A 922746-nucleotide genomic window follows, 5' to 3' on the forward strand; every position below is an offset into this window, starting at 1 on the left:
GAACTTGCGGCGAAGGCCCACCTGACCGTCAAGGTGCTGCCGACCCTCAACAAGTTGCTGGACGCCAACCCGCACGTCTCCGACCTGCGGGACATCAACCTCGAGGACCTTCTCGGCCGTCGGGTGACCCAACTCGACCAGGGGGCGATCAGTGACCAACTCACCGGGAAGGTCGTGGTGGTCACCGGGGCGGGCGGCTCGATCGGGTCGGAGCTCTGTCGCCAGATCCAGCGGTTCAACCCCGAGCGGCTGTTCCTGCTGGACCGCGACGAGTCCGCGCTGAACGCCACCCAGCTCTCGCTGAAGGGGCGCGGATTCGTCGACGGGGACGACCTCCTCCTGACCGATATTCGGGATGCCGAGGCGGTCGACCGTGTCTTCACCCGGATCCGCCCCGACGTCGTCTTCCACGCCGCAGCCCTCAAGCACCTCCCGATCCTCGAGCGGTTCCCCCGGGAGGCATGGACGGTCAACGTCCTCGGGACCCTCAACGTCCTCTCGGCCTCGGCGGCCAACGGGGTCGGCACCTTCGTCAACGTCTCCACCGACAAGGCCGCCAACCCCACCTCGGTGCTCGGCTACACCAAGCGGGTCACCGAAAGGATGACGGCGCACTACGCCGACTCCCACGCCGGCCGCTACGTCTCCGTCCGGTTCGGCAACGTCCTCGGATCTCGCGGCTCCGTCGTGCCGATCTTCACCGAGCAGATCCAGCGGGGTGGCCCTGTGACGATCACCCACCCCGAGGTCGAGCGCTACTTCATGCTCATCCCCGAGGCCTGCGAGTTGGTCATGCAGGCGGCCTCGATGGAGACCGACGGTGACGTCCTCGTGCTCGACATGGGGACGCCGGTGAAGATCACCGAGGTCGCCCAGACGCTCATCAGCATGTCGGGCCGGAGAGACATCGACATCGTCTACACGGGGCTGCGCCCTGCGGAGAAGATGTCGGAGGACCTCTATGGTGCGGCTGACCGCCGGGTCACGAGCCACCCGCTCGTCCTGTCGGTCGCCGTCCCCAGCCTCGACCCCCTCAACCTGCAACTGGTGGACCCCGCCAGCGTCGATGACCTCGTGGGGTGGCTGCGGGCCCGCTCGATCCCCGTGGAGAACGTGATCCGCCAGGCATGACCAGGTGGGTCCTCCTGGCGCTGAGCACCGCCCTCGCGACGTCCGCGCTCGCGCCCGCCGTGCTGTCGGTCCTGCACCGGCACGGCGCTATGGACGTGCCCAACCACCGCTCGTCGCACACCGTCCCCACGATCCGGGGTGGGGGCATCGCCTGCCTGATCGCGATCGTGGTGTGTGCGGCCGGGGCTCACTGGCTGGGCATGGGAGTGCCGTGGTGGGCTCTGACGGCTGCCGTGGCCATGGCGCTCCTCGGCCTGGTGACCGACCTGTGGGACCTCCCCCCTCTACCCCGGCTGCTCCTCCAGGTCCTGACCGGTGCCGCGCTCGGTGCCGTCCTCGACGGCCCGGGAAGCCTGCTGCTCGGGGCGATCGCCTTCCCCGTCCTGATCAACGCGGTGAACTTCATGGACGGCATCAACGGCATCACCGGGCTCACCGTCACCGCGTGGGCCACCATCACAGTGTGCTTCGGGCCCTCGCACGGCACCGCGGTGCTGCTCGTGCTCGCCGGGTCTGCCGCGGCGGGCTTCCTGCCGTGGAACGTACCCCACGCCCGGATGTTCCTCGGTGACTGCGGGAGCTACCTATTCGGCGCACTGATCGCGGCCAGTGTGGTCAACGACCGCGTCACTGGCGGGTCCGGGTGGCTGCTGCTCGCCCCGCTGCTGCCCTACCTGGCCGACACCGGAGTCACGTTGCTCCGTCGTGCGCTGCGGGGCGAGGACGTGACCCAGCCGCACCGGGAGCACCTGTACCAGCGGTTGGTCCACAATCGCGGGTGGAGTCACACCCGCGTGGCACTGCTGTATGCCGGGCTGGCACTCGCCTGCGGGGCCGGGGCACACCTGCTTGCGAGCGTCTGAGCCGTTCAGCCACCGGTGAGTGCGTAGGACGTCCCGTACTTGTCGACATAACTGGACAGGTCACCACGGCGCAGCGCGTCACCCAGTTCCTTCGTGCGACCGGAGTCGAGCACGTTGATGGATGCTCCGCCGTCGGTCATCCCGAAGTGGGACACCGGCACCATCAACGAGGTGATGTTCTCCGGATCGATGTCGGACGCCAGGTCCACCATCGTCATCAACTGCTCCAGCGTGAGGTCGCCGTCGATCTTGACGTTCTGGTAGAGCATCGGCAGGAGCTCCTGCAGTTTCTCGGGCTCCTCCTCCCGGATCTCGACCAGACGGTCCATCATGCCCACGAGCGCCGCCCGGTGCCGCTCGGTCCGGTCGAGGTCCCCCAGCGGCATCGTCTTGCGTTCCCGCACGTAGATCAGGCCGTCGGTGTTCTCCAGGAAGATCCTGCCCTCCTCGAACACGATCTGCCGCCCGGTGGACTCGACGGTGACTCTGGTCTCGTGGGTGTTGTCCACCCAGAAGCCCTCCATCCAACGGGTGAGCGCGATGAACATGTCGAAGTTGGTCTGGGCGACGAAGTCGATCTCCAGCCCACCCATCAGGTCCGACACGGTGTCCCTGGCCAACGGGATGCCACCCATGGCGTATGCCTCGTTGACCTTGTTCTTGCCGTGTCCAGGGATGTCGACATACGAGTCACGTGCGATCGAGACGAGGTTGAGGTGCTCGCGGTCCGCCGAGAGCTGCACCAGCACCATGACGTCCGACCTGCCGCTGAAGTCGTTCTCCCGCGAGTCCGAGCCCAGGACGAGCGCAGTGACGACACCCTCGGGCAACTCCTCCGCCGAGCCAGGGGTCTCCTCGTCCGTGTCGTCTTCATCGGTCGTCGTAGGGTCGGCCGGCCGCTCGTCCTCTGTTGTCTCCACCGGTTGCGACTGGCTGGTCTCGCTGCCGTCGTCGGTCGCTGTCGCTGACCCACGCGTGGTCGGCGCACTATCCGAGGTTGTGGTCCCGACCGTAGGCGCCCGACGGGCCGTTGTGGGGGCGGCCAGGCCCTCGGTCCCTGTCGGGGTCGAGTTGTCGTCGTTGTCACCGCAGGCGGTCACCAGCCCGAGGCACAGGACGAGCACGAGGATGCCGAGTCGACGGGCAATGGTCATCGGATCTCCTTCACGCCGAGAGGGCAAGCCAGCTTTTGCGGCTAACAGTGAACCACGCCAACCGTTCCACGACGTGGGCCCGGAACCATTTCGACTGGCACAATGGCCCGCATGACGACGCGCCGGGTGTTGGGGGCAGCCCTGGGATTCGGCTTCATCATCCTCAACATCGCAATCATTGCCCTGGTCGTGATCTCGACCTCGCAGCGAGGCTGGTCCGGGCTGCTGGGCCGCGAAACGACCGAGACCGCGGCGACAGCGGCACCAACCACGCCGCCATCCAGCCCCACCACTCCCTCGCCGACCGACGCCACGCCCTCGAGCACTCGTAGCGGGGACACCACACCGACGACCGCCAGCCCCACCACGACACCCGAGCCGGAACCCGAGCCAACTCTGGCAGAGCGGTATGCCGACGGCGAGGCCCTCACCGTGGTCGTGCTGGGGGACCAGACCGGCGTGGACCCCGCGGACTGGGTGCTGGCCTGGGCGCGACAGTTGTCGGGCGCGCACGCCGTGGAGGTCTACGCCACCTCGACGGGCGACCCCACGCTCTATCTCGGACCCGAGACTCTCGGCCTGGGTGAGCCCCGGATCACCCTCTACAACGCCAGCCACATCGGCAATACACCGGGCTACGCGGCCAACCGACTAGGGGCACTCCTGCCCGAGGACCCGGATGTAGTGCTCCTCAACTTCGGTCGCTCCAACGACCAGGAGGACATCACCGACGAGCTCCAGACGCTGTGGGAATCCCTGACGCAGGACCGCGACCTGGACACTCGCGTCGTGATCCAGCCGCCCCGACAGGACGGCCAGCCTCCCTTGGACGAGCTGACACGGCAGTGGACAGAGGACAGCGACGCGGAGACGATCGACGTGGCAGCCGTGTTCGAGGAAGAGGGCATCGTATGGTCCACCGTCTCGGTCCGCGACCCGTTGTCGGTCAACATCTATGGCGCGGGCCGGTGGGCGGAGATCGTGCAGTCCGAGCTGCTGGGCGGCGAGTAGACAGGATGGCGTCATGGGTCACACCCTGAGTTCAGTCCGCACCCAGCTCTGGCACCTCCGCAAGGGCGGCATCCGCCAGTGGCGGACGAACCGGGCGCGGGTGCGCGCGGTCGGCGGGCCCATCCCGACCCCCGCACGGGAGGAAGCCGTCAGCCTCAGCCGCGACCGGCAGGTGACGGAGTGGCCCCTCCCAGAGCGGCCCCCACGGCGCACGCTGCGCGTCGGCGTGATTCTGGACGACTTCAGCGAGCTGGCCTTCGGCTACGAGTGGGACCAGACCGCGCTGACGCCCAGCGGATGGCGCGAGGAGATGTCCTCACCACCCGACCTGCTCTTCGTCGAGTCGGCCTGGGCCGGCAGCGGTGGCGCGTGGCGCTACGCCCTCACGGGTCCCAACGCACCGAGCCAGGCACTGCGTGACCTCGTGGCATGGTGCCGCGACCAGGATGTGCCCACGGTCTTTTGGAACAAGGAAGACCCGGTGCACTTCGAGGACTTCATCGACACGGCATCCCTGTTTGACCACGTGCTCACCACCGACGACGCAGTGGTGGCCGACTACCAGGCACGGCTCGGGCATGAGCGGGTCTCGGTCATGCCCTTCGGGGCGGCCTCCTGGGTGCACAACCCCATGCGACCCGCCGGGCACGCCCGGCGCGACGTGGCCTTCGCGGGCACCTACTTCGCGCACAAGTACCCGGAGCGCCGCGAGCAGATGGAGTTGCTCATCGGCGCCGCCGCTGCCGTGTCGCGCCGACTACCGACCGGGCTCGAGATCTTCTCGCGTTTCCGGGGTGGGGACGAGCGATACCAGTTCCCCTCCCCCATGGACGAGTACGTCGTCGGCTCGCTGTCCTACCGGCAGATGCTGACCGCCTACCGGGAGTTCAAGGCCTTCCTCAACGTCAACTCGGTCACCTCAAGCAAGACCATGTGCCCCCGGCGCGTGCTGGAACTCGCCGCCTGCGCGACCCCTGTGGTCTCCACCCCCGCGCCTGCCATCGCCGAGATCTTCCCGCCGGACGAAGTTCTCACTGTCACCGAACGGGACCAGGCCGAGTGGACCATCCGCGCACTGGCCGGCAACGTCGAGTGGGGAGACCGGCTCGGTCACCTCGCTGCCCGCCGGGTGCTCGCCTCCCACACCTACCGCCACCGCGTCGACGGCCTGCTCGAGGCGGTGGGGCTGGCCCAGCACCGGGTCGAGGACCCGAGCATCTCGGTCATCTGCTCCACGAGGCGGCCCGAGCACCTCCGAGCCCTCGTGCAGACCGTCGCGAAGCAGCGGGAGGTCAGCCCCCAACTCGTGCTGCTCACCCACGGCTTCGAGCCCGACTTCGACGTGCGTACTGAGGCCGTGGCTCTCGGCCTCACGGACGTGGTCCTCATCACCGCCCGGGCGGAGGTATCCCTCGGGCAGTGCCTGAACCAGTGCATCGACGCAGCCGATGGCCAGGTGGTCGCCAAGATGGACGATGACGACCTCTACTCCGAGCACTACCTCGCCGACCAGCTCCGCGCGCTCGACTTCTCCGGGGCCGACGTGGTGGGCAAGCACGCCCATCACATGCTGATCACCGACATGGACGCCCTGGTACTGCGCTTCGGCACGATGGAGAGCCGGTTTACCCACCTCGTCATGGGCCCCACCCTGGTGATGCCCCGAGACGTCGCGTCGGAGTTCCGGTTCGCCGACCGGACGAGGGGCGAGGACACTGACCTTCTGGGCAGGATTGTCGCCGCCGGGGGCAAGGTCTACGCCTCGGACCGCTACGGGTTCGTGCAGGTGCGCCGACCCGACGGGCACACCTGGGACGCCAGCCACATGGAACTGCTAGCCAACGGCCGGGTCGTGGCCTACGGATCCTCCGTCGAGCACGTCCTGATCTGAGCGCAGCAGGCTCATGGATCCGGCACACGCAGCGCGCAAACTGGCTGGCGCGACCGTCCGCCGCTTCCGCAAGCCGACGGTGTCCGTGGTGATGCCCTGCCGGGACGGGGGCACACTCCTCGAGCCGGCCATCCGTAGTGTCCTCAACCAGGACCTGCGCGACCTGGAACTGATCGTCGTGGACGACGGTTCCACCGACGACTCGGTAGCGACCGTCAAGCGTCTCGCTGCCCGAGACCGTCGTGTCCGATATCTCAGCACGGGCGGTGACGGGCGGGGCCCGGGCAGGGCCCGCAATCTCGGAGTCGCAGCGGCCAAAGGGCGCTTCCTGGCCTTCGCAGACGCAGACGATCAGGTCCTCCCGGGCGCCTACAGCGCCATGTCAGCGGCACTGCGCCGCCGCGGCGTCGACATGGTCGTGGGCGGCTACCAGCGGCATGGGGCCGACGGCAAGCACCGGCCGCGCCTGGTGGAACGCATCCACGAGAAGGATCTCCCTGCGGTCGATGTCGAGGCCTGCCCACAGGTGCTCGACGAGGTCGTGATCTGGAACCGACTGTTCCGCATGTCCTTCTGGAAGCGCCACGTCGGTCCGTTCTCAGAGGAGGGCAACTACGAGGACCGTGAGCCTGCCCTGCGAGCCGCGCTGAATGCCCGGCAATTCAGCCTGCTCGCGCGCGACGTGTACTCGTGGCGGCTTCCCGATGGTCGGCAGACCCGGTCCCAGCAGAAGGAGAACCTGTCTGACCTGCGCGAGCGGTTCGCCGTGGCCCGACGTGAGGTCGCGCTGCTCGAGAAGTCGCAACCGGTGGCACAGGCCCAGGTGTGGGCCAGGCTGCTGGGCAGCGACCTCGGGCTGTATGCCGTCCACGTCCCGTCCGCTGACGATGCCTACTGGGAACAGTTCAGCGCCATGGCGGGGTGGCTGGCGAAGCGGGCACCCAAGGAAGTGTGGGCCTCTGTCCCTGTGTGGGAGCGCCTCCTGGCGAACTGTGCGGCGGCGGGCGTGCGGGGCGACGTCGAAGAGATCCTCGGCACCCGAGCCGAGGACACTTCGGCGGTCCCACTCACCGTCGTGGACGGCACGACCCTCCAAGCCGATCTCGAGGTCGTGGAACGGTTGCGAACTCCGCTGGCTCCATCGCTGATGGTGGTTCCTCCCGAGATGGTTCACGCGGTCGGCGGCATCCAACGAACGGAGTGGGTCTCCTCCGACGAGGTGCAGATCGACGGTTACGCCTACGTGCCGGGGCTGGCAGGCGACACCGAAGGACTCACAATCCGGGTCCTTCAAAAGGACGCCCTGCAGGCGCACGAACTGCCGCTTGAGGCCAGGACCGACGACACCATTGACATCGAGTCTGGAGACCCGTGGCGCTCGTACCGCACCGGCGGCTTCACTGTGCGAGCACCCGCATCATCATGGCAACCCGTTCCCGGCCCGCCCAGGGACCTGACGCTCGAGGTCCACCTGACGTGGAAAGGGGCGCGTTGGAGGGTGCCACTCTCGCTCACCCTCCCCCCAGCGGATCCTGCCGACCTCGGGGGCGACGCGGCGTCGACGGCCAGCGATTCTGCCCACGTCCTGATCGACGACGTACAAGTTGACGGCGCCGGCATCGTGCTCTCGGGCACGACGGGCCCGGGGACTCCAGAGCTGCGAGTCGGGTTGGTCACCTCCTCGCGAGAGTTCGCCTCCGCGGCCACCCCTGAGGAGGACGGTACCTTCCAGGCGACGCTGAGGGTGACGGACGGCGCGGCACTCCCCAGCGACGGCTACTTCGTCAGGTGGGCCGCCAACGGTGGCCCACTGTCCGGGTGGGCACGGCCGGGAGTCGCGCTCCGCGAGGGGCCGATCGAGTCCAACAGCCCGATCCAGCGCATCACAGCCCGGTGGCATCCCGGCACCACGGCCGTCTCGGTCACCGTGAGCCCCCCGCTGTCACTCAGCGAGCGATCGCGTCTGGGCCAACGTCGTCTGCGGGAGGTCTACCGGACTGCGCCACTAGAGCGGGCCGTGCTCTTGGAGGCATTCAATGGCAAGACGTGTGGAGACAACCCTGGGGCGATCGCCGGGGGGTTGCGGGAGGCGGGCGTCGACGTGCCCCTCTATTGGTCGGTGCGCGACCTGTCAGTGCCCGTTCCTGAGGGCGGGACGCCACTGGTGATCGGCTCGGAGGACTGGCACCGGGTGCTGTCGACCGCCACCGTGCTGATAAACAACAACAACTTCCCGCACTGGTTCACCAAGCGCCCTGGGCAGTTCTACCTGCAGACATGGCACGGCACACCGATCAAACGGCTTCTCTGGGACCTCCCACCTGGTCGCGTCCCCCTGACCTACCGCCGGCTCATGCGTCGGCAGGTGCCAATGTGGGATCTTCTCCTCGCGCAAACGAATGCAGCCGAGCGGGACCTACGGTCCGGGCTCGGGTACACCGGCCCGGTCCTGGTCACCGAGCAGCCCCGAAACGCCGTCCTGGCCGAGGGCGAAGCAGCACGCCAACGGGCGCGGGCCCACTACGGCATCCCGGCCGACGCGCGCGTGATCCTCTATGCACCCACTTGGCGGGAGCCTGACCGCACGGCCGCTCGGGCGGGCACGTGGACAGATGCGCTCGATGTCGAGCAACTCGCTGTCACCACCGACGCCTGGGTGTTGGTCCGCAGCCACCACCTCAGCCGTCGCGCACCCGTAGGCGAGGCACGCGTGATCGACGTGAGTTCGCACCCGCAGGTGGAGGAGTTGATGCTGGCCGCCGACGTGCTCGTGAGCGACTACTCTTCGATCCTCCACGACTGGTCCCTGCTGGGGCGACCGGCCATGCTGTTCACCCCCGACTTGGCTCACTACCGCGACGCTGAGCGCGGGTTCTACGGCGGTTGGCCAGGCTCGGCCTCCTGGCCCCTGTCCACCGATGAGGCCGAGCTCGGGGAGCTGGTGCTCACCGCCCTCGAAGTACCTCCGACACTGCGCGAGTCATGGGCCGACTCACGGGTCACTGAAGGGTGTCGCGAGGTAGTCGCTCGTGTCATTTGCTGTATAGGCGACGCAGAATCTGAGATTTAGGCGAACTTTCGGGGCTCTTCGCAGTTGAGGGTGTAACGGTCGTCCGCGCGTCGCTCGCTGGATGAGGGTCGAGGTCTTCCGATGATGGGAGTTCTCACACCGCCCATCCGAAAGACCTCGACGTGCCTGACGCTACTACCTTCGCCTGCCCCGACCTGACCACCTTCACCCGCCTGGACGACCTCGGGCTGGAGGCGACCGGCCAGCTGCTCAAGCCCGACCGCGCCGTCTTGAAGTGTCGGGTCGTGGACCCCGACGACTGGTGCCGCCGGTGCGGCTGCCAGGGCGTGGCCAGGGACACCGTCGTCCGTCGGCTCGCGCACGAGCCGTTCGGGTGGCGTCCCACCACCCTGCTGGTCACGGTGCGCCGGTACCGGTGCTCCGAGTGCGGCCACGTGTGGCGCCAGGACACCACCGCCGCGGCCGAGCCACGGGCCAAGATCTCCCGGGGCGGGCTGGCCTGGGCCCTGGTCGGCATCGTGGTCCAGCACCTGTCCATGGCTCGCGTCGCCGAGGGGCTGGGCGTGGCGTGGCACACCGCCAACGATGCTGTCCTGGCCGAAGGACACCGGCTGCTGATCGACGATCCGGCCCGTCTGGACGGGGTCGAGGTCCTCGGGGTCGATGAGCATTGTTGGCGTCACACCCGTCGCGGGGACAAGTTCATCACGGTGATCATCGACCTGACCCCGGTCCGTGACGGGACTGGGCCGGCGCGGCTGCTGGACATGGTCGAGGGCCGCTCGAAGAAAGCGTTCAAGACCTGGCTGGACGAGCGGGAACAGACCTGGCGCGACGGGGTGCAGGTGGTGGCCATGGATGGTTTCAGTGGCTTCAAGACCGCCACCACCGAAGAGCTGCCCGAGGCGGTCAGCGTGATGGATCCGTTTTATGCCGATGTCCCGGTTATGCCGATGTCGTGGGTGTCGGTGCTGGTGGGGGACGTGCGGCGGATGGTGAGGTCGGCATAACCGGACGGCGTGGGCGGACGCTGTTGCCTTCGGATTTCTCACGAAGGGAGCACGACCATGCACAGCATCGCGAATCCGAGAGGTGTCCGGTTCACGGGCCCGCTGACGCCGGTAGCGGCCGGTCTGCGGGAGGAGCTGGCCGCACGGGGTTATGCCTCGTCGTCGGCGACCATCCAGCTGCAGCTGGCAGCGCACCTGTCTCGCTGGCTGGAAGAGCACGGAATGGATATGGCTGATCTCAATGGGAGCGTCCTGGAACAGTTCCTCGCCGACCGTCGTGTCGATCACACCAACCTGTCCTCGTTGCAGGCGCTGGCGCCGACGCTGGAGTATCTGCGCAGGACCGGGCAGGCGCCTCCTCCGGAGCCGCCGGTACCGGTAGGCCCGGTCGAGGAGGCACTGGCCAGGTTCGAGGAGTACCTGCTGGTGCAGCGCTCGATCTCCGCCGCGGTGGCACAGGCCTACCTGCGATGGGTGCGTCCGTTCGTGGCGCAGCTGCCCGTGGTCCAGGATGAGTTGGCCCTCGTGAGGCTGGACGCCGCGCAGGTCAGCCGGTTCGTCACCGGCCACCTGCCAGGGCTGAGCCGCAAGAACGCCCAGATGACGGCGACCTCGCTGCGCTCGTTCCTGCGGTTCGCCCACGTCGAGGGCCTAGTGGGGGTCGACCTGGCCCCGGCCGTGCCGCCCTTCGCGTTTCGTCGCCAGTCCGGGTTGCCCGAGCCGCTGACGGCGCAGCAGGTACATGCCCTGACCGACGCGTGCGACCCCTGCACGGCGGTGGGCCGGCGCGACCTGGCCGTCATCACCTGCCTGGTACGGCTCGGGCTGCGCTGCGGGGAGGTCGCCGACATGGTCCTGGAGGACCTGGACTGGACCGGCGGGACCATCACGGTGCACGGCAAGGGAGGCCGGATCGACGTGATGCCGCTGCCTGTCGACGTCGGCCAGGTGCTCGTGGCCTACCTGCGGCAGGGCCGACCCTCCACGACCGAGCGAGTCGTGTTCCTCACCGCCGTGGCACCCATCAGGGCGCTGTCCCGCTCCGGTCTGAGCTGCATCGTCGCCCGGGCCGCGCGACGCGCCGGGCTGGGGACGATCCATGCCCACCGGCTGCGGCACACCGCGGCCTCGGCCACCCTCAACGCCGGGGCCACCCTGGAGCAGGTCTCCCACCTGCTGCGTCATGTCAGCCCGGCGACGACCGCGGTGTACGCCAAGACCGACCTTGCCCGGCTGTCCACCCTGACCCGGCCCTGGCCGACCTCCGGGAGCCGGTCATGAACGCCGGGCTGCCCGGGCTGCTCGAGGACTACCTGCGGGTGCGGCGGGCGCTGGGGTACAAGCTGGAGGGCACCGAGGCCCTCCTCACCCAGTTCCTGGGCTACCTGGACCAGCAGGGCGCCGAGACGATCACCATCGAGCACGCCCTGGCGTTCGCGACCGCGCCGGTCGGAGTCTCGCCACGGTGGCACGCGCTACGGCTCTCGGCGATCCGCTGCTTCGCACGGTGGGCGTGGGCCAGCGACCCCCGGGTGCAGGTCCCGCCGGCCCGGCTGCTGCCGGCCCGACCCACCCGAAGCGCGCCCTACATCTACAGCGAGACCGAGGTCCTGGCCATGCTGGCCGCCGCCGACCATCTGCGCCCGACGATCCGCGCGACCACGTTCCACACGCTGATCGCGTTGATGGCCGCCACCGGCCTGCGCACCGGGGAAGCCATCGGGCTGGACGTGGACAACCTGGACGTTGCCGCCGCGACGCTGCGGGTGCGGGGCAAGTACGGCAAGACCCGGCTGCTTCCGTTGCACCCCAGCGTGCTGGCCGGCCTCACCGGATACCTGCAGCAGCGCGCCCGCCTGCTGCCCGCCGAGGACTGCCCGGCCCTGCTCATCTCCAGCACGGGACGACGCCTGGCCCGCTCGACGCTCTACCCCACGTTCAGCACGATCCTCACCGAGGCGGGGATCGAGCCGGTCAGCACGACCTGCCGGCCCCGACTGTTCGACCTGCGTCATACCTTCGCGGTCAGCACGATGCTGGACGCCTACCGGTCCGGGGCCGACCCCGCCGCCGTCCTGCCGGTCCTGTCGGCCTGGATGGGGCACACCGAGCCCAGCGACACCTACTGGTACCTCACCGGCACCAGCGAGCTGCTCGCAGCAGCGGCCGACCGGCTTGCCTCGTCCCGGGCAAAGGTGCCGCGATGACGCTGCTGGCACCCACCCTGGAGGCGTTCTTCACCACCCGGCTGACAGGTCAGCTCGGCGCGAGCACGCACACCATCGCCGCCTACCGCGACACCTGGCGACTTCTGCTGCGCTTCGCTGCCGAGGACACCGGCACACCGCCGCACGCCCTCGACCTGGCCCAGCTCGACGCCGACCTGATCACCCGGTTCCTGAACCACCTTGAGGGCGAGCGGGGCAACAGCACCACCACCCGCAACGCGCGCTTGGCCGCGGTGCACTCCGTGTTCGCCTACGCCGCCGTCGAGCACCCCGAGCACGCCGGTTCGATCAACCGGGTGCTGGCCATCCCCGCCAAGCGACGTCAGCGCCGCACCGACATCACCTACCTGACCGAGCCGGAGGTCACCGCGTTGCTGGGCGCCCCTGACCAGGACACCAAGGCCGGCCGGCGCGACCACGCGCTGATCCAGGTCGGCATCACCACCGGCCTGCGGGTCAGCGAGCTGACCGGCCTGCGGTGGCGCGACGTCCACCTCGGTACCGGCGCCCACGTCCTGGCCCACGGCAAGGGCCGCAAGGACCGCAGCACCCCGCTGGACCAGGACACCGTCAAGGTTCTGCAGGCATTGGCCGAGGCCACCGGCTGCGACGCTGACGCATTCGTCCTGACCACCCGCACCGGGACCAGGATGAGCCGCGACGCTGTCGCGGCACGTCTCACGCTGCACGCCCAGACCGCAGCGACGGCCTGCCCGTCCCTGACCAACAAGACAATCACCCCGCACGTGCTTCGCCACACCGCGGCCATGCGACTGCTCGCCTCCGGCATCGACAGCACCGTCATCGCCCTGTGGCTGGGCCACGAAAGTATCGACACCACCCAGGTGTACCTGCACGCCGACCTGGCCACGAAAGAGGACGCCCTGGCCAGAACCGCACCGACCGGCACCCCCACCGGCCGCTACCACCCGCCAGAGGACGCACTCCTCACGTTCCTGCAGAACCTGTGATTATGCCGACCTCACCACCCGCCGCACGTCCCCCACCAGCACCGACACCCACGACATCGGCATAACCGGGACATCGGCATAAAACGGATCCATCACGCTGACCGCCTCGGGCAGCTCTTCGGTGGTGGCGGTCTTGAAGCCACTGAAACCATCCATGGCCACCACCTGCACCCCGTCGCGCCAGGTCTGTTCCCGCTCGTCCAGCCAGGTCTTGAACGCTTTCTTCGAGCGGCCCTCGACCATGTCCAGCAGCCGCGCCGGCCCAGTCCCGTCACGGACCGGGGTCAGGTCGATGATCACCGTGATGAACTTGTCCCCGCGACGGGTGTGACGCCAACAATGCTCATCGACCCCGAGGACCTCGACCCCGTCCAGACGGGCCGGATCGTCGATCAGCAGCCGGTGTCCTTCGGCCAGGACAGCATCGTTGGCGGTGTGCCACGCCACGCCCAGCCCCTCGGCGACGCGAGCCATGGACAGGTGCTGGACCACGATGCCGACCAGGGCCCAGGCCAGCCCGCCCCGGGAGATCTTCGCCCGTGGCTCGGCCGCGGCGGTGGTGTCCTGACGCCACACGTGACCGCACTCGGAGCACCGGTACCGGCGCACCGTGACCAGCAGGGTGGTGGGACGCCACCCGAACGGCGCGTGCGCGAGCCGACGGACGACGGTGTCCCTGGCCACGCCCTGGCAGCCGCACCGGCGGCACCAGTCGTCGGGGTCCACGACCCGACACTTCAAGACGGCGCGGTCGGGCTCGAGCAGCTGGCCGGTCGCCTCCAGGCCGAGCTCGTCCAGGCGGGTGAAGGTGGTCAGGTCGGGGCAGGCGAAGGTAGTAGCGTCAGGCACGTCGAGGTCTTTCGGATGGGCGGTGTGAGAACTCCCATCATCGGAAGACCTCGACCCTCATCCAGCGAGCGACGCGCGGACGACCGTTACACCCTCAACTGCGAAGAGCCGGAAAACCCTGCGCTCTGAAGAGCCGCTTTACAGGCTCTTCGCATTCAAGGGTGTAGTTGGGGTCTGAATCCGCCGGCCTCGAGGAGTGCGCGTGCGATGTAGTTGGTGAGGTTGCGGAACCCGAGGGCGGAGCCCCTCAGGTGCTCGAGGCGGCCATTGATCGCTTCTGTAGGCCCATTCGATGTGCGGGGACGGTCGAAGTAGGCCAGGACGTCCTCGGCGCGGCGGGTCAGGGTGCGTCCGAGCCTGCGCAGCTCGCTCAGACCGGCCGGGACGCCCTGGCGGACGGCATCGATCACCGACTGCATCTGCTCGCGGCCCTGGCTGCGGTCGGGTTCGCGGTAGGCGGCGACCATTCGCTGGTAGATGCCCCAGGTCGCCTCGACCGCGACGTGCTGCTCGACCGCGAAGAGCGCCTCAAGGCGGGCTTGCTGCTTGTCGGTGAGCAGGTCAGCGCCGGTGTGCAGGGTCCGCCGGGCCGAGTACAGCGGGTCGCCCTTGCGGCCTCGGTGCCCGCAGGTCTCCTGCTGGACTCGGCGACGACAGTCGTCCATCGCCTCCCCGGCCAGCTGGACTACGTGAAACGGATCCATCACGCTGACCGCCTCGGGCAGCTCTTCGGTGGTGGCGGTCTTGAAGCCACTGAAACCATCCATGGCCACCACCTGCACCCCGTCGCGCCAGGTCTGTTCCCGCTCGTCCAGCCAGGTCTTGAACGCTTTCTTCGAGCGGCCCTCGACCATGTCCAGCAGCCGCGCCGGCCCAGTCCCGTCACGGACCGGGGTCAGGTCGATGATCACCGTGATGAACTTGTCCCCGCGACGGGTGTGACGCCAACAATGCTCATCGACCCCGAGGACCTCGACCCCGTCCAGACGGGCCGGATCGTCGATCAGCAGCCGGTGTCCTTCGGCCAGGACAGCATCGTTGGCGGTGTGCCACGCCACGCCCAGCCCCTCGGCGACGCGAGCCATGGACAGGTGCTGGACCACGATGCCGACCAGGGCCCAGGCCAGCCCGCCCCGGGAGATCTTCGCCCGTGGCTCGGCCGCGGCGGTGGTGTCCTGACGCCACACGTGACCGCACTCGGAGCACCGGTACCGGCGCACCGTGACCAGCAGGGTGGTGGGACGCCACCCGAACGGCGCGTGCGCGAGCCGACGGACGACGGTGTCCCTGGCCACGCCCTGGCAGCCGCACCGGCGGCACCAGTCGTCGGGGTCCACGACCCGACACTTCAAGACGGCGCGGTCGGGCTCGAGCAGCTGGCCGGTCGCCTCCAGGCCGAGCTCGTCCAGGCGGGTGAAGGTGGTCAGGTCGGGGCAGGCGAAGGTAGTAGCGTCAGGCACGTCGAGGTCTTTCGGATGGGCGGTGTGAGAACTCCCATCATCGGAAGACCTCGACCCTCATCCAGCGAGCGACGCGCGGACGACCGTTACACCCTCAACTGCGAAGAGCCGCTTTACACACAATAGCCAAGGCGCCGAGGCCTTCATCGATCCGGCCCGCCTCATGAACAGTCCCGGATAGATTCACAGCCCAACAAAGAGACTACGAAAGCTTCGCGTCCGCCGACGACTGCAACCACTGCTCGAACACTGTCATTGCGCCCTTCGCTTCCACACTCCACGCGCCAGCCATCGGAATCTGGTCCGCCAAGGGGAAGCCGGAAGGCGCAATAAATGTCCCACCTAAGGCAAGGTCGGCCACACCATCCCACAAACGACACTGATACGCCGAAGCGGCCTTTCTAATCAACAGGAGGTGCGAAGCAAACTCTGAGCTCCGGTCCCACGCTTCGCCCAGTGCAGGAAGGAGTAGATTCCAGGCAACCGTCGGCAACGCGAGCGCGGACATACCAGCATTCTCTAACGCTCCCTGCAGCTTCACAAGCGAGTACCGCGAAGTTGGAACACCAACAACCGGAGAAGCTGACGGCAAAGCGAATACAGCCGGGTGATACCGAGAAGAGATCGACACGCGCGACATCTCCATTAACGCAACCAGTGTTTTTGCCCGAACGCCGGGGAGCGCACGGACCAGACCACTTTGACTCGCGCCAACGATTGCTGCGTGGGAAATCTGATCCGCCTTATCGTACCCCGCCGGCAACGAAGCCATATGGGGCACCAAAAGGACATCACACCCATGAGACAGCGCAAACTTGTCCAACAATGAAGAAACGCGCGCAACATGCTCTTCCTTCGACCAGGGCAGGCTGCCATTGCGACCAGGAAAAGACCCGATAACAAACGGCCTACCGCTTGGGGCATACATCGCAGCCTCATCCCGATCTGCACCATCGGCGTTCAATAAGATGGCGTCATCGAAACTTCGGACAATCTTACGACTATCCAAATCAAGACCCAATGCGAGGCCATGAGAAATCGACTCTCGACAGCCAACAACCTTAGCCATATGAAGCACGGACTGAACTAGCTCACCCACACGACCCTCAATAGTAGGGCCAATAGTTTGACTAAGGACTACGAGGGGCTTGCCAAACTTCGTGGCCGCAAGCGCAAACGCGTATCGCTCAAAGACATGGCTTGGGAACTGAGAAGCCAAATTTCCACCGCCCGCAATGATAGCGATATCGCACTTCCGCAAAGCTTCAAGGAGAGGAGACTCGGAGACTTCGCCGCGGTCAAGATCGCGTTCGACCTTGCTCAGCAACTCCTCGTGCTCGGCCATCCTCCACTTCGAGCGAAAACCAAATCTTGCAACCGATGAAACTCCATACATCTCCCGAGCCACGGCGGGACTGCCAGCCACGAGAACAGGCTCCACATCCCGTCTCCGAAGCTCCGCAACAGCCGCCTCCGTCATCGCTTCATCGCCAAGATGATAAAGATATCGCCATCCCACATCCCCGAGCACAACAGCAGTAGCCACAATACGCCTTTCTACGAAGTCCGGTAACGGCAAGCCAATCAAAAACTTTAATGGAGACTACTTACAAGCTCGAGAAGAGGAACTTACCGAAACGCTCGCGCTTACCTGTCACACGGCTGGTGTCCAGAGCACGTGATTCCGAACTCGGGCCGCTCCCTTCGAGCCCACGCGATTCAAGGCTACCGAGACGACCAACATTACCTTCTCTCACGAGTTTTGAACCCAGCGCAAATACGGAGCTATGCTTAATGTCGTAATATGCGGAGCGAACCTTAACGATACCTTGCATCCCAAGGCGGGCGCCAATAATGTGTGGATGGAATCTCTGCGTAAGCATAAAGTTCGTCTCGCCCACAGGGATACCCTCGACAAGCCCACGCACCCAAACAGGTTCAACATTGCGGAACCGGTCTGCGAGAATGCTGAATGAGGCCGCGTCTTGTGGAGTACACAGCCAGAAGTACACCTTGTCAAACTCGCCTACGAAGGTCCCGGGCAACCTCTCAAGCACAGGCGCAGAAGCAGCATCTCCAATCAAAGAAATATGCAGCGCAGCACCGGCGATCGGAACCTCTGAAACGGGCTGGACGAAACAGTCATCCAGTCCAAGATGTACTTCAGCATCTGCGGCGATCCGCTTAACCCATTCATATGACCAGTCGTCCCTAACCTCCAGCAAAGCATACGCCCGGAATGCGTCAGCGAGAACTCCCTCTTCTGCAGGTCTAAGCGCCGCGAAAGGCCCGAGGCCGATCCCGGTAGCTATAGAGGTCGTACCCGCACGTTTCGCAAGTGCGGCACCGAGGCCGAGAGTGAAACCATGGGAAGGCCACTTGTCATTCAAGTATCCTCCGCCGTGCAGGTGGAAACTGCTGACATCTTCGAGCTCGGAAGCCAGGGCGACAAACGGCTCCCCAGAAGGGCGCTTGTCAAAGAAGTTGAGCCCTATTTTGACAGCCTCCACGAACGAAATCTTCCCTAGCTTGTACCTAGCCCTGGCTACTGAGTCGCTAAGCTTCAGCCGCGGGAAATCGTCCTCCAGCAGTGACTTGAGTACGGGCTGACTCGCCCCTGCAACGATGAGCTCACCGCTCGAAGCATGCCCCAACGCGCTCTGATACCAGTCGACCCATGATCGAATGATCAACTCATCGCCATAATTAGGGACTCCCGCCCCGCCAATAAGATAGTGCATATAGCTCTCCGTTCGTCAAGTACACTGGTTTCGGGACAACCAAATATGATTCTACTTGGACCTATTGGGATCCGAGATTGTATTCAGAATAGCGTCAACTGCGCGTGAGCTCGCGCTACCGTCGTCCCATGAGACAAATTCTTTTGCCAACGCGTCGTACTGTGAACCATACTTTGCCTTGAAGGTATCAAGGCGTGCGAGTTCCGAAACCAGATCGGGCACGTTTTGCACGAGCGGACCAGCAAGAACATCTTGAAATTCCATGTACATGCCACGATTCGCGAGATACTCGTCCAGGTCGGGAGCGAAGTAGACAATAGGATTACCGGTGCACAGGTAGTCGAACATGATCGACGAATAGTCTGTGACCAATACATCCGAAGCAATCATCAGTTCGTTCACGTCTGGATACGACGTCACGTCGATGACACGCGACCCGCCCTCCCTCCGCGCGACCCCAGCACGAAGGTTGAACGAGTGTCCGCGAACGAGGACCGTGGTGTTCTCACCTATCTGTTCAGCGAGGTCCTCTGGATCAAAGAATTCAACCATAGGGCTCGAATAACCATTCGCCCCAACATCACGCCAAGTAGGTGCGTACAGCACCGCGCGACTTCCCTCAGTTATCCCGACATTCGCTCGAAGTCGAGCCTTTTCCTCCGGGGTTGAATTCACGAGCCGGTCGTTACGGGGATACCCGATCTCCAGGATCTTCCCATCGTAATAGAATTCACGGCTCGCGATAGACGTGAAGAACTTGTTAGGCGAGATCAGTGCGTCCCACTCGCTCGCCTCCCTACGCGCGCGGGCAGCTTTACCAGCAGCCCAACGGGACTCTTGCTCTATTTCCGAGCGACCGATGAACTTCAACGGAGTCCCGTGCCAGGTCTGCAAATAGTACTGGAAGGCGCGGTCACCGTAGGAGTCGATGCCACCGTAGTTGTTCACGACAACTCGTGCCGTAGATAGCAGTTCAAACCACTCAGATGTACCTCTGACCAGCTTCCGTGCGCCCAGCGGCACATCAATCGAGGTGTCAGTAACGGCCCAAAAATACTCGAACGGGAGATTGCGGCTCCTCATCTCCTGAAGAATTGCAAGGCCCGAATCTCCCGCGGGCCCTCCCATATTCACAGAGAACACGGCCGCCTCACGCGGAGTGACGTCATCGTCCCCCAACTCGCGCCATGCGTTGCGCATGCGGTCATGGTTATACCGTCCACGCTCATGAACGGTGAGTGGGGCTTTGATCCCTAGTGAGAACTCCAGCGTATCTGAGAGGACGTGCAGGCGCCCGTGACAAAGAGACCCTGTCCATTCAAGCGGCAGAGCGGACTGGAGGAGCGCAGTGGAGGAGCGTACTCGCTGCTTGCAGTGAGTTCCGTCTGCATGCCACAGTCGAATTCTATACTCCCCAGGCTTCCATGCGGCCGTATTGCCGAAGCGATCCTTCACCTCTAGATTCGCCCGAATTTCAAATCTGCCGTTTTCCAGGTTTATAAATTCGCAATGACGGACCTTGTTGCCATCGGCGTCCCAGAATTCTCCCTTATGTTCCATTGTGTCGTCGCCGAAGTTGATTCCCGCCAGGATGAGTCTATTTGCTTCGAAACGCGCTTCGCCTACTTCAAATAGACAGCACTTGTCAATAAGCAACAACTCTTGGGCAGAATTATTGCGTACCTCCCACCCGGCTGATTCGGTTGGTAGGCTGCTTGAGTCGGTGGCGCAAGAGGGGTATAAAGTGCTGCCATCATCCAGAGTTACCGAAGGCCGCCAAGCGTTTAGATTTCCGCCCGCTTCGCCACGATGCGCCATGTCGTGGGTATCAAATTGAACGCGAAGCCCACCATGCTTGCCCGTTCCGAGCAATTTACCGCGGACCTCGGACGAATCCCACAAGCGCGTCATCGCGGCACCCGTAATTCTTTCTTCCGTGGGTGAGAGTTCGATGTCGATGAGGTCATCATGCACTCTAACCTCGAGCACTTCTGCGCGAGGCGGGAGGGTAACGAAAGCAAGAGGTTTACCCCACGGCTGCCACGAAAACATTCCGTGATGCGCTGGGCCGACGCAGGTACTGACTCCGGCACGGATGGCCCCGCCACGCCAGTAGCCAGAGGCAACAGATTCCCAGGAGCGCCCGCGATATTGCACTTTCACCCACACATCCCAACGTTGAGTGGATGCTAGGAGGACGTCTCCGAATATGGAATCTAGGGACTGGTCGATCCGGAATCCACACTCCGTGCGATCGGCTAATCCGGACCCCCAGTAGCCATTGGCTTCAGGGGATGGGAAGGGTTGCGGCTCCAGCGAAACAGTCGCTCTCTCATCATTACGCAAATACACTTCGATTGTCGCTTCCTGAGGGTCTGGCACGTACTCGAGGAACGCGAAGCCGGTCATTTGCATCCTTCCCCCGGCGACCCTTGCGTCAGTAATGCATTGCCGGAGATAGACGTAGCGTTCCATCGACGCATCGTCGCCCGGTGCGAGGACTCCCAGCAACCTGGGATCCCAATCAATGTCGGCAACGAGGCCTGCATCGCCTGCGATAATCGGAATCTCGTGGAATCGGTTTCTGACTTCTCCCGCGTTGGTCTCTGCCTCGCTTGGATCACCGAAAAGCTGGGTAAGGTACAGCACTCTTCTGTCGAGGGCGAGTCGATCCTTCGTCTCTCGGGACGCGAGTCCCCAATACTTTTTTAGGCTACGCATGTAGATCGCATCAAAGTCTTTCGCCCTCCCTAGGTAAGGAGAGTATACCGGCAGATCTCCCTCTAGGGCCTTGAATACAATCGTTTGCACTTCTTTGCCGGGTGCGCCGAGGCCGAGCCGTAGATCTAGAATCCTGTCAACCATTTCCATCTTGTCGCGGAGATTGTTAACCTCGCCGCGCTTTTGGGTGATAGAAGTCTTATCTTCTCGTTCGCGATAAAGATATGTAGTGTCGAGCACGACATCGATCGATCGGGCCGCAGAGAACGCCTGCGCCATGGGTAGCATATCTTCGTAAAGCTTACCCTCGGGAAAGGTTATCTTTGATCGCCGGAAAAAGTTCCTCCGGAATACTTTATTCCAAGCAGTGGTGTCGAATAGCAACTCCGGATGGCTCTCAAGGGTAACTGCCCTTGCGACCTTATGATCCTGACCCAGGGTGCCAAAATTATCTCGTCGGTGGCTGTAGGTCTGATTCCAGGCCTGCCACCGTCGTCCTCCCTGGAAGCGCTGTACGTTTCCGGTAGAAATATCTGATCCTGTTATTTCCAGGGACTCGACCAGGAGGCGGAATGCGTCTTTGGGGACGATGTCGTCCGAGTCTACAAAGGAGAGGTATTTTCCGGTCGCAAGCTTTGCGCCATTATTCCGCGCATTGGAGAGCCCGCCATTGACCTGATGTAAGACCTTTATACGATCGTCTTCTCGCTTCCAGGCATCGCACATCGCGCCGCAAGAGTCAGGCGAACCATCGTCTACCAGAATGATCTCGAGGTTCCGGTAAGACTGCTCGACGATTGATTCAATGCATGGATTGAGGTACTCCTCTACCTTGTAGACCGGAACTACAACCGATAGCAGAATCTGATCTTTTTCAGTTCGCCGTGCATAAAGTTCACGACGGACACCCTCCGGAACTACCTGCCTCCACACCTTCTTGAGTGGCTTCAGGAGCGAGGGGGGCAAATTCTCGAGCATCATGCTCTCAGTTATCTCCTCTGTTGTTCTTGTGCAGATCTACTTTGATCCGGGTCGAGGAAATGTCGGGGGTTCTTGGTAGGTAAACCACCTCGCAATGCTCTTCCAAGAAGTCGAACTTGCCTTCCCAGTCGTCACCGATCACAAAGGTGTCGATGTTGTAACGCGCAACGTCATGCGTCTTCTGCTCCCATGTGCGCTCCGGGATGACGAGGTCCACGAACCGCACCGCCTCGAGCATCCGCCGGCGTTGCTCCCAGGAGTAGTAGCAGCGCTTGCCCTTGCCCTCGTTGAACTCGTCGGTGGAGAGTGCCACCACCAGGTAGTCGCCGAGCGCTCGCGCACGTCGGAGCAGTTCGATGTGCCCGTAGTGGAGCAGGTCGTACGTGCCGTAGGTGATTACTCGCTGCATTCTGTGCCTTTCGTGGTCGTCGGGACTCCCCGTCGCTGTGCGTTCATCCAATGTTCAGGGTACCTAGAGGTTCTTGTCATCCTGCTGCGCGGTACGTGACCCGACTGTGCCGCGCATCGCATCGACGATCATTCCTCTGAGGTGGGCGATGCTCTCCCGAGCGCTGTTCACCTCATGGACAGGGCCCTGATCCGCATCGAGTGCGGTGCGAACGAGATCGATGATTTGGTCCTGGTTCCTGGACATCAGCAGACCGAGGTCCTCCGGCCATCGGCCGTAGAAGCCTCGCTCGACATCGCGGTACCACTCGAGATCGGGAGCGTGGACGAGCATCGGCTTCCCCGTCAGCCGGTAGTCGAAGAAGATGCTCGAGTAGTCAGTGACGAGCACGTCGCTGGCGAGCATGAGGTCCTCGACGTGCGGGTACGCGCTCACATCGATCACTCCCGGCCCCTCTGCCCGGAGTCCGTTCATGTGGTGGCTCCGCACGAGCACCCGGGCACCCGTCTCCGCCGCCAGCCTCTCCGGATCCATCAGGGCGCGCAGCGACTCCTCCCCCGAGGCCCGGCGCATCCTCTCGCGCCACGTCGGTGCGTACAACACCACCCTGTCGTCTGCGGGTATCCCCAGCTCGTTCCTCACGCGGGCACGGCCGCGGTCCCCCTGCGCCAGGCGGACGTTGCATGGCTGCTCGCCGAGATGGACCGGACCGTCGTACTGCAGAGCTGACCGCAGCCGGCGCTCCGCCTCCCCGTCCTGCGCCAGTAGCAGGTCCCACTCCCCCGCCTGCCGCCGGATGAGGCGTCGATATACCAGAGGCGTGAAGCTGGGTGGGGCGTCGTGGATGAGCCTCTTGATCGGCGTCCCGTGCCAGGTCTGCACGACCATCTGCCCGGGCAGCTTCGAGAACCAATGCGGGAAGTTGTTGTTCGTGATCAGGACCTGGGAGGTGCGCAGTGCCGAGAACCATGCCTCGGTGCCCGCGACCACCGGCGTCGCGCCGGGAGGCACCGGAACGGTCCCGTCCACCACGGACCACCATAGGGGAGCTCCTGTGTCCCCTTGGAGAGCGTCGAGGATCGCTCGAGGGTTTCCACCGGAGGACTTCCCGTTGAACGATTCGAAGAAGACGCCTGGCCGCAGCGGTCCGAAGTCCTTCCCGATCAGCCGGCTCCTGCCGGCACGGGTGCGCTCTCTCCTCGACAGCGGCGGGCCCAGGGTGATCCCGAGCGCACCGCCTTTCTGCGGGGTGAGGCGCACGCTGCGGCACGCCCCCTCGACGTAGTGCTCGCCCTTTCGCAGCTCTCGTCCCGCACGCGCCCATCCCCCGGGCCCGTCGTCGTCTCCGAGTGACCACCGCACGAAATACCCGTCGGAGAGGAATGATCCGTCGGAGAGATCGAGGTCAGCGCTCCAGCGCCCTCCCTCGCTCTCCCGCGCCGACAGGCACGCCGCGCTCTCCGCGACGCCGCAACGACGTATTCGGGGTGAATTCGTGCCCGACACGGTCGATGCGCGATGGGAGGCGGGTCCGAGGAACACCATCGCGATCATCCAGAACCGTCATGACCGCATCTTCTACGAGAATCAGTTCCTGCCCTTCGCCGAGCGCCATGCCGCGAGCGATGCGGTCTTCCATCTGCTGCGCGACGACGGCGAGGGCCACCGGCATGTTCCGCGTCCCGAGCTCGAGCGGGTGATCACCGCCGTCGCGGCCGCGCCCCCGCTCCGGGAGGCGCTGCGCGATCTCGGGTTCCGCACCGGGGTGCCGGCCGACGATAGCTGACAGACCCGGCGCCCACGCGCGGCCCCCGGTGCCGGGCGTTCAGCCCTTCAGGCGCGGAAGTCCGTAGGCCGCGTCTCGGCACCGAGGAACTTCCACCGGATCGCCTCCACCGTGCGCTCCGCGGCCCTGCCGTCGCCGTAGGGGTTCACGGCGTTCGCCATCCCGGAGTAGGCCTCCTCTGAGTCCAGGAGCAGGGAGACCTCGTCGACGAGGCGCTGCGGATGGGTGCCGATGAGCTTCACCGTGCCGGCGATGACGGCTTCCGGGCGCTCGGTGTTCTCACGCATTACCAGGACCGGCTTGCCGAGGCTGGGCGCCTCCTCCTGCACCCCGCCCGAGTCGGTGAGCACGACGTGGGCGAGGCTGAGCGCCCGCGTGAACTCGGCATAGGCGAGCGGCTCGATGAGCAGGACGGTCTCCACGCCGTCGACGGCCGGACGGATCGCCGCACGGACCTTGGGGTTGCGGTGGATCGGGAAGACCACGGTGAGATCGGGGTACTTCCTCGCGATCTCCGCGATGGCGCGGCCGATGCCCTCCATCGCGGATCCCAGGTTCTCGCGGCGATGCGCCGTCACGAGCAGGAGCCTCCCCGCGGTGCCCGCCAGGTGGGCCTGCTGCAGCGCCTCGAGCCGCTCGTCCTCGAAGCGGACCGCGAGGTGCTCCGTGGCGTACATGAGCGTGTCGACGACGGAGTTGCCGGTGACCACGATGTCGTTCTCGCTGACGTCCTCGCGCGTCAGGTTCGACTTCGAGGTCTCGGTGGGCGCCAGGTGCAGCGCCGCGATCTGGCTGGTGAGCTTGCGGTTGGCCTCCTCCGGGAACGGGGAGTCGATATGTCCCGAGCGGAGGCCCGCCTCCAGGTGGACCACCGGGACGCGGCGGTTGAAGGCAGCGATCGCCGCTCCCATCACCGTCGAGGTGTCGCCCTGGACGAGGACGACGTCGGGCTGCTCCTGCTCCAGGATCCCGTCGACGCCGGTGATTACCTTGCCCACGATCGAGTTGAGCGTCTGGTCCCCTGCCATGATGTCGAGGTCGTGGTCAGGCGTGATCTCGAACAGAGAATTCACCTGATCGAGCATCTCCCGATGCTGTCCCGTCACCACGATGACGTTCTCCATATCCGGCTCTTCGCATTCAAGGGTGTAGTTGGGGTCTGAATCCGCCGGCCTCGAGGAGTGCGCGTGCGATGTAGTTGGTGAGGTTGCGGAACCCGAGGGCGGAGCCCCTCAGGTGCTCGAGGCGGCCATTGATCGCTTCTGTAGGCCCATTCGATGTGCGGGGACGGTCGAAGTAGGCCAGGACGTCCTCGGCGCGGCGGGTCAGGGTGCGTCCGAGCCTGCGCAGCTCGCTCAGACCGGCCGGGACGCCCTGGCGGACGGCATCGATCACCGACTGCATCTGCTCGCGGCCCTGGCTGCGGTCGGGTTCGCGGTAGGCGGCGACCATTCGCTGGTAGATGCCCCAGGTCGCCTCGACCGCGACGTGCTGCTCGACCGCGAAGAGCGCCTCAAGGCGGGCTTGCTGCTTGTCGGTGAGCAGGTCAGCGCCGGTGTGCAGGGTCCGCCGGGCCGAGTACAGCGGGTCGCCCTTGCGGCCTCGGTGCCCGCAGGTCTCCTGCTGGACTCGGCGACGACAGTCGTCCATCGCCTCCCCGGCCAGCTGGACTACGTGAAACGGATCCATCACGCTGACCGCCTCGGGCAGCTCTTCGGTGGTGGCGGTCTTGAAGCCACTGAAACCATCCATGGCCACCACCTGCACCCCGTCGCGCCAGGTCTGTTCCCGCTCGTCCAGCCAGGTCTTGAACGCTTTCTTCGAGCGGCCCTCGACCATGTCCAGCAGCCGCGCCGGCCCAGTCCCGTCACGGACCGGGGTCAGGTCGATGATCACCGTGATGAACTTGTCCCCGCGACGGGTGTGACGCCAACAATGCTCATCGACCCCGAGGACCTCGACCCCGTCCAGACGGGCCGGATCGTCGATCAGCAGCCGGTGTCCTTCGGCCAGGACAGCATCGTTGGCGGTGTGCCACGCCACGCCCAGCCCCTCGGCGACGCGAGCCATGGACAGGTGCTGGACCACGATGCCGACCAGGGCCCAGGCCAGCCCGCCCCGGGAGATCTTCGCCCGTGGCTCGGCCGCGGCGGTGGTGTCCTGACGCCACACGTGACCGCACTCGGAGCACCGGTACCGGCGCACCGTGACCAGCAGGGTGGTGGGACGCCACCCGAACGGCGCGTGCGCGAGCCGACGGACGACGGTGTCCCTGGCCACGCCCTGGCAGCCGCACCGGCGGCACCAGTCGTCGGGGTCCACGACCCGACACTTCAAGACGGCGCGGTCGGGCTCGAGCAGCTGGCCGGTCGCCTCCAGGCCGAGCTCGTCCAGGCGGGTGAAGGTGGTCAGGTCGGGGCAGGCGAAGGTAGTAGCGTCAGGCACGTCGAGGTCTTTCGGATGGGCGGTGTGAGAACTCCCATCATCGGAAGACCTCGACCCTCATCCAGCGAGCGACGCGCGGACGACCGTTACACCCTCAACTGCGAAGAGCCACCAATCTCTTTAGACTCGTGCGCGGTCCCTCGATTTCGATTAGATAGGAAACCTCGTGATTCACCACTCCAACCCAATAAAGCTCCACTGGTGGGACCATGTCCCCAATTTCGGCGACGTTCTTTCACCCTGGCTCGCCAAGAAGATGAGTGGCCGCGAGGTCGAGTTCGCTCCCCGCGGGGAACCTGCCGTGGTGTCGATCGGATCCATCCTGAGCCACGTCTCGGACGGGTGTGTCGTGTGGGGGACGGGATCCTTCGGGACGGAGACCCCGAAGGAGATCGCCAAGGACGCTGAATATCGCGCTGTCAGAGGTCCGCTGACGCGAAACCGACTGGAGATCGCGAAGGTCGATTGCCCACGCGTCTTTGGCGACCCTGCCCTGCTCGTTGCCGACTATTACCACCCTGACATCGAGCCACTTCATGAGGTCGGAGTCGTCCTTCGCTGGTCCGAGTCCAACCGATTCAACAAGCTCGGAGGTGGCGAAGCAGAGGGCATCAAGAAGATCATTCTGCGGAATGACGACATCAAGAAGACTCTCGATGAAATGCTTTCTTGCCGACGTATTGTATCTTCTTCCCTGCATGGCCTGGTTATAGCCGACGCGTACGGCATTCCCAACGCTTGGCTCCACTCCAAGACGCCGAAAGGTGGAGAATTCAAGTACTGGGACTACCTCCTCAGCGTCGAGAAGCCACGCCACCCCACGGTGGTGCGCTTAACCCGTCCGGGGATCACTGCTCAGTCACTCATCGACGAGTTGCCGTTCGACGACCGTCCTATCAAGATCGATCTTGAGGCGCTGAGGGCTGCCTGCCCCTTCACGGAGTGAACCCAGCCGCACCTTTCGTTCTGCTCCGGTGTTCAGCCTGGATCCGCCGAGCGGGGTTCGGGAAATCGTTGAGAGTTGTTGAGAGGGATTGAACCGTCCCGGGTTCTCTGCCGCTACTTTGTGGGTGCAGGCTCTCGGGTGAGGGCCTTGTGGTGAAGCTGATCTGAGGGGCTCTGCGCGGACGGAGAGCCCCCTCAGATCACCCCATTGACACCGGCGATTGACGCCCATCGAATACGAGGCCGTCATGACCACACCAGCCACTCAGGCTGCGTGACTAACCACTGTCACCTGACCGTGCAGCAGTCCCATGATCTCGCTCGGGTCGCTAGCGATGAAGGACACGGGCGCCACCTCCGGTCGACCCACAGGTCAGCGGGCGCACCCAGGTTCATGGCCTCGGCCCACGCCGCCCCTGCGGATCTGTGCTCTGCAGTTGGGGGGACCCCACGCCGCCCGGCCACTGGCGGCCCCCGTGAGTTGCTTCACTATGCGCAGGTACACGTCCTCGGTGTAATGGAACGGCGCTACGCCCCAGGGGTGGGTCGGCCCAGACGACACCTGTGATGCCGGGATCCGGATTGCCCGGGCGCCGAGCGCCTTCTCGGCAAACTTGGCATAGCGACGGAACAGCCTGTTCCCCTTCCGTGCGTTGATCCCGAAGCTCGCGGGTGTGGGTTCGCCGGACGAGGACGATGCAGCCCACGGAATGTCGAGCAGGACCACCTCCGCATCGGGGAGAAGTCGCTGGATCAGGTCGCTGGTCCATGTGATGGATCGCTGCCACCGTTGGTAGTGCTCCAACTCCCCGAAGGCGACGTGGCGGCTGCCCACGGGAAGCATTTCCTCGCCCCCCGCCCGGATGAGCTCCACCGATCGGGTCACCACCGAGTCGTCGGGCAGGACATAGAAACCGAGTCGCTCGTCGACGAGATCGATCATGATCAAGTCGATCCTGTCGGCATGCCGCGTCAACTCCCGCTCCAGGTTGGACGCGAAGTCACCGGTCACCATGCGCTGCTGGAACTTCGATTCGAGGGCTGGGTGCTTGATGAGTTGGACGGCCGGTGTCGCAGCACTCACCGCCGACTGGCGAGCGACGTAATGCACCAGTTGATGGGTCGCGGGGTCGATGTGCTCAAAGGTGTCGCGGGAGACGCAGGACCCCCAGATGAACACTCCGGTCTTGCTCACCCCTGCTCCTTGACTGCCGTGCGGCGTCGTGAGCGTCTGTCGGTCACCGGCGAGCCCCGCAGCGCCTCGGCCAGCAGCCGGTCGGCCACCTCGGTCTCCCCCTGGGCGATGTTCCACGCCCACCAACGATAGGCGCGGGCCGTCTCGACCGCAGGTCCGTCATGCACGATGATGCCGTCGTTCACCCAGATCGCCCGGCTGCACGTCTCTTCGACCGTCTTTCCCGAGTGTGTCACTAAGAGGACGGTGCCGGCCCGCTCACGGATCTCCTCCATCCGTCGCTCGGCCCGCTCTCGGGACGCGTCGTCGCCGGTGGCCAGCGCCTCATCGATGAGCAGGATCTCCGGCTCGGCCGCGGTGGCGATCGCGAAACGTAGGCGGGCACCCATGCCGGAGGAGTACGTCTTCATCGGTCGGTGGATCGCCCGCCCCAGGTCGGCCTGCTCGGTGATCTTGACGATCGTCCGCTGCAACTGCTCGGGGGTGAATCCCATCGCCAGCAGCCCAAGCCGCGCGTTGTCCAAGCCCGAGAGCTCGGGCTGGAGCGCGGCGTTGACCCCGAGCAGGACCGGGGTGGACGTGGTGGTGACTGAGCCCGAGGTGGGCACGTCCAGCCCGGCGATGAGGCGCAGCAGGGTGCTCTTGCCCGACCCATTGCGCCCGATCACCCCGATGGCCTCGCCGGAGTGGGTGGTGAACGAGACACCCTTGAGTGCCTCCAGCGGGACCTTGGGCCGCCAGCCGACGCGCGTCATGGCCCCCTTGACGGGCCCGAGGTCCTGCTCGGCCTCGAGGCTGGGCACCTGGAAGGTCCGGGTCACCGCCTCCACCACGACGGTGGGGTAGGCCTCACCGCTCCTGCCCATAGCTCGCCTCCTGCCGCCAGAAGTAGTAGTAGGCCATCAGCGGCGACAGGGCCGCCCACAACAACATGATCAGCCAGTGGCGCAGCGGGGGCACCGTGTCATAGATCAGCAGGTCGCGCGACATGTCCAGGACGAGGTACATCGGGTTGGCCTGCAGGGCCCACAGCCAGAATCCCTCGTTGACGAAGCGGGTGATGGAGTACATAACACCCGAGGCGTAGAACCAGAGTCGGGCGATGAAGGCGACGAAGAACCTCAGGTCGGGGAGCTCGAAACCCAGCCGTGCGGCATACAGCGCCACACTGGTGTTGAAGAGGACCTGGAGGGCGAAGACTCCGGGGAAGAGCAACCAGGTGGCCGAGATCGGGTTCTCTTCCGAGACCAGCACGATAAGGACCAGCATCGTCGCCAGCACCGGCGCCATCGAGATCGTCTCGCGGGTGATCACCGACAGGGGGATTGAGGCGCGGGGGAAGGAGAAGCTTTGCAGCATGTTCCTGCTGGTCAGCATGCTGGTCACCCCGGTGTTGGTGACCCGCAGCGTGAACGAGAACAGGAAGACCCCGATGAGCAGGTAGGCCGGGAAGTTGTCGATGCCCCGGTCAGTCCGCAGGATCAACGCGAAGACGACGTAGTAGATCATCCCGTCGAGGATCGGGCGGCCCACGAGCCAGAGGTTCCCGAGCAGGTAGTCCCGGTTCCCGGAGAACGCCCTGGCTCGGGACTCGGCGTAGATGAAGTGCCGCCGCTGCCACAACTGCCGGGTGTAGTCCTGCAGCGAGGGACGGCCACCGACGGGGCGCAGGGGCGGGTGCTCGACGGTTTGGGTCACGGGCGGGCGACCTCGCGATACGCGTGCCGGTAGGTCTCGACCAACCGGGGCCACGTGCGGGAGGTGGCCGTATGCCGTGCCGCCCCGCCGAGGGTGTCGCGCAGGGCGGGTTGGTCGGCCAGCCGCACCAGGGCAGCCGCCAGGTCGGTGCTCGAGTCGGGCCTCATCACCAGGCCATTCTGCCCGTCTCGGACCAGTTCGGTGAGCGCCGGCAGGTCGGTGACGACCACGGGCTTGCCTGCGCCCATCGCCTCGACCAGCTTGAGGGGCGGCACCAGACGGGTCACGTCGTGGTCCATCCGCGGCAGCGCCACGGCGTCGAACCGGCTCAACCACTGCCTCGCCCCGTCGCGGGACACCCGCCCTGGCATCTCGACGGCCCCCTCCAGGCCGAGCCGCTGCGCCTGCGCGGCTAGGGCAGGCCAGGCCAGCCCGTCACCGACGATGGCCAGCCGGACGTCGCTGCCCGACGCCCGGGCCTCTGCCACAGCGCTGACCAGAGTCGACAGGCCCTCGTAGTGCACCACGGCGCCGACGTAGCCGACCCACATCCCCTCCGTAGGAAGGCCCGCCAGCCTGCGCTGGGCCGCGGCGTCGGACGGCAGATCCAGGACGCTCTCGTCGATGCCGTTGGGGACCAGGGAGATCCTGTCGCGGCTGACCCCCCGCTCGACGAGGTCCTCGAGCATCGGGCTGGAAATGGTGATGACGTGGTCGGCGGCCGCCGCGACCTCAGCCTCTTTGGCGCGCCACTGCAGGAATCGGGAGCTCCCATACGGGTCCGGATCACCGGCGTGTCGGCGGGTCGAGGCCCAGGTGCGCTCGAGTTGACCCCGAACCTCATGCACCCACGGGAGGCTGAGCGCCGCCGCGGCGGCCTGGGCTGCGAGCGCGTTCGGGTAGTGCGTCGTCGAGTGCAGGTGCGTGGCGCGGTGGGCGGCGGCCACCGCGATCAAGTCCCGCGCCCACTGGTCGACCCGCTCTGCCTCGCCGGCGGCGAGGGGCCACGGCATACTGCGCCGGTAGTCGATGCCGTCGAGGCTGTCCACCGGGCCTGACTGCACCTTCCCGATCGTCGCCGGGTATCCTGGCCGGGTCAGCGCCGTCGCCGCGATCCCGGCCCGCTGCTGGGCCTGCAGGATGTCGTGGGTGCGCAGGGTGTAGCCCGACCGGGTGTGTGGCAACGAGTTTGTCAGCACGTGCAGCACCCGCGGTGGGCCGTCGGCCTGCCATGTCCGCTCCGCCCGGGGGACGGGACGTCCGCCCGGTGCGAGCGCTTCCAGGTCGCCCTTCACGCCCCGCAACTGTCGGCTGCCGTCGTGCTGCGTCAGAGCAGCCGCGGCGGCCTCCAGGTCGCCCGTGAGCCAGGCCCAGCGGGCTCGGTTGCGTACTTGGTCCGGGTCCGGCGGTAGCCCCGCATGCAGCGCCAAGGCACCCGTCAGGCGACCTTGGCGGGCCCCGGTGAGGGCTTCCCTTGCGCGTTCAGGGTCGTCCAACATCAGGTGACCCAGGGCTGCGAGGGTCCGCGATCGTCGAAGCCGCACGGCGGCTCCTCCGACAGCAGTCCTCGCGGAGGAGGGCAACTTGCGCCCCGCCTGGACGACGAACCACGCTGGGTCGCTGCGGGCCAACGTCCAGGTCGCGGTGGCGACGGCTCCAGTGTGTCGGAGACGACCCGCGAGCGGCCTCACCGCCTCGCTCCCGCGAGAGCATGGAGCACTTCCAGATAGATCTGGGCGCTGCGCTCCTCGTCGGCGTTCTCCTGCACCCACCGCGCCATGCGCTCGCGGTCGGGACGGGCTGGCAGGTTGTGGGCCAGATCGATCCACTCCTTCGCCAACGCCTCGTCGTCGCCCGGCGCCGTTGCGAACCCGGCACCGGTCGCATTGATGATGTCGGCGGCTTCCCCGCCCACCGAGCCCGAGACGTGCATGCCCATCGCGAGCGCCTCGTGCAACTTCGAGGGCACCGTCCAGGTCAGCGCCCGCCACTCTTTCAGCATGATGAGGAAGGTATCTGCCCATCGGTAATGCTCGTGGATCGTGGTGCGGGGTTGAGAGCCGTGGACGCTGACCGGGACCCCGAGCTCCTCGGCTCGCTGGTGCACGGCTGCCTTGCCCGCACCCGTGCCGATGACCCGCATCGAGACCTGCACCCTGGCGTCCTGCACCCTGCGCAGCGCGCGCACGGCCGTCTCCAGGCCCTGAGCGCGGCCGACGGTGCCGACATAGGTGATCCGCAGCTCGCCGTCGGCGTCCCTGGGCTCGTGGTGTTCGTAGTTTGGCACCGGGTGGGCGGCGTTGCGGATCACCTCCACATGCCGCACGCCCCTGCCCTGCAGCACCTCGGCGAAGCTGGCCGTCGTCGTCACCACGCAGTCGGCCGACAACTGCAGACGGGTCAGGAAGCGGGATGCCCCGCGGGCGATCAGGTGCTTGACCCTGGCGCGTCTCCGCTCCTCCTGCCCGTCCCAGCGGTTGACCGCAGCGAGCAGGTCAGGCCAGGCATCCCGCAACTCCATGACGACGGGCTTGCGCAGTGTCGTCGCCACCACTCTCGCCGCCAGGAGGGTGGGCAGTCCCGGGGCGGTAGCGACGACAACATCGGGATCGAGGGCCCTGCGCTCCCGGAGCACCCTGACGACCGTGTCCACCGCCGTGATGAGTTGGTCGGTCAGGTTGGAGCCCACCGTGCCCTTCGTGGGGCGGAATCGGACCCGGTGGATGATCTCCCCATGCTGGCCCGTCTCGGCACTGCCCGGCACGATGTGCTCGTGGCCCTCCAACATCCGGCCCCGGGGGTAGTGCGGCGGTGGTGCGACGACGTCGACATGGTGCCCTGCCTTGGTGAACTCACGGACCAGCGCCGACCATCGCAGCTGGGGTGGGCCAGTCTCCGGGTCGTAGTAGTGGGTGAGGAGCAGAATGCGCATGTCGACGCTTCCTTTCCCCGACCGAGACCAACTGGCAGCGCCAGGCAGGTGGACTACCACTCACGCGCCAGGCAGTCTAGCCACCGGTTGCCCCACAGGGCGATCACCTGAGGCTGAGGTGTCGACCAACGAGTAGGTTGCGCACGAGCGTTCCCCCTTCGATCCCGCTGTTCACCTCTACGGCGGACCACCTCGCTTCCCCCGAGGGCTGCTAGGCAATGCTCGTCTGCACCTCAACCACCGCCAGCGTGAGGAAGTCACGACGACCAAGGCCGTCGGCGCCCCACACCTTGAATCGGAGCCGACACCGGGCTCTTCCCTGGTTGGACGGCGACAACTGGACCCGACCCGCGGCAAGGCTCTGCCACGCTCCAATGGGGTCATGGAAGGTTGCGATCTTCGTAAAGATTCTGTAAAGTGTGCGACTGACGACGTACACATTCACGCGAGGGAGGGCCAGTGACTGGCGTCCAGGAGCAGTTCCCCACAACCGGACTCGTCCGCGGCTATGCCCCCGGCGTCTTCGACATGTTCCACGTAGGACACCTCAACGTGATCAACCGGGCCCGACCTCACTGCGATGAGTTGATCGTGGGCGTCGTCTCTGACGAGGTTGTGGAGGCCATCAAGGGCCGCCCTCCCGTGATCCCCCTGTCCGAGCGCATGGAGGTCGTAGCTGCGATACGAGGCGTCGACCGGGTGGTGGTGGACGTGCATAGCGACAAGTTCGACTCGTGGCGGGAGTTGCGATTCGACGTCATCTTCAAGGGTGATGACTGGCGCGGAACCACCAAGGGATCCAAACTCGAAGGCGACCTCGCAACGGTCGGCGCTTGGGTACACTACTTCCCTTACACTGTCCACACATCCAGCACTCTCCTGAGACGCACACTCCACTCCAGCCTTGATACGCCTGCCGCAGAAGCGATCTAGTAGTCAACTTTTTCGTCCGCAGATATCCACGGAGACTTCTGTAAACTTCTCTGAGAGCAAGTTCAAGACTTTCTGACCAAGCACTCATTTCTTCTCCTAATCGAAAGCCGACCCGCCCGGTCGAATGCATACTGGGGCCTTCGCCCCCGTTTAGGAGATCCCACCGTGCGACGTTCTTCTTGCGCGGTCGTCGGCGCTGCCGCGCTTCTGTGCACACCGATGACTGCTTTGTCCGGATCAGCTAGCCCCCAGGTGCCGGCCGGGTACGTAAGCACTCCACCCTCGCTCGGACCGAACAGCATTGAGGCAGTGCGTGTATCTGGTGATGACCGCTATGATACGGCGGCCCGGATTGCCGAGAACTGGGGTGGCGCTGCGCCGACGGTCTTCCTGGCCAGCGGTGCGGACTACCCGGATGCAATGGCCGCCGCCGCTAGCGCAGGGCTCTCGTCGGCGCCAGTGCTTCTGACCAAGCCCAACGAACTTCCCGACGCGACACACATGGCCCTATCGAACATCCAGCCGCAAGTCATCATCCTCGTTGGAGGCACTTCCTCGGTCTCGGAGGAGGTCGAGCACGAACTCGATGGGCTGGCAGGCAAGGTCCAGCGAGTTTCAGGCAAAAACCGGTATGGGACTGCTGCCGAATTGGCTATCCGTCAATCTTCCGGCTCGAACAAGATCTTCCTCGCCAGCGGTCAAGACTACGCTGACGCCCTCGCTGCCGCCGCTCTGGCCGCACACGAGGGGGCTCCATTGTTGCTGACGAAACAGACACACTTGCCGGCTGCAACAAAGGCAGCACTTGATGAACTAGAAGGTCATCAGTTAGTCGTTGTTGGAGGCACCAGCGCAGTCACCAACGCGGTCGCTAAGCAGGCCGCGGCACACACCAAGTCCGGGACACACACACGCCTGGCAGGTTCAGATAGGTACGGTACCGCTGCGGCTGTCGCCCAAGAGTTTAAAGACGCCGGCACTGAGTCCTTCGTGGCATCTGGTGTCGCATTCCCGGATGCTCTGGTCGGGGCAGCTTGGTCCAGTAAGCAGGGCTCTCCCGTCGTTCTCACACCCCCCGACCGAGTAGCAGATGGCACCGAGGAAGCTCTCCTGCAGCAAGATCCATCCAAAATCTACGTGCTGGGCGGACCTGCCAGCGTGACCGACCTGACAGTACAAGAGCTCGTCGAGATCGTCGACGCTCCTCCAGCGGCTACTCCGCCTGGAGAGCTCCCGGGTTGGGGAGCCCCAGCCTGGCAGGACGAATTTGAGGGCACGCAAGTGGACACAGCCAAGTGGTACGTGCGGGATCAGACCTACCTGTCCTACGACTATGGCTACATCGTGGATGACGCAGTCTCCGTTGCTGACGGCAAGCTGCGAATCCGAGTGGACGAACTGGACACACCGATTGTGAAGGGCGACCGGACGCGGCACTGGTCCACCGGCTACCTGGACAGCATTGGTCTCCATGAGGCTGATTATGGGCGCTGGGAGATCCGCGCCAAGATCCCCACGACGGAAGGGAACAGCCGTGGCGTTTGGCCTGCATTCTGGTTACGCAACGTGGGTAACGTTGGGGAAATCGATGTCCTGGAGGCCTGGGGAGACCCACCGATCCAGCATGACAACCCGAACCTGACGGAGACGTCGCGGTTCACTCTGCATGAGTCGACCAACGGTGGCATGCGAACCAAGGGGTGGTATTACGAGCACCAGCTGTGGCCAGGTCAAGCTCCGTATGACACCGCGTCCACGGGCTACCACACCTGGGCCGTCGAGTACACGCCCGATTACCTCAAGGCCTACCTTGATGGACAGCTGGCGGCCCACGTGGTTCCAGATGGCGAGCTCATCAGCGGGACCAGCGCCGACTATTCGTGGGTGTGGGGTCCGACGTTTGTCAACGAGCCATGGGCCATGCGGCTGAATGTTCAAATGGGCGACGATTACAGTACGCCCGGCCTCCAGCCCAACCCCTACTCCGAAGTTCCGGCAGACTTTCTCGTTGACTATGTCCGATTCTGGGACTACACCTCAGGCGTTGACGGGAACTAACCACGTGGAGGTGTTCGGCCCTCCGGTTGGGGAGGGCCGAACACTGTCGGTCCATTTTCGAAGTTAGACTTCACGTGCTTCCGTTAGCGTCAGGTCGAAGCTGAGGTTCGGTGTGGACCGGTAGTTCAGGTGCGTCTCCACCGCGATCGTATTCGTACCGTCCTGCAACAACCCGAGCGGAACCTCCACCACGAGCCGATCGTTCAAGGCCGCCGACGTCGAGATCGCCTGATTTGCATACGTGTCGTGGCCAACCGGACCCGGATCAAGCCGAAGCCGCCCGACCTCAGTGCCATTCACGTACACCACAGCCCCATCATCAGCCACCGCCGACAACTCCAGCGCGTGCACCGACAACGCATCCTCAAGCTCAAACTCAGACCGGAAGTACGCCGCCCGAGCACGCTCGCTCGGCACACCAGGATCAATATTCGTCACGATCCCAGCCGAACCCCAACCCAACGGAGCCGCACCACTCTCCCAGCCCGAGTCATCAAACTCCGCACCAGCCCAACCCTCACCCGGAGCCGCCGACTCATACCAAACCGACCACTCCGAACCCGCCGACACCAACTCACCCGGCTCTTCCGGATCCGCAGGGTCCTCCGGCTCTTCCGGATCCGCAGGGTCCTCCGGCTCTTCCGGATCCGCAGGTGGATCCACCGGATCACGAGGATCGCCCAACTCCGCCACTGCACTCAGGTCGAAGCTGAGGTTCGGTGTGGACCGGTAGTTCAGGTGCGTCTCCACCGCGATCGTATTCGTACCGTCCTGCAACAACCCGAGCGGAACCTCCACCACGAGCCGATCGTTCAAGGCCGCCGACGTCGAGATCGCCTGATTTGCATACGTGTCGTGGCCAACCGGACCCGGATCAAGCCGAAGCCGCCCGACCTCAGTGCCATTCACGTACACCACAGCCCCATCATCAGCCACCGCCGACAACTCCAGCGCGTGCACCGACAACGCATCCTCAAGCTCAAACTCAGACCGGAAGTACGCCGCCCGAGCACGCTCGCTCGGCACACCAGGATCGATATTCGTCACGATCCCAGCCGAACCCCAACCCAACGGAGCCGCACCACTCTCCCAGCCCGAGTCATCAAACTCCGCACCAGCCCAACCCTCACCCGGAGCCGCCGACTCATACCAAACCGACCACTCCGAACCCGCCGACACCAACTCACCCGGCTCTTCCGGATCCGCAGGGTCCTCCGGCTCTTCCGGATCCGCAGGTGGATCCACCGGATCACGAGGATCGCCCAACTCCGCCACTGCACTCAGGTCGAAGCTGAGGTTCGGTGTGGACCGGTAGTTCAGGTGCGTCTCCACCGCGATCGTATTCGTACCGTCCTGCAACAACCCGAGCGGAACCTCCACCACGAGCCGATCGTTCAAGGCCGCCGACGTCGAGATCGCCTGATTTGCATACGTGTCGTGGCCAACCGGACCCGGATCAAGCCGAAGCCGCCCGACCTCAGTGCCATTCACGTACACCACAGCCCCATCATCAGCCACCGCCGACAACTCCAGCGCGTGCACCGACAACGCATCCTCAAGCTCAAACTCAGACCGGAAGTACGCCGCCCGAGCACGCTCGCTCGGCACACCAGGATCAATATTCGTCACGATCCCAGCCGAACCCCAACCCAACGGAGCCGCACCACTCTCCCAGCCCGAGTCATCAAACTCCGCACCAGCCCAACCCTCACCCGGAGCCGCCGACTCATACCAAACCGACCACTCCGAACCCGCCGACACCAACTCCTCGGGAACCGCCGGGATGTCATCAAGGGCGTATACGGCCGAACTGGCCGAGCGGTTTCCCGCGTCGTCGACCGCACGGACAAAGAATCTGTCGTCGCCTCCGCGTGACACCGTCGCACTGGGGGTGTTACTGAGCCCAACCACTCGGTCGTCACGCAAAATCTCATAGCGGACCGACCCGCTGGCATCGCTCGAACCGGACCAAGCTAACGACACCGAAGCGTCGTCCATGGAGGTGGCTGACACATTTGTCACCGTGGACGGGGCCTCATGGTCCCTCATCGGAAAGCGAGTAAACCCTCCAGCCCACTGGCTCTGGGTTGGGCCGTACCGAACGCCGGTGAAGTCCCCACCGTTCCAAAGTGTCCCGTCATCGGCCACGAAGAGCGCCCAACTGCCCGCGTTGTTGCTCTGCAGGAACGGCGGATTGAACTCTGGAATAAAGTCCCCTGTATTCGCATCCCAAGCACCCACCCATTGGATCTTGTCGATCTGAGTCCAGGAACTGTCAGGCGAAGGCCACTTGTAAGCGTCCTGGTAGGACCAACTTGAGCAGTGGCAGCCTCCGTACACGACCTCGCCATCAGTATCGATAGCTTGGAAGTCTCCCCCAATGCCAAGCGTAATGCTCCCAGAGAGACGCTCGAAGGTGTCTGTCGAGTACGAGAAGAGTGAGTGCTCCGATCCTCCGACGAACACCCGATCGCCAACGGCATGGATCGCCTGCTGGTATCCGGACCGGTCCGAGTTACTCCACACCGTCGTCCATTGGGGCGTTGCGAGAGGAGCGCCCGCGCTCATCTGAACAGCGGCCGCCTTGTTGGCATAATCTCCCTGGGAGGTGGTGAAGTATCCAGCCGCGTACATACGGCTATCGCTTGGTGCCGCGTCCACGGCCACCAATGTCCCGTCGAACTCTGGGTTCCAGTTCCCATCTGGTGCCCCCGTCCGCCAATTCACCCGCGCCGCGTGACGGGCGTACACCTGTGTCCCCCCATTGTTTAGGTGGGTGAAACTACCCCCGAGGTACACATAATCCCCGGCGACAGACAGACTGCGGACCGAAAGGACACCCGTGCTCAGGTTGTTCTGGATCTCGAGGTTCCACGAACTCACCGTGTTGCCTGTTGCTGGGTCCAAGAGGACCGTGCCAAGCGCTGGCTGACCATTGACGACGGTGAAGTCACCAGCCGCGAGGACGTTGCCATTCGGAAGAACCTCTACTGCTTTGACCTGGTTGTTGAACGTCGGGGTGAACGCGCGGACGAAGTCTCCCGAACTTTCGTCAAATGCCGCCAGCGCTGGCTGCAAGACCTTGTCATTGCCGGTGGCATTAGCACCGCGTTGCACATACTCGAAGTTGCCCGCCGCGTAGACGACACCATCGCCCTGCGCGAAGTCCTGCACTTCAGCGTTGCCTTCAGCAACACGCCCATTGAAGTGACTCGTCACGCCCCAGTACTGACGGGCAGCGAATGAACTGGCAACGGCTCGCACCTCATCTGCCTGCGTACCCGTGTCACCGATGGCCTCGTACCCGAGGTCATCCGTGAGCAACTTGGGCCGGACGTACACCTCAGCGTAGGGTCGCGGGGCCGACCCGTTGGAGAGCGCCGACCAGAGGAACGTCTGACTCGTGTTGCTACCGGTCTGCACATTGGACCCGTATGAGAAGCCTGAAGTCCAGGACTGCCCCGAAGCGAATTCCGACGTGACGCGCTGCATGCCGCTGTCGCGGCCGAAACTCGCGGTGGTCCCACCGTTGAACCACGAACCGCCATCAAAGCGATAGGAGGCTAGAGGATGAGAAGCCGACCGTGACCAAACCCATCGGTCGCGCTTGGCCGTGTAGCGGAACTGGACGTTCTGCCAGGAGGTCCCCTGTGCATTGGCCGCACGGAGTACACGGACTCCATCTTCCAGATCGCTGATCTTCGTGTTGTTCACGAGCTCATCGACGGTCTGCGCGGGCAACTGCACCGTGCTGAAGTAGGAAGGGGTCAACTCGCGCTCCAGCAGTTCGCTCGCACTACCTTGACCCTCGTAGAACTCCTGCCAGCCTTCACGTCCCTTGCCGACCAACACCCAGCCCCCGCCGTCCCACTCCTGGTCGCAGTAGAACTGCTGGGGGGCCTGGAGTGCCGGTGTCATGAGCCAGTAGGCACCGCTCGGTGCGGACGGATCTTCCTGCTTTACTTCCCAACACGAAGCGGCAGCTGTCGCTGGGCTGGCCCCGTCTCGTTCCGGAGCGGGCGTTGGCGCGGCTTGCGCCGCGGGCATCGGTTGGATGCCGGCAACAGCAACCATGAAGGCAACGACGAGCCCGAGTGCCTGGCGTAGGGCCACGACATCTCCAATCGGTCCAGGGGCAGCCTCGTGCCCGCACGAGAGCGGGATTAGATTGGTATTGACCCCGCCCATACTAATACTTGAACTAACGCTGACTGTACCAAGACGTTGCCGTCGTCGCTACCCCTCGGTGCCCCGCATTTCCCCCACCTTGATCCGCGGGTCCAACCGATACGCCGGCGGAGCCGCGGGCCAGCCGGACGAGGGGGTGCGCCCCCCCACCGCCGCCCTGGTTCGACGCTCGGGACGGTGGTCCGACCTCACGTCGCGGGAGGAGGACGGCCGCGAGCAGACTGATGTTGAGGCCAGTCATCATCCCGTAGAACAACGTCTCGACGAGGGTGGCCGCCACGATGCCCGTCAGGACGCTTCCAGCGAGGTCCAGGCGGCGCCATCCTCGGACCATGCAAAGAGTGAACCAACCCAAGAACAGGGCAGCCCCAACGAAGCCGTGCGAGAACAGCAGGGTCCAAAGCTGTCCCTGAGTGCCGAGAGCGGGCAACCACTCTTCTGCGGCTGGCCGTGGACCACCGTAGCCGAGCAGAGGTGAACTCGCTGTTCGTAGCACCGTCTCTACATAGAGGCTCGTTCGGTCCTCAGTCGAACTTCCGGTGTCCAATCGCTCATCAAGACGCTCGAACGCCCCCGAAACCCAGAAGCTCATGGCCAGCACGAGGATCGCGCCGCAGCCCAGCAGCACGCTTCCCATCCGCCCAGCGCGAAAGGCCTGGTAGAGCAAGTAGCCGCCCACTACAGCGAGCCCCACCATCATTCCCCTATTCAGGGTGAGCGTAGCTGGAATCACCGAGGCAGCGATCAGCAGTACCGTCGCAACACAACGCGGCCCACCCCTAGTGATCCATGCGTACAAACAGACGAAAGGGAAAACGACGGAGTAGACGTTACCCCAGGTGTTGGTGTAGAGGAATGGCGCGCTCGGACGAGGGTCGGTCTGTTCCCATGATGTGGGATTCCACTGAGTGGCGCGACGGAACACCATCTCCCTGACCATCTCGTTTGACTTGAGGCCTTCAGGAAGAATCCAACTAAGCGGCGTCTCGAAACTGAACAGGGGATGAAGCACACCGATCAACCCTCCGACTGTCATGACCAGCAAGAAGATAGTCATGACACCCGAGATGTATCGCAGCGTGAGGGAGCGTACTGCATTGAATGCATAAACCGCTATTACGGTGGCTGAAACGTAGAGGGCAAATCTGTACCCGAATGCGACGACCCTCCCGGTCGAGTCCAGTTGGCTCCCAGATGCTAGCACCCAAGCCAGAAATGCAATCCACAGCCCGAACCACCTCGGGAGCCTCACATCAGAGGTCCGCAGAAGAAGGGCCATCATGATTGATGCCGCGACAACCCAAATGAGGTCGCCGATCCCCAAGGCCCAAGCTACTGGGTAGCCGACGAATGGTAGCGCAAAGGGCCAGCTCGGAAGCTCACTGGCCCGGAACCTACGACCCATCACTCAGACTCGACTGTCCCGAATACGACGTGCGTGCAGGCGACTGCGGAGGAAGGCCAGCGGCGACGATGCCAGCCCCATCAGCTCTTCCGTCAGAAGATACCGCGGGGTGACCAGCGTGGTCTCATCACTCGGTCGCGCCCCCCGGTCCTGCAGGGCGGCTAAAGCCAACTTCGGTATTTGCAACAGGAACTTCGGAACGAAGACAGGATTCCGTGCAACGTGCTTAACCAAGAGTGCACCCATCCCGACGCCATTTCCCCTGATTTGCCGTCGCAGTTGATCGACCGTCTCTCGATGGTAATGCCACACTAGACTGGCTGGATTATAAACAATCACTGCTTTGCTAAGAAGCAGCGACGTGAAGACATCGAGGTCCTCACCCCCGAGGGTGGGTGTCCCTGCGCCCAACGAAACATCAAACCCACCAATCTTGCGTAGCGCGGCCGTCCGGAAGGCCATGCTATTCCCGGACCCCACCTTTCCAGTCGTCAGCGGGAAGAGGGGGCCGCCAGTGCCTCGTTTCCCCAGCGCATGCGGCCCCTGGGACGCGAGACGATCTGACGAACCCCACCACTGCCGAGTCAGGCCCTTGCCAAAACCGCCATAAGCCTCAAAGAGGTGTTGAGCCTCGGTGCGGAGTTCGGCCGGTAGCACGAGGCCGGTGACGGCATCGACGATCTCGCTGTCAGCCTCAATCATCGGCAGGATGAGTTGCTGTAGCCAGTCGATATCTGCAATTGCATCGTCGTCGGTGAAAGCGACAAAGTCTTCGTTCACCTCTGCTAGCCCGCGGTTACGCGCCCACGATAGCCCCCGTCTTGGCTCTTCGACAACAACGATCCGATCATCCGTGAATGAGGCGATGGCTTTTCGCGTTCTCCCGGACTTAGGGTCGTTGTCGACGATGATGAGCCTGAGAGCGCTGTGGGACTGGGCAAGAACCGCAGCCACCGACTCTGCCAAGTGGGGTTGAGACCCGAGCGTGCAGATCACTACGGCGATGTTCCGGGGCGCCAGCCGTTTCGGAGTCCTAGCGGCGCCCTCTGGGTCCTCCGTTGACATCGGCGCATCGGCACGCGCACCGCTGCCCAGGCGCCTCTTGATCGCTTCTTCCGGCCGGGAGCGTTGTCCCTCCTGTGCTAGGTCTATGCGCATGAGCTCCTCAGGAACCCCGTCGTCCCCACGAACGAGGACGAACGCACGCTCGGCAGAGGCTACGTCACCCGATCGGACGTGCAGTTCATGACGCACCCGCGAGTACTCTCCAACCGCCGTCGGCTTGCCCAATGCCGACCACGTGGTCATTGCGCCATCAGCTTCGAACTTCGATGTGCCCGGCCCCTGCGACCGGAGTCGAATGCGAGCACCGCAGTCGGGGGTCTGCCCACGGCCCGAAGATGGCTCGCGAGCGAGGTGAGTTCGTCTCGCCTGGTGCTCGAAAGGTCGACCGCGATCAGGACGAGGTCCGCCTGCCTCGCCGTCGCCAGCTGATCCGAACGACGCGTCGGTGGCACCACCGTTCGGATCGTCAGCGGCGGTGGGCTGTCGGTTGTCTGCCTGCTTGGTGCGAGTTCCTCTACACCGCTGGCATTCTGCGTGACGACTTGCCTACCTGCAGATGTCATGGACTCCACCAGACTCTCCAAGAGCGGGTCCACGGCAGCCTCCGACACTGCACTAATGAGAGCGACTGAACGGATCTCGTCCGGCACAACGGCAACGAAGAGTTCCCCTGCCGTGTCCCATTCGTGGCCCGCGCTCGCCGAGAGATCTGGTGTCCAGACAGCGGCGCCGGAAGCCTCTGACACATGCGCCGCAACAGCCAACTTCTTCGTCAATCGGTCCCGAAGGAAAGCGACGACCACCCCGCAGAACGCGCCAGCCATGGCCCCCGCTACCAGTATGCGCAGCCGAGATGGGCTGATCACCGCAGCAGAATCGGCGGCAGGGGTCAAGAGGGTTCCTGCTTCGGCAGGCACATTACTCAGGGCCGTCCGCTCCGTCACGAGCCTGTCCATCTCGAGGCGGGCAACTTCCCTGTCGGACTCGGCGGAGGCGGCCGCAGCCGATCCGGGCGACGCCTCTGCTTGACGCTCCAAAGCGTCTGCATGCGCTTCCACGAGATCACTCAAGCGGTTATCGATCGTTTCCAGGACATCATTCCTGCGCTGTTGAGCCTGCTCACTTCGAATCTCCAAGAAGCTGGTGGCAACGGCATCTGCGCCGGACCTCGCTTCGTTCAGATCGTGACTCGTATAGCTGATACGCAAGATGGTGCCGTCCTGGTCCAGGGAGGCCGTCGTGGCACTACGCATCTCCACCACCGTGAGGACACCACCCAGTTGCTCAATGGCACGACTGGCTGTCACGGAAGACCGCGCGAGTTGCACTTCGGTTCCTGGATCGAGGAACGAGGACGGTGCACGGTCCATACTGAAGGAGTCGCTGGTCAGGACGGTCAGTTGCACGATAGTTGTGGCTGTCCATGTCTTGCCCTGCGCGAAGATGAGGGCTCCTGCTCCCAGGAGACCGACGACTGTGCCGGCCACAACCCAGAGGAGGCTTGTGCGCAGGATTCGCCAGTAGTAGCCCCAAGCAACGGCACCGGGGGCCGAAGACCCTGGCCGGGACGGCGTCTCCAGGGCTGACACGCTCATGATGAGACCTCTTGAACTACCAAGCGCAGTCGCCGCTGCATTTTCACCCCTAATTGGAATCGCTCGACGCTAGTCAGTCTTGAAATGGCGGCAGAAAAAGCGGAGGCGAAATCCTCGACCGTCTGCTTTCGAGTCTGCTCATCGACGTAGGCAAGTTCGACCAGTCTCGGGAACGGACGACCCAGGCGTTGCGCGCTCAGCCTTCGGAACGCCTCGCCGACGAGCGGGTTTTGACGGGAAGCCAAATAGTATTCGGGCGAGGCTGTGACCTGGCCCCCGTGCTCCCGCTTCGCCACGACATACGGAGCCAAACGCCGCATGCCGAATTCCGCTTCGGCGGCCCGCAGCCACAAGTCATAGTCCTCTGCCTCCACCTGCCGGTAGCCCCCCAGTCGGTCGAGCGCCACACGTCGCGCAAACATGCTCGGGTGACACACGGGGTTTCCCAGAAGAAGGTGGAAGGGGAAGGCCGCAGGACGGATAGGAGACGGAACTCCTGGCCGGATGGTCCGCCTCTCGAAGTCAACGACGGGGCAAAAGACGAAGTCGTAGGGCGAGTCTTTGCTCAAGGAAGCAATATGGAACCGCCAGGGCATGCTCACGTCATCCGCATCCATCCGAGCAACGAACTGGCTGTCCGTGTTCTTCAAGAGATAGTTGAGCGCATTCCCGAGGCCTCCAGATCCAGCAGAGTGCAGGACGCGCACTCGAGGATCTCGAAACTGGGTGGCAACCTCCCCTGTTCGGTCCTCACTACCATCGTTGAGGATGACGATCTCTGCATCCTTCGGCAGACTCCGGAGCGTGGATAGAACCGCCCGCCTCAGGGTGCCTTCGGCGTTTCGCGCAGGTAAGATGACGCTGAGTCGCGGCATCAGGCTCCTCCCCCTTGGGCCCTGTGCTGAAGGTCGAGGTCAGCACTCCTCAGGTCGACGTACCGGCGGCGCATAGACCAGATGATGTGAATGAGATTGATCGTTGTAAGCAACAGGTATCCCCACATGAAGATGGTCGGCCACTGCCACGTCACGAAGATCCAGGCCCAAGCGCCAGGATCAGTGGGCAGCAGGATCCAAGACCTCAATACGCCACCCCGACGTTGTTCTCGCCCAGCGCGCCGTAGCAATTGTTCCGCGAGGATCTGGCTCATGAATTGTCCGGCGAGAAGGACACTCATCAGCAGTGCAGCGAACGAGAGGACTCCCCACCCTCCGAATGAAGTCACCCAGGCCACGGCGACCACCACATGCGTTGCGGGGGTCCGCACCGCGTCCACAACGTGGTCTAGCCACTCCCCGGCCTTACTGGCACGGCCGCTCAGGCGGGCAACCTGCCCATCTGCGGAGTCGAGGAGATATGCCAAGGCAAAGGCCGCGGCAACGAACCATGCGGTGGGCCCCGAGATCGGGGCAGCGGCCAAGAGCGCCATCCCGAGCAGGGAGGCGACGAGGCTCGCGACAGTGACGCCATTCGGCGTCACCCTCAGCGCGAAGGCAACAGCGGCAGCCAGTCTGGCTGCGCGACGGTTTACCCACCGTGTGTAAGCGGGCACCCCATCCCCTGGCTTCTGCGCAAGTGCCAGATGCTCCCTGGCGAACTGAAATCGGGCACGGACACCGTGGTTGCCCGCCGCCTGAGCTGTCGCTGCGACATCCGTGACTCTCATTCGGCGCCTGCTCCCGCTGCCCTTCGGCGTAGGCCGGGGGATTCCTGGTCAAATGTGTCTCGAGCGAGGCCCAATCGGTAGCCCACGCCTCGCACCGGCTCTACCAGACGGGGGCCCCCCGCTGCTTGCACCTTGGTGCGCAGACGGCTAAGAGGAGACTCCAGCGACTTGGGGCTCATATGGCGAGCGCCAACCTGGTCGAGGAGGTCGTCTCTGGTGAAGACCCTGTCCGGTTCACGGGCCAGGGCGAGCAGCAGTTCGAACTCTGTCTTCGTCAAGTCGACCACTCGCCCAGACAGGGTCACCTGCCGCCTGCTTGGATAGATCAAAAGGCGACCGACGGGGACCAACTCCTCCTCCCGCAGGTCGATCGATGCGAGGTATCGGAACAAGGTTTCTATGCGGGTACGGAGCCTGCGCTGCGAGGCAGGGAGCACGAGGACATCCCACGCCCCCGCCTGAAGGAGTATCAGTTCCTCATCCTCCGTGAGGTGTGGCGCGACCGCCAGACTCGGCAGTGCATGCTGGTTGAGTAGGCTGAGGACGTCCAAGACATCGACGGTCACACTGCCTGCATGCACGATTGTCAATGCCGGTCGGATACCTCCTACTCCAGGCGTCTCCAGCTCGCGCGGCCCGACGCTGGCGTGCGGGATGGACTGCGCACGAAGCACACCGGCTGTCGCCCGGACAGCCTCTTCGCTCGCTTCCAAGGAGACTAGGAGGACGCCGCCACGAGTGGCGCCACCCCCCAGACCATCCAACCTTGACACTTGCATCCTCTTCGCTGAACTTTTCTTTACTATTTCAAGATGTATGATGACTGAAATGCCACCAAGGCGCAAGCCAACGACAGGATCGGGCCAGAGGGCGTCAGGGGCTACCGAGGAGAAGTGGGGAACACGATGCGAACCGTGGACGTGGTAGGAGTGAACGTTGCTGACGTTCCGACCGAGAGCGTGGTCCGGGCCGCAGCTCGCCCTGCGGAGAAGGCTCCACGACTGGTCTATGCCCTTCACGTCGGGGGTCTCGAATCGCTGAGCAACCCTGACTACAGGGCAGCACTGGACAACGCTGACCTCGTGTATGCCGACGGCGCAGCCATCGTGGCATTGGCCCGCGCGGGTGGCGCAGTTGCGATCACACGATCAGCGACAACCGACATCGGCGTGCCAGTCCTCCAGGCGTTGGCGGATTCACTTGGTCGTCCCGTCCGAGTGGCCCTGGTGGGCGGACCGGAGGGCCTGGCCAAACGTGCCGGCGAGGCTTTGACAAAGATGGTCGGCTGTACGGTTGTCCTCTGCCGAACCGGCTACTTTGCCGATTCTCGTCGGGTGCTGAGTGACATCCGCTGGAGCCGACCAGACGCTGTGATCGTTGGACTTGGCATGCCGAAGGAAGCCATCTGGACGCACCGGCACCGAGAGAGCCTTCCTCCAGCCGTCATCCTCACGTGCGGCGGCTGGTTTGGGTTCTTGACAGGCGATGAACCCCGGGCTCCCGAAGCAATGCAGCGCCTTGGGCTGGAATGGGTCTATCGGCTCAAGAACGACTTCTCCAGGCTTCGTCGTCGTTACGCCGTTGGCGCGCTCCTGACTCTCCGCAATATCCCACGACAGGTTCGGTCCCGCCGACAAGCGGAATCGCCGGACGCACCATAGCCGACTGGAGCTCCCGTCGAGTCAGCCCCGGCGGGAGCCTACGCACGGAGTCCGGCGAGGTCGAGACGGTCGCGGTACAGGAAGCACACGGCGACGAACACCGCTCCGGCGCACGCTGCGGCGCCGAGCATTGCGATGACGCCCTCCCCCGCAGTCAGGCGAACAATCACTGCCGGAACGCCAGTCGCGACCGCTGCGACGAGGAGCCGACTCCCTGTGATCCGCAACTCGGGCTGGACACCCACTAGCTTCTTGACCTGCCACACAGCTAAACCCGCGTCGACGAGCATGGCCGATGCCCAGGCGATGGCGGCGCCGATGATCCCCAGCGCCGGAACTAGCGCGAGATTGCCCACGACCATGATGAACAGGGCCACTGCCTTGTTCACGGCGGCCCAACCCGAGTGCCCGCTCATAAGCAGCAGCGAGTGGATGTTTCCCGCCATGAAGGTGAGGGAGACACCGAGGCACAGCACCATCAGCGCAGTTGCGCCCTCCGTGAAGCCCGACCCCAAGAGGGACAGCGCAGCCGGGGCAAACACGGCAAGGATCACGAAGCCCGGGGTAGCAAACAGCACCAGCCAACCAGCCGCCGTCCGATACAGGCCCTGAAGCTCGGCGAGTCGCCCCTCGTGCATGAGGGCGCTGAACCGTGGCGACACGATCACTCGGATCGCGACGTCGATCATGAGTCCGGCCGCAATGAACCGACTCGCCGCACCATAGATGCCAGCCGCGGACGCCGTGGACAGCAAACCCACCACGAGAACGTCCAGCCAGACTAAGCCCTGCTCCAAGGCAGCCGAGACCGTCCGTGGCAAGGAGAAACCGATGACGCGGCGGATTTGCCCTCGAGTGGGCAGCCAGCCTGATAATCCCCCAACAGCCCCCTCGACCTTCTGAAGTTGCGCGCGGATAAGCAACAGCAAGATGGCCAGGGCCAAGACGAGCGGAAGCGCCCATGCCACGGTCGCGGCAACTGCTCCTCCGCCAGCCAAGACGACAGCGACGACCAGGAGTGGTCGAGCGCCTGGCAAGAAGATACTCCCGACGGCTACGAAGGGGACCACCTGTCCGAATGCCCTGACGACGGCCAAGGCCACCAGAACAAGGGCGCCGAGGGGGACAGCCCATGCGATTGACTGGATCGACTCACCGACAGGTCCTTCGTCACTCGCGCGCCACACGAGCGGCGCGGCCCACCAAATGCCCAGCCCAAGCAAGACGCCGACGACGGCGGTCAGACTCAACGCAAAGGTGAGAACGCCGCGGATGCCGGCGGGGTGATCGATGAGTAGTCTGGGTAGGAGCCAGAGCGCCGCCGAATCCAGACCCAACTTGCCGATGACCGTGACAATGGTGAACACCCCCATTGCCTGCATCACGACCCCAGCTCCAGCCTCGCCAAGGAGTCGCGCCAGAGCGAAGGTGAGCACGAAACCTAGGGCGGCGCTGACAACGGATCCTACAAAGGTGACCGAGACGCCCTTGGCCAGTTGTGTCCGCTCAGATGCCGCCACTTCACCGCCGCAGTGACGAGGCACTGGTTTCGCGGCAACCTCCCCACGCGTGCCCCTGTGAAACTTGGAGTCGGGCCTTCTTAGCACTTCGGATCTGTGTCGAACGTCTCGCCCGCAACGAGCCAAGCCTCATCGACCCACTCAAGCGTGAAGATGTGCCACGAGCGCTCCGGAGTCCCTTCGTTGCGGAGGTCCTTGCCGTTCACATCCAAGACTTTGACGCCGGAAGAATCGACGCAGGCCCGCACCACCATCCTCGGGGGCGAACTGTCCACGTCACTCTCGAGGACTTCCGTGTCCACGACCCTCGCTGCACCGACCTGCCGCCACCCTTCCGCCGCAAATTCCTCTTCTTGAGCCATCAGTGACTGGAGATAGGCACCCGTCACCGACGAGTCACCTTCCGCTGCTGGCGCCTGTCCGCCGGTGGACGGGCTGCTCAGCGCCATTTCCTGAGCCGTCAGCCCTGCCTCAACGGCGTCAGTCACGACCGGCTCTTCTAACGTCTCAGGAGCGGGCTGGCTGCCATCTTCGCCCGGACGGGCCTCGGGGGGTCCCTCTGATGTTTGGGTGGACGCACGTTCGTCTGCGCCTGCTGGGACGTCCGCCCCAGAGGAGATCGTCGGGCCTGCGTCATCGTTCGCGGGGGTGTGACCCTGACCTACGGCGGACCCTGCAACCAAGCCGGGGGAAGCCGAACTACCTTGGTCGCGGTCTCCCGCCTGCTGCGCGCCAACCGGCCAGGCGTACCACCCGAAGGCCACCACCAAGCCCAGGACAAGCAAGAACCCCAGGCCAGTACGTCCCGTCACGCGCTCGGCTCCGGAGCGTTGAACTCTCATGTCGTCTCGACTCCCCAGTCGTTCGATCCTGGTCTCCGTGCCATGCGCAGAGACCCCAAGGGCACCAGTATGCCGCGCAAACCCGGCAATTACCAGACCGCTCCTTGAAGTTTACTTGTCTTCTCTTTACATTTCCGTCGACACCCGCCCTGGGAACCCTGCCTACGCCTCGCTCTCCGGCAGGAACAGGACATCCACCCAGTAGTTGGCCCCGTTGTAGCTGCTGGTAGGAAAGGCGACATCACTGCTGTAGACGTAAACGCCGTTGCCTCCCTCTGCCCCGTTCTGGAGAGCCTCGAGTGGCCCGTTGGTGAAGCCACCTCCGCTGAAGAACCCACCGTCCGCGGCGTAGTACCCGTTCGGAGCGAGGTACGAAACGACATACATCGTCCCCGCGGTCACCGCGACGGGCACCGCGAACATCCCGAGTTGCCAGCCACGAGCCGTCTCGCCGCCCAGGGTCACCGATGCCAACTGGTTGCCGTCTGCCTCCCACAGGACGCCCGTGTGTGGGCCCGAATTGCTCGGCCCCCCCTTGAAGAAGCGCACCCCGTGCACAGCACCGTCGACCATTGCTCGGAACTTCATGCCCACGTTGACCGATCCCGGGTCGTTGACCAAGGTCGTACCTGGCACGGTGGAAGCGGTCCACAACGAGACGAAAGTGGCGGCAACGACGGAGAAGCTCCACGCCACAGGCGCCTGCAGACTGTTGCCATCCAGATCCTCAGCAGCCTCGACCGTGACTGTGTAGGTGCCGCCAGCCACCAGAGGGCTGCCCGGTGTCAGGGTCGCCACCATCTCTGTCGCGTCGTAGTCGATCCCGCCCACAACGGCGCTGCCCGTGCTATCTCGGAGGGAGATGGCGATGGTGTCGGGCTCGATCGCCTCGTCAAACGTCACCCGGACGACGGCATCCGGTGCAACGGTCGCACCCGAACTGGGCGAACGTCCGACGATCGTGGGCGCTGCCGAATCAGCGAAGATCACATCTACCCAGTAGTTGGCGTTTCCCCACGTGTTGCTGGGGAAACCGCCAGGACCATAGGAGAAGAGCCCGTTCCCTGCCTGCCCAGTACTGGCCGGTGCTGTCAGCGGGCCGTTGGAGTGGGGCGACGACAGCCCGCCCCCCGTTGCGGCGTAATGCCCTGCGGGTGCGTGATAGGACGCGACGTATGTGGAACCCGCCTCAACCGAGATCGGGTCGCTGAAGAAGGCCTGCTGCCAACCCGACCGAGTCTCGTTGAGGAACGTCACGGAACCGAGAAGGTCCCCGGTCGCAGTCCAGAAGTGGCCCACATGTGGGCCGTCGTTGCCAGGGCCCTTATAGAATCGAAGCCCACGGATCTCCCCAGGCCTGGAGACTCGAACCCGGACGCCAAGCTCAACTGCCGCTCCATCACTCTCCGCCTCCACCGCCGGACGCGCCCCGCTATCCCACAACGTGACGGGCGAGCCACCATCGGTCGTGACGGTCCGGAACGTCCAAGCATAGGGCTCAGCCATGGCATTGCCCCCGAGGTCACTGGCCTTGACGGAGACGGAGTACTCCGTGGCGGAGTCCAACGGAGCACTCGGTATCAGTGTCGCCGTGGCCGTCTCGCCGTCGTAGGACAGGGAACCAGGGACCACAGTCTCGCCGCTGTCACGGAGGACCATCTCGACAGACCCCGGGCTCACCGGCTCATTAAAGGCGACCGTGACCTTGGAGTCTAGCGCGACGGAGATGAGTTCAGGCGCTGGCTCGACATTGACCACAGACGGGGGACCGATGTCGGGCGCAGTCTCGAAGACCACGTCGACCCAGTAGTTCGCGTTGCCCCAGGAATTGACTGGGAATCCGCCACTGCCGAAGGCATAGACCCCATTCCCGCCGCTGGAACCTCCATCGGGGGCACGAAGCGGCCCCCGCGAGACGTCCGTACCGTTGAACATCGCGCTGGTCACGCCGTAGGTGCCGTATGGAGCATGGTATGAGACGACATAAGCCTGTCCAGGGGACACCTCCACCGGAGTCTCCAGCCGTGTTTGTTGCCAGCCTGATGCTGTCTCGTGCGTATAGGTGCTGGTAGCCAAGAGATCACCGGCCTCCGACCAGAGGTGGCCGACGTGGAGTCCGCTACTTCCCGCGGCCTTGTGGAAGCGCAGAGCTGTCACCGATCCGACCGTCGAAACACGGAATTTCATCCCGAGTTCGACCGGGCTGGGATCGGCGTCCACGCTGGCAGGAGTGGCCGACGTGTCCCACAGACTGGTGGGGCTTGTACCAGGCGGTCCTATTGTCGTGAAAACCCACACGAACGGCTCCATCACGTTGCCGTGGCTGTCAGCGGCACCCTCAACTGTGGCGGAATACTCGGTGAGTGGCGTAAGTGCGGAGGACGTTGAGAAGGTGGCCGTCCGCGTGTTCGAGTCGTAGTCAGTTGTTGCCGTGATCTGCGAATCGTCTGCGCCGAGGAGGGTGATCACGATCGAGTCGGCTTCCACCTGCTCGCTGAAGGTAACCGTCAGGTCCGTCGTTGTTGCGACAGACTGCAGGCCAGACGCGGGAGAGTGGTCAATCACTACGGGAAGGGCATGGTTATCTGTGTCGAAGACGACGTCGATCCAATAGTTGCTCGCTCCGAACGAGCTCGTCGGGAACCCGGGCGCGCCGTATCGGTAGACCCCGTTGCCGCCAACTTCGCCGTTAGCCAGAGCCCGCAAGGGGGGCAGTTCGTAAGCGCTCTGGAAGTAGCCAGCGTCTCCCGCATAGCGACCGACGGGCATGAACACGGATGCCACGTAGGTCGTGCCAGCCGAGACAGCAACCCCGGGGATCGACACTTGCTGCCATCCGGACTCAGTCTCCTCACCGAACGTGGCACTGGCCAACTGACTGCCGTCGGCGCTCCACAGCGTTCCAACGTGCAGACCGGTGTTTCCCTGCCCCTTGAAGAAGCGCAACCCGGTGACGAAGCCATCGATCTCCGCTTGGAAGCGCACACCTACTTCGATGGGCTCTGCCTCATTTACGGACTGTGTCTCCGGGACCGCACCTTCTGCCCAGATTGCGCACGGGTAACCGCGAGGCGCCCCCTCTAGAACGACCGTTGCCACCTGGCCGATGTTGCAACTGTCGTCCACCGCTCGGGCCTGCACGGTAAGCCCGCCGATGACCATCGGCGTGAAGACGTAGCTCCAGGCCTCCCGTCCGGTGGCCAGGTGCCAAGATTCACCACCATCGACAGACACCTCGACCGACGCAACGATCCCTCCACCTGAGTCCACGGCTGTCCCGGTGACGGTCACGGGCGATCCGATGGGCATGTGAGTGCCGGCGATGGGCGCCGTGATGGTCGTGTTAGGTGCGATCGTGTCGGTGGATGCGCTCGCAGCAACTAGGTCACTCTGGCGAGTGACCGGCTGAACACCCATGTCCGCCAAGACATTCAAAGTCGCCTGTTGCATGACCACGTCCGTAGGCGTGCCCGGGTCACAGATGTGGTATTCATCTAGCCCGTAGGACCACTGCACGGTGCCGAGCCCCCACACGAGCGCTCCGCTGGCGGCTCGGTACATCGTCAAGTGGTGGGTGCAGGTCCCCTGGATGTAGGTAGCCCCATAGTCCACAAGCAGTTGCGGCACCTCTGCCTCCGTAGTGGAGAGCCGAATCAGCCCCGGCGGGCGAAACCCGTTATCGGCATCCACGTCGAACTCGTACCCCAGCGTGTTTGGCGCGAGATCGTAAGACTCCCCCTGTTGCAATGTTGTCACGGTCGTGTTCCGCCAGATTCGATGCTGGGAAAACTCAGCAGGTACGGTTATGCGGAAATCTGGCGCGGAGATAGGCAGGATTGCTCGGAACAGTTGACCAGTCAGTTCGTTTTCCGGACGCCCGCCATTCGAGGGCGGGCTGAACCGCGGGTCACGCCAGGTTCCGGTCCACTCCGGTAGGGGGTCTGTCTTCGCACTGTCGAGGGTTTCCTTGTAGCAGACCATCGTCCGGTCTTGCGTGGACGCGCCGTCCATGGACGGCTCCATCCGCACGCGCCAGAAGTACTCATTCCCTGTCATGAAGATGAGATGGACACCAGCGTCCCGTGCCGCGGTTACATGGTCGCGCTGTGGTCCCGTGACATACTCGTCGTGCCCCGACGAGATGAAGACCTTCCGCCCCTGAAGTAGGCTGCCGGACTGGTGAATGTCGATGCCACCACAGTAGGCCACATCGTATCCGTTGCGCTCCAACCACCTGACGAGGGCAATCTCGGCGTTGAAGAAGTTGCTTTCGGCCTCGCCATTGTTGAACGGGCGATTGTAGCTCACCTTGTAGGCCCGTCCAGCCGGCTCCCCGAAGTACAGGCTATTGCCACCGTATCGATTGTAGGCATGCATCGTCATCTCCGACGTCTGCACCAGGATGTCGGAGGCTGCTTGACGCCTCACAACGAACACTGTGTGACTGGATCTTCCGCCGTCCAGTCGATCAAAAAGCGCGTAGTACACACCCGAGATCGCGTCGGTCGGGATCGTCCAGGACGCTGACTCCGCCCAGTTGCCGCAGTCAATCAGGCCAGTCGGTCCATCGACGATCGGGTCGGGCTGGGCCTGTGGCAGTGATACCGATGGCGTGACATCTGCAAGGTGCCGGGCCCCGTGGCCCTGATACCAGCCGAGCCGGTAGATCCGGATGCGGTGCTGCGGCGCATCGGTCTTGATCTTGAAGCGCACCGTCTGCCCAGGGTCGAAGCTGTAGGCGGTGGTGAAACCGGCGATGGCTTCGTCGTCACCCCATGATTCCCACTCGCTCACCGGGGCCCCTGGCAGGGCGTTCTCCTGTGCGACCGTCTGGCCAAAGGCCGCAGACCGGGCGGGAGCTGCCCCAGCTGCTCCCGCTGACGCAGTTGCAGAAACAGCGGCCGCGGCACCACTCACCCCCGTGTAGCCCAGGAACCTCCGCCTGCTGAGCCCACCACTCTCCCGGCTTCCGACGCTGCTCTGACCCATCTTGACTCCTCGGGTATCCGAAAACTACTGCCGCCCACTCAGATCCACCGAGAACACCATGCGGCGAAGGCAAATACTTGGCAATGATTCCACCAGTATTGCGTCAACCTACGTCCCCTTCAACCCCTCGATCGGTCAGAAATCGCACCGCCAGACTGCCCTTCCGCATTCGGAGGCACTCAGCTAGCATTTGCCAAGTCATTACTTGGCGCTTGCTCAAGGATGTGATCTCTTGCCCTCGTTGCTCTCTCCCCTGACCCACTTGCCGTTCAGGGCCTCCCCGCCTGGCCGAGGACCTTGAGGACCGGCGCTGCGCCCACGGTCACGTCTGCCCACCCTCCCGTCGCCCTCGTTTCGCCTGGCGCTCCCTCACCCTGCCTCTCCCTGCCCCAGAAAGGCAGCGCTAACCAATGCCCTCTTCCTCAACAGCACCCGAATCGGAACACAGTCCCCGCACCCTCGACCCAAAGCGGGCACCTGAAATGGATCGACGGAAACGACTCTTCGGACTGGACATCCAATCCCTGACCTTGTCCGAAGCTTCTGACCTCCTGAGCGAGGTGGCCGCCTCCCCAGGGCCCAAGGCAAGAGTCGTCGTCACACCCAACGTGGACCACCTTGTACGTCTCAACACGTCCGCCTTCAACTCCGAATACGCGCAAGCAGAGTTCATCTTCGCCGACGGCATGCCAGTCGTGTGGGCCAGCCACCTCCTGGGAACGCCCTTACCTGAGCGTGTAACTGGAGCCGACTTGTTCGTGATTATGTGCGAGCGGGCCGCTCAGAATGGCTGGCGAGTCGTCCTCATAGGCGGCCAACCTGGCAGCGAGGCAGACCTACAGTCGCGCTTCGCGCATCGATTCCCGGGCCTGCGCCTCGAAATCTACTGTCCTTCCATGGACTTCGGCCCCTTGGGAACCGAGGGGTCCACCGCCGCCGAACTCGTGCGCCGCGTCAAGCCGAACTTGGTCTTCGTCTGCTTGGGTATGCCCAAGCAGGAAGTCTGGGCATTGCACTACAAGGCCGAACTCCCAACCGGGCTCATCCTATGCGTCGGGGCAGCGATGGAGTTCGCCCTGGGCATCACCAAACGCGCGCCCCGCTGGATCCAACGGAGTGGCTTCGAGTGGGCGTGGAGGCTGGGCGGGGATCCACGCCGCTTGTGGCGCCGCTACCTCGTGCAGGACAGCAAATTCCTACTAATCCTTCTCCGCGAGTACAGACTGAGCCACGCTTCGACAAGTGGCGATGCGAGTGACTTCGTACTGTCATACCCACGCCAGCCCAGCACCGGACAGAGGTCCGACCATGGCGGAACCCAGCCACGTGCGGATACGGCAAGCATGGACAACACCAGTTCACCCCGCTCTCCAGGAGATCGCACTTGATCGATTGTGTGCTCGTTGTGGTGGCTTACAACAGTGCCACCGACCTCCCCTCACTTCTGAACTCTGTCGACGCCGCAGCACGAGACCTGACCTGGCAAGCCATTGTCGTGAACAACTCACCAGCGGAAGATCTCACGGACCTGCTCGCCGCATTCCCCAACGTGTCACTATTAGAACCGGGGGAGAACCTGGGCTACTCAGGTGGGCTCAACCTCGGCGTCCGGGCTGCGCCCGACTGCCGCTACTTCACCTTCCTCAATCCTGACCTGAAACTAGGTCCCGGCGCGCTCACCACCCTCCTCCACGAACTTGAAAGGTCACCCTCAGCAACTGCGGCCGTGCCAGCGATCCAGACCATGGACAACCACACTCGCACATCGATCCGACGCGAACCGAGCATCCTCGGATCATTGGGGGAAGCACTCTTCGGAAACGGGTGGCCGAGCCGTCCAGCAGTCTTGACAGAGGTCGTCCGCGACCCAGCGGACTACGGATACATCCACGCAATCGACTGGGCGACTGGCGCCGCCCTCGTCGTGCGCTCGGAGGCAGTCGCCACGATTGGGGACTGGGATGCACTGACGTTCTTTCTATACTCCGAGGAAGTCGACTACAGCAGAAGGATCCGAGAAGCTGGGGGGCAAGTCATGTTCGTTCCGGAGTCGGTGGTTCACCACGTCGAAGGCGGCTCAGGCAGCGCGCCGGCACTGTTGGCCCTCATGGAGGTGAATCGGGTGCGCTACTACCGGAAATGGCACGGCCCACGAAAAACCCCACTCTATGCCTTAGTCGTGTTGGCTCACAACACGCTGCGGCTACACAGACCCGGCCGCACCCTAGCAATCAAGGCACTATGCTCCCCGAAAGTTCGAGCCACCCTTCCGCATGCCTCCCGGAACAGGCAGGCCCGCCAGTGGTAATCTCTCCAGCGGTAGTCATCATCGCCGCCCATAATGAGGAGCGTGTCATCGGGCGATGCCTCTCTGCACTAGCTGATGCCATCGTGGCGGGTGTTAGGGTCGTAGTCGTCTGCAACGGATGCAACGATGCTACATATACACTTGCATCCAGACACGCGGGCGTGGAGGTCGTCGACATCCCCATCCCTTCGAAGACCCTTGCCTTAAGAGAAGGGGACCGTTACGCCGACGAACTCCAATCTGCCGGCCTCCTAGAGCCAGACGCCAGTCGGATCTACCTGGATGCCGACGTAGTCATGACCTCACGTGCAATCACGGACATCGTGTGTGCTCTTGACCGTGGCCCCGAACTCGCCACCCGACCACCAGTTAGGCACGATACCACTAGGGCGACCTTCATAGTTCGACGCTGGTATAGGGTGCGAGCACAGATATCCTCATTTGATCATGTTCTTTGGGGCGCCGGATGTTATGCACTTTCCGCACACGGACGAAGGCGCTTTGATGAATTCCCAGAAGTCGTCTCGGATGACCTCTTCATAGACATGCTCTTCGGTCCTGCGGAAAAGCGCACAACGCCGACTGACCAGGTCACGGTCACAACCCCCCGCAACCTAAAGTACCTCCTCCTCATTCTTCAGAGGACTTACCGAACCGAAGATGAACTGGCGGAACACGTCGGTTCAGCATCACATACTGCAGAGGCCAGCAAGACAAAGAGGAATCATCTCAGGGATCTCTTCATTATCGCCACAAGACATCCATTTCAGCTAGTTGACCTAGTTCTTTACGTCTGCGTGATTGGCACCGCGAGGATAAGGGCCGCGCGCGACGATAAGCGCAGGGTCTGGGAACGAGACGATAGCTCGCGAAACTGAACCAGTTTGATTTCAATCGGCCCTTGTCGGCCATCCTTCCTGGTTCTTCGCGCACTTCCCCTTAAGCGTGACGGGTCCATGCTTCGCGGCCAACCTAGCACCAAGTTACAAACTTTAACCAATATCCCCGGCGTTATCACGAAGTACCAGTGCAGTGTTGGCTTCGACGGAAACCGAATCATCTTCCTTCGTGAGCCGATAGTAGAGCGCCGACAGTCCAAGCACCAGGAACAAGACATTTCCCACCATCGGAAAGGAGAGTCCATCGAAAAATGCTAGCAGCACGACGGTGGACGTGATAGCAGCCGTGAACGCCTGTCCAAAATCCCGACTCAGACCTGAGCCCGCATTCCTCCGGCCCACTCTGGCGCAATAGAGCGCAGAACAGAATAGCAGAGCGAGCGCCAGGGTGCCCATCACCCCTACCTCGACGAGAGAGAGTAGGTGCTGATTGTCGAATATTACGTACTCTGGAAGAAATGTTCCGAACCCGCGACCGAAATATGGCGCATGAGCTATTACCTGTTGAGCCTCCGCGGCCGCGTCAGTTCTAGACGTCGTCGATGAATCCCTCCCCACGTCGCTAAATGTTCGGAGGACTGTTCCGCCCAATCCCGGCACCATGAGGTAGATGACGACTGCCGTCGCCCCAACGCCCACCAACGAGACGATCCGATACCGTCGTGGCCATCCGAGAATCATAATGACGACAACGAAACCCAAGCCGATTAATGCGGACCTCGACACGGAGAGCGCGGTTGCCAAGAAGATACTTGCGACACACAACCAGCGCACGGCAGGGCGCCATTGACGATCATAGAAGGCCAAGCTGAGGGCCACGGGCAGAATCAAACACTGTGCTACGCCATACTCGAGTGGGTGTATCGCGGTTCCGGCCGCTCTGACGAACCCGCCTCGTTCCTGAATTCCAGTGGGTATGTCACCAGGGCTCAGTCCAGGCACCGATATCCATCCGATTAGAGACTGACCCGTTACAAATTGGGCGACACCTAACATACCCAATATAGCCCCCAGAATGACCATTCGCCTCATTAGCACGAGGAACCGATCCCACGAATCTATACCATCGTGCGCAAGGAGTACTATGCCCGCCCAGGCGACGACGCGGAGCAAACCAGTATCGGCGGTGCTCCCCTCCAAGTCGGGGACGCCCCTTAACATCGAATGAATGTAAGAGACAGTAACCGCACCGACGAAAATTCCCATTGCGGTAGGCACGATTCCCAAATTCCATATCAGTGGTACCTTGTGACTGAGTCGGCTGCTAACCCAACTGAGTAAACCGACGAGGGCCCAAAGCATCGCTGGCGACCCCGCAGCGCCGAGGGCGCCAACGCGAAGGCTGGAGGGGACCAGGAGGGCAAGAATCAGGTAGACCGTCAGGAAGGCAACCCCGTCGTCTGTGCTTCTCGTGGGTTTGAGTCTGCCCAGGCCAGATCGGGTCGGGGACGTACGCACGCTTGGTGGAATGCCGTGCCCCGTTCGGTGCCTCCCGTGACGACTTGGTGGCATGGCTTTAGGGATCATTCGTCGGCGTGGCACCGTCGGGCGTGCGGCGGTTCTGCCGCAACTGCGAGTCTACCCATATGGCCAGGAGCACGGTACTTATCAAGCCAACACCGACCAAGAGGATCAGAATACGAGTCGTTGCAGATCGGAGTTCAGTCGCGGTTTCCGGGATTGACACGGTCATCGCGCTAATGCGTGCAATTTCCGGCACGTCGGTTTGTTCCTGGAGTCGATCCAACGCTTGGGGGAGTTCAGCCAAGACTCGTTCCGACCACTCCAGCGCCTCTGGCTCGCTTCTCGCGGTGACTGTCACTTCGATCATCGGGCCAGCGGTCGAGGCGTCGGGGTATACGTCGTACTCGACGTCCGCCCTGTCCCCAAGCAGCCGAGTCCGGGTGGCATCTGCCATCATGTTCCGAGACAACACCTCGGTGACTGGAACTGTCCCACTCATGTACAGGAAGGGGTTTCCCGCATCCGGGATCGACCCAGGTCCAGGGAGCAGAACGATGCTGGCGCGAGCTTCAAACGAAGGTGGCGTGAGCCTGGCCCCCAGGACACCGATGCTCACGCTGACGAGCACACCAAGCACCACAAGCCAACGGCGCCGAGCCAGACTCGCCAACGTCTCCCTCAATGACAACTTCTCGTCCTCCCAGCGTACCCTTGCGCGTACAAGAGTTAGGTGCTTCCCTACTATACAGATTGCCATGCATGACCGTGGAGACATGGCGAATAGGCCGACGATTGAGGAGGCATGTACCCGTGGCCACAGATCGCCTGAGCACGGTGCTCATCCGACGTTGGTATATCGTCGCACTCGGCCTCGCTCTGACCGTCACGGCGCTTGCCCTCACGAGCACCCCCCACCACGCTACCTACATACGAGCGCAGGCCACCTTTGGTCTGCCAGACTCACGCCTAGGCATGGAGCCCTCGCTTCCGGAGGGTGCCTCACTCCTGCCTTTCGCCGCTGCAGTCGGCAGAGCAGTTTCAGGCATCGATACCCCAGCCTTCGTGTCCACCGAATCACCATATCCCGCTGTCGGCGCCAGAGCCGGTTCTTCCGTTCGACTTTTGAACACTGGCAATCAATGGAGTCGAAATTTCATCGCGCCCACTTTACTCATCGAAACCATTGATCCGATCCCCGAAATAGCCGAGCACAATCTCTACGCCACCATCGATCAAGTAGAACAAAAGACCGAACAGTTCCAGACTGAGACAAACTTTTCGGCTTGGCAAAAGATCATCGTGCGAATCGATGATCCAGAAATAATGACACTGGGACCCACGAGACGGGAAGTAGCCAAGGCGCTCATCGTTACCTCCGTGCTCGGCGCAGTGAGTACCATACTCAGCGTAAGATTCGTGGACCGGCTCTTAGAACGGAAACGCAAGAATGCATGTAAACACGGAGCATAACTATTGCACAATCCTCATGACACACGCGGCGCAAGGCTCTGTCCGCGCCGGCTTAATCAGCCACGAACTTCACACACACGCGCACGTACCCGACGCCGTGCCTCCCATGGCGCCACCAACTCCGGCGAAATTTCCAGGCGGGTCCATGAGCCTAATCCATAGGTCGTTTGCGCCAGACAAGGGATAACCCGGGAGAGGCACTCATGTTTAGTTCTAGCCCATCGCGCTACTCATCAGACCCAGATGGAATAGTGTACCTCGCGGGCACCCCGTGGGATGGGGTTGCTGCCACGGACCACCATCTCACCAGAGCGTTAGCGAACGCCGTCGGGCAAAGCCTCTATGTTGACCCCATGGTCACCATTCCGAACCTGCTGCGAAATCACGGCGCTCACCCCGTACCCATTGCGCTCGGTCTCGACCACGTCACGCCCAACGTGACGCGTCTAGGAACTCTGGGACCACCTTTGGCGACACGTCCGGAGGTATACAGGGCAGCTACATCGTGGCATCACTCACGCATTAAAAAGGCTATCCGCGAATCCCATCTTTTGCCCCGGGCCGTCATCCTTGCTAACCCGCTTGGAGCCTTCCCACGATTAGCTCGAGCCACACGCATGCTGTACCTCACGGATGACTGGGTAAGCGGAGCCAGGCTTCTGGGCCTATCGACAGTCACGATTCAACGCAGGCTTCGCCAAAATGTAGGGTCCGCCGATATAGTTGGTGCTGTCACGCCCGGTCTGTTAACGAAGCTGAGGACGATTGACCCGAACAAGCCTTCGATTACGCTGCCGAACGCGTGCGAAATCCCAGTCCTGAGACCACTCCCCCAATGGCCGAGCGATTTGCCCTACGGTCCGTCTGTCGGGCTCGTCGGTCAGCTAAATGAGCGCATTGACGTTCAGCTCCTTGAATCAATCTCCGATGCAGGCATGCCCCTGGTAGTTATCGGCCCAATGACAGCCAAGGACCCCAGTGTAATCCATGACTTTGAGACACTCTTCGAACGAGACAATGTGCGATGGCTGGGCCTCAAGACGTCTCAAGACCTCCCCGCCTACATTAGTCGTTTTAAGGTGGGCATCACGCCGTACCGCATCAACGCGTTCAATAATCACAGCTTTCCACTCAAAACTCTGGAATATCTCTCCTATGGGTTACCCGCTGTTGCGACGGATCTTCCAGCGTCACGATTCCTCAGCACCGGTCTGATTGACATAGCACAGACGGGCCCAGAATTCGTTTCCTTCGTACGCAAACACTGGGGGGCGGCTCGAGACACCACGGCCTGCCAAGCGCGTCGCGATTTCGCCCGGACGCATTCCTGGGGAGCGCGAGCCGACCAACTGATTGCGGCACTGAACGCGCATACGGATTTCAAGTAGCCGTTTCCGGAAGATCGCTTTGGTCCCCGCCCATTCCCGCCCTTCAGGGTTGCGCGGGCACCTTTGGCGCCATCGCCGCAGCCCGCCGGTGTTGCCGGCTCTAGGAAGTTGAGTGAGGCCCCTGGCGACCCGGTTCCCAAAGACTCGCCTGCTGACGGACGCCGCGACGTCCGAGATCCTCGCCTTCGCTGCGTTCCCGCGTGGCACTGGCGCAAAATCGAGTCCAAGGCGAGCATTAGTCAAGACCTGTGGATCGGCGTGTCATGCGGCGTGAGCGTCACCTCCTGATTCGTCGGGTCGTTCGACGAGTTTGCCGTTCTTGAACTCGGCGCCGGCACGGATCAGCGCGACGAGGTGAGAAGCACAAGTCCATTTGGCCCCACTGTGCTGGTTTGATTTGGCCCCACCCTCGGGCGCGTCTGGTTAGGGGGTACGGTGCCGGGCCCGTGAAGGGCCCCATTACCTCTCCGCAGACTCCATGGTCAAACTCTAGCCGAGCAGCAACACTGCGACCGTCACCTCGAACAGAGCGACCAGTAGGGAAAGAGCATGACCTCAAAGCCCACCGTCCAGCGGGGCCCTGTCCTCCCCCGCGAGCGAATTTCCAACAACGGTCCTAGCATTGAAGTCGTCTGCAGCGGCTGTTCCCATCATCTTCTGTAGTCTTCGCACAGCTTTGTACCTCGCGAAACGAACGGAGTTCAGAGTAATGTCACGTCCCCGCCGCGATCCACCGTGCGCACCTGCTGCGTACTCGTAGAATTCGACCTGCCGCTTGGCCGCGGCCCGGAGTGAGAACTTCGATTCCACGATAGAATGAGAGAAGCGTCCTAAGTCCTCTCGCAATTGAGGGTTCTTAATTAGTCGTTCGAGCTGTTCAGTTAGAGTTTCTTCTCCTTTCTCCACGCCTTCCCCGACTCCGTACCATCCTGTCCACAGGAAAGTTTCGACCGATTCACGACTGAGAGTCCGCCAGAATCCTTGCTCCCCCTGAACGATGACTGGCTTTGCGAAGGCCATGGCACGTAGGGCTGATCCTCCCATACCCAAGACTACGTCCGCCGCAGCATAGGCCACGCGCGGATCGCTCAATTCGCCAATTAGAATTACTGGGGCAGAAATGTCATTTCGGTAGGAGTCTGCGAGGTACGCGATTTCGTCACGCGCAGCACCATCACCGACGATCACCAATCGTAGAGGGAAGTCCTTGGACAGCCTGCCGCATACTCGAGTGGCCGCCAGGAGGCCTTCCCGTTTCATCTCGGCAGCCAGGCGAGATACGCAAACTATGAGCATCTCGTCCTCTCGAATACCATGCTCCGCTCGAAATCTTGCAGTGTTGAGCCCAATACCCGGATTGTTGTGCACAAGGTCAACGGGGGGCTCAATAACGGCCACCAAGTCCCGTCCCAGTTGGCGCTCAACATGAGCGATCTGTGGAGTGCCAACAACAGTTGGCACGCTATGAGGCAAAAAGGGTGCAACAGCCATCGACATTACGGTACCGGTTACGGTGGTGTTGGACCCGAAGCTCGCCAGTAAACACTCGAGTATTGGCGGCCATTCATATCCGTGGAGAATGTCAATCCTTCGCGATTTCACGTGGTGTCTAAGCTCTGATACAACTTTCTTCGACGGGCGCCTGCCCGGTTTCGGCGCGGGAATGTACTCGATGCCCAAGTCTCTAATTTGTTGAACTAACGTCCCAGAGGGGCCGTAGATACTTACTTCATGACCAAGGTCTGCAACTGCCCGGGAGATCTCTATCGCGTTTATTTGACTCCCACCGATGTTTAGGTCGTGAGGATATACCAGAACCTTCATGACGCTACCTGACCATTTCCTCGACGATCGATTTGCGATCTAAGCCTTCGAATAAGTCCCGGTTCGCAGGCTAGGAGAATCGCTATGCCAACAAGTCCCGCCATGCTAGAGAGGGCGACAGCGAGCCATTCGTTGGTCATTTGATCACCGATGATGTGCGTCACTGGCCAAACAAACAGTCCTGCTGCCAAGGGTCCAGAGAGTCGTGAGAGCGCCTGGTATGCTGGTAACCCAGTATCACGAATCTGCCGTAGATACATCGGAAGCACGACGATCACCGCCACTGCCACCTGCGCTGCGGCAACACCTGCAATGCCGCGGGCACTCGCCCCAACCACAGCGCTTGGCACCAGAGCCACGAGCCACGTCACTTGAATGACGAGGATGCCCTTAGTTTTCCTCAGCACGACCAGGTAGTCGTAGGTCAGCTCGAAGACGATGCGACATCCGGCGAGAAGAGCTAACCAGGTCAAAGCGGAAGCCGCGGGGAGCCACTGCTCCCCATAAACGAATGAGACGAGCGGGACGGCTGTACCTGCGAGGACGAAGCACACGGGGAAGGCCACAGAAGCAAGGATGCCCAAGACTCGCCTGAAGTTGCTCGACATACCTTGCAGGTCACTCTGCATCCGGGCAAAAGCGGCTGGTGCAACCGCGCGTAGCGGCTGAGAGAAGACGCTGACTGGCCATGAGGCGAGATTGAAAGCAAGGACGTAGAAGCCGAGCTCGGTCGGGCCCAATAGTGCGCCTGTGACTACCTGGTCCACATACCCGGCCGCGAAGACGACCGCACTGGCGCCGGCGAGGGGGAGTCCGAAACTGAGTAAGGGACGCAAGAGCGATGAGTCCAAGCCAGGTTTGAGAGCGGATGGGGCGTAGATCCCGAAGATGACAGCGGAGACAGTGCTCCCGACTAGTCGACCGATGGCTAGGCTCATAGCCCCCATCCCTGTCAAGGCTAATGCGATCGATATGCCCGCACCGAGCCAGGCATTTGCCTGATCGGCGACCATTTTCTCTTTCTGCTTGAACTCCCGCTGCAGAACTGCCGCGGGAGCGGCCACAACCCCATTGATCAAGATCGAGGCAAGCAAGACGCGGACGACTGATGTTGACTCAGGGCTTCCCATGGCTGCCGCATACGTCGGGGCAGCCACGTAGCAGGCCGCAAAGAGGGCGGCACTGCTCACTATAGAGATTGTCGCCACGGTCGGAACGATCGGTCGCGGATCACCCTTCCAACGCACGATGGCCAAACTCACGCCGAGTTCATTGAAGCTGAGAACAGCTAACAGCGCGACCATCGCCACGGCGAAGCTGCCAAACTCTCCGGGGCCTAGTATTCGAGCCAGCGCAATTCCTACCGCCAGTGTGCCAACCTTTGACACCGCTGTGTTCAGCAAGCTCCAACCGAGAGCACGTCCCGCTCGCTGGTTAAGGTCGGCTTCAGACGGTAAGGGCGGAGATGCGGCCGGTGGCGTACTCATTGAGCTAAGGACCTGCCCAAGACATCGACTACGAAGGTCTGCTGTTCGGGAGCGATGTGTGGATAGAGTGGGAGGGAGAGAATTCTTTGTGCTGCGGCCTCGGCAACGGGGAAATCGCCGATTCGGTGTCCGAGTGCTGCATAGGCTCGGGTACGGTGCACCGGATACGGATAATGGATAGCAGCACCGATGCCTGCGGCATTTAGGTCGGCCAGGACTCTGTCACGATCCGGGACTTGAACGACATACAGGTGCCACACGTCAACGTTATCTGGGTGGCGACTGGGTATGCGTACTGTTGGCAGTGTACCGAGAAGTTTGTCGTACCTCGCTGCAGCTTCGCGTCTGGCATTGTTCCAGTCGTCTAGTCGCTTGAGTTTCGCGGTCAAGACCAATGCCTGGATAGCGTCTAGTCTCGAGTTCACACCCACAACATCATGCACATATTTCTGGGGGCTGCCGTGTGCCGCGGTCACCCGGACTCGATCGGCCACGTCGCCGTCGTCGGTGAGGACTGCTCCCGCATCGCCTGCTGCGCCAAGGTTCTTGCCAGGGTAGAAGCTTGTCCCAGCAGCGACCCCCCATGTTCCTGCTGGGCGACCATCCCTGGTGGCGCCTTGAGCCTGTGCCGCATCCTCCACAACTGCCACGCCAGCCTCCGTGGCAAGTTGCGTGATGTCGTCCATTGGCGCAGTCTGCCCGAACAGGTGGACTGGCACGATCGCCCTTGTTTGCTCGGTTAGCGCCGCCCGGACCTGGGCGGGGTCAATTAATAGATAGTCCGGGTCGACGTCCACGAGCACCGGTAGTGCGCCGATCCGACTCACTGCCTCCGCAGTTGCGATGAAGGTGTTTGCCGGGAGGATGACCTCGTCGCCCCGGTCAACGCCGGCTGCTCGGAGCGCAAGCTCGAGAGCGTCGGTGCCGTTTGCTACGCCAATGCAATGCTGCACGCCAGCGTATGTCGCGTACGCCTTCTCGAACGAGGCAACTGCCGGACCGCCGATGAACGCCCCCTTCAGAAGGGACTCACGTAGAGCGGGTGCGATGTCATCAGCGATCTCGGCGCCTTGTGCGGCGAGATCTACGAGGGGGACTCTCATGTGGCGGGCCCTTTACGGGGACGATTAAGTTGATGGGCGGGAACGCCTGCCCACGCTTCGTGGGGGGGAAGGTCGGTGAGTAAGACCGAGCCCATCCCGAGAGTTCCCCCTGCACCGACGCGAACCCCCTGGCGAACGGTTGACGCCATCCCCAGGTAGGCTTCCGGCTCGATGTCAACGGCTCCGCCGAGCGTGACTCCAGCGCAGAGGGTCGCGAAGTCTCGGATTCGGTTATCGTGGGTGAGAACGACGTTCGGCATAATCACAACGTGGGAGCCGATATCCACCGAAGCGGTAGCTACAACACCTCCCAGCAGGATACTTCCGCGGCCTACAACGGTGTCCCCCGCGAGATCGACTGATGACGCGAGCACAGTCGCATATCGATCCGGCGGCGCAGCCAGCCGCTCCTGGATCAGTCGTCGGTCGTGGCCTGCGCCAGCGCACAACAGCAACTGCGCCTCCGGAAATCGCTCGATGCTGTCGAGTCCCCCGAGGACTTCGACGCCGTCGACGTCCTGACCCAGGAGGCGTTCGTCGTCGTCGAGGAGGCCTACCACCCGGTGACTGTTCGTCGCACGAATGACAGCGAGCGCCTCGCGAGCCAGACCACTCGCCGCAAGGATCAGAAGATCAGCCATGCCGACAACCTCCGGTCCGGAGCACACTGACGACTCGGTCCAACTCTGCGTCTGTCATCTCGTGGAACAACGGGAGAATGAGAGTGTTGTCGGTGAGTCGTTCGGTGTTGTCGAGAGACGCGGTGCCCCAGTCCCTTTCAGAAAAAGCCGGTTGTCGGTGCGCAGCCATGATGCCCCGCCGACCGGAGATGTCGGCTTCCGCGAGGAGCCCCAACAGACCGTCCCTGCTGATCGGGTACTCAGGGAGTACCTCGATCCAATAAGACTGGAAGTTGGCCGTACCCCACACCGGATCCTGCACCGGCCTGAGGCCTGAGATCAGACTTGTCGCAGCCCCGTAGGTCTTCGCCAGTTCCCGACGCCGGGTGAGAATCTCATCCAACCTCCCAAGCTGCACGAGGCCGACCGCGGCTTGGAGGTCAGTCAGGCGGAAGTTGTATCCGACCTCGAGATACTCTTCGGCGGGCGCCAGGACCTGCGCGTGCCGAGCTGCCGCAGAAACGCTCATGGCGTGTTCGCGCAGTCGACGTGCACGCTCGGCCCACTCCCTATGCGGCGTCGTGAGCATCCCGCCCTCACCCGTCGTAAGGATCTTCCGGGGATGGAATGACCATGCTGCAAGGTCTGCCCCCGCCCCTACCGGCTTGCCTTGGAAGGTCGAACCGATCCCGCAAGCAGCGTCCTCGATCACCACGATCCCCCGAGGCTCGCAGAACTCCCGAATTGACGCGAGGTCAACCGGAACACCACCCTGGTCAACCGCGATGACGGCCTTCGTCGCGTCAGTCACGGCAGCGTTGACGGTGTCGGGAGTGAGGTTTCCCGTGTCGCAATCGACATCCGCGAAGACGGGTCGCGCACCCACATAGGTCGGAGCATTAGCTGTGGCGATAAAGGAGAAGGAGGGGACGACAACGTCGTCCCCCGGTCCTACTCCGGCTACGAGCAGGGCGAGGTGCAACGCAGTGGTGCAGTTCGATGTCGCGACCGCATGAGCGATCATCTGCTTGTCGGCGAAGGCCCGTTCAAACTCGGCGACGCGCGGTCCCTGCGCGACCCACCCGGAGCGGATTACCTCGCTAACGGCCGCAACTTCCTCCTCCCCCAACCAGGGCCTCATCACGTTAAGTCGGTTCATGAACCACGAACCGGCTCGAGCCCACCGACGATCGACCGTCGAGGTCGCCACCACTCGACGAGCTCTCGGAGTCCGTCCTCCAGACTGATCTCTGCCTCGAAACCCAAGTCACGTCGGGCGGCTGACGTGTCCGCCAACCTTCGGCTCACACCGTTGACGGACCGCTCTGGTCCGTGCTCGACCCCTAGGTCGGAGTCCATCACTCGAAGCAGCGCTTCCGCTAGTTCGAGCAGAGACGTCTCAGTGCCACTCGCGATGTTGTAGGTACCCTCGCGCACGGTGCTGCCGGCGGCCAGGATATTAGCTCGTGCGATGTCGGGAACGCAGACGAAGTCCATGGTTTGACTACCGTCCCCGAAGATCAAGGGGGGCTGACCGTCCGCGATCCGCTCCATCCAGCGGACAAGTACCTCAGTATAGAAGCCGTAAATGTCCATCCGTGGGCCGTAGACGTTGAAGTAGCGCAGCGCAACGTAATCGAGACCCGACATCGCGCGGAAACTCCGTGCCATCCCCTCATTGAAGGTCTTAGCGGCGCCGTAAATGGTGTCGTTATCGTAGGGGTGCTGACTTTCGGGGGTGGGGAACTCCTCCGCGAGTCCGTAGACCGACGCGCTGGACGCCGCGATCACCTTCTGGACTTTGGCCTCGGCGGCTGCCTCGAACACGTTGAATGTGCCGTCGACCAGCACTTCGAGCGCCAACCGTGGCTGCTCGGCGCACATCGTGATGCGGATGGCTGCCTGGTGGAAAACGAGGTCGCTCCCTCGGACCACGTCTTGGACGGTGTCCCGATCACGGATGTCGCCTTCGATCAACTCGACCTGCTGTGAATCGAGCGCATGCTCAAGGTTCTCCCGCCGTCCCCGGACCAGGTTGTCCAGAACCCGGATGTGCCCAACACCAGCCGCCAGTAATTGGTCGACCAGAGTAGAGCCAATCGTTCCTGCGCCGCCGGTGACTACGACCGTAGTTCCTGAAAGATTCATACAGTTGTCTCCTGGCTTCTCTGGGGAAGTGCCACTGACGCCCCTCCACGGGCAAGACTGTCCTGCGCAGCGGCGAGAACTGACAGGACTCGGAGCCCTGAAGCGCCATCCGTCACACTCGCTCGTCTCTCGCGGATGCTCGCGGCGAACTCCTCCACCATTGCTCCTAGAGCCTCCGCCTCGGGGAGAGCTGGTGCCCACATGTCTCCCAACCTGTAGGAGACGGTGGCAGCGCGACGGTCGACAGAGTCCACGGATTGCTGAAGGAGGTCGACACCTCGGTCGTAGATGCTCAGCCTTTGCTGGGGGTTCAAATCGTCCCACACAATCGTGCGCCGTGTACCTGCCACGACCATCTGCCGGATCTTCGTCGGGCTCAACCAGTTCACATGCACGTTGGCCATTGCGCCACCAGGAAGCGGCAAGGTCAGGTATCCGACGCAGGCCTTGCCCGCGCCCAGTGGGTCAGCGCCGTGAGCGGCCACCGATACCGGGGCCATTCCTCCCGGGAGGATGTAATCGAGAATTGAAAGGTCGTGGGGCGCCAAGTCCCAGAAGACATCGACGTCCGGCTGCACCAAGCCCAAGTTGATGCGCACGGAATCTACGAACAGGACTTCGCCCAGTTCCCCCCCCTCGATGAACTCACGCATTCTGCGGACCGCCGGTGTGTAACAGTAAGTGTGATCCGTCATCAGAACGAGCCCTCGCTTCTTGGCCAGTGCCACCATACGCTCGCCTGCCCGCGGATCGTGCGCAAGCGGTTTTTCGACGACCACGTGCACACCTGCCGTCAGCGCCTGCAGGGCAAGGGCCTCGTGAGTCGCGGCTGGCGTAGCGATAGCGACCGCGTCGACGATGTCGGAATCGAGCAGGTCGCCGAGGGAGGCAAACAGCTGAACGCCTTGGACGCCTCTGATGACGTGGCGGGCGCGGTCCGTGTCGCGGTCGACAACCGCCACTAGCGTCCAGAGCGGGCTGGAATTGAAATTTCGGATCAGGTTCGGCCCCCAGTAGCCGGCGCCAACTACGGCTACCCGCAACGGTTCGGATGTCACTCTGTCGACCTTCCTTGAACTGAATGTCTGCCTGTGAGGATCAGGCTTCTCTTAGCGGGGCGGGTTGCACGCTGATGTGCACTCCTCGATTGATGGACCCATGCCGACGCTGCAAGTGCCCCGACCAGCGCCCCGGCGGTATTGAACACGACATCTCTGAGTTGCGTGGTCCGAGCGCTGAGCCCCAACTGCGCGAGCTCGATGGACAGGGACACGAGGAAGCCCGCCAGGGCTGCCCATGGCCAAGATCGCGGTCTCGCGACCAGAACAATCAAGAACCCCAACGGCACGAAGAGGAGGAGATTGGCCGCAGCTTCGACGTGGGCGTACCTGACAAAACCGAAGCCATGGCCCTCGCCCCACACGAGCAGTCGGCTGAGGGTCCCGCTCACGGGGGCATCGACGGCACTCACCCAAAGGCCGACGGCACCTAAGAAGATGACGTACGCGACCAAACAGCTCCACGGCCACTTCCGGTTGACCACCATGCAGCCTCCCGGAACGTCGTGCCGTCGCAGGACGGCTGCCTTGGAACGCGCAGAGATGTGCGCGACATGCAAAGGTTATGAGCAAACTCCCAAGCCAGTCAAGCAATCGTAAAGTCTGTCGTCGTCACTCCTCCCGGCCTCAGCCTGGATCCGCCGAGGAGGTTTGGTGAGGGGCCTTGGCCTCTATGATTCAGGGCGGTCCTGCCAGCCACCGACCGAGACGCCGCGACCCGGGCCGACCTGGTCGAGCACCTGCAAGGGCTGATCGAGGGCAGCGATCAGCTATCGGTGGCCAAGCGGGCCGAGCTGTGCGGGGTGATCTCGACCAAGCCGGGACTGAACCGGTACCTGCGCACCACCGCCGGTGGGCTACCGACCCGGGCACGGCCACGTGCTCAGCTACCAACTTGGCAACCCGGCCTTCTGGGCCAATGCCATGACCGGCACCAGGCCCGCCGTGCCGATCAGGTTCGGGTCGTCGAAATCGGCGCAGATGGTGTGGCAGACGCGCACTATCGGGTGCTCCTGGATCTGGTCGCTGGTTGGTTGTGGTAAACCTCATCGTCCCAGGTCAAGGGGCACTCGTGCGTTACGACCCGGCCCGACCACCATCCACCTCGGCGGATTGAGGCTCAGCCTCGGAGCGAGCGACGAGGCCGTACGCCGGGACGCGCTCGAACAAGACTTCTGCTTATCGTCAAGTTCGGGTAAAGTATCGCTACACACCCGGTCACCACGACCTGACCGGAAGGCAGGCCTGAGCTGGAAGGGGAGAGTGGATGCGCTTGGCGCACATCATTGTGGTGCCCTGTGGCGCAACTGAGTCCGCCTTGAAACAGACTCTGGATGTCCTCCTAGACCACGATCTACCCCATGAGTCGCTCTCCGTCGATGCCCTCATCCCCTACCTGGGCCTATCCACAAAGCCGGCCCTCGCAATCGTGCAGGCCAGCAGGCTGTCCGTGGATGTAGTCGAGACCTTGCGTCACCTGACGGTGAGCAGCATCCCAGCGATGACTCTGCTGGAGGAGGCGACCGAGGAGCAGGAAATGACCCTGCTCCACACGGGTGCGTGGGAGGTCTTGAATCTCGCCACTACCAGCGACCGCAGGCTCCGCACCCGGATAGCCACGTTCTACCGCAACATGACGACCCTGACAGCGACACCTACCGCCGAGACCTACACGGTCGGCAACCTCCTCGTGGACGCTGACCGCCGATCGGCCGACGTGGTCGGCACATCGATCGACCTGAGCAAGGTCGAGTTCGACTTGCTTCTGACGCTGCTGCGCAGCCCGGCAGGCATGTGCACGCGTGAGGAACTTACCTCAGTTCTCACCGACGGGGCGTCTCCTGACGGCCGCAGTCTGGAGGTCAACATGAGCCGGCTACGCGTCAAAATCGAGTCGGCAGGCGGACCGAGGCTCGGCGAGTCGGTCCGCGGTGTCGGCTACCGCCTCACCGCCTGAGCCCGCCACGCCAGACCGGGGCTCAGGGCGCCTGGCCCTCGTAGATCGTGTCCGAGATCTTGTCCCGCAGCGCCACGAACTCGGGCGTGGATCGTAGTTCCTTCCCGTCCAGCATCCGGCCGTACTGCGCGGAGATCCGGACCGGTTCGTCGAGCACGACCCGGCCGGGGCGGGGGCTCATCACGAGGACCCGGTCGCCGAGGAAGACTGCCTCCTCGACGCTGTGGGTGATGAAGAAGATCGTCTTCTTGCGCTCCCGCGCGATCGTGAGCAGGTCCATCTGCAGCCGCTCGCGGGTGAGAGCGTCGAGCGCGCCGAACGGCTCGTCCATCAGGATGATCTCCGGGTCGTTGGCCAGGACACGCGCGATCTGGGTGCGCTGCTGCATCCCGCCGGAGAGCTCGTAGGTCTTCTTGTCCTCGAAGCCCCCCAGCCCGACCAGGGCCAGGCACTGCTCGGCGGTCTCCCGGCGGGTCGAGGCGTCGATGCCGCGGAACTTCAGGCCGAGCTCGACGTTCTTGCGGACGGTCAGCCAGGGGTAGAGGTTGGCCTGCTGGAAGACCACGCCCCGCTCCCAGGACGGCCGGGTGATCGGCTGGCCGTTGGCCGAGGCGATGCCGCCAGTCGGCTCCAGGAAGCCGGCCAGGATCCGCAGCAGGGTCGTCTTGCCGCACCCCGACGGGCCGACGACGCAGACGAACTCCCCCGCCGGCACCTCCAGCGAGGTGTCCGCGAGCGCGTGGATCACCTCCCCGCTGTCGGTGATGTAGCGCTGGGAGACGTTCTCGAGGGTGAAACTCACTGGCCGACCTCCACGATCGCGTCGCTGTAGATGGCCGCTTCGTAGGCCTCCTTGGTGTTGACCTCGTCGATCTCCTGCTGGTCGACCAGGAAGTCCGCGGTGTTGATCAGGTCCTGCGCCAGGGTGCCGCCGAAGTAGTCCTCGCCGGCCTGCTCCGAGGCGTCCAGGTAGGTGTAGCCCTCCATCTGGGCGGCGACCTCCTCCGGCGTGATGCCGAGCTGCACCGAGATCGACTCAGCCGCAGCATCGGGGTCGTCCTTGATCATCCGCACCGCGGCGTCCTGCGCGGCGGTCCACACCTGCATGAACTCCGGGTTGGCCTCGACGAACTCCGTGGTGGCCCCCGCCAGGTCGAACGTCGGCGCGCCCGCCTCGGCCGTGTCGGCCGCCGACAGGATGATCTGGCCGTTCTCCTCCAGCAGCGGCAGGGTCGGCGCCCACACCCAGGCGGCGTCGATCTCCCCGCGCTCCCAGGCTGCGAGCATCGCGTCCGGCGACAGGTTGGTCAGCTCGATGTCGGAGGTGTTCATCCCCTCCCGCTCTAGCGCCGACAGCAGCGAGTAGTGCGCCGTGGAGGCGAACGGCACGGCCACCCGCTTGCCCGCCAGGGCGGCCAGGGTCTCCCCCTCCCCCTCCTGGACGACGAGGGACTCGGCGTCACCGATCACGTCGTGGATCCAGACGACCTGCATGTCCACGCTCACCGGAGGCGAGACCGCCTTGGTCGCCGGGCTCGAGCCGACCAGGCCGAGATCGACCGAGCCGGACCCGAAGGCCTGGATCACCTCGCCGCCGGAGTTGAACTTCTCCCAGGTGATGGTGGCATTCGGCATACAGGCCTCCAGCCATCCCAGATCGCGCACGATGAGGTCCCCGTTGGGGATCGGCTGGTAGGCGATGGTCAACGTGGTGTCAACCTCCTCGTGCACCTCGACCGGGCACTCGCCGGCCCCCTCGGCCATCACGCTGTCCGGGTGGACGGTCCGCCCGCCCTCGACACACCCCGCGAGGAGTATGCCGACAGCCCCCGCGAGCACTACGGCGCGCACGGCGCGGGGTCGGGTCTGGGTCATCGGGCTCTCCTGCCGGTCGGTCATCGGTCGCCCCACCTCATGCCTTGCCGTACCACGGCACGGCCAGGCTGCCGAGGTACTTGATCAGCGCATCCAGGGCCACGGCGGCCAGGCCGATGACGATGATGCAGGCGATGGTCAGGGCGGTCTGCAGCTGCTGGCCGGACACGTAGGCCAGGCCGCCGATGCCGGGGATGCCGGCGTTCAGCTCGGCGGCGACGACCGTGGTCCAGGCGAATCCGACGGCGATCCGGACGCCGCCGATGACCTCCGGCAGGGTGGACGGAAGCACCACGGAGGTACCGACCTGCCACCGGCTGGCGCCCATCGACTGCGCCGCGTGGATGCTGTCCTGCCGCACCCCGCGAACCCCGTTGATGGTGGCGATCACGATCGGTGGGAAGGCGGCGAGGAAGAGCAGCCAGTACTTCGACAGGTCGCCGATGCCGAACCAGACGATCAGCAGTCCGATGTAGCCCAGCGGCGGCAGCGAGCGCAGGAAGTTCAGGTAGGGCTCGAACGCGGTGTTGACCCACCCGATGCTGGCCATCAGGAAGCCGACGACGGGCCCCAGCACGACGGCGACGCCCACCCCGACGCCGATCCGCTGCAGCGAGGCGATCAGGTGCTCCCACATGTAGTAGTTCTGCTCGCCGCACACGGTGCGGGTCGGGCTGACCTCGGTGCATCCGTTGGCCTCCACGAAGGCGGTCCACACCGACCCCGGCGAGGGCAGGTACAGCGGCCGCACCCACTCCAGCGCGGTCACCAGCCACCAGACCGCCAGGAAGACGACGAGCACGCCCAGGCTCAACCCAAACTTGCGCAGCCTCCCTATCCGGAGGGAGCGCCGGTGGTCGGAGGCGACCTTGAGCGTCTGCCCAAGGTGCTCGTCCCCGGGCGGGGCTGTCGGTGGCTCTGTGGGCGTTCCGTGTGTGGTCAAGCCCCCTGCCTGCCTTCCCTCGGATGCAGTGTCCGTCGTCGAGCGTAACCCGCGGGTGGCCGATGTCATGACACCATAGCCGTCACGACGAATCTGCCGGGGGAACCCAGCAGCCACACGACCGCCAGCAGACGCCCAGAGGAACCCATGGCCACGCCACCCACCGACCCCCGTGACGGGGTCTTCGTCACCACCCGCCCGTGGGGTCAGTTCCAGCAGTTCACCAGCGGCGTGCCGGTCACCGTGAAGGTGATGACGATCTCCCCCGGCCACCGGCTCTCCCTGCAGCGGCACGGTCACCGCGGCGAGATGTGGCAGATCCTGGACGTGCCCATCCAGGTCACCATCGGCGAGCAGACCTGGATGGCCCAGGTCGGCGAGATCGTCTGGGTCTCCTCCGGCACGATCCACCGCATCGGCAACCCCGGCGACACCCCCGGCCGCGTCCTCGAGATCGCCTTCGGCGACTTCGACGAGGCCGACATCGAGCGCCTCCAAGACGACTACACCCGCTAACCAAAATCGACCAGACGCGTCATCTGGCGGCCCCACGCCCCCACCAGACGCATGACCTGGCGGTCCCAGGCCCCCACCAGACGCGTGAGCTGGCGGCCTGGCCGGTGACCAGACGCCCGACCTGGCGACTCAAAGTAAAGCGTACCTTGTTATTTTCTCTACCTTCGGTAAAGTCACCGAAAGCCTCTCGGCCCCCGTGACCCCATCGAAGGATCCACCATGAGACGGACTCCCCTGTCGGTCATCACACTCGCCGCCGCAATGGCACTCGCCGCCTGCGGTGGCGGCACCCCGGACGAGGACGTGCCGGCGACCTCGGCCGCCGACCAGCCAGCCACCGACGAGGACCAGGCTCCGGTCGACTCGGACGCGCCCGATGACAGCGAGGAGTCCCCGGATGAGTCTGCGGGCCACGACTCCGAGCCGGCCGAGGAGGCGCCTGCAGACTCCGCAGCGGCATTCGTCATCGAGACGACACCGCCAGAGCCACAGAGCGAGCTGGCGCCAGGCGTGGTCGTGGCCCAGGAGGTGCAGCCAGGTGCGGGGACGTCCTGGTACGTCGTGATGTCCGCCGCCCCCGACGGCACCGTCGTCGAGAACTGGCGGTTCACCGTCGACAAGGCCACCGCCGGTAACGACCCGGCATACAACACCCAGCCGGTTCGAGCCGGCACGTTCAGCTCCGACTTCACCAAGATCGCGGGGACGGCACAGTTCCGGCTGGACCCGATCGGCTTCGATACCCAGGTGGGTTACTTCTCCACCGACGGCAGGTTCACCAACCTGTCAGGCCGCGACGAGCCGACATCGGGCGTCTCCCAGTCGCACCCCACGTTCGGCCCGGATGACCGCCTGTGGTTCTGGCAGCAGGCCCCACAGGCGAGCGCCGATTTGTGGTCCGTGGCCCTCGACGGCAGCGATGCCCGCCAGGAGGACCCCGGCCTCACCCAGCCCGGACAACCGTTCCTGTTCACCCAGGGCGCCCACCCCGTGCCGGTCTACGACCAGCACGCCGCCAGCGCAGTCTCCGACGACGGCAGCCTGGCGGTCCGTGACGACCACAACGGCTGGCGGGCCGACGCAGACCTGGCAGCGCTCGCCGACGCATCCCAGTTGGCCCCGACCGATGGGGTCACCGCCAAGCCGGTCTCCTTCCTCCCGGGGACTACCGACCAGGTGCTCTGCTCCAGCGGCGGTCTGTTCGTCTGCGACCTCGACGTCGCCAACGGCACCTACTCGGTCGGGGAGGAACTCGTCCCCGACAGCGACGAACTCCAAGGCCAGGCGATCGGGCCGCGACTGCTCCCCGACGGCCTCGCCGCCTGGACCACCACCAACAGCTGGACCGTCGACGGCGTCGACGTAGCACGGGTGGTGTGGATGGACCCCAGCGAAGGGTCGCTCGTGGGCAGCGCCGCCATTGCCTACGACAACCCCAACGCGCCCTTCCCATCGGTGGTCGGCCAGGCCCAGTAACGACCCAGGTGCCAGTCCGAGTGCGGTCGCCTGTCTGTCGAAGCCGAGGGAACCGACCTGGCCCTTCCGCATTCGTGCCTCGAGCATGAGATTCGAGCTGATCGGATGACGTTGAATTTCTCAAGGCCGGAACTCCAAGCGCGGCCTCCTTTGCGAACCGACAGATGGGAGTAAGCGGCTCTCGGAAGGGGACCGAGTGCCGACTCTCCGAGTCCACGTTCTGGGCCGAGCTTGGCGCGGAGTTGCCACATGGTGGTAACTGTCTTCGTGTGGCCTGAACCAGAAGATGGTGTCGACACCAATGACATCGACGCCCCACACGATCGGACGAGCACCTGCGCGAGTCGAGTTCGGGAAACGAGCCCGTCCACTGCGCCATCAAGTAACGACGGCGCTCCCGTTAAGTTCCGTACCAACCTGTCAGAGAGCGCAACGATCGCCCCCAAAAGCCACGACCCGACCGTTCTCTGACACCGCGTTCGTGCGGGATGCCTCTATCCTGACGGGAGCCTCCCGACACTGGGTAGGAGTCGGCGGCAGTGGTCCACTTGTTAGCCACAGCAACACCCCGAACGAGGTGCACGATGACGGATGATCACTCGAGTAGGAGCAGTAGACCTTTGTGGGTCACGCTCATTATCTCAGCGATTCTGATATCGGGTATGGCTATCTATTACGTGAACTCCAATCGGATCTACGACGCGCCCCAAGGGTCGAACGCTGGAATAGCGGTGCACACCCCGAAGGAGATGCCTAACGCATGGGTCAGGAGCATCCTAGAAATCGACCCACAGGAGCCACATAAGTCGACTCTACACCTTGAGATGTACGCCAGCGACGACGAATGGAAAGTTCCCGAGGAGGATTTGTCTGTCGACGTTCTCTTTATCGGTGATCTTTCGACATCGAAACCAAACTGCGGCGATGCCGCGGCAGTCGTCCAGAGCCTCCAGTACGAAGATCTGACAACAGAGCTACGTGCCAGCGCTCATTACGTTGCTGGCCTTCCGAGCAAGGACCCGGTAGACCAACCGATTAGCCCAGATCTGACCAATGAACAGCAGGCCCAGGAGCGCGCAGAAGAGTTCGACTATGGCTTGATGACGCTACCCATGGATGAAGAACTCGAGAATGAAGGGGATGACGGAAGAAAGTCGTCCTACGCAGTCGGGGAGTACGACTGCAGACTGGACGCGAGTCCGCTCGTGCAGCCAGTTGGCACAGAGACTATCGTTACAACGCCTCACCTATGGGCGGGCCGCGCCGAGAAGGTGACGGGCCTTGCTAGCCATTTCTGCGTAGTGTCCGTCGTCAAGTCGACACTGATACATGCCCCCAGGACACTCAGTCATGAGCCATTACGTCCGGGGGATTACGCTGGATGCCAGGTCACATCGGACCAGCTCGCTTCCTATGGGAACCAGCGGTCTATTGAATCCACGGACGAAAAATCATTTAGCGCCGTCGCCCTAGCGAGCGAGACGTCGATCCTGATGGACTTCTCCGCCGAGAAGCGGCAACAAATGACAACGTTCTTTCTCGGCGTCCTCCTAGGAACCCTTTCCGGACTCATGGCTTCGTCCGCCATTGCCCTTGCGACGTCGTATCGGCAGAGTCGCAAAGTCCCGCCCACGGATTCTCGGGACCCCGAACATGAAGACGCAACTGCCTAGCACGAGGCTCCGCCTTACTGGTGCACCATTTGGGGCAGTACAACTTGACGGGGTGGATACGGCACTCCTCCCCGCAGCAGGCACAAGTGAATCGTCCAATCCCGCTGTGAGGACGTCGGCCCTTCCCCTATTCACCACGCAGCAACGCTCACAGGAACCACATAGGTTCACCACAGCGATGCCATAGAGCCGCGCTCCACAGTGGGGTCATACCGATCCCACAGGAGGAGCGAAGCCCATGAGTTCCACAGCGCACCACGACCAACCCACCTTCGAGGGCCGGCCTCTCGCCCGGCCCGAGGACGACCTCGAGGACCAGGGCGCCGGCTTCGACGCCGCCACCCTGGTCACCCGCCGACGGGTGCTCAGCGTCGTCGGCGTCGGGGTCGGGGCGGCCGCCCTGGCCGCCTGCGGCACCGACGCGACCACGTCCACCTCCTCGAGCAGCAGCACCAGCTCGGCGGACAACGGCTCGGCCACCTCGGGCGGCGCGTCCGCCGACAGCGGGACCGCGACCTCGGACGGCTCGACGGCCGCCGGCACGCTGGAGGAGATCCCGGAGGAGACCAACGGCCCCTACCCGGCCGACGGCACCCAGGACGTCAACGTGCTCACCGAGTCCGGCATCGTCCGCCAGGACATCACCACCAGCCTGGACGGCGGGTCCTCCGTCGACGGGGTGGCCCTGACGATGACCTTCCTCGTCCACGACATGGTCAACGACCAGCCGTTCGAGGGGGTCGCGGTCTACGCCTGGCAGTGCGACGCCGAGGGCCGGTACTCGATGTACACCCAGGGCGTCGAGGACGAGACCTGGCTGCGCGGCATCCAGGTCGCCGACAGCGACGGCATGGTCAGCTTCAGCACGATCGTCCCCGGCTGCTACTCCGGCCGCTGGCCGCACATCCACTTCGAGGTCTACCCGGACGTCGACTCGGCGACCGATGTCGGGAACGTCATCGCGACCTCGCAGGTCGCCTTCCCCGAGGACATCCTCACCGAGATCTACACCCGGTCGGAGTATGCCGGGTCCGCCGAGAACATGGCCGCCGTCGGTTCGGTGGAGCAGGACATGATCTTCGCCGACAGCCTCGACCAGCAGATGCCCACCATCAGCGGCGACGTCGACTCCGGCTACATCGCCACGCTCACCGTCAACGTCGACACCACGACCGAGGCCACCGGCGCCGGGGGCGGCCCCGGCGGTGGCGCCGGCGGACCGGGCGGCGGCGGGCAGCCTCCCTCGGGCGGCGGTCCCGGCGGCGAACCCCCGTCGGGCGAGCCCCCGACCAACTGACCCCACCCTCCCAGGCCCCTCAACCGCATACGCCGTCCTTCGGCATACGCACACACCCCACCCCACACCCAGGAGATCATCATGCTCGCAAACCTCACGGGCTGGCACGCCCTCGTCATCCTCGCCATCGTCCTGCTCGTCTTCGGCTCGGCCAAGCTGCCGGGTCTCGCCAGGAGCGTCGGTGAGTCGATGCGGATCCTGCGCGACGAGGTCCACACCACGGACACCGCCGCCACGGACCGGACCGGCGGCACCGACGACACCACCGCGGACAAGGCCGCGCAGGCCCCGAGCCGGCTGGCGTCGTGAGCGCCACCGGCCAGGTCCTGGTCAACACCGCCCGGGCCGGCGTGGTGGACGAGGAGGCCGTGGCGCAGGGGCTGTCCTCCGGCCGGCTCGCCGCCTTCGCCGCCGACACCCTCGCCACCGAGTCCGCGTCGGACGACTCCTCCCCCCTGCTGCACCCCGACCTCGCCGAGCAGGTCGTGCTCACCCCGCACCTGGGCGCCCAGACCGTCGAGGCCGTCGACCTGATGGGCTCCATGGCGGTCGACAACGTGCTCGCCGTCCTCGCCGGCGGCGACCCGGTCCACCCGGTCCACCCCCTCCCCGACTCCCAAGGAGCCCGATGACCTCCCGGATGCGATTCGTCGGCGTCACCACCGGCGCCTCCTCGATCATGCGGATCTTCCCCGTCTGGGCCGACATTCTCGGCCTGGACGCCGAGCTGGTCGGGCTGGACATCCCCCTCGGGGCCCAGCCCTCGGCATACCGGGAGGCGATGGCCGAGATGCGCGAGGACCCCGCCTGCGTCGGCGCCCTGGTGACCACGCACAAGATCGCGCTGCACGACGCCGCCCGCGACCTGTTCGACGAGCTCGACCCGTTCGCGGCGAGCTGCGGGGAGATCTCCTCGATCGCGTTCCGGGACAGGGCGGCGGGCGACGGCACCCCGCGCACCGCCGGCGCCGCGAAGGACCCGATCACCGCGGGCCTGGCCCTGGAGGAGGTCCTGGCCCCCGACCACTTCGCCGGCGGCGGGCACGTGCTGTGCCTCGGCGCGGGGGGCGCGGGGACCGCGATCGGCTGGTACCTCGCCGGGCGTCCGGACCGCCCCGGCCCGCTGACCGTGGTCGACGTCTCCGCCGAGCGGCTGGACCACCTGCGCACCGTGGTCGGCGGGCACGCCCCCGGGGTCGACCTGCGCACCCTCACCGTCGGGGAAGCCGACCTGCCGGCCCTGCTCGCGGACCTGCCCCCGGGGAGCCTACTGGTCAACGCCACCGGGATGGGCAAGGACCGGCCGGGGAGCCCGCTGCCCGACGAGGTGGTGCTGCCCCGCGGCGCGGTCGTGTGGGAGCTGAACTACCGCGGCAGCCTGGAGTTCCTGGCGCAGGCCCGGGCGCAGGAGGTCGAGCGGGAGCTCACCGTGGTGGACGGCTGGCGCTACTTCATCCACGGGTGGACCCAGGTGATCGCCGACGTCTTCGACCTGGAGATGACCCCGGAGGTCGTCGCCGAGCTCTCCGCCGCCGCCCGGGACGCCACGACGTGACCCCAGTGATCCGCACGGTGACCGGCGACCTGCCGCCGGACCAGCTCGGCCCCACCGACTACCACGAGCACCTGTTCCAGGTCTCGCCCCTGCTGCCCGGCGACGAGCTGGACGACGAGCGGGCCAGCGGCGCCGAGGCGGCCGCCCTCAAGCGGTCCGGGGCGGCCGCGATGGTGGAGGCGACCCCGATCGGGCTGGGGCGCGACCCCGCCGCCTGCGCCCGCATCTCCCGGGCCACCGGCCTGCACGTCGTCCACACCACCGGCGCCCACCGGCACGAGCACTACGCCGCCGACGACCCGCTGCTGGGTCGCTCCACCGACGAGCTCCGCACGCTGTTCCGCACCGACCTGCTGGAGGGGATGGACGGCACCGGGGTGCGGGCCGGGCTGGTGAAGGCGGGCGTCGGCCTCTGGTCGATCGACCCGTTCGAGCGCCGCGCCCTCGAGGCGGCCGGTGGCCTGGCTGCCGAGCTCGGCGTGCCGGTCATGGTGCACCTGGAGCACGGCAGTGCCGCCCACGAGGTGCTCGACCTGCTCGCGTCCGCGGGCTGCTCCGCCGACCGGGTCGCCCTGGCCCACGTGGACCGCAACCCCGACCCGGTGCTGCACGCCGAGCTCGCCGACCGCGGCGCCTACCTCGGCTACGACGGGGCGGCCCGGCGTCAGCGCTGGCCGGACTCGGTCCTGGTGGACTGCCTCGCCGCGACGGTCGCCGCCGGCGCCGGCGAGCGGGTCCTCCTCGGCGGTGACGTCGCGCGCCGGTCCCGCTACACGGCATACGGCGGTATGCCGGGGCTCGGCTACCTCTTCGACCGCTTCCTCCCGCGGGTCCGGGCCGTGATCGGGCCGGACGCCACGGACACCGTGCTGCGGGCGAACCCCGCGCGCTGGCTCGCCTGGGAGCCGGCGCCGTGACCCCCACCCTGACCCCGAACCCACCCCGCGCGATGCAAAGGACCCACCCCATGGACGCCCGCGACCTGATGGCCCTCTCCCCCGTGATCCCCGTGGTGGTGCTGCCGGAGGTCGGGCAGGCGGTCCCGGTGGCCCGGGCCCTGGCCGCCGGCGGCGTCGGCGTGATCGAGGTGACCCTGCGCACCGAGGCCGGGCTGGAGTCGGTGCGCCGGATCGCCGCCGAGGTCCCCGAGATCGTGGTCGGCGCCGGCACCGTGACCACCCCGGAGCAGGCGGCCGCGTCCGCTGCGGCGGGGGCCCGCTTCCTGGTCACCCCGGGCAGCACGCCGCGGCTGCTCAACGCCGCGCTCGACACCGGGCTGGCCGTGCTCCCGGGCGCGGCCACGCTGGGCGAGATGATGGCGCTGCTGGAGCGCGGGCTGGACGCGATGAAGTTCTTCCCCGCGGTCCCCGCCGGCGGCACGGCATACCTCTCCGCGGCCCACGGCCCGCTGCCCGCCGCACGGTTCTGCCCCACCGGGGGGATCACCCCGGCCAATGCCCCCGAGTTCCTGGCGCTGCCCAACGTCGGGTGCGTGGGCGGGTCCTGGCTGACGCCGCGGGACGCGCTGGAGGCCGGGGACTGGGACCGGGTGCGCGACCTGGCGGCCGCGGCGTCCGGGCTGGGCGGCTGAGGAGAGGATCATGGTGCCGTGGAGCACGAGCTGACCAACGCGCCGGAGCGGACGATCGACAGGACCTCGTCCACCCCCTACTACCACCAGCTCAAGGAGATCCTGCGCGAGCAGGTGACCAGCGGCGCCCTGCGGCCGGGCGACCGGCTCGCCGGGGAGCACGAGCTGGGCCGGCGCTACGGGGTCTCCCGGCCGGTGGTGCGCCAGGCCCTGGCCGGGTTGCACCGGGAGAACGTGCTCGAGCGGGTCAAGGGCCGGGGCACCTTCGTCGCGACGCCGCGCACCTCGCAGAGCCTGGTGCAGGACGTCCACGGCCTGCACGACGACGTGCACGCGATGGGCCGCACACTGCGCAGCGAGGTCCGCCAGCTCGTCGTCGAACCGGCCGACCGCGACATCAGCCAGCGGTTGCGGGTGGATCCGGACGCGCCGGTCGTCCTGCTGGAGCGGCTGCGCTTCGTCGACGACGAGCCGTGGGTCTTCACGATCAGCCACGTGCCGTTCGCGCTGGCGCCCGAGCTGGTGCGGCAGGACTTCACCGAGGCCTCGCTCTACCACCTGCTGCAGGAGAAGTACGGGCTGGTGATCGTGCGCAGCGACCGGGCCGTGGAGGCCCAGCGCGCCGACGCGAGGCTCGCCCGCGACCTGCAGATCCCGGCCGGCGACCCGGTGCTGAAACTGACCAGCGTCGGGTTCGGCGCGGACGGGGTGCCGATCGAGACGTTCGTCGCCTACCACCGGGCGGACCGTTCCCGGTTCGAGGTGAGCCTGACCCGCTCCGAGCAGGGGGCGCCCTCCGCGCCGGTCGTGCGCATCGTCTGAGTCGTCGGGCGTGAGCCCTCGGGCCGGCGGCCCGGAAACGTCGGACCTCTAGGATGACCGGCATGTCCCTGACCGACCAGGCGATCCTGAAGATCAAGGAGATGATCATCTCCGGCGAGCTGCGCCCCGGGGACCGTCTCCCACCCGAGCAGGGGCTCAGCGAGAAGCTCGGCCTGTCCCGCAGCTCGCTGCGCGAGGCCATCAAGGCGCTCACCATGTTCAAGGTGCTCGACGTGCGCCGCGGCGACGGCACCTATGTCACCAGCCTCAAGCCGTCGCTGCTCACGGACGCGATGGCGTTCGTCGTGGACCTGCACCAGGACAGCAGCGTCCTGGAGCTGATGGAGGCGCGCCGGGTGCTCGAGGCGGCCGCGGTGCGCCGGGCCGCCACCCGGATCACCGACGAGCAGGTCGCGGCGCTGTGGGAGGCCATCCCGTCCAGCGAGGGGCTGGGCGCGGAGGAGCTGGTCGAGGCCGACCTGACCTTCCACCGGTTGCTCGCGCAGGCGTCCGGCAACGACTACCTGGTGGGCATGCTGGACGGGTTGTCGGCAAGTACCGTCCGCGCCCGGATCTGGCGCGGCCTCACCGAGGACAACGCGGTCACCCGCACGATCGACGAGCACGGCGCCATCGTGCGCGCCCTCGAGCAGCACGACCCCGTCCTGGCCGAGGCCTGCCTGGTGGTGCACATCGGCGGGGTCGAGCAGTGGTTGCGGCACACCCTGACGACCGAGGAGCTGGCCGACCGGGCGGCCGCGGCCGCCGAGGAGGACCCCGAGGTCGACGAGGGGTAGGGCGGGTCCGGCAGGTCCGCGCCAGGGCCTCAGCCGGCGGCCGCCGCCTCGAACTCCTCGACCGCCGTCAGCGTCAGCTCATCCTCCAGCATCGCCCGGGCCACGGCCTCGCCCACCGTGAAGTCCGGCACGCCCACGGCGGCGAGCGCCGCGACGTCGTCGGCGGACCGCAGCGAGGCCGCCAGGATTCGGGTGGGCTCAGTGCCGATCGCCTGCTGCATCTGGGTCACGGCCGCCACGCCGGGGCGTCCGGCGTCGATCATCCGGCCGACATACGGCGCGACCCCCTGGATGCCGACGTCCCGGGCGAGCAGCGCCTGCACCGGGTGGTAGACCGCGGTGAGCAGCACCTGCCCCCCGTCCCGCACCAGCTCACCGGCCGCCCGGAACCCGGCCGCGGTCGCGGGGACCTTGACCACCAGCGGGCCGAGGTCGCGCAGCCCGGCGGCCGAGTCCAGCATCGCCTCGGTGGTCGTCCCCACGACCTGGGCGTAGAAGGTCCCGACGCCGAGGCCGGTCAGCCAGCGGTACAGCTCGGGCAGGTCGGACTGGCCGAGCCCGGCGCGGGACAGGATCGTCGGGTTGGTGGTCACGCCCTGGAACACGCCGGTCGCCCACAGCTCCTCGATGAGCGGGCGGTCGGCGGAGTCGATGTAGAAGGCCATGGCTGGGTCTCCTGGTCGTGGGTCAGCGGTCGGGACGGGCGGCGGCAGCCAGCCGGTCCAGGGTGCGGGTGGTGTATCTCGTCAGTCGCCAGTGCTCTTCGTCGCGCCTCCCGGCACGGACCAGTCGGGCGAAGGCTGCGGCCTGGGCGGCGTACTGGTCGCCCTCCGGGCGGAGCTCCCGGGTGCCCTCCTCGGTCTCCAGGACCAGGGCGCCGATGCCGTCGGTGCGGTCGGCCCGGAAAACGTCGGCGAGGGTGAGCGACCCGCGGGTGCCGATGATGGTCGCGGTCCCGCGGAACAGGCTGTCGAAGCTGGCGTCGAAGGTGGACAGGACGTCGCCGTAGCGCAGCACCCCGGCGAACCGGGTGTCCACCCCGCCCGGCTCGTCACGGACGGCCGACGCCGCGACCCCGTCGGGCTCGGCGCCGGTGAGCAGGCCGAACAGGTCGACCGGGTAGCAGCCGACGTCGAGCAGGCTGCCGCCCCCGAGCGCGGGGTCGAGCCGCAGGTCGCCGGCCCCCGCGACCCGGTCCAGCGTGAAGTGCAGGCGGGCCTCGAGCGCCACCAGGTCGCCCAGGGTCCCGTCGGCCAGCAGGTCGCGGACCACCCGGAGCTGCGGGTGGTGGCGGTACATGAACGCCTCCTCGACGACCACCCCGGCCTCCGCGGCGGCGGCCTCGACGGCGTCCAGCTCGGCGGGGCCGAGCACGATGGGCTTCTCGCAGAGCACATGCTTCCCGGCCCGCGCCGCCCGCTGGATCCACTCGGCGTGGTGGCCGTTCGGCAGCGCGATGTAGACCGACTCGACGTCCGGGTCGGCGAGCAGCGCCTCGTGGGAGTCGTGGGCGCGCGCGATAGCCAGCTCCTCGGCATACGGCCCCGCCTTGCCGCTGGCGCTGCTGACGGCGACGACCTCGCCCGCGTCCGCCCGGCGGATGGCCGGGATCACCTGCTCCCGGGCGATCCGGGCGGCCCCGATGATCCCCCACGCGGTCTGGCTCATGGCAGCGTCCTCTCCCGAGACCTCAGATGTCTGACCCAGCGTATCGGGCGGCACGGGCGCCGCTAAACGCTCAGAGGCCCCGCGGCATCGGCCTAAAGATCGGATAACCTGGCCGCACTTCGGGGCAGGGCTGCCCCGCCGACGTGAGGAGAGGACGGCCGTGGGCAGAGTCATCGTGTTCGGTTCGCTCAGCCAGGACCTTCACCTGCCGATGCAGCGCCACCCGCGCACCGGCGAGACGGTGATGTCGGGTGACATCGAGTACCGGTTCGGGGGGAAGGGCGCCAACCAGGCGGTCGCCGCGGCCCGTGCCGGGGTGGGCTCGGTCTTCGTCGGCAAGGTCGGGGACGACCCGCAGGGGCGGGAGTATGTCGAACGGCTGCGGATCTTCGGCGTGGACACCTCGCAGATGGAGATCGTGGAGGACGCGCCCACCGGGACGGCCATCATCTACAACGACAAGGACGGCGAGAACATGATCGTCGTCGCGCCGGGGGCGAACCACCGGATGGGGATGGCCGACCTCGACCGGCTCGACGACCTCACCGGTGAGGACGTCCTGCTGATGCCACTGGAGCTGCCGCTGGACGTCGTCGCGGCCGCGGCATGGCGCGGCCACGAGCGCGGCGCCCGGGTGATGCTGAACCTGGCCCCGTTCGCCGAGCTGCCCGCCGACGTGCTGGCGCTGTGCGACCCGGTGGTGGTGAACGAGCATGAGGCCGACCTCCTCGCGCAGGCGGGGCTGGAGGTGCCCGAGCTGCTGACCACGCTCGGCGCCGAGGGTGCCCGATGGGGCGACTTGACGGTGCCGGCGACCCCGGTCACCCCGGTGGACACGACCGGTGCCGGCGACGCCTTCTGCGGCACGCTCGCTGCAGCCCTGTGCCGCGGTGCGGACCGTGCCGCGGCGTTGGCCGAGGCTGCCGAGGCCGCCTCGGCCAACGTGCTGCACCACGGGGCGCAGCCGCCGCTGCCCGCGGAGTAGTCCTGATGAGGATCGGGTGCCACGGACTGGTGTGGACCGGGGATTACGACGCCGCCGGGATCAGGCGTGCGGTCGCACAGACCCGGGAGGCCGGCTTCGACCTGATCGAGTTCCCGCTGATGGACCCGGCGACCTTCGACGCCACGGCCGCCCGCGCGGCGCTCGACGAGCACGGGCTGGACGCCACCGGGAGCCTGGGGCTGAGCGCGCCGACCGACATCAGCAGCGAGGACCCGGCCCGGGTGCGCGCCGGTGAGGAGTTGCTCAATCGGGCCGTCGACGTGCTCGCCGAGCTTGGCGCGGAGCACCTGTGCGGCGTGATCTACAGCGCGATGCAGAAGTACCTGGAGCCGGCGACCGCTCGGGGTATCGCGAACAGCCAGGAGGTGATCGGCCGGGTCGCGGGCCGAGCGGCCGAGGCCGGCATCTCGGTCAGCGTCGAGGTGACCAACCGATACGAGTCCAACGTGCTCAACACCGCACGCCAGGCGCGGGAGTTCGTCGCCGGCCTCGAACCTTCGGTCGGGGTGCACCTGGACACGTACCACATGAACATCGAGGAGCCCAGCATGTTCGCCCCGGTCCTGGAGACCGCGGACCAGCTGCGCTACGTGCACATCGGCGAGAGCCACCGCGGCTACCTCGGCACCGGCAGCGTCGACTTTGCCGGGTTCTTCAAGGCGCTGCACCAGGTCGGCTACGACGGCCCGATCGTCTTCGAATCCTTCTCCTCCGCGGTCGTCTCCCCGACCCTGACCAGCGCCCTCGGCATCTGGCGCAACCTGTGGGAGGACGGTGCCGAGCTCGGCGCCCACGCCAACACCTTCATCCGCGGCCAGCTCGCCGCGAACGCCTCGCTGCGACACCACTGATCGCGGCGCCACCAGGCTGCCCCGGCCCGAGTTGGCGCAGGAGTCCTGGAGCAGGATGCTCAGCGAGAACCACCTCGCCTGGTCCCTGCGGGAGCTGTTCTGGGACGACACGGGCTTCTCCGCATCTGTCCAGCGGCGGGCGATCGGCGACCTGGTCCTGGTCGACTGCGCGTGCGACCCGTCCGTGGGTCGGCGCACACCGCGGGAACTCACCGAGACCGACGAGGGCTACCTCGTCCTGCTGATGACCCTGTCCGGCACGGAAGTGGTCGAGCAGGACGGCGTCCAGAGCCGGCTGGTGCCCGGGTCGGCGGTCGTCTGGGACTCCGAGTCGGAGGCGATGTTCGCCGTGGAGTCACCGCTGCGCAAGCGGTCGCTCATCATGCCGAAGTCCGCGCTGGCGGAGGTCGGGGTGCGGGGCCGGTTGCAGACGGGCCGGGTGCTCGACCACACCGCGCCGGCGATGCGCCTGCTCGCCGACTACCTGGAGGCGATGTCCCGCGGCATCGACGACCTCCCGGTCGGGGTGATCCCTTCGGTGCGCAACGCCACCATTGAGCTAGTCGCGGCGGCGCTGCAGGCGGCACCGGCGGGTCTGCACGACCCCTCCTCCATCCGGGCGCTGGCCCAAGACCACATCGACCGTCACCTGCGTGACCCGGGCCTGACCCCCACCTCGGTCGCGGCCGCGGTCCAGGTGTCGCTGCGCACCCTGCACCGCGCGTTCGCCGAGTCGGACCACACGGTGGCCGAGGTGATCCGCATCCGCCGGCTCGCCGCCGCCCGCGATGACCTGTTGGCCCGCTCCACCGTGGGCGCGGTCGCCCGACGCTGGCAGTTCAGCGACAACAGCCACTTCACCCGGGCCTTCAAGCGCCAGTTCGGGGTGACGCCCAGTGACCTGCAGCGCGCCGCGCTGACCGGGTCGGACTAGCGACCGGGGAGGGCTAGCGGCCGGGGAGGGCTCCCGGGATCGTCGGTGCCGACCACGGCCGGGCGCAGACCGGGCAGCCGCGCCCCGCATGTGTCCGGTCCCTGACCCGCTCCTTCCACTCGTGGTCGCGCCGGCACAGCCACCACACCCGTCGGGCCGAGTCGGCCGAGACATCGGAGGGGCGCAGCCAGCCGTTGAAGGTGGGGTGCCACTCCATCGCGGTCTCGGGGGCGACCTCGGTCAGCGACCTGGACCGGCGGCGCACCTGGAAGGAACGGGCGATCCGAGCGCACTCGGGGCAGCCGCCGTCCTCGGCGAGACGCTCACTCACGCTGGCCACCCAGGCGTGGCCACAGACCGCGCACCGCCAGGCGACCCGGTGCTGCGGGGCCACGGAGGACAGCGCCGGCTCACCGGTGTTGCGCTCCCAGTCCCACTCCTCGGCGAGCACCGCGGCGGCTCCTCGCCCTGGCGTGACAGACGGACTTTTGCGGTGCGGGAGCACCCCGACGGCATCCCACATTCCCAGCACTGGCACGGTGGGCTCGCCCCCTCCTGGAGAACCTGGTTGACGCTCTCAAGAGTATCACCATCTCCTAAAGTCTTGGCAAAGTTTCTTGGTTTGGGCGTCTGCTCATCGACTGTGCCGCAGCGGGATCGCACCGTGAGGAAGCCGTGGAGACTTTTGGGGGCTATAGGCCCCAGAAGTTTCCACACCGCGGTGCCGGCCGGCACAGTCGGGGCGGGGGTGCCCAGCGCAGCGACGTGCGCCCCGGCGCGCACCACCGAGGCGACGGAGTCGGCATACATGTCACCCGGGCGACCAGAAGCCTCCAGCCCGACCGAGCTCGGGGCGAGTGGGGAAACTTTCCGGGGTCATGGGCCCCAAAAGTTTCCCCACGAAGGCGCTGGCGAGGGCCGAGGCTCCGGAACCGCGGGCCCGTGTGCAGGGACCTGTCGTCATACGGCGCCGCCCGCCTGTCCCCGTGCGTGAGGTCCCCAGACCCAACCCTCACCCGAATCACGATCAGCACGCGGTAGTGCACTGTTCCTCATGCGTTGTCACGTGTACGCGGTGCGAGGCTGCCCGGTAACCGGTTATCGCTGCCCCTCGCGATCCTTTGACAGAGGAGTTGCTGGATTGGCCGCCAGCACGGCTCGCGCTCGCCTCGTGACCGGGCTACCGACTCACCACGGTCGTCCCTACCTGATCCTCAGTCGACCAACTCCGTCGCCCAGTTCGCCTCCTGCAGCCGGGTGTCCAGCTCCCGGTAGTCCCGGGCCAGCCGGTCGGCCTGCTGGCGCAACTCGGGCACCGGCAGGTCGGTCAGGTCCCGCAATTCGGACCGGAGTTGCCTCGCGCTCCAGCCGAACTCACCGTCACTACCGCTCGCGGCGTCCGCCAGCGCCACGGTCAGCTTGCGCTTGGCCGCGAGGGAATCGCGCCGCGCGATGGCGTCAGTGATGGTCAGCCCGGGCTCCAGCTCGGTGCTCGCATTCGTCCGGTTGATCCGGCGCACCAGCTGCTCGATCTCGTCCACGACGGCCAGGGCTTCGGTATGCAGTGCCGCCGGGTCCTCCGCGGGCGCCGACCCTTCCTGGTAGCGCGCACAGGCCACCGCGCGGGCCTGCACCTGCGCCAACCGCTTCTGGGCATCCGACCGCAGCGACAGCGCCTCCGCCAGCTTCATCCGTGTCCCCGCCTTCCCCGGCCGCGCGGCCGACGGACCAACCCTGTCGGGGATCCGGCGGCCGCGCAACAGGAATCCGACGACCGACACGTGGTGCCGAAACGCCTCGTCGACCAGGGGGCCCCAGCCCGGCCGGGCCCGGGCGGGCGTGGAAAATTTTCGGGGTCATAGGCCCCAAAAGTTTCCCCACGACGCGAGCTGACACGGCTCCCGACCCCCCTGTCCCGCTGCGGCACGGGCGCCCCGGCGTTACCGTCTGGCATGGACACGCGGGCGATCCCGGAGGGCCGGGCCCTCGACGCCCTGCGCCGGGCGCTCCGCTCCCGGCGGGGAAAGGCGCACACCTGGCTCGCCGTCGTCATCACGGTGCTCGCCCTCCTCCAGTTCGGTGCCATGGGCTACGAGGGCGCGGCGTCACGATCACCCGCTTCGTCGGAACTCTCGTCTCCGTCGGGCTGACCGCGGCCTTCTGGGTCTGGGTGCTCCGCAACCCCATCGACCTGCCCGCCGAGCTGGACCTGGACGAGTTGCTCCGGGTCGATGGCTTGCAGCCCGCCGAGGTCACCGCCCTGCGCAGCAAGCGGATCACCGTCCGCCTCCCCGACGGCGTCGAACTGGTCTGGGCCCTACGTCGCCTCAGCGTGCCCCTCGGAGCGGGCGACCCGGTGTGGCTGACCCCAACGGCCTCCTGAGGCAGCTATATCGTCGCGGTCGCTCCCCCGTCACAGGAGTCCGGTGAGCCGGTCGTCCTCTGGCCGGCCGAGGCCGCCTGGACCCGCGGGCCCTGGGACTGAGCGCGTCCGCGGCGCCGGAAGTCGGTCGACCTCGAGGTCGTCCCGGCTCGGACCGGACCGGCCGTCAGTCCCCCCAGCAGTTGCGCACGCCGAACGCGACGTCGCGGGACTCCACGCCGGGAGCCGGCGACCCGGTGATCAGCACGGCACCGGTGTCCAGGAACCCGCTGGGGGCCGGCCCGCCGCGGGCGTGCTCGGCGAGCGCGGTCACCCCCTCGCGGGCCATGTTCTCGGGGTACTGCTGCACCGTGGCGTCGATGTCGCCCGGTCGGACCGCGTCCTTGATCGCCTCGCAGCCGCCGTCGATGGTCACCAGCACCACCTGTCCGAGGTCGACGTCGGCATCCTGCAGGGCCGCGACGGCGCCGAGGGCAGCGGGTTCGTTCACGGCATACACGACGTTGATGTCCGGGTGTTCGGCGAGGAGGTCACCCATCACCTGCTCGCCCAGGTCGCGGTCGCCCTCGGTGTCCCCGGCGCCCACCACCTGCGGGTCGTCGGCCCCGATCCCGAAGCCGTCCAGGAACCCGGCCTCCCGTTGCAGCCCCGAGGCGCCGCCGGGGGTCAGGTTGAGCAGCGCGATCCGGGGCTCCAGGCCGAACTCCTGCGCCTTCGCGGCGGCGTACTCCCCCGCCAGCCGCCCGGCCTCCTCGTTGTCGGTGGCGAACAACGCGTCGACCGCATCCTCGGGCTCGGTCGGGGTGTCCACGGCGATGACGGTGACGCCGGCCGCGCGGGCCTCCTCGATCGCGGGCACCACCGCCTCAGAGTCGGTGGGCGCGATGAGTATGCCGTCGGCTCCCTCCTCGGTCATCCTCGCCAGGGCCTCGACCTGGCTCTCCACGTCGGCGTCACCCGAGCCGGTCGCGGTCAGCAGCCGCACGTTCTCGTCCCCGGCGACGGTCTCGGCGACCTCGCGCATGGTCACCCAGTAGGGGTTCTCCTCCTGCTTGGTGATCAGGCCGACCGTGACGTCGGGGTCCTGTCCCCCGCAGCCGGCGAGCAGCACGGCTGCACCGACGGCACCGGCGACCAGGGCGCGGTGGACGCGGGACCGGCTCCTCGGCATACGGGTTGTCCCGGAGCCAGCGGCGTGGGCGGTCATCCGGACACCTCCTCGGTCTCCGCCGGGACGCCGGGTAACACCGGCCGGGTCCTCAGCTCGAACACGGCGTAACCGGCGACGAAAGCGAGGCAGGCCGCGGGCACCACGTAACCGAAGGCGGTGCTGCCCACCGAGTCCATCACCGCGCCCTGCACCAACGGCAGGATCGCCCCACCCAAGATGGCCATCACCAGGCCCGCCGCGCCGAACTTGGCGTCCTCACCGAGACCCTCCAGGGCGAGCCCGTAGATGGTGGGGAACATCAGCGACAATCCTGCCGAGATCGCCACGACCGCAATCAAGCCCACGATGTTGAGGACGAACATCGCCATCAGGCAGCAGATCACGCCGAACGTGGCCATGATGAGCAGCAGCTTCGCCGGGCGGAAGATCCCCAGGAGGTAGACCATGGCGAACCGGGCCACCAGGAAGACGATGAGGCTGGCCTGCAGGTACATCCCTGACTGGCCCGAGGACACTCCGACGACGTCGAGGGCGTAGATGACGGTGAAGGTCCAGACACAGGTCTGCGCCGCGACGTTGAAGAACTGGGCGATGACGCCGTAGCGATAGCGGCGGTTGCGCCACAGCCGACCGGCGACGCCACCGGAGGCGGACCGGTCCAGCCGGGCCTCGGCCTGCTGCTCGGCCGGGAGCTCGGGGATCTTGCGGAACGCCAGGGCCAGCCACAGGATCACCAGGACCGCCGCGATCCCCAGGTAGGGCCGCAACACCAGTAACAGGTCGGTCTCCTGGCTTGCCCGCAGTTCCTCGGCGGTCATGATCGTCTTGGCCGCCTCGGAGGTCAGCCCGGGAAGGATCAGGACGGCGCCGAGCAGCACCCCGATGTTGGCGCCGACCGGGTTGAAGGCTTGGGCCAGGTTGAGCCGCCGGGTGGCGGTCGCCTCATCGCCCATCGCGATGACGAGGGGATTGGCCGAGGTCTCCAGGATGGACAGGCCGGCCGCAAGCACGAACAGGGCGACCAGGAATGCCTCGTAGACCAGCATCTGGCTAGCAGGGAAGAACAGGATGCCACCGGCGGCAGCCAGGCCGAGGCCGGTGAGCATGCCGGCCTTGTAGCCGAACCGGCTGTTGATGAAGGCTGCCGGGACTGCCAGCAGGAAGTAGGCGCCGTAGTAGGCCGACTGCACGAGGGACGACTGCAGATTCGACATGTCGAAGATGCTGCGGAACACGCCGACCAGGATGTCGGTGAGGTTGGCTGCGATACCCCACGCCGCGAAGCACGCGACCACCAAGATGAACGGGACGAGCAGGTGCGGCTCGACCAGCCGGGCCCGGGTCCCCCCGGACTCCTCGGGCGGCGCGTTCGTGGTCGCGGTCACCGCTGGGCCCCCAGACGTCGTCGTCAGTTGCGTGTCAGTGGAGCGACTGTAGCGCTCGATGGCGCGCTTGTCTGCTGCTGGCGGGGGCTGCAGGATTATCGGGTTACCCCGAAACCTGGCGCTATCGACCGGGAAGCTTCTGCTACGAAGCGCAGGATTACCGGGTGACCCGATAATCCTGCACGGGGTGCCGACCGCTCAGCGGGTGCCGGTGCGCGAGGGCAGCACGGTCAGGGCGACGCCGCGGGAGGCGGGGTAGGCGGCGAACTCGCGGGCGACCCGGCGGCGCTCGGCACGCTCGGGGTTGCCCTGGCGGACGGCCTCGACGCGACGGGCAAGGGCGCCGAGGACCGGCAGGGTGGGGGTCAGGGTGCGCGTCGTCATGCATCTAGTGTGGGGCCACCAGGGATCATGCGTCCAATGACTGGAATGCAAGGCACACATGCGTCACAATCATGTGTCATGGAGACACGGGATCTACGCTGGTTCCAGCAGGTGGCCGACGGCAGCACCGTCACCGAGTTGAGCGACCTGGAGGGTACGACCCAGCCGGGCATCTCTCGCGCCCTGGCTCGGCTGGACCGAGAGGTCGGCACGCCGCTGCTGCACCGGTCCGGCCGCACGCTGCGGATGACCCACGCGGGCGCCGCGTTCAAGCGGCACGTCGACGCGCTGCTGCACGAGCTCGACGACGGGCTCGCCGCGGTCCACCAGCTGGTCGACCCCGAGACCGGCACGGTCACCCTGGCCTTCCACCCCTCGCTCGGGACCTGGCTGGTGCCCGACCTGGTCAGCAGCTTCCGGGCCGACCACCCCGACGTCCGGTTCCAGCTGCTCCCCCGCTCGGACGCCACCATCGCCACTGTCGGGACCCGCAGCGGGGTCGACATGGAGCTGTCCACCGTGCGCCCGCACACCGGGGACGCCGAGTGGCGGGGCCTGCTGGAGGAACCGCTCGTGCTCGCGGTCCCGGCCGGTCACCGACTGGCCCGGGCCACGCAGGCCGACGGACCGATCGACCTGGCCGAGGCCGCCGACGAACCCTTCGTGCTGCTCCACCCGGGCTCCCTGCTGCGCCAGACCACCCTGGACCTGTGCACACGGGCCGGCTTCACGGCATACCCGGCGTTCGAGTGCGAGGACCTGGCGACCGTGCGGGCCTTCGTCGCGGCGGGGCTCGGCGTGGCCGTGGTGCCGCGACCGGCTCCGTATGCCGAGCCGCCCGGGGGGCCGGTCCGGCACCTGCCGCTGGGCGACCGGTTCGCGGTGCGCGAGGTCGGGTTGGCGTGGTCTCCGGAGCGGCGGATGCTGCCTGCGGCGCGACTGTTCCACGAGCACATGCTCGCGCGGGCGGCGGCCGGCTCCCTGACCTCGGGCTACTGGGCGGAGACCCGCGAGAGGTCGTAGTCCATCCCGTAGTCCTGCCACGAGGGGGTCAGCTCCACCACCGGGATGCCCGCCTGCTCGGGCACGAGATCGAAGACCTGGGCTCCGATGCAGAGCACCAGGGCAGCCACCACGACCAGCCAGGACAACGTCAACCCCAGGACGTCACCGGGCTCCCTCCCGGACCGAACCACCTGCGCCGTTCGGATCGCGCTCTCGTACGCAACCACAAACGTCCCCTTCCTACGCCTGGAGCCACGAGGTGTCTTCGCACAAGTTGAAGTTCGAATCGTAGCAGCGTCGCGGACTCCGGTGGCGACCAGTCGAGCCCGGTGGCACGCTGACCGGATGACCGATACGGAGACCCTGACCGCCCGCCAGTTCCAGGAGTCCGGGGGCACCGGCGACTGGCGCGTGCTGGGGGCCGGCGCGAGCGCCTGGTTCGGCGCCCCGTCGCACGCCGCCGGCGCCGCGTTGGTCCGCCGGATCACGGAGGCGGCAGACACCCCGGAGGCGCGCGAGGGGGCGGTCCCGGACATCGACCTGCGCCAGAGCGGCGTGCGCGTCGACCTCCCGCGGCACGGGTTCGGCGCCCCGGATGTCGCCTTGGCCGAGCAGATCTCGGCGGCGGCCCGCGAGCTGGGGCTGACCTCCGATCCCGCCGCCGTCCAGGACCTCCAGCTGGCCTTCGACGTGCTGGACCAGGCGGCGGTGCAGCCGTTCTGGGAGGCGGCCCTGGCATACGAACCGGTCGGCGAGGAGGACATCGTCGACCCGCTGCGCCGGCACCCCCCGATCTGGTTCCAGGACCAGGACGCGCCGCGGCCGCTGCGCAACCGGGTCCACCTGGATGTGGTCACGCCCCAGCCGGTGGCGGAGCGGGCCGTCCGGGCGGTGCGCGACCTCGGGGCGCGGTCGGTCGCCGACCACGACTACTACGCGACGGTGGCGGATGCCGAGGGCAACGAGGCGGACCTGCTCCCGCTGCCGGAGGGCGCCGACCGGTGGGAGGGCGCCGAGGTCGAGGACTGGCGGCTGGTCTTCTCCGCGATGGCCAGCTATCCGGTGGGCTCGGCGGAGCAGGCCGCCGGCCTCGTCGAGGCGGTCGCCGCCCTGGCCGACGAGGCCGGGCTGCCGCTCGGGATCGACCTGCGCCCGGGCGTGGTCACGCTCGACTCCGGCAAGGACGCGTGGGAGCAGGACGACGGCTACCGGGCGCTCGCCGGTCGGGTGCAGGCGGCGGCCCGCGGGCTGGGTCTGACCGCCGACGTCGGGGCGCCCCGGTTCGTCCAGGTCGGCATCGACGCGGTCGACATCCCGGCGGTGCGTGCGTTCTGGGCCGCCGTGCTCGGCTACGAACCCGACCCCCGGGAGGGCGTCACCGACCTGGTCGACCCGCGACGGCTCAACACCGTGGTGTTCTTCCAGCCGATGGAGGAGTCGGAGACCGAGCGGCGGGCGCAGCGCAACCGGATCCACGTCGACCTGTTCGTGCCCGACGACCAGGCGCAGGCCCGGATCGAGGCCGGCCTGGCGGCGGGTGGTCGCCTGGCCTACGACGGCAACGCGCCGTTCGGGTGGACTCTGGCCGACCCCGAGGGCAACGAGGTCGACATCGCCGTGGCCGTCGGGCGGGAGGAGGCCTGGCGGGCAGCGCGCGGCGAGGCCTGAGGCACAACGCGCGCGACTGTACGCGTTGTGCACGCGATCGCGACGAAAACCGTGCACAACGCGTCCGGTCGGCGCACTCCGTATGCCGTACACGGCATACGGCGCGGATATCCTCGGCTGCTGATGGGTCAAGGACGGGCCGGCCGGTTCGAGCGCAGGGAGGACATCGCGATGGCACGTGGGCAGGCCACGGAATACGGGCCCGTCCTCTGGAGGGCCAGGGCCGGGCTGGACAGGTCTGGCATGTGGGGGCTGGTGGCCGTCGTGTTCGGCTGCCTGCTCGCCGTGCCCTACCAGGTCGTCCGGCAGCCGGACGCGGAGCTCGGCCAGCGGGTGCTCGTCATCGGGCTCACCTACCTGATCGTCGGGGCCGTCATCGTGACGGTCCTGGGCATCCTGAACGCGACCTTCCAGGTCACGCCGACGCACGTCGTCAAGCGGCGGGTGCTGAGGCCGGCGATCGTCGTGCCGCGGCAGCAGATCGCCGAGGCGGTCCTGACCCCCCACTATGCGGTCTTCGGGAACCACCGACCCCGGGCCATCCTGGTGGACCGTGATACTGCGCCGCTCCTGACCTCGGCGCCGCTGCGCGAGATGGCCGACCTCGAGGGTTTGGCCCAGGCGGCACCGTCCGTGACGCGGGTGCCGGTGCTCACGGCCCGGGAGGCGACGCAGCGCTGGCCGCGGATGCTGCCCTGGTCGCACCGCAACCCCGCAGCGGGTGTCGCACTTGGCTTCGGAGTGGTCGTGCTGTGCGCGGCCGTCGCGGCGGTCCTGGTCGCCTGGCTGGTGCCCTGACGCACGGGGATCTGCGCAGCCAGCGCATCGGGTCCTATTCGTGCACGAGCAAGCGCTGCAGGCCGGGTCCGCTCACGTGCAGGGCAGCGGCCCCAGGTGAGATCTCGAAAGCCTCCGACAACTCGAATGCCCCGACCCGGCGCAGCCTCTCGGCGGTGGCCGTCAACTCGCCCACCTGGATGCCGAATGCCGCGTCCTCGGTCATAAGAACAGGGACCCGCTGCACGAAGATCGGCACGGCGCCTTCGAACTCCACCCACTCCTGGTCGGTGTAGTCCTCGGACGGGCTGACCGGCTCCAGCCCCAACCCCGTCGAGAAGAGGGCGACTGCCAACGAGGTGTCGGTGGTCTGGAAGAAGACCGAGCCCACTCGCGCGTCTCCGGTACTCATCCGTGACTCCCCATCCGCAACGGACCGAGGCTGATCGGCCGGTCCTGTGTCCCGTCTACGTCGTAGCCAAGCAGATCCTTGGGACAGGGACGAATCGGGCAGTGCCACAGGACCGACCGGTCTGAAACTCTTGCGCAACGACAGCAAGCTGCGGTATGCCTAGCCGTGAGGCGGACGGCTCGTCCGCCCGGCCGAAGGATGCTGCATGGCTTCTGAGAGCCAGCGGTCCACCACCCTGACGGTGCCAGCCCTCACCGCCATGGTCGTCGGATCGATGGTCGGTGCCGGCGTCTTCCAGCTGCCGGCACGGTTCGCCGGCGAGACGGGCGTCTACGGCGCGCTCATCGCCTGGGGCATCGCCGGGTCGGGCATGCTGATGCTGGCCTTCGTCTTCCAGAACCTCGCGGTCCGCAGGCCGGACATCGACAACGGGGTCTACGCCTACGCGCGCGCCGGGTTCGGTATCTATCCCGGTTTCCTCTCCGCCATCGGTTTCTGGGCGTCGGCCTGCGCGGGCAACGCCTTCTACTGGGTCCTGATCATGTCGACCCTGTCCCAGCTGTTCCCCGACCTGGAGCCGCTGCTCGGCACGGGCGACACCTGGGTCGCCTTCCTGGTGTCCGCGGCCGCGGTCTGGGGCTTCTTCCTGCTGATCCGGCGCGGTGTCCAGGAGGCCGCGGCGATCAACGCCGTGGTCACGGTGGCCAAGATCGTGCCCCTGGCGCTCTTCGTGGTGCTGGCGGTCTTCTTCTTCGACGCGGGGACGTTCGCCGACAACCTGACCGGTGGCTACGACCTGCCCGGTGGTGAGTCGCTGTTCCAGCAGGTCCAGGGCACCCTGCTGGTCACCGTCTTCGTCTTCCTCGGGATCGAGGGCGCCAGCGTCTACTCGCGCTACGCCAAGCGCCGCAAGGACGTCGGCCGGGCCACCGTCCTGGGCTTCCTGTCGGTGCTCGCCCTGTTCGCCTCGATCTCGATCCTGTCCTTCGGACATCCTGCCCAAGGGCGAGATCGCCACCCTCCAGCAGCCGTCGGTCGGGGGCGTGCTCGAGGCCGCCGTCGGGCCCTGGGGCGGGGCGTTCATCCGGGTCGGCCTCATCGTCTCGGTGCTGGGCGCCTACCTGGCCTGGCAGCTGCTGGCCGCCGACGTGGTCTATGCCGCGGCCAAGGACCGCGACCTCCCCGAGCGGATGGCCCGGCTGAACCGGCACGAGGTCCCGGAGAACGCGGTGCTGTGGACCTCGATCTTCGTCACCGCCATCCTGTTCGCCGTCCAGTTCGTCAGCGAGGCGCTCGACTTCACCCTGGACCTGACGGCGGCCCTCGCCCTCGCGCCGTTCGCCCTGGCCAGCGGGTATGCCGTGAAGGTGGCACTCGCGCGGCAGGGCTACCAGGACGCCGCGCCCCGCGAGCGGACCAAGGAGCTGGTCGTGGCGGTGCTCTCCACCGGCTACACCCTGTTCCTGATCTGGGCGGCGGGCTACACCTTCCTGTTCCTGGCCTGCATCCTGCTCGCCCCCGCGACGATCCTCTACGTCATGGCCCGGCGGGAGCAGCGGGCCCCGACGTTCACCCGCGCGGGCCTGGTGACCTTCTGCACCATCGTCGTCTTCGCCGTCGTCGGGCTCGTCCTGCTGGCGACCGGCGCCGTCCAGATCTAGCCCCCCCGAGGAAGGAAGCTCGATGACCGCCCACCCCTACGGTGTCCACTCCGAGGTCGGCAAGCTCCGCAAGGTGCTGGTCTGCCGACCCGGGCTGAGCCATGAGCGGCTCACCCCCAGCAACAACGACGAGCTGCTCTTCGACGACGTGCTCTGGGTGGAGAGCGCGCAGCGCGACCACCAGGACTTCGTGGACAACCTGCGCGACCGCGGGGTCGAGGTCGTCGAGCTGCACGAGCTGCTCGCCGAGACGCTCGCCGTGCCGGGCGCCCGGGAGTGGTTGCTGGACCGCAAGCTCACCGTGCACGACGTCGGGTTGGGGCTGGTGGACGACACCCGGGCCTTCCTGGACACCCTCGACAACGCGACGCTCACGGCATACCTGATCGGTGGCCTGTCGACCCGGGAGATCCCCGAGGAGTTCCGCTCCGACTACCTGGCGCTCGTCCGGTCCTCCGAGGGCGTGGCCGAGTACCTGATGCCGCCCCTGCCGAACACCATCTACACCCGCGACACCACGTGCTGGATCTACGGCGGGCTGACGCTGAACCCGCTGTACTGGCCGGCGCGGCACGACGAGACGCTGCTGATGAAGGCGATCTACGAGCACCACCCCGACTTCACCGGCAGCACGGTCTGGTGGGGCGACCCGGAGCAGGACTGGGGGCAGGCGACCTTCGAGGGCGGGGACGTGATGCCGATCGGCAACGGGGCGGTGCTGATCGGGATGAGCGAGCGCACCTCGCGCCAGGCGATCACCCAGGTCGCCGCGAAACTGTTCGAGGCGGAGGCTGCCACGCGGGTCGTGGTCGCCGGCATGCCCAGGCTGCGCGCCGCGATGCACCTGGACACGGTCTTCACCTTCGCCGACCGTGACGTGGTCACCTACTACCCCGACATCGTCGACGGGATCAAGACCGTCTCGCTGCGTCCCGCGGACAACGGCGGGCTCGAGGTGACCGAGGAGTCCGCCCCCTTCATCGACGTGGTCGCCGATGCCCTCGGCCTGCCGGCCCTGCGGGCGGTTGAGCCGGGCGGAGGCTGGTATGCCGGGGAGCGGCAGCAGTGGGACAGCGGCAACAACGCGGTGGCGGTCGAGCCCGGGGTGGTCTTCACCTACGACCGCAACACCTACACCAACTCCCTGCTCCGGGAGGCCGGCATCGAGGTCATCCCGATCCGGGGTGCCGAGCTCGGCCGGGGCCGCGGCGGCGGGCACTGCATGACCTGCCCGATCTCCCGGGACCCGGTCGACTACTGAGGGTGCGCCCTCCCGACCGGACGCGTGAGCGGGCGGCGTTTCGACCCCACCAGACGTCCGAGCGGGCGGCGTTTCCACCCCACCAGACGTCCGAGCGGGCGGCGTTTCGACCTCACCAGACGTCTGGTCTGGCGGTCCGGCCACACCACCAAGCGCGTGACCTGGCGGCCGGGCTACCGCACCAAACGTGCGACGTGGCGATTACCCACGCGGTCGAGGCCAGCGTGAGCGCCTCGCGACGGATGACCACCAGAGGAGTCGACTAAACCCGTGCGGGACGCCGCCCGCTCGTGCGTCCGGTCGAGGGTGTAGACCGCCCGACCAGACGTCCGGTGGAGGTAAAAGGCCGACCGCTCGCGCGTCCGGTGCAGGCTAGGAACCGCCCGGCCAGACGTCCGGTGGGGTGGTAGCACCGCCCGCTCGCCCGTCCGGTCGGGAGTCAGGACCAGTCGCGGGTGTCGACGATGGGGCCGTCGCCGTCGGTGAGGTGGGTGACGGCGACGACCTCGGCCCGGAAGCGCAGGCCCTCGCGGACCCGGGGGGCGAGGTCGGCGACGAGCGCCTCGGCGTCGGTGTCCGCAGAAGGGACGACCTCGCAGCGCAGCGAGTCGACGTGGTCGGCCCGGCCGACGACGAACCGGTAGTCGGTCACGCCGGAGACCCCCGACATCACGGCGGCGACCTGGGCCGGGTGCAGGAACATCCCCTTGACCTTGACCGCGGCGCCGGTGCGGCCGAGCACGCCGCGCAGCCGCAGCGAGCCGTCGGGGCCGGTGGTCCAGCCGGACAGGTCGCCGGTGCCGAACCGGATGAGCGGGTAGTCGGGCCGCAGCACGGTGACCACCACCTCGCCCTCGGTGTCGTCGGTGATCGGCACGCCGGTCCCGATCTCGCAGATCTGCACCAGCACGCCGCGGGCCAGCACCATCCCGGCACCGTCGCCGTTCTCGTAGGCCAGCAGCCCGGTCTCCCCCGTGCCGTAGGCCATCCGCACCGTGCCCACCCGCTCGGTGAGCAGGGCGCGCAGCGAGTCCGGCAGCGGCTCCGCGGTCACCATCGCCCGGTCCAACCGCCACGCCGAGCGCGGGAGCCCGGCCTCGTCATACCGCTCGGCGAGGGCCTTGAGATAGCTCGGCAGGCCGGTGTATGCCGTGATGCCGAGGTCTGCGATGGCGCGCGCCTGGAGGTCCTGGTTGCCGATGCCACCGGGCACCACGCGGGCGCCCACCGCGAGCGCGCCCTCCTCCATCATCGCCCCGGCCGGTGACAGGTGGTAGCCGAAGCAGTTGAGCACGGTGTCGCCGGCCCCCACGCCCATGTCGCCGAGCACCTGACCCCAGCGCCAGCTGTCGGCGCCGGCCAGCTGCGGCTCGTAGAGCGGGCCGGGCGACTGAAAGACCCGGACCACGTCGGCGCCCTCGGCGAGCATCCCGCCGAACGGCGGCCGCTCCGCCTGCAGCCCGACCACCTCGTCCTTGGGCAGCACCGGCACCGCGGCCAGGTCGGCGACCGACCGGATGCCGGCCGGGTCCACCCCGGCGGCCTCCAACCGGGCGGCGAGTCCCGGGACGGCGGCGGCGCGGCCGACCAGGTCGGCGACGGCGCGGTCCAGTCCGTGGTCCTCCAGGTGCCCCCGGAGGGCAGCATCGATCGACATGGCTCGACTCCTCGGCTGAGCAGGTGCATGCGGGTGCTTCATCGGTATGCGGGGGGTGCCGGCGACGGGCCGGCCGCCGGCACCCCGTGGTCGCCCTACAGCCAGCGCTTGCGCCGCTTGTAGTGCTTGACGTCGCGGTAGCTCTTGCGGCCACCCTCCTCGCCGAGACCCAGGTAGAACTCCTTGACGTCGGGGTTCTCCCGCAGCTCGGCGGCGGGTCCCTCGAGCACGATCCGCCCCTGCTCCATGATGTAGCCGTGGTGGGCGACCTCGAGCGCCCGGCGGGCGTTCTGCTCGATGACGAGCACGGTGAGACCGCGCTCCTCGTTGAGCCTCTTGATGTAGCCGAAGATCTCCTGCACCAGCAGCGGCGCCAGGCCGAGCGACGGCTCGTCGAGCATGAGCAGCGTGGGGCGGGCCATCAGCGCCCGGCCGATGGCCAGCATCTGCTGCTCGCCGCCCGACAGGTAGCCGGCGACCCGGCTGCGCATGTCCGCCAGCTTGGGGAAGAACTCGTAGACCACCTCGAGGTCCTCCGCGCCGTTCCCGCGCGGCTGGGTGTAGGCCCCGGCCACCAGGTTCTCGGCGACGGTGAGGTGCTCGAAGACATGCCGGCCTTCCATGCACAGGCTCATCCCCTGCTTCACCCGCTCGGCGGGATCCATCGTGGTGATGTCCTGCCCCCGGAAGAGGACGCTGCCGTCGGTCACCTCGCCGTGCTCGCTGGGCAGCAGTCCCGACACGGCCTTCAGCGTGGTCGACTTGCCCGCGCCGTTGGATCCGAGGAGCGCCACGATCTTGCCCTCGGGCACCGCGAGGGAGAGCCCGCGCAACACCAGGATCACGTCGTCGTAGATGACCTCGACGTTGTTGAGGGAGAGCATGGTCCCCTCCGGGGCGGCGGCGGGCGCCGCCCCGGAGGAGGCCGTGTCGGGAACCGAGGTCATGGCGTGGCGCCGGCCTCGAGCTCGACCATCTCGCCGTCCTGGGCCTGGTAGATACCGGTCGAGGTGGAGCCGCGGTGGCTCTCGGCGCTGAACTCGATGTTGCCCTCACCGATGACGCCGCCGGTGTCGATGGCACCCATCGTCTCCAGCGACTCACGCAGGTTCGGGCCGGTCAGCTCGTTGCCCTCGGAGATGGTGTAGGCCATCCCCTCGGCCATCACGTGCATGACGTACCAGCCCTGCACCCACGAGGTGCCGATGGTCTCCGGGTCGGTGCCCTGCTCCTCGAGGTACTCGTTGATGACGCCGTGGCCCTCCTTCTCCGCGCTCATCGGCGCGAACGGCTGGACCAGGATGTGACCCTCGGCCGCCTCGGCGCCCGCGGTGTCGATGAACAGCTCGTTGCCGCACCAGTTCAGGCAGACGATCGTCATGTCCAGGTTCTGCGCGGCGATGTCCTTGGCGACCAGCGCGGCCGGCGAGGCGACGTTCTGGATCACGACGTACTTCGCGCCCTGGGACTGGGCCTGGGACAGCAGCCCGACGTAGTTCTGCGAGCCGGCCGGCATCGCGTAGCTCTGGTAGCCCAGGTCCAGACCGGACTCCTCGATCCAGGCCTCGCCGTCGGCGACCGGGGCCTCGCCGAACGGGCTGTCGTGGTGGAAGACCGCGACCTCGGCGCCGCCGCCGGAGTCCTCGGCGATCCAGTTCAGCGCGACCCGCATCTGGTCGGAGTAGGTCGGGGCGACCACGAAGTTGTAGGGCGCCTCCTCCGGGTCGGTCAGCGGCTCGGCGAACGAGCCGGACATGAACGGCAGCTCGTCGTTGGCGACGGCCTTGGAGAGCGCCTCGGTGTCACCGGTGCCCCAACCCTGGACGGCCACGACGTCCTCGTTGACGTACTGCTTGTAGAGCTGCTCGGCCTTGGGGACCTCGTAGGCGTAGTCGTTGGAGTCGGCGTCGATCTCCCGGCCCTCGACGCCACCGTTGGCGTTGCGCCACTTGATGTAGGCGAGCATGCCCTCGTTGTAGGGCGTGCCCACGTCACCGGTCGCGCCGGTGAGGTCGGCGATGAGGCCGACCGGGATCGGCTCGTCGGAGTCGGCGTCGTCGCCACCTCCGCCGCCGCCGCCGTCACTCCCGCAGGCGGACAGCACGAGGGCGGACGCGGCGGCCAGCGCCACCGCGGCTGAGCGGGTCTTTCCGAACATTTGGTGTCTCCTTGTGTGGTGGGCTGGGTTGTCGTGGTCTCGGTATGGCGTGGTGTCGGTGTGCGGTCCGGCCGCCGGTCACCGGTCCGCGGGTGGGTGGGCTAGTAGCGGAACGGCCAGAACCTGATGTAGTCCTTCATCCGGTGCCAGATCCGGTCCAGGCCGCGCGGTTCGAAGATCAGGAAGCAGATGATGATCAGGCCGAACAGGGCGTTCTGGATGGCCGGCAGCTGGTTGGCCAGGAACGGCAGCGAGGACTCGGCGGAGTTGGCCGCCTCCTGGATGAACTCCGGCAGCAGGGTCATGAAGATCGCGCCGTAGACGGCGCCGGCGATGCTGCCCAGGCCGCCGACGATGATCATCGCCAGGTAGAGGATCGAGACGTCGAGGGTGAACTTCTCCCAGGAGATGACCTCGCTGTAGTGGGCGGTGAGCGCCCCGGCCAGCCCGACGAAGGCGGAGGACACCGCGAAGGCGGTGAGCTTGGCACGGGTCAGGTTGACCCCGATCGCCTCGGCGGCGATGTCCTGGTCGCGCACCGCCATGAACGAGCGGCCCAGGCCGGTGCGGAACAGGTTGCGCCCGGTGATCACGGCGAGCACCGCCAGCACCATCAGGATCCAGTACCACTGGGTCTCGAAGACGTCGCGGCCGCCGATCTTGAAGCCGCCGATCTCCAGCCGGTCCACGTTGATGTAACCGGCGCCCTCGGTGAGCCAGCCGCCGTAGTCGCGGCGGATGAGGAACTCGATGATCATCTGGCTGGCCAGCGTGGCGATCGCCAGGTAGAGCCCCTTGAGCCGCAGCCCGGGCAGGCCGAAGAAGGTGCCGACGACGGCGGTGAGGACCACGGCGAACAGGATCGCCAGCGGCGTGGGCAGCCCGATCCGGTCGGACAGGATCGCCGAGGAGTAGGCCCCGACGGCCAGGAAGCCGCCCTGCCCCAGTGAGATCTGCCCGGTGTAGCCGACCAGGATGTTCAGCCCCACGGCGCCGATCACGGCGATGCAGATCGTGTTGACGACCGAGAGCCAGTAGTTGTCCAGGACGAACGGGACGACCAGGAGCAGCACCAGCATCAGGGCGAGCCGGAAGTACTCCGACTTGGTGGCCCGCAGGCGCAGCTCCGAGGTGTAGCTGCGGTGGTGGATTCCGGTAGCGGTGGCGGCCATCGTCAGCTCACACCCTCTCGATCCGGGTCTCGCCGAAGATGCCGTACGGACGCACGAGCAGGATCAGGACGAGCACGATGTAGGGGACGACCGTGGCCAGGCCCGGGTCCCAGTAGCCGGCGGTGAACTGTTGGACCAGGCCGATCACCAGGCCACCGACGATGGTGCCGGGCACCGAGTCGAGGCCACCCAGGATGACCACCGGGAAGACCAGCAGCCCGAAGGAGGCGATGTTCTGGTCCACGGCGGAGATGTCCCCGAGCAGGATGCCGGCGATCAGCGCGCTGACCGCGGCCAGCGCCCACGCCATCGCGAAGATCCGGCGCACCGAGATGCCCATCGTCATCGCCGCCTGCTGGTCGTCGGCCACGGCCCGCATCGCGATGCCGTGCCGGGACCGGCGGAAGAACAGGGTGAACGCGGTGAGCACGACCGCGGCCACCAGGATGGCGACCAGCCGGTTCAGCGGCACCGTGGCCCCGAGGACCTCCACCGAGCCGCGGGGCAGGATCGCCGGCTGGCTCTGCGGCCGGGTGCCGTAGAACATCTGCACCAGCGCCTTGAGCAGGGCCGACAACCCGATGGTGACCATGATGATGCTGATCGGGTTCTCCCCGATCATGGGCCGCAGGATGAGCCGCTCGACGAGCACACCGATGAGGGTGGCGACGACCACCCCGACGAGGACGGCGAGGATAAGCGGCAGCCCGAAGATCACGAACGCGGTGAAGAACATGTAGGCGCCGACCAGCAGGAACTCTCCCTGGGCGAAGTTGATCACCCCGGTCGCCTTGTAGATGAGCACGAAGCCCAGCGCGGCGAGCGCCAGGATCGAGCCGTCGGCCAGCCCGTAGGCGAGCTGGTTGATGAAGTTGCTCATCGGCGGCCGCTCCAGACGGGTCGACGTCCCCGGCCCTCCGGGATCGTGTAGGTGGTCAGGTCGAAGATCTGCAGGACCAGCTCGCGCTCGACGCTGCTGCCGTCCTGGTAGGTCACCCGGCTCCGGATGGCCACCTGGTCATCGCCTCGGTCGAGGGCGGCGATGATGTCGGCGTACCGGTCGGCGATGACGTTGCGCCGCACCTTCCGGGTGCGGGTGATCTCGTCGTCGTCGGGGTCCAGCTGCTTGTGCAGCAGCACGAAGCGGGCCACCCGGATACTCTCCGGCAGGTCCTCGTTGGCCCGGGTCGACTCCTCGGCGATGAGGTCGTAGACCTCGTCCTTGCCGGCCAGGTCGGTGTAGGTGGTGTAGCTGAGCCGCTCGTGCTCGGCCCACGACCCCACCGTCGCGGGGTCCAGGGTGATCAGCGCGGTCATCCCGCCGGCCGAGGCACCCGTCCCCGTGCCCGAGCCGGGCGCGAAGACCACGGCCTCCTCGACATACGGGGAGAACTTGAGCTTGTTCTCGATGAACGCGCTGGAGTAGCGGGTGCCGTCGGGGGCGGTGAGCACGTCCTTGGCCCGGTCGATGACCACCAGGTGCCCGTTGTCGTCCAGGTAGCCCGCGTCACCGGTGTGCAGCCAGCCCTCCGCGTCGACCGTCTCCGCCGTGGCCTCGGGCTGCTTGTAGTAGCCGCGGAAGACCGAGGCGGAGCGGAGCAGGATCTCGCCGTCGTCGGAGATCCGCAGGTCGGTGCCGGGGATCGGGGTGCCGACTGTGTTGAACGGGACGTCGTCGTCGCGGTGCACCACCGCGATGCCGCAGATCTCGGTCTGGCCGTAGATCTGCTTGAGGTTGACCCCGATCGCGTGGAAGAAGCGGAAGACGTCGGGGCCGAGCGGGGCACCACCGGTGTAGCAGCGGCGGATCCGGGCCAGCCCCAGCTGGTCGCGTACCGGGCGGGTGGCGACGGCGTCGGCCAGCGCGTGCTGCAGCTTCAGGCCGGCGCCGGGCTGCTTGCCGCTGACCCGGATGCGGGCCACCTTGTCCCCGACGTCGTAGCCCCAGCCGAAGACCTTGCGCTTGAGCCAGCCCGCCTCGTCGATCCGGACCTGGACCTCCGAGAGCATCGACTCCCAGATCCGCGGCGGGGAGAACATCACGTCCGGGCCGATCTCGCGCAGGTCGCTGCGCTGGGTCGCCGAGTCCTCCGGGAAGGACAGCGTCAGCCCCCGGGAGAGCCCGCAGGCCACGGCCAGCATCTGCTCGCCGATCCAGGCGAACGGCAGGAACGATACGTAGCGGTCCTTGGGGCCGATCGGGTCGATCTCGGTGAGGTGGTCGGCCATCGCCAGCAGGTTGTGGTGCGAGAGTTCGCCCAGCTTGGGCTTGGAGGTGGTCCCCGAGGTGGTGCAGATGACCGCGATGTCGTCCGGGGTGCCGGCGGCGACCTGCTCGTCGTACCACCCCTGGTGCGCCTCGCCCCAGACCCGGCCCTGGGCCTCGAGCTCGGTGAACTCCAGCAGCACCGGGTCGGTGTAGGCCTCCAGCCCGTGCGGGTCGTAGTAGACGACCTTCTCCACGGCCAGCGGTGCGCCGTCCTCCGGCGTCGGCTCGGAGATCAGCCGCAGCAGCTTGTCCACCTGCTCCTGGTCCTCGGCCACGACCACCCGGGCCTGCGACAGGGTCAGGATGTGCCGCAGCTCCTCCCCGATCGAGGTGGGGTAGATCCCGACGACCGCGGCGCCGATGCTCTGCGCGGCCAGCTCGGCGATCAGCCACTCCGGTCGGTTGTCGCCCAGCACCGCGACGATCTCGCCGCGCTCGACCCCGAGCGCGGCCAGCCCGTGGGCGGTGTCCCGGACCCGCTGGGCGTAGTCGGCCCAGGTGATCGGCGCCCAGATGCCGTACTGCTTCTCCTGCATCGCGACGTCGTCCGGCCGGGTGGCGGCCATCTCGAGCATGAGCCGCGGGAAGGTGGTCCGCTCCTCAGCCATTGCCGCCCTCCGTCCCCTCGGCAGCGGCCCGGTCGGCGGCATGCTCCTCCTCGATCTGGTCCTCCATCTTGACGACCGCCTCCCGCACCTCGGCGTCCTCCTCCTCGGCACCCAGGTAGGCCTCGATCACCCCGGGGTCGGCCTTCACCTCATCGGGGGTGCCGTCGGCGATGAGTGCCCCGAAGTCGAGCACGCTGACCCGGTCGGAGATGTCCATCACCACGTTCATGTCGTGCTCGATGAGCACCACGGAGACGCTGGCCAGCTCGTGCACGTCGAGGATGTAGCGGGCCATGTCCTCCTTCTCCTCGGCGTTCATGCCGGCCATCGGCTCGTCGAGGAGCAGCAGCGCCGGCTGCAGGCACAGCGCGCGCCCGAGCTCGACCCGCTTCTGGATGCCGTAGGCGAGCGAGCCCACCGGCTTGCCCCGGAAGGCCTGCAGCTGCAGCAGGTCGATGACCTCCTCGACCAGGTGCCGGTGGGCGATCTCCTGCCGGCGGGCCGGGCCGAGCCAGAGCATCGACTTCAGCACGCTGTGCTTCATGTGGATGTGCCGGCCGAGCATCAGGTTCTCCAGCACGGTGAGGCCGTGGAACAGCTCGATGTTCTGGAACGACCGGGCGACGCCGAGCCGGGCGATCTTGTATGGCGGCAGGCTGGTCAGCGTGTGCGTGCGGGTCTCGCCGGGGGTCCCGTCCGCCCCGAGCGCGGCGGAGTGCAGCCGGATCTGGCCCTCCTGCGGGTGGTAGAGCCCGCTGATGCAGTTGAGCAGCGAGGACTTCCCGGCGCCGTTCGGTCCGATGACCGCGTGGATGTGGCCCTCGGTGACGGTGAATGAGATGTCGCGCAGCGCCTTGACGCCGCCGAACCGCAGCGAGATCGCGTCGACCTCGAGCAGTGGCTGACCCGCGGGCAGGTGACTGCCGCGCAGCGAGTGCTGGTACGCCCTGGTGAGCACTGGCCACTCCTGGGGGGTTCGTCGATGAAGCCTGGCGGGACGTGACGCTACATTTCCACTATCTGAAAATCAAGCACTGTGTCCGGAAAGTTATCTCGAACATTGCAGGGGTCTATCGGCTGTTGGAAGTCATGGTGCACTATGGGGGCGGCGAGAGGAGGCCGTGGCCAATGACGACGAACGAGATCGCCGAGCCCGGCCCCAGCGGGGGACGCGGGGGCCTGGGGACGGTACGCAACGCGGTGCGGCTGTTGGAGCTGCTCGGCGAGGGTCCGGCATACCAACAGCTCACCGACCTGGCCGAGCGCTCCCACATGTCGATCCCGACGGTCCACCGGCTGCTGCGCTCGCTGGTGCTGGCCGACCTGGTGGTGCAGGACCCGCGCTCCTCGCGGTACGGGCTGGGGCCCGAGCTGACCCGGCTGTCCAACCACTACCTGTCCCGCCTGCCGCTGCTCGGCGCGCTCGGCCCCTACCTGTCCCAGCTGCGCGACCAGCTCGGCAGCACCGTGCACGTGGAGACCCTCGTGCACGGCGAGGTCGTCTACGTCGACCGGGTGGACGGCACGGACCGCGGCCCCTACCGGGACACCCACCGGGTGGGCCCCGCCCTCTCCTGCGCCGGCGGCCGGCTGCTCGCGGCCCGGGCCGGCGACAACGGCTGGCAGCGCGCCCTGGACCGGGCCGAGCCGGTGGACCGCGAGGCGGCGGAGGCGGACGGCGCGCGCGAGGAGTGGGCCGCCGCCGACCACCTGGCCCTCGAGCCGGACGACCCGACGCTGCCCGCCGAGGTCGCCGTGGCCCTGGTCGACGGGCAGGGCACCGCGGTCGCGGCCCTGGCGGCCAACGTCGACGACGTCCTCGACACCGAGCGGGTCGGCCGGGTCGCCGCGCACCTGGGCCGGGCCGCCCGCGCCGCTGGGAGGACCCTGGGCCATGCCTGAGTCGCTGCACACCGCTCCCCCGGCCGACTGGGCCGCCGTCGCCGACCTGATCAACTTCGACACGGCATACGACGACCTCTGGCGACCCGGCCCGCGCTCGGGCACCTGGTTCGCCGGCGGCGCGCTCAACCTCTCCGTCAACTGTCTGGACCGGCACCTGCCCGACCGCGGCGACCAGGTGGCGCTGCACTGGGAGGGTGAGCCCGGGGACCACCGCTCCATGACGTATGCCGAGGTGCACGACCAGGTGTGCGCGCTCGCCCGGGCGCTGCGCGGGATGGGCGTCGGGCCCGGCGACCGGGTGGGCCTGCACCTGGGGTGGCTGCCCGAGACCGTCGTGGCGATGCTGGCCTGCGCCCGGATCGGGGCGATCCACACCGTGCTGCCGGCGCCGCTGCCGGTCGAGCCGCTGGCCGACCGGCTGGAGCTGCTGGACCTGAAGGTGCTGTTCACCCAGGACGGGGCGTGGCGCCACGGCACCGTGCTGCCGCTGAAGGCCCGGGCCGACGAGGCGCTGCTGGCCGGCGGCTCGGTCGAGCACACCATTGTGGTGCGGCGGACCGGCATGGACGTGGCGTGGTTCGAGGGCGACCGGTGGTACCACGACCTGGTCGCCGCCGCCCGGCCCGGCTCGGGGGCCGCCACCACCTCGGGCGGGCGCAGCGGTGACCCGGCCGCGCCGGTGTCACTGCCGGCCGACCACCCGATCGCGACGATCCCGCTGGCCAACAAGGGCGGCCACCCCGTCTCGATCGTGCACGGCACCGCGACGATGCTGGCCGGGGCGCTGGCGGTGCACCGCCGGCTGCGAACCGGCGGCGTCTTCTGGTGCGCGGGCGACATCGCGTGGGCGGTGACCCAGATCCACGGGATCTACGGGCCGATGGCGTTCGGCGACACGGCGGTCATGTACGAGGGCACGCTCGACGTGCCCACCCACACCCGGGCGTGGGACATCATCGCCCGCTACCGGGTCGAGACGATGGTGACCAGCCCCTCGGTCGTGCGCACCGTGCGCGGTTGGGCGCGCGAGCTGCCGGAGGTCTCCGCGCTGCCCTCGCTGCGGCGGGTCGCCACCGCCGGCGAGCCGGTCGAGGAGGACCTGGCCGCCTGGCTGTCCGACGCCTTCGGGTCCGACGACCTGGAGGTCGCCGATGCCTGGGGGCAACTGGAGCTCGGCGGCATCGTGCGGGTGACCGGGCTCTCCGATGCGACGGACGGGGCCCTGCTGCCGGACTGCGGGCTGGACATCGTCGACCAGGACGGCGCGGCCGTCCCCGACGGCGAGATCGGTGAGGTCGTGCTCCGCCTGCCGTGGGCCGGGACGATGGTCGGCGTCGAGGGCTCGCAGGCGGCCGTCGCCGAGTCACACTGGACCCGCCACCCGGGCAGCTACGCCACCGGCGACCTGGCGGTCCGCCACCCCGACGGGCGGGTCAGCTTCCTCGGCCGCACCGACGACGTGGTCTCCATCTCCGGCCAGCTGGTCTCGCTGCGCGAGGTGCGGGAGGTCCTGGCCGAGCACCCCTACGTGCTCCAGGCCGAGGTCACCTGGCGCAAGGACCCCGAGCTCGGGCGCTCCCTGGTCGCGGCCGTCGCCCTGACCGAGGAGGCCGGTCCCGACCCCGACCTGGACGCCGTGGCCATCGAGCTGATGGAGGCGGTGCGCGAGGTGATGGGCGGCCTGGCCCGACCCCGTGCGGTGCTGGTGGTCGACCGCTTCGGCGACGAGCTCGGCCGCACCGAACGCGCCCAGGCCATCGGTGCGCTGGCCACCCCCGACCGCGCCGGCGCCCCCCGGCGGGTCACCTGGGCACAGATCCTGGCTGCCGCGGGTCAGTAGCGGGCACGCCGCCCGTCGACGCACCGAGTCCTGGAGCGCACATCCCGTCCGCGTGCCACTGGTACCCGCTGTGTCCGACTCGTCCCCGCCGTGACGGCGGGCACGGGTCAGCCACACCGGGCACGAGTTGAGGGTGGAGGCTGTGGAGAGGCCGAAGTTATCCACAGATTCGTCCGATCCGCCCCGAGGCCGGCGCGGACGCCCCAGGCTGTCAGCCATGGATGACGCCGCGCTGTTCGCCCAGCAACTGCTCGCCGGTGCCCATCACGACGTGCTCACCCTTGCGGACGCCCGTCGTGCCGGCGCCAGCAAGCACGACATCACCTCACTGGTCGCCCGGGGACACTTGGTGCGTCTCGTGGACGGCACCATGACGAGCCGAGCCCGGTGGGAGTCCTGCACCACCCCGGAGCAGCAGCACGCCCTTCGGGCCACGGCGCTCACCCTGGTGTTGAGCGAGCAGGTCGCCCTCAGCCACACGTCGGCTGCGGCCGTGCACGGCCTGCCCCTGCTGCGGCGCCCCGGCGCTCGCGTCCACGTCTGCCGACTCGGGCCGGGGCGAGGCCGCAGCCGGCAGGGCTACTCCCTGCACAGGGCCTATCCCGGCACCGAGCGGTGGCTCCAACCAGAGAGTGATCCGCTCGTCGTCACCCCGGCCGTCGCCGCCCTCGGGGTGGCGGCGCTCCAGGGATTCGTGGCCGGTGTGGTCACGCTCGACGCGGCACTGCACGCGGAGGTCGCGACCCCGGAGGAGTGCCACGCGCTCCTGGCCGCTATGGAGCGGAGACCAGGCATCCGCCTGATGAGCAGAGTGGTGGCGGCGGCGAACGGCGGCTCCGAGTCCCCGCTGGAGAGCCAGGCGCGCCTGGTGGTCGAGGCGCTGGGCTTCCGGGTGACCCTGCAGGTGGTGCTACGCACCGAGCATGGCGAGTTCGTGGCCCGCGTCGACATGCTCATCGAGGAGCTCGGCGTCGTCATCGAGGTCGACGGCCGGATCAAGTACCAGAACCCGGACGGCACCGCCTCGGTCGACACCTTCCTCTCCGAGAAACGCCGGGAGTCAGGCATCCGCGACCTCGGCTACGGGTTGGTCCGGCTCGACCACCCCGACCTGAGCCGGCCAGAGCGCATCAGGGCGCGGATCCTCGCGGCAGCACGGGGGGCCGACCCCTCGCGTCGGCGTCGGAGGGTCTGACCTCACTGGTAGCCGGTGTGGTCGATTGCTACCCGCCCCGACAGCGGTGCCGAGTAGGACGGACCGGCCACCAGTCGGGCCGCGTCCGGTCGTGGCGGACGCGAGACGCCACAGCCTCACCGAGCCAGCAGCGCCCGAGCCGCCACATCGACCTCGCCCTCGCTCACCAGCACCAGGTTGGCGGCGTCGCCGAGCGGGATGAAGCTGTCCTTCGCCGCGACCCGCGCCAGACGCCCGGAGTAGCCGGCATCGACCAGCGCCGCGAACACTCCCTCGGAGACCCCGCCGGTGGCCCGGGTCTCGTCGACGACCAGGACGCGGCCGGTGGCGGTGGCCGCCGCGACCAGGTCCTCGACCGGCAGCGGCGCGAGCCAGCGCAGGTCCAGCACGCGCACGCCGACTCCGTCAGCGGCCAGCCGCTTGGCCACGCGCAGGCCCATCGGCACCCCGTTGCCGAAGGTCACGATCGTCAGGTCCGACCCCTCGCCATGCACCCGGCCCCGCCCGATCGGCACATGCCCCTCCGCCCACCCGGCCGGACCCACCCAGGGGCAGGTCCAGGCACCGTCTCCCCCGGCATACAGGTCGGTGGAGTGGTAGAGCGCGATCGGCTCCAGGAACACGCTCACCGAGCCGTCCACCCGTGCGGCAGCCACGCAGCTGCGCAGCATCGCCGCGGCGTCGTCCGGGCGCGCGGGGGAGGCGATGACCAGTCCCGGCACGTCGCGTAGCACCCCGACGGCGTTGTCGTTGTGGAAGTGCCCGCCGAATCCCTTCTGGTAGCCGTAGCCCGCGACCCGCACGACCATCGGGTTGCGGTACTGCCCCGCGGAGAAGAACGGCAGCGTCGCCGCCTCGCCGCGCAGCTGGTCCTCGGCGTTGTGCAGGTAGGCGAGGTACTGGACCTCCGGGATCGGCAGCAGCCCGCTCACGCCCGCGCCGAGCGCCAGCCCGAGGATCGTCTGCTCGTCGAGCAGGGTGTCGAAGACGCGGGCCGTCCCGAACTTCTTCGCCAACCCCTTGGTCACCCCGTAGACGCCGCCCTTGGCGCCGACGTCCTCCCCGAACACCAGGGCGGTGCCGTATGCCGTCAGCACGTCCCGCAGGCAGCGGTTGATGGTCTGGGCGAGGGTGAGCGACGGGGTGTCCTGGTCTGCTGCGGCGCCCTGACCAGCAGCGACGCGCTCGGCCATCCGGGCGACCTCTGCGGCGACGGCGTCCGGGCGGCGGGGGGCCAGCGGCGCCATGACCGCCTCGGCGGTCGCGAGCTCCGGCCGGTCGGTCGCCTCCAGCAACGTGGCACGCACCCGCTCACCGGTCGCCTCGTAGCGCTCCAGGGCCTGCGCCGGCGACAGCACCCCGGCGCCGACCAGAAGTCGCGCCGTGCCCAGCAACGGGTCGCGCGCCAGGTCGGCCTGGAGCTGCGCCGGGCGGCGGTAGGCGGACTCCAGGTCGGTGCCGGCGTGGCCCATCAGCCGGACCGTGCGCAGGTGCAGGAAGGCGGGGCGACGCTGCTCGCGGACGAACGCCGCAGCGTCCCGCGCGACCGTCCAGGTCTGCGCCAGGTCCGAACCGTCCGCGGCGAAGTAGCGCAGGCCCGGGCGGTCGGCGAAGGCGTGCGCCACCCAGCCCTCGGGCGTCGGCACGCTGATCCCCAGGCCGTTGTCCTCGCAGACGATGAGCAGCGGCATCGGCAACCCGCGGTAGCCGACCTGCACCGCCGCGTTGATTGCCCCGGTCGCGGTGGAGTGGTTGACCGAGGCGTCGCCCTGGCTGCACACGGCGACCGCGTCGGCGGGCCAGGGGCAGTCGACTCCCAGCCGGGCGGCACGGCCGATCGCGAAGGCGACCCCCACGGTGCGCGGCAGGTGCGAGGCGATGGTCGAGGTCTGCGGGATAACGGCGAGCTCGTGCCGGCCGAAGACCTTGTGCCGCCCGCCGGAGATCGGCTCGTCGGTCGCCGCGACCAGGCCGAGCGCGACGTCGCGCACCCCGTCGATCGGTCCGCCGCCGACCTCCAGCCCGGCCGCGGCCGCCCGCCGGGCCCGCTCCAGGTAGAACGCCCCGGACCGGTAGTGCAGCAGCGCCGGGTCGTCCGCCCGCAGCGCCGCGGCCACGGCGGCGTTGCCCTCGTGCCCCGAGGAGCCGATCGTGTAGTAGCCCCGTCCGCGGGCCCGCAGCCACCGGGCGGCCAGGTCCAGGTGCCGGCTGGCCAGCTGGGAGTCGAACAGCCCCAGCGCGTCCTCCGCCGCGAGCCGGTCCGGGAGCTCCGCCGGGAGGTCGACCGGGCCGGTCGCCAGACCCGCGAGCCGCTCCCGGGCGTGGGCGTCGAGGACCTCGTGCGCGGCGGGGCTCACGCGAATTCGACGCCCTGCGCCAGGGGCAGCTCCCCGGAGTAGTTCACCGTGTTGGTGGCCCGCCGCATGTAGGCCTTCCACGCGTCGGACCCCGACTCGCGCCCGCCACCGGTCTCCTTCTCACCGCCGAACGCGCCGCCGATCTCGGCGCCGGAGGTCCCGATGTTGACGTTGCTGATGCCGCAGTCGGATCCGTCGGCGGCCAGGAACCGCTCGGCCTCGGCCTGGTCCGCGGTGAAGATGCTCGAGCTCAGCCCGTGCGGGACCGCGTTGTGCAGCGCGATCGCCTCGTCGAGCTCCTCGTAGGCCAGCACGTAGACGATCGGCGCGAAGGTCTCCTGCCGCACGATCGCGGTCTGCCCCGGCATCCGGACCACGGCCGGCTCCACGTAGTACGCGTCGGGGGCGAGGTCCTCCAGCACGCGCGTGCCACCGCATACGATCTGCCCGCCCTGCTCGGTCGCGGCGGTGAGGGCGGCCGTCATGGTCTCGTATGCCGGGGCGCCGATGAGCGGTCCCACGAGGACCCCGTCGGTGGTCGGGTCGCCGATCGCGAGCGTGCGGTAGGCCGCGGCGACCCGCTCCACCAGCTCGTCGACCACGGAGCTGTGCGCGATGACGCGGCGCATCGTGGTGCAGCGCTGGCCGGCGGTCCCGGCCGCGGCGAAGACGATGCCGCGCACCGCCAGGTCCAGGTCCGCCGAGGGCGCCACGATGGCGGCGTTGTTGCCGCCGAGCTCGAGCAGGTAGCGGCCGAACCGGCCGGCCACCCGGGGCGCCACCTCGCGGCCCATCCGGGTGGAGCCGGTGGCGGACAGCAGCGCCACGTCCGGGTGGTCGACGAGGGCCTCGCCGACGTCGCGACCACCGAGCAGCAGCTGGCTGACGTGCTGCGGTGCCCCGGTGTCGGCGATCGCCCGGTCCAGCAGCGCGGCGGCGCCCAGGGAGGACAGCGGCGTGGCCTCGGACGGCTTCCAGATGACTGGGTCCCCGCAGACCAGGGCGACCGCGGTGTTCCACGACCAGACCGCGACCGGGAAGTTGAAGGCCGAGATCACCCCGACGACGCCGAGCGGGTGCCAGGTCTCCATCAACCGGTGCCCGGGGCGCTCCGAGGGCATCGTGCGGCCGTAGAGCTGGCGGGACATCCCGACCGCGAGGTCGCAGATGTCGATCATCTCCTGCACCTCGCCGCGGGCCTCCGAGGTGGTCTTGCCCGCCTCCAGGCTGACCAGGACCGCCAGGTCGTCCTTGTGCTCGGCGAGCAGCTCACCCAGCCGCTTCACCAGGGCGCCGCGCACGGGAGCCGGCGTGGTCCGCCAGGTCGCGAAGGCCTCCACGGCCCGCCCCACGGCGTCGTCGACCTCGGCGGCGGTCGCCCAGGTCACCCGGGCGAGCTCGCCGCCGGTGATCGGGGTCCGGGCCGGCTGGTCACCGGCGAGCGCGGCCTCGTCGGCCCCGCAGGCCAGCAGCGCCGCCCGGGCCCGGGCGGCCAGGTCCGTGTCGTCCGGCAGTCCGGGGCGCGTGGCGGTGGGCTGGGTCTCGTCCGTGGTCACGGCGGGCTCCTCGTCGTCGGCGGCTGCACCACCTCCCATGATGCCCGTGCGACCTACCGGGCGATCGGGCGGGCGCGCGCTGCAGGTGCACCCGCTACGAAACACACCTCGGACGACAGCGCCCCCGGCCGGAGGTCCGGTCGGGGGCGCCAGGCTGCCGCGGTGCGGCAAGGATGGGGGCGTGCGTTCAGTTGACCACGCCGAAGCCCCCGGTCCAGGAGATCTTCTCCTGGGCAGCCAGGGTCAGCTGGAGGAATCCGATGCTCTCCAGCTCACGGGCCCGGCTGAGCGCACCGGAGTCGAGGGCGCTGACGCCACCGGCGGAGACGACCCCGATCAGGGCGGCCTTGGCATCCGCGTCGTCCCCGGCGACCAGGACCGTGGTCGGCACGGCGCCGCCGACCTGACCGCTGGCCAGGGTGCCGGCGAAGTTGGTGTTGAACGCCTTGAGCACGCGCGAGTTCGGCAGCTGGGCCGCGATCTCGGCGGCGGCGGAGCCGTCGGCGGGGACGACCAGGGAGTCGAAGGTCTCGAAGTTCAGCGGGTTGGTGATGTCGACGACCACGCGACCGGCCAGCTGCTCGCCGCGCTCGGCGATGATCTGCGCGACCGAGGGGTAGGGCACGGCCAGCACGACGATCTCGCCGGTGACCGGCTTGTCCGCGTCGCCGCTGCCCAGCAGCTCGGCGGTGTTGCCGCCCTTGGTGACGATCCCGGCGATGGCCTGGCCCATGTTGCCGGTGCCGATGATGGTGACGGTGCTCATCTGATTCTCCTCGTTGATGTCTTTGGTTGTACCTTCAATCAAAACGATAGCAGACACATCGTTGTAGATACAAGTTTTTGATACCATGACGTCCATGGAGACGCGCTGGCTGGACGAGGACGAACGGGAGACCTGGGTGCGGTTCGTGGCGGTGGTGGAACTGCTCCCGGGCGTGCTGGACGCGCAGCTCCGCCGGGACTCCGGCCTGACCCACTACGAGTACTTCACCCTCGCGATGCTCTCGGAGGCGCCCGACGGCATACTCCGGATGACCTCGCTCGCCGCCCGCACCAATGCCACCCTGCCCCGGCTCTCCCACGTGGTCCGCAAACTCGAGGACCGCGGCCTGGTGCACCGGTCCCCGTGCCCGGAGGACAGGCGCGCCACGAACGCGCAACTCACCGAGGCCGGCTGGGAGGTCGTCAAGGCCGCCGCTCCGGGCCACGTGAGCGCCGTCCGGGAGCACGTCATCGACCCGCTCACCCGGGAGCAACTCACCCAGCTGCGCGCCGTCAGCGAGGCCATCCTGGAGCGGATCGACCCTGACGGGCCGTTCGCGGCGCCCTAACCACCGCCCTCGTCACGGCGCGGGTCACTCCTCGCCGCGCAGCTGGAGGCCCTGGTCGCCGGCCGTCAGGGTGAGCACGTCACCCTCGACCACGACCGTGAGGTCGCCGGCGTCGAGCACCGTGAGCACCGCGTTCTCCAAGTCCATCTTGGCGCCCTCGCAGGCCATCATCGTGCTCCGGATCGGTCCCAGGGAGAGGGTGTCCCCGGAGAGCTCGTAGTCGCCCCCACCCGTGTTGCAGCCCGGCGACACCGCAATGTTGCCCTCGCCGTCCAGGGTCAGCGTGGCCGTCGCCCCGGACGGCGCGCTACTGACCGCGTCCCCGGAGATGATCGACTCGACGGTCCAGGTCGTCCCCTCCACCGGCAGCGGTGGGTGGGCCACAGCGCGGTCCATCAATGTCATCTCGGTGTCCCCCGACGTCAACACGACCTGGTCGCCGTCGACCGTGACCTCGGGCTGCGACTGCAGGAAGTCGGTGAGCCACTCGTCCTGCTCCTGCAGCTCCTGCTCGCACCCCATCTCGGTCGTCGCGCCGGCGGTGTAGGCCAGGGTCTGCCCCTCCACCTGGAAGGTGCCGGTCATCGTGTTGCACCCGGCGCGCGCGGTCACCTCGCCGTCGCCGAAGTCCAGGCTCACCTCGGTGCCGTCGACCAGCTCGTATGCCGCACCCCCCTCGGTGATCCCGGTCGCGACCAACGACCGGCCGGCGAGGTCCACCGCGCCGGCGTCCCCCGTCGCCCCCTCGTCGTCCGAGGTCCCCCCTCCGCCCGGGTCGCCCCCGGCAGTGCCACAGCCCGCGAGGAGCAGGATCGACAGGACACCGAGGGCAGCCGTGCGCTTCATGACGGTATGACGGCCGCGGGTGCGCGGTTGCTCCCGTCTGCCGGGGAGGAGTGTGAGGACGCTCATAGCCCGCACGTGGTGAGGAAGCCCTAACTTCGGTTAGCCTCGCCTTATGGACTCTTCCGAGACCACCGTCGAGACGCCGCGACGGGCCGACCCCCACGGGTATGCGCTCTCCGGTCGCGACCTGCACCTCGCCTACGGCTCAAACGAGGTGGTCCACGGTGTCGGGCTGCGGCTCACCCGCGGCCGGGTCACCGCCCTCATCGGACCCAACGGCTCGGGGAAGTCCACGGTGCTGCGCTCGTTGGCCCGCCTGCACAAGCCCGACTCGGGGACGGTGGCGCTAGACGACGTCGACGACGTCCACGCGTTGCACCCCAAGGCGTTCGCCCGCCGGGTCACCATGCTGTCCCAGAGCCGTCCCACGCCGGGCGGGGTCGCCGTACGCGACGTCGTCGGGTTCGGCCGGCATCCCTACCGGGGCCGCCTCCGGAGTTCCGACCCGGACGGACCGCGCGCCATCGCCCACGCGATGGAGGTCACCGGGATCACCGAGATGGCCGAGCGGGGCGTGGACGAGTTGTCCGGCGGCGAGCTGCAGCGGGTCTGGCTGGCCACCTGCCTGGCCCAGGACACCGAGGTGCTGCTGCTCGACGAGCCGACCAACCACCTGGACCTGCGCTACCAGATGGACCTGCTCGACCTGGTCCGCGACCTGGCCACCGACCACGACGTCGCCATCGGCATCGTGCTGCACGACCTGAACCACGCCGCGACGGTCGCGGACGAGATCGTGCTGCTGCACCGCGGCGCGGTCCGGGCCGCCGGCACACCGGCCGAGGTGCTCACCTCCGACCTGCTCAGCGAGGTCTACGGCATCCGCGTCGACGTCCACCAGCACCCGACGACGGCCAGGCCGGTGTGCGAGCCGCGCAGCCGGCACGCCGACCGCGCCACACCGCACGACCGGACCGCCGGCGGTGTTGGCAGCGCCGCCAACACCGCCGGCCCGCCACGCCCGGTCGCGGTCTGACCCACCTGCCCCACAACCCGACCCACCCCGAACCGCCCCCTGCCGTCGCCCGCCAGCCGACGACATACAACCGAAGGAACCCGCCCATGCGCCTGTCCCGCACCACCTCCGCCGCGAGCCTCCTGCTCGTCACCGCCCTGACCCTCACCGCCTGCGGCACCACCGAGGAGGCCGACCCCGACACCGGTGACGGCGGCGCCGAGAACTCCGACGGCGCGGAGCAGAGCGAGGGGGCGGCCGGCAGCCCGGTCACCTTCACCGACGAGCGCGGCGAGCACACCCTGGACGCGCCGGCGCAGGACGTGGTCGTCCTGGAGTGGGGGCTGACCGAGAACCTGCTCGCGCTCGGCGTGACCCCGGTCGGCGCGGCCGACGTGGATGGCTACAACACCTGGGACACCTCGATCGAGCTCGACCCCGAGACCCCGGACGTGGGCATGCGCGGCGAGCCGAGCCTGTCCGACATCACCGCGCTGGAGCCCGACCTCATCCTCACCGTCACCGACCTGCCGGAGAACGTCATCACCCAGCTCGAGGACATCGCCCCGGTGCTGGCGGTGCGCGGCTCGGACAGCGAGGACCCGCTGGGCTACATGCGCTCCACGGTCGAGCTGCTGGGCACCGTGACCGGCAAGGAGGCCGAGGCGCAGGAGGCGCTGAACAGCTTCGACGTGAGCCTGGAGGAGGGACGCGGCGCCATCGCCGACGCGGGCCTGGAGGGCTCGGAGTTCGTGATGGCCGACGGCTGGCTCAACAACGGCGTGGTGTCGGTGCGGATGTACACCCCCGGCTCCTACTTCGGGGCCCTGGGCGAGGAGCTCGGCATGGTGAACGCCTGGACCGAGGGCGGCGACCCCGACTACGGGCTCGCCCAGACCGACGTCGAGGGCCTCACCGCGCTGGAGGACGTGCAGTTCATCTACGCGGCGAACGACTCCGAGCCCGACCCGTTCGTCGACGGCCTGGCGGACAACCCGATCTGGGAGCAGCTGCCGTTCGTCACGGCCGGTGACGTGCATCGGATCCCGGACGGCATCTGGATGTTCGGCGGGCCGCTGTCCGGCGAGGCCTACATCGACGCCGTCGTGGACTCCCTGACCGACTGAGCGTGACCACGACCGGCACGCCCCGCGACACCGACCCCGTCCTCGCGACGGGTCGGGGCGCTGCCGCGTCCCCGGTCGAGGACCTCGGGTCGGCCGCGGGCCGCGGGCCCGGCCAGGGCGGCGTGCCCGGCCGGGGTCGCCTGTCTGTCACCGGGGTCACCGGGGTGTTCCTGGTCGTCATCGTCCTCGGCCTGCTGCTGGCCTCGGTCCACCTGACCCAGGGCACGGCGGCGGTCGGGGCCGGCGACCTCTGGCGCTGGGCCACCGGCGGGGAGGCCCTGGACCAGACCGCGGCCGTGCTCGTGGCCTCCCGGGTGCCGCGGCTGCTGGCCGGCATCATGGTCGGCGTCGCGCTCGGCTTCGCCGGGGCGCTGCTGCAGTCGGTGGCCCGCAACCCGCTCGCCTCGCCCGACACGCTCGCGGTCAACGCCGGGGCCTACCTGACGATCGTGGCGTTCTCCGTCTTCGGCGTGGCCGTGCCGTTTTACCTGCAGGGCACCATCGCCTTCGCCGGCGGGCTGGCCGCGGCCGTGCTGGTGCTGGGCCTGTCCCGCGGCGGGGCGGACGGGCCGAGCCGGCTGATCCTCGCGGGCTCGGCGATCACCCTGGCGCTGCACTCGCTGGTGACGATGCTCCTGGTGCTCTTCGAACAGGAGACGCAGGGCCTGTTCGCCTGGGGCGCCGGCTCGATCGTGCAGTCCGGCAGCCGCACGCTCACCCTCGCCCTGCCCGTCCTGCTGGTCGGCCTGGCCGCGGCCCTGGCGATCACCCACCGGATGGACCTGCTCGCCCTCGGGGACGACGCCGCGACCGTGCTCGGGGTGTCCGTACGCCGCACCCGGGTGGCCTCGATCCTGGTCTCCGTGCTCCTCGCGGCGCTCGCCGTCACCATCGCCGGACCGATCGGCTTCGTCGGGCTGGCCGCCCCGTTGATCGCCCGGCTCGTGGCCCGCCGCGTCCCCGGCCTCGGTCGGCACGCCCTGCTGCTGCCGTTCGCCGCGCTCGTCGGGATCGTCGTCGTCCTCGGCGCCGACGTCTTCCTGCGCGTGGTCGTGCCCAGCGCCCAGACCACGGCGGTGCCCACCGGCGTGGTCACCAGCGTGATCGGCGCCGCCCTGCTCGTCTGGTTCGCCCGCCGGATGCCGGACAGCGGCCCCGGCCTGGACAACGCCACCGGCCACCTCGGTCGCCCCCGCTCCACCACCACGTATGCCGCGGCGCTGGCCCTCCTCGTCCTCACCCTGGTCGGGGCCGGGGTGGGGGCCGTCCTGCTCGGTGACCGGTTGATCCTGCTCGGGGACGTCGCCAACTGGCTGGGCGACGTCTCGGGCCGGGAGGTAACCCTTGAGATGGGGCGGCGCGTGCCGCGGGTCCTGGCGGCGCTGCTGGCGGGGGCCGCCCTGGCGCTGGCCGGCACCATCGTGCAGGCGGTCTGCCGGAACCCGCTGGCCGAGCCCGGCCTGCTCGGGGTGACGTCCGGTGCGGGCTTCGGCGCGGTCGCCGCGATCCTGCTCGTGCCCGGCGTCGGACTCTGGCCGATGTCGGCCGCGGCGGTCGCCGGCGCCATCGTGGTGACCGCCCTGGTCTTCGCCCTGGCGCATCGGCACGGGCTGAGCTCCACCCGGCTGGTCCTGATCGGGGTCGGGATGCAGGCCGGGGTGATGGCGCTGATCAGCCTCCTCATCCTGGTCACCCGCCCCTGGGAGGTGAACCTGGCCCTCACCTGGCTGGCCGGGTCGACCTACGGGCGCAGCATGGAGCAGACCATCCCGGTCGCCGTGGTCCTGCTCGTGGTGATCCCGCTGGCCGTGCTGCTGCGGCGCGAGCTGGACATCGTGGCCCTGGACGAGGACACCCCCCGGATCCTCGGCATACCGCTCGACCGGGCCCGGCTGCTGCTGCTCGGTGCCGCGGCCCTGCTCACCGCCGGGGCCGTGGTCGCAACCGGGGTCGTGGCCTTCGTCGGTCTCGTCGCCCCGCACGCCGCCCGGGCCCTAGTCGGGGCACGGCACTCCAGGGTCATCCCGGTGGCCATCCTGCTCGGCGCGATCCTCGTCTCCGGGGCCGACACCCTGGGCCGGTGGGCACTGGCCCCCGTCCAGGTCCCGGCCGGCGTGGGGACCGCCCTGCTGGGCACTCCGTACTTCATCTACCTGCTGTGGCGCAGCCGCGGCCGCGACACCTGAGCGAAAGGACACACCCGTGACCACCACGACCGAGACCATTGCCACCTGGCGCTTCTTCGACGTGACCGTCAGCCGGTCGGAACGGCTGTCACCGAGCTTCCTGCGGGTGACCTTCACCGGCGAGGACCTCGGCGAGTACGCCGACCTGGGCCTGGACGCCCGCATGAAGCTGGTCCTGCCGACCGAGGCCGGCGACTTCGCCCACCTGCCCCGCGGGGAGGGCTGGTACCTGCAGTGGCGGGAGCTGCCGGAGGAGCAGCGCAACCCGATCCGCACCTACACCACCCGGGCGGTGCGCCCGGAGGCCCGCGAGGTCGACGTGGACGTCGTGCTGCACGGCGACGCCGGCCCGGCCTCCCGCTGGGCCAACCGGATGCAGCCGGGCGACCGGCTGGTGCTGATGGGTCCCAACGCGGCCTCCGACGGCCCGCACGGCGGGGTGGAGTTCCGCTTCCCCGAGGCCGGGCGCCCCGTGCTGCTCGCCGGTGACGAGACCGCGGTCCCAGCCATCACCACGATCCTGGGCCAGCTGCCGGCATACACGACCGGGGCGGCGTTCCTGGAGGTGCCGGACCACGGCGACCGCTGGGACGTCGCCGCCCCCGACGGCGTCCACGTCACCTGGCTGCACAGGGACGGTCGGCCCCACGGCGACCTGCTCGTACCCGCGGTGCAGGGGGCCGCGGGCGCGATGGTCGGCGCGGGACCGGCCGAGGGCCCGACCCCGGAGCGCGCCGAGGAGCCGGAGGACGTCGACATCGACGCCGAGATCCTCTGGGAGGTCGCCGACTCCCCCGCGCAGGCGCCCGGCCCGGAGCTCTACGCGTGGTTCGCCGGGGAGGCCGGCGTGATCAAGACACTGCGCCGCCACCTGGTCGGCGAGCTCGGGGTGGACCGCTCGTCGGTGTCATTCATGGGCTACTGGCGCGAGGGCCGCGCCGAGGGCTGACCTCCTGCCCGGGCGGTCTGGGTGGTCCACGGCCGTGTGGCCCTGGCACGACGCGCTGCCGGTTGATCACGGTGCCGGTTGTCCACAGATCGGCGCGACCCGGCCCATGCGGGACGCCGATCCGGCAGGCTGGTCGGGTGCAGGACCCACTGGAGCAGCCGCCCCGTCGACCCGACGGGTTCGTCGGGGAGTCCGGCGACGACGGCTCCGGGCTCACCCGTTTCGAGCGGCGCGAGCTGGCCCGCCAAAGACGCCTGGTGCGGCTGCACCGCGGGCTCTACCTGCCCCGCGAGGTCTGGGACGCCGCCCCGGAGCAGGAGCGTTACCGCTGGCGGGCCGCGGCCCAGGTGACGTCGCTGAAGGCGGAGGTGGCCGTCAGCCACGGCAGCGCCGCCGTGCTCCTCGGCCTCCCGCTGTGGGGTCACCAGCCGACGCGCCTGCACCTGTCCCTCACCGGGCCCGGCCGGGGCTGGCGCCGCGAGGGCTATACGGTCCACCGCAGCTACGGAGAGGACTCGGTCGTCCCGGCCTCCGCGCCTCCCGTCGTCCTGCCGGTCCTGGCCGCCCTCGGACTGGCCGAGACCGACGGCTTCCTCGCCGGCGTCACCGCCCTGGACGCAGCCCTGCACCGCGGCCTGACCACGATCGAGGAAGCCAGGCAGTGGTTGGGCCGGCTCCGCCGACGACCGGGGATGCGGATGATGACCCGGGTCGTCGAGGCCGCCGACGGGCTGTCCGAGTCTCCGCTGGAGACCAAGGCCCGGCTGTGCGTCAGGCTCTTGGGCTACCGGGTCTCCCTGCAGGTCGTGCTCCGCACCGTCGACGGTGAGTTCGTCGCCCGGGTCGACCTGCTCATCGAGGAGCTCGGCGTCGTCATCGAGGTCGACGGCCAGACCAAGTACCGCACTGACGCCGGCGGCGGCTCGGTCCAGACGCTCTTGTCGGAGAAGCAGCGCGAATCCGCCATCCGCGACCTCGGCTACGGAGTGGTCCGGGTCGACAACCGGGGCCTGGAATCACTCGCCGACCTGGACCGCCGGATCCGTGACGCTGCAGACCGTGCCGCTCCCTGGGTGAAGCGCCCCCGGCCACCAGCCGCCTGAGCCAGCGTTGTCGCGGCACTCGCAGCGCAGCCCACGTCCCACTGGTAGACGGTTTGGGGCACTGGCAGCACGGTCGACCATGCCACTAGTGCCCCAAACGTGCGACTAGTGGCTGCTGGCTTGGGCGGAGCAGGCGGCACCGGGTTCAGTCATCCGGGGCGGCGGCGCTCCGTGGGTCGCCGGGCTGCGACGCCCCCTACCGCCCACTGGTAGACGGTTAGGGGCACTGGTAGCACGCTCGACCATGCCACCAGTGCCCCAAACGTTCTCCTAGTGAGGAACGGACCAGCCGACCAGGCGTCGCAGCGTCGCGTGCGCAGCGACGCCGCCGGGACGCTCAGTCCTCGGACCCCACCGACTGGCTCGCAGGGTCGGTGACGGCGGCCTCGGGGTGCGGGGTCTGGGACGGCCCGCCGGAGAGCGCCTTCTGGTCCTTGACCCACAGGCCGACCAGGCCGCGGAAGTGCGCCAGGAACTTCTCCTGCTCGTGGGCCGGATAGGTGCTGCGCACGGTGTCGAGCAGGATCTTGTCGAACCCGTCGGAGTCGACCCATTCCAGGACGGCCTCCGGCAGGTGGGACAGGTGCTCGTCGCACCAGTTCCAGTAGTTCTCGGTGTCGAAGTGCTCGTCCGCCAGCGCGCGGTAGCCCTGCATCTTGGCCTGGTAGTCCAGGCTGTCGTCGTCGGCGATCTCGTAGTAGCGCCGCGTCTCCAGGTCGACGGTGGCGGGCCGGTTCGTCGCCAGGGCGTAGACCGACCAGCGGACCAGCGCAGTGATCGCCCACGGGAAGTAGTAGTGCAGCGAGGTCACGGCCACGTCCGGGCAGGCGTTGGCGTAGTCGATCGGGTGCACCTCGTCGCCCGCGATGAGCATCTCGGCGGAGTTGAACTCCCACCCGAAGAAGGCGTTGACGACCTTGCTCACCGTCTGGGCCTCCCACCCGGCCTGCGGGGACAGGAAGTCGTAACTGACGGCATACCGGTTGTGCATCGGCTGCTCGGGCCGGAAGTCCATCACCATCGTCTCGGGCCCGATGGACAGCGCGCGGGCGAACTTGTCGTAGTCGACGGTGGCCTGCAGGTGCATCAGCATCTCGCCGGACTCGTCGTAGGACTTGTGCAGGCCGTCCTGGTCCTCGATCCGGGAGACGCCGCGCCAGCCGCCACCGTCGAACGGCTTCATGTACATCGGGTAGCCGACCTCGTCGGCGATCTTGTCCAGGTCGAAGGAGTCGTTGTACTTCGCCGAGGTGTAAGCCCAACGGACGTTGTCGACCGGGTTCTTGTAGGGCACCAGCACCGTCTTGGGGATCTTCATGCCGAGCCGGAGCATGGCGCAGTAGGCGCTGTGCTTCTCCATCGACTGGAAGGTGAACGGGCTGTTCAGCAGGTAGGTGTCGTTCATCAGCGCGGCCTTCTTCAACCACTCGCGCGGGTGGTAGTACCAATACGCGAGGCGGTCGATGACCAACCCGGGTCGCACCGGGTCGGTGAGGTCGAACGGGCTGATCCGCAGCCGTTCGGAGGGGATCTCCAGCGTCTCGCCGCCCACCTTCAGCGGGCCGACGAGGCCGAGGATCTGTTCGAAGGCCCGGGGCCAGTCCTCCTCCGCACCGAGCAGGAGGCCGATCAGAGCGTTGCGCTTGGCTGCCATGACGGCAACCTATCGCGACGACGGCATCTTCGGTATGCCGTGGGCCGGGATCGGCGCGACCCCGGCCGGCCGGTCAGCAGAACCGCGGCAGGTGGTGCGCGATCTGCTTGCGCCACCACGGCCAGTCGTGCGCCGAGTCGTGGCCCCAGACGTCGAGCTGGTGCGGGACCCCCTTGGCCCGGAGCACCTCGGCCAACTGGTGCGCACCGGGCAGCGAGCGCGTCGGGTGCACCTCGAACGGCCCCTGCCCGACCACCAGCAGCACCTGCACCGCCTGCCGGAGGTAGGCCAGGTGGTCCCCGTGCGCGTTGGCCAGGTAGGCCGTGGGATTGTTGAAGTAGGTGGCCTGACCGATCTCGCCCCAGCTGCGCCAGGAAGTCGGGTCGTAGTTGCCGCTGAGCCCGATGCCCACCGGGAACAGGTCGGGACGCTTCAGCGCGAAGTTCACCGCGTGGTAGGCCCCCATCGAGCAGCCGGTGGTGACGATGCCCTGGTGGCCGGGTGAGTCGGCGCCGATCGTGGGCACCACGTGGTTGACGATCCAGTTCTCGTATGCCGTGTGCCGGCGGGCGCGTTCCTCGGTCGGCAGGCCGTAGTTGGACCAGGAGGAGGCGTCGAAGCTGTCGACGGCGTAGATCTTGATCCGGCCCGCCTCGACCAGGTCGCTCACCGCGTCGACCATGCCGTTGTTCTCGTAGTCCCAGGCGCGGCCGGCCTCGGAGGGGAAGGCCATCACCGGTCGGCCGTAGTGGCCGTAGCGGATGACGGTGCCGGGTCGGTCCAGCCCCTCGCCGTAGATCTCGGCCTGCTCCCGCTCCACGCCAGCTCCTTCGTTCGGGGGCCCGCCGGACCCGGCGGCCGGCAGACGGACCGTGCTGCCTGGGGTCAAGTCTGCTACATCCCGGGGCCCGTCCCGAACACATAGCCCAGTCATAGGAATCCCACAGTCCCCACCCATCCGGCTCGGCTGGACTGTCGGTCAACACCCACCCGTACCTGGAGGTCCCCATGACCACGCCCGTCCTCATGGTCGCCGACGCCGTCGCCATCCTGATCCTGACCTTCGCGGTCTACCTGCCCCGGCACCGGCGGCGCGACCTGGTCGTCGCCTTCCTCGGCGTCAACATCGGTGTCCTCGCGGTGAGCACCGTGCTGGCCTCGGCGATGACCGATGCCGCCGCCTCGGTCGGCCTCGGCATGGGACTGTTCGGCGTGCTGTCGATCATCCGGCTGCGCTCCGACGAGCTGGCCCAGCACGAGATCGCCTACTACTTCTCCGCGCTGGCCCTCGGCCTGATCGGCGGGATCGGCACCGGCGACGTCGGTCTGAGCCTGGCCCTGATGGGGCTGGTGCTCGGGACCATGGTGATCGGCGACCACCCCCGGCTGCTGCCCGCGCACCGTCGCCAGGTCGTGCACCTGGACCGGGCGGTCCCGGACCAGGAGGACCTCGTCGCCCGGCTGGAGCAGCTCCTCGGGGCGCGTGTACTCGGCACCAACGTGCTGCGCCTCGACCTGGTCGACGACACGACCCTGGTGGACGTGCGGTTCGCGGTGCGCGCCGGAGCTGGGTCCACGACGGCGGCTGGGGACATGGTCGCGACCGGCCCTGCGCCGGCGGCGGCTGCACCGGCGCGGGAGGGCTCCGCGGGCCCGGTCCGCGCCGTGCCCTCGGGATCGGTGCTCCGATGAAATCCGCCGACCTCGGCTCGCTGCCCCCCCGTCTCCCTCGAGGACCTGGTCGACGAGGCGGCGCTGCAGACCCGGATGGACCGCAAGTACCTGCTCGACGCGGCGGCGGCCCGGTCCACCCTGGCCGCGCTGCCGGCCGGCACCCGCGTGCTGGAGATCGGTGGTCACCGGTCCTTCGGCTACCGCTCGGTCTACTTCGACACCCCGGAGCTGGACAGCTTCGCCGGCACGGCCCACCCTCGGCGGCGGCGCTTCAAGGTGCGCACCCGCCACTACCTGGGCTCCGGCGAGAGCTGGCTCGAGGTGAAGACCCGTGGGCCCCGGGGCCTGACCGTCAAGACGCGGCGGCTCCGGTCCAGCGACGCAGCCGTCGACCGAGCCATCACCGAGACCCTGCTGAGCCGGTCGGACCAGGCCTTCGTGGCGGAGGTGCTGCGGCAGCAGCAGGTGCCCGACATCGACGTGACCGAGCTGCGGCCCGTGCTGGGCACCCGCTACGAACGCAGCCCCCTGGTGCTGCCGACGGCGGCGCGGTGCACCATCGACACCCGGGTGACCTGGCAGGACGTGCTGGGCAACGTGCTGTCCCGCCCGGACCTGGTGATCGTGGAGTCCAAGACGGGCTCGACACCCTCCCCGGTCGACCGCTCGCTGTGGCGGCTCGGCATCCGACCCTCCCGCTTCTCCAAGTTCGGCAGCGGCCTGGCCGCGCTGCACCCGGGGCTCCCCGCCAACCGCTGGCACCCGGTGCTAGCCGACGTCCTGGCCCCCACCGCCTGAGACACCACCCACTGCCCGCGACACCTGCGACGACCCCAGACAGCACCCACCCGATCCACCCACCACCGACCCGACAGGAAGCTCCCATGCGACCCACCACCTCCCGACTCAGTTCCCGCCTCCGCCAGGCCATCGCCGCCACGGCCGTCGCCGGGCTGCTGGCCGCCTGCAGCACGGCCGCCTCGACCACCCCCTCGGCCGCTCCCGAGACCGCGCAGTCAACCGTCGCCACCGACCAGACCGGGTCCGACAGCAGTGCGACGACCGACACCGACACGACATCCGGGTCCGGCACCGCCACGACGAGCGCCGGCAGCACCTCGACGACCGTCGCGGACCTGGTCGCCGACAACACCGAGCCGCACACGTCCGACGTCCCCGACGCGGCGACGGCGGCCGAGGACGTCGACGCCGAGATCACCCTCGCCGACGGCGCCTCCACGGCCGACGGGGACGGGGTCACCGTCGACGGGGACGTCGTCACGATCACGACCGGCGGGACCTACCTGATCGGCGGCGACCTCTCGGACGGTCAGCTCGTGGTGCAGGCCGCCGACGCGGACGACGTCGTCCTGGTGCTCGACGGGGTGAGCATCACCAGCTCGACCACGGCACCCCTGGTGGTCGAGGAAGCCGACGAGGTGACCATCGTCCTCGCCGCCGGGAGCAGCAACGCCCTGTCCGACGCCGCCAACTACACCACCGGGGAGGACGGCCCCGACGGGGCGCTGTTCTCCCGGTCGGACCTGACGATCACCGGGGACGGCGCGCTGGCGGTCGAGGGCAATGCCGGCGACGGCATCGTCGGCAACGACGGCGTGCTCATCGCCGGTGGCGACATCACCGTGGCCGCGGCGGACGACGGCATCCGGGGCAAGGACTACCTGGTGATCGACGACGGCACCGTGACGGTCGAGGCGGCCGGCGGGGACGGCCTGAAGTCCACCGTCGAGGACGACGCGGGGCTGGGCTACGTCGTAGTGAACGGGGGCACGGTCGACCTGACCTCCGGCACCGACGGGATCGACGCCTTCACCGACGCCATCGTCACCGGCGGCGACCTGACCATCGCGGCCGGCGACGACGGCATCCACGCCGAGACGGCGCTGGGGATCACCGGCGGCAGCATCACCGTCAGCACCTCGGTCGAGGGCCTGGAGGCCGGGACGATCCTGATCGAGGACGGGCAGATCGACGCGGTCGCCTCCGACGACGGCATCAACGCGGCCTCCGACACCGCCGAGATCCAGTTGGTGATCAGTGGCGGCACGATCGCGATCGACGCCCAGGGCGACGGGCTCGACGCCAACGGTCCGGCCTCGATCACCGGCGGCACGGTGGTCGTGCAGGGCCCCACGAACAACGGCAACGGCGCTCTCGACGTGGACGGCGAGTTCACCATCTCGGGAGGCAGCCTGACCGCCGTCGGGTCCTCCGGGATGCTGGTGGCACCCTCGACCGACTCCCCCCAGGTCTCACTGGTGGCGACGTTCGAGAGCGCCGTCGCGGCCGGGAGCACCATCACGGTGACCGACGAGGAGGGCACCGAGGTCGCCCGGGTCGAGACGACCAAGGAGGCCGCCTCCCTTGTGCTGTCCACCGACCAACTCGAGTCCGGCGCGACCTACGAGGTGCAGGTGGACGGCGAGACGATCGCGACGGCCACCGGCGGTGAGTACTCGACGATGGGTGGCGGCGGGATGCCGGGCGGCGGCTACCCCGGCGGGGACGGCCAGATGCCCGGTGGCGGCGGCTTCCCTGGAGGCGGCACCCCGCCCGAGGGCGGCCCGGGTCAGCGACCCGGGGACACCACCGACGGCGGCAGCGACGCGTGAGGCCTCAGGACGTCGGCGCGCCCCACGGCCCGCGGCGCACCAGCGTGGCCGCCAGGGTGACCGCGAGCGCGACGGAGAGGCCGACCAGGACCATCCCGGGCAGCGTGTGCGACCAGCCGTAGGCGTCCTGGGCCGCGGTCCACACCGCGCCCGGGACCAGCACCCAGACCAAGGCCTGGACCACGTTCGTCGCCAGCACGGCGGCGAACAACCAGTCGGGCCGGGCCCACAGCGCCAGGATGCCGAGGGCGTTGGCCGCCATCAGCAGCACGCCCAGGATGCGCAGCACCACGAAGACGGCCGAGGCGGTCGCCGGGTCGGTCAGGCCGGAGTCGGCCAGCCCGCGCTGCAGGATCGTGTGGTCGAAGGCCGCGAAGACGTGCAGCGCGGTGGCCACCGTGAGCAGCAGCGAGCAGGCGGCCACCAGCACCGGCAACCGGCCGGGCCGCACGTCGGTGCGGGACTCGGTGACGAGCTCGGACAGCGAGGCACCCGCCTCCACCGGGGTCGCCCCCTGGACCGGTGCCGGGGTGCCCATCGGGGGACGGATCGTCGAGCGCATGCCTCAACAATGCGGCATACGGCGGCCGGACGACATAGGGTTTTCCCCCGAGTCGACCCTCAGGTATCCCCCGGATACCCCCAGCAGGTCAGGGTCGCCGGGAACGAGAGGGGGCCGATCCACCGTGGATCCCGACGTGATCATCGCCATCTCCGTCCTGGTCCTGGTGACGATCACCGGGGTCGGGATCGCCGTGTTCGTGCTGCGCCGCTCGTGCCGGCCGGTCGCCGACCCGATGCCGGTGGTGGTGCAGCGCGACGGCGAGCGGGTGGTCGAGATCCCGACCCGGCAGGTCTCCCGGACCAGCCGGGGTATGCCGTTCCTCGCCCTCGGGCAGTACACCGGCACCGGTCTGCTCCGCATCGCGCCCGGCAGGGTCGAGGTGTCCGGCCTGCGGGAGAGGACCGTGCCGTTCGACCAGATCGCGGGGGTCGACATCGCGGCCCGGCGCACGGACTACGTCGCCCTGGCCCTGCACCAGGGGCGCGGCTACGGGTTCATCACCGCCTCCCCGCAGGGCACCGACGCCGTGCTCCTCGAACTCGCCCCGCACCTCCCGCTCGGCGACCTGGCCCGCGAGCGCCTCGCCTGGCTGCACCGGGGCGGAGGGCACCATGACGGATAGCGCGGTCCCGGACCCCGGGCCCCGCACTCCGGCCGACCTCAACCGTCCCGTCCCTGCCGGACGGGTCGTCGGCAACATGCTCCGCATCTCCGGGAACTGGGCCCTCGCGGCCGCGGCCTGCGGCGTGCTCGCGATGGGGTGGAGCGAGCTCGCGGACAACGGCCAGGTCTGGTTGCTCTGGACCTGCGTCGTGGTCGCCGGTCAACTGGCCGCCATCGCCTACTCGGCGACCGGCATCTCGGCCCGCGTCCGCAGCACGAACTACGGCCACGCCGGGTTCGCGGTCGGGTGGCTGGCCTCGCTCGTGCTGAGCTCGCTGATGCTGCTCGTGCCCGCGGTGCTCTTCCGCCTCGTCGGGGACCTGCCCCCGCCCGGGACGGCGGCCCACCTCGTGGCGGCCGTGCTGTTCCCGGGGCTGTTGTGGATGGTGTGCCTCGCGGTCCTGACCCGGTGGTGGCACCTGCCGAAGCCCGTGGGTGCGGCGATCAGCATCGTCGTGGTCCTGGCCGCGTTGGCGCTGGTGATGGCGGTGCCGGTCTACTACTACTACGGGTTCCCCTCCATCGGCGTCTCCGAGCCGGGCACGCCCTGGGTGGGGACGCTGCTCCTGGTGGGCACCGTGGTGCTCCTCCCGCTCTGCCTGCTCGCGGTCCGCGCCACGCCGATCGAGCGGATCCGCGAGGTGCGCGAGCTCTACTGAGCCCGACGTGAGCGGAGTCACATTCCGAACTTTGGGCGGCTCCGGACGAGCACTTGCTCGGCGCCAGATGCGGCGCCGGAGATTCTCCGGTCAACCGGCCCCTTCGCCGAACAACCTCTCTGACCTGCAGTTTTGTGACCCTTCGTGGTCCTCGGGCTCGGCCATACTCGGGGAATGGCGCTACGCATCGGGATCTTCGGACGGGGCCGGCTCGGCTCCGCCGTCGCCGCTGCCGTCGACGCCGCAGATGACCTCGACCTGGCCTGGACCACCGGCCGGGAGGGTGCCCCCGCAGACCGGCCGGTGGACGTCGCGCTGGACCTGAGCAGCGCCGACGGCGTCCCGGGCCACCTGGCCTGGGCCGCCGAGACCCGGACCGACCTGGTGATCGGGGCGACCGGGTGGGACCGGGGCCTGGTGTCCGACGCCGGTCCGGAGGAGTTCGGGGTGCTGACCGCCCCGAACTTCTCGCTGTCGGTGGCCCTGATGCGCCGGTTGGCGCTGGTGCTCGGACGGTATGCCGACGCCTCCCCCGAGTCCGCCGACCTCGCCGTCTCCGAGGTGCACCACACGCGCAAGGTGGACGCCCCGAGCGGCACCGCCGTGCTCCTCCAGCACGCCCTCGCCGAGGGCGCCGCCCGCGACGCCGCCGCGGTGCAGACCGCCAGCCTGCGGCTGGGCACGGTCGTGGGCCGGCACGAGGTCCACTACGAGACGCCGTCGGAGTCCATCGTGCTCAGCCACCAGGCCCACACCCGGGAGGTCTACGTCCCCGGGGCGCTGGCCGCCGTCCGGTGGCTGCGCGGGCGCACCGGGCTGCACACCTTCGACGACCTGGCGGCCGACCTGCTCGACCCGCTGCTGGCCAAGCCCTGACCGGTAGCCCCGGACCCACCGCATACGGCCACCGCACCGGCCGTCATCCCGGCCGGATATCGGCCACCCCCTTTCCACCCACCCCGCACGACCAGCACATCCACCCACCCACAGAAGGAGGAAACCATGAGCGGTGTTCAGTTCACCGGCCTCGGCGTGGCGCTCGCCACCCCGTTCACCACTGGCGCGGAGGCGGCACGCAAGCCCGCCGATGGAGACCCGGGTGGGGTGGTGCCGCGCAAGCGGCCGGAGATCGACCGGGCAGCCTTCACCCGCCTGGTCACCCACGTGGTCGACGGTGGTGCCGACTTCCTGGTGGTGCTCGGCTCGACCGGCGAGGCCGCGACGGTCACCGAGTCCGAGCGCGCCGAGCTGATCGGCCTGGCCCGCGAGGCGGCCGCCGGCCTCCCGATCGTGGTCGGGACCGGGCACAACAGCACCGAGCGGACGATCGAGCTGTCCCGCCAGGCGGTCACCGCGGGCGCCGACGGGCTGCTCGTGGTGACGCCGTACTACAACAAGCCACAGCCCGCGGGCATCGTGGCGCACTTCCAGGCGGTCGCGGACGAGCTGCCGGGCGTCCCGATCATCGCCTACAACGTGCCCGGACGGACCGGCAGCAACCTCGCGCCGGAGACGCTGCACGACCTGTGGGAGATCCCCGAGGTCGTCGCGCTCAAGGAGTCCTCGGGCGACCTGCGCCAGATGGCCCGGATCTGCCAGGAGGCCCCCGCCAGCAAGGCGGTCCTGGCCGGCGACGACGACCTGGCGCTGCCCGCCATCGCGGTCGGCGCCCAGGGGCTGGTGTCGGTGTGCGGCAACGTCGCCCCGGACGAGACCCGGGCGCTGGTCCAGGCCGCCCGCCGGGGCGACCTGGCCCAGGCCCGCGAGCTGGCCACCCTGCTCGCCCCGTTGATGTCGGCCCTGTTCGCCGAGTCGAACCCGGTGCCGCTCAAGGCCGCCCTGGCCTGCATGGGCCTGGCCACCGGCATGGTCCGGGCGCCCCTGGCGCCGGCCGCGCCGGACACCTGGGCCCGGATCCAGGCCGCCCTGGCCGGCCTCGGGATCGGCGCGAGCGCCCAGGCGGTGGCCTCATGACCGCGACAACCACCCTGACCCACCACCCGTCCCCGAAGCAGCAGGAGCAGACCGTCCCGATGACCCCCGACCAGGCCACCACCTTCCTCGACGCCCTGGAGTCCGGCGAGCTGCGGGCCGCCACCCGGGACACCGACGGGACGTGGCAGGTGAACGCCGCCGTGAAGGAGGGCATCCTGGCGGTGTTCCGCCTCAGCGGCGTGGTCGAGCTGCCCGGGTGGCCGGGCGGCGCGGTCGACAAGGAGCTGGTCCCGGCCCGGGAGATCACCCCCGCCGACGGTGTCCGGTTCGTACCGGGCGGCAGCTCGGTCCGCCGCGGTGCCGCGCTGCGCCCCGGCGTGGTCGTCATGCCGCCCAGCTACGTCAACGTCGGCGCCTACGTCGGCGAGGACTCGATGGTCGACAGCCACGTCCTGGTCGGCTCCTGCGCCCAGGTCGGCGCGCGGGTGCACCTGTCCGCGGCCGTGCAGCTCGGCGGTGTGCTGGAGCCGATCGGGGCGCGACCGGTCGTCGTCGAGGACGACGCCTTCGTCGGGGCCCAGTGCGGCCTGTACGAGGGCGTCGTGGTCCGCTCCCGCGCCGTCCTGGCCCCCGGCACGATCCTGACCTCGCGCACCGTCATCTACGACCTGGTGCACGGCCGCGAGGTGCGCGGCGAGGTGCCGGAGGGCGCGGTCGTCGTGCCCGGCTCGCGCCCGGCCGGCGGCGCCTACGGCCAGGGGCTGGGGTTGTCGCTGTACGCCCCCGTCATCGTCAAGTACCGCGACGGGTCGACCGACGCCTCGACGGTGCTCGAGGAGGCCCTGCGATGAGCATCCCCACGATCACCGGCTCCGCCCGGGTCTCCGGGCTGCGCCCGTCCACCATCCGGGCGATGGCGGTCGGCGCCCCCGGGGACACCATCGACCTCGGCCTCGGCGTCCCCGGGTGGGACCTGCCCGAGCCCGCCCGTCGCGCGCTCTCCGAGTGCGCCAGCACCCCCGGACCGCTCGGCTACGGCCCCAACGAGGGACTGCCCGAGCTGGTGACGGCGATCGCCGCCCACCACGGGCTGCCCGGCGTCAACGGCGACGCCGGGGAGTCCGCACGCCGGGTCATGGTGACCTCGGGGGCGCAGGCCGCCCTGTACGCCGTGTTCCAGGCCCACGTCTCCCCCGGCCAGCGGGTGCTGGTCTCCGATCCCGGCTTCCCGGCATACGGCACCCTCGCCGCGCTGGCCGGCGGCGAGCCCGTCCGGTACCGGCTGGGTCCGTGCGGCGAGCTGGACCCGGCCGAGTTCGCCCGGGCCCTGGAGGAGACCGACGGCGTCGCGCTGGCCGTGCTCAACCACCCCGGCAACCCGACCGGCGGTGGCGCGAGCCGCGAGGCGCTGACCGCCGTGGCGACCGCCGCCCGCGCGGCGGGGGTGCTGCTACTGTCCGACGAGGTCTACCGCGAGGTACACCTCGGCCGGCGCCCGCTGTCGCTGCACGACGTCACGGAGTCCGGTGTCGTGGTCTCCTCGGCCAGCAAGGGCTGGGCCGCGCCGGGGCTGCGGGTGGGCTGGGCCGTCGGTGACCCGGACCTGCTGGCGCCGGCCCGGCTGGTGCACAACAGCATGACGACCGCCGCGGCGATCCCGGGCCAGCGGGCGGCCGCCGCCCTGCTGCGGCACTCCCCGGACGTGCTGCGGGACACCCGCCGCCAGCTGATCGCCCGCTGGTCGGTCGCGCAGACCGCGCCCGAGCCGGTGCGCGCCCGCTACACCCCGGCGGGCGGGTTCTACCTGTGGCTGCCGCTGCCGGAGTGGGCGCTGGCCGACCCGTTGGCGCACTGCCGCCGGGTGCGGGACGAGGGCCGCGTCGTGGTGGTCCCCGGCACCGCCTTCGGCCCCGGCGGCGCCGGCCACGTCCGCGTCTCCTGCGGCGGCGACCCGAAGGCCCTGGCCGAGGGACTCACCCGGATGGCGCCGTTCTGGGAGCGTCCGTGACCGTGGCCACCGGCACCGAGCGGGACGCGGTCGTCGGGGTCGCGGGACCACCGGCCACGACCCCGGCACCCGCCCGGCTGTTCGCCCTCGACGACGAGCAGGTCCGGGAGCTCGCGGCCCGCGGGACGCCCTGCTTCGGCTACGACCTGGACCTCGCGCGGGAGCGGTTCCGGACCCTGCGGGCGACGCTGCCGGACCGGGTGCTGCTCGCGTATGCCGTGAAGTCCAACCCCGGTCCCCCGCTGCTGCGGGCGCTGGCCGCCGAGGGCGCATGGTTCGACTGCGCGTCCGCCGGCGAGGTCGAGGCCGTCCGGATCGCCCGCCGCGAGTCGGCTCAGGCCGGGTCGGTGCAGGACGAGGCCGGCATGGTGCTCGCCGGACCGGCCAAGAGCGTCCCCGACCTGCTGGCCGGGCTGGACTACGGCGCCCGCGTCCAGGTCGACGGGATCGAGGACGTCGCCCGCCTCGCGGCACTGCACGACGGGGCCGAGCCGCTGCCGGTGAACGTCCGGGTCCACCCGGCGACCGGCGTCAGCGAGTCGGCCTCGATCATCGGCGGCGCCGGCCCGTCGGCGTTCGGGGTCGACGAGGAGGACCTGCCCGCCTTCGTCGCCGCGGTCGCCGACCACCCCAGGGTCCGGCTGGCCGGGTTGCAGGTCTTCTCGGCGAGCAACGAGCTGGACGCCGGGGCCCTGCTGGCCAACCACCGCACCGCGCTCGCCATCGGGGAGCGGCTGCACCGGGAGCACGGGGTCGAGCTGGAGCTGATCGACCTCGGCGGCGGCCTGGGCATCCCGTATGCCGAGGGCCTGGCCGAGCTGGACACCGCGGCCCTGGGTGCCGGGTTGGCCGGGTTGCTGGCCGAGCACCCCTGGTTCACCGGGCAGCTACTGCTCGAGCCGGGCCGCTGGCTCTCCGGGCCGACCGGGGTCTACGTCTCGAGGGTGGTGCGGGTGAAGGCCAGCCGGGGCACCACCTTCGCGGTGCTCGAGGGCGGCATCAACCACCTGCTCCGCCCGCTGCTCACCGGCCAGTCCTTCCCGGTGCGATCCGCAACGGAGCGCCCGGGCGAGCGGACGACATACAGCCTGGCCGGGCCGCTGTGCACCTCGCTGGACCGGGTCGGGACCGCCGAGCTGGGCCCGCTGGAGCCGGGTGACCTGCTGGTGTTCGGTCAGGCCGGCGCCTACGCCTATACCCAGGCGATGACCCACTTCCTGTCGCACCCGGTGCCCGAGCAGCACTGGTTCGGCGGCTGAGCCGGCCCTAGTCGCTCCCGGCCAGGTGCCGCAGCAGGGGCGCCAACCGCTGCGGGAAGACCTCGGTGGTGGCGATCGAGGTGCTGCTGCGCTGCACGCCGGGCGACAGCTGGATGGCCTGCGTGATCCGGTGCAGGTCCACCGTGTCCCGGGCCACCACCCGCAGCATCAGGTCCGAGTCACCCGTCGTGGTGTGTGCCTCGACGATCTCCGGGATGGTCTCCAGCGCCTGGTAGACGGCCTCGATCTGCCCCTGCGACACCGCCACGGTGACGAAGGCCAGGAGCGGCCGCCCGAGCGCCGCCACGGACACGGCGGTGCTGGGCGGTCGCACCGCCTCCGCCTCGCGGAGCCGCTTGAGCCGAGCGTGCACGGTGTTGCGGGAGATGCCGAGCCGGTGCGCGATCTCGACCAGGGGGGCGTCGGTGTCGGCGTCCCGGGCGAGCAGGATGCGGCCGTCGACGGCGTCGAGCTGGTACATCTGCCCGACGATACACCGGACCCGACCCGCGCTACTGAGCAGATGCACTGCATACAGAGCATTTAGTTGTCAGATCGTGAAGTAGTGCCCCATCGTGGTGAGCATGGGAACGACGACACGAGGCCAGGACCTCCCCCGGATCGACCTGCGGGGCTTCACCTCGCCGCTGCACCCGCTGCGCCGCCTGAGCGAGGAGCTCGGCGTGGAGGTCTGGTGCAAGCGCGACGACGTGGGCTCGGTCGGGCTCGCCGGCAACAAGGTGCGCAAGCTGGAGATGGAGCTCGGGCACGCGCTGGCGCTGGGCGCGACGCACATCGTGACCGAGGGCTCCCGGCACTCCAACGCGACGCGGGCGGCCGCGGCGGCAGCGGCCGCGCTGGGGCTGCGGTGCACGCTCGTGCTCTGTCACGACGAGCCGACCGAGCCCGTGGGCAACCTGCTGCTCGACGGGCTGTTCGGGGCCGACCTGCGCCTGGTCGGCGACGTCTCGTGGGTCGAGCTGGCCGAGGTGACCGCGGGCGTCGTCCGCGACCTGGAGGGGGCCAGCGAGCGGGTCTACCGGCTGCCGATCGGGTCGGCGACCGGGCGGGGGGCGACCAGCTTCGCCCGGGCCTTCGCGGAGGCCGAGGAGCAGATCCGGGCGCAGGGCGCCGACTTCGCGACGATCGTGCACGCCAGCTCGGCGGGCAGCACCCACGCCGGGCTCGTCCTCGGCCGGGCGATCCGCCGCCGGTCGACCCGCATCGTCGGCGTCGTGGTGGCCGGTGAGGTCTACGACGACGTCCCCGGGAACTACCTGCGGCTGGCCCGCGAGGCCGCCGCCTTCATCTCCCCGGAGACCTCCGTCGGGGCCTCGGACATCGAGCTGACCGAGGCCTACCTGGGGCAGGGGTACGGCCAACCGACCCCCGGGGTGCCCGAGGCGATCGACCTGATGGCCCGGCTGGAGGGCATCGTGGTCGACCCCGTCTACACGGCCAAGGCGGCCGCGGCGCTGATCGACCTCGCCCGCACGGGGCAGCTCCAGGGGCCGGTGCTCTTCTGGCACACCGGCGGGTACCACGCGATGTTCGACCCCGCCCTGGCGGCGCGGGTCTGGTCCGAGGTCCCCCGGCTCCGTGGGATCCGGCTCACCCCGGCGCCCGCCCCGGGCGGGTCGACCCGGTCGTAGCCCCGGCGTCGCGGCCGGGCCTGCGATACTTCTCGGGTCCCTTGCACGATGACCCGGAGGTACCCGTGAAGATCGCCCTCGTCGGCACCGGCTACGTCGGCCTGTCCAACGCCGTGATCCTGGCCCAGCACCACGACGTCGTCGCGCTGGACATCGACGCCGCGAAGGTCGAGAAGATCAACCGGCGCGAGTCCCCGATCATCGACGCCGAGCTGCAGGAGTACCTGCGGGAGAAGGAGCTGTCGCTGCACGCGACGCTGGACCCGGCCGAGGCATACCAGGGCGCCGACTTCGTGGTGATCGCGACGCCGACCGACTACGACGAGCGGACCAACTTCTTCAACACCAGCTCGGTGGAGTCGGTGATCGACGCCGTCATCGAGCACAACCCCTCGGCCACCATGGTCATCAAGTCGACCGTGCCCGTCGGCTTCACCGAGCGGATGCAGCAGGAGCACCCGGGGGCGACCATCATCTTCTCCCCCGAGTTCCTCCGCGAGGGCCGGGCGCTCTACGACAACCTGCACCCCTCGCGGATCATCGTCGGCCAGGACTCCCCGGAGGGCCGCGCCTTCGCCGACCTGCTCATCGAGGGCGCCCTGGACACCGACGTCCCGGTCCTGCTCACCGGCCCCACCGAGGCGGAGGCGATCAAGCTGTTCGCCAACACCTACCTGGCCCTGCGGGTCGCCTACTTCAACGAGCTCGACTCGTATGCCGCGGCGCACGGCCTGGACTCCAAGCAGATCATCGAGGGGGTCGGGCTGGACCCACGGATCGGGTCGCACTACAACAACCCCTCGTTCGGCTACGGCGGCTACTGCCTGCCCAAGGACACCAAGCAGCTGCTGGCCAACTACGAGGACGTCCCGCAGAACCTGATCAACGCGGTCGTGGAGGCCAACACCACCCGCAAGGACTTCATCGCCCGCGACATCCTGCGCCGCGAGCCGAAGACGGTGGGGGTCTACCGGCTGATCATGAAGTCCGGCTCGGACAACTTCCGGGCCTCCAGCATCCAGGGCATCATGAAGCGGATCAAGGCCAAGGGCGTCCCGGTCATCGTCTACGAACCCGCGCTCACCGAGTCGGAGTTCTTCCACTCCGAGGTCGTCAACGACCTCGCCGAGTTCAAGCGCCGCTCGGACGTGATCGTGGCCAACCGGCAGGCCGAGGCCCTGGACGACGTCGCCGACAAGGTCTACACCCGCGACCTCTACGGCCGGGACTGAGCCGGTGGGCGGCGCCGCGGCCGGGAGGGGCTGACCTCCGGATGGACTTCACCGTCACCGGGCCGGTCATCGAGTGGCGCGGCCCCGCCCCGTTCTGGTTCCTCGACGTCCCGGTCGAGGACAGCGAGGACCTCAAGGAGGCCGCCCGCGGGCTGGAGTACTGGGGCCAGGTCGCCGTGGAGGTCCGGATTGGCAGCACGACATTCAGCACCGCGCTCTTCCCCAAGGACGGGCGCTACCTGCTCCCGCTGCGGGTGGCGGTCCGGCGCGCCGCCGGGATCGAGCCGGGCGACCGGGTGACCGCCACGATGGCGCTGGCCGCCCGCCCGCCGGGCTGACCACCCCGTCGCCCTTCGGGCCATCGGCTAGTATCGCCCCCGTGACCAGCAGTCTTGCCTCCGTTCGTGCCAGTGTGGGAGGCCGCTGGAAGCGCATCCAGAAGAAGCACCGCCCCAAGGTCAGCAGGTATTACAGCCGCCCCCTTTCCCCTGACGACCCGGACCGGTCGGTCAACGGTTTCAGGTTTGTCGAAGCCGATCACGACAACCTGGCCAGACTCAAAGCCTCCTTCCCGAAGGAATTGAGCGACCGCAAGCGCGACATTCTGGCGCAGCGGATCCAGGATCCCTCCGAGGACGCGTGGATGATCCTCGACGAGGGCGATCGACTCTGTGGTTTTGCCTGTTTGGCGTGGGACGACCACGAAGTCAAGCTCATGCAACACACGATCAGGGTCCGTCCACACCAGGCGTTGTTCATGGATGACTACGTCTTCAAGAAGCATCGCCGCCGGGGTGCGCAGTCGGCGGCGGTCGAACTTCGAGTGGGCCTCGCGGCCGCGCACGGGCGGACGGAGGGTCTCGTCCTGGTGTCCACCACGAACCTGGGGTCCATCAGCAGCTATCGCAAAGCCGGATTCCAGACCTGCGGCAGGCTCATCCATTTCCCCACCTCGAAGCGCACACTGGAATTCTGGATACCCCGACCCCTCAGACACGGGTGAACTGACACTCAATGGATACCTCCATCGTCCGCACTGCCCATGACCTGAGCGCTTTGCGCGAGGAGTGGGAGCACCTCGAGACCCACGATCCCGCGACCCCGTTCTATGTCACCCACCGCTTCGTCGACGCGTGGTGGCAGGCGTATGCCGATGCACCGGGGATCGAGTTACGCGTCGTGGTGGTGCGTCATAACGACCAGGTGGTCGGAATCGGCCCGTTCTCCGTACGGAAACAGACCCGTCAGGGCAAGCCGACCCGCGTGCTGCGCTGGGCGAGCCACGGCGACTATATGGATGTCCTCCTCGCTCCCGGTGCGCACCGGGCCACCGTGTGCCGGGAGATCGTCGAGGCGGCCACGCGCTCCGACGTGCAACGCGTGCACCTCGGCAATGTGCGGACGCCAGGCAACCTCGCGAACCATCTGCTCAAGACAGACCACAACCCTGAGTTCACCCTGCACGTCGAGAACCCCTTTCTCGATCTCACGCCCTATGCCGACCTCGATGACTTCGTCGATCGGGCCGGGCTGCCGTCACACGCCCGGAAGTATCGCAACAAACTGTTCCGGGAGCGGGACGTCACGTTCCGGGTCTTTGCCGGAAACGAGGACAACATCCTCGAGCGGCTCGGGGCACTGCACATTGCCGAGAAGGACTTCTTGGTCAACGAGCGATCACGCAAGGAACGTCACTCGCTCTTCGAGGACGATGCCCGGACCTCCCTGGTCAGGTCCATCTTCGAGAACCCCCAGGCTGCAGTGACCTTCGGGTACGAAGACGCCGACCACAACCTCCTGGGGTACCGGACGTGCTTCCGACACGGGCGAACCCTCCTGTCCTGGAACAGCGCCTACCACCCCGATCTGGATGCCTACCGCCTGGGCAAGGTGATCCAGATCGATATTCTCGAGCACCTCCTCAGCGTTCCCGTCGAACAGCGAGAGGTCGACATCTTCGACTTCGGCGCGGGACGCTACGCGTGGAAATTCGAGTGGACCGACGACTTCAGGCCCACCTATCAGTGGCGTCGCAACCTCGTCCCCGATGCCCCACCCGCCCCCAAGGCGACGGCTCCCCGCAAGAGCACCACCAGTAGGGAGCCCGCGCCCAAGGCTGCTGTCACGGACCGGAGCGCCAAGCCCAGCCCAGCGAAGTCAGCGGAGCTTGCCGCACGCGCGGACGCGGAGCGCCAGCCCGGTTCGCCGCTGCGCCGTGCCGTCCGAGAGGTGCGGGTCGTGGCACAAGACACCCGATCAGCCCTCCGACGCCGGACCAACCCTCCGACCATCTGGTACATCCCCCACCCCGACGACGAGACCATCTTCATGGGCGGCTCGATCCACCGCACCCGGGACCGGCGCAACATCCTGGTGCTGCTGACCCGCGGTGGCGCTTCGACGGCGTTGGCGAAGGTGAACGCCAAGCTGCTGGATCCGCTCGACGCCGCGGGATTCATGGCCGGCCGAGGGACCGAGATGGCGGCGGCCCTGACCGAGCTCGGAGTGCGTAGCCGCAACGTCGTGCGCCACGACCTACCCGACGGGTCGGTCGACAGCGACGCCGTCCTCGACATCATCAGGGACCTCGCTACCCGCTACCCCCGCGCCGAGCACAGGACGATGTCCTACCTCGATCCGCACCGCGATCACGCCGCCGCCGGACGGGCCCTGCGACAGGCATACCGCGAGGGAATCGTCAGTGACGCGGTCTTCCACCTGCCGGTGCCACTGGTTCGCGGGGACCTCGGGAGCCGGGCGCCCCTGGGCACCCGAGATGTCGCTGCCAAGCGTCGGGCACTCTCGCAATACCAGGTATGGGACCCCCGTCGCGGCCGCTATGCCATCGGGGGAACGAGCGTGAGCAAACTGATCCGTGACCAGCTGTCCAACCCCACCGAACGCGTGCACGGCCCGGACTACGAACCGTGAGCAACAGGGAGCACCCAGCCCGCCCCCCGGCGAGCACGGGATCGGGCGGTTAGCCATCATGGGGGCATGGCTGAGAACCTGACGATCACGAGTGAGGACTTCACCGCGGACGGCCCGATCCCGGACCGGCTGGCCAACGCCCACGAGAACGAGACCCCGAGCCTGCGGATCAGCGGGGTCCCCGACGGGACGGTGGAGCTGGCTGTCGTCTGCCACGACCCGGACGCGCCCCGGCCCCGCGGCTGGGTGCACTGGGCGGTCTACGGCATCCCCCCGGAGACGACCGAGCTGGGCGCCGGCAACGTCGACCAGTTCCGGGTCGGCGCCAACGACTGGGACAAGCAGCAGTGGGGCGGTCCGCAGCCTCCGTCTGGGCACGGCGTGCACCGCTACTACTTCTGGGTATACGCCCTGTCCGCGCCGGTCGACGGCGCCCCGAGCTACGCGGAGTTCCTGGACCGGCACGCCGGGGACGTCCTCGCGCAGAACCGGGTCGTCGGCACCTACGAGACCCCGTAACCGCCGGTAGGCGAGCGGGCGCGCCCGCCAGCCCACGGCATACGGCATCGGTCGTATGCCGTGGGCCGGCTCAGCCGGGCATCTCATCGAAGATGAGCCAGGTGCGGGTCGACTTCACCCCCGGGATGGCGTGGATGCTCTCCAGCACCAGGTCGCGCAGCTCGTGGTTGTCCCGGGCGCGCACCTGGACGATGACGTCGAAGTCGGCCATCACCAGGGAGACCCGCTGGATCGCGGGCAGCGCGGCGAGCGCCGGGGCGACCGTGCGGAAGGTGTTCTGCTCGATCGAGATCGAGATGTAGGCCGAGGTCCCGAAGCCGATCTTCTCCGGCGCGACCTGGGCCGCGAAGCCGGTGATCACGCCCTCCTCCTGGAGGCGTTCCAGCCGAGCGTAGGCGTTGGCCCGGGAGATGTGCACCCGCTCGGCCAGCGCGCGCACGGACAACCGCCCGTCGGCGACCAGCTCGTCGACGATCCGCAGGTCCGTCTCGTCCACGGCAGAGTGTCCAGCGGACCCCGGCTGAACGGCATCGTCGGAAGACAGATTGCGTTTCACCATGGGTCCATAGTGTCAGAAGTCTCGCAAAGTGCGAGTGGGTCGTGCGCAACGTCCAGGATCGGCGACCATAGAGGACACACCTGGCTCCGTCGAGGGGCCGATGCGCAGTCCTGAGGAGAGGTCGACGATGACAGACGTGCAGCAGTTGCTGCCCTGCTCCGAACCCGTGCGGTTCCTCGAGCCGACGGGCACCCTCGTCGCGGGGGGCCCCGGTGAGGAGGCCAGCGCCCGCGGCTACGCCATGCCGGAGCCGGAGGCCCTGGTCGAGGTCTGGCGCAACATGGTGCTGGGCCGCCGGTTCGACGCGCAGGCCACGGCGCTGACCAAGCAGGGCCGGCTCGCCGTCTACCCCTCCTCCCGCGGGCAGGACGCCTGCCAGGTCGCGCCGGTCCTGACGATGACCGGGCCGGACTGGCTGTTCCCGACCTACCGCGACTCGATGGCCCTCTTCGTGCGCGGGCTGAACCCGGCCGAGTCGATGGCCCAGCTGCGCGGCAACTGGCACTCCGGCTACGACCCCAAGGCGACCCAGACCGGCCCCCAGACCACCCCGCTGGCGACGCAGGCGCTGCACGCGGCGGGTGCGGCATACGGCATGGTCCGGCGGGGCACCGGCGGCGTGGCGCTGTGCTACATCGGGGACGGCGCCACCAGCGAGGGCGACTTCCACGAGGGGATGAACTTCGCGGCCGTCTTCAACGCGCCGACCGTCTTCGTGGTGCAGAACAACAAGTACGCCATCTCGGTGCCGCTGGCCAAGCAGACCAAGGCGCCCAGCCTGGCCTACAAGGGCGTCGGCTACGGGGTGCGCTCGGAGCAGGTGGACGGCAACGACCCGATCGCGATGCTCGCGGTGAGCCGCGCGGCCTTCGAGCACGCCCGCTCCGGCGGCGGCCCGTTCCTGATCGAGGCGCACACCTACCGGATGGAGGCGCACACCAACGCCGACGACGCCACCCGCTACCGGTCCTCCGACGAGGTCGACGAGTGGGTGGGCCGCGACCCGATCGTGCGGCTGCAGACCTGGCTGCTGGCGGAGGGGCACATCGAGGACGCCACCGTCGAGGAGGTCCGGGCCGAGGGCGAGGAGATCGCCGCGCGGATCCGCTCGATCATGAACGAGGACGCCGTGCTGGACCCGATGGAGCTCTTCGAGCACGTGTATGCCGAGCCGACCCCCCAGCTGCGCGAACAGGCCGCGATGGTGGCCGCCGAGGAGGCACTGCGATGACCCAGACCACGTTTGCCCAGGCGCTGAACCGGGCGCTGCGCGACGAGCTGACCGCGGACGAGGACGTGTTGGTCTTCGGGGAGGACGTGGGCCAGCTCGGCGGCGTCTTCCGGATCACCGACGGGCTGACCCGCGACTTCGGCGAGGACCGCTGCTTCGACACCCCGCTGGCCGAGGCCGGGATCGCCGGCTTCGCCGTGGGCCTGGCACTGCAGGGCTTCCGCCCGGTGATCGAGATGCAGTTCGACGCCTTCGCCTACCCCGCCTTCGAGCAGATCGCCTCGCACATCGCCAAGTACCGCAACCGGACCCGCGGCAAGGTCAACCTGCCGATCGTCATCCGGATCCCCTACGGCGGCGGCATCGGCGGGGTCGAGCACCACTGCGACTCCTCCGAGGGCTACTACGCGCACACCCCGGGCCTGCAGGTCGTCACCCCGGCCACCCCGGGCGACGCCTACTCGATGCTGCGCGAGGCGATCCGCAACCCCGACCCGGTGGTCTTCATGGAGCCCAAGGCGCTCTACTGGTCCAAGGAGGACCTGGACCTCCCGGTCGAGCGCGAGCCGTTCGGCCAGGCGGCGGTCCGCCGCGAGGGCTCGGACGTCACGCTGGTGACCTACGGCCCGCAGGTGGCGACCGCACTGAAGGCCGCCGAGGTCGCCGCGGCCGAGGAGGACTGGGACGTCGAGGTCGTCGACCTGCGCACCATCGTGCCGTTCGACGACGAGACCGTCGCCGCGTCGGTCCGCAAGACCGGACGCGCCGTCGTGCTGTCCGAGGCCCAGGGCTTCGCCGGCGTGGCCGGCGAGGTCGCCGCCCGCATCTCCGAGCGCTGCTTCCACTCCCTGGCCGCCCCCGTGCTGCGGGTCTCCGGGCTGGACATCCCCTACCCGCCGCCGATGCTGGAGCACTCCTACCTGCCCGGCGTCGACCGGATCCTGGACACCATCGCCCGCCTGCAGTGGGACGACGAGCCGGACACCCACCACCTGCCGGCGAGCGACCGGGAGCAGGTCTCCGCATGACGCGGGTCTTCAAGCTCCCCGACCTCGGGGAGGGCCTTACCGAGGCCGAGATCGTGGAGTGGCACGTCGCCGAGGGCGACGAGGTCACCATCGACCAGAACGTGGTCACCGTCGAGACCGCCAAGGCCGCCGTCGAGGTGCCCTGCCCGTATGCCGGCACAGTCGTCACGCTGCACGGTGACCCCGGGTCGGTACTCGAGGTGGGCACCCCGCTGATCACCATCGGTGGCGAGGTCGCCGGCAACGCCGACGCCCCCCAGCCTGCCGGTGGGGAGCAGTACCGGCACGAGGAGCGGGCCGGCGCCAGCGTCCCCGCCGAGGCCGACGGCGGCGAGCCGGTCGGCGAGGTGCAGGAGCAGGCCGAGCGGCCCCTCATCGGGTTCGGTGCCGGCGACGGTCCCGCCCGTCGGTCGCGGCGCCGCACCCCGCGGCGGCAGGCCGCCGAGCACCCGGCGCCCGCAGCCGGACGCCCCGCTGCCGCAGCGGCGTGGAAAGAAAACGGGGCCCCAGCACCCAATTCTTTCCACAGGGGCGATGCCTCCCCCGCGGGAGACCTGTCCGCTGCCGGCGAGGCGTCCCGCTCCGGCGCGGTCAAGGTCATCTCGCCGCTGGTGCGCAAGCTCGCGGCCGAGACCGGGGTCGACCTGGCCGCCCTCCGGCCGACCGGGACCGGCGGCGTGATCCGCCGGGCCGACGTCGAGCAGGCCGCGGCGGACCTGGCTGGCGCAGACCCGGCCGGGGCGGGCCGCGCCGGAGCCGGCGCGCCCACGGCCGCCGACACCGCCGCCGCGATCACCGGCGGGCAGACGCGGGTGCCGCTGGTCGGCATACGGCGGGTGATCGCGGACAAGCTGACCACCTCGCGCCGGGAGATCCCCGAGGCCAACGTCTGGGTCGACGCGGACGCTACCGAGCTCATCGCGGTCAAGGACGCGCTCAAGACGGCCACCCCCGACAGCGGCATCGGCATCCTGCCGCTGATGGCCCGGATCGTGGTGGCGGGCCTGCAGCGGTTCCCGGAGCTGAACTCCTCGGTCGACTCCGAGGCGGGCGAGATCATCCGGCACCACGGGATCAACCTGGGCATCGCCGCCCAGTCCCCCCGCGGCCTCGTCGTCCCCGTCGTGCACGGCGCCGACAAGATGACCACGACCCAGCTGGCCGCCGCGCTCAAGGAGCTCACCGGCAAGGCCCGCGAGGGCACGCTGAGCCCGGCCGAGCTGACCGGCGGGACGTTCACGCTGAACAACTACGGCGTGTTCGGCACCGACGGGTCGACCCCGATCATCAACCACCCCGAAGCCGCGATGCTCGGCGTGGGCCGGATCATCGACAAGCCCTGGGCGCACGAGGGTCAGGTGGCGCTACGCAAGATGACGGTGCTCTCCTTCGCCTTCGACCACCGGGTCTGCGACGGCGGCGTGGCCGGCGGGTTCCTGCGCTTCGCCGCCGACTGCGTCGAGCAGCCCGCGGTCCTGCTGGCCAACCTCTGACCGCGGGCGGTCTCAGCCGGCGGTCTCAGCCCGGCAGGTCGGCGCGGAACTCCCCGGGGCGCGGCTGTGGCCACGGTCCGGACTCGTGCCCCTCCTCCCACGGGAACCGCCCGCGACCGTCGGCCCAGGTGAGCTGGAGCGCGGGGAGCGAGGCCATCGGCGGACGCTCGTAGAAGCCGTTGGCGTCGAACAGGATCTGTCCCGGGTTGGGCAGCTCCTCGACGAGCAGGTCGGTGCCGGCGACGGTGAGCTGCTCCCCGGGCACGAGGTCCCTGCCGACGTGGATCGCGCCGCTCAACGCGTTCAGCACGGTGCCGCACGCGTCGCGCTCCATCCCGATGACCAGCAGCTCGGGGTGCCCGATCCCGTAGAGACCGACGGTGTAGCAGAACGGCGGGTTCTCCGGGGTGTCCTCGGTCGGCACGGGGTCGCGCTCCGCCCCCACGCTGCGCAGGTAGGCGCAGCAGGTGCACTCCTCGCCGACCTCGTTCGAGACATAGACGAGGTGCACCCCGAACCGGCGGATGTGCTCGATGATCTCGCGGCGCTCCTGGTCCCAGTAGGCCTGGATCGCGGGTGAAATGGTCATGGTCGTCCCTCCCGGCGCACCCCCTGTGCGCCCCTGTGATCCGACCATAGGGGCGCCCACCGACACTGTCCCGGGAGCGGCCCGTCGGGTCAGTCGCTGCCCAGCGCGGCGGCCAGCAGGCCCCGTAACTCGACCTCGACCCGGTCGAGCGGCTCGATGGACCTCGTGCTGCGACACAGGACGACCGCGCCCTCGAGCAGCGCGATCACGGTCCAGGACAGCGACGCGGCCCGGGTCGCCGGGACGCCCGACTCCTCGAACACCTCGGCGAGGAGGGCCTGCCAGGACCGGAAGGCCTCGGCGGCGGCACGGTGCGCCGCGGTCTCCCCCTCCGGGCCCTCCACGGTGGCCACGGCCAGGACGGGGCAGCCGCTCTGGAACGCGCTGTCGACCAGGATCGTGCGCCAGCTCTCCAGGAAGGCGCCGACGGCGGCCTCCGGCCCCTCGGTGCGCGCCTGCTCCAGGTGCCCCCGGATCCGTTCGCTGACATAGCCGAGCGCCTCATCCACCAACTGGTCCTTGCCCCCGGGGAAGTGGTGGTAGGTCGAGCCGCGCGGCACCCGGGCGAACTCGGCCAGCTCGCGCACGCTCGTGCCGGCCAGCCCCCGCGTGGCGATCATCTGCGCCGCCCCCGCCAGCATCCGTTCCCGGGTGGACTTGGTCATGACGGTGAGGATACCGGTTGACTATGACAGTCGTCATACCCTAGGTTCCCGACTATGACGACTGTCATAGAGCGCGACACCGTGATCCCCACCGAGGACGGCCGCGAGCTGGCCGGCCGCTGGTTCGAGCCGGCCTCCGACCCGGTGGGCGTGGTCGTCATCGCCCCGGCCATGGCCACACCCGGCCGGTTCTACCGCAGCTTCGCCACCTGGTTGTCCGAGCAGGGCCTGCGCACCCTGACCTTCGACCTGCGCGGGGTCGGCGGGTCGGCCCGCGGACACGTCCGCGCGGAGTCCGCCGACATGCTGCGCTGGGCCGGCGACGCCGCGGCCGCGTTGCGGCACGCCCGCGACCACGCCGACGGGCTCCCGATCAGCTGGGTCGGCCACAGCCTCGGCGGTCAGGTCCTCCCGTTCGTGGACCACGAGGACCTCGCCGGCGCGGTGCTCGTGGCCACCGGCAGCGGCTACTGGCGGCTGGCTCCCCCACGACTGCGCCGGACCGTGCCGCTGCTCTGGTATGCCGTCGCGCCGGTCACCAGCCGGCTGCTCGGCTACTTCCCGGGCCGGCGGTTGCGGATGGTGGGCGACCTTCCCGCCGGTGTGATGCTGCAGTGGGCCCGGTGGTGCCGGCACCCCGACTACATCGCCAGCGAATCCGTGGAGGTGCGGGAGCGGTTCGCCACCGTGCGCACCCCGATCGTCGCCCTGGCCTTCACCGACGACTCGATGATGTCGCGCGGCTCGCTGGACTCGCTGCTGCGCTGGTACCGCCGCACCACGCCCCGGGTCGTCGAGTCCTCCCCGGAGGACCTCGGCGTGGGCCCGATCGGCCACTTCGGGCTGTTCCGGTCCGGGAGCCGGCCCCTGTGGGACACCCTCGTGCTCCCCCACCTGGCCACGACCCACGCGCCGGCGCGACCCGTCCCCGCCGGGCCCGGACAATAGCCCGATGGACATCCGCCCCTGCGCTCCCGAAGACCTGACCGCCCTCGACCGGCACTGGCGCTCCGGCACGGTCCACGCCGCGCACCTGCGGGCGCAGGAGTCGGGGTCGGCCACCTTCCTGGTGGCCTGGGACGGTGCGGAGCCGCTCGGGTCGGGGATGGTGCAGTGGTCCGGCCCGGCGGGTGAGGCGGCGGCCACGGCATACCCCGGCGCGGTGGAGATCAACCACCTGCAGGTGCGCCCCGAGCACCAGGGGGCCGGCGTCGGCACCGCACTGATCCGGTATGCCGAGCAGCTCGTCCGCGACCGCGGCCGGCACCTGGTCGCCGTCGGGGTGGCGGTCGACAACCCGGGCGCGGAGCGTCTCTACACGCGGCTGGGATACCGGAGGACGGGGGTAGAGGACGTCACCGAGTACGACTGGGTGGACGAGCAGGGGAGCACCCACCACGCCGTGGAACGCGACATGCTGCTGGTCAAGGAGCTCGGCGCGGACGGGGACTGACCGTCCGCCGACACCGACCTCGCGAGAGACTGGGTCCATGCCCGCGCCCCACAACGTCGGAGCCTGGCTGGACTCCCGCACCGACGAGCAGCTGCAGTTCCTGCTGGAGGCGCGCCCCGACCTGCGCCGGGGTGCGCCCCTGCTGGGGCTGGAGGACCTCGCCCGGCGGCTGGAGAGCCCGTGGTCCGTCTCCACGATCCTGATGGAACTGCCCTCCCCGGCCGTCGAGGTCATGGAGGCGGTCACCGCGCTGGACACGCGGGCATCCCTGCCGCGGCTGTCGGCACTATTGAACGACGGGGGCCGGGACGGGGACGAGCACCGCAGGGCCGTGCTGCACTGGCTGCACGTCCTGGAGTCGCTCGGGCTGGTCTGGCCCACGGACGACGGCTGGACGCCGAACGTCGCCGCCCACCAGGTCCTGATCAACCCGCTCCTGCTCGGTCCGCCCGTCAGCGTGCTCGCCCAGGGCCTCACCGTCGCCGGTCTGACCAGGCTCTACTCCGCGTTCGGGGCCTCCCCACCGACCCGCAAGGCCGAGCTCCTCGCCGGGCTGGACGCGTTGTATGCCGACCCGTCCCGGATCCGGCAACAGGTCGCCCTGGCACCGCCACCGGTCGTGGACTCCCTCACCCGGGAGGTGGACCGGCTGGCCCGAGCATCCGCGTCCGGCGTCCGGTCCCTGGTCAAGGACGACGAACCCTGGACACCCGAGGCGCAGCGACGGTTCGGCGAGGAGGTGCGGATGAACCAGTGGGCGGTCGACGCGGGGCTGGCCTTCACCGAGGGCGGGAGCACCTACTCCTACAGTTACGCGCCGGTCCGATACCCGGCGGAGGTGCTGCTCGCGCTGGCGCCGCCGAGCTACCGGGCCCCGTTCCACCCCGAGCCTCCCCCACTGCAGACGGCAGCGGTGTCGGAGGCACGGACCGAGCGCGACTCGGCCGCGGCCGTCACGGCCGCGCTGGCGGCCCAGATGGCGGTGCTCGAGCAGACCCTGCGCACCCCGCTGAAGCTGCTCAAGTCCGGCGGCGTCGGCGCCCGGGAGCTCACCCGAGTCGCCAAGGCCGTCGGGGTGGGGACCGCCGAGGCACGACTGGCGCTGGAGCTCGGCGCCAGTCTCCGGTTCTACGACCTCGGCCCCGACCTGCGCGCCGGCGAGGAGTTCGAGGCCTGGCGCAGCGGCAGCCCCGCCGAGCGGGCCACGGACCTGCTGCTGACCTGGTGGCGGGAGACGGCGCCACCCACCCGCGAGCGCGACGACGACGGCAAGGCGAGGCCGGCGCTGCTCCGCCAGGACGGCGCTGGCCTCCCGCCGGCCGTGCTCGTCACCAGACCGTTGGCCGGTCTCGAGGACGACGCGGCGGTCACCGGCCCGGAGCCGGTGCTGGACCAGATCGCCTGGGCGCACCCGCTCACCGCGTTCGACCCCCAGGACCTGCGCTGCGCCTGGGACGAGGCCGCCCTCTTCGGCGTAATCCGCGACGGCCGGCTGACCCGGCTGGGCCGTGCCCTGCTGACGGGTGACCGGGAGACCGTCCGCGCCGTCCTGGAGGACCTGCTCCCCGGGGAGAGCCGGGAGGTGCTGTTCGGGTCCGACCTGACCGTCGTGGTGCCGGGCAGCCCCGGGGCCGCGGTCGTCGACCTGCTCGACACGGTCGCCGTGCGGGAGTCCCACGGCGTCGGTGCCACCTGGCGGGTGAGCGAGGCCTCGGTCCGGGAGGCCCTGGACCGTGGCTACCCGGTGGACGTCTTGCTGGCCGAGCTGCGCGAGGTCGCCGGCGGGCCGCTGCCCCAGCCGCTGGAGTACCTACTGCGCGACGTGGAGCGCCGGCACGGCCGGGTCGGGGTGCGCCCGGCGGCCTGCGTCGTCGTCTCCGAGGACGAGAGCCTGGTCGCGGAACTGGCCGCGACCAAGGTGCTGCGCAGCCTGGGGCTGACCGCGGTCGCCCCGACGGTGCTCGTCGCCGCCCAGGACGTGCCGACCACCCTGGCCGCCCTGCGCAAGGCCGGCTACCTGCCGGTGGAGCAGGACGCCGGTGGCGCCCGCATGGTGGAGGTCCGGTCGCGGGGCCCGGTCGCGGAGCGTGGCCCGGAGCCGACCGGCACCGAGGCGCCCTCCCCCGACGAGTCGGACACGCCCCCACCGGGCGACGAGGACGGCACGGGCCACCCCTCCGAGGCGGACTTCGCCGCCCTCCTGGAGTCGGTCACCGGCCCGACACATCCGCCCGGCGCGCCACGGCGTCCCAGCTACCGGCGCGAGGAGCCGGCCGAGCTGGTGGCCCGGTTGCGCGCCGGCGACCCGCCGCCGCACGCGGTGGTCGACCCCGGGGTGCTGTCCCAGGTCGAGGGCTGGTCCCGGCAGTTGTCTCCGGAGGAGGTGCGGCACCTGGCCACCGCCGTGGCCGCCGGGGATGACGTGCTGATCCGCTACCGCAACGAGAACGGCAACGAGACCCACCGCCGGGTCTCCGGCCTCCAGGTCTCGGGTGGCTACCTCACCGGGTACTGCCACCTGCGCAAGGACGACCGCTACTTCCGGCTGGACCGCATCCTGTCGGTCGTGCCGCTGCGATGACGGGTGCGCCGCGGGGGGGTCGCCGCCACGTTCGTCTGGTTGGGGATGGTGCTGGCCATCTCGTTCCTGGAGGCCCCGCTGAAGTTCCGGGCCCCCGGGGTCACGCTGCCGGTCGGGCTGGGCATCGGGCGCCTGGTCTTCCGGGCGCTGAACGCCGCCGAGGTCGTGCTGGCCGCCGCGGTTGTGACCGCGCTCGTGGTCGGCCGTCCGTCGACCGGCGTCGTCGTCCCGCTGGGCGCCGCGACGGTCCTGTTGGTGCTGCAGCTGCTGGCGATCAGGCCGGCCCTCGGCCGGCGCAGCGACGCGGTCCTCGCGGGTCGGGAGGGTCCCCGCTCCCGCGCCCACCTCTGGTATGTCGGCGCCGAGGTCGCGAAGGTGGTCGCCCTCGTGGTGGGTGGGGTGGCCCTGCTCCGGACCTGAGCCGCCGGTCGGGCTCAGTCCGACGCCGGTGGACCGGGCGGCGCGCCCAGGCGGGCGGAGATCTGCCGCGCGACGGCGGCGACCCTGGCGCCCAGCTCGTCGGCCCGGTCCGGGCCCACCCGGTAGAACGGGGCAGCCATCAGCAACCCGGCCACCACCTGCCCCCGGTGGTCCCGCACCGGGGCACAGATCCCGACCTCCTCGGCGAAGGTATCGCCCTGGTTCACGGCATACCCCCGCTCCCGGACCCGGTCCAACCGGCCCACCACCTCCTGGGTGCCGACCCCCGCACCGGGCGGCAGCGCGCTCGGGCCGGACTCCACCAGCTCCCGGGCCCGCTCCGGCGGCAGGTCGGCCAGGAACACCTGCACCGAGGAGTTGAGCGCCGACGCATACCGGGTCCCGAGCGGGGCGGTGTGCTTGATGTTCTGCGTGCTCGCCACCTGCTCCACGGTCACCGCCTCGGTCCCGTCCCAGACGACCAGCGCCACCGTCTCCCCGATCTCGGCGGACAGCTCCTGCAGCATCGGCAAGGACACCCGGCGCACGTCGAGGTTGGCCAGCAGCGGCCCCGCCACCGCGATCAGCCCCAACCCCAGACGGAACTTGCGGGACGCCTCGTCCCGCTCCACGATCGCCTCCCCCTCCAACGTGGCCAGGATCCGGGACACGCTGGACTTGTGCAGCCCGACCTGCGCCGCGATCTCGGTCACCCCCTGCAACGGCGCCTCCACCGTGAAGCACCGCAGCACGTCGATCACGTTGACGATCACCGAGGCCGCCCGCTGCCCAGAACCCTCCGAGGCCCGTCGCGGCACCTCGCTCCTGGTGACACTCATCCCGGCCCTCTCTCTCGTCCTGGCCCACCGATCAGACCGCTGGCCGCCACCGTAGCGGGCGGCCACGGTGGCAGCCGGCGACACCGCGCGGTCGGGTCGGTCAGTCCGCCTGCGCGGACCCCAGCTCGGCGGTCAGGTCCGCCGCGAGGTCCGCGGTGACCTGGTCGAACAGCAGCTTGCCCTGCGCCGCGTTGGCGCCGCGGGGCGCGGACAGGCACCCGCTGGCCGGGGTGCGACCGGGCTGCACCGGCAGCCGGTCGAACCGGGGCAGCTCGGCCGGCGGGTGGTCCACCGCCCGGTCCAGCCACACCGACTCCGGCCGCAGGTGCAACATCAGGGCGGTCTCCAGCACGCCGCCGTGCTCCACGTCCCACCCGGGGAAGGAGCCCTGGTAGACCTCGTCCAGGGTCTCCTGCGAGACGTAGTCCCAGTAGGACAGCAGCAGTACGCACGCCTCGTCCTCGGCGCCCAGGCCCGCGTCGCGGACCGCCAGGTCCACGCCCTCGTAGAGGAACTGGTAGTTCTCGTAGTGCCCGTTGAGGAAGACCACGTGGCGCACGCCCTGCTCCAGCAGGCTGGACACCAGGCACCGGGTCAACCCGACCAGGGTGGCCGCGTCCAGGCTGGTGGTGCCCACGAGGTGGTCACCACCGCCGGACTTCTGCTGCGACTTGTACCCGTAACTGATCGGCTGGGCGACCTTGGCCCCGACCAGGGTGGCCACCTGCTCGGCGATGGCCGTCGACAGAATCGCGTCGGTGCCCATCGGCAGGTGCGGACCGTGCTGCTCCAGCGCCCCGACCGGCACCACCACCGTCCGCGACCCCGAACCCAGCCACTCGGCATACGTATGCGCGTCCAACTCGGCCAGACAGACCGTCGTGTCCTGCGTCATGCTCACTCCTCACTCGCGGTCAGCGGTCGGCCCTCGGCGGTGACCGGGAGGCCGTCGGCGTCGACTAACTCGTCCTCCGGCAGGTGCCGCGGGTCGTTGACCACCTTCTCCAGGCGGCGGATCTCCTTGTTGCGGGCCCGCAACCGCCGGACCAGGTTGGCGATCATCAGCAGGATCACGAACGAGAACGGGAAGGCGCCGATGATCGTGCCGGTCTGCACCGTATCGACCACCGCGGTGCCACCGATGGACAGCAGCAGCATGGCGACCGAGCCGATGCTGGCGACCAGCACCACACGGAACCACGGGCCGGACTTCTTCGGTGCCGAAACGAACTCGGCCAGCGCATATGTGCCCGAGTCGAGGCTGGTCACGTAGTAGGTGGCGACCAGGACGGTGGCCACGACCAGCAGGATCCCGCCGACCCACGGCACCATCTGGAGCATCGAGAAGAGCCCGCTGGAGGTGTCCGCCGCGACGTCGTCGGAGATCGAGCGCGAGGCCTGGTCGTCGTAGTAGATGGCGGCCGAGCCGACCACGCCCACCCAGATCATGACGATCAGGGACGGGATCATGGTCACCCCGATGATGAACTCGCGCAGCGTGCGCCCCCGGGAGATCCGGGCGATGAACCCGGCGACGAACGGGGAGAACGCGATCACCCAGCACCAGATGAACACGGTCCACCAGCCGTTCCAGCTGTCCTGCCAGCTGTCCAGCGAGGAGGTGGCGACCTCCGCCTCGGACCAGAAGCTCATCGGCAGGAAGTTGAACGCGAAGGAGCCGAAGGTCTGCACCATGTTGGACAGGATGAAGATGATCGGGCCGAAGATGAGGACCCCGAGGACCAGCACGATGCTGAGCACCGAGTTCGCCTCGCTGACCCGCTTCATCCCCTTGTTGACGCCCAGGAAGGCCGACACCGCGGTGAGCCCACCGAGCACCGCGATCACGACGGCCCAGACGGCCGTGGACGACTCGATGCCGGTGAACGAGGACAGGCCGGAGGTGAACTGCAGCGAGGCGAAGCCGAAGGAGGTGGCCAGGCCCAGCACGGTGGCGATGATGGCCAGCAGCTCGACCACGACGCCGGCGGGGCGGCGGACCTTGTGCGGGAGGATGTCGACCGTGGCCTCGCGGAAGGTCAGCGTCTTGCCCAGGTTGTGGTGGGAGTAGGCCAGGCAGACGGCGACCACACAGTACATCGCCCAGGCGGTCAGTCCCCAGTGGAAGTAGGTCCACACGATGCCGCCCTCACCGGGGTTGTCCCCGGCGGGGATGAGTGGCGCCTCGTCGCGCAGCATGATCGGCTCGGCCACGGACCAGAAGATGAGGCCGATACCCTGCCCGCAGGCGAACAGCATCGAGTACCAGGCGAAGTGTCCGTGCTCGGGGCGTGCCTTCGGGCCGCCCAGCCGGACCTTGCCGACCTTGCTGAACGCGATCCAGACACAGACGGCCACGGCGATCAGCGAGTACAGGACGAAGAACCAGGTGAACCCCGAGGTGACCCAGGTGCGCATCGAGCCGATGACGGACGCGGCGCCGTCCGGGTTGGAGATGACCGCGATGATCGCCGCGATGATCAGGACCGGTGGGATGCTCTTGATGAGGGCGCGGTCCAGGGGCGGCATCACGTAGCCGCGGAACCTCGGCAGGTCCACGCTCCGCTTGCGCGTGGGTTCGCTCTCCTCGTGCTCGTCGGGGGTGCCGACGTCGACCTGCTGCGGCGTCTCCGTGCGGTCGTCTGCTTGCTGCCCGGACCGTGCCTGTGCGGCGTCGTCCAGGTCCGTGGAACTGCGGGGAGGTGTGGCCATGGGCTGTCCCTTCGGGGTGGGGCGACGGTGCCCCAGTGGGCCGGGGGCGGCGGTGGCCGCCCCCGGCGGGGGATGCGGTGGTCAGGCGGGGATGATGTTGTGCTCGGGGCCGAAGCCGAACTTGGTGATGTTCTCGGCGCCGTCCTCGTGGACGACGAGGATGTCGTGCTCGCGGTAGCCACCGGCGCCGGGCTGGCCGTCCAGCACGGTGATCATCGGCTCCATCGAGACGACCATGCCCGGCTCCAGCACGGTGTCGATGTCCTCGCGCAGCTCCAGCCCGGCCTCCCGGCCGTAGTAGTGCGAGAGCACCCCGAAGGAGTGGCCGTAGCCGAAGGTGCGGTTGGGCAGCAGGCCGTACCCGACGTAGATCTCGTTCAGCTCGGCCGCGATGTCCTTGCAGACCGCGCCCGGCTTAATCAGCTCCAGCCCGGCCCGGTGGACCTCCACGTTGATGTTCCACAGCTCCAGGGACCGGGCGTCCGGCTCACCCAGGAACATCGTGCGCTCCAGCGCGGTGTAGTAGCCCGAGGTCATCGGGAAGCAGTTCAACGACAGGATGTCGCCCTTGACCAGCTTGCGGGTGGTCGACCAGTTGTGCGCACCGTCGGTGTTGATCCCGGACTGGAACCACACCCAGGTGTCCCGGATCTCCGAGTCCGGGAACGTCTTGGCGATCTCGTGGGTCATCGCCTCGGTCCCGATCAACGCGACCTCGTACTCACTGATCCCCTCCCGGATCGCGGCCTTGATCGCCTCACCACCCAGGTCCCCGATCCGCGCGCCGTGCTTGATCACCTCGATCTCCTCGGCCGACTTGATCATCCGCTGCCGCATCGCGTCCTGCGCCACGTCGACCAACTCGGCCCCGTCGAACGCCGCCTGCAGCTTGGCGTGGTTGTCCAACGACAACGAGTCGAACTCCACCCCGACCCGCCGGGCCGTGATCCCCCGCTGCTTCAGCGCCTCCACCACGCCGTACTGGTAGTTGTCCCGCTTCCAGTCCGTGTAGACGATGTTCTCCCCGTAGCTGCGCCGCCACGGCATCCCCGCGTCGATGTTCGCCGTCACGCTCACCGAGTCATCCGGCGTCACGACCAACGCATACGACCGACCGAAGTACGTGAACAGGAAGTCCGAGTAGTACTTGATCCCCTGGTAACTCGTCAGCACCACCGCGTCCAGCTCCTTGGCCGCCATGATCTCGCGCAACCCACCCAACCGGCGCTCGAACTCCGCATCCGAAAACGTCAACGGCGTCTTCTCACCATTGTGCAGAACCTTCAACCGCTCCAGCTCGGCAACGGTGGAAACGGGAGGAGTCGTGGTCATGTCGTGATTCCTTTCGGTGCGACGGGGCCGGCAGCGGGCTCGCGGGTCCGGGCTCGTCGAGTGCTCTTAGGTGTTGCAAACAGTGCAACGGTGTTGCATCAGTATGGGGCCGCCCCGCCACCCCGTCAAGACCCCACCACCGACCGGACGTCCGACCTGGCGGCGTTCCACCCCCACCAGACGTCCGACCTGGCGGCCCCAACCCCCGACCGGACGCGTGAGGTGGTGGCGCTCCACCTCCACCAGACGTCTGAACGGGCGCCCCCAACCCCCGACCGGACGTCCGACCGGGCGACCCCAGCACCCCACCGGACGCCCGACCGGGCGATGTGGCCCGGCCCCGAGGCGGCTCGCGATGTCTCGGACGCCGAGCTCGACCGGGGGCGGGCTCTCGGTCGGGTTGAGGATCACCAAGTCACGCGTTTGGTGGTGGCGAAACGCCGCCCGCTCGCACGTCTGGTCGCGGTGGAACGCCGCCAGCTCACGCGTCTGGTGGGGGTGGAGGGCCGCCACCTCAGACGTCTGGTGGGGGTGAAACGCCGCCCGCTCGCGCGTCCGGTCGGGAGGGGGGCGGCGGCTAGAGGACCGCGCGGATCTGCTCCTCGAAGTCGCGGACGTGGCGTGCGGCGAGGTCGGAGGCACGGTCGGCGTCGCCGTCGGCGATGGCGCGGAGCAGGTCCGCGTGCTCGACGACGTGCTCGGCGACGTTCGGGAGGCGGTCGATCACCAGGCACCAGATGCGGGTGGCCAGGTTGTCGGAGCGGATCAACGTCTCCGCCAGGTGCGGATTGCCGGCGGCCCGGTAGACGAGGCGGTGCACCTCGAGGTCGTAGTGCATCAGGTCGCGGTGCTCGACGGCGCGCGGGTCGATCGCGGCGATCTGCTCGGCCCGGGCGAGCAACTCCGCCCGCACGGCAGGTCCGGCGGTGCGGGCGGCCCGCGCGGCGGCGACCGGCTCGAGGAGGGTGCGCAGCTCGCTGATGTCCGCGAGGTCGGTGATGTCGACCCGGGTGGCGAAGGTGCCACGGCGGGGGAAGGAGGCCACCAGGTGGTCCAGCTCGAGACGCTTCAGCGCCTCCCGGATCGGGGTGCGACCGATGCCCAGCTCACCGGCCAGGCGCCCCTCGTTGATCGCCGACCCCGGGGCGATGTCCAGCAGGATCAGCCGGTCCCGCAGCTCGACGTAGGCGCGGTCGGCCAACGAGACGTACTGCTGGTCCACGGTCTCCACGGACATGCTGTCTCCTCCCGCGCGGGACGGCTCGCGCCGGACCCACCGTTGACGATTCGACGATCCTCAGGCAATACTATGCGTCGACAACTAATATATCAGTTGTCGACAGACACGTTCCTGGAGGTTCCATGACACAGCCCGCCCTGACCCGGTCCGTCCTCGACGCCGACATCGCCGATGTCGATCCCGAGGTCGCCGCCGCGATCGACGCCGAGCTGGACCGCCAGCAGAGCACCCTGGAGATGATCGCCTCGGAGAACTTCGCCCCGGTGGCGGTGCTCCAGGCCCAGGGCTCGGTGCTCACCAACAAGTACGCCGAGGGCTACCCCGGGCGTCGCTACTACGGCGGGTGCGAACACGTCGACGTCGTCGAGACGCTGGCCATCGACCGGGTCAAGGACTTGTTCGGCGCCGGCTTCGCCAACGTCCAGCCGCACTCCGGGGCCCAGGCCAACGCCGCGGTGATGCACGCGCTGCTCACCCCCGGCGACACCATCCTGGGGCTGGACCTGGCCCACGGCGGTCACCTCACCCACGGGATGCGGCTCAACTTCTCCGGCAAGCTCTACAACGTCACGGCATACGGCGTGCGCGAGGACACCCACCTGGTCGACCTCGACCAGGTCGCCGAGCTGGCCAGGGAGCACCGGCCGAAGATGATCATCGCCGGCTGGTCGGCCTACCCCCGGCAGCTGGACTTCGCCCGGTTCCGGGAGATCGCCGACGAGGTCGGGGCCTACCTGTTCGTCGACATGGCCCACTTCGCCGGGCTGGTCGCCGCCGGGCTGCACCCCTCCCCGGTCCCGCACGCCCACGTGGTCACCTCGACCACCCACAAGACCCTGGGCGGACCGCGCGGCGGGGTGATCCTGACCAACGACGCCGACATCGCCAAGAAGGTCAACTCGGCCGTCTTCCCCGGCCAGCAGGGTGGCCCGCTGGAGCACGTGATCGCCGGCAAGGCGGTCGCCTTCAAGGTGGCCGCCGGCGAGGGCTTCCGCGAGCGCCAGGAGCGCACCCTGGAGGGCGCCCGCCTGCTCGCCGAACGGCTCACCGGACCGGACCTGGCCGAGCAGGGCATCACCGTGCTCACCGGCGGGACCGACGTCCACCTGGTCCTCGTCGACCTGCGCGACTCCACGCTGGACGGCCGTCAGGGCGAGGACCTGCTGCACTCGATCGGGATCACGGTGAACCGCAACGCGGTCCCGTTCGACCCCCGCCCGCCGATGGTGTCCTCCGGCCTGCGGATCGGCGCCCCGGCGCTGGCCACCCGCGGCTTCGACGCCGACGCCTTCCGCGAGGTCGCCGACATCATCGCCACCGCCCTGGTGACCGCCTCTGCGGCCGGCGCGGACGGCACCCCGGACGCAACCGTCCTCAGCACACTCCGCGAGCGGGTCGCCGCCCTGGCCGCCCGGTTCCCCCTCTACCCCACCGTCGAGCAGGTGGGCGCCACCAGCCAGGAGGCCACCGCATGAACCAGCGTCAGCTCCCCCCGCACCCCGAGTTCCTCTGGGACAACCCCGAACCCAGGGACTCCTACGACGTCGTGATCATCGGCGCCGGGGGCCACGGGCTGGCGACCGCCTACTACCTGGCCACCAACCACGGCATCACCAACGTCGCGGTGCTGGAGCGCGGTTGGCTCGCCGGCGGCAACATGGCCCGCAACACCACGATCATCCGGTCCAACTACCTGTGGGACGAGTCCTCGGCCATCTATGAGCACTCGCTCAAGCTCTGGGAGGGGATGGAGGAGGAGCTGGACTACGACGTCTTCTTCTCCCAGCGCGGCGTGCTCAACCTGGCGCACACCCTGCAGGACGTGCGGGACTCGGTGCGCCGCGTCGAGGCGAACCGGCTCAACGGGGTGGACGCCGAGTGGCTGGACCCGCGTCAGGTCAAGGAGGTCTGCCCGATCGTCAACATCAACGACGACATCCGCTACCCCGTGATGGGCGCCACCTACCAGCCGCGCGCCGGCATCGCCAAGCACGACTGGGTGGCGTGGGCGTATGCCCGGCGCGCCAGCGACCTGGGCGTGCACCTGATCCAGAACTGCGAGGTCACCGGGTTCGACATCGAGCACGGCCGGGTCGTCGGGGTGCAGACCAACCGGGGCCGGATCGCCGCGGGGAAGGTGGCGCTGGCTGCCGCCGGGCACACCTCGACGCTGACCGAGCTGGCCGGCTTCCGGGTGCCGATCCAGTCCCACCCGCTGCAGGCGCTGGTGTCCGAGCTGCACGAGATCATCCACCCGACCGTGGTGATGTCCAATCACGTGCACGTCTACGTCTCGCAGGCACACAAGGGCGAGCTGGTGATGGGTGCGGGCGTGGACTCCTACAACGGCTACGGCCAGCGGGGGTCCTTCCACATCATCGAGGAGCAGATGGCGGCGGCGGTCGAGCTGTTCCCCGCCTTCTCCCGGGCGCACCTGCTGCGCACCTGGGGCGGCATCGTGGACGTCACCCTGGACGCCTCCCCCGTCATGGGGCTGACCCCGGTCGACGGGCTCTACGTCAACTGCGGCTGGGGCACCGGAGGGTTCAAGGCGGTGCCCGGCGCCGGCTGGGCCTACGCGCACACCATCGCCCACGACGAGCCGCACGAGCTGAACCGCCCGTTCAGCATGGACCGGTTCGTGACCGGCCACCTCATCGACGAGCACGGCGCCGCCGCCGTCGCCCACTGACCCCGCCCCACGGCATACGACCAGAGGAGCCCCGATGCTCACCATCGACTGCCCGCACTGCGGGCCCCGCCCCGAGACCGAGTTCGGCTACGGCGGCCAGGCGCACGTCGCCTACCCGGAGGACCCCTTCGCCCTGTCCGACGAGGCGTGGGCGCAGTTCCTGTTCTACCGCGACAACCCCAAGGGCGACTTCGCCGAGCGCTGGGTGCACTCGGCCGGGTGCCGCAAGTGGTTCAACGCCGTCCGCGACACCCGCAGCTACCGGATCTCGGCGACCTACACCCTGACCGACCCACGTCCCGCCACCGGGACCGACCCGCAGAACAAGGGGGCCTGACCATGGGCACCGAGCAGACCCACCGCCTCGGCGAGGGCGGGACCATCGACCGCTCCCGACCGGTCGAGTTCACCGTCGACGGCGCCCCGGTGACCGGCTACGCGGGCGACACGATCGCCTCGGCGCTGCTGGCCAACGGCCGGACCCGGGTCGGGGACTCGATCTACCTGTCCCGGCCGCGCGGCGTGCTGTCCGCGGGGGTCGACGAGCCGAACGCCTACGTCCGCGTGCACGGTGAGCACGACGAGTCGATGCTCCCGGCGACCACCGTCGAGATCACCGAAGGCATGGAGGTCACCCTGCTGACCGGCATCGGCGTCCTCGACCAGCGGCCGGACCCGGCCGAGTACGACACGATGAACATCCACACCGACGTGGCCGTCGTCGGCTCCGGCCCGGCCGGGCTGGCCGCCGCGCGCGCGGCCGCCGCCACCGGCGCCCGGGTGGTCCTGTTCGAGCAGGACCACGAGCTGGGCGGGAGCCTGCTGGCCGATCCCACCGAGACCGTCGAGGGCGTCCCCGCGGCCGAGTGGGTCGCCACGGTGCGCGCCGAGCTGGACGCCGCCCCGGAGGTGATGGTCCTGACCCGGACCACCGTCTTCGGCAGCTACGACAGCAACTACCTGATGGCGCTGGAGAAGCGCGGTCAGCAGTTCGGCGGCGCCGCGCGCCCCGGCGTCTCCCGGCAGCGGGTCTGGCACGTCAACGCCGGGCGGGTGGTGCTGGCCACCGGCGCCCTCGAGCGCCAGGTGGTCTTCGCCGACAACGACCGGCCCGGCGTGATGCTCGCCTCCGCGGTGCACGCCTACCTCGGCCGGTATGCCGTGCTGCCGGGTCAGCGCGCCGTGGTCTTCACCACCAACGACTCCGCGTATGCCGTGGCGCACGCCCTGCAGTCGGCCGGCGCCGAGGTGACCGTGGTCGACGCACGAGACGAGCAGGTGGCCTCGGCCGCCCGCGACGCCGCCGTGGCCGCGGGCCTCACCGTCCGGTCCGGCTCGGCCGTGATCGGCACCGAGGGCGACGACCGGGAGGCCGTGGCCTCGGTCTGGGTCAGCGCCATCGACACCGACGGCGTGCCGACCGGCGAGGCCGAGCAGGTCGACGCCGACCTGGTCGCCCTGTCCGGCGGCTGGAGCCCGACCGTGCACCTGCACAGCCAGCGCCAGGGCCCGATCGTCTGGGACGACGCGCTGGCCGGCTTCGTGCCCGCCGAGCCGGTGGCCGACCAGTTCGTGGTCGGGGCGCTCACCGGGACCTACTGGACCGACGGCTGCGTCACCGAGGGGACCGCCGCGGGCACCGCCGCCGCGGACACCTCCGCGGACGCCGGTGCAGCGGCCGCGGTCGCGGTCCCGGCCGAGGAGCGGGCGGCCAGGGCCGGCACCACCCGGCAGCTCTGGATCGTGCCCGGGCGCGAGGAGGGCTACCACCACCACGTGGTGGACCCGCAGCGTGACCAGACGGCCGCGGACGTGCTCCGCGCCACCGGGTCCGGGATGCGCTCGGTCGAGCACATCAAGCGCTACACCTCGATCGGCACCGGCGCCGACCAGGGCAAGGTCGGCGGCGTCAGCACGATCGGCATCCTGACCGCGGCGCTGGCCGGCGACGTGGCGGGCCGGGACGGCGGGCGGCTGACCCCCGGCGACATCGGCACCACCACCTTCCGGGCACCGTTCACCCCGGTGGCCTTCGGCGCGCTGGCCGGTCGGTGTCGCGGCGACCTGTTCGACGTGGCCCGCACCACGGCGGCGCACCCCTGGCACGTGGCGCACGGCGCCGAGTTCGAGGACGTCGGCCAGTGGAAGCGTCCCTGGTACTACCCGCAGGACGGGGAGGACATGGACGCCGCTGTGGCCCGCGAGTGCCGCGCCGCCCGGGAGAACGTGGCGTTCATGGACGCCAGCACGCTGGGCAAGATCGAGATCAGGGGCGTCGACGCCCCGGAGTTCCTCAACCGGATCTACACCAACGCCTTCCTCAAGCTGGCCACCGGCAAGGGCCGTTACGGGGTGATGTGCACCCCGGACGGGATGGTCTTCGACGACGGCGTCTCGCTGCGGCTGGCCGACGACCGGTACTTCATGACGACCACCACCGGTGGCGCCGCGAAGGTGCTGGACTGGCTCGAGGAGTGGTCCCAGACCGAGTGGCCGGAGCTGGACGTCACGTTCACCTCGGTCACCGAGCAGTGGGCGACCACGGCGGTCGTGGGGCCCCGGTCCCGCGAGGTGATCGCCGCGATCGCGCCGGACCTGGACGTGAGCCAGGAGGGCTTCGGCTTCATGGAGTTCCGGGAGACCGTGCTGGCCTCCGGGATCCCCGCCCGGATCTGCCGGATCACCTTCTCCGGCGAGCTGGCCTTCGAGGTCAACGTGGCCACCTGGTACGGCCTGAAGGTCTGGGAGGACATCGCCGCCGCCGGCGCCGACCTGGGCATCACCCCCTACGGCACCGAGACCATGCACGTGCTGCGCGCCGAGAAGGCCTACCCGATCGTCGGGCAGGACACCGACGGCACGGTCACCCCGCAGGACCTGGGAATGGACTGGGTGGTGTCCAAGACCAAGGACTTCATCGGCAAGCGCTCCTACCAGCGCGTCTCGCACACCGAGGGCGTGCGCAAGCAGCTGGTCAGCGTGCTGCCGGTCGACCGGTCGCTGCGGCTGCCCGAGGGCGCCCAGCTGGTGGAGACCGACGCGCTGGGCGACTACGACGGGCAGGGCCTGCCTGCCACGCCCATCCCGATGCTCGGGCACGTCACCTCCAGCTACCACAGCCAGGCGCTGGAGCGCGGCTTCGGCCTGGCGCTGGTCAAGGACGGTCGCAACCGGGTCGGCGACACCGTCCTGGCCTCCTTCGGCGGGCAGTTCGCCGAGGTGGTCATCGAGGAACCCGTGATCTACGACAAGGAAGGGGCCCGGCGCGATGGCTGACACCCGCACCGCCCAGCAGTCCACCACCCCCACCCAGGCCGACGTGCTCGCCCTCCGGCGCAGCCCGGCGCACGACCTGGCCACCGCCCTGGAGGAGGGCTCGAGTCCGGCCGTGGGCCTGCGCGAGGTGCCCTTCCTGACCCAGGTCACGCTCCGCGCCGAGCCAGACGGTCCCGGCGGCGCCGCACTCGAGGACGCGCTCGGCACCGACCTGCCTCGCGCGGTGGGCGAGGTGACCTCCGGGCCGGACGGCCTGTCGGTGCTCTGGCTGGCACCGGACGAGTTCCTCGCGATCGCCCCCGACGAGGCCGAGTCGGGCGTGCTCACGACCGCGTATGCCGACCGGCTGGCGACCGCCCTCGGCGAGCACCGGGGGCAGGTGGTGGACGTGTCCGCCAACCGCACCACCTTCGAGCTGACCGGCCCGGCGGCACGGTCGGTCCTGGACAAGAGCGTGCGCCTGGACCTGCACCCCCGGGAGTTCCCGGTGGGCCGGGCAGTGGCCACCCAGCTGGGGTCCACGCCCGCGGTCGTGTGGCGGACCGGCGAGGAGTCCTGGCGGTTGCTGGTGCGTTCCTCCTTCGCGACCCACGTGGGGTCGTGGCTGCTGGACGGAATGAGAGAATACGGCTGATGGCACTCAGCACCCTTGACCTCTTCTCGATCGGCATCGGCCCCTCCTCCTCGCACACCGTCGGGCCGATGCGCGCGGCGCAGAAGTTCGCCGCCGGACTGGCCACGGACGGCCTGCTGCAGGACACCGCGAGGGTCCGGGCGCAGCTGTTCGGCTCGCTCGGCGCCACCGGGCACGGGCACGGCTCGGACCGGGCGGTGCTGCTGGGCCTCGAGGGCGAGGACCCGGAGACCGTCGACACCGAGCACGCCATGTCCCGGGTGGCCCGGTTGAAGGAGGACCGGGCGCTGCACCTGGGCGGCACCCACCTGATCCCGTTCGACCCGGACGAGGACCTGGTGATGCACCGGCGCAAGTCGCTGCCGGCACACCCCAACGGGATGACCTTCGAGGCCTACGACGGGTCCGGGGCGCTGGTGCGCGAGCGCACCTTCTACTCGGTCGGCGGCGGGTTCGTGGTGGACGAGCAGGCGGCCGGCGCCGACCGGATCGTGGAGGACGCCACCCCGCTGCCCTACCCGTTCAGCACCGGCGCCGAACTCCTCGCGGCCTGCCGGGAGGCCGACACCTCCATCGCCGGGGTGATGCTGGCCAACGAGCTGAGCTGGCGCACCGAGGCGGAGCTGCGGGCCGAGCTGCTGCACATCTGGGACGTCATGCAGGAGTGCGTCGAGAACGGCTGCACCCGCACCGAGCGGGTGCTCCCCGGCGGCCTGCGGGTGCTCCGGCGCGCCCCCCAGCTGCGCACCCGGCTGGTGGAGCGGGAGGCGGAGGCGACCGAGGGCGGCCTGTTGCCGGTCAGCGACCCGCTGTGGGCGATGGAGTGGGTCAACCTGTATGCCCTGGCCGTCAACGAGGAGAACGCCTCGGGCGGGCGGATCGTCACCGCCCCGACCAACGGCGCGGCCGGCATCATCCCGGCGGTGCTGCACTTCTACACCCGGTTCGTCGAGGGTGCCGACGACGACGGGGTCGTCGACTTCCTGCTCACCGCCGCCGCGATCGGCATCCTGTTCAAGCTGAACGCCTCCATCTCCGGCGCCGAGGTCGGCTGCCAGGGCGAGGTGGGGTCCGCCTGCTCGATGGCGGCCGGCGCGCTGGCCGCCGTACTGGGCGGCAGCCCCGAGCAGGTGGAGAACGCCGCCGAGATCGGCATCGAGCACAACCTGGGGCTGACCTGCGACCCGGTCGGTGGTCTCGTCCAGATCCCGTGCATCGAGCGCAACGCGATCGCCTCCGTCAAGGCGATCAACGCGGCCCGGCTCGCGCAGTACAGCGACGGTGGCCACAAGGTGACGCTCGACCAGGCCATCAAGACGATGCGGGAGACCGGTGCCGACATGAAGATCAAGTACAAGGAGACCTCCCGTGGCGGCCTCGCCGTCAACGTCATCGAGTGCTGACCGGGAAGGACACACCATGACCCGACCCACGAGCGACCCAGCCCCGGACCGCCTGCCCAGCGGGTCGGCATACGTCCTCACCCTCGACTGCCCGGAACGACCCGGCCTGGTGCACGCGGTGACCGGCTTCCTGCTGGAGCGGCACGCCGACATCCTGGAGCTCAAGCAGTTCGACGACTTCCGGGCCGGCCGGTTCTTCCTGCGGGTGCACTTCGTGCTCGACGCCGCGCACGGCGACCCGGGCGCGGCCGGCCTGAGCGAGGAGTTCGCGTCGGTCGCCGGTGACTTCGGCGGGACCTTCGAGATCCGGGACGCCGACGACCGGCGCCGGGTGCTGATCATGGTCTCCAAGTTCGGCCACGCGCTCAACGACCTGCTGTTCCGGGCCCGGACCGGGGAGCTGGCCGTCGACGTCGTCGCGGTCGTGTCGAACCACCCGGACCACCAGGGTCTGGTGGAGTGGCACGGCATCCCGTTCTTCCACGTCCCGGTGACCCGGGAGACCAAGCCGCAGGCCGAGGAGCGGCTACTCGAGCTGGTCGGGCAGTACGACGTCGAGCTCGTCGTGCTGGCCCGCTACATGCAGATCCTCAGCGACGGGCTGGCCCGCGAGCTGACCGGTCGGGCGATCAACATCCACCACTCGTTCCTGCCCAGCTTCAAGGGCGCCAAGCCCTACCACCAGGCCTACGAGCGGGGCGTGAAGACGGTCGGGGCCACGGCCCACTACGTGTCCAGCGACCTGGACGAGGGGCCGATCATCTCCCAGCAGGTGCAGGAGGTGGACCACGCCTACGGGCCCGAGGAGCTGGTCGCCGCCGGGCGGGACACCGAGTGCAAGGCGCTGTCCAACGCGGTCCGCTGGCACTGCGAGGGCCGGGTCTTCCTGCACGGCAACCGCACCGTCATCCTGCGCTGAGCGGCCCCGGCGCAGCCGGCACGCACGCACGGACGCGGGCGGCGCTCGCTAAGGTAGCGCCCGATGGTTGACGACGACGGCCGAGGACCTGGGCGCCCCCGCCGTCGGCGGGAGGTGGGCCCGCGCGACCCCGACCCCGACCCCGGACCGGTGGACGGGAGCACCTCCTGGCTGCGCGAGTCCGCCGGGCTGGTGCGGCTGGCGGGGAGGGTCCTGGCCCGGCACTGGCTGCCCCTCCTGGCGATCGCCGCCGCGAGCCTGCTGGCCCGCGAGCTGCTCGCGCGCCTCGCGGTGGCCGCCGGCGGGGTGGGCCCGGTCCCCGGCTTCCTGGTGCTGGCCCTGGTGCCGCTGGCCAGCCTGGCGGCCCTGGTGGCCATGCTGCTGGTGGTCCGCAGCCGGGACGCCCGGCGCTCCCACGTCTGGGGCGTGGTGGCCGCGGCGGGCAGCGTGCTGGTGCCCTTCCTGGTCGTCTACGAGAGCCGCGGGGCGCTGCGCGCCGACCTGATCGACTACGTCCGGGGCACCCTCTACGAGCAGCTCGGCAGCGAGGCCCCGGTCACCGTGCTCCCGCAGATCGCCTCCTGGTTGGTCCTGGGCATCGTGGCCGCGGCACTGGTGGTGCGGGCGCTCGGCGCGCGGCTGATCGACCGGGGCCACCTGCAGGGCCGGTCGGACGCGCGTGCCGGTCTGGTGCACGTCGTCACCGGGTATGCCGAGGCGGTGTGGGTCACGCTCGGGGCCTGGGTGCTGGCCGGCTTCCTCGGCAGCCTGCACGGCTGGTGGTCGGCCCGGGAGGTAGCCGCCTCCGTGGCGCAGCGGTGGGACTCGGTGCGCGAGCAGCTGCCCACCCTCGGCGCGTTCGGCGACTGGGTGGTCGGCGCCCTGCCCGTGCTGAGTGACGCCGTCGTGACCGGGGTGCTCGTCCCGATCTCGATGCTGACCATCGCGGTGATCGTCTACGGCCTGCAGGTCGCCGACACGGTCACCCCCGACGACGTGGTCCGCGCCGTCCGGCGCGGTCGCTGGGCGGCCCTGACCGGGCGGATCGCCGACGCCCCGCTGAAGCTGGCCTGGGTCCGGCTGTCGGACACCAGCGGGCGGTTCGGGGCGCTGGCGGGCGGGATCTCGCTGGTGCTGCGGTCCTCCTTCGCGCCCGTCCTGACCTACTGCGTCCTGTTCACCCTGCTGGCCCAGCTCGACGTCGTGGTCTGGTGGGTGGCCCGCCTGGCGCTGGGGTGGCGCGAGGAGCTGACCTGGCAGGCGCTGCACGCGCCCCTGGACGGGATCGCCGAGATGCTCACGCTGGTGCTGACCGCCGTCGTCACGGCGGCCTTCGCGGACCGGTTGCTGACCCGGTTCGGCGCGGCCGGGCAGCTGCGGGACCGCGGGGCTAGGAGCCCAGCGGCAGCTCGATGAACTCCGCCGGCGGGAACGCCATCGCGGTCAGCCGGACCGCGGCTGGCTCGGCATCGGCCGGGACCAGCACCAGCAGCGACTGTTCGGTAGGAACGGGGTCCTCCGCGACGTCCGTGCTGCCGCACTCCAACCAGGAGGTGTAGGGGTCTCCGCTCGGGACCTCCTCCCCGGCCAGGAACAGCCTGCCCTGCGCGTCGCGGACGGCGACGTCGCAGTTGCGCAGCGCCTCGTTGCTCCCGGCATCGACTTCGAACTCCAGGGCCAGGTAGGTGAACCCCGCGGGCGGCCGCTCGCCGTCGACCTCGGCCACCGTCTCGACACCGGCGAGCCGGACCCGCACGGTGTCCAGGCTCGCCCACCCCTCGTCGTCCGGTCCCGCCGCGACGTGCTCCCCGAAGGCCCACCAGCCGGACCGCGCACCCTCGGAGGCGAACCAGCCCCACCCGGCCAGCGACACCGCCAGGACCCCGGCCGGGAGGACGCGGGCCCACCTCATCGCTGTCCCTCCGCCAGGACCTCCGCCGGCTCCAGCCGGAGCGGCTCGGAGGAGGTGGTCACGGTGAGCGGGACCCGCAGCGTCGTCGCGGGCCGCCGCGCGTCGGGCAGCTCCGGCCGGAACTCGAGGGCCAGGCCATCCAGCGACTCCGGCGGCACCTCGAAGAGCAACGCTCCCCGGAGCCAGATGTCCGGCCCTGCCGCCCAGGGCGTCCCGTCCCCGCCGAAGCCGGACGGTGGGACGAACTCGCGCCCCTCCGCGTCGACCAGCAGCACCCCCTCCGGGGTGGCCCAGGCGTCGGTGGTGGCATAGGAGACGTCGACGGCCACGAAGGTCGCCGGGCTGGTCAGCAGGTCGCGGTCCTCGAGCTGGGCCGAGGAGGTCGCGCCGTGCACGTGGACCTGGAACGGGCCGACCCCGACGTCGCTGCCCTCCTCGCCCCGGACCACCGTGTGCCACCCGCTGGCCAGGTAGGCATCGTCGATCGCGTTGCCGGCGCCGCCGGCCGCGACCGCGGCGGCGAGCATCGCGACCAGGCCCCACCGGGCGGGCCTCACTCGTCCTCCTCCTCGAGGACCGAGGCGGGCGGCTCACCCAGGGGCAGCGCCACGTCATACGCCTCGGGGGTGGCCCGCCAGGTGTACTGCCCCGCCTCGATCTCCCACCGGGTCCACTCGGTCCGGTTCATCGTCAGGGTCAGCTCCGGCGGCGGGTCCGCCAGGGCGGTGGTCTGCCACAGCAGGACCACCTGGTAGGTGACGCCGGGCTGGGCGTAGCCCAGCCGGGTCCCGGTGTCCGCCCGCAGCACCTCCCGCGGGTTCACGTAGTCGTCGAGCGGGAGGTCGTCCGGCAGCTCGAAGGTCTGGTCGCTGAAGGTGACGCTGATGGGTTCCGGCCCCTGGTTGGTGATCTCGACGACCGCACCCACCCAGCGGGTGCCCTCGTCGAGGCTGCCGGCGTCCACCCGGTCCGACACGAAGTAGGTGTGCGGCACCACGCGGTAGGCACCGGTGTCGGTGGCCACCCCGGGCTCGACGTCGCGCGGCGGCGGGTCGGCCCGGGCGAAGCCCCCGCCCGCGGCCACGACGACGGGCACGAGCAGCAGCAGCGACAGGATGATCCGGCGAGGCCAGGTGGCGACCAGGACGGCGAGCGCGGTGCGCGCGGTGATCAGCCCCGGCTCCGACACGGACCCCACGATAGCGCGCGGACCGCCTCACCGAGGCCCCAGTCGTCAACCGGCGCTGGGCTTCTCCCGCCAGGCCCGCTCGAACGGCAGCCGCCACGCGTGCGGCGCGATCAGCTGGTGGATCGCGTTGGGCCCCCAGGTGCCGGGCGGGTAGGGCTTGACCGGCGGCGGGCTCTGCAGCAGCGGGGCCGACCGCTCCCACAGGCTCTCGATGCCCTCCGCGGTGGTGAACAGCGTGTGGTCACCCCGCATCGCGTCCAGCAGCAACCGCTCGTAGGCCTCCAGCACGTCACCGGCCGCCTCGGTCTCCCGGGTGGAGAACTGCATGGACAGCTTCTCCAGCTTCATCCCGGGGCCGGGGCGCTTGCCGTAGAAGGACAGCGACACCTTGGACTCGTCCGCCAGGTCGAAGGTGAGGTGGTCCGGGCCGGCCTGGCCGACCCCGGAGTTGGCCGGGAACATGGTCCGCGGCGCCTCCTTGAAGGCGATCGAGATGATCCGGGCGCCCTCGGCCATCCGCTTGCCGGTGCGCAGGTAGAACGGCACGCCCGCCCAGCGCCAGTTGTCGATCTCGCAGCGCAGCGCGATGAAGGTCTCGGTGTCGGAGTCCCGGGCGACCCCCTCCTCGCCGCGGTACCCGGCATACTGCCCGCGCACGACCTGACCCGGGTCCAGGGGGAGCATCGAGCGGAAGACCTTGTTCTTCTCCTCGCTGATCGCGCCGGGCTCCAGCGCCGTCGGGGGCTCCATCGCGACGAACGCCAGCACCTGCAGCAGGTGGGTCACCACCATGTCCTTGTATGCCCCGGTCTCCTCGTAGAAACCGGCCCGCCGGTCCAGCCCCAGGGTCTCCGGGATGTCGATCTGCACGTGGTCGATGAAGTTGCGGTTCCAGATCGGCTCGAAGAGCCCGTTGGCGAACCGGAAGGCCAGGATGTTCTGCGCCGCCTCCTTGCCCAGGAAGTGGTCGATCCGGAAGATCTGCTCCTCGGCGAAGGTCTGGTGCACCCGGTCGTTGAGGTCCACCGCGCTGGCCAGGTCGGTGCCGAACGGCTTCTCCATCACGATCCGGGAGCCGGCGACCAGGCCGGCCTCGCGCAAGCTCTCGATCACCGACAGCGCCGCCTTCGGGGGCACGCTCAGGTAGTGCAACAGCCCGGCCCCCTCGCCCAGGGCCGCCGACTCCTCGCGGACCACCCGGGCCAGTTCGTCCGCACCCCGCGCCTGCGGCACGTAGTGCAACCGCTCCTCGAACACCGCCCACTGGTCGTCGGTCAGCGGGCGGTTGCCGAACTCGGCGAGCGCCTGCCGGGTGAACGCCCGGAAGCTGGCGTCGTCCATCTCCTCCAGCGAGGTGCCGACCACCCGGATCTCCGGGGCGAGGTCGGACACCGCCAGGTAGGCCAGTCCGGGCAGCAACTTGCGCCGCGCGAGGTCGCCACACGCCCCGAACAGCACGATGACGTGGGGTGCGGCGACCTCCACGGCATGGGGTCGGCTCCCCAGGCCGGGGTAGGAAACGGTCTGGGCAAGCGGCTCGGTCCGGTCCGTCACGCCTGGGAGTCTGGCACCAGATCGGGGTCCGCGTCGAGGGATGCGGCGGCTAGGAGTTGGTCGCGCTCACCAGCCAGGTGGCGCCGGGGAGTTGCACCACCCCGTCGACCAGGTGCGTCCGGACCTCGGCCCGGACCTCCTCGAGCAGGCTGGCCCAGCCCTCCTCCCCGAGCCGCGGCTCCAGCTGCGCGCGGGCCAGCCGCCCGCCGCTGGTGGACAGGATCACCGCCATCCGCTCTGCCACCCCGTCGCTGTCACCGCTGCCGTAGACGCCGGTGAAGTCGAACGGGTCCACCGCGACCGAGCCCCACCCCGCCGCGGTCAGGAGACCACGCAGGCGCTCTCCGTCCGCGAACGCCATCGGGCCGGGTGCACCCGGCGGCGGGGGTTCCGGGCGCGGATCCATCCGCGCCACCAGCAGCTCGGTCCCCGCGGTGAAGCTGGGGTTCTCAGCCACGCCCCGCCAGCACGCGAAGACCAGCCGCGCACCGGGGGCGCTGCACCGCCGCAGGTTGGCGAACGCCGCCGCGGGCTCGTCGAAGAACATCACCCCGAAGCGGGACACCACCCGGTCGAACGGCTCCCCCGGCGCCTCCACCAGCAGGTCCGCCGACTGGGCATCCGCCACCAGGACCGTCGCGGACGGCACGCGGGCGCGGGCGGCACGCGCCATCACCGGCGAGATGTCGACCCCGACCACATCGGCGCCCGCCCGCGCGCCGGCCTCCAGCAGCGTGCCCGACCCGCACCCGACGTCGAGCAACCGCAGCCCCGGCGCCGGTGCATCGCGCTCCAGGATCGCCGCCGTCACCGGCGCGAACACCGCGTCGAAGATCGTCTCGTGCTCCACCCAGCCGGCACCGCCCTGGGCCCAGGTCTGCCGCATCGCCTCGTTGGCCACCCCACGACTGTATGCCGACGCCTCCCGGGTCGACCGCGAGACGCCACGGCCGCGTGGGCGTGGGGCGTGGGCGGTCTGTCCCCGCCCGGCAATACGGTGGTCCCCGTGGGACTGTTCATCCATCGCGCGGAGCGCACCGACCTGCTCGCCGACGAGCTCGGTGACCTGCTGGCGACCCCCTTGGCGGACCCGTTCGCCGAGGAGGTCGTCGTGGTGCCCGCGCGCGGGGTGGAACGGTGGCTCACCCAGCGCCTGTCGCACCGGCTGGGCACCGGTCCCCGCGGGGGCGACGGCGTGTGCGCGGGCGTGCGCTTCCTCAGCCCCCGGTCGCTGGTCGCCCTGCTCCTGGACGCGGAGCGGGACGACCCGTGGGACCCCGACCGGCTGGTGTGGCCGCTGCTGCGGGTGATCGACGAGAGCCTCGACGAGCCGTGGGCAAACACCCTGGCGCTGCACCTCGGCCACGGCCGGGAGGACGAGGAGGCGCAGCTGCGGCAGGAGCGGCGTTACGCGGTCGCCCGCCGCCTGGCCGGCCTGTTCGCCTCGTATGCCGTGCAGCGCCCGTCCCTCGTCGCCGACTGGCGGCAGGGTCGGGACAGCGACGGGGCGGGCCACCCCCTGGACCCGGACCTCCACTGGCAGCCCCGGCTGTGGCGCGCCCTCGTGGACCGGGTCGACAGCTCGCCACCCGACCTCCGGCATACGGAGACGGTGCAGCGGCTGCGGGACGGCGGTGACGGTCTCGACCTCCCCCCGCGGCTGTCGCTGTTCGGACACACCCGGGTGCCGGTCACCGAGGTCGAGCTGCTCGACGCCCTGGGCACGCTGCGCGACGTGCACCTGTGGCTGCCGCAGGCCTCCCCTGCCTCCTGGGACGCGCTGGCCCCGGTCGCGACCGGGCCGGTCTCCCGGCGCGAGGACCCCACGACCGCGATGGTGCGCCACCCCCTGCTCTCCTCGCTGGGCCGCGACGCCCGCGAGCTGCAACGCACCCTCGCCGTCGCCGACGCCGGGCCCACCCCGGACCCGCGCGACCTGGCCACCCCGCAGACCCTCCTCGGCTGGTTGCAGGCCGACCTGCGGCACGACGCCCCACCCGACGGCGCGACCCGGGCAGCGCGGCCGGTCGACCCGGCCGACGACACGGTGCAGGTGCACGCCTGCCACGGCGCCGCCCGGCAGGTGGACGTGCTCCGGGAGGTGCTCGTCGGGCTGCTGCAGGACGACCCGACGCTGGAGCCGCGCGACATCCTGGTGATGTGTCCCGACATCGAGACCTACGCCCCGCTGATCCAGGCCGGCTTCGGCATGGCCGACCGGCTGCTGGACCAGGTCGGGACGGGGCACCCGGCACACCGGCTGCGGGTCCGGCTCGCCGACCGCGCGCTGTCCAGCACCAACCCGCTGCTCGCCGTCGCCGGGACCCTGGTGGCCCTCGCCGGGGGCCGGGTCACCGCGACCGAGGTGCTCGACCTGGCCTCGACGGCCCCGGTGCGCCACCGGTTCGGGCTGTCCGACGACGACCTGGAGCAGGTCACCGCCTGGGTAGCCACCGCCGGCATCCGGTGGGGGTTGGACCACGAGCACCGGGGCCGCTACCGGTTGTCCTCGCTGGGGCAGAACACCTGGCGGTTCGGCCTGGACCGGGTGCTGGTCGGGGTCGCGCTGGCCGAGGACGAGCACCGTCCGCTCGGCACCGCGCTGCCGGTCGACGACGTGGGCAGCAACGACATCGACCTGGCCGGTCGGCTCGCCGAGCTGGTCGACCGGTTGGACCACACGCTGCGCTCCCTCGCCGCGGCGGGCACCGTCACCGAGTGGATGTCCGCGCTCGGCGAGGGCGTCTCCCGGCTGACCGACGTGCCGACCGCGGACGCCTGGCAGGTGGCCCAGTTCGAGCGGGAGCTGGCCCGGATCGAGGACGCGGCCACCGCCGGGTCCCGGGACACCCCGTTGCGGCTGGCCGACGTGCGGACGCTGCTGCAGGACCGGCTGTCCGGCCGGCCGACCCGGGCCAACTTCCGCACCGGCACGCTCACCGTCTGCACGATGGTGCCGATGCGCTCCGTGCCGCACCGGGTGGTGTGCCTGGTCGGGCTCGACGACGGGGTGTTCCCCCGCAGCACCAGTGCCGACGGGGACGACGTGCTCGCCCGCGACCCGCTCACCGGCGAGCGCGACACCCGCAGCGAGGACCGGCAACTGCTGCTCGACGCGATCATGGCCGCGACCGACAAGCTGGTGATCACCTACACCGGCGCCAACGAGCACAGCGGGGCAAGCCGTCCGCCCGCCGTCCCGCTCGGGGAGATCCTGGACGCGGTGCTGGAGACCGCGACCCACCCGGCGCCGCGCAAGGCCGGGTCCGACCTGGTGGTGCGCCACCCGCTGCAGCCGTTCGACCCCCGCAACCTGGTGCCGGGCCGCCTCGTCCCGACCGCGCGACCGTTCAGCTTCGACCGGTCGGCCCTGGAGGGGGCCGAGGCCGCCTCCGGCGAGCGGGTGCCGCGGCGGCCGCTGATCGCCGAGCCGCTCGCCCCGCAGGAGCCCGCGGACCTCAACCTGGCCGACCTGCAGGCCTTCTTCGCCCACCCGGTGCGGCACTTCCTGCGGCGCCGCCTCGACGTGTCCTCCCCGCTCGCCGCCGAGGAGACGGTCGACGCGATGCCGATCACCCTGGACGGCCTGGAGAAGTGGGACGTCGGCGACCGGCTGCTGCGCGACATGCTGGCCGGGATGTCGCCGGACGCCAGCATCGACGCCGAACGGATCCGGGGCCTGCTCCCGCCGCAGCAGCTCGGGGTCGCCACCCTGACCGAGGTGTGCGGGGTGGTGCAGACGCTGGTCAACTCCTCGGCCCCGCTGCGCGCCGAGCCGGCCCGCACCGTGGACGTCGATATCGACCTGGGCGACGGTCGCCGGCTGACCGGCACGGTGCCTGGCGTGCACGGCAACCGGGTGGTCAGCACCACCTACTCCTCGCTGCGGGGCAAGCAGCGGCTGGCCTCCTGGATCAACCTGCTGGCCCTGACGCTCGGGCACCCGCACACCCCGTGGACGGCGCACGCGGTGGGCCGCTACGGCAAGGGCGGCCGGGTCAGCGTCATCGGCGGACTCGACCACTCCGCAGCCACCTGGTTGCGGGACCTGGTCGACATCTACGACCGGGGCATGCGCGAGCCGGTGCCGCTGCCGGTCAAGACCGCCGAGGCGTATGCCGACGCCTGGGCCCGCGCGCACGGCCCGCACGACCCGGAGCTCGCCAAGGCCGCCAGGGGCGCCTGGACGACCGACCGGGGCAAGCCGTACCTGCCACCCGGGGAGAACGAGGACCCCGCCCACGTGCGCATCTTCGGTGCCGGGTCACCGGTCGACGTGCTGTTGGGGCCGCCCCGGGCGGACGAACGCTGGAACGACGCCCCCACCCGTCTCGGTCAGTACGCCCTGCGCGTCTGGCAACCGCTGCGCGCGCACGAACGGTTGGGCAGGCTATGAACCCCGCCGTCCACCCACCGGGCCACGGCCGGGCACCCGAGCCGTTCGACATCCGCGACCCGCTGCCCACCGGCACCACGCTGCTGGAGGCCAGCGCCGGCACCGGCAAGACCTGGACCATCGGCGCCCTGGTCACCCGGTTCGTCGCCGAGGGTGTGGCCACCCTCGAGGAGATGCTGGTCGTCACCTTCGGCAAGGCCGCCAGCCAGGAGCTGCGCGAGCGAGTCCGGGCCCAGCTCGTGGAGGCCGAGCACGCCCTCGCCGACCCCGCGACCGCACCCTCCGACAACGAGGTGGTCACCCTCCTGCTGGCCTGCGACCCCGCCGAACAGGCCCTGCGGCGACAGCGGCTCCGGGCGGCGCTGGCCTCCTTCGACGGGGCGACGATCGCCACCATCCACCAGTTCTGCCACCAGGTGCTGCGCAGCCTGGGCGTCGCGGGCGACACGGACGCCTCGGCCCGGCTCGTGGAGGACCTGGACGACCTGTTGGTGGAGGTGGTCGACGACATCTACCTGCGCGGCTTCGCCCGGTCCGAGCGGCCGGAGTTCAGCCACGCGGAGGCGCTGAAGATCGCCCGCGAGGCGGCCGGCAGCAACCCGCAGGCCCGGCTGGAGCCGGCCGACCCCGAGCCGGGCAGCGTCGCCGCTCGGCGGGTCGGCTTCGCCCGCGCGGTCCGCCAGGAGCTGGCCGCCCGCAAGCGGCGGCTCGGCGTGCTCAGCTACGACGACCTGCTGTCCCAGCTGGCCGACGCCCTGCAGCGCGAGGACGCACCGGCCCGCGACCGGATGCGCCGGCGGTGGAAGGTCGTGCTGGTCGACGAGTTCCAGGACACCGACCCCGTGCAGTGGCAGGTCTTCGACCGGGCCTTCTCCGGCCACGCCACGATGGTGCTGATCGGCGACCCCAAGCAGGCCATCTACGCCTTCCGCGGCGGCGACGTCGTCACCTACCTGGAGGCCGCCCGCACCGCGGCGACCGCGAAGACCCTGGGCACCAACTGGCGCTCGGACGCAGCGCTGCTGGAGCGGCTGCAGGTGGTCCTGCACGGGGCGGCGCTGGGCGACCCCGGCATCGTCGTGCACGACGTCCGTGCCGCCCACCCCGGCTCCCGCCTGTCCGGGGCGCCCCACCCCGACCCGTTCCGGTTGCGGGTGGCCCGTCGGGACCAGTTCGGCAACCTCAAGCGCGGGGCCCTGCCGACCGTCGGGCCGGTGCGCCAGCACATCGCCAGGGACGTCGCCCGCGACATCACCGGGCTGCTGGCCTCGGGCGCGGAGTTCGACGGCAGGCCGCTGCAACCACGTGACATCGCCGTCCTGGCCCATGCCGGCGACCGGCTCACCGAGGTCAAGGAGGAGCTGCGCAAGCTCGGCGTGCCGGCCGTGGTCTCCGGGGGCGGCACCGTCTTCCAGACCCCCGGCGCCACCGAGTGGCTCACCCTGCTCGAGGGCCTGGAGCAACCGCACCGCTCCGCCCGCGTCCGGGCCGCCGCCCTGACCTCCTTCATCGGCCACTCGGCCGAGGACCTCGACCAGCAGGGCGACGCCCTGACCGACGCGGTGGCCCGGCGGCTGCGCGACTGGGCCGAGCTGTTCGACCGGCGCGGGGTCGCAGCGGTCATGGAGGCCGCCACCATCGACGGGCTCCCGGCCCGGGTGCTGCGGACCGCCGACGGGGAGCGCCGGCTGACCGACCTCCGGCACACCGCCCAGGCCCTGCACGAGGCGGCCGTCGCCGACCACCTCGGGCTGGTCGCCCTGCTCACCTGGCTGCGCCAGCAGATGGCCGAGGACCGCCCGGCGGGCACCAACTCCCGCACCCGGCGGCTCGACAGCGATGCCGCGGCGGTCCAGCTGGTCACCATCCACGGGAGCAAGGGCCTGCAGTACCCCATCGTCTACCTGCCCTACCTGTCCGAGCGCTGGCTGCCCCCGACGATCGACATCCCGATGTTCCACGGCTCGGGACCGGACCGGCTCCGCTCGATCGACGTGGGTGGCGAGGGGCACCCCGACTTCGAGGGCAACACCGTCCGGCACCGCGAGGAGGAGGCCGGGGAGTCGCTGCGGCTGCTCTACGTCGCGCTGACCCGGGCCCAGTCGCAGGTCGTGGCGTGGTGGGCACCGAACAGCAACATCCGCGCCTCGGCGCTGCAGCGGATCCTGCTCGGTCGCCCGGCCGGGGTCGCCGAGGTCCCGGACGTGACCCAGGCGCCCTCGGACGACGACGCGGCAGCCGCCTTCGCCGCCTGGTCGGCGGCCGGCGGGCCGGTCATCGAGCCCTCGGTGGTCGCCGAGCCGGTGGAGGCCGACCTGCGGGAGGAGACGGACCGGCTCGGGGTCCGCGACTTCTCCCGCACGGTCGACACGGACTGGCGGCGCACCTCCTACTCCGCGCTGAGCAGGGCCCTGGAGCAGGTCGACCAGCGGGCCGACGCGGTCGGCAGCGAGCCGGAGGAGCCGCCCCGCGAGGACGAACCCCCGGCCGAGCTGCCGGTCACCGACCTGCCGGACCCGGACGCCCTGATCCCCGACCCCCGACTCACCGTGCCCTCCCCGATGGCCGACCTGCCCGTCGGCGCGACCTTCGGCTCCCTGGTGCACGGCGTCCTCGAGGACGCCGACCCGGCCGCCCCCGACTTCCGCGAGGAGCTCCTGGACCGGATCGGCGACCAGCTGGTCCGGTGGCCGGTCCCGCTGGACCCCGCGGAGCTGGCCGACGCCCTGGAGCAGGTCTGCGACAGTCCGCTGGGGCCGCTGGCCGGGGACGCGACGCTGCGCCGGATCCCGCTGGCCGACCGGCTCCCGGAGATGGAGTTCGAGCTGCCGCTGGCCGGCGGCGACGTGGCGGACTACGACGCGGGGACGGTCCAGCTCGGTGACGTCGCGGTGCTGCTGCGCCGGCACCTGCCCGAGGGCGACCCGCTCATCCCGTATGCCGAGCTGCTGGAGACCCAGCCCCTGCTGGCCGACCAGGTGCTGCGGGGCTATCTCACCGGGTCGGTCGACGTCGTGCTGCGGCTCGGCGAGCGCTACCTGGTGGTCGACTACAAGACCAACTGGCTGGGCACCGCCGACACCGAGCTGACGGCATACGACTATCGGCCGGAGGCGCTGGCCGCCGCGATGGGCCACTCCGACTACCCGCTCCAGGCGCTCCTGTATGCCGTGGTGCTGCACCGCTTCCTGCGCTGGCGGCAGCCCGGCTACGACCCGGACCGGCACCTGGGCGGGGTGCTCTACCTCTACCTGCGCGGCATGTGCGGCCCGCAGACCCCGGTCGTCGACGGGCACCCGACCGGCGTCTTCTCCTGGCGGCCTCCGACCGCCCTGGTGCTCGCCCTGTCCGACCTGCTCGACGGGGCACCGGAGGAGGACGTCCGATGACCGAGATCTTCGAGCTGACCGGTCGGTTCGACCGCCGGATCGCGCTGTCCTCCGAGGGGCTGCTGCGCGAGTTCAACGACGCCGGCGTCCTCACCGCCGCGGACGTGCACGTCGCCCGCCGGCTCGGGGTGCTGGGCGGCGAGGGCGACGAGCGGGTGCTGCTGGCGGTGGCCCTGGCGACGCGCGCCGTGCGGCTCGGATCCGTGTGCGTGGACCTCGCCGGCGTGCGGGACATCGCGCCCGAGGCCGAGACCCCCGAGAACGACCTGCCCTGGCCGGACCCTGCCGGGTGGGCCGAGGCGGTCGCGGCCAGCCCGCTGGTCGAGGCCGGGGTGCTGCGCTGGGAGTTCGACCTGCTCTACCTGGACCGCTACCGGCAGCAGGAGGTGCAGGTCGCCCAGGACCTGCGGGACCGGGCGGCCGAACCCCCTCCACCGGTGGACGACGCGGTCCTCGAGGCCGGCGTGCTGCAGGTCTTCCCCGACGACGGGTACGCCGAGCAGCGGGCCGCGTCCCTCCGGGCCGCCCGGCAGTGGACCACCGTCCTCACCGGCGGCCCGGGCACCGGCAAGACGACGGCCGTCGCCGGGCTGCTCGCCCTGCTCGCCGAGCAGGCCGAGCACGCCGGTGCCCGACCGTTGCGGATCGCGCTCACCGCGCCCACCGGCAAGGCCGCGGCCCGGTTGCAGGGCGCGGTCGCCGACGCGTCCACCCGGCTCCCGCAGGCCTACCGGGACCGGCTCGGGGAGCTGCCCGCCGCCACGCTGCACCGGCTGCTGGGGGTGCGCCCGGACAACGCCACCCGGTTCCGCCACGACCGGAGCAACCACCTCCCGCACGACGTGATCGTGGTGGACGAGACCTCGATGGTGTCGCTGACGATGATGGCCCGGCTGCTGGAGGCTGTGCGACCCGACACCCGCCTGGTCCTGGTCGGGGACCCCGACCAACTCGCCTCGGTCGAGGCCGGGGCGGTCCTGTCCGACCTCGTCGCCGGGCTCGGCGCCGCTCCCCGCGCGACCAACCCACCCGCGGGCCAGGACCGCTCGCCCGTGGCAGCGCTGCGCACCGCGCACCGCTACGGGCAGGAGATCGGGGCGCTCGCCGACGCGCTCCGAGGCGGTGACGCCGATGCGGTGCTGGCGGCGCTGCGGTCCGGCGGGGACGCCGTGCAGTTCCTCGAGGTCTCGGACGCTGCCGAGGCCGCGGAGGCGCTCCGTCCCCACCTGCTCCGCCCCGCACTCGAGCTCCGCGACCTGGCCCGGCGGGGCGACTCGCGGGGAGCGCTGGAACTGCTGGACCGGCACCGGCTGCTGTGCGCCCACCGCGCCGGCCCGTTCGGGGTGCGCACCTGGAACCGGCGGGTGGAGCAGTGGATCACCGAGGAGACGGGTGACCCGTTGTGGGAGCCGATGTATCCCGGTCGCCCGCTGCTGGTCACCGCCAACGACTACGGGCTGGGGCTCTACAACGGCGACACCGGCGTCGTGGTGCGCCCCTCAGGGTCACCCCGCTCGGGGCCGACCGACGGCGCAGCACTCCCGGGAGGAACCGTCGCCGTGCTCGCCGGGGCGACCGGCACGGTGGAACTCGCGACCAGCCGCCTCGCTGACGTGGACACGATGCACGCCATGACGATCCACAAGAGCCAGGGCAGCCAGGCCGACGTCGTGACCGTCCTGCTGCCCGATGCGGACTCCCGCCTCCTGACCCGCGAGCTGTTCTACACCGCGGTCACCCGCGCGCAGTCGACCGTGCGCGTCGTCGGGTCCGAAGACGTGGTCCGGGCCGCCGTCGAGCGCCGGGTGCAGCGGGCCAGCGGGTTGCGCCACCGGTTGGCCGGGCCGCCCGCGGCCGAGCGCTGACTCCGGTCGCTGACGATCGCCGGCCACCGGTTCCGGACCCGTCCGGGTCACGCCCGTGTGGCATGCTGACCGGATGAGTCAGGGGGACTACGGCCAGCCATATCCCGGGGGGCCGGTAGCGGCTCCGCCTCGTCTTGCCACGGGCCGGATCGTCGCCACCGTGATCGCCGTGCTCGCCGCGGTGCCGCTGGCGCTCGGAGCGGCGATGCTGCTGATCAGCACGGATGCGGACCGCGACATGCACGGCTATCTGCGGATCCTGGGCTTCTTCGTCATGGTGCCCGGACTGCTCGTCTTCGTCGCCGCGCTCCCGCTGGCGCTCCCCCCGAGGCTCCGGCTCCCCTACGTGGTGCTGCTCGGCCTGCTGCTCGTGGTGCTGGCCTTCTGCTACCTGCTGTGGGTGCGTCGCTGACCTATGGACCCCTCCGACTCCCCGACCCGTGACCCGTTCCGCCCGATCGGGATCACCGTCAGCGTCCTGGCCACCGTCTTCATCCTGGTCTGCGTCTGGGCCGTCCTGGCCAGTCCGCCGGTCGAGCACGGCCCGGACCCGAACGGGAACCGGCGGGTCTTCGCGTTCATCATGATGGTGCCTGGGTTCCTCGCGCTCATCCTTGCCCTGCCGTGGGCGCTGCCCCGGGCCTGGCGCAAGGTGACCCTGTCGGTGTCGCTGGGCATCGTGGGGCTCGCCGTGCTCTTCGTGGTGTGGGCGAACATCTACGCGCCCTGAGCCCACCACCCCCAGCCAGGGTCAGCCGGCTTCTTTCGACCGTTCGGCCGGAGTCTGCGTCAGTCGGGGTCGCCGACCGCGAGCGGCTCCAGGCTGAACCGCACCTCGTCGTCGTTGACCTCCACGGCCTCGACCCGGATCCGGTCCACCTGGCCACCGGCCTCGTCCACCCCGACGATCTCCACGTCGCAGATCACGGTCGCGCCGACCTCGGGCGGCAGGCCCTCGCGGCAGTCGACGGACTCCAGTTGCAGGCCCTGGGCGTCCGCCTGCTCCCGGATGCTGTCCTCGAGGTCCCCGGCGGAGACCTCCTGGCTGCACCCGGCGAGACCGAGGGCCGCGAGCGCGAGGGCGCCTGCTGCGAGGGGTACGCGTCGGGTGCGGGACATCGTGGCTCCTGGTGTCGGCGGGGTCCGGCGGTCCCGGCCAGGTTAGGCGATCGGGGTCCGACGGGCCGCACCCGCGGGGCGGACACGGCTGGTGTGGAAACCTTTGGGGCCCATAGCCCCCATTTGTTTCCACACCAATCCTGCGCGCAGGCGGGGCTGCGCCCGCACCCGGGCCGCCCCCAGGCGGTCAGCTCGTGCCTCGAAGCCACCAACGGGTCACGTCGTGACGCTCGACCGCCTCGACCGGCCGGGCGGACACGGCTCGCGTGGAAACCTTTGGGGCCCATAGCCCCCATTCGTTTCCACACCAATCCTGCACGCGGGCGGGGGCTGCGTCCGGACCCGGGCCAGCCCCAGACGGGCAGCTCGTGGCTCGAGGCCACCCGCAGGTCACGGGGTGGCGCTCGACCACACCCGTCCGGACTCGGCGACCAGCTCGACGGTCTCAACCGGCTGGGCGGGCACCGGGACGACCCAGCTCTGGGGGCCGGCACCGTCGAGGGTCCACGACCCGACGTCCTGCGTGGAGCCGTCGGACAGCACCAGGCGGCAGGTGTACCGCGCCCCAGGTGGGCCGTCGGTCACCTCGACGACCAACACCTCCTTGCCGGCGGCGCGGCTCGGGGCGACGCGGCCGACCAGCCCCCCGTCCGCGGTGCGCAGCGCACCCGGCGGCTCCGTCACGGCCACCGGGGCACCGGCCGGCGGCGCCGGGTCCGCGGTGACGCCCACCGTGATCGCAGCCCCGGCCACCAGGCCGAGGAGACCGGCGGCCACGGTCGGCCAGACCCGCCACCGCCTGTCGGCAGCGGGCGCGACGACCGCTGGGGTGCGCCCGCCGGGGGTATGCAGTGCCGCCACCACGCCGGGCAGGAAGTCCGGCGGCGGGGCCACGCGAGGCACTGCCGGCAGGACGTGCGCGACGGCGTCGGCCAGGTCCTGGTAGTCGCGCCGGCACCGGGCGCAGTCGGCCAGGTGGGCCGCAGCCTGCCCCGTGGCGTCCGCCGAGCCGCCTAGCGCCAGGTCCAGGATCAGGTCGTGGTCGGGGTGTCCGGTCGTGGTCATCGGTCCCGTTCCCCCTCACGCTGCAGGGCCGCCGCGTCCTCCCGGAGCCTGCGCAGACCGGTGCGGATGCGGGTCTTGGCCGTGCCGAGCGGGATCCCCTCCCGCTGCGCCACGTCCGCGGCGGTGCAGCCCGCCAGGACGGCGAGGACCACGGCCCGCGCCTGCTCGGGGGAGACGTCGTGCAGCCGGCGCACCGCCCGGCTGGTCTCCAGCCGGAGCTGGGCCGTCTCGGCCAGGTCCGGCACGGACAGGGCGTCCTGGACCAACTGACCCAGGACCTCGTCGTCGGTCGGTGTCGCCCGCCGCGCCCGGACCGCGTCGATCGCGGCGTTGCGGGTGATAGTGAGCAGCCAGGTCAGGACCGAGGCCCGGCGCGGGTCGTAGGTGTCCGCGGCCCGCCAGGACCGGACGAAGACCTCCTGGCTGACGTCCTGCGCCAGGCCCGGGTCCCGGGTGATGGCGACCGCCAGTCCGTACACCGCCCCCTGGAACCTGCGGACGAACGCGGCGGAGACCGCCGGGTCCTCCAGCGCCAGCCCGGCCAGCAGGGCGGCGTCGTCGGCCCGGTCCGCGCGCGAGGGTCCGGCCATGCTCGAGGGTACGGCCGCGGGGCCCCGGAGGGATTGACTGCCGTCAGCCTCGCAGCCCGGCGGGGCGCTGCGCCAGGACCTCCTGGTAGTGCTGGTTCTCCATGATGCCGAGCACGTTGCCGAACGGGTCCCGCACCGACGCCGTGACGAACCCCGGGCCGCGGACGGTGACCTCCTCGAGCGCGACGGCGCCCAGGTCGAGCAGCCGCTGCCGGGCCGCCCGGACGTCGTCGACCGCCCAGTAGGCCACCGACGCGCCACTGGCCGGCCCGTCCAGGACGGCGGCGTCCGGCCAGTACCGGCGGTCCATGATCCCCAGCTCGTGGGCGTAGTCACCGATCCGGAACTCGGCGTAGGCCGGGGGCCCCTCCTCGGGCCGGCGGAAGTACGGCTCGGCGCCCAGCACCCGGGCGTACCAGTCCACCGCCTCCGCGACGTCCTCGGCGGTGTAGACGATCGTGCTCAGTCCTCGCAACATGGGTGGCTCCTCACCTCGGTGGTGTGTGTTCCGACAGGTCCACCCTCCTCGACAAAGTGCTCACCTCATGACTACTTTTCGTGGCACGATCGCGTCATGCGCGCGGACCGGCTCGTCGCGGCGCTGCTGGTCCTCCAGCAGCGCGGCCGGGTCACGGCCGCCGAGCTGGCGCAGGAGCTCGAGGTCTCGCTGGCCACCGCCCGGCGCGACCTGACAGCGCTGGCGGGCGCCGGCATACCGGTCTATCCGCAGCCCGGGCGGGGTGGCGGCTGGGCCCTGGTGGGCGGGGCGCGGACCGACCTCAGCGGACTCACCGCCGACGAGGCACGGGCGCTGTTCCTGCTGATCGGACCGGCGGCAGCGGTCTCGGAGGAGGCCAAGAGCGCGCTGCGCAAGCTGCTGCAGGCCCTGCCGAGGACGTTCCGCCCGGAGGCGCAGGCCGCGGCCGGCGCCACCCTGATCGACCCGACCCGGTGGGGCGAGGTCGACCGGCACCGCCCCGCCGTGGTGGACGGTCTCCGGTCGGCGGTGATCGCGGCGCGGCGCGTCGACCTCTCCTACCGCGACGCCCGCGGGGAGACCAGCCGCCGCCGGGTCGACCCGTGGGTCGTCGTCGACAAGGACGACACCTGGTACCTCGTGGCGCACACGGAGCGCGGCCGGCGCACCTTCCGGATCGACCGGATCGTGGCCGCGACGGTGACCGAGGAGACCTTCACCCGTCCGGATGCGGCCACGCTGGAGGCCGCCTGGGCAGAGATCGTGGAGGAGGTGGAAGCGCGGCGCTCCCAGAGCTGGGCCACGGTGCTCGTGCCGGAGCACCTCGCGGGCGTCCTGGCCCACCAGTTCGGGCGGCACCTGGTCCGCGAGCAGCCGCACGCCGACGGTCGGGCCCGGGTGCGGGTGGGAGCACCGACCGCGCTGGACCTGGCCCGCCACCTCGCGGGCTGGGGGTCGCTGGTCGAGGTGGTGGGGCCGGACACGGTGAGAGACCAGCTCGGCCGGATCGGGCGCGAGCTGGCCGGCGCCTACTCCCCGCGCCACGGCCCTCACCCTGGCGCGGACGGGACCGGGGCTACTCCCCGGTGAGGCCGTCGATCGACTCCCGGATCAGGTCGGCGTGGCCGGCGTGCCGGCCGTACTCCTCGACCATGTGTAGCAGGACGTAGCGCAGCGTCACCGGGTCACCCTCCGGCGGCGGACGCAGCGCCACCGTGTCCAGCCCCTCGGGGGTGGCCAGCAACTCGTCGGTGATCCGGTCGGACTCGGCGATCGCGCCGTCGTAGAGCGCGAGGAGCTCGGCCGGAGAGTCCTGGTCCGCGCTGTGATGGTCCCAGTCCTCGTCGGCGTCCCAGTCCACGCTCGCCCACGGCTCGGCATACCCGGTCCCGCGCAGCACGCAGGAGAACCACCAGTGCTCGACCAGCGCCAGGTGCTTGAGCAACCCGCCGAGGGTGAGCTCCGACGGCTCGTGCCGGGTCCGCAGCGAGGCCGCGTCCAGGCCCTGCGCCTTGAGTCGCACGGAGGCCCTCAGGAACGCGACGTAGGAGCGGAGCAGGGTCACCTCGTCACCCTGGTGGGGCGGGTCGACACGGCGGGTCGTGGTGTCCGGCACGGAAGCTGGGTCTGGGGTGGTCATCCGCAGACCGTACGCCGTCCGGCGGCGGGGATGCCACGGGGATTCGGCGGGGGCAAACTCGCCCTTGACGTTCCACACAGACGGTCCGACATTACCCAATGCGGAATATCAATTTCGCAGGGCGGTATACGTCGTCGTGTTCGACCCCGAACATACCCGACAAGGACCAGCCGCCCAAGAACGTCGCGCCGCGTCGAAGCGGCCCGAGGAGCGCCAACGATGTCCTCCACCCCAGCACCCGCTGCTCCCCCAGAATCGTCTGAGGAAGCCCCTCGCACCGTCCACCCGGTCGACGAGATCCTCCCCGCACCCAAGCTCGCCGTCTACGGCATGCAGCACGTCCTCGCGTTCTACGCGGGCGCCGTGGTGGTGCCGATCCTGCTGGCCAACGCCATCGGGTTGTCCACCGAACAACTCATCCACCTGATCAACGCGGACCTGTTCACCTGCGGGATCGCCTCGATCATCCAGTCGATCGGCTTCTGGAAGGTCGGCGTCAAGCTGCCGCTGCTCCAGGGCGTCACGTTCACCGCCGTGTCCCCGATGATCGCGATCGGGCTGGCGGCCGGCGGCGGCACCGACGGCCTGCTGGTGATCTACGGCGCGGTCATCGTGGCCGGCCTGTTCACCTTCCTGATCGCGCCGTACTTCAGCCGGCTGATCCGGTTCTTCCCGCCCGTGGTCACCGGCTCGGTGATCTCCATCATCGGGTTGGCGCTGCTGCCCGTGGCGGCCACCGACGCCGCCGGCGGGGCCGCGAACTTCGAGCCGACCAACGCCAAGAACATGGCCTACGCCCTGGGCACGCTGCTGCTGATCGTGGTGATCCAGCGGGTGTTCAAGGGCTTCCTGGCCACCGTGGCGGTGCTGGCCGGCCTGGTGATCGGCACGCTGGTCGCCTTCGTCCTGGGCGACGCCCACTTCGACGCGGTGGCCACCTCCGACTGGTTCGGGGTGACCACGCCGTTCTACTTCGGCTGGCCGAAGTTCTCCTTCGCCGCGATCGTCTCGATGATCATCGTCATGCTGATCACCGCGGTCGAGACGACCGGTGACGTCTTCGCCACCGGCGAGATCGTCAAGAAGCGGATCAGCAAGGACGACATCGCCCGGGCGCTGCGGGCCGACGGCCTGTCCACCACCATCGGTGGCGTCCTGAACTCCTTCCCCTACACCTGTTTCGCCGAGAACGTCGGGCTGGTCCGGCTCACCCGGATCAAGAGCCGCTACGTCGTGGCGGCGGCCGGCGTCATCATGATCATCCTGGGCGTGCTGCCCAAGGCCGGTGCGCTGGTCGCGGGCATCCCGCACCCGGTGCTCGGCGGTGCCGCGCTGGCGATGTTCGCCACCGTCGCCGTGGTCGGCATCCAGACGCTGTCCAAGGTGGACTTCGACGACCACCGCAACGTGGTCATCGTGGCCACCAGCCTGGGCCTGGCGATGTACGTCACCGCCGTGCCGGATGTCGCCAAGGCGGTGCCGAGCTGGGCCGAGATCCTGTTCGGCAGCGGCATCACGCTGGGCAGCATCACCGCCATCGTGCTGAACTTCGTCTTCTTCCACGTGGGCAAGAGCCGCGGCCCGGCCGTGGCCGGCACCCCCGGCGAGCTGATCCGCCTGTCGGAGGTCAACGCGATGGACCAGGAGACCTTCACGCGGACCTTCGGCGGCATCTTCCAGGGCCCGACGTGGCCGGTCGAGCGGGCCTACGGCTTCCGGCCGTATGCTGACACGCTGGACCTGCGCCGGGCCTTCCAGGAGGCGCTGTTCTCCACCACCCAGGAGGAGCAGCTGGACCTGATCAACAGCTACCCCGACCTGGGCCCGGCCGGTGGGCAGCGCGGCGCGGACTCGCTGCGCGACCAGTCCTCCCTCGGGCTGGAGCGGCTGGCCGAGGCCGAGCAGGAGGAGCTCACCGATCTCGCCGCCGCCTACCGCGAGCGCTACGGGTTCCCGCTGATCATCTGCGTGCGCGAGCAGACCTCCGTCGAGGACCTGCTGCAGCACGGCTGGGAGCGGATGGGCAACCCCGACGTGCAGGAGCACGCCGCCGCCCTCGTGGAGGTCGCCAAGATCGCCGGGCACCGGTTCGACGACCTGGTCGCCGGGGCCAACCCGATCCATTCGGCCCGCAGACGCCACGTTTCGCCGGAGTGAGTGCCATGATGAAGGACAGAGGAGCTGGACAATGACTGGGTTGCACGCCACCGTGAACGGCACCGCCGCCTCGCTCGGTGAGATCACGCCACACACCACCGCGCTCAACTGGTTGCGCGCTCAGGGCCTCACCGGGGCGAAGGAGGGCTGCGCCGAGGGCGAGTGCGGCGCCTGCGCCATCCTGGTCGCCCGTCCCGACGAGTCCGGCAACACCGTGTGGACGTCGGTCAACTCCTGCCTGGTGCCGGCCGCCGCGCTGGACGGCCAGGAGGTGGTGACCTCCGAGGGACTGGCCGCCGACGACGGCACGCTGCACCCGGTGCAGCAGGAGATGGCCGTCCGCGGCGGGTCGCAGTGCGGCTACTGCACCCCCGGCTTCGTCTGCAGCATGGCCGCCGAGTTCTACCGCCCCGGCCGCTGCGGCGGCGGGTGCGGGGCGGACGAGGCCCCGGCCGCGGGCACCGCCGAAGGGTCCGCGGACGGGCAGCCCGCCCACGCCGACGGCCACGAGGTGGGCCCCAACGGGTTCGACCTGCACGCGCTGAGCGGCAACCTGTGCAGGTGCACGGGTTACCGCCCGATCCGGGACGCCGCGTATGCCGTGGGGTCGCCCGGGGAGGACGACCCGTTGGCCCAGCGGCGGGACCAGCCCGCGCCCCCGCCGGCCGCCACCCGGATCCAGCGCGAGGAGAGCGAGTTCGTCCGGCCCGCCGACCTGGCGGAGACCCTGGAGGTGCTCGCCGAGGACCCCGACGCCACCCTGGTGGCAGGTGCCACCGACTACGGCGTCGAGATCAACATCCGGGGCACCCGCCCGTCCCGGGTGATCGCGATCGACCGGCTGCCCGAGCTGCGCACCTTCGAGATCGGTGAGGACCGGGTCGAGCTGGGCGCCGCGCTCACCCTGTCCGAGATCGAGCGCCGGCTCGCCGGCCGGGTGCCGCTGCTGGACGCGTTGTTCCCGCAGTTCGCCTCCCGGCTGATCCGCAACGGGGCCACCCTCGGCGGCAACCTGGGCACCGGCAGCCCGATCGGGGACAGCCCGCCGGTGCTGCTGGCGCTGGAGTCGGTGCTGGTGCTGGCCGGACCGGGCGGCACCCGCGAGGTGCCGCTGGCCGACTACTTCACCGGCTACCGGCAGACCGTCAAGGAGCCCGGCGAGCTGATCGCGGCGATCCGGTTCCCGCTGCCGCTGTCGACCACGACCGCCTTCCACAAGATCGCCAAGCGCCGCTTCGACGACATCTCCAGCGTCGCCGTCGGCTATGCGCTCGAGATCAGCGACGGCGTCGTGGCCAAGGCCCGGATCGGACTGGGCGGCGTCGCCGCCACCCCGATCCGCGCGCTGGAGACCGAGCGGGCCCTGGAGGGCCAGCCGTGGACCACGGAGACCGTGCGCCACGCGGCGTCCCTGCTGGCCGCCGAGGGGACCCCGATGGATGACCACCGGGCCAGTTCCCGCTACCGCGCCGCGATGCTCGGCACGTCGCTGCGCAAGCTACACGCCGAGTCCGCACCGTCTCAGGAGGTCGGAGCATGAGTCACCTGTCGCAACGTCCCGCGTCCCCGTCCGTCGGGCTCGAGGTCCCGCACGAGAGTGCCGTCGGCCACGTCACCGGTGAGGCGCTCTACACCGACGACCTGGTCGGCCGCAGCACCGGGGTGCTGCACGCCCACCCGGTGCAGGCCCCGCACGCCCACGCCCGGGTGGTGCGGCTGGACCCGGGCCCCGCCCTGCAGGTGCCCGGCGTGGTGCGGGTGCTCACCGCCGAGGACGTCCCCGGGGTCAACGACGCCGGGGTGAAGCACGACGAGCCGCTGTTCCCCACCGAGGTCATGTACTACGGCCACAGCGTGGCGTGGGTGCTCGGCGAGACCCTGGAGGCCGCACGGCTGGGCGCCGCCGCGGTCGAGGTGGACTACGAGGTGCTCCCTGCCCTGGTCAGCGTCCGGGACGCGATCGAGGCGGAGAGCTTCCAGGGCGCCCAGAAGACGCTGACCCGCGGCGACGTGGACGCGTCCCTGGCCGACTCCACGCACGTGTTCACCGGCGAGTTCGAGTTCTCCGGGCAGGAGCACTTCTACATCGAGACGCACGCCTCGCTGGCGACGGTCGACGAGGCGGGTCAGGTCTTCGTGCAGTCCAGCACGCAGCACCCCTCGGAGACCCAGGAGATCGTGGCCCACGTGCTGGGCCTGCACAACCACGAGGTCACCGTGCAGTGCCTGCGGATGGGCGGCGGCTTCGGCGGCAAGGAGATGCAGCCGCACGGCTACGCCGCGATCGGCGCCATCGGGGCCCGGCTCACCGGGCGTCCCGTGCGGGTGCGGCTGACCCGCACCCAGGACATCACCATGTCCGGCAAGCGGCACGGCTTCCACGCCAGCTGGGAGGCGGGCTTCGACGACGACGGCCGGATCCGGGCGCTGCGCGCCACGATCACCGCCGACGGCGGCTGGAGCCTGGACCTGTCCGAGCCGGTGCTGGCCCGGGCGCTGTGCCACATCGACAACGCCTACTACATCCCCAACGTCACGGTGCTCGGCCGGATCGCCAAGTCCAACAAGACCTCGCAGACCGCCTTCCGCGGGTTCGGCGGGCCGCAGGGGATGCTGGTCATGGAGGACCTCCTCAGCCGGGTTGCCCCGGCCCTGGGCCTGACCCAGGAGGAGATCCGCGAACGCAACTTCTACGCCCCCGGCGAGAGCACCCCATACGGACAGCCGGTGCGGCACGCCGAGCGGATGCACAAGGTCTGGGCCCAGGTGATGGAGCAGAGCGACTTCGCGGCCCGGTCCGCGCAGATTGCCGAGTTCAACGCCACCCACGAGCACACCAAGCGGGCCATCGCGGCCACCCCGGTGAAGTTCGGGATCTCGTTCAACCTCAAGGCGTTCAACCAGGCCGGCGCCCTCGTGCTGGTCTACAAGGACGGCTCGGTGCTGGTGAACCACGGCGGCACCGAGATGGGCCAGGGCCTGCACACCAAGATGCTGCAGGTCGCGGCCACCGCGCTCGGCGTCCCGCTGTCCAAGGTGCGGCTGGCGCCCACCCGGACGGACAAGGTGCCCAACACCTCGGCCACCGCGGCCAGCACCGGCGCCGACCTCAACGGCGGTGCGGTCAAGAACGCCTGCGAGCAGATCCGGGAGCGGCTCACCCAGGTCGCCGCCGGGCAGCTCGGCTGCCCGCTGACCGACGTGCGCTTCGTCGACGGCAGGGTCACCGCGCTCGGCCTGGACACCAGCCTGGACTGGGACGACCTGGTCAACATCGCCTACTTCCAGCGGGTCCAGCTGTCCGCCTCCGGGTTCTACCGGACCGAGGGGCTGCACTGGAACGCCGACACCTTCCAGGGCGAGCCGTTCAAGTACTTCGCCTACGGCGCGGCGGTCACCGAGGTCGAGGTGGACGGCTTCACCGGGGCCTACCGCTCCCGGCGGGTCGACATCGTGCACGACGTGGGCGACAGCCTGTCCCCGCTGATCGACATCGGCCAGATCGAGGGCGGCTACGTCCAGGGCGCCGGCTGGCTGACCCTGGAGGACCTGCGGTGGGACACCTCCGACGGTCCGCACCGGGGTCGGCTGCTGACCCAGGCCGCCTCGACCTACAAGCTGCCGAGCTTCTCGGAGATGCCCCAGGAGTTCAACGTCACGCTCTTCGAGCAGGCCCACGAGGACGGGGTCGTCTACGGCGGCAAGGCGGTCGGCGAGCCGCCGCTGATGCTGGCCTTCGCGATGCGCGAGTCGCTGCGCAAGGCGGCCGCCGCGTTCGGCCCCGACGGCCGGATGACCGAGCTGGGCTGCCCGTCGACCCCGGAGTCCGTCTTCTGGGCGCTGGAGGCTGCCCAGCTGGAGAGCGAGCCGGAGACCCAGCACACGGTGCGGCCGTCCGCGACCCTGAGCTCGGACACCCCGTCGGCCTCCCCGACCCGACCGGCGCCGCAGCCGGTGCTCACCGCGGAGTAGGCCGTGGCCACCTGGTTGCAGGCCGTCAACCGGCTTCGCGCCTCCCGCACCCCCGGGGTGCTCGTCACGGTCGTCACGGTGCGCGGCCACGCGCCCCGGGACACCGGCGCGAAGATGGTCGTGACGGCCGACGCCGTGCACGACTCGGTGGGTGGCGGGAACCTCGAGGAGACCGCCATCCAGCGCGCCCGGGAGATGCTGGCCGACGGCGTCACCGACCCCGAGCAGGTCACCCTGGGGCTCAGCGACAAGGCCCCGAACCGGCACGGTATGCAGTGCTGCGGCGGTGAGGTCACCCTCCTGCTCGAGCCGTTGGCCGTGGTGCCCGCGGTGGCGATCTTCGGGATGGGCCACGTCGGCCTGGAGCTGGCCCGGATCCTGGCCCGGCACGACCTGGAGCTCTACCTGGTCGACAGCCGGGCCGACCAGGTGTCCCCGCAGCGCCTGGCGGTGCTGGAGGACTCCCCGGCCCACGTGCACGTGCACCACGCCCCCGTGCCCGAGCTGGTGCTCGGCCAGGTCCCCACCGGCACCCACGTGCTGGTGATGACGCACGACCACGGCGAGGACGCGGCGCTGTGCGACGTCGCGCTGCGCTGCAGCCACCTGGCGTCGATCGGGCTGATCGGCTCCTCGGCCAAGTGGGGCCGGTTCCGCAAGAAGCTGGCCGCGGAGGGCCACTCCGAGGAGGCGCTGGCCCGGATCACCACCCCGATCGGGGTGCCCTCGATCAGCGGCAAGGACCCGGCGACGATCGCGCTCAGCGTGGCGGCCGCCCTGGTGCCGTCCTTCGACGAGGCGCGCCACGGCATACGGCAGGAGACGCGGTGAGCACGCTCTACCGGGCCCGGGTGATGGACACCCCGGACAGCCCGTTCACCGGTGCCGGCCTGCGGGCCGAGGAGGACGTCGCGCTGGTGGTCGAGGACGGCACCATCGTCACGCGGGGGCCGTACGACGCGGTCCGCGACGCGCACCCGGATGCCGAGGTCGTCGACCTGCGCGAGGGGATCCTGCTGCCCGGTTTCGTCGACGCGCACGTGCACTTCCCGCAGGTGCGGGTCATCGCCGGGCTCGGGATGCCGCTGCTGGACTGGCTCACGCACTGCGCGCTGCCCGAGGAGGCGCGGCTGGCCGACGCCGGCTACGCCCGCGGGGTGGCGACCGACTTCGTCAGCGGGCTGCTCAACGCCGGCACGACGTCGGCGCTGGTCTTCGGCTCCCACTTCGCCCCCGCCGTCGACGAGGTCTTCACCGAGGCCGCGCGGACCGGGCTGCGGATCACCGCCGGGCTGGTGCTCAGCGACCGGATCCTGGAGCCCGCCGGGCTGCTCACCACCCCAGAACGGGCCTACCAGGAGTCCCGCGCCCTCGCCGACCGCTGGCACGGCACCGGCCGGGCCCGGTATGCCGTCACGCCCCGGTTCTCGCTGTCGGCCAGTGACCCGCTGCTCGAGGTGAGCGGGGCGCTGCTCAAGGACGTGCCCGGCTCCTGGTTCACCTCGCACGTCAACGAGAACGGTGCCGAGGTCGCGACCGTGGCGCAGCTGTTCCCCGACGCGCACGACTACGTCGACACCTACGACCGGCACGGGTTGGTCGGCCGGCGCAGCGTGCTGGCGCACAACGTGCACCCGACGGACCGGGAGCTGGCCGTGCTGGCCGACCAGTCCGCCACCGTGGCGCACTGCGCGACCAGCAACGCCGCGCTCGGCAGCGGGCTGTTCCCGCTGAAGCGGCACATCGAGCACGGGGTCCGGGTGGCCCTGGGCTCCGACGTGGGCGCCGGGACCGGTTTCGCGATGCTCAAGGAGGGGCTGCAGGCCTACTTCGCGCAGCAGCTGCTCGGCAAGGAGGGCCTGCCGCTCACCCCGGCGCACCTGCTGTGGCTGTCCACCCGGGCCGGCGCCGAGGCGCTGGACCTCGGGGACGAGGTGGGCGACCTGTCCCCCGGCCGGGCGTTCGACGCGGTCTGGGTCTGCCCGCCGGAGGGCAGCACCCTCGACATCGGGCTGCGGCACGCCCAGGACGCCGACAACGCGCTCGCCCGGATCTTCGCGATGGCCGGCCAGGCCGACCTGGCCCGGGTGTGGATCGGGGGCGAGCGGGTCAGGCCGGTCGACCCGGCCTGACCCGCCCCACGGCATACGGTCAGGGCGCGGCCAGCCCCGCGGCCGGCGCGATCCGGGCGGCCCGGCGGGCCGGCAGCACCGAGGCCAGCAGCCCGGCGACGACCGCGACCCCGAGGACGGCACCCAGCTGGCCCCACGGCAGGGCGAGCGCGACGGCGGTGTCCTCCGGCAGCAGGGTCTGCACCCCGCACCAGGCGTAGACCGTGCCCAGCAGCACACCCAGCACGGCGCTGACGACCGCGACGAGGATCCCCTCGGTGGTCAGCATCGCGCGCAGCTGGGCCCGGGTCAGGCCCAGCGCCCGGACCAGCGCGTTCTCCCGGGTGCGTTCCAGCACCGACAGGGCGAGGGTGTTGGCGATCCCGACGACCGCGATCAGCACGGCCACCCCGAGCAGCCCGGTCGTGACGAGCACCAGGACGTTGAGCACGGTGTCCATCTCCTGGCGCAGGGCCGCGGCCCCGTCGGCCCAGGCACCCTCCGGCTCCACCACGGAGCGGATGTCGGTGACCACGGAGCCGACGTCGGCGTCGTCCGCCAACCGGATCGCGATGGCCCCGGTGCGGGCGTCCAGCGCCAGTTCCTCCAGGGTCTGCGGGGACACCAGCCAGCCGCTGCCGAGACCCGCCTCCACCAGGGTGACCTCACGGCTGCCGGCCGGTCCCCGGACGGTCACCGCCTGGCCCGCCTCGAGCCCGTACATGCTCAGGTCGTCCTCGCTCATCCCCAGCGTTCCGGGCCCGAGGTCGTCCAACACCGAGTCGTCGCGCAGCGCCGACGCAACCTGCGTAGCGTCCACCCCGTAGGCGGGCGACTCGGCCAGCAGTTCCCCGTCGCCCTGCTCCAGGGACAGGAACGCGCCGGGCAGGGGGACCGCGGCCTGCACCCCGTCGAGCGCCCGGACCTGGTCCACGACCGGCGCCTCGAGGGACCGGAGCACGGCCCCGACCTCCTCCGGGTCCTGCCCGGGGGCGGCCTCCGGCCAGTCGTAGCTGGCCTGGACCGCGACGTCCAGCGGGAACTGGGCGTCGATCTCCCGGTCCGCGGTCCGGGCCGCGGAGGCGGCACCGACCGAGGTCATCGTGATCAGCGTGACGCCGATCAGCAGGGCGGCGCTGGTGGCCGCGACCCGGGCGGGGTTGCTCACCGCGTTGCCGACGGCCAACCGTCCGGGCACGCCCGCGGCGCGGGCGGGGATGCCCAGCACCCGGATCGCGGCGGGCACCAGGAAGACGGCACCGACCAGGACCCCGAGGAAGCTGACCAGCCCGCCGAGCACGCCGACGACGACCGAGCCGGCCGAGACGGCGTAGACCAGGGCCGCAGCCCCGGCAGCCAGGAGCCCGAACGACCCGGCGATCCGCACCAGGCCGGGGCGGGAGCCGGCGGTGGGGGCGGCGGTCGGCTGGAGCGCGGCCAGCGGGGCCACCCGCGTCGCGCGCCGGGTCGGCCACCAGGCCGCGCCGACGGTGACCACCAGACCCACCAGCCACGGCGCCACCAGCGCGGTCGTGCTCGGGACCAGCCCGAGCTCGACCGGGATCCCGAGGTCCACCTCGCCGATGGCCGACGCCGCGGCCGCCACCGCCCCGACTCCCACGAGCACCCCGAGGGTGGAGGAGACCACGCCCAGCACCAGGGCCTCGAGCAGCACGGTCCGGCGGACCTGGCTGCGGGTCGCCCCGACGCAGCGCAGCAGGGCCAACTCCCGGCTGCGCTGGGCGAGCACGATGGTGAACGTGTTGGCGATGACCAGCGCGGTCGTCGCCAACGCCACGGCCCCGAAGCCGAGCAGCACCGGGCCCAGGAGGTCCATGCCCCCGGTGGCGTTGGCCACCCGGAAGGCGGCCTCCTCCGTCCCGGTGCGCAGCGTCGTCCCCGGGGCGGCCGCCTCCACGGCGGCCCGGGCGTCGGCCTCGCTGGCGCCGGCCAGGTCGAGCGTGACGTGCTCGAACTCCACGCCACCCCACGCCGCCAGTCCGTCCTCGGACCCGACGATGACGTCCTGCCAGGTCAGTCGCGGGTCGTCGCCGACGTCCACGACCCCCACCACGGTCGGGTGCAGCGCCGCCGGCTCCTCACCCGCGACCTCCTCGCCGTCGTCCCCGAAGGCCGGGTAGGGCGTGAAGGTGACGGTGTCGCCCGGCTCTGCGCCGGAGGTCCGGGCCAGCTCCACGGAGACCGCGACCTCGTCCGGACCGGCCGGCAGGCGCCCGTCAAGGAGGGCGACCCCGCGCCCCTGCGGCATCGTGGTCGCCAGCATCGGCAGGTTCGTTTCCCCGGTGCCGTAGACGCGGGCGGAGGCGTCGGCGACGTCGACCCCCTCGATCGCGCGCAGCGCCGCCACGGTGTCCGGCGTGAGAGACTCGCTGCCGCCGGTGACCACGAGGTCGTGACCCGAGACGGCACCGGCGACGGTGTCCTGGACCCCACGGTCCAGCGAGTTCAGCGCCAGCAGGGTCGTGGTGACGAAGGCGACCCCCAGGACGACCGCGAGCACCGTGGCGCCGAGCCGCCGGGCGTGGCCGCGCAGCCCCGCGAGGGCCAGTGCGCCCGTCCCGCCACCGACCCCTGTCGCGGCGCTCACTTGGCGCCCAGCCCGGTCAGCCGCTCGAGCACGTGCTCGGGGGTCGGGTCCTCGATCTCGCCGGCCACCCGTCCGTCGGACAGGAGCAGCACCCGGTCGGCATACCCGGCGGCGACCGGGTCGTGGGTGACCATCACGACGGACTGGCCCCACTGGTCGACGCTGCGCCGCAGCAGACCGAGCACCTCGGCGCCGGTCCGGGAGTCCAGTGCCCCGGTCGGCTCGTCGGCGAAGACCACGTCCGGCCTGGTCACCAGCGCCCGGGCCAGCGCCACCCGCTGCTGCTGCCCGCCGGACAGCTCACCCGGGCGGTGCGCCAACCGGTCCTCCAGGCCGAGCCCGGTCACCACCGACCGCAGCCAAGCCGGGTCCCCCTGCGACCCGGCGAGCTGCAGCGGCAGCCTGATGTTCTGCTCGGCGGTCAACGTCGGCAGCAGGTTGAAGGACTGGAAGACGAAGCCGACCCGGGAGCGCCGCAGCCGCGTCAGGGCCGTGTCGTTCAGGTCGGTGAGCTCGACGTCGCCCAGGAAGACCCGGCCCGCGGTCGGGGTGTCCAGCCCCGCCAACAGGTGCATCAGCGTCGACTTGCCGGACCCGCTCGGCCCCATGATCGCGGTGAAGCGGCTGGACTCGATCCCGACGTGCACGCCGTCCAGGGCGCGCACCGCGGTCGCCCCCTTGCCGTAGGTCTTGGTCAGGTCGACGGCGCTGGCGGCGAGTGCCGTGTCGGGGCGGGCGGCCCCCTGCGAGGTCAAGGTTTCGGTCATGCCCAGAAACCTACGGAGCGCGCACCCCGCCCCGCGTCGGTCCCGGGACTGGACCTGCGCCCGGCCGGCTGCGACGCCGGGGGCACCCCTCGTCATACCAGGGTCTGACCCGTGGGCGCCGCCGGTCAGTCCCCGACGAGCCCGGTCTCGTATGCGGTGATCACCATGTGCACCCGGTCGCGGAGCGCGAGCTTGTGCAGGATCCGACCGATGTGGGTCTTCACGGTGGCCTCGGCGAGGAACAGTTCGGCCGCGATCTCGGAGTTGCTCAGGCCTCGGCCGACGGCCACCAGGACCTCGCGCTCCCGGTCGGTGAGCGCGGCCAGGCGCCGCTCGGCGGCGTCGGCGGCCGCTGTCTCGTCGGCGGCCGCGCCGGAGGGGAGGTGGTCCACGAACCGCTCGAGCATCCGCCGGGTGGTGCTCGGCGCCACGACCGCGTCGCCGCCGTGCACCGCCCGGATGGCGCTGAGCAGCTCGGCGGGGCCGGCGTCCTTGAGCAGGAAGCCGGCCGCACCGGCCCGCAGGGCCGCGAAGGCGTACTCGTCCAGGTCGAAGGTGGTCAGCACCAGCACCTTCGGGCTCGGCCCGGCCGCCGAGAGCTGCTGGGTGGCCTGCACCCCGTCCACCCGGGGCATCCGGATGTCCATCAGCACCACGTCGGGGCGCACCACCGGGATCGCGCTCAGCGCGGCGGCCCCGTCGCCCGCCTCACCGACGACCGTCATGTCGTCCTGCGCGTCCAGCACCATCCGGAACCCCGCGCGCACCAGTTCCTGGTCGTCGACCAGGAACAGCCGGATGGGGCCGCTGCCCGTGTCGTCCTGCTCAGTCACGTCCTGCTCCGTCCACGTGGATCGATGGTGGGTCCTGCCTCCCGCCGGCCGGCTGGATGGGCAGCGAGGCGACGACCTCGAACCCACCGGCCGTACGCGGCCCGGCATACAGCGTGCCACCCAGCACCTCGACCCGCTCCCGCATGCCGATGATGCCGTTGCCCTTCCCGTCGCCGGCGCCCCGTCCCGCGCCGTCGTCGGTCACCCGCACGAGCAGCACCGCGGGGGTGTGCAGGACGTCGACCGAGGCGGTGGCTCCCCGGCCGGCGTGCTTGAGCACGTTGGTCAGCGACTCCTGCACGACCCGGTATGCCGCGAGGTCCAGGTCGCGGGACAGGCCCGCGAGGCCGCCGCGCACCGAGAGGTCCACGGGGATGCCGGAGTCCCGCAGCCGCTGCACGAGGTCCTCGAGGTGGTCCAGTCCCTGGGCCGGGCTGTACTCGGCGGCGCTCCCGCTCTCCCGCAGGACCCCCACCAGGCGCCGGGTGTCGGTGAGCGCCTCCCGTGCCGTAGCGGCCAGCGTCTCCAGGGTCTGCGCCGCCTGGTCCAGCGCCCGCCGGTCGGCGTCGGCACCCGGCTCACGGCCGAGGGCGGCGCGCGCGGCATACGCCCCACCGTCCGCCTGCACGACCACGACGGACAGCGAGTGGGCGACGATGTCGTGCATCTCCCGGGCGATCGACGCGCGCTCCCCGGAGGCGGCGAGCGCCTCCCGCTGGGTCTGGTCCCGGGCCAGCGCCTCGTTCTGCTCCCGCAACCGGGCCACCACGGCCTTGCGCCGGCGGACCACGTCGCCGAGCACCCAGGCGGTGCTGACCAGCATGACCAGCACCACGAAGAGGGTCATGAACTCGATGACGAGGCTGGACCGGTCCGCGGCCCACTCCGACCCCCACACCCAGTCGGCAGCAGCCAGCAGGGAGCCGCCCAGCCCCAGCCCGAGCACGGTGAACGACTTCCACCGCTCCCGCGCGTGCGCCGCCGCGCTGTAGATGACGATCAGGACCGCGATGTTGGACCCCAGCGGGTTGCTGGTCAGCACCACCTGCGCCAGGCACCCCGCCGCGACGAGCAGGGCGGCGGTGAACGGCTCGACCCGCCGGATCGCCAGCGGCAGCACCTGCACCACCATCAGGAGGGCGTAGGCCCCCACCATGCCCCCCGTCCCGACCCACAGGAACAGCAGCAACAGCAGGCTCAGCGCGAGATCGACCGGGAACGGGTGGTCACGGACCCAGCGATAGACCGTCTGCACACCCATGGGACCAGACTGTATGCCGACCGCTCACCCCCGCGCGTCAGACCGCGGTCGCGTCATGGGTACGACCGCGGGCCCACGCCCGGTCCCCACGCGGGACCTCCGGGGCGGGTCAGGAAGGAGCGGGCGCGGAGGCCCTCACCAGGTCTCGTAGCTGCTCATCGACAGGGTGAACCCGTGCTCGCCCGCCACGTCCTGGCAGGTGACGGTGTCCCGGCCGACGACGGTGCACTCGTGGGTGGCCCCGCGCAACGTCTGACCGTCCTCCAGGATGGCCGCCATCGCCACGCCGATGTCGATGGTGGGGCCGTCACCGATCCAGTCGCCCCCGGCGTTGACGTCCGCCTCGACCGAGACCAGGTCGTCGGAGCAGTCGCCCGACACCTCGCCCCCGGAGAGTACGAGGAGGGGTCGCTGCTCCTCGGAGCAGTCGGCCTCCTCGACGACGTCGATCGGGTCGGCGCTCGCCCAGATGTCGCAGAACGCCTGACCCTCGCCCTCCTCGCCCAGCACGCAGACGATGTTGGAGTCCGGGGTGAGGAAGGCCGCGCCCTCCCCGACCTCGATCACGTCCTCGTCGGAGGATCCGGTCTCGGCGGCCGGATCGTCGGAGGCACCGGTCTCGGCTGCGTCGTCGGCGGCGCCGGTCTGGGTCTCCTCGTCCAGGTCGTCGTCCGTGGTGGCCCCCGCGTCCTCGTCGCCGGACGACTCCGTCGCGGCCTCCCCCGCGTCCTCCGTGGTGACCGGTGCCGGGTCCGCCCCCTCCGGCTCCTCGGTGTCGTCGCTGCACGCGGCCAGCAGCACGGCGGCCAGCGCGATCGTGGTCATGATTCCCCTAGTCATCCACTCAACCTAGCCACAAGTCCGGAGGGTCGCCAACCGGTGGATGCTAGCGTCGAGCGGGTGACCGAACTCCTGTCCCTGCGGGTCCTGAACCGGTCGACCCTGCAGCGGCAGGGCCTGCTGGAGCCCTTCTCCGGGACGGTCGCGGAGGTGGTCGACCGGCTGGCCGGGCTCCAGGCGCAGCACGCCGACCCACCGCACATCGCGCTGTGGTCCCGCCGCGCCGGGCACCGGCTGACCGACCTCGACGACGCCCTCACCGACCGGTCCGTCGTCAAGGCCACGCTGGTCCGCAGCACCCTGCACATCGTCGCGGCCTCGGCATACCCGGATCTCAACCGGGCCTCGGCCGTCTCCCGGCTAGCCACCTGGGGACCGAGCGCGCGCCGGGCCGAGGTCGACCTCCTGGGGCTCAACGCGGAGGTCCGCGCCTTCTGCTCCGCACCGCGCACCGGTCCCGAGATCGCCGACCACCTCGACCGGGAGCACGCCGGCGTCGATGCCGCCGGCTCGATCCCGGACGGCGTGCGCAACGCCTGGTTCCAGCTCGGCACGGCGGGCGGCGGCCTGGTCCACGTCCCCCCGGGCGGCCACTGGCACCGGCACGACCGCGCCCGGCTCGTCGACGCCCGGTGCTGGCTGGGCGAGTTCGCCGACCCCTCCCCCGAGGACGCGCTCCAGGGGACCGTCGAGCGCAATCTCGCGGCCTACGGCCCCGCCTCCCTCGAGGACCTCATGAAGTGGAGCGGCCAGTCCCGCAAGGGCGCGGTCCGGGCCGCGCTGGACGCCCTCGACGACCGGTTGGTGCACCACCGGGGCGAGGACGGCCGCGACCTGCTCGACCTGGTCGGGCTGGAGCCCGCCGACGACGGCCCCGCCCCGCCACGCTTCCTGGCCCGGTGGGACAGCGCCCTGATCGCCTATGCGGAACGCGACCGGATCCTGCCGTCGGAGCACCGGGCCGCGGTGGCCAAGAAGAACGGGGACTTCCTGCCGTCCTTCCTGGTGGACGGTTTCGTGGCCGGCCTCTGGACGGTCACCACCAAGAAGGGCCGGGCGGTGCTGGAGCTGCAGCCGTTCGGTGCCGTGTCCACCACCGACCGTGCGGCCCTGGAGGAGACGGCCGAGGCCCTGGTGCGCTACGTCGAGCCGGACGCCGACGCCCACGAGGTCCGCTGGTCCCCCAGCTGAGGCCCGGCTGCGTCGGCCGGTGACCGGTCCGCATACCTCCCGAATGGACCGGTTGTGCACGCCAGGTCGCCGAATCCTGGCACTTTGCGGTCCGCTCGGCGCGACCTAGACCTGGAGGGTGTGCGCGATCGGCACGCCGACCCGGTAGGGGATGTGCAGGTAGCTCGGGGCGTCCAGCACGGCCAGCTCCGCCAGCGCGCCGTGCCGCACGACGCCGATGTCTTCGCGCGCCAGTGAGGTCGCGGCGACCACCGTCGCGGCCCGCACCGCCTCCGCCGGGGTCATCCCCATCTCGCGGACCGCGAGCGCCATCATCAGCGGCATCGAGGAGGAGTAGCAGGTGCCCGGGTTGCAGTCGGTCGCCAACGCCACCTGCACGCCGGCGTCGATCAGCCGGCGCCCGTCCGGGTAGGGCGACCGGGTGGAGAACTCCACCCCCGGCAGCAGGGTCGCGACCGTGTCCCCGTCGGCGAGCGCGGCGAGGTCCTCGTCCGACAGGAACGTGCAGTGGTCGACGCTCGCGGCCCCCAGCTCCACGGCCAGCTGCACGCCCGGACCGTGGTCGAGCTGGTTGCCGTGCACCCGCAGCCCCAGTCCGGCCGCGCGCCCGGCGGTGAGGATGTGCCGGGCCTCCTCACCGGTGAACGCGTGCGGGCTGGCCGGCTCGCAGAACACGTCGATCCACTTGGCGTGCGGCGCGGCCGCCGTCAGCATGTCCCCCGCCACGAGGTCGACGTATGCCGACCGGTCGCCCCGGTGCTCCGGTGGCACCACGTGCCCGCCCAGGTAGGTCGTCTCCTCGGTGACCTCCCCGGCCAGCCGCAGCGCCCGGACCTCGTCCTCGACGGTGAGCCCGTAGCCGCTCTTGATCTCCACGGTGGTGGTGCCCTGCCGGCGCATCTCCTCGACCCGGGCCCCGATCAGCGTGCGCAGCGTCGAGTCGTCGGCGGTCCTGGTCGCCTCCATGGTCGTCGCGATACCCCCGCCGTCGTAGGGCGTCCCGGTCATCCGGGCGGCGAACTCGGCGGACCGGTCGCCCGCGAAGACCAGGTGGGAGTGGCTGTCCACGAACCCCGGGAGCACCGCCTTGCCCCCTAGGTCGATCGCCCAGTCCGCCTCGGGCGCCCGGTTCGCCGGCCCCACCCAGTGCACTGTCGTGGGGGCGTCCTCGTACTGTGCACCGACCACGATCGCGGCGTCCCGGAGCAGGCCCAGGCCCTCGCTGTGGTCGGCGCCCTCCAGCGTCGGGTCGCAGGTGATGAGTTCGCTGATGCCGGTGACGAGGATGGCCATGGGGCCAGTCTTCCAGGCCGGGCAACGACCGGGCGTCCTTGCCGGCCACGCGGCGCCGGGCGGGCCGTCAGTCGGAGGTCTGGAGCAGCTCGGCCAACAGCCCGGCCAGCACCGCAGTGCGGGGCGCGATCTGCGCGATGACGGCGTGCTCGTGCTCGGCGTGGGCGCCGTCGCCGACGGCGCCCAGCCCGTCGAGGGTGGGCACGCCCGCCCCGGCGGTGAAGTTGCCGTCGGAGCAGCCGCCCACCTCGACCGCGTCCGGGACGGGCAGGTCCAGCTCGCGGGTGACCCGGGCATACGTGGCGAGCAGACCCTCGGCCAGGGGGCGCTCCAGCGGCGGTCGGTTGATGCCACCCTCCAGGCTGAGCCCGGCACCGTCCAGGGTCGGGCGCAGCGCCCGCAGCCCGGCGTCGACGCGTTCCAGCTCGGCCATCGTCCGGGCCCGGGTGTCGATCGCGACGGTGGCCTCGCCGGGGACGGTGTTCGTCGTGGTGCCGCCGGAGAACCGGGTGGGCGTGACCGAGGTGCCGGCTGCCGGGTCGGCCAGGCCGGTGATCGCCGGCAGCTGGGCCGCCAGCTCCAACAGCGCGCTGATCCCCTTCTCCGGCTCCAGTCCGGCGTGGGCCGCGCGCCCGGTGACCCGCAGGGTGTAGATCCCGCCGCCCTTGCGGCCGACCTTGAGCGCGCCGCCGGGGGCGGAGGCCTCCAGGACCAGCACGCCGGCGGTGCCGGCCGCCGTCTCCAGGATCAGGTCCCGGGAGCTCGTCGACCCGATCTCCTCGTCACCGGTGACCAGGAGGCTGATGCCGTCCCGGCGATCTTCGGCGAGCAAGGCCACCGCGTGGATCCCCATCACCAGCCCGGTCAGCATGTCGAAGCTCCCCGGCCCGCGGACCACCCCGTCGTCGGCCCGGAACGGCAGCCGCTCCAGCGTGCCGTGCGGCCACACCGTGTCCTGGTGGCAGAGGACCACCACCTTGCGGGGCCCGGGTCCGAGATCCAGGCGCAGGTGGGTGCATCCTTGGACGACGATCGTCTCCGGTCGCTGCCCGAGGCGCTCTTCCACGAGGTCGGCCACCTCCTCGGCGCCGCGGGCGACTGCCGCCAGGTCGTCGGAGGGCGTCTCGACCTCGATCAGGCGCTGCAGGTCCGCCAGCATCCGGGGCAGCCGTGCCGCCGCGGCGTCGGTCAGCGTCTGGTCGGGCACAGTTGGATCGCTCATGGTCCCCACAGCCTAGGTCGGCGCACGCCACGAGCCACGGCTCCCCGGTGCGCGCACCATCCCAGCGCGCTCCGAGACGCCCGCGCTCCGTCCCACCGTGCTCCCAGTCGCCGGCTCCTCCCACTGGTAGCACGGTAGGGGCACTGGTGGAACGTTCTCACGTGCTACCAGTGCCCCGAGCGTTCTACCAGTGACGGTGGGGGGCTCCGCCGGCCCGGGACTCACTCCCCCACAACCCACTCCCCACTACTCACTCCCACAGCGGTGCGATCGCAGCGGCCAACTGTGAGCCGAGGGTGCTGGTGCCCTCCAGCCGGTGCCGGCCCTCCGAGACGATGGTCTGCCCGTCGACCACCACGGTGTCGACGTCAGCGGCGGTGGCCGCGAGCAGGATCTGCCCGGGGTCGGTGCCGGCGGTGCGGACGGAATCGAGCCGCACCGCCACCAGGTCGGCACGGGCGCCCACCTCGATCCGGCCGGCGTCGGGCCAGCCGATCGAGCCGTGCGCGGTGGCCGCCGTGAGCAACTGCCCCGGGGTGAACCGGCCGCGCTGCAGGGTGTCCAGCCGCTCGTGCATCTCCAGCGCGCGGGCCTCCTCGATCAGGTCGATGACGGCGTGCTGGTCGGAGCCGAGGGACAGCGCCGCACCGGCGTCCAGCAGCGCCCGCGCCGGGCCGATGCCGTCGGCCAGGTCCCGTTCGGTCGTCGGGCAGAAGCAGGCGGTCGCCCGGGCGTCCCCGAGGTCCGCGATGTCCTGGGCGGTGAGGTGGGTCGCGTGCACCGCGGACAGGTTCGGGCCGAGCACCCCCTCCGCACCGAGGAGCGCCGTGGGTGTCATCCCGTAGGCCGCCCGGCACGACTCGTTCTCCGCCGGCTGCTCGGACAGGTGGACGTGCAGTGGTGCGCCGCCGTCGCCCGCGTGGCTCCGGCCCGACGTGAAGCCCGCGACCGTGCCGAGGGCCCCGCGCGGCACGGCACGCACCGAGTGGATGGCCGCCCCGACCCGCAGGTGGGCGGCACCTCCGTCGGTGTGGTCCCGCAGGGCACCGACGCGCTGCGCCCAGGCGTCCACGTCCCCGTCGCCGAACCGCAACTGCGGGCCCGCCAACGGGTTGTGGCCCTCCGGGGTCAACCCGCCGGCCAGGTAGCAGGTGTCCAGCAAGGTGAGACGGATCCCGGCCTGGCCGGCCGCCTCGACCAGGGCGGCGCCCATCGCGTTGGCCTCGTCGTAGCGGACGCCGTCGGGGCCGTGGTGCAGGTAGTGGAACTCCCCGACCGCGGTGACCCCGGAGAGGGCAATCTCGGCGTAGACACCCCGGGCGAGTTCGAGGTAGGAGTCCGGGTCCAGCCGCGCGGACACGGCATACATCCCCTCCCGCCAGGTCCAGAAGGTGCCGCCGCCGTCGTGCGTGCGCCCCCGCAGCGCCCGGTGGAAGGCGTGGCTGTGGCAGTTCGCCAGGCCCGGGACCACGACCCCCGGGAGGCGCTCGGCACCGTCCACCGCGGCCTGCGCCGCCGGTACGCCGGGCTGGACCCGGGTGAACCGCCCGTCGTCCACCACCAGCAGCACGTCACGGGCCAGCCCGTCCGGCAGGTGGGCGTATGCCGCGTGCCAGCGTTCGTGGCCGATCGCCGGGTCGCGGTAGCGGGGGCGGGGCGCGTCGGCGTTCATCCCGTCATGATCCCGCATCCGGTGCGCCACCGACCAGGTCGGCCACGCACGCGGTGAGCGCCTCGACGCCGGCGTGGCAGTCGTCCCGCTCGGCGTGCTCGGCAGGGCTGTGCGAGACGCCCGTGGGGTTGCGGACGAAGAGCATCGCCGAGGGCACCCCGGCGGTGGCCAGGATCCCGGCGTCGTGGCCCGCGCCGGTGCCGAGCACCGGGACGCTCAGCTCGGTGGCGCTGCCCAGGGTGTGGCGCAGCCGGTCGGACAGGGCGGTGTCGAAGGCGGTCGAGGGCGTCCAGGACTCCTCCGTGACGGTCGCCCCGAAGTCGGCGGCCCGGGCGGTCAGTTCGGCCACGGTGGCCCGCACCGCCTCGGGGTCGGCACCGCGGCTGTCCAACCAGCCCGTCACGTGGCTCGGGATGGCATTGACCCCACCCGGCTCGACGGCGACCTTCCCGACGGTGGCGACGCAGCCCTGCTGGGTCGCGACGTGACGGGCGGTGAGCACCAGGTCGGCGTAGCCCAGCATCGCGTCGCGGCGGTCCTCCAACCGGGTGGTGCCGGCGTGGTTGGCCTCCCCGGGGAAGTCGAACCGCCACCGGCCGTGCGGCCAGATGTCGCTGGCCACGGCCACCGGCAGGTCCAGGTCGACCAGGCCGCGCCCCTGCTCGACGTGCAGCTCGACGAAGGCTCCGACCCGGCGCAGCGTCTCCGGGTCGGGCCCGATCCCCTCGGGGTCGCGGCCGGCCGCCCGCAGCGCCTCGGCCATCGAGGTGCCGTCGGCATCGGTGAGCCCCAGCGCCCGCTCGCGGGTCATCGCGCCGGTGATCACCCGGGACCCGGCGCAGGCCACGCCGAACCGGGCACCCTCCTCGTCCACGAAGTTGACGACCGCGAGCGGCCGGCCTGGCGAGCGCCCCTGCGCGCGCAGCGCGTCGACCACGGCCAGCGCCGAGACCACCCCGAGCGGTCCGTCGTAGGCCCCGCCGTCCGGCACCGAGTCCAGGTGCGAGCCGATCGCGATCCCCTGTCTGGGCGCCGCGTCCGGATCGCCCCACCAGGCCCACTGGTTGCCCATCCGGTCCTCGACCAGGTCCAGCCCGCGGGCCGCGCACTCCCCGGCGAACCACTCCCGCAGCGTGTGGTCCTCCCGGGTCCAGGCGAACCGTCGGTATCCCCCGGACCCGGCCCTGCCTACCGGCTCGAGGTCGGTCCACATCCGGTCGAAGGCCGCGCTGCTCGTCTCGGTGCTCACACCCCGACCCTAGGCGTGGGTGCCCCGCACCGGAAGAGTCCCGACCCGCGCCGCATGGCACCCTGGGCGGATGAGCGAAGAGCGCGCGGTCGCCGCGGTCGAGGCGTCCGGGATCCCGTATGCCGTCACCCGCCACGGGAGGGTGAGCAGCCTAGAGGAGGCGGCCGCCGCCCGCGGGGTGGAACCGCGGGACCTGGTCAAGACCCTCGTGGTGCGGCGGGCCGCGGACGACTACCTGTTCGTCCTGGTCCCCGGGGACCGGGAGATCTCCTGGCCCAAGCTGCGCGCGCTGCTCGGGGTGAACCGGGTGTCCATGCCGGATGCCGCCGCGGCGCTGGCGGGCACCGGCTACGAACGGGGCACCATCACCCCGTTCGGCTCGACGACCGCCTGGCCGGTGGTCGCCGACGCCAGCCTGCTCGAGCCGCCGGGCCGGACCATCTCGCTCGGGGGCGGGGCGCACGGGGTCGGCCTGACCGTGCCGGCCGCGGAGACGCTGGAGGCCCTCGACGCGCGGGTGGCGGACGTGACGTCGGTCTCAGGTGCGGGTCAGCCATGAGGCCGCACGGCGCCGGCTAGCGTATTTTGTCGGGATGCAGACACGGATCGACCACCTCGTCCTGGCCGGTCCCGACCTGGCGGAACTCGTGGACCACGTCACCGGACGCACCGGCGTCGCGCCCGTGGACGGCGGCCCGCACGTCGGGCTGGGGACCCGCAACGCCCTGCTCGGGCTCGGGGGGATGCGCTACCTGGAACTGGTGGCCCCCGATCCCGACCAGCCGGAGCCGGAACGGCCGCGACCGTTCGGGATCGACCGGCTCACCGCCCCCCGACTGGTCGGGTGGTCGGTGCGCACGCACGAGATGGACGACCTGCTCGCCGCCGCGCGCCGCTCCGGCTACGACCCCCGTGCTGCCGTCCCGATGAGCCGGGTGCGGCCCGACGGCGAGACGCTGACCTGGCGGGTCACCCCCACCGAGGGCGGTCTGGACGGCATCCTGCCGTTCCTCATCGACTGGGGCGAGACGCCCCACCCGACCGAGGGGCTCCCGCTCGTCGAACTGGTCACCCTCAACGTGTTCCACCCGGACCTGGCGGCGGTGACCGCTGGGCTCAAGGCGATGCGGCTGCGCACCGGCGCACCGGTGCGGCTCGAGTCCGGCCCGCGGCGGTTGTCCGCCACGCTGAACACCGCCGAGGGCCGGATCGAACTCGGCTGAGACCTGTCACTCCGGGGGACGCGACTCCCCCGGGAACACGCCCGGCCCACCCTTGTCGGCGGCGATCTGGGACAGCACCCTCGGGACGTGCTCCTCCACCTTGGCCTCGACCGGGTCGCCGAAGTGCTCGTCGAAGTGGTCCGTGAGTTGTTCCGTGACGTCCGATCCCACCTCCCTGGCCATCTCGGCCGCCGCCTGTCTCCTGGCGGCACGCCGCATGGCAGCGTGCTCGGCGCTGAGAGCCCGATAGGTGGCCGCGCACATCGCCAGCATGATCACGCTGAACGGCAGAGCCGTGAGGATCGCTCCGGTCTGCAGCGCGGTCAGGCCGCCGGCGAGCAGGAGGCCGATCGCGACCAGCCCCTCGATTCCCGCCCACAGGATCCTGCTCCAGGTCGGGGGCTCGGGATCACCGCCGGAGGCGAGCATGTCCACCACCAGGGATCCGGAGTCGGAGGAGGTGATGAAGAAGATGGTGACCAACACGATGGCGATGCCGGACAGCAGCGCAGAGGCGGGCAGCCCCTCGAGCAGGTCGAACAGCACCTGTTCGGCCACCAACACGGGATTCCCCTCGTCGTCGGTCCCGACCAGGTCGGCCTCACCGAAGATCTGCCGGTAGAACGCGGCTCCCCCGAGCACCGAGAACCACAGGAAGGTCACCGACGTCGGGACCAGGAGCACTCCTGCCACAAACTGACGGACCGTCCGTCCGCGGGAGATACGGGCGATGAACACCCCGACGAAGGGCGCCCAGGAGATCCACCAACCCCAGTAGAACGTGGTCCAGGCACCCTGCCAGATCTGCCCGGCCTCCCCGCTGAAGGCGTTGGTACTGAACGTCAGAGGGAGGACGTTCTGGAAGTACACACCGATGTTCTGGATCCACTCGCGAAGCAGAAAGAGGGTGGGTCCAAGGGCGAGGATGGCGATCAGGAACAGGGCCGCAAGGATCAGGTTGATGTTCGACAACCACTGGATGCCGCGGCCGACGCCACTGACCACGGACGCCGTGGCCATGATCGTGATGATGATGATCGCGCCCACCAGCAAGGTGTCGCTGACCTCGTCGAAGATGCCCAGGTGCACGAGGCCGGTAGAGATCTGCTGCACGCCGAGCCCGAGTGAGGTCGCAATGCCGGCAACCGTGCCGACGACCGCGATCGTGTCGATGACATCGCCTAACCAACCTCGGACGCGATCGCCCAGAATCGGTTCGAGCGCCCAGCGGATGGAGGCCGGCCGGCCCCTGCGGTGGATAGCATAGGCGAGGCCCAGACCGACCACCACGTAGATCGCCCAGGCGTGGAAGCCCCAGTGCAGGAACACCTGTGCCATCGCCTTCTGGGCCAGTTCAGGTCCTTCACCGGTCATGCCCGGTTTCACGTCGGTGGCGAAGAACGTCAGTGGCTCGGCGGCGCCCCAGAAGACCAGCCCGATTCCCATGCCCGCTGCGAACAACATCGCAAACCAGGAGAGGACTCCGAACTCAGGTTCCTCGTCCTCCTTGCCCAACTTGATGTCGCCGAAGCGGCTCAGCCCCATCCACAGGGCGAACCCGACGAAGGTGACCACGGCGAGCACGTAGTACCAGCCGAAGGTCCCGACCACGTTCTTCTGGATCGAGCCCAGCGCCTCGCCGGTCGCATCAGGAAACCCGATCGCGAACACACAGGCGAGGCCGAGCACCGCGAGCGAGGGCCAGAAGACGCCAGGGTGGATACCCCCTGGCCCCTTGTTCATCAGGAGGTCTTCGGGATCTTCGGGCACAGACCCGCGGGGGGTCTCGCGGCCAGATTGGGTGATCGACACGTCGGCTCCTCCGGTAGGACGGTTAAACGGGCCACAAGACCGTGTCAGAGAATGGACCGTACGGCAAGCCTGCCCGGGTGGGGGGCGGCGCACCGGCGCCCGGGCGTGCCGTCCGTATCTCAGTCCTCCCGCATCGGGACCCGCACGGACCGCTCCTGCGCGACCTCCTCCGCCTCGGCATACCCGGCGTCCACGTGCCGGATCACGCCCATGCCCGGGTCATTGGTGAGCACCCGCTCCAGCTTCTGCCGGGCCAGGTCGGTCCCGTCGGCCAGCGACACCTGACCCGCGTGCATCGAGCGGCCGATGCCGACACCACCGCCGTGGTGCAGGGACACCCAGGAGGCGCCGGAGGAGGTGTTGACCAGGGCGTTGAGCAGCGGCCAGTCGGCGATCGCGTCGGAGCCGTCGGCCATCGACTCGGTCTCCCGGTAGGGGCTGGCGACCGACCCGCAGTCCAGGTGGTCGCGGCCGATCACGATGGGCGCCTCGACCGCACCGGCGGCGACCATGTCGTTGAACTTCACCCCGGCCTTGTCCCGCTCGCCGTAGCCCAGCCAGCAGATCCGCGCCGGCAGCCCCTCGAAGGCGACCTTGTCGCGGGCTCCGCGCAGCCACTTCTGCAGGTGGTCGTTGTCCGGGAACAGGTCCATCACGGCCTGGTCGGTGGCGTAGATGTCCCGCTCCGAGCCGGACAGGGCGGCCCACCGGAACGGGCCCTTGCCCTCGCAGAACAGCGGCCGGATGTAGGCCGGCACGAAGCCGGGGAACTCGAAGGCCCGCTCGAACCCGCCCTTGCGCGCCTCGTCGCGGATGCTGTTGCCGTAGTCGAAGACCTCGGCGCCGCCGTCCAGGAAGCCGACCATCGCCTCGACGTGCTTGGCCATCGACGCCTGAGCCCGGTCGGTGAACTCCTCCGGCTTCTTCTCGGCGAGGTCGTGCCAGTCCTGCAGCGCGACCCCCTCGGGCAGGTAGGACAGGGGGTCGTGGGCCGAGGTCTGGTCGGTGACGATGTCGATCGGCGCCCCGCGGCGCAGCAGCTCGGGGAAGACCTCCGCGGCGTTGCCGACGACACCGATCGAGACCGCCTCCCGCGCCTCCTTGGCGGCCAGGGCGCGCGCGACGCCCGCGTCGAGGGAGTCCGCGACCTCGTCCAGGTAGCGGCTCTTGACCCGGCGGCGCAGCCGGGACTCGTCGACGTCGACGATCAGGCACACGCCGCCGTTGAGGGTGACCGCCAGCGGCTGGGCACCGCCCATGCCACCGCACCCGCCGGTCAGGGTCAGCGTCCCGGCGAGGGTGTCGTGGAACTTCTTGGCCGCGATGGCGGCGAACGTCTCGTAGGTGCCCTGCAGGATGCCCTGCGTCCCGATGTAGATCCACGAGCCGGCCGTCATCTGGCCGTACATGGTCAACCCGAGCTGCTCCAGGCGCCGGAACTCCGGCCAGGTGGCCCAGTCCGGCACCAGGTTGGAGTTGGCGATGAGCACCCGCGGCGCCCACTCGTGGGTCTGGAAGACCCCGACCGGGCGCCCGGACTGGACCAGCATCGTCTCGTCCTCGCGCAGCGTGGTCAGTGTGCGGACCATGGCGTCGAAGGACTTCCAGTCCCGCGCGGCGCGGCCGGTGCCGCCGTAGACCACCAGGTCGTCGGGCCGCTCGGCCACCTCGGGGTCCAGGTTGTTCATCAGCATCCGGAGCGGGGCCTCGGTGGCCCAGCTGCGCGCGGTCAGGGTGGTGCCGCGGGGTGCGCGGACGGGGCGGGCGCCTTCCATGGTGACTCCTTCGTCGGTATGTCGTGCTCGGGGACGTGCGTGGTGGTCGGGTCGGAGCAGCGGGTCAGTGCAGCGGGCCGGTGACGGCCTCGGCGGCGCGGCGGACCCGGCCACTGGCGACCAGGTCGGTCACGGTCGCGATCTCGGGGGCCAGGAACCGGTCCGGGCCCGGCCCGGGGACGGGGTCGCTCCCGTCGCCGCCCGCGCGGAGCAGCCGGACGACGGCGCCGGACGCAGGGGCGGGCTCCAGCGGGGCGCGCAGCTCCAGGGCGCGGGCCGCGGTCAGCACCTCGACCGCCAGCACCCGGGTGAGTCCGTCGACGCTGCGGCGCAGCTTGCGGGCGGCGGACCAGCCCATCGAGACGTGGTCCTCCTGCATCGCCGAGGACGGGATCGAGTCGACGCTCGCCGGGGCGGCCAGCCGCTTCATCTCGGAGACGATCGCGGCCTGGGTGTACTGGGCGATCATGTGGCCGGAGTCGACGCCGGGGTCGTCGGCCAGGAACGGGTTCAGCCCGTGGTTGCGGGCCACGTCGAGGAACCGGTCGGTGCGCCGCTCGGAGATGCTGGCGACGTCGGCGGCCACGATCGCCAGGAAGTCCAGCACGTAGGCCACCGGGGCCCCGTGGAAGTTGCCGTTGGACTCCACCCGGCCGTCGGGGGTGACGACCGGGTTGTCCACCGCGGCCGCCAGCTCGTGCCCGGCGACGGTCAGCGCGTGGGCCATCGTGTCGCGGGCCGCCCCGTGCACCTGCGGGCTGCAGCGCAGCGAGTAGGCGTCCTGCACCCGGGTGCAGGCCTCGGGGTCCCGGTGGCTGTCCCGGATCGGGCTGCCGGCCATCACCGCCCGCAGGTTCTCCGCGGAGAGCGCCTGGCCGGGGTGCGGGCGCAGCGCCTGCAGGTCGGCGGCGAAGACGTCGTCGGTGCCCAGCTGGCCCTCGACGCTCATCGCGGCCGCGATGTCGGCCGTCGCCAGCAGGGTGTCCAGGTCGTGCAGCGCCAGCAGCAGCATGCCGAGCATCCCGTCGGTGCCGTTGATGAGTGCCAGCCCCTCCTTCTCGGCGAGCACGACCGGCTCGATGCCGGCGGCGGACAGCGCGTCGGCCGCGTCCATCAGCACGCCGTCGGTGTCCCGGACCGTGCCCTCCCCCATCACGGCCAGGGCGCAGTGCGCCAACGGCGCCAGGTCACCGGAGCAGCCGAGCGAGCCGTACTCGTGCACCACGGGGGTGATCCCCGCGTTGAGCAGTGCGGCGTAGGCCTGCGCGGTGTCCAGCTTCACCCCGGTGCGCCCGGTCGCCAGGGTGGACAGGCGCAGCAGCATGGTCGCGCGGACGACCTCGGTCTCCACCTCCGGCCCGCTGCCGGCCGCGTGGCTGCGGACCAGGCTGCGCTGCAGCTGGGCGCGCATCTCCCGGGGGATGTGCCTGGTGGCCAGCGCCCCGAAGCCGGTCGAGATGCCGTAGTGCGCCACGGTGTCCTCGGCCAGCGACTCGATGACCGCCCGGCTGGCGGCGATCCCCTCCTGCGCGTCGGGGGCGATCTCCACCGGCGCGCCGTGGCGGGCGACCGCGACGACGTCCGCCGGCGACAGCGGGCCGGTGGTCACGGTGACGGGGGCTGGGGAGGTGGTCTGCGTCATGGTCACATTCCACCGCTTCCCGGCCCCCCGGCATACCCAATCATCCAGCATTCTGTCTCACATATGAGACGCCCTCACGAACCCAGGGGACCCGGCAGGTCCGCCTCCTGCGGGTCGACACCGGCCCGACCCTGCCGCGCCTCCGCCTGCTCGGCCGCGGCTGTCGCCGCCGCGATCCGTGCCGTGTTGATCCGGGGCAGCGCAAAGGCCAGCAGGAGCAGGTGCACGGCGCCGGCGAGCAGGAACGGCGTCCGCAGCGCCCACTCCCGGCCCAGCAGCGGCTCGCCGAGGCTGACCAGCACGCCCCCGAGCAGGGTGCCGATCGAGATCGTGCCCCAGCCGAAGAAGCGGTAGACCGAGTTGACCCGGCCGAGCAGGTGGTCGGGGATGATCCGCTGGCGCAACGAGACGGTGATGACGTTCCACAGCACCATGAAGAAGCCGCCGACGACCCCGACCGCCCAGAACGCCGGTGCCCAGCTGAGCAGCCCCATCGCCGCCGTCACGGCACCCGACCCGATGATCGCGACGAAGAGCGCGGTGCCCGGTGTCAACCGCTGGGCGACCCGGTCGGCCAACAGCGAGCCGAGGACCGCGCCGGCCGCCGTGCCGGTGAGGACGAGACCGAACTGCCAGCCCTCGAAGAGCCCGAGGATCTCCTGGGCGAACAGCACGATGAGGATGAAGACCATCGAGCTGAGCATGTTCATCGCGCCGAGTAGGACCGCCAGCGCCCGCAGCAGGTGGTGGTCCCACAGCCAGCGGAAGCCCTCGCCGATCTCGCGGCGCCAGTTGATCCGCCCGCTGGTGGTCTGCCCCTTCGGCATGAAGTTGCCGGTCAGCGCCAGCAACAGCGCAACCGAGACGGCCAGCATCCCGACGTTGACGAAGAAGGGCAGCGCGAGTGCGACCGCGATGACGACCCCGCCCAGGGGTGGACCGACGAAGCTGTTCATCGTCATCTCGGCGCCCCAGAGCCGCCCGTTCGCCTTCTCCAGCTGGGCCTTGTCGACGACCGAGGGCATCAGCGTCTGGGCGGCGTTGTCGCGGACCACCTCGGCGAAGCCGATGAGCAGCGAGGCCACGCAGAGCAGTCCGAGCAGGAGCCCGGCGGTGTCCGGGGGCTCGGCGCCGGCCGCGAGCTCCTCCGGGGTGGGCAGCCCGGACTGGTGGAGCAGGACACCCACCCCGAGGGCCCCGATCACGACCAGCCGGGCGATGTCCATGAAGGCGACCAGCAGGCGCCGGTCGTAGCGGTCGGTGATCACCCCGGCCGGCAGCGAGAAGAGCAGCCACGGCAGCCGGGAGGCCAACCCGACCAGCGCGATCAGCGTGGCCTCCCGGGTGAGCGAGGAGGCGAGCCACACCACGGCCACGCTCATCAGCCCGTCGCCCAGGTTGGTGCACAGGGAGGCGGTGAAGACCTTCCAGTAGTTGCGGCCGAGTCCGGGCCCCGCCCCGCCCGCCCCGCCCGACGCAGCGGCACTCACGACGGGTCCGAGTCGGTCGTCTCCGGCAGCCTGGGCCGGTCGGTCGGATAGATCGCCACCACCATCGAGTAGGTCTGCTCCCCCTCGCGCGGCTGGTCGGCGAACTCCACCAGGAGGTCGTTGAGCCGGTGCAGCCACTCGGCCGCCCGGGCCGCCGGGATCCGGGCCTGCCGGGTGTTGGCGGTGAAGACCTCGGTGTCGGCGGGCAGCGCCGCCAGGTCCGCCGCCGCGTCGGCCAGGACCTGCTGCTCCACCTCGGTCGCCTCACCGACCCGGGAGTAGAGGAAGGTGCGGGCGGTGCGCCCGTAGTACTTGGCCTCCAGGGCCCGCACCCTGACCCGGCGCACGACCCGGACGAGGCCGGCCTCCTCCAGCACCTTCAGGTGGTGGCCGACGGTGCCCTTCGGCTTGTCGAGGGCCGCGGCGAGCTCGGAGGTCGTCGCCGCACGCTCCCGGAGCAGGGCGACGATCTGCAGCCGGGTGTCCTCGAACAACGCCCGGTACTGCGCGGGGTCCTCCAGCGGCAGGGTGTCCGGGATGTCGGGGTCCGCAGCGGAATCATGGTCGGTCATTACCGTATGGTCGGTATATCCCGACCATTTGTCAAGGCCTTTCGCCGCGCCCGCCCACACGTCGGGAGGCAGGATGGGCGGTATGCCGGTCTCCCCCTACATCCGACGGCTCCGCGAGCACGTGGGCCACGATCTGCTGCTGATCCCGTCCGTGGCTGTGCTGCCGCAGGACGATGCGGGCCGGATCCTGCTGGTCCGACAGACCGACGACGGGCGGTGGGGCACGGTCGGTGGGGCGGTCGAGATCGACGAGGACCCCCGCGACTCGGCCGTCCGGGAGGCGCGGGAGGAGGCCGGCATCGAGGTCGAGCTCACCGGCATCCGCGACGTGCTCGGGGGCCCGGGCTTCCGACGCACCTACCCCAACGGCGACCGGACCTCCTACGTCAGCACCGTCTTCGATGCCCGCATCGTCGGCGGTGAGCCGCGACCGGACCACGACGAGACCACCGAGGTCCGGTGGTTCGGCCGCGCCGAGCTGGGCGACCCGGACCTGGACCTGGGCGACTTCGCCCGGCTCAGCCTGACCCGGTTGGGCCTGATCGACGCCCCGGAGGGACACCGATGACGCACGACCTCGACCATGACCTGCGCACGCTCCGTCCCGGCGGTCCCACGACCAACGGGTTGAGTGACCGGCGGCTGGAGGAACTCCACCGGAGCCTGGCCTCCCCCCGCGGCGGGCAACCGGACGGCATACCCGTCCGCCCACGCGGTCTCTGGCGGACCCGGACCAGGCGGCCCTCGCCGGTCGCACGGCTGTTGGACACGCTGGCCGGCCGGAGATAGGTGAAGGGCCCTCGGCAGTATGAGTGCCGAGGGCCCTTCGGTGCGATCGGTGGAGGTGACGCCGCCGATCTGCCTCTCCCGGTCCGGGTGGATCCACCGTCCCCGTCACCGGGCCGGTCCTTCGGGCCGAAGCCCTCCGGGTCAAACCTGCGGGCAAGCCCGCCGGTCCTCGCAGACCGAAGTCTGCTCGGGGCGTGCGGACCGGAGTCCGCTCGCGGATCCTCGTCTCCGAGGGAGGTTTCCCCTTCCCTTGCGGGAAGGCGATAAGAGATTTCTACGTGGTCGCGCGGGGCTGCACAAGGGGTCTGGCAGAACTATTTTCAGAGATTTCTTCGTGCACAGGTTTCTCCCCAGAAACCCGGGAGTTACCCACCGTTTCCGCAGGGTTCTCCACACCCCGTCCACAGGGGCCTGTGGACACACGGGCCGTCACGACCGGCCCCGGGCGGTGGCCGCGCGGGCTCCGCTGTCCGGGGGAGACGACATACTCACCGGGTGACCGAGCACCAACCCACCGAGCAGCAACCCACTCGGCCCCAGCGAACCGGACACGGACCGGGGTAACCGTGGCGACCGCCCCCGCCGCGGGCCACGCCCTCGCGGTCCTGAAGCTGCTGGCGCGGCACGCCGGCCCGCTGCCCGCGGCCGCCATCGCCCGGCAGCTCGGCCTGCCCCGCTCGAGCACCTACCGCCTGCTCGGCGAGCTGGTGGACCAGGGGTTCGTGGTGCACCTGCCCGAGGAGCGGCGCTACGGGCTGGGCGTGGCGGTCTACGAACTCGGCTCGGCATACTCGCGGCAGGAGCCGATGCAGCGCCTGGCCCGACCCCTGCTGAGCCGGCTCGCCGACCGCACCGGCCACAACTGCCACCTCGTGGTGCTGCACGGGCGCGACGTCCTCTACGTCATCGAGGAACGGGTGGCCGGGCGCCCCTCGCTCGTCACGGATGTCGGGGTGCGCCTGCCGGCGACCCTCACGGCGAGCGGCCTGGCCATCCTGGCCCGGCTCCCCGCGGCCCAGGTCCGGGCCCTGTTCCCGGCCGCGGAGGCCTTCGTGCAGCGGGGCGGGCAGGGCGTGACCTCGTTGAGCGCGCTGCGGCGGCGGCTGGTGGAGGTCCGGGCGGCCGGCTACGCCTCGGAGGAGGGCACGGTGACCGAGGGCCTCGCCTCGGTGGCCGCGGCCGCCCTCGACCACACCGGCCACCCCGTAGCAGGGATCGCCCTCACCTATCCGGCGGACGAGGTGGACGCGGCGCGCCGGGCCCGCCTGGTCGAGGCGGCCCAGTGGTGTGCGGGAGAACTCACCCGGCGGCTGGGCGGATGATCCGGTCCCTGGACGGGTGAAAGGCCCCCGACAGTATGAGTGTCGAGGGCCTTTCGAGACCGGGAAGTGTGACGCTCCGGTCGACGTGATCAGTGAGGGCCGATCCGGACAGCCGCGTCACCGAACTGTCTGGCGGGAGACCCGCCGAAGGATCGTTGTCTCCGTCCACGTCGCGCCCCCGACGGTGCGGAGGCGCAAGGACATGCCTACGTCCAAAGAGCGGGTCGGCGCAACCCCGCGGAGGAAGAAAACCCGGGCGAGTTGGGCCGCGTCCGGCGTGTCGTCCCCAGGAACGCCGCGCCGTCCACACCGAGGGCCAGGTTGTCCACAGCGGCTGTGGACAACCTGTTGGTACCGACCGGTAGGGATCGGCCCTGCCCGCCGCGTGGTCAGGCCGGCAGGATCTGCCCGATCGGCTCGCGCTTCTCCGCCTGGAACCGGTCCTCGGTGCGGCCGTAGGCCCAGTAGCCGGACAGCGACACCTGCGAGCGCTCCAGCTCCCGCTCGCCAAACAGGTAGTCCCGCAACGACTTCATCGCTTCCCGCTCCCCGTGCGCGAAGACGTGCACGCGACCCTCCCGCCACGGGACGGCGCGCAGCCCGTCGGCCAGCAGGGTGGTCGTGCCGGGCACCGCACCCTCCCGGTGCAGCCAGGTCACGTCGACCCCCTCGGGGGCGTCCAGCTCCACGTGGTCGGCTGTGGAGTCGACCTCCAGGACCACGGAGCCGACCGCGTCGCGGGGCAGCGCCTCCAGGGCGGCCGCGATGGCCGGCAGCGCCGCGTCGTCGCCCGCGAGCAGGTGCCAGTCGGCCTCGGGGTCCGGGGTGTACCCACCGCCGGGTCCGTTGAAGACGACCGGGTCGCCGACCTGGGCCCGCTCGGCCCACGGGCCGGCGATCCCCTCGTCGCCGTGGGTGACGAAGTCGATCGCCAGCTGCTGCGCCTCGGTGTCCACCCAGCGCACCGTGTAGGTGCGGCGGCTCGGCATCTGCTCCGGCGTCAGCTGATCCCGCAGCGCGTCCAGGTCGTAGGGCGGCGTCAACCCCAGGGCCGGGTCGGCGAAGAGCATCTTGACGTACTTGTCCGTGTGCTCGTTGTCCTCGTAGTCGGCGAAGTTGGGACCGCCGGCCACGATGCGGACCAGGTGCGGGGCGAGCCGTTCGACGGCAACCACCTCGAGGACGGTCTGCCGGCGGGGCTTGCGCTGCTGTGGGGGCACGGAGAACTCCTGGATCAGGTCGCGGGATTTAGGCAATACTCCAGTTCACTATATGTGGCGCAACTCGGGAGACCGCCGGCACCCACCCGCGGGCTAGTCTGCCGCCCATGGCCCGGACCGTGACGCAGCGCATCCCGCGCCGCGCCGTCGCCGGGTACGCGGCGGGCAGCGTCGGCACGGGTGGGTTCGGCACGCTGCCGGGGCTCGTGCTGGCCTACTACCTGACCGACACCCTCGCCGTGCCGGCCCTGCTGGCCACCATGGTGGTGGTCGTCCCGAAGGTCTGGGACGTGCTGATCGACCCGGCGGTCGGGGCGCTGAGCGACCGGGAGGCCCAGCAGCGCGGCACCAGGTCTCGCCTGATGACGATCGGCGCGATCACCCTGCCGGTCGGGTTCGTCGGGATGTTCGCGGTCCCTGCCGGCCTGGCCCCGGCCGCCGCCGGTGGCTGGGTCGTGGTCTGCTTCGTCCTCGCCACCACCTCGTTCAGCCTGTTCCAGGTGCCCTACATCGCCCTGCCGGCGGACCTGACCGACAGCTACCAGGAGCGGACCCGGTTGATGGGCTGGCGGATCGCGGTCCTCGCCCTGGCGATCCTGCTGGTCGGGGCGGGCGGCCCGGGCCTGCGCGACGCCGCGGGCGGCGGGAGCACCGGCTACCTGGTGATGGGCGTGGTCGTCACCGCGCTGCTCTGCGCGGGGATGCTCGGCACGGTCGTCGGGGTGCGCGGCCACCGCCCGGTCCCCACCACGACCGACGGGTCGGTCCCCTCCGCCCTCCGCGGCTACCGGGAAGGGTTCGCCGCGCTCCGGGAGGTGCCGGCATACCGGGTGTTGTTGACCGTCTTCGTCCTCCAGGCCCTGGCGACCGGCGTCATGCTCGCCGCCGCCCAGTACGTCGCGACCTACACCCTCGGCCGGCAGTCGGCCCTGACCTTCCTGTTCCTCGCGCTGGTCGGCCCCGCCCTCGTGGTCATGCCCTGGTGGACCCGGTATGCCGGTCGCCACGGCAAGCCCCGCGCGCTCGCGCTCTCCTCGGTCCTGTTCGCCGTCGCCACCACGGCCCTGGTCGCGCTGGTCTGGGTGCCCGGCCCGTGGCTCTACCTCCCGGTCTGCCTCGCCGGCGTGGCGTATGCCGGGATGCAGCTCTTCCCGCTGGCGATGCTGCCCGACGTGATCAGTGCGGCGGGTCGGGCCCGCGGCGGGTCGATGAGCGGGCTGTGGACGGCGGCTGAGACCGCCGGCCTCGCCGCGGGGCCGGCCGTCGTGCTGGCGCTGCTCGGCCTGACCGGGTTCCGCTCCAGCACGTCCGACACCGTGCTCGCCCAGCCGGGTGCCGCGTTGACCGCCATCGTGGTGAGCTTCTCGCTGGCGCCCGCCCTGCTCACCGTCGCGAGCCTGGTCGTGCTGCGCCGCTACCGCGAGCCGGCCCTCGCCCCCGTCCCCGTGGAGGATCCCGCATGACGTCCGACCCGACCGACCACGAGGCGGTCCTCGCCCGGCTCGCCGCCTACCGGGCGCACGACGCCCCCACCCACGGCGGGCGGGTGCTGTCCTACGTCTACGACAGCGGGCTCGCCGCGCTGGACGAACTCGCCGCCCGGGCGGCCCGGGAGGTGCAGTCCGTCAACGGGTTGGACCCGACGGCCTTCCCCTCGGTCGCGCTGCTGGAGGGAGACCTGGTCGCCTTCGGCCGGGAGATCCTGCACGGCCCGGACGCCATCGGGTCGGTGACCTCGGGCGGCACCGAGAGTTGCCTGCTGGCGGTCAAGGCCGCCCGGGACGTGTGGGCGGCGCGCCCGGACGCCGCCCCGCCGGGCACGCGACCGACGATCGTGCTGCCCTCGACCGCGCACGCCGCCTTCCACAAGGCGGCCCACTACCTGGGCCTGGACCTCGACGTGGTCCCGGTCGACCCGACCACAGGCACGCTGCCGGCGAGCGCCCTGACCGCGAGGTTCGACACCGCGACGGCGCTCGTGGTGGTCAGCGCACCCGCCTACCCGCACGGCGTCCCCGACCCGGTGGCCGAGGTGGCGGCGGCCGCGGTGCGGGCCGGCATCCCGTGCCACGTGGACGCCTGCATCGGCGGGCTGGTGCTGCCGTTCTGGGAGGCGGCCGGCGGGGCGCCCGTGCCGGCGTGGGACTTCCGCGTCCCGGGCGTGACCAGCATCTCCGCGGACCTGCACAAGTACGGCTACGCCCCGAAGGGCGCCTCGCTGCTGCTCTTCGCCGACCGCGCGCTGGACCGGGCGCGCTACTTCGCGCTGACCGACTGGCCGGGCTACCCGGTGGTGAACCCCACCGTGCTCGGCTCCCGCTCCGCCACGTCGCTGGCCGCGGCCTGGGCGGTCACCACCGCGCTCGGCACCCAGGGGTATGTCGAGCTGACCCGGCGGGTGCAGGCGGCCACGGCGGCGGTGCGCACGGTGCTCTCCGGGCTGCGCGGACTGCGGGTGCTGGGTGACCCGGTGGGACCGCTGCTGGCCGTGGTCTCCGACGACTCGGTCGACCCGGCGAACCGGGTGGACCCACACCTGTGGGCCGCGGCCGTCGGCGCACGGGGGTTCGTGCTGCAGGGCCAACCGGCGCTCGCCCAGTCCGACGGCAGCACGCTGCCCCGCTCCACCCACCTGACGGTCACCCCGGTCACCGAGGGTCTGCTGACGGAGCTGACGGACGCACTGGTCGCGGGCGCCGACGAGGTGCGCGGACGGGCCTCGGGTCGTGCGGACGGGTCCGGGGCCGCGGGTCCCGCGCAGGGCGTGCCCGATCCGGCGGAACTGGCGCGTGCCGCGCGGGAGGAGGGCGAGCTCGACCTGACCGCGGTGCTGGCCCTGATCGAGGCGCTGCCCCGGGAGCAGAGCGCCCGGATGCTGGTGGAGTTCCTGGCCTCGTTCACCGAGCCGCAGACGGCGACAGGGTCCGCCGCCGAGGACTATCCTGCGAGGGTGAGCGACACCGGCCCCGCCGACGGCTACGACGACGGTCTCACCGCCCCCGATGCCTCCGGCGCAACCGATACCCCCGGCGCCGCGGACGACCCGCAGGACGCCGCGGTGCACGCGGCGCTGGCCGAGGCCAGCGGCTGGGTGGGCGGCCAGGACCGGGTGTCCGCCGTCGGGCTGGGAGCGACCGACGCCGGGGACCCGTGCGTCCTGGTCTATGCCGGCACACCGGCACCCGAGCTCCCGACGCAGCTGCACGGCATACCGGTCAGGGTGGTGACCAGCGACCCGGTGCTCGCCCTCGACGAGGACGAGCCGCCCGCCGCCGGCCGACCGGTGCCGCCCACCGACTGACGGGGGCGGATCACCGGCCGGTCTCCGGTCACGGCCAGACGCGGACCTTCAGCGCCAGCTGCACCGTCGCGATCGGGTTGAGGATGGTCGCCACCGACGACCCGGCGAAGAGCAGCCCGACGGGCTGGTTCTCCCAGTCCAGCACCAGCGACCCGCTGTCGCCGCCGGCGGACATGTTGGTGGTGACGATCTGGTTGCAGAACTTGGCCACCTTGCCCGCGCCGTACCCGACGTTGACCGTCGCGTTCACGGCGGTTACCTGACCGGTCGTGAAGTGGGTGGTGCGCCCGGTCTTCTTCAGGTACTGCCCGACGGACGCCGGGGCGGCGGCCGTCGTCGGGTGGCCGGTCCAGTAGATGTCCCGGTCGATCGTGTCGAAGGGCACCTCGGCGATCGCCGCGTCGACGTAGTTGCAGGACCCGTCGAAGGTGATCGGGACGTAGCGGGCCAGCCGGCCGATCGCGTCGGCGGCGCCACCACCGTCGTAGATACCCGGCTGGTACACCGGGTCGCCGATGCTCGCGTCGTTGCTGTTGGCGAGCACGTGGTTGTTGGACAGGATGTAGTAGCGCGGCGGCACCCCGGGCAGCGGGGACAGGTCGTAGCAGCCGGCCCCGATGGTGCCCGCGGTGACCTTGGGGTGTCCGACGCTGTAGCCCGGCCGCACCGGACGCACCCGCTTGGCGAGTGTCTGCGCGTCGACCGCCTCGAGCGGTTCGGCCTGCGCGCCCCTGCCGGCGAGGAGGTGTCCCACCTCGAGCACGTCGGTGGGCTTGCTCTCAATCGTCTTGGTCACCTTGTCGCTGCTGTCGAGCAGGCCCTCCGGCAGCTTCTGGCTGACCATCACCATCACACTGGGGGTGTCGGACATCTGGCCGTCGGTGATCTTGTGCCCGAGGCCGACGCCGACGACATTGGCCCGGCCCAGGAACTTCTCCCGGGCCGCACCCAGCGCATCGCTGAGCCCGGCCAGTTCACCCGAGGCTGCTGTCTCGGTCTCGATGAGGTCGTTGTCGTTCATGATGTTCCCTTCCGTCCGACGGCGCACGAGCTGTTCTCGCGGTCTCCGCCGTCCTGTCGGACAGAAGGTGAGAGGGACCGGCCGCGGCTTCTGATACCGGCCCGGCGGACCCCGGGCGCCTCGCGGCGGGCGTCCGGGGGCTCGTAGGGTCGGGGGCATGCGCGCCATCACCCTTCCCGAGTTCGGGGGACCCGAAGCGTTGGTCCCCGCCGAGGTCGAGGCCCCCGCCGCGGGCCCCGGCGAGCTGCTGATCGACGTCGTCACGGCGGGGGTGAACCGCGCGGACGTCCTGCAGCGGCAGGGCCACTACCGGGTGCCCGAGGGCGGCTCGCCGCTGCCCGGCCTGGAGGTCAGTGGCACGGTCGCCGCGCTGGGTGAGGAGGTGACCGGCTGGAGCGTCGGGGACCCGGTCTGCGCGCTCCTCACCGGCGGCGGGTATGCCGAGCAGGTCGCCGTGCCCGCCGGCCAGGTCCTCCCGGTGCCGACCGGGATCGACGTGCGGGACGCGGCCGCGCTGCCCGAGGTGGCCTGCACGGTGTGGAGCAACGTCTTCCTGACCGCGAACCTGCAGCCCGGCGAGGTGCTCCTGGTGCACGGCGGCTCCAGCGGGATCGGCACCATGGCCATCCAGCTCGGCCGCGAGGTCGGGGCCCACGTCGTGGTGACGGCCGGGACCCCGGAGAAGCTGGCGTTCTGCGCCGAGCTGGGGGCCGAGGTCGGGATCAACTACCGCGAGGAGGACTTCGTCGAGCAGGTCCGGGTGGCGACCGAAGGGCACGGCGCGGACGTCATCCTGGACAGCATCGGCGCCAAGTACCTGGCCCGCAACGTCGAGACGCTGGCGGTCAACGGCCGGATGGTGGTGATCGGGCTGCAGGGCGGCACCAAGGCGGAGCTGAACATCGGGCAGTTGCTCGCCAAGCGCGCGGCGATCATCGGAACCACCCTGCGGGCGCGGCCCGCGGCCGAGAAGGCGACCATCGTCGCGGCGGTGCGGGAGCACGTCTGGCCGCTGGTCGAGGACGGCCGGGTGCGACCGATCATCCACGAACGGTTCCCGCTGGACCGCGCCGCGGACGCGCACCGGCTGATGGAGGAGAGCAGCCACATCGGCAAGATCCTGCTCGATGTGCGATGAGTTGGGAGGATGGGCAGATGACTGATCGACCGGAGCAGCAGGACGGCGCACCCGAGCACGAGGAGTCCGGGCAGGGCGGGGCGCCGCAGGACCAGGGGCAGGCGGACCAGACCCAGGAGGGTGGCGGCGGCCGGGTGGTCGTGGTCACCCCCGACGGGATGGGTGTGGCCGAGGCGTCGCCTCCCGAGGGAGCCGACGGTGCTGCCGCCGGGGGCGACGGGGACGGACGCCGCCGGCACAACCCCGCCGAGATGGTCGAGCAGCCCGCCAAGGTGATGCGGCTGGGCACGATGATCAAGCAGCTGCTGGACGAGGTGAAGAGCGCGCCCCTGGACGACGCGGGGCGCCAGCGGCTCGCCGAGATCCACCGGCGCTCGATCACCGAGCTCGAGCAGGGGCTCTCCCAGGAACTGGTCGAGGAACTCGAGCGGATCACCCTCCCGCTCACCGAGGAGGCACCGAGCGAGGCCGAGCTGCGGATCGCCCAGGCCCAGCTGGTGGGTTGGCTGGAGGGACTCTTCCACGGCATCCAGACCGCGATCGTGGCCCAGCAGATGGCGGCCCAGCAGCAACTCCAGCAGATGCGCCGCGCGCTGCCCGGGGGCCAGCAGCTAGTGCCCGGGCAGGCCGTCCCCGGCCAGTTCCCCGGGATGCCGGGTACTGGCCGACCGGCCGGCGATGACGAGGACGCCGGCCCCACCGGCCAGTACCTCTGAAGCACTACCTGGCCTCCGGGCACGCGCAGCCCCCTGAGCCACCGCCTGGACCTCTGAGGTTTCGCCGCCCCCACCCACTGGTAGACGGCTAGGGGCACTGGTAGCACGCTCGACCATGCCACCAGTGCCCCGAACGTGCTACCGGTGACGGGGCGGTGTGCAGCCACGGCGACTGGCACGGGCGCCGACGCCACTAGCGACGCTCACCCACCAGGGCCACCTACCCGCCAGCGACGCTCACCGACCAACGCCACTCACTCACTGGTAGACGGCTAGGGGCACTGGTAGCACGCTCGACCATGCCACCAGTGCCCCGAACGTGCTACCAGTGGTGGCGTGGCCGGGGGGGCTGCGCCGTGGCGACGGCGGGTCCGGGGCAACCACGGCCACTGGCGAGCTGCCAGGTTCAGTGCGACGTGGTCACTCGAACAGGATGTACTCCGGCTCGGGATCCAGGGCCAGGACCTCCTCGGCGGTCATCAGGGGGCCCCACTCGGCGTCCTCCTCGTAGAAGAGCTTGAAGCCGGGGACCACGTGCTCGGGCTTGTTCTCGTTGACCAGGTTGTAGGTGGCGATCTTGTCGCCGGGGGGACCGATGCCGTCGACGGACTTGATGATGGCCACCCCCTCGTGCGCCTCGAGGTCCTGTTCGTCCTGCACCACCGAGGTGTGCACCTGGTGGTAGACCATGACCTTCTCGGGCAGGCCGTGCTCCTGCACGATGTCGGACAGGAAGGCGGCGCACTCGTCGAGCTCGGCGCCGGTGGTCCGGCCGTAGACGTTGCCGGGGATCTGACCCTCCTCGACCGCCCACTCCGGGTCGAGGGCCACACCGACATCGGGCTCCTCGAGCCACTTCTCCCAGTACTTCAGCTCGTCGACGAAGTCGGCCCGGCCGGGCTGGATGTTGAGCAGCAGGATGCCGTCGTGCCGTCGGGCCGCGTCGAGGTGGTCCTGGACGACCTCGTCGGGCAGGTGGGTGCGGAACATGCCGTCCTGCCCGGGCGTCCCGTGGACGACGGTCGCGATCAGTTCCAGGACCGGCATGACCTCGCGGTCGTCGGCGAACTCCTCGCCGCGCTCCTCCAACTCCACGACCCGCTCGTCCAGGTCGCCGATGCCGAGGCGGCCCAGCCCCTCCGAGCCCGGGGCGCCGGAGTAGCCGAACAGGCGGTACTCGGGGAAGAACTCGGTGCCGCCCCGGGGCAGCTCCAGGGCCTGCGCGGGGGGCTCGGTGGTGGTCTGTGCGTCGTCGGCCGGCGGGGCCCCGGTGCCCGAGGAGCCGTCCCCGGTCGCCCTCGCGCCGGTGTCCGCAGGGGCGTCGGACCCCCCGTTCGTCGATCCCGAACCGGTCCCGCCGTCGCCGCCGCCGTCGTCGCTGCACGCGGTCAGCGTCAGCGCCGCGGCCAGTGCTCCGACGGCGACGCGGGTGAGCACGGTGCTGCGTGCCATGGATGACCCCTTCCCTCTCCCGACCACAGTAACCACACCACCCCCGGAATCCTCTACCAAAAGAGGGGTCAGTCGGCGTCGCCGAGGAGCCGACCCTCACGGGCCGGTCCCTGCGCGGACCGGACCAGCGCCAGGATCTGCCGGGTCTCCAGGTCGGCACCGCGCAGCTGTGCCGGCGTCCACCACCGGGCCCGCCGGGCCTCGTGCGCCAGGCGCAACCGGGGGCGTTGCGTCAACCGGACCCGGAACACCACGTCGACACTCTGGGTGCGCTGGTGGACTCCCGTCACGAGGGGGTCGCCCGGGTCGATGACGAGGCCGACCTCCTCCCGCACCTCGCGGACCACCGCCTGCGCCGGGGTCTCGCCGCGGTCCAGCAGACCCCCGGGCAGGCTCCACCCGCGGCGGTGCGGCTGCGACAGGAACAGCACCTCGCCGTCGTGCTCCAGCACACAGACCGCGCCGACCGTGTAGTTGGGCGTCCCGGTCCGGACCAGGGCACGCTTGACCCGGCCGGGCAGCACCCGGAATGCCGAGAGGGCAGCCGTGCCCAGCCTGCGCCGCAGCGTCTCCAGGTCCACGTCAGTCCCCGGTGAGCCCGTCCAGGATCTGCCCCGTGTCCGCCTGCCCGAAGTAGTCCTTGACCAGGACGTTGAGCTCGGGGACGTGCCAGACCTGGGGGGTGAAGGCGTCCTCGGTGGCGGTGCACCGGACCCGCCAGGTCTCGTAGACCGCGGGCAGCTGGTTGACCTCGGTCTCCGTCGTCGTCAGCGGGGCGCCCTCGGCGTCGGCCACGACCGTGTTGGGCTCCTCCGCCTCCGGGTCGGCCTCCGGGTCGAACGGGCAGAGCAGCTGCTCGGTCCCCCACCGCCAGCCGTCGACCTGACCAGGCTCGTACGGCTGGCCGTCGGCGCCCGGCAACCAGTCGCCCCCGACCGCGACGAGCACCCCCGCGCAGTCGTCGACGGGCGGCACGGCATACCCCGGGGTGAGGCACCACCGGTGCGGCGCGACCTGGCCGGCGACGGGCTCGGCGGCCTCCGCCTCCCCGAGGTCCTGGACGGTCCACCCGGCCGGCACGAGGACCGAGACGTTGGTCAGTACCGCGTGCTCGGGCGGTGCGGTCGTCGTCACGTCGTCCCCGGGGCCCGCACCGGACTCCCCCGGCACGGGCAGCGTGGTGGCCACCGGGTCGGCCGGCGCCTCCGTGGGCGCGACCTGCTCCCCCGGCCCCTCGGTCGTTGGTTCCACCGTCGAGGTGACCACGACCGTGTTGCCCGCCTGGTCGGTGGTGGTGACGGTGGTCAGCCCGTCGTCCTCACCGCTGCAGGCAGCCAGGAGCACCGCGGCGGCCAGTGCCCCCGCGGCCAGTCGGGCCCCGTGGGGGCGGCCGCGTGCCATGGAGGTCAGCCAATCACATCCGGGCCCGGCAGGGGCGGACAATGGCGACATGGTGACGCAGACAGCCGCCGGGGAGCCGGCCGACGAGCAGCGCCCCAGGAGCAACCCCAGGAACAGCCCCGGGAGCGACCCCGAGGAATCCGTCCCGGTCCTGCGGATCTCCGACCCGGACCGCGCCCTGACCTTCTACCGCGACTACCTGGGCTTCCGGCAGGACTGGGAGCACCGGTTCGCCCCGGACCTCCCGTTGTACACCCAGCTCTCCCGCGGCGGAGCGAAGCTCCACCTCAGCGAACACGTCGGCGACGCCAGCCCGGCCGGCGCGGTGCTCTTCACGGTGCGGGACGTGCGGGCGCTGCACGCCGAGTTGCAGGGTCGCCAGCCCGAGGAAGCCGCTGGGGGCCACCCGCGCGTCGAGCAGCAGGACTGGGGCCTGACCCTCACCGTGCAGGACCCGTTCGACAACCGGCTGACCTTCCACCAGCCGCCGGACGGGCCGGCACCGATCCGGCACCGGCTCGAGCTGGGCTGCTCCTCGGCGCACGCCTTCGGGGTGTTCACCGGGCGGATCGGCCGGTGGTGGGACCCGGCCTACAGTCCCGACCCGGACTCGTTCACGGGGGCCGACATCGAGCCGTGGGTCGGCGGGCAGGTCACCATGACGTCCACGTCGGCGGCCCCCTACCGGTGGGGCACGGTGACGCTGTGGGAGCCCGGGCGGGCCTATGCCCAGACCTTCACCCTGGCCCAGGACCCCGAGCATCCCAGCGCCGTCGGCGTCCGCTTCGAGCCCACGGCGACCGGCTGCGTCGTGGACTTCGAGCACGGGGGCTGGACGACCGACAACGCCGGCAGCCGGGAAAAGTTCACCGACTGGCCGCACCTGCTGGAGCGCTTCGCCGACCTCGCCGGCGGCTAGGAACCCGCGGCGGCCCGGCCCGCCGCACGACCGGAGAACAGGCACCCGCCGAGGAAGGTGCCCTCCAGCGAGTTGTAGCCGTGCACCCCTCCGCCGCCGAACCCGGCGACCTCGCCCGCGGCATACAGCCCCGGGACGGGTGAGCCGTCGGAGTCGAGCGCCCGGGAGTCCAGGTCGGTCTGGATGCCACCGAGGGTCTTGCGGGTCAGGGTGCGCAGCCGCACCGCGATGAGCGGCCCGTTGTCGGGGTCGAGGAAGGCGTGCGGCGGGGCGGTGCGGATCAGCTTGTCGCCGCGGTAGGCGCGCGCCGCCCGGATCGCCGCCAGCTGCGCGTCCTTGCCGAAGGGGTTGGCCAGCTCCCGGTCGCGCGCCTCGAGCATGCCCTGCAGCCGGGCCGGGTCGATCCGGTCCTGCCCGACCAGCGCGTTCATCGCGGCCACCAGCTCGGGCACCGTCCCGGCACTGACGAAGTCCTCCCCGTCGTCGAGGAAGCGCTGCACCGGGCCGGGCGCCCCCTTGCGCACCCGGCCGAGGACCTGCTTCACGCTCTTGCCGGTGAGGTCGGGATTCTGCTCCGACCCGGACAGCGCGAACTCCTTCTCGATCACCTTCTGGGTCAGCACGAACCAGGAGTGGTCGTGCCCGGTCGCGCGCAGGTGGGCGAGCGTGCCGAGCGTGTCGAAGCCGGGGTAGCACGGCGCGGGCAAGCGGTGGCCGTCCGCGTCCAGCCACAGCGACGACGGGCCCGGCAGGATCCGTATGCCGTGCGCCGGCCAGACCGGGCTGTGGTTGGCGATGCCCTCGGTGTAGTGCCACATCCGGTCCCGGTTGACGACCCGGGCGCCGGCGGCCTCGCTGATCGGCAGCATCGAGCCGTCCACGAACGCCGGGACACCGACCACCAGGTCCTCCGGCGGGGCGCCCAGACGGTCCGGCCAGTACTCCCGGATCAGGTCCAGGTTGGCCCCGACCCCGCCGGACGTGACCACCACCGCCCCCGCGGACAGCTCGAACTCACCGACCACGCTGCGCGTGCTGGCGACGGCGCGGCCTGCCCCGTCGGCCGCCAGCCGGTCGCCGCGGACCCCGGAGACGGCCCCGTCGGTGGTGACCAGACCGGTCACCTTGTGCCGCCCCAGCACGGTGAGCCGACCCTCGGACTCAGCGGCACGGCATACCGCCTCGAAGGGGGCGACCACCCCCGGGCCGGTCCCCCAGGTGATGTGGAAGCGTGGCACCGAGTTGCCGTGGCCGGTGGCGGTCCCGTCGCCGCGCTCGGCCCAGCCGACCACCGGGAAGAACCTGATCCCCTTCCCGTGCAGCCAGGCACGCTTCTCGCCCGCGGCCCACTCGACATACGCCCGCGCCCAGCGGCTGCCCCATTCGTCCTCCGCGTGCGGGCCCTCCAACCGGTCGAAGCCGGCGCTGCCGGACCAGTCCTGCCAAGCCAGGTCCAGGCTGTCGTGGATGCCCATCCGGCGCTGCTCCGGGCTGTCGACGAGGAAGATCCCGCCGAAGGACCACCACGCCTGTCCGCCGAGGTGCTCGGCCGACTCCTGGTCCACCAGCACGACCCGGCGTCCCGCCTCGACCAGCTCGGCCGTCGCCACGAGACCGGCCAGGCCGGCCCCCACCACGATCACGTCCGCGTCCACGCGCTCTCCTCGTCGGTCGACCGGTCTGCCTGTTCGCCGGGTTCCGCATAAGATCGCAGAGCGATGTCCGATGTGGAAACCCCCGTGGCGGAACCCACCACTCGGCCGAGGGAGCGCAGGGCCCTCGGCCGTGCCCTGCGCTACACGGTGACGGTGCTGGTGCTGGCCCTGGTGGGGTACGTCGGCGGGCTCGCGACGACCAGTCTGTGGCCGATCACGCTGCAGACCCAGCACTTCGAGGCGTCGGTACGGATCTCCCCGTCGTGGTCCAACAACTCGACGGTGCACCTGCCGACGGTGTTCGGCGACATCGACCTGGAGTTCCACGGACCGACCCCGGCGCCCGGGATCGAGGGCCGGGTGCAGGTGCGGGAGGAGATCACCGAGCTGTTCACCAGCGGCGCGGTCGACATCGACGAGCTGACCCCCGACCAGGAGGAGCTCCGGACGGTGATGCGGGACGGGCTGACCGAGCTGGGCTGGAAGTTCGTCGGTGGCGTCCTCGGCACCAACCTGCTGCTGGTCGGCCTGTGGTTCCTGGGGCGGCCGCGCAAGGACAGCCACTCCTGGTGGCGGCCGGCGGAGGCCGTCGCGGCCGCCGTCATCGTCGCCACGCTGGTGCCCGGGATCGGCGCCCTGATGACCTACCGGACCAGCACCTACGCGGCGTTCACCACCACCTCGCTGCTCTCGACGGTGCGCGGCGGCAGCGGCATGTTCACCGACATCCGCGGACAGGCCCAGCAGGCCACGCCCTACGTGCAGAACCTGTTGGCGCTCTCCGACGCGCTGCACCAGGAGTTCGTGAACCCGGACGCCTTCCGGCCGGCCGCGGCGCGCTTCCTGCTGGTCTCGGACATCCACGGGATGAACTACTACCCGCTGATGGAGCGGATCATCGAGGACGAGGACATCACCGCCGTGATCGACACCGGCGACCTGGTGAACTTCGGGCGGCCCCGCGAGGGCGAGATGGCCGGGCTCTTCTCGGCGATCGAGGACCTCGGGGTCCCCTACATCTTCGTCCGCGGAAACCACGACGCCACCAGCCCCACCGACGAGGCGGTGCTGGCCCGGATGGCCGAGATCCCCAACGTCATCCTGCTCGAGCCCACCGCCGGGACGTTTGTCGAGGCGCAGGTCAACGGGATCCGGATGAGCGGGTTCAACGACTGGCGGCACTTCGCCGAGGTGAACGACGACTTCAAGGAGCAGGCCCGGGAGGCCGGCGAGGCGTTTGCCGAGGGCACCCGCGGTTGGCCGCTGCCGGACATCCTGGTCTCCCACCAGCCGTTCGCCCTGGAGGACCTGCCCTCCGCCGGCATCAAGGTCAACGGGCACATGCACACGGCCGCGCTGAAGGGCAACCAGATCACCATGGGCTCGTTCACCGGCGGCGGCCTGGTCAACCACTTCCAGGTGCCGCAGGACGAGGACCCGGAGACGGCCGGTGAGCTGGTCGGCGTCCCCTACGCCTTCGACATCGTTTCCTTCGGGGAGGACTGCTCGCTGCAGACGCTGACCCGCTACGTCTACCGCAACCTGGTCTCCGGCCGCCCCCAGTTCGACAACGTCAGCGTCCTCAACGGCGAGCAGGTCGCCACGCAGCCCGATCCGGACGGCGAGCCCCGCACCTGCGGCCCCGACCAGCCGCTCCAGACCGAGGTCATCGTCCCGACCGACGACCCCGACGGCGACGACGGTGCGGACGACGGCGACGGCGGCGCTCCCTGATCGACCGGACGCGTCACCGGGCGGCGTCCCGCCCCCACCGGACGCTTCACCGGGCGGCGTTCCACCCCCACCGGACGCGTCACCGGGCGGCGTCCCACCCCCACCGGACGCGTGACCGGGCGACGCAACTGCCGGGCCCCGCGCCGCTAGCCCCCGACCGGACCGCCGAGCGGGAAGCGGTGCCGGACCTCATAACGCGGCGACCCACCGGCGCCCTGCCCCAGGTGGGAGGCGATCAAGACGATCTCCTCCACCACGAACCGTGGGCCGCGGTAGGCGTCCAGCGCCTGCACCCAACGCCCGGCCGGTCGACGCCGGGAGGAGCGGGCCACCGTGACGTGCGGGGTGAACCGCTGCCCGTCGACCTCGGCGCCAGCGTGATTCGCGTGGTCGCGCAGGGACCGTGACCAGGCCCGCAGCGACCCGGCACCCCCTTCGTCCACCCCGATCCAGATGACCTTCGCCCCGCCCGGGTCCGGAAAGGCGCCCGCGCCACCGAGCGACAACGGGGCCGGCTCCTGCCGTGCGGCCCAGGCGGACACCGACTCGACCAGCGGGTCCTCCGCCCGGTCGGGGAGGTCGGGCAGGAAGGCCAGTGTCAGGTGCAGGTGCTCCTCCCGGGTCCACCGCCAGTCCCGCCCCGTGTCGGCGTCCCGGCGGGGCTGCAGGTGGGCCACCAGGTCCTCGTGGGCCGAGCTCGGGGGCAGCACGGCGAAGAAGGCGCGCATGGACCCATCCTGACACCGGACCGGAAGGCCGTCGCGGGTGACGTCGGCGACCCGGCCGGCCCCGTCAGTGGCCGTGGCGCCCACCGCGCCGTCACTGGTAGCACGTTCGGGGCACTGGTGGCATGGTCGACCGTGCTACCAGTGGCCCGAACCGTCTACCAGTCGGTGAGCGGCGCGGGTGGGTGGGGTCGGTGGGCGGCCTTGGTGGATAGCGGCCGTAACGGGTGAGCGACGCTGGCGCGTGAGCGCGCCTGGCCGGTCAGCGCTCGGCGAGGTTGGCCGGCGGGGTGTTGCCCTGCTCGATGGCGGCCGCCACGTCGCGGATGGCCTGAGCGCTCTCCGCCCAGTTGCCGGCCGGCTCCTCCCACACCGGGGTCCAGCCCTTACGGGCCTCGATCACCCACTGGTGTCCGAAGACGCTCCGCGCCAGCACCACGAACGGCAGCAGGAGCAGCAGCACCAGGAACTCCAGCCCCCAGACGATCACCAGGACGAAGATCGGCAGGCACAGGATCAGGATGATCACGGTCAGCGTCATGCTGATCGGGTCGTCGCCGCCGGGCAGGTTCGGCATCAGCTCCCACGCGCCCTTGAGCCGCCTGCGCCACGGCACCCACCGGCGCGACACGCGCCACGTCTGCCCCCTCGGGTCCCTCACCTTCACGGGAGGACACGGTAATCGATGTCCGCCGCACACCCCGAACCGTCCACAACCGCGACGCCCCGGCCGTGTCCGCTCACCCCCGGGGTATGCCGTCAGGAGGGGGCGGCCGCACCCCGGCACCGCCGTCGTAGGCTGGCCGGGTGAGCACCCCTCCGGGTCAGGTGCCGCCGGGGTGGGACGACCCGGCGGGCCCGCAGACCCCCAGCACCGAGTCCCCCGCCCAGCCGCCGGCACCAGCCAAGAGCCAGACGGCCAGCATCATGTGGGCGATCGCCACCATGGTGGTCGCGGTGGTGGGCGGGTTCCTGATCTACACGGCGATCACCCACGAGGACGGCGGCACGGCCGCACCCGAGACTCCGGCAGCGACCGACAACGCGGCGGGCACCGCCCCGTCGGAGACCGCCGCCACCGGGGACGATGACAGCAGCCAGCCCGGGACGACCGACGGCGCGGCCACCGACGACGGGGCCAGCGGCGACGCAGCCACCGAGGACTCGACCGCTGGTGAGGAGTCGGCGACGGCGTCCGAGACCCCCTCGACCGGCCAGCGGGAGATGACCGAGGAGCAGAAGGAGTTCGTGCTGGCGCTGCAGCGCCGCGACGCCGACGACCCGATGGCCAAGGGGGACGTCGACGCCCCGGTGGTGCTGATCGAGTACGCCGACTACCGCTGCCCGTTCTGCGCGGTCTGGGGCCGGGACGTCCAGCCCGAGCTGCAGGACCTGGTCGACGACGGGACGCTGCGGATCGAGTTCCGGGACCGGGTGCTGTTCGGCGAGGAGTCCGAGGCCACCGCCCTGGCGGCCCGTGCCGCCGGGGAGCAGGGCCTCTACTGGGAGTACCACGACGCGGTGTTCGCGGCCGCCCCGAACAGCGGGCACCCCGACATGCCCCGGGAGAAGCTGATCGGCTTCGCCGAGGAGATCGGCGTGCCCGACCTGGCCAAGTTCGAGGAGGACATGGACTCCAAGGAGCTACGGGCCGCGCTCCAGGCCGACCAGGACGAGGCCGGCTCGCTGGGGATCAACTCGACCCCCACCTTCCTGGTCAACGCCACCCCGGTCGTCGGCGCCCAGCCGGCCGAGGTCTTCACCCAGGTCATCGAGCAGGAACTCGCCGCCGCGCAGGAGTGATCCGCTCCGACCGGGGGCGGGCACGGCATACTCGGCCCAGCAGCGTGCGCGACGGCGGCGGTGCCAGCGACAACGGCGACGGCGGCGAGGAGGCGTGATGCGGATCGTGGTGGCCCTGGGCGGCAATGCGCTGCTACAGCGCGGGCAGGTGCCCGACGCGGAGGCCCAGGTCCAGAACATCCGGGTCGCCGCCCGGACACTGGCGCCCCTCACCGACGAGCACGAGGTCGTGATCACGCACGGCAACGGCCCGCAGGTCGGGGTACTGGCGATGGAGAGCGCCGCCGACCCGCGGCTGACCCGGTCCTACCCGTTCGACGCGCTCGGGGCGATGACGCAGGGGCTGATCGGCTACTGGATCCTGCAGGCGATGGGCAACGAGCGCCCCTACCGCCAGTTCGCCTCGATCCTGAACCAGACGCTGGTGCTGGTCGACGACCCCGCATTCCAGCACCCCACGAAGTTCGTCGGGGAGGTGTATGCCGAGGCCGAGGCCCGCGCGATGGCCGACCGGCAGGGGTGGCAGATCGCGCAGGACGGGGACGGCTGGCGTCGGGTGGTCCCCTCGCCCCGGCCCCGGGAGATCATCGAGACCAAGCTGATCGACCACCTGCTGGACGAGTCGATCATCGTGGTGTGCGCCGGGGGCGGCGGCGTCCCCGTGGTGCGGACCGAGACCGGCGACCTGCGCGGGGTCGAGGCGGTCATCGACAAGGACCTGTCGGCGGCGCTGCTGGCCAGCCGGCTGAAGGCCGACCGGCTGCTGGTGCTCACCGACGTCGAGAACGTGATGGAGGGCTTCGGCACCGACCACGCCCGGCCGATCGCGCACACGACCCCCTCGGAGTTGCGCGAGCTGGACCTGCCCGCCGGCTCGATGGGCCCCAAGGTCGACGCGGTCTGCCGGTTCGTGGAGAACGGCGGGCGGTCGGTCGCCGCCGCCATCGGCAACCTGGCCGAGGCGCGGGCCCTGCTGCACGGCGAGCAGGGCACCTACGTCACGGCGGACTGAGCGGGCCCGAGCGGGCCTGAGCGAAACGAGCCGACTCAGGCGTCGGCGGCCCAGGCGCCGAGCACGACGCTCCACTCCCGGGCCTCGACCTGCTCGACCAGGCCCTGCTGCTGGAACGGGTCCTCCCGCAACAACTCCAGCACCCGCTGCTGGTCCTCCCCGCGCACGATGATGAGCGCCCCGGGAGGCCCGTCTTCACCGAGCGGACCGCTGCCGACCAGCGTCCCCTCGTCGGCGAGGCCGCCCAGGAAGGCCCGGTGGTCGGGGCGGTGCTGGTCACGTCCGTCGGAGTCGTCGCTGTAGTGGTAGCGCACGGCATAGAGCGTCATAGCCAGATTCTGGCAGCACCGGCCCGCGACGTCGCCCGCGGGCGTGCCCCGCATCCCGGTCCTTGTCGACATGGGTCTATTTTGCTAGCATCACGGCATGCCCGAAGCCAAGGTCCAGTTCAACGTCTACCTGCCGCCGGACCTGGTCCGTGCCATCAAGCACCGTGCCATCGACGAGGACAGCAGCCTGTCCGCGCTCGTCGAGTCCGTCCTGCGCGCCTACCTGGAGGAGCAGTCATGATCACCGCACGACCCATCCGCTTCACCGACGACCTGCCCGCGTGGCGCGAGTTGCTCGGCGCAGTGGGGGCCACCACCGTGAGCGACGCCGACGGCTGGACGGTGTATGCCGTGGGCTCGGGTCGACTCGCCCTGCACGCCGCGAGCGAGGAGTGGCCCAACGGCCTGACCACGCTCGGCTTCGAGGTCGACGACCTGGACGCGTGGGCCGCCTCGGCAGCGGAGGCCGGTGCGCCCGTGGTGGTCGGCGAGGCCGCCCACGGCCGGGCGGGGACGGTGACCGCCGGGGACGGCACGACCTTCACCGTCGACCCGGCCGAGACGGCCCGCGACGAGGCCCCGGCCGATCCGGCGCTCATGGTGCTGCCGATCTGGTACACCCCGCAGAGCGAGGAGGCCCGCCGGATCCTCGGGACGCTGGGCATCCGGGAGCGGATCACCGGCGACAACGGCGTCTGGACCGACCTCACCTGCGACGGCGGTGGGCTGGTCGCGGTGCACCGGGCCGACACGGTCGGGGTGGAGCTGGGGTTCGAGTACGCCGGCGACATCGAGGCGCTCATCCCGCTGGTGGAGCGGTCCGGGCGCACGCCGGCGCTCATCGACGAGAGCCACAACCGCACGCTGCGGATCCCCGACCCGGACCGTCCCGACAGGGACCTCTGGGTGAACGAGGAGCAGCGGGACCTCTACGGCTACCGGGTCGTGGGGGGCTGACCCGGCCACCGGTCAGCCGCGAATGACCACGCAGCAGTGGTCGTCGTGCGGGCGGAGCTCGGCCCGGGCCGGGTCCTCCCCACGTCCCTCGAGCAGCCCCTGGAGCAGGGCCTCGTTGAGACCGCATACGAGTTCGGTGTGGGCACGGCTGAGCCTGCGGAAGGGGCAGTTGCGCAGGACGAGGTCACCCCGCTCGTCCGTCTGTGGCTCGTACCCCCGGGCCCGGAGCACCTCGGACAGGCTCTCGTCCGCACCTGCCGCGGCACGGCCCTGCGCGGCGGCAGCGCGCAGCAGCGCCGCTCGGACCTCACCGCCAGCCTCCGCCCCGACGGCCCCCGCCAACAGGTCGGCGAGCAACTCGTAGTCCCGGGGCGGGATCGAGACGGTCCGGTCCTCCCGCACCCGCCGGTAGAGCTTGGCCGGCCGCCCGGCACCCGGCCCGCCGGCGCCGGTCGGCCTGGCGTAGCTCACCTCGAGCAGGCCCGCCTCGACGAGCCGGTCCAGGTGGTAGGCCGCCAGGGTGCGCGTGATCCCGCAGGACCTCGCGGCCGCGTCGCGGCCCACCGGTTCGTCGTGTGCAGCCACCGCGTCGTACAGCCGGCGGCGGGCCGGGTCGGCCAGGGCACTCAGCCCGCGGAGGCCGTCGTCGCCGGGGTCGGCACCGCTCGGATCCATCCCCACAATCTAACACCAACAGATCTTGACAAACCCGTCAGACGGCGAGCACTCTCTAAAGACAAGATTCATTGTCTATAGAAGGAGGCACCCCGTGTCCCTCTCCACCTCCCCGTCCTCGTCCGCCGCCCTCGACCGGACCCGGCGCGACCCCGCGCTCGCCGCGTTCTGGCTGTTGCGCCTCGGATTCGTGGCGCTCCCCCTGGTCATGGGGTTGGACAAGTTCACCAACCTGCTCGCCGACTGGCCGGACTACCTGGCCCCGTGGATGGTCGATCTCCTGCCGTTCGCCCCGAGCACCGCGATGTATGTCGTCGGGGTGGTCGAGGTCGTGGCCGCGGTCTCGGTCGCCATCCGGCCCCGGTGGGCGGCCTGGGTGGTCGCGGCCTGGCTGGGCGGCATCATCCTCAACCTGCTGACCTACCCGGGCTTCTACGACGTGGCCCTGCGGGACGTGGGCCTGCTGGTCGCGGCCGCCGCGCTGGGTCTGCTGTCGATGACCTACGACCCCGCGCACCGCACGCCGGCGGCGACCCGCTAGTCGTCGACGGCGGCGTCGAGCGCCCGGGACAGGTCGTCCCACAGGTCCTCGACGTGCTCGATCCCCACGGACAGGCGCAGCAGGTTCTCGGGGACGGTCACGGCCTCCAGCTCGTAGCGGCGGCGCCGCTCGATCTGGGACTCGACCCCCCCGAGGCTGGTCGAGTGGGTCCACACCCGCACCCCCGCGGAGACCCGCTCGGCGGCCTCCGGGCCGCCCCGCACCTCGATCGCCAGCATCGCCCCGGAGCCGGGGTAGCGGACCCGCTCCACGGCCGGGTGGTCGCCCAGCCGGCCGGCCAGGACGGCCGCGTTCCCGGCGGCACGCTCCATCCGGACGTGCAGCGTGCGCAGCCCGCGCAGCGCGAGGTAGGCCTCCATCGGGCCGGGGATCGCCCCGGCGAGGGTGCGGTGCCGCAGCACCCGCTCACGCAGCGCGCGGCCCCGCTCGTCGGCGGGGGTGACCACGGCACCGAGCAGCACGTCGGAGTGCCCGGCGAGGTACTTGGTGACCGAGTGGACGACCAGGTCCACACCGTCGCGCAACGGCTGCTGCAGTACGGGCGTGGCGAAGGTGTTGTCGCACGCCACCAGGACACCCCGCTCGTGCGCGGCGGCCGTCAGCGCCGGGATGTCGGCCAGCTCCATCATCGGGTTGGTCGGCGACTCGATGATCAGCAGGTCCGCCCCGTCGAGGGCGGCCACGACCTCCGCGGTGTCGGCGATGTCGACAGGCCGCGCCTCGAGCGAACCGTCGGCGGCCCGCTCCCGCAGCAGCGAGGTGGTGCCGTTGTAGGCGTGCGTGGCGGCCACCACGGTGCCACCGTTGGGCACCAGCGAGACCACCGCGGCAATCGCCGCCATGCCGGACCCGAAGGTCAGCGCCTCACCGACCTCGAGCGCGCCGATCGCCTCCTCGAGCGCGGTCCAGGTCGGGTTGCCCACCCGGGCGTAGTTGACCGGGCCGTCGGCGATATAGGTGGAGGTGAAGGTGACGGCCGGGTTCACGGGAGCCCCGGTATGCCGTGCCGGTCGTCCCGCCGCGACCGCACGCGTCCTCGCGTGCCAGTCGGGGTCGGTGGGGTGGCTCTCGTGCACGGGCTCGGTCATGGTGCCCAGCGTAGGACCGGCGGCTGACGCCACGGACGCGGGGAGGAGTCACCGCAGCATCCACACCGCCGAGCCGCCCCTACTGTCAGGAGCCGGTGCCCTCCTGCTGACGCGCCCGGTAGGCCGCGGCCGCCACCCGGTTGCCGCACCCGCCGTCGCAGTAGCGCTTGGACCGGTTGCGCGACAGGTCGATCAGGACGTCGTCACAATCCTGCGCCGCGCACGTGCGCAACCGGCTGATCTCACCGGCACGCACCACGTCCACCAGTGCCATCGCCGCCTCGACCGCCATCCGCTCGGCCAGCGGGGCCTCCGAGGAGGTCGCGTGCAGGTGCCAGTCGTACTGGTCGTGCCGCACGAGCTGGGGCAGCGCACGGGCGTCGACCAGCAGCGCGTTGACGCCGTCGACGATCTCCTGCTCGGTGCCGACCCAGATGTCGCGCAGGCGGGGCCGCAGCCGCCGGACCTGCTGGAGTTCCTTGTCGTCGTGCCTGCGCTGCCCGGTCCAGCCCCACTCTTCGACGAACCTGTCGAGCGCCTCCGGGGTGTCGACCGAGTCGGGCGCCGTCGCGGTGTTCACCAGCGCCGCGGCCGCCTGGAGCGCGATCTCGGTGTCATGGGTGAAAAGCAAGTTGACCCCTTATATCGTGACCAGCTATCGTCATCAGTATAACGAACTTTGACTCATGACGTCTCAGCGTCGAGGCCTCGGAGCACCGCAGAGGAGGAAGACATGGACCGCAGGATCGTCAGCGGCCTGCTGCTCGCGCTCGCATCGGGCGCGGCATTCGGCACGTCGGGCGCATTCGCCAAGGGGCTCCTGGAGGCCGGCTGGTCGCCGGGCGCGGCGGTCACCTGGCGGGTGGCCACCGCGGCGCTGGTGATGCTCGTGCCGGCGGTGCTGATGATGCGCGGCAAGTGGCACCGGCTGCGCCACGGGTGGCCCAGCATCGTCGTCTTCGGCGTGGTCGCCGTCGCCGGCTGTCAGCTGGCCTACTTCCTCGCCGTCGAGCGGCTCTCCGTCGCGGTCGCGCTGCTGCTGGAGTACCTCGGGATCATCCTGGTCGTCGGCTGGCTGTGGCTGCGGCACGGGGAGCGGCCCCGTCCCCTCACCGTGCTCGGTGCGGGCATCTCGATCGTCGGGCTGATGCTGATGCTCGACGTCTTCGGCGCGGTCCAGGTCGATCCGGTCGGCGTCCTGTGGGGCCTGGTCGCCGCGACCGGCCTGGCGACCTACTTCCTGGTCTCCGCCGACGAGAGCCACGGGCTGCCGGCGCTGGTCGTCGCGTCCGGCGGCCTGGGCGTCGGGGCGATCGTGCTCGTCCTGGCCGGTGCCCTCGGCGTGGTGCCGATGACCTGGAACACCGGCGACGTGCAGCTGGCCGGGATGCAGGTCCCATGGTGGGCCGACGTCGCGGCGCTCGGCGTGATCGCGGCCGCCTTCGCCTACGCCAGCGGCGTGATGTCCATCCGGCGGCTGGGCTCCAAGCTCGCCTCGTTCGTGGGCCTGACCGAGGTGATGTTCGCGGTGTTGTGGGCGTGGCTGCTGCTCAGCGAGCTGCCCGCCCCCGTCCAGCTGGTCGGCGGCGCCCTCATCCTGGCCGGCGTCGTCGCCGTGAAGCTGGACGAGCGGCCCGCCGTGCCGACCGAGGTCCTCGACCTCCCGGAGCAGGGCCCCGCCCTCGAGGCAGACGACCTAAGCGTCGAGCCGGTCCCCCACTGACGGCGCCCTACCGGCCAGTCCCCCACCGAACGGCCCCGCAAGACGGGTCAGGCGCCCGCGGGAAGCTTCCCGCGGGCGCCTGACGCCGTCCTGTGGTGGTGGTCAGGCGGTGGGGGTATCCCCCGCCTTCGGGGCGTCCTCCACCTTGCGCTGCGCCTTCTCGAGCGAGCGCGCGGCGGCGTCGCGGCCACCCAGCCCGTAGGCCAGGGCCGCGGCGAGCGCGCCACCGACGACCAGCGAGCCGAACGCCAGGTTGATGATCGAGTCGGCGATGCCCATGTACTGCAGGCCCATCGCCACGAAGAGCACCAGGGTGGCATAGCGGATGATGGTGCTCGCCGTGCCGTTGCCGACGGCGCGGGAGAGCAGGCTGGCCACCAGGAAGCCGGCGGCGATGATCGCCCCACCGAACAGCACGCGGCCACCAAGCTCCAGCACCTCGTTGAGGATCGCGGTGACCTCCGGGAAGTTCAGCGTCCGGGTGGCCATGATCGCGAAGAAGATCATGATGGCGACCTGCGCGATCTTGGTGATCACCCCGGAGGCGCTGGTGCCCTCCGGCGCGATGCCCAGGCTGGCGACGGCCCGGTCGGTGCCCAGCCCGCGCAGCGTGCTCTCCAGCAGCTCGCCGACGAACTTGGCGATCAGGAAGCCCAGGCCCAGGATCAGCGCCGCGGCGATGATCAGCGGGATGGCGTCCAGGATGATCGTCAGCATCCGCTGGGCGGGGTCGGAGATCGACCGGATGCCCAGCACCTGCAGCGCCGCGATGGAGACCACGATCAGCACGATCGCGAAGACCAGGTTGCCGACCAGCGAGGGCAGGTTGCGGACCAGGTTGTTGTCCGTGTCGGCCGCCGGCTGGGCCACCGGGTCACCGGCGCCCACGGCCGTCGCCGCCCGGTTCGGGCTCAGCTTGGCCGCCAGGGACTCCAGGTTGGCAGCCCGCAGCGCGGTCTCCACCAACTGCTTGAGAATCTTCGCCAGCACAAAGCCGATGAAGAAGACGAATGCCGCTCCGATGATGTTCGGCAGATAGCTCATCACATTGTCGAGCAGCGATTGAATGGGCGACAGGGCCGCATCGAGAGCAAAGACCTGAAGGACCGCCACCAAGCCGAACAACCAGACCAGCAACGAGCCGATCTGACCGAGTGACTCACCCAGTGATTCTCCGTCGGCACCCTGCTTCTGCAGGAAACCGATCTTGCTCACGAGCTTTCCTATCGCCCACTTCACGACGCGGGCCAGGACCCAGGTCGCGATCAGGATCAGGATTGCGATCACGACATTCTGCAGGATCTGCGCCCAGTCGTAATTGTCCCAGAAGTCCACGAGATCTCCTCATATCGGGTAGCGGGCATCGAATGAAGGGGGTTCCCCCAAACGACAAATCACAGTACCCGTCATGAAAGAAAACTCAACCCCGAACGTTCGTTTCCGGGATATCCACCGGGTCCCTGATCAGGCGGTCTGGCCGGCGTGCTCGCCCTCGGAGAGCTCCTCGATCAGCTTGGCGTTGAAGGCCGGTAGGTCGTCCGGCGTGCGGCTGCTCACCAGGCCGTTGTCGACCACGACCTCCTCGTCGACCCACTCCGCACCGGCGTTGCGCAGGTCCGTCTGCAGGCTCGGGTAGGAGGTGAGCCGGCGACCGCGCAGGACGTCGGCATCGGTGAGGATCCAGCCACCGTGGCAGATCGCGGCGACCGGCTTGCCCTGCTCGAAGAACGCCCTGGTCAGCGCCACAGCGTCGGCATCCATCCGGAGCTTGTCGCCATTGACCACGCCGCCGGGCAGCACCAGGCCGGCGAAGTCGGCGGCGTCGGCATCGGCGACGGCGAGGTCGACCCCCGCCTCGTAGCCCTTCTTGCCGGTGAGCGTGCCGGGCTCCGGTGAGATGAGCACCGGCTCGGCACCGGTCTCCACCAGCGCGTCCCAGGGACTGGTCAGCTCGCTGTCCTCGAACCCGTCGGTCAGCAGGAAGGCCACCTTTGTGCCAGTGAGGTCGGTCATCGTGTCTCCTCTCGTGCGTCTGCGGTGGGCACCCGTCACCCCGACGGTATGCCGGATGGTCGGCCCGCGCGCGTCAGCCGGCCAGGGAGTCCAGGGCCTGGGCGATCGGCACCGGGCCGTTGTTGAACTGCACGGTCGTCCCCGCGAGGTCGTCGCGGTCGATCACGGCGGCGGCCACCGCCGCCACGTCGGCGCGGGAGACCTGGCCGGACTCGACGCCGGGACCGCCCAGCTCGATGGAGCCGGTCGGCGCGTCCAGGGTCAGGCCGCTGGGCGCCAGGATGGTCCACGCCAGGTCCGTGCCGCGCAGGTGCTCGTCGGCCGCGGCCTTCGCCTCGGCATACGCGAAGAACGGGTTGTCCTCGGGCACACCGTGGTCCGGGCTCGCACCGAAGTAGGACACCATCACGTAGCGGGGCACCCCGGCGGCGACGGCCGCGTCCATCGAGCGGACCGCGGCGTCCTGGTCGACCGCGCGGGTGCGGGCGGGGTTGCCGCCGCCGGCGCCGGCGGACCAGACGACCACGTCGTGCCCGCGGACCAGGTCGGTGAGGGCGTCGGTGTCCATGGTCTCCACGTCGGCGACCACCGGGGTGGCGCCGGTCGCGGCGACCTCGTCCGTGTGCTCGGGGTTGCGGATCACCGCCGAGACCTCGTGGCCGGCGGCGGTGAGCAGGGGCTCCAGCTCCAGGGCGACCTTGCCGTGTCCACCGATCAGTGCAATACGTGCCATGCCAAGTCCTCCGTGTCGTTCTCGGGTCCCCGTGGCCGCGCCGACGGGCGTGCTCTCTGGGGGCAACGGGCCCGGCGGCGGTCCTGTTCCCCGGTGGCTACGGTGGGGCGATCAGGTTCCTTTCTACGGAGGCCCGCATGAAACTCGCCGAGCAACTCGTCGCCCAGCTCCAGCAGGCCGGGGTCCGCCGGATCTACGGCATCGTGGGGGACAGCCTGAATCCGGTCGTCGACGCCTGCCGGGCGACCGGTGGCTCCGCCGACGGCGGCATCGACTGGATCCACGTCCGCCACGAGGAGGCGGCCGCCTTCGCCGCGTCGGCCGACGCCCAGCTGACCGGGGAGCTCGCGGTGTGCGCCGGGTCGTGCGGCCCGGGCAACCTGCACCTGATCAACGGCCTCTACGACGCGAACCGGACCGGGGCGCCGGTGCTCGCCATCGCCTCGCACATCCCGAGCAGCCAGATCGGGTCCGGCTACTTCCAGGAGACCCACCCGGACCGCCTCTTCACCGAGTGCTCGGTCTACTCCGAGCTGATCACCTCACCCGCGCAGTCGCCCCGCGTCGTGCACTCGGCGATCCGGCACGCGCTCGGCCTGGGCGGCGTCTCCGTGGTCACCCTGCCCGGCGACGTGGCCGACCTCGACGCCACGACCGAGGCCCCGGCATACCGTCCCGTGAGGCGCGGCACGCTGGCGCCCGACCCCGACGTGCTGCACGAGCTCGCGGACGCGCTCAACGCCGCGGACCGGGTGGCCATCTTCGCCGGGGCTGGTGTCGCGGGCGCGCACGACGAGGTGGTCCGGTTGGCCGAGCTGCTGAACGCCCCCGTCGGACACTCGCTGCGGGGCAAGACCTTCATCCAGCACGACAACCCGTATGACGTGGGGATGACCGGGCTACTCGGCTACGGGGCCGCGGCCTTCGGGATGGAGGACGCGGACCTGCTGCTCCTGCTGGGCACCGACTTCCCCTACGACCAGTTCCTGCCGGACGTCACCACGGTCCAGGTGGACCGCGACGCTGCGGTCATCGGCCGCCGCACCGAGGTGACCCTGCCGGTGCACGCAGACGTGCTGGCCACCCTCGAGGCGCTGCTGCCGCTGATCAAGGCGAAGAAGAACCAGAAGTTCCTCAAGCAGACCCTGAAGCGGCACGACAAGCTGATGGACAAGTCGGTCGGGGCCTACACCCGCAAGGCCGAGAAGCTGGTCCCGATCCACCCCGAGTACGCCGCGTCGGTGCTCGACGAGGTCGCGGCGGACGACGCGATCTTCACCGCCGACACGGGCATGTGCAACGTGTGGACGGCGCGCTACCTGAACCTGCGCGGCACCCGCGACCTGATCGGCTCGTTCCTGCACGGCTCGATGGCCAACGCCCTGCCGCAGGCGGTCGGGGCGCAGCTGGCCTACCCGGACCGGCAGGTCATCTCGGTCTCCGGCGACGGCGGCCTGGCGATGCTGCTCGGGGAGCTGTTGACGCCGGTGATGTACGACCTGCCGCTGACCGTCACCCTGTTCAACAACTCCACGCTCGGCATGGTCAAGCTGGAGATGCTGGTGGACAAGCTGCCCGACTTCGGGGTGGACGTCCCCGCCACCGACTACGCCGCGATCGCCGCGGCCATGGGCTGGCACGCCGTGCGGGTGACCGATGCCCGGGAGCTGGAGTCGGCCTACCGGGAGGCGCTGGAGCACCGCGGGCCGTCGCTGGTCGACATCGTCACCGACCCGAACGCCCTGTCGATCCCGCCCAAGGTCACCGGCGAGCAGATCTTCGGCTTCGCCACGGCGATGAGCAAGATGGTCTTCAACGGCGGAGCCGGCGAGGTCGTCGCCATGGCGCGGTCGAACCTGCGCAACGTGCCGCGCCGCTGAGACCGCGCCGTCAGCGCCGGTTGCTGCCGATCTCGGTGGCCAGCTGGGCCGGCAGGTAGTCGTAGCGGACGAACTCGCGGGTGAACGTCGCCGACCCGTGGGAGACCGAGCGCAGGTCGATGGCGTAGCGGCTCAGCTCGTGCTGGGGCACCTCGGCGTGCACGACGGTGTGCCCCTCCTCACCCGCCTCCGTGCCGTGCACCTGGGCGCGGCGGCCGCGCAGGTCGGCCATCACCGGCCCGACGTACTCGTCGGCGACCGTGACGGCGATGTGGTCGACCGGCTCCAGCAGGGACACCGTCGAGTCGTTGGCGGCCTCCCGGAGGGCCAGCGCCCCGGCCGACTGGAAGGCCATGTCCGAGGAGTCGACCGAGTGCGCCTTGCCGTCCAGCAGGGTGACCCGCAGGTCCACCAGCGGGTAGCCGGCCAGCACGCCCTGGGCGATCTGGCTGCGGCAGCCCTTCTCGACCGAGGGGATGAACTGTCGCGGGACCGCCCCGCCGACCACCTTGTCGACGAACTCGAAGCCGGCGCCCCGCTCGAGCGGCTCGATCCGCACGTGGACGACGGCATATTGACCGTGCCCGCCGGACTGCTTGACCAGGCGGCCAGTGCCGTCGACCGGTCGGACAAAGGTCTCCCGCAGGGAGGTGCGCACCGGGTCGACCTCGACCTCCACGTGGTGCCGCTCGCGCAGCCGCTCCAGCAGGTCGTCGACGTGCGCCGGGCCCAGCGTCCACAGCACGAGCTGGTGGGTCTCGGGGTTCTGCTCCATCCGCAGCGTCACGTCCTCGGCGACCACCCGTTGCAGCGCCGAGGCCAGCTTGTCCTCGTCCCCCGGGGAGGCGGCGCGCACTGCCACGGGCAGCTGCGGCTCCGGCAGCAACCAGGCGGCGACCAGCGCCGGGTGCTCCATGTCGGAGAGGGTGTCGGCGGTCTCGGCGTGCGCGATCTTGGTGACCAGCACCAGTTCCCCGGCGATCGCGCGGTCGCGCGGGGCGGTGCCGTCGGCCAGCGGGCTGCTGATCTGACCCACCCGTTCGTCGTCCTCGTCGTGGCCGGGGTGCCCGGCGACCTCGTGGCCGGCAACCCAGGACAGGTGGCCCGAGACGTGCAGCCGGTCGTCGCTGCGCAGCGTGCCGGCGAACACCCGCACCAGGGACAGCCGCCCGACATACGGGTCCGTCGTGGTGCGCACCACCTCGGCGACCAGCGGCGCGTCAGGGTCGGCGCAGATGTCGCCGTAGTCCGAGCCCGAGGCGGTCGACACCGGGGGTATGCCGGCGGCCGGCGGGGCGGGGAAGCCCACCTCGATCACCTCGAAGAGTTCCTCGATGCCGGCGGCCGTGGGCGGGTGGACCGGGATGATCGGGAAGAACCGCGCCGTCGCGACAGCGGCGCGCAGGTCCTCGCGCAGCATCGCCAGGTCGACGTCCTCCCCCTCCAGGTAGCGCTCGAGCAGTGACTCGTCCTCGGACTGCTCGATCACCGACTCGAGCACCGGGCCCCGGCGTTCCTCGATGTCGGCGGCCTCCGCGTCGGTGGGCTCCTCCGGGGCGGCGACACCGCCGTCGGGGTCGACCCGGCGCACCCGGCGCCGCAGCAGGTCCAGGACACCGGTGACCGAGCCGCCCTGCAGGATCGGGCGGTAGAGCGGCTGGGCGTCGCCGAAGACCCGCTGGCAGTCGGCGACCACCGCGTCGTAGTCGGCGCGGGCCAGCTCCAGCTGGGTGACCGCGACCGCGCGCGGCATCCCGACCGCGGCGCACTCCCGCCACAGCATCCGGGTCGGCTCGTCGACGGTGTCGCCGGCCGAGACCACGAAGAGCACGGCGTCGGCGGCGCGCAGCCCGGCCCGGACCTCGCCGACGAAGTCCGGACGTCCGGGGGTGTCCACCAGCGTGACGACGAGGTCGCCGCGCGCGACGGTGGCCACCCCCATCCCGGTCGACGGCGGCTGCTCCCCCTGACGGACCTGGGCGCCCTCCGCGGCGGTGAGCCGCTCGAAGAGCATCGACTTGCCCGCACCGGCGGGACCGACGAGCACGACGTTGCGGATCTGGTCCGGACTGGCCGGCGGGACGAACGATCGCGACTCGGTGCGGCTCATGCACCTACCTAAGTCGTCGCCGCGGGCGGGCACAAGGGCCCGGTGGAATAGATGGCCACGGCACGGCCTTGACCACCCCATGCCCCTGCGTTCGGACCAGTCCACCCCCGTGTCCGCAGGCGCTGCCCCCGTCCCGCCCCGCACGGCGGTGACCGGTCGCACCGACGGGGAGCGTCAGCCCTCCCGCCTGGGGCAGCTGCTCATGTTCGGCGCCCTGGTGGCGATCGGCCCGCTGACCATCGACATCTACCTGGCGGCCTTCCCCACGCTGGTGACCGAGCTGGGCACCACCGAGGCCGCGGTCCAGCTGACCCTCACCGCCACCCTGGTGGGCCTGGCGATCGGCCAGCTGCTGATCGGCGCGGTGGCCGACGTCATCGGGCGGCGACGTCCCCTGCTGGCCGCGCTCACGGCATACGTGGTCATCTCGATGGTCATCGCGCTGTCCAACTCCCTCGAGGCGCTCGTGGTGCTGCGCTTCCTGCAGGGGCTGGTGGCGGCGGCCGGCATGGTGCTGAGCAACGCGATGGTGCGCGACCTCTACAGCGGGTCGCAGATGGCGACCTTCATCTCCCGGCTGTTCCTGATCGTCGGGGTGGCCCCGATCATCGCGCCGACGCTGGGCGCGCAGTTCCTGCACTTCGGGACCTGGCGGACGATCTTCTGGGCGCTGGCCGTCTTCGGCCTGGTGCTGGTGACCGCCGCCCTGTTCTTCACCCGGGAGACGCTGCCGCCGGCCCGGCGCCGGCAGGGTGGGATCGCGCCGGCGCTGCGCTCGTATGCCGTGCTGCTGGGCGACCGCCGGTTCGTCGGCCTGGTGCTGACCGCCTGCACCGCGATGGGCGCCCTGTTCGCCTACATCAGCTCGGCGACGTTCATCTTCCAGGACCTGTACGGCATGAGCACCCAGGAGTACGCCCTGGTCTTCGCCGGCGGCGCGGGCGCGCTGACCGTGGCCAGCCAGGTGAACGGCTTCCTGGTCAAGAAGATCCACCCGGTGCGCATCCTGATGGTGGCGCTGCCCTCCGGCCTCGTCATCTCCACGCTGTTGCTGGCCGCCGCCCTGCTCGACCTGGGCGTGGTCGCCGTCGTCGCGGGGGTCGTGCTGGTCCTCGGTGCGACCGGCTTCGTGATGCCCAACGCCCCGGTCATCGCCCTGAACGACCACGGCGAGCGGGCCGGCTCGGCCGCCGCGCTGCTGGGGGCCGGCAACTTCGTCTTCGGCGCCCTGATCGCCCCCGTCACCGGGGCCTTCGACGCCGCCTCGGCCGTGCCGATGGCCGCGGTCATGGTCGGCTGTGGCGCGGTCTCCCTGCTGGTCTACTGGACCCTCGCCCGGCCCCGCGACATCCTGGCCACGATGCCCTGGAACGAGGACGAGGCCGACGTCGAGGCCGCACCGGCCGAGGTCGCCGCGTCGCAGCCGGTGCCCGGCCCCGCCGCGGGCTGAGTCGGGCGGCCCGCACGGCTCGGAGCCTGCACTGTCGCCGCCCCGACCTGCTTCCCCTTCGTAGGATAGGCGCCATGCGAGGTATCGGAACGATCCTGACCGCTGGCACCCTCGGCGTGCTCCTGCTGGCCGGCTGCTCGGGCGAGGACGACCCGGCCGAGGGCACCACCACCGACCAGGCACAGACGACGGAGGGGGCCAGCGCGGAGGCCGAAGACGACGCCGCCTCCGGGGTCGACACGGCGGACGGCGACACCGCGACCGAGGACATCGCGACCGAGGACACCGCGACCGACGACACCGCGACCGACGACACCGCGACCGAGACGGAAGTCGCCGACGGCGACGGCGGCGGCTCGGACGAGACCGGAGCCGCGCCAGACCCGGATGCAGCGCCGGAGGAGGTCCTGGAGCAGGCCGGGCTGCTCGACGGCCAGCAGGTCGTCGTGGGGCCGGGTGGGGTCGACGACCCGACCGTCCAGGCGGCGATCTGCGACTACGTGGTCGGGACCCAGGACGAGGTGGCCGCCATCACGGGCGTCTCCGACGACCTGACCCCGCTGGACGGCAACGGCTACACCCAGCGGGGCGGCAACGGGGGCGGCATCCAGTGCGTCTACGACGTCGACGGTGCGGACGGGTTTGGCATCGTGCTGTGGAGCAAGGAGATTCCGAACGTCGAGGACGGCGACGAGACCCAACTCCTGGCAAGCGGACCCGTGGGCGAGCACTGGGGCACGGTGGCCTACGCCCCGACCTTCGCCGGAGAGGTGATGGACGAGGCGGCGGCAGCCGCGTGGCTGGAGGACGCGGCGACCCGCTGGGGCGGCGCCTCGGCCTGAGGGGCGACTGGCGTATTTCCCACCGCTACCGGCTGGTTCGTAGCATGAGGATCATGCGACTCATCGGAAAGCTCCTGACCGCTGGCACCGTCGGCGTGCTCCTCCTCACCGGTTGCGCGGGTGAGGACGACCCGGAGGAGAGCACCCCCGAGGACCAGCCCCAGGCCACGACCGAGACCGCCGAGGAGACCGACCCGGCCGGGGACGACGCGGCGGCCACCACCGACGACGGGGGTCCGGCGGATGACGGGGACGACGGTGGCGCAACCTCCGAGGACCCCGCCGACGACACCGCGGGCGAGGAGAACGGCGGCGACGACGGCACGGAGGGCGAGGACCAGGGCAGCGGCGACACGCCTGGGGACCCCCGGGAAGTCCTCGACTCGCTCGGCCTGCTGGACGGCGACAAGGTCCGGGTGGATCCGGCGGCGCCGATGGACCCAGGCATCGCGCGCGCCATGTGCGAGTACGTCTTCGGCAAGCCCGCCCAGGTCGCCGAGGTCACCGGCGTGACCGGCGAGCTGACCCTGCTGGAGAGCAGCGGCTACGAGCAGTGGCCCGCCCAGGGCGACGGGCTGCAGTGCATCTGGGACGTGGACGGCGCCAACGGCTTCGGCACGATGATGTGGAGCCAGCAGGTCCCCACGCCGAACAGCGAGGAGGCCTACATCGCCGCCGACGTCCCCGTCGGGGACTTCCACGGCGTCGTGGCCTACGCCCCGGACTACGAAGGCACCACGCTGGACGAGGACGCGGCGACCGCCTGGCTCGAGGACGCCGCGACCCGCTGGGCCGGCGCCTCCGACTAGCTCACTCCCGACCGGACGCGTCATCGGGCGGCCCCAGCACCCCACCAGACGCGTCATCGGGCGGCCTTCGTCTGCCACCGGACGCACGATCGGGCGAAACGCTGCCTACCCGTCGGTGAGTCGGTGGGAGCGCGCCGGGCGTTGAGCGGGTCGGCCGAGCCGGAACACCGCGTATGGCGACCGCCCGCCACCGGCGGCCTGCGACACCTGGTCCTCGGTTGCCGGGCAGTCCAGGAGCTGGCTCAGCGGATGGGCGGACAGGCCGCTGCGTCCGGCGGCCAGCCAGGTGCGCAGGAGGTCCCGCCCGAGCGCAAGCACGGCCTCGTCGGGAAGACCGGTGGGGGCGGTCAGCGCCACCACCGTCCCGACGGGCCGCGTGGTCGCCGAACGAGCGAGTGCCCGTGACAGTCCGGTCCGGCGCAGCACCGCCAAGGGCGTGGGTCGGAGCGCCAGTCGCAGGCCGGCCGACTCCCACCGGTTCAGTCCCATCGCCACGTCGCTCAGTCCGTCCAACACGTAGCGCGGATCGCCGGGGTCCAGCCGCAGCCAGTCCCGCAGCTCCCCGGTGGCGGGCCCCTCGAACGTCCACCGGTCTGCCCGGAGCAATGTCGCGCGGACCAGGTCGTCGGGGAGCACGTCCAGTCTCACCCCGTCCGCCAACCCGGCCGCGCCGGCCACCGAGGCGACCTCTTCCCGGGTGACAGGTGGGTCGGCATACCGGCCCCGCGCGGTCCGGCGCGCCACGAGTTCGGGGACCGTGAAGCGTGCATCGCCGCCCGATGGAGCGTCCGGTGGCAGGCCTTCCCCGACCGACGACGCGTCCGGTGGGGTCGGATCCCCGACCGATGAGACGTCCGGTCGCGGGTGGAGGGTGGCCACCGCCGCGATCCGGGAGGCCCGGTCGACGGCCGGGACGAGACGCAGCTCGAGGCCGAGGTCGGCCGCGACGATGGCCAGCGCCTCGGCCACGCAGCCGAGCGACAGGAACAGGTCGCGCCGGGTGGGGTCACCGACCTCCAGGACCCGGTCGGCGTGCCACCCCAGCCGCAGGGTGTCCGGCCCGTCGGCGGTGACCTCCCAGGGCTGGGTGTTGTGCGCGCTGGGGGCGCGCCCCCAGTCGGCGGAGCGGGCGAGCACCCGCTGCGCCGGCCCACCCGCCCCGGCACTCACGCCAGGTCCTTGCGGTAGAACGTCACCCCGTGCAGCGGCCGCCCACCCATCGCGGCGAACTGCGCGGCCGAGGCCGGGTTGTCCTCCCCGATGAAGGTCACCCGCAGGCTCCGGTAACCACCGTCGACCAGGTTGGCCAGCAGCCGGTGCGAGAGCACCGACATCAGTCCCCGACCCTGGGCAGCGGGCACGGTCCCCTTGATGATGAGCACGGCCTCGTCCCGGTAGCGGCGCCGCGTCAGCAGCAGCCGCAGCTGGTCGCGCCGGGCCATCCGGCCCCCGGTCGACATCACGAACCCGCTGAGGTCGGGCACCACGAGCACGAAGGCCGACGGCTCCCCCTCGACGGTCAGCCACAGCAGCAGCCGCTCGTCGAGCAGCCAGGCCAGCCCGTCGGTGGCGACGGCGAGCTCCTCCTCGCTGATCTCCGTGTAGTAGGGCAGCTGCGCGAAGCTCGGGTTGAGCATCCCGCGCAGGATGCCCAGTTGCCGCGACAGCCCGCGCCTCCGGCCGTGGTGCAGCGCCACCCCCTCCGGCAGGTCCCCGGCGCCGCGGGGGAAGACCGCGTCGGCATCGAGCGCGGTCAGGTCCTCGCAGATCCACGTGGCCGCGGGCCAAACCGGCGCGAAGCCCGCGGCCTCCCACGCCGCCGGGTAGTGCTCCGGGTTCCACGGCGAGTCGACGAAGCCGCGCTCGGCGAAGCCGGAGGTGATCACCCCGCCGGTCTGGTTGGGCAGCAGCGACACCGGGCCGAGCAGGACCGTCCGCCCGTCCGCACGGGCCCGTTCCTCCGCGTATGCCGTCAGCCCGGCGAGCGCGTCCGCGCCGGTGAACTCGGTGGCCCCGAGCAGCTGGGTCCGGGCCCCGATCCGGGCGTCCATCCGGTCGTCGCTGTGCACCGTGCTGCGCCCAACCACGGCACCGGTGCCATCCCGGGCCAGCACCAGTTCGACCGCGCCGTGGGCGGTGTGCGGCCCGTCACCGGTCCACCACCGCCGGATGCTGTCCTGCCAGAGCGGGACGTAGCGGTCCCGGGGGTGGCACCGCAACGGCAGGTCGACGAAGTCCCGCAGGTCCTGCTCGGTCCGGACGGGGGTGACGGTGACCGGACCCCGGTCCTCAGCCACCGGTCCTGCCGGCGTCCGGGACGTCCCGTCGGGCGCGGCGGACCCGCTGCACGGGAGGCCCGACCTCCTCGCGACCGACCGGGGTGAACGTCTCGATGTTGCGCATCACGTTCTCCTCGGCGCGCCACACCCCGTTGGTGTAGCCGGACTCGTGCGCGGAGTACACCCGGATCCAGCCCCCGGTGGCGTTCTTCGTCCCGTCGACGACCCAGTCCATCAACTCCCGGTGGGTGCCGGTGCGGGCGAACCGCATCAGGTCGTCCATCGTGTCGAACCAGGCGATCGTGCCGAGCGTGAACGGCGGCTGCCAGTAGGTGCGGTGGCCGCGGTAGCCCTTCATCCGCTTCATCTCCCCGATCATCGTGCGGTAGCGACCGGCGTGCCGCAGCCAGGCGGCCGGGCTGGTGTAGCGGGTGCCGCCGACGAACATCACCCCGGCCCGGGCGATGTCGGGGGCCTTGGAGAAGTCGGTCGTCCTCATGGTGCGTCCTCCCTGTCGACCGCCCGGTAGACCCGGATGTAGCCGCCCGTGGCGTGGTCCGGGTCCAGCACCCAGCCCATCAGGCGCCGGTGGGTCCCGGTGCGGGCGAACCGCATCAGGTCGTCCTGGGTGGCGAAGAACCCCAGGGTCCCCAGGCTGAACGGCGGCTCGTAGTAGACCCGGTGGTCCAGGTAGCCGGGCATCCGCTTCATCTCCCGGACCATCCGCAGCCAGTGGGGTGCCAGCCGCAGCCAGGCCACGGGCCCCGTGTAGCGGGTCGCGCCGACGAACACCGCCCCCGCCTCCGCCTGCGCCGCGCGACTCACGACGGGTCCTTCTGCAGGTAGACCCGCTTGAGCTTGGTGTTCTCCGCCGCGAACGGCCCGGTGCCGTGGTCGTGCACCCGCACCTCAATGTCCCCGGTGCGGTCCGACTCCTCCAGCGACTGGGCGAAGTCCCGGCTCACCCTGGCCAGGTAGCCCACGACCCCGGTCCGGGCGTCGGCGGCCAGGTCGGCGCGCTCGGCCTCCGCCAGCGTCACGCCCTCGCGCAGCTCCAGGTGGATCACCGGCTGGCTGTCCTTCCCGCCGTCGCGCTCCTCCAGGGTCAGCGTGAACGAGGCGAGCCGGGCCGCCCGGGAGGAGTCGTCATACAGGCCGTTCTCGACGTCCTGCGGGTAGATGTTGGCGCCCATGAACGAGATCGTGGCGTCCTTGCGGCCGAAGAGGAGAAGCAGGGGCAGCTTCATCCCCTGCTTCTCCCAGGCGGCGCGCGCCTCGGCGCGCCAGCGCGGGTTGCGGCGCAGGATCGCGGCCAGGTCGTGCCAGTCGAGCAGGACGCCCTCGTCGCCGATGTTGTAGCGCAGCTTCGGGCTGAGCACCTGCGTCGAGGTCAGGGTGCACAGGATCTCCCCGTCCGAGGTGGTCTCCAGGTAGGTCTCCAGCGGGTTGTACTGGAAGACCATCGGCGTGCGCGTCTCGTCCGCCCCGAGCACGGCCTCGCGGAGCCCGGGGTCCTCCAGCAGGGCCCGGCGCAGCCAGACGGTCAGCTCGGTCTCCCCGCCGATGCCGATCGTCAGGTCGGAAGCGCCGTAGCCGGACCGGACCGTGAGGAACCGCTCCTCGCAGTAGTCGCGCAGCGCCTCGGTCATCCCCTCGCCACCGACCAGCCCGTGCATCCGGTACTGGGACCAGTCCAGCCCGTCCGCGTCGAGCCGGTCGCGCAGGTCCTTCAGGAACGGCGGGTATGCCGTGACCAGGTAGGTGAATCCCGGACCGAAGTGGTGGATCGTGTCGACGATCTTGTCCAGGTCCGGGCCGGTGTTCTTGACCATCGCGATCTTGGCCATCGCGATCCCGGTGTTGGTGCCGGTCGCCCACGCCCCCATCGAGTAGGCGTTGATCACGAACAGCCGCTCCTCCTCGCGCATCATCAGCGAGGTGAACCCGGCGACGTTGCGGTGGATGTCGGCCAGCTCATCGCGCCCCCGCACCCAGTTGAACGGCGTCCCCGACGACCCGGACGACTCGTCGACCAGCGTCCCCCGCAGCGCCAGGTCCCCGTGCCAGCAGCGCTGGTCCTCGGGGTACTGCGTGACGTAGCTGTCCTTGCTGGTCGGCGGGTAGTTCGTCAGGTCCCACCACCGGAACGTCCACCCCCGCTGCTTCAGGAAGTCCCGGTAGGCGGGCACGTGCAGCGAGGCCAGCTGGCAGGTCATCCAGGCGTGCCGCCGGGCGAAGTCCCCCATCCACGGCTGGTAGTTCGTCGCGGTCATCCGCCACATCGCCGGGTGCACCTTGTAGAGGCTGTAGGTCTCGGTCAGCGCCTTGGTCCCCACCCGCAGCGTCGTGCGCCGGGCGACCTTGAGCGGCAGGCTCTTCCACACCTTCTGGCCCGTGCCGTGGAGTCCGTCTCCCACGCGCTGCAGCGACATGCGCCGAGTATGCCGTGTCATGCCCGTCCGACGCCCCCGCCTCCCCGTCGGTTCCGCCCCGGCGGGAACCCCCTGCAGGATTATCGGGACGCTCCTATGGACCGTCAAGGCCTGATCGGGCCTGCTTCGAGCAGGCGGTAGAGATCGCGAGCGATGTAGCGCTTGAGGCAGCGTGTGATTTCGCGGTTGGTCTTGCCCTCGGCGGTGCGACGGGTGACGTATTCGCGGGTGGTTTGGTCGTAGTGGATGCGGGAGAGCGCGATGGTGTGCAGTGCCCGGTTGAGCTGTCGGTCGCCGTACCGGTTGAGGCGGTGTCGGGTGGTGACCTGGCCGCTGTTGGCCGGGATCGGGGCTACGCCGGCGAGCATCGCGAAGGCGGCCTCGGAGTGGATCCGGCCTGGGTGGGACCAGGCGCACAGCACGGTCGCGGCCACGATCGGCCCGACACCGGGCTGGGCCAGGACGTCGGGGCGCCAGGCCAGCACGATCGCCCGGATGGCGTTCTCGTGCTCGGCGGCCTCCTTCGACAGGGCACGTGCCCGCCGGGCCAGGGCGCGCAAGGTCCTGACGGTCGTAGTGGTCTCCAGGTCCCACGTTGAGTTAAGACGCATTTTCGCCGCGGTCCTGATCATCGCCGGGACCTTCTGGCCGCGGAACCGCTCGCGGATCGGCTCGGGCGCGGCGATGAGGAGGCTGAACAGCTGGCGTTGGGCGTCGGTGGAGGCGTTGACTGCGGACCGGCGCGCGGCCAGCAGCACCGAGAGCGCCTGGCGGTCCCCGCCACTGCGCGGGGTGCCGAGCTTCGCGCGGGACAGTGCTTCGCGGGCGGCGCGGATCGCGTCGAGCGGGTCGGACTTGGCGCCGTTACGTCGCTTAGCGCGTTCGGGACGGTCGAGCTCGACCACGACCTCCTGGTTGCGCTCGAGGTGCCGGGTCAGGCCGGCGCCGTGCCCGCCGGTGCCTTCGATCGCCCACGCCCGCAGTGCTGCGTGCTCGTTAGCGAACTCCACCAGTCGGGCATAGCCGTCGGTCGTGGCTTCGACGGTGATCTCCTCAAGCACACCGCCGGTCCGCGCGTCGACCACGGCCGCTGAGTGAGTCTGGACGTGGGTGTCGACGCCGATGACGGTATCGACGACGTCACGTAGATCGGTCACACTGGTCATGCGTTCTCTCCTTGCCTGGGAGCGGATGTGGTTCCGGTCCGGGGCGGAGACTCGGCAGGACTGTGATGAGACACGACCGGTGCGTGAACACCGGACGGTCAAGCTCCTGATCAGGCCAACTGCTCCGACCGGGCCGGGGCCGGCAACCCCAAGCGGACAAGTCCCGAGAAAGGCACAAAGCCAGTCACCCGAAGGGTCACACTCACGGTCACCGACCAACAGCCCAGCACCATCAGGCTGCAAAGGGAATCCTCACAGTCACCCGAGAATCCTGTACTTCGTTGCAGAACCTTCCCGGGACGAAGCGCCAGGTTCCGGGGTGAAGCTACCCCCGACCGAGGCTGTCGCGGATCGCGCGCAGCTGCCCGAGGACCTCGTCGGTCGGCACCAGGTGGTGGTCGGGCGGGGGCACCTCGGCGGTCCCGGCGTGCACCTGCTGGTGCAGGTCCTCCATGAGGGTGTCCAACCGGTGCGCGGTCTCGGCCGCCTCGGCCAGCTGCTCCAGCACCTCGGCGGGCGCCGAGCGACGGTACTTGTAGTAGATCTTGTGCTCCAGACTGGCCCAGAAGTCCATCGCGACGGTGCGGAACTGCACCTCGACGATCACGGGCGCGACCGAGTCCGACAGGAAGACGGGGACCTCGACGATGGCGTGCAGGCTGCGGTAACCGTTCGACTTGGGGTCGCGGATGTAGTCCTTGACCTCGATCACCGTGACGTCGGACTGCCCGGTGAACTGGTCGAAGAGCCGGTAGACGTCAGAGGTGAAGCTGCAGGTCACGCGGACCCCGGCGATGTCGGTGATGGCCGCGCGGATGGCCGAGAAGGAGGGGTCGCACCCCTTGCGGGCGACCTTGCCGATGATCGACTCCGGAGACTTGAGCCGCGAGCTGACGTGCTCGATCGGGTTGTAGTCGTGCAGCAGCCGGAACTCCTCGCGCAGGATCCCGATCTTGGTGGTGACCTCCTCCACCCCGAACTGGTACTGCAGCATGAAGCGGGTGAACTCGGTGCGCAGCGCCGCCACGTCGCCTAGGACGTCCGGGTCGATCGCGGGCAGCAGGCGCTTATCGGTCACCACGGGCCCCCGACCGCTCGTCGCCGGGCTCCGGACCCCCTGCGGCCGACTCCCCCGCAGCCGGCTCCCCCGCGACCTGCGTCGCCACGTCGACCAACCGGCCGTAGATCCTCTCCAGGTCGGCGAGCTCCTCGACGGACAGCCGGGAGAGCACCCGGTCGCGGTGCCGGTTGCCCATCCCCTCGAGGTCGTCGAGGACCGCGTGGCCCGCGTCGCTGAGGGACAGCAGCACCCGGCGGCGGTCCGCGGTGTCCGGCTCGCGGACCAGCAGCCCCTTGCCCACCAGCCGGTCGACCAGGCCGCTGATCGTGGGCGTGGAGACCTGCTGGGCCTCGGCGAGCGCCTGGCCGGTGGTGCGCGGCGTCGCCCGGATCACCAGCAGCAGCTGGAGTTGGCGCAGGGTCAGGTCGTCCGGGAAGGTCACCGGGCTCTTGGTGCTGACCAGCTGGCGCAACCGGGAGTCGTGCTCGGTGATCCGGGCGATCAGCGACTCCGGGTCCATCGCGGCGGCCTCCGCATCGGGTAGCTATTGATTAGGAAATGGCTAACTATTCCGTTCATACTAGCGAGGGCACCGTCGCTGTCCAACTGCCGCCGATCGACCGAGGACCACCCGATGAGCAAGCTCACCCTGTTCAGCGTCCGCAACCGCGCACTGATCGCGCTGGCCACGATCTTCACCGTGCTGGCCGGGACCCACGCGATGACCTCCCTGCCGCGCGAGCTGTTCCCCTCCCTGGAGTTCCCGATCCTCGCCGTGGCCACCGGGGTGCAGGGCGCCAGCGCCGAGGTGATGGAGGAGCGGGTCAGCGACCCCATCGAGGTGGCCGCCCAGGGGCTGGACGGGGTCGTGGAGGTGCAGTCCCAGTCCAGCGAGGGCTTCTCCGCGGTGCTGGTCGAGCTCGACTACGGCACCGACATGGGGGCGACGCAGACCGACCTGCAACGGGCGGTGCTCGGCCTGCAGGGCCTGCCCGAGGGTGCCGACCCGGCGATCTTCGCCGGCAGCATCGACGACTTCCCGATCATCCAGATGTCGGCGACCGGCGGCACCGACCGGGACGACCTGGTGGACCGGCTGCGCACCGTCGTCATCCCGGACTTGGAGGACGTCGACGGCGTGCGCGAGGTGCAGCTCACCGGCGTCCAGGACAAGGAGGTCCGGATCGACCTGGACCAGGCGGCGGCCACCGAGGCCGGGGTCAGCGCCGCCGAGATCGGCCAGCTGCTCCAGGCCAACGGCGTGGTCGTGCCGGCCGGCACCGTGAGCAACGGGGAGCAGGAACTCGCCGTCTCGGTCGGCGCCCGGTTGCAGGACGTCGACGAGCTGCGCTCGCTCCCGCTGCCCGGGGCCGGCGGCGCGACCCTGGCCGACGTGGCGCAGGTGAGCCTGGAGACGCCGGAGGCGACGGCATATACCCGCACCAACGGCACCGAGAGCATCGGGCTCTCCATCACCAAGAAGCCGGACGGCAACGCGGTCCAGATCTCCCACGAGGTGCAGGAGCTGCTGCCCGACCTCGAGACGGCGGTGGGCGGTGAGATGACGGTGATCTTCGACCAGGCGCCGTTCATCGAGCAGTCGGTGGACGACCTGACCCACGAGGGCCTGCTCGGCCTGGGCTTCGCGATCCTGATCGTGCTGGTCTTCCTGCTGTCGGTGCGGCTCACCCTGGTCACCGCGGTGAGCATCCCGCTTTCGCTGCTGATCGCGCTGATCGGGCTGCAGGCGGCCGGCTACAGCCTCAACCTGCTCACCCTCGGCGCGCTGACCATCTCGATCGGCCGCGTCGTCGACGACTCGATCGTGGTCATCGAGAACATCAAGCGCCACGCCCGGCTCGGCGAGGACCGGCTGACCTCCGTGGTGCGCGCAGTGCGCGAGGTCGCCGGCGCGATCACCTCCGCGACCGTCTGCACCGTGGCCGTCTTCCTACCGATGATCTTCGTCGGGGGTCAGGTAGGCGAGCTGTTCAGCCCGTTCGCCCTCACCGTGGCCATCGCGATGGGCGCCTCCCTGCTGGTGTCGCTGACCATCGTCCCGGTGCTGGGCTACTGGTTCCTGGGCCGCGGCGCCGACGAGCGCGCCACCGAGCACGGCTCCGCCGAGGAGGGGTATGCCGACACGCCCGCGAGCGCGTCCCTCACCCACGAGTGGGACGCCCCCGACCGGTTGCAGCGCGCCTACCTCCCCGTCCTGAAGGCAGCCATCGGCCGGCCCGTCTGGTCGCTCCTGCTCGCCGTGCTGATCCTGGTCGGCACCGGCCTGGCGGCCGGCCAACTCAAGACGAACTTCATCGGCAGCGCAGGTGGCAACTCGGTGACCGCCACCGTGAAGCTACCGTCCGGGGCCACGCTGGAGGAGACCGACGCGGCGACCACCGACATCGAGGAATGGCTCTCCCAGCGCCCGGACGTGGAGGCCTACCAGGCCACGGTCGGTTCCAGCGGCGGCATCGAGGCGGTCTTCCTGGGCAGCGGCAGCAACAGCGCCTCGATCGCGATCACCCTCGTCGAGGGCACGGACGGCGACGTCTTCGGCGACGCCCTCACCGAGCAGGCACCGGTCCCTGACGACGCCACCGTCACGGTCGCCTCCGCCGCCGGGGCCCCCGGCGCCACCGAGCTCGAGGTGATCGTGACCGGGCTCGACCAGGAGGACCTGGCGGCCACCGCCGAGGAAGTGGTGACCGTGATGGAGGACGTCGGTGCTGGCGACGTCACCAACAACCTCACGGACACCGTGCCCTCGCTGCAGGTGACGGTGGACCGCTCGGCCGCCGGGCAGGCCGGCCTCACCGAGGCCGCGGTCGGGCAGGTCGTCGCGGCCGCGACGAACGGCAGCATCGTGGGGCAGGTCGAGCTGGAGGGCTCCGACGTCACCGTCGTCGTGCACCAGGGTGAGCGCCCCGCCACCGTCGATGAGCTGGAGTCGCTGCCGGTCGGTGGCGGCGAGCAGGGCCCGGTGCTGCTCGGCGACGTGGCCGACCTGGAGGAGGTCGACCAACCCGTCCGGGTGACCCGGATCGACGGGATCCGGGCAGCGACGGTCACCGGCACCCCGGACGCCGCGGACCTCGGTGCGGTGAGCGCCGACCTGCAGGAACGGTTGGACGGGCTGGACCTGCCCGACGGCGTGCAGGTGGAGATCGGCGGCGTGACAGCGGACCAGAACGAGGCCTTCGCCAGCCTCGGCCTGGCCCTGCTGGCCGCCATCGCGATCGTCTACCTGGTGATGGTGGCGACCTTCAACTCGATGCTCCAGCCGCTGCTGCTGATGGTCTCGGTACCGTTCGCCGCGACCGGTTCGCTGTTGATGCTGCTGGTCACCGACACCGCCCTGGACGTCTCCGCGCTGATCGGCATGCTGATGCTCATCGGCATCGTGGTGACCAACGCGATCGTGCTCATCGACCTGGTCAACCAGTACCGCAACCGCGGCCTGAGCGTGCACGAGGCGCTGATCGAGGGCGCCCGGCACCGGTTCCGGCCGATCGTGATGACCGCGCTGGCCACCATCGGTGCGCTCACACCGATGGCGCTGGCGCTCACCGGCGGCGGAGCGTTCATCTCCCAGCCGCTGGCCCTGGTCGTGATCGGCGGGCTGATCAGCTCCACCGCGCTGACCCTGCTGCTGGTCCCGGTCCTCTACCGGCTGGTCGAGGGCGCGAAGGAGCGCCGGGCGGACCGGCGCGCCGCGGGCGGCGCACGCCGTGGCCTGTTCGGCCGGCGCGGCAAGCACGCGGAGGCCGTGCTGGGCAGCGACCCCGCGGCCACCGGCGACTGAGGCCGCCGACCGCGGGCGTCGGTCCGCGGGGCTGACGCCGCCCGACTGCGACGGTCGGTCGGGCCGCCCAGGCAACCTTTCGGCCGGCCTGGACGTGGATCAGGTATGCAGGGCAGTGACAGGCTCGGTCGGTGAGCAGCGACGCCGACGCACGGTTCGCGGTCTTCGTCGACCGGGAGAGTGCCGCGCTGCTCCGGTTCGGCTGGTACCTCACCTCCGACCCCGAGCTGGCCCGCGACCTGGTGCAGGAGGCGCTGACCCGGGTCTACCCACGCTGGGCCGCCCTGCACCGGGGCGAGGAGGTGGCCTACGTCCGACGGACCATGGTCAACCTGTCCCGTGACGCCGCCCGCCGACGGGGACGGGCGGCGCTGCTGCCCTGGCATCGGACATCCGGGGTGGCCGGCGGCCAGGCGCTCCCCGACCCCGCGCAGCAGGTGACCGAACGAGGCGCGGTCGTGGCCGCCCTCCAGCAGCTGCCCACCCGGCAGCGGGCCGTCGTCGTGCTGCGGCACGTCTGCGACCTCTCCGAGGAACAGGTCGCCCGCGAGCTGCGGATCTCCGTGGGCGCGGTGAAGAGCGCTGCGTCCCGCGGACGAACTCGGCTGCGCGAGCTCCTGACCGATGGCGACCCGGACCAGCAGGACGCGGACCAGGACGACACGGACAACGACGACACGGACAACGACGACACGGAAGTGGAGGTGGCCCGATGACGAGCGACGAGGAGAGCTGGCTGCACGACCAGTTGCTGCTGGACCCCCCACCGCCGATGGCGCCCCTGGACGGACAGGCGGCGCTGGGCCGCGCCCGCCGCCACCGGCGGCGCCGCCGGGTCACGACCGCCGCAGGGTGCGCGGCCGCGGGGGTCCTGGTCGCCGGGACCACCTTCTGGGCCGCCGGCCTGCTCCCCGACACACTGCAGGACGCCCTGCCCGCCGCGCCCGGGACCACCGCGGCCTGCCCGGAGTTCATCGCGGGGGGCGACGATCCGGCAGGACCGGGGAGCCGCACCGGGGTCGCCTCCTCGGTCACCGACCTCGCGCTCCTCGACTGGGTCGCCGAGGACGGGGTGCACGTCTGGGTCATCCGCACCACGGACGGATGCCTGGTGCCGTCAGGCCCCGACGCGGGCGGCCCGTCGGCCTCGGGTGTCGGCGTGAGTGTGCTGACCCAGGAGCCGGGGGGCCCAGTCGTGCTGCACGGGTCCCGGGACCCGGGGGAGGACGTGCGGACCTGGGGGGCCCAACTCCTCCCGATACCGGGCCAGGCCTCCGCCATCGCCATCGTCCCGGCCGATGCCGACCTCGCGGTGCTCCCGGGCGGCGACCCGGTGGAGGACCTCACGCCCGTCAGGGACGAGGACGGGACCGTGCTCGCCGCGGTGGCCCGGTCGCCGTACCCGGACGACCAACCTCCCGCGGCCGTCCTCTGGCGGGCCGGCGAGATCTGGTCGCTGCAGTGGGTCTCGGCCGACGTGGTGGTCACCCCGGTCGCCGAGGGCGGGGCCGACCCCGGGGGCCGCGCCGGAAGCGGCACCCCCACCCCCACCCCGGCGTGGTCCTCACCTCCCCAACTGGTCCGGGCCGAGGGCGGTGGCGGGTGGTGGGCCTGGACGGGGACCTCGGTCGTGGCCAGCGGCCCGCGGGAGACCCCGGAGGGCCCCTGGGCCATTCAGCTGCCGGATGAGGGAGGCGACGTCGTCATCGGGTGGCTCCCGGAGGGGACCGAGGAGATCGCCGTCGACGGTCGGCCGCGGACCCTGCTCCCGGTGACGCAGACCGCCGGCCTGCCCCTGGACGGACTGCGACCCTTCATGACCGACGGGCCGGCCCAGCGGATCGAGGCCCTCGGGTCGGACGGTGCGCGGACGGAGGTGCCGATTCTCCCGGACGCCGCGACGGACTGACGCGGAGTTCCGGCACCGCCGCCGACCGCGTCAGCTCCGGGGCGGGACCACGCCCCAGCCGTCGGGGCCGTCGGACCCGGCCGGGTAGTCCTGCATCGGCACGGACCCCGCGCGCCAGGCCGCGAGGACCGGGTCGACGATCCGCCAGCAGTCCTCGGCGACGTCGCCGCGGATCGACAGCAGCGGGTCGCCGTCGAGGATGCCGGCGAGCACCTCGCCGTAGGGCAGCATCCGCGACTTGCCCAGCTCGGCCCGGATCACCTTCTGCTCCAGCTCGAACGGGTCGCCCTCGGCGTTCATCGACAGCACCACGTCCACCGCCCCGGGCTTGAGCTCCAGGATCAGCTGGTCCGGCTCGGTGCAGTCCTTGAGCCCGGTGGGGACGTGCCGCGGGGGCCGGAAGGTGACCACGACCTGCTTGGCCGGCTCGCGCAGCGCCTTGCCGCTGCGGAGCACGAAGGGCACCCCCGCCCAGCGGGCGTTCGCGACCTCGAGGACGACCTCGGCGAGGGTCTCGGTGTCGTTGGCCGGGTCGACGCCCTCCTCGTCGACGTAGCTGGGCACGTCGCGGTCCTCGCTGCGCCCGGCCGTATACCGTGCCCGCCGCGACGCGGTGGTGGGGTCCTCCCCCCACACCCGGGTCGCCCGGAGGACCTGCGCCTTCACCGACCGGACCTCGACCTCGTCCAGCGAGGCCGGCGCCTCCATCGCGAAGAAGGCGAGGATCTGCAGCAGGTGGGACTGGATCATGTCGACCAGGGCGCCCGCGCCGTCGTAGTAGCCGGCCCGGCCCTCCAGCGCCAGCGTCTCGTCGTAGGAGATGACGACCCGCTCGATGTGCTCCGCGGACCACATCGGCTGGAGCAGCCGGTTGGCGAACCGGATACCGATCAGGTTCAGGATCGTGTTGACCCCCAGGAAGTGGTCGACCCGGTGGATCCGGTCCTCGGGGACCAGCTTCAGCAGCTGGACGTTCAGCTCCTGGGCGGACTCCAGCTCGTGCCCGAACGGCTTCTCCAGGGCCAGCCGGGTGTCCTCCGGCAGCTCGAGCCGTTCGAGCAGGCCGCACACCTTCTGCGAGACCTGGGGCGGCAGCGCGAAGTACAGCACCAACGGCCCGCCCAGCCCGTCGAGCAGCCCGGCGAGCTGCTCCTGCTCCAACAGGTCGGCCTGGACGTAGCGGGCGTCGGCCGCGACCTCCGCCGCGGCGTCCTCGGGCACCCCGGCCCCGGTGAAGGCCTCGGTCACCTTGGCCCGCCACCCGGCGTCGTCCAGCTCGGCCCGGTCGACGCCGACCACGTGCACGCGGCGGTCCGGTTCGACCGCCAGCAGGCTGGCCAGCCCGGGCAGCAGGAGGCGGCTGGTGAGGTCACCGGAGGCGCCGAGGATGACGAGGGTGGTGGGGTCGCTCATGGGTCTCATCCTGACATTTCCGGAAGTTTCCCGCTGGGCGGCCGGCGGCACCCTGCCGACCTGCTGAATCACAAGAATTTCGTGACTCATCTCACACGGTTCTCGTGCAACACTCCCGCAGCAGGCCCTGTGGCAGAACACCTTTGGGACTTGCGCGGTCCACTCAAACCGGGTTTCACTCGACGGGCGCTAGCCCCTGGCGCAAGCCCCCTTGTTGCTCCCGACCCTTGGATCAGTGATGACCCGCAACCGCTCCCGCCTGTCCACCTCCCTGCTCGCCGCCGCCGTGGCGGTGCCCCTGCTGGCCACCGCGCCGGCGACGGCCGCGCCCGCAGCGCCGGCCGCGGGCGCCTCGGTCGCCGCGGTAACGCCGGCCACCAGCCCGCTGGCGGCCGAGGAGATGACCCCGGACGGCAAGATCACCCGTTACGTCACGAAGCCCGCCAAGCTGCGCAAGGGCCCCGGCACCAACTACGCGGCCCTGGGGACCTACCGGGTCGGCGCGAAGATCACCGGCTACCGCACCGGCAACGGGTGGATCAAGATCGCCGAGCAGCGCTACGTGTCCGAGTGGCTGACCTCCGCCACCCCGCCGTCCACCGGCGTCACCGGCGAGACGGTGCTCACCGAGGGCCGCAAGTACTTCGGCATCATGTACAAGTACGGCGGCAACACCCCGGCCGGCTTCGACTGCTCCGGCTACACCCAGTACGTCTACGGCCAGCTGGGCTACACGCTGCCCCGCACCGTGGCGGCGCAGAAGGCCAAGGCCACCCCGGTCAGCTCGCCGCAGAAGGGCGACCTGGTCTTCTGGGGCAGCTACCACGTCGGCATCTACGCCGGCAACGGCTACGTCTACGACTCGGGCAAGCCCGGCCTGCCGGTGCAGAAGCGCAAGATCTGGTCCGGCGTCAGCGGCTACGGACGGGTCCTCTGACCCGGACCTGACCCCGGGTCCCGCCGACCCGAGGATCCCCGGTATGCCGTGCGCTGGCCACGGGTGGTCAGCGCCACGTGGTCAGCGCCTGGCTCCCCAGTAGGTCCGCGCGTGGTGGGTGAACGCGACCGCGAGCGCCCGTGCCGCCAGCACGAAGGCGAACAGGAACAGCGTGGCACCCAGCAACGGGTAGAGGGCGACGCCCTCGCTGACCTCCGGCCCCCGGTCGGCCGCCAGGACGAGCAGGATGCCGCCGATGGCGGCCGCCGCCGCCAGCAGGGTGACCGTCAGCTGCTGCACCAGGCCCGACACGAAGGACCGGTCCCGCTCGTCGGCGAGGACCCGGACGTTGACCGAGAGCTCGCCCCGCTGGGCGGCGTCGGCCAGCGCGTCGAGCCTCCTCGGGATCCGTTGCAGCACCGGGAGCAGGTGCGTCAGCTGTTCGGCCAGGTCTGCCTTCAACCGGTCCGGCTGGAGCCGTTCCCCGGCCAGGTCCCGGCCGGCGTCGCGGGCCGCATCCATCAGGTCCAACTGCGGGTCCAGGGTGCGCAGCGTCCCTTCCAACGCGCCGAGGGACCGGAAGGCCGCGGCCACCGCCGGGGGCACCGCGAACCCGTGCCGGACGACCAGCCCCATCAGGTCCCCGAACAGCCCGGCCGACCCGGCGCCGCCGAGGCCGTGGCCGTAGCGGCCGATCAGGCCGCCGAGCTCGCGCTCGACGGCGCGGTCGTCGAGCCCGGCGGGCCGGTCGAGCACCCCGAGCAGGGCGTCCGTCGCGCCGACCGAGTCCTGCCGGTCCACCGCCAGGATCAACCGGGTCAGGCCGCTGCGGCCGGCGCTGTCCAGCCGTCCGACCGAGCCGAAGTCCAACAGGCCGAGCGTGCCGTCGTCGTCCACGAAGACGTTGCCCGCGTGCAGGTCGGCGTGGAAGACGCCCTCGTCGAGGACTTGGCGGAGCACGGCGCCGAGCAGGGTCCGCGCCATCTCGGCGCGCCGCTCGGGCGGGAACCCGGCCAGCAGCTCACCGGCCCGGGACAGCTCCCGCCCGGCCATCCGCTCCATCACCAGGACGCGCGGCCCGGACAGCTCCGCATACACCGTCGGCACCCGCACCGGCACGGTCCCGCCGCCCCCGGACGCGGCGGCGATGGCGTCCATGTTGGCCGCCTCCACCCGGTAGTCCAGCTCCTCCTCCAGGTTGGCCGCGAAGCCGTCGGCCAGGCCGCGCACCCCCAACCGGCTGCCCCAGTCGGTGGTCCGCTCCAGCCAGGTGGCCAGCCGGGTGATGATGTCCATGTCGGCGGTGACCTGGGCACGGGCGTCGGTGCGTTGCACCTTCACCACCACCGGTGACCCGTCGCGCAGCCGGGCCGCGTGCACCTGCCCGACGGAGGCGGCCGCCAGCGGCTCGTGGTCGATCTGCCCGAACACCTCGGCCGGGTCGGCCCCCAGCTCGGCGCGCAGCGTCTGCTCGACCGTGGCCCACGGCTGGGGCGCGACGTCGGAGGTGAGCCGGCCGAGCTCGGAGGCGAAGGCGTCACCGACCAGGTCGGGCCGGGTGGACAACATCTGTCCCAGCTTGATGAAGGTGACCCCCGCCTCCGTCATCGCCAGCCGGAGCGACCGGGCGACCCGGGGCGCGTCGGCGCCGAGGTCGGTATGCGGTCGCGAGCGCAGGAAGCCGCCCAACCCGTGCCGCACGGCGATGGCCACGATCGCGGTGTAGCGCCGGGCCCGGCGGTGGCGGGCGGGCAGGTCCCGCAGGAGCGCCAGGGGCCGCGGCAGGGTCCCGGTCGGGACCATCGCCTCCAGGATCACCAGGATCCCGATGCCCACCGCCACCGACCAGGCCACCAGCAGCGTCGGCACGGCGACGGCCACGACCGGGTCGAGGGCGGCCAGCGCCGCGTCGTCGCCGACGTCGATGCCCAGGTGCTCCAGGACCCGGCGGCTGACCCCGCCCATCGCCGCGAAGACGGAGCCGCTGACCAGGATGGTGCGGGGCCAACCCACCGGCACCCCGAGCAGCCGGCGAGTCACGAAGCCCAGCAGGATCGTGTTGAAGACGATGGCGGTCACGCTGAACAGGAACAGCACGCTGGTCGACCCTTCGGTTGTCCGCTCGGCCCCCTGCCCTGCTGCAAGGACGACCACCCGACCCGGACGGGACCGATGAGTTCCGTCGGACCGGACGGTCAACATGCTAGGACGGGCGGCGACGGGACCGACCGCACGGCATACTCGGTGCAGGCGAAAGGGATCCGGATGAGCACCCCCAGCAGTGCAGAGCAACGGCAGCAGACCGCCACCCCCGACGCGGACGGGGAGGGACGCGGGGACTTCACCGCCCGGGCGGAGCAGTACCGCCGGGAACTGTTCGCCCACTGCTACCGGATGTCCGGGTCGGTCCACGAGGCCGAGGACCTGGTGCAGGAGACCTTCCTGCGGGCGTGGCGGGGCTACCACGCCTTCGAGGAGCGCGCCTCGATGCGCACCTGGCTGCACCGGATCGCCACCAACGTATGCCTGACCTCGCTGGAGGGACAGGCCCGGCGGCCACTGCCCACGGGGCTCGGCCAGCCGTCGGCCGACCCGTCCGAGCCGGTGCACGCGGAGGGCGAGGTGCCCTGGCTCTCGCCGGTCCCGGACGCCCTGGTGGCCTCCTCCCCCGAGGGTGCCGCCGAGGCCCAGGAGGGCATCCGGCTCGCCTTCGTCGCGGCCCTGCAGCACCTGCCGCCCCGCCAGCGGGCCGCGCTGGTGCTGCGCGACGTGCTGCGCTGGAAGGCGGCCGAGGTCGCCGAGGCCGTCGGCACCAGCACCGCCGCCGTCAACAGCGCCCTGCAGCGTGCCCGGGAGACCGTCCGCAAAGCCGAGCTGACCCGGGACGGCGCCAGCGGCACGCTGACCCCGGAGCAGAACGCCCTGCTCGAGCGCTACGTGCAGGCCTTCTGGGAGAAGGACATCGAGGGGCTGGTCGGCATGTTCACCGACCAGGCGGTGTGGGAGATGCCGCCGTTCCCGGGGTGGTATCAGGGGGCGCGGACGATCGGCACGCTGATCGACACCCAGTGCCCGGGCACCGCCCGGATGATGGTCATGGTCCCCACCTCGGCCAACGGCCAGCCCGCGTTCGGCCTCTACATGCGCGGGCCGGACGGCAGCTACACCCCGTTCCACCTGCAGGTGCTGGCCCTGGAGGGGGACAAGGTCGCGCACGTCGGTGCGTTCTTCGACGAGGACCTGTTCGCCACCTTCGGCCTGCCGCCGGCCCTCCCCGCCGACACCGCACCGTTCACCGGCGTCCCGGCCCCGTGACCGCCCAGCCCGACCCGTTCCCGGCGCTGCCGGAACTGGGTCTGCTCGAGCGCGCCGTGAACTACACCCGGGGGTCCCTGGCCGCCGTGCCCGGGACGGACCCGCGGGCACCGACCCCCTGCGCCGGGTGGGACCTGACCGACCTGCTGGTGCACATGGACGACTCCCTGCGCGTCATCGAGCAGGCGGGCCGGGTCCGGGAGGTCGCGCTGGCCCCGGACGGCCCCGAGCCCGCCGACGGAGCCGCGCCCCGCACCGCGACCGGACTCGTGGCGGCCATCCGCGACCGGGCCTGCGGCCTCCTCACGGCCTGGATGGCCCACCGGGGCGAGCGACTCATCACGGTCGCCGGGTCACCCCTGCGGGCCGGGGTGCTGGTGGCCGCGGGGGCGCTGGAGATCACCGTGCACGGGGACGACCTGGCCAGGGCCTGCGGCGCCGACCACCCGCTGCCCGAGCCGCTCGCGTCGGACCTGCTCGCCTACCTGCCGCTGCTGGTGCAGCCGGGTGACCGGCCGGTGCGGTTCGCACCTGCCCTGGCCACCCCTGCCGGCGCGCCGCCGTCGACCCGCCTGCTCGCCCAGCTCGGGCGGCCGGCCTGACCCCCGGGTTCAGCCGCCGGGCCGACCCTGCGCGGCGGAGGGCCCGCGCGCCGCTGCCCTGCCCCACGACCCCGAGGGGCCCCGGCCGAGCAGCAGCACCGCGCCGGCCAGGAGGGCCACCACCTGGCCGCTGAGCACCGCCGGCAGGCCGAGGGCGACGGCGGCCAGGACGAGCCCGGCCGCCACGGACGTCACGGCGGTGCGCCCCGAGGCCAGGGCCCACAGGACCACCACGATGGCCAGCACCAGGAAGAACCGGGACGGGGTCTGCGCTCCGCTGGCCCCGGACACCCACACCGTGCCGCCGCCGATCGACATGTAGTCACAGATCAGGCCGCCCTCGCCGGACAGGTCGGCGATGCAACTCGGCCCGGTGCCGGGCCGGAACTCCTGGGACGGCGAGGTCCACGGCAAGCCCAGCGACAGCAGCAGGAGCAGGACCGCCGCCCACGCGGCGCCCGCCCGCGACCCCACCCGCGCCCGCTGGCTCAAGGCAGGACTCGACCGTCCGCCCGAGGGGCACGCTCACGGTCGGCCAGCCCGGCATACAGCAACAGCGCGGCACCGGCCAGGGCGGCCAGCTGCCCGCCCTGCGCCGCTAGGCCGGTGAGCAGGATGCCCAGCAGGACCGCACCGCCGGCCACGGACAACCACACCGGCTGCCGGAGCCGGAGGGCGCACCCGATCAGCACCAGGGCCCCGACCAGGAAGACCCGGGCGACCACGTGCACACCGTGGGCCTCGCCGGAGCCCAGGGTCATCCCCGGCGAGAAGTAGCCGGCGGTGCAGTCGACCGTGCCGGAGTAGAAGTTCGGCGTGCAGAAGCCGGGGCTGTACCACCCGGGGATGTGTTGCAGGGTGGAGGCCGACCAGGGCAGCCCCAGCGCCAGCAGGAGCAGCACGGCCGAGGCGATCACCACCCCGGGATGCTTCAAGGACGGCACGCGGCCTCACAGCCTCCGGTCGGGGCTGAGCGCGACCGCGACGGCGGCGCAGGCCGTGCCGACGGTGACCATGAACGCCATGTTGGTCTGGATCATCGGCAGCATCAGCAGCGTCCAGAACAGCAGCAGCCCGGCGGCGCCGGCCGCCCCGATGAACCAGCCGTTGCCCCCGAGGGCCGGCTTGGTGAAGAAGGCGGCTCCCTGCGCGATGGCAGCGACCACGGCGAACGCCGCCCAGGCCGCGCTGTCGCCCCACAGGGTGCCCATGTCGTCCATCGGGATCGAGATGCCCAGCACCACCAGCAGCAGCGCCAGCGCGTGCAACACGATGCGCACCAGGGTGCCGTTGTCGGTGCCGGACCCGGTCTGGGGCGCGCTGCCCGCCGCGGCGCCGTACCCGCCCGGCTGCCCGCTCTGACCCGCCGGGCCGGACTGCCCCGGCTGACCGGACTGACCCTGCTGGCCCGACTGCGGACCGGTCTGCCCCGGGTGGCGGCCCTGGGCGCCCTGCCCGTATGCCGGCTGCTGGCCCCAGCCTGGACGGTCACCCTGGCCCTGGGGCCGGGGCGGCACCGGGCCGGGCCCGTGCTGACCCGACCCCTGCTGGCCGGAGCCCTGCTGGCCGGAGCCATGCTGGCCGGAGCCCTGCTGCTGGCCACCCCCATAGGGAGCGCCGCCGCCCGGGGCGGACGGCCAGGAACCCGTCGGCGCCCCCGACTGCCCCGCGCCAGAACCCTGCTGGGGACCCGGTGCACCCGAACCCGGGCTCCCCCATGGCTGGTGCGGCGGCTGTCCGGACTGTTGGTCGGAACGCGGCTGGTCTGTCTCTTCGTTGCTCACGCTGGCCCCTCGGGAGATGCGATCGGTGTGACGACGTCAGCCCGACTCTAGCCCCATGAGTCGTGCCCCGTTGCGCCACAGGACGCCACGCAACCAGTCCTCGCCGAGGTCCAGCCGGGCGAGCGCCTGCAGCTGGTGGGCGTAGGGGTAGGGGATGTTCGGGAAGTCCGCCCCGAGCACCACCTTCTCGCCGAGGTCCCGCAGCACCGGCCGGAAGTCCGGGGGCAGCGGCACGTGCGCCTCCACGTAGTCGGTGCCGGCCATCGTGGTGTCCAGGTGGACGTGCTCGTAGCGGTGAGCGAGGTCGGCGAACTCGCGGTACTCCGGCATCCCCAGGTGCGCGATCACCAGGGGAAGCCGGGGGAAGCGCCGCAGCAACCTGCCGACCGGCCCCGGGCCGGTGTGCGCACCGCCGTGCGGCCCCGACCCGGCGTGCAGCACGACCGGGGTACCCGCGTCCTGCAGCACCGACCAGACCGGGTCCAGCAGCGGATCGTTCGGCTCGAAGGCACCGACCTGGACGTGGGCCTTGAACAGCCGGGCCCCCCGCTCCAGGGCCGCGGGCACGTAGTCCGCCGCCTCCGGCTCGGGATAGAACGTCCCCGAGTGCACCGCGTCCGGCACCCGGGAGGCGAAGTCGGTGCACCAGTCGTTGAGCCAGGCCGCCATCCCCGGTTTGTGCGCGTAGGTCAGCGACGGGATGCCCCGCAGCCCGAGCGCCCGGACCGTGGCCAGCCGCTCCGCCTCGCTGGTGCGGTAGTGGATCGGCCAGTCCCCGGCCCGCTCCCACCCGCGCGCGTCGAAGACCTGCCACACCTTGGTCAGCATCCGTTCGGGCAGGAAGTGCACGTGGATGTCGGCCAGGCCGGGGAGACCGAGGGACCGGGTGAATGCCGGCACCTGCGCGTCGTCGGCCGGCCCGGGCAGCGGGGGTCGGGTCGTGCTCACGGCTGCTCCTCCTCGGATCGGTCCACCCCTGGCGCCCTAGCGTAGGCACGGTCGGGAGAATAGGGACCATGAGCACCCTCGACCTCGCCCGCGAGCTGGGCCCCGACCTCATCGCGCTGCGCCGCGACCTGCACCAGATCCCCGAGCTGGGGCTGCACCTGCCGCTCACCCAGGAGCGGGTCCTGGCCGAGCTGGAGGGGCTGGACCTGGAGGTCCACACCGGCACCGGGCTGTCCTCCGTCACGGCGGTCCTCCGCGGTACCGCCGTGCCCCGCGGCGAGGGCCCCACCGTGCTGTTGCGCGGCGACATGGACGGGCTGCCGGTGACCGAGCTGGTGGACGTGCCCTACCGGTCCCGCCACGAGGGGAAGATGCACGCCTGCGGGCACGACCTGCATACGGCCGGCCTGGTCGGTGCCGCGCGGATCCTGTCCCGGATGCGCGACCAGGTGGCCGGCGACGTCGTCTTCATGTTCCAGCCCGCGGAGGAGGGACCGGGGGGTGCCGAGCCGATGATCGAGGAGGGCCTGCTCAGCGTGTCCGGGCGGCCGGTCGACGCGGCCTTCGCGCTGCACGTGTCGTCCTCGGAGTACCCGCTGGGGCAGTGGTTCGCCCGACCCCGGGAGATGATGGCCGCGGCCGACACCGTCGGCATCACGGTCACCGGCGCCGGCGGCCACGGCTCGCAGCCGCACCGGGCGCTGGACCCCGTGCCGGCGACCTGCGAGATCGTCCTGGCGCTGCAGTCGATGGTCACCCGGACCTTCGACTCCTTCGACTCCGTCGTCCTCACCGTGGGCCGGGTCACCGCCGGGACCAAGGACAACATCATCCCGGACACCGGGGAGATCGCGGCCACGCTGCGCACCTTCACCCCGGAGAACCGGGAGACCGCGATGACCTCCATCCGGCGGGTCGCCGCCGGGGTCGCGGCGGCGCACGGCCTGACCGCCGAGGTCACCTTCAGCGAGGGCTACCCGGCCACGATCAACGACGACGCCGAGTACGCGCTGGGCCTGGAGACCGTCATCGACCTGTTCGGGGAGGACCGCTTCACCGAGCGGCCGCTGCCGGAGATGGGTGCCGAGGACATGTCGTTCGTGATGGAGCGGGTCCCCGGCGCCTACTTCTTCATCGGCGCCTGCCCCGACGAGGACTACCAGCACGCCCCGGACAACCACTCCCCCATCGCCGCCTTCGACGACTCGGTGGTCCCCGACGCCGCCGCCTGGCTGGCCGAGGTCGCGATCCGCCGGCTGCGCCGCCCCGCCTAACCCGGCGCTGCAGTCGGGCGACGGGGGCTGCAGGATTATCGGGACGCTCCTATGGACCGTCAAGGCCTGATCGGGCCTGCTTCGAGCAGGCGGTAGAGATCGCGAGCGATGTAGCGCTTGAGGCAGCGTGTGATTTCGCGGTTGGTCTTGCCCTCGGCGGTGCGACGGGTGACGTATTCGCGGGTGGTTTGGTCGTAGTGGATGCGGGAGAGCGCGATGGTGTGCAGTGCCCGGTTGAGCTGTCGGTCGCCGTACCGGTTGAGGCGGTGTCGGGTGGTGACCTGGCCGCTGTTGGCCGGGATCGGGGCTACGCCGGCGAGCATCGCGAAGGCGGCCTCGGAGTGGATCCGGCCTGGGTGGGACCAGGCGCACAGCACGGTCGCGGCCACGATCGGCCCGACACCGGGCTGGGCCAGGACGTCGGGGCGCCAGGCCAGCACGATCGCCCGGATGGCGTTCTCGTGCTCGGCGGCCTCCTTCGACAGGGCACGTGCCCGCCGGGCCAGGGCGCGCAAGGTCCTGACGGTCGTAGTGGTCTCCAGGTCCCACGTTGAGTTCAGACGCATTTTCGCCGCGGTCCTGATCATCGCCGGGACCTTCTGGCCGCGGAACCGCTCGCGGATCGGCTCGGGCGCGGCGATGAGGAGGCTGAACAGCTGGCGTTGGGCGTCGGTGGAGGCGTTGACTGCGGACCGGCGCGCGGCCAGCAGCACCGAGAGCGCCTGGCGGTCCCCGCCACTGCGCGGGGTGCCGAGCTTCGCGCGGGACAGTGCTTCGCGGGCGGCGCGGATCGCGTCGAGCGGGTCGGACTTGGCGCCGTTACGTCGCTTAGCGCGTTCGGGACGGTCGAGCTCGACCACGACCTCCTGGTTGCGCTCGAGGTGCCGGGTCAGGCCGGCGCCGTGCCCGCCGGTGCCTTCGATCGCCCACGCCCGCAGTGCTGCGTGCTCGTTAGCGAACTCCACCAGTCGGGCATAGCCGTCGGTCGTGGCTTCGACGGTGATCTCCTCAAGCACACCGCCGGTCCGCGCGTCGACCACGGCCGCTGAGTGAGTCTGGACGTGGGTGTCGACGCCGATGACGGTATCGACGACGTCACGTAGATCGGTCACACTGGTCATGCGTTCTCTCCTTGCCTGGGAGCGGATGTGGTTCCGGTCCGGGGCGGAGACTCGGCAGGACTGTGATGAGACACGACCGGTGCGTGAACACCGGACGGTCAAGCTCCTGATCAGGCCAACTGCTCCGACCGGGCCGGGGCCGGCAACCCCAAGCGGACAAGTCCCGAGAAAGGCACAAAGCCAGTCACCCGAAGGGTCACACTCACGGTCACCGACCAACAGCCCAGCACCATCAGGCTGCAAAGGGAATCCTCACAGTCACCCGAGAATCCTGTGCTTCGTAGCAGAACCTTCCCGGGACGAAGCGCCAGGTTCCGGGGTGAAGCAGCGGTCCCGCCCGTATGCCGAGGGCCCGGTCCGCGACGCCGCACCCCGGACCGTGGGGGCAAAGGGTAGCCTTACCCGGTGTTCGAAGATCGTCCCTTCCTGATCGCCCTCGCGCTGCTGTCCAGCATCGTCATGGCGCGGGGGCAGGCCACCTACTGGATCGCCCGGCTCGTCACCGAGCAGGCGCTGCGCCGCACCCACCCGACGGAGGGTTGGCGGGCAGGAGTCCACCAGTGGCTGCAGGGCGAGGGCCTGGCCAGGGGGCGCCGTTCCATTGAGCGCTGGGGACTGATCGTCATCCCGCTGTGCCACCTGACCGTCGGGTTCCAGACGTTGGTGCTGGGCGCCGCGGGCGTGATGCGGATCGGCTGGGTGCGGTTCACCCTGGCCCAGCTCCCCGGAGCCCTCGCCTGGGGCACGATCTACGCCACGATCGGTTTCGCCGCCTGGGAGGCCGGGATGGCGGCGGCCGCCGGATCGCCCTGGGGCGCGGCCGGCCTCGTCGTGATCGTCCTGCTGGTGGTCGCCCTCGTCCTGATTCGCAGGTCGCGGGCGAAGTTGGTCCGTGACGAGGTCGTCGGGCACCTGCCCGCCGAGGGGTCGGGATTAACCTGCCGCGGCACCCAGAGGGGCCTCCGGTGACACCGCGCGCTGACGCCACCGGGCAGGCGCGGGCGCACCCGCACGCGGACCTCGTCGCCGGGATCCGGGACGCGCTCCCACGGGCTGGCGACCCCGAGCGAGCGGCGGGACAGCAGCGCTACATGAAGTCGGCGATGCCCTACCACGGCCTGACCAGCCCCGAGCTCAGGGCGACGCTGCGGCCGATCCTGGCCGACCCGGCACACCGCATCGCCGACCGGCCCACCTGGGAAGCCACGGTGCGGACGCTGTGGGACGGCGCCACGCACCGCGAGCAGCGCTACGCCGCGACGGCCCTCGCCGGGCACCGGCACTACCGCGCGTGGCAGGACCGCGACACCCTGCGGCTCTACCGGCACCTCGTCGTCACGGGCGCCTGGTGGGACCACGTCGACGACATCGCCTCCCACCTGGTCGGCCCCATCCTGCGGTCCGACCACCCCGCGGTGGCGCCCCTCATCCGCGACTGGGCACACGCCGACGACCTGTGGGTCCGGCGCACCGCGATCCTGTCGCAGCTGGGCGCCAAGGCCGCCACCGACACCGCGCTGCTCGAGGACTGCGTGGCGGCCAACCTCGTGGACAGCCCGTTCGGTGGCGAGTTCTTCATCCGGAAGGCGATCGGCTGGGCGCTGCGCGAGTACGCCAAGACCGACCCCGCCTGGGTGCGCGCCGCCCTCGCCCGGCACGGCGCCGGGTTGAGTCCCCTGAGCCGGCGCGAAGCGGCCAAGCACCTGCCCTGAGCCGGGGTTTCCGTAGGCTGGCGGGGTGACGCCCGAGGACGAGGACGCCGCCGTCGCGGACCAGGTGCGCGCGGCGGTGACCGAGCTGTATGCCGTGCCCGCCGGCGAGTTCGTCACGCGCCGGACCGCGCTGGTCAAGGCCGCGAGGGCCGACCGGCAGAAGGACGCGGCGCAGCAGATCGGGGCCCTGCGCAAGCCCAGCGTGGCAGCGTGGGCGGTCAACCAGGTCGTCCGGCAGCGGCCGGCGGTGCTGGCCCACCTGGCCGACGTGGGCGTCCGGCTGCGGCACGCCCAGTCCGCCCTCGACGCCTCCGGCATCGCCGGGTTGCGCGCCGAGCGGGACGCGGTCCTGACCGAGCTCGTCGCGGCGGCGGCCGAGGTGTCCTCGGCAGCGGGGCAGACCCTGACCCCGGCCGTCGAGGCGGAGGTCCGGGACACCGGGATCGCGGCGCTGGCCGACGAGGCGGCCGCGGAGGTGGTGGCCTCCGGCGGGCTGACCCGCGCGCTGCACTACTCCGGGTTCGGCGAGGTCGACATCGCCGACGCGGTGGCCCGCACCAGCACCGGCGTGGTCCTCACCCGGATCGAGGGCGGCGGGGACGTCGGGGAGGAGCGGCCGCCGGAGCGCGGGGAGGACGCAGAGGACATCGCTCCTGAGCAGGAGCCGGCCCCCGAACCCGAACCGACCCCCGAACCCGAGCCGCCCCCCGCCCCGGAGCCCGACCCGGCGGAGGAGCTACGGGCCGACCTGGACCGCGCGGAACGGGCGCAGGGCAGGGCCGACAAGGAGGTGGCGGTCTGCACCAGCCGGTTGGACCAGGCGCGGTCCCGGAGCGAGGCCACCCGCGCCCGGATCGAGAAGCTGCGGGCCGACCTCGCCGCGGCGGAGGCCGCGGACGAGGAGGCGCTGGGCGAGGTGACGACGGCGATGCAGGCCCGAAAGGAGGCCGTCGCCGCGCAGGCGGCGGCGTCCGAGGAGGTCGCCCGGCTCAGGTCCGCCCTGGACCAGCTGACCTGAGCGCGGGCGCACGGTCCCGCCCCCACCCATGCCGCTGTGGCACCCTGTCCGGGTGAGCAGCGGCATCAGCACCGACATCGTCGACGGGGTGGCACGGGTCCGGCTGGACCGACCGGACAAGCTGAACGCCCTCACCCTGCCGATGCTCTCCGAGCTCGCCGCGACGGCCCACCGGTTGGCCGGCGACCGCGGGCTGCGGGCCGTGGTGCTCTCCGGGGAGGGCGAGGCCTTCTGTGCGGGGCTGGATTTCGCCAGCGTGCTGCCGGACAGGGCCGGCATCGCGAGGGCGTTCGTGCCGCGGCCCTGGCGTGGGACGAACACCTTCCAGGAGGCCTGCTGGGCCTGGCGCCGGCTGCCCGTGCCGGTCATCGCCGTGGTGCACGGGCACTGCCTGGGAGGGGGCGTGCAGATCGCGCTCGGGGCCGACTTCCGGTTCACCACCCCGGACGCCCGCTGGTCGGTGCTCGAGGGCAAGTGGGGTCTGATCCCGGACATGTCGGGGATCCGTTCGCTGGCCGAGCAGGTCGGCAAGGACACCGCCAAGCGGCTCGTGATGACCGCCGAGTGGATCGACGGTGCGGAGGCCGCCCGAATCGGGCTGGCCACCGGGGCCGACCCGGACCCGCAGCTGGCGGCGAGCGCCCTGCTGGAGCAGCTGGCCGAGCGCTCCCCCGACGCCGTCGCCGCGGCGAAACGGCTCTTCGAGCGGACCTGGACCTCCGGCCCGCGCCGCACCTTCGCCCGCGAGCGCCTCGAGCAGCTCCGGCTGCTCGGCCTGCCCAACACCGCGCGCGCCCGCAAGGCGGCCTTCTCCCGGGAGGCACCGCGGTTCGGCCCGCGACGCTGACCGCCACCCACCAGGGCGCGGACGGCCTCAGTCGTCGGCGAGCAGCCCTCGGATGTCCTCCGGTGAGATCCCCCCGGCGAGCTCGCCGTCCTCGAGGACCCTGGTGAAGAGGTCGCGCTTGCGCTCCTGCAGGGCCTGGACCCGTTCCTCGATCGTGTCGACCGACACCATCCGGTAGACGAAGACCGGCTTGTCCTGCCCGATCCGGTGCGCCCGGTCGATCGCCTGGTTCTCGACCGCGGGGTTCCACCACGGGTCGAGGACGAAGACGTAGTCGGCCTCGGTGAGGGTCAGCCCGACCCCGCCGGCCTTGAGGCTGATCAGGAAGGCCGGGGCGCTGCCGGTGCGGAACTCCTTGACCACCCGCACGCGGTCGCGGGTCGAACCGTCCAGGTAGCAGGTCTGGATGCCCTCGGCGGTGAGCCGCTCGCGGACCATGCCGAGGAACCGGGTGAACTGGCTGAACACCAGCGCCCGGTGCCCCTCCTGGGCCAGCTCGGTCAGGTGCTCCACGAGGGTCTCGATCTTGGCCGACTCCACGGCCAGGAACTCCTCGTCGACCAGCCCGGCGTGCAGCGCCAGCTGCCGGAGCCGGGTGAGGGCGGCGAGGACGGCGACCCGGTTGCCGTCCGGGTCGTCGAGCAGACCGAGCACCCGCTGCCGCTCCCGCTGCAGGTGGGTCTGGTAGATCCGGCGGTGCCGGGGGGCGAGCACCACGTCGAGCGACTGCACCTGCTTGGGCGGCAGGTCCAGGGCCACCTCCCCCTTGGTGCGGCGCAGCATGAGCGGTCGGATCCTGGTGCGCAGCCGGTCCAGCAGGTCGGGACGCTCCCCGCTCTCGATCGGCCGGCGGTAGTACTGGGTGAACCGGGCCGGGTCGGGGTAGAGGCCCGGCGCGGTCAGCGCCAGCAGCGACCAGAGGTCCATCAGGTTGTTCTCGATCGGGGTGCCGGTGATCGCCAGGGTCAGCCCACGGTCCAGGCGCAGCAGCGCCCGGTGCGTCTTGGACCGGAAGTTCTTCACCGTCTGCGCCTCGTCCAGGACCAGCGCCGACCACCGGACGGACCGGAACGCCTCCGCGTCCAGCCGGGCGACGGCATACGAGGTGACGACCACCACCGCCCCGTCGATTGCGTCGACAAGGGGCGTCCCCCGCTTGCGGCTGGTCTGCCCGATGGCCACCACCGGCAGGTCCGGGACGAACTGGGCCGCCTGGCCCACCCAGGCACTGAGCACGCTGGTCGGGGCCACCACCAGCACCGGGGCGTCGAGGTCGCCGTCGGCCCGGGCCCGTTCGATCATGGCCAACGCCTGCAGCGTCTTGCCCAGCCCCATGTCGTCGGCCAGGATCCCGCCGAGGCGGCAGCGCCAGAGCGTGCTGAGCCAGGCGTAGCCGTCGTGTTGGTAGGGCCGGAGGGTGGCCCGCACCGAGTCCGGCACCGGGGGTGCCTCGAGGGCCTCCAGGTCGTCGAGCGCGGCGACCGCCTGCTGCCACCGCACGGACTGGTCCATCACCAGACCGAGCGACTGCAGCTCCTCCCAGAGCGAGAGGTGGTAGCGGCTCAGCCGCAGGCCGGTGGCCTCCGGGTCGACCAGTTCGCGGGCCTCCTCGATCCAGTCCCGCAGCTCGGTGAGCTCCGGCACGTCCAGGTCGAACCAGGTGCCGGAGTCGAGGATCATCTCGTCCTGCTCACCGACCAGCGCCTGGAACAGCTCCTGGAAGGGGACCTCCTCGTCCTCGACGCGGACGCTGACCCGGAGGTCGAACCAGTCGTTGTCGGGGCCGTCGTCGACCTCGATCTCCACGACCGGCGGCTCCGTGGCCTCGGTGAAGTCGGGGACGTCCGGGGCCACCTCCACCACGACCCGAGGGTCCTCGCGCAGGGCCTCCACGGTGCCGTCCAGGAAGTCCAGGGCGGCCCTGCCGGTGAGCACCGCGGACTCCGCCAGCAGCACGTGGCTCCGGGCCGGGACCAGAGCGCGGGAGCCGGGGATCTGGTCGATCACCGGCAGCGCGGCCACCAGCGCGCTCTCGGCGCCGAGGTCGCGCAGCACCGCCTCGCTGCTCGCCCCGACCGGGATGTCGACGGCGGTGTCGCCGGTGACGTAGCGGAAGCCGAAACGCACCCGCACCGACCGGGGCCCGGCGCGTTCGACCCGCACCAGCAACAGGGGTGGGGTCGTGTCCGGCAGCGCCACGGAGCCCTCGGTCGACACCACCTGGGTGCGGCGCCGCAGCCGGGGCAGGTAGTCCCTGAAGAACGTCGGGACCTCCTCCGCCGGGACCGTGACCTCGCCGCCGGCCAGCAGCTGCCCCGCGACCGGGTCGGCGGGGGCGTCGAAGGCCGTCAGGTGCAGCACGCCGTCCTCGTCCCACCGGGCCAGCCCGTGCGGCGGCCGCCCGATCAGCGCCTGCCGCGCGGCGCGCCAGCCATCCGGGTCCGGGCTGGTCCGGGCCCGCACCCGCACGCCGCCGCCGGAGTCCTGACCCAGGTCGACCTGCACCGCCCCGACCTGCTCCTCCAGCAGCACGCTGCCCAGGACGCCGGGCTCGGTGAACAGCGGCATCCCCACCTGCACCGCGCGCCGGAGGACGGGCCAGAGCGCCGGCCCGAGCTCGTCGAGGTGGATGGCCGCGTCGGTCGGCCCGCCGAAACCCCCCGCGCTGCGGCGCCGGAGCCGCAGGATCTCCTCGCACACCTCGCGGTGCTCGGGCCGCCCCTCCAACCGCCGCTGCCCGCCCGGCGACCCGGTGACATCACCCCACGCGGTGCGGCGGTTCCACCCGGTGCGGCTGTGCCGGCTGGGCCGCAGCCGCAACCGGGTCCCCGACCCGGCGCTCCACACCGACGCGGGGTCCGGCACCTCCTCCACGACCAGGCCCACCTCGAACGGCTCCGGGGCCGGTGCGAGTGGCTGCGCCGGCTCGTCCAGCACCCCGCGCAGGGCGTGCCGCCAGTCCGGCCGCCGGGCCGGGGCGTCGGCTCCCGCGCGCAGCTGCTCCCGGACGGTGACGAGCAGCGCGACCACGTGCTTGCAGGAGATCGCGACCGGGCAGCTGCAGTGGCTGCTCCAGGGCACCCCGCGGGGACGGTCCAGCCGGGTGACGATCGAGGTGTAGGGCGCGGGCCGCGAGCCCGCGACCTCCCCCACCAGCACCCGGCCCCGGTCCGCCACGGTGACCCCCCGCACCAGGGACTGCCGGGCATAGTCGGTGCCCCGCTGCAGGGTCGCCGGGTCGAAGGCGGCCACCAGCTGCTCCTGGTCGACCTCCCCCACCCACTCGGCGCCGCGGAGCTGGAATCCCATGGCCCGACGGTAGCCGCCGGGACCGACACCGCTGCGGGTTATCCACCGGCGGACCGGCCTACCTGCTCCCTCCCGCTGGCGGGTCCCCTGTCGGGCACCTACGTTGACGAGATGAAGATGCTGGTCCTGGGCGGCACGGCCTTCCTCTCCCGGCAGGTCGCCGAGCAGGCGCTGGCCGCCGGGCACGAGGTGACCTGCGCCTGCCGCGGCTCGAGCGGTCGGGTCCCCGACGGCGCCGCCCACGTCGTGCTGGACCGCGCGGCCGACACCGATCCGCGGTCCGGCCCGTGGCCCGGGCTCGCCCGCGCCGGGTGGGACGCCGTCGTCGACGTCGCGCGCACCCCCTCCTGGGTGGCCACGGCCACCGCCGCGCTGGGCGGGAGGCCGCACTGGGTCTTCGTCTCCACGATCAGCGTGTATGCCGAACCGCTCACCCCCGGCGGGGGTCCCGGGAACTCACCGGTCCTGCCGCCCGCCGAGGGCGACCCGCCGACCGACGACCCCACGGCATACGGACCCGGCAAGGTGGCCTGCGAGGACCTGGTGCGCGCGACCGCCGGCGACGGCGCGTGGATCGTGCGCCCCGGGCTCATCGTCGGACCGGGCGACCCGAGCGGACGGTTCACCTACTGGCCGGTGCGGCTGGCGAGGGGCGGTCCCGTGCTGGCCCCGCGGCCGGAGCGGGCACCGGTGCAGGTGATCGACGTGCGGGACCTCGCGGCCTGGATCGTGGAGGGCGCGGCCGCGCGGGTCCGGGGCACCTTCGACGCCACGGCACCCGCCATGACGATGGGTGCGGCCCTGGCGTCGGTGGCGGCAGGGGTCGACAGCGAGCCCGACCTGCGGTGGACCGACCCGGCCGTCCTCACCGGGCACGACGTGCGGCCGTGGGCCGGGCCCCGTTCGCTCCCGCTGTGGCTGCCCGGACCCGAGCTCGCCGGGCTGATGGACCGGGACGTGTCCGCGTCGCGGGAGGCCGGCCTGACCTGTCGGCCCCTGTCGGACACCGCCCGGGACACCCTGGCCTGGACACGACAGACCCCCGACGCGAAGGTCGGGGGTCTGTCGCCCGAGGAGGAGCGCCAGGTGCTCGACTCCCTCGGCGACTGAACCGTCCCGGCGGGGGACCGGGTCTTCACACGAGCACGGCGTGGGGGCGCGCCGTCGCTCACGCACCGGGATCAGTCAGTCGTCATCGTCATCGTCATCGTCCCAATCGTCGTCGTCATCATCGTCATCGTCGTCGTCCCAGTCATCCCAGTCGTCGTCATCGTCGCCGCCCCCGGGGTTGACCGGCGGCGGGGAGACGGCGCGTGGCGGCGCCGGCTGCTGGCTGGGCGGGGCCTGAGCGGCCTCCTGCTCCTTCTGCCGGGCGGCCTCCGCGGCGGCCTTCTCCTCGGCCTCCTTCTCCGCCTTCTCCTGCTCGGCCTTCTCCTTGGCCGCCTTCTCCTTCTCGGCCTTGTCGGCCTCGGCCTGCTCCGCGGCGGCGGCCACCGGGTTGTCGTGGTTCCAGACCTGCAGGAGGGCCAGCGTCTGGCTGAACAGCACGGCCTCGCGGGCGTCCTGCCGGGTGACCGGGGGGTCGGCCGGCTCGTCCGTGGTCCCGGCGGCCGGCAGCGGGGCGCTGGGGGCCGCGGCGTCGGAGGACACGACGACCCCGGGTCGGGTGCGGTCCTCCTGGGCGCTGGCATCCTTCCAGAGGAAGATGCTCCCGGCGCCCAGCAGCAGCAGCGCGAGGGCGGAGGCTACGAGCTTCATGACGTCAGTCTCCTCGTCTCAGGTTGATCGGGGATGAGACGAAGATGAGAGCTTTCTCATCTTCGGGTCCGCCCAGGCCAGGGCGAGCGCCCGGTAGCGGGGGCGGAAGGCATACAGGCAGGCCAGGCGCAGCCGGGTCGCCTCGGCATACAGCTCGAGCCGGGCGGGGTCGACCTGCAGGGCCTCCACCACGGCGTGCACGGCGTCCTCGGCGACCGCGGTGTGCGCGGCCGACCAGAGTCCCTGGTCGTGCCGCAGGTGCACGTGCACCCACAGGTTGGCCAGGTCCAGGGCGGGCTCGGCGAGGCTGGCGGTGTCGAAGTCGAGCAGTCCCAGCGAGTCACCCTCCGCGAGCACCTGCTTGTCGTGCAGGTCGCGGTGGCTGACCACGAGCGGGTGCGTCGGGCCGGGGGCGGTCAGGCGCGCGGCGACCTCCCGCACCCGGTCGGCGAAGGGGCCGGCCACGGAGGCGGGCAGCGCGGCGAACCGGTCCACCCGGTCGGTCCACCGGCGCAGGTTGACCGCCTCGTCGTATGCCGTGTGCTGGCGCAGTCCGGCACGTTCGCCGCCGACGAGCACGGGCCAGCGGGCGGACCACAGGTCCCACCACCGGCGCCAGTCGGTGAGGTCGGCGACGGCGCCCAGGTCGTGCAGGCTCGCCCCCGGGAGCACCGAGAAGTCCACCCGGTCGTCCCCACCCGCAAGGACCTCGGGGGCGACGAACCCGGCGGCGGCGGCCAGGGCGTGCCCGCGACCGGCCAGGTCGGCGACCTCCCGCCCACGGCCCGGGCGCACCACCTTGACGAACCGGTCGTCCCTGCGCACGACCGCGCGCTTGCCGAACCGGTGCACGACGACCGTCCCGCCGTCCGCCGCCTCACGGAACCCGGGCAACTTGCGGTCCCTCCCGGGGCGCGCCAGCTCGGCGCGCGAGACGGTCCAGCCGAGGTCCCCGTCGGGACGCAGGTACAGTCGCGCCGCCCGCACCGCGCCGCCGGTGTCGACGCCCTCGACGAGCAGCCCCTCCCCCTCCGGCGAGGGGCGGTCGAGGGGCCACGCTCGGGCCACCGTGATGAAGTCCTCCCCGGACCGCACCGCATCTGGCACCGGACCGCGGAGCACGGCACCGTCGGGCCGGTCGTCCTGACCGATCGGGTCCGTCATCGGGCCAGCACCTCCCCGACCTGGTCCAGCCTGCGGTGGATGCCGTCCACCCAGTCGGGGTCAGCGGCGCGGAACGGCTCGCTGACCCTGGCCAGCAGCGCCCGGGCCGTCCAGACCCGCAGCTCCTCGGTCGTGGGCACCACTGCCCCGGCCGCCCGGTACCCCTCGAGCAGGCCGCCCGTCAGGGGGAGGTCGTCCAGCGACGCGCCCTTCTCCAGCAGCTCGACCGCCGCGAACGACCCCAGGTCCAGGGCGCGCGGACCCACCCCGGCCCGGTCGAAGTCGATGAGCCGGATGCCGTCCCCACCGGGACCCCCGACCAGCACCTGGTCGGCGGAGAAGTCCCCGTGCACGGGCACGAGCTCCGGGACGGGACCCATGGCCCCGGTCCGCGCCGCGAGCCGGTGCACCAGGTCGGCCATCCGGTCGGCGGCGCACCGGTCGAGCTGCGCGAGGTCCCCGACCAGCGGCCCCAGCACGGCGTGCGGGTCGTCCGCCACCGTCGCGGCGGCACCGCCGAAGGGTGGGTGCGCACCGTCCAGCAGGTGCGTCGCCGCGTGCAACCGGGCCAGGGCGGCCCCCGTCTCCCGGGCGGCCGCGAGCCGGTCGGCGGGGTCGAGGTCGGCCGCTCCCAGGTGTCCGGTGCCGTACCAGGGCCAGGCGCTGACCCGGCGGGACGGGAACCCTCCACGGCCGGGGAGCGGCTGCACGACCGGCAGGCCCGCGTCCGCCAGGGCGGCCGGGACCTGCCCGACCGCGTGCTGCCGGTGCGCCGTCACCCGGATCACGCAGGGGTCCTGGCCGGGTTCCTGCCGGCGCAGCACGAGGCGCCGGGTGGGGTTGTAGCGGAGCACCGTCAGGGCACCGTCGGCGACCGCCTCCCGCACGCAGGGGTATGCCGTGCGCAGGGCATCCAGGCCGCGCTGCAGCCGGGGGTCGGTGCCCAGGTCGCCGTGCGCCAGGTGCAGCTCGGCACCGGCGTCGGGCACCCGGAGGACGTGGACCTGCTGGCCCCGGTCGGCGGCCCGCCGCAGGGCGTTGCGGAGCTTGTCCAGGTGGTCCGCCCGGGTCGCCTGGACCCACCCGGGCACGGCCGCGTCCCGCGGGAGCAGCACGCCGACCGTGGACAGCCCCGGCTTGTGCCGCAGCCTGGTGGCCCGCACGGGCGCCCCGACCAGCTCCGAGAGCCGGCCGGCGTCGACCAGCAGGTCGGCCGTCTCCCGGCCCGCCGTGCGCTCCACCGGGGCGCTCTCCCGGAGGGCAGTCATGACGTCACCGCCTCAGGGACGGGACGGGCACCGGTCTGCTCCGGGTCGGACCGGGTGAACGCCGACCCGACGGGCAGCTCGCCGTCGGCGGGGCCGTCCCACAGGACCCTGCCGTGCTCGATCCAGACGATCCGGTCGCAGGCGCGGGCGGTCTCCTCGTCGTGGGTGACCACGAGGGTGGTGCGTCCCCGGGTGAGGTCCTCGATGGCGTCCCGGACGGCCGCGGCGTTCTCGGCGTCCAACCCGGCGGTGGCCTCGTCCAAGATCACCACGGCGGCGTCGCGCAGCAGCGCCCGGGCGATCGCGATCCGTTGCCGCTGGCCACCGGACAGGGTCGAGCCGCGCTCGCCCACCATCGTGTCGTAGCCCTCGGGCAACCGCCGGATGAACTCGTCCGCCCGGGCCATCCGGGCGGCCCACTCCACCTGGTCGTCGGTCGCGTCGACCCAGCCGTAGCGGATGTTGTCGGCGACGGTCCCGGTGAACAGGACCGACTCCTGCAGGACAACCGCGACCTGGGCACGCAGCTCCTCCAGGTCGAGGCGCCGCACGTCGATGCCGTCGAGCCGGACGGCGCCCTGCGAGACGTCCATCATCCGCAGCAGCAACGAGGTCAGCGTCGACTTGCCAGCACCCGAGGGGCCGACGATGGCGACCCGCTGACCCGCGGGGATGTGCAGGTCCAGGCTCCGGAGCACCGGGACGCCGTCGCCGTAGTCGGCGTGCACGTGGTCCAGGTCCACGGCGCCGCGCACCGCGTCCAACCGCCACGGCTCCGCCGGGGAGGTGATCTCCGGCTGCTCGTCGAGCACGTCGGCGACCCGCTCGCCGGAGGCCGCGGCCCGGGCGATCCGGCCGGTGTACTTGGCCAGGTCCCGCAGCGGCTTCATCGCGGTCTTCAGGTAGGTCAGGAAGATCACCAGGTCGCCGGGGGTCATCGCGCCGTCCATCACCCGGGTGCCCCCGAGCATCAGGACCGCGGCGGTTGCCACGCCGACCAACAGGTCGGTCCGCCGCTCCAGCGCGGCCGCCAGCCTGCGGGCCTGCACGCCGTCCTTGAGCGACCGGTTGTTGCGTCCCTGGAACTGCTTCTCCAGCTCCTGCTCCAGCCCGTAGGCCTGGACCACGGAGATGCCGCCGAGGGTCTCCTGGGCGATGTTGGCCAGGTCGCCCTCGCTCTTGCGGGTCTTGCGGGCGGCGCTGGTGATCTTGCCCGTGCTGGTCCGCGACATCAGCACGAACACCGCGGCCGCCGCGACCACCACGAGGGCGAGCATCGGGTCGAGCCAGAGCATCACGCCGAACATCGCGACCAGCGTGAAGACGTTCACCAGCAGCGGCATCCCGGCGGTGACCGCCACCTCCTGCAGGCGCCCGACGTCGCCGACCATCCGCTGCACCAGGTCACCGGTACGGGCGGTGGAGTGGTAGCGACGGGAGAGCCGGTTGACGTGGGCGAAGACCCGCTGACGGAGCTGGATGGCGATCCGCGAGCCGCCCAGCGCGAACGCCACGGTGGCCAGGTAGTTGCACAGCGCGCGCATCCCCACCAGGGAGATGGTGGCCAGCGCGGCGGCCAGCAACAGCTGGATGCTCGCCCGGGGGCCGGGGTCGGCCAGGTCGGCGCCGAGGGAGCGGGTGACCGCGTCGACGACGAACTTCACCGGCCACGGCTCGAGCACCCGGAAGACGACCTCGAGGAGGAGCGCGAGGGCACCGGCCCCGAGCAGGGGGGCCTGGGCGCCCAGGTGCGGCCGGATCAGGCCGAGCGTGCGCCGCAGGGCGGACGGGTTGACGGTCAGCTTCGACTTCTTGCTCATGCCGGCACCGCCTGCCCGGACGGGACCGCCTGCAGCGGGGCGAGGATCCGGCCCAGTACCGCGTCCCAGGAGTGCTCGCGCACCATCAGCTCGCGCCCGGCCAGACCCATCGCGCGGGCCCCGGCGGGGTCGGCGACCAGCGTGTCGATCGCCCGGGCCAGGGAGGTCGGGTCCGACGGCGGCACCAGGAGCCCGGTGTGGCCGTGGCGGACCGCGACGGGCACCTGCCCCACGCGGGACGCGACGACCGGCAGGCCCGCCGCGGCGTACTCGTAGACCTTCAACGGGGAGAAGTACTGGCCGGTGGCGCCGACGTCCGCCGGGTAGGGGGCCACCGCGACGGCGGCACCGCGCAGCGCGGCTGGCACCTCGTGCGGGGCCACGGCGCCGCGGAAGTCGACGTCCAGGCCGAGCCGCTGCGCCTGTCCGGCGAGCGCCGGACCCTCTGGGCCGTCACCGACGATCCGGACCCGCCAGGCCCGGTCGGCACGGGCCGCCGCGTCGAGCAGGACGTCGGTGCCGTGCCACGGCTTGAGGGTGCCGACGAAGAGCACCGTGGGCAGCTCGTCCCCGGCCGGGACCCCGGTGTCGGGGGCGATCCGCGCGGTGTTCACTCCGTTGGGGGTGACCAGGACCTTGTCGGCGGCCCCGGGGCAGTGCCCGAGGACCCAGTCGGCGACCGGCTGGGAGACGCAGGCGACGACCGCCGCGGCGGCCACCTGGGTGCGGAGGGTATGCCGTGCGCCGGCCTCGTCGACCAGGTGCCGGTGGGTGGCCTGCTCCTCGATCAGCGGGGCGTTGACCTCCAGGACGCCGGGGATCCGCAGCGTGCTGCAGACCTGGGCCAGGGCGGTGGAGAACAGCGAGTAGCGCTCGTAGACCAGGTCGGCCCCGTCGGCCATCACGTGGCCGGCCAGCTGGGACGCCGCAGCGGCCTGGTTGCGCTCGCGCAGCGCGGTGCGGGCCGCCGGGGCCAGGTCCCGACCACCCCCGTCCACGGGGATGTGCCGGACCGTCACGTCGGCCAGGTCCGGCGGGAGCAGGTCACCGGTGCGCGTGGCATACAGGCCGACCGCGGACCCGCGGGTCCGGAGGGAGCGCACGATCTCCTGCACGTGCACGGACGCGCCCTTGCTGCCGAAGACCGGCACGCCTGGGTCGGCGCTCAGGTAGGCGACCCGGGGGAACGACGGCGCGGCCGCCGCTGCCGGGTGGTGTGCAGTCGTGGTGGTGGTCATCGGTGCTCCTCCTCTCAACCCGCCAGCGCCGGGACCGGCTGCTGCCGGCTACCCAGGAGGCGGGACTGGCGGGCGGCGTCGAACCGCTGCTCGATCAGGGCGCGGGCCGCCCGGGCCACGCCGACGCGCGGGAAGTCGGGGTGCGCGACCTGGCGCAGCGCGGCGACCAGCGCCGCCTCGTCGCCGGCGGGGAGCAGGACGCCGGTGGCCGGCTCGGTGGCCGTGCCGTTGCGCACGGCCTCCGGGATCCCGGTGACGTCGGTGCCGATCACCGGCAGGCCGCTGGCCATCGCCTCGAGCAGCACGGTCGGCAGGCCGTCGGCGTTGCCGTCGGCACCGACCACGCAGGGGGCGGCCATCACGTCGGCCCAGCCGAGCAGCTCGCGCACCTCGGTCTGGCTGCGCGGGCCGAGCAGCTGCACCGTGCCCTCCAGCCCGGCACCGGCGATCTGCCGGACCAGGTCCTCGCGCAGCTCCCCGTCGCCGGCGATCCGCACGTCCAGCGCGACCCCGTCGGCGGCCAGCGCCGCCGCGGCCCGCACCAGCTGGTCGAAGCCCTTCTTCTCGACCAGCCGGCCCACCGCGAGGACCTTCAGCGGTCCCGCCAGGGGGGCCGGGTCGGCATACGGGAACCGGGCCAGCTCCAGGCCGTTGCGGATCAGCACGGCGTGCCCGGCGACCTCGGGGAAGCGGGTCCGGATGAAATCCAGGTTGTACTCGCTGATCGCGACGACGTGGTCCGCGTGGGCCAGCACCTCGCGCAGCAGCGCCGGGTCCACGCTCTCGTGGAACAGGTCCTTGGCGTGGGTGGTGACGGAGTAGGTGATCCCGGCCAGCCCGGCGGCCACGCGGGCGACCCGGGCGGCCATCGAGGCGAAGTGGGCGTGCAGGTGGGTGATCCCGGCGCGGTGGGCCTGGATCGCCAGCTCCACCCCCTGCACGACCTCGGGGGCGTCCAGCTCGACGAGGTAGGGCAGCAGCCCGGCGAAGCGGGTGTCGAAGTCGGGCAGCACGGCACGAGCCGCGCCGAGCACCGTCCAGGACTCGGACAGCTTCACCGGCTTGGCCAGGTGGGTGACGGGGGCCTGCACCCGCGCGATCTCGGGGTGGAAGCGGGCGTCCGTCGTGGGACGCAGGGCGAAGATCGCCAGGTCCTCCCCGGCGGCCTCTCGGGCCAGGATCTCGGTGACCACGAAGGTCTCGGAGAACCGCGGGTAGACCTTGAGGACGTAGCCCACACGGGCGGGACGGTCAGCCGGCAACAACGGAATACTCCTTCGTCAGGGCGCGGCTCCCGGTCAGGTGTGCCGCCCGGCGGGCGACTCCTGCCAGGCCGCGCAGGTTCAGCCCCGAGCGGGGCTGGGTGCGGTGGACGGCACCGGCGAGCCAGGCGCCGAGCCGTCCCGGGGTCAGGTCTTCCTGTCGGATCAGGTCCGCGGCGCCGGCCCGGGCCAGCGACTCGGCGCGGATCAGCTGTTCCTTGCGGGGCAGCTCCCGGGGGACGAGCAGCGCGGGCGTCCGGGTGCTCATCACCTCGTTCACGGTGTTGTAGCCGGCCATCGCCACGACGGCGCGGGCGCCGCGGATGGTGGCGAGCCCGTCCGGCACCGAGGTGACGACCCGGGTGCGGGGACCGGCCAGACGCTCGATCTCGCGGTGGGCGGGCCCGGCCATCTGCGGGCCGGTGACGACCACGTGCCGGTAACCGGCGGGGACGGGGGCGGCGGCCGCGGTGCGGCACAGCGCCATCCCGTCGCTGCCCCCGCCGACCATGGTCAGCAGGTAGGGCTGGGGGGTGGGCTCCTGCTCCGGCACCCAGTGCCGGCCGGTGGCCAGGTAGCCGGTGTAGTGCACCAGGTCGTGCAGCTCGGCGGGCAGCTCCCCGCTGCGGCGGATATCGTGCACCCGCTCGTCGCCGTAGACCCAGACCTCGTCGAAGAGGGCGCGCACCCGGGACAGGTCGCCCAGGCGGGCCCACTCCCGGGCCACCGCCTCGGGCTCGTCGAGGACCTCGCGGAGGCCGAGCACGACGGTGGTCTCCGGACGGCGCTCGCGCAGGTCCTGCAGGGCCCCGCGCAGCTCGCCGTCGACGCCGAAGGCGTGCCGGTCGACGACGACCAGGTCCGGCCCGAAGCCGCGGACCACGGCCCGGAGCATCCCGCCGCGCAGGTCGGTCAGGTCGGCCATCGGGACCTGGACGTGGCGGGGGCGGTAGCCGCCACCGGCCTTGCGGACCCCGGGCAGCCCGACCACGTCGAAGCCGGCCGGCGGGTGCAGCTCGACGCCGTGCTCGACGCCGGTGACCAACATCCCGGTGACCTCCCGCCCGGTGAGCCGGGGCAGCTGCCCGGACAGGGCGTGCGCCAGGGCCAGGTTGCGCCGGATGTGGCCGAGACCGACCGAGTCGTGGGAGTAGAGCAGCACCCGGATCGGGTCTGGTGCGACGGGGGACATCCGGTCACCTCCTGTAGGTCCACGGCACCGGCTCCCGGTGCGTGGGACCTACTGAACACCGCCCGGATGAGCGGGTGGTGAGGCGACGGTGAGAGCCTTCTCATGAACCTGCGGTGACCACATCACCGCAGGTCACGAGCGTGCCCGGAGCGCCTATTCGACGGTGAGGCGATAGCCGACACCGCGGACCGTGGCGATCCGGTCGGCGCCCAGCTTGGTCCGCAGGTAGCGCACGTAGACATCGACGACGTTGGAGGAGACGTCGAAGTCGTAGCCCCAGACACGGGACAGCAGCTGCTCCCGGGAGAGCACCTGCCCGGGGTGCTCGAGGAACTCCCGGGCCATCGCGAACTCGCGCGCCGAGAGCTCGACCTCGCGGCCGGCCACGGTCGCGATCCGGGTGGTGATGTCCAGGCTCAGGTCGCCCTGGGACAGCACCGTGGTCGCCTCGGGCGCGGCCTTGGTCCGCAGCCGGGTGCGGACCCTGGCCAGCAGTTCCTCGAACTTGAACGGCTTGGCCAGGTAGTCGTCCGCGCCGCCCTCCAGCCCCGCGACGGTGTCCTCCACGGCGTCCCGGGCGGTGCACATGATGATCGGCAGGTTGTGCTCCATGCTGCGGAGCACCTTGAGCACGGTGAACCCGTCCATCCGGGGCAGCCCGACGTCCAGCACCAGCAGGTCGTACCCGCCGTTCGCGGCATACTCCAGGGCGGTCATCCCGTCGCCCACCACCGTGGTCTGGAAGCCGGCCGCCCGCAGCCCCTTCTCCATGAAGCGGGCGATCCGTTCCTCGTCCTCGGCGATCAGGATGGTGGCCATGGCTCCAGCATCCCAGAGTCCGGGATCCACAACCGGAAGGTGCTACCCCGGCCGGGCAGGGAGTCCAGGGTCACGGTGCCGTGGTGCGCGCGGGCGATCGCCAGCACGATCGCCAGGCCCAGCCCGGCGCCCTCGACCCCGTGGGCGTCCGCGCCGCGGCCGAACCGCTCGAAGATCCGGTCGACCTGGTCCGGGTCGATGCCGACCCCCGTGTCGCGCACCGTGACCACGAGGTAGCGCTCCGCGGCCTCCGGCACTGCCTCCCGCACCTCGGCGGTCGGCGGGGACCAGTCCAGGCCCACCTCGATGGTGTCCTGCCGGTCGCTGAACTTCACCGCGTTGGCGGCCAGCTGCACGACGGCCTGCTGCAGCCGTTGCCGGTCCGCCACGACCTCCCCGGTCGCCCCGCCCCAGGCCTCCCAGTGCCGGTCGCCCAGCATGTGCACCCGGTCCTTGAGCTCCTCGGCGAAGACGGCCACGTCGAACGCCTGCGGCCGCACGAAGTCGGGTCGCTGCGACTTCGCGAGCAGGAGCAGGTCGTCGACCAGGCGCTTCATCCGGGCGAGCTCGTCCAGCACCAGCTCCCGGGTCTGTCCCACGTCCGCGACGTCGCCGGAGTCCATCAGCTCCAGGTTGCCCTGGATGATGGTCAGCGGGGTGCGCAGCTCGTGCGCGGCGTCGTCGAGGAACTGGCGCTGGTCGGCGAAGCCGGTCTCCAGCCGGTCCAGCATCTGGTTGAAGGTCAGCGCCAGCTGGGCGATGTCGTTGTCGGCGCCGGTCACCTCAACCCGGCGGGTGAGGTCGTCGGAGGAGATCCCGGCCGTGGCCTGGCGCAGGTCGGTGATCGGGCGCAGCAGCCGGCCCGCGATGAGGTGCCCGAGGAGCGCGGTGAGCAGCACGGTGGCCAGCGCCACCAGGGAGTAGGTCCCGACGTTGTTCCAGACCGCGCGGCGCTGGGCGCCGACGTCGATGGCCACCACGAAGGCGCCCTGACGGGTCTCCCCCGGCAGCTGCACGTCGGCGACGACCATCTTCAGGTCGCGGCCGTCGTCGGTGATGTTGGTGATCACGGTCTCCCCCTCCCGGAAGGCCGCCCGTGCGGCGGCCACCACCTCCGGGGAGTCCAGGTGGAAGGGCAGATCCCCGCCGGGGACCAGCGTGGGGACCCCGTCGACCAGGCTGACCATCGACTCGTGGTCGCCGGGCACCGAGGTCAGCAGGTAGGCCTGGAACAGCTCGTCGAGGTCGGTGTAGGGCCCCGGGTCGCCGTCCTGCGGCCCCCGCGCGGCCAGCGAGCTGAGCTCGTCGACCTCCTGCAGCAGCTCCGAGCGGACCCGCTGGTTCAGCTCGGCGAAGGTGACGCTGAAGGTGACCGCGCCAGCGGCCACCAGACCCAACGTCATCACGGCGGTCATGGCCGCGACGACGCGCACCCTGACCGACCAGGGTCGGCGGGGGCGGCCGGTCCGCTGCTCGGTGTCCTCGTCCATCTGACTGACAGGATAGGGACGTGGAGCAGACAGCACGCAGCAGCAGGGTCCTGACCGTCACCAGTCCGCTCACCGGGGAGGTCGTCGGCACCCACCCGGTGTATGCAAAGGAGCAGGTCCGCGCGACCGTCGCCTCGGCCCGGGAGCTGGCTCCGTGGTGGGCCGACCTGGGCTTTTCCGGGCGTCGCGCGGTGCTGGACCGGTGGCGGCACGACATCGCCGACCGGGTGGAGGAGCTGGCCGACCTGGTCCGCCGGGAGACCGGCAAGCCGCACGGCGACGCGGTGCTGGAGATCGGGCTCGCGCTGGAGCACCTGGCGTGGGCCGCCCGGAACGCCCCGCGGGTGTTGGGGCGGCGCCGGGTCCGGGGCACCCTGCTGGCCGCCCACCTGGCGGGCACCGTCGAGTACCACCCGCTCGGGGTGGTCGGCGTGATTGGGCCGTGGAACTACCCGGTCTTCACCCCGCTCGGCTCGATCGGGTATGCCCTGGCCGCCGGCAACACGGTGGTCTTCAAGCCCTCCGAGCTCACCCCCGGGACCGGCCGCTGGCTGGCCGAGAGCTTCGCCCGCGTGGCCGACCACCCGGCGCTCCAGGTGGTCACCGGCGCCGGGGATACCGGCGCGGCGCTCTGCCGGGCGGGCGTGGACAAGGTGGCGTTCACCGGCTCCACGGCGACCGGCAAGAAGGTGATGGCCGGCTGCGCCGAGACGCTGACCCCGGTCACCATCGAGGCCGGCGGCAAGGACGCGCTGATCGTCGACGAGGACGCCGACGTGCCGGCCGCAGCACGCGCCGCCGTGTGGGGGGCGATGAGCAACGCCGGCCAGACCTGCATCGGCATCGAGCGGGTCTTCGCGCACACCGCGGTCTACGACGAGGTGGTGGCCGAGGTCGCCCGGGCGGCCGCCGAGCTGCGCGCGGGGGCCGACGGTGCCGCCGACCTCGGGCCGATCACCCTCCCCGGACAGACCAGCATCATCGGCGACCAGGTCGGCGAGGCGCTCGCCTCCGGCGCCCGAGCGGTCGTGGGCGGCGAGCGGTCGGTGCCGGAGCGGTCCCCGTTCGCCGACGGCGTCGGGTCCGTGGTCCAGCCGGTCGTCCTGGTCGACTCCCCGCGGCGGGCCACGGTCCAGACGGAGGAGACCTTCGGACCGGTCCTGACGATCGACCGGGTGGAGGACATGGACGAGGCGGTCGCGCGGACCAACGCCACGGCATACGGCCTGGGGTCCGCGGTCTTCTCCCGGCGGCGCGGGATGGAGCTGGCGGCCCGGCTGCGCACCGGCATGACCGCGGTCAACAACGTCACCGGCTTCACCGGCATCCCCGCGCTGCCGTTCGGGGGTGTCGACGGCTCCGGCTTCGGCCGGATCCACGGCGCGGACGGCCTGCGCGAGTTCTGCTATGCCAAGTCGATCGCCCGGCAGCGGTTCACCCCGCCGGTCGAGCTGACCGCCTTCGACCGGGAGCGCGCCGACGCCGTCTTCCGCCGTGCCATCCGGGTGGTGCACGGCAGCCGGCCCTGGCGGCGCGGCTGAGGCGACCCGTCAGGCGGGCGGGAGACCCCGCCGACCGGCCACCCGGCGACGGGTCAGCAGGGCGATGCCGACCCCGAGCAGGACCAGGGTCGTCGCCAGGTGGGTGGTCCAGGGGACGGCGCCGGCCCCGGCCACCGCGAGGGCCCACGCGGTGGCCATCTGCCCCGCGATGGTGCACAGCATCAGCACCAGGACCCCGTGGACACGCACCAGGGCGGCCGACAGGGCGATGAACGAGATGCCGAGCGGCCCGCCGGTGTAGAGCCACCACTGGTCGGGCCAGCCGGCGAACTCGCCCGGCAGCAGCAGCGCGACCCCGAGCACCACCACCAGGACGACCGATCCGACGGCCGTGTTGAGCCAGGCCGCGACGTACGGGCCGGCCACCGCCCCGACCCGGCCGTTGAGCGCCTGCTGGACCGCGGTGCCGACGCCGGCGACCACGGTGAACACCACCAGCGCCGTCAGCACCGTGCCGGTGGCACCGCCCGGGCCGTCGCCCGCCCCGAGCCCGGCCAGGACGACGGCGACCAGCGCGGTCGCGGCCGCGATCAGCCGGGCCGGCGACAGCGGCTGGCGACCGCCCGGCCCCAGCCCGACCCGGTCGGCCCCGGCACCGCCGGCGGTCTGGCCCAGCACGATCGCCATCGTGAAGACCGCCAGCCCGAGCGGACCCACCGCCACGGCCTGGCTGATCACGAACAGGGCACCGAGGGCCCCGCCCCAGATGAGCCGCCAGGGCAGCACCGGCGTGCCCAGCGACCTGCGGAAGTGCCCGAACCGGCGCCGCTGCCCCGGCATCGAGGCGACCACGAGCGCGGTGAGCACGCACCCCACGCAGAAGGTCATCATCGCGGTGAGGACCGACGACTGCAGGCCGCTGCCCAGCTCCTCGCGCAGCTGCCCGTTGACGTGGGACTGCACGGCCACGATCACGCCGACCAGCAACATCCCGGGCACCGCGAGGACCCGCAACCACCGGGGCGCCTCGTGGGTGCTCGACGGCGAGTGCGACCCGCGCGCGGGGGTGGCGCTATCCGTCAGCGACAACGTCGCCCCCGTCGTCCCCGGCCCGGGGGGCGCTGGCCGCGGCGATCACGGTGGTCAGCTGCTCCCGCAGGGAGACCAGCTCGTCCGGCTCCAGCCCCAGCCGGGACAGCACGGCGGCCGGCACCCCGAGCGCGTCCTCGCGCAGCGCCCGGCCCTCCGGGGTGAGCGTCACGGCGAGGCTCCGCTCGTCGTCGGGCCGGCGGGCCCGGCGCACCAGGCCCGCGGCGTCGAGGCGCTTGAGCAGCGGGGACAGCGTGCCGGGGTCCACGTGCAGCCGGGCGCTGAGGTCGCGCACCGAGATGGACTCGTGCTCCCACAGCGCCAGCATCACCAGGTACTGCGGGTGGGTCAGCCCCAGCGGTTCCAGGAGCGGCTTGTAGACGGCCACCACGGAGCGGGCGGCCACCGAGAGCGCGAAGCAGACCTGCTCCTCCAGCACCAGGGCGCCGGGGCCGGTCGGCGCGGGGGTGGTGTTGGACGACATGATCGTGAATGTACCATTGATTGGGACACCTACGATTTGTGCCCCAACAGTCAACCCCTGAGGAGAGCAGCACCGTGGAACCCGCCCTGGACCCCATCTGGATGGGCCCCATCATGATCGGCTTCGTCGGCGTGTGGGCCGGTATCTCGATGATGATCCTGAAGGACCGCACCATCGATGGACAGCCGGCCGAGACCCCCGCCCGGAACCAGCCGGGCGCGCACCGTTCCCGCGAGAAGCAGCCGGCCGGCCGCTGACTCCCCGCCCGCCGGGCCGCCGCCAGGTCGACCACCGACTAGGTTGGTCGGTCGTGACCGACCAACCGCCGCCGACCCGTCCGCCGGGCCCGGTGGCGGCGGCCTCCTTCGCGAGCAGCTTCGACCGGTTCGCCGTGTCCCCGCTGCTGGTCCTGGTGGCCACCGACCTCGGCGCGACCCTGGCCCAGGCGCTGGCGGTGGCCAGCGCCTACTTCCTCGCCTACGGGGTGAGCCAGCCGCTGTGGGGTGTGCTGTCCGACCGGTTCGGCCGGGTCCGGCTGATGCGCACCGCCCTGGTGGGCGCCGCCCTGGCCGGGCTGCTGTCCGCCCTGGCCCCGACCCTCGGCCTCCTCGTCGCCGCCCGGGCACTGACCGGCGCGGCCTTCGGCGCGGTCGTGCCCACCTCGCTGACCTACGTCGGGGACACGGTGGACGAGGAACACCGCCAGCCCGCCCTCTCGGACCTGATGGCCGCGATGGCGGTCGGCACCGCCCTGGCCACCGCCGTGGCGGGACTGCTCGGCGACCTGGCCGGCTGGCGGACCGTCTTCGCCCTCCCCGCGGTCTTCGCCCTCGGCTGCTCGGCCGCGCTCCGCTCGGTCCCCGAGCCGCACCGGGAGCCCGGCGGCGGGGCCCTGCGCACCATGCTGGAGAGCGTCCGGCACCGCTGGGTCCTGGTCGTCCTCCTCCTCGCCCTGGCCGAGGGCGCCATCACCCTCGGGGTCCTCACCCTGCTCGCCCCCTCGCTGCAGGCGCAGGGGGCCAGCGCCGGCACGGCCGGGCTGGCGACCGCGGCCTACGGGGCGTCCGTGGTCCTCACCACGCGCCTGGTGCGCGTCCTCACCCGCCGGATCCCGATGACCGGACTGATGGCGGTCGGCGGGAGCGCCGTCGCCATCGGGTATGCCGTGTTGGCGGTCCGCGTCTCCGTCCCCACCGTGCTGGTCGCCGCGGCCCTGATCGGGGTGAGCTGGGCGTTCCTGCACACCTCGCTGCAGACCTGGGCCACGGTCGTGCTGCCCCACGCCCGCGGCACCGTGGTATCCCTGTTCGCCGCCTCCCTGTTCGCCGGCAGCTCACTGGGCACCTGGGCCGCCGGCCCGTGGAGCCAGCACGACCGGTGGGCGCTGCTGTTCGGCGTCGCCGCCGCGTCGGCCGCCCTGCTGACCCTGGTCTCGGTCGGGGCGCGGCGGACCTATCCGGCGCCGGCCGCCCGCTCCGCCCGCTGACCCGGCGCGACGGGCTCGACCAGCCCAACCGGCTCGACCCGCTCGACCGGGGTCACCGGCAGCCGCAACGCACCGGGCGCCGGCCCGGGGACGGCGGGGCGCACCGGCGGGACCGGCCGGGTCACGGCATACGGCTCTCCGGGTTCCGGACGGGGGTCCGGCTCACCCCGGTTGGGCCACAGCGCCATCGCCCGCTCCGCCTGCGCGGTGATCGTCAGCGACGGGTTCACCCCGAGGTTGGCCGACACCGCGGACCCGTCGACCACGTGCAGCCCGGGGTAGCCGTGCACCCGGTGGTAGGGGTCGATCACCCCGTGCGCGGCGTCCTCCCCGATGACGCAGCCGCCCAGGAAGTGCGCGGTCAGCGGTCGGTCGAACTGTTCGCCGATATTGCCTCCCGGACGGCCCCCGACGATCCGGGCGATCCGGCGCACCGCCTCGTTGCCGGCCGGGATCCACGAGGGGTTCGCGGCCCCGTGGCCCTGCCGGGTCCCGAGCACCCACCGCCGGGTGAGGCGGCTGCGCCGCGGGTAGGTCGTCACCGAGTTGTCCAACGACTGCATGACCAGCGCGATCACGGTCCGCTCCGACCAGTGCCGCAGGTCGTAGAGGTCGAGTAGCGCCCGGCGCTGCCGCCACAGCTGGCGCAGCCACTCCTGCCAGCGCGGGCGCCCGGTGTCGCCGTCGGTCAGGACCGTCTGGAGCAGCGACATCGCGTTGCTGCCGTGCCCGTAGCGCACCGGCTCCACGTGGGTCTGCGCGTCGGGGTGGAAGGAGGAGGTGATCGCCACTCCCTCGGAGAAGTCCGGGTGCCCCGGGCCGCTCCCGGCCGGCCGCATGGCGCCGATGATCGACTCGGAGTTGGTGCGGGACAGCTCCCCCAGCCGCGCTGAGAGGTCGGGGAGGTCGCCGGTCCGTTTCATCGTGTGCAACAACCGCTGGGTGCCCAGGGCCGACGCCGCGAGCACCACCTGGTCGGCCCGCAGCACCCGCGTCCCGCGCCGGAGCGGCCGGGTGTCCCGCACGGTGACCTGGTAGCCGGTGGCCGTCGGTCGCACCCGGGTGACCGTGGTCAACGGCCGCACCTGCGCCCCGAGGCCCTCCGCGAGGTGCAGGTAGTTCTTCACCAGGGTGTTCTTGGCGTTGTGCCGGCACCCGGTCATGCACTCCCCGCACTGCCGGCAGGCCGCCCGCGAGGGCCCCGCCCCGCCGAAGTAGGGATCGGGGACGGTCTCCCCCGGTGCCGCGCCGGCGGGCCCGAAGCACACGCCCACCGGCGCCGCGCGGAAGGTGTCGCCGACCCCCATCTCCCCCGCCACCTGCTGCAGCACCACGTCGGCCGGCGTATGCCGTGGGTTGGGGACGACCCCGAGCATCCGGGCGGCCTGGTCGTAGTAGGGCGCGAGCTCGGACCGCCAGTCGGTGATGTGCCGCCACTGCGGGTCGTCGTAGAACTCCTGGAGCGGCTCGTAGAGGGTGTTGGCGTAGACGAGCGACCCGCCTCCGACCCCCGCCCCGGACAGCACCATGACGTCGTCCAGGACATCGATCCGCTGGATGCCGTAGCAGCCCAGCCCCGGGCGGAACAGGTAGCGCCGCAGGTCGAAGGAGGTCCTGGCGAAGTCCTCGTCCGCGAACCGCGCGCCGGCCTCCAGCACCAGCACCCGGTAGCCCTTCTCGGCCAGCCGCAACGCTGCCACCGACCCGCCGAAGCCCGAGCCGACGACGATGACGTCGGCGTCGTTCCCGCTGTCCGTGCCGGTGTCCGGGTCGCGCTCCGGGCTCTCCCGCGGGGCCATTGGGCCGAGGCCGGGCCTACGCGGCCGGCAGGTGGGACTCGATCGCGTCGAGGACCGCCCGGTCCTCCGGCTCCGTGCGCGGACGGAACCGGCCCACCACCTCACCGGCCGGGCTCACCAGGAACTTCTCGAAGTTCCACTGGACGTCCCCCGCCTCACCGGAGGCGTCCGCGGCGGCGGTCAGCTCGGCATACAGCGGGTGCCGCCCCTCACCGTTCACCTCGACCTTGTCCATCATCGGGAAGGTCACCCCGTAGGTGGTCGTGCAGAACGTCTTGATCTCCTCGTTGCTGCCCGGCTCCTGCCCCTTGAACTGGTTGCAGGGGAACCCGACGACGGTCAGGCCGCGGTCGGCATACGTCTGCTGGAGCCGCTCGAGCCCGGCGTACTGGGGGGTCATGCCGCACCGGGAGGCGACGTTGACCAGCAGCAGGAGGCGTCCGTCGTAGGCGGCCAGCGAGGTCGGCTGCCCGTCGAGGTCGGTCAGGGGGATGTCGTGGATGCTCACGGGCGAAGCCTACGACGGGCCGTATTTCCGGTTCGGGCCCACACCGACCAGACTTGACCCCGTGAAGATCGGCATCCTGACCAGTGGCGGCGACTGTCCCGGCCTCAACGCGGTGATCCGCGGGGCGGTCATCAAGGGCGACTCCATCTACGGCCACGAGTTCCTCGGCATCAAGGACGGCTTCAAGGGCCTGGTGCTGGACAAGATCTCCAAGCTGCCGCGCAAGCAGGTGCGCGGGCTGGCTAAGCAGGGCGGGACCATCCTGGGCACCTCCCGGATCGGGCCGTTCGAGCACGGCGGCAGCGAACGGGTCAAGGAGGTGATGGCCAAGCACGGGATGGACGCGGTCATCGCGATCGGCGGGGAGGGCACCCTCACGGTGGCCCGGATGCTGCACGAGGACGGGATCCCGATCGTCGGGGTGCCCAAGACCATCGACAACGACCTGTCCGCGACCGACTACACCTTCGGGTTCGACACCGCCGTCTCGATCGCCACCGAGTCCATCGACCGGCTGCGCACCACCGCCGAGTCGCACCACCGGTGCATGGTGGTGGAGGTGATGGGCCGGCACGTCGGGTGGATCGCGCTGCACGCCGGCCTGGCCTCCGGCGCCCACGCCGTCCTGATCCCCGAGGTGCCGGTCACCATCGAGCAGATCGCCGGCTGGGTGAAGGCCACGGTGACCCGTGGCCGCGCCCCGGTCGTCTGCGTGGCGGAGGGCTTCACCCTCAAGGGCGACCAGGACGTCGTGGCCAAGGGCGGCGTCGACGGTATGGGACGGCCCCGACTCGGCGGTATCGGTGAGCAGCTCACCCCGCTCATCGAGGAACTCACCGGCATCGAGACCCGGTGCACCACCCTGGGCCACCTGCAGCGCGGCGGCGTCCCCACGGCCTACGACCGCGTGCTGGCCACCCGCTTCGGGATCGCCGCGGTCGACGCGGTCACGAAGAAGAAGTGGGGCACGATGGTCGCCCTGCGCGGCACGGACATCCAGTCGGTGCACCTCAGCGACGCCACCCACGAGGTGAAGTCCGTCCCGTACGCGCGCTGGGAGGAAGCCGCGATCCTGTTCGGCTGAGCCCGGTCAGTCGGCGGGTCGCTGCGCGACGGTGAGTATGCCGTCCCGCACGCTCGCCGCGCGGGTGCCGGTGGCCGCCGTCACCGGGATCGGCCCGTAGACGTGCGGGAACAGCGGGGAGGCAGGGTCGTCCGGGTTGCCGGGCTCGTCCCGCACCGGCGATCCCGCCCGCTCGAGGAGCTCCCGGTCCAGTTCCAGCACGATGTAGTCGCCCGTGGCCGCCGCGTCGGAGTAGAACCGGGCGACCACCCCCGGCAGCTGCTCGGGGTAGCAGCAGTGCACGAACCCGATGCTGGCCAGGGAGGCGCCGCGGGTCGACCGTTCGTAGCTGCCGCGTTCCCGGGCCCGCGCCCAGTGGGCTGGCTCGGCCAGGTGCCACAGCGTCGTCATACCGGGGACGCTACCGGGCCGGGCCAGACCCTCGTCGAGTCACGGGTGGTCCGGTCCTGGTCGGTCAGGGTGGTGAGGTCCTCGTCAGTCACGGGTGGCGGACAGTCCGGCGGGCTCGGGCTCCAGGTCGGTCAGCGTGAACCGGCGCAGCCGCGGGTTGGTTGCGGCGACCGTGAGGACTCCGACGACACAGAGCAGGCCGCCGCTCACCAGGGCGAAGGGTGCCGAGGTCACCCCGGCGACCAGGCCGCCCCGGAAGTTGCCGAGGTTCGGACCACCGGCCCCGATGACGTGCTCGACGGAGGAGACCCGTCCCAGGTGGGTGTCGGGCGTGGCCAGCTGGATCGTGGCACCCCGGGAGGTGACCGACACGGTGTCGGCCGCACCCGCGACCGCCAGGCAGGCCAGGGCCAGCCAGAGCGGTCCGGCAAGGCCGAACCCGGCCAGCGCCACACCCCAGACCGAGGCCGCCCCGAGCTGCACCGCGCCGAGCCGGCGGGCGCGCGTGGTGAGCCCGGAGAACACGCTGGCCAGCACCCCGCCGACGGCGACGGCCGACAGGAAGTAGCCCAGCGTGCGCGGGTCGCCGCCGAACCGGATCTCGTTGATCATCGGGAACAGCGAGATCGGCATCGCGAGCAACGTGGCGATCAGGTCGGTGACGCAGGAGCCGTGCAGCACGGGGCGCCGGGCGATCAGCCGCAACCCGTCGGCGATGGCCCGCACCCCGCGGGGCTGGCCCGACACGTTCCCCAGCGGGGGCAGCGGCGGCAGGCCCAGCACCCCGAACAGTCCCGCGCACACCGCCACCACGTCGACGAGGTAGCAGACGGTCAGGCCCCACTCGGCGATGACGATGCCGCCTAGCGCGGGGCCGACGAGCATCGCCAGCTGGAAGGACAGGAGCTGCAGGGCGATCCCGGCGGCCACCTGGTCGCGCGGGAGCAGCCGGGTCGGGAAGGTGCGCCGGGCCGGGGCGCCGAGGGCGCTGCAGGCGGCCGACACCGCCACCAGGCCCAGCAGGAGCGGCAGGTTGTCCAGGTCGGCCAGCGCCTGACCCGCCAGGCCGAGCACCGCGGTGATCTGCCCCACCGTGGTCCAGAGCACCAGGGTCCGCCGGTCCATCTGGTCGGCGAGGGTCCCGCCCCAGAGGCCGCACAGGATCATCGGCACGGCCTGGGCCAGGCCGATCGCCCCGGTCCAGAAGGGGCTGTGCGTCATCTCCCAGACCTGGAAGAGGACGGCGACCATGGTGATCTGGGCGCCCACCGCCGAGAGCGAGCTGCCCAACCAGAAGCGGGTGAACGCCGCGCTGCTGCCGAGCGGCCGGAGGTCGATCAGCCCGATCCGGCTCATGTCGTCGGGCCTTCCGGGCCGCTGGACCCCGCCGTGGCGTCCCGACCGGCACGGGGTCCAGGGTGGTCCAGCCGGGCGGCGATCCGCTCGGTGAAGCTGCGCTCGGCGAGGCGCTCCCGGAGCGCGGCGACGAACTCGGCCAGGCCGACCGCCAGCTCGGCGTCCAGCTCGGCGGCGGCCCCCTCCGTGGCGCGCCACTCGGCCTCCAGGAAGGGGACGAGCCCGCGTCCCTTCGCGGTGAGGACCACGACCCGGGTCCGCGCGTCCGGACCGGGACTGGTGTCGACCAGACCCTCCCTCCGCATCGCCGTGACCGTCTGGCTGACCGCGGAGTGGGTCATCTCCAGGCTCTCGGCTAGGTCGCGGATGGTGAGCGGGCCGGTGTGCGCCAGCCGAATCAGCGGGTAGGCGAAGCGCGGACGGACCCCCACGACCTCGCGCTCGGCGTAGACCTGCGCGATGGACTCCTCCATCTCCTGCTGCACCGCCCGCAGCGGTCGCCAGTAGCTGTCGTAGGTCGGGTCCGCATTTGTCACAGCGCTAATATAACAGCACTCCTACATTTTCACCGGGCAGCGCGGTCGCGCTGTTTCGGCGCAGACTCCGGGCCGTGGGAGTCTGGACCATGCCCGTTTCGACACCCACGGTCACCGCCCAGGACGTCGACGCCGCCGCCCAGCGGCTCGCCGGCCTGGTCAGCATGACGCCCCTGACCCGCAGCCACCGGCTCTCCGAGGCCACGGGGGCCAAGGTCCTGCTCAAGCGCGAGGACCTGCAGCCGGTCCGCTCCTACAAGAACCGCGGCGCGATCAACCTCATCTCGCAGCTGCCGCCGGAGGACCACGGCAAGGGCGTGGTGTGCGCCAGCGCGGGTAACCACGCGCAGGGCGTCGCCTTCGGCTGCGCCGCCCTGGAGGTGCCGGCCCGGGTCTTCCTGCCCCGCACCACGCCCCGCCAGAAGCGGGACCGGGTGGCCGAGATCGGTGGGGAGTTCGTGGAGGTCATCGTCGGGGGAGCCACCTACGACGAGGCCGCGGCGGCCGCGCTCGAGGACTCCCGCCGGACAGGCGCCACCCTGATCCCCGCCTTCGACCACCCGATGACCATCGCCGGCCAGGGCACCGTCGCCCGCGAGGTGGTCGGGGTCCTGGGTCACGCCCCCGACGTGCTCGTGGTGCCGGTCGGCGGCGGCGGGCTGCTCGCCGGGGCCCTGACCTGGTTGCGGGCCCAGCCCGACGGGGACCGGACCCGGGTCGTCGGTGTCGAACCCGCCGGGGCAGCCAGCATGGCGGCGGCGCTCGCTGCGGGCGAACCGGTCACCCTGTCCGAGGTCGACCCGTTCGTCGACGGTGCGGCGGTCAAGCGCGCCGGGGACACCACCTTCCCCCTCGTCCGGGACGGCCGCGCCGAGCTCGTCGCCATCCCCGAGGGACGCGTCTGCCAGGAGATGCTGGCGCTCTACCAGACCGAGGGGATCGTGGCCGAGCCCGCCGGCGCGCTCGCCGCCTCGGCCCTGGACTCGCTCGACCTGCAGGAGGGCCAGACGGTCGTCGCGGTACTCTCCGGCGGCAACAACGACGTGCTGCGCTACCCGGAGGTCGTGGAGCGGGCCCTGGTCCACGAGGGCCGCAAGCACTACTTCCTGGTCAACTTCCCGCAGGAGCCCGGCGCGCTCCGCCGGTTCCTGGACGAGGTGCTCGGCCCCGACGACGACATCGCGCTGTTCGAGTACGCAAAGCGCAGCAACCGGGAGACGGGCCCGGCACTGGTCGGGATCGAACTCGGGTCGGCGGACGATCTGGAGCCCCTGCTGCGGCGGATGTCCCAGTCCTCCATCACGGTCGAGCGGATCCCGCCGGACAGCCCACTGTTCCGCTTCATCCTGTAAGGCTCCTTCTCCACCTGTGCAGATTCTGCTTGTGTGCAATTCTTGCACATGTGCAGAAATTGTGCGACGCTGGAGCATGTCCAAAGACCAACTCACCGCGCAGGTGGACGAGGCGCTGGAGCACCTCCGGCAGACGAAGGATGCGATCGGACGCGGGTTCGACGCGTTGCAGCTCCTGGGCCACCTGCGGGCGGCCCAGGAGCGTGTCGATGCAGCCGTGGAGGAGGCGATGGCGGCCTCCGTCCTGGCCGGCCACTCGGTCCGCTCCGTGGCGGAGGTGACCGGCCTGGCCCCGGGGAGCATCCCGCCCAGGTTGGCCCGGGCCCAGCCGTTCGCCGGCTACACCGACCCGCGGGGGCGGGTCGGAGCGCCGGAGATCGCCCGCGCCCGCCACGACCACACCACCGGCACGCCACTGACGTTCGTCCCACGACGACGCAGCGACGGCCCCACCTAGGAGGAGGAGTCACCATGACCGACCCGAACTACACCCACCTCGCCTTCCTGCTCGACCGGTCCGGGTCGATGCAGGCCATCAAGCAGGACACCGAGGGCGGGTTCGACGCCTTCATCCGGAGCCAGGCGGAACAGGCCGGCCGGTGCACCGTCACGCTCGCCCAGTTCGACACGGACTACGAGGTGGTCTACTCCGGCATCGACATCGCCGAGGTCGCCCCGCTGGACCTGCGACCGCGCGGCACCACCGCCCTGCTGGACTCCATCGGCAGGCTCGTGCAGGAGACCGGCGCCTGGCTGGCCGCCCTCCCGGAGGAGTCGCGCCCCGGCAGCGTGCTCGTCGGGATCATGACCGACGGCCTCGAGAACGCCAGCCGGGAGTGGACCCGCCCGGCCGTCAAGGCCCTGATCGAGAGCCAGGAGCGCGACTACGCCTGGACGTTCAGCTATCTGGGCGCCAACCAGGACGCTGTCGAGGTCGGCGCGTCCATGGGCGTCGACCCGTCCCGCGCGATGACCTACGCCGGCGAGCACGTGGGCGCGGCGATGGACGCCTACGCGATGAGCACCAACCGGCTGCGCCGGACCATGGCGGCTGGCCAGGACGTTCAGGCTGCACGCGCCGCCGCGGCGTTGACCGACGAGGAGCGGCGCCGCGCCGTCGGTAGGGTCTGAGCCCGCCCACGAACCGACCTGCGGCCGCACGGACACCCAGGAGTATCCCCAGTTGGAGCGGCTCGTTGTTGGTGAGGGACCGCCGCTGAGATGCCCGCCCGCCACGGGCACCCGCCTTCACTCCTCCTGATAGTCGAAGATCTCAGGCTCTGCTTCGCAGCCCTGCTCGTCCGGCTCCAGCCGGGCTCCCATGGGTCGATGAGCTGGTAGGCGTCTCCATCGACCTCGTAGTCGTAGATCAAGTAGGGAATATGCACCGGCCCTCCCGTGGCGTCCGCCTCGAAGCCCACCAGCGGGTTCAGGGCCTTGCCGGGACCGATCACGACCGGAAACTCCAGCGGCACGACCTTCGGTTCGCGTCCGTTGTTTGGGGAGGGATGGGGCGGCCATTCGTCCCAGTAGCCCCGGGTGTCACCTTCAAGGTCAGGTCGCACCCACTGGCCATACTGACCGAGGAGCTTGTCATCGCCGACCACGTACTCGTCGATCCGCACGCCGGTCCAGGTGACGGGACTGTCGAGGCGGTTGATGAAGACGTGCGCGCCGAAGTGCCCCTTCATCCTGCCGGTCTCGACCCAACACACGTCCTCGCCGCCGGGGCGGCCCCACCCCTGGCCGTCCACGGCCAGCGGCCCGGAACTCTCCGGCCAGGGGTAGGACTCTCCTCCCGTGCAGCCAGCAGCACCAGACACGGCTACCAGCACAACAGCGAGGGAAACAGGGCTACGACGAGTCGCGATCACTCCGCCGGCTTAACGACGAGTTGCCCGAAGTGGGTCCCTGCTTGCGGGATTGCCTTCGTTCCGCACGCCCGATGCTTGCCCATGCCGGATTTCAGCGTGAGCTTTGTAGACGAGGTATATCCGGTCCGAGAGGAAAGGCTGATACCGACCACTGAAGTGAGATCGACACCGTTCCTCCACGTCTGGGCCTTCTGACTCGATGCTTCCCAGGTTGCCGTGCCTGTCCGCGGGGTGCACTTGGTGGCGCTAGGCGCGCTGGGCTGGTAGTACTTGTCACCGGCCGTCGGGCTCTTGGGCTCCCACTGATACACGGTCTTGTAGCAGTATCCTTCCTCGAGGCCGCAGTACTGGATGCGGACCTTGTCATACCGCCACTGTTGCTGGTAGCCACGGCGACGGACACCATTCTCGTTGTTCCAGTCGGTCACTGACGTTGCGCTTCTCGTCGAAGTCGAGGTCTGCTTGAACGTTTCTGTCAAGAGCTTCATACTCCTTCTTTTTACTTGCACTTTTGGTGGTTTCTGCTGCTCCCAGGAGTGGGATATGGCTGCATGAATGAGTAACTCGTCGGCTGCACTTGGCGGGACCCCCAGGTGTCCCTTGACACCGAGGTCCGGGCGTGCCGGTCCCGCACGAGCGCAGACCGATGGCTCGGATCTCCGGCCGACGCCCTGGGGCAGGCCAGGCTCGCGCAGGGTGACCCGCGATGTCAGCCTGCGGTGAGCAGCAACCACGCCCCGGCGGCCGCAGCGCCCGTCGTGAGGACCGCGAACAGCCCGACCCAGAGCACCCCCGGCACGCCGGTGAGCTCGGCCAACTGGTCGGCGTCGGAGGTGCGTGCCCGCCCACCACGTCGCTGCCGGGCCAGCTCCACCACCGACCGCGGGGCGGCGAGCAGGAGCCCCCAGACGATCAGGTAGCCGATCCACCCGAGCACGCCGGGCGGCAGCAGCCAGCTGAGCGCGCCCACGCCGCCACCGAGCACGAGGACGACCCACAACCCGTAGAGGTTGCGGATCAGCACCAGCATCAGTGCGCACGAGGCGACGATCAGCCAGAGCAGCCCGACCGCATACCCCCGGGTCAGCAGCCAGGCAGAGCCGAGGGCGAAGACCGCGGGAGCGGGGTAGCCGGCCAGCAGGGTCGCCACCATGCCCGGACCGCGCGGCCGGCCGCGGGAGACCGTGACACCCGAGGTGTCGGCGTGCAGCCGGATCCCGGTAAGCCGCCGACCCGAGAGCACCGCCACCAGCGCGTGACCCGCCTCGTGGACCACGGTCACCAGGTGCCGGACCAAGCGGTAACCCACGGGCGACCCGACGACCACTAGGGCAACCACCCCGAGGGCGACGACGAGGGCGGTGTCCGGCACCGGCTGGGTGGACGTCGCCGCCCCCCAGATCTCGCGAAACACGTCAGCCCGCGGGCAGCGGTCGGGTGGTCAGCGTGAAGCCGCGACTGCGCAGGCGATCCACCAGGAAGGGACCCAGCGCGGTCGCGGGGGTGAGCACCCCGGCGCCACTGCCCTCCCCGGCCGCGAGCGCCAGTGCCGCCTGCCCGAACATCACCGCCGTGCCGTCGTACCCGGGGTCCAGGTCGGCGCCGACGACGGTCTCGTACCGTGCCCCGGACTCCGTCCCGGCGACGATCTCCATGGTGAAGGCGCCCCGGGCCCGCTGCTCGGGCGACGGGCCGTCGCCGGGTGCCGGGAGGAACCGGTCGAGGACCGCGCGGGTGGGTCCGAACGAGAGCCCGGTCCCGACCCCTGCCAGCGCGCCGACCATGGCCACGGCGCGGGCCGCTCCCCCTGCCCCGGCGCCGACGTCGTGCAGCTCCCGGTAGCGGAATCCCGCGCCGTAGCCGGCCAGCGCGTGCGACCGGCGCACGAGTGGTGCGTTGAACCCGCCCATCACGAAGGGCACCCGCCACCGGCCCGTGTCCGGGTCGACCCGCACCGGCCCCAGGCCCCGGGTAGCCCGCCGCGGCGCCCGCGCCGCGTCCTCGCCCGGGCGCCGCACGCCACCCTCGTGCGGGCGCCGCACGCCCGGCGCGGGACGACCCGGGCCGGACAGGGCCTCCGGGTCGGCGACGACCCGGCGCGCCGAGGCCTCGGCGCGCACGGCGATCATCTGTTGCCGCATCGAGTCGATGGTCCCGCCGGAGAAGCCGCCCCGCATCCGCCGCACGGTGAGCACGGTGTCGGTCAGTCCGCCCGCCCCGTCCTGCGCCGCCTGCCGGGCGGTCAGCCAGACGCCCAGGTCGGAGGGGACCGAGTCGAAGCCACATGCGTGCACAATCCGGGCCCCGGACTCCCGGGCCAGGTCGTGCAACTCCTCGACGCTGCGGTGTACGAACAGCAGCTCACCGGTCAGGTCGGCGTAGTGGGTGCCGGCCCTGGCACACGCGCGGGCTAGCGGGAGCCCACGGACGGCATACGGCCCGACGGTCGTGGCCACCGCCACGGTGCGGGCGGCGAGGTCCGCCACGGCGCGTGGGTCGGTGGCCTCCACCTCGAGCAGCGGCCAGGTCCCCGCCCGGCCGGGCAGCCGCGCGCGCAGGCGCTCCAGCCGTTCGGCCGACCGTCCGGCGAGTGCGATCCGCAGGCGGGCCGGAGCCGCCTGCGCCAGGTGCGCCGCGGTCAGCTGCCCGACGAAGCCGGTGGCCCCGAGCAGGACCAGGTCGAACTCGCGGTCGGGCCGCGCAGCGGGTGGGTGCATGGCGCCATCGTGGCACTCCCACCTGTGGAAGTCCCGACCCGGGAGAAACGACCCCCAGCGGCCCGCTCCTAGGAGATCTGGGAGGCGGCGACCTCGATCGCCTCGGGGGACAGGACGTGGCCGATCGCCATGGTCGCGGCGCCGAGGACACCGGCCTGGGCGCCGGCGACCGAGGCGACGATCCGCAGGTGCTCGGTGGCCAGCGGCAGCGAGCGCTGGTAGACGACCTCCCGGATCCCCGCGATCAGGTGCTCCCCGGCGTCGGCCAGCCGCCCGCCGATGACGACGACCGAGGGGTTGATCAGGTTCACCATCGTGGCCACGACCTCCCCGAGGTCGCGCCCGGCCTGCCGGACCTGCTGGATCGCGGCGAGTTCCCCGGAGCGCACCAGGTCGACCACGTCCTGGCCGCTGCGCGCGGGGACGCCGGCGCCGGTGAGCCGGGCGGCCAGCGCGGGCCCGGCCGCGACCGCCTCCAGGCAGCCCTCGTTGCCGCACCGGCAGGGCACGCCGGTGCCGCTGCTCACCCGCACGTGCCCGAGGTCGCCCGCCGTGCCCTGCGCACCCCGTTGCAGCCGGCCGCCGGTGATGATGCCGGCGCCGATGCCGGTCGCCACCTTGATGAAGACGAGGTCGTCGACGTCGGGCAGGTGGGTCTGCTGCTCGCCGAGCGCCATGATGTTGACGTCGTTGTCGATCAGCACCGGGACGGCGAAGGTCCGCTGCACCGTCGCGGGGACGTCGTGGCGGTCCCAGCCCGGCATGATCGGCGGGTTGATCGGCCGCCCGGAGGAGTGCTCGACGGGGCCGGGCAACCCGATCCCGATCGCGGCCAGGTCCCGGTGCGGTCGACCCGCCCCGTCCAGCAGCCGCTCGACGGTGGCCGTCGCCCAGCCGAGGACGACCTCCGGCCCCTGCGCGATGTCCAGGTCCTCGCGCAGCTCGCCCAGGATGGCGCCGGAGAGGTCGGCGAGGACGGCCACCGCGTGCGTGGCGCCGATGTCAATCCCGGCGACCACCCGGGCCGCCGGGTTCAGCGCGAACAGCGAGGGCGGGCGTCCCCCGGTGGAGCGGGCGTCCCCGTAGGGCGCGACCAGGCCGAGGCGCATCAACACCTCGACCCGGGCGGCGATCGTCGAGCGGGCCAGGCCGGTGGCCTCGGCCAGCTGCGCCCGGGTGCGGGGCCGCCCGTCCCGGAGCAGCTCGAAGACATCGCTGGTGCGCACCAGGGCAGTGAACCACGAAGACTTCATCACGTCTAGCAATCAACTTTTGATTGCCTCTCGACAAAAGGCTGTGACCCATGCCATAGTCCGGACTGTGTCGTCCACCGTCGTGCCCACCGCCTCAGCGACCCCCGTGCCGGGGCCGTCCGTGCCCCTGCTGCGGGCCACCGGGGTGACGAAGCGCTTCTTCGGTCACGCGGTGCTGCGGGACGTCGACCTCGAGCTCTACCCGGGCCAGGTGCACGGCCTCGTCGGCGAGAACGGCGCCGGCAAGTCCACCCTCATGAAGGTCCTCGCGGGCGTGCACGAGCCGGACGGGGGCACCGTCGAGATCGCCGGTGAGCAGGTCCGGTTCAGCCACCCGGTGCAGGCCCAGCAGGCCGGGCTGTCCACCGTCTTCCAGGAGTTCAACCTGCTCCCGGACCGGACCGTCGCGGAGAACATCTACCTGGGCCGCGAGCCCCGGTCGCGCGGCCTGGTGGACACCGCGCGGATGCAGCACGACGCCGCCGAGCTGCTCACCGGCCTCGGCGTCACCGGCCTCGCCCCGACCCGGGTGGTGCGCTCGCTGTCCGTGGCCGAGCAGCAGATCGTGGAGATCGCCAAGGCGGTCAGCTACGACGCGCGGATCATCTCGATGGACGAGCCGACCGCCGCCCTCGCCGACCACGAGGTCGAGCTGCTCTACGCGATCATCCGGCGGCTGCTGGCCCGGGACGTCGCGATCCTCTACGTCTCCCACCGGCTGAAGGAGATCTTCGACCTCTGCGACACGATCACCGTGCTCAAGGACGGCGCGCTGGTCAGGACCGCCCCGGCCGCCGACCTCGACGACGCGTCCCTGGTCCGGCTGATGGTCGGCCGCTCCATCTCCTCCTTCTTCCCCGACCCGGTCCCCGGGACCGAGGTGGGTGAGGAGCTGGTCACCCTCACCGGTGCGGGCAACGGGTATGTCGACGGCATCGACCTGACGCTGCGCGCCGGGGAGATCGTGGGCCTGGCCGGGCTCCAGGGATCCGGGCGCACCGAGGTGCTCGAGGGCATCTTCGGGGTCACGCCGTTCACCCGCGGCACGCTGCAGCTGGGGGGCAAGCCGGCCCGGATCGGCTCACCCCGACAGGCGATCCGGCGGGGCCTGGCGCTGGTGACCGAGGACCGCAAGGCCAAGGGACTCTCGCTGAACCAGTCGATCCTGGACAACGCGCTGGGCGTGGTCCGCGCGACCTTCCCGGGCCGGACCGGCACGGCCCGCCGGGCGATGCCCGGGGTGCTCTCCTCGATGCAGGTGGCCGCCCGCGGGATGGACCAGGAGGTCCAGTTCCTCTCCGGGGGCAACCAGCAGAAGGTGGTGCTCGCGCGCTGGCTGAGCACGCACCCACGGGTGGTGCTGATGGACGAGCCCACCCGCGGCATCGACGTCGGCGCCAAGCACAGCATCTACGAGCTGATGCGCGGCCTGGCGGCCGACGGCGTCGGGATCCTGATGGTCTCCAGCGAGCTCCCGGAGGTGATCGGCATGTCGGACCGCATCCTGGTGATGCGCGACGGACGCCTGGCCGGCGAACTCCCGGCAGGCTCCTCCGAGGAGGACGTGCTCAACCTCGCCACGGGTGCCGTCGCGGACGGTGGTGCGGCATGACCGATCGGGTCGGGCGCCGCGGCACGCCCCTCACCTCCACCGTCATCGTCTACCTGGTGCTGGCGCTCGTGCTCGTCCTGGGCGTGGTGCTGACCGCGGCCTCGGGGCGCAACTTCTTCAGCCCCGGCAACATCTCGGCGATCCTCACCGGCACCAGCATCCTGGGGTTCATCGCGATCGGGCAGACGCTGGTCATCCTGGCCGGCAGCCTCGACCTGTCGGTCCCCTACGTGACCAGCCTGAGCAGCCTGGTGGCCGGGGTGCTGATGGCCGGGCAGACCAGCAACATCCTGCTCGGCGTCGTCGTGGCGCTGCTCGTGTCGGCGGCGATCGGGCTGGTCAGCGGCCTGGTGGTGGCGCACTGGCGGGTGCACGGGTTCATCGCCACGCTCGGCATGGGCCTGATCCTGTCCGGCTACCTGGCGACCAACTACAAGGGCACCGCGGGGTCGGCCCCGCGCGACTTCCGGCTGATCGGCGCGACCAACATCGGGCCGGTCCCGGTCTCCACCCTGATCATGCTCGGCTGCGCGGCCCTGGTGATCCTGCTGCTGCGCCGCACCCGGATCGGCCACCACCTGTATGCCGTGGGAGGCAACGTGGAGGTCGCCCGGATGTCCGGGCTGCGGACCGCGACGCCGGTCGTGCTGGCCCACGTGCTCTGCTCGCTGCTCGCCGGCATCGCCGGCCTCCTGCTGCTGGCCCGGCTGTCCGTCGGCAGCCCCACCATCGGCACCCAGGGCGGCTACGACCTGATGTCGATCGCGGCGGTCGTGCTCGGCGGCACCGTCCTCGCCGGGGGCAAGGGCAACATCATGGGCACGCTCGGGGGCGTGGCGATCTTCGCCGTGCTGGACAACGTGATGGGCGTCATGGAGGTCAACCCCTTCCTCAAGGACGTCGTGCGCGGCCTGGTCATCATCGTGGCCGTCGCCGTCTACGCCCGCCGCAACACCGACCGCCGACCGGCCCGGTTCGCCCGCCCGTCGGTGACCGACGCCGCGCTGCAGGAGGCCCGATGAGCACCGCGACGACCCCGGGCCTGGGCACCCCCGGGCTGGACCGGTCCGGCCGGGCACCGCTCGCCGAGCACCAGGGCGGGCTGGGGCGGCGCACGGTGCGCGCCCTCGGCACCCCCGGCGGGGCGGTCTTCGTGCTCGTCCTGGCCCTGCTCGTCGCCGTGATCGTGGCCAACCCCAACTTCGGGGAGCCCGGCTCCCTGATCCGCTTCTTCGGCCGGACCGCACCGATCGCGATCGCCGCGATGGGCCAGTACTTCGTCATCGTCTCCGGCGAGTTCGACCTGTCCATGGGCTCGGTCGTCACCATGCAGGTGGTCATCTCCGGCAATCTGATCGGCCAGGACGAGTCCAAGATCCTGCAGGTCATGGCGCTGATGGTCGGCCTGGGGATCCTGGTCGGCCTGGTCAACGGGTTGGCCACCACGTTGCTGCGGGTGCCCAGCTTCATCGTCACCCTCGGCACCATGCTGGCGCTGTCCGGCCTGGTGCTCTACCTGACCGGCGGGGCGGCGACCGGCAACCCGGTCGACAGCTTCCGGCAGATCGGCCGCGGCGGCATCCGCGACGTGCCGGTCCTGGAGATCATCCCCTACCCGGCGATCATCCTGGTCGTCACGGCGCTGCTCGCGGTCTGGCTGATGCGCCGCCCGTTCGGCCGCACGCTGATCGCGGCCGGCGACAACGCGGAGACCGCGCACCTGTCCGGCACCCGGGTCTGGTGGCTGAAGACCCGCGCCTTCGTGCTGTCCTCGCTGGCCGCCACCGTCGCCGGGATCATTCTCGTCGGGTATGCCGGGGTGCACCCCTCCGTCGGCCGCGGCTACGAGTTCACCGCCATCACCGCCGTCGTGCTGGGTGGCGTCGTCCTCGGCGGTGGGCGCGGGTGGGTGCTGTCGGCCGCGGCCGGCGCGTTCGCCCTCGAGCTGCTCTTCACCCTGCTCAACTTCCTCGGCGTCGCCTCCACCTGGCGGGACACCGTGCAGGGCGTGATCATCATCCTCGCCGTGGCCGCTGCCGGGCGGGCCTGGACCGCCGGACGCCGCCCGAAGCGACCGGTCCCCGACCCCCCTGCCGAACCCGCTCGGCATACCCCCGACTCCCCAGGCACCCCCCGTGCCACCGACCCCACCCCGCCCGCCCCGGGCACCACCACAGGAGAGAACTGATGCGCAGAACGAAGTTGGTCCGCCCCCTGGCGGCCGTTGCGGCGCTCGCGATGCTCGCGGCGTGTTCCACCGACCCGTCCCTGGACGATCCCGAGACCTCCTCCGCCGAGGCGGCAGGCGGCGGGGAGGACGACGCCGGGGACACCGGAGAAGCCGGTGAGGAGGGCGGCGGCGAGGACGAGGGCTCCACCGAGGAGTGGTTCGACCAGGCCGTCTACGACACCCAGTACGAGCAGCGTTCGGCCACCTTCGAGGGCGACCCCGAGCAGCCGTTCCTGCAGTACATCGACGGGCCGATGACCGACACCTCCGAGTTCGCCTCCGACGGCGCCAAGAAGGTCTGCTTCGCCAACGCCTCGATCAGCAACCCGTGGCGCCAGACCGGCTGGATCACCATGAACGAGCAGCTCAAGGCGCTCCAGGAGGCCGGCGTGATCTCCGAGATGGAGACCCGCGACGCCCAGGACGACGACAACACCCAGATCGCCGACATCGACTACTTCATCAGCGAGGGCGACTGCGACGCCTTCGTCATCTCGCCGAACTCGACGGCCGCGATGACCCCGGCGGTGGAGCGTGCCTGTGAGACCGGCAAGCCGGTCGTGGTCTTCGACCGTGGCGTCGAGACCGACTGCGCCACCACCTTCATCCACCCGATCGGTGGCTTCGCGTGGGGCATCGACACCGCCGAGTTCCTGGTCGACAACCTGTCCGAGGGCGACAAGGTCGTGGCGCTGCGGATCCTGCCGGGCGTCGACGTGCTCGAGCACCGGTGGGCCGCCGCGGAGAAGATCTTCGGCGAGAGCGGCATCGAGGCGGTCGACTACTTCACCGGCGCCGACCCCACCGAGATCAAGAAGATCATCTCCGACGAGCTGGCCCGCGGTGACGTGCAGGGCGTGTGGATGGACGCCGGTGACGGTGCCGTCGCCGCCATCGAGGCGTTCGAGGACGCCGGGGCCGACTACCCGGTGATGACCGGGGAGGACGAGATGAGCTTCCTGCGCAAGTGGGAGGACACCGGCCTGACCGGCCTGGCACCGGTCTACTCCAACTTCCAGTGGCGCACCCCGCTGCTGGCGGTCGAGAAGATCTTCGCCGGCGAGGAGGTGCCCACCGAGTGGGTGCTCCCGCAGACGCCGATCACCGAGGACGAGCGCGCCGACTACCTGGCCGCCAACGACGGCATGCCCGACGGGCACTACGCCAAGTTCGGTGGCGAGGACCTGCCCGGCTACCCGCAGGTCTGGCAGGAGCGCACCATCCCCTGACCCGGCCCGGTGCCGGTCCCGTGACGGGGACGGCGGGTCCGCCAACTGGCGGGCGGACCCGCCGTCCCTCCCGGACCTTGCCTGCCGTGACCTGTCCCCACCATCTGCCCAAATGCCCCCCGGAGGAGCCCCACCGTGCGACCCCTCGGCATCAACACCTGGGTCTGGACCTCGCCGCTGACCGACGCCGACCTGCCCGGCCTGCTGCGGCACGTCTCGGACCTGGGGTTCGACGCCGTCGAACTGCCGCTGGAGAACGTCGGTGACCTCACGCCGGCGGCGGTGACCACCGCGCTGGCCGACACCGGACTCCGGCCGTATGTCGTGGGAGCCATGGCGCCCGGCCGGGACCTGGTCGACACCGACCCCGCGTCGGTGCGCGCCACCCAGGACTACCTGCGGGGCTGCCTCGACCTCGCCCACGCGATCGGCGCACCCGCCGTCTGCGGGCCGTTCTACGCCGCCACCGGCCGCGTCTGGCGACTGACCCCGCAGGCCCGGGAGTCGGCATACCGACAGTGGCGGGAGCACCTGGCGCCGGTCGTCGAGCACGCGGCCGCGGCCGGGGTCCGGATCGGCATCGAACCGCTGAACCGCTACGAGACCTCCCTGGTCAACACCGTGGAGCAGGCCATGACCGGGCTGGGGGACCTGCTCCAGGAGGGCGGCGCCGTCGGCCTGGCGCTGGACAGTTACCACCTCAACATCGAGGAGCGCTCGTCCGCCGACGCGGTCCGCCGCGCCGGGCGGCACCTGGTACACCTGCAGGTCTGCGGCAACGACCGCGGTGCCCCCGGCGGGGACCAGACCGACTGGCCGGCCCTCCTCGACGCGCTCGACGAGGTCGGCTACCGGGGCGCGCTCGCCATCGAGAGCTTCACCGCCGACAACGCCTCCATCGCCACCGCCGCCTCCATCTGGCGGCCGCTGGCCGCCACCCAGGACGACCTGGCCCGCACCGGCCTCGCCTTCCTCCGCGACCTCACCACCCAGGGGGAGACACCATGACCGACCCGTCCGCCGGTGCCGGCACACCCGCACGGCCCCTCGCCGTCGCCGTGATCGGCTACTCCTTCATGGGCAAGGCCCACTCCAACGCCTGGCGCAACGTCCGAGCCTTCTACCCCGAGGTCCCTGCCGTACAGATGCAGGTCCTCGTCGGGCGGGACGGGGCCGGCGTGCGGGAGGCGGCGGACCGGTACGGCTGGGCCGAGGCCGCCACCGACTGGCGGCAGGTCATCGCGCGGGACGACGTCGACATCGTGGACGTCTGCACCCCCGGCCACCTGCACGCCGAGGTCGCGCTGGCCGCCCTGGCCGCGGGCAAGCACGTGCTGGTCGAGAAGCCGCTGGCCAACAGCGTCGCCGAGTGCGAGGACCTGGTGGCGGCCGCCACCGCGCCCGGCGCCGGCCGGGCGATGCTCGGCTTCAACTACCGCCGCGTCCCCGCCCTCGCGCTGGCCCGCGACCTGGTCCGCGAGGGCCGGATCGGACAGGTCCGGGCGGTGCGGCTGAGCTACCTGCAGGACTGGCTCGCCGACGACCGGGCCCCGATGACCTGGCGGCTGCGCAAGGAGACCGCCGGCACCGGCGTGCTCGGCGACCTGGGCTCGCACGCCGTCGACCAGGTGCACTACCTGCTCGGCGAGACGGTGACCAGCGTGCGGGGCGAGCTGCGCACCTTCGTGCCGCAGCGCCCCGGTCCGTCGGGCCCCGAGGAGGTGACCGTCGACGACGCGGCCTGGGCCACCCTGCAAACCGCCTCGGGAGTCGTGGCCAGCCTCGAGGTGAGCCGGGTCGCGACCGGACGCAAGAACTCCCTCCAGGTCGAGCTCTACGGCACGGACGGGTCCATCCGGTTCGACCTGGAGCGGCTCAACGAGCTGCGGGTGCTCTCCGGCACCGGCGGCGGGGCCGAGACGGTCCTGGTCACCGAGCCGGACCATCCCTACCTCGCCGCCTGGTGGCCGGCCGGCCACGTGCTCGGGTGGGACCACACCTTCACCTCCCAGGCCGCGGACTTCCTCCGGGCGGTCGACCGGGGCGAGCCGGTCCAGCCCGACTTCGCCGCCGGCCTGGCGGTCCAGCGGGTGCTGGCCGCCGTGGAGGCCAGCCACGCCCGGGGCGGCGCCCGGGTCGACACCGGAAACTAGAGACCGCACAGCGACGAAGGAGACGCCATGCCACGCAACTTCACCCTCTTCACCGGCCAGTGGGCCGACCTCACCCTGGAGGAGGTCGCCGGGCTGGCCGCCGGGTGGGGCTACGACGGCCTGGAGATCGCGGTCTCCGGCGAGCACCTGGACGCCTGGCGCTGGGACGACGAGGAGTATGTCGAGGGCCGGCTCGACATCCTGCGCCGGCACGGGCTGCAGGTGTGGGCGATCTCCAACCACCTGAAGGGGCAGGCGGTGTGCGACGACCCGATCGACGAGCGGCACCAGCCGATCGTCGGGCCGCGGGTGTGGGGCGACGGGGACCCCGAGGGCGTCCGGCAGCGCGCCGCCGAGGAGCTGAAGCTCACCGCCCGCCTCGCCCAGCGGATGGGGGTGGACACCGTCGTCGGCTTCACCGGGTCCTCGATCTGGCAGTACGTCGCGATGTTCCCGCCCGTGCCCGCCGAGCGGATCGAGGCCGGCTACCAGGACTTCGCCGACCGGTGGAACCCGATCCTGGACGTCTTCGACGAGTGCGGCGTCCGGTTCGCCCACGAGGTGCACCCTTCGGAGATCGCCTACGACTACTGGTCGACCGTGCGCACCCTGGAGGCGATCGGCCACCGGGAGGCGTTCGGGCTGAACTGGGACCCCAGCCACATGATGTGGCAGGACATCGACGTCGTCGGCTTCATCAGCGACTTCGCCGACCGGATCTACCACGTGGACTGCAAGGACACCCGGATGCGGATCGGCAACGGCCGCAACGGCCGGCTCGGCTCCCACCTGCCGTGGGGCGACCCGCGCCGCGGTTGGGACTTCGTCTCCACCGGCCGGGGCGACGTCCCGTGGGAGGACTGCTTCCGGGCGCTGCGGACCATCGGCTACGACGGGCCCATCTCGGTGGAGTGGGAGGACGCCGGGATGGACCGGCTGCAGGGTGCCCCCGAGGCGCTGGAGTTCCTCCGGCGGCTCGACTTCGACCCGCCGTCGGCCGCCTTCGACTCCGTCTTCGCCCAGGAGTAGACGCAGGAGTGCGGGATCGCCGGTCGGGGCTCCCCCGGCCGGTGCCATACCCGCTAACCTCGGATCGTGGAGAGTCAGCGCCCTTCCGGGTACGGCCAGTGGTCCGGCGGTGAGCCGGAGCACTGCATCGTGGTCGGCATCGAGCCCGGTCAGGACCACCGGGTGATCCAGCGGGCCGCCGAGATGGCCACCGCGATGGATGCCGGTCTGCGCTGCCTCTGGGTCGACAGCACCCAGATCATCTTCGACACGGGGGCCGACGGCTCGATCCTCACCACGCCGCTGGACCCCGACCAGCTGGGCACCGACGCGATCGTGCTGGAGCCCGACCTGCTCGACCTGGTGGCCGAGGCCCTGGCCAGCTCCCCGGTGAGCTGGCGGCTGGACCACACCTCCGGCGACGTCGCGACCGGGCTGGCCAAGGCCGCCCACCAGTGGGACGCCTCCATGGTGGTGGTCGGCACGCGCCGCCCCGGTTTCGCGGGGTGGATGAACGAGGTGGTCGGCGGGTCCATCGCGGCCCGGCTGGCGCACACCCAGGAGCGCCCCGTCCTGCTCGTCCCGGTCCACGTGCGCACCTCCAGGACGTGAGTCGCCCGGCACACCGGGACCCGCTGCTCCTTTTGCTCGTCGCGGTCGGGGGGACGGTCGGCACGGCCGCCCGGGCCGGCGTCGCCCAGTGGCTGCCGCACGAGGGGGGTCTGCCGCTGGCCACCCTCATGGTCAACCTCGTCGGGGCGTTCCTGCTCGGACTGCTGTTGGAGTCGCTGCTGCGCCGCGGGCCGGAGACCCCACGGCAGCAGGTCCTGCGGCTCGGGATCGGCACCGGCGCGCTGGGCGGCTTCACCACCTACTCGGCGTTCGCCCTGGAGCTGCACCAGCAGCTTGCCGCGCACGAGGTGTGGCTGGCCGTCGGCTACGGCCTGGGCAGTGTCGGGCTGGGCCTGCTCACCTGCCTGCTCGGGATCGCCGTGGCCACCCGACTCGGGGGCGGTGCGACCCGGTGACGGTGCCGGTCTTCGTCCTGGTGAGCCTGTTCGGTGGGGTGGGCGCCGCGTGCCGGTTCCTGCTGGACTCCTCGGTGCGGTCCCGGTGGCCGCGGGAGTTCCCGCTCGGCACCCTGGTGGTGAACGTCAGCGGCTCGTTCCTGATCGGCGTGCTCACGGCCGCCGTCGCCACCACGTCTCCCCCGGCATACGTGATCGGCGCGACCGGGTTCTGCGGTGGGTTCACCACGTTCTCCACCTCGATGGTCGAGAGCGTGCGGCTGGCCAGGGCCGGGGACCTCCGGCGCGCGACGGCGAACACCGTGGGCACCCTGCTGCTCACCCTCGCCGGGGTGGCCGCGGGGGTCGTCGTGGGGCAGTGGCTGGGCGGATGAGGGCATCGGTCGGGCGCCCGACCGCAGTCGTCGGTGCTACGGTCGGAAATGAGGATGGACCCCGTCCACGGCCCTCGGTGAGGCCCACCCGCGAGACCTCGCGAGGGCCCGGTCGAAGGAGCCCTCATGAACTGCTACACCTGCGCCACGCGACAGGACACCGACACCACGGCCCTGGCCATCTGCTCGGTCTGTGGTGCCGGCATCTGCCGGGAGCACGCCACGGTCGGCACCGCCTACGTCGAGGAGCACTCGCCCGGCGCACCGACCGCCCACGCCCTGCCCGGTCGGCGGATGTTCTGCATCATCTGCGCCCCCGAGCAGGCGGGCGAGCCGACGTCCCGGTGACCGGGCGTCGGGTCACCGGCGGGACCGCCGAGCCGTGATTCGGGCCCCCGACCCGGTGCCGAAAAAGCCGCAGGTCAGCGCCCACACCACCCGCCGGGCCGCGCGTTACGACACGGCCTAGTATGGGCAGATGAGCGAGTCCGCGACCGACGAGGCGCAGGACCCCGTGCGGGTCCTGGTCATCACCGTGTCCGACCGCTCGGCCGGTGGACGGCGGGAGGACCGCTCCGGCCCGCGCCTCCTCGAGCGGCTCACCGAGCAGGGGTATGCCGCATCCGGCCCCGTCCTGGTGCCCGACGGTGTCGAGCCGGTCCGGTCCGCGCTGGAGCAGGGCATCGCCGACGGCTACCGGATCATCCTGACCACGGGCGGGACCGGGGTCTCCCCCCGCGACTTCACGCCCGAGGCGACGGGGGCGTTGGTCACCCGCGAGCTGGTGGGGGTCGCCGAGCACATGCGGCGCGAGGGGGCCAGGCACACCCCGCTCGCCGCGCTGTCCCGCGGCGTCGTCGGCGTGGTGGACGCCGAGGACCGGACGGGCACGCTCCTGGTGAATCTCCCCGGCAGCCTCAAGGCCATCGACCAGTCCTTCGACGCGCTGGCCCCGCTGCTGCCGCACATCCTGGACCAGTTGGAAGGGTGGGACCACCGATGAGCCGCCTGGTCGACCGGCACGGCCGGGTGCACCGGGACCTGCGGGTCTCGCTGACCGACCGGTGCTCGCTGCGCTGCACCTACTGCATGCCGGCGCAGGGGTTGCCGTGGCTGCCCAAGGACACCCTGCTCTCGACCGAGGAGCTGCTCTACCTGATCGGTGTGCTGGTCGACCTCGGCATCGACGAGGTGCGGCTGACCGGCGGTGAGCCGCTGCTCCGTCCCGACCTGGTCGACGTCGTGGCGGGCACGGCCAAGCTGGGGCCCGAGGTGTCGATGACCACCAACGCGCTGGGCCTGGACAAGACCGCCACCGCCCTGGTGGAGGCCGGGCTCTCCCGGGTCAACATCAGCCTGGACACCCTCCGGCCCGAGACGTTCAAGGCGTTGGCGCGCCGCAACCGTTTGGACGACACGCTGCGCGGCATCGAGGCCGCGGCCGCCGCCGGGTTGACCCCGGTGAAGCTGAACACCGTCCTGATGCGCGACATCAACGACATCGAGGCCGTCGACCTGTTGGCCTTCGCCCTGGAGCACGGCTACCAGCTGCGGTTCATCGAGCAGATGCCGTTGGACGCCGGCCATACCTGGAACCGGGAGGGCATGGTGACCGGCGAGGAGGTGCTCACCCGGTTGCGCACCGTCTACGACCTCGAGCCGCTGCCCGGTCGTGGCAGCGCCCCGGCCGAACGCTTCCTGGTCGACGGTGGCCCGGAGACGGTCGGCGTGATCGCCTCGGTCTCCGCGCCGTTCTGCGGGGCGTGCGATCGGATCCGGTTGACCGCCGACGGGCAGTTGCGCAACTGCCTCTTCGCCCAGGGGGAGACCGACCTGCGGACCCCGCTGCGGGACGGTGCGAGCGACCAGGAACTGGCCGACCTGATCCTGGAGTGCGTGGCGGGCAAGCTGCCCGGTCACGGCATCAACGAGCCGAACTTCCTCCAGCCGCCGCGCCCGATGTCGGCGATCGGCGGCTGAGCCGCCCGGAACACCCGCTATCCGCCGGCGAACGGCGGGAGCACGTCCACCACGGCGTCGACGTCCAACGGGGTCTCCCGGTCGTCGACATACCGTCCCTCGAAGAGCAGCGAGCTGCGGGCCAGGACCCGGCCGAGCTCGGCCCCGTGGCGTTCCTCCAACTGCTGCAGCAGCTCACCGAGCGAGTCGGCCCCGACCCGCTCCTCCTGGGCACCGGCCGCCTCGGCAGCGGCCGCGAAATAGCGAACGGTCGCCATCAGTGACTCACTCCTCCCAGCGTTCCTCGTCTGGCCATCATGGCATTGACCCGTCCCCGCCCGGCAGCCGGTCGGGCTCCCCCGGCAGCGCTTCGTCCTCGCCGGCCAGCCGCCGCTCCCACACCGCCGCGTCCTCCCAGGTGTCCAGGTCGCCGACGTGCTCGGCGGCCACCTGGACCTCGGCGAAAGCCAGGTCGCGGACCAGTCGCCGCACCGAGGTGCCGTGCCAGTCCGCCCCGCCCAGGGCCGCGGCGAGCCGGTCGGTCCGGTAGGCGGCCAGCAACCACTGCCGGTAGCCCTCCGGGTGCACCGGGCTGACGACGTCGACCTCGGGGTCGACCGTGTCCAGCACCCCGAGCAGCGCCCGGACGGCCGGGGCGGCACCGGGCTGGTCGACCGCCAGCACGAGGGTCCACGGGGCCCTGGGCCCGGGCAGCGCGGCGAAGCCCGCGGCGATCCCGGCGGCCGGACCGCCGCCGGGTGGGTCCTCCCTGGTCACCAGGACGGGGTCGGTCACCTCGACCGGCCCGACGACCACCACGCGTCGGGCCGCCGTGGTGGCGGCGAGGACCCGGTCCAGCAGGGAACGTCCCGCCACCCGGACCGCCGACTTGTCCACCCCGCCGAGCCGCTCCCCGCGCCCACCGGCGAGCACGATGACGTCGTGCTCGGGACCGCTGCGCCCCGGTCCGTCGGGTTGGGCGTCCCGGGCAGGGAAGTCGGCAGGGGTCATCGCGCGCTCGTCCGGTCAGTAGCGCGGCAACGACGGGTCGACCTGGTCGATCCAGCCCAGGATCCCGCCGTTCATCACCGAGACGTCGGGGTGTCCGAGCCGCACCAGGTGGGCCGCGGCCCGCTCGGCACGGGGACCGGCCTTGCAGTAGACGACGACCGGCCCCTCCGGCAGGTCGTCCCGCGTCCACGTCAGCACCTCGCCCACCGGGACCCGGGCGGCCCCGGGCAGGGTGCCCAGCGCGTGTTCGGCCGGTTCGCGCACGTCCAACAGGGTGACCCGGGCCAGGTCGAGGGCGCGCACCTCGGCGGGGCCGAGCTCGCGCAGCGGGACGACCTCCCGGGTGGCGTGGTGGGCGCCGTCCCGGTCGTGGCCCCGGGAGCCCTCGCGCTCGACACCATTGCGCTCGACACCGTGGCGACGGAGCGGCGGGGCGCCCACGGGGCGGAGCGGGACCTCACGGGTGCGCTGGGTGAGCGCGTCGAGCAGCAGCACCCGGCCGACCAACGGCTCCCCGAAGCCGGCGAGCAGTTTGACCACCTCGCCGGCCATGATCGAGCCGACCTGCCCGACGAGGGCCCCGAGCACCCCCGCCTCGGCGCACGAGGGAACGTCCTCGGGCCGCGGCGGGACCGGGTAGAGGTCGCGCAGCGTCACCGACTCCGGCAGGCCCGGGACGAAGGTGGAGATCTGCGCGTCGAACCGCAGCACCGCCGCCCAGACCAGCGGCAGCCGGAGGTCCCGGCAGGCGTCGCTCACCAGGTAGCGGGTGTCGAAGTTGTCGGTGCCGTCCAGCACCACGTCGTGCCCGGACAGCACGTCCCGCACGGTGTCCCTCGTCAGACGGGTATGCAGGGGGGTCAGGGCGGTGTCCGGGTTCAGCTCCCGCAGTGCCCGGGCGGCGCTGTCCACCTTGGGTGTGCCGACGTCCTGCACCCGGTGCAGCACCTGGCGCTGCAGGTTGGTGACGTCGACGACGTCGTCGTCGATCAGCGTGATCGCACCGACCCCGGCGGCCACCAGGTAGCTCAACGCGGGGCAGCCGAGACCGCCGGCGCCGACGACCGCGACCCGGGCGTTGCGCAGCCGACGCTGCCCGAGCATCCCGACCTGCGGCACCAGCAGGTGCCGGGAGTACCGGCTGACCTGCTCGGCCGTCAGCTCCGGCCCGGGCTCGACGAGGGGACGCATGGTCTCAGTCTCCCCCATCCGCGTGGTCCGCAACGTGGCGCCGTCAGTGTCCGCCCGGGATCCGCTCCCAGCCGCGCTTGGGGGCGCGGCTCCCGACCGCGGTGCCCTCCCGGGTGTCCCGGCTCCGGTAGACGATGTAGGGGCGGGTGAAGTAGCCGAGGGGGGCGCTGAAGACGTGCACCAGCCGGGTGAACGGCCACAGGGCGAACAGGATGAAGGCGGTCAGTGCGTGCAACTGGAAGCCCAGCGGCGCCTCGACCATGAGTTGCGGGTCCGGCTGGAACCAGAAGATGGAGCGGAACCACGGGGACACCCCGTCGCGGTAGTTGTACTCCCCACCGAACTGGAAGATGCCGCCGGCGATCGTGTTCCAGATGCCCAGCACCATGACCAGCGCGAGGAAGAAGTACATGACCTTGTCGTTGACCGTGGTGGCCGAGAAGACCGGCCCGACGGTGCGCCGCCGGTAGATCAGGATGGCCAGGCCGGTCAACGCCGCGACGCCTGCCGGGATGCCGCCGACCATCGCGATGACGTGATAGGCGTGGTGGCTCAGGCCGACGCCGTCGGTCCAGCTCTGCGGGATGACCAACCCCATGAAGTGACCGACGACCACACCGAGGATGCCGAAGTGGAACAGCGGACTGCCGATCCGCAGCAGCTTGCTCTCGTAGAGTTGGGAGGAACGGGTGGTCCACCCGAACTTGTCGTAGCGGTAGCGCCAGACGTGGCCCACCACGAAGATCGCCAGGCAGATGTAGGGGAAGATGACCCACAGCAAGGTGCTCATCGGGGGACTCCTACCGGGATGGTGGCGCCGAGGTGTTCGGGAGCGGCGCCGGCGGGGCGAGGGTTGAGACGGCCGTCCAGTGCCGGGTCGTGGCTGCCGTAGGGGGAAGAGTCCAGGCCCACCTGCTCCTGCGGGGGACCCTGCGCGATCAGCCGGCGCAGCGCGACCTCGTCGTCACCGTCCAGCGCGGGCAGCGTCGCCCGCAGCGCCTCCACGACCGGGAGCCAGCTGGAGTCCCGTTTGACCAGGGCGCGGTGCAGCAACTCGATCCCGACCCGGTGGTCGTTGAGCAACTTCCAGGCCGTGTCGGCGTCGCAGGTGGCACCGAACTCCAGCACCACGCACAGGTGGTCCGGGAGCTCGGCCTGCTCGTCGGCCAGCTCGACCCCGGCGCGGCGGTAGGCCTGCTTGAACTGCACCAGCGCCACCCCGCGCTTGCGGGTGTCCCCGTGCGTGAAGTAGGTCAGGTGCAGGCAGCATCGGCGAGTGACGTCGAAGGTGTCGACGTACTCGGTCTGGAGGGCGGCGAGCGCACCCTCGCCCGCCAACTGGTCCAGAAACGCCCCGAGGGGACCGCCGACATCCGTGGGCAGATCGGCCACGGCGTCGCGGAGCATCGGGACCCGGTCGAGGAGGAGTTGCTCGGGGTACTCCAACAACAGGGAGACCGCCTGCCAGGCGACCGCCTGTCGGTGGGCCTCCAGGCCCGGGGCGGACCTGCGGTGCCGCAACCAGGTGAGCATCACTGGTCCCCGTCCTTGTCCGGGAACAGGCCCTTCGGCATACCCTTGCCGTCCCAATTCAACAAGTTGACCCGGCCGTCCTTGCTGCCGCCGCCCACCAGCTGGTCGGCCGTCTGCCTGTTTTGCAGCATCTGGAAGTTCTCGACGGCGACCGGAGTGGGGCGCCCGGACCCCTCGCCGAACGGGCCGGAGCCCCGGGTGACCTCCTCGTCGAAGCCGCTGACCGGACAGTCGGTCGCCAACTCCTCCAGGGCGTGTGCCTGCTCGCCGTGCGCGGTCGGGATGACGTAGCGCTCCTCATACTTGGCCAGCGCCAGCAGGCGGAACATGTCGTACATGTCCTCCTCGGTCATCCCGACCGCCTCGGGGATGTCGGCCTGCGGGTCGCGACCGAGGTTGATGTCCCGCATGTAGCAACGCATGGCCGCCATCTTGCGCAGCACCGCGTCCACCGGTCCGGTGTCTCCCGCGGTGAACAGGTTGGCCAGGTACTCCACCGGGATCCGCATTTTGTCGATCGCGGCGAGCAGGGTGTCCTTGTCCTCCGCGTCGGCCCCGGTCCCGCTCACCGCGTCCACCACCGGCGACAGCGGCGGGATGTACCAGACCATCGGCATGGTCCGGTACTCAGGGTGCAGCGGCAGGGCCACCTTGTAGCGGTTGATCAGCGCGTAGACCGGGGACTTCTTGGCGGCCTCGATCCAGTCGCCGGGGATGCCGGCCCGCTCGGCCTCACGCTGCACCTCCGGGTCGTTCGGGTCCAGGAAGACCGAGCGCTGCGCCTCGTAGAGGTCGTGGTCGTCCTCGACGCTCGCGGCCTCGAGCACCCGGTCGGCGTCGTAGAGCATCAGCCCGATGTAGCGCAGCCGGCCGACGCACGTCTCGGCGCACACCGTGGGGATGCCGACCTCGATCCGGGGGTAGCAGAAGGTGCACTTCTCGGCCTTGCCGGTCTTGTGGTTGAAGTAGACCTTCTTGTAGGGGCAGCCGGTGACGCACATCCGCCAGCCGCGGCACTTGTCCTGGTCGACCAGGACGATGCCGTCCTCCTCGCGCTTGTAGATGGCGCCGGAGGGGCAGGACGCCGCGCAGCTGGGGTTCAGGCAGTGCTCGCAGATCCGCGGCAGGTAGAACATGAAGGTCTGCTCGAACTCCATCTTCACCCGGTCCTCCAGCCCCTTGAGCATGGGGTCGCGGACCGCGTGCTCCTGGCTGCCGCCCAGGTCGTCGTCCCAGTTCGCCGACCACTCGATGTTGACGTGCTTGCCGGAGATCAGCGAGAACGCCTTGGCCACCGGGAAATGGTCCTGGGCCGGGGCGTTGAGCAACGTCTCGTAGTCGTAGGTCCACGGCTCGTAGTAGTCCTGGATGGAGGGCATCTTGGGGTTGGAGAAGATGTTGAGCAGCTTGTTGAGGCGCCCACCCGCCCGCAACTTCAACGCCCCGCGATCGGTGCGGATCCAACCGCCCTTCCACTCCTCCTGGTCCTGGTAGCCACGCGGGTAACCCAGACCGGGGCGGGTCTCCACGTTGTTGAACCAGACGTACTCCATGCCCGAGCGGTTGGTCCATGCCTGCTTGCAGGTCACCGAGCAGGTGTGGCACCCGATGCACTTGTCGAGGTTCATCACCATCGCCATCTGCGCCATGACTCTCATGCCGTGCCTCCTCAGTACGCCACGGGGGCGGTGCGCTTGCGGATCATCGTGACCTCGTCCCGGTTGTTGCCGGTCGGTCCGATGTAGTTGAAGAAGTAGGACAGTTGCGCGTAGCCGCCGATGATGTGGCTGGGCTTGACCATGATCCGGGTCATCGAGTTGTGGATGCCCCCGCGCTTGCCGTCCTTCTGGGTCAGCGGGACGTCGATCAGCCGGTCCTGTGCGTGGTGCATGTAGACCGTGCCCTCGGGCATCCGGTGGCTGACGACGGCGCGGGCCGCGACCACACCGTTGCGGTTGGTCAGCTCGATCCAGTCGTTGTCCTTGACCCCGATCTTCGCCGCGTCCAGGTCCGACATCCACACCGACTGCCCGCCGCGGGAGAGGCTGAGCATGAACAGGTTGTCCTGGTATTCGGAGTGGATCGACCACTTGTTGTGTGGGGTCAGGTAGCGGACCGAGACGCCCAGTTCGGTCTGCTCGCCGAGCGGGGTCTCGCCGAACAGTTGGGTCATGTTGAGCGGCGGCCGGTAGACGGGGAGGGCCTCACCCATCCGCAGGATCCAGTCGTGGTCGAGGTAGAACTGCTGCCGCCCGGTCAGCGTGTGGAACGGCTTGTTCCGCTCGATGTTGATGGTGAACGGCGCATAGCGCCGGCCGCCGGACTCCGAGCCGGACCACTCCGGGGACGTGATCACCGGCACCGGTGCCGCCTGCGTGTCGGCGAAGGTGATCCGCTTGCCCTCATGCTCGGCGGCCAGATCGTGCATCTCGTGCCCGGTCCGCTTCTCTAGCGTCTTGAACCCCTGGGTCGCCAGGTGCCCGTTCGTGGTGCCGGAGAGCGACATGATCATCTCGGCGACCTGGATGTCGGTGTCCATCCTGGGCCGACCGTCGGCCGGGCCGCCGTGCACGGTGCCATGCAGGCGGCCGGCCCGCTCCACCTCGGACCCGACCTCGTAGGTGATGCCCTTGCATGCGGTGCCGAGCGTGTCGAGCAACGGCCCGACCGAGGTCATCTTGTCGAACACGGCGGTGTAGTCCCGCTCCACGGGGACCAGCACCGGCATCGTCTGACCGGGCACCGGTTCACACTCCCCGGCCCGCCAGTCGCGGACCACCCCGTGCGGGGTCGCCATCGCCTCCGGGGTGTCGTGCCACAGCGGCTTGGCGACCAGGTCGGTGCGGGTGCCCAGGTGGGTCCGGGCGAGCGTGGAGAACTCCTTGGCGATCGCCTTCCACGCGTCCCAGTCCGTCTTGGCCTGCCACGGGGGGTCGATCGCCGGGTTGAACGAGTGGATGAACGGGTGCATGTCCGTGGTGTTGATGTCGTGTTTCTCGTACCAGGTCGCGGCCGGCAGCACGACGTCGGACAACATTGTGGAACTGGTCATCCGGAAGTCGATCGTCATCAGCAGGTCGAGTTTGCCCTCGGGTATGCCGTCCGGCCAGCTGATGTCCTTCGGGCGCAGCTCCGGCGGGGCCTGAGTCGCGTCGACCGCGTTGTCCGTGCCCAGCAGGTGCTTGAGGAAGTACTCATCGCCCTTGGCACTGGACCCGAACAGGTTGGCCCGCCACAGGGTGAGCACCCGCGGCCAGTTCTCCTCGGCCTCCGGGTCCTCGACCGCGAACTTCATCGCGCCGGACTTCAACTGTTCCACGGCATACTCCGCCGGGGACTGCCCCGCCTCGCGCGCCTCTTCGGTGATGGCGATCGGGTTGCGGTCGAAGGTGGGGTAGCTGGGCGTCCAGCCCAGGCGCACCGACTGTGCCAGCAGGTCCATCACGGTCCTGCCCTCGAACGCCCCCGTCCCGGCCCCGACCGTGTCCGCCGTGTAGGTGTCGTAGCGGTACTGGCTGGTGTTCACGTACCAGTAGGCCGTCTGGTTCATGTGCCGCGGCGGGCGCGACCAGTCCAGCGCGAACGCCATGTGCTGGAAGCCCATCAGCGGCCGGACCTTCTCCTGTCCGACGTAGTGCGCCCACCCGCCGCCGTTGCGGCCCTGGCTCCCGGTGATCGTGGTGAGCACGAGCATCGCCCGGTAGATCTGGTCGGAGTGGTACCAGTGGTTCGTCCCGGCTCCCATCAGGATCATCGACCGGCCGCCGGAGTCGACGGCGTTCTGCGCGAACTCGCGGCCGATCCGGGCGATCTGCTCGGCCGGCACCGAGGTGATCTCCTCCGCCCAGGCCGGGGTGCAGGCACCGGTTGCGTCCTCGTAGTCCGCGGGCCAGGTGCCGGGCAGCCCCGGGCGGCCGACGCCGTACTGCGCGAGCATCAGGTCGAAGACGGTGGTGACCAGACGGCCACCGACCCGGCGCACGGGGACCCCCCGGGACTCGTACGTCACCACGCCGTCGAGTGCGTCGAACCGGGGCAGCGACACCGCGACACTCTCCTGCTCCGGTGCCCCCTCGGCATACAGCGAGAGGGTGGGCTGCAGGTCGCCCAGCTCCAGGTTCCACTTCCCGACACCTTCGTCGCCGAACCGGTGGCCCAGCGAGCCGTTCGGCACGACCGGCTCACCCGTCGCGTTGTCCAACAGCACCGGCTTCCACACCGCGTTCTCGGACTCCCGCTCGGGGTTGTCGAAGTCCGCAGCGGTCAGGAACTTCCCGGTGCGCCACGTGCCGTCCTCTCCCTGGTCGATGGCGATCAGGTAAGGCAGGTCGGTGTACTTGATGTTGTAGTCGTGGAAGAACGGCGTCTGCCGGTCGACGAAGAACTCCTTGAGGACCACGTGGCCCATCGCCATCGCGAGCGCGGCGTCGGTGCCGGGGGCGGAGGCCACCCACTCGTCGGCGAACTTGACGTTCTCGGCGTAGTCGGGCGCGATCGCCACGACCTTCTGGCCGCGGTAGCGGGCCTCGGTCATCCAGTGCGCGTCGGGGGTCCGGGTGAGCGGGACGTTGGAGCCCCACATGATCAGGTAGCCGGCGTCCCACCAGTCGCCGGACTCCGGCACGTCGGTCTGGTCCCCGAACATCTGCGGGCTGGCGACCGGCAGGTCGGCGTACCAGTCGTAGAAGCTCAGCATGGGGGCGCCGATCAACTCGTTGAACCGGGCGCCCGAGACGTAGCTGACCTGCGACATCGCCGGGATCGGGGAGAAGCCGGCGATCCGGTCCGGGCCCCAGCGCTTGATCGTGTAGACGTGCGCGGCCGCGATCATCTCGACGGCCTCGGACCAGGAGGACCGGACCAGGCCACCCTTGCCGCGGGCGGACTTGTAGCGCGCGGTCTTCTCCGGGTCCTGGACGATCTCGGCCCAGGCCAGCACGGGGTCGCCGAGCCGGGCGCGGGCCTCGCGGAACATCTCCAGCAGCACGCCGCGCACGTAGGGGTAGCGCACCCGGGTGGGCGAATAGGTGTACCAGGAGAACGCGGCGCCGCGCGGGCAGCCACGGGGCTCGTACTCGGGTCGGTCGCCACCGGTCGAGGGGTAGTCGGTCTGCTGCGCCTCCCAGGTGATGATCCCGTCCTTGACGTAGACCTTCCAGGAGCAGGAGCCGGTGCAGTTCACGCCGTGCGTGGACCGGACCACCTTGTCGTGGCTCCACCGGTCCCGGTAGAACGCGTCCCCGCTGCGACCGCCCTCCAGGCTCAGCGTGCGACGGTCCTCCGAGACGGTGCCCCGGGTGAAGAACCGGCGGGTCCCGACCAGGGCATTGCCCAGGGGGCCGTCCAAAGGGGGCGGTGCGTGCTCGGGCCGGGTGTCGGTCATGTCGTCTCTCCTCGGTCGGCGAACTGGGCGGGAACGGTCAGGTGGGCCACGCAGGTGCGGCCGGTCACGAGCGGTTGGAGGTCGACCTCGACGGACTCCTCGCCGAGCTCGTCGAGCGCTCCCCGGAGCAGGCCACGGTGTACCCCGCAGACCGTCTCGGGGGTGCCCTGGGCCAGGTCCAGGAACGGGCAGTCGTGCAGCACGATGTCGACCTCGCGGGCCCCGGACCGGGTGCGCAGGTCGGGCTGGTGGCCCCAGCCGTCGAGCAGGTCCAGGACGGTGCCGACCTTGCCGAGCCAGGCGCCGGGCGTCCGGGCCGGGGTCGGCCGGCCCCCCGTCCCCGGCGTCGCGGCGGCCACCTGCTCCCGCACCCAGTCCCGCGCGGCCCCCTCCAACGTCTCCCCCGGCACCGGCGCCCCGTCGACGGTGAGCCCGAGGACCTCGGCCAGGGCGGCATAGGCCCGGTGGGTCGCCGGCTCCGCCGCGCGCGGGGTGGCCCAGGGCACGGCATACCGCTTGCGGGGTCGGCCGGCTCCGTGCGGCTCGTCGTCGCGGGCCACCAACAGCCCCGCCCCGACGAGCAGGTCCACGTGGAAGCGCACCGTCGTGACGTGCAGCCCGACAACCTCGGCCAGCTCCGTGGCGGTGAGACCCTGCCCCCGTGTCCGGCCCCCTCCGGCCGGTCCGTCGGCCTCCTCGGGCAAACCGGCGAGGTGGTCCACGAGGCGACGGCGCACGTCCGACCGCAGCAGGCTGATGCCCTGCCGGGAGCCCGTGGTGCTCATCTGGACCTCGCTCGAGGACGGAGGTTTAACGGAACAAGTACTACAGAGAGTAGCGCCCTCAACCGGTCCTCCACCAGAGGGGCCCGACCATCAGATTAGGACACAGAGATGTGCCCTAATACCTCGCTGACCTGCGCAGACCTTTCGATCCCGGGGAATCGCCACGGACCGCACGGCGCCCCTCCGCGGCGTCGGGATCGACGGTCGCGGGAGGGCGTCGGAGCGGCCCGTGGCGGAAAAAACGGATTAAAACGGATTAAGCGGAGACGGCGTCCGCCGCCAGCTTCTCCTGCTGCGCCTTCTTGACCACGGTGAGGGTGAGCACCAGGGCGACGAGCGCCGTGGCCGACAGGAGCAGCAGCCCGATCGCGTAGGACTGGGTGCGGCCGTAGACGTCACCCATGATCAGCGGGGGCAGGAACCCGCCGAGGCCGCCCGCCGCGCCCACGATGCCGGTGACCCCACCGACCCTGGCGGGCTCGGTGACCTGGGCGATCAGCGCGAAGGTGGCCCCCGACCCGGCACCGAGCGCCGCGGCCATCCCGAGGAAGGCGGCGGTCCCGATGTGCTCGAGCAGCGGCGTGCCCGCGGCGATCGCCGAGCCCACCACGACGAGCGCGAAGCAGCCGGCGAGCACCTTGATGGCGCCGAACCGGTCACTGAGGGCACCGCCGACCGGCCGCATCAGCACCGCGACGACGACGAAGCCGGCCATCCGGTTCGAGGCGTCACCGGCCTCCAGGTCGTAGGCGACCTTGAGGTAGGAGGGCAGGTAGACCGAGAAGGCCACGTAACCGCCGAAGGCCACCGCGTAGAGGAAGGCGAGCAGCCAGGTGATCGAGAGCTTGGAGTTGGCCACGACCCGGCTGACCATCGAGCCCGTCGGAACGGTGCGTCCCGGCGCATCGCGCAGGATCGCCCACGCGGCGACCGCATACACCGCCAGCACGACCGCACAGATCAGGAACGGGAGCGTGGCACCGGTCGAGTAGAGCGGGACCGTGGTCAGCGCGCTGATCGCGGTGCCACCCATCCCGGCGCCGAAGATGCCGATGGCCAGGCCCCGCTTGGCCGGCGGGAACCAGGCGTTGACGAACGGAACCCCGACCGCGAACGCGGTGCCGCCGATGCCGAGGAAGAACCCGACCGTCAGGACCGCGATCAGGCTGCTGTTGGCCCAGAACCCCAGGAGCAGGACCGGGACGATCGTGGCGGCGGAGACCAGCGGGAACATCACCCGGCCGCCGTACTTGTCGGTGAGCGCACCGACCGGGATCCGGCCCAGCGACCCGACGATGACGGGGACGGCGACCAACAGCGCGACATCGGACTCACCGATGTCGCCGAGGGTGCCGTCGTCCCTCCAGAGGGGGCCGAGCGGGCTCAACAGGGCCCAGGCCCAGAAGTTGACGGCGAATCCGAGGGTGGCCATCGCCAACTGCACCCAGGGGTTCGCGGCGGTGGTGGAAGGGGCCCTTCCGGTGTCGGCGGTCGACATCGTGCTCCTCAACGGTCGTGCGCGGAACGAGGCGGTGAATCGGGAGTGGTTCCGGCTCGGGTCAGTGCCAGCCGGCAGGCCCCGGGCTCGATGAAAGGCTCAAGGTGTGCAGTTGTCCTGCTCGCACCGTAGTGCTCCAGGGCGCCCTCGACCAGCCCTAGGTGCACCTGGCACACGACCTCCGGGTGGGCGGTGGCCAGCTCCAGCAGGGGACAGGTGGTCAGGGCCAGGTCGTCGGGCCGCTCGACGGGGGTGAACCCGAGGTTCCCGAGCAGGTCGACGACCCGCTCGGCGGCGGCCTCGTCGGCGTCCTCCGCGGCCTCCCCGCCCGCGAGGCGCGAGACCGGTCGACGGTGATCGGCGTTGCGGGCCAGCTGTGCGCCCCAGGCACGGCCGATCTCCTGGGACTCCTGGGCGGGGTCGCTCGAGGTCCGGGACAGGTGCTGGACGAAGACGCTGGTCAGGCCCTGGTACTCCTCGAAGGTCGGGTCCCCGGTCCGCACCTGGCTGCGGCCCTGGACCGTCGGCCGGTAGCCGTGGGCCGGCCGCCCCCGCCCCTCGGACGGGATCGATCCCCGCTCCACGAGTCCGGCCCGGGTCAGCTCCTGCAGGTAGGAGCGGACCGTGTTGGCGTGCACCCCCAGCGCGGCCGCGAGGTCCGGCACGGTGACCGGCTCGGCCGCATCGGCCAGGTGCCGCAGGACCCGGTCGGCGGGGCCCTCGGGGGACGCCTCCACCGGGGTCCAGGGGGCCGGCCCCAGGGGCGGGTTTTTTTTCACAGTTGTAATGTAATAATTGTTCGGAGTGCCGCGCAAATCGGAGCGCGGGACCCACGAGGAGAAGGAAGAGACGATGACCGAGCCCACCCCCATCCCGGTCCAGGACGTCAGCGGCTGCGGCTGTGGCGAGCACGACGAGGACGCCCCCGAACTGGACGTGCGCGCCGTCCCCCACAAGATCCGGCACGCCACCGTCTTCGGTGCGCTGGAGGCGATCCCGTCCGGTGGGTCGTTGATCCTGGTGGCCCCGCACAACCCGCTTCCGCTGCTACGCCAGATCGAGGCACGCGACCCCGGCGCCATCGAGGTCAGCTACCTGGACGAGGGCCCCGAGGCCTGGCGGCTGCGGCTGCACCGGCGCTGAACGAAGGGACTGCCCATGTGTTCGTACTGCGGGTGCGAGTCGATCTCGGTGGTGGGGCGGTTCATGCGCGAGCACGTCGACATCATCAACTCCTCGGGTGATCTCCGTCGGGCCGTGGCCACGGCGGACCACCGCGCCGTGGAGGAGGCCGCGGACGTGCTGGCCGGGCTGCTCAACCCGCACACCAACGCCGAGGAGGTCGGCCTGTTCGCGGTGATGCGCGGGCAGGAGGAGTTCACCGAGCACATCGACTCGCTTTGCGCCGAGCACGACACGCTCGATGAGCAGCTGGCCCGGGTCCGGGCCGGGGAGTACGACCTGCTCGACGAGTTCATCCACGTCCTGCGGGTGCACATCGACCGCGAGGACAACGGCCTGTTCCCGGCCTCGGCCATCGCCCTCGACGGCCCCGACTGGGAACGCGTCGACGAGCAGACGCCCGAGGCCGGTGGCGAGCCTGCTGACGGTGGCCACCCGGACGACGCCCACTCCCACGATCACGACCACCCGCACGACCACGACCACCCGCACGACCACGCCCATCCGCACCAACACGACGCTCACCCCCACGCCCACGCGACGGCGGGTGAGCCCCCCTCGTGAGCCGACCGGTCCGACTGTTCCTGCTCGCCCTGGGCGCGGGCTGCCTGCTGGCCGGGCTGGACGCCGCGCTGCTCCTGCTGGGCCTGCCGGCACCGGTCGAGCACGGCGCACTGCCCGGGCTGCACGGGGTGCTGATGGTGCTCGGTTTCCTGGGCACGGTCATCGCCCTGGAACGGGCGGTGGCACTGCGGCAGCCCTGGGGCTACCTGGCGCCCGCGCTGCTCGGTGCCGGTGGCCTCACCCTGCTGACGCCGCTGCACCCGGTCGTCGGCCAGGTGTTCCTGCTCAACGGCGCGCTGGTCCTGGTGGCGGTGTATGCCGCCCTCTGGCGCCGCTCGGGTGAGACCACCGTCCTGGTCCAGCTCCTCGGCGCCGTCGTCGCGGCCTGCGCCGCGGGGTTGTGGCTGCGGCTCGAGGTCGCCGACCTCGTCCCCTGGCTGGCCGCCTTCGTGGTGCTGACCATCGCGGCGGAACGGGTCGAGCTGGCCCGCATCGCCGTCCCGGCCCACGCCCCGAGGGTGCTGCTGGCACTGTCCACCGCGCTGGTCGTGGCGGTGCTGGCGACCCTCGTCTGGCCGGTGTGGGGCGGTCGCCTGTTCGGCCTGGCCCTGGTGGCGCTGGTGTGCTGGCTCGCCCGGATCGACGTGGCCCGCAAACTCGTCCGCAGCACGGGGCTGCCCCGCTTCTCGGCGGCGGCGCTGCTGGCCGCGTATGCCTGGCTCGGCCTGGCCGGCCTGGTCTGGGTCGCCGTCGGGGCCCCGGTCACCGTGCCCGCCTACGACGTCGTGGTGCACGGCACCTTCCTGGGCTTCGCGATGTCGATGGTGCTGGCCCACGCCCCGGTGATCCTGCCCGCCGTGCTCAGCGTGCGGCTGCCCTACCGCCCCGTCCTCTGGGCCCCGCTGGTGCTGCTGCACGCCGGCATGGTCGTGCGGGTGGTCGGCGTCACCGCCCAGGGCGTGGTCTGGCAGGCCGGGTCGGTGGTCACGGTGCTGGCCATCCTGGCCCTCGCCGGCACCGCCCTCACCCTGGTGGTGACCGCATGATCCCGGTCCGTCCCAGCACCTCCACGCAGGCCCCTGGACCCGCACCGAGCCGGGGCACCTGGGCCCTGCGCGACCGGACCGCGATCGTCTGGCTGCTGGCCGCCGTGGTCATCGCGCTGGTGCACCCGTTCGTGCCCGAGTCGCGCTGGCTGATGGTCCACCTGGTGCTCCTCGGCGCACTCACCCACTCGATCATGGTCTGGACCCACCACTTCGCCCAGGCCCTGCTGAAGACGCCGCCGGGGCTGGACGACCGGCGCCGCCAGTCCCAGCGCCTGGTCCTCCTACTCGTCGGGGTGGCGACCGTCCTGGTCGGCGTCCCCACGGGCTGGTGGCCGGTGACCGTGACCGGCGCCGTCCTGGTCACCGCCGCGGTGACCATCCACGGCATACAGCTCTGGCGCCGCCTCCGGGCGGCCCTGCCCGGCAGGTTCCGTGTGACCATCCGCTACTACCTCTGCTCCGCCGCCTGCCTCCCCGTGGGCATCCTGTTCGGCGTCCTCCTGGCCCGCGGCCCGTCGGCGGAGTGGCACGGCCGCTTCCTGCTGGCCCACACGATGCTCAACGTGCTGGGCTGGATCGGCCTGACCGTCACCGGCACCCTGGTCACGCTGTGGCCGACGATGCTGCGCACCCGGATGGACGACCGGGCCGAGCACCAGGCCACCCGGGCCCTCCCGGTCCTGGTGACGGCGCTCGTGGTGCTGACCGGCGGCGCCCTGCTGGACGTCCGGGTCGCCTCGGCTGCCGGCCTCGTCCTGTATGCCGTGGGGCTGGTCGTCTGGGGCCGGGCCCTGGTCCGGCCGGCCAGGACCCGGCCCCCGCGGGAGTTCGCGACCGCCTCGGTCGGAGCGGCGCTGGTGTGGTGGGTGGTCGGTATCGGCTGGCTCGCCGGCGCGACCCTGACCAGTGCCGACTGGACCGAGCTGACCACCGGGTTCGGCCCGATCACCGCGGTCCTCGTGGTCGGCTTCGCGGCCCAGTTGCTGCCGGGGGCGCTGTCCTACCTGATCCCCTCGGTGCTGGGTGGCGGGCCGTCGGTGGTCCGCGCCGGCCAGCGGTGGTTCGACCGCTGGGGCACCGCCCGGCTGGTCGTGATCAACCTGGGGCTGCCGCTCTGCCTGCTCCCGGTCCCCAGCGCGGTCCGGGTGACCGTCTCCGCCCTGGTGCTGGTGGCCCTGGCCGCGTTCATCCCGCTGATGCTGGCTGGCGCCGCCGCCAGCGTGCGGGCCAAGCGGGCCGTGGCCCAGGAGGGCCCGGCCCCCGCGCGTGGTCCGCGCGGCCCCGTGGAGCGTCCGTCGGTCTGGTCCGCCGGGCAGCTCGTGGCCGCTCTGTCGGCGGTAGCCGTCATGGTGGCACTCGGGGTCGGGTTCGACCCTGCCGCGGCCGGTCTCGGCTCGACCTCGGGAGGCGGCCCGGCGGGCGGTGCCGCAGCCGGGGTCGAGCCGACCGGCCAGACCACCACGGTCCGGGTCTCGGCCCAGGACATGCGGTTCGTGCCCGACCGGGTCGAGGTCCCCGCCGGTGACCGGCTCGTCGTGGAACTCGTGAACGACGACCCGTCCAACGTGCACGACCTCACGCTCGGCGGGCAGACCACCCCCCGGCTCTCCCACGGTGACACCGCCACCCTCGACCTCGGGGTGGTCGGGACCTCACTGGAGGGCTGGTGCACCATCATCGGCCACCGGCAGATGGGGATGGTCTTCTCCGTCGACGTGGTCGGCGACGCCGCCGGGTCGGGAGGGGACGGGGCGCACGCCGGTCACGGCGCCACCGGGGACGACGCGCAGGCCGACCCCCCGGCCACCGGGGAAGCCGACGGCGACGTGCAGGCCGGCCCCACGGCATACGGGATCGTCCCCGACCCCGACGCCACGGTCGCCTCCGCGGTGGACCCCGTCCTGCCGCCGCTGGGCGAGGAGCGGGTGCACCGGCTGACGCTCACCGCCCAGGAGGTCGAGCTGGAGGTCGCGCCGGGCGTCTGGCAGCGGCGCTGGACGTTCAACGGTCAGGTGCCGGGACCGACGCTGCACGGCCGGGTGGGCGACACCTTCGAGATCACCCTGGTCAACGACGGCACGATGGGGCACTCGATCGACTTCCACGCGGGCGCCCTCGCCCCGGACGAACCGATGCGCACCATCGCGCCCGGCGAGTCGCTGGAGTACACCTTCACCGCGGGCCGCGCCGGGATCTGGATGTACCACTGCTCGACTATGCCGATGTCCAGCCACATCGCGGCGGGGATGTTCGGGGCGGTGGTCATCGAGCCCGACGACCTGGCGCCGGTCGACCGCAGCTACCTGCTCGTGCAGTCCGAGACCTACCTGGACACGTTGGCCACGACGCCGGAGGAGGCGACCGACGTCGACCCGGACAAGGTCGCGGCGGAGGTGGCCGATGCGGTGTCCTTCAACGGGATCGCCTTCCAGTACGACCAGGAGCCGCTGACGGCCACCGTGGGCGAACGGGTCCGGATCTGGGTGCTCGACGCCGGGCCGAACCGGTCCGCCAGCTTCCACGTGGTCGGTGGGCAGTTCGACACCGTCTACCTCGAGGGGGCCTACCGGCTGCGGGAGGGCCGGGCCGTCGACGGCAGCACCGAGGACGGCGGCAGCCAGGTGCTGGGCCTGTTCCCGGCACAGGGCGGCTTCGTGGAGCTGACCTTCCCCGAGGCCGGACACTATCCGTTCGTGTCCCACCTGATGGTGGACGCGGAACGGGGTGCCCACGGTATCGTCCAGGTGACCGACTGAGCCGGCGACTGCCGGTAGACTGCCCGACAGCGAAGGGGAGTATCCCGAAACACTGCGATCGTCATCACGGAGCACGCTCCCGGTCGTAGAGGCGCACCGCGCGGGGGAGACGTTCGCGCCCTGACCCTCTTCCGAAAGGCCCTCGCTTGTCCGCCTACCAGTACTTCGAGATCATCTCGATGGCCGTCCTGGTCGCGATCCTGATCTTTGACCTGCTCATCGTCGTCAAGCGGCCCCACGTGCCGTCGATGAGGGAGGCGACCGGCTGGGTCGTTTTCTACGTCTCCCTGGCGCTGCTCTTCGCCGGCGTCCTGTTGGTGATGGGCGACGCCAAACACGCGGGTGAGTTCGTCACCGGGTGGTTGCTCGAGTATTCGCTGTCGATCGACAACCTGTTCGTCTTCATCATCATCCTGGCCCAGTTCCAGGTGCCGCGGGCGATGCAGCAACGGGTGCTGATGATCGGCATCCTGATCGCCATCGTGCTGCGCGGCATCTTCATCGTGGTCGGCGTGCAGATCATCGAGCAGTTCTCGTGGGTCTTCTACATCTTCGGTGGGTACCTGGTCTACGTGGCCTGGCAGCAGGCGTTCAACGCCGAGGACGACGAGGAGGAGCGCAAGGACAACTTCGTGGTCCGGATGCTCCGCAAGCGGATCAACCTGACCGACACCTGGGACGGGGGCAAGACCCGCACGACGATCGACGGCGTCCGCTACTTCACGCCGTTCCTGATGGTGATCATCGCGCTGGGCACCACCGACCTGCTGTTCGCGATCGACTCGATCCCGGCGATCTTCTCGGTGACCACCGACCCGTTCCTGGTCTTCGCCTGCAATATCTTCGCGCTGATGGGTCTGCGCCAGCTCTACTTCCTGCTCGGTGGCCTGCTGGACCGCCTGGTCTACCTGCACTTCGGCATCGCGGCGATCCTCGGGTTCATCGGCATCAAGCTGGTCTTCCACGCCATGGAGGCCAACGAGCTGAGCTTCATCAACGGCGGCGAGTCGATCGAGTGGGTCCCGCACATCGAGACGTGGCACTCCCTGGTCGTCATCGTGGCGTCGATGGCCATCGCCACCATCGCCTCGCTGATGAAGGGACGCGGCGAGAAGGGCGCCGAGTCCTACACGGACGAGGACGCCTCCTGACCCACTCCGGGCACACCCCGTGACCCCACCCGGCCCTAGCTCCGGTGGTCGGTCGGCGGAACTCCTGGTCGCCGCGGACCGGATGCTGCACGCCGACGGACGGTTGTCGGCCGGGTGGCTGCGCGTCGCGGACGGCCGCATCGCCGACACCGGGTCGGGTGTCCCGCCTGGGACGCCCGACCTGACCGTGCCGGTGCTCTCCCCGGGCTTCGTCGACCTGCACTGCCACGGGGGCGGCAGTGCCTCCTACGACGCGGTCACGCCGGAGGAGGTGCGGACGGCCATCGACGCCCACCGCAGGGAGGGTACCCTGACCACCCTGGTCAGCCTGGTCTCGGCGGAGATCGACTCGCTCGCCGAGCAGGTGGAGCGGCTCACCGAGCTGTATGCCGTGGGAGACGTCGCCGGCATCCACCTGGAGGGCCCGTGGCTCAGCCCCGGCCACTGCGGTGCCCACGACCCCACCGTGCTGACCGTGCCCACCCCCGAGGACATCGACCGCCTGCTCGCGGCGGGGAGGGTCAGCGACGCCGGGCCCTCGGGTGGGGGCGCCGTCCGGATGGTGACGCTCGCACCCGAGCTGCCGGGCGGGCTGGACGCGGTCCGCAGGCTCGCCGACGCCGGGGTCGTCGTCGCGCTCGGGCACACCGACGCCGACGAGCACGACATCGCGCGGGCCGTGGACGCCGGCGCCTCCGTGGCCACGCACCTGTTCAACGCGATGCGACCGATCCGGCATCGCGCCCCTGGTCCGGTGCCCGCCCTGCTGGCCGACGAACGGGTCGTCGTGGAACTCATCGCCGACGGCCAGCACGTGCATCCCGACGTGCTGGCGATGGCCGCCCGCAGCTCCCGCGGCGGATTCGCCCTGGTCACCGACGCGATGGCGGCGGCCGGGTCGGGTGACGGCGACTACCTGCTGGGCGGGCTCCCCGTCGAGGTGCGCGACGGCACGGCGCGGGTCGCCTCGACCGGGAGCATCGCCGGCAGCACACTGACCATGCCCGCGGCGGTGCGCACCATGGTGCGGGCCGGAATACCCCTGGCCGACGCGCTGGTGGCGGCCACCGCGGTGCCGGCCGACGTCCTGCGACGCAGGGACGTCGGGCGGCTGGAGACGGGCCGGCGGGCCGACCTCGTGGCGCTGGACGACGACCTCACCGTCCTGGCGGTGCTGCGGGCCGGTGCCGTAGCCCTTCGCGACTAGGAGAACGTTCGGGGCACTGGTAGCACGTTAGAACGTGCCACCAGTGCCTCCAACCGTCTACCAGTGGGCGTCGCCGGACGCGGACGGCCCCCCGGGTCGCCGATGGATCGCCACGCTGCGCCGTGCTACCCACGGGGGTAGGGTCGGATGACGGACCGCAGGGGGTCTCCGTTTCCCCTGCCCGGTGGGCCCGGACCGACCCGGACCGGGGCCGCCGCCGATTGCACGATCACGATGGGGGAAGCATGGATCGAAACAGCGCCACCACCGAGCACCTCGGGGCGGTCCTGGCCCGCGCCGCGGGCACGGGACTCGCGGGGGCCGCGCTGAGCGTGGAACGTCACCCGAAGGTGGCCCGCGGCATCGGTCTGGCCTTCAGCGCGGTGGTCGGGACCGCCGTGTCGCTGACCGTGGGCCGGGCGCGGGACGGCCGCACGTGGGCCGACGCCTTCGAGGAGGCCCCCGCACCCGAGGCCCCCGCAACCCCGGAGCAGCGGGCAGGTTCCACCGCGGGAGAGCCCGCCCTGGCACCCGTGCCCGCGGCAGCGCTCGGGGTCGGCACGTTCCTGCTGTCCGCCGGGGTGAGCGAACTGGGCCTGCGGTGCCAGGGGCGGTTCGAGCGGTGGGCCGCGCGCACCACCGGTCATCCCCGGATCGCCCTCGGCCTCACCGCGGCGGCCATGTCCCTCGGGATCGACCTCGCCGAGCGGGCCACCGCCGGCGCCACGCCCGCCCAGCCGTAGCGGACCACAGCGGACGCCTCCAGACGACCCCCGGGCCAGGCGCGCCGTAGTCACGACCCGGCGCTACAGTCCGGTGGTGAGCACAGGTCCCGTCCCCGGCCGGGGGCGCGCAGCCGCCCGCGCGGGCGCAACCATGGCCGTGGCCTCGATGACCTGCGTGCAGCTCGGCCTGGCCGTGGCGGTGCTGCTCTTCGACCGGATGGGCCCCGAGGGGGCCGGGTGGGTGCGACTGGTCTGGGCCGGGGTGATCTTCGTGCTCATCGCCCGGCCCCGCCCGTGGCGCCTGGCCCGGTGCAGCCTGCTGGCCTGCATCGCGCTGGGCGTGGTCACCGCCGGGGTCACCCTGCAGTTCATGTTTGCCGTGGAGCGGCTGCCGCTCGGGACCGCCAGCGCCCTGGAGTTCCTCGGACCGCTCGGGGTGGCCGTCGCCCGCAGCAAGAACCGGAGCGCCCTCCTCTGGCCGCTCCTCGCCGCCGTCGGCGTCCTGCTGCTCACCGAACCCTGGCACGGCCGGGTGGACGCGGTCGGCGTGGCCTTCGCGCTGGGCGCGGCCGTCTGTTGGGCGCTCTACATCCTGCTGACCCAGTGGGTCGGGGACGCCGTGTCCGGCCTCGAGGGCCTGGCCATCTCGATGCCGGTGGCGGCCGTGACGGCCACGATCGTGGTGGGCAACATCGCGATCCCCCGGATGAGTGTGGAGAACGTCCTCTTCGGCCTGGCCCTGGCCGTACTGCTCCCCGTCATCCCGTTCGCCCTCGAGCTCTCAGCCCTGCGCCGGCTCACGACCGCGGCGTTCGGCACGCTGATGAGCCTCGAGCCGGCGATCGCCCTGCTGCTCGGACTCATCGTGCTCAGTCAGGTGCCGGGCTGGTGGCCGGTCGTCGGCGTGCTCTTCGTGGTGGCGGCCGGGTTCGGCGCCGAGCGCACCGGTGCGCGGGACGAGGGGCCACCCGATCCCGAGGTCACCGCCGGGGAGACCCAGTTCGTGGTCCCGTAGACGGCTTCCGCGACCCTGCTGTCGGTGGTGAACCCGATACTGGGCCGCATGAGAGACCTTCGCCACCAGGATCTGCGGGGCGCCGACTTCAGGGAGAGCGACCTGACCGGGGCGCGCTTCATGGGCGTGATCATGCAGGACGTGGAGATCGACGGCCTGATCGGCAACATCGTGATCAACGGGGTCGAGGTGACCTCGTATGTCGAGGCTGAGCTTGATCGGCGCCACCCGGTACGCCTGCTGCTGCGCTCCGACGTCCCGGCCGACCTGCAGGAGGCGCATCGCCAGCTCAGGCGGGACTGGGCCTCGACGATCGACCGGCTCGCGACGATGGCCCCGGGGGTCGAGCACGAGCGGGTGGCCGAGGAGTGGTCGGCCACCGAGACCCTGCGGCACCTGGTGTTCGTCCACGACTCGTGGTTCCGCCGCTGCTGCCTCGGGTCGACCGCGCTGTTCACGCCCCTGGGCCTCGGCCCCGACTTCGTGCCCGACCAGGAGCGGCAGGGTCTGGACCGGAGCGCGGCCCCGCCCCTCACGGAGGTGCTGCAGGTGCGTGAGGAGCAGGGCGCGGAACTCTCCCGGTGGCTGCAGGAGGTCACGCCCGAGCAACTGGCCAAGCCGGCACCCGTGCCGGAAGGACCGGGCTGGCCGCCGTATGCCGCGGGCCGGTCGGTGCTGGAGTGTCTCCGGGTCGTCCTCAACGAGGAGTGGGCCCACCACCAGTTCTGCGTGCGGGACCTCGACCTGCTAGCCACCGCAGGAGGTGCGACGGAGGATGAACCGTCCTGAGTCTCCCGGAGGGTGTTGACCTAGCAAGTGAGACTCTGGCGCAGCAGTCCTGGTGCTGCCGCAACTGCTCTCGCGAAGGACTCACCCAGCGCGCGGATCACTCCCCGGTGCGGGCCCCCTGCCACAGGTCGATGCCCGCGTCCACGGCATACCGCTCGATGCTGTCCAGCTCCTCGTCGGAGAAGTCCAGCTGCTCGGTCGCGGCGACGTTCTGCTCGAGCTGCTTCACGCTGCTGGCGCCGACCAGCACCGAGGTGACCCGCTCGTCCCGCAGCGCCCAGGCGAGCGCCATCTGGGCCAGGCTCTGCCCACGCTCCCGGGCGATCTCGTTGAGCGACCGGACGTAGCCGAGCGTCTCCTCGTTGAGGAAGTCCCGTGACAAGGACTTGTCCTGCGACGCGCGGGAGCCCTCGGGGATCCCGTCCAGGTAGCGGTCGGTCAGCATCCCCTGGGCCAGCGGGGAGAACGCGATGCACCCCGCGCCGGCCTCCTCCAGCGCGTCCAGCAGCCCCTCGCGCTCGACCCAGCGGTTGAGCATCGAGTAGGACGGCTGGTGGATCAGCAACGGCGTCCCCAGGTCGGCCAACAGGCCCGTCGCCCTCGCGGTGTCCTCCGGGTCGTAGGAGGAGATCCCCACGTAGAGCGCCTTGCCGGACTGCACGATCGAGTGCAGCGCCCCCATCGTCTCCTCCAGCGGGGTCGAGGGGTCCGGACGGTGGTGGTAGAAGATGTCGACGTAGTCCAGACCCATCCTGGCCAGCGACTGGTCCAGGCTGGCGATCAGGTACTTCCGGGAGCCGCCGACCTGGCCGTACGGCCCCGGCCACATGTCCCAGCCGGCCTTGCTGGAGATCACCAGTTCGTCCCGCAGACCGGCGAAGCTGCGCCGCAGGTGCCGGCCGAAGTTCTCCTCGGCCGAACCGTAGGGCGGGCCGTAATTGTTGGCCAGGTCGAAGTGGGTCACGCCAAGGTCGAAGGCGCGGCGCAGCACGGCCTGCTGCCGGTCGAACGGGACGTCGTCGCCGAAGTTGTGCCACAGCCCCAGGCTCACGGCCGGCAGGTCCAGGCCGCTCCGCCCGGTCCGGCGGTAGGGCATCGCGTCGTAGCGGTTCGGGTCGGGGGTGAAGTCGGTGGAGGCCATGCGGCCCATCCTCCCCCGGTCGGGGCCACGGGGATACGGTGGGGCGGTGACCGACCGTGCAGACCAACGCGGCTGGCTGGCCCGGACCGTGCTCCCGGGCGGCCAGGAGCCCGACCCCCGGTTCAGCCTGGCCAACGAGCGCACCTTCCTGGCCTGGATCCGGACCTCGATGGCGCTGTTGGCCGGGGGCATCGCGATCGAGGCCTTTGCCGTCGACCTGTTCGAGGTGCCGGTCCGCAAGGCGGTCGCGCTGCTCCTCATCGGTCTGGGCATGTTCGTCAGCGCCGGCGCGTTCGCCCGGTGGATCGGGGTCGAGCGGGCCATCCGGCGACGCGCCCCCCTGCCGCTGCCGCTGATCGCCCCCGTCCTCGGGGTCGGCGGGGCGATCGGGGCCCTGACCGTCGCCTACTTCATCGCGTTCCGATGAGCGTCCCGTCCTGGGTGCCGCGTCCCCCGCTGCCGCCACCCACGCATACGGCGGTCGAGCTGGACCCGGGTCTGCAGCCCGAGCGGACCAGCCTGGCCTGGAGCCGGACCTGGCTGGCGATGGTCACCGTGAGCGCCGTCTTCCTGCGGTGGCTGCCGCACTACGGGCCGTCCATGGTGCTGATCCCCGCGCTGACCCTCCTGGCGGCGGTCGGCATCGCCCTCACCCAGCGCTACCGCACCCACCGGGACGTGCTCGGGATCCGGGACGAGGTCGGGGTCGCCGACCCGTGGCCTCCGCTGTTGCTCCTGGTCCTCGTGCTCCTGATCGGGGCCGCCGGCGTCTGGTTCGTCCTGCAAGCGCCCTGAGCCCCAGCGGGGCGCAGGCCGTAGACGTGGTCAGCGCGTGTAGACGACCAGGCTGTAGGGGCCGATGTCGACCTTCGCGTGCGCGGGGAGCCCGCTGAACTCCCCTTCCTCCGCGACGAGGTCACCCGAGGCGTGGTCGCCGAACAGCGCGCTGTAGGTCCGGGCGTCGGAGTTGAACCGGAGCCGCCACGGGCCCGCCGCGGGCATGCCGATCACCCCGGCGCGGGCCTCCTGGCTGCCGTTGAGGACCACGACGACGTCGTCCCGCTCCTCCGTGGTGCGCAACCAGGCGGCCAGCTTCGCCTCCTCGTCCAGGTGGAGCAGCGCGGTGTGCGAGCCGGACAGCCCGGCGCTGTCACCCTCGTGGTTGCGGCGCAGGTGGATCAGGTCGCTGAACATCCGGACCACGTCCCGGAAGGCCTCGCCCCGCGGCCAGTCGAGCGGGACGTCGTCCCGGAACCACTCGTCCTCCAGGAACTCCTGCCCCTGGAAGATCATCGGGATGCCCGGGGAGGTCAGGGTCACCGCGGCGCCGAGCGTGGCCAGTTTCTGCGCCGCCCACCCCGAGGGGTTCTCGGCGTCGACCTCGTGGGTGACGCGGGCCTTGCCGTTCGCGACCTCGTCGTGGGACTCGGTGTAGATCACCCGGTCGAACGGGTGCGCGTACTCGAAGCTGACCGCGGCCAGCAGCGTCCGCATCGACCGCTGCGCGTCGTCCCCGGCGGTCAGGACCTCCCGCACCGGGTGCACGAACTGGTTGTCCCACTGGGCGTGGAAGGCGGCCCCCTCCGGGCCGGTCGAGGTGACGGCCCCGTCCCCGTGCAGGTCCTCGGCGATCATGATTGCGCCCGGGAACTCCTCCCGCACCGCGACCGCGACCTGACGCATCAGGTCCCACCCCTCGGGGATGTCCTTGCCGGTCCCGTCCACGCTGCGCATGTAGGGCGTCATGTCGAACCGGAGCCCGTCGATGTGGTACCTGCGCAGCCACATCAGCGCGTTGTCCTGGATGAACTGCCGCACCTGCGGGCGCCCGTAGTCCGGCCGGGTCGCGCCCCAGGGGGTGTCCGCCCGGTGGTCGTTGTAGAAGTAGATGCCCCCGCCGCCGTTCTCGCTCCACCCGTCGAACTGCCACAGGTCGAGGTCGCTCGGTCCGAAGTGGTTGTAGACCACGTCCAGGATCACCGCGATGCCGTGCCGGTGGGCCTCCTTGACGAACGCCTTGAGCGCGTCCGGCCCCCCGTATGCCGACTCCACCGCGAAGATGTGGGCCGGGTTGTAGCCCCAGGAGATGTCGCCGGCGAACTCCATCAGCGGCATCAGCTCGATGGCGTTGATGCCCAGGTCGCGCAGGTAGCCCAGCTTGCCCGCGGCCAGCTCCAGGTTCCCGGGGCCGCCCGGTCCCCCGACGAACGAGCCGATGTGGGTCTCGTAGATCACCAGGTCGTGGTGCGGCGGGCAACTGAAGTCGTCACCCTCCCAGTCGAACGTCGCGTCGTCGTAGACGATCCCGTTGCCCACCGAGTTCGTGACCATGCGGGCATACGGGTCGACGCGGTCGATCGTGGTGTCCCCGACCTGCAGACGGAACTGGTACTCGTCCCCGGCGGACGCCTCGGACACCTCCGCCGCCCAGTAGCCGTCCCCCTCGTGGGTCAACGAGTGGGTGTTGCCGGACCACTCGTCGAAGGTCCCGGTCACGGTGACCGCGTCGGCGTTCGGCGCCCAGACCCGGAACGAGGTGCCACCCTCGTGGGGGACGGCACCCATCCCGGGGTTGACCTCTGCTGCTGTCATCGGTGGTGCGCTCCTCGCGATCGCCGGTAGGTCGGACGGGCAGCCACCCTACCGGCGACGGTCGCCCGGTCAGTCCCGCTGGAGCACCGACAGCACGTTCCCCGCCGGGTCGGTGAACCACGCGATCAGCGGCCCGCCGCCGCGGTTGATGCCGAGCTCGTCCTGGTCCATGCCGTCGTAGCGCAGGAACTCCACGCCCTGGCCGGCGAGCTCCCGGACCGCCGCCTCCACGTCCGCGACCGGGAAGTTGAGGATCGTGTAGGTCGCCGGCGCGTGATCGGCCTTCGGGTAGACGAGGACCTGACGTCCCCCGAGGGCGATGGTCAACAGGCCCATCTCGTCCTCCCGCAGGACCCGCAGCCCGAGCACCCCGCCGTAGAACGCCTCGGCCGCGGCCAGGTCGTCGACCGAGAACCCGCTGAACGCCTCCGAGGCCAGGAGCCCCCCGGGCAGGGGCCCGTCCGCCCCCTCCATCGAGGCGCGGTGCTCGTCGCTGAGCTGGATGGCCTGGACGTAGTTGCCGTCGGGGTCCTGCACGGTCACGAAGAGGCTGCCATGTCGGTCCTCCACGGGGGAGACCAGCTCGCTGCCCCGCTCCGTGGCCCGGTCGGCGACGCCCTGCACGTCGTCCACGTCGAAGCTCAGGATCGTCCGCGCCGGGTCCGGGTGGCTGGCCTGGACGTCGTCCCGCCGGTCGATGAAGAGGTAGAAGTCCCCGCCGTACCCGAGGATCCGGTAGTCCCCCTGGCGGTCGTCGCTGCGCGGCGGCAGCACGGCCGTGTACCACGCGTGCAGCCGGTCTGGGTCGGTCGTGCCCAGCATCGCGCTGCCGAGGATGGTGCTCATCGTCGCCTCCTGTGTCGTTCCGTGTCGTTCTGTCTGCTTCGTCTGCCCGGGTCCTGCGTCGCAGGTTGCCGGTCATCCGGCCGTTCACAGGGGTCCGACCGTCGACGACCCGGGAACTCATCGGTGGCCGGCTCCCCGATGGTGGCAGGCTGTCCCGGTGCACGTGTTGCGACCAGGGACCCGGCTCACCGAGGACCCGGAGGTACGAGGGGCCTGGCTGCTCGAGATGGGCGGTGCGGCCCAGTCCTGCGTGGACCCTTCCGACCCCACCAACCTGGTCTTCGACTACGTGCGCCGGATCGGCGACGCACTCGACCTGCACGCCGACCCGGGCCTGCCGCTGCGGGTCGTGCACGTGGGCGGCGCCGCCATGACGTTGCCGCGCTACCTGGTCGCGACCCGGCCGCGCTCGTCGCAGATCGTGCTCGAGCCCGACGCCGAGCTCACCGCCTTCGTCCGCGCCCACTTGCCGCTCCCACCGCGCAGCGGGGTCCGCGTCCGCCCGCTCGACGGCATGGCCGGGGTGAGCGCCATGCCCGACGACTACGCCGACGCCGTCGTGGTCGACGCGTATGCCGGGGACCGGGTCCCCCCGGAACTCACCACGACGACCTTCCTGTCCCAGGTGCACCGGGTGCTGCGGTCCGACGGGACGGTCCTGATGAACCTGGCCGACCAGGCGCCCCTGGGCTACCTGCGCCGGTCGGTGGCCGGGGTCCGGGAGTTGTTCGCCGACGTCCTCGTCTCCGGCGAGCCTGCCGTGCTGCGGGGCCGCCGGTTCGGCAACCTGCTCGTGCTGGGGAGCCCGGGCAGGCTGCCGGTCGCCGACCTGCGCCGCCGAGCGGCCGGGTCCGCCTTCCCCTACAGGGTCACCCACGGCGAGGCGCTCACCCGGCTGGTCGGCTCGGCCCGACCGTTCACCGACGGCGACAGCGCACCGTCGCCGGCACCACCGAAGGGCTGGTGACCCCCGCACCACCGACTGTCTGGTGACCTACGCACCACCGAGGTACCGAACCCGGTTCCCGCAGCCTGTGGGCATGGGTGTGGCCCGGCCGGTGCGGCCGGGTCTGGGGCGTGGTGGTCATAAGTGCCAGGTGACGCCGGTCTCGGTGATGGTCGCCGTCAGGTCCTTCTCGTGGACGATGGTGTGGTGCCGCCCGCAGAGGAGCGCGAGGTTCAGGAGGCAGGTCTTGCCGCCCCGGGACCACCAGATGACGTGGTGCGCGTCGCACCACTGTGGAGGCACGCTGCAGCCCGGGAATGAGCAGTGACCGTCGCGGCGGTAGAGGCCCAGGAGCTGCTTCTCGGTGGCGTACCGGGTCGGGGTCACGGTCTCCAGGAGCTCGCCGTCCTTGCCCAGGATCATCGGGACCAGGTCGGCTTGGCAGGCCAGCTTGCGGACCACTGTCGGGGTCAGGTGCCGCCCGTCCAGGGTGCTGCCGTCGCCCAGCAGCATGTCGGTCAGGTCGTCCAGCCCCACGAGCAGCATCAATTTGGCCTTGGCGGTGCCAGGGCTGCCAGCGGGAGCGCCGACCCCGCGACCGAGGACGGCGATCAGCGCGTCGTACCGTCGTTGGGTCGGGGTCCGCGGGTCCGGTCCCTCGGCGTCGGGGGCGGGTGCGGCCAACGGCGAGGACATGACCTGACGGAAGTACGCGGCGCCCTCGGGCTCGCAGGTGACCACGAACCGGACCAGGCTCCCGTCGGCCAGGGACGACTCATGCACCCCGCGGCTCTCCCGGACCGCTTGCTCCCGGGCCTTGGCCTCCCGTGCCGGCAGTGCGACCGAGATCAACTTGTCGGTCACCGCCTGCAGGTCCCGGTCGGTGAACTCGGGCCGGGATGCCGCCTCGAGCAGGATCTGCACGTCCTGCTCGTACACCGCCGGCTCCGTGGCCGGCTTGACCCGTTGCAGTGCCCGCAGCACCTTCGCCGCCCGCCGCACGGGCAGTCCCCCGGTGGCCAGGGCGTCACGGATCGGGGCGTGTGCCGGGTCGGCGCAGGCCTTCACGACCCGGACCAGGTCGCCGACCTCGCCGGGAGCCGCCCACGGGCACTGGGCCAGGACCCAGTCATAGAGCGACAGGCCGGCCTCGTCGGGTAGTCCGCGGGTCTCGGCCTCGGTGGCCACCGCGACCAGGACCCGGTCCAGGCTCGACCGCAAGTCGCCCAGGGTCTGCAGGTGCCCGGCCAGGTCACCGCTCCCGGCCCGGGGCAGGAACTGCGTCCCGAGCTCGGCCCAGTCCAACGAGCGGGCGGCATCGCCCAGCGGGCCGCCCAGGACCGCCAGCCCGGGCTCGTGCAGCAGCGCGAGAGCCTCCTCGGGGCTGCCCCCGCGGATCACGTTGCCGTCCCACCCATCTGCCATAGAACAAACGTACAACCAGCCACCGACAGACCACCTGACCAGCACAAACGCCGAATCGACCACCGCGGCGGCGCCCCGTGGCCAGTTGGTCGAGGGGTCGCTGCCCGACTGGTTGTGAAGGGGACGCCCAGGGCCCTGCGGCTCGGGGCGAGACCCCCCGCACGGCCCAGCGTCATCAGGCTGCGAGGACAATCCGCACGGTCAGGCGACGACCCAGCGACCCCGCTTCTCGTCACGCTGGGCGACACCGGTGGCGACCAGCGCCTCCCACTCCTCGATGGACATAGTCCGGCCCCACCGCTCGGCGAACACGTTGGCGTTCCGGACGAGCCGGTGCACGTCGCCCTCCCCGGGGCTGGCGGCCGGTCGGAACTGTCGGTAGGCGGGGACCCCGCCGACCCGCACCACCGTCCCACCCGCGCTGGACACCACCCGGGCAAAGTCCTCGTCCACGCCCTCGGCCCCCCGGAACCTTGGGCAGAAGCCACCCGTGCCCCGGAAGCCCTCTGCGGTGAGCGCGAAGGAGTCCCCGAAGACCGCGCGGGATGCGACCTCGACCTCCCGGTACCCCTCCGGCAGCAGCGGCTCCACGTCGACGGCCTGGGGCTCCAGGCGATAGACCGGGTACCCGATCACCGGTGAGGGCGGCGGCAGTTCGCGCACCTCTCCGCACCACAGGACCGGGGCGGTGTGGTCCGCGGTGCCGACGAGGTCGGCATACCGCTCGACGAGTCTCGGCCCGGGGATGCACCGGACCGACACGAAGATCAGCACGTCCGCGCCGGCGTCCATGGCGACGGTCGCCCCCAGGTTGCGGGCCGCGGCCAACGGCAGCCGCGCAGGGTCCGTCGTCTGCGCGGCCCGGGTGATGGTGCGCCAGCGGTCGGAGGTGATCGGCAGCCGCCCACGCGAGACGTCCGGATCCGCCATCCCGATCACGACGTGCAGGTCGGGGACGCGACTGCCCACGGCGATCCCGCCCACGTGCCCCATGAGCTCGTCGTGCTGGCCACTGACTGCGGTAATGACGGCGACGCGGCCCCGCTCCCGAGCTGTCGTCATACGATCCGTTGTCATCCCTGCCCGCCTTTCGATGGTGCGTCGGCCGACGGCCCGGCGTGAGCGTAGGCAGGCCCCCTCTTCCGGCGGTACACCCCTAAGGGTGGAAATACGCTGGGAGCATGAGTCTTCACAGTGCCGGCCCGCGCATCCGCGTGGTCCTCGCGAACGACGTCGAGGTCGTGGTCCACGGTCTGGCGCAGATGCTGGCCCCCTACAGCGACATCATCGAGGTCGTCGACCTCGATGTGGCGTTGGAAGATCCCTCCGGGCCGACGGCCGACATCACGCTGTACGACACCTTCTCCCAGGGGCAGGCCGACGGGGACGGCATCGATCTCACGCTGGAGGACGACCGGGGCGGCCGACTCGTGGTCTTCTCCTGGAACACCGAGCCGGACCTGATCCAGAAGGCCCTGCAGAAGGGTGCCCGTGGCTACCTGACCAAGTCGCTCCCGGCCGCGGAGCTGGTGGCCGCGCTGCAGGAGATCCACACCGGCCAGATCGTCGTCCAACCCGGCCCCGACCACCACCCGACGGACCCCGTCGGCGGCGACTGGCCGGGCCGCACGAAGGGGCTCACGGCACGGGAGGCCGAGGTCATCTCGCTGGTCAGCCAGGGCCTGCCGAACCACGAGATCGCGGTCCGCTGCCGCCTGAGCATCAACTCGGTGAAGTCCTACATCCGCACGTCCTACCGCAAGATGGGGGTGTCCACCCGTGCCCAGGCGGTGCGCTGGGGGATCGAGCACGGCATGCTGCCGCGACGGGACCGTCCGGGCCACCAGGAACAGGAACGGTCACGCACGGGAGGGTGAGGCGCCGCGTGGCACCACGGACCGTCAGCGGACGGGAGCCCCCGTTGCCTGTACGACCTGCTCCCGCGTCACGCCAGGTGCGCACTCGACCAGGCGGAAGTGGTCGCCGGCCACGTCGAGCACCGCGAGGTCCGTGACGATCCGCTGCACCACCCGCTGCCCGGTGAGCGGCAGGTCGCACTCGGTCAGCAGCTTGGGCGAGCCGTCCTTGGCCTGGTGGTCCATCAGCACGATGACCTTCTTGGCGCCGTGCACGAGGTCCATCGCGCCACCCATCCCCTTGACCATCTTGCCGGGGATCATCCAGTTGGCCAGGTCGCCGGAGGTGGAGACCTGCATCCCCCCGAGGACCGCCACGTCGATGTGCCCGCCGCGGATCATCGCGAAGCTCGTCGGGGAGTCGAAGAACGAGGCACCGTGCGCGACGGTGACCGTCTCCTTGCCGGCGTTGATCAGGTCCGGGTCGACCTCCTCCTCCAGCGGGTAGGGACCCACGCCGAGGATGCCGTTCTCGGACTGCATCACGATGTGTATGCCGTCAGGCAGGTAGTTCGGGATGAGCGTCGGCAACCCGATGCCCAGGTTGACGTACTGGTCGGCCTCGAGCTCCAGCGCGGCGCGCGCGGCCATCTCCTCGCGGGTCAGCGCCATCTCAGGCCTCCTTGCTCGTCGCGTCGGCAGGGGGCTGGGCCCCCCGTGTGGTGCGCTTTTCGATCCGCTTCCGGGCGGCCTCCTCGGGGCTCAGCTCCACCACCCGCTGCACGAAGACTCCGGGCAGGTGCACCGCGTCGGGGTCGATCTCGCCGGCCTCCACGACCTTCTCCGCCTCGACGATCGTGAGCCGGCCGGACATCGCCGCCGCCGGGTTGAAGTTGCGCGCCGCGGCGTGGAAGACCACGTTGCCGTGCCGGTCGGCGACGGCGGCCCGCACGAGGGCGATGTCGGCGACGATCGCCTCCTCCAGGACCATAGGACGCCCGCCGAGGTCCCGGACCTCCTTGGGCGCGGACGCCTCGGCGATCGACCCGTCCGTGTGGTAGCGGGTCGGCAGGCCGCCCTCGGCGACCTGGGTGCCGACGCCGGTCGGGGTGAAGAACGCCCCGATCCCCGCGCCACCGGCCCGCAACCGTTCGGCGAGGGTGCCCTGGGGGGTGAGTTCGACGTGCAGCTCGCCGGCGAGGTACTGCCGGGCGAACTCCTTGTTCTCCCCCACGTAGGAGGCGATGACCCGGTCGATGCGGCGTGCCTCCAGCAGCAGCCCGAGGCCCGCGCCGTCGACCCCGCAGTTGTTGGAGACCACCGTCAGCCGGTCCGCGCCCTGCTCGAGCAGCGCGTCGATCAGGATCCAGGGGATCCCGGCCAACCCGAAGCCGCCGACCGCGACCATTGATCCCGACGGGATGTCGGCGACAGCCTCGCCCGCCGTGCCAAAGACCTTGTCCACCGCTCAGTCCACCTCTTCCCGAACGACCTGTTGCCGGACGCCCTCTTCCCGAACGACCTCGTCCCGTCCGACGGGCCCGGTCCGCACCCGGGTCACCGGACGGCCTCGAAGACGGCGGCCAGGCCCTGGCCACCGCCGATGCACATGGTCTCCAGGCCGTAGCGGCTCTCCCGGCGGCGCATCTCGTGGGCCAGCGTCGCCAGGATCCGGGCGCCGGTCGCGCCGACCGGGTGCCCCAGCGAGATGCCGGAGCCGTTGACGTTGAGACGCTCCCAGTCGGCCTCGCCGAACTTCCACTCCCGGAGCACCGCGAGCGCCTGCGCCGCGAACGCCTCGTTGAGCTCGACCAGGTCGATGTCGGCCATGGTCAGTCCGGCGCGGGACAGCGCGGCAGCCGTGGCGGGCACCGGGCCGATCCCCATCACCTCCGGGCCGCACCCGGCGACCGCCCACGACCGGAGCGCCAACATCGGGTCGAGGCCGCGCCGTTCCGCCTCGGCGCGGGTGGTCACCACGCACAGCGCGGCGGCGTCGTTCTGTCCGCTGGAGTTCCCGGCGGTCACCGTGGCCTCCGGGTCCTGCCGGCCCATGATGGGACGCAGCCCGGCCAGCACCTCGACGGTGGTGTCCGGCCGGGGGTGCTCGTCGACCTCGACGAGGCTCGTGCCCTTGCGCGTGGTGACCTCCACGGGCACCAACTCGTCGGCGAACTTCCCCGCCTCGTGGGCCGCCTTGTAGTTCTGTTGCGAGCGGACGGCGAGCTCGTCCTGCTCGGCCCGGCCGATGCCGTACTCCCGGCGCAGGTTCTCCGCCGTCTCGATCATGCCGCCCGGCACCGGGTGGGAGGTGCCACCGGCTGTGGAGCGGGCGACCGCCAACCGGTCGGCGAGCTGCACGCCGTCGCCCCGCACGCCCTGCCGCAGCAGCGCGTAGTGCTCGACGCGGCTCATCGACTCGGTCCCGCCGGCCACCACCACACCGGCGGCGCCGGTCGCGACCTGCATCGCGGCATACAGCACCGCCTGGAGACCCGAACCGCACCGCCGGTCGATCTGCAGTCCCGGCACCCCCGTGCCCAGGCCTGCGTCGAGGGCGACCACGCGCCCGATGGCCGGTGCGTCACCGCTGGGATTGCAGTTGCCGAGGACGACGTCGTCGATGTCGCCCTCGTCCAGGCCGGTCCGCTCGATGAGGACCCGCAGGAGCTGGGTGCCGAGGTCTGCGGCGCTCAGCGAGGACAGCGCGCCGAGGAAGCCCCCGATCGGCGTGCGCAGCGGCGAACAGATGACGACGTCGGAGCCCTGGTCGGCGCTCCCCGGCGCGGTCACGGGGTCACCTCCGGTGTCCGGTGGCGGCGGGGTCGGATCGGGTCGGTCGTCACCTCACGGCGCACGGGACAGCCTCCTTGCTCGGGCCTGCTGGTTGGTCGGTCCTCGGCACCGACTGTATGCCGTGGGGGTCCCCCGGGCGACGCCGGATGGTCACGGTGCGAAGATCGGGAGCATGACCGACAGCACACCCCTCGCCCTGACCATCGCCGGCTCCGAAGCGACCGGTGGTGCCGGCGCGCAGGCGGACCTGCGGACCTTCCAGGCCATGGACGTCTTCGGCATGGTGGCCCTCACCTGCATCGTGTCCTTCGACCCCAAGAACGACTGGGGGCACCGCTTCGTCCCGGTGGAGCCCCAGGTGCTGGCCGACCAGCTCGAAGCCATCACCACGGCCTACCCCGCCGACCAGTTGACGGTCACCAAGATCGGGATGCTCGGCACCCCCGACACGATCGCGACCGTCGCCGCGACGCTGCGGGACCGGGCCTTCGAGCACGTCGTGCTGGACCCGGTGCTGATCTGCAAGGGGCAGGAGCCCGGTGCCGCGCTCGACACCGACACCGCGCTGAAGAAGCAGGTGCTGCCGCTCGCGACGTTCATCACGCCCAACCACTTCGAGACGCTGTCGCTGTCCGGGATGGACTCGATCGAGACGGTCGAGGAGCTCACCGAGGCGGCCCGCCGGATCCACGAGCTGAGCGGCGCTGCGGTGCTGGCCAAGGGAGGCGTCCACCTGCCCGGCCCGGAGGCGATCGACGTCTTCGTGGACGACACCACGACCGAGGTGCTCAGCGCGCCCAAGGTCGGTGAGGTCGCCGTCGCCGGTGCCGGCTGCACCCTGGCCGCCGCGGTGACCGCCGCCCTCGCCAAGGGCCTCGAGCCGTTGGAGGCCGCCCGCGGCGCCAAGGAGTTCGTGACCGCCGGCATCCAGAGCCGCCTCGCCTCCGCCGCGCCCTTCGACGTGGTCCGCCAGCACTGACCTCCACCCCCCTTCCCCGACCGGACGCGTCATCGGTCGGTGTTTCCACCCCACCGGACGCGTCATCGGTCGGTGATTCCACCCCACCGGACGCGTCACCAACTCAGCGGTCGCGTGACAGCATGGCCGGGTGACCTCACCGACGCCGCACCCCGGATCCGACCCCTGCCCGTGCGGCTCGGGAAGCTCGTATGCCGACTGTTGCCGCCCGTTCGTCGAGGACGGCTCCCCCGCACCCACGGCGGAGGCGCTGATGCGCAGCCGCTACACGGCATACGCGCTGCACGTCGAGGACCACCTGTTCCGCACCTGGCACCCGCGTACCCGCCCGGCCTCCGTGGAACAGGACCTCTCGCTGCGCTGGCTGGGCCTGGAGGTCGTGGCCAGCGACGGCGGCGGCCCGGACGACGCCGAGGGGACGGTGCGGTTCCGGGCGCAGTGGATCGCCGGGGAGGGCGCCGACCGGCAACGGGGCGTGCTCGACGAGCACAGCCGGTTCGTGCGGCGCGGCGGGCGCTGGGTCTACGTGGACGAGGTCACGGCGGACTAACACGCCAGGGACGGAGGAAGGCTCACCCCAGGGCGCGCAACCGCGGCGCGAGGTCCTCCTCGAACTGGGTCAGGAAGCGCTCCTGGTCGTGGCCGGGGCCGTGGAAGACCAGGTGGGTGAACCCGGCGTCGACATAGGGCTTGACCTGGGACACGACCTCTTCCGGGTCGGCGGAGACGATCCACCGCTTGGCGACCTGCTCGATCGGCAGCTCGTCGGCGAAGCGCTCCATCTCGATCGGGTCGTCGATGCTGTGCTTCTGCTCGGCCGTCAGCGACAGCGGCGCCCAGAACCGGGTGTTCTCCAGGGCCGCGTCGGCGTCCCGGTCGTAGGAGAGCTTGATCTCGATCATCCGGTCGATCTCGTCGCCGGACCTCCCGGCCTTGGCCAGCCCCTCCTCGACCGCGGGCACCAGCTTCTCGGTGTAGAGGTCCATCCCCTTGCCCGAGGTGCAGATGAACCCGTCGCCGGCGCGTCCGGCATACCGGGCCACCATCGGGCCACCGGCGGCGATGTAGACCGGCACGCCACCCTCGGGGACGTCGTAGATGCTCGCCCCGGAGGTCCGGTAGTAGTCGCCCTCGAAGTCGACCCGGTCGCCCTTCCACAGCTCGCGCATCAGCCGCACCGACTCGCGCAGCCGGGCGAACCGTTCCTTGAACTCGGGCCACTCGCCGTCCAGCGCGCCGGTGGCGATCTCGTTGAGCGCCTCGCCCGAGCCGACCCCGAGCACGACGCGCCCGGGGAAGAGGCAGCCCATCGTCGCGAACGCCTGCGCCACGACGGCCGGGTTGTAGCGGAAGGTCGGAGTCATCACCGAGGTGCCGAGCACGATCCGCTCGGTGCGCGCCCCGACCGCGCTCATCCAGGCCATCGCGAAGGGCGCGTGGCCCCCGTTGTGCCGCCACGGCTGGAAGTGGTCGCTCACGAAGGCCGAGTCCATGCCGTGCGACTCCGCCCGGACGGCCAGGTCGACCAGGTCGGTGGGGCCGAACTGCTCGGCCGATGCCTTGTATCCCAGCTTGAGTGTGCTCACGCGTCCACCTTCTCAGACCGCCGGGTCGGGCGATATCCGGTATACCGATCCGCCCGGCCCGCGATCGCGTGCCCCTCCGCCCTCCGCCCGGTTAATCCGGTGTCGCCGGTCCCCCGCCACGGCTAGGGTCGGGCCGCGTGACTCCCCACGAAGCCCAGGACGCCCACCGCGCTGCCGACGGCACGCTCCCGCAGGCGCTCCGTGCCGCGCTGTCCACCGCGATCCGGGGACGGGACCGGACCGCCGTCAGCGCGCTGCGGTCCGCCATCGCGGCCGTCGAGAACGCCGAGGCCAGCCCGCTGCCGGCCGCTCCGGAGACGTCCGCCGGTGCCGACCCGACGCCGGACGAACCGCGCATCGCCGGGTCTTCGGTCGGCCTGAGGGCAGGCGAGACCGACCGGTTGGTGCTGACCGCCGAGGAGGTGGCCCGCATCGTGACCGCCGAGGTGACCGACCGGGAGGCGGCCGCCCAGGAGATGGCGGCGCTGGGCCGGGAGGACCGGGCAGAACGGCTGCGCGAGGAGGCCGACGTCATACGGCGGGTGCTCGACGCCCGTCCAGCGCCCGGGACGACGGCTCGGGACTGACCAGGGCCCGGGCGACCAGGCCCGGCTCACCCGGGGACGGATCGCGCCGACTGCACGGGGTGTTGCCAGGTTTCCGGCGATTTCCGTGCACAACCCGTCCATTCGGCGCATCGATCGTCGCCGGATGCCGCCAGCCGTCCCGCCCTCACTCCAGCAGCGCGGCGGTGAGCCGGGGCCCCTGCTCGGTCAGCCAGGCAACGCGGCGGTTGATCACGTCACCGACCCCCTGGTCCCACATCCGCTGCCAGCCGCCCCCGGAGACCCTGGCCCGGTGCTCCATCAGGTGCCACGACCGGCGGCTCCGCTCGGCGGCGAGCGCTGCCAGCCGCTCCCGACCGTCCCGGTCCAGTCCGTAGGCGTCGACGAACACGCGGCACCGGGCGAACACCTCCTCGTCCGACATCGCCGGCTCCCGGTCCTGCGGGTGGGCCAGTTGGCCCCAGTGCACCAACGTGTTGACGACTTCGAGCAGGACGCTCGTCGGCCGCGCCAGGTCGAAGTCGATCAGGGCCACCGCCTCCCCGTCTCGGAACACGACGTTCTCCGGGGTGATGTCCTGGTGTCCGAGGACCTCCACCGGCTCCGCGACATCGGGTATGCCGGGGGGCAGGCCCTCGACCACCCACAGGTCGGCGAGCGCTGGCGAGACGTTGAAGCCGGCGACGGCCGCGTGGTACCGGCGCAACAGGATCGCGACGGAGGCCAGCCGGTCTCGGTCGCGGAACCAGTCTGGGCGGGGTCGGCTCGCCACCTCGCCGGGAAGGTAGGACAGCACCTCACGATCGGCGGCGTCGACCCCGAGGAAGCGGGGGGCGCCCTCGAAGCCGGCCTCCTCCAGGTACCGGAGCACCGCCCGAACCAGCGGGGCATGCCTGTCCCACGGCCTTCGCACGGTGTCGCCGATCCGGACCAGTTCGTCGGTGACGTCACCGCCGACCAGCAGCTGCGGCTCCGGGGCGGGTGAGGGCTCCCGGAAGCGGCTCGGTTCGATCTCCCGCCCGACCCTGGTGGTCACGTCCAGGAGTTCCTGGAGACCGTCGACCGTCAGCGGCTCGTCGAGGAACTCGGCGGCCCAGGCGGCGTGGTCCGCGCGGGCGGCGTCGTCGGTCGCCGCTAGCCAGCGGCGGCATGCCACCTCGAGGATGTGGCCGAGCTGGGCGATCAGCTGGGTGAACCTGGCAAGGTCGCGGACCCGACCCGGTCCGCCCGCGGCGAGGTACCCGGCATACAGGTCGGCGACCCGATCCGCGTCCCCGCAGCCGTATTCGAAGAGGACGACCGCCAACTCCTGCGAGGGGTCACCCGGCCCCGCGTTGTCCCAGTCGAAGACACAGAGTCGCCCGTCGGGCAGGGCCCGGACGTTGTCGGCGAACAGGTCCAGATGACAGACCTGCACCGGTGGGTAGCGCTCGGCCAGCTGGCTGACGGCCACGAGCTCGGGCAACAGCTCCGACAACCGATCGGCGAAGGGGGCACCCGCCGCGTAGAGCTCATCGACGAGTCCGTGCCAGCGGTCCGTCGGCACCGGCTCGGCGAACCACTCCTCCACCGCTCCGTCGGCGGGCAGGGCGACCCGGTGCAGCGCGGCGACGAGCCGCCCGACCCCCACGGGGTCCAGGGACCGGTCGACCGGTCCCAGCTCGAGCCAGCTCAGGACCTGCAGGGTCCGACCGTTCACCTGTGCGGTCACCGCCCCGTCAGCGGTGCGGACCACCTCCGGCGTGAGCACGCCCGCGGCCCGCACCCGGTCCTGCAGATCCGCCTGCCGGGCCAGGGCCGCGACGTCCACCGGTCGGTCGGCCACCTTGACCGCCCAGGACCCGCGGTCCGTGTCGAGCCGCCGGACCACGCCGACCCGCCCCGCCTCCGGGGCGCCGGTGAAGCGGGCACGCGCCCCGAGCCCGAAGGCCCCGGCCACCGCCGACGGGTCGAGCTCTCCATCCTCGTCGCCCATCCCCCCATTCAACCGCCATGATGGGTCGATGGACCACGGACATATCTGGGTGCGCCACGAGGTGCGCAGCACCGAACGCCGCTGCGCGGTGACGCCCGACGACGCGCGGGCACTGGTCGCGGCAGGGGCCGAACTCACCGTGGAGGAGTCCCCGCAACGGATCTTCCCGCTCGAGGCGTATGCCGCAGCCGGCGCGCGCACCGCCCCTGCCGGCAGCTGGGTGGACGCTCCCGACGATGCCTTCGTGCTCGGCCTGAAGGAGCTGCCGGAGGGACCGGACCGGCTGCGTCACCGGCACATCTTCTTCGGGCACGCGCTCAAGGGCCAGGCCGAGGCACCGGCGCTGCTGGAGCGGTTCCGCGCCGGGGGCGGGACCCTGCTGGACCTGGAGTACCTGGTCGGCGAGGACGGGCGCCGGGTCGCCGCCTTCGGCTACTGGGCCGGCTACCTCGGCGCCGCGCTCGGGGTGCTGCAGCTGCGCGGAGGCCTCGCGGCCCCCCTCACCCCGACGGACCGCGAGGAGCTGGATGCCAGGCTGCGCGCCACCACGCCCGGCGGCGAGGAGGCACCGGCATCGACCGCCACCGGTGCCACCCGGGCACTGGTCACCGGCGCGCTCGGCCGGTCCGGCCGCGGGGCCATGGACGCGCTGGCGGTCGCGGGGATCACCGGCACCGGGTGGGACCGGGAGCAGACCCGAGACCTGGACCGGGCGGCCCTGCTCGACCACGACCTGCTGGTCCACTGCGTCCTGGCGACCGTCCCGTCGCCGGCGTTCGTGCGGCCGGAGGACGTCACCGCGGACGGGCGCCGGTTGTCCCTGGTCGTGGACGTCACCTGCGACACCTCCTCCGCGCTCAACCTGCTGCCGGTCTACCGCGAGCTCACGTCGTGGCAGCAGCCGGTGGACCGGCTCTCCGACGCCGTCGACGGGCTGCCGCCGCTCGACGTGATCGCGATCGACAACCTGCCCTCGTTGTTGCCGCTGGAGGCCAGCAGGACCTACTCCGCGGACCTGCTCCCCACCCTGCTGACGCTGGTCACGGAGGGTCCGGACGCCCCCGTCTGGGCACGGGCCAGGGAGACCTTCCAGGAGGCCCTGGCGTCGGGTTCTGCTCACGGCAGCAAGGGCTAGGCGATCGGGTCGCGGGCGGCGCACCGTGGACCCATGGCTACCGAACAAGCGACCGCACCACCGGTCGGCCCCACCCAGGCCCGGCTGCTCGAGCAGCGCATCCTGCTGCTCGACGGCGAGCTGGACGACCGGGGTGGCACCCGGCTAACCGCCCAGCTCCTGCTGCTCTCGGCCGAGGACCCGCGCGCCGACATCAGCCTGTGGATCAACTCCCCCGGCGGGTCGGTCCCGGCGATGCTGGCGATCATGGACGCGATGCGTCTGGTCCCCAACGACGTCTCCACGCTGGCCCTGGGGTTCGCCGCCAGCGCCGGCCAGTTCCTCCTGACGGCGGGCACGCCGGGCAAGCGCTTCGCGCTGCCGCACAGCAAGATCCTGCTGCACCAGGGGTCGGCCGGGTTCGGCGGGACCGCGGTGGACATCGCGCTGCAGGCGGACGAGCTGCGGCACACCCGGGACACCGTGCTCGGCCTGACCGCGGAGCAGACCGGCCAGCCGCTGGAGCGGGTCTTCGAGGACTCGCTCCGGGACCGTTGGTTCACCGCGGAGGCGGCCCGTGACTACGGGATGATCGACGCGGTCCTGGAGTCGCTGGACATGGTGCGACCGCAACGCACCCTCTCCGGGTTGGGGGCGCACGGATGAGCAGCTACCCGATCCCCAATGTCATCGTCCAGCATCCCCGGGGCGACCGGGTGACCGACGTCTACAGCCACCTGCTCAGCGAGCGCGTCATCTACCTCGGGACGGAGATCGACGACGGCGTGGCCAACACCGTGGTCGCGCAGCTGCTGCACCTGGAGGCGGACCGCCCCGAGGCCGAGATCAACCTCTACATCAACTCCCCGGGCGGCTCGCTCACGGCGACCCTGGCGATCTACGACGCGATGCAGTTCATCCGGTCCCCCGTCGCCACCACCGGGCTGGGCCAGGCCGGTGCGAACGCCGGCCTGCTGCTGGCGGCCGGGTCCCCCGGACGGCGCGGCGTGCTGCCCCACGCCCGGGTGCTGCTGCACCAGCTGTCCGCGCAGAGCCGGGGCACCATCCCCGACCTGATCGTGGAGGCCGAGGAGGTGTCCAGGCTGCGCAACGAGGCCGAGCTGGTGCTCTCCCGGCACACCGGCCAGAGCGTCGAACGGCTCCGCCGCGACACCGACCGCGACCTGGTCCTCACGCCGCAGGCGGCCGTGGACTACGGGATCGCGGACCACGTGATCGCCTACCGCAAGGAGGTCCTCGCTCCCGACCCGGTCCCGGCCACCGCGTAGGTCAGGCCGACAGAGGACCGCGACCATCCGGCATACGGCGGGGTCAGGCGGCCACAGGGGTCAGGCGGCCATGGCGAGGACCGAAGCCCCGGGGTCCCGCGGCAACAGGTGCAGGGTGTGCCCGGAGCGGAGGTCGCGGGCGGTGAGGTCGAGGACCTGAGCCAGGTCCACCCCCAGCGCCCCGGTGATCGCCGAGATCATCTCCGAGGACGGGTCCTTGCGGCCGCGCTCGACCTCGGAGAGGTACTGCGGGGAGATGCCGGCCAGCGCCGCCGTCTCGGTGAGGGTCAGCCGCCGGCGCTGCCGCATCCGGCGCAGCCGCGCCCCGAGCACCTCGCGCCACAGCGGCGGGGGTTCGCTCGTCACGGGGACAGCACGCTCCGACATGGGTCGAGCCTACCGCCGTGGTCGTCGGGACACCCCCTGAAATCCGGATCCGGTGTGGTGTACCAGAACCGCCCGCTATCCCGCAAGATGGATCCCGTGAACACGGACCGCCCGCACGCGGCCCACGAACTCCGGGCCCACCGGACCCGCGCGCGGATGACGCAGGAGGAGTTGGCCTACGCCTCCGGGGTCAGCGTGCGCACGCTGCGGGCGTTGGAGGCCGGCCGGATCCGCCGACCGCACCGACCCACCCTGCTCGCCCTCGCGGCCGGGCTCGACCTGGACCCCCGGCAGACCAGCGAGTGGGTGGACCTGTGGCGCGACCAGCAGGAGGTGCTGGACCTGACGGAGTTCCTGGACCCGCGGGCCGACGTCGAGGCGATGATCGCGCGCTTCGGGGAGCACCGGGGGGTCTTCTACCGCGAGGTGAGCCTGACGACCCGGTCGGTGATCGGTCCGAACCGGTTGCTGCACTACCGCGAGACGCAGCTGGTGAAGACCGCGCTGGTGGACGGCATCGACTCGATGATGTTCATCTTCGGCGGCGACCCGATGCTGGATGCCGACAAGGTCCGGGTGACCGCCCTGCGCGGCTGCGAGCTGGGCGAGCTGATCCCGCTGCCGGAGACCAACGAGGTGCTCTTCTTCCTCGACCTGGGCCGGCGGCTGCGGGTGGGCGAGACGGTCACCCCCGCCTACTCGCTGGACCTGTCCGAGGCGGTGTTCCCGCCGGAGGAGCTGGCGCGTCGCGGGCTCGAGTTCGAGCCGAGCACCGGGGTCACCTGGACGATGCGCACCCCGCTGGGTCACTTCCTGTCCCTGGTCGAGTTCCAGGGGGTCGACCCCCCGCCGCGGGTCTGGCAGGTGGCCGGCAAGGGGCTGCGCTCGCAGCGCACCCGGGTCCGCGACCTCGCGGTGGACCGGTTCGGCACGGTGCACCTGACCGCGGACAACGTGCCGATCGGGACGCACGGCATCAAGTGGGAGTGGGACTGACCCGGCCCGAAAGTTGCCGGTGATCTTGCCTGTTCGACCGGTCGGTCCGCCCGATTAGATGGGAGGCATCGGCGACCCGCACCGTGCATGCGGAGGGGGATGCACGGTGCCGGTCGCCGTAAATCCACGCAGCGGGTCGACGCTCAGCGGAACAGGCAGAACGGGTGACCCGCCGGGTCGAGCAGCACCCGCACGTCGTCCTGCGGCTGGTGCGAAACCAGCTCGGCCCCGCACTCCACCGCCCACGCGACAGCCTCGGTCAGGTCCTGCACCCAGATGTCCAGGTGCTCCATGGTCTGCTGCCGGCCCTGCTCGCTGGGCCACACCGGCCGCTCGTAGTGCGCCTCGTACTCGAAGTTGAGGGTGACCGTGCCGTGGTCCCCGGTGGTGCGCAGCTGGGCCCAACCGGCCCCGGGCGGTTCCCCGGGTGCGGCCGGTTCGGTCGCCGCGACCTCGGTCGACAGCAGCCGGGCGTAGAACTCCGCCAGCTCCCGGGGTGCAGGCGCACCGATGGTGACGGAGGTCAGCTGCAGGCGCGGGGGCATGGCCCCCAATCTAGGACCGCCCCGGGCCGTATGCCGTCAGCCGGCACCGGCGTCGGGGCGCCACCCCTCGGGGTGGGCCGTGGGTCAGCCGGACCCGACGCCGTGCACGGTGCGCAGCAGCCCCTGGTAGCGACCGGTGATCTCGGCGGCCTGCTCCGGGGTGCCCCGACCCTGCGCCGGCTGGCTCACCGCCATCGGCCACTCCGGTGCAGCCGCGTCCCCGGACAACGCCCAGGCGGCCTGCCGCGCCGCGCCGAGCGCGACGTACTCGCGGCTCTCCGGCACCACGACGGGTACCCCGAACAGGTGCGCCGCGACCTGCTGCACGGCGGCCGAGGCACTGGCGCCACCGATGAGCAGGACACGCTCCACGTCCGCACCCTGGTCGCGCAGCGCGGTCACTCCGGCCACCAGGTTGAGCAGCATCCCCTCGACGGCGGCGCGCGCCAGGTTCTCCGGGGTGGCGTTGCTGCGCGTCAACCCGCTTAGCGTCCCCGTGGCGTCCGGCAGGTCGGGCGTGCGCTCCCCGTCCAGGTAGGGCAGCAGGCTGAGCCCGTCCGCCCCCGGCTCGGCGGCGAGCGCCAGCCGGTCCAGCTCGGCCAGGTCGACGCCCACCATGGTCGCGGTGGCGGTCAGCACCCGCGCGGCGTTCAGCGTGCACATCAGCGGCAGGTAGGCACCGGTCGCGTCGGCGAAGCCGGCCACCGCACCGCTGGGGTCGTCCGGGCAGGTCTGCGACGTGGTGAACACCGTGCCGCTGGTGCCGAGCGACACAGCGACGTCGCCGGGCTTCAGCCCGAGGCCCAGGCCGGCCCCCATGTTGTCGCCGGTGCCGGCCGCCACGAGCAGACCCGAGCCGGTCGTGCCGGCGGCCTCGCTCGGCCCCAGCACCCGCGGCACCCCGAACTCCCGGCCCAGAGCGCACCGCATGATGTCGGTGTCGTACTCGCCGCTCCGGGACGACCAGTAGCAGGTGCCGGAGGCGTCGCCCCGGTCGGTGGTCCAGCCGGTGAAGCCGCCCCCCTCCTGCAGCACCCGGCCGGTCAGCCAGTCGTGCGGCAGGACGACGGTGGCCACCCGGCCCGCCTCCTCCGGCTCGTGCTCGGCCAGCCAGCGCACCTTGGTCGCGGTCATGCTCGCGACCGGCACCACCCCGATCCGGGACGCCCAGGCCTGCGGCCCGCCGAGCTCGGCCACCAGGTCGGCGGCGGCGCCGGCCGAGCGGGTGTCGTTCCACAACAGCGCCTCGCGCACCACGGTGTCGGCCTCGTCCAGGGCCACCATGCCGTGCTGCTGGCCCCCGACCGCGATCGCCGAGACGCCGTCGAGCAGCCCGCCGGAGACCGCCTCCTGATAGGCCTCCCACCACCGGTCGGGGTGCACCTGGGTGCCGTCCGGGTGTTTCGCCCGGCCCTCCCGGACCACCTCGCCGGTGGCGGCGTCGCAGACGACGACCTTGCAGGACTGGGTGGAGCTGTCGACGCCGGCGACCAGGCGACGTTCCGTCACCGGGACCTCCATCCTCACGTGTCGGTGCCCGTCATCGACGGACCAGGGCCTCTACCGTGGCGCGTGCGCCGCGCGAGTGCAAGGACTCCAGGGCCGCGGCGTAGGCCGTGGTGAACCGTTCGTGCTCCACCAGGTCGCCGAACAGGTCCGGGTCGCGCAGGAAGGCCAGCGGGTCCTCGGCCTGTCGCGCGGCGGCGGCCATCACCCGGTCCTTGAGCCGGTCCACCACCTCGATCGGCTCCCCCTGCTCGTCGCGCCCCTCGGCATACCGGGCCCAGGAGGCGACCACGAGGGCGGAGTAGTCGATCGGCCCGTCGTGGGCCAGGTTGTCCCGGATCACCGGCACCAGCCACTTGGGGATCCGGTCGCTGCTCTCCTGGCAGAGCCGGGCCAGGGTGTCCCGCACCTCGGGGTTGGCGAACCGCTCGATCAGGGTGTGCCGGTAGGCGTCCAGGTCGGTGCCGGGCACCGGCGGCAGCGTCGGGGCGCCCTCCGTGGCCATGTAGCCGTGCAGGAAATCGACGAACAACGGGTCCTGGCACACCTCGTGGGCGTAGCGGTAGCCGGACAGGTAGCCGACGTAGCAGAGCGCCTGGTGGCTGGAGTTGAGCATCCGCAGCTTCATCAGCTCGAACGGGACGACGTCCTCCACGATCTGCACCCCGACGTCCTCGTATGCCGGGCGCCCGTCGGTGAAGTGGTCCTCCAGCACCCACTGGGTGAACGGCTCGGTGACCACCGGCCAGGCGTCGGCCACGCCGAACTCCTCGGCCAGCGCGGCCGTGTCCTCCTGCGTGGTGACCGGGGTGATCCGGTCCACCATGCAGTTCGGGAAGGCCACCTCCCGGTCCATCCAGTCGGCCAGCTCCGGGTCCTTGAGCCGGGCGAAGGCGGTGATCATCTTGCGCGCCACGTCACCGTTGCCCGGCAGGTTGTCGCAGGAGTTCACCGTGAACGGCGGGGTGCCGGCCGCGCGCCGGGCGGCCAGCGCCGCGACGATGAAGCCGAAGGCGGTGCTCGGCGTCGCGCCCTCCTGCAGGTCGTGCTGGATGCCGGGGTCGCTCGGGTCGAACTCGCCGGTCACCTGGTTCACCAGGTAGCCGCCCTCGGTGATGGTGAGCGAGACGATCCGGGTCGCCGGGTCGCCCATCACCTCCAGCACCGCCTGCGGGTCCTCCGGCGCGAAGATCATCCGGCGGATGGACCCGATCACCCGGGGCTCGCGGCGCCCGTCGGGGTGCTTGACCACCAGGGTGTAGAGCCCGTCCTGGCCGTTCAGGGCGTCCACGATCCGCCGGTCGTGCGGGAGCACGCCCACCCCGCAGATGCCCCAGGTCAGGGCGTCGGCGCCGCCCTCGTTCATCAGGGAGTCCAGGTACATCGCCTGGTGGGCCCGGTGGAACCCACCCACGCCGAAGTGGACGATGCCGGTGGTCACCGAGGCAGGGTCGTATGCCGGCACCGCCACCCGGTCGTCGAGCTCGCCCAGGGTGGACAGGGACAGCGGGGTGGCCCCGGGGTTGACGGTCACTTCACGGCTCCCATCGACAGGCCCTGCACCAGTTTGTCCTGTGCCGCGAACCCGGCGGCCAGCACCGGCAGGGACACCACCAGGGACGCCGCGCAGACCTGGGCCAGGAACAGGCCCTGGCTGGTGACGAACCCGGTGAGGAAGACCGGTGCCGTGCCGGCGACGGTGCCGGTGAGCACCCGGGCCAGGAGCAGCTCGTTCCAGCTGAAGATGAAGCAGATCAGCGCCGCGGAGGCCAGGCCGGGCATCACGACCGGGGCGATGATCGAGCGCAGCGTCCGGATCAGCCCGGCACCGTCGACCTGGGCGGCCTCGAGCATCTCGGCCGGCACCTCGGCCAGGAACGACTGGAGCATCCAGATCGCGATCGGCAGGTTCATCGAGGTGTAGAGGATGATCAGCAGCCAGATCGTGTCCAGCAGCCGGAACTGCTGGGCGAACAGGTAGATCGGCAGCAGGCCGGCCACGATCGGCAGCATCTTGGTGGACAGGAAGAAGAACATCACGTCGGTCCACTTCTTCACCGGCCGGATCGACAGCGCGTAGGCCGCGGGGAAGGCCAGCAGCAGCACCAGCACCGTCGAGACCACGCTGGCGGTCAGCGAGTTGAGCAGCGGTGGCCACGGACCGGCGCCGAAGAACGACTTGTAGCCCTCCAGGCTGAGCGGGGCGAACCAGTGCGGGGGGTTGGACGCGGCGTCGGTCTCGGAGTGGAAGGAGGTCAGCACCATCCACAGCACCGGCGCCACGAAGAGCAACCCGACCACCCAGGCCAACAGGGTCAGCAGCCGGTTGTTGCGGGGGCCCTCGGGCTTGCCCACCTTGGCCAGGTGCGCCTTGGTGGCGGCCTCGTCGTCGGCCGCCGGGCCGGTCACCGTCTGCTCGCTCATCGCGACTCCTCCTTGAAGATCGTGAACACGGTGCGGAGGGCAGCCATCGCGATGATCAGCGTGCCGAGCACCACCACGACGCCGGCGGCCGAGGCCCGTCCGTAGTCCTGGGCGGTGTAGAAGGTCTGGTAGATGAAGTAGGGCAGGTTCGCGGTGCCGAGGCCGCCGGAGGTGATCGTGAAGACGTGGTCGAAGTTCTGCACCACGTAGATCGCCCCGAGCAGGCCGGACAGCTCGATGTACTGCCGCAGGTGCGGGAGGGTCATGTGTCGGAAGATCTGCCAGGAGCTGGCCCCGTCGATCCGGGCCGCCTCCACCACGTCCAGCGGCCGGGACTGCAGGCCGGCCAGCAGGATCAGCATCATGAACGGGGTCCACTGCCACACCAGGGCGACGATGATCGCCCAGAGCGGGTTGTTGGTGATCCAGTCCGGCTGTGGAGCATTGTCGCCGAAGACCGTGGTCAGCAGCCCGTTGAACAGGCCGTACTCGGGGTTGTAGAGGGCGTGCTTCCACAGCAGCGCGGCGGCGACCGGGACGATCAGGAAGGGCGTGATCATCATCGTCCGGACGATGCCGCGGCCCAGGAACTTGCGGTCCAGCAACATCGCGATGAGCAGGCCGAGCACCAGCGAGATCAGCACCACGGCGACGGTGAGCACGATGGTGACGACCACCGCCTGGCGGGTGTTGGTGTCGGTGAACACCCGGGCGAAGTTGTCGAAGCCGGCGAAGCCGCGCTCGTCCGGGTAGTAGGCGTTCCAGTTCATGAACGAGATGACCAGGGTCGCCGCGAACGGCAGCTGGGTCATCACGATGACGAAGATCAGCGCGGGCAGCAGCGGGGCCCGGCGGGCCCAGTCGCCCGCCTTGCGCAGCGCCTTGGACTCCGCGGGTGGGGCCTCGCGGGAGGGCTTGGCCGACGTGGCGGCGGTGTCGGTGGTCATTCTGCTGCCTTCCGGGCGAGATACCGCTCAGCGACGTCGGAGGCGAGGTCCTGGCCGCGCTCGAGCGCGTCCTCGACACTCATCCGTCCGGCGATGGCGCTGCTGACGTCCTGACTGACCTGGGTCCCCAGGTCGGGGAACTCGGGGATCCCGACGAACTGGATGCCGATCGCCGGCCGGGGCTGCACGCCCGGGTTAGTCGGGTCGGCCGCCTCGATCGCCGACTTGGTCGGTTCGGCGAAGGCGCTGGCCACCTCCAGGTACTGAGGGTTGTCGTAGGTCGAGGCGCGCTTGCCGGCGGGGACGCTGGCCCAGCCGATCTCCTCCCCGACCAGCTCCTCGTACTCCTTGCCGGAGGCCCAGGAGACGAACTGCCAGGCGGCGTCCTGCTTCTCGCTGGCCGCCTGGATGCCCCACGACCAGGAGTACAACCAGCCCGAGCTCTCGGTCTCGACGACCGGCGCCGCGACATACCCGATCTTGCCCTGCACGGGGGAGCCGTCGGCCTCCAGCGTGCCGGCCGCGGCGGTGGAGTCGTACCACATGGCCACGTTGCCCTGGGTGAGGTTGTTCAGGCACTCGGTGTAGCCGGCCTGCGGGGCCCCGGACGGCCCGTAGTCGTTGACCAGGTCCACGTAGAAGTTGACCGCCTCGGTGAACTCCGGGGCGTCGACCTGGGCCTGCCAGTCCTCGGTGAACCAGGTGCCGCCGAAGGTGTTCACGACCGTGGTCAGCGGGGCGAAGATCTGGCCCCAGCCGGGCTGACCGCGCAGGCAGATCCCGGCCATCCCGGGCTCGGCCCCGTCGAGGGCCTTGGCCAGCTCCCGCACCTCCGGCCAGGTCGGCCGCTCGGGGACGTCCAGCCCGAGCTCGTCGGTGAGGTCCTTGCGGTACATCAGGAACGAGGACTCGCCGTAGAACGGCTGCCCGTAGATGTGGTCCTCGTAGGACAGCGAGGTCTGCATCGGGCCCAGGATGTCGTCCTGGTCGAAGTCCGGGTCCGCGGCGATGAAGTCGTCCATCGGGGCGACCCAGCCGGCGCCGGCGTAGATCGGGATCTCGAAGTTGCTCAGCGAGGCCACGTCGTACTGGCCGGCCTGGCTGGAGAACTCCTGGCTGATCTTGTCCCGCACGTCGTTCTCCGGCAGGACCGTGAAGTTCACCGAGATCCCCGTCTCGGCGGTGAAGTGCTCGGCGGTCAACCGCTGCAGGTCGATCATCTGGGGGTTGTTCACCATCAGCACGTTGATCGTGTTGGGACCGCCGCCCCCGATACCTCCGCCGCCCCAGCCGGCACAGGAGGTGAGTCCCATAGCCGTCAGGGCCGCAACCGCCACCACGGTCGCCCGCTGTCGTCGGCGCATGCCGCTCCTTAGATCCGCGAGATCCCCATCGTCAACGGCGGCAGATCTCTCCATCGAGAATGCTCATCTGAGCGCCCTTCGGCCACTTATGAGTAAACTGCCTACGCCATACCGTGTCAATAGCGGTGCCGGCGTGCCGGGACGTTTCCGGTCCCGAGTGATGGAGGTGGACGGTGGACGCGAGCCAGGGCCCGGCCGAGTTGGTCCTGATGGCTGCCGTCGCGCGCCACCACTACCTCGACGGGCGCTCCAAGGTGCAGATCGCCGACGACCTGGGGCTGAGCCGGTTCAAGGTGGCCCGCCTGCTCGACGCGGCCCGCGAGTGCGGGCTGGTCCGGATCGAGATCGGCCAGGTCGACGGCATGGACCTGGACCTGTCCGCCCGGCTCCAGCAGGCCTTCGGGCTCACCCACTGTGCGGTGCACGCCGCCCGGGGCAGGATGGGCGAGGACTCCCGGGCCGCACTGGGCCGCACCGCGGCCCGGCTGCTCACCGAGATCCTGCGGCCCTCCGACGTGCTCGGGCTGCCGTGGTCCCGCTCGGTGCTGGCGATGACCGAGCACCTCACCGAGCTGTCGCCCGTGCGGGTGGTGCAACTGACCGGCGCCATGGAGGTGGCCGGCGTCGACGCCAGCGCCGTCGACATCGTGCGCCGGGTCGCCCAGGTCGCCGGCGGGGACAGCTCGATCTTCCACGCGCCGTTCGCCCTCGACGACGTCCAGAGCGCCTCCGCGATCCGCCGCCAGGCCTCGGTCCGCGACGGGCTCGCCGCCATCGACGCGGTGACCCACGCCGCGGTCGGGGTCGGTGCCTGGGCCGACGGCCTGTCCAGCATCTACGCCGTCGCGACTCCCGAGGAGCGGCTCGCGGCCGCGCGGGAGGGCGTGATCGGCGAGGTCTCCGGGGTGCTCTTCGACGCCTCCGGGACCCCGGTGGTCAACAGCCTCTCCGACCGGCTGATCACGCTGTCCGCCCAGCAGCTCGTCCGCATCCCGGACGTCGTCGCGATCGCCGTCGGCCGCGACAAGGTCGACGCCGTCCGGGCCGCCCTGCACGGCCACCTGGTCAACGGCCTGGTCACCGACGACGCCCTCGCCACCGCCCTCCTCACCACCTGACCCCCACCCCCCAACCCCGACCGGACGCGTGAGCGGGCGGCCCCACCACCCCACCAGACGCGTGAGCGGGCGGCCCCGCACAGCGACCGGACGCGCGACCGGTCGGCCGGCAGCGCCCGGCGTCCGGTCAGCCGCCGAGGATCTCCTCGCGACTGCCGTCCGGGGCGACCCAGTAGACCAGGGCATCCTCGGGCGCGGTGACCCAGGCGAAGCGGCCCTGGACCTCGGTCTGACCGAGCACCTCGGCATACCGGATCTCGGCACCCTCGGCCTCGCCGCCGTCCGGCGCCTCGACCTCGACCGCGTGGTCCGCAGAGGGGAGGTAGCCCACGATCTCCCGGTCCTGGCCCTCGTCGAACTCGACCGCCAACCAGGAGCCGAGGTCGCCCTCCATGTTCGCCTGCTCGTCCCCCAGCCAGACGTGCCAGGTCCCGTCCCTGCCCTGGGTAACGAAGGGGCCGCCCATGTCCGCGCTGTCCCCGAAGTCGGCCAGGACCTCCAACACCTGGGTCCAGATGACGCCCCAGGTCCCCGACTCCTCGCCCCACGCCATCCCGAGGGTCTGCTGCTCGGGGTCGGTGAACTCGGTCGTCACGTAGGCGTCCAGCCCGGTGCCGGGCAGCGGTTGGCGGTTGACCTCGACCGGCTCGCCCGCCGACAGCACCCGCAGCACCGGCGCGTCGGCATCCACGAGGCCGAAGAGGACCTCTCCCTCCGGGGTCGACTGCACCTGCGGCGTGACCGTCCGGCCCTCGCGCAGGAACTGCAGCGTGTCGGCGCCTGGCTCCCCCCAGCCGCCGACCTCCAGTCCGCCGTCTGTCCCCCGAGTGGCATAGGCGACGCGCCCGCCGGACTCCCCGCCGCACGCGTCGAACGCGACGACCGCCGTCGTCCCGGCGGCCGACCCGGAGAGCGGGAACTCGGCATACGACACCCGCTCCAGATCGATCCGCGTCCCGCCCGGCCCGTCGACGATCCCTCCGCAGTCCGACGCCCAGGGCGCGGCCGGCAGCACACCCATCGGCCCAGGGTTCAGCCCGGCCGCCCACAGCGCCCCGACGGCCACCACGGCCACGGACCCGGTGGCCACCGCACCCCTTCGTGCCCGACGACCCCGGTCAGCCCGGCGCACCGAGCCCACCACCTCGTCGGGATCGAGCCGCAGCCCCGGCGGCGACTCGACCGCGTGCAGTGAACGTCCCAGGTCGCGCTCGTCGGTGATCATCGGACCGTCTCCTCGAAATGTGCGTAGTACTTCCTGAGGTTCGCCAGCCCCCGCGCGGCCGTGCTCTTGACCGTGCCGGTGCTGATGCCCAGCTCGTGGGCGACCGTCGCCTCGGACAGGTCGCAGTAGTGCCGGAGGACAACGACGCGTCGCTGCTGCTCCGGCAGCGCCGCGAGCGCCTGGATCAGGTCCTGCTGCACCGCCACGTCGTCGGCGACCGGGGCCGGACCGACCCCCCGGCCACCCCCGTCACCGGACGGTGCGTGCGGGTCCACCAGCACCTCGCGGCGGTGCTTGCGCCAGGTGTCGTTGCGGTGGTTCACCAGGACGGTGCGGGTGTAGGGCATCGCCTGACCGGGGCGCACCCGCGACCACACGGCATACGTCTTGGTCAGCGCTGCCTGGACGAGTTCCTTGGCATCCTCGACGTCTCCGGTGAGGAACCAGGCGACCCGCAGCAGCTCCGGCGTCGCGGCATGCACGAAGGCGCTGAACTCCTCGTCCCGCTCCCGCTTGCGCATCCGCAGTCACCTCCGATCGCCATGCTGACACCACCACCTACGCAGCACCCTGTCGAAAGGTTGCTCCTCACGCCTCGGGTTCGTCGGGCTCGTCGGAGGGCATCACGACCGAGCGGAACGGCGACAGGGTGAGGATCAGCGCCGCGACGACCAGGCCACCGATCGCCACCGCGATGGCCGGGCGGTTGCCGTATGCCGAGGCGAACCATCCCGCGAGCGGCGCCGACACGGTGATGGTCCCCCAGTTGAACGACCGGATGGTGGCATTCATCCGGGCGCGCAACCGGTCCGGCGTCACGGCGTTCCGGTAGCTGCCCTCGAGCGGACCCTTCAGCCCGTTCGCGACGCCGTAGACCAATTGGCCGGCGAGGAGGACCAGCACGCCACGCGGTCCGACCGGGGCCACCAGCGCGATCAGGAACGCCACCGGCGTCAGCCAGTCGGCGAGGACGCAGATCCGACCGAGCCCGAACCGTTCCGCCAGCCGGGGCGTCAGGCCGGCCGCCAGCACTCCGCTGATCCCCGACGCCGCCAGGACGAGCCCGATCGAGACGGGGTCCAGCCCGATCTCCTGCGAGGCGTAGAAGACGAAGATCGTCATCACCGAGGAGTTGAAGAAGAACCAGGTATGCAGCGCGATCGCGTAGGGCGCCAGGGTCCGGTGCCGGTAGACCCACCGGAATCCCTCGGACAACTCACGCCCGATGTGTCGATCCGGCCCCCGGACGGGAGCAGGCTCCTGGACCCGGATGAGGCTGACCATCACCGCTGACACGGCATACGTGACCCCGTTGACCAGGATGGCGACCGGGGCGGACAGGAACCGCACCAGGGAGCCGGCGAGGAGGGGCCCGACCGACTCGGCGGCCGTCATGGACTGCTCGATCCGGGAGTTGGCCGACGGCAGCAGACTCATTGGCACCAGCCGGGGCAGGAACGACTGGTGCGCCGCCATCGACGCCACCGAGGCGGTCCCCGACACGAGGACGAGGGCGGCGACCATCGGTACCGTCAGCTCACCGAGCAGCGCGAGGACGCCGATAGTGGCGAACACCACCGCACAGATCGTGTCGCCGGCGATGAGGACCGGGCGTCGCCGGACCCGGTCCACCAGCACGCCGACGAGCATCCCGAAGAGCAGTGACGGCAGCCACTGCGCGGACCGCACGAGCCCCAGGTCGGCCTGGTCGGCCTGCAGCGTCTCGATCAGGAGCAGCTGCAACGCCAGGTTGGAGGTGAACAGCCCGAGCCATTTCACGGTGTCGGACAGCCAGAGACGGACGAAGGCCGGGTACTGGAACACCCCGGACCCGGCCATGGGTCCAGTCAATCAGCAGGGCACGGAGCTCAGAAGTCGGCCTTCTGTCGGTTGCGGACCTTGCCGATGACGCTGATCGCGATGGCGACGAGCAGGGCGGCGTAGATCGCGCGGGAGATCCAGCTGTCGACCAGGGTCATCGGGTTGTTCTGCGAGAGGTTCATCGCTCCGCGCAGGGACTCCTCGGCCAGCGGCCCGAGGATCACGGCGATCAGGACGGGGGCCAACGGGATGTCGAACCTGCGCATCGCGAACGCCAACACCCCGAGCCCAATCATGAAGGCGACGTCGACCATAGCGGCGGTCGCGGCATACACCCCGAGGCAGGAAAACATCCCGATCGCGGCGTACAGATAGGCCTTCGGGATCTTGAGCAGTTGGGCCCAGAGTGGAGCGAACGGCAGGTTCAGGATGAGCAGCACGACGAGGCCGATGAAGAGACTGGCCAGCAGCGCCCAGACAAGTTCGGCGTTGCGGTCGAACAGCAGCGGCCCCGGCTGCATCCCGAACTGGAGGAAGGCGGCGATCATCATCGCTGCCGTTGCGGAGGTCGGCAGCCCCAGGGCCAGCAGCGCTCCCATCGCCGTGCCCGAGGTGGCGTTCCCTGCCGCCTCCGGCCCCGCGACCCCGCGGATGGCCCCCGTGCCGAACTTGGGGTTCTTGCGGCGCCGGTCCAGTCGGCGCTCCAGGCCGTAGGACAGGAAGGTTGGGACTTCGGCCCCACCCGCCGGGATCACCCCGAACGGCACCCCGAAGCCGGTGCCGCGCAGCCACGCGGGTAGCGCCTCCTTGAACTCGGCCCGGCTCAGGAACGGGCGCCCCTTGGACGGCATGAGGGACTGGTCGTCCGGACGGCCGACCTTGGACGAGACGAAGATGACCTCGCCGACGGCCAGCAGAGCCACGGTGATCACCACGATGCTGATGCCGTCGAACATCGCGATGTTGCCGAAGGTGAACCGCTGCACACCGCTGACCTGGTCGGTGCCGACCATCGCCAGGGCGAGTCCGATGAGCAGCGCCGCTAGCCCCTTGAGGGCGGAGTCGGCGACCACGGCCGAGATCGCGACGAAGGCGAACAAGGCGAGCGCGAAGTACTCACCAGGACCGAATTTCGTCGCCCAGTTCGCCAGGGATGGGGCGAAGAACACCACCAGGGTGGTCGCGATGAGACCGCCGATGAAGGCACCGATGGCGGAGGTTGCCAGGGCCTGTGGCGCCCGGCCGTCCTTGGCCATCCGGTGCCCCTCGAACGTGCCGGCGATCGCGGTGGAGTTGCCGGGCGTGTTCATCAGGATGCCGGCGATGGAGTCACCGAACAGCCCGCCGAAGTAGATCCCGGCGAACATCACCAGGGCCGAGAGCGGCTCCAGGGTGAAGGTGATCGGCAGGAGCAGGGCCACTGCCATGGCCGACCCCATGCCGGGAAGGACGCCGACAGCGGTGCCGATGATGGCGCCGACCAGCACGTAGAACAGCGCCTGGAGGGTCAGCACATCGGCGAAGCCGCCGATCAGGTTGTTCAGCTGGTCCATCTCAACCGCCCATCACACCCGGGGGCAGACTGAGCCCCAACATCCCGGAGAACACGAGCTGCATGATCGAGGACATTGCCAACCCGATCAGCAGGTTGAACAGGTAGCGCCGGTTGCCCAGCCCGATCGTGATCCCCCAGAAGACCAGCGCAGCGGAGATGATCCAACCGACCGTCTCCAGGATCAGTGCGAAGCCGACGAAGGACCCGACGGTGATCGCGACGGCCGGCCAGTTGCTCGCGGTGCCCTCCCGCATGCTGCCGTCCTCGGCGATCATCGACTCGGGGATGTCGGGTTGCCGGAGGATCTGGATCGCCAGCAGGATCGCCACCACGAAGCAGGCGACTGCGGCGATCCATGGGAAGACCTTCGGCCCGAACAGTTCTCCGTCGTCGGCGACGTCCATGTCCAGGATCCCGTAGACGAGGAAGAGCCCCAGGACCAGGAGTACGCCTGGGATCACCAGACCACTGCGGCCCACCCAGAAACCGTGCGGTCCCACTGGCTCGTGCGTCTCGTGGACCAGTGGGGATCGTGGTTCGTCGGTCATTGCACCAACCCCAGGTCGACGAGGATCTCGGTGATCCGTTCCTGCTCAGTCTCCAGGAAGGCCCCGAACTCGTCCCCGGTGAGGAAGGACTCCTCCCACCGGTTACGGTCCACGGCCTCCTGCCACTCAGGGGTGTCCACCATCTCGGTCACGATGTCGATGAGCACCTCCTGCTCCTCCTCGCTCAAGCCGGCCGGGGCGACGAAGCCACGCCAGTTGACCAGGTCGACGGCCGGGTAGCCGACCTCTTCCATGGTCGGCACGTCCAGGCCCTCGAGCCGCTCGGGCGCGACCACCGCGAGCGCTCGGAGACGGCCGTCCTCGATGAGGTCGCGGAAGTCGTTGAACCCGCTGATCCCGACGCCGGGAGTGCCCGAAGCCGTGGACAGCAAGGCGATGGTCAGGTCCCCACCGCCGGCGTATGCGGCGTACTCGATCTCTGCGGGATCGATGCCCGCCTCCCGGGCCAGCATCGCGGCAACCATGTGGTCGATGCCGCCCGCAGAGCCTCCACCGATCGGCATCGCCCCCGGGTCCTGCTCCCAGGCGGCGATGAGGTCGTCCAGCGTCTGGAACTCGCTGTGCTCCGGGACCGCGATGACCTCGAAGTCCTCTGCGAGCCGGGCGATCGGGGTCATCTCCGACAGGTCCAGATCGCTGGGGCTGAGCGCGATCCCGCCGAGCATCACCGTGCCGGTGACCATGATCGTGGAGGACTCACCATCCATTCGTCTGAGCTGGCTGAGCCCGATGGTGCCGCCTGCGCCCGGGACATTGAGGACCTGCGGGTTGAGCACGATCTTGTTGCTGCGCAACGCATTCTCCGACTCGCGCCCGACCAGGTCCCACCCACCCCCGGCGGCGGCGGGCGCGATGATCACGAGCTTGGTGTGCGCGTCGGCCCGCGATCCGGACCGGTTCGCGTCGATGCCGGCGGCGATCACCAGGGCGGCCACGACCACCACGCCGAGCACCCACCCCACACTCTTCGGGATCCTCATGGAGCCTCCTGGGCGGCCGCTCTGCCGCACGTCCTGCGTCTCTGGTTCATGCTCGGGACCGCGCGGATCAGAGTCTGCCACGGACGGTGTGCAGTCGCTACGATGCGTGCACCCAGGCCACTCCCCGATGGAGGCCCAGATGTCCATAGCGGTAGCTCACAGCGACACGCCGGAAGGTCGGGCGGCCCTGTTGGCGGCCAGCGCCTGGGCGGAGACTCACGACACCGACTTGCTTGTGCTGCATGTTGAGGGCGACACCGCCTCGGAGACCACGAGGCCCGAGGCCCGTCAGTCGGGGGTCCACGAGGTGGAGCGCGCGGTGACCGACACCTTCCAGCAGCACGGGGCACACCCGGTGGACTGGAGCGTCGTCGCCACCCCGTCCGGCGGGGACGTCGCATCGGCCCTGCTCGACCTGGTGGTGGAGCACGCCGCGGAGCTCCTCGTGGTCGGCTCCCAACGCCGCAGCCGGGTCGGCAAGCTGCTGATGGGCAGCACGGTGCAGCGGGTGGTACTCGACAGCCCTGTGCCGGTCCTCGTGGTCAGGGCCGGCTGAGAAGAAACCGCGGGTTCATGGCCGTGGCGCCCGACGGAAATGGGCCGTCACCCGCTGGTTCACCCCGTCCACGGTGATCTGCTCGCCAAACGGCAGCAGGTGCTGGGGAAGGGTGTGCCCACAGTCGACGTCTTGCACCACGACCATGTCCTCGTGGTATTCGGCCACGGCACGCAACACCTGCTCTCGGTATGCAGCGCGAGCACGGGAGGCCACGACCGGGTCCGGGACCATCCGCTCGTCATCAACGATCGGTCGGCCCCACACCAGGGCATCGAAGGCAGCCAGCAGCCCACGCTCCCCAAGCAGGCGCAGCATGCGGTAGACCTCGTGCGGGGACGGCAGCTCCTCGGAGGTCTCCAGCAGCAGGACGCCACCCTGGTACTCCTCGACCGGCCGCACGAACCGTCCGACCGCAAGCACCCACGACAGGATCTCCAGGCAGCCTCCCCAGAGCCGACCGGTCACGGCGCGGGACGGCCCCGCCCAGGACCACGGCTCGGCGGGGTAGCTCTCCGGCCGATCGGTCAGCGCCCGCGGGTGGTCCCACCGGTGGCCAACCTCGCTGATCTGAGTGGGTACCTCCAGCACGTGGTCGCCCCCGCTCAGCGCCAGCCGGAGGGAGTCCAGGTGCAGCGGGTGGGGTGCAGGCCCGGGACCGATGGAGATCTGGGTGCTGCCTCCGTGCACCGCGGGGACGCGGTGATAAGCGAGCCAGCTCAACAGGTTGGTGTTGTCGGAGAAGCCGAGGAAGGGTTTGGGGTCGGCGCGCACCGGCCGTGCATCCAGGTACGGCGTCATCGTGATCTGGTCGTCGCCACCGATGGTGGACAGGATCGCCCGGATCGAGGGGTCTGCGAAGGCGGCGTTGACGTCGGCCGCCCGCTCTCGGGGTGTGGTCGTGCGGCGGGTGGTGGGAAACTCCACGGGCTCGAGTCCCAGGCGTTCCCGGAGGCGATCCATGGCCTGCTCATGCACCTGCGGGTAGTGTGCGGGCGCGGCCCAGGAGGGGGAGAGGACTGCCACCCGGTCACCGGCCCGGACCTCCCGGAGGGTCAGCCAGGCATCATTCATGGTGCCGGTCGCTCCCATTCGACCCGCACCACCGTCGGCACCCCGCCGATGTGCTCGACCATCCGGTGCGAGTCACGGTTCAACACGTCGGTCTCGGTGATGATCTCGGGAACCCCCCGCTCCCGCAGCGGCAGGGCGACGGCATACAGCAGGGCGGGCGCGAGCCGGGTGCGCCGCCAGGGACGCCGCACACCGAGGCACCCCAGCCGCGGGGCAGGGCTGCGGTTCCAGACGCGGACCAAGCCGTCGTACTCACCCGTCTCGGTGCGCACCGCGATCAGATAGAGCGCGGGATCGAACTCGTCGTCGGACAGGGTCTCGAGCAACTCCGCGGCGGTCGCATACCACCCGGCCGCACCCGGGATGTCCTGCCGGATCTCGTTGTCCAGCCGGGCGACCCTTTCGGGGTCGGCGTCGGCAACCCGTATGAAGTGGTGCCCGTCCGCGGTCACCTGCCGATCGGGGAGCCGGTCCAGCGGGATCCGCCAGTGCTGCTCGCGCCGCGTGGGACGGAACCCTGCGGCACCCAGCGCGTCAGCCGCGGCAGTGTCCGCCTCGTCCAACTCCAGCACCAGGGGACCGGAGACATCGTGGGCGACGGCCGCTGCCAACGTGGCCCACAGGTCGGGTCGGCCGGTCGGCAGCCGCACGAGTCCCTTGCCGTCGGGGCGCATGATGACGGCCAACTCCGCGCCGTCGCAACTCCAGACGTCCTCGGCCGTTCGCGTCACCTGCACCAGTCGAGTCCACCAGCGATGGCCACCCCGGGCAACAGGTTTCCCCTCACAGGTCCCGCAGCACCGACTCGACCGCCTCCTTGGCATCGCCGAACAGCATCCGCGTGTTGTCCCGGTAGAACAGCGGGTTCTGCACGCCGGCATACCCGCTGGCCATCGACCGCTTGAGTACCACGACGTCCCTCGCGTGCCACACCTCGAGCACCGGCATACCGGCGATCGGCGACCCCGGCTCATCCACGGCCGCCGGATTGACGGTGTCGTTGGCGCCGATGACGAGGACGACGTCGGTGTCGCCGAAGTCGCCGTTGATCTCGTCCATCCCGAGCACGATGTCGTAGGGCACTTTCGCCTCGGCGAGCAGCACGTTCATGTGACCGGGCAGTCGCCCCGCGACGGGGTGTATGCCGAAGCGCACCTGCGCGCCCCGCTTGCGTAGCCGGGCGGTCAGGTCGGCGACGGGATACTGCGCCTGCGCCACGGCCATGCCGTAGCCGGGGGTGATGACCACCGACCGGGCCTCCCGGAGCAGCTCGGCCACCTCCGCGGCGTTGCTCTCCCGGTAGTCACCGACCCGCTCGCCCTCCTCGAAGGCGACGCTCTCGGTGCCGAAGCCGCCGGCGATCACCGAGATGAAGGAGCGGTTCATCGCCCGGCACATCAGGTAGCTGAGGATGGCACCGGAGGACCCCACGAGGGCGCCGGTGACGATCAGCAGGTCGTTGCCCAGGATGAAGCCGGCCGCGGCGGCCGCCCACCCGGAGTAACTGTTGAGCATCGACACCACGATCGGCATGTCCCCGCCACCGATCGAGGCCACCAGGTGCCAGCCGAAGGCGAGGGCGATCACCGTCATCAGCACCAGCGGCAGCACCGAGTGGCTCACCATGAACCAGACGAGCAGCCCAGCGGAGACCACGAGCGCCAGCAGGTTGAGCAGGTGCCGGTGCGGGAGCATCAACGGGTTGGCGGAGATCTTGGCGCTGAGCTTGAGCGCCGCGATGACGGAGCCGGTGAAGGTCACCGCGCCGATGAAGATGCCGAGGAAGACCTCGACCAGGTGGATGGTCTCCTCCGCCCCGGTCAGCGGACCGGGAGCGACGTAGGCGTTGTAGCCGACGAGCACCGCCGCGATCCCGACGAAGCTGTGCAGCACCGCGATGAGCTGGGGGATCGAGGTCATCTCCACGACGCGGGCGCGCCACAGGCCGATCGCCGCGCCGACCGCCATCGCGGCCCCGATCAGTGCGAGCGTCAGGACCGGGTTGTCCGCCTCCAGCGCGGCCAGCCACACGGTCGCACCGAGCGCGATCGTCATGCCGATGATGCCGAAGGCGTTGCCGCGCCGGGCGGTCTCGTGCTTGGACAGCCCCGCCAGGGACAGCACGAACAGCACGGCCGCGATGATGTAGGCGGCCTGCACGAGGTTGAGGGAGGTGACGCTCATGCCGCCTCGTCCCGCCGGAACATCCGCAGCATCCGCCCGGTGACGGCGAACCCGCCGAAGACGTTGACGCTGGCCACCACCACGGCCCCCAGGGCCAGGCTGCGGACCAGGAGGTCCTCGTTGCCGACCTGGAGGAGCGCGCCGACCAGGATGATGCCGCTGATCGCATTGGTCTCGGCGAGCAACGGTGTATGCAGGGCGTGCGTCACGTTGGTGATCACGTAGAAGCCGACGATGACGGCGAGCGTGAACACGGTGAAGTGGCCCAGGAAGGTCGGCGGCGAGACGCTGGCCACCAGCGCGAAGAGGACCGCGGCGAGGCCCATCGCGGCGTACCGGCGACGCGGGTCCGGTGGGGGTTTCGGGGGCGAGGGCGCGGGCTCCGGCTCGTCGACGGTAGCGGCTGCGGCCGCTGGGGGCGTGGCCGACACGGTGACCGGGGGCGGCGGCCAGGTCACGGTGCCCTCGTGGACCACGGTCAGGCCGCGCTGCACCTCGTCGTCCAGGTCGAGGACCAGGTCACCGTCCGAGCCGGGGGTGAGCAGCGTGATCAGGTTGGCGATGTTGGTGCCGAACAGCTGCGACGCCTGCGTCGGCAGCCGCCCGGGCAGGTCGGTGTAGCCGATCACCCTGACCCCGCCTGCGGTCGTCGTGACCTCGCCCGGCACGGTCGCCGCACAGTTGCCGCCGTTGGCCGCCGCCATGTCCACGACCACGCTGCCCGGTCTCATGGCGGCCACGGTCTCGGCGGTGATCAGCCGGGGCGCCGGCCGGCCCGGGATGAGGGCGGTGGTGATGACGATGTCGGCCTCGGCGCACTCCTGCGCATACACCTCCATCGCCCGTGCCTCGAGGTCCTCGTCCATCTCGCGGGCGTACCCGTCGGCGCTGGGCCCCTGGTCGGGGAGCTCGATCTGGACGAACTCGGCGCCCATCGAGGCGACCTGCTCGGCCACCTCCGGCCGGATGTCGAAGGCCCGGACAATGGCGCCCAGGCTCGAGGCGGCGCCGATCGCGGCCAGGCCGGCGACCCCCGCGCCGATCACGAAGACCTTCGCCGGCGGCACGGTGCCGGCGGCCGTGACCTGGCCGGTGAACACCGACCCGAACTGGTGCGCCGCCTCGACCACGGCCCGGTAGCCACCGATGTTCGCCATCGAGGAGAGCACGTCCAGCGACTGCGCCCGGGAGATCCTGGGCACCGCGTCCATCGCCAGGGCCGTCACCCCACGGGCGGCGAGCGCGTCCAGCAGGTCCGGGGACAGCGCCGGGCTGAGCAGCGCGACCAGGGTGGTGCCCGGTCGCAGCCACGCGATCTCCTCGGTCGAGGGCGCGTTGACCTTCAACATCACGTCGGCGGACCACACCTCCGGTCCGGGGTCCACGGTGGCGCCCGCCCCGGCATACGCCTCGTCCGGATAACTGGCCCGGCTCCCCGCCCCGGACTGGACGGTCACGGCATACCCCAGGGCGACCAGCCGACCCACCGACTGCGGCGTCGCGGCGACGCGCGTCTCCCCGGGGAGCGACTCCAACGGGACGCCAATGCGCACAGGGGCTCCTTCGCCTCGGGTCGACGGCGGTCCCCCGTCCCGTGGACCGTCCGCCGCTTCGCACCCTACAAGGAGGGTCCGACCGGGCCCGGGAGGTCCCCGGCCGCGAGGTCGGCGGGGACGACCCGGAGGGGCCACGGCCGGGCCAGTTCTGCCACCTCGTCGCCGGCAGCGCGGGCCACCTCGCGGTAGCCGTCGGCGTCCAGCTCCCAGGCCCGCAGGGACGGCTCGTCCGGGTCCACCACCCAGTAGGACGGGGTCCCTGCCTGCTCGTAGCGCAGCAGCTTTGCGCCGAGGTCGAAGGAGCGGGTGCTGGGCGAGAGCACCTCGACGACCAGGGCAGGAGGGCCGTCGACCCACCCCGCCGTGACGGTGGCCGGTGCCGCGACCAGCAGGTCCGGCTGCACCACGGTGTCCGTTCCGAGCCGGACGTCCAGCGGTGCGGCATACACCCGGTGCCCCGGCGTGATCGTCGACCGCAGCAGGAACAGCAGCTCGGTGACCACCTGCTGGTGGCGCGGGACGGGCGACGGGGTCACGACCAGCACCCCGTCGATGAGCTCGTAGCGGTGCCCGTCCTCGACGTCACGGATCGCCTCGAAGTCCTCGAGGGTCAACGGCCGGCTCAGCGGAGGGGTCGGCATGACTCCCATAGTCCCCCTTCCCTCCCATGCGGTCCAGGTTGGCACGGCACGCCGGACGCGGGGCCGTCCGTCCACAGCCGGGCCCGCAACCTACCTGCCGACCAGCGCCTCCCGGACGTGCGCAGCCAGCTGCACCGAGGCGTCGATCTCGACCCGGCGGATGGACACGCTCTCGATGTTGAAGCCGAACGGCATACCCAACCGGGTGCAGAAGTCCGCGAGGCCGGCCGCGATCTCGGCGCACTGGCGCAGCGACTCGGCGAGCGGGTCCTCGGCACGCTCGAGCTGGTTGAGCAGCCACCGGGGCAGGTTCACCCCGAGCCACTGCAGGAAGTCCAGCGTCTTCAGCGACCCGCAGACCGAGAGGGTGAAGACCAGCGGTGCCGGCCGCACCCCCCGGTCCACGCACGCGTAGTAGTAGTCGGAGACCAGGTCCTTGGCGGCATCGATGTCGTAGACGACCTGGGTGACGAAGAAGGACGTACCCGCCGCCTGCTTGCGGAGCATCCGGTCGTGCTCGTCACCGCGCGCGGCGTGCCGCTCCGGGATGGCGACGGCGCCGAGCGGCAGGGCCGCGCCGCTGTCGCGCCACAGCGACTGGGCCTCCGCGAGCCGGGTGCGCACCCGGGTGGAGCCGGTGGACGCGCCGACCAGGACGGTGGCCACCCGGTCCGGGTCCTGGTCGGTCAACCACTGCTTGAGCTCGGTCGGCTCGTACTTGCCGACGGTGCGGTAGACGACCACGGGACCGTCCCAGCCGGTGAGGTGGGTCCGGAAGTCCGCCGGGTCCATCGTGGGCAGGTAGGGGAAGGGGCGCTCCTGCGGGTTGCGGTCGCTCTCGTCCTCGATGTCGTAGAGGATCAGTGCGTCCAGGTCCAGGTCGCGCAGCCGGCCGGTCATCACCTCGGCGATGCGGGCCCGGTCCGCCTCGGGCGTGTTCTGCCGGGGCGGGGTCATGCTGAACAACAGCAGGGGCCTCCCGGGCGCGGCCAACCGTGCCCCGAGGCCGGCCCGTGCCGGCTGCCGCGTGCCCACCAGTTCGCCTCCTGTCGGCGTCACGCTACCTCGCTGCGGTGGGCCGGGTCGGCCGCCTCCGTCGCCTCCAGGGCCCGGTCGAGGCCGGCGCGCAGGTCAGCGACCAGGTCGGCGGCCTCCTCGATGCCGACGGACAGCCGCAGCAGCCCGTCGCGGATCCCGGCGACCTCGCGGGCCTGCGCGCTCATCGAGGCGTGCGTCATGGTGGCCGGGTGGGCGACCAGGCTCTCCGTGCCGCCCAGGGACTCGGCGAGGCTGAAACATCGCAGCCCGTCCAGGAACGCCCGCACCGCCAGCTCGCCCCCCACGAGCTCGAAGGACAGCATCGCGCCAAAGCCCTTCTGCTGCCGGGCCGCGAGCTCGTGGCCGGGGTGGTCCGGCAGGCCCGGGTAGTAGCAGGCGGCCAGCGCGGGGTGGTCGGCCAGTTCCTCGACCACCGCCGTCACGTTCTCCTGGTGTGCCCGGATCCGGGTATGCAGTGTCCGCAGGCCGCGCAGGGTCAGGTAGGAGTCGAACGGGCTGCCCACGATGCCCAGGACGTTGGCCCAGTAGGCGAACTCCTCGTGCAGCTCCCGGTTCGCCGCGATCACGGCGCCGCCGACGACGTCGCTGTGGCCGTTGATGAACTTGGTGGTCGAGTGCACGACGGCGTCCACGCCGAACTCGAACGGCTGCTGCAGCACCGGGGAGAGGAAGGTGTTGTCCGCCACCACGAGGGCACCGACCCGGTGAGCGGCCTCGGTGACCGCGGCGATGTCGGTGACCCGCAGCAACGGGTTGGACGGCGTCTCGAGCCAGACCACCTTCGGGGGGTTCGGTCCGGAGAGCGCCTCCTGGACGGCGACCGGGTCGCCGAAGTCGACCGTCCGGCTCGCGAACTGACCCCGGCCGGAGAGGGAGTCGAACAACCGCCAGCTCCCGCCGTAGCAGTCGTGCGGCACCAGGATCGTGTCGCCGGGCCGCAGCAGCGCCTGGGTGCAGAGCGTGATCGCCGCCATGCCGGTCGCCGTGATCGTCCCGCCGTAGCCGCCCTCCAACGTGGTCAGTGCCTCGGCGAGGACGTCGCGGGTCGGGTTGCCGCTGCGGGTGTAGTCGTACTCCCGGGGCACGCCGAACTCGGCGAAGCTGAAGTTGCTGGACAGGTACAGCGGGGGGATGACCGCGCCCTGCGCGGGATCGCTGTCGATGCCGGTCCGCAGGCCGCGGGTCAGTCGGGAGATCTCGGTCATGTCGGTCGCGCCCTTCCCAGGTGTCCGGCCGCCAGATCCTGCGGGTGCGGACGATGGGCGCTACCCGGGGGCGGGCCTGCGACCCGTCCACGAGCTCCATCTTCCGGCCGACCCCGAGGGGCCGCCGCAGGATTTGGCACCTTTCCCGCGGGTTACCCCGCGGGAGGCTGCCCCGGCTTCATCGGGCCTGTCCCTCTGCCGGTCGTGATGGATTTCGTTCGGAAGCCTAACCCATCACGACCTCAATGCGAAAGGAGACCCGCCTCACACCGCGCCGCTAACGCAGGATCTTCGGTAGGAGTCATCGGCGCCGCGAGCGGCCGCGACGGGATCGACGCGCGCAGCGCCGGTGCCACCTCCGACTGGAACAGCTCGAGGCTGGCCCGGTGCTGGGCCCCGGTCAGCCCCTCGCCGTCGGCGGACACGTGGAGCACCTCGTGCCCGAGCTGCTCGTGGTAGCGGTGCACCTTGTCGACGACCTGCTCGGGGCTGCCGATCAGCGCCGAACTGCGCTCGACGAAGTCCTCGTAGTCCCGGAACGACGGCTCCACCCCGAGCGCCGCGAACTGCCGGGTCCGGGCCTCGTAGACCGGCCGGTAGAGCCCGACCGCCTCCTGGCTGTCCCGGGTCACCACCAGGCCGGCGGAGCCCGCACCCACCAGGGCCTCCGCGGGGTCCCGGCCGGCCGCCGCCCACTGCTCCCGGTAGTACCGGACCAGTTCGGCATACGGCCCCACCGGATGCGTAACGTTCGCCGAGAACAGCGGTTCACCGAATTCGATCGCCAGGTCGACCGAGGCGGTGCTCGTCGCGCTGCCGTGCCACACCCGGATCGGGCGCTGCAGCGGCCGGGGCCACACCTCGGCGTCGACCAGCGGCGGGCGGAACCGGCCGGACCAGGTGATCCGGTTGTCCCGCCAGAGCCGCCGGAACACCTCGTAGGACTCGCGGTTACGGGCCCACTGGTCCTCGGGGGTGACCTGGAAGAGCTCCCGCTGGGCCGAGCCGTTGCCCTTCCCGATGATCAGCTCGAGCCGCCCGTCGGCCAGGTTGTCCAGCGTCGCGTAGTCCCCGAAGGCACGGACCGGGTCCAACAGGCTGAGCGTGGTCACGCCGGTGAACAACCGGATCCGGCTGGTACGCGCGGCGATGTGGCTGAGCACCACGGGCGGCGAGGAGGAGATGAACGGCCGCTCGTGGCGCTCGCCCACGGCATACCCGTCGAAGCCGAGCTGCTCGGCCAGCACCGCGTTGTCAACCACCTGGCGCAGCCGCTCGTGGGTCGACAGATGGGTCCCGTTGACCGGGTCGGGGACGTGCGTGATCAGGGTGAGCGCGAGGAACTTCACGCGGGGACTCCTTGGGCGTTGGGGTGCCGCGTCCCGGCGATCGCCGAGAGCAGCTCGTGGGTGTAGGGGTGCGCCGGGCGCTCGAAGACCTGCTCGGTGGGGGCGAGCTCGACGATCCGCCCCTGGCGCATGACCGCGACGTCGTGCGCGATCTGCCGGACGACGGACAGGTCGTGGGTGATGAACAGGTAGGCCAGTCCGTCCTGCGCCTGCAACTCGGCGAGGAGTTCCAGCACCTGCGCCTGCACCGAGACGTCGAGCGCCGAGACCGCCTCGTCGCAGACCACCAGGTCGGGGGACAGGGTGAGCGCCCGCGCGATCGCCACGCGTTGCCGTTGGCCGCCGGACAGCTCGGCCGGCTTGCGGGTCAGCGTCCCGCCGGGCAGCGCCACCCGGTCGACGAGGCGGGCGGCCAGCTCGCGCTGCGAGGCGCGGGTGCCGACCGAGAACGCACGCAGCGGCTCGGTGACCAGCTCCTCGACGGAGAACCGCGGGTCCAGCGACGCATACGGGTTCTGGTAGATCAGCTGCGCCCGCCGCCGCAGCTCGCGCCACGGGCGGCCCGAGGCGGTGGTGATGTCGGCGCCGTCGAAGGTGATCGTGCCGGACGTCGGGTCGGCCAGCCGCAGCACCAGCCGGGCCGTTGTGGACTTGCCCGAGCCGGACTCGCCCACCAGGGCCAGCGTGCGGCCCCGGTGCAGCTCGAAGCTGACGTCGTCGACGGCCCGCACCACCCGCGGGCCGCTGCCCCGGGTGGCCGGGAGCGCGAAGTCCTTCACCAGGTGCTCGGCCCGGACCACGGGCGTCGCCTCCTCCGGCACCGGCACGGACGGGGCGTATGCCGGGCCCGTCACCCGGGCGCCGAGGCCGGGCGCGCTGGCCAGGAGCCGCCGCGTGTAGGCGTCCTGCGGGTCCTCCAGGATCTGCCGGACGGGGCCCTCCTCGACGACCAGGCCGCCCTGCATCACCACGATCCGGTCGGCCCGGTCCGCGGCCACCCCGAGGTCGTGGGTGACCAGCAGCACCGAGCTGCCCAGGTCGGCCGTCAGGGTCTCCAGGTGGTCCAGGATCCGGCGCTGCACGGTGACGTCCAGCGCGCTGGTGGGTTCGTCGGCGATCAGCAGGTCGGGGCGTCCGGCGATCGCGATGGCGATGAGCACCCGCTGCCGCATGCCGCCGGACAGTTCGTGCGGGTACTGGCGCAGCCGCACCTCGGGGCGGTCCAGCCCGACCCGCTCCAGCAGCCCCAGCGCCTCGGCCCGCGCGGCGGCCCGCGGCAGCCTGCGGTGCGCGGTGACCGCCTCGAGCACCTGCGGCCCGATCCGCTTCACCGGGTTCAGCGAGACGCTCGGGTCCTGTGGGACGAGGCCGACCTCGCGTCCCCGGACGGCGCGCAGCCGGCGCTCGCCCCACCGGGCAATGTCCCGTCCGCGCACCGCGATGGTGCCGCCCTCGACGGCGGCGTTCTCGGCGAGGAGCCCGATCACCGCGTGGGCCAGTGTGCTCTTGCCGGACCCGGACTCCCCGACGAGCGCGACGACCTCACCGCGCCCGACGGCCAGGTCGACGCCCCTGAGCGCCTCCACCCGACCCCGTGAGGTCTGGTAGCTGACGCGCAGGTCACGGACCTCCAGGACGGTGTCGGTGCCGGCCGGGTCGGGCTGCCCGGCCCGGTCGGACGGCGTGCCCCGGCTCACCGGAAGCCACCCCACTCCCCGTCCAGGGCCTTGGAGACCCGGTTCACCGCGAGCACCGTGGCGGCGATGGTCAGTCCGGGCAGCGTGGTCAGCCAACTGGCGGTCGCCAGGAAGTTGCGCCCCTCGGACACCAGCGACCCCCACTCGGGGGCCGGTCGCGGCGCCCCGTAGCCCAGGAAGCTCAGCGCCGAGACGGCCAGGATCGCCATCCCGAACTCGAGCACCGCCAGCGCCAGGATCGGGCCGGAGGCGTTGGGCAGCACGTGCCAGCGCAGCGTCACGTGCCAGCGGGACCCGAGGGAGCGGGCGGCCTCGACATACGTGGCCTGGCAGACCCGGAGGGTCTGCGACCGGGCGATCCGGGCGAAGGTGGCGATGCTGCCGACGGCGACGGCGATCGCCACGTTGGTGGGGCCGAAGCCGAGGGCGGCGATCAGCGCCAGCGACAGCAACAGGGACGGGATCGCCATCAGCACGTCGACGACGCGCATGACGACGTTGTCGACCCACCCGCCGAGGAAGCCGGCGGTCACCCCGAGCAAGCCGCCGACGACCAGGGCCAGGCCGACGGCGACCAGCGCGGTGCGCAGGGACAGGGCGGTGCCGTGGACGACCCGGGTGAACAGGTCCCGACCGAGGTGGTCGGTACCGAACAGGTGGGCCGCGCTGGGTGCCTGGAGCTTCTCGGCGGTGATCCCGGTCTCCGGGTCACCCGGCGCGACGAGGCCGGGGGCGAAGGCGGCCACCACGACCACCAGGAGCAGCGCGAGGCTGAGCACGAGGCCGGGACGGCGCACCGCGAACCGGACCGCCTTGGGCCACCGGGCCGCGGGGAGAGCACGCGACCGGGACCGCGCCGGCTGCTGCAGCGCGCCGCCGGCGGGTGCCGGCCGGTCACCGCCCTGGGCGGGTGGGTCGAGCAGGACCGTGGTCTGGGTGAGCGACATGGGGCTCCCCCTCTCAGGAGTAGGACCGGCCGACGGCGACCCGGGGGTCGGCCAGCGGCAGGACGAGGTCGACGAGCAGGTTGGTCAGGACGAAGACCGTGGCACCGAGGACGACGACGCCCTGGACCACCGGGAGGTCCTGGAAACTGACCGAGCTGACCGTGAGCCGGCCGACGCCGGAGCGGCTGAACACCGTCTCCACCACGACCGAGCCGGCGATCAGGTTGCCGATCACCAGGCCGAGGACGGTCAGCACCGGCAGCGAGGCGTTGCGCAGCGCGTGCCGGGCGTGGATCGCGATCCTGCCGATCCCCTTGGCCCGGGCGGTGACGACATACGGCTCGCGCAGCGCGTCCTGCAGGCAGGTGGCCAGCACCTGGGCGATCAGCGCACCGATCGGCACGGCCAGCGTCACCGCCGGCAGCACCACCGACCGCCACCCCTGGTCGCCCATCGCCGGGAACAGGCCGAAGGTGAAGCTGAACCACTGCACCAGCACCAGCCCGACCCAGAAGGTCGGCAACGACACCGCCACCGGCGGCAGCGCCAGCAGGAACTGCCGGACCCAGCCGACCGAGGTGTAGGTCGCCACCAGGGCCAGCCCACCGCCGATCAACACGGACAGCACGAGCGCGCTGGCGGCCAGCTGCACGGTGCTCGGCAGGGCCTGGGCGATGGCGGCGGTCACCGCCTGCCCGGACTGGACGGACGCCCCGAGGTCACCGTGCAGCGCGGACCACAACCGGGTGCCGTACTGCACCAGGAACGGGTCGTCGAAGCCGTACTGCGCGCGCAGCGCGGCCAGCTCCTCCGCGCCCACGGGGGCGCCCTCCATCCCGCCGGAGGCCATCGCCGCCACCGGGTCGCCGGGCAGCAGGTAGAGCACGACGAAGGAGACCGTGTAGGCGGCCCACAGCACCGCGACCGCCAGGCCGAGCCGGAGGAGCACGTAGCGAGCCATCGATCAGCGCTCGATCCAGGCGTCGTAGAGCTGGACCCGGGAGCCGGCGTCGAAGGCGACGCCTTGCACGGTCGGTCCGACGCCCAGGACCGTGGTCAGCTCGACGACCGGCACGACGTGCCGCTCGGTCACGATCTGCGCCTGGGCCCGGGCGGCCAGCTCAGCGCGCTCGGCCGGGTCCGCGGCCCCCGCCTGAGCCTCCAGCACGTCGTCCAGGTCGGACGGCTCGAGGCGGTAGCTGTTGGCCAGGCCGGTGTGGAACGAACCGCGCAGGATGTCGGCGTCGGCACGGGTGATGTTGCCCCAGTTGGCGTCGAAGTTGCCCTCGGCCACGGTGGCGGCCCAGTCCGCGACCTGGCCCTCGGTCAGGGTCACCTCGATGCCCACGGACGCCAGCTGCTGCTGGATCAGCTCCAGGGTGGGGGCGTTGGTCGCGGCGTTGTTGAACCAGAGGATGTCGAAGGACGCCCGCTGTCCGTCCTTGGCGTAGACCCCGTCCTCACCCTTGGCGTAGCCCGCCTCGGTCAACGCGGCCTCCGCCGCGACCGGGTCGAACCGTAGGTGTTCGGACTGGTCGGCATACAGCGGGGTGGTGGAGGCCAGGACGCTCGTGGCGGGAACGTTGTAGGTGGTGTAGACGGTCTCCACGATCTCTTCACGGTTGATGGCCAGCGCGATCGCCTCGGTCACCGCCGGGTCGGACAGCACCTCGTTGTCGTGGTTGACGTAGAGGCCGAACGGGATGCCGGGGTTGGCCCGGGCCAGCAACTGCGCGTCCGCCGCCTTGAGCGGCTCCTCGTCCTGCGGGGCGATGTTGCCGATGACGTCGACCTGGCCGGACTGCAGCGATCCGGACCGGACGCCGGACTCGGGCACGACGGAGAACTCCAAGGTGTCCAGATAGGCCTCCCCGGTGTGCTGCCACAAGGAGGATCCCCAGTCGTAGCCCTCCCGCTTAGCCAGCGTGATCGAGCTGTTCGGCTCGTAGTTCTCCAGCGTGAACGGGCCGGACCCGACGACGCTGGCGCACCGCTCGTCGTCGGACTGTGCGGCCGACTCCGGCGACAGCAGCCCGAGGGTATGCGTCGAGGTCGCCTGCAGGAACTGGGCGTTGGGCCGGTCGAACTCGACGGTGAAGGTGCGGTCATCCTCGACGGTGGTGCCGGCGTAGCCGTCGAGGTAGCCCTTGATCAGGGCGCCACGCGCCCCGATGTCCGTGGCCCGGTCCAGGTTGGTCTTGACCGCCTCGGCGTCCACCGGGGTGCCGTCGCTGAAGGTGGCCCCCTCCTGCAGATGGAAGGTGTAGGCGCTGGCGTCGTCGTTGACCTCCCACGACTCGGCGAGCCAGGGGACGATCTCCCCGGTCTCCGGGTCCTGGTCGGTCAGGGAATCCACGAGGTGGCGGATCGAGTAAATGGTGTCGTTGCTGCCGACCTGCTGCGGGTCGACGCAGCCCTGGTCGGATCCGACGGCAAACCGGAGGGCACCGCCGGGCGTGACCTCTTCGGGTGCCGACGCCGGCAGCGCGCTGGCCGCCGCGCCGTCGCCGCCCTCGCCGTCGGTCTCTGTGGCTCCTCCTGGCGCGCATGCCGCGAGGAGGAGTGTGGCACCGAGGGCGCCGGGGGCGAGGAGGGTATGCCGGGAGGCCCGGTGCCGGGCGGCGCCGGCCCGGAACGTGGGTCGGGTGGTGTGGTTCATGGGTGTCACCGATCAGGGGTGGGGTCGGATGCAGGAAGGGCCGGGGCGATCTCGCGATAGCCACCGTCGTGGTAGGCGAGTGGGGGTCCCGGGGTGTGCTCGAGGTCGACCACCTCGGCCAGCACGACGGCGCTGTCGCCGACGTGCGTGCGGCTGCGGACCGCGAGGATGAGACGGGCCAGGGCACGGTCGAGGACGGGCAGACCGTGCGGCCCGGAGGCCCAACTTCCGGCAGCGGCGAACCGGTCGATGCCGCTGGTGGCGAACGCCGTGGCCACGTCCTGCTGGTCCCGGTGGAGCAGGTGGGCCGCCACGTGGCCGGCGCGCTGGAGGGTCGGCCAACTGGACGCGCCCCGGGAGATGTTGAAGCTGACGTAGAGCGGGTCGACCGACACCGACACCAGGGAGGTGGCGGTGAAACCGACCGGGCGCAACGGCCCACCGGCGGTGATCACGCTCACCGTGCCGACCGCGCTGCGGAAGGCGGCCCGGAAGGCGCTCGCGTCCGGGCCCGGCTCCCCGGTCAGGCCGGTCGCCCCATCGTGGGCGGTGAACGCGTGGGCGGTCATCGTCCTCCTCCCGTCACGACGGGCTGTTCGGCTCGGACGCCCGCTGCGGTCAGCGCACGCTGCAGGGTGCCCGCGTGCTCGCCCACCCAGTCGGCGACGACCGTCTCAGCGTCCGGTACCTCCGGCTCGAGCAGCGACACCGCCCCAGACGGGACCTGCGCGCCGAGCTCCTCGAGGAGCAGCTGCAGCGTCGCGGCCACGGAGTCACGGTGATCGGGCTTGCCGGCGATGGCCACCGGCACGGCCACCACCCCCGCGAGGTCGCCGGCCTGGTAGGTGTCCAGGAAGATCTTCAGCAACCCGGTGTAGGTGCCCTTGTAGGTCGGGGTCGCCACGACGAGGAGCCGGGCCGAGCGGACCGCACCCCACGGGTCCGGATGCGGTGCCGCCGCCGTGGCCGGCTCGGCGGTGAACGTGATGCCGACGAGCTCGGCCAGTTCCAGCACCTCCGGTGTGTCACCGAGGTCCAGGTCGGGCAGGGCTGCCCGGACCTGTTCCACGACGGTGCCGGCCAGGGCGGAGGTGCGGGACCCCGCGCGCGGGTTCCCGACCAGGACCACGGTCTGTGCGGTGCTCATGCGGACTCCTTCCGGACCCCGGCTGCCGCCGCGGTCTCCCAGTCGGTGGCGGGGCGGGCAGCGGACAGCCCCAGCTGGTCGCGCAGGGTCGACCCCTCGGCATAGGAGGCGCGCAGCGCACCCCGCTCCACCAGGAGCGGCACGACCTGGTCGACGAACGCGTCCAGGCCCCCGGGGGTGATGTGCGGCACGAGGATGAACCCGTCGCTGACCTCGGTCTGCACCGCGTCGATGAGAGCATCGGCGATCGTCTCCGGGCTGCCCACGAAGGCCTGCCGCTGGCCGCGCTCGATGGCGACCTCGCGCAGCGTGAGGTTCTTCTCCTCCGCGAGGGCCCGCAGGCGGGTGACCTCCGCGCGGGCGTCGTCGACGTGCCGGGCCCGGCCCTGGATGATGCTCGAGGGGCCGACCTCGGGCTCCACGTCGGGCAGCGGCCCGTCGGGGTCGTAGCCGGAGAGGTCCCGGTTCCACACCTGCTCCAGGAGCAGGATCGCGGTCTGCCCGCTGACCTGCTGGCGGCGGATGTCGGCGGCAAGCTCCGCGGCCTCCTCGTCGGTGTCGCCGACTACGAAGGTGACCCCGGGGAGGATCTTGAGGTCGTCGGGGCGACGGCCGTAGCGGGCGAGCCGCGACTTGACGTCGCGGAAGAAGGCCCGCCCCGCCTCCGGGGTGCCGTGCCGGGTGAAGATCACGTCCGCGGTGCGTGCCGCGAACTCGCGTCCCCCGTCGGAGTCGCCCGCCTGGAAGATCACCGGGTGCTGTTGGGGCGAGCGCGGCACGTTGAAGTGGCCCGCGATGTCGAAGTGGTCGTCGTGGTAGCCGAACTCCCCGACCGTCCCGTCCGCCAGGAAGCGCCCGTGCTCCTGGTCGCCGGCGACCGCGTCGACCTGCCAGGAGTCCCAGAGGTGCCGGGCCGCCCGGACGATGCTCTCGGCGCGCTCGTAGCGCAGCTCCCGGTCGAGGTAGCCGCCGCGGCGGAAGTTCTCGCCGGTGAAGGCGTCGGAGCTGGTGACCACGTTCCACCCGGCGCGGCCGCCGGACAGGTGGTCCAGGGTCGCGAACTGGCGGGCCACCTCATACGGCTCGTTGAAGGTGGCGTTGATGGTGCCGACCAGCCCGAGGTGGTCGGTGACCCCGGCGAGCGCGGCGAGCACCGGGAGGGTGTCCGGCCGACCGACGACGTCGAGGTCGTGGATCAGGCCGCGCTGCTCGCGCAGCCGCAGGCCCTCGGCGAGGAAGAGGAAGTCCAGGTGCCCCCGCTCGGCAGCCCGAGCGAACCGGCGGAAGGAGTCGAACTCGATGTGGCTGCCGGAGCGCGGGTCGCTCCAGACGGTGGTGTTGTTCACCCCGGGGAAGTGCGCCCCGAGGATGACCTGCTTGGGGGGTGTGCTCATGTCGGTGTCCTTGGAGTTGGGTGGTCAGGCGCTGGCGGCGTAGCGGTTGACGGCGGCCGGCAGGCCGAGCCGTTCGCGCAGCGTGGAGGGGCCGTATGCGGTGCGGAACAGTCCGGCGCGCTGGAGCGCCGGGACGAGGGCGTCGGTGATCGCCGGGAGGTCGATCGCGTGCTCGGCGGGGCGGAGCCGGAAGCCGGCATACCCGAGGGCGTGCCACCGCTGGACCAGGTCGGCCAGCGCTGCCGCGTCCCCGGCGAAGACCAGGGCGTCGGAGGTGAACTCCTCCCCGGCGACCTCGTCGAGTTGCCTCAGCCGCGCCGCCCCGTCGCCGTGCTCCGGGGTGGACAGCACCACCTCGAGGTCGGCGAAGACCTTGAGCGGGGTGTCGGCGGTCCGGTGCTGCCCCTCCAGCTCGCGGACCTGCGCCAGGATGGCCGCGGCGTCCTCGTCGTCCCGGGGCGTGACGTAGAGGACGTCGGCGCCGCGGGCGGCCAGTTCGTAGGGGATCGGCTGGTGGCCGAGCGCGGTGACGACCGGCTGCCCCTGCGGCGGGCGCGGGGTGATCGAGGGGCCCTTGACCGAGAAGTATTCGCCCTCGAAGTCGATGTAGTGCAGCTTGTCCCGGTCGATGAACCGCCCGGTGGCGGCGTCGCGGATCTCGGCACCGTCCTCCCAACTGTCCCACAGCCGGCGGACCACCTCGATGACGTCGCCCGCCTCGTCGAACAGGCTGCGCAGCTGCGCCTGCGCCTCCGGGGAGGCGAGGTCGCGTGCGTCACGGACGTCCCCGAACGGCGCGGCCCGACGACCGACGTGCGCCGCCTCGGCCGGGCGGGCAGAGACCTGCACCCGCCAACCGGCCCGTCCGAGGCTGACGTGGTCCAGGGTCGCCAGGTTCTTGGAGACGTGGAACGGCTCGGTGTGCGTGGTGGTGATCGTCGGCACGATGCCGATCCGTTCGGTGCGGGTGGCGACCCAGCTGGCGACCAGGCTCGCGTCGAGGCGGCCGACCAGCCGCGAGGTGGTCGGCACCGGGGCGGGACCGAACGGGGTGCCGGCGTGCAGCGCCAGGCTGTCCTCGATGGTGATGAAGTCGATCAGTCCCCGCTCGGCGGTCAGCGCCTGATCGGTCCAGTATCGACCGGTGAAGACCTCGGTGGCCCGGGAGCCGGTCCGCCGCCAGGAGGCGGGGTGCCAGCCGGTGCCGTCCAGGGCGATGGCGAGGTGCACGGGGGTGTCGGAAGTGGGCAGCGTCGAAGTCAACGAGATCTCCTGTGGGTGCAGGGCGGTCCGTCGTCGGACCGGGAGGTGGGGTCGGGGACCCCGGGTTTAAGGGGGAAGGTGCTGCGTGCGGGACGTCGGTCAGCGGTGCTGACAGGCCCCTCGGGCCGAGCGCATCCGAGCGGGCCCGGCGTCCTGACATCGGGCGGACAGGTTGCGCTGCTGCTCCGGGATGACGCTGAACAAGGGAGTGACCTCCGTGGCTGTCGCACTTGCCGATCGCGGTATTGCGACCGGCCCGGTCCTCACCTGGAGCACCCCACTGCGAGAGAGGGTTGCCGCCCAGCAAGCCAGGGCTTGACGCTGGGGCTCATGACCGAGATGAACATAACACGGCATTCGGATGATCCGTCAATAGCGTTATGCATCTCGGCAGCGTGACCTACCTCACCCCCGCCTCCCCGACCAGACGCGCGACCGGTCGGCCCCACCACCCCACCAGACGCGCGACCGGTCGGCCCCACCACACGACCAGACGCGCGACCGGGCGATCCCGACGATCGGCATACAAAGCCTTGACGGCCTCACCGCCGACCCCTACTGTCCAATTGGATAGGCCACTAGGCCAAGTCCTGTGCGGACACCAGGGGGTATCAATGGGGTGCCCTCGTTCCACGAAGGGGAACAGCACATGAAGGCACGCACCATCTGGGGACGGGGAATCTCCGCGACCCTGCTCATCGGAGTTCCAGCCCTGCTCCCAGTAGCGGCCCATCCCGGGGTGATCACGCCCGAGGCCGGCTCCACCGACGCCGACCCTCACCTAGAGATGGTGGTCGAATCACGCACTCCGCTGGAGGGCGTCGACTCCGACTACGAACGGCTCACCGGCCACGTCTACGGAGAGGTAGACCCCGATGACCCGGCGAACGCCGCCATCGTGAACCTGGACAAGGCGCCCGTGAATGACCAGGGGATGGTCGAGTACAGCGTCGACTTCGAGATCCACAAACCGACCGACATGAGCGAGGGCAACGGCACCCTGCTGTATGAGGTGGTCAACCGGGGTAGGCCGCTGATCCCGGCCTTCGTCAACGGCGAGGACACCCTGCTCTACGACGAAGGATTCACCCTCGTGTGGTCCGGGTGGCAGGGCGACCTCCCGGAGTCCGAGGCCACCCTCAACGCCGACTTTCCCGTCGCGACGGACGACGGAGAGCCCATCGTCGACCTCGTCCGCGACGAGTTCGTCGACCAGGGCACGGGGACCTGGACCGGAACGCTGAGCTACCCGGCAGCATCCCTGGACCGCGAGGAGGCCTCGCTGACGATCCGGGAGAAGGAGAGCGACCCGCGCCAGCCCATCGACGACTGGCAATACGTCAACGACCAGCAGATCGAGGTGACCCACCCCGGCGCACCGTTCGACTCCGGCGCCATCTTCGAGTTCATCTACCCCGGGACCGAGCCGACGGTGCTCGGGCTCGGCCTGCTCAGCACCCGGGACATCAACTCGTTCCTGCGGTTCGCCGACCAGGACAAGGAGGGCAACCCGAATCCGCTCGGCGGCGAGTCGATCGACAATGCCGTGGCGCTCGGGGTGTCCCAGAGCGGGCGCTACCTCCGGGAGTTCATCTACGAAGGCTTCAACCAGGACCTCGACGGCCGACAGATCTTCGACGGGGCGATGCCGATCATCGCGGGCTCCCGCCGCATCTGGCTCAACTACGAGTTCGCCCAGGTCGGTCGTTGGTCCAAGCAGCACGAGGAGCACCTGCAGCGCGGCGACCAGTTCCCGTTCACCTACCCCACCATCCAGGACCCGCTGACCGGCGAGACCGACGGGATCCTGCAGGCCTGCAGCGCCACGCAGACCTGCCCCAAGATCATGCACGTGGACGGCGAGTACGAGGTATGGGGTGCCCGCGGCTCCCTCGTGGTGACCGACGGGGACCCGGCCGGACCGACCGACGTGACGATGCCGGACACGGTCCGGCTCTACATGGTGGCGGGCACCCCGCACGGCGGGGCGAACGCCATCCTGCCGCCGAACGACGACCTCGGGATCTGCCAGCAGGTCAACACCCCGCTCGGCACGCAGGCGGTCATCCGATCGCTGGTCCTGCGCCTGGACAGCTGGACGGCAGACGGGGTCACCCCGCCGGCCAGCAACTACGGCTCGGCCGACGCCGGCACGCTCGTCGGCTCGGCGCAGGACGAGACGCGCTTCCCCGATATCCCGGGCGTGACCTACAACGGACTGTTCAACTACCTGAGGGTCACCGACTACGCCACGACGCCTCCGACCGAGGGTGCCGAGTATGCCGTCCTGGTGCCCCGGGTCGATGTCGACGGCAACTCCCGGGCCGGGATCCGGTTGCCCGCTCTGGAGGCGCCGCTGGCCACCTACACCGGGTGGAACCACCGGTCGGCCGGCAACGCGGAAGGCGAGCTGTGCGGCTCCTTGGGATCCTTCATCCCGTTCGCCGCGACGAAGGCGGAGCGGATCGACAACGGCGACCCGCGCCGGTCGCTCGAGGAGCGCTACAGCTCCGACGACCGGTATGTGTCTCGGTACTCGACCTGGGCACACTCCCTGGTCCGCAAGGGCTACCTACTCCCGGCCGATGCCCAGTCGATGATCGAGGAGGCGAAGGGCATCTCCGTCCGCTGACGCCGACCGGGCGCCCGTCGGCAGGACGGCGGGCGCCCGGTCACGCGTCCGGTCGCCCCTAGAGACAGCCCGGTCGCACGTCCGGTCACCCCCTGGGGCCGCCCGGTCGCACGTCCGGTGGGGTGGTGGGGCCGCCCGGTCACACGTCCGGTCGGGTGGTGGGGTCAGGGGCGGGCGAACCAGGCGGCGGCCAGCAGCTCGTGGGAACGCGCCCGCGCCTCGTGGTCATGCGTGATCGTCGTGATCAGCAGCTCGTCGGCGCCGGTCGCGGCCTGCAGCACGCCGAGCTGGTCGGCGACCCTCTCCGGACTCCCCACGAACCGGGTCCGGAGGCGGTCGTCCACCAGGGCCTCTTCCTCGGGCGGCAGCGGGTCGGCGGCGGCCTCCTCGGGCGTGGGATACGGGATCGCCCCGCGGCCGGTGCGGATCGAGGCCACCCACTGCCCGTAGCCGGCCGCCAGGTATTCGGCCTCGTCATCGGTGGGGGCCACGACCACGTCCGCGGAGACCGTCACGTGCGGTGCCGTCAGCCGGTCACCGGGGACGAAGCTGTCCCGGTAGTGGCCGACGGCGTCGATCACCCCGGACGGCGCGACGTGGTAGTTCGCGCCGAACGGCAACGCGCGCTGCCCGGCGAGCGCCGCGGACTCGCCCTTGGAGCTCCCCAGGATCCACAGCTCGGGGTCGCTCGGGGTGTCGGCTGCGGCCCGGTCGAGCGACAACTCCCCGACCTCCAACGTCCCGCCGAGGATGTCCTGGATCGTGGTGACGATCTCGGCATACCCCTCCGGCTGCGCCCCCTTCAGGTAGAGCAACGACTGGCTCGCGCGGAACCGGGGACCGGACAGCAGCGGACCGAGCGCCACCGGCGCTGGGACGAGCAGCCCCTCGGGGGTGGTGTACTCCTGCGCCGCGGGGCGCGGCGGCAGACCCGTCGGTTTGTCAGCCCCCGGCGCCCGGCGCAGTCCGGAACGCCCCAGGCCCAGGTCGATCCGTCCCGGGAAGGCCGCCGCCAGGAGCGCGAACTCCTCGGCGATCGACAGGGCGGTGCGGTGCCCGGCCAGCACCGCGCCCGAGCCGAGCCGGATCCGCGTGGTGTCCCCCGCCGTCAGCGCGATGGTCAGCGCCGGGGACGACCCGACGACCCCGGGGTTGAGGTGGTGCTCGGCGAACCAGTAGCGGTGGTAGCCGGCCGCCTCGGCCCGGCGCACCAGGTCTCGGCTGTTGGTCAGCGCCTGTGCGGCGGTGCCGCCGCTGCTGACGGGGACGAGGTCGAGGACACCCAACGGGACGGGCATGAGAACTCCTGGGACAGATCGGCATACGTGCTTGCGGACCCGGGTAGGCCAGCCTGGTCATCACCTGGAGCACCCCGTCACCATGCGGAAGGGTTGCCGTCCGGCTCAGCCAGGGCTTGGACACCGGAACTCTCGACCGGCACCGACAATACCGACCCGACCGCGGGCGCCGGCAATCCGCCCCCTCCCCGGTGACCACGGCTTTCCTCTAGCCTCAGTCCCCTATGGACGAGGAGCACCAGGACGACCCGCCCGTCACCGTCGCGCAACTCACCCGGGACCGGCTGGGCGAGTTGAGCGCCGGCGAGCGCAAGGTGGGCAGGGCGCTCCTGTCGGCCTATCCCGTCGCGGGCCTGGAGACGGTGGCCCAGCTGCCTCCAGCTGCAGGGAAATCTGATCGGGGCTGAGTGGTCCGATCAGTCCCCGAGGTCGTCCCAGTCGAACGTGCTCGTGCCGCCGCTCTCCCAGTCCTGCCGCAGGATCCCGTAGGCCACCGAGGCGACCGGCGCCCCGCCCTCGACCGGCCACCCCTGCCGGTAGTGCGCCTCCTTGACCCAGCCAGCGCGCAGGAACGTCTTGCGCATCGCGATGTTGTCCTCGCGGGTCTGCCCCTCGAACCGGTTGACCGCTGGCATCGTGCCGAAGACGTGGTCGGCGGCGGCCCGCAGGATCGGCACACCCAGACCCCGTCCCCGGAACGCTCCGTCCAGGCGCAGGTCGAACAGCGGCGCACCATCGGTGAGGTCCTCCAACCGGAAGAAGCCGATCCGGCCCAGCTCGTCGTGCTCGATCCAGAACGAGTCGTTGTCCTCGTCCCGGAAGGCCCCCTCGGCGATCGAGGCCCCGACCTGCTCCGAGGTCAGGCAGGTCCGCACGTGGAACGGGAACTCGTTGCGGGTCATGAAGTCGACGAGCCCGTCCCGGTCGTCACCCGTCGGGTCGAGTCGGACGAAGCTGATGGTCACGGAGGCGACGCTACCGGGCAGCCGGTCATCAGCTGACCCGGCGAGCCGCAGAAACTGCACGGACAAGGGCCATCCCACCGACCGCCCCCACGACCAGTCCGGCAGCCCCGATCGCCGTCGGTCCCCAGCGGTGCGGGTCAGGGTCCGCCTCGCGCAACGCCTCGGCGACCGCCCGGCGGTACCCGGCGGTGCCGCCCGGCGGCGGTCCCACCAGCGCGTCGAGGTCGCGCTCGCGGACCACGACCTCGTGCACCAGGGAGCCGACGAGCGGCTTGGCGAGTCCGGCGTCCAGCGGCGTCACCAGCCCCACCCAGTGACTCGCCAGCCCGGGCGTGAGGACCGGCACGGTCACCACGAGACGGCGACGCAGGCCGGCGACCTGGGCGAACTGCTGCATCATTTCGGCGAACGTCAAGACGTCCGGGCCGCCGATGTCGAAGGTGCGGTTGATGCCGGGGTCGAGATCCGCCGCACCGGCCAGGTAGTGCAGCACGTCCCGCACCGCGATCGGTTGCACCCGGTTGCGCACCCACACGGGCGCGACCATGGCGGGCAGTCGCGTGGTCAGGTAGCGCAGCATGTCGAACGAGGCCGACCCGTCGCCGATCACGACGGCAGCCTGGAGCACGGCCGTGTCGACACCGGACTCCAGCAGGATGCGACCCACCTCGACTCGCGAGGCCAGGTGTGGCGACAGCTCACCCTCCGGGTGCAGCCCGGAGAGGTAGACGATCCGAGCGACTCCGGCCTCCCGGGCAGCAGCGACGAACTCCCGCACCATCCGGGCATCGCCCTCCCGGAAGTCCCCCTGCCCGTCCATGGAGTGCAACAGGTAGTACGCGACGTCGACGCCCTCCGTCGCCCGGCGCAGGCTCGGACCGTCGGTGGCGTCGCCTTGGACGGTCTCGACCTGGCCACCCCACGCCCGCGCGGCCACCGCGTCCGGGTGCCGGCTCAGCACACGCACCCGGTAGCCGCGCGCCAACAGCACCGGCACGAGGTGCCCGCCGATGTAGCCCGTGGCACCGGTCACGAGGACGGTGCGGTCGCGGTATGCCGTGGAGCGGGTCATCGGAGGGCCTCCAGGACGGGGGGAAGCAGGAAGAGGATGCCGGTCGACCAGGTCAGGTGGGTCACGACCGGTTCGAGGACCCCGCCCGTGGACCGTCGCTGCAGCCCGGTCACCACTCCCAGGACCGCGGCCGCCAGGGCGAGCAGCACCACGCCGGCGCCGAGGGTGGTCAACGTGTAGGCGGCCGCGGTCACGGGCACGGCATACCGGGTAGGGACGATGGTGTGCAGCGCGCCGCGGAAGAAGACCTCCTCGCAGGCTCCGGTGACCGCGGTGACCAGCCACACCACCAGCAGTGGGCCAGACGTCGTGTGGTCGAGCAGCCGTTCCACCGGCCCCGCCATGACGGGGATACGAGCCACGAGCACTGCGCCCACCAGGAACAGCCCGACCAACGCGAGTCCGAGCAGGAAGGCAGGGACCGGCCGACCCCGACCGGCGGGCACCGGTGCCCCGATCAACACCGCACCGCCGACCCAGACGACCGCTACGGCCAGCGTCCAGAGGAAGAAGATCGGGTCGCCGGGTTCGCTCCGCACCGCCAACGCCAGGAGCACGGTGCCCAGCACCAGGCTGGCCACGGCGATCAGCGGGGCGGCCACCCGGTGATCGGTCCACACCAACTGTGCCGTCGTCCTCACCGGGCCATTGTGGTCGCTGATCGCCCGACATGTCGGCCGAAGGGGTAGTCATCACAACGCCCACGCGGACTGGGCGGCGATCGATCAGTCCTCGGCCGCCCCGGTGAGGAACGCATCCATCAACGGCCCCGCGGTCGCCGAGCCCCGGAAGCCCTCCTCCACGAACACCGCCACCGCCAGGTCGCCCTGCGTGGCCACCATCCAGACATGGGTCAGGGGCGGGTCCTCCTCACCGAACTCCGCGGTGCCGGTCTTGGCGAGGACCGGGTCGCCGGGGACGTCCTCGAGCATCGAGGCGCCGCCCTGCGTCACGACCCCCCGCATCATCTCCTCCAGCGCGGCGGTCTCCTCCGGGCTGAGTTCCCCGCCGGGGGCCGCGGTGGTCGCGGTGGCGTCGTCCACCCCGCCGTCATGGGCGAGCACCCGCGGCACGACCGTCGAGCCCTGGTGGATGCTGGCGACCACCCCGGCCATGGCGGCCGGGGACACCAGCACCCGACCCTGACCGATCATGGACACGGCGTGCTCGGTCTCGGTCTCCGCGTCCTCAGGGACGGACCCGCTGAAGGCGGTGACCGGCATACCCCAGGTCCCACCCAGCCCGAGGTCGGCCGCGGCCGAGGCCAGGTCCCCCATCGACACCGCGTCGCGCTGGGCGACGAAGGCGGTGTTGCACGAGTGCGCGAGGGCGCTGGACAGCGGGATCTCGCCGAGTTGGGAGGCCGGGTACTCCTCCACGTTGGTGACCCGGTAGCCGTCCACGTCGAGGGAGTCGGTGCACTCGACCGTGCTCTCCGGGGTCATGCCGGACCGCAGCAGCGCGAGCGCGGTGACGAGTTTGAAGGTGGATCCGGGCGCATACTGTCCCGCGAGCGCCGTGTCGACCCCTTCGGACCCCGGCCCGTTCGCGACGGCCAGCAGGTCACCGGACGCGGAGTCGAGCGCCACGATCGCACTCGACGGTCCGACGTCGGCCAACGTCTCCTCGGCGAGTTCCTGCAGCCCGGAGTCGAGCGTGAGCCGGACCGGTTCCGCATCCTCGGCGGCGCGCTCGAGCAACGTGTCGACGACCTCCCCGTCGGCGGACTCCTCCACCACGAGGAGTCCGGGTGAGCCTGCCAGGTCGTCCTCGAGCGCCGCGGCGAGGCCGGACAGCCCGACCACGTCGCCGACCTGGTATTGACCGGGATCGGCCTCCATGATCTCCTGCGTCACCGGGCCCACCCGACCCAGCAGGGGTTGCGCGAAGGTCCGCGTCGGCCCGAGCACCTGCTCCTCCTCGAGGGCGCGGGCCCCCGGGATGTCGTCCGCGGCGGCCGCCAGCGCGTCCCCGTCGCCGTCGGACTCCCGGTAGGTGATCAGGTCCACGAAGGCCTCCGGCCCCGCCGCCTCGACCGCCGCGACGAAGTCACCGGGGGTGATGCCGGCGGCTTCGGCGAGCGCCTGCGCGGACTCCGCGGCCTCGTCCGCCTCGACCAGCGTCTTGTCGATCCCGAACCGCCGCACCGGGCGCTCGGTCAGCAGGGGTTCCCCGTCCCGGTCCACCAGGTCGGCCCGCTCGGCGGCCACCGTCCGGAGCGAGAGGTGGTTGCCCGGCCGTATGCCGAGCACGTCCGGTTGCCAGGTCGCGGCCCACGCCCCGTCGACGACGTTCATCGTCAGGGGCGCCGTGAGTTGGAACTCCTCGTCCCCCTCCAGGTCCCAGGTCAGCGTGAGCGTGGCCTCCGCCGACTCCTCCGTGACGGACACGTCGCCTGCCTCGACGGTCAGGGGTACCTCCCCCATCCCGGCATAGGCCACGTCCCGCGCCTGGGCGGCCTCACCGGCCACCCCGTCGGGCACCGCCGAGGTCACGGCCGCGTCGACACCGGCCGGCGCGCCTTCGGTCGGGTCGCTGCCACCGCCCTCCCCCTCGGCGGGCGCCCCGTCCTGCGGCACGAGCGGCGCCCGGGAGAAGTCTCCGGTCTCCAGCGCCGCAGCCACCTGGTCGGCGACCTCCTGCGGCGACCCCTCCAGCTCGTCGCTGCAGGCGTTGAGACCGACGGCGGCCAGCAGCACGAGCGGCAGGGCGAGGCGGGTCCTCATGGGCGTATCAACTCCGTCGGTCTTCGGTTTCGGACCACGGTGCCACAGTCCGGTGACAGTCGCCGTGGCGCAGGCCTTCCGGCGGATCCGGCCCGCCCTCGGCGTGGACTCCACCTGCCGTCGTCCCCGCCCACCGCTACCGTCGGAGTCCATGGTGCACCACCTCTCCCGACAGGACGCGCGACGGCTCGCGGTCAGCGCACAGGCGCTGACCGCCGACCGGCTGCCCGACCTGATGGCCGTCGCCCGCCGGCTCACCGTGCTGCAGCTGGATCCGGCGCGTCCGGTCGGGGCACCGAGCGCCCAACTGGTGGCATGGAGCAGGCTCGGGTCGGCATACGACCCCGCGGAGCTGGACGACGCGCTCGACCGGCTGGAGCTGGTCGATCTCACCGGCTTCGCGCGACCCGCGGAGGACATCGCCCTGTTCTACGCGGAGATGGCGGCGTGGCCGGGGGTCGACGCGCCCGCCTGGCGGATCGCGCAGGAGGGCTGGATCGCGGCCAACGCGGAGTGTCACGCGGACATCCTGGAGCGGCTGCGCCAGGACGGCCCGTTGCCGGCCAGCGAACTGCCGGACACCTGCGCGGTCCCGTGGCGGTCCTCGGGGTGGAACAACAACCGCAACGTCCGGATGCTGCTGGACCTCATGGTGGAGCGCGGCGAGATCGCGACCGCGGGTCACGACGGGCGCGAGCGGTTGTGGGACCTCGCCTCCCGGATCTATCCGGACCTGCCCGCCGTGCCCCCCGACGAGGCGGACCGCACCCTGCGCGAGCGGCGCCTGCAGGCGTTGGGGATCGCCCGCGCGCGGGCCGCCAAAGCGCCGACCGAGCCCAACGACGTGGGTGACGTCGGCGAGGAGGCCGTGGTCGACGGCGTGCGGGGCACCTGGCGCGTCGACCCCACGCTGCTCGACCAGCCGTTCACCGGGCGGACGGCCATCCTGTCCCCGCTGGACCGCCTGCTGATCGACCGCAAGCGGATGGTCGAGCTGTTCGAGTTCGACTACCAGCTCGAGATGTTCAAGCCCGCGGCGAAGCGGCGGTGGGGCTACTGGGCGATGCCCGTCCTGTATGCCGACCGCCTGGTCGGCAAGGTCGACGCCACCGCGGACGTGGGCTCGGGTGTGCTGCGAGTGGACGCGGTGCACCAGGACGAGCCGTTCGACACGGCGATGGCCGGCGAGGTCCAGCAGGAGATCGAGGACCTGGCGCAGTGGCTCGAGCTCGACCTGAAGATGTCGGAACCGGTGGGAACGGATGCTTGACATCGCACACCTGTACGAGTAGCGTGGTGTCACGAGGTTGGGACGAGGGGTCTCGACCGGGAGGACTCACCGGGGGGTGGGGTGGATGCGACTCATCGAAGAGTCCGTCGGTGTGGACCGGTTGCCCGCCGCGCCGGCCCCGCTCCCGCCGGAGCCCGACAGCCTGATCGGGCAGGTGTCCGCACTACGGGCCCGGTTGCAGGACACCACCGCCGACGAGGTGCCCGAGCACGAGGTGCTGGACGCGTTGCGTGGGCTGGAGGACCTCACCCGTGCCGCCGCAGCCGCCACCGCCCGCCTCTCGGCACGCTTCCAGACCGACGAGCTGGCCCGGCAGGCCTCCAACGGTGTGCCCGCCTCCCGCCGGGGCAGGGCCGTGGCCGACGACCTGGCACTCACCCGCAAGACCTCGCCCTACCGGTCCAGCCGGGAGCTCACCGCCTCCCGGGCGCTGGTCACCGAGATGCCCCACATGCTGGCCGCCCTGGCCGCCGGCGACCTGGATGCCGGCGCCGCGCGCATGGTCACCGAGGAGACCGTCTGCCTCGAGCCACACCACCGGGCACGGATCGATGAGGTGCTCGCCCCGAGGGTCCACGGCATGTCCGCCAATCAGCTTCGGGCCGAGGTCCGCGCGCTGGTCCAGGAGCTGGACCCGCAAGCCCTGGTCCGGCGGGCCCGCAAGGCCGCCAAGGACCGGGGCGTCTGGGTCCGCCCGGTGCCCGATGTGATGGCGCTTCTCTCGGCCCGGTTGCCCGCCGCCGCGGCCATCGCCTGCCACAAGGCCCTGGCCGACCACGCGACCGCGCTCAAGGCATCCGGGGACGAGCGCTCCAAGTCCCAGATCATGGCCGATGAACTGTTCGCCCGGCTCACCGGTCGCAGCGCCGCCGAGGGGGTCGACGTCGAGGTCCAGATCGTGATGACCGACGCCTCCCTGTTCTCCGGCGACCCTGCCGCCGCAATCCTCAACGGCTACGGGCCGGTGCCGGCGCAGTCGGCCCGCGACCTGCTCTACCCCGAAGACGACAGCACCCCGGACGGCCCACCTCCCGCCCAGGACACCCCTGGCGCGAGCACCCCGGACGGCCCACCCCCCGCCCAGGACACCCTTGGCGCGAACACCCCGGACGACTCTGGCCAGGGCGCCACGCCCGAACGGGCACAATCCGACATGGCGCCAACCGACACGCCGCCGAGGGGTTCGACGCCCACTGGGACGACGTCAGCTGGCACAGCGCCCAACGGGACGGCACAGCCCGACACAGGCGCAGGCCTGTGCCCGGACGGCCCGCGGTGCACGAAGTTCTCCTGCAACCTGCTGCACGGGACGCCCCTGCCCAAGGGCCCTCCCGCGCCGTCTCACCACACACCCTCGACGACCGGTGATCCGCCGGCTGGAGTCCCCCCCGCCGCTCGCGGATCCACTCAGTCGGCTGGCAAGAGCACCCTGGAGCGGCAGGCCTACCGGGCGGCCAAGGTCTACCTGCGCCGGCTCTATGCCGACCCGCAGACCGGACGCCTCACCGCACGCGACACCCGCCGGCGACGTCTCCCCGCCGACCTGCGGGCGACCCTCGTCAGCCGGGACCAGTACTGCCGCACCCCATGGTGCGGGGCACCGGTCCGCCACGCCGACCACCCCATCCGGTGGTCCGAAGGCGGAGCCACCGACCTGGCGAGCAACCAAGGACTCTGCGAACGCTGCAACCTCGCCCGCGAACGCGAGCGGGCCTGTCACCTCGCACCCTCCGAGTACCTCCCACCACCACCTATTCTGCCCACCCTCATCCCGCAGCCACGGGCAGGATGAGACCGTCGGTCCGCGACGCACCGGCATCTTCATCGGTGAGCGAAAGACCCTCAGTCGTTCCCCATATGGGCGCGCAACTCAGCGTTCTCGTGTTCCAGATCCAGCACCATCGCCACGCCAGCGAGGTTGAGCCCAGCGTCGAGCAAGTCCCCGATGCGGCGCAGCCGCTGGAGGTCCTGCGGACTGTAGCGACGCGTTCCACCAGCAGTCCGCGCAGGATCGAGCAGTCCACGTGACTCGTAGTGCCGCAGGTTCTGGGCGCCCATGCCCACGAGCTCGGCCGCCACGGAGATGCCATAGACCCCGAGATCGGAATCGGGCACCCGCTCCGGCTCTCGACTGCTCACGCTCGGTCCACCACTCTCGGGGTTGCATCTATCTGTCGCTTGTGCTACAAGAAATCTATGACGTTAGTCATCGATTATACGTCATGAGTTTGACCGACTTGACGTCATGAGTTTGACCGACTTGGCGTGGAGGTGGGACGGATGGTGCTGCTGCGTAGCAATCCCGTCAGGTACGTCGACCCGGCCGCGGAGACACGCCGCCGGACCGACGGACCGTCAGAACGAGCTCGGGTCATCCCGATGGATGCCTGGCGCGAGGATGACGCATTCGTCATCGAGTTCGAGTTGCCGGGCCTCGACGCGGAAGCCATCGGCCTGGATGCTGAGCGGGGGGTGGTCACCATCACTGCCGAACGGCCGGACCTTACGGACGACATCGAGCCGATCGTGGCAGAGCGGCCCCGGGGAACCTTCCGGAGGCACTTGGTGCTGGGTGAGAACCTCGACGTCGACGACTGCGTTGCGAAGTACGACGCTGGCGTGTTGACGTTGCGCGTCCCGCTGGCCCGCGAGACCAGAAGCCACAAGATCCCGATCTCATCGCCAGAGGAGCCTCGCCCGGACGCCGCGTCCACGGAGCGTGGTGGTGGGTCATGACAACGATCACGAGCCCGCCCCCCGTCAGAGACGCTGACCCGGGACACCGAGGAGTTCTCGGTGAGGCGCTTTACGCCGAGCAGGAGTGGATCGACGCCGAGTTCGAGGCCCTGATGCGGTCCGGCTGGCCAGAGCGCCCCGACGGGCAGGACCGGACTCAACCCCCACGACGTCGGCCGCAGGAAGGTCGGCTCACACGGACCCCGCGACCCCTCGTCCCAGCGGCGCAGCGGCGGCGTCACCGAGGACGCGGTCGACAGCGGAGCCCTCCGGGCCCTACATCGTCCACCTAGTCCATGCCCCCGGTGGCCCTGCCGGGTGCAGGATCCCGCGGCTCCCGTCAGCCGGCCGGTTCAGTGAGGTGGCGGCGCAAGAGCGCCCAACGGTGACACCCCGACACGTGGAACTGACCCGGTTGATGGGAGCCGCACCATGCCACGCGAGACGCTGCCGTGTACCGGCTGTTGAAAGGAGGTGCCCACGTGTCTCTCTCGCGGGACCCGTATGCCGTGCTCGGCGTGCCGCGCCACGCCGCCCCTCAGGAGATCAGCCGCGCCTACCGGGTACTCCTCCGCCGGTACCACCCGGACACGCGGCCACCCGTCGCCGCCGCGTCACCAGCCGGAGGTCCGGCATCCGACGCCCGGCTGCAGGACATACTCATGGCCTACGCCGCACTCCGGAAGACTCGCGGCAGAGCCGCGGGCGCTGCCGCGACGTACGAGCCGCACGCGACGCGCATCCCGGTGACCATCCGCCGGGCTCCCGCTCCACCAGGGAGACAGGCTCCAACGATCGTGGCCGGCCCCGTGAGGTGGGGCCCGTCCGAGGTCAGAGGGCGGTAGTCGACGGCCCCGGCAGCCAGTCCTACTCGAGCCACTCCGTGACGAACTCCGGGTTCGCGTGGATGTGCACAGCCTCATACCCCTGCGGCCCCGTCGAGAACCGGTGCGGCGTGTCGGCGGGCACCACGAGCACCTGACCCGCGCGACCTTCCACGGTCTCCGAACCGATGGTGAAGGTGGCCGAGCCACGCCGGATGATGAACGTCTCGGCATACGGATGCTGGTGCAGCCGCGGCCCCACACCGGCCTGCGATGTGGCCTCCAGGATGATCGAGATGTTGGCGTCCCCGGGAAGGCGCTGATAGTTCTCGGTCCAGTCCTCGCCGTCGTCCCGGCCGTCGGCGCGTTCAATGACGAATCCGTCCATGGTTTCGAACCTAACGCTCACGCCCCGGCAGGGCACACCGATTTGGTTCGTCGGAGGTCCCGGCCGCGCCCAACCGTGGCCTCCCGGTCGGCCCTTCGCGAGACGACGCTCGCTACTCCCTCGGGTAGTCCTCGTCCGCCTCCCCGACGGACGCCGCCTGCTCGATCCGGTCCGCCTCGTCTGCGGTCATGTCATCGGCAGTGATGTCAGCGGCCGTGGGCTTGGACGTCTCGTCGACGGCCTCGTCCGCACTCACGTTTTGGTCCACGCGGTCGCCCTCGCCGCCGCCACCTTCGAGATCCCGTGGTGAGTGCGTCATGGTCTCCTCCAGATGGGCGAGTGAGCCAACGAGCCCCGTCGGCGGGTCCCGCGTCGTCGCTGGTCCTGCGGGCTCTTCCAGGATCGGGCAGGTCCTCGCCCGGCGCAACCGGCCGGCTCACCGCACTCCGGTGCCGCCGATCAAGAGCTCCTCGGCGTAGGCGTCCCGAGGGTGGTCCAGCACGGAAAGGATCATGGCCGCGGCCGACGAAGGGGCGACGAGGGTGGCGGGGTCGTAGTCCCTTCCGAATGCGGTGCGCACGCGTTCCAGCAGGTCGGTAGCGGTGGCCGGCGGGAAGACGGATGTCACGCGGACTCCCGACGCGGACTCCTCGGCGCGCAACGAATCCGCGAATTCGCGCAGTGCCGCTTTGGTGGCGACGTACCCCGACCACTTCGGCACCCCGGTGACACCGGGTGCGGCATTGACCAAGATGACGTGCCCGGCGCCGAGCCGGAGGGCAGGCAGCAGGGCCGCCGTCAGCCGGCCCGCCGAGGCGACGTTGACCTCCCACACCTCGGTCCAACTCTCGGGCGTCGTGTCCGCGACAGCCACCACGTCGCCAACGGCCGCGTTGTGCACCAGCACGTCGACCTCTGGCAGCGAGCGCAGGGGCTCAGGCACGTCCCGCTTGGCCGCCTGGTCCCAGATCACCGGGACGACGGTGCCGGTCGCGGGGTCGGCACCCCTGGCCCCCCTGGGGGGACCGTCGCCGCCCGACTGGGAGGCGGCGGCCCCACACGCGAGGTCCACGACTTCGGCGAGACGTTCCTCCGAGCGACCGACCGCCAGGACCCGATACCCGCGGGCAATCAGCCGGTAGACGAGGTGCTCCCCGATCCCACCCGTCGCTCCGGTCACCACGGCGGTAGGGACAGGGGACGCGCTGGTCACGCGCCTCATCCTGCCACGGTGGAGGATCGGGGGCTACCTGCCGTCGCTCAGCCCCCGGGCCCACGCTGTCCAGGCCGGGAGCTGCTCGTCACGCACGGCAGCACCCTCGTCGTCGCCGTACAGGTACCACTGGACCACCAGCGAGGTGACGCCCCCGTAGTGCATCGTGGCGAGCCCCGCGATGCCGGGTCCCGGCGCCTTGGTGCGCACGAAGATCTGCTCGTCGTCCACGCATTCGACGACACCGGCCAGTGGCGGCACGGGCGATGCGGTGGCGACGTCCCGGCCCACGGCACCCGGACGCAGCCCCGCGAGCCCCACGAGGTCCCACCGCCCGCCTTCCGGGTTTGTGCCGGTCCCGACCTCCTGCTGCACGAGCAAGGTGGTCACGGATTGGCCGGCGAAGTGCGTCAGGTAGAGGTGCATGATGCGCAGCGCACTCGTCCAGCCCTCGAGAGTCTGGTCCACCGTCGCGCCACTGGTCGCCGCCGGCGAGGAACCCCGAGGAGAGGCGCACCACACAGGTGTCTCCGGAGACTGCCTCGATCAAGAACTCGGTGTTCCAGGTCAACACGGGGTCTCGGGGCCGTGCCAGTCGGCCTCGTCGTAGGCGATGCGGCGCCGGGGTTCGTATGCCGTGATGGTCCCCTCGGGGTCACCGTAGGACCCGTGGTGGGTCACCATCCGGCCACCGACGTGTGGCTCGACGTCGGCCGGTACGAAACCAGGCCTTGATGCCGGGGCCGGTGGCGATCGCCTCCCAGACTTGCTCCGGGGTGCCGGGGACGGGGACCTCGAGCACGGCGCGGTAGCGGCCTTCCTCGTCGTCGATGGACCTGCGGATCTCAAATCATGGGGCTGCTCCTCGGGGATCGGGTAGGCACCGACGAGCAGCCGGTGACGTCGGCCGCCCCCGGAACGCTCGTCGTGGTGCCGGGCGATGACGGCGTTGACCGCCTCGGTCAGGTCACGGGCGAAGTCGGCCCGCGCGTCGGGTGTCACGAAGGTGATCTCGGCGTCGAGCGCGAGGATCTGCACAGGGCTGCCTGTGTCCTGCGACCGGCGCAGCAGGACGCCCACCTCGCGCAGCGCGCGGCCCGCCAGTGCCGCGAGGTAGGCCCCGGAGAGGCGGTCGGGGCGCCCGACGGAGTCCGGCTGTGCCGCGGCGGCACCGAGGGCCTCGGGCGAGACCAGGTAGGGAGCCGCGCCCGCACCGGGTCGAGCGCGGCGATGGCCGCCTCGGGGACGGCGATCACGTCCACGGATGGCCTGCTCACGACGCCATCGTGCCTTTGACAGTTTTTGTTGTTAATCGTCGAGCGGGCCCGCCAGAGCGGCTCGAAGTCGCTCCACCGTCGGGGCGACGCCGCCGTTGGCGTCGACCACGACGGCACCGGTGCGCTCCTCCCGGAGAGCCGTCATGGAGGCGACAAACGCCTCGGCATCCTCGGGATCCGAGAGCGGACCGTTCACGAGGTGTTCGGGCCGCTGCGGGTCCGCCCGGCGAGCGGAGAGCCGCTGCCTCAACCTGTCGGCCGAGACGTCGAGGACGACCTCGCACCACCGTGCTCCGACCTCCCCCGCCAGATGTTCCAACTCCTCGATGTAGGGGGTGCGTGCGAGGTACTGCCCGACCAGCACGTCGCGCCCGTCCGTCAGGTGAGCCCTGGCCAGCGCCAGTGCGAGGCGCCGGGCCGCGAGGCCCGACTCGGGCTGGTAATCCGCCCAGCGGCCCAGGGAGTGCTTGAGCAGGTCCACGTCGAGCGCCAGCGCCAGGGGGCGGGACTCCACCACCTTGGACACGACCGTGGACTTGCCGGAGCCGGGGGCGCCGTTGACCAGCGCGAGCAGGGACATGCCCCAGGGGTAGGCACGTTCCGGGACGGTGGCCTGCGGATAACCCGTTGCGTCGGGCCGCTCCGGGAGACTTGTATCAATCCGATGAGCACGCTCCACACCGACGAGGTCGACATCGACGACTCGACGCTCCGTCAGCTGGTCGACGACCAGTTCCCGCAGTGGCGCGGACTGTCGCTGCGGCCCGCGGGGCACGGGACGGACAACCGGATGGTGCGCCTGGGGGACGAGCTCGTGCTGCGGCTGCCGAGGACCCCGGGGACCGCCGAGGACGTGGCCAAGGAGAGCTGGTGGTTGCCGCGGCTCTCGCCGCACCTGCCGCTGGAGGTCCCGACTCCGATGGGCACCGGCGCCCCGGGGGCCGGGTACCCGTTCCCGTGGTCGGTCTACCGGTGGATCGAGGGGGAACCGGTGGACCCCGAGCGGCTCCGGGATCCCGAGCTGTTCGGCGTCGATCTCGCGCGGTTCGTCCGTGCGCTACACCGGATCGACCTGATGGGCGCCACCCGTGAGGGCACGCTGAGCCACTACCGCGGCGGACGGCTGAGCGATCTCGACGCCTCAGTCCGGACAGACCTCGAGGCCTGCCGGTGGCTGCCCGGCCTCGACCTGGACCTGACGCGGCTGGAGGCGATCTGGGAGGACGCGGTGGACCAGAGCCTTCCGGCCCAACCGCACACGTGGATGCACAGCGACCTCAAGCCGTCCAACCTGGTTGTCCGCGACGGCCGGCTGGTGGGCGTCATCGACTTCGGCGGGCTGTCCGTCGGCGACCCCGCCGGCGAGCACGCCGCCATCTGGGACCTGCCGGCTGCGGCACGACGCTCGTATGCCGAGGAGCTGGCGATCCCGCGCGGAACCCGGGTATTGGCCCGGGCCTGGGCGCTGGCCATCTCGCTCTCGGGTGTCCCCTACTACTGGGAGACGTGGCCGCCATTCGTCCAGGAGTGCCTGCGCAGGCTGCGGCTGATCCTCGCCGATCCGGACGACCTGTAGCGGCGACCGGGACGCCAGACCACGCGTCCGGTGGCCGTCAGGAGCGCCAGACCGCGCGTCCGGTGCCCGTCAGGAGCGCCAGACCACGCGTCCGGTCAGATCACCTCGAAGGCGGCCATCATCATCATGTCCTCGTGCTCCAGATTGTGGCAGTGGAAGACGTACTTGCCCCGGTAGCCGTCGAACCGCAGCAGGATCTCGGCGCGCCCGCCGTTGTCCAGGTTGACGGTGTCCTTCCATCCGGAGTTGAACGGCCCCGGATCATCGTCCCCGTTCGCGGCGAGGACCTGGAAGGGCGCCAGGTGGATGTGGAACGGGTGCTCGACGTTCAGGCCCCGGATCGTCCACTTTTCCACCGTGCCCAGCCTGGGTTGCGCGACGATGGTGTCCGGGCTGAAGGCCTCGCCGTTCACGGTCCACAGCGTCATCCCGTGGGCCTCGGCCCCGCCCCGCTGGAGCACGAACTCCCGTTCGGCCACCGCGTCGGCTTCGGTCAACGTCTCCAGGTCGGCGAGCCGGTCCGGCACCACGCTGTCGTCCTGCTCCTCCCGGGCGACCACGAACCGCATGACCTCGGCCGTGCGGCCCCGCCCGCGCTCGTTGACCAGGGTGATCTCGTCACCGACGGCATGACCGGAGAAGTCCACGACGACGTCGAACCGCTCCGCCTGCGCGATATCGATCTCCTCGTGCTCGACCGGTGCGGCGAGGAGCCCCAGGTCGCTGCCGATCTGGACGAAGGAGGGTCCGCCGTCCAGCCGGAGCCGGTAGCGACGTGCGTTCGACGCGTTCAGGATCCGGAACCGGTAGCGGACCGCCGCCACCTCGAGCACCGGCCACGGCGCCCCGTTCACCAGGATGCAGTCGCCCAGCACCCCGCTCATGAAGTCCGAGGTGACCCCCGGCATACCGGTCAGCGAATCGTCGACCGAGGGATAGGCGAATGACCCGTCCGACGCGAACGCCCGGTCGCAGACCAGCAGCGGGATGTCCCGGTCCCCGGACGGCAGCCCCAGCGACTCTTCGTGCTCGTCGTGGACCAGGTGGAAGCCGGCGAGGCCCCGATAGACCTGTGGCCCGGTGAAGTCCATCCGGTGGTCGTGGTACCAGAGCGTCGCGGCCGGCTGATCCATTTCGTAGACGTACTCCCGGTCGCTCCCCGGCAGCACCAGGTCCGTCGGGAAGCCGTCGTGCTCGGGCGCCGTGACCCCGCCGTGCAGGTGCACGACCGTCGGCACCGGCAGGTCGTTGCGGTGCCGCACGACGGACCGGCGACCACGGCGCGACACCACGGTGGGGCCCGGAAAGGTGCCCTCGTAGCCCCAGACCTCGGTGGTCCGTCCCGGCAGGATCTCGGCCTCGCCTGGCCGCTGGGTGATCTCGTAGTAGTCGGTCGTGCCATCGGTGCGCACCGGGGCGAGGACGTCCGGGATCGGCAGCGGGACACGGAACGGCTGCGGCAGTTCGACCTCGCTCTCCAGCAGGCCGCCGGCGCTGCCCTCGGCGCTGTTGTTGCCGCCGCCGCTGGGGAAGATGCTGCTGCAGCCCGTCAGCGCCGGCGGTGCGACCAGCCCGCCCAGGGCCAGCGCGCCGAGCCGGACCACGGTGCGGCGCGTTGGCCCCTCCCCGGACGGGTGATCCGTCACCGCTGGTCACCTGCCGCGGATCCGGTATGCCGACCCGGTGCCACCGGGTGAGCCGGCGCACGGCCGACGCCGCGCGCCCGCTGCAGCAACAGCGCGAGACCCCCCGCGACCAGGCCCCAGAGGGCGTTCGTGATCAGCAGCGGGATGATCCCGAACGGCGTCGCCAGCGGGCCCTTCAGCTCACCGCTGAGGATGGGCGACAGGATCGCGCTGACGATAACCGCCAGCACGGCATAGACGATCCCGGCGGCTACCAGCGTCGCGACCGGTCGGTGCACCCGGCTGAGCCCCACGGCGAGCACCCAGACGGCGGTGATGACGGTGGTCAGGGTGAGGACGGTGCCGGGCTGGCCGAAGACGTCGGTGAGGCCGACGATGGAGAACAGCGGGCGGATCATGGCGAAGGCCCCCAGGCCGATGGCGAGGGGCCAGTGGATGGTTCGTGGTGTGGTCGTGGTGTTCATGCTTCGACGCTAGGTCCGGCCGACTGGTCGGCCTGTCGGTCCGAACTCGTCACTTCCCGGACGGGTATGCGCCCCTGGCAGACCCCCGGTGTCGCCTTTCGACGTACCCGCCCGGCCGCGGTCGGTGCCACGATGGAGGCACTGTGTCCAACGCCGAGACCCGAGTGAACGCCCTGTCCGGGGAGTCCGCTGCCCAGTCCCCGCGCGCCAGCGCCGCGGGGGACGTGCCTGCCTGGGTCCTGACCTCGCTCGGTGCCGCGGTCCAGGCGATCGCGGTCGCGCTGATCATCGCCGTGGGGTCGGCCGATGGACCGCCGCCGGGGATCGGGCCCTACGTCTTCGCCCTGGGGTTCGGTGCCGTCCTGCTGTTGCGCTCGGTGGCGCCGGTGGCGGTGCTGGTGGCGGCGGTACTCGGCACCTTCGCCTACTACGCGGCGGGCTACCCGCCGATCGGCATGGCCGTCCCCGTCTTCGGCGCCTTCTACAACGCTTCCGAGCGAGGGCGGGTGGCTGTCGCGACGGTGACCGGCGGGGTGCTGCTGGCGGTGTCGCTGTACTTCCGGATCCAGGACGGGGAGTCCAGCGCCGTCCTGGCCTACGACGTCATCACCAATGCCGCGCTCATCGGATGCGCGGTCGCGCTCGCCCTGATGGTGCGCGGGCGGCGGCACCTGCGCGAGGAGCAGGAGCGCGCGCTCCTGCTGGAGCGGCAGGCCCAGCAGGAACGGGCGGCACGCCAGTTGGAGGCCCAGCGCCTCCAGGTGGCGCGGGACGTACACGACTCGATCGGCCACGCACTGTCGCTCGTCTCGGTGCAGGCCCGGGTGGCGCAGCAGTCGCTCGGGCGCGACGAGGCGGGCGTGTCCCGTGCCCTGGACAACATGGTGCAGGCATCCTCGACCTCGCTCGCCGACCTGCGGCGCACCCTGGCGACGCTGCGCTCGGATCGGGACGACAGCGGCCACGCCCCGGTGACGCTCGACGGGATCGAACGCACCGCCCAGGCGGCCCGCGACGCCGGCCTCGACGTCGAGCTGGACCTGGACCTCGGTGACACCCAGGTGCCGGGGCCGGTCGCGGGCGCCGCGTTCCGGATCGTGCAGGAGTCGGTCACCAACGTGCTGCGGCACGCCCGCGCCGAGCACGTGCGGATCGGAGTCCGCGTCGCTGACGGACAGGTGCACGTGGAGGTCGCCGACGACGGCCGGGGCGCAGCGGCCGCAGGACGGGACCGCGGCCGCACCGGGCAGGGGATCTCAGGGATGCGCGATCGGGCGGCGCTGCTCGGCGGCTCGCTGGAGATCGCGTCCGGGGACCAGGGTCTGCGCGTGCTCGCCGCCCTGCCCCTCAACCCGGATGCGGCAGAGGTCGGCCGATGATCCGGGTCGTCATCGCCGAGGACGAGCCCCTGCTGCGCAGCGGGCTCACCGCGCTCGCTGAGCACGACGGCGACATCGAGGTGGTCGCGGGCGCCGACCAGGGCGGCGCCGCCCTGGCCCGGGTCCGCGAGACCCGGCCGGACGTGGTGCTGATGGACATCCGGATGCCGGGGCTGGACGGGATCGCCGCCACCCAACTGATCACCGAGGACCCCGACCTGGCAGACGTCTCGGTGCTGGTGCTGACCACGTTCGCCGAGGACCAGACCGTCGTCGAGGCACTCCGGGCCGGCGCCGCCGGATACCTGCTCAAGGACGTCGCGCCGGAGGACCTGCGGGAGGCCGTGCGGGCCGTGGCGGCCGGCCGGCCGGTGCTGTCGCCGGAGGTGACCGCCACCGTGATGCGTGCGGCCGCGAGTGCCCGGTCCGGCGCCGACCACGACCTGATCGCCCACCTGGCGCCGCGCGAGGTGGAGGTCCTCACCGGGGTGGGCGAGGGCCTGAACAACGCCGAGATCGCGGCCCGGCTGTTCATCAGCCCCGCGACGGCACGCACCTACGTGAGCCGGCTGCTGCGCAAGCTCGATGCCCGGGACCGGGCCCAGCTCGTGGTGATCGCGCACCGCAGCGGTCTGGTCGACCGGCACGGCTGAGCGTCGGTCCCGGGGCGGGGGCTGGGCCGTTCGCGCTGGGCTTCAGGGGTCGGGATAACCGGCCTCCCGGGCCTGCACGATCAGCTGGGCCCGGTCGCGTGCGTGCAGCTTGGCCAGCATGGTCGCGGTGTAGTTGCGCACCGTCTTCTCGCTCAGGCCGAGAGTCCGGGCGATCTGCACCGTGGACCGGCCACGCACGATCTCGGCGAGCATGTCGTGCTCCCGATCGGTGAGCTCCGGGAACGGCCGGGCGCTCTGTCGTGGGGCGTCGAGCTGGCGCTGCACCCACGCGGCGGCCTGCGGCGCCAACACGGACTGGCCGCCGTGGACCGCCTGCACGGCACGCACCAGGTCGTCCAACCCGGCGTCCTTGAGCAGGTAGCCACGGGCACCGGCCCGCAGCGCGGGGACCACGGTGTCGTCCTCCAGCATGGTGAGCACCAGGACCGCGGTGCGCCCGGCGATCTCCTTGGTGGCGGCCAGTCCGCCCATGCCGGCCATCCGCAGGTCCATCAGGACGACGTCGGGCGACAGGGCGCCGACCTGTTCGATCGCCTCCTCGCCCGACCCCGCCTCACCGACGACCTCGACCTCGGACGCCCGGGCGGCCAGCAGCGTCTTGATCCCCTCGCGGTAGAAGACGTGGTCGTCGACCACCAGCACCCTGATCGGCTCAATCACCGGACACCTCCCGCGCTGCCCGCGTGCCCGGTTGCCGTGTCCCACCGGACACCTCCCGCGCTGCCCGCGTGCCCGGTTGCCGTGCCCCACCGGAGACCGCGCCGGGCAGGAGCGCGGTGAGCCGGGTCCCTCCCCCGGTCAGGCGGTGCACCTCGAGGGTGCCCCCGAGCTCCTCGGCCCGCTCCCGCATCGACCGCAGCCCCGCGCCAGGGACCACCCGGTCCGGCAGCCCGGTCCCGTCGTCGCGGACCACCAGCCGCAGTCCCCGCGGATCGCCCTCCAGCCGCAGCCAGACACCCTGCGCCCCGGCGTGCCGGGCCACGTTGGTGAGTGCCTCGGTCGCGATCCGATAGGCCGCGATCTCCACGACCGGGCCCAGCGGCGGCAGGTCGTCGTTGTCCACGGTCACCGGCACCCCGTCGATCCGTCCGGCGGCGGCCCGGATCGACCCGGCCAGGCCCAGCTCGTCCAGCTCCGGAGGTCGCAGCGCCCGGACCAGGGTGCGGATCTCCCCGATGACGGCCCGGGTCCGGGTGCCCACATCCTCCAGCAGCTCCTCCGCGGCGGCCGGGTCCCGGCGGACCAGACCCCGCGCCGCGTCCACCCGCTGGTAGAGGCTGGCCAGGGTCGGGCCGAGCCCGTCGTGCAGGTCCCGCTGCAGTCGGGCACGCTCGTCCTCCCGGGCGCGCAGGATCCGCTCGCGCGACTCACGCAGATCGGCCAGCAGGGCGTGCGGGTCCAGGCTGTGGCCGTAGACGAATCGGTCGACCAGGCGTTGCACCCGCAACCGGAGCGGGTGCAGGAACACCGCCAGCAGGCAGGTGGCCACCAGCGCCGCGGCCCACCCGTTGCCCCGCCACACGAGCCCGCCGAGGGCGACGGACACGGCATACAGCAGCGCGACGAGCGCGGTCAGGGTGCCATAGACCAGCGCCCGGTTGACCCAGACGTCCACCTCGTAGAGCCGGTGCCGGAGCACCGCGACGACGACGGAGGCGCACAGCAGCACCACCGCGGCAGAGCTGAGGAGCTGGTAGCCGGCCTGACCGAGCAGGCTGGCGACCGTGGGCCGGTCCAGCACCTCCGCCAGCGGCAGCCGGACCAGCACGACCCCGAGCCAGAGCACCAGGGCGGCCATCACACCACGCACCTGGCGACGCTGCTCCGGGTCCGCGCTGGTCCGGTAGCGGTGCACGGCCGCGTAGGCGCCGGTCGCGGCGATGACGAAGAGAGGCAGGACCGCCGCCATGCTGTCGACGCTGTTGGCGGCACCTGTGGCCTCCAGGAGCAGGAGCCACGGCAGGTAGAGAGCCAGTGCGAACACGCACCAGCGGCTCCACCGGGGCACGAACGGCCGTCCGGGAAGAGGTAGGCGAGGGCGAACGCCCCGCACCAGCCCAGACCCTGGAGCAGCTCCACCGTCCAGGTCGGGGAACCCGCAAGCCCAGCGCCGTAGATCGCCACGAGCGCCCCGCCCGTGGTCGCCCACACGGCGAGGACCGAGCCGAGGTAGAGCCGGAACCAGGAGCGCGCCCCACGGAGCACCAGCAGCGCGGCAGTCACCCCGGCGACCGCCCAGAGCAGGTCGAGAAGCATGAAGTAGGCCGCCAGCACCGGGAACGGACACAGGTGCGGCGCTGACGGGCTCCTGCAGCGCGGAGGGGACCAGGTGTCGGGCAGCGACCACAGCACCGCGGCCTGCTGCGTGGCCGGGCTGCGCGCCCAGGCGACCACCCCGACGCCGAACAGGAGGACGCAGACCCCCACCACGGCATACGCGCCGAACCGGCCGACCCGCCACCGGGACGGGTCGGCCGCGGCCAGGGGCACCACGGTCACCCCGGGTCACCCCAGGCTGGCCGAGGTCGCGCACCCCGCGGTGGAGTGGTCACTCTGCGGACGGTACGCCGGTGCGCAGCAGCGCACCCCCCACCGCCGCCCAGAAGAACCCCAGCAGGAACGGCGGCAGCCCCGCGTCCGCCCCTGCGAGGTCGCCTGGACCGAGCAGGACGGGCAGGTAGATCAGCAGCTCCACGGCCCAGTACAGGACGTAGATGACACCGACCACGATCGCGGTCCGTCGGGCGATGCCGGCCCGGACGAGGGTGCCGAGCACCAGCAGCGAGGCGGGGTGGACGCCGACCCAGCCGATGAGGAGGCTGAGCACGAAGCCGGTCGTGAACAGCGGGCTCTCGCCCCAGGTCAGGGTCCCGGCGCCGATGCCGAGCAGGTGCACCGCAACGTGGGCCACGGCGAGCACCGTCACGAGCCCGCCCAGATAGGGCACCGCGCGGGTGAGTCGGGTCCGGGGCAGCCGTCGGGCGATCCCGGCAAGCCCGACCGCGGCCAGGACGGGCGGCAGCACCCACAGCAGGGCGATCGCGACCCAGCCGGGTCCGAGTTCACCGATCTGGTCGGGGGTGAGCTCGGCGGAGCCGAGCTCGACGCGGGGGCGCAGCAAGGTCGCCGAGAGGACGACGGCGATGTAGGCGGGCAACGTGGCGACCAGCAGCCAGGCCGGTCGGGTCAGTCGGGTGGACGGTCGGGTCGGGGTGAGCACCATGGGGGGCTCCTCTGTGCGGGGCGGGTGGACGGGTCCACGGTCGGCCGCCCGGTGTCCCGGGCACCAGGGTCAACCGTCCCGACGCTCCGGGCGATCTGCCGGGGGCCGACAAGAACCCGGGTCCGACAAAGAATTCGACACCGGATGGTCGGCACGGCACGGTGGAGATCGGGACGCATGCCGGACAAGCCGACCCCACCGAACGGAGCAGTCATGGTGAACCGCCCGGGATACCTCAACCCGTTCATCCTCGACGTGGCGGGGGTGGCGCCCGAGGCGCTATCCGACCGCGCCGACCTCTACCTGCCCGAGGGACCGGGACCGTTCCCGGTCGTGGTGCTGGTCCCGGGGATGCTGCGCGAACCACCCGAGGTCGGCCCCCGGGAGTGGCCGGTGTTCCGGGGATACGCGGCGTTGCTGGTCAGCAAGGGCGTTGCCGCTGTGGTGGTCGGCCACGAACTGACGCACGGACCTCAGTACCCCGAGGCGCTGCGGACGGTGCTACGCGCGCTGGACTCGGCTACGGCGCGGCCGGAGGTCGACTCGAAGCGGACCGCCTTCTGGGTCTTCTCGGCGGGTGGCCCGTTGGCCCTGGCTCTGCTCGCCGAGCACGGTGACCGGTTCGAGAGCCTCGCCCTGACCTACCCCCTGTTGGAGTCCGACCACCTGGCCGACTGGCCCTCCCCGGACGCTGCCGTCGCGGGGCTGGGCGACCACCAACTGGTGATGACGACCGTGGGGCAGGAAGTACCGGACCTGGCGCCCGGGCAACGGGCCTTCCTCACGGCTGCTCGGGCATCCGGTGCCGAGATCGAGCACATCGACCTACCCGAGGCCTACCACGGGTTCGACTCCCAGGACCCCACCGACGATGGTCGCCGGGCGATCGGCCGGGCGGTCAGGTCGGTCGCGCACCGGCTGCTCGGGACCGACCCTATGACTGACGGGACGACGGTGTGAACCCCGACCCAGGCTCGATCGAACTCCCCGCGCCGCCCGACTTTCCGGTCACCCTCACGGTCCGGGTCGAGCTCGACGGGTCCGAGCCCCTCGTCTGGCGCAGACTCGTGCTCCCGGGTGACCTGAACCTGGTGGAGTTGCACGACATCCTGCAACGGGCGATGGGCTGGATGGACACCCACCAGCACCAGTTCGCGCCGGGCACGAACGACAGCCCGTGGCACGGTCCCTCCTTCGTGACCGAGCTCGATCGCGAGGAAGGCGTCACCGGCACGGCGGAGGCGGATGCCCGGCTGGACCAGGTGTTGCACCGGGTCGGGGACACCCTCAGCTACACCTACGACTTCGGTGACGAGTGGCACCACACCCTCATCCTCGAGCAGGTGGGGCCGCACAACCGGAGCGTCCCGCACGTCCTGTGCACGGCAGCGGAGATGGCCTGTCCGTTGGAGGACGTGGGCGGCGTCGGCGCGCACAACGCACTGGTGGCTGCGCACCGGGTCGACCCGGCCCTTCCCGACGTGGACGACTACATCCGCGACTGGATGCCAGAGGGATGGGAGCCGGACGTCGTGTCGCTCGAGTCGATCAACAGGCTGCTGCAGTCGGGTCCGCGATCCTTCTGAGGGCCCTCAGGGCGTCGCGATCAGCTTGCCGCTGCGGGAGAGCTCGGGGTCGGTGCACGAGGACAGGTCGAAGCAGCAGGGTCGACGCTTGCCGTCGCGCAGCTTGGAGATGCTGACCTCGATCCGGCGCTCCCGGGTCTGCGGGTTCCGGGTCGCGTTGACCCAGCGCACCCACTCCCAGCGGGCCATCGGGGTGATGTCGGCCCACTCGCCCGAGATGTCGGACGCCGCCGCCAGCGCGGCGCCGAAGTCCTCGGGCAGCTCCGGCTCCGGCCACTCCTTCGTCGGCTCCAACTCGCCGGACACGGTGTCGCCGTCGGCCAGCGAGAGCGCCCGGCTCAGGTGGTCGTCGACCGCGATCCAGTGGCCCTTGCGGCCATCCGGCTCGAGCACCGTGGAGACGGCGTGGCCGTTCAGCTCGGCATCGACCGCGACCTGCCCGCGCGAGGGAAGCTCCCCGCTGGCCTCCGCGGGCAGGGGGACGATCAGTCGGTCCGCGATCTGCTGGACCCGCGCCTCGAAGCTGATGGTCATGGCGCTCACGGTAGCGCCAGGGGGTTCACCGTGCAGTCGGCGCTCGGTAGGTGTGCCAGGTTTCGGTGATCTGGTAGCCCACGGCCCGGTTCATGGCCAGGCTGGCCCGGTTGGCGTCCGCGCCGCCGGTGCCGAACAGGGTCCGACCCTGCTCCACGTGGGCCAGCACCGAGGTCGCCTTCAGCGCCGTGGCCAGGCCCCGCCCGCGGTGATCGGGGTGCACCGCGGTGAAGTCCGTCTCCACCCGGTCCCCGGCCAGGAGCGTCACGGTCACCGCGACCAGCGCGTCGGCATACCAGATCCCCCACGCGCGACCACGCCCCAACAGTGCCCGCGCGGCCGCTTCGTCCAGCGGCTCGTGGTGGGTCGCCACGCCCCCCGGGTAGTCGGCGGCGGTCCGCGCGTCCAGCGCCAGCAGGTCGGGTATGTCGCGGGGCGCGATCTCGCGGACCAGGTACCCGCGCACAGGCGGGCGATCCGCGAGGTCCCTCAGCCGGGCGATGGCGCGGTCGTCTGCGGGGTCCACCTCGAGCCGGGCTCCCCACGACGTCGCGACCAGCTCCCACCCGTCGGCGACCACCCGCCCGCACCGCGGGTCGTCGGCACGCAGGACGAGTTCGGTCTCCAGGTCAGGCACGCCTCCAGGGTAGGCACGCGGTGCGACTACGATTGCCGCACGCCCGACCTGACCGGGTGCCACGCCCCTGCCTCCCTGGAGTTGCCATGTCCCGCATCCGCCTCTCCGCCCTCGCCACCCTCTGGGTCGCGGCCCTCCTGCTGTCCGGGTGCGGCGGCGACGATGAACCGGACAGCACGACGGGGGAGTCGGCCGGCGCGGAGGCCGGCGGCACGGACGCCGATGACGCGACCGGAGGGGGTGAGGACGCCGGCGCCTGCACCGCGGAGTCGCTGGAGACGCTCACGCCGGGCACGTTGACGTTGAGCACCTCGGAGCCGGCCTTCGAGCCGTGGATGGTCGACGACGACCCGGCCAACGGCGAAGGCTTCGAGTCGGCGGTCGCGTATGCCGTGGCCGAGCAGCTCGGCTACGACGCGGCCGATGTCACCTGGGTGCGGAACCCGTTCGAGGCGACCATCGCCCCCGGTCCGAAGAACTTCGACCTGGCGATCAACCAGTTCTCGATCACCGAGGAGCGCAGGCAGGCGGTCGACTTCACCTCCGGCTACTACGACGTGCGCCAGGCCGTGGTCTCCAAGGAGGGCTCGAGCGCGGCGGACGCCGGCAGCCTGGCCGACCTGCAGGACACCCTCCTCGGCGCCCAGGTGGGCACCACCAGCCTGACCTCGGTCGAGGAATTCATCGACCCGTCGCAGGACCCGCTGATCTTCAACAGCAACGAGGAGGCCAAGCTCGCGCTCGACAACGACCAGGTCGACGCGATCGTGGTGGACCTGCCCACGGCGTTCTACCTCACCGCGGTCGAGATCGAGGGCGGCGTCATCGTCGGCCAGCTCCCGCTGACCGGGGACGCCGAGCAGCTCGGCTTCGTGCTCGACCTGGACAGCCCGGTCACCGACTGTGCGACGCAGGCCGTCGACGCGCTGCGCGAGGACGGCACGCTGGAGGAGCTGGCGACCGAGTGGCTCGCCGACGTCGCAGGGGCGCCCGAGCTGCAGTGAGCCTGCAGGATCCGTCTCCGCTGGAGCTGTCCCGCCGCAGGCTGCGGGCCAGCCGGTCCCGCCGGTCCACACTGACCGCGCTGGCCAGCACCCTGGTCTTCGCGGTCGTCCTCTACCTGGTCATCACCAACGCGCCGGGCTGGCCGCGCACGCAGCAGACCTTCTTCAACCCGCAGGTCGCGTGGGACTCGCTGCCGAAGGTTCTGGAGGGCCTGTGGCTGAACATCCGGGTGCTCGCCGTCGCCGCCGTGTGCACCCTGGCGCTGGCCCTCGTCGTGGCCGTGCTGCGCACCCTGCGGGGGCCGGTGTGGCTGCCGCTCCGGCTGCTCGCGACCGGCTTCGTCGACCTGTTCCGCGGCATCCCGCTGATCGTGCTGCTCTACCTGATCGGCTTCGGCGTGCCGGCGCTACGGTTCACCGACTCCCGGATCGACCCGGTCATCCTGGGCACGGTCGCGCTGGTGCTCACCTATGCCGCCTACGTCTCGGAGGTGTTCCGGGCCGGGATCGACAGCGTCCACCCCAGCCAGCGGCTCGGCGCGCGCTCGCTCGGCCTGAGCTACGGCCAGTCGATGAAGCTGGTGGTGCTGCCCCAGGCGGTGCGCCGGGTGACCCCGCCGCTGCTGAACGACTTCGTCGCCATGCAGAAGGACGTGGGACTGATCTCGCTGCTCGGCCCGCTCGATGCGGTCCGGGCCGCGCAGATCTCCTCGCAGAGCGCCTTCAACTTCACCCCGTATGTCGTGGCCGCCCTCCTCTTCGTGCTGTTGTCGGTGCCCACCGCCCGGCTGGCCGACTGGGCGTCCGCGCGGGCCGCGCGCCGCGAGCAGAGCGGAGCGGCACTGTGACCGGACGGGACACCACGCTGGACCTGCCTCTGGGGCCCCGCCGGCGCGAGCAGGTGGTACTGGACGTCCGCGGCCTGGTCAAGGCCTACGACGACACCGTGGTGCTCGGCGGGATCAACCTGACCGTCGCCGAGCACGAGGTGGTCACCCTGATCGGGTCCTCCGGGTCCGGCAAGTCGACCCTGTTGCGCTGTGCCGGGGTGCTCGAGCCGATCAGCGACGGCCAGATCCTGCTGGACGGGCAGGACATCAGCGACCCGCGGATCGACGCCGACGCGGTCCGGGCACGGTTCGGCGTGGTCTTCCAGGCATACAACCTCTTCCCGCACATGACGGTGCGGGACAACGTGACCCTGGCGCCGAGGGTGGTGCACGGGGTGTCCGCCAAGGATGCACGGGCGCGCGCCGAGGCACTCCTGGAGCGGGTCGGACTGGCCGACAAGGCGGACGCCTACCCCGACCGGCTCTCCGGCGGGCAGCAGCAGCGGGCCGCGATCGCCCGCGCCATCGCCGTGGAGCCCCGGGTGCTGTTGCTCGACGAGATCACCTCGGCGCTGGACCCCGAGCTGGTCGGCGAGGTGCTCGCCCTGGTGCGGGAGCTCGCGGCCAGCGGCGCCACGATCCTCATGGCCACCCACGAGATGGGGTTCGCCAAGCAGGTCGCCGACCACGTGGTGTTCCTCGACCAGGGCGTCGTCTGCGAGGAGGGGCCGCCGGCCCAGGTGCTCGGCGAGCCCACCCAGCCGCGCACCCAGGAGTTCCTGGGCCGGGTGATCGACGCCGGACGGCTCTGAAAGGGCCTGCCAGAACCGCCCGCGGCCGACGCCGTCAGAGCGGACCCAGCACGTCGCCCGGGTCCGCGGCGAGCTCCAGCGTCTCCAGAACGGTGAGCAGCTGGCGCTCCTCGTAGCGGAAGTGGGACTCCATCGTCGCCGCGATCCCCTCGAGGTGCCCGGTGAGTTCGGCCGGTCCGGCGGACCGGTCGACCGCGGCCTGCAGGCCGGCCAGCAGGTGGTTGATCATCGAGTGGTCCTGCTGCAGCGAGCGCAGCGTGTCCCGCAGCTCCGGATGCGCCACCGCGATCGCCGGGAACAGGTCCCGGTCCTCGCCCTCGTGGTGCCCGGTCAGCGCAGCGCAGAAGCCGTGGCAGAACAGGAGCAGGTCGCGGCTGGCACGCCCGGGCTCCTGCCCGTCGGCGACGGCCTCCATCGTGACCCGCAGTGCGGTCCGCAGCCGTTCGTGCACGGTGCGCAGCTCGGTGCTCCAGGCGATCAGCCTGGTCTGTTCGCCCTCAGTCACGCGAGGGCGAAGGGGTCGACGTCATCAACGTCGTCCTCCTTCGTGTCCGGCGCCTCCATGCCTGACACGGTCTGTCACCGGCACGCGACGCTGGCGGGAGCCTACCTGAGAGGGTGGATCCCATGGCGAACCGCGCAGTCATCCTCGGCGGCACCGGAACCCTCACCCGGACAGCGGAACTGATGGCGGACCACGACTGGCGGGTCACCGTCACCGCACGCAACCCGGACACCGTCCCCGGCCACCTCGCCGGCCTGGGGGTCGACGTCGCCCTCGTCGACCGCGACGACGAGGCGGCCACCGCCGCGGTCGTCGGCGCCGGGGCGGACCTCCTCGTGGACGGGCAGTGCTACACCCCGGAGCATGCCCGGTCGCTGGCCCGGTGGTCGCGGGCGTGCGGCTCCACCGTGATGCTCTCCGCCAAGGCGGTGTATGTCGACAGCCGGGGGCGGCACACGAACTCACCGGAGGCGCCGGTCTGGGACGGCACGCTCACCGAGGACCGGCCGACGATGGAGTTCCACGGGGAGCCCTACGCCTCCGCCGAGGGGTACGGCGCCAACAAGGCGGAGGCCGAGCGGGTCCTGCGGGCGGAGGGCCAGCGCATGACGGTGCTGCGGCCCAGCAAGATCCACGGCGCCCACCTGCGCCGGGCCCGGTTGTGGGAGATCGTGCTGCGGGTGCTCTGCGACCGGCGCCGGATGCCGGTCCGGCGCGGCGACCTGGTGGAGTCCACCACCTCGACCGAGGTGATCGCCCGGGCGGTCTGGGCGGCCGCGCAGCACCCGGCGACGCGGGTGCTCAACGTCGCCGACAGCGACCCCCGCCCCGCCCGGGACCTGGTGCGGGAGGTGGCCGAGCTGGCCGGTGGCCCGCTGGACCTCGTGGACGTCGACGGGTGCGACTGCCCCGAGTCGGTCGGGCGCCTCCCCTGGACGGTCGACATGGTGCTCGACACGACCGCGCTGCGGGCGCTGGGCGTGCCGGACGTGAGCTTCGCGCAGACTGCCGCCGCCGAGGTGGACTGGCTCAGGTCGCTCGCGACCCGCACCGACGACGGTGCCTGGGCCATCCCCGACGGGATCGAGGTCGGGACGCCCGACCTCGCGGCGGAGGACGCCTGCCTCCGGCGGGTGCGGGGTTAGCGGGCGGAGTCAGCGCGGAAGGCGCCCGAGCGTGCAGGGTCAGCGCGGGCGAGGTCAGCGCGTGCCGGGTCAGGCTGACCGGGCGAGGGCGAGCAGCGCGTCCGTCCGCGGGCCCGGACCGTGCCAGGTGATCCGGGAGACCGCCGTGACGACGGCGTTCACCCGGCTCCAGGCGAGCAGCCGGTCGGGGTCCAGGTCCACCAGGGACGCGAGTTCCCGGGCACGGGGCACCATCTGACCCGGCGCGCCGTCGACGACCACGAAGTCGACCATGTCGAAGCACCGGTCGCCGACACAGAGCTTGGGGTCGATGACCACGAGCCCCCGCTCTCCGCCGTGCAGCACGTTGCCGAGGTGGAGGTCACCGTGGATTACGGCGTCCTCGCGGTCGTCCCGGAGGAGCTGCCGGCAGTCCTCGACGGCCCGCTGCCAGAGCGCATCCGGCACGTGCGGGCGCACCTGCGGCCGGGTCCGCCGCTCACCGATCCGCTCGAACATCTCCTCGCACCGGTCGGCGAGCACGTCGTGCACGCCGGAGGGACTCGTGGCGTGCAGGTCTCGCAGCAGGGCCGCCCACGTCTCCGGGGTGGGCGGGGCGGTGCGGGTGCTGTCCAGGGTGTCGCCCGGCAGGATCCGTTCGAGCAGGACGGCCCCAGCGGCCGCGTCCTCCGCCAGGACGGCCGGCGCCCGGCCGGTCGGCGCGAGGTGACGGAGCATGGCCGCCTGCCGGGACAGGAAGTCCGCGTCCGGGCTCACCTTGAGCACGGCGGGCACCCCGCGCGAGGTCTCGACGGACAGCACGACCGAGGTCGCGCCGGAGTCGTAGAGCGAACCGTGGCGCAGGCCCCACCGCGCGGTCAGATCCGCCACGATCCCGGGCAACGCCCGTCCGAAGGCGTCGGCACGCCCGGCACCGAACCGGTCGTCCAGCGCCGCGCCCTCCCGGACCAGGTCCTCGTCGGTGATCATCCGGGGACCCTACCCAGGCCCAGCCCGACAACGCCCCCGGTTATCCGCACCCACAACCGGGCGGGGTCATGCACCGTGCAGCCGCGCGGCCTGTCGGGTGAGGTGGTCCCGCTCGGCCACGCTGGCAGCCTGGCGGGCGGCCTCGGCATACAGCCTCCCCGCCGTCCTGAGGTCGCCCGCACGCGCGTGCAGGTAGGCGGCCACGGCGGTCCGCCGCGGCACGTCGTCCGGCACCGCCTCGAGGGCCCGCAACCCGACCCGGGGGCCGTCCACCTGCGCCAGCGCCACCACCCGGTTGAGCGCCACGACGGGGCTGTCGGTGAAGGTGGTCAGTTCGTCGTACCAGTCCAGGACCTGGGGCCAGTCGGTCTCCCCGGCGGTCGGGGCATCGGCATGCAGGGCGGCGATCGCGGCCTGGCACTGGAACTCCCCCAACCGGTCCCGCGCCAGTGCGCGCTGCAGGACCGCCACACCCTCGGCGATCAGGTCGGTGTCCCACAGCGCACGGTCCTGCTCGGCGAGCGGCACCAGCGCACCGGCCGGCGTGAACCGGGAGCCGCGCCGCGCGTGGTGCAGGAGCGTCAGCGCCAACAGTCCGGCGGCCTCGGGGTCCGAGGTCGCGGCGGACAGCTGGCGGGTCAGCCGGATCGCCTCGGCCGCCAGGTCGACGTCGCCGCCGTAGCCCTCGTTGAAGATCAGGTAGAGGACCCGCAGCACCCGCCCGAGGTCGCCCGGCCCCGAGACGCCCTCGGCCGCGACCGTCCGCTTGGCCCGGCTGATCCGCTGGGCCATCGTGGCCTCGGGGACGAGGTATGCCGACGCGATCTGCCGGGTGGTCAGGCCGCCGACGGCGCGCAGCGTCAGGGCGACCGCCGACGAGGGCGTCAGGGCCGGGTGGCAGCACAGGAAGAGCAGCAGCAGGGTGTCGTCCTGCTGCTGCGCGGGGCCGGGTGCGGGCTCGACGTGGTCGCGCAGCTCCCGGCGCCGGCGGGCCGACTCGGCGCGGACCACGTCGAGGTGTTTGCGCCAGGCCACTGTGACCAGCCAGCCCACCGGGTCGTCCGGCTCCCCGTCGGGCCAGCGGCGCACCGCCTCGAGCAGTGCCTCCTGGACGGCGTCCTCGGCGGCGGCGAAGTCGACCCCGCGGCGGACCAGGACACCCAGGGCCTGGGGTCCGACGACCTTGAGCAGGTCATCCATCCGTCGTCCCCCGCGGGCGCCGCCAGGCGGGCATCATTCGGTCACGGTCGGCACCTCGGTCAGGAACGGCCGCACCTCGATCCACTCGTGGATCGGCCGGCCGCCCTTGCCCGGGGCGGAGGACAGGTAGGCCGCGGCCTCGTGGGCCCGCTCGACCGAGTCGACGTCGATCACCATCCAGCCGGCGATCAGGTCCTTGGTCTCCGCGAACGGTCCATCGGTCACCGGCGGCCGCCCCTCCCCGTCGTACCGGACGAAGGTGCCCTCCGGCGACAGCGCCTGGGCGTCGACGAACTCGCCACGTTCGCGGAGATCGTCGGCGACCGTGTTCATGAACGCGATGTGGTCGGCGACTTCCTGCTCGGTCCACTCCGACATCGGCGAGTCCGTGCCCGGAAGCGGATCCGGGATGCCGCGGTAGTGCTTCAGCAACAGGTACTTGGCCATGGGTCTCTCCTCGTATGTCGTGACCGCCATTGTGGCCGTCTCACCCCGGGGACGGAGCGGCCCGTGCGTTCTCGACATGTGTTGTTGAGATGCAGCGAAGGTTGCACAACCCTGAGCGGCGGACCTTGCACGCTCGAGTCCGCCGCGGCTGGTCGTGCAAAGTAGCGGTTCACTGTCGGCGGCAAGACAGGATGCCTACAGTTCGTCGAGGACTGCGAGGTCGTGGAGGTCCACGGCACGCGGGGGATAGCCACTTCGAAGCTCTCGGGCTCGCTCGGCACTGGCCACGACGACCGCTTGGCCGTCGATGAGGCCGGTGACTCTCTGCTTAGAAGGGTGGAGGTACACCTCGCCGTCGAGACCTTGTTGAACTCCGGTACCGGCCGGGTCCAAGCGCATTGCGTGGACGTCTACTTGCCCCAAGGGACTCGATAGCTCCACGCGGACTGGTCGCCAATCCTCGGTGACTCGGTAGCCGCGGGAGGTGAGCCAGGCCATGAAGTCGGCCTCGTGATCTTCGTCGATAAACACGTCGAGATCTTGGTGGGGTCGAGTCTGTCGTCCCACCAGCGCATCGACACCCCATCCGCCGTTGACCTGATAGACCACACCGTTGGCGTCAAGCCAGGCGACGATCTGCACCACCTCGGCGGCGGTCATCTGGGAGGAGGTCTCCATAGGACAAGTCTCCCTCACCACCCACGGGGATCTTGCGACCTGCGGCATGAGCGTGCACTCCGTCACCGTGCCCCGGGGCCCCACATGCGCATGCCGACTCACGCCTGAACCACTCTCGCCCCTTCAGCTGCCAGTGGACTCTCTCCGGATACCACGCGGATATCGCGTCGACACGCGGCCGACCGCCGGCCAGGTGGCAGGGAATGAAGGAAGATGATTTGATGCGCCTGAGCACGGTCGAACAACTCTTCCAGCGCCTCGACGAGGTGGTCGCCGCTCATGAACGAGGAGACCGGACCTCCCGGGAGTCCGAGCACTTCTGGGAGAAGATGCTGACGATCCCCAACCACCCGTTGAACACGAATCTGCCCGACGAGCCGCTCGTCGACTGGTATGAGCGAGGCTTTCTGGGTGACCTCAATGAGGCACGCGTCCTCGACGTCGGGTGCGGCAACGGACGTAACTCGGCCTGGCTGGCGAGCAAGGGCGCGAAGGTCACGGGTATCGACATTGCTACAGGACTGCTCGACGTCATGCGCCCCCGGATGCCCGAAGGTGTCACCCTCCTGCCTGTCGACGTCTTGCGTGAGGAACTCCCCGGTGATGCCTTCGACCTCGTGTATGACTCCGGCTGTTTCCACCATCTGGCCCCCCATCGACGCATCACGTACCTGGAGCAGGTGATGCCCCGCGTTGCACGCGCCGGTAAGTATGGCATCGTCACCTTCGCCCAGGAGCGGCAGTCCAGCCCCAGCGACACCGAGATCCTCGTCAGCGGCGACACGGCAGGCGGAACCTCGTTCGCGCTCAAGGATCTGGAGGCGATCTTTTGCCCGCATCTCCAACTTGTCGAAGCCCGCCCCGTCGCCGCAGGCATATCGGAAACCTTCGGCGCAGACTTTCTGAACGCAGCTCTGTTCACTCAACGGACGGGCCATTGAAACACCTCAAAGCAGCGGTTCGGTCGCATGGACGTGCTCAACTGAAGGGCCGCTCCAGCCCCGGCCAGGCCAGCGACCCGCGGCAGTGTCGGACGAGCGTAGCCGTCCTCCACGCGGCAGATCCGTGCGCTTCTAGAGAGGCTTGACGGTCACGGCACGGTAGGCAAAGCCGTCCTGGTCTGCAGGCTCGAACTCGAGCGCGACGGTCTGTCCGGGGACGAGTTCTCCGTACTCGGTCGCCTGGATGTGGCTGAAGTGGACCCAGCATCCACCCGGCGTCTGCTGGGAGTCCACGACGCCCCATCCTTCCTCCGGGTGCCACTCGAGCACGACTGCCTCGATCGCGTAGTTCTCTGCACTCGGCTCGGCGGGCTCTCTGGAGGACGCCACCTTCTGTGCCGGTTCGAGATCGACCAGGTAACAGCTGCTGGGGTTGCGGTCAGCCGTGATGTCGAGTTGCGCCATTGGGCGTACGTGAAAGACGGGCTGGCGGTCGATCAGCATTACATCCGTGAGTCGCCAGTCACGGCGCACGTCGAGCTGGTGGAATGCTTCCCACTCATAGTCGGGCACGACTTCAAGCCGACCGACCGCTTCACCCATCGCCCCGAGGGACGGGGTCTTGAAGTCGGCGGAGTACCGCTCCAGCGCTTCGTGACCATCCGCGGTCTGTACCGAGCGGACGGCGGCCGGCTCGAGCAGGACCAGACACTCGCCGATGTCGATCACAGCCGCCTGCCGCCAGGCGGCGACCACGACGCCTCGCAGTCGGTGGGTGATGTCACCCTCCGTTGCCGCCCCTGCGGTCCACGCGCCTGTGGTCCTCTCTGCGCTCGGTCCGAACGTGTCGCAGCTCAGTCGCAGCCCCTTGTGAGCCAACACCTCGCCGATGCACAGCTCAGGTACCTCGCCGTCGCCGAGGAGCCAGGTCTCCAGGGTGGCCCACATCTCACAAACCGTAGCGCCCACAGGGCGATACCCGCCCTCGTCCGAGGCAGCTACCTGCGGCAAAACAGGACGCCGGTGCGCCGACTCCGCATGTCATGAGCCTTCGCGCAGTTCTCGCTCCTGCGGCATACAGCCGCAATAGCACGACCATCGCCGCACTGGGAGGGGTCGCTTGCAGCCGATCGCGGCGCTCAAGGGAAGGGCCGAGTGTGCCGGCGCGTAGTCGCACGCGCTTGGCGCTTGTGTGGGACCCGCTCACCGACGCTCTTGCGAAATCCTGAGTGTTCATCACCGGCGACGCGCCAGGGCTTGACCGGGCGTGACAGCATTCGGCGCATGGCTCGGGAGACGCAGGAGTGCTCGGAGGCCGGGTGCAGGCGACCGGCTGTTTTCCGTACACGCACGAAGCCGACGTGGTGCGATGAGCACATCACCGCCATCTTCCAAACCGGTGGCCTTGAGCCGTTGGAGCCATTCGAGGGGCCGAAGAAGTGGCGCCTGACCCGGTGTCTTGCCTGTGGGTGCGAGGCGCACTACCGATTCGAGTACGTGATCGACCAAAATGGCATCGGCGTCGCGACGTGCAGGGCCTGCTACTGGCGTAAGTGGGCAGCCGACCAGCGAGGGCTGATGGAGGGGTTCGCAGACCTGACGCCGCCGTCGGTCGCGGTCGCCAAAGAGTTCGTGGAGCAGCACGGTTTCAAGTACCTGGGTCCACTGACCGAACCGTCACTTCGGGATGATCCCCACCGGACGCGCTGTTTGCACTGCGGACGCATCGCGGCGCAACGACTCGGTGACGTGGGATGGGGCTGCCAGTGTCAGACAAACCCCCGGCGGGCGGCACAGACATCTGACTCGCCCGGCACCCGTCAACCTGGCACGAAGCCCACTAAGGACCTCCTCAAGGACTCGGGGCTGCCGGTCCTGACGTGGTGGGACCACGAGGTCAACGACGACACGGACTGGAACACGGCGACGGTGAAGGCGCGCCGAGAGGTGGGATGGAAGTGCCCGGAGTGCGACCTTCGGTTCAGCGCTCGTATCCTCGACATGACCGGCTACCCCAGCTGCCCGACCTGCTCCGTCAGAAGGAAGGCTGAGTGGCAGGCCGAGTACGCACGACTGAAGGTCACGCCCGTCGCGGACGTGCCTGAGCTCGCTGCGGCGTGGGCTGACGATGCCGACCCGACTCTCGTGACCGTCGCAGGCGGCGGTATGACCTTGCGACGCTTCCGGTGCCCGGCCGGCCACCATCCGCGGATCACTCCGCTCAGCTTCCTGCGCAACGGATGCCCTTCCTGCAAGGGGAACGAGACCCGTACCGCACGCTTACAAGCCGTGGCAGCGGACCCCGGTGCGCACGCCATGAACCGCGAGATCGCGTCCCAGTGGCATACCGCCAAGAACGGCTCCCTGAAGCTCGAGACCACCTCGCCGGGTTCGCGAAAGACCGTGTGGTGGAAGAGTTGGGAGTGTGGCCACTCGTGGCAGGCCAGCCCCGCAGAAAGAGAGAAGGGGCAACGACTGCGCTGCCCCGAGTGCCGGACCATCCTCGACTCCATTGCTTACCACTTCCCGGAGATAGCCGATGAGTGGTCGCCGGACAACCCGCTCACCGCCTGGCAGGTCCGTCCGAGTGGCTCAACGGCATTTACGCCCGTCTGGGTCTGCAGCAATAACTTTCACCACACTTGGACCGCAACCTTGTCCAGTCGAGCGGCCGGTTCAGGGTGTCCCGAGTGCCGTGAAGCCGGCAAATCCAAGGTCGAGCTCGCCCACCACGAGTCTGCAGTCCGCGTTTTCGGTGCCGCGTCCTCTGGGCAAGCCGTTGCCGACGAAGCGTTCACCCACGGCGCCCGCTGGCTCGTAGACATCACCACGGTGAACAGCACTGGTCTGCAATTGGCGATCGAGTACGACGGCGCCTACTGGCACGCCGACAAAGCGACGATCGACACCGCAAAGTCTCTGGACCTACTCGCCGCTGGCTGGGCCGTCGTCCGGCTCCGCGAATACCCCCTTCCTACCTTGAACATCGACCACCCCTTCTATACCGAATTGGTCGTCCATGCGACCGCTCCAGACCCCGACGCGGTGATGCGCCGGGTCGAACAGTGGACTGCGAGCCTCCACCCTGATGTTGGCCACGTTCGGCGGGACCATCGATGAGGCGTCACGCGTTGCTCCTAGCGGCTTGTCTGGACGTCCGCGCCCGCGTCACTCGCGGCGAAAGGACGCACCTCTGGAATGACCGACCCGCGGCATGACAGTGCGTTTCGTGCAGGTCCCATCCGAACGCCTCTAGGCTCGCAGCATGAAGCCAGCCCCTCGGCAGGTAGCCAAAACCGTGACTCAGATCCTCCGGTCAGTCTGGCCGCAGGGCCTCGATGAGGGACTCCTATGGCTGGAGGCGATGGGAATTCGGACCGACACGGCCACGGAGACACCCCGGAGACGATCCTCTCGTTCCTGGCATATGGCCTCCATGCCCACGTGGGGGACGGCGAGAGCGGGTTGGGGCACTTACCAAGACCGGTTCGCCGACGTTTTCTGGTTCCTCTGGGACGACGAAAGCTCCGAGCGCGTCCTTCACGCGGCGACCGAACTGGCTGACCATCTCGCCGACGCCCTGGGTGAACCGACAGAGACCACAGAACCGACACCACTCAGCGGAGGGACCTGGTGGTGGCAACTGGAAGGGCACAGCATCGAGATGTATGCCTACACCGACGCCCGAACGCCTGATGGCCACCCGACAGGGCCGCCCTGCGTGCAGCTGTCCGTCGACCTGCGAGAGGTGTCAGATCCTCGCGAAGCCGAAGCGCGTCGGTTGCAAGGAGGGCCGGGGTTTGGATAGTGCCGTCAAGCGCGACCTGCGGCAGATGCGTGGCCTGCTCGGCGGGCCCGTGTAGGGATACGCGTGGCGTCCTGAGTTTGGTCCTCGGTCGTTAAGATTCACCCCGTGCTGAACAAACCCCGAGCTGGCGCTCGGCCAACCACGTCCGAAGACGGCCCACACCGACAGGTCGACCAGCAGGCACCGCCAGCCATTTGGGGCCAGCTGGTCGCCGACGTCTTCGCCCTCGAGGGCGTCGTCGAGGGGATCAGCCAGGTGTCTCCCGCATCGTCGCGGGCGGTCTACCTCAGAGACATGACGCAGGAAATTGCGCCTGAAACGTCTCTGGCGCCAGGCAAGCGCCTCGAACCGGTGCATCTTCACGGGGTACAGGACACCAGCGTGCATCTGGTCCTGCCCACGGCCCGAGGTCAAGAGCTGGCCCGTCTGGGCTGGGCAGAACCGCACCAGTACGCGGATTACGGCACAGAGTTCATGATCTACGGTCCTCGAGACGCCGCCGAGCTGACAGGTGTTCTGTCCGTCATCGAAGATAGCCTGAACTTCGCGCGCGCCGGCGCCTAACAGCACTGGAAACACGCGCGTCGCGGCATGGTCGGACGCTACGCGTTCACAGCGGCAGATGCGCGCGTTCGCCCGAGCATGCGGTTACGCTCCGACGATGACCCGTCGACGGCTACGAGTCCTGCTGATCGCCGGGCTTCCATTGGTCTTCGCCATTGGCTTGTTCATAGCCTCTGCCGTCAACTGGCATGCGGCGGAAAACAAGTGCGGCGTGCTGTTCGCATTCGATGAGCGCTTCGTTGACGCACACGAAGTCAGCTTCGAGAATCGCCTGTTGCCTCTGCCCGTCGAGTGCCGGTTCGACAACGGCATCACCGTCTCCCACCGCTGGTGGCCTACCGCCTCCGGGTGAGCCTCAGATCCGTCACGACTCGCGGCATGAGCGGATCGATCAAGTTCTGGTAGCGGAGGCCTCGACCGGGGACAGGATGAGGCCTTCGTGGGTCACCGTTGATCCGAGAACCGTGTCGGACTGGTCCAGGAAGGTGACGTCGACGTTGCCCAGCCGGGTGAAGTTCACCGAGTCGCCGGTGGCGGCTGATACGTACTCGAAGAGACCGCCGAGCTCGTTCAGTGCACGAAAGATGGCTCGGTCATACGGGTATCGGAGCAAGACGGCGGTCGGTTGGGGTCGGAGATAACCGGGACGCGCTCCGACCCCCTCCTGGCGTATGGGAGAGAGCCACTCCAGCTCGTGAGTCAACGGGTGATCGGTGTCCCCGTCGTGAAAGAGCAACTCTATGGTTGCGGTCTTCGGCCGGAGCGACTCCATCCACTTCGCTTGAGCCGCCTCATCAAGGGCGGGAATCACAACAAACTCAGCCTTCGTGCTCACAGGCCCTCCTCTCGGCAGGGCCGATCCTCTCATGTGCGAGAGGCACGTCCAGTGGTCGCGCCTCGGCCGTTGCGGGCGTTGACAGTGAGCCGGAGAGCGCGCCAGAGAAGCTCGGCTCGTGTGTGATTGGCGGTGCTTAACCCGCGAGTCCGGTGATTCTGCGCAGCTCGGCCAGGTGTCCCTGGAGTGCGGCGCGGCCAGTGTCGGTCAGGGTGAGCCAGGTTCTGGCCCGTCCGCGTTGGTTCTCCTTGGTGGTATGGACGTAGTCGGCGTCGACGAGGACTTTGAGGTGCTTGCTGACGACGTAGTCACTGACACCGAGAGCTTGTTGCACGGTGGCGAAGTCGACGGAGTCGACCTCAGCTAGCAGGCCACAGATTTGCAACCGATTTCGCGCATGAATGATCTCGTCGAACCGGGGTGCGGTGCTCACGGGCGGTTCTTGGTGGTGTCGGTGGGGAACCGTCCCTGGGCCAGACGCCGGTCGGTCCACTGTTCGTAAACGTTGGTGAAGGTGAACCCGACAGCGGCCCCGATGAGGGGTGCGAGCTCGAGCCCGGCGAACTTCTGCAGTAGCGCGCACACCACGAACAGGCCGATCAGCATGAACGAGGGGATGGTCCAGCCGTTGTGGTAACGGTCGAAGGAGGCACCCGTGCTCTGCCGGAGGAGCTCACGGAGGCCAAGCGGGCCGATGATCACCGTCACGACCAGAAGTGATGCGCCGGTGCTGGCCGATCCGAAGGACAGGGTTTCGTACGGCATGCCCGAACCTACGAACATCACAGCCACAATCGAGGCGGAGACGAGCTTGTACCACCACGGCGTGACCAGATGGTGACCGAACCGAGCCCGAGCCGCGTCTAGGTCCTGAAGGGCCGCGCGCGCCTCGTAAGCGCCGGGTCCCTCGGTGTGGGGGCCGTGTCCTGGGGTTGCCATAGTGGCAAGCTAGCCTGTCGCTTGCCTTGTTGGCAAGTCGAGGGCCCGGCACCCTCCCGAAGCATCCGACTCTCGGCGGTACAGCGATGTACCGACCCTGGGCAGGCGGGGGCGCTGGTCACTGGCGTTATCCGTGGTGGGTGCGGCCATAGAATGGACGCGGGCTCGGCCCGATCCGAGGATGTCGGAGGTGAGGTGGCGCTCAGCTCTGGGAGTGAGCCCCCAACGGCCGGGGGTTCGGGGCTGTGACGTCGTGTGCTCAGGCCTTGTGGGCGGTTTCCCACTGGTCGATCAGGTCTTGGGGCAGTCGACCACGCTTGGGGTAGTCGATGCCCTGGTCGTCCAGCCATGACTTGATGGCTTTGGTCTGGGAGGGGTCACGGGGGGTGCTGCCGCCGCTGCCGGCCCGGCGGCGACCACCGATGCGGCGGGCGGCGTTCACGTACTTCTGGATCGTGTCGGCGAACTCGTCTGCTTCTGTCTGGGAGAGGTCGATCTCGTAGTCCACTCCGAGGAAGCCGAACGTGACGGTCTGGCCGTCCGCGCCGAGTTCGTTCCCGGTCAGGTCTGAGACAAGGATGGTCTGCACCTTCTGCGCCATTGAGGCTCCTACCGGGGTTGGGATAGATCGACGTTCACCCTATGCGGTCATCCGCTGCCTCGGTGCACGATTGTCTCCGCCCAGGGCGGACTGAGGGCTTGAACTCGTTGAAGAACCAGCCCGCCTGGTCGGGCGCGTCCCGGGAAGTCACCTGCGGTGCTCGCGCCCCGTCGTTTGCTGCCGCCAGCCAGCCCGACTTGGACGCCGACCACGTCACGCAGCCTGCTCGGCGTCATCGACAGGGCTCTGATCGTCACTGTGAGCCACGTCCACACCCTGACCACGCCGCCCCCTCTTTCAGCTGCCCTTGTAGCGCACGAGGGCGGGCCGCGAATCGTCAGCATTTGCTGGGGCTCGAGGGGTGGAGCGGGGACGTCTTGCTTGACGCTCTTACTGAAGGCCCGACGGGCAGGTGGGGCCAAGTTGCGCGGGCAAGGGTGCTAACCCGGGATCGGGCAAGGTGGGCTCTGGTCGAGCTCGCGGTGTGTGATGACTCGCCTTGCGTGCACCGCGCCGCTCGCCCCCAGTTGGAATGTCAGCCGTGGGGGTGTCCGCTCAGCGCTTCCGTCCACTCATGCGCTTTGGCAGCACGGGCCAGCAACCCACATCACTAGACGTGATGCTGGGCATTACATGTGCCTATTGATTCATACGAAGGTCGTTTGTGAACGATTCGCTGCATCTCGACATGTGTGGGGTCGGCGCACGAAGGCGGCGGCTGGACAGCGGGGCTAGAGTCGGGCCATGGCGCGGCACTTCCTCCAGTGGCCGGTTCTCCGACAAGTCAGTTCCGGGGACCGGTTCGGCAGGGGCCCGGCCGTGACCTCGACCAGGACCCGCGACCTGACCTCCCGCAACGCCACGGCGGACCGGGTCGTGCAGAGCGTCTGCCCGTACTGCGCGGTGGGCTGCGGGCAGAAGGTCTACGTCAAGGACGAGAAGGTCATCCAGATCGAGGGCGACCCCGACTCCCCGATCTCGCGGGGACGGCTGTGCCCGAAGGGGGCGGCCAGCGAGCAACTGGTCAACGCGCCCGGCCGGCAGACCGAGGTGCTCTACCGGGCCCCGCGGGCGACCGAGTGGCAGCGGCTGGAACTGGACACGGCGATCGAGATGATCGCCGACCGGTTCGTGGAGTCCCGGCGCAACACCTGGCAGGACATCGACCACCAGGGCCGCAAGGTGCGCCGCACCATGGGCATCGCCTCGCTGGGCGGCGCGACGCTGGACAACGAGGAGAACTACCTCATCAAGAAGTTGTTCACCGCGGCGGGCGCCATCCAGATCGAGAACCAGGCCCGCATATGACACTCCGCCACGGTTCCCAGTCTGGGAGCCTCGTTCGGACGCGGCGGCGCCACACAGACCCTGCAGGACATGGCCAACGCGGACTGCATCATCCTGCAGGGCGGCAACATGGCCGAGGCGCACCCGGTCGGTTTCCAGTGGGTCGCCGAGGCGAAGGCCAGGGGCGCCCGGGTGATTCACGTCGACCCGCGGCTGACCCGGACCGGCGCCGTTGCTGACCGGCACGTCCCCATCCGCGCCGGGTCCGACGTCGTGCTGCTCGGCGGGTTGATCAACCACGTGCTCACCCACGACCTGTGGTTCAAGGAGTACGTCGTCGCCTACACCAACGCGGCCACGCTGGTCGTCGAGGACTTCCGGGACACCGAGGACCTGGGCGGGCTCTTCTCCGGCTTCGACCCCGAGACCGGCCAGTACGACCCGGCGAGCTGGGCGTATGCCGGGGCCGACCGCGACGGGATCGGCGCCCCGTCCGGTGGTCACGAGCACGGCGCCAGCGCGCAGGCACGGGCGGCCGGTGACGAGCACGGCAGCGGCGGTCCCGCCCTGGAGCACGCCGGGGTGCAGCGGGACGAGACCCTGCAGCACCCCCGCACGGTCTTCCAGATCCTGAAGCGCCATTACGCCCGCTACACCCCGGAGATGGTGCGGGAGCTGTGCGGCATCGGCCAGGAGGACTTCGACTACCTCGCCGAGTCCATCGTGACCAACTCCGGCCGCGAACGCACCACCTGCTTCGGCTACGCGACCGGTTGGACGCAGCACACGCTCGGCGCGCAGTTCATCCGCACCGCGGCCATCCTGCAGTTGCTGATGGGCAACGTGGGGCGCCCCGGCGGCGGGATCATGGCGCTGCGGGGGCACGCCAGCATCCAGGGGTCGACCGACATCCCGACCCTGTTCAACCTGCTGCCCGGCTACCTACCGGTGCCCACCGCGGGCCTGCACGACACCCTCGAGGAGTACCTGTCCTCCATCTACTCCGAGGGGCAGAAGGGATACTGGGCCCACGCGGACGCCTACACGGTCAGCCTGCTCAAGGCCTGGTGGGGCGAGCACGCGCAGCCGGAGAACGACTGGGCCTACGACTACCTCCCCCGGCTCACCGGGGCGCACGGCACCTACCAGACCACGCTGGCCATGCTGGACGACCAGGTCGAGGGCTACTTCATCCTCGGCCAGAACCCCGCCGTCGGGTCGGCGAACGGCCGGATGCAGCGCCGGGCGATGTCCCACCTGAAGTGGCTGGTGGTGCGCGACTTCAGCATGATCGAGTCGGCGACCTGGTGGAAGGAGGGGCCGGAGATCGAGACCGGGGAGCTGCGCACCGAGGACATCGAGACCGAGGTGTTCTTCCTGCCGGCGGCCACCCACGTGGAGAAGGCCGGGTCCTTCACCCAGACCCAGCGGTTGCTCCAGTGGCGGCACCAGGCGGTGGCGCCCCCGGGGGACTGCCAGAGCGAGCTCGACTTCTTCCACGCCCTGGGCTGCCGGATCCGCGAGCGCCTCGCCGGGTCGACCGACGAGCGGGACCGTCCGCTGCTCGACCTGACCTGGGACTACCCGACCAACGAGCACGGGGAGCCGGAGCCGGAGGCGGTGCTGGCCGAGATCAACGGCCGCCACCTCACCGGGCCGCGGGCCGGGGAACCGCTGTCGTCCTACACCCAGATGCAGCCCGACGGCTCGACCTCGGGCGGGTGCTGGATCTACACCGGCGTGTATGCCGACGGGATCAACAAGGCGGCCCGGCGGGTCCCCCGTGGCGGCGACCGACCGAACCAGTCGGAGTGGGGCTGGGCCTGGCCCGCCGACCGCCGGATCCTCTACAACCGGGCCTCCGCCGACCCCGACGGCAACCCGTGGAGCGAGCGCAAGCGGTATGTCTGGTGGGACGCCGAGCAGGGTCGCTGGGTCGGCCACGACGAGCCGGACTTCCCGCTCGACCGTGCCCCCCACAGCACCCCGGACCCGGGGGCCGGTGGTCCGGAGGCGCTGGCCGGTGACGACCCGTTCATCATGCAGGCCGACGGCAAGGGCTGGCTGTTCGCCCCCAAGGGGCTGGTCGACGGTCCGCTGCCGACCCACTACGAGGCGATGGAGTCGCCGGTGGCCAACGCGCTCTACCCGCAGCAGCAGAGCCCGGCGCGGTTGATGTACCCGCGCGCCGACAACCTGGGCGCCCCGAGCGCCGGCACCCCCGGCGTCGAGGTCTACCCCTTCGTGTTCACCACCTACCGCCTCACCGAGCACCACACCGCGGGCGGGATGAGCCGGTGGCTGCCCTACCTGTCCGAGCTCCAGCCGGAGATGTTCTGCGAAGTCTCCCCCGAGTTGGCGGCCGAGCGGGGGCTGGAACACGAGGGGTGGGCCACGATCATCTCCCCGCGCGGGGCGATCGAGGCCCGGGTGATGGTCACCGGACGGCTCACCCCGCTGCAGATCGGGGGCCGCACGGTGCACCAGGTCGGCCTGCCCTACCACTGGGGCGTCGGCTCCCACGCGCTGGTCTCCGGGGACGCCGCCAACGACCTGATCGGGATCCACCTGGACCCGAACACCCAGATCCAGGAGTCCAAGGTCGGGTCGTGCGACATCGTCCCGGGGCGGCGCCCGGTGGGTGCCGCGCTGCTCGCGCTGGTGGAGGAGTACCGCGCCCGCGCCGGGGTGACCGTCGAGACCGATGCGCGCCGGGTCACCGACCCCGGGTGGGCCCCCGACCCCGAGCCCGGAGGAGAGGACTGATGGGACAGCTGAAGGGACCGACCGACCCGACGGCGGACGCGGGGTGGGAGGCGGCCCACCCGCGCAAGGGGTTCTTCACCGACACCTCGATCTGCATCGGCTGCAAGGCCTGCGAGGTGGCCTGCAAGGAGTGGAACCGCAACCCCCGGGACGGGGACCTCGAGTTCACCGGCATGTCCTACGACAACACCACCTCCCTCGGCGCGAGCACCTGGCGACACGTGGCGTTCATCGAGCAGGACGGCGAGCAGGTGGCCCGGGCCCGGGAGTCGGGACGGCAGCTGGTGAGCCTGGGTATGCCGACGCTCCGGCAGGACGTCGCCCGTCCGGGGACGGCGGCGGCGACGGGGACGACAACGGCGGGGGCGACGGCAGAGGCGACGGCAGAGGCGCCGGAAGGCACGGCATACACCCCGCCGGACACCCCCGAGTTCCGCTGGCTGATGTCCTCCGACGTGTGCAAGCACTGCACCCACGCCGGCTGCCTCGACGTGTGCCCCACGGGCGCGCTGTTCCGCACCGAGTTCGGCACGGTCGTCATCCAGGACGACATCTGCAACGGCTGCGGCACCTGTGTCGCCGGGTGCCCATTCGGGGTGGTCGAGCGCCGCAGCGACGGGACCGCGGCGCCGACGCTGCGCAGCGGGGAGCGCAAGGGCGAGCAGCCCGAGGTGCCCAAGCGCGGCGTCGCCCAGAAGTGCACCCTCTGCTACGACCGGCTGTTGGACGACGAGATCCCGGCCTGCGCCAAGACCTGCCCCACGACCTCCATCACGTTCGGCGACCACGACGACCTGGTGGACCGGGCCCGGGAGCGGGTCGCCGAGCTGCACGCCCAGGGGCAGACCGAGGCCCGCCTCTACGGCGCCAACGAGCGCGACGGAGTGGGCGGCACCGGGTCGGTCTTCCTGCTCCTGGACGAGCCGGAGGTCTACGGCCTGCCGCCGGACCCGCGGGTGTGCACCGCGGACCTGATGACGATGTACAAGCGCGCCACGGTGGCCGCCGTCGGGATGGTGGCCGCGGCCGCAGTCGCCTTCCTGGGAGGGAGAGGATGACCCACTCCGCGTTCGACGAGGTGCGGCCCCCGGAGCCGCCGCGCCGACGCCGCCGGGGCGGCAGGGGCAGGCGCCGCCGACCGGGTGGTGGTGAGGGCAACCGCGAGATGGTGATGGTCCCGGAGGCGGAGTTCACCTCCTACTACGGCCGCCCCGTCGTCAAGCCTCCACCGTGGGGTCACGAGGTCGCCGCCTACCTGTTCCTGGGTGGCTTGGCGGCCGGCTCCGGCCTGCTCGGGGCGGGTGCCCAGGTGACCGGACGCCCCACGCTGCGCCGCAACGCCCGCCTCACGGCGCTGGGCGCGGTCGGGCTGGGCACCGTGGCCCTGGTCAAGGACCTGGGTCGTCCTGAGCGCTTCTACAACATGCTGCGCACCTTCAAGGTCACCTCCCCGATGAGCGTCGGCTCGTGGATCCTCACCGCCTTCAGCAGCTGCCTGTCGGTCGCCGCCACGGCCGAGCTCGACCGGGTCACCGGGCGGCGGCTGCCACTCGGGCCGTTGCGCCGGGTGCTCACCGGTCTGGAGGGCCCCGCCGGTCTCGGCGCGGGGCTGTTCGCGCCCCCGCTGGGTGCCTACACGGCGGTGCTGCTCTCCGACACCGCGGTCCCCACCTGGAACGACGCGCACCGCGACCTCCCGTTCGTCTTCGTCAGCTCGGCCAGCCTGGCGGCCGGCGGCATGGCGATGCTGACCACCCCGACGCGGGAGGCCGGGCCCGCCCGGGCGCTGGCCGCGTTGGGCGTGGTCGGCGACGTCACCGCGATGCGGCTGATGGAACGCCGGATGGACCCGGTCACCGTCGAGCCGCTGCACGAGGGGACGGCCGGCAAGATGCTGGCCTGGAGCGAACGGCTAGCGATCGCCGGTGGTCTGGGGGCGCTGCTGGGCGGCCGGTGCCGACCGGTGGCGGTCGTCTCCGGCGCCGCGCTGGTGGCCGCCTCGGCGCTGACCCGGCTCGGCGTCTTCGACGCCGGGCTGCACTCCGCCCGGGATCCGCGCTACACGATCAAACCGCAACGCCGGCGGCTTGAGGCACGCCGGGCGGCCGGTGTCACCGACGACTCGATCACCACCGTCGGCTGACCGTCCCGTTGGTAGGGTCGGGTCAGCGAGGAGGCGTCTGGGCACCTGGTGGTCCCCCCGGTCTTCAACACCGGTGAGGCCGAGTAGCTCGGCCTGGCGGGTTCGATTCCCGTCCGCCTCCGCCACCCCCTCCCGAGGCGAACCAGGAGGTACCGTGACCCGCACGCCGGTCCCCCCTGGACGGTCGGTGCGATGACCGACTTCGTCGTCGCCACCGCCGGTCACGTCGACCACGGCAAGAGCACCCTGCTCCGGGCGCTCACCGGGATGGAGGCGGACCGCTGGGCCGAGGAGCGCCGCCGCGGGCTCACCATCGACCTCGGCTTCGTCTGGACCACGCTGCCCTCGGGCCGTGCCGTGGCCTTCGTGGACGTGCCCGGCCACGAACGGTTCATCGGCAACATGCTGGCCGGGCTCGGCCCCGTGCCCGTCGTGTGTTTCCTCGTCGCCGCGGACGCCGGCTGGCAGGCCCAGTCGAGCGAGCACCGGGACGCGGTCGCGGCACTGGGCATCCGGCACGGACTCCTCGTGGTCTCCCGGGCCGACCGGGCCCCCGACCGGGTCGCGGAGGTGACGGCGCAGGCCCGTGCCGAACTGGCGGACACCGGCCTGCGGGACGCGCCCGCGGTGGCGGTGGCGGCGCTGCACGACACCGGTGTCGAGGCGGCGCGGTCCGCCCTGGACGAGGTGCTGGGCACCCTGCCGACGGCTCCGGACTCCGGCCGGGTCCGGGTGTGGGTCGACCGCTCCTTCACGATCACCGGCGCCGGCACCGTGCTCACCGGCACCCTGGCGGCCGGGACGGTGCACACCGGTGACCGGTTGGACGTGCTCGGCGCGGACGGCCCGGCCGGGGCACGTCCGCTCGTGGTGCGCGGCCTGGAGAGCCGCGGCGCACCGCATACCTCCCTGGGGCCGGTCAACCGGGTGGCCCTGAACGTCCGGGGTGCCGCCGCCGAAGACATCCGGCGCGGCGACGTCCTCCTCACCCCCGGTGCCTGGCCGACCAGCCGGCTCCTCGACATACGCCGCTCCGGGGGCGCTGCCCTCACCGAGGCGCCCGAACGGGTCACCGTGCACCTGGGCACGGTCGCCGTCCCCGCGCGGTTGCGTCCGTTCGACGCCGAGCACGGCAGACTCACCCTGTCGCGCGCGCTGCCCGTCGTCACCGGGGACCGGTTGGTCCTGCGCCACCCGGGCACCCGGCGGGTGCTGGGCGGAGCCCTCGTGCTCGACGCGGAACCCCCGGCGCTGCGCCGGCGCGGAGCCGGCGACCGGCGGGCGACCGCCCTGGCGGCGATGGACCCGGCCGGGGACCCGGCCACCGAGGTGGCCCGGCGGGGTGCCGTCCGGCGCAGCCACCTGGACCGGCTCGGGATCACCGGCGACCGCTCGAGCCCGCCCGAGGGGGTCCTCGTCCTCGACGACTGGTGGGTGCACGAAGCCACCCACGCGGCCTGGCTGGAGCAGCTGCGCACGCTCGTCCGCGACGCCCAGCTGGAGGACCCGCTGGCCCCGGGACCGTCCCTGGGAGCGGCACGGGACCACCTGCGGCTGCCCGACCCGGGCCTGCTGGCACCGCTGGTGTCCGCGGCCGGACTGGTCCAGGAGCACGGTCACCTCACCGAGCCGGGTCGCGCGGAGGACCTCGGACCCGCCGAGGCGGCGGTGGCGGAGCTCGAGCGACGGCTCGGGGTGGACCCGTTCGCGGCGCCGGAGGCCGACGACCTGCGCGACCTCGGACTGGGTCAGCGCGAGCTCGCGACGGCGGAGCGGCGCGGTCGACTGTTGCGGCTCCGGGACGGCGTGGTGCTGCTGCCCACCGCCCCGGCCCTGGCCATGCGCACCCTCGCCGGACTGCCGCAGCCGTTCACCACCAGCCAGGCCAGGCAGGCGCTGGGCACGACCCGCCGGGTGGCCATCCCGCTGCTGGAGCACCTGGACGGGCGCGGCTGGACCCGGCGGCTCGACGCTGGCCACCGGCAGGTATGCCGTTAGGCGCCCTCGGAGGCACGCGGGCGGAGCCGCAGGTAGAGCCAGGCGGCAGGCGCCTGGATGGCGGCGGCCAGCATGAGCGCGGCGGGCACGCTGGTCCGGCCGGCGACGGCGCCGAGGGCCGGCCCGCCCACGACCTGACCGACCGCATCGGCCTGCCCCATCATCGACAGCGTCGTGGCACGTGCCTGCGAGGAGACGTGCCGGTTCAGCCAGGCACGTTGCACGGGGTGGCCCACCGAGATCGCGGCGTCCCTCCCCCACCGACCCGACAGGGCCACCCAGACGTTCCCGGCCAGCGCGAACACGGCCACGCCGAGCACCTGCACCAGCACGATCACGGCCATCACGCGGGTGGGGTGCTCGGCCTGCAGAGCACGCGGCGCCAGCCGGTTCGCGGCCAGGCTCGCAACCAGCCCCAGCAGGGAGCTGATCAGCGCGAACAGGGTGAACCAGAAAGCGAGCCCGTCCAGGCCGGCCACGTCCGGCAGGTCCAGGTCCCGCACGATGCGGTCCACCCACAGCCGGTCGAAGACCTCGCTGGTGAGCCCGGCGAGCAACGCGATCAGCAGGAAGGAGCGGACCACCCCGGGCCGGCGCGCCGCCCGCAGACCGTCCCGGGCGGTGCTCGCCATGTGCCCCCAGCTGTCCCGGTCCCCCCGGGGGGTCGGCCTGAACCGTTCCTCCCGCATCACGACCGCCAGCGCGACCGCCAGGAGACCGAACCCGACACCGCCGACGACGATCGGCACGTGCAGTCCCCCGGCGGTCACCGCGAGCACCCCGGCGAGCAGGATCCCCACGACGTCCATCGCCAGGCCGGCCTGGTGGCCGCGGGTGAAGGCCGCCTGGACGAGGTCGGGTCCGACCTCGTCGGCGACCCAGGCCTCGGCGGCCCCGGACACGAAGGTGTAGCCGATCCCCCAGACCACCTGGGCGAGCAGGATCGGCCAGAACGCGGGGTACAGGCCGATGACGACCACCCCCGCCCCGATCAGGACCAGCCCGATCACCACCGACCATTTCCGGGAGTGCAGGTCGGCCACGATCCCGGTCGGGATCTCCCCCAGGAAGCAGGTCGCTTCCAACACAGTGCCGACCAGGACGAGTTCGAGCGGGCTCAGCCCGGCGACGTCGACCTGGTAGACGAGTCCGAGGGTGAAGGCCAGCGCCCAGAGCAGGGACCACGCACCTTGCAGGGCGATGTAGATGGGGCCGGCGGGCAGTGACTTGGTGCGCCACGACATACGAAGAGACATCCTCACGAGCAGAGCGGCGGACGCGCCGCGGTGAACAGGCAGAACGGGTCGCGAAAAGACCCGGAGGACCCTGGGGGGTCGACCGTTCGTGACCGGTGCCTACCGCGGGCCCGCACGACGCGGGTCACGGCTACTCGAGAGACACGGACTGCTCAGGATGTGAAACGCATGGGGCACACCCTAACCCCTCAACGCGCCGACGTTCAGTCGTTCGCCCGGAGCAGTCCGTCGACGTCAGGCAGGTCCTGGAAATGGGTGACGGTCCCCGAGTCCGCGAGCTCCCGAGCTGCGGCGAGCCACCCGCCCCAGGCCGCGCGGGCCATCGTGCCCCCGACGCTGATCCGTCGCACGCCGAGGTCGGCCGCCTCCGCAACCGTGATGAACGGGGCGTTGACCAGCAGGTTCACGGGTTTCGATCCGGCAGCTGCCACGACCGCCGTGATCTCCTCCGTCGTGGTGATCCGCGGCGCGTAGAGACAGTCCGCCCCGGCCTCGGCGAAGGCCTGCAGCCTCCGGACGGTCTCGTCCAGGTCGGGGCGACCCACGACATACCCCTCGGTCCGTGCGGTGAGCAGCACGCCGCTGCCGGTGTCGTCGATCGCCTGCCGAGCAGCGGCGACCCGCTCCACGGCCAGGGAGAAGTCGAACAACGGGTGCTCCGCGTCCCGCGTGGAGTCCTCGATGGACAGGCCGGCGATGCCGGTGTCGACGGCGAGGGTGACGTGGTCGGCCACGTCCTCGGGGTCGACCGCGAATCCCCCTTCGAAGTCGGCGTTGAGCGGCACCGTGACCGAGGCGGTCAGCCCGCGCAGGTGGTCCAGCATCCGCCCCAGGTCGAGCCCGTTGTCGGGGCGGCCGTGCGCCCACGCGGCTCCGGCGCTGGTGGAGGCCAGGGCGGGGAAACCCATGTGCTGCAGGACCACGGCACTGCCGGCGTCCCAGGGGTTCGGCATGACGAAGGTGCCCGCCTCGTGCAGCCGGTGGAACTCGGCCACCCGGTCCGCCTGCGCTCGCCCCGCTGCACTGCTCGCCTCGTCCGACATGGCACGCCTTTCGTCCGCATCCGGGGTGACCGTGTGGCGACCGGCGCCACTCGGTTCGAGGCTACGACCGCCGTAGACGGCCAACAAGCCCCGCCGCGATGGGGCTCGGGATCGCGCGCGTCACCGACCCGGAGGAGTACTGGGACGAGGAGTACTCCCGGATGATGGCGGCCTGGGACGAGTGGAAGTCGGCGGAGCTGGACCGGATCGAGGCGGAGGGCAGCGCGAAGCTGGACACCGCCGAGGAGGTCGGTTCCCGGCTGCTGGACGGGGTCGACGAGGAGGGCCAGCGCGAACTGGACGTCACCAACCGGCTGCGGGAGGGCGACCACCTCGACTACGCCACCGGCACCAGCAAGTGGTCGGCGTACTACCAGAAGAAGGTCGGTAACTGAGCCGGACCGGAGGCCTCAGGCGTAGTAGCCCTCACGCAGGTTGATGCCGTGCTCGACCCAGACCTTCAGCGCGGCGAGCATGCCGGTCCATCCCTCACAGTTGTCGAAGGCATTCGCGGCGCCCTCGACGGTGGGGAGCCAGGCGGACTCGGTGATGGTGACCAACGTCCGGGTGTCACCGTCGATGGCCTCGAACTCGAAGGTCGTGGTGGTCACCCCGCGGTCACCGGTCACTGCCTCGCCGCCCCACTCGATCACGATCCGGTGGGGCGGTGCGGCGTCCACCACGGTCACCGGGAACCTCCCGGGGAAGTCGTGGAAGTCCCAGCTCACCTCGGCACCGGGCTCGAGGCGCCCCCGTGCTCCGCCGGTGGTGAAGTAGCGGGACAGTTGCGCGGGGTCGGCAACAGCCTCGTAGACCTCGGCGACGGGACGGGAGACCCGGCCGGACACGCTGAAGCTGAGCTCGGACAATGGAGTTTCTGAAGTCATGTGATATTTTTACAACATGTCGGTCGAGGGGCGCAAGGGCGACGCCGACGACGACCTCGTGTTCAAGGCGCTGGCCTCGCCGACCCGGCGCCGCATGCTCGATGCGCTGAGGGCCGGGTCGCTCACCACCGGTGAGCTGTGCGCACGCTGTCCCGAACTGGACCGGACGACCGTGCTGCAGCACCTGCGGGTGCTGGAGCGGGCGGACCTGGTGATCGGTCGTCGGCAGGGCAAGGAACGGCACCTCACCCTCGCGCCGTCTCCCATCAAGCGGATCCACGACCGATGGATCGGCGAGTACGCCCGGGCCGCGGTCGAGCTGTTGGACCGGCTGGAGGAGGAGAGCTGAGAGGCCGTCACCGCGGCGGCGGGACTGTGTCGGCGTCCTTTGGTGTTGACCGGGCATGAAACGCATCGGCTTCCTGTCCTTCGGGCACTGGACCCCGCACCCCCAGTCCGCCGCGCAGTCGGCATCCGACGTGCTGCTGCAGTCCATCGACCTCGCGGTCGCGGCCGAGGAGGTCGGGGCGGACGGCGCCTACTTCCGGGTGCACCACTTCGCCCGGCAGCTCGCCTCACCGTTCCCGCTGTTGGCCGCCGTCGGGGCGCGCACCGACAGGATCGAGATCGGCACCGGGGTCATCGACATGCGCTAGCGCATATCTCTGCTGTAACACCGGCTATCGGACTGGCTTCGCATCCTTCTCCACCTGTAACGACAACATCAGCTTCGGTAATCGCTCGGGGTCAGCATCGTACGTAGGTGCACCCTCATTGAGAGGTCGTCGACTTGGGGGGCAGGTTCCGCTCACCGCGTTCAGTGCCAGCAGAACCCTACGTCCTGGACTCTGATTTGAGATGATGGATGGCATGGATGATGGAGACTCTGGTGCCCCGCTGGAAGTGATGGATCGACTCATCGCGGCTTCAGGCTTGCCTGCTCCTGTCTCAGTCCAAACGATTGACAGCGACGGCAATGGGCTAGACAACAGGCTGATGAGGGCCGAATTGACCGATGGCCGCATGGTAGTCATGCGGCAGAGCCGAGTGGCTACCACGTCACCGCGTCGGCGAGTCGACTTCCTGCGCGCCAACGGCATCAACACACCGAAGCTCTTTGCATCTGATGACGCTGGAGCCGCACTTTGGGAGTACATCTCCGGTCAAACACTGGCCGATTCAGTCGCGAACGGTACAGCGGACCGCACGGCATGGCGAAGGACCGGTGCTGCCCTGGCCGAATTGCACGCCGTCACATTTCCCGCCTCACTTGAGGGAACAATCGATGCAGATTCTTTGAGCCTACGAACTACCGATCCGGTCGAGAGTTTGCTCGACAACCTCGCTGCTAGCGGTCCATGGGTCGAGAAGCATCGTCCGCGACTGCGCGGTGCTCTCGAACACGTGAGGTGCTTTATCGCTGACCGGGCGACTCAGATCCGTACCGCCCGACCGAGCGTGCTTCATGGCGACGTCAACCTGCTGAACATCGTCGTCAACGAAGACGAAGCGCGGCTGATCGACTGGGATTTCCCACGTGTTGGCCAGCCCCTGGCCGAACTCTCCGCACTTGATGAGCACGCTTACCTCCACGGACTCGACGGTCTCCCTTCTTCGTTCTTCGAGGGGTACGACCGCCCCGTGCCTCGTGACCTGCTCCTGGCCTACCGAATCGTCGGATGCATCGGATGGCTCGCCAGTGGTGACTGGGAGGAGTGGGACCGTGCTCCAGAGCTCCCAGACGCGGCTCGGTCGCGCTTGGACAAGTGGCACCAGCGTCTACTCGACTGGTCGATTGGAATACCCGAGGTAATCACTACGCTCCGGTGATCAAGACTAGCCATCTGAATGACATAGGCCCAGGTCGAGCCACTCGAGCTCGCCTTCTTGGCTCACGCTGCACAGCAGGAGAAGCGCCAGTCACCCGCGCCCCCGCCAGGTCTCTACGAGGCCGGCGACCCAGCGGGCGGACGCGAAGAGCCCGTAGCCGGCCCCGGCGATGCCCACGGCGACCACGAGCCAGCGCCCGATGCCGAGCCACACGCTCCCGTCCACGTCCAGCGCCCACTGCGTGCCTGTGATGAGCCCGGCGATGCCCATCCAGAGCCCGGCGACGACCACGGCGACCGGCAGGAGGGCGAGGCACATCGCGGCGGCGGCACTCCAGAGCTGACGCGCTTCGAGCTTCGCTGTGGCGGCGATGATCCGCTCGGCCCAGGCGTTCGAGGCGTCGAGCTTCGCCGTGACGACCTGTCCTGCCTCCCCGGCGACCTGCTCGACGGCCTTCGCGACCCGATCCTCGGTCCGTTTCTCGATGCGCTGCACCGCGCCGCCGACCTGGCCCACGAGCTTCTGGTTCGCAGCCGCCTGCGCCTTGAGCCCGTCAATCGCCGAGGCCGTAGCCGCGTGATTCTTCTGCGCTTCGGCGATCAAACTCTGCGAGGCGGCGCTCAGCCGCTTCCCGTCGAGACTCTTCACGAACTCGCTGAGCGTGCTCTCGATCTCGCTCAGCCTGCTCTCGACGCTCTCGATCTGCGGAGGCATGCCGACGGACTGCTGCGAGGTCGACGCCCGGTCGATGCGCTTCGCCAGCTCCTCGTCCATGACCTTCACGAAGCCCGCCAGCTTCTTCTGCTGCTCGGCCAGCCGGTCGATCCTCGCGTTCTGCGCCTCGACGGCGGCGAGGATCGAGGTCAAGGTCTCCATCATGTCCGGACTGCCAAGCTGCTGCGGCGATCCGCTCTGCTCGTTCTGCTGCTTCAGCCTGTCGAGCGCTGCGCTCATGTTCCTGCTCCTTCTGCTGCTGGTGGTAGTCGAAGAACGCCTGCGCGCCCTCCGGCGTGAAATCTGCCGAGAGTGCGCTCGTGCGCTTGCGGCGCTCGGCGCGCCCGGACTCGCCCCTGCGGTCCTCGATGTAGAGCGTCCAGGTCTCCTTGCCGACGTTCTTCCCGCGCTTGCTCACGGCGGTGTGCAGCCGCATCCGCGGCACCCGGTCGCCGTCATCGCCGAGCTGCTGGTTCTGCTCCGCGATCACCGCTTCGAGACCGGCCTTGTCCGTCGCGCGGGGATCCGCCAGGGCGGCACTCATCCGGTCGCCCATCTCGCGGTCGAGGCCACCCTCAGCGAAGTCCTCGCGGCGCAGCTCCCAGTCCTTCGGCGCGTGCTCCAGCCGCTTCACGACCGAGAGCCCGTGCTCGCGCATCAGCTCATCGTTCGCCGTCTGCACGCCCTTCTGGTTCCCGGCCTTGCGGTCGTGGAACGTCCGGTAGTCCGAAAGGGCCCTACCCGTCTCGTTGTTGTGGTTGATGACGAGGACGTGGTTGTGGGCCTTGCCGCCGCGACCATCGGTGTGGGTGACCACGAGGCAGTCGGAGCGCGGGTGCATCTTCTTCGCGAACTGGTAGCCCAGATCGTTCACCCGCTGCACGTCCTCCGGCCTCGTCGGGTCGAACTCCTCGTCGCTGAACGACTGGCGGTAGTGCAGCGCCTCGACATCCCGCTTGGTGTTCTGCGTGAGTGCCTGGGCGCGGCGCGCGAACGCGCCGGGGCCTCCCGGCACGTCGCACGTGACCGCGACCCCACGCTCGTCCCCCTTGCCTCGGATGTAGCGCTCCGTATCGGCGGCGCTGGCGCTCGGGCTGTAGTGCGTGGTGCTCATGAGGCCGTCCGATCCCCGAGCAGCTCGCGGACCTCGCGCAGCAGCTCGATCAGCTCGGGCACTTCCGCAGAGAGCGCCACGGGCTCACCGGCTCGTGCGCGGCGGTCGAGGTCGTTGACGTTGATCGCGAGCGGGCGCACCTTAGCGGCCAGCTCGCGGGCATCCGCCGAGGCCTGCACGTGCGCCTCGACCCCGAGCAGGTGCGCGGCCACTGCGGCGTCCAGTTCCTCGCTCCGAGAGGCATGGAGCGCATCACGCACGACGGTCCGCACCCACGTGCTCGGAGCCAGTCCGAGCCGCTTCGCACGAGTGCGAAGCGCCCCGAGCGTGGCGTCATCGAAGCGGGTATCGAGCCGCCCGCCGCTGCCACGACGACGCTTCGCGCCGCCGTGACTCTGGCGCACAGCCTCCGCATCAGCCCGACCGGTGTTCACCTGGGAGTCGGCCTGCTGCTCCACCTGTACGCCAGAGTGGCAAGCAGTAGCCCCGTCGGACACATCGCTGGCGCTCGTGTCCTCCGGAGCTGCTTGCGAGGGGCCTCCGGCCCCCTCGACCCCCTGGAAGAGCGCGTCCAGTTCGGTGCTCATCGCGCACCTCCCACGACCAGCAGACCGCCGTTCGCGCGAAGGCGCGCAACCTTCGCATCGAGCGCCTTCTGCTTTGCCTCAACACGGCGCTGGCGCTCGTCCTCGGAAAGCGCCGGGCACTCGTCACCGTGCCGCGCGTAGACGCCCGCCTGCGGGGTAGCACAGGTGCAGAGCCTCAGCTCGCGGTTGTGCTCCTCCAGCTCGGCGAGCCGCTTGCGCTGCTGCTGCTCGACGATCTCCCGGTCACGCTTCGCAGCCTCTTCGGCGGCGGAGATCTCCTCAGCACTCGGCTGGATCGGCTGACCGACTCCGGCGAACTCCGCGAACAGATCGTCTCCGTCGATCGCGTCCAGCTTGGGGCGGGCGATCCGGTCGTGCTGCTCCACGATCGGCGCGACCGTGCGCGCCTCGATCTCCCCGCGAACGCGCTGCCGCTCCGCCGTGTCCTTGATCGCCTTGCACCTGCGTGCCAGCAGCTCCAGATCCTGGCGCATATGCTCGTACCGCTCGTAGCTCTGGTACTCGCGGGTGCCATTAAGCACGCCGGAGTTCACGAAGATCGAGAACTCGCGCTCGGCGACCGGGATGATCACCGGGAAGCGGCGGAATCCCTGCCCGAGGTTCTCCGCTTCGTGCTTGACCCGCACGCCGCCCTGCATCGACTCGTACTCACCCGCCAGGCCGCGGAGGAACTCCTCGTAGCCCTCCGGCCCCGTCACGATGTTCACCCGGTTGATCAGCTGCGTCTTCGAGCCCTTGATGTTCACGATCGGCTTCTCGTCCGGCTCGCGCCACGGGCCGAGGATGCGGAAGAGCATGCCGCGGCTCTTCGCCGTGCGGATCATGTCGCCGACGCGCATGTCCTCCCAGATCACCACCGGCTCGCCGTCGTACCCCTCCCACGAAACGTTCTCGCCGCCTACCTTGAAGTATGGCTTGTCCGCCCCTGGAGCCAGGGCGCGAGCGAGCGCCTTCGCGAGCAAGTCCTTGCCCGTGCCGCCCTCGCCGAACACGTAGAAGTTCATGACCGACTCCGGCGCGTCCTGGTACGAGAGGAAGTCGCCGCGCAACTTCTGGAAGTGCGCCAGGTTGCCCTTCGCGAAGTAGATCGCGGGCTCCTGATCACGGACCTGCTTCAGTGTCAGCGAGCCCTTGCCCACAGCCTGGAAGAGCTTGCTGAGCTTCGCGCCACCGCCACCCTCAGCGGCATTGCGGCGCATCGCCATGTGCGCATCCAGCTCCCGGCCGAAGTCGAAGTTCGCGACGATCCGCCCCCGGCCGTACTGGTACTTACCGGGCTTGCCCTCCTGCGTCTTGTCCACGAGGTAGTGCCGATCCGACTGGTGGATACCGGGGATGGCGTCCTTCCCGCGCGACTCATGCGGCAGGTACTCGCTGAGGTCGAAGAACGCCTTCTCCGCAGCGCCGCGGCCCTTGTGCTCGGTTCCGTCCTGCTCCGCGGTCTCCTTCGGCGGCTTCACGCGAGCCGAGGGAATCGAGAACGCATCGGAGACCGTGCGGATCGTGGGGCGCGGACCCTCCGCGTCGGCGACCCACAGCACCATGTGCGCGTGCAGGCCCTTGATTCCGCAGCACACCGTCTCGCCGGTGCCTTCGTCCACCTCGACCAGGCGGTCATGCGGGTGCCACACGTAGGCCCAGCGATGCAGGCGATCGCCCAGCACCGCGAGCCCCTCGTCGAGCTGCTCCTGCGTGAGCATGACCTCGCCGGTCTCCGGGTGCTCGCGGTACTGCATCACCGAGAACACCCGCGACTGCATCCGGGCGCGCTTCACCTGCTCCGCGCTCTCCGCAGCCTTCGCACGGGCGAAGAACTCCTTCGCCTCGGCGACCTGCGCGGGCGTGGACTCGACAACGAAGGGCTCTACCTCATCGCTGGGATCGGCCCCCGGCACGTCCAGCTCGGCATAGTCCACGACTGCAACTGCGGTGGGCGCCTGTGCAGCCGTTTCCGAAACGGATGCGCGGCCACCCAAGGAGGGCCGCGCATGCTGATCGGCGTTGGTTCCCAGGTCAGAGGTGAGATCAGTGGTCGTGCTGGAGGCGTCGAACTTGATCGTTGCAGCCGTATAGCCGTTTCCTGCGAAATCTTGCTCGGCTGCACGAACGTGGTTCCCGTCGTCCGAATTGGCGACGGGCAGCCCGGCTCCGCCGGGTGCCAGGCCAGGCCCTCCGGGCGGGGTCAGGTCGGCGGGAGCGGTGCTGCTGGTGCGATCCGTGAGACTCATCAGCGCTCACCGCCCTTGCGGTAGCGCTTGATGACGGCCTGGTGGGTGACGCCGAGGGCGTCGCCGATCTTCGCCCAAGTCACGCCCTCGGTGCGGGCGCCGGCGACAGCGATCTCGACGGCCTCTTCCAACACGGAGCGAAGCACGCCGAGGTCGTAGAGGCGAGCCTCGGTATCGGCGAGGGAAGGGTCTCCCTGACGCCAGCGGAACGCATCGACGTGATCGAAGGCGGCAGTGTTGGCGCTCATCGGGCACCACCCATCACGGCGGCGACCGCGGCGCGCTGGCGCGGGGTCAGCGGGGTGCGGGCCAGTCGCTGACCAGCTACGCGGCCAGCTTCGCGAGCGGCTACGACTGCGGGGTCGAGGCCGTGGGCCTTCTTGGCGGGTGCGGTGCTCCGGTCAGGAACGGAGCAGTGGGGCGCAGATGCGCGAGAAGAGTCGATAACGACGGTAGACACTGGAAGTCCTCATGCTTGAACCTCCGGTTCCCCGCCACGGTAGTTGGGCTGTTTGACCGGCTGCTCATCCGGGAGTAGTACCGCCAGCTTCTAAGTCTGGCCCCCGGTGGGATCTTCTTGTCTGCAACCATTCTCCCATGACTCGACTCACCATTGCAATGATGAGTCGAGTCATGAGTCAGTCGCGTCTCGGCTCGATCCGAATGAGGTCGGGGTCGAACTTCACGTGACCAGGAACGATGGGCTCGATCGTCACCGTCACCAGCTCATCCACGAGCATCCGGCGGCGGTCCACGTCCAACGCCTTCCACTTCGACTCGACCACCTCGCGGCGTTCCGCGGTGCCGACCGGCTCGTCCACCTCCGCGAGCAGCTTCGCCGCCACCGACACCGAGCGGTCGAGCAGCTCCGCGTCGATCTCGTCGATGCGTGCCTTCACGTCGTTGATCGCCGCCGTGATCTCCAGGACCGGCTGGTGGATGTCGCGCAGCAGCGGACTCAGCTCCTTCACGCGTTCGACCAGGGCGTTCCGCTCAGTCAGCAGTTCTTCGCGGTCGGGCCCGGCGTCTTCCTGGGGCATCACGAGGTCGTGCACGTCCACCGAGGACAGACGGGTGAGCACCGCCTCGGCGACCATCGCATCGACGGGCTCGCGCTGGCGGGTCAGGTGGAACTTTTCGCCGCAGCGGTACGTCGGGTGCTTGCGGCTGTTCGTCCCCGAGACGAGCGTCGCGCCGCACTTCCCACACAGTCCGATCGTGGACAGAAGGTACTTCGGCTGATTGCCCTGCCTCGCCGACCTCCGCACATTGTCCTCCAGCTTCGCCACCGCGGCCCGCCACGTCTGCTCGCTCACGATGGGCGGGAACATCCCGTCCTGCACCGGGTACAGCTCGCCCGAGGCGTAGTGCTTGATGTAGCCAGCGTATTGCGGATTCGCCAGCAGGTAGCGCACGGCATCGACGGAGAACTCCGACCCGCGGGCAGTGCGGTGACCAGCGCGGTTCAGGTCCTCGCGGATGCGGCGGATCGACAGCGACGGCTCACCGAGGAACGCATCGAACGCCCGCCGAACGGCCTCAGCCTCATCCTCGATCAGTTCACCCTCCCTCGTCCAGCCGAATGCCTTCCACGTGGACGCCGGGATGCCCTCGGCTCGGCGACGCTCGTTCGACCTGATCTGACGTTCAGCCTTGCGCCGTGCCTCGAACCGGGCCAACGCGGCGAGCATCGTCGCCCGGAACTCGCCGTCGGCCGTAGAGAGGTCGATCTCGCCGTCCACCGTGACGACCCTCAGGCCGAGGTCGATCAGCGTGTTCAGATCCTTCGTGCTGCGCAGCAGCCGGTCCATGTCCACCGCGACCACCATCGAGAACCGGCCAGCCTTGGCGTCCTCCAGCATCTCGGCCCAGCGCGTGCCAGCACGGCGCTTCTTCGTCGCCGACACTGCGTTATCCTCGTAGACCTCGACCACATTCCAGTCCTTGGCCTCGGCGAGCGCCCTGATCTTCCGCAGTTGCGTATCGACCGTCCAGCGGTCGCCCTTGCGGTCCATGGAGGCGCGGACGTATGCCGCCACCTCGTTCGTCTTCCTCAGCGCTACCAGTTCGACCATGTAACCAAGCTTACGCGAACGAGTGTTTCAACCTCGATATGCACTACGAGAACCCGCTCTACATGGCCGAGGACGCCGGCGCCGCCGACCTGATCGCCGGCGGCCGGCTGCAGCTCGGGATCAGCCGGGGGTCGCCCGAGCAGGTCGTCGAGGGCTACCGCTACTTCGACCACCACCCCGCCGACGGTGAGACCGACGCCGACATGGCGCGACGGCATACGGCCCGCTTCCTGGAGGTGCTCTCCGGCGAGGGGTTCGCCGAGCCCAGCCCCCGGCCGATGTTCCCGAACCCGCCCGGCCTGCTGCGCGTCGAGCCGCACTCCGAGGGGCTGCGCGAGCGGATCTGGTGGGGAGCCGGGACGCGGGCGACCGCGGAGTGGACGGCCGAGCAGGGGATGCACCTGATGAGCTCGACGCTGCTCACCGAGGACACCGGCGTGCCCTTCCACGAGCTGCAGGCCGAGCAGATCCGGTTGTTCCGGGAGCGCTGGGCCGAGGTCGGGCACCAGCGGGAGGCGCGGGTATCGGTGAGCCGCAGCATCTTCCCGCTGGTGACCGCGCAGGACCATGCGCTCTTCGGGCTCGAGTCACGCAGTTCGGACCAGGTGGGGGTGATCGACGGGGTCCGGGCCCGGTTCGGCAAGACGTATGCCGCGGAGCCGGACGAGCTGGTGCGCCAACTGGGTGAGGACCAGGCGATCGCAGAGGCCGACACGCTGCTGCTCACCGTGCCCAACCAGCTCGGCGTCGACTACAACGCGCACCTGCTGCGCACCCTGGTGGAGGACGTGGCGCCCGCCCTCGGCTGGCGGTGACCCGGGCCTCCGCCCGTTGCCGCGTCCGGTGCCGGGGCCGTCCGCGACTAGGAGAACGTTCGGGGCACTGGTAGCACGTTCGAACGTGCCACCAGTGCCCCGAACCGTCTACCAGTGGGCGTGCCCGGACGCTGCCGGCCCGCCGAGAGCGATCACCCGGCGTAGAGCTGCAGCTCCCGGGCGAACCGGTCGCCGATCCGCAGCGCCTCGTCCAGGTCCGGGTGGCGGTAGATGATCATCCCGTCGGACAGCAGGGTGGCGCGCCAGTCGCGGCGCGGGGCCCCGACCGGGAGCAGGTCGAGCACGCACACGTGCTGACCGAGGTCGGCCATCAGCCGCTCCAGCCCGCTCACCCTGGTGATCCGCCCGGTGCCCTGGGCCCGCTTGAACATGGTGGCCGCGTTGAACCGGTGCGTCAGCGGCGGGGCGGTGCCGGTGGTGATGGCCAGCGCCCAGGTCCGAAACAGGTCGGCATCGGTCGCATAGTTCATGATGTCGACCGTGCGGGCCCCCGGCGGACGGGCCCCGATCTCGCCGAAGACGACCTCGCCGTCGGCCTTGAGGTACCACTCCATGTGGGTGAATCCCTCGGTGAAGTCGAGCGCCTTGAGCACCTCGCGGCCCATCGCGATGCCGCCGGCCAAGCGCGGGTCCTCCTTGTCCCTCAGGACCATGGTCACCGGGCTGATCCACTCGTGGCTGCGGGCCTGGAGCGGGCGCGGGAGGTACCAGCTGACGTTCTCGAAGAGCACCTCGCCGTTGCCGCAGACCGTGTCGTAGGTGAACTCCTCCCCGTCGATGAACTCCTCGACGCTGACCAGCGGGACGTGCCGGATCATCGTCTGCACCTCGGCGAGCTCCTCGGCCGAGTCCACCCGGTAGGTGTCGGCCGACCCGGCGCCGGCGATCGGCTTGACGATCAGCGGGAAGCCGATCCGCTCGGCGGCCTCCCACACCTCCGCGCCGGCCCGGGCCGACTCGTGGCGGGGCGTGCGGATCCCCGCCTCGTCCAGCACCTGCTTCATCTTCTCCTTGTCGCGGAACCAGGTGGCGTGCTCCACGCTCATCCCGGGCAGGCCCAGGTGCTCGCGGATCCGGGCCGCCAGCACGACATACGGCTCCCAGAGGCACTCGACCCGGTCGATCCGCACGTGCCGGGACAGCCCCTTGAGGGCGGCCAGCACGGCACGCTCGTCGGAGAGCGAGACGTGCTCGTAGTGGGCCAGGCTCCCCCGCGCCTCGGACGGGAGCATGCTGCGGGGCTGGTCGCCCACCCCGATGACCTGCGCGCCGGTCTCGGCGAGCGCCCGGGTGAAGAAGGCCTGCTCGTAGGGAAAGCCCGGGGACAGCATCACGATGTTCACGGCATACCTCTCAGTCCGACTCGACGAGTTCCACGCGCACCCCGGAGATGATCCGGTCCAGCGCCTCGCGGACCGCGCCGGTGTCCTGGTGTCGGACGGTGATGAAGCCCTCCCCCTCGTAGGAGCTCGACGCCGGCTGGCCGGGCTGCGGCAGCCGGGCCGAGACGATCAGCTGCCCGAGGTCGCGCCGGATCTCCTCCAGGCCGTGCACCGCCCGGACCCGGCCGCGGCCCATCCCCCGCAGGTATGCCGTGCCGCTGGCGTAGACGCGGTCGGGACGGTCAAACTCGTCCCTGAGGACCAGCCGCGCCCAGAGGGTGAAGAAGTCGACGTCGTGGCTGAACCCGATCATCGAGGCCAGCTGGGCCCCGGGCGGCCGGGCGCCGACCTCGGAGATGGCCACCGAGCCGTCGGGGCGGGCGAACCACTCCATGTGGGAGAACGCCGTCTCGACCCCCAGCGCCCGCAGCGCCGCGGGGCCGGCCCGGTGGATCTCGGCGTACTCCGGACCGCTGACGTCCTGCGGCAGCACGACGGTCCACTGCATCCACGGGTTGCGCAGCACCTCCAGCGGCGGCGGCACGTAGTCCGACACCGAGGACCACAGGGTCTGCCCGCCCAGGGTGACCGAGTCGAAGGTGTGCTCCCGACCGGTGAGGTACTCCTCCAGCAGCCAGGCCTCCGACGGGCTGCCCTGCGCGGCCCGGAGCCAGGAGTCGAAGTCCTGCTGGGTGTCCAGCCGGTAGGTCGCCTTGGCGCCGGCCCCGTCCGGCGGCTTGGCCACGAGCGGGAACCCGACGTGGTCGAGGAAGCGGGTGGCCTGGTCGGTGTGGTGCACCAACTGGTGCCGGGCACAGGGCAGGCCGGCCGCGCGCAGCACGTCCTTCATCCGGGACTTCTCGCGCACGTTGCGGGCGCTGGTCTCGTCCATGCCCGGTATGCCGAGTGCGTCCCGGACCTGCGCCAGCGGCACCTGGAGCTGCTCCAGGATGCCGATGAGGCGCTCGACCGGGCCGAGTTGGGCGCTCAGCCCGCGGACGCCGTCGGTGATCTGTTGGGGGTCGAGGCCGTCGCTGATCTCCCAGTGTCCGGCGACCGCCTCCCGGAGCTCGGGATCGAGTCGCTCCAGCGGAGTGGCCGTGATCACCCCCAAGCGGACGCCCGGCAGCCGCGCAGCCGCGAGGACGAACTGGCTGGTGGCCTCCAGCAGGTAGGGAGCGACGAACGCTGCATTCACCATGCGTGAACAGTAGGGCGTGACGCGCCCCCGCGCACGCTTCCCGCCGGCTGCCCGGTCGGTCGTGACCGGCCGCCCGGTTAGGGTGACCCAGGCGACGCCTACCGTCGGGGCGCCCCACAGGGTGACTTTCGGGAAGAGGGGCCGATGATCAACGTCTTGCTGGCAGGGGGGATCGCCATGCTGGTGGCGTTGCTCGGGACGCCACTGTTCATCCGGTTCCTGGTCCGCCGGCAGTACGGCCAGTTCATCCGGGACGACCTGACCCAGCACCACCACAAACGGGGCAAGCCCACGATGGGCGGGGCGGTGATCATCGGCGCCACGCTCCTGGGCTACTTCGGCTCGCGGCCGGTGCTGATGGTGCTGGGTGGCTCCGGGCTGGTCGAGGTGGAGGCCACCGCACCCACGCTCGGCGCCCTGCTGGTGCTCTTCCTGCTGGTGGGCCTGGGGCTGATCGGCTTCCTCGACGACTACACCAAGATCTCCAAGGAGCGCAGCCTCGGCCTGACCTCGGTCCAGAAGCTCATCGGGCAGAGCCTGATCACGGTCGTCTTCGCCCTCGCGGCGCTCCTGGTGACCGACGGCCAGGGGCGGGCGGTCGCCTCGACCGCGGTCTCCTTCGTCCGCGACACCCGGCTCGACCTCGCCTTCGCCGGCCCGCTGGTGGGCGTGGTGCTGTTCCTGCTGTGGGCGAACCTGCTGATCACCGGCGCCTCCAACGGGGTCAACATCACCGACGGCCTCGACGGCCTGGCGACCGGTGCCTCGGTGATGGTGTTCGGGGCCTACACGCTGATCAGCCTGTGGCAGTTCAACCAGGGCTGCGACCTGGTGCCGGGCCCGAAGTGCTACGAGGTGCGGGACAGCCTGGACCTGGCGATCGTGGCGTGCGCCGTCGCCGGGGCCTGCTTCGGGTTCCTGTGGTGGAACGCGGCGCCCGCGCAGATCATCATGGGCGACACCGGCTCCCTGTCGCTGGGGGCCGCCCTCGCCGGGATGGCGATCGTGACCCGCACCCAGTTGCTGCTGCCGATCCTCGGCGCCCTGTTCGTCATCATCACCCTGTCGGTGATCATCCAGGTGGTGAGCTTCAAGCTGACCCGGCGACGGGTCTTCCGGATGGCTCCGCTGCACCACCACTTCGAGCTGGTCGGCTGGGCCGAGGTGACCATCGTCGCGCGGTTCTGGATCATCGCCGGGATCGGGGTCGCGGTCGGCCTCGCGCTGTTCTACGGCGAGTGGGCCACCGACCTGTAGCCACCCCGGCCCGTCAGGCGGCCTCGCAGATGCACAGCTGGAGCTGGGACTGCGCGGTGAACGGTCCACCGGACCAGTCGCCGAAGCGATCGAGGAGCCGGAGGCCACCGAGCTCCAGGAGCAGCAGCAGTTCCTGCGGGAAGATGCTGCGGATCTCCAGCGGCACGACGGCGAAGTCGGGCTCCGCATCGGTCGACAGGTGCCACGTCCCACGGGTCACCTGGTCCCGTGCGTCGTAGGTCTCGGCGACCTCGACGCGCACCGTCCCGCGCACGGGGTCGGTGAACGTCAACGACTCCCGGGCGCGACGCATACCGTCGGCCCCGGCGAGCAGATGCACGCTCGGGCTGAAGATGTCGAAGACCACCCGCCCGCCAGGGGCCAGGTGGTCCCGCGCCGAGCGGAGACAGCGCACCAGGTCCTGCGCCTCGTGCAGGTGCAGCAGGGAGTTGGCCGGGATGGTCACGAGGTCGAAGGTGCGGCCCAGGTCGAAGGCGCGCATGTCGCCCTGCACCCACTCCACCGCGACCCCCTGCCCGTGCGCCTTGCGGGCCGCCTCGGCGAGCATCTGCGCGGAGTTGTCCAGCCCGACGCACGGGTGGCCGTCGGCCGCGATGGGGATCAACTTGCCGCCGGTGCCGCAGCCGAGTTCCAGCACCCGCCCGCCCTGCCGGTCGGCGTGCGCGCGGTAGAAGTCGACCGCCGGACCTCCCCCCGGAAACAGGAGGTCGTACACCTGCGCATCCGCATAGAACGCCTCGCCCACAGCGATCCCACCTCTCCTCGACCGGCCGTGCCATCGTCGCAAACCGACCGGCACCGGGTCGAGCGAGTTGCCCGCGCCGGGAGAGGATCCCGTTGGCCACCGGGGACGGGCGGCCTCTACCCTCGGCGGGGCGAACTACGCAACGGAAGGGGCCCGATGACCGTCGAGATCATGCTGGTGCTCGCCGTCGTCGTGGCCGCCCTGGTCCTCTTCGCCACGCAGTGGTTGCCGGTCGACATCACGGCGCTCCTGGTCCTCCTGGTCCTGATGGTCATCCCGTTCGTCGGTCAGGCCAGCTGGTTGCAGGACCGGGGGATCGACCTCCCGTCGGCCTTCCCCACGGTCGCCGAAGGCCTCTCCGGGCTGTCGAACCCTGCCACGGTCACCGTCCTGGCGATGTTCATGTTGTCGGCCGGGGTGCAGGCGTCCGGCCTGATCCACGTCGTGGCCAACCGCCTCGCGCCCCTCATCGGGTCCTCCGAGCTGCGGCTGGTCGTCGTGATCGGTGTCGTCGTCGGCCTGTTGTCCGGCTTCATCAACAACACCGCGGCCGTGGCGGTGGCGATGCCCATGGTGATCGACCTGACGCGACGGCTCGGTCTGCGGGCGAGCCGGATCCTGATGCCGCTGAGCTTCTTTGCGCAGCTGGGCGGGATGCTGACGCTGATCGGCACCTCCACCAGCATCCTGGCCTCGAGCCTGCTGCGTGAGGAGCAGGCCTTCGGCCGTGACCTGCGGATGTTCGAGTTCAGTGCCCTCGGGGCGCTCGGGCTGGGTGTGGGGCTGCTCTACTTCGTCACCGTCGGGCGGTTGCTGCTGCCCTCCCGGGACGAGGGCGCCGGGGCCGAGGACGGGGAGCAGACCTTCCTGGTCGAGCTGATGGTGCCTGGCGACAGCGACCTGGTGGGGCAGACGCTCGCCGAGGCGGAGTTCGAGGCACGGGCCGGCGTCGACGTAGTGCGGCTGAGCCGGGACGCTGCCCCCGCCCGGAGCGGTGCGCCCGCAGCGGGGCAGGACGCGGGGCGAGCGGACCGGGACCCGGACGAGGTCACCGTCGAGGCCGGGGACGTGCTGCTGGTCCGCGCCACGCCGATCCAGGTGATGGACCTGGCCGACTCGGAGACGGTGCAGGTGGTCTCCGACCTGGTGAGCCGCCGGCGGATCACCCCCGACGACGACAGCACCCTGGTGCGGGTCCTGCTCAAGGACCGGCGCTGGTTCAACGGCCGGGCGGCTCGGGACGTGGACCTCGCGGGCCGGGTCGGTGGCCGCCTGGTCGGGGTGGAGATGGCGCGCCCCCGCGCGGACCGGCTGGCCGAGGAGCGGTTGCACGTGGGTGAGATCGTGCTGGTCCAGGTCCCGACCCGCAGCCTGGAGCGGCTGCGGCGGCGGCCGGAGATCATCCTGCTCGACGAGTTCGACAACGACTTCGGCACCCGGCAGATGTGGATCGCCGGGTCGGTGCTCGCCGGCGTCGTCGGGGTCGCCGCGCTGACGCCGCTGCCCATCGTGGTCAGCGCCCTGGTCGGCGTGGTCGTGATGGTCCTCACCGGGGTGCTCCGCAAGGAGGACATGTATCCGAGCGTCTCGTGGGACGTGATCTTCCTGCTCGCCGGGATGATCCCGCTGGGCATCGCGCTGACCAAGTCCGGCGCCGCCGACGGTGCCGCCAGCCTGCTCAGCGACGCGGCGTCCGGGTGGCACCCGCTGGTGGTCCTGCTCGCCCTCTACCTGGCGACGACGATCCTGACCGAGCTGGTCAGCAACAACGCCACGGTGGTCATCGCGATCCCGGTAGCCGTGGCCCTGGCGGACTCCCTGGGCATCGACGTGCTGGCCGTCGCCCTGGTCGTGATCTTCGCGGCCTCGACCAGCTTCCTGTCGCCGATCGGCTACCAGACCAACACGATGGTGTTCGGGACCGGGTTGTACCGGTTCACCGACTTCGCCAAGGTCGGGGCGCCGTTGAACATCCTGCTGATGGGCCTGACCTGTGTCGCCGTGTGGTGGTGGCTGCTGACCTGAGCGACCGGCACCACCTGACCTGGCACGGGACGGACACGGAAGGCGACCGGCATGACCGACTACGACACCTTCGCGCAGGCATACGCGGCTGCCAACGAGACCAGCCTGCTCAATGCCTGGTACGCGCGACCGGCCATGGTCGAGCTGGCCGGCGACGTTGCGGGCGCCCGGGTGCTGGACGCCGGGTGCGGGTCCGGCCCGCTGGCCGCGTCGCTGCGTGACGGGGGCGCGACCGTGAGCGGGTTCGACCTCAGCGCCGACATGGTGGCCCTGGCCCGCGAGCGCCTCGGCGACGATGTGGACCTGAGGGTTGCCGACCTCGGTGAGCCGCTCCCCTACCAGGACGACGCCTTCGACGTCGCCGTCTGCTCGCTGGCACTGCACTACCTGCGCGACTGGGTGGCGCCGTTGACCGAGCTGCGGCGCGTCCTGCGACCCGGCGGACGGTTGGTCGTCTCGGTCCCCCACCCCGCGGCATACCTGGTCAACTATCCCGGCCGCGACTACTTCGCCGTGACCCGCTACTCCGAGGAGTTCGAGTTCGCCGGGGTCAGTGCCGTCCTGACCTACTGGCACCGCCCGCTGCACGCCATGACGGACGCGTTCACCGGCGCCGGCTTCCGGATCGCCGTCGTGAGCGAGCCTCCCTGGTCGCCCGACACCCCCGTTGACCTCCTGCCCGCCAACGCGAAGGAGCGCACCGCCTTCGTATGCTTCCTCTTCTTCGTCCTGGAAGCCCCCTGAGCGGACCGCCCCGCGCGGCCGGGACGTGGGCGCGGAAATCGGTTGCCCCACCCGGGAGCGTCATGGACCATCGGGGCCGTGACCGAACAGCAACAGGCCAATGAGTTCGACAACCCGGTGTCCGCCGCGATCTACGACACGGCCGAGGGGACGCGGGACGACCTGGACCACTACATCGCTATCGTCGAGGAGCTCGGCGCCCGCTCGGTGATCGACGTCGGCTGCGGCACGGGGGTGTTGGCGATCCTGCTCGCCGACCGGGGACACACCGTCACCGGCGTGGACCCCGCCGGCGCCATGCTCGAGGTAGCCCGCGCCAAGGCCGGTGCCGAAGACGTCCGGTGGGTGCACGGCACCGCCGAGGCCCTGCCCGGACTGACGCAGCCGGCCGACGTGGCCATGATGACCGGCAACGTGGCACAGGTCTTCCTCACCGACGAGGAGTGGCTGGGCACGCTCCGCGCGGTCTCCGAGGTCCTCGTCCCCGGCGGCCACCTCGTCTTCGAGACGCGCAACCCCGAGCGGCGCGCCTGGGAGGACTGGGCCGGGTGGGGCTCCTCGGTCTACCAGGTCGAGGGCGTCGGCGAGGTGCGCGACATGTTCGAGCTGGTCCGGGTGGAGGAGCCCTATGTCACCTTCCGCTCCGACAACACGCTGCCCGACGGCACGGTCGTGCCCAGCGAGTCGACGTTGATCTTCCGGACGATGCCGGAGTTGGAACGCACCCTCGCCGAGGCGGGCTTCACCATCCGCGATGTCCGCGACGCCCCGGACCGGCCCGGCCGGGAATGGGTGGTGATCGCCCAGCGTCCGTGAGCTTCCGGGGGGGGGTTCACCCAAGCAGCCAGTGCAAGCCCGGAGTCGGGACGTCCATCACCTCGGAGGAACGCCATGACTGACCATCCCGTCCTCACCGACTTCCTCGCCGCGGCCGAGGTGCACGCCGACGTGACCGCGCTGCGCCCGGACTACCGGGTGCTCCTGCTCGCCGTCGACGGCCTGACGCCGGGGGCGGGTGACGGGACGAGCGAGAGATTGCTGCAGCAGGCCGAGACTGTCGCCCATGACCTCCTCGCCGACACCGACGTGGCGGAGCTCCCGCACGTCGCGGCATGGCGCGACGCATACCGCGCCTTCGGCGCCAAGCCACAGCGGACCCGCAACAGCCTCGAGGCGCTCGTCCGGCGGGCCGCGGTGGGCCTGCCGCGCGTCAACCGCCTCACCGACATCTACAACGCGATCAGCGTGATCCACCAGCTGCCCCTCGGGGGTGAGGACCTCCGGGCATACGCCGGCCCGCCGCGCCTGCTCCGCGCCGCCGGGTCGGAGACCTTCGAGACGGCGGCGGATGGTGCCGACGTCGTCGAGCACCCCGAGCCGGGCGAGGTGGTCTGGTGCGACGCTGCGGGTGTCACGTGCCGACGGTGGAACTGGCGCCAGTGCCGACGCACCCAGCTCACCCCGCATACGACATCGGCCGTCTTCATCCTCGACGCGTTGGCCCCCATGTCCGACGCGGCCCTCGCCACTGCCGGGGACGACCTCGCCGCCCAACTGGCCCGCCTGGGCCCTGACGTCGAGATCGCCAGCCGACTCATCAACCCCACCCCACCCTCCGACCCACCTCAGGACGACCAGTGATCTGCTGCCAGTTCATCTTCAAACCCGGCACCTACGACGACGACTTCCACCGCCTCGACGCGGAGATCGACGCCTATGCCCGCAGCCTCCCGGGTTTCGACCGGGTCGAGAAGTGGCTCTCCCCCGAGGGTGACGTGGTCAACGCCATGTACTACTTCACCGACCGGAAGTCGGTGGCGCAGCTGGGCAGGTTCCCGACCCACCGCGAGGCCAAGGAGCAGGTGGACCGGTGGTACGACGGCTACCGCATCGTCGTCAGCGACGTCCGTGCGACCTACGGCGACGGACGCCTGCCGGCACCCGCATCGGCCCACCCGGCCGACGACCGGGAGCAGCCCTGACCTGACCTGCCGGGTCGGGGCCGATGACGTAGAAGGTGCGCTTGTCTGCGACAGCGTCTGCTGATCCACTTGCCTCGTGACCGAACCTCTCTCGCTGCGCCCGCTGGCCGTCGCTGACGCCGCGGTCATGACGACCGTCCTGGCCGACCCCTCGCTCTACGAGTTCACCGGCGGCGAGCCACCCACCCACGACGACCTGGCGCGCCGTTACGCCGTCCAGACCAGGGGTGGCTCCGCGGACGGGAGCGAACGGTGGATCAACTCGGTCGTCGTCCTCGGCCACCAGCCCATCGGCTACGTCCAGGCCACGGTTCCCCGTGATGGCGGACCGGCCGAGGTCGCCTGGGTGATCGGCCGGCCCTGGCAGGGACACGGGTATGCCGCTCGGGCCGCGCGGCTGCTGCTCGACGACCTGGCGCACGAGGGCGTCGACACCGCGGTGGCCCACATCCACCCGGGGCACGGTTCCTCCGAGCGCACGGCGGAGCGTCTCGGCCTGACTCCCACCGAGATCGTCGTCGACGGTGAGGTCCGGTGGGCGGGCCCTACCGCCCTGGGCTGAGCAGCACGCCGGGTCCGGTTCACGGGGGCCAGCGCTGTCGTCGGCGTCGTCGTTGAAGCAGGCAGTCGACCGATGGTTCGGATCAGCCCGGCCACACCAGGTTGGTCAGCACGAGGTAGGTGCCTGTTCCGGTGACGAGGCTGAGCAACAGGTTGCGCCGCCAGAGATGGAGCGACGGTGACGACGGCCCCCGCGACCTCGGGTATGCCGTATCCGCGCTGGAGGTCGGCACCGGCGAGCAGGTGCACGGACAGCACCGCCATCACGCCCACCACCTTCGATTCGCCGCGCCTGGTCTGACTTGTCTGACACAGGGGTAGGATTGGTGTCATGACCACAATCAGCGCACGAGACGCATCCCGGGGATTCTCCACGCTGCTCGACCGCGTCGAGTATGACGGCGAGGAGTACACCGTCGAGCGTGACGGTCGGGTAGTAGCTCGTATCGTGCCGGCGACTACGCGCACCGTCGCAGGCTTCCTCGCTCGCCGCGCCGGACGTCTGCCGCTCGACGACGATTTCGCTGCCGAGGCTACGAGCGCAAACCCCCTTCTCACCGTGGACACAGCAGACCCATGGCACGCCTGATCCTCGACACCAACGCCCTTATCCAGCTCGACCGCCACGGAGAGCGCGTCACCGGGATCTCCGAGTCTGACGACATCGCCATCGCTGCGGTCACGCTCGCCGAACTGCGGCATGGCGCCCTGGCGGCGGACACGGCCAGGCGGCAGACGCGTGAGCAATTCATCCAGGACGTCGAGGAGACGATCGAGGTGCTGCCGTACACGCGATCGACCGCGGCGGAGCACGCCGCGCTACTCGACCACGTTCGTCGCTCAGGTAAACCTCGTGGCGCCCACGACCTCATCATCGCTGCGCACGCACGGCAGACCGGGCGCCGCGTCGTCTCCCTCGACGTCAAGGCACGCTTCAACGACCTACCCGGCGTCGGCATATCCACTGGGCAGTAACCGCAGTCGCGGGCACAACCGTGCTGGGAAAGCAATACAGCAAAGGGGTGCGTCGTCGAGGCAAGATCCGTTCAGGTCCATGCTCGCCAGCGCAGTTCGTGTCCTTGGCTGCACTGCGACAAGTCTTGAGTGCATCTCGACAATTGCCCGATAACCAGTGGAGTCTCCGTATCCCCGAGTGGTTGGATCCCTGCCTGAGGCTGCGCTGAGGCGGCCCGCTTCACCGTGAGGCAAACGTGGGAGTCGGGAGGCGCGGGCTGTCGTTCGTAGAGTGCTGGAGGTGGTCGCGGTGACTGGTTATGGAGCCCTTGTCGACGTGTACGAGTGGCTTATCGGGGATGACAAGTTGACCCCCGCCGACTCTGCCGCTGTGTACTGCAGCGACCTCGGGAGCGCGGTACCGCCACACGTGCGCGTCCTCGACTGCGCGTGTGGAACCGGCCAACTCGCCGTCGGGCTAGCGAGTCTCGGCCTTGACGTCGTCGCGACGGACGCCAGCGATGGGATGGTCCGCCGAACCCAACAGCTCGCGAGCGAACACGGTGTCTCGCTTCGTGCCCTTCGTGCGAGTTGGGACGAACTGCCCGATCACCTGGAGGACTCCACGTTCGATGTGGTGTTCTGCGTCGGCAACTCGCTCGGGCACGCCGAGGGTGCAGCCGGGCGCTCAACAGCGCTGGAAGCGATGGCACGGCTATTGACCCCGGGCGGACGTATCGTGCTCACGTCACGAAACTGGGAACGCGTCCGCTCAGCCGGCTCGCGGGTAGACGTCCGAGATCGACTCATCACCCGGGATGGCCGCAGCGCGGTTGTCAGCTACTACTGGCAGATCCAGCCGCAATGGGGGCAGGAACACTTCCTTGAGATCGTGATCGCCGAGATCAAGCACGATGGAGGAGTGCGAGCCTGCTCGGAGCGGTTGTCTATATGGCCATACCGGTATGACGACCTCGTTGCGCAACTGCACAGCTGCGGTCTCACCGTGCAGTCCACCACCTACGAGCCCGAAAACGAGGGTTACGTGCTGGTCGCCAGCCGACACGAGTCGCCCGGCACGTCCGAGCCTGCGCGCTAATCCGCCGTCTGTCCTGCCACTGCCGATCTGGTGAACAGCGCAGTTTGCGCGGGCTCCCGCGGGAGCCCGCTCTGCGCAAGATAGACCGCGTGTAGTTGTGCACGCTTCGCTGCATCTCGACAGCAATCAGAAGTTGTTCGCCATGTTCGTGAACCTGCTGTAGTGCCCCTGGAACGCCACCGTGATCGTGTCCGTGGGACCGTTACGGTGCTTGGCCACGATCACGTCAGCCTCACCTTCGCGCGGTGACTCCCGCTCATACAGCGACTCACGGTGAAGCAGGATCACGACGTCAGCATCCTGTTCGATCGATCCACTTTCGCGAAGGTCGCTCATCTGCGGCTTCTTGTCGGTGCGCTGCTCGGGACCACGGTTCAGCTGCGACAGCGCGATGACCGGGACCTCGAGCTCCTTGGCGAGCAGCTTCAGTGCACGGGAGAACTCGGAGACCTCCTGCTGGCGGGACTCCACCCGCTTGCCCGAACTCATCAGCTGCAGGTAGTCGATGATGACCAGCTTCAGGTTGTGCTTCTGCTTGAGGCGCCGGCACTTGGCCCGGATCTCCATCAAGGACATGTTGGGGCTGTCATCGATGAACAGCGGCGCACCGTGGATCCGCCCCTGGGTCTCGGCGATGCGCTGCCAGTCCGAGTCCTGCAGGGTGCCCTTGCGCATGTGCTGCAGCGGGATCTTCGCCTCCGCGGACAGCAGGCGCATCGTCATCTCGGTGCGGCCCATCTCCAGGTTGAAGACGACGGTGGCCATGTTGTGCTTGATGGACGCGGAGCGGGCGATGTCTAGTGCGAAGGTCGATTTGCCGACGGCAGGTCTGGCCGCGACGATGATCATCTGCCCGCCGTGCAAACCGTTGGTCAGCTCGTCCAGGTCGGTGAACCCGGTGGGCACCCCGGTCATCTCCCCGGAGCTGCCGGCGGCGTGCTCGATCTCGTCCATCGTCGGCTCGAGCAGTTCGGCCAGGATCGTGTAGTCCTCACCGCCCCGCTTGTCGGCGACGCCGTAGACCTCTGCCTGGGCCTGGTTGACGATGTCCTCGACATCGCCCCCGCCCTGGCCGTAGCCCATCTGGACGATGCGGGTGCCGGCCTCGACCAGGCGGCGCAGGACGGCCCGCTCGGCCACGATCTCGGCGTAGTAGCTGGCGTTCGCCGCGGTCGGGACGGCGGCGATCAGTTGGTGCAGGTAGGCCGTGCCGCCCACCCGTGCCAGGTCGCCGCGCTTGCTCAGCTCGTCGCTGACCGTGATCGCGTCGACCGGCTCACCCCGGGAGTAGAGGTCGACGATAGCGTCGTGGATGGTCTCGTGGTTGGGCCGGTAGAAGTCGCTGGGCTTGACCAGCTCGGCGCAGTCGGCGATGGCGTCCTTGGACAGCATCATGCTGCCGAGGGCGCTCTGCTCGGCAGCCAGGTCTTGGGGCGGCACCCGCTCGTCGGGCGGCCCGTCGGGCACCTCGGAATACATCCCGTGGTCCAGCTCGCTGAGCGACATCCAGCCCTCCATCTCTCTGCGTCTGAACACAACCATCCCCCACCGACAGAGCCCGCGGGCCGGCCGTCCACAGCCGGGTCCGCACTCGCTCGGTGAGGGGATTCGCCCCAGAGTAGGCGTCCGCGCGGCCCCGGCCAAGCAGCCCTGTGGACGGACCTGTGGACCCCCTGTGCACAACGTTGGGGACGATCGTGCACAGGTTGTGCACAGGCGTGTGGATACCGCCCGGTCTCTCCTGGTGATGCCGCCCTGACCTGCACGGACGTCGTCCACCGGGTGTGGAGGCAAGAAACTCTCGGCGACGTTCTAGGCTCACACCGTGCCCACCGACCACCGCCGCGAGATCCTCCGCCTGGCCATCCCGGCCTTCCTGGCGCTGGTGGCCGAGCCGCTGTTCCTGCTGGCCGACTCGGCCATCGTGGGCTATCTGGGGACGGAGTCGCTGGCCGGGCTGGGCGTGGCCAGCGCAGTCCTTCTGACGGCCACCAACATCTTCGTCTTCCTCGCCTACGGCACGACCGCGGCGGTCTCCCGCAGGTTGGGCGCCGGCGACCAGCGCGGGGCCCTGTCCACGGGCGTCGACGGCGTCTGGCTGGCCCTCATCCTCGGCGCGGTGGCGACGGTGGTGGTCATCGCGTGGGCCCCCGGACTGGTCGGGCTGTTCGGCGCCGGGCCGGGCGCCCGGGATGAGGCGGTCACCTACCTGCGCATCTCGGCCGTCGGGATCCCCCCGATGCTCGTCGTGCTCGCCGCCACCGGGGTGTTGCGGGGCCTGCAGGATACCCGCACGCCGCTGGTCGCGGCCGTGGCCGGGTTCGGCACTAACGCGGTGCTCTCCTTCCTGCTCGTCCACCCGGTCGGGCTCGGCATCGCGGGCGCCGCGTGGGGCAGCGTCATCGCCCAGAGCGGTATGGCGATCGGCCTGTGCGCCGTCCTGGTCACCGGCGCCCGTCGGCTCGGTGCCCCCCTGTCGCTGCACCCGGGCGGGGTGCTGCGCGCGGCCCTCGACGGGATCCCCCTGCTGATCCGCACCCTCGCCCTGCGTGCCGCCCTGCTGGTCACGACCTGGTATGCCGCGGGGCTGGGGGACGCGGAACTGGCCGCCCACCAGGTGGCGATGACCGTGTGGTCGGCCCTGGCGTTCGCGCTGGACGCGTTGGCGATCGCCGGGCAGGCGCTCACCGGCAAGGCGCTCGGCGCCGGTGACGCCGCGGGCACCCGCCAGGTGATGGCCACGATGATCCGGTGGGGGATCTGGTTCGGGGTGGTGCTCGGCGCGGTGATCGTGGCCGGGCACCGGATCATCCCGCTCGGTTTCTCCACCGACCCCCGGGTCCACGCCGCCCTCGCGGCGGCCCTCATCGTGGTGGCCTGCGGGCAACCCGTGGCCGCGGTCGCCTTCGTGCTCGACGGGGTCCTGATCGGGGCCGGCGACACCCGTTGGCTGGCGCTGGCGCAGACCGTCTGCCTGATCGGCTACCTGCCGATGATGGGGGTCCTGGTGTGGCTGGACCTGGTCGGGATCCGGGGGCTGGTCGGGCTGTGGATCGCCTTCACCGGGTTCATGGCGCTGCGGGCGGCCCTGCTGTGGTGGCGCTCGCGCAGCGACGTCTGGATGGTGGTCGGCGCGGTCCGCTGAGGCACACTGGCGACCATGCGTTCACCCGTCTCCGACTACCTGGCCGAGGTCCTGGAGGGCTGCGCGGGCGACACCTCTGGGGCCAACGCCGACTACATCCCGGAACTGGCACGGGCCGACAGCGACCGCTTCGCCGTGGCCGTCGCGACGCTCACCGGCTACGTGCACGGTGCCGGGGACACCGACGTGATGTTCACCATGCAGTCGATCTCGAAACCCTTCGTGCACGCCCTCGCCCTGCAGGACCGGGGGCTGCCGGCGTTCCTGGACAAGATCGACGTGGAGCCCTCCGGGGAGGCCTTCAACGAGCTCTCCCTCGAGGAGGGGACGACCCGCCCGCGGAACCCGATGATCAACGCCGGAGCGATCACCACCAGCACCCTGGTCGGGGAGCCGGACAGCACCCTGGCGCACCGCTGGGAGCGGATCCTGGGCGGCCTCAGCGCGTTCGCCGGACGGGAGCTGGAGGTCGACGAGGCGGTCTTCTCCTCCGAGCTGGAGACCGCGCACCGCAACCTGGCGATCGCGCACATGCTGCGCGGCTACGACACCATCACCGAGGACCCCGAGGCGGTCGTGGCCAACTACACCCGGCAGTGCTCCCTGCGGGTCACCACCCGGGACCTGGCACTGATGGCGGCCACCCTGGCCAACGGCGGCGTCCAGCCGCTCACCGGGGAACGCGTGGTCGACCCTCCGGTGGTCCGCGAGGTGCTCAGCGTGATGACGACCTGCGGCATGTACGACGCCGCCGGCGACTGGGTGACCCGGGTCGGGATCCCCGCCAAGAGCGGCGTCGCGGGCGGCATCATCGGCGCGCTGCCGGGCCAGGTCGGCCTGGCGGTCTTCTCCCCGCGGCTGGACGAGCACGGCGCCAGTGTCCGTGGGGTCCGGGTCTGTGAGCGTCTCTCGCAGGAGATGGGGATGCACCTGATGGAGGCGCCCGCCCCGGCCCGCTCGGTGCTGCGGGAGAGCGGGGTCCGGGAGGTCGACGGCATCGGCACCGCCCACGTCTACGCCCTGCAGGGCATGCTCCAGTTCGCCGGTGTGGAGCAGGTCCTCCACGACCTGACCGAGGAACCGCCGAGCACGCCCCAGGTCGTGCTGGACCTGTCCCAGGTGTACTCGGTCAACTCGGTGGGTCGGCGGATGCTGCGCGAGGCAGTGCGCCGCCTCGGCCTAGACGGGCTCACCGTGCATGTGGTGGACCCGGAGGGCATGCTCGACTAGGAGCACCGCCCTCCGGGCCAGCCCCGGTGCTCAGCCCAGGTCGGCCGGACCGGCCGCCTCCGCGGCCTCCTGTGCCTCGACCACCCGGACCTCGCGCGCGGTGTCCACCTCGGCCCGGACGGCCTGGGCGGTGCGCATCGAGTGGGTGCCGAACCGGGGGGCGTTCGCGGCCGGGGCCTCGGCGAACTGCCCGAGCAACTCGCCGCGGACGCGGTTGTCCGAGGCGACCGGCGCGGGGTCGTTGCCCTCGCCGCTCAGGTTGCCACGGATGATGTTGTCCGACACCTGCACGTCGCCGGTCGTGCCGGAGACGTCCACGTCGCCGCCCCAGACGCTGGACCCCAGGTCGCACCCGCCGAGCGGTCCGCCGGCCCCGAGCTGCACGCCATACGCGTTGTCGGTGAACGAGGCGTCACCGTCGATCTCGCTGCCGCAGACCAACGACCCGTATGCCGCGCCGTCCAGCGACACCTGCCCGACCACGACCGAGTCGATCAGGTCCGCGTAGTAGGCGTTGCTCACCTCGACCGCCCGACCGGCCTGGGAGCCCTCGAGCTGGAAGGCCCCGCTGGTCGCCGAGACCTTCCCGACGAAGGTCGTCCCGAGGGCCGACAGGAAGGTGTCCGCGTTGTCACCGGTGCCGGTGTAGCGCTGCACCGAGGAGTAGTCCAGGTAGACCCCGTAGCCGGCCCGGTTGGCCAGGTTGCCACCCACCGAGGAGTCGGTCAGGTCGAGGTAGGCGTCGCCCTGGACGATGGTGTTGCCCTCGATCGTGACGCCGGTCCCGACGAGATCGGCCCCCGCCCGGACCGTGACGTTGCCCTGGATCGTGGTGCCGTCCAGGGTGCAGGACTGGCCGGCAGGGACGACGAGGTCGTTCGGGACCGTCACCGCACCGCCCTCGCCCACACAGGTGGTAACCAGGTCGGCGCTGGCGGGCGGTGCCGCGCCGAAGGCCGCGACGAGGGAGGCCCCGAACAGGGCCGCGAGGGTTCGCTTCATGGGGATTCTCCTTGCGTTCGGGGGCAGCACGCGCTGTCCCCGGGGATCGACGAGACGTCCGAATGCGCTCTCCCACAATCCTGCCGGGGCGCCAGCCGGAGTTCGACACCCCGGAGGAATCCATTCGGTGAAGAGATGGTCAAGCCGGGGCCAGTACTCTCCCCGGTGCCGGTCAGTCCCGCGGTCGGTCCCGGTCCTCCACGCCCCGGTCCTCCACGCCCCGGTCCGACCCGTCCGGGTCATCGCCGTCCCGCTCCGGCAGGTCGCGGCCCGGACCCGCGGCCGGACCCAGGTGCACGTCGCTCGGCGCGACCTGGCCAGTGCGGAAGCCGGCACGGCCCACCATGTGGGCGCCGACCGGGATGGTCAGCAGCTGGAAGAGCCCGATCAGCATCAACATGCCGACGTCGAGCCCCGAGCGGGTGCGCAGCCCGACGGCGACGAGCACCAACAGCACCCCCAGGACCTGGGGCTTGGTCGCGGCGTGCATCCGGGTCAACAGGTCCGGGAAGCGGAGCAGTCCGAGCGAGGCGGCCAGGCACAGGATGGCACCCGCGGTCAGCAGGACCATCCCGAGGACGTCGGCGATCTGGGCCCAGTTCATGACGGGTCGGCCTCCTCGTCCGGGCCGAACTCGACCGGGTAGTCCCGGTCGTCGGCGGCGAACCGCGCCACGGCCACCGACCCCATGAACCCGACCAGCGAGAGCGAGATCAGGATCGGCAGCGCGCTGGACCCCGGGTTGACCGCCACGTAGACGCCGAGGGCGCAGACCACGATCGAGACCAGCACGTCGGTGGCCACGACCCGGTCGAGCACGCTCGGACCGGTGACGATGCGGATCAGGGTGAGCAGGGCGGCCAGGGTGAGCAGGCCGCCGATGAGCCAGGTCATCACCGTCATGCGGCACCTCCGGAGCTCGGTTCCTTCCCACGCCGCGGGCGGGCGTCGAGGACCGCCTGCGGGTCCGGGTCGAAGGCCCGCAGCACCCGCTCCTCCTGGGCGAGGACGGCGCGACGGATGCGTTCGGCCTCCGCCCGCGTGGTGATGTTGAGCACGTGCAGCGTCAGCCGGCCGGACCGGCTCTCCAGGTCGATCACCAGCGTCCCGGGGACCAGCGCGACCATCTCGGCGGTGATCGTCTGGAGCAGTTCGTTGCGGCCGTGCAGGTGCAGGTCCACCACCATGCCGCGCGGGGGGTCACCGGGTCGGAAGGTGAGCCAGGCCACCTGGACGGAGGCGAGCACCATGTCGGACAGGAACCGGGAGACCAGGATCGCCAACCCCCACGGTCGGACGGTCACGTCGACCGCCAGCCTGGGCAGCGGGAAGATCAGCAGGATCGCCAGGGAGAGCAGGATGCCGCCGACGATGTTGCCGATGGTCAACTGACCCCAGAGCAGGATCCAGACCACGGTCATCCACAGGGCGGGACCCCACTGGATCCGGGAACGGCGCGCCATCACAGACCCCCTGCCGATCCGAGGACGGCGGTCAGGTACGGCGCCCTGAGCAGCAGGTCGAGGGCGGCCCGGCTGGTGACCTCGAAGAGCGGCCCGGCGACCACGGTCAGCCCCAGGCTGACCGCCACCAGGGACGCGGTCGGCAGCACCAGGCCGGTGCCGAGCGCCTGGGCGTGCCCGCCACGCAGCGGACCCGACCCGCTCAGCCCCTCCGGGGTGGCCCCCCAGAACGCCCGGCCCCAGACCCGCACCACGGCATACAGGGTGAGCAGGCTGGTCAGCACCGACCCGGCCACGACCAGCAGCGCCAGCCAGGAGCCGTCGGCGGCACCCGCCTGCATCAGCCCCACCTTGCCGATGAAGCCGGAGAACGGCGGGATGCCGGCCAGGTTCATCGCCGGCACGAAGAACAGCACCGCCAGGAGCGGGGAGACCCGGGCTAGGCCGCCGAGCTTGGAGGCGGCGGTGCTGCCGCCGACGCGTTCGATCAACCCGGTCACCAGGAACAGTGTCGTCTGGATGATGATGTGGTGCATCACGTAGAAAATCGCCGAGGACAGGCCCACCTGCGAGCCGAGCGCGATGCCGAAGAGCAGGTAGCCGATGTGGCTGACCAACGTGAAGGACAGCATCCGCTTGATGTCGTCCTGCGCCACCGCCCCGAGGATGCCGACGATCATGGTCAGCAGCGCGGCCCAGAGCAGCAGGTCGTTCAGGTCGCCGTTCGGGAACAGCAGGGTCTGGGTGCGGATCAGCGCGTAGATCCCGACCTTGGTGAGCAGGCCGGCGAAGACGGCCGTGACCGGCGCCGGCGCGGTCGGGTAGGAGTCGGGCAACCAGCCCGACATGGGGAAGACGGCGGCCTTGATGCAGAACCCCAGGATCAGCAGCAGGTGGATCACGACCTGGGTGTTCTGGGGCAGGTCGGGCACCCGCTCGGCCAACAGCGCCAGGTTCACCGTGCCGGTGGCGGCGTAGGTCATCGCGAGCGCGATCAGGAAGACCATCGAGGAGAGCAGGCTGACGAAGACGTAGGTCACGCCGGCCGACACCCGTGGCCCGGTGCCGCCCAAGGTCAACAGCACGAAGCTCGCGGCCAACAACATCTCGAAACCGACGTAGATGTGGAACAGGTCGCCGGAGATGAAGGTGGTCGACACCCCGGCCGACAGCACCAGCAGGGTGGGGTGGAAGATCGGCAACGGGGCGTGGCCGTCGGACTCCTCGTCGAAGGAGGACCGGCCCTGGCCGATCGAGTAGCGCAGCACGCCCATGGTGCAGATCACCGAGATGATCACCATCAGCGCGGAGAGCCGGTCCACCACGAGCACGATGCCCTCGGTGGGCGCCCAGCCACCGACCTGCATCACCTGCGGGCCGTCCTGGTCGGCGGCCCACAGCAGCACGCCGGCGGTGACCAGCACGGCGGTGAGCACCGACATGCTGGTCAGTCGCTGCACCCGGGTGCGGCCCGCGGCGGCCAGCGTCACGCCGGCCCCCAGCAGCGGGAGCACGACCGGCATCGGGACGAGCCAGGAGAGGTCGTTCACGACTCCCCCCTCTCGGCCCGGCCCTCGGCGCCCACCTCGGCGTCGTAGTCGGGCTCGAGCTCACTGTCCTCGGACTCCGACTCCACGACGTCGACCGCGATGGTCGCGGCGGCCTCCTCGGCGGACGGGGAGCCGGACATGTCGTTGCTCTCGGCCATCTGGTGGATCCGCGAGGACTCGGGGTCGTCGGAGTAGAGGTCGCTGCGGTCCAGCTGCCAGGACCGGTGGGCCAGGGCCAGCACGAAGGCGGTCATCCCGAGGGTGATCACGATCGCGGTGAGGACCATGGCCTGGGGCACCGGGTCGGCGATCGCGCCGCCGTCACCCTCGCCCAGGATCGGCACCTCGCCGGCGGGGCCGGAGGCGACCAGGAAGAGGATGTTGATCCCGTTGCCCATCAGCACGACCCCGACGAGGGCACGGACGATGGACCGGGCCAGCAGCAGGTAGACGCCGCACCCGATCATCCCGGAGGCGAGCAGCACGTAGGTGAGGTTCGGGGTCATACCGTCTCCTCCTCCCGGGACTCCTCGTCGGCGGCGATCTGGTCGTCCAGCGCCGAGCCCAGGCTGCGCAGGATGTCGAGCATCAGGCCGACGACGACCAGGTAGACGCCGACGTCGAAGAACACCGAGGTCACCAGGTGGACGTCGCCGATGAAGGGGATCGGCACGTCGAACACCCAGCTGGTCAGGGCGGCCTCGCCGAACAGCATCGGCGTCATCGCCGACGCGGCGGCGATGAACAGGCCGCTGCCCAGCAACAGACCGGGCATCACCGGCGCGGCGACCCGCAGCTCGTAGCCGCGGCCCGCGAGGTAGCGCAGCGCCAGGGCGAGACCGCAGACCAGGCCCGCGGCGAACCCGCCGCCGGGGTTGTTGTGGCCGGAGAACAGCAGGTATGCCGACCAGATCACGATGGTGTGGAAGACCAGCCGGGTGACCACCTCGAAGATGGTCGACCGGCGCTCCGGTGCCACGGCCTCGGCGTCGGTGGCGAGCCACCGGCGGTGCTGCGGCGCGGGCGCTTCCTCGCCGGTGCGCGCGGTCGCGTACGGCAGCGGCCCCTCGGTCCGGCTGCGCCAGGACGCCCGGATCTGCTTGCGGACCCGGGCGACCGCCTCGCCCCGGAGGAAGACCAGGCTGGCGACGCCGGTGGCCGCGGCCAGCACCACCGACAGCTCACCCATCGTGTCCCACGCACGCGTGTCGACCAGGATGACGTTGACGATGTTGCTGCCCCCGCCGTAGTCGGGCGCGCTCTCCACCAGGCCCTCGCCGCTCGGGGGGTGGATCCGCACCGCCGAGGCGGTCAGTGCGACGCCGGCGACGACCACCCCGACCCCGAGGCCGAGCAGTGCCCGCAGCCGCCGGGTGAGCACCGACGGGTCGTCCGGGAACTTGCCGGACAGGCGGCGGAGCACCAGCACGAAGACCACCAAGGACACCGTCTCGACCAGCACCTGGGTCAGCGCCAGGTCGGGGGCGCCGTGCAGCAGGAACATCATCGCCGTGCCGTACCCGGTGACCCCGAGCAGGAAGATCGCCCGGTAGCGGCGGCGGGCCCGGGTCGCGGCCAGCGAGGCGAGCAGGATCAGCCCGGCGACGGCCGGTTGGGCCGGGTTGTCCCAGAGCCGCACCTCGGTCGGCCAGGTCACCCCACGGAGCAGCTGGATCCCGGGCAGCAGCGCCAACATCACCAGGATGGTGCCGAGCAGCGAGGGCAGCGAGCCGCGGGCGAAGGCACCGGTGACCTCCAGGGCCAACCGGTCGATCCCCCGCATCAGCAACTGGTAGAGGGCACCGGCGTCCAGCGGGCGGGGCAGCGCCGCCTGGAACTTGGCGACCGGTTTGCGGCCCAGGAAGAGCAGGACACCGACCAGCCAGGTGAGCAGGGTGAGCAGGAAGGCGGCGTTCACCCCGTGCCACAACCCCAGGTGGACCGGGTGCTCGCCCTCGGGCCAGTACTCGGCATACGGCGCCAGGAAGGGCTCGACGACCGGGCCGGCCAGCGGGCCGAAGACCAGGCCGGCCAGGCCGAGCAGGGCAGGGACCGCGACCAGCAGCACCTCCGGCCGGTGCCAGGTGGCCGGCTCGGTGCCCGCCTTCACCTCGTTGCCGAAGGTGCCCCACACGAAGCGGGCGCTGTAGGCGAAGGTGAGCATGGACCCGGCGACGACGACGGCCAGGGTGACCCGGTCGAGGGTGGTCTCACCGTTCAGCAACGCCCCGAAGGCGGCTTCCTTGCCGACGAAGCCCTCCAGCGGGGGCAGGCCGGCCATCGACATCGAGGCCAGGGTGGCGGTCACCGCCAGGACGGGGGCCTTGCGCGCCAGCCCGGACAGGCGGCGGATGTCCCGGGTCCCGGTGGCGTGGTCGATGGTGCCGACCACCAGGAACAGCGAGGACTTGAACAGCGCGTGCGCCATCAACAGGGTCAGCCCGGCCAGGGCGGCCTCGCGGGTGCCGCTGCCCACCATGATGGTGATGAAGCCGAGCTGGCTCACCGTGCCGTAGGCCAGCAACAGCTTCAGGTCGTGCTGGCGCAGCGCACGGTAGGAGCCCAGCAGCATGGTGCCGCCCCCGAGCGCGAGCACGATGCCCTGCCAGGCCGGCACGTCGGCATACCCCGGGGCGAAGCGAGCCACCAGGTAGACGCCGGCCTTGACCATCGCGGCCGCGTGCAGGTAGGCGCTGACCGGGGTCGGTGCCGCCATCGCGCCGGGCAACCAGAAGTGGAACGGCAGGAGCGCGGACTTGCTCACCGCCCCGATCAGCAGCAGCACGACCCCCGCGGTAATGACCGGGCCGGAGCCCGGGTCCTCGATCAGCTCGCTAATCCGGTAGGTGTCCTGGGTCTCCCCCAGCAGGACGATGCCGACCAGCATCGCCAGGCCCCCGAAGGTGGTCACGATCAGCGCCTGCTTGGCCGCCCCCCGGCTGGTGGCGCTGTGGCTGTTGAACCCGATCAGCAGGTAGGACAGGACGCTGGTGAGCTCCCAGAAGACGTAGAGCATGAGGAGGTCGTCGGTGGTGACCAGCCCCAGCATCACCCCGGCGAAGGCGGTCATGTAGCCGGCGAACCCGCCCAGGCCGCTGCTCTTGTCGTGGAAGTAGTGCGCGCAGTAGATGAGGATCAGGGCCCCGACGCTGCTGACGATCATCGTCATCAGCCAGGACAGGCTGTCCATCCGGAAGGCCAGTTCGATGTGCAGCGACGGCACCCACTCGAGCGTCTCCGCGGGCGGGTCGGTGCCGGCGACCCGGCTGGCCTGCAGTCCCGCCCAGACGGCCGTCGCGGTCGGGACGGTCGCGAGTGCGAGGAAGGCCTTGCTGCCCCAGAGGCGCACTGCGGTCGGCGCGAGGAAGGCGGCGACCGCGTGGGCGACGATCAAGGCAATCATGCCGTCCTCCTCGGGTCGGGTCCGAAGCCGAAGGACATCCGGGCAAGACAGTCCTCGGGCCACGATCCGCGGGGGCGGGATAGGGGAACAGGCAGCATTCTAGGGCACGGACAGGGCTGGGCCCGACCGGGAGCGGTCCCGGTCGGGCCCAGCCCGTGTCGTGTTCCGGCGCTCAGGCGCCGGTGACCGTCACCGTGACGGTGGCGGTGACGTCCTCGTGCAGGCGCACGTGGGCGGTGTGGTCGCCCACGTTGCGGATCGGCGCGGGGACCTCGATCCGGCGACGGTCCACCTGCGGGCCGCCGGCGGCCGCGATGGCCTCGGCGATCTCCGCGGACGTGACCGCGCCGAACAGGCGACCACCGTTGCCGGCCCGGGCCTCGACCTGGACGGCCTGGCCCTCCAGGCTGGCCTTGGCGGAGGCGGCCTCCTCGGCGGTGCGGACCTCACGCTTGGCGCGGGCCGCGGTGATCGCGTCGACCTGCTTCTGGCCGCCCTTGGTCCAGGGGGTGCCCAGCTTGCGGGGCAGCAGGTAGTTGCGGGCGTAGCCGTCCTTGACGTCGACGACGTCCCCGGCCGAGCCGAGGCCGCTGACCGGCTGGGTCAGAATGAGCTTCATCAACTTCTCCTTCTCGTCAGGGTGCTCAGCGTGCCGAGCTGGAGTAGGGAAGCAGCGCCATCTCGCGGGCGTTCTTGACGGCGGTGGCGATCCGACGCTGCTCCTGGACCGAGACGCCGGTCACGCGACGCGCGCGGATCTTGCCGCGGTCGGAGATGAACTTGCGCAGCAGCGCGGTGTCCTTGTAGTCGATCGCTTCGATCTTGGCGGCCTTGAGCGGGTTCGCCTTCTTCTTCGGTTTGCGCACAACGGGCTTGGCCATCGTGGTGCTCTCCTAACGGTGAGAGCCCGAGCTGGTGACTCGGGATGGTGTGGATCAGATCTGTCTGTGGTGTGGTGAGCGGACTGCCCCGACGGTCAGAACGGCGGCTCGTCGTAGGACGGGGCGCCGCCCCAGCCGCCACCCTGCTGACCACCCTGGCCACCACCGGCGTTGCCGCCGGTCGCCCAGGGGTCGGTCGCGGCGGGCTGGCCGCCGCCCTGCTGGCCGCCCTGGGCCGCGCCGCCGGCGTTGCCGCCGCCGTAGCCGCCCTGCTGGGCGCCACCCTGCTGACCGCCGCCGAAGCCGCCGCCGCCACCACCGCCACGCGAGGCCTTGGTGACCTTGGCGGTGGCGTAGCGCAGCGACGGGCCGATCTCGTCGGCCTGCATCTCCATCACGGTGCGCTTCTCACCCTCCGGGGTGTCCCAGGAGCGGGAGACGAGGCGTCCGGTGACGACGACGCGGGCGCCGCGGGTCAGCGACTCGGCCACGTTCTCGGCCGCCTCGCGCCAGATGGAGCAGCGCATGAACAGCGTCTCGCCGTCCTTCCAGTCGTTGGCCTGCCGGTCGAACTGCCGGGGCGTGGAGGCCACGGTGAAGTTCGCGACGGCGGCGCCGGACGGGGTGAAGCGCAACTCCGGGTCCGCGGTGAGGTTGCCGACCAGGGTGATCGGGGTTTCGCCAGCCATGGGTAGTCCTAACTCGGGATGGGGATCGTGGTCAGGCGCCGAGGCGCATGAGCTTGGTCCGCAGCACCGTCTCGTTCAGACCGAGCTGGCGGTCGAGCTCCTGGGCGGTGGCCGACTCCGCCGTCAGCGTGACGACGGCGTAGATCCCCTCGGAGTTCTTCTTGATGTCGTACGCCAGGCGCCGACGGCCCCAGAGGTCCATGTTGTCGACGGTCCCGCCGTCCTTGGTGACAACGGCGAGCATCTTCTCCAGCGTGGGCTGGAGGGTGCGCTCGTCGGTCTCGGGGTCGAGGATGATCATGAGTTCGTACTGACGCATGCGTGAACCCACCTCCTTCGGTCTCAGCGGTCACGGTCTCTCCGTGACAGGAGGGTTGCGATACGTCCCACCGCTTCCTGCTGGCCCCAGCCTGCCAGAGTCGACCGACACCCGCAGGCGTTGATCCACAGGGCAGCCCGGATCCGGGTCAGGTCACGGTGAACCCGACCACTTTACCGAGCGGGGATGCCGCCGACCTAATCCGCCGCGGTCGTGGCACGATCGCGGTCATGCCCGCGATGCTGCATACCCCGGTCGGTCCCGTCTCGTATGCCGTGTCCGGGCCCACCGACTCCGGTCGCCCCGACCTGGTGCTGGTCCACGGGTGGTGCTGCGACCGCTCGGTGATGGCCCCGCTGGCGGAGCACTTCTCCCGCGGGCACCGGGTGGCGCTGCTGGACCTGCGCGGTCACGGGGCCAGCCTGGAGTCCGACGACGACGGCTCGACGGGGGTCGGCCTGGCCCGGCCCGGGGAGAGCGATGCGCTGGTCCCGCCGCCGCTGCGCGAGGTGACCATCGCCGACTACGCCCGGGACGTGCTCGGGGTGTGCCGGGCCGCCCGGTTGCGCTCGCCCGTGGTCATCGGGCACAGCATGGGCGGGCTGGTCGCCCTGGAGGCGCTGCGCGGGACGACCGGCGCGGGGAGCCTGCCGCGCGGGGCGGTGCTGCTCGACCCGGCGCCGGTGCTCAACCCCCGGGGCAAGCAGATGTGGACCGACAGCGCGCCGGAGATCGCCCGGGACCACTCCGGCGCCTGGCGCCGGTCCTTCTTCGACGGCCTGTTCCTGCCCACCGACCGGGTCGGCCGGGACCGGCTGCCCGAGCTGGCGGCCGCCGTTCCGGCCACCATCGCTGCCGCGGCGGCACGGGCGATGGCCGGCTTCGACGGGGAGCGGGCGCTGCGGGAGCTCACCGTGCCGCTGCTGGTGCTGCACGCGGCATCGGTCGAACGCGGCCTGCGGGAGGCCGCCCCCGACCGGTCGCTGGTGACGACGGGACAGACGGTGGGGGCCGGGCACTTCCACCACCTGGAGGTCCCCGAGCAGGTCATCCCGATGGTCGAGCGCTGGCTGGCCACGACCTTCGGCTCCTGACCACCGCGGTCGGAACGTCTCAGCCGAGTCCGGCGGCGGCCTCCAGCGCCGCGACGAACTCCGGCGCCACCACGCCCCAGTCGAACTCGGCGGCCGCGATCGCGTGCCCGGCCTCCCCCATCGTGCGGGCCGCCCCGGGGTCCGCCAGCAGTTCGAGCACGGCCGCGGTGGCCGCCGCGGCGTCCCCGAACGGGACCAGCACCCCGGCGCCGCTGCGCCGGATCAGGTCGGCCGGCACCGGCAGGGGAGTGCTCACCGCGGGTATGCCGTGGGCCAGGTACTCGATGACCTTGGTCGGCATCGAGGGCCGGAAGTTGGCCTCGTCGTGCAGCAGCGACAGTCCGGCCAGGGCACCGTCGAGCATCGGCAGCGCCTGGTCGCTCGGGACGAACCCGTGCCAGGTGATCGCCTTGTCGCGCACGGCCTCGCGCAGCACCTGCTCGGCGTCCCCGTGCGCGGGGCCGATGACGTGCACGGCGACGGCGCCGTCGGTGCGGTCGCGCAGCGCCGCGCCGACCTGCACCACCTCGCGGGCCCCCCGTTCCATCGTGATGCTGCCCAGGTAGACCACCCGCTGGACGCCGTCCTCCCCGGGCGTCGCGGCCGGCGGGGGGCTGGACGGGACGCGGGTGGTGTTGGGCACGACGGGGTGCGTCTTGCGGAACCGCCCGGCGTACTGGTGGTCGGCCAGCAGCAGCGGCATCCGGCGCTCGGCCCACCGCTCCAGCCCGCGCACCGCCGCGGCGGCGGGGCGCCGGAGCGGGTCGGGCACCCAGGGCCGCACCTCCAGCGCGGCAGCGGTGTCCTCGTGCACGTCCCAGACGACGGGGGTCCCGATCGCGGTGCCGACGGTGGCCAGCAGGAGTTCGGGGTCGTGCAGCAGCACCACGTCGTGCTCGACGGCGCTACTGCGCAGCAGCGCCCGCGCCGCGCGGAGCGCCGCGATCCGGGACCGGCCGGTCGCCCGGGGGAGGTCGACCGGGGTCAACCAGGGCGTGCCCACCGGCCGGGTGAGGCCGTAGGCGGCGAAGGGTGCGGCATACGTGACCCGCCAACCGGCCTCGCGCAGCGCCTCGATCTGACGGTGCCGGATGCGCGCGTCGTCCGGGTGGTGGACGACGGTGACGACCAAGGCCGAGGGCACTCAGCCCTCCTTGTCGGAGCCGGAGCCGGCGGCGCGCTTCTTGGCCTCCTTGGCCTGCTTCTTCTTGGCCGCGGCCTGCTGCTTCTTCTTCTTGGCCTCCGCCTCCGCCTTGACCATCGCCTGGTAGGCGTCGACCACCTCGCCGGACGGGCCGTCCATCACGACCTCGCCCTTCTCCATCCAGATGGCGCGGGTGCACTGCGCCTTGATGGTCGAGGCGTTGTGGCTGACCATGAAGACCGTGCCGGCCGACTTGCGGAACTCCTCGATGCGGTCGCTGGCCCGCTGGCGGAACTCGGCATCACCGGTGCTCAGCGCCTCGTCCACGACCAGGATGTCCGGCACCGACGCGGTCGAGATGGCGAACCGCAACCGCGAGGCCATCCCCGAGGAGTAGGAGCTCATCGGCAGGTTGATGAACTCCCCGATGCCGGCGAAGCGGACGATGTCCTTGTAGCGCTCGCGCACCTCCTGCTTGCTCAGGCCGAGGGCCTGGGCACCGATGAAGACGTTGCGGGCACCGGTGAGCTGGCGGGCCAGGACGGCGCTCACCCCCAGGAGCGCCGCCTGCCCGTGGTGGTAGACCTCCCCGTTCGCGGCGGGGATCAGCCCGGCGACCGCCCGCAGCAGCGTGGACTTGCCGGAGCCGTTGCGGCCGACGATGCCGATCGACTCGCCCTTGTAGGCGATGAACGACACGTCCTTGACGGCGTGCACCTCGCGCACCCCCATGTGCCGCTTGCCGCGGTTGATCCACCGGGTCACCACGTTGTCCGCCCCCGGGGCGGGGCGGGTGGTCTTGCCCACCCCGTAGACCTTGTAGACCACGTCCAGGTGGGACACGATCACCGAGGGGACGCGGTCGTCCGTCGTGGCCTCAGGAGCGCCCATAGGTCGCCTCCGCCCGCCAGACCAGTACGAAGCCGACCACGAACAGCAGGATGGCCCAGCCGCAGGACACCAGCCAGGTGACCGGCTGCACCGGGAGCTCGCCCATCAGGGTCTCGCGCACCAGGGTCAGCGTCACCGCCAGCGGCTGGTACTCCAGGATCACGGCGACCCACTCGGGGGCCCCGGCGGCGTAGTGCGCCACGGGGAAGAAGATGCCGGAGACGTAGCGCATCATCCGGGTGAGCAGCGGGATCAGGTTGCTGGCGTCGCGCACCTCGTGGACCACCCGGGCGGCGATCAGGCCGAGCCCGGTGGTCATCACCCCGACCACGACCAGCGAGACGGGGAAGAGCAACCACTCCCAGGTCGGGGTCTGCCCCCGGACCAGCGCGATGACCACCAGGATGCCGAACGCCGGCAGCGTGGCGAAGAACTGGCTCATCGAGGTGGACAGCGGCAGCAGCACGCGGGGGAACTGCAGCGACCGGATCATCGAGATGTTGCCGGTCATCGCCCGGGCACCGTAGTTCAGGCCGCCGGAGATGTAGATGAAGGTGAACAGGCCGGTGGTGAGGAAGGTGATGAAGTCCTCGACGTTGCCCCGGGTGCCGAGCAGGAGGCCGAAGATGAGCAGGTAGGCGACCCCGAGCAGCAGCGGGTTGAGCACCGACCACAGCAGGCCGAGCACGTTGTTCTGCGTGCCGGCGATGAAGTCGCCCTGGGCCAGGGTGACCAGGAAGCCGCGGCGCTCCCACAGGTCCTTGATGTAGGTGCCCAGCGGCGGCCGGCCACCGACCCGCTCCAACCCGTGGGCCCGGGCCAGCTCGGCCGCCTGCTCGGAGGTGAGGGCGGGGGGCAGGCCGGCCGGGTCCCCGGGACCCGTCGAGGTCACAGCTTGCTGACCCGCTCACCAGCCGATGCCACGCCCCGGGTGTCGAAGAACCGGGTCGCGGCCGAGGCCAGCGCGTCGACGTCGTACTCGCGGTGGTTCTGCACCAGGATCGTCAGGTCGGCCTCGGCGACCGCGGTGGCCGGGTCCTCGACCCGGGACACCGACTCACCCAGCGGACCCCACGCGGTGACGTGCGGGTCGTGGAAGACGACCTTGGCGCCCTTGGCCAGCAGGTTGCGCGCCAGCGGCACGGCCGGGGACTCCCGCTGGTCGGCGATGTTCGGCTTGTAGGTCACGCCCAGCAGCAGGACGGTGGACCCCTTCAGGGACTTGGCGTCCTCGTTGAGCAGGTCCTGGGCCCGGGACACCACGTAGGAGGGCATCTGGGTGTTGATCTCCTGCGCCAGCTCGACGAATCGGAACGGGTAGCCCAGCCGCGACTTCACGTTGTAGGACAGGTAGTTCGGGTCGATCGGGATGCAGTGGCCACCCACGCCGGGGCCGGGGTAGAAGGCCTGGAAACCGAACGGCTTGGACTTCGCCGCGTCGATGACCTCCCACAGGTCGATGCCCAGCTCGTGGCAGAACCGGGACATCTCGTTGACCAGCGCGATGTTGATGTGCCGGTAGGTGTTCTCCAGCAGCTTGGCCGTCTCCGCCTCCCGGGTGCCCTTGGTCCGCACCACGGTGTCCACGAAGCTGCCGTAGAACTTCTCGGCGGCGTCCCCGCACGCGGCGGTGTGACCGCCGACGACCTTCGGCGTGTTCTTGGCGCCGAACTTCTCGTTGCCCGGGTCGATCCGCTCCGGGGAGAAGGCCAGGAAGAAGTCCTTGCCCGCCACGAGGCCCCTGGCCTCCAGGCGCGGCCGCACGACCTCGTCGGTGGTGCCCGGGTAGGTGGTGGACTCGAGCACGACGAGCATCCCCGGCTGCAGGTTGCGCGCCACGGTCTCGACGGCGGCCTCCACCGGCCGCAGGTCCGGGCCGCCCTCGTCGGACAGCGGGGTCGGCACGCAGATGACGGCCGTCTTGGCGGTGGCGATCTCGGTCTCGTCGGTGGTCGCCCGGAAGCCGCCCTCGATCATCTCGGCGATGTCGGCGTCGGACAGGTCGTCCACGTGCGAGCGGCCGGCGTTCAGGTCGTCGACGACCCCCTGGTTGATATCGAACCCGAGCACGGTCAGGCCCGACCGGGTGGCCTCCTGGGCCAACGGCAGACCGACGTATCCCAATCCGATGATGACGGCGTCAACGGCCACGTGTGATCTCCTTGGTGGGGGTCGGGGGCAGGTCAGGCTCGAGCGATCTCGCCGTACACCTCGGCGTACCGGTCCGCGGCTGCGGCCCAGGTGCCGTGCCGGGAAACCCAGTCGCGGGCCTGCGCGCCCATGGTCCGGGCGTGCTCCGGAGCATACCGCAGGCGCCGCATTTCCTCGGCCCACGCCGCGGGGTCGCCGGGGGGTGCGGCGGCGCCGAAACGACCGGGCGGGACGAGCTCGACGAGCGGTGGCAGGTCGCTGACCAGCACCGGAAGGCCACCACCCATCGCCTCCAACGGTTTCAGCGGCGGGACGAGCGCGGTGACGGCGGTGGCCCGCCGTGAGACGCAGAACACGTCGAGCACCGCCAGGTGTTCCCGCACCCGGGCGTGCGGCACCCGACCGGTGAAGACCACCCGATCGCCCAACGGGGCCGCCTGGGCCTGCAGCGCCGACCGGGCCGGACCGTCGCCGACCACGAGGAGCCGTACGGCCGGGTCGTCGAGCTCGGCCACGGCCGCCACGAGGGTGTCGATGCCCTCGTAGTCGTTGAGCGTGCTCACCGTCCCGAAGACCGTGTCGGTCGGCGCGAACCCCAGCTCCGCGCGGGTCGCGGCGCCGTCCGGGAGCGGCTCGGTGAACGCCGCCGGCACGGCGTTCGGCACGACGCTCACCCGGTCCGCGGGGATGCCGCGGCCCACGATCGCGGTCCGCATGGTCTCCGAGATGGCCACCACGCGGTCCGCCGCAGCCATGCAGGCCGCCTCCGCCTCCCGGGACAGGGTGTAGAAGTCGGCGGCCGGGTCGCCGCCGCGGGACAGCCAGGTCTCCTCGAGGAAGCCGCGCACCTCGTAGACCACCGGCAACCCGGTGCGCCGGCCCACGACGAGGGCCACCTGAGCGTTCTCGTGCTTGCTGTGCGCGTGCAGCACGTCCGGTCGGAGCCGTTCGACGAGGGCGGTGAGCTCGCGCACCGCCTGCTCCTGCATGGCGCGGCCGGGCAGCGGCATCGGCCCGCGGGGCAGCAGCCGGTGGTGGTCGATGCCGTCGACGACGACCTCGCGCCGCGCGGCCAGCGTGCCGCTGTCGACCGGGAAGCCGAGCCGGGTGACCACGTGCGGGTCCATCCCGGCGTCGCGCTGCGCGGTGACGATCCCGTGGGTGCGGATGGTGTAGCCCGCCTGCACCTCCGGGACGGCGTTGCTCACCACGTGCAGCACCCGGCGCACGGGGGCGGTGGCCCGCCGCGGCGGCGGGGGCTCGGCGAGCGCGTCGTCCAGGATCCCGTGCCGCAGCACCTCGAGCTCGCCCCCGAGGCGGGTCGCCAGCTGACGGCCCCGTATGCCGGGGGCCAGGCGGGCCTGCTCCACCGCCGTCGTCAGGTCTCCCCGGGCGGCGGCGACGAGGGCGGCGGTGCGCGGGCGGTGCCGGTCCTGCGCCGGGAGGAGGTCCAGGGCGCGGGAGGCCAGGTCGGGCAGGTGCAGGGTGGTGGCCGCGGAGGCCACCCGCCTGGCCACCCCGGGCGGGACACCGGCGGGCCCGTCCCCGGCGAGCGCCGATTCGAGCAGCTCGACGGCCTCGGGCGTGCGACCTGCGGCGGCCAGGGCGAGGGCCGCCAGGTCGGGCCGGCGTCCCCGGACGGCAGGGTGCTGGACCGCGTCGCGCACCGGGCGGGGCGCGCTGCGCAGCGCCACCGAGGTGGCCTTGGCGCCGGCCCGGCCCACGTGCCGCCACCACACCGACGCGGCGGTCGGCAGGTTGCGTACCGCGGCGGGGACCGCGGCTCCCGGAGAGCGACCCACCGCCGTCAGTGTCCGTCCGGGGCGAAGCACCACTGCTCGCAGGGGACGACGCGGACCGCCCACGGACCGGGGTCCTCCAGCGTCGAGACGTGCCCCTCGGGATACGGGTTGGGCGCCGGGTGCGTGCCGTGCAGCACCCCGAACGGTCGACCGGCCACCAGGTCCAGCTCCAGCCGCCAGCGCCCGGTCTCCCAGACCTGGCCGAGCGCGGCATCGTGGCTGGGGATGTAGTGCTGCGCCCCACCGGGCACCCGGGTGATCTCGCCGAGCACGGGGCCCCGGTCGGTGGCGTAGAAGTCGACCCGGACGAACGGGATACCCACGGCCCGGGACAGGTGGGCGCTGTGCTCCATCATCTGCGCCAGGCCCTCGGGGTGGGGGATCTGCGGGTCGATCTTCTGGCGGGGCGCCACCTTGCCGAGGTCCTGGGCGTCCGCGTCGAGGTAGCGGTAGCGGGCGGTGCCCAGGTTGGCGTGCTCGGGCATCCGGCGCAGCAGCGTGTGCATGACGGTCCCGTAGGAGGCGTAGATCTTGACGTCGTCGGGGATCGGGCCGCCGCCGGGCTGGACCAGGGTCTCCTCGGCGAAGAAGGGTGGCGACAGGGTGCCCACGGAGGCGAACCGGTCGCGTACCTCCTGGGCGGTGAAGGTCCGCGTGCCGTCGAGCAGTTCGTAGGCGTCCTCGCCGGTGCGCCGCAGCGGCAGCACGCCGTGACCGCCCGCGCCGCCGTCCGACTTCAGCACGAAGGTGTCCGGCAGGCCGGTCAGGTCGATGTCCTCTAGGGAGGCCCAGGACCGGTAGACGGTCGGGGTGGCGATCCCGTGGCTGGCCGCCAGCCGGTAGTTGCGCAGCTTGAACGGGATGTGACGCTGCGGGTGGCGCTGGTCCGGGTCGACCCCGCGCAGGTCGGTCAGGGTCCGCCGGAGCGTGGTCAGGTCCCGCGCGAACGAGGGGTGCCCGGTGTCCGCGAGAGCCAGGGCCTTGGTGGCCTTGTCCAGCTGCGCCCTGGTCCGGCGCAACTCCTCGGTCAGGTCCGGCCGGGCGGCCTCCTCCCGGGCCCGCTCCAGCTCGGCCCGCAACTGCGCCACCTGCTCGGCCCGCTCGGCGAGCCGGGCGTCCCGCCAGGCGATTCCGGGGAGGCGCCCGGCGATCTTGCTCCGCAGTGTGTCAGCCACGGCATGTACTCCCTGGAGGCGGTCGGGTCCCCGTCCGGGCGGGATGTCCTGTGGCATGCTAACGCTCGGAACCGGCACCCCGCAGGAAGGACGACGATGACGGGTCGACCGAGGCGCGGCGACCGTGACTGAGGCCGTCACCAAGCAGGTGACCCGCATCCGCCGGGCCCTCGTCAAGGCGGCCACCGACCCCACCGAGCGGGCCCGCTACCTCCGGACGGCGAGGTCCAAGACGACCACGCGGGTCAAGCAGGCCCTCCCGCGGAAGTTGCGGGGGGACCTGGAGCTGCCCGCGGCCCACCTGCCCGACGGCCCGGTCAACCGGCCGGGGCTGCGGGTGGCCGTGCTGCTCGACCCGTTCAGCGAGCTGGCCTTCCGCTACGAGTGGGACCAGGTGGCGCCGACCCCCGCGAACTGGCGCAGCGAGTTCACCGCGCGCCGTCCGGACCTGTTCTTCGCCGAGTCCGCGTGGCGCGGCAACGACGGGTCGTGGCGGCTGGCGATGACCGGCTCCTCCGGGCCCAGCCAGGACCTGCGGGACCTGCTCGACTGGTGCCGCGAGCACGGGGTGCCCACGGTCTTCTGGAACAAGGAGGACCCGCCCAACTACGACCGGTTCATCGCGACCGCGCGCCTGTTCGACCACGTCTTCACCGTCGACGCCGACCGGCTCCCGGACTACCGGCGCGACCTCGGTCACGACCGGGTGCAGCTGCTGCCGTTCGGCGCCCAGCCGCGGGTCCACACGCCCGTCCGGCCCAAGGGGTTCGAGCCGCACCGCTACGACATCGCCTTCGCCGGCAGCTACTTCCGGGACAAGCACCCGGAGCGGCGCGAGCAGATGGACGCGATGCTCCCGGTCGCCCAGAAGTACGGGCTGCACATCTTCTCCCGGATGCAGGGCGAGGACGAGCGCTACCAGTTCCCCACGCAGTTCCAGAAGAACATCGTCGGCACCCTGCCGTACCCGCAGATGCTCGCCGCGGCCCCGGCATACAAGCTGTTCCTCAACGTGAACTCGGTGACCCTGTCCCCGACGATGTGTGCCCGCCGGCTGTTCGAGTTGTCCGCCGCCCAGGCGCCGATCGTGTCCGGACCCGCCGCCAGCATCGAGCCGGTCTTCGGCGACACCGTCCCGGTGGTGACCGACCGGGCCGAGGCCGAGACCCGGATCGGGGTGCTGATGCGCCACCCCGAGCTGCGGGACCGGCAGGCCCTGCTGGCACACCGGCGGGTCTTCGCCGGGCACCTGTACCGGCACCGCGTCGACCAAGTGCTGGAGACCGTCGGGCTCCCCGTCCAGCCCCGTCGGCGGCGGATCTCGGCGGTCGTGCCGACGATGCGACCCGACCAGGTGGACCACGTGCTGGCCACCGTCGCCGCGCAGGTCCACCCGGACGTCGAGCTGGTGCTGCTGACCCACGGCTTCGCGGCGGACGAGCCGGCGCTGCGGGCGCGGGCCGAGGAGCTGGGGCTGGAGCACCTGGTGGTCCGCGAGATCGACGCCGCGGTGACGCTGGGCGCCATGATGAACGTCGGGGCGGAGGCCGCCTCGGGCGACTACCTGGCCAAGATGGACGACGACAACCACTACGCCCCGCACTACCTGTCCGACCTGGTCAACGCCTTCGACTACAGCGAGGCGCAGGTCGTCGGGAAGTGGGCCCACTTCGTCCACCTGCGGTCGACCGGCGCGACGCTGCTGCGCTTCGGGCACAAGGAGCACCGCTACGTGGACCTGGTCCAGGGCGGCACCCTGCTGATGCCCGTCGACGTGGCCCGCGAGGTCGGCTTCAAGGACCTGCCCCGCCGGGTGGACACGACCTTCCTCGACAAGGTCCGGGCCCGCGGCGGCCGGGTCTACTCCGCCGACCGGTTCAACTTCGTCTCGGTCCGCGAGGGCAGCCCGGACGGCCACACCTGGTCGATCACCGACGACCAGGTGCTGACCCGCAGCAGCCAGCTGCTGTTCTTCGGTGACCCGCTCGCACATGCCACCGTCTGAGGTCGGCCCCGACGACCCCCAGGTGCTGGATGCCGCCTTCGGCCACGGCTACCTCCTCCTCCCGCGGGACCAGCCGGCCGGTCGGCTGGTCGAGCGGTGGCCGACCCGCGACGTCGCCGGTCACCGCTACCACCTGCATCCCCGCACCCGGGTCACCGTCGCGACCGGTGCCCCCGGCACCCTGGTGCTCCTGGGCGACCCGCTGGACGTCGGCGCCGGCATCGCCGACCCCGACCGGGTCGCCGCCCGGCTGCTCGCGACCTGGCGCGACGGGGACCCCGACGCGGTGGTCCGGGAGGCGGCCTACCTCGGTGGCCGGTGGACCGCCTTCCTGCACCCGGGTGACGAGGGCGCCCTGCGGGTGGTCCCGGACTGCGCGGCCAGCCAGCCCGTCAGCTGGGCGGACGGGGAGCACGGACCGGCCCTGGGCTCCTCCTCGACCCTGGTGGCCGACGCGCTGGGACTACCCCCCGACCCGCTGACCGTCCGGGTCTACCAGGACCTCGCCGCGGCGCCGCGGGAGCACCGCACGGTGATGTACCCGCCGGGGCAGCACACCGAGCACGAGGGCGTCCGCCGGCTGCCGCCCAACCACCTGCTGGAGATCGGGCCCGGTCCGCACCCGAGCGTGCGGTGCGAGCGGTTCTGGCCCTGGTCCGACCGGGTCGAGCGCACCGACCTGCCGGCGGTCTTCGCGGACTTCCGGGAGCGGCTGACCGCCCATGTCGGCCTGATCACCGGGCTCGGCCGGACCGGCATCAGCCTCACCGCCGGGGGCGACAGCCGGACCAGCCTGGCCGCGCTGGTCCCGCACCGCCGTCCGGGGACCTTCGCCTTCACCTACTACAACCCACGGCAGGGCGCCCGGGAGGGCCGACACCGGGCGGACCTGTTCGAGGCCAGCGGGTGGGCCTGGCTCGCCGGGCTGGGGCACCTGGTGCTCCGCTGGCGGATGCCGGGCAGCCAGGAGGCGCTGGCGCACGCCTGGCGCCGGATGTTCCCGGTCCACCCGCCCTCGGTCGGCGCCGCGAACTCGATGTACCTCGGGCTGCCCCGCGACCTGGTGCAGCTCGCCTCCAACCTCGGGGAGATCGGCACCGCGAACCCGATGCCACGCCGCCCCGGGGAGTTCACCCCGCGCCGGCTGGCGGAGTTGTGGCAGTCCGCGCCGTTCGCCGCCGCGCACGACCACGACGCCGTCTTCGCCGACTACCGGGAGGCCACCACGCTGACCCCGCGGGCGCTGGCCGGCTACGACCTGCACGACGTCTTCTACTGGGAGCACCGGATGGGCGCCTGGGGGGTGCGCAAGTATGCCGAGGGGGACGTCGGACACCGGGTGATGTTGCCGTTCAACGACCGGCTGCTGCTGGAGACGATGCTGTCGCTGCCGGTCGCGCAGCGGGAGGCGAAGGTGCTCTTCGTGATGATGCAGGACGCCACGCCCGAGCTCGCCGGTGGGCTGCCGACGGGGCCGGGCCCCCTCGGTGACCCGGGGTTGCCGTCCGGCTGGCCCGACGAGGAGGACCCCGTCGGGTGGCGGGACCTGGTGGCCGCCCGGCCCCGGCTCCGGGAGGAGCTCCTGCCGCGGATCCGGCGCCGGGGAGGCCGGACGTGACCCCGCTCGGAGACCGGCTGGGCCCGTTGGTTCGTGTGCGGGAGCGCGCGGTGCAGCGGGCCCGTCGGGTGCGCCGGGAGCGCCTGCTCCCCCTGCGCCCCGAGGTGGTGGACGCGGTCCACGGCCACGGCTACCTGGTGCGTCCCGCCGGGGACGACGGACGCCTCCCGGACGTGGTGCGGCCCTGGCCGCAGCGCCGGGTCGGACCGCTGAGCCTCCACCTGCACCCCCGCACCGTCTGCTCGGTCGCCGGCGACGGCCCGCTGCGGGCGGTGCTGCTGGGACACCCGGTGGACGTCGACGCCGGCCTAACCGACGGCGCCGAGATCGCCGAACGGGTGGTCCGCGACGCCCGGACGCATGGCGACCGGCAGGCCCTCGGGTATGCCGCGGGGCTCGGTGGTCGCTGGACGCTCCTCCTGCTGCACGGACCGGACGGTGGGCACCTCACGGTGCTGCCCGACGCGCTGGCCTCCCAGCCGGTCCAATGGACCACGGACCACCCCGGCGGCCCGGTCGTGGCCTCGGCGGCCTCCCTGGTCGCGGGGCGCAGCAGCCGGCTCGGGGCGGGACAGCAGGTCGGGTTCGGCCCCGGTGGGACGCTGGTCCGGCCGGCGCCGGACCCCGGGGACGGCGACCCCGACCCGGCCGGGACCGATGCGGCGGGTGCCGACCTGGTGGGTCGCCTCTCCGAGCACCTGCGGCTGCTCGCGTCGTGGGGTCCACCGGTGCTCACGGTCGACGGGGGCACCGCCTCACGCCTGGTGCTGGAGGCGTTCGCGCGGGACCCGGTGGCCGGGGCCCGGGCCATCACCTGCGTCACCCCGGAGCAGGGGCCCTCGCCGGAGGTCGATGGCATGTTCGCCGCCAGCCGGAGCTGCTTCGAGATCGGCCTGCCGCACCGGGTGCTCCGGGCCCGCCCCCCGGCCCGCGGCTCCGCCTTCGAGCTGATCCACGGCACGACTTTTCCGGACGCGGACCCGGGCGGCACGGCATACGCCCTCTGGTCCCAGCTGCCGCACGACCTGGTGCACCTGCACCCGGCGGGCGGACCGGTCGACCCGGACCGGCCGGCGCCGGAGCCGGTGCGGGTCGCGCAGGAGGGCGACCTGTCCCACCGGGTGCTGCTGCCCTACAACGAGCGGGCCATCCTCCGGCTGCTCGGACGGCGCTGAACGGGGCCGAAGCCCCCGGCCGGGCCGCCGCCTCACTCGGTGGCGAGCATCCCCTGCCTGGTCACCGAGTAGCGCGCCGGACGCACCCCGGACGCGGCCGCCGGGGCCCAGCGCTCGCCGAACAGTTCGGCGGCCCGTGCGGCGAGGTCGCCCGCACCGGCGGCGGCGCTGCGGCACAGCGCGCGGGTGCGCCACACCTCCACCCCCAGGTCCGCGGTCTCCGCGGGATCGGTGCGCACCACCCCGACGTTCTCCCGGTCCAGCAGCTGCACCAGCCGGGTCAACGTCTCCGGGTCCACGGTGAGCCCGCCGGGCACCACGACGGTGAACGGCGAGGGGTAGGACGAGGGCGGCTGCTGGTCGGTGAAGACGACCCGGGTCTCGGCCATGAAGTAGTCGTGCACCCAGTCCGGCAGGGTCCCGTCCGGGTCCACCACGGTGACCGCCAGGTCGGTCACCGCCGAGCCCAGCACCGAGTCGATGGTGGTCTGCACCAGCTCGGGTGCGACCCCACCGACCGGGACCACGACCCCCACGGCCGGGACGACCCACTGGCGCCCGGCGTTCTGCTTGCGGAACATCGGGATGGGCAGGTGGTTCGCGGCCAGACCGGTGCGCAGCAGCTTGATCTGTGCGCCGCGCTGGGCGAAGCTGCGGGCGCCCTGGTGGTAGGCCAGCGCCTCGTCGTCGGGGACCAACAGGCCGCCCCGGGTATAGGCGCGGTAGCCGAACTCGGTGTCCACGATCCCCCGGAGGCCGAACCCGGCGAAGCCGCCGACGTCCTGGTAGAAGGTCTTCCGCACCGACACGCTCGCGCCGACCACGGCCAGGAAGGCGTCGTCGGCATCACGGGTCAGGCCGTCCTGCTCGGCGATGTGGTCCTCCTGCCAGACGTGGCCCCGCAGCGTGCGACCGGTCAGCAGGCCGGCTATCCCGTCCTCCGTCCCGACCGCGTCGGCCACGTCCTGCGCGGTGATGCCGGCGAAGTCGACGAACCACTTGCGGCCGAGGACGACCGCGTGGTCGCAGACGTGGTGCCACCGGGCGTGCGCCTCCACGTGGCGCCGGTCGGCGACCATGTCCGCGTCCAGGAAGAGCACGATGTCGGCGTCGGTGGCCCCGGCACCGGCGTGCCGCGCGGCCCCGGACCCGTGCGAGGACCCCTCGTCCCGCCGCACCAGCCGGGTGCGCAGCCCCTCCTGGACGGGCAACTCCAGCGGCGGGTCGGAGGCGTCGTCGACCACGATCACCTCGAGCAGCTCGGCCGGGTAGCTCTGCCCGGCGAGCGAGGCGAGGGTGCGGTCCAGCTGCGGTTGGCAGTCCCGGGCCGGCAGCACGACGGCCACCGTGAGGTCGGGCGTCCACCCACCCAGCGGCGGGGTGGGCAGGTCGGGCCAGCGCTGACCGGTCACCACCGTCGTCTCGTCGCGCCCCACGGAGCATCCTCCCGCCCTCGGCTATCGTCGCGATCATGCTAGTCGCCGGCACCCCATCGCCCCCGACGGCGCCCGGTGGCCCGGTGCTGAACAGCACGGTGCTCACCCCGCAGGGCTTCCAGCCCCGACCCGCCGAGCCCGGTCGCACCGGCATCGTGCATGGACCCGACGCCGCCGTTGAGGGGCCCCGGACCGCGGTCCGCGTCGAGGTGCCACCGGGACCACTGCTCGGCCGGGAACACCTGCGGGTCCTGCAGGGCGTCGGGATGGTCACCGTGGACGAGGCGTCGCGCCCGGGGGCCGGTGACACGGCGGCCCTGGTCGCGGGGCTGTCCCTGGCCGGCATCCCGGTCGCCACCCGGGACTGCTCCGCAGCGGTCCGGGCGCTGCTCCCCGGGGACCTGCTGGCGATCACCGACCGGGTCGAACGGTCCACCGTCCTGGACCCCGGTCTGCGCGAGGTGCTCTCCCTGCAGCTGCGCCGCTGCGCCGACGAGCACTACGGCTACCGGATCGCCACCGACCCGGAGCACCCGGTGGTCGCCGTGCTGGTGGACGGGGCGCCGGACGCCCCACCGGCCACGCTGCAGCTGCTGCAGGACGACCTGGCCGCCCAGACCTGGCCGGCGGTGCAGCTGCACGGCTGGGGTCCCGACGCCGACGCGGTGGACCTCGGGGCGGAGGCGGTCTATCTCACCCGGGTCCGACCGGGCCCGCGCTACGGACCCGAGCACCTCACCGACCTGGTCGCCGCGCTCGTCCGTAGCGGCCGCCCGGTGGCCCACTCGCCGGCGCGCTTCCGGTGGCACCCGCGGCACCGCTTGGTGGTGGAGGACCGCGCGGCGCAGGGCGACGTCATCGGGACGGGCGGCCTACCCGGCGGATCGCTCTGGTATGCCGGGGACGGCGCCGCGGTGCCCACCGCCCCCGGCTACGTCGTGCACGGGGCCAACATGGTGGCCGACGGAACAGTCGGCGGCGCGACTCCCGACCCGGGGCCCGGGCCGGGGCAGCGGGGGACCGTCCTGCACCGCACCCGGCCGGCGCAGCTGGACTGGCTGTCCACCGGGTCGGAGCCGGGGGAACCGGTCCCCTCCTCCTACTTCAGCACCGCCACCCTGCTCGAGGCCCGCAGCTGAGCGACCGCGTCGGTCAGGGTGGCCGCCCGGGCGTCGAAGGTGTGCTCCTCGCGCACCCGGCGCCCGAGTTCCTGCCGGGCCTCCCGCGCCTCCGGGCTCTCGTGGAGGCTCGCGGACACCAGCGCGGCCAGCTCCTCGGGGGTGCGGTAGGTGTGCACGACGTCCCCGAAGACCTCGGCCACCTCCGGCAGGTAGTCGCTGACCACCCGGGCGTCGCACGCGGCGAGGTCGAACAGCCGGTTGGACAGGATGCCGTGGTCCCGCATGTCCCCCCAGTGGTCGTTGAGCACCACCCCGGCCGCGGCATACGCCCCGGGCAACTCATGGTTGGGCAGGTACTCCCCCTTCCAGGCGCCCTCGGGGAGCAGATCGTCCCAGCGCAGCCCGTAGACGGAGGGGACGATGCCGGCCTGCAGCGCCGCGGTCACGACCGGCCGACCCGCCTCCCCGTCGCTCGCGTTCGGCCGCAGGGGACGGCCGTTGGCCACGACGAGCACCGGGTGGGCGCGTCGCCGGTCCGGCGGCACCGGGTGGAAGCGGTGCTGGTCGGTGCACTGCAGCAGCACCTCGACCGGTCGGCCGAGCTTGTCGCTGGTCCGCCGGCACCAGCGGGGTGAGGCCCCGAAGACGAGGTCGTAGTCGCTCATCTCGGCGGGCGACACCCGCTCCGGGTGGCTGATCACCCAGGCCACGTTGAGCTGGCCGGGGGTGGTGCCGTAGGGGGCCACGCCCCGCAGTTGCAGCACCACGTCGTCCAGGTGGGCGGTCGGCCGGTGCCAGGCGTCCTTGCAGTCCACGGTCGCCTCGTGACCGGCCCGTTCCAGGGCGTCGCGCATCGACTCGGCGAAGTGCCAGTCGCCCCAGTTGGTGCGGCGCTCGACACCGGGCGGGCCGATCTTGATCGCCCAGCGCAGCGGTCGCTCCGGCCGGTCGTGCACCACCAGCGGGACCCCGTCCACGCCGGTGGCCGGCGCCCGCTGCAGCCCGACCAACCGGTAGCCCCCGAGGCCGGCCCCCTCGTCCGGGCGCCGGTCCTGGGCCGTCCACAGCTCCCGGACCCGTCGGCGGTTGTCGCGGCCGGCCACCAGCGTCCCGCCCTGGTGCCGGGTGGGGTCCCGTCGCAGCGCCAGCCGGCTGGCCGGCACGCAGGCCGCCGAGCCGCCCCCCGCGGTGAGGCGCAGGGACAGTTCGGTGCCCGCGTAGTGCCGCGTCTGCAGCGGGTTGAAGCCCTCGACCCGGACCAGGTCGGCGGCGCGGGCCACCAGGCCCAGGGCCGTCACCGCCGTGACCGCGCGCTCCTGCCGCACCTCGGGGGCGTCCCCGGCGAAGCCGTGGTAGGGCAGGACGCTGTGGCCGCCCGCCAGGAAGGCCGCCCCGGCGGACCACACGGCACCACCGGAGTTCAGCACCAGCGGCTGGACGACGGTGTGCCGGTCCAACGCCTCGAGCAGGGGGGCGTCCCACCCCGGCTCGGTCCAGACCGACTCCGGGAGGAAGGCGACCGTCCCGCCCCGGCTGGCGGCCAGACCCACGTTGCTCGCCGTCTCCAGCGGCAGCGGCTGGGTGAGCCGCTCGATCTGCACCCCGTCCACCCCGGCGAGCGCGAACTGCAGCCTGAGGTGGTCGGCGGCGGACAACCGGCTGTCGACCACCACGACCTCGACGGGGCCGAGTGCGGTCTCCACCAGCCGGGCCACCCCGGTGCCGACGGTCTCCGGCTCCTCCGTGGCGACCAGCACCACGCTCAGCAGGTCCGGATCCCTCTCGGCGAGCCGCTCCGCCAGGTCGGCCCAGTCGACCAGCGTCCGCTGCCGCACCACCCAGCGGTAGCCCACGGGCTCGTCGCTGGTGATCCGCTCGTTGCGGGTCTCCCAGACGTCGTAGGACGTGGCCAGGAACGGGACGAAGCCGAAGTCGGTCACCCGGGCGAGACGGATGAACAGGTCCCAGTCGACGTTGCGCCGCAGGGACTCGTCGAACCCCCCGGTCTCCTCCAGCAGCGAGCGCTCGTGCACCAGGACGATGCAGTCGATGTAGTTGCGCTCCTCCAGGGCGGCCCGGTGGAACGGCATCCCGCGGTAGAGGCGGCGCTCCCGGCCACCCTCCTCCACCAGGGCCGACATCGCGTAGGCGACCCGGTGTCCCTCGTGGTGCATCGCGCGCACCACCAGCTCCAGGAAGTCGGGGGCCCAGGTGTTGTCCGAGTCCAGGTAGGCCACGTAGTGCCCGGTCGCGCGGGCCAGCCCGGCGTTGCGGGCGGCCGCGACGCCGCGGCCCTGCTCGTGGCGGACCACCTCGATCCGGTCGTCGGTGGCGTAGCCGGCCAGCACCTCCCCGGTCCCGTCGGTGCTGCCGTCGTCGACGACGACGAGTTGCCAGTGCGGGTAGGTCTGGGCCAGGACGGAGTCCAGCGCCGCCCCGATCATCGCTGCCCGGTCCCGGGTGGGGATCACCACGCTGACCACGGCGGGCGGGTCGGGCAGCGGCGCGTCCGCGCGCAGCCGGGCCTTCAGCTCGGCCTCGGCGGCCGCGTCCCACTCGGCGCGGTCCCGCTCCAGGTGCAGGTAGCCGCGGGCACCGGCCAGCGTCCGGGCGGCCTGCCGGGACACGGCGACGAAGTGGTCGGGGCGGTCCCAGACCGGCAGGTCCGCGTCCGCAGGGTCCGGGTCCTCGCCGGTCCCCGCGCGGGCCACCAGGTGCCCGAGGACCGAGCCGGGGTGCTCCGCCGCGTCCGGGTGCGCGGCCAGGTATTCCTCGGTGTCCACCACCGGGTGCCCACTGACGCCGCGCGCCGCGCCCACGGTGAGGTAGTGCAGCAGCGCTCCCTCGGGGGCGTTCTGGCTGGAGGCGACCATCCTGCGCTCCGCCAGCAGCTGGACGTAGCTGTCCACGTCGAAGACCGGGTGCGGGGACAGCCCGGCGACCTGGCCGACCTCCAGGTAGTGGCTGAGCGGGTCCGTGCCGGCTGGCAACGGCTCTCCGACCTGTTCGAGGTACCACTGCGGGTCGAACAGCCCGCTGCCCGAGACCAGTGCTTCCGGGTCGGCCACCACCCCGGGGGTCCAGCCCTTGGGCGACCGCTCGCGCTGCCGGGCCCGCTCGGCCCGTTCCGCGGCACGCGCCTCCTCCCGGGCCTTCTCCCGGTCCTTGAGCCGGTCGCGCTGCTGCGCGGCCTTCTCGGCCTTCTCCCGGGACCGCTCCAACCGGGCCCGCAGGTCCTGGGTCTCGCGGCGGCGCTCCTCCAGCTTGGCGTCGCGCCACGCGATCGGCGGCAACCGCCGCATGACGTTCTTGATCCGCACCCGGGGTCCCCCGACTAGGCGCGCGGGTCGGCGGTCTGGAGCAGACCGAGCAGGTAGTCGCCGTAGCCGGACTTGCGCAGCGGCTCGGCCCGGGCGGCGAGCTCGTCGTCGCTGAGGAAGCCCATCCGCCAGGCGACCTCCTCGGGGCAGCCGATCTTCTCGCCCTGGCGTGCTTCCAGGGTGCGCACGTAGTTGGAGGCGTCGTTGAGGGAGTCGAAGGTGCCGGTGTCGAGCCAGGCGGTGCCGCGGGGCAGCACCTCCACCTGCAGCGACCCCTCGTCCAGGTAGGTCCGGTTGAGGTCGGTGATCTCCAGCTCGCCGCGGGCCGAGGGCCGCAGCGCCCTGCTGCGTTCGGTCACGGTGCCGTCGTAGAAGTAGAGGCCGGGCACGGCATACCGGCTGCGCGGCCGGGCCGGCTTCTCCTCCAGCGAGATCGCGGTGCCGGAGTCGTCGAACTCGACCACGCCGTATGCCGTGGGGTCGGCCACCCGGTAACCGAAGACGGCGGCGCCCTCCAGCTCCTGGAACCGGCGCAGCCGGGTGCCCAGCCCCGGGCCGTAGAAGATGTTGTCGCCCAGCACCAGGCCGCAGCCCTGCCCGGCCAGGTGATCGGCCCCGATCAGGAAGGCCTGGGCGATGCCGTCCGGGGACGGCTGCTGGGCGTAGCTGATGGACACCCCGAACTGTGACCCGTCGCCGAGGAGCCGCTCGAACCCCGGCGCGTCGTGGGGGGTGGTGATGACCAGGACGTCGGTGATGCCGGCCAGGATCAGCGTGGACAACGGGTAGTAGACCATCGGCTTGTCGTAGACCGGCAGCAACTGCTTGCTCACCCCGAGTGTGATCGGGTGCAGTCTGGAGCCGGTGCCGCCTGCCAACAGGATCCCGCGCATGGTTCCTGATCCTAACCAGGTAGAGGCCGGGACCTAGGATGAGCGCCATGCAGCGGATACTGGTGACCGGCGGGGCGGGCTTCATCGGCTCCAACTTCGTGCACTATCTGGTCGAGCACACCGACGCCCACGTCACGGTCCTGGACCGGTTGACCTACGCGGCCTCCCCGGAGGCCCTCGAGGGACTGCCCGCCGACCGGGTGGAGCTCGTGGTGGGCGACGTCACCGACGCGGCCCTGGTGGGCGAGCTGGTGGGAGCGCTGACCGGACCGGACGACGCGGTCGTGCACTACGCGGCCGAGTCGCACAACGACAACAGCCTGCGCGACCCCGGCCCGTTCGTGCAGACCAACATCGTGGGCACCTTCGTGCTGCTGGAGGCGGTCCGGGCCCACGGTGTCCGGTTGCACCACATCTCCACCGACGAGGTGTACGGCGACCTGGAGCTGGACGACCCGGAGAGGTTCACCGAGCACACGGCATACCGACCGTCCAGCCCCTACTCGGCGTCCAAGGCGGGCGCGGACCACCTGGTCCGGGCGTGGGTGCGCTCCTTCGGGGTCCGGGCCACGATCAGCAACTGCTCCAACAACTACGGCCCCTGGCAGCACATCGAGAAGTTCATCCCCCGGCAGATCACCAACGTGCTCACCGGCGGGCGGCCCAAGGTCTACGGGGCCGGGGCGAACGTGCGGGACTGGATCCATGCGGCCGACCACTCCTCCGCGGTCTGGACGATCCTGCAGCGCGGCCAGGTCGGGGCGACCTACCTGATCGGGGCCGACGGAGAGAAGTCCAACCTGGAGGTCGTCCGGGCCGTGCTGCGGCTGTGCGGGCGGGACAGCGAGGACTTCGACTTCGTGACCGACCGGGCCGGGCACGACCTGCGCTACGCGATCGACGCGACCCGGCTGCGGACCGAGCTCGGCTGGGAGCCGGCCTATCGCGACTTCGAGGCCGGGCTGGCCGCCACCGTCGACTGGTACCGCGAGCACCGGTCCTGGTGGGAGCCGGCCAAGGACGAGGTCGAGGCCGGCTACGCCGCCCAGGGCCAGTGACCCGCACCATGCCGGCACGGGGACCCGAGCTGAGCGTCCGCAGCACCGCGATCCCGGGGCTGCTGGTCGTCACCATGCCGGTGCACGGGGACTCCCGTGGCTGGTTCCGGGAGAACTGGCAGCGCGCCAAGATGGTCGCCGAGGGGCTGCCGGACTTCACCCCGGTGCAGCACTCGCTGGCCTACAACGCCGCCCGGGGCACCACCCGCGGGATCCACGCCGAGCCGTGGGACAAGTTCGTCTCGGTGGCCTCCGGTCGGGCCTTCGGCGCCTGGGTCGACCTGCGGGAGGGCCCCAGCTACGGCGCGGTCCACACCGAGGAGCTCACCGAGGACACCGCGGTCTTCGTGCCGCGCGGGGTCGGCAACTCCTACCAGACCCTGGTCCCGGACACCACCTACTCCTACCTGGTCAACGACCACTGGTCGGCCGACGCCGCCTACACCAACCTGAACCTCGGGGACCCGACGGTCGCCGTCCCCTGGCCCATCCCGCTGGAGCAGGCGGTCCGCTCGGAGAAGGACCTGGGCCACCCGTCCCTGGCGGACGTCAGGGCGGTACGCCCGCCGGGCGTGGTGATCCTCGGCGGCACCGGGCAGCTCGGGAAGGCGCTGGCCGCGCAGTTCCCGCAGGCCCGGGTGCTCGGCCGCGCCGAGTGCGACCTGGCCGACCCCTCCTCGGTCGCCGCGCTGGACGTGCCGCGCGGCGGGACCGTGCTGAACGCCGCCGCCTACACGGCCGTGGACGCCGCGCAGACGGCGCAGGGTCGGGCCGCGGCCTGGGCGGCGAATGCCACCGGTGTGGCCGCCCTGGTCCGCCGGGTCGCCGAGCAGCGCGCGACGCTGGTGCACTACTCCTCGGACTACGTCTTCGACGGCACCGGCGGTAGTGGACCTGACGGCGCCTACCTGGAGGAGGACCCGGTCGCCCCGCTGGGCGTCTACGGGCAGTCCAAGTTGGCCGGTGACCTGGCGGTCGGCACCCTGCCGCGCCACTACCTGGTGCGCACCTCGTGGGTGGTCGGGGAGGGCGCCAACTTCGTGCGCACCATGCAACGGCTGGCCCGGGACGGGGTGCGCCCCACCGTGGTGGACGACCAGGTCGGTCGGCTGACCTTCACCACCGAACTGGCCCGCGCCACCGCCCACCTGTTGGCCGGCGACGCGCCGTTCGGCACCTACAACGTCACCTGCTCGGGGACACCCACCAGCTGGGCCGAGCTGGCCGGTGCCGTCTTCGAGCACGAGGGACGCGACCCGGGCGACGTCACTCCCGTCAGCACCGCGGACTACCTGTCCGGTCGGACCGGTGAGACCGCGCCACGACCCGCCGTCAGCACGCTGCACCTGGGGCGGATCGAGGAGACCGGATATCGGCCGACCGACCAGGCCGCCGCGCTGCGCGACTACCTCGCGGGGTAGCGACTGAGGGCCGCTAGCCCGCGGGCAACGACTGGGCGCTGCCTGCCCCGGCCGCGGCCGGAACCCGCAGGGCGACCGGGCCGGTCCGGGCGACCCACGCCACGGAGCGCCAGCCCTGCGGTGCCGGCAGGTCCGTCGGCACGGTCCGCGCGGGAGGATCCAGTGTCGCCGGGGTGTCCCCGGGCTCGTCCCAGAGCAGCTCGGCCACGCCCTCCCGGACGCTGAGGACCACGGGCACGGACGGGGGGACCTGCGCCAACAGGCGCTCGGTCACCCCCTGCGTGCCGTCCGGACCGAAGTCCGCCAACCCCTCGCGCAACCAGCTCCGGACCTGCTCCTGCGCACCCGCCTGGTGGACCACCGCGAGCAGGTCGAGCTGCTCGGCGTCGGCGACCGAGCGGATCGGTACGGTGCGGAGCTCCCAGGGCCCGTCGGCCACCTGCACCTCCACCGGACCCGTGGCGCGAGCCGGGCTCTGCACGGCCGGTCGCACCCGCAGGTCGAGGGGGCCACCGGCGGGCTCCCGGGGACCGGTCTCGGTCACCGGGTCGGGGCGGTCGACAGGCTCGCCCCGGTCGGCGGCGAGCTCGGCGAGCCGCGCGACGAACCGCTGGTGCCCGAACTGTTCGGCGACCAGGCGCTGGGTCCGGGTGACCCGCTCGGCGTATGCCTCCGGGTCGGCGACGTAGCGGGCGATCAGCGCCTGTGCCTCCCCCGGCAGGGCGTAGTCGAGCACCTCGCCGAAGGTGTCCCGGTGCTTCGGGTGCGCGATGGTCAACACCCCGCTCGCCGCCGCCTCGAGCAGGGTCCGCCCGAACGCCTCGTGCATGTGCGGGTTGTCCAGGTAGAGGAAGAAGTCCAGCCCCGCCAGGAACTCGGTGACCTCGATCTGCTTGTGCCGCATGACGACCCATTCCTCGGGCAGGTCCTCCAGCCCCAACCCCTCGTCCGCGGCCAGCCGCCGCAGGGTGCTCCGGGCCCCCATCATCCGGATCTCGTAGCCCCGGCCGAAGGTGTAGCCGCGGCGGATCTCGGCCAGCGTGGGGGCGAACTTGAGGACGTCGTCGCGCGAGTAGCGACCGATCACCACCGGTCCCTCCCCGATGGTCGGAGTCCCCCGGTCGCGCACCTGCCACTGGGTGGGGTCGATCAGGCCGAGGTTGTCCCAGGTGGTCATCCGGACGTCGGGGTCCTGCTCGCGCAGCACCCGGCGGATTGTCGGTCCCTGCGGCACCCACAGCGGCTCACGGCCAAAGAGTTCCCGGGTGCGTTCGGTGACGTCCGAGACCACGTAGCGCTGGTCGCTCCCGTCCGGCTCCAGCGGTGCCTGGTTGGCCATGATCAGCACCTGCCGGGCCCGCACGACCGAGCGCCCGCGCGCCGGGGGGTACTGCAGGATCGGCGGGTAGCGGATCAGCAGGACGTCGATGTCCACGTCGTCGTCGGGGTGGATCCACTCCACCTCCCCGTTGTTGACCAGCTCCAGGATGGCCGCGCACAGCGGGTCGTCCTTGGTAGTCATGAACCGGAACGCCTCCAGGTGCATCACGCACACCCGCAGCCCGGCAGCCCGGGCCGCGGCGAGTTCCTCGAGCATGGAGCGCTGCGGGCCCCCGAACCGGCGCCAGTCACCGGCCAGGCACAGGTCGAAGTGCGGCGGCGGGGCGAGGTCGGGCGCGGCGGGCTTGGCCCAGCGGCGCGGCTCGGGGAACAGCCGCGGTCCGGTGGGGTCCAGGAACGGCTGGGTCTCCCCGGCCTTGATCCGTTGGTGCCAGGGCCGGTAGGCGCACTTGTAGGCGTGCCGGGCACCGTGCCGCCACCCGCGGGAGAACTCACTGGAGGACAGCGTGTCCCCGCCCCGCAGGAAGGTCATCACCGCCGGGATGTCCCGCACCCGGCCACCGAAGGCGGCGGCGATGCGGGTGGCGTACTCGGTGTCGGCGCTCTTGCTGGTCGGGTCGAAGTAGCCGATCCGGTCCACGACCGGGTCGACCCGGATCATCAGCGACGGGGCGGAGGTGACCCGCGGCAGGTAGCCGGGGCGGTTCAGCTCCAGGTCCTCGCTGACCCGGACCCCCTGCCCGCGGGTGGCCATCAGGCCGGGCTTGGCGAGCAGCAGCTGCACGCTGCGCTCGATGGCCTGCGGGTGCAGCCAGTCATCGGAGTCGAGCACGGTCAGGAACCGGCCGGTGGCCTGACGCATCCCGGTGTTGCGGGCCCGGTAGGTCCCGCCGTTGACCGTCTTGCGGATCACCCGCACCCGCGGATCGAGCGCCGCCGCCCGGTCCAGCACCGACCGGTAGTCCTCCCCCGAGGCGTCGTCGATAACCAGGATCTCCAGGTCCGTCCAGGTCTGGCGGGCCAGCGAGCGCACCGCGGTGAGCAGCGGTGGGCCGGGCCGGAAGGTGCTCATCAACACGGTGACCCGGGCGGGTGTGGGCACCGGCTCCAGGTCGGGGCAGGTCAGCCGGTCGAACGGCGGGAGGTCCTCCCCCTCCGGTTGCGGCTCCAGCGAGAGCGGGGCCAGGTCGCCGCCCTCCAGGGCCGTATGCAGTGTGGCCAGCCACTCCCGCTCGTCCAGTCCGTCTCCGGGGAACAGCGCCGGGTTGGTGAGGTCGGCGGCGACGGCGGCAGCCATGGGTGGCCGGATCGCCTCGTGACCCACCAGGTCGAGGGCGGCCGTCCGGTCCCGGTCGGCCACCCGCAGCTGCAGCAGTAGCTCGAGGCACCGGGGGCGCAGCTCGGCCAGCACCCCCGTCGCGTGGACGGCTTCCAGGGCCGCCCGTCCCTGGGCCCGCTCCTCCGGGAGACCGGTCTGCAGCGCCAGCACCTGGCCGTAGCTGGCGACCCACCCGGCCGCCATGTCCGGCCCGAGCACCGGCCAGGGGTCACCGCCGGTGAGCCAGCGGGTCAGGTCCTCGGGGGTGTGTCCCGGCCAAGCGAGTTCGGCGAGGATCTCGCGGGAGTGGACCGACTTGGTGCGCAGCGCCGTCGACACAAAGACGTTCGGGTCCTGCTCGGTGAACCGGGCGTGGTCCCGGGCCACCTGCAACCGGGTCGCGAGGACGGGGCGGACGCGGGGCTCGCTCACGCCTGCTGGTCGGATCGGGGCGGAGTCGCCGCACGCTCGTCACGGACCAGGGCCACGGCCTCGTCGAGGGAGGTCTGCAGCCGGTCCATCCGCCCGACGTACTGGGCCTGCAACACCTTGACCGCCCCCACGATGTCGACCTCGGACACGGCCGGGCTCTGCGTCGCGGCGGGCTTGGGAGCCTTCGGGGCCCGGCTCGAGCGCACCACCTCACCGCGGATGTAGGGCCGCAGCGACCGGACCCGCCGGTCGGCGTCGAGGGCGACCAGGAGGGTGGCGCTGAGCAGGGCCATCCCCGCCAGCACGACCAGCCACCACAGTTCGAGGAGGGAGCCGACGAGTCCGATGATCGAAAGTACTGCGGCGACCCCCGCCCCCGCGAGCAGGTACTTGGACCTCACCCGGTGTCCCTTCCTCCGTCTGCGGTGCGGCTCGCGTGGCTGGCACCGGACCGCTCGTCCAGCCCGTATCGTAACGCGTAATCACGGCGCACCGACCCACGACGCCCGGGGCCGGGCGATCCCGGGCGGGGACGGACAGGGAGGCAGGCAGCAGTGGCGAGGACGACCCGCGGCGACGGCGACACGACCTCCCGCAAGGTGCCCCGGGTGCGGCTCGACGACCGACCGGATTTCTGGACCACGTGGCGGATCTGGCACTCCGCCACCGCGAAACACCCGGACGGGCTGGCCCACCTGGCGCTGCGCACCAAGTCTCCCCTGGTGCTGGACGCGCTCGCGCTCGCCGCGACGGAGGGCCGCTCCGACGCCGCGGCGCTGAGCCTGCTGGCGGAGCTCGACCCCGACCTCCCGGCCCCCGCCATCTGTGCCCGCCGCCGCAACTTCCGGGCCGCTGCCGGCCTGGCGCTGGCCTGGTCCGGCCTGGGCCGGGACGAGGCCGACCTGCGGGCGGCCGCCACGCTCTACCACCGGATGTGGGAGCACGACCGGTTCCGCCAGCTGCCCGCACCACACCACCAGGCAGCCGCCCAGGTCTTCTTCCTGACCGGGCGGCACGAGGAGCTGCGCTCCCTACTGCCGGCGCTGCGCAAGCTGCCACCGACCATCCGCCGCTTCCTGGAGACCGACCTCGCCCACCCCTACCTGACCGGCGGGCACCCCTCTGACGAGGCCCACACCGCGTGGGAGCAGCGGCTGTCCGCCCCGTTCACGAAGGCCGGGCTCGCCCCGCTGCGGGTCGGCACACCCTCCTGGGCCCGGGAGGCGGGCACCGAGCCCGAGCACCTCTTCGACCGGCTCTGCACCGATCCGGTCCCGGCCGCGCCGGAGGCGTCCGACGGGCCGCTGGTGACGGTGATCATGCCGTGCTACCAACCGGACGAGGGCCTGCTCGGCTCGATCGCCTCGATCAGCGCGCAGACCTGGGACAACCTGGAGATCCTGGTCGTGGACGACGCCTCCGGCCCGGAGTATGCCGACCTGTTCGCTAAGGCGGTCGCCAGCGACGACCGGGCCGCGCTGGTGTCGGTGGACCGCAACGGCGGGAGCTACCTGGCGCGCAACGCGGCGCTGGGGGTGGCCAAGGGTGAGCTGATCACCTTCCAGGACGCCGACGACTGGTCCCACCCGCAGCGCATCGAGCAGCAGGCGCAGCTGCTGCTGACGGATCCCTCGGCGCCGGCCAGCATCAGCCACGCGGTCCGCGCGATGGACGACCTCACCCACCAGTGGTTCGGCTACCGCGCGGTCCGGTCCAACGCCTCCAGCCTGATGGTGCGGCGCGAGGTCTTCGACCGGATCGGGCCGTTCGCCCCCATCCGCAAGGGGGCCGACTCCGAGTATGCGGAGCGGATCGCCACGCTGGCCGGCCCGGTCCGGAGCACCAAGTCGCCGTTGGCGGTAACCCGGCTGCGCACCGGCACGCTGTCCCGGGGCGACTTCACCTACCAGTGGACGACTCCGGACCGCCTGGTCTTCCGCGGGTCCTACCGGGCCTGGCACGCGGCGTTGGCCGACCAGGAAGCGGCCACCCCCGGCGCCGGCACCACCCAGGGGACCGCGGAGCCGCCGTTCCCGGTGCCCCGGGCCTGGCTGCGTGGTCTGGACAACGCCCCCACCTGGGACCGTGTCGACCTGGCGTACCTGGACGACTTCTCGGCGGCGCCCGCCGACCGCCCCGTCCCGGACCCTGCCCAGGACGAGCCCGACGGCCGGACCGGCCTGTGGCACCTGGAGGTGCCACACCCCGAGGACCCGGAACGCCCGGAGATGCACCCCGAGTGGTTCGCCCGGATGGTGGCCGACCAGCAGCTGGTCCCGCTCAGCCGGGTCGAGCAGGTCACCGTCGGGCACCTGGTGGTGCTCGACCCGCGGGTGTTGCTGCTGTCCACCGCCCAGCCGTGCCGGCTGGCCGTGGAGTCGGTGGAGGTGCGGGTGACGCCGGACATGGTCATCCCGGACGACACGGGCCTGCCCCTCGACCTGCTCGCGGTGTCGGACGCCTGCGCCCGGTGGTGGGGGGTGCGGCCCACGTGGGCGCCGGCGGCACACCTGGACGAGGGCGGCCGGGAGGAGCTCGCGCAGGCGGCGCCCGGCCTGGTCCGCCCCGTCAGCGGCGGGAGACCTCCGGGTCCTCGATGAGCGGCACCAGGAACTCGGCGAGCGGCTCGGCCAGCACCATCACGTAGGTCGCGGTGATGTGGGAGCCCGCGCGGTAGGTGAGGACGTTGCGGTAGACCCCGATGCAGGTGCCGTCCGGGCACACCCACGGGTCCATGTCGACGAAGTGCGCCCCCTGCGGGATCCGGTCGACCGCCTCGCGCAGCACCGTCGACCCGGCGCTGGTCTCATACGGCCAGGAGCAGGCCAGCTCGAAGTCCTCCGGGTGCTCCGCCACGCACTCGTACACCGGGCCGATACCCCCCGGCTGGGGCGTGTCCGACAGGGCGACCACGGTGGTCCCCCCGTCGATCAGCGGCTGCCAGTAGCCGACGAACCCCTCGACGATGCCGTTGGCCGTGTCCGCGTCGTCCGCTCCCCGGGCGGTCCCGCGCACCGAGGAGGTGATCAGCACGTCGGGCCGCGCGGGCCCGGACAGCTCCTCGAAGACCGCCTGCCCCCACTCGCGGCAGGTCTCGTAGGGCTCCCCCTGGCTGGAGGTCATCGCGTCGGTGAAGGCGCAGGCGCTCTTGGTGTAGACCCGGATCCGCCAGCCGTTCTCCCGCCCGATCGCGTCCAGCGCCGGCAGCCACTGGCCCGCCTTCGAGTCCCCGACCAGGGCGATGTCGGTGTCCCCGTCCGGGTCACCGGCCGTGCAGTCCCGCAGGTCCACCTCGTCCGCGGCCAACAGGCACCCCTCCAGCTGCGGCGGGCCGTCCTCGACCGCGACGACCGGGTCCGGCGTCAACTGGTCCACCAGCGGCTCGCTGGCGACGTCCTCGGCCGACGGCGGGACGGGTCCCGGGTCCGCCTCCACGTCCCCACCCGCCGTGCCGCCACCCGGGTCACCCGGCCCGGACGAGCCGAGCTCGGCCCCCAGGACGGCGCTCCCGGTCGTGCCCCGGCCGGACCCGTCGAGGTTGCCCGGCTGCACCTGCGCGGTCCCCGGCGACGGGACCGAGGAGGCCGCGGCCAGTCCCAGCAGGACCCCGGAGAGCAGCCCGGCCAGGCTGGCGTTCAGGCCCACGGAGAGGGCGAACCGCGGCGAGGTGCGCAACCCCTCGGCATACCGGATCGGCCGCTCGACCAACCGGTAGCTCAGCCAGGCCGGCAGCACCGAGGCCAACACCACGGCCAGACCCGCCCACGGCGTCAGCTCCCCCCACTGCCACTCGGCGATCCGCAGCGCCGGCCAGTGCCACAGGTAGAGCGAGTAGGACAGCCCGCCGACCCAGACGGCCGGCCCCAGCCCGAGCACCGCCAACGGACCCCACGGCGCGGCGTTGAACCCGCCCACGATGACGGCGGCGGTGCCCAGGACCGGCACCAGGGCCGCCCACCCCGGCCAGGCGGTGCCGGTGTCCACGACGAGCGCCGACCCGATGACGGCGGCCAGCCCGACCCACCCGAGCAGGCCGCCCACCCACTGCCAGCAGCGCTCCCAGGCCCCCGCGCCGATGGCAACCAGCGCCCCCACACCGAGCTCCCACAGCCGGGTGGGCGTGACGAAGAAGGCCTGCTCGGGACTCTGCGCGGTGTAGTAGAGCGACCAGGCCAGCGACGGCAGCACGATCAACCCGGCCATGCCCAGCGCCAGGGCCGCCCGACCAGGCCGGTCGGACACGCTGCGGTGCAACCCGCTGCGCACCGCCCGGTCCCGGATCCGCCGCTGGCGACGGCGGGCCAGCCAGACCAGGCCGAGGATCACCAGCGGCCAGACGATGTAGAACTGCTCCTCGACCGCCAGCGACCAGAAGTGCAACACCGGTGAGGGGTCGACGTCCTCGGCCAGGTAGTCCACGGAGCGCGCCGCGAAGACCCAGTTCACGACGTAGAGGGCGGACGCCGCGATGTCCCCGGCGATGCTCTCCCAGCGGACCCGCGACACCATCAGCCACGCGGCGACCGCGGTGACCACGAGGACGACGGCCGCGGCGGGCAGCAGCCGTTTGGCGCGCCGGCCGTAGAACCGCAGCAGGCTGACCCGTCCCTCCGCGTCCACCTCGCGCAGCAACTGCATGGTGATCACGAACCCGGAGACCACGAAGAAGACGTCGACGCCGAGGAACCCGCCGCTGGGCACCGCCAGCCCGGTGTGGTGCAGCAGCACCAGGATCACCGCCAGGGCCCGCAGCCCCTCCACGTCCCGGCGGAACCGCGACCCCGTCACGTCCTGGGGTCGGGGATCACTCGTGGTCACGGCAGGCAATAGTCTCACGATCGTGAGAGTGCTCGCCCTCTGTCCGCTGTGGCCCCCCGTCGCGGGGTCCGTGCCGCTCCAGGCCGCCGCCCGGGTCGCGCAGGTCGCGGGCGGGTCCCCGCTGGACCTGATCACCGGCCCCGCGCCGTCCCCCGGTGACCCGACCACGCCCGTCCCGACCGCCTCGCCCGCCCGCTCGCACGCGCTCCCGACGGGCACCGTCGACGACCAGGTCACGGGTGCCTGGGCCCGGATCGGGGCGTGGGTGTCCGGGGACTGGGACTACGGGCTGGTCTGCAGCGGGCCCGGTGACCCGTGGGCCCACCTGGTGGCCGCGAGCCAGAAGATGCTCCACCCCGACACCACCTGGCAGGCGCACCTCGTGGCCCCGGCGCGACGGCACGGACGTCGCCCCGGGCCCCTGACCGGACCGGTCCACGAGTCGATCCGCGCGGCCGCCGCCGGGCACGGCGTGGAACTGCCGGACAAGCACCCGGCCGAGTGGGCCGAGCTGCTGATCGGCGCCCTGGCCGACGAGGTGGTGTGCGGCTCCGAGCGGCTGGCCGAGACCTACCGCCGGGCCAGCACCAACCCCGCGGCCGGGCACACCGTGTGGCACGGCTCGCCGTGGCCCGACCTGACGCGTGCGCGACCGGACGATCTCGGCGACGGCCCGCTGGACCTGGTGCTCTGCGAGCAGGACGAGGGCATCGCGACCTGGGTGCTGGAGGCCGCCCTGGAGCTGTCCCCGGAACGGGTCCGCAGATCGGTCTCGCTGACCGTGCTCGAACCGGCGCGGACCCGCACCCGGGAGGGCCTGGAGCGGGCGCTGGCCGCGGACCTGCTGGTCCTGGCGGACGGACCCGCCAAACCGGACCCGTCGGGCGGGTTGGTCGCGCCCTACCCGGCCGGCCTGCTGCTGGACCACCCGCAGGTGCCTCCGACCTGGGTGATCGCCCGGGACGGGTCGGACCTGGATGCGCGGCCCACGGCATACCGGAGCCCGGCGGAGCACCCGACAGCAGCCATGTTGGTGCTGGACCGGCTCACCCGGGCAGCAGCGGCCCCAGGATGAGTTCGCGGTAGCGCTCCGCGGCCCGTGCCGGGTCGAACAGCCCCACCGCCTCGACCTGCGCGCGGCGTCGGGCGTCCTCCCACGCGGCGGGGTCGGTGACCGCGCGGACCCTGGCCTCCGCCTCGGCCAGGTCCGTGACGACCCAGTCCGGGGGGAACAGTGCGCGGGCCCCGCCCAGGGATGCCAGGAGCGGCCACTGCCGGACCACCGGCACGGCACCGGAGGCCGCCCCCTCGACCAGTCCCAGGTGCCAGGACTCCCGCCTGCTGGTGCTGAGGATGACCCCGACCCGCCGGAGGTGCCGGGCGATGTCGTCGGTCCACCCGACGAACTCGACGCGGTCCCCGATCGCGGGGTCGAGCAGGCGCCGGCGGACCTCGTCGTTGTAGGTGACGGACCTTCCGGAGAAGCCGTGCCCCAGGTCGGCACCGATGAACACCATCCGCCAGGAGGGCTCGCGGGCCAACAGGTCCAAGGCCCACAGGGGGTCCTTGACCCGCCGCCCCCAGCCGATCATCCCCAGCGTGGTGCGGGCCTCCTCCCCCTTGGGCCGGTCGACCTCGGCCAGGGCGGCCAGGTTGTCCACCACGTCCACCGGCACCTCGGCACCGATCGCCCCCAACAACCGGACCACCAGGGACCGGAGCGGCTCGCTCACCACGAGCACCTGGTCGACGGCCGTCCAGTCGACCAGGTGGAACCAGGGGTCGAGCGCGTCGAGGCTGTGGATCCGGATCACGAAGCGCACGCCGCGGGGGACGAGGTGCGAGGCCCACACGGTGAGCCGGTCCGCCCAGTCGGAGAAGACCGCGTCGGTCCGGCGCAGTCGCGGCACCAGCGCGTCGCGGATCTCCTTGTCCAGCGCGTGCGCCCCCCACGGGTCCGGCTCGTCGGCCGCCGGCCCGCAGCCCCGGAGCACCGCCAGCGCCTCCAGCACCTGCGGGTCGGGCAACCGCTGCCCCAGGAACCGGGCGATCTGCCGGGGACCCCGCACCTGCACGGAGGCCACCTCCGAGAGGGCCGCCACGACCGGGGGGTGGAAGGTGCCGTAGGCCCCCCCGAGGACGAGCACCCGGGGGCGGCCGCCACCGCGCTTGCCCGGCGTCACCACGGGTCGGCTCCCGCCGCCGACCAGTTCGCGCATCGTCGCGCTGGACCACAGCGGGCGCAGGAAGTCCGCGGTGTCCTCGACCAGGGGACTGCTCAGCGTCTCCGCGTGTCGTTCCCGGTGGAAGGTCACCCCCAGCGCGTCGGCCAGCCGGTGCCGCGCACCGAGCCGGTCCCCGTCGGCGAGCGCCCGGTCCGCGCCGGTCAGCGCGGCCTGCACCGCCTCGGCCAACTCGGCGTCGTCCGGGGCCTGCGCATCGTGCTCGACCACCCAGAGCAGCGCGTTGGCCCGCAGTGCAGCCAGGCCTGTGGTGCCCACCTCCGGGGACTCGCGCAGCCGGGCCCAGGGGCCGAGGGCGTCCACCACGGTGAGCACCAGGTGCGCGGCCTCCAGGGGCCCGAGCACCGAGGGCAGCCAGCGCAGCGCGTCGGCCAGGTCCCCGGTCGGCAGCAGGACCGGCGGGACCCCGGCCGCGCCGGCCCGCCGGGCCAGCGCCCGGAGGGACGCCACCTCAGCCTCCTCCGCGGGACGCCGCTCCGGGCGGGCCGTCACGAACTCCCAGAGCTCCGAGACCAGGTCCGCGAGCGCCCGGGCCCCCTCCCGCAGCCGCGGGTGCTCGGCATACGGGACGAGGGGGGTCCCCTCGTACAGCTCCGGCACGAGCCCCAGCGCCCGGTCGGTGTCCTCGTCGAGGCTGACCACGAGGTCGGCGCCGCGCAGCATCCGGTGCAGCGTGCGGTCCCGCTTCAGGGTCCACAACCAGTCGGGGTCCAGCCCGGCGCGCCGGGCCGTGACGGCGGCCGCGGCGCGGACCACGGTGGCCCGCAGCGCCGCCCTTCCCCCGGCCGGTGCCGGGCGCAGCTCGCGGACCGGGTAGCCGACATCCCCGACCGGCTCCGGGCAGCCTCCGCGGAGCCGGACGGTGAGCTTCGCGTCCTGCCACGGCAGGCCGGAGCGGAAGGCGGAGGCACGCGAGGCCAGCAGGAGCACGGTGCGCTCCCCTGCGTCCTGCCGACTCGTCCGTCCCACGTGGGCAGTCTGGCATCCCCGGGGGGACGGGGCCGGTGCCGACGGCCACCGCAGCGGCAGATTTCCCGCGGTCCTATGCAACGTGGGGGTCCTCCGATAGCGTCTTACGCCTACCACTGTCTGCCGAGGGGCACGAGTTTCATGAGACACAGCAGGGTGCTGGCCGGGGGCCTGTTCGCCGTCCTGATCGGGGCGTTCGCGCTCAGCCCGGGGTCCGCCGACCCGGTCGATCCCGCGGAGTCCGCACCGCAGGCCTCCCGGAGCGAGGTCCGGTGGGACGCGGGGCTGGCCGGCACGGCCCCGTGCCCGGAGGGCACCACCCGGGCGAGCAGCCGACTGACCGAGCGGTTCAACACCGGCATCCCGCAGAACCAGTTCAACAACGGCTTCTACCGCGCCCAGGGTGGCCTGCACGGCGTGTCCGCCCGCTCCGACGTCGACGGCAACGACCCGACCGACTGGATGTTCACCGACTGGGCGACCGCGCCGGTCGGCGCCCAGACGATGCTGGCCTTCGCCACCAAGGGCAACGCCGCCAGCACCCTGGCCCGCGCCAACGTCAACTCGGTGCAGAAGCAGGTCCCGATGGGCTCGTCCTGGCGCGGCCTGGTCTACGACATCACCGCCGCCACGGACGACGAGGACGGCCGACTCGGACCCTGGTTCGAGCACAAACGGGCCTCAGGGAAGAGCCAGACCTGGTGGCTGGAGAACATCCAGATCTACACCTGCAGCAAGAACAACACCACCCGCTACAGCGGGTCGGACCGCTACGCCACCTCGGCGGCGATCTCGGGCCTGCTCAAGGCCGACGTCGACGTCGCCTACCTGGCCAGCGGCACCTCGTTCCCCGACGCGCTGACCGGCGCGGCGCTCGCCGCCACGACCGACAGCCCGGTGCTGCTGGTCAAGAAGACCGGCATCCCGGGCAGCGTCCAGGCCGAGCTGACCCGGTTGAACCCGGACCGCATCGTGGTGCTGGGCGGCAAGTCCGCGGTCAACGACGCGGTGCTGAAGTCGGCCGAGCGGTTCGCCCGCAGCGGCGAGGTCACCCGGTTGTCCGGGGCCGACCGCTACCAGACCTCGGCGGCCATCGCCGCGCTCTACCCGGACGGCCTGGACCGGGTCTACATCGCGACCGGGCGGGACTACCCGGACGCGTTGGCCGGCGGTGCGCTGGCCGGCCGGTTGGACGTCCCGGTGCTCTACACCAGTCCGGACGGCATCCCTGCCGTGGTCGCCGAGCAGCTCGAGCGGATCAACCCCGGCAAGATCGTCGTGCTCGGCGGCACCAGCGCGGTGCCGGAGGACCAGATCGGACAGCTGCGCGGCTACACCCGCAGCGGCACCGTCGACCGGATCGCCGGCTCCGACCGCTACGCCACCTCGGCGCTGATCGCGCGCGGGTTCCCGACCGGGCTGCCCCGGGTGTTCGTGGCCACCGGCCAGGACTTCCCGGACGCGCTCTCCGGTGCCGCCGTCGCGGGCAGCCAGGGGGTGCCGGTCCTCCTCACCCGCTACGCGGAGCTGCCCAGCACGGTCCGCAACCAGATCTCCAAGGCCGACGCCAACGCGGGGGTGGTCATCGGCGGGCAGGGCTCGGTCAGCCCGCTGGTCCGTGACCAGCTCGGCGCCGTCGTCCACAACTGACCCGGCCGGACCCGACCAGACGAAGAGGCTGACCGACACCATGCGCAAGAACCGCCGACTCCTCAACGGTGACCTGCTGACACTGCAGGTCCCGGACGCCGCGGCACTCCCGGGCTCCACCGCGATCAGCGTGCTGTCGCTGGACGACCACGAGCTGGAGGTCAACTCCGGCACCGCCGCCGACCTGGAGTTCTACCTCTCCATCTCCGGCAGCCAGCTCACCGACGAGGTCACCCTGCGGGACGGCAGCGCGCTGCGCTACGGCCGGCACGGCGCCGACCCGGCCTCCGGGTTCGTCTTCGCGGTCGCCGTGGGCGAGCACCACGTCTACGGCTTCACCGTGCCGACCATGGACATCGAGACGCTCACCAGCTACCTGGCCGGCGTCACCTTCCGGCCGCACGAGGACGGACCGACGCTTGAGCTGTCCGGGTCGGTGACGTGGTCGCAGTACCGCACGCACACCGTCGCCCAGGTGGTGGACCTGAGCGAGGGCCAGGGCTTCCTGCTCGACGTCCGGCGCACCCGCACCGGTGACATCGCCCGCGACGGGGCCGGCATGGAGGTGCCCGGCGGCTGGCTCACCCGATCCTCGACGGAGGAACGGCACGCGTATGCCGTGCTCGAGGCCACCGACTTCGTCAGCTACGGCATCCCCGGCAACCAGGGCGACGTCGACCTGGTGGCCACGGTCCTGTCCGGTGTCACCACGGAGCTGGGATGAGCCCGCGATGAGCGTGCTGTCCCCCGCCCTGCTGGGTGCCGTGGCGCTGGTCCTGCTGGCCTCCGCCGCCGGCCACCTGCGCCACCCGGTGGCCCTGCGGTCCGGTCTGCTGGTGCACGACGTCCTCCCGGCCGCGCTGCACCGACCGGTGTCGGTCCTGCTGCCGGTGGCCGAGCTGACGCTCGGGGCCGTGGCGCTGTGGGCGATCGCCGGGCCCGGTGACCCGGTGCTGCTCACCCGGCTCGGCGGCGCCGGCGCCGCCCTGCTGTTCGCCGGCTTCACGGCCTACCTCCTGGGGGTGCTGCGGACCCGGCCCGAGCCCGGTGTGCCCTGCGCCTGCGGGGTCGGGGAGGCCTCGGTCGGGCCGGTGAGCGTGGCGCGGGCCGGGCTGCTCGCCGGCTTCGCCGCCGTCGCCGCGCTCACCGCGGGAGGGTGGACGTTCACCACCCGGCCGACGCCCGAGGTCGTCGTCACGGTCGCGGCCGCGCTCACCCTCGCCGTGGCCACCGCGCTGCTGCCGGCCGCCCGCGAGGTGCCGGCCGACCTGACCCTCACCGACCTGGCGGCGGGTGGTGCCCGGTGAGCTTCCTGACCTCCGCCGTGATCCTGGCCTGGGTCGCCATCGTGCTGCTCGCCCTCGGCTTCGCCGGGATGCTCCGCCAGGTCATGCTGCTCAGCAACCGTCGGCTCGGCGGGGACGGGCAACCCACGGGCGCCCCGCCCGGCGGGGGCACCGCCCGCAGCACCCGGGACCTCGTCGGCTTCCGGCTGCCGCCGCACGGGGAGCTCGCCGCGCTGCCGGACCCGCAGGCGCACCGCACGGTGGTGGCATTCGTGTCCCCCGGCTGCCCGTCCTGCACCCAGACGCTCCAGGGGCTCGCCGCGGCGCCGGACGTCGCCGCCGGCTCGGTCGCGGTCGTGGCCGTGTCCACCGGCAGCTGCGAGCCGGCCGAGGCGGCCTTGGCCGGCACCGGCCGGTGCATCCCGCAGGGCCGCCCGCTGCTGGACCAGCTGCACGTGCCGGTGACCCCCTACCTGGTCGCGCTCGATGCCAGCGGCACGATCGTGGCCGCCCTCCTGCCGCAGGAGGACACCGACCTGGCCGGCTGGCTCCGGCATACCCGAGGATCCATGACGCTCACCGAGGAGTCACCATGAGCAACACCCCGGGCAGCCGCCCGACGATCCGGTTCGAGGACCTGCCGACGGCCGACGAGGCGCGGCTGCGCAAGCGGCTGCGGCCCCGTCCGACGCGCCGCACCTTCCTCGGCTCCGTGCTGGGGGCCGGGGCCGCCGTCGGGCTGAGCTCCCTGGTGCTGGTGAACCGGGCGACCGACTCCGCGCAGGCCGCGTACTGGCAGGACTGGACCAACACCGCGACCGGGCCGTGCGCCACCTATGCGCGGGACCACACCGAGCGCGGCATCCAGTGCGGCCCGTCCCCGATGTGCACCACCAAGTCCTGCTGCTGGAAGTACCGCAACGGCGCCGGCAACCTGGTCGGCTGGCACAAGAGCGCCCCCGGCTCGACCGGCTACTACACGCACCGGCCGGACGACTGCTGGAACAGCACCTACGACTCCTGGCACTGGAACTTCAGCGACGGCTACACCTACCGCTGCTCCGACGGGTGGACCTGCAGCGCCGGCGGCTCCTGCAGCAAGTCCATCTGCCCCTGGCCGATGTAACGCGTGGTCGAGCACACCGTCGGGCCGGCGCGCCGTTGGGCGGCCGACCCCCTCGTCCTGCTGGGCGCGACCGGGGTGGCGACCATCGCCCTGGTCCTCGTCCTCCTCACCGGGGGCGACCTGCCCTGGCAACCCCCGGCGATGCTGGGCGTGGTCGCGGCCGGGTTGGCCCTGTCCGGCTCCACCTGAGGCCTGAACAGCGCCTGGTCGCTGGTGGCCTCGGTCCGGGGCCGTTCCGTCCAACTCCGCCTGTGGGTGGCCTTCGCCCTCGGCTGCACCGTCGGTGGCGCCTTCACCGGGGTCGTCCTCGGGGTGTTCTCCGGCCTGCTCTCACCGCTGACCGCGGGCCTGCGCCTCGGGCTGTTCGTGCTGGCCGCCCTCGCGCTGGCCGTGCTCGACCTGGTCCAGCCGGTGCTGCGGCTGCCGCAGCGCAAGGAGCTCATCCCGCAGGAGGTCTTCCACCGCGGCATGGGGCGCGGCGGGTTCCGGTTCGGCCTGGAATACGGCTGCGGCTTCCGCACCCTGGTGCCCTCGGCCGCCTCCTACATCGCCGCCGTCTTCCTGCTCTGCGCGGTGCTCCCGCTGCCGTATGCCGTCCTGCTCGGCGCCGTCTTCGGGCTGAGCCGGAGCCTGGCGGTGCTGCAGTACGTCCTCCTCGGCGCCCCGGGCTGGCAGGCCTTCCTAGCCCGGCACAGTCGCCTGCTGGAGCGGGCCGGGTCGCTGGTGGCCCTGGCCGCCCTGGTGGCCTCGGCCGTCCTGCTGCTGGCCTGAGCCGGGGCGGTCCGGTCAGCCGGTGCCGGCGAGCTGGTCGAGCACCTTCTGGGAGACCGCGGACTTGCCGCCGACCACGACGATCGCACCCGGCTTCAGGTCGTTGAGCACGGCGCGGGTGGCATCGGGCAGGCTGTCGGTGCGGGTGAGCAGCATCGGGCCCTCGGTGAAGCCGGCCCGGGCCGACCCGGACAGCGCGTCCGGATAGTCCCGCCCGGTGGAGACGTAGACCACGTCCAGCCCCGTCGGGTAGTAGGCGGCCAGCTCCGCCGCGGTCTCGTAGCGGTCCGACCCATAGACCCGCTGCAGGTTCTTGGTGACGGTCAGGTTCTTCAGCTGGTTGGCGACCGGGTCACTGACCGCCTCCGCGCCACCGAGCACGACCACCCGCTGCGGCCTGATCGCCTGCATGGCGCTGACCGTCTCGCTGGGGACGCTGTCCTGCCGGGTGAGCAGCACGGGGCCGTTGTTGAAGGCCGCGCGGGCCGACCCACCCATCGCGTCGGGGTAGGTGTCACCGGTCGCGACGTAGACCACCGGCACGTTGCTGCCGAACTTGCGGGCCAGCGCGCCGGCCGTGGCGTAGCGGTTCTCCCCCGAGATCCGGGTGACGGAGCCGGCCGTGTAGCCCTTGAGCTGGTTGACCACGCTGCCGGAGATGGCCTCGGAGCCGCCGACGACCACGATCGAGCTGGGCTTGAGTCTGGTCAGCTCGGTCTTGGTCTCCTTCGGCAGGGCGGTCTTCGGGGTCAGCAGCACCGGGTTGTTGGTGGCCCCGGCGCGGGCCGACGCCGCGAGGGCGTCCGGGAAGTCCTTGCCGGTGGTCACGTAGGCCACCCTGCCCGTCGGGTAGGTCGCGGACAGCTTGGCGGCGGTCGCGTAGCGATTCGCCCCCGCCACCCGGCTCACCGGGGTCTTCGGCGGGCTCGCGGGCGGGTCGTCCGGGATCCCGACCTGGAGCATCTTGGCCCAGGTCGCGTTGTCGAGGACGCCGGTCACCGGGACCGAGTAGTCACCCTGGTACTCCAGCAGCGCCGCGAGCGTGATCGGCCCGAAGCTCCCGTCGACGTCCCCGCCGGTGAAGCCGAGGTGTTGCTGGGCGATCTTGACGTAGTTGTTCACCGCGTTGGGCAGCACGACCGGGTAGGGCGAGTACGGCGGGTTGGGCAGGTTGGTCGGGCACGGGGAGGTGCGGCGCGCGGTGTAGCGCGGGGCATACTGCCCGGCGTAGACCCGGCAGGTGCCGTGGTCGATCGTGGTGACGGGGGTGCCGGTCCACCACGAGGTGCGCTTCATCGCCCCGTCCCAGGTGAAGCTGATGTGCAGGTGGTCGGTGTGCGGGCTCGGCCCGGTGTAGTCCTTCCAGGAGCCCGGGTCGTACATGTACCAGGACTTGCGGTTCCAGATGATCGACATGACGCCGAACCGGCGGGCCATCTCCCCGTTGTTGGCGCTGAGCCACTGTGCCACGGAGTCCCCGATGGCCTTGTCCGCCGGGTCGTAGACGTTCATCGCCCAGTCGAAGGCGCGGCCCTCGTAGTGCTGGCTGTTGTCGCCCGCCAGGCAGGTGCGGCTGGTCGAGTAGTAGGGGCGGTTGTAGTGGCTGCTCACCAGCGCCGCGAAGGCGAGCATGCCCGGCTTGTTGTTGGGGTCGCAGGCGTAGGTGTACTGCCACGGCGACGCGGCGTCCAGGGTGCCGGGCAGCGATTTGGTCGGCGGGGCGGGGACCGCGGTGGTGTCGGCGTCGGTGCCGAACTGGGCGAGGTAGCCGGTGTCGGCCGACATCAACTCCTCGGGGGTGGACGGCGTGATCTCCTCGGCGGGCCGCTCCACCAGCCACTCGGCCGGGATGTCGGCCGGGTCCGGCGGGGAGCCGACCCAGGCCAGCGGTTCGTCCACCGGGAGGACCGGCCCGGCGGACGCACCGTCCTCCGGGCCTACGACGAACGGGTCGGCCGGCCGCTGCACGGCCTCGAGGTAGTGCGTGCCCTCGGCGAAGGTGTCGCCGTAGTCCCCCAGGGACTGGTGGTCGTGGCCGTGGTCGTCACCGGCCAGGTCCGCGGGGTCCAGCGGATCGGCCAGCGCGCCCGGTGCGGCGCTCACGAGGGAGGCGACCAGGGCGCTGGTCACCGCGGTCACCAGGGTCCGTCGAGACGTCACGGACGGGGAGGGGTGGGGGTGCGCCAGCGACTTCACAGCAGGGGCCTTTCGGACCGCCGGATCCATGGGAAGGGACGTGGCGGCAGTGGTCAATGGTGTTGGTGGGGTTCTTGTGCAGCGGCCCCGACACTACCGACCAACACCTAGGCTCCGAGCCTGGTAGAAGTAATATCTTCATTATCACAATTATGTCATTCTCAAAGTCCCACAAGGCTTCTCACCAGGTCTTTCGCCTCCCCCACCGAGGGACCGGACCGCAGACGACACTGACCCGCCGCCGGTGAACGGCGACGGGTCAGCGGGGGTGCGGTGGGGGTCAGGTCAGCGCTCGACCTCACCACGGATGAACGCCTCGACCTGGGCGCGGCCCTGGTCGTCCGGCAGCTGCTGCGGCGGGGACTTCATCAGGTAGGAGGAGGCCGACAGGATGGGGCCGCCGACGCCGCGGTCCTTGGCGATCTTCGCCGCGCGGAGAGCGTCGATGATGATGCCGGCGGAGTTCGGGGAGTCCCAGACCTCCAGCTTGTACTCCAGATTTAGCGGCACGTCGCCGAAGGCACGGCCCTCGAGGCGGACGTAGGCCCACTTGCGGTCGTCCAGCCACTGCACGTAGTCGGACGGGCCGATGTGCACGTTGCGGGCGCCGAGGTCGTGGCTGATGTTGGAGGTGACCGCCTGGGTCTTGGACACCTTCTTGGACTCCAGCCGCTCCCGCTCGAGCATGTTCTTGAAGTCCATGTTGCCGCCGACGTTCAGCTGGTAGGTGCGGTCCAGCACGACGCCTCGGTCCTCGAACAGCTTGGCCATCACGCGGTGCGTGATGGTCGCGCCGACCTGGGACTTGATGTCGTCACCGATGATCGGCACACCGGCGTCGGTGAACTTCTGCGCCCACTCCGGGTCGGAGGCGATGAACACCGGGAGGGCGTTGACGAAGGCGACGTTCGCGTCGATCGCGCACTGGGCGTAGAACTTGTCGGCCGCCTCCGAGCCCACAGGCAGGTAGGAGACGAGGACGTCGACCTCGGCCTCCCGCAGCGCCCGCACCACGTCGACCGGCTCGGCGTCGGCCTCCTCGATCGTCTCTTTGTAGTAGCGGCCCAGCCCGTCCAGGGTGTGGCCCCGCTGGACGAGGACGCCGGTGGGCGGCACGTCCGCGATCTTGATGGTGTTGTTCTCGCTGGCGTTGATCGCCTCGGCCAGGTCGAAACCGACCTTCTTGGCATCCACGTCGAAGGCGGCCACGAACTCGACGTCGCTGACGTGGTAGGGGCCGAACTGGACGTGCATGAGGCCGGGGACCTGCGCGGTCGCGTCGGCCGCACGGTAGTACTCGACACCCTGCACCAGCGAGCTGGCGCAGTTGCCGACGCCGACGATTGCGACGCGTACAGAACCCATGGGTTACTCCTTGTGATCGGTGATGTTGTCCAACCGGGACGGGGCGGTACGGAAGTGCGCCGAGCGCTCGGACTCGATGAGCCCGGCGAGCCAGCGCACCTCACGCTCGGCCGATTCGAGGCCGTGGCGGTGCAGCTCGGCGGTGTAGGCATCGCCGCCGGGGCTGCCGGAGTCGCGGATGGTGGCCAACCGCTCCTCCAACCGGCTGCGCCGCCCCTCCAGGATGCGCAGTCGGACGTCTGAGTTGGTGCGGCCGAAGAAGGCGAAGTGGACGTCGAACGTCCCGTCCTCCCACGCCGCGGGGCCGGCCTGCTCCAGGAGCCGGCCGAAGCGTTCCTTGCCCTCCGCAGTCAGCTCGTAGGTGATCCGGTTGCGTCGACCGGCCGGGATGGTGCTGCCCGGGCGACGCAGCGAGGTGTCCTCCATGGCGTGGATCCAGCCGTGGTGCACGAGCTCGCGCAACCGCGGGTAGAGGGTGCCGTAGGAGAGGGTCCGCACCGTCCCCATCACCAGGTGAAGCTGCTTGCGGAGTTCGTATCCGTGCATGGGGGAGTCGTGCAGCAGGCCGAGGATGGCCAACTCCAACATCTCCGTGCGCCTACTCACGCACACTCCTCACAGCAGTCCGATACGTCGCCTCAATATATCGCACCGATATAGCGCCGCGAACCAACACGCCGTAACGACGCACCCACAGGCAGAGGCGGCATGATGGTCGCGTGACCGGACGATCGGAGAAGCCGAAGTCGGCCGACGGGCCCCGGGCCGGGAGCCGCAGCGCCCGCAAGAAGGGAAGACGCCGCAGGCCCGGTTGGCAGCGCGTGCTGTTCGGCCTCTTCTGGGTCGGCTTCACCGTGGTGGTGGTCGGCTTCCTCGCCACCCTGCTGCTGTACTCCCGCACCGACATCCCGGCCCCGAACGAGTTCGCCGAGTCGCAGAGCTCGATCATCTACTACGCCGACGGCGAGACCGAACTGGCCCGGTTCACCGGCGGGCACAACCGGGAGCTGGTCACCCTGGACCGCATCCCGGAGACCGCCCAGCACGCCATGATCGCCGCGGAGGACCGCAACTTCTACGAGAACCAGGGGGTCTCGATCACCGGCACGGCCCGGGCGCTGTGGAACAACCTGACCTCGGACACCACGTCCGGTGGCTCGACGATCACCCAGCAGTACGTCAAGAACTACTTCCTCACCTCCGAGCAGACCTACACCCGCAAGGTGGAGGAGGCGATGATCGCGATCAAGATCGACCGCCAGCTGTCCAAGGACGAGATCCTGGAGAACTACCTCAACGTCATCTACTACGGCCGGGGCGCCTACGGCATCCAGACCGCCTCGCAGGCCTACTTCGGCAAGAACGTCGAGGACCTCACGGTCGCCGAGGGGGCATTCCTGGCCGCCGTCACCAACGCACCCTCGCTGTTCGACCCGGCCTACGCCGAGGGCAACCAGGAGCGGGCCGAGCAACGCTTCGCCTACGTCATCGACGGCATGGTGCAGGAGGGCTGGTTGTCCGCCCAGGAGGCCGCCGGGGTGACCTTCCCCGAGCTCAAGGACCCGGAGGAGACCACCGCCAACACCGGCGTGGAGGGCTACATCGCCGACGAGGTGCGCCAGGAGCTGGTGCAGCGGCTGGACATCGCCGACGACGACATCGACCGGGGCGGTCTGCGGATCGTCACCACGATCGACCAGGGACACCAGGAGGCGGCCGAGGAGGCGGTGGAGTCGCTGCTCCCGGAGGGCGAGGACCTGCACGTCGGGCTGGTGGCGATGCGCCCGGGGGACGGCGCGATCACCGCGATGTACGGTGGGTCCGACTACGCCGAGCGCCAGCTCAACGACGCGACCGGGGCGAACCTGCAGGCCGGGTCGCTGTTCAAGGTCTTCACCCTGCTCGGCGCGCTCGACGAGGACGTGAGCACCCGCACCACCTTCGACGGCTACACCCCGCAGTACTTCACCATCGAGGGCCAGGCCGAGCCCTACGAGGTCAACAACTTCCGGAACCAACAGTTCGGCCGGATCGACCTGGTGACCGCGACCGCCTACTCGGTCAACACGGTGTATGTCGCGCTCAACCAACAGATCGGTCCGGCGGCGACCCGCGACGCGGCGATCACCGCGGGCCTGCCCGAGGACACCCCGGGGCTGGACGCCTCGTTGTCCAACGTGCTGGGGCCGGCGTCGCCGACCGTCGTGCAGATGGCCGAGGCATACTCCACGATCGCCGCCGAGGGGGAGCACGCCGACGGCTACCTCGTGGAGTCGGTGACCAGCACCAACGGCGACTACGACTACGAGGTCGACGTCGAGACCACCCGGGCCTTCGACCCGGACGTCACCGCCGATGCGATCGACGCGATGACCCACGTGGTCACGGAGGGCTCCGGGACCGCCGCGGGAGACCTCGGACGCCCCGCGGCGGGCAAGTCCGGCACGAGTGAGAACAACCGTTCCGCCTGGTTCAACGGGTTCGTCCCGCAACTAACGGCCACGGTCGGCATGTACAAGGGCGACGGCACCGAGGAGATGCACGACATCGCCGGCCTCGACCAGATCACCGGCGGCACCTTCCCCGCGCAGATCTGGGGCGAGTTCATGCGCCTGGCGATGGACGGGGAGCCGGTCGAGGAGTTCCCGGAGCGCGCCGGCGTGGGGGACGACACGATGTGGACCCGCACGCCGACGCCGACCACCGAGGACGAGGCGACGACGACCACGGAGACCGAGACGGAGACCGAGACCGAGACGGAAACCGAGACGGAGACGGAGACCGACACCGAGACGACCACCTCGGACGATCCCACCACCACCTCGCCGACCAGCACGGATCCCCCCACCACGACGACACCCCCCGAGCCCACCGACCCGGAGCCGACGGACGAGCCCACCTTCACCGGGCCCCCGGTCTCCGAGCCCCCGGACGGGACCGCCGACGCGGGCCAGGACTAACCTCCTGCCCATGCCCGCACCCCCGTATGCCGTGCCCTCGCGGCGCGACCGGGTGGTCGCCCTCGCCTCGGGGATCATCGGCGGCCCGGCGGGGCGGTATGCCGTGATCGGCGGCCGCGGCCTCGCCGGGGTCGTGGCCGCGGTCATCGCGTGGGCGGCGGCGATGATCGCCCTCGGCGTCTGGCAGAAGGGTCACTGCCTCACCAAGGGCTGGGTCAACCCGGACCAGTTCTGGCGGGCCTGCTACTCCGACCTCCCGGTGCTGCACGTCACCACGGGTCTGGCCGGACGGCAGTTCCCGCTCACCGACCCACCGCTGGACCAGCCGCTGGGCTCCGCCCTCGTCATGTGGCTGGTCAGCCTGGTCACCCCGCAGGCGGGGACCGGGGTCGGTGCCCAGCAGTGGGTGCTGGGGATCTGGGCGGTCCTGGCGGTACTGCTGCTCGCGGCCGGCGGGCTGGCGGTGGTCGCGCTGCGGCCGCGCCGCCCCTGGCAGGCAGCGCACCTCACGGCGAGCCCGGCCCTGGTGGTCCTGGCCCTGGTCTCGGTGGACCTGGCCGGCGTGGCCCTGGCGCTGGTGGCGTTGTGGGCCTGGAAGCGTCGCACACCCGGGTGGGCCGGCGCACTGTTCGCCCTCGCGCTGCTGGTCCGCCCGTATGCCGTGGTCTTCCTCGTGGCGGCCGCCCTGGTCGGCTGGCGGGAGGACCGGCGGCCGGACGTGGCCCGGATGCTGGGCGGCGCCCTGCTGACCGTCTTCGTCCTGGGGGCATCGCTCTACGTGCTGTTCGGCGACAGCGTCCTGCTGCCGCTGCGGAGCTGGTGGCTGTCGGCTCCGGGCTACGGCGCACTGGCCCTGGTCCCCCAGCTGCACCAGCACCCGCTGCTCCCCGGTGTGGCGACCGGAGTCGCGGTGGCCGGCTTCCTGCTGGCCCCGGTGCTGGGTGCCTATCTGGGCCGGCACCGGCGCCGCCCGGGCATCGCCCAGCTCGCGGCCCCCATGCTGCTGGTGCTCTTCCTCACCGCCAAGGCGGTGCCGGTGCAGGCCGGGTTGTGGGTGCTCCCGGTGCTGGCGCTATCGGCCATCCGCTGGCGGGACCACCTGATCTGGGCGGGCGCGGAGATCCTGCACTTCGTCATGGTGTGGCTGCACATCGGCTTCGCGTCCGACCCGGGCAAGGGGTTGCCCGGGAGCACCTACTCGTTGTTCATCCTGCTGCGGATGGCCGCCCTGGCGTGGGTCTGCTACCAGGTCTGGGAGTCCCGGCCCGCTCGGACCCGGCACCGTCACCGGGTCCCGGTGGACTCCTCCACGAGCGGCACCAGGGCATCCTCCAGCGCGGGGGTCAGGCTCGAGACGTAGGTGTTGCTCAGGTGGTTGGAGTCGCGGAAGACCGCTACGCCACCGATCACCGCGGGACACCGGTCGCCGGGGCAGATGTAGTCGGTGAGGTCGATGAGCGGCACCTCCGGGCGGAGCTCGATCAGCTCGGCCTGGCCCCTCCCCGACTGCTCCAGCGCCTGCTCCCGCGGGAAGGCGCACGCCGTCATCCGGGTCGGGTGGGCCAGTACGCAGTCGGCCATGTTCTCCTGCGGCCGCGGGGTGTCCCGCAGCACCACGAACGGGATCTCCTGCTCGGCCAGGAAGTCGGCGCCGCGCGCCATCGCCACGGCGAGCTCGGCCCCGTCCATCGGGTAGCGGGCGTTCGAGGCCAGGACCAGGTCGGGCTGCAGCTCCTCGATCCGGTCCTGGACGCCCTCGTTCCACTGCGTGCACTGCCAGTAGGTGCCCGACTCACCGGCCCGGGTGAACTCCAGCCCGGGCGCGAACGGGCAGGAGGACTTCATCATCGTCACCACCCGCCAGCCGTGCGTGTGGCCCAGCGAGTCCAGCGCCGGGTTCCACTGGCCGGCGTGGGAGTCGCCCACGACGACCACCAGGGTGTCGGCGTCCGGGTCGCCGGCGAGGCACTCGCCGACCTCGACGTCCAACAGGTCGGCGTTGCAGCCCTGGGGGATGAACGCCGGCTGGTCGGCCGCCACCGCATCCAGCGGCGGGTTGGTGGGCCCGGGGTCGTCGACCGGCTTCCCCTCCGGGGATGCCGTGGGGTCCGCCCCGAGCAGCATCGCCCCGAACGGGTCGCGCTGGGTCTGCACCACGGGCGACACCGCCCAGGTCGGCTCCTCCTGCGGCGGCACCGGCCAGGTGGCCAGCTGCAGGGTCAGCCCGGCGACCACCCCGACCAGGGAACAGTTCAGTCCGAGCCGGAGCGAGCGGGCCGTCCACCTGCCGCGGTCCAGTCCCACGCCCGCCAGCCGGACCGGCTCCTCGACATACTTCCAGGACAGCCAGGCGGGGACCACCGAGACGGCGACCGCCAGCAACCCGTAGCGGATCCGCACGTCGTGCCCGGTGCCGAAGAGTTCCAGCGCGACGACCACGAACGGCCAGTGCCACAGGTAGAGGCTGTAGGAGATCCGCCCGGTGAACTGCATCGGGGCCGGTGCGAGGACGGCTACCGGCCCGGTCGGTCCGGCCGCGGGGCCGGCGACCAGGATCAGCGCGGCGCCGACCGTCGGCAGCAGGGCGTGCCACCCGGGGAACGGCGTGGCCGAGGAGAAGGTGGCGATCGACCAGAGGACCAGGGCCAGGCCGATCCAGCCGGCCGTGGCGGCGAGGGCCGGTCGCAGCCGGGGCCAGAGACCCGCTCCCAGCGCGACGAACCCACCGAGCGCGAGCTCCCAGGCCCGGGTGTGGGTGACGAAGTACGCCGAGGCCGAGCTGGTCGCGGTGAGGTGCACCGAGAGGGCGAGCGACACGGCGAAGACGAGCACCGTGAGCGCCCAGGCGTAGCCCCGCACCCGGTCGGCGCGGCCACGCCTGCGGGCGAGCGCCACGAGGGCGAGGAGGAGCAGCGGCCAGACCAGGTAGAACTGTTCCTCCACGGCGAGTGACCAGAAGTGCTGGAGCGGGCTGGGGGCCTCCTCCTGGGCCAGATAGTCGACCGACCCCCCGGCCAGGGTCCAGTTCACGACGTAGGCGGCGCTGGCGACGATGTCGGCGCCGATCTGCCCCCACCGCCCCGAGGGCAGCAGCGTCAGGGTCAACAGCGCGGTGCCGAGCAGCGCACTCAGCGCGGCGGGCAGCAACCGCCTGGCCCTGCGGGCGTAGAAGCGGGACAGCGCGATGGTGCCCTCCCGCTCCGCCTCGCCCACCAGGATGGTGGTCATCAGATAGCCGGAGATGACGAAGAAGACGTCGACGCCGACATACCCGCCGGGCAGCCAGGGCAGTCCCGCGTGCCAGAGCAGGACGGCCAGCACCGAGATGGCGCGCAGTCCCTCGATGTCCTTGCGGAACCGGGACCGGTGGCTGGTCGCCGCCGCGGCGCCCCCCGTCACCGGCGGACGACCCGTCGCTGCCGGGCCGCGCCGAGCAGGGTGGTGCCGAGGAAGGCCACCACCCACGCCGCGATGGCGCCCCCGAGGAGGAGCAGGGCCGGGCGGGGGCCGTCCGGCACGGTCGGGACCTCGGAGAAGCCGGCGACCGAGACGCCGCCGCCGTCCTCGGCGACCGTGGCCGCCGTGCCGTCGGCGACTGCCGAGGCGAAGCGCGGGTCGGGATGGCTCGCCTCTACCAGGACGCGGCTGTCACCGGCCCCGTCCTCGGGTCCGGACAGCACCGCTGCCTCCACCGCTACCTGGTCCGTCAGCGGGGCATCGGCCCGCATCCCCGCGAGCACCCCCTCGACCAGTGCTGGGTCCTCGACCCGGTCGACGACGTGGGTTGCGGGGGTGCCCTCAGCGACCTCCAGGGTCGCCGAGGCCTGGTAGGTCACCGTACGCAGGACGAGCGCGGCCCCCACCACCACGAGGAGGACCAGGAACGGGGTGAACCACGGCCAGCGTCGGGTCGGCACCGCACCAGCATGCCACCCGGCGGCGCCGGATCAGGGCACGAGCACCAACTTGCCGGTTGTCGTCCCGGACTCCAGGTCGGTCTGCGCCCGGGCGGCCTCGGCGAGCGGATAGCGCTGCCCGACCCGGATGTCGAGGCTGCCGTCGGCGACCGCGCCGAGCACCGCCGCGGCCCGCTCCTCCAGCTCGGCCCGGTCCAGCAGGTAGTGGGCCAGGGAGGGGCGAGTAAGGAAGAGCGAGCCCTTGGCGTTGAGCACCTGCGGGTCGAGCGGCGGCACCGGGCCGCTGGCGCCGCCGAAGAGCACCATGGTCCCCCGCGGCCGCAGCGAGTCCAGCGATCCGTCGAAGGTGGTCTTGCCGATCCCGTCGTAGACGACGTCGACCCCAGCCCCGTCGGTGAGCCGCCGGACCTCGGCCGCCACGTCGGCGTCGCGGTAGAAGATGATCTCGTCGGCCCCGGCGGCACGGGCCAGCTCGGCCTTCTCCTCGGTGGAGGTGGTGCCGATGACCCGCACCCCCTTGGCGGACAGCAACTGGCACAGCAGCAGGCCGACCCCGCCCGCGGCGGCATGGACCAGGGCGGTGTGCCCGTCGGCGGCCGGGAAGGTGTCGGTCACCAGGTAGTGGGCGGTCATCCCCTGCAGCATGGCCGCGGCCGCGAGCTCGAGGTCCACCCCGTCGGGGACGGGCACGACCCGCTCCGCCGGGAGCACGGCCGACTCGGTGTACCCGGTGCCCGGCACCATCGCCCACGCCACGCGGTCGCCCACGGCGACGTCGGTGACGCCCTCACCCACGGCCGAGACGGTGCCCGCGCCCTCCGACCCGGACACGAACGGGGTCTGCATCGGGTAGGTACCGGACCGCTGGTAGATGTCGATGAAGTTGACGCCCGCCGCGGCCAGCTCGACCCGGACCTGCCCGGGACCGGGCTCGGCCGGCTCGAACTCCTGCAGGACCAGGTTCTCCGGTCCACCCTGCTCGGTCACCACGATCTGGCGCACGTCACCACATCCTCTGCCTCGGGGCTGTCGTCAGGCGCCATTGTCGCCCGCCCGGTCGGCGGGTCGGGACCCGGCCCCGGGCATACCGTCGTCGGTCGACTCCGGCTGCTCCTCCCACCAGCGGCGCAGCTCGGACTCGGCGGCCTCCCGGCCGATGGGGCCCTGGTCGAGCCGGACCGCCAGCAGGTGCTTGTAGGCACGGCCCAGCACCGGGCCGGGCGGGATCCCGAGGACCTCGGCGATCTCGTTGCCGTTGAGCTCGGGACGGACGGCCGCCAGCTCCTCCTGCTCCCGGAGCCGGTCGATCCGCTCCTCGAGGCCGTCGTAGCTGCGGGCCAGCCGCTCGGCCTTGCGGCGGTTGCGGGTGGTGCAGTCGGACCGGGTCAGCTTGTGCAGCCGCCCCAGCAGCGGCCCGGCGTCGGTGATGTAGCGGCGGACCGCGGAGTCGGTCCACTCCCCCGTGCCGTAGCCGTGGAACCGCAGGTGCAGCTCGACCAGTCGGGTGACCGCCTTCACGGTGTCCTTGTCGTAGCGCAACGCACGCAGCCGGGCCCGCGCCAGCTTGGCACCGACGACCTCGTGGTGGTGGAAGCTCACCCCGCCCCCGGGCTCGAACCGACGCGTCGCGGGCTTGCCGATGTCGTGCAGCAGGGCCGCCAGCCGCAGCACCAGGTCGGGTCCGGGCACCGCGTCCGGGCCGTCGGCACCGGGCGGGTCCTCCAGGTCGATCGCCTGCTCCAGCACGATCAGGGAGTGCTCGTAGACGTCCTTGTGGCGGTGGTGCTCGTCCAGCTCGAGCTTGAGCGCCGGCAGCTCCGGCAGCACCCGGTCGGCCAGACCGGTCGCGACCATGACCTCCAGCCCGGCGCGGGGGTGGGCCCCGAGCAGCAACCTGCTCAGCTCGTCCCGGACCCGCTCGGCGGAGACGATGTCCAGCCGCCCGGCCATCTCGGTCATCGCGGTCTGCACGGCGGGATCGAGGACGAAGCCCAGCTGGGACACGAACCGGGCCGCACGCATCATCCGCAGCGGGTCGTCGGAGAAGCTGATCTCCGGGGTGTGCGGGGTGCGCAGCACGCCCTCGGCGAGGTCGGCCAGGCCGTCGTGCGGGTCGGTGAACTCCACCTGCGGCAGCCGCAACGCCATCGCGTTGACCGTGAAGTCGCGGCGGACCAGGTCGTCGGTGAGGTTGTCGCCGAAGGCGACGACGGGCTTGCGCGACTCCGGGTCGTAGGCGTCGGCCCGGAAGGTGGTGACCTCCACCACCAGGTCCCCGCGCCGACCGCCGATCGTGCCGAAGTCCCGGCCAACGTCCCACAGGTGGTCGACCCAGCCGGTGAGTACCTGCTCGATCTGCTCGGGACGGGCCGAGGTGGTGAAGTCCAGGTCCGGGGACTGCCGGCTCAGGAAGGCGTCCCGCACGGGGCCGCCGACGAGCGCCAACTCGTGGCCCGCGGCCGCGAACCTCTCGCCCAGCTCGGTCAGGACGGGCAGCACCGGCGCCAGGTGGCGCACGGCGCGGGCGAGCAGCTCGGGCGAAGAGGTGGTGGACACGATGGTCAAGGGTATGCCGTGTGGCTGGCCCGGCCTCCCAGGACCGCGGGACCGGGCTGGCTAGAGTGAGGAGGATGACCACGTCGCAGCGGCCCGGCCGCTGGCAGCACAGGCTGCCGGCGGTGCAGGAGACGTCCGCGGGCGGGGTGGTCATCGACGTCCACGAGGGTCGGGCCCGGATCGCGATCATCGCCCGCCGCAACCGGGCGGGACGGATCGAGTGGTGCCTCCCGAAGGGCCACGTCGAGCCTGGCGAGACCCTGGAACAGACCGCGGAGCGCGAGGTCGCCGAGGAGACCGGCATCATTGGCCGTGTGCTGGTGACCCTGGGGACCGTCGAGTACTGGTTCTCCACCCCGGAGCACCGGATCCACAAGATGGTGCATCACTACCTGCTCGAGGCGACCGGGGGCGAGCTCACCGTCGACGGCGATCCGGACCAGGAGGCCATCGACGCGGTCTGGTACCCGCTGGACAGCGTCCACGAGCAGCTCACCTTCCCCAACGAGCGACGGATCGCCCAGGTGGCCTGGCAACGCCTGGCCGGGACCGCCTGACCGCGGACACCCTCCCGTGACCACCCCTTCCCCGGCCGCCGGACCGGCCCGCCGCGGTCCCGCCCTGACCTCGCTGCTGGTGCTGGTCACGGTGCTGGCCGTCGTGTGGTCGGCCCTGGCCGTCGCACCGGCGCCGGCACGGGCGGTTCCACCCGATGGCGTCCCGATCGAGGTCGCGCTGGACGCGATTGACCCGGCCGTGGCCGGCCCCGACACCGAGCTCACCGTCACCGGCACGATCCGCAACGTGACCGAGCAGCCGGTGCGCGTGGACACGGTGCGGGTCAGCACGGCATACCGGGGCCTGGACACCCCGACCGCCGTTGCCGGGTGGGCCGACGGCGATCTCGGGGAGTCCGTCGACACCCCCCTGGTGGTCGGGGAAGCAAGGATCGAGGCCGACCTGGCGCCCGGCGCCGTGGTGAACTTCCGGACGGTGGTGGACGAGGAGGCGCTCGCCCCGCCGTTCGGGTTCGCCACCCTGCCACTGCGCGTCGAGGCGGTCGCCGGCACCGGGGAGGACGGTGCGCCGGCGACCGGGGAGGTGGTCGGCGGGCTGCGGAGCTTCCTGCCCTGGGACGCCCAGACCGGCGAGGAATACCGCCCGATCCGGGTGTCCTGGCTGGTGCCGGTCACCCTGCCCCCGACGCCCGACCTGCTGTCCTCCGATGCCGCGACTCGCGAGGCCGCCTGGACCGCCGCCACGGGCCCCGACTCGGCGACCCGCCGCCTGCTCTCCGAGCTGGCCGGCACCGCGGTCACCTTCCTGGTCGACCCGGCCCTGGTGTCCCCTCCCGCACCCGTCCCGACCCTCGCCCCGCCCGAGGACACCGGCGAGGGGACCGAGGAGGAGCCCCCGGGCGAGACGACCGGCCCCTCGGCGACTGAGTCACCGACGACCGAGTCCCCGACGACCGAGTCCCCGACGACTGAGCCGTCGGCAACCGGACCATCGGCGACCGGGTCCCCCACCGCAGCAGGGCAGGCCACCGACCCGGCCGCCACCCAGCCCCCGGGGGACGGTGCCCCTGCCACCGAGACAGGACCCGACACGGACCCTCCCGCCGAGGACGACGACACCACCACCGAGGCTCCGGGGACCGCCCCTGAGGTCCCGGGGACCCCCGAGGACGGGGCCGGACTCCGGCGGGCGATCGGCGAGGTCGACCCGGACCGGCTGTGGTGGCTCCCGGCCGGTGACCTCGACCTGGTGGCGCTGCTCGACCTGGGCATGACCCCGGAGGAGATCGCGCCGTTGTCCCGCCGCAGCAACCCCCCGGCGGACGGTGCGGCCGAGCTGCTGGCCACCGGTCGGCACAACATCGCCTGGCCCGCCCTCGACACGGTGACCGAGGACACCCTCGCCGCCCTGTCCGCGGTCTGGGCGTCCGCCACCTCCGAGGGGGGTACGCCGGAGGAGACCGCGCCGTTGGCCGGCGCGGTGGTCCCGGGGAGCTCGGTCACGGGCGACCGGGCGTTGCTCGGTGACGCCGTCTCGGTGCATCCCGACGGGACCGCCCTGCTCGGCTTCGACGAGCGGCTCAGCGCGATGGTGGCCGGTGTCGACTCCGCGGACGGCTCGGGCGTGGTCAGCCAGCGGTTGATCGCCGAGCTGCTGGCGCTCTACCAGGAACAACCGGCCGCCGAGCGCAGCCTGCTGATCGCGCTGCCCCGCAACCACGGCGTGTCCCCGGAGGCGTTGGGCGCCCTCTACGGAGCCACCGCCGACCTGCCCTGGGCGCAGGCCGTGCCGCTGCAGGACCTGGTAGAGGACGCCGGGTCGCAGGACGGGCAGACCCGGCTCGTGCCCGCGGCTCCCGACGGCGAGGGCACGACGGAGGAGGACCCGGGCGCCTACCCGAGCACCCCGTCCAGTCCATTGACCACCGCCCGGATCGACCTCGTGGAAGAGACGCGGGCCACCCTGGCCGGCGTCGGCGAGGTGGTGCCGGAGGGTGTGGCGGGGGCACGGAGCTGGGACGGCGTGCTGGACCAGCTCTACTCGGTCCGCTGGCGGTTCAACGAGGGCGGGTGGACCGAGCCGCTGCTGGCCGCACAGGCGCTCTCCACGGAGATCGTCGACGGCATCCACGTGAACCCGACCACGATCAACTTCCTCGCCGACGAAGGCCTCATCCAGATCACCGTGGTCAACGAGCTGCCGGTCACTGTCAGCGACCTCACCCTGACCGTGCGACCCCGCAACCCGAGGCTACGGATCGTGGAGCAGCCCGAACCGATCCAGATCGGGCCCTCCAGCCGCGCAACGGTGCAGTTCCGGGCCCGCGCGCTCGCGTCGGGCGAGGTCGAGGTGGAGACCGAACTGAGCACGCCGAGCGGGACCATGCTGGCCGACCAACAGCTGATGCGCGTCAACGTGCGGCCGACCGGGGTATGGATCTATTGGGTTTTGGGCGGCGTAGCAGGGATCATTCTGGTGCTGGGTGTTTGGCGTGCGCTGCGTCCGCGGCGGTCGGGCGCCCAGGGGGCGGCGACGCCGCAGACGACTGATGGGGACGGCGATGGCACGGACGAACGCAGCACGGAGCACTGAGTGAGCAACGACCCGACACCGGGCAGGGACACCCCGCCCCCGACCGGGGAGCCTGCCCCCCAGACGGGGGGGCACAGCTCGGCCTCGCTGGCCCGGCACAGCGCGGTCATGGCCTCCGGGACACTGGTCTCGCGGGTCCTGGGCCTGATCCGGGTGGCGCTCCTCGCGGGCGCCATCGGTCTGCTGGGACCGGCCGGCAACGCCTGGCAGACCGCCAACACGCTGCCCAACACGATCTACATCCTGTTGGCCGGCGGGGTGCTCAACGTGGTCCTGGTGCCCCAACTGACCCGGGCCGCGACCCTGGGGGCCAAGGGCCAGGACCTCACCGACCGGCTGATCACCCTGATGCTGGTGGCCCTGATCGGGATCACGGTCGTGGTCACCGCTGGCGCCGCAGTGCTCACCAAGTTCTACGCCTGGTCGTGGAGCGGCGACCAGTTGGCGCTGTCGGTCGCCTTCGCCTACCTCTGCCTGCCCCAGGTGCTGTTCTACGGCCTCTACACCTTGCTCGGCCAGATCCTGAGCTCCCAGGAGCGGTTCGGCTGGTTCATGTGGGCCCCGGTCGTCAACAACGTGGTGGCGATCGCCGGCCTGGTGGTCTTCACGATGCTCTACCCGGAGGCCCGGAACACCCCGCCCGGGGAGTGGACGTCCTCGATGATCTGGTGGCTCGGCGGCACCGCCACCCTGGGGGTCGTCTGCCAGGCCGCGGTGCTGGTGCAACCGGTCCGCGCCAGCGGGTTCCGCTACCGCCCCCGGTGGGGCTTCCGCGGGGTCGGGCTCGGAGCGACCTCCCGCCTGGCACTGTGGACCCTCGCGGTGATCGCGGTCTCCCAGCTCGGCATGTGGCTGACCACCAACGTGCTCAACTGGGTGAGCAACCAGGGCGACGACGTGCCCGGCAAGATCATCTACGAGAACGCCTTCCTGTTCTTCATGCTGCCGCACTCGCTCGTGACGTTGTCCCTGGTCACCGCCATGTTCACGCAGATGTCCCGGTCCGCCGCCGTGGACGACGTCCCCGCCCTGCGGCTGCAGTACGCCCACGGGCTGCGGTTGCTCGGCGCGGTCATCATCCCGATCTCCGTGGCGATGTTCCTGCTGGCCCCGGCGATGACCGGGGTGCTGCTGTTCCGCAACGAGCCCGCCGAGACGATCGCCACTGCATACGTGACGATGAGCCTGCTGGTGGGCCTGCCCCCGTATGCCGTGTACATCCTGTCCACCCGGATCTTCCACTCCTACCAGGACGGCAGGACCCCGTTCGACCTGCAGATCGCGATCAGTGTCGTGGCGATCGCCGGCACCCTGCTCGCGCTCACCGTCCCCGCGACCTGGGCGGCCGTGGTGATCGGGTTGGGGCAGAGCCTGGGCCAGGCGGCCGCCGCCGTCCTCGGGGTGCGCTGGGTGCGCCGGCGTCTGGGCACCGCCCCGTTGGGCCGGGTCCGGACCACCTACCTGTCCGCCATGATCGCCGCGGCGGTCGCCGCGGTCCCCACCCTGCTGGTCATCTGGGGTGGCTCCATGGCGTTGGACGGCGTGCTCCGGCACGTCGTCGTGCTGGGGGTCGGGGGCCTGCTCTACTTCGGCTGCTACGCCCTGGTCGCGCACCGACTGGGCATCACCGAGCTCGCCGAGGCGGTCGCTCCCCTGCTCCGCAGGTTGGGACGGGGTCGGGGCGGTCCCGCCGCGCCGGACGCGGTGGAGGCGCCCGCGGGACTAGTCTTAGCCGCAAACCCGAACCCGGCAGAGGTGACCGAGCAGGTCGACCCCGCGCCGGACGGCACCTCGGACGCCGCCCCGGCGCCCGACGACCAGTTCCCGACAGACCCTGCCGGGAGTCCGGAACAGCGGAAGGAGCACGGCTTGCGGGGGATCGAGTCCGGCACCGCCCTGGGCGGTCGGTACGTCCTCGAGGAGCTGCTCGCCAGCCGTGGCGACTCCCTCGAGTACTGGTCCGCCCACGACAGCACCCTCGAGCGCCTGGTGGCCGTCACCCTGCTGCCCGCCGACGGTGAGCACGAACAGATGGCCCACGCCGTGCTCGACGGTGCCCGCCGCACCGCCGGGGTGGATGACTCCCGCCTCGTCCGGGTGCTCGACGTCGGCCTGGACGACGGCATGTGCTGGATCGTCGAGGAGGGCCTGGCCGAGTCCGAGTCCCTGGCCTCCCTCGTCGCCAACCGTCCGTTGCCCGCCGAGGAGGCCCGCCGCATCATCGGCGAGGCCGCCAGCGGAATGGAGGCCGCGCGCCGGCGCGGGCTGCACCACCTGTACCTGTCCCCGCACGCCGTCCTGCGCACCCGGGAGGGCGTCATCAAGGTCTCCGGGGTGGCGGTCGCCGCGGCGCTGGAGCAGACCGAGGAGATCCCGGCCGTCGAGGCGTCCCTGATCGACACCGGGGACTTGGTGTCGCTGCTCTACACCGGTCTCACCGGTCGGTGGCCCGGGGAGGACATGGAGGGGCTGCGCAGCGCCCACCGGTCGGACGACGGCTCGCTGCCCGCTCCCTCCGAGGTCGTCGCCGGCGTCCCGGGCGACTTGGACGCCCTGTGCCGCGCCATGCTGGACGCCTCCTACGACCACCGGGAGGGACCGCAGACCCCCGGGGAGCTCGCCCGTCAGCTCTCCCCGTGGGCGACCGAGCCGGTCGCCGCCACGGGCCCGACCGGGCCGGACGCCCCGGTCAGCGGGGGCGGCGCCGAGGCGGCCCTGGTGGGGACGGCGGGTGCGTCCGCCGCTGCCACGGCGGCCCAACCCGGCCCGGTCCATGACGAGACCCCTGCGGGCGGCAACGAACCCGCGGACCCCTCCTACTTCCGGCCCCGCGGTGCCGCGGGCGCTGCCGGCGCCACCGGGCCCGACGCGGACGACCCGGACCCCGACGACGAGGGCTACGACGACTACGACGGCTTCGGCGCCGCGACGGGCCCGGACCGGACGCTGCCGCCGGGGGTCCGCGAGGACCAACCGCCCGGGAGCCAGACCGGCCTGGTCCTGCTGCTCCTGCTCGGGGTGGTCGCCATCGCCGTGGTCGTGGCGGTCAGCGCGTTCAGCGGGTTCTTCTCCGGGGGAGACGACGACCCCTCCCCCGCGGCCCCGACCGCACCTGCCACGTCGACGCCGACGGACGACACGGCCCCGACCACCGAGGAACCGGAGGAGACGACCACCTCCGCCCCGGCCAACGACGAGCCCTACGAGGCCGTCGGCGCGAGCGGGTTCGACCACTTCGGCGGCGACGAGAAGTCCGACCTCGCGCCCGACGCGGTGGACGGCGACGACAGCACGTTCTGGCGTTCGTACTGGTACACCGCCGCCAACTGGGGCAACCTGAAGGACGGTGTCGGTCTGGCCATCGACCTCGGCGAGGAGGTCCCGGTCAGCGAGGTGACGGTGCTCTTCCCCGAGGGCGACTACGGTGCCGAGGTCTTCGTCAACGACGAGCCGACCGACGAGGGTGGCACCAGCCTCGGGTCGGACGACAGCGCGTCGGGGACCTGGGAGCTCACCGCCGACGAGCCGGTGACCGGGCGGTATGTGATCGTCTGGTTCGACCGTGCGTGGACGGGTCCCAACGGCGAGGTGGCGCAGGTCTCCGAGGTTACGGTGCAGTGAGGCCCCTGTGACCATGACCGCCGACATCTCCCAGACGCCGGATGCCGACCTCCTGCAGCTGCACAAGGACGGCGATCCCGACGCCTTCGGTGAGTTGTTCCGCCGCCACAAGGACCGGATGTGGGCCGTGGCGCTGCGCACCACCCGCGACCCCGAACTCGCTGCCGACGCCGTGCAGGACGGGTTCCTCAACGCCTTCCGCCGGGCCGAGTCCTTCCGCGGCGACGCAGCCGTCACCACCTGGCTGCACCGGATCGTGGTCAACGCCTGCCTGGACCGGTTGCGCCGGATCAAGCCGACCGTCGAGCTCGGGGACACCGACGTGGTGGAGACCCGGGACCACCACGCCAGCGTCGAGGTGCGCCTGGACATCCAGGAAGCCCTGGCCAAGCTGCCCGAAGGACAGCGGATGGCACTGGTCCTGGTCGACATGCACGGCATGAGCGTCGCCGAGGCGGCCAGCGTGCTCGACGTCGCCGACGGCACGATCAAGTCGCGGTGCGCCCGCGGACGGGCCGCCATGGCCGAGTTGCTGGGCCTGCCGTGAGCACCTCCACAGGGTCGTCCAGGTCGGTGGCAGGTCGCAGGGAACCCGTCAGGGCAATCAGACGTCATAACCCTGTAGGGCGCATTGCACCCTGCTCCACGATGGACGATCACGCAGGACGGAGGACGCGGTGAGTACCGCAGAACACGACGACGACGCCCAGGTCGAGAACGACCCCACGGGTGTGCGGGCGTTGCTGTCCTCCCTGCCGGACCCCGGTCCCATGCCGGACACCGTGTTCGCCCGGATCAGCGCCAGCCTCCAGGAGGAGCAGGAGCGCCGGGAGCAGCAGTCGGCCTTCGGGCCGACCAGCGGCCCCGACGTCATCTCGCTGGCCGCCGAGCGGCACCGCCGTCGACCGATGCGCACGCTGACCTACCTGGGCGCGGCCGCCGGACTGGCCGTCGTCGCTACGGTCGTCTCCACGCAGGTCTTCGGCCCCGGTGACGGGGGCGGTTCCGGGATCTCGGCAGACGTGGGCAACAGCAACTCGCGAGACCAGGAAGGCGGTGTCCAGGCGGACGTCGGAGCGGCCGACGAGGGTGCAGCCGACGGCAGCACCGCCGCGGAAGGCGACGAGGGGGCCATGGCGGAGCCGCCGCCGCTGGGTGCGGCGGACGAGGACGACGCAGCGGCCCCGACGATGGGGGCTGCCGGGGGGGACCAGGCGGGTAGGGGACTGACCCTGGGCTTCGCCTCCGGCGAGGTCGCCCTGTCCTCGACCGACTTCGCGGCCGACGTCAGCCGCTGGTACTCGGCCTCGCCCGTCACCGAGAGCGGGTCCGCCTCCGTCCTGGCCGGGTGCGCCCAGGCCCTGGGCAACGCAGTGCCGGACGACGCCACGCTGGTGCTCACGGAGGGGTCACTCGACGGGGATCCCGTAGTGTTGGCCCTGCAGACCGAGCCGAACCGGATCGCCTGGGCGCTCGACCCCTCCTGCTCCACCGGCGAGGGTGAGATCCTGCAGGGCCCCTCGGTCATCCCCTGACCCTCCCGGGGAACAACACCGGCGGACACGCTGTTCGGATCAACGTAGGATCTGCGTATCCGAGCACTGCACACGGGCCGTCCCGCGACGGCTCGTGTCGATCGTCAAGAGACCGGGAGTTGACCGCGTGAGCACAGAGCATGTGCAGACCACCTCGGACACCGTGCGCGACGTGATCATCGTGGGGTCCGGCCCCGCGGGATACACGGCCGCCATCTACACGGCCCGGGCCAACCTCGCACCGCTGGTGTTCGAGGGGTCCGTCACGGCCGGCGGTGCCCTGATGAACACCACGGACGTGGAGAACTTCCCCGGCTTCGAGGACGGCATCATGGGTCCGGAGCTGATGTTCGCCATGCGTGGTCAGGCCGAGCGGTTCGGGGCCACCCTGGAGCGCGAGGACGTCGCCGAGCTGGACCTCACCGGCGAGATCAAGCTGGTGACCGACGCGGCCGGCCAGGTCCACCGGGCCCGCACCGTCATCCTGGCGATGGGGTCGGCCTACAAGGAGCTCGGCCTGCCGGACGAGCAGCGCCTCTCCGGCCACGGCGTCTCGTGGTGTGCCACCTGCGACGGCGCGTTCTTCCGGGACCAGGACATCGTCGTCGTCGGCGGGGGCGACTCGGCCATGGAGGAAGCGACCTTCCTGACCCGGTTCGCCAAGTCGGTTACCGTCCTGCACCGTCGAGACTCCCTGCGCGCCAGCAAGATCATGGCCGAACGTGCCGAGGCCGACGACAAGATCAGATTCGCCTGGAACAGCGAGGTCGCGGCCCTGCACGGTGACCCGAAGCTCACCGGCCTGACGGTGCGGGACACCCAGACCGGGCAGACCCGCGACCTGGCCACCACGGGCCTGTTCGTCGCTATCGGGCACGACCCGCGTAGCGAACTCGTCCGCGGACAGGTCGAGACCGACGCCGAGGGCTACGTCCTGGTCCAGGGGCGCACGACCGCCACCAACCTGCCGGGCGTCTTCGCCTGCGGCGACCTCGTCGACCACACCTACCGCCAGGCGATCACCGCCGCGGGCAGTGGCTGCTCGGCCGCCCTCGACGCGGAGCGCTACCTGGCCACGCTCGATGCCCAGCAGCCGGCACTGGCCGCCACAAGCCTGTCCAACTGATCGAATTTACTGAACGACAACAAGATTCACGCCCTTCAGGGCACGACAACAGCAACCGGAAGGATCCCCACATGGCCACCAAGCACACGAACGACGCCGACTTCCAGGCCGACGTCCTCGACCACGACAAGCCCGTCCTCGTGGACTTCTGGGCCCCGTGGTGTGGCCCGTGCAAGATGGTCGCTCCCATCCTGGAGGAGATCTCCGAGGAGCACGGCGACAAGCTGACCATCGTGAAGCTGAACACCGATGAGAACCCCCAGGTGACCGCGCGCTACGGGATCACCGGCATCCCGACCATGAACGTCTACCAGGGCGGCGAGGTCGTGAAGTCCATCACCGGGGCGCTGCCGAAGCAGAAGCTGATCCGTGAGCTGGACCAGTTCCTCGGAGCCTGATCCACAGGTTATCCACACGCTCTGAGCGCGGCCCGCTCCGGTTGTCCACAACCGGAGCGGGCCGTTTGCTGTCCCGCCGCACGCGTTTCACGTGCAACGGCGGTCAGGACGGCTGTGACCCCAACAGGTCCAGGATGCGGTCCAGGTCCTCGATCGAGGCGAACTCCACGGTGACCCGACCCTTGCGTTTGCCCATCGCGATCGATACCCGGGTGTCCAGGCGGTCGGCGAGCCGGGCCGCGGCCTCGTCCAGCTCGGGTCGTGGCTCCCGGCTCCTGGTGGCGCGCCGGGTGGGAGCCTGCTGTTCCCCGAGCAGCACGATCTCCTCCACGGAGCGGACGGAGAGGCCCTCCGCCACGATCCGCTGCGCCAGGCGCTCCATCGCAGCCCCGTCGGGCAGCCCGAGCAACGCGCGGGCGTGACCGGCGCTGAGGACCCCCGAGGCCACCCGGCGCTGCACCAGCGGCGGGAGCTTGAGCAGCCGGATCGTGTTGCTGATCTGCGGGCGGGAGCGGCCGATCCGGCGGGCCAGTTCCTCTTGGGTGCAACCGAAGTCCTCCAGCAGCTGCTGGTAGGCCGCCGCCTCCTCCAGCGGGTTCAGCTGGCTGCGGTGCAGGTTCTCCAGCAGCGCGTCCCGCAGCAGGACATCGTCCCCGGTCTCCCGGATGATGGCCGGGATGGTGGCGGCGCCGGCCATGCGGCTCGCCCGGAGCCGTCGCTCGCCCATGACGAGTTCGTAGCGTTCCTGCCCCTGCTCATCGGCGACCCGACGCACGACGACCGGTTGCAGCACGCCGATCTCCCGGACGCTCTGCTCGAGCTCGGCCAGTTCGTCCTCGTCGAAGACCTGGCGGGGCTGGCGCGGGTTGGCGTCCACCAGGTCCACCGGGATCTCGCGGAACTCGGCACCCGGCACCGGGGCCAGGTCCCCGTCCTGCTGGGCGGGACCCTCTTCCTTCTCCGCCGCCGGCGTCGAGGTGGGTTCCGGCGAAGCGTTGTCCACGGCGGCGCGCTGGTCGGGATCCTCCTGCCGCACAACGCTCGCCCCGTCGGAGTCGCGGGGGAAGAACAAGTCGCTGGGCCGGGCCCCGGTGGGAGCCGGCGGGATCAGCGCCCCGAGCCCCCGCCCCAGGCCACGTCGTCGATCGCTCATGCCGAGTTCCTCTCTTCGCCGGTGTCGGCCAGCTCGGCGGCCGCTTCCAGGTAGCACAGGGCACCGCTGCTCGCGGGGTCGTAGGTGATCACGGTCTCGCCGTGGCTCGGCGCCTCGCTGATCCGCACCGAGCGGGGGATCGAGGTGGCCAGCACCTGCTGCGGGAAGTGCTCCCGCACCTCGTCGGCCACCTGGGCGGACAACTTGGTGCGCGCGTCATACATGGTGAGCAGGATGTTGCTGACCCGAAGTCCGGGGTTCAGGTGCTCCCGGATCATCTCGATGTTGGTGAGCAGTTGGCTCAGTCCCTCGAGGGCGTAGTACTCGCACTGGATCGGGATCAGCACCTCGTCCGCGGCGACGAACGCGTTCACGGTGAGTAGCCCCAGACTGGGCGGACAGTCGATGAAGACGTAGTCGACCCGCTCCGCAGCAGGCAGCGAGTCCAGGTAGGCGTGCAGCGCCTTGCGCAGCCGGGCCTCACGGGCCACCAGCGGCACCAGCTCGATCTCGGCGCCCGCCAGGTCGATCGTGGCGGGTAGGCAACTCACTTGCGGGACAGAAGGACTGACAGTGACGACGTCCTGCATCGGCACCCCGTCGAGCAACACGTCGTAGACCCCGGACGTCCCCGTCGAGTGGGGCACGCCGAGCGCGGTGCTCGCGTTGCCCTGAGGGTCCATGTCGATGACCAGGACCCGCAGGCCGGACTGTCCGAGCGCCGCGGCCAGGTTCACCGCCGACGTCGTCTTGCCGACCCCGCCCTTCTGGTTGGCCACCGTGAAGACGCGGGTGTGACTCGGCCGCGGGACGGTCCGGGTGGACAGGGCCCGACGGCGCCGTCCCTCGTCGGCGAGCGCACGGGCCAGGGGTGAACCCGTCAGGTCGACGGGGTCACCCTGGATCGAGGGGGCCTCCTCCGCCACCTTCTGGGGCGCCGCGGATGTTTCCCGTGAAACATCGGGAGCCGGGACGGGGCTTTCAGTCGGCTCCTGCGTCTCCTTGTCGACCGGTGTTTCACGGGAAACATCGCCAGTAGGGTCCGACGAATGCTGCGGAACGGGCCAGCCGATAGGAGTGGAGTCCGGGGACGTCCTGCCGGGCCACCCGAGGCCTTGGTGGACCTGGACCTCATGGGTGGCGGATAGGTGATGGGTTGTCGAAGTCATCTCCCGCCCATCATCGCCCATCGCCGCCTGACTTCCGGCGTCCGCCACGGCCCTTTCCCTTCCGGTTCTTCCCACCACCGCCCTGGCGGGGCCGGGGCACCGTTTCCCCCACGGTCAGTTCGACTACCCGCGTCGGGGTGTCGACCAGGTCTTCGCCCAGGGTGATGACGCGCGACTGCTGGACTCCGAGGCGCTCCAACAGCGCCAGGTCGGCCGCCAGTTCCTCCGTGGCCGAGGCCCCCTTGAGCGCCAGCACCCTGCCGTGGGGTTCCACCAACGGCAGGCACCAGCCGGCCAACTCACCGAGTTTGGCCACGGCCCGCGCGGTCACCACCGGAGCGCGCAGCCGTCCCCACAGTTCCTGGGCGCGACCACGGTGCACCGAGACGTTGCCGAGTCCCAGCTCTGCGATGGTCCCCTCGAGCCAGGTCGTGCGACGCAGCATCGGCTCCACCAGGGTCACGTCGAGGTCCGGGCGGGCGATCGCCAGCACCAGGCCTGGCAGGCCCGCTCCCGAGCCGACGTCGATGAGTCGCGTCCGGTAGGGCAGCACGGACTCGACCACGGCGCAGTTCACCAGGTGCCGGTCCCACAGACGCGGCGTCTCACGCGGGCCGATGAGTCCGTGGGATACCCCGGAGTCGGCCAGCAGTTCGGCATACCGGACCGCCACGTCGAGGTGGTCCCCGAAGACCGACCGAGCAGCGGTCGGCGGTGCCGGTGCCGGTTCGCGCCGCTGCTGCGCGGCAGGGTCGTCCTCTTTCACGTGGAACGTGCGGTGGCCGGAGGCCGGTCAGTCGGCGGGCAGGACGACGACGTAACGGTTCGGCTCGTCACCCTCGGACTCCGAGGTCAGGCCGGCGGCCAGGACCTCGTCGTGGACCACCTTGCGCTCGAAGGCGGTCATCGGCTCCAGCTCCTGGCGCCCACCGGAGTTCTTGACCTCACCGATCACCTGCCGGGCCTGCTCGACCAGGGCGGCGCGGCGCGCGGCGCGGTGCCCTGCGATGTCGAGCATCAGCCGGCTGCGCTCCCCGGTCTCGGCCTGCACGGCGAGTCGGGTCAACTCCTGCAGTGCCTCCAGGACGGCCGCCTCCTTGCCGACGAGTCGCTGCGGCGCAGGACCGTCCTCGGAGTCGACGATCGCGACGGCCGCCCGGTCGGCCTCGACATCGACCTCCAGGTCGCCGTCGAGGTCGGCGATGTCCAGCAGCGTCTCAAGGAAGTCGGCAGCGATCTCGCCCTCCCGCTCGAGCTCGGCCACCTTGCGGCTGGGCCGCCGCCTCGGCGCGACCTCGGTGCCCTCGGTCGTGTCCGTGGCATCCGGACCGTCAGCGACGTCGGCGGCGTCGGCGACGTCGGCGACGTCGGCGGCGTCGGTGCCCTCGGTGGCCTCGGTGGAGACGGAAGCGTCCGTCGCGCCGGCTTCTTCGGCGGTCGTCGTCACGTGATGCGCCTGCTCGGCAGCCGCCTCCGTCTCGCTGGTGGCGTCGGTCGCGGTGTCCTGGACGTCGTCCTGGCTGGTCTCGGCGGGTGTGCTCATCTGAACTCCTGTGGTGGGGGCGGCCGACGGCCGCTCACGAGAAAGAAAGAGATCGAACTGGTGTCCGGACCTGGGGCTATCGACCCTTGGGTCGGTTGTTGCCCTTGCCCTTGGTGCGCTTCTTGCTGCGCGGCTGGACCCGCTGGCCGCCCTGCGGTCGGGGACGGGTGGTGGAGGCGGCCGCGGTGGCGGTGGCGTCGTCACCCTCGACGGTCGACAGCTGCACCTTGTCCACCGGCTTGCCCTTGGCCAGGCGGCGGGCCTCCCGGGCCTTCTCGGCCGGGGACCCCGGGGCCGGCATCGCGCGGATCACGTAGAACTGCTGGCCCATGCTCCACAGATTGGTGGTGGTCCAGTAGATGAGCACACCGATCGGGAAGTTGACACCGGACACCGCGAAGATCAGCGGCAGGGCGTAGAGCAGCATCTTCTGCTGCCGCGCCATCGGGTTGTCCAGTGCCGCGGCCGGCATGTTCTTGCGCATCAGTTGGTGCTGGGTGGTGAACGTGGTCACCGACATCGCGATGATGAGCACCACGGCAAGGACCTTGGCGGGACCGTCGTTGCTGTGCAGGAAACTGGAGGTCAGCGAGGCGCCGAAGATGTCAGAGGCGGCCAGCTTTTGGGCCAGCTCCTGGGACCACATCCCCTGCGGGTCGTGCGTGCCGTCCGCCACACCCGGCACCGTGTTCAGGATGCGGAAGAGGGCGAAGAAGAACGGCATCTGCATCAGGATCGGCAGACAGGAGGAGAACGGGTTGGTGCCGTGCTTCTTGTAGAGAGCGAAGCTCTCCTCGGTCATCGCCTTGCGCGACGCCTCGTCTTTCTTCCCCTTGTACTTCTGCTGGATCTTCATGAGCTCCGGCTGCAGCATCTGCATCCGGCGCTGGGAACGGATCTGCTTGACGAACAACGGCATCAGCAGCACGCGGAGCACGATGACCAGGCCGACGATCGAAAGCGCCCAGGTCCACCCGCTCGTGTCGGACATCCCGAGCCTGGTGAGCAGCCACTCGACGCCGACCAGGATGGCCGAGTTGAACCAGTAGAACGGGATCAACAGTGTGTCAATGAAACCCATGAGGTCCTCAGTCTTGCGGCGAGCCGTGGCTCACCTGGTGGTCATGCGTGCGGGCCGGGGGAACGTGGTCGACGCCCCCGGCGCTCCAAGGATGGCACCTGGACAACCGGCGAGCCGCCAGCCAGGTTCCCCGGAGGGGTCCGTGCACCCGCAACGCCTCGATGGCGTAGGCCGAGCACGACGGGTAGTAGCGACAGCTGGGGCCGAGCAGCGGCGAGATCAGCAACTGGTAACCGCGGACCAACCAGATCAGCGGTGCCGCCAGGACCGAGCCCACCGTGGCCGCCATCAGCGCAACGCCCGAGCGACGGCGTCATCAAGCGCCGCACCGAGGGCCTGGCTACTCGCCCCCGCAGCTGCCGGGGTGGCCCGGACCACCAGGTCGGTACCGCCGGGGAACTGGTCCGTGCGGGCCGCGACGAGGTGCCGCAGTTGCCGGGTGACCCGGTGTCGCACAACGGAGTTGCCAACCGCCTTGGAGACCACGAAGCCGACCCTGGCCGGGCCGGAACCGCGGTGGGACCGGTCGGCGCGGTGCACCACGAGGAGCGGCGTGCCGGCCCGTCGGGTCCTGGTCACCGACCGCGCCGCACCGCCCCGGAACACGGCGGTGAAATCCTCCGGCCGGGTCAGTCGATGGCGCTTGGGCAGCATCGTGACCTCGGGAGCAGCATGGCTGATGAGTCGACCTGGTCGGGGCCCCTCGTCAGGCGGACAGGCTGGAGCGGCCCTTGCGGCGGCGGTTGGCCAGGATGGAACGGCCGGCGCGGGTACGCATCCGCAGGCGGAAGCCGTGCACGCGGGCGCGACGACGGTTGTTGGGCTGGAACGTACGCTTGCTCACTGGGTACTCCGTTACCGCAGCACCCCACGTCTGTCGTGATCGGTGCTGGCTCTGGCTGGTTGGGGATGTTCGGGTGCCGCCCTCGGCCGCAATCGAAAGCCCACGCGCCACCCCCGGTCGGTGCGACCGGGAGGACGTGCTCGCGGGCAGGCGAAAACGGCCGAAATCGGCCTGCTCCACGGTACGCGAGGGCCACATTCCGGGTCAAACCGTGTGGGGTCCCGTCGCCGCGGCGACCAAAACGGTCTAGTGTGGCTGCTTCCGAGCCGTCGATGCCGCGCGACACGCCGATCCGGGCAGATCTCCAGGGCGGGCACTTGCCCCGGGGCCGTCGATGTTGTTAGCGTCGCTGGCTCGGGAGTCCTTGTCCACCGGTTTATACACAGCCTGTGGATAACCTTGTGGACACGGTCGACAGCGGGAGCGCCGGGACCTCGGCCACGGGGGGACCCTACCCGCAGGTACGACACAGACAAGGACACACGACACCGATGACGCAGCCGGAGGTCGACTACGACCAGGTGTGGCAAGACACCGTCGGTGACCTGCACGAAAACGGCATCGCACCTCGGGAGCGCGCCTACCTGCGGATGACCCGCCTCGTCGGACTCCTCGACTCCACGGCCCTGCTCGCCGTGCCCTACGAGCACACCAAGGACTCCCTCGAGGCCGGGCTGCGCACCCAGGTCGAAGACGCGCTGTCCACCCACCTGGCCGTGCGGGTACGCCTGGCGATCACAGTCGATGAGGACCTGCGCGGCCAGATCGAGGGCGAGGGCACCCAGCTCTCCGACGAGGGTCCGGGCGAGGCCGCTTCGGCTGGCGGGCGGGCGCCCCAGAGCGGGAACGGCGACCAGGGCGCCACGACCAGGGAGACCCCGATGGCCCGCAGCCAGGCCCGTGGCTCCGACGCCGTGCAGGTGTCCTCGACCGACGTCGACTCCCGGCTCAACCCCAAGTACACCTTCGACACCTTCGTGTCCGGGTCGTCCAACCGGTTCGCGCACGCCGCCTCGCTCGCGGTGGCCGAGTCGCCGGCCCGGGCATACAACCCGTTGTTCATCTACGGCGAGTCCGGGCTGGGCAAGACCCACCTGCTGCACGCCATCGGGCACTACGCCCGCAACCTCTACCCGGGCGTGCGCGTCCGCTACGTGAACTCCGAGGAGTTCACCAACGACTTCATCAACAGCATCCGCGACGACAAGGCCGGCGCGTTCCAGCGCCGTTACCGCAACGTGGACTTCCTGCTGATCGACGACATCCAGTTCCTCCAGGGCAAGGAACAGACGGTCGAGGAGTTCTTCCACACCTTCAACACGCTGCACAACAGTGAGAAGCAGGTGGTGATCACCTCCGACCAGCCGCCGAAGAAGCTCTCCGGCTTCGCCGAGCGGCTGCGCAGTCGGTTCGAGTGGGGGCTGCTGACCGACGTGCAACCCCCCGACCTGGAGACCCGCATCGCGATCCTGATGAAGAAGGCCGCCCAGGAGGGGATGACCATCCCCGCGGACGTGGCCGAACTCATCGCGAGCAAGATCACCACCAACATCCGCGAGCTCGAGGGCGCGCTGATCAGGGTGACCGCCTTCGCCTCGCTCTCCGGGATGCCGCTGACGGTCGAGCTCGCCGCGCACGTCCTCAAGGACATCATCCCGGCCGGTGACTCCGGCCAGATCACGGTCAGTACGATCATGAACGAGGTCTCCGCCTACTTCCACATCGCGATCGACGACCTGTGCGGCACCTCCCGCTCGCGCACCCTGGTCAACGCCCGGCAGATCGCGATGTACCTGTGCCGGGAGCTCACCGACCTCTCGCTGCCCAAGATCGGTCAGGAGTTCGGTGGGCGGGACCACACCACCGTGATGCACGCCGAGCGCAAGATCCGGCAGCTAATGGGCGAGCGCCGGGCGCTGTATGACCAGATCACCGAGCTCACGGGTCTGATCCGCCGGGCCGCCGCACGCCGCGGCTGAGCGCCTCCACCTCCCCGCGTCGCCCGTCCGGCGACCACTGCGCCTTACCCACACCCTGTGGATAACCCTGTGGGTAAGACACCACCCATTCACCCGGATCACGCCAACCCCGTCCGCCCCGGCTGTGGACAGGGTGCGGACGACCTGGGGACAACCCGGACGTTCCTGCGGACGACGCGGCCCCCGGATCGCCCCCGGTTGTGGACACGATCCGGGGATCCCCAGTCCGGTGTCGGCCGTGCCCAGGATGTCCACCCGGCATACACATCCCGAACAGCCGGGGTGACCTGCCCGGGAAGGCTGTTGTCCACAACGTCCACAGTCCCTATGACGATGACGAGTTAACCTATGGACCGGGATCCCGTCCCACGTCCTGGGGATGAGGACAGGGAGGCCGAGACGCGTGGTCGCTCGGGGACGGGGCGGGTTGGCCTCGCACCGGCCGCCGACTAGTGTCATGCTGCACACCCGCCGGTGCGCTCGCCCGAGACCCGGCACCACCGAATGTCATTTTGCGAAGGGCTGTCCGACGTGAAGTTCCGGGTTGACCGCGATGTCCTCTCCGAAGCCGTGGCCTGGGTGGTCCGTGGCCTGAGTAACCGGCCGCCCGTGCCGGTGCTGGCCGGCGTACTGTTGCACGCCGACGAGGAGGGCACGCTGACCCTGTCGGCCTTCGACTACGAGATCTCGGCCACGGTGACCGTCGAGGCCGACGTCACCGAGGGCGGCGAGGTCCTGGTCCTGGGCCGGCTGCTGGCCGACATCTCCCGCAACCTGCCCAACAAGCCTGTCGAGGTGTCGACCGAGGGCAGCAAGGTGCAGCTGACCTGCGGTTCCAGCCGGTTCGCCCTGATCCAGATGCCCGTGGAGGACTACCCCGCGCTGCCCGCCGCGGCCGAGAGCAGCGGCAGCATCGCCGGCGACGTGTTCACCCAGGCCGTCGCGCAGGTCTCCGTGGCCGCGGACCGCGGCGACACGCTGCCGATCCTCACCGGGGTCCGGGTCGAGATCGAGGGGGAGAAGGTCACCCTCCTGGCCACCGACCGCTACCGCCTGGCGATGCGCGAGATCACCTGGCGTCCCACGGACCCGAACGCTTCGCGGGTGGCGCTGATCCCCGCGCGGACCCTGTCCGAGACGGCCCGGGCGCTCGGTGCCGCCGGCACCGTCGAGGTCGCGCTGGGCGACCCGGCCAGCGGCGACGGCCTGATCGGTTTTGAGGCCGGCTCCCGCCGCGCGACCACCCGGCTGCTGGACGGTGAGTACCCCAAGGTCACCTCGATCTTCCCGAACAGCGTGGACACCGTGGCGCTGATGGAGACCACCACCCTGATCGAGGCCGTCAAGCGGGTGGCCCTGGTCGCCGAGCGCAACACTCCGATCCGGTTGCGGTTCACCGACGGCCAGGTCGCGATCGAGGCTGGCACCGGCGACGACGCCCAGGGCAGCGAGGCGATCGAGGCGACGCTGACCGGCCCCGGCCTGGAGATCGCCTTCAACCCCGGGTTCCTGCTGGACGGCCTCGGTGCGCTGAACGCCGCCTACGCGCGCCTGGCATTCACCCAGCCGTCCCGGCCGGCCGTGCTGTCCGGGCAGGCCGAGCCCGACGGCGAATCCGATGAGTCCTACCGTTATGTCCTGATGCCGGTCCGCTTCGCGGGCTGACAACCGGCGGGTGGAGTCCCACCCGCCCCCGCGTGCACTCAGGAGGAGAAGGCAGCATGCAACTCGGAATGATCGGCCTGGGCAAGATGGGCGGCAACATGCGCGAGCGGATCCGCCGCGCAGGCCACGAGGTCATCGGCTACGACCTGGCGCCCGACGTGCGTGACGTGGACACTCTGGAGGAGCTGGTCTCCGGTCTGTCCGCCCCCCGGACGGTGTGGGTGATGGTCCCGGCGGGCAAGCCGACCCGGGAGACGGTCAGCCAGCTCGGGGAGCTGCTCGAGCCCGGCGACCTGGTCATCGACGGCGGCAACAGCCACTTCAAGGACGACGCGCTGCACGATGCGGAGCTGGCCGAGAAGGGCATCGGCTACGTCGACTGCGGTGTGTCCGGCGGCATCTGGGGGCTGGAGAACGGCTACGGCCTGATGTGCGGCGGCCGGCCCGAGCACGTCGAGCAGGCGATGCCGATCTTCGACGCGCTCCGCCCGGAGGGGCCGCGCGAGGAGGGCTTCGTGCACGCCGGGGACGTCGGCGCCGGGCACTACGCCAAGATGGTGCACAACGGCATCGAGTACGGCCTGATGCACGCGTATGCCGAGGGGTTCGAGCTGCTGACCGCCAAGGAGATCGTCAAGGACGTCAAGGGCTGCTTCCAGGCCTGGTCGCGCGGCACCGTGGTGCGTTCCTGGCTGCTGGACCTGCTGGTCAAGGCCCTGGAGGAGACCCCGGGCCTGGAGGGGGTCAGCGAGTACACCACGGACTCCGGCGAGGGGCGGTGGACCGTCCAGGAGGCGATCGAGAACGCCGTGCCGATGCCGGTCATCAGCGCCGCACTGTTCGCCCGGTTCAACTCCCGCCAGGAGAACTCCCCGGCGATGCAGGCCGTCGCGGCGCTGCGCGGCCAGTTCGGCGGCCACGACGTCAAGATGCTCGACGACCAGCTCGCCGAGGGCCAGAAAGAGGTCCACGACTTCGCGCGCGCCAAGCAGGACGCCGGTCAGGCGCGTCCCGGCGACGCCAACGCTGACAGCGCGGGCTGAGCCCGGCATACCGATGCAGTGCACCTGACCAGACTCAGCGTCACCGACTTCCGCAGCTATGCCGAGGCGACGGTCGACCTGTCGCCGGGAGTGACCACGCTGCTCGGCCGCAACGGACAGGGCAAGACCAACCTGGTGGAGGCCGCCGGCTACCTGGCCGCCCTGTCCAGCCACCGGGTCGCGACCGACGCACCCCTGGTCCGCTACGGCGCGGAGACGGCCGTCGTGCGGGCCACGGTGGTCCGCGACGGGCGGGAATCGTTGCTGGAGCTGGAGATTGTCCCGGGACGGTCGAACCGGGCCCGGCTCAACCGGTCTGCGCTGACCCGGCCACGGGACGTCCTCGGCACGCTGCGCACGGTCCTGTTCGCACCCGAGGACCTGGCGCTGGTCAAGGGTGATCCCGGCGAACGCCGCAGGTTCCTCGACGAGCTCCTCGTGGCCCGCCAACCCCGCTGGGCGGGAGTGCGCGGTGACTACGACAAGGCACTCAAACAGCGCAACGCCCTGCTCCGGTCCGCCTCGGCACTGTGGCGGGAACCGAAGGGGCGGCGGCGGCGCGAGCACCACCTGGCCCCGGGGCAGACCCTGGAGGAGGCCCGCGAGTCGGCGGTGTCCACCCTGGCCGTCTGGGACTCCCAGCTCGCGGAGGTCGGTGGCGCCCTGACCTACGCCCGGCTGCGGCTGCTGCGCGATCTCGGGCCGTATGTCGACGAGGCCTACCGGACGATCAGCGATGCCGACACCGCGGCGGTCACCAGCTACCGGACGAGCCTGCAGGGACCGGTCGCCGACCGTATCGCCGCCGGCGAGGTGCCCGAACGCGAGGAACTGGTGGCCGCGACCCTGGAGACGATGACGCAGCTGCGCACCCAGGAGCAGGAACGCGGGGTCAGCCTGGCCGGGCCGCACCGGGACGACCTGGTGCTCGCCCTCGGCGACCTCCCGGCCAAGGGGTATGCCAGCCACGGCGAGTCGTGGTCGTTCGCCCTGGCGCTGCGGCTGGCCGGGTTCCAGCTGCTGCGGCACGACGTGGGGACAGACCCGGTCCTGGTGCTGGACGACGTCTTTGCCGAGCTGGACCAGGGGCGGCGCCACCGGCTGGCCGCCCTGATCGCCGACTGCGAGCAGGTGCTGATCACGGCCGCGGTCGCCGAGGACGTGCCCGAGGAGCTGCTCGCCCGCGCCGGTGCGGTGCTCGACGTCAGCCTGGGCTCGGTCACCGTCCGGGAGAACCCGTGAGCGGCTCCACGGACGGCGACGACCCCGGCGCGGTCCCCGAGGAGGCGGTCCCCGAGGAGGAGGCCGCACTCGACGCGGCCGCGGACGCGTTGGCCCGTGCCCGGCGGCTGGCGCGCGAGAAGGGGCTGCGACCCGGCCGACCCGGCCGCACCGCCGGCACCCGCGCGGCCGGCCCCGCCGCGGGTCTCTCGCGAACCCGCTCGGGCGCCGGCAAACCCGATGCACGCGACCCGCAGAAGGTCGGCACCGAGATCGAACGCCTGGTCGCCAGCCGGGGATGGGGCTCCGAGGTGCAGGTCGGGTCCGTGATCGGGCGGTGGCGCACGATCGTGGGCGACACCGTCGCGCAGCACGTGGCCCCCACGGGGTTCACCGGTTCGGTGCTGACGGTGCAGGCCGACTCCACGGCGTGGGCCACCCAGATGCAGCTGCTCACGAGCTCGGTGCTCGCCCGGATCGAGACCGAGGTGGGGCCCGACGTGGTGACCGAGATCGTGGTCCGCGGCCCGGGCGGGCCGAGCTGGCGCAAGGGGGCCTTCCGGACGACCGGTCGGGGACCCCGGGACACCTACGGGTGAGGACGGAGGCGCAGATGCTCGTGGGAGACGTCACGGAACAGGGCACGGTCTTGTTCGAGGCCAGGGCGCGGACGCGGGTCCTCGTCACGGAGGCGGTGCTGCCCATGGTGATCGGGCTCGGCCTGGGCATCCCCTACGTGGTCCTCATCCGGAACCGCGACGGCAGCGCGGCCGAGAACCTGCTCATCAGCAGCCTGGCCGTCCTCGTCTGTGCGGGGGTGCTGGCTTTCCTCTGGGCGCGGCAACGGGCGGTCTTCCAGGTCACCGCCACCCATGTGGTGAAACGCCGGACGTTGCGTCGCCCCATCATGGTCCGGCGGGACGAGATCGCGGAGGCCGTGGTCACCAAGGAGTATGCCGTGGTCCGAGATCACCGCCCGCGCGCGCTGTTCCTCGCCGCGGACACCTCCACGTTGCTGACCACTGAGCCGTTGTCCGACCTGGCCGACGTGGAGGCACTGGCCCACGCGGCGCCGGTCGCGACCTACCTGGAGGTGCTCCGACCGGAGCAGACCGTGCAGCGGTGGCCGCTGATGCTTCCCTGGAGCCACCGGCACCAGAGGGCTGCCGCGGTGGTCACGGGAGGCGTGGTCGTCGTCGCCACGCTCGTTGCCTTCGTGATCGGAATAACCCTCTTCTGAGTCCGGATCGACCGGTGTGACGGCCGTCCCGACCGAGCGGCAAAACGGCACGTGTGGACGGCTGAGCCCCCACGCGACGTGGTGGACCTCGTCTGAGGGGCTGTTTTGCCGTAGAAAAGCCGTTCTGAGGCTGTGGAAGGCATGTTCTGGGGGCCATGACAGGTAGACTGGACCGGTAATCCGGTGAGCGTTCCTAAGGAGACCTGTGGCCACTGTCGGACCCGACGACCCGTCGTCGACCCAGCCAGAGATGCCCGAACTACCCGAGGCAACCCCGCAGGAAGGTGACCCCGGCTCCCTCGCCACCTCCCCGGCATACGACGCGAACGCCATCCAGGTCCTGGAGGGGCTGGAGGCGGTGCGTAAGCGCCCGGGCATGTACATCGGATCCACCGGTGAACGCGGGCTGCACCACTTGGTGACCGAGATCGTCGACAACTCGGTGGACGAGGCGCTCGCCGGCTACGCCACCACGATCGAGGTCACCATCCTCAAGGACGGGGCGATCCGGGTCGTCGACGACGGCCGGGGCATCCCGACCGACATCCACCCGGTGGAGCAGAAGCCGGCCGTCGAACTCGTGCTCACCCAGCTGCACGCCGGCGGCAAGTTCGGCGGCGGCGGCTACAAGGTGTCCGGTGGTCTGCACGGAGTGGGTTCCTCGGTGGTCAACGCCCTGTCCGAGCGGCTGGACGTCGAGGTCCGCCAGCGCGGGCACGTATGGCGTCAGTCCTACCGGTTGGGTGTGCCGCAGGAGCCGCTGTCGATGGACGAGGAGATCCCCGAGGAGGAGACCGGCACCACCATCGTCTTCTGGCCCTCCAGCGACATCTTCGACACCCTCGACTTCCAGTTCGAGACGATCCGGTCGAGCCTGCAGCAGCGCGCCTTCCTCAACAAGGGCCTGACCCTCTCGCTGGTCGACGAGCGGCCGGTCCCGGTCGACCACGACATCGACGCCCTCGAGGACGACCCGATCGACGGGCTCGACCAGGACGACGTCGACGGGTTGCCCGACCCGGGCGCGACGACGCCGGAGCTGGCCAAGAAGCGCTCGGTGACCTACTGCTACGAGAACGGCCTGCTCGACTACGTCGTGCACCTGAACAAGTCGAAGCGGACCGAGCCGGTGCACGAGGAGGTCATCGGCTTCGAGAACGAGGACAAGGAGCGGATGCTCGCCCTCGAGGTCGCGATGCAGTGGACGACCTCCTACAGCGAGTCGGTCCACACCTACGCCAACGCGGTCAACACCCATGAGGGCGGTACGCACGAGGAAGGCTTCCGGGCGGCGCTGACCCGGTTGATCAACGACTTCGCGCGCACCAACAAGCTGCTCAAGGAGAAGGACCCGAACCTCACCGGCGACGACATCCGCGAGGGTCTCACCGCGGTCGTCTCGGTGAAGCTGGGCGAGCCGCAGTTCGAGGGGCAGACCAAGACCAAGCTGGGCAACTCGGAGGTCAAGGGCTTCGTCCAGTCCGCGATGACCGAGGAGCTCGGGCACTGGCTCGAGGCCCACCCCCGGGAGGGTCGGGAGATCGTCGGCAAGGCGGTGCAGGCCGCGGCCGCACGCCTGGCCGCCCGCAAGGCCCGCGACGCCACCCGGCGCAAGGGGCTGCTGGAATCCGGCGGCCTGCCCGGCAAGCTGCGCGACTGCCAGTCCAAGGACCCGTCGGTCTCCGAGGTCTTCATCGTCGAGGGCGACTCCGCCGGCGGCTCGGCCGTCCGCGGCCGCAACCCGTTCAACCAGGCCATCCTGCCGATCCGCGGCAAGATCCTGAACGTCGAGAAGGCCCGCCTGGACAAGATCCTAAACAACCAGGAGGTCAAGGCGCTGATCTCGGGGTTCGGAACCGGCATCGGTGAGGACTTCGACATCGGCAAGGCGCGCTACCACAAGATCGTGCTGATGGCCGACGCTGACGTCGACGGCATGCACATCCGCACGCTGCTGCTTACCCTGCTGTTCCGCTTCATGCGCCCGCTGATCGAGCACGGCTTCGTCTACCTGGCCCAGCCACCGCTCTACCGGATCAAGTGGTCCAACGCCGACCACGAGTTCGCCTACTCCGACCGGGAGCGGGACGCCCTGATCAAGGAGGGCCTGTCCGCCGGCCGCCGGCTGCCCAAGGACACCGGCATCCAGCGCTACAAGGGTCTGGGTGAGATGGACTACCGGGAGCTCTGGGAGACCACGATGGACCCCGACCACCGGGTCCTGCTGCAGGTCACCCTGGACGACGCTGCCGCCGCGGACGAGATCTTCGCGGTGCTGATGGGCGAGGACGTGGAGTCCCGGCGCAGCTTCATCCAGCGCAACGCCAAGGACGTCCGCTTCCTGGACATCTAGCCGCTGGGGGAGGGCTCCGGCCGAGACCCCGCGCAAGACGTAGTACGAACACTGGCCACTGAACGGCATACCAAAGGAACGTCGTGACAGAAACACCGCAGAGCGACCGGATCGAGGCGGTCGACCTCAACACCGAGATGCAGCGCAGCTACATCGAGTATGCGATGAGCGTCATCGTCTCGCGCGCGCTGCCGGACGTGCGGGACGGGCTGAAGCCGGTGCACCGCCGCGTCCTCTACGCGATGTATGACGGGGGCTACCGCCCGGACCGTGGCTTCAACAAGTGTGCCCGCGTCGTCGGCGACGTGATGGGGCACTACCACCCGCACGGCGACAGCGCGATCTACGACGCCCTGGTCCGCCTCGTGCAGGACTGGGCGATGCGCTACCCGCTGGTCGACGGCCAGGGCAACTTCGGCACGCCCGGTGACGACCCCGCCGCGGCCCCCCGCTACACCGAGTGCAAGATGGCGCCGCTGGCCATGGAGATGGTCCGTGACATCACCGAGGACACCGTCGACTTCCAGGACAACTACGACGGCAAGGCCCAGGAGCCCACCGTCCTGCCCGCCCGGTTCCCGAACCTGCTGGTCAACGGCTCGGCCGGGATCGCGGTCGGGATGGCGACCCAGATCCCGCCGCACAACCTGCGGGAGGTGGCCGACGGCGTCCAGTGGCTGCTGGAAAACCCCGACGCCTCCCGCGAGGAGCTGCTCGAGGCGCTGATCGAGCGGATCCCCGGTCCGGACTTCCCCACCGGCGCCCTGATCATGGGCCGCCGCGGCATCGAGGAGGCCTACCGCACCGGGCGCGGCTCGATCATCATGCGGGCCGTGGTCGAGGTCGAGGAGATCCAGGGTCGGCAGTGTCTGGTGGTCACCGAGCTGCCCTACCAGGTCAACCCGGACAGCCTGGCCAAGAAGATCGCCGAACTGGTCAACGACGGCAAGCTCGGCGGCATCGCCGACATGCGGGACGAGACCTCCGGCCGGACCGGCCAGCGGCTGGTGATCGTGCTGAAGCGGGACGCGGTCGCCAAGGTCGTGCTCAACAACCTCTACAAGCACACCCAGCTGCAGCAGAACTTCGGCGCCAACATGCTCGCTCTGGTCGACGGCGTGCCGCGCACCCTGCCGCTGTCCGCCTTCGTGCGGCACTGGGTGGAGCACCAGATCGTGGTCATCCAGCGGCGCACGGCATACCGGCTGCGTCGCGCGGAGGAGGAGATCCACATCCTCCGCGGCTACCTCAAGGCCCTGGACGCCCTCGACGAGGTGATCGCGCTGATCCGCCGGTCCCCTACGGTCGAGCAGGCCCGGGACGGCCTGATGGAGCTGCTGGACGTCGACGAGGCGCAGGCGCGGGCCATCCTGGACATGCAGCTCCGGCGCCTGGCGGCCCTGGAGCGGCAGAAGATCATCGAGCAGCACGACAAGCTCGAGGCGCTCATCCTGGACCTCCAGGACATCCTGGAGAAGCCGCAGCGCCAGCGCGACCTGGTCAGCGAGGAGCTGGCCGAGATCGTGCAGCGGTTCGGCGACGACCGGCGCAGCCGGATCGTGCCCTTCGACGGCGACATGTCGATGGAGGACCTGATCCCCGAGGAGGACGTGGTCGTCACGATCACCCGCGGCGGGTACGCCAAGCGGACCCGGGTCGCGGAGTACCGCCCGCAGAACCGTGGCGGCAAGGGCCGTCGCGGGGCCGCGCTGCGGGCCGACGACGTGGTGAACCACTTCTTCACCACCAGCACGCACCACTGGTTGCTGTTCTTCACCAACCTGGGCCGGGTCTACCGCGCCAAGGCCTATGAGATTCCCGAGGGCGGACCCACCGGCAAGGGCCAGCACGTGGCCAACCTGATGGCCTTCCAGCCCGGTGAGGAAATCGCCCAGGTGCTGACGCTGAAGGACTACGAGCAGGCCGACTACCTGCTCCTGGCCACCCGCAACGGGCTGGTCAAGAAGACCCGCCTCGGCGACTACGACTCCCCACGGTCCGGTGGTCTGATCGCGGTCAACCTGCGCGATGGCGACGAGCTCGTCGGCGCGCAGCTGGCCGGTGCCGAGGACGACGTGCTGTTGGTCTCGGTCAAGGGCCAGTCGGTCCGGTTCACGGCGACCGACTCGGCGCTGCGTCCGATGGGCCGGGCCACCTCCGGGGTCACCGGGATGAAGTTCCGCGACGCCGACCACCTGCTCTCGATGAGCGTGATCCCGGACGGCACCGACCCCTACGTCTTCGTCGTCTTCGGCAACGGCAAGGCCAAGCGCACCCCGGTGTCGGCCTACCGGGTCCAGGGGCGCGGCGGCCTGGGCATCAAGGTGGCGAAGGCGACCGAGAAGGCGGGCGACCTGGTCGGCGCCCTGACGGTCGAGGAGACCGACGAGGTGCTGGTCGTGATGGAGCGCGGCAACGTCGTCCGGTCGGCCATCGACCAGGTCCGCGTCACCGGACGGGACACCGAGGGTGTCCGGTTCGCCACACCGGCCAAGGGCGACGCGATCGTGGCGGTGGCCCGCAACGCGGAGTCCGCGCTGAGCGAGGAGATCGAACAGATCGAACTCGACCCCGACGAGGATTCGGCGTCTACCCCCGATGATGGCGTAACGTCGGACCCCACAGGTCCGGCAGCCCCCGCCGAGGCCGACGAGTGATTCCGCCTCAGGGAGGTCAGTGGTGAGCAGGACCGACCAGGGTGACTCGCCTGTGGACTCCGACGCGACCCAGAAGCTGAGCCGTCCCGGCACGCAGACCGGCGAGGGCTCGGGGATGCGTGACGGCGCCATGGCCCGCACGGCACCCCGTCGTGACCTGGAGCGCCGGGCCCGGGTCGCGGGTGCCGCTGGGTCCTCCGGCTCGTCCGGCAGCACCGGGTCGGGGTCGGGCGGCTCGTCGAGCAGTTCGGGGACCGGTGGGCGGGCTACCCGTCCGGCGGCCCGCACCGGCCAGCGCAACCCGGCCACCCGGGCACCGCGGCGCAGCGGACCCCGCCGGGTCAGGCTGACCCTCCAGCGGGTGGACCCGTGGTCGGTGATGAAGATCTCGTTCCTGGTCTCTGTCGCCCTCGGCATCGCCGGCGTCGTCATGGTGACCGTGCTGTGGAGTGTGCTGTCCGGGATGCAGGTGTTCTCCACCGTCAACGAGCTGATCACCATGATCAGCACCGGCGAGGACGGTGGCCCGAGCTTCGACCTGATGGACTACCTGGGCTTCGGCCGGGTGGTGTCGCTGTCGGTCGTGATCGGCGTGATCAACGTGATCCTGCTGACCGCCCTGGCGACCCTGACCGCGTTCCTCTACAACGTGTGCACGGCGCTGGTCGGCGGGGCGCAGCTCACCCTGTCCGACGAGTGAGCCCCGTTTTGGTCCACCCCGGCGTGGTGAGGTAATCTCATCCGGCGCACCCCGGCATACCCGATGTGGTCTGCCACGCGCGAAACCCAGCACCACCGGGCCTATAGCTCAGACGGTTAGAGCGCTTCCCTGATAAGGAAGAGGTCACAGGTTCAAGTCCTGTTAGGCCCACCACAGCAGGCCCCCCGCCGGTCCACGGCGGGGACCCGACCGGAGTGTGTGAGATGAACCGTTTGCTCCTCGTGGCAGTCGCCGCCCTCGGTGCCGCGGCACTGGTCAAGAAGTTGCAGGACCAGCAGGCCGAGCGGGACCTGTGGGCCGAGGCCACCGACGACGTGGCGGCCGGCCAGCGCTGATCGCGCGGCACCGGCACAACTGAACAAGGGGACTTAGCTCAGCTGGTAGAGCACCGCCTTTGCAAGGCGGGGGTCAGGGGTTCGAGCCCCCTAGTCTCCACCACACGCACGCGGAGTTCGTCGTCCTCGTCTGCGGTTCCCGGGACTCTACTGTTCACGAGGCTGCGCCGCTGGTCGTACTTGCGTCGCGAGGGCGAGCACCGTGATCAGCGTTACTGCCGTGATCGCGATGGGGAGCGAAGAGATAGTGGTGATGCCGCCGATTCGGGGGATAGTCTTCCGGCAGAGGGGAACAGGGCGGACAGGGAGCCCTGCGGCCCGTGGAGGGAGGAACGATGAGCCTGATCGACCCGTCGACCCGGTGGTGGAACTCCTATCGCGTCCGTGGCTGGGCGGCCCGGGCGTGCTGGGTCGTCTCCATGACGTCCTGCTTCGTGATCGGCTGGTCCTTCATCGCGGGGGTGGGGCCGGCGGATGAGACCTCGGGCTGGCTGTTCTCCGCGCTCCTCCCCCTGTCCGTCCTCCTGATCATCGCCGGAGCCTTCCTGCACCTGGCGAGCGACCCCGGCGGGCGCTCCGAGGACTGGAATCCGCGCATCATCTTCCTGCCGATCGCCGGGTCGTTCTTCTTCCAGGGCGCGGGCGCGGTGGCCCGTGCGGTGAGCGAGGGCGTGGCGGTCAGGACCTTCCCGGCCGTCTTGGCGGCTGTCGGCCTGGTCGCCGCCGTGCTCGTGGAGGTGATCAGTCGCCGGGTGGAGAGCGTCCGGGCGCGCCGGGGCCGCGTGGCACGCAGCGGCATCACGACGCGCGGCACGGTGACGCGGACCCGCGGCTACTACCTCAACGAGTCCCGGGTCAGCAGGGTCACCGTCACGTTCACCGACGCGGACGGGCGGCAGCGGTGGGCGAGCCAGACGGTGGCCGGGCCCGTCCGGGTGGGTGCGCGGATGACCGTGGAGTACCTCCCGGGCGAGTTGGGCCGCCGGGGCGGGGTGGTCCTGGACGCGTGACCGGCACCGGGCGGGTGGCCCGACCCCTCCGCTCAGCCGAAGAACTCAGCCCAGGAACTGCGTCGGGTCGAACTCCTCGATCGGGATGATCCGGATCCGTGGCAGCGGGGTGTTGAACGCCTGCACGTCGTGCTCGAGGTCGAAACTGATCAACCCCTGCGACGCCAGCGGGGTGAAGCCGCTGTTGCGGAACTCCGCGAAGGCCATCACCGCCACCCGGCGGTCCCCGTCGAGCAGGGGCGTGAGGTCCTCCAGGAAGTCACCGTCGTGACTGACCAGGATGACGTCGTCGGTGCGGTCCTGCAGGGCCTGGAGCGTGCGCTGGATCGCGATGTCGACGATCTTCTCGTCCGCGGGCCCGGAGAGCGGCACGGGCAGGTAGCCCATCGCCTTGAGCGCCTGGACGAACGACATCGGCAGTCCGGTGCTGGCGTTCAGGTAGAACAGCCCGCGCGTCGGCTGGCCCCACCGCTCGGTGCTGAAGCTGAGCAGCCGGTCCCACCGCGGCCGCTCGTCGGGGTGCGGGCGCCGCCCCAGGATCGAGGTGCCCAGCGTGGCGTCGATGTTCTCGCCGTCGACGAGCAGGTAGGTCGTGTGGCCGTCGGGCGTCTGCTCCATGGGCGGAGTGTATGCCGTCCGTCGCCCTCTTACTCGTAGACGTACTTCTGCGGCCCTGGGAAGGTCCAGGACAGGCCGTCGCGCAGCCGGTCCCGCCAGTTCTCCCACGAGTGCCCGTCGCGCGCCTCGACATACCGCACCGTCGTGCCGGTCGACTCGAAGACCGGCACCATCGAGCGGTTGGCCACGATGAGCGGCTCGTAGATCCCGCACGAGATGAACATCCGGTCCACCACCTTGCGCGGCGCCCCCCGGTAGCGGTTCATGAACTTCACCACCGGGTCGAACGCCTCGCCCCCGCCGTGGTCGTCGCCGATGTCGGTGAACACGAACGAGCCGGACTGCAGGATCAGCGACCCGAACATGCCGGGGTTGCGGCTGGCCACGGACAGCGAGGCGACCCCGCCGAAGCTCGCGCCCATCAGGCACCGGCCGTCCGGGCGCCGGATCAGCGGGAACCGCTCCTCCAGGTGTGGGATCAGCTCGTGCGCGATGTGCCGGGCGTGCGGGGCGTAGTTGGGATACTCCCGCAGCCGGTCGCCCGGGTTGCTGAACACGACGATCGTCTCGGCCATGTCGAGCCGGTGGATCAGGTTGTCCAGCACCGTCTTCATTGACGAGTAGTTGATGTAGTCGTCACCGTCGTGGACCACCAGCAGGGGGTATGTCGTGCTGGTGCGGAAGCGCGCGGGCAGGTAGACCCGGCTCAGCGTCTTGCGCCGCAGGGCACGGGAGTCCAGCTGCATGTCCAGCAGCTCACCGGGGCGGGCGTCCGGGTCCGGCTGGGTCCACTCGGGGGTCTGGTAGCCGACCGCCTGGCAGACTGAGGAGGACCCGACCGGGCTGTGCGCGACCTTGGGGTTCAGCGGGTCGTTGCCGCGCTCCACGTGGTCACCGAGGCGCACCTCGAGCTGGTACTCGACCCGCGAGCCGGCCGGCAGCTCGATGATCACGTACCAGAGGGAGGTCTGGCCGATCTGCCTCATCGGCACCCGCTGCGGCTGGTTCACGATCCGGTGGGTGACCCAGACCTCGTCGGCGTTGCCGCGGAACAGGAAGGTGCAGTTGGACCCCTCGATGATCGGCACGGACCGCTCGTGCAGGAAGGCGTCGATCTGGCCCTCGTCCAGGTCCCGCTGCTCGCGCAGGCCGTTGATCGCCAGCTTGTGGCGCACCCGGCGGCGCGCCGGGTAGTTGGTGGTGTTCGGGCTCATGCCGCCCCACGCCCCTTCAGGGTCCCGTCGGGCTGGAGCACCGGCGCACCCTCGGGCAGCAGGCCGTCCGACCCCACGTCGACCCGGGCGCGCTGCTCCAGCAGCAGGCTCTCGGCCGGTGCGAACCGTCGCGCCATCATCGCCATCCGTTCGTGGTTGCCCAGGTCCAGGCGTTCCCGGGCGCTGGGGAAGACCACCACGTCGTTCAGCAGGCCCACCCCGGTCGAGAACACCTCCGGCAGCGACGGCCCGTGCGGGGCGCGGTCGTGGAAGAGCACGATCTGGTCGGTCAGGGCCATCGCCCCGGCGCCCCAGGCGATCACCGGCGAACTGATCCGGGGCGCGACGTTGAACAGGTGCAGGGCACCGGTGAGCACCCCGACGTGACCGCCGGTGATGACGACGGCCGACACGTCGGCGAGCTCGTGGGAGATGAGCTCGCGGAAGGCCGCCACCGCCATCCGCTCGTGCGGGCGCCAGCGCTCCCAGAACTCGGCGTGCACCTGCGAGACCCGGGCCAGGTGCGCCTTGTCCATCCCGCGCATGATCCGCTCCACGTCCTGGATGGCCATCTGGTGCACCTCCTCGCTGCGGGCGTGGTGGTTGCGCAGCGAGTCGATCGCGTCGTCCACGTGGCCCAGGCCGAGCAGGTAGAGGTCCTGCATCTCCTCCAGCACCTGGCGACGGTGCCGGTCGGCGTCGGCGAACTCGGGGTCGGCGTCCCAGACCTCCTGCATCCGGTGCCAGAGCCGCAGGTTGACCGCGTCCCCACCCACCAGGTCCCGCAACAGTTCGTCGTCGGGCTCGCGCTCGCGCCACCCGGCGTTCACCAGGGCGATCCGCCCGCTGATGCCGAGGTCGGAGAGGACCTGGTCGACGTGCGGGTTGCGCTGGGGCCCGAGCAGGGTGATCGAAGGGACCGGGGCGGCCTCAGCTGGCATGGACCTGGACGGTCTGGCCGACCGCGTCCAGCATCTCGCGCAGGATGTCGTAGTCCGGGTGCCGCATCCGGACGTAGGCGTTGGCCATGTAGCCGGCCTCAACGGGCTGGGTGGGGGTGCCGGCGCCCGGCAGGTGGGCGTCCATCACCCAGCGGCCGTAGTTGTTCTCCACCGTCTCCAGGCCGGAGTAGCCGGTGATCACGCCGTCCCGGTCGGGGCGCAGCGCGATGATCCCGGCCGAGTGGCTCCGGCTGGGGCGGGTGAAGACCTGGCCGTGCACCAGCGAGTCGGCCCAGGCCCGGTAGACGTCGATGTCGTTGGCGGCGCAGTACAGGTCCCAGCAGCCCACGCCGGGGGGCCGGGCGCCGATCTCGCTGAACTTCAGCCCCTTGGGGCCGTAGAACCACTCCATGTGGGTGGCCGAGGTCTCGATGCCCAGGGCGTTGATGACCCGTTGGCCCATGTCGCGGATCTCGTCGTAGAGACCGCCGCCGTCGATCCGGTTCGTGGCGATGAACTGGGGGCTGATCCACCGGGTCCGCATCGCCTCGAGCACGCCCGGGTAGTAGTGGGAGACGAAGTCCATCGCGACCCCGCCGTCGAGGGCGATGGTGTCGTAGAACCCCTCGTGACCCTCGATGAACTCCTCCACGGCGATCGACTTCACCCCGGGACCGAACGCGGCCATCGCGGCCTTCAGCTCCGTGTCGTTGGTGACCTTCGAGGTGGCCGCGGCGCCCGCCCCGTCGCGCGGCTTGAGGATCAGCGGGTAACCGACCCTGCTGGCGAAGGCGAGCACCTGGTCCAGGGTCTCCGCGCCGGTGGAGGCGGCCGTCGGGACCCCGGCGGCGCGCAGGGCGTCCTTCATCGACGGCTTGTCGCGGCACAACCACGTGGTGTGCACGGAGGTGCCCGGTATGCCGGTCCGCTCCCGGACCACGGCCGCCGCCAGGGTGTGCGCCTCGATGGTCGCCTCGAGCTTGTCCACCCAGACCATCCGCTGGACCCGCTCGACGGTGGCGGTGAGCTGCTCGATGTCGGTGACCGACCCGATCTGCTCGTAGTGCTGCATCCAGGAGCGCAACTGGTCGTCCAGGTAGTCAGCGGGGGTCTCGCCGATGCCGATCACGTTGGCGCCCGACTCAGCGAGGGCCCGGACGAACTCGCGTTGGTTCCGGGGGAAGTGGGGCTCGACGAAGATGATGTTCACAGGTCTGAGCCTCCCACACCACCCCGGTCCCGGATCAAGATGATCGGGCCAACTTGTCGAAGGACTCTGCCACCACCCGGGCGTAGACGTGCATCCCGGCGATGTCCGGGTGGATCCGGTCGGACTGGAGGGTCTCCGGCTCCTCGGTCATCGCGGCGTGCCAGTCGCCCACCACGGCGTTGGGGTAGTCCGCGACGACCTCGTCGATCGTCTCGTTCGACGGGGGGACGAAGGTGCTGGAGGAGTAGAGGTTCATCACCACGACCTGGCGGTCCGGGCCGAGCGTGTCGAGCACCTCGCGCAGCGCGTCGCCGTCCACGCCGGCGTTGGTCCCGAAGTGCACGATGACGTTGTCCCGCACAGTGTCCGCCTCGAGGGCAGCCTCCAGGACGGGCATCGCGTCGCCCCACTGGCGGTTGGACTTGGCCTCGAAGGTCATCCCGGGGAAGCGGTACTCCAGGCCGTCGGCGCTGGTCACCACGAGCGAGTCGCCGATCGCGGTGATGTCCTTCCCGTCCGGCACCAGCAGGCCGTCGGCGTCCTCGGTGTACCCGAACGGGTGGTCCCCGTCCGCGGCGTCCTTCTCGTCGCTTCCCTTGTCGTCGCCTTCCTTGTCGCCGGCTTCCTTGTCCTCCTCGTCCTCCTTGGCGTCCTCCTCGGCCCGGGCCTCGTCACCCTTGTCGGACTTCGGGTCCGACCCGGAGTCCGGTCCCGCGCCGAGGGCAGCCCCGGGGCCGAAGCCGTCGCCCAGGAGGCCGCCCGATCGTTCGTCACCGGCTGCCTCGTCCGCAGCGCCGGAGTCTGCCCCGGCGTCCTCGGCGTCACCGGCCTCCTCGCCGGCGGCGGATCCGGCGTCCTCGCCGGGGACGGGGGTGCCGCCGAGGCGGGCCTCCTGCTCCTCGATCAGCTGCTGCGTCTCGGACTTGTCGGGGGCGGTGGCGACGGCCACCGCGGCGAACAGCACCAGCAAGGCCACCGTGCCCGCGAGGACCCGGGGCGCCCAGCCGTCGGACCAGGGGGCGGTCGCCCAGTCGCGCACCCGCGCCGCCGTGGCCCGGAACCCGTCCTCGCGCACCGGGGTCTCGATGAACCGGTGGGACAACTCGGACAGGACGAAGGTGACCACCAGGGCACTTGTGAGCACCAGCGCGGCCCGGACCGTGCCCTGGGCGAACGGCACCAGGGTCGCTGCGACCATCAGCACCGGCCAGTGCCACAGGTAGATGCCGTAGGACCGCTCGCCCACCCAGACCAGGGGGCGCAGCTGCATCACCCGGCGCCACGGGCTGTCCGACTCCAGCAGCGCCGCGATCAGCACGACCGTGGCCAGGCAGGCCAGCAGGATGCCGCCGCGGAAGGTCCACGCGGAGGAGTCGCCGAGCACCCGCATCAGGAGGACCAGGACCGCCAGGGCGCCGATCACGGCATACGGCCGCACCCGCCGCCAGGTGTCGGTGCGCAGGCCGGCCCGGTGCGGGGCGGCCCACGCGAAGGCGAGCGCCACCCCGAGCATCAGGCCGAACAGGTGGGTGTCCGTGCCGTAGTAGACCCGGGTGGCGTCGGTGCCGGGCTGGTAGAGCACCGCCATCAGCAGGGCCGAGCCGAGCCCGACGGCGGTGACCACGCCGATCCGCTGCCGTGACGTCCGGGCGAGCGCGAGCAGGACCACCAGGAGCACCGGCCAGAACAGGTAGAACTGCTCCTCCACGGCCAGCGACCAGAAGTTCACGAAGAGCAGCGGCGAGGTGTTGTGGAAGTAGCTGGCCCCCGCACCGATCTCCAGCCAGTTGGTGGAGAAGGTCAGGGCACCGACCGCCTGGCGGCCGATCGCCACGAGCAGGTCGCCGCCGACGAGGCGGGCCGCGGCGATGCTGACCACCACGACGGTGAGCAGCGCCGGGAGCAACCGCCGGGCCCGGCGCAGCCAGAAGCGCGGCAGGTCCAGCCGACCCTTGGAGGTGAGCTCGCGGGCGAGCAGGGTGGTGATCAGGAAGCCCGAGACGACGAAGAAGATGTCGACGCCGAGGAACCCGCCGGGCAGCACCGTGGGGGTGAAGTGGAAGACCAGCACCCCGAGGATCGCCAGCGCGCGGATGCCGTCCAGTCCGGGGATCCGGCCGGGCCGGGGCCGCAGGTCGTCGGGGCCGTGGTGCCGGCGGCGCCGGGGCGCACCGCGGTCGTGCTCCGGCGTATGCCGTGGGGCGGCCTGCGGGAGGGTCGGGACGGCCGTGTCCGCCGGGGGTGCTTGTAGCGCATCGACCCGGTGAGCAGTGGTCGTCATGAGGTGGCTCCTCCCAGGCGGACCGAGACTGGTCGCGGGTCCAGCCTAGGTGGGGCCGTCCCCGTGGCTGGGAATCCGCTGGGCGTGTCACCGAACCTGCCAGGAGCGGGAGCCGCCAGGGATGCGCCGAGGGCGGTGGACGTCCGGTCGGGATGTCCACCGCCCTCGGCGGCCGTGCTGCGGGTCGGGTCAGGGCAGACCGGGGCCCTTCGGGGTGTCCTTGCCGTCCTCGATGTCGTCGAGCACGTCGGTCACCTCCCGGTCGCCCAGGCCGGTCGTGGCGTCGGTGTTGGTGCCGGGCACCTCCGCCTCCTCGGCGGACAGCGGCTCCTCGGTAGCTGCCTCGGCGGCGGCCGGGGCGGCGGCCGTGTCCTTGTTCAGCGTCTCGCGCACCTGGGAGTCGACACCCGGGGCGCCACCGACGGGACGGGACCCGCTGCTGGCCGCCCACGGGTCGGTCTTGGGCGTCTGCTGCTGCTGGTTGAGGTACCAGGCGATCCCGGCGCCGGCCGCGGCCAGCAGGCCGAGGGTGAGCAGCACGCTGCCCTTGCGCCGCTTCTTCTTGGGCGCGCCGGTGACGACGGCCACCGGACCCTCCTGCTGGGCGAGCAGGTCGTTCTTGGACTCCTGGACCGAGCCGAGCCAGTCCGAGAGCTTGGGCAGCAGGTCGTCGACGATGTAGTCGTGCGCCTTGTCCACCTTGGGCCCGACGCTGTCCAGCGCCTCGTTCGCCCTCGGCACGGCCGCGTCGATGCCCTTGTCCAGCCCGTGGACCGCGCGGTCCCGGGCGTGCGCCGCGGCGGTCGCGGCACTGGCGGCGTAGGCGCCTGCCTTGGGGCCCACCTTGTCCTTGACGTCGTGGAACAGCGCAGAGTCCTGCACGTTGTGCGCGAGGTTCGAGGCCCGGTCCTGCACCGTGGATGCGGCCCGTTCACCGGCTGCTGCTGCCTTGTCGCGCAGCTGGGCAGCCTTGTCCCCCGCCTGCTGGGCGCGGTCGGCCGCAGCTGCTGCGACCTTCTCCTTCTTGCTCTTGCGGTTGAACACCGATCCTCCTGTTGTCTCGCCGTTGTCCCCCATCCTGCACTGTGCAGGCGGCAAACCTCTAGCCGAGGGGGCAGCTGCCCCCGTGCGAGGATAACGACATGAACGTGACCTTCCAGACGAACAAGGGCGACATCAACCTCGTCCTCTTCCCCGACCACGCCCCCAAGACCGTCCGCAACTTCGTCGGACTGGCCAAGGGCGAGCTGGACTACAAGGACGACGCGGGCCGCGCCAACCCGACCCCCTACTTCGACGGCCTGGGCTTCCACCGGATCATCCCGAACTTCATGATCCAGGGTGGCTGCCCGCTCGGTCAGGGCACCGGTGGCCCCGGCTTCGAGTTCGACGACGAGATCAGCCCGGACAAGGACTTCAGCCAGCCCTACGTGCTGGCCATGGCCAACGCCGGCAAGCGGATGGGCAAGGGCACCAACGGTTCCCAGTTCTTCATCACGACTGCGCCGACCCCCTGGCTGCAGGGCAAGCACACCATCTTCGGCGAGGTGGCCGACGGCGCCAGCCGCGAGGTCGTGGACGCGATCGGCAACGTGCCGACCGGCCGGATGGACCGTCCGATCGACCCGGTCGTCATCGAGAAGGTCATCGTCTCCGAGTGATCCACCGCCCGGATCACCGATGAGCCACAGCGACCCGGCGGCCGCACCCGTCTGCCCGCGCCACCCCGACCGGGTGGCCTACGTCCGGTGCCAGCGGTGCGGCCGCCCGGCCTGCCCCGACTGTCAGCGTCCCGCCGCCGTCGGGATCCAGTGCGTGGACTGCGTCGCCCAGGCCTCCCGGGAGGCCCCTCGCGCCACCACCCGGTTCGGCGGCACCCCGCGCCGGACGACCCGCCCGCTGGTCACCCTGGTCCTGATCGGGCTGTGCGTGCTGACCTACCTGGGCCAGCAGCTGAACGACGAGGTGACCGTCGCGCTGTGGTTCGGACCGTGGCTCGCGGAGACGGAGCCGTGGCGCTTCCTCACGGCTGCCTTCGTGCACTCGCCCTCGGGCTTCATGCACATCGTGTTCAACATGTATGCCCTCTACCTGGTGGGCGGCTACCTGGAGCCGATGCTCGGGCGGGCCCGCTACCTGGCGCTCTACCTGGTCAGTGCGCTGGGCGGCAGCGTGGCGGTGCTGCTGCTGGCGAGCGTCCCCGAGGGATGGTTCACCCCGACCGTGGGGGCGTCCGGCGCGGTCTTCGGGCTGTTCGGCGCCATGCTCGTGCTGAACCGGCACCTGGGGCGGGACACCACCGGGATCCTGGTGATCCTCGGGATCAACATGGTGATCGGCTTCCTGGTGTCCGGCATCTCCTGGCAGGCGCACGTGGGGGGCGCCGTCACGGGCGTGGTCATCGCCGGGATCTACGCCCTGACCAGCAGCCGCGGACGGGACCGCAAGTCGGTCACCCGCCGCCGGCTCGCCTGGCCCGGCCTCGCCGTCCTGGTCCTGCTGCTCGGCGCCCTGTCGGTCTGGCGGATCCACGAGGTCACCGGCACCGTCGTCTGGATGTTCGGCAGCTGAGTTACACCGCTGTAGTTATCCCCAGACCTGTGGATAGCGTGTGGATGGCGCTGCCCCCAGGGTGACCGACAGGAGACGGCGCTAGGGTGCGGGGAGCCCGAGTGTCCCTGTGCCGACCGCCACCGAGGGGTAGTTGATGCGCGAGATCGTCGTGTTCTCCGGGAGTGCCCATCCGGGTCTTGCCAAGGACATCTGCGATGGCCTGGGGGTGCGGTTGGCGCCCTCGACCATCAGCAGGTTCAGCAACGACTGCCTCCAGGCGCAGTTGCGGGCCAACTGCCGGCAACGGGACGTCTACATCGTCCAGCCGCTGGTGCGACCGACCCAGGACATGCTGATGGAGCTGCTCCTGATGGTGGATGCGGCCCGGGGTGCGTCGGCGGCCCAGATCACCGCGGTGATCCCGCACTACGCCTACGCCCGGTCGGACAAGAAGGACTCCTCGCGGATCTCCCTGGGCGGCCGCCTGGTCGCCGACCTGTTGGGCACGGCCGGCGTCGACCGGGTGCTCACCATGGCGCTGCACGCGCCCCAGGTGCACGGCTTCTTCCCGGTCCCGGTCGACCACCTGACGGCGATCGGCGTGCTCGCCGACCACTTCCGGGGGCTGGACCTAGCCGACTCGGTGGTGGTGTCACCGGACCTGGGCAACGCCAAGACCGCAACCCAGTTCGCGCGGCTGCTCGGCCTGCCGGTCGCGGCCGGCAGCAAGCAGCGGATGGCCGACGACAAGGTCGTCATCGACGCGATCGTCGGTGACGTCGCGGGCCGCCGCGCGATCGTGCTGGACGACGAGATCGCCACCGGGGGCTCCATCGTGGAGCTGCTGGAGCGGCTCGAGGACGCCGGGTGCACCGAGGCCGCGGTGGCCTGCACGCACGGGCTCTTCGCCGGTCCGGCGGTGGAGCGGTTGCGGAACCACCCGATGATCACGCAGGTGGTCACCACCGACACGGTGCCGGCACCGGCGGACTGGCCAGAACTGCAGGTGCGCACGGTCGCCGACCTGTTCGCCGAGGCGATCGGGCGGATCCACGCCGGTGAGTCGGTGAGCAGCCTGTTCGACGGGGTGGACCCGGCCTACGCCCCGCCCCAGGGGTCGCTCTTCGACCAGTCCTGACGACGGCTCAGCGCCACCGGGTCGCCATGGCGAACCCCGCCATGATCGAGCCCAGGCCGATCACCAGGTTCCAGTAGCCGATCTTGAGCGGCCAGTCGCCCGAGGTGATGTAGAAGGTGGACACCCACAGCACGCCGAAGATCATCAGCCCACACATCACCGGGACGAACCACGGCGGGTTGGCCGCCGGTGCCTTGGCGACGTCCGGCGGCGGCTTCTCGCGGGATCGGGACTTCTTGGGCGGGCGGCCCTTGGACTCCGGCACGGTAACTCCTTGTCGGGTGTGGTGCCCACAGGATACGCAGGTCCCCGGGATACCCTGACCAGCGACAGTGCACGACTTCTCCGGATCGAGGGATGACGCGCCGATGACCAGCGAACGGCCGGCTCGACGGCGAGGGTCCTGGCGCGTCCTGGTGCCGGTCGTCACGCTGGCCGCCGGGCTGATGTTCGGCACCTCCGCGGCGCTCGCCGACCGCACCGGGTCCGTGGAGCGCCCGACGGACCTGGCGGGGCTGATCCAGGAGCGGAACCGTGCCGTGGCCGACCTGACCCGGCAGGCCGAGGAGCTCTCCGCCGAGGTGGACGGGTTGAGCCGGGACGGCAGCACGGTCCGGCAGACCACCGCCCAGGCGGACCGGATCGCCCCGGGCGTGGGGACCCTCCCGGTGCAGGGACCGGCGCTGCGGGTGACCCTGGACGACGCCGGCTACAGCCTGGAGACCCTTCCCGAGGGCTACACGGTCGACGACGTCGTGGTGCACCAGCAGGACGTCCAGTCGGTCGTCAACGCGCTGTGGAGCGGCGGCGCCGAGGCGATGATGATCCAGGACCAGCGGATCGTGGCCACCAGCTCCGTCCAGTGCGTCGGCAACACCCTCTACCTGCAGGGCAGGGTGTACTCGCCGCCCTACTCGATCACCGCGATCGGTGACGTCGAGGGGATGCAGCAGGCGCTGGAGGACGACCCGGTCGTGACCAACTTCCGGGGGTGGTCCCGGGCGCTCGGCCTCGGCTACCAGGTCGAGGACGTGGGGGTCCAGGAGTTCCCGGGCTACGCCGGTCCCACCCGGCCGCTGCACGCCGAGGTGATCACCCCGCGTGAGCCCACCGAGCCCACGGTCGGCCCGGTCCAGCGGTAGGTCCGAGGAGACCAGCCGCTAGTCGTCCGGATCCGCCCCGGGGCCCCCCGGTCCGAAGGTGATCGTCTCGCTGTCGCCGGGCGGGTCGGTCCCGGTGGGGTCGTCGGGGGGCCCCGTCGTCGTCGGCGGATCGGTGTCCGTCGGCTCCTCGGGGTCGGTCGTCGGCGGGGGCTGGGTCACGGTCACGGACTCGGTCCGGGTGACCGTCTCCGGGGGCGTCCGCGACACGGTGAGGACGATCTCGGTGCCGTAGTCGACCTCCGCATCCGGATCCAGCGACTGCTCCAGCACGGTGTTTTCCTCGACCTCCGCGCTGTCCTGGTACTCGATCTCGACCTCCAGCCGGAAGTCGTTGCTCAACTGGGAGAACGCCTGGTTGGCGTTGTCGCCGACGACGTCGGGCACCTCCACCTTGCCGCTGGCCAGGACGAGCACGACCTCCTCGTCAGGGGCGGCGGCCTCCCCGGTGGGTGGCTCGGTCCTGATCACCCGGCCCTTGTCGAACTCGGGGTTGTTCTCCTCCTCGACCTCGTCGGCCACGAGCAGGTTGAACGAGCCGAGCCGGGCCCTGGCCGCCTGCTCGGTGAAGTCGCGCACGTCCGGCACGGTGATCGAGTCCGGACCCTGCGAGACCACCAGCTCCACGGTGCTGCCCTCGTCGGCGCGGGCGTTGCCGGTCGGGGTCTGCTCGATCACCCGCCCCTTCGCCTCGTCGTCGTTCTCGTAACTGACGTCGGCCACCAGGTTGGCGTTCGTGATCGCCTCGACGGCCTGCGCCTCGGTGCGCCCCACCACGTCGGGGACGGTCACCTCGATCGGCTCCTCCGGGTCGTCGCCGTTCGGTCCGAGGACCTGGAAGACGACCCAGCCGATGCCCGCGAGGGCGAGCAGCGCCAGCATGGTGAGCACCAACCAGCCGCCCCCGTGCCGCTCCTCGCGCACCGGGATCTCGTCGGTGCTCTCGAAGTCGTCCCGGTATGCCGGACCGTGGCCTTCCGGGGGCCCCTGACCGGCGGGCGGTGTCGCCCGGGCGGCACCCTGCGGCGGGCCGGTCCGGGGGATCGCCTCGGTCGGCTGGTCCTGGCCCAGGGGAGTCTGTGCGGCCATGCCGACCACGCCCGCGGCATACCCCACCCGGCGCAGCGTCTCCTGGGCGTCGGCACTGACCGGGCGACCCGCGCGGGCGGCGTGCAGGTCGTCGCGGAAGGCGGCGGCCGTCTGGTAGCGGGTGTCCGGTGACTTGCCCAGGGCGTGCAGCGCGACCGCGTCCATCGCCGGCCCCAGGTCCTGCTGGATCGTGGACGGTGCCTTCGGCTGCTCCCCGATGTGCTGGTAGACCAGCGACACGGGGTCGCCGACGAAGGGGGTGCGTCCGGTCAACAGCTCGTAGAACAAGCACCCGGCGGAGTAGAGGTCGGAGCGGGTGTCGACGTCCAGCCCTTGCGCCTGCTCCGGGGAGAGGTAGCGGGCGGTGCCGAGCACCGCCTGGGTCTGGGTCATGGTCGCGGCGGTGTCGGCCAGGGCCCGGGCGATGCCGAAGTCCATCACCTTCACCGCGCCGCCGCGGGTCACCATCACGTTGGCCGGCTTGATGTCGCGGTGCACGATCCCGCGCTGGTGGGAGTACTCGAGCGCGGAGAGTACGGACGCGGTGATCCGCGCGGCCTCGTCGGGGTCCAGCACCTTCTCGTCGTTGAGCACCTGCCGGAGCGTCTTGCCCTCGACGTGCTCCATCACGATGTAGGGGACCATCACCGGGGCCCCGCCGGACTCGTGGTGCTCCTGCTCCCCCGAGTCGTAGACGGCCACGATGGCCGGGTGGTTCAGCCCGGCCGCGGACTGCGCCTCGCGCCGGAACCGGGCCAGGAACGAGGTGTCCCTGGCCAGGTCGGTCCGCAGGATCTTGATGGCGACGGTCCGGCCCAGCCGGAGGTCGTGGCCGACGTGCACCTCGGCCATGCCGCCCCGGCCGATCAGCCCGCCGACCTCGTAGCGTCCCCCGAGGACGCGTGGTTCCTCGCTCATCGGTTCACTCCCGCCTCCAACACGGCCCGCGCGATCGGCGCGGCCACCACCCCACCGGTCTCGCCGGTCCAGTCATCCGAGGCGCTCTCGACCAGCACCGCGACCGCGATCTCCGGGTCGCCCGCGGGGGCGAAACCGGTGAACCAGGCGTGGGCCGCGCCGTTCGTGCCGTATTCCGCGGTGCCGGTCTTGCCGGCGACCCGCACCTCCGGGAGCGCGGCCGCGGTCCCGGAGCCGTCGGTGATGACCGACTCCATCATCGCCGTCAGCTCCTCGGCCGTCTTCGGCGAGATCGCCTCGGCCAGCTCCTGCGGCTCGGTCTGCTCGATCGTGTTGAGGTCCTGGTCCCGGACGGTGCGCACCAGGTAGGGCTCCATGACGACCCCGTCGTTGGCGATGGCGGCCGACACCATGGCGACCTGCATCGGGGTGACCCGGACGTCGTACTGCCCGATCCCGGTCAGCGCGACCTGGGCGTCGTCCAGCTCCGAGGGGTAGCGGCTCGGCGTCACCGACATCGGGATCTGCAGGGACTGGCCGAACCCGAAGGAGGCGGCCTGGTCGGCGATCGCGTCGGCACCCAGCTCCCCCGCCAGCCAGGCGAAGGAGGTGTTGCAGGAGACCCGGACCGAGTCCGCCAGGCTGACCTCGTCGGTGGGGGCGCAGGCCGCACCGCCGAAGTTCGGCAGCTCGGTCGTGGTGTTCGGCAGGGTGTAGCGCAGCGGCCCCTCCAGCATGCTGTCGGGCCGGAAGTCGCCGGACTCCAGCGCGGCGGCGGCCACCACGAGCTTGAACACCGAGCCGGGTGGGTACAGGTCGCCGGCGATCGCCCGGTTGGTCATCGGCCGGCTGTCGTCGTTGTTCAACTCGTTCCAGGCGTCCTCCACCTGGCCGAGCTGGTGCGAGGCGAGCACGTTGGGGTCGTATGTCGGGTGGCTGACCATGGCCAGGATCGCGCCGGTGCGGGGGTCGAGTGCGACGACGGCGCCGCGCCGGTCGCCCAGCGCCTGGGCCGCGGCCTCCTGGATCTCGGGGTCCAGGGTCAGCTCCAGGGTGGCCCCGCTCGGCGTGGTGCCGGTCACCAGGTCGACGATCCGGCGGTAGAACAGCAGGTCGTCGGTGCCGGACAACAGGGCGTCCTTGGACAGCTCGAGCCCGCCGCCGGCCCCGTAGATGAAGGAGTAGTAGCCGGTGCTGTGGGCGTAGAGCTCTCCCTGCGGGTACTCCCGGATGCGGCGCAGCTCGTCCCCGGAGTCCACGCTGCGGGCGATCGGGTCGCCGTCCACCAGGATGGCGCCGCGGTCGCGGCTGTAGTTGGACAGCAGGGTGCGGCGGTTGCCGGGCTGGTCCCGCAGCTGGTCCGCCTGGACGAACTGGATGTAGGTGGTGGCGATGAGCAGCGCGGCGAACATCGCGAAGACCACCACCGCGAGCTTGCGGATCGGCGCGTTCACCGGGTGCCCTCTGCCGGTTGTGCCGCGGTCTGCCCGGCCTCGTCCGTGGCACGCTCGGACACCGGGCGGCGGGCGTGGTCGCTGATCCGCAGGAGCAGGGCCAGGATGATCCAGTTGGCCAACAGCGAGGACCCGCCCGCGGACATGAAGGGTGTGGTCAGGCCGGTGAGCGGGATGACCCGGGTGATGCCCCCCACGATGACGAAGACCTGCAGGCCGAAGGAGAAGGAGAGCCCGGTCGCCAGGAGCTTGCCGAAGCCCTCCCGCGCCCCGATCGCGGTGCGCAGGCCGCGCTCCACCAGCAGCCCGTAGAGCACCAGGATCGCGAAGACCCCGATCATCCCGAGCTCCTCGGCGAAGCTGGCCACGATGTAGTCGCTGTTGGCCAGGTAGGTCTCCGCCGGGTAGCCCTGCCCGAGGCCGGTCCCGAACAGCCCGCCGTGACCCATCCCCATCAGCCCCTTGGCCACCTGGTCGGACTGCACGTCGGGGGCGAACGGGTCGAGCCAGAGGTGCACCCGGGTCTGGACGTGGGCGAAGAGCCGCCACGCGACATACGCCCCGCCCACGAACAGGGCCAGACCAATGACGATCCAGCTGACCCGCTCGGTCGCCACGTAGAGCATCGCGACGAAGAGCCCGAAGAAGAGCAGCGAGGAGCCGAGGTCGCGCTGGCCGACCAGGATGACGATCGAGACGCCCCAGGCCAGCAGCAACGGGCCCAGGTCGCGGCCGCGCGGGAGCTGCAACCCGAGGAACTTGCGGCCCACCAGGGACAACGCGTCGCGCGTGGAGACGAGGTAGCCAGCGAAGAACACAGTGAGCACGATCTTGGCGAGCTCACCTGGTTGGAAGCTGAGTGGACCGACTCGGATCCACAGGCGGGAGCCGAACTCCTCCACCCCGAGGCCGGGGACCATCGGCAGCAGGAGGAGGACGATACCGGCGGCCATCGCCAGGTAGGTGTAGCGGCGCAGCATCCGGTGGTCCCGGACCAGGAACAGTACGATCCCGGCGATCACGATGGCCAGCACGCTCCACATCAGCTGGCGGGTCGACGCCCAGGCCTCCGGGGAGCGGCCCGAGCCGAGGTCCAGCCGGTGGATCATCACCAGACCCAACCCGTTGAGGAGGGTGGCGATCGGCAGGAGCAGCGGGTCGGCATACGAGGCCTTCCACCGCAGCAGCAGATGGAACGCCCCGGTGACCGCGAGCAGCCCCCCGCCGTGCGTCACCAGGTCGGCCGGGACGGTGCCCTCCAGCGCGAGACCCACGTTGACGTAGGCCAGCAGCACGATGGCGATGGCGAACAGGAGCAGGACGAGCTCGGTGTTGCGGCCGGTGCGGGGTCGCACCGAGGTGATGGTGCTCACGGGCGACAGTCCTCGGTGGGCACGATCGGCGTCGGCCGTTCCGGTGCCCCGGTGGCCGTCGCCTCGTCGGTGTCCGGCCCGCGGGTCTGCCCGGCCGTGTCGGGGGCGGCCGTGCTCGCCGCGCCGTCCGGGCCGGCGGTGATTGCCTGGCCGTCGGGGCCAACGGTCACCGTCACGGCGTCACCGTCCGAGGTCGGCATCGGCAGTTGCGCGAGGTCGCGGCACCGCGGCAGCGACAGCACGCGCAGCTCCTCCACGATGGCCTCCGCGCCGGCCAGGTCGTCGGCGGACAGGCTGCCGCGGACCTCCTGCTGGTAGTAGGTGGGCAGCGCCGACACCTCGATGTCGGTGACCTCCTCGACGGTGGACAGCTCGATCGGCCCGAGGTCCTGGGAGACCCCGCGGAAGATCGCCACGTGGCCGTCGTCCTCGCCGACGAAGTACTGCCGCTGGCTCCAGTCGTAGGTGGCCCAGCCACCGCCGGCGACCACGAGGAGGATCGCCAGCCCGATCAGCGTGCGCCGGATCCAGGCCATCGGGCCGGTGCCGTCGCCTTCCTCGGCCAGCTCCAGGCCCTCGCCCTCGTCGCCGTGGACCTCCCGGGTGAGCGCGGCGGCCTTCTCCGCGGGGGTCTGCGGGGTCAGCAGCGTCGTGCCCCGGCGTTCGCTGGCCGCACCCACGACCTGGGGCTTGGTGGTGCCCTCGCCCGCGGGGACCACGTCGGCCACGATGACCGTGACGTTGTCGCGCACGGAGGCACGCAGCGAGATCTCGATGAGCCGGTCCGCGAGGGCGCCGGGGGCCGCGTCCTGCAGCAGCAGGTCGGCGACGGTGCTCTCGGCGACGTAGTCGGTGAGGCCGTCCGAGGCGAGGAGCAGCCGGTCGCCGACCCGCAGCTCGCGCATCGACAGGTCCGGCTCGTCCCCCTCGCGACCGGTGAGGACCTTGGTGACCAGGGAGCGCTGCGGGTGGTGCAGCGCCTCCTCCTCGCTGATCCGTCCCTCGTCGAGCAGCTTCTGCACGAACGAGTGGTCCTTGGTGATCTGGGTGACCCGGGTCCCGCGGCGCAGGTAGGCGCGGGAGTCGCCGATGTTGGCGACCGCCAGCTTGGCGCCCGAGCGCATCATCGCGATGCAGGTGGTGCCCATCCCCTCTAGCGTCTCGGTCTCGTCGGCGACCTCGGACAGCCGGTCGTTGGCCTCCAGCACGGACCGCTCGAGGATGTCGAGCATGTCGTCGGCGCCGTGGCTCTCCCCGTCCAGGTGGACCAGTTCCCCGACGACCAGGGAGCTGGCGACGTCGCCGGCGGCGTGCCCGCCCATCCCGTCGCAGAGCACGAGCAACTCGGGCCCGGCATAGGCGGAGTCCTCGTTGCGGGACTTCGTGCCGAGCCCGACGTGGGAACGGGCGGCGTACCGGAAGGCGACGGACATCGGCTACCGCTTGAGCTCGAGGATCGTCTGGCCGATCCGGATCTGGCTGCCCGGCTCGATGACCGTGGGCGTGGTGATCCGCTGGTTGTTCAGGAAGGTGCCGTTCGTGGAGCCCAGGTCCTCGGCATACCAGCTGCCGGCCTCCCCGGGGTAGAGACGCAGGTGACGGCCCGAGGCGAAGTCGTCGGTGAGCACCAGCGAGCACTCCGGGTTGCGTCCGATCAGGAGGCCGTTGTCGGTGAGCGGGACGGTGGTGCCGCGCAGCGAACCGGCCACGACGGCCACGTGCGAAGGACCCTTGCGGGCACTCCGTGCGGGCCGGGCCGTCCGGCCCGGGCCCCGTGGTGCGGCGGCGCCCCGGCTGGTCACGCGGGTGCCGTAGAGGTCGCCGCGCAGGGCGCCGACCACGCTGAACACGAATGCCCACAGCAGGACGAGGAGTCCGAGGCGGACGATGTTCAGCGTGAGCTCGCTCATCGTCCCCCGTCCAGGTGGAACGTCACCGTGCTGCGGCCGATGGTCAGCCGGTCGCCCTCGTGGAGCTGCTCGTTGCCCACCTGGTCGCCGTTGAGGTAGGTGCCGTTGGTCGACCCGAGGTCACGCACGAAAACCTGCAGGTGCGGGCCGTCGTGGGTGATCCGGAGCTCCGCGTGCCGGCGCGAGACCCCGGGGTCGTCCACCACGATGTCGGCCGAGTTGTCGCGGCCGAGCGTGGTCACCGCGGTGCGCAGGTCGTGGCGCCGCCCGCTGATGTCGATCCACGGGCCGCTCCTGCGCGGCTGGGCAGGACGTTGCTGCTGCGGCTGGGCCGGGGCGAACTCCCGCGTGCGCGGCCCGTCCGACGCAGCCGGGCGTGCCCCGCCCATGGCGGCGGCACCGGCGGCACCGACCCCGGCGGGGGCCTGCCCACCCGACCGGGCAGGGGGCCGGGCTTGTCCACCCGCGGGACCGTTCGGCATACCTCCCGGCCTTCCCCGTGACTGGGCCCGACCGCCCGGACGCCCCTGCTGCCCGGGTTGACCCTGCTGCCCTGGTTGGCCCTGTCGCCCGGATTGACCGGCGCGCTGGGCGCGGCGGGCGTTCTTGGAGGCGGGGCGGACCCGGAAGATGCCGGTCTCCAGCTCCTCGTCGCTGCTCAGCCGGACCTCCATCGGCCCGGCCGGGGTGTAGCGCTGGGACTGGGCGTGGTCCTCGACGGCGGCGACCAGTTCGTCGGTCAGCGCCTCCTCGTAGGACGCGAGGCGCTCGAAGTCGGTCTTGGCCAGCTCGATCGTGAAGACGTTCGGCACCATGGTGCGCCCCGGACCCAGGACTGCGGCTCGCTCGTCCATCGCCCCCCGCATCGCCGAGGCGATCTCGACCGGCTGGACCTCTGCCTTGAAGACGCGCGCAAAGGGCGCCTTGACGGCACGCTCCAGGCCGCGCTCGACCCGGTCGAGGATTCCCACCGTCCACTCCCTTCGTCTGTGGAGGTACCGACGAGCGGCCGGCACCTGCAGTTCCCGTGGCCCGCGGCATGGGTCGTGCCCGCGGCCACCAGCCCGATCGTATCCGCCCGGGCTGGTGGATTCGGGGATCCGCGGCGCGGCCTGCCCACCCGGGCGGAGTCCGCGCGCTCGTGGATTCCTGACCACCGCGTGCATCGTGCTAACCTGTTCCAGCACTCGCGCGGGTGGCGGAATTGGCAGACGCGCACGGTTCAGGTCCGTGTGCCCGAAAGGGCGTGGGGGTTCAACTCCCCCCTCGCGCACCGAGGTGAAACAGCCCCTCACCAGGCAGAACATCGTCTGGTTGAGGGGTTGTTTCGCGTCCGCGCGACCTTCCAGGGTCATCGCTGAAGAACCTGCAGGTCAGCGACTTCTTCCTCCCCGTTGTGCAACGTGGCGTCCGTCCCAGTGCGTTCTTCTTCAGAGTCCGAAAACGCTCAACCACGAGACGGAGGACAACGATGAAGGCCCACAGGACGAGCAGCACGGTCGTCGGCCTGACGGCGCTCGCCGTGATTCTCGGCGGGTGCGGCAGCACCTCGGAGGACCCGGAGGTCATTCCGGCGGGAGACACCACCGACGAGGCCGGGACGACCCAGGGCTCCGGCGGGGACAGCACGGTGACCGAGGGGGAAGCCGCGGGGGCGACCGACACGCAGGACGACGGTCAGGACGGCGACGACGGGCAGGCCGGCGACGACGGGCAGGCCGGCGACGAAGGCTCCGACGAGGGATCCGGGGAGGGCTCCGGGGACGGCGCCCCGGCCGACATCCCGACCGTGCCGGTCGACTATGCCGCCGCGCTGGTGGTGGCCTGGGGGGCGGGCGACCACGCGACGATGGAACAGCTGGGCACGGCCGAGGTGGTGCACATCCTCGGCGACGGGGGTGGCCCGAACTGGGAACAGGTCGGCTCCGACGGGGCCGCCGGCTCGACCTCGGTCACCTACCGGAACACCGAGAGCGGGGACACCCTGGCGCTGCGGGTGGACAACGCGGCTGCCAGCGAGGGCGCAGAGCAGGCCGTTGTGCAGGCGAAGTACACCGTGGCCGGGGACGAGGAGGACCTGCCCACCGAGCCGGCCGCCTACGCCGACGCGCTGGTGGTCGCCTGGGGCGCGAGCGAGCAGGGGCTGGTCAGCCGGATGGCCACGCCCGAGGTGGTCCACATCCTCGGCGACGGGGGCGGCCCGAACTGGGAGCAGACCGGGGCCGAGGGCGCTGCCGGGTCGACCTACGTGACCTACGAGAACTCCGAGAGCGGTGACGTGCTGACCCTGCGGGTGGACAACGCCACCGCCTCCGAGGGTGCCGACCAGGCCGTGGTCGAGGCGACCTACGAGATGCCCTGAGTTCCGTCGCCGGTGAGGCGGCCGGGTGGGGTGGTCGCGTCATCGGCGACGATGGGCGTATGACGACAGACCCGTGGAGCGACACGCGCCCGCTTCGGGAGGACTTCCCGACCGACATCACCGACCGCTGGTTCGAGGACTACACGACCGGTGACGTACGGGAGTACGGCACGATCAGCCTCACCGAGGAGGAGATCGTCGAGTTCGCCCGGCGCTACGACCCGCAGTCGATCCACACCGATCCGCAGTGGGCGCAGACGGGGCCGTTCTCGGGGCTGATCGCCAGCGGGATGCAGACGATCGGGATCTTCATGCGGCTCTTCGCCGACCACTACCTGACCAAGTCCGGCTCGCTGGCCTCGCCCGGGATGGACGAGATCCGGTGGCCGCGCCCGGTCCGCCCCGGCGACGTGCTCCGGCTGCGGACCGAGACGCTGGAGACCCGTCTCTCCCGGTCCAAGCCGGACCGCGGGATGGTGGTCACCGCGGTGACCCTGCTGAACCAGGACGACGAGCCGGTGCTGACCCTGCGGTTGATGAACCTCGTCGCGGTGCGTCCCGCGGCCTGATCAGCCCGGGAAGTCGTAGTCCACGACGACGGGGGCGTGGTCCGACAGCCGCTCGCCGCGGTGGTCCCGGTCGACCTCGGCGGCGACCGCGCTCCGGGCCAGCCGCGGGGTGGCCAGGTGGTAGTCGATGCGCCAGCCGGCGTCCCGGGCATACGCCTGCCCCAACCAGGACCACCACGTATACGGCCCCTCCGTCTCGGGGTGCACACGGCGCACCACGTCGACCAGGGTGCGTGGCGAGAGCTGGGAGTCGATCCAGGCCCGCTCCTCGGGCAGGAAGCCCTCGGACTGCTGGTTGCGCCGCCAGGCGGCCACGTCGAGTCGGGTGTGGGCGAGGTTGAGGTCGCCAGTGAGCAGGAACTCCCGTCCCCGCGCCGCGGCCGCGCGCCTGGTGCGGGACAACTGCCGGGCGAAGGCGGCGAGGAAGCGCATCTTCCACTCGTACCGGACCCCGCCGTCGGGCTCCTCCCGCATCCTTCCAGGACGTTGCAGGTGCGCCGGCAGCCCGCCCTTGGGCAGGTAGAGGCTGGCCACCGTGACCGGGGCGTCGGCCAGGTCCACCTCGAGGTAGCGCCCCTCGTGCGCGTGCCGCGCCAACCCCCGGGCGAGCGGCACCCCGTCGGGCGCGGGCTCGGTGTGCAGGTGGTCCTCCCCGGGGGCACGCACCAGCACCTCGGCGTCCCAGGTGCGCACCGCCGCCGGCCGCTCCCGGGTCAGCACCGCCACCCCGTTGCGTCCGGCGAGCTGCCCGGGATCGTAGGTGACGTGGTAGTCGCCGAAGGCGTTCTCCGGCAGCTTGTCCAGAGGCGCGCGGACCTCCTGGAGCGTCACGACGTCACAGCCCCGGGTGGCCAGCCAGTCGTCGAAGCCGCGGCGGTGTCCGGCCCGGATGCCGTTGATGTTGAGGGAGGCGATGCGCAGCACGCGTCGAGGGTATGTCGACCGCTCCGGTGGCCGGGCGAGGGGACGGATGTCGGTGGGTGGGTCTACCGTCGAAGAATGGACCCGAGTGCACCGACGACCGACCGTCCCGAGATGCCCGACGGATACGGGCTGCCCGACTCGACGCAGGGGTTGTTGGGCTGGGACGAGGTCGAGGCGCGGCTCGTCGCGGCGGAGCACTACTGGATCTCCAGCGTGCGCCCGGACGGGCGACCCCACTCCGTGCCGCGCTGGGGCGTGTGGCTGGACGGCCGGTTCTGGTACGACGGCGCACCCACCACCCGTCATACGCGCAACGTGGAGGCCAACCCGGCCGTCACGTTGACCCTGGAGAGCGGCACCCAGTCGGTGATCGTCGAGGGGACCTCCCGCGCGACGCGCGCCGAGGCCGACGGGCTGGGCTGCCGGTTGTCGGGAGCGTTCGGCAAGTATGCGGGGGCCGGCTATTCGCCGGGGCCGGACTCGTGGGCCGGGGAGGACGGGGGCGGCCTCCGGGTCATCACCCCCCAGCGGGTCCTCGCCTGGTTCAACTTCCCGAAGGACTGCACCCGGTTCACCTGGACCACGCCATGAGGACCACGACATGAGGAGGAGCGACTGATGCCCCGGATGAAGCTGCAGAAGGTCCTGCCGATGGCCTACGCGCCGGTCCTGGCCCTGGAGACCTACGCGCGGAAGAACAACGACAGGCGGCTCTACGAGTTGGTCAAGATCCGCGCGTCCGAGATCAACCAATGTCACTTCTGCATCGCGATGCACACCCGGGACGCGCTCAAACACGGCGAGAGCCAGGAACGGATCTCGGCACTGGCGGGAGACTGGCGCGCCGCAGACCTCTGGACCGAGGCGGAGGCGGCCGCCCTCGCCTACACCGACGAGGCGACCCGCCTGGGCGAAGGCGGCGTCACCGACGCGGTGTGGGATGACCTCGTCCAGCACTTCGGCGAGAAGGGGGCCGGCCACCTGATCATGGCGGTGGTAGCGATCAACGCCTGGAACCGGATCGGGATCTCGACCGGATTGACCGCGGATGACCTCTGAGCCCGCCGAGCCCGAAGTCCCCGAATCCCCGCCGACGCGGAGTTCAGGCCGCTCCCGCCTGCCGGCGGTGGAGCACGTAACCCCACACCGCCAGGCCGAGGGCCGGACCCCAGACCCAGAACGGGAACACCACAGCTGAGACCAAGACTTCACCCACGGTCTCGGTCCTGAAGGAGACGAGCATCGGCCCGGCCGAGACGATCAGGGCCGCGGCCACGACAGACCCCGGGACCGCTGCGAACCAGACGGGCACCGGCCGCCCGGCGAAGCCCGGCATCCAGCGGGGGAACACCTCGCCCAGCGTTGGATCAGCCCGAGGGTCAGGACGAATCCTGCCCACGCGCCGAACGACATCATCATGCCCCACAGGCGGATCTCGGGGGTGATGTCCTCCGGGTAGAGCACGGGCCAGGGGGTGAGCCAGGTGAGGCGCTGGAGCGCGTAGGGCAACGGGCCGAGGGCGGCCACGACCGTGATCGAAGTGCGGTGCCGGAGCACCCAGGACCCCGCGCGCTCCAGGTGACCGTTCGCCGTGGAGGCCTGGAGCCCGAGGACCGCCCAGACCAGGGCGGTGGCGGTCAGCGTGAAGGGGGCGGCGAGTCTGGTCGGCGCCTCGGTGACGAGGCTGCCCAGCATCGAGGTCAGGCCGAGGGCGTCCGGGGTGAGCACGCCGCTGACCACGCCAACTCCGGCGGCACCGGTCAGCGCCGCGAGCGTGCCCCAGCGGGCGCGCCCGCCGAGGCGGATGAGACCCGCGACCAGGACGACGAGACCCACCGGGACGAGGACGGCCGTGATGTAGCCCAGGCCCATGATCACGCCGGTGCCGAGGAGCGTCAGGCCCGTCACCGCGCCCAGGAGGGAGCCGACCGGCCCCAGCCAACCGGGCCACAGGGAGCGCCGTCCGGAGGTCACCACCAGCGCCGCGATGGACGCGCCGAGACCGATGAGTCCGACGACGAGTTGGACCAGGGCCGCGACCTCGGCGGAAGTGGCCAGACCCAGGGGCGAGGCGATCTCCGTCTCGTGCGGGTTCCACCCCGGGCGCGCCAGCCAGACGGCGCCCAGGGCGGCTGTCGCGCCGCTAGCGACGGCCGCCGCGCTGCCCAACCAGCGTCGAGGGGTGGTGGACGAGGCGGTGCGGCTCGGAGGTGCCACGAGAGTCTGCGGGTGGTGTGCGTTCATACCCCGACGATCCGTCCGGTGGGCAGGCTGAGGCGTCACCCCTGAGGGTGACCGCCGCGCGGGCTCGGGTGATCGTTTGACTTTGCGATAGTGAATCCGTAGGTTTGCTGTCGCAAATCATCGGTTGTGGGAAGGTGACATTCATGCGGAGTCAGGGCCGAATCTGGAGGGCGGCGGTCGGAGTGGCCGCACTCGCCGTACTCCTGGTCGTCGTCGGACCGGCCGGGAGCCAGGCGACGGCAGCACCGGATGCAGCGGAGACCGAAGGTGAGCAGCAGCCGGTTGTGCTCGTGCTCGATGCGTCGGGGTCGATGGACGAGGCGGACGGTTCCGGGGACGGCAGCCGGATGGACGCCGCGAAGGACGCCGTGACGGACCTGATCGCGGGGACGCCGTCCGAGGCGGAGCTGGGGGTGCTGGTCTACGGCAGTGAGGTGGGCAACACCGGTGCGGAGAAGGAGGCGGGGTGCCAGGACATCGTGACCCTCGCCGACGTTGGCCCCGTCGATGCGCAGGCGCTCACTGACCGCGTCCTGCAGGTGGAGGCCTCCGGGTGGACCCCGATCGGGACCGCCCTGGAGCGCGCCGCCGACGTCCTCCCGGACGAGGGTCCGCGCTCCATCGTGCTGGTCTCTGACGGGATCGACACCTGCGCCCCGCCGGACCCCTGTGAGGTGGCCGAGGGCCTGGCCCAGGACGGCGTCGACCTGAGGGTTCACACCGTGGGCTTCCACGTCGACGCGCAGGCTCGGGAGCAGTTGCAGTGCATCGCGGAGGTGACCGGGGGAACGTATGCCGATGCCTCCGGCGCGGGTGAGCTCTCCGAGGAGCTGAGCATCCAGGTGCAGCGGGCCATGCGCAGTTATCTGCCGGCCGGCCGGCCCATCCAGGGCGGGCCCGACGAGGAGGGCGCCCTGGAGATCACCGCGGGTGACTACGTCCTGCAGTTGGCCAGCAACAAGGGGCCCGACCCCGCCCGTGCCGTGCAGGTCTTCACCGTCCCCATGCGGCAGGGAGAGACCCTGCATGCGTCGGCCTCGCTGGTCCGTCCCCAGGAGAGGGGCGAGGCAACCGTCCTATCCAGCATCTCGGTGACCCAACTGGGGGCGGCCACGTGCCGGAGCGACTACGACCAGAACAATGCGCGGAACACCAATGGTGGTCCCCCGACAGCGGTGCTCATCACCCGCCCGGCCGAGGCCGACCACGACTGCTTCCCCGAGGGATACGCGGTGTTCGCCGTCGAGCGCTCCGGCGCCCACGCCGCGAACGCCGACCTGCCGGTCGAGCTGTCGGTCACGGTCGAACCGCCGATCGACACTGCGACGGTGCGCAAGGCCCCGGCCGCCGGGATCGACCTCCCGGAGATCGATGAGCCGGACCTGGCCGGTGCCGTGCCGGTGACCCCGGGGCTCAACTATTCCACCGCCACCGGGATCACGCCCGGGACCTACCGCTCGGAGATCACCGGGGGTGAGTTCCACGTCTACGCGGTGCGCCTCGAGCCGGGCCAACGTCTGGCGGCGGCGGTGCTCCCCGAGTCGGGCGTGGGGGAGCGGGCGTCGCTGCAGTTGAACATTGCGGCGCCGGACCGGACCGCCCTGGGCCTCACGGAGTCGTCCGTCGGGTACCGGAATGGCCACTTCGTGTCGGGGATCGAGGACGGCGAACTGCTCGCGGACCGGATGGGCCAGACGGTCGACCCCGCGGCGCCGGAGCCGCCTAACCGTGCCGGCGAGTACTACGTCATGGTGAGCCTTGCGTCCCCGGACCGCACGGTGGTGCCGTACGCCCTCGCGGTGGACGTGGCCGGCGACGCCGTGCCGGAACCGACGTTTATCGAGGACCCGGAGCCGTTGACCGAGGTCGGCAAGACCGCTCGGGCGCAGGAAGCCGCCACGGAGCAGACCGGCGGCGACACCGACGCAGCCACGGCCCCCGTCGTCGCGGACCCCGACCCGGATCTCACCGGGCCAACGACCGACGTCGACGCCGGAGACGTCGTTGCCGGAGACGGTGCCGGGCCGGACGCCGGGGACGGTGGGATCAGGCCGGTGACCTGGCTCCTAGCGGCGGCGGGCGTGCTCCTCGCGGCCGGCGGCGGCTGGTTGCTCGCGACGCGCCACCGCCGCTGAGGCGGATCACGGTTTGCGGTGCGCCCGGTAGTGCTCGGCGGCCTCCTCCGGACCATCGAGACCGTAGACCTGCAGGAAGCGCGCGAGGGCAGGCTGGGTGGGCGAGAGCAACCGCACCGCAGCGTGCAGGTCCTGACCCGAGGCGAGGGTCCGCAACAGCCCGCGGATGCCCTCGGGCACGGCGGTCTCGGCCCCGCGGGGCGGCTCGCTGGTCCGGGACTGTGGCTGGGTCAGTGTCCACTGGCCCGTCACGCTGCGCACCTCCGCGAGGCGGTCGGACACCTGGTCGCTGTCGACGGCGCCCGCTTCGACCTGCTCGGCCAACTCCTGCAAGGCCATGAGCCGCTGCAGGACAGCCGGGTTGCCGATCTTGATCCGTCTGCCCGTGACCAGTTGCGAGAGCATCGGCGGAGACATCCCGATCACACCGGCGAGCTGGGCCTGGGTCAGGCCGAGGGAGGAGCCGATCCGGCCGAACACCCCGTCCAGCGACTCCCCGTAGATCTCGGCCTGCTCGCGCCGGTTTCGCTCCTGTTCCATCACGCCTGTCACTGTAGTCAGACCAGTTCGACGACCACGGCCGTCACCAGCAACGCGACCCCGAGGACCACCAGGACGGCCCCCCAGAGCCCGCGACGGGTCGCAGGCGCCGACGGGCCTGGCGCCGACGACGGGCCTGGCGCCGACGACGGGCCTGGCGCCGAGGTCGCCCCGGTGACGTCGGGCCGGCGCTGCTCGGGGCCGGAGTCTCCCCAGCCGGGGGGCAGGTCGGGGACCTGGTCGAACACCTCCACGGCACCACCTGCCCGCGGGTCACCAGCCAGGTCGGCCTCGGTCCGGGCGACCAGCCCGGTGTCGGCCAGCCGCGATCGGGCGGCGGCGGCCGTCCGTGGCCGTGCCGCAGGGTCTGGGTTCAGCAGGTCGAGCACGAGGGCAGCCAGACGTGGGGGGACCTCGGCCCGAACCAGGGTGCCGGCAAGGTCATCCGCGGTGTCGGGCGGCCGAGCCACGAGCAACTCGTAGGCGGTGGCCCCCGCGCCGTAGAGGTCGGCCGTGGGATCGGGATCTGCTCCCCGAAGGGCCTCCGGCGCGAGATACCCGGGCGTCCCGTGGGCGACCGGCCCGGTGGTCAGCCGGGGGTCGGTGCGCGCGATGGCCAGCCCGAAGTCGGACAGCCGGCCGTGCGGAAGTCTCTGGCCGGTGGCGTCCAGCAGCAGGTTCGCCGGTTTCACGTCCCGGTGCACCATGCCCATGGAATGCACCTGTCCGAGGCCGGCGAGCAGGTGGTCCAACAGCGTGGCCGCCCAGCGTGGCGGGAGGGGACCGTGATCGCTGACCAGAGTTGCCGCGGAACCACCGTGGATCAGCGGCATGGTGAACAGCACCCGGTCGTCCTCCCCGGCCCACCCGATAGGCGCGAGAACATGCGGGTGATCCACGCGGACCAACTGCTCACGCATGAACCGCAGCAGAGAGGCGGCGTCGATCTGGCGCAGCAGCTTGGCCGCGACATAGCGGTGGTCCCGGTGGTCCCACACGCGCCACACCGCACCGCCGCCACCCTCCCCGAGGGGGTCCACGAGCTCGTAGCGTCCGGCGAAAAGGGCACCCACCCCCGGCACTGTAGCGGGGTGATACTGGCGGTATGCCGATTCTCGCCGTGCAACGCCGGGCCGGGGCAGCGCTGCGCGCCAAGGTGGCGGGGGACGACGCCGCGGAGCAGGCCCGGTTGATCTGGGGGGTCCGGGGGGAGCGGTGGTTCGGGGTGGACGACGCGATCTGGCAGGTGCACCGCGACGCCTCGATGTTCGTCGGTGGCATCGCGGCACTCCTGGTCCAGTCCCTGCAGCCGATGGCGATGGCCGGCGTGGCCGGGCACAGCGGATACAAGTCCGACCCGTGGGGCCGGCTGCAGCGCACCAGCCGCTACCTGGCGGTCACCACCTACGGGGTCGTGCCGGACGCCGAAGACGTGATCGACCGGGTCCGGAGCGTCCACGCCCGGGTGCGCGGCAAGGATGAGCGCGGCCGTCCCTACCGGGCGGACGACCCACACCTGCTCACCTGGGTGCACCTCGCCGAGGTGCGCTGCTTCCTCGATGCCCACCAGGCGTTCGGGGCGCAGCCCCTGCCGCCTGATCGCGCTGACGAGTATGTCGAGCAGACGGGGCGGGTTGCGGCCCGGCTCGGCGTTCCCGACCCACCGGCCACGGTGGCCGACCTGCAGACCCGCCTGTCGGCATACCGTCCCGAGCTCGAGGCCACCCCCGCGGCGCGGGACGCCGCCCGGTTCCTGCTCCTGCACCCACCGTTGTCGTTCGCCGCCCGGCCGGGCTACGGGATGCTCGCGGCCGGGGCGTTGTCGTTGCTCGAGCCGTGGGAGCTGGCCGAACTCGGGGTCCGGCTGCCGGTCGGTCTCACCCGAGGCGTCGGCCGCCCGGTCGGGAAGGTGGCGGCCCGCACGGTGCGCTGGGCCCTCTCCGGTGTCGACGACGAACGTGTCCCGCCCCCGTCGCCCGAATCCGGATCGCCCGATGCCGGACCGTCCGATACCCGACCGCCCGATGCCGGACCGTCCCAGCCCGGAGTCTGAACGAGCCGGAGCGGCGGGACTCAGGGGAGGCGGAAGACGGCGCTGTGGTCAAGGTCACCGTCACCGCGGTCGGACAGCTGTCGGTAGAGCTGCTCGGTGACCTCGGTGACCGGCAGGCTGACCCCCAGGTCCTGGGCGGCCGCGAGCCCGAAGCCCAGGTCCTTGAGTTGGTTGTCCACGCTTCCGCCACCGGAGTAGTCGCCGCTGAGCCAGTGCCGGCGCTTCTGTCGCAACGCCTCGGACCCGGCGAGGCCACCGTCCAGGACATCGAGGACGTCCGCGAGGTCGAGGCCGCCGGCCTGGGCAAGCCGCAGCGCCTCGGACAGCCCGGACAAGGTCGCGCCGACGATGATCTGGTTGCAGGACTTGGCCAGTTCTCCCGAGCCGACCGGGCCCAGGTGCCGCACGGTCTTCCCCATGACGGACAACACGGCCTCGACGGTCGCGAAGTCGTCGTCGGCGGCCCCGACCATGATGCTCAGCCGACGTTCCTGCGCCCCGAGCGGACCCCCGCTCACTGGGGCGTCGACGAGCCGGATTCCCTGCTCGGCGAGCTCACCGGCCCATTCCCGCACCTCCACCGGGCTGACCGTGCTGGTCACCACCAGCACCGGCTCCGGCGCGTCCGCCGGCCGGCCGGCCCAACCGCTGAGCAGGCCGTCCGGCCGATGCACGACGTCCCGGATCTGCGGCAGATCGTGCAGCATGGCGATCACGATGTCGGCGGCGGCGTCGGCGGGACAGTGGGCTACTCGCACGGTCGGTATGTCGTGGGCCAGGTCGTGCGCCTTGCCGGCCGTGCGGTTCCACACGGTGAGGTCGAAACCCGCGTCGGCGAGGGACCCGGCCATCGGCATCCCCATCGGCCCCAGCCCGACGAACCCGACGCTGGGCTCCGCGGCGCCTGCAACGGTCATCCGTTCCGTCCTTCGTTCGGTGCCGTTGCGGTCCCCGGCACCCCGCGGGCGTCGACATACACCCCGTGCAGGTCGTCGATCTTGCGGACCGCCCGCACGACGCCGACGGCCAGGCACCACAGGCCGATGATCCCGCAGCACGCGGCGAGCACGAGCACGGTGCTCGAGGCCGTGCCGGCACCGCCGTCCTGCAGCACCATCCCGCCGCTGTAGAGCCACAGCAGATAGGCCATGATCAACAGGATCAGCCCGTTGCGGACAGGTTGTGCGGCAGAGGGGGCGTGCGGGCTCCGGGGCGCCTCGGCAGGGGTCATGGCGGGAACAGTAGTCGCAGTGCCGTAGACTGGTGGGTAGCAGCCCGTTCCGTCTTGCCACGGGCTGCCTGGCGATGCGATCCCCGGTCCGACCGGATGTCATGAGTCGCGCGGCCGTTCCCACAGCAGTGGACGGGCCAACGCGCCGGGCGGGACACATCACCAGCAATACGGAGAAACTCCTTGTCTCAGGACACCTTCGCGCGCCTTGGCGTGCCCGCCCCGCTGTGCGCCGTACTCGACGCCCGCGGGATCACCATCCCCACCCCGATCCAGGCGGCGACGTTGCCGGACTCCCTCGCCGGACGCGATGTGCTCGGCCGCGGCCGCACCGGCTCGGGCAAGTCCTACGCCTTCCTGCTGCCGATCGTGACCAGGTTGGCCGCCTCCGGCAACCCGCGCCGTCCCAAGCGGCCGCGCGCCTTGATCCTGGCCCCGACCCGGGAGCTCGTGGGTCAGCTCGAGACCGCGCTCGCCCCCCTGGCGAAGGCCAGCGGCCTCACCTCGATGACCGTCTTCGGCGGCGTCAACCAGAACCCGCAGGTCCGCGCGCTCGCCGCTGGCGTCGACGTGATGGTCGCCTGCCCGGGCCGGCTCGAGGACCTGATCGGCCAGGGCCACGCCAGCCTCGACTCGGTCGAGATCACCGTGCTCGACGAGGCGGACCACATGGCCGACCTGGGCTTCCTGCCGGGCGTGAAGCGCCTGTTGGACCGCACCCCCTCGAGCGGGCAGCGGATGCTCTTCTCGGCCACCCTGGACTCCGGGGTCAACGTGCTGGTCAAGCGCTACCTGAGCAAGCCCGTCACGCACGAGGCCGACTCGCCGCAGTCGCCGGTGGCCACCATGTCCCACCACGTCCTGCACGTCACGGCCGACGCGCACCTGCCGGTCCTGCTCGATCTCACCGCGGCCCCGGGCCGGTCGGTGGTGTTCACCCGTACCAAGCACCGCGCCAAGAAGCTGGCCCGCCAGCTCAACGCCAACGGCGTGCCGGCCGTCGAGCTGCACGGGAACCTGAGCCAGAACGCGCGCACCCGGACAATGGACGCCTTCCACAGCGGCGCCGCGCAGACCCTGGTCGCGACCGACATCGCGGCCCGGGGGATCCACGTCGACGACGTCGGGCTGGTCATCCACGCCGACCCGCCGGTCGAGCACAAGGCGTACCTGCACCGCTCGGGCCGGACCGCCCGCGCCGGCAACTCCGGCACCGTGGTCACCCTGATGACCGACGAGCAGGTCCGCGACGTGCGCGACCTGACCCGCAAGGCGGGCATCAAGGCCACCACGACCCGGGTGGACCGGTCCCACCCGCTGCTGGCCGAGCTCGCCCCCGGGGAGCGTGAGTTCAGCGGTGCGTATGTCGCGCCGGTGCCCGCGGGCAGTAACGGCAACGGCACCGGCAGCGGTGCTGGCGGCGGTGCCGGGAACGGTCAGCGCGGCGGGAAGCCCCGCGGCGGGCAGAACCGGAACGGGCAGCGTCGCCAGGGCCAGGGCGGCCAGGGTGGTCGCGATGGCAATGCCCGCGGGCAGGGCGGTCGCAGCCAGGGCTCCCGTGGCCAGGGTGGTCGCGATGGGAACGCGCGCGGCCAGGGTGCTCGTGGCCAGGGCGGCGCGGGTGGTGCCCGGTCCGGTGGCTCCCGCTCGTCGGGTTCGCGCCGCGGTTCGGGTGGGTCCGCTCCGGTCTACTCCACCAGTTCGGGTGGTGCGGCGAACTTCTCGCGCAACACCCGCGCGGGTCGCTGACCGCCGCGCCACGCGCGTCGTCGAACGTCTCACGAGGCTTCCGGGACAACTTCCATTCGTCTCGGGGTTGCTCTTAGGTCTGGACCGAGTCACCAGCGGGCTATAACCTCCCCAGCAGGTCGTTGCCCCGATGGGTGGCTGCCTGGAGTCCCCGTGTTGCCCGGTCCCGGGCAAAAACAAAGGAGTTTCTCGTGACATCCACCAACCGACGGCTCCGACGCGGCGGTATCGCCGCAGCGGCTGCCGTAACGCTGGTCGCCAGCGGATCGGGCATGGCCTTCTCGACCTCTGATGGTTCGACGGTCCCTGCCGGTTCGCTCGGCGCCCTCGTCTCTGCCGTGGCGGCCGGGTTGCCCGCCGACGTCACCCCGGCCAGCGAGACCGCCGACCGGATCGGCGGCAAGAACCGCTACGAGACCGCGGCCAACGTCGCAGCGGCCTTCGACGGCAGCACCACCCACGTGAACATCGCCACCGGTCAGAACTATGCAGACGCCCTGACCGCCGGCATCTACGAGAACCCCGACGTGGCCGCCCAGGACCTCGCGGCCTCGCCCACGCTCCTCACCCGCAAGGACGCGCTGCCGCCCGAGACGATCGCCGCGCTGGAGGCCGCCGCACCCGACACGATCCGGATCATCGGTGGCACGGAGGCCGTGTCGTCCGACGTCGAGACCGAGCTGGAGCAGTACGGCGAGGTCGAGCGGATCTCCGGTGCGGACCGCTACGAGACCGCGGCCCTGCTCGCCGCCGGCTACCCGACCGGGCTGCCGACGGTCTACCTCGCGACCGGACAGAACTTCCCGGACGCCCTGACCGGCGCCGCGCTCGCGGACAGCCAGGGTGCCCCGGTGCTGCTGACCCGCGCGGGCGAGCTTCCCGAGTCCACCGCGGACGCGCTCGAGGCCCTGGCGCCCGAGTCGGTCGTGGTCTTCGGCGGCAGCGCCGCGGTGAGCGACGACGTGCTCGCCGCGGTCACCGAGATCGTCCCGGACACCTCGCGGATGTCCGGCGCGGACCGTTACGGCACGGCCGCGGCGATCGCGGCCCAGTTCCCCAAGGACGTGGACACGGCATACCTGGCCACCAGCCTTGACTTCCCGGACGCGCTGACCGGTGCCCACCTGGCCGGCTCCCAGTCCGTCCCGGTCCTGCTGAGCCGCCCCGAGGCGCTGAACCCGACCACCGTCGAGGCGCTGACCGGGCTGTCCCCGCAGGGAGTCACCCTGCTGGGCGGCACGGCTGCCCTGAGCGATGCCGTGGAGACCTCGATCAACGCGGCGCTGCCCGCCTGGTTCGACTCGCTGCACGTGCAGCTGCTGTCGTTCAACGACTTCCACGGTCACCTCGAGGCCGAGGACGCCACGCTGAGCGAGGTCCAGGACCCCGAGCAGAACATCGTCGGCGGGGTGGAGTACCTGTCCACCACGCTGGCCAACCTCCGGACCGGCTACCAGGACGGGCACAGCCTGACGGTCGCCGCGGGTGACCTGATCGGTGGCTCGACCTTCCTGTCCGGCATGTTCCACGACGAGCCCACGGTCGAGGCGCTCAGCGCGGTCGGCCTGGACATCAGCAGCGTCGGCAACCACGAGTTCGACGAGGGCACCGACGAGCTGATCCGGATGCAGGAGGGTGGCTGCCACCCGGTGGACGGCTGCTACTTCGACGGCCAGGAGTACCCGGGCGCCGAGTTCAACTGGCTGACGGCCAATGTGGTCGACAAGGAGACCGGGGAGCCGCTGCTGGCCGCCACGGAGGTCCGTGAGGTCGATGGCGTCAAGGTCGGCTTCATCGGGATGACCCTGGAGGCCACCCCGACCCTGGTCAGCCCCGGTGGCGTCTCCACGGTCAACTTCCTGGACGAGGTCGAGACCGCCAACGCCGAGGCCGCCCAGCTGCAGGACGAGGGCGTGGAGGCGATCGTCGTGCTGCTGCACGAGGGCGGCTACCAGGCCGGCACCTACCAGGACTGCGAGGGCCCGTCCGGCCCGATCGTGGAGATCGCCGAGAACTTCGACCCGGCCATCGACATGGTCATCACCGGGCACACCCACCAGCCCTACATCTGCAACATCCCCGACCCGGACGGCAACACCCGGATGGTGACCAGCGCCGCGCAGTACGGCTACGTCGTCACCGGCACTGACCTGGTCGTCAGCCGGGACACCGGCGACGTCGTCCGTGAGGCCGTGGACTCGCAGAACCACCTGGTCCTCCAGGAGGAGGCCGACGCGGCCATCACCGCGCTGCTCGCTCCCTGGCAGGACCTGTCCGAGCAGGTCGCGGGCCAGGTCGTGGGCACCATCACCGAGGACATCACCGGCGACGCCAGTGGTGACCGTGGCATCGAGACCCCGATGGCCAACCTGGTCGCGGACTCCATCCTCTGGGGCACCAGCGCCCCCGAGGACGGCGGCGCGCAGATCTCGTTCATGAACGTCGGCGGTGTCCGCGCGAGCTTCATCTACGACCAGGTGAGCAACGGCGAGCAGCCGGGTGAGATCACCTACGAGGAGAGCTACAACGTCGCGCCGTTCGGCAACCTGCTGGTGTCGATCGACATGACCGGCGACCAGATCGAGCGCGTGCTCGAGCAGCAGTTCGTCCCGGACCGCGGGCGCCAGTACCTGGCTCTCGGCGTCTCGGAGGGCTTCACCTACACCTGGGACGACAGCCAGCCGGAGGGCGAGAAGGTCAGCAACATGCAGCTCAACGGTGTCCCGCTGGAGGCGGATGAGACCTACCGGGTCTCGACGCTGAACTTCCTCCAGGAGGGCGGTGATGACTTCACCGTCTTCACCGAGGGCACCAACCTGGTCGGTGGTCCGGAGGACCTGCAGAACCTGGTCGACTACCTGGGTGCCAACCCGGGTCTGTCCGCGCCGGGCGACCGGGTCGACGGTCTGTGACCGGCTGACTCCGCACGACGACGGGGGCCGCATCCGGGGATCTTCCCCGGGTGCGGCCCCGCCGCATGTCCGGGGTGGCTGCCAGACTCCAGGTATGTCACGGACCATCGCCACCACAACCACCGTCGACCTGCAGGGGCTGCTGGACTTCGTCCGGCCGCGGCACCAGATGCTGCTGATCACCACCCGGGCCGACGGCCGTCCCCAGGCCTCCCCGGTGAGCGGGGGTGTCGACGCGGAGGGCCGGCTGGTCATCGCGACCTATCCGGAGCGGGCCAAGACGGCGAATGCCCGCCGCAACCCGCAGGTCAGCGTGGTGGTGCTGTCGGACGACTTCGGCCAGGCCTGGGTGCAGGTCGACGGCAGCTGCGAGGTGCTCGATCTTCCGGCGGCGCTCGAGCCGCTGGTCGAGTACTTCAGGTCGATCTCCGGGGAGCACCCCGACTGGGAGGAGTACCGGCAGGCGATGCGGGACCAGGGCAAGTCGCTGCTCCGGGTCACCCCCACGTCGTGGGGGCCGATCGCCACCGGGGGGTTCCCCGCCCGCCTCGCCGACGACTGACGCGGGGCGGCAGCCGGGTCACCGGATGCCGCCCCGCGTGGGCGCTGCGCGGAGCCGCGCTGGATCAGTCGGTGTAGTCCAGCGCCGCCAGGGCCTGGAGCACCGACTCCTCGATCGCGGTCGTGCCACCCACGACGCTGATTACCGGGGGCTCGAGCCGCTCCAGCTCCGTGGCGGTGACCGGGGGCAGGTCCGTCGGGCGGGTCAACAGCACCGGCACGTCGGCGCTCGCGGCGACCGCCGCGGCACTGAGCGCATCCGGCCAGTTGCGGCCGGTGGCCACGAAGGCCCGGTCGCTGGTGTCCGCGTCCTGCGAGAGCTTGACCGCTGTCTCGTAGCGGTCCTTGCCGAAGAGACGCTCCACGTCCGTGCCGGTAACGGCCTCGATGTCGGCCAGCACGTCGTTGTCGACGGCCGACGTGCCGCCGAGGAGGACGACGTGGGTCGGGTCGAGCCAGTTCAGCGCCGTCGCGGTCTCGTCCGGCAGCTCGTCCGGCCGCACCAGCAGCACCGGCACGTCCTCGGCGCCGGCCTGGGCGCTCGCGGCGAGGGCGTCGGGGAAGTCGCGACCGGTCGCGACGTAGACGGTGTCCACGTCATCGAACTCGGCCGCCAGGTTGGCTGCGGTGGCATACCGGTTGGCACCCTGGATCCGGTCCACCGACCCGTCGGTGTACTCCTCCAGCTCGGTGGCGACGTCGCCCGAGACGGCCGCCTGGCCACCGACCACGACGATCCGCTCGGGTGCCAGCTCGTCCAGGGCTGCCGCGGTCTCCTCCGGGAGCTGCTCGGGACGGGTGAGCAGGACGGGCCCGCTCTGCGACCCGGCGAGTGCGGCCGAGGTCAGCGCGTCGGGGAAGTCGCTCCCGGTCGCCACGTAGACCACGCCGACCCCGGGGCCGAAGGAGTCGAGGGCCGTCGCGGCGGCGGTCCCGTACCGGTTGGCGCCGCGCAGGCGTTCCACGGTCTCCGGGTGCTCGACCTCCGGCGGCTGCGCGGCCGGGGTGACAGTGATCAGGATCTGGCCCGTGGAGGAGAGCCTGCCGTCGCTGACCGTCACCCGGGAGAAGAAGATCCCGTCCCGCTCGCTCTGGTAGGTGAAGTCCGGTCCGGGGCCGGTCAGTTCACCCTTCACCGGGTCCGTCCAGCTCCAGGAGAGGTCGTCCCCGTCGGGGTCGCTGGCCTCCATGGTGAAGTCGACGGCCTCGCCCTCCTCCACCTGCACCCGGATGTCCTCGACCACGGGCCGGGCGTTCGGGGGCTCTTCGTCGGAGTCGGCATACGCCACGAAGACGCCGCTGCCCCACTCGACCTGGTCGTCACCGGCCGGGTGCAGACCGCCGCTGAAGGACACGTCGCCGTGGTTGTTGATCTTGGGGGCGCCGCCGAAGACCGGGCTGGTGTCGTGCTGGCCCAGCTCGCCGGCGCCGAGGTCGGTCTCCACCGGGGTGCCGTCGCCGGCCACCTTGGTCAGGGTCTGGCCGTCGCTGACGAACACCGCCTGCCCGTCACTGTCGGAGCCGCGGAAGGTGACCTGGCCCTCGTCGTTGATGTCCGGGGAGAAGTAGGCGAGCTCGGTCAGCCCGTCGTCGCCGACGGCGGCCACCTCGGTGACCGTGCTGCCGTCGATCCGCACCACGACGCGGGCACCGTCGTCGGCGCGGGTGGCGATGACGGCCGCCTTCCCGTTGTCGCTGAGGCCGAGCGAGTTGTCGAACTTGGAGTAGGGCGACTCGGGGTCCACCTGGGAGGAGCTGAGCAGGAGGGTGTCCGAGCCGTCGGCCCCGAACGCGCGGATCTGCACCTCGTTGCTGATGTCCTCGACCAGGCCCACCTTCACCGCGATGGTGCCGGCGTCGTTGGCGCGCGGGGTGTAGAGGAAGCCGTAGGGGCTCGAGGAGTCCAGACCGCGGTCCTGGACGTAGAAGGAGCCCTCGCCGTCCCGGAGCGCCGCGAGGGCGCGGCCGGCGCCGAAGCTGGCCTGGAAGCCGATGTTGCCGTCCTCGTCGATGCCGGGCGTGGAGTAGGAGTTCGGGAGTACCGGGGAGGTGCTGACCTGGGACGCCTCGCCCGAGTCGGCGTCGTAGCGGTAGAGCACGTTGTTGACGCCGCCGTCCGCGAGGGTGAAGGCGACGTCGCCGCCGTCGTTGAGCGAGACGTCGTTGTCGATCTGGTTCGTCGCGCCAGCGCGGTAGACGACCGAGCCCTGCCCGTGGGAGCCCATCCAGATGCCGGGGGCCCCGTCGCTCGGGCTGCCCTCCGCGGCGACGTACTGGACCCGGAGGGCCACCTCCGCCTCGTCGTTGATGTCCGGCGTGATGCTGTTCCAGCTGCTCCCGGGCGGGAGGTTCCAGCCCTCGTCGTTGACCAGGAGGTTGCTGCGGACCTGCAGCTCGATGGAGTTGTAGGCATCGGTTGCCTCGTGGTCCGCCGCGGGCTCGGCCTGGGCCAGTGGCACCCAGCCGACGCCGGTCAGCAGCGCCGCTGAGGCGAGAGTGACGAGTGCGCGCCGCGGAGTGCGGGTGCCGCCTCCGGCGCGCTCGTGAGTGACGGTCATTGGGCTTTCCCCTTCGCAGCTGCCGGACCCCTGCTGGTCCGGTCCTACAGGACGCTAGGCAACGTTGTCATCACTGTCAATAGTGACAAAGTCAGGTTTCTGTCATGATGTGCCCATGACGGCTGCCCGAGAGACGGATCTGGCGGACCTCGTCGCGCTCGGTCTGACCCAGTACGAGGCGAAGGGCTACCTCGGCCTCCTGGGCCGGGAGCAGGCCACGCCGACCGAGGTCGCCCGGGTCACCGGCCTGCCCCGGCAGCGCACCTACGACGTGCTCGCCACCCTGGCCGAACGCGGACTGGTCGCTCCCGTGCCGGGCAAGGCCGTCGCCTATCGCGCCATGCCGCCGGAGCAGGTCCTGGACAGGTTGGTCTCGCTCCGCCGGGCGGCCCTGGCGCGCCAACAGGAGCTGGCCGCCGACCTCACCTCACGGCTGGGTGCGCTCTATGCCCACGGCCGTCTGCAGGACGACCCGCTCGACTACGTCGAGGTCTTGCACGACGCCGAGCACGCCGCCCACCGGATCGGGCAGCTCGTGGCCGAGGCCACCAGCGAGGTGGTCGGGATGGTGCGACCGCCGTATGCCGCTCCGCCAGCCGTTGCGGAGGCGCAGGTCAGCGCGGTGCGCCAGCGGGTGCTGTACGAACGCTCGGTGCTGGACAACCCCGCGCTCCGGGACCTGGTGGGCGCCTACGCGAGCCTCGGAGAGGAGGTCCGGATCGCCGCGGAGCTCCCGCTGAAGGTGGCGGTGATCGACGGGGCGACGGTGGCGTTCAGTCTGCCGGACCCCGTGGGCGGACGGGACCGGGAGACGACGCTGATCGTGCACCACCGGATGCTCGCCGCGACGATGCTGCTCGCCTTCGAATCGGTGTGGTCCCAGGCGACGGCGCTGCCCGAAGCGATCGCGGAGAAGAGTTCCGGCTGATCGACCGGCTACGAACGGCCACGGTCCGGGCTCATCGCCCGGGTCGGGGGACCCATCGCCTGGGTCAGGGGACCAACCGACCCAGCAGTGCGGCATACCCCACCCGGACCCCCGTGCTCAGCGTCGGCTCGAGCACAGGGGCGAAGTGGGGCGAGTGGTTGCTCGGCACCGGAGCCAGGCCGTCCACGACGTCGTCGGCCATCCCACCGAAGAACCAGTAGGCGGTCGGGACCCCGATCGAGCCGCCCAGGTGGCCGACGTCCTCACTGCCCATCTGGGCCGGGCTGATCACGATGTGCTCCATGTCGACGGCCCGCACCATGCTGGGGATGACGTCCTCGATGACGTCGGGGTCGTTGTAGGTCAGCGGGAACGTGTAGAGCTCCTCCACGGTGGGTTCCTTCGCCCCCGAGGCCTGTGCCTCGGCCTGGATCACCCGGCGGACGGCGGCGAGCACCCGGCTGCGGACCTTCTCGTCCAGGTGCCGGATGTTGATGGTGAACTCGGCCGAGTCCGGGATCACGTTCTCCTTGGTGCCGGCCTTGATGGTGGCGACCGTGATGACCGAGGCGCTCTGGGCGGCGACCTCGCGGGTGACGATCGACTGGAGCCGGACGATGATGTGCGCGGCGATGAGCACCGGGTCGATGGCCTGCTCCGGCCGTGATCCGTGCCCGCCGCGACCGTGGACGGTCACCCGCCACGCGTCGGCGACGGCCATCGCGGGACCGATGCTGACCTGGAGGGTCCCGGCACGGGCCGGTCCCACGTGTTGGCCGAAGACCACCTCGGGTCGCGGCGCCCGGTCCCAGAGACCGTCCTCGATCATCGCCAGCGCGCCGGCGGCGAGCTCCTCGGCAGGCTGGAAGATGAAGACGACCGTGCCCCGCCAGGCCGTGAGGTCCGTGCTCAGGAGCGTGGCGATCCCGATCGCGCAGGTGATGTGTACGTCGTGACCGCAGGCGTGCATGACCGGGACCTCTGTGCCGTCCGGTGCGGTGGCCACGGTGGTGCTGGCGTAGTCCAGGCCGGTCTGCTCCTTCACCGGCAGGCCGTCCAGGTCGGCACGGAAGGCGACGACCGGACCCTCACCGTTGCTCAACCAGGCGGCGATCCCGGTGCCGGCGACCCTGATCGTGGTGAAGCCAAGGTCCTGCATCTTGCCCTCGACCAGTTCGGAGGTCCGGTGCTCCTGGAAGGACAGCTCCGGGTGCGCGTGCAGGTGGCGGTACAGGTCGTGTAACGCATGCTGCAACTCGGCAGGGATGGTCCCGGTCATCTCAGACGCTTTCGTCGGCTGGTGAGCATGTCATCGGCTGCTCGCCGCTACGGGACATCATGTCGGACAGGACGGTAGCCCGCTAGATCTTTCGAGGACCCGGTTGGGTTGCGGGGTCGTAGCGGCCTTCCGCGGGCGGCGGTCAGAAGGGTGGGGGTATGTCGCCCGTGGGCGTCGTCGTGGCGCCCAGATCCCGCGAGGCTTCGTCTGCCCGGGCCAGGACCTCCTCGGGCGTGGGTTGACCCGGAGGGGCACCATGGCGCTGCTTCCCGCCGCGGGTGCGGTGGCGTAGCTGGATCGGTGCGTCGTGGTGGAGCCAGCCGCGCCCGAACTCGAGGTACTCCGGATCCGGGTAGTCGTCGTCCGCGGCGAGTGCCTCGCCGGAGCCACGGTGGCTGAGCGCGGCATAGACGAGTCGGTCCTGGAGGTCATGGTCGCCGTCCAAGACCTGTCGCCACGAACGGTCCGGGCGTTCGGCGTGAGCGGACTGCTCGGGCGCGCCGGTCCACGGATGGGTGAGTGTGCGGTAGTCGAAACTTCGGGTGCGGTAAACCCGACCGAACAGGGTTGTCCACGTGACGTTGCGATACGCGTCCATGACCGCCTTCCACGCGGCCCATGTCTTGAGCTGGTGGTGGACGCCATGCAGCGGCTCCCCGTTGATCTCGCTGGTCGGCCCACCGGTGACGCCGTCGCCGTACTCCATGACGTGGTCGAACTGGCACCCGCGCGCGGCAACTTTGCAGCCCGGAGCGCGGCAGACCTGGTCGGCGGCGACGATCTGGTCCCGCATCTTCTGGTCGAAGGCATAGCTCTTGATGGAGCGCTCGACGAGCCGCCCGTCCAGCGGGTCGGTGACGAGGCGGTGCAGTTCTCCGCCAGCCTGGATGGCGAGTTCGCGGACCTCTTCGGCGGAGAGGTAGTGGCCGCCCGGGATCAGGCCCACCCCGGTGGACCGGTCGTTCACGAGGACCTCGAGAGGGACGATGACGTCCAGGTTCACCGGTGGCCTGCCGGCCAGCACCGCAGTCAGGGCTTCGTCCGGGGCGGCGATTGATCCTGCGGTGGACACAGCATCGCTGCTGCCCGCACCGACATCATCCGGGGGAGGAGGGTCCGGGTGTCCGGTGGCGGGGGTGATGGACCCGTGGACCAGGAGCGACATCGCAATGTCTGCCCGGAGCTGGGCCAACGTCCTGTGGTCCCCGGCAGCGCGGACCGAACGGGCGATCTGGTCGACGCGGTCCAGCGCGGCCACGATGGAGGAGGCACGTCCGGACACCGTGAACTCCCCGGTCCCGTCGTCCTCGATCTGCGCGCTCGCATCGCGCCGTGCCACCGCTTCCTGACGGTCCTTGCGTGCCTGCTCGGGATCCTCGCCGAGGAGTGCTGCGACCAACCGGGCCAAGGTGTCCTTGGTCTCGCCGAAGGACTCTCGCGCCTGGCCGCCCTCGGCGCTGCGGGATCGTTCATCACGGACCGAGCGCGCCCGATCCGAGTCCGCCCCGAAGGTGCGGCGCGCGATCTCGGCCGCGACCTCCGGCGGCAGGTCACGGCAGGTGGACCACCAGGCACGCACCTGGTTCCACTGCACCTCGCCGGTTGCCAATGCGGCCCACGGCAGACCGGTGGCCTGGCGCGAACCGAGGGCGAAGCCGACCCGGTCGTGGCAGTCCTGGATGCCCCATCCGGTCAGCACCTTCAACTCGTTGGCCAGCACCGACTTGGTCTTGGCCCGCCAGCGTTTGCGGCCCGTGGGCGATAGTTCGTCGGCGCTGGCGACCCGCTCGCGGGCCAGGAACTCCTCGCCCGTCGCGGCTGCCAGGTCGCTGAGTACGCCGGTCAGCAGCGCGTCGCACCAGCGCTGCACGACCACGGTTGCTTCGGCCGCCGCGACCAACTGCTCGTCTGTGGCCCGCGGGGACTCGAGCGCCGATCCTCCCCGGAGCTCTGGCGCTACCACGCCGTCGTCGGCCGGCCGGGCGGTCGTGGCGGGTGAGGCTCCGGCTGCGCCCGCGGCCAGCACCGGGGCCAGGGCGCAGAGTTGCTGCACGACGTGGGCGGGGAAGCCGGCGGCAGTCAACGTCGAGGTCAACACGTCGGAAGAGGCCGAGGTCAACACGTCCGAAGAGATGGCCGGAGCATCTGGCGCTCCGGGCAGACCGGTCCCGCCGACTCCCACGGTCGCGCGCTGTGTCAGGTCCGGGAAGGGTTCTCCCGGCTGACCGTGGAACTCGGGATCGACGGGCAGGTCGTCCCACATCCGCGCCGCTTCGCTGGCTTCCGCAGCGAGGTCCTCCGAGATGGCGTCCCACGGGTCAGGGGCCCAGCCGCCGCACTCGTCCGCCCACTCCTCGAGGGCACGTGCGACATCCACCCGCGAGAGTCCTGACAGGTCGGGCTGGGGTGGCAGCTCCACGAGGAGGCCTCCCGGCATCACCCCGTCGGGCCCCACGGCGCCGAAGCGGACGCCACCGGGCTGCCGCGCCGCAGTGACCTCAGCAGCCCCGGCCTGTCGGCCAGCCACCACATCCACCCCGCTTCCGGACACGACCCGTCACCCCCTCCTCCTGCTGGGACCATCGAGATCAACTTGATGAAACCACCATAGAACACACGTCCGACAGAGTGGCTGACCTGCGACGATGCGGTGATCTGCTGGCAGTGGGGAGGGGTCAGCCACCCATCCCCAGGTAGTTCCGCACCATCGCCACCGCCGTCGCTACCCCGTCCTCGCGCCGCACGATCGCGCCGAGGTCGGCCGCGAGGGTCCGCACGCTCGGGTCGGTGATCATCCGCTCGATCCCGGCCGCGAGCCGCCGCGCATCCAGCTCGTGTCGCTTGATCGGCTCGGGCCCAATCCCGAGCTGGGCGACGCGCCGTCCCCAGTAGGGCTGGTCGACGACGTGCGGGACGACCAGTTGGGGCACCCCGGCCCGGACCGCGGCCGCGGTCGTGCCGGCCCCGCCGTGATGCACGACCGCGCTCATCCGGGGGAAGAGCCACTCGTGCGGGACGTCGCCCACGAGCGCGACGGTGTCCGGGAGGTCACCGGTGGCCAGACCGGTCCACCCCGAGTGGATCAACCCTCGCCGGCCCGTCCGGGCCAACGCCTCGAGCATGATCTCCGTGGTGGCTCGTGGGTCGCGCGACATCATGCTGCCGAAGCCCAGGTAGATCGGCGGCTCACCCGCCTCTAGGAAGTCCACGAGCTCGGCCGGTGGCACCCAACTGTCGTCCGGGGGCAGGAACCAGGCACCGGTCGGCTTCAGCTGCGGGCCCCACGCGGGGTCCGGCGGCACGATGGCAGGGCTGCACGCGAGCATCGCGGGTGTCGCATAGGCGGTCCGCAGGTAGTCGCGGAAGCTCCCCGCCGGCAGACCGAGACGTGCGCGCACGGGGTCGGCGGTCTGCCGGAAGAGGGAGTATGCGCCCGCCGCCATGGCCATCGAGGTGGCCTTGTTGAGGGTGCTGGCCGCCCCCGGGATGACCGAGTAGACCGTCGACGAACCCTTCCGTCCGGGGGTGGTCGGGGACAGCATGCCGACGATGTGCCGCTGCCCGCGGGCCCGCGTCGCGATGGATGCCGCTTCGTATGTCATCGCCCCACTGATCACGAGGTCGGCGTCGCCCGCGGCCAGCACCCCCTCGGAGATGGGCTCGGCGAGCTCGGCGAGCAGCGCGCCGAGCAGCTTGCCTTCCTGCCGCAGACCACGGCTGCCGTCGGCCTGCCAGTCCAGGCCGGTCCCCTCCCCGGAGGCCTGTCGTATGTCGACAGGGAAGGTGCTCGTGCGCAACCCGTGCGCGGCGGCGGTCGGCGCGAGGTCCTGGGGGACGGTGATCCCCACGTCCAGCCCCCCGGCCGCCAGGGCGATCCCGAGGGCCACGAACGGCTGGACGTCTCCCCGGGAGCCCATGGCCAGCACCTGTACGGAGGGCGATCGGCGGTTCATGGGCTCGAGTCTGTCAGGCGCATCGGGGTGCCGCTGTCGGTGCGGGCGGTCATGCTTGGTCGTATGCAGTTCGCTCGGGTCATCGAGACATCGGCGGCGGTGGCCGCGACCTCCTCGCGCACGGCGAAGGTCGAGGCACTGGCGCAGACGCTCCGCGCGGCCGCTTCCGAGGGGGGTGTGATGGTCGAGTTGGTGGCCGCCTACCTCGCGGGACGGCTGCCGCAGCGTCGCGTGGGCGTGGGGTGGCGCAGCCTGCGCGCGTCGTTCGCCCCCGCGACGGACTCGACGTTGTCGGTGACCGAGGTGGACGCGGCGCTCACCGAGCTCGCCGGACTGGGTGGGGCCGGTTCGGTGGCCGGTCGGAGCGCGGCCCTGCGGGACCTGTTGGGCCGTGCCACCCGGGACGAACAGGCCTGGTTGCGGAGGCTGCTCACCGGCGAGCTGCGCCAGGGCGCGAGCGACGGGGTCCTGCAGAAGGCGGTCGCGGTGGCCGCTGACGTCCCCGAGCCGGTGGTGCGCCGCGCGGTGATGCTGGCCGGTTTCGTCGGTCCGGTGGCGGCCGTGGCCCTCGCCCACGTGGACGATCCGTCCGCCGCCGAGGAGGCGCTCGGGCAGATCCGGCTCGAGGTCGGCCGGCCGCTCCGCCCGATGCTGGCCTCCTCGGCGCCGGATGTCGCGACGGCCATGACCGGCGGGGCGGACGATCACCCGATGGCGCTGGAGAGCAAGCTCGACGGCATCCGCATCCAGGCGCACCTGGACCGGTCGGACGCGACGCAGCCGGTCCGGCTGTTCACCCGCACCCTGGAGGAGGTGACCGAGCGCCTCCCCGAGGTGGTCGAGGTGCTGCTGGAGCTACCGGCCGAGCGGGCCGTGCTCGACGGGGAGGTCATCGCGGTGCAGGACGACGGACGGCCCGCCCCGTTCCAGGTCACCGGTGCCCGCACTGCCAGCTCGGCGGACCCGGAGCGGCTCCGCCAGGACGTGCCGTTGACGACCTTCCTCTTCGACCTCTTGCACCGGGACGGACGCGACCTGGTCGACGCCCCGGCGCAGGAGCGTTGGGGCGAGCTCAGCGACCTCGCGCCCGCGCTCCTCGTGCCCAGGACGGTCACGGGCGACCCGGCGGTCGGCGAGGAGTTCTTCCGGGAGCGGGTCTCTGCCGGGCACGAGGGGGTGGTGGTGAAGGTCCTCGAGGCGCCCTACGGGGCAGGTCGGCGGGGCGCCGGCTGGGTGAAGGTGAAGCCGCGGCACACCCTGGACCTGGTGGTGCTCGGCGTCGAGTGGGGCAGCGGCCGACGCCGCGGGAAACTGTCCAACATCCACCTGGGGGCGCGTGACGAGGAGACCGGCGAGCTGGTGATGCTGGGCAAGACGTTCAAGGGGATGACCGACGCGATGCTGGAGTGGCAAACCGAGCGGTTCACGGCCCTCGAGACCTACCGGGAGGGACACGTCGTGTATGTCCGTCCCGAGCAGGTGGTCGAGATCGCCTTCGACGGGGTGCAGCGCTCGCGCAGGTATCCCGGCGGCGTGGCACTCCGGTTCGCGCGGGTGCTCCGCTATCGGGACGACAAGCCGGTGGGTGAGATCGACACGCTGCAGCGGGTCCGCGAGCTGGGCTAGAGAGCGTTCTTTCGATCAGTGGTTGCGCAGCGCGTCGATCAGTTCGTCCTTGGTCATGTCCGAGCGACCCTCGATGTCGAGTTCGGCCGCGCGGTCCCGCAGCTCCTCGACGGTGCGGTCCTCATAGTCCTCGGCTTCGCCGCCTCGCTGCCCGACCGCGGATCGGGAGGTGTTGGCCGCGGCGTTGGCGATCCGCGCCGACTTCTCCTTGGAGTTCCCCTCCTCGCGCAGCCGCTCGTAGAGCTCGTCGTCCTTCACGCTGGGGCCGGGGTCCTCCCGGCCAGTGCCGTTCTCGGGTGTCATCCCCCCAGCATGCGCCTGCCGGCGGAGCCCCGCATCCCGTGGGAGCGGGGTGGGCTCAGGAGCGGTCCGCCCCGTCCCACTCGCTCTGCTCCTGCCACTCGTTGTTCTCGTCCCACCCGTCTTCCTCGGCATGCCGGGGGGTGCGGGTGCCGCCGAAGGAGAGGACGGCGCCGAGCACCAGGAGGACCAGGCCCAGGACGATGCCCACCCAGGTCAGCGGGCCGTTGATGAAGCCGAGCAGCGCGCCCTTGGTGCCATAGGTGTCGGCGTTGGCCGACACGGTCTCGTCGGTGTAGCCGATGGTGCCGACGGTGATCGGCACGACCGGCAGCGAGTCGTCGGCGGCCTCGAACCGGACGTTCTGCTCCTCCAGGCCCTTGAGGATGACGCCGGTGTTCGGCTCGACCCACACGGTGCGCACGTTCTGGTAGACCCGGTCGGCATCGACCGGTTCGTCGGTGCCGAACAGGGAGCCCGGCAGGCCCTGGCTGGTGGAGACGGTCTCCGGCCCCATCGTCATCCGGAAGACGTAGGCGTTCGTCCCCTCGATCAGTTCCTCACCCTGGAAGACGGCCGGCACGCCGCGGCGCAGCGAGCCGTCCCAGTACTGGTAGTCCTGCTGCTGGGTGTCGAACGGGAACTTGAAGAAGACGCCCTCGTGCTCGACGGGCTCGTGGGTGGCGGGGTCCTCCGGGGCCTCGGCGTCCCCGACCGCGATGAAGTCGCCGCAGCAGTTGGTGGACTCGGCGGTGCGCCGGTCGAAGGAGACCCCCTCCTCGGAGTAGGTGAGCACCGGGCCGTCCTCGACGGCCGACTCCACGGTGGTCTGCCAGAACGCGTTGTCACCCTCGGCCAGGCCGGGGATCCCGACGACGTCGCGGGTGCTGACCAGCGTCACCCCGTGCAACTGCTCCACTCCGTCGGCGGAGACGCGCAGCGCATCCATGTTCTCCCCGCGGGAGATCGACTGACTCGTCTGGTCCAGCTCGACGGTGGCCAGCCGGTCGTAGATCACCGGTTTGGCGAGGATGCCGAGCAGCAGGGCGAACGCACCCAGCAGCAGCAACACGAATCCGAGGCCACGGCGCACGGTGAGCTCCTTTGCACGAGTTTGGCCGGAGCCTACCAGTCGGTAACAGCCTCGTCGTAGAGTCGACGCCGAGATGACCGCAGCCGCCTCCCCCCGCGACCTGACTGCCGACCCACCGGGGCCGGACGCTCCGCTGCGCCGACGGTTCGGCGGGCTGGACGGCATGCGTGCCGTCGGGGCCCTCATGGTGGTGCTCACCCACGTCTCGTGGCACACCGGGGCCAGCTTCCGCGAGCCGTTCGGTGGGCTGCTGGCCAGGTTCGACGCCGGGGTGGCGATCTTCTTCGTGATCTCCGGGTTCCTGCTCTACCGGCCGTATGTCGCGGCGCGGCTCACCGGGGACGAGCCGCCACGGGTAGGTCGTTACCTCTGGCACCGGGCGCTGCGCATCCTGCCGGTGCTGTGGATCTCGATCGCGGCCACCCGGTTGCTGTTCGACCACGGCACGGCTGCCTCGCAGTACCTGCGGCACGCCCTGCTGATCCACATCTACTGGCCGGAGAACTGGGTCCGCGGTCTCACCCAGATGTGGAGCCTGGCCGTCGAGGGTGCCTTCTACCTCGCGCTGCCGTTGCTCGCCTGGGCCCTGGTCCGGACGGCGCGGGGGCCGGAGGCCTACCTGCGGCGCAGCCTCCTGGTCCTCGGTGCCCTGGTGCTGCTGTCCCCGGTCTGGACCTTCGTGGCCCACGCCGTGGAGCACCCGACGGCCTCGCAGTGGCTGCCGGCATACCTCGGCTGGTTCGCCGCGGGGATGGCGATGGCGACCTGGCAGCAGGCACGGTGCCTGGACCTGCTGCCTGCGGGAGTGCTCGACCAGCTCGCCCGGCACCCCGGCACCCTCTGGCTCGCGGGGCTGGCCGTGCTGGCGATCGCCTCGACCCCGCTGGCCGGGCCCCGCGGGCTCGACGCCGTGTCACCGGCCGAGGCGACCTTCAAGTGCGCCGCCTACACCCTTGTGGGGGCGCTGCTGGTGTTTCCGTGCGTCGCCGCCCGGCGGGGCACGGAGGACCCGCGGGCGGTCCGGTGGCTGGGCAGCCGGGTGCCGGCCTGGCTCGGTGACGTCTCCTACGGCGTCTTCGCTTACCACCTGCTGGTGCTCGAGCTGGTGGGCCGCGCGATGGGGCTGGAGGACTTCGCCGGCGGGTTCTGGTGGCTGCTCCTGACCACGCTCGCGGTGAGCCTGGCCGTGGCCACCCTCAGCTACCGGTATGTCGAGCGCCCGCTCATCCGGTGGGGGCGGGAATACGCTGAGCGAAGGCGCCGTTCCTTCATCAACAGTTGAAACTTCAAGTGATTGGTGTGTCATGAACTCCACCCTCCGGGCCGACTCGCCCGCCACCGCCCAGACTCCCGACGTGCTCGACGCCGACACCTCGATGGGTGCGGTGACGCTCAAGGTCGCTGACCTGGACGCCATGGTCACCTACTACCGGGACGGCGTCGGTCTGACGCTCCTGGCGCTCGAGGGAGGCCGGGCGGTCCTGGGTCGCCCGGGCAACCCGTCCCTCGTCCTGGAGATCGCCCCCGAGCTCCGGTATGCCTCCGCCACCGCCGCGGGCCTGTTCCACACGGCCTTCCTCTTCGAGAACCGGTCGGACCTGGCCTCCTCGGTCTACTCCGTCGCGCGCCAGTACCCGAACACCTTCACCGGCAGCTCGGACCACCTGGTGAGCGAGGCCTTCTACTTCGACGACCCCGAGGGCAACGGCGTTGAGCTCTACTGGGACCGTCCTCGCGAGGAGTGGACCTGGACCAACGGGCGGGTCGCGATGGACACCATCTTCCTGGACCCGAACGCCTTCCTGACCCAGCACCTCACCGAGTCCGGGTCGGTGCGCGCGACCGACGGCCGGTCCGAAGTCGGCCACGTCCACCTCAAGGTCGGCGACATCGCCACCGCCCGACGCTTCTACGTCGACACGGTCGGCTTCGAGGTCACCACCGAGTTCGGCTCCCAGGCCCTCTTCGTCTCCGCCGGCGGCTACCACCACCACCTCGGCATGAACACCTGGCGCAGCCAGGGAGCCGGCGAGCGCACCCCGGCGCTCGGCCTGGGCGAGGTCTCTATCCAGCTGCCCACCGCCGACGGTCTCGGAGCGCTCCGGGAGCGGCTGCACTCCCGCGGCGTCCAGGTCGCCGACGACGGCCGGGAGCTCACCTTCGACGACCCGTGGCGCAACCTGGTGCGGGTCACCGGTCCGGAGGCCTGACCCGTGGGCGACTACGGGCACGACATCGTCCTGGGGTCCTTCCTGACCCCTGTGAACAACCCGGCCCAGCAGGCGGTCGACCTGGCCCAGCTCTCCGAGGAGGTCGGGCTGGACCTGGTCACCCTGCAGGACCACCCCTACCAGCCCGGGTTCCACGACACCTGGACGCTGCTGAGCTATGTGGCGGCGCGGACCGAACGGGTCAGCGTCTCGGCCAACGTGATCAACCTGCCGCTGCGCCCGCCGGCCGTGCTCGCGCGGGCCGCGGCCAGCCTCGACCTGCTCAGTGGCGGCAGGTTCGAGCTCGGCCTCGGCGCCGGGGCGTTCTGGGACGCCATCGAGGCGATGGGCGGACCCCGCCGGACGCCGGGAGAGAGCATCGAGGCGCTCACCGAGGCGATCCAGATCATCCGTGGCATCTGGGACACCCAGACCCGCGGCAAGCTCACCGTCGAGGGGAAGCACTACTCGGTCGACGGGCCGAAGCGCGGGCCGGCCCCGGCCCACGACATCGCGATCTGGCTCGGTGCCTACAAGCCCCGGATGCTGCGCCTCATCGGCCGGAGCGCCGACGGCTGGTTGCCCTCGCTGAGCTACGTGAAGTCCCTGGACGAGCTGGCGACGGCCAACGCCACCATCGACGAGGCGGCCCGGGCGGCCGGCCGGGAGCCGACTGCGATCCGGCGCCTGCTGAACATCAACGGCCAGTTCGGTCCGCGCAGCGACCAGCTGCTCTCCGGCCCGCCGGACCAGTGGGCCGAGCAGCTGGCGGCCCTCACCCGGGACTACGGGTTCAGCACCTACATCCTGGGCAGCGACGACCCGCGCACCCTCGAGGTGTTCGGCCGTGAGGTCGGCCCCGCGCTGCGCGAACTGGTCGCGGCGACCCGCGCCTGAGCGGACGGGGACGGGGAGCAGGATGGACTACGGCCAACCACTGCGGTTCGGGACCTCGATCACGCCCTCCGCGGCGGATCCGGCGGCGACGGTCGACCTGGCCGTGCTGGCCGAGGAGGTCGGGCTGGACCTGGTCACCGTGCAGGACCATCCCTACCAGCCGCGCTTCCTCGACGCCTGGACGTTGCTCAGCTGGATCGCCGGACGGACCGGTCGGATCCACCTGGCCGGCAACGTGCTGAACGCCCCGATGCGGCCACCGACGGTGCTCGCCAAGGCGGCGGCCAGCCTCGACCTGCTCAGCGACGGGCGGGTCGACCTCGCCCTCGGGGCGGGGCACTTCTGGGACGCGATGGAGGCGATGGGCGCGCCGCGGCTCACGCCCCGGGAGTCGGTCGACGCGCTGGTCGAGTCGATCGAGATCATCCGCGGCATGTGGGCGGTCGGGGAGTCCGGGCCGCTCCGCGTCAACGGGATGCACCGGGAGGGCCTGATGCACCGGATCACCGGCGCGCAGCGTGGCCCTGCACCGGCTCACGAGATCCCGGTCTGGCTGGGCGCCCTGGGCCCGCGGATGCTGCGGCTGGTCGGCACGACCGCGGACGGGTGGCTGCCCTCCCTGTCCCGGGTCGGCACCGAGGGGCTGCGGGGCGGGAACAGCCGGATCGACGACGCCGCCCGCAGCGCCGGGCGCGACCCGCGGGAGATCCGCAGGCTGCTCAACGTCGAGGTGCCCGAGGGTGGCCCGTCGGCCGGTCTCGCCGGTCCCTTCGCCGACCGGCTCGCCGAGCTGACCGTGAACCACGGCGTCTCCACCTTCCTGCTGGCCACCGACGACCACGGGGCCACGCGCTGGTTCGCCACCGAGGTGGTGCCGCGGGTGACCGAGACGGTGGCCGCGGCCCGTGCCGACCGCGGGACGCCGGTGCGCGACGTCCCCAGCTCCCGCAAGCTCGCGGCCCGCCGGGAGGGCATCGACTACGACGCTGTCCCCGCGGTGCTCGCGGAGTCGGCCGTCGAGCCCGGCGACCCGCGCTACGGCTCGGTGCGGTCGACATACCTGCGCGGTGGTCGGCCCGGGCTGGTGCTGCGCCCGCGCGACCCGGACGAGGTCGCCACGGCCCTCGCATATGCCAGGACCCAGCCGGTGCCGCTCGGCCTGCGCAGCGGTGGGCACGGCATCAGCGGGCGGTCGACCAACGACGGCGGGATCGTCATCGACCTCGCTGCGCTGCGCGACATCGAGGTGCTCGACGAACGGCAGCGTCTCGTGCGGGTCGGTGCGGGCGCCCGCTGGGGTGAGGTGGCCGCCGCGCTCCGGCCGCACGGATGGGCGCTGAGCTCGGGCGACTACGGCGGGGTCGGCGTGGGCGGCCTGGCCACCGCGGGCGGCATCGGCTTCCTGGTCAGGGAACACGGCCTGACCATCGACCACCTGCGGGCCGCGGAGCTGGTGCTGGCCGACGGGGCGCGGGTGCGGGTGGATGCCGAGCACGACCCGGACCTGTTCTGGGCGGTGCGTGGCGCCGGGTCGGCGATGGGGATCGTCACGGCGATGGAGTTCCAGGCGGACGAGGTCGGCGACGTGGGATTCGCCCAGCTGGTCTTCGACGCCAGCGACACCGCAGGCTTCCTGCAGCGGTGGGGCGCGGCCGTCGAGGCCGCGCCGCGCGACCTGACCAGCTTCCTCATCATGGGGCCGCCGCGGGCCGGTCAGCCGGTGATCGCCCAGCTGATGACGATGGTGAACTCCGACGATCCCGACACCGTGCTCGACCGGCTGCAACCGCTCGCCGGGATCGCTCCGCTGCTCGACCAGGCGGCCCAGATCGTGCCCTATCCGGCGGTCGTCAACGCCGGCCCGGCGCAGCACGCCGGCGTCGGCGACCCGGTCACCCGGTCGGGGCTGGTGCGGCACCTCACCCCGGAGTTCGCGGAGGCGGCCGCCACCCTGGTCCGCAGCGGGCAGACCTACTACTTCCAGATCCGGGCCGCGGGCGGGGCCGTCGCGGACGTGCCGCCGGAAGCGACGGCCTACGCGCACCGCGACGCGAACTTCAACGTCGTGGCGATGGGAGCCAGCAGGCGCCGGCTCGACGCCGCCTGGGCACCGGTGCAGGAGCACGTCGAGGGGATCTACCTGAGCTTCGAGAGCGACCTCGGCCCGGAGCGGGTGGGCGAGGTCTTCCCGCCCGCGACGCTGGAGCGGCTGCGGGCGATCAAGGCCCGGGTGGATCCGGAGAACGTGTTCCGGGACAACCTCGACCTCGGCCTCCCGCCAGCGCACTGACGACCGCGAGCAGGAGCAGCAGCTGGGGCAGCACGGCCATGACGCCGGTCTCCGTAGGCCGCGGACCCCAGACGGCGAGGAGCGCCAGGGCCAGGACCCCCGACGCCACGGTCAGTCCCCCGAGCGCCACCCCGGGCCGTATGCCGAGGCGCCGGAGCCCGCGCACGCCCACCAGCACGGTGGCCCCCGCGAGCAGGCCCCAGACCCCGGCGACGAGACAGCCCCAGGCCAGCAGGAGACCGGCCCCGACCACCGGGCCGACCCGGGCAGCCGGCGGGACCCGGACGGGATGCCCGGCCGGCACGGCCCACGAGAGGATGGCCAACAGCCCGAGCGCGACCAGCCCCAGCCGGAGCCCCAGGGTGTAGGCGCGGTCCGGGCCGAACTCGGCCCGCAACGTCGTGGCCGGCCCGGCCGGGACCAGGTAGGCCTGCTGCCACCCCTCGACGGTCACCGGGGTCAGCGGCGCGTCCGCTGCCTCCTCGAGGGTGGCCCGCCAGCCGGCGTTGGCGTTCTGCGGCACCACGACCAGGGACGGCTCTTCCCGGGCCGGGAGGTCCACCGAGAGCAGCTGCGGCTCGGGGCGGACGACGTCCAGCGGTGCCGACGACGTCGTAGGCAGTGGTGCGTCCGTGCGGTGCAGGGTCAGCGCCACCGGCCGCCAGCGGTCGTCGGCCGGGGCGACCACGGTGGTGGTGCCCGCGGCGAGGGTGGCAGCGGCGGCTGAGGGGCAAGCGACAAGGGCGAGGCGGTCCCGTTCCAGCACCTGTCGGACGGTGCCGTCGATGCGGGTCGGCAGGTCGGTGTCGCCGACGGTGACGGTCGGCCCGTCGCCACAGTCGGAGGCCACCGCAGCAGCCGGGTCCAGCACCGGCGGCTCCACCAGCCCACCGTCGTGCAGGAAGCGGATCTCCGAGACGCCGACCGGCAGCGCCCGGAAGGACCCTGCCACGGTCGGGTCGACCGAGTAGACGTCGTGCTTGGCGCCGAAGGCGATCTCGATCCGGCGTACCTCCTGCTCCTGCCACCCGACGACCCCGGCGTCGTCCAGCGACAGGCGGAGCGGCGCAGCGCCGTCCAGGCTCACCTCGAGGCGCTGCGGCCTGCTGGCGGCCAGGAAGTAGTCGTGCTCCAGGCGGAGACCGTCCAGCTCGGTCGCCTCCGGGAGGGTGATGGTCAGCGTCGGCTCGGCGTCCAGCCGGCCGGCGATCCAGCCGCTACCGACGTCCCCGTCCACCGCGGCTCCCGGCCGCCCGTAGGCCGCCCCCGTGTCCCTGCTGCTCGCGGTCGCCGTCACCGTGTCCCCGGTCCGGAGCAGCTGCTCCAGGGTGTCGCCTTCCACGGGGAGGACCTGGCCGGACACGGCATACGTCCCGCCCACGGGGAGGGTCAGTGACCGGCGGAGCCCGTGCACCTCCTCGGCCGGCTGGGACTGCAGGAGCGAGCAGAGCGGGCGTTGCCCCAGCACCAGGCAGGCCGACCTGCCCAGCTGCTGGGCGCGGAGGGCGACCACGTCCGGGGCCCCGTCGCCGGTGGCGGCCAGTTCGAGCGAGGGCAGCACCGGGCCGCCGGGCAGCTCGACCTCGGCGAGGGCGAACGCGTTGGCGGTGCCCGCGTCGCCCTCCTCGACCCCGATCCGGAGCCAGGTCGTCGGTCCGGCCGGGACGGCGAGCTCCTGCGGCCGGGCGCTCGCCGAGACCGGGGTGACCGCGCTGCCGGCGGCGGTCTCCACCCGGAGGGCGGCCGGCGCCCCGCGGAACTGCGGGTCACCCAGCCGCACCGCGAGCGGATCGCCCCCCAGCGCCTGCTCGACGGTCCAGTCGATACGCCACCACTGTCCGCCCGCCTCGGCATAGCGTCCGGAGACCCAGGAGGTGTCCCCGTCGCCGTCCACGGCCGCGGCCGGACCCTGCCCGACCGTATGCTGCACGGTCGCGTCGGCGTCGGAGGCCGAGGAGGAGGCGGTCACCCCGGCCACCGGTTCGGGCCAGACCAGCGACCGGCGGGCGTCTGGACCGGGCAGCAGATAGTCGCTGACCGGGCGGTCCGGGGTGCGGTCCCCATCCGCGAGCACCGGGGACAGGTTGTCCGCGGCCGCGCCGAAGTTGACCGCGCGGCGCCGGTAGCCGTCCGCGAGCACGGTCCCGCTGCCCGGGGGCAGCTCGAGGCCGGGGGCGTCCGCCGCGTCGCGGGCCAGCACGAACGCCCCCACGTCCGGGGCGACCTGCTCGGCCAGCAGGGCGGGGACGTCCTCGGGGCCGCCGTCCAGCGTGGCCGTGGCCGAGAGGGGGACGAGGCGGGCGTCGACGGGGTCGGGCACGGCATACACCGAGACGGACGGGGACGGCACGATGGTGCGCTCGCGCACGGTGTAGTCGGCGGACTCGCCCACCGGACCGACCGGCGGCCCGAACTGGGCGGTCCGCTCGAGGCCGGCCCGGGCGAGGGCCTGGTGGGTGGCCACCGGCGGGACGGTCTGGACGTCCTGGCGCAGGTCGTCGCGCACCACGACCCACCCGACGCCGGCCCGGCGCAGCGCCTCGGTCAGGCCCTCGTCACCGTCACCGGCGGCGAGCCTGCGCTGCACCTCGTCGAGCCAGCGGGTCGAGCCGACCCCACCGAGCGGCACCGCGTCGCGGACCGCGAACGGCCGGTCCAGCAGCGCCTGGAGGGGTTCGTCCTTGGTGGACCCCCACGCAAAGTCGGCGAACGGGGCGGCCGGGACCACCAGGACGCTGCCGGGCCCCGGTTGCGCGTCCAGCCAGTCCGCCACCTCGCGCCAGTGCCCGGCGACCGCCGGGTAGTCCTCCGGTCGCGGCAGCTGCGCGGTGATCGCGGGGGCCGCCACCGCCACGACCGTGCACCCGGCCAGGAAGGGGGTCAGCAGGGCGGGCCAGCCGGCGTCCCGCACCAGGGCGGCGGCCCGGGTCAGCGCGGCGGCGAGGAGCAGGGCCAGCGGCAGCCGGACGACCAGCTCGAACTTGTGCGTGTTGCGCAGCGCCGCCAGCGGCCCGTCCAAGAGAGCGCGGACCTGGTCGGCGAACAGTCCGTCCGGCACCCCGGCATACCCGACGGTGACCAGGAGCAGCCCGGTGCCGACGGACACCGCCAGGAACAGCCGGTGCGGGGTGGCGCGCGAGCACAGCGCCAGCAGCCCCGCCAGCGCCAGGGCCAGGCTGGCGCCGATGAGCAGGGGCGAGTCGACATACTGCCGGCCCGCCGGCCAGCTGGCACCGGCGTCGGTGACCAGCCAGGCCAGCCACGGGGTCGTGCCGCGCAGCGCCTCGCTCACCGCGGCCGTGCTCGTGGTGGTCGACGCTGACTCGATCCAGTCCAGGAACGGCGGGCTGGAGCCGCCCAGCACCAGCAGCGGCAGCAACCACCAGAGCATCGCGACGGTGACCGCGCCCAGCCACCCGGCCGCCGCGGCGAGGGTCTGCCGAGTCCACGGCCGGGTCAGGAACCACAGCGCGGGCAGCACCAGGACCGCGCCGCTGGCCACCGCGTTCACCCCGCCGACCAGGCCGACCGCGAGGGCGGACCGGGTGATCCGGGAGAACCAGGACCGGGGCCGGGGGTCGACCAGCGGCAGCAGCACCCACGGTGCCAGCGCCATCGGCCAGACCTCGACCGAGGTCACCGCGACCTCGCTGAGGATGCGCGGGCTGAGGGCGTAGGCGAAGGCCGCGGCGTACCGGGCCCAGGGCGTGCCCATCCGCAGCGCCCCGGCGAGCTTCCAGACGCCGACCAGGGCCACGGCGGCGAGCAACGTCCACCACAGGCGTTGCACCACCCAGGCCGGCAGGCCGATCCCGGTGAGCAGGGCGTGGAACGGGCCCATCGGGAGCAGGTAGCCGTAGGCCTGGTTCTGCAGCTGGCCGAAGGACGCCGACGGGTCCCACAGGTGCAGCGCGCGCTGCAGGAAGCCCGTCGGGTCGGCGGTCAGGTCCAGCTTGGTGTCGGGCACCACCAGCCCCGGCGCCTGCCTGAACATGAGCGCGGCGAGGAGCAACACCGCCAGCGCGACACGGGCCCGCCAGGTGACCCGCTCGTCGCCGGGTGCCGGCCGCTCCCCGGTCACCCCCGACCAACCCGCCGCAGCACGATGACGGCGTTCCACGAGACGAACTCGCGGACCCCGGGCACCCGGATCGTCCAGCGGGCCCACCGCGGGTGGTACCGGGGCTCGACAGCCACCACCTCCACGTCGCCCCGGGACTGCGCGACCCGGGCCCAGCGCACCATCCGGGACACCGGGCAGGCGAACAGGGAGGTGCCGAAGTCGTTCTTCGGCCGGTGGCCGTGGCGCCGCGCGTAGCGGTCGGCCGCCCGCGCGCCGCCGAGGTAGTGCCACATCCCCGTCTCGTGTCCGCCGTGCGGCGACAGCCACGGCGTCCAGGACAGGTATGCCGTGCCGCCGGGTCGGGTGACTCGCACCATCTCCTCGGCCATCCGCTCCGGGTCCGCCACGTGCTCCAGCACGTTGGAGGAGTAGGTCAGGTCGAAGCTGCCGTCCGCCAGCGGCAGGTGCAGGCCGGACGCGCGGAGCGTGCTCGCGGCCGCGTGGCCCCGGGCGGTCAGCTCGCCGACGTCGGGCTCGACCCCCAGGTAGCGGGCACCGGCCGCCGCGAACGCGTCGGAGAAGTAGCCAGGCCCGCCGCCGACGTCGAGCATCCGGGCCCCGTCCAGGTCGACGAAGCGCCGGCACTCGCGTACCGAGTCGGCCGCCAGGGTGCCGTAGAAACGGTCCGGATCGGACTGCTCGACCAGGAACGCGCGGAACAGGTGCAGCGAGCGGGAAAGGCTCCCGGGCGGCGGCAACTGTGGGGGGTACACGACAGGAGACGATAATCTGGCTACTCTGCAGTAACCAATGTGCCGCCCCGGGCGCGCACCCCGATGACGACGGAGTCTGACAACGATGCGGATCGCGCTGTGCAACTGGCGCGACCTGGCGCACCCCGACGGAGGTGGCGCCGAGGTCTACGCCCAGCAGGTGGCCGCGGGGCTGGTCGCCGCCGGGCACCACGTCACCTTCCTCTGTGCGGCGCACGACCGGGCGCCGGCGGAGCAGACGGTCGACGGGGTGCGGTACCTGCGGGCGGGGTCGCGGACCACCGTCTACCGCGAGGCCCGCAGGGCGATCCGCAGGCTGGAGGCGGCCGAGGGTGCCTTCGACGTGGTCGTCGACGTGCAGAACGGGTTGCCCTTCTTCGCCGGCAGCGCCACCGCCGCGCCGGTCGTCGTCCTGGTCCACCACGTGCACCGGGAGCAGTGGCCGGTCGTCTTCAACCGGGCCGTCGCCGCGCTGGGCTGGGCCGTGGAGTCCCGTGTCTCACCCCGGGTGAACCGCGGCCGGCAGTACGTCGCCGTCTCCCGCTCGACCAAGGACGAGCTCGTCGCGATGGGCGTCGAGCGCGACCACGTGGCGATCATCCACAACGGGACCCTGGCCCCGCGCCCGGTCGCCGAGATCCCGGCCTGCCCGCCCCACCTGTTGGTGCTGGGGCGCCTGGTCAAGCACAAGCGGGTGGAGCAGGCCGTGGACCTCACGCTGCGCCTGCAGGCGCGCCACCCCGGGTTGCGGCTCCGGGTCGTCGGGGACGGGTGGTGGCGCCCCGAGATCGAGCGGTATGTCGAGGAGCAGGGTGCGCAGGACTGCGTCGACATCCTGGGCTTCGTCGACGAGGAGACCAAGCACCGGGAGTTGGGCATGGCCTCGCTGCTGCTGGTCCCGAGCGTCAAGGAGGGCTGGGGCCTGTCGGTGGTGGAGGCGGCGAGCCACGGGGTGCCCGCGGTCGGCTACCGGGATGCCGGCGGCGTGGCCGAGTCGATCGAGCACGGTCGCACCGGCCTGCTGGTGGGCGACCTGAAGGAGATGGTGCGCCAGGTCGACCGGCTCCTCGGGGAGCCCGGCACGCTGGACCGGCTGGGGGCCAACGCCCGGGTGCACGCCGCCCGGTTCAGCTGGGCCGAGACGGTCCGGGCCTGGGAGGAACTGTTGCTGCGCGCGAGCTGGGGCGAACGTCCCACCGCGATGGGCGACCACCCGGCGCCGTCGGTCCCCGCCTCACCCCTCGACGACGTGCAGGACCTGGCCTGAGCCTTCAGTCGCCGTAGCCGAGGATCTCCTGGGCCGGCTGGATGTCGGCCGGACCCGTCTCCCGGGCGGCGCTGTCGTCCGGTGCGTAGCTGCTCACCACGGCGGCGGCAGCCGCCCCGGCGGCCCCGAGCCCGACGACCACGGCGAGGACCGCGGGAAGGGCACGACGCCCCGCCACGGCTGACGTGTTCTGGCTCATCTCGACCTCCATCGGACCACAGGTGGAGCAGACGTTACCGCAAAGTAGGGTCGCGGCTCTACCGGCTGGCACCCGCCCCGGGCCGCGGCTGGCCGGAGGCGCTGTCGAGCAGGTCGTCCAGGTCCCAGACCACCCAGTCCGGTCCGAGGTGTACGGGGTCCAGGGCGAGCAGCGTCTCGTCCGGACCGGGCACGGTCAGTTCCGGGATGACGCCCGGGGAGCCGCGCCAGGCCAGCACCCACCGCACCCCGAGGCCGCGCAGGACGGCGGTGTCGATCTGCTCCTGGGCCAGCTGCGAGGCGTAGGGCGGGTCCTCCCCGCCGACATGGAACGTCTGCCCGTCCCGCCGGACCTGCAGGTTCCGGGCGTGCAGGGTCTCGGTCTCCAGCGCCCGCGGGAGCGGGTCGAGGAAGGTCGTCGGCCCGGCCCAGGCCGTGGTCCGGAACGGTTGCCAGGGCAGGAGCAGCGAGCGTTCGCCCGGTTCTGCGTCCTGGTTGACGAGGTCGACGACCGTGTCCCACTCCGCGGGGAGGGCGACCGGGGCGGCCTCCCGGGCCATCCGGCCGGGCAGGTCCGGCACGGTCAGCACCGCGGTGGCCACCGTGAGCACGGCGGCGCCTGCCGCCACCGACCGCTTGGGGGAGGTGTTCCGGACCAGCCGGCTCACCCCCGCCGCGACCAGCACCGCGACCGCCAGGGCGGGCCAGGCCAGCAGCCGGTGGGTGTCCCGCAGCAGCGCCACGCCGGGGACCGACTGCAGCATCCGCCAGAGCGGCAGCAGGGGACCGGCCAACGCCAGGACGGTCCCCACCCCGACCAGGTAGGCGGTGCCCGCCAGGGCGATGCCGCGGTGCCGGCCGCGGCCGAACCACCAGGTGAGCAGCGCGGCGAGCACGAGCAGGACCTCCACCAGGACCACCCAGGTGCCGCTCCGGGACTCCAGCCAGGCGCCGGGGGCCCAGACGCCCCCGAGGGTCAGGACCGCACCGACGGTGCCGCCGATGCCGTCGGAGCGCACGGCGAAGGCGTCGGCCCCCGCGCCGACGGCACCCGCCCCCGGATCGCGGAGCCCGGCGAGGATCCAGGGGGTGGACAGGGCCAGGACCGGCAGCGGGAGCAGCAACCGCTCCCGCCAGCCGCGGGCGGCCAGGAGTGCCGTGCCGCCGGCCATCAGCGACCCGACCGGGGTCAGCGCGGCCGGCACCGCGGCCGCCAGCACGAGCATCAGCCGGCGCCGCAGCGGCCCACCGGCCCGGGCGGCGAGCACGACCCAGGGGATGACGGCATACCCGAGCAACGTGGGTGCCTGCCCGAGCAGCAGCCGCTCGGCGACATACGGGTTCAGCACCGCCAGGGCCGCGGCGGTCGACGAGGCCACCGCCCCGTGGCGACGCACCAGGACGGCGGCCCCGCACCCGGCGAGCAGGAGCGGGGCGACCATCAGGCCGCGGGCGACCAGACCGGAGGGCAGCACGGTCGACAGCGCGGCCACGACCGCGTCGAACGGCACGGACCGGGGTGCCCCGGCCCCGCGACCCCAGACGGCGTCGTTCCAGACGGGGTCGGGCACGGTCACGAAGTCCCGGTGCAGGAAGACGCCGTCCCACGGACCGGTCAGCACCGCCCCTCCGACGACCAGCAGGGTGGCGGCGAGGGCGACGGCGCAGCCGGTCCAGATGGGCCTCCTGGGTGTCGTCATGCCTCGGTTCTACCTCACCGGGCAGGGCAGACTGGCACGCATGGACTTCTGGTGGTGGTTCCTGTGGGTGGGTCTGGCCCTCGTGGTCGTCGGCGTGGGGGCGATGGTGGCGGGGCGGCTGCGCACCTCCTCGGTGCCCGACCGGACGGGGTGGGTCGAGGTGCCGGGGACGATCGTGCGCTGGGTGCACAGCGACCGCCAGCCACCCGGCGGGGACGCGACCGAGCACCGCAGCCCGATGTTCCCGGTGGTCCGCTACCCGCTGCCGGACGGGACCGAGGCGGAGTTCACCAATCCGACCCACCTGGACACCGGGATCTACCGCACCGGCCGGCAGGTCAGGGTGGTCGTCGATCCCGCCGACCCGTCGCGTGCCGAGCTGGTCACCACCAACCGGGACCGCCGGATGATCGGGTGCGCCTACGGCGGGATCGGTGTCGTCTTCGTCCTGCTGGGGTTGGTCGGCATGGTCGTGTTCGTGATGTGGCTGGTGGCTACTACCTGATGTCGTAAACTGGGTCCACGATCCGGAGGAGGCCACCATGGACGATCGCAGCACCGGGCGCGAGCTCCCCGAGGCCGAGTGTTGGGTGCGGCTGCGCGGCGAGGAATTCGGTCGGCTGGGTTACCACCTGGTCGACGAGGTACACATCGTGCCGTTGAACTACGTGGTGGACGGCGAGCGGATCGTCCTCCGGACCACGCCGGGGAGCAAGCTGCTGGGCGTGGAGATGAGCTCGGACGTCGCGTTCGAGATCGACGGCCAGGCCGGGGACCGGGTCTGGAGCGTGCTGGCCCGGGGGCAGGCGCACCGACTCGAGGGTGCGGACGCCCGGGCGGCCGACGAGCTGCCGCTGCCGGCCTGGATCGAGACCGAGCGCTACGTCAACATCGCGATCCAGGTCACCGAGCTCACCGGGCGGGAGTTCCTGCGGCGCGGCTGATCGTCGGCCGGTCAGACGTCGTCGGGGGTGACCGGGAGGGCGCGCTTGTGCGCGGTCCGGCGGTGCCAGGACTCGATCGTCTCGCGGGCCTCGTCGGAGACCTGCTTGCCCTCCAGGTAGTCGTCGATGTCGTCGTAGCTCACGCCGAGCGCCACCTCGTCGGGCACGAGCGGACGGTTGTCCTCCAGGTCCGCGGTCGGCACCTTCTGGGTGAGTTCGTCCGGTGCGCCCAGGTGGGCACCGACGGCGCGGACCCGGCGCTTGTTCAGACCGGCGAGCGGGGTGAGGTCGCAGGCGCCGTCACCGAACTTGGTGTAGAACCCGACGACGGCCTCGGCGGCGTGGTCGGTGCCGATCACCAGCATGCCGCGGGCCCCGGCGACGAGGTACTGCGCGACCATCCGCTCCCGGGCCTTGACGTTGCCCTTGACGAAGTCGGCGTGCTCGATGCCGGTGAAGTCGACGCCGGCACCGTCCACCTCGGCGAACATCGCGTCGGTGCTCTCCTTGATGTTGATGGTTAGCACCTCGTCCGCGGCGACGAAGTCGAGCGCGCGCCGGGCGTCCGCCTCGTCCTGCTGCTCCCCGTAGGGCAACCGGACGGCCACGAACGCGGCGTTCCCGCCCTCGTCACGCACCCGCTCCACGGCAAGCTGGCAGAGCCGGCCGGCGGTGGTGGAGTCGACCCCGCCGCTGATCCCCAGGACGTAGCCCGTGGCGCCGGTTGTCCGCAGGTAGTCGGCCAGGAACGCGACCCGGCGCTCGGTCTCCTGCGCCGCGTCGAAGTCCGGCCGGACCCCGAGCTCGGCGATGATCTGCTGCTGGGTGCTACCCGATGCTGGTGTGCTCACCCTGCCGACGCTACCCGGCCCCCGGGGCGTGGCACCACGATGACCGGCACGGGGGAGTGCCGGGCGATCTTGGAGGCGGTCCCGCCGAGGAAGACCCGGGCGGTGCGGGCGGTGCGGCTGGAGCCCACCACGAGCACGTCGCCGCGCCCCCACGGCACGACCTCCAGCGCCCGGGCCCATGTCTCGCCGCGGCCCAGGACCGGCTCCTCCTGCACCGGGGGGCCGGCCAGCCTCGAGACCCGGTCCCGGAGCACCCGGGCCGCCTCCTGCAGGTCCTCGGCCCACGTGTCGATCACGTCGTCCTCCACCCGCAGCCCGACGCCGCTGGTGATCGGGGCGGAGGGCCGCACCGCGAAGGTCACCAGGCGCACCGAGGCCCCGACGTCGTGCGCCACCTCTGCCGCGGTGGTGATCAACGCGCTCTCGTCCGGCCCCACGGCATACGCGATGCTCACCCGGGTGATCCGCTTGTCCGCGGCGGCGGTGAATCCCCGGGGGGCGACCGCGACGGGGACGGGGGAGCTGTGCAGCAGGCGCTCGGTGACGCTGCCCAGGCCGACCCGGCCGAGCAGGCCCATGGTCGATGAACCCAGCACGAGCATCGGGGCGTCGAACTCGCGCACGGCGGCGACCAGTCCCTCGGAGACCGAGGCGGACTCGCGGACCACCGTGCGACAGGACACGTCCTCGGGCAGGTCCCCGCTCAGGGCGGCGAGGGACTCCCGGGCCCGGTCGGTGAGGTAGCTGCGGTAGTCGCGGTCCACCTGGGAGGCCCGGCCACGCCAGGGTGCGGGGACCACGGCCACCACGACCAGGTCCGTCCCGGCGGAGCGGGCCAGGGTGGCCGCCAGGTGGATGCTGTCCCGGGTCTGGTGGGTGGGGGACGAGCCGACGACGATGGTCATGGGGTGCTCCTCCGGGCCCCCAAGGTGGAGTGCTGGCGACCGTAGACGAAGTAGAAGACCAGCACCACGGCCGTCCAGACCAGGAAGACCAGGATGGTGACGGCACGCAGGTCCTTGATGATCCACAGGCAGCCCAGCACGGACAGGATGGGAGTCACCGGATAGAACGGGACGGAGAAACCACGGGTGAGGTCGGGCTCCCGGCGGCGCAGCACGATGACCCCGACCGAGACCACGAGGAAGGCCACCAGGGTGCCGATGCTGGTCATCTCGGCGAGGAACTCCAGCGGGACGACGCCGGCGAGCAGGGCGATCAGGATGCCGACGATGAGCGTGTTCGGGATCGGCGTCAGGGTGCGGCGGTTCACCCGGTGGAAGATCGGCGGGACCATCCCGTCCCGCGACATGGTGAACAGGATCCGGGTCTGGCCGTAGAGCACCACGAGGGTGACGCTGAAGATCGAGATGACGGCGCCGGCCGCCAGCAGGGTGGCCGGCCAGGTGGCCCCGGTGACGTGCTCCAGGATCGCCGCCAGCCCGGCCTGCTGCCCCTCGAAGTCGGTCCAGTCCTGGGCCGCGACGGCGACGATGGCGGTGAGGAAGTAGACGCCGGTCACCACGACGAGGGCGCCCAGCAGCGCCAGCGGCAGGTTCCGCTGCGGGTCCTTGGCCTCCTCGCCCGCGGTCGCGACCGCGTCCAGTCCGATGAAGGAGAAGAAGATGATGCCTGCGGCGGCGGTGACCCCCGCGGCGCCGAACGGCGCGAAGTCGGCGAAGTTGTCGGCATTCCAGCCCTGGACGCCGAGGACCGCGAAGAGCAGCAGCACGCCCAGCTTGATGAACACCATGACCGTGTTGACCGTCGTCGACTCGCTCACCCCGCGGATCAGCAGCAGCATGCACAGCAGGACGAGCACCACCGCCGGGAGGTTGATGATGCCGCCCAGCTCGGGGGCCAGCGAGAGCGAGTCCGGCAGCCGGAAGCCGAACAGGTTGCCGGTCAGCTCGTTGAGGTACTCCGACCAGCCGACGGCCACGGCCGCCGTCGAGACGCCGTACTCCAGCATCAGGCACCCGGCCACGGCCATCGCCGGCAGCTCCCCGAGCGTGGCGTAGGCGTAGGAGTAGGAGGACCCGGAGACGGGGACCGAGCTCGCCAGCTCCGCGTAGCAGATCGCGGTCAGCCCGGCCACCACCCCCGCGACCACGAAGGAGAGGATCACGGCCGGCCCGGCGACCGGCACCGCCTGGTTGAGCACGAAGAAGATGCCTGTGCCGACGGTCCCCCCGATGCCCAGCATCATCAGCGGGAGGAGACCCAGGGTGCGGGGCAGCCGGTCCTCGGCGGTGTCGGCCTCGGCGGTGTAGGAGGTGACCGGCTTGCGGCGCCAGAGTTGTTCCGCCAGACCTGCCATGGGCGGTGCCTCTCTTTCGGGACGTCCCGCAGTCTGTCACCCGGCGGGAGCAGGGCGCCACCGGGCGCGTCAGGTCAGAGCCAGCCGTTCTGCTGGGCCGCCCTGGCCGCCTGGACCCGGGTGTCCGCGCCGGTCTTGCCGATGGCCGAGGACAGGTAGTTGCGCACCGTGCCCGGGGACAGGTGCAACCGCGTGGCGATGGTGGCCACGGTGCTGCCCTCGAGCGCCTCGCGCAGCACGTCGCGCTCCCGGTCGGTGAGCGGGTTCTGGCCCCCGACCAGCGACTCGGCGGCCAGCGCCGGGTCCACCACTCGGAGCCCGGCGTGCACCCTCCGCACGGCGTCCGCGAGCTCGGGCGCCGGGGTGTCCTTGACCACGAAGCCGCCCGCGCCCGCCTCCAGCGCGCGCCGGAGGTAGCCGGGTCGGCCGAAGGTGGTCACGATGAGGGAGCGGCAGTCCGGCAGCTCGGCGGCGAGGGCTGCGGCCACGGCGATGCCGTCCATCCCGGGCATCTCGATGTCGAGGAGGCAGACCTCGGCGCGGTGCTCCCGGGCGGCCGCCACCACCTCGTCGCCCCGGCCGACCTGGGCGACCACCTCCAGGTCGCCCTCCAGCCCGAGCAGGGCCGCCAGCGCCCCCCGGATCAGCGCCTGGTCGTCCGCCAACAGCACCCGGATCGTCATAGCTGCACCTCCAGCCTCGTGCCGCGCGGGTCTCCACCAGCCACGGTGAGCTGCCCGCCGGCTCCCTCGACACGTTCGCGCACCCCACGGATGCCGTTGCCCTCCCGGCGGGACCCCAGGCCCTTCCCGTCGTCCTCGACGACCAACCGGTCCTCCCCGAGGGTGACCGTGACCTGACCCGCACCGCTGTGCCGCACCACGTTCGTGATCGCCTCACGGAGCACCCACGCGACGACGATCCGGTGCCGTGGGTCCACCACTTCCGGGTCGCTCGGCAGGTTCGCGGTGATCCCGGCGTCGCCGAGGGCGGACCGGGCCGACTCGAGCTCGTCGGCGAGCCGGGCCACCCGCAGGCCGGCGATGGTGGCCCGGATCTCGGCCAGCGCCTCCCGGGTGAGGGACTGGATCTGGTCGAGCTCGGCCTTGGCGCGCTCCGGGTCGACGTCGACGAGGCGCCGGGCCAGCTCGGCCTTCACGGTGACCACGGTGAGGCTGTGCCCGAGGACGTCGTGCACGTCCCGGGCGACCCGGTCCCGCTCGGCCACCAGGGCCAGCTCGGACTCCACCTCCTGGTGCTCGGACTGGCGCTGCTCCAACACCCGGACCAGGCCGGTGGCCGTGGCCACCAACCCGATGATCGGCAGGAAGAACCAGTACTCCCCGAACTCCCGGAACCCGACCAGGAGCACCGCCGGGACGACGAGGCTCGCCACGGCGAGGGTGAGGGCCGTGCGCAGCGGGAGGCAGAACATGCCGAACGCGACGATGAAGGTGACCATCGCCAGGGCCTCGAGCCCGATGACCGCCGACGTGGCCAGGACGAGGCCGGTGAGGACCGCGAGGTACCGCCAGCCGAAGGCGGTGACCTGGCTCCACGTCTCGGCGTTGCTGATCCTGATGAAGCCGTAGACGTAGACCCCGGCGAAGGCGAGGATGAGACAGACCCCGAGGACACGCCATACCAGGTCGTGCGGGGCGGTGACGGAGGCCGCGATCGGAAAGCCCAGGAAGACCAGCCAGATCGCGCCCATCACCCAACCGAACTTCTCCCACGGGTCCTCGGGCGCCTGCGGGGTCGGTCGGTCGTCGTCGTTCGTCACTGACGGGTCCGGCTGCGACGCACCAGCAGCACGGCGACGACGCAGAAGATCACTGCCCACACCGCCACATTAGCGACCGGGATCCACAGCGGGTCCTGCGTCGTCACGCCCGTGGTGGTGTTGATCAGGTGGCCCTCGGTCAGCGGGTAGCGCGCCAGCGCCACGTAGCCGTAGAGCGGGGTGAACTTGGCGATGGTGAGCATCAACCCCGACAGCGGGAAGAAGATGTTGCCGAGGAAGGCCAGCACCACCAGGGATCCGCTCGCGGCGCCGACGGCCGCCTCGGAACGGAAGGCGAGCCCGAAGCACAGCCCGTAGACGGCGAAGACCGCGGCGCCCACCAACACCACCAGGCCGCTGAGCAGCCAGGCGCTGACGGTCCCCTCGGCCCCCGTCAGGTAGCCGAGCAGGTAGATCAGCCCGATCGGGATGGCGGCGATCACCAGGGCGACGAGCGCCTTGGTGGCGACGTACTGGCTGTCCTGCATCGGGGTCAGCCCGAGCTGACGGCCCCACCCCTGCATCCGCTCGACGGCGGCCATGCCGCCGACCCCGACGGTCGCGGTGACCGCGCCGTAGGCGGCCATCGAGATCATGATGTAGAGACCGACATTGCCGTTGCCGGCGCTCTGCTCGGAGTACTGCTGCACCGCACCGAAGATCACGTAGAAGAAGGCGGGCAGGATGGCGATGAAGAACATCGAGACGTAGTCGCGGGTGACCCGGCGCAACTCCAGGCCGGTGAAGACGGGGTTCATGCCGGGACCTCCTCGGTCTCCTCCGCCGACCTGCCGGTGATGGACAGGAAGGCCGTTTCCAGTGATCCGCTGCTGATTTCCACGTTGTGCCCGCCGAGCTCGGTGAGCAGCACCCGGGCGACCTGGTCGGAGTCGCCGGAGCGCACCGTCACCCGCCCCCGCTGGGTCGTCACCTCGTGCACATCCGGTATGCCGTGCAGCCGCTCCAGCGCCGCGTCCGCCGAGTCGTCGGGCAGGTCCGCGGAGACGGTGCGGCCGCTCGCGCGGGACCGGATCTCCTCGGTGCTGCCGTCGGCCACGATCGAACCGCCGGCGATCATCACGATCCGCTGGGCGAAGCTGTCGGCCTCCTCCAGGTAGTGCGTGGCGAAGACGATGGTGCGCCCGGCGTCGGCGTCGGCGTGCATGGTGTCCCAGAACTCCCGTCGGGCACTCACGTCCATGCCGGCGGTCGGCTCGTCGAGGATCAGCAGGTCCGGGTCCGGCAGCAGCGCCAGGGCGAACCGGAGGCGCTGTTGCTCACCGCCGGAGCACTTGGAGACGCGGCGCCGGGTGAGGTCCTTCAGCCCGGCCTTCTCGATCACCGCGTCCACCCCGGCGTGCTGCTCGAAGGTGGAGGCGATCATCTGCACGGTCTCCCGCACGGTCAGGTCGCGCAGCAGCCCCCCGGTCTGCAGGACGGCGGAGACCCGACCGGCGCCGACCGCGCGCCGCGGTGGCTGCCCGAAGGTGCGCACCGTGCCCGAGGTGGGGTCGGTGAGCCCCAGCACCATGTCGAGCGTGGTGGTCTTGCCGGCACCGTTGGGCCCCAGGAAGGCCACCACCTCGCCGGGCTCGATCCGTAGGTCCACCCCGTCGACGGCCCGGACCGTGCCGGAGCCCGGCACCTTGAAGGTCTTCACGAGGTCGGTGAGCTCCACCGCTGGTGAATTGGTTGTCGTCATGGACCCATCGTCACCCGAGGTCGCGAGCGGGCCACCCCCCGTCTGTCACCGGACCGTCATGACATCCGTCATCGGGGGGCGGAACCATCCGCACCCTCGCCCCGTCCTAGGCTTCGACCCGCGGGGGAGACACCTCTGCCCCGCACCGAGACATTCGAGGAGCCTGTGATGCGTCGCACCACGACGACCTTTGCCCTGGCCGCCACCGCGGCCCTGACCCTGTCCGCCTGCGGCGGTGGCGCCGAGCCGCTGACCCAGGAACAGACCGCCGACGTGCTGCTCACCGAGGAGGAGTTCGGCATTGACGGCTGGACCCGTGGTGAGGTGGAGGTCGTGGAGTCCGACGAGGGCGAGGACGGCGCCGACGACGGCGCGACCAACGAGTTCGAGCAGCTGGTGCAGGAGACCGACGGTGTCTCCCAGGAGTGCATCGATGCGCTCGGCGCGGTCGAGGGGGACTCCTTCGGCAAGACCACCGCCGGCTCCAAGGTCACCTTCAGCGGCAGCGGTGGGGACATGCTGCCGGAGGAGGCCGAGCTGGTCGTGGTGAGCATCGACGGCGACTCCCCGCTGGCGGCCTTCGACGCCATCAACGAGGAGTGCAGCGACATGGAGATCGAGCAGGACGGGATGACCATGAAGATGGGCTTCACCGCGCTCGACAGCATGGACGGCAGCAAGATCTCCATGGAGGTCATGGGGATGAAGGTCGAGATGATCATGGGTGGCGTGCAGGACGGTGACAACATCGTCGCGCTGATGGGCAGCGGCCTGGACGAGGGCCAGGTCAAGGAGATCGTCGACCGGCAGATGGAAAAGGTCGCCGACTTGTGACCTGCTGCCCCCTGGCGTGAGCGCGCCGGGGGGCATACAGTCGGAGCCGACCTGTTCTGCCGAGGAGATCTGATCGTGAAGCATGCTGGGGGAGACCGGAGTCGTGACCGGGAGCAGCACCTGACGCACCGTCGTCGGGTCATGGTGGGCGTCCTGGGGGCCGCGTTGGCCCTCAGCCTGTCCCAGGCTGTGCCCGGAGTCGCGGACGAGGAGACGGCCGAGCCGCCCGCCGTGGCGGCCCCGGCCGACCCCGCCGCGCCCGCCGACGGCGGCAGCGCGGACTCCGGCGACTCTGCCGGCGACTCCGGTGGGAGCGGCAACAGCTACGGGTACGGCGGCGGCGCCACCGGCCCGGACCCGCTCCCGTTGCTGCCGGACGACCCGGCCTACCCGGTGCCCGAGCCGCTGCAGCGGGAGGGTCTGCCGGACGAAGTCGACGTGGTCCCGCCGTGGCAGAACAACGAGGTCTGCGACCCGGTGGACCGCCCCGGGATGGTCGCCTTCGCCAACCTGGTGTCCGAGCACTACAACCGGCCGTACTACAGCACCTCCCGCACCTGTCTGGCGATGCGGTCCGAGCACTACGACGGCCGCGCGGTCGACTGGGCGCTGAACGCCCACGACCCGGCCGACCGCCGGATCGGCGACGCCGTGGTGACCTGGCTGACCGAGAACGACGGCGAGATGGCCAAGCGGTTCGGGATCCAGTCCATCATCTGGAACTCCCACGTGTGGCGGGCCTACGAGTCCGAGGTGGGCTGGCGCGGCTACGTCGGGCAGAGCGCGCACGCCGACCACATCCACTTCTCCTTCACCTGGGACGGTGCCGCCATGCGCACCTCCTGGTGGACCGGCATCCCCGTGGAGCAGGCCGACCTCGGGCCCTGTGTGGCCGGCGACGGCCGGTTCGTCGCCTCCCGGGCACCCCGGCTGGCCGGGTGCAACCTCGGCCCGGTCGCGCCGCAGGACGGCGAGGACGCCTCGGGCGAGACCGAGGAGCCGGTCGGAGCCCACGACCCCGCCGGTCCCACGGTCGGGACCACCCCGGACTACATGCAGACCGTCTTCACGCCCTACCTGGACACGGAGCTGGCCATCGGCGACACGGGCGAGGGCGTCGAGCTGTTGCAGAAGGCGCTGGGCACCGAGCCCGACGGGGTGTTCGGGCCGCAGACCGCCGAGGCGCTGCGGGAGTACGCCGCCGAGCGCCCCGGCCTGCGCGCGGCCGGTTCGGCCCAGGAGCAGACCACGGACACGCTGACCTGGTTGATGCTGGAGCAGGACATGTACCCGACGCTCCCGGTGCGCTCCACCGAGCTCACCCTCGGCGACGACGGGCCGGCGGTCATGCTGCTGCAGAACCAGTTCGACCTGGAGGCCGACGGCCAGTTCGGTCCGATGACCGAGCAGGCCGTCAAGGACGCCCAGCTGGAGGCCGGACTGGCTCCCACCGGGGTCGTGGACGGCGCCACCTGGCAGGCCGTCGACGCCGGCAAGGGCGGGGAGTGGACGCTCAGCTCGGACTACGTCGACGCCCTCGGCTGGACCTGGGTCGACGGCAGCATCGCGCTGCGCCAGTCGGACCTGCCGGTCGCGGACCAGTGAGGCCGGCGTGACGACCCCCGCGCGTCCCGCGGCCTTCGTGCGGCGCCCCAGCCCCCGGCTGTCCGAGGGGCTGGTCACCCACATCGAGCGCAGCGACGACGTCGATCCCGACCTCGCGCTGACCCAGTGGCAGGGCTACGTCGACGCGCTCCGCGCGGCCGGCTACACCACGGTGGAGGTCGACCCCGCGCCCGATTGCCCGGACTCGGTCTTCGTCGAGGACGCCATGGTGGTGGCCGGTGACCTCGCCGTGGTCACCGCCCCCGGCGCCCCCTCGCGGCAGCCGGAGACCGACGGTGCGCGGGCCGCGGCGGTGGCGGCCGGGCTCACCGTCGTCGACCTGACCGACGCCCCGGTCGAGGGCACGATCGCCCTGGACGGCGGGGACGTGCTCAAGGTGGGGGACACGGCATACGTCGGGGTCGGGGGACGCACCACGGAGGCGGGGGCGCAGGCGCTGGCCCACCACCTGGCCACCGTGGGACGCACCGTCGTGCCGGTGCAGATCCGCAAGACGCTGCACCTGAAGAGCCAGGTCACCGCGTTGCCGGACGGCACCGTGGTCGGCTACGAGCCGCTGGTGGACGACCCGGCCGCGTGGCCCTCGTTCCTGGCGGTGCCCGAGCCGGAGGGCGCCCACGTGGTGGTCCTCGGCGGGCAGACCGTGCTGATGTCCGACCAGGCGCCGCAGTCCGCCCAACTGTTCCGCGACCGCGGGTGGGAGGTGGTCGCCGTGCCGATCGGGGAGTTCGTCAAGCTCGAGGGCTGCGTGACCTGCCTGTCGGTGCGGCTGCACGACACCGACTGACCGGCCGTATCCCGCGCGCCGCGTCGGTCCTGGCAACTACAGTTCTGGTCATGGCCGGTCGTCCGCACATCGCCGCGGTGATGGAAAACGTCGTGAACACCCGGATCGAGGCCCTGCTGCGGCGCCGCGGATGGACCGAACGGCTCATCGGCTACACCAGCTACGGCACCGCCGAGCAGGTCCGGGTGCTGGCCAGGGTCGTGCTGTCCCGGCACGAGCACCCCGAGGACGCCATCGCCTCGGTGGCGGCCAGCAAGGCCGAGCAACTCTACGCCGAGAGGCTCACCCTGCGGGGGTGGCGGGCCTTCGTCACCGCTCCCGCCCTGTCCGCCCCGGTCACCATCGAGCTGGGCGGGGCCCGGGTCGAGGTGCTGACCGACCGCGGCGGCTACGTCGACACGGTGGTGACCGGCCACGGCCTGGCGCCCGGCTGGCACGAGGTCACCATGGCGGCCGGTCACGGGGCGGTGGTCACCGCGCCCGTGCTCGTGGTCGAGGCCGGGGTCGAGCGCGGCGTGGTCAGCGACATCGACGACACGGTGATGATCACCCACCTGCCGCGCATCCTGATCGCCGCGTGGAACACCTTCATGCGCTCCGAGCAGGCGCGCGAGGTGGTGCCGGGGATGGCGGCCCTGATGCGCTCGCTGCTGGCGGAGAAGCCCGGCTCCCCGGTCTTCTACCTGTCCACCGGCGCGTGGAACACCGCCCCGACGCTGGCCCGCTTCCTCAAGCGCCACGACTTCCCTGCCGGGCCGCTGCTGCTCACCGACTGGGGGCCCACCAACACCGGCTGGTTCCGCAGCGGGCAGCAGCACAAGACGGACCAGTTGCACCGGCTGCTGCGTGACTTCCCCGGGACCCGCTGGATCCTGATCGGGGACGACGGGCAACACGACCCGGCCATCTACGGCACCTTCGCCGAGCAGCACCCCGAGGCCGTCGAGGTCGTCGCGATCCGACAGCTCACCCCGACCCAGCAGGTGCTCTCGCACGGCCTGCCGATCGCGACCGACGAACTGCTCGGGCAGCGGCACAACGTGCCGATGCTGCGCGCCCCCGACGGCTACCAGTTGCACCGGCTGATCCACCGCGCCCGCCAGATGGTGGACCGTGCCTGAGCTGCCCGAGGTCCAGGCGCTCGTCGACTTCCTGGGCGAACGACTCACCGGCCGCGTCGTCACCGACGTCGAACTCGGCTCGATCGCCGTGCTCAAGACCTTCGACCCGCCGCCGGACGCGCTGGTCGGCCGCCCGGTCGACGGGGCCGCCCGGCACGGCAAGTTCATCGACCTCGACGTCGACGGCACCCACCTGGTCTTCCATCTGGCCCGGGCCGGCTGGCTGCGCTGGTCCGAGGCGATCCCGCAGACCCGGGTGCGGCCCGGGAAGTCGCCGATCGCGCTGCGGGTCCGGTTGGACGACGGGTCCGGCTTCGACCTGACCGAGGCCGGCACCCGCAAGGGCCTGGCCGCCTACGTGGTCAACGATCCCGCGGCCGTCCCCGGCATCGCCACGCTTGGGCCCGACCCGTTGGCCGCCGACTTCGACCGGGACGCCTTCGGGGCGATCCTGGACGGGCGGCGCACCCAGATCAAGGGGCTGCTGCGCGACCAGCAGGTCCTCGCCGGCATCGGCAACGCCTACTCCGACGAGATCCTGCACGCGGCCCGGCTCTCGCCATACACCCTCGCCGCAGCCCTCACCGGAGAACAGGTGGACACCCTGTATGCCGCACTCCGGACGGTGCTCACCGATGCCGTCGCGGTCGCCGCGGGCAAACCGGCCGCCGAGCTCAAGGACGCCAAACGGGCCGGCATGGCGGTGCACGGCCGGGCCGGCCAGGAGTGCCCGGTGTGCGGTGACACGGTCCGCGAGGTCAGCTTCGCCGACACCGCCTTGCAGTACTGCCCCACCTGCCAGACCGGGGGCAAGGTCCTCGCCGACCGCCGGATGTCGCGGCTGCTGCGCTGAGCGGGCATGACACCATGACGGGATGAGTGAGGTTCCCACGATCTCGGTCCAGGACATCCCCGACGACGCCGTCGTGCTCGACGTCCGCGAGGACGACGAGTGGCAGGCGGGGCACGCCCCCGGCGCCGTCCACATCCCGATGGGTGACGTCCCGTCACGGCTCGGTGAGCTGCCGGAGGAGGAGCCGCTCCCGGTCATCTGCCGCAGCGGCGGACGCTCCCTGCGCACCGTGCAGTGGCTCGTGCAGCAGGGATTCGACGTGGTCAACGTCGAGGGCGGCATGCGCGCCTGGGGCGGGGCGGAGAAGAAGATGGTCGCCGACTCCGGCGGGGAGCCGACCGTCATCTGAGCCCTCCGGGGCGGTTAGGCTTCCGGGCGTGACCTCCCCGCTCGCCGCCCTGGCCCCCCTCGTCTCGTCCGCCATCGAGCGGGCGCTCGGTCCGGAGTTCGCCGGGGCGGACCCGGTGCTGCGACCCAGCCAGTTCGCCGACGTCCAGTGCAACGCGCCGCTGGCCCTGGCCAAGAAGGTCGGCGCCCCCCCGCGGGACGTGGCGGCCCGGATCGTCGAGGCGCTGGACCTGGCCGAGCAGTGCAGCGGGATCGAGATCAGCGGACCGGGGTTCATCAACCTGACCTTCGCCGACGGCTGGTTGGAGGGCCTGGTCGCAGCGGTGGCCGCGGACGATCGCCTCGGGGTGCCGACCGAGCAGCGGCAGGTCATCCCGATCGACTACTCCGCGCCGAACGTGGCCAAGGAGATGCACGTCGGGCACCTGCGCACCACCGTCGTCGGGGACGCGCTGGCCCGGACGCTGGAGCACCTCGGGCACGAGGTGGTCCGGCAGAACCACATCGGTGACTGGGGCACGCCCTTCGGGATGCTGCTGGAGCACCTGACCGACGTCGGGCCGGACTCCGCCGAGGCGGGACTGCTGGAGACGGACCCGAATGCCTTCTACCAGGCGGCCCGCGAGCGGTTCGACGGCGACGAGGAGTTCGCCACCCGGTCCCGCGCCCGGGTGGTGCAGTTGCAGGCGGGCGAGCCGGAGACGCTGCGCCTGTGGGAGTCGCTGGTGGAGCTGTCCCGCCACTACTTCAACCGAATCTACGCCCTGCTCGACGTCACGCTGGCCGACGAGCACCTGGCGGGCGAGTCGACATACAACGACCAGCTCGAGGGGATCTGCGCCGAGCTGGAGGAGAAGGGGCTGGCGACCGTCGACAACGGGGCGCTGTGCGTCTTCCTCGACGGCTACACCGGTCGGGAGGGCAAGCCGGTCCCGCTGATCATCCGCAAGTCCGACGGCGGCTACGGCTACGCCACCACCGACCTGGCCACCGTCAAGCACCGGGTGCAGACCCTGGGGGCGGACCGGATCCTTTATGTGATCGGTGCCCCGCAGTCGCTGCACCTGCAGATGTGCTGGCAGACCGCGCGGCTGGCCGGGTGGCTCCCGGAGGACGTCGAGGTCGTGCACGTGCAGATCGGCAACGTGCTCGGCCCCGACCGCAAGATCCTGCGCACCCGCTCCGGCACCCCGCTGCGGCTGATGGCGCTACTGGAGGAGGCGGTCGCCACCGCCCGCCGGGTGATCGACGCGTCCCGGCCCGACCTGGACGAGGACGTCCGCGCCACGATCGCCCCGCAGGTCGGGATCGGCGCGGTGAAGTATGCCGACCTGTCCGTCGCGCACGACTCCGAGTACGTCTTCGACCTGGACCGGATGACTGCGCTCACCGGCAATACCGGTCCCTACCTGCAGTATGCCGCCGCCCGGATCCGCTCGATCCTGCGCCGGGGCGCGGTGGACGGGGCCTCCGGAGCGGCGATCCGGTTGGCGGAGCCGGCCGAACGGGCCCTGGGCCTGCGGTTGCTCGAGTTCGGCGAGGTGGTCGAGTCGGTCGGCCGCGAGCTCGAGCCGCACCGACTGTGCGGCTTCCTCTTTGAGGTGGCCCAGGACTTCTCGGGGTTCTACGAGCAGTGCCCGGTGCTCCAGGCCCCGGACGCCGCGACGCGGGCCTCCCGGCTGGCGCTGGCCGGTCTCACCCTGGACGTGCTGGTGCAGGGGCTGGACCTGCTCGGGATCGAGGCGCCCGAACGGATGTGACCGAGCGGGCACGAGCTCGTCACGAACCCGGTCACGAGCCCTTCACACGCTCGAAGGGCCCTGGTCGAGCCGGTTCGCCAGGCGGCGCGTCGCGGCCACCAGCGCGTCGAACAGCTCCAGGTCCTCCGGTCGCCGCCGGGCGACCGCCTCCCTGTGCCGGGCGACGGTGGCATCGTCCCCGCGGGCGACCGGTCCGGTGAGCGCCTCCGCCCCGCCGTCGCGGGACCAGTTGTCCACCGCGGCCTGCACGATCGGGCGCAGCCGCTCCCGTTCCACCCCCGCGGAGCCGGCCAGCGCCTCCGCCAGGTCCAGGACCGTGGTCAGGAAGTTGGAGGCGACGGCCGCGGAGGCGTGGTAGGCGGCGCGGTCCTCCTCCTGCACCTGCACGGGGCGCATCCCGACCGAGGTCGCGAGCGCGGTGGCAGCCTCCAGCGCGCGCGGAGTGCTGCCGTCCACCGCGGCCGTCGCGCCGGTGAACCGGGCCCCGGATCGCGGCGCGGTCATCAGCGGGTGCAGCGAGAACCCCTCGTGCCCGGCGAGCGGCGCCAGCGTGGTGGCGCCCGAGCAGTGCCCCACGAGCAGTCCCGGCCTGGGGGGCACCACAGCGGCCGCCTCGGCGATCGCCCGGTCCGGGACGCTCAGCAGCACGACCTCGGACCCGGCCCCGTCGGCCCCCCGACCCAGCGGACCGGTGACCTCCAACCCGGCCTCCCGGAAGGCGCCCGCGAGCGCGGTGCCCATCCGCCCGGCACCGATGATGGCTATGCGTCCCAGGGCGGCGGCGGAGTCCATGCGCCCAGGATGGCAGGCGCGGCTCGCGCTTCGTCCGGCGGCGCCGTGGCTGGGGTCCGAGGGTCGGCGTGTCGTGGCGTCAGGGTCGACGGCGTCGTGGCGGGGGCGCGGGCGGGACCGGCTTGGCCGCGACCACGCCCGCCAGCGCGATCCGCACCGGCCCGGCCCGCCGCGTGTCGACCACCAGGTGCTCCTCGTCCCGCCCCGTCAGCTCCCCGAGGGCGTCCGTGGCCCGCTCCCCGCCCTCGATCAGGTAGCGCACCACGACACGGGTCCCCACGGGCACGTCGGTCAGCCACTCTCTCGCCATATCGATGATTCTGGCACATTCGCTAGAAACCGTTAGATCTCCCGATCGGGAGCATTTCCGCGTAGCGTGCTGCCATGCCCGTCGACCTGGCCGTCTCACGACGCACCGTGCTGCGCGGCGGCCTCCTCACGCTCGCCGGCGCGGCCGGGGTGTCCTCGTTGTCCGGTTGCGGGACACCCGAGTCGGGCCTTCCGGTGCAGGAGGGGCGGTTGGACACGGACCACTGGCCGGGGCAGACGCCGCGGTGGCGGCTGGCGGTCCCCGAGCAGGCGACCGCCACCGTGATCGCGCTGCACGGCTACGGCGGCGACTCCGACTTCTTCTTCGACCCGCCACTGGCGGCCCAGGTCGCCGAGCAGCACGGGATCGCCGTGGCGGCGGTCGACGGGGGAGACACCTACTGGCACGCGCGGGCCGATGGGACCGACACCGGCGCCATGGTGCTGGAGGACCTGCTGCCGGCCCTCGAGGAGGCCGGTGCCCCCGTCGACCGGGTCGGCCTGACCGGCTTCTCGATGGGCGGGTACGGCGCCCTGCTGCTGGCCACGCAGCTGCCGCCGGCACGGGTGCTGGGCGTTGCGGCGGTCAGTGCCGCGATCTTCTTTTCGATCGGCGAGTCGACCGGATCCTTCGACGACGAGGCCGACTTCGCCGAGCACGACCTGTTCCGCCGCGTCGACGCGCTCCGGCAGGTCCCGGTCTGGCTGGCCTGCGGCGCCTCTGACAGCTTCGCCGAGACCAACCAGGCGCTCGCGGACGAGCTGCCCGACGCGGTCGCGGTGCTGGATGCGGGCGAGCACGACCGGGTCTACTTCGAGGGGCACTGGCCGGAGGGGATGGCCTTCCTCGGGGAGCTGGCGCAGGGCTGATCCGACACGCCGATCACAGATTATCCGGATCTATCAGGGAAACCCTAGATAACCGCATACAGTCCCATCGTGGACCCGATCAGGAACCCCTACGCCCCCGGTGCCGGACAGCGGCCGCCCGAGCTCGCCGGCCGTGACGAGGAGCTCGAGCGCTTCCGTGTCGTGCTGGAACGGATCGCCCGCGGCCGGCCGGAGCGCTCCATGGTGCTCACCGGCCTGCGAGGTGTCGGCAAGACCGTGCTGCTCAACGCGCTGCGTTCCACGGCGGTGCGCGCCCGCTGGGGGACCGGCAAGCTCGAGGCCCGCCCGGACCAGGCGCTGCGCCGGCCGATCGCCGCGGCCCTACACATGGCGGTGCGCGAGCTGAGCCACCCGCGCGGTGAGGAGCTCGACCACGTCCTGGGTGTGATCAAGGCGTTCGCGCAGCGCGAGCAGCCGGGTGCCAAGCTGCGGGACCGGTGGAACCCTGGCATCGACGCGCCGGCGATCGCCGGTCGCGCCGACTCCGGCGACATCGAGATCGACCTGGTCGAGTTGCTCACCGACGTCGGGGGGCTGGCGGCGGACGTCGGCAAGGGCGTGGCGATCTTCATCGACGAGATGCAGGACATCGGGCCCGAGGACATCTCGGCCATCTGCGCGGCCTGTCACGAGCTCAGCCAGTCGGCGCTGCCGGTCATCGTCGTCGGCGCCGGGCTGCCCCACCTGCCGGCCGTGCTCTCGGCGAGCAAGTCCTACTCCGAGCGGCTGTTCCGCTACAACCGGATCGACCGGTTGGACCGTTCCGCGGCCGAGGCGGCCCTCCAGGTGCCCGCCCAGGACGAGGACGCCCAGTTCGACGGGCCCGCGCTGGAGGCGATGTATGTCGCGACCGGCGGCTACCCGTACTTCATCCAGGCCTACGGCAAGGCGGTCTGGGACCTGGCGCCGCGCAGCCCGATCACCGCGGAGGACGTCGCCGTCGCCGCCCCCGAGGCCGAGGCCGAGCTGGCCGTCGGCTTCTTCGGCAGTCGCTACGAGCGGGCGACCCCGGGGGAGCGGGAGTACCTCCAGGCGATGGCCGACCTCGGGGCCCAGGCGTCCGAGGCGGGGCTGGAGGAGACCGAGTCGGTCGCCACTGCCGACGTCGCCACCCACCTGGGCCGCAAGCCGCAGTCGCTGTCACCGGCCCGGGACGCGTTGCTCAAGAAGGGCCTGATCTACTCCGGCGAGCGCGGCCGGATCGCGTTCACCGTGCCGCACTTCGGGAGGTATCTGCGCAGCACGGCGTGATAGCCGTCGCTGTCAACGCCGAGCGATTTTGAGACTCCAGCTGAGGACTTTGAGACGAGACCGACCGCTCACACCCCTATCTATCGGTTGATCACGGTCGCCCCGACCTCCACGGCGAGGTCGCGACCCGCGTCGCCGAGGTAGGCCGCGGCCTTGCGCTCCTCGTCCGGCTCCGACTCGGCGGTCTCACCAGCGTCCCAAGAGAGCGACCAGCGGCAGATGAGTGGTCGCTGGTGGCGGGGATGGCGCACGTCGCGCGGGACGAGCAGCGGCATGCCTTCAGTGGTCTCGGTGGCCTTGCGTCGCGCAGCTTGTGTCAACTACAGTTAACATGTGGTGGAGGTCATCCGGTCAGCGACATTCGACCGATGGCTGACCAAGCTGAGGGACCAGCGTGCGGCCGCGCGAGTGCTGATCCGGATCAACCGCCTCGCGGCAGGCAACCCTGGCGACGTCAAGCCCGTCGGACAGGGCGTCTCCGAGCTGAGGATCAACTACGGCCCGGGGCTATCGCATCTACTACCTGCACCACCGCGACCAGGTCGTCCTGCTGCTGACCGGCGGCGAGAAGTCCACCCAGGATGCGGACATCCGCAAGGCCCACCTGATCGCCGCCGAATGGAGAAAGAGCCGATCATGACCAACGAGACGTTTGCCCCGTTCGACAGTGCGGACTACCTCAACACGTTCGACGACGTGGCCGCCTACCTAGAAGCAGTCCTCGAGAACGCCGAGGACGACCCCAAGGTCATCGCGGCAGCGCTCGGTGCCATCGCTCGCTCCCGCAACTTGAGCGAGATCGCACGACAGGCCGGGATGAGCCGGGAAGGTCTGTACAAGGCACTCTCCGCAGACGGCAATCCCACGCTTGCAACAGTCGTGAAAGTCGCACACGCACTCGGTCTTCGGCTGCACTTCGAAGCCATCGCGTAAGGGCCGCGCAGTCTCCAGCAGCGACGTCCCCCATGGCGGCCATTGCGCGAGCGTCACTCGCTGCGCTATGACGCCCATCGCATCGACGACCAGCGGTAGGGGAGGATGGTCCATCCTCAGGAACACCAGACCGCAGACCACACCGATCAGGGCGTGTGATCTCAGCGCCCAGGTCGCGCTGTACCGCAGGAGCACCACGGCCAGCGCCAGGACGATGAGGCCCTCACCCACCCCAGCCGCACCCAGCCAAGGGCCGCGGTGCCGGCTATGACGAGAGTGGTAAGCCCGGTCAGGCGCCCGTCACCGCTCGGAACCCGGCGCCGCCCTGTGGGGCGGGCACTGAGCCGGTGCTGGGCACAGGCCTGGTGACGTCGGTCTGGTCAGGCCTACGAAGATCCTGGGTGGGCACATACAGCAGTTGGCCGGTCAGGACCGGATCCCGGTCAACCAGGGGCTGGGCGATGGACTGTCGCTCGTCGACCCGACGGCCTCACCGGAGCGGTAGAAGTCGGACAGCGCGTGGATGCACAGGCGGGTCTCTGTGATCAGGGTCTCGTGCATCTGGGTGAGCCGAGGGCAGCCCGCCAGGGACACCAGCAGCTCGTGAAACGAGACGTCGCCGGCAGGGTCGGACGCCACGTAAGGACCGACCGCTTCATACCCAGCCGGTCGGCGATTACCCCATACCGCAACAGCTCTGCAGAAGTCCGCCTAGCATCCTGCAAACATCCGCCTAGAGCCTCTGCAATCCTCCGGCTGGAGAGCCCCGTCCAGGTACGTTATCCGCATGGACGGTCATTGCCACGTGGATTCCGAGATGGTGGAACTTGTCCAGAGCCGTCCGGCCGCATGGGCCCAGCGATTCCGGGGCTTGGCCTCAGAACTGCGTGAGCTTGTCGGGGCGGGGGTCAACATCGAACACATCGGCTCAACGGCCGTGCCAGATCTGCCGTCCAAGGATGTCGTCGACATTCTGGTCGGCGTGGCGCCTGGCCAGATCCGATGTGTCAGCGACAGCCTGGTCGACGGAAGGTTCATCCTGGAGGGGCAGCGCGACGGGCATTCGTGGCTGACCCGGCGGGAGTCCGGCCGGCGGGTATGTGTCATCCACGTCGTGGAGACCGACAGCAGACAGTGGGGTCGTCGGATCGCGTTTCGAGACCTGCTGCGCACGGACGCGGACGCCCGTGCCGAGTACCTACGGACCAAGCGAGCCGCCGAGGCGGGGACATCCAACTGGAACGACTACACGCAAGCCAAGACAGAAACGGTGCATCGGCTTCTCCTCCGCGCACGACCGACCTAGCGGCTCTGGCCCCTGACCGAGGACAGACGAAGGGCCCCGCATCGTGCGCGGGGCCCTTCGTGTGTGTCGGTGGGGTCAGCTCAGAGGGGGCGGACCTTCTCGGCCTGCGGGCCCTTCTGGCCCTGGGTCACGTCGAACTCGACCTTCTGGCCCTCCTGGAGCTCGCGGTAGCCGGAGCTGTCGATGGCCGAGTAGTGGACGAAGACGTCAGCGCCCCCGCCGTCCTGCTCGATGAAACCGAAGCCCTTCTCGGAGTTGAACCACTTCACGGTGCCTGTAGCCACTGGTGTTGCCTATCCTTTGATCGTTTTCGGGGCCCACGTCTGCGGCGCCTCCGGACTACCGAGCGCGTCTTCACGGGGGCCCGGCCACCAGGGCGCGGATACCAACAGGAACACTGATACGGCTGAGTCCCGGTCAACGCTAGCACGGCCCGGCACCGGTTTCAGACCGCGAGGCTCCAGGCCAGCCCGCCGAAGAGCACTCCGAGCCCGTTGGTCGCCCAGTGCATGCCGATGCTGGCGATGACGCTGCCGCTGCGCCGTCGGAGCTCGCCGGCGATCAGGCCCCCGGCGGCGGTGAACAGCACGGTGGCGGCGATCAGCGCCACCTTGGCGTGGCCGCCCAGGGCCTCGAAGGCCGCTCCGACAGAGGCGTTGCCGGTGGCCGAGGCCGCCGCGGGGAGCACGTGCCACAGCCCGAAGAGCAGCGAGGATCCGAGGAGGACCTGCCACATCCGCGCGTGCCGGGACAGCATCCCCCACAGCACCGAGCGGAACGCGACCTCCTCCAGCAGCACGGTGCCGAGCGGGATGACCACGAAGGCGGTGAGCAGGATGCCCGCCGGTGGCAGGTGGTAGCGCACGTCGAGGAAGGCCGTCCGGGTGCCGGGCAGGAGCACCCCGATCAGGTAGATGACGGTCACGAGCGCGATGACGATCCCGCCCCAGCGGAGCCCGGCGGCATGGGTGCGTCGGGCCAGCCCGAGTTGGTGCCAGGTGAGTCCGGAGGCACGGGCGAAGAGGATGAGCGCCACGGCGCCGACGGGGCCCAGCCACAGCGAGTCCCAGCCCAGCAGGTGGTTGGCCAGGTTGATCCCGACCAGGCCGAGCACCACGGTGATCGTGGCGGCGGGTGCGAACCGGGTCGTCGGTTCCGTCGCCGGGGTCGCGGTCCCCGGGGTCGCGTGGGTCATCACGACCACTGTGCATCACCAACCTGGGTAGCGCCTGCGGACGAGGACGCCCGGCCACAAAAAAGGAAGGGAGGACCGCTCCCTTCCACTTCAACGTTATAGCGCACCCGGGGGCTTGCGGCAAGACCCCCTGGAGCCCGGACAATCGTCGGCTGTGACGACCGAAGGGGGAGTGGAGCACACCGTGAAGAGCACGCCAACGAGGACCACGCCGGGCCGCGCCGGGAGGGTCTTCGACCTGCCGGACCACCTGGCGGCCAAGGCCGACCCTGCGCTGATCGCCGGGGACGAGGCCCATTTCGCCGCGATCGCGCGGAGCCTGGAGCACACCGTCGCCGACCTGTCCGACCGGCTCGACGCCGCACGGCTGGCACCCGCCGGCTCGGGGCAGACCGCGCTGGAGCGCGACCAGGAGGTGCACCGCCTCACCGCCCGGCGCCGGACCCTGCTGCGGTTCGGGCTGGACCTGTGCCTGGGGCGCATGGTCGGGGAGGGGGATGCCGAGCCGGTCTACGTCGGGCGGCTCGGGCTCACCGACGAGGACGGTCGCCGGCTGATGATCGACTGGCGCACGCCCGCGGCCGAGCCGTTCTTCGGCGCGACCCACGGCAACCCGATGGGGCTGGTCAGTCGTCGCCGCTACCGGTGGACCGGGGGGCGCGTCAGCGACTACTGGGACGAGGTGTTCACCGAGGAGGGCCTGGAGCACCACGCGGCACTCGATGACCAGTCCGCCTTCATCGCCAGCCTCGGCGGCAGCAGGACCGCGCGGATGCGGGACGTGCTGGGCACCATCGCCGCCGACCAGGACGCGATCATCCGGGCCGGCTCGCGCGGCGCGCTCGTGGTCGACGGGGGCCCCGGCACGGGCAAGACGGTCGTGGCCCTGCACCGGACGGCATACCTGCTGTATGCCGACCCGCGACTGGGCGATCGCCGCGGCGGGGTGCTCTTCGTGGGCCCGCACGAGCCCTACCTCGCCTACGTCTCCGACGTGCTCCCGAGCCTGGGCGAGGAGGGGGTGCAGACCTGCACGGTGCGCGACCTGGTCGCGGAGGGCGCCGCCGCGGGGGTCGAGGCGGACCCGGATGTGGCGGCGCTGAAGGCGACCGGTCGGATGGTCGGCGCGATCGAGGCGGCGGTCCGCTTCTCCGAGGAGCCGCCGACCCGGGGGACGACCGTCTCCGCCGGTGAGGCGGACCTCTACGTCAGCGCCTCCGACTGGGCCACGGCGTTCGACGCTGTCGACCCGGGGACACCGCACAACGAGGCGCACGACCAGATCCTGGAAGAGCTCGCCGAGCTGGTGGGCGAGTCCCCGGACGAGCGGGAGGCCCTGCTGCGGGACCCCGAACTCCGCGAGGCACTCGCCCGTGCCTGGCCGCTGATCGAGCCGGCCGACCTGGTGGGCGACCTCTGGTCGGTGCCCGCCTACCTGCGCCGGTGCGCTCCCTGGTTGAGCGCCGGGGAGGCCGGCCTGTTGCACCGGGAGGAACCACAGGCGTGGACGGTCGCCGACCTACCCCTGCTGGACGCGGCCCGCGACCGGCTGGGAGACCCGCAGGCGGCACGGCGTCGGCGCCAGCGGGCAGCGGCGCGCGCGGCCGAGCGGGCCCGGCGGCAGGACGTCATCGACCACCTCGTCGCCACCGACGACTCCGAGATGGCCGTCATGTCGATGTTGCGCCGGCCGGACCTGCAGGACGCGTTGGACGATGACGACGTGGTCCGGGACGTCGACCCGGACCGGCTCGCCGGGCCCTTCGCCCACGTCGTCGTCGACGAGGCCCAGGAGCTGACCGACGCCGAGTGGCAGATGGTGTTGCGGCGGTGCCCGTCCGGCAGCCTCACCATCGTCGGGGACCGTGCCCAGGCCCGGCACGGCTTCGCCCAGACCTGGCAGGAACGGTTGGCGCAGGTCGGTCTGGACCGGGTGCGGATTGCCACCCTCGGCATCAACTACCGCACACCGGAGGAGGTCATGGAGGAGGCCGAGCCGGTCATCCGCGCCGTGCTGCCGGACGCAAACGTCCCGACCTCGGTGCGGCGCAGCGGCATACCGGTCCGTCACGGTGCCCACCGCGACCTGGAGGAGGCCCTGCGGGAGTGGGCGACCATCCACCCCGAGGGCATCGCCTGCGTCGTCGGCGACCCCCAGGTGGCGGAACGGCCCCGGGTCCGGTCGTTGACGCCGGACCTGGTCAAGGGCCTGGAGTTCGACCTCGTCGTCCTGGTCGACCCGGAGTCCTTCGGCCGCGGGTCCGGTGACCCGGTCGAGGGCGCGGTCGACCGCTACGTGGCGATGACGCGGGCCACCCAGCAGCTGGTCATCCTGACGAGCGGATGAGGCCGAGGACCACCGGGTCCGGGACCTTCGCCCCTAGTCCCCACGCGCCGGGTCGGCGAGCGTGGGTGGTGGAGGCACAGGGCGCTCCAACCCGAGACAACAGGAGTCACACCATGAAGGCACTCGTCTTCCACGGACCCGGCGACAAGGCCTGGGAGGAGGTGCCGGACCCCGTCATCCAGGACGCCACGGACGCCATCGTGCGGATCGACACCACCACGATCTGCGGCACCGACCTGCACATCCTGAAGGGCGACGTGCCGGCGGTCACCGATGGCCGGATCCTGGGCCACGAGGCGGTCGGGACCGTCACCGAGGTCGGGCCGGAGGTCAGCGGGGTCGCCGTCGGCGACCGGGTGATCGTCCCGGCGGTCACCAACTGCGGGGAGTGCAGCTACTGCACCGACGGTATGCCGGCCCACTGCCAGAGCGTGGGTGGTGTCGGCTGGATCTTCGGGCACCTCATCGACGGGCTACAGGCGGAGTTCGCTCGCGTCCCGTTCGCCGGGACCAGCCTGGTCAAGGTGCCCGAGGGGCTGAGCGACGAGCAGGTGCTTTTCCTCACCGACATCCTGCCGACCGGCTTCGAGCTGGGCGTCCTCAACGGCGACGTCGGTGAGGGCGACACCGTCGCGGTCATCGGCGCCGGTCCGATCGGGCTGGCCGCGATCATGACCGCAGGGATGAAGGGCGCCTCCCGGATCATCGCGGTCGACGGGGACGAGTTCCGCCTGGAGGCCGCCCGCACGTTCGGCGCCACGGATACCATCCGGGCCGGGTCCGGTGACGTCGCCGCGCAGCTGAAGGAGATGAGCCCGGACGGGCTCGGGGTCCACGTCGCGGTGGAGGCGGTCGGGATCCCCGAGACCCTGGACACCTGCTGGGCGGCGATCCGCCCCGGCGGCACGGTCGCCAACGTCGGGGTGCACGGCGCCCCGGTGGAGCTGCCCATCCAGGACCTGTGGATCCAGAACATCACGCTGCGTACCGGCCTGGTGAGCGGCACCACGATCCCCGAGCTGCTCGCCGGCATCCAGAACGGCGAGATCGCCCCGGAGCGGTTCGCCACCCACCGCTTCCCGCTCGACCAGATCATGGAGGCCTATGACGTCTTCGGCAACGCCGCCGAGCACCGGGCGCTGAAGGTCGTGCTCAGCGCCGGCTGACCGGTCAGCGCGCTCCGGCCGCGCAGCGGACCAGCTCCCGGGCCGCGGGCAACGGCGCGGCCCCGCCCCGCCAGACGGCCCGGAGCGCGCGGGCCAGGTCGAGGCCGTCGACCTCGACGCGGACCAACCGCCCGGTGTCGACGGCCTCGCGGACCGCGTGCTCGGACAGCGCGGCCGGGGCGACGCCGGCCATGGCGGCGACCCGGACGGCGGCGTTGCTCGCCAGCGACTGGGCGGGCTCGACTACGGTCAGTCCTGCCCCGTGACACACCTGCTCGAGGGCGTCCCGGGTGCCCGAGCCCGGCTCGCGGACCACGAGCGGGGTGGCCGCGAGCTCGGCAGCCGGCAACGGGTCGCGCAGCCGGGCCCACCGGTGGGCCGGGGTGACCACGACGACGAGCCGGTCGGTGCCGACCTGTCTGGCCCGGAGTCCCTTGGTGAGCGTCGCCGACTCGATGAAGCCCAGGTCCGCCGACCCGTCGAGCACCGCGGCGGAGACCTGGACCGAGTTCGCCACGGTCAACTCGACCTCGACGGCGCCGGGTGACTGGCGGTAGTCGGCCAGCCAACCCGGCACGAGGTACTCGGCCACGGTCTGGCTCGCCGCGACGCGGAGCCGGCCCCGCAGCGTCCCGGACAGCGCGTCGGTGCCGGCGACCAGCCGCTCGGTCGAGGAGATGACGTCCCGCGCCCACGCCACGACGAGGTCGCCCTCGGGGGTCAGCCGGGTGCCCTTGGGGGAGCGGACCAGTAGCGGCACCCCGCACCGACGCTCGTACCGGCGCAGCGCCCGACTGGCGTTGGGTTGGGTCATCCCGACGGCATCGGCGGCGGTGCCGATGCTGCCGCGGTCCTGCAGCGCCACGAGGAGCTGCAACACGACATACTGCGGCGGTTCCGTGCGGGGCATCTCCTGAGGATATGGCAGTGATGCGGGATCGGGGGCTAGCGCCCGGGCGCGCGGAGTTGTCTGATGGTCCCCGTGCCCCGTTCTTCCTCCTCCGCCCCTACTGCCCGCCCCACGACCGCCCCGACCTCGGTGCTCCCCGGGATCGCCTTCTGCCTGTTCGCGGCGCTGCTCGCGCTGGGCGTGCAGCAGCTGCTGCCAGCGGTCAGCGCCCTGCTGGTGGCGATCCTGCTCGGGATCGTCACGGCCAACGTGGTCCGCCTGCCGGAGACCCTGCGACCGGGGATCGCGGTCTCGGCCAAGCGACTGCTCCGGCTGGGCATCGTGCTGCTCGGGCTCAGCCTGGCGCTGGACGACATCTTCGGTCTCGGCTGGCCGGTGCTGCTCGTGGTCGTCGCCGTCGTCACGCTCGGCCTGGTCGGCACCGTCGTCCTGGGCAGGCTCGTGGGGGTGGGGCGGGCCCAGTCCGTCCTGATCGCCGCCGGCTTCTCGATCTGCGGCGCGGCCGCGGTGGCCGCGGTGGAGGGCACGATCGAGCGGGAGGACGAGGAGGTCGCGAACGCGATCGGCCTCGTGGTCGTCTTCGGCACCGCGATGATCGGCCTGGCCCCCGCCGTGCTGGCCCTCACCGGCCTGGCGCCGGAGGTGCAGGGCCTGATCGCCGGCGGGGCGATCCACGAGGTGGCCCAGGTGGTGGCGGCCGGCGGCATCATCGGTGGGGGTGCGCTCGCCGTGGCCGTCGTGGTCAAGCTGGCGCGGGTGCTGATGCTGGCGCCCGTCATCCTGGTCCTCGGGCTGGTGGAGCGGCGCCGGACCGCGGGTGCCCCGGTGGCCGGGGCGGCGCGCCCTCCGCTCGTGCCGCTGTTCGTGGCCGGGTTCATCCTGGCGGCCTGCGTGCGGACCTTTGTGCCGCTGCCCGACGTCGCCTTCGATGTCGCGAAGACGGCGCAGGTCATCCTCCTGTCGGCCGCCATGTTCGCGCTCGGGCTGGGGGTCTCGCTCGCGGCCTTCCGGCGGGCCGGGGTGCGGCCGATCCTGCTCGGGGCGCTGTCGACGACCCTGGTGGCCACGGTGGCCACGACCGGGATGCTCTGGGTCTCCTGAGCCGCGCCCGCTCGCAGGCTCAGCGATCCTCCCCGAGGGCGGCCGCGAACCGGCCCGCCACGGCGGCTACCGCCGCCCGCAGCTCTGCTCCGCCCTCGACGCGGAACGGGTAGGGCACCTGCGCGAGCCACTCCTGCGCATACATCGCCGGGTTGTTGGTGCTGCCGGTGAGCAGGCACCCCTCGGGCACCTCCTCCAGGACGCCCATCGGCGGACGGATCCAGGGGGCCACCTCGGCATACGGTGCGAGGAAGCGGACCCGGGTCTCCAGCGGCCAGCCGGTCGCGAGGTTCGCCTCCAGGGAGGCGACCGGGTCCAGGTCCGGCGGCGGCGCGAAGCTACGGCCCGTCTCCTGGACCCGCTCGATGCGGTCCACCCGGTAGGTCCGGACCGCGTCCGCGCGGTGGGAGTGGCACAGCAGGTACCACCGCCCGAACCGCACCACCACCGCCCACGGGTCGACCTCCGCCTGCCAGCTGCTGCCCGAGGCGCTCCGGTAGTCGACCACGATGCCCCGGCGGGCGGCCACGGCGGCGACGAGGGCGCTGGTGGTGGCCGGGTCCGGGCGGGAGGTATGCCGATCCGGCGCCGCCGAGGCGTGGGTCCAGAGGGCGACCGCCTGGTGCCCGACGCGGTCCGGCAGCGCCCGGATCACCTTGCCCAGGGCGGTGCCGATGAGGTCCTCCCCGTCGGTGGCCGACGGCCGGCCGTCCAGCACCGCCATCACCAGGCCCAGCGCCTCCTCCTGGGTGAACACCACGGGTGGCAGGCGGGTGCCGCGCCCGAGTCGGAACCCGCCGTGCGGTCCGCGGCTGGACTCCACCGGGATGCCGGCCTCGCGCAGGATGGCGACATAGCGGCGCGCGGCCCGCTCCGTCACGCCGAGGCGCTGGCCGAGCTCGGTGGCCGTGGTGCCCGGCCGTCGCTGCAGGATCTCCAGGGTCTTCAACGCCCGGGCCGTGGGGCTGGTCTCGGCAGGCACCCGACCCACGATAGGTCGGACCAGGACAAACCGGAAGCAGAACATCCGGAAAGGGTCCTAGCGTGGTGGTCGTGACCGAGCGCAGCACGACGAGACGGACGGAGAACGCGATGGATCTGATCCTTGTGGGTGGGTTGTGGCTGGACGGCACAGCCTGGGACCAGGTGGTGCCGGCCCTGGCCGAGCACGGCTGCCGGGGCATCCCGGTGACCCTGCCGGGTCAGGGGGACGGGGCGGTGCGGGCCACCCTGGAGGACCAGGTCTCCGCGGTGCTGTCGGCCGTCGACGCCGTCGCAGCCGCCGGGGGCAGACCCTGGGTGGTGGGCCACTCGGCCGCGTGCACCCTCGCCTGGATCGCGGCCGACCGCCGGCCGGAACAGGTCGCCGGCGTCGTCCTGATCGGGGGGTTCCCGTCCGCCGACGGCGAGGCGTATGCCGACTTCTTCCCGGTCGTCGACGGGGCGATGGCGTTCCCGGGCTGGGAGCCGTTCGAGGGGCCCGACTCCGCCGACCTGGACCAGGCCGCCCGGGACCGGCTCGCCGCCGCGGCGGTCCCCGTGCCCGAAGGGGTCAGTCGGGGCACGGTCCGGTTGTCGGACGACCGGCGCCACGGCATACCGGTCGTGCTGGTGTGCCCCGAGTTCTCTCCCGCGGACGCCCGGGCGTGGATCGACGCGGGTGACGTGCCGGAGCTGGCCAGCGCGACGTCCGTGGAATTCGTCGACATCGACTCGGGCCACTGGCCGATGTTCACCAGGCCCGCCGAGCTGGCCCGGATCCTGGCGGACGTGGCCAACTGAGGCCCGGGTCAGGTCACCCGCCGCGCCCGGTCACACGCCGGACTCGGCCGGGACCCGTCCGGACCGGACCGCCTGCTCCAGGGCGGTGTAGTCGCGCTCGGCCTGGTCGGCATACGCGGTCGCCCACGTCGCGACCGCCTCGTCGAACCGGTCGGCCCGGTCCCCGGCATACCCGGTGATCCAGCCCAGGAACGGGTCGGACTGCGCCTGCAGGACCCGTTGGGTCCCCACGACGCGGTGGCCCTCCCGCCCGTTGCCCGCCGACGCGAACCCGGCCGGCGGCGCCCACGGGATCCCGCCGTAGGTCTCGAGCACCGACGGCGGGGCCTCCTTGGCCTGCAGGAACAGCGGCTCGTGGGACGGGCCCTCCAGGAGCAGGACGTAGCAGCGGGTGCCGACCGACCCGACCCCGACCACCCGCAGCACGTAGTCGCGCAGGGTGAACTGCGAGACCAGCAACGAGGTGTCGGAGCGCAGTGTCGAGCGGTAGGCCTCGAACAGCCTGCCCACGTCGACCTGCGCGCCGTGGTCGACGTGCTGGGCGGCCGGTGGCTGGTCCTGGATCCGCAGCGTGCCGTCCGCGTCCTTGACCGCGAGCTTGCGCAGGACCTGGTCGGAGGTGCGCTTGCGGGCCTTCTTGACCGACGTGCGGATCAGCTTCTGCGCCTCGGACGTGGCCACCTGCTCCAGCCAGTCGGTCTCTACCCGGAAGTAGTAGCGCTCCAGCGCCGTCCGGGTGTGCAGCCGCCGCAGCGCACGGCGGTAACCGCGCACGGCGCTCACGGCCGCCTCGCGGCACTGCTCCTCGGTCAGGCCGTTGTCCCGGCCCCCCACCACGACGCTGGTCGCGAGGCGCTTGACGTCCCATTCCCACGGCGCGAGCGAGGCCTCGTCGAAGTCGTTGAGGTCGAACAGCACCCTGCGTTCCGGGCTGGCGAACAGGCCGAAGTTGGAGATGTGGGCGTCGCCGCAGGCCACGATGTGGGTGCCGCAGCGGGCGTTGGTCGACAGGTCGTGTGCCATGAGCGCCGCCGTCCCGCGGAAGAACGCGAACGGGGACTGCAGCATCCGACCCATCCGCACCGGCACGAGGTCGGGCAACCGGTCGGCATTCTGCTGCTCCAGGATCTCCACCGGGTCACGGTCGTCCACCGCGAGCCGGGCCTGGCCGGAGCGCGGGACGGTGCGGCGCAGGGCCCTGCCACGCGCCTGGGACTCGGTCAACAGGGGAGCGGCCGTATGCGGCATCGGTCCTCCTCGCGTGGGGGTGAGGTCAAACTACTCCCGGCTGGTGGCCCGGGTCGATGGCTGCCGGCGTGGCGCGGAGTCCTCACGCCTGGGATGCGCGTCGGTGCTGGTCAGCAGCTCTGTCGGTGCCGGGGCCTACAGTGGACATATGATCGACGGTGGGGTCGGGGACGTGATCGGCGGGAGTGGGCCGGCGGGTGGGCTCGCCGTGCTGGAGACGCCCGGGTCGGGGGTCGGTGCCGCGCTGGGGCAGGCGGGGCAGGCACTGGACCGGGCGCAGCAGGCCGCCGAGTTCCTGACCCGGGACGTCCAGGGCGAGCTGGTCGGCCACCTGGGGGTGTTGCAGGACATGCGACTGACCCAGGAGCGGCTGCTGCTGTCGGTGGTCCGCGAGGCTGCCGAGCGGGGGCTGCCCGACGAGGTGGGGCTCTCCCTCCACGACTGGGTGTCCGGGCAGTGCCCCTGGCTCGCGCCCGCGGACGTCTCCGACCTCGTTGCGGTGACCCGGGCGCTGAAGGACCCCGCCCACCAGTCCTTCCGGGAGGCGGTGGCGCAGGGGAGGTTGCCGGTCCGCCGGGCGGCGAAGGGGTTGCGCGCGCTGGAGCGGGTGCGGCCGGCCTGTGACGAGGAGACCTACGCGGGCGACGTCGAGATCATCCTGGGGGCGGTCTCGCGGGTCGAGTTCACCGACCGGGACCTGCGCCGGGTGGCGGACCGGTTGGTGTCGGCGGCCCTGCCGGAGCGGGAGGTGGCGGCCCGGGAGGGGTCGGTGCGGGAGCTGCGCGGGGTGCACGAGTCGTCCCTGGCGGACGGGACGCTGACCCGGTTCGTCGTGACCTGCGAGCCCGAGGGTGCCGCGTTCTTCCGGCAGGTGCTGACCTCGCCGTTGGCCGCCCCGGCCCCCGATGCGATGGGTCCGGACCCGCGGACGCCGACGCAGCGGCGCTATGACGCGCTGGTCACCGTGTTGGGCCGCGGGGTCGGGGCACCCCAGGGGACCCCGGGCACGGCCAAGGCCAAGGTGCTGTTGACGGTGTCCCTCGCCGACCTGCAGGGCATGGTGCTGGACCAGCCCGGGGTGACCCTGGGCGGCGACGTGGTGCCGCCGACCGTGGTGCGCAAGCTGGCCTGTGAGGCCGACCTGGTGCCGATGATCCTCGGCAAGGGCGGCGTGCTGCTGGAGACGGTGCAACCGACCCGGTATGCCACGGAGAAGCAGCTCCTGGCTCTCTATGCGCGGGACGGGCACTGCACATTCCCGGGGTGCACCGTGCCACCGGAGTGGTGCGATGCGCACCACGTGGTCTGGTGGTCCCGGGGCGGCAAGACCTACCTGCTCAACCTCGCCCTCCTGTGCGGGCGGCACCACACGATCGTGCACCAGAAGGATCTGACGGCGACGATCGACGAGACCGGTGTGACCTGGCACGTGTGACGACCCCGCCCCGGACCCGGCTGCACCAGCCGGGCCGTCGGCGTGTGTCCTGGGCCGTTCGTGGCTACGCGGGGAGGGGTCACGCCGCTAGGCGCCCCCGAGGGGGTCAGCCGAGTCCGTCCAGGAAGTCGAGCAGCTCCGGCATCCGGGCGACGGCGTCGCGGGCGATCAGGAACCCTAGGATCCCGACGATCCAGGCCGTCATCTCGCCACCGCTCTTCTCCATCCATCGGGCGATGCGCTGCAGGAGCGGGTCGACCAACCGGTGGGCGACCAGCCGTCCGGCCAGGAGGACGAGGGCCGGCAGGACCATCACGAGGCAGTAGACCGCCAGGGCGCCGACCTGCTCGGGGACGGAGAGGCCGGAGGTGCCCAGCAGCCCGATCGCGCCGAGGTAGGGCAGCATCGTGGCGACCTCCACCATCGCGGCGGCGAGGGCCAGCGTCACCAGACCTCCGAGGCCGGTGCGCGTGCCCTGCTGGCCTAGCGCGCGCTCGCGCCACCGGGTCAGCCGACCGGGCGCCCTCGTCCCGTCTGCATCCTTGCGTGGCTTGCCGATGAAAAAGCTCCACACCAGCAGGCCGACGCCGAGGACCAGTTGTGCCCGCAGGAAGACCGGGTTCTCGGTCAGGCCGTTGAGCTGGTCGAGCAGGGCACCCATCCCGAACAGGAGAGCGACCCCGACCCCGAGGTAGAACGCGGCCACCGTGCCCAGGAAGACGAGCATCCGCCCGACCGGCACCCGCCCCGGCGCGAGGAGGAACCAGATCGGGATGAGGAGGGTGCCGAAGCTGGTGGAGTCGACCAGGGCCAGCACCAGCAGCGTGCCGGCGAGTGCGAACGTCATACGGTCATGCTCCGGGCCACCCACCCGTGCTGTCGTCGGTCGTCCGACCGAGATTGCGGCGGACCGGTGCGACTTTCGACCGATCGGCGTGCGGGCCGTCTGTGCTGGGATAGCGCCATGGACACCCCGCTCTCCCTGTGGCGCCGGCTGCGGGCGGAACCACGCCGCCGGGACGCGGTGGATGCCGCGGCGACGGCGGTGCTGGGGCTGGTGCTGATCCCGCTCGGCATGGTCGACGTCGTCGGCGGGGCGTCGTGGTCCCCGCCGGAGTGGGCGCAGGGACGGTGGTGGCACGCGGCGCCACTGCTCGCGGGGTGCGTGGCGCTGCTCGCCAAGCGACGGCGGCCGGTCACTGTCACGGCGGTCGTGGTCCCGCTGTTGGCGGTCGACGTCTACCTCGGCGGCAGCATCGGGATGTATGTGGTGCTGGTCGATGCGCTGTACTGCCTGGTGCTGCATACCCGCGCGGAGTGGGTCCGCCCGGCCATCATCGCCATCGGCGTCCCGATCGCCATCGCCCCGGTGGCGACGTTCGTGGTCACCGGGGACTCGCGGGCGACCGCGTTCATGCTGCTGCAGTTCTTCGCGCTGCTGGGGACTCCGGCGTGGTGGGGACTTTCGGTGCGCCAGCAGGCAGAGTTGGCCAGCCTCGAACGGGCGCGGGCCGAGGACCTGGAACGGCTCTCGGCGCTGCGCCGGACCACGGCGGTGCGGGAGGAGCGGAACCGGATGGCGCAGGACCTGCACGATGCCCTGTCCAGCAACCTGTCGACCATCGCGATCCACTCGGGGGCCGCCCTCCGCCCCGGCCGGTCGCAGATCGAGGAGTCCCTGGTCGAGATCCGGGCTGCGAGCGTGCGGGCCCTGGAGGACCTGCGGGAGATGATCCTGCTGCTCCAGACCGAGCAGGACCAGGTCTCCCCAGCGGCGCACCTGGCGGACCTGGCGACCCTGGTCGACTCCGCCCGGTCCACCGGCCTGCGGGTCACCGTCGACGGCGACCCTGCTGAGCTGCCCCCGTTGCCGTCCGTGGTCGACCACGCGGCCTACCGGATCCTCCAGGAGAGCCTGGCCAATGCGACCAAGCACGCGCCGGGCGGGCAGGTGGTGGTCGGCGTCCGGGAGGACGGGCGCCGGTTGTCCCTCGAGGTCAGCTGCCGGTGCCCGGACGGACGGGTCGGATCGTTCACAGGGAGCGGGATGGGGCTGCGCACCATGCGCGACCGGGCCACCACCCTGGGCGGTACGTTCGAGGCGGGGTGGAGCGCGGAGGACGAGCGGGTGTGGGTCGTGTCGGCGGCACTGCCCCTGAAGGAGGTGGTGGTCCGGTGAGCATCCGGGTCCTGCTGGCCGATGACCATGCCGCGATCCGCTCGGGCCTGCGCCTGATGCTGGAGAGCGGGGGCGGCATCGAGGTCGTCGCCGAGGCGGCCGACGGGGCGGCCGCCGTGACGAACGCCCGGGCGCTGCGGCCCGACGTGGTGCTGATGGACCTGCGGATGCCGGGCACCGACGGGATCACCGCGACCCGGCAGATCGTGGACGAGGGGCTCGCCCAGGTGCTGGTGCTGACCACCTACGACCTGGACGAGTACGTCTTCGGGGCGCTGCGGGCCGGCGCCGTGGGGTTCCTGCTCAAGACGGTCGAGGCGGACGCGCTGGTCGATGCAGTCCGGCGGGTCGCCGCAGGTGAGGGGGTGATCGCCCCGGAGGTGACGCGCCGGCTGCTGCACGCCTTCGTGTCGGTCGAGCCGCCCAGCGAGCCCGAGCCTCCCCCGTGGCTGGCCGAGCTCAGTGCCCGGGAGCTGGAGGTGCTGACCTACCTGGCGCAGGGCCGGTCCAACGCCGAGATCGGGCAGCAGCTGACGATCTCGGAGGGCACCACCAAGAGCCACGTCTCCCGGGTGCTCGGCAAGCTCGGGTGCACCTCCCGGCTGCAGGCCGGGATCCTGGCCCGCGAGGCGGGGCTCGGCACGGAGTAGGCACGCCCCCCTCGCGGGACGCGCGAGCCGCCCGCGCCTGGCATAGTCGGGTGCTGTGATCAGCAATCGACGGACCGCGTGGTGGGTGACCCTCGGTGGGCTGGTGGTGGCGCTCCTCGTGCTGGGGCTGCTCGGCGAGGCCGAGCGTTCGCCGTCCCCGACCGACTCGCTGCCGGAGGGGTACGACAGCACGGCGGCCACCGCGCTGCTGGGCGAGCTGCCGGAGGACGACGAGTCGGTGGCGCTCATCCTGTTCACCGCCGACGAGGGGGAGCTGGGCGACCGGATCGGCGAGCTCGAACAACTGGTCTCCCCGCTGCAGCCGGCCGAGGACGGGACGGCGGCCCTCGGCATACAGACGGTGCCCTCGGCCACGGCGACCCAGACCTCGCAGGAGGTGGGCGACCTGCGCACCGAGCTGCGTGAGGCGGTGCCGGAGGGGGTGACGGTCCAGGTCACCGGGCCGGCCGGGATCGAGGCCGACCTGGCCGGGGTCTTCGAGGGGGCGAACACCACGCTGCTGATCGCGACCGCGTCGGTGGTGGCCCTGCTGCTGCTCGTGACCTACCGCAGCCCGGTCCTGTGGATCATCCCGCTGGCGGTGGTGGGGCTGGCCGACCGGATGGCCGCGGTGCTGGCGACCCGGGTCCTGGCGGCCTTCGACATCCCGTGGGACGAGTCGACGATCGGCATCCTGTCCGTCCTGGTCTTCGGGGCCGGGACCAACTATGCACTCCTGCTGGTGTCCAGGTACCGGGACGAGTTGCGCGAGCACGACGACCGGGGAGCGGCCATGGCGCTGGCGCTGCGCCGTGCCGCCGAGGCGGTCTTCGCCAGTGCCGCCACCGTCTTCGTCGGGCTGCTCACCCTGCTGTTGTCGGTCATCCCGACCACCCGGGGGCTGGGCCTCGCCTGCGCGGTCGGGATCCTCACCGCCGCCGTGTTCGTGCTCGTCGTGCTGCCGGCCGTCCTCGTGCTCTTCGGCCGCTGGGTGTTCTGGCCGCGGGTGCCGCAGGTCGGGCAGCAGGCGTTGGCGGACTCCCGGTCGGTCTGGCGGCGTGTCGGCGACCGCGTCGCCACCCGGCCCCCGGCATACATCGTGGGGAGCCTGCTGTTCCTGGCCGTGCTGGCCACCGGCCTCTTCCGGATCGACCTCGGCCTGAGCACCGACGAGCAGTTCCTGGAGACGCCCGAGGCGATCACGGCCGCGACGCGGATCGCGCAGTCCTTCCCCGCCGGCACGGCGGAGCCCACCACCGTGGTGACCCGGGCCGGCGACGACGAGGCGGCCGCGCTGGAGGAGGAGCTGACCGCACTCGAGGGAGTCGGGTCGGCCCGGGTCAGCCTGCAGCAGGCGGGCATCACCCGGCTCGACGTCGTGTTGGATGCCGAGCCCGGCAGCGCCCAGGCGCAGGAGTCCGTGCGCGACCTCCGCGCGGCGGTCGCGGACCTGCCGGACACCCACGTGGGCGGCGCCGAGGCGGAGGCGCTGGACGAGGCGGAAGGCACCGCGCGGGACCGGACGCTGATCATCCCGCTGATCCTCGGCCTGGTGCTGGTCGCGCTCGCCGGGATCCTTCGCTCCGTGCTCGCCCCCGTCATCCTGGTCGCGTCGGTGGTGTGCACCTTCGCCGCCAGCCTGGGGATCTCCTGGTGGCTGTTCACCGGCGTGCTCGACTTCTCGGCGCTGGACTCCGGGGTGCCGCTGCTGGCCTTCCTCTTCCTGGTGGCGCTCGGGGTGGACTACAACATCTTCCTGATCACCCGGACCCTGGAGGAGGCCCGCGGGCACGGCACCCGGTCCGGCGTGCTGCGGGCCCTCGGTGCCACGGGTGGTGTGATCACCAGCGCCGGCATCCTGCTCGCGGCGGTCTTCGCGGTCCTCGGCGTGCTGCCGCTCGTCGTGCTCGCCCAGCTCGGTGTGGTGATCTGCATCGGCGTGCTCCTGGACACCCTGCTGGTGCGCACGGTGCTCGTCCCCGCGATCGTGCTGACGCTCGGCGAGCGGTTCTGGTGGCCGCGGGTGGTGGCCGGCCCCGTCGGGACCGCCCCCGGGCGGCACCGCCGCTGAGGAGAAAACCCCGCCAGGAGCCCATTGTCCTGCTGAGTATCACCAGGTACCGTGTGATGCATGGTACCTGGCGACAGCGCGATCCTGAGCCACCTCCGGCGGGGTGCCCTGGAGTACTGCGTGCTCGCCATGCTGCAGGACGGTCGGCTGTACGGACTCGACATCGCCCGCCGGCTCACCCGTGACGGTGTGCTGATGTCGAGCGAGGGCACGCTTTATCCCCTGTTGGCCCGGCTGCGCAAGGCGGGCCTGGTGGAGACCACCTGGCAGGAGTCCTCGTCCGGGCCACCCCGCCGCTACTACGACCTCACCGACCAGGGTGCCGCGGCACTGGCCGCCTTCGAGCGCACCTGGATCCCGTTCCGCACCGCGGTCGACGCCGCGCTCAGCGAGGGAGGAAGACCGTGAACAATACGCACAGCCGACTCATCGAGGGCTACCTCGAGGACCTCGCCCGCCGGCTCGCGAGCCTGCCTCCCGAGGATCGGATGGAGGTGCTCGACGGCGTGCGCGAGCACATCGACACCGCTCTGGCGGACCGGCCGGGCCCCTCCGAGGAGGAGGTCCGGGCGGTCCTCGCCGAGGTCGGTCCGTCGGAGGAGGTCGCGCGGGAGGCCTACGCGGGGCGTCCGGCAGTGGTCGGCGTCGCCGGCCCGATGTCCGCTCCGTACCCCGACCGGCCACCGCTGGCCAGCCGCGACTGGGTGCCCGTTTTCGTGGCCGTGGTGCAGGTGGTGAGTGTCTTCGCCTCGGCCGTGGTCATCGGGGGATCGTCGGCCTGGGTGGTGACGAGCACGGACTCCTCGGGGGCGAGCACCTCCTCCTTCGGCGGCAGCATCGTCGCCGCGACCGCGGCCGCGGCCCTGGTCGCCCCGTTGTGGATCGCCCTGGTGCTCTTCGTGGGCAACTCCCGGCTGTGGAACGGCCGGGAGAAGCTGGCGCACATCCTGCTGCTGCCGGTGGTCCTCGCCCTGATGGGCCTGCTGCCGGAGCTCGGTAACGCCCTGGTCGGCGTGAACGGGGTGTATGCCGGGTCCTGGGCCGCCCTCGCGCTGGTCGTGCTGGGCGGTGGCTGGCTGGTGGTCCGCCTCACCCGGGCCGGGCTGGGACGCGTCCGGCGGTGACGGACCTTAGTCTTGCGCCCATGAGACTCGGAGAGCTGGCTGCCGCACTGCACCTGCCCGTGCCCGAGTGCGCAGGACCGGACAGGGACCCGGAGGTCACCGGCATCACGCACCAGGCCGCGTGGGCCACGCCCGGCGACGTCTTCGTGGCGATCCGCGGAGCCCGGTTCGACGGGCACGACTTCATCGGGCAGGCAGCGGCCCGCGGCGCGGTCGCAGTCTTCGGGGAGGGCCTTCCCGACGGGGTGACCAGCCAGCTGCCGTATGTCGTGGTGCCGGCCACCAGGGCGGCGCTGGCCGACGCCGCCGCCGAGCTGGCCGGTCACCCGAGCCGCCAGCTGACCGTGCTCGGGATCACCGGCACGGACGGCAAGACGACCACCTCCTGCCTGGCGCGGCACCTGCTGCGCAGCGCGGGGCGGCCCACCGGGCTGCTGTCTACGATCGGCTACGAACTCCCCGACGGGGAACTGCGGCAGCCGCCCGCCCACTTCACCACCCCCGAGGCGCCCCAGGTGCAGGCGATCCTGCGGGACATGGTGGCGGCGGGGGCCGAGGACGCGGTCGTGGAGGCCTCCAGCCACGCGATGGCGCTGGACCGGGTGCGGGGCGTCGACTTCGACGTCGCGATCTGGACCAACCTGACCGGGGAGCACCTGGACTTCCACGGGACGATGGAGCGCTACTTCGCGGACAAGGCCAAGCTGGTCGAGCGCGCCGCCCACGCGGTCCTCAACGCCGACGACCCGTGGACGGAGCAGTTGCTGCCCCTCGCAGCCGGGCACACGACATACAGCGCGGACGGTGCGGACGCGGACTGGCGGGCGACCGGCGTCGTGGAGGGGCCGGACGACCTGCGGTTCACCGTGCACGGACCGGACGGTGAGGCCCAGGCCGTCCTGCCGATGATCGGGCGGTTCAACGTCGCCAACGCCCTCGCGGCGCTGGCCGGGGCACACCGCACCGGGGTGCCCACGGCCGTCCTGCTGGAGGGGCTGGCCACCTTCGGCGGCGTCGCCGGGCGGATGGAGATGGTGGCCCGCCAGGACGGCGATCCCCGGGTGATCGTCGACTTCGCGCACACCCCGCCCAGCCTGGAGAAGGCGCTGGAGACCGTGCGGGTGACGACCGAGGGGCGACTGTGGGTCGTGCTCGGCTCCGCCGGCGGTCCGCGGGACCCGTCCAAGCGGGCCCCGCTGGGGGACGTCGCGACCCGGTGCGCCGACGTCGCCGTCTTCACCGAGGAGGACCACCGGGACACCCCGTTGGCCGACATCCTCGCCCAGATGGAGCGCGGGGCCCGCGAGGCGGGCAGGGAGAACTTCACCAGCATCGGCAACCGGGTCGAGGCGATCCGGTATGCCGTCGCGCAGGCGGACCGGGCCGACACCGTGGTGCTGGCCGGCAAGGGTCCGGAGCACACCCTGGAGCGGGACACCGAGACGATCCCGTGGGACGAGATGGACCAGGCCGTGCAGGCGCTCGCGCTGCGGCGGACGAGGGAATGAGCGCCGCCCCACCGTAGGATGCCGCGCATGGGTAAGGCATCACGACGCAAGCGCCGCGACCAGGGCGCCACCAGCAAAGCCGCGTCCTCGCGGGCCCCGTTCGTCGCGCGTCCCTTCGAGGGGCTGCCGCAGGAGACCGAGTGGGTGGCGATGCGGGAGATCATCCCGGCCGCGACTGCGCCGCTGCAGGTGCGGCTGCCGGACGCCGAGCCGCGTGAGATCACCCTGGCCAGCGTGCTGCCGGGGGCGCTGCCGGCGTTGCACCGCCAGGACGGCACCGTGCTCGTGGCCCTCCAGTCGCGCACCTCCAGCGGTGACGCCAGCCGCGACATCGTGGCCGCGATCCAGACCGCCGTGGCCGCCGAGCCGGGCACCACCATCCGCGCCGTGGGACCCGCGACCGCGCAGACCCCGCGCCTGGAGGACGTGCTCGTCGAGGGTCAGCAGCTGGACGTCGAGGTGCACGAGGACTTCACCTTCTGGCTGGAGGACCCGGACAACGTCACCCCCGAGGTGCAGGCCTCCCTGGAGCAGACCAACGCCGCCGCGGTGCCCACCGAGAAGCTGGAGGGGCAACCCTCCGCCTACTGGTGCAAGATGGGCGAGCGGGCCTACATCCGCTGGATCCTGGCCGAGGACGAGGACGCCGCGACCACGGCGCTGGCCCGGTTGCAGGCCGCCGGCCAGCACACGCTCGGCGAGGGCACCACCCTGCTGGGGGCCTTCCGGGCCGCCGGGCTGCTGGTGCCGGTGCTGGAGGTCGACCCCGCGGTCCCGTCCGCCGACCACGTCGGCGCGTTGGCGGACCTGGCCGACCGGTATGCCGGGGCGCTGGCCAAGACCGAGCCGTTGACACCCGAGGAGCGCCGGGCCCGCGACGGCCTGGTCAGCCGCCAGGTGACGCTGCGCTGAGGCCGGTGACCCGGTGAGCACCAGGGTGGCGGCCGTCGTGCCGGCCAAGGACGAGGCACAGCGGCTGGCGGCCACGCTGGTGGCTTTCGGCGACCTCCGGGAGGTCGACCTCGTCGTGGTCGTCGACGACGGCAGCACCGACGACACCAGCGCGATCGCCGCCGCCGAGGGCGCCGTGGTCGTGCGGCACCCCAGCAACCGGGGCAAGGCGGCCGCCATGACAAGCGGGGCCGCCGAGGTGGCCCGGCTCGACGGACTCCAGCAGGACGGGCCGGACGGCCCCGCAGAGCCGCGGGCGCTGCTGTTCGTGGACGCCGACCTGCAGGAGAGCGCGGCCAACCTGGGCCCGCTGTGCGCACCGGTGCTCGAGGGACGGGCCGATATGACCATCGCCGTGCTGCCGCCGCAGCTGCGGCGTGGCGGCGGGTTCGGGCTCGTCGTTCGGATGGCCACCACCGGGATCCAGCGGCTCACCGGGTGGACCCCGACGCAGCCGCTGAGCGGCATGCGCTGCCTGTCCCGCGCCGCGTTCGACGGGGCGCTGCCGCTGGCCGGCGGGTGGGGCGTCGAGGTCGGGCTCACGGTCGACGTGCTGCGGGGAGGCGGTCGCGTGCTGGAGGTGCCCTGCGAGCTGCACCACCGGGTCACCGGGCGTGACCTGCGGTCCCAGGTGCACCGGGCCCGGCAGTACCGGGACGCCTGGTGGGCGCTGGCCCGCCGCGGCGCCTGGCGACCGTCCCGCGCCGGTGGGCCGGACGGTGCGGGCGGGTAAGCGATGACCTGTCGACCTGCGGACCGGGCGGCGGGGGCTGGGCGGCCGTGCCGCGCAGCGTGTGGGGAAACTTGTGGGGCCTATAGCACCCAAATGTTTCCGCGCAAGGAGTGCGGGCGGTCCGTCGGGCGGGCGTCGGAGGCATCCGGCCCGGGGCGCACGGCATACGACGGGGTAGCTCAGCTCACGACCGACCCTCGAGAGACGAGCGCGCGCGGTGGCTGGAGGGCGACAGGCACGCACCGCGGCACCGCAGTCTGGAGGGATGGCTGGACGGGCGGCGACGGTCGTGGCGGTCGTCTACCGATGCGCCGGATCCCCGGTGCCGGGGTCTAGCCGCAGCCGGACGGCGAGCAGGGTGGCGACGACGATCGCCAGGCCAATGCCGACGATGGCGATGCCCGAGTCGTTGAGCCCCCACCCGATCACCCAACAGACCACGAGGGCCAGCGACCCGGCATACAGCATCGGCACCTGCCAGAGGGGAGCCAGCAGCCTGCCGGGTGGGGAATCCGGGCGGGCCAGCCCCCACACCACGGCCGCGAGCAGCAGCACGGCGACCCAGGAGACCGGGTAGTGCACGAGGATGCCGAGGCTGTTGTCCAGCTTGCGCAGCACGACGGTCCACGCCGTCCCGTCGACCACGTCCTGGGCGAACGCGCCCAGGTGGGTGCGCTGCTCCGGGGGCCGCAACCAGTCCAGCACCATCAGCACCGTGGAGACCGCGGCTGCGGCCGCGCCGATCAGCAGGAACCGGAGCGGGGTCAGCCGGACTCCCGCCGCGGCCAGGGACAGCAGCCCGGCGGAGACCAGGATCGCCGGCACGCCACCGAAGTCAGCGCCCCAACCGGGCCAGCCGTCGACGACCGCCACCGCGGCCCCGAGCACGAGCACGACGACGGCCGCGGTCCGACCCCGGCCCAGGGCCGCGGCGAGGAAGGCGGCCAGGAGCAGCACGGCGGCGGCCACGATCCCGAACCCGACGTTGCCCATGCCGTAGAACCGTCCGGCCACGACCGGCTGCACGCCGAGCAGGCCGATCAGGCCGAGCCGGCCGCCCCAGACCACGTCGAGGCTCAGCACGGCCACGGTCACCGCGGACACCACCGCCGGGGGGCCGACGACCGTCCGGCGCCACGGCCCGCTCCAGGCGACCGCGGTGATCAGGGCCGACCACAGCAGGATCACCAGGCCGAGCAGGACCCCTGCGACCACCCAACTGTCCGGTCGCCACCAGGGCAGCAGCCCGGCCAGGAAGGTGCTGACCGGGATGGCGGCGGCCGCCGTGGCCACCACCGCTGCGCCGGTCCGGGACCGGCGGACAGCCAACACCAGCGCGGCCAGGAAGACCACCAGCAGGGCACCGAGCACGGGTCCGGCGAGCTGCTGGACCATGCTCGCGGCGGCGGCGACCCCCAGGTCACGGTCGAGCCGCTCGGCCGCGCCCCGGTCGAGGACGGAGACGGGTTGGCCCGCCACGGCGTCCGGGAGGCCGTCGCCGGCCGTCGCGCCCGCGAGGGTGAGGACCGTGGCGGTGAGGTCGGGCGTGGCGACCATGCCCCACTGCCGGGTGCTGGTGGAGCCGAGCATCCCCGCGGGGCCCTCGTAGCCGGTGACCAGGACCGCCCGCAGCGCCGGGGTGGTGCCGGTGTCGGACAGTCCCGCGACGACCACCACCGTGTCCTCCGGCCAGGCCGCGGAGACGCGGGCCAGTTCGGCATCGAGGGCCGCCGGTGCCGCGCCCTCGTCGGCGATGGTCTCCGGGTCGGCCAGTCCGGTCGCACCGTCCACCAGGTGCACCGAGCACTCCGAGAGCCGGCCGTCCCACTCCGGCAGGGAGGGTCCGACGTCCCGCACCTCTCCCACCGGGTCGGCGGCACCGACAGCTGCGAGGGGTCCGTATGCCGACACGCACCCGCTGCCGCCCGTGGCCAGCGCGTCGGCGAGGGTGCCCAGCTGGGCGTCCAGCGGTCGGGCGGCGGTGCGTTCCAGCCAGGTCTCCCAGCCGGGGAGCGGGGTGCCCTCCTCCAGCGTGATGCCCTGCGGGCCACAGACGCCCGCGCCGCCACCGGGCAGGTCCGCTGCGGCCCGTTGCCCGGCCCCGAGCGTGAGCCACCCGTCCGCCGCGCAGGTGAGCGGGTGCGCCCCCCGCACGACGAGTACGCCGGTGGCTCCCTCCCGGCGCCAGCCGTCCAGGGTCGGCGTGTCCTCGGGGGTGATGTCGGTCCACTCCAGGCCCGGGACCCCGACCACGACGACGGGCCCCGAGCCGGATCCGCGCAGCGGCACCGCCGAGTCCGACGGGTAGCCCAGTCCCGCGGCCGACCCGACCCCGCCCACGACCAGCGCGCCCAGCACGGCGGCCAGCAGCGCCCAGGCGAAGCGGCGTCCGGGCAAGAGGGTCACCCCAGGAGGGTAGCGGCGCGACCTGCGGGAATGCTGACACCCGGCGCGGGGAGTCCACCAGTCCGCATACCCTGTCGGCGTGACCCTGTCCCCCGAGGTGCTGACCGTGGTGGCGATCGCCGCTGCGGCACTCGCCGTCGTCGGGCTGCTGCTGGCCTGGCGGGCGCGCCGCGACCACGCCGCGTTGCTGCACCGCTTCGAGGTGCTGTGGGGCGATGACCCCGGCGACGTGGCCAGTGTGCTGGACCGGCAGTCCGCGGCGCTCGGCACGGAACGGACCCGCATCGACGGCCTGGAACGCACCGTGGCCGGCCTCCGGGACGAGGTGTCCCAGTCCCTCCAGCACGTGGCGGTCGTGCGCTACGACGCCTTCGGCGACATGGGCGGTCGGTTGTCCTTCTCGGCCGCGGTCATCGACGACCGGGGCGACGGGATGGTGTTGAGCTCGATCCACGCCCGCGGGGAGTCGCGGACCTACGCCAAGGGGATCGTCGGTGGCCGCAGCGACGTCACCCTCACCCCGGAGGAGCAGCAGGCGCTCGCGGCCGCCCGGGAGGGCGAGGACGCCTGAGCGTCCTGGGCGGTTGCCCTGCCGGTCAGGCGCCGCGCCGTATGACGAGACTCGCCGGCCGGACCTCGACCTCCATCGCGGTGACGGGGCCGAGGGTGTCGCCGTCGAGCTGGATCTCGACGGGCTTGTTCGAGCGGATCCGGATCGTCCGGCACTGCAGGTGGTCGACCCGGTCGTGTCCCCGGCGCTGCTTGGTGGCCAGCTGGGCCGCGACCGCCCCCCAGCCGACGACGCCCTCGGGGGAGAGCAGCACCACGTCCATCGCGCCGTCGTCGGCCTCGGCGTCCGGCAGCAGCTCCATCCCGCCCTGGAGCTTGCCGACGTTGCCGACGATGACGCTGCGCACGCGGCGGTGGAACGCCTGGCCGTCGTCGGCGCTGACGTCGACCCGGAACTGGGCGCCGCGCAGGTGCCGGGCACCGTTGATCAGGTAGGCGCCCCAGCCGAGGTTGGACTTCAGCCGCTCCTCGGTGGTGGCCATCACCTCGGCGTCGAAGCCGAGGCCGGCCATGACGAGGAAGGTGTGCTCCTCGACGGAGCCGTCGGTGCTGTCGGTGCCGTCGGCGCCGTGGTCGTCGGTCTCCTCCGGTGCACCCTCCGGGGAAGAGTCGGGGGTGGCGGCCAGCTCGGCGTCCGTCGGCCGGGTCAGGCGTAGGGCACAGGTGTCGATCGGCGCGTTCCGGCCGGTCAGCGCGACCTTCACGGCGGCCTCCAGGTGGTCGCCGGGCAGCCAGTCCACCGGCAGCCGCAGGTTCCGGGCCAGCAGGTTGCCGGTCCCGGCCGGGAGCAACCCCATCGGCGTCCCCGAGCCGGCCAGCGCCGAGCCCACCACCCGGACCGTGCCGTCCCCGCCCATGGCGCAGACCACGTCGACGCCCTCCGCCAGGGCCTGTCGGGTCTGACCGTGACCCGGGTCCTCCACGGTGGTCTCGAGCCACAGCGGCTCGGCCCACCCGTGCTCGGCACAGACCCGCTCCACCACGCGGCGGACCTTGCCGATGTCGGTGAATTTGGTCGGGTTGACGACCACGGCCGCCCGTGGGTGGGCGCCCCGGCGCCGCCGGGCCGGGTCCGGGGAGTCCTCGGGTGCCGCGTCGTCCGCCGGAGGGCTCCCGGCACCGGGCCGGGGGAACCGCGCCGCCGCGGTGCGCTCCTCGGTCAGGACGAGCCACAGGACCAGCGCGAGCAGCAGCAGCGAGAGGGCCACCGCACCGGCCAGTACCGCCCAACTGGGCTCCGCGGTCATCACCGCCGTTCTCGCATCGTGGTCACCAGCACACCGTAAACCCGTCGGGAGCCTCTCCCCGTCACCGGGCGGCGGCCGGGGCCGGGTATCCGGTTCGCCCCGTTGCCCGCGGTCACTAGGCTGAGGGGGTGATCGACATACGTGAGCTCCGTGACGACCCCGAGCGGGTGCGCGCCTCGCAGCGCGCCCGCGGCGAAGACCCCGACGTGGTCGACGCCGTGCTGCAGGCCGACCAGCAGCACCGCTCCGGGCTGGCGGAGTACGAGCGGCTCCGGGCCGAGCAGAAGGCCTTCGGCAAGAAGGTCGCCGCCGCGCAGGGCGAGGAGAAGCAGGCCCTCCTGGCCGAGGTCAAGGAGACCGCGGCGCGGGTCAAGGAGCTGGACCAGGCCAAGGACGAGGTCGCGGCCGAGCGCGACCGGTTGCTGCGCTCCATCGGCAACGTGATCATCGACGGCGTCCCGTCCGGGGGCGAGGACGACTTCGTGGTCCTGGAGGAGCACGGCACGCCGCGCGACTTCGCCGCCGAGGGGTTCGCCCCGAAGGACCACCTGGAGCTGGGTGAGCTGCTCGGGGCGATCGACATGGCCCGCGGCGCCAAGGTGGCCGGGTCGAGGTTCTACTACCTCACCGGTCCCGGCGCCCGCCTGGAGAACGCGCTGCTCCAGCTCGCGCTGCAGCGGGCGCACGAGCACGGCTTCACCCAGCTGACCGTCCCGACCCTGGTCAACCCGACCACGATGGGTGGGGCCGGGTTCCTGGACGCGCACGCCGAGGAGGTCTACCGCCTCGAGGCCGACGACCTCTACCTCACCGGCACCTCGGAGGTGGCCCTGGCCGGCTACCACGCCGACGAGATCCTCGACCTGTCGGACGGTCCGCTGCGCTACGTGGCCCAGTCCACCTGCTACCGGCGGGAGGCGGGCAGCTACGGCAAGGACACCCGCGGCATCATCCGGGTGCACCAGTTCAACAAGGTCGAGATGTTCGTCTACTGCCGCGCCGAGGACGCCGAGGCCCAGCACCAACAGTTGCTGGAGTGGGAGCGCGGGATGCTGGACGACATGCAGGTCCCCTACCGGGTGATCGATACCGCCGCAGGCGACCTCGGCGGCCCGGCGGCCCGCAAGTTCGACTGCGAGGCGTGGGTGCCGACCCAGGAGCGCTACCGCGAGCTCACCTCGACCTCGAACTGCACGACCTTCCAGGCGCGGCGGCTGGGCACCCGGGAGCGCGGGCCCGACGGCGGGGGCACCAGGTCCGTGGCGACGTTGAACGGCACGCTGGCCACCACCCGCTGGATGGTGGCGATCCTGGAGAATCACCAGCAGCCCGACGGCTCCGTCGTGGTCCCCGAGGTGCTGCGCCCCTTCCTGGGGCAGGACGTCCTCACGCCCCGCTGACCGCCGCGGGTCCGCCACCGGGAGGAGGGGACGGACCCCGCGGTCCCCCTCGGGACGGATCCGGGCGACGGTGCGGCGGGCCTACCCTGTCGGGATGGAAGCCGTGGCCCGATTCTTCGGCGCGGACGTGCAGTGGACGCGTCCTGGACCGACCACCGCCGAGCGGTGGACCGACCTGAGGTATGCCGTCTACTGGCTCCTCGCCGCGGCCTGCGGCCTGGAGTTCCTGCGCGGGATGGGCGCCGTCGACAACGCGCCGGCGCAGATCCTCTGGCAGTACGTCGGCACCGCCAGCGGCGCCCTCCTGCTGGCGCTGCGCCGCTCGCACCCGCTCGTGACCGCGGCCGGCGCGGCCGTGCACATGTTGGTGCTGGGGGTGCTGATACCCCCCGTCATGTCGACCCTGCCGATGCAGGTCATCTACTTCTTCGCGTTGTTCAGCGGGGTCTCCTGGGCCCGGGACCGGCGCGCCCTGACGTATGTGGTCGGTGGCGTGGTCGCGGTGATGTTCCTGTGGCTGACCTGGGCGTTCGCCCTCACCTCGGGGGTGTCCAAGCTGACCCGCAGCCTCGGGATCGAGGACCCGGCGACGGTCACCGGCCTGTTGTCACCGACCACGTCGGTGGTGCTCTACACCGTGCTCAACAACATCTTCTTCTTCGGCGGCGCCATCCTGCTCGGGCAGATGAGCTGGCGTGGGGCCTGGCGCACCGCGGAGGTGGTGCGCCAGGCCGAGACCATCCGCCAGCAGACGGCCCGGCTGCGTGACCAGGCGGTGGTGGCGGAGCGGCTGCGGATCGCCCGGGAGCTGCACGACGTCGTGGCCCACCACGTGTCGGTGATGGGGGTCCAGGCCTCCGCGGCCCGCCGGGTGCTCACCCGCGACCCCGAGGCCGCGGCGACGGCCCTGTCGGCGGTCGAGACCTCCTCCCGGCAGGCCGTCGGACAGATGCGTGACCTGCTGGGCACGCTGCGCAGCGGCGAGAAGGCGGCGGACGGCACGGACGGCGATGCGACCGGCGAGACGAACCGCACGCCGCAGCCGGACCTGGCGGCGCTCGAGGAGCTGATCGACCAGGCGGCCGCCCCCACGCTGGAGATCGGCTTCCGGCTCGTCGAGACACCCGAGGGCGCGGCGGCACAGGTGTCCCCACCGGTGCAGCTGTCCTGCTACCGGATCGTGCAGGAGTCCCTGGCCAACGTCCGTCGCCACTCGACGGCGACCCGGGCCAACGTGGTGGTGCGCGTCGCCGAGGACTGGGTGGAGGTCGAGGTCGTGGACAACGGCTCCCCCCGACCGGGCACGTCCGGGACCGGCCTGGGACAGTTGGGTATGCGTGAACGGGCCCAACACCTGGGCGGACTGGCCGAGATGGGACCCCGCCGGGTAGGCGGCTACCGGGTGCGGGTGCGCTTCCCGGTCTCCGGGACGCCGCCCACCGACCCGTCGGACGGTGCGGCCTCGGACGCGGGCGCGGCCCCGCTGGTGGAGTCGGGGCGGTGACCGGGCCGATCCGGGTGCTGCTCGTCGACGACCAGCCGCTGCTGCTGTCCGGCTTCGCGATGATCCTGTCGACCGAGGACGACATGGAGGTCGTCGGTCAGGTCAGCAACGGCCAGCTGGCCATCGAGGCGGTCCGCGAGCTGCAGCCGGACGTCGTGCTGATGGACGTGCAGATGCCGGTGCTGGACGGCATCGAGGCGACCCGGCGGATCGTCCCCGACAGTGACGCGAAGGTCGTCATCCTGACCACCTTCGACCGGGACGACTACCTGTTCGACGCCCTCGCGGCCGGCGCGAGCGGCTTCCTGCTCAAGAATGCCGACCCGGACCACCTGGTCAGCGCGATCCGCACGGTGGCCGGCGGCCACGGGTTGCTGGCGCCGGAGGTGACCCAGCGGGTGATCGCGCGGATGACCGGCGGGGATCCTGCGGAGGGCGCGGGGGCCACCGAGGAGGACTCCGGCGGCGATCAGCAGCCCGGGCAGGGCGACCCCGAGTTGCGCGCCAAGGCCGACCTGCTCACCGACCGGGAGCAGGAGGTCCTCGGGCTGGTCGCCCAGGGCCTGAGCAACTCCGAGATCGCCGGCACCCTGTTCCTGGGTGAGGCCACGGTCAAGACCCACGTGTCCAACATCCTGTCCAAGCTGCACCTGAGGGACCGCGTCCAGGCGGTCGTCTTCGCCTACGAGGCGGGGCTGGCTCATCCTGCAGGGTGAGGCGACCGCCCACCGCCGCCACGGCATACCGCCGAAGTTCCCCCTCGCGACTGATCTGTGCGCCACCCCCGCCTGCCTAGTGTGGGACCAGGCCCGGGCGCAGCAGCGTCCGGCGGAGGACGAGGAAGAGGAGGGACGCGATGTTGAGAGTCAACGGACTCGTCCGACAGTTCGGCGACGTGCTCGCCGTCGACGATGTCGGCTTCGAGGTGCCCGCGGGGAAGATGGTCGGCTTCGTCGGCGCGAACGGCGCCGGCAAGACGACGACGATGCGGATGATCATGGGGGTGCTCGCCCCCACGGCGGGCGAGGTGAGCTGGCACGACCAGCCGGTGAACCGGGCGATCCGGACCCGCTTCGGCTACATGCCGGAGGAGCGCGGTCTCTACCCCAAGCAGCCGGTCCTGGACCAGCTGACCTACCTGGGCCAGCTGCACGGGATGAGCAGCGAGGCGGCCCGCAGCCGGGCCGGTGACCTGCTGGAGCGGTTCGGCCTCGGCGAACGCACCAAGGCCAAGGTGGAGTCGCTCTCCCTCGGTAACCAGCAGCGGGCGCAGATCATCGCCGCGGTCCTGGGCGACCCCCTGGCGCTGATCCTCGACGAGCCGTTCTCGGGTCTCGACCCGGCGGCCGTGGACCAGATGTCGGAGCTCCTGCGCGAGCACACCGCCACCGGGGTGCCGGTGCTGTTCAGCAGCCACCAGCTCGACCTGGTGGACCGGCTGTGCGACTCGATCGTGGTGCTGCACAAGGGCCGTGTCGTGGCCCGGGGCGACGGCGAGGAGCTGCGGGCCGGGGCGCCGTTGCGCTACCGGCTCACCGTGGACCAGGACGCCGGGTGGGTGCGGGACGCCCGCGGCATCTCGGTCCTCGACCTGGACGGGCCGACCGCGCTCGTCGAGCCGGACGACGAGGAGAGCGCCCAGCACTTGCTGCGTGCGGCGCTGGAGCGGGGCGACGTGCGGGAGTTCGCCCGCGTCGTGCCGACGTTGAGCGAGATCTACCGGGAGGTGGCGGCATGAGCACCCAGCAGACGACCGAACGTCCGACGGAGGGGACCCAGCCTGTGCAGGCAGCGGGGACGACCAGCGAGGGCACCCGACCGTGGGTGCTGGTGATGATGCGGGAGATCCAGGTCCGGATCACCGACAAGAACTTCCTGATGTCCACCGGACTCACCCTGCTGCTGGTCATCGGCGTCTTCGCGGTGACCGCGTTCATCGGGGGCGGCAGCTCCTCGGACACGGTGGCCGTGACCGACGACGAGGGGGCCGCGATCGTCAGCCAGGCCGAGACGATCCTGCAGGCCGACGACGCCGAGGCGAGCATCACCGCCCTGCGGGTCGCCGACGAGGCCGCCGGGGAGCAGGCCGTCATGGACGGCGACGCGGACGCCCTGCTCACCCCGAACGACAACGGCTGGACCCTGGGCGGCGACGGTGAGCCCGGCATGGACCTGACCAACCTGCTGTCCGACGTGGTCCGCGGCAACGCGATGACCGCCAACGCCGAGGCCGCGGGCACCACGGTCGAGGAACTCACCGCCGGGAGCGTGCTGACCACGGCCGACTTCTCGGGCTCGGACAGCGAGAGCCAGATCGTGCTCTACCTGGCCGGGATCTTCTTCGCCATGCTCTTCTACATGGCCTCCCTGATGTTCGGGATGGCGATCGCCAACAGCGTGGTGGAGGAGAAGCAGTCGCGGATCGTGGAGATCCTGGCGGCCATGATCCCGGTGCGCCAGCTGCTCACCGGCAAGGTGCTGGGCAACACCCTGCTCGCCCTCGGGCAGATGGTCCTGATCACCGGCATCGGCCTGATCGGGCTCACCTTCACCGACTACGACCAGATGCTGCCCCAGATGTCCGGCGCGATCATGTGGTACATCCCGTTCTTCCTCGTCGGGTTCCTGGCGCTGGCCTGCATCTGGGCGGCCGCGGGCGCGATGGCCTCCCGCACCGAGGACCTCCAGTCCACGACGACGCCGCTGACGATGGTGCTGGTCATCATCTTCGTGGTCGGGATCAACCTGGAGGGCACCGCCGAGGTGATCGCCTCGTTCGTCCCGGTGGCCTCCACCATCCTGATGCCGCTGCGGATCCTGCAGGGCGGGGTCGACTGGTGGGAGCCGGCGGTGGCGCTGCTGCTCACCCTGGTCTTCGCCGCGCTGACGGTGGCCGCCGGTGCGCGCCTCTACCGGCGCTCGCTGCTGCAGACCTCGGGCCGACTGTCCTGGCGCAAGGCCTGGACCACCGGCGACTGAGCCGGCCGCCGGGGCAAACCGCCGGCGACAGGGAGCGGTCGGGTGCGTGAACTCCACGCGCCCGGCCGCTCCCCGTGTCGTGGCGGCCCGCGACGGACACCTACCCTGGCGGTGTGGACTTCCCGATGACCGTTCCCCCCAGCCAGATGCTGGTCGGCCTCGACATCGACGGCACGATCCTGCACCACGACGGCACGATGACCGACCGGGTCGCCCGCGCCATCGCCGCCGTCGAGGAGGCGGGGGCGACCGTGGTGATCGCCACCGGCCGTTCGGTCGTGGCGACGATGCCGCTGCTGGAGCGGCTCGGCCTGGTGCGGCAGGGGGCGCATGCCGTGTGCTCGAACGGGGCGATCACGCTCGCCCTGGACCCGGGGGCGCCCGAGGGCTACGAGATCCTCGAGGCGGTCACCTTCGACCCCCGCCCGGCCGTCGAGGTGCTGCGGCGGGCGGTCCCGGAGGCGATCATCGCCGTCGAGGACGTCGGTGTCGGGTTCAAGGTCAGCGCGCCCTTCCCGCCCGGGGAGCTGCAGGGGGCCGAGCAGGTGGTCAGCCACGACGAGCTGCTCGTCGAGCCGGTCACCCGCGTCACCTTCCGGGACCCCAACGGCAGCTCCGAGGAGTTCGCCGAGATGGTGGCGCGGATCGGGCTGCACGGGGTGAACTACGCGGTGGGCTACACCGCCTGGCTGGACCTGGCGCCGGAGGGGGTCTCCAAGGGGTACGCCCTGGAGCAGGTGCGCCGACGGTTGCACGTGGAACCACCCGGGTGCGTCGCGGTCGGTGACCAGCGCAACGACCTGGAGATGCTGCGCTGGGCGGCGCTTGGGGTGGCGATGGGACAGGCGCCGCCGGAGGTGGTGGCGGCCGCCGACCGGGTGACCGCCACCGTCGAGGAGGACGGGCTGGCCCTCGTCCTGGAGTCCCTGGCCGGCCGCTGACGGACGCAGCGGAGCGCCCGCCCCGATCACGGTCGGGGCGGGCGCTCCGTGGTGCGGTAGGGGGACGTCCGGGTCAGTTGCCGCCCTCGTTGAGGGTGACCTCGATCGGCTCGAAGGCGTCTCCGACCAGGTCAAGGTCCTCGCCCTCCAGGCTGTCCAGCGCCGCCTGGATGTAGTCGTTGGTGAAGGCGTCCTCGTCGGGCGCGGCGGTGAGCACGGTGGCGCCGTCGAGGTTGGCGGCGCTCATCGAGATCTCCACGGTCTGGTCCCAGGCCGCCTGGTCGGTGATGCCGATCCCGTCCGGGGAGGGCCAGATCAGCTTGTTCACCTCGTTGACCATCCACAGCTGGTGGCTGGCGCCGAGCTGCGACCCGTGGTCGACGACGATCTGGGCGGTCTCCTCCGGGTTCTCCCGGGCGTAGACCCAACCCTTGATGACGGCACGCAGGAAGGCCTCGGTGGTCTCCTGGTACTCCTCGTCCTGCAGCTTCTCGGTGTTGGCCCACAGCGAGTCCTGCAGCATGGCGGTGCCCTCGTCGTTCCAGTCGATGACCGCGAAGTCCTCGGGGGTGTAGAGCTCCCCGGTGTCCGGGTCCACCGTCTCCAACAGCTGCGCGTACTCGTTGTAGGTCATCGCCTGGGCGGCGTCGATGTCCCCGGCCAGCAGGCCGGACATGTCGAACGCCTGCTGCACGAGCGTGACGTCGGTGGCCGGGTCCAGACCGGCCTGGGTCATCCCGGCGAACAGCTCGAACTCGTTGCCGAAGCCCCAGTTGCCCACGTTCTTGCCCGCCAGGTCGGCGGAGGTGGTGATCGGGCTGTCCGCCCAGGAGACCTGCAGGGTGCCGGACTTCTGGAAGATCTGGGCGATGCTGGTGATCCCGGCGCCCTGCTCCCGGCTGGCCAGCGCCTTGGGGACCCAGGCGATCGCGTAGTCCGCCTGGCCGTCGGCGACCACGGTCTGCGGGACGATGTCGGCGCCACCCTCGCGGATGGTCACGTCCAACCCCTCGTCCTCGAAGTAGCCCTGGTCCAGCGCGGCGTAGTAGCCGGCGAACTGGCCCTGGGCGAACCACTGCAGCTGCAACGTGACGGGCGTGAGCCCGCCGTCGCCGGAGCCGCCGGAGGCCTCGCCGCCGCCGTCACCGTCGCCGCCCCCTCCGTCGTCACCTCCGCACGCACTGAGCAGCAGCCCGCTGAGGGCCAGCACCGCCAGCGCGGTCTTCCTCCTCGTGTGGGACATTTCCTACCTCTTTCTGTGGTGACCCGGGTGGGTCGGGGGACGGGGTACGGGATGGGTCAGGTGGGCCGCCGGGAGGCGAGCCGTTCCAGGAGCAGGGTCGCGCCGTAGAACAACAGGCCCAGGGCGATCGAGGCGACCACGTAGGCCCAGGCGCGGGAGTAGCCGCTCTGGGCCGCCGCCCCGGCGATGCGGGAGCCGATGCCGTTCTGCAGGCCGCCGAAGTATTCGGCGACCACGGCCGCGATCACCGCGAGCGAGGACGCGATGTTGAGGCCGGTGAAGACGAACGGGATGGCCCCGGGCAGGGTCACCGTGCGGGTCAGCTGCCAGGGGGTCGCCGCGTAGGCCCGCATCAGGTCGCGGTGCACCGGCTTGACCTGGCGCAACCCGCGCAGCGTGTTGAGGAAGACCGGGACGAAGACGACCAGCCCGACGATCACCCGGCGTGGGCTCTCGCTGGTGGCGCCGAACATGTTGGACAGGACCGGGGCCAGCGCGACGATCGGCACGACGGCGGCGGCGGCGACCAGCGGTGCCACCATCTGGTCCAGCCAGTCCAGGCGGGCGGCCAGGATCGCGGCGACCACGGCGAGCACCGACCCGACGACCAGGCCGACCAGGGCGTTGGTGCCGGTGGCCACGGTGGCGTCGATCAACCCGTCCCAGATCGCCCTGACCTGCTCCAGGATCTGGGTGGGGGCCGGCAGCAGGTATGCCGGGAGGGACCCCGCCTTGACCAGCACCTCCCAGCCGACGAGGGCGAGCACCCCGAGCAGGACCGGGGCGAGCACCCGCACCAGGTTGCGGCTCACCGGAGGACCCTCATCGGATGTCCACCCCGCGGGCGCCCTGGGCGGCCGGCTCGCCGTGCAGCTCCTCGCGCACGGCTGTGACGGCGTCGAAGAAGGTCTTGTCCTCGCGCAGCCCCTCGCCGCGCTGGTCGCCCAGCCGCACGTCGACGACGCCGGTGATCCGGCCGGGGCGCGGTGACATCACCACCACCCGGTCGGACAGGAAGACCGCCTCCGGGATGGAGTGGGTGACGAAGACGACGGCGGCACCGGTCTCGTGGGTGATCCGGACCAGCTCGGCCTGCATCCGCTCGCGGGTCATCTCATCGAGCGCGCCGAACGGCTCGTCCATCAGCAGCAGCCGGGGGTTCTCGGCCAGGGACCGGGCGATCGCGACCCGTTGCTGCATGCCGCCGGACAGCTGGTCGGGGTAGTGCCCGGCGAAGTCGGTCAGACCGACCATCTCCAGCAGCTCGGCGACCCGTCCGGCGCGATCCTTGCCCCCCGCCTTGTGCAGCTGGAGCGGCAGCTCGACGTTGGCCTCCACGGTGCGCCACGGCAGCAAGCCAGCGCTCTGGAAGGCGATGCCGTAGTCCTGGTCGACCCGGGCCTGCCGGGCCGACTTGCCGAACACCTCGATGGTCCCGCCGGTGGGGGTGTCCAGGTCGGCGACCAGCCGCAGCAGGGTGGACTTGCCGCACCCGGAGGGGCCGATCAGCGAGACGAACTCGCCGGCCTCGACCACCAGGTCCACCTGGTGCAGCGCCTCCACGCGGCCCCGCTTGGTGGAGAACACCTTGTCCACCTGGCTCACCCGCACGGCCGCGCCCGCGGACTCCGTCTCACTCGTCATACGACGTTCTCCCTCGTCATGGCTCGGCCGCTCGGGTGGTCCCGGGTCACGGTCGCTGGTCACGCGTGCTCCTCGTTGTGCCGGTAGCGGGCCAGGAACAGGCCGAGCACGGCGACCAGGCCGGCCGCGCCCAGGCCCAGCAGCACGGCCCCGGCGATCGGGGACCAGGCCTTCGCCGGGTCGGCGGACCCGGACTGGGCGTACTCGATGATGAGGCGGCCGATGCCGCCCTTGTAGCCCGTGGACACCTCGGCGACGACCGAGCCCAGGATGGCTGCCGCTGACGCCAGCCGCAGGGCCGGCAACAGGTAGGGGACGGCCGCGGGTAGCCGGAGCCGGAGCAGCGTGGTCCACCACGACACGGCATAGGTGCGGAACAGGTCGACGTGCGCCTGTTCGGGGGCCTTCAGGCCGCGCAGCGCACCCACCGCCATCGGGAAGAAGGCCAGGTAGCTGGCGATCATCGCCACGCTCATCCAGGTCTCCCACTGCAGCGGCCCGAGGTGCAACCGGCCGCCCCAGCTGACGACCAGCGGTGCCAACGCGATCAGCGGCACCGTCTGGCTCAGGATCAGCCAGGGCAGCACCGCCCACTCGGCGACCTGGAAGCGCTGCATGAGCAGCGCCAGCAGCACCCCGATGACCGCGCCGACCAGCAGCCCCGCGCCGGCGGTGCCCAGGGTGACCAGGCAGGCCTGCAGCACCGCGACCCACACGGCGTCGGCGCCCGCGATGCTGGTGGCCGGCTCCAGGGCCCGGGTCACCATGTCCCACAGGTGCGGCATCCCGAGGTCGGTGGTGCGGGGCAGCACCGCCTGCCCGGCGATCGTCACCCCCTGCTCGGGGCCCACCGCCTTGTAGCCCTCCCACACCGCCGCGAGGGCGACCACGCCCGCTGCGCCGAAGGCCACCTGCCGCCAGCGCGTGCTGTCCGCCGCCATCAGGCCTTGGCCACGATGTGCTCGTGGAGTGCCGGGATCACGGTCTCGCCGTACTGCCGCAGCGTCTCCTCCTTGCTGTCGTGCATCACGTAGGCGGCGAACTGGTCGACACCCAGGTCCTTCAGCGCGGTGAGCTTGTCGATGTGGTCCTGGGCCGTGCCGAGCACGCAGAACCGGTCGACGATCTCGTCCGGCACGAAGTCGACGTGGTCGTTGTCGACCCGTCCGTGGGTGTTGTAGTCGTAGGCCGTGCGGCCGGCGATGTAGTCCGACAGCGCCTGGGGGATCGCCCCGGACGTGCCGTAGCGGTCGACGATGTCGGCGATGTGGTTGCCGACCATGCCGCCGAACCACCGGCTCTGCGCCCGCTGGTGGTCCAGGTCGCTCCCGACGTATGCCGGGGCGGAGACACAGATCTTCACCGACATCGGGTCCCGCCCGGCGTTGTCGGCCGCGTCCCGGACCGCCTGGATCATCCACTTGGTGATGTCGACGTCGGCCAGCTGCAGGATGTAACCGTCGGCCACCTGCCCGGTCAGTTCCAACGCCTTCGGTCCGTAGGCGGCGACCCACACCTCCAGGGAGGAGCCGGTCGACCAGGGGAAGCGGAGCGTCGCGCCCTGGTACTCGACGGGGCGGGAGTTGGCCAGCTCCCGGATGACGTGCACGCTCTCCCGCAGCGTCTTCAGGTTGGACGGGCGCCCGTTGGTGACCCGGACGGCGGAGTCGCCCCGGCCGATCCCGCACACGGTCCGGTTGCCGTACATCTCGTTCAGCGTGGCGAACACGCTGGCGGTGACGGTCCAGTCCCGGGTGGCGGGGTTGGTCACGAACGGCCCGACGGTCACCTTGCGGGTGCCCGCCAGGATCGCCGAGTGGATCACGTACGGCTCCTGCCACAGCAGGTGGCTGTCGAAGGTCCACACGTAGGAGAACCCGTGGTGCTCGGCCAACTGCGCCAGCTGGACGACGCGGCTCGAGGGTGGGTTGGTCTGGAAAACTGCTCCGAAGTCCACGCGCCGCCCCTCAGACCAGGTACTGACTGAGGCCGCGCTTGAGGTAGCGCCCGTGTCCGGTCGACCCGTGGTACTCCCCACCGTCCACCAGGACCCGTCCGCGGGAGAGCACCGTGTCGACGTGGCCGTCGATCTCGAAGCCCTCCCAGGCGGCGTAGTCCATGTTCATGTGGTGGGTCTTCTCCAGACCGATCGAGGTGTGCCCGTTCGGGTCGTACACCACGATGTCGGCGTCGGCCCCGGGGGCGATGACGCCCTTGGTGCCGTAGAGGCCGAACATCCGGGCAGGCGTGGTCGAGGTGAGCTCGACCCAGCGCTCCAGGCTGATCTGGCCGGTCACCACGCCCTGGTACATCAGGTTCATCCGGTGCTCCACCGAGCCGATGCCGTTGGGGATGGCCCGGAAGTCGCCGATGCCCAGCTCCTTCTGGTCCTTCATGCAGAACGGGCAGTGGTCGGTGGAGACCATCTGCAGGTCGTTGGTCCGCAACCCCTGCCACATGGCGTCCTGGTGGCCCTCCTCGCGCGAGCGCAACGGCGTCGAGCAGACCCACTTGGCCCCCTCGAAGCCTGGCGCGCCGAGCTGCTCCTCCAGCGACAGGTAGAGGTACTGCGGGCAGGTCTCGGCGAAGACGTTCTTGCCACGCCCGCGGGCCGCGGCGAGCTGCTCCACCGCCTGCTTGGCGGACACGTGCACGACATACAGGGGAGCGTTGGTGACGTCGGCCAGCATGATCGCGCGGTGCGTGGCCTCCTCCTCCATCTGCCAGGCGCGGGCGATCCCGTGGTAGTAGGGGTCGGTCTTGCCCTGGTTGTACAGCTGCTCGGCCAGCACGTCGATGGCCGGGCCGTTCTCGGCGTGCATCATCGTCAGCAGGCCCAGGTCGGCCGCCTTCTGCATCGCCTGCAGGATCTGCGCGTCGTCGCTGTAGAAGACGCCGGGGTAGGCCATGAACAGCTTGTAGCTGCTGACGCCCTCGTCGACCAGGGTCTCCATCGCCTTCAGCGAGAACTCGTCGACGCCGCCGATGATCTGGTGGAAGCCGTAGTCGATCGCGCAGTTGCCGCCGGCCTTGTCGTGCCAGGCGGCCAGGCCCTCCTCGACCCGTTCGCCGTACCGCTGGATGGCGAAGTCGATGATCGTGGTCGTCCCACCCCAGGCGGCTGCGCGGGTGCCGGTCTCGAAGGTGTCGGAGGCCTCGGTGCCGCCGAACGGCATCTGCATGTGGGTGTGTGCGTCGATCCCGCCGGGGATGACGTACTTGCCGGTCGCGTCGATCACCGTGTCGGCGCCGGCCGCGAGGTCGTGACCGAGCAGCGCGGACCCGGGGGCCAGCACCGCGACGACCTTCTCGCCGTCGACGAGGACGTCGGCCTCGGTGCGGCCGGTGGAGGAGACGACGGTGCCGCCCTTGATGTATGTGGTGGTCATCGCACGCTCCTCACGGCTGGGTGATCTGGGTGTAGGAGTCCGGGCGGCGGTCCCGGTAGAACTGCCAGTCGTCACGCATCTGCTGCACCATGTCCAGGTCCAGGTCGCGGATCAGCACCTCCTCGGAGTCGCCCGACCCGAGGTCGCCGACGAAGTTGCCGCGGGGGTCGATCACCTGGCTGGTGCCGTAGAAGTTCACCGCCTCGTCGCCGTACTCGTTGTCCTCGGACCCGACCCGGTTGGGCTGCAGCACGAAGTAGCCGTTGGCCACGGCGGCCGCGGGGCCCTCGATCTCCCAGAGCCGGTTGGACAGCCCGGGCTTGGTGGCGTTGGGGTTGAACACCATGTGCGCCCCGGCCAGCCCCAGCTCCCGCCAGCCCTCGGGGAAGTGTCGGTCGTAGCAGATGTAGGTCCCGACCTTGCCCACCGCGGTGTCGAACACCGGGTAGCCCAGGTTGCCCGGGCGGAAGTAGAACTTCTCCCAGAACTTCTCCACGTGCGGGATGTGGTGCTTGCGGTACTTGCCCAGCACCGTGCCGTCGGCGTCCACCACCACCGCGGTGTTGTAGTAGATGCCGGTCTGCTGCTCCTCGTAGATCGGCAGGATCGAGACCAGACCCAGCTCCTTGGCCAGCGCCGCGAACCGCTGCACGATCGGACCGTCGGCCGGTTCGGCATACCGGTAGTACTTCTTGTCCTGGGTGATCCCGAAGTACGGGCCGTAGAAGAGTTCCTGGAAGCAGATGACCTGCGCTCCCTCTGCTGCGGCGTCCCGGGCGAACTGCTCGTGCTTGTCCAGCATCGAGTCCTTGTCCCCGGTCCAGGTGGTCTGGGTTATTGCTGCCCTCACGGTGGCCATGTCTCTCCAGTTCGTCGGCACTGACGGGAGTCTCGCTCCGCTGTGTTTCCGCAGTGTGTCGGTCGCGTGACGGTCGGCACACAGGGACAAGTCCCAACCTAGCGGAGCGTCGCGCGGAGGGTAAGAGGTGCGACCGGGCGCGGCGCGGTCCTACGATGCGGGCCATGTGGCGGCGGGTGCGACGAGGACTCCTCGTGGTGGTGGTGCTGGGGGTGGCCCTGGTCGTCGGGTTGGTCGGTGGCCGCGCTGACGCGGGACCTCGGCGTCGCACCGGAAGCACCGGGCGGCCGGCTACCGGTGCAGCATCGTCTCCCGGGAGTCGGGGTGGTTCGCCCACCGCTACGACCAGCTCTGCCACTGGAGCTTCGCCGACTACTACCGGGTCGGGGATGCGGCGCAGGTCGTGGAGCGGCACGGCCTGTCGGGGAAGACGCCGCAGGACTGCCCCCACCTGTTCCCGCCAGCCACCGACGACGTCGGGTTGGTGACCACCCGGGTGGTCCCTGCCGGTGCGGGTGGCAGCGAGTGCGGTGAGGCGCCCTCCCTGGAGACCCTGCGGCCCTGATCCCGCTTAGGTGAGCCGACCGAACTGGTGGTGGAGCACCCCCTGGACCCGGCGGCCGACGTGCCGGGCGCCGGCGACGACTGGGTGGTGGTCACCTCGGCCAGCATCTTCCTGAACGAGGAGCTGGGGTGCGGGTTCGGGGTCCTCTTCTGCAACCGCCCGATGGACGAGGTGGCCCTCCCACGCCCATAGGCATCTGGGATGCTGTGCCAGACATGAACGACCTGCTGATCACCTCCCCGGCGAACCCCCGGCTGAAGGGTCTGACCGGGCTGCGCCGCCGCCGGGTCCGGGAGGCGGAGGGGCGCACCCTGCTGGAGGGCTTCGAGGAGCTCTCACTCGCCCTCGACGCCGGCCTGGTGCCCACGACCGTGTACTACTGCCCGGACCTGATGGCCGACCCCGACAGCCAGCTGGAGGTGGTCGGGCAGGCCGCAGAGGGTGGGGCCGAGACCGTCCGGCTCGGGCGGGCGGCCTTCGAGAAGGTCGCCTACCGGGAGGGCCCGGACGGGTTCCTCGCGGTCGTGCCCACGGTCACCCGGACCACCGCCGACCTGGCGCTCGCCGCCGACCCGCTGGTGCTGGTCTGCGAGGGCGTGGAGAAGCCCGGCAACCTGGGCGCGATGCTGCGCACCGCGGACGCCGCGGGGGTGGACGCCGTCATCGCGGCCGACCCGGTGACCGACTGGGGCAACCCCAACGTGGTCCGGGCCAGCAAGGGCACCGTGTTCACCATCCCGGTGGTCAGCGACAGCACCCGGGCGACCCTGGAGCGGTTGGTGCGGGACGGCATACCCCTCGTGGCGGCCACGCCCGACACCGACGTCGAGCACACCGAGGTGGACTACACCGGGCCCGTCGCGATCGCGGTCGGCGCGGAGAAGTACGGGCTGTCGCCCGAGCTGCTCGCCGCCGCCACCTACCGGGTGCGGATCCCGATGGTGGGGCGCGCCAACTCGCTCAACGTCGCGACCTCGGCGGCGATCCTGCTCTACGAGGCCGTGCGCCAGCGGCACCGGTGACCCCCGGCAGGTCACCCTGGTTGGGGCGCGGACTGTGCGCTGTGTCACGATGACCGGTATGCGCATCGACCATGTTTGTTATGCCGCAGAGTCAGATGGGATGAGGGCGACGGCCGATCGGTTGGCGCAACGGCTGGGGGTCACCCCACGGGACGGCGGGCTGCACCCCAGGTTCGGGACGCGCAACATGATCCTCCCCCTGGCGGACTCCCGCTACCTGGAGGTGGTGGAGGTCCTGGACCACCCCGCGGCCGACAAGGCACCGTTCGGGCAGGCGGTGCGGGCCCGCTCGGAGAAGGGGGGCGGCTGGATGGCGTGGGTCGTGGCCGTGGACGACCTGACCCGGTTCGAGGAGAAGCTGGGCCGCAAGGCCGTCGAGGGGCACCGGCACACCCCCGAGGGGATCGACCTCACCTGGCGCCAGGTCGGCATCAAGGGCCTGCTGGCCGACCCGCAACTGCCGTTCTTCGTGCACTGGGACAGCATGGAGCACCACCCCTCGACCCTGGACGAGAGCGGCGTGCGGCTCACCGCGCTGCAGATCAACGGCGACCCTTCCCGGATCCGGGACTGGCTCGGCCTGGACCGGCCGGGTGAGTTCGAGAAGGCGATCGAGTTCGGGTTCCACGGCGGGGAACCGGCCCTCGACGCCGTCACCTTCGAGGTCGACGGGGACCAGGTCACCCTCTGAGCGGCCGGCGCCGCGGCGCACGGGGGGTCAGCGACCGTAGCCGCGTAGCCGCAGGCTGTTGAGCACCACCAGGACACTGGACAGCGCCATCGCGCCCCCGGCGATCATCGGGTTGAGCAGGCCGAACGCCGCCAGCGGGATCGCCGCGGTGTTGTAACCGAAGGCCCAGCCCAGGTTCTGCTTGATGATCTTCAGGGTCTCCCGGGACAGCCCGATGGCGGTGCCGACGCTGCGCACGTCCGAGCGCATCAGCACGATGTCGGCCGACTCCATGGCGGCGTCGGTCCCGGCGCCCATCGCCATCCCGAGGTCGGCCTGCGCGAGGGCAGCGGCGTCGTTGATCCCGTCGCCGACCATCGCCACGACCCTGCCCTCAGCCTGGAGCCGGGCGACCTCGGCGTGCTTGTCCTCGGGCAGCACGTTGGCGCGCACCCGGGACGGGTCGATCCCGACCTCCTGGGCGACGGCGCGGGCGGTGTACTCGTTGTCACCGGTGAGCAGGTATGCCGTGAGGCCGAGGTCGGCGAGCTCGCGCACCGCCCGCTTGCTGCTCGGACGGGCCTGGTCGGCGACCGTGATCGCGGCCCGCGCGGTGCCCTCCCAGCCCACCAGCACCGTGGTGCCGGTGGCCGAGGCGACCGCCTCGGCCAGCTCCTGGGGGACCGTGGAGAACAGCTCGGGCTTGCCCACCGTCACCGGCATCCCCTTGATCGAGGCCCGTGCGCCGCGCCCCGGGAGGTTCTCGAACCCGTGGGCCCGGGGGACCTCGACGCCCCGCTGCTCCGCACCCTCGACGATGGCGCGGGCGATGGGGTGCTCGCTGCCGGCCTCCACGCCCGCCGCGGCCTTGAGCGCCGCCAGCTCGGGAAGGCGGCCGGTGGTGGTGACCGTCTGCAGCTGGGGTTCGCCCGCGGTGAGGGTGCCGGTCTTGTCCAGCACCACCGTGTCGACGGTGCGGGTGCTCTCCAGGATCTCCGGGCCCTTGATGAGCACGCCGAGCTGGGCGCCGCGTCCGGTGCCGGTGAGGAGCGCGGTGGGCGTGGCCAGGCCCAGGGCGCACGGGCAGGCGATGATGAGCACGGCCACGGTGGGCTCGAGGGCCTCGGTCACCGAGTGGCCGGTCAGCAGCCACAGCAGGAAGGTGACGGCGGCCACCACCAGGACGGCGGGGACGAAGACCGCCGAGACCCGGTCGGCCAGGCGCTGCACCGGGGCCTTGCCGGTCTGCGCGTCCTCCACCAGGCGGGTGATCCGGGCGAGCACGGTCTCCGCGCCCACGCGGGTGGCTTCCACGACCAGGCGGCCCTGGCCGTTGATGGTGGCGCCCACGACCTCGTCGCCGACGCCCACCTCGACCGGCATCGACTCACCGGTCACCATCGAGGCGTCGACCGCGCTCGACCCGTCGACCACGTTGCCGTCGGTGGCCACCTTCTCCCCGGGGCGCACGACGAACCGGTCACCCGGTCGCAGGGCGTCGACCGGGAGGCGCTCCTCGGTCCACGCGCCGCTGGCCGGATCCGTGTGCAGGACCGCGACGTCCTTCGCGCCCAGGCTGAGCAGCGTGGTCAGCGCGGACTTGCCGCGTGACTTGGAGCGGGCCTCTATGTAGCGGCCGATCAGCAGGAAGGCGGTGACGACCGCGGCGGTCTCGAAGTACAGGTGCTCGGTGAACCCGGTGATCACCGCGACCAGGGACCACCCGTAGGCGGCGGTGATCCCGATCGAGACCAGGGTGTCCATCGTCGAGGCGCCGTGGCGGGCGTTGATCGCGGCGGCCCGGTGGAACGGCCACGCCGCCCACAGGTACACCGGCGTGGTCAGCAGCAGCTGCAGCCACGGGCCGGCCGACCCGAGCGCGTGGCTGACCGGGTGGACCATCGCCAGCACCATGACCACGGCAGCCAGTGCCGTCGCGGTCACCGCGCGCATCCGCAGCGAACGCTCGCCGACCAGGTCGTGGTCGTGCGCCCCGCCCTGGTGCTCCTCGTGAGCGCCGTCCCCGTGCCCGTGCTGCGCACCCGCGCCGTGGTCGTGGTCGTCGTCAGCCCCCTGCGCGGAGGTCGCGGCGGTCCGCTCCCGGACCGGTGCGGCGCCGTAGCCGGCGGCCTTCACGGTGGCGATCAGCGTGTCCACGGTGACCGGGTCGGCATACCGGATCCGGGCCTTCTCGGTGGCCAGGTTGACGCTGGCCTCCACCCCGTCCAGCTTGTTGAGCTTGCGCTCGATGCGGGCCGAGCAGGAGGCACAGGTCATCCCGGTGATGGACAGGTCGACCGCGGCACCGGGCGTCGACGGGCTGGCTGCGGACGTGCTCGAAGGGGAAGTGGACATCAGATCCTCGGTGGGTCGGTGCTGCGAGTGGTGCGGGTGGTGCCTGGCTCAGACGGAGGCGGTGTAGCCCGCCTCGGCGACGGCCGCGCGGGCCGCCTCCAGGTTCAGCGGGCCGGCGCTCTTGACGAAGACGTCGGAGTCGCCCCCGGCGTTCAGGTCGACGCGGACCTCGCGCACGGCCTCGATCTCCTGGAGCTCCTCGGTGACGGAGGCGACGCAGTGCTCGCAGGTCATGCCGCTGACGACGATCTTGGTGGTCTGGATCTGGGCGCTCATGGTGCTTCCTCTCGGGTGGTGCCGGCTCGGCCGGCGGGTGCCGGCCTCGGCTGTGGGGTTGGCTCGGTCAGCTGCGCACCAGCCGGGCGATTGCGGCAGAGGCTTCGGCCACCTTGGCGTCCGCGGCCTGGTCCGACTCGCGCGCCGCGTCCACGACGCAGTGGCCGATGTGGTCCTCCAACAGTCCGAGGCTCACCGCCTGCAACGCCTTGGTGGCGGCGCTGACCTGGGTCAGCACGTCGATGCAGTAGGTGTCGTTCTCGACCATCTTGGCGATCCCGCGGATCTGTCCCTCGATCCGCGCGAGTCGCTTGAGGTAGTCGTCCTTGGTGCCGGTGTACCCATTCACAGCCATACCAACACTATACCCCCTATGGGTATTCCGTGCGGGACCGGATCTCACGGGACCCGGAGGCGCCGAGTGGACCAGTTATGCACGCTTCCGGCCGGATTTCTGGCCACAACCCGTGCGCTCGGCGACGGGGCGGTCAGGGGGCGAACGCGCAGAAGCTGTCGTAGTGGTCCTGGGTGAAGTACCAGTACTCGGGGTCGGTCGGCGGTTCGCCGCCGGTCACGATCCGCCGCGCCCCGCGGTCGGGGCTGCCCGGCGTCTCGACCGTGTACTCCCGGTAGTAGCCGTTCGCCTCGTCCGGGAGCAGGTCCTCGCGGTTCTCGAAGGTCACGCCGTCGTTGCGCGGGTAGTCGAACGGTCCGCCCGCGGCGATGTCGTCGATGACGTCCTCGGCCTCCGCGGGCAGCGGGTCCGTACATGCGGGGACGCCGTTCCCGGGATCGGTCGGAGTCCCGGGGTCGACGGGCGTCCCGGACGCGTCGTCCTCACCGGTGGACGAACCCGTCTCGTCCGGGTCCTGGAAGGTGATGCTGGGCGAGCTCGTGGGCTGGCTGCTCCCGCCCCCGGCGTCGCCGGAGTCCGGTGCATCGGGTCCGAGCCACCAGGTCAGCAGGGCGATGATGCCGAGGGCGATCATCACCAGGATCGGGTTGCGGCGCTTCCCGCTGCGGGGCTGGTCCGTCACGGTCCGGCCACCTCCCCGGGGCCGGTCTGGTCGGCGCCGGCGTGGTCGGGATCGGACGTGTCGTCGACGCGGGGCAGCGTGCGCACCCCGTGCCGGTCGACGAAGGCGACGGTCTCGAACAGTCGGTCGCCGTCGTCTCCGCCGCGCCACAGGTCGTCCGTCGCCGAGCGGAGGATGTCGGTCAGCTCCAGGTATCCGGGCAGGTCGGAGTCGACCAGGGCGTCGGCGCCGTGCCAGAGCAGGGCGATCCGGGTGTCCTCCGGCCACCAGAGGGCCAGGTCCCGCAGGCTGTCGACCAGGGCGTCCAGGTTGTGCGCGGCCCCGTCGGGCAGCCGCAACGTCCGGGCGATGGCGGCCTGGGCCTCCCGGAGCGAGGTCGCCGGCTTGTCGGAGTCCAGGGTGTCCACGGCACGCCCACCCCAGTCGGGGGCATGGATCTCGGCGAGGGTGAACCCGGCGGCGGAGAGTCCGTCGCGGACCCGGTCGACGTCCTGCGGGCTGGCCAGCAGCACGCCGTGTCCGGTGAGGCTCGGGAGCACCTGGGAGACCAGGACCCGGGAGGTCGGGTTCACGTCGTCGCCTCCTGATCCGACGACGGCTGGCCCAGGTGCCCGACCAGCTCGGGCGCCAGCCCCACGTAGGACTGGGGGGTCATCGCGGCCAGCCGCTCCTCCACATCGGCGGGCAGCCCGAGGCCGCGCACGAACTCGCGCAGGTCTTCCCCGGTGATCCGCCGGCCGCGGGTCAGTTCCTTGAGCCGCTCGTAGGGGTTGTCCATCCCGGCCACCCCCGCCGCGGCGAGCGCCCGCATTGCGGACTGCACCGGCTCGGCGAGCACTTCCCAGTTGCCCTCCAGGTCGGCGGCCATCGCCTCGGGGACGGCGTCCAGGCCGGCCAGCCCGCGGCATACGTTGTCGAGGGCGAGGACGGAGTGGCCGAGCGCGGTGCCGATGTTGCGCTGCATCGAGGAGTCGGTGAGGTCGCGCTGCAACCGGCTGGTGACCAGCGTGGAGGCGAGCACGTCGAGCAGCGCGTTGGCGACCTCGAGGTTGGCCTCGGCGTTCTCGAACCGGATCGGGTTGACCTTGTGCGGCATCGTCGAGGAGCCGACCGTGCCCTGTCCGCGCACCTGGGCGAAGTAGCCCATCGAGATATAGGTCCAGACGTCGGTGCACAGGTTGTGCAGCACCCGGTTGAACCGCGCCAGGTCGGCATACAGCTCGGCCTGCCAGTCGTGGCTCTCGATCTGGGTGGTCAACGGATTCCAGGTCAGTCCCAGACCGGTGACGAACTCGCGGCTGATCGTCTGCCAGTCGGCACCCGGCACGGCAGCCAGGTGCGCGCCGTAGGTGCCGGTCGCGCCGTTGAGCTTGCCGAGGTACTCCGCGCCCTCGACCCGCCGCAGCTGGCGCCGCAGCCGGTGGGCGAGGACCGCCAGTTCCTTGCCCATCGTGGTCGGGGTCGCCGGCTGTCCGTGGGTGTGCGCCAACAGCGGTATGTCGTGGAGTTGGCGTGCCATCTGGCTCACCTGGTCGACCAGGCCGGTCGCGCGGGGGAGCCAGACCTGCTCGACGGCGCCGCGCACCATCAGCGCATAGGAGAGGTTGTTGATGTCCTCGGAGGTGCAGGCGAAGTGCACCAACTCGGACAGATCGCCGCGGTCGTCCAGCGTGTCACCGAGGCGGCGCTTGAGGAAGTATTCGATCGCCTTGACGTCGTGCACCGTCTCGGCCTCGATCGCCGCCAGCTCGGCAATGGCGTCGGCGTCGAACGCCCCCACCAGGCCCCGGAGCCGCTGCTGCTCCGCCTCGTCCAGCGACCCCGCTCCCGGGACTACCCCGCGGGTCGTCAGGTGGATCAACCACTCGATCTCCACGTGCAGGCGCTGCCGGTTCAGCGCGGCCTCGGACAGGTGGTCCACGAGCGGGGCAACCGCGCCGCGGTAGCGGCCGTCCAATGCCCCGAGCGCGATGGGGGGCGTGATGTCAGCGAGGGATCCCATGGGGCGATTGTCCCATCCGGGGACCGGTGACCGGTCGGTGAACCCTCCGGGTGCTACCTGGCGTCCGGGTCGATCTCGTCGGCCTTCTGGTAGGTCTCGGTGACCGCGTCCCGGTGGGTGCGCGCCTCCCCGGTGGCGGCCCTGGCCCGCTCCTCCAGACGGTCCGCCTCGGCCCGGGCCTCCTCGGCCTCCCGCTGGGCCCTGCGGGCCTGCGCCTCCCGTTCCTCGGCGGTCGACTCGCCCGCGGAGGCTTCCTCGCGGAGTCGTCCGGCGGCGCGGCGTGCCCGCTCCTGTGCCTCGCGCCGGGCCTTGGCCTGTTGGGCCAGGAGCACGGCGGCGATGACGATGAGCACGACGGCGGCGATCAGCCACCACATCCAGGGTTCCATGCGGACCTTCCTCGGTTGCGTGTCCGACCACGCTAGCGCGCGGCCCGGCGCGCCACCGGGTGAGAGCGGTGCGTCGGGTGCCCCGCTGCCGCCCCGGACGCGGCGGAGGGTATGCCGTCAGTCGACCAGGTGGCGCAGGTAGCGCTCGGGTGAGTCCAGGAATCGCCGGTAGTGGTCGACCACCGGCAGGGCCGCCCACGCCCGCTCGTGGATGCCGTCCTCGTCCAGCTCCAGCAGCCGTGCGCCGGGCAGGCTGGCCAGGACGGGGGAGTGGGTGGCCAGCAGCACCTGGGTCCGGCCGGCGGCCAGCATCGAGGACAGCGCCCCGAGCAGGGTCAGCTGCCCGGTGAAGGACAGCCCGGACTCCGGCTCGTCCAGCACGAAGAAGCCGTCCCCGTCGAACCGCCGGGAGGTGATCATCGCCAGGAACGCCTCGCCGTGGCTGAACCGGTGGAAGTCCTCGTGCAGGGTGTCCTGCAGGTAGCTGAACAGCCCGTGCATCGTCTCGGCCCGCAGGAAGTAGCCCCACCGGCTGGCTCCGGCACCCCGCACCAGGGACAGGTGCCCGGCCAGGTCCGACTCGGTGCGCCGCGTGCTGTGCATCGCACCGGTGGACCCACCCTCGGGCGAAAGGCCGTAGGCGATGGCGATCGCCTCGACGAGGGTGGACTTGCCGGTGCCGTTCTCCCCGACCAGCACGGTCGCCGGCCCGAGGTCCAGTCCGCGTTCGAGCACGTAGGCCACCGGCGCCAGCGTCGCCGGCCAGGCGGTGGTGGCCAGGGTGGAGTCGGAGGCGCGCACTACCCGCCGGACCGGGAGGGGCGTCATCCAGTCCGCTGCCATGGACCGAGGGTAGGCGCCGGGGCCGACGGAGACGGGAAGGGACCTCCTCAGCCGACCAGTGCCCGGTGCTCCGCGACGGGGCCGGGGGCGTCGGGGCGCTCGAGCTGGAGGACGTCCCAGGTCGTGTCCGGGGACAGCACGAGGACCGGCTCGTGGGAGACCATCACGACCGCCCGGTCGGGTGCGCTCGTCACCAGGTCGTGCAGCACCGAGCGGGCCGTCGGCCGGTCGAGGTGCGCGGTCGGCTCGTCGAGCAGCAGCACTGGTCGGTCCGAGAGGATGGCCCGGGCGATCGCGAGCCTGGTCCGCTCCCCACCGCTCAGCCCGGTCAGGGTCGCGTCGAGACCGCCCCGGTGCGCGTCGAGCCACCCGCGCAGGCCCGCGGCGGCCAGGGCCCGGCATACCTCCTCGTCGGTGGCGTCCGGGCGGGCGAGGAGGAGGTTGGCCCGCACCGTCCCCGCGAAGACGTGCGGCTCGTCGTCGACCACGGCGAGGGTGGACCGGGTGTGCGCCAGCGGCAGCGCGTTGACCTCGGTCCCGTCCTGGCGGTAGCTGCCCGACAACGCATCCAGGTGCCGGGCGAGCACGGCCAGCGCCGTGGACTTGCCGGCCCCGTTCGGCCCGGTGAGCAGCACCCGCGACCCGGGGGCGGCGCACAGGTCCAGCGCTGCCAGGTCGATCGGGCCCTCCTCTGCCCAGCGCGCGGTGACGCCCGACAGTTCCGCGGAGACAGCCGTATGCCGGGGGCGCGCCGCGGGAGCGGTGGCGCTGCTGTCTGCGGACGCGGCGGGCCGGGGGTCGACGACGGCGGGTTCCTGGGCCAGCACGTCCTCGAGGCGTGTGGCGGCCGCGGCGGCCCTGGCCCGGGCGCCGAACACCTCCGGTAGCCCCGTCCAGGTGTCGGCCAGCGCGAGCGGGGTCAGCGCGACAAGAGCGGCGAAGGGCGCGCTCAGCGTCCCGGCGGCAAAGGCCGTCCCGGCCTGCCAGGCCACCGTCGTGGCGGTTGCCCCGAGCACCAGCCAGGCCAGACCGGTCGCCACCGCCCGCGCGCTCGCCGCACGACGGACCGCGGCCGCCTGTGCGGTGGTCGCGCTGTCCAGCGGGGTGAGGGCGGTGCCGGGGTCGGCCACGACCGCCCGGTATGCGGACAGCTGGCCAGCCACGGCCGTCGCCTCCGCGTGTACCCGGCCACGGGCCGTTACGAGGGCGCGGTGCGCCGCTGCCTCCAGCCGCTGGCCCAGGCGGCCGACGGCAAAGGCCGCGAGCGTGCCCAGGGCCAGCACCGGAGCCGCCGTCGGGAGCACGAAGAGGAGGACGAGTACCGCGAGGCCCGAGGCGAAGGCGGCCGCGAGCAGCGGCACGGTGACCCGCACGGTGCGGTCGGCCACGTCGTCCAGGTCCTGCACCACGGCGGTCAGCACGTCGGCCCGCGACCGGCGCCCGAGCCGGGCCGGCGTCAACGGGATCAGCCGGTCGTACGCGCGGCTGCGCCGCCAGGCGAGGTCGGCCAGCGCGATGTCGTGCGAGACCACCCGCTCGGCGTAGCGGAGCAACGGTCGCCCGATCCCGAACGCCCGCACCCCCACGATCGCCACCAGCAGGGTCAGGATCACCGGCTGGAACGAGGCCTGCACGATCAGCCAGCCGGACGCCGCCGTCAGCGCCACCCCGCACCCGGTCGACAGCCCGCCCAGCAGCCCCGCCCACAGCACCCTCCTCCCCGACCGGACGTCCGATCGGGCGGTCTCCATCCCTGTCCGGACGTCCGATCGGGCGGCCTCCACCCCTGTCCGGACGTCCGATCGGGCGGTCTCCATCCCTGTCCGGACGTCTGGTCGGGCGGCCTCGTGGTCCCCCTCGGCCGACGGGAGCAGCGACCAGTGGTCGTGCGCCATGCCCGCGAGGGCCGTGTCATGGGTGGCCACGACGACCCGGCGGTGCTCGGCGAGTTCCAGGATCACCTCGTGCAGCCGCGGCTTGTCCCGGGCCGCGACGTGCGCGGTGGGTTCGTCCAACAGCAGCACCGGGGCGCTGGCCAACCGGGCCCGGGCGAGGGACAGCCTGGCCCGCTGTCCGGCCGACAACCCGAAGCCGTCGTCGCCCAGCACGGTGTCCAGACCCTCCCTGGCAGCGAGAGCGGGCCACAGCCCCACCGCCGTGAGCGCGAAGACGGTCTCCCCGTCCGTGACGTTCGGTGCCGCCAGCAGCAGGTTGTCCCGGACCGTGCCCGGCACGAGCAGGGGTCGTTGCCGGGCGTAGTGGACGTCCCCGGGGACCGTGACGGAGCCGGTGCCGGGCAGGTGCAGGCCCGCCAGGACGTCGAGCAGCGTGCTCTTGCCGGCACCCGACGCGCCGGTCAGCGCGGTCAGTCCGGGGCCGACCGGGGTGTGGAGGCTGAGGCCGTCCAGCACGGCCGCCCGGCCGGGGTGGGCAAACCGCACACCCTCGACCGAGACCGGAGCGCCCGGCACGACGTGCCTCCAGCCAACTACTGCACACCCGGCAGCCACCGCACGCCCCCCGTCTCCAGCAGGCGCGTCATCCCTCGGATCACCCGCCCCGCTCGCCGCGAACCCGCCGAGGTCGTCCCCCATCGCCTCGAGCGCCGCCGCCCCGTCTGCGGCATTGTGGAACTCGGCGCCGACCCGGCGGACCGGCCAGTACGCCTCCGGGGCGAGCAGGATCGCGGTGAGTGCGACCTGGAGGTCGACCCAGCCCACGGCCAGCCGCAGGCCGACGCCGACGGCGACCATGGCGACCGAGATGGTGGCCAGCAGCTCCAGCGCCGCGGTGCTCAGGAAGGCCGTGCGCAGCGTCCGCACCGTGGCCCGGCGGTGGCGCTCGCCGACCTCGGCGACGATGCCGGCCTGGTGCTCGGCCCGCCCGTAGTTGACCAGGGTCGGCAGGCCCCTGACGACGTCGAGGAAGTGTCCCGACAGGGTGGTCAGGGCGGCCCACCGTTTCTCGGTCTCGTCCTGGGTGTGCTTGCCGATGAGGGCGGCGAAGAGCGGCATCAGCGGCAGGGTGAGCACGACGACGAGCGCGCTCCAGACGTCCACGACGGCGAGGGTGACCACGGCGAGCACCGGCACCACCGCGGCGGTGACGAGCGCGGGGAGGTAGCGGCCGACATACGGCTCGAGCGACCCCGCCCCCTCGGTGGCGCGGGTCAGCGCGACCTCGGGCGCCGGCCGGAGCTCCTCGGGCACGGTCAGCCAGCGGCGCAGCAACTGGCGGCGGACGGCGGCGGAGACCCGTTGCCCGGCGGAGGCGGTGACGCGCTCGGCCAGGGCGGCGAGCAGGCCGCGCGCGAGGACGACGCCGAGCAGGGCCAGCGCCGGGACCCGCAGCGGTCCGCCGGTCGCGACCGCGGTGACCAGCCAGGCCACCAGCAGGGCCTGACCGACCGCCAGCAACCCGCCCGCCGTGCCGAGCGCGCCGAGGGCGGCGACCGGTCGCCGCGCGGCCGGGACCGCCCGGAGCAGGGCCGGGTCGAAGGGCCGCATCAGCGCCCGGGCCCCGCCGGCGCCCCGAGGTCGGAGTCCGCGGGGACCGCCGCGTCGATCGGGATGTGGTGGCCGCTGACCCGCTTACGGAACACCCAGTAGGTCCACCCCTGGTAGAGCAGCACGATCGGGGTGAACGCCACGGCCACCCAGGTCATCACGGTGAGCGTGTAGCCGGTGCTGGCGGCGTTCGCGGCGGTGAGCGAGAAGGCCGGATCGGTGGTGCTCGGCATGACGTCGGGGAAGAGCGCGACGAACAGCGAGACCACGGCCAGCGCGATCGTGCCGAAGGTCCCGGCGAAGGCCCAGCCCTCGCGGCCGGCGCGGGCCAGCCCCAGGGCGGCGAGGAAGGTGCCCGCGGCCAGTCCGGCCAGCACCCACGACGCGGCATTGCCGGTGCCCGCGTGCACGATGGCCAGCCACAGCACCGCGAGCACGGCGGCACCCAGGCCGATCCGTATGGCGAGGGCGCGCGCCTCGTGCCGGATCGGGCCGTCGGTCTTCAGCGCCAGGAACATCGCCCCGTGGGTGGCGAACAGGGTGAGCGTCACCAGCCCGCCCAGCAGCGCGACCGGGTTGAGCAGGGTGAACACGTTGCCGGTGAACTCCATGTCCGCGTCGATCGGCACGCCGCGCACGATGTTGGTGAACGCCACACCCCACAGGAACGCCGGCACGACGGAGCCGAACACGATGGCCGCGTCCCACCGCCGACGCCACACCGGGTCGTCCACCTTGCCGCGGTAGTCGATGCCGACCGCCCGCAGGATGAGCGCCACCAGGATGATCAGCAGCGGCAGGTAGAACCCGGAGAACAGCGTGGCGTACCAGTGCGGGAAGGCCGCGAAGGTGGCGCCGCCGGCGGTGAGCAGCCAGACCTCGTTGCCGTCCCAGACCGGCCCGATGGTGGACAGCATCACCCGCTTGCGGGTGTTGCCGTCGAGCTGCTCGTCGCCGCGGCCGAGCACCGGGAAGAGGCTGCCGACCCCGAAGTCGAAGCCCTCGAGCACGAAGTACCCGGTCCACAGGACCGCGATGAGGATGAACCAGACGGTGGACAGTTCCATGGTGACGACTCCTGTATGCCGTGGGCTCAGTAGCTGAAGACGAAGGCCTGGTCCTCGTCCCGGTCCGCGGGGTCGAGGGAGGCACCGTCGTAGGGATCCGCGCCGGCACGGGCGTAGCGCAGGGTGAGCCCGACCTCCACGACGGCGAGCACCCCGTAGAGCAGGGTGAACACGGCCATCGAGGTCAGCACCTCACCGGTGCTCACGCCGGGGCTCACCGCGGTCTGGGTGGTCATCAGGCCGAACACCACCCACGGTTGGCGGCCCATCTCGGTGAAGATCCAGCCGAAGGAGTTGGCGAACAGTGGGAGGAAGAGCACCGAGACCGACGCCCAGTACCACCCGCGGTGCGTCAGCGGGCGGTCGCCGCGCAGCGCCCACAGGGCGGCGGCCGCCACCGCCATTCCGGCGATGCCCAGGCCGACCATGGCCCGGAAGCTCCAGTAGGTGACCGGGATGACGGGGCGGTAGTCCTCCACCTCGGTCAGCTCCGACCCCGCGTAGGTGAGGGTGTACTCCTCCTGCAGGTCGTTGATGCCGTGCACCTCGCCCTCGAAGGTGCCGGTGGCCAGGTAGGACAGCAGCTTGGGGACGGTAACCGCCCAGTGCTCCGTGGTGCCGTCCAGGCTGCCCACGGTGATGATCGAGAACGGCGCGCCCTGACCCTCCGGCACGGTGTCGTAGAGCGCCTCGGCCGCCGCCATCTTCATCGGCTGCACCTCGGTCATGATCTTGCCCTGGATGTCGCCGCTGACGGTGACGCCGAGGCCGGCGATCAGGACCGTGATCGCGCCCATCCGGGCGGCCTTGCGATACATCGGCTTGTCGTCGGCGGGGGTCCGCGCCCGCCAGACGTGCCACAGCGCGATCGCCAGCACGAAGGCGCCGCCGGTCATCAGGGCCGCGGCGATCACGTGCGGGAAGGTGACCAGCTGCACCTTGTTGGTCAGCACCGCCCAGAAGTCGACCAGCTCGGCGCGACCGGTCTCCGGGTTGTTCACATAGCCCACCGGGTGCTGCATGAAGGAGTTGGCGCTGAGGATGAAGTATGCCGACAGCACCGTCCCGATGTGCACCAGCCAGATGCAGGCGCAGTGCAGCTTCTCCGGGATCCGGCCCCACCCGAAGATCCACAGCCCGAGGAAGGTCGACTCCAGGAAGAAGGCGAGCAGCGCCTCGATCGCCAGGGGGGCGCCGAAGATGTCGCCGACGAACCGGGAGTAGTCCGACCAGTTCATCCCGAACTGGAACTCCTGCACGATGCCGGTGGCCAGCCCGAGGGCGAAGTTGATGGTGAACAGCTTGCCGAAGAACTTGGCCAGCCTGAGCCACTCGGGATTGCGTCCGCGCAGCCAGATGGACTGCATGATCGCCACCATCAGCGAGAGCCCGATGGTGATCGGGACGAAGAAGTAGTGGTAGACGGTCGTGATGCCGAACTGCCAACGGGCGAGTTCCAGGGCCTCCACGGGCGCTCCCTCCGGCGTGTACTACTGCGTGTAGTTACTACTTGTAGTAGTAGAGACTACACCGGTGGGAGAGTGCCCGTGACGGGCTGCCGGACTGGGGGATCGCGGAGAGCCGGGTGCTGTCAGAAGGCCCACGCGAAGAGGGCCCAGGGGGTCGCCGTGACGACGGCCGCGAAGCCGAGCACGACGGCCGTGAGGACCGGAACCGGCTCGGCCGCCGCGGCGATCAGCGCCAGCCGGGTGCGCACCTGACCGGCCGGTCCGCCGGCCCCGAGAGCCGCCTCCGGGGGCCGGCCACCGGCCATCGCGACCAGGGCCCGGGCCAGGGGGCGGGCACCGGCGGTGCGCAGCGCCGCGCGGTCCGCGAGCGCCTCCACCAGCAACGAGACCTCGGCCATCGCGGCGGGACACCGCACGGCCGCCGGGACCGTGTGGTGCAGCACCGAGAAGAACTCGAGCACCAGGTCGTGCCGTGCCCGCAGGTGTGCTCGCTCGTGCTCGAGCACCGCGTCGAGCTCCTCCTCGGTGAGGGCCTCCAGTGCGCTCCGGCTCACCACGAGCCGGTGGTGGGGGCCGGGCAGGCAGTATGCCGTGGGCCGGCCGTCGGAGAGCACCCGGATCCGGTCGCGCCGGGGGGTCGTCCTCCCGGCCACCACCACGGCCGCGGGCTCGGCGAGCAGGTCGACGAGCTCCCGGTGCCGCTGGCGCAGCGTCCGCAGGCCGGTGCCGACCCGGTGTCCCGAGAGCAGGACCAGGGCCAGCACCAGCCCGGACGCGCCGAGGCAGACGGTCAGCAGCAGCGGGTGGGCCGCGAGGCGGTCGCCGTCCGACCCCTCACCCCCCGCTGCGCTGGCCAGCACCGCCGGCCCGACCAGGAGGGCCGCCACGACGGCGGACAGCCCCACGGCCTGCCAGGCCAGCAGGGCGGGGCCGGGGACCCGGCGGAACCGGGCGAACCGGGCCATCAGCCGGGGTCCGGGTCCGGCGAGGACCACCGCCAGGACGGCCAGCAGCAGCGCGGACACGGGGCGCGTCAGCCGCCGGTGCCTGGTGCGGGGTCGGGACGCCGGAACATCCGTGTGGCGCGCGACCCGGCGGCGGCCTCCTCCGGGTGCCGGCGCTCGACCTCGGCCAGGGCGGACCTCAGGTCGGCGATCTCGGTCTCGTCGGCCTCGCCGAGGAAGTGCATCAGGGCCGCCCGGCGGTCGGTGGCACCGAGCGCCTCGAAGGACTCGCGCATCGAGGCGGCGGTCAGCTCCTCCCGGGTGGCGGCCGGCTGGTAGCGCCACACGCGGCCCTCCCGCACCCGCCGGGTCAGCCCCTTGCGGGCCAACCGGTCGAGGACGGTCATCACGGTCGTGTAGGCCAGGTCGCGCGTCTCACCCAGGGACGTGTGGACCTCGCGCACCGTCTGGTCGCGCGGGCTCGCCCAGAGGACGTCCATGACGGCGCGCTCCAGGTCGCCCAGGGAGGTGCTGCGTGTGGCCATGACCTCAGGTTACGCCCTGGTACGCGGCGGACCGACCCGGTCAGCCGGGGTAACCCTCGGGGTTGGCCGACTGCCAGCGCCAGGTGTCGGTGCACATGTCGTCGACCGAGCGCGCGGCGCGCCAGCCGAGCTCTGCCTCGGCCAGGGAGGGGTCGGCATACGAGGCGGCGATGTCCCCCGGCCGTCGCGCGACCACGTCATACGGCACCGGCCGGCTGCTGGCCCGCTCGAACGCGGCGACCAGCTCGAGCACGCTGGTGCCACGTCCGGTCCCCAGGTTCCAGGTGGACAGCGCCCGGTCGTGGCCGCTGATCCACTCCAGCGCCGCGAGGTGCCCGGCGGCCAGGTCCTCCACGTGGATGTAGTCGCGCACCCCGGTGCCGTCGACCGTGTCGTAGTCATCGCCGAAGACCGACAGGCGCTCCCGCCGGCCGACCGCGACCTGCGCGACGAACGGCATCAGGTTGTTGGGCACGTCGGCCGGGTCCTCGCCGATCCGGCCGGACGGGTGCGCGCCGACCGGGTTGAAGTAGCGGAGCAACGCGATCCGCCAGGTCGGGTCGGCGACGGCCAGGTCCCGCAGCACCTGCTCGATCATCACCTTGGTCCAGCCGTACGGGTTGGTCGCCGAGGTCGGCAGGTCCTCGGTCATCGGCACCGGCGCGTCCGGGCCGTAGACGGTCGCCGAGGAGGAGAAGACGATCCGGCGCACCCCGGCGCCCTGCATCGCGGTGAGCAGGGACAGGGTGCCGCCCAGGTTGTTGCGGTAGTAGCCCAGCGGCTGCGCGACCGACTCCCCGACGGCCTTGAACCCGGCGAAGTGCACCACCGCCTCGAAGCCCTCCTGGGCGAACAGCGCCGCGAGCTTGTCGGCCTCGGCGAGGTCGAAGGCGTGCACCGGCACGTGCTGGCCGCTGAGCTCCTCGAGCCGCCCGACGACGGCCGGCTTGGCGTTGCTGAAGTCGTCGACCACGGTCACCCGGTGCCCGGCCGCGAGCAGCGCGAGGACGGTGTGCGACCCGATGTATCCGGCTCCGCCGGTGACGAGGACGTGCATGCGCCCAGTATGCCGGTCAGGGCGCGGCGGTGACCTCGGGCCGCCAGCCCGCGGGCGGGTCCTCACCGACCCTGCCGTCCACGGCCTCCCGGAGCAGGTCCGCGTGCCCGGTGTGCCGGCCGTATTCCTCCAGCAGGTCGCACAGCAGGCGGCGCAGGCTGGCCGGCTCGTCCTCCGGCCCCGTCAGTGCCACGTGCTGGTCCAGCCCGCCGTGGGCGAGGGCGGCCCCGACCCGGTCACGGGCCCGGGCCACGCAGGAGTCGTAGAGCGCATACAGCTGCTCCGGGGAGTCCTCGCCGGCCGAGGTGAACTCCCAGTCCTCGTCCTTCTCCCAGTTCGCCGGGTCCCAGGGCCCGAGCGGGTGGCTGCCGTCGAGCCGCACCGTGGACACGTGGTCCTCGACGAAGGCCAGGTGCTTGAGCAGGCCCCCGATGGTGAGGTCGGACGCACCGATCCGGGCGCTCAGGCCCGCGCGGTCCAACCCGTCGGCCTTCCACCGGAAGGTGGCCCGCTGCCGGTCCAGGGCGCCGACCAGGTGCTCGGTCTCGGTGCCGTCGAACGGCGGCTCCCACGGGGTCTCGGACATGCGTGCCTCCCGGCTCTCGTTCGCCGTGCGGCACCGGTCGGTCGCCGCACCCCACCGAGCGTAGGCCCGGTTCCGGACGATCCACTTCCGCAACCTCCCGGCCCCCACCCGACCGGACGCCTGAGGTGGCGGCCCTCCACGCCCACCAGACGCGTGAGCGGGCGGTCCAGCCCTCCCACCAGACGCGCGAGCGGTCGGCCCTCCACCTCGACCGAACGCGCGAGCGGGCGACGCCTGCCTTTGCGCACTCGCAAAGTTCTAGTAATAATAGAACTATGCGTTGGCAGGTCGACCCCTCAGCCGCGGCACCGCTCTACGAGCAGGTGGCGTCCTCGGTGCGCGCCGAGATGGTGGCCGGGCGACTCGACCGTGGCGACCGGTTGCCGTCGGCCAAGCTCGTGGCGGCCTCGCTGGACATCAACCTGCACACCGTGCTGCGGGCCTACCAGCAGTTGCGGGACGAGGGTCTGATCGAGCTGCGCAGGGGTCGCGGCGCCGTGGTGACCGCGGACCAACCCGCCGGCCTGGCCAGGCTGAGCGAACTCGTGGGCCAGCTGCGTGTGGAAGGTGCCCGGCTCGGGCTCTCCGCAGCGGACCTGGCCCGCCTGATCGAGGAGGAACCCAGATGACGACTGCCTCACCCATCCCGACATCCGGCCGAGGCCGAGGCCGACGCAGCGCGCCGTGGCTCGTCACGACCCTGATCGCCCTCGGCGTGGTCGCGGCGGGCACCGTCGCCGTGCTCCTCGCCCGCCCGGACCTGCCCGACCCGGTCGCGATCCACTGGGGCCCGGACGGGGCGGACGGCTTCGCGAGCGTGACCGGGTCACTCTGGCTGACCGGGGCCCTCACCCTGGGGGTGACTGCGCTCATGGTGGGGGTGCAACAGCTCCAGCACCCGTCCGCACGGCACCTGCTCGCCGGCGTGGCGGCCGGCACCGGCGTCTTCGTCGCGGTCGTCGGCTACGGCTCGCTGCTCACCCAGCTCGGCCACCCGGATGCCGCCGGGGCACCGACGCCGGGCCTGGCGATCGCGGTCGCGGTCGTGCTCGGGCTGGCCATCGGGTATGCCGTCAGCCGGCTCACGGCGCCGGCCTCCCCTGGACTCTCCGCGCCAGCGGGTGCGGCGGACCAAACCGTGGCCCCGGGGGCCGACCCGGAGCTGCTGCCGGAGGGGGCCCGCCTGTCCTGGGTGGGGCCGCTGCCGGTGCAGCGGCTCGCCGTGGCGATCGTCGTGCTGGCCGGCCTCGCGCCCACCGTCTACCTCGCCCTGACCCTGGACCCGTGGCTGTGGATCGTCCCGGTGCTCCTGCTGGTCCTGGTGCTGGTCCTGACCACCAGCACGCTCGTGGTCGACGAGCGGGGCGTCCGGGTGCGCTCGGTCGGGGCGGTCACCCTGCTGCGGGTGCCCCGCGAGGACGTCACCTCAGCAGGACCGGACGCGGTCCGGCCGCTGCGGGAGTACGGCGGATGGGGCTGGCGGCTGGGCCGCGACGGGAGCCGTGGCCTGGTGCTCGCGGACGGGCCAGCGCTGCGGATCCACCGTCACGGGCGACCCGACGTGGTGGTGTCGGTGAGCGACCCGGAGGATGCCGCGGCGGTGCTCAACACCCTGGTCGCCCGGGGGCGGCACGGCGCGGGCTGAGGCCTCGCCGGCCCCCGGTTTCCGGGTGTGGATCCGTCCGCCTGCCCCGTCGGCGGGATGCTACTCAGACGCTGGAGAGCTCCCCGTACAGGTCGTCCAGGAAGATGTCGACCTCCTGCTGGTCATAACCCCCGAAGCACACGTTGAAACGGGCTTCGAGGACGTTGGGCACCGGCTGTCCCTGGCGGACCGCCGCCGCGATGCTGTCGAGGAACTCATCGACCTCGGCTGCCGAGTAGCCTCGGCGCAGCCGGGAGACGGTGAACTGCGGCCGTGTCTGCTCGTCCCCGTCCTCGGTGGAGAAATCGGTCATGACTCGATCATGCCACCGAGCGCGAGAAATGTCGTATCCGCAGGTGGCGAGCCACAAAACGGGCCCGGGAACCTACCAGTCACCGCACCTCCTCGCGGTACTCGCTGTCCCTCGCCTGCGCCCTGATCCGGCGTCCCTGGTGGACCAGGAGGCCGGCCGTGGCGGCGCCGAATCCCCCCAGCGAGGCCAGCCACAGCGGCCACTCCAGCCCCAGTCGGGCGGGGAGTTGGGCGACCCCGTCCGGGATGGTGGACCTGGCCATCTCCGGGATCACCAGATAGCCGACGAGCCAGCCGGACGCGATGCCGACCAGCGCCGCGGTGAGGACGACGCCGGTCACCTCGAGGGCCGGGACCGGGCCACCGCGGCCGGCGCCATCCCCAGGGCGCGGAAGACCATCACGTCGGAGCGCCGCAGCCGGACCAGCGCGACCGCCACGGCCGCCGTGCCGGTGAAGGCCAGCAGCAGGGCCCCGCCCGCGGCCATCCACATCATCCCGCGGGCCGCTGCCGCCGCGTCGGTGACGGCGACGTCGGACCGCACGCTCACCGGCCCGAGGTCCGGCACCTGCCGCAGGGCCCCGGCGCTGATGACGGGGTCGTCGCTCCCGATCCAGTACTCGGTCGGTGCTGGCAGCTCCCGGTGGCGGGGGTGGAGCGCGGCCTGCAGGGTGCCCCGGTCGACGAGGGCCGCGACGGGCTGCAGCGACCCGGGCGCGCCGTCGGCGACCAGCACCACCTCCCCGTCGACGGCGTTGCCCCAGGCGGACAGGGTCACCTGCGACCCCACGTCCAGGCTCGTGGTCCGGGCCAGCTCGCGGCTCAGCAGGACCGGCACCGGGGGCTCCTGCCCGGAGCGGGTCGGGCCGATCTGCACCTCCCGCCGCCCGGTGGCGCCGGGCTCGGGATACTGCCCCGTCACCCCGAGCACGCGCAGCTCACCGGCCACCGGGTCGTGCACGACCAGCGGGCCGCTCTCGTTGGCCTCCCAGGTGAGCTTCTCGGCGGTCTGCAGCAGGTCGGTGCCGTCCCCCGTGGTCACTCCGTGCAGCACGAGGTCCGCCCGGTAGCCACCGCCCCGCGGCGCGAGCAGGTGCAGGGAGGAGATGGTCGCCAGGTCGCCGGGCGGGATCTCGATCCGGAGTTCCTCCGTCACGTGCGAGGGAGTGCTGGAGACGGCGCCGTCGGTGACGCTGATCCCTGGGAGCACGGACAGGGGCTCGGTGGCCAGGTGGGCGAGCCGCCCGCTGTCCCGCTCCACGGCATACAGCTCCAGGACCACCGTCTGGTCCGTCTCGGTGAACCCGGCGAGCAGTCCCTGCCGTCGCGCGGCGACCTCGTCCGCCAGGTCCTGCCCGGCCAGGTCCGGTGCGGCCTCGGCCACCTGCCCGGGGACGGCGTCCAGGTCGCGCTCCAAGCGCTGGCGGTGCTCGGGCGCGAGGTCGGCGGTGAGCTCGACGTCCAGGACGAGGGTGTCGGCCGCGGCCGGGACGGGGATGTCCGCGACGGTCGGGTCCCCGGTGTGCAGCAGCTCGGCCGTATGCCGGGGGTCAAGCAGTCCGTCGGGGACCCGGACCCCCGACCCCAGTTCGTCGGCGGGGGCCGCGACGAGCTCCAGCTCGGTGCTGCCGATCCGACTGGTCGTCCGCCAGACCGGCTCCGCACCGGTGACACCCTCCACCGACCCGACGGAGGGCTCGGCCGGCAGCCCGGCGAGGTCCCGGGCCGGTCCCTGTTAGGGGGCGCGGAGGTCCGCCCCGGTGCCCAGGGTCGCGAGGTCGTCCCGCAGCCCGCCGGCCGTGCTCGCGTAGAGGCTGGCGATGGTGGTCGTCCCGCTGGCCAGCACGACGAGGGCGAGCGGGGCTGCGTAGACGACCAGGCGGCGCGCCACCTGCGTCGCGGCGAGGTGGGCGACCGCGCCGGTGCAGGGTGCGGTGAGCCGCTCCAGGGACCGGGCGAACGGCCCGAGGCCGGCGGCGGTGAGGGCGGCGGCGGAGGCGAGCAACAGGGCAGGTGCCGCGCTGGCGAGCAGGTCCACACCGACCTCGCCCGTGCCGGTCGTGATGAGAGGGGACTCGTAGAGGTGCAGCTGCCACAGGGCGAGCAGGCCGGCGCCGACGACGAAGACCAGCGCGGCGACCGGCACCGCCTCCCGGCCCCGCCCCGACCGGTCGCCCGTCCGGCCCGCGTCGAGGGCACGCACCTGCAGCGCGTTGACCGCCACCAGCGAGACGAGCACGGCCGCACCCGCCGCGGTGCCGACCAGCAGCACCGTCCCGGTCTGGCTGGGACCGGACGGGACGGTCTGCAGCGCGCCGACGGCCAGGCCGACGCCGAGCACGGTGCCGGCCAGGCCGGTGCCGCCGGCCTCCAGCAGCGTCCACCAGAGCACCTGCCGCCGGGCCGCGCCGCGAGCCATCAACAGCTCGGCCTCGGCCGCCCTGGTCGCTGCCTGGACCCGGGTGATCTGGACGACCGCGATGATGCTGACCAGCAGCAACACGGTGATGGGGACGACGGACAGGGCGCGGGCGGCGGCCAGGTCCTCCGCGGCGCGGGCCGCGGTCGGGGCGAGGTCCCCGTCGACGACGAGCCCGCGGACCACCAGGTCGGGATCGTCCATCGAGGCCCGCAGGTCGGTGGCGCCACCGGCCAACACGGCCAGGTGCTCGGGCAGCATCCGCTCGGTGTCCGGCAGCACCGTCCACCGCAGGTAGGGGTCGCCCCCGAAGGACGGCACCGGGCCGGCCGCCCCGCCCTCGCCCGGGGGGACGATCAGCAGGCCCGTCCCGTCCCGTTCCCCGGCGCTGGCGGCGGCGTCGTCCACCGGTGCCCCATCGCCCCCCGGGGCAGCTGCCGCGACGGGCGGGTCGCCGAGCCAGATGGGGTCGTCGGGGTCGACCGGCTGCCAGGTGGCCACCACGGTGACCTCGGCGTCGCCGACGGTGAGGACGTCGCCGACCCCGACCCCCAGGCCGTCGGCGAACGCGGGGGGCAGCGCCCCCTCGACCGGGCCGTCAGCGGACGCCTCGGGCCACCGTCCGGCGACAAGGCCCACCCGGTCGCGGAACGAGGGGTCCCCGGGCAACAGCGACGGGGAGGAGAGCGCGACCAGGCGTTCGGCCCGGCCGGCGACCTGGCGCGGCTCGGAGAGCTCGCTGGCGACCACCTCCACCGGGGCCGGCGAGAACGCCCCGGCGATCGCGGCGCGCGCCACCGCCTCCTGGGTCGCCGGGTCCGCGCCCTGCCGGGTCGTCGCGCTGACGGCGGACTCCGCGGGCTCGCTGCTGGCGGAGAGCGCCTCCCGGCCGGCCTCGATCGCGCCGGCCCGGGCATACCCGACCGTGCCGGCGACCACCGCGGTCGTCCCCGCGGTGAGCAGCAACAGGGTGGCCAGCAGCCCGAGCCCGGCCCGGGCTCGTCGCAGGAGCAGACGGAGGACACCCATCAGCGGGCTGGCTCGATCGCCTCCTCCGGGGCGGCGCCACCGTTCAGCAGCCGGCCGTCGTGCAGCTCGACCAGCCGGTCGGCGCGCTTCATCAGCAGCGGGTCGTGCGTGGAGACCAGCGCCGCGATGCCCTGCTCGTGGGTGAGCCGGGCCAGCAGGTCCATCACGGTCGCGGCCGTGTCCGAGTCCAGCTGCCCGGTCGGCTCGTCGGCGATCAGGATGTCCGGCTCGGCGACCAGGGCGCGGGCGATGCCGACGCGCTGCTGCTGCCCGCCGGAGAGCTCGTACGGCCTTTGCCGTCCGTGCTTGGCCAGCCCGACCATGTCCAGTACCTGCTCGACGCGTCGCGCACGGTCCTTGGTGGGGGTGTTCAGCAGCCGCAGCGGCACCTCGACGTTCTCCGCGGCCGACAGCACCGGCACCAGGCCGAAGGACTGGAAGATGTAGCCCACCATCTGCCGGCGGACGGCCAGCACCTCGGCCTCCTTGAGCTCGGACAGCACCCGACCGTCCCCGAGGAGCACCCGCCCCTGCGTGGGCCGGTCCAGCCCGCCCAGGATGTTGAGCAGGGTGGTCTTGCCCGACCCGGACGGTCCGCGCACCACGGTCAGCTCGCCGGGGTGGACCTCCACGTCGACGCCGACCAGGGCGTGGACCTCGGCGGCCCCGTGCCCGAAGGTCCGGTGCAGGCCCTCTCCGCGCAGCAGGTAGGTCGTGTCCTCAGCCATGCTGGCTCCCCTCCTCGGGTGGGTGCGTGTCCCCGGGGTGGGCATCCCCGGGTGGGGGTATGTCGTTCGCCGGCCGACCGTCCCCGTCACCGTCGGTCTCGCCCCGGCGGGCCAGGCTGTGCTCGTCGGGCCACACCCCGACGTGGTCGGACTCCAGCTCCAACCGGACCCGGTCGCGCAGGTCGAGCTGGTTGACGTAGCCGCTGGGCAGCTGCATCCGCCCGGCGCGGTCGATGACGGTGAACTCCCGGGCCACCAGGTGCTCCCGGCCGTGTTCGTCGACCTCGGTATGCCGGAGCACCTCGGTCGAGGTGCGCCCGTCGCGGATCTGCACGGTGCGCTGCACGTGGTCGGCGATGGTCGGGTCGTGGGTCACGATCAGCACGGTGACCCCGAGCCGGGTGGAGGCGTCCCGCATCGCCTCGAGCACCTCGGCGGACATCGCGTCGTCCAGCTCGCCGGTCGGCTCGTCCGCCAGCAGCACCGACGGGTCGTTGGACAGGGCCACCGCGATGGCGGTGCGCTGCTGCTGCCCGCCCGACATCTGGGTCGGACGGCGGTCCCGGCAGTCCGCGATGTCGAGCACCTCGAGCAGCTCGTCCACCCGGTCCTGCCGGTGCTTGCGGTTGCTGATCACGAGGGGCAGGGCGATGTTCTCCGCGGCGGTCAGGTAGGGCAGCAGGTTCCGGGAGGTCTGCTGCCAGACGAAGCCCACGACGTGCCGCTGGTAGGAGATCCGCTGCTGGCGGGTCATCGACAACAGGTCGACGCCGGAGACGAGGGCCCGCCCGCCGGTCGGCTTGTCCAGCCCGGAGAGGATGTTGAGCAGGGTCGACTTGCCGGATCCGGAGGCGCCGACGAGCGCCACGACATCACCCGGGTCCACCCGCAGGTTCAACCCCTGCAGGGCCTGGACCTCGACCCCGTCCGTGGAGTAGATCCGGACCAGGTCCTCGCACAGGATGTCGGGCCCCCCGTGGTCCCGCTCGGGTCCGGAACGGGCCTCGGCAGCGGCACCGGGATCGGTGCTCGTGGGTGTGGGCCTCGTGGGTAGGGACATGGTGGCGTTACCTTTCCTCGCCGACGCGGAGTTGCTGGGCCAGGTTGGTGCGGCTGGCCGCCGCCGCGGACACGGCCACGGCCAACAGGACCGCGACCAGGATGGCCCCGACGACGAGCCCGAGCTGGGCCCAGTCGAGGTGCAGGGTGGGTTGTTGCTGACCGCCGGTCATCCCGGTCAGGTCGATCGCCTTGAGCAGCAGCCAGGGGATGGCCACGCCCAGCACGGCGCCGACCGCGAACGCCATCGCCAGCAACGGCCCGAGCTCCCAGGCGGTCAGCGACCGCCCCTGCCCGGGACGCAGGCCCAGGGTGCGCAGCACCGCCAGCAGCTTGGCCCTCGCAGGGGCGCCCATCAGCTGGACGACCAGGATCGCCAGCACGGTCAATGCCGTCGTAATCACCACGGCGGCGGTGAACAGGTAGCCGAGCCCGGAGGTGACCGGGGCGGACCGGAAGGCGTCCAGGGTGGCCAGCGGGGTCTCGACCAGCGCGTTGCTGATCTCCTCGCCGATGGCCGTCGCGACCTGCTCCCGCTGGTCGGGGTCGGTCACGTCGACCAGGGCCACCGTGGCGGGGGTGGTCCGCGCGCCGGCCTGCTCCCACAGGGTGCGGTCGACCACCACGAAGGCCCGGTCGGTCCGCATCCCGGGGAGTTCGTCGACGTGACCCACGATGTGGACGGCGCCGAGGTTGGTCAGCGACCCCGAGCCGCTGTCACCCTCGACGGCCCCGCCGGTGAGGATGGGCGTGGCCCCGCCCCCCTCGAACAGTGCCGGGGGCAGCTCGGTCAGGTCCGGCGCCCCGGCCTGCACGTCGGGCAGGTTGGAGTCGACCACGTAGATGCTCACGCCGGTCTGTGAGACGTCGCCGGAGAGGTCGGCCGAGCGGCCGGCCTGCCGGATCCCGCTGACCGCCCGCACCCCGTCGACGTCGCCGATCCGCTCCATCAGGTCCGCGTCGAACTGGGGGCCCGACATCCGGATCTGGGCGCCGGTCTGGTTCCACGCGGCGGACTCCGCACCGTGCTCGATGGTGGAGGACATCAGCGTGGAGAAGACGGCCACGCCGACCCCGAGGATCACCGCGAGGGCCGGGATCAGCCCGCCGGCGGGGTCGCGCACCGAACGCGCCGAGCCGAGGAACGGGATCAGGTCGGTGCGCCGCCGGAAGACCGAGGACAGGGCCAGCACCGGCACCGGGTACAGCCGCAGGGTCAGCACGCAGGCCGCCAGCGCCAGCAGGACCGGGGTGGCCGCCATCAACAGGTCCACCCCGGTGTCCACCGGGGTGGCGACCGCGCCCGGGGTGGACGTGGCCTCGGCCGGGAGGTCGATACTGGTCAGGCCGCGGTCCATGAGCCGCCAGACGGCGATGGCGGCCAGGGCCACCACGATGGTCTCGACGATCCAGCGCAGCCTGCTGGAGGACCTGCGCCCGAGGTCGCTGCGGGTCTCCCGTAGCGAGCTCTCCCGGGCGGACAGCGCGAGCGCGGCCGCGGGGACCAGGCCGGCGAGGGCCGCGAGGACGAGCTCGGACCAACCGGTGGAGACCGGGCGGACCAGGCCGGCCAGCAGGTAGCCGGCGGACGCCGCGGGTATCCCCAGCAGGACGCCCTCCACTGCCAGCAGCCCCCGGACCTGGCGCGGGGAACCCCCTCGGGCGCTGACCAGGCTCAGGGCGTACCTGCGCCGGGTCACGATGAGCCGGGCGGCCAGTGCGAACACCGCCAGGGTGACCCCGATCGGGCCGGCGGCGACGACCGCGAGCATCGAGGCCGTCGCCCGCTGCTGGGCGGACAGTTCCTGGAAGGTGCCGACCACCTCCGAGGAGAACCGGGCCCGCACCGCGGAGGCCCCTGTCGTGCTGTCCTCCTCCTGCAGGGTGACGTCGCTGGAGGCCATCCCCAGGAGCTGGCTGGTCACCAGGTCCACCTGGTCGCCGGCCACCGCAGCGGCGTCGATGGGGTACCAGTACTCGAAGCTGGCGACGGCAGGCCCACCGATCGATCCCGGGTTGGCGGGGTTGAGGTAGAGCGTGGCGAAGGCCAGGTTCCCCAGGTTGCCGTCGTACATGACCCCCATGGAGGCGCCGTTCGTATGGTGTTCCCACCGGCCGTCCTCGGGATGCACCGGGCGGTAGGTGCCGCTGAGCACCCACGTGCCGAACGTCTCGCCGACCTCCCAGCCCAGACGTTCGGCGGCCTCGTCCAGCAGGAGTACCGGGGTCGGGTCCGCGGTGGTCACCTCCTCGACCTCCGAGATGACCACGCCCCCCTGGTCGTCGACGCCGACGTAGGAGGTCGTGTCGACCACGAAGGCCGGCCAGTCGCCCTCCACCAGCTCGACGTGGTCCCGCAGGAAGGGATCGACCCGCTGCTGGAAGTTGACCGTGGCGATGTCGCTGTCCTCGCCGGGAGGACCGGTGGGCGTGGCCTGGTCCACGTTGACCAGGAACTGCGCCGGCCGCAACATCGAGCGCAGCGGCTCCGGCTGTTCGTCACGGACGCGGGCGAGGTGGTCCTCCAGCGGGCCCCAGGCGCCCTCGACCGTCTCCGGCATCCCCGGCAGGGGCGTCACCGTGGTGGAGGAGTGGGCGATCATGTCCTGTCGGGTCGCGGACAGGTCGTTGACCTCGTGCGGCACCTGGTCGCTGTTCATCTGCAGGACGAACCGGGGCCACAGCGTGGCCCCGAAGACGACCACCACGACCATCAGGGCCAGGGACAGCGAGACCCACGGGTCGGCGGTGAACTGGCGCAGGCCGAGGCCGGCGGCTCCGGGAAGCCGCCCGCCGGAGCGGTGCCTGGCTGGCTGGGTCACCGGATCTCCTCCCGGTATTCGTTGTCGAGGGCGTGGCGGCGGACCTGCCAGGCGAGCGCGCCCACCAGCCCGAGGATGGCGACGAGGAGCAGGCCCAGGAGGGTGGCCCACGGCGCCGCCTCGAGCCGGAGGGCCGCCGGGAGCACGGCCTGCCCGGCGACGGTGGTGCTGCGGGCCAGGTCGGGGATGACCATGGCGCCGACCAGCCAGCCGGCCGCGAGGCCGAGCAGGCCGGCGACGCCGACCACCCCGAACAGTTCTGCGCCGCGGGAGCGGGCCTGCCCCCCGGGCGTCATGCCCAGGGCGCGCAGGACCGCCACCTCGGCGCGGCGGGCGGCGAGCAGCGCGGCGGTCACCGCGGCGATCCCGGTGAAGGCCAGCAGCACCGCGCCGGTGGAGGCGACCCAGAAGACCAGTCGGACGGCGGACGCGGCGTCGGTGACGCTCACCGTCCCCGGGCCCGTCACGCTGGCGAAGGACGGGTCGGCGCCGACGGCCTCGACGGTGCGCTCCGGGTCGTCGCTGGTGATCCACACCTGGTCGGGCTGGGGCATCGCCTGTTGCGCCGGCATGGCGCTCTGGGCGAGGGTCCGGCTGTCGACCAGCACGGCGTCCGGCGCGGTGGTGCCGGGCACGGCCGGCACCACGAGGGCGACCTCGGCGTCGGAGGGCACGCCGAAGGCGTTCAGGGTCAGCCGTGAGCCGACCTCCAGGTTGCTCGCGCTCGCCAGCGACTCGGTCACCGCGATCGGCACCGGGTCGGGTGTGACGAGTGTGCGACCGGACCCGCCGTCGACGCCCTCGACGGTCCCCTCCGTGGGCTCGGACGGGAACATCAGGATGGGGCGCCGGCTGACGTCGCCGCGGAAGGAGAAGCTCTGCCCCACCTCGCCGCGGAAGCCGAGCGTGCCCGCGTCGCGGTCCTGCTCGACCGGCAGTTGCGGGTCCCCCCAGCCGAGCTCCGGCGCCCCGGCCAGCAGGTTGGTGTCGGGGTCGAGGTCGGAGGTGATCCCGGTGATCCGGAAGTCCATCAGGTAGGTGGTGCCGAACTCCTCGGTCTCCACGGTCAGGCCGAGCAGCCGCTGCGTCCCGGCGCCGGGCAGGGTCAGCGTGGTGCTGCCCCGGGTCTCCTCGGGGTGGCTGGTGATCTCGACGCCGTCCCGCTGGATGTCGAACCCGTAGCGGACCGGCTCCAGCGTCAGCGGGACGACGGTGCCGCTGTCGACGTCCTGGACCCAGGCGGTCAGGCCGGCGTCGGGCGTCGCGTCGATCCAGAAGGCGTAGTTGGCCAGGGCCTCCTCGAGGATCTCGTCGACGTCCTCCGGCGGTGCCGAGGCGAAGGGTGCCTCGTTGGCCTCCCGCCACAGCCGCAGCGCCTCCTCGAACTCCTCCTCCAGGTCGCCCTCCAGGGAGGTCTCCACGGCGACGTCGAGGGTGATCTCGGAGGCGCCCTCCGGCAGTTCCAGGGCGCCCCAGTCGGCGAAGGCGTCGGCCGGTTGGAGCGCGGTACCCAGGGCGGCGGTGTCGATCCCCTCGGGGTCGTGGGCGACCCCGCCCATCCGGTCGACCGGCATCGCCAGGACCTGGCTCTCCGGTGTGCCGACCGCGAGCCGGGTGCGGGCCTGCCACACGGGCAGGGCGGCGGTCACCCCGGGCGCCTCCTGGATGCTCGGGAGGGCGGACGCCGGGGTGCGGAAGGCCGCGCCCCGGTCTTCGGGCCCGCTGGCCAGCGAGGCCCGCACGTCCGCCCCCTCGGCGAGCTCGGTCAGCTGGGTGCGCAGGTGGGCGGAGGTGGCCGCATACATGGCGGACACGGTCGTGGTCCCGACGGCGAGGACGGTGAGGACGACCGGGACGGCATACACCACGAGGCGGCGGGATACCTGGGCGGAGGCGAGGTGTGCCCCCAGCCCACGGGCCGGCCGGGTGAGGGACTCGGCGATGCGCCCGATCGGGCCGAGCAGGGCCATCGCGATCACCGCGACCGCGGCCAGCAGCAGCGCGGGGGCGGCGCCGGCGACCAGGTCGGTGGTCAGGCTCCCGTCGTCGGCGGTGACCAGGGGGGAGCCGTAGCGGCGCAGCTGCCACCAGGACAGCGCGGCCGCGCCGAGGGTGAACAGCAGCGTGCCGAGCGCGGCGACGGTGCGGGTGCGTCCGGACCGGTCGGTGGCGGTGCGGGCGGCGAGCGTGCGCACCTGCAGGAGCGCGACCAGCGCCAGCGCGAGCAGCACCGAGATGCCGGTGAGGATGCCCACCCGCACGACGGTGTCGGTCTGTTGGTCGCCGGCCGGCACGGAGCGCATGACCAGCAGCGCCGCGGCGGTCCCGAGGGCGGTGGCGACCACGGTGGTGCCCAGCGCCTCGACGAGGGTCCACCGGAGGACCTGGCGCCGGGAGGCCCCCCGGGCGATCAGCAGCTCGATCTCGCCGGAGCGGGACTGGGACTGGAGCCGGGCGATCTGCACGATGGCGATCACGCTGACCAGCAGGAGCAGGATCACCGGGACCACGTTGAGTGCCTGGGCGGTGGCCAGGTTGCGCGCGGCGGTCGCGGCGGTCGGGGCGAGGTCGCCCTCGACGGTGACGCCGCGGACGTCGACCTCGTCGGTCTTCATCGCGTTCTGCAGCTTGGAGGCCGCGGCGGCGAGCGTCGGCATGTCGGAGGGCTGGATGTCGTCGGGGTCCGGCTGGACGGTCCAGCGGGCGAACGGCGCGCCGCCCAGGGCGGTGATCGCGCCCGGGTCGACCACCAGGGGGCCGACCGTGGAGTCCTCGCCCCCCGTGGCGACCAGCGGGTCGCCGAACCAGAAGGCGGCCTGGGGGTCCACGGCCCGCCACAGCGCGGTCACCGTGACCTTCGCCTCACCCACGGTCAGGGTGTCCCCGACGGTGACCCCCCACCGCTCCGCGGCGCCGGCGTGCAGGGCGCCGGGGACGGTCCCGTCCTGGGTCGCGGCCTCCGGCCAGGCGCCCTCCACGACGGTGACCCGCTCGGCGAACTCGGGGTCGTCCGCCAGTAGCGAGCTGCTGGCCACGGCGATCACCCGGCCCTCGTGGTCGGCCACGGTCCGCGGCTCGGAGACGGTCGTGTACTGGATCCGGACGTCGGTCCCGGCGAACGCCTCGTCGATGATCCGGCGGGCGGCCGCGTCCTGCGCGGCCGGGTCGTCGGCGACCCGGGTCTGCACCCGGATGCCGGCCTCCGTGGGGACGGCGTCGGTGAGCGCCTGGCGGGCGGCCACGGTCGCGGCGGCGGCGCTGTAGCCCAGCGTGCCGGCGATGATCGCGGTCGTGGCTGCCGCGAGCAGCAGGATGGTGGAGAGGAGGCCGAGGCCTGCGCGGGCGCGACGGAGGACGAGCGCCAGCGAACCCATGCCTTCTCCCTCGGGGCGGTGTGTGCCGGGCGCCCCCTACCGACGCCCAGTCCTTGACGCTATGCAGGAGTCACTGGCCCCCACAATGGTTCCCACCCATTCGTGACCCACCCGTGATGGGCCGGATCAGCGCAGGTCGCGCTGGTCCACGATCCGGCGGGCCTTGCCGACGGAGCGTTCGATGCCGCCCTCGCCGAGGACGACGACCTGGGCGGTGGTGCCGATCCGCGACTTGATCCGGTGCGCCAGCTCCCGCGACAGCCGGTCGCGTTCCTCCTGCCCCAGGGAGGGCGAGCCCTCGACGTTCACGGTCAGCTCGTCCATCCGGCCGGGCCGGGTCAGCACGCACTGGAAGTGCGGGGTCAACCCCGGAAGCTCCAGCACCAGCTCCTCGATCTGGGTGGGGAAGACGTTGACGCCGCGCACGATCATCAGGTCGTCCGAGCGCCCGGTGACCTTGGCCATCCGGCGGAACGCGGGGCGGGCGGTGCCGGGCAGCAGCGCGGTGAGGTCGCGGGTCCGGTAGCGCAGCACGGGCATCGCCTCCCGGGTCATCGCGGTGAGCACCAACTCACCGACCTCGCCGTCCGGGACCGGTTCTTCGGTGACCGGGTCGATGATCTCGGGCAGGAAATGGTCCTCCCACAGGTGCAGCCCGTCCTTGGTCTCCACGCACTCCTGCGCCACCCCGGGGCCCATCATCTCGGAGAGCCCGAAGATGTCGCAGGCGTGCATGCCGGCCCGTTCCTGGATCTCCTGGCGCATCGCCTCGGTCCACGGCTCGGCACCGAACACCCCGATCTCCAGCGACGTGGAGTCGGCGGGCCGTCCGGTCGCCTCCAGGTGGTCCAGCAGCGCCAGGAAGTAGGACGGGGTCACCATGATCGCCCGCGGGCCGAAGTCGGTGATCAGCTGGATCTGCTTCTCGGTCTGGCCGCCGCTCATCGGGATCACGGTGCAGCCGAGCCGCTCCGCTCCGTAGTGCGCGCCCAGCCCGCCGGTGAACAGCCCGTAGCCGTAGGACACCTGCACCAGGTCGCCCGGGCGCACGCCCGAGGCGCGCAGCGAACGGGCCACGAGACCGGCCCACACCTCGATGTCGCCCTTGGTGTAGCCGACGACGGTCGGCCGCCCCGTTGTCCCGGACGAGGCGTGGACCCGCACGCACTCCTCGCGGGGCACCGCGAACATCCCGAACGGGTAGTTCTCCCGGAGGTCGGCCTTGGTGGTGAACGGCAGCAGCCGCACGTCCGCCAGGTCCTTGATGTCGTCGGGATGTACCCCTCGCTCGTCCATCTGCCGCCGGTAGTGCTCGACGCGGTAGGCGCGCCGCACCCCGTCCTGCAACCGGGAGAGCTGCTCGCTGCGCAACTGGTCCACCGACCAGTTCTCCGCCTCGTCGAAGAGATCGGGGGCGGGGGTGATCTCGGGCAGTGACATCGTTGTCCTCCTCGGGCGGCTGGGGTGTCGCGTGGCTCAGCGGGTGGGTGGCTTGATCGAGCGGGAGCGCCCGCGGAACTCGGCGACGACGGCACCGTCGGACTCGCGGGTCACCGTCACGTCGGTCACCCCGCTGCGGCCGTATGTCGTCCGTTCCCGGGCCTCGGCGAGCAGCACGTCCCCGTGCCGGGCCGAGGTGACGAAGGTGACGTCCGCGCCGGCCGCCACGGTGAGGGCGCCCCCGGCGTTGCAGGCCAGCGCGAAGGTGGAGTCGGCGAGGGTGAAGATGTAGCCGCCGTGGCAGATGTCGTGCCCGTTCACCATGGTGTCGGTGACCGGCATCCGGGTCCGGGCGTGGCCGAGCGGCCCGCGGGGTGAGTCCTCCAGCCCGACCTCGAGGCACTCGATGCCCAGGTGGGCCGAGGCCTTGTCGTCCGCCCACATGGTCCGCACGTGGGTCAGGTCGGCATCGCTCATCGGGTCATCTCCTCCAGTGCCGGGCTGGTCCGGTACCGCCCGCCGGGGAAGGCGGCGTCCAGTTCCCGCAACTGTCCTACCACGGTCGGGGCGCCCAGCGCCGCCAGCCACTCGTGGGGACCCTTCGGGTAGTTGGTGCCGAGTCGCATCGCGGTGTCGACGTCCTCCGCCGTCGCCTCGCCCCGGTGGACCAGGTCGACCGCCTCGTTGACGAGCATGGCCAGGGTCCGCGCGACGGGGTCGGACACGACCGGGCCGCCCACCAGCCGGGCGGCCAGCCCCGCGTCCGGGGTGGCGTCCACGGGTCGCCCGGACTCGTCATACCGGAAGACCCCGTGCCCGGACTTGCGCCCGAGGCGGCCGGCGGCCACCAGGTCCTGCTGCAGCGCGGTGGGGGCGTAGCGGGGGTCGCGGTCGGTCTGTTCCCACACGCTGGTGCCGACCGCGAGGTTGACGTCCTGCCCGATCAGGTCGGTGAGCTCCATCGGTCCCATCCGGAAGCCGGCGTGCTCCCGCAGCGCCAGGTCGATGGTGGCGGGGTCGGCGGTGCCGTCCTCCACCAGCCGCTGGGCCTCGCCGTAGAACGGGCGGGCCACCCGGTTGACGATGAAGCCGGGGGTGGAGGTGCACTGCACGGGCGTCTTGCCCCAGCCGCGGACCAGCTCGGCGGCCACCTCCAGGACGGCGGGGTCGCTGCGCTCACCGCGGACCACCTCGACGAGCTTCATCAGCGGGGGCGGGTTGAAGAAGTGCAGCCCGAGGACCCGCCCCTCGCCCGGCAGGCCCTCCGCGATCGCGGTGACGTCGAGGCTGGAGGTGTTGCTGGCCAGCACCGTCGAGGGGGGCTGGTGCTCGGCCAGGGTGGCGAAGATCGACCGCTTCACGTCCAGCCGCTCCACGACCGCCTCGACCACGAGGCCGACCTCGGGCAGCGCCGCCAGGTCGAGGGTGTCGCCCCCGGGCACCACGACGCGGCCCAGGGTGCCGGCCGCGTCGTCACCGGTGACCTTGCCCTTGGTCACGAGCCGTTCGAGCGTCGCCGAGAGCTTCTCCCGGGCCGCGGCCGCCGCTCCCGGGGCCGCGTCGACCAGGTGCACCACGTGCCCGGCCTGGGCGGCGACCTGGGCGATCCCGGCCCCCATGGCCCCCGCGCCGACCACGGCGACGGGGGACTCCTGCAGTGCGCTCAGCGATGGGGACGACATGTCCCACATGGTGCCACTGCCGGGCTGGTGGGCGGCCGCGAGCGCGGCGTTAGGCTGGCGGGGTGACCCAGACAGCCCCCACGCACCTGCTCCTCGACGCCCACCGCGAGGTCCTGGAGGCGGCCACCGCCGCCCTGGCGACCCGCGAGTACTACAGCCGCTACCCCGAGTCCCCGTCGCCGCGGGTCTACGGGGAGACCGCCGCCGAAGACGGGCAGCGGGCCTTCGAGAAGGCCCGCAACGCCGACTTCTCCGCGCTCGCGGACCAGCCGGGGACGGGGGAGACCGTCGGCAGCGAGGTCTCGCCCTACGGCCCCGAGCTCGGGGTCCGCTACCCGCAGCTGGACGTGGACGCGGCGGTGGCCGCGGCGACCGACGCGATCCCCGCCTGGCGCGACGCCGGAGCCGAGGTGCGCGCTGCCGTCTGCGTCGAGATCATCGAGCGGATCAACGCGCGGTCGCACGAGATGGCGCACGCCGTGATGCACACCAGCGGCCAGCCGTTCGTGATGTCCTTCCAGGCCGGCGGCCCGCACGCCCAGGACCGGGCGCTGGAGGCCGTGGTCGCCGCGCTCGTGGAGCAGCAGCGGGTGCCGTCCTCGGTGCTCTGGGAGAAGCCGACCAAGGGCGACCCGATCCGGATGCAGAAGGACTACCAGGTGGTCCCGCGCGGCATCGGGCTGGTGATCGGCTGCAACACCTTCCCGACCTGGAACGCCTACCCGGGCATCTTCGCCTCGCTGGCCACCGGCAACCCGGTCGTGGTCAAGCCGCACCCCCGCGCCGTGCTACCGCTGGCGATCACCGTGGCCATCGCCCGGGACGTGCTGGAGGAGGCCGGCTTCGACCGCGCCCTGGTGCAGCTGGCCGCCGAGGACGACGGCGACGGCCTGGCCAAGACCCTGGCGCTGCGTCCGGAGGTCGCGATCATCGACTACACCGGCGGGCCCGGCTTCGGCGGTTGGTTGGAGAAGGAGGGGGCGGCCGCCGGCAAGCTGGTCTACACCGAGAAGGCGGGGCTGAACACCGTCGTCCTGGACTCCACCGACGACCTCAAGGGGACGCTGGGCAACCTGGCGTTCTCGTTCTCCCTCTACTCGGGCCAGATGTGCACCGCCCCGCAGAACGTCTACGTCCCCGCGGCCGGCATCAGCACCGACCAGGGCGACCTGACCTTCGAGGAGGTCGCCGAGAAGATCGCCGGCGCGATCGAGAAGTTCAACGCCGACGACACCCGGGCCGTGGAGATCCTGGGCGCCACCGTCAACGACGACGTGCGCGGCCGCGCCACCGACGTGCCGGCGCTCGCGGAACGTCTCGGGGGCCAGGTGGTGCTGGACGCCCGCCCGATCACCCACCCGACCTTCCCCGACGCTGTGGTGCGGGTCCCCGCCCTGATCAGCGTCGACGCCGCCAACGACACGGCATACACCCAGGAGTGCTTCGGCCCGGTGGCGTTCGTCATCCGCACCGAGGACACCGCCGCCTCGCTGGAGACGTTCGCGCGCACCGTCCGGGAGCACGGGGCGATGACCGCCTCCGTCTACTCCACCTCCGAGGAGGTGCTGCAGCAGGCGCGGGAGGCCGCGGCACGGGCCGGGGTGGCCCTGTCGGAGAACCTCACCGGGCCGATCTTCGTCAACCAGACGGCCGCCTTCAGCGACTTCCACGGCACCGGGGCGAACCCGGCCGCGAACGCCGCCTACACCGACGCCGCGTTCGTGGCCAACCGGTTCCGGGTGATCACCAGCCGCAGGCACGTGGCATGAACCTGACCCAGGTGCTGCGGTTCAAGCCGTTCGCCCGCCGGATCTTCCGCGTCGTCGCGGTGGCCGAGGCGATCTCGTGGGCGCTCCTGCTGGTCGGGATGTACTTCAAGTGGATCGCCGAGACCTCCGAGGTGGGGGTGCAGGTCTTCGGGCCGATCCACGGGACGATCTTCCTGATCTACGTGGTGGTCACCTTCGGCACCGCCAGCATCTTCGGGTGGAACTGGAAGGCCACCCTGCTCGGGCTGGCCGCGGCGATCCCGCCCTTCGCCACGTGGGCGTTCGAGGTCTGGGCACTGCGGCGCGGGCTGCTCGCCTCGGACGAGGGCGACGAACCGGCCGAGCCGGCCGAGCCGGCCGCGGCGACACCGGGCGTGCCTGCCGACCGGGTCCCCGGCGACCGGGTCCGGGACGGCTGAGGCGTGCCGGAGGGGACCGCGCCGCTGCAGCTGCGGGTCGTGCCGACCGAGGACGGCCTCGGCGTGCTCACCTGGGACGGGACCTGCAGCGGCTCGTCTGCGGAGGCCGCACGCTTCTGGGCCGACCGGGCCGCGCGCGACGTGGTGTCCGCGGTGCTCGAGGCCGCCTTCTCCGCGGGCACCCGCCGGGTCGAGGTCGAGGTGCCGGTGGCGGACCGCGACGTCCGGCGCACCCTGCACCGCGCCGGGATGCGCCCCGAGGGGACGGCGCGGGGCCGCGGCACCGGTGCCGACGGCCGGCCGGTGGACGTGGTGCGGTTGGCCCGCCTCGCCGACGACGCACCGCCCGGCACCCGCGAGGGGTTCATCTCGATGCTCAACGCCACGCTGCCCACCAAGCGGGTGATCGGGCAGGGGGTGATCCGCGACGGCGCCGGGTCCGTGCTGCTCTGCGAGCTGGTCTACAAGCGGGAGTGGGACCTGCCCGGCGGGGTGGTGGACCCGCGCGAGTCGCCCGCCCACACGGTCGCCCGCGAGGTCGGCGAGGAGCTGTCCGTCTCGCTGGCCCCCGGCCGGCTGCTCGCGGTGAACTGGCTGCCGCCCTACCGGCAGTGGGAGGACGCGGTGCTGCTCGTCTTCGACCTCGGCGTGCACCCGGACCTCGTGGACCGGGTGGTCCTCGAGCGCTCGGAGCTGCGGGCGGTGCACTGGTGCCGCCCCGAGGAGCTGGGCGACCACGTGGCGCCGTATGTCGAGCGCCACCTGACCCGGATCCTGGCCGCCGACCCCGCCGCAGGCCCGCTCTACCTGGAAGACGGGACCCCACCGGGCGGCGAGTGACACGGCGTGGAAACTTGTGGGGCCCAGAGGCCCGAAAAGTTTCCCCACGCGCCGGGCCCCACCTTTCCGCGGAGTCAAGACAGGGTAAGGACCGGGCAGGTACGCTGATCGGCCGTGCCTAGACATCGAGCCGAAACAGAGTGGTCCCGCACCCGCGTCCTGGCGGTCGTGGGGGCCTTCGTCGTGCTGGTCGCCCTCGTCTTCGGCGGCTACGCGCTGCTCACCGGCGACGGGGACGAGGGGGCACCCGAGGCGGGCCGGGGGACGCAGGACGAGACCAGCGCCACGACCAGCGGCGGTGCCACCGGTGCCCAGGGGCAGGACGGCGACGACCGCGACGACATGGATGCGGCGTTGGAAACGGGGGCGACCGACTGCGCCGAGCCGCAGGTCGTGGGGGTGGCCGCTGCCCCGCAGATCGCGCCGGTCATCGAGCAGGTGGCTGAGGGGCTGGGCGAGGGGTGCACCGACTACGAGGTGACCGCGGTGCCCGCTGCCGCGGTCCTGGCCACCCTCGCCGGCCAGGGCGAGACGGACGAGGGTGCGACGGGCGACGGTGCGACGGAGGACGGGGCCACGGACGACGGCGCCGCCGACGACGACGCGGTCGGCGCCGCCCCCGACATCTGGGTGCCCGACTCCACGCTGTGGGTCGAACTGGCTGCGGCCCAGGGGGCGCCGCTGACCCCGGGTCCGGTCGTGGCGACCAGCCCGATCGCGCTGGTCGGTCCGGCCGACACCATCGCGGAGACCGGGCTGGAGAGCGGTGCTGGCTGGGCCGAGTTGCTGGGGGCGGGGGCGCCGCTGCGGGCGAGCGACCCGCAGCAGGACGCGGCGAGCCTGCTGACCCTGCTCACCGCGCAGGCCGCCTTCGGTGACGACGCGGCGGGGCAGCAGCGGGCCGCCGCAGTGCTGATCAACCTGGGGCGCCAGCTCACCCCCGCCGACGAACTGCTGGCGGCGGCCCAGGACGGGGAGGCCGTGGTCTTCCCCAGCAGCGAGCAGACCGTCGCCGGCGACGACGCCCTGGCCGCGGTCGTCCCGGAGGGCGGGCTGGGCACGCTGAGCTACCCCGTCGTGACGATGCCGGGCGGCGAGGCGGACGTGGCCGCCGACATGCTGTCCGAGGCGCTGCTCTCCGAGGACGGCGCCGCGGCCCTGGCCGGGGCCGGGTTGCGCCCCGGCGAGGACGGCGCTGGACCGGGCGTCGCCGGCATCCCGGAGCAGGCCCCCGACCTGGCCGCCCAGCCGGACGCGGCCCAGGTCGCGGACGCCACCGCCCGCTGGTCCTCCCTCACCCGGGAACAGCGGATGCTGGCGGTGCTCGACGTCTCCGGCTCGATGGACGAGGAGGTCGGCGACACCACCCGGATCGGGATCGCCGCGGCGGCCGCCGAGCGGGCGATGGGCCTGATGCGACCCGGGTCGCAGGTCGGCGCGTGGAAGTTCTCCACGGCACGCGGGGAGGACGGCGAGGACTACGCCGAGCTCGTGCCGATCCGGACGCTGCGGGAGCAGGTCGGGCAACGGACCCACGCCGACGTCCTGCTGGACACGGTCGGGGCGCTCGACGAGGACGCCACGACCGGGGACACGGGGCTGCACGACACGGTGCTGGCCGCCTTCGCGCACATGCAGGAGACCTACGACCCGGCCTACGTGAACTCGGTCGTGCTGCTGACCGACGGCGTCAACGACGACAGCACCGGCGGGCTGTCCGAGGACGAACTCATCGCCGAGCTGGAGTCCCGCGCCGACCCCGAGCGGCCCGTCACCGTCGTGCTCGTCGGGATGGGCCCCTCGGTCGACGGCGGGGCGCTGCAGCGGATCGCCGAGGCCACGGGTGGGCGGGCCTACGTCGCGGAGGACCCGGCCGACATCACCGAGGTGTTCCTGGACGCGGTGAGCCACCGGGCCGGCCGCTGACGGAGACCTCGGTCCTCCCCGGCGCGGGACTGACCGGCCGTATGCCGGACGCGCCGGCCGCGGTCAGGCGGTGGGCAGCACCCGGGCGAGGAAGTCGGTGGTCTGTGCCCACGCCGCGGCACTGGCCCCGGCGTGGTGGAACATCGGGTGCGGGTTGTCGAAGGCGTGCCCGGCCCCGTCGTGCACCTCGAACTCCACGTCCGGGCGGGTGCCGTCGGCGGTCACCGCGCTGCGGACCTGCTCGACCTGGTCCATCGGGATGAAGGTGTCGGCGGTGCCGAAGTGGTGCAGCTGCGGGCAGGTCACCTGCGCGGCCATCCCGGTGAGCTGGGGCAGCGCCGAGCCGTAGTAGCTGACCAGCGCGGCGGGGTCGCCCTGGGCAGCGACCTGGAAGGCCAGCCCGCCACCGAAGCAGAAGCCGACCAGGCCCACCTGCCCGACCTCGGGCCGGGCGGACAGGTCGGCAGCCGCCGCCAGGGTGTCCTGCACGGCCAGGTCCCAGTCCAGTCGCCCGGCGATCGCCATCGCGTGCTGCAGGAAGTCCGGGTCGGACTCGTCGACCTCGGCGTCCTCGAGCCGCCCGTAGAGCTCCGGGGCAAGCACGGCATACCCCAGGTCGGCGAGGTCGGCACACCGGGCGGTGATGTAGTCGCTGACCCCGAAGATCTCCTGCACCACCACCAGGCCGGGGCGGGGGCCGTCGCCGGCGGGCAGCCACAGGTGCGCGGGCAGCTCGCCGTCCCGGGTCGCGACGGTGTGCGCCGCGGGCGCGCTCACCGGTTCTTCCCGTCGGGCAGGACCACGCTCAGCACCATCGAGACCAGGGTGATGATCAGGGCGCCCAGGATCGCGTCCCAGAAGAAGCGGTCGACGGTGAAGCTGAGCCCGACCGCGTCCGAGAGCCACGAGGTGAGCGAGAGCATGAGGGCGTTCACGACGAAGGTGAACAGGCCCAGCGTCAGGATCAGCAGGGGGAAGGCGAGCACCATCATGATCGGCCGGATGATCGCGTTGACCAGGCCGAAGATCAACGCGACCGCGCCGATGGTGAGCACCTTCGTGGTGGTGTCGGCGTCTCCGCCGAGGTGGATGCCGTCGAGCAACAGGGAGGCGACCCACAGGGCGACGCCGTTGACGACCAGCCTGATGAGGAAGGACATGGACCTATCGTGGCACGTCCTCCTGTGCCCGACCTGCGAGCAGCGTCCTACAGTGAAGCCATGACCGAGTCGACGCCCCGACCCACCGTCCGCCTCCGCAGCGCCCTGGACGCGGTGGCGGCCTACAAGCCCGGCAAGCCGGCGGAGGCCAGGGAGGGCGTGACCGCATACAAGATCTCCTCCAACGAGAACCCGTACCCGCCGCTGCCCTCGGTGCTCCGGGTGGTGACCGACGCCGCGGCATCGATGAACCGCTACCCGGACATGGGGGTCAGCGCCCTCACCCAGGCCCTGGCCGAGCGGCTCGAGGTGCCGGCCAGCCACCTGGCGACCGGGACCGGCAGCGTCGGGTTGCTCAGCTACCTGATCAGCATCACCTGCGAGCCCGGGGACGAGGTGGTGTATGCCTGGCGCTCCTTCGAGGCGTACCCGATCGTCGTGGCGGTGGCCGGCGCGACGTCGGTGCAGGTGCCGCTGGACGCGGACGCCCGGCACGACCTGGACGCGATGGCGGAGGCGATCACCGACCGCACCCGCCTGGTCCTGGTCTGCACGCCGAACAACCCGACCGGGCCGATCGTCACCGAGACCGAGCTGCGGGCCTTCCTGGCCAAGGTGCCCGAGGACGTGCTGGTCGTCATCGACGAGGCCTACCTGGAGTTCAACACCGACGACGAGGCCCCGGACGCGCTCGGGCTCTACCGGGAGTTCCCCAACGTCGCGGTGCTGCGCACCTTCTCCAAGGCCTACGGCCTGGCCGGACTGCGGGTCGGCTACGCGGTGGCGCGGGAGGAGGTCGCGACCGCGCTGCGCAAGGTCGCCACGCCGTTCGGCGTCTCGGACCTGGCGCAGCACGCCGCCGTGGCCAGCCTGGAGGCCTACGACGAGCTCGCGGTGCGGGTCAAGGCGCTGGTGGAGGAGCGGGAGCGGGTGCGGACCGCGCTGCTCGACCAGGGGTGGCCGGTCCCGCAGACCCAGGCCAACTTCGTGTGGCTGCCGCTCGGGGAGGACAGCATGGACTTCGCCGCCACCTGCCAGGACGCGGGGCTCACGGTCCGGCCGTTCCCCGGCGACGGTGTGCGGTGCACGATCGGTGAGACCGAGGCCAGCGACCGGCTGATCGAGGTCGCCGGGAAGTTCCGCAGCCGCTGACGCGACCCGTCCGTCGCTGCGGTAGCGTGGGCGGGACCCTGCAACCGGCGCGGGCAGCACCCGTGCGCCCCGCCCACTGAAGGAGTACGAACCTGTGAGCGACGACGTCGTCGCGCAGGCGCCGGACGACACCGCGCCCGCGACCCACGAACCCCCCGCCCGGGACATCACCGACGGCGGCCCGGAGATGGTCCAGTTCCTGGACTCCGACGGCCGGCGCGTGGGAGAGACCGAGGCGAACCGCGCGTATGCCTCCTACCTGGAGGACGTCGACGCCGACACGCTCCGGTCGTTGTACCGCGACCTCCTGCTGGTGCGCCGGGTCGACTCCGAGGGGCACGCCCTGCAGCGCCAGGGCGAGTTGGGGCTGTGGCCCTCGCTGCTCGGCCAGGAGGCCGCCCAGGTCGGCGCCGGCCGGGCGATGCGCCCGCAGGACTACGCCTTCCCCGGCTACCGCGAGCACGGTGTCGCATGGTGCAAGGGCGTGGACCCGGTCAACCTGCTCGGCATGTTCCGGGGCGTGAACCACGGCGGGTGGGACTCCAACGAGAACAACTTCCACCTCTACACCATCGTGATCGGCAACCAGATGCTGCACGCGACCGGTTACGCGATGGGGGTGCAGCGCGACGGCGCGGTGGGGTCGGGGGACCCGGACAAGGACACCGCGGTGATGGCGTTCACCGGCGACGGCGGCACCGCGCAGGGCGACTACAACGAGGCCCTGGTCTTCGCGGCCGTGGCGCACGCCCCGGTCGTCTTCTTCGTGCAGAACAACCACTGGGCGATCTCCGAGCCCAACGAGCGCCAGTTCGTGATCCCGCCCTACCAGCGGGCCCGCGGCTTCGGCTTCCCCGGCGTCCGGGTCGACGGCAACGACGTGCTGGCCACCCTGGCGGTGACCCGGCAGGCGCTGGAGCGGGCCCGCTCCGGGCAGGGCCCGACCCTGATCGAGGCGTTCACCTACCGGATGGGTGCGCACACCACCTCCGACGACCCGACGAAGTACCGGATCGCCGCCGAGGTCGACGCCTGGAAGGCCAAGGACCCGCTCGACCGGTTGCGCAAGCTGCTGGTCGCCGAGGGGCTGGCGGACGAGGAGTGGTTCACCGAGCTGGACGCCGAGGCCGACGAGCTGGCCGCGCGGATCCGGACCGCCTGCCAGCAGATGCCGAACCCGCCGCACGAGGACATGTTCGAGGACGTGTATGTCGACCCGCACCCGCTCGTGGAGCGCGAGCGGGACGAGTTCGTGGCCTACCACGCCAGCTTTGAGGAGGCCTGATGAGCCAGAAGATGACGATCGCCAAGGCGCTCAACGGGGGGCTGCGCGCGGCGATGGAGGCCGACCCGAAGGTCATCCTGATGGGTGAGGACGTCGGCAAGCTCGGCGGCGTCTTCCGGATCACCGAGCACCTGCAGAAGGACTTCGGCGAGGACCGCGTCGTCGACACCCCCCTGGCCGAGTCCGGCATCATGGGCGCCGCGGTCGGCCTGGCGCTGCGCGGGTACCGGCCCGTGGTGGAGATCCAGTTCGACGGGTTCGTCTACCCCGCGTTCGACCAGATCATCAGCCAGGTCTCCAAGATGCACTACCGCTCGCTGGGGCACCTGCGCCTGCCGATGGTCATCCGCATCCCCTACGGCGGCGGCATCGGCGCGGTGGAGCACCACAGCGAGTCCAACGAGGCCTACTTCGCGCACACCGCAGGGCTGCGGGTGGTCACCACCTCCACGGCCGAGGACGCCTACTGGATGATGCAGCAGGCCATCGCCTCCGACGACCCGGTCGTGCTGTACGAGCCCAAGCGCCGCTACCACGAGCGCGGCGAGGTCGACCTGGGGGACACCGCTCCGCACGGTCTGCACGACGCCGTCGTCCGCCGGGAGGGCACTGACCTGACCCTGCTCACCTACGGCCCGATGCTCAAGACCTGCATGGCGGCCGCCGACGCGGCCGCCGAGGAGGGCAACTCGGTCGAGGTGGTCGACCTGCGCTCGCTGTCCCCGCTCGACCGGGACACCATCGTCGGCTCGGTGACCAAGACCGGCCGGGCCGTCGTGGTGCACGAGGCACAGACCTTCCTCGGGATGGGTGCCGAGGTCGCCGCCCTGGTCCAGCAGGCCTGCTTCTACCAGTTGGAGGCACCGGTGCTGCGGGTGGGCGGCTACAACATCCCCTACCCGCCGAGCCGCCACGAAGAGGTGTTCCTGCCGGACCTGGACCGGATCCTGGACGCCGTCGACACCTCGCTCCAGTACTGACCCCGCCCCTCGACCACTGACCGCAGGAGTCCACCTATGCCGCACTTCAAGCTCCCCGACCCCGGCGAGGGCCTGGTCGAGGCCGAGATCGTCACCTGGAAAGTCAAGGCCGGTGACCAGGTCAAGACCAACGACATCGTGGTCGAGATCGAGACCGCCAAGTCGCTGGTCGAGCTGCCGATCCCGTGGGACGGCACCGTCCTGGAACTCCTCGTCCCGGAGGGGGAGACGGTCGAGGTCGGCACGCCGATCATCGTGATCGACAACGGCGACGGCGGTGGTGGCGCGGGCGGGGGAGCGGCCGGTGCCGCCGCGGCGGACGCCCCGGGTGCCGGGGTCGCCGCGCCGACGGAGGAGGCCCCGAAGCGGGAGGCCAACCTGGTGGGCTACGGCCCCTCGGAGGGTTCCACGTCGCGGCGTCCCCGCAGACGGTCCACCTCGGTCCCCGACGCGCCCCCGCCCCCCGCCTCGGCCGGGGACGGCCGGGGCACCCCTGCGGCCGCTCCCGCGGCGACGCCCCCCACCCCGCCGCCCGCCGCGGCACCTGCCGCCCCGCCCGCCGTGGAGACCGCCCCTCCGGCGGACGGCCCCAAGCCGCTGGCCAAGCCCCCGGTCCGCAAGTACGCCAAGGACCTCGGCGTCGACCTGGCCGCGGTGCGTCCGACCCGGGCGGACGGCGTGATCACCCGGGCCGACGTGGACGCGCACGCCGCCGCGGCCGCCGCACCGGCCACCGCCCCTGCCGCGCCGACCGGGCAGACGGCGGCTCCGGCAGAGGTGCCGGCCGCACCGGGGGCCGGAGCCCCCGGCGGGACGGCATACGCACCGCCGGTCTTCGACCGGGGCGGCGAGCGGGAGACCCGCACCCCGGTCAAGGGCGTGCGCAAGATGACCGCCCAGGCGATGGTCGGGTCGGCGTTCACGGCGCCGCACGTCACCGAGTTCATCACCGTCGACGTGACCGCCACGATGGAGCTGGTCGAGCGGCTGAAGAAGAGCCGGGAGTTCCGGGATACCAAGGTGTCCCCGCTGCTCATCCTGGCCAAGGCGCTGGTGCTGGCCGTCAAGCGCCACCCCGGCATGGTCGCCGTCTGGGACGAGGCCGCGCAGGAGATCGTGCAGCGCAACTACGTCAACCTCGGCATCGCCGCGGCCACCCCGCGCGGGCTGATCGTGCCCAACATCAAGGACGCCGACCTGATGGACCTGCGCCAGTTGGCGGAGGCGTTGACCAACCTGGTGGACACCGCGCGGTCCGGGCGCACCCAGCCCGCCGAGATGTCCGGTGGGTCGATCACCATCACCAACGTCGGCGTCTTCGGCGTCGATACCGGGACCCCGATCATCAACCCCGGTGAGTCGGCGATCGTCTGCTTCGGGGCGATCCGTCGCCAGCCGTGGGTGGTCACCAACGCCGCCGGTGAGGAGGAGATCGTGCCGCGGTGGATCACCCAGCTCGCGGTGTCCTTCGACCACCGGCTCATCGACGGCGAACTCGGCTCCCGGTTCCTGGCCGACCTGGCCGCCCTGCTGGAGGACCCGGCCCAGGCCCTGGTCTGGGGCTGACCGAACGCCGGACCCACGACGAACGGTGCCGCACCCGAGGGTGCGGCACCGTTCGTCTGGTTCTCGCAGGGTTCCCGCGAGGGATTCCGGCGTCAGCCGGCGCAGGCGGTCTCCAGCTCGGCCTGGGCGTCGGCGGAGCCCTGGACGTCGATCTCCGGGAGGGTGATGACCCCGTCCTCGTCGACGACGCTGCCCTCGTTGACGGCGTCGACCGTCTCCGCGAACGGGGCGTTGACCTCGAGCAGCAGCGTGCTGATGTCCTCCGGCGCGGAGGACGCCGTGGCGTCGATCCGCTGCTTGAGCAGGTTCACCTCGCTGTAGGTGGGCATGTCGACGATGTCGCCGGCCGTGATGGCCTCGCGGGCGGCGTCGGCGCGGTCGGCCAGCGGGCCGCCCTCGGTGAAGAACTCCTCGCACGCGGGGTCGGCGTAGCTACCGGCCGCCTCCGTCTCGCCCGCCTCGTCGGCGGCCGCGCCGGTCTCGTCCGCGCTGTCGCCCGCGGCGCCGGTGTCCTCGGCGGTGTCCTCGGAGTCACCGCCGGCAGCGGCGCCGTTGTCCTCGGCGGCCGTGGTGTCGTCGCTGGGCTCGTCCTCGCTGCTGCAGGCGCCCAGGACGACCGTCGCGGACAGGGCCAGGGCCAGGAAGCTGGTCTTCTTCATTAGGTGTGCACTCCTCGTCGATTCGTCGTGATCCGGGAGAAGGCGTACCGGCCCCGACAGGTCGCCCGTCATGGCCGGCGGCGCCATCGTCCCCTGGGCGACGGCACTCCACGGGGCGTGGGTGCTCTCGTCGCCAACACCTCACTGTGCGCCTTTCGGCGCCGAAACTCAAACCGGTTTCGGGGTACCCCCGGATGGGTCAGGGGGTGATCACCAGCGCGTCCAGGACGCGCACCGCCAGGGCCTCGTCGCCGGTCACCTGGTAGGCCAGGTCCGCGGTGGCCCGACGGCCCGCGGCCCTGCGGGTGAGTGCATCGGTGGACAGCGCGATCGTGGTGGTCGGTCCCTCGACCAGGGGGGTCGACTCCACGGGGTCGGCGCCCCCGGAGAAGAGGGCATGGGCCCACGGCCTGCCCTCGGGGTTGCGGCCCATCCGCACGCCGATCCGCCCGGTGGCCGGTCCGGTGCAGTCGAGGATCACCGCGGTGCCCTCCGGCAGTTCCATCCGCTCGGCGGCCAGGACCGGGAAGGAGCGCTCGAACCCGGCCAGGAAGACGGCCGCGCCGGGTGCGTCGAGCCCACCGGGGCGGCCGAGCACCTCGCGCAGGTCCTGCTCGTGGGTCCAGATGTCCATGATCCGGAGCCGGAGCAGGTCCCCCAACGGCCGGGTGCTGTCCATCGGGGCCGGGACCACGGTGTCCAGGGTCAGGTCGGGCGCGCCCAGCGAGGCCATCCGGCCCAACAGCAGCGTCTCGAGCTCGTTGACCACGGCCCGGCCGGGGGTCTTGCGCCGGACCTGGACCCCCCACTCCATCCACTCGGCGAACTCGTGGTGCACGTGCTCCCGCTCCGGGAGGTCGACCCGCGGATAGTCCCCTCCCTCGAGGAAGTCCTCCAGGGCCGCCACGTGCGCGATGTGGTCCTTCACGGTCCACCCGGGGCAGGAGGTGGGGCGCTCGAAGTCCTCCGCGGTCGCGGTGTGCCCCAGGTCCACGACGGTCTGCACCGTCTGCCGGAAGGCTTCGATCAGGCCGGACAGGTCGTCCGGCGCGGAGGGGTGGATCGGCATGCCCGGACCTTACCTAGCATGGAGGGGTGACCGCAGCCCAGAGGGACCCCGCCGCCGCGACGCGGGATCCCGGCACCGGGTCGGTGCCCCGATGGTTCCCCGCGGTGGCGCTCGTCGGGCTCGCGCTCCCGGTCGCGCTGCTCGTCGGCGCCGCCTCGGGCGCGATGGGCGGGCTGCTGCTGATGGATGCCGGCCCGCTCGTGCGGATCGGCCTGCCCGCGCTGCGCGTGGTGCACGACCTGGCGGCCTCGCTCACCGTCGGCATGCTCCTGGTGGCGGCTTTCCTGACACCGGAGGGACGGCATACCCGACGGCGGGCGACCGCGGCCCGGGTGGCCGCGTGGTCCGCGGCGGTCTGGACCGTGGCCGCGGGGGTGGGCCTGGTGTTCTCCTTCGCCGACCTCGCCGGCCTGCCGCTCACGACCCCCGGCTTCTGGACCGACCTGACCAGCAACGTCTGGCCGCTGGAACTCACCCGGCTGCTCCTGGTCGAGACGGTCCTGGCGGCGCTACTCGTCCCCTTGGCCTGGCTGTCCCGCACCCGTGGGGCGCTGGCCTGGGCCTTCGTGCTGTCGCTCGTGACGCTGCTCCCGCTGAGCTTCGCGGGGCACGCCAGCGGGACCGAGGGCCACGAGCAGGCGATGACCGCCCTGATGTTCCACCTCTTCGGCGTCACGGTCTGGGTCGGCGGACTGCTGGCGATCGTGGTGCTGCGCCCCGTCCTGGGCAAGGCGGTGGCGCCCACCGTGCGCCGCTTCTCCACCCTGGCGCTGTGGTGCTACGGGGCGGTTGCCGTGTCCGGCGTCCTGTTCGCCCTGCTCGAGGCCGATGACCTGGGCGACCTGACCAGCAGTTACTGGCTGGTGCTCTGGGGCAAGGTGCTGGCGCTGCTGGTGCTGGGCTGGTTCGGCTACCTCCAGCGGGAGCGGGTCCTCGCCCGAGGGGTGGAGCGCTCGGGCGCCTTCGCCCGGCTGGCACTGACCGAGCTCGCGGTGATGGGGATCGCCATCGGTCTGGCGGTGGCCCTGTCCCGCACGCCGACCCCGGACGTCGAGCGGCTGCCGAGCAGCCCGGTGCTGGAGCTGACCGGCTACCCCATGCCGCCCGCGTGGGAGTTCTCCCGGCTGTTCACCCAGTGGCAGGTCAACTGGTTGTTCCTGCCCACCGCCGTGGTGGCGGTCGTGACCTACCTGGTCTGGGTGCGGCGGCTGCGGAGCCGCGGGGACTCCTGGCCGCTGCACCGGACCATCTGCTGGGTGATCGGCTGGGTGGTCTTCGCCTACGCCACCAACGGTGCCCCCGGGGTCTACGGCCGGATCATGTTCTCCCAGCACATGGTGATGCACATGCTGCTGATGATGGCGGTGCCGATCTTCCTCGTCGTCGGCTCGGTCATCACGCTCGCGCTGCGCAGCCTGCCGGCCCGCAAGGACGCCACCCTCGGGCCCCGGGAGATCCTGCTCGCCGTCGTGCACTCCCGGTATGCCGCGTTCGTGGCGAACCCGCTGGTGGCCGGGCTCATCTTCTTCGGCAGCCTGATCGCCTTCTACTGGACCGAGTGGTTCCCGTGGGCACTGACCACCCACTCCGGGCACGTCGTCATGGTCGCGCACTTCACCATCGCCGGCTACGCCTTCGTGTGGTCGCTGATCGGCACCGACCCCGGGCCGGCCAAGTGGCCCGCGCCGCTGCGGATGATGGTCCTCATCGGCACGCTGGCCGCGCACGCCTTCTTCGGGCTGGCGCTGATGACCGGCACCTGGCTGTTGGCCCCCGGGTTCTTCAAGGCGATCGAGGTCCCGTATGTCCCGGATCTGCTCGCGGACCAGCAGCTGGCCGGCGGCATCGCCTGGGGGATCGGGGAGCTGCCCACGCTGGTGCTGGCGATGCTCCTGATGAAGGACTGGCTGCGCAGCGACAGCCGGGAGGCGGCGCGCAAGGACCGCCAGGCCGAGCGGGACGGGGATGCCGAGCTGGCCGCCTACAACGCCCACCTGCAGGAACTCGCGCAACGCAACCAACGGAGGCCCCAGTGAAGATCGCCGTCATCCAGCTCGCCTACGGGGACGAGGAGACCCTCGAGGCACGCACCCAGCGGGTGGCCGACCTGGTCCGGGCCCAAGCGGGCCATGACCTGGTCGTGCTGCCCGAGCTGTGGAGCGCCGGGGGGTTCGACTTCCGGGCCTGGCCGGAGCGGGCGCAACCCGCGGACGGGTCCGTCGTCACGGCGCTCGCCGGGGCGGCGCGGGAGATCGGGGCGGTGCTGCACGCGGGGTCGCTGATCGAGAAGCCGGTCGACGAACCGGGCCCCGAGGGGCGGGGGATGTGGAACACCTCGGTGCTCATCGGCGCCGACGGGCGGGCGGTGGCGCGCTACCGGAAGGTGCACCGGTTCGGCTTCGGCACCGGCGAGCCCAAGCTCCTGGAGGCCGGTGAGGACATCGTCGTGGTGGACCTGCCGGCGCCCGCGACGGGGCTGCGGGCGGGCCTGTCGACCTGCTACGACGCGCGCTTCCCCGAGCTCTACCGGGCCCAGCTGGACCGGGGTGCCGAGCTCTTCCTGGTCCCGGCCGCGTGGCCCGCCGCCAGGGTGGAGGCGTGGCGGCTGCTGCTGCGCGCCCGCGCGATCGAGAACCAGTGCTTCGTCGTGGCCTGCAACACCGCCGGCACCCACGCCGGCATCGAGATGGGCGGCCACAGCGCGGTCATCGACCCGTGGGGCCAGGTGCTGGCCGAGGCCGGCACCGGCGAGGAGGTCCTGTCGGTGCAGATCGACCCCGCCGTGGTCGCCGAGGCGCGGGAGAAGTTCCCAGTCCTGGCCGACCGGCGCCTGTAACGCAGCCCGCCCGCGTCCGCGGGGTCGCGGACACGGGCGGGTGCGGTGGGTCAGGTCCTCAGAAGGCGTCCTCCGGCAGGTCCATCAGGGAGGCTTCGGTCTCCACCGTGATGGCCCGCTCGGCCGACAGCCGGGGCAGGACGGTGCGGGCGAAGAAGCGGGCGGCCGCGACCTTGCCCTGGTAGAACGCCTCGTCGGAGCCGGAGGCGCCCGCCTCGAGGGCGGCCTGGGCCACCTCGGCCTGGCGCAGCAGCAGCCACCCCACGACGAGGTCGCCGAAGGACATCAGCAGCCGGGTGGTGTTCAGCCCGACGGCGTAGATCGTCTCCGGCCGGCCCCCGGTGCGGGGGTCGGCCGCCATCACCCGGCCGACCAGGTACTCGACCATGCCCTGGACGTCCTCCAGCGCGGTGCCGAGCAGCGCGCGCTCGGTGCCGAAGGCATCCTCCGCGGTGCCGCCCTTGACCAGCTCCAGCACCTGCTGGGCCAGGTAGCTCAGCGCCTCGCCGTTGTCGCGGACGATCTTGCGGAAGAAGAAGTCCATGCCCTGGATGGCGGTGGTGCCCTCGTAGAGGCTGTCGATCTTGGCGTCGCGGACGTACTGCTCGACCGGGTAGTCCTGCAGGAAGCCGGAGCCCCCGAAGGTCTGCAGCGACTCGGTGCCGAGCAGGGTCCAGGCGCGCTCGGAGCCGCACCCCTTGACCACGGGCAGCAGCAGGTCGTTGACCCGGCGCGCCATGATCGCCGGCGACCCCTCGGGCAGCTCCTCGGTCCCGGCCTCGGCCTGGGCGGCCATGACGGTGTCCTGGAAGCTGGCGGTGTAGAGCATCAGGGCGCGCAGCCCCTCGGCATACGACTTCTGCAGCAGCAGCGACCGGCGCACGTCCGGGTGGTGGGTGATCGTGACGCGGGGGGCGCTCTTGTCGGTCTGCTGGGTCAGGTCGGGACCCTGCACCCGCTCCTTGGCGTACTCCAGCGCGTTGAGGTAGCCGGTGGACAGTGTCGCGATGGCCTTCGTGCCGACCAGCATCCGGGCGTACTCGATGACCCGGAACATCTGGGCGATGCCGTCGTGCACCTCACCGAGCAGGGTGCCCACGGCGGGACGGTCGGGGTCCTCGCCGAAGCGCAGCTCGCACGTGGTGGAGGTCTTCAGCCCCATCTTGTGCTCGATGTTGCTGACCTGCACGCCGTTGCGCTCACCCAGCTCGCCGGTCTCCGGGTCGACGTGGAACTTGGGCACGATGAACAGCGAGAGGCCCTTGGTGCCGGGGCCGGCGCCCTCGGGGCGGGCAAGCACGAAGTGGATCACGTTGTCGTAGAACGGGGCCTCGCCGGAGGTGATGAAGCGCTTCACGCCCTCGATGTGCCAGCTGCCGTCCTCGGCCTGGACCGCGCGGGTGCGCCCCGCCCCCACGTCGGAGCCGGCGTCCGGCTCGGTGAGCACCATGGTGGCGCCCCAGGCGTGCTCGGTCATCAGCTGGGCCAGCCGCTGCTGCTCGGGGGTGCCCAGCTGGTAGAGCACCTCGGCGAAGGTGAAGCCCGCGGCATACATCTTCACGGCCGGGTTCGCCCCCAGCAGCAGCTCGGACAGCGCCCAGGTGAGCGACGGCGGGGCCGGGGTGCCGCCGATCTCCTCGGACAGCCCGATGCGCCACCACTCCGAGTCGACGAAGGCCCGGTAGGCGTCGACGAACGCCTGGTCCATCGTCACCTCGCCGGTGGCCGGGTCCAGCACCGGCGGGTTGCGGTCCGAGGACAGCAGGCTCGGTCCGAGCTCCTGCTCGGCCAGCGTCGTGACCTGTGCCAGCACGTCGCGTGCCGTCTCGGCATCGATCTCCCCGAACGGCCCGGTGCCGAGCACCTCCTGGCGGTTCAGTACCTCGAAGAGGTTGAACTCCAGGTCCCTCAGGTTGCTCCGGTAGTGGCTCATGACGCACCTCTGTGATCTCACGTGTCGGTCGGCGGTTTCCCGATACTCGCCGTACCTGTTACTTGAGTATAGCCCGCCGCGCGGGCGTTATCTACCCATAGGTAACCGGAGGTATGCGGGGGCGCGCCGCGCTCAGGAGCGCTCGGTGAGTCCGGCGTCGTGCACCACGAGGGCCACCTGGGTGCGGTTGCCGGCGTCGAGCTTGGTCAGCAGCCGGGACACGTGGGCCTTGACGGTGGGCACGCCCATGAAGAGCCGGGCCGCGATCTCGGCGTTGGACCAGCCGTGCCCGATCGCGACGGCCACCTCGCGCTCGCGGTCGGTCAGCGTGTCCAGCAGCGCCTCGGCGCGGGCCTTCCGGTCGCCGGCCGGTGACGCCCCGCGGCCCTCCGCCGTGACCCGGGCGATCAGCTGTGCGGTCACCGAGGGCGACAGCATCGGCTCACCCCCCGCCACGGTGTGGACCGCCTCCACCAGCCGCTCGGGGTGGGTGCTCTTGAGGAGGAAGCCGTGCGCGCCGATGCGCAGCGCCTCGAGCACCATGTCGTCGGTGTCGAAGGTGGTCAGCACCAGCACCTTGGGCGGGTCGTCGCCCTCCAGCAGCTCGCGGGTGGCGGCCAGCCCGTCCAGCCGGGGCATCCGGATGTCCATCAGCACCACGTCCGGCCGCAGCGACCGCACCAGGTCGACCCCGGCCCGGCCGTCCTCGGCCTCCCCGACCACCTCGATCTCGGGGGCCCCGCCGAGGATCAGCCGTAGCCCGGTCCGCACCAGGGCGTCGTCGTCGACCAGGACCACCGAGATCATCCTCACGCCCCCCACGGTAGCCAGGCCCGCACCGTGAACCGGCCGGCCCGGTCGTTGCCGTAACTGAGCCGGCCCCCGCTGAGCACGGCCCGCTCGGCCAGCCCCAGCAGCCCGAGCCCGGAGCCGCTGCTCTGGGCGGCCTCCTCCGGGGCGGACACGCCGTATGCCGCGGGCTGGTTGACGACGGTGACCTCCAGCCCGTCGACGGGTCCTCCCGCCAGGGCCACCGAGACCGGCATGCCCGGGGCGTGCTTGCGGGCGTTGGTCAGCCCCTCCTGCACGATCCGGTAGGCGTGCCGGCTGATCGTCTCGGGGACCTCGGTGACCTGCACCCGCACGTTGAGCTGGATCGGCGTGCCGCCCTCGCGCAGGTCCTCGATCAGGTCCCCGAGGTGGGTGAGGTCGGGTTGGGGCCCCAGCGGCTGGTCGGGTTCCTGGGCGCCGCGGAGGACGCCGAGGACCTCGCGCAGCTCGGACACCGCCTGGTCAGCGTTGTCCCGGAGCGTGGCGGCGATCTCCCGCACCTGCGCGGCGGGCAGGTCGTCGCGGTAGGCCAGGATCCCGGAGTGCATCGCGATCAGGCTGATCCGGTGCGCCAGGACGTCGTGCATCTCCCGGGCGATCCGGGCCCGTTCGGTGGCCCTGGCCTGCTCCACCCGGCGGCCCTGCTCCCGTTCCGCGCTCTCGGCGCGCTCCCGCAGGGCCGTGATGTTGTCGCGGCGCACCCCGATGTAGTAGCCGAGCGAGACGCAGACGACCAGGCTCAGGACCTGGATGACGAGGGTTGTGACCAGGAACCACCGGCCCGGCTCCTCCGGCGGGAAGATCAGGTCCCAGACGGGTGCGGCCGCGATGAAGACCGGGGTGATGGTCAGGACCTCGCGCCACCGGCGCCGGGTCGCCATCGAGATCACCGCGATGGCCGAGGCGCCCGCCGCGGACACGCTGACGGCGGACAGCGCGGTCAGCAGGAGCGCGATGGCCAGCGGCCACCGTCGGCGGAACAGCATCAGCACCAGGGTCAGCGCGCCGATGACCGGGTCGCCCACCGCCAACCAGCCGAGCGGCCCGCCGCGCTGCTCCATGTCGACGGTGAGCCAGCTGCCGATCCAGGCCAGGGCCCCGGCGGCGATCGCGAGCAGGACCCGCCAGGTCTCTCCCCACACGGTGGTGGCGGGCAGTCCGAGGCGCATGACCCGAGCCTAGGTCCCCCCAGAGGGGGAGTCTTCCGCCCAACGGACCCGTCAACTGCCCAAAGTCGTACCGGCGTCATACCGTCGACGTACCAAAGTAGGGGGCAGGTCCAGCCCGCAGACCGATGTGCGGGCCCCTCCCCGTGCCGCAAGGTAGTCACATGATCTCAGTGACCAATCTTGTGAGGACCTACGGGGACTTCACCGCGGTGGACGATGTGACGTTCACCGCCGAGGCCGGCAGGGTGACCGGCTTCCTCGGTCCCAACGGGGCGGGCAAGTCCACCACGATGCGGGTGATGACGGGGCTGACCCCGGCCACCTCGGGTGCCGCGCTGGTGCTCGGCAAGCCGTATGCCGCCCTCACCAACCCGGGCCGACACGTCGGGGTCCTGCTCGACGCGTCCGCCCAGCACGCCGGCCGCACCGGCCGCGAGGTGCTCACGCTCGGGGCGATGACCCTGGGTGTGCCGCGGGGGCGGGTGGACCAGATGCTCGACGTCGTCGGGCTGACCGCGAAGGAGTCGGAGCGCCGGCTGCGCAACTACTCCCTGGGGATGCGGCAGCGGCTGGGCCTGGCCCACGCGCTGCTCGGCGACCCCGAGGTGCTGATCCTGGACGAGCCGGCCAACGGTCTGGACCCGGCCGGCATCCGCTGGATGCGCGACCTGCTCGGCACGTTCGCCGCCGAGGGCGGCACCGTGCTGCTCTCCTCCCACCTGCTGCACGAGATCGAGAAGATCGCGGACGACATCGTGGTGATCGGGCGCGGCAAGATCGTGGCGCAGGGCACCAAGGACGAGCTCCTCCGGCCCTCCGGGGCGCTGGTGCGCAGCGCCGACGACCGCGCGCTGGCCGCCGCCCTGGCGGAGGAGAACCTGACCTTCGAGCAGCTGCCGACCGGCGGGCTGCAGGTCGAGGCCGAGACCGGGCTGGTGGGCGCGGTCGCGGCCACCCACCGGATCGCGCTGGTCGAGCTGCGGGCCGGTGACAGCCAGGGACTGGAAGAGATGTTCCTCAGCCTGACCTCAGACGACGCACGGAAGGAGCTTGCGGCATGAGCACGCAGACCATCGAGGCCACCACCCCACGGGTGGGCCAGGTCAAGCCGGGATTCTCGCTGCCGGGCATCGACCAGCCGGCCACGCCGGTCACCTTCGGCCGGTTGGTCCGGGTCGAGACCCGCAAGCAGTTGGACACCCTCGCCGGGCGCTGGTTCCTGATCAGCATCGGCCTCGTGGTGGCGGTCGTGATCGTGATCATGCTGTCGGTGGGCGGTGGCAACCACTCGTTCATGGACTACCTGATGGCCACGTCCACGCCGCTGGCGATCCTGGTGCCGATCCTGGGGATCCTCACCGCGACCTCGGAGTGGTCCCAGCGCACCGCGATGACCACGTTCTCCCTCGAGCCGCGGCGCGGCCGGGTGGTGGCGGCCAAGGTCGTCAGTTCCGTGGTGGTCGGCCTGGGAGCCTTCGCGGTGGCCGTGGTGCTCGCCGTGCTGGGGCACCTGGCGGCCGTGACCTTCCGGGACGCCACCGCCGCGTGGGACCTGAACTGGTGGGTGATCGGCGGCATGCTGATCCTGACCATCTCCAGTGTCGGCCAGGGCCTCGCCTTCGGCCTGGCACTGCTGAACACACCGGCGGCGATCGTCGCCTATCTGGTACTCCCCATGGTGTGGTCGATGCTGACCGCCCTCGTCTCCTGGGCCCGCGATGTCGGCGCCTGGTTGGACCTGGGCATGACGCAGGCGCCACTGACCATGGGGGAGGCGCTGACGGGCCAGGAGTGGGCCAAGCTCGGCGTATCGACGGCCGTGTGGCTTGGGCTGCCACTGGCCATCGGGGTGTGGCGCGTGCTGCGCCGCGAGGTCAAGTGACCCGCGGGTAGTCGACCCACCCCAGACAGGGGAAAGTCGTCGGCGGGACCGGTTGTTGCGACCGGTCCCGCCGACGCACGTCCGGGACCGTTATCGCAGCGCAACATTGGTAGGGTAGGATGCGGTTCATCCTGCACCGTCCTCCCGAGAGGTTTGCGCGACATGAGGTTGACGAAGGTTGGGGCGCTGGCAGCAGCGCTGAGCGGAGTGCTGGTGCTGAGCGCCTGCAACGCCGGGTCGAGCACCGACGGTGGTGATGGCGGGGACGACGTCGGGGGCGACGACGGCGGCAGCGCCTCGGCGGGCGGCACCGACGGGAGCGACGGTGGCTCGGGGGAGGGCGGCTCGGGGTCGGGCGGTGGCGACGACCGGGTGGTCATCGGCCTGGCCGCGGAGCCGGCCAGCCTGGACTTCACCACCACGGACGGCGCCGCGATCCCGCAGGCGCTGCTCTACAACGTCTACGAGACGTTGGTGAAGGTGGACCAGAGCGGTGAGATCGTGCCGTCCCTGGCCAGCGACTGGTCGGTCAGCGACGACGGCCTCACCTACACCTTCACCCTCGTCGAGGGCGCCACGTTCAGCAACGGCGAGGAGTTCACCGCCGACGACGTGGTCTTCTCCATCGACCGGGTCAAGTCCGACGCGTGGACGATCAGCCTGAAGGCGCAGATGGACATCGTGGACTCGGTCGAGGCCACCGGCGACCACGAGGTCACCGTGACCCTGTCCGAGCCCAGCAACAGCTGGCTCTACGCGATGACCACCCGGGTCGGGGCGATGTTCGACGAGAACGGCGTGGACGACCTGGCCGAGAGCACCACGGGCACCGGCCCGTTCGTCTTCTCCGACTGGCAGCGCGGCAGCGCGATCACCCTGGAGCGCAACCCGGACTACTGGGGCGACGAGCCGTTCTTCGACGAGGTGGTCTTCCAGTACTTCGCCGACCCGACCGCGTTGAACAACGCCCTGCTCACCGAGCAGATCGACGTGATCGGCACGGTGCAGGCGCCGGAGTCGCTCACCGAGTTCGAGGGCGGGGACTACCAGATCATCGAGGGCACGACCAACGGTGAGGTGGTCCTGTCGATGAACAACGGCGCCGCCCCGTTCGACCAGCTCCCGGTGCGCCAGGCGGCCCGGCACGCGATCGACCACCAGACGTTGCTGGATACCTGCTGGGCGGGTCGCGGCGCGCTCATCGGCAGCATGGTGCCGCCCACCGACCCGTGGTACGAGGACCGCACCGGCGACTACCCCTACGACGTGGAGGAGGCCAAGCGGCTGCTCGCCGAGGCGGGTGCCGAGGGCGCCGCGGTCCGGCTGCGGATCCCGAGCCTGCCGTATGCCGTGTCGTGCGGCACCGTCGTGGAGTCGATGCTGGAGGACGCCGGCTTCGAGGTGACCATCGACCAGCTGGAGTTCCCGGCGGCCTGGCTGGAGGACGTCTTCACCAACCACGACTACGAGATGTCGATCATCTCCCACGTCGAGCCCCGCGACATGCGGGCCGTCTTCGGCAACCCGGACTACTACACCCAGTACGGCAACCCCGACTTCGTGGCCCTGCTCGACGAGGCCGACGCCGGCACCCCGGAGGAGCAGGTGACCGCGATGAAGGAGGCGGCCAAATTCCTGTCCGAGGACGCCGCCGCGGACTTCCTCTTCGTGCTGCCCAACCTGATCGTGGCCGACCCGGACATCACCGGGCTGCCGGAGAACGCGATCACCGAGTCCTTCGACCTGTCCGCCCTTGCCCGGGGCTGACCGCCGGCCGGGAGGCCACTGACCGATGCTGGTGCACCTGGCCCGTCGCCTGGGCGTACTCGTGGCGAGCCTGGCCGTCAGCTCCGTGCTGGTGTTCGGGTTCATGCGGGTGCTCCCCGGCGACCCCGCGCGGGTGGCGCTCGGGGTGAACGCTTCCGATGAGTCGGTCGCCCGGCTGCGCACCGAGTTCGGCCTGGATCGCCCCCTGGTGGAGCAGTACCTCTCCTGGGTGGGTGGGCTGCTCCGGTTCGACCCGGGCGTGGAGTTCCTGTCCAAGGCGCAGATCGGCCCGCAGATCGCCGACCGGCTGCTGGTCACCCTGTGGCTGGTCGGGGCGGCGATGGTGCTGGCGGTCATCATCGCGCTGCCGGTCGGCACCTGGATGGCCGTGCGGCACCGGCACGCGGACGGCGTGGTCGCCTCGGGGCTGTCCCAGGTCGGGGTCGCGATCCCGGCCTTCCTGGCCGGCATCCTGCTCATCGCCGTGTTCGCGGTGCGGCTGCGGTGGGTGCCCTCCGGGGGGTGGGTCCCCCCGGCCGTGGACCCGGTGGAGTTCCTCAAGCGCCTCGTGCTGCCCGCCGTGTCGCTGGCGCTGGTGCAGGCTGCCGTGCTGGCCCGCTACGTGCGCAGCGCGGTCCTCGACGTGCTCCGGGAGGACTACCTGCGCACCGCCCGCGCCAAGGGGCTGCGGCCGATGCCCTCGCTGCTGCGGCACGGGCTGCGCAACGCCGCCATCCCCGTCGTCACCGTCCTGGGGCTGCAGCTGGCCACCCTCCTGATCGGGGCCGTGGTGGTCGAGCGGGTCTTCGTCATCCCGGGCCTGGGTAGCTTGCTGCTGGACTCCGTCGCCGACCGTGAGCTGCTCACCATCCAGGCCGTGGTCATGGTGCTGGTGGTCGCCGTGCTGGTGATCAACTTCGTGGTCGACGCGCTCTACCTCCTGATCGACCCGCGACTCCGGAGCGGACGCTGATGGGCCGGCGGCGGTTGAACGCCTCCCTCGTCATCGGGGGAGCCATCGTGGCGGTCATCGTCGGGCTGGCGCTGATCTCCTACGTCTGGACCCCGCACCCGCCGATGAAGGTCCTGGTCACCGAGGCATACCAGACCCCGAACGGTGAGTTCTGGCTCGGCACCGACAAGTTCCGCCGGGACGTCTTCACCCAGATCGTGGTGGGCTCGCGGACCACGCTGTATGTCGGGCTGGTCGCCGTGGGCGTGGCCGCCGTGGTCGGCGTGCCGGTCGGCATCCTCGCGGCGATGTCGCCGGGCTGGCTGGGCCAGCTGGTGATGCGGGGCAACGACATCCTGCTCGCCTTCCCCGCCCTGCTGCTGGCGATCATGTTCGCCGCGATCTACGGCGGCAGCACCCGGGTGGCGATGATCGCGATCGGGATCGCCACGATCCCCTCCTTCGCCCGGATCACCCGGTCCGGGGCGTTGCAGGTGATGGGCACCGAATACGTCGCGGCCGCCCGCGCGGCCGGCCGGTCCCCGCTGGCCATCGCCCGGCGCCACGTGCTGCCCAACGTCGCCGGGTTGATCATCGTGCAGGCCTCGGTCAGCTTCGCCATCGCGATCCTGGCCGAGGCGGCCCTCGCCTACCTGGGCCTGGGCACCCCGACCGGGCAGGCCTCGTGGGGCCGGATGCTCTACGAGGCGCAGTCCACGCTGCGCGCCGCCCCGCACCTGGCGCTGATCCCGGGAGCCGCGATCGCGCTGGCGGTGCTCGGGTTCAACCTGTTCGGCGACGGGCTGCGGGACTACCTGGACCCCAAGTTGGAGGGACGCTGAGATGTCGACCGCGCCCACCCCGACCGCCGAGCAGGACCCGTCCGCACCCGTGCTCTCCGTGCGCGGCCTGTCCGTCGGGACCGGCTCCACCCGGCTGCTGCACGACGTCACCTTCCGGATCCAGCGCGGCGAACGGGTCGGCCTGATCGGGGAGTCCGGCTCCGGCAAGTCGCTGACCGCACTGGCTGTGATGGGACTGCTCGGTGAGGGGCTGAGGGCCACCGGTTCGGTCACCCTCAGCGGGCACGGGAGCAACCTGCTGACCACCTCCGAGCGACGGCTCTCCCGGATCCGCGGCCACGACATGGCGATGGTCTTCCAGGAGCCGATGACGGCGCTCAACCCGACGATGCGGGTCGGTCGCCAGGTCGCCGAGGCGATGACGCTGCACCGCACCGTCCCCGCCGCCCGGGCCCGGCAGCGGGCGGTGGAGCTGCTGGACCAGGTCGGCCTACCGGACCCCGCCCAGATCGCCCGGTCCTACCCGCACCAGCTGTCCGGCGGGCAGCGGCAGCGGGTGGTCACCGCGATCGCGCTGGCCAACGACCCGCTCCTGCTGGTCTGCGACGAGCCGACGACCGCGCTGGACGTCACGGTCCAGGCGCTCGTGCTGGACCTGCTGGTCCGCGGCGTCGAGGCCCGGGACGCGGCCATGCTGTTCATCACCCACGACCTCGCCGTGGTCGCCTCCACCTGCGAGCGGGTGCTGGTCATGTACGGCGGCCGGATCGTGGAGGCCGGGCCCGTGACGGAGGTGTTCGCCTCGCCGCGGCACCGGTATACCCAGGGCCTCCTGGCCGCGAGCGACCTGGAACGGCCGGCGACGGCGGTCGACGGCCAACGGGTGGCCTTGCCGACCATCCGGGGCTCGGTCCCGTCGGCCGGGAGCTTCCCGGACGGGTGCGTCTTCCGCAACCGGTGCCACCACGCGACCGACGCCTGTGCAGTCCTGCCACCCTGGTCGCCGCGGGACGACGCCCACGAGGCCGAGGACGCCGGATACGCCTGCGTCCACCCCGCCGCCGACGGCGAGGAGGTGGCCCCGTGAGCGAGACGCCGACGATCAGCCTGCGGGGGGTGGGCCGGGACTTCCACCGGGCCCGCACCCGGTTGACCGAGCGCCCACCGGTGGTGCACGCCGTCCGGGACGTCACCGTCGACATCGCCCCCGGGGAACGCTTCGGCATCGTCGGGGAGTCCGGCTCCGGCAAGTCGACCCTGCTCCGGATGATCTGCGGACTGGACCGCCCCACCACCGGGGAGATCCTGGTCGAGGGCACCCCGATCCATGCCTCCCCGCCACGGCGGCTGGGCTGGTTGCGGCAGCGGCTGCAACTGGTCTTCCAGGATCCGATGAGCTCGCTGGACCCCCGGATGCGGGTGGGTGACATCGTGGCCGAGCCGTTGGTCGGCCAGCGGATCGGCACGCCCGCCGAGCGCCGGGCCCGGGTGGCGGAACTGCTCGAGCGGGTCGGCCTGTCCGCCGACGCGGCCAAGCGCTATCCGCACCAGTTCTCCGGCGGACAGCGACAGCGCATCTCCGTCGCCCGGGCGCTGGCCCCCAACCCGGCGGTGCTGGTCGCCGACGAGCCGGTCAGCGCGCTGGACGTCTCGGTCCGCGCCCAGGTGCTCAACCTGCTCGACGAGGTCGTCGACGGCTTCGACCTGACCCTGGTCTTCGTCTCGCACGACCTGTCCGTGGTGCGCCACGTCTGCGACCGGGTCGCCGTGATGCGCCAGGGCGAGTTCGTCGAGGTCGCCCCGACCGAGCAGTTGTACGTCGACGCCCAGCACCCCTACACCCGGCAGCTGCTGGCCGCCGTCCCCCGCCTGGACGCGGCCCTGGCAGGACGCACCGCCACCGAGCTTGCCGCCCGGACCCTGGCGGCCACGGAGGAGGAGACCTGATGACACCGCCCCGCCCCGGGCCCAGCAACACCCTGGTCGACGTGCCCGGCCTGCTCGTCGGGCAGCACCAGCGGATCGGTGACGGCTGGCTCACCGGGACGACCGTCGTGCTGGCCCCGGGGCGCGGGACCCCCGGCGGTGGCGCCACCGGCGGCGTCGACGTGCGCGGCGGAGGGCCGGGCACCCGCGAGACCGACCTTCTCGACCCCCGCAACGCGGTCGAGAAGGCCCACGCCGTGGTCCTCAGCGGGGGCAGCGCGTTCGGGCTCGCCACTGCCGACGGTGTGATGGACGCGCTGTATGCCGAGGGGACCGGACTCCCCGTCCCCACCCCCTGCGGTCCCGCGCTGGTGCCGATCGTGCCGGCGGCGGTCGTCTTCGACCTGGGGCGCGGGGGCGACTTCGGCGCCCGCCCGGACGCCTCGTTCGGCAGCGCCGCGGTGGCCGCGGCGAGCGCGGACCCGCCTGCCCTGGGAGCAGTCGGCGCCGGGACCGGGGCACAGACCGGCGGCCTGAAGGGTGGAGTCGGCTCGGCCAGCGCCGTGCTGCCCGACGGCTCCACCGTGGCAGCGCTCGTCGTGGTGAACGCGATCGGCTCCACCGTCGACCTGCGGACCGGCGAACTCCTGGGAGCCCGCCACCTGCTCGACGGCGACCTGTCCGACGGACCCGGCGGATCGGCATACGGACTGCGCGCACCCGACCCCGAGGAGGTGTCGGCGGCGCTCGCCAGGGCCGCCGAGGAGACGGGGCGGACCGGCTTCCCGCGCGGGCTGGCGACCACGATCGGGGTGATCGCCACGGACGTGACGCTCACCAAGGCGCAGTGCGCCAAGGTCGCCGGCGTGGGGCACGACGGGATGGCCCGGGCGATCAGCCCGGTGCACTCGATGATGGACGGGGACACCCTGTTCACGCTGGCCACGGGTGCGCGACCGGCCCCGGACCCCGTGGCCTTCCACGGGTTGCTCGACGCTGCTGCCGGCTGCGTCACCCGCGCCATCGTGCGGGGCGTGCTCGCCGCCGGGACGGTGACCACCCCGGCCGGGACCTGGCCGTCCTACCGCGACGTCTTCCCGAGTGCCGTGCGCTGAGCGCGGCCCCGACTTCGGCCGACGCGGCTGACCCCCACGCTGGACGTAGACTCCCGCTTCGTGACTGAGCAAGAGGTGACCGGGCGCGCGGCCGGTCGGGAGTTCGTGCTGACCGTGTCCTGCCCGGACCGGCGCGGCGTGGTCCACGCGGTGTCGGGGGCGATGTTGGAGCAGCAGCTCACCATCGCCGACAGCCAGCAGTTCGGCGACTCCACCTCGGGGGAGTTCCACCTGCGGATGCACCTGGTCAAGGAGGGAGACCCGCTCGACCTCGCCGCGCTGGAGTCCCAGCTGGAGCCGGTGGTCCGCGAGTTCGGTATGCAGTGGCGCGCCCACGACCTGGCCGACCGGCACCGCGTCCTGGTCATGGTGAGCAAGCAGGGGCACTGCCTCAACGACCTGCTGTTCCGCACCCGCTCGGGGCTGCTGCCGATCGACGTCGCCGCGGTCGTCTCCAACCACGAGGACTTCCGGGCGCTCTCGGAGTGGCACGGCATCCCGTTCCACCACGTGCCGGTGACCAAGGACACCCGGGCCCAGGGGGAAGCACGGCTGCGCGAGGTGATCGCCGAGCACGAGGTCGACACGGTCGTGCTCGCGCGCTACATGCAGATCCTGTCCGAGGAGCTGTGCGCGGACTACCCGGGACGGATCATCAACATCCACCACTCGCTGCTGCCCAGCTTCAAGGGCGCCCGGCCCTACGCCCAGGCGCACGACCGGGGCGTCAAGGTGATCGGCGCCACCGCCCACTACGTCACCTCGGACCTGGACGAGGGGCCGATCATCGAGCAGGACTTCCGGCGGGTCGACCACCGGATGAGCCCGGGCGAGCTGGCCCGGGTCGGCCAGGAGCTGGAGGCGATGGCGCTGTCCCGCGCCGTCCGCTGGCACGCCGAGCACCGTGTCGTGCTGCGTGGCCGACGGACCATCGTCTTCGACTGACGTCGCGGCGCCCTCCCGTCCCCCGGAACCGCCTGCGGGTCGGGCCGCGGTGTCACCAAGGGCGCCGAGTGGACCAGTTATGCGCGGTTCTGCGCGCTGGGGTGGCAACGACGCGTGCAGTCGGCGCGGGACGGGTGGCCCGGGCCGCTGCCGGAGGGGCGGATGCCGACTGGGATACTCCGGGGTGACACCACACGGAGGAATTCACGGATGAGCTACGCAGACATGTTCTCCCTCGCGGGCCGGCACGCCGTCGTCATCGGGGCGGGTGGCATCGGGGCCGAGGTGGTGGCCGGGCTGGCCGCGCACGGTGCCCGGGTCAGCAGCCTGGACAAGAGCCTGCCCACCGCCGACTCGGCCACCCAGCGGGCCGCGGCCGAGCACGAGGGCGAGCACGCGGCATACGAGATCGACATCCTGGACGAGGCGGCGCTCAGCGAGCTCGCGGCGCAGCTGGGGCCGGTCGAAGTGCTCGTGGTGACCGCCGCGATGAACGTGCGCAAGCAGCTGCTGGACTACACCGCCGAGGAGTACGACCGCGTGGTCGACCTCAACCTGCGCGGGACGTTCCACGCGCTGCGGGCGTTCGGGCCCGGCATGGCCGAGCAGGGGCGTGGCTCGATCATCGCGTTCAGCTCACTGCGGGCGCTGACCGTGGAGCCGGGGCAGGGCGTCTACGCCGCGACGAAGGCCGGAGTGGTGCAGATGCTGCGCACCCTCGCGGCCGAGCTCGGTCCCAATGGAGTGCGGGTCAACGCGGTCGCGCCCGGTGTCGTGGAGACGCCGCTGACCCAGCAGATCCGCAGCGACGAGCAGTGGAACCATGCCTACGCCTCCAAGAGCGCGCTCGGCCGCTGGGCCCGCCCGGAAGAGATGGTCGGCGCCGTAGTCTACCTGGCCAGTGACGCCTCGACGTTCGTCACCGGGAGCCAGCTCGTCGTGGACGGCGGCTGGACCGCGATCGACGGACGGTTCACCCCGCCGTTCGGCTGAGCTTTTCCAGGGCTCAGGGGACGTCGTAGACGAACGCCACCGACTCGACCGGTGAGTCGGGACACACGGCGGTCCAGGTCGGGTGCGGCGCGTCGTGGTAGCCGCCACGGCAGGAGAACGCCTCGCCGTCCTCGGCCATCCCGTGAGTGTGCCGGAGGGTTCCCTCGCGCGGCCCGATCTGCTAGCGAATGTCGCGCGACCCCGCGCACCGGGCGAGCCGCGACACCAGGTGGGCACGCTCGGCAGGGGCGGTGGTCAACGAGATGGCCTTCTCGTATGCCGACGCCGCCTCGGCGGGGCGCCCCAGCTGGTCCATCAGGTGGCCGCGGGCGGCCCAGGCGGGCTGGAAGCGCGCGACCTGTGCGCCGACGTCCGGTCGTTCGGCCAGTTCGTCGAGCATGCTCAGGGCGGCTGCCGGGCCGTCGGTCTCGGCGGTGACGGTGGCCAGCGCGACGGCGCTGCCGAGGGTGGGTGCGAGACGGTGCAGCGCGCGGTGCACCCCGAGCAGCGCGGCCCAGTCCGTGGCCCCCGTCCGGGCCCGGTCGCAGTGCAGCGCCTGGGCGGCGGCCTCGAGGGAGAACCTGCCCACACCGCCGGCCGCCTGCGCGGCGCGCAGGTGTCGGTGCCCTCGGGCGATGAGGTCCCGGTCCCACCGGGTGGTGTCCTGCTCCGACAGCGGGACGAAGCGGCCCTGGTCGTCGAGCCGGGCCGGCCCCCGTGCCGCGGCCAGGTTGATGAGGGCGGCGAGCCCGTGGGTCTCGTGGTCCGGCGCCAGGTCCGCGAGGATCTCGGCCAGGTGCCGTGCCTCCGCAGCCATCGCGGTCGGCTCGGGGCCGCCGATCGGCCAGTCGATGACGTAGCAGCCGTAGACCGCCTCGAGCAGGTGACCCATCCGCTCGGGCAGCGCCGAGCGATCGGGGACGACGAACGGGATCCGCGTCTCCTTGATCCTGCGTTTGGCCCGGACCAGCCGGGCCGCCAAGGTCGCCGGGGGTAGCGCGAAGGCGACCGCGACCTGGGCAGCGGTGAAGCCGAGCACGGTATTGAGCATGAGCGGCGTGCGCACGGCCGGATCGATCGCCGGGTGTGCACAGACCAGCATCAGCTCCAGGCGGCGGTCGCCGACCGCGTCCGGGTCCACCTCGTCGGGCAGCCCGTCCGCGGTTGCCCTCGCGTGCCGGTCCGTCTCCAGCGGCACGCCGGTGCGGGCGGCCGCCGACTTCCAATGATCCCGCAGCCGGTTCCGCGCGACGGTGAGCAGCCAGCCCTGGGGGCTGCTCGGGACGCCATCCTCCGGCCACCTGGTCAGGGCCCGCTCGAAGGCGTCAGCCAGGGCGTCCTCGGCGGCGGCGATGTCGCCCGTGCTGCTCGCGAGATAGGCGAGCAGCCGTCCATAGCTGTCGCGCGCCTCCTCGGCAGCCGCAGCCCGGGCCGTCGCGGTCGGCGACGACCCGGGCAGCGGATCGGTCGTGGGCTCCACCGGGCGCCTGGTCAGGTCGTCCAGGCGCCGTCGATGTAGGAGGTCGCGACCGGGCGAACCTCCACGACTCCGTAGCTGGCGCCGGGGCACTTCTCGGCCCAGGCCAGGGCGGCATCCAGGTCCCGCACGTCCAGCACGAAGACGCCCGCCAGGCCCTCTTTGGTCTCGGCGAACGGTCCGTCCTGGACTTGCAGGCTGCCCTCCCGGAGGGTGACCGTCGTGCTGGCCTCCCGGGACTGCAGGACCTCCGCTGCCACCAGGACGCCGGCAGACTCCAGGGCCTGTCCGAATGCCCCGAAGGCCTCTTGCATCGCGGACAGCGCCTCGGGATCGATCTCGCCGGGGGCGGGCTCACGGCTGTGCAGCAGCAGGGTGTAACGCATGGTCGCCTCCTTGTCAGATTCCGAATCACCGCTCGGCGCGGCTCACCCGGTAGACGATCGGGGCGGCCGCCGATCAACAGTCCATCAGACCTGTTGTGAGATCGCGTCCGCTGGCGGCGCCTCGACCCAGTCCACGAACTGGTAGATCACGCCGCTCGGGTCGGCGACCTGGAAGTAGCGCTCGCCCCACGGCTCGACCTCCAGCGGCGTGACGACCGTGACCCCCTCGTCCTGCAGGCGCGCGTAGCGCTGCTCCATGTCGTCCACCTCGAAGGCGATCAGCAGCCCGTCGACCTGGCCCGCGGCCGAGGCCGGCTTGAAGGTCTCCAGGCCGACGGCGAGCAGGGCGATGTGGAAGCCCGCCTCCGGGTGGGTCAACGAGGCGAACCCCTCGGCCGCCATGGCCTCGGTGAAGCCGAGGTGGCGTTGTGCCCACTCCGAGGATGCGCGGACGTCGGACACGTTGATGGAAATCACGGATTGAGTAAGAGCCATGCGAAACATTGTACACCGTATGACGTACAGCGTAAGGAGTTTTCGGTAGGGTCTTCTTCCATGAGTCCCGCGCCCCCCGCGAACGCCGCCGACGACCGCGTGCTGCGGTTGCTCTGGCGCCACCACCTCCCGGCCGTGGGTCGCCGCGGTCCCCGTCCCAAGCACTCGGTGGACGACGTGGTCACCGCGGCGATCGCGCTGGCCGACCACGGCGGACTGGACGGGCTGAGCGTGCGGTCGGTCGCCCAGGAGCTCGGGATCTCGACCATGTCGGTCTATACGCACGTCCCCGGCAAGGAGGAGTTGCTGCTGCTCATGCTGGACGCGCTGTATGCCGAGCTGCCCCGACCGCCGTACCGGAGTCCCGGCTGGCGGTCCCGGGTCGTCGAGGTGGCCGAGCGCAACCGGCAGCTGTTGCGCGACCACCCCTGGGCGACCGAGCTCGCCGTGCTGAGCCGCCCCTCGCTGGGGCCCGGCCAGACGGCGAAGTACGAGCACGAGCTCGCGGCCCTGGCCGGCAGCGGGCTGGCCGACGTGCAGGTCGACGCGGCGCTGTCGCTGGTGCTGGGGTTCGTCCAGCAGCAGGTGCGCAGCGAGCACGACCTGCGTCGTGCGGCAGCGGCCTCGGGGGTCAGCGACCAGGAGTGGTGGGCCGCCAACGGGCCGTTGCTGGCCGAGCTGGTCGACCCGGACGACTACCCCCTGGCGGCCCGGATCGGGACGGCCGCGGGGGAGGCGCTCGGCAGCGCCTATGCCCCCGACGCGGCCTGGGAGTTCGGCCTGGCCAGGATCCTGGACGGACTGGCGGCGCTGATCGACCGGTGAGGCGCCGGCGCCCCCTCCCCGGCCGAACCCCCCTGCCGCGCAGCGGTGGGGCACGGCATACTCAGATCATGTCCACCACGACCCAGACCCAGCCGCAGAGCACCACCCCCGCCGACCCCGCCAAGGCAGCGGCGATCCGGGAGTTGAGTCGAGAGCACGTCTTCGTGTCGTGGTCGGCCCAGGCGAAGGTCGATCCGCTGCCCCTCGCCGGGGGCCTGGGGGCGCGGTTCTGGGACTACGAGGGCAACAGCTACCTCGACTTCACCTCGCAATTGGTCAACGTGAACATCGGCTACCAGCACCCGCGACTCGTGGCGGCGGTGCAGGAGGCGGCCGGTCGGCTGATGACGGTCGGGCCGAACTTCGCCAACGAGGGCCGCGCCGAGGCCGCCCGCCTGATCAGCGAGCGGGCGCCGGAGCGGATGCGCAAGGTCTTCTTCACCAACGGTGGCGCCGAGGCGGTCGAGAACGCGATCCGGATGGCCCGGGCGCACACCGGCCGGCACAAGGTGCTCGCCTCCTACCGCAGCTACCACGGCGCCACCAGCGGGGCGCTCTCGCTCACCGGTGAGGCGCGCCGGTGGGGCACCGAGCCGGGGCTGCCCGGCATCGTGCACTTCTGGGGCCCGTACCTCTACCGCTCGACCTTCCACGCGACCACCCCGGAGGAGGAGTCCGAGCGGGCGCTGGCCCACCTGCGGCAGACCGTGCTGGCGGAGAACCCGCAGAACGTCGCCGCGATCATCCTGGAGCCGGTCGTCGGCACCAACGGCATCCTGGTCCCGCCGCCCGGTTACCTGGAGGGCGTCCGGGCGCTGTGCGACGAGTTCGGCATCATGTTCATCGCCGACGAGGTGATGGCCGGCTTCGGCCGCACCGGCAAGTGGTTCGCCTTCTCCCGGTGGGGGGTCCGGCCCGACCTGATCACCTTCGCCAAGGGCGTCAACTCCGGCTACGTGCCGCTCGGTGGCGTGGTGATCTCCGACGAGGTCGGGGCCTCCTTCGAGGAGACGCCGTATGTCGGTGGCCTCACCTACTCCGGTCACGCGCTGGCCACCGCCTCGGCGGCCGCCGCGATCACGATCATGGAGGACGAGGGCATCGTGGACAACGCCGAGCAGCTCGGCAGCGACGTCATCGGCCCGGCGCTCGCCGAGCTGGCCGACAAGCACGCCGCCATCGGTGAGGTGCGCGGACTCGGGGTGTTCTGGGCGGTCGAGCTGGTCGCCGACCGGCAGACCCGGGAGCCGCTGGGCGCGGAGAAGGTGGCGGCCGTGGTCCAGGCCTGCAAGGAGCGGGGGATGTGGCCGTCCCCGGTGAGCAACCGGCTCCACCTGGTGCCGCCATGTGTGATGACGGCCGAGGAGGCCCGCGAGGGCATCGCCGCCCTCGATGAGGCCCTGTCCGCGGCGCTCTGAACGGGGGCTGGCAGGTGGCGGGCGAGGCGATGCTCGAGGTGCGGATCAGCGTGCCCGACCAGGCCACCGGCGAGCAGCTCGCCGCTGCGCTGGTCGAACGCCGGCTGGCGGCCTGCGTGCAGGTCCTCGGGCCGATGACGTCCGTCTACGTTTGGGAGGGCGCAGCCGAGCGGGCTCGGGAATGGTTGCTGCTCGCCAAGACCACGACCGCCGCCTTCGACGACCTCTGCGCCGCCGTGGGCCAGCTGCATCCCTACGACGTGCCCGAGGTGCTGGCTGTGCCGGTCGAGCGGGCACTGCAGCCGTATGCCGAGTGGCTGCGGGAGGCAGTCGGGCCACCGGGCTGACCTGCTGACCCCATCACCCGGCGTTTCCGGCGGGTCGTTCTGGGTGTGTCGCGGTCGGGGTCCGCGGGCTCAACGACGCGTGCGTAGGCGCTGATTCTCCCTGCGCAGCCGGCGGACCTCATCTTCCAGGGAGAGTACCCGTGCGATGCCGGCCAGGTTGAGGCCCTCGGCAAGCAGGTCCCGGATGCGGTGCAGCCGCTCGATGTCGGCGACGCTGTACAGCCGGGTGCCACCCGCCGTGCGGTCCGGCTCGAGCAGGCCACGCCGCTCGTAGACCCGCAGGTTCTGCACCTGCATGGAGACCAGTCGCGCTGCCACCGAGATGGCGTACACGCCCTTGTTCGTGCTGCCCATTCTTCCGCCTCCTGGGGTAGATCATAGGCCATCGGAAATATATACTGGGTGATACAGGTTATGCCTAGCGGAGGCATCATCCACGAACTGTCAGAGGAGGACACCATGATGTTGCTGCGCACTACCGACCCGTTCCGGGACTTCGACCGGATCGCCCAGCAGGTCTTCGGGACCACCAACCGTCCGGCCGCCATGCCGATGGACGCCTGGCGGGAGGGCGACACGTTCGTGGTCGAGTTCGACCTGCCCGGAGTGGCCAAGGAGAGCATCGACCTGGACATCGAGCGCAACGTGCTCACCGTGAAGGCCGAACGCGTCGTCCGCAACGGGGACTGGCAGATGCTGGCCAGCGAGCGTCCCCGCGGGGTGTTCAGCCGCCAGCTCGTGCTGGGCGACAACCTCGACCTCGAGCGGATCGAGGCGCACTATGACGCCGGGGTGCTGAGGCTGCAGATCCCCGTGGCGGAGAAGGCCAAGCCGCGCAAGATCGAGATCGCCGGTGTCGCCAGCGATCGCGAGCAGACCGCGATCGAGGCCTGACACGTCCGTCGACATGCCGATGGCCGCCCCGTGTGGGGCGGCCATCGGTCGTTGTGGAGCGGGCGACGAGAATCGAACTCGCGTATTCAGCTTGGGAAGCTGATGTTCTACCATTGAACTACGCCCGCAGGATTTCCGCGCCAGTGTAACCGACACCGCGCCGCGGACCGAACCGGCACGTCGCGGAGGGCGCAGTCCGCCGGTTAGTCTGTGGCGGTGCTCCTCTCCGACCGCGACATCCACGCCCAGATCGACGGCGGGCGCGTGCGCCTGGACCCGTGGGACCCCACGATGGTGCAGCCCTCCAGCGTCGACGTCCGGCTGGACCGCTACTTCCGGTTGTTCGACAACCACAAGTACCCCGTCATCGACCCGGCGCAGGACCAGCCGGAGCTGACCAGGCTGGTCGAGGTCGACCCTGGGGAGAGCTTCGTGCTGCACCCCGGTGAGTTCGTGCTCGGGTCCACCTTCGAGGAGATCACCCTCCCGGACGACGTGGCCGCCCGGGTGGAGGGCAAGTCCTCGCTCGGACGCCTCGGCCTGCTGACCCACGCGACCGCCGGGTTCGTCGACCCGGGCTTCACCGGGCACGTCACCCTCGAGCTGTCGAACGTGGCCACCCTGCCGATCGTGCTGCACCCCGGCATGAAGATCGGCCAGCTCTGCTTCTTCCAGCTCTCCAGCCCCAGCGAGCACCCCTATGGCTCGCAGGCCAAGGGGTCGCACTACCAGGGGCAGCGGGGCCCGACGGCCAGCCGCTCGTTCCAGAACTTCCACCGCACTGACGTCTGAACGGGCCACCGCCCGCCCAGGGCTATACAGTCGGTGAATGATCCGTCTCGAGGGCGTGACCAAGCGCTACGCCGATGGGACGGTCGCCGTCGACGACCTGACGCTGGAAGCCCCCACCGGCAAGATCACCGTCCTGGTCGGGCCCAGCGGCTGCGGCAAGACGACGTCGCTGCGGATGATCAACCGGATGATCGAGCCCACCTCCGGGCGCATCCTGATCGACGGGGACGACACGGCTGACCTCCCTGCAGCACAGTTGCGACGCGGCATCGGCTACGTGATCCAGCACGCCGGCCTCTTCCCGCACCGCACGGTGCTCTCCAACGTGATGACCGTGCCCCGGCTGCGCGGCCGCTCCAGGGCCGCCGCCCGGGACCGGGCGATGGAGGTGCTCGAGCTCGTCGGCCTGCCCGGCGACTACGCCCGGCGCTACCCGAGCCAGCTCTCCGGCGGGCAGCAGCAACGGGTCGGCGTGGCCCGGGCGCTCGCCGGCGACCCTGACGTGATGCTCATGGACGAGCCGTTCAGCGCCGTGGACCCAGTCGTCCGGGAGAGCCTGCAGGACGAGTTCGCCCGGCTGCAGCAGGAGCTGGGGCTGACCATCGTGCTGGTGACCCACGACATCGACGAGGCCATCAAGCTGGGTCATCGGGTCGCGGTGCTCCGGGTCGGCGGCCGGTTGGCGCAGTTCAGCGCACCCGACGAGTTGCTCGCCCACCCGGCGGACGACTTCGTCGCGGACTTCGTGGGGCGGGACCGCGGATACCGGGCGCTGAGCTTCGTGTCCGAGGAGGTGCCGCTGCACCACGAGGAGCCGATCCGGTTGGGCGCCGACGCCCCGGGCCCCGGGACCGCGGACGGTGCCGACCCGTGGCGGTTGGTGGTGGACGGCGAGGACCACCCCCAGGGCTGGGTGCACCTGCCCACCCTCGAGGGGGGCCCGGTCGGGCGCGCCGACCTGCAGCTCGGGGGGACGCTGGCGGACCGGGGTGGGTCCCTGCGGACCCTGCTCGACGCGGCGCTGTCGTCCCCGAGCGGGCGCGGCGTGGTCGTCCACGAGGGCCGACTCGCCGGCACGGTCCGCGCCGACGAGGTCGTCAGCGTCATCCAGCGCACGGGGCGGCCCACCCCGTGAGAGTGCTCGGTGTCGAGCTGGACCGCATCCTGGAGCTGACCCTCCAGCACACCTACCTGGCCGGCATCCCGCTGCTCATCGGGCTGTTGGTGTCCCTCCCGCTGGGGTGGCTGGCGCTGCAGCGCCGCTGGCTTTACACCCCGCTGATCGCCGGGACGGGGCTGCTCTACACGATCCCCAGCCTGGCCCTGTTCATCGTGCTGCCCGGCGTCCTGGGCACCCGGATCCTGGACCCGATCAACGTCGTCGTGGCGATGACGGTCTACACGATCGCCCTGGTCACCCGCACCGTCGCGGACGGTCTGGGATCGGTCCCGCACGAGGTCACCCAGGCCGCGACCGCGATGGGCTACTCACCCGCCCGGCGCGTCGTGGCGGTCGAGCTGCCGCTCGCGGTCCCGGTGATCTCGGCCGGGTTGCGGGTCGCCGCGGTCAGCAACGTCTCCATGGTGTCCGTCGCCGCGCTGGTAGGGGTCGCCCAGCTGGGCTCGCTGTTCACCGACGGGTTCAACCGCAACGCGATGGAGCCGATCGTCGTGGGGGTGCTGGCCTGCGTGCTGCTGGCCGTGCTGTTCGACCTCCTCATCCTGGGCGTGACCCGCCTGCTGACCCCATGGCTGGCGGTGGCCCGCGCGTGATCACCTCGGTCCTGGACTGGCTGACCGACCCGGCGAACTGGACCGGGCCGGGCGGGATCCCCGCGCAGACGCTGACCCACCTGCGCCTGTCGTTCACCGCGCTCCTGCTGGCGGGACTGATCGCCGTGCCGCTGGGCCTGTATGTCGGCCACACCGGCCGGGGTCGGGTGGTGGCGGTCAACATCGTGGGCGCGTTCCGGGCGATCCCGTCCCTGGGCATCCTGTTCATCGCGGTCCTGCTGTTGCTGCCCCGGCTGTCCGGCGAGGCAGCATACGAACTGCCGACCCTCATCGTCCTGGTCCTCCTCGCGATCCCGCCGATCCTCTCGGGGGTGTATGCCGGGATCGCCCAGGTGGACCCGGCCGCCAGGGATGCGGCCCGGGGGATGGGGATGACCGGCGGGCAGGTGCTGTGGCAGGTGGAGGTCCCGTGCGCGCTGCCGCTGGCCCTCTCCGGGATCCGCTCGGCGATGATGCAGATCATCGCCACGGCCACGATCGCGGCCGTGGTCGGCCTCGGGGGACTGGGCCGCTTCCTGTTCGACGGGCAGGCGCTCCAGCAGTACGACCGGATGGCCGGCGGTGCCCTGGCGGTGGCCGCGCTCGCCCTGCTCGTGGACCTGCTGCTGGCCGGCATCCAGCGCCTGGCGGTGTCCCCGGGCCTGAAGGCGGACCGTGGTCCCCGTCGAATCAGGAGGCGACTGTCAGCCGATCCGCGTAGCGTCGGCTCTGGCACGGTGGACGAGCCGGCCGAGAACGTCGCATCCGCATGACCCCGCACGCGTCCAGGAGGACCAGATGATTCGCAAGACCGTCGTTCCCGCCGGGATCCTCCTGGCCGCCCTCGCGCTGACCGCGTGCGGCGGGTCGGGCGACCCGCTGGACAACGAACAGGCCGACGGCGACGCGGGATCCGGCGCCGCCGGTGGGGAGGGCGTGGCCATCGGGTCGGCGAACTTCCCCGGCAACGTGCTGCTGGCCGAGATCTATGCCGCGGCGCTCGAGGACGCGGGTGTCGAGGTCACCAAGACCCTGAACATCGGCAACCGGGAGACCTACATCGCGGGGTTGGAGGACGGCTCTATCGACCTCATCCCGGAGTACACCGGCGCCCTGGCCGTCTACTTCAACCCGGACGCCGAGGCCACCGAGTCCGACGCGGTCTACGGGGAGCTGCAGGACGCGCTGCCCGACGGGCTGACCGTCCTCGAGCCGTCGTCGGCCGAGGACAAGGACTCGATCGTGGTGACCAGCGAGACGGCGGAGGAGTACTCGCTCACCGCCATCGGTGACCTGGCGCCCGAGGCGCCCAACCTGGTGCTCGGCGGGCCGCCGGAGTTCGCCGAGCGGCCCTACGGGGTGCCGGGCCTGAGCGAGGTCTACGGGCTGGAGTTCGCCTCGTTCCGTCCGCTGGCCGCCGGGAGCAACCTGACGGTGCAGTCGCTGCTCAATGGTCAGGTCGACGCGGCCAATATCTTCACGACCGATCCCGCCATCGCCGAGAACGGCCTGGTGGTCCTGGAGGACCCCGAGTCGCTCTTCGCGGCCCAGAACGTCGTGCCGCTCATCACCGAGGACGCGTTGACCCCCGAGATCGAGACGGCCCTCAACGACGTCTCGGCGGCGCTGAGCACCGAGGAGCTGTCGGGGATGATGTCCGAGGTCGTCACCGACGGCCAGGACCCCGCCACCGTGGCCCGCGCCTTCGTCGACGAGCACCTCTGACCGGTCGGCGACCCGACCTGGGGGCACGGGGCTCAGACGCCGTCCGGATGGGCGGCGTCCCAGGCCCGGCTGACCTTCTGCGGGACGCACATCCGCCAGGCCTCGACGACGAACTCGCGGGCCTCGGCCGGCTCGAGGCGGTCCATCCGGGCCCGGACCCAGTTGAACCTCAGGTCGCTGGCCGCGGGCAGCATGAAGGTGTCGGGGTCGCTGGCGATCAAGCCGTCCCGCTCCTCCTTCGGGAACGCGAACTCGATGACCTCCTCGTCGCGGGAGAAGGCGACGAAGACCAGGGACCCCACCCGGAACTTGCGGCGGTCGCGCACGAACACCTCATAGGCGCGCTCGAGCGTCAGGGCCACCGAGCGGATGTCCTCCACGTCAGCCATTGCGGATCCGACCGTCCATGGTTCCAGTCAAGCAGCGTTCGCAGCGGGGCGTCCGATGCCGATCGTGACCGGGCCCTCCTGGATGGGGTTGGATGACGCCATGCTGCGCGTGTCCTGGCCCGAGGCCAACGCCCGGCGGCTCTCCCGGCAGTTCCACCGGACGACCTCGCCGGCCGGGGCGGTCCACCAGATGCTGGCAGCGCAGGCACAGGTCGCGAGCGCAGCCGAGGTCTCCATCGCCCTGCGCCTGTCGTCGGGGAGGTGCGCCGACGTGCGTTCCGCGCTCGCCGGGGGAGAGCTGATCCGCGCCGCGGGGCTGCGGGGGACCATCCACACCGTTGCCGCGGATGACCTGGCGCTCTGGGTCGGGGTCTTCGGGAGTATGCCGTCCGCCCGGTGGCCGGGCAGGGGTGACCTCGAGCCCTCACCGGAGGAGGTCGACAGGCTCTGTGCGGCGATCGGGGCGGCAGTCTCCGAGGAGACGGAGCCCCTGACGCTGGACGAACTGCACGAGGGCGTCGTGGCGCGGGCCGGAGCCTGGGCGGGGGAGCCGGTGATGCCCGCCTTCCAGACGATGTGGCCCCGGTGGCGCCTGGTCCAGGCGGTCGCGGCCCGTCGCGGCCTGCTCTCCTTCGGACCCAACCGCGGGCGAGCGGTCACCTTTGCGGCCCCGCCTGCCTTCGAGGCCGTGGAGCCGGAGGACGCCGTCGCAGTGTTGCTGGATCGCTATCTACGCGCCTACGGGCCCTCCACCCCCGCCGCCTACGCGAAGTGGCACGCCGCACCCATCGGCTGGGCGAACCGGACCTTCGAGGCGTTGGCCGCCCAGGGCCGGATCGCTCAGGTCGACTTCGACGGCATACCTGCGTGGTTGGCCCGCGACGACGTCGACTTCGCGGTGGAGCCACCACTCGGCGTCCTGTTGCTGCCCTACTTCGACGCGCTGGCCATCGCGGCCTACCCACGTGAGCGCTTCTTCCCCGGGCGGGCCTCCGAGCGTGCCCTCGCCGGGGGACAGGCGGGCAACTTCCCGGTGGTCCTGCTCGACGGTGAGGTCGCCGGTGTGTGGCACCAACGCAAGGCCGGGCGACGGGTGAGGATCACCGTCGAGATGCTCGACCCGCTGCCCCGCTCACGCCGTGCGGAACTGGAGTCGGCAGTGGCGCACCTCGGGGTGCTGCAGGACCTGCAACCGGACCTCGTCCTCGGCGAGGTGACGACTGGCCCGCACGCCTGACGGCGAGCGACGGTGTCAGCTCAACCAGGAGTCCCCGAGGGCCTTGAGGGCATCGTCGCTGTCGCCGCTGGCATCGCTGTCTGCCTGGCCCTCGTCCTTGGCTGTGTCCGTGTCGTCGTTCCCGTCGACGGGTTCGGGCGCTGGCTGCTCTGAGGGAGCTGACGCTTCCTCGGTGGCCGTGGCCGAGTCGTCGTGCTCCACGGCGGCTTCGGCCTGGGGCACGTCGTCCTCGGGTTCGCCCGCCGGTTCGTCATCAGTCTGGGCCTCGGCGGTCGACTCACTAGGCGCAGCGGTCGTACCTGCGCCGAGCCAGGAGTCGCCGAGGGACTCGAGGTCGTCGTCTGCGGGCTGGGCGGCGGGGGGTGCCGCGTCCGTCTGTTTGGTGGCAGCGTCTGCCTGCTCTTCCGGCGTGGTGTCGGTCGTGTCCTCGTTTCGGGGACGTGCTTGGTCAGGGGTGTCGGTCGTGTCCTCGTTGTGAGGACTTGCCTGTTCGGGGGTGTCGGTGAGCCAGGAGTCGCCGAGGGATTGGAGGTCCTCGTCATCCGCGGGCTGGGCGGCGGCCGGTGCCGCGTCCGTCTCCTCGGTGACGCCGTCGACCTGCTCGTGCTGCTCGGCCACTTCGTCCGGTGCTGCTTCGCCCTTGTCAGTGGCGGTGTCCGTGTCCTCGTCTCGAGGACGCGTCTGATCAGCGGTGTCCTCGTTTTGGGGACGTGCCTGGTCAGGGGTGCTGGTGAGCCAGGAGTCGCCGAGGGATTGGACGTCGTCGGCTGGGGCCGCCGGCGTCGAGTCGGACTCCTCGGTGGCGGTGTCAGTTGTGTCCTCGTCTTGAGGACGTGCCTGGTCAGGGGTGCTAGTGAGCCAGGAGTCGCCGAGGGACTGGACGTCGTCGTCGGCTGGGGCAGCCGGCGTTTCGGTCTGCTCGTCCGGCGTTGCCTCGGTCGGCTCGGTGGCGGTGTCGGTGGTGTCCTCGTTTTGAGGACTTGCCTGGTCAGGGGTGCTGGTGAGCCAGGAGTCGCCCAGGGACTGCACGTCCTCTTGGGGCTCAGCTGTCGGCGTGGTCTCGGTCGGCTCGGTGGCGGTGTCAGTGGTGTCCTCGTTTTGAGGACTTGCCTGGTCAGGGGTGCTGGTGAGCCAGGAGTCGCCCAGGGACTGCACGTCCTCTTGGGGCTCAGCTGTCGGCGTGGTCTCGGTCGGCTCGGTGGCGGTGTCAGTGGTGTCCTCGTTTTGAGGACTTGCCTGGTCAGGGGTGCTGGTGAGCCAGGAGTCGCCCAGGGACTGCACGTCCTCTTGGGGCTCAGCGGCCGGCGTGGCCTCGGTCGGCTCGGTGGCGGCCTCAGCGGTGTCCTCGTTTTGAGGACTTGCCTGGTCAGGGGTGCCGGTGAGCCACGAATCGCCCAGGGACTGCGCGTCCTCGGGCTCGGCTTCGGACGCCGGCTCGCTGGTGGGCCCGGAGGAGAGCCAGGAGTCCCCCAGGTCCTGCGGGGACTGGTCCGCCTCCTCGGTCTCACCCGCAGTAGCAGCGGCTGCTGCCCCCGCAGTCGCCGCACCCGCTCCGGCCGCTGCCGTGGCAGAAGGGGCGGTCGCGTCGTCGGCGGTCTTCGCCGCCGGCTCCGGGGCAGCATCGGTCGTGACGTCAGCCTGCTTGTCGGTGGTCGCGGCGTCGACATCCTGACCGCGGCGCACGGCCGCCAGCAGCATTTGGGCGACGTCGACGACCTCGACCTCCTCGCGCGCCCCCTCGGACTGCTTCTGGGTGAGTCCGTCGGAGAGCATCACCCGGCAGAACGGACAGCCGATGGCGATCCGGTCCGCGCCGGTGGCAAGGGCCTCGTCGGTCCGGTTCAGGTTGATCCGGGACCCCAGCTTCTCCTCCATCCACATCCTGGCGCCGCCGGCGCCGCAGCAGAACGACTTCTCACCGCTGCGGGGCATCTCCCGCAGCTCGACGCCGGGGAGGGCACCGAGGAGTTCGCGGGGCGGGGCGTAGACACCGTTGTGCCTGCCCAGGTAGCACGGGTCGTGGTAGGTCACGGTGGACGCGGTGGAGGCGACGCCGGTCGTGTCGGCGGTCTCCGGTCGGGCGACGGGCGTCAGCTTCTTCTCCCGGACCAACCGGTTCAGCAGCTGGGTGTGGTGCACGACCTCGTACTTGCCGCCGAGCTGCGGGTACTCGTTCTTGATCGTGTTGAAGCAGTGGGCGCAGGTGACCACGATCTTGGTGGCACCGACCTCGTTGAGCGTCTCCACGTTCTGCTGGGCCAGCATCTGGAACAGGAACTCGTTGCCGGCCCGCCGCGCGGGGTCACCGGTGCAGCTCTCGCCGTCACCCAGCACCGCGAACGAGACGCCGGCGGTGTCCAGCAACTCGGCCACGGCCCGGGTGGTCTTCTTCGCCCGGTCCTCGTAGGCGCCCGCACAGCCGACCCAGAAGAGGTAGTCGACCGAGTCCAGGTCCTCGACGTCCTGCCCGGCAACCTTGACCTCGAAGGGCAGGCCCTTGGCCCACTCGAGCCGGGCGCGGGCCGACATACCCCACGGGTTCTGCTTGTTCTCCAGGTTCTTGAACAGTCCGCCCAGCTCGCTGGGGAAGGCCGACTCGATCAGCGTCTGGTAGCGGCGCATGTCCACGATCGCGTCCACGTGCTCGATGTCGACCGGGCACTGTTCCACGCACGCGCCGCAGGTGGTGCAGGACCACAGCACGTCCGGGTCGACCACGGCCCCGCCGCTGGGCACCGTCGGGTCACCCTCGGTGGCGCCGACCAGCGGGCGCTCGGCCTCCAGCAGTGCCGCGGCCGGGATGCCCTGGCCCGAGCCCGCTGCCGCGTCCCGCTCCTCCTGCGTCGCCAGCAGCCAGGGGGCCTTGGCGTGGTGGTGGTTGCGCAGCCCCATCATCAACATCTTGGGCGACAGCGGCTTCTCGGTGTTCCAGGCCGGGCACTGCTCCTGGCAGCGGCCGCACTCGGTGCAGGTGGAGAAGTCGAGCAGCCCTTTCCAGGTGAAGTCCTCGACCTTGCCGACCCCGAGGGACACGTCCTCATCGAGGTCCTCGACGTCCTCGAAGCTCAACTCCTTGCCGGCGACGACGATCGGCTGCAGCTCGCCCAGCGAGGTGCGTCCCTCCGCGTGCCGCTTGAACCAGATGTTGAAGAACGCCAGGAAACGGTGCCAGGCCACACCCATGGTGGGCGTGACCGCGATGGTGATCATCCAGCCCATCGAGATCAGGATCTTGACCAGCGCGATGACGATGATCGTCGTCTCCAGCGCCCCGACTGGCATGCCCTCGAAGAAGCTCCCGACCCAGCCGGTCGTGGGGAAGTGGACCGCGTCCGCCCACTCGGCCCCGGTGGCCTTGCCGAGCGCCGACTCCAGGCCGCGCAGCAGCACGATGCAGATGCCCACGCCGAGGATGACGAACTCCACGACATACGCCTGCCAGAAGGTGGACCCCCAGAACCGGCTCTTGCGGTCCAACGAGCGCGGGTGCTTGCGCTGGCGGACCACGATGAGCAGCACGATGCCGACGAGGGTGCCCCAGCCGAACAGCTCGGCCAGCCAAATGTAGGGCGGCCAGTGGCCGATGAGCGGCAGGGCGAAGTGGGGGTCGAACAACTGCCCGTATGCCGTGGCGAGGGTCGTGGTGAGCAGGAGGAACCCCAGCATCACGAACCAGTGGGCCGCGGCCACGGCCGGTTTGCGCGCCATCCGGGTGTGCCCCAGGAACTCCCGGGCCAACGTGACGGTCCGGGCCAGCGGGTCGTCGGTCCGCCCCACGGCCGGTTGCCCGACCCGGAACTTCGCGACGAAACCGGCGATGGTCCGCACGAACAGGAAGACCGCGACCAGCGTGACGCCCAGGCCCAGGATGAGGGCGATGATCTGCACCGGAGACATGTGGGGCAGTCTACGGACCGGGCCTTTCAGGGGTCGGGTGGCGTGATCTCACCCCCACGGAATAACGTGTGATTAGAACTCGTATAACACGTCAGACCCCCCGGCATCCGGCCGGAACCGACCGAAAGGCAAATCTGTGGCCGTTCACGACGACATCACGCAGGTCATCGGCAATACCCCCCTCGTCCGTCTCAACCGGCTGACCGAGGGGCTCGACGCCACCGTGGTCGTCAAGCTGGAGTCGCAGAACCCGGCGGCCTCGGTGAAGGACCGGATCGGCGCCTCGATCATCGACGCGGCGGTCGAGTCCGGGGAACTGCAGCCCGGCGGCACCATCGTGGAGGGCACCTCCGGCAACACGGGGATCGCCCTGGCCATGGTCGGCGCGGCACGCGGGTACCGGGTGGTGCTCGCGATGCCGGAGACGATGAGCCTGGAGCGTCGCGCGCTGCTGCGCGCCTACGGTGCCGAGCTGGTGCTCACGCCGGGCGCGGACGGGATGAAGGGAGCCGTCGCCAAGGCCGAGGAGATCGCCGAGGCGGAGGGCGCCGTGCGGGCCCGCCAGTTCGCCAACCAGGCCAACGTCGCGATCCACCAGGCCACGACGGGTCCGGAGATCTGGGCGGACACCGACGGCGGTGTCGACATCTTCGTGGCCGGCATCGGGACCGGCGGCACGATCACCGGCGCCGGGCGCTACCTGCGCGAGCAGAAGCCCGACGTGCAGGTCGTGGCCGTCGAGCCGATCGACTCCCCGATCCTGTCGGGCGGCGCGCCCGGTCCGCACAAGATCCAGGGGCTGGGTGCCAACTTCGTGCCCGAGATCCTGGACACCGAGATCTACAACGAGGTCGTCGACGTCGCCCTGGACGACGCGGTGCGGGTCTCCCGGGACCTGGCCACCAAGGAGGGGATCCTGGCCGGTATCTCCGCCGGTGCCAACGTCTGGGCCGCGCTGCAGATCGCCGCGCGCCCCGAGGCGGCCGGGAAGACCATCGTGGTCATCGTGCCGGACTTCGGCGAGCGCTACCTGTCGACGGTGCTCTTCGAGGGCCTGACGGACTGATGTTGCGGCAGGTGCCGGGACGCGACCGGGACCGGGACCGGGCGGACGGTATGCCGTCCGTCCGGCCCGCGGCGATGCTCCGGGGTGCCTGGGGCAGGGTGGTCGAGGACCTCGACGCCGCGGTGGAGCGCGACCCCGCCACCGACAGCCGGCTGGAGATGGCGCTGGCCTCCCCTGGGCTGCACGCGCTGTGGAGCCACCGGATCGCCCACGCGATGTGGCGCCGGGGTGGCCGGGCCAAGCTGCCGGCCAGGTTGCTCTCCCACGTGGCCCGGACAGTCACCGGGGTGGAGATCCACCCCGGAGCCACCATCGGCCGCCGCGTCTTCATCGACCACGGCATGGGCGTAGTCATCGGGGAGACGGCCGAGGTGGGGGACGACGTGATGATGTATCACGGCGTCACCCTCGGTGGCCGGTCCATGCAGCCGGTCAAGCGGCACCCGACCATCGAAAGCGGTGTCACGCTCGGCGCCGGCGCCCGGTTGATCGGCCCGGTGACCGTCGGTGCCGGGGCCCAGATCGGCGCCAACGCCGTCGTCGTGCGCGACGTTCCCGACGGTGCGACCGCCGTGGGGGTGCCAGCCGTCGTGCGCATCCCGGAGAGCGAGCCGACGGCCGACCAGTTGTTTGCCGACCCCGCCCTCTGGATCTGATCCGCCTACTGCTCGACCGTTCCGTCTGCGACACGAGACACCGCAGCCTGCCCCGCCAACTCCACCCGTGCGGACGGGTTGGCCAGATAGAACCGGAGCGCCTCGAGCAGACGCTCCGGGTCCACCGCCAGCTCGCGGACGGCCACCGTGGGGTACGGAGTTCCTGAGACGGCAGCCAGGGCGTCCTTGCGGCGGGGTGTGGTCCCGGTGCCCGCGGGCGGATGCGTCAGTTCGAGGGTGAGCCAGTTCTCCACCGAATTCATCGATCCGCGCCTCGCGCCACCCGACCAGTGCGCACGCACGGCGGTGATGTCATCCCACGGCACTGCCACTGCCTCACGGCGGTTGCGCAGCTCGACGGCCTGCGTCCCGATCACGATCCCCGGCGGGCCGGCGGCCCGGGACCGCAGCGCGGCCCAGGCGCCGACCAGGAACACGACCCCGAACGCCAGGCAGACCACGACCCCGACCAGGCTGAGCCACCGCGAATCCGTCAGCACGGCATACAGCAACACCCCCGCTCCAGCCAGGAACAGCAAGCCGAGCACGGCGAACGCGATGACCTGCAGCGGACTGTTCGGCTGGGTGGGGACGAACAGTCCGTGGTCGCCCGCCCCCGTCTGCGTGATCCGTGGCGGGATACGCCGTCCCGGCGTGTTGAGCGACCACGTGACCCACCCCAGCGCGAGCCCCCCGGCGACCAGCAGGAGGCCGGGCAGGAGCCCACCCGCGCCGAGTGAAACGCCCCCCGCGGCGGCGATGGCGCCGCCGACGAGTGCGCCCACCACCCGGGTCACCGACGACCGGCGGGGCGACAACTGCCACCCTTCGCCGGTCGACCGCTGAAGGAGGGAGCGCCCCTCCGTTATCAAGGAAGCTTGTCGCCGCCGGGACCGAATCCGGTCGTGTCCACCACGGTGTCACCAGTGGAGCCGTCCACCGCGCCGGTGGCGTTCTCGTAGGAGCCGTCCACTCCGGTCGCCTCGTGACCAGTCACCTTGGACTTGGCCTGGGAGGCGGCGTCCTTGGCGACATCGCCGACCTTCTGGGCCACCTCCGGAGCCTGCGCCTTGACCTCCTCGACCTTCTCCTGGACCTTCGGGTTGCCCCAGACCTCGTTGGCCTTCCCGGCGATCTGGTCATAGCGCTCACGACCGGCCTTGGCGCCGAGGATGTAGCCGATGCCCACCCCGACGAGCAGCAGGATCTTCTTCATGTGCGTCTCCTTTCGCTGGGTCCTCTTGCTTCGGACACTACCGGCCGGTCACCGCGAGCGCACACGAGACGGGAAGGGAGGGCAGGCGAGGAGCACAGACCGTTCGGCGGAGGGTGTGGGATTCGAACCCACGGACGTTTCCGTCGGGCGCTTTCAAGGCGCCTGCACTCGGCCACTATGCGAACCCTCCCGGTCCCGGTGCGCCACCGGGCCGCAGCCGCCATCATCCCATCCGGAGCCGATGCACCGAAACCCGGCGAGATGCGCCGAAACGACACGGGTCCTGCTACCGTTGTCTGAGGTTGAAGTTGCAGTTCCTCGCAGTGATCAGCATGAAGCCGTTCTCGTAACGGTCTTGCACAGCACAGAGTCGGGCATGTCCCGGTCCGTGGGGGGTTTCATCTAACGGCCGGTTCCTCCACGACCTGTGGGGGTTCGCACACGCACAGCAGAAAGAGATTCCCATGGCACAGGGAACCGTGAAGTGGTTCAACGCTGAGAAGGGCTTCGGCTTCATCGCTCAGGACGGTGGCGGTCCGGACGTGTTCGTCCACTACTCGGCCATCGAGACCAACGGCTACAAGACGCTCGAGGAGGCCCAGCGGGTCGAGTTCGAGGTCACCCAGAGCCCCAAGGGGCCGCAGGCTGACGCCGTTCGTCCCGTCTGAGGTTCAACCTCACCAACGACACAACCAAGAACCCCCCGAGCCGACCGGCTCGGGGGGTTCTCGGTTGTCTGCGGTGCCTCAGCAGACGGCGCCGACCTCGGTCAGCTCGTCCTTCGGCTCCTCGGTCGTCTCCATCGACCCGTCGTCGGTGGGGGCCTGCGTGGTCGACTCCTCCGTCGTGGTCTCCGCGCCGGTGGCGTCCTCGGAGGCGCCCGCGTCGGCCGGGGTCGTGGGGGTCGGCTCGGGCGGGTTGATGGCCTCGTCCACGATGGCCCGGATCTCGGCGTAGTCCGGGTCGGCGGTGTCGAGGTTCTCGTTGGTGAACGGCAGGCTCTTGATCTCGCCCTGCTGCACCCGCAGCACCAGCTCGGCCCACGCCGGCAGGTCGTCCGGGGCGATGCTCACCGAGATGTTCTCACCGGCGACCGAGGCGATCTGCGGGTACCGCTGGAGCATCGTCATCGGGTTCACCTGCTGCACGACCGCCGCGACGACGCACCGCTGGCGGCGCATCCGGGAGAAGTCGTCGCTGGTGATCCGGGAGCGGCTGTACCAGAGCGCCTGGTAGCCGTTCAGCTTCTTCGGTCCGACCTCCAACCAGCCGTTCTCGGTGCCCTCGATCAGGTGCGAGTTGCCGGCGGCGTCGGTCCAGGTCTGCCCGCCCAGCGGGATCCGCTCCTGGACGTTGATCTCGACCCCGCCCATCGCGTCGATGAGGTCCTTGAACCCGTCGAGATTGATGATGACCGTGTAATTGATCGGCTGGCCGATCACCTCGGAGAGGACCTCACGGGTCGCGGTGAGCCCGGGGTTGTCGTCGCCCTCGAACCACTCGGGGTGCATGTCGGCCTGCACCTCGGCCTCGGTCCAGATGCCGTTCATCAGGCACTCGTTGCCGCAGTTGTAGCCGTCCGGCCAGGCATTGTGCAGCGGGCTGTCCTCGGGGATGGGCACCTGCTGGAGGTTGCGGGGGATGCCGAAGAGCACGGTGTCACCGGTCTCGGTGTCAATGCTGGCGATGATCATCGAGTCGGTGCGGACCCCCTCGCGGTTGTCCCCGGCGTCGGATCCCAGGAGCAGGACGTTCACGTGGCTGGTGTGCGCCCAGGGGTCATCGGCCTCGAGGCGGGGCCCCTCGCCCCCGGAGTCGTCGGTCGAGCTGCCGCCCCCGGCGGTGGACGGCCCGGTGAAGATCTTGTCGACCGCGTCGGTGTGCGCATCGATGTAGCGCAGCCCCATCGCCACCGGCGCCGCGATCACCAGGCACATCACCGCGGTGAAGACGCTCAGGCCGACCCGCTGGCCGGTGCTCGGCGAGCTGGGGCGGGTGGTCAGGGCGGTGAGCACGATCGACCCCATCCACACCAGGCCGCCGACCACGAGGCCGATCGCGAGCATCCGCAGCAGTCGCGGGCGGGTGGCCAGGTCGAGGGCCGACTCCAGGGCTCCCCGGTTGACGACATACCAGACGACGGCGATCAGGCCGATGACGGCGACGGTGAGCAGTGCCAGCCCGAGGGTGCGGCGACGGGTCAGGCTCAGCCCGGCGCCGGGGACGACCGTGCCCAGGGCGGTGAGCCCCAGCGAGCGCCCCAGCGAGCCGTCGTCCTCGCGGACCATCCGGCGGGCCTCGGCCCGGGACCGGGGCGTGCCGTCGGCCACCCGGCCGGCGCGGTAGGTGAAGGCCGGTGCGTCCCCGGCGTCGTCGGCCTCTCCTGCCTCCTGTTGCTCCACCGGGTCCGGAGTCTCGCCGGGTTGCGACGGTTCGCCGGTTTGCGACGGTTCGCCGGGCTCGCCGGCGGCACCGGGATCGCGGGGTGGCTCTCCGCCGCGGGGGGGCAGGAAGGACATGGAGCACCTTTCGGGAGGTCGGTCGTCATCTTCTCTCACTATGACGCTGCGGGGGAACCCGACCGTTTTGGTCAAGTCCACATCCCGCGGGTACCCTGGCAGCCGTTCCTTGGCTGTCAACGACCCGGGGGGCGTGGAGGCGTCGCCTAGTCTGGTCTATGGCGCCCGCCTGCTAAGCGGGTTTGGGGCTACAACCCCATCGAGGGTTCAAATCCCTCCGCCTCCGCCGCGACACTGCGTCAGAGCAGGACAGAACCCTCGTACCCAACGGGTGCGAGGGTTCTGTGGTTCCCAGGCCGAGATCTGACCTCACGCGGGGGTGTCGCTGTCCGCGCCGTCGTCGGTGGGGTCCTCGTCCGGGTCGGAGCCGGAGACCGCCTCGTCGGCTGCCCGGTCGGCGACCTGGGCATCCTCCGAACCGCCCTCCCGGATCCGTTGGTCCATCTCGTCGACGGTCTCCGCCACCCGGGCGGCGTCGCTGCCGGGAGGGACCGGCTCGTCGGCGGGCAACGGGTGGGCGCCGGTCCCTGGGTCCTGGGGTCGCGGTTCCATCGGGATCTCCTGTCGTGCGTCGGACGGGACCGGGGCGGGCCCCGGTCCAGCCAACCAGATCAGGCGTCGAGGCGCTGACTCAGCGTGTCCAGCTCGTCGCTGAGCTGGGCCGGGAGCGAGTCGCCGAACTTGGCGAACCACTCCTGGATCATCGGCACCTCGGCCCGCCACTCCTCGGCGTCGAAGGCCAGCGCGGCCGCCACCTGCTCCTCGTCCATGTCCAGGCCGGTGGTGTCGATGTCGGCCGGGTCCGGTTGGAAGCCGATCGGGGTCTCGGTTGCGCTGACCCGACCCTCGATGCGGTCGATGACCCACTTGAGCACGCGGGTGTTCTCGCCGAACCCGGGCCACAGGAAACCACCATCGGCGTCCCGGCGGAACCAGTTCACCAGGAAGATCTGCGGCATCTTCGACTCGTCGTGCTGCTTGCCGAGGGTGAGCCAGTGCCCCAGGTAGTCCCCGGCGTTGTAGCCGATGAACGGCAGCATCGCCATCGGGTCGCGGCGCACCACGCCGACCGCACCGGTGGCGGCGGCCGTGGTCTCCGAGGACAGGGTGGCGCCCAGGAAGGTGCCCTGCTGCCAGTCCCGCGCCTGCGTCACCAGCGGCACGGTCGTCTTGCGCCGGCCGCCGAACAGGATCGCCGAGATCGGCACCCCGCGTGGGTCGGCATACTCCGGAGCCAAGGTCGGGACCTGCTCAATCGGGGTGCAGAACCGGCTGTTCGGGTGGGCGGCCGGCCGGCCGCTGTCCGGTGTCCAGTCGTTGCCCAACCAGTCGGTGAGCTGCGCGGGCGCCTCGTCGGTCATCCCCTCCCACCAGACGTCGCCGTCGGGGGTGCGGGCGACGTTGGTGAAGATCGAGTTGCCCTGCTCCACGGTGTGCATGGCCGTCGGGTTGGTGCCCCACCCGGTGCCCGGGGCGACCCCGAACAGGCCGAACTCCGGGTTCACGGCATACAACCGGCCGTCCTCGCCGAACCGCATCCAGGCGATGTCGTCACCGACGGTCTCCGCCGTCCAGCCCTCGAGGGTCGTCTGCAGCATCGCCAGGTTGGTCTTGCCGCACGCCGACGGGAAGGCGGCCGCCACGTAGTGGACCTCGCCCTGCGGGGAGGTGAGCTTGAGGATGAGCATGTGCTCGGCCATCCAGCCCTCGTCCCGGGCGATCGCCGAGGCGATGCGCAGCGCGTAGCACTTCTTGCCGAGGAGGGCGTTGCCGCCGTAGCCGGAGCCGTAGGACCAGATGGCCCGCTCCTCCGGGAAGTGCACGATGTACTTGGTGGTGTTGCAGGGCCAGGCCACGTCCTGTGCGCCCTCGGCCAACGGCGCGCCCACCGAGTGCAGTCCCTTGACGTAATCGGCCTGCAACTCCTCCATCCGGGCCAACACCGGGTCCCCGATGCGGGCCATGATGCGCATCGAAGCGACGACATAGGCGCTGTCGGTGATCTCGATGCCGAACATCGGCTGCTCGGCGTCCAGGTGTCCCATGACGAACGGGATGACGTACATCGTGCGGCCGGCCATCGCGCCGTCGAACAGCGGGGTGAGGGTCGCCTTCATCTCCTCCGGCGCCATCCAGTTGTTGGTGTGGCCGGCGTCCTCCTCGCGCACCGAGCAGATGTAGGTGCGGTCCTCGACCCGGGCGACGTCCTCGGGGTCCGACGCGGCGTGGAAGGAGTTGGGCTTGGTGGCGTCGTCGAGCCGGGTGAAGGTGCCCGACGCGACCAGGGTCTCGTTGATCTGGCCGGACTCCTCGTCGGATCCGGTCACCCAGACGACCCGGTCCGGGCGGGTCAGCGCGGCAACCTCCCTGACCCAGGCGTCGAGCTCGGTGTGCGTGGTGCCCCCGTGGGCGGTGCTGTCCATGACCGTGTCAGTCCCTTCTGGCGCCGTTGCCAGGTCGTCGTGGTTTGGGGGCAAACCTACTCGTTGTAGGAGTGCCTACTGGTACGCCTCGGGTGTTGCCTTGCTCACGTCCCGGAGTACCCCGACGTCTCGATTTCCGGACGGGGCCCCTGCTCCGGTATTGTGAGGCGCTGTTGCCGGTCGGCGACACTGCGCCCGTAGCTCAACGGATAGAGCATCTGACTACGGATCAGAAGGTTAGGGGTTCGAATCCCTTCGGGCGCGCGCTGTGTTGAGACAGTAGGTGAACGCCCCCGGGACCCCCGGGGGCGTTCGCTGTTCCGGGGACGTCATCTCGCACGGTCGGTGGGCCGGGGCAGCCTTCTCAGGACCCGCTATCGGGCAGCGGTGATCGCTGCAGTGAATGCCTGGATCGCGGGGGTGTTGCTACTTCCGGTGCGGGTGGAGAGGGTGACCGCGCGGGCATGCTCGGTGGGGATCAATCGAATGGCCGGATCCGGACGATGGGCGAGGCGGGGCAGGAAGGCGGCGGCGTGCCCCCGGGCGACAATGGCTGCGTGGAGCAGGAGGTCTGCGGTCTCGTAGCGGACCGTGGGCTCGAACCCGGCAGCTCGGCAGGTGGCGGTCGCCCAGGTGCGCGGGGCGGAGCCGGCATGTTCCATCACCCAGGGTGCGCCGGCGAGGTCCGCGAGGTCGTGCGCGGTCCAGGTAGCGGGGACGGCGAGTAGGAGCGGGTCGTCGACGAGCGTGCTGGTGGTGACGCCGGGGTGGGGTGCGGCCGGATTGCCGGGTAGCTCTCGGAGAGGACGAGATCGAAGTCACGGGCCAGCAGCGCGGGGATGGCGGCCTCGGCATTGAGGTGGTGAAGGCGACGGCCAGGTTTGGGTGGGCCTCGCTGAGACGGTCGATGGCGTCGAGGACCAGGGCGTGGTCGGCCCGTTCGAGTTCCCGGAGGATCGTCTCGGTGCGGGCGACGCGACCAGGGCATCGAGACGCGGCGTCCGATCGAGATCGCCGCATTCACCGAGGAGGAGGGCGTCCGGTTCGGGACCGACATGCTTGGTTCGGCGGTCGCCGCCGGCAGGATCACGCTCGACGATGCCTACAACTGGTCACCGCTGACGGGCTGCGGTTCGGCGACGAACTGGCACGGATCGGCTTCAAGGGCACCCGGGATGTCCGGTTGGACCCGCCCCACGCCTATGTGGAATGCCACATCGAGCAGGGGCCAGTGCTACTGCGTCACGGCACCGCGATCGGGGTGGTCACCGGGGTCCAGGCGATCTCCTGGCAGAAGGTGACCCTGCACGGACGGGCCGCACACGCGGGCACCACCCCGACAGAACTGCGGGTGGACGCCGGCCTCGCGGCGGCGCAGATCGTCGTCCAGGTCCGAGAGATGGTGCGTTCGGGCAGGTACGGGCGGTTGCGCGGCACCGTCGGGCTCATCGCTAGCTCCCCGGGGCTACCCAGCGTGGTCCCGGACCGAGCCGAATTGACCGTCGACCTGCGCAACCCCGACGACGAGCACATGGCCGCTGCAGAGGCCGACCTCGCCGCCTTCCTGGCGGCCCTGCCGGAGGCGCAGCCTGCTCCAGGGCTACGGGTAGAGACCAGGGGGATGGCCAGGACGCACCAGGTGCCCTTTGATCGGGGCGTCCAGGACACCATCGCCACGGTGGCCTCGCGTCTGGGGCACAAGACGATCCGTGTGATGTCTGGCGCGGGACACGATGCGCAGGAGATGGCGGCCATCGCCCCGACCGCGATGATCTTCGTCCGCGGCCAGTACGACGGCATCAGCCACAATCCCCGCGAGTACTCGACCCCGGAAGACTGCGCCGCCGGCATCACCGTGCTCGCCCACACGATCCTCGAACTGGCCGAAGACCCGAAGGGCACTCGATGAGCAGCCAGTCAGCGCTCGCCTGGTGCCACCAGTTGCACCAGATCCCGGAAACCGCCTTCAACGAGCACCGCACGTCGGCCTTCGTCGCTAAGACCCTGCGCTCGCTCGGCATCGAGGTGGAGACGGGTATTGGCGGCACCGGCGTGGTCGGAACCCTCACCCGCGGCACCTCCGAGCAGGTCGTCGGCCTCCGCGCCGACATGGACGCCCTGCCCCTCCGGGCGCAGACCGGGCTGCCCTACGCCTCCCGTCACGAGGGGACCATGCATGCCTGCGGACACGATGGGCACATGGCCATGGTCCTGGGGGCCGCCGAGTCCCTGACCCGGGACGAGCACCTCGATGGCACCGTGCGGTTCATCTTCCAACCCGCCGAGGAAAGGGTGCTGCAGCCATGATCGAGGACGGCTTGTTCGACCGGTTTCCGGTCGACGCGCTCTACGGCCTGCACAACATCCCCGGCCTTCCTGCGGGCCGCCTCGCCACCCGGACGGGAGCGATCATGGCCAGCGAGGACAACTTCTCGATCGTCGTCACCGGCCGCGGCGGTCACGCCTCGGCTCCGCACCTGGTGATCGACCCGCTCGTCGTCGGTGCGCACATCGTGCTCGGGCTGCTGGACATCGTGGCCCGCAACATCGACCCGGCCGAGTCCGCGGTCCTCTCGTGCACGGAGCTGACGACCGACGGTGCCCGCAACGCCATCCCCACCACGGTGCGCATCACCGGGGACACCCGCAATTTCCCCCCCGCGGTCAGTGAGCTCCTCGAGCAGCGCATCCGCGCCATCGCCGAGCACACCGCCTCCGCGCCATCGCCGAGGACACCCCTCCGCGCACGGGGCCACCGCGGAGGTCACGTACACCCGCGAGTTCGCCAGCACCGTCAACCACGCCGACGCCACGGCGCTCGCCATCCGGGTCGCCCAGCATGCCGTGGGAGAGGATCAGCACGAGCCCGCGACGCCACCGATCATGGCCAGCGAAGACTTCGGCCTCTACGCGGCTCACACCCCGACAAACTTCACCTTCATCGGCAACGGAACCACCGGCCAACCCGGGGGTACCCCCCTGCACAGCCACGACTACACCTTCAACGACGCCATCCTGGCCGACGGCATCCGCTACTACCAGGAGCTGGTCCACCAGACACTGGCCCGGCCGGCAGACTGAACGGTTCTCGGCGGGCCGGCTCCGCGATGCGCACGAACGCCCCCGGGATCCCCGGGGGCGTTCGCTGTTCCGAAGGGAACGTTGATTGTCTGAGGGACGTGTGGTGCCTCAGTCGGTGACCCACACGGAGAAGTAGTACCCCACCCCGCCGGGGTGCTCCCAACACCCGCCGATACGGATGCGTGGTTCGTCCGCGTTCTCCGCGGCCTCGGCGTCGCGGATGCTCTGGCAGGCCGACGCCGTGTCGAATGGGCCCCTGTCCCAAACCTTCGTGTCGGCGGTGGCAGTGGTGGTTCCAGCGGCGAGCATCGCGCCAGCGAGAACGGTTCCTGTGACGGCCTTTCGAATCTTGGACATGTCCTCCTGCCTAACAAATATCGGAATGGCTTGCAAGACAAGGCCGGTCCGGTGCGGCTGCGCACAGCAGGGACAGCCCGAGCCGGCAGGCGTCCTCGTCGAAGGGCGTGCCGCGCCGCACGGTCAGCGTGTGTTGGACGAGTCCGTCCAGGAAGGCCGCGACCAGGGGCGCCCGGGCGTCCGCGTCTGCGACGCCGCAGGTCACCAGAGCCTCGCGGAGGGCGGCCAGCAACCGTTGGTGGCCGCCGGCCAGGTGGTCGGGGAGCTCCTGGGCCAGGGCGAGTCGGGCCAGGGTCGCGTCCGCGTCGGCGCACAGGGCGGCGGCGAACGCGGTGAGGCGGTCGAGCAGTTCCTCGAGCGTCCCCGGCGGATCCGTCCAGAGCGCCGCGTCCCGTTCCTCCAGCCGTTGGGCGATGGCGGACACCAGGGCGGCCCGGGTGCGGAAGTGGTTGGAGGTGCTGCCCTGGGGTGCGGCGGCGGACGCGTCGACCGCGCGGTGCGTCAGCCCCTTGGCGCCCGCCCGGGCGACCACCCCGATGGCGGCGTCCAGCAGCGTGTCCCGGCGGCTCGGCATACCCACCACGCTATCACTACAAAAGTAGTAGAATGCGGCGATGCAGCGGATCAGCATCGTCGGTGGCGGCATCGCCGGACTCGCGCTCGCCGCGGTCCTGGACCCGGACCGCTGGCGGGTGACCCTCCTGGAGGAGCGTCCCGATCGCACCGAGGCCGGCACCTCCCTGGGCATGTTTCCCGACGCGATGCGCGCGCTCGACGTCATCGGCATCGGCGCCCCGGCCCGCGAGGCGGCGCCGCACCTGAGCACCGGTGAGGTCCGCAACACCGCCGGGGAGGCGATCGCCGGGCTCGGTGGCGCACGGGTCTGGCTGTTGCCCCGGCCCACGCTGGTGGGACTGCTGGACGCGGCGGTCCCCGACTCCGTGCGCCGGGTGACCCGCAAGGTGACCGCGCCCGGTGACCTGGGCGGGCACCCGGACGTGGTCGTCGGAGCCGACGGTGTGCACAGCGCGCTGCGCCGCTCCGTCTGGGGTGGCTCGACCGCGGCCCGCCGGAGCCGGTATGTCGTGGTGCGGGGGGTGATCGGCGGGGAGACCGACCGCCTGGTCGAGCACTGGGGGCCGGGTGCGATGTTCGGTACGACCCCGCACAGCCTGGGCCGGCTCAACTGGTTCGCGGCGTTCGAGGCCGGCGACGACGTGCTGGACGGTGGGGTCGCCGGGGCACTGCAGGAGGCCCGGGAGTGGTACGCCCGGTTCCCCGGCGGGGTGCGGGGCGTGCTCGCCACGGCGAGGCCCGACGACTCCCTGGCGCAACGGCTGTGGACGGCGCCTCCGGTGGCGCGCTACGTGCAGGGGCGGGTGGTGCTGGTCGGGGACGCCGCGCACGCGATGACGCCGAACCTGGGCCGCGGCGCCTGCACCTCGATCGAGGACGCGGTGACCCTGGGCACGGCGCTGAACCGGATGCCGGTCGGGCGCGCCCTCGCCCGCTACCAGCTGCGGCGGTGGGCGCCGACCCAGGCCACGCGGTGCGGGGCCGCGGCGGTGATGGCCGTGGCCACCCTGGAGCAGCGACGCGCCCGGCTCCGGGACGTCGCGTTGCGGCCCGTCCGGCCGCGGGCGACCGCACCGTCGGTAGTCTCGCCAGGATGAGCGACACTCCTGCGGTCCTGGCGTTCGACACCTTCGGCACGGTGGTCGACTGGTTCACCGGCATCAGCACCGCGGTCGCGCGGGTGCTGCCGGACGTCGACGCCGGCGAATTCGCGATGGCGTGGCGGGCGCGGTACGCCCCGTCCCTGGCCCGGGTGGAGGACGGCACCGAGCCGTGGACCGGCCTGGACGTCCTGCACCGCCGCAACCTGGTCGCCGAGCTCGAGCAACGCGACCTGCGGCTCGACGACGAGACGCTCGATGGGCTGACCATGGCCTGGCACCGGCTGCCGGCCTGGCCGGAGGCGCCGGCGGCGCTGGCCCGGCTGAAGGAACGCTTCATCATCACCCCGTTGAGCAACGGCTCGGTGGCGCTGCTCACCCACCTGGCCAAGCACGCGGGCCTGCCGTGGGACCTGATCGGCGGCAGCGACCTGTGGGGTCACTACAAGCCCGCCCCGGAGACCTACCTCGGCCTGGCCCGGATGCTGGAGGTCGAGCCGGGCGAGGTGATGATGGTGGCCGCGCACTTCCACGACCTCGACGCGGCGCAGGCGCTCGGGCTGCAGACCGCCTACATCGCCCGGCCGCTGGAGTTCGGCCCGTTCGGCAATGACACGACGCCGCGCCCGGAGCACCCGCTGCACTGCCGGGACCTCGACGACCTGGCGGACCGGCTGCTGGCCGCCTCCTAGCATGGGCACCATGGCACCCCTCTCGGACGACCAGACCGCCCGGGTCATCGCGCTCGCGATGGACCTGGCGAGGCAAGGGAAGACGGCCGACCTGCTGGAGTTCCTGGACCACGGACTCCCGGTGGACGCCCAGGACGCGGAGGGCAACACCGCCCTGATGCTCGCCGCCTACCACGGCCACGCCGCGACGGTGCAGGCCCTGGTGGAGCGCGGGGCCGACGTCGACCTGCGCAACAACCGGGACCAGACCCCGATCGCGGGTGCCCTCTTCAAAGGGGAGGCGGAGGTGGTCGGCGTGCTGCGCACCGCGGGTGCCGACCTGGACGCCGGCACCCCCAGCGCGCGGGCCGCCGCCGAGATGTTCGGCCGCACCGACCTGCTGGACTGACGCGGACCCGCCGGACCCGCCGGGGCGGCACACGACATACGAGAAGTGCCCGGGTGACCACTGGTCACCCGGGCACCGCTGCGTGCGGAGGTCAGGCCGCGTCGTTCTCCGAGTTCGCGTCGGAGTCGTCCAACGTGCCCGCCTTGAGGGCCTCGATCGCCGCGCGGACACCCTCGCCGTAGGCCGGGTCGGCCTGCGTGCAGTTGTGGATGTGCCGCTCGACGGTGGCCTCGGACGCGCCGTCGATGGCACGCGCCGTGTTGGCGAACAGCCGCTGCTGCTCCTCGGGGGTCATCAGCCGGAACAGGTCACCGGGCTGCTGGAAGTAGTTGTCGTCCAGCTCGCGGTAGTTGTAGCGCTCCGCCTCGCCCTGCAGCGCCTGGCTCGGCACGGCGTACTCGGGCTGGTCGCTGAAGCGGCCGTAGGCGTTCGGGGTGTAGCCGGGGACGCTGCCCTGGTTGCCGTCCACCCGGCCCTGGCCGTCGCGGTGGTAGGTGTTGACGAAGCGGGCGCCGTGCGGGTAGTTCACCGGGATCTGGTGGTGGTTCACGCCCAGCCGGTAGCGGGCCGCGTCACCGTAGGAGAACAGCCGGCCCTGCAGCATCCGGTCCGGGGAGTAGTCGATGCCCGGCACCACGTTGCCCGGGGTGAACGCGGCCTGCTCGACGTCGGCGAAGTAGTTCTCCGGGTTGCGGTTCAGCTCGAACTCGCCCACCTCGATGAGCGGGTAGTCCTTCTTGGACCAGACCTTGGTGAGGTCGAACGGGTGGAACCGGTAGCCCTCGGCCTCCGCCTCCGGCATCACCTGGATGTAGAACGTCCATTTCGGGTTGTCCCCGCGCTCGATGGCCTCGTACAGGTCGCGCTGGGCGGACTCGCGGTCCTCGGCGACCAGCTTCGCGGCCTCGGCGTCGGTGAGGTTCTTGATGCCCTGCTGGGTGCGGAAGTGGAACTTCACCCAGAACCGCTCGTTGTCGGCGTTGATGAAGGAGTAGGTGTGCGAGCCGAACCCGTGCATGTGGCGGTAGCCGTCCGGGATGCCGCGGTCCGACATCACGATGGTCACCTGGTGCAGGGCCTCGGGCAGGTTGGTCCAGAAGTCCCAGTTGTTCTCGGCCGACCGCAGGTTGGTGCGGGGGTCACGCTTCACCGCGCGGTTCAGGTCGGGGAACTTGTGCGGGTCGCGCAGGAAGAACACGGGCGTGTTGTTGCCGACCATGTCCCAGTTGCCCTCCTCGGTGTAGAACCGGAGGGCGAAGCCGCGGATGTCCCGCTCCGCGTCGGCGGCGCCGCGCTCGCCGGCCACGGTGGAGAACCGGGCGAACATGTCGGTCTGCTTGCCGACCTCGGAGAAGATCGCGGCCTTGCTGTAGCGGGTGATGTCGTGGGTGACCGTGAAGGTGCCGAACGCCCCCGAGCCCTTCGCGTGCATCCGGCGCTCCGGGATGACCTCACGGTCGAAGTGCGCGAGCTTCTCCAGGAACCACACGTCCTGCAGGAGCATCGGGCCGCGGGGACCCGCGGTCATCGCGTTCTCGTTCTCCGCGACAGGGGCGCCGGCCGCGGTGGTCAGCGGCTGCTGGTTGTCCTGGAAAGTCATGCCTTCTCCTTCTGGTGGGGTGCTGTCGAATCGTCTACAGGGTGGGACAGGCAGGAGGGGCAGGTGCCCCAGTAGATGACCTCGGCCATCTCGATCTCGAACCCGTGGCCCTCCGGTGCGTGCAGGCAGGGAGCCGTCCCGGTCGCGCAGGCCACGTCGGTGACCTGACCGCACGACCGGCACACGGCGTGGTGGTGGTTGTCGCCGCGGAACAACTCGTAGCGGCTGGCCGATCCCTCCGGCTCGAACCGGCGCAGGATGCCAGCGCTGGTGAGGGTGTTGAGCACGCCGTAGACCGCCTGGGTGGAGACGGTGCCGAGACGTTCGTGCACGGCCACGCGGACCGACTCCGCGGTGGCGTGCGGGTGCGTCTGGACCTCGGCGAGCACGGCAAGTCGCGGCGCCGTGACCCTGAGGCCGGCGTCGCGCAGCAGCACTTCGTGCGAGGTGGGTGACATGACTCCAGTATAGATCCTTTATTGGAGTAACTCCAATTTAGTATGCAGTGCAGTCACCGCGTCCGGCGCCTCTTGACCAAGAGTTGACCCGGGCGGGCGTATCACGACCCGCAGCTGCCTCTCCCATTACCGACGAGTCGGCACTAGGGTTTGGGACGGACCCGCCCCCTGGCCTGCTCCTGGAGGTGTGATGTCGCCAACCGACGAGTTCCGGGTGCTCGATCCGCAGACCGCTGTCCGCCGTGGCGGGCAGGAGGTGCGCTCGACCGTGTACGCCCCCGGCAGGCTGCTGGTGCAGGGCCTGCCCGGCGAGGACCTGGACGCCCGGATCGGACGGCTCGGGGAGGTCCTGGGGGACGGGCGGGCACGGGTGGCGCCACCGGGCAAGGAGGGCGGCCGGTTGCTCCCGTTGTTGCGCGAGGCCGGGCCGGAGGTCCGGGAGCTCGCCGCCCGGTTGTGGGTGTCCGAGGTCGACCTGGAGCTGGCCGACCGGGGACGCGCGGACTCCCCGCCCGACGCCTGGGAGGCGGTGCAGCAGGTCCGTGACCTCGACCCGGAACTGGGCCGGGCCATCGGGCTGAGCCATCTGCTGCGGATCTCGGCCGCCTCCGGCGACTGGGGTGCGCACCCCTACTGGGGCACCCACCCGTACTGGGGCACCCATCCCTACTGGGGGACGCACGGCAGCCCGGCCGCCGAGTACGGCGTGCCCGGCCGCGGCGGCCGGACCCCGGCCTCCTGGCTCGGCGGGGACCCGGCCGAACGGGCCGGTGAGGTGGGCCGAGCGCCCGTCGTGGCGGTCCCCGACACCGGGTTGGGGCCGCACCCGTGGTTCGACGGGAGCCCCCGGGTCATCCGCGCCGCCACCTTCCTCGGGCTGCCGATCGGCGGCGCCGACCACGACCTGGACACGGCCGCCAACTACGACCGTGACGGCCTGCTGCTGCCGTGCAGCGGCCACGGCACGTTCATCGCCGGGCTGATCCGCCAGGGCTGCCCCGAGGCCACCATCCTCCCGGTGCCGGTCGTGCACCCCAGCGGGTTCGTGCCCGAGATCGAGCTCTACCAGGCGCTCGTGCTGCTCCTGCTGCGGCACGTCACGGGGCAGGTCACCGGGGACCCGAGCCTGCTGGTGGACGTGCTGTCCATCTCCCTGGGCTACTACCACGAGACCCCGGACGACGACGGCACCACGAACTTCCTGCGCGACCTGCTCGACGAGTACGGCCGGGCCGGGATCCTCGTGGTCGCCGCCGCCGGGAACGACGGGACCGAGGAACCGATGCTGCCCGCCGGGTTCGCCGGCCAGGTCCGCCCGGCGGATCCCGCCCGGCTGCCGCTGGTCAGCGTGGGCGCCCTGAACCCCGGCGGCCGGACCACCGCGTTCTTCAGCAACACCGGGCCCTGGGTCTCCTGCCAACGGGTCGGGGCGGCCCTGGTGAGCACGGTGCCGGTCACCTTCCAGGGTGCCGGCCAGGCCTCGGTGGAGTCCACGAGCGCCAGCGGGGCGCTGCGGGGGACGATGGACCTGGACGACTTCACCGGGGGATTCGCGGTCTGGAGCGGCACCTCTTTCGCCGCCCCCGCACTGGCCGGCGCGCTCGCCGCGCGGCTGGTCACGGCGGGCAAGACCCGCACGGTTTCCCCGGTCGAGATGGTCGACCGGGGTTGGGACGCCCTCGCGGCGGAGCTCACCTGGAAGAGGCCATGAACGACATCGCAGCACCCGATCCCAGCGCGGAGACGGGACAACCCCCGACCCTGGTGGACCGCGCCGCCGCCGCGTTCACCGCATACCAGGCGGGCGACCGCCAGCAGATGGGCGAGCTCGTCGACCTGCTCACCCCCCTGCTCTGGCACACGGCGCGCGGCGCCGGGCTGAGCGGAGCGGCGGCGGAGGACGTCGTGCAGACCGCGTGGCTGCGCCTCGTCGAGAACGCCGAGCGGATCACCTCCCCCCGCGCCGTCGTGTCCTGGTTGCTGACCACGGTCCGGCGGGAGTCCTGGCGCACCGCGAAGGCCGGCACCCGGGAGGACGGGGACCTGGACTTCGTCCCGGAGCCGGTCAGCAATGACCCCGACCCCGCGGTGAGCACCGTGCTGCGGGAACGGGAACGGGTGCTTTGGCGCCACCTCGCGCGGCTCGGTGAGCGGTGCCAGCACCTGCTGCGGGTGATCGCCTTCGCCGACAAACCCGACTACGCGACCATCGCCGAGACCCTCGGCATGCCCGTCGGGTCGATCGGACCCACCCGCGGCCGCTGCCTGGCGAGCCTGCGGCAGTCGTTGAGCACGGATCCGCACTGGGACGGAGGGCGGGCATGAACACCGCTGAGGAAGAGTTCGCCGAGCTGGTACTGCCCCAGGTCAGGGACCTGTGGGCCCGGCTGGACCCGGTGCCGGCCGGGTTGACCGACGACATCAAGTACGCGCTCACCGTGCGGCTGCTGGAGGCCGAGGTGGCCGAGCTGATGCAGGTGCCGGAGATGGCGACCCGGGCGACCGGCGCCGACCTGACCCGGAGCATCAGCTTCACCGGCGCCAGCCTGAGCCTGATGGTGATGGTGACCGAGCAGGACGAGGGGATGCTCCGGCTGGACTGCTGGGTCACCGTCGGCGGCGCGGTGGTCGAACTGCACGTGGGCGACACGGTGCGGGAGGAGACGGCCGACGAGTTCGGTCGCCTGGTCTTCACCGACGTCCCCTCGGGGACCATCCACTTCATCACCTGGTCCGACGCCTCCCGGCAGGACCGTCCCGTGATCACCCCCAACGTCGAGCTCTGAGAAGGAGAGACACCCACGCAGCCGATCGACCGGGCCCAACAGCTGCTGGACCGGGGCGTCGCGGAGAACGCGGCAGGACGCCCGAGCCAGGCGGCCAGGTCGTTGTCTGCCGTGGTGCGGTTGCTCGCCGCGGACGGCGCCGACCCGGAGCACGCGCGGCTGCGGGTGCGGGCCCTGATGGGCCTGGCCACCGCGACCTTCGAGCAGCAGGGGCTGGACCCTGCCGTGGGCTACCTGGACCAGGCCGCCGCGGCGGCGTCCGAGCTCGGCGACCGGGAGCTGGGCGTCATCTGCCACTCCCAGCGCGCCACTCTCTACGGCCGCAGCGGCAACATCGGTGAGGCCCTGCGCGAGATCCAGCTCGCGGCCCGGCACCTGGACACCCTGCCCGCCCGGGACCGGTCGGTGGTGCTGCTCAACTACGGCAACATCCTGATGCACTCCGGTGACCTGCCCGGAGCGGTGGACCGGTTCGGGCGGAGCGCCGACATCGCCGCCGAGCACGGCCTGCACCGGGAAGCGTTCATGAGCCGCTCCAACCAGGGGTATGCCGCCTACCTGGCCGGGGACCTGCCCCAGGCCCTCGCGCTGCTCGACGAGGCCGCGGCGGTGGAGGCGGACGCGTCCGGGGCGGTCGTCCGGCTGGACCGGGCCAGGGTGCTCATCGAGGCGGGTCTGCTGGACGAGGCGCTCGCGGTGCTGGAGGACGCGGCCGGTCTCGCCGTCGGGGAGCCGCAACAGCAGGTGCTCGGTGAGATCGAGGTGGAGCTGGCCCGGGTCCTGTTGCTGCTGGGACGTCCCCGGGAGGCGCACGGCTACGCCTCTCGGGCCCGTAGCCGGTTCCGTCGGCGGCACGCCCCGGTGTGGACGGCCCGCGCCGAACTGATCCTGGGGCAGGTCGAGCTGCTGACGGGGCGCGACCCCCAGCGGGTCCTGCGGACCGCCGAACGGCTGACTGCACGGTTCGAGACGGCGGAGGCGCCGCTTCGTGCGGAGCACCGCCTCATCGCGGCCGAGGCCGCCTGGATGGCGGGCGAGGTCGAGGCCGCCCGGGCGCACCTGGCCCAGGTCGAGCGGATCCGCAAGCGGCTCTCGCTGCGCGGCCAGCTGCAGGTCGCCAAGCTGCAGGCCAACCTGGCCCTCGTCGACGGCCGGGAGGCGGCGGCCCGGCGCATCCTCGGTGGCGCCGCCAAGGTCCTGCTGAACGGTCAGTCCGGCAGCAACAGCACCGATCTGCGCTCGGCGGTGACGGTGTATGCCGTGCCGCTGGCCAGGCTGCACGTCGAGATGAACCGGGACCGGGGTGCGCGGGCGCTCTTCGAGGCGACCGAGAAGTGGCGCGCCTTCGGCCGTCGGCTCCAGCCGGTGCGGCCGCCGGACGACCCCGAGCTGGCGGACCTGCTCACCCGGATGCGGGAACTGCGCGAGGGATTGCGCTACGAGCCCGTCGGCCCCGGCCGTGAGTCACTGGTCCGCCAGGAGTACGACCTGCGCCGCGAGGTGCGCGCCCGGGACTGGGTGCTCAGCCGGGGCGAGGGCGGGTCCCGGGAGTTCTCCTACCGCGACATGCGCGCGGCGCTGGCCCGGGAGGACGCCGACCTGATCTCCCTGGTGGGCCACAAGGGGCGGCTGCTGGTGATGGGGGTCGTCGGCGGCCGGGCGATCGTGCGGGAGGTCGCGGACGAGGACCAGGTGTCCGACCATGCCAACCGGGCCCGGGCCGACCTGGACGCGGCCGGGCGGCACGAGCTCGGCGTGTTCCAGGACAGCGTCACCGGCTCGCTGCGCTCCACCATGGCGCGGCTGGACGAGTTGATCCTGCGCCCGCTGGGGGTCGGGTCGCGCCGGTTGGTCATCGTCCCGCACCGACGGACCCACACCTTGCCGTGGGGGATGGCACCCTCGTTGCGGGGTGTGCCGGTCACCGTCTCCGTCTCCGCCACCGACTGGACGGGCCGGGTCAGCGACCCGGGGACCCGCGACGGGCGGGCGCCGGTCGTCCGCGCCCTCGCCGGGCCGGCGGTGGCCCGCGCGGACGAGGAGGTCGGGGAGGTCGCGGCCATCTGGCCGGGGGGTGTGGCGATCGACTCCGACACGACCCGGGTGGCCCACCTGCGCGACGCGCTGGGGGAGGCCGACGTGGTGCACGTCGCGGCCCACGGGGACCACAACCAGCAGAACCCGATGTTCGCCTCGGTCCGGCTCACCGGCGGCCCGATGTACATCTACGACCTGCAGCACTCCGGCGTCGGCGCCGCCCACGTGGTGCTCAGCTCCTGCGAGGTGGGGCGGTCCACGGTGCGTCCCGGGGACGAGTCGCTCGGCCTGTCCGCCGGCCTGCTGGCGCTGGGGGCGCAGTGCGTGGTGGCGGGGCTGTGCCGGGTCCCGGACGACGTCGCGGCGAGCACGATGCGCGACTACCACGCGGCCCTGGCGGCCGGCGCCGCGAGCGACGAGGCGATGGCGCGTGCCGCCGAGCAGGGTCCGCTGCTCGCCTCGGCCTTCCAGGTCTCCGGTGCCGGGTGGCGGATGCCGCGGTAGCCGGGGTCCGCCACCCGCGGCGGGCCGTCCTCAGACCTTGTCGGCCTGCTCCGTGGCCGGGTCCCACTTGGTCACGTTGTTCGCCGCCCAGCCGCGGTCCTTGACCGTCTCCCGGGCCTCTCGCTTCCACGGCCCGGTCAGCCGGTCGACATACAGGTAGCCGTCGAGGTGGTCCGTCTCGTGCTGGAGGCAGCGGGCCAGGTAGCCCTCGCCCTCGACGAGGATCTCGTTGCCCTCCAGGTCCGTGCCGGTCACCCGGGCCCGGGGGTGCCGCGCCAGCGGGAAGTACTCACCTGGGACGGACAGGCAGCCCTCGCCGTCCTCGTCCTCGTTGAGGGGGGAGGGGTTGCCCAACCGCTCCAGGACCGGGTTGATCACCTCGCCGCGGGCCCGGCCGCCGTCGTCCGTCGGGCAGTCGTAGACGAAGATCCGCAACCGCACGCCCACCTGGTTGGCGGCCAGGCCGACACCCTCGGCCGCCTCCATGGTGTCGTACATGTCCGCTACCAGGGTGCGGATCTCGTCGGTGACCTCGCGCACCTTCCGGGTGGGCTGGTGCAGGGCCTTGTGTCCGATGACGGTGATGGGCCGGACTGCCACGGGGAGCTCCTAGGTGCGGGGGCTTGGGTTGCACACGGCGCGGGTGCGGGGTCGATCTTAGGTGACGGCACGGCATACGGGAGAGTCCGGCGTCACGCACCGGGTCCGGTGCCCTCGTCAGTCCTGTCGCGGCCACACCCGGGGGATCGGTCCCGTGATGTCGGGGTCCTCGGCGTCGTCCCAGGCGGGGTGGACCGGCTCCTCGGCCGGCTCCACCGGTAGTGGCGCCGGCCGGTCCCGTCCGGTGCCGGCGGCCCGGTCCGAGGGTGCGTCCCGGCCGGTGCGGGCCCCCCGACGACGCTTCTCCCGTTTGGGGCGTCCGAGCTGTCCCCAGGTGTTGATCGGCTGGTAGCCGGTGCCGATCGGTTGGTAGGCCGAGGCGGACTCGCGGGACACCTCCCAGCCGGGCCCACCGGTCGCTTCCTCGTCGTCGGCCTCACCCGGCGACTCCTCCCGTTCACGCCCGGGGACGTGGGACCTGGCCGGCGCGTGGAAGCCACCGCCGTCCTCGTCCGGGTCGTGGCCGCCCGCGCCGAACAGGGTGTCGCACAGCTTGCGGTAGGTCTCGTCGGGGTCGACTACCCAGTTGATCTCCCGCATCGCCTGGTCCTGTCCGGCCGACTCCAGGAGGAACTGCCCGTAGCCGAGGACCCTGCTGATCGGGGACCGGGCGTAGTTCATGTCGGTGACCTTGCGGATCGGCATCATCGCCACCCGGTGGGTGATCAGCCCGTAGGTCATCAGCAGGCGCTTGTCGGTCGCCACGAACCATTCGTTGCGCCACTCCAGCGCCTTCCACAGCATCCGGGCGAGCAGCGCGAACCAGACCCACCACAGGAGGAGCGCCACGTTGCCCAGCGCCGGCTCGACCTTGACCTCGACGAAGGCCACCACCAGGAAGCCGACCACGACCGTGCCGACGGGCTCGACCATCCTGGCCCAGTGGTGCCGGTTGGCCACCACGATCCGTTCGTCCGGGAGGACGTAGCGCTCGAGGATCCGGCTGTTGATCCGGGTTCCTGGGGCCACCGCGGCCTACTCGATCAGCGCGGAGAAGAAGCGCCCGATGTTGCGGAAGCCCTGGGCGATGATGTCCCAGATCGCCTGCAGGATGTCCGCCGCGCGCTCCGGGCTGGTGATGATCGCGTACACGAGGAACCCGAAGACGAGCCAGATCAGGATCACCTTGATCTTGCTAGGCATCGGCACTCCTTCGGCTGGACGGGTGGTCTGACGGTGGGCACAGGGGTCCACACTGACGAGCAGTCTGGCAGCGGCCGGCCACCGTGCGGGGGAGGCGCGCCGACGTCGTGGCGCCGGGGGTCACCCCCGGAGCAGGCCCGAGGCGTCCAGCCGGTCCAGCGCCTCGTCGATCTCCCCGGTGCCGCCGGCGAAGCTGAGGCGCACCATCTGCCGGCCGCGGGCGGTGTCGAAGTCCACGCCGGGGGTCAGGGCCACCCCGGTCCGCGCCAGCACGTCCTGGCACCATTGCACCGAGTCATCCGTCAGGTGCGCGATGTCGCACCAGGCGTAGAACGCGCCGTCCGGCGGGGCGAAGGACCCCAGCCCCAGCGCGGGGAGGCGACGCAGCAGCAGGTCCCGGTTCACGGCATACCGCTGCACGTGGCCGTCCAGCTCCTGCCGGGCCTCGCCCGAGAAGGCGGCCACGGCGGCGTGCTGGGAGATCGCCGGCGGACAGATGGACAGGTTCTGGGTGAGCACCTCCATCGGGCGGCGCAGGTGCTCGGGCACCAGGGCCCAGCCGAGCCGCCACCCGGTCATCGAGAAGTACTTGCTGACCGAGCCGACCACGACGCCGGACCGGGAGGTCTGCCAGGCGCTGGCGTTGGGACGGCCGTAGCTGATGCCGTGGTAGATCTCGTCGCTGATCAACAGGCAGTCGACCTCGTCGCACCAGCGGGCGATCGCGGCGAGCTCGTCGGGGTCGATGATCGTGCCGGTCGGGTTCGACGGGCTGGCCACGATCAGCCCCCGGGGCGGTTCCGGGAGCGCCTCGAGCATCGCCACCGTCGGCTGGTAGCGGGTCTCGGCACCGCAGTCCAGCTCCAGGACCTCGCAGCCCAGCGCGGAGAGGGTGTTCCGGTAGGCGGGGTAGCCGGGCCGGGTCATCGCGACGGTGTCCCCCGCGTCGAAGGCGGCCAGGAAGAGGGTGGAGAAGGCCGCGGAGGAGCCGGTCAGCACCACGACGTCGTCGGCGGAGACCTCGATTCCGTACCAGTCCCGGTGGTGCCCGGCGATCGCCTCGCGCAACGGCAGGATGCCGGTGGCCTCGGTGTAGCCGAGCACCTCCCGCTCCATCGCCTCGGCGGCGGCCTTCCGCACGGCCGCCGGAGCCGGGGTGGAGGGTTGTCCGGCGCACAGGAAGATGGCGTCCCCGTGGGTGCGGGCGCGCTCGGAGGCCGCCCTGAGCACCTCCATCACGTGGAACGGCTCGACCCGGCTGCGGGCGGAGGGTGCCGCCACGTCACACCACCCCGTACAGCCGGTCCCCCGCGTCGCCGAGTCCGGGCACGATGTAGCCGTGCTCGTTGAGCTTCTCGTCGATCGCCCCGGTGACCAGCGTGACGGGTGGGTCGATGTCGGCGACGTCCTGCTCCACCCGCTCGATCCCCTCGGGGGCGCTGAGCAGGGTGATCGCGGTGATGTGGTCGGCGCCGAGGTCCACCAGGTAGTGGATCGCCGCGGCCAGCGTGCCGCCGGTCGCCAGCATCGGGTCCAGCAGGTAGCACTGCCGCTTGTCGAGGTCGTCCGGCAACCGGTTGGCGTAGGTGTGCGCCTCCAGCGTCTCCTCGTTGCGGACCATGCCCAGGAAGCCGACCTCGGCGGTCGGCAGCATCCGCATCATCCCGTCCAGCATGCCCAGGCCCGCCCGCAGGATCGGCACCACGAGGGGCTTGGGCGTGGACAGGTGGATGCCCGTGGTGGGGGCCACCGGGGTCTCGATGTCGAACGGGGTGACCCGCACGTCGCGGGTGGCCTCGTAGGCCAGCAGGGTCACCAGTTCGTCGGTGAGCCGACGGAACGTCGGGGTGTCGGTCCGCTTGTCCCGCAAGTAGGTGAGCTTGTGGTTGATGAGCGGGTGGTCGGCAACGTGCACGCGCATACTGCGAAACTTACCCGGTGAGCGTTGGCAACACACCCGGTGCGCCCGGCGCGGACCTCCCCGCGTGGTCCGCGCAGGGGTATGCCGACTGGATGCGCGCCGCCCTCGGGGTCGCCGGGGAGGCGGGGTCCAGCGGGGACGTGCCGATCGGCGCCGTGGTCGTCGACGGCTCCGGCCGGGTGCTGGGCCGGGGGCGCAACGTGCGGGAGGCCGACCACGACCCGACCGGCCACGCCGAGGTCGTGGCGCTGCGCGAGGCCGGCGCGGCCCGCGGAAGCTGGCGCCTGGACGGCGCGAGCCTCGTGGTCACCCTCGAACCCTGCGCGATGTGCGCCGGCGCGGCCGTGCTGTCGCGGGTCGACCGGATCGTCTACGGCGCACCCGATCCCAAGGCCGGTGCGTGCGGCTCGGTGTGGGACCTGCCCCGCGACCGGCGGACGCTGCACCGGCCCGAGGTGGTCGCCGGAGTCCTGGAGCAGGAGTGCGCCGCACTGTTGCTGGATTTCTTCGGCCCGCACCGCCTCGGGTAACCTGCTGGGCGGTGGCGTGTCCGAGCGGCCTAAGGAGCACGCCTCGAAAGCGTGTGAGGGCGCAAGTCCTCCGTGGGTTCAAATCCCACCGCCACCGCCAGCCAGCCAGCCTGACCAGGCAAAACGCCGGTCCTCCCCGAATCGGGGAGGACCGGCTGTTCAGGTGCCCCACGGCGCCTGTGCCGACGCCTGTCTGCGGACCGTCTTTGCCCTCGCTCGCCGACGGACCCGCTCCGTTGCTGAAGAGATCGCCCGGGCCGCAGTCGGGCGTTCGCCGCACCTGGTCTCGGTAACCCCTGACCCGGGATCAGGGGTTACCAGGGCAACGTCAGGGTGCTCACCGAGTGCCGCCCCTCCCGCCCGGTGCAAGACTTGAGGAAAGCGGGGATCGCCTTAGCGCGCGGCTCGACCTGAGCCACCGACGGTGCCCGCGGGATGGATACCGTGACAGACCACGCAGGCCAGAGCGCCGGCCCGGGGCCCGAGGGGCAGCACCAGGGCGACACGTCCGACAGCAAGACCTGGTACGAGGAGTTCACCGTCTCCGGGGGCCAGGCGCTGGACAAGGTGAAGGAAGTCATCGCTGAGGGCAACGTCCGGCGGGTCTCCATCAAGAATAGCGACGGCAAGGTGCTCTTGGAGGTCCCGCTGACGGCCGGGGTGGCGGTCACCGCAGTCACGGCGATGATCGCCCCGGCCCTCGTGGCCATCGGAGCGGTCGCCGCCTTCGTCGCCCAGGTGACGATCGGCGTGGAGCGGGAGCGTACGTCCCTGACGGGCGGCGAGGCTGCATCCGGTCCGGACGACGAGGCTTCACCCGCGGAGTAACCGCTCGTGATCGGGGGCTGGGTCGGCCCCCGGCCTGTTATCCCGTCGTCGACGGTGTGACGGGCGGGTCGGCGGACCAGGGGAAGACGATCCAGTCGTCGGTGCGGCGCCACACGTAGTCGGGCGCCACCACGCTGGGCGACTTGGCATACAGCACCGCGCTGCGGGTCTCGGCACCGTGCGACTGCAGGAGGTCGAGCACGAGGGCCAGGGTGTGGCCGGAGTCGGCGACGTCGTCGACCACGAGCAGCCGCTTGCCGTTGATGGAGTCGGTGTCCAGCATCGGGGCCAGCAGCACCGGGTCGGGCAGCGTCTCGTGCACGTCGGTGTAGAACTCGACGTTGATCGCGTCGGTGAGCTTGACCCCCTACGCGTAGGACAGGCCGCCCCCGGGGAGCAAGCCACCGCGGGCCACCGCGATCAGGATCTCGGGCTCGAAGCCGGAGTCCGCGACCTGCTGGGCGAGTTCGCGACAGGCGGTACCGAACAGGTCCCAGGTCAGTATTTCCTTCTCGGTGAGTGGCCCTGGGGGAGCGATCCCCAGGGGAACATGGCTTGGGTCTCCGCCTCGCCTGTCCCGAGCGGCCTCGAGGATCGATCGAACCCAGAGGGTCTTCTGCTCGGCGTAGCGCTCCTCGAGCGCAGAGGCGTATGCGGGCAAGTCCTCGCCGGCCAGGTGAGCAAATCTGGATCGCAGGCATAGGTTCCTCCGGCTCGCATCGACGGCCGCCTGGATGTCGTCACCCGTCACGCACCATGACCTCATTCCCAGACGTGTTGTCAATTAGCGGACGATCGCCAAGTGGCTCCTGCAAACGGATGCTCACCACGTCAAGACAGTCACTGCCTCCGCTGCCCCCGAAAGTGTGCGTCGAAACGACGGCTACTTCAACACGTTGACTATCTTCGCTCAGTAGCTCGAGCTCTGGCTCGGCCCCACATGTGTCCACAAACAGTTCAAGACGATTCGGCTCAGGCTGTATCGCATCAACGATTTCCACCTGATCCCGCCACGAAACACCGCGCTGCATTAGGATGAAGAACACGGCGATGAGAGCAACAAGAACGACAACCACAATCAGCCATACCCACCTTCGTCTTCGCGGCGTGTGAGTGGCTTCCGTGGTGAGCTGAAGAGCGGGCATTAGTTTGTCGCTACCCAGATGCCGAGTGCATTATCCATTCGGTCAGACCGCGAAAAAGCATGCTCAACATCAACGATCTCAGCATCGGAGAACGAGTCAGGGTCAGTCTCTCGGAGCTCCGAGATGAGCAGCGAGAAGTTGTCGTCCCAAGCCGACCGAATCAACTCCTCAAGTGGTGTGCCAGTGAGGTCAGCCGCCTTCTCCAGCTGTCTCATGTCCACGGCACTTAATCCGTCACTGATCTGCGCCGCAGGAACGTCTGTCACCTCGTGTGTCGAGGTAGAAATGTTGATCGTATTTACCTCGCCGACTGACGCCGGAGCGACCGGCAAGAGAAGGCCGCACATGAGCGCCCCAGCCGCACCTGCCTTGGATAACCGCCAACCCGCCATGGGAACTCCTTACCCACCTGCATGCTGCAGAACGTTAACCAAGTAGGGTATCATGACCTTGGGTGAGCAGCAAGGAGCCGTTGACTCATCGGTTGACTCGTTATAAGGCTCTTCGCAGTTAGGGGTGTAGTTGGGGTCTGAATCCGCCGGTCTCGAGTAGGGCGCGGGCTATATAGTTGGTGAGGTTGCGGAAGCCGAGGGCGAGGCCTCGTAGGTGTTCGAGGCGGCCGTTGATCGCTTCGGTGGGTCCGTTGCTGGTGTGGGGCCGGTCGAAGTAGGCCAGGACGTCTTCGGCGCGGCGGGACAGGGTGCGCCCGACCCGGCGTAGCTCCTCCAAGCCCGCCGGGACGCCCTGGCGGACGGACTCGATGACCGCGCACATCCTCTCTCGGCCCTTGGCTCGGTCGGGCTCGCGGTAGGCGGCGACCATCCGCTGATAGATGCCCCAGGTGGCTTCGACCGCGACGTGCTCCTCGGCCGCGAAGAGTTTGTCCAGGCGGGCGGTCTGTTTTGGCGGTGAGCAGGTCGGCGCCGGTGTGCAGGGTGCGTCGGGCGGAGTAGAGCGGGTCGCCCTTGCGGCCGCGGTGCCCGCAGGTCTGCTGCTGGACTCGGCGGCGGCAGTCGTCCATCGCCTCCCCGGCCAGCTGGACTACGTGGAACGGATCCATGACGCTGACCGCGTCGGGCAGTTCCTCGGTGGTGGCCGTTTTGAAGCCGGAGAACCCGTCCATGGCCACGACCTGGATGTTGTCGCGCCAGGCCTGGTCCCGGGTCGTCTAGCCAGGTCTTGAACGCCTGCTTGGAGCGTCCTTCGACCATGTCCAGCAGGCGGGCTGGTCCGGTTCCATCGCGCACCGGGGTGAGGTCGATGATGACGGTGACGTACTTGTCGCCCTTGCGGGTGTGCCGCCAACAGTGTTCGTCGACCCCGAGGACGGCGACGCCGTCGAGGCGGTGCGAGTCGTTGATCAGGACTCGTTTGCCCTCGGCCAGGACGGCATCGTTGGCGGTGTGCCAGGACACCCCGAGGCCCTCGGCGACGCGGGCCATGGATAGGTGCTGGACCACGATCCCGACCAGTGCCCAGGTCAGCCCGCCCCGGGAGAGCTTCGCCCGCGGCTCCGCTGCCTTGGTGGTGTCTTAACGCCACACGTGGCCGCACTCGGTGCAGCGATACCGGCGGACGGTGATCAGCAGCGTGGTGGGACGCCACCCGAAAGGTGCGTGCGCCAGCATGCGGATCACGGTGTCTCTCGGCACGCCCTGGCAGCCGCATCGTCGGCACCAGTCGTCGGGGTCCACCACGCGGCAGGCCAGCACCGCCCGGTCGGGCTCCAGGAGCTGGCCGGTGATCTCCAGACCGAGGTCCTCCAGGCGGGTGAAGGTCGTCAGGTCGGGGCGCGTGAATGTAACGTCGGGCACGTCGAGGTCTTCGGGTGGGCGGTGTAGGAACCTCCATCTTCGGAAGACCTCGACCCTCACCCCGGCACCGACGCGCCGACCCCAGATCCGCTCACGACTACACCCTCATCTGCGAAGAGCCCGTTATAAGCCTAAGCGTACAGATGCAGTTACCAGAACGATGGAGGGCCAACGGAGCTGCCCGCCGCCGTGGACGTTCGTCGAGGCCAGCCATGCACAACGTCGCCCGCCAACTCCGACCATCGCGATCAACGGCACCACGCAGGCTTTCCGGCCCGCGATCAGGCCCGACCTGCAAGCCACCCTCGACGCAATCCACGGCTCGGAACTCACCAGGGGCAACGTGTCGACCGGGACGCAGATCCACGAGACGTTGGCAGGCTTGGGTATGCAGTTTGAGCCCCGGGCCGCAGACGATCTCGTTGAGCCGGCGGACCTCATCGAGTTGGCTCAGGGGCACCCCGGCACCCCGCACGTGGGATCGAGCCCGCCACCCCCTCACCTCAACCCTTTCCATGGCAGATGCCCTCATCCTGGCGACGGCGCAGCGTCTAGAGCTACCCGCGCTGACTTGTGATGGGTACTGGCGCGAGCTTGCCGAGCAGAGGCTGCTGACGGTTAAGGTGTTGGACTTCTAGGGGAGGAGCCAGCGACGCCCACCGGCCGAGTGCGTCGGCGGGTGGGCGTCAGGTGGTGGGACGGTGGGTCAGGCCTTGCCGCGTCCGGTGACGAGCTTGACCAGGAACAGCAGGATGCAGGCACCCAGGATCGCGGTGAGGAAGCTGAAGAAGTAGCCCGCCCCCTCGATGTCTACGCCCAGTGCGCCCAGCAGGAAACCACCCAGGAACGCGCCGACGACGCCGACGACGATGTTCAGGAAGATGCCCTGTTGCGCGTCCGTGCCCATGAACTTGCTGGCGATCCAACCGGCCAGGCCTCCGATGACGATCCAGGCGATCCAGCCAACTTCTGCACCCATTGCGATGCTCCTCTCACGACTGTTACTCGCGGCTGCTGCCGCGACCGGCGACCGAGCCTACGTGGGGGAGAGGAAGGTATCCAGCCGAGAGGTGACCGGCGGGTCGGTCGTGCTCCGGTCGGGACGCCCACCCCGGGTCGGACCAGGGTCGTCTCCCGGGGGAGTCAGGGTGATCACCGAGTGATCGGCGCCGCGGTGCCTGCCAGACTCGGATCAGTGGGGATCGTCTCCCGCGGTCGGCTCGACCGGAGTCGCCGACGATCCCCACGGGAAGAGCAGATCGTGAGCTTTCAGTCAGCTGACAACACGGACCGAGGGGCCGAGGGCCGGACCACCGATGACGCTGCGTCCGGGAAGACCTGGTACGAGGAGTTCACCGTGTCCGGTGGGCAGGCACTCGACAAGGTCAAGGAGCTGATCGCCGAAGGTAACGTCCGGCGGCTGTTCATCAAGAACAGCGACGGCAGGGTGTTGCTCGAGGTCCCGCTGACCGCGGGCGTGGCGGTCACTGCCGTCACTGCGGTCATTGCGCCCGCGCTGGTCGCGGTCGGTGCCGTCGCCGCGTTCCTCGCCCAGGTGACCATCGGGGTAGAGCGGGTCCGCCCGCAGCTCGAGGGCACCCCGGAGAGCGGCGGCGACGGACCCCAGGACGGGTGACTGCCGTGGCCGGGGAGGACCCGGTCAGGCCCCGGCCCCGGGCGTGACCGGCGGCTCGGCCGACCAGGGAAAGACGATCCAGTCGTCGGTGCGGCGCCACACGTAGTCGGGCGCCACCACGCTGGGCGACTTGGCATACAGCACCGCGCTGCGGGTCTCGGCGCCGTGGGACTGCAGGAGGTCGAGCACGAGGGCGAGGGTGCGGCCGGAGTCGGCCACGTCGTCGACCACGAGCAGCCGCTTGCCGTTGATGGAGTCGGTGTCCAGCATCGGGGCCAGCAGCACCGGGTCGGGCAGCGTCTCGTGCACGTCGGTGTAGAACTCGACGTTGATCGCGTCGGTGAGCTTGACCCCCAACGCGTAGGACAGGCCGCCCCCGGGTAGCAACCCACCGCGGGCCACCGCGATCAGGATCTCTGGCTCGAAGCCGGAGTCCGCGACCTGCTGGGCGAGCTCGCGACAGGCGGTCCCGAACAGGTCCCAGGTCAGTATTTCCTTCTCGGTGAGTTCCGCCGAGTCCGCGTGGTAGGCCATCACCCGGTGAGCCTACCGGCACGGCGCCGGTGATGTCCCGCCCTCGGGTTCGGCGACCGGACCTCGTCCGCCGCCGGGAGCGGATTCCCTCGTGGCTGCGTCCGAGCGACATGGGACGACGACACGATGCCCTGCGGAGGGCCGCGGCGGTGGCGATGGCGGCCCTGCTCGCGGCCTGCAGCGAACGGGCCGCTCAGCCTGCGCAGCCCGGGCCGATCGGAGAGCCGCAGGTGGTGACCCTCGGCGCGGGAGAGTCCTTCGTCGCCGTGTCGCCCTCGGGCGAGGAGCTGGTCACCGCCATGGAGCCGACCGTCCCCGACGGGGCGGACGACTGGGTCCGCGAGTTCTGCATCCGGACCGGCCCCGGGTATGCCGAGGCGACCTGCACCGACACCGGCCGCTACGGTGTCGGCACGTGGGACGCGACGTGGAACGCCGACGGGTCCAAGCTCGCCTTCGTCCAGCCCGGCAGCCGGAACAGCCAAGGTGTCCAGGACGTGGTCTGGGTCCTTGACCTGGCTACCGGCGCGGCCGAGCCGGTGACGCCGGAGGAGTGGATCGCGGATACCCCGGACCTGGCCTGGGCGGGGGACGGACGGTTGCTCTACACGTGGGCCACGGACGCCCGGACCGAGCTGAGGACCCTCGACGTCGACGGGCCGACCGGCGAGCCGGAGACCGTCGCGACGCTGGAGGAGGTCGAGGTCCGGGGCCTGTTCGTGGTGGATGGTGTCCCGTGGGTGGCCGGTGAGGTGCGCGAGGGGGAGTCGGCCACGAGAGCGGGGTTGTATGCCGTGTCGGACGGAGTGTCGGGGGCCCCGGCCGATCTCCGACCGGTCCTGGAACACAGCCCCGACGAGAGCCTGGTCGGGCTGTCACCGGACGGCGCCCGCGCGGTGGTGCAGGGATGGGACACCCACTTCGCCGTCCCGCCGGAGGTGCACGACCTCGCGACGGGCGAGCGCACCAGGATCAATGCCGACGGTGGCCCGGAGGAGGCGGTCGCCGCCGTGGCGTTCGGGCCAGACGGGCACGATCGGCTGGTGTCCGTGTCCTACGACGGCGTCGGCACCAGTATCTCCCTGTTCGACGAGGACCTGGACCTGGTCGGCGAGCGGTGGATCGACCGCGCCGAGCGGACCTACTACTACAACGGGGTCGGCCTCACCGACCGTGGGATCACGGTGGTCAGCAGCACCGACGGACAACCGCAGCAGGTGCTGGTCTTCCCGATCGGGGGCTGAACACCCGACGGTCCGGCGGACCCGACGGGGAGTGCGGTCAGCGCTGGCGGCTGAGCATCTCCAACAGTTCGTTGCGCACGTGCTGCGGACGGGCGGCCAGCTCCTTGCGCAGCTGGGCGTCCTGACGGCGCTCGCGCCACGTGAGGCGGGCGCTGGCCGGGGCGTCGGTGCGGGGGCGGGGCTGGGTGAGACGGGGTCCCATGGGGGCTGTTCCTCGGTGTCGGAGCGGGTATACGAAAAGGCGCCGGGTGGCAGAACCAAAAACGGCTCCACTGCCCGACGCATCCTCGTCAACGCCCGCGCGGCTGCCGGTCTTCCCGGGTGTAGCGCACCTCACACCAGGGAGCCGCTGTCGTGCCCGTCCGGCCCGGCCCACCGGGTGCGGTGGGCCGGGCCGACGTGGTCCGGTGCAGTTAGCCGGCGTAGTTCAGCGCCTCCAGCGTGGTCAGCACGGCGCCGTCGACGGCGGCGGACCCGCCGAGGACGTGCAGCTCGGGCGCAGCCAGCCGCACGAGCTCCTCGCCGGTGACGGGCGGCACCTGGGCCTGCTGGACCAGCAGCAGCGGCTCGCCGAGCTGGCCGGCGCGGGCGGCACCGGTCAGGGCGTCCGGCCAGTCCTGACCGGTGGCCAGGAGCACCGACTCGGCACCCTCGTGGCGCTGGGCCAGTGCCGCGGCGGTCTCGTAGCGGTCCGTGCCGTAGACCCGCTGGACGAGGCCGAACGCCCCGAGGTCGGTCACCACGTCGTCGTCGATGGCGGCCGAGCCGCCGAGCACGGTGATGGTGTCCGGGTCGAGTTCGGTCAGCGCGGCAGCCGTCTCGTCCGGCACCTCGTCGGGGCGGACCAGGAGCACCGGAGCGTCCACCGCGCCGGCGTAGGCCGCGGCGCTCAGGGCATCGGCGTAGTCCCGGCCGGTCGCGACGAACACCTCCGTGGCCCCGTCGAACTCGGACGCGACCGCGGCAGCGGTGCCGTACCGAGTCGAACCGGAGATCCGCTCCACATCCCCGGGCGTGAACCCGCCGAGCGTGGTCACCACGTCGTCGGAGACCGCAGCCGTGCCGCCGAGGACGGCGATCGACCCGGGCTGCAGCCGGGTGAGCTCAGTCGCGGTTTCCTCGGGGACGTCCCCGGGACGGACGAGCAGGACCGGGGAGTCCTGGCTGCCGGCCAGGGCCGAGCCGGCGAGCGCGTCGGCATACTCCCGGCCCGTAGCCACGTAAACGACCGGGACGCCGGGCTCGGTAGTGGACGAGACGGCGGCCGCGGTGGCGTACCGGTTCGGTCCGGAGACCCGGTCGACCTTCTCGGGGCCCAGGACGAGGTCGACCCGGTCTTCCCCGCCCTCGCCCACCGACAGGTAGCTCTCACCGGTGAAGACCAGCATTCCCTGGACGGTTGCTCGCAGGTCCGAGCTCTCGCCGTCGAGCACGTTCGGAAGACCGCCATCGGGCAGCTGCTGACCCACCATCCAGTCGACGGACAGGTCGATGTCGTCGCCGACCAGCTCGAGCGCGGGGGCGACCAGGCCCGTGGTGTTCACCGGGGAGAAGTTCTCCCAGTAGCCCTCCTCCGTCATGGCCTCCCGCAGGTAGTTGCGGACCTGAACGGCGGACGCGGTGGCGCCCTCCTGCTCGGTGACCGCGGCCAGCGCCGCGAGCCCGAGCCCGGACGCTTCGTTGTCGGGGACGAAGTCGTCCCCCGCGTAGTAGCCGAGAGCTCCCGTCTCGGGGTCCTGGTAGGTGAACATGTTCGTGACCGCGGCGGAGGGCACCTCGGCCCCTGCACGATCCAGACCCAGGATGCACAGCGCCTGGCCGAAGGCGTAGCCCCAGCTGCCACACGTGCCGTCGTCACCGATGGAGCCCTCGACCGCGGCGATCAGGTCGACACCACCGAAGTCGGTGGCGTCCCGCCCGGTGACGGCGGCCACCAGGGCCACCTTCCCGGCGGCTGGTCCGCCGGCGCCGGCGTATGCCTGTGCCTGCGTTTCCAGCCAGTCGGTCATCGACTCGACCTCGGCGTCGTAACCGTCCACTGCCAGCAGGGCGAGGATGCCGTCGGCGGTGGCACCGGGGTCGCCGAGGTTGTCGTCCGAGATCTGCGATACGACGTAGTCGGCGGCGGCCACTGCCGCCGCCTCGTCTGCGGCGGGCGCCGGAGCCGGTGCAGCATGTGCGCTGACGACGGGTGTCAGGGGAGCGAGGAGCAGGCCGGCCGTTGCCACGAGACCGAGCCGGCGGGGTGTGAGGGACATTGTCGGGGACCTTTCGAAGGGTGGCTGCGGCACCCTTCGGCGGGGATGGGGGCAAGGTCCCGCCTCCGGCTCGTCCCGCAGACCACGGCGGTTCACATCGAGCCCAAGGGCCGGCAGGCATTCCGGCTCCACGCGGGGGCGTGTCACGGTTGCGGGTCAGCGCCGGAATCGCACCGGCTTCCCCTACCTGTCCTTCGGTAGCCGAACTCTAGCGCGACCGTGCTCCGGGCGTGCCGTCGGCGTCGAAGGTGGGGCGCACCCCGAACGAGGCGCGCCGCGCGGCCCGGCGGAAGGTCGCCAGTAGCGCCGGCCCGATGAGCACGATGGCGACGGCGTTGGTGATCGCCCGACCGGTGTCCCACCCGGCCGTGGAGGTCAGCAGCGTGAAGATCAGGAAGCGGTGCAGGTTCTCCAGGACCGGCGCACCGGGCACGTAGGAGATCGAGCCGTCGTAGTAGTCCAGGCTGGCCCCGGTGATGAACGGCCAGAACCACATGTTCATCAGCATGCCGAAGACGTAGGCGACGACCACGCCGTAGGCCGCGAGCATGGCGATCTCGGCCTTACCGGTCACCCGTCGCGGCAGCAGGCCGGCGCCCAGCCCGATCCAGGCGGAGCACAACATCTGGAACGGCAGCCAGGGCCCGACCCCGGCGGTGAGCAGCGCCGAGGCGAACATGGAGGTGCAGCCCAGCACGAACCCGAAGCCCGGGCCGAAGACGCGGCCGGCCAGCACCAGGACGAAGAACACCAGCTCGATGCCGGCCGTGCCCGCCCCGAGCGGGCGCAGGGCGGCGTTGACGGCGGAGAGGACGCCGAGCATGGCCAGCGCCTTGGAGTCCATGCCGCCCTCGCTGATCTGGGCGAGCACGATCAGCACCAGGACCGGCAGGACCGCCATGAAGACGAACGGGGCGTCGGTCCCGTGCTGCATCGGGGACGGCTCGACCTGGGTGAACAACGGCCAGAGGAACATGGCCAGCCCGGCGACGGAGGCCAGGGTCAGGACGATCGCCGACCGGGGCCCGAGCCGGACGGCACGGACGGGCACGGCGGCCCGGGGGGTCACGGGGAGACCTCGAGCGCGGTCCGGACGTCGTCCACGGTGAGCCACGGGGCGCCGAGCACCTTGGCCACCTGGGGGCCGAAGATCGGCGAGGCGGCGATGACGTCGGTGGCGGGCCCGTCGGCGACCACTTCACCCTCGGCCAGCACCATGACGCGGTCGGCGACGGCGGCCACGAACTCCACGTCGTGGGTCGCCACGACGACGGCCGTGCCGCCCGCGACCAGGCCGGTGAGGACCTGCGCCAGCTGGGCCTTGGCGCCGTAGTCCAGCCCCCTGGTGGGCTCGTCGAGCAGCATCACCCCGGGGGTGGCGGTCAGCTGGACCGCCAGCACCAGGGAGAGCCGCTGCCCCTCGGACAGGTCCCGCGGGTGCCGCGCGCCCGGGATGTCCGGCGCCATCCGGTCCAGCAGCCCACGGCAGGTGCCCGCGGCGGAGCCGGACTCCTCGTCCGCGGCACGACACTCGGCGTCGACGGTCTCCAGGTAGAGCAGGTCGGCCGCGCTCTGCGGGACCAACCCCACGAGCCGCCTCGCGTCCCGGGCGGACAGCGTGGCGGTGTCCCGACCCTCGACGGACACCGTGCCGGAGTGTCGCCGCCCGGAGCCCTGGACCGCCCAGAGCAGGGAGGACTTGCCGGAGCCGTTGCGGCCCATCAGCGCCGTCACCCGTCCGCGACGCAGTTCGAGGTCGACGCCGCCGACGGCGACCACGTCGCCGTAGCGGACCACGATCTGGTGCGCCCGCAGCACGACGTCCGCCCCGTCCGACGAGGGGTGTCGCACCGGTGTCGGCCTGCGGTCCTCCGGCACCCTGGCCAGTCGTTCCCGCAGTTCCGGCGCCCGGCGGCGGGCGTCGCGGACCGACAGGGGCAGCGGCTCCCAGCCGGCCAACCGGCCCAGCTGCACCACCGGCGGGGCCACCGGGGCCGTGCGCAGCTGCTCGTGCGGCTCCCCGTCGGTTACCCCGCCGCCACGATGCCCGTCCGGCGGGGTGACGACCAGGAGACGGTCGGCATACTGCACCACCCGCTCCATCCGGTGCTCGGCCATCACGACGGTGACCCCGAGGTCGTGCACCAGGCGGGTGATCGCCGAGAGCGCCTCCTCGGCGGCCGTCGGGTCCAGCGCCGAGGTGGGCTCGTCGAGGACCAGGACGCGCGGGTTCATGGTCAGGACGGAGCCGATCGCGACGCGCTGCTGCTGACCGCCGGAGAGGGTGCGCAGCGGCCGGCGACGCAGCTCGGCGATGCCCAGCAGGTCGAGCGTCTCCTCGACCCGCTTGCGCATCACGTCCGGCGCCACGGCGAGTTGCTCCATGCCGTAGGCGAGCTCCTCCTCGACGGTGTCGGTGACGAACCCCGCCAGCGGGTCCTGACCGACCATCCCGACCAGGTGCGCGAACTCGCGCGGCGGGTGGTCCCGGGTGTCGACGCCGTCCACCGTGACCCGACCCGACAGGTGACCGCCGGTGAAGTGCGGCACCAGGCCGTTGATCGCCCGCAGCAGGGTGGACTTGCCCGCGCCGGTGCGGCCCACGATCAGCGCCAGCTCGCCCTCGGGGATCCGCAGGTCGACGTCCTGCAGCACCGGGCGTTCGGCCCCGTCGTAGGTGATGGTGACCCCGTCGAACCGGATCATGCGGGAGCCTCCTCGTGGTCGTCCGTGCCGCGGCCGGGCATGGGCCTGCCGGGGGTGTCCCCGGAGGCCGTATGCCGATCGCGGGCCCTGCGCAACGCGTCCAGTGTGAGCGGGGCGGGTGGGGTGGCGAAGGCCGGGACCGCGCCGAGGAGGACGGCCACCACCATGGCGCCCGACAGCTGCGGCCACTGCAGCGGGCTGAGACTGGGGTTGATGTTGCTGGGATCGACGGCCAGCGTCAGGTAGACGGCGACACCGGCCGCGGCGCCGCTGCCCGCGGCCACGAGCTCGGCCAGCCCCCACCGGTCGGGCCGGTAGCGGGAGCGCTGCACCCGGCGGCCGGTGACCGCGAATCCGACGGCGGCCAGACCGAGGCCGAGGGCCAGCATCGGCATCCCGAGGTAGCGGGGTGTGGTCCCGTCCAGCACGCCGTAGATGCCGACGCACACCCCTACGAGCCCGAGGATGGTGCAGCTCCCGGCCAGTAGCCGGGCACGGGGCGGCACGTGCGCGGAGCGCCCGTAGCCGCGGGAGTCCATCGCCGAGGCCAGCATCAGCGAGCGGTCCAGGGCGTCCTCGAGGACCGGGATGACGATCCCCTTGAGGGCGTGCAGCCCCTTGCCGGACCCGCCGCGCAGGCTGCGGGCGCGCCGCACCCGCAGCACCGACTCGGCCAGCTGGGGGAACACGGAGATCGCGACGACCACGGCGGTGCCGACCTCGTAGAGCGCGCTGGGCACCGACTTCAGCAACCGCTTGGGGTTGGCCAGGGCGTTCGCCGCGCCGATGCAGACGATCATGGTGGCCAGGCGCAGGCCGTCGTAGAAGCCGCCCAGCAGCGCCTCCGCGGTCACCGGGCCGAGCAGCCGGATCCCCGCGGCCCACGCGGGCAGCGGGATCTCCGGCAGGTTCAGCAGGATGTGGACCCCCTCGCCGCCGCCGAAGACGACCCGGAAGAACACCCGCATCAGCACCACGAAGGCCGCCACGATGCAGTAGAGGCGGAACGCCAGGGCCCAGGGGGCGTCCGTGCGGCGGGCCACGACCACGGTGGTCGCGACGGCGATGATGAGGCCGAGCAGCAGCGGGTTCGTGGTGCGGCTCGCGGCCGTCGCCAGCCCCAGGGCCCACACCCACCACGCGAACGGGTGGAGGGTCCGGGGCAACCAGTAGACGTGCCAACGGTCCGCCACGGGGGTTGACACTAGGTGGTCCTCCCGGACCGCCGCCGGGCGGCTGTGGTGCCGACGATGGTCAGGGCCAGGGCAGCCAGCAGGGTCCACCACACACCGGAGGGAAGGCCGAGCCAGCCCCCGCCGTCCGTCTCTGCCCCGGAGGCCAGTTGCTCCCCGCCGCTCCACGCGACGTCTCCGGTAGCGGCTGCGGCGTCGCCGGGGCCCGCCGTCCCGTCGGCGGACTCCGGTCCGGACGTGCGGGTCGCGTCCGCCGGCGCCGTGGCGTCTGCCCCGTCGCGGGGCTGTCGCGGCAGCGGCGCCGGACCGTCCGTTCCGGGGCCGCTCCCGTCGGCAGTGGTGGCACCTGGCTGGCCGGTGCCGCCGTCGGTGCCATTGCCCGTGCTGGTGTCGCTGCCGCCAGCGGCGCCGCTCCCACCGGCAGTGCTACCGGCGTCGCCGCCAGCACTGCCGGGGCCGTCCTGCCCCGGGTCGTCGCCGCTCGTCGAGCCGCCCCCGCCGGAGGTCTCACCCCCACCGGTGGGTACGGGATCACCCGCGCCGGGCGGGGTGGGATCGGCCGGTCGGGCCTGACGGACGGGGGTGAACCGGGGGGCCGGGTTGGCGTCCGCCGTGGCGTTCAGCGAGAAGGACCAGCCCTCGAAGCCGCCCGCGACGGGGGTGCGGTTCTTCAGGCCCCACTGGGAGTACTGCCAACTGCCACCGTTGGTGGCGTGCCAGTAGGACCAGTAGGCGGTGGCGGGCGGGGTGTCGATGCACGACTCGGTGTATCCCTCGTCGCCGCGGACCGGCAGCGCCTCGCCGGGCGACGGGGTGTTCTCGATCCGGCAGACGAACGAGTCGCCCCACCGGCGGACGCCCTCCATCTGGAACCCGGCGTTGCGGAGCACGTCCAGACCCGTCCCGTCCGCGGAGGGGGAGCACCGGACGATCACCTCGCCCGAGCCCACCTGCTGGAAGTCCACGACGACGGTGACGCCGGTGTCGTCCGGGCACGGGCCGGGTGTGCCGCGGGCGGGGTCGACGGCCGCGGCCGTCGGCGCGCCCCCCGGGGCGGTGAAGGGCCACCCGGTCGCGGTCAGCAGGACGAACAGCACGGCCGCCACGGTCGCCAGGCCGGGTCGACGCCGGGTCACGGGGCGGACCCCCCGGCGGTGCCGCGCCTGCCGGCGCTCACCCGGCCCAGGACGAAGGCACCGGCCGCGACCAGCAGCCCCAGCAGGCCGAGCAGCCACCCGGACGGACCGTCGGCAGGCGCGGAGGGTGGCGCGGCCGCGGGAGCCGCGGCGGTCGTCGCCGCAGCGTCGTCGGCGCCGGTGGCGGACGGGTCGACGGTGGTCGCGGGCAGCAGGAGGCCGTCCGGAACAGTGAGGTAGGAGGAGCCGGCCAGGGCCGGCAGGGCGGCGACCGTGGCCTCACGGTCGGCCTCGCCGCCTTCTGCGGCCGGGAGCCCGGAGTCCTCGACCTGCTGCCCGATCAACCAGTCGGCACTGGGGGTGCCGTCGACCCCGACGGCGACCAGGCCCGCCGCGGCCCACCCGGTCACGGTCACCTCGGGAAGCTCCCCGGCCTCGAAGGCGCCGGCGTCCGAACGTGCCTGCACCAGGGCGGCGGCGGCCGAGCGCAGCGCGGTCGCATGGCCGGGTGGTCCGGTGGTGGGGTCGGTCGTGGCATTGAGCGCCTGGACGGCCAGCCCGGTGACCGCGGCCGACCCCGCGGTGCAGCCGTCGTCCGGCTCCGCCGGGAACAGGCCGTCGGTGCACTGCTGGCCGGCCAGGGCCCGTGCCGCCGCCGCAGCCGCATCGTCCTGACCCGCGGCGGTGAGCGCGAGCACGGATACCGCCTGGCTCCGGGTGTCCGACTGGTCCCCGAGGTCGCTGGTGTCGGCCAGCCACCCGTCGGCATCCTGCTGGGCGACCAACTCGGCCGTCAGCGTCTCCGACGGTCGACCGGACAGCGCGCCGATGAGCACGAGGTCCGCCAACGGCCCGGCATACCGCGCGTCGTCCGCGTCGTAGGGCACCCCGTGGGCGTAGGCCGCCGCCTGGTCCTCCTCCAGCAGGAAGTCCGTCACCGGAGCCAGGTCGTCGACCGGGACGCCGGCGGCGTACAGCCCGAGCCAGGCCCGCGCCGTCGCGCCGTGGTCCACGAAGGTGGTGCCATCGACCTCGGTGCGCAGGTGGGTCCCCCCGACGAACTGTGCGGCGAGAAAGCCCGCCGCGGCGTCGACCCGGTCGCTTCCGGTGGACGTGAGCTCGAGCCCCTCGTCGGGGCCGGCGGTCTGGTCGGTGGCATCGTCCCCTGCCCCGGTGGGGAGGACGGCTGTCCCACCGGCGTTGCGCGGTGCCGGCCCCGCGACCGGACCGGACCCGCGGTCACCGGACGCGGCTCCCGTGGAGTCGCCGGGACCGGTCCCCGTGCCGGGCCCGGTCGCCCCCGGCGCAGAGGTCGCCGGCGGGGTGGTCGGGGTCGGCGGCGTCGGACCCGGTGCCGGTGTGGGGGTCGGCGCGGGCGTCGGGCTCGGAGACGGCGTCGGGGTGGGCGTCGGCTCCGGGGTCGGGAGGGGCGGGTCCGGCAGCAGGGGGTCCTGGCCGATCCGGCCGAACGGGACCGGCGCCAGGGCGAACACCGCCTGCGGGGTGCTCCGGCGCCACTGGTCCCGGCTCCCGTCGAGACCGGACGCGAGGGCCGCGTCGAGGTTCTCCCGGTCGTAGGCGATCCCGCCGACCTCGCCGGCCAGTGCGGTCCCGGCGACCCGGTCGGGGTCCAGGTGGAGGGTCGCGACCTGGCTCCGGCCCTGGGCCGCGGCGGAGTCCCGGCCCCCCGCGGTGAGCGCCTGGACGGCCAGCCCGGTGGAGTTGGAGTTCGGACCGTCGGTGCCGACGCCGCCACCGAACGAGCCGTCCTCGCGCTGGGCCCCCACCAGCCAGGTCAGGCCGGCGTCGATGTCGTCCTGGAGGCCGGACACCCCGGCGTCGCGCGCGGCCATCAGCGCCTGGACCCCCATCGCGGTGCCGTCGACGTCGGGCGCGGACATCCCCGCGGCCTTGCCCCCGTCGCAGGTCAGTGCGGGGTTGCTGTCGTGGTCGTTGTTGTACATCCGGAAGTAGCCCTCGGAGCACTGGTACTTGTCGAGGAAGGTCACGGCCGAGTCCGGGAGGCCACCGGAGCGGGCGAGGCCGATCACCGTCAGGGACTGAGCGAAGACGTTGCTGTCGTCCCGGCCCGGGGAGGAGACGATGCGGTCCTTGATCCGTCCGTGCTCCGCGTCCGCAGGGTCCTCGACGATGAGCGACAGGGTGTCGGCGTGGACGTCCCTCCCGCCGAAGGCGTGCACGTCCACGCCGCTGACGACGCCCGCGACCAGCAGTTTGGCGGTCGGCCCGGCCAGGCGGGTGTCGGCATCGGGGTACCACGCCGGCCCGGCGTAGTCGGCCACGTGGGCGGCCAGGCCGGCGGTCACCTGCTGCGCGGCGGCGTCGCCGTGACCGGTGGCGTGCAGCGCGAACAGCACGTCCGCGGTCAGGCCCCAGTCGGCCGCACCACCCGGCCCGGGCACCGCGCCCGTGCTCGGGTCGATCTGCCCGATCAGCCAGCCGGCGGTCTGCGCCGAGCGGTCCGCGACGGACACCTGGGCGCCTGGGGCGTCCGACCCGTCGGGCGCGGCGACCGCCGCCACGGGGCCGGCGAGGAGCAGGCCCGCCGCCAGCCACCCGGCATACCGGGTCGTGGTCGCGCCACGCGTCACGGCCGCACCACGTACTGCTTCAGCTGGTTGAGGACGCTGTCGCTGACCGTGGTCGTGCCGCCCAGGACGATGATCGTCTGCGGGTCCAGCCGGCCCAGCTCCCTGGCCGTCTCCGGGGGGATCGTGTCCTGCCTGGTCAGCAGCACGGGGCCCCGGGTGCGACCGGCCAGGGCCGACCCCGCGAGGGCGTCGGGGAAGTTGGCGCCGGTCGCGACGTAGGCCACCGGCACGCCCGGGGTGAAACCGGTCCGGGAGACCTGCTCGGCCGTCCCGTAGCGGTTGGCGCCGCTGAGCCGGGTGACCGTCCCGGCGTGCTGCCGCAGCTGGGTGACCACCGCGTCGCTGATCACCGTGCTGCCGCCGACGACGAAGATCTGCGTCGGCTGCAGCCGGTTCAGTGCCGTCACTGTCTCCTGGGGGAGTTCGCCCTTCCGGGTGAGCAGCACGGGGACGCCCTGGCTGCCGGCCCGCGCCGAGGCGGCCAACGCGTCGGGGAAGTTGTCGCCGGTCGCCACGTAGACCCGCGTGGTGGAGACCGGGAACTGCCGGGAGACCTGCTCCGCGGTGGCGTAGCGGTTGGCGCCGCGGAGCCGGGTGACCGTCCCCGAGGTGTACTTCTTGAGGGCGGTCACCACCGGGTCGGAGACGACGGTGGAGCCGCCGAGCACGACGATCCGCTTCGGCTTGAGCCGCTGCAACGCTTCCACGGTCTCGGCCGGGAGCTCGTCCGGCGCGGTGAGCAGCACCGGCACGTCCTGACGCCCGGCCAGTGCTGACCCCGCCAGTGCGTCCGGGAATCCCCGGCCGGTGGCCACGTAGACGACGTCCACCCCGGTCACGTACTTGCCCGCGACCTCCGCGGCCGTGGCGTACCGGGTGCTGCCGGAGAGCCGGTCGGCCAGCGGACGGACGGCCGCCGACCGTGGCGGCGGGTTGGTGGTGGCCGAGCGGTTCAGCGAGAAGGACCACCCCTCGAACCCGCCCGGGATCGCCGACCTGCTCGTGAGACCGACCGTGCTGTAGGTCCAGGCCGCGCCGTCGTCGGCATACCAATAGGACCAGTAGGCGTTCGCCGGCGGGGTGTCGACGCACGCCTCCCGGTAGGTGGGGTCGCCCTGGCGCGGGATCGTCTCGTCCGCGGCGGGCCGGCCGTCGAGCCGGCAGGCCATGGTCAGGCCCCACCGCTCCGTGCCGGTCATGTCCACGCCCGCCTCGCGCAGCGCGTCCCGTCCCGTCCCCGCAAAGTCCTTGCCTTCTGCGGGGCCGGGCGCGCAGCGGACGATGGTCTTCCCGTCGTGCCCCTTCCAGGCGCCGAGGTCCTGGAAGTCGACGACAACCGTCATGCCGTGCCCGTCCAGGCAGTAGCCATCGTAGCCCAGCGCGGAGTTCTGCTGCGGCGGCGCGTCGGGCCCGGTGTCGGTGGTGCTGGTGCTGCCGACCGCGGGTGCGGCGGCGGCGAGGACCAGGGCCAGCGCGGCGGTGACGGCGCGGCGGATCGGTGGCATCGGGTAGACCTCGTTCCCCTGTTGGGTCGAGGTCCCCGGGTGCCGGGGGTGGTGGTGCCCGCCGGACTCCTCCCGCAGGCCTCGACGGGTGTGTGGAGCGGGCCACTCCCGGGCATTCGGGCTCGCCGGCGACGGGTGTCTCCGGCCTACCGTTGCGGGTCAGCGCCGGACTCGGACCGGCTTCCCCCGTGGGTGGCGTGGTCCGGACAGTCTAGCCGAGGGGCGATCCGCCCCGGGCTACCGGACGGAGGGCCCGGCCGGCGACCCGTCCGAGCGTTCCGCGGCCGCCGCGATGTCCGCCAGGTCGGTCTCCATCGCCTTGCGGGTCGCCCGGAGGCCCAGGGCCCCGAAGGCCTTCCAGAGCACCTTCTGCACGCCTGTCGGGTCCGGGGTGTGGGCGCTGAAGTGCATCGTCAGCGAGGTGCCCTCGCCGTCGGGGGACAGCGTGAAGACACTGCGGTTGTCGGCGCCACCGGAGGAGGCCGCGACCTCGGTCCGCCGGTGCGGGTCGCTGTCGACGACCCACATCTCCTCCGTCACGGTGCGCCCCATCATCGTCCGGGTCTCCCGCCACCGGGTGCCCACGGCATACGGTCCGTCGGTGAGCAGCTCCACCGAGCGGACCCCGCTGAGCACCTGCGGGGCGTGCTTGAGGTCGGTGAGCACCTGCCAGACGCGGGACGGCGTGGCCTCGATCCGCCGGCTGAGCGTCAGCTCGTGCCCGCTGCCCCCGGGCGTCGACCCCGAGGACCCCGCGCTCACCGGTCGCCCCCGGTGGAGGTGGGCTCGGACTCCTCGTCCTCGATCTCGGGGAACTCCTCGAAGTCCGGTCCGAGCACCAGGTCGATCTCGGCGCTCTCCCGCTCGTCCTCGAGCAGCTCCGCGTCCGGGACCAGGTCGTGGAGCACCGCGGCCGCCTCGGCGCCCTCGGGTCCGAACCGGATGTGGGCGGCCCCCTCGACGGTCGACTTCTCGGGGTCGTTGTCGGAGGTCTGGACGTCGTAGCCGCGTGCGTCCAGGGCCGCGGCGGTCCGCGTGGCCAGCCCGGCCCGGTCGGTGGCGTTGTAGACGTTCACCTGGACGTCCTCCGGCTGCAGCGGCTCCGCGGTGGCGGTCGCCGTGACCTGCTCGCCGTCGCCCCCGGCGGACTCCTCGTCGGAGCCCAACCACCCCTTGTAGTAGGCCCCGGCGTAGGCGAACACGGCGATCAGGAGGACGAGCAGGCCGGTCAGGACCAGGGCGGTGCGACGTCGCCGACGGCGGGCCGCGGTGGACATGCCGGCGGTGCGGACGTAGCCCATGGCCTCTCCTTCCTCGGGACTCTCCGGTAAGGCACGGTACCCAGGGTGGGTCAGTCAATCACCAGGACACGCCCGTGGACGAAGGGGCGCTGTGCCAACGCGGCCCGCAGCGCCCGGTGCAGGCCGTCCTCCAGGTAGAGCTCGCCGCCATACTGCACGACGTGGCAGAAGATGTCGCCGTAGAAGGTGGAGTCCGGCGACAACAGCAGCTGCAGGTCCATCGTCGACTTGGTGGTGGTGAGCTCGTCCAGCCGGATCATCCGGGGCGGCAGGTGGGACCAGTCCCTCGGGTCGTCCAGACCGTGGGGAGGGTAGGGGCGATCGTCCCCCACGGCCTTGAAGATCATGAGGACAGTGTAGGGACGACACCGGATTCACTAGAGTCTTGTGCGTGAGCGACGACGCCAAGACCTCCCAGCTCGATGCCATCACCGCGGGATACGCCTTCGAAGGGCCCTCGATCACCCTGGGCGCGGCCCTGGACGACGACGGGACCGCGGTCCCCGAGGCCACCGTCCGCCTGCCGCTGGGGTCGATGAACCGACACGGCCTGGTGGCGGGCGCCACCGGCACCGGCAAGACGGTGACCCTGCAGGTGATGGCCGAGCAGTTGTCCGCCGCCGGGGTGCCGGTCTTCCTCGCCGACATCAAGGGCGACCTGTCCGGGTTGGCCACCCCCGCGGCCGAGCACGAGAAGATCGCGGCGCGGATGCAGGCGCTGGGGCAGGACTGGACGGGCACGGCATACCCCGTGGAGTTCCTCAGCCTCGGCGGTCAGGGGACGGGCGTGCCGATCCGGGCGACGATCACGGCGTTCGGGCCACTGCTGCTGTCCAAGGTGCTCGGGCTCAACGCCACCCAGGAGTCCAGCCTCGGCCTAGTCTTCCACTACGCCGACAAGAACGGCCTGGCGCTGCTCGACCTGAAGGACCTGCAGGCGGTCATCAAGCACCTGCTCTCCGACGAGGGCAAGGCCGACCTCAAGGGCCTGGGCGGGCTGTCCTCCTCCACCGCGGGGGTCATCCTGCGCCAGCTCATCGCCTTCTCCGACCAGGGCGCCGAGGACTTCTTCGGCGAGCCGGAGTTCGACACCGCCGACCTGCTGCGGGTCCGGGAGGACGGCACCGGCGTGATCACCTGCCTGGAGCTGCCGGGAGTGCGGGACAAGCCGGTCGTCTTCTCCACCTTCCTGATGTGGTTGCTGGCCGACCTGTTCCAGGACCTGCCCGAGGTCGGTGACCCGGAGAAGCCGAAGCTGGTCTTCTTCTTCGACGAGGCGCACCTGCTCTTCGACGACGCGTCCAAGGCGTTCCTGGACTCGGTCGAGCAGGCCGTCCGGCTGATCCGCTCCAAGGGGGTCGGGGTCTTCTTCGTGACGCAGACGCCCAAGGACGTGCCGGACGGTGTGCTGGGGCAGCTGGGCAACCGGGTCCAGCACGCGCTGCGCGCCTTCACCCCCGAGGACGCCAAGGCGCTGCGGGCCACCGTGCGCACCTTCCCGAACAGCGAGTACGACCTGGAGGAGGTGCTGACCCAGCTGGGCACGGGTGAGGCCGTCATCACCGTGCTCTCCGAGCGGGGTGCGCCGACGCCGGTGGCCCGGACCATGCTGCGCGCGCCGCAGGCCCGGATGGGACCGTCGGAGGAGGCCCTGGTCCAGGAGACCGTCGCCGGCTCGGAGCTCGCGCCGAAGTATGCCGAGCCGCTGGACCGCGAGTCCGCCTACGAGAAGCTGACGGCCGGGTTGGCGGCCGCCGCCGACGAGGACGGCACGCCGCAGGTGGCGGGCGACCCGGCCGGTGGTTCGCTCGAGGCCGACCTGGAGAAGGCCGGCGCCGACGGGCGCTGGCCCGAGGACGAACCAGCGCCGGCGCGGAAGGGCCGGGCCGAGCCGAAGGAGGAGTCCCTGCTGGAGAAGGTGGTGGACTCCGGTGCGTTCCGCTCGATGCTGCGGTCGGCCGGCACCGTGATCGGGCGCGAGGTGAGCCGCAGCATCCTGGGGACCGGGCGGCGCCGCCGCTGAGCCGGATGCCACGAACCCCCGGACCTGCTGGTCCGGGGGTTCGGCGATGTCCTGCGACATCCGCTGGCGGAGGATGGGGGATTTGAACCCCCGAGGGTTTTATCCCAACACGATTTCCAATCGTGCGCACTAGGCCGCTATGCGAATCCTCCGCCGGAGAGGTTACCCGAACTCTGGCCCGGAACGTGAACCGGTGGCCGGGTCCGGACCGGTGGAGGGCTCCGGGGGCGCGGCTGTCGGGTCCTGGGTCGTCGCCATCGGAGCCGTCGTCATCGGGGCCGAGAAGCCGGCCGTGACCGACGGCGCCCGGTAGGTGGAGGTCAGGCGGAGGCCGATGCCGCGGATCGCCTGACCGATGTGCGGTCCGCCAGCCTCGGTGACCTTGCGCCGCAGCCGGCTCAGGTGCGGCGCGACGGAGGCGTCCTCGGTGCGCAACCCGATCTGTTCGGCGAGTTCCCTGCGGGTCTGGATGTGCAGCGGCCGGCTCATCAGCGCGGCCAACAGGTCGAACTCGGTGCGGGTCAGGTCCAACGCACGGCCGCCGACCCAGGCGATCCGGTCGTCCAGGTCGACCACGAGCCGGTCGAACTCCAGCCGGCGGGTCACCTGCCACCGGGTGGCCCGCCGCAGCAGAGCCTCGACCCGCGACTGGAACACCGAGGGGTGGAACGGCGCGACCACCACGTCGTCGGCACCCGCCCGCAGGTAGCTGGTCTCCGCGTGGGGATCCAGCGGTTGGCCGGACAGCAGCAGCAGCGGGATCCCGGACGGGAACAGGTCGCGGCTCGTCGCGACCGGGTCGGGGAGCAGGGAGATCATGGCGACGGCGAGGGTCGGCCGCGTCCTCCCGGACACGCCCAGCAGGTCCTCGGGCGTCTCGGCCTCGAGGACCGCAAGCCCGTCCTGGGCCAGGCAGAACCGGGCGCTGCGACCGATCAGGCCGTCGTCCGCGAGGAGGGCCACCAGGGGCATGAGACCTCCTGTGTCGGGTGCGGATTCGTTATGGAAATTACATCAGAACGCAAAGAATCCGCAAATAATTCACGACAAGGTAACGAGCGAGTCTGAATTTCGCCTCGGAACGTGCGTTCCGCAAAGGCACGGGGAAGCCGGACTCATCGCCCTCGTTCGCCGCCCAGAAAGTTCCTGCCGTGCAGAACACACCGTTGCGCAAGCGCCCGTTCGACCGGGTCCGCCGGTCCCGCACCTCCGTCGCCGTGCTGGCGACGATGGCGATGCTGCTGTCCTGGTTCGGCACCGCAGGCGCGGTGGCCGACGAGGACACGGAAGCCGGCCCGGTCCTGGGCACGGCGACCCTGCTCAGCATCGACGACGCCGGGGCCCCGGTCGGTGGGACGACCTTCGAGCTGACCGACCCGGCTTCGGGCGAGGTCCGCACCGTCGCCGACGGCGGCGACGACGACGGTGACCCCGCCGACGGCGCCGTGCTGGTCCGGGACCTGCCGGCCGGCTCCTACGTCGCCAGCCTGGCCGTGGCACCCGAGGGCTTCTCGGCACCGGAGACGCCGCAGACGGTCGTGGTGACCGGCACGCAGGCGGACGACATGCTCGAGACGAGCTTCGTGACGCTGCCCCTGCCCAACGCGCCGCCCGCCGGCGAGGAGGATGGGGAGACGCAGGACGAGGCCGTCGTGGAGCAGGACCCGGCGGAGGAGGACGCCGGGGCGGAGGACCCAGCTGGTGAGGAGCCCGCCGAGGAGGAGGCGGCTGTCGAGGAGCCCGCCGCGGAGGACGCTGCGGAGGACGCCGGTGAGAGGGCGGAGTCGGACGAGGAGTCGGCGGAGACCGCGGAGCCCGGCTTCTCGGTGCAGGCCATCCCACCGGGGAACCCGGGCAACAACCAGGCCAAGCTGATCGTGCGCAAGGGTGGCGACCGGGTGGGTGACAGCACCACCGTGACCGGGCTGACCGGCGCCACGTTCCAGTTCTACCGCGTGAACAGCTCGACCGCTCTGACCGGCGGCACCCTCGTCGGGACCTGTACCACCGAGGCGGCTGACAACGGGCAGTGCGGCGTGATCGTGGACCTGCCCAACAACAGCAACTACTTCTACGTGGCCGAGACCTCGACCCCGGCCGGGTGGACCGCACCGGGGACCTGGGGGTCCAGCTCGGACTACGTGCGCTACAACACGGGAAACATCACGAGCGGTGGCCCGGTCGCAAGCCGCACGGTGACCTTGCCGACAGCGCACCAGTACAACGACAACCGGACCTTCCCCGACCTGCGGGACAACCCGCCGATCGTGGAGAAGTGCGGCCTGGACATCGCGCTGATCTTCGACCTGTCCTACTCGGTCAGCGGCAACAGCACCTACTTCCCGCAGTACAAGGCCGCCGGCAAGGGCTTCGTCAGCGCACTCGAGGGCACGCCGTCGCAGATCGCGCTCTACACCTTCGCCTCGGACGCGCCGGCGGGCGGTGCGGCCAACACCACCATGCCGCTGACCTCGGTGGCCAGCAGCGCGGGTGCGAACGCCCTGCGCAGCAAGATCGACGGCTACACCGCGCCGTCCAGCCCCCGCTACTACACCAACTGGGACCTCGGCCTGGCGCAGATCCCGCTGGACACCTATGACGCGGTGATCTTCCTCACCGACGGTGACCCCACCGTGGCGCGGACCCAGGTCAGCGGCGGTTCGAACTCCTCCCTGTTCCACGTCGAGGAGGCCGTCCACTCGGCCAACCGGGTCAAGGCCGATACGCACCTCATCGTGGTCGGCATCGGCGGGTCGGTGAACACCGACGCCGGCAAGAAGCGGCTGAGCATGGTCTCCTCCGACTACCACACGGCCGGCTTCGAGGAGGTCGGCGCGCTGCTCCGGGAGATCGCGCTCGAGCCCTGCCTGGGCAGCCTGACGGTGGTCAAGCAGATCCGGGGGCTCGACGGGCAGCTCACCCCCGGCGTCGACTGGACCTTCTCGACCCCGACCGACGAGGTGACCCCCGCCGAGGGGCAGACCGACGGCAACGGTGCCCTCAACTTCCAGGTCGAGGGCTACAGCGACACCGTCGCCTCCCGTGCGGTGGAGGTCACCGAGACCCAGCAGTCCGGGTACCTCCTGGAGCAGCAGAGTGGCCGCAACGCCAGCTGCACCAACACGGCCACCGGGCAGCCGGTGACGCCGACGAATGCCGGTGACCTCGGCTTCACCGTCAGCGTCCCGCGCGACGGGGCCATCTCCTGCACGGTGATCAACGCCGAGCAGGTCGGTGACCCGACCATCAGCAAGACCGCGACCCCGGCATACGCGGTGGACCACGAGTGGGACATCGACAAGCAGGTCAGTGACGACGACCGGGTCACCTACCCCGAGGGCGGGGACGTCCCGGAGCTGGCGTACACCCTCGAGGTGACCCCCGTCCAGCGGGTCGAGAGCGGCTGGGAAGTGACCGGTGAGATCACCGTCGACAACCCCAACGCGGTGAGCATCCAGGGCCAGCTGGTCGACGCCGTCGACAACGGCGGCACCTGCACCCTGGACGACGGCGGCGCCAGCGTCACCGTCGAGCCCGGGGTCAACACCTTCCCCTACACGTGCACCTACGACTCGGCCCCGGCCCAGTCGGCCGGGCAGAACACCGCCACGCTGACCTGGGACGCCGCGGCCTACCCCGGCACCACCGGCGAGATCACGGCCGTTGAGTCGTTCGACTTCGCCACGGTCGAGCCGGACCCGAACGTCCACGAGACCATCACCGTCGTCGACGACATGGCCGACGACTCGCCGTGGACGATCACCTGGCCGGACGACGGCGAGACCGTCACCGAACTCACCTACAGCGTCCCCGCGACCGGCACGCCGGGTGAGTGCACGACGATCGACAACACCGCGACCATCGTGGAGACCGGCCAGCCCTCCTCGACGACGACGGAGGTGTGCGTCGGGCAGGACCTGAGCGTCACCAAGAACGTCGTCGTCTCGCTCGAGCGCACCTACCTGTGGACCATCCTCAAGGAGGCGGCGGCGACGGTCGTCACCGTCGACCCGGAGACCGGGGAGGCCACCTTCGAGTACACCGTCACGGCCACCCCGGCGGGATACGACGACTCGAACTGGCAGATGCGCGGCGAGATCACGATCGAGAACCCCAACGACTGGCAGGACATCGACGCGACGGTGACCGACGCGGTCAGCATCCCCGGTGCGGTCTGCCTGGTCAACGAGGGTGACAACACCGTCACGGTCGGGGCCGATGATTCCGTCACCCTGCCGTACACCTGCACCATCACCGACATGGACGAGGCCGACTACGACGGCACCAACACCGCCACGGTGACCTGGGACGCCGAGGCCGCGAGCACGCCGACCGGCGAGGACGTCGGCACGGCCGAGTTCACCGAGGAGGACTGGGGCATCACCCCGGTCAACGAGACCGTCGAGGTCTGGGACGACATGACCGACCCGGACAACCCGGTGCTGCTCGGTGAGGCCACCTGGAACGAGGACGGCACACCGTTCACCGAGACCTATACCGTCACCAAGGACGGCGTGCCCGGCGACTGCGTGAGCTTCACCAACGTGGCCTGGATCGAGGAGACCGGCCAGCAGGCCACCGAGGAGGTCACCGCCTGCTCCGACATGGCGCTCACCGTGGTGAAGGACGCGGACGCCACCTTCGACCGGACGTATGAGTGGACGATCGAGAAGTCGGCGGAGGAGACCGAGCTGGTCGTGGACCCGGTGACGGGGCTTGCGACGGCGGTATACCGCGTGGTGGTCGACTCCGACGGTTTCGAGGACGGGTCCTATGAACTGTCCGGCACCATCGAGGTGACCAACGACCTCGGTTTCGGTGACCCGGTGGTCGTCGACGTGACCGATGTGCCGGACGTGGGTGCGGGTGTTACCTGCACGGTGACCGACGGTGAGGGTGTCGAGGTCCCGGCCGGTGAGTCGGTGACCCTGGACTACGTGTGCGACATCCCGGAGGGGACGGTCCCGACCGACGGGACCAACACCGCGACGGTCACCTGGGACGGCGGCTCGGCCACCGGGTCGGCGGACGTGGAGTTCGTCCTGGACGAGGAGTTCGACGACGTCGTCACGGTGGTGGATGACCAGACCACCCCCGGTGAGGAGGTCGAGCTCGGCACGGTGAATGTGCACGAGGACGAGCTGCCGACGACGTTCGAGTACTCCCTGGACCTGGAGGGCACGCTCGGTGAGTGCGTGACCTACGACAACACGGCCACGATCGTGGAGACCGAGCAGCCGGCGGACGCCTCCGTGCAGGTCTGTTCCGAGATCGCGCTCACCGTGGTGAAGGACGCGGACGCGACCTTCGACCGGACGTATGAGTGGGAGATCGAGAAGTCCGTGGACGAGACGGACGTGGTCGTGGACCCGGAGACGGGTGAGGCCACCTTCGGTTACACGGTCGAGGCGGTCCAGGCCGGCTACGACGACTCCGGCTACGAACTCTCCGGCACCATCGAGGTGACCAACCCGCACGAGTTCGGCGCCGTCGTGGTCGACGTGACGGACGTGCCCGACGTGGGCGAGGGTGTCACCTGCACGGTGACCGACGGCGAGGGTGTCGAGGTCCCGGCCGGTGAGACGGTGACCCTGGACTACGTGTGCGACATCCCGGAGGGGACGGTCCCGACGGACGGGACCAACACCGCGACGGTCACCTGGGACGGCGGCTCGGCCACCGGCTCCAGCGACGTCGTCTTCGAGATCGACACCGAGACGGACAAGACGGTCCCGGTGGTCGATGACCAGACCGACCCGGCGAACCCGGTCGAGCTGGGCACGGTCACCTGGGACGTGGACCTGCCGCACGTGTTCACCTACGAGCTGACCCACCAGGGCGTTCCGGGTGAGTGCGTGGACTTCACCAACACCGCGTGGGTCGAGGTCGAGGCGGGCGACAACCCGACCGACTCCGAGACGGTCACGCTGTGCCAGTACGAGGACCTGACGGTGGCCAAGACCGTGGACGCCTCGTTCGCCCGCAACTACGACTGGACGCTGCACAAGAGCGCCGACGAGACCCGTCTGGTGGTCGACCCGGAGACCGGTGAGGCCACGTTCGAGTACACAGTCGTCGCGGATGCCGCCGGCTACCGCGACTCCGGGTGGGCGATGTCGGGCACCATCACGGTGGGCAACCCAAACGTGTTCTCCGCGCTGACGGTGGACGTCGTCGACGACTCCGGCATCGAGGGTGTCGAGTGTGTGGTCGACGGGGGCACCGGCGCGGTCGTGCCGGCCGACGGGTCGCTGCCCCTGACCTACTCCTGCACGATCGAGGAGCTCGGCGAGGACGACTATGAGGGTGTCAACACCGCCACGGTGACGTGGGACAACGGTGAGGACGCCGGTGAGGTCTCGGCCACCGCGCCGATCGAGTTCGTCGAGGACGAGGACGCGGCGGTCGACCGGACCGTCGAGGTGTGGGACGACAAGACCGACCCGGAGAACCCGGTGCTGCTGGGCGAGGCGACCTGGGGCGTGGACACCCTGAAGGAGTTCACCTACGAGCTGACCCACGAGGGCGTTCCGGGGCAGTGCGTGGACTTCACCAACACCGCCTGGCTGGTGGACGACCAGGAGACCGGCGACGACCAGACCGTCACGGTCTGCGTCGAGCAGCCGCTCACCGTGGAGAAGACCGCGGAGGGCAGCTACGACCGGACCTACTTCTGGGGCATCGCGAAGATCGCCGACCGGACCGAGGTCATCGTGGACGAGGCGACCGGTGAGGCGACCTTCGGATACACCGTCACCGCCACGGCCGACGGCTACGACGACAGCGGCCACGAGCTCGGCGGCACCATCACCGTGGGCAACCCCAATGCCTTCGGCGAGCCGTATGTCGTGGACGTCACCGACGTGGTCGACATCGACGGGATCAGCTGCACCGTCACCGACGGTGAGGGCGTCGAGGTCCCGGTCGGTGGGACGGTCACCCTGGACTACACCTGCACCTTCGACGAGGACGGCCCGCAGTTCTACGAGGGCGTCAACACCGCGACCGTCACCTGGGACGGTGGCTCCGCCCAGGGGCAGGCCGCGGTGGTCCTGGAGCTCGACGAGCAGACCGACTACACCGTCGAGGTGTGGGACGACCAGACCGACCCCGAGGCCGACCCGGTCCTGCTGGGCGAGGCGACCTGGGGTGTGGACACCCCGAAGGAGTTCACCTACCTGCTGACCCACGAGGGCGTTCCGGGTGAGTGCGTGGACTTCACGAACACCGCATGGGTCGACCTGACCGAGGGCGAGGACCCGGAGGCGGACGAGACCGTCACGGTCTGTGTCCTGGCGGACCTGGCGGTCGACAAGGAGGTCGAGGCGACCTTCGACCGGACGTATGAGTGGGCGGTCGAGAAGTCCGTGGACGAGACGGACGTGGTCGTGGACCCGGAGACGGGTGAGGCCACCTTCGGTTACACGGTCGAGGCGATCCAGGTCGGCTATGCCGACTCCGGGCACTCGTTGGGCGGCACCATCACGGTGACCAACCCGAACGACTTCGCGCCGGTCGTGGTCGACGTGACCGATGTGCCGGACGTGGGCGAGGGTGTCACCTGCACGGTGACCGACGGTGAGGGTGTCGAGGTCCCGGCCGGTGAGTCGGTGACCCTGGACTACACCTGCGTGGTCCCGGAGGACGTGGACTACGAGGGTTCCAACACCGCGGTGGTGGCCTGGGAGCTGGACGGTGAGCCGTTCGGTGCCGAGGTGACGGTGCCGGTGGTCTTCGAGGTCGATACCGAGACGGACAAGACGGTGCCGGTGGTCGATGACCAGACGGACCCGGAGAACCCGGTCGAGTTGGGCACGGTTACCTGGGATGTGGACCTGCCGCACGTGTTCACCTACGAGCTGACCCACGAGGGCGTTCCGGGTGAGTGCGTGGACTTCACCAACACCGCGTGGGTGGATGTCACGCCCGGTGACGGTGACGGGGCAACCCAGCCCGACGTGATCGACGACGGCGATCCCCGGGACAGCGAGACCGTCACGGTCTGTGTGCTCGAGGACCTCGAGGTGGAGAAGACGGCCGATGCTGCATACGACCGCGAGTACTCCTGGCTGATCGACAAGACCTCCTCGGTCGACTCGGTCGAGGTCGAGGCGGGCGCGGCAGTCGACCTCGACTACCAGGTCACCGCGACCCCGGCAGGGTTCGTGGACTCCGGCCACGAGCTGAGCGGGACCATTACGGTGACCAACCCGAACGACTTCGGCACGGTCGTGGCCGACGTCACCGACGTCCCGGCCGTGGGTGACGGCGTCACCTGCACCGTCGCCGACGGCGAGGGCCTGCAGATCGCCGGCGGCGAGACCGTCACGCTGGACTACTCGTGCAGCCTGCCGGACGACTTCGAGCCGGCAGAGGAATCCAGCAACACGGCCGTGGTGACCTGGGAGGCCGAGGACGGCGCCCTGGACGGCACCTCGGAGAGCACCGTGTGGGTGGACTTCCAGCTGGACGAAGAGGTCAACAAGACGGTCACCGTCGAGGACGACCTGTTCGGCGGCGTGCTGGGCGAGGCGACCTGGAACGAGGAGGGCACCCCGACCGTGTTCGACTACACGATCACGGTGGACGCCCCGGAGACCGGGTGCGCGACGGTCGACAACACCGCGACCATCGTGGAGACCGGCCAGGATGACTCGGCCAGCGTGGAGGTCTGCGCCGAAGAGGTCCCGCCGGTGGACCCGCCCGTTGACCCGGTGGACCCGCCGGTCGACCCGGTGGTCCCGCCGGAGAAGCCGGAGATCCCCACGGGTGCCCCGGAGGCGAGCGGCCCGAACGGCGGCATGATCGCCGCCGGTGCCGGGATGATCGTCCTGGCAGCCCTGCTCGGTGGTGCCTATGTCCTGCGCCGTCGGGGCGAGGGAACCGGCAGCAACTGACGCCGTCACCGTAGGAGGGGCGGGTCGCAGCAGCACCATGCGGCCCGCTCCTCCCGCGTACAGTTGCCGAGGGAGGAGCAGATGAAGGTCCGGAGCGTCCTGGTGGGGCTGGTCGTCCTCGCGCTGCTGGCCGCGGGCGGTCTCCTCGTGTGGCGCGGCCTCGCGGAACAGCCACCGGAGGCGACCCCGACGCCGTCCGAGGAGTTCACCATCACGGCCGAGCAGGCCCGGGAGCTCGCTCTCGGCGCCGCGGCGGACGGTGACTTGTTCCGGATCCCGGAGGGGGAGGACTTCGGACCATACGTCCGGACCGAGCCGGTGCCGACGCCACCGGACGGGGGGACAGCATCCGCGGACTGGAGCGGCCGGCTGCAGATCCCCTCGATCATGGTCGATGCGCCGATCATCGACGAGGGCGTCACCCCGCAGAACACGATGTCCCTGCCGGACGACCTGTCCCTGGTCGGCCGGCTCGAGACGACCGCACCCCTGGAAGCCGCCGAGGGGGTCACCCTGCTGGCCGGACACGTCACCTGGCGCGGTGACCACGGTGCCCTGTACTTCCTCGGCGAGGTCGGGCCGGGGGCCCGGGTCGACACCTGGGACGAGCAGGGTGAGCGCACGACCTGGGCCGTCTCCTCGGTGGAGCTGTTCGACAAGCAGGCGTTGCCGGACCGGCTGTTCACCCCAGACGGTGAGCGGCGCCTGGTCCTGGTGACCTGCGGCGGTCCGATCATCCAGCTGGGCGGAGGCGACTGGACCCACGAGTCCAACATCGTCGTGACGGCGGTGCCAGTCGACAGTGCGGCCTCGACGGCTCGATGAGGGCATAGCCGCGCACGTCCCGTAGACTGCTCCGCAGACCCCCCGTGTGGTGGTACCTCACTGAACTCCCCCAGGGCAGGAATGCAGCAAGGGCAGGTGAGCTCTTCCAGGTACGCGGGGGGTCCTTCCCGTCCGTGACCGGACCGTGACCCGACCGAGGGAACCGCACGGCATACGACCGCCGTCGCAGACACATGAACAAGCGGATGATGGCAGCGCTGTTGGTGGTGGGGCTCGGAGCCACAGCGTGCTCAGGGGATACCGAGCCACCGGTCGGGCCGGGCGGTGACCAGGGCGGAACCACGACCGAGGGTCCGGCCGACACCAGCCGTGCCCGGGACTTCTACGACAACTACGAAGAGGACCGTGAGGCGGACGGCGCAGGAGCCATGCCGAACGCGGCCCCGACCGGCGCGGGCGGCGCCATGGACGCGGGGGCACCTGACGTCTCCGAGCCGCTGCCGGTGCCACCCGGGCCGCCGGGCCCGTTCGATGACAACAGGTTCGAGGACGTCGGAGACGCCCCGTGGGTGGAGACCGCGGAGGCGCCCGAGTCGACCTTCGCCCTGGACGTCGACACCGGGTCGTTCAGCGTGGCGCAGGGATTCCTGGACCAGGGGACCCGGCCCGACCCCGACTCGATCCGGGTGGAGGAGTGGGTGAACGCGTTCGGCTACGGCGACGCCCCGCCCGACGACGGTGCGATCGGGCTCACCGTGGAGAGCGGGGCAGCCCCCCGGGCGGAGGACGGCACGGCGCTCGTCCGGGTCGGCGTGAGCACCCAGGAGATCAGCGACGAGGAGCGTCCGCCGGCCAACATCACCTTCGTGATCGACACCTCGGGCTCGATGGACCTGCAGGACCGGCTGGGCCTGGTCAAGGCCTCCCTGGCGCTGCTGGTGGAGAGCCTGCGGCCGGACGACACCATCTCGATCGTCACCTACGGCGACTCGGCCGAGCCGGTGCTCGAACCCACGTCGGTGTCCGACGCCGGGCGGATCCTGAACGCGATCGAGGACCTGCAGCCGGGCGGCAGCACCAACATGGAGTCCGGCCTCCGGATGGGCTACTCCCAGGCCCGGGAGGGCCTGCGCGAGGACGGCATCAACGTGGTGGTGCTCGCCTCCGACGGCGTCGCGAACGTCGGGCTCACCGACGCCGACGGTCTCACCCAGGAGATCACCCAGGCCGGGGAGGACGGCATCCACCTGGTGACCGTCGGCTACGGGATGGGCAACTACAACGACACGCTGATGGAGCAGCTGGCCAACCGCGGCGATGGGTTCTACAGCTACATCGACACCTTTGAGGAGGCGGAGCGGCTGTTCGTCGAGGAACTCACCCCGACGCTGACCGTGGTCGCCGCCGACAGCAAGGCCCAGGTCGTCTTCGACGAGGAGCAGGTGGCCCGCTACCGGTTGATCGGCTACCAGAACCGTGGCCTGGAGACCGAGGACTTCCTGGACGACACGGTGGACGCCGGCGAGCTCGGCGCCGGGCACCAGGTGAGCGCGCTGTATGAGGTGGTGCCGGCGACCGAGGTCGACCCCGGCTCCTCCCTGGGCACCGTGAGCCTGCGGTGGCGGGCCCCAGACAGCGGCGTCAACGAGCAACTGGACGCCGACATCCTGTGGCCGGAGGCCGGGGAGTCGACCGACTCGCTGCTGCTGGCCGGGCTGGTCGCCGACACGGCCGAACTGCTCAAGGGCAACTCGGTCGCCACCGAGCGCGGCCTGACCCTGGAGGACTTGGCGGAGCAGGCCCGGACGCTCGCGGACCGCGACGTGCAGGGCGCCGACGAGATACTGAAGTTCATCCAGCGGGCGCAGGAACTGCCGCCGGCTCCCGAGGGTGGCGAGGACGACTGGCAGGACTGAGGAGGTCCGGCCGCGTCCGGCCACGCCCACTGGTAGACGGTTCGGGGCACTGGTAGCACGTTCGAACGTGCTACCAGTGCCCCTAACGTTCTCCTAGTCGCGGACGGCTTCGGCTCAGGGGCGGTGCCGGGCCGGTGGCTCAGGGCTCGAGCAGCACCTTGATCGCGCGTCGCTCGTCCATCGCGGTGTAGGCGTCGGCGACCTGCTCCAGCGGCAGGGTCAGGTCGAAGACCTTGCCCGGCTCGATGCCACCGGCCAGCACGCCGTCCCGCAGCTGCTCCAGGTAGTCCCGGACCGGGGCGACCCCGCCGGCCAGCCCTACGTTGCGGCGGAACATGGTGGTGATCGGCGCCTCCGCGCCGTGCGGGACGCCGACGAAGCCGACCGTGGACCCGGGACGGGCGCAGCCGAAGGCCTGCTCCATCGCCGGGCCGGTGCCGACGCACTCGAGCACCGCGTCGGCCCCCACCCCGTCGGTGAGCTCGAGGACGGCGGCAATGCCGTCCTCACCGCGTTCGGCGACGACGTCGGTCGCCCCGAACTCGCGGGCGAGGGCCTGGCGGCTCTCGTGCCGGGACATCGCCACGACCCGCTCGGCGCCCATCCGGGACGCGGCGAGCACGCCGCACAGGCCCACGGCCCCGTCACCGACGACCACGACCGTGTGACCCGGCTGCACCCCGGCGCTCACCGCGGCGTGCCAGCCGGTGCCCATCACGTCGGAGCAGGCCAGCAGCGACGGGACCAGCGCGTCGTCCGGGACCTCGGGCGTCGCGACGAGGGTGCCGTCGGCCAGCGGGACCCGGACGTACTCGCCCTGCCCGCCGTCGACCGGGTGGCCGTCCCGGTCGGGGCCTCCCCAGCCACCGCCGTGGGCGCAGACGGACTGCATACCGACCCGGCAGTGCGGGCAGGTGTTGTCCGAGTAGAGGAAGGGGGCGATCACGAACTGGCCCGTGCGCAGGGAGGTGACCTCCTTGCCGACCTCCTCCACGATGCCGACGAACTCGTGCCCGATCCGGCGGGGCCGGCTGACCTTGCTGACACCGCGGTAGGGCCACAGGTCGGACCCGCAGACGCAGCTGGCGGTGACCCGCACGAGTGCGTCGGTGGGGGCGATGATGCCCGGGTCGGGGACGTCTTCGACGCGGATGTCGCCGGGGGCGTGGATGAGGGTGGCTCGCATGGCCCTATTGTGCCGGGCGAGCGCTGTCGGTCGATGGGCCCGGGTGGCAGGATGGGCGCGACGTCGCGAGAGAGGACCCTTATGACCTTCCACGTGGGCTCCGAGGTGGGCCGGCTCCGCCAGGTGATCGTGCACCGGCCGGGGCTGGAGATGCACCGTCTGACGCCGGAGAACAAGGAGCGGTACCTCTACGACGAGATCCTCTGGGTCGAGCGTGCCCAGGAGGAGCACGACGAGTTCGTGCAGGTGCTGGAGAGCCGGGGGGTCACGGTCTACCTGTTCGACCGTCTCCTGGAGGAGGTCCTGGCGATCCCCGAGGCGCGTGCCCGGATCCTGGAGCAGTCCCTGGACGAGCGTCACGTCGGGCCGCTGGCCGCCGAGCAGCTCCACGCGATGTTCGACGGGATGGACGACCAGGAGCTCACCTCCCACCTGATCGGGGGCATCACCAAGGCCGAGGTGCTCGAGCGGATCCCCGCCCCGAACTCCGTGGTCATCGACCAGCTGGCCGGCCACGACTCGCTGCTGGCGCCGCTGCCCAACCACCTGTTCACCCGGGACACCTCCGCCTGGCTGTACGGCGGCGTCGCCGTCAACTCGATGCACAAGAAGGCCCGGCGCCGGGAGACCGTGCACTACGAGGCGATCTACCGGCACCACCCGATGTTCGCCGGCGCCGACTTCTCCTGGTGGGCCGAGGGCGTCGAGGACGGGCCGGCCACCGCCGAGGGCGGCGACATCCTGGTGCCCGGCAACGGGACCGTCCTGGTCGGGATGAGCGAGCGCACCACCTCCCAGGGAGTCGAACGCCTCGCCCGCCGGTTACTGGCCAGCGGCCAGGCGGAGCGGATCGTCGCGCTGGACATGCCGAAGGCGCGGGCGCTGATGCACCTGGACACCGTCATGACGATGGTCGACCGGGGGACCTTCACCCGTTACCTGGGGCTGCCGGACCTGCCCTCCTGGACCATCACCGCCGCCGACGGGGCCGCGGCCGGGGAGGACCCCGCGGGGGTCGACCTGCAGGTGGAGGCCCACCCCGCCGAGCAGATGGAGCAGGTGATCGCGCAGTCCCTGGGGCTGGACGAGATCACCATCCTGGCCGCCGACCAGGACCCACGGGGCGCGGCGCGCGAGCAGTGGGACGACGGCTGCAACCTGTTGGCCATCGAGCCCAACGTGGTCGTCGCCTACCAGCGCAACACGCTCACCAACGACTACCTGCGGGGCAAGGGCGTGGAGGTGCTGGAGATCTCCGGGAGCGAGCTCGGCCGCGGCCGCGGTGGACCCCGGTGCATGTCCTGCCCGATCGAGCGCGACCCGCTCGGCGACTGAGCCGTGCCACCGCGTCGCCGCGTCGCCGTCGCGGACGGGGAGCAGGCCCTGGCCGTATGGCGTGCCGCCGGTGCCGAGGCGCCCCGCCAGGAGCTCGCCACCGCCGTGCGCTACCTCCTGGAGGAGCTGTCGGTGCGCTCCCCGGGCCGGTCGGTCGAGGTGCGGGTGCCGCCGTACGGCGCGGTGCAGTGCATCGAGGGGCCCCGGCACACCCGTGGCACCCCGTCCAACGTGATCGAGACCGACCCGCAGACCTGGCTGGCGCTGGCCACCGGGGCCACCACCTGGGGTGACGCCGTGGGGTCCGGAGCCGTCCGGGCCAGCGGCGGACGGGCCGACCTCACGGCCTACCTGCCCCTCACCGACTGACCGGATCGCCCGCTGACGCGTCCGGTGGCGCACTGGGGCCGCCCGCTCGCACGTCCGGTGGGGTCCTGGGGCCGCCCGCTCACGCGTCCGGTCGGGGGTGGGGGCGGGTGCGCCAGGAGGTACCGTGGGAGGGTGAGCGAGCAGCAGGAGCGGGAGGTCGGCATCCCCGTCGACGAGGTCCCCCGGGGGACGCGGGGCGAGCGTCCGCTCCGGCGGCCCCGGCTGGTGCCGTTCCTGGCGACCGGCGCGCTGCTGGGGTCCTTCCTGGGGTTGCTGCTGGTCGTCTTCGGCACCGAGGTCGAGGATGTGAGCATCGGGCGGGAGACGATCATCCTGGGCGGCATGGGGGCGCTGCTCGGCGGGCTGGTGGGGGCCATCGCCTACCTGGTGGCCGAACGGGTCATCACCCGCTGAGCGGCTGTGGGAGGATTGTCCCGTGGCACGCGGTGACGGACGGCTTTCGCACGATCTGCTTCCCGACGAGAAGGGCCCGCAGGACGCCTGCGGGGTCTTCGGGGTCTGGGCACCCGGGGAAGAGGTCGCCAAACTCGCCTACTACGGGCTCTATGCGCTGCAGCACCGGGGACAGGAGGCAGCCGGGATCGCGGCCAGCGACGGACACTCGCTGCTGGTCTACAAGGATGTCGGCCTGGTCTCCCAGGTCTTCGACGAGTCCAGCCTGGCCTCGCTGCGCGGGCACCTGGCGGTGGGCCACTGCCGGTACTCCACCACGGGCCGCAACTCCTGGGAGAACGCCCAGCCGACGCTCGGCGGCACTTCCCACGGCACGGTCGCCCTGGCCCACAACGGCAACCTGACCAACTCGGCGGAGCTGCGCGAGGAGTTGTCCCGCGCGCACGGCGGCGATCTGCGGCTGGCGCCGGGTGAGGTGCGCCGCGGCAACACCACCGACACCGCCCTGATCACCGGCCTGTTGTCCGCCGAGGAAGACCTGTCGCTGGAGGCCGCGGCGATGAAGGTGCTGCCGATGCTGCGGGGCGCCTTCTCCCTGGTCTTCTGCGACGAGCAGACGCTGTATGCCGCGCGCGACCCGCAGGGGGTCCGTCCCCTGGTGCTGGGCAGGCTGGAGCGCGGCTGGGTGGTGGCCTCCGAGACGGCCGCCCTGGACATCGTCGGCGCCAGCGTCGTGCGCGAGGTGGAGCCGGGCGAGCTGATCGCGATCGACGAGGACGGGCTGCGCACCCAGCAGTTCGCCCCGCCGGTCCGCAAGGGCTGCGTCTTCGAGTACGTCTACCTGGCCCGGCCGGACACCACCCTGAACGGCCGGGAGGTCTACGCCTCCCGGGTGGAGATGGGCCGGCAACTGGCCCGGGAGCACCCGGTCGAGGCGGACATGGTGATGCCGACCCCGGAGTCGGGCACGCCGGCCGCGATCGGCTACGCCGAGCAGTCCGGGATCCCCTACGGCCAGGGCCTGGTGAAGAACGCCTACGTCGGGCGCACCTTCATCGCCCCGAGCCAGACCATCCGGCAGCTCGGCATCCGGCTCAAGCTGAACCCGTTGCGGGACGTCATCAAGGGCAAGCGCCTCGTGGTGGTCGACGACTCGATCGTGCGCGGCAACACCCAGCGGGCGCTGGTGCGGATGTTGCGCGAGGCCGGGGCCGCCGAGGTGCACGTGCGCATCTCCTCCCCGCCGGTGCGCTGGCCCTGCTTCTACGGCATCGACTTCGCCACCCGCGCCGAGCTCATCGCGACCGGGCTGGACGTCGCCGACATCACCGCCTCGATCGGCGCCGACAGCCTGGGCTACATCAGCCAGGAGGGGATGGTCGCGGCCACCGAGCAGCCCCCCGAGACGCTGTGCACCGCGTGTTTCTCGGGGGTCTACCCGATCGAGTTGCCCGCGGAGGACAAGCTGGGCAAGGACGTCCTCGAGCTGGAGTTCTCCGCCCGCACCTGAGCCCCCTTCACTTCGCGCGTCCGCAGCCGCCCCACAGCGTCGGCGTGGACCCGCACCGCACCGACAGCCTGCACGAGGAGACCGGATGACCGACCAGCCGATCACGTATGCCGCTGCGGGGGTGGACGTCGCCGCGGGCGACCGCGCGGTGGACCTGATGAAGTCCGCCGTGGCCCGTGCCCAGCGACCTGAGGTCCTCGGGGGGCTCGGTGGCTTCGCCGGTCTGTTTGACGCCTCGGCACTCACCGGCATGGACCGGCCGGTGCTGGCCACGAGCACCGACGGGGTGGGCACCAAGCTGGCGATCGCCCGTGCCATGGACGTGCACGACACGGTCGGGATCGACCTGGTCGGGATGGTCGTCGACGACATCGTGGTCAGCGGCGCCGAGCCGCTGTTCATGACCGACTACATCGCCTGCGGCAAGGTCGTGCCCGAGCGGATCGCGGCGGTCGTCAGCGGCATCGCCCGCGGCTGCGAGCTGGCCGGGGTGGCCCTGGTCGGCGGCGAGACCGCGGAGCACCCGGGCCTGATGGACGACGACGAGTACGACATCGCCGGTGCCGCGACCGGGGTCGTCGAGCACGACCGGATCCTCGGCCCGCACCGGGTCCAGGACGGTGACGTCGTGCTCGCCCTGGCCTCCTCGGGGCTGCACTCCAACGGCTACTCCCTGGTGCGGCGGGTCGTCGCCGCAGCCGGGTGGGACTGGGACCGGCAGGTCGAGGAGCTGGGTCGCACCCTGGGCGAGGAGGCGCTGGAACCCACCCGGATCTACACCCGCCTGCTGCTCGACATGATCGGGGAGCCGACCGCCGACGGGGAGCGGGTGCACGCGCTGTCGCACGTCACGGGCGGCGGCCTGGCCGCCAACCTTGCCCGGGTCCTGCCGCAGGGCCTGACCGCGACCGTCGACCGGTCGACCTGGACCCCACCCCCGGTCTTCTCGGTGGTCCAGTCCCTGGGCGCGGTCCCACGGGACGACCTGGAGCGAACGCTCAACATGGGGGTCGGCTTCGTCGCGGTGCTGCCGGCCGACCTGGTCGACGCGGCCACCGGCGTCTGTCGAGCCGCTGGGGTCCCCGCGTGGGTCCTGGGCGAGGTGACCTCCGCCACCGACGCGGACGGGCCCGACACCGTCCAGGGCGCCAAGGGCGTCGACGGCGGCAGCGTCCGGATGGTCGGGGAGCACCCCGCCGGCTGACCCCGTTGGTCCTCAGCCGGGTGGCCCGCCGGTAGCCCCACAGCCCGCGGATCCGGGTCAGAGGTCCAGCGGCTCCCAGGTGTGCCCCCCGTCCTCGGTCCGGAAGACGACGCTGGTCCCCACGGACGCGTAACCGGCGACGAGCACCCCGTGGTCCGGGTCCTGGAAGGCGAGGTCCTGGACGGGGCCGGTGTCCTCGGCAAACAGGGTGGTCTCCCAGGTCTGTCCTCTGTCGAAGGTCATGTGCACGATCCCCGCGTCGCCACCGGTAGCTCCGATCGCCACCACGCCGGCTCCGACGGTGGCGAAGTCGCTGGTCAGACCCTGGTCGGGCGGGGTCGTGCCGACCGGGTCGAAGGTGCCGTCGCCGCCGGAGACCCGGAGCTCCTTCGCCATCCGCCCGCGCCCCGGGTTCTCGCTGCAGAGCACGTACTGGTGCGCCTCGTCGGCGAAACCGAAGAACTGGGTGGCCAGCTCCCCGCACGGCGCATCGATCTCCTCCAGGTCGGTGGCATCGGGTCCGGCCCAGGCGTGGGCCGGCGTGCCGTAACCGGTCTCACCGACCAGCCGCGGACCCCCGGGGTCGACCGCGATGTCGCTCATCACCGACGACAGCGAGGTCTGCACCTCGGCCGAGACACCCGGCACGGGTTCCCAGGAGGATCGCGTGCCCGGGGTGCGCCAGAGGGTGGTGGTGAGTTGGTCGCCCGCCGCGGTGTGCGCCGCGAGGTAGATCCCCTCCGAGGTGGCAGCCAGGTCCCCGACGGCGTCCGCCGGCAGGTCGACCGGTCGCCAGGACCCGCCGCCGTCCGTGCTGATCACGGTCTCCTCGGTGTTGCTCGCCACCAGGGTGGTCACCCACCGGGACTGGGTGGCCACCAGGTGGCTGACGTTGCCGAACTCGGACGGATGCAGCCCCGGGGGTCGCATGGTCGACCAGGAGGATCCGCCGTTCATGGTGTGCAGCACCGAGGCGCAGCTGCCCTCGGCGCAGGGGGCGTAGCCGAGGACCCAGCCCTGCTGTGGGGAGACCCAGCTGGTCGCCGCGGGGCTGAACCCGTCCGGGACGGTCGTGGCGCCGTGGTGCGGGGGATCCGCCGCGCCCGCGGCGCCGCCCCCGAGGGCCAGGCCGAGCGCGAGCAGCGCTGCGGTCGGGATGGAGTACCTGAGTCTGCGCATGGTCAGTGACCTTCCCCTGTCTGCGGGGGCGCGTCCGTGCGTCCCCCCACCTTTCGACGGTAGACCCATCGGTCGGGGGTCGCGACCGGTATGTCCGTCCGGCCGTCCGCGGCGGGGGTCAGTCCGCCGGAGCCCCCTCGGGGCCGAAGAGCAGGATGAACCGGGTGCCGCCGTCGGGCCGGAACGGGCCGGTGAACCTCTGCGCTGCCCGGTCGTTGTTGAGCTCCCCGACCACCATCGGGCCGCCGGAGTTGTAGTCACCCTGGAGCACGGTCTGCCGCGGGACCGCGGTGTCGACCTGATAACTGAGCTCAATGGACTTGATGGGGATCCGGTCCATGATGATGCGGCTGCCGGAGTGCGACACGGGCGGCCGACCCTGGGCAAGGTGGAAGACCGAGACGTCGACGTCCACCTCACCAGGGGTGCACCCCGCCCGCAGATAGGCGTTCCACGGCTCGCCGGGGGTGATGTCCTCGGAGCACACCCACGTGTCGATCGAGATGTCTGCGAGCGGCACCTTGATCCGGGAGTCGTAGTAGGACCAGGCGAAGATCAGTCCGGCGAGCAACACCAGCACGGTCCAGCCCGGTGGCATCCACCTCGGCCGCCACCGACCCGGCTGTGCCGGACGGAACTCCCGCTCTGTCTCCTCGATGGCTGCTCCCACTCCGCTCCCCGTGACGTGCCCCGGACCGTCCGCCGGCACGGTATCGCCGGTGGGTGACGAGCCTAACCCAGCGACGGCCGGGTCACCACGGTTTTGACGGGCGTGGGTGACCGGTGGATCGGTCGGGCGGCGACGTCGCCGGGAGATGACTCAGTCGGGGACGGCGAGGCCGGTCTGGACGGCCCAGAGGTCCGCGTAGCTGCCACCGCGGGCGACCAGTTCGTCGTGGGTGCCGGCCTCGGCCACCCGGCCCGCCTCCAGCACCCAGATCCGGTCGGCGTGCCGCACTGTCGACAGGCGGTGGGCCACGACCACGGTGGTGCGCCCGACGGTCACCTCCGCCAGCGACCGTTGGATCGCGGCCTCGGTCTCGTTGTCCACCGCAGAGGTGGCCTCGTCGAGGATCAGCACGGCCGGGTCCCGCAGGATGGCCCGGGCCAGGGCCAGCCGTTGGCGCTGGCCGCCGGACAGGGTGACGCCGCGCTCACCCACGTGGGTGTCGTAGCCGTCGGGCATCTGCTGGATGAACTCCTCGGCAGCGGCCTGTTGGGCGGCCCGGACGATCTGGTCCCGGGAGGCGTCGGGCGCCCCGTAGGCGATGTTGTCCGCGACGGACCCCTCGAACAGGAAGACGTCCTGGGCGACGTAGCCGATCCGTCCGCGCAACGTCTCCCACTGGAGCTCCCGCAGGTCCACCCCGTCGAGGCGGACCGCACCCTCGCGGGGGTCGGCGAACCGCAGCAGCATCCGGAGGACGGTCGACTTCCCGGCACCGGTGGGGCCCACGATCGCGTGCACCTCGCCGGCGGGGATGTGCAGGTCGAGCTGGCGCAGCACGTCCGGACCGTCGCCGTATCCCGCGCGCACCCCGGCCAGCTCGAGTTCACCCCGGACCGCGGGCAGCGCCACGTCGCCGGGGACCGTCACCGGCCGCTCGTCCAGCAGGTGCAGGATGCGACGGACCGAGGCCATCGCCCGCTGGTAGAGGTCGAGCACCTCGCCGATCGAGGTGAGCGGCCACAGCAGCCGCTGGGTCATGAAGACCAGCACCGAGTACAGACCGACCTCGAGGCGCCCGTCCAGGGCATAGAACCCGCCGAGCAGCAGCGTGGTGGTGAAGCCGGTCAGGATCGCCATCCGGATCAGCGGGACGAAGGCCGAGGAGGCCCGGATCGCCTCGGCGTTGGCCTGCTTGTAGTCCTCGGACGCGGCGCGGACCCGCTCCAGCTCGCGGGACTCGGCCGTGAACGTCTTGATCGTCGACATGCCGCCGAGGTTGGCGCTCACCAGGCCGGAGATGGTCGCCACGGTCGCCCTGACCCGGGCGTAGCGGTGCTGCAGCCGGCGCTGGAACCACATCGAGCCGACCACGATCACCGGGATCGGCAGGAATGCCAGCACGGTCAGGGTCACCGAGGTGAGGGCGAAGACGGCACCGACCAGGAGCACGTTGAGCGCCACCTGGTACAGCTTGTCGACCCCCGTGTCCAGGAACCGTTCGAGCTGGTTGATGTCGTCGTTCAGGACGGCCAGCGTGGAGCCGGTGGGGCGGGACTCGTGCCAGGCCATGTCCAGGCCCTGGACGTGGCCGTAGGCCTCCAACCGCATGTCGTGCTCGACCTGCTGCGCCAGGTTGCGCCAGGTGAGGGCCGCGAGGTAGTCGGCGGTCGACTCCAGGATCCAGACCACGGCGTTGATCACCGCGAGCCAGATCAGCTGCTCCTGGCGGCTCTCCACCCCGAGCGCGCCGGCCACGAAGGAGTCGGCGCCCCGCACCACGACGTCGATGGCGGCACCGATCAGCAGCTCGGGCACCACGTCCATGATCTTGCGGATCGTGGACAGCAGAAACGCCAGGACCACCCGGCGGCGGTACTGGCGGTATCTGCCCCACAGTTGGGTCAGTGGGTGACCGGAACGCTCCTCAGTGCTCCCGGCGGCGCTCAACGCTCGTCGGGAGCCCAGGTGTCGTAGTCGTCGTCGCCTACGTCCTCGGCGTCATCGACACCCACGGTGTCGGGTGCTGCACCGTGTCCGTTGGACTCGGAACGCAACTCCCGTTCGAGTGCGGTGAGGTCGGTGTCCGGAGAGTAGTACTTCAGTCTCCGGGCGACCTTCGTCTGCTTGGCTTTGGCCCGGCCGCGCCCCATGGCGTGACCCCCTCATGCGTCTGCCGGGGCGACATCGCATCCGGGTCGGCACGGCGTACCGATCCAGACCGCGGAGTCGGCCCGGGAATCGTGTGTTCTCGTACCCCTACGGTACATCAGCCGGGCGCTGGGCGTGTATCCGGACCGGTCAGGGCGGGGTCAGCGGGAGTTGCGGACGACCCTGACCACGACGGCACCCAGCCCCAGCAGGGCCACCACGATGACCGCCCAGGTCCAGACCGGCATACCACCGGAGTCCTCCTGGTCGGTGGTGTCCGCAGCGTCCGGGGCGGCCGTCTCGGTGTCACCGGTCTCGTTGTCAGCGGTCGCGGTGTCGGCGGGGTCGGTGGCGTCGTCGTCGCCGGCGGGTGGCGCAGTCGTCTGGTTGGCCTCCTCCGTGCTCTCCGTGTCGTCGGCCGGGACCTCCACGGTGAAGGTGTACTCACCGGAGATGGGGTGCCCGTCGGAGGAGGTCACCCGCCACGCCACCTGGTAGTCGCCGGCCGGGAGGTCGGCCGCCAGGGGCTGGGTCACCGTGAACCCCTCCACCTCGGGGGCGCCCTCCGAGACGACCCCGTCGGGCCCGGTGGCCTCGACGGCGGCTCCCACGGAGGCGATCTCGCCGCTGAAGGTGAGCACCAGCTCGGTCGGGGGCGGGCCGCTGTCACCGTCGGCCGGCGAGCTGTCGGTCAACGAGTCGTGGGCCAGTCCCGGGGCGGCGGTGATCAGGGTCAGCAGGAGGGCCAGCAGGAACCCGAAGGCCCCAACCCGCATCGGCCGGAGCGCGGGGGCGAAGGTGGTCACGCCCCTACTGTAGGCAGCCGCACCGTAGGCTGACTCGGTGCCCCTGACCCGCTACGCGACGCTCGCCGCGCCGGTCGTCGCCTCAGTCGAGGACCGCAGGTCGGTCTTCGAGTGCTGGCTGCGCCGCGCGGACGACGAGGCCGCCGCGAGGGCGGTGGTCCAGGAGGCACGCCAGACCCACTGGGACGCCCGCCACCATTGCTCGGCCTTCCTGCTCGGTCCCGCCGGCGAGGTCGCCCGGTCCAGTGACGACGGTGAGCCGTCGGGGACGGCCGGCCTGCCCATGCTCGAGGTGCTCCGGCACGGCGGCCTGAGCGACGTGGTCGCGGTGGTCACCCGGTGGTTCGGCGGCACCCTGCTCGGCACCGGCGGCCTGGTCCGCGCCTACTCCGAGGCGGTCCGGGCCGCCCTGGACGGGGCCGTCCCACTCGAGCGGGAGCTGCGCCGGGTCGCCCGCCTCGACGTGGACCACGCCGAGGCCGGGCGCCTGGAGCACGAGCTGCGGTCCGAGGGTGTCGTGGTCGCCGACGTCCGGTATGCCGCGCGCGTCACCCTCGAGCTCGCCGTCCCGGCGAACCGGGAGGAGGAGTTCACCCAGCTGGTCGCCCGCGGCACGGGCGGGCAGGGCGAGGTCGCCTGGGGGAGCGCCCGCTGGGTGGACCTCGACGCCGGGTCCGGGACCTGAACGATCCTCGCGACCGGAGCGGCCGGTCGCCCGCTCAGAAGCCGGTGTCGGTCGGCTGCCAGTAGTAGCGGCGGTACTTGCGGACGTAGTTGGCCATGGCGGTCAGCCGGTATGCCTTGCGCCACAGCGAGTCCGGGTACTTCAGCGGGTGGAAGACACCCTTCTTGGCGACCCGCTTGAGCAGCGCCAGGTCCGCGCCGGACAGGTACCGCTTGACCAGCGGGATCGGCAGCACGCTGTAGAGGACCTCGTTGCGCACCACGACCTTCTCGTGCGGCGCGTTCTCGATCAGGTCGGTGACGATGAACTCCGCGACGTTGGCGCCGGCCGCGGTGACGTAGTAGTTGTTCCGCCCGATCCGCGGGTTCACCTCGAAGAACTTCATCACGCCGTCCCGGGGGTCCAGCTTGACGTCGAAGTTGGCGAAGCCCCGGTAGCCCACGTGGGTGAGCAGCCGCTCCGCCTGCTCCATCAGCTCGGGGAAGGGGGTGGTCACCATCGCGGCGGGGTTCCCGAGCGCGAGCGGGGTGTGCTCCTGCAGCAGGACCTGGGCGGTGGCCAGCAGGGTGGCCTTCCCCGACTGGTCGATGTATGCCGTGATGGACCGCATCGCGGTGTCGTCCCCGGGGATCAACTCCTGGACGACGAACCGGTCCCGGAAGCCGGCCTCACGCACCCGGTTGAGGATGGTGGTCAGGTCGTCCGGGGTGTCGACCTTGTAGATCTTCTGCATCCCCTCGAAGGACAGTCCCTCGTACCGGGCGCCGACGGCGGCCTTGGCCACGACCGGGAAGGCCAGGTCCACCTCCGGCGGCGTCCATCCCGCGGAGTCCGCGTCGGTGAAGTCGGCCACGAGGGTGCGGGGGGTCGGGATGTCGAGTTCCTCGCAGAGGCGGGCGAACTCGATCTTGTCGGCGATCGTGTCGAGCACCTGGGCGTCGACCGCGGGCACGACATACCACTGCCGCAACCAGTCCGCCTGCTCGCTCAGCATCCGGCTGAACGTGTCGGCGTTGGCGAGCAGGAGGGTGGTCCGGCCGCGCGCCTTGCGCTCCTTGCCGATCCGTTCCAGGGCCGCGAGGTTCTCGGCGCGGCCCCCCGCGTGCCCCAGGTCGACGATGTCCAGGATGTTGGAGTTGGCGATCGGTCCGCCGACGACCCGGGTGATCACGGTGCTGCGGATGCCGTAGCGCTCGTGGAAGGCGCGGGCCAGGGCGTAGATGCCGATGTCGGTGCCGAGCAGGACGACGTCGAAGCCGGGGTCGGGGGATGACTGGTTCATGGTGCTCCAGGGGGCGTGGGCAACAGGGGGCGAGATCCGAGCGTACCGATCGTGGCGGCGTATTCTGACCACATGACGGGCTCGGGGGGATCTCGCAGGGGTCTTGTCGGGGCGCTGCTGGCCTCGCTCCTCGCCCTCGGCGGGTGCGCGACAGGGGCACCGCCGACGCTCACTCCAGCCGCGCCCCGCGACACGACGGGCGCCGAGGGTGCTCCGTCCCAGGGCGGTGCACCCGTCCGGCCGCCCGGCCCGGTGCCGGACCCGTTCGTGCCCGCGGGGGACGAACTGACCGACGAGGACCTGCAGGCCTTCGGCGCCCGGCTCACCGACGCCCTGGAGTCCGGGGACGTGGAGCACTGGCTGTCCTACTTCGCCCTCGACGACGAACAGACCGAACGGCAGCGGCAGTGGTTCACCGCCGTGCAGGCCGTGCCGATGGAGGTGCGGGAGATGCACCCGACCCTCTGGCTCGGTCCCGACGGCGCCGAGGTCGGCGCGGACGGGGAGTGGTCCTCCGAGGAGCGGGTGCGCTTCGGTTTCCGGCACCAGGTGTCGGGCGCGGACCCGGTCCCCTCGGTCGAGCTCTACGACGTCGGGCTCGAGCGGTCCGAGGACGACGGGGGGCTGCGGATCAACGACCTGGCGGGCGACCCGGACCAGGGGGACTACCCGCAGCTGTGGGACGTGGGGCCGGTGGAGGTCCTCGAGAGCGACCACCTGGTGGTGCTGACCGACCCCGAGCAGCGGGAGTTGGTCCGGGAACTCCTGCCGAGCCTTGACCTGGCCGCCGCCGAGACGCTGTCGGAGGTGCCGGTCGACGGCGTGGACCGGATGGTGGTCACGCTGACCTCGGCCGAACGGGTGGCGACCCTCTTCGGGGAGGGGGAGGTCAACGAGCTCGCCGGCTTCGCGATGCCGGTGACCGGGATCCGTGAGGTCGGACAGTACGACGGCCTGGCGGACCTCGACCCGACCGACGACCTGACGGTGCGCCTGGTGCTGGACCTGGAGTACACCGCGGACGAGCTGGACAACTACGGGGAGGACGTCGCGGGCGGGTCCCCGCTGTTGCGCCACGAGGGGATGCACCTGGCGATGCTGCTGCGGCACCTGGAGGCCAACCCCCCGAAGTGGGTGTCGGAGGGCTTCGCCGGCTGGTTCGAGGTCGCCGCCGCGGACGAGCCCGCCGAGGACCTGGAGTGGTGGTACGGCGTGCTCCTCAAGGGCGCCGGGCTGCCCACCGAGCTGCCGCCCTCGCTGTGGCTGGCCTTCGAGGGCGAGGGCCCGATGGATATCGACCGCAACTATGCCGCCTCCGCCATGGTCTTCCGCTACGTGGAGGAGACCTACGGCTACGAGACCACCGTCGCCCTCGGGGACCGGTTGCACCAGATCGCCCTGTGGGACGACTGGGACGGCGCCATCGACGACGCGCTGCATGAGCAGCTCGGCACCGGGTCGGCGGAGTTCGTGGACGGTTGGACGGCCTGGGTGGCCGACCGGTACCCCGACGTGGGGTCCGGCGACTGACGGGCCGGGCGGCCCTTCGCGGGGGCGGTGCTGCCCTACTCGGAGTCGGCGTGGCCCTGCTCGGGGTCGGTGCGGCCGCCGCCCGGGCGCGGACCTGCCACCCCGCGCCGGGAGGTGCGGGTGGACTCGGCGGCCTCCCGGCTGGCCCCGGCGGCCTCCTCCCGGGCCCGGCGCAGGGCCTCGCCCGGGTCCTCCAGGTCCACCGAGCCGAGCCCGTCCCCGTCGCCGGTGCCGGCGCCCTCCTGCATCGCCCCCGCGGCGGCGTCGAGGTGGGCGTGGCCCGGTGAGCCGGGGGCGCCGAGTGCGGACCCGATGCCCTGCAGGGCCTGGGTCAGCTCGGTCGGGACCACCCACAGGGTGTTGGCGTCTCCCTGGGCGATCTGCGGCAGCATCTGGAGGTACTGGTAGGCCAGCAGCTTGCTGTCCGGGTTGCCCTTGTGGATGGCGTCGAACACCTGGAGGATGGCCCGGGCCTCGCCCTGGGCCTCCAGGATCGCCGACTGTGCCGACCCCTCGGCGCGCAGGATCGCAGCCTGCTTCTCGCCCTCGGCGGTCAGGATCTGGGACTGCTTGACGCCCTCGGCGTTCAGGATCGTGGCGCGCCGGTCGCGCTCGGCCCGCATCTGCTTCTCCATCGAGTCCTGCACGCTGGGCGGCGGGTCGATGGCCTTCAGCTCCACCCGGTTGACCCGGATGCCCCAGCGGCCGGTGGCGTCGTCGAGCACCCCGCGCAGCTGCCCGTTGATCTGGTCGCGGCTGGTCAACGTCTGCTCCAGGTCCAGCGAACCCACCACGTTGCGCAGCGTGGTGACGGTGAGTTGCTCGACACCCTGGATGTAGTCGGCGATCTCGTAGGTGGCCGCCTTGGGGTCGGTCGGCTGGAAGTAGATGACGGTGTCGATGCTGACCACCAGGTTGTCGCTGGTGATCACCGGCTGCGGCGGGAAGGAGACGACCTGCTCCCGCAGGTCGATGTGCTTGCGGACCCGGTCCATGAACGGGATCAGGAAGTGCAGTCCGGGTTCGAGGGTGCGGTGGTAGCGGCCGAGCCGCTCCACGATGAGCGCGGTGGCCTGGGGCACGATTTTGATGGCGCGCGAGATCGCCACGGCCACGAAGATCAGCAGCAGCAGGAGAACGACGTACAGGGCGATGTCTGCGGGGTTGGGCATGCTGATGACCTCCTGGTCGGTGGGACTAGGGCGACGGATCGGCCGGGACGAGGGCGACGACGGCGGTGGCGCCCTCGATGCGGACGACGGCCACCCGGGCACCCAGGGGGATCGCGGGGCCGGACTCGGTGCGGGCGGTCCACTCCTCACCGGCGAGCTTCACCAGACCGGAGGTGTCGGTCACCTCGCTCAGGACGACCGCCGTGCGCCCCACGTGGGCCGCGGTGTTGGTGAGCTGTCCCTCTCCCGGTGGCTTGAGCTTGCGCAGTGCGAGCGGCCGGAGCAGGGCGAGCAGGGCGAGGGCGGTGATGATGAAGACGAAGACCTGGCCGACGAAGCCGAGACCGAAGTAGGCCGCGACCGCTGCCGCCACCGCCGCCAGGGCGAGCATGCTGAACACCAGGTCCAGGGAGGCGATCTCGATGAGCCCCAGTGCCAGCGCCGCCCCGGCCCACCAGAGCCACTGCGTCTCCCGCAAGAACTCCATCGCGCACCTCCGCCCGTCGTTGCCCCATGGTAGGGGACGAGGCGGGTGGGACAGGAGTGGCGGACGACCGGGGACCGGTCTACCAGAGGCCGCCACCGCTGAAGACGGACTCCTCGGCGGAGACCGCCGGGCGGGCCCGCTGGAGGCGGGACGGAGCTTGGCCGGCGTCCCGGGTGACCGGCGCCCTGCCCTGCGTCGGCGTGGTGCCGTGCGCCGGTGCCCGGTCGGAGAATCCGCCATGGTCGCGGACCGGCCGGTCCGCCAGCGCGTCGGCGATGATCGCGAAGACCTGGTCGGTCTCGATCAGGAAGCCGTCGTGGCCGTATGGCGAGTGGATGGTGGCCAGGCCCCGGCACGCGGGGGCGGTAGCGATCAGCGCGCCGTCCTCGGGGGTGAAGAGCCGGTCGCTGTCGACCACGGCGACGGTCAGGTCGGCGGTGATCCGGCGCAGGGCGGCGTCCACCCCGCCCCGGTCGCGGCCGATGTCGTGACCGTTCATCACCTCGGTCAGGTGCAGGTAGGTGTTCGCGTCGAACCGTCGGACCAGCTTGCGGCCGTGGTGCTGCAGGTAGGACTGCACGGCATACCGTCCGCCGTGTGCCGGGTCCTCACCCCGCTGGGGCTGGTTGCCGAAGCGCTCACCCATCTCCCCGCCGCTGCGGTAGGTGGCGTGCGCGATCTGGCGGGCGACCTCCAGGCCGGCGCGCGGACCCGGGCCGGGGTAGTAGTCGCCGCCGTGGAACGCCGGATCGGCGCGGATCGCATACAGCTGCGGTGTGGCCCAGGCGATCTGGTCGGCAGTAGCGACGGCCCCGGTCGCGATCGGCAGGCAGCGCTTCACCCGGCCGGGGAAGGTGACCGCCCACTCCAGGGCGCGCATCCCACCCATCGACCCGCCGACCACGGCGGCGAAGCTGCGGATGCCGAGGCGGTCGGCGAGCAGCGCCTCGGCCCGGACCTGGTCCCGGACGGTCAGCCGGGGGAAGAGCGAACCCCACGGCCGACCGTCCTGTCCCGGGGAGGAGGGCCCGGTGCTGCCCCGGCAGCCGCCGAGGACGTTCGGTGCGATGACGAAGTAGCGGTCGGTGTCGAGGGGGCGGCCCGGCCCGATCAGGCCGGGCCACCACCCCGCGGTCGGGCTGTCCGGTCCGGTGTCACCCTCGACGTGGGAGTCGCCGGTGAGTGCGTGCAGCACCAGCACCGCGTTGTCGCCCGCCTCGTTCAGACGTCCCCACGACTCGTACGCGAGGCGGACGTCGGGCAGCGTCTGCCCCGACTCCAGGGTGAGGTCGCCGACGACGCGTGAGCGTCGCCGGGTCCCGGTGGACAGCCCGACCGGCATCAGGCCCCCTTGGCCGCCACGAACCCGAGCTCGAGGTCCGCGAGGATGTCGTCGATGTGCTCCAGCCCGACGGCCAGGCGGACCAGGCCCGGGGTGACCCCGGCCGCGCGCTGGGCCTCCTCGGTCAGCTGCTGGTGGGTCGTCGAGGCCGGGTGGATGACCAGCGAGCGGACGTCACCGATGTTGGCCACGTTGGAGTGCAGCTCCAGCGCCGACACGAACCGCTTGCCGGCCTCGAGGCCGCCCTGGATCTCGAAGGCCAGGACCGCGCCGGCCCCGCCGGGCAGGTAGCGCTGGGCCAACTCGTAGGAGGGGTGGCCCGGCAGCCCCGCGTAGGAGACCGACTCCACCTGGTCGTGGTCCAGCAGCCAGTTCGCCACGTGCTTGGCGTTCGCGACGTGGCGCTCGATCCGCAGCGAGAGCGTCTCCAGCCCCTGGGCGATCAGGAAGGCGTTGAACGGTGCGATGGCCGGCCCGAGGTCGCGCAGCAGCTGCACCCGTGCCTTGAGGATGTAGGCCAGGTTGGCCCCGAGCGGGCTGCCCACCCCGAGGTCGCGGGCGAAGACCAGCCCGTGGTAGCTCTCGTCCGGGGTGTTGAACCCGGGGAAGCGCTCCGCGTGCTGCGCGTAGTCGAAGTTGCCGGAGTCCACAATCACGCCGCCGATCGCGGTGCCGTGGCCGCCCAGGTACTTCGTCGCCGAGTGCACCACGATGTCCGCGCCGTGCTCGATCGGACGGGTGAGGAAGGGCGTCGGGATGGTGTTGTCCACGATGAGGGGCACCCCGATGCGGTGCGCCACGTCGGCCACCGCGGCCGTGTCCAGCACCTGGCTGCTGGGGTTGGCCAGCGACTCGGCGAAGAACACCTTGGTGCGGTCGTTGGCGGCGGCGGCCCACGACTCGGCGTCGGTCGGGTCCTCCACGAAGCTCACCTCGACCCCGAGCTTGGGCAGGGTGTGGGCGAACAGGTTCTGGGTGCCGCCGTAGAGGCTCGGGGACGCGACGACGTGGTCACCGGCCTGGGCGACGTTGAGGATCGCCAGGGTGGTGGCCGACATGCCGGAGGCGAGCAGCAGGGCGCCCACCCCGCCCTCGAGGTCGGCGATCCGCGCCTCGACGGTCTCGTTGGTCGGGTTGCCGATCCGGGTGTAGATGGGGCCGAGGTCCTGGAGGGCGAACCGGGCCGCCGCCTCGTCGGCGTCGTCGAAGACGAAGGAGGTCGTCTGGTAGATCGGCAGTGCGCGGGCGCCGGTGGCGGCGTCCGGGGTCTGTCCGGCGTGGATCTGGCGGGTGGCGAAGGACCAGGTCATGGTCGGTGTCTCCTGATTCGTGGGGATGCATCCGTGGGGATGGTGGTGGGGATATTCGTGGGGATGTGTGCGTGGGGACGGTGGTGCGGGAGCCGGCGGCGCATCGGCAGGGCGGGCTGCGCCACGGCGCCCGACGGCATACGGGTAACCCCGCCCGTGCCGGGGGACGGCCGACGGGCCGAGCGGCGGTGGGGTGGGGGCAGGGGTCTGCGTGCCGGGCTTAGCGGCTACACATTCGACAGGTCACAGCGGCGCTCCTTCGTCAGCGTCTCTGGGCCTCTCGGGTGAGTGGCCCGCGCTTGCGAGAACGCCGTATGGCGTCCCGCCAGGTCATCACCCGGGGCACCCCACCGCGAGTGGAGGGTTGCCGTCCAGCAAGCCGGGGCTCGAAGCTGGAACTCATGACCTTGGGACACATATAACCCCACACAATCCCGCGAAGTCAATGCGCTCATCGGGGCCATCAACCGGTCGTGACTGAAGATGCTTCGGTAACGACTGGTGTGGCGGCGTGGTGCTTCGGCGGTGGCCGGAGGGCTACTGTCGTTCCATGCCGCTTCGCCCCCGCCTCGCCGCAGTGTCGGCCCTGGTCGTGGTCTCGGTCACAGCCTGCGCCGGACAGGGACCGTCGGACGACCGGGAGGAGGCCACCGGCGTCGCCGTGGGCAGCGGGTCCGACGCGGCCGGGGCGTCCGGGCCGGGGGACGAGTCCCGGTCGCAGGACGCGACCCGGACGACCGGAACGGCTCCCGCCCGGTCCGGCACACCGTCCGGCGCGGTGCTGTTCCTGGTGCCGGACACCGCGACCCACGTGACGATCACCGACTTCGACGCCATCCGCGAGCGCCTCGGCGTGCCCGAGATGACCTCGGAGTGGTTGATGACCGACCGGATCGAGTTCTGGGGGCAGGTGTCGCAGAGCACCGTCCTGCTGACGGACGGCGCGCTGCGCGAGGAGAACTCCCGGTTCATGCTGCGGTACGGCTTCACCCAGGACGACGTCGACTGGGAGGCGCGCTGGACGGGGGACGCCCCGGGCCTGGCCCTCGGGCTCCGGCCCGACCTGGACCCGGACGGCGTCGAGCGGGCGGTGGCCGACGGCGTGGGACCGCTGGCCGGCGCGCACCTGGAGCAGGAGGAGTCGGTGGTGGTGTCGGGGGGTGCGACCGGTGGGGATGCCACGATCGCCGCAGACCCTGCGGTGGTCAGGCTGGCCGGGACGGATGCCGAGTCGCTCTACCTGCGCCGTGGCTGCATCCCGTTCCACGAGGCGCTCGGGGTGGATGCCACCGAGGAGGACCAGGACGAGGTCGTGGCGGACCACGACGTGCCAGGCCTGCTCCGGGTCGAGGGGATCGCGGTGGCCTTCACCGGCCGGTCGGCCACGGTCCGGCTGGCCTACCCCGAGGGGGTGACCGAGGAGGCGGCGATGGTCGACCTGGGCGCCCGGGCCGACCTGGCGGCGGACTGGCCACTGGTGGAGTCGATCACGTTCGCCGACGGGTTCGTGGTGGAGCCGCCCCCGCCCGTCGGGTTCGCCGACGGGGTGGGCGAGCTGACCTATCCGGTCGCCGCGCCGGGCGGGGCGGCCACCCTGACGCTCACCGGGTTGTTGCCGGTCGGGGTCTGCAACGAGGTGCCGCCCATGGAGGAGCCGACCGGTCTCACCCCCGGGGGATGACCGGGGGTGAGCCCGGTCGGAGGGTTCATTCCTGACTGCGACGACCGGCCAGCCCGACCAGGCCCACCAGCACCAGGAGGGCGCCCACCCCCGCGAAGGCGAGGGGTGCGGCATACCTCCAGTCCACGGTGATGTCCACGAACTGCAGGGTGAGCGCGCCGGCGGCCACCGCCAGACAGACGACTCCGAAGGCCACGGTGCCCCAGGCCGGCCCGGTGGGTGCCGGGATCCGCTCCGGCTGCGGGGGTGGGGGCGTCGGGTCGGCGTCGGTCGTGGCTCCCGGGTGGTCCCTGCCGCCCGAGCCGGAGGACGCCCAGCCATCGGTGGGTTCCTCGGCCGCGGGAGGCCCGGGCACCTCCCGGGTCCGGTCGTCATCGGCGGCGACCTGTCGCCACTCCGGGATCTCGGTGCGCTCGACCGGGAAGTCCGGGGTCTCCGCGTGCGGTCGGAGCTGGTTGTCGTCGTTCATCATCCTCAGTTCCTCTCCACCGTGACCTGGCCGATGCCCACCTGGGCGTCGATCACGAGATCCACCGGACCGTCGCCGACGACGAGGTCCTCGTTGACGTTGAGCCCGCCGGTGACCGAGAACCCCTGGTCCTGGAAGGGCGGGCCGCTCAGGTTGACCGTCCCGATGCCGGAGCCGGCCTCGATCCGGACGGTCAGGTCCTCGGGCAGTTGGATGCGCAGGTGGCCGACGTTCACATCGGCCCGGATCGTCTCTCCGTCGACCGCGTCCGGGTCCAGCCCGGTGAGGTCGAGGATGCCCTCGCCCGCACCGAGGGCGAACTGCTCGCCCGCCGTGACGCTGGTCGGTCGCCAGGTGTCCTGGCCGACCCGGGTCGAGACCTGGTAGTCGTCCGGCAGCGGGGCGAAGGCGACCGTCCCGACCAGGCTGACCAGGGCCAGGAACCCGACCCACCCGCTGTGGCGTCCGGCGGCCCCGAGCCCCAGGACGACCACGGCCAGCACTGCCAGAGCCCCTGCGCAGGCGAGCGCCAGGGTGTTGCCGGGCAGGTCGTACTGCGCCCCCGCCCACAGCAGGCCGCCGAAGGTGAGCATGGCCAGTCCGGTCGCGATGAGTCCCGTCGTGGCGCCGGCCGTCTTGCGGCGCTCGCGGATCGGACGCGGTGGTGCGGGCTGCCGGGGTGGCCGCGGCGGGGTTGCGGTGCCGCGCCGGGGCGGCCGGGGTCCGTCGGGGGCGCCCACGGCACCCGCCCAGCCCGGACCGGTGTCCTGGGAGCCCGCCCAGCCCGGACCGGTCTGCTGCGAGCCGGTCCAGCCTGCACCGGTGGTCTCGTGCCGGAACGTGCCGCCACGGTTCGGGTCGGACCCGTCGAGCACCCCGGTCGAGCGCAGCAGCATGACGACGCCGATCACGACGGCGACCGTGAGCACCACGGAGGCGAACCACCAGCCGCCGCCCCACCAGCCACCGGGACCGCCCCACCAGGGCAGGATCCCGATCGTGGCGAAGGTGGTGACCACCAGCAGCAGGATGGACTCCCCGCGGCCCTCCCGGAGGCCCTGCTCCAGGTGGGTGCGCTCGGACCGGTCCGGCACCAGCAGCCAGGCCCAGAGGTAGAGCGCGACGCCGAAGCCGAAGATCAGTGCCGCCACCACGAAAGCGATCCGGATCACCAGCGGGTCCAGCCCGAAACGTCGCGCGGTCCCGGCGGCCACACCCCCGATCCAGGCGTCGGGGTCGCGGCGCAGGTCGATCCGGCGCAACGCGTCGAAGAAGGAGTCGGTGCCGGGGTGGTGCCCCTGGCCCCCAGGTGTGTTCGTCATACCCCCACGGTGCCGGTTGCGGGCCGACCCTCGCCATGAGGGGCGACCCTGACCGGACCCTGGCCGCACCCTGAGTTCGGTCGATCACGGTGGGACCAGCGCCCACGGTGGGACAGGATGGAGGGGTGCAGACCATCGACCATCCCCGCCCGCCGCTGCGGCGCGCCGTGCACGGGCGCGAGCTGGCGGGTGTCTGCGCGGGACTGGCCGAGCACCTCGGGCTGCACCCGAACGCGCTGCGGGTGGGCTTCGTCCTGCTGGCGTTCGCCGGGGGCCTGGGCTTCCTCGTGTATGGCGTGCTGTGGGCCACTGTCGCCGAGGACCCCGGGGAGCGACCGGGCCGGGAGACGGGGGAGGAAGCCGCGCAGGGTGGCCCGACCGGCTGGTTGGGGGACCGCCTGCGGGTCCCGGACTCCGCGCTCTGGGTGCTGTTCATCGGGGTGGCGCTGATCGTCACCGGCGCCGTGTTCGGGTTGCAGGGCCTGGGGGTGAACCTGCGGCTGGACCTCACCATCCCGTTCCTGGTGGTGGCCCTCGGCGCGGTGTTCGCCTGGTCCCAGCTGGACGAGGCGACGCGTCGTCGCTGGGTGCCCGGTGAAGGCCCGCAGCGGAACCAGGCGGTCACCCGGCTCGCGATCGGGGTGGCCATCGCCGTCGTCGGGCTGATCATGGTGGTGAGCCGCGACCAGGGCCTGGGCGAACTGTGGGACATGGCCGTCGCGGTGCTCGTCGTCCTGGTCGGGGTGACCCTCATCGTCGCCCCCTACGCCATGCGGCTGTGGCGCGACCTGCGCCGGGAGCAGACCGAGCGGATCCGTGCGACAGAGCGGGCCGACATCGCCGCCCACCTGCACGACTCGGTGCTCCAGACGCTGGCGCTGATCCAGCGCCGCGCGGACGACCCGGCCCAGGTCAACCGGTTGGCCCGGGCCCAGGAACGGGAGCTGCGCAACTGGCTGTATGCCGGACCCTCTGGCAGCGACAGCAGCCTCGCCTCGGCCATCACCGCCGTTGGCCACGAGGTCGAGGACCTGCACGGCGTGCCGATCGAGGTCGTGGTGACCGGCGACCGTGACCTCGACCAGACCGGAAACGCCCTGGTCAGCGCGCTGCGCGAGGCGATGACCAACGCAGTACGGCACGGCGCCCCACCGGTCTCCGCCTACGTCGAGGTCGGGCCGTCCGGGGTGGAGGCCTTCGTGCGCGACCACGGGCCCGGCTTCGACCCGGAGGCGGTGTCGCCCGACCGGCTCGGGGTCCGGGAGTCCATCCTGGGCCGGATGCAGCGGCACGGCGGCACGGCCCGGATCCGGAGACTGGACCACGGCACCGAGGTGAGCCTGACCCTGCCCGGTGCGAGTCCCCATACGCAGAGCGACGAAGGAGCACCCTGATGACCGCACCGATCCGGCTCGTCCTGGTCGACGACCACCACATGTTCCGCTCGGGGGTGAAGGCCGAGCTCGGGGAGGCGGGCGTGACCGGCGGCGGGCGCCCGCTGGAGGTCGTCGGCGAGGCCGGCAACGTCGACTCGGCCGTCTCCGTGATCACCCAGACCCGGCCCGACGTGGTGCTGCTCGACGTCCACCTGCCAGGCGGCAACGGCAAGGGCGGTAGCGACGTGATCACCGGCTGTCCCGGGGCGCTGAGCGAGTCCGGTGGGCCGGTGCGCTTCCTGGCACTGTCGGTGTCCGACGCCGCCGAGGACGTCATCGCGGTCATTCGGGCCGGCGCCCGTGGGTACGTGACCAAGACGATCAGCGGCACCGAGCTGGCGGGTGCGATCGGACGCGTGGCCGACGGGGACGCGGTGTTCAGCCCACGGCTGGCGGGCTTCGTGCTCGACGCGTTCGGCGCCGCGGCCGGTGAGATCGCGGAGGTCGACGAGGAGCTGGACCGGCTCAGCGCGCGGGAGCGCGAGGTGATGCGGCTCATCGCGCGCGGCTACCAGTACAAGGAGGTCGCCAAGGAGCTCTTCATCTCGGTGAAGACCGTGGAGACCCACGTCTCCTCCGTGCTGCGCAAGCTCCAGCTGTCCTCGCGGCACGAGCTGACCGCCTGGGCGATGGGCCGGCGCCTGCTCTGAAGCTGGGGCCGCTTTGCCGCTGTCCCGGCGCCCCTCGAGCCAAGGCGCAGGATTTGTGTGGAACCAAATGGGGGCTATAGGCCCCACAAGTTTCCACGCGAGTTGTGTCCGACCCGGGACCGCCGGCCTCAGACTCCGCTCACCCTCAGTCTTGCTCCGAGCCTGGGTCCGCTACGCCAAGGTGTTGACCCGGGTCCGGTCGCAGCCGCCGCCCGCGTGCGGGGTTGGTGTGGAAACAAGTGGGGGCTATGGGCCCCAAAAGTTTCCCCACAGCCGGCGCCAGTGGCCGGGAGCGCGTCAGTACACGGTCTGCGCCAGGGACCGGAGCGGTCACCAGCCAGTCAGCGCCAGGGGCCGGGGGCGCGTCACCAGTTGGTGATCCGGCCACCCTCCATGGTCGCCAGGTCGAACCGGGAGAGGCCCTCGTAGTCGACGGCGAAGAGTTGGTCGCCGACGACCAGGACCCGGGCGGGGCCCTCGCCCCAACTGCCCTTCGCGGTCGTGGCCCGGGGCCCCTCGGTGAGGACGGACCCGTCGATGGTGCCGGTGAGCACGCCGCCGAAGTTCTCCTTCTCGTCCTCGGCCCAACTGTTGGCCGGAAGGAAGACCTGACCCGTGGCGGGCCAGAAGAGGAAGGCCCGGTGGTCCCACTCGATCGGGGAGTAGGTGTCCGCCCAGGACAGCAGGCCTACCCGTTGCGGGTCCGAGGGGTCGGCGATGTCGAACAACGAGACCTGCAGCCCCTCGGTCGCGCCGGTCTCGACGTCGGCGCCCTGCCCGACCCCGAGGAGCAGGTCCTCCCCGACCGGGTGCAGGTATGCCGAATAGCCGGGGATCTTGAGCTCGCCCAACAGCGCGGGAGCCGTGGGGTCGGAGGTGTCCACCAGGTAGAGCGGGTCGACCTGGCGGAAGGTGACCACGGCGGCCAGGTCCGCGGACAGGTAGCGCACCGCGTGGATCTGCTCGGTCTTGCCGAGCCCGTCGACCCGGCCGGTCTCGACCAGTTCGTTGCCCTCCTCCCGGAGCACAATCAGGGCGGACTCGGAGTCCGGCGACTGCCCCCAGGTGTCCCCGGTGGTGGTCGCCACCCGGATGGTGCCGTCCTGCTCGTCGAGGGCGAACTGGTTCAGCAGCCAGCCCTGCACCGTCCCCGAGGCGACGTAGTCGGTCGCGGCGGGGTCGCTGATGTCGAAGGTGTGCAGGTCGGTGGCGCTCTCGGGGGGCTCGGCCAGGTCGGTCGCCCAGCCCATCGACCAGAGGTCCCAGGGGCTGGTGGCGACGACGAGGCGGTCGTGGGAGGCGTAGACGGTCTGGCCCGAGGCCACGAGTCCGGTGCCCGTGGTGGGCTCGAGGGCGTCGGTGGTGAGGTCGAAGGTCAGGACCGACAGGGTCGAGAGGCCGCTGAACTGCCGCGGGCTCGAGATGTCCGCGCAGTCGAGCACGGGGCGGGTTTCTTGCACGGCGCCCGTGGCGTCCAGCACCTGCAGGTGGGGCACCCAGTCCTCGATGGTGCTCCTGGCGATGATCGCCCGGTTGGCCTCCTCGGCTGCCGCTTCCGAGGCCATCGACCCGGTCCGGGGGTAGTTCAGGGCCAACCCCTGCGGTGGGGTCACCATCACCATCCGCACCGAGCCGTCGATCATCCGGGCCGACCGGTAGTCGCCCTCCAGCCGGATCGAGCCCCGGACCTCGGGCGCAGCCGGGTCGGACAGGTCGATCCGGGTGACCACGGTCCGGGTGGACGGGAAGGCGGGCATCGTGTCCTCAGCGTGGCCCTGGTACCAGTCGGACCACTGGCCGGACAGCACGAGCAGGTCGTCGCCGTGCAGGAGCAGTTCGCCGGCGTAGGAGTTCCTGCCCGGCACCGGGATGGTGGACAGCAGGTCGCCACTGTCCACGTCGACGACCCGGACGGTGCCGTCCAGCGAGGTCACGATGATCTCCCCGTCGGTCTTGACCGTGTCGGCCTCGTCCACCCCGACTTCCTGGTTGTTGGTGCCCGAGTAATCCTCGCCGCTGCTGAGCGCGACGGCCGACTCCTGGAAGCCCCCGGCCTCCTCGGCCCCGTCGGCGGAGGCGGCCAACGCGTCGTCGCCGTACCCGACGCCGCCCCCGAACCCGTAGGGGCCGACCAGGTCCGAGGCGTTGTCCTGGAAGTAGCCGAGCAGGTCCGTGCAGTCGGTGAACGGGGTCAGCAGGGCACCGCCCAGCACTCTCGTGGTGAGCTGCGGCGCGGCCGAGCAGCCGGCCAGCAGCAGGGGGACGACGGTCAGTGACGCGAGGGCTGGGCGAAGGCGCATGGCGGGCTCCACGGTGAGTGCCGGTGCTGACCTCGGTATGACGCGGGTCACGGTGCTCCGGTTCCCACCGGTTCGGCTCCGTTTCCGACCGGTCTGCGGCGGGCTGCGGGAGGTGGCTCGAGGAAGGTGTCAGGCGGCGCTCTGGGGCGTCGCCCGACGGTGATGCACCAGGGCCAGCACGATCCCGAGGACCAGGATCGCGCCGGACAGGAGCAGCCCGGAGCCGAGGTCGTGGGTGCGGTCCGAGACCCACCCGGTGAGCGACGGGCCGACGGTCTGGCCCAGCCCGAAGGCCACCGTCGCGAAGCCCAGACCGGCCGTCCAGTGCGGCTGCGGCAGCGTCTCGCGGACGCTGATGCTGATGGCGGTCACGCAGGCCAGGAAGGTGCCACCGACCAGGACGCCGGACAGGTAGGCCGCGGCCGTCCCGCCGACGAAGACCGGCAGCACCGTCCCGACGGTGAGCACGGACAGCACCACCGCCATGCCCCGGGCGCCGCCGACCCGGCCGAAGACCGGGCCCCAGCCGGGCGAGAGCCACGCGGCGACCCCCACCAGCACCCAGAAGCCCGCGATCAGCGGACCGCTCATCCCGCTGTCGGCGAGGAAGGCGGTCATGAAGGTGAGGTAGGCGATGTACCCCAGCCCGAAGCAGGTGTAGGCGGCGACGACCCAGCCGATGGCGCCCCGGTCCCACCGGGCCGCGCCGGGGGACGCGGGGGCGGGGTCACGCACGCCGCGCGCACTGACCGTGGCCAGGAGGGAGGCGAGCAGGGAAAGGACGCCCAGCACCAGCCAGCCCTGGCGCCACCCCGTGCCCCCCGTCGCAGACAGCACCCACGGGACCAGCACCCCGGCCAGGGCGATGCCGGCCCCGACGCCGCCGTAGTAGACGCCCAGCATGAGGGCGGCACGGCCGCGGGTGGCCCGGTGGCTGGCCTCGGCGACCAGCCCGCCGCCGATGACGAAGGCCAGCCCCCCGCCGAACCCGGCGGCCAGGCGCACGAGCAGCAGCACGGCATACCAGTCGCTGGCGGCGGTGAGGGCGATCGCGACCGTCGTGGTCCACACCCCCCACAGGAACACCCGCCGGGAGCCGAGGCGCCGGGCGAGCGGCGCGGCGATCACGGCCCCCAGGAGGTAGCCGGCCGCGTTGGAGGTGTTCATCGCGCCGGCCTGCGCGTAGCTCCACGCCAGCTCCTCCCGCATGGAGGGCAGCAGCATGGCGTAGGCGAACCGGGCCAGGCCGAGCGCGATCAGCGGCCCGGCGGACAGGCCGAGGGCCACGGCCGTGCTGCCGTGACCCTCCTGCCGTGTCGGACCCGTCGTCATCCGGACGGTTCAGACACCGCTCACGGCGAAGTACGTTCGCCGCTCACGGGCCCGACCGTGCTGGTCGTAGTCGATGAAGTCGGCGAAACCGAGGGTGCGCTCCGTCCCGTCCTTCAGGCGCCCGGTGAAGCTGCCGCGGACGGCCACGGAGGAGCCGTCCACCACGAGCTCGTCCAACGTATGCCGACCCTCGGCGATCACCCGTTCGCCACCGTAGAACTCGGCCAGGGCGGCACGACCGACCATCGGTTCGTAGCCGGGACGGTGGTAGACGGCGTCGTCGGCGAACCAGTCGAGGACGCCCTCGACGTCGTTGGCGTCGACGGTCGCGTAGTAGTGGCGGGTGCGTTCGGCCAGGTCCATCAGTGGTCCTCTCGTGCGGTGGCGAGGCGGCGGGCCGCACGGTCTCGGGCGGCATCCTCCGGGGTCAGGTCGCGGTCCTCCGCCTCGGCGAGGATGTCGGTGACCCGGTCGCCGATCTCCTCCAGGGCGGTGCTGAGCTGTATGTCGGACCAGCCGGCGATCCCGGCGTGCACCTGGATGACGCCGCCGGCGTTCGCCACGAAGTCCGGCACGACCGTCACCCCGGCGGCGCGCAGCGCAGCCCCGGCCTCCGGGGAGTCCAGGGTGTCGTTGGCGGCGCCCGCGACCACCCGGGCGCGGACCTTCCCGACGTTGTCGACCGTGAGGACGCGGGCGATCGCGCACGGGGCGAAGACGTCGCAGTCGGTGAACGGCGCCTCCGCGGGGTCGACCACGGTGCTGCCGCTCCCGAGTTCCTCGGCGAGGGCGTCCGCCCTGGCTGCGTCGATGTCGGCGACCGCCACGACCGCGCCGTCCGCGGCCGCCTGCCGGGCCAGGCTGGCGCCGACGTGACCGGTGCCCTGCACGGTCACCCGCACCCCGTCCATGTCGCGGCCCAGGGCGTGCCGCACACCGGCCCGCATGGCCGCGTAGACCCCGCGCGCGGTGTACGGGCCCGGGTCGACCTCGTCGCAGAACGCCCTGGCGCCGCGGGACTCGATGAGGCGCATGTCCTGCGGGGTGGTGCCCATGTCGACGCCGGGGACGTAGCTGCCGGCGGTCCGGGCCACGAAGTCACCGAACCGGGCCAGCACGGCCTCCCGTTCGGCACCCTGGAGCGGCAGGTCGCCGGTGGCCATGATGACGGACTTGGCGCCGCCGTAGGGCAGGTTGGCGAGGGCGTGCTTGAGGGTCATCGCCGCCGCCAGGCGTTGGGCCTCCACCACGGCGGCCGCGGGTGAGGGATACCAGCGCCACCGGGTGCCGCCGAACCCGGGGCCCAGGGTGGTGTCGTCGATCGCGATCACTGCCCGGAGGCCGACCGTGTCGTCCCGGCAGGTGATCACCTGCTCGGAGGCGAACAACTCGGGGTCCGCCTGTCCGGGGTTCGTGCGTTGGCTGCCCATATCGGCATCCCATCACACGCGGTCCGGCCGGGTCAGTCGGGCTCTGCGTCCCACGGGTAGCCGTGGTCGAGGAAGGCACGACGCACGACCGCCTTGCCGCCCTCGACGTCCCCCTTGAACAGGGTCCTGCCATGCTCGGTCTCCATCACCACGGAGCTGCCGTCCCGGTACACCGTCGCGACCTGCTCCCGCCGGATGGTGCGCTGCTGACCCTTCTGCTCGACCCGGATCTGCGCGGCGTCGATGTGCAGCACGGGGGAGTCGTGGATGACGTAGAGGCCGAAGACCGCGCCGAGGGCGAGGCCGGCGAGCGGGACCACCCACGCGGCCCAGGGCTGGTCGGCCGAGGCGATGAGCTCCAGCGGGCCCTGGAAGGGTGCCCACGGAAGTCCGGCCACCCATCCCGCCAACGGACGGATCACCAGTCCGAGGACCAGGCCCGCGAGCCCGAAGCCTCCGACCACCATCAGGTGGGCGCCTCGATCGAACCCCAGTCGTGTCGGTGCTGTCCCCATGGCCTCATTCCACCACGGACAGCGTCGCGGACGGCTGACCCGACCGCGACGATGCCGTGCAGGTCAGAGGTTGATCATGTGGCCGGCGATGCCGTGCAGCGCCTCCTTGACGGCCTCGCCCAGCGTCGGGTGGGCGAAGACGACGCGGGACAGCTCGTCCGCGGTCAGGTCCCAGGTCTGCGCAGCGTTCAGGATCGGCAGCAGCTCGGTGGCGTCCGGGCCGATGATGTGCGCACCGATGATCTCGTTGTGCTCGGCGTCGGCCACGATCTTGGCGAACCCGACACCGGCACCCAGACCCATCGCCTTGCCGTTGGCCGAGAACGGGAACTTGGCGACCTTGACCTGGTAGCCCTTCTCCTTGGCCTGCTCCTCGGAGTAGCCCATCGAGGCGATCTGCGGGTGGCAGTAGGTCGCGCGCGGGATGAAGTCGAAGTCGATCTCCTGGGTCTCCTCGCCCGCGAGGGTCTCGGCGGCGACGATGCCCATGGCCTCCGCCGTGTGCGCCAGCATCAGCTTGCCGGTGACGTCGCCGATCGCGTAGACCCCGTCGACGTTGGTGCGGCCGCGGCTGTCGACCTTGATGGCGCCGCGCTCGGTCGTCTCGACCCCGATCGCGTCCAGGCCGTACCCCTCCAGGCGCGGCGCGAAGCCGATCGCCGAGAGCAGGCGGTCGGCCTCGAGCACCTGGGAGTCCCCGCCGGAGGCCGGGGAGACGGTGACCTTGACGCCGCTGCCGGTGTCCTCGACGGACTCCACCTTGGTGGAGGTCAGCACCTTCACACCGAGCTTCTTGTAGTGCTTGGCCAGCTCCTTGGAGACCTCGGCGTCCTCGGTGGGCACCATCCGGTCCAGGAACTCCACGATCGTCACGTCGACGCCGAAGTTGGCCAGCACGTAGGCGAACTCGACACCGATCGCCCCGGACCCGGCGATGATGATGGACCCCGGCAGGTCGGCGTCGAGGATCTGCTCCTCGTAGGTCACCACGTTGTCGCTGACCTGCACGCCCGGGATCATCCGGGTGGTCGCGCCGGTGGCCAGGATCAGGTGGTCGTAGGTCAGTTCCTGGGAGCCGCCGTCGTTGAGCTCGACGGTCATCGAGGTCGGCGAGGTCAGCGTGCCCCAGCCGTCGACCTCGGTGATCTTGTTCTTCTTCATCAGGAAGTGGACGCCCTTGACGATCCCGGCGGACACGTCCCGGCTGCGCTTGTGGGTCGGGCCGAAGGACATCGTGGCCTCGCCCTCGATGCCGTACTTGGCCTTCTCGTGGTGCAGCGTGTGCGCCAGCTCGGCGTTCTTCAGCAGGGCCTTGGACGGGATACAGCCGACGTTGAGACAGACACCACCCCAGTACTTCTTCTCCACGACTGCGACCTTCTTGCCCAGCTGGGACGCGCGGATCGCCGCAACGTACCCGCCGGGTCCGGCTCCGAGGACAACGACGTCAAAGTGATCGGCCATGGCGACAGTATGCCGTCCGGACGGAACCCGCGTCAGGTGCGGGTCGAGCGTGTTCGGCCCGTCCGGGAACGTTCGGGATCGTTCGCCGGTGTCCCCGGGGCGGCCCAGACTGTGGGGACGACGCGCAGTGCGGCGTGTCTACATCTCCCGAGCGAGGGCGGCACCCGGGTCCCGGAGTCAGCACCGGGTCGGGTGTCGAGGCACCGGACGCGTTCTTGGGGAGTCACGCCCCCGGTCCAGCGGCAACCGCCGCGAGCCGGAGGAGTGGCAGCGCCGGTGCGCAGCCTCGCCCGGAGCGTGAGGCCCGTGCGGCCTCCGGCGCACCGCTGTCGGGACCACACCGGTCCCGGCAGCGGTGCGTCCGGGTCACTGGAGGAGGTCGAGATGGGCGTCGTACCACCGGGTCCGGTGCTGCCGCAGGGGGGCAGCACCGGGGGCCGGGTCGCCTATGCTGCTGCCCGGAGCCTCCAGCTGGGAGTGGGTGGGAAGCATGACCTCGTCGTCCCCGGTCACCGACCGGGCCCCCGTCCCGCTGGCCGCCACCTCCATCGACGACCTCGTCGCCGCGCTGCGGGGGTTGCGCGGCTGGGCCGGCAACCCGTCCTACGCCACGCTGGCCAAGCGGGTCGCGCAGGCGCGGCTGGCCCGGGGTGTCCCGCCGAGCGAGGCCACGCCAGGGCGGGTGACCGTCTACGACTGCTTCCGGGAGGGGCGGCGTCGGTTGGACTCCGACCTGGTGATCAGCCTGGTGGCGGTGCTGGGGGCGGACCGGGAGGCGCAGGCGGTGTGGCGCCAGGCGATCCGTAGGGTGCTGATGCCCGGTGCGGGCCCGGTGCAGGCCGAGGCCGTGCTGCACCCGGCGCCCCCGGAGGCCTTCGTCGGCAGGGAGAGGGCGCTGGCGGAGCTGGCCCGGCTGCTGGACGGTTCCGGGGTGGGCGCGGTCGTGCTGGACGGTATGCCGGGCGCCGGGAAGACCTCGCTGGCGGTCCGGGCTGCGCACGACCTGAGTGCGCGGCTGGGCGCCCCCGACCCCGTCCTGGTCAACCTGCGCGGCTTCTCCGCCGACCGGCAACCGGTGGACCCGGACTCCGTCGCGGACGCGTTGTTGCGGGCGCTGTCCCCGGGGGAGGTGCCGGTGGCCGGGCAGCGGTTCGCCGCGTTGCAGGCCCTGCTCGCCCGGGAGCCGGTGGTGCTGATCCTGGACAACGCCGCCACCGCGGACCAGGTGGCGCCCCTGCTGCCCCCGCCCGGCGGTCCGAGCCGGGCCCTCGTCACGACCCGGCAACAGCTGCCCGGTCTGGACCGGGGCGTGCGCCGGCTCCAGCTCGGCGCCCTCGACCCCGCCGGGGCGCGGGAGGTGCTGATCGCGGCGGCCGGCCAGCCGCTGCCCGACGACGCCGCGGTGGAGGGGCTGGCCCGCCTGGCGGGCTACCTCCCGCTCGCGCTGTCCCTGATGGGCCGCCGGGTCGCGGCCCGTCCCGACTGGCCGCTGGGTGACCACCTCGCGTCCTACCGGGAGCGGTTGGACCGGCTGCAACTGGACGACGGTGTGGAGGTCGCCCTCGGGGTCTCGTATGCCGCGCTCGCGGAGGGCGACCGGCACGTGCTGCGCGCCTGCGCCCGGCACCCGGGACAGACCTTCGGCGCGGATGCCGTCGCCGCGCTCACCGACACCGCGCCCACCGGCAGCACGCCCGACAGCGGAGACGCGACCACCGACGGACTCCGGCCGGCGCTCGATCGCCTCGTCGCGGCGAGCCTGCTCCGGGAGACCGGTCGCGACCGCTGGGAACTGCACGACCTCGTGCGCACGTTCGCTGCAGCCCGCTCGGTGGAGGAGGACGCCCCGTCCACGCGGAACCGGGCGACACGGCGGCTGTGCGACCGGTACCTCGAGCAGGCGACGGAGGCCGTGGCCGCCCTCCACCCGCAGGCGGTCGACGACTGGGGGTGGGTCGACCGTGCCGAGCTGACGCCGTGGGAGGTGGGCGAGGCCCGGGACTGGCTGGACGCCGAGCGGGTCAACCTGCTGGCCTGTGCGGGATGGGCCTCGCGGCACCGGGTGGACCTGCCCGCGGTCCGGTTCGCGGCCGTCCTGGCGCACGACCTGTGGCAGCGCGGCGACGTCGAGACCACCCTGGAGGTGCACCGCGCCGCCATCGCCTCGGCCGCCGCGCTCGACGACGCGCCCGGGGAGGCGCTGGCCCACCGGAACACCGGCAACACGCTGCTGCGCGCGGGCCGGTTCGAGCCGGCCCGACCGCATCTGGACCAGGCCCTGCGCCTGTTCCAGACGGCCGGGCACCCGGGCGGCGAGCAGTCCACGCTGTCCTCGCTGGCGATCCTGGCCAGCGCCATCGGGGACCAGGCCGGAGCGATCGACACCTTCCGCCGGCTCGTCGCACGGTTGCGGACGAGCGAGGAGCCGGGGGAACGCCTGGCGATCGCGCTGAGCAACCTGGCGGTGGCGCTGATCCGGGACGACCGGAGGGCGGAGGGTCTGGCCCTGCTGGAGGAGTCGGCCGAGCTCGCCGCCCGGCACGGCTGGGCCGAGCGCGAGCGGAACGCACTGAGCAACATGGCCTACCTGCTGGTCGAACACGGCCGGCCGCAGGAGGGACTGGACGCCGCCGAGCGCGCCCTGGAACTGTCCGAGGAGGCGGACGACCCGGTGTCCGTCGGCTATGCCCGGAGCAACCTCGGGGTGGTCCTCGAGCACCTCGGGCGGCGGGACGAGGCGGATCAGCAGTGGCGGGCCGCGCTCGCCGCCGGGCGGTCCCTGGACAGTCCCGAACTGGTCGCCTCCGTGCTCAACCACATCGGCGACGGGCACCGTGGGAGAGGGGATCTCGAGGGCGCGCGGACGGCATACGAGCAGGCGTTGGCCGTGGCCGAGGAGATCGCCGAGGCGACCGAGACGGCCCGGGCCCGGGAGGGGTTGGCCGCCGTGTCGGACGCGGTCGCCGACCCCGTCACCGACATCGTGTGACCCGCGTCACGCTTGACAGAACCCATCACATGGGGTCATGGTTGCCCCATGCATCTCAGCATCGTACTTATTACCAAGGGGCGCGTCAGCCGGTAGCCATACCGAGACGCGTCCTCCCTCCGTTTGCCCACCGGGCCGGAGGGTTTTTTGTTGCCCGGACAGAAACCACCACCCAGACCGACCACCGAGAAACGCCCCCGAGCACCACCCGCAGACGAGGAAGAACAGATGACCGCACAGACCGCCGTCGCTCAGGCGACCGGGGCACAGACCCTGGTCTCTACCCTGCAGAGCGTCGGGGTAGAGCACATCTTCGGCCTACCCGGAGGGGCGGTCCTCCCGCTCTACGACGCGCTGTACCAGGCGCCGGGCCTGCGGCACGTCCTGGTCCGCCACGAGCAGGGCGCCGGCCACGCCGCCCAGGGCTACGCGATGGCCACCGGCAAGGTCGGCGTCTGCCTGGCCACGAGTGGCCCGGGTGCCACCAACCTGGTGACGCCACTGGCCGACGCCAACATGGACTCGGTGCCGATGGTGGCCATCACCGGCAACGTCCCCAGCGGCGCGATCGGCTCTGACGCCTTCCAGGAGGCCGACATCCGCAGCATCGCGATGCCGGTGACCAAGCACTCCTTCCTGGTGACCGACCCGGACCAGATCGCCGGCACCGTCCGTGCGGCCTTCCACCTAGCCGCCAGCGGCCGCCCCGGCCCCGTGCTGGTGGACGTCTCCAAGGACGCCTTCACCGCGCTGACCAGTGGGACCGAGGCGCCGTTGGCGATGACCGGCTACAACCCGCAGACCACGGCGGCACCCGAGGCGGTCCGGGACGCGGCCGCGATGGTGCGGGCCGCGCGCAAGCCGGTCCTGTACGTCGGGGGCGGCACCCTGAAGGCCGGGGCGCACGCCGAGCTGCGGGCCCTGGCAGACCTGACCGGGATCCCGGTCGTGACCACCCTGATGGCCAGGGGCGTGTTCCCGGACAGCCACCCCCAGCACATGGGGATGCCGGGGATGCACGGCTCGGTCACCGCGGTCGCGGCCCTTCAGAAGTCCGACCTGATCGTCAGCCTGGGCGCCCGCTTCGACGACCGGGTCACCGGTCAGCGCGAGTCGTTCGCCCCGCACGCCAAGGTGGTCCACGCCGACATCGACCCCTCGGAGATCAACAAGGTCCGGCACGCGGACGTCGCCCTGGTCGGCGACTGCAAGGAGACCATCGCCGCGCTGACCCAGGAACTGGTGGGTGGGGAGGGTGGGGCCGACTACGCCGAGTGGCTGGCCTTCCTGTCCCGGATGCGGATGCGGTACCCGGTCGGCTACGACATCCCCGCCGACGGGTCGGTCAGCCCGCAGCAGGTGATCGAGCGGATCGGTCAGATCGCCGGGCCGGATGCCGTCTACGCCTCCGGGGTCGGGCAGCACCAGATGTGGGCCGCGCACTTCCTGGGCTTCGAGAAGCCCCGCACCTGGCTGAACTCCGGTGGTCTGGGCACCATGGGGTATGCGGTCCCGGCCGCGATGGGCGCCAAGCTGGGCCGGCCGGAGGCCACCGTGTGGGCCATCGACGGCGACGGCTGCTTCCAGATGACCAACCAGGAGCTGGCCACCTGCGCCGTCGAGGGCATCCCGATCAAGGTCGCCGTCATCAACAACGGCGCCCTGGGCATGGTCCGCCAGTGGCAGACCCTGTTCTACGACCAGCGCTACAGCCACTCCACGCTGCACTCCACCCAGGTGCCCGACTTCGTCGGCCTGTCCCGGGCGCTGGGTTGCGTCGGCCTGCTCTGCGATCGCCCCGAGGACGTGGACGCCACGATCCACCGGGCGATGGAGATCGACGACCAGCCGGTCGTCGTGGACTTCCGGGTCAGCCAGGAGGCGCAGGTCTGGCCGATGGTCGCCTCCGGCACCAGCAACGACGCCATCCAGTACGCCAAGGGCATGGCCCCCGTCTTCGAGGAGGACGACTGATGACCACCCTGACCACCCGTCCCACCGACCGCACGACCCACCCCCGACCGCGCACCACCCCACGAGAGGCACCCGCCATGAGCCGTCACGCACTGTCCGTCCTGGTCGAGAACAACCCCGGGGTCCTGGCCCGGGTCTCGGTCCTGTTCGCCCGCCGCAGCTTCAACATCGACCACCTGGTGGTCGGCCCCACCCAGGACCCGAAGGTCTCCCGGATGACCATCGTGGTCAACGTCGGCGCCGAGCAGCTGCACAAGGTCACCAGCCAGCTGGACAAGCTGATCGAGGTGATCCACATCGAGGAGCTGGAGGACGCCACCGCGATCCGGGACCAGCTGTGGGCGATCAACGACAACGGCCCGCGGCCGGTCGGCGCGATGGCCGCCGCCTGGGGCTGAGCGACCCCCGGACCGGTCCCGCACACCACCTCGGGGTGCCGCTCCGTAGGGTGGGGTCGTCCCACCCGCCGCGCCCGACACCCACTGACAACCCCCTGAAGGAGCACCACCGCAATGGCGAAGATGTACTACGACGAGGACGCCGACCTCAGCCTCATCCAGGACCGTGCCGTCGCCGTCATCGGCTACGGCAGCCAGGGTCACGCGCACGCCCTCTCGCTGCGTGACTCCGGTGTCGACGTCCGCGTCGGACTGCCCGAGACCTCCAAGTCCCGCGCCAAGGCCGAGGCCGAGGGCCTGCGGGTGGTCACGCCCGAGCAGGCCGCCCAGGAGGCGGACCTGATCATGGTGCTCACCCCGGACCACACCCAGCGCACCCTCTACAAGGACGCCATCGAGCCCAACCTGAACGAGGGCGACGCGCTGTTCTTCAGCCACGGCTTCAACATCCGGTTCGGCTACATCACCCCGCCGGAGGGGGTGGACGTGTGCATGGTGGCCCCGAAGGGTCCGGGTCACCTCGTGCGCCGTGAGTATGTCGACGGTCGCGGCGTGCCGGTCCTGGTCGCCGTGGAGCAGGACGCCAGCGGGCAGGGACTCAACCTGGCCCTGTCCTACGCCTCCGCCATCGGCGGCCTGCGGGCCGGCGGGATCGAGACCACCTTCACCGAGGAGACCGAGACCGACCTGTTCGGCGAGCAGGCCGTGCTGTGCGGCGGCGTCTCCCAGCTGATCATGAAGGGCTTCGAGACCCTGACCGAGGCCGGCTACCAGCCCGAGGTCGCCTACTTCGAGTGCCTGCACGAGCTCAAGCTCATCGTGGACCTGATGTACGAGGGCGGCATCGCCAAGCAGCGCTGGTCGGTCTCCGACACCGCCGAGTACGGCGACTACGTCTCCGGCCCGCGGGTCATCGACGACGCGGTGAAGCAGAACATGCAGGCCGTCCTGGAGGACGTGCGCAACGGCGCCTTCGCCCAGCGGTTCATCGACGACCAGGACGCCGGGGCCCCCGAGTTCGCCAAGCTCCGCGGCGAGGCCGAGGCCCACCCGATCGAGAAGGTCGGCCGCGAGCTGCGGGACATGATGGCCTGGGTCAAGTCGCACGACTCCGACTACGTGGAGGGGACCGCAGCGCGGTGAGCACCCCCACGGACACGGACCCGGACACGCAGGACCCGACCACCGCGACGGCGCAGGCCGGCGGCGGTGCCGGCACCCGGCATACGGACGTCGACCCCAAGCCCCGCTCGCGCGACGTCACCGACGGGATGGAGCGGGCCGCGGCCCGCGGCATGCTGCGCGCCGTCGGGATGGGCGACGACGACTTCGCCAAGCCACAGGTCGGGGTGGGCAGCTCGTGGAACGAGATCACCCCGTGCAACCTGTCCCTGGACCGCCTGGCCAAGGCGGTCAAGGACGGCGTGCACGCGGCCGGTGGCTACCCGCTGGAGTTCGGCACCATCTCGGTCTCGGACGGCATCTCGATGGGGCACGAGGGGATGCACTACTCCCTGGTGTCCCGCGAGGTGATCGCCGACTCCGTGGAGACGGTGATGAGCGCGGAGCGGCTGGACGCCTCGGTGCTGCTGGCCGGCTGTGACAAGTCGCTGCCGGCGATGCTGATGGCGGCCGCACGGCTCGACCTGGCCTCGGTGTTCCTCTACGCCGGGTCGATCCTGCCGGGCATCGCCAAGCTGTCCGACGGGAGCGAGCGCGAGGTCACCATCATCGATGCCTTCGAGGCCGTCGGCGCCTGCGCCCGCGGCCTGATGTCGCGCGACGACGTCGACGCCATCGAGCGGGCGATCTGCCCCGGGGAGGGCGCCTGCGGCGGGTTCTACACGGCCAACACGATGGCGGCGGTGTCCGAGGCCCTGGGCATGTCGCTGCCCGGGTCGGCGGCCCCGCCCGCCACCGACCGGCGCCGGGACGGGTTCGCCCGCAAGTCCGGCGAGGCCGTGGTGGAGATGCTCCGGCAGGGCATCACCGCCCGGCAGATCCTGACCAAGGAGGCGTTCGAGAACGCGATCGCCGTGGTGATGGCCTTCGGCGGGTCGACCAACGCGGTGCTGCACCTGCTGGCGATCGCGCACGAGGCGGAGGTCGAGCTCACCCTGGAGGACTTCCGCCGGGTCGGCGCGAAGGTGCCGCACCTGGCCGACGTGAAGCCGTTCGGTCAGCACGTCATGGTGGACGTCGACCGGGTCGGTGGCATCCCGGTCGTGATGAAGGCGCTGCTGGACGCCGGGCTGATCCACGGCGAGTGCCTCACCGTGACCGGTCGGACGGTCGCCGAGAACCTTGCCGACATCGCCCCACCGGACCTGGACGGCAGCGTGTTGCGGGCGCTGGACAACCCGATCCACAAGACCGGCGGGCTGACCATCCTGCAGGGCACCCTGGCGCCCGGCGGGGCCGTCGTGAAGTCGGCGGGCTTCGACTCCGACGTCTTCCGCGGGACCGCCCGGGTCTTCGACCGGGAACGCCCGGCGATGGACGCGCTCGAGGACGGCACGATCGCCGCCGGCGACGTCGTCGTGATCCGCAACGAGGGACCGCAGGGCGGGCCCGGGATGCGGGAGATGCTGGCGATCACCGGCGCGATCAAGGGTGCCGGGCTGGGCAAGGACGTGCTGCTGATCACCGACGGCCGGTTTTCCGGCGGCACGACCGGCCTGTGCGTCGGACACATCGCACCCGAGGCCACCGAGTGCGGCCCGATCGCCCTCGTCGAGGACGGCGACGTCATCGAGCTGGACGTGGCCAAGGGCACCCTGGACCTGCACGTCGACGAGGCGACCCTGGAGCAGCGACGCGCGGCCTGGGTGGCCCCCGAGCCCCCGGAACGGGCCCGGCGCGGGGTGCTGGCCAAGTACAGCCGCCTGGTCGGCTCGGCCTCCTACGGGGCGGTCTGCGACTGACCGGTCCGAGTCGTCCACCGATGGCCACCGCGCAGGGATCCCCGTCCCCGGCGCGGTGGTCATCTCGGTATGCGGGTATGTCGTCGGCCGTGGCTCCGTGTCACCCGAGCTGAGGGTCGGCCTGGCCCTGCTGGTCCTGGTGGGTATCGCGGTGGGGTCCTGGCGGTAGCCCGCGTCCGGATGGGCGCCGACCTGCTCGTGGCCACGCTGCGGGGTGCGGTCCAGCTCACGCTGGTCGCGCTCGTCATCGCCTGGATCTTCCGGCACCCGGAGGGGATGGCCGTCTACCTGCCGGTGATGCTCGGCGTGGCCGCCCTGACCGCGCAACGACGGATCGGGCTGGGGCGCTGGACCCTGCTGCGCCTGGTCGGGGCCATCGCCGCCGGCACGGTCTGCGCGGTGCTGCCGGTGCTGCTGAGCGGCGCCCTGGAGACGGACGCCCGCACCGTGCTGCCGTTCACCGCCCAGCTGATCGGCGGGTCGATGACGGCCGCGGGGCTGACCGGGCTGCGGATGGGGGAGGACGTCCGGGGGGGAGTGGCACGTGGTGGAGGGCTGGTTGGCGCTCGGCGCTCAGCCCCGGCAGGCGGTCGCCGACCTGGCGCGGCGCTCGGTGGCGAGGGCCCTGGTGCCGGCGGTCGACTAGACGCGCAGTGCCGGACTGGTCACCCTGCCCGGCGCGTTCGTCGGACTGCTGTTGGGCGGAGTCCCGGTGGCCTACGCCGCCCAGGTGCAGGTCCTCGTCCTGGTCGGCCTGCTCGCCGCCGAAGCCGTCACCGGCGTCCTCACCGCGCGGGCGCTGGCCCTGCGCCTCGGGACGCAGCGGCCCGAAGCGGTCGACCGGTGATCAGAGCGGCCGGGGTCGCGGTCCGGTTGCCCGACCCATTGCGGGTTGTCAGGGGATCTGATTAGGTCAGGAAGTCACGCTGGCGTGCCTGCGAAAGGGCTGCGATGAGGAATCGATTGCGAGCGATGACCCTGGTCACTGCGCTCCTGGTGGGGTTGGCAGGCTGCGGCGGTGGCGGGGGCGGCGACGTCACGATCCTGCGGGTCTCGCTGAACCAGACCGAGACGCATCCCTCCTACATCGCCCTGGACAACTACAGCGACCGGTTGGAGGAGCGCAGCGACGGCCGGCTGCGGCTCGACATCTTCCCGAACGAGACGCTCGGCGCGCAGGCGGAGGTGATGCAGCTGGTCAGCGACGGGATCATCGACATGGCCATCATCTCGGGGTCGCAGCTGGAGAATCTCGATCTGGACTTCCGGGTGCTCGGTCTGCCGGGCCTGTTCGACTCCGTGGACCACCAGATGCCCGTCGTGCACGACCCGGAGATCGTCGGCGACCTCTACACCTCCCTGGAGGACAGCAACGGGCTCACCGTGCTGGGCGGCCTCACGCAGGGCTCCCGGCACATCTACCTCAAGGAAGACATCGACGGCCTCGCCGACCTGCGGGGCAAGAAGATCCGGGTCCAGGAGAGCGAGCTCAACCTGGCCATGATCCGGGCGCTGGGCGGATCCCCGACGCCGATGGCCTTCGGCGAGGTCTACACGGCGCTGCAGTCCGGGGTGCTGGACGGGGCGGAGAACAACGAGGTGTCCTACTACACCCAGAAGCACTACGAGGTGGCCCCGTACTTCACCAACTCCAACCACCTGGTCGGTCTGGACTACATGGTGGTCAGCACCGAGAACCTGAATGCGCTCACCCCCGAGGACCGGGCCCTGGTGGAGGAGGAGTGGGAGAACACCTGGAAGGACCACACCCAGCTGTGGGAGGAAGCGACCCAGGAGGCCATCACCGAGACCAAGGCCGGCGGGGCGACCTACATCGAGATCGACCAGGACGAGGTCCGGGAGGCGCTGGAGCCGCTGGCGGACGAGTTCCTGACGACACCCGAGCAACGTGAGCTCTACGACAAGATCCGGGCTGCGGCCGGGGAACAGGAGCGCTGAGGTGGAACCCATCAAGAAGGGTCTGGACGGGGTGCTGAGAGGGGCCTCCGTGGCGCTCTTCGCCCTGCTGGTGGTCGTGGTGGTCTGGCAGGTGTTCACCCGGCAGGTGCTCAACTCGCCGAGCGCCTGGACCGAAGAACTGGCGCGCTACACCTTCGTGTGGGTCGGGCTGTTCGCCACGGCTCTCGTCTTCTCCGAGCGCGGGCACATCGCGGTCGACTTCGTGGTCACCAAGTTCTCCGCCCCGGTCCAGAAGGCGGTCGCCGTCGTCGTGCAACTGTCGATCATCCTGTTCGCCGGGGCGGTCCTGATCTACGGCGGGATCCGCGCCTCCCGGGGAGCCTGGGGCCAGTCGCTCAGCGCGCTGCCCACCCAGGTGGGCGTGATGTACCTGGTGATGCCGATCACCGGGGTGTTGATCGCCTTCTACGCCGTCTACCACCTCCTAGCGGTCCTGCGGGGTGTCGAGGCCGCCATCGAGGTCGACGACAACCCCCAGGTGGTGTGACCCATGGACCCCATCGCGATCGCCGCCCTCGTCCTCGTCGCCACCATCGCGGCCGGCATCCTGCTCTCGGTGCCGATTGCCGTCAGCATCGGTCTCGGGTCCTTCTTCGCGGCCATCGTGCTGCTGGACTTCGAGAAGGCCGCCCTGGTCTCCAGCCAACGGCTGTTCACCGGGATCAACTCCTTCACCCTGTTGGCGATCCCGTTCTTCGTGCTGGCCGGGGTGTTGATGAATACGGGGGGCATCGCCGGCAGGCTGATCGACGCAGCCAAGGTGTTGGTGGGCAGGACCCCGGCCAGCCTGGCCAACACCAACGTGGTCGCCAACGCGATGTTCGGCGCGGTGAGCGGTGCCGCGGTGGCCGCGGCCGCGGCGATCGGCACGGTGATGACGCCACGGATGGAGCAGGAGGGCTACCAGAAGCCCTGGTCCGCCGCCGTCAACGTGGCCTCGGCGCCCGCGGGCATGCTGATCCCGCCGAGCAACACCTTCATCGTCTACGCGCTGGTGAGCGGATCCTCGATCAGTGCCCTCTTCATCGCGGGGGTGATCCCCGGCCTGATCTGGGCGGCCGCCTGCATCTTCGTGGTGCTGCTCACCTACCGCCGCTACAGCAGCCCCCAGGCGGCCCAGCCCGTCACCTTCCGGCAGGCACTGTGGGTGATCTGGCGGGCGGTGCCGTCCCTGCTGATGATCGTGGTCGTGGTGGGCGGCATCGTGGGCGGCTACTTCACCGCCACCGAGTCCTCGGCCATCGCGGTCGTCTACTGCCTGGTCCTCGGGTTCGTCTACCGCACGATCAAGGTCTCGGACCTGCCGAGGTGCCTGCTCGACGCGGCACGCACCACGGCCATCATCATGCTCCTGGTCGGTGTCTCGACGGCCCTGTCGTTCGTCATGTCGTTCTCACACATCCCGGAGGCGGTCTCAGACCTGCTGCTGGGTATCTCGGAGAGCCCGAACGTGATCCTGTTCATGATGGTGGTCATCCTGCTGTTGGTGGGCACCTTCATGGACCCGACGCCGGCGATCCTGATCTTCACCCCGATCTTCCTGCCGATCGTGACCGCCTTCGAGATGGACCCCGTGCACTTCGGCACGATGATCGTCTACGCGCTGAGCGTGGGGGTGATCACCCCGCCGGTCGGCAACGTGCTCTTCGTCGGGGCGCGCGTCGCCGGTCTGGGGATCGAGCCGGTGGTGGCCAGGTTGGTCTGGTTCCTGCTCGCCCTGATCGTCGGGCTGCTGCTCGTCGTGTACGTCGGGCCGCTCTCGTTGTGGCTGCCGGACCAGTTCGGCCTGTTGTCGGAGTAGCGGTGGGCCAGCGGGCCGCGGGCCGGGTCGCCGACCCGGCCCCGCTCAGCCGCGCGGCGCGGTGATCTGTGCCGCGAGGTGCCCGGCGCCGTACCCGTTGTCGATGTTGACCACCGATACCCCCGGGGCGCAGGCGTTCAGCATCGACAACAGGGGTGCCAGGCCGGCGAACGCCGCGCCGTAACCGACGGACGTGGGCACCCCGACGACCGGTGCGGCGGTGAGCCCGGCGACGACGCTGGCCAGCGCCCCGTCCATCCCCGCCACGACGACGACCGCACCGGCGGCGCGGATCGCCGGGACGCGGGCCAGGACCCGGTGCAGCCCGGCGACCCCGACGTCGACGACCAGGTCGGCGGGACGGCCGAGGTAGCGGGCCGTCAACCACGCCTCGCGCGCGACCGGGATGTCGGCGGTCCCGGCGCACAGCACGAGGACCTGCTCGCCGGCCGGCTCGGGCACCGTGCCCGGCCAGGCCACCATCCGGGCGAGCGGGTCGTGCTCGGCGTCGGGCAGCACCCGGCATACGGCCTGCGCCCGGTCCGGGTCGACCCGGGTGAACAGGATGGTCTGGGCCGACCCCCCGCCCTGGGCGCCCCGGTCCCGCAGGGCGGTGGCGATGGCGACCAGCTGGTCGACGGACTTCCCCTCGCCCAGCACCGCCTCGGGGTAGCCCCGGCGGGTGCCGCGGTCGAAGTCGAACTCCGCGATCCCGGCCAACGGGTCGGTCGGTGACGCCTCCTCAGCCATGCCGCACGGCGACCAGGGGCAGGGTGAACGCGCCGGACTGGATGCCCATCAGGTCCAGGGTGACGAACCGGAAGCCGGCGTCCCGCACCCCACGGACGAGCGCATCCCGGGTGTCCGGCGCCACGGCGCGCACGAGCTCCTCCGGCGTGAGCTCCAACCGGGCGATGTCGCCGTGGTGGCGGACCCGGCAGTCGGTGAAGCCCAGCCCGCGCACGGCCGCCTCGGCGGCATCGATCTGCGCCAGCTTCTCCGGGGTGACCTCCTCGTGGTGCGGGATGCGCGAGGCCAGGCAGGGGGCGGCGGGCTTGTCGGCGTTCGGCAGGCCCAGCGCCGCCGCCACCGCCCGCACGTCGGCCTTGGTCAGGCCGGCGTCGGCCAGCGGCCGCAGCACCCGGTGGTTGGTCGCCGCCTGCCCACCCGGCCGGTCGGGGCGCACCGCGTCGTCGGCGTTCTCGCCGTAGGCGACCGCGGTGAGCCCGTGCTCGGCGACCAGCTGGTCGTCGATCCGGGTGAACAGCTCGTCCTTGCAGTGGAAGCAGCGGTCCGGCCCGTTGGCCCGGTAGGCCGCCAGGTCTCCCTCGTGCGTCTCCACCTCGACCACCGGCGCACCGATCAGCCGGGCGATGTCGTGGGCCGCGGCACGCTCGTCCCGGGCCAGGCTGGGGGAGACCCCGAGGATGGCGACGACCCGCTCGGGGCCGAGCAACCGCACCGCGACCGTCAGGAGGGTCGTGGAGTCGACGCCCCCGGAGTAGGCCACGCCGAGCCTGTCCGGTCGCCCGAGGTGCGGCCGGACGGCCTCGATCAGCGCGGCGACCCGGTCCTCGACCGTCGCCGTGACGTCGACCCGCGACTCAGGCATCGATGAGGTCGACCTCCGACCGGTCGCCGGACCAGAGGGTGTGGAACGTCCCTGCCCGGTCGGTCCGCTGGTAGGTGTGGGCCCCGAAGAAGTCGCGCAGCCCCTGCACCAGCGCCGCGGGGAGCCGCTCGGCCCGCACCGTGTCGTAGTAGGCCAGGGCGGCGCTGAACCCGGGGACGGGCACGCCGGCCGTGGTGGCCACCCCGACGACGCCGCGCCAGGCGTCCTGGCTCTCGGCCAGCTCGGCCGCCACGCTCGGGGCGGCCAGCAGGGTGGGCAGCTGCGCCCCGGCGAACTCGTCCCGGATGCGGTGCAGCAGCCGGGCGCGGATGATGCAGCCGCCCCGCCAGATCCGGGCGACCTCGGACAGGTCGACGTCCCAGTCGTAGGTCCGCGCGGCGGTGCTGATCTGGTCCAGGCCCTGGGCGTAGGCCACGACCTTGGCCGACCAGAGCGCGGCCCGGACGTTGTCCACGAAGGCCGCCCGGTCGGCGACCGTGATGGTGCGGTCGGGGCCGGTCAGCGCGCCGCGTCCGGCCTCCCGCAGGCCCGCGTGACCGGAGGTGGACCGGGCGAAGACCGACTCGGCGATGGTGTTGACCGGCACGCCGAGCTCCAACGCGATCTGCACGGTCCAGCGCCCGGTGCCCTTCTGCTCGGCGGCGTCCTGGATCAGCTCGACCAGCGGCCGTCCGGTCGCGGCGTCGACCTGGTCGAGGACCTCGGCGGTGATCTCGATCAGGTAGGAGTCGAGGTCGCCCGCGTTCCACTCCCGGAACACCTCGGCGATCTCGGCGGCGGTCAGCCCGGCGGCGGACAGCAGATCGTAGGCCTCGGCGATGAACTGCATGTCGGCGTACTCGATACCGTTGTGCACCATCTTCACGAAGTGTCCGGCCCCGTCGGTGCCCATATAGGCACAGCACGGCTCGCCGTCGACCTTGGCCGAGATGTCCTCCAGGAGCGGACCGAGCGCGGCGTAGGACTCGCGGCTGCCGCCGGGCATGATGCTCGGCCCGTGCAGCGCACCCTCCTCGCCACCGGAGATCCCGGCGCCGACGAAGTGCAGGCCGACCCCGCGCAGCGCCGCCTCCCGGCGCCGGGTGTCCTCGTAGTGGGCGTTGCCGCCGTCGACCACGATGTCGCCCTCCTCCAGGAGGGGGCGCAACTGCTCGATCACCGCGTCGGTGCCCTTGCCGGCCTGCACCATGATGATCACCTTGCGGGGCCTCTCGAGGGCGGCGACGAACTCCTCCAGGGTGGGGGCCGCGATGAAGGTGCCGGTGGAGCCGAACTCGGTGTCGAAGGCCTCCGTCTTGGCGACGGTGCGGTTGTAGACGGCGACGGTGTGGCCGTGGGAGGCGAAGTTGCGGGCCAGGTTGGAACCCATCACCGCCAGGCCGATCACCCCCACCTGGGCGAGCGGGGTCTCTGGTGCGGCCATCGGGCGACTCCTCGGGTCGTAGGCGGGCGGGGCGGACACTCTCTGCAGCCAGGGGCGGACGAGGGCTGGGCCCTCCCGGCACACTCTGGCCGAGTCGCACCCCTGAGGCAAGGGACGTTACGTCCGGAACGGGGACGGCGGCAACGTGTTGCCAAGGATTGCCGCAGGGTCTGGCCGGGCCGCGAGATATCGGCTTGTATGGGGCCATGTCGCCGAACGGATTGCCCCCTGACCGGTTGCTTCCCGCGGACCCGGCCACCCGTGACGTCGCCCGGCGGATCTACCGGTCGGTGCAGGACCAGCCGATCATCAGCCCGCACGGCCACGTCCCTCCGGAGTGGTTGGCCCAGGACCTCCCGTTCAAGGACCCGACCACCCTGTTGCTGTCCCCGGACCACTACATCTTCCGGATGCTGCACGCGGCCGGGGTCCCGCTGGGGGAGCTGGGCGTGGGGGGTGCTGAGCTCGACGAGGCCGGGTCCCGCCGGGCCTGGGCGCACCTGTGCCGGCACTGGGACCTGTTCCTCGGCACGCCGGTCCGGTACTGGCTGGAGGACCAGCTGGTCGACATCTTCGGGGTCACCGAGCGGCTCAGCGAAGCGACGGCCGATGCCAGCTACGACCGGATCGCGGAGGTGATCGCCGGGGACAACTTCCGCCCCCGCGCGCTGATGGACCGGTTCGGCATCACCGTGCTGGCCACGACCGACGACCCGTGCGACGACCTGTCCCACCATGCGGCGCTCGCCGCCGACGACAGCTTCACCCCACGGGTCATCCCCACCTTCCGCCCGGACAAGTACCTCGAGCCGGGACGCGCCGACTTCGCCGAGTCGGTGACCCGACTGGGCGAGGTCTCGGGGGAGGACACCGGCGACTACGCCGGCTACCTCCGGGCGCTGGAGGCACGGCGGCGCTACTTCGTCGAGCACGGTGCGGTGTCCAGCGACCACAGCCACGTCGACGTCCAGACCCTCACCCTCGACGACGGGGAGGCCAGCCAGATCTACGCCGCCGCCCTGGGCGGGACCGCCACCGAGCAGGAGAGCACCGCGCTGCGCCGGCACATGCTGGGCCAGATGGCGCGCATGGCCACCGACGACGGTCTCGTGATGACCCTGCACCCCGGCTCCTACCGGAACCACCACGGACCGACCCTGGCGGCGCACGGACCCGACACCGGCCACGACATCCCGGTCGGGGTGGAGTTCACCAAAGGCCTGGCGGACCTGCTCGGCCGGTACGGCACCGCCGAGGGGTTCCAGCTCGTCCTGTTCACCCTCGACGAGACCGTGTTCAGCCGGGAGATCGCGCCGCTGGCCGGCTTCTACCCCAGCGTGTATGCCGGCGCGCCGTGGTGGTTCCTGGACGCCCCCCGGGCGATCGGACGCTACCGGGCGGCGGTGACCGAGACCGTCGGCTTCTACCGGACCTCCGGGTTCATCGACGACACCCGGGCGTTCTGCTCGATCCCGGCCCGGCACGACATGTCGCGCCGGGTCGACGCCGGCTACCTGGCCGGCCTCGTCGTCGAGCACCAGTTCGAGGAGGAGGATGCCCTACGCATCGCGACCGACCTCGTGACCACCATTCCGCAGAAGGCGTTCAAACTGTGACACCGCTGACTCGAGCCGAGCACGGACGGCCCCCCGCTCCCGTCCGGATGGTCCACCTGGGTGTGGGCAACTTCTTCCGGGCCCACCAGGCCTGGTTCACCGAGCACGCCCCCGACGCGGCCGACTGGGGCTACGCCGCCTTCACCGGACGCTCGGCCACGATCGCCGAGGAGTTGGGCGGACAGGACAACCTCTACACGCTGCTGGTCAGGGAGGTCGACGGGGACCGCCCGGAGGTGATCTCCTCGCTGACCGCGGTGCATCCCGGGGGCGACCTGGGGGCGCTGCGCGGCTACTTCGCGTCCCCGGACCTGGCCCTGGTGACCAGCACCGTCACCGAGGCGGGCTACCGCCGTGACTCCTCGGGCGGGCTCGACCTGTCCGACCCGGACGTGCAGGCCGACATCGCCGCGCTGCGGGAGGACCCGGCGGCCGACGCGGTGCGCACCACCCCCGGCCGGCTCGTCGCCGGCCTCCTGGCGCGGCGCGCGGCCGGTGCCGGGGCGTTGGCGCTGGTGCCGTGCGACAACGTGCCGGACAACGGCGCGATGGTCGGTCGGGTCGTCCGGGAGCTCGCCGCCGAGGTCGACGACACGCTGGTGCCCTGGATCGAGCAGCACGTCGGCGTGGTCACCACGATGGTCGACCGGATCACCCCGCGCGCCACCGACGAGGACCGTGCCGCGGTCGCGGAGGCCACCGGGGTCGACGACCCGCAGGCCGTGGTCACCGAGCCGTTCGCGGAGTGGGTCCTGGCCGGGGAGTTCCCGGCCGGCCGACCCGCCTGGGACCGCGCCGGGGCGACCTTCGTGGACGACGTGCGGCTGCACGAGGAGCGCAAGCTGTGGTTCCTCAACGGCGCCCACTCGCTGATGGCCTACACCGCGCCGCTGCGCGGGCACGAGACCGTCGCGGAGGCGATCGCCGACCCCACCGTCCGGGGCTGGGTCGAGGACTGGTGGGACCTGGCCGCCGGCCACCTGAAGGTCGATGAGGCAGCGGTCGCCGCCTACCGGGAGGCGCTCCTGGACCGGTTCGCCAACCACCGGATCCGGCACCTGCTGGCCCAGATCGCGGCCGACGGGTCGCAGAAGGTGCCGATCCGGTTCGGCCCGGTGCTGGCCGCCGAGGCCGCGGCCGGCAACCGGCCCGAGGCGGTCACCCGACCGGTCGCCGCCTGGCTGGCCCACCTGCACGGGCACGGGGTGCCGGTGCAGGACGCCCAGGAGGCGGTGGTGGGGGACCTGGCGGCCGCCGAGCCCGCCGACGCCGTCCGCACCCTCCTGGGGTGGATGGGCGTCGACCCCGACCCGGCGCTGGTCGAGCAGGTCCTGGCCCAGGCGGCCGGGTTCGAGGAGGCGGTCTGATGTCGGGCGACCAGACGGGCGCCGCGCCCCGGACCCACCACGTCGTCGTGATCGGGGTGTCCGGGTCCGGCAAGAGCACCATCGCGGCGGAGCTGGCGGGGCGGCTCAACCTACGGTTCGCCGACGCGGACGACTTCCACCCCCCGGCCAACGTCGCCAAGATGTCGGAGGGCATCCCGCTGACCGACGAGGACCGACTGCCCTGGCTGCAGTCCCTCGCCACCTGGATGCGGGAGCGGGGTGCGGCGGGGGAGTCGACCGTGCTGGCTTGCTCGGCGCTCAAGCGCTCCTATCGGGACCTGCTGCGGGAGGGCGGCGGGCAGGTGGCCTTCCTGCACCTGGACGGCCCTGCAGAGACGATCCTTTCCCGGATGCGGACCCGGGACCACTTCATGCCACCGAGCCTGCTGGAGTCCCAGGTCGCCACCCTGGAGCCGCTCGAGGCCGACGAGCCGGGCACCGCCCTGGACCTGACCCTGACCCGCGAAGAGATCGTGGACCGCGCCGAGGACTGGTTGGTCGGTCCCGGCGGGCTCCCGGCACCCCCCGACCGCCCCCACCGAGGAGGAGACCCGCGATGACCTGGTTCACGCACGAGGACGACACCATCACGCGCGCCACCATCGAGGAGCTGGTGCGCCGCACCCTGGCCGAGTCCAAGGAGCGACTCGGCATCACGGCATACGGCCGGGTGTTGCTGTTACCGCCCGACATCACCCGCGCCCACGCGGGCGTCGGGTGGATCACCGAGTACTTCTACAACCTCCTCACCGAGGAGGGCGCCGAGGTCCACGTCATCCCGACGCTGGGCCAGCACGTGCCGCACACGCCGGAGGACAACACCTGGATGTTCGGCTCCATCCCCGAGGAGCGGATCCACAAGCACGACTGGAAGGACGGGGTGACCAACGTCGGCACCGTCCCGGCCGAGGTGGTCAGGGAGTACACCGGGGGCGCGGTCGACTGGGAGATGCCGATCGACCTCAACACGATGACGGTCACGCAGGAGTGGGACCTGATCATCAACATCGGCCACGTCGTGCCGCACGAGGTGCTCGGCTTCGCCAACCACAACAAGAACTACTTCATCGGCCTCGGGGGCAAGCGGCTCCTCGGCTCCTCGCACATGGCCTCGGCCGTCTACGGGATCGAGAACAACCTGGGCAACCTGCTGACGCCCGTCCGGCGCTGCTTCAACTACGCCGAGGAGCGCTTCCTGTCCGAGCTGAAGGACATCTACTTCCAGGTGGTGATGGACTACGACGACGACGGCGCCCTGGTGCACACCGGGGTGTATGTCGGGGACGACCTGGACACCTACCTGGACGCGGCCCGGGCCAGCCGGGCGCAGAACATCACCGTCTTCGACGAGCCGGTCGACAAGATCGTGGCGGTCATGCAGGCCGACGAGTTCCGGGCCACCTGGGTGGCGAACAAGGCGGTGTACCGGACCCGGATGGCGATCGCCGACGGCGGCGAGCTGCTGGTGATCGCGCCGGGGGTCACCCGGTTCGGGGAGCAGCCGGAGGTCGACGACCTGATCCGCAAGTACGGCTACCTCTCGCAGGCCGAGGTGCTGGAGCTCTACGCGACCCAGGAGGACATGCAGGACATCCCGCACGGCACCGCCCACCTGGTGCACGGGTCAAGCGAGGGGCGGTTCACCATCACCTACGCCCCCGGCGGGCTGACCCGCGAGGAGATCGAGGGGGTCGGGTATGCCTACATGGACGTCGAGGAGGCCCAGCGGCGCTACGACCCGGCCGTGATGCAGGACGGCTGGAACACCATGCCGGACGGCGAGCGGGTCTTCTACATCTCCACCCCGTCCGCGGGGCTGTGGGCCACCCGGGAGAAGCTCGGCGGCCGGGAGGACGCGACCGACTGACCGGGGTCCGGGTGCTCAGCCCGGACGGACCACGCCCACCAGCGGCACGCTGCCGGAGCGGGTCGACTGCTCCTGGAGGACGCGCTCGACCACCTCGGCCGGGAGCGCGCCGGCGGAGCAGCCCAGCACCCGCGGGTGGATCCGGTGTGGGCCCGGGCCGGTCGGCCCGACCCGGTCGTGGGTCCGGACCACCGCGACCGGGCGACCCAGCAGGAACTCCAGCCAGGTGCTGACCGCGTCGGCCTCGTCGGGGAACAGTGCGGGCACGACCAGACCGGCCTCCGGGCCGGGGGTCAGGGCCCGCTCGGCGACCGGCCCGGCCAGTTCGCAGAACCGGGCCACGCGCCGCTCCCGCGGGGTGCCCAGCGACCGGAATGCCGCGTCGAGGAGGGCGGCCGCGTCCCAGTTGCGGGCCGCGTAGTGCAGCCGGGCCGTGCCCTCGACGCGGTCCCCGTGGGGGAGCACCAGGGCGGCCAGCAGCCGGGCCAACGGTCCGGGGCGCTGGTCGGCGAGCCGCTCGGCGTTGCCGAGCCAGGCCATCAGCAGCCCGTCGTCGACCATCACGGTCTCCCGGTCACCGGAGGCGGGTGGCAGGCACCGGGCCACGTGGGCGGCCAATTCGCCGGAGGCCACCCCGGGCAGCGGCCCGCCCGACAGCGGTGGTGCGGGCAGCATCCGCCACGGGGTCAGCGGCATCCCGTCGGTGCGCATGGCAGGGCCTTCTCTCACGGTGCGGGGGCGCCTCGTGCGCACCCGTCGTTCCACGGTAGGCACGGCGGATGAGCCCAGGCTGTGGATTCGGTGAAAGATTTCACAACCTTCGGTGGCCGGCCGGTGCCCGGCGGGCGACGGCGGGGGGCGGGAGGATGGGAGGATTCCCTGCATGTATCCGGTCCTCGACGCCATCCTCCGAGCACCCGCCGACCAGGCCTGGGCGCTGCTGTGGCGGGAGGGCCAGGAGACGGTCGAGGTGCTGCGCGGGACCACCGCGGACGTCGCGCGGCTCGCCGACATCCCGGCGGCCGAGGAGGGGCACCCGGTGCTGGCGATGGTCCCGTTCCGGCAGATCGCCGAGCGCGGCTTCGCCGTGCGGGACGACGGCACCCCGCTGCGGGTGCTGACCGGCACGGCATACGAGCGGGTCCCGGTCGAGGCGGTGGTGGCCGCCCTGCCGACCGGTGAGGTCGAGGTGACCGACGAACGGTTCAGCGTCTCCGACGAGGACTACGCCGCGATCGTCTCCCGGGTCATCGAGGAGGAGATCGGCAACGGCGAGGGTGCCAACTTCGTGATCCGCCGGGACGTGCTGGCCCACACCGCCACGGAGCCGGCGACCGCCGCCCTGACCTGGTTGCGGCGGCTGCTCACCGACGAGCGGGGCGCCTACTGGACCTTCGCGGTGCACACCCCCGGGCACACCCTGGTCGGGGCGACGCCGGAGCGGCACGTGAGCGTCGAGGGCGGTCGGGTGCGGATGAACCCGATCTCGGGCACCTTCCGCCACCCCGCCGACATGGCGGACCTGGAGCCCGCCTTCCGCAGCTTCATCGCCGACACCAAGGAGACCGAGGAGCTCTTCATGGTGGTCGACGAGGAGATGAAGATGATGTCCCAGATCTGCACCGACGGCGGACGCATCACCGGCCCGTACCTCAAGCAGATGGCCCACCTGACGCACACCGAGTACCTCCTCGACGGGCGCTCGGACGCCGACCCGCGCGACGTGCTGCGGCTGACCATGTTCGCCCCCACGGTCACCGGCTCGCCGATGGAGAACGCCTGCACCGTGATCACCCGGCACGAGCCCGGGGGCCGCGGGTACTACTCCGGGGTGCTGGCCCTCCTCGAGCGGGACGCCGACGGCGGCGAACAGCTGGACGCGCCCATCCTGATCCGGACCGCGCACCTGGACGACGAAGGGACCGTGACGGTGAGCGCGGGCGCCACCCTGGTCCGCCACTCCGACCCCGTCTCGGAGGTGGCCGAGACCACGGCCAAGGCCAGCGGGATGCTCGCCGCGCTCGGACTGCGCCCCCGGCGGGACATCTCGTATGCCGTCCCGCTGGCGGAGCTCGATGGCGTGGCCGAGGCACTGGGGGCGCGCAACGAGTCGCTGTCCCCGTTCTGGCTGTCCCCGCAGGAGGCCCGCCCGGACCCGGACCTCCTCGGGCGCCGGGTGCTGGTCGTGGACGCCGCGGACACCTGGACCCAGATGCTGGCCCACCAGGTGCGCCACTTCGGCATGGCTGCCCGCGTGGCGCGCTGGGACGAGGTGACCGAGCAGGACCTGGCCGCGGTCGACCTGGTGCTCTTCGGGCCCGGGCCGGGCGACCCGGACGATCCGGACGACCCGCGGGTGACCCGGCTGCGGGACCTGCTCGCCGCGCGCCTGGCGGCCGGCGGGCCGGTCCTGGCGGTCTGCCTGAGCCACCAGATCCTGTCCCGCCTGGCCGGCCTGGACGTGACCCGGCTGGAGCGGCCCAACCAGGGCGTCCAGCTCCCGGTGGACCTCTGGGGGCATCCGGCACGGATCGGGTTCTACAACACCTTCGTCCCCCGCCCCGGCGACGCCGTGGTCGAGCGGGCCGGCGTCGGCACCCCCCTGGAGGCCGCGGTCGACCCGGCCCACGACGCGGTGGTCGGGCTGCGCGGCCCGGGCGTCGCCTCGATTCAGGGCCACGCCGAGTCCGTGCTCTCGCGGGACGGGCTCGGCGTGCTGCACCGGTTGATCCGGCACGCGCTGGGCCACGAAGCGGGCTTCGACACCGAAATGTCGGACATCCGACGCCCTGGCGGCAAAGTGTCATAGATCCGCCGCGTGTGGCGCGTTTCCGAGGGCTTGCAGGACGCTTCTCTGTCGGGCAAGGGCACCCTACTCATCAGCGGAAGCCTCCGAGAGCCCTATGGGGCCGAGGACGTACCCACCGTCACGTCCTAGCCGGTCCCGGGTCGAGGTGGCCGGCCCAGGACGGTGCCGCACGTCCCACTGGGAGACGGTTTGGGGCACTGGTAGCACGTCCGACCATGCCACCAGTGCCCCGAACGTTCTCCTAGTGACCCGGCGCCGGGGTGGCCGGACCGGTGGACGCCATTCCGGCTAGCGCGGGCTGGCCAGCGGCACGACGAGCGGGGTGTCCGTCTCGGGGTCCGGGATGACGCGGCACCCGAGCCCGAAGACGTGGGAGACCACGTCCGCGGTGAGGATCGTCCGCGGATTGCCCTCGACGACGATCTCCCCGGCCTTCATGACGATCAGGTGCGTGGCGTAGCGGGCGGCCTGGTTGAGGTCGTGCAGCACCGCCACGATGGTGCGGCCCTCGCGGTTCAGCCGCGCGCAGATCTCCAGCAGGTCGAACTGGTGGGCGATGTCGAGGAAGGTGGTCGGCTCGTCCAGCAGCAACAACTCGGTCTGCTGGGCGAGCACGAGGGACACCCAGACCCGCTGGCGCTGACCGCCGGACAGCTCCGAGACGTGTCGGTCGACCAGGTCCTGGGCGCCGGTGGCCAGCAGCGCCTGTGCTACCGCCTCCTCGTCCTCGCGGGACCACTGCTTCAGCAGCGTCTGGTGCGGGAACCGGCCGCGGCCGACCAGGTCGCGCACGGTGATCCCGTCCGGGACCAGCGGGCTCTGCGGTAGCAGCGCCAGCCGGCGGGCGAGCTCCTTGGGACGGAAGCTGCTCAGGGCCTTGCCGTCCAGGGTCACCTGCCCGGCCTCCGGCTTGAGCGTGCGGGCGAACGACTTCAGCAGGGTGGACTTGCCGCAGGCGTTCGGGCCGATGATGACGGTGAAGCTGCCCGGCGGGATCTCGGTGCTCAGGTCGCGGCTCACCACCCGGCCCTCGTAGGAGAGGGTGACCCCGTCGGCGGCCAGGCGCGGACCCCCTGCGGTCTCGGCGAGCGGTAGCGCGGTCACAGGGTGCCTCTTCTCATCTCGGTGGCCAACAGGTAGCCCAGGTAGATGCTGCCGATCCCGGCGGTGACGATGCCCACCGGCAGGTTGACCCCCTGGGGCAGGTTCTGCACGGTCATGTCGGCCAGCGTCAACAGCAGCGCCCCCACCAGGGCCGGGGCGATGATCCCGGGCGTGGCGGCGCGGGTCAACCGCATCGCGACCTGCGGCGCGACGAGCGCCACGAAGGAGACCGGCCCGCAGACCGCCACGGCGGCGCCCGCCAGGAGCACCGCGGCGCAGATCGCGGCGGACCGGGTGGCGTTGCTGCGGCCGCCCAGGCTGTCGGCCAGCTCGTCACCCAGCTGGACCAGGTTCAGGTTGCGGGCGATGGCCAGCACAAACGGCAGCACGACCAGGAGCACCACCCAGACCTGGGCCACGTGTCCCCAGGCGCGGGAGGCCAGGGTGCCGCTGAGGTAGAAGGCCAGGCCCTCGGCCTGCTGCTCGCCGGCCTTGGTCAGCGCCAACCCGGTCAGCGCCGAGCAGATCGCGGACACCGCGATGCCGGCGATGATCAGGCGCCCGGGCGCGGAGAACCCCCGTCCCGTGCTGAACCAGACGAGGGTCACCGCGACGGCGCCGCCCAGGACCGCGCCGACGGGGAGCGGCACGATGCCCGGCCAGAGCACCCCGGCCGCCGCGGCGCCGCCGCCGGCACCGGCGGTCAGGCCGACGATCTCCGGACTGCCGAGCGGGTTCCGGGTGACGGTCTGGAAGAGCGATCCGGAGATACCCAGCGCCGCGCCGGCACCGAGCGCCACGAACAGGCGCGGGCCGCTGAGCCGCTCCAGCGAGAACTCGGTCGCCCGGCTGAGCTCCGCCGACCCGGTCAGGACGCCCCACAGCTCACCCGCGGTGAGACCGTTCTTGCCCAACATCAACGACGCCGCCGCCACCACGAGGGTGACCACCCCGATCGCGACGCCGACCGCGAGGGTCCGGGGCCGGAACTGGAGGCTCGTCGCCGAGCCGAGGCGCAGGGTGCGCGGTCCGGTGGAGGCGGGGGCGGTCACGTCAGTCCCCGCATCCGCCGCACCGCCACGATGAGCAACGGGGCGCCGAGGACCGCGGTGACGATCCCGGTGAGCAGCACCTCGGGCCGGGCGATCCAGCGGCCCAGCACGTCGCTGAAGAGCAGCAGGGCTGGCCCGGCGACGGCACTGACCAGGATCAGCCACCGGTTGTCGGGACCGGTGAAACTCCGCACGATGTGGGGCACCGCGAGGCCGACGAACCCGATCGGGCCGACGGCGGCGGTGGCCGCCGCGCAGAGCAGGGTGGCCGAGAGCGCGCCCACGATCTTGGCCCGCCCGGTCCGCACCCCGAGGGAGGTGGCCGACTCCTCCCCGAGCGCCAGCGCGTTCAGGGAGGCGCCGAGCGGAAGCGCCAGCAACAACCCCACAACGAAGAAGGGCAGGACGTCGACGGCCTGGTCCATGGTGCGCCCGGCGAGGCCGCCGACCGCCCAGAAGCGATAGGCGCCGAAGACCTGGTCCATGTTGAGCGTGACGGACTGGATGTAGGCCATCAGCACCGAGCTGACCACCGTGCCGGTGAGCACCAACCGCACCGGGGTGGCGCCGCGCCGACCGGAGGCGAGGGCATACACGAGGACGACTGCGAGGAAGGCTCCCGGCAGGGCGGCCCACACGTTGCTCGTCGCGCTGCTCATGCCGAGGAAGGCCATCGCGGTGACGATGCCGGCGGCGGCCCCGGCGTTGACCCCGAGGATCCCGGGGTCGGCCAGCGGGTTGCGGGTCAGCGCCTGCATCACCACCCCGGCGACGGCCAGGGCGCTGCCCGCGATCAGGCCGAGCACGGTCTGCGGGATCCGGCTGGCGATGACGTCGTCGGCGTAGGTCTCGCCGGTGCCGAAGAGTTCGGTCCACAGCGAGTTCCAGACGTCCGTCAACGGGATCTGGTTGGAGCCGACAGCCAGGCTGAGGCCCACCGCCAGCACCAGGAGGGCCAGGGCGACCAGGAGCAGCCCGAGGCCGCCGGCCGGCCCCAGCCTGTTCCGGGACCGGCCGACCATCGCCGGGATCGCACCCGGCTCCGCCCGGTCCTCCGGGCGGGTGGCGACCTCAGTCGAGCTGCTCAACGGCGGTCTGGATCTCGGGGATGAACCGGTCCAGCGCCCACGGGACGCTCAGCGGGGTCAGGAAGCTGGAGGCCATGCCCAGCTCCCGGTCGATGCTCACCACCTGGGATCCGCGCTCGACGGCCGGGATCTGGGCGAAGAGTCGCTGCTCCTCGGTGCGGGCCTGCTCCTCCTCGTCGTTGTACCAGGTGAACAGGATGTCGACGTCGTCCAGCATGTCGGCATTCTCCAGGCCGACGTTCGAGGTGAACGCGCCGTCGCTGAGCGGGACCTCCGCCACGGTCGGGTCCAGTTCGAGCCCGAGTCCCTTGATCAGGTCGACCCGCGCCGCGCCGTCCTGGTAGAAGGACAGCGTGCCGGGCTCGCCGCCGGCATACACGTAGGCGAAGGAGAGGCCGGCGAACTCGGGGTGCTCGGCCGCCCGGTCCGCCAGCTCCTGCTCGATGCCCTCGATCGCCTCCTGGGCCGCCTCCGGCTCCCCGAGGGCCTGCCCGATGAGCTCGATCTGGGTGTCCCAGGGCGTGTTCCACACCGTGTCCGGGTAGGCGACGGTGGGCGCCAGGTCGTTGAGGATGTTGAAGTCGTCCTGCGTGATGCCGGACAGGGGGGCCAGGATGAGGTCCGGCTCGAGCCCGATGATGGCGTCCATGTCGATCTCCTGGCCGCCGGTGAAGGTCTCCGGGAGCTCGGCGCCCATCTCCTCGATGGCCTCGGTCACCCAGGGGTAGTTGCCGTGCTCGTCGTTGCCCCAGGTGACCTCCTCGATCCCGACCGGGACCACGCCCAGGGCGACAGCGGTGTCCGAAGACCCCCAGCCGATGGTGACCACCCGTTCCGGGCGCTCCTCGATGACGGCTTCGCCGAGGGCGGAGTCGATGGTGACGGGGAAGTGGTCGTCCGCTCCCGCCTCGGCGTCCTGATCGCCCTCGTCCGCGTCGTCGCCCTCGTCGGCGGCGGAGACATCACCGTCGTCGGCGGAGCCGCCCTCGGGTGAGTCCTCGCCGGAGGAGCAGGCAGTGAGCAGGAGGGATCCGGCCACGAGGGTGGCGACGGCCGTGCGGCGGGTCAGCAGGAGGCGGGTCATGGGGGGCCTTTCGTACAGGCGGGTGGTTGCCGCCGTCAGGCGGCCTTGGTGGTGCGTTCGGACTTCCAGTAGCCGGCGAAGCGGATCAGGGCGGGGTCGTGGCCGGCGCGCACCAGGTGCCGGCGCAGCCCCGTGGCGAGGCCGGACTCTCCGGCCACGAAGACGTAGGCCAGCCGGTCGACCGGTGGGCCGTCCCGCACGTGTTCCAGCGCCGCCCGTCCGAGGACGGACCCGGGAGATCGCGCCGTGCGCACCACCCAGTCGAGGGTCACCCCGGTGGGATGGGTCAGCGGTCGTATGTCGTCCCTCTCCGGCACCTCGAGGACGGCCCGACCGCGGGTGGTCGGGTCGAGGCCGGCCAGGATCCCCTCGAGGGCGGGCAGCGCCGACTCCTCACCGGCCAGCAGCACCCCGCGGGACCCGGCCGACGGGGCGAACGTGGTGCCCTGGTCGAGCAGGACGACCGGCTCATCCGGCTCGGCCCGCACGGCCCAGCCCGCATCAGGTGAGTCGATCCGCCCGGACGGGCCCGGGTGGAGCACGAAGTCGATGTCGAGTTCGCGGTCGTCCGGACGGAATGCGCGGACCGTGTAGTTGCGGCAGCCGGGCCGCTGCTCCTCGGGCATCGCCAGCCACTGCTGGTACCAGCCCGTGGCCTCGACAGTTCCCGCAGTGTCGGTCCGCGACGACGCGAGGCACTCCGGGAGCCGGAGACGGTCCTGCCCGGGCAGCCGGAAGAACATCCGGAACCACTGGTCGAGGCCGGCGTTCGGCATACGGTCCAGGGCCGGGCCGCCGACGGTGACCCGCTGGAAGTGTGCCGAGACGCGCACCGATCGGCGCACGGAGAGCTCGACGACGGCAGGCATAAGGGGAGGCTAACCTAAATCTCTGGGTGCGCGGGACCCCCGGGCTTGCCGAGTTTGACCGCGACCGCCCGACCGACGGGACCGACGACGCCGTGGCGGCGAGGTGAACGAAGCCTGAACGCCGCCTGAGAGAAGTCTCACGACGACCTCATGGTCGTTTCACCAGCCGAATCTAGCGTGGCTGACGAGCCCGGACGACGGTTCCGGGTCAGGCCCGAGGCGTTCCGCCTCCCGCGAAAGGAACTCTCATGAAGCGCATGTTCAGCTCGGTGGCCGCCGGCCTCGTCCTGGTCGCCAGCCTGGGCGTCGCCGCCCCTGCCGCCCATGCCGGCGACCGCGTGTGCACCGGCAAGATCGGGTCCATCACGGTGGACGACAACATCCGGGTGCCGGCCGGCAAGACCTGCACCCTGAACGGCACCAAGGTCAAGGGCAACATCGAGGTCAAGGGCAACGCGACCCTCAACGCCGCCAAGATCCGGGTCGACGGCAACATCCAGTCCCAGGCCCACAAGCGCGTCTCCGTGGTCGATGCCCGGGTGGAGGGCAACATCCAGCTCAAGTCCGGCGGCCAGGTGAACCTGCGCCGCAACACCGTCGACGGTGACATCCAGCTGTTCAGCAACAAGAAGTCGGGCAGCAAGTACGTCTTCAAGAACGTCGTCGACGGCAACCTGCAGTGCAAGTCCAACAGCCCCAAGCCGACCGGCGGCCAGAACAAGGTCGACGGCAACAAGGAGAACCAGTGCAAGAAGCTCTGACCGGCTGATCGGCTGACCGCCCGAGACGAGACCGGCCCGCCCCTCCTCGGGTGGGCCGGTCCGGCGCTGCTCGCGCTGTGCTGCTGGTGGCCAGGGGCGGGGTCGAACCGCCGACCTTCCGATTTTCAGTCGGACGCTCGTACCAACTGAGCTACCTGGCCGGGTCTGCGCGCTCAGAGGCGATCTGACCTGCGCAAACATCACGCCGGATCGCTCCGGCGCGGGATCACTATACCTGATCCTGGGCGACCCACCCTCATCGCGCGCGGGCGTGCTCGCCGGGTGCTGGACGGGACACATGGCAAAGGGCCGCCGCTCTCCGGGGAGAGCGGCGGCCCTTCGTCTCCTGCGACCTCGACGGGACTCGAACCCGCGACCTCCGCCGTGACAGGGCGGCGCGCTAACCAACTGCGCCACGAGGCCTTGGTAGGCCGTTGTGCCTTCAGTGTCCCATGACGGGACACCGTATCCCCAACGGGATTCGAACCCGTGTTACCGCCGTGAAAGGGCGGGGTCCTAGGCCGCTAGACGATGGGGACCTTGTCCGTACGGTCCCTCGCCGTCAGGCGGATCCCGGTTCCGTCGAGGACGTCGGGAAGCATACGTGAGCATCCCGGCAAACTCCAAAGCGAGCCGTTCAGCGGCGGTGGGAGCCGGCGGCCGGTCACCGCCGGAGCCGGACCGGTCAGGGGCGCTCGGGGTTCGCCCACGCGAGGAGGTCCTCCAGCGGCCAGGTGTTCACGATCCGCTCGAGCGGGACGCCGAGCCGCTGGGCGCGCTCGCAGCCGTAGGCCTGGAAGTCCAGCTGTCCGGGTGCGTGCGCGTCGGTGTCGATGGCGAACAGGCAGCCGGTCTCGATCGAGAGGGTGAGCAGGTCGTCTGGCGGGTCGGTCCGCTCCGGCCGGGAGTTGATCTCGACCGCCGTCCCCGTCTCCGCGCACGCCTCGAAGACGGCCCGGGCATCGAAGGTGCTCTGCTTGCGGGTGCCGCGGTTGCCCTCGACCAGCCGGCCGGTGCAGTGCCCCAGGATGTTGGTATGCCGGTTGCGCACCGCCGCGATCATCCGCCGGGTCATCGAGGGGGAGTCCATCCTGAGCTTGGAGTGGACCGAGGCGACCCGGACGTCCAGCGCGTCCAGCATCTGCTCGGTCTGGTCCAGGGTGCCGTCGTCGAGGATGTCGACCTCGATCGCCTTGAGCAGCCGGAAGGAGTCCCCCAGGTGCCCGTTGATGGCGTCGACGACCTTCAGCTGCTTGGCGAGCCGGGCGGCGGTCAGTCCGTTGGCCACGGTCAGGCGGGGGGAGTGGTCGGTCAGGGCGAGGTAGTCGTGCCCCAGCTCCATCGCGGAGGCGACCATCTCCTCAATCGGGGAGCCGCCGTCGGACCAGTCGGAGTGGCTGTGCAGGTCACCCCGCAGGGCCGCCCGGACCTCCTCCCCGCCCGTCACGAGGGGGCCCGCGGCCTCGGCCTCCAGCTCGGCGAGCTTCTCCGGCACCTCCCCGGCGGCCGCCTGCTCGATGACCGCCGCCGTGGACGGGCCGATGCCGGGCAGGTCCTTCAGCGTGCCGTTGCGCACCCGGTCCCGCACCTCGCTCTCGGGCAGGGTCAACAGGGTGCTGGCCGCCTCCCGGTAGGCCTTCACCCGGTAGGTCGACTGACGGCTGCGTTCCAGCAGGAACCCGATCCTGCGCAGCGCGTCCACCGGCTCGATGCTCATGGGTAGACGGTACGCGGCGCCCCTGCCCCGGGCCCACGGTCCTACGCTTGTCCCCGTGACTGAGCCCGGGACCGAGCCGGCCGTGCGGGTGGCACGGTTCGAGGAACTGACGACCGCTCAGCTGTATGCGCTGCTCCGGCTGCGCGTGGACGTCTTCGTGGTGGAGCAGGAGTGCCCCTACCCCGAGCTCGACGGTCGGGACGACGAGCCGGGCACCGAGCACCTGTGGGTCGAGGTCGACGGAGCCGTGGCCGCCACGGTGCGCATCCTCACCGACCCCGACACGATGATCATCGGCCGGGTCGCCACCGCCGAGGGGCACCGGGGGCACGGGTATGCCGCGGTGCTGGTCCGCGAGGCGATCACCCGGATCGGCGGCCGGCGCATCCGGATCGGGGCGCAGGCGCACCTGGAGGGGTGGTACGGCCGATTCGGCTTTGTGCGCAGTGGTCCGGACTACGACGAGGACGGGATCCGGCACCTGCCGATGGTGCGCGAGGGCAGTGTCTGAACAGCGCTGCCGAGCGTCAGTCCCGGTGGATGAAGATGTCGCCCACGGAGGTCGACAGGGTGATCACCTTGCTGGCGCCCCGCTCGTCGCCCACCCGGTTGTGGGTCTCCCCGATCGAGGTGTCGGTGTCCACCCGGTAGGCGGCCCCGTCGCCCGGGAGGGTCAGCCGGACGTCGCCGGTGCTCGTCCGCCCCTGCACCGAGTCGGGGGCGACCAGGCTGGTGACGAAGATCTCACCGACCGAGGACCGCACGTCTACGTCCGGGCTCCCGGAGTCGGTGAGGATGACGTCGCCGACGTTGGTCTGCGCCCGCACGACGCCGGAGACGCCCACCACGCGAAGCTGACCGACCGAGGTGCGCAGGTCCACATCCGCCCCGGCCGGCACCAGGACATCCCACTCCACCTCGCACGGGTCGATCCACCCGGGCCCCCTGCAGTCGCTGCGTAGGGTGGTCGCCCCGCCGTTCTGCGCGACGGTGACCGTGGGGTCGGTGAAGCTCGAGCGGCTGGTGGCCACCGCTCCCGGCTCCTCGCCCGGCGCCATCGCCCTGATCCGGATCTCACCCACGTCGGCGTGGACCGTCAGCCGGTCCAGGTCCGCAGCGAGCGGGTGCTCTGTCACCTCGGTGTGGCGGATCAGCTGGGCGACGCCAGGACCGGCCAGACCCAGGACGATGAGGATGGCCACCAGGACGCCGGCGATGCGGATGGCGGCTGCGGTCGAACGGGTCATGACGGCTCCCCCGGGGTCCGGTCCTGGTCGAGCCACCGGAGCACGGCGAGCACCCGACGGTGGTCCTGCCCCGTCGGCGGCAGGTCGAGTTTGCTGAAGATGGAGGACACGTTCTTCTCGACGGCCCCCTCACCGATGAACAGACGTCCCGCGATCGCGGTGTTCGTGCGGCCCTCCGCCATCAGACCGAGCACCTCCCGTTCCCGCGGGGTGAGGCGCGCGAGCGGGTCGGCGTTCCGGGCCCGGGACAACAGTTGCAGCACCACCTCAGGGTCCAGGACGGTGCCGCCCTGGCTGACCTCCCGGAGCGCGTCGATGAATTCGGAGGTGTCGGCGACCCGGTCCTTGAGCAGGTAGCCCACGCCCTTGGCCCGGCTGGCGACCAGCTCGGTCGCGTACTGCTCCTCGACGTACTGGCTGAGCACCAGCACGGCGGTCTCGGGATACCGATCCCGCACCTGCAGGGCCGCCCGGATGCCTTCGGAGGTGAAGGTGGGTGGCATCCGGACGTCGACCACGACCAGGCCGGGACGGTGCTCCTCGACGGCTGCCAGGAAGGTCTCCGCGTCCGGGCAGGCAGCGACGACCTCGAAGCCGCCCTCGGTGATCAGGCGGACCAGGCCGTCGCGCAGCAGGACCGAGTCCTCGGCCAGGACGACGTGGGTGGGCGAAGTCATCGGGTGCTCCTCGGATGGGCTGCGGGGCGTTCGGGAAGGGTGATGATGACGCGGGTGGGGCCGCCCTCGGGAGAGGTGACCTGCATGGTGCCGTCGACGGCGGTGATCCGCTGGCGAAGCCCGACGAGTCCGGTGCCCCGACCGGGCACGGCACCGCCGACGCCGTCGTCCTCGACCTCGATGACGAGCCGATGCAGTTCTCCCGGTGAGCGGGTCAACCGGACCAGTGCGTGGTCGGCCCGGGAGTGTTTGGCGACGTTGGTGAGCAGTTCCGAGACGCAGAAGTAGGCGATCGCCTCGGTGGTGGGGTCGAGCCGGCCCACACCGTCCGCCTCGATCCGTACCGGGACGGGTGAGCGCGCCGCCAGGGCCGAGGCGGCTGGCCCCAGGCCACGGTCGGCCAGGATGGGCGGCGTGATACCGCGCGCCACCTGGCGCATCTCCACGATCGCCTCCTTGGAGGCCAGGTGCGCCTGGTCCAGCAACTCCCGTGCCCCCTCGGGGTCGTCGGCCATCCGCTGCCGGGCCATGCCCAGGTCCATCGCGATGGCGACGAGGCGCTGCTGGGGCCCGTCGTGCAGGTCGCGCTCGATCCGGCGCCGCTCCGACTCGACCGAGTCGACCGTCTCCTCCCGGGTCTGGGTGAGCGTCTCGACCCGCTCGGACAGTTGGGCGATCTCGGCATCCGGGTCGCGGCCGAGCAGTGTCCGGGCCAGCTGGATGTCCACGCTGGTGAGCACCACGGCCAGGAACGGGAGGAGGAGAAGCACGACGACGGCGACCACCCAGAGGACCACCCGACCCGTGGTGGAACTGACATCGACCACCCACAGCACGTGCAGGCCACTGTCCGGGATGCGCGAGGCATACAACGGCATCGCCAGGAGCGAGACGGCCAGCGCGACGAATGACGCCACTACGGTGCCGATCAGGAGCCCCCACAGGGAGTGCAGGGCGACGTAGGCCGCCGCGCGCCGGTGCACCCGGGTGAGACCCAGGACGTTGACCCACGTTGGCTCGGGACGGTGCGTCTCCGCCGGGATCCGGTGGGCGGTGAACACCTCGATCCGGCCCAATTCGGCCCTGGCGAACAGCCAGGCCAGCCACATGGCGGGGACCAGGACCGCCAGCCCGGAGCCGGCGGCCAATAGCCCGAGGGCACCGATCACGATGGACAGCACGATGCTGAGGGCCACCAGTCCGGTCAGCACGTTGAGCACGAGGAAGACCAGGTGCTGCCAGCCCCGCAACCACAGGTGCACGGGGCCGGGAATGGCCGACGGGACGGAAGTCATGCCACAACCCTAGGGAGAACCCCGTGCGGGAGGTCAGCCGAGGAACCCCCTGAACCGGGTGGGGGTAACCCCCGTCCGGAATCGGGAGTATGCGCCAATGATCCAGGCATCGTCCGCCGAGAGGCTGATGGGCATGATCCAGAACCAGGAACAGAGCCCGGTCGCCCTCGTCGAGGGCGACCGCGTCGAGGTGCGAGAGACGGCGGCCGGAGTGTCCACCAACCCCGCCCGTCTCGGGATAGAAGACTCGGGCGGCTACCGCCCGGAGCAACCCCGCAGCCCGCTGGCCCGTTGGTCGGTCCGGCATCGGTGGCTTGTCGTCCTGTCATCGCTGCTCGTCCTGGTGGCCGGCGTCGCGGTGACCGCCGGGGTCGGTATCGCCACCCTTGAGCAGGGAGGGGAACTGGTCGGCGATTCGGCGGCTGCCGAGGACATCATGGACGGGGCCGACTTCGGCGACGTCCCGACCGAATACGTCATCGTGACCGACCCGGCGGGCCCCCTCGCGCCAGAGGATGCGGCGGACCTGACCGCGGAGCTCTCGATGGCGTACGACGGCGTGACCGGCGTCGTGGGGGTGGGGGAGGCGTTCCCCGGTGCCGACGGCAGCCTCGTCGTCCCGCTGGAGATGGTCGCCGACGACGACGGGGTGGCGGTCGAGCCCGGACCGGCCGTCGCCGCGACCCAGGAGATGGCACAGGCACATCCGGACCTGGAGATCGGGCAGTTCGGCGAGGCGTCCTTGGATGACGAGGTGAACGAGACGATCGGCGAGGACTTCGTGCGCGCTGAGATCTTCTCGATCCCGGTGACGTTGATCATCCTGCTGCTCGCCTTCGGGGCGGTCGTCGCGGCCGGCGTGCCGCTCGTCCTGGGGCTGGGTAGCGTGGCCGTGGCGCTGGGACTGACCGCCATCGTCTCCACCGGGCTGATCCCCGTCGACCCGAACAGCCAGAGTCTCGTGCTGCTCATCGGTCTCGCGGTCGGGGTCGACTACGCGCTGTTCGTGTTGCGCCGGGCGCGGGAGGAACGACATGCCGGCGCGACGGTCGAGGACTCGATCGCGATCGCCGGCGGCACCGCGGGCCGTGCGGTGGCAATCTCCGGTCTGACCGTCGTGATCGCGATGTCGGGCATGCTGGTGGCCGGTGGCATGTTCACCTCGCTCGGCCTGGGCGCGATGCTCGTGGTCGGGGCCGCCGTGCTCGCCGCCACCATCACCCTCCCCGCGATCCTGGCGATCCTCGGGGACAAGGTCGAGGCGTTGCGACTGCCGTTCACCCGGCGGCGCGAGGCCCGACGTGGCTCGGTGGACACCTTCTGGGGCCGGCTTGCCGGGCAGGTCACCAAGCGCCCGCTGGCTTGGGCGGTGACCGTGGGGGCCTTGCTCGTGGCGCTCGCCTCCCCGGCGCTGGGCATGAAGACCGCCACGGGGGGCATCGAGACGCTGCCGCAGGACCTGGCTTCGGTGCGTGCCTACCACCAGTTCCACGACGCGGTCCCGGCCGACGAGTCCGGCGCCCTCCAGGTCGTCGTCCGGGCCCCCGCCGGGTCGGCCGCCGACGTCGAGGCGGCGCTGCTCGCCTCCGGTGACACCGCGGGCTCGCTCGACCTGGTGAGCGCGGTGGATGACAGCGTCCAGGTCTCCGCCGACGGGACGGTCAGCGTCTGGAACATCGGCCTACAGGTCAACTCCAGCGACGAGGCGATGCCCGACGTCGTGGACCAGGTCCGGGCACAGGTGCTGCCCGAGATCGAGGCCGCCCTCGCCGACGTGCCCGACGCAGCGGTACATCTGGGCGGTGCCGCCGCGGTCACCGACCTCACCAGCTGGATGGACGGGCGACTGCCCTGGGTGGTCGGATTCGTCCTGGCGCTCACCCTGATTGTGATGACGTTGTCCTTCGGCTCACCCGCCCTAGCCCTGGCGACGGTGGCGCTCAACGCCCTGTCGGTCGGCGCTGCATACGGGATCCTGACGGCGGTCTTCGGCGGCACCTGGGCCGAGGGGCTGCTCGACTTCAACTCCACCGGCGCCATCGCCTCGTGGTTGCCGTTGATGCTGTTCGTGCTGCTGTTCGGGCTGTCGATGGACTACCACATCTTCGTGACGAGCCGGGTTCGTGAGGCCCGGGACGGCGGTGCCTCGCCCCGTGAAGCCATCCGGGTCGGCCTGGCCCGGTCGGCGGGGGTGGTGACGGCCGCGGCGGCGGTCATGGTGGGCGTCTTCTCGATCTTCGGCACTCTGTCGATCCTGGAGATGAAGCAACTCGGTGTCGGCCTCGCCGCGGCGGTGTTGCTCGACGCCACGGTGGTGCGCGGCATCATGCTCCCCGCCCTGTTGGGGCTGCTCGGCGACCGGGCACACACCGGCCCGTCGTGGTTGCCGCGGCTGCACCACTGATCCGGCCTCCGGGTGGTGGGCACGGCAGAATATCCACCATGCCCACCACCTGGCGTCCGATGACCGCCGACGACGCACCGGCGCTCGCCGCCCTGTTCAACACCGTGGCCGAGGCCGACGGGACGGGGGACACCGCCACCGAGCAGGTGGTCGCGGAGATCTTCGCGATGCCGCGCTTCGAGGCGGCCGACGACAGTTTCTCCGTGTGGGACGGTGCGGACCTGGTCGGCGCGGGCTTCGTGACCGTGCGGGACGTCGCCGTCGACGGGCGGGCGATGGTCGTGCCGGAGGGCGCGATCCACCCGGACCGGCGCGGCGCTGGTCTCGGCGCCGAGCTGCTGGCCCGCCTCGAGCGGCGCGGGATCGAGTTGGCGCACACCCGGCTCCCCGGCCTGCCCGTGCGGTTGCGCACCTCCGGCGGGCTCCAGGGCTCCTCGGCCCAGCGCCTGCTGGAGCAGGCGGGCTACGCGCCGGGCAACTACTTCCTGACGATGGAGGTCGACCTGGCCACCTGGCGCGACCCCGGGGCCGAGACCGTCTCGGTGCAGCCGGGGCCGGAACTGTCCGAGGCCGTCCGGGAGGCGCACAACGACGCCTTCCGCGACCACCGCAACTTCAGTCCCATCCCGCAGGACTCCTGGGAGCACTGGGGCCGCTCATCGGCATACCGCCCCCGACTCAGCCGGGTGGTCGTCGAGGACGGTCGGGTCCTGGCGTACGCGACGGCCAGCGAGTACGAACCGGGCACCGTGCACATCGACCTGGTCGGCACCCGGCGGGAAGCCCGCGGGCGCGGCCTCGCCAAGGACGTGCTGACCAGTGGGCTCCGGGCGGCCCGAGCGGCGGGGATGTCCACCAGCGAGCTGGAGGTCGACAGCACCAGCCCGACGGGCGCCGACCGGCTCTACACCTCGGTCGGCTACCACGAGGTCAGGGTCGTGTCCCGCTACCAGCGGGACGTGCCGGACCCTCGGTGAACTGGGGCAGCGACTCCGCGGCCCCGCGGATGTGCCGCTCGGCCAGCTCGGCAGCCCGGTCCCCTTCCCCGGCGCTGATCGCCCGCTCGATCCCGTGGTGCTCCTGCCGCAGCACCGCGGCCATGGCCTCCCAGTCCGCGACCCGGTGAAAGGCCGCGAGGTGCCGGGGGCGCAGTGAGGCCCGGATCGCCTCGGTGAGGTTGGCGAACAGCCGGTTGCCGCCGGCCCGGGCGATGGCGACGTGGAACTCGGTGTCGGCGTCGTTGAACTCCTCCCGGCTCAGCCCCGGGGCATCCATCGCATCGAGGTGGGACCGGATCGCGGCCAGTGAGTCCTCGTCGGCCCGCTGGGCGGCCAGGGAGGCGCTGGAGCGCTCGAGCAGGACCCGGGTCTCCACGACGTCGTCGACCGGGAAGTTCGCCAGCGCGACGTGCAGCCGGAGCAACCGGGTGAGGGCGGCGCTGGGGAGCGAGGCGACGAAGGTGCCCGCGCCCCGACCGGACCCGACGTTCGACCGGAGCACGCCGTGGCTCTCCAGGACCCGGATCGCCTCGCGCACGCCGGCCCGGCTGACCTGGAGCTTGCTGGCCAGGTCGCGCTCGGAGGGGAGTGGGTCGTCCACGGTGAGCTGACCGGTCAGGATCTGGTCCTCGATCGCCTCGATGACCAGCTCGTGGGTGCTGTTGCGGGGCACCGGCGCCCACTGCGGGCCGCCTCCAGGCTCTGCCATATGTGGTCCAACCTCACAAAGGTAGATGCGGTCAGGTGGTCCCAGAGTTGTAGCACAGGTCACACCGGGTGGCGTCGCAGACCCCTTGACGGGCTCTCAGTGACGGCCCTACGATCATCCGTCAAGTGGTCGGACCACTAAGAGTTCAACCTCTCATCCGCACTCACCAGAATGCGTCATCGACGGCGATACGTAGGCAGCACCGCAGCCGATGTGCACGGAGACGATATGTACACTCCCGATCTGGCGCCGATTGCCGGCAGCCTCCTGTGGTCCTCCCTCGTCGCGGTCCTTCCGCTCCTGACGATCTTCATCGCCCTCGGGGCGCTGCGCTGGAAGGCCCACTGGGCCGGTCTGGCCGCGCTCGCGGTAGCCGCCCTCGTCGCGTTGTTCGCCTACGGCATGCCCGTCCACCTGGTCGGACTGTCGGCCACGCAGGGCTTCGCGTTCGGTCTCTTCCCGATCATGTGGATCGTGGTGAACGCGATCTGGCTGTACGAACTCACCGTGCGGTCCGGCCGCTTCGAGGACCTGCGCAGGGTCATCGACGTCATCTCCGACGACCCGCGCGTGCAGGCCATCATCATCGCCTTCTGTTTCGGCGGCCTGCTCGAGGCGCTGGCCGGCTTCGGTGCCCCGGTCGCGATCACCGGCGTGATGCTGATGGCGGTGGGCTTCACCGCGATGCGGGCGGCCTCGGTGGTCCTGATCGCCAACACGGCGCCGGTGGCCTTCGGCGCCATCGCCATCCCGATCATCACGGCAGGCAACCTGACCGGCATCGACTACCAGCACATCGGCGCGGTCGTCGGACACCAGACCCCGTTCCTGGCCGCCTTCGTCCCGCTCTTCCTCGTGCTCCTCGTCGACGGTAAGCGTGGGGTGCGGCAGTTGTGGCCGCTGGCCCTGACCGTGGGTGTCGTCTTCGCCGTCGCCCAGTTCGTGTCGGCCAACCACATCTCGGTGGAGCTGACCGACATCATCGCCTCCCTGGCCGGGCTGGCCGCCGCCGTGCTGCTGCTGCAGGTCTGGAAGCCCCAGGGCGGGCAGGACGCGCTGGAGAAGATGCGCGTGGAGCGGGTCGACGAGGCAGCCGACCCGGTGGACACCGAGGTGATCGGCGGTGGCGTCGCCACCGCGGCGCGGACGGAGACCACCCTCACCGGCAGCCGGGTCTTCCTGGCCCTGTTCCCCTACCTGCTGGTCATCGTGATCTTCTCCGCCGCCAAGCTGTGGGGCTGGCTGAACGGCCTGCTCGCCGGGACCGACGTCAAGATCCCGTGGCCCGGCCTGGACGGCAACATCTCCACGGCGGCGGGGGAGGTCTCCGGCAGCACGGTCTACAACTTCCAGTGGCTGTCCTCGCCCGGGACCCTGTTGCTGATCACCGGTGTCGTCGTGGCGGCGGTCTACCGGCTCTCCGCGGCCGATGCCCTCGCCGTCTACCGGGAGACCCTGGTGAAGATGCGTTTCGCCATCCTGACCGTCGGGTCGGTGCTGGCCCTGGCATACGTGATGAACCAGTCGGGTCAGACGATCACGATCGGCACCTGGATCGCCGGCACGGGGGCGGCCTTCGCCTTCCTCTCGCCCGTCCTCGGGTGGCTGGGCACCGCGGTGACCGGCTCCGACACCAGCGCCAACGCGCTCTTCGCCACCCTGCAGCAGACCGCCGCGGAGCAGGCCGGGATCGACCCGGCCCTGCTGGTGGCGGCGAACACCTCCGGCGGGGTGGTTGGCAAGATGATCAGTCCGCAGAACCTGACCATCGCGGCGACCGCCGTCGGCCTGGTCGGCCGGGAGTCGGAGATCTTCCGCAAGGTCATCTGGTGGAGCCTGGGGATGCTGTTGGCCCTGTGCATCCTCGTCGGCCTGCAGTCCACCGTCCTCTCCTGGATGATCCCGACCCAGTAGGCAGCAGCGGATTCCACTAGGTTCACCCTCAAGCTCAACCGTCCAGCAAAGGAGCACCATGGTCCAGCGACAGGTCCCCAACCCGGCCGAGATCTTCGAGCTGATGAAGTTCAAGAAGCTCGAGCTCAACGGCAAGAAGCGCCGGCTCCAGTCGGCCCTGACCATCGAAGACCTGCGCCGTATCGCTAAGCGGCGTACCCCTGCCGCCGCCTTCGACTACACCGACGGCGCGGCCGAGGGCGAGATCTCGCTGGCGCGGGCGGTCCAGGCGTTCGAGGACGTCGAGTTCCACCCGGCCATCCTCAACGACGTCTCCGAGGTGAACACCTCGACTCAGGTGCTGGGCGGCAGCTCCGCGCTGCCGTTCGGCATCGCCCCGACCGGGTTCACCCGGTTGATGCAGACCGAGGGCGAGGTGGCCGGCGCCGGCGCCGCCGGGGCGGCCGGGATCCCGTTCACCCTCTCCACCCTGGGCACCACCTCGATCGAGGACGTCAAGGCGGCCAACCCGCACGGCCGCAACTGGTTCCAGCTCTACGTGATGAACCAGCGCGAGATCTCCTACGGGTTGGTCGAGCGGGCCGCCAAGGCGGGTTACGACAGCCTCTTCTTCACCGTCGACACCCCGGTGGCCGGGGCGCGGTTGCGGGACACCCGCAACGGCTTCTCCATCCCCCCGCAGCTGTCCCTGGGCACGATCGCCAACGCCTCGGTCCGGCCGTGGTGGTGGTACGACTTCCTGACCACCCCGGGCCTGGAGTTCGCCTCCCTGTCCGAGACCGGCGGGACCGTCGGCGAGCTGTTGAACTCCGCGATGGACCCGACGATCAACTTCGATGACCTGGCCGAGATCCGCGAGATGTGGCCGGGCAAGCTGGCGATCAAGGGTGTGCAGACGGTCGAGGACGCCAAGAAGCTCACCGGGCTCGGCGTGGACGCGATCCTGCTGTCCAACCACGGCGGTCGCCAGCTGGACCGCGCCCCGGTGCCGTTTCACCTGCTCCCCGAGGTGGTGCGGGAGGTCGGCCAGGACGTCGAGGTCATGGTCGACACCGGGATCCGCAACGGTGCCGACGTGGTGGCCTCGCTCGCGCTCGGGGCGAAGTTCACCCTGATCGGCCGGGCCTACCTCTACGGGCTGATGGCCGGTGGGCGCGAGGGTGTGGACCGCACCATCGAGATCCTGGCCGACCAGGTGCGCCGCACCATGAAGCTGCTGCAGGTGCGCACCGTGCAGGAGCTCAACCCCTCCCACGTCACGCAGCTGGTCCGCTTCAACCGGGTGGGCGCACGGGAGGGCGCGTTCCGGGCGTAGTCCGGGGGAGCGCCGGGCAGGTCAGCGCGGCTGGCTGATCTCGCCCGGCTCCTCCGCGTCGCGGGTGCCCTGGCTGCGCCGCAGGGTGCGGGCGCCCAGCAGCGAGAGCGCCATCGCGGCTGCGGCCGCGCCGACGGTGACCGCGAAGGCCGGGTGGTGCCCGCCCCAGTCGGCCAGTCGGCCGGCCAGGCTCGAGCCGAGCGCGTAGCCGAGCCCGGTCGTGGCCGCCAACACCGTCATCGCGGCCCCGAGCCGGCTCACGGGCGTGATCCGCTCCGCCAGGGTGAAGGTGGTGATCATCGAGGGGGCGATCGCCACACCGAGCACCAGGAGTGCGGCTGACAGCCCGCCCAGACCCTGGACCGCCAGCAGCGGCAGCGCGAGCACGGGCAGCGCCGTGGTGAAGACCCGCAGCCGGCTCTCGTAGCGGAACGTCTCGGGGACGGCCACCACCGCCAGCCCCGCAGCGACGCTGCCGATGCCGAGCAGCGCGTGGAACAACCCGGTCAGGCCGGGTTCGCCGGCGTCGGTGGCCAGCACCGAGGTGCCGGTCTGCACCGACCCGAAGATCATCCCGATCGAGAGTTGCACGGTGGCCAGGACGACCAGGGCGGGGGTGAGCAACCGGCCCCGCCCCGCCTCGCCCGGACGGGCAGGCTCGACCAGCCCCGCCGTCGGGTGCACCGCGAACCAGGTGCCGAACGCCGCCAGGAGCGCGGCGGCGGCCAGGATGGCGGCCCCCGGGTCCAACACCGCCGCGACGACGCCCACCAGGGCGGGTCCGAGCACGAAGGACGCCTCGTCGGCGGCGCCTTCGTAGGAGAAGGCGGCATCGACCACGTCGCGTCGCTCCACGCCGCGCCGCCGGCTGATCGGGCGCCACCGGACCCGGGCCATGGTGCCGACCTGCGGGGTGAAGGCACCGGCGACGGCGCCGACCGCGGCGAGCGGCCACCAGGGGTCTCCCGGTTGGTACAGGGACGCCAGCAGGACCAGGGCGGTCAGGCCGGCGGACCCGACGACGGCCTGGACGAGCAGCACGGGACGTTGGCCGAGGCGGTCGGTGAGTGCCCCGGCGACGGGGGAGCCGATCGCGTTGGCGATTGCCAACGCGCCGGCCGTGGCCCCACCCGCCCCGTAGGACCCGGTGACGCCGCTGACCAGCAGCAGGGTGCCCAGCTGGGACATGGCGAGGGGGAGGCGACCGAGGAAGGCCACGACGACATACAACGGGCCGGTGAGGGCGAACAGGCGGCGGTAGGACGCCACTGGTGACAAGGCTTCTCCTGGGAGGGTGCGGCGGGCTGCACCATCCCACCCCTGGCGCTCTAACCCTGTGCGCGCACCATTCTACCGGTCCCCGGCGGTCCCGTGCCCACCTTCCGCGCCGTCGTCGCCCTCCAACGGCACCACCGGCTCACCCTCGGCCCGTCGCGGGTCCTGGTGGAAGGTTCGCACCGCCCGGGCCAGGCCGAGCAGCGCGAGGTTCACCAGGACCGGCAGGTAGCCGATGAACTGGGCGTCGAGGAGCTGGAAGAACTGGACGACGAGCAACTGCAGCAGCAGCGCCGCCTCGAAAGCGGTCAGCGCCGGTCCGACCCGGTCCCGGCGCCAGAGCCACAGCCCGACCAGGGCGACGACCGCCGAGGCCACCGCGGAGCCGAGGTAGACCGTGTTGCGGACGGTGGGGGCACCGGCGAACGCCCAGGTCGGTGCCACCAGCGAGAACAGCGCGAAGGCGACGAACAGGAACACCGCCGCCTTGCGGACCAGCGCGATCTTGGGCAGCGCGACGACCGCCCGCCGGAGCGCGCCGTAGCCGCCCGCCAGCCACGAGCCGTTCGGTGTCTGGACCGGCAGCGACTGCAGCGTCTCCACCAACGCCCGCGCCATCGGGTCCCCGGGGCCGACCTCCCGCAACAGGGTGAGGGCGCGCTCCCGCTCGGCGGTGTCCAGATCGTGGGCGGCGGACTCCTTGAGCAGCTCGACCGCGTTGACCACCCGCTCCCGGTCGGCCAGCGGCCGTCGCCGCACCGCGACGTCGACCACCAAGTACAGCGCCACGAAGGTGCCGTAGATGATCGCCGCGACCGGCTCGTAGAAGTAGTTGTTGTCCCCGGTGACGAACTTGCCGACCTCGTCGATGAACATCCCGAACCCCACGCCCCCCACGAACGCGGCCGCCGTGCGCACCCGCCGGCTCAGGAAGAGCAGGCACAGCAGCAGCCCGACGAGCATGCCGAGGCCGCCCCACAGCAGGTGCGCCAGGTGCAGGGTGCCCCCACCGATCTGCGGGTAGTCGGCCAGCTCCAGGTAGATCCGGGTCACCGCGATCGAGGCCACCGCGCTGACCAGGAAGATCTCGAACCGGTCACCGCCCTCGGCATCGCGGACGGGGAGTCGCGAGTAGGCGGCGCGGGCAGCCGGTCGGCCGGGCTGGTCCCTCATCGGCCCAGGGTATGCCGAGAGCCGCCCGGGACGTGCCCGGACGGCTCTCGCGTGGTGCTGGTGTGCAGCGGGGGGATCAGCCCTGTCGGCCCCTGCCGCGCGCCGCCTTGGCGGCCTGCTGGGCGACCTGGGTCGCCTGCTGCACCACCTGCTCCTGCCCGCCCTCGGACGGGCCGGGGCGCAGGGCCCTGCGCGCCCGGTCGGTCGACTCCGACTGGATCTGCGGCAGCAGCTGGGCCATCAGCAGCGTGGACAGCGCGGAGCTGTCGCCCTGCTGGCCGTCGGTGTGCACGATGACCGGCCGCGGGGCGGACTCGGCCAGCTGGGCGCCAACGTCCAGGCGGCGCCGGGCCAGCTCGTACTCGAGCACCGCCCGGTTGTCGCGGTAGGCGGTGGCGAGCTGCTCCTGCGCCTTGGCCTCACCCTGGGCGGCCACCAGGTTGGTGCGCGCCCGGGTCTCGATCTCGTACTTGACCTTCTGCGCCTCGGTCTCGCGCTCCTCCAACATCTGGGCGACGTCCTTGCGGGCCTTGTTCAGGGCCGCGCTGACCTCGACGATCTTGGCGTCGCGGACCTTCTTGGACCGCTCGATCTCCATCAGCAGGGTGTCGATCCGGCGCTTGCGAGCCAGCTCCCACTCCTTCTCGTAGGCGACGAGCTCCTTGGAGACCCGCTCCCGGGTGGACAGGTGCTCGCGGTACTGGTCGGGCAGCTGCACGTCCGGGATGTTGCAGCCCATGATCTGCACGCCGTAGCGGGTCAGCTGCCGGTTGAGCAGCTCCTGCATGTCCTTGACGTCGCTGCCGCGCAGGTCGTAGGCCCGCTCGGTGTGGACCTGGCGGCTGCGCTGCCGGATCGCGTCCTGCACCGAGTTGGACAGCACCAGGTCGAAGTTGCCGGCGCCGATGGTCTGCACGAAGCGGATCGCGTCGATGATCCGGAACCGCAGGAAGAACTCGATCGACTTCAGCGGCACGTTCTCGTGCGTCGGGCTGGACAGGACGGGTGCGGCATACGGGATCTCGGTGGTCACGTCGACCACGTAGGCGACCCGCGCCCACGGGTGCCACAGGTAGTGCCGACCCGGGGACAGGCCCGGCCCGGAGATGGCACCGAACTTGGTGAGCACGCCCACGGTGCCCTCCTCGATCTCCACGATCGAGGAACGCCACCACCACAGGGCCGAGAGCAGGATCGAGACGACCGCCACGGCGATCGCCACGCCCCCGAGCCCGCCGTGGTCCGAGGCGATCAGCATGATCCCGCTGAACAGCGCCCAGAGGGCGAACCAGAGCAGGGTGACCCACCGCAGGCCGCGGGAGTCCTTGGGGATGACGACGGGCACCACGGCGCCCTGCTCGCCACCGCGCAGCAGCCGCGCGACGTCGCCCCACCCGGCCAGGGCCTCCTTGATCGAGGACATGCCCTGACCGCGCATCATCTGTTGCGCCTGGGCGGCGCCGGTCTGCTCACTCATTGTTGCCCTCCTCCGGGTTGGTCACGCCGCGCATCTGCTGACGGCTGCGCTCGATGAACTGCTGGGCACGGCTCTGGCCCGCCGAGGGCGGCTGGCCCTGGTCGGGTGCGCCCTGGCCCGGTGCGGCCTGACCGGGACCACCCAACCGCGGGTCACCCTGCTGGGGCCCGACGGGGGCGAACCCCTGACCGCGGCCGCCCTGCTGCGGGCCGTTCGGGCCGTTCGGACCGCCCTGGGGCGGACCACCGACCGGAGGCATCCCCGGCGGGGGCTGCTGACCCGGGTGACCGGCCGGCGCCTGCGGACCGCCGTGTCCCTGCGGACGTCCCTGGTGCTGCTGACCGCCGGCGCCCTGGCCGGGGGCAGGCTCCCGGGTCACTTCCTCCCGGGTCTGCGGAGCCCGCTCCTCGGGGGCCCTCTCCTGGTGAGCCGTCTCCTGGGGAGCCGCCGCCTGGGGAGCCGCCGCCTCGGGCGCCGACCCGTCCTCAGGTGCGGTCACGGACCGGCGGATCTCCTCCATCCGGTCCTCCCCGGGCACGGCGGCCTCCTCGCCCTCGGACACGATCTCGACCGTGGTCTCCTCCGGCGGCTCGAGCAGGTGCTCGATCTCGTCGGAGCGACCCTCGATCCGCTCGGCGATCTCGTTCTTGCGGGTGCGGATGCCCTCCATGTCCTCGCTGGTGAACAGCTTGTCCTCGGAACCGCCGACGAGGCCCCGGGCGATGCCCAGGAAGTCGACGCCCTCGCTGTCGCCGCCCACGCGGACGATCTGCGGCAGGGAGTCGGCCAGCGACTCGAGCTTGTCGAGCACGTCCCGCTGGTAGCGGTAGTCCAGGATCTCCGGCGCCAGCGCCGCGCTCATCGCGCGGATGTCGAGGGCCTGCGCCTCCAACAACGCCGCGTTGGCCTGGGCGGTGGACTCCGCCTCGACGAAGCGCTGCCGGGCCATCGCGTCGGCCCGGTTGGTCTCCCGCTCCAGGGCGGTGTCCATCTGGGCCTGATAGCGCGCCACGTCGGCCTGGATCGCCGAGAGCGACTCGTTGAGCGAGGCGAGGTCCTTGTTCAGGTCACCCTCGTTCTGCTCCTTGCGCAGGTTCAGTTCGTACTCGTAGGTGTAGGCCTCCTTGGCCACCCGCACCATCTCGGGGGCGGCCAGGTCCATCCGGTACTCCTGCGCCGACGGCTCGGCGTGGGTGATGTTGGCGGTGGTCAGCTCCACGGCCGGGGCGAACTGGGAGTTCAGCTGCTCCAACAGGCGGGTGGTGCTCTCACCGACCAGGTCGTAGATGCCGGAAGCCTCCTGCTCGTAGATCAACGAACGGGTGGTCTCGGAGATGGCGTTGTTCAGCTTGTCCTGGAAGCCGTTGACGGCGCCGAGCACGAAGACGAACTCGCGGGCGCTGACGATCCGGAACTGCAGGAACAGGTCGACCGACGCCTGCACACCGGACTTGGTGGGCGCCTGGCGGATCGGCGCGTTGAACGGGTACTCCCGGGTGGTGTTGACGATGTAGGAGACCCGCTTCCACGGGTTCCACAGGGTGACCCGTCCCGGCCCGACCTCGGCCTCGACCTTGCCGAACCGCGAGATCAGCGCGGTGCACCCCTCGGGAACCATCACCATGCCCTGGCGCCACCACATGAACGCGGCGATGAGCAGCACGATGATCCAGTAGTGGACGCCGAAGAGCGCCCCGCCGAGGTTCTCGGTCGGCAGCAGGATCACGTAGCCGACGATCCCGACGATCGCCAGCAGGATCACCGGCAGCAGCGCCCGGAGCTTGCGCCCGCGGGGCATCACCATCGGGGTGATCACGTGCAGGGGACCGTTCGGTCCCATCTCGTAGTGGCTCCTGGAGAGCTTCTCCGAAGCATCGTCCAGCGAGCACGACTCGGCCTGGATCCGGGTGCCTGCCGAACTGCCGTTCTCCCGGGCGGCCGGAAAGTCCTTGGCGGACAGTCCGAAACCGTCACCGCTCATTCCGGCCTGTTGGGCGACGTTTTGGACTGTCTGTCCCACGACTTCGCGGACGTCCGCCCCGCCTGCCACCTGCTTGGCGGCATCGATGAACTGTTGGGCCCTACTCACGCTTGCATCCCCTTCGTCCTTCCGGTCACCGGCGCCTGCGGGGCGCCGGTCGTGCAGAGTCTTTCACAGCACAGACGCGACGCAGTCGGCCTCGGTTCCGCCCAGGGGGCCGCCGGGTGGTGCTGGGGCGGTGGGTCAGGACTCATCCGTTGGCGGCCATGCACCTTGCGTCATGCATTCTGCGTCGCAGGCCACTCAGAGTGCATGACCCAAAGTGCATGGCCTGGGGCTGCCGCGGGGCGCTATCCACAGGCCCCGGATGCGGATGACCTGAGTGGGGCACGCTAGAGGGGACCGAGAGCGAGGGGGTGGTCCGCGGTGGGTAATCGCGAGGGGGATGTCCACGTGGGTTATCGCGAGGGGGCGGTCGACGACGACCGGTATGCCGTGTCAAAGGGTGGCCATACCGTGCCGGAGGGTGGCCCGGGACGGCGGTCGCGGCCGCGGCGCAGCGTCGAGGGTGCCCGGCGCCGAGAGCGCCGCGCACTGTTGGCGAAGGGGCCGGCCGTGGTGCACGGCGGGGTGGCGACCTGGCGCATCCTGCAGGACAGGGGTCTGTCGCGGGCGGAGATCCGGACCGAGATCGAGACGGGGCGCTGGACCCGGCTGGGGCGCCACACGATCGGGGTGACGGTGCGACAGGCGACCGGCCGCGGCGCCTGGTGGCGGGCTGTCTGGGAAGCGGGGCCGCGGGCGGTGCTCGATGGGGTGTCGGCCCTCCAGGCGGCAGGTCTCGAGCACTGGGAGGAACGCACCGTGCACGTCTCGGTGCCGGCCAGGAACAGGGTCCACGACGTTCCCGGGGTGACGGTCCACCGACCCCGAACCACCGACCCGGTGGGTGTCGGTGGCGTGCCGCGGAGCCGACCGGAGGGTGCCGCGGTCCGGGCGGCCCAGTGGGCGGTGTCGGACCGGCAGGCGGCCACGATCCTGGCGATGGCGGTCCAGCAGGGGGTGGTGGCCCCGGAGGCGCTGCTCGGGGCCTGGGCCGGCGTCCGGTCGACCAACCGGCGGACGTTGCTCGACGCCGTCATCCGCGACATCTGTGCCGGTGCCGAGGCCCTGGGCGAACTCGACTTCGCGGCGCTGTGCCGTCGCAGGGGGCTGCCCGAGCCCACGCGCCAGGTGCTGCGGACGGGACCGCGGGGGAGGGTCTATCTCGATGTCTACTGGGCCGAGTTCGGGTTGCACGTGGAGATCGACGGCGCGCAGCACTACCGGGGGTTGGCCCCGGTGGACGACGCCCTCCGGCAGAACGAGGTCGCCCTCGGGGGTGATGTGACCCTGCGGATACCCGTCCTGGGCCTCCGGGTGCGGCCCGATGCGTTTCTCGACCAGGTGGAGCGGGCGATGACACCGCGCGGTGCGTGACGATCACCCTCGTGCCGGATCGCCCCTTCGCGTACGGTTCACAGTGACCGCCCACACCGTCGGGAGCGAGACCGCGCCCGGCGCTCGGGCCCTGAGCCGGCACGCCATCCCGGGCCGCGCCCAACGAGGCCCGGACCGTCCCGAGAAGTCGGAGGACACCATGAGCAACGTCGAGGTCGACCCGGTGGAGATCGCCTGCGGGGAGGACCGCGCCGAGGCGGACGTGGAGTTGATCCCGCCGCGGGAGGTGCCGCTCGGCGGGCCGAGGGCGATGCTTGTGCGCCGCACTCTCCCGTCGCGGGGCCGCACCATGGTGGGCGCCTGGTGCTTCGCCGACCACTACGGCCCGGACCACGTCTCCGAGACCGGGGGGATGGTGGTCCCGCCGCACCCGCACACCGGCCTGCAGACCGTCTCCTGGCTGTTCACCGGGGAGATCGAGCACCGGGACAGCCTGGGCACGGTGGCGCCGGTCCGTCCCGGCGAGCTCAACCTGATGACCTCCGGCCGCGGCATCTCGCACTCGGAGGTCTCCACGGCGGCCACCGACATCCTGCACGGGGTGCAGCTCTGGGTGGCGCTGCCCGAGGAGGCGCGGGGGATGGCCCCGGAGTTCGAGAACTACGTGCCCGAGCCGTATGACGACGGTGCCGTCCGGCTGGCCGTCTTCGTCGGCGGGCTCGGGCTGGCCGACGGCACCCGGCTGACCTCGCCGGTCCGGATGCACACCCCGATTCTCGGTGCCGAGCTGACCCTGTGCCCCGGTGCCGATGTCGCGCTCGCCGTCGACCCGGCATACGAGCACGGCGTCCTCGTCGACGGCGGCCAGGTGGAGGTGCTGGGTGAGGTGGTGCCCCAGGGGACCCTCGGGTATGTCGCCCCGGGTGCCCGGCAGCTGCGCCTGCGGGCCGGTGAGCACGGGGCCCGGGCGGTGCTGCTGGGCGGCACCCCGTTCGGCGAGCAGATCGTCATGTGGTGGAACTTCATCGGGCGCAGCCACGAGGAGGTGGTGGCGTCCCGCGAGCAGTGGCAGGCCGAGATCGGCGGGGCCGAGGCGGTGCAGTTCGGCCGGTTCGACTACGACGGGGACCCGCTCCCGGCGCCGGGGATGCCCGGGGTGCGGCTGCGCCCCCGGGGCTGACGTGGAGACCCTGCGGACCGTGGCGCAGGTCCGGGACCGGGTCCGCCGGGTCCGGGCGGACGGGGGTCGGGTCGGGCTGGTGCCGACCATGGGGGCGCTGCACGAGGGTCACCTGTCCCTGGTGCGGATGGCCCGTCGGGACTGCGATCTCGTGGTGGTCTCGCTCTTCGTCAACCCGGCCCAGTTCGGCGAGGAGTCCGACCTGGCGAGCTATCCCCGCACGGAGGCGCGCGACGCCGAGCTCGCCGCAGGAGCGGGGGCGGACCTGCTCTTCGCCCCGGCGGTGGCGGAGGTCTATCCGGACGGGTTCGCCACCACCGTCCGGGTGACCGGCGTGACCGAGCACTGGGAGGGGGAGCACCGTGGCGCCGCGCACTTCGACGGCGTCGCCACGGTGGTCGCCAAGTTGTTCGCGATGGTGGCGCCGGACCTGGCCTACTTCGGGCAGAAGGACGCCCAGCAGGTGGCGGTCGTGCGCCGGATGGTCACCGACCTGAACCTGCCGGTCGAGATCCGCGTCGGGCCGACCGTGCGGGAGCCGGACGGGCTGGCGATGTCGAGCCGCAACGTGCGCCTCCGGCCGGAGGACCGGGAACGGGCACTGTCCCTCCGGGCGGGTCTGGATGCCGTTCAGGCGACCATCCGCGACGGCGCGGACGGCGCGGACGGCGCGGACGGCGCGGACGGCTTGGACTCGGCGGTGCGGGCCGGAGTGGAGGCCATGCGGTCGCGCGGGGTCGAGCCGGAATACCTCGCCCTGGTCGACCCGGAGACCTTCGCACCGGTCGTGGACCTGTCGGGCCCGGCGCTCGCCGTGGTCGCCGCCCGGGTCGGCGACGTGCGCCTCATCGACAACCTGCCGGTCGAGGCGTCCGCCTGACCCGGGGTGCGCCGGGGGCGGCCGGTCCACGCGGCGTCGTCCGCGGTCAGTGCCGGGCGAGCACCGCCGCAAGGTCGGACCCCTCCGGGAGCGCCCCGTAGAGCAGGCCCGGACCGGCCGGGCCCGACGCGCCGAGCCGTGCCCCGACGAAGGCCTCGGCCACCGGCGCGGGGGACTCCCGCAGCAGGAGTGAGGCCTGCAGGGCCAGGGCGAGCGCCGCCACGAGCGACCGGGCCCGGTGGGCCGCCGTCGCGGAGGTCGGGTCGGCGGCCAGCTCCCGCGCGAGGGACCGGGTGCGGGCCAGGTGCTCGTCCAGCAGCGGGTGGGCTCCTTCGGCGACGGCGACCTCGGCGTCGAAGGCCTCCAGCGCCTCCGGCGACCGGGCCAGGACGCGCAGCACGTCCAGCGCGATGACGTTGCCGGAGCCCTCCCAGACCGCCATCACCGGCTGCTCCCGGTAGCGCATCGCGAGCGGGAAGGCCTCGGTGTAACCGTTGCCGCCGAGGCACTCCAGCGCCTCGTAGGCGTGCCCCGGCCCGCGCTTGCACACCCAGTACTTGGCGACCGGCGTCGCGAGACGCCGGAACGCCCGCTCCGCGTCGTCCGCGTCCTCGTCGTGCGCCCGGGCCAGCCGCAGCGCGGTCGCCGTCGCCGCCTCGGACTCCAGGGCCAGGTCGGCCAGGACCGCGGTCATCGCCGGCTGGTCGACGAGCAGGGCACCGAAGGCGCTGCGGTGCCGGGCGTGCCAGACCGCCTCGGCGACCGACTGCCGCATCCCGGCGGCGCTGCCGAGCACGCAGTCCAGCCGGGTCCGGCTCACCATCTCGATGATCGCCGGCACGCCCCGGCCGGGCTCGCCGACCCGCACCCCCACAGTGTCGGCGAACTCCACCTCGGCCGAGGCGTTGGCCCGGTTGCCCAGCTTGTCCTTGAGCCGCTGGATCCGGAAGGCGTTGCGCGTGCCGTCCGGCAGCACCCGCGGCACCAGGAAGCAGGTCAGCCCCTCGGGTGCCTGGGCGAGCACCAGGAAGGCGTCCGACATCGGGGCGCTGCAGAACCACTTGTGCCCGGTCAGCCGGTGCGTCCCGTCGGCCGCGGGCACCGCGCGGCTGGTGCCCGCCCGCACGTCGGAGCCACCCTGCTTCTCGGTCATCGCCATGCCCACCAGCGCGGAGGTCTTGCCGGGTCGCAGGGTCGGGTCGTAGTCCCGGCTGAGCAGTCGGGGCAGCCAGTCGCGCGCCAGGTCCGGCGCCAGGCGCAGGCTCGGCACCGCGGCGTGCGTCATCGACACCGGGCAGGCGTGGCCCGGTTCGACCTGGGCGAAGAGCAGGAAGGTCGCGGCCCGCGCGACGTTGGCCCCCGGGCGGGGCTGGGCCCAGGCCGCCGTGTGCGCCCCTGCCGCGACGGCGGCGGAGATCACCCGGTGGTATGCCGGGTGGTAGCTCACCTCGTCGGCGCGCCGGCCCCACCGGTCGTGGGTGTGCAGCTCGGGCTCGTGCCGGTTGGCCAGCGCGGCGTCGGCCTGGAAGTCGGCGGTGCCCACGAGCGCGCCGACCCGGTGCAGGTCCCCGGAGGCCCAGCCCGCGGCATACCGCTCCACACCCTCGACGAGCGGCACGTTGGCGGCGTACTCGTCCAGCCCGGCCCGCAGCGGCGGCTGGTTGGTCACCTCGTGCGTGTCCATGGGGTGACCGTAGCGCCGCCCGGCGAGCAGGGACCGGTCAGCCGACCGCCGGTATGCCGTCGCGCGCCGGTGGCGCGTCCGTCACCGGTCGGTGGGTCAGTCGGGACGCGAGGTCGAGGGTGACGGTCAGGGCGGTGCGGCGGGACGGCATGAACCGGAGGAAGAAGGCCATCCGCAGGACCCACGCCACCTCGCCGGTCAGCTCGATCCCGTAGAGCGTGGCGACCGAGCGCCCCAGCCCGAAGGACGCCGCCTGCCCGAGCCCCCGGTAGCGGAACCGCCGGGTGGGGCGGCCCCGCAGCGTGCGGGCGACGTTGCGTCCCACGTGCGCGCCGCCCTTGATCGCCCACAGGGCGTTGGTCGCGACTGGCCGCCCCGTCCCCGGGTGCTCCACGAGGGCGGCGTCGCCGGCTGCCCAGGTGCCGCCGGCGACCGAGAGGTCGCGGCGGGTGACCAGTCGGTCCCTCGGGTCGTGGGGCAGCTGCTCCAGCCCGGGGATCTGCACGGGTCGCTGGCCGATCGTGCCGAGCACCGTGCCGGCCGGGAGGAGCTCCGTGGAGTGGTCGCGCAGCACGGCGCCGAGGCTCGACACGGCCACCAGGCGGACCCCGCGATGGGTGTGCACACCGAGCCGGGCCAGCTCCTGCTCGGCACGGTCGGCCAGCCGGGGGTGGTCGGCGCGGAGCTCCGGCAGCAGCTCGTCGCCGGAGTGGACCAGGTGCACCTCGAGGCCGCCGCGGCCGAAGTCGGCGATGGCGGCGGCCAGCTCCACGCCGGCGATGCCCCCGCCGGCGACGACCACGGAGCGTGCGCTGTCGCCCGGCCAGGTGGGGACACCTGCTCCGGGGGAGCGGTCGGGCAGCACCGGACCGGGGCGGGCCACCCGCTGCAGGTGCTCGCTGAGCGCCCGGATGTGTCCCGGGGCGCGCAGCGTGAAGCCGTGCTCGGCCAGGCCGGGGACGGTGCCGACCGGTTCGCGTCCGCCGGTGCCGACGACGAGCTGGTCGTAGTCGAGGGTGACCTCGGCCGCGGAGTCGCCCGCGGGGGCGACCGGCAGGTAGCGCACCCGCCGGCCGTCGGGGTCGATGTGGGTGACCCGGGCGTGCAGCACCCGGGCCCGGGGGCAGGCCTGCGCCAGCGGGGTGCGCGTCCGGTCGAACGGCAGGATCCCGGCGAGGACCTCGCCGGTGAAGCCGTGGAAGCTGTGGCAGTCGTCGGCGCTGAGCACCACGATCTCGACCTCGCCGCGGCGCAGCTCGCCGCGCAGGCGCCGCGCCAGCTGCCGGTAGGCGTGCAGCGTCACGTAGCCCCCGCCGACCAGCACGACCCGCTTCATGCGGGCACCTGCTCCCGGCGGCCGACCGCCGGCAGCGGCCGGCCGAACGAGGTGTGCACGGCGGGCCGGAAGCCCAGGTGCGACAGCGAGGCGGCCAGGGCGCGGGTGTGGTCCACCTGCTCCAGGGTGGGGACGCCCATGGCGAAGTGGCCGCGGTGCCCCGAGAGGGCGAGCAGCGCGGTCTCGGCGAAACAGGCGTAGGCCCGGCCGTCGGGCAGGCCGATGTCGCCACCGACCAGGCGCAGCGACGGGATGTCTAGCACGCCGCCGTCGACGACGGTCACGTCCGGCCGGGCAGTCAGCAGGGAGGGGTCGGTGTTGCGGGGTTGCGTGGCGTCCAGCACCACGGCGCCGGGGGCCAGGTGCTCCGGCCCGAGGACCGCGTCGGCGGAGGCGGTGAGGAGCACGACCAGGTCCGCCTGGGCGACCGAGGCCAGGTCGTTGCTCATCGTGGTGTGGACCCGGTCACCGAGCCGGGCGGCGAGGGCGCCGAGCTTGGGCAGCGAGCGGCCCACCAGGGTGAGCCGGTCGACGGCCCGGTCCCGGGCGAGCAGGGCCGCGACCGCGCCGCCGACGCTGCCGGTGGCGCCGACGACCGCGACGTGCCGGTCCCGGGACGGGTCGACGCGCGTGCCGAGCAGGTCCCGGGCCTGGGTGTCGACGGTGGCCGCCGTGAAGGCGTTGCCGTTGGTGACCCCGATGTCGGTGCGGTCGCGCAGCGAGACCCCACCCGCGGTGACGGTGGCGGTCAGCGCGCCGAGCCCCACGACGGAGGCCCCGAGGTCGACCGCACGGTCGACGGCGCGGGACACCCGCTGCCGCCCCTGACCGGGGTGTTCGAGCAGGTGCCGGGCGCCGAACGGCACCAGCACCACGTGGCCGACCGCGCGACCGCCGATCTCGACGGCGGCCATCGTCACCGGCGGCAGCGGCAGCCTGCGCAGGCCGAAGGAGTAGAGCCCGTCGGGTGCCAGCCCGAGGGGACGCCAGACGCGGGCCAGGTCGGTGCTGAGCTCGCGACGGGGGTGCACGAGGAAGGCGAAGGTGCCGGCCGCGGCCGGGAGGGCTGCGGCGGAGGGCAGGGGGGAGCCGGGCATGGCGACGTCCTGTTCGCGGGTGGTGGTCACGGGAGGCGGCACCCGGGCTGCTGCAGGCGGACCCGGGTGCCGCTGGGCCGGATCCGCTGGGCGGTTCCGACCCCACGGACTAGGAGAGCGCGCAGGCCCTGCCCTGATACACCCGCCGGTCGGCGCCGTCGACCTCCGCGACCCGGCCGTCGCGGCGGCCGCCCCCAGTAGGGTCGCCCTGTGGAGCGAGGGCGCGTGCTGCTGATCGACAACGTCGACAGCTTCACCTTCAACATCGCCGACCTGCTGCACCGGGTGTTGGGTCGGCCCCCTGTCGTGTGGGGGCACGACCACCCGGCCTCCGCCGAGGACCTGCGGGGGTTCGCGGCCATCGTCGTTGGACCGGGGCCGGGGCGTCCCCAGCACGCCGCCGACATGGGCCTGAGCGACCTGGCCCTGCGCCAGCGCGAGGTGCCCGTCCTCGGCATCTGTCTCGGGCACCAGGGCCTGGCGCACCTGGCCGGTGACGAGGTGGTGGAGCTGGCCGAGCCCATGCACGGCCGGGTCGGCACCGTCGAGCACGACGGCTCGGGGTTGTTCGAGGGGGTGCCCTCGCCGTTCCGGGTGGTCCGCTACCACTCCCTCGAGGTCCGCCCCGCACCGGCGTCACCGTTGCGGGTCACCGCCCGCACCCGGGAGGACGGGTGCGTCATGGGCCTGGCGGACCCGGGGGCCCGCCGGTGGGGGGTCCAGTTCCACCCCGAGTCGGTGCTCTCCGAGCACGGCGACCGGGTCGTGGCCAACTTCCTGCGCCTCGCGGGGGTGCCGGTCGAGACCGATCCGCAGGGGGGCGCGGTGGCGACCGGTGATGTCCTCGATACGAGGACACCGCAGGTCAGCGGCTCGCGGGCGGTGGAGATGGGGGTATGCAGCGTGCCGGGTCCGGTGGACCCGTGGCTGTTGCACAACCGGCTCGTCGGCGGGTCGGCGAGCTCGTTCTGGCTGGACTCCTCCGCGGGCGCCGCCCAGGGCGCGGCCGCGGTGCCGGCCGCCCGGTTCTCCGTGATCGGCGACGCCGGCGGGCCGCTGTCCTGCGAGGTCACCCACCGGGTGGGCACGGGCAGCACGGTCCGCCGGGAGGGGCTGCCCGAGGAACGCCTGCCCGGCCGGCTGCTGGACACGCTGGACACGCTGCTGGCGCGGTGGGAACTCGTGGGCACGCGGCCCCGGTTGCCCTTCGGCTTCCGCCCCGGACTCGTGGGCTACCTCGGGTACGAGCTGAAGGCCGAGACGGACGGGTCGGCCGCGCACCCGTCCCCGCACCCCGACGCCTGGCTGGTGTTCGCCGACCGGGCCGTGGTCATCGACCACCACACCGACGAGGTGTATGCCGTGTACCTGCACGACCCGGCGACCCGGGCGGTGCAGCAGGCGTGGGCCGACGATGTGCGCGCCCTGGTGTCCTCGATCCGGGGACAGACATCGGGTGTCACGCCCCCCGACGGCCCCGACGGCCCCGACGGACCCGGCGTCCCCGGGACGGACCCGGCCCACGACGCCGGTGCGGCCGACGTCGTGGCCGGGCTACGGCATACCGAGTCCGCCTATCGGGATCTCATCGCCCGCTGCCAGAAGGAGATCCGGGCCGGTGAGTCCTACGAGATCTGCCTGACCAACACGGTGACCTGGCCGCACGAGGTGGACCCGGCGGCGGCCTACCGGGCGCTGCGCTCGATCAGCCCGGTGCCGTTCGGGGCCTGGCTGCGCAGGCCCGGCCTCGACGTGGTCGGGTCCTCGCCCGAGCGGTTCCTGGCCCTGGACGCGGACGGCCGGGTGGAGGCCCGTCCGATCAAGGGCACCCGGCCCCGCGACCCGGACCCGGCGCGGGACGCGGCGCTGGCCCACGACCTGGCCACCGCGGTGAAGGATCGCGCGGAGAACCTGATGATCGTGGACCTGCTGCGCCACGACCTGCACCGGGTCTGCCGCTCGGGCAGCGTGCACGTGCCCGAGCTGTTCGCGGTGGAGAGCTACGCGACCGTGCACCAGCTGGTCTCCACCATCCGGGGGACCCTCGCGCCGGGGAAGGACGCCCTCGACCTGGTCGCCAGCTGCTTCCCCGGCGGGTCCATGACCGGGGCGCCGAAGGTGCGCACCATGGAGCTGCTGGACGGGTTCGAGGACGGGCCCCGCGGGGTCTACTCCGGGGTGATCGGCTGGTTCGGGCTGGACGGGGCGATGGACCTGTCGATCGTGATCCGCACCGCCACGGTGGTGCAGGGGCGGGCCGAGTTCGGGATCGGAGGCGCGATCACCGCGCTGTCCGACCCGGCGGAGGAGTTCGCCGAGACGTTGCACAAGGCCCGGGCGCTGGGTGCGGCGCTGTCCCTGGCGCACCCGGGTCAGGAGGCACCGGGGCAGGCGGTGGCGGAATAGTCACCGGCGCGGCTGCGTAGACCACGACATGACGACTTCCGTTCCGACGATCGAACTCAACAACGGCGTGCAGATCCCCCAGGTGGGCTTCGGCGTCTTCCAGGTGCCGGACACGCAGACCCAACAGGCGGTCGAGACCGCGCTGGAGGCGGGCTACCGGCACATCGACACCGCCGCGGCCTACTACAACGAGGCCGGCGTGGGTGCCGCGATCCGGGCCAGCGGCCTGCCGCGGGAGGAGATCTTCGTCACCACCAAGCTGCGCAACGGGGACCAGGGGGCGCAGTCCGCGCTGACCGCCTTCGAGAACAGCCGCCAGGCGCTCGGCCTGGATGTCGTGGACCTCTACCTGATCCACTGGCCCTACCCCAGCGCCGGGCTGTTCGTGGAGACCTGGAAGGCCTTCGAGAAGCTGTATGCCGAGGGTGCCGTCCGCGCGATCGGCGTGTCCAACTTCCTGCCCGACCACCTGCAGACGCTGCTCGCCGAGGCCGAGGTGGTGCCGACGGTGAACCAGATCGAGGTGCACCCCTCCTTCCAGCAGCCGGCCACCCAGGAGGCCAGCCGCGCCGCCGGCATCGCTGTCGAGGCCTACTCCCCGCTCGGCCAGGGCGCCGACCTGTCCGCCGAGGCGGTCACGGCGGTGGCGGAGCGGATCGGCGTCACCCCGGGCCAGGTCGTGCTGCGGTGGCACGTCCAGGAGGGGCGCATCGTCATCCCCAAGTCGGTCACCCCGGAGCGCATCGCCGGCAACATCGACCTCTTCACGTTCGAGCTGACCGACGAGGACGTCGCGACGATCACCGGGTTGGACAGTGAGGAGCGGATCGGCGCCGACCCGGCGACCGCCGCCTTCACCCAGGTGCGCTGAGCGGCCAACACGAGGGTCGGGAAGGGGGAGGGAGCCCGGCGGCCCGCCTCGCCTCCCTCCCCGTCCTGGCCCTGACCTTCCTGACCATCACGCTGCTCGCGATGGGCCCGCTGCAGGGTCTGGACATCACGCTGAACCGGTCCTACCCGGACCCGCCGCTCCCCGGCTGGGGGTTCTTCTCCAAGGAGGTGCTGGACCGGGTGGCCGGCCAGGCGGTGGCAGTCCCGGTCCTGGCCACCGTGGCCGGCGTCCTGGCCTGGCGCCGCCGGTCCTGGCGGCCGCTGGCCTTCGCGGCGCTCGCCGAGGCCTGCGTGATGGGCCTGGTGGGGGTGGCGAAGCTGGTCACGGCCCGGCGGATCCCCCACTCCACAGTGGAGGACTTCTTCGCCGGCGGCTTCCTCGAGTTCGGCCGGCACGGCATCAGCTTCCCCTCGGGGCACGCCGCCGAGGCGGTCGGTCTCTACGGTGCCGTCGTGCTGCTCCTCTGCCGGCA

820 protein-coding genes, 13 tRNA genes, 1 other RNA gene, 13 pseudogenes and 5 riboswitches (1 of these 852 only partly in view) are annotated in these 922746 nt (G+C 71.3%); of the genes and pseudogenes, 401 read left to right on the forward strand and 446 right to left on the reverse strand.

Translation table 11 applies throughout. The annotated features are described in order from the left end of the window. Together FB467_RS00005 and FB467_RS00010 are read left to right on the forward strand one after the other, a co-directional pair. Positions 1-1131 (forward strand): SDR family NAD(P)-dependent oxidoreductase (locus tag FB467_RS00005; protein ID WP_141783261.1); only part of this gene is annotated, 1131 nt, incomplete at its 5' end. Then, complete coding sequence (locus FB467_RS00010) at positions 1128-1994, forward strand: MraY family glycosyltransferase (RefSeq protein WP_141783262.1); 867 nt, start codon at positions 1128-1130, stop codon at positions 1992-1994. The genes FB467_RS00005 and FB467_RS00010, both read left to right, overlap by 4 nt. 5 nt (positions 1995-1999) lie before the next feature. On the opposite strand, the gene FB467_RS00015 is transcribed toward FB467_RS00010, so the two are convergent. Next, entirely contained in the window at positions 2000-3148 is a 1149-nt protein-coding gene (locus tag FB467_RS00015) for an LCP family protein (RefSeq protein WP_141783263.1), read from the reverse strand. 111 nt (positions 3149-3259) lie between these two features. Here FB467_RS00015 and FB467_RS00020 point away from each other — a divergent pair, with 111 nt between their 5' ends. The 7 genes and pseudogenes from FB467_RS00020 to FB467_RS00050 all read left to right on the forward strand — a co-directional run bounded on the left by FB467_RS00020 (position 3260) and on the right by FB467_RS00050 (position 13290). Beyond that, a complete protein-coding gene (locus FB467_RS00020; RefSeq protein ID WP_141783264.1) occupies positions 3260-4159 on the forward strand; it encodes an SGNH/GDSL hydrolase family protein in 900 nt (299 codons plus the stop codon). Between the two features lie 13 nt (positions 4160-4172). Then, positions 4173-6050, forward strand: a complete 1878-nt coding sequence (locus FB467_RS00025; RefSeq protein ID WP_141783265.1) for a glycosyltransferase family protein — start codon at positions 4173-4175, stop codon at positions 6048-6050. A gap of 13 nt (positions 6051-6063) precedes the next feature. Beyond that, a complete protein-coding gene (locus tag FB467_RS00030; protein WP_141783266.1) occupies positions 6064-9120 on the forward strand; it encodes a bifunctional glycosyltransferase/CDP-glycerol:glycerophosphate glycerophosphotransferase in 3057 nt (1018 codons plus the stop codon). Positions 9121-9242: 122 nt separating this feature from the next. After that, positions 9243-10013: pseudogene (locus tag FB467_RS00035) on the forward strand (ISL3 family transposase); the annotation flags it as partial. Between the two features lie 306 nt (positions 10014-10319). Further along, a complete protein-coding gene (locus tag FB467_RS00040; RefSeq protein ID WP_170230465.1) occupies positions 10320-11372 on the forward strand; it encodes a tyrosine-type recombinase/integrase in 1053 nt (350 codons plus the stop codon). Next, positions 11369-12298: a tyrosine-type recombinase/integrase gene (locus FB467_RS00045; protein ID WP_141783268.1), complete on the forward strand. Its 930-nt coding sequence runs from the start codon at positions 11369-11371 to the stop codon at positions 12296-12298. The genes FB467_RS00040 and FB467_RS00045 overlap by 4 nt, the downstream gene beginning before the upstream one ends. Then, positions 12295-13290, forward strand: coding sequence for a tyrosine-type recombinase/integrase (locus FB467_RS00050; protein WP_141783269.1), 996 nt, complete (start codon positions 12295-12297; stop codon positions 13288-13290). The genes FB467_RS00045 and FB467_RS00050 overlap by 4 nt, the downstream gene beginning before the upstream one ends. A gap of 78 nt (positions 13291-13368) precedes the next feature. Here the strand turns inward: FB467_RS00050 and FB467_RS00055 are convergent. From FB467_RS00055 to FB467_RS00085, 7 genes and pseudogenes are all read right to left on the reverse strand, one after another. Continuing rightward, positions 13369-14139: pseudogene (locus FB467_RS00055) on the reverse strand (ISL3 family transposase); the annotation flags it as partial. A gap of 155 nt (positions 14140-14294) precedes the next feature. After that, a complete protein-coding gene (locus tag FB467_RS00060) occupies positions 14295-15599 on the reverse strand; it encodes an ISL3 family transposase (RefSeq protein WP_141783270.1) in 1305 nt (434 codons plus the stop codon). A 202-nt stretch (positions 15600-15801) separates the two neighbouring features. Further along, positions 15802-17145 (reverse strand): polysaccharide pyruvyl transferase family protein, encoded by a 1344-nt coding sequence (locus FB467_RS00065; protein ID WP_141783271.1) that lies wholly within the window; start codon positions 17143-17145, stop codon positions 15802-15804. Between the two features lie 61 nt (positions 17146-17206). Then, complete coding sequence (locus FB467_RS00070) at positions 17207-18340, reverse strand: polysaccharide pyruvyl transferase family protein (protein ID WP_141783272.1); 1134 nt, start codon at positions 18338-18340, stop codon at positions 17207-17209. 51 nt (positions 18341-18391) lie between these two features. Beyond that, the gene (locus FB467_RS00075; RefSeq protein ID WP_141783273.1) at positions 18392-22042 is read right to left on the reverse strand and encodes a bifunctional glycosyltransferase/CDP-glycerol:glycerophosphate glycerophosphotransferase; all 3651 of its coding nucleotides are present in this window, start codon (positions 22040-22042) and stop codon (positions 18392-18394) included. Positions 22043-22046: 4 nt separating this feature from the next. Then, entirely contained in the window at positions 22047-22451 is a 405-nt protein-coding gene (gene tagD / locus FB467_RS00080) for a glycerol-3-phosphate cytidylyltransferase (protein ID WP_141786379.1), read from the reverse strand. Between the two features lie 63 nt (positions 22452-22514). Beyond that, complete coding sequence (locus FB467_RS00085) at positions 22515-23711, reverse strand: CDP-glycerol glycerophosphotransferase family protein (protein ID WP_170230468.1); 1197 nt, start codon at positions 23709-23711, stop codon at positions 22515-22517. A gap of 235 nt (positions 23712-23946) precedes the next feature. Here FB467_RS00085 and FB467_RS00090 point away from each other — a divergent pair, with 235 nt between their 5' ends. Beyond that, positions 23947-24237, forward strand: coding sequence for a hypothetical protein (locus FB467_RS00090; protein ID WP_153390447.1), 291 nt, complete (start codon positions 23947-23949; stop codon positions 24235-24237). A 47-nt stretch (positions 24238-24284) separates the two neighbouring features. Here FB467_RS00090 and wecB read toward each other — a convergent pair. Both wecB and FB467_RS00100 read right to left on the reverse strand, forming a co-directional pair. Then, positions 24285-25364 (reverse strand): annotated as a pseudogene (gene wecB / locus FB467_RS00095) (non-hydrolyzing UDP-N-acetylglucosamine 2-epimerase); the annotation flags it as partial. A 13-nt stretch (positions 25365-25377) separates the two neighbouring features. After that, the gene (locus FB467_RS00100; protein ID WP_141783270.1) at positions 25378-26682 is read right to left on the reverse strand and encodes an ISL3 family transposase; all 1305 of its coding nucleotides are present in this window, start codon (positions 26680-26682) and stop codon (positions 25378-25380) included. 166 nt (positions 26683-26848) lie between these two features. Between FB467_RS00100 and FB467_RS00105 the strand changes: the two genes are divergently transcribed. Then, the gene (locus FB467_RS00105) at positions 26849-27628 is read left to right on the forward strand and encodes a polysaccharide pyruvyl transferase family protein (protein WP_141783275.1); all 780 of its coding nucleotides are present in this window, start codon (positions 26849-26851) and stop codon (positions 27626-27628) included. Between the two features lie 372 nt (positions 27629-28000). Here FB467_RS00105 and FB467_RS00110 read toward each other — a convergent pair whose 3' ends face one another. The 5 genes from FB467_RS00110 to FB467_RS00130 all read right to left on the reverse strand — a co-directional run bounded on the left by FB467_RS00110 (position 28001) and on the right by FB467_RS00130 (position 33452). Beyond that, positions 28001-28822 carry a DUF6270 domain-containing protein gene (locus FB467_RS00110; protein WP_141783276.1) on the reverse strand — a complete coding sequence of 274 codons (822 nt, stop codon included), beginning with the start codon at positions 28820-28822 and terminating at the stop codon, positions 28001-28003. After that, the gene (locus tag FB467_RS00115; RefSeq protein ID WP_141783277.1) at positions 28819-29688 is read right to left on the reverse strand and encodes an ABC transporter ATP-binding protein; all 870 of its coding nucleotides are present in this window, start codon (positions 29686-29688) and stop codon (positions 28819-28821) included. Before FB467_RS00115 ends, FB467_RS00110 begins: the two co-directional genes overlap by 4 nt. After that, positions 29672-30520: an ABC transporter permease gene (locus tag FB467_RS00120; RefSeq protein ID WP_141783278.1), complete on the reverse strand. Its 849-nt coding sequence runs from the start codon at positions 30518-30520 to the stop codon at positions 29672-29674. Before FB467_RS00120 ends, FB467_RS00115 begins: the two co-directional genes overlap by 17 nt. Then, positions 30517-31950, reverse strand: coding sequence for a glycosyltransferase family 4 protein (locus tag FB467_RS00125; RefSeq protein WP_170230470.1), 1434 nt, complete (start codon positions 31948-31950; stop codon positions 30517-30519). Before FB467_RS00125 ends, FB467_RS00120 begins: the two co-directional genes overlap by 4 nt. A 257-nt stretch (positions 31951-32207) precedes the next feature. Further along, a complete protein-coding gene (locus FB467_RS00130; RefSeq protein ID WP_141783280.1) occupies positions 32208-33452 on the reverse strand; it encodes a glycosyltransferase family 4 protein in 1245 nt (414 codons plus the stop codon). A 459-nt stretch (positions 33453-33911) separates the two neighbouring features. Here FB467_RS00130 and FB467_RS00135 point away from each other — a divergent pair, with 459 nt between their 5' ends. Beyond that, the gene (locus FB467_RS00135; RefSeq protein WP_228393312.1) at positions 33912-34385 is read left to right on the forward strand and encodes an FAD synthase family protein; all 474 of its coding nucleotides are present in this window, start codon (positions 33912-33914) and stop codon (positions 34383-34385) included. 309 nt (positions 34386-34694) lie between these two features. Further along, complete coding sequence (locus FB467_RS00140) at positions 34695-36443, forward strand: cell wall-binding repeat-containing protein (RefSeq protein ID WP_170230472.1); 1749 nt, start codon at positions 34695-34697, stop codon at positions 36441-36443. A gap of 63 nt (positions 36444-36506) precedes the next feature. Here the strand turns inward: FB467_RS00140 and FB467_RS00145 are convergent, their stop codons facing one another. The 7 genes from FB467_RS00145 to FB467_RS19480 all read right to left on the reverse strand — a co-directional run bounded on the left by FB467_RS00145 (position 36507) and on the right by FB467_RS19480 (position 47141). Then, on the reverse strand, positions 36507-40556 hold the full coding sequence (locus tag FB467_RS00145) for a fibrinogen-like YCDxxxxGGGW domain-containing protein (protein WP_141783282.1): 4050 nt from the start codon (positions 40554-40556) through the stop codon (positions 36507-36509). Positions 40557-40644: 88 nt separating this feature from the next. Continuing rightward, positions 40645-41955 (reverse strand): O-antigen ligase family protein, encoded by a 1311-nt coding sequence (locus tag FB467_RS00150; RefSeq protein ID WP_141783283.1) that lies wholly within the window; start codon positions 41953-41955, stop codon positions 40645-40647. A gap of 84 nt (positions 41956-42039) precedes the next feature. Continuing rightward, the gene (locus tag FB467_RS00155; protein ID WP_141783284.1) at positions 42040-43344 is read right to left on the reverse strand and encodes a glycosyltransferase; all 1305 of its coding nucleotides are present in this window, start codon (positions 43342-43344) and stop codon (positions 42040-42042) included. Further along, complete coding sequence (locus FB467_RS00160; RefSeq protein ID WP_141783285.1) at positions 43341-44696, reverse strand: YveK family protein; 1356 nt, start codon at positions 44694-44696, stop codon at positions 43341-43343. The genes FB467_RS00155 and FB467_RS00160 overlap by 4 nt, the downstream gene beginning before the upstream one ends. Beyond that, positions 44693-45571, reverse strand: coding sequence for a glycosyltransferase family 2 protein (locus tag FB467_RS00165; protein WP_141783286.1), 879 nt, complete (start codon positions 45569-45571; stop codon positions 44693-44695). Before FB467_RS00165 ends, FB467_RS00160 begins: the two co-directional genes overlap by 4 nt. Beyond that, complete coding sequence (locus tag FB467_RS19475; RefSeq protein WP_141783287.1) at positions 45571-46362, reverse strand: CDP-alcohol phosphatidyltransferase family protein; 792 nt, start codon at positions 46360-46362, stop codon at positions 45571-45573. Before FB467_RS19475 ends, FB467_RS00165 begins: the two co-directional genes overlap by 1 nt. Then, positions 46359-47141: a winged helix family transcriptional regulator gene (locus tag FB467_RS19480; RefSeq protein WP_425325843.1), complete on the reverse strand. Its 783-nt coding sequence runs from the start codon at positions 47139-47141 to the stop codon at positions 46359-46361. Before FB467_RS19480 ends, FB467_RS19475 begins: the two co-directional genes overlap by 4 nt. A 126-nt stretch (positions 47142-47267) precedes the next feature. Between FB467_RS19480 and FB467_RS19485 the strand changes: the two genes are divergently transcribed. Then, entirely contained in the window at positions 47268-48023 is a 756-nt protein-coding gene (locus FB467_RS19485) for a WecB/TagA/CpsF family glycosyltransferase (RefSeq protein ID WP_425325844.1), read from the forward strand. A 38-nt stretch (positions 48024-48061) separates the two neighbouring features. Here the strand turns inward: FB467_RS19485 and FB467_RS00185 are convergent, their stop codons facing one another. From FB467_RS00185 to FB467_RS00195, 3 genes are all read right to left on the reverse strand, one after another. Continuing rightward, positions 48062-49543 carry an oligosaccharide flippase family protein gene (locus tag FB467_RS00185; RefSeq protein ID WP_170230477.1) on the reverse strand — a complete coding sequence of 494 codons (1482 nt, stop codon included), beginning with the start codon at positions 49541-49543 and terminating at the stop codon, positions 48062-48064. 80 nt (positions 49544-49623) lie between these two features. Continuing rightward, positions 49624-50031: a hypothetical protein gene (locus FB467_RS00190; protein ID WP_141783291.1), complete on the reverse strand. Its 408-nt coding sequence runs from the start codon at positions 50029-50031 to the stop codon at positions 49624-49626. A 516-nt stretch (positions 50032-50547) separates the two neighbouring features. After that, positions 50548-55179, reverse strand: a complete 4632-nt coding sequence (locus FB467_RS00195; RefSeq protein ID WP_141783292.1) for a DUF4082 domain-containing protein — start codon at positions 55177-55179, stop codon at positions 50548-50550. A gap of 677 nt (positions 55180-55856) precedes the next feature. Here FB467_RS00195 and FB467_RS19490 point away from each other — a divergent pair. From FB467_RS19490 to FB467_RS00210, 3 genes are read left to right on the forward strand one after another with little or no spacing between them, the layout of a single operon-like run. Next, the gene (locus FB467_RS19490; protein ID WP_141783293.1) at positions 55857-56762 is read left to right on the forward strand and encodes a WecB/TagA/CpsF family glycosyltransferase; all 906 of its coding nucleotides are present in this window, start codon (positions 55857-55859) and stop codon (positions 56760-56762) included. A gap of 8 nt (positions 56763-56770) precedes the next feature. Further along, positions 56771-57682: a glycosyltransferase family 2 protein gene (locus FB467_RS00205; RefSeq protein ID WP_170230479.1), complete on the forward strand. Its 912-nt coding sequence runs from the start codon at positions 56771-56773 to the stop codon at positions 57680-57682. Further along, positions 57676-58560, forward strand: a complete 885-nt coding sequence (locus FB467_RS00210) for a glycosyltransferase (protein WP_170230481.1) — start codon at positions 57676-57678, stop codon at positions 58558-58560. The genes FB467_RS00205 and FB467_RS00210 overlap by 7 nt, the downstream gene beginning before the upstream one ends. 114 nt (positions 58561-58674) lie before the next feature. Here FB467_RS00210 and FB467_RS19440 read toward each other — a convergent pair whose 3' ends face one another. Then, positions 58675-60108 carry an O-antigen ligase family protein gene (locus FB467_RS19440; protein ID WP_141783295.1) on the reverse strand — a complete coding sequence of 478 codons (1434 nt, stop codon included), beginning with the start codon at positions 60106-60108 and terminating at the stop codon, positions 58675-58677. A gap of 747 nt (positions 60109-60855) precedes the next feature. Here FB467_RS19440 and FB467_RS00220 point away from each other — a divergent pair. Together FB467_RS00220 and FB467_RS19495 are read left to right on the forward strand one after the other, a co-directional pair. Further along, positions 60856-61515, forward strand: a complete 660-nt coding sequence (locus tag FB467_RS00220) for a hypothetical protein (RefSeq protein WP_141783296.1) — start codon at positions 60856-60858, stop codon at positions 61513-61515. 617 nt (positions 61516-62132) lie between these two features. Further along, positions 62133-62903, forward strand: coding sequence for a glycosyltransferase (locus FB467_RS19495; protein WP_425325845.1), 771 nt, complete (start codon positions 62133-62135; stop codon positions 62901-62903). Between the two features lie 555 nt (positions 62904-63458). Here FB467_RS19495 and FB467_RS00230 read toward each other — a convergent pair. The 8 genes from FB467_RS00230 to FB467_RS19500 all read right to left on the reverse strand — a co-directional run bounded on the left by FB467_RS00230 (position 63459) and on the right by FB467_RS19500 (position 71631). Continuing rightward, a complete protein-coding gene (locus tag FB467_RS00230; protein ID WP_141783298.1) occupies positions 63459-64727 on the reverse strand; it encodes a glycosyltransferase family 4 protein in 1269 nt (422 codons plus the stop codon). Then, positions 64724-66130, reverse strand: a complete 1407-nt coding sequence (locus tag FB467_RS00235) for an oligosaccharide flippase family protein (protein ID WP_170230488.1) — start codon at positions 66128-66130, stop codon at positions 64724-64726. Before FB467_RS00235 ends, FB467_RS00230 begins: the two co-directional genes overlap by 4 nt. A gap of 80 nt (positions 66131-66210) precedes the next feature. Further along, entirely contained in the window at positions 66211-67317 is a 1107-nt protein-coding gene (locus FB467_RS00240; protein WP_141783300.1) for a DegT/DnrJ/EryC1/StrS family aminotransferase, read from the reverse strand. Beyond that, the gene (locus tag FB467_RS00245) at positions 67314-67958 is read right to left on the reverse strand and encodes a NeuD/PglB/VioB family sugar acetyltransferase (RefSeq protein ID WP_141783301.1); all 645 of its coding nucleotides are present in this window, start codon (positions 67956-67958) and stop codon (positions 67314-67316) included. The genes FB467_RS00240 and FB467_RS00245 overlap by 4 nt, the downstream gene beginning before the upstream one ends. Further along, a complete protein-coding gene (locus FB467_RS00250) occupies positions 67951-69096 on the reverse strand; it encodes a DegT/DnrJ/EryC1/StrS family aminotransferase (RefSeq protein WP_141783302.1) in 1146 nt (381 codons plus the stop codon). Before FB467_RS00250 ends, FB467_RS00245 begins: the two co-directional genes overlap by 8 nt. Next, positions 69093-70085, reverse strand: a complete 993-nt coding sequence (locus FB467_RS00255; protein ID WP_141783303.1) for an SDR family NAD(P)-dependent oxidoreductase — start codon at positions 70083-70085, stop codon at positions 69093-69095. The genes FB467_RS00250 and FB467_RS00255 overlap by 4 nt, the downstream gene beginning before the upstream one ends. Beyond that, the gene (locus tag FB467_RS00260; RefSeq protein ID WP_141783304.1) at positions 70082-71143 is read right to left on the reverse strand and encodes a Gfo/Idh/MocA family protein; all 1062 of its coding nucleotides are present in this window, start codon (positions 71141-71143) and stop codon (positions 70082-70084) included. The genes FB467_RS00255 and FB467_RS00260 overlap by 4 nt, the downstream gene beginning before the upstream one ends. Continuing rightward, positions 71140-71631, reverse strand: coding sequence for a VanZ family protein (locus FB467_RS19500; RefSeq protein WP_141783305.1), 492 nt, complete (start codon positions 71629-71631; stop codon positions 71140-71142). Before FB467_RS19500 ends, FB467_RS00260 begins: the two co-directional genes overlap by 4 nt. A 779-nt stretch (positions 71632-72410) precedes the next feature. On the opposite strand from FB467_RS19500, the gene FB467_RS00275 reads away from it, so the two are divergent. Then, positions 72411-73100, forward strand: a complete 690-nt coding sequence (locus FB467_RS00275; RefSeq protein ID WP_141783306.1) for a winged helix-turn-helix domain-containing protein — start codon at positions 72411-72413, stop codon at positions 73098-73100. 22 nt (positions 73101-73122) lie between these two features. On the opposite strand, the gene FB467_RS00280 is transcribed toward FB467_RS00275, so the two are convergent. The 3 genes from FB467_RS00280 to FB467_RS00290 are packed head-to-tail and all read right to left on the reverse strand — an operon-like array spanning position 73123 to position 75918. After that, entirely contained in the window at positions 73123-73902 is a 780-nt protein-coding gene (locus FB467_RS00280; RefSeq protein ID WP_141783307.1) for an ABC transporter ATP-binding protein, read from the reverse strand. Beyond that, positions 73899-74975 (reverse strand): taurine ABC transporter substrate-binding protein, encoded by a 1077-nt coding sequence (locus tag FB467_RS00285; protein ID WP_141783308.1) that lies wholly within the window; start codon positions 74973-74975, stop codon positions 73899-73901. The genes FB467_RS00280 and FB467_RS00285 overlap by 4 nt, the downstream gene beginning before the upstream one ends. A gap of 37 nt (positions 74976-75012) precedes the next feature. Further along, a complete protein-coding gene (locus tag FB467_RS00290; protein WP_228393315.1) occupies positions 75013-75918 on the reverse strand; it encodes an ABC transporter permease in 906 nt (301 codons plus the stop codon). Between the two features lie 147 nt (positions 75919-76065). Here FB467_RS00290 and FB467_RS00295 point away from each other — a divergent pair, with 147 nt between their 5' ends. The 11 genes from FB467_RS00295 to FB467_RS00345 all read left to right on the forward strand — a co-directional run bounded on the left by FB467_RS00295 (position 76066) and on the right by FB467_RS00345 (position 85645). Next, positions 76066-76434, forward strand: coding sequence for a phosphomannose isomerase type II C-terminal cupin domain (locus tag FB467_RS00295; RefSeq protein ID WP_141783310.1), 369 nt, complete (start codon positions 76066-76068; stop codon positions 76432-76434). A gap of 219 nt (positions 76435-76653) precedes the next feature. Further along, positions 76654-77910: a hypothetical protein gene (locus FB467_RS00300; RefSeq protein ID WP_141783311.1), complete on the forward strand. Its 1257-nt coding sequence runs from the start codon at positions 76654-76656 to the stop codon at positions 77908-77910. 662 nt (positions 77911-78572) lie between these two features. Beyond that, complete coding sequence (locus FB467_RS00305) at positions 78573-79583, forward strand: hypothetical protein (protein WP_141783312.1); 1011 nt, start codon at positions 78573-78575, stop codon at positions 79581-79583. A 238-nt stretch (positions 79584-79821) separates the two neighbouring features. Beyond that, positions 79822-80880, forward strand: coding sequence for an intradiol ring-cleavage dioxygenase (locus tag FB467_RS00310; protein ID WP_141783313.1), 1059 nt, complete (start codon positions 79822-79824; stop codon positions 80878-80880). A gap of 81 nt (positions 80881-80961) precedes the next feature. Beyond that, positions 80962-81189: a twin-arginine translocase TatA/TatE family subunit gene (locus FB467_RS00315; RefSeq protein WP_141783314.1), complete on the forward strand. Its 228-nt coding sequence runs from the start codon at positions 80962-80964 to the stop codon at positions 81187-81189. Beyond that, on the forward strand, positions 81186-81512 hold the full coding sequence (locus FB467_RS00320) for an NAD(P)-dependent oxidoreductase (RefSeq protein WP_141783315.1): 327 nt from the start codon (positions 81186-81188) through the stop codon (positions 81510-81512). Before FB467_RS00315 ends, FB467_RS00320 begins: the two co-directional genes overlap by 4 nt. A gap of 8 nt (positions 81513-81520) precedes the next feature. Continuing rightward, the gene (locus FB467_RS00325) at positions 81521-82435 is read left to right on the forward strand and encodes a shikimate dehydrogenase (RefSeq protein WP_228393374.1); all 915 of its coding nucleotides are present in this window, start codon (positions 81521-81523) and stop codon (positions 82433-82435) included. Next, positions 82432-83352: a phosphotriesterase family protein gene (locus tag FB467_RS00330; RefSeq protein WP_141783317.1), complete on the forward strand. Its 921-nt coding sequence runs from the start codon at positions 82432-82434 to the stop codon at positions 83350-83352. The genes FB467_RS00325 and FB467_RS00330 overlap by 4 nt, the downstream gene beginning before the upstream one ends. Before the next feature lie 50 nt (positions 83353-83402). Further along, on the forward strand, positions 83403-84026 hold the full coding sequence (gene eda / locus FB467_RS00335; protein ID WP_141783318.1) for a bifunctional 4-hydroxy-2-oxoglutarate aldolase/2-dehydro-3-deoxy-phosphogluconate aldolase: 624 nt from the start codon (positions 83403-83405) through the stop codon (positions 84024-84026). An 18-nt stretch (positions 84027-84044) separates the two neighbouring features. Continuing rightward, positions 84045-84848: a GntR family transcriptional regulator gene (locus FB467_RS00340; RefSeq protein ID WP_211350514.1), complete on the forward strand. Its 804-nt coding sequence runs from the start codon at positions 84045-84047 to the stop codon at positions 84846-84848. Between the two features lie 62 nt (positions 84849-84910). Beyond that, the gene (locus tag FB467_RS00345) at positions 84911-85645 is read left to right on the forward strand and encodes a FadR/GntR family transcriptional regulator (protein ID WP_141783319.1); all 735 of its coding nucleotides are present in this window, start codon (positions 84911-84913) and stop codon (positions 85643-85645) included. Positions 85646-85674: 29 nt separating this feature from the next. Here FB467_RS00345 and FB467_RS00350 read toward each other — a convergent pair whose 3' ends face one another. Both FB467_RS00350 and FB467_RS00355 read right to left on the reverse strand, forming a co-directional pair. After that, positions 85675-86310, reverse strand: a complete 636-nt coding sequence (locus FB467_RS00350) for a transaldolase family protein (RefSeq protein ID WP_141783320.1) — start codon at positions 86308-86310, stop codon at positions 85675-85677. 22 nt (positions 86311-86332) lie between these two features. Next, entirely contained in the window at positions 86333-87313 is a 981-nt protein-coding gene (locus FB467_RS00355; RefSeq protein ID WP_170230490.1) for a Gfo/Idh/MocA family protein, read from the reverse strand. 160 nt (positions 87314-87473) lie between these two features. Here FB467_RS00355 and FB467_RS00360 point away from each other — a divergent pair, with 160 nt between their 5' ends. Genes FB467_RS00360 through FB467_RS00370 form a run of 3 tightly spaced genes read left to right on the forward strand, consistent with a single transcriptional unit; the run spans position 87474 to position 90104 of the window. Beyond that, on the forward strand, positions 87474-88298 hold the full coding sequence (locus FB467_RS00360) for a ribokinase (RefSeq protein ID WP_141783322.1): 825 nt from the start codon (positions 87474-87476) through the stop codon (positions 88296-88298). Positions 88299-88303: 5 nt separating this feature from the next. Further along, positions 88304-89170, forward strand: coding sequence for a sugar phosphate isomerase/epimerase family protein (locus FB467_RS00365; protein WP_141783323.1), 867 nt, complete (start codon positions 88304-88306; stop codon positions 89168-89170). A 55-nt stretch (positions 89171-89225) separates the two neighbouring features. Next, on the forward strand, positions 89226-90104 hold the full coding sequence (locus FB467_RS00370) for a helix-turn-helix domain-containing protein (RefSeq protein ID WP_141783324.1): 879 nt from the start codon (positions 89226-89228) through the stop codon (positions 90102-90104). Positions 90105-90117: 13 nt separating this feature from the next. Here the strand turns inward: FB467_RS00370 and FB467_RS00375 are convergent, their stop codons facing one another. Together FB467_RS00375 and FB467_RS00380 are read right to left on the reverse strand one after the other, a co-directional pair. Continuing rightward, positions 90118-90555, reverse strand: a complete 438-nt coding sequence (locus FB467_RS00375; protein ID WP_170230492.1) for a zinc-ribbon domain-containing protein — start codon at positions 90553-90555, stop codon at positions 90118-90120. 763 nt (positions 90556-91318) lie between these two features. Next, positions 91319-91795: a DIP1984 family protein gene (locus tag FB467_RS00380; protein WP_141783326.1), complete on the reverse strand. Its 477-nt coding sequence runs from the start codon at positions 91793-91795 to the stop codon at positions 91319-91321. 261 nt (positions 91796-92056) lie between these two features. Between FB467_RS00380 and FB467_RS00385 the strand changes: the two genes are divergently transcribed. Further along, a complete protein-coding gene (locus tag FB467_RS00385; protein WP_141783327.1) occupies positions 92057-92254 on the forward strand; it encodes a hypothetical protein in 198 nt (65 codons plus the stop codon). Between the two features lie 20 nt (positions 92255-92274). Further along, entirely contained in the window at positions 92275-92487 is a 213-nt protein-coding gene (locus tag FB467_RS00390) for a hypothetical protein (protein WP_141783328.1), read from the forward strand. A 166-nt stretch (positions 92488-92653) separates the two neighbouring features. Here FB467_RS00390 and FB467_RS00395 read toward each other — a convergent pair whose 3' ends face one another. The 3 genes from FB467_RS00395 to FB467_RS00405 all read right to left on the reverse strand — a co-directional run bounded on the left by FB467_RS00395 (position 92654) and on the right by FB467_RS00405 (position 95427). Continuing rightward, positions 92654-93694, reverse strand: a complete 1041-nt coding sequence (locus FB467_RS00395; RefSeq protein ID WP_228393373.1) for a substrate-binding domain-containing protein — start codon at positions 93692-93694, stop codon at positions 92654-92656. Beyond that, a complete protein-coding gene (fucP, locus tag FB467_RS00400; RefSeq protein ID WP_211350515.1) occupies positions 93691-95043 on the reverse strand; it encodes an L-fucose:H+ symporter permease in 1353 nt (450 codons plus the stop codon). Before fucP ends, FB467_RS00395 begins: the two co-directional genes overlap by 4 nt. A gap of 198 nt (positions 95044-95241) precedes the next feature. After that, positions 95242-95427: a hypothetical protein gene (locus FB467_RS00405; protein ID WP_141783329.1), complete on the reverse strand. Its 186-nt coding sequence runs from the start codon at positions 95425-95427 to the stop codon at positions 95242-95244. 78 nt (positions 95428-95505) lie between these two features. Between FB467_RS00405 and FB467_RS00410 the strand changes: the two genes are divergently transcribed. Beyond that, on the forward strand, positions 95506-96450 hold the full coding sequence (locus FB467_RS00410) for a LysR substrate-binding domain-containing protein (RefSeq protein ID WP_141783330.1): 945 nt from the start codon (positions 95506-95508) through the stop codon (positions 96448-96450). Here the strand turns inward: FB467_RS00410 and FB467_RS00415 are convergent. Continuing rightward, a complete protein-coding gene (locus tag FB467_RS00415; RefSeq protein WP_141783331.1) occupies positions 96420-96623 on the reverse strand; it encodes a hypothetical protein in 204 nt (67 codons plus the stop codon). The genes FB467_RS00410 and FB467_RS00415 overlap by 31 nt on opposite strands. 154 nt (positions 96624-96777) lie before the next feature. Here FB467_RS00415 and FB467_RS00420 point away from each other — a divergent pair, with 154 nt between their 5' ends. Beyond that, a complete protein-coding gene (locus tag FB467_RS00420) occupies positions 96778-98100 on the forward strand; it encodes a VOC family protein (protein ID WP_141783332.1) in 1323 nt (440 codons plus the stop codon). A 123-nt stretch (positions 98101-98223) separates the two neighbouring features. Continuing rightward, a complete protein-coding gene (locus FB467_RS00425; RefSeq protein WP_141783333.1) occupies positions 98224-98898 on the forward strand; it encodes a hypothetical protein in 675 nt (224 codons plus the stop codon). 34 nt (positions 98899-98932) lie between these two features. Here the strand turns inward: FB467_RS00425 and FB467_RS00430 are convergent, their stop codons facing one another. Further along, entirely contained in the window at positions 98933-99289 is a 357-nt protein-coding gene (locus tag FB467_RS00430) for a hypothetical protein (protein WP_141783334.1), read from the reverse strand. Between the two features lie 274 nt (positions 99290-99563). On the opposite strand from FB467_RS00430, the pseudogene FB467_RS19225 reads away from it, so the two are divergent. The 3 genes and pseudogenes from FB467_RS19225 to FB467_RS00440 form a co-directional block, all read left to right on the forward strand. Continuing rightward, a pseudogene (locus tag FB467_RS19225) lies at positions 99564-100220 on the forward strand (amino acid permease); the annotation flags it as partial. Between the two features lie 112 nt (positions 100221-100332). Continuing rightward, positions 100333-100950 (forward strand): amino acid permease, encoded by a 618-nt coding sequence (locus FB467_RS19230; RefSeq protein ID WP_267128624.1) that lies wholly within the window; start codon positions 100333-100335, stop codon positions 100948-100950. Between the two features lie 22 nt (positions 100951-100972). Next, positions 100973-102211: an arginine deiminase gene (locus FB467_RS00440; RefSeq protein ID WP_141783335.1), complete on the forward strand. Its 1239-nt coding sequence runs from the start codon at positions 100973-100975 to the stop codon at positions 102209-102211. Positions 102212-102650: 439 nt separating this feature from the next. On the opposite strand, the gene FB467_RS00445 is transcribed toward FB467_RS00440, so the two are convergent. The 7 genes from FB467_RS00445 to FB467_RS00475 form a co-directional block, all read right to left on the reverse strand. Next, a complete protein-coding gene (locus tag FB467_RS00445; RefSeq protein WP_141783336.1) occupies positions 102651-103868 on the reverse strand; it encodes a phenylacetate--CoA ligase family protein in 1218 nt (405 codons plus the stop codon). Between the two features lie 95 nt (positions 103869-103963). Next, positions 103964-104815 carry an ABC transporter ATP-binding protein gene (locus FB467_RS00450; protein ID WP_425325816.1) on the reverse strand — a complete coding sequence of 284 codons (852 nt, stop codon included), beginning with the start codon at positions 104813-104815 and terminating at the stop codon, positions 103964-103966. After that, complete coding sequence (locus FB467_RS00455; RefSeq protein WP_141783337.1) at positions 104812-106026, reverse strand: ABC transporter substrate-binding protein; 1215 nt, start codon at positions 106024-106026, stop codon at positions 104812-104814. Before FB467_RS00455 ends, FB467_RS00450 begins: the two co-directional genes overlap by 4 nt. Positions 106027-106127: 101 nt before the next feature. Further along, positions 106128-107198 carry a branched-chain amino acid ABC transporter permease gene (locus tag FB467_RS00460; RefSeq protein ID WP_141783338.1) on the reverse strand — a complete coding sequence of 357 codons (1071 nt, stop codon included), beginning with the start codon at positions 107196-107198 and terminating at the stop codon, positions 106128-106130. A 7-nt stretch (positions 107199-107205) separates the two neighbouring features. After that, a complete protein-coding gene (locus FB467_RS00465) occupies positions 107206-108078 on the reverse strand; it encodes a branched-chain amino acid ABC transporter permease (protein ID WP_141783339.1) in 873 nt (290 codons plus the stop codon). Continuing rightward, complete coding sequence (locus FB467_RS00470) at positions 108075-110075, reverse strand: AMP-binding protein (protein ID WP_228393372.1); 2001 nt, start codon at positions 110073-110075, stop codon at positions 108075-108077. The genes FB467_RS00465 and FB467_RS00470 overlap by 4 nt, the downstream gene beginning before the upstream one ends. Beyond that, the gene (locus FB467_RS00475; protein ID WP_141783340.1) at positions 110068-111033 is read right to left on the reverse strand and encodes an ABC transporter ATP-binding protein; all 966 of its coding nucleotides are present in this window, start codon (positions 111031-111033) and stop codon (positions 110068-110070) included. The genes FB467_RS00470 and FB467_RS00475 overlap by 8 nt, the downstream gene beginning before the upstream one ends. A 170-nt stretch (positions 111034-111203) precedes the next feature. On the opposite strand from FB467_RS00475, the gene FB467_RS00480 reads away from it, so the two are divergent. From FB467_RS00480 to FB467_RS00490, 3 genes are all read left to right on the forward strand, one after another. Beyond that, positions 111204-111977, forward strand: a complete 774-nt coding sequence (locus FB467_RS00480; RefSeq protein WP_170230494.1) for an IclR family transcriptional regulator — start codon at positions 111204-111206, stop codon at positions 111975-111977. Then, the gene (locus FB467_RS00485; RefSeq protein ID WP_141783342.1) at positions 111970-113820 is read left to right on the forward strand and encodes an AMP-binding protein; all 1851 of its coding nucleotides are present in this window, start codon (positions 111970-111972) and stop codon (positions 113818-113820) included. Before FB467_RS00480 ends, FB467_RS00485 begins: the two co-directional genes overlap by 8 nt. A gap of 217 nt (positions 113821-114037) precedes the next feature. Then, complete coding sequence (locus tag FB467_RS00490) at positions 114038-115015, forward strand: type IV toxin-antitoxin system AbiEi family antitoxin domain-containing protein (RefSeq protein ID WP_141783343.1); 978 nt, start codon at positions 114038-114040, stop codon at positions 115013-115015. 116 nt (positions 115016-115131) lie between these two features. Here FB467_RS00490 and FB467_RS00495 read toward each other — a convergent pair whose 3' ends face one another. The 3 genes from FB467_RS00495 to FB467_RS00505 all read right to left on the reverse strand — a co-directional run bounded on the left by FB467_RS00495 (position 115132) and on the right by FB467_RS00505 (position 119694). Next, positions 115132-117372, reverse strand: coding sequence for a transketolase C-terminal domain-containing protein (locus tag FB467_RS00495; protein ID WP_244932721.1), 2241 nt, complete (start codon positions 117370-117372; stop codon positions 115132-115134). Beyond that, positions 117369-118928, reverse strand: a complete 1560-nt coding sequence (gene amaB, locus FB467_RS00500) for an L-piperidine-6-carboxylate dehydrogenase (protein ID WP_244932722.1) — start codon at positions 118926-118928, stop codon at positions 117369-117371. Before amaB ends, FB467_RS00495 begins: the two co-directional genes overlap by 4 nt. Positions 118929-119115: 187 nt before the next feature. Continuing rightward, the gene (locus FB467_RS00505) at positions 119116-119694 is read right to left on the reverse strand and encodes an NADPH-dependent F420 reductase (protein WP_141783345.1); all 579 of its coding nucleotides are present in this window, start codon (positions 119692-119694) and stop codon (positions 119116-119118) included. Between the two features lie 94 nt (positions 119695-119788). On the opposite strand from FB467_RS00505, the gene FB467_RS00510 reads away from it, so the two are divergent. Further along, a complete protein-coding gene (locus tag FB467_RS00510) occupies positions 119789-120262 on the forward strand; it encodes a MarR family winged helix-turn-helix transcriptional regulator (RefSeq protein WP_141783346.1) in 474 nt (157 codons plus the stop codon). A gap of 24 nt (positions 120263-120286) precedes the next feature. Here FB467_RS00510 and FB467_RS00515 read toward each other — a convergent pair whose 3' ends face one another. Next, a complete protein-coding gene (locus FB467_RS00515; RefSeq protein WP_170230496.1) occupies positions 120287-121108 on the reverse strand; it encodes an META domain-containing protein in 822 nt (273 codons plus the stop codon). A gap of 112 nt (positions 121109-121220) precedes the next feature. Here FB467_RS00515 and FB467_RS00520 point away from each other — a divergent pair, with 112 nt between their 5' ends. From FB467_RS00520 to FB467_RS00540, 5 genes are all read left to right on the forward strand, one after another. After that, positions 121221-122144: an ABC transporter ATP-binding protein gene (locus tag FB467_RS00520; protein ID WP_141783348.1), complete on the forward strand. Its 924-nt coding sequence runs from the start codon at positions 121221-121223 to the stop codon at positions 122142-122144. Positions 122145-122230: 86 nt separating this feature from the next. After that, positions 122231-123250, forward strand: a complete 1020-nt coding sequence (locus FB467_RS00525; protein ID WP_141783349.1) for an ABC transporter substrate-binding protein — start codon at positions 122231-122233, stop codon at positions 123248-123250. A 2-nt stretch (positions 123251-123252) separates the two neighbouring features. Next, the gene (locus tag FB467_RS00530) at positions 123253-125436 is read left to right on the forward strand and encodes an iron ABC transporter permease (protein WP_244932723.1); all 2184 of its coding nucleotides are present in this window, start codon (positions 123253-123255) and stop codon (positions 125434-125436) included. Between the two features lie 16 nt (positions 125437-125452). After that, complete coding sequence (locus tag FB467_RS00535; protein WP_141783350.1) at positions 125453-126385, forward strand: siderophore-interacting protein; 933 nt, start codon at positions 125453-125455, stop codon at positions 126383-126385. Between the two features lie 137 nt (positions 126386-126522). Then, complete coding sequence (locus tag FB467_RS00540; RefSeq protein ID WP_141783351.1) at positions 126523-127488, forward strand: hypothetical protein; 966 nt, start codon at positions 126523-126525, stop codon at positions 127486-127488. Positions 127489-127825: 337 nt separating this feature from the next. Here FB467_RS00540 and FB467_RS00545 read toward each other — a convergent pair whose 3' ends face one another. Together FB467_RS00545 and FB467_RS00550 are read right to left on the reverse strand one after the other, a co-directional pair. Then, a complete protein-coding gene (locus FB467_RS00545) occupies positions 127826-129142 on the reverse strand; it encodes an ATP-grasp domain-containing protein (RefSeq protein ID WP_228393488.1) in 1317 nt (438 codons plus the stop codon). A 73-nt stretch (positions 129143-129215) separates the two neighbouring features. Continuing rightward, positions 129216-129962 carry an esterase family protein gene (locus FB467_RS00550; RefSeq protein WP_141783352.1) on the reverse strand — a complete coding sequence of 249 codons (747 nt, stop codon included), beginning with the start codon at positions 129960-129962 and terminating at the stop codon, positions 129216-129218. Between the two features lie 188 nt (positions 129963-130150). Between FB467_RS00550 and FB467_RS00555 the strand changes: the two genes are divergently transcribed. The 3 genes from FB467_RS00555 to FB467_RS00565 all read left to right on the forward strand — a co-directional run bounded on the left by FB467_RS00555 (position 130151) and on the right by FB467_RS00565 (position 133449). Beyond that, a complete protein-coding gene (locus FB467_RS00555; protein ID WP_141783353.1) occupies positions 130151-130834 on the forward strand; it encodes a DUF4956 domain-containing protein in 684 nt (227 codons plus the stop codon). Between the two features lie 75 nt (positions 130835-130909). Then, on the forward strand, positions 130910-131614 hold the full coding sequence (locus tag FB467_RS00560) for a VTC domain-containing protein (RefSeq protein WP_141783354.1): 705 nt from the start codon (positions 130910-130912) through the stop codon (positions 131612-131614). Between the two features lie 86 nt (positions 131615-131700). Continuing rightward, positions 131701-133449, forward strand: coding sequence for a carbohydrate-binding domain-containing protein (locus tag FB467_RS00565; protein WP_141783355.1), 1749 nt, complete (start codon positions 131701-131703; stop codon positions 133447-133449). 4 nt (positions 133450-133453) lie between these two features. Here FB467_RS00565 and FB467_RS00570 read toward each other — a convergent pair whose 3' ends face one another. Beyond that, positions 133454-134011: a hypothetical protein gene (locus FB467_RS00570; RefSeq protein WP_141783356.1), complete on the reverse strand. Its 558-nt coding sequence runs from the start codon at positions 134009-134011 to the stop codon at positions 133454-133456. Positions 134012-134135: 124 nt separating this feature from the next. Here FB467_RS00570 and FB467_RS00575 point away from each other — a divergent pair, with 124 nt between their 5' ends. From FB467_RS00575 to FB467_RS00605, 7 genes are all read left to right on the forward strand, one after another. After that, positions 134136-134636: a hypothetical protein gene (locus FB467_RS00575; RefSeq protein ID WP_141783357.1), complete on the forward strand. Its 501-nt coding sequence runs from the start codon at positions 134136-134138 to the stop codon at positions 134634-134636. After that, positions 134626-135336 (forward strand): hypothetical protein, encoded by a 711-nt coding sequence (locus FB467_RS00580; protein WP_141783358.1) that lies wholly within the window; start codon positions 134626-134628, stop codon positions 135334-135336. Before FB467_RS00575 ends, FB467_RS00580 begins: the two co-directional genes overlap by 11 nt. A 174-nt stretch (positions 135337-135510) precedes the next feature. Beyond that, positions 135511-136212, forward strand: a complete 702-nt coding sequence (locus FB467_RS00585) for a 4-hydroxy-tetrahydrodipicolinate reductase (RefSeq protein ID WP_141783359.1) — start codon at positions 135511-135513, stop codon at positions 136210-136212. A gap of 126 nt (positions 136213-136338) precedes the next feature. After that, positions 136339-137310: a 4-hydroxy-tetrahydrodipicolinate synthase gene (gene dapA / locus FB467_RS00590; protein WP_141783360.1), complete on the forward strand. Its 972-nt coding sequence runs from the start codon at positions 136339-136341 to the stop codon at positions 137308-137310. Beyond that, on the forward strand, positions 137307-138122 hold the full coding sequence (locus tag FB467_RS00595) for a 2,3,4,5-tetrahydropyridine-2,6-dicarboxylate N-succinyltransferase (protein ID WP_228393530.1): 816 nt from the start codon (positions 137307-137309) through the stop codon (positions 138120-138122). Before dapA ends, FB467_RS00595 begins: the two co-directional genes overlap by 4 nt. Continuing rightward, complete coding sequence (locus FB467_RS00600; protein ID WP_141783361.1) at positions 138119-139279, forward strand: pyridoxal phosphate-dependent aminotransferase; 1161 nt, start codon at positions 138119-138121, stop codon at positions 139277-139279. Before FB467_RS00595 ends, FB467_RS00600 begins: the two co-directional genes overlap by 4 nt. Next, a complete protein-coding gene (locus FB467_RS00605; RefSeq protein ID WP_170230500.1) occupies positions 139276-140538 on the forward strand; it encodes a type III PLP-dependent enzyme domain-containing protein in 1263 nt (420 codons plus the stop codon). The genes FB467_RS00600 and FB467_RS00605 overlap by 4 nt, the downstream gene beginning before the upstream one ends. 7 nt (positions 140539-140545) lie before the next feature. Here FB467_RS00605 and FB467_RS00610 read toward each other — a convergent pair whose 3' ends face one another. Continuing rightward, complete coding sequence (locus FB467_RS00610) at positions 140546-141019, reverse strand: Lrp/AsnC family transcriptional regulator (RefSeq protein WP_141783363.1); 474 nt, start codon at positions 141017-141019, stop codon at positions 140546-140548. Between the two features lie 103 nt (positions 141020-141122). Between FB467_RS00610 and FB467_RS00615 the strand changes: the two genes are divergently transcribed. The 6 genes from FB467_RS00615 to FB467_RS00635 all read left to right on the forward strand — a co-directional run bounded on the left by FB467_RS00615 (position 141123) and on the right by FB467_RS00635 (position 146872). After that, positions 141123-142190, forward strand: a complete 1068-nt coding sequence (locus tag FB467_RS00615) for a 1-aminocyclopropane-1-carboxylate deaminase/D-cysteine desulfhydrase (RefSeq protein ID WP_141783364.1) — start codon at positions 141123-141125, stop codon at positions 142188-142190. Between the two features lie 65 nt (positions 142191-142255). Further along, entirely contained in the window at positions 142256-143422 is a 1167-nt protein-coding gene (locus FB467_RS00620) for a nucleotide sugar dehydrogenase (protein WP_141783365.1), read from the forward strand. A gap of 41 nt (positions 143423-143463) precedes the next feature. Next, positions 143464-143760 carry a DUF1905 domain-containing protein gene (locus FB467_RS18365; protein ID WP_153390439.1) on the forward strand — a complete coding sequence of 99 codons (297 nt, stop codon included), beginning with the start codon at positions 143464-143466 and terminating at the stop codon, positions 143758-143760. A 41-nt stretch (positions 143761-143801) separates the two neighbouring features. Then, the gene (locus tag FB467_RS00625) at positions 143802-144425 is read left to right on the forward strand and encodes a GNAT family N-acetyltransferase (protein ID WP_170230501.1); all 624 of its coding nucleotides are present in this window, start codon (positions 143802-143804) and stop codon (positions 144423-144425) included. A gap of 11 nt (positions 144426-144436) precedes the next feature. After that, a complete protein-coding gene (locus tag FB467_RS00630) occupies positions 144437-146353 on the forward strand; it encodes a GNAT family N-acetyltransferase (RefSeq protein WP_141783367.1) in 1917 nt (638 codons plus the stop codon). A 66-nt stretch (positions 146354-146419) separates the two neighbouring features. Beyond that, entirely contained in the window at positions 146420-146872 is a 453-nt protein-coding gene (locus tag FB467_RS00635) for a YbhB/YbcL family Raf kinase inhibitor-like protein (RefSeq protein WP_141783368.1), read from the forward strand. 70 nt (positions 146873-146942) lie between these two features. Here FB467_RS00635 and FB467_RS00640 read toward each other — a convergent pair whose 3' ends face one another. Continuing rightward, positions 146943-147368: an Lrp/AsnC family transcriptional regulator gene (locus FB467_RS00640; RefSeq protein WP_228393495.1), complete on the reverse strand. Its 426-nt coding sequence runs from the start codon at positions 147366-147368 to the stop codon at positions 146943-146945. A gap of 190 nt (positions 147369-147558) precedes the next feature. Between FB467_RS00640 and FB467_RS00645 the strand changes: the two genes are divergently transcribed. The 3 genes from FB467_RS00645 to FB467_RS00655 are packed head-to-tail and all read left to right on the forward strand — an operon-like array spanning position 147559 to position 151183. After that, positions 147559-148662 carry a thiamine pyrophosphate-dependent dehydrogenase E1 component subunit alpha gene (locus tag FB467_RS00645; protein WP_141783370.1) on the forward strand — a complete coding sequence of 368 codons (1104 nt, stop codon included), beginning with the start codon at positions 147559-147561 and terminating at the stop codon, positions 148660-148662. Next, entirely contained in the window at positions 148659-149690 is a 1032-nt protein-coding gene (locus FB467_RS00650; RefSeq protein WP_141783371.1) for an alpha-ketoacid dehydrogenase subunit beta, read from the forward strand. Before FB467_RS00645 ends, FB467_RS00650 begins: the two co-directional genes overlap by 4 nt. Beyond that, the gene (locus FB467_RS00655) at positions 149687-151183 is read left to right on the forward strand and encodes a dihydrolipoamide acetyltransferase family protein (RefSeq protein WP_141783372.1); all 1497 of its coding nucleotides are present in this window, start codon (positions 149687-149689) and stop codon (positions 151181-151183) included. Before FB467_RS00650 ends, FB467_RS00655 begins: the two co-directional genes overlap by 4 nt. Positions 151184-151208: 25 nt before the next feature. Here the strand turns inward: FB467_RS00655 and FB467_RS00660 are convergent, their stop codons facing one another. Continuing rightward, positions 151209-151772, reverse strand: a complete 564-nt coding sequence (locus FB467_RS00660) for a DUF4262 domain-containing protein (protein ID WP_170230502.1) — start codon at positions 151770-151772, stop codon at positions 151209-151211. An 89-nt stretch (positions 151773-151861) separates the two neighbouring features. Beyond that, positions 151862-152437 carry a TetR/AcrR family transcriptional regulator gene (locus tag FB467_RS00665; protein ID WP_141783374.1) on the reverse strand — a complete coding sequence of 192 codons (576 nt, stop codon included), beginning with the start codon at positions 152435-152437 and terminating at the stop codon, positions 151862-151864. A gap of 54 nt (positions 152438-152491) precedes the next feature. Between FB467_RS00665 and FB467_RS00670 the strand changes: the two genes are divergently transcribed. From FB467_RS00670 to FB467_RS00685, 4 genes are read left to right on the forward strand one after another with little or no spacing between them, the layout of a single operon-like run. After that, a complete protein-coding gene (locus FB467_RS00670; RefSeq protein WP_141783375.1) occupies positions 152492-153385 on the forward strand; it encodes an alpha/beta hydrolase family protein in 894 nt (297 codons plus the stop codon). A gap of 4 nt (positions 153386-153389) precedes the next feature. Continuing rightward, the gene (locus tag FB467_RS00675) at positions 153390-153890 is read left to right on the forward strand and encodes a GNAT family N-acetyltransferase (RefSeq protein WP_141783376.1); all 501 of its coding nucleotides are present in this window, start codon (positions 153390-153392) and stop codon (positions 153888-153890) included. Between the two features lie 37 nt (positions 153891-153927). Continuing rightward, positions 153928-156471 (forward strand): helicase-associated domain-containing protein, encoded by a 2544-nt coding sequence (locus FB467_RS00680; RefSeq protein ID WP_141783377.1) that lies wholly within the window; start codon positions 153928-153930, stop codon positions 156469-156471. 3 nt (positions 156472-156474) lie between these two features. After that, the gene (locus FB467_RS00685; RefSeq protein ID WP_228393423.1) at positions 156475-156891 is read left to right on the forward strand and encodes a hypothetical protein; all 417 of its coding nucleotides are present in this window, start codon (positions 156475-156477) and stop codon (positions 156889-156891) included. Between the two features lie 14 nt (positions 156892-156905). On the opposite strand, the gene FB467_RS00690 is transcribed toward FB467_RS00685, so the two are convergent. The 5 genes from FB467_RS00690 to FB467_RS00710 form a co-directional block, all read right to left on the reverse strand. Continuing rightward, entirely contained in the window at positions 156906-157730 is an 825-nt protein-coding gene (locus FB467_RS00690) for an IclR family transcriptional regulator (RefSeq protein ID WP_141783378.1), read from the reverse strand. 100 nt (positions 157731-157830) lie between these two features. After that, entirely contained in the window at positions 157831-158625 is a 795-nt protein-coding gene (locus FB467_RS00695) for a creatininase (protein ID WP_141783379.1), read from the reverse strand. 2 nt (positions 158626-158627) lie between these two features. Then, positions 158628-160442: a BCCT family transporter gene (locus FB467_RS00700; protein ID WP_141783380.1), complete on the reverse strand. Its 1815-nt coding sequence runs from the start codon at positions 160440-160442 to the stop codon at positions 158628-158630. A gap of 81 nt (positions 160443-160523) precedes the next feature. Then, the gene (locus FB467_RS00705) at positions 160524-161774 is read right to left on the reverse strand and encodes an aminopeptidase P family protein (protein ID WP_141783381.1); all 1251 of its coding nucleotides are present in this window, start codon (positions 161772-161774) and stop codon (positions 160524-160526) included. A 577-nt stretch (positions 161775-162351) separates the two neighbouring features. Continuing rightward, on the reverse strand, positions 162352-163011 hold the full coding sequence (locus FB467_RS00710; protein ID WP_141783382.1) for a GntR family transcriptional regulator: 660 nt from the start codon (positions 163009-163011) through the stop codon (positions 162352-162354). A gap of 125 nt (positions 163012-163136) precedes the next feature. On the opposite strand from FB467_RS00710, the gene glyA reads away from it, so the two are divergent. The 8 genes from glyA to FB467_RS00750 all read left to right on the forward strand — a co-directional run bounded on the left by glyA (position 163137) and on the right by FB467_RS00750 (position 173354). Further along, positions 163137-164489: a serine hydroxymethyltransferase gene (gene glyA / locus FB467_RS00715; protein ID WP_141783383.1), complete on the forward strand. Its 1353-nt coding sequence runs from the start codon at positions 163137-163139 to the stop codon at positions 164487-164489. Beyond that, the gene (locus FB467_RS00720) at positions 164486-165706 is read left to right on the forward strand and encodes a sarcosine oxidase subunit beta family protein (RefSeq protein WP_141783384.1); all 1221 of its coding nucleotides are present in this window, start codon (positions 164486-164488) and stop codon (positions 165704-165706) included. The genes glyA and FB467_RS00720 overlap by 4 nt, the downstream gene beginning before the upstream one ends. 34 nt (positions 165707-165740) lie before the next feature. Further along, positions 165741-166043, forward strand: coding sequence for a sarcosine oxidase subunit delta (locus tag FB467_RS00725; RefSeq protein ID WP_141783385.1), 303 nt, complete (start codon positions 165741-165743; stop codon positions 166041-166043). Between the two features lie 2 nt (positions 166044-166045). Further along, complete coding sequence (locus FB467_RS00730) at positions 166046-168982, forward strand: 2Fe-2S iron-sulfur cluster-binding protein (protein ID WP_141783386.1); 2937 nt, start codon at positions 166046-166048, stop codon at positions 168980-168982. Then, on the forward strand, positions 168975-169616 hold the full coding sequence (locus FB467_RS00735; RefSeq protein WP_141783387.1) for a sarcosine oxidase subunit gamma: 642 nt from the start codon (positions 168975-168977) through the stop codon (positions 169614-169616). The genes FB467_RS00730 and FB467_RS00735 overlap by 8 nt, the downstream gene beginning before the upstream one ends. After that, complete coding sequence (locus FB467_RS00740) at positions 169616-171019, forward strand: L-serine ammonia-lyase (RefSeq protein WP_141783388.1); 1404 nt, start codon at positions 169616-169618, stop codon at positions 171017-171019. Before FB467_RS00735 ends, FB467_RS00740 begins: the two co-directional genes overlap by 1 nt. A 16-nt stretch (positions 171020-171035) precedes the next feature. Then, positions 171036-171938, forward strand: coding sequence for a formyltetrahydrofolate deformylase (purU, locus tag FB467_RS00745; protein ID WP_141783389.1), 903 nt, complete (start codon positions 171036-171038; stop codon positions 171936-171938). 150 nt (positions 171939-172088) lie between these two features. Then, complete coding sequence (locus FB467_RS00750) at positions 172089-173354, forward strand: hypothetical protein (protein WP_170230503.1); 1266 nt, start codon at positions 172089-172091, stop codon at positions 173352-173354. Here the strand turns inward: FB467_RS00750 and FB467_RS00755 are convergent. The 5 genes from FB467_RS00755 to FB467_RS00775 are packed head-to-tail and all read right to left on the reverse strand — an operon-like array spanning position 173329 to position 177494. Then, a complete protein-coding gene (locus tag FB467_RS00755) occupies positions 173329-173850 on the reverse strand; it encodes a hypothetical protein (RefSeq protein ID WP_141783391.1) in 522 nt (173 codons plus the stop codon). The two genes, FB467_RS00750 and FB467_RS00755, sit on opposite strands and share 26 nt — an antisense overlap. Further along, positions 173847-174407, reverse strand: a complete 561-nt coding sequence (locus tag FB467_RS00760) for a hypothetical protein (RefSeq protein WP_141783392.1) — start codon at positions 174405-174407, stop codon at positions 173847-173849. The genes FB467_RS00755 and FB467_RS00760 overlap by 4 nt, the downstream gene beginning before the upstream one ends. After that, positions 174404-175039 carry a hypothetical protein gene (locus FB467_RS00765; RefSeq protein WP_141783393.1) on the reverse strand — a complete coding sequence of 212 codons (636 nt, stop codon included), beginning with the start codon at positions 175037-175039 and terminating at the stop codon, positions 174404-174406. The genes FB467_RS00760 and FB467_RS00765 overlap by 4 nt, the downstream gene beginning before the upstream one ends. Before the next feature lie 45 nt (positions 175040-175084). After that, positions 175085-176593 carry a glucose-6-phosphate dehydrogenase gene (gene zwf, locus FB467_RS00770; protein WP_194288382.1) on the reverse strand — a complete coding sequence of 503 codons (1509 nt, stop codon included), beginning with the start codon at positions 176591-176593 and terminating at the stop codon, positions 175085-175087. A 49-nt stretch (positions 176594-176642) separates the two neighbouring features. Then, positions 176643-177494, reverse strand: a complete 852-nt coding sequence (locus FB467_RS00775; RefSeq protein WP_211350516.1) for a class I SAM-dependent methyltransferase — start codon at positions 177492-177494, stop codon at positions 176643-176645. Between the two features lie 105 nt (positions 177495-177599). On the opposite strand from FB467_RS00775, the gene recC reads away from it, so the two are divergent. The 5 genes from recC to FB467_RS00800 all read left to right on the forward strand — a co-directional run bounded on the left by recC (position 177600) and on the right by FB467_RS00800 (position 186973). Beyond that, on the forward strand, positions 177600-180989 hold the full coding sequence (gene recC, locus FB467_RS00780) for an exodeoxyribonuclease V subunit gamma (protein WP_141783394.1): 3390 nt from the start codon (positions 177600-177602) through the stop codon (positions 180987-180989). Beyond that, the gene (locus FB467_RS00785; protein WP_141783395.1) at positions 180986-184378 is read left to right on the forward strand and encodes a UvrD-helicase domain-containing protein; all 3393 of its coding nucleotides are present in this window, start codon (positions 180986-180988) and stop codon (positions 184376-184378) included. Before recC ends, FB467_RS00785 begins: the two co-directional genes overlap by 4 nt. Continuing rightward, a complete protein-coding gene (gene recD, locus FB467_RS00790) occupies positions 184375-186243 on the forward strand; it encodes an exodeoxyribonuclease V subunit alpha (protein WP_141783396.1) in 1869 nt (622 codons plus the stop codon). Before FB467_RS00785 ends, recD begins: the two co-directional genes overlap by 4 nt. Before the next feature lie 73 nt (positions 186244-186316). Beyond that, a complete protein-coding gene (locus tag FB467_RS00795) occupies positions 186317-186655 on the forward strand; it encodes a hypothetical protein (RefSeq protein ID WP_141783397.1) in 339 nt (112 codons plus the stop codon). Between the two features lie 3 nt (positions 186656-186658). Continuing rightward, positions 186659-186973 (forward strand): hypothetical protein, encoded by a 315-nt coding sequence (locus FB467_RS00800; RefSeq protein ID WP_141783398.1) that lies wholly within the window; start codon positions 186659-186661, stop codon positions 186971-186973. A gap of 59 nt (positions 186974-187032) precedes the next feature. On the opposite strand, the gene FB467_RS00805 is transcribed toward FB467_RS00800, so the two are convergent. The 4 genes from FB467_RS00805 to FB467_RS00820 all read right to left on the reverse strand — a co-directional run bounded on the left by FB467_RS00805 (position 187033) and on the right by FB467_RS00820 (position 189495). Continuing rightward, a complete protein-coding gene (locus FB467_RS00805) occupies positions 187033-187362 on the reverse strand; it encodes a DUF4333 domain-containing protein (protein WP_141783399.1) in 330 nt (109 codons plus the stop codon). A gap of 390 nt (positions 187363-187752) precedes the next feature. Further along, positions 187753-188427 (reverse strand): hypothetical protein, encoded by a 675-nt coding sequence (locus tag FB467_RS00810; RefSeq protein WP_141783400.1) that lies wholly within the window; start codon positions 188425-188427, stop codon positions 187753-187755. Continuing rightward, on the reverse strand, positions 188424-189017 hold the full coding sequence (locus FB467_RS00815; RefSeq protein ID WP_141783401.1) for a sigma-70 family RNA polymerase sigma factor: 594 nt from the start codon (positions 189015-189017) through the stop codon (positions 188424-188426). Before FB467_RS00815 ends, FB467_RS00810 begins: the two co-directional genes overlap by 4 nt. Before the next feature lie 43 nt (positions 189018-189060). Beyond that, entirely contained in the window at positions 189061-189495 is a 435-nt protein-coding gene (locus tag FB467_RS00820) for a VOC family protein (protein ID WP_141783402.1), read from the reverse strand. Between the two features lie 96 nt (positions 189496-189591). Here FB467_RS00820 and FB467_RS00825 point away from each other — a divergent pair, with 96 nt between their 5' ends. Then, positions 189592-190584, forward strand: a complete 993-nt coding sequence (locus tag FB467_RS00825; protein WP_141783403.1) for a helix-turn-helix transcriptional regulator — start codon at positions 189592-189594, stop codon at positions 190582-190584. On the opposite strand, the gene FB467_RS00830 is transcribed toward FB467_RS00825, so the two are convergent. After that, on the reverse strand, positions 190571-191134 hold the full coding sequence (locus FB467_RS00830) for a DinB family protein (RefSeq protein ID WP_141783404.1): 564 nt from the start codon (positions 191132-191134) through the stop codon (positions 190571-190573). The genes FB467_RS00825 and FB467_RS00830 overlap by 14 nt on opposite strands. A 219-nt stretch (positions 191135-191353) precedes the next feature. On the opposite strand from FB467_RS00830, the gene uraD reads away from it, so the two are divergent. From uraD to guaD, 5 genes are read left to right on the forward strand one after another with little or no spacing between them, the layout of a single operon-like run. Beyond that, complete coding sequence (gene uraD / locus FB467_RS00835) at positions 191354-193291, forward strand: 2-oxo-4-hydroxy-4-carboxy-5-ureidoimidazoline decarboxylase (protein WP_141783405.1); 1938 nt, start codon at positions 191354-191356, stop codon at positions 193289-193291. 31 nt (positions 193292-193322) lie between these two features. Continuing rightward, positions 193323-194831: a xanthine dehydrogenase small subunit gene (locus FB467_RS00840; RefSeq protein ID WP_141783406.1), complete on the forward strand. Its 1509-nt coding sequence runs from the start codon at positions 193323-193325 to the stop codon at positions 194829-194831. Then, positions 194828-197263, forward strand: a complete 2436-nt coding sequence (gene xdhB / locus FB467_RS00845) for a xanthine dehydrogenase molybdopterin binding subunit (protein ID WP_141783407.1) — start codon at positions 194828-194830, stop codon at positions 197261-197263. Before FB467_RS00840 ends, xdhB begins: the two co-directional genes overlap by 4 nt. A gap of 3 nt (positions 197264-197266) precedes the next feature. Further along, positions 197267-198094, forward strand: coding sequence for a xanthine dehydrogenase accessory protein XdhC (gene xdhC / locus FB467_RS00850; RefSeq protein ID WP_141783408.1), 828 nt, complete (start codon positions 197267-197269; stop codon positions 198092-198094). Further along, complete coding sequence (guaD, locus tag FB467_RS00855; protein WP_228393493.1) at positions 198091-199395, forward strand: guanine deaminase; 1305 nt, start codon at positions 198091-198093, stop codon at positions 199393-199395. The genes xdhC and guaD overlap by 4 nt, the downstream gene beginning before the upstream one ends. A gap of 19 nt (positions 199396-199414) precedes the next feature. Here guaD and FB467_RS00860 read toward each other — a convergent pair whose 3' ends face one another. The 5 genes from FB467_RS00860 to FB467_RS18370 form a co-directional block, all read right to left on the reverse strand. Further along, positions 199415-201982: an ABC transporter permease gene (locus FB467_RS00860; protein WP_141783409.1), complete on the reverse strand. Its 2568-nt coding sequence runs from the start codon at positions 201980-201982 to the stop codon at positions 199415-199417. Next, complete coding sequence (locus FB467_RS00865) at positions 201979-202749, reverse strand: ABC transporter ATP-binding protein (protein ID WP_141783410.1); 771 nt, start codon at positions 202747-202749, stop codon at positions 201979-201981. The genes FB467_RS00860 and FB467_RS00865 overlap by 4 nt, the downstream gene beginning before the upstream one ends. A gap of 125 nt (positions 202750-202874) precedes the next feature. Next, on the reverse strand, positions 202875-203498 hold the full coding sequence (locus tag FB467_RS00870; RefSeq protein ID WP_244932756.1) for a response regulator: 624 nt from the start codon (positions 203496-203498) through the stop codon (positions 202875-202877). Between the two features lie 76 nt (positions 203499-203574). Then, positions 203575-204843: a sensor histidine kinase gene (locus tag FB467_RS00875; protein WP_141783412.1), complete on the reverse strand. Its 1269-nt coding sequence runs from the start codon at positions 204841-204843 to the stop codon at positions 203575-203577. Between the two features lie 135 nt (positions 204844-204978). Then, positions 204979-205683, reverse strand: a complete 705-nt coding sequence (locus FB467_RS18370; RefSeq protein ID WP_170230504.1) for a hypothetical protein — start codon at positions 205681-205683, stop codon at positions 204979-204981. Positions 205684-205743: 60 nt separating this feature from the next. On the opposite strand from FB467_RS18370, the gene FB467_RS18375 reads away from it, so the two are divergent. Beyond that, the gene (locus tag FB467_RS18375) at positions 205744-206874 is read left to right on the forward strand and encodes a winged helix DNA-binding domain-containing protein (protein ID WP_170230505.1); all 1131 of its coding nucleotides are present in this window, start codon (positions 205744-205746) and stop codon (positions 206872-206874) included. Positions 206875-206979: 105 nt separating this feature from the next. On the opposite strand, the gene hutI is transcribed toward FB467_RS18375, so the two are convergent. The 4 genes from hutI to FB467_RS00900 form a co-directional block, all read right to left on the reverse strand. Next, the gene (gene hutI / locus FB467_RS00885) at positions 206980-208167 is read right to left on the reverse strand and encodes an imidazolonepropionase (protein ID WP_141783414.1); all 1188 of its coding nucleotides are present in this window, start codon (positions 208165-208167) and stop codon (positions 206980-206982) included. Positions 208168-208234: 67 nt separating this feature from the next. Continuing rightward, entirely contained in the window at positions 208235-209389 is a 1155-nt protein-coding gene (locus FB467_RS00890; RefSeq protein ID WP_141783415.1) for a M20 family metallopeptidase, read from the reverse strand. A gap of 250 nt (positions 209390-209639) precedes the next feature. Further along, the gene (locus FB467_RS00895; RefSeq protein ID WP_194288334.1) at positions 209640-211061 is read right to left on the reverse strand and encodes a formimidoylglutamate deiminase; all 1422 of its coding nucleotides are present in this window, start codon (positions 211059-211061) and stop codon (positions 209640-209642) included. A 4-nt stretch (positions 211062-211065) separates the two neighbouring features. Next, positions 211066-212310: an allantoate amidohydrolase gene (locus FB467_RS00900; RefSeq protein WP_267128618.1), complete on the reverse strand. Its 1245-nt coding sequence runs from the start codon at positions 212308-212310 to the stop codon at positions 211066-211068. 70 nt (positions 212311-212380) lie between these two features. Between FB467_RS00900 and FB467_RS00905 the strand changes: the two genes are divergently transcribed. Both FB467_RS00905 and FB467_RS00910 read left to right on the forward strand, forming a co-directional pair. Further along, positions 212381-212869: an aminoacyl-tRNA deacylase gene (locus FB467_RS00905; protein ID WP_141783416.1), complete on the forward strand. Its 489-nt coding sequence runs from the start codon at positions 212381-212383 to the stop codon at positions 212867-212869. A gap of 34 nt (positions 212870-212903) precedes the next feature. Then, on the forward strand, positions 212904-213533 hold the full coding sequence (locus FB467_RS00910) for a VOC family protein (protein WP_141783417.1): 630 nt from the start codon (positions 212904-212906) through the stop codon (positions 213531-213533). A gap of 6 nt (positions 213534-213539) precedes the next feature. Here the strand turns inward: FB467_RS00910 and FB467_RS00915 are convergent, their stop codons facing one another. From FB467_RS00915 to FB467_RS00935, 5 genes are all read right to left on the reverse strand, one after another. Then, positions 213540-215345, reverse strand: coding sequence for a BCCT family transporter (locus FB467_RS00915; protein ID WP_425325817.1), 1806 nt, complete (start codon positions 215343-215345; stop codon positions 213540-213542). 119 nt (positions 215346-215464) lie between these two features. Beyond that, on the reverse strand, positions 215465-217120 hold the full coding sequence (gene hutU, locus FB467_RS00920) for a urocanate hydratase (protein ID WP_141783418.1): 1656 nt from the start codon (positions 217118-217120) through the stop codon (positions 215465-215467). 64 nt (positions 217121-217184) lie between these two features. Then, complete coding sequence (hutH, locus tag FB467_RS00925) at positions 217185-218762, reverse strand: histidine ammonia-lyase (protein ID WP_141783419.1); 1578 nt, start codon at positions 218760-218762, stop codon at positions 217185-217187. Positions 218763-218836: 74 nt separating this feature from the next. Next, on the reverse strand, positions 218837-220252 hold the full coding sequence (locus tag FB467_RS00930) for an MFS transporter (RefSeq protein ID WP_211350517.1): 1416 nt from the start codon (positions 220250-220252) through the stop codon (positions 218837-218839). Next, a complete protein-coding gene (locus tag FB467_RS00935) occupies positions 220249-220824 on the reverse strand; it encodes an ArsR/SmtB family transcription factor (RefSeq protein ID WP_141783420.1) in 576 nt (191 codons plus the stop codon). Before FB467_RS00935 ends, FB467_RS00930 begins: the two co-directional genes overlap by 4 nt. 82 nt (positions 220825-220906) lie before the next feature. Here FB467_RS00935 and FB467_RS00940 point away from each other — a divergent pair, with 82 nt between their 5' ends. Further along, positions 220907-221392 (forward strand): NUDIX domain-containing protein, encoded by a 486-nt coding sequence (locus tag FB467_RS00940; protein ID WP_170230507.1) that lies wholly within the window; start codon positions 220907-220909, stop codon positions 221390-221392. Positions 221393-222179: 787 nt separating this feature from the next. Further along, entirely contained in the window at positions 222180-222935 is a 756-nt protein-coding gene (locus tag FB467_RS00945) for an IclR family transcriptional regulator (protein WP_141783422.1), read from the forward strand. Between the two features lie 389 nt (positions 222936-223324). Here the strand turns inward: FB467_RS00945 and FB467_RS00950 are convergent, their stop codons facing one another. Continuing rightward, the gene (locus FB467_RS00950; protein ID WP_228393299.1) at positions 223325-224155 is read right to left on the reverse strand and encodes a siderophore-interacting protein; all 831 of its coding nucleotides are present in this window, start codon (positions 224153-224155) and stop codon (positions 223325-223327) included. Positions 224156-224262: 107 nt separating this feature from the next. Between FB467_RS00950 and FB467_RS00955 the strand changes: the two genes are divergently transcribed. After that, entirely contained in the window at positions 224263-225618 is a 1356-nt protein-coding gene (locus FB467_RS00955) for an MFS transporter (protein ID WP_141783423.1), read from the forward strand. Beyond that, complete coding sequence (locus FB467_RS00960) at positions 225615-227456, forward strand: pyridoxal phosphate-dependent decarboxylase family protein (RefSeq protein ID WP_228393298.1); 1842 nt, start codon at positions 225615-225617, stop codon at positions 227454-227456. The genes FB467_RS00955 and FB467_RS00960 overlap by 4 nt, the downstream gene beginning before the upstream one ends. Positions 227457-227484: 28 nt before the next feature. On the opposite strand, the gene FB467_RS00965 is transcribed toward FB467_RS00960, so the two are convergent. Further along, positions 227485-228477 carry a chymotrypsin family serine protease gene (locus FB467_RS00965; protein ID WP_141783424.1) on the reverse strand — a complete coding sequence of 331 codons (993 nt, stop codon included), beginning with the start codon at positions 228475-228477 and terminating at the stop codon, positions 227485-227487. Between the two features lie 157 nt (positions 228478-228634). On the opposite strand from FB467_RS00965, the gene FB467_RS00970 reads away from it, so the two are divergent. Continuing rightward, entirely contained in the window at positions 228635-229615 is a 981-nt protein-coding gene (locus tag FB467_RS00970; RefSeq protein ID WP_141783425.1) for an NAD(P)H-quinone oxidoreductase, read from the forward strand. Between the two features lie 17 nt (positions 229616-229632). Next, positions 229633-230331, forward strand: a complete 699-nt coding sequence (locus tag FB467_RS00975; protein ID WP_141783426.1) for a proteasome activator — start codon at positions 229633-229635, stop codon at positions 230329-230331. A 420-nt stretch (positions 230332-230751) separates the two neighbouring features. On the opposite strand, the gene FB467_RS00980 is transcribed toward FB467_RS00975, so the two are convergent. The 3 genes from FB467_RS00980 to FB467_RS00990 all read right to left on the reverse strand — a co-directional run bounded on the left by FB467_RS00980 (position 230752) and on the right by FB467_RS00990 (position 233184). After that, positions 230752-231783: a hypothetical protein gene (locus tag FB467_RS00980; RefSeq protein WP_141783427.1), complete on the reverse strand. Its 1032-nt coding sequence runs from the start codon at positions 231781-231783 to the stop codon at positions 230752-230754. 68 nt (positions 231784-231851) lie between these two features. Continuing rightward, positions 231852-232364, reverse strand: coding sequence for an NUDIX hydrolase (locus FB467_RS00985; protein WP_141783428.1), 513 nt, complete (start codon positions 232362-232364; stop codon positions 231852-231854). Between the two features lies 1 nt (position 232365). Beyond that, a complete protein-coding gene (locus FB467_RS00990) occupies positions 232366-233184 on the reverse strand; it encodes a hypothetical protein (RefSeq protein ID WP_141783429.1) in 819 nt (272 codons plus the stop codon). A gap of 49 nt (positions 233185-233233) precedes the next feature. Here FB467_RS00990 and FB467_RS18380 point away from each other — a divergent pair, with 49 nt between their 5' ends. After that, positions 233234-234103, forward strand: a complete 870-nt coding sequence (locus tag FB467_RS18380) for a glyoxalase superfamily protein (protein ID WP_153390260.1) — start codon at positions 233234-233236, stop codon at positions 234101-234103. Here FB467_RS18380 and FB467_RS01000 read toward each other — a convergent pair. Beyond that, the gene (locus FB467_RS01000; protein ID WP_141783430.1) at positions 234100-235758 is read right to left on the reverse strand and encodes an FAD-binding dehydrogenase; all 1659 of its coding nucleotides are present in this window, start codon (positions 235756-235758) and stop codon (positions 234100-234102) included. The genes FB467_RS18380 and FB467_RS01000 overlap by 4 nt on opposite strands. Before the next feature lie 63 nt (positions 235759-235821). On the opposite strand from FB467_RS01000, the gene FB467_RS01005 reads away from it, so the two are divergent. After that, entirely contained in the window at positions 235822-237492 is a 1671-nt protein-coding gene (locus FB467_RS01005) for a metallophosphoesterase family protein (protein WP_141783431.1), read from the forward strand. A 146-nt stretch (positions 237493-237638) separates the two neighbouring features. Here FB467_RS01005 and thpR read toward each other — a convergent pair whose 3' ends face one another. Both thpR and FB467_RS01015 read right to left on the reverse strand, forming a co-directional pair. Further along, positions 237639-238220, reverse strand: a complete 582-nt coding sequence (gene thpR / locus FB467_RS01010; RefSeq protein WP_141783432.1) for an RNA 2',3'-cyclic phosphodiesterase — start codon at positions 238218-238220, stop codon at positions 237639-237641. Positions 238221-238479: 259 nt separating this feature from the next. Next, positions 238480-238848: a hypothetical protein gene (locus FB467_RS01015; protein ID WP_141783433.1), complete on the reverse strand. Its 369-nt coding sequence runs from the start codon at positions 238846-238848 to the stop codon at positions 238480-238482. A gap of 176 nt (positions 238849-239024) precedes the next feature. Here FB467_RS01015 and FB467_RS18845 point away from each other — a divergent pair, with 176 nt between their 5' ends. Both FB467_RS18845 and FB467_RS01025 read left to right on the forward strand, forming a co-directional pair. After that, entirely contained in the window at positions 239025-240020 is a 996-nt protein-coding gene (locus tag FB467_RS18845; RefSeq protein ID WP_228393297.1) for a thioredoxin domain-containing protein, read from the forward strand. A gap of 97 nt (positions 240021-240117) precedes the next feature. Then, positions 240118-241032 carry a carbamate kinase gene (locus tag FB467_RS01025; RefSeq protein ID WP_141783434.1) on the forward strand — a complete coding sequence of 305 codons (915 nt, stop codon included), beginning with the start codon at positions 240118-240120 and terminating at the stop codon, positions 241030-241032. A gap of 35 nt (positions 241033-241067) precedes the next feature. Here the strand turns inward: FB467_RS01025 and FB467_RS01030 are convergent, their stop codons facing one another. Next, complete coding sequence (locus tag FB467_RS01030; protein ID WP_141783435.1) at positions 241068-241361, reverse strand: YciI family protein; 294 nt, start codon at positions 241359-241361, stop codon at positions 241068-241070. 97 nt (positions 241362-241458) lie between these two features. On the opposite strand from FB467_RS01030, the gene FB467_RS01035 reads away from it, so the two are divergent. Further along, positions 241459-241602 (forward strand): ribbon-helix-helix domain-containing protein, encoded by a 144-nt coding sequence (locus tag FB467_RS01035; RefSeq protein WP_141783436.1) that lies wholly within the window; start codon positions 241459-241461, stop codon positions 241600-241602. Then, positions 241599-242318, forward strand: coding sequence for a hypothetical protein (locus tag FB467_RS01040; protein WP_141783437.1), 720 nt, complete (start codon positions 241599-241601; stop codon positions 242316-242318). Before FB467_RS01035 ends, FB467_RS01040 begins: the two co-directional genes overlap by 4 nt. A 12-nt stretch (positions 242319-242330) precedes the next feature. Here the strand turns inward: FB467_RS01040 and FB467_RS01045 are convergent, their stop codons facing one another. Further along, positions 242331-242993: a helix-turn-helix transcriptional regulator gene (locus FB467_RS01045; RefSeq protein WP_141783438.1), complete on the reverse strand. Its 663-nt coding sequence runs from the start codon at positions 242991-242993 to the stop codon at positions 242331-242333. A 94-nt stretch (positions 242994-243087) separates the two neighbouring features. On the opposite strand from FB467_RS01045, the gene FB467_RS01050 reads away from it, so the two are divergent. Further along, positions 243088-243534 (forward strand): hypothetical protein, encoded by a 447-nt coding sequence (locus tag FB467_RS01050; RefSeq protein ID WP_194288333.1) that lies wholly within the window; start codon positions 243088-243090, stop codon positions 243532-243534. On the opposite strand, the gene FB467_RS01055 is transcribed toward FB467_RS01050, so the two are convergent. Both FB467_RS01055 and FB467_RS01060 read right to left on the reverse strand, forming a co-directional pair. Next, entirely contained in the window at positions 243531-244643 is a 1113-nt protein-coding gene (locus FB467_RS01055; RefSeq protein WP_141783439.1) for a trans-sulfuration enzyme family protein, read from the reverse strand. The genes FB467_RS01050 and FB467_RS01055 overlap by 4 nt on opposite strands. Before the next feature lie 85 nt (positions 244644-244728). Further along, positions 244729-245274 (reverse strand): CGNR zinc finger domain-containing protein, encoded by a 546-nt coding sequence (locus FB467_RS01060; protein ID WP_141783440.1) that lies wholly within the window; start codon positions 245272-245274, stop codon positions 244729-244731. Between the two features lie 102 nt (positions 245275-245376). Here FB467_RS01060 and FB467_RS01065 point away from each other — a divergent pair, with 102 nt between their 5' ends. Beyond that, positions 245377-246366 (forward strand): EamA family transporter, encoded by a 990-nt coding sequence (locus tag FB467_RS01065; protein WP_141783441.1) that lies wholly within the window; start codon positions 245377-245379, stop codon positions 246364-246366. Positions 246367-246468: 102 nt separating this feature from the next. Here the strand turns inward: FB467_RS01065 and FB467_RS01070 are convergent, their stop codons facing one another. From FB467_RS01070 to FB467_RS01080, 3 genes are all read right to left on the reverse strand, one after another. Beyond that, positions 246469-247701, reverse strand: a complete 1233-nt coding sequence (locus FB467_RS01070) for a mechanosensitive ion channel (RefSeq protein ID WP_141783442.1) — start codon at positions 247699-247701, stop codon at positions 246469-246471. A 129-nt stretch (positions 247702-247830) separates the two neighbouring features. Next, positions 247831-248379, reverse strand: a complete 549-nt coding sequence (locus tag FB467_RS01075) for a type 1 glutamine amidotransferase domain-containing protein (protein WP_141783443.1) — start codon at positions 248377-248379, stop codon at positions 247831-247833. 73 nt (positions 248380-248452) lie between these two features. Continuing rightward, positions 248453-249112 (reverse strand): NAD(P)-dependent oxidoreductase, encoded by a 660-nt coding sequence (locus FB467_RS01080; RefSeq protein WP_141783444.1) that lies wholly within the window; start codon positions 249110-249112, stop codon positions 248453-248455. Between the two features lie 137 nt (positions 249113-249249). Between FB467_RS01080 and FB467_RS01085 the strand changes: the two genes are divergently transcribed. Next, complete coding sequence (locus FB467_RS01085; protein WP_141783445.1) at positions 249250-250992, forward strand: pyruvate dehydrogenase; 1743 nt, start codon at positions 249250-249252, stop codon at positions 250990-250992. Positions 250993-251002: 10 nt separating this feature from the next. Here the strand turns inward: FB467_RS01085 and FB467_RS01090 are convergent, their stop codons facing one another. Further along, complete coding sequence (locus FB467_RS01090; RefSeq protein WP_141783446.1) at positions 251003-253102, reverse strand: elongation factor G-like protein EF-G2; 2100 nt, start codon at positions 253100-253102, stop codon at positions 251003-251005. A gap of 79 nt (positions 253103-253181) precedes the next feature. On the opposite strand from FB467_RS01090, the gene FB467_RS01095 reads away from it, so the two are divergent. The 3 genes from FB467_RS01095 (at position 253182) to FB467_RS01105 (ending at position 256203) form a co-directional block, all read left to right on the forward strand. Beyond that, positions 253182-254552 (forward strand): multidrug effflux MFS transporter, encoded by a 1371-nt coding sequence (locus FB467_RS01095; RefSeq protein ID WP_170230508.1) that lies wholly within the window; start codon positions 253182-253184, stop codon positions 254550-254552. A gap of 74 nt (positions 254553-254626) precedes the next feature. Then, positions 254627-255394, forward strand: coding sequence for a hypothetical protein (locus FB467_RS01100; RefSeq protein ID WP_141783448.1), 768 nt, complete (start codon positions 254627-254629; stop codon positions 255392-255394). Between the two features lie 53 nt (positions 255395-255447). Next, complete coding sequence (locus tag FB467_RS01105; RefSeq protein WP_141783449.1) at positions 255448-256203, forward strand: hypothetical protein; 756 nt, start codon at positions 255448-255450, stop codon at positions 256201-256203. A 105-nt stretch (positions 256204-256308) separates the two neighbouring features. On the opposite strand, the gene FB467_RS01110 is transcribed toward FB467_RS01105, so the two are convergent. From FB467_RS01110 to FB467_RS01145, 8 genes are all read right to left on the reverse strand, one after another. Continuing rightward, complete coding sequence (locus FB467_RS01110) at positions 256309-257373, reverse strand: nitroreductase family protein (protein ID WP_141783450.1); 1065 nt, start codon at positions 257371-257373, stop codon at positions 256309-256311. Then, positions 257370-258500, reverse strand: a complete 1131-nt coding sequence (locus FB467_RS01115) for a hypothetical protein (RefSeq protein ID WP_141783451.1) — start codon at positions 258498-258500, stop codon at positions 257370-257372. Before FB467_RS01115 ends, FB467_RS01110 begins: the two co-directional genes overlap by 4 nt. After that, positions 258493-258981 (reverse strand): DUF4188 domain-containing protein, encoded by a 489-nt coding sequence (locus FB467_RS01120; protein WP_141783452.1) that lies wholly within the window; start codon positions 258979-258981, stop codon positions 258493-258495. Before FB467_RS01120 ends, FB467_RS01115 begins: the two co-directional genes overlap by 8 nt. After that, positions 258978-259307 carry a hypothetical protein gene (locus tag FB467_RS01125; RefSeq protein WP_141783453.1) on the reverse strand — a complete coding sequence of 110 codons (330 nt, stop codon included), beginning with the start codon at positions 259305-259307 and terminating at the stop codon, positions 258978-258980. The genes FB467_RS01120 and FB467_RS01125 overlap by 4 nt, the downstream gene beginning before the upstream one ends. After that, positions 259304-260914, reverse strand: a complete 1611-nt coding sequence (locus FB467_RS01130) for a phenylacetate--CoA ligase family protein (RefSeq protein ID WP_228393296.1) — start codon at positions 260912-260914, stop codon at positions 259304-259306. The genes FB467_RS01125 and FB467_RS01130 overlap by 4 nt, the downstream gene beginning before the upstream one ends. 104 nt (positions 260915-261018) lie before the next feature. Continuing rightward, the gene (locus tag FB467_RS01135; RefSeq protein WP_170230512.1) at positions 261019-262080 is read right to left on the reverse strand and encodes an IS110 family RNA-guided transposase; all 1062 of its coding nucleotides are present in this window, start codon (positions 262078-262080) and stop codon (positions 261019-261021) included. Between the two features lie 325 nt (positions 262081-262405). Beyond that, positions 262406-263074, reverse strand: coding sequence for a GTP pyrophosphokinase (locus FB467_RS01140; protein WP_141786402.1), 669 nt, complete (start codon positions 263072-263074; stop codon positions 262406-262408). A 73-nt stretch (positions 263075-263147) separates the two neighbouring features. Further along, entirely contained in the window at positions 263148-263660 is a 513-nt protein-coding gene (locus FB467_RS01145; RefSeq protein ID WP_141783454.1) for a MarR family winged helix-turn-helix transcriptional regulator, read from the reverse strand. 114 nt (positions 263661-263774) lie between these two features. Here FB467_RS01145 and FB467_RS01150 point away from each other — a divergent pair, with 114 nt between their 5' ends. From FB467_RS01150 to FB467_RS01160, 3 genes are all read left to right on the forward strand, one after another. Next, entirely contained in the window at positions 263775-266945 is a 3171-nt protein-coding gene (locus tag FB467_RS01150) for an efflux RND transporter permease subunit (protein WP_141783455.1), read from the forward strand. A 131-nt stretch (positions 266946-267076) separates the two neighbouring features. Then, the gene (locus FB467_RS01155; RefSeq protein WP_141783456.1) at positions 267077-267661 is read left to right on the forward strand and encodes a SigE family RNA polymerase sigma factor; all 585 of its coding nucleotides are present in this window, start codon (positions 267077-267079) and stop codon (positions 267659-267661) included. Then, positions 267658-268854 (forward strand): hypothetical protein, encoded by a 1197-nt coding sequence (locus FB467_RS01160; protein WP_141783457.1) that lies wholly within the window; start codon positions 267658-267660, stop codon positions 268852-268854. Before FB467_RS01155 ends, FB467_RS01160 begins: the two co-directional genes overlap by 4 nt. A 30-nt stretch (positions 268855-268884) precedes the next feature. Here the strand turns inward: FB467_RS01160 and FB467_RS01165 are convergent, their stop codons facing one another. Then, positions 268885-270267 (reverse strand): glucose-6-phosphate dehydrogenase, encoded by a 1383-nt coding sequence (locus tag FB467_RS01165; RefSeq protein WP_141783458.1) that lies wholly within the window; start codon positions 270265-270267, stop codon positions 268885-268887. A 238-nt stretch (positions 270268-270505) separates the two neighbouring features. Between FB467_RS01165 and FB467_RS01170 the strand changes: the two genes are divergently transcribed. Continuing rightward, positions 270506-271204 (forward strand): C40 family peptidase, encoded by a 699-nt coding sequence (locus FB467_RS01170; RefSeq protein WP_211350518.1) that lies wholly within the window; start codon positions 270506-270508, stop codon positions 271202-271204. A gap of 81 nt (positions 271205-271285) precedes the next feature. Here the strand turns inward: FB467_RS01170 and FB467_RS01175 are convergent, their stop codons facing one another. Further along, a complete protein-coding gene (locus FB467_RS01175; RefSeq protein WP_211350519.1) occupies positions 271286-273301 on the reverse strand; it encodes an ABC1 kinase family protein in 2016 nt (671 codons plus the stop codon). Positions 273302-273469: 168 nt separating this feature from the next. Between FB467_RS01175 and FB467_RS01180 the strand changes: the two genes are divergently transcribed. Further along, positions 273470-274519 carry a sigma-70 family RNA polymerase sigma factor gene (locus tag FB467_RS01180; protein ID WP_141783460.1) on the forward strand — a complete coding sequence of 350 codons (1050 nt, stop codon included), beginning with the start codon at positions 273470-273472 and terminating at the stop codon, positions 274517-274519. Continuing rightward, the gene (locus FB467_RS01185) at positions 274516-275121 is read left to right on the forward strand and encodes a TIGR03086 family metal-binding protein (protein WP_141783461.1); all 606 of its coding nucleotides are present in this window, start codon (positions 274516-274518) and stop codon (positions 275119-275121) included. The genes FB467_RS01180 and FB467_RS01185 overlap by 4 nt, the downstream gene beginning before the upstream one ends. A gap of 9 nt (positions 275122-275130) precedes the next feature. Here FB467_RS01185 and FB467_RS01190 read toward each other — a convergent pair whose 3' ends face one another. The 4 genes from FB467_RS01190 to FB467_RS01205 all read right to left on the reverse strand — a co-directional run bounded on the left by FB467_RS01190 (position 275131) and on the right by FB467_RS01205 (position 277853). Beyond that, complete coding sequence (locus FB467_RS01190) at positions 275131-275613, reverse strand: hypothetical protein (RefSeq protein WP_141783462.1); 483 nt, start codon at positions 275611-275613, stop codon at positions 275131-275133. Next, positions 275610-276065 (reverse strand): hypothetical protein, encoded by a 456-nt coding sequence (locus FB467_RS01195; protein WP_141783463.1) that lies wholly within the window; start codon positions 276063-276065, stop codon positions 275610-275612. Before FB467_RS01195 ends, FB467_RS01190 begins: the two co-directional genes overlap by 4 nt. A gap of 6 nt (positions 276066-276071) precedes the next feature. Continuing rightward, complete coding sequence (locus FB467_RS01200; RefSeq protein WP_141783464.1) at positions 276072-276638, reverse strand: hypothetical protein; 567 nt, start codon at positions 276636-276638, stop codon at positions 276072-276074. A 303-nt stretch (positions 276639-276941) separates the two neighbouring features. Next, positions 276942-277853, reverse strand: a complete 912-nt coding sequence (locus FB467_RS01205; RefSeq protein ID WP_141783465.1) for an amidohydrolase family protein — start codon at positions 277851-277853, stop codon at positions 276942-276944. 68 nt (positions 277854-277921) lie between these two features. Here FB467_RS01205 and FB467_RS01210 point away from each other — a divergent pair, with 68 nt between their 5' ends. Continuing rightward, complete coding sequence (locus FB467_RS01210; RefSeq protein WP_141783466.1) at positions 277922-279127, forward strand: M20 metallopeptidase family protein; 1206 nt, start codon at positions 277922-277924, stop codon at positions 279125-279127. Positions 279128-279186: 59 nt separating this feature from the next. Here the strand turns inward: FB467_RS01210 and FB467_RS01215 are convergent, their stop codons facing one another. Further along, positions 279187-280248: an IS110 family RNA-guided transposase gene (locus FB467_RS01215; protein WP_170230512.1), complete on the reverse strand. Its 1062-nt coding sequence runs from the start codon at positions 280246-280248 to the stop codon at positions 279187-279189. Between the two features lie 405 nt (positions 280249-280653). Here FB467_RS01215 and FB467_RS01220 point away from each other — a divergent pair, with 405 nt between their 5' ends. The 4 genes from FB467_RS01220 to FB467_RS01235 are packed head-to-tail and all read left to right on the forward strand — an operon-like array spanning position 280654 to position 283825. Further along, complete coding sequence (locus tag FB467_RS01220; RefSeq protein WP_141783467.1) at positions 280654-281217, forward strand: DedA family protein; 564 nt, start codon at positions 280654-280656, stop codon at positions 281215-281217. Continuing rightward, positions 281214-281960, forward strand: a complete 747-nt coding sequence (locus tag FB467_RS01225; RefSeq protein WP_141783468.1) for a DNA alkylation repair protein — start codon at positions 281214-281216, stop codon at positions 281958-281960. Before FB467_RS01220 ends, FB467_RS01225 begins: the two co-directional genes overlap by 4 nt. Before the next feature lie 25 nt (positions 281961-281985). Continuing rightward, complete coding sequence (locus FB467_RS18385; protein ID WP_153390389.1) at positions 281986-282978, forward strand: hypothetical protein; 993 nt, start codon at positions 281986-281988, stop codon at positions 282976-282978. A gap of 52 nt (positions 282979-283030) precedes the next feature. Continuing rightward, positions 283031-283825, forward strand: a complete 795-nt coding sequence (locus FB467_RS01235; protein ID WP_228393462.1) for a crotonase/enoyl-CoA hydratase family protein — start codon at positions 283031-283033, stop codon at positions 283823-283825. A 27-nt stretch (positions 283826-283852) separates the two neighbouring features. Here FB467_RS01235 and FB467_RS19235 read toward each other — a convergent pair whose 3' ends face one another. Next, positions 283853-287134, reverse strand: coding sequence for a DEAD/DEAH box helicase (locus FB467_RS19235; RefSeq protein WP_141783470.1), 3282 nt, complete (start codon positions 287132-287134; stop codon positions 283853-283855). 111 nt (positions 287135-287245) lie between these two features. Here FB467_RS19235 and FB467_RS01245 point away from each other — a divergent pair, with 111 nt between their 5' ends. Then, positions 287246-288244, forward strand: a complete 999-nt coding sequence (locus tag FB467_RS01245; RefSeq protein WP_141783471.1) for a Rossmann-fold NAD(P)-binding domain-containing protein — start codon at positions 287246-287248, stop codon at positions 288242-288244. Between the two features lie 75 nt (positions 288245-288319). On the opposite strand, the gene FB467_RS01250 is transcribed toward FB467_RS01245, so the two are convergent. The 9 genes from FB467_RS01250 to FB467_RS01290 form a co-directional block, all read right to left on the reverse strand. Next, positions 288320-288892, reverse strand: coding sequence for a hypothetical protein (locus tag FB467_RS01250; protein WP_141783472.1), 573 nt, complete (start codon positions 288890-288892; stop codon positions 288320-288322). An 18-nt stretch (positions 288893-288910) separates the two neighbouring features. Continuing rightward, entirely contained in the window at positions 288911-290056 is a 1146-nt protein-coding gene (locus FB467_RS01255; RefSeq protein WP_141783473.1) for a phosphotransferase, read from the reverse strand. After that, the gene (locus FB467_RS01260) at positions 290053-291324 is read right to left on the reverse strand and encodes a phosphotransferase enzyme family protein (RefSeq protein ID WP_141783474.1); all 1272 of its coding nucleotides are present in this window, start codon (positions 291322-291324) and stop codon (positions 290053-290055) included. Before FB467_RS01260 ends, FB467_RS01255 begins: the two co-directional genes overlap by 4 nt. After that, entirely contained in the window at positions 291321-293144 is a 1824-nt protein-coding gene (locus FB467_RS01265) for an ABC transporter ATP-binding protein (protein WP_141783475.1), read from the reverse strand. The genes FB467_RS01260 and FB467_RS01265 overlap by 4 nt, the downstream gene beginning before the upstream one ends. Then, positions 293141-294382, reverse strand: a complete 1242-nt coding sequence (locus FB467_RS01270) for a glycosyltransferase family 4 protein (protein WP_141783476.1) — start codon at positions 294380-294382, stop codon at positions 293141-293143. The genes FB467_RS01265 and FB467_RS01270 overlap by 4 nt, the downstream gene beginning before the upstream one ends. Positions 294383-294396: 14 nt before the next feature. Then, complete coding sequence (locus FB467_RS01275; RefSeq protein WP_244932724.1) at positions 294397-295647, reverse strand: glycosyltransferase; 1251 nt, start codon at positions 295645-295647, stop codon at positions 294397-294399. Further along, entirely contained in the window at positions 295634-296836 is a 1203-nt protein-coding gene (locus tag FB467_RS01280; protein WP_141783477.1) for a glycosyltransferase family protein, read from the reverse strand. Before FB467_RS01280 ends, FB467_RS01275 begins: the two co-directional genes overlap by 14 nt. Before the next feature lie 153 nt (positions 296837-296989). Then, positions 296990-297655 carry a response regulator transcription factor gene (locus tag FB467_RS01285; RefSeq protein ID WP_141783478.1) on the reverse strand — a complete coding sequence of 222 codons (666 nt, stop codon included), beginning with the start codon at positions 297653-297655 and terminating at the stop codon, positions 296990-296992. After that, positions 297640-299145 (reverse strand): sensor histidine kinase, encoded by a 1506-nt coding sequence (locus FB467_RS01290; protein WP_141783479.1) that lies wholly within the window; start codon positions 299143-299145, stop codon positions 297640-297642. Before FB467_RS01290 ends, FB467_RS01285 begins: the two co-directional genes overlap by 16 nt. 20 nt (positions 299146-299165) lie before the next feature. Here FB467_RS01290 and FB467_RS01295 point away from each other — a divergent pair, with 20 nt between their 5' ends. Further along, positions 299166-300686: an aldehyde dehydrogenase family protein gene (locus tag FB467_RS01295; protein WP_141783480.1), complete on the forward strand. Its 1521-nt coding sequence runs from the start codon at positions 299166-299168 to the stop codon at positions 300684-300686. A 9-nt stretch (positions 300687-300695) separates the two neighbouring features. Here FB467_RS01295 and FB467_RS01300 read toward each other — a convergent pair whose 3' ends face one another. Both FB467_RS01300 and FB467_RS01305 read right to left on the reverse strand, forming a co-directional pair. Further along, on the reverse strand, positions 300696-301736 hold the full coding sequence (locus FB467_RS01300; protein WP_141783481.1) for a DMT family transporter: 1041 nt from the start codon (positions 301734-301736) through the stop codon (positions 300696-300698). Next, on the reverse strand, positions 301720-302220 hold the full coding sequence (locus FB467_RS01305) for a MarR family winged helix-turn-helix transcriptional regulator (protein WP_141783482.1): 501 nt from the start codon (positions 302218-302220) through the stop codon (positions 301720-301722). The genes FB467_RS01300 and FB467_RS01305 overlap by 17 nt, the downstream gene beginning before the upstream one ends. Positions 302221-302294: 74 nt before the next feature. Here FB467_RS01305 and FB467_RS01310 point away from each other — a divergent pair, with 74 nt between their 5' ends. Together FB467_RS01310 and FB467_RS01315 are read left to right on the forward strand one after the other, a co-directional pair. After that, the gene (locus tag FB467_RS01310; RefSeq protein WP_141783483.1) at positions 302295-302477 is read left to right on the forward strand and encodes a hypothetical protein; all 183 of its coding nucleotides are present in this window, start codon (positions 302295-302297) and stop codon (positions 302475-302477) included. Between the two features lie 53 nt (positions 302478-302530). After that, positions 302531-303706, forward strand: a complete 1176-nt coding sequence (locus FB467_RS01315) for an MFS transporter (protein WP_141783484.1) — start codon at positions 302531-302533, stop codon at positions 303704-303706. Here the strand turns inward: FB467_RS01315 and FB467_RS01320 are convergent. Next, positions 303673-305505, reverse strand: coding sequence for a GMC oxidoreductase (locus FB467_RS01320; protein WP_141783485.1), 1833 nt, complete (start codon positions 305503-305505; stop codon positions 303673-303675). The two genes, FB467_RS01315 and FB467_RS01320, sit on opposite strands and share 34 nt — an antisense overlap. 16 nt (positions 305506-305521) lie before the next feature. Then, on the reverse strand, positions 305522-306013 hold the full coding sequence (locus FB467_RS01325) for a glutathione peroxidase (protein WP_141783486.1): 492 nt from the start codon (positions 306011-306013) through the stop codon (positions 305522-305524). Positions 306014-306074: 61 nt separating this feature from the next. Between FB467_RS01325 and FB467_RS01330 the strand changes: the two genes are divergently transcribed. Then, complete coding sequence (locus tag FB467_RS01330; RefSeq protein ID WP_141783487.1) at positions 306075-307097, forward strand: ATP-dependent 6-phosphofructokinase; 1023 nt, start codon at positions 306075-306077, stop codon at positions 307095-307097. A gap of 6 nt (positions 307098-307103) precedes the next feature. Here FB467_RS01330 and FB467_RS01335 read toward each other — a convergent pair whose 3' ends face one another. From FB467_RS01335 to FB467_RS01345, 3 genes are all read right to left on the reverse strand, one after another. Next, positions 307104-307487: a DUF952 domain-containing protein gene (locus FB467_RS01335; RefSeq protein ID WP_141783488.1), complete on the reverse strand. Its 384-nt coding sequence runs from the start codon at positions 307485-307487 to the stop codon at positions 307104-307106. 84 nt (positions 307488-307571) lie between these two features. Continuing rightward, a complete protein-coding gene (locus tag FB467_RS01340) occupies positions 307572-308843 on the reverse strand; it encodes an MFS transporter (protein WP_141783489.1) in 1272 nt (423 codons plus the stop codon). Then, positions 308840-309379, reverse strand: coding sequence for a MarR family winged helix-turn-helix transcriptional regulator (locus FB467_RS01345; RefSeq protein ID WP_211350520.1), 540 nt, complete (start codon positions 309377-309379; stop codon positions 308840-308842). The genes FB467_RS01340 and FB467_RS01345 overlap by 4 nt, the downstream gene beginning before the upstream one ends. An 89-nt stretch (positions 309380-309468) precedes the next feature. On the opposite strand from FB467_RS01345, the gene ilvA reads away from it, so the two are divergent. The 3 genes from ilvA to FB467_RS01360 all read left to right on the forward strand — a co-directional run bounded on the left by ilvA (position 309469) and on the right by FB467_RS01360 (position 311862). Next, a complete protein-coding gene (ilvA, locus tag FB467_RS01350) occupies positions 309469-310731 on the forward strand; it encodes a threonine ammonia-lyase IlvA (protein ID WP_141783490.1) in 1263 nt (420 codons plus the stop codon). Between the two features lie 76 nt (positions 310732-310807). Next, positions 310808-311188: a hypothetical protein gene (locus FB467_RS01355; protein ID WP_141783491.1), complete on the forward strand. Its 381-nt coding sequence runs from the start codon at positions 310808-310810 to the stop codon at positions 311186-311188. A gap of 14 nt (positions 311189-311202) precedes the next feature. After that, the gene (locus tag FB467_RS01360) at positions 311203-311862 is read left to right on the forward strand and encodes a vWA domain-containing protein (protein WP_141783492.1); all 660 of its coding nucleotides are present in this window, start codon (positions 311203-311205) and stop codon (positions 311860-311862) included. A 739-nt stretch (positions 311863-312601) separates the two neighbouring features. On the opposite strand, the gene FB467_RS01365 is transcribed toward FB467_RS01360, so the two are convergent. The 4 genes from FB467_RS01365 to FB467_RS01380 all read right to left on the reverse strand — a co-directional run bounded on the left by FB467_RS01365 (position 312602) and on the right by FB467_RS01380 (position 316575). Further along, positions 312602-313033: a hypothetical protein gene (locus FB467_RS01365; protein ID WP_141783493.1), complete on the reverse strand. Its 432-nt coding sequence runs from the start codon at positions 313031-313033 to the stop codon at positions 312602-312604. 281 nt (positions 313034-313314) lie between these two features. Further along, positions 313315-314019, reverse strand: a complete 705-nt coding sequence (locus tag FB467_RS01370; protein WP_141783494.1) for a M50 family metallopeptidase — start codon at positions 314017-314019, stop codon at positions 313315-313317. Between the two features lies 1 nt (position 314020). Further along, positions 314021-315322 (reverse strand): saccharopine dehydrogenase family protein, encoded by a 1302-nt coding sequence (locus FB467_RS01375; protein ID WP_141783495.1) that lies wholly within the window; start codon positions 315320-315322, stop codon positions 314021-314023. Positions 315323-315390: 68 nt separating this feature from the next. After that, entirely contained in the window at positions 315391-316575 is a 1185-nt protein-coding gene (locus tag FB467_RS01380) for an ROK family transcriptional regulator (protein WP_141786406.1), read from the reverse strand. Between the two features lie 67 nt (positions 316576-316642). Here FB467_RS01380 and FB467_RS01385 point away from each other — a divergent pair, with 67 nt between their 5' ends. The 13 genes from FB467_RS01385 to moaA all read left to right on the forward strand — a co-directional run bounded on the left by FB467_RS01385 (position 316643) and on the right by moaA (position 328189). Continuing rightward, positions 316643-318187 carry a sugar ABC transporter ATP-binding protein gene (locus tag FB467_RS01385; protein WP_228393422.1) on the forward strand — a complete coding sequence of 515 codons (1545 nt, stop codon included), beginning with the start codon at positions 316643-316645 and terminating at the stop codon, positions 318185-318187. Further along, entirely contained in the window at positions 318184-319209 is a 1026-nt protein-coding gene (locus FB467_RS01390; RefSeq protein WP_141783496.1) for an ABC transporter permease, read from the forward strand. Before FB467_RS01385 ends, FB467_RS01390 begins: the two co-directional genes overlap by 4 nt. Continuing rightward, the gene (locus FB467_RS01395) at positions 319206-320375 is read left to right on the forward strand and encodes an ABC transporter permease (protein ID WP_141783497.1); all 1170 of its coding nucleotides are present in this window, start codon (positions 319206-319208) and stop codon (positions 320373-320375) included. The genes FB467_RS01390 and FB467_RS01395 overlap by 4 nt, the downstream gene beginning before the upstream one ends. Next, positions 320375-321646, forward strand: coding sequence for a substrate-binding domain-containing protein (locus FB467_RS01400; protein ID WP_141783498.1), 1272 nt, complete (start codon positions 320375-320377; stop codon positions 321644-321646). The genes FB467_RS01395 and FB467_RS01400 overlap by 1 nt, the downstream gene beginning before the upstream one ends. 135 nt (positions 321647-321781) lie before the next feature. After that, positions 321782-322654 (forward strand): sugar phosphate isomerase/epimerase family protein, encoded by an 873-nt coding sequence (locus tag FB467_RS01405; protein ID WP_141783499.1) that lies wholly within the window; start codon positions 321782-321784, stop codon positions 322652-322654. Next, positions 322651-323799, forward strand: coding sequence for a Gfo/Idh/MocA family protein (locus FB467_RS01410; RefSeq protein ID WP_141783500.1), 1149 nt, complete (start codon positions 322651-322653; stop codon positions 323797-323799). Before FB467_RS01405 ends, FB467_RS01410 begins: the two co-directional genes overlap by 4 nt. Before the next feature lie 27 nt (positions 323800-323826). Continuing rightward, the gene (locus FB467_RS01415) at positions 323827-324828 is read left to right on the forward strand and encodes a sugar phosphate isomerase/epimerase family protein (RefSeq protein ID WP_141783501.1); all 1002 of its coding nucleotides are present in this window, start codon (positions 323827-323829) and stop codon (positions 324826-324828) included. A 66-nt stretch (positions 324829-324894) separates the two neighbouring features. After that, entirely contained in the window at positions 324895-325419 is a 525-nt protein-coding gene (locus FB467_RS01420; protein ID WP_170230514.1) for a universal stress protein, read from the forward strand. Next, positions 325416-325835, forward strand: coding sequence for a fluoride efflux transporter FluC (locus tag FB467_RS01425; protein WP_141783503.1), 420 nt, complete (start codon positions 325416-325418; stop codon positions 325833-325835). Before FB467_RS01420 ends, FB467_RS01425 begins: the two co-directional genes overlap by 4 nt. Continuing rightward, on the forward strand, positions 325832-326209 hold the full coding sequence (crcB, locus tag FB467_RS01430) for a fluoride efflux transporter CrcB (RefSeq protein ID WP_141783504.1): 378 nt from the start codon (positions 325832-325834) through the stop codon (positions 326207-326209). The genes FB467_RS01425 and crcB overlap by 4 nt, the downstream gene beginning before the upstream one ends. 126 nt (positions 326210-326335) lie before the next feature. After that, positions 326336-326557 (forward strand): DUF2180 family protein, encoded by a 222-nt coding sequence (locus FB467_RS01435; protein ID WP_141783505.1) that lies wholly within the window; start codon positions 326336-326338, stop codon positions 326555-326557. Positions 326558-326687: 130 nt separating this feature from the next. Beyond that, positions 326688-327212: a MogA/MoaB family molybdenum cofactor biosynthesis protein gene (locus tag FB467_RS01440; RefSeq protein ID WP_141783506.1), complete on the forward strand. Its 525-nt coding sequence runs from the start codon at positions 326688-326690 to the stop codon at positions 327210-327212. Continuing rightward, entirely contained in the window at positions 327209-328189 is a 981-nt protein-coding gene (gene moaA, locus FB467_RS01445; RefSeq protein ID WP_141783507.1) for a GTP 3',8-cyclase MoaA, read from the forward strand. The genes FB467_RS01440 and moaA overlap by 4 nt, the downstream gene beginning before the upstream one ends. A 17-nt stretch (positions 328190-328206) precedes the next feature. On the opposite strand, the gene FB467_RS01450 is transcribed toward moaA, so the two are convergent. From FB467_RS01450 to FB467_RS01495, 10 genes are all read right to left on the reverse strand, one after another. Continuing rightward, positions 328207-328446 carry a MoaD/ThiS family protein gene (locus FB467_RS01450; protein WP_141783508.1) on the reverse strand — a complete coding sequence of 80 codons (240 nt, stop codon included), beginning with the start codon at positions 328444-328446 and terminating at the stop codon, positions 328207-328209. Between the two features lie 37 nt (positions 328447-328483). Then, positions 328484-329179, reverse strand: coding sequence for a molybdenum cofactor guanylyltransferase (gene mobA, locus FB467_RS01455; RefSeq protein ID WP_141783509.1), 696 nt, complete (start codon positions 329177-329179; stop codon positions 328484-328486). Between the two features lie 15 nt (positions 329180-329194). Further along, positions 329195-330370, reverse strand: a complete 1176-nt coding sequence (moeB, locus tag FB467_RS01460) for a molybdopterin-synthase adenylyltransferase MoeB (protein ID WP_141783510.1) — start codon at positions 330368-330370, stop codon at positions 329195-329197. A 43-nt stretch (positions 330371-330413) separates the two neighbouring features. Beyond that, positions 330414-331160 carry a respiratory nitrate reductase subunit gamma gene (narI, locus tag FB467_RS01465; protein WP_141783511.1) on the reverse strand — a complete coding sequence of 249 codons (747 nt, stop codon included), beginning with the start codon at positions 331158-331160 and terminating at the stop codon, positions 330414-330416. Beyond that, positions 331157-331903, reverse strand: coding sequence for a nitrate reductase molybdenum cofactor assembly chaperone (gene narJ, locus FB467_RS01470; protein WP_141783512.1), 747 nt, complete (start codon positions 331901-331903; stop codon positions 331157-331159). Before narJ ends, narI begins: the two co-directional genes overlap by 4 nt. Further along, entirely contained in the window at positions 331903-333561 is a 1659-nt protein-coding gene (gene narH, locus FB467_RS01475; protein ID WP_141783513.1) for a nitrate reductase subunit beta, read from the reverse strand. Before narH ends, narJ begins: the two co-directional genes overlap by 1 nt. Before the next feature lie 11 nt (positions 333562-333572). After that, positions 333573-337286 (reverse strand): nitrate reductase subunit alpha, encoded by a 3714-nt coding sequence (locus FB467_RS01480; protein ID WP_141783514.1) that lies wholly within the window; start codon positions 337284-337286, stop codon positions 333573-333575. Continuing rightward, positions 337283-338071, reverse strand: coding sequence for a helix-turn-helix transcriptional regulator (locus tag FB467_RS01485; RefSeq protein WP_141783515.1), 789 nt, complete (start codon positions 338069-338071; stop codon positions 337283-337285). The genes FB467_RS01480 and FB467_RS01485 overlap by 4 nt, the downstream gene beginning before the upstream one ends. A 256-nt stretch (positions 338072-338327) precedes the next feature. Beyond that, entirely contained in the window at positions 338328-339569 is a 1242-nt protein-coding gene (locus FB467_RS01490) for an MFS transporter (protein ID WP_141783516.1), read from the reverse strand. Positions 339570-339577: 8 nt separating this feature from the next. Beyond that, positions 339578-340348, reverse strand: coding sequence for a helix-turn-helix transcriptional regulator (locus FB467_RS01495; protein ID WP_170230517.1), 771 nt, complete (start codon positions 340346-340348; stop codon positions 339578-339580). A 73-nt stretch (positions 340349-340421) separates the two neighbouring features. On the opposite strand from FB467_RS01495, the gene FB467_RS01500 reads away from it, so the two are divergent. From FB467_RS01500 to FB467_RS01540, 9 genes are all read left to right on the forward strand, one after another. Next, a complete protein-coding gene (locus tag FB467_RS01500) occupies positions 340422-340712 on the forward strand; it encodes a DUF2249 domain-containing protein (protein ID WP_141783518.1) in 291 nt (96 codons plus the stop codon). 15 nt (positions 340713-340727) lie between these two features. Continuing rightward, positions 340728-341315: a hemerythrin domain-containing protein gene (locus tag FB467_RS01505; protein ID WP_141783519.1), complete on the forward strand. Its 588-nt coding sequence runs from the start codon at positions 340728-340730 to the stop codon at positions 341313-341315. Beyond that, positions 341312-342361, forward strand: a complete 1050-nt coding sequence (locus FB467_RS01510; RefSeq protein WP_228393514.1) for a hypothetical protein — start codon at positions 341312-341314, stop codon at positions 342359-342361. The genes FB467_RS01505 and FB467_RS01510 overlap by 4 nt, the downstream gene beginning before the upstream one ends. Next, the gene (locus FB467_RS01515; RefSeq protein WP_141783520.1) at positions 342358-345120 is read left to right on the forward strand and encodes a multicopper oxidase domain-containing protein; all 2763 of its coding nucleotides are present in this window, start codon (positions 342358-342360) and stop codon (positions 345118-345120) included. The genes FB467_RS01510 and FB467_RS01515 overlap by 4 nt, the downstream gene beginning before the upstream one ends. A gap of 179 nt (positions 345121-345299) precedes the next feature. Further along, positions 345300-346271 carry a TerC family protein gene (locus FB467_RS01520; protein ID WP_141786409.1) on the forward strand — a complete coding sequence of 324 codons (972 nt, stop codon included), beginning with the start codon at positions 345300-345302 and terminating at the stop codon, positions 346269-346271. Between the two features lie 19 nt (positions 346272-346290). Continuing rightward, a complete protein-coding gene (locus FB467_RS01525) occupies positions 346291-347478 on the forward strand; it encodes an N-acetylglucosamine-6-phosphate deacetylase (protein WP_228393139.1) in 1188 nt (395 codons plus the stop codon). 245 nt (positions 347479-347723) lie between these two features. Continuing rightward, a complete protein-coding gene (locus tag FB467_RS01530) occupies positions 347724-348221 on the forward strand; it encodes a hypothetical protein (protein ID WP_141783521.1) in 498 nt (165 codons plus the stop codon). Positions 348222-348297: 76 nt separating this feature from the next. Continuing rightward, positions 348298-349218, forward strand: coding sequence for an EamA family transporter (locus tag FB467_RS01535; protein WP_228393147.1), 921 nt, complete (start codon positions 348298-348300; stop codon positions 349216-349218). A 48-nt stretch (positions 349219-349266) separates the two neighbouring features. Continuing rightward, a complete protein-coding gene (locus tag FB467_RS01540; protein WP_141783522.1) occupies positions 349267-350007 on the forward strand; it encodes a DinB family protein in 741 nt (246 codons plus the stop codon). Between the two features lie 97 nt (positions 350008-350104). Here FB467_RS01540 and mgrA read toward each other — a convergent pair whose 3' ends face one another. Beyond that, on the reverse strand, positions 350105-351157 hold the full coding sequence (gene mgrA, locus FB467_RS01545; protein ID WP_425325818.1) for an L-glyceraldehyde 3-phosphate reductase: 1053 nt from the start codon (positions 351155-351157) through the stop codon (positions 350105-350107). 37 nt (positions 351158-351194) lie between these two features. On the opposite strand from mgrA, the gene FB467_RS01550 reads away from it, so the two are divergent. Further along, entirely contained in the window at positions 351195-351575 is a 381-nt protein-coding gene (locus FB467_RS01550) for a YidH family protein (protein ID WP_228393149.1), read from the forward strand. Beyond that, the gene (locus FB467_RS01555; protein ID WP_141783525.1) at positions 351572-351943 is read left to right on the forward strand and encodes a DUF202 domain-containing protein; all 372 of its coding nucleotides are present in this window, start codon (positions 351572-351574) and stop codon (positions 351941-351943) included. The genes FB467_RS01550 and FB467_RS01555 overlap by 4 nt, the downstream gene beginning before the upstream one ends. Positions 351944-351973: 30 nt before the next feature. Here FB467_RS01555 and FB467_RS01560 read toward each other — a convergent pair whose 3' ends face one another. Together FB467_RS01560 and FB467_RS19445 are read right to left on the reverse strand one after the other, a co-directional pair. Beyond that, positions 351974-353740, reverse strand: coding sequence for an alpha-amylase family glycosyl hydrolase (locus FB467_RS01560; RefSeq protein ID WP_228393156.1), 1767 nt, complete (start codon positions 353738-353740; stop codon positions 351974-351976). A gap of 69 nt (positions 353741-353809) precedes the next feature. Then, positions 353810-354586, reverse strand: coding sequence for a VOC family protein (locus FB467_RS19445; protein ID WP_141783526.1), 777 nt, complete (start codon positions 354584-354586; stop codon positions 353810-353812). 157 nt (positions 354587-354743) lie between these two features. Here FB467_RS19445 and FB467_RS01570 point away from each other — a divergent pair, with 157 nt between their 5' ends. Next, complete coding sequence (locus FB467_RS01570) at positions 354744-355553, forward strand: spermidine synthase (RefSeq protein ID WP_211350521.1); 810 nt, start codon at positions 354744-354746, stop codon at positions 355551-355553. Between the two features lie 117 nt (positions 355554-355670). Here FB467_RS01570 and FB467_RS01575 read toward each other — a convergent pair whose 3' ends face one another. Both FB467_RS01575 and FB467_RS01580 read right to left on the reverse strand, forming a co-directional pair. Continuing rightward, positions 355671-356957, reverse strand: a complete 1287-nt coding sequence (locus tag FB467_RS01575; protein ID WP_141783527.1) for an HNH endonuclease signature motif containing protein — start codon at positions 356955-356957, stop codon at positions 355671-355673. A gap of 201 nt (positions 356958-357158) precedes the next feature. Continuing rightward, positions 357159-358019: a hypothetical protein gene (locus FB467_RS01580; RefSeq protein ID WP_141783528.1), complete on the reverse strand. Its 861-nt coding sequence runs from the start codon at positions 358017-358019 to the stop codon at positions 357159-357161. Positions 358020-358138: 119 nt separating this feature from the next. Here FB467_RS01580 and FB467_RS01585 point away from each other — a divergent pair, with 119 nt between their 5' ends. Beyond that, positions 358139-358834, forward strand: coding sequence for a LuxR C-terminal-related transcriptional regulator (locus FB467_RS01585; RefSeq protein ID WP_141783529.1), 696 nt, complete (start codon positions 358139-358141; stop codon positions 358832-358834). A 24-nt stretch (positions 358835-358858) separates the two neighbouring features. Here FB467_RS01585 and FB467_RS01590 read toward each other — a convergent pair whose 3' ends face one another. The 3 genes from FB467_RS01590 to FB467_RS01600 all read right to left on the reverse strand — a co-directional run bounded on the left by FB467_RS01590 (position 358859) and on the right by FB467_RS01600 (position 361606). Then, on the reverse strand, positions 358859-359485 hold the full coding sequence (locus FB467_RS01590; RefSeq protein ID WP_141783530.1) for a 3-oxoacid CoA-transferase subunit B: 627 nt from the start codon (positions 359483-359485) through the stop codon (positions 358859-358861). Position 359486: 1 nt separating this feature from the next. Beyond that, a complete protein-coding gene (locus FB467_RS01595; protein WP_141783531.1) occupies positions 359487-360278 on the reverse strand; it encodes a CoA transferase subunit A in 792 nt (263 codons plus the stop codon). A gap of 92 nt (positions 360279-360370) precedes the next feature. Beyond that, positions 360371-361606 carry an acetyl-CoA C-acetyltransferase gene (locus tag FB467_RS01600; RefSeq protein WP_141783532.1) on the reverse strand — a complete coding sequence of 412 codons (1236 nt, stop codon included), beginning with the start codon at positions 361604-361606 and terminating at the stop codon, positions 360371-360373. Positions 361607-361781: 175 nt separating this feature from the next. On the opposite strand from FB467_RS01600, the gene FB467_RS01605 reads away from it, so the two are divergent. Next, on the forward strand, positions 361782-362588 hold the full coding sequence (locus FB467_RS01605; protein ID WP_141783533.1) for a PfkB family carbohydrate kinase: 807 nt from the start codon (positions 361782-361784) through the stop codon (positions 362586-362588). Positions 362589-362718: 130 nt separating this feature from the next. After that, the gene (locus tag FB467_RS01610) at positions 362719-363138 is read left to right on the forward strand and encodes a YchJ family protein (protein WP_141783534.1); all 420 of its coding nucleotides are present in this window, start codon (positions 362719-362721) and stop codon (positions 363136-363138) included. Positions 363139-363160: 22 nt separating this feature from the next. Here the strand turns inward: FB467_RS01610 and fgd are convergent, their stop codons facing one another. After that, positions 363161-364174, reverse strand: a complete 1014-nt coding sequence (gene fgd / locus FB467_RS01615) for a glucose-6-phosphate dehydrogenase (coenzyme-F420) (RefSeq protein WP_141783535.1) — start codon at positions 364172-364174, stop codon at positions 363161-363163. A 137-nt stretch (positions 364175-364311) separates the two neighbouring features. Here fgd and FB467_RS01620 point away from each other — a divergent pair, with 137 nt between their 5' ends. After that, positions 364312-364761 (forward strand): GatB/YqeY domain-containing protein, encoded by a 450-nt coding sequence (locus FB467_RS01620; RefSeq protein WP_141783536.1) that lies wholly within the window; start codon positions 364312-364314, stop codon positions 364759-364761. 145 nt (positions 364762-364906) lie between these two features. Here the strand turns inward: FB467_RS01620 and FB467_RS01625 are convergent, their stop codons facing one another. Further along, on the reverse strand, positions 364907-366715 hold the full coding sequence (locus FB467_RS01625) for a phosphotransferase (protein WP_141783537.1): 1809 nt from the start codon (positions 366713-366715) through the stop codon (positions 364907-364909). A gap of 28 nt (positions 366716-366743) precedes the next feature. Between FB467_RS01625 and FB467_RS01630 the strand changes: the two genes are divergently transcribed. The 3 genes from FB467_RS01630 to FB467_RS01640 are packed head-to-tail and all read left to right on the forward strand — an operon-like array spanning position 366744 to position 369118. Further along, positions 366744-367850, forward strand: a complete 1107-nt coding sequence (locus FB467_RS01630; RefSeq protein WP_141783538.1) for a saccharopine dehydrogenase — start codon at positions 366744-366746, stop codon at positions 367848-367850. A 33-nt stretch (positions 367851-367883) separates the two neighbouring features. After that, entirely contained in the window at positions 367884-368495 is a 612-nt protein-coding gene (locus FB467_RS01635; protein WP_141783539.1) for a ClpP family protease, read from the forward strand. Next, positions 368492-369118: a ClpP family protease gene (locus FB467_RS01640; RefSeq protein WP_141783540.1), complete on the forward strand. Its 627-nt coding sequence runs from the start codon at positions 368492-368494 to the stop codon at positions 369116-369118. The genes FB467_RS01635 and FB467_RS01640 overlap by 4 nt, the downstream gene beginning before the upstream one ends. 60 nt (positions 369119-369178) lie before the next feature. On the opposite strand, the gene FB467_RS01645 is transcribed toward FB467_RS01640, so the two are convergent. After that, positions 369179-369505, reverse strand: a complete 327-nt coding sequence (locus tag FB467_RS01645; RefSeq protein ID WP_141783541.1) for a helix-turn-helix domain-containing protein — start codon at positions 369503-369505, stop codon at positions 369179-369181. Positions 369506-369601: 96 nt separating this feature from the next. Between FB467_RS01645 and FB467_RS01650 the strand changes: the two genes are divergently transcribed. Further along, complete coding sequence (locus FB467_RS01650) at positions 369602-370501, forward strand: helix-turn-helix domain-containing protein (protein ID WP_211350522.1); 900 nt, start codon at positions 369602-369604, stop codon at positions 370499-370501. A 143-nt stretch (positions 370502-370644) separates the two neighbouring features. Here the strand turns inward: FB467_RS01650 and FB467_RS01655 are convergent, their stop codons facing one another. The 6 genes from FB467_RS01655 to FB467_RS01680 form a co-directional block, all read right to left on the reverse strand. Continuing rightward, positions 370645-371046, reverse strand: coding sequence for a VOC family protein (locus FB467_RS01655; RefSeq protein WP_141783543.1), 402 nt, complete (start codon positions 371044-371046; stop codon positions 370645-370647). An 84-nt stretch (positions 371047-371130) separates the two neighbouring features. Next, the gene (gene xylB / locus FB467_RS01660) at positions 371131-372555 is read right to left on the reverse strand and encodes a xylulokinase (RefSeq protein ID WP_425325819.1); all 1425 of its coding nucleotides are present in this window, start codon (positions 372553-372555) and stop codon (positions 371131-371133) included. 31 nt (positions 372556-372586) lie between these two features. Continuing rightward, on the reverse strand, positions 372587-374086 hold the full coding sequence (locus FB467_RS01665) for a mannitol dehydrogenase family protein (protein WP_141783544.1): 1500 nt from the start codon (positions 374084-374086) through the stop codon (positions 372587-372589). Next, on the reverse strand, positions 374083-374976 hold the full coding sequence (locus tag FB467_RS01670) for a carbohydrate ABC transporter permease (RefSeq protein WP_141783545.1): 894 nt from the start codon (positions 374974-374976) through the stop codon (positions 374083-374085). The genes FB467_RS01665 and FB467_RS01670 overlap by 4 nt, the downstream gene beginning before the upstream one ends. Then, positions 374973-375923, reverse strand: coding sequence for a carbohydrate ABC transporter permease (locus tag FB467_RS01675; protein ID WP_141783546.1), 951 nt, complete (start codon positions 375921-375923; stop codon positions 374973-374975). The genes FB467_RS01670 and FB467_RS01675 overlap by 4 nt, the downstream gene beginning before the upstream one ends. Beyond that, complete coding sequence (locus FB467_RS01680; protein WP_141783547.1) at positions 375920-377287, reverse strand: ABC transporter substrate-binding protein; 1368 nt, start codon at positions 377285-377287, stop codon at positions 375920-375922. Before FB467_RS01680 ends, FB467_RS01675 begins: the two co-directional genes overlap by 4 nt. A 173-nt stretch (positions 377288-377460) precedes the next feature. On the opposite strand from FB467_RS01680, the gene FB467_RS01685 reads away from it, so the two are divergent. Further along, the gene (locus FB467_RS01685) at positions 377461-378405 is read left to right on the forward strand and encodes a sugar-binding transcriptional regulator (protein WP_141783548.1); all 945 of its coding nucleotides are present in this window, start codon (positions 377461-377463) and stop codon (positions 378403-378405) included. Between the two features lie 127 nt (positions 378406-378532). Here FB467_RS01685 and FB467_RS01690 read toward each other — a convergent pair whose 3' ends face one another. The 6 genes from FB467_RS01690 to FB467_RS01715 form a co-directional block, all read right to left on the reverse strand. Beyond that, positions 378533-379630, reverse strand: a complete 1098-nt coding sequence (locus tag FB467_RS01690; RefSeq protein WP_141783549.1) for a hypothetical protein — start codon at positions 379628-379630, stop codon at positions 378533-378535. Further along, positions 379627-380151, reverse strand: a complete 525-nt coding sequence (locus FB467_RS01695) for a SigE family RNA polymerase sigma factor (RefSeq protein ID WP_141783550.1) — start codon at positions 380149-380151, stop codon at positions 379627-379629. Before FB467_RS01695 ends, FB467_RS01690 begins: the two co-directional genes overlap by 4 nt. A gap of 67 nt (positions 380152-380218) precedes the next feature. Then, positions 380219-381469, reverse strand: coding sequence for an MFS transporter (locus tag FB467_RS01700; RefSeq protein WP_141783551.1), 1251 nt, complete (start codon positions 381467-381469; stop codon positions 380219-380221). 29 nt (positions 381470-381498) lie between these two features. After that, a complete protein-coding gene (locus FB467_RS01705) occupies positions 381499-383004 on the reverse strand; it encodes a tripartite tricarboxylate transporter permease (RefSeq protein ID WP_141783552.1) in 1506 nt (501 codons plus the stop codon). Position 383005: 1 nt separating this feature from the next. Further along, entirely contained in the window at positions 383006-383485 is a 480-nt protein-coding gene (locus FB467_RS01710) for a tripartite tricarboxylate transporter TctB family protein (protein ID WP_211350523.1), read from the reverse strand. 65 nt (positions 383486-383550) lie between these two features. After that, positions 383551-384555, reverse strand: a complete 1005-nt coding sequence (locus FB467_RS01715) for a Bug family tripartite tricarboxylate transporter substrate binding protein (protein ID WP_141783554.1) — start codon at positions 384553-384555, stop codon at positions 383551-383553. 139 nt (positions 384556-384694) lie between these two features. On the opposite strand from FB467_RS01715, the gene FB467_RS01720 reads away from it, so the two are divergent. Next, positions 384695-385111: a universal stress protein gene (locus FB467_RS01720; RefSeq protein ID WP_141783555.1), complete on the forward strand. Its 417-nt coding sequence runs from the start codon at positions 384695-384697 to the stop codon at positions 385109-385111. Between the two features lie 15 nt (positions 385112-385126). On the opposite strand, the gene FB467_RS01725 is transcribed toward FB467_RS01720, so the two are convergent. The 16 genes from FB467_RS01725 to FB467_RS01800 all read right to left on the reverse strand — a co-directional run bounded on the left by FB467_RS01725 (position 385127) and on the right by FB467_RS01800 (position 403286). Beyond that, positions 385127-386203, reverse strand: a complete 1077-nt coding sequence (locus FB467_RS01725) for an LD-carboxypeptidase (protein WP_342354700.1) — start codon at positions 386201-386203, stop codon at positions 385127-385129. After that, positions 386182-386922, reverse strand: a complete 741-nt coding sequence (locus tag FB467_RS01730; RefSeq protein ID WP_170230519.1) for a hypothetical protein — start codon at positions 386920-386922, stop codon at positions 386182-386184. The genes FB467_RS01725 and FB467_RS01730 overlap by 22 nt, the downstream gene beginning before the upstream one ends. Before the next feature lie 46 nt (positions 386923-386968). Next, positions 386969-388369 carry a Re/Si-specific NAD(P)(+) transhydrogenase subunit beta gene (gene pntB / locus FB467_RS01735; RefSeq protein WP_141783558.1) on the reverse strand — a complete coding sequence of 467 codons (1401 nt, stop codon included), beginning with the start codon at positions 388367-388369 and terminating at the stop codon, positions 386969-386971. Then, positions 388366-389922, reverse strand: a complete 1557-nt coding sequence (locus FB467_RS01740; protein ID WP_141783559.1) for a Re/Si-specific NAD(P)(+) transhydrogenase subunit alpha — start codon at positions 389920-389922, stop codon at positions 388366-388368. Before FB467_RS01740 ends, pntB begins: the two co-directional genes overlap by 4 nt. A gap of 65 nt (positions 389923-389987) precedes the next feature. Then, on the reverse strand, positions 389988-390566 hold the full coding sequence (locus FB467_RS01745) for a Uma2 family endonuclease (RefSeq protein ID WP_211350524.1): 579 nt from the start codon (positions 390564-390566) through the stop codon (positions 389988-389990). Between the two features lie 90 nt (positions 390567-390656). After that, complete coding sequence (locus tag FB467_RS01750; RefSeq protein ID WP_228393158.1) at positions 390657-391601, reverse strand: methylenetetrahydrofolate reductase; 945 nt, start codon at positions 391599-391601, stop codon at positions 390657-390659. Between the two features lie 20 nt (positions 391602-391621). Continuing rightward, entirely contained in the window at positions 391622-392830 is a 1209-nt protein-coding gene (metB, locus tag FB467_RS01755; protein WP_141783561.1) for a cystathionine gamma-synthase, read from the reverse strand. A 93-nt stretch (positions 392831-392923) separates the two neighbouring features. Further along, a riboswitch (SAM riboswitch) is annotated at positions 392924-393044 on the reverse strand. A 28-nt stretch (positions 393045-393072) separates the two neighbouring features. Next, positions 393073-394179 (reverse strand): LLM class flavin-dependent oxidoreductase, encoded by a 1107-nt coding sequence (locus tag FB467_RS01760; RefSeq protein WP_141783562.1) that lies wholly within the window; start codon positions 394177-394179, stop codon positions 393073-393075. Beyond that, complete coding sequence (locus FB467_RS01765) at positions 394176-395876, reverse strand: dipeptide ABC transporter ATP-binding protein (protein ID WP_211350525.1); 1701 nt, start codon at positions 395874-395876, stop codon at positions 394176-394178. Before FB467_RS01765 ends, FB467_RS01760 begins: the two co-directional genes overlap by 4 nt. Next, a complete protein-coding gene (locus FB467_RS01770; protein ID WP_141783564.1) occupies positions 395873-396823 on the reverse strand; it encodes an ABC transporter permease in 951 nt (316 codons plus the stop codon). Before FB467_RS01770 ends, FB467_RS01765 begins: the two co-directional genes overlap by 4 nt. Before the next feature lie 13 nt (positions 396824-396836). Continuing rightward, positions 396837-397784, reverse strand: a complete 948-nt coding sequence (locus FB467_RS01775) for an ABC transporter permease (RefSeq protein ID WP_141783565.1) — start codon at positions 397782-397784, stop codon at positions 396837-396839. A gap of 3 nt (positions 397785-397787) precedes the next feature. Continuing rightward, positions 397788-399482 carry an ABC transporter substrate-binding protein gene (locus FB467_RS01780; RefSeq protein WP_141783566.1) on the reverse strand — a complete coding sequence of 565 codons (1695 nt, stop codon included), beginning with the start codon at positions 399480-399482 and terminating at the stop codon, positions 397788-397790. A 5-nt stretch (positions 399483-399487) separates the two neighbouring features. Next, complete coding sequence (locus FB467_RS01785; protein ID WP_141783567.1) at positions 399488-400051, reverse strand: flavin reductase family protein; 564 nt, start codon at positions 400049-400051, stop codon at positions 399488-399490. Then, positions 400048-400629 carry an NADPH-dependent FMN reductase gene (locus tag FB467_RS01790; protein ID WP_141783568.1) on the reverse strand — a complete coding sequence of 194 codons (582 nt, stop codon included), beginning with the start codon at positions 400627-400629 and terminating at the stop codon, positions 400048-400050. The genes FB467_RS01785 and FB467_RS01790 overlap by 4 nt, the downstream gene beginning before the upstream one ends. Then, positions 400626-402023 carry an NtaA/DmoA family FMN-dependent monooxygenase gene (locus FB467_RS01795; protein WP_141783569.1) on the reverse strand — a complete coding sequence of 466 codons (1398 nt, stop codon included), beginning with the start codon at positions 402021-402023 and terminating at the stop codon, positions 400626-400628. The genes FB467_RS01790 and FB467_RS01795 overlap by 4 nt, the downstream gene beginning before the upstream one ends. 24 nt (positions 402024-402047) lie before the next feature. Continuing rightward, positions 402048-403286, reverse strand: coding sequence for an LLM class flavin-dependent oxidoreductase (locus FB467_RS01800; protein WP_228393160.1), 1239 nt, complete (start codon positions 403284-403286; stop codon positions 402048-402050). A 221-nt stretch (positions 403287-403507) separates the two neighbouring features. Further along, a riboswitch (SAM riboswitch) is annotated at positions 403508-403622 on the reverse strand. A gap of 313 nt (positions 403623-403935) precedes the next feature. Between FB467_RS01800 and FB467_RS01805 the strand changes: the two genes are divergently transcribed. Continuing rightward, positions 403936-405918 (forward strand): alpha/beta hydrolase domain-containing protein, encoded by a 1983-nt coding sequence (locus FB467_RS01805; RefSeq protein WP_141783570.1) that lies wholly within the window; start codon positions 403936-403938, stop codon positions 405916-405918. Positions 405919-406082: 164 nt separating this feature from the next. Here the strand turns inward: FB467_RS01805 and FB467_RS01810 are convergent, their stop codons facing one another. Next, positions 406083-407216 (reverse strand): LLM class flavin-dependent oxidoreductase, encoded by a 1134-nt coding sequence (locus FB467_RS01810; RefSeq protein ID WP_141783571.1) that lies wholly within the window; start codon positions 407214-407216, stop codon positions 406083-406085. A gap of 22 nt (positions 407217-407238) precedes the next feature. Further along, positions 407239-407354, reverse strand: a riboswitch (SAM riboswitch). 86 nt (positions 407355-407440) lie between these two features. Here FB467_RS01810 and FB467_RS01815 point away from each other — a divergent pair. Next, the gene (locus tag FB467_RS01815) at positions 407441-407623 is read left to right on the forward strand and encodes a hypothetical protein (RefSeq protein ID WP_141783572.1); all 183 of its coding nucleotides are present in this window, start codon (positions 407441-407443) and stop codon (positions 407621-407623) included. Between the two features lie 9 nt (positions 407624-407632). Here FB467_RS01815 and FB467_RS01820 read toward each other — a convergent pair whose 3' ends face one another. The 4 genes from FB467_RS01820 to FB467_RS01835 all read right to left on the reverse strand — a co-directional run bounded on the left by FB467_RS01820 (position 407633) and on the right by FB467_RS01835 (position 411979). Continuing rightward, positions 407633-408181 (reverse strand): GNAT family N-acetyltransferase, encoded by a 549-nt coding sequence (locus FB467_RS01820; RefSeq protein ID WP_141783573.1) that lies wholly within the window; start codon positions 408179-408181, stop codon positions 407633-407635. Positions 408182-408209: 28 nt separating this feature from the next. Beyond that, on the reverse strand, positions 408210-409253 hold the full coding sequence (locus FB467_RS01825) for an NAD(P)H-binding protein (protein WP_141783574.1): 1044 nt from the start codon (positions 409251-409253) through the stop codon (positions 408210-408212). Then, a complete protein-coding gene (locus FB467_RS01830) occupies positions 409250-409894 on the reverse strand; it encodes a CPBP family glutamic-type intramembrane protease (protein WP_141783575.1) in 645 nt (214 codons plus the stop codon). The genes FB467_RS01825 and FB467_RS01830 overlap by 4 nt, the downstream gene beginning before the upstream one ends. 84 nt (positions 409895-409978) lie before the next feature. After that, positions 409979-411979, reverse strand: coding sequence for a penicillin-binding transpeptidase domain-containing protein (locus FB467_RS01835; RefSeq protein WP_170230521.1), 2001 nt, complete (start codon positions 411977-411979; stop codon positions 409979-409981). 151 nt (positions 411980-412130) lie between these two features. Here FB467_RS01835 and FB467_RS01840 point away from each other — a divergent pair, with 151 nt between their 5' ends. Then, entirely contained in the window at positions 412131-413249 is a 1119-nt protein-coding gene (locus FB467_RS01840; RefSeq protein WP_141783577.1) for a DNA glycosylase AlkZ-like family protein, read from the forward strand. Positions 413250-413334: 85 nt separating this feature from the next. Then, positions 413335-415062, forward strand: a complete 1728-nt coding sequence (locus FB467_RS01845) for an HNH endonuclease (protein WP_141783578.1) — start codon at positions 413335-413337, stop codon at positions 415060-415062. A 50-nt stretch (positions 415063-415112) separates the two neighbouring features. On the opposite strand, the gene FB467_RS01850 is transcribed toward FB467_RS01845, so the two are convergent. Next, positions 415113-415409, reverse strand: coding sequence for a MerR family transcriptional regulator (locus tag FB467_RS01850; RefSeq protein ID WP_228393162.1), 297 nt, complete (start codon positions 415407-415409; stop codon positions 415113-415115). Between the two features lie 141 nt (positions 415410-415550). Between FB467_RS01850 and FB467_RS01855 the strand changes: the two genes are divergently transcribed. Both FB467_RS01855 and FB467_RS01860 read left to right on the forward strand, forming a co-directional pair. Continuing rightward, positions 415551-416006 carry an Hsp20/alpha crystallin family protein gene (locus FB467_RS01855; protein WP_228393164.1) on the forward strand — a complete coding sequence of 152 codons (456 nt, stop codon included), beginning with the start codon at positions 415551-415553 and terminating at the stop codon, positions 416004-416006. Positions 416007-416515: 509 nt separating this feature from the next. Then, the gene (locus FB467_RS01860) at positions 416516-416851 is read left to right on the forward strand and encodes a J domain-containing protein (protein WP_228393174.1); all 336 of its coding nucleotides are present in this window, start codon (positions 416516-416518) and stop codon (positions 416849-416851) included. A gap of 22 nt (positions 416852-416873) precedes the next feature. On the opposite strand, the gene FB467_RS01865 is transcribed toward FB467_RS01860, so the two are convergent. The 4 genes from FB467_RS01865 to FB467_RS01880 form a co-directional block, all read right to left on the reverse strand. After that, the gene (locus FB467_RS01865) at positions 416874-417218 is read right to left on the reverse strand and encodes a cupin domain-containing protein (RefSeq protein ID WP_141783580.1); all 345 of its coding nucleotides are present in this window, start codon (positions 417216-417218) and stop codon (positions 416874-416876) included. Between the two features lie 112 nt (positions 417219-417330). After that, entirely contained in the window at positions 417331-417537 is a 207-nt protein-coding gene (locus FB467_RS01870) for a hypothetical protein (protein WP_141783581.1), read from the reverse strand. 117 nt (positions 417538-417654) lie between these two features. Continuing rightward, positions 417655-418440 (reverse strand): SDR family NAD(P)-dependent oxidoreductase, encoded by a 786-nt coding sequence (locus tag FB467_RS01875; protein WP_141783582.1) that lies wholly within the window; start codon positions 418438-418440, stop codon positions 417655-417657. 24 nt (positions 418441-418464) lie between these two features. After that, on the reverse strand, positions 418465-418899 hold the full coding sequence (locus FB467_RS01880; RefSeq protein WP_141783583.1) for a hypothetical protein: 435 nt from the start codon (positions 418897-418899) through the stop codon (positions 418465-418467). A gap of 384 nt (positions 418900-419283) precedes the next feature. On the opposite strand from FB467_RS01880, the gene FB467_RS01885 reads away from it, so the two are divergent. Next, positions 419284-419727: a hypothetical protein gene (locus FB467_RS01885; RefSeq protein WP_141783584.1), complete on the forward strand. Its 444-nt coding sequence runs from the start codon at positions 419284-419286 to the stop codon at positions 419725-419727. A gap of 12 nt (positions 419728-419739) precedes the next feature. On the opposite strand, the gene FB467_RS18660 is transcribed toward FB467_RS01885, so the two are convergent. After that, positions 419740-420288 carry an AAA family ATPase gene (locus FB467_RS18660; protein ID WP_211350527.1) on the reverse strand — a complete coding sequence of 183 codons (549 nt, stop codon included), beginning with the start codon at positions 420286-420288 and terminating at the stop codon, positions 419740-419742. 84 nt (positions 420289-420372) lie between these two features. Here FB467_RS18660 and FB467_RS01895 point away from each other — a divergent pair, with 84 nt between their 5' ends. Continuing rightward, positions 420373-421284 carry an aminoglycoside phosphotransferase family protein gene (locus FB467_RS01895; RefSeq protein ID WP_141783585.1) on the forward strand — a complete coding sequence of 304 codons (912 nt, stop codon included), beginning with the start codon at positions 420373-420375 and terminating at the stop codon, positions 421282-421284. A 95-nt stretch (positions 421285-421379) separates the two neighbouring features. On the opposite strand, the gene FB467_RS01900 is transcribed toward FB467_RS01895, so the two are convergent. Both FB467_RS01900 and FB467_RS01905 read right to left on the reverse strand, forming a co-directional pair. After that, positions 421380-422930 carry a multicopper oxidase family protein gene (locus FB467_RS01900; RefSeq protein ID WP_211350528.1) on the reverse strand — a complete coding sequence of 517 codons (1551 nt, stop codon included), beginning with the start codon at positions 422928-422930 and terminating at the stop codon, positions 421380-421382. Beyond that, complete coding sequence (locus FB467_RS01905) at positions 422927-423394, reverse strand: hypothetical protein (RefSeq protein WP_141783586.1); 468 nt, start codon at positions 423392-423394, stop codon at positions 422927-422929. Before FB467_RS01905 ends, FB467_RS01900 begins: the two co-directional genes overlap by 4 nt. A 143-nt stretch (positions 423395-423537) precedes the next feature. Between FB467_RS01905 and FB467_RS01910 the strand changes: the two genes are divergently transcribed. Then, positions 423538-424773: a sensor histidine kinase gene (locus FB467_RS01910; RefSeq protein ID WP_141783587.1), complete on the forward strand. Its 1236-nt coding sequence runs from the start codon at positions 423538-423540 to the stop codon at positions 424771-424773. Continuing rightward, positions 424770-425426 carry a response regulator transcription factor gene (locus FB467_RS01915; protein WP_141783588.1) on the forward strand — a complete coding sequence of 219 codons (657 nt, stop codon included), beginning with the start codon at positions 424770-424772 and terminating at the stop codon, positions 425424-425426. Before FB467_RS01910 ends, FB467_RS01915 begins: the two co-directional genes overlap by 4 nt. Positions 425427-425468: 42 nt before the next feature. On the opposite strand, the gene FB467_RS01920 is transcribed toward FB467_RS01915, so the two are convergent. The 3 genes from FB467_RS01920 to FB467_RS01930 all read right to left on the reverse strand — a co-directional run bounded on the left by FB467_RS01920 (position 425469) and on the right by FB467_RS01930 (position 428670). Then, on the reverse strand, positions 425469-426107 hold the full coding sequence (locus FB467_RS01920) for a response regulator (protein WP_211350529.1): 639 nt from the start codon (positions 426105-426107) through the stop codon (positions 425469-425471). Then, the gene (locus FB467_RS01925; protein ID WP_141783589.1) at positions 426100-427431 is read right to left on the reverse strand and encodes a sensor histidine kinase; all 1332 of its coding nucleotides are present in this window, start codon (positions 427429-427431) and stop codon (positions 426100-426102) included. Before FB467_RS01925 ends, FB467_RS01920 begins: the two co-directional genes overlap by 8 nt. Before the next feature lie 564 nt (positions 427432-427995). After that, positions 427996-428670, reverse strand: a complete 675-nt coding sequence (locus FB467_RS01930; protein ID WP_141783590.1) for a hypothetical protein — start codon at positions 428668-428670, stop codon at positions 427996-427998. A 213-nt stretch (positions 428671-428883) separates the two neighbouring features. Between FB467_RS01930 and FB467_RS01935 the strand changes: the two genes are divergently transcribed. Continuing rightward, on the forward strand, positions 428884-429630 hold the full coding sequence (locus FB467_RS01935) for an alpha/beta hydrolase family protein (protein WP_141783591.1): 747 nt from the start codon (positions 428884-428886) through the stop codon (positions 429628-429630). Beyond that, complete coding sequence (locus tag FB467_RS01940; protein WP_141783592.1) at positions 429627-430256, forward strand: plasmid pRiA4b ORF-3 family protein; 630 nt, start codon at positions 429627-429629, stop codon at positions 430254-430256. Before FB467_RS01935 ends, FB467_RS01940 begins: the two co-directional genes overlap by 4 nt. A gap of 6 nt (positions 430257-430262) precedes the next feature. Here FB467_RS01940 and FB467_RS01945 read toward each other — a convergent pair whose 3' ends face one another. Together FB467_RS01945 and FB467_RS01950 are read right to left on the reverse strand one after the other, a co-directional pair. Continuing rightward, positions 430263-430790 carry a YdeI/OmpD-associated family protein gene (locus FB467_RS01945; RefSeq protein WP_141783593.1) on the reverse strand — a complete coding sequence of 176 codons (528 nt, stop codon included), beginning with the start codon at positions 430788-430790 and terminating at the stop codon, positions 430263-430265. Between the two features lie 25 nt (positions 430791-430815). Then, positions 430816-431427, reverse strand: coding sequence for a GNAT family N-acetyltransferase (locus FB467_RS01950; RefSeq protein ID WP_170230523.1), 612 nt, complete (start codon positions 431425-431427; stop codon positions 430816-430818). 86 nt (positions 431428-431513) lie between these two features. Between FB467_RS01950 and FB467_RS01955 the strand changes: the two genes are divergently transcribed. Genes FB467_RS01955 through FB467_RS01965 form a run of 3 tightly spaced genes read left to right on the forward strand, consistent with a single transcriptional unit; the run spans position 431514 to position 434073 of the window. Continuing rightward, positions 431514-432431 (forward strand): ABC transporter substrate-binding protein, encoded by a 918-nt coding sequence (locus FB467_RS01955; RefSeq protein WP_141783595.1) that lies wholly within the window; start codon positions 431514-431516, stop codon positions 432429-432431. Next, complete coding sequence (locus FB467_RS01960) at positions 432428-433279, forward strand: amino acid ABC transporter permease (protein WP_141783596.1); 852 nt, start codon at positions 432428-432430, stop codon at positions 433277-433279. The genes FB467_RS01955 and FB467_RS01960 overlap by 4 nt, the downstream gene beginning before the upstream one ends. After that, positions 433276-434073, forward strand: coding sequence for an amino acid ABC transporter ATP-binding protein (locus tag FB467_RS01965; RefSeq protein WP_280525423.1), 798 nt, complete (start codon positions 433276-433278; stop codon positions 434071-434073). The genes FB467_RS01960 and FB467_RS01965 overlap by 4 nt, the downstream gene beginning before the upstream one ends. Before the next feature lie 34 nt (positions 434074-434107). Here the strand turns inward: FB467_RS01965 and FB467_RS01970 are convergent, their stop codons facing one another. Further along, complete coding sequence (locus FB467_RS01970) at positions 434108-434578, reverse strand: hemerythrin domain-containing protein (protein ID WP_141783597.1); 471 nt, start codon at positions 434576-434578, stop codon at positions 434108-434110. 122 nt (positions 434579-434700) lie between these two features. Here FB467_RS01970 and FB467_RS01975 point away from each other — a divergent pair, with 122 nt between their 5' ends. Beyond that, positions 434701-435723, forward strand: coding sequence for a Rossmann-fold NAD(P)-binding domain-containing protein (locus tag FB467_RS01975; protein ID WP_141783598.1), 1023 nt, complete (start codon positions 434701-434703; stop codon positions 435721-435723). 69 nt (positions 435724-435792) lie between these two features. Here FB467_RS01975 and FB467_RS01980 read toward each other — a convergent pair whose 3' ends face one another. The 4 genes from FB467_RS01980 to FB467_RS01995 form a co-directional block, all read right to left on the reverse strand. Then, complete coding sequence (locus FB467_RS01980; RefSeq protein ID WP_141783599.1) at positions 435793-436692, reverse strand: aminoglycoside phosphotransferase family protein; 900 nt, start codon at positions 436690-436692, stop codon at positions 435793-435795. Positions 436693-436758: 66 nt separating this feature from the next. Then, positions 436759-437892 carry an RNA polymerase sigma factor gene (locus tag FB467_RS01985; RefSeq protein WP_141783600.1) on the reverse strand — a complete coding sequence of 378 codons (1134 nt, stop codon included), beginning with the start codon at positions 437890-437892 and terminating at the stop codon, positions 436759-436761. Positions 437893-437925: 33 nt separating this feature from the next. Beyond that, a complete protein-coding gene (locus tag FB467_RS01990; RefSeq protein ID WP_141783601.1) occupies positions 437926-438339 on the reverse strand; it encodes a YciI family protein in 414 nt (137 codons plus the stop codon). 195 nt (positions 438340-438534) lie between these two features. Continuing rightward, positions 438535-439017 (reverse strand): nucleotidyltransferase domain-containing protein, encoded by a 483-nt coding sequence (locus FB467_RS01995; RefSeq protein WP_141783602.1) that lies wholly within the window; start codon positions 439015-439017, stop codon positions 438535-438537. Positions 439018-439220: 203 nt separating this feature from the next. On the opposite strand from FB467_RS01995, the gene FB467_RS02000 reads away from it, so the two are divergent. Continuing rightward, on the forward strand, positions 439221-439958 hold the full coding sequence (locus tag FB467_RS02000) for a class I SAM-dependent methyltransferase (RefSeq protein WP_141783603.1): 738 nt from the start codon (positions 439221-439223) through the stop codon (positions 439956-439958). 132 nt (positions 439959-440090) lie between these two features. On the opposite strand, the gene FB467_RS18665 is transcribed toward FB467_RS02000, so the two are convergent. Then, the gene (locus FB467_RS18665; RefSeq protein ID WP_211350530.1) at positions 440091-440906 is read right to left on the reverse strand and encodes a hypothetical protein; all 816 of its coding nucleotides are present in this window, start codon (positions 440904-440906) and stop codon (positions 440091-440093) included. A gap of 336 nt (positions 440907-441242) precedes the next feature. Between FB467_RS18665 and FB467_RS02010 the strand changes: the two genes are divergently transcribed. From FB467_RS02010 to FB467_RS02020, 3 genes are all read left to right on the forward strand, one after another. Continuing rightward, positions 441243-443078 carry a zinc-ribbon domain-containing protein gene (locus FB467_RS02010; protein WP_141783604.1) on the forward strand — a complete coding sequence of 612 codons (1836 nt, stop codon included), beginning with the start codon at positions 441243-441245 and terminating at the stop codon, positions 443076-443078. A 793-nt stretch (positions 443079-443871) separates the two neighbouring features. Next, complete coding sequence (locus FB467_RS02015) at positions 443872-444330, forward strand: luciferase domain-containing protein (RefSeq protein ID WP_228393166.1); 459 nt, start codon at positions 443872-443874, stop codon at positions 444328-444330. Between the two features lie 97 nt (positions 444331-444427). Further along, a complete protein-coding gene (locus tag FB467_RS02020; RefSeq protein ID WP_141783605.1) occupies positions 444428-444682 on the forward strand; it encodes a hypothetical protein in 255 nt (84 codons plus the stop codon). A 39-nt stretch (positions 444683-444721) separates the two neighbouring features. Here the strand turns inward: FB467_RS02020 and FB467_RS02025 are convergent, their stop codons facing one another. The 4 genes from FB467_RS02025 to FB467_RS02040 form a co-directional block, all read right to left on the reverse strand. Beyond that, positions 444722-445165: a hypothetical protein gene (locus FB467_RS02025; protein ID WP_141783606.1), complete on the reverse strand. Its 444-nt coding sequence runs from the start codon at positions 445163-445165 to the stop codon at positions 444722-444724. 136 nt (positions 445166-445301) lie between these two features. Continuing rightward, complete coding sequence (locus tag FB467_RS02030) at positions 445302-445598, reverse strand: transcriptional regulator (RefSeq protein WP_141783607.1); 297 nt, start codon at positions 445596-445598, stop codon at positions 445302-445304. Then, complete coding sequence (locus tag FB467_RS02035; protein ID WP_141783608.1) at positions 445595-446104, reverse strand: hypothetical protein; 510 nt, start codon at positions 446102-446104, stop codon at positions 445595-445597. The genes FB467_RS02030 and FB467_RS02035 overlap by 4 nt, the downstream gene beginning before the upstream one ends. A 259-nt stretch (positions 446105-446363) precedes the next feature. Continuing rightward, positions 446364-446705, reverse strand: a complete 342-nt coding sequence (locus tag FB467_RS02040; RefSeq protein ID WP_141783609.1) for a histone-like nucleoid-structuring protein Lsr2 — start codon at positions 446703-446705, stop codon at positions 446364-446366. Between the two features lie 744 nt (positions 446706-447449). Here FB467_RS02040 and fdh point away from each other — a divergent pair. From fdh to selB, 5 genes are all read left to right on the forward strand, one after another. After that, positions 447450-450758: a formate dehydrogenase gene (fdh, locus tag FB467_RS02050; protein ID WP_228393168.1), complete on the forward strand. Its 3309-nt coding sequence runs from the start codon at positions 447450-447452 to the stop codon at positions 450756-450758. Next, on the forward strand, positions 450758-451816 hold the full coding sequence (locus FB467_RS02055) for a 4Fe-4S dicluster domain-containing protein (RefSeq protein ID WP_141783612.1): 1059 nt from the start codon (positions 450758-450760) through the stop codon (positions 451814-451816). Before fdh ends, FB467_RS02055 begins: the two co-directional genes overlap by 1 nt. Beyond that, complete coding sequence (gene nrfD, locus FB467_RS02060) at positions 451813-452901, forward strand: NrfD/PsrC family molybdoenzyme membrane anchor subunit (RefSeq protein ID WP_141783613.1); 1089 nt, start codon at positions 451813-451815, stop codon at positions 452899-452901. The genes FB467_RS02055 and nrfD overlap by 4 nt, the downstream gene beginning before the upstream one ends. A gap of 29 nt (positions 452902-452930) precedes the next feature. Then, positions 452931-453026 (forward strand) — tRNA-Sec (locus tag FB467_RS02065). A 67-nt stretch (positions 453027-453093) separates the two neighbouring features. Continuing rightward, the gene (gene selB / locus FB467_RS02070; RefSeq protein WP_141783614.1) at positions 453094-454899 is read left to right on the forward strand and encodes a selenocysteine-specific translation elongation factor; all 1806 of its coding nucleotides are present in this window, start codon (positions 453094-453096) and stop codon (positions 454897-454899) included. Here selB and FB467_RS02075 read toward each other — a convergent pair. Beyond that, positions 454896-456143 (reverse strand): MFS transporter, encoded by a 1248-nt coding sequence (locus FB467_RS02075; protein WP_170230525.1) that lies wholly within the window; start codon positions 456141-456143, stop codon positions 454896-454898. The two genes, selB and FB467_RS02075, sit on opposite strands and share 4 nt — an antisense overlap. A 215-nt stretch (positions 456144-456358) precedes the next feature. Next, entirely contained in the window at positions 456359-457150 is a 792-nt protein-coding gene (locus FB467_RS02080; protein ID WP_211350531.1) for an isocitrate lyase/PEP mutase family protein, read from the reverse strand. 146 nt (positions 457151-457296) lie between these two features. Here FB467_RS02080 and FB467_RS02085 point away from each other — a divergent pair, with 146 nt between their 5' ends. Then, entirely contained in the window at positions 457297-457593 is a 297-nt protein-coding gene (locus FB467_RS02085) for a hypothetical protein (RefSeq protein ID WP_141783617.1), read from the forward strand. 15 nt (positions 457594-457608) lie between these two features. Here the strand turns inward: FB467_RS02085 and FB467_RS02090 are convergent, their stop codons facing one another. Further along, on the reverse strand, positions 457609-458085 hold the full coding sequence (locus FB467_RS02090; RefSeq protein WP_141783618.1) for an SRPBCC domain-containing protein: 477 nt from the start codon (positions 458083-458085) through the stop codon (positions 457609-457611). A gap of 16 nt (positions 458086-458101) precedes the next feature. Between FB467_RS02090 and FB467_RS02095 the strand changes: the two genes are divergently transcribed. The 3 genes and pseudogenes from FB467_RS02095 (at position 458102) to FB467_RS02105 (ending at position 459915) form a co-directional block, all read left to right on the forward strand. Beyond that, complete coding sequence (locus tag FB467_RS02095; protein ID WP_141783619.1) at positions 458102-458434, forward strand: ArsR/SmtB family transcription factor; 333 nt, start codon at positions 458102-458104, stop codon at positions 458432-458434. Positions 458435-458489: 55 nt separating this feature from the next. Continuing rightward, a pseudogene (locus FB467_RS02100) lies at positions 458490-458738 on the forward strand (LLM class flavin-dependent oxidoreductase); the annotation flags it as partial. Between the two features lie 205 nt (positions 458739-458943). After that, positions 458944-459915, forward strand: coding sequence for a phosphotransferase family protein (locus FB467_RS02105; RefSeq protein WP_211350532.1), 972 nt, complete (start codon positions 458944-458946; stop codon positions 459913-459915). Positions 459916-460005: 90 nt separating this feature from the next. On the opposite strand, the gene FB467_RS19505 is transcribed toward FB467_RS02105, so the two are convergent. From FB467_RS19505 to FB467_RS02140, 6 genes and pseudogenes are all read right to left on the reverse strand, one after another. After that, positions 460006-460869, reverse strand: a complete 864-nt coding sequence (locus FB467_RS19505; protein WP_425325820.1) for a hypothetical protein — start codon at positions 460867-460869, stop codon at positions 460006-460008. Positions 460870-461281: 412 nt separating this feature from the next. Next, positions 461282-461743: pseudogene (locus FB467_RS19510) on the reverse strand (relaxase/mobilization nuclease domain-containing protein); the annotation flags it as partial. Continuing rightward, positions 461740-462330 carry a hypothetical protein gene (locus tag FB467_RS02120; protein WP_141783622.1) on the reverse strand — a complete coding sequence of 197 codons (591 nt, stop codon included), beginning with the start codon at positions 462328-462330 and terminating at the stop codon, positions 461740-461742. The gene FB467_RS02120 and the pseudogene FB467_RS19510, both read right to left, overlap by 4 nt. Then, positions 462327-464579 carry an RNA helicase gene (locus FB467_RS02125; protein ID WP_211350533.1) on the reverse strand — a complete coding sequence of 751 codons (2253 nt, stop codon included), beginning with the start codon at positions 464577-464579 and terminating at the stop codon, positions 462327-462329. The genes FB467_RS02120 and FB467_RS02125 overlap by 4 nt, the downstream gene beginning before the upstream one ends. Then, complete coding sequence (locus tag FB467_RS02130) at positions 464579-464827, reverse strand: hypothetical protein (protein ID WP_141783623.1); 249 nt, start codon at positions 464825-464827, stop codon at positions 464579-464581. Before FB467_RS02130 ends, FB467_RS02125 begins: the two co-directional genes overlap by 1 nt. A 390-nt stretch (positions 464828-465217) precedes the next feature. Next, the gene (locus tag FB467_RS02140; RefSeq protein ID WP_141783625.1) at positions 465218-466654 is read right to left on the reverse strand and encodes a recombinase family protein; all 1437 of its coding nucleotides are present in this window, start codon (positions 466652-466654) and stop codon (positions 465218-465220) included. Positions 466655-466686: 32 nt separating this feature from the next. Here FB467_RS02140 and FB467_RS02145 point away from each other — a divergent pair. Next, positions 466687-467469: pseudogene (locus FB467_RS02145) on the forward strand (LLM class flavin-dependent oxidoreductase); the annotation flags it as partial. Between the two features lie 152 nt (positions 467470-467621). On the opposite strand, the gene FB467_RS02150 reads toward FB467_RS02145, so the two are convergent. After that, positions 467622-468833 (reverse strand): ATP-grasp domain-containing protein, encoded by a 1212-nt coding sequence (locus FB467_RS02150; RefSeq protein WP_141783626.1) that lies wholly within the window; start codon positions 468831-468833, stop codon positions 467622-467624. 10 nt (positions 468834-468843) lie between these two features. After that, positions 468844-470073: a hypothetical protein gene (locus tag FB467_RS02155; RefSeq protein WP_141783627.1), complete on the reverse strand. Its 1230-nt coding sequence runs from the start codon at positions 470071-470073 to the stop codon at positions 468844-468846. A gap of 144 nt (positions 470074-470217) precedes the next feature. Between FB467_RS02155 and mraY the strand changes: the two genes are divergently transcribed. Then, positions 470218-471330, forward strand: coding sequence for a phospho-N-acetylmuramoyl-pentapeptide-transferase (mraY, locus tag FB467_RS02160; protein ID WP_141783628.1), 1113 nt, complete (start codon positions 470218-470220; stop codon positions 471328-471330). Between the two features lie 13 nt (positions 471331-471343). On the opposite strand, the gene FB467_RS02165 is transcribed toward mraY, so the two are convergent. After that, positions 471344-472066, reverse strand: coding sequence for a class I SAM-dependent methyltransferase (locus FB467_RS02165; protein ID WP_228393358.1), 723 nt, complete (start codon positions 472064-472066; stop codon positions 471344-471346). A gap of 186 nt (positions 472067-472252) precedes the next feature. On the opposite strand from FB467_RS02165, the gene FB467_RS02170 reads away from it, so the two are divergent. The 9 genes from FB467_RS02170 to FB467_RS02210 all read left to right on the forward strand — a co-directional run bounded on the left by FB467_RS02170 (position 472253) and on the right by FB467_RS02210 (position 479461). Beyond that, on the forward strand, positions 472253-474121 hold the full coding sequence (locus FB467_RS02170) for an SLC13 family permease (RefSeq protein WP_141783630.1): 1869 nt from the start codon (positions 472253-472255) through the stop codon (positions 474119-474121). A 51-nt stretch (positions 474122-474172) separates the two neighbouring features. Continuing rightward, on the forward strand, positions 474173-474865 hold the full coding sequence (locus tag FB467_RS02175; RefSeq protein ID WP_141783631.1) for a class I SAM-dependent methyltransferase: 693 nt from the start codon (positions 474173-474175) through the stop codon (positions 474863-474865). Between the two features lie 78 nt (positions 474866-474943). Beyond that, positions 474944-475681: a class I SAM-dependent methyltransferase gene (locus FB467_RS02180; RefSeq protein WP_141783632.1), complete on the forward strand. Its 738-nt coding sequence runs from the start codon at positions 474944-474946 to the stop codon at positions 475679-475681. Between the two features lie 75 nt (positions 475682-475756). Beyond that, a complete protein-coding gene (locus FB467_RS02185; protein ID WP_141783633.1) occupies positions 475757-476506 on the forward strand; it encodes a B3/B4 domain-containing protein in 750 nt (249 codons plus the stop codon). Then, entirely contained in the window at positions 476503-476847 is a 345-nt protein-coding gene (locus FB467_RS02190) for an antibiotic biosynthesis monooxygenase (RefSeq protein ID WP_141783634.1), read from the forward strand. Before FB467_RS02185 ends, FB467_RS02190 begins: the two co-directional genes overlap by 4 nt. A gap of 76 nt (positions 476848-476923) precedes the next feature. After that, positions 476924-477409, forward strand: coding sequence for a GNAT family N-acetyltransferase (locus tag FB467_RS02195; RefSeq protein WP_228393357.1), 486 nt, complete (start codon positions 476924-476926; stop codon positions 477407-477409). Between the two features lie 330 nt (positions 477410-477739). After that, on the forward strand, positions 477740-477997 hold the full coding sequence (locus FB467_RS02200; RefSeq protein ID WP_141783635.1) for a type II toxin-antitoxin system Phd/YefM family antitoxin: 258 nt from the start codon (positions 477740-477742) through the stop codon (positions 477995-477997). Further along, positions 477985-478383: a type II toxin-antitoxin system VapC family toxin gene (locus FB467_RS02205; protein WP_141783636.1), complete on the forward strand. Its 399-nt coding sequence runs from the start codon at positions 477985-477987 to the stop codon at positions 478381-478383. The genes FB467_RS02200 and FB467_RS02205 overlap by 13 nt, the downstream gene beginning before the upstream one ends. A gap of 280 nt (positions 478384-478663) precedes the next feature. Beyond that, the gene (locus tag FB467_RS02210) at positions 478664-479461 is read left to right on the forward strand and encodes a class I SAM-dependent methyltransferase (RefSeq protein ID WP_211350534.1); all 798 of its coding nucleotides are present in this window, start codon (positions 478664-478666) and stop codon (positions 479459-479461) included. Between the two features lie 126 nt (positions 479462-479587). Here the strand turns inward: FB467_RS02210 and dnaB are convergent, their stop codons facing one another. Next, positions 479588-480967, reverse strand: coding sequence for a replicative DNA helicase (gene dnaB, locus FB467_RS02215; protein ID WP_141783637.1), 1380 nt, complete (start codon positions 480965-480967; stop codon positions 479588-479590). 319 nt (positions 480968-481286) lie between these two features. Between dnaB and FB467_RS02220 the strand changes: the two genes are divergently transcribed. Together FB467_RS02220 and FB467_RS02225 are read left to right on the forward strand one after the other, a co-directional pair. After that, a complete protein-coding gene (locus FB467_RS02220; protein ID WP_141783638.1) occupies positions 481287-482606 on the forward strand; it encodes an MATE family efflux transporter in 1320 nt (439 codons plus the stop codon). Positions 482607-482621: 15 nt separating this feature from the next. Next, positions 482622-483836 (forward strand): glutaminase, encoded by a 1215-nt coding sequence (locus FB467_RS02225; RefSeq protein WP_141783639.1) that lies wholly within the window; start codon positions 482622-482624, stop codon positions 483834-483836. 30 nt (positions 483837-483866) lie between these two features. Here FB467_RS02225 and FB467_RS02230 read toward each other — a convergent pair whose 3' ends face one another. From FB467_RS02230 to rpsF, 11 genes are all read right to left on the reverse strand, one after another. Then, positions 483867-484838, reverse strand: a complete 972-nt coding sequence (locus FB467_RS02230; protein WP_141783640.1) for a hypothetical protein — start codon at positions 484836-484838, stop codon at positions 483867-483869. A gap of 172 nt (positions 484839-485010) precedes the next feature. Beyond that, positions 485011-485442, reverse strand: coding sequence for a monovalent cation/H(+) antiporter subunit G (gene mnhG, locus FB467_RS02235; protein WP_141783641.1), 432 nt, complete (start codon positions 485440-485442; stop codon positions 485011-485013). Beyond that, positions 485439-485741 carry an MrpF/PhaF family protein gene (locus FB467_RS02240; protein ID WP_141783642.1) on the reverse strand — a complete coding sequence of 101 codons (303 nt, stop codon included), beginning with the start codon at positions 485739-485741 and terminating at the stop codon, positions 485439-485441. The genes mnhG and FB467_RS02240 overlap by 4 nt, the downstream gene beginning before the upstream one ends. Next, positions 485738-486301: a Na+/H+ antiporter subunit E gene (locus tag FB467_RS02245; RefSeq protein WP_141783643.1), complete on the reverse strand. Its 564-nt coding sequence runs from the start codon at positions 486299-486301 to the stop codon at positions 485738-485740. The genes FB467_RS02240 and FB467_RS02245 overlap by 4 nt, the downstream gene beginning before the upstream one ends. After that, positions 486301-487851: a Na+/H+ antiporter subunit D gene (locus tag FB467_RS02250; RefSeq protein ID WP_141783644.1), complete on the reverse strand. Its 1551-nt coding sequence runs from the start codon at positions 487849-487851 to the stop codon at positions 486301-486303. Before FB467_RS02250 ends, FB467_RS02245 begins: the two co-directional genes overlap by 1 nt. After that, positions 487848-488357, reverse strand: coding sequence for a Na(+)/H(+) antiporter subunit C (locus FB467_RS02255; RefSeq protein ID WP_141783645.1), 510 nt, complete (start codon positions 488355-488357; stop codon positions 487848-487850). Before FB467_RS02255 ends, FB467_RS02250 begins: the two co-directional genes overlap by 4 nt. Then, on the reverse strand, positions 488354-491254 hold the full coding sequence (locus FB467_RS02260) for a Na+/H+ antiporter subunit A (protein WP_141783646.1): 2901 nt from the start codon (positions 491252-491254) through the stop codon (positions 488354-488356). Before FB467_RS02260 ends, FB467_RS02255 begins: the two co-directional genes overlap by 4 nt. A gap of 172 nt (positions 491255-491426) precedes the next feature. Continuing rightward, a complete protein-coding gene (gene rplI, locus FB467_RS02265) occupies positions 491427-491873 on the reverse strand; it encodes a 50S ribosomal protein L9 (protein WP_141783647.1) in 447 nt (148 codons plus the stop codon). 25 nt (positions 491874-491898) lie between these two features. Further along, entirely contained in the window at positions 491899-492135 is a 237-nt protein-coding gene (gene rpsR, locus FB467_RS02270; protein WP_141783648.1) for a 30S ribosomal protein S18, read from the reverse strand. Positions 492136-492230: 95 nt separating this feature from the next. Continuing rightward, complete coding sequence (locus FB467_RS02275; protein WP_141783649.1) at positions 492231-492824, reverse strand: single-stranded DNA-binding protein; 594 nt, start codon at positions 492822-492824, stop codon at positions 492231-492233. 31 nt (positions 492825-492855) lie between these two features. Beyond that, a complete protein-coding gene (gene rpsF, locus FB467_RS02280; RefSeq protein ID WP_141783650.1) occupies positions 492856-493143 on the reverse strand; it encodes a 30S ribosomal protein S6 in 288 nt (95 codons plus the stop codon). A gap of 230 nt (positions 493144-493373) precedes the next feature. Here rpsF and FB467_RS02285 point away from each other — a divergent pair, with 230 nt between their 5' ends. Then, complete coding sequence (locus FB467_RS02285; RefSeq protein ID WP_141783651.1) at positions 493374-494237, forward strand: alpha/beta fold hydrolase; 864 nt, start codon at positions 493374-493376, stop codon at positions 494235-494237. Positions 494238-494256: 19 nt separating this feature from the next. Here FB467_RS02285 and FB467_RS02290 read toward each other — a convergent pair whose 3' ends face one another. From FB467_RS02290 to FB467_RS02315, 6 genes are read right to left on the reverse strand one after another with little or no spacing between them, the layout of a single operon-like run. Then, positions 494257-495381, reverse strand: a complete 1125-nt coding sequence (locus FB467_RS02290) for a glycosyltransferase (RefSeq protein WP_141783652.1) — start codon at positions 495379-495381, stop codon at positions 494257-494259. Then, on the reverse strand, positions 495382-496272 hold the full coding sequence (locus FB467_RS02295) for an ABC transporter ATP-binding protein (protein ID WP_141783653.1): 891 nt from the start codon (positions 496270-496272) through the stop codon (positions 495382-495384). Beyond that, positions 496259-497164, reverse strand: coding sequence for an ABC transporter permease (locus tag FB467_RS02300; protein WP_141783654.1), 906 nt, complete (start codon positions 497162-497164; stop codon positions 496259-496261). Before FB467_RS02300 ends, FB467_RS02295 begins: the two co-directional genes overlap by 14 nt. Further along, positions 497161-498423 carry a nucleotide sugar dehydrogenase gene (locus tag FB467_RS02305; RefSeq protein WP_141783655.1) on the reverse strand — a complete coding sequence of 421 codons (1263 nt, stop codon included), beginning with the start codon at positions 498421-498423 and terminating at the stop codon, positions 497161-497163. Before FB467_RS02305 ends, FB467_RS02300 begins: the two co-directional genes overlap by 4 nt. Positions 498424-498455: 32 nt before the next feature. Further along, entirely contained in the window at positions 498456-500225 is a 1770-nt protein-coding gene (locus tag FB467_RS02310) for a glycosyltransferase family 4 protein (RefSeq protein WP_211350535.1), read from the reverse strand. A 5-nt stretch (positions 500226-500230) separates the two neighbouring features. After that, positions 500231-501400: an ATP-grasp fold amidoligase family protein gene (locus FB467_RS02315; RefSeq protein ID WP_141783656.1), complete on the reverse strand. Its 1170-nt coding sequence runs from the start codon at positions 501398-501400 to the stop codon at positions 500231-500233. Between the two features lie 124 nt (positions 501401-501524). On the opposite strand from FB467_RS02315, the gene FB467_RS02320 reads away from it, so the two are divergent. From FB467_RS02320 to FB467_RS02330, 3 genes are read left to right on the forward strand one after another with little or no spacing between them, the layout of a single operon-like run. Continuing rightward, positions 501525-503405 carry a glycosyltransferase family protein gene (locus FB467_RS02320; RefSeq protein ID WP_141783657.1) on the forward strand — a complete coding sequence of 627 codons (1881 nt, stop codon included), beginning with the start codon at positions 501525-501527 and terminating at the stop codon, positions 503403-503405. Beyond that, positions 503392-505023, forward strand: coding sequence for a hypothetical protein (locus tag FB467_RS02325; protein WP_141783658.1), 1632 nt, complete (start codon positions 503392-503394; stop codon positions 505021-505023). The genes FB467_RS02320 and FB467_RS02325 overlap by 14 nt, the downstream gene beginning before the upstream one ends. Beyond that, positions 505020-506198 carry a hypothetical protein gene (locus FB467_RS02330; protein ID WP_141783659.1) on the forward strand — a complete coding sequence of 393 codons (1179 nt, stop codon included), beginning with the start codon at positions 505020-505022 and terminating at the stop codon, positions 506196-506198. Before FB467_RS02325 ends, FB467_RS02330 begins: the two co-directional genes overlap by 4 nt. Positions 506199-506230: 32 nt before the next feature. Here FB467_RS02330 and FB467_RS02335 read toward each other — a convergent pair whose 3' ends face one another. Further along, entirely contained in the window at positions 506231-507634 is a 1404-nt protein-coding gene (locus FB467_RS02335; RefSeq protein WP_141783660.1) for a glycosyltransferase family 2 protein, read from the reverse strand. Positions 507635-507669: 35 nt separating this feature from the next. On the opposite strand from FB467_RS02335, the gene FB467_RS02340 reads away from it, so the two are divergent. Beyond that, positions 507670-508773: a hypothetical protein gene (locus FB467_RS02340; protein WP_141783661.1), complete on the forward strand. Its 1104-nt coding sequence runs from the start codon at positions 507670-507672 to the stop codon at positions 508771-508773. On the opposite strand, the gene FB467_RS19240 is transcribed toward FB467_RS02340, so the two are convergent. Next, positions 508734-512075 (reverse strand): glycosyltransferase, encoded by a 3342-nt coding sequence (locus tag FB467_RS19240; protein WP_141783662.1) that lies wholly within the window; start codon positions 512073-512075, stop codon positions 508734-508736. The genes FB467_RS02340 and FB467_RS19240 overlap by 40 nt on opposite strands. Before the next feature lie 14 nt (positions 512076-512089). Further along, complete coding sequence (rfbA, locus tag FB467_RS02350; protein WP_141783663.1) at positions 512090-512968, reverse strand: glucose-1-phosphate thymidylyltransferase RfbA; 879 nt, start codon at positions 512966-512968, stop codon at positions 512090-512092. A gap of 47 nt (positions 512969-513015) precedes the next feature. Here rfbA and rfbB point away from each other — a divergent pair, with 47 nt between their 5' ends. After that, positions 513016-514026, forward strand: a complete 1011-nt coding sequence (rfbB, locus tag FB467_RS02355; RefSeq protein ID WP_141783664.1) for a dTDP-glucose 4,6-dehydratase — start codon at positions 513016-513018, stop codon at positions 514024-514026. Positions 514027-514034: 8 nt separating this feature from the next. Then, positions 514035-515447 (forward strand): sugar nucleotide-binding protein, encoded by a 1413-nt coding sequence (locus FB467_RS02360; RefSeq protein WP_141783665.1) that lies wholly within the window; start codon positions 514035-514037, stop codon positions 515445-515447. Between the two features lie 13 nt (positions 515448-515460). On the opposite strand, the gene FB467_RS02365 is transcribed toward FB467_RS02360, so the two are convergent. Next, positions 515461-518538: a glycosyltransferase gene (locus FB467_RS02365; protein WP_141783666.1), complete on the reverse strand. Its 3078-nt coding sequence runs from the start codon at positions 518536-518538 to the stop codon at positions 515461-515463. Beyond that, positions 518535-518939, reverse strand: a complete 405-nt coding sequence (locus FB467_RS02370) for a hypothetical protein (RefSeq protein WP_141783667.1) — start codon at positions 518937-518939, stop codon at positions 518535-518537. The genes FB467_RS02365 and FB467_RS02370 overlap by 4 nt, the downstream gene beginning before the upstream one ends. A 153-nt stretch (positions 518940-519092) precedes the next feature. Here FB467_RS02370 and FB467_RS02375 point away from each other — a divergent pair, with 153 nt between their 5' ends. Continuing rightward, positions 519093-521138, forward strand: coding sequence for a glycosyltransferase family A protein (locus tag FB467_RS02375; protein WP_141783668.1), 2046 nt, complete (start codon positions 519093-519095; stop codon positions 521136-521138). On the opposite strand, the gene FB467_RS02380 is transcribed toward FB467_RS02375, so the two are convergent. Next, positions 521107-523356, reverse strand: coding sequence for an acyltransferase family protein (locus tag FB467_RS02380; RefSeq protein WP_141783669.1), 2250 nt, complete (start codon positions 523354-523356; stop codon positions 521107-521109). The genes FB467_RS02375 and FB467_RS02380 overlap by 32 nt on opposite strands. Before the next feature lie 22 nt (positions 523357-523378). Between FB467_RS02380 and FB467_RS02385 the strand changes: the two genes are divergently transcribed. Beyond that, positions 523379-524431 carry a hypothetical protein gene (locus FB467_RS02385; protein WP_141783670.1) on the forward strand — a complete coding sequence of 351 codons (1053 nt, stop codon included), beginning with the start codon at positions 523379-523381 and terminating at the stop codon, positions 524429-524431. Here FB467_RS02385 and FB467_RS02390 read toward each other — a convergent pair. Then, entirely contained in the window at positions 524403-526568 is a 2166-nt protein-coding gene (locus FB467_RS02390; RefSeq protein ID WP_141783671.1) for a glycosyltransferase family protein, read from the reverse strand. The genes FB467_RS02385 and FB467_RS02390 overlap by 29 nt on opposite strands. A gap of 141 nt (positions 526569-526709) precedes the next feature. Here FB467_RS02390 and FB467_RS02395 point away from each other — a divergent pair, with 141 nt between their 5' ends. The 7 genes from FB467_RS02395 to FB467_RS18390 all read left to right on the forward strand — a co-directional run bounded on the left by FB467_RS02395 (position 526710) and on the right by FB467_RS18390 (position 531401). Further along, a complete protein-coding gene (locus FB467_RS02395) occupies positions 526710-528218 on the forward strand; it encodes a cell wall-binding repeat-containing protein (protein ID WP_170230526.1) in 1509 nt (502 codons plus the stop codon). Positions 528219-528258: 40 nt separating this feature from the next. Then, on the forward strand, positions 528259-528942 hold the full coding sequence (locus tag FB467_RS02400; RefSeq protein WP_141783673.1) for a hypothetical protein: 684 nt from the start codon (positions 528259-528261) through the stop codon (positions 528940-528942). Between the two features lie 7 nt (positions 528943-528949). After that, the gene (locus tag FB467_RS02405; RefSeq protein WP_141783674.1) at positions 528950-529525 is read left to right on the forward strand and encodes a MauE/DoxX family redox-associated membrane protein; all 576 of its coding nucleotides are present in this window, start codon (positions 528950-528952) and stop codon (positions 529523-529525) included. Beyond that, entirely contained in the window at positions 529522-530100 is a 579-nt protein-coding gene (locus FB467_RS02410; protein ID WP_141783675.1) for a hypothetical protein, read from the forward strand. The genes FB467_RS02405 and FB467_RS02410 overlap by 4 nt, the downstream gene beginning before the upstream one ends. After that, positions 530097-530630, forward strand: a complete 534-nt coding sequence (locus FB467_RS02415; protein WP_141783676.1) for a hypothetical protein — start codon at positions 530097-530099, stop codon at positions 530628-530630. The genes FB467_RS02410 and FB467_RS02415 overlap by 4 nt, the downstream gene beginning before the upstream one ends. Positions 530631-530633: 3 nt before the next feature. Beyond that, positions 530634-530819 carry a hypothetical protein gene (locus FB467_RS02420; protein WP_141783677.1) on the forward strand — a complete coding sequence of 62 codons (186 nt, stop codon included), beginning with the start codon at positions 530634-530636 and terminating at the stop codon, positions 530817-530819. 66 nt (positions 530820-530885) lie between these two features. Continuing rightward, the gene (locus tag FB467_RS18390; protein WP_153390358.1) at positions 530886-531401 is read left to right on the forward strand and encodes a hypothetical protein; all 516 of its coding nucleotides are present in this window, start codon (positions 530886-530888) and stop codon (positions 531399-531401) included. A 15-nt stretch (positions 531402-531416) separates the two neighbouring features. Here FB467_RS18390 and FB467_RS02430 read toward each other — a convergent pair whose 3' ends face one another. The 3 genes from FB467_RS02430 to FB467_RS02440 form a co-directional block, all read right to left on the reverse strand. Then, positions 531417-533561 (reverse strand): cell wall-binding repeat-containing protein, encoded by a 2145-nt coding sequence (locus FB467_RS02430; protein WP_141783678.1) that lies wholly within the window; start codon positions 533559-533561, stop codon positions 531417-531419. Positions 533562-533882: 321 nt separating this feature from the next. Further along, on the reverse strand, positions 533883-534962 hold the full coding sequence (locus FB467_RS02435; protein ID WP_141783679.1) for an inositol-3-phosphate synthase: 1080 nt from the start codon (positions 534960-534962) through the stop codon (positions 533883-533885). A 3-nt stretch (positions 534963-534965) separates the two neighbouring features. After that, positions 534966-535568: a PadR family transcriptional regulator gene (locus FB467_RS02440; protein WP_141783680.1), complete on the reverse strand. Its 603-nt coding sequence runs from the start codon at positions 535566-535568 to the stop codon at positions 534966-534968. A gap of 113 nt (positions 535569-535681) precedes the next feature. Here FB467_RS02440 and FB467_RS02445 point away from each other — a divergent pair, with 113 nt between their 5' ends. Together FB467_RS02445 and FB467_RS02450 are read left to right on the forward strand one after the other, a co-directional pair. Next, positions 535682-537922, forward strand: a complete 2241-nt coding sequence (locus FB467_RS02445; protein ID WP_141783681.1) for a transglycosylase domain-containing protein — start codon at positions 535682-535684, stop codon at positions 537920-537922. Between the two features lie 10 nt (positions 537923-537932). Next, positions 537933-539282 carry a hypothetical protein gene (locus FB467_RS02450; RefSeq protein ID WP_141783682.1) on the forward strand — a complete coding sequence of 450 codons (1350 nt, stop codon included), beginning with the start codon at positions 537933-537935 and terminating at the stop codon, positions 539280-539282. Here FB467_RS02450 and FB467_RS02455 read toward each other — a convergent pair. From FB467_RS02455 to FB467_RS02470, 4 genes are read right to left on the reverse strand one after another with little or no spacing between them, the layout of a single operon-like run. Next, positions 539207-541321: an acyltransferase family protein gene (locus FB467_RS02455; protein ID WP_170230527.1), complete on the reverse strand. Its 2115-nt coding sequence runs from the start codon at positions 541319-541321 to the stop codon at positions 539207-539209. The genes FB467_RS02450 and FB467_RS02455 overlap by 76 nt on opposite strands. Next, the gene (locus FB467_RS02460; protein ID WP_141783684.1) at positions 541318-541839 is read right to left on the reverse strand and encodes a hypothetical protein; all 522 of its coding nucleotides are present in this window, start codon (positions 541837-541839) and stop codon (positions 541318-541320) included. Before FB467_RS02460 ends, FB467_RS02455 begins: the two co-directional genes overlap by 4 nt. A gap of 30 nt (positions 541840-541869) precedes the next feature. Further along, complete coding sequence (locus FB467_RS02465; protein WP_141783685.1) at positions 541870-542841, reverse strand: quinone oxidoreductase family protein; 972 nt, start codon at positions 542839-542841, stop codon at positions 541870-541872. A gap of 30 nt (positions 542842-542871) precedes the next feature. Beyond that, positions 542872-544395 carry a CCA tRNA nucleotidyltransferase gene (locus FB467_RS02470; RefSeq protein WP_141783686.1) on the reverse strand — a complete coding sequence of 508 codons (1524 nt, stop codon included), beginning with the start codon at positions 544393-544395 and terminating at the stop codon, positions 542872-542874. Between the two features lie 74 nt (positions 544396-544469). Here FB467_RS02470 and FB467_RS02475 point away from each other — a divergent pair, with 74 nt between their 5' ends. From FB467_RS02475 to trxA, 7 genes are all read left to right on the forward strand, one after another. Continuing rightward, positions 544470-544952, forward strand: a complete 483-nt coding sequence (locus tag FB467_RS02475; protein ID WP_141783687.1) for an NUDIX hydrolase — start codon at positions 544470-544472, stop codon at positions 544950-544952. Positions 544953-544968: 16 nt separating this feature from the next. Continuing rightward, on the forward strand, positions 544969-547506 hold the full coding sequence (locus tag FB467_RS02480; RefSeq protein ID WP_141783688.1) for a DUF6049 family protein: 2538 nt from the start codon (positions 544969-544971) through the stop codon (positions 547504-547506). Then, the gene (murJ, locus tag FB467_RS02485; protein ID WP_141783689.1) at positions 547507-551127 is read left to right on the forward strand and encodes a murein biosynthesis integral membrane protein MurJ; all 3621 of its coding nucleotides are present in this window, start codon (positions 547507-547509) and stop codon (positions 551125-551127) included. It begins immediately after the preceding gene. 13 nt (positions 551128-551140) lie between these two features. Next, positions 551141-551674 carry an RNA polymerase sigma factor SigM gene (gene sigM / locus FB467_RS02490; RefSeq protein WP_141786429.1) on the forward strand — a complete coding sequence of 178 codons (534 nt, stop codon included), beginning with the start codon at positions 551141-551143 and terminating at the stop codon, positions 551672-551674. Positions 551675-551804: 130 nt separating this feature from the next. Continuing rightward, the gene (locus FB467_RS02495; RefSeq protein ID WP_141783690.1) at positions 551805-552662 is read left to right on the forward strand and encodes a hypothetical protein; all 858 of its coding nucleotides are present in this window, start codon (positions 551805-551807) and stop codon (positions 552660-552662) included. 127 nt (positions 552663-552789) lie between these two features. Further along, complete coding sequence (gene trxB, locus FB467_RS02500) at positions 552790-553788, forward strand: thioredoxin-disulfide reductase (protein ID WP_228393456.1); 999 nt, start codon at positions 552790-552792, stop codon at positions 553786-553788. Between the two features lie 71 nt (positions 553789-553859). After that, a complete protein-coding gene (trxA, locus tag FB467_RS02505; protein WP_141783691.1) occupies positions 553860-554186 on the forward strand; it encodes a thioredoxin in 327 nt (108 codons plus the stop codon). 103 nt (positions 554187-554289) lie between these two features. Here trxA and FB467_RS02510 read toward each other — a convergent pair whose 3' ends face one another. From FB467_RS02510 to rpmH, 8 genes are all read right to left on the reverse strand, one after another. After that, positions 554290-555339 carry a ParB/RepB/Spo0J family partition protein gene (locus FB467_RS02510; RefSeq protein WP_141783692.1) on the reverse strand — a complete coding sequence of 350 codons (1050 nt, stop codon included), beginning with the start codon at positions 555337-555339 and terminating at the stop codon, positions 554290-554292. Continuing rightward, positions 555336-556265, reverse strand: a complete 930-nt coding sequence (locus FB467_RS02515) for a ParA family protein (protein WP_280525424.1) — start codon at positions 556263-556265, stop codon at positions 555336-555338. Before FB467_RS02515 ends, FB467_RS02510 begins: the two co-directional genes overlap by 4 nt. Before the next feature lie 253 nt (positions 556266-556518). Continuing rightward, entirely contained in the window at positions 556519-557274 is a 756-nt protein-coding gene (gene rsmG / locus FB467_RS02520) for a 16S rRNA (guanine(527)-N(7))-methyltransferase RsmG (RefSeq protein ID WP_141783694.1), read from the reverse strand. 27 nt (positions 557275-557301) lie between these two features. Further along, positions 557302-558051, reverse strand: coding sequence for a Jag family protein (locus FB467_RS02525; protein ID WP_141783695.1), 750 nt, complete (start codon positions 558049-558051; stop codon positions 557302-557304). A 76-nt stretch (positions 558052-558127) separates the two neighbouring features. After that, positions 558128-559132, reverse strand: coding sequence for a membrane protein insertase YidC (yidC, locus tag FB467_RS02530; protein ID WP_141783696.1), 1005 nt, complete (start codon positions 559130-559132; stop codon positions 558128-558130). 7 nt (positions 559133-559139) lie between these two features. Further along, on the reverse strand, positions 559140-559421 hold the full coding sequence (yidD, locus tag FB467_RS02535) for a membrane protein insertion efficiency factor YidD (protein ID WP_141783697.1): 282 nt from the start codon (positions 559419-559421) through the stop codon (positions 559140-559142). Continuing rightward, on the reverse strand, positions 559421-559786 hold the full coding sequence (rnpA, locus tag FB467_RS02540; RefSeq protein WP_141783698.1) for a ribonuclease P protein component: 366 nt from the start codon (positions 559784-559786) through the stop codon (positions 559421-559423). The genes yidD and rnpA overlap by 1 nt, the downstream gene beginning before the upstream one ends. Positions 559787-559838: 52 nt before the next feature. Next, positions 559839-559976 carry a 50S ribosomal protein L34 gene (rpmH, locus tag FB467_RS02545; protein WP_141783699.1) on the reverse strand — a complete coding sequence of 46 codons (138 nt, stop codon included), beginning with the start codon at positions 559974-559976 and terminating at the stop codon, positions 559839-559841. A gap of 491 nt (positions 559977-560467) precedes the next feature. Between rpmH and dnaA the strand changes: the two genes are divergently transcribed. From dnaA to FB467_RS02605, 13 genes are all read left to right on the forward strand, one after another. Then, on the forward strand, positions 560468-561955 hold the full coding sequence (gene dnaA, locus FB467_RS02550; protein WP_141783700.1) for a chromosomal replication initiator protein DnaA: 1488 nt from the start codon (positions 560468-560470) through the stop codon (positions 561953-561955). A gap of 531 nt (positions 561956-562486) precedes the next feature. Then, positions 562487-563620, forward strand: a complete 1134-nt coding sequence (gene dnaN, locus FB467_RS02555) for a DNA polymerase III subunit beta (RefSeq protein ID WP_141783701.1) — start codon at positions 562487-562489, stop codon at positions 563618-563620. A gap of 56 nt (positions 563621-563676) precedes the next feature. Beyond that, a complete protein-coding gene (gene gnd, locus FB467_RS02560; RefSeq protein WP_141783702.1) occupies positions 563677-564663 on the forward strand; it encodes a phosphogluconate dehydrogenase (NAD(+)-dependent, decarboxylating) in 987 nt (328 codons plus the stop codon). An 18-nt stretch (positions 564664-564681) separates the two neighbouring features. After that, complete coding sequence (gene recF / locus FB467_RS02565) at positions 564682-565905, forward strand: DNA replication/repair protein RecF (protein WP_141783703.1); 1224 nt, start codon at positions 564682-564684, stop codon at positions 565903-565905. Next, a complete protein-coding gene (locus tag FB467_RS02570; protein WP_141783704.1) occupies positions 565902-566483 on the forward strand; it encodes a DciA family protein in 582 nt (193 codons plus the stop codon). Before recF ends, FB467_RS02570 begins: the two co-directional genes overlap by 4 nt. Positions 566484-566497: 14 nt before the next feature. Further along, positions 566498-567124, forward strand: a complete 627-nt coding sequence (locus FB467_RS02575; RefSeq protein ID WP_141783705.1) for a hypothetical protein — start codon at positions 566498-566500, stop codon at positions 567122-567124. Between the two features lie 250 nt (positions 567125-567374). Beyond that, complete coding sequence (gyrB, locus tag FB467_RS02580; protein WP_141783706.1) at positions 567375-569477, forward strand: DNA topoisomerase (ATP-hydrolyzing) subunit B; 2103 nt, start codon at positions 567375-567377, stop codon at positions 569475-569477. Between the two features lie 137 nt (positions 569478-569614). Continuing rightward, positions 569615-572134, forward strand: a complete 2520-nt coding sequence (gene gyrA / locus FB467_RS02585) for a DNA gyrase subunit A (protein ID WP_244932761.1) — start codon at positions 569615-569617, stop codon at positions 572132-572134. Between the two features lie 22 nt (positions 572135-572156). Further along, entirely contained in the window at positions 572157-572834 is a 678-nt protein-coding gene (locus tag FB467_RS02590) for a DUF3566 domain-containing protein (RefSeq protein WP_228393281.1), read from the forward strand. Between the two features lie 97 nt (positions 572835-572931). Then, a tRNA-Ile gene (locus tag FB467_RS02595) sits at positions 572932-573008 on the forward strand. A 50-nt stretch (positions 573009-573058) separates the two neighbouring features. Continuing rightward, complete coding sequence (locus FB467_RS18670) at positions 573059-573190, forward strand: DLW-39 family protein (RefSeq protein WP_211350536.1); 132 nt, start codon at positions 573059-573061, stop codon at positions 573188-573190. Between the two features lie 27 nt (positions 573191-573217). Beyond that, positions 573218-573293 (forward strand) — tRNA-Ala (locus tag FB467_RS02600). 232 nt (positions 573294-573525) lie between these two features. Beyond that, positions 573526-574200 (forward strand): DUF3592 domain-containing protein, encoded by a 675-nt coding sequence (locus FB467_RS02605; RefSeq protein WP_141783708.1) that lies wholly within the window; start codon positions 573526-573528, stop codon positions 574198-574200. Between the two features lie 45 nt (positions 574201-574245). Here the strand turns inward: FB467_RS02605 and FB467_RS02610 are convergent, their stop codons facing one another. The 6 genes from FB467_RS02610 to FB467_RS02635 all read right to left on the reverse strand — a co-directional run bounded on the left by FB467_RS02610 (position 574246) and on the right by FB467_RS02635 (position 581508). Then, positions 574246-574818, reverse strand: a complete 573-nt coding sequence (locus FB467_RS02610) for an NYN domain-containing protein (protein ID WP_141783709.1) — start codon at positions 574816-574818, stop codon at positions 574246-574248. A gap of 29 nt (positions 574819-574847) precedes the next feature. Further along, positions 574848-576032: an alpha/beta hydrolase gene (locus tag FB467_RS02615; RefSeq protein WP_141783710.1), complete on the reverse strand. Its 1185-nt coding sequence runs from the start codon at positions 576030-576032 to the stop codon at positions 574848-574850. Then, a complete protein-coding gene (locus tag FB467_RS02620; RefSeq protein WP_141783711.1) occupies positions 576029-576973 on the reverse strand; it encodes a hypothetical protein in 945 nt (314 codons plus the stop codon). Before FB467_RS02620 ends, FB467_RS02615 begins: the two co-directional genes overlap by 4 nt. Next, a complete protein-coding gene (locus FB467_RS02625) occupies positions 576963-578183 on the reverse strand; it encodes an ATP-grasp domain-containing protein (protein WP_141783712.1) in 1221 nt (406 codons plus the stop codon). Before FB467_RS02625 ends, FB467_RS02620 begins: the two co-directional genes overlap by 11 nt. A 34-nt stretch (positions 578184-578217) precedes the next feature. Next, on the reverse strand, positions 578218-580464 hold the full coding sequence (locus FB467_RS02630) for an acyltransferase family protein (protein ID WP_141783713.1): 2247 nt from the start codon (positions 580462-580464) through the stop codon (positions 578218-578220). Between the two features lie 189 nt (positions 580465-580653). Further along, positions 580654-581508, reverse strand: a complete 855-nt coding sequence (locus FB467_RS02635; RefSeq protein WP_141783714.1) for a hypothetical protein — start codon at positions 581506-581508, stop codon at positions 580654-580656. A 98-nt stretch (positions 581509-581606) separates the two neighbouring features. On the opposite strand from FB467_RS02635, the gene FB467_RS02640 reads away from it, so the two are divergent. The 3 genes from FB467_RS02640 to FB467_RS02650 all read left to right on the forward strand — a co-directional run bounded on the left by FB467_RS02640 (position 581607) and on the right by FB467_RS02650 (position 584155). Beyond that, a complete protein-coding gene (locus FB467_RS02640; protein ID WP_141783715.1) occupies positions 581607-582125 on the forward strand; it encodes a peptidylprolyl isomerase in 519 nt (172 codons plus the stop codon). Positions 582126-582144: 19 nt separating this feature from the next. Next, a complete protein-coding gene (locus tag FB467_RS02645) occupies positions 582145-583035 on the forward strand; it encodes a rhomboid family intramembrane serine protease (protein ID WP_141783716.1) in 891 nt (296 codons plus the stop codon). Positions 583036-583171: 136 nt separating this feature from the next. Further along, positions 583172-584155 (forward strand): ribose-phosphate diphosphokinase, encoded by a 984-nt coding sequence (locus FB467_RS02650; protein ID WP_141783717.1) that lies wholly within the window; start codon positions 583172-583174, stop codon positions 584153-584155. Between the two features lie 7 nt (positions 584156-584162). Here FB467_RS02650 and FB467_RS02655 read toward each other — a convergent pair whose 3' ends face one another. Continuing rightward, the gene (locus FB467_RS02655; protein ID WP_141783718.1) at positions 584163-584420 is read right to left on the reverse strand and encodes a cell division protein CrgA; all 258 of its coding nucleotides are present in this window, start codon (positions 584418-584420) and stop codon (positions 584163-584165) included. 103 nt (positions 584421-584523) lie between these two features. Between FB467_RS02655 and FB467_RS02660 the strand changes: the two genes are divergently transcribed. Beyond that, positions 584524-585297 (forward strand): DUF881 domain-containing protein, encoded by a 774-nt coding sequence (locus FB467_RS02660; RefSeq protein ID WP_141783719.1) that lies wholly within the window; start codon positions 584524-584526, stop codon positions 585295-585297. An 18-nt stretch (positions 585298-585315) separates the two neighbouring features. On the opposite strand, the gene pknB is transcribed toward FB467_RS02660, so the two are convergent. From pknB to FB467_RS02690, 6 genes are read right to left on the reverse strand one after another with little or no spacing between them, the layout of a single operon-like run. Continuing rightward, positions 585316-587322, reverse strand: coding sequence for a Stk1 family PASTA domain-containing Ser/Thr kinase (pknB, locus tag FB467_RS02665; RefSeq protein ID WP_141783720.1), 2007 nt, complete (start codon positions 587320-587322; stop codon positions 585316-585318). Further along, the gene (locus FB467_RS02670; protein ID WP_141783721.1) at positions 587319-588776 is read right to left on the reverse strand and encodes a peptidoglycan D,D-transpeptidase FtsI family protein; all 1458 of its coding nucleotides are present in this window, start codon (positions 588774-588776) and stop codon (positions 587319-587321) included. Before FB467_RS02670 ends, pknB begins: the two co-directional genes overlap by 4 nt. After that, entirely contained in the window at positions 588773-590149 is a 1377-nt protein-coding gene (locus tag FB467_RS02675) for an FtsW/RodA/SpoVE family cell cycle protein (RefSeq protein ID WP_141783722.1), read from the reverse strand. The genes FB467_RS02670 and FB467_RS02675 overlap by 4 nt, the downstream gene beginning before the upstream one ends. Next, entirely contained in the window at positions 590146-591582 is a 1437-nt protein-coding gene (locus FB467_RS02680) for a PP2C family protein-serine/threonine phosphatase (RefSeq protein WP_141783723.1), read from the reverse strand. The genes FB467_RS02675 and FB467_RS02680 overlap by 4 nt, the downstream gene beginning before the upstream one ends. Positions 591583-591585: 3 nt before the next feature. Continuing rightward, positions 591586-592059, reverse strand: coding sequence for an FHA domain-containing protein FhaB/FipA (locus FB467_RS02685; RefSeq protein WP_141783724.1), 474 nt, complete (start codon positions 592057-592059; stop codon positions 591586-591588). Further along, entirely contained in the window at positions 592056-593030 is a 975-nt protein-coding gene (locus tag FB467_RS02690; protein WP_170230528.1) for an FHA domain-containing protein, read from the reverse strand. Before FB467_RS02690 ends, FB467_RS02685 begins: the two co-directional genes overlap by 4 nt. Positions 593031-593248: 218 nt before the next feature. Here FB467_RS02690 and FB467_RS02695 point away from each other — a divergent pair. The 3 genes from FB467_RS02695 to FB467_RS02705 all read left to right on the forward strand — a co-directional run bounded on the left by FB467_RS02695 (position 593249) and on the right by FB467_RS02705 (position 594990). Continuing rightward, positions 593249-593332: transfer RNA gene (locus FB467_RS02695), tRNA-Leu, on the forward strand. Between the two features lie 198 nt (positions 593333-593530). Beyond that, a complete protein-coding gene (locus FB467_RS02700) occupies positions 593531-594421 on the forward strand; it encodes a hypothetical protein (protein ID WP_141783726.1) in 891 nt (296 codons plus the stop codon). Between the two features lie 59 nt (positions 594422-594480). Continuing rightward, a complete protein-coding gene (locus FB467_RS02705; protein ID WP_141783727.1) occupies positions 594481-594990 on the forward strand; it encodes a MaoC family dehydratase in 510 nt (169 codons plus the stop codon). Here FB467_RS02705 and FB467_RS02710 read toward each other — a convergent pair whose 3' ends face one another. Further along, entirely contained in the window at positions 594991-595914 is a 924-nt protein-coding gene (locus tag FB467_RS02710; protein ID WP_141783728.1) for an exodeoxyribonuclease III, read from the reverse strand. A gap of 75 nt (positions 595915-595989) precedes the next feature. Here FB467_RS02710 and FB467_RS02715 point away from each other — a divergent pair, with 75 nt between their 5' ends. Together FB467_RS02715 and FB467_RS02720 are read left to right on the forward strand one after the other, a co-directional pair. Beyond that, complete coding sequence (locus FB467_RS02715; RefSeq protein ID WP_141783729.1) at positions 595990-596505, forward strand: pyridoxamine 5'-phosphate oxidase family protein; 516 nt, start codon at positions 595990-595992, stop codon at positions 596503-596505. A gap of 27 nt (positions 596506-596532) precedes the next feature. After that, positions 596533-596973 carry a carboxymuconolactone decarboxylase family protein gene (locus FB467_RS02720; protein WP_211350537.1) on the forward strand — a complete coding sequence of 147 codons (441 nt, stop codon included), beginning with the start codon at positions 596533-596535 and terminating at the stop codon, positions 596971-596973. 201 nt (positions 596974-597174) lie between these two features. Here the strand turns inward: FB467_RS02720 and FB467_RS02725 are convergent, their stop codons facing one another. Then, positions 597175-598158 (reverse strand): hypothetical protein, encoded by a 984-nt coding sequence (locus tag FB467_RS02725; protein ID WP_141783730.1) that lies wholly within the window; start codon positions 598156-598158, stop codon positions 597175-597177. Positions 598159-598340: 182 nt separating this feature from the next. Between FB467_RS02725 and FB467_RS02730 the strand changes: the two genes are divergently transcribed. Continuing rightward, positions 598341-600293: a vWA domain-containing protein gene (locus FB467_RS02730; protein ID WP_170230531.1), complete on the forward strand. Its 1953-nt coding sequence runs from the start codon at positions 598341-598343 to the stop codon at positions 600291-600293. A gap of 6 nt (positions 600294-600299) precedes the next feature. Here the strand turns inward: FB467_RS02730 and FB467_RS02735 are convergent, their stop codons facing one another. Together FB467_RS02735 and FB467_RS02740 are read right to left on the reverse strand one after the other, a co-directional pair. Continuing rightward, the gene (locus FB467_RS02735) at positions 600300-600833 is read right to left on the reverse strand and encodes a helix-turn-helix domain-containing protein (protein ID WP_141783732.1); all 534 of its coding nucleotides are present in this window, start codon (positions 600831-600833) and stop codon (positions 600300-600302) included. Positions 600834-600850: 17 nt separating this feature from the next. Continuing rightward, positions 600851-601906: a serine/threonine-protein kinase gene (locus FB467_RS02740; protein WP_170230533.1), complete on the reverse strand. Its 1056-nt coding sequence runs from the start codon at positions 601904-601906 to the stop codon at positions 600851-600853. A gap of 32 nt (positions 601907-601938) precedes the next feature. Here FB467_RS02740 and FB467_RS02745 point away from each other — a divergent pair, with 32 nt between their 5' ends. After that, entirely contained in the window at positions 601939-602886 is a 948-nt protein-coding gene (locus FB467_RS02745) for an oxygenase MpaB family protein (protein ID WP_141783734.1), read from the forward strand. 20 nt (positions 602887-602906) lie between these two features. On the opposite strand, the gene FB467_RS02755 is transcribed toward FB467_RS02745, so the two are convergent. Together FB467_RS02755 and FB467_RS02760 are read right to left on the reverse strand one after the other, a co-directional pair. Next, a complete protein-coding gene (locus tag FB467_RS02755) occupies positions 602907-603803 on the reverse strand; it encodes an NAD(P)-dependent oxidoreductase (protein WP_141783736.1) in 897 nt (298 codons plus the stop codon). After that, positions 603800-604117 carry a hypothetical protein gene (locus FB467_RS02760; RefSeq protein WP_141783737.1) on the reverse strand — a complete coding sequence of 106 codons (318 nt, stop codon included), beginning with the start codon at positions 604115-604117 and terminating at the stop codon, positions 603800-603802. Before FB467_RS02760 ends, FB467_RS02755 begins: the two co-directional genes overlap by 4 nt. A gap of 183 nt (positions 604118-604300) precedes the next feature. Between FB467_RS02760 and FB467_RS02765 the strand changes: the two genes are divergently transcribed. From FB467_RS02765 to FB467_RS02775, 3 genes are all read left to right on the forward strand, one after another. Continuing rightward, positions 604301-605866: a DEAD/DEAH box helicase gene (locus FB467_RS02765; protein ID WP_141783738.1), complete on the forward strand. Its 1566-nt coding sequence runs from the start codon at positions 604301-604303 to the stop codon at positions 605864-605866. A gap of 272 nt (positions 605867-606138) precedes the next feature. Then, positions 606139-608778 carry a cell wall-binding repeat-containing protein gene (locus tag FB467_RS02770; protein WP_153390248.1) on the forward strand — a complete coding sequence of 880 codons (2640 nt, stop codon included), beginning with the start codon at positions 606139-606141 and terminating at the stop codon, positions 608776-608778. A 94-nt stretch (positions 608779-608872) separates the two neighbouring features. Continuing rightward, positions 608873-609340, forward strand: coding sequence for a PPOX class F420-dependent oxidoreductase (locus tag FB467_RS02775; RefSeq protein WP_141783740.1), 468 nt, complete (start codon positions 608873-608875; stop codon positions 609338-609340). A 64-nt stretch (positions 609341-609404) separates the two neighbouring features. Here FB467_RS02775 and FB467_RS02780 read toward each other — a convergent pair whose 3' ends face one another. Beyond that, entirely contained in the window at positions 609405-611897 is a 2493-nt protein-coding gene (locus tag FB467_RS02780) for a cell wall-binding repeat-containing protein (protein WP_141783741.1), read from the reverse strand. Positions 611898-612012: 115 nt separating this feature from the next. Here FB467_RS02780 and FB467_RS18880 point away from each other — a divergent pair, with 115 nt between their 5' ends. Continuing rightward, the gene (locus FB467_RS18880) at positions 612013-612825 is read left to right on the forward strand and encodes a TrmB family transcriptional regulator (protein WP_141783742.1); all 813 of its coding nucleotides are present in this window, start codon (positions 612013-612015) and stop codon (positions 612823-612825) included. A gap of 64 nt (positions 612826-612889) precedes the next feature. Here FB467_RS18880 and FB467_RS02790 read toward each other — a convergent pair whose 3' ends face one another. The 3 genes from FB467_RS02790 to FB467_RS02800 form a co-directional block, all read right to left on the reverse strand. Then, positions 612890-614104 (reverse strand): amidohydrolase, encoded by a 1215-nt coding sequence (locus tag FB467_RS02790; protein ID WP_141783743.1) that lies wholly within the window; start codon positions 614102-614104, stop codon positions 612890-612892. Positions 614105-614246: 142 nt separating this feature from the next. Further along, on the reverse strand, positions 614247-616631 hold the full coding sequence (locus FB467_RS02795; RefSeq protein ID WP_170230535.1) for an HNH endonuclease signature motif containing protein: 2385 nt from the start codon (positions 616629-616631) through the stop codon (positions 614247-614249). A 148-nt stretch (positions 616632-616779) separates the two neighbouring features. Then, entirely contained in the window at positions 616780-618057 is a 1278-nt protein-coding gene (locus FB467_RS02800; protein ID WP_141783745.1) for a glycosyltransferase, read from the reverse strand. A gap of 63 nt (positions 618058-618120) precedes the next feature. Here FB467_RS02800 and FB467_RS02805 point away from each other — a divergent pair, with 63 nt between their 5' ends. Next, the gene (locus FB467_RS02805; protein WP_141783746.1) at positions 618121-619683 is read left to right on the forward strand and encodes an ATP-dependent DNA ligase; all 1563 of its coding nucleotides are present in this window, start codon (positions 618121-618123) and stop codon (positions 619681-619683) included. Between the two features lie 15 nt (positions 619684-619698). Here FB467_RS02805 and FB467_RS02810 read toward each other — a convergent pair whose 3' ends face one another. Both FB467_RS02810 and pgfA read right to left on the reverse strand, forming a co-directional pair. Next, entirely contained in the window at positions 619699-619986 is a 288-nt protein-coding gene (locus tag FB467_RS02810; RefSeq protein ID WP_141783747.1) for a DUF7218 family protein, read from the reverse strand. Positions 619987-620041: 55 nt separating this feature from the next. Next, on the reverse strand, positions 620042-621076 hold the full coding sequence (gene pgfA, locus FB467_RS02815) for a cell envelope lipid trafficking protein PgfA (RefSeq protein WP_170230537.1): 1035 nt from the start codon (positions 621074-621076) through the stop codon (positions 620042-620044). Positions 621077-621149: 73 nt separating this feature from the next. Between pgfA and FB467_RS02820 the strand changes: the two genes are divergently transcribed. Genes FB467_RS02820 through FB467_RS02835 form a run of 4 tightly spaced genes read left to right on the forward strand, consistent with a single transcriptional unit; the run spans position 621150 to position 626473 of the window. Beyond that, positions 621150-622358, forward strand: coding sequence for an acyltransferase family protein (locus FB467_RS02820; protein WP_141783749.1), 1209 nt, complete (start codon positions 621150-621152; stop codon positions 622356-622358). 22 nt (positions 622359-622380) lie between these two features. Beyond that, entirely contained in the window at positions 622381-623286 is a 906-nt protein-coding gene (locus FB467_RS02825; protein ID WP_228393280.1) for a VOC family protein, read from the forward strand. A gap of 3 nt (positions 623287-623289) precedes the next feature. Next, positions 623290-624183, forward strand: coding sequence for an LLM class flavin-dependent oxidoreductase (locus FB467_RS02830; protein ID WP_141783750.1), 894 nt, complete (start codon positions 623290-623292; stop codon positions 624181-624183). A gap of 22 nt (positions 624184-624205) precedes the next feature. After that, entirely contained in the window at positions 624206-626473 is a 2268-nt protein-coding gene (locus FB467_RS02835; protein ID WP_141783751.1) for an LLM class flavin-dependent oxidoreductase, read from the forward strand. Here FB467_RS02835 and FB467_RS02840 read toward each other — a convergent pair. Both FB467_RS02840 and FB467_RS02845 read right to left on the reverse strand, forming a co-directional pair. Then, entirely contained in the window at positions 626403-630554 is a 4152-nt protein-coding gene (locus FB467_RS02840) for an alpha-(1->3)-arabinofuranosyltransferase domain-containing protein (protein ID WP_141783752.1), read from the reverse strand. The two genes, FB467_RS02835 and FB467_RS02840, sit on opposite strands and share 71 nt — an antisense overlap. After that, complete coding sequence (locus FB467_RS02845) at positions 630551-631309, reverse strand: class I SAM-dependent methyltransferase (RefSeq protein WP_211350538.1); 759 nt, start codon at positions 631307-631309, stop codon at positions 630551-630553. The genes FB467_RS02840 and FB467_RS02845 overlap by 4 nt, the downstream gene beginning before the upstream one ends. Positions 631310-631394: 85 nt before the next feature. Between FB467_RS02845 and FB467_RS02850 the strand changes: the two genes are divergently transcribed. Further along, positions 631395-632576, forward strand: coding sequence for a glycosyltransferase family 4 protein (locus FB467_RS02850; RefSeq protein WP_141783753.1), 1182 nt, complete (start codon positions 631395-631397; stop codon positions 632574-632576). A 4-nt stretch (positions 632577-632580) separates the two neighbouring features. Here the strand turns inward: FB467_RS02850 and FB467_RS02855 are convergent, their stop codons facing one another. Then, positions 632581-632775: a hypothetical protein gene (locus FB467_RS02855; RefSeq protein ID WP_141783754.1), complete on the reverse strand. Its 195-nt coding sequence runs from the start codon at positions 632773-632775 to the stop codon at positions 632581-632583. 58 nt (positions 632776-632833) lie between these two features. After that, on the reverse strand, positions 632834-634474 hold the full coding sequence (locus FB467_RS02860; RefSeq protein WP_141783755.1) for an MmpA family trehalose lipid delivery protein: 1641 nt from the start codon (positions 634472-634474) through the stop codon (positions 632834-632836). A 40-nt stretch (positions 634475-634514) separates the two neighbouring features. Between FB467_RS02860 and FB467_RS02865 the strand changes: the two genes are divergently transcribed. After that, complete coding sequence (locus tag FB467_RS02865; protein WP_170230539.1) at positions 634515-634979, forward strand: DUF3592 domain-containing protein; 465 nt, start codon at positions 634515-634517, stop codon at positions 634977-634979. 37 nt (positions 634980-635016) lie between these two features. After that, positions 635017-635418, forward strand: a complete 402-nt coding sequence (locus FB467_RS02870) for a pyridoxamine 5'-phosphate oxidase family protein (RefSeq protein ID WP_141783757.1) — start codon at positions 635017-635019, stop codon at positions 635416-635418. A gap of 11 nt (positions 635419-635429) precedes the next feature. On the opposite strand, the gene nadE is transcribed toward FB467_RS02870, so the two are convergent. The 7 genes from nadE to FB467_RS02905 form a co-directional block, all read right to left on the reverse strand. Then, on the reverse strand, positions 635430-636269 hold the full coding sequence (gene nadE, locus FB467_RS02875) for an ammonia-dependent NAD(+) synthetase (protein ID WP_141783758.1): 840 nt from the start codon (positions 636267-636269) through the stop codon (positions 635430-635432). Beyond that, entirely contained in the window at positions 636266-637174 is a 909-nt protein-coding gene (locus FB467_RS02880) for a universal stress protein (protein ID WP_141783759.1), read from the reverse strand. Before FB467_RS02880 ends, nadE begins: the two co-directional genes overlap by 4 nt. Beyond that, on the reverse strand, positions 637171-638589 hold the full coding sequence (locus FB467_RS02885) for an amino acid permease (protein WP_141783760.1): 1419 nt from the start codon (positions 638587-638589) through the stop codon (positions 637171-637173). The genes FB467_RS02880 and FB467_RS02885 overlap by 4 nt, the downstream gene beginning before the upstream one ends. Before the next feature lie 74 nt (positions 638590-638663). After that, complete coding sequence (locus FB467_RS02890) at positions 638664-639272, reverse strand: response regulator transcription factor (RefSeq protein WP_141783761.1); 609 nt, start codon at positions 639270-639272, stop codon at positions 638664-638666. Further along, positions 639269-640372 carry a sensor histidine kinase gene (locus FB467_RS02895; RefSeq protein ID WP_141783762.1) on the reverse strand — a complete coding sequence of 368 codons (1104 nt, stop codon included), beginning with the start codon at positions 640370-640372 and terminating at the stop codon, positions 639269-639271. Before FB467_RS02895 ends, FB467_RS02890 begins: the two co-directional genes overlap by 4 nt. Further along, the gene (locus FB467_RS02900) at positions 640369-641130 is read right to left on the reverse strand and encodes an ABC transporter permease (protein WP_141783763.1); all 762 of its coding nucleotides are present in this window, start codon (positions 641128-641130) and stop codon (positions 640369-640371) included. Before FB467_RS02900 ends, FB467_RS02895 begins: the two co-directional genes overlap by 4 nt. After that, positions 641127-642074, reverse strand: a complete 948-nt coding sequence (locus tag FB467_RS02905) for an ABC transporter ATP-binding protein (protein WP_141783764.1) — start codon at positions 642072-642074, stop codon at positions 641127-641129. Before FB467_RS02905 ends, FB467_RS02900 begins: the two co-directional genes overlap by 4 nt. Positions 642075-642242: 168 nt before the next feature. Between FB467_RS02905 and FB467_RS02910 the strand changes: the two genes are divergently transcribed. From FB467_RS02910 to argS, 7 genes are all read left to right on the forward strand, one after another. After that, positions 642243-642908: a hypothetical protein gene (locus FB467_RS02910; RefSeq protein ID WP_141783765.1), complete on the forward strand. Its 666-nt coding sequence runs from the start codon at positions 642243-642245 to the stop codon at positions 642906-642908. 141 nt (positions 642909-643049) lie between these two features. Beyond that, positions 643050-644513 carry a peptidoglycan-binding domain-containing protein gene (locus tag FB467_RS02915; RefSeq protein ID WP_141783766.1) on the forward strand — a complete coding sequence of 488 codons (1464 nt, stop codon included), beginning with the start codon at positions 643050-643052 and terminating at the stop codon, positions 644511-644513. Positions 644514-644520: 7 nt separating this feature from the next. Continuing rightward, the gene (ddaH, locus tag FB467_RS02920; RefSeq protein ID WP_141783767.1) at positions 644521-645321 is read left to right on the forward strand and encodes a dimethylargininase; all 801 of its coding nucleotides are present in this window, start codon (positions 644521-644523) and stop codon (positions 645319-645321) included. Between the two features lie 50 nt (positions 645322-645371). Next, positions 645372-646442, forward strand: coding sequence for an App1 family protein phosphatidate phosphatase (locus FB467_RS02925; RefSeq protein WP_141783768.1), 1071 nt, complete (start codon positions 645372-645374; stop codon positions 646440-646442). Continuing rightward, entirely contained in the window at positions 646435-647295 is an 861-nt protein-coding gene (locus FB467_RS02930) for an Fpg/Nei family DNA glycosylase (RefSeq protein ID WP_141783769.1), read from the forward strand. The genes FB467_RS02925 and FB467_RS02930 overlap by 8 nt, the downstream gene beginning before the upstream one ends. A 22-nt stretch (positions 647296-647317) precedes the next feature. Further along, positions 647318-647644, forward strand: coding sequence for a rhodanese-like domain-containing protein (locus FB467_RS02935; RefSeq protein ID WP_141783770.1), 327 nt, complete (start codon positions 647318-647320; stop codon positions 647642-647644). A gap of 28 nt (positions 647645-647672) precedes the next feature. Then, the gene (argS, locus tag FB467_RS02940; RefSeq protein WP_141783771.1) at positions 647673-649403 is read left to right on the forward strand and encodes an arginine--tRNA ligase; all 1731 of its coding nucleotides are present in this window, start codon (positions 647673-647675) and stop codon (positions 649401-649403) included. A 42-nt stretch (positions 649404-649445) separates the two neighbouring features. Here argS and FB467_RS02945 read toward each other — a convergent pair whose 3' ends face one another. After that, positions 649446-650195, reverse strand: a complete 750-nt coding sequence (locus FB467_RS02945; RefSeq protein WP_141783772.1) for a Rossmann-like and DUF2520 domain-containing protein — start codon at positions 650193-650195, stop codon at positions 649446-649448. Positions 650196-650274: 79 nt separating this feature from the next. Next, positions 650275-650505, reverse strand: coding sequence for a putative acetyltransferase (locus FB467_RS02950; protein WP_141783773.1), 231 nt, complete (start codon positions 650503-650505; stop codon positions 650275-650277). 74 nt (positions 650506-650579) lie between these two features. Between FB467_RS02950 and FB467_RS02955 the strand changes: the two genes are divergently transcribed. Then, entirely contained in the window at positions 650580-651374 is a 795-nt protein-coding gene (locus tag FB467_RS02955) for an alpha/beta hydrolase (protein WP_141783774.1), read from the forward strand. A 69-nt stretch (positions 651375-651443) separates the two neighbouring features. Then, the gene (locus FB467_RS02960) at positions 651444-652646 is read left to right on the forward strand and encodes an ATP-binding protein (RefSeq protein ID WP_141783775.1); all 1203 of its coding nucleotides are present in this window, start codon (positions 651444-651446) and stop codon (positions 652644-652646) included. 80 nt (positions 652647-652726) lie between these two features. Here the strand turns inward: FB467_RS02960 and FB467_RS02965 are convergent, their stop codons facing one another. Then, positions 652727-652921 carry a hypothetical protein gene (locus tag FB467_RS02965; protein ID WP_141783776.1) on the reverse strand — a complete coding sequence of 65 codons (195 nt, stop codon included), beginning with the start codon at positions 652919-652921 and terminating at the stop codon, positions 652727-652729. A gap of 58 nt (positions 652922-652979) precedes the next feature. On the opposite strand from FB467_RS02965, the gene FB467_RS18885 reads away from it, so the two are divergent. Further along, positions 652980-653579: an addiction module antidote protein gene (locus FB467_RS18885; protein WP_228393399.1), complete on the forward strand. Its 600-nt coding sequence runs from the start codon at positions 652980-652982 to the stop codon at positions 653577-653579. 426 nt (positions 653580-654005) lie between these two features. Here the strand turns inward: FB467_RS18885 and FB467_RS02980 are convergent, their stop codons facing one another. Beyond that, complete coding sequence (locus tag FB467_RS02980; protein ID WP_141783777.1) at positions 654006-654218, reverse strand: hypothetical protein; 213 nt, start codon at positions 654216-654218, stop codon at positions 654006-654008. Between the two features lie 148 nt (positions 654219-654366). On the opposite strand from FB467_RS02980, the gene FB467_RS02985 reads away from it, so the two are divergent. Continuing rightward, positions 654367-654885, forward strand: a complete 519-nt coding sequence (locus FB467_RS02985) for a GrpB family protein (RefSeq protein WP_141783778.1) — start codon at positions 654367-654369, stop codon at positions 654883-654885. Positions 654886-654965: 80 nt separating this feature from the next. Here the strand turns inward: FB467_RS02985 and FB467_RS02990 are convergent, their stop codons facing one another. Both FB467_RS02990 and FB467_RS02995 read right to left on the reverse strand, forming a co-directional pair. Further along, entirely contained in the window at positions 654966-655169 is a 204-nt protein-coding gene (locus FB467_RS02990; protein ID WP_114927294.1) for a cold-shock protein, read from the reverse strand. 161 nt (positions 655170-655330) lie between these two features. Beyond that, positions 655331-656080 carry a CPBP family glutamic-type intramembrane protease gene (locus FB467_RS02995; RefSeq protein WP_141783779.1) on the reverse strand — a complete coding sequence of 250 codons (750 nt, stop codon included), beginning with the start codon at positions 656078-656080 and terminating at the stop codon, positions 655331-655333. Between the two features lie 184 nt (positions 656081-656264). Here FB467_RS02995 and helR point away from each other — a divergent pair, with 184 nt between their 5' ends. Beyond that, complete coding sequence (gene helR / locus FB467_RS03000; protein ID WP_141783780.1) at positions 656265-658427, forward strand: RNA polymerase recycling motor ATPase HelR; 2163 nt, start codon at positions 656265-656267, stop codon at positions 658425-658427. Between the two features lie 113 nt (positions 658428-658540). Then, positions 658541-659593, forward strand: a complete 1053-nt coding sequence (locus FB467_RS03005; RefSeq protein ID WP_141783781.1) for a zinc-binding dehydrogenase — start codon at positions 658541-658543, stop codon at positions 659591-659593. Positions 659594-659597: 4 nt separating this feature from the next. Here FB467_RS03005 and FB467_RS03010 read toward each other — a convergent pair whose 3' ends face one another. Continuing rightward, positions 659598-660503 (reverse strand): LysR family transcriptional regulator, encoded by a 906-nt coding sequence (locus tag FB467_RS03010; protein ID WP_141783782.1) that lies wholly within the window; start codon positions 660501-660503, stop codon positions 659598-659600. 72 nt (positions 660504-660575) lie between these two features. On the opposite strand from FB467_RS03010, the gene FB467_RS03015 reads away from it, so the two are divergent. Continuing rightward, positions 660576-661604, forward strand: a complete 1029-nt coding sequence (locus tag FB467_RS03015; RefSeq protein ID WP_228393342.1) for a YeiH family protein — start codon at positions 660576-660578, stop codon at positions 661602-661604. 19 nt (positions 661605-661623) lie between these two features. On the opposite strand, the gene FB467_RS03020 is transcribed toward FB467_RS03015, so the two are convergent. Beyond that, positions 661624-662586, reverse strand: coding sequence for a helix-turn-helix transcriptional regulator (locus tag FB467_RS03020; protein WP_141783784.1), 963 nt, complete (start codon positions 662584-662586; stop codon positions 661624-661626). A gap of 71 nt (positions 662587-662657) precedes the next feature. Here FB467_RS03020 and FB467_RS03025 point away from each other — a divergent pair, with 71 nt between their 5' ends. Then, entirely contained in the window at positions 662658-663386 is a 729-nt protein-coding gene (locus FB467_RS03025) for an alpha/beta fold hydrolase (protein ID WP_228393343.1), read from the forward strand. Between the two features lie 30 nt (positions 663387-663416). Here the strand turns inward: FB467_RS03025 and FB467_RS03030 are convergent, their stop codons facing one another. Continuing rightward, positions 663417-664634, reverse strand: a complete 1218-nt coding sequence (locus tag FB467_RS03030; protein WP_141783785.1) for a DUF2252 domain-containing protein — start codon at positions 664632-664634, stop codon at positions 663417-663419. Positions 664635-664782: 148 nt separating this feature from the next. Between FB467_RS03030 and FB467_RS03035 the strand changes: the two genes are divergently transcribed. Then, the gene (locus tag FB467_RS03035; RefSeq protein WP_141783786.1) at positions 664783-666069 is read left to right on the forward strand and encodes an HNH endonuclease signature motif containing protein; all 1287 of its coding nucleotides are present in this window, start codon (positions 664783-664785) and stop codon (positions 666067-666069) included. Between the two features lie 106 nt (positions 666070-666175). On the opposite strand, the gene FB467_RS03040 is transcribed toward FB467_RS03035, so the two are convergent. Beyond that, positions 666176-666916, reverse strand: a complete 741-nt coding sequence (locus FB467_RS03040) for a GAP family protein (RefSeq protein ID WP_141783787.1) — start codon at positions 666914-666916, stop codon at positions 666176-666178. A 117-nt stretch (positions 666917-667033) separates the two neighbouring features. Here FB467_RS03040 and FB467_RS03045 point away from each other — a divergent pair, with 117 nt between their 5' ends. Genes FB467_RS03045 through FB467_RS03080 form a run of 8 tightly spaced genes read left to right on the forward strand, consistent with a single transcriptional unit; the run spans position 667034 to position 675285 of the window. After that, positions 667034-668248: a sensor histidine kinase gene (locus tag FB467_RS03045; protein ID WP_170230542.1), complete on the forward strand. Its 1215-nt coding sequence runs from the start codon at positions 667034-667036 to the stop codon at positions 668246-668248. A gap of 56 nt (positions 668249-668304) precedes the next feature. Then, complete coding sequence (locus FB467_RS03050) at positions 668305-668898, forward strand: response regulator (RefSeq protein WP_244932762.1); 594 nt, start codon at positions 668305-668307, stop codon at positions 668896-668898. A 55-nt stretch (positions 668899-668953) separates the two neighbouring features. Beyond that, complete coding sequence (locus tag FB467_RS03055) at positions 668954-670969, forward strand: MMPL family transporter (RefSeq protein WP_141783790.1); 2016 nt, start codon at positions 668954-668956, stop codon at positions 670967-670969. A gap of 60 nt (positions 670970-671029) precedes the next feature. Beyond that, positions 671030-671377 carry a PadR family transcriptional regulator gene (locus FB467_RS03060; RefSeq protein ID WP_141783791.1) on the forward strand — a complete coding sequence of 116 codons (348 nt, stop codon included), beginning with the start codon at positions 671030-671032 and terminating at the stop codon, positions 671375-671377. Then, positions 671374-672093: an HAAS signaling domain-containing protein gene (locus FB467_RS03065; protein ID WP_141783792.1), complete on the forward strand. Its 720-nt coding sequence runs from the start codon at positions 671374-671376 to the stop codon at positions 672091-672093. The genes FB467_RS03060 and FB467_RS03065 overlap by 4 nt, the downstream gene beginning before the upstream one ends. 20 nt (positions 672094-672113) lie before the next feature. Next, a complete protein-coding gene (locus tag FB467_RS03070) occupies positions 672114-673601 on the forward strand; it encodes a UDP-N-acetylmuramoyl-L-alanyl-D-glutamate--2,6-diaminopimelate ligase (RefSeq protein ID WP_141783793.1) in 1488 nt (495 codons plus the stop codon). Between the two features lie 27 nt (positions 673602-673628). Next, positions 673629-674513, forward strand: a complete 885-nt coding sequence (locus FB467_RS03075; RefSeq protein ID WP_141783794.1) for a DUF5926 family protein — start codon at positions 673629-673631, stop codon at positions 674511-674513. Between the two features lie 13 nt (positions 674514-674526). Then, positions 674527-675285: a glycosyltransferase gene (locus tag FB467_RS03080; protein ID WP_141783795.1), complete on the forward strand. Its 759-nt coding sequence runs from the start codon at positions 674527-674529 to the stop codon at positions 675283-675285. Between the two features lie 300 nt (positions 675286-675585). Here FB467_RS03080 and FB467_RS03085 read toward each other — a convergent pair whose 3' ends face one another. After that, on the reverse strand, positions 675586-677691 hold the full coding sequence (locus FB467_RS03085) for a hypothetical protein (RefSeq protein ID WP_141783796.1): 2106 nt from the start codon (positions 677689-677691) through the stop codon (positions 675586-675588). Between the two features lie 79 nt (positions 677692-677770). On the opposite strand from FB467_RS03085, the gene FB467_RS03090 reads away from it, so the two are divergent. Beyond that, a complete protein-coding gene (locus tag FB467_RS03090) occupies positions 677771-678262 on the forward strand; it encodes a DUF4446 family protein (RefSeq protein ID WP_228393344.1) in 492 nt (163 codons plus the stop codon). Between the two features lie 25 nt (positions 678263-678287). On the opposite strand, the gene FB467_RS03095 is transcribed toward FB467_RS03090, so the two are convergent. Continuing rightward, the gene (locus FB467_RS03095; RefSeq protein WP_141783797.1) at positions 678288-679508 is read right to left on the reverse strand and encodes a diacylglycerol/lipid kinase family protein; all 1221 of its coding nucleotides are present in this window, start codon (positions 679506-679508) and stop codon (positions 678288-678290) included. A 128-nt stretch (positions 679509-679636) separates the two neighbouring features. Between FB467_RS03095 and serS the strand changes: the two genes are divergently transcribed. The 6 genes from serS to FB467_RS03125 all read left to right on the forward strand — a co-directional run bounded on the left by serS (position 679637) and on the right by FB467_RS03125 (position 686332). Further along, positions 679637-680908, forward strand: a complete 1272-nt coding sequence (gene serS, locus FB467_RS03100) for a serine--tRNA ligase (RefSeq protein WP_141783798.1) — start codon at positions 679637-679639, stop codon at positions 680906-680908. Between the two features lie 94 nt (positions 680909-681002). Next, positions 681003-682412, forward strand: a complete 1410-nt coding sequence (locus tag FB467_RS03105) for a sensor histidine kinase (protein ID WP_141783799.1) — start codon at positions 681003-681005, stop codon at positions 682410-682412. Continuing rightward, entirely contained in the window at positions 682409-683128 is a 720-nt protein-coding gene (locus tag FB467_RS03110; protein WP_141783800.1) for a response regulator, read from the forward strand. The genes FB467_RS03105 and FB467_RS03110 overlap by 4 nt, the downstream gene beginning before the upstream one ends. A 140-nt stretch (positions 683129-683268) precedes the next feature. Further along, positions 683269-684150, forward strand: a complete 882-nt coding sequence (locus tag FB467_RS03115; protein WP_141783801.1) for an ABC transporter ATP-binding protein — start codon at positions 683269-683271, stop codon at positions 684148-684150. Then, a complete protein-coding gene (locus FB467_RS03120; RefSeq protein WP_141783802.1) occupies positions 684147-685391 on the forward strand; it encodes an ABC transporter permease in 1245 nt (414 codons plus the stop codon). Before FB467_RS03115 ends, FB467_RS03120 begins: the two co-directional genes overlap by 4 nt. Before the next feature lie 113 nt (positions 685392-685504). Further along, positions 685505-686332 carry an HAD family hydrolase gene (locus FB467_RS03125; RefSeq protein ID WP_342354701.1) on the forward strand — a complete coding sequence of 276 codons (828 nt, stop codon included), beginning with the start codon at positions 685505-685507 and terminating at the stop codon, positions 686330-686332. A gap of 73 nt (positions 686333-686405) precedes the next feature. On the opposite strand, the gene FB467_RS03130 is transcribed toward FB467_RS03125, so the two are convergent. From FB467_RS03130 to FB467_RS03160, 7 genes are read right to left on the reverse strand one after another with little or no spacing between them, the layout of a single operon-like run. After that, entirely contained in the window at positions 686406-687575 is a 1170-nt protein-coding gene (locus FB467_RS03130) for an ABC transporter substrate-binding protein (protein ID WP_141783803.1), read from the reverse strand. A 56-nt stretch (positions 687576-687631) separates the two neighbouring features. Next, positions 687632-688387, reverse strand: a complete 756-nt coding sequence (locus FB467_RS03135) for an ABC transporter permease (RefSeq protein ID WP_211350539.1) — start codon at positions 688385-688387, stop codon at positions 687632-687634. A 10-nt stretch (positions 688388-688397) separates the two neighbouring features. Then, entirely contained in the window at positions 688398-689219 is an 822-nt protein-coding gene (locus tag FB467_RS03140; protein ID WP_141783804.1) for an ABC transporter ATP-binding protein, read from the reverse strand. A gap of 59 nt (positions 689220-689278) precedes the next feature. Then, complete coding sequence (locus FB467_RS03145; protein ID WP_141783805.1) at positions 689279-690160, reverse strand: ABC transporter permease; 882 nt, start codon at positions 690158-690160, stop codon at positions 689279-689281. Beyond that, on the reverse strand, positions 690160-691176 hold the full coding sequence (locus FB467_RS03150) for a TIGR03842 family LLM class F420-dependent oxidoreductase (RefSeq protein WP_141783806.1): 1017 nt from the start codon (positions 691174-691176) through the stop codon (positions 690160-690162). Before FB467_RS03150 ends, FB467_RS03145 begins: the two co-directional genes overlap by 1 nt. Positions 691177-691186: 10 nt before the next feature. Next, entirely contained in the window at positions 691187-692608 is a 1422-nt protein-coding gene (gene hydA, locus FB467_RS03155) for a dihydropyrimidinase (RefSeq protein WP_141783807.1), read from the reverse strand. 10 nt (positions 692609-692618) lie between these two features. Then, a complete protein-coding gene (locus FB467_RS03160) occupies positions 692619-693467 on the reverse strand; it encodes a nitrilase-related carbon-nitrogen hydrolase (RefSeq protein ID WP_141783808.1) in 849 nt (282 codons plus the stop codon). Positions 693468-693870: 403 nt separating this feature from the next. Between FB467_RS03160 and FB467_RS18395 the strand changes: the two genes are divergently transcribed. The 4 genes from FB467_RS18395 to FB467_RS03170 are packed head-to-tail and all read left to right on the forward strand — an operon-like array spanning position 693871 to position 695745. Next, positions 693871-694032 (forward strand): hypothetical protein, encoded by a 162-nt coding sequence (locus tag FB467_RS18395; protein WP_153390291.1) that lies wholly within the window; start codon positions 693871-693873, stop codon positions 694030-694032. Positions 694033-694062: 30 nt separating this feature from the next. Further along, on the forward strand, positions 694063-694224 hold the full coding sequence (locus tag FB467_RS18400; protein WP_153390294.1) for a hypothetical protein: 162 nt from the start codon (positions 694063-694065) through the stop codon (positions 694222-694224). Positions 694225-694247: 23 nt separating this feature from the next. Further along, on the forward strand, positions 694248-695054 hold the full coding sequence (locus tag FB467_RS03165) for a TrmH family RNA methyltransferase (protein ID WP_141783809.1): 807 nt from the start codon (positions 694248-694250) through the stop codon (positions 695052-695054). Positions 695055-695112: 58 nt separating this feature from the next. After that, a complete protein-coding gene (locus tag FB467_RS03170; RefSeq protein ID WP_141783810.1) occupies positions 695113-695745 on the forward strand; it encodes a VOC family protein in 633 nt (210 codons plus the stop codon). A gap of 27 nt (positions 695746-695772) precedes the next feature. On the opposite strand, the gene FB467_RS03175 is transcribed toward FB467_RS03170, so the two are convergent. The 15 genes from FB467_RS03175 to FB467_RS03245 all read right to left on the reverse strand — a co-directional run bounded on the left by FB467_RS03175 (position 695773) and on the right by FB467_RS03245 (position 711800). After that, a complete protein-coding gene (locus FB467_RS03175) occupies positions 695773-698079 on the reverse strand; it encodes a heavy metal translocating P-type ATPase (protein ID WP_141783811.1) in 2307 nt (768 codons plus the stop codon). A gap of 48 nt (positions 698080-698127) precedes the next feature. Then, the gene (locus FB467_RS03180) at positions 698128-698355 is read right to left on the reverse strand and encodes a heavy-metal-associated domain-containing protein (protein ID WP_141783812.1); all 228 of its coding nucleotides are present in this window, start codon (positions 698353-698355) and stop codon (positions 698128-698130) included. A 67-nt stretch (positions 698356-698422) separates the two neighbouring features. Next, on the reverse strand, positions 698423-698704 hold the full coding sequence (locus tag FB467_RS03185; RefSeq protein ID WP_141786440.1) for a metal-sensitive transcriptional regulator: 282 nt from the start codon (positions 698702-698704) through the stop codon (positions 698423-698425). Between the two features lie 139 nt (positions 698705-698843). Beyond that, entirely contained in the window at positions 698844-699392 is a 549-nt protein-coding gene (locus FB467_RS03190) for a ribonuclease domain-containing protein (protein ID WP_228393345.1), read from the reverse strand. After that, positions 699389-699964, reverse strand: a complete 576-nt coding sequence (locus FB467_RS03195; protein ID WP_141783813.1) for a barstar family protein — start codon at positions 699962-699964, stop codon at positions 699389-699391. The genes FB467_RS03190 and FB467_RS03195 overlap by 4 nt, the downstream gene beginning before the upstream one ends. Further along, complete coding sequence (gene purB / locus FB467_RS03200; RefSeq protein WP_141783814.1) at positions 699961-701394, reverse strand: adenylosuccinate lyase; 1434 nt, start codon at positions 701392-701394, stop codon at positions 699961-699963. The genes FB467_RS03195 and purB overlap by 4 nt, the downstream gene beginning before the upstream one ends. 53 nt (positions 701395-701447) lie before the next feature. Further along, a complete protein-coding gene (locus tag FB467_RS03205) occupies positions 701448-701783 on the reverse strand; it encodes a hypothetical protein (RefSeq protein ID WP_141783815.1) in 336 nt (111 codons plus the stop codon). A 117-nt stretch (positions 701784-701900) separates the two neighbouring features. Continuing rightward, a complete protein-coding gene (locus tag FB467_RS03210; RefSeq protein WP_228393346.1) occupies positions 701901-702626 on the reverse strand; it encodes an AAA family ATPase in 726 nt (241 codons plus the stop codon). A gap of 47 nt (positions 702627-702673) precedes the next feature. Further along, positions 702674-706132 carry a thiol reductant ABC exporter subunit CydD gene (gene cydD, locus FB467_RS03215; RefSeq protein WP_141783816.1) on the reverse strand — a complete coding sequence of 1153 codons (3459 nt, stop codon included), beginning with the start codon at positions 706130-706132 and terminating at the stop codon, positions 702674-702676. Next, a complete protein-coding gene (gene cydB, locus FB467_RS03220; RefSeq protein ID WP_141783817.1) occupies positions 706132-707199 on the reverse strand; it encodes a cytochrome d ubiquinol oxidase subunit II in 1068 nt (355 codons plus the stop codon). Before cydB ends, cydD begins: the two co-directional genes overlap by 1 nt. Before the next feature lie 26 nt (positions 707200-707225). Continuing rightward, positions 707226-708668 (reverse strand): cytochrome ubiquinol oxidase subunit I, encoded by a 1443-nt coding sequence (locus FB467_RS03225; protein ID WP_141783818.1) that lies wholly within the window; start codon positions 708666-708668, stop codon positions 707226-707228. A gap of 122 nt (positions 708669-708790) precedes the next feature. Then, a complete protein-coding gene (locus FB467_RS03230) occupies positions 708791-709693 on the reverse strand; it encodes a M56 family metallopeptidase (RefSeq protein WP_141783819.1) in 903 nt (300 codons plus the stop codon). Positions 709694-709701: 8 nt separating this feature from the next. Continuing rightward, on the reverse strand, positions 709702-710157 hold the full coding sequence (locus tag FB467_RS03235) for a BlaI/MecI/CopY family transcriptional regulator (protein ID WP_141783820.1): 456 nt from the start codon (positions 710155-710157) through the stop codon (positions 709702-709704). A gap of 40 nt (positions 710158-710197) precedes the next feature. Continuing rightward, entirely contained in the window at positions 710198-711214 is a 1017-nt protein-coding gene (galE, locus tag FB467_RS03240) for a UDP-glucose 4-epimerase GalE (protein WP_141783821.1), read from the reverse strand. A 16-nt stretch (positions 711215-711230) separates the two neighbouring features. Beyond that, on the reverse strand, positions 711231-711800 hold the full coding sequence (locus FB467_RS03245; RefSeq protein WP_141783822.1) for a mycothiol transferase: 570 nt from the start codon (positions 711798-711800) through the stop codon (positions 711231-711233). 275 nt (positions 711801-712075) lie between these two features. Here FB467_RS03245 and FB467_RS03250 point away from each other — a divergent pair, with 275 nt between their 5' ends. Both FB467_RS03250 and FB467_RS03255 read left to right on the forward strand, forming a co-directional pair. After that, complete coding sequence (locus tag FB467_RS03250) at positions 712076-712429, forward strand: GntR family transcriptional regulator (RefSeq protein ID WP_141783823.1); 354 nt, start codon at positions 712076-712078, stop codon at positions 712427-712429. Continuing rightward, positions 712426-713445, forward strand: a complete 1020-nt coding sequence (locus FB467_RS03255; RefSeq protein ID WP_141783824.1) for a DUF1648 domain-containing protein — start codon at positions 712426-712428, stop codon at positions 713443-713445. The genes FB467_RS03250 and FB467_RS03255 overlap by 4 nt, the downstream gene beginning before the upstream one ends. A 64-nt stretch (positions 713446-713509) precedes the next feature. On the opposite strand, the gene FB467_RS03260 is transcribed toward FB467_RS03255, so the two are convergent. The 11 genes from FB467_RS03260 to FB467_RS03310 all read right to left on the reverse strand — a co-directional run bounded on the left by FB467_RS03260 (position 713510) and on the right by FB467_RS03310 (position 728310). Next, on the reverse strand, positions 713510-713758 hold the full coding sequence (locus tag FB467_RS03260) for a DivIVA domain-containing protein (RefSeq protein ID WP_141786443.1): 249 nt from the start codon (positions 713756-713758) through the stop codon (positions 713510-713512). Between the two features lie 79 nt (positions 713759-713837). Continuing rightward, the gene (locus FB467_RS03265) at positions 713838-714098 is read right to left on the reverse strand and encodes a hypothetical protein (protein ID WP_141783825.1); all 261 of its coding nucleotides are present in this window, start codon (positions 714096-714098) and stop codon (positions 713838-713840) included. Next, on the reverse strand, positions 714095-715438 hold the full coding sequence (locus FB467_RS03270; RefSeq protein WP_141783826.1) for an ABC transporter permease family protein: 1344 nt from the start codon (positions 715436-715438) through the stop codon (positions 714095-714097). The genes FB467_RS03265 and FB467_RS03270 overlap by 4 nt, the downstream gene beginning before the upstream one ends. Before the next feature lie 54 nt (positions 715439-715492). Next, positions 715493-717205 carry an ABC transporter permease gene (locus FB467_RS03275; protein ID WP_141783827.1) on the reverse strand — a complete coding sequence of 571 codons (1713 nt, stop codon included), beginning with the start codon at positions 717203-717205 and terminating at the stop codon, positions 715493-715495. After that, positions 717205-717933: an ABC transporter ATP-binding protein gene (locus FB467_RS03280; protein WP_141783828.1), complete on the reverse strand. Its 729-nt coding sequence runs from the start codon at positions 717931-717933 to the stop codon at positions 717205-717207. The genes FB467_RS03275 and FB467_RS03280 overlap by 1 nt, the downstream gene beginning before the upstream one ends. After that, complete coding sequence (locus FB467_RS03285) at positions 717926-718993, reverse strand: ABC transporter ATP-binding protein (protein ID WP_141783829.1); 1068 nt, start codon at positions 718991-718993, stop codon at positions 717926-717928. Before FB467_RS03285 ends, FB467_RS03280 begins: the two co-directional genes overlap by 8 nt. Before the next feature lie 7 nt (positions 718994-719000). Further along, the gene (locus tag FB467_RS03290) at positions 719001-721814 is read right to left on the reverse strand and encodes an FtsX-like permease family protein (protein WP_141783830.1); all 2814 of its coding nucleotides are present in this window, start codon (positions 721812-721814) and stop codon (positions 719001-719003) included. Continuing rightward, positions 721811-725188, reverse strand: coding sequence for an FtsX-like permease family protein (locus FB467_RS03295; protein WP_141783831.1), 3378 nt, complete (start codon positions 725186-725188; stop codon positions 721811-721813). Before FB467_RS03295 ends, FB467_RS03290 begins: the two co-directional genes overlap by 4 nt. A 126-nt stretch (positions 725189-725314) precedes the next feature. Continuing rightward, positions 725315-726628, reverse strand: a complete 1314-nt coding sequence (locus FB467_RS03300) for a phenylacetate--CoA ligase family protein (protein WP_141783832.1) — start codon at positions 726626-726628, stop codon at positions 725315-725317. A 36-nt stretch (positions 726629-726664) separates the two neighbouring features. After that, on the reverse strand, positions 726665-727105 hold the full coding sequence (paaI, locus tag FB467_RS03305; RefSeq protein WP_211350540.1) for a hydroxyphenylacetyl-CoA thioesterase PaaI: 441 nt from the start codon (positions 727103-727105) through the stop codon (positions 726665-726667). Further along, entirely contained in the window at positions 727102-728310 is a 1209-nt protein-coding gene (locus FB467_RS03310; RefSeq protein WP_228393500.1) for a 3-hydroxyacyl-CoA dehydrogenase NAD-binding domain-containing protein, read from the reverse strand. The genes paaI and FB467_RS03310 overlap by 4 nt, the downstream gene beginning before the upstream one ends. 62 nt (positions 728311-728372) lie before the next feature. Here FB467_RS03310 and paaN point away from each other — a divergent pair, with 62 nt between their 5' ends. The 4 genes from paaN to FB467_RS03330 all read left to right on the forward strand — a co-directional run bounded on the left by paaN (position 728373) and on the right by FB467_RS03330 (position 733264). After that, positions 728373-730079 (forward strand): phenylacetic acid degradation protein PaaN, encoded by a 1707-nt coding sequence (paaN, locus tag FB467_RS03315; RefSeq protein WP_141783834.1) that lies wholly within the window; start codon positions 728373-728375, stop codon positions 730077-730079. Beyond that, positions 730076-730498 carry a DUF3817 domain-containing protein gene (locus FB467_RS03320; RefSeq protein WP_141783835.1) on the forward strand — a complete coding sequence of 141 codons (423 nt, stop codon included), beginning with the start codon at positions 730076-730078 and terminating at the stop codon, positions 730496-730498. The genes paaN and FB467_RS03320 overlap by 4 nt, the downstream gene beginning before the upstream one ends. A gap of 3 nt (positions 730499-730501) precedes the next feature. Then, positions 730502-731338 carry an NUDIX hydrolase gene (locus FB467_RS03325; RefSeq protein WP_244932725.1) on the forward strand — a complete coding sequence of 279 codons (837 nt, stop codon included), beginning with the start codon at positions 730502-730504 and terminating at the stop codon, positions 731336-731338. A 114-nt stretch (positions 731339-731452) separates the two neighbouring features. Beyond that, positions 731453-733264 (forward strand): substrate-binding domain-containing protein, encoded by a 1812-nt coding sequence (locus tag FB467_RS03330; protein WP_141783836.1) that lies wholly within the window; start codon positions 731453-731455, stop codon positions 733262-733264. A gap of 63 nt (positions 733265-733327) precedes the next feature. On the opposite strand, the gene FB467_RS03335 is transcribed toward FB467_RS03330, so the two are convergent. Together FB467_RS03335 and FB467_RS03340 are read right to left on the reverse strand one after the other, a co-directional pair. Continuing rightward, positions 733328-734041: a dienelactone hydrolase family protein gene (locus FB467_RS03335; protein ID WP_141783837.1), complete on the reverse strand. Its 714-nt coding sequence runs from the start codon at positions 734039-734041 to the stop codon at positions 733328-733330. Further along, a complete protein-coding gene (locus FB467_RS03340) occupies positions 734038-734424 on the reverse strand; it encodes a phage holin family protein (protein WP_141783838.1) in 387 nt (128 codons plus the stop codon). The genes FB467_RS03335 and FB467_RS03340 overlap by 4 nt, the downstream gene beginning before the upstream one ends. 60 nt (positions 734425-734484) lie before the next feature. Between FB467_RS03340 and hisC the strand changes: the two genes are divergently transcribed. The 4 genes from hisC (at position 734485) to FB467_RS03360 (ending at position 739407) form a co-directional block, all read left to right on the forward strand. Next, positions 734485-735576: a histidinol-phosphate transaminase gene (gene hisC / locus FB467_RS03345; RefSeq protein WP_141783839.1), complete on the forward strand. Its 1092-nt coding sequence runs from the start codon at positions 734485-734487 to the stop codon at positions 735574-735576. 94 nt (positions 735577-735670) lie between these two features. Next, positions 735671-736861 (forward strand): pyruvate dehydrogenase (acetyl-transferring) E1 component subunit alpha, encoded by a 1191-nt coding sequence (gene pdhA, locus FB467_RS03350; protein WP_425325821.1) that lies wholly within the window; start codon positions 735671-735673, stop codon positions 736859-736861. Further along, on the forward strand, positions 736861-737841 hold the full coding sequence (locus FB467_RS03355) for an alpha-ketoacid dehydrogenase subunit beta (protein WP_211350541.1): 981 nt from the start codon (positions 736861-736863) through the stop codon (positions 737839-737841). Before pdhA ends, FB467_RS03355 begins: the two co-directional genes overlap by 1 nt. 36 nt (positions 737842-737877) lie before the next feature. Next, positions 737878-739407: a dihydrolipoamide acetyltransferase family protein gene (locus FB467_RS03360; RefSeq protein WP_141783841.1), complete on the forward strand. Its 1530-nt coding sequence runs from the start codon at positions 737878-737880 to the stop codon at positions 739405-739407. Positions 739408-739499: 92 nt separating this feature from the next. Here FB467_RS03360 and FB467_RS03365 read toward each other — a convergent pair whose 3' ends face one another. After that, entirely contained in the window at positions 739500-740066 is a 567-nt protein-coding gene (locus FB467_RS03365) for a hypothetical protein (protein ID WP_141783842.1), read from the reverse strand. A 199-nt stretch (positions 740067-740265) separates the two neighbouring features. Next, entirely contained in the window at positions 740266-741135 is an 870-nt protein-coding gene (locus FB467_RS03370; protein ID WP_141783843.1) for a maleylpyruvate isomerase family mycothiol-dependent enzyme, read from the reverse strand. Between the two features lie 26 nt (positions 741136-741161). On the opposite strand from FB467_RS03370, the gene FB467_RS03375 reads away from it, so the two are divergent. Together FB467_RS03375 and FB467_RS03380 are read left to right on the forward strand one after the other, a co-directional pair. Then, positions 741162-743171: a bifunctional copper resistance protein CopD/cytochrome c oxidase assembly protein gene (locus tag FB467_RS03375; protein WP_228393286.1), complete on the forward strand. Its 2010-nt coding sequence runs from the start codon at positions 741162-741164 to the stop codon at positions 743169-743171. Continuing rightward, entirely contained in the window at positions 743168-743971 is an 804-nt protein-coding gene (locus tag FB467_RS03380; protein WP_141783844.1) for a carbon-nitrogen family hydrolase, read from the forward strand. The genes FB467_RS03375 and FB467_RS03380 overlap by 4 nt, the downstream gene beginning before the upstream one ends. A 58-nt stretch (positions 743972-744029) precedes the next feature. On the opposite strand, the gene FB467_RS03385 is transcribed toward FB467_RS03380, so the two are convergent. The 3 genes from FB467_RS03385 to FB467_RS03395 all read right to left on the reverse strand — a co-directional run bounded on the left by FB467_RS03385 (position 744030) and on the right by FB467_RS03395 (position 747904). Further along, the gene (locus FB467_RS03385; protein ID WP_141783845.1) at positions 744030-745904 is read right to left on the reverse strand and encodes an acyl-CoA dehydrogenase; all 1875 of its coding nucleotides are present in this window, start codon (positions 745902-745904) and stop codon (positions 744030-744032) included. Between the two features lie 132 nt (positions 745905-746036). Beyond that, positions 746037-746711: a response regulator transcription factor gene (locus FB467_RS03390; protein ID WP_141786448.1), complete on the reverse strand. Its 675-nt coding sequence runs from the start codon at positions 746709-746711 to the stop codon at positions 746037-746039. A 2-nt stretch (positions 746712-746713) separates the two neighbouring features. After that, on the reverse strand, positions 746714-747904 hold the full coding sequence (locus FB467_RS03395; RefSeq protein ID WP_141783846.1) for a sensor histidine kinase: 1191 nt from the start codon (positions 747902-747904) through the stop codon (positions 746714-746716). Positions 747905-748065: 161 nt separating this feature from the next. Between FB467_RS03395 and FB467_RS03400 the strand changes: the two genes are divergently transcribed. The 10 genes from FB467_RS03400 (at position 748066) to FB467_RS03445 (ending at position 758287) form a co-directional block, all read left to right on the forward strand. Next, positions 748066-748965 (forward strand): ABC transporter ATP-binding protein, encoded by a 900-nt coding sequence (locus FB467_RS03400; protein ID WP_141783847.1) that lies wholly within the window; start codon positions 748066-748068, stop codon positions 748963-748965. Next, positions 748962-749786, forward strand: a complete 825-nt coding sequence (locus tag FB467_RS03405) for an ABC transporter permease (protein ID WP_141783848.1) — start codon at positions 748962-748964, stop codon at positions 749784-749786. The genes FB467_RS03400 and FB467_RS03405 overlap by 4 nt, the downstream gene beginning before the upstream one ends. Positions 749787-749948: 162 nt before the next feature. Beyond that, a complete protein-coding gene (locus FB467_RS03410; RefSeq protein WP_141783849.1) occupies positions 749949-751553 on the forward strand; it encodes an ABC transporter substrate-binding protein in 1605 nt (534 codons plus the stop codon). Between the two features lie 25 nt (positions 751554-751578). Continuing rightward, positions 751579-752526, forward strand: coding sequence for an ABC transporter permease (locus FB467_RS03415; protein ID WP_141783850.1), 948 nt, complete (start codon positions 751579-751581; stop codon positions 752524-752526). After that, a complete protein-coding gene (locus FB467_RS03420) occupies positions 752526-753347 on the forward strand; it encodes an ABC transporter permease (protein ID WP_141783851.1) in 822 nt (273 codons plus the stop codon). Before FB467_RS03415 ends, FB467_RS03420 begins: the two co-directional genes overlap by 1 nt. Before the next feature lies 1 nt (position 753348). Then, positions 753349-754395: an ABC transporter ATP-binding protein gene (locus tag FB467_RS03425; RefSeq protein ID WP_141783852.1), complete on the forward strand. Its 1047-nt coding sequence runs from the start codon at positions 753349-753351 to the stop codon at positions 754393-754395. After that, a complete protein-coding gene (locus tag FB467_RS03430; RefSeq protein ID WP_141783853.1) occupies positions 754392-755255 on the forward strand; it encodes an ATP-binding cassette domain-containing protein in 864 nt (287 codons plus the stop codon). The genes FB467_RS03425 and FB467_RS03430 overlap by 4 nt, the downstream gene beginning before the upstream one ends. Then, on the forward strand, positions 755255-756349 hold the full coding sequence (locus FB467_RS03435; protein ID WP_141783854.1) for a P1 family peptidase: 1095 nt from the start codon (positions 755255-755257) through the stop codon (positions 756347-756349). Before FB467_RS03430 ends, FB467_RS03435 begins: the two co-directional genes overlap by 1 nt. A gap of 60 nt (positions 756350-756409) precedes the next feature. Continuing rightward, complete coding sequence (gene purU / locus FB467_RS03440; RefSeq protein ID WP_141783855.1) at positions 756410-757294, forward strand: formyltetrahydrofolate deformylase; 885 nt, start codon at positions 756410-756412, stop codon at positions 757292-757294. A 210-nt stretch (positions 757295-757504) separates the two neighbouring features. Further along, positions 757505-758287: an SDR family NAD(P)-dependent oxidoreductase gene (locus FB467_RS03445; protein WP_141783856.1), complete on the forward strand. Its 783-nt coding sequence runs from the start codon at positions 757505-757507 to the stop codon at positions 758285-758287. 13 nt (positions 758288-758300) lie between these two features. Here FB467_RS03445 and FB467_RS19245 read toward each other — a convergent pair whose 3' ends face one another. From FB467_RS19245 to FB467_RS03460, 4 genes are all read right to left on the reverse strand, one after another. Continuing rightward, positions 758301-758426, reverse strand: coding sequence for a hypothetical protein (locus FB467_RS19245; protein WP_267128615.1), 126 nt, complete (start codon positions 758424-758426; stop codon positions 758301-758303). A gap of 42 nt (positions 758427-758468) precedes the next feature. Then, a complete protein-coding gene (locus FB467_RS03450; RefSeq protein ID WP_228393285.1) occupies positions 758469-759767 on the reverse strand; it encodes an RNA polymerase sigma factor in 1299 nt (432 codons plus the stop codon). 11 nt (positions 759768-759778) lie between these two features. After that, positions 759779-760150, reverse strand: a complete 372-nt coding sequence (locus FB467_RS03455) for a YciI family protein (RefSeq protein WP_141783857.1) — start codon at positions 760148-760150, stop codon at positions 759779-759781. Between the two features lie 84 nt (positions 760151-760234). After that, on the reverse strand, positions 760235-760627 hold the full coding sequence (locus tag FB467_RS03460; protein WP_228393284.1) for a VOC family protein: 393 nt from the start codon (positions 760625-760627) through the stop codon (positions 760235-760237). A gap of 78 nt (positions 760628-760705) precedes the next feature. Here FB467_RS03460 and FB467_RS03465 point away from each other — a divergent pair, with 78 nt between their 5' ends. The 3 genes from FB467_RS03465 (at position 760706) to cutA (ending at position 763235) form a co-directional block, all read left to right on the forward strand. Then, complete coding sequence (locus FB467_RS03465) at positions 760706-761470, forward strand: TetR/AcrR family transcriptional regulator C-terminal domain-containing protein (protein WP_141783859.1); 765 nt, start codon at positions 760706-760708, stop codon at positions 761468-761470. A gap of 68 nt (positions 761471-761538) precedes the next feature. Then, the gene (locus tag FB467_RS03470) at positions 761539-762888 is read left to right on the forward strand and encodes an aspartate aminotransferase family protein (protein WP_141783860.1); all 1350 of its coding nucleotides are present in this window, start codon (positions 761539-761541) and stop codon (positions 762886-762888) included. 14 nt (positions 762889-762902) lie between these two features. Further along, on the forward strand, positions 762903-763235 hold the full coding sequence (cutA, locus tag FB467_RS03475) for a divalent-cation tolerance protein CutA (protein WP_211350542.1): 333 nt from the start codon (positions 762903-762905) through the stop codon (positions 763233-763235). 69 nt (positions 763236-763304) lie between these two features. On the opposite strand, the gene FB467_RS03480 is transcribed toward cutA, so the two are convergent. Beyond that, on the reverse strand, positions 763305-763589 hold the full coding sequence (locus tag FB467_RS03480) for a MerR family transcriptional regulator (protein ID WP_141783861.1): 285 nt from the start codon (positions 763587-763589) through the stop codon (positions 763305-763307). A 111-nt stretch (positions 763590-763700) separates the two neighbouring features. Between FB467_RS03480 and FB467_RS03485 the strand changes: the two genes are divergently transcribed. Further along, positions 763701-764129 (forward strand): Hsp20/alpha crystallin family protein, encoded by a 429-nt coding sequence (locus FB467_RS03485; protein WP_425325846.1) that lies wholly within the window; start codon positions 763701-763703, stop codon positions 764127-764129. 54 nt (positions 764130-764183) lie between these two features. Here FB467_RS03485 and FB467_RS03490 read toward each other — a convergent pair. Further along, positions 764184-764257 (reverse strand) — tRNA-Gly (locus FB467_RS03490). A gap of 88 nt (positions 764258-764345) precedes the next feature. Here FB467_RS03490 and dcd point away from each other — a divergent pair. From dcd to FB467_RS03515, 5 genes are read left to right on the forward strand one after another with little or no spacing between them, the layout of a single operon-like run. Further along, positions 764346-764921, forward strand: coding sequence for a dCTP deaminase (gene dcd / locus FB467_RS03495; RefSeq protein ID WP_141783863.1), 576 nt, complete (start codon positions 764346-764348; stop codon positions 764919-764921). Between the two features lie 37 nt (positions 764922-764958). Then, on the forward strand, positions 764959-766056 hold the full coding sequence (locus FB467_RS03500; protein ID WP_141783864.1) for an ABC transporter ATP-binding protein: 1098 nt from the start codon (positions 764959-764961) through the stop codon (positions 766054-766056). Continuing rightward, a complete protein-coding gene (locus tag FB467_RS03505) occupies positions 766053-766694 on the forward strand; it encodes an ABC transporter permease (RefSeq protein ID WP_141783865.1) in 642 nt (213 codons plus the stop codon). Before FB467_RS03500 ends, FB467_RS03505 begins: the two co-directional genes overlap by 4 nt. Then, complete coding sequence (locus FB467_RS03510; protein ID WP_228393283.1) at positions 766691-767467, forward strand: ABC transporter permease; 777 nt, start codon at positions 766691-766693, stop codon at positions 767465-767467. The genes FB467_RS03505 and FB467_RS03510 overlap by 4 nt, the downstream gene beginning before the upstream one ends. A 25-nt stretch (positions 767468-767492) precedes the next feature. After that, positions 767493-768419, forward strand: coding sequence for an ABC transporter substrate-binding protein (locus FB467_RS03515; RefSeq protein WP_141783867.1), 927 nt, complete (start codon positions 767493-767495; stop codon positions 768417-768419). 32 nt (positions 768420-768451) lie between these two features. On the opposite strand, the gene FB467_RS03520 is transcribed toward FB467_RS03515, so the two are convergent. Beyond that, a complete protein-coding gene (locus tag FB467_RS03520) occupies positions 768452-768808 on the reverse strand; it encodes an MmcQ/YjbR family DNA-binding protein (protein ID WP_141783868.1) in 357 nt (118 codons plus the stop codon). A 55-nt stretch (positions 768809-768863) separates the two neighbouring features. On the opposite strand from FB467_RS03520, the gene FB467_RS03525 reads away from it, so the two are divergent. Beyond that, positions 768864-770045 (forward strand): winged helix DNA-binding domain-containing protein, encoded by a 1182-nt coding sequence (locus tag FB467_RS03525; RefSeq protein WP_211350543.1) that lies wholly within the window; start codon positions 768864-768866, stop codon positions 770043-770045. 15 nt (positions 770046-770060) lie between these two features. On the opposite strand, the gene FB467_RS03530 is transcribed toward FB467_RS03525, so the two are convergent. Beyond that, the gene (locus FB467_RS03530) at positions 770061-773942 is read right to left on the reverse strand and encodes a (Fe-S)-binding protein (protein WP_141783869.1); all 3882 of its coding nucleotides are present in this window, start codon (positions 773940-773942) and stop codon (positions 770061-770063) included. A 136-nt stretch (positions 773943-774078) separates the two neighbouring features. Here FB467_RS03530 and cysK point away from each other — a divergent pair, with 136 nt between their 5' ends. Together cysK and epsC are read left to right on the forward strand one after the other, a co-directional pair. After that, positions 774079-775008, forward strand: coding sequence for a cysteine synthase A (gene cysK / locus FB467_RS03535; protein ID WP_141783870.1), 930 nt, complete (start codon positions 774079-774081; stop codon positions 775006-775008). Positions 775009-775058: 50 nt separating this feature from the next. Next, complete coding sequence (gene epsC / locus FB467_RS03540; protein ID WP_141786452.1) at positions 775059-775664, forward strand: serine O-acetyltransferase EpsC; 606 nt, start codon at positions 775059-775061, stop codon at positions 775662-775664. Positions 775665-775669: 5 nt separating this feature from the next. Here epsC and FB467_RS03545 read toward each other — a convergent pair whose 3' ends face one another. From FB467_RS03545 to FB467_RS03555, 3 genes are all read right to left on the reverse strand, one after another. Beyond that, on the reverse strand, positions 775670-776482 hold the full coding sequence (locus FB467_RS03545; protein WP_141783871.1) for a hypothetical protein: 813 nt from the start codon (positions 776480-776482) through the stop codon (positions 775670-775672). A gap of 50 nt (positions 776483-776532) precedes the next feature. Next, entirely contained in the window at positions 776533-776880 is a 348-nt protein-coding gene (locus FB467_RS03550; protein ID WP_141783872.1) for a YtxH domain-containing protein, read from the reverse strand. Between the two features lie 107 nt (positions 776881-776987). Beyond that, positions 776988-777070: transfer RNA gene (locus tag FB467_RS03555), tRNA-Ser, on the reverse strand. Positions 777071-777344: 274 nt separating this feature from the next. On the opposite strand from FB467_RS03555, the gene FB467_RS03560 reads away from it, so the two are divergent. Then, positions 777345-777548, forward strand: coding sequence for a cold-shock protein (locus FB467_RS03560; RefSeq protein ID WP_141783873.1), 204 nt, complete (start codon positions 777345-777347; stop codon positions 777546-777548). Between the two features lie 78 nt (positions 777549-777626). Here the strand turns inward: FB467_RS03560 and FB467_RS03565 are convergent, their stop codons facing one another. Next, the gene (locus FB467_RS03565; RefSeq protein WP_170230544.1) at positions 777627-779282 is read right to left on the reverse strand and encodes an LCP family protein; all 1656 of its coding nucleotides are present in this window, start codon (positions 779280-779282) and stop codon (positions 777627-777629) included. Between the two features lie 252 nt (positions 779283-779534). On the opposite strand from FB467_RS03565, the gene FB467_RS03570 reads away from it, so the two are divergent. Further along, positions 779535-779625: transfer RNA gene (locus FB467_RS03570), tRNA-Ser, on the forward strand. Positions 779626-779708: 83 nt separating this feature from the next. Here the strand turns inward: FB467_RS03570 and FB467_RS03575 are convergent. Beyond that, entirely contained in the window at positions 779709-779951 is a 243-nt protein-coding gene (locus FB467_RS03575; protein WP_141783875.1) for a hypothetical protein, read from the reverse strand. 59 nt (positions 779952-780010) lie between these two features. Then, positions 780011-781822: a phosphoenolpyruvate carboxykinase (GTP) gene (locus FB467_RS03580; RefSeq protein WP_141783876.1), complete on the reverse strand. Its 1812-nt coding sequence runs from the start codon at positions 781820-781822 to the stop codon at positions 780011-780013. Positions 781823-782013: 191 nt separating this feature from the next. Between FB467_RS03580 and FB467_RS03585 the strand changes: the two genes are divergently transcribed. After that, positions 782014-782086: transfer RNA gene (locus FB467_RS03585), tRNA-Arg, on the forward strand. 110 nt (positions 782087-782196) lie between these two features. Here FB467_RS03585 and FB467_RS03590 read toward each other — a convergent pair. Continuing rightward, positions 782197-782592, reverse strand: a pseudogene (locus FB467_RS03590) (LysR substrate-binding domain-containing protein); the annotation flags it as partial. A gap of 137 nt (positions 782593-782729) precedes the next feature. Between FB467_RS03590 and FB467_RS03595 the strand changes: the two are divergent. From FB467_RS03595 to FB467_RS18690, 4 genes and pseudogenes are all read left to right on the forward strand, one after another. After that, positions 782730-783731 (forward strand): hydantoinase/carbamoylase family amidase, encoded by a 1002-nt coding sequence (locus FB467_RS03595; protein ID WP_141783877.1) that lies wholly within the window; start codon positions 782730-782732, stop codon positions 783729-783731. Beyond that, the gene (locus tag FB467_RS18680) at positions 783728-784129 is read left to right on the forward strand and encodes an amidohydrolase (RefSeq protein ID WP_211350544.1); all 402 of its coding nucleotides are present in this window, start codon (positions 783728-783730) and stop codon (positions 784127-784129) included. Before FB467_RS03595 ends, FB467_RS18680 begins: the two co-directional genes overlap by 4 nt. Before the next feature lie 104 nt (positions 784130-784233). Next, a pseudogene (locus FB467_RS19515) lies at positions 784234-784476 on the forward strand (peptidase dimerization domain-containing protein); the annotation flags it as partial. Between the two features lie 13 nt (positions 784477-784489). Further along, positions 784490-784903 carry a M20/M25/M40 family metallo-hydrolase gene (locus FB467_RS18690; RefSeq protein WP_211350545.1) on the forward strand — a complete coding sequence of 138 codons (414 nt, stop codon included), beginning with the start codon at positions 784490-784492 and terminating at the stop codon, positions 784901-784903. Positions 784904-785011: 108 nt separating this feature from the next. Here the strand turns inward: FB467_RS18690 and FB467_RS03605 are convergent, their stop codons facing one another. Together FB467_RS03605 and FB467_RS03610 are read right to left on the reverse strand one after the other, a co-directional pair. Continuing rightward, positions 785012-785260: a hypothetical protein gene (locus FB467_RS03605; RefSeq protein WP_141783878.1), complete on the reverse strand. Its 249-nt coding sequence runs from the start codon at positions 785258-785260 to the stop codon at positions 785012-785014. A 10-nt stretch (positions 785261-785270) separates the two neighbouring features. Next, positions 785271-785834, reverse strand: a complete 564-nt coding sequence (locus FB467_RS03610) for a TetR/AcrR family transcriptional regulator (protein ID WP_211350546.1) — start codon at positions 785832-785834, stop codon at positions 785271-785273. A gap of 40 nt (positions 785835-785874) precedes the next feature. Here FB467_RS03610 and FB467_RS03615 point away from each other — a divergent pair, with 40 nt between their 5' ends. From FB467_RS03615 to FB467_RS03625, 3 genes are read left to right on the forward strand one after another with little or no spacing between them, the layout of a single operon-like run. After that, the gene (locus FB467_RS03615; protein ID WP_141783879.1) at positions 785875-786933 is read left to right on the forward strand and encodes an FAD-dependent monooxygenase; all 1059 of its coding nucleotides are present in this window, start codon (positions 785875-785877) and stop codon (positions 786931-786933) included. After that, complete coding sequence (locus FB467_RS03620; protein ID WP_141783880.1) at positions 786930-787628, forward strand: haloacid dehalogenase type II; 699 nt, start codon at positions 786930-786932, stop codon at positions 787626-787628. Before FB467_RS03615 ends, FB467_RS03620 begins: the two co-directional genes overlap by 4 nt. A gap of 10 nt (positions 787629-787638) precedes the next feature. After that, a complete protein-coding gene (locus FB467_RS03625; protein WP_141783881.1) occupies positions 787639-788016 on the forward strand; it encodes an ankyrin repeat domain-containing protein in 378 nt (125 codons plus the stop codon). A 91-nt stretch (positions 788017-788107) separates the two neighbouring features. Here the strand turns inward: FB467_RS03625 and FB467_RS03630 are convergent, their stop codons facing one another. Together FB467_RS03630 and FB467_RS03635 are read right to left on the reverse strand one after the other, a co-directional pair. Next, entirely contained in the window at positions 788108-789616 is a 1509-nt protein-coding gene (locus FB467_RS03630; protein WP_141783882.1) for a catalase, read from the reverse strand. Next, positions 789613-790074 (reverse strand): Fur family transcriptional regulator, encoded by a 462-nt coding sequence (locus tag FB467_RS03635; protein WP_141783883.1) that lies wholly within the window; start codon positions 790072-790074, stop codon positions 789613-789615. The genes FB467_RS03630 and FB467_RS03635 overlap by 4 nt, the downstream gene beginning before the upstream one ends. Positions 790075-790264: 190 nt before the next feature. On the opposite strand from FB467_RS03635, the gene FB467_RS03640 reads away from it, so the two are divergent. The 4 genes from FB467_RS03640 to FB467_RS03655 all read left to right on the forward strand — a co-directional run bounded on the left by FB467_RS03640 (position 790265) and on the right by FB467_RS03655 (position 795401). Next, positions 790265-791785 (forward strand): S8/S53 family peptidase, encoded by a 1521-nt coding sequence (locus tag FB467_RS03640; protein ID WP_141783884.1) that lies wholly within the window; start codon positions 790265-790267, stop codon positions 791783-791785. Next, positions 791782-792399: an RNA polymerase sigma factor gene (locus FB467_RS03645; protein ID WP_141783885.1), complete on the forward strand. Its 618-nt coding sequence runs from the start codon at positions 791782-791784 to the stop codon at positions 792397-792399. Before FB467_RS03640 ends, FB467_RS03645 begins: the two co-directional genes overlap by 4 nt. Beyond that, positions 792396-792860 (forward strand): hypothetical protein, encoded by a 465-nt coding sequence (locus FB467_RS03650; protein WP_141783886.1) that lies wholly within the window; start codon positions 792396-792398, stop codon positions 792858-792860. Before FB467_RS03645 ends, FB467_RS03650 begins: the two co-directional genes overlap by 4 nt. Positions 792861-792971: 111 nt before the next feature. After that, positions 792972-795401, forward strand: coding sequence for a CHAT domain-containing protein (locus tag FB467_RS03655; RefSeq protein ID WP_267128616.1), 2430 nt, complete (start codon positions 792972-792974; stop codon positions 795399-795401). Positions 795402-795431: 30 nt separating this feature from the next. On the opposite strand, the gene def is transcribed toward FB467_RS03655, so the two are convergent. The 5 genes from def to upp form a co-directional block, all read right to left on the reverse strand. After that, complete coding sequence (gene def / locus FB467_RS03660; RefSeq protein WP_141783888.1) at positions 795432-796001, reverse strand: peptide deformylase; 570 nt, start codon at positions 795999-796001, stop codon at positions 795432-795434. A gap of 117 nt (positions 796002-796118) precedes the next feature. Then, entirely contained in the window at positions 796119-797030 is a 912-nt protein-coding gene (locus FB467_RS03665; RefSeq protein ID WP_141783889.1) for a PH domain-containing protein, read from the reverse strand. Between the two features lie 6 nt (positions 797031-797036). Then, a complete protein-coding gene (locus FB467_RS18405; protein ID WP_170230547.1) occupies positions 797037-797204 on the reverse strand; it encodes a hypothetical protein in 168 nt (55 codons plus the stop codon). Positions 797205-797324: 120 nt separating this feature from the next. Continuing rightward, a complete protein-coding gene (locus tag FB467_RS03670; RefSeq protein ID WP_141786453.1) occupies positions 797325-798440 on the reverse strand; it encodes an aminotransferase class I/II-fold pyridoxal phosphate-dependent enzyme in 1116 nt (371 codons plus the stop codon). Positions 798441-798486: 46 nt separating this feature from the next. After that, the gene (gene upp, locus FB467_RS03675) at positions 798487-799125 is read right to left on the reverse strand and encodes a uracil phosphoribosyltransferase (protein ID WP_141783890.1); all 639 of its coding nucleotides are present in this window, start codon (positions 799123-799125) and stop codon (positions 798487-798489) included. Between the two features lie 92 nt (positions 799126-799217). Between upp and FB467_RS03680 the strand changes: the two genes are divergently transcribed. The 3 genes from FB467_RS03680 (at position 799218) to FB467_RS03690 (ending at position 800483) form a co-directional block, all read left to right on the forward strand. Then, a complete protein-coding gene (locus FB467_RS03680) occupies positions 799218-799655 on the forward strand; it encodes a nucleoside deaminase (RefSeq protein WP_141786454.1) in 438 nt (145 codons plus the stop codon). 10 nt (positions 799656-799665) lie between these two features. Further along, positions 799666-799755, forward strand: a tRNA-Ser gene (locus FB467_RS03685). Between the two features lie 344 nt (positions 799756-800099). Next, the gene (locus FB467_RS03690; RefSeq protein ID WP_228393464.1) at positions 800100-800483 is read left to right on the forward strand and encodes a DUF4342 domain-containing protein; all 384 of its coding nucleotides are present in this window, start codon (positions 800100-800102) and stop codon (positions 800481-800483) included. A 37-nt stretch (positions 800484-800520) separates the two neighbouring features. Here FB467_RS03690 and FB467_RS03695 read toward each other — a convergent pair. The 3 genes and pseudogenes from FB467_RS03695 to FB467_RS03705 all read right to left on the reverse strand — a co-directional run bounded on the left by FB467_RS03695 (position 800521) and on the right by FB467_RS03705 (position 804421). Continuing rightward, a pseudogene (locus FB467_RS03695) lies at positions 800521-801027 on the reverse strand (phosphoribosyltransferase). Between the two features lie 1111 nt (positions 801028-802138). Then, positions 802139-803442, reverse strand: a pseudogene (locus tag FB467_RS03700) (ISL3 family transposase). A 706-nt stretch (positions 803443-804148) separates the two neighbouring features. Beyond that, entirely contained in the window at positions 804149-804421 is a 273-nt protein-coding gene (locus FB467_RS03705; RefSeq protein ID WP_141783892.1) for a GlsB/YeaQ/YmgE family stress response membrane protein, read from the reverse strand. A gap of 282 nt (positions 804422-804703) precedes the next feature. Here FB467_RS03705 and FB467_RS03710 point away from each other — a divergent pair, with 282 nt between their 5' ends. After that, complete coding sequence (locus FB467_RS03710) at positions 804704-805078, forward strand: DUF4342 domain-containing protein (RefSeq protein ID WP_141783893.1); 375 nt, start codon at positions 804704-804706, stop codon at positions 805076-805078. A gap of 24 nt (positions 805079-805102) precedes the next feature. Here FB467_RS03710 and FB467_RS03715 read toward each other — a convergent pair whose 3' ends face one another. Then, a complete protein-coding gene (locus FB467_RS03715) occupies positions 805103-805612 on the reverse strand; it encodes a phosphoribosyltransferase (RefSeq protein ID WP_141783894.1) in 510 nt (169 codons plus the stop codon). 110 nt (positions 805613-805722) lie between these two features. Between FB467_RS03715 and FB467_RS03720 the strand changes: the two genes are divergently transcribed. Continuing rightward, the gene (locus FB467_RS03720; RefSeq protein WP_141783895.1) at positions 805723-806856 is read left to right on the forward strand and encodes a hypothetical protein; all 1134 of its coding nucleotides are present in this window, start codon (positions 805723-805725) and stop codon (positions 806854-806856) included. A 37-nt stretch (positions 806857-806893) separates the two neighbouring features. Here FB467_RS03720 and FB467_RS18410 read toward each other — a convergent pair whose 3' ends face one another. From FB467_RS18410 to FB467_RS03770, 11 genes are all read right to left on the reverse strand, one after another. Continuing rightward, positions 806894-807058, reverse strand: a complete 165-nt coding sequence (locus tag FB467_RS18410) for a hypothetical protein (RefSeq protein ID WP_153390394.1) — start codon at positions 807056-807058, stop codon at positions 806894-806896. Positions 807059-807269: 211 nt separating this feature from the next. After that, positions 807270-808988 (reverse strand): cell wall-binding repeat-containing protein, encoded by a 1719-nt coding sequence (locus FB467_RS03725; RefSeq protein ID WP_170230549.1) that lies wholly within the window; start codon positions 808986-808988, stop codon positions 807270-807272. Positions 808989-809209: 221 nt separating this feature from the next. Further along, a riboswitch (cobalamin riboswitch) is annotated at positions 809210-809335 on the reverse strand. Further along, positions 809323-810183: an ECF transporter S component gene (locus tag FB467_RS03730; RefSeq protein WP_141783897.1), complete on the reverse strand. Its 861-nt coding sequence runs from the start codon at positions 810181-810183 to the stop codon at positions 809323-809325. It overlaps the preceding riboswitch by 13 nt. Next, positions 810180-811820, reverse strand: coding sequence for an ABC transporter ATP-binding protein (locus FB467_RS03735; RefSeq protein WP_141783898.1), 1641 nt, complete (start codon positions 811818-811820; stop codon positions 810180-810182). Before FB467_RS03735 ends, FB467_RS03730 begins: the two co-directional genes overlap by 4 nt. Continuing rightward, positions 811817-813013 (reverse strand): energy-coupling factor transporter transmembrane component T, encoded by a 1197-nt coding sequence (locus FB467_RS03740; RefSeq protein ID WP_194288384.1) that lies wholly within the window; start codon positions 813011-813013, stop codon positions 811817-811819. The genes FB467_RS03735 and FB467_RS03740 overlap by 4 nt, the downstream gene beginning before the upstream one ends. A gap of 11 nt (positions 813014-813024) precedes the next feature. After that, entirely contained in the window at positions 813025-814149 is a 1125-nt protein-coding gene (locus tag FB467_RS03745; RefSeq protein WP_211350547.1) for a hypothetical protein, read from the reverse strand. Next, complete coding sequence (locus FB467_RS18695; RefSeq protein ID WP_211350548.1) at positions 814146-816761, reverse strand: prenyltransferase/squalene oxidase repeat-containing protein; 2616 nt, start codon at positions 816759-816761, stop codon at positions 814146-814148. Before FB467_RS18695 ends, FB467_RS03745 begins: the two co-directional genes overlap by 4 nt. Continuing rightward, positions 816758-818266, reverse strand: coding sequence for a cell wall-binding repeat-containing protein (locus FB467_RS03755; RefSeq protein ID WP_141783900.1), 1509 nt, complete (start codon positions 818264-818266; stop codon positions 816758-816760). The genes FB467_RS18695 and FB467_RS03755 overlap by 4 nt, the downstream gene beginning before the upstream one ends. Positions 818267-818503: 237 nt before the next feature. Next, entirely contained in the window at positions 818504-819028 is a 525-nt protein-coding gene (locus FB467_RS03760; RefSeq protein ID WP_141783901.1) for an SRPBCC family protein, read from the reverse strand. Continuing rightward, positions 819025-819567 carry a LytR C-terminal domain-containing protein gene (locus FB467_RS03765; protein ID WP_141783902.1) on the reverse strand — a complete coding sequence of 181 codons (543 nt, stop codon included), beginning with the start codon at positions 819565-819567 and terminating at the stop codon, positions 819025-819027. The genes FB467_RS03760 and FB467_RS03765 overlap by 4 nt, the downstream gene beginning before the upstream one ends. Positions 819568-819617: 50 nt before the next feature. Then, the gene (locus FB467_RS03770) at positions 819618-819914 is read right to left on the reverse strand and encodes a type II toxin-antitoxin system VapB family antitoxin (RefSeq protein WP_141783903.1); all 297 of its coding nucleotides are present in this window, start codon (positions 819912-819914) and stop codon (positions 819618-819620) included. A 44-nt stretch (positions 819915-819958) separates the two neighbouring features. Here FB467_RS03770 and FB467_RS03775 point away from each other — a divergent pair, with 44 nt between their 5' ends. After that, on the forward strand, positions 819959-821590 hold the full coding sequence (locus FB467_RS03775; protein ID WP_141783904.1) for a helicase HerA-like domain-containing protein: 1632 nt from the start codon (positions 819959-819961) through the stop codon (positions 821588-821590). A gap of 64 nt (positions 821591-821654) precedes the next feature. On the opposite strand, the gene FB467_RS03780 is transcribed toward FB467_RS03775, so the two are convergent. Continuing rightward, positions 821655-821742 (reverse strand) — tRNA-Ser (locus FB467_RS03780). A gap of 10 nt (positions 821743-821752) precedes the next feature. After that, entirely contained in the window at positions 821753-822562 is an 810-nt protein-coding gene (locus tag FB467_RS19250; RefSeq protein WP_141783905.1) for a response regulator transcription factor, read from the reverse strand. 179 nt (positions 822563-822741) lie between these two features. On the opposite strand from FB467_RS19250, the gene FB467_RS18415 reads away from it, so the two are divergent. The 4 genes from FB467_RS18415 to FB467_RS03805 all read left to right on the forward strand — a co-directional run bounded on the left by FB467_RS18415 (position 822742) and on the right by FB467_RS03805 (position 833189). Next, the gene (locus FB467_RS18415; protein WP_153390315.1) at positions 822742-830487 is read left to right on the forward strand and encodes a vWA domain-containing protein; all 7746 of its coding nucleotides are present in this window, start codon (positions 822742-822744) and stop codon (positions 830485-830487) included. An 81-nt stretch (positions 830488-830568) separates the two neighbouring features. Beyond that, positions 830569-831312: a class F sortase gene (locus tag FB467_RS03795; protein WP_141783906.1), complete on the forward strand. Its 744-nt coding sequence runs from the start codon at positions 830569-830571 to the stop codon at positions 831310-831312. A 33-nt stretch (positions 831313-831345) separates the two neighbouring features. Next, an RNA gene (gene ffs, locus FB467_RS03800) (signal recognition particle sRNA small type) lies at positions 831346-831442 on the forward strand. 79 nt (positions 831443-831521) lie between these two features. Next, positions 831522-833189 (forward strand): vWA domain-containing protein, encoded by a 1668-nt coding sequence (locus tag FB467_RS03805; RefSeq protein ID WP_170230551.1) that lies wholly within the window; start codon positions 831522-831524, stop codon positions 833187-833189. Positions 833190-833328: 139 nt separating this feature from the next. Here FB467_RS03805 and FB467_RS03810 read toward each other — a convergent pair whose 3' ends face one another. After that, a complete protein-coding gene (locus tag FB467_RS03810) occupies positions 833329-834375 on the reverse strand; it encodes a zinc-dependent alcohol dehydrogenase family protein (RefSeq protein WP_141783908.1) in 1047 nt (348 codons plus the stop codon). An 81-nt stretch (positions 834376-834456) separates the two neighbouring features. Between FB467_RS03810 and FB467_RS03815 the strand changes: the two genes are divergently transcribed. From FB467_RS03815 to purM, 5 genes are all read left to right on the forward strand, one after another. Further along, positions 834457-835710: an arginine deiminase gene (locus tag FB467_RS03815; RefSeq protein WP_141783909.1), complete on the forward strand. Its 1254-nt coding sequence runs from the start codon at positions 834457-834459 to the stop codon at positions 835708-835710. Positions 835711-835713: 3 nt separating this feature from the next. Continuing rightward, complete coding sequence (locus FB467_RS03820) at positions 835714-836079, forward strand: sterol carrier family protein (RefSeq protein WP_141783910.1); 366 nt, start codon at positions 835714-835716, stop codon at positions 836077-836079. Positions 836080-836211: 132 nt separating this feature from the next. Then, positions 836212-836493, forward strand: a complete 282-nt coding sequence (locus FB467_RS03825) for a hypothetical protein (RefSeq protein WP_141783911.1) — start codon at positions 836212-836214, stop codon at positions 836491-836493. Positions 836494-836515: 22 nt separating this feature from the next. Continuing rightward, a complete protein-coding gene (gene purF, locus FB467_RS03830; protein WP_141783912.1) occupies positions 836516-838003 on the forward strand; it encodes an amidophosphoribosyltransferase in 1488 nt (495 codons plus the stop codon). Positions 838004-838088: 85 nt separating this feature from the next. Next, a complete protein-coding gene (gene purM / locus FB467_RS03835; protein WP_141783913.1) occupies positions 838089-839207 on the forward strand; it encodes a phosphoribosylformylglycinamidine cyclo-ligase in 1119 nt (372 codons plus the stop codon). A 57-nt stretch (positions 839208-839264) separates the two neighbouring features. Here purM and FB467_RS03840 read toward each other — a convergent pair whose 3' ends face one another. The 5 genes from FB467_RS03840 to FB467_RS19255 form a co-directional block, all read right to left on the reverse strand. Beyond that, positions 839265-840386, reverse strand: coding sequence for a WD40/YVTN/BNR-like repeat-containing protein (locus FB467_RS03840; RefSeq protein WP_141783914.1), 1122 nt, complete (start codon positions 840384-840386; stop codon positions 839265-839267). Positions 840387-840504: 118 nt separating this feature from the next. Beyond that, positions 840505-841056 (reverse strand): hypothetical protein, encoded by a 552-nt coding sequence (locus tag FB467_RS03845; RefSeq protein WP_141783915.1) that lies wholly within the window; start codon positions 841054-841056, stop codon positions 840505-840507. 150 nt (positions 841057-841206) lie between these two features. Further along, positions 841207-842919, reverse strand: coding sequence for an ABC transporter ATP-binding protein (locus FB467_RS03850; protein WP_228393370.1), 1713 nt, complete (start codon positions 842917-842919; stop codon positions 841207-841209). A gap of 80 nt (positions 842920-842999) precedes the next feature. Then, positions 843000-843206 carry a DUF3073 domain-containing protein gene (locus tag FB467_RS03855; RefSeq protein ID WP_141783917.1) on the reverse strand — a complete coding sequence of 69 codons (207 nt, stop codon included), beginning with the start codon at positions 843204-843206 and terminating at the stop codon, positions 843000-843002. 159 nt (positions 843207-843365) lie between these two features. Further along, the gene (locus FB467_RS19255) at positions 843366-844010 is read right to left on the reverse strand and encodes a copper resistance CopC family protein (protein WP_194288355.1); all 645 of its coding nucleotides are present in this window, start codon (positions 844008-844010) and stop codon (positions 843366-843368) included. A gap of 37 nt (positions 844011-844047) precedes the next feature. On the opposite strand from FB467_RS19255, the gene FB467_RS03865 reads away from it, so the two are divergent. Beyond that, positions 844048-844695, forward strand: coding sequence for an IMPACT family protein (locus tag FB467_RS03865; protein ID WP_141783918.1), 648 nt, complete (start codon positions 844048-844050; stop codon positions 844693-844695). Between the two features lie 34 nt (positions 844696-844729). Here the strand turns inward: FB467_RS03865 and FB467_RS03870 are convergent, their stop codons facing one another. Then, positions 844730-845977: a carboxylate--amine ligase gene (locus FB467_RS03870; protein ID WP_141783919.1), complete on the reverse strand. Its 1248-nt coding sequence runs from the start codon at positions 845975-845977 to the stop codon at positions 844730-844732. A 72-nt stretch (positions 845978-846049) separates the two neighbouring features. On the opposite strand from FB467_RS03870, the gene FB467_RS03875 reads away from it, so the two are divergent. Further along, a complete protein-coding gene (locus FB467_RS03875) occupies positions 846050-847507 on the forward strand; it encodes a hypothetical protein (protein ID WP_141783920.1) in 1458 nt (485 codons plus the stop codon). A 35-nt stretch (positions 847508-847542) separates the two neighbouring features. Here FB467_RS03875 and FB467_RS03880 read toward each other — a convergent pair whose 3' ends face one another. The 4 genes from FB467_RS03880 to FB467_RS03895 all read right to left on the reverse strand — a co-directional run bounded on the left by FB467_RS03880 (position 847543) and on the right by FB467_RS03895 (position 851818). Further along, on the reverse strand, positions 847543-848679 hold the full coding sequence (locus tag FB467_RS03880; protein ID WP_141783921.1) for an SPFH domain-containing protein: 1137 nt from the start codon (positions 848677-848679) through the stop codon (positions 847543-847545). Between the two features lie 25 nt (positions 848680-848704). Next, on the reverse strand, positions 848705-849166 hold the full coding sequence (locus FB467_RS03885) for an NfeD family protein (protein ID WP_141783922.1): 462 nt from the start codon (positions 849164-849166) through the stop codon (positions 848705-848707). Positions 849167-849245: 79 nt separating this feature from the next. Beyond that, complete coding sequence (gene metX, locus FB467_RS03890) at positions 849246-850508, reverse strand: homoserine O-acetyltransferase MetX (RefSeq protein WP_141783923.1); 1263 nt, start codon at positions 850506-850508, stop codon at positions 849246-849248. After that, a complete protein-coding gene (locus tag FB467_RS03895) occupies positions 850508-851818 on the reverse strand; it encodes a bifunctional o-acetylhomoserine/o-acetylserine sulfhydrylase (protein ID WP_244932726.1) in 1311 nt (436 codons plus the stop codon). The genes metX and FB467_RS03895 overlap by 1 nt, the downstream gene beginning before the upstream one ends. Positions 851819-852108: 290 nt before the next feature. After that, positions 852109-852225: riboswitch (SAM riboswitch) on the reverse strand. 143 nt (positions 852226-852368) lie between these two features. Here FB467_RS03895 and FB467_RS03900 point away from each other — a divergent pair. Then, positions 852369-853499, forward strand: coding sequence for a hypothetical protein (locus FB467_RS03900; RefSeq protein ID WP_141783925.1), 1131 nt, complete (start codon positions 852369-852371; stop codon positions 853497-853499). A 25-nt stretch (positions 853500-853524) separates the two neighbouring features. Here the strand turns inward: FB467_RS03900 and FB467_RS03905 are convergent, their stop codons facing one another. Further along, positions 853525-853971, reverse strand: coding sequence for a hypothetical protein (locus tag FB467_RS03905; RefSeq protein ID WP_153390368.1), 447 nt, complete (start codon positions 853969-853971; stop codon positions 853525-853527). 2 nt (positions 853972-853973) lie between these two features. Next, the gene (locus FB467_RS03910) at positions 853974-855290 is read right to left on the reverse strand and encodes a PspC domain-containing protein (RefSeq protein ID WP_141783927.1); all 1317 of its coding nucleotides are present in this window, start codon (positions 855288-855290) and stop codon (positions 853974-853976) included. Positions 855291-855415: 125 nt separating this feature from the next. Between FB467_RS03910 and FB467_RS03915 the strand changes: the two genes are divergently transcribed. Together FB467_RS03915 and FB467_RS03920 are read left to right on the forward strand one after the other, a co-directional pair. Then, a complete protein-coding gene (locus tag FB467_RS03915) occupies positions 855416-856684 on the forward strand; it encodes an ATP-binding protein (protein WP_228393435.1) in 1269 nt (422 codons plus the stop codon). After that, the gene (locus tag FB467_RS03920) at positions 856684-857376 is read left to right on the forward strand and encodes a LuxR C-terminal-related transcriptional regulator (RefSeq protein WP_141783928.1); all 693 of its coding nucleotides are present in this window, start codon (positions 856684-856686) and stop codon (positions 857374-857376) included. Before FB467_RS03915 ends, FB467_RS03920 begins: the two co-directional genes overlap by 1 nt. A 365-nt stretch (positions 857377-857741) precedes the next feature. Here the strand turns inward: FB467_RS03920 and FB467_RS03925 are convergent, their stop codons facing one another. From FB467_RS03925 to lpdA, 6 genes are all read right to left on the reverse strand, one after another. After that, the gene (locus FB467_RS03925; RefSeq protein ID WP_141783929.1) at positions 857742-859676 is read right to left on the reverse strand and encodes a beta-propeller domain-containing protein; all 1935 of its coding nucleotides are present in this window, start codon (positions 859674-859676) and stop codon (positions 857742-857744) included. Positions 859677-859805: 129 nt separating this feature from the next. Next, the gene (locus FB467_RS03930; protein ID WP_141783930.1) at positions 859806-861008 is read right to left on the reverse strand and encodes a YbfB/YjiJ family MFS transporter; all 1203 of its coding nucleotides are present in this window, start codon (positions 861006-861008) and stop codon (positions 859806-859808) included. Between the two features lie 9 nt (positions 861009-861017). Beyond that, positions 861018-861371 carry a nuclear transport factor 2 family protein gene (locus FB467_RS03935; RefSeq protein WP_141783931.1) on the reverse strand — a complete coding sequence of 118 codons (354 nt, stop codon included), beginning with the start codon at positions 861369-861371 and terminating at the stop codon, positions 861018-861020. Beyond that, a complete protein-coding gene (locus tag FB467_RS03940) occupies positions 861371-862438 on the reverse strand; it encodes a Glu/Leu/Phe/Val dehydrogenase dimerization domain-containing protein (RefSeq protein WP_141783932.1) in 1068 nt (355 codons plus the stop codon). The genes FB467_RS03935 and FB467_RS03940 overlap by 1 nt, the downstream gene beginning before the upstream one ends. 32 nt (positions 862439-862470) lie before the next feature. Next, positions 862471-862953, reverse strand: a complete 483-nt coding sequence (locus FB467_RS03945) for a YqeB family protein (protein ID WP_141783933.1) — start codon at positions 862951-862953, stop codon at positions 862471-862473. Positions 862954-863016: 63 nt separating this feature from the next. Next, entirely contained in the window at positions 863017-864417 is a 1401-nt protein-coding gene (gene lpdA / locus FB467_RS03950) for a dihydrolipoyl dehydrogenase (protein ID WP_141783934.1), read from the reverse strand. 490 nt (positions 864418-864907) lie between these two features. Here lpdA and FB467_RS03955 point away from each other — a divergent pair, with 490 nt between their 5' ends. From FB467_RS03955 to FB467_RS04005, 10 genes and pseudogenes are all read left to right on the forward strand, one after another. Continuing rightward, entirely contained in the window at positions 864908-867406 is a 2499-nt protein-coding gene (locus tag FB467_RS03955) for a tetratricopeptide repeat protein (RefSeq protein ID WP_141783935.1), read from the forward strand. A gap of 147 nt (positions 867407-867553) precedes the next feature. Then, positions 867554-869380: an acetolactate synthase large subunit gene (locus FB467_RS03960; RefSeq protein ID WP_425325822.1), complete on the forward strand. Its 1827-nt coding sequence runs from the start codon at positions 867554-867556 to the stop codon at positions 869378-869380. Continuing rightward, the gene (gene ilvN / locus FB467_RS03965; protein ID WP_228393323.1) at positions 869380-869778 is read left to right on the forward strand and encodes an acetolactate synthase small subunit; all 399 of its coding nucleotides are present in this window, start codon (positions 869380-869382) and stop codon (positions 869776-869778) included. The genes FB467_RS03960 and ilvN overlap by 1 nt, the downstream gene beginning before the upstream one ends. Positions 869779-869892: 114 nt before the next feature. Continuing rightward, positions 869893-870921 carry a ketol-acid reductoisomerase gene (gene ilvC, locus FB467_RS03970; protein WP_141783937.1) on the forward strand — a complete coding sequence of 343 codons (1029 nt, stop codon included), beginning with the start codon at positions 869893-869895 and terminating at the stop codon, positions 870919-870921. Next, positions 870918-872702, forward strand: a complete 1785-nt coding sequence (ilvD, locus tag FB467_RS03975) for a dihydroxy-acid dehydratase (RefSeq protein WP_228393324.1) — start codon at positions 870918-870920, stop codon at positions 872700-872702. Before ilvC ends, ilvD begins: the two co-directional genes overlap by 4 nt. Positions 872703-872771: 69 nt before the next feature. Beyond that, a pseudogene (locus tag FB467_RS19520) lies at positions 872772-873221 on the forward strand (ABC transporter permease); the annotation flags it as partial. A 28-nt stretch (positions 873222-873249) separates the two neighbouring features. Then, positions 873250-873549: pseudogene (locus tag FB467_RS19260) on the forward strand (ABC transporter permease). 125 nt (positions 873550-873674) lie between these two features. Beyond that, the gene (locus tag FB467_RS03995; protein WP_228393325.1) at positions 873675-874661 is read left to right on the forward strand and encodes a TRAP transporter substrate-binding protein; all 987 of its coding nucleotides are present in this window, start codon (positions 873675-873677) and stop codon (positions 874659-874661) included. Between the two features lies 1 nt (position 874662). Continuing rightward, positions 874663-875169, forward strand: coding sequence for a TRAP transporter small permease (locus FB467_RS04000; protein ID WP_141783941.1), 507 nt, complete (start codon positions 874663-874665; stop codon positions 875167-875169). A gap of 3 nt (positions 875170-875172) precedes the next feature. Next, positions 875173-876483, forward strand: a complete 1311-nt coding sequence (locus FB467_RS04005) for a TRAP transporter large permease (RefSeq protein ID WP_141783942.1) — start codon at positions 875173-875175, stop codon at positions 876481-876483. Positions 876484-876528: 45 nt separating this feature from the next. Here FB467_RS04005 and larB read toward each other — a convergent pair whose 3' ends face one another. The 3 genes from larB to gndA are packed head-to-tail and all read right to left on the reverse strand — an operon-like array spanning position 876529 to position 879539. Continuing rightward, entirely contained in the window at positions 876529-877233 is a 705-nt protein-coding gene (gene larB, locus FB467_RS04010) for a nickel pincer cofactor biosynthesis protein LarB (protein ID WP_141783943.1), read from the reverse strand. Further along, on the reverse strand, positions 877226-878095 hold the full coding sequence (gene larE / locus FB467_RS04015; protein ID WP_141783944.1) for an ATP-dependent sacrificial sulfur transferase LarE: 870 nt from the start codon (positions 878093-878095) through the stop codon (positions 877226-877228). The genes larB and larE overlap by 8 nt, the downstream gene beginning before the upstream one ends. Then, entirely contained in the window at positions 878088-879539 is a 1452-nt protein-coding gene (gndA, locus tag FB467_RS04020) for an NADP-dependent phosphogluconate dehydrogenase (protein WP_141783945.1), read from the reverse strand. Before gndA ends, larE begins: the two co-directional genes overlap by 8 nt. Positions 879540-879745: 206 nt before the next feature. Here gndA and uxaC point away from each other — a divergent pair, with 206 nt between their 5' ends. From uxaC to FB467_RS04040, 4 genes are read left to right on the forward strand one after another with little or no spacing between them, the layout of a single operon-like run. Next, positions 879746-881155 carry a glucuronate isomerase gene (gene uxaC, locus FB467_RS04025; RefSeq protein ID WP_141783946.1) on the forward strand — a complete coding sequence of 470 codons (1410 nt, stop codon included), beginning with the start codon at positions 879746-879748 and terminating at the stop codon, positions 881153-881155. Further along, complete coding sequence (locus FB467_RS04030; protein ID WP_228393326.1) at positions 881152-882522, forward strand: mannitol dehydrogenase family protein; 1371 nt, start codon at positions 881152-881154, stop codon at positions 882520-882522. The genes uxaC and FB467_RS04030 overlap by 4 nt, the downstream gene beginning before the upstream one ends. Beyond that, positions 882522-883103 carry a gluconokinase gene (locus FB467_RS04035; protein WP_141783947.1) on the forward strand — a complete coding sequence of 194 codons (582 nt, stop codon included), beginning with the start codon at positions 882522-882524 and terminating at the stop codon, positions 883101-883103. Before FB467_RS04030 ends, FB467_RS04035 begins: the two co-directional genes overlap by 1 nt. Beyond that, positions 883100-884410 (forward strand): nickel-dependent putative hexonate epimerase, encoded by a 1311-nt coding sequence (locus tag FB467_RS04040; RefSeq protein ID WP_141783948.1) that lies wholly within the window; start codon positions 883100-883102, stop codon positions 884408-884410. The genes FB467_RS04035 and FB467_RS04040 overlap by 4 nt, the downstream gene beginning before the upstream one ends. A 15-nt stretch (positions 884411-884425) precedes the next feature. Here FB467_RS04040 and FB467_RS04045 read toward each other — a convergent pair whose 3' ends face one another. Next, positions 884426-885121 carry a hypothetical protein gene (locus FB467_RS04045; RefSeq protein ID WP_141783949.1) on the reverse strand — a complete coding sequence of 232 codons (696 nt, stop codon included), beginning with the start codon at positions 885119-885121 and terminating at the stop codon, positions 884426-884428. A 172-nt stretch (positions 885122-885293) separates the two neighbouring features. Here FB467_RS04045 and FB467_RS04050 point away from each other — a divergent pair, with 172 nt between their 5' ends. Then, positions 885294-887219 carry a chorismate-binding protein gene (locus FB467_RS04050; protein ID WP_141783950.1) on the forward strand — a complete coding sequence of 642 codons (1926 nt, stop codon included), beginning with the start codon at positions 885294-885296 and terminating at the stop codon, positions 887217-887219. A 288-nt stretch (positions 887220-887507) separates the two neighbouring features. Here the strand turns inward: FB467_RS04050 and FB467_RS04055 are convergent, their stop codons facing one another. Genes FB467_RS04055 through FB467_RS04075 form a run of 5 tightly spaced genes read right to left on the reverse strand, consistent with a single transcriptional unit; the run spans position 887508 to position 892416 of the window. After that, a complete protein-coding gene (locus FB467_RS04055; protein ID WP_141783951.1) occupies positions 887508-888323 on the reverse strand; it encodes an ABC transporter ATP-binding protein in 816 nt (271 codons plus the stop codon). Further along, positions 888320-889375 carry a FecCD family ABC transporter permease gene (locus FB467_RS04060; RefSeq protein ID WP_141783952.1) on the reverse strand — a complete coding sequence of 352 codons (1056 nt, stop codon included), beginning with the start codon at positions 889373-889375 and terminating at the stop codon, positions 888320-888322. Before FB467_RS04060 ends, FB467_RS04055 begins: the two co-directional genes overlap by 4 nt. Beyond that, positions 889372-890463 (reverse strand): FecCD family ABC transporter permease, encoded by a 1092-nt coding sequence (locus FB467_RS04065; protein WP_211350549.1) that lies wholly within the window; start codon positions 890461-890463, stop codon positions 889372-889374. The genes FB467_RS04060 and FB467_RS04065 overlap by 4 nt, the downstream gene beginning before the upstream one ends. Next, on the reverse strand, positions 890447-891547 hold the full coding sequence (locus tag FB467_RS04070; protein ID WP_141783953.1) for an ABC transporter substrate-binding protein: 1101 nt from the start codon (positions 891545-891547) through the stop codon (positions 890447-890449). Before FB467_RS04070 ends, FB467_RS04065 begins: the two co-directional genes overlap by 17 nt. Before the next feature lie 35 nt (positions 891548-891582). Then, the gene (locus FB467_RS04075; protein WP_141783954.1) at positions 891583-892416 is read right to left on the reverse strand and encodes a siderophore-interacting protein; all 834 of its coding nucleotides are present in this window, start codon (positions 892414-892416) and stop codon (positions 891583-891585) included. 248 nt (positions 892417-892664) lie between these two features. Between FB467_RS04075 and FB467_RS04080 the strand changes: the two genes are divergently transcribed. Next, on the forward strand, positions 892665-893177 hold the full coding sequence (locus tag FB467_RS04080; protein ID WP_141783955.1) for a hypothetical protein: 513 nt from the start codon (positions 892665-892667) through the stop codon (positions 893175-893177). Positions 893178-893261: 84 nt separating this feature from the next. On the opposite strand, the gene FB467_RS04085 is transcribed toward FB467_RS04080, so the two are convergent. From FB467_RS04085 to FB467_RS04100, 4 genes are all read right to left on the reverse strand, one after another. Beyond that, positions 893262-893338 (reverse strand) — tRNA-Phe (locus FB467_RS04085). 188 nt (positions 893339-893526) lie between these two features. After that, positions 893527-893600 (reverse strand) — tRNA-Asp (locus FB467_RS04090). A gap of 43 nt (positions 893601-893643) precedes the next feature. Next, positions 893644-893716, reverse strand: a tRNA-Glu gene (locus FB467_RS04095). Between the two features lie 146 nt (positions 893717-893862). Beyond that, the gene (locus FB467_RS04100; protein WP_141783956.1) at positions 893863-894894 is read right to left on the reverse strand and encodes a PHP domain-containing protein; all 1032 of its coding nucleotides are present in this window, start codon (positions 894892-894894) and stop codon (positions 893863-893865) included. A gap of 55 nt (positions 894895-894949) precedes the next feature. Here FB467_RS04100 and FB467_RS04105 point away from each other — a divergent pair, with 55 nt between their 5' ends. Further along, positions 894950-895405 (forward strand): GNAT family N-acetyltransferase, encoded by a 456-nt coding sequence (locus FB467_RS04105; protein ID WP_228393327.1) that lies wholly within the window; start codon positions 894950-894952, stop codon positions 895403-895405. A 16-nt stretch (positions 895406-895421) separates the two neighbouring features. Here the strand turns inward: FB467_RS04105 and FB467_RS04110 are convergent, their stop codons facing one another. Genes FB467_RS04110 through FB467_RS04120 form a run of 3 tightly spaced genes read right to left on the reverse strand, consistent with a single transcriptional unit; the run spans position 895422 to position 898113 of the window. Further along, complete coding sequence (locus FB467_RS04110) at positions 895422-896141, reverse strand: DUF4097 family beta strand repeat-containing protein (protein WP_141783958.1); 720 nt, start codon at positions 896139-896141, stop codon at positions 895422-895424. Continuing rightward, the gene (locus FB467_RS04115; RefSeq protein WP_141783959.1) at positions 896138-896818 is read right to left on the reverse strand and encodes a response regulator transcription factor; all 681 of its coding nucleotides are present in this window, start codon (positions 896816-896818) and stop codon (positions 896138-896140) included. Before FB467_RS04115 ends, FB467_RS04110 begins: the two co-directional genes overlap by 4 nt. Next, positions 896815-898113: a sensor histidine kinase gene (locus FB467_RS04120; protein ID WP_141783960.1), complete on the reverse strand. Its 1299-nt coding sequence runs from the start codon at positions 898111-898113 to the stop codon at positions 896815-896817. The genes FB467_RS04115 and FB467_RS04120 overlap by 4 nt, the downstream gene beginning before the upstream one ends. Positions 898114-898210: 97 nt before the next feature. Between FB467_RS04120 and FB467_RS04125 the strand changes: the two genes are divergently transcribed. Then, positions 898211-900517 carry an MMPL family transporter gene (locus FB467_RS04125; protein WP_141783961.1) on the forward strand — a complete coding sequence of 769 codons (2307 nt, stop codon included), beginning with the start codon at positions 898211-898213 and terminating at the stop codon, positions 900515-900517. 38 nt (positions 900518-900555) lie between these two features. Then, entirely contained in the window at positions 900556-901494 is a 939-nt protein-coding gene (locus FB467_RS04130) for a GNAT family N-acetyltransferase (protein ID WP_141783962.1), read from the forward strand. Here the strand turns inward: FB467_RS04130 and FB467_RS04135 are convergent. After that, positions 901448-902224, reverse strand: a complete 777-nt coding sequence (locus FB467_RS04135; RefSeq protein ID WP_141783963.1) for a FadR/GntR family transcriptional regulator — start codon at positions 902222-902224, stop codon at positions 901448-901450. The two genes, FB467_RS04130 and FB467_RS04135, sit on opposite strands and share 47 nt — an antisense overlap. Before the next feature lie 228 nt (positions 902225-902452). Between FB467_RS04135 and FB467_RS04140 the strand changes: the two genes are divergently transcribed. Continuing rightward, entirely contained in the window at positions 902453-904138 is a 1686-nt protein-coding gene (locus FB467_RS04140) for an L-lactate permease (protein ID WP_141783964.1), read from the forward strand. 58 nt (positions 904139-904196) lie between these two features. Continuing rightward, the gene (locus FB467_RS04145; RefSeq protein ID WP_141783965.1) at positions 904197-905453 is read left to right on the forward strand and encodes an alpha-hydroxy acid oxidase; all 1257 of its coding nucleotides are present in this window, start codon (positions 904197-904199) and stop codon (positions 905451-905453) included. 21 nt (positions 905454-905474) lie between these two features. Here FB467_RS04145 and FB467_RS04150 read toward each other — a convergent pair whose 3' ends face one another. From FB467_RS04150 to FB467_RS04165, 4 genes are all read right to left on the reverse strand, one after another. Beyond that, complete coding sequence (locus FB467_RS04150) at positions 905475-906722, reverse strand: MFS transporter (protein ID WP_228393329.1); 1248 nt, start codon at positions 906720-906722, stop codon at positions 905475-905477. Between the two features lie 81 nt (positions 906723-906803). Next, positions 906804-907901, reverse strand: a complete 1098-nt coding sequence (locus FB467_RS04155) for a hypothetical protein (protein WP_141783967.1) — start codon at positions 907899-907901, stop codon at positions 906804-906806. A gap of 76 nt (positions 907902-907977) precedes the next feature. Then, a complete protein-coding gene (locus FB467_RS04160; protein WP_211350550.1) occupies positions 907978-909378 on the reverse strand; it encodes an SPFH domain-containing protein in 1401 nt (466 codons plus the stop codon). Beyond that, positions 909371-911467 carry an SPFH domain-containing protein gene (locus FB467_RS04165; RefSeq protein WP_228393328.1) on the reverse strand — a complete coding sequence of 699 codons (2097 nt, stop codon included), beginning with the start codon at positions 911465-911467 and terminating at the stop codon, positions 909371-909373. Before FB467_RS04165 ends, FB467_RS04160 begins: the two co-directional genes overlap by 8 nt. A gap of 345 nt (positions 911468-911812) precedes the next feature. Between FB467_RS04165 and FB467_RS04170 the strand changes: the two genes are divergently transcribed. From FB467_RS04170 to panC, 3 genes are all read left to right on the forward strand, one after another. Further along, positions 911813-912838: a PDDEXK family nuclease gene (locus FB467_RS04170; RefSeq protein ID WP_141783968.1), complete on the forward strand. Its 1026-nt coding sequence runs from the start codon at positions 911813-911815 to the stop codon at positions 912836-912838. Between the two features lie 160 nt (positions 912839-912998). Then, positions 912999-913979 carry a pirin family protein gene (locus FB467_RS04175; RefSeq protein ID WP_141786464.1) on the forward strand — a complete coding sequence of 327 codons (981 nt, stop codon included), beginning with the start codon at positions 912999-913001 and terminating at the stop codon, positions 913977-913979. Between the two features lies 1 nt (position 913980). Further along, on the forward strand, positions 913981-914859 hold the full coding sequence (panC, locus tag FB467_RS04180; RefSeq protein ID WP_141783969.1) for a pantoate--beta-alanine ligase: 879 nt from the start codon (positions 913981-913983) through the stop codon (positions 914857-914859). Positions 914860-914905: 46 nt separating this feature from the next. Here panC and FB467_RS04185 read toward each other — a convergent pair whose 3' ends face one another. From FB467_RS04185 to FB467_RS04195, 3 genes are read right to left on the reverse strand one after another with little or no spacing between them, the layout of a single operon-like run. After that, positions 914906-916543, reverse strand: coding sequence for an acyl-CoA dehydrogenase family protein (locus tag FB467_RS04185; protein WP_141783970.1), 1638 nt, complete (start codon positions 916541-916543; stop codon positions 914906-914908). Between the two features lie 37 nt (positions 916544-916580). Further along, a complete protein-coding gene (locus tag FB467_RS04190; protein WP_141783971.1) occupies positions 916581-917879 on the reverse strand; it encodes an NAD(P)/FAD-dependent oxidoreductase in 1299 nt (432 codons plus the stop codon). Further along, the gene (locus FB467_RS04195) at positions 917876-918976 is read right to left on the reverse strand and encodes a saccharopine dehydrogenase NADP-binding domain-containing protein (protein ID WP_141783972.1); all 1101 of its coding nucleotides are present in this window, start codon (positions 918974-918976) and stop codon (positions 917876-917878) included. Before FB467_RS04195 ends, FB467_RS04190 begins: the two co-directional genes overlap by 4 nt. 210 nt (positions 918977-919186) lie before the next feature. On the opposite strand from FB467_RS04195, the gene pabB reads away from it, so the two are divergent. The 3 genes from pabB to FB467_RS04210 all read left to right on the forward strand — a co-directional run. Beyond that, entirely contained in the window at positions 919187-921382 is a 2196-nt protein-coding gene (gene pabB / locus FB467_RS04200; protein ID WP_141783973.1) for an aminodeoxychorismate synthase component I, read from the forward strand. A gap of 28 nt (positions 921383-921410) precedes the next feature. Continuing rightward, entirely contained in the window at positions 921411-922253 is an 843-nt protein-coding gene (locus FB467_RS04205; RefSeq protein WP_141783974.1) for an aldo/keto reductase, read from the forward strand. A gap of 101 nt (positions 922254-922354) precedes the next feature. Then, a protein-coding gene (locus FB467_RS04210) for a phosphatase PAP2 family protein (protein WP_141783975.1) crosses the window boundary here: on the forward strand, positions 922355-922746 show its 5' portion. The gene runs 367 nt beyond the window's last position; only the first 392 of its 759 coding nucleotides appear in the window; the start codon lies at positions 922355-922357; the stop codon falls past the right edge of the window.

The sequence above is a fragment of the Ornithinicoccus hortensis genome (assembly GCF_006716185.1).
In the GTDB taxonomy this organism is placed as follows: domain Bacteria; phylum Actinomycetota; class Actinomycetes; order Actinomycetales; family Dermatophilaceae; genus Ornithinicoccus; species Ornithinicoccus hortensis.

Bases quoted from the DNA above. Each gene is read 5' to 3' on its own strand.
- FB467_RS04145 (WP_141783965.1), top strand. From the start codon at position 904,197: ATGGTCCAGCGACAGGTCCCCAACCCGGCCGAGATCTTCGAGCTGATG.
- xdhB (WP_141783407.1), top strand. From the start codon at position 194,828: ATGAGTCACCTGTCGCAACGTCCCGCGTCCCCGTCCGTCGGGCTCGAG.
- FB467_RS02650 (WP_141783717.1), top strand. From the start codon at position 583,172: ATGCGCGAGATCGTCGTGTTCTCCGGGAGTGCCCATCCGGGTCTTGCC.
- FB467_RS03140 (WP_141783804.1), bottom strand. From the start codon at position 689,219: ATGACGAGTGAGACGGAGTCCGCGGGCGCGGCCGTGCGGGTGAGCCAG.
- FB467_RS01290 (WP_141783479.1), bottom strand. From the start codon at position 299,145: ATGGACGAGGACACCGAGCAGCGGACCGGCCGCCCCCGCCGACCCTGG.
- FB467_RS03075 (WP_141783794.1), top strand. From the start codon at position 673,629: ATGGGTAAGGCATCACGACGCAAGCGCCGCGACCAGGGCGCCACCAGC.
- gyrB (WP_141783706.1), top strand. From the start codon at position 567,375: ATGCCCGAACTACCCGAGGCAACCCCGCAGGAAGGTGACCCCGGCTCC.
- FB467_RS01690 (WP_141783549.1), bottom strand. From the start codon at position 379,630: ATGATCACCGACGAGCGCGACCTGGGACGTTCACTGCACGCGGTCGAG.
- hisC (WP_141783839.1), top strand. From the start codon at position 734,485: ATGACCGAGTCGACGCCCCGACCCACCGTCCGCCTCCGCAGCGCCCTG.
- FB467_RS02435 (WP_141783679.1), bottom strand. From the start codon at position 534,962: ATGGGTTCTGTACGCGTCGCAATCGTCGGCGTCGGCAACTGCGCCAGC.
- FB467_RS01875 (WP_141783582.1), bottom strand. From the start codon at position 418,440: ATGAGGCGCGTGACCAGCGCGTCCCCTGTCCCTACCGCCGTGGTGACC.
- FB467_RS02700 (WP_141783726.1), top strand. From the start codon at position 593,531: ATGAAGGCCCACAGGACGAGCAGCACGGTCGTCGGCCTGACGGCGCTC.
- FB467_RS03180 (WP_141783812.1), bottom strand. From the start codon at position 698,355: ATGAGCGCCCAGATCCAGACCACCAAGATCGTCGTCAGCGGCATGACC.
- FB467_RS00405 (WP_141783329.1), bottom strand. From the start codon at position 95,427: ATGACGACGCGCACCCTGACCCCCACCCTGCCGGTCCTCGGCGCCCTT.
- FB467_RS04070 (WP_141783953.1), bottom strand. From the start codon at position 891,547: ATGACCCGCCTCCTGCTGACCCGCCGCACGGCCGTCGCCACCCTCGTG.
- FB467_RS00490 (WP_141783343.1), top strand. From the start codon at position 114,038: ATGGATGACGCCGCGCTGTTCGCCCAGCAACTGCTCGCCGGTGCCCAT.
- FB467_RS02075 (WP_170230525.1), bottom strand. From the start codon at position 456,143: ATGTCGTGGCGCACCAAGTCACTGCCCGCCGGCCCCATCTACATCGCC.
- FB467_RS00455 (WP_141783337.1), bottom strand. From the start codon at position 106,026: ATGTTCGGAAAGACCCGCTCAGCCGCGGTGGCGCTGGCCGCCGCGTCC.
- FB467_RS00565 (WP_141783355.1), top strand. From the start codon at position 131,701: ATGCGACCCACCACCTCCCGACTCAGTTCCCGCCTCCGCCAGGCCATC.
- FB467_RS01805 (WP_141783570.1), top strand. From the start codon at position 403,936: ATGAAGGCACGCACCATCTGGGGACGGGGAATCTCCGCGACCCTGCTC.
- paaI (WP_211350540.1), bottom strand. From the start codon at position 727,105: ATGAGCGATGCCGACCTGACCCACGTGCGGACCATGTGGGCGGACGAC.
- FB467_RS00825 (WP_141783403.1), top strand. From the start codon at position 189,592: ATGCGCGCGGACCGGCTCGTCGCGGCGCTGCTGGTCCTCCAGCAGCGC.
- FB467_RS02400 (WP_141783673.1), top strand. From the start codon at position 528,259: ATGCGCAAGAACCGCCGACTCCTCAACGGTGACCTGCTGACACTGCAG.
- FB467_RS01305 (WP_141783482.1), bottom strand. From the start codon at position 302,220: ATGTCGTCCAACACCACCCCCGCGCCGACCGGCCCCGGCGCCCTGGTG.
- FB467_RS00485 (WP_141783342.1), top strand. From the start codon at position 111,970: ATGCCTGAGTCGCTGCACACCGCTCCCCCGGCCGACTGGGCCGCCGTC.
- thpR (WP_141783432.1), bottom strand. From the start codon at position 238,220: ATGCGCGCCTTCTTCGCCGTGCTGCCCCCGAGCTCGGCCCACGAGGAC.
- FB467_RS00300 (WP_141783311.1), top strand. From the start codon at position 76,654: ATGAGACGGACTCCCCTGTCGGTCATCACACTCGCCGCCGCAATGGCA.
- FB467_RS00015 (WP_141783263.1), bottom strand. From the start codon at position 3,148: ATGACCATTGCCCGTCGACTCGGCATCCTCGTGCTCGTCCTGTGCCTC.
- FB467_RS03250 (WP_141783823.1), top strand. From the start codon at position 712,076: ATGCGTTGGCAGGTCGACCCCTCAGCCGCGGCACCGCTCTACGAGCAG.
- FB467_RS01745 (WP_211350524.1), bottom strand. From the start codon at position 390,566: ATGCCGACCCCTCCGCTGAGCCGGCCGTTGACCCTCGAGGACTTCGAG.
- FB467_RS02780 (WP_141783741.1), bottom strand. From the start codon at position 611,897: ATGACCGTCACTCACGAGCGCGCCGGAGGCGGCACCCGCACTCCGCGG.
- FB467_RS02510 (WP_141783692.1), bottom strand. From the start codon at position 555,339: ATGAGCGATCGACGACGTGGCCTGGGGCGGGGGCTCGGGGCGCTGATC.
- FB467_RS02615 (WP_141783710.1), bottom strand. From the start codon at position 576,032: ATGAGCCCGAACACCACCAACTACCCGGCGCGCCGCCGGGTGCGCCAC.
- FB467_RS01055 (WP_141783439.1), bottom strand. From the start codon at position 244,643: ATGACCGAGCCCGTGCACGAGAGCCACCCCACCGACCCCGACTGGCAC.
- FB467_RS03405 (WP_141783848.1), top strand. From the start codon at position 748,962: ATGAGCACGCAGACCATCGAGGCCACCACCCCACGGGTGGGCCAGGTC.
- FB467_RS02010 (WP_141783604.1), top strand. From the start codon at position 441,243: ATGGCTCGGGAGACGCAGGAGTGCTCGGAGGCCGGGTGCAGGCGACCG.
- FB467_RS00365 (WP_141783323.1), top strand. From the start codon at position 88,304: ATGAGGATCGGGTGCCACGGACTGGTGTGGACCGGGGATTACGACGCC.
- FB467_RS01810 (WP_141783571.1), bottom strand. From the start codon at position 407,216: ATGCCCGTCCCGTTGGGTGTCCTCGACCTCGTCCCCGTCAGCAGCGGC.
- FB467_RS01780 (WP_141783566.1), bottom strand. From the start codon at position 399,482: ATGAACCACACCACCCGACCCACGTTCCGGGCCGGCGCCGCCCGGCAC.
- FB467_RS00445 (WP_141783336.1), bottom strand. From the start codon at position 103,868: ATGTCGATCGATGCTGCCCTCCGGGGGCACCTGGAGGACCACGGACTG.
- FB467_RS00630 (WP_141783367.1), top strand. From the start codon at position 144,437: ATGGATACCTCCATCGTCCGCACTGCCCATGACCTGAGCGCTTTGCGC.
- FB467_RS03755 (WP_141783900.1), bottom strand. From the start codon at position 818,266: ATGCCACCGATCCGCCGCGCCGTCACCGCCGCGCTGGCCCTGGTCCTC.
- FB467_RS01905 (WP_141783586.1), bottom strand. From the start codon at position 423,394: ATGAACACCACGACCACACCACGAACCATCCACTGGCCCCTCGCCATC.
- FB467_RS01270 (WP_141783476.1), bottom strand. From the start codon at position 294,382: ATGACCACCACCACGACTGCACACCACCCGGCAGCGGCGGCCGCGCCG.
- FB467_RS03920 (WP_141783928.1), top strand. From the start codon at position 856,684: ATGACCGCACCGATCCGGCTCGTCCTGGTCGACGACCACCACATGTTC.
- FB467_RS04040 (WP_141783948.1), top strand. From the start codon at position 883,100: ATGACCTGGTTCACGCACGAGGACGACACCATCACGCGCGCCACCATC.
- FB467_RS02790 (WP_141783743.1), bottom strand. From the start codon at position 614,104: ATGACCGGGACCATCCCTGCCGAGTTGCAGCATGCGTTACACGACCTG.
- FB467_RS01390 (WP_141783496.1), top strand. From the start codon at position 318,184: ATGACCGATCGGGTCGGGCGCCGCGGCACGCCCCTCACCTCCACCGTC.
- FB467_RS01040 (WP_141783437.1), top strand. From the start codon at position 241,599: ATGATCACCGCACGACCCATCCGCTTCACCGACGACCTGCCCGCGTGG.
- FB467_RS02475 (WP_141783687.1), top strand. From the start codon at position 544,470: ATGACCACGTCGCAGCGGCCCGGCCGCTGGCAGCACAGGCTGCCGGCG.
- FB467_RS02450 (WP_141783682.1), top strand. From the start codon at position 537,933: ATGCCCGCACCCCCGTATGCCGTGCCCTCGCGGCGCGACCGGGTGGTC.
- FB467_RS00895 (WP_194288334.1), bottom strand. From the start codon at position 211,061: ATGAACGCCGACGCGCCCCGCCCCCGCTACCGCGACCCGGCGATCGGC.
- FB467_RS02230 (WP_141783640.1), bottom strand. From the start codon at position 484,838: ATGAAGCGAACCCTCGCGGCCCTGTTCGGGGCCTCCCTCGTCGCGGCC.
- moaA (WP_141783507.1), top strand. From the start codon at position 327,209: ATGAGCCGCCTGGTCGACCGGCACGGCCGGGTGCACCGGGACCTGCGG.
- FB467_RS02020 (WP_141783605.1), top strand. From the start codon at position 444,428: ATGACCCGTCGACGGCTACGAGTCCTGCTGATCGCCGGGCTTCCATTG.
- FB467_RS01160 (WP_141783457.1), top strand. From the start codon at position 267,658: ATGACGAGCGACGAGGAGAGCTGGCTGCACGACCAGTTGCTGCTGGAC.
- FB467_RS00070 (WP_141783272.1), bottom strand. From the start codon at position 18,340: ATGCACTATCTTATTGGCGGGGCGGGAGTCCCTAATTATGGCGATGAG.
- FB467_RS03595 (WP_141783877.1), top strand. From the start codon at position 782,730: ATGGCGTCGAGGACCAGGGCGTGGTCGGCCCGTTCGAGTTCCCGGAGG.
- FB467_RS02040 (WP_141783609.1), bottom strand. From the start codon at position 446,705: ATGGCGCAGAAGGTGCAGACCATCCTTGTCTCAGACCTGACCGGGAAC.
- FB467_RS04035 (WP_141783947.1), top strand. From the start codon at position 882,522: ATGTCGGGCGACCAGACGGGCGCCGCGCCCCGGACCCACCACGTCGTC.
- gndA (WP_141783945.1), bottom strand. From the start codon at position 879,539: ATGGCCGCACCAGAGACCCCGCTCGCCCAGGTGGGGGTGATCGGCCTG.
- FB467_RS02880 (WP_141783759.1), bottom strand. From the start codon at position 637,174: ATGACCATCGTCGTCGGCTCGTCCCCCACCCACCAGACCCGGGACAGC.
- FB467_RS00905 (WP_141783416.1), top strand. From the start codon at position 212,381: ATGAGCGAAGAGCGCGCGGTCGCCGCGGTCGAGGCGTCCGGGATCCCG.
- FB467_RS01435 (WP_141783505.1), top strand. From the start codon at position 326,336: ATGAACTGCTACACCTGCGCCACGCGACAGGACACCGACACCACGGCC.
- FB467_RS01065 (WP_141783441.1), top strand. From the start codon at position 245,377: ATGGACCGCAGGATCGTCAGCGGCCTGCTGCTCGCGCTCGCATCGGGC.
- FB467_RS04160 (WP_211350550.1), bottom strand. From the start codon at position 909,378: ATGAGTGAGCAGACCGGCGCCGCCCAGGCGCAACAGATGATGCGCGGT.
- FB467_RS03500 (WP_141783864.1), top strand. From the start codon at position 764,959: ATGATCCGTCTCGAGGGCGTGACCAAGCGCTACGCCGATGGGACGGTC.
- FB467_RS04080 (WP_141783955.1), top strand. From the start codon at position 892,665: ATGAAGCGCATGTTCAGCTCGGTGGCCGCCGGCCTCGTCCTGGTCGCC.
- FB467_RS03580 (WP_141783876.1), bottom strand. From the start codon at position 781,822: ATGGACAGCACCGCCCACGGGGGCACCACGCACACCGAGCTCGACGCC.
- FB467_RS02800 (WP_141783745.1), bottom strand. From the start codon at position 618,057: ATGAACCGCCGATCGCCCTCCGTACAGGTGCTGGCCATGGGCTCCCGG.
- FB467_RS02205 (WP_141783636.1), top strand. From the start codon at position 477,985: ATGGCACGCCTGATCCTCGACACCAACGCCCTTATCCAGCTCGACCGC.
- FB467_RS18670 (WP_211350536.1), top strand. From the start codon at position 573,059: ATGAACCGTTTGCTCCTCGTGGCAGTCGCCGCCCTCGGTGCCGCGGCA.
- FB467_RS01585 (WP_141783529.1), top strand. From the start codon at position 358,139: ATGAGTCTTCACAGTGCCGGCCCGCGCATCCGCGTGGTCCTCGCGAAC.
- FB467_RS03715 (WP_141783894.1), bottom strand. From the start codon at position 805,612: ATGGCCTACCACGCGGACTCGGCGGAACTCACCGAGAAGGAAATACTG.
- FB467_RS00810 (WP_141783400.1), bottom strand. From the start codon at position 188,427: ATGACCACGACCGGACACCCCGACCACGACCTGATCCTGGACCTGGCG.
- FB467_RS03815 (WP_141783909.1), top strand. From the start codon at position 834,457: ATGACCTTCCACGTGGGCTCCGAGGTGGGCCGGCTCCGCCAGGTGATC.
- FB467_RS00730 (WP_141783386.1), top strand. From the start codon at position 166,046: ATGGGCACCGAGCAGACCCACCGCCTCGGCGAGGGCGGGACCATCGAC.
- FB467_RS02715 (WP_141783729.1), top strand. From the start codon at position 595,990: ATGGACCCGAGTGCACCGACGACCGACCGTCCCGAGATGCCCGACGGA.
- FB467_RS03720 (WP_141783895.1), top strand. From the start codon at position 805,723: ATGGGACGACGACACGATGCCCTGCGGAGGGCCGCGGCGGTGGCGATG.
- FB467_RS02850 (WP_141783753.1), top strand. From the start codon at position 631,395: ATGCGGATCGCGCTGTGCAACTGGCGCGACCTGGCGCACCCCGACGGA.
- FB467_RS01990 (WP_141783601.1), bottom strand. From the start codon at position 438,339: ATGGCCAAGTACCTGTTGCTGAAGCACTACCGCGGCATCCCGGATCCG.
- FB467_RS00410 (WP_141783330.1), top strand. From the start codon at position 95,506: ATGGAGACACGGGATCTACGCTGGTTCCAGCAGGTGGCCGACGGCAGC.
- tagD (WP_141786379.1), bottom strand. From the start codon at position 22,451: ATGCAGCGAGTAATCACCTACGGCACGTACGACCTGCTCCACTACGGG.
- FB467_RS03030 (WP_141783785.1), bottom strand. From the start codon at position 664,634: ATGCCGCATACGGCCGCTCCCCTGTTGACCGAGTCCCAGGCGCGTGGC.
- FB467_RS03610 (WP_211350546.1), bottom strand. From the start codon at position 785,834: ATGCCGAGCCGCCGGGACACGCTGCTGGACGCCGCCATCGGGGTGGTC.
- FB467_RS03620 (WP_141783880.1), top strand. From the start codon at position 786,930: ATGAGCGACACTCCTGCGGTCCTGGCGTTCGACACCTTCGGCACGGTG.
- FB467_RS00425 (WP_141783333.1), top strand. From the start codon at position 98,224: ATGGGTCAAGGACGGGCCGGCCGGTTCGAGCGCAGGGAGGACATCGCG.
- FB467_RS01930 (WP_141783590.1), bottom strand. From the start codon at position 428,670: ATGGTGCTCACCCCGACCCGACCGTCCACCCGACTGACCCGACCGGCC.
- FB467_RS03355 (WP_211350541.1), top strand. From the start codon at position 736,861: ATGAGCCAGAAGATGACGATCGCCAAGGCGCTCAACGGGGGGCTGCGC.
- FB467_RS01785 (WP_141783567.1), bottom strand. From the start codon at position 400,051: ATGACCGCCCACGCGTTCACCGCCCACGATGGGGCGACCGGCCTGACC.
- FB467_RS01795 (WP_141783569.1), bottom strand. From the start codon at position 402,023: ATGAGCACACCCCCCAAGCAGGTCATCCTCGGGGCGCACTTCCCCGGG.
- FB467_RS18365 (WP_153390439.1), top strand. From the start codon at position 143,464: ATGGACTTCACCGTCACCGGGCCGGTCATCGAGTGGCGCGGCCCCGCC.
- FB467_RS01975 (WP_141783598.1), top strand. From the start codon at position 434,701: ATGGCGAACCGCGCAGTCATCCTCGGCGGCACCGGAACCCTCACCCGG.
- ilvA (WP_141783490.1), top strand. From the start codon at position 309,469: ATGCCCGTTTCGACACCCACGGTCACCGCCCAGGACGTCGACGCCGCC.
- FB467_RS00615 (WP_141783364.1), top strand. From the start codon at position 141,123: ATGGGAACGACGACACGAGGCCAGGACCTCCCCCGGATCGACCTGCGG.
- eda (WP_141783318.1), top strand. From the start codon at position 83,403: ATGGACGCCCGCGACCTGATGGCCCTCTCCCCCGTGATCCCCGTGGTG.
- FB467_RS02245 (WP_141783643.1), bottom strand. From the start codon at position 486,301: ATGGCGCGCCGTTCCCGGATCCAGTGGGGTCCCGCCCTGTGGATGACC.
- FB467_RS02805 (WP_141783746.1), top strand. From the start codon at position 618,121: ATGCAGTTCGCTCGGGTCATCGAGACATCGGCGGCGGTGGCCGCGACC.
- FB467_RS01265 (WP_141783475.1), bottom strand. From the start codon at position 293,144: ATGAGCAAGAAGTCGAAGCTGACCGTCAACCCGTCCGCCCTGCGGCGC.
- FB467_RS04125 (WP_141783961.1), top strand. From the start codon at position 898,211: ATGATCCAGGCATCGTCCGCCGAGAGGCTGATGGGCATGATCCAGAAC.
- FB467_RS02855 (WP_141783754.1), bottom strand. From the start codon at position 632,775: ATGAGCCAGAACACGTCAGCCGTGGCGGGGCGTCGTGCCCTTCCCGCG.
- FB467_RS00345 (WP_141783319.1), top strand. From the start codon at position 84,911: ATGTCCCTGACCGACCAGGCGATCCTGAAGATCAAGGAGATGATCATC.
- FB467_RS03070 (WP_141783793.1), top strand. From the start codon at position 672,114: ATGAGACTCGGAGAGCTGGCTGCCGCACTGCACCTGCCCGTGCCCGAG.
- FB467_RS04005 (WP_141783942.1), top strand. From the start codon at position 875,173: ATGGACCCCATCGCGATCGCCGCCCTCGTCCTCGTCGCCACCATCGCG.
- FB467_RS18660 (WP_211350527.1), bottom strand. From the start codon at position 420,288: ATGTCCCTGCTCGCGCTGGTCAACGGCGCCCCCGGCTCCGGCAAGTCC.
- FB467_RS01245 (WP_141783471.1), top strand. From the start codon at position 287,246: ATGAAGATGCTGGTCCTGGGCGGCACGGCCTTCCTCTCCCGGCAGGTC.
- FB467_RS03170 (WP_141783810.1), top strand. From the start codon at position 695,113: ATGCGCATCGACCATGTTTGTTATGCCGCAGAGTCAGATGGGATGAGG.
- FB467_RS00580 (WP_141783358.1), top strand. From the start codon at position 134,626: ATGACGGATAGCGCGGTCCCGGACCCCGGGCCCCGCACTCCGGCCGAC.
- FB467_RS03795 (WP_141783906.1), top strand. From the start codon at position 830,569: ATGAAGGTCCGGAGCGTCCTGGTGGGGCTGGTCGTCCTCGCGCTGCTG.
- FB467_RS02575 (WP_141783705.1), top strand. From the start codon at position 566,498: ATGCTCGTGGGAGACGTCACGGAACAGGGCACGGTCTTGTTCGAGGCC.
- FB467_RS02925 (WP_141783768.1), top strand. From the start codon at position 645,372: ATGGCCGGTCGTCCGCACATCGCCGCGGTGATGGAAAACGTCGTGAAC.
- FB467_RS00840 (WP_141783406.1), top strand. From the start codon at position 193,323: ATGACTGGGTTGCACGCCACCGTGAACGGCACCGCCGCCTCGCTCGGT.
- FB467_RS03010 (WP_141783782.1), bottom strand. From the start codon at position 660,503: ATGCCCCGCACGGAACCGCCGCAGTATGTCGTGTTGCAGCTCCTCGTG.
- trxA (WP_141783691.1), top strand. From the start codon at position 553,860: ATGGCCACCAAGCACACGAACGACGCCGACTTCCAGGCCGACGTCCTC.
- FB467_RS00700 (WP_141783380.1), bottom strand. From the start codon at position 160,442: ATGGCCACACCTCCCCGCAGTTCCACGGACCTGGACGACGCCGCACAG.
- FB467_RS01530 (WP_141783521.1), top strand. From the start codon at position 347,724: ATGGATCGAAACAGCGCCACCACCGAGCACCTCGGGGCGGTCCTGGCC.
- ilvC (WP_141783937.1), top strand. From the start codon at position 869,893: ATGGCGAAGATGTACTACGACGAGGACGCCGACCTCAGCCTCATCCAG.
- FB467_RS01625 (WP_141783537.1), bottom strand. From the start codon at position 366,715: ATGGGCGACGAGGATGGAGAGCTCGACCCGTCGGCGGTGGCCGGGGCC.
- FB467_RS03640 (WP_141783884.1), top strand. From the start codon at position 790,265: ATGTCGCCAACCGACGAGTTCCGGGTGCTCGATCCGCAGACCGCTGTC.
- FB467_RS03880 (WP_141783921.1), bottom strand. From the start codon at position 848,679: ATGCCCAACCCCGCAGACATCGCCCTGTACGTCGTTCTCCTGCTGCTG.
- FB467_RS00785 (WP_141783395.1), top strand. From the start codon at position 180,986: ATGAACCCCGCCGTCCACCCACCGGGCCACGGCCGGGCACCCGAGCCG.
- FB467_RS01715 (WP_141783554.1), bottom strand. From the start codon at position 384,555: ATGAGGATCCCGAAGAGTGTGGGGTGGGTGCTCGGCGTGGTGGTCGTG.
- FB467_RS00695 (WP_141783379.1), bottom strand. From the start codon at position 158,625: ATGACGCAGGACACGACGGTCTGTCTGGCCGAGTTGGACGCGCATACG.
- FB467_RS04110 (WP_141783958.1), bottom strand. From the start codon at position 896,141: ATGACCCGTTCGACCGCAGCCGCCATCCGCATCGCCGGCGTCCTGGTG.
- FB467_RS00450 (WP_425325816.1), bottom strand. From the start codon at position 104,815: ATGACCTCGGTTCCCGACACGGCCTCCTCCGGGGCGGCGCCCGCCGCC.
- FB467_RS03435 (WP_141783854.1), top strand. From the start codon at position 755,255: ATGACACCGCCCCGCCCCGGGCCCAGCAACACCCTGGTCGACGTGCCC.
- FB467_RS00255 (WP_141783303.1), bottom strand. From the start codon at position 70,085: ATGAATCTTTCAGGAACTACGGTCGTAGTCACCGGCGGCGCAGGAACG.
- FB467_RS02125 (WP_211350533.1), bottom strand. From the start codon at position 464,579: ATGAGTCTCACGGATCGCACCAGCAGCACCGCTCCCGCCGACCTGACC.
- FB467_RS00160 (WP_141783285.1), bottom strand. From the start codon at position 44,696: ATGAGCGTGTCAGCCCTGGAGACGCCGTCCCGGCCAGGGTCTTCGGCC.
- FB467_RS03120 (WP_141783802.1), top strand. From the start codon at position 684,147: ATGAGCACCCAGCAGACGACCGAACGTCCGACGGAGGGGACCCAGCCT.
- FB467_RS01360 (WP_141783492.1), top strand. From the start codon at position 311,203: ATGACCGACCCGAACTACACCCACCTCGCCTTCCTGCTCGACCGGTCC.
- FB467_RS03235 (WP_141783820.1), bottom strand. From the start codon at position 710,157: ATGGCCACACGCAGCACCTCCCTGGGCGACCTGGAGCGCGCCGTCATG.
- FB467_RS02260 (WP_141783646.1), bottom strand. From the start codon at position 491,254: ATGATTGCCTTGATCGTCGCCCACGCGGTCGCCGCCTTCCTCGCGCCG.
- purM (WP_141783913.1), top strand. From the start codon at position 838,089: ATGACCGACCAGCCGATCACGTATGCCGCTGCGGGGGTGGACGTCGCC.
- FB467_RS00755 (WP_141783391.1), bottom strand. From the start codon at position 173,850: ATGAGGTGGGCCCGCGTCCTCCCGGCCGGGGTCCTGGCGGTGTCGCTG.
- gnd (WP_141783702.1), top strand. From the start codon at position 563,677: ATGCAACTCGGAATGATCGGCCTGGGCAAGATGGGCGGCAACATGCGC.
- FB467_RS00610 (WP_141783363.1), bottom strand. From the start codon at position 141,019: ATGTACCAGCTCGACGCCGTCGACGGCCGCATCCTGCTCGCCCGGGAC.
- FB467_RS02910 (WP_141783765.1), top strand. From the start codon at position 642,243: ATGCGTCGCACCACGACGACCTTTGCCCTGGCCGCCACCGCGGCCCTG.
- FB467_RS00665 (WP_141783374.1), bottom strand. From the start codon at position 152,437: ATGACCAAGTCCACCCGGGAACGGATGCTGGCGGGGGCGGCGCAGATG.
- FB467_RS03940 (WP_141783932.1), bottom strand. From the start codon at position 862,438: ATGGGCAGCCAACGCACGAACCCCGGACAGGCGGACCCCGAGTTGTTC.
- FB467_RS00830 (WP_141783404.1), bottom strand. From the start codon at position 191,134: ATGACCACCCCAGACCCAGCTTCCGTGCCGGACACCACGACCCGCCGT.
- FB467_RS03320 (WP_141783835.1), top strand. From the start codon at position 730,076: ATGAACCTGACCCAGGTGCTGCGGTTCAAGCCGTTCGCCCGCCGGATC.
- FB467_RS01870 (WP_141783581.1), bottom strand. From the start codon at position 417,537: ATGACGCACTCACCACGGGATCTCGAAGGTGGCGGCGGCGAGGGCGAC.
- FB467_RS01085 (WP_141783445.1), top strand. From the start codon at position 249,250: ATGAAACTCGCCGAGCAACTCGTCGCCCAGCTCCAGCAGGCCGGGGTC.
- FB467_RS00350 (WP_141783320.1), bottom strand. From the start codon at position 86,310: ATGGCCTTCTACATCGACTCCGCCGACCGCCCGCTCATCGAGGAGCTG.
- FB467_RS18380 (WP_153390260.1), top strand. From the start codon at position 233,234: ATGGTGACGCAGACAGCCGCCGGGGAGCCGGCCGACGAGCAGCGCCCC.
- FB467_RS00935 (WP_141783420.1), bottom strand. From the start codon at position 220,824: ATGACCGACCATGATTCCGCTGCGGACCCCGACATCCCGGACACCCTG.
- FB467_RS18410 (WP_153390394.1), bottom strand. From the start codon at position 807,058: ATGGGACCCCGTCTCACCCAGCCCCGCCCCCGCACCGACGCCCCGGCC.
- FB467_RS01260 (WP_141783474.1), bottom strand. From the start codon at position 291,324: ATGACTGCCCTCCGGGAGAGCGCCCCGGTGGAGCGCACGGCGGGCCGG.
- FB467_RS03635 (WP_141783883.1), bottom strand. From the start codon at position 790,074: ATGTCACCCACCTCGCACGAAGTGCTGCTGCGCGACGCCGGCCTCAGG.
- FB467_RS02660 (WP_141783719.1), top strand. From the start codon at position 584,524: ATGACCAGCGAACGGCCGGCTCGACGGCGAGGGTCCTGGCGCGTCCTG.
- FB467_RS03045 (WP_170230542.1), top strand. From the start codon at position 667,034: ATGGACACCCCGCTCTCCCTGTGGCGCCGGCTGCGGGCGGAACCACGC.
- FB467_RS03735 (WP_141783898.1), bottom strand. From the start codon at position 811,820: ATGATCCGGTTCGACGGGGTCACCATCACCTACGACGGGGCCGAACGC.
- FB467_RS00275 (WP_141783306.1), top strand. From the start codon at position 72,411: ATGCGCTTGGCGCACATCATTGTGGTGCCCTGTGGCGCAACTGAGTCC.
- FB467_RS00465 (WP_141783339.1), bottom strand. From the start codon at position 108,078: ATGAGCAACTTCATCAACCAGCTCGCCTACGGGCTGGCCGACGGCTCG.
- FB467_RS01030 (WP_141783435.1), bottom strand. From the start codon at position 241,361: ATGACGCTCTATGCCGTGCGCTACCACTACAGCGACGACTCCGACGGA.
- pntB (WP_141783558.1), bottom strand. From the start codon at position 388,369: ATGAGCGTCACCTCCCTCAACCTCGTGCAGGCCGCCTACATCATCGCG.
- FB467_RS04115 (WP_141783959.1), bottom strand. From the start codon at position 896,818: ATGACTTCGCCCACCCACGTCGTCCTGGCCGAGGACTCGGTCCTGCTG.
- FB467_RS02945 (WP_141783772.1), bottom strand. From the start codon at position 650,195: ATGGACTCCGCCGCCGCCCTGGGACGCATAGCCATCATCGGTGCCGGG.
- dapA (WP_141783360.1), top strand. From the start codon at position 136,339: ATGAGCGGTGTTCAGTTCACCGGCCTCGGCGTGGCGCTCGCCACCCCG.
- FB467_RS00325 (WP_228393374.1), top strand. From the start codon at position 81,521: ATGCGATTCGTCGGCGTCACCACCGGCGCCTCCTCGATCATGCGGATC.
- FB467_RS02525 (WP_141783695.1), bottom strand. From the start codon at position 558,051: ATGAGCACACCCGCCGAGACCAGCCAGGACGACGTCCAGGACACCGCG.
- FB467_RS01500 (WP_141783518.1), top strand. From the start codon at position 340,422: ATGACCGAGCCCACCCCCATCCCGGTCCAGGACGTCAGCGGCTGCGGC.
- sigM (WP_141786429.1), top strand. From the start codon at position 551,141: ATGACCGCCGACATCTCCCAGACGCCGGATGCCGACCTCCTGCAGCTG.
- FB467_RS00505 (WP_141783345.1), bottom strand. From the start codon at position 119,694: ATGAGCACCGTCACCATCATCGGCACCGGCAACATGGGCCAGGCCATC.
- FB467_RS19250 (WP_141783905.1), bottom strand. From the start codon at position 822,562: ATGCCCCTGGTGGCCCTCCTCGCGGACGACGGCCTGATCGGTCGCAGC.
- FB467_RS02035 (WP_141783608.1), bottom strand. From the start codon at position 446,104: ATGGCAACCCCAGGACACGGCCCCCACACCGAGGGACCCGGCGCTTAC.
- FB467_RS03255 (WP_141783824.1), top strand. From the start codon at position 712,426: ATGACGACTGCCTCACCCATCCCGACATCCGGCCGAGGCCGAGGCCGA.
- FB467_RS01440 (WP_141783506.1), top strand. From the start codon at position 326,688: ATGAGCGAGTCCGCGACCGACGAGGCGCAGGACCCCGTGCGGGTCCTG.
- FB467_RS02890 (WP_141783761.1), bottom strand. From the start codon at position 639,272: ATGACGATCCGGGTGCTGTTGGCGGACGACCAGGCGCTGATCCGGGGG.
- FB467_RS00420 (WP_141783332.1), top strand. From the start codon at position 96,778: ATGACCGATACGGAGACCCTGACCGCCCGCCAGTTCCAGGAGTCCGGG.
- FB467_RS02155 (WP_141783627.1), bottom strand. From the start codon at position 470,073: ATGGTGAATGCAGCGTTCGTCGCTCCCTACCTGCTGGAGGCCACCAGC.
- upp (WP_141783890.1), bottom strand. From the start codon at position 799,125: ATGCGCGTGCACGTTGCCGACCACCCGCTCATCAACCACAAGCTCACC.
- FB467_RS00870 (WP_244932756.1), bottom strand. From the start codon at position 203,498: ATGGTGCTGGACGCGCAGGACGACATGACGGTCGTCGGTGAGGCGGGC.
- FB467_RS00240 (WP_141783300.1), bottom strand. From the start codon at position 67,317: ATGAGAGTCCCCCTCGTAGATCTCGCCGCACAAGGCGCCGAGATCGCT.
- FB467_RS04075 (WP_141783954.1), bottom strand. From the start codon at position 892,416: ATGCCTGCCGTCGTCGAGCTCTCCGTGCGCCGATCGGTGCGCGTCTCG.
- FB467_RS00545 (WP_228393488.1), bottom strand. From the start codon at position 129,142: ATGGCAGCCAAGCGCAACGCTCTGATCGGCCTCCTGCTCGGTGCGGAG.
- FB467_RS03040 (WP_141783787.1), bottom strand. From the start codon at position 666,916: ATGACGTTCGCACTCGCCGGCACGCTGCTGGTGCTGGCCCTGGTCGAC.
- FB467_RS00800 (WP_141783398.1), top strand. From the start codon at position 186,659: ATGGACCCCTCCGACTCCCCGACCCGTGACCCGTTCCGCCCGATCGGG.
- FB467_RS00045 (WP_141783268.1), top strand. From the start codon at position 11,369: ATGAACGCCGGGCTGCCCGGGCTGCTCGAGGACTACCTGCGGGTGCGG.
- FB467_RS04155 (WP_141783967.1), bottom strand. From the start codon at position 907,901: ATGAGGGACCAGCCCGGCCGACCGGCTGCCCGCGCCGCCTACTCGCGA.
- FB467_RS02415 (WP_141783676.1), top strand. From the start codon at position 530,097: ATGAGCAACACCCCGGGCAGCCGCCCGACGATCCGGTTCGAGGACCTG.
- FB467_RS00865 (WP_141783410.1), bottom strand. From the start codon at position 202,749: ATGACCGAAACCTTGACCTCGCAGGGGGCCGCCCGCCCCGACACGGCA.
- rfbB (WP_141783664.1), top strand. From the start codon at position 513,016: ATGCAGCGGATACTGGTGACCGGCGGGGCGGGCTTCATCGGCTCCAAC.
- FB467_RS03385 (WP_141783845.1), bottom strand. From the start codon at position 745,904: ATGAGCCACTACCGGAGCAACCTGAGGGACCTGGAGTTCAACCTCTTC.
- FB467_RS02915 (WP_141783766.1), top strand. From the start codon at position 643,050: ATGGTGGGCGTCCTGGGGGCCGCGTTGGCCCTCAGCCTGTCCCAGGCT.
- FB467_RS02950 (WP_141783773.1), bottom strand. From the start codon at position 650,505: ATGGCGAGAGAGTGGCTGACCGACGTGCCCGTGGGGACCCGTGTCGTG.
- FB467_RS03930 (WP_141783930.1), bottom strand. From the start codon at position 861,008: ATGACGACGGGTCCGACACGGCAGGAGGGTCACGGCAGCACGGCCGTG.
- cydD (WP_141783816.1), bottom strand. From the start codon at position 706,132: ATGCGGCCCTTCGACCCGGCCCTGCTCCGGGCGGTCCCGGCCGCGCGG.
- FB467_RS03855 (WP_141783917.1), bottom strand. From the start codon at position 843,206: ATGGGGCGCGGCCGGGCCAAAGCCAAGCAGACGAAGGTCGCCCGGAGA.
- hydA (WP_141783807.1), bottom strand. From the start codon at position 692,608: ATGACCACCACATACATCAAGGGCGGCACCGTCGTCTCCTCCACCGGC.
- mobA (WP_141783509.1), bottom strand. From the start codon at position 329,179: ATGACCCCTGCCGACTTCCCTGCCCGGGACGCCCAACCCGACGGACCG.
- FB467_RS03945 (WP_141783933.1), bottom strand. From the start codon at position 862,953: ATGGGGACAGCACCGACACGACTGGGGTTCGATCGAGGCGCCCACCTG.
- FB467_RS00735 (WP_141783387.1), top strand. From the start codon at position 168,975: ATGGCTGACACCCGCACCGCCCAGCAGTCCACCACCCCCACCCAGGCC.
- FB467_RS04190 (WP_141783971.1), bottom strand. From the start codon at position 917,879: ATGAAGCGGGTCGTGCTGGTCGGCGGGGGCTACGTGACGCTGCACGCC.
- cydB (WP_141783817.1), bottom strand. From the start codon at position 707,199: ATGGAACTGTCCACCGTCTGGTTCATCCTCATCGCGGTCCTGTGGACC.
- FB467_RS00395 (WP_228393373.1), bottom strand. From the start codon at position 93,694: ATGACCGCCCACGCCGCTGGCTCCGGGACAACCCGTATGCCGAGGAGC.
- FB467_RS03550 (WP_141783872.1), bottom strand. From the start codon at position 776,880: ATGAAGAAGATCCTGCTGCTCGTCGGGGTGGGCATCGGCTACATCCTC.
- FB467_RS00470 (WP_228393372.1), bottom strand. From the start codon at position 110,075: ATGGCTGAGGAGCGGACCACCTTCCCGCGGCTCATGCTCGAGATGGCC.
- FB467_RS00460 (WP_141783338.1), bottom strand. From the start codon at position 107,198: ATGGCCGCCACCGCTACCGGAATCCACCACCGCAGCTACACCTCGGAG.
- FB467_RS19495 (WP_425325845.1), top strand. From the start codon at position 62,133: ATGCTGTACCTCACGGATGACTGGGTAAGCGGAGCCAGGCTTCTGGGC.
- FB467_RS02285 (WP_141783651.1), top strand. From the start codon at position 493,374: ATGCCCGCGATGCTGCATACCCCGGTCGGTCCCGTCTCGTATGCCGTG.
- rfbA (WP_141783663.1), bottom strand. From the start codon at position 512,968: ATGCGCGGGATCCTGTTGGCAGGCGGCACCGGCTCCAGACTGCACCCG.
- FB467_RS03870 (WP_141783919.1), bottom strand. From the start codon at position 845,977: ATGAACCAGTCATCCCCCGACCCCGGCTTCGACGTCGTCCTGCTCGGC.
- FB467_RS00955 (WP_141783423.1), top strand. From the start codon at position 224,263: ATGGCCCGGACCGTGACGCAGCGCATCCCGCGCCGCGCCGTCGCCGGG.
- FB467_RS01640 (WP_141783540.1), top strand. From the start codon at position 368,492: ATGAGCAGCTACCCGATCCCCAATGTCATCGTCCAGCATCCCCGGGGC.
- FB467_RS01540 (WP_141783522.1), top strand. From the start codon at position 349,267: ATGAGAGACCTTCGCCACCAGGATCTGCGGGGCGCCGACTTCAGGGAG.
- FB467_RS03905 (WP_153390368.1), bottom strand. From the start codon at position 853,971: ATGATGAACGACGACAACCAGCTCCGACCGCACGCGGAGACCCCGGAC.
- FB467_RS01335 (WP_141783488.1), bottom strand. From the start codon at position 307,487: ATGACGACGCTGTGGCACCTGGCCGAGCCAGCCCACTGGGCGCGGGCC.
- FB467_RS02105 (WP_211350532.1), top strand. From the start codon at position 458,944: ATGATGGATGGCATGGATGATGGAGACTCTGGTGCCCCGCTGGAAGTG.
- FB467_RS01580 (WP_141783528.1), bottom strand. From the start codon at position 358,019: ATGACGACAGCTCGGGAGCGGGGCCGCGTCGCCGTCATTACCGCAGTC.
- FB467_RS02130 (WP_141783623.1), bottom strand. From the start codon at position 464,827: ATGAGCGCCAACACTGCCGCCTTCGATCACGTCGATGCGTTCCGCTGG.
- FB467_RS02905 (WP_141783764.1), bottom strand. From the start codon at position 642,074: ATGACGACAACCAATTCACCAGCGGTGGAGCTCACCGACCTCGTGAAG.
- FB467_RS02705 (WP_141783727.1), top strand. From the start codon at position 594,481: ATGACGACAGACCCGTGGAGCGACACGCGCCCGCTTCGGGAGGACTTC.
- FB467_RS03295 (WP_141783831.1), bottom strand. From the start codon at position 725,188: ATGGGTTCGCTGGCGCTCGTCCTCCGTCGCGCCCGCGCAGGCCTCGGC.
- FB467_RS03420 (WP_141783851.1), top strand. From the start codon at position 752,526: ATGGGCCGGCGGCGGTTGAACGCCTCCCTCGTCATCGGGGGAGCCATC.
- FB467_RS18680 (WP_211350544.1), top strand. From the start codon at position 783,728: ATGAGCAGCCAGTCAGCGCTCGCCTGGTGCCACCAGTTGCACCAGATC.
- FB467_RS00555 (WP_141783353.1), top strand. From the start codon at position 130,151: ATGACCACGCCCGTCCTCATGGTCGCCGACGCCGTCGCCATCCTGATC.
- FB467_RS00795 (WP_141783397.1), top strand. From the start codon at position 186,317: ATGAGTCAGGGGGACTACGGCCAGCCATATCCCGGGGGGCCGGTAGCG.
- FB467_RS00155 (WP_141783284.1), bottom strand. From the start codon at position 43,344: ATGACCACGTGGTCGGCATTGGGCAAGCCGACGGCGGTTGGAGAGTAC.
- FB467_RS00645 (WP_141783370.1), top strand. From the start codon at position 147,559: ATGACAGACGTGCAGCAGTTGCTGCCCTGCTCCGAACCCGTGCGGTTC.
- FB467_RS02170 (WP_141783630.1), top strand. From the start codon at position 472,253: ATGACCGTCGAGATCATGCTGGTGCTCGCCGTCGTCGTGGCCGCCCTG.
- FB467_RS01825 (WP_141783574.1), bottom strand. From the start codon at position 409,253: ATGACCCGCTCCACGGCATACCGCGACCGCACCGTCCTCGTGACCGGT.
- FB467_RS00680 (WP_141783377.1), top strand. From the start codon at position 153,928: ATGCCCGCGCCCCACAACGTCGGAGCCTGGCTGGACTCCCGCACCGAC.
- FB467_RS03525 (WP_211350543.1), top strand. From the start codon at position 768,864: ATGCCGATCGTGACCGGGCCCTCCTGGATGGGGTTGGATGACGCCATG.
- FB467_RS19245 (WP_267128615.1), bottom strand. From the start codon at position 758,426: ATGGCCGAGGACGGCGAGGCGTTCTCCTGCCGTGGCGGCTACCACGAC.
- FB467_RS01395 (WP_141783497.1), top strand. From the start codon at position 319,206: ATGAGCACCGCGACGACCCCGGGCCTGGGCACCCCCGGGCTGGACCGG.
- FB467_RS00740 (WP_141783388.1), top strand. From the start codon at position 169,616: ATGGCACTCAGCACCCTTGACCTCTTCTCGATCGGCATCGGCCCCTCC.
- FB467_RS02755 (WP_141783736.1), bottom strand. From the start codon at position 603,803: ATGACCGTTGCAGGCGCCGCGGAGCCCAGCGTCGGGTTCGTCGGGCTG.
- FB467_RS01520 (WP_141786409.1), top strand. From the start codon at position 345,300: ATGGCCGTCCTGGTCGCGATCCTGATCTTTGACCTGCTCATCGTCGTC.
- FB467_RS19485 (WP_425325844.1), top strand. From the start codon at position 47,268: ATGCGAACCGTGGACGTGGTAGGAGTGAACGTTGCTGACGTTCCGACC.
- FB467_RS01005 (WP_141783431.1), top strand. From the start codon at position 235,822: ATGTCCGATGTGGAAACCCCCGTGGCGGAACCCACCACTCGGCCGAGG.
- FB467_RS01135 (WP_170230512.1), bottom strand. From the start codon at position 262,080: ATGACCAGTGTGACCGATCTACGTGACGTCGTCGATACCGTCATCGGC.
- FB467_RS01955 (WP_141783595.1), top strand. From the start codon at position 431,514: ATGTCCCGCATCCGCCTCTCCGCCCTCGCCACCCTCTGGGTCGCGGCC.
- FB467_RS02775 (WP_141783740.1), top strand. From the start codon at position 608,873: ATGTCACGGACCATCGCCACCACAACCACCGTCGACCTGCAGGGGCTG.
- FB467_RS03515 (WP_141783867.1), top strand. From the start codon at position 767,493: ATGATTCGCAAGACCGTCGTTCCCGCCGGGATCCTCCTGGCCGCCCTC.
- FB467_RS01695 (WP_141783550.1), bottom strand. From the start codon at position 380,151: ATGCGCAAGCGGGAGCGGGACGAGGAGTTCAGCGCCTTCGTGCATGCC.
- hutU (WP_141783418.1), bottom strand. From the start codon at position 217,120: ATGGAAGGCGCCCGCCCCGTCCGCGCACCCCGCGGCACCACCCTGACC.
- FB467_RS00980 (WP_141783427.1), bottom strand. From the start codon at position 231,783: ATGGCACGCAGCACCGTGCTCACCCGCGTCGCCGTCGGAGCACTGGCC.
- FB467_RS00525 (WP_141783349.1), top strand. From the start codon at position 122,231: ATGCGCCTGTCCCGCACCACCTCCGCCGCGAGCCTCCTGCTCGTCACC.
- FB467_RS19440 (WP_141783295.1), bottom strand. From the start codon at position 60,108: ATGATCCCTAAAGCCATGCCACCAAGTCGTCACGGGAGGCACCGAACG.
- FB467_RS03455 (WP_141783857.1), bottom strand. From the start codon at position 760,150: ATGCGTTACACCCTGCTGCTGCACAGCCGTGAGCCCGCCCCCGGCGAG.
- FB467_RS02900 (WP_141783763.1), bottom strand. From the start codon at position 641,130: ATGAACCCCGTCTTCACCGGCCTGGAGTTGCGCCGGGTCACCCGCGAC.
- FB467_RS01840 (WP_141783577.1), top strand. From the start codon at position 412,131: ATGGTGCACCACCTCTCCCGACAGGACGCGCGACGGCTCGCGGTCAGC.
- FB467_RS04135 (WP_141783963.1), bottom strand. From the start codon at position 902,224: ATGGCAGAGCCTGGAGGCGGCCCGCAGTGGGCGCCGGTGCCCCGCAAC.
- FB467_RS01130 (WP_228393296.1), bottom strand. From the start codon at position 260,914: ATGTCGCTGCAGCGCGTGGGAGACGGACTCCACGGCACGGGCCAGAAG.
- FB467_RS03300 (WP_141783832.1), bottom strand. From the start codon at position 726,628: ATGTCACTGCCCGAGATCACCCCCGCCCCCGATCTCTTCGACGAGGCG.
- FB467_RS01670 (WP_141783545.1), bottom strand. From the start codon at position 374,976: ATGAGCGAGCAGACGGTGACCGGCCCGGCGGCCGACGACGAGGCCGCC.
- FB467_RS00285 (WP_141783308.1), bottom strand. From the start codon at position 74,975: ATGACCCAGACCCGACCCCGCGCCGTGCGCGCCGTAGTGCTCGCGGGG.
- FB467_RS03995 (WP_228393325.1), top strand. From the start codon at position 873,675: ATGACCCTGGTCACTGCGCTCCTGGTGGGGTTGGCAGGCTGCGGCGGT.
- FB467_RS00370 (WP_141783324.1), top strand. From the start codon at position 89,226: ATGCTCAGCGAGAACCACCTCGCCTGGTCCCTGCGGGAGCTGTTCTGG.
- FB467_RS02995 (WP_141783779.1), bottom strand. From the start codon at position 656,080: ATGACCCACGCGACCCCGGGGACCGCGACCCCGGCGACGGAACCGACG.
- FB467_RS01165 (WP_141783458.1), bottom strand. From the start codon at position 270,267: ATGAGCGACCCCACCACCCTCGTCATCCTCGGCGCCTCCGGTGACCTC.
- FB467_RS00245 (WP_141783301.1), bottom strand. From the start codon at position 67,958: ATGGCTGATCTTCTGATCCTTGCGGCGAGTGGTCTGGCTCGCGAGGCG.
- FB467_RS03105 (WP_141783799.1), top strand. From the start codon at position 681,003: ATGGAAGCCGTGGCCCGATTCTTCGGCGCGGACGTGCAGTGGACGCGT.
- FB467_RS00020 (WP_141783264.1), top strand. From the start codon at position 3,260: ATGACGACGCGCCGGGTGTTGGGGGCAGCCCTGGGATTCGGCTTCATC.
- FB467_RS01415 (WP_141783501.1), top strand. From the start codon at position 323,827: ATGCCACGCAACTTCACCCTCTTCACCGGCCAGTGGGCCGACCTCACC.
- rplI (WP_141783647.1), bottom strand. From the start codon at position 491,873: ATGAAGCTCATTCTGACCCAGCCGGTCAGCGGCCTCGGCTCGGCCGGG.
- FB467_RS01255 (WP_141783473.1), bottom strand. From the start codon at position 290,056: ATGACGGACCCGATCGGTCAGGACGACCGGCCCGACGGTGCCGTGCTC.
- FB467_RS03885 (WP_141783922.1), bottom strand. From the start codon at position 849,166: ATGGAGTTCTTGCGGGAGACGCAGTGGCTCTGGTGGGCCGGGGCGGCG.
- FB467_RS00660 (WP_170230502.1), bottom strand. From the start codon at position 151,772: ATGACCATTTCACCCGCGATCCAGGCCTACTGGGACCAGGAGCGCCGC.
- FB467_RS19475 (WP_141783287.1), bottom strand. From the start codon at position 46,362: ATGAGAGTCACGGATGTCGCAGCGACAGCTCAGGCGGCGGGCAACCAC.
- FB467_RS02090 (WP_141783618.1), bottom strand. From the start codon at position 458,085: ATGACTTCAGAAACTCCATTGTCCGAGCTCAGCTTCAGCGTGTCCGGC.
- FB467_RS00385 (WP_141783327.1), top strand. From the start codon at position 92,057: ATGGACACGCGGGCGATCCCGGAGGGCCGGGCCCTCGACGCCCTGCGC.
- FB467_RS01700 (WP_141783551.1), bottom strand. From the start codon at position 381,469: ATGGCCGGGTCCGGGGTGTTCCAGTACCCGGCCTTCGTCCGTCTCTGG.
- FB467_RS02745 (WP_141783734.1), top strand. From the start codon at position 601,939: ATGCCGATTCTCGCCGTGCAACGCCGGGCCGGGGCAGCGCTGCGCGCC.
- FB467_RS02770 (WP_153390248.1), top strand. From the start codon at position 606,139: ATGGCCTTCTCGACCTCTGATGGTTCGACGGTCCCTGCCGGTTCGCTC.
- FB467_RS01815 (WP_141783572.1), top strand. From the start codon at position 407,441: ATGGACGAGGAGCACCAGGACGACCCGCCCGTCACCGTCGCGCAACTC.
- FB467_RS01035 (WP_141783436.1), top strand. From the start codon at position 241,459: ATGCCCGAAGCCAAGGTCCAGTTCAACGTCTACCTGCCGCCGGACCTG.
- FB467_RS01655 (WP_141783543.1), bottom strand. From the start codon at position 371,046: ATGCCCCCGCGCCTGCAGCTGACCTCCGTCACCATCGGTGCGCCTGCA.
- FB467_RS02095 (WP_141783619.1), top strand. From the start codon at position 458,102: ATGTCGGTCGAGGGGCGCAAGGGCGACGCCGACGACGACCTCGTGTTC.
- FB467_RS00380 (WP_141783326.1), bottom strand. From the start codon at position 91,795: ATGAAGCTGGCGGAGGCGCTGTCGCTGCGGTCGGATGCCCAGAAGCGG.
- FB467_RS01080 (WP_141783444.1), bottom strand. From the start codon at position 249,112: ATGGCACGTATTGCACTGATCGGTGGACACGGCAAGGTCGCCCTGGAG.
- FB467_RS04050 (WP_141783950.1), top strand. From the start codon at position 885,294: ATGTATCCGGTCCTCGACGCCATCCTCCGAGCACCCGCCGACCAGGCC.
- recD (WP_141783396.1), top strand. From the start codon at position 184,375: ATGACCGAGATCTTCGAGCTGACCGGTCGGTTCGACCGCCGGATCGCG.
- FB467_RS01705 (WP_141783552.1), bottom strand. From the start codon at position 383,004: ATGGACCAGCTGAACAACCTGATCGGCGGCTTCGCCGATGTGCTGACC.
- ilvN (WP_228393323.1), top strand. From the start codon at position 869,380: ATGACCACCCTGACCACCCGTCCCACCGACCGCACGACCCACCCCCGA.
- FB467_RS03480 (WP_141783861.1), bottom strand. From the start codon at position 763,589: ATGGGCAGCACGAACAAGGGCGTGTACGCCATCTCGGTGGCAGCGCGA.
- FB467_RS02735 (WP_141783732.1), bottom strand. From the start codon at position 600,833: ATGGAACAGGAGCGAAACCGGCGCGAGCAGGCCGAGATCTACGGGGAG.
- FB467_RS01215 (WP_170230512.1), bottom strand. From the start codon at position 280,248: ATGACCAGTGTGACCGATCTACGTGACGTCGTCGATACCGTCATCGGC.
- FB467_RS01605 (WP_141783533.1), top strand. From the start codon at position 361,782: ATGACCGACAGCACACCCCTCGCCCTGACCATCGCCGGCTCCGAAGCG.
- FB467_RS01250 (WP_141783472.1), bottom strand. From the start codon at position 288,892: ATGAAGCTCGTAGCCTCCGCCCTCGCGCTGCTGCTGCTGGGCGCCGGG.
- FB467_RS00805 (WP_141783399.1), bottom strand. From the start codon at position 187,362: ATGTCCCGCACCCGACGCGTACCCCTCGCAGCAGGCGCCCTCGCGCTC.
- FB467_RS03285 (WP_141783829.1), bottom strand. From the start codon at position 718,993: ATGTCCCTACCCACGAGGCCCACACCCACGAGCACCGATCCCGGTGCC.
- FB467_RS03415 (WP_141783850.1), top strand. From the start codon at position 751,579: ATGCTGGTGCACCTGGCCCGTCGCCTGGGCGTACTCGTGGCGAGCCTG.
- FB467_RS02405 (WP_141783674.1), top strand. From the start codon at position 528,950: ATGAGCGTGCTGTCCCCCGCCCTGCTGGGTGCCGTGGCGCTGGTCCTG.
- larB (WP_141783943.1), bottom strand. From the start codon at position 877,233: ATGGCTGAGGAGGCGTCACCGACCGACCCGTTGGCCGGGATCGCGGAG.
- FB467_RS01560 (WP_228393156.1), bottom strand. From the start codon at position 353,740: ATGACAGCAGCAGAGGTCAACCCCGGGATGGGTGCCGTCCCCCACGAG.
- FB467_RS01355 (WP_141783491.1), top strand. From the start codon at position 310,808: ATGTCCAAAGACCAACTCACCGCGCAGGTGGACGAGGCGCTGGAGCAC.
- FB467_RS18405 (WP_170230547.1), bottom strand. From the start codon at position 797,204: ATGCCTAGCAAGATCAAGGTGATCCTGATCTGGCTCGTCTTCGGGTTC.
- FB467_RS01575 (WP_141783527.1), bottom strand. From the start codon at position 356,957: ATGGCAGATGGGTGGGACGGCAACGTGATCCGCGGGGGCAGCCCCGAG.
- FB467_RS02885 (WP_141783760.1), bottom strand. From the start codon at position 638,589: ATGGCAGGTCTGGCGGAACAACTCTGGCGCCGCAAGCCGGTCACCTCC.
- FB467_RS03650 (WP_141783886.1), top strand. From the start codon at position 792,396: ATGAACACCGCTGAGGAAGAGTTCGCCGAGCTGGTACTGCCCCAGGTC.
- FB467_RS02680 (WP_141783723.1), bottom strand. From the start codon at position 591,582: ATGTCCGTCGCCTTCCGGTACGCCGCCCGTTCCCACGTCGGGCTCGGC.
- uraD (WP_141783405.1), top strand. From the start codon at position 191,354: ATGTCCTCCACCCCAGCACCCGCTGCTCCCCCAGAATCGTCTGAGGAA.
- FB467_RS00560 (WP_141783354.1), top strand. From the start codon at position 130,910: ATGGACCGCAAGTACCTGCTCGACGCGGCGGCGGCCCGGTCCACCCTG.
- narI (WP_141783511.1), bottom strand. From the start codon at position 331,160: ATGAGCACCTTGCTGTGGGTCATCTTCCCCTACATCTGCCTGGCGATC.
- FB467_RS01635 (WP_141783539.1), top strand. From the start codon at position 367,884: ATGGCTACCGAACAAGCGACCGCACCACCGGTCGGCCCCACCCAGGCC.
- FB467_RS01945 (WP_141783593.1), bottom strand. From the start codon at position 430,790: ATGACCATCAGCTTCGAGGCGCGGGTCCAGCAGATCGCGGACCGACTG.
- FB467_RS19480 (WP_425325843.1), bottom strand. From the start codon at position 47,141: ATGCAAGTGTCAAGGTTGGATGGTCTGGGGGGTGGCGCCACTCGTGGC.
- FB467_RS03625 (WP_141783881.1), top strand. From the start codon at position 787,639: ATGGCACCCCTCTCGGACGACCAGACCGCCCGGGTCATCGCGCTCGCG.
- FB467_RS03370 (WP_141783843.1), bottom strand. From the start codon at position 741,135: ATGCCGATCCACCCCTCCGCGCCGGACGACCTGTCCGGCCTGATCGAA.
- dnaB (WP_141783637.1), bottom strand. From the start codon at position 480,967: ATGTCGCTCAGCGAGCTGGACCACGGGATGTATTCCGAGGTGCCCGAC.
- FB467_RS00705 (WP_141783381.1), bottom strand. From the start codon at position 161,774: ATGACCACGACTCCTCCCGTTTCCACCGTTGCCGAGCTGGAGCGGTTG.
- FB467_RS00940 (WP_170230507.1), top strand. From the start codon at position 220,907: ATGCCGGTCTCCCCCTACATCCGACGGCTCCGCGAGCACGTGGGCCAC.
- pknB (WP_141783720.1), bottom strand. From the start codon at position 587,322: ATGAGCGAGGAACCACGCGTCCTCGGGGGACGCTACGAGGTCGGCGGG.
- FB467_RS01915 (WP_141783588.1), top strand. From the start codon at position 424,770: ATGATCCGGGTCGTCATCGCCGAGGACGAGCCCCTGCTGCGCAGCGGG.
- FB467_RS03530 (WP_141783869.1), bottom strand. From the start codon at position 773,942: ATGTCTCCGGTGCAGATCATCGCCCTCATCCTGGGCCTGGGCGTCACG.
- FB467_RS00570 (WP_141783356.1), bottom strand. From the start codon at position 134,011: ATGCGCTCGACGATCCGTCCCCCGATGGGCACCCCGGCACCGGTCCAG.
- FB467_RS00720 (WP_141783384.1), top strand. From the start codon at position 164,486: ATGAACCAGCGTCAGCTCCCCCCGCACCCCGAGTTCCTCTGGGACAAC.
- FB467_RS04185 (WP_141783970.1), bottom strand. From the start codon at position 916,543: ATGGACACGCACGAGGTGACCAACCAGCCGCCGCTGCGGGCCGGGCTG.
- FB467_RS02860 (WP_141783755.1), bottom strand. From the start codon at position 634,474: ATGACGACACCCAGGAGGCCCATCTGGACCGGCTGCGCCGTCGCCCTC.
- FB467_RS04195 (WP_141783972.1), bottom strand. From the start codon at position 918,976: ATGCCCGGCTCCCCCCTGCCCTCCGCCGCAGCCCTCCCGGCCGCGGCC.
- FB467_RS00990 (WP_141783429.1), bottom strand. From the start codon at position 233,184: ATGGCACGCGGCCGCCCCCACGGGGCCCGACTGGCCGCGGGGGCACTG.
- yidC (WP_141783696.1), bottom strand. From the start codon at position 559,132: ATGGGTTTCATTGACACACTGTTGATCCCGTTCTACTGGTTCAACTCG.
- FB467_RS02185 (WP_141783633.1), top strand. From the start codon at position 475,757: ATGACTGACCATCCCGTCCTCACCGACTTCCTCGCCGCGGCCGAGGTG.
- FB467_RS02725 (WP_141783730.1), bottom strand. From the start codon at position 598,158: ATGAACGCACACCACCCGCAGACTCTCGTGGCACCTCCGAGCCGCACC.
- FB467_RS02000 (WP_141783603.1), top strand. From the start codon at position 439,221: ATGAAGGAAGATGATTTGATGCGCCTGAGCACGGTCGAACAACTCTTC.
- FB467_RS03205 (WP_141783815.1), bottom strand. From the start codon at position 701,783: ATGGAACCCTGGATGTGGTGGCTGATCGCCGCCGTCGTGCTCATCGTC.
- rnpA (WP_141783698.1), bottom strand. From the start codon at position 559,786: ATGCTGCCCAAGCGCCATCGACTGACCCGGCCGGAGGATTTCACCGCC.
- FB467_RS01180 (WP_141783460.1), top strand. From the start codon at position 273,470: ATGAGCACCCCCAGCAGTGCAGAGCAACGGCAGCAGACCGCCACCCCC.
- FB467_RS00585 (WP_141783359.1), top strand. From the start codon at position 135,511: ATGGCGCTACGCATCGGGATCTTCGGACGGGGCCGGCTCGGCTCCGCC.
- FB467_RS02055 (WP_141783612.1), top strand. From the start codon at position 450,758: ATGGGACAGCTGAAGGGACCGACCGACCCGACGGCGGACGCGGGGTGG.
- FB467_RS03035 (WP_141783786.1), top strand. From the start codon at position 664,783: ATGATCGACGGTGGGGTCGGGGACGTGATCGGCGGGAGTGGGCCGGCG.
- FB467_RS19235 (WP_141783470.1), bottom strand. From the start codon at position 287,134: ATGGGATTCCAGCTCCGCGGCGCCGAGTGGGTGGGGGAGGTCGACCAG.
- FB467_RS02140 (WP_141783625.1), bottom strand. From the start codon at position 466,654: ATGGTCGAACTGGTAGCGCTGAGGAAGACGAACGAGGTGGCGGCATAC.
- FB467_RS03910 (WP_141783927.1), bottom strand. From the start codon at position 855,290: ATGACGAACACACCTGGGGGCCAGGGGCACCACCCCGGCACCGACTCC.
- FB467_RS03470 (WP_141783860.1), top strand. From the start codon at position 761,539: ATGTCCACCACGACCCAGACCCAGCCGCAGAGCACCACCCCCGCCGAC.
- FB467_RS02325 (WP_141783658.1), top strand. From the start codon at position 503,392: ATGCCACCGTCTGAGGTCGGCCCCGACGACCCCCAGGTGCTGGATGCC.
- FB467_RS03705 (WP_141783892.1), bottom strand. From the start codon at position 804,421: ATGGGTGCAGAAGTTGGCTGGATCGCCTGGATCGTCATCGGAGGCCTG.
- FB467_RS01845 (WP_141783578.1), top strand. From the start codon at position 413,335: ATGCGACTCATCGAAGAGTCCGTCGGTGTGGACCGGTTGCCCGCCGCG.
- FB467_RS01105 (WP_141783449.1), top strand. From the start codon at position 255,448: ATGCGACTCATCGGAAAGCTCCTGACCGCTGGCACCGTCGGCGTGCTC.
- FB467_RS18370 (WP_170230504.1), bottom strand. From the start codon at position 205,683: ATGACTAGGGGAATCATGACCACGATCGCGCTGGCCGCCGTGCTGCTG.
- FB467_RS02295 (WP_141783653.1), bottom strand. From the start codon at position 496,272: ATGGGCGCTCCTGAGGCCACGACGGACGACCGCGTCCCCTCGGTGATC.
- FB467_RS01090 (WP_141783446.1), bottom strand. From the start codon at position 253,102: ATGAGCCGCACCGAGTCGCGATCGTTCGTCCCGCCGGCCAGTCCGGAC.
- FB467_RS02640 (WP_141783715.1), top strand. From the start codon at position 581,607: ATGAACGTGACCTTCCAGACGAACAAGGGCGACATCAACCTCGTCCTC.
- narJ (WP_141783512.1), bottom strand. From the start codon at position 331,903: ATGCTCACCTGGTTGCGGCACCGCAGGTCCGCCCCGGGCCTGGAGGCC.
- FB467_RS00725 (WP_141783385.1), top strand. From the start codon at position 165,741: ATGCTCACCATCGACTGCCCGCACTGCGGGCCCCGCCCCGAGACCGAG.
- FB467_RS03425 (WP_141783852.1), top strand. From the start codon at position 753,349: ATGTCGACCGCGCCCACCCCGACCGCCGAGCAGGACCCGTCCGCACCC.
- FB467_RS00510 (WP_141783346.1), top strand. From the start codon at position 119,789: ATGGAGACGCGCTGGCTGGACGAGGACGAACGGGAGACCTGGGTGCGG.
- larE (WP_141783944.1), bottom strand. From the start codon at position 878,095: ATGCCTGAGTCGCGGGTCGACGTCACGGCGACGGTCGAGGACCGGGTC.
- FB467_RS01095 (WP_170230508.1), top strand. From the start codon at position 253,182: ATGCCCCTGCGTTCGGACCAGTCCACCCCCGTGTCCGCAGGCGCTGCC.
- FB467_RS03210 (WP_228393346.1), bottom strand. From the start codon at position 702,626: ATGGCAGCGGACTGGATGACGCCCCTCCCGGTCCGGCGGGTAGTGCGC.
- FB467_RS00595 (WP_228393530.1), top strand. From the start codon at position 137,307: ATGACCGCGACAACCACCCTGACCCACCACCCGTCCCCGAAGCAGCAG.
- FB467_RS03115 (WP_141783801.1), top strand. From the start codon at position 683,269: ATGTTGAGAGTCAACGGACTCGTCCGACAGTTCGGCGACGTGCTCGCC.
- mgrA (WP_425325818.1), bottom strand. From the start codon at position 351,157: ATGGGCCGCATGGCCTCCACCGACTTCACCCCCGACCCGAACCGCTAC.
- FB467_RS01985 (WP_141783600.1), bottom strand. From the start codon at position 437,892: ATGGATGACCTGCTCAAGGTCGTCGGACCCCAGGCCCTGGGTGTCCTG.
- FB467_RS00600 (WP_141783361.1), top strand. From the start codon at position 138,119: ATGAGCATCCCCACGATCACCGGCTCCGCCCGGGTCTCCGGGCTGCGC.
- yidD (WP_141783697.1), bottom strand. From the start codon at position 559,421: ATGGCGGCCACGGTGGGCTCGGTCCTGGCGGCACCGCTGATCTGGTTG.
- FB467_RS03145 (WP_141783805.1), bottom strand. From the start codon at position 690,160: ATGGCGGCGGACAGCACGCGCTGGCGGCAGGTGGCCTTCGGCGCAGCG.
- FB467_RS18665 (WP_211350530.1), bottom strand. From the start codon at position 440,906: ATGTGGGCCACCCTGGAGACCTGGCTCCTCGGCGACGGCGAGGTACCT.
- FB467_RS03340 (WP_141783838.1), bottom strand. From the start codon at position 734,424: ATGTCCTTCCTCATCAGGCTGGTCGTCAACGGCGTCGCCCTGTGGGTC.
- FB467_RS01555 (WP_141783525.1), top strand. From the start codon at position 351,572: ATGAGCGTCCCGTCCTGGGTGCCGCGTCCCCCGCTGCCGCCACCCACG.
- FB467_RS00675 (WP_141783376.1), top strand. From the start codon at position 153,390: ATGGACATCCGCCCCTGCGCTCCCGAAGACCTGACCGCCCTCGACCGG.
- galE (WP_141783821.1), bottom strand. From the start codon at position 711,214: ATGCACGTCCTCGTCACCGGCGGAGCCGGATACATCGGGTCGCACACC.
- FB467_RS19500 (WP_141783305.1), bottom strand. From the start codon at position 71,631: ATGGTGGTCAACCGGAAGTGGCCGTGGAGCTGTTTGGTCGCGTACGTC.
- FB467_RS00710 (WP_141783382.1), bottom strand. From the start codon at position 163,011: ATGTCCGTGGAGACCGTGGACCAGCAGTACGTCTCGTTGGCCGACCGC.
- FB467_RS01630 (WP_141783538.1), top strand. From the start codon at position 366,744: ATGGACCACGGACATATCTGGGTGCGCCACGAGGTGCGCAGCACCGAA.
- FB467_RS03770 (WP_141783903.1), bottom strand. From the start codon at position 819,914: ATGATCTTCAAGGCCGTGGGGGACGATCGCCCCTACCCTCCCCACGGT.
- narH (WP_141783513.1), bottom strand. From the start codon at position 333,561: ATGAGAGTCATGGCGCAGATGGCGATGGTGATGAACCTCGACAAGTGC.
- FB467_RS02395 (WP_170230526.1), top strand. From the start codon at position 526,710: ATGAGACACAGCAGGGTGCTGGCCGGGGGCCTGTTCGCCGTCCTGATC.
- FB467_RS00875 (WP_141783412.1), bottom strand. From the start codon at position 204,843: ATGGGTGTGCAGACGGTCTATCGCTGGGTCCGTGACCACCCGTTCCCG.
- FB467_RS04100 (WP_141783956.1), bottom strand. From the start codon at position 894,894: ATGAGCATCGAGCCGGTGGACGCGCTGCGCAGGATCGGGTTCCTGCTG.
- FB467_RS02360 (WP_141783665.1), top strand. From the start codon at position 514,035: ATGCCGGCACGGGGACCCGAGCTGAGCGTCCGCAGCACCGCGATCCCG.
- FB467_RS01140 (WP_141786402.1), bottom strand. From the start codon at position 263,074: ATGCTGCAGTACCAGTTCGGGGTGGAGGAGGTCACCACCAAGATCGGG.
- FB467_RS01480 (WP_141783514.1), bottom strand. From the start codon at position 337,286: ATGACCGACACCCGGCCCGAGCACGCACCGCCCCCTTTGGACGGCCCC.
- FB467_RS01100 (WP_141783448.1), top strand. From the start codon at position 254,627: ATGCGAGGTATCGGAACGATCCTGACCGCTGGCACCCTCGGCGTGCTC.
- FB467_RS00295 (WP_141783310.1), top strand. From the start codon at position 76,066: ATGGCCACGCCACCCACCGACCCCCGTGACGGGGTCTTCGTCACCACC.
- FB467_RS01675 (WP_141783546.1), bottom strand. From the start codon at position 375,923: ATGACCACCGACACCGCCGCCACGTCGGCCAAGCCCTCCCGCGAGGCC.
- metX (WP_141783923.1), bottom strand. From the start codon at position 850,508: ATGCCGGTCGGGCTGTCCACCGGGACCCGGCGACGCTCACGCGTCGTC.
- FB467_RS03160 (WP_141783808.1), bottom strand. From the start codon at position 693,467: ATGGCCACCGTGAGGGCAGCAATAACCCAGACCACCTGGACCGGGGAC.
- FB467_RS04175 (WP_141786464.1), top strand. From the start codon at position 912,999: ATGAGCAACGTCGAGGTCGACCCGGTGGAGATCGCCTGCGGGGAGGAC.
- rpsR (WP_141783648.1), bottom strand. From the start codon at position 492,135: ATGGCCAAGCCCGTTGTGCGCAAACCGAAGAAGAAGGCGAACCCGCTC.
- FB467_RS00310 (WP_141783313.1), top strand. From the start codon at position 79,822: ATGAGTTCCACAGCGCACCACGACCAACCCACCTTCGAGGGCCGGCCT.
- FB467_RS03395 (WP_141783846.1), bottom strand. From the start codon at position 747,904: ATGCGCCTCGGACTGCCCGCCACCACCGTGTGGGGAGAGACCTGGCGG.
- FB467_RS00250 (WP_141783302.1), bottom strand. From the start codon at position 69,096: ATGAACCGACTTAACGTGATGAGGCCCTGGTTGGGGGAGGAGGAAGTT.
- FB467_RS00040 (WP_170230465.1), top strand. From the start codon at position 10,320: ATGGCTGATCTCAATGGGAGCGTCCTGGAACAGTTCCTCGCCGACCGT.
- FB467_RS03165 (WP_141783809.1), top strand. From the start codon at position 694,248: ATGAACGACCTGCTGATCACCTCCCCGGCGAACCCCCGGCTGAAGGGT.
- FB467_RS03810 (WP_141783908.1), bottom strand. From the start codon at position 834,375: ATGCGAGCCACCCTCATCCACGCCCCCGGCGACATCCGCGTCGAAGAC.
- FB467_RS02720 (WP_211350537.1), top strand. From the start codon at position 596,533: ATGCCCCGGATGAAGCTGCAGAAGGTCCTGCCGATGGCCTACGCGCCG.
- FB467_RS03935 (WP_141783931.1), bottom strand. From the start codon at position 861,371: ATGGACCTGGCCGAACGCACCCGCCACTACTACGCGACCGTCGACGCC.
- FB467_RS01775 (WP_141783565.1), bottom strand. From the start codon at position 397,784: ATGGCTCGCTACGTGCTCCTCCGGCTCGGCCTGGCGGTCGCGGTGCTG.
- FB467_RS00890 (WP_141783415.1), bottom strand. From the start codon at position 209,389: ATGAGCGATCCAACTGTGCCCGACCAGACGCTGACCGACGCCGCGGCG.
- FB467_RS03875 (WP_141783920.1), top strand. From the start codon at position 846,050: ATGACGGGCTCGGGGGGATCTCGCAGGGGTCTTGTCGGGGCGCTGCTG.
- FB467_RS00115 (WP_141783277.1), bottom strand. From the start codon at position 29,688: ATGGGCAGGAGCGGTGAGGCCTACCCCACCGTCGTGGTGGAGGCGGTG.
- FB467_RS00820 (WP_141783402.1), bottom strand. From the start codon at position 189,495: ATGTTGCGAGGACTGAGCACGATCGTCTACACCGCCGAGGACGTCGCG.
- FB467_RS03060 (WP_141783791.1), top strand. From the start codon at position 671,030: ATGGTACCTGGCGACAGCGCGATCCTGAGCCACCTCCGGCGGGGTGCC.
- FB467_RS00480 (WP_170230494.1), top strand. From the start codon at position 111,204: ATGACGACGAACGAGATCGCCGAGCCCGGCCCCAGCGGGGGACGCGGG.
- FB467_RS02825 (WP_228393280.1), top strand. From the start codon at position 622,381: ATGAACTCCACCCTCCGGGCCGACTCGCCCGCCACCGCCCAGACTCCC.
- FB467_RS00690 (WP_141783378.1), bottom strand. From the start codon at position 157,730: ATGAGTGTCACCAGGAGCGAGGTGCCGCGACGGGCCTCGGAGGGTTCT.
- FB467_RS01075 (WP_141783443.1), bottom strand. From the start codon at position 248,379: ATGACCGACCTCACTGGCACAAAGGTGGCCTTCCTGCTGACCGACGGG.
- FB467_RS00815 (WP_141783401.1), bottom strand. From the start codon at position 189,017: ATGGCCGGACCCTCGCGCGCGGACCGGGCCGACGACGCCGCCCTGCTG.
- FB467_RS03680 (WP_141786454.1), top strand. From the start codon at position 799,218: ATGCGCGCCGCCCTCGGGGTCGCCGGGGAGGCGGGGTCCAGCGGGGAC.
- FB467_RS01150 (WP_141783455.1), top strand. From the start codon at position 263,775: ATGAGCAAGCTCACCCTGTTCAGCGTCCGCAACCGCGCACTGATCGCG.
- FB467_RS00010 (WP_141783262.1), top strand. From the start codon at position 1,128: ATGACCAGGTGGGTCCTCCTGGCGCTGAGCACCGCCCTCGCGACGTCC.
- FB467_RS02200 (WP_141783635.1), top strand. From the start codon at position 477,740: ATGACCACAATCAGCGCACGAGACGCATCCCGGGGATTCTCCACGCTG.
- FB467_RS03445 (WP_141783856.1), top strand. From the start codon at position 757,505: ATGAGCTACGCAGACATGTTCTCCCTCGCGGGCCGGCACGCCGTCGTC.
- FB467_RS19490 (WP_141783293.1), top strand. From the start codon at position 55,857: ATGGATCGACGGAAACGACTCTTCGGACTGGACATCCAATCCCTGACC.
- FB467_RS02810 (WP_141783747.1), bottom strand. From the start codon at position 619,986: ATGACACCCGAGAACGGCACTGGCCGGGAGGACCCCGGCCCCAGCGTG.
- FB467_RS01145 (WP_141783454.1), bottom strand. From the start codon at position 263,660: ATGGACCCGGAGTCGCTGATCGCCCGGATCACCGAGCACGACTCCCGG.
- FB467_RS02175 (WP_141783631.1), top strand. From the start codon at position 474,173: ATGACCGACTACGACACCTTCGCGCAGGCATACGCGGCTGCCAACGAG.
- FB467_RS02605 (WP_141783708.1), top strand. From the start codon at position 573,526: ATGAGCCTGATCGACCCGTCGACCCGGTGGTGGAACTCCTATCGCGTC.
- epsC (WP_141786452.1), top strand. From the start codon at position 775,059: ATGCCGTCCGTCCGGCCCGCGGCGATGCTCCGGGGTGCCTGGGGCAGG.
- FB467_RS01380 (WP_141786406.1), bottom strand. From the start codon at position 316,575: ATGAAGTCTTCGTGGTTCACTGCCCTGGTGCGCACCAGCGATGTCTTC.
- lpdA (WP_141783934.1), bottom strand. From the start codon at position 864,417: ATGGCCGATCACTTTGACGTCGTTGTCCTCGGAGCCGGACCCGGCGGG.
- FB467_RS03005 (WP_141783781.1), top strand. From the start codon at position 658,541: ATGAAGGCACTCGTCTTCCACGGACCCGGCGACAAGGCCTGGGAGGAG.
- FB467_RS01400 (WP_141783498.1), top strand. From the start codon at position 320,375: ATGCGCAGAACGAAGTTGGTCCGCCCCCTGGCGGCCGTTGCGGCGCTC.
- FB467_RS01120 (WP_141783452.1), bottom strand. From the start codon at position 258,981: ATGAGGACGACCGACTTCTCCAAGGCCCCCGACATCGCCCGGGCCGGG.
- FB467_RS19445 (WP_141783526.1), bottom strand. From the start codon at position 354,586: ATGAGCACCATCCTCGGCAGCGCGATGCTGGGCACGACCGACCCAGAC.
- FB467_RS02120 (WP_141783622.1), bottom strand. From the start codon at position 462,330: ATGAGCACCGAACTGGACGCGCTCTTCCAGGGGGTCGAGGGGGCCGGA.
- FB467_RS00655 (WP_141783372.1), top strand. From the start codon at position 149,687: ATGACGCGGGTCTTCAAGCTCCCCGACCTCGGGGAGGGCCTTACCGAG.
- FB467_RS01285 (WP_141783478.1), bottom strand. From the start codon at position 297,655: ATGGCCACCATCCTGATCGCCGAGGACGAGGAACGGATCGCCCGCTTC.
- FB467_RS02340 (WP_141783661.1), top strand. From the start codon at position 507,670: ATGCTAGTCGCCGGCACCCCATCGCCCCCGACGGCGCCCGGTGGCCCG.
- uxaC (WP_141783946.1), top strand. From the start codon at position 879,746: ATGTCGCCGAACGGATTGCCCCCTGACCGGTTGCTTCCCGCGGACCCG.
- FB467_RS18880 (WP_141783742.1), top strand. From the start codon at position 612,013: ATGACGGCTGCCCGAGAGACGGATCTGGCGGACCTCGTCGCGCTCGGT.
- FB467_RS01855 (WP_228393164.1), top strand. From the start codon at position 415,551: ATGGTGCTGCTGCGTAGCAATCCCGTCAGGTACGTCGACCCGGCCGCG.
- dnaA (WP_141783700.1), top strand. From the start codon at position 560,468: ATGACGCAGCCGGAGGTCGACTACGACCAGGTGTGGCAAGACACCGTC.
- FB467_RS01720 (WP_141783555.1), top strand. From the start codon at position 384,695: ATGTCCATAGCGGTAGCTCACAGCGACACGCCGGAAGGTCGGGCGGCC.
- FB467_RS00975 (WP_141783426.1), top strand. From the start codon at position 229,633: ATGACTGATCGACCGGAGCAGCAGGACGGCGCACCCGAGCACGAGGAG.
- FB467_RS03050 (WP_244932762.1), top strand. From the start codon at position 668,305: ATGCTGGAGAGCGGGGGCGGCATCGAGGTCGTCGCCGAGGCGGCCGAC.
- FB467_RS01895 (WP_141783585.1), top strand. From the start codon at position 420,373: ATGAGCACGCTCCACACCGACGAGGTCGACATCGACGACTCGACGCTC.
- FB467_RS03275 (WP_141783827.1), bottom strand. From the start codon at position 717,205: ATGGGTGTCCTCCGTCTGCTCCTGCGACGAGCCCGGGCCGGGCTCGGG.
- FB467_RS03280 (WP_141783828.1), bottom strand. From the start codon at position 717,933: ATGGCTGAGGACACGACCTACCTGCTGCGCGGAGAGGGCCTGCACCGG.
- gyrA (WP_244932761.1), top strand. From the start codon at position 569,615: ATGCAGCGCAGCTACATCGAGTATGCGATGAGCGTCATCGTCTCGCGC.
- FB467_RS02085 (WP_141783617.1), top strand. From the start codon at position 457,297: ATGGGGCTCGGGATCGCGCGCGTCACCGACCCGGAGGAGTACTGGGAC.
- FB467_RS03560 (WP_141783873.1), top strand. From the start codon at position 777,345: ATGGCACAGGGAACCGTGAAGTGGTTCAACGCTGAGAAGGGCTTCGGC.
- FB467_RS01340 (WP_141783489.1), bottom strand. From the start codon at position 308,843: ATGAGCCGGATCGGGCTGATCGACCTCCGGCCGCTCGGCAGCAGCGCG.
- FB467_RS00075 (WP_141783273.1), bottom strand. From the start codon at position 22,042: ATGATGCTCGAGAATTTGCCCCCCTCGCTCCTGAAGCCACTCAAGAAG.
- purU (WP_141783389.1), top strand. From the start codon at position 171,036: ATGACCCGACCCACGAGCGACCCAGCCCCGGACCGCCTGCCCAGCGGG.
- FB467_RS01980 (WP_141783599.1), bottom strand. From the start codon at position 436,692: ATGATCACCGACGAGGACCTGGTCCGGGAGGGCGCGGCGCTGGACGAC.
- mraY (WP_141783628.1), top strand. From the start codon at position 470,218: ATGATCAACGTCTTGCTGGCAGGGGGGATCGCCATGCTGGTGGCGTTG.
- FB467_RS01995 (WP_141783602.1), bottom strand. From the start codon at position 439,017: ATGGAGACCTCCTCCCAGATGACCGCCGCCGAGGTGGTGCAGATCGTC.
- purB (WP_141783814.1), bottom strand. From the start codon at position 701,394: ATGGGATCCCTCGCTGACATCACGCCCCCCATCGCGCTCGGGGCATTG.
- FB467_RS02935 (WP_141783770.1), top strand. From the start codon at position 647,318: ATGAGTGAGGTTCCCACGATCTCGGTCCAGGACATCCCCGACGACGCC.
- FB467_RS03520 (WP_141783868.1), bottom strand. From the start codon at position 768,808: ATGGCTGACGTGGAGGACATCCGCTCGGTGGCCCTGACGCTCGAGCGC.
- FB467_RS03360 (WP_141783841.1), top strand. From the start codon at position 737,878: ATGCCGCACTTCAAGCTCCCCGACCCCGGCGAGGGCCTGGTCGAGGCC.
- FB467_RS02685 (WP_141783724.1), bottom strand. From the start codon at position 592,059: ATGAGCGAGCTCACGCTGAACATCGTCCGCCTCGGACTCCTCGTCCTG.
- FB467_RS02985 (WP_141783778.1), top strand. From the start codon at position 654,367: ATGGACGGTCATTGCCACGTGGATTCCGAGATGGTGGAACTTGTCCAG.
- FB467_RS02865 (WP_170230539.1), top strand. From the start codon at position 634,515: ATGGACTTCTGGTGGTGGTTCCTGTGGGTGGGTCTGGCCCTCGTGGTC.
- FB467_RS00025 (WP_141783265.1), top strand. From the start codon at position 4,173: ATGGGTCACACCCTGAGTTCAGTCCGCACCCAGCTCTGGCACCTCCGC.
- FB467_RS01645 (WP_141783541.1), bottom strand. From the start codon at position 369,505: ATGTCGGAGCGTGCTGTCCCCGTGACGAGCGAACCCCCGCCGCTGTGG.
- FB467_RS03260 (WP_141786443.1), bottom strand. From the start codon at position 713,758: ATGACCGATTTCTCCACCGAGGACGGGGACGAGCAGACACGGCCGCAG.
- FB467_RS00670 (WP_141783375.1), top strand. From the start codon at position 152,492: ATGACGACTGTCATAGAGCGCGACACCGTGATCCCCACCGAGGACGGC.
- FB467_RS02630 (WP_141783713.1), bottom strand. From the start codon at position 580,464: ATGACGACCACTGCTCACCGGGTCGATGCGCTACAAGCACCCCCGGCG.
- FB467_RS02620 (WP_141783711.1), bottom strand. From the start codon at position 576,973: ATGCCAGCTGAGGCCGCCCCGGTCCCTTCGATCACCCTGCTCGGGCCC.
- FB467_RS02225 (WP_141783639.1), top strand. From the start codon at position 482,622: ATGCGTTCACCCGTCTCCGACTACCTGGCCGAGGTCCTGGAGGGCTGC.
- FB467_RS02275 (WP_141783649.1), bottom strand. From the start codon at position 492,824: ATGGCTGGCGAAACCCCGATCACCCTGGTCGGCAACCTCACCGCGGAC.
- hutH (WP_141783419.1), bottom strand. From the start codon at position 218,762: ATGACGCAGACCACCTCCCCAGCCCCCGTCACCGTGACCACCGGCCCG.
- FB467_RS01170 (WP_211350518.1), top strand. From the start codon at position 270,506: ATGACCCGCAACCGCTCCCGCCTGTCCACCTCCCTGCTCGCCGCCGCC.
- FB467_RS03390 (WP_141786448.1), bottom strand. From the start codon at position 746,711: ATGATCTCGGTGGTCCTGGTCGACGACGACGCCCTGGTGCGGACCGGG.
- FB467_RS03575 (WP_141783875.1), bottom strand. From the start codon at position 779,951: ATGGAACCGCGACCCCAGGACCCAGGGACCGGCGCCCACCCGTTGCCC.
- rpsF (WP_141783650.1), bottom strand. From the start codon at position 493,143: ATGCGTCAGTACGAACTCATGATCATCCTCGACCCCGAGACCGACGAG.
- FB467_RS04205 (WP_141783974.1), top strand. From the start codon at position 921,411: ATGACGACTTCCGTTCCGACGATCGAACTCAACAACGGCGTGCAGATC.
- FB467_RS03095 (WP_141783797.1), bottom strand. From the start codon at position 679,508: ATGACCGCGGAGCCCAGTTGGGCGGTACTGGCCGGTGCGGTGGCCCTC.
- FB467_RS01835 (WP_170230521.1), bottom strand. From the start codon at position 411,979: ATGAGGACCCGCCTCGCCCTGCCGCTCGTGCTGCTGGCCGCCGTCGGT.
- FB467_RS03895 (WP_244932726.1), bottom strand. From the start codon at position 851,818: ATGACCTGGTCCTTCGCCACCCGCCAGATCCACGCCGGACAGACCCCG.
- FB467_RS01505 (WP_141783519.1), top strand. From the start codon at position 340,728: ATGTGTTCGTACTGCGGGTGCGAGTCGATCTCGGTGGTGGGGCGGTTC.
- FB467_RS02610 (WP_141783709.1), bottom strand. From the start codon at position 574,818: ATGGAGCAGACGCCCGACGGCCACACGACCTACCTGCTCGTCGACGGC.
- FB467_RS03955 (WP_141783935.1), top strand. From the start codon at position 864,908: ATGACCTCGTCGTCCCCGGTCACCGACCGGGCCCCCGTCCCGCTGGCC.
- glyA (WP_141783383.1), top strand. From the start codon at position 163,137: ATGACACAGCCCGCCCTGACCCGGTCCGTCCTCGACGCCGACATCGCC.
- FB467_RS02965 (WP_141783776.1), bottom strand. From the start codon at position 652,921: ATGCCGCTGCTCGTCCCGCGCGACGTGCGCCATCCCCGCCACCAGCGA.
- FB467_RS00650 (WP_141783371.1), top strand. From the start codon at position 148,659: ATGACCCAGACCACGTTTGCCCAGGCGCTGAACCGGGCGCTGCGCGAC.
- FB467_RS03765 (WP_141783902.1), bottom strand. From the start codon at position 819,567: ATGGGCTACGTCCGCACCGCCGGCATGTCCACCGCGGCCCGCCGTCGG.
- FB467_RS00430 (WP_141783334.1), bottom strand. From the start codon at position 99,289: ATGAGTACCGGAGACGCGCGAGTGGGCTCGGTCTTCTTCCAGACCACC.
- FB467_RS00355 (WP_170230490.1), bottom strand. From the start codon at position 87,313: ATGAGCCAGACCGCGTGGGGGATCATCGGGGCCGCCCGGATCGCCCGG.
- metB (WP_141783561.1), bottom strand. From the start codon at position 392,830: ATGACCGAGATCTCCCGACTGACCCGCGGCCTGCGGACCGGCATCGAC.
- FB467_RS03245 (WP_141783822.1), bottom strand. From the start codon at position 711,800: ATGTCCGAGACCCCGTGGGAGCCGCCGTTCGACGGCACCGAGACCGAG.
- FB467_RS03630 (WP_141783882.1), bottom strand. From the start codon at position 789,616: ATGACTTTCCAGGACAACCAGCAGCCGCTGACCACCGCGGCCGGCGCC.
- FB467_RS02835 (WP_141783751.1), top strand. From the start codon at position 624,206: ATGGACTACGGCCAACCACTGCGGTTCGGGACCTCGATCACGCCCTCC.
- FB467_RS03615 (WP_141783879.1), top strand. From the start codon at position 785,875: ATGCAGCGGATCAGCATCGTCGGTGGCGGCATCGCCGGACTCGCGCTC.
- FB467_RS04130 (WP_141783962.1), top strand. From the start codon at position 900,556: ATGCCCACCACCTGGCGTCCGATGACCGCCGACGACGCACCGGCGCTC.
- FB467_RS03400 (WP_141783847.1), top strand. From the start codon at position 748,066: ATGATCTCAGTGACCAATCTTGTGAGGACCTACGGGGACTTCACCGCG.
- FB467_RS01790 (WP_141783568.1), bottom strand. From the start codon at position 400,629: ATGAGCACCGCACAGACCGTGGTCCTGGTCGGGAACCCGCGCGCGGGG.
- moeB (WP_141783510.1), bottom strand. From the start codon at position 330,370: ATGCGTCCCCTCGTCGAGCCCGGGCCGGAGCTGACGGCCGAGCAGGTC.
- FB467_RS19505 (WP_425325820.1), bottom strand. From the start codon at position 460,869: ATGAGCGCAGCGCTCGACAGGCTGAAGCAGCAGAACGAGCAGAGCGGA.
- FB467_RS00230 (WP_141783298.1), bottom strand. From the start codon at position 64,727: ATGAAGGTTCTGGTATATCCTCACGACCTAAACATCGGTGGGAGTCAA.
- FB467_RS00515 (WP_170230496.1), bottom strand. From the start codon at position 121,108: ATGAAGCGCACGGCTGCCCTCGGTGTCCTGTCGATCCTGCTCCTCGCG.
- FB467_RS01490 (WP_141783516.1), bottom strand. From the start codon at position 339,569: ATGTCGACCGCCGACACCGGAAGGGCCCCTTCCACCACCGCCGCGAAC.
- FB467_RS01590 (WP_141783530.1), bottom strand. From the start codon at position 359,485: ATGGCGCTGACCCGCGAGGAGATGGCCGCGCGCGCCGCGCTGGAGCTC.
- mnhG (WP_141783641.1), bottom strand. From the start codon at position 485,442: ATGAACTGGGCCCAGATCGCCGACGTCCTCGGGATGGTCCTGCTGACC.
- FB467_RS02870 (WP_141783757.1), top strand. From the start codon at position 635,017: ATGGACGATCGCAGCACCGGGCGCGAGCTCCCCGAGGCCGAGTGTTGG.
- FB467_RS03925 (WP_141783929.1), bottom strand. From the start codon at position 859,676: ATGCGCCTTCGCCCAGCCCTCGCGTCACTGACCGTCGTCCCCCTGCTG.
- FB467_RS03130 (WP_141783803.1), bottom strand. From the start codon at position 687,575: ATGTCCCACACGAGGAGGAAGACCGCGCTGGCGGTGCTGGCCCTCAGC.
- FB467_RS02955 (WP_141783774.1), top strand. From the start codon at position 650,580: ATGCCCGTCGACCTGGCCGTCTCACGACGCACCGTGCTGCGCGGCGGC.
- FB467_RS00960 (WP_228393298.1), top strand. From the start codon at position 225,615: ATGACGTCCGACCCGACCGACCACGAGGCGGTCCTCGCCCGGCTCGCC.
- FB467_RS01725 (WP_342354700.1), bottom strand. From the start codon at position 386,203: ATGGGAGCGACCGGCACCATGAATGATGCCTGGCTGACCCTCCGGGAG.
- FB467_RS01025 (WP_141783434.1), top strand. From the start codon at position 240,118: ATGCGGATCGTGGTGGCCCTGGGCGGCAATGCGCTGCTACAGCGCGGG.
- FB467_RS02820 (WP_141783749.1), top strand. From the start codon at position 621,150: ATGACCGCAGCCGCCTCCCCCCGCGACCTGACTGCCGACCCACCGGGG.
- FB467_RS03900 (WP_141783925.1), top strand. From the start codon at position 852,369: ATGCCGCTTCGCCCCCGCCTCGCCGCAGTGTCGGCCCTGGTCGTGGTC.
- FB467_RS00910 (WP_141783417.1), top strand. From the start codon at position 212,904: ATGCAGACACGGATCGACCACCTCGTCCTGGCCGGTCCCGACCTGGCG.
- FB467_RS00315 (WP_141783314.1), top strand. From the start codon at position 80,962: ATGCTCGCAAACCTCACGGGCTGGCACGCCCTCGTCATCCTCGCCATC.
- FB467_RS01885 (WP_141783584.1), top strand. From the start codon at position 419,284: ATGGGGCTGCTCCTCGGGGATCGGGTAGGCACCGACGAGCAGCCGGTG.
- FB467_RS01865 (WP_141783580.1), bottom strand. From the start codon at position 417,218: ATGGACGGATTCGTCATTGAACGCGCCGACGGCCGGGACGACGGCGAG.
- FB467_RS03840 (WP_141783914.1), bottom strand. From the start codon at position 840,386: ATGCGCAGACTCAGGTACTCCATCCCGACCGCAGCGCTGCTCGCGCTC.
- FB467_RS00965 (WP_141783424.1), bottom strand. From the start codon at position 228,477: ATGAACGACAACGACCTCATCGAGACCGAGACAGCAGCCTCGGGTGAA.
- FB467_RS01680 (WP_141783547.1), bottom strand. From the start codon at position 377,287: ATGCGCCGACGACAGCGGGCGACCGTGGTGGCGGTTGCGGCCCTGACG.
- FB467_RS01280 (WP_141783477.1), bottom strand. From the start codon at position 296,836: ATGTCCCCCGTCGCACCAGACCCGATCCGGGTGCTGCTCTACTCCCAC.
- FB467_RS01045 (WP_141783438.1), bottom strand. From the start codon at position 242,993: ATGGATCCGAGCGGTGCCGACCCCGGCGACGACGGCCTCCGCGGGCTG.
- FB467_RS04045 (WP_141783949.1), bottom strand. From the start codon at position 885,121: ATGCGCACCGACGGGATGCCGCTGACCCCGTGGCGGATGCTGCCCGCA.
- FB467_RS01375 (WP_141783495.1), bottom strand. From the start codon at position 315,322: ATGCACCCACCCGCTGCGCGGCCCGACCGCGAGTTCGACCTGGTCCTG.
- FB467_RS00305 (WP_141783312.1), top strand. From the start codon at position 78,573: ATGGCTATCTATTACGTGAACTCCAATCGGATCTACGACGCGCCCCAA.
- FB467_RS03805 (WP_170230551.1), top strand. From the start codon at position 831,522: ATGGCAGCGCTGTTGGTGGTGGGGCTCGGAGCCACAGCGTGCTCAGGG.
- FB467_RS02240 (WP_141783642.1), bottom strand. From the start codon at position 485,741: ATGACGGTGATGACCTGGCTCATCGGCGGCCTGCTCACCCTGGCCGCC.
- FB467_RS01450 (WP_141783508.1), bottom strand. From the start codon at position 328,446: ATGGCGACCGTTCGCTATTTCGCGGCCGCTGCCGAGGCGGCCGGTGCC.
- FB467_RS00520 (WP_141783348.1), top strand. From the start codon at position 121,221: ATGGACTCTTCCGAGACCACCGTCGAGACGCCGCGACGGGCCGACCCC.
- FB467_RS03310 (WP_228393500.1), bottom strand. From the start codon at position 728,310: ATGTCGTCCCCATCGCTGAGCGCACTGCAGGAGTCCCCCGTCGCCGTG.
- selB (WP_141783614.1), top strand. From the start codon at position 453,094: ATGACCGACTTCGTCGTCGCCACCGCCGGTCACGTCGACCACGGCAAG.
- FB467_RS03175 (WP_141783811.1), bottom strand. From the start codon at position 698,079: ATGTCCACTTCCCCTTCGAGCACGTCCGCAGCCAGCCCGTCGACGCCC.
- FB467_RS01210 (WP_141783466.1), top strand. From the start codon at position 277,922: ATGAGCACCCTCGACCTCGCCCGCGAGCTGGGCCCCGACCTCATCGCG.
- FB467_RS03410 (WP_141783849.1), top strand. From the start codon at position 749,949: ATGAGGTTGACGAAGGTTGGGGCGCTGGCAGCAGCGCTGAGCGGAGTG.
- FB467_RS02645 (WP_141783716.1), top strand. From the start codon at position 582,145: ATGAGCCACAGCGACCCGGCGGCCGCACCCGTCTGCCCGCGCCACCCC.
- FB467_RS00030 (WP_141783266.1), top strand. From the start codon at position 6,064: ATGGATCCGGCACACGCAGCGCGCAAACTGGCTGGCGCGACCGTCCGC.
- FB467_RS01320 (WP_141783485.1), bottom strand. From the start codon at position 305,505: ATGGCCCCGCGGGAGAGCCCGGAGCGCGACCCGGACACCGGCACGGAC.
- FB467_RS01515 (WP_141783520.1), top strand. From the start codon at position 342,358: ATGATCCCGGTCCGTCCCAGCACCTCCACGCAGGCCCCTGGACCCGCA.
- FB467_RS04120 (WP_141783960.1), bottom strand. From the start codon at position 898,113: ATGACTTCCGTCCCGTCGGCCATTCCCGGCCCCGTGCACCTGTGGTTG.
- FB467_RS01485 (WP_141783515.1), bottom strand. From the start codon at position 338,071: ATGAGCACCACGGGCTCCCGGCAGGGCATCAGCCTGCTGCGGTCGGAC.
- FB467_RS01770 (WP_141783564.1), bottom strand. From the start codon at position 396,823: ATGTCGCTCACCCAGACCACGGTCCTGCTCGACCCACCCGCCCAGGGC.
- FB467_RS01410 (WP_141783500.1), top strand. From the start codon at position 322,651: ATGACCGACCCGTCCGCCGGTGCCGGCACACCCGCACGGCCCCTCGCC.
- FB467_RS03670 (WP_141786453.1), bottom strand. From the start codon at position 798,440: ATGGAGGTGCTCAGGGCGGCCTCCGAGCGCGCCCGCACCCACGGGGAC.
- FB467_RS02255 (WP_141783645.1), bottom strand. From the start codon at position 488,357: ATGACCCCGAACCTCACCTACGTGCTGCTCGCCTCCGGGATGATCGGG.
- FB467_RS03465 (WP_141783859.1), top strand. From the start codon at position 760,706: ATGAGTCCCGCGCCCCCCGCGAACGCCGCCGACGACCGCGTGCTGCGG.
- FB467_RS04140 (WP_141783964.1), top strand. From the start codon at position 902,453: ATGTACACTCCCGATCTGGCGCCGATTGCCGGCAGCCTCCTGTGGTCC.
- FB467_RS00165 (WP_141783286.1), bottom strand. From the start codon at position 45,571: ATGCCGCGACTCAGCGTCATCTTACCTGCGCGAAACGCCGAAGGCACC.
- FB467_RS00440 (WP_141783335.1), top strand. From the start codon at position 100,973: ATGACCGCCCACCCCTACGGTGTCCACTCCGAGGTCGGCAAGCTCCGC.
- FB467_RS01935 (WP_141783591.1), top strand. From the start codon at position 428,884: ATGGTGAACCGCCCGGGATACCTCAACCCGTTCATCCTCGACGTGGCG.
- FB467_RS02760 (WP_141783737.1), bottom strand. From the start codon at position 604,117: ATGACCCCTGCCGAGGCGCCCCGGAGCCCGCACGCCCCCTCTGCCGCA.
- nrfD (WP_141783613.1), top strand. From the start codon at position 451,813: ATGACCCACTCCGCGTTCGACGAGGTGCGGCCCCCGGAGCCGCCGCGC.
- FB467_RS00130 (WP_141783280.1), bottom strand. From the start codon at position 33,452: ATGCGCATTCTGCTCCTCACCCACTACTACGACCCGGAGACTGGCCCA.
- FB467_RS00635 (WP_141783368.1), top strand. From the start codon at position 146,420: ATGGCTGAGAACCTGACGATCACGAGTGAGGACTTCACCGCGGACGGC.
- FB467_RS03365 (WP_141783842.1), bottom strand. From the start codon at position 740,066: ATGAAGAAGACCAGCTTCCTGGCCCTGGCCCTGTCCGCGACGGTCGTC.
- FB467_RS00050 (WP_141783269.1), top strand. From the start codon at position 12,295: ATGACGCTGCTGGCACCCACCCTGGAGGCGTTCTTCACCACCCGGCTG.
- FB467_RS03605 (WP_141783878.1), bottom strand. From the start codon at position 785,260: ATGTCCAAGATTCGAAAGGCCGTCACAGGAACCGTTCTCGCTGGCGCG.
- hutI (WP_141783414.1), bottom strand. From the start codon at position 208,167: ATGGCCATCCTCGTCACCGGCATCAGCGAACTCATCACCTGCGACCCG.
- FB467_RS03645 (WP_141783885.1), top strand. From the start codon at position 791,782: ATGAACGACATCGCAGCACCCGATCCCAGCGCGGAGACGGGACAACCC.
- FB467_RS00970 (WP_141783425.1), top strand. From the start codon at position 228,635: ATGCGCGCCATCACCCTTCCCGAGTTCGGGGGACCCGAAGCGTTGGTC.